Raw genomic sequence first — 922746 nt, forward strand, 5'->3', positions numbered from 1 at the left:
CTGCTGTCAACAGCGACCCGTGTTTTTCAGGTGGGTGCCAAGCCTTTGGCGACCACAGCCCCAACAAAGCCGCCAAGATGAATTTTGGCGGCAGTGGGTTGGGGAGCAGTTATGGGGAGTATGGGGCGGGGTTGTTGCATGACGATTGATGGGGTGGTGGGTCAGTCAGTTGTGTATTGACTGGCCCATCGCTATCGGGGGCAAGCCCCCTCCCACAGTTTGATCTCCAGCGGAGCGGGTGGCGTTAGTGGCCGCCTTGCATGCGGCGGGCGATCAGGTAGATGCCCAGGCCGACCAGTGCGGTGGCGGCGCCGATGTAGCCGGTGCTGGTCCAGCCGTACCCGGCGGTGATCGCCATGCCGCCGAACCATGGCCCCAGGGCGTTCGCCAGGTTGAATGCCGCATGATTGGAGGCCGCTGCCAGGCTGGGGGCTTCGTGGGCGATGTCCATCAGGCGGATTTGCAGCGGTGCGGCCAGTGACACCATGGTGCCGACCAGGCCCATGCTCAGCAGTACGCCCCATAACGAGGATGCGGCGACGGGGAAGAACAGCAACACCGCCATCGACCACACCAATATCAGGCCCACCGCGCGAAATTGCAGGCGGTCGAAAAGCTTACCGCCGGCGATATTGCCGATGATCCCGCCCACACCGAAGGCCGCCAGGCCGAAGGGGATCCACTGGGGCGACACCTTGGTCACTTCCAGCATGGTCGGCGCCAGGTAGCTGAATACGCAGAACATCCCGGCAAAGCCAATGGCGCCGATGGCCAGGGCCATCCAGACCTGGGGTTTGGTGAAGGCGCGCAGTTCTTTGCGCGGGTCGCTGCGTTGTTCGTCATGGCGGTGGGGCACGAACTGCCAGACCAGAGCGATGGTGCACAGAGCAATTGCACTCACCAGTGCGAACGCCGAGCGCCAGCCCAGGTACTGGCCGAGGAAGGTGGCGATGGGGTTGCCCAACAACATGGCCAGGGTCAGGCCCATCATCACGCGGGCCACGGCGCCGGCGCGTTTGTCGGTGGGCACCATGCTGGAGGCCACCACGGCGGCAATGCCGAAGTAGGCGCCATGGGGCAGGCCGCTGATAAAGCGAAACGCTACCAGCGAGCCGAAGGTCGGGGTAAACGCGGTGGCCAGATTACCCAAGGCGTACAGCCCCATCAGCAACAGCAACATGTGTTTGCGCAGCAATTTGGCGCCGAGGATCGCCAGCAGCGGCGCGCCGACCATTACGCCCAACGCGTAAGCGCTGATGGCGTGGCCGACCTGGGGTTCACTCAAGTTCAGGTTATGGGCGATGTCGGGCATCAGGCCCATGATGGCGAATTCGCCGGTGCCGATTGCGAACGCGCCCACGGCCATGGCCGCTTCCATTTTGGCGGCACTGCGCGCGGGCAGCACATGCCCGGGTGTTTGCTGGATAGACATGAATCGCTCTGTTTTGATGAAGGGCACGAAAGACAGCCGCCGATGCTACGCAAGCAACGACGAAGGTGTCTAGAACAGCCATTTGCACCAGAGTTCCCGCGCGATTGCCAGGCTGTGACCCCACGTCGCGCCCGTCAGGCTTGACACTGTGGCCGATCCAGCGCGCTAAAGCGGTTGTTTTGGCGTTGTCAATTAGCCAAACAGCGCATAACGGCCTTTTGCCGTGATATTCTGCGCGCCGTCCTGGTCTGGTCTGTTCCCGCAACGTATTCCTGTATACGTTGCGACGGGCGGCTGTCGCCGGGTAGCTGAAGCCAATAATGATAAGAAGTCAGCGCAGAAGGGACATAAAAGTGAAGTCGATACGTCGGCTTTGTGTGCCCACCCTGCGACCCTGAAATGACTGTGCACACCTTGCGGTGCGTTGCCTGGCGCAGCGCGATGGAAGCGTGCCCAGGCGCAGGGGCTGCGGGGCGGATGGCGTTTTATCATAGGTGCTACGGATGTTTAAGAAAGTTAACACTGCCCTGCTGGGGCTGGCGTTGTCGATGGGGATCACGACTGCGCAAGCGCAAGAGCCCAAGAAAGTCGATGTGCTGCTGATCGGCGGCGGCATCATGAGCGCGACCCTCGGCGTATGGCTCAACGAGCTGGAGCCGGATTGGTCGATGGAGATGGTCGAGCGTCTCGACGGCGTCGCCGAAGAAAGCTCCAACGGCTGGAACAACGCCGGTACTGGCCACTCGGCCCTGGCTGAGCTGAACTACACCCCCGAAGACAAGAACGGCAACGTTGAGATCCCGAAAGCGGTCGAGATCAACGAAGCGTTCCAGATCTCCCGTCAGTTCTGGTCCTGGCAGGTCCAGCAGGGCGTGCTGAAGAACCCACGTTCGTTCATCAACTCCACACCGCACATGAGCTTCGTGTGGGGCGATGACAACATCAAGTTCCTGAAAAAACGCTACGAAGCCCTGCAGGCCAGCCCGCTGTTCGCCGGTATGCAGTACTCTGAAGACCCGGCGCAGATCGCCAAATGGGTGCCGCTGATGATGGAAGGGCGTGACCCGAACCAGAAAATCGCGGCCACTTGGACCCCGATCGGCACCGACGTGAACTTCGGCGAAATCACGCGCCAGTTCGTCGCGCACCTGCAAACCACTCCGAAGTTCGATCTGAAGCTGTCCAGCGAAGTGCAGGACATCACCAAGAACGATGACGGTTCGTGGCGCGTCAGCTACAAAAACCTGAAAGACGGCACCAAGACTGAAACCGACGCCAAGTTCGTGTTCATTGGCGCTGGCGGCGGTGCACTGCACCTGCTGCAAAAGTCCGGCATTCCTGAAGCCAAGGAATACGCAGGTTTCCCGGTGGGTGGCTCGTTCCTGGTGACCGAGAACCCGACCATCGCCGAGCAGCACCTGGCCAAAGCCTATGGTAAAGCTTCGGTCGGCGCGCCGCCGATGTCGGTGCCGCACCTGGACACCCGTGTGCTGGATGGCAAACGCGTGATCCTGTTTGGCCCATTTGCGACCTTCTCCACCAAGTTCCTGAAGGAAGGTTCGTACCTGGACCTGCTGACCAGCACCACCACCCACAACATCTGGCCAATGACCAAAGTCGGTATTCGTGAATACCCACTGGTCGAGTACCTCGCCGGCCAACTGATGCTGTCCGATGACGACCGCTTCAAGGCGCTGCAAGAGTACTTCCCGAACGCCAAGCAATCCGACTGGCGTCTGTGGCAGGCCGGTCAGCGCGTGCAGATCATCAAGCGTGACGAAGAGCAGGGCGGCGTCCTGAAACTCGGCACCGAAGTGGTCAGCTCCGCCGACAACACCATCGCTGGCCTGTTGGGTGCATCGCCAGGCGCGTCCACCGCGGCTCCGATCATGCTGACCGTGCTGCAGAAAGTGTTCAAGGACAAGGTCGCCACCCCGGCCTGGCAGGAAAAACTGCACCAGATCGTGCCGAGCTATGGCACCAAGCTGAACGACAGCCCGGAAGCGGTTGCCAAGGAATGGGCCTACACCGCCGGAGTCCTGCAACTGACACCACCGCCTGCAATCCCACAGCGGACGGCACCAACGGCTACCGAGGCTGCCAAGCCTGCGGGCGAGCCAAGCAAACCGGCATCTGACCTGGCGCTGTAAAAAATGCTGTAAGACACAAAAAAGCCCGCTGAACCGGTAACGGTCAGCGGGCTTTTTTGTGGGCATCTGTCAAAGGGTGAAGCCCTGCTTTAACTGCTCATGCAGATCGAGCGCCAGGTAGTTCGCGCTATCGGACAGCAAGTAGAGATGGTGGCGTGGCAGTTCGGGCAGTTGCACCCCTGGAATGTTTTTAGTCAGCCCGGCGCTGATGCGACTTTCTTCGATCATGCCCACGGCCAGGCCGCAGCTGATGGCCGCCTCCACTGCCGTGGAGCTCGCGCTTTCCAGTAGCACCCGGTAGTAGGTGCCGTTGTCCTTGAGCACCCGCATGGCCGAGGCGCGGTAGGGGCAACCGTTCAATTGCACGGCGATTGGCAGCGGCGCCTGTTCGGGTGTTCTGAAATCTTCGGAAACCACCCACACCGGTTGTATCGACCCCAACAGCTCCCCTTGTTCCAACGGCTGAGCGCTGACAATCAACGCCAGATCGATCTGCTCACGGCTGAACATGGTGAACAATTCACCACTGGATCGGGCTTCGACTTCCAGTTCGAGCAGCGGATTGTCGGCGATCAGTTGCGGCAGGAAGTCCCGCATAAAGGCCGGTGCGTAGGAGTCCGGCAAGCCCAGGCGAATTTTCCCCTGCATGCGTTGTGGGGTCAGGGAAGCGAGGAGTCGGTCATGGCTCTTGAGGAAGTCAGTGGTTTCGCTGAGCAGCTTCTTGCCATACATCGTCAGCTCCACGCCCTGATTGCTGCGAATGAACAAACGCTGACCGATCAACGCTTCGAGCTTCTGGATCTGCGTGGTGACCGTCGAGGCGCTGCGGTGCACATGTTGGGCGGCTTCGTTGAAGCGCCGAAAACGGGCCACCGCATGAAAGGTGCGCAGCAGGTCGACATTCAATTGTTTGCTCATGATTCTTCTTTTAAGGATCAGTTGTGCAGATTATTCAAATATACAAAATCATGCTCGCTCCCTAGGCTTTGGGTCAAGCAGGTACGCCGGTGGGTGCCTGATAACAATAAGAAAGGGAGCGCTTATGGATATCAATGAGCTGGTGGTGTCGTCGTTGAAGAACAACCACGGCTTTGAAAGCCCGATATGGACGGTTGAAAATGCCGCTAAATACGCGGCCACAGGCGCTGATTTATCGGAATGGGACCGGTTGGTCAGCGAAGAAATCCTGCACCTGATGACCTCGCTGAATCAGGAGGGCGTCGACCGCGTGGATCTGTGCGCCGCACCCTGTGGCCAAGGCGCATTGGGTCAACTGTTGCGCGCGGTGGCGGATGACCTTGTGGAGCTGGTCGGTCAAGATCGCTTGCATTATGTGGAGTTGGGCCCTGAGCCGATCAAAACCTGCGCGCTGATGCGGCACCTGCTGGAGAACGGCGCTGAGCCGTTGCATTACACCGCCGTTGATATCAACCAGGCATCACACGGGGTCATGCGCCGATCGGTTGAGCCATTGCTCGCAGCGCCGCAAGGGTTTCGCTACTTGTCGACGGATTTTCGCTCGCTGTACAGGCGCCACATCGACTGCGGGCAGGATGTGACGCTGATCACCATGCTGGGGTTTCAGGAAGGCAATGAACTGCCCGACACCATCGGACAGATACTACGGCGTATTGGTGGTGCGCGAACCTACGTGCTTTCGGAGATGCAACTGTCCACTGCCCAGGGTGACGAACACATCCAGCGCTTTTACCGGCACGACTGTATGTATCGATTCTCCGACCTGATCGGCATGAAGCTCGGCTTCCAGAAAACCGGCGAGCACGAAGTGGTTGTTTCAGAAATCGAGCACGGGGTGGATCGCTACCGCGTTGCCGCCACCTTGTTGCCCGTCAGCAAAGGCTCGGCACAGGGCTACCTGTTGACCAATGTCTGTTTGAAGTACACCCGCGAACAATTTACCCGCGTACGCCAAGACTACGGCGGTTGCCGAGTCATCGGCGAGTACTGCAGCGGTGACGGCAGCGTGCTGTTTCAGCTGTCGGAATATTGCGCGGATCACGCGGCCGTCAATTGAGTGAGGCATCACCATGAAAAGACAAAGTGAGCTACCGGTATTCGCCCAAGGCTTCGCGCGCGTCAGATCAGCCTTGCAGGCGTCATTGGCCCCCACATCCCGTTGTAAACATCCGGGCGCATTGCTCGATACGTTGCAACCTTGGCGCGACAGTTATTTGCGAACCGATGGGCCCAGTCTCATCGGGAACCGCACTCTTGCGGACTTGGGCTATGTGGACTCGCCCTTGGCGGTTTCCACGCCTCAACAATTGACGGCCTTGGCCCAGGTATCGGGGCTGTTCAGCGAGCAGGGCATCCTCCAACTGCGGCGTGCCTGTTATCAGTTGGAGGCGGGTTCCAGCACCAGTGACTGGATCATTTCGAACCGCACCCGCGGCGTCACCGAGTCGTCCACACTGATACGCGAGATGATGAACAGTCGGGCCTTTCTGCTGGCGGTATCGCGCATTGCCGGGGTTCCGTTGGTGCCCCATCCGTTCCCGCGGGCGCGTTCCCAGGTCAACTATTTCTATCCGCCCCAGGCACACGACGACAAGGCGCAGATCGGCATGTGGCACACCGACGGCACCAGTTTCGTGTTGAATATTCTGCTGTCTGAGTCCGACGAGTATGACGGCGGCGAGTTCGTCTACTTCGATGGCACCGCTGAACAGTTCGATGTCGAGGAGCTGGACCAGCGTGTGCGCAGTTGCTCGGTCAAATCCAGTGGTGATGCGGTGTATATCTACGGCAGCCGTGTATTCCATGGAGTGCGTCCGCTTATGCGCGGTCGTCGTATGTCGTTGGTGCTGTCGTTTCATTGCCCTTATAGCCAGGAGGATGTGAACAAGTTCTGGCACCTGGCTTCGGACGACGGGGTCTTGCGGACGATCCGGCCGTGGTTCCGTTTACAGCACGACCTGGTGCGGCCGGCCCACGAGCAGTACCAGCGGCTGGGCATCGAGCCGATCACCTTCGCCGATCTCGATCCGTTGAGCGTGGCGCCGTGAGCGCCACTCGCGGCACGCCTCGCATGGGTTATGTGAAGCTGCTGCTCCTGCAGGCGGTGTTTGTCCTGTCCTGGAGTTCGGGCTTTATCGGCGCCAAATTGGGCGCGCAGAGTGCCGGTGCATTCAACCTGCTGTTCTGGCGATTTCTGTTGGTCTCGCTGTGCCTGGGCGTGTTCTTGAATGTGCGGTTGCTCAAGGTTTCCTGGGCGCAGATACGTCATCACGCGGTGATCGGGTTTCTCTCGCAGTTTCTCTACTTGAGTTGCGTTTACGTGGCGATCCAGAACGGGTTGCCGCCGGGGATCGCGGCCATTATCGCGGCCTTGCAGCCATTGATGACGGCGGCGCTGTCAACGGGGAACGCCGGGGAGCGCAGTGGTGGATGGCAGTGGTTGGGGTTGCTGATCGGGTTTGTCGGCGTGTCGATCGTCATCTCGGGGCAATACGGCAGCAGCGGGCAAAGTGTCGGCCTGGTCATGTATCTGTTGCCGCTGGTGTCGGCGTTGGGGCTGACCCTGGCAACCCTGTATGAGCGCCGTTCGGCGCAACAACTCAGCACGGGCCTGGTCTTGCCACTGTTTATCCAATCGCTGCTGACGCTGATCGGGTTTACCGCTGCGGTGTTGTATACCGACACCCTGAGCATTCCCCGTGAGCCTGAGGTACTGATCTCGATTGTCTGGCTGACGGTGTTCTCGACCTTCATTGCCTACTTGAGTCTTTGGATGCTGCTGCGGTTCATGACCGCGACCCATGTGGCAGTGCTGGTTTACCTGGAGCCGCCAGTGACCTTGGTGTGGGCGGCGTTGATGTTTGGCGATGCGATTCTCGCCTCCACCTATGCCGGCATTGCGGTGGTTGTCGCCGGTCTGATTCTGGTTCGACTCAAGCGACCGACCGTCGCCTGCACATCGTGATGCCCTCAGCTTCAGCAAGCCGACAGATATCGCCTGTTACAAATTGTCCATGGCCACGCAGGAGCATGGCTGCGGCAACGGGGGGATTTTTGACAGCGGCAGGTGTTGGGCGCTAATGCCCGAGGGGTTTGTATGTTGCTACGTTATGCGGCATTGGCGGCGGTGGTCGTGGCTGCGTCCGGGTGTGTGCAAGAGCGTGTGGTGCATGAGCGCCGACCGGTGCAACGGGAATATGTCGAGGTGGTGGCGCCGCAGCCGCCGCCGGTGCAAGTGGTCGAAGTCGAACCGCCGGCACGTTATGGCTATATCTGGTCTCGCGGCTATTGGCGTTGGGAGGGCGGTCGCTACGTGGCGGTCCATGGTCACTGGGAGCCAGTGCGCGAAGGCTATCGCTATGTGCATCCGCATTGGGTGCAGCGCAGTGATGGCTTTCACTGGCAGATTGGTGGCTGGGTGCGTTGAGCCCGGCTCAGCCCAGGCGCTTCATGCCGGCTGCCTTGGCGGCATTAGCGTCAAAGGTCGCGGTGTATTCACAGCCGGCCCCATGGGCGCACCGCTCAATCAGGCAGTCGGCGAAATCGGCCTTGGCGGCGCTGAACTTGCGTAGCGCCTGCCAGATGACTTCGGCATGTTCCAGGGTCAACTCGCGGGTGCGCAGCAGGGTTTCCAGCACGCTGACCACGTCACGCTTGGCGCACGCGTAGCAGCTCTGCAGGACCCACACCAGTTCCACTACCGACACCAGGCTGACAAACCCTGGAGACATAGTAGTGAGGGATTCGATCAATTCGGATGCCTGAGCGGACTGAACCGGGTCGTCCTGGGAGATGTAGCGCACCAAGACATTGGTATCCAACCCGATCATCGAGCTTTAGCTCCCTGCGCGGCGATGGCCTGGTTCATGTCATCGAGCGAGACCGCTTTGGCTGGCATTGGGATCAGTCCCTTCAGATCGCGAACGGTTTTACTCGCTGCAACGATTGAAAACCGGCCGTCTTCCATCTCGACGAATTCCACGCGGTCGCCGGTTTCCAGGCCAAGGGCGGTACGGACTTGCACGGGGATCGTGATTTGTCCTTTAGAGGTGAGGGTGGCGGTGGCCATAGCAAAGAGCTCCATCGGGGTATTCCTTACCCTAAGGTAAGGAATGATGGAGGACAAGGTCCGTTGGTCCATAGCGTGTTCTGCTCAAGTTAAAAGTGGGGTAGGTCAAAACCTAGTCCGAACTTTTAACGCTCGCACGCCCGATCCGGCGCCAAAGCAATACAAACTATGAACGCGCTTACTGCACCACGCGATAACACGGCACATACGCGGCGCCGCCGGGCAGTTTCATGCGGTGCTGGGCCACGAATGCCTTCAACAGTTCATCCAGCGGTTTCATGATCGCCGGATCGCCATGGATCTCGTACGGCCCATTTTCTTCGATCAGACGGATGCCCTTGTCCTTCACATTGCCCGCCACGATCCCGGAGAACGCGCGACGCAGGTTCGCCGCCAGTTCGTGAGGCGGCAGGGCGTGACTCAGTTGCAGGCTGGCCATGTTCTCGTGGGTCGGATCGAACGGGCGCTGGAAGCCTTCGTCAATCTTCAGCAGCCAGTTGAAGTGGAAGGCGTCGTTGCGCTCGCGGCGGAACTGCTTCACCTCCTTGAGGCCGGCGTTCATCTGACGGGCCACTTCGGCCGGGTCGTCGATGATTATTTGGTAGTGCGCCTGCGCCGCTTCGCCAAGGGTGGCGCCGACGAACGCGTGCAGTTGTTGCAGATACGGCGCGGCCTGTTGTGGCCCGGTGAGGATCACCGGGAACGGCACATCGCGGTTATCCGGGTGCATCAGGATGCCCAGCAGGTACAGAAATTCTTCAGCGGTGCCGGCGCCGCCTGGGAAGATGATGATGCCGTGGCCCACGCGCACGAAGGCTTCCAGGCGTTTTTCGATGTCCGGCAGGATCACCAGTTCATTGACGATCGGGTTCGGCGCTTCGGCGGCGATGATGCCCGGCTCGGTCAGGCCCAGGTAACGCCCGCCGGTGATGCGCTGCTTGGCGTGGGAAATGGTCGCGCCCTTCATCGGGCCTTTCATCACGCCTGGGCCACAGCCGGTGCACACGTCCAGGCTGCGCAGGCCGAGTTCGTGCCCGACTTTCTTGGTGTATTTGTATTCTTCGGTATTGATCGAGTGCCCGCCCCAGCACACCACGATCTTCGGTTCCACGCCCGGACGCAGCGTGCGTGCGTTGCGCAGCAGATGGAACACATAGTCGGTGATGCCCTGGGAGTTGCTCAGGTCGATGCGCTGGCTGTCCAGCTCGTTCTCGGTGTAGACGATGTCGCGCAGGGCGCTGAACAGCATCTCGCGGGTGCTGGCGATCATTTCGCCATCGACGAAGGCGTCGGCCGGGGCATTGAGCAATTCCAAGCGCACGCCACGGTCCTGCTGGTGGATGCGCACTTCAAAGTCTTTGTAGGCGTCGAGGATGGTCTTGGCGTTATCGATATGCGCGCCGGTATTGAGGATCGCCAGGGCGCATTGGCGGAACAGGGTGTAGATGCTGCCGGTACCGGCTTCGCTCAGTTGCTGGACTTCGCGTTGGGAGAGGGTTTCGAGGCTGCCCTTGGGGCTGACGGAGGCATTGATGACTTGACGTTGGGGCATTCTGATTCCTTGAAAGCGCAGCCACCGCATCCCCTGGGGGGCGATGGCTTGAGAAAGGTGGGCGCCGATCACGGTCGCACGAGACGGTTTTTACCTCAGCCACACGGCCGAGCGCAAACACCGTCCAGCACCATCATGCCGCAGAACTTACTCGATCAGCTTCCAGTTTTTGTAGAAAACCCGACGCAGGGTAAAGACCATGGCGGCAAACCCGGCGATCACGGCGTTAAGCACCGCCGGCAGCGGGGTCGGCCGCACAATGTCGATAAACAGGCAGTAGCGCTTGGCGTCGTTTTTGTTGAAGGACGCGTGCATCAGGGTGTCATCGAAGATAAACAGCGGATCGTCATGCCAGTAGTGCTTGTGCTCGCCCACCTGGATATACACCCCATCGTGATGGGGCGCCGGTGCCATGTTGTAGAGCGCGCGGAACATCATGCGCAGCGGGCCGAAGTGAAAAGACGTGGAGCGGTTCTCGTTGAATACCGACACGCCAATGGTTTTTACGAACGGCAGCTTTTGCCGCAGTTGCGGGATGTTCAGCGTGGTTTCGATCGGCCGACCGTACCATTGGAAAAACAACATGCCTCGTTTCTTCTCGGCCATGCGCTCATCCAGATAACCGATGATTTCATCCTTGTGGGCCATGGCATCGTCGATCACCTGTTGCAGCTCCTCGCGCCAGGCAGGCGGCAAGTCACGCATCGTATAGACATGGCGATTGCGCGAACTCAGCAGGTCGAACAGAGTGTTGAACGGCGCCAGCAACCACGTGTTGCGGCCGCTGCCGATAAAATACTTTTTGACGGTGGACGCGTCATACAAGCCGTTGCGCAGGAAATCGTAGATCCCGCAGACCAGCACCAGGCTTAGAAAGACCACGGTGGTCATGGGAAACACTCCCATAAACAGCAACACGCCGATGACCCAGGCAACAGACACCGCTTTTTTACGCAACGCAGCCTTATTCATGACACTCAAGCTCCAGCAGGACGCCATTCGACAGGTCCGTATCCGTGGCCGCGAGTGGTGGTTTTTGAAACATGTTGAAACATTTGCGTCATCATAAGGCGTTTGCCGCCCCATCGGCATTTTAAATAGTGCGAAATTGTGAAGGCTTTACACAGTTTTTAACCCCGCAGGATCCCGTGCATTGGATTTTGTAAACGCAAGATTTGCGACTATCGTGACGCTTCGGTTTTTGGGACGTCATAGACCGGTACGATTGAAGTTGAATGGCTACCACTGGCCTTCGGCACCTTGGAAGAGGCAGAAATTTTATGATCATCAAACCGCGGGTTCGTGGCTTCATCTGTGTAACCGCCCACCCAGTTGGCTGTGAGGCGAACGTCAAAGAGCAGATCGACTACGTGACTCAACACGGCACCATCGAAGGCGGCCCGAAGAAGGTGCTGGTTCTCGGTGCCTCCACCGGCTACGGCCTGGCCGCGCGCATCAGTGCCGCGTTTGGCTGCGGCGCCGATACCCTGGGCGTGTTTTTTGAGAAAGAAGGCGAAGAAGGCAAGCTGAGTTCGGCCGGCTGGTACAACAGCGCTGCGTTCGAGAAGTTTGCCGTCGAAAAAGGCCTGTACGCCAAGAGCATCAACGGCGACGCGTTCTCCGACGAGATCAAGCGCCTGACCATCGACACCATCAAGAAAGACCTGGGCAAGATCGACCTGGTGGTCTACAGCCTGGCCGCGCCACGCCGTACCGACCCGAAGACCGGTGAAGTCTACAACTCCACGCTCAAGCCGATCGGCAAGGCCGTGACCCTGCGTGGTATCAACACCGACAAGGGCGTAGTGGTCGACACCACCCTGGAGCCGGCGACCCAGGAAGAAATCGACGGCACCGTGAAGGTCATGGGTGGCGAAGACTGGCAACTGTGGATCGACGCCCTGCGTGACGCGGATGTACTGGCCGAAGGCGCCAAGACCACCGCGTTCACCTACCTCGGCGAAAAGCTGACCCAGGACATCTACTGGAACGGCTCCATCGGCGAAGCCAAGAAAGACCTGGACAAGAAAGTCCTGACCCTGCGTGAAAACCTCGCGGCATTGAAGGGCGACGCCCGCGTGTCGGTACTCAAGGCGGTGGTCACCCAGGCCAGCTCCGCGATTCCGATCATGCCGCTGTACCTGTCGTTGCTGTTTAAAGTGATGAAAGAGCAGGGCACCCACGAAGGTTGCATCGAGCAGGTCTACGGCCTGTTCAAGGACAGCCTGTACGGCAAGGCGCCGAAGCTCGACACCGACGGCCGCCTGCGTGCCGACCTGGCTGAGCTGGAGCCGAAAGTCCAGGACGCCGTGGCGGCGCTGTGGAACCAGGTGACCGATGAAAACGTCGACGAGATCAGCGATTTTGCCGGCTACAAGGCGGAATTCCTGCGCTTGTTCGGCTTTGAAGTCGACGGTGTGGACTACGAAGCTGACGTGAACCCGACTGTAAAGATCAACGGTCTGATCCAAGCCTAAAGCGCGGTTAAAAATGTTGGAGGGGGTTTGCCCCGATGGCGTCGCGTCAGACAGCTCAGCTGTAGCTGAGCTACCGCCGTCGGGGGCAAGCCCCCTCCCACTTTGATTTGTGTGCGTTTCAGAGGTTTCTTACGCTTCAGCGCGCCTTTCCCTCCCTTCAAATCTGCCAGACTCCTCCCGCTATCAAGCCAAGCCAACGGAGGATCTGATGACGATTCGTGCAGTAGTTTTTGATTTCGGCGGTGTTCTCTTCGATTGGAGCCCGCATCACCTCTACCGCAAACTGATTGCCGACGATCACGAACGGCAGTGGTTCCTGGATAACATCTGCACCCAGGCCTGGAATACCGAACAAGATGCGGGGCGGCCGCTGGCTGAAGCCACGCAAATCCTGATCGATCAACACCCCCAGCATAGATACTTGATCACGGCCTATTACGACCGCTGGCACGAGATGCTGCGCGGCCCTTTGCCTGAAGGCGTGGGGATTCTCCAGGCCTTGCACACCGCAAACATGCCCTTGTTCGGGCTCACCAACTGGTCGGCCGAAACCTTCCCCTATGCTCGTAAACACTACCCGTTCCTGCAGTGCTTGCGTGACATCGTCGTGTCTGGCGAAGTGAAGCTGATCAAACCCGACCCGGCGATCTACCACGCCAGCCTCGCGCAGGTGCGTGCCCATCTGGCCGATATCCAGCCGAGCGAAGTGGTGTTCATCGATGACGTGGCCGACAACGCCGAGGCCGCCAGCGCTCTAGGTTGGCAGGGCATTCATCATGTATCGGCCGAGCAGACATCGGCACGGTTGCGTGAATTGGGCGTGGGCTTCTAGCGCGCCCATTTCTCCATCACAAAATCGACAAACGCTCGCAACTTGGGCAGGCGATAACGATCCTGGCCGTACAGCACATGCATGGGGCGGCTGGGCAATTGATAGTCGGTCAGCAACGCCACAAGGTTGCCGCTGTGCAGATCGGGCTGGACCAGCGCATCGGGCAGCATCACGATGCCCATGCCTTGCACCGCCGCTTGGAGCAGGGCTTGTGAGCTATTGATGGTCAACGATCCCGACACCGGGATTTCCACTTCGCCGTCCGCTCCCGTCATGCGCCAGAGCTTGTCGGCGTTGCGCCAGTCGTCGGTGGACGGATAGGCGAATGCCAGGCAGTCGTGTTGTTGCAGGTCTTCGGGCTTGGTCGGCGTGCCGCGTCGCGCCAGGTAGCTCGGCGAAGCGCAGAGGGTGATGGTGTAGTCCTGCATGGGCCGGGCGATCAGGCTCGACGGTTCCAACTCGCCCAAGCGGATCGCCACGTCGAAGCCACTGTCGACCAGGTCCATGCGCTGGTTGCTGAGCACCACATAGAGCTTGATCTGCGGATAACGTTGGGAGAATTCGCTCAACGCCGGCGCCAGGCGCTCGGTGCCGAAGGCGGGTGGGGCGGTGATGCGCAAGGTGCCTCTGGGCACGTCGCTGTGGGCTTGTTCGGCCAGTTGTTCGGAGTCGGCCACCAGCCCCAGCACCTCCAGACAGCGTTGGTAATACTGGCCGCCGAACTCCGTAAGGCTCTGCTTGCGCGTGGTGCGCTTGAGCAGGCTGACTCCCAGGCGCTGTTCCAGGGCTCGCAGGTGGTTGCCGACCATCGTGGTCGACATGCCGCAGGCGTGGGCCGCCGCTGTCATGCTGCCGGTCTCCACCACTTTTACGTACACCGACATTGCCTGGAACAGATCCATTATCAAGCCCTGATTTAAAGTCATTGCACAAATACGCAGTTTATCCAGCTCAGGTGGCTAACGATACTGAGACCATCGACCTGATGACTTGGAGCCCGCACCATGACCGCCGCCTGCCTGATGACCACCTACCAACCCTTGGCCCTGAGCTTCGCCCGTGGCCTGGGCACGCGTTTGTGGGACCAGCAGGGTCGCGAGTACCTCGATGCGGTGGCGGGTGTGGCGGTGACCAATGTCGGGCATTCCCATCCGCGCCTGGTGGCGGCCATCAGCGAGCAGGCCGGTCTGTTGTTGCACACCTCCAACCTCTACAGCATCGACTGGCAACAACGCCTGGCCCAGCGTCTTGCGCAGCTGTCCGGCCTGGATTGCGCGTTCTTCAACAATTCCGGTGCCGAAGCCAACGAAACTGCGCTCAAACTGGCGCGCTTGCACGGCTGGAAAAAGGATATCGAAGAGCCGTTGATCGTGGTGATGGAGAACGCTTTCCACGGGCGCACCCTGGGCACCATGGCGGCCAGTGACGGGCCGTCGGTGCGCCTTGGGTTTCAGCGCTTGCCGGGGAATTTTCTCAAGGTCCGGTTCGGTGACTTGGCCGCCATTGAGGCGATCACCCGCACCCACGGCGCACGTATCGCGGCTGTGCTGCTGGAGCCGATCCAGGGCGAAAGTGGCGTACTGCCCGCGCCGCCCGGCTATTTGCGTGGCCTGCGCGATCATTGCACCGCCCACGGTTGGCTGATGATGCTCGATGAGATCCAGACCGGCATCGGTCGCACCGGTGCGTGGTTCGCGTTCCAGCATGAAGGCATCGTGCCGGACGTGATGACCTTGGCCAAGGGCCTTGGCAATGGCGTGCCGATCGGAGCTTGCCTGGCGCGGGCGGGTGTAGCGCGCTTGTTCACGCCGGGCAGTCATGGCAGCACGTTTGGCGGTAACCCGCTGGCTTGCCGGGTGGGCTGCACGGTGCTGGACATCATCGAAGAGCAGGGCTTGCTGCACAACGCCGCGCAACAGGGCGAACGCTTGCTGGCGCGGCTGCGCGTGGAGCTGGCGGAACACCCCCAGGTGCTGGCGATTCGCGGGCAGGGCTTGATGATCGGCATCGAACTGGCCAACCCGTATCGCGACCTGGCCCAGCGCGCCGCCCAGGAACATGGGCTGCTGATCAATGTGACGCGGGGCAAGATCATCCGCCTGCTGCCGCCGCTGACCCTGGACGGCAAGGAAGTCGAGATGATCGTGCGGGCCATTAGCCGGTTATTGGATCAGGGCCATTGAGCCATTCTTGGTTGAGGGTTTCGGTGTCACCCAGGTATTCCAGCAACCACGCCATGGCCGGGGACAGCTTGTTCTGCGCCCAGGCCACGCAGGACGGGCTGGCGGGGAAGGGGCGGGTGAGTCGCAGCGCTACCAGCTCGCCGCGTTCGATCCACGGCGTCACTTGATGTGCCGGCGCCATGCCGACACACAGGCCGTCGCGCAGGCAATCGATGGCGGACGCCCAGTTGGGCACGACCAGGCGCCGTTGGTTATCCAGGGTCCAGGTATCGCGCTTGGGCAGGTTGCGCGACGTATCGGTCATGCACAGCGAAGCGAAGGGGCGCAGCTGGTCGTCGTTGAGCAAGCCTTCGGCCCTTGCCAGCGGGTGTTCTGCGCTGACCACGCACAGCCAGTTCAACAGGCCCATGTCGCGGAAGGTAAAGTGGCTGGCCACCGGCACCGCGCTGGTGGCGCCGATCACAATGTCGGTGCGCTCGTCGGCCAGGGCATCCCATACGCCGTTGTACACCTCGTATTCCAACAGCAACTCCACCTCGGGGAACTGTCGATAGAAATCCAGCACCAGTTGCCGGCAGCGCTGGGGCTTGACGATGGAGTCCACCGCCACCTTCAACTGGCCGCTCCAGCCATTGGCCACCTGCTGGCACAAGCGCCGCGTGCCGAGCATTTTCTTCATCACCCCCCGGGCTTCGTCGATAAACAGACGGCCGGCAGGGGTCAGTTCGACGTCACGGTGACGTCGCACGAACAATGGCACCGCCAGCCATTCTTCCAACTGACGCACCGTATAGCTGATGGCTGACGGTACGCGGTGCAATTCCTGAGCGGCGGCGCTGAAACTGCCATGGCGGGCCACTGCGTCTACTACGTCCAGAGAATATTCGGACCACATGGCTATTGCCTTCAAAAATATTGATAAGAGTGCCCAATTATTATCGCTTCACACAGAATTTATCAGCTTCATAATGGGCGCTAGTCAGCAAATAGTTTGATGGCAATGTCAGCAAGGCTTCAATGAAAAATTCGTTTGGTTTCACCGGGTATCTAGCGGGGCTGAGCATGCTCGGTTATCTCGCCATGGACATGTACTTGCCGGCGTTCGGCGCCATGGGCGAGCACTTGCAGATCAGCGCGAGCGCGGTTGGCGCGAGCTTGAGCGTATTCCTCGCAGGTTTTGCATTGGGGCAGTTGATTTGGGGGCCGCTGTCCGACCGGCTAGGACGCAAGCCAATCCTGCTCGCGGGCCTGAGCCTGTTTGTGCTGGGCTGCGTCGGGATGTTCTGGGTCGACAGCGCTGCGCAACTGCTGGCCCTGCGCTTTATCCAGGCGGTTGGGGTGTGTTCCGCCGCCGTGAGTTGGCAGGCACTGGTGATCGATCGCTACCCGGCCGATAAGGCCCACCGGGTATTTGCCAGCATCATGCCGTTGATGTCGCTGTCGCCGGCTTTGGCGCCGTTGTTGGGAGCGATGGTGTTGAATCATCTGGGCTGGCAGGCAATCTTCGGCGTGCTGTTGGGTGTGTCGCTGGTGCTGCTGGTGCCCACCTTGTTCCTGCGCAGCGTGCCGAAACGGCTGACACAGGCGTCGGCACGTTTGGGTTATGGGCAGTTGCTCAGATCGCGGGTGTTCAGCGGCAATGTGATGATCTTTGCCGCGTGCTCGGCCAGTTTCTTCGCCTGGCTGACGGCCTCTCCCTTTATCCTCGGCGGCATGGGCTACAGCCCTAACGATATCGGTTTGAGTTATGTACTGCCGACCTTGGCGTTCCTGATCGGCGGCTACAGCTGTCGCAGCGCCTTGCAGCATCTGCCGGGCAAAACGTTGCTGCCGTGGTTGTTGCTGGCCTACTGCGTGAGCATGGGCGCGCTGTACCTGGTTGCCACGTTGACCGTGCCGACCCTGACCACCTTGCTGATTCCGTTCTGCCTGATGGCGCTGTGCAACGGTGCCAGTTACCCCATCGTGGTGGCGAATGCGCTGATGCCCTTTGCGGAAAATTCCGGCAAGGCCGCAGCGCTGCAAAACACCCTGCAACTGGGGTTGTGCTTTGTGAGCAGCCTGCTGGTGTCATCGATGCTCGAGCATCCGCTAATGATCACCGTGATCGTGATGCTGGCGACCGCGCCGTTGGCGGTGTTGGGATATTGGCTGGCCCGGCCGAAGGCCAATCGCGCCGAGCTGATGACAGACCTGAACTGAAAGAGGACCCTGCGCAGCGGCTGCCCCAAAGCCTGTAAACCGTTTATGCCTGGCACACCGCAGTGTCTGGAGACAGGGCCGCTTCGCGCCCAGCGCGGGGCAAGCCCGCTCACCACAATTTGCGGGGGTGCTGCTTCCCTGTGGTGATGACAGACCTGAACTGAAAGAGGACCCTGCGCAGCGGCTGCCCCAAAGCCTGTAAACCGTTTATGCCTGGCACACCGCAGTGTCTGGAGACAGGGCCGCTTCGCGCCCAGCGCGGGGCAAGCCCGCTCACCACAATTTGCGGGGGTGCTGCTTCCCTGTGGTGATGACAGACCTGAACTGAAAGAGGACCCTGCGCAGCGGCTGCCCCAAAGCCTGTAAACCGTTTATGCCTGGCACACCGCAGTGTCTGGAGACAGGGCCGCTTCGCGCCCAGCGCGGGGCAAGCCCGCTCACCACAATTTGCGGGGGTGCTGCTTCCCTGTGGTGATGATAGAGCTGAACTGAAAGAGGACCCTGCGCAGCGGCTGCCCCAAAGCCTGTAAACCGTTTATGCCTGGCACACCGCAGTGTCTGGAGACAGGGCCGCTTCGCGCCCCAGCGCGGGGCAAGCCCGCTCACCACAATTTGCGGGGGTGCTGCTTCCCTGTGGTGATGATAGAGCTGAACTGAAAGAACACCCTGCGCAGCGGCTGCCCCAAAGCCTGCAAACCGTTTATGCCTGGCACACCGCAGTGTCTGGAGACAGGGCCGCTTCGCGCCCCAGCGCGGGGCAAGCCCGCTCACCACAATTTGCGGGGGGGGCTGCTTCCTTGTGGTGATGATAGAGCTGAACTGAAAGAGGACCCTGCGCGGCGGCTGCCCCAAAGCCTGCAAACTGTTTATGCCTGGCACACCGCAGTGTCTGGAGACAGGGCCGCTTCGCGCCCCAGCGCGGGGCAAGCCCGCTCACCACAACTTGCGGGGGGGCTGCTTCCTTGTGGGGAGCAGGCTTGCCCTGCGTTGGGCTGCGCAGCGGCCCTAATGGCTGCGAATGCGGTGTGTCTGACTCACAGCAGCACCCGTGATTAAAAGGTGATTTCCATATTCACGGTCGGCGTGGAGGTGCGGCTGCCGCGCCCGCCGTCCACGCCAAATTTGTTATGCCAGTACTCGTAACCCACGCCCAGGTACAGGTTCGGTTTGACGCTCTTGCCCGGTCGCACGGCCACCATCAGCGCGGTGCGCATCAGCGCTTCGGCAGCGGTGTCGCGGCCGTGGTAGTCCTCGCCTTTAGCCCCGACGTAATTGATGAACCCTTGGAATTTCGCCCCGTGGTTGGCGATCTCGAACGGGCGCATCCACGTCAGGTTAAGCATGTAGGTGTCGTCGAAGGTGTGATCGGATTCCTGGGCGCCGGGAATGCCAGTGTGGTTGCGCTCCTTGTAATACAGCAGGCTCAGGTCCAACACGCCGACGGTATTGAATTTCACGGTCGGGCCGATCACCAGCGCGCGTTTCTTCGCGGAGGCGAAGTTGTTATTGCGGTTAGCGTCGAAGCCCAGGGTCAGGGCGTAATCCTTGATCGCACCCGTGCCCAGCGGCCTATCGAATACCCGCGACGCATAGAGCTGGTGCCGGTACACCGCGTACACCTCGCTGCCGCCGTGATCGGTGCCCTTGCGCGGGTCGCGGCTGTCGGACAGGAACACATCCAGGTTGAGGAAGTTGCTGCCGTACCGGTAGCCGCTGGCGTGGGTGAAGCTGTAGATACGCTTGCTGAATTCATCGGGGTTGTTCGGGTTGGTGAACTGCTGGCCGTAGCGAAATCCTACGCTGTTGTTCATCCACTCCACCGCGACAGCCTCCCCGCCGCCCAGCAGAGTAAGTGCGACGGTAGCGCCCTGTAATGCCTTTTTCATTGTTTTTGTGTCCTTTGGCGTTGCGGCTCATCACGGCCGAATGGTTTTTGTAACGCCGGTGGAGGGTATCTTGTCTGAATGATTGTATACAACTCTATGGACATCCAGTCCTAGGATTGCATACAGTGGCCCCACAACAAAAACAGAGAACCCCTCACCATGACTACCCCGAAGGCGTCACCGCAGCGGCCAGAAGATGAGAATCTCGGCGTCGCAGCCAATATGGCTTACGGCCTGCAGCATGTACTCACCATGTACGGCGGCATCGTTGCCGTCCCGTTGATCGTCGGCCAGGCGGCCGGCTTATCGCCGGCGGATATCGGCCTGCTGATCGCTGCGTCGTTGTTTGCCGGTGGCTTGGCGACTCTGCTGCAAACCCTTGGCCTGCCATTTTTCGGTTGTCAGTTGCCACTGGTGCAAGGCGTGTCGTTCGCCGGTGTGGCCACCATGGTGGCGATCGTTGGCAGTGACGGAGCGGGCGGTATACCGGCGATCCTGGGGGCGGTGATGGCCGCGTCCTTGATCGGGCTGCTGATCACGCCGGTGTTCTCGCGGATTACCAAGTTTTTTCCGCCATTGGTCACCGGTATTGTCATCACCACCATTGGCCTGACCCTGATGCCCGTCGCGGCGCGCTGGGCCATGGGTGGCAACAGCCGCTCGGCGGATTTCGGCAGCATGTCCAATATCGGTCTGGCAGCGTTGACCCTGGTGCTGGTGTTGCTGCTGAGCAAAATCGGCAGCGCCACTATTTCGCGTTTATCGATCCTGCTGGCGATGGTGATCGGCACGCTGATCGCGGTGTTGCTGGGCATGGCCGACTTCTCGGGCGTCGCCCAAGGGCCGATGTTCGGCTTCCCCACGCCGTTCCATTTCGGCATGCCGACCTTTCACATCGCTGCGATTATTTCCATGTGCATCGTGGTGATGGTGACCTTGGTGGAAACCTCGGCGGACATCCTGGCCGTGGGTGAAATCATCGATACCAAGGTCGATTCCAAACGCCTGGGCAACGGCCTGCGCGCCGATATGCTGTCGAGCATGTTCGCGCCGATTTTCGGTTCGTTTACCCAAAGCGCTTTTGCCCAGAACGTCGGCCTGGTGGCGGTCACCGGGGTGAAAAGCCGCTTCGTAGTGGCCACCGGCGGGCTATTCCTGGTGATTCTCGGATTGCTGCCGTTTATGGGGCGGGTGATTGCTGCGGTGCCGACGTCGGTGCTGGGGGGAGCCGGGATCGTGCTGTTTGGCACGGTGGCGGCCAGTGGGATTCGCACCTTGTCCAAGGTGGACTACCGCAACAACATGAACCTGATCATCGTCGCCACTTCCATTGGCTTCGGCATGATCCCCATCGCCGCACCGAGCTTTTACGATCACTTCCCCAGCTGGTTCGCGACCATTTTCCATTCCGGCATCAGTTCGTCGGCGATCATGGCGATCCTGCTGAACCTGGCGTTCAACCATTTCACCGCCGGCAACTCGGATCAGCAGTCGGTGTTTGTCGCGGGGACCGAACGCAGCCTGTGCTTCCACGATGTGGCGGCGCTGCGGGATGGGGATTACTTCAGGGGCGGCAAGCTGTTTGATGCCGAGGGCAAAGAGATTCCGCTGATGGCTGAACCGGCAAGGCAGCCGTCAACGCCTGAGACTTCCGAGGTGTGAAGGGGGGGGAGCAAGCCCGCTTGCTCCCACACTCAACTCAACCTGCCTTGCGTGTTGCGTGCGGTACTGCGCACGCCTCATCCAAAAACTTCACCACTGTCCCCATGCACGCCTGGCGTTCTTCCACATGGGGCATGTGGCTGGAGTCCTCAAACAGCGCCCAGCGCACATCGGCGATCTCATCCAGGAACGGCTTGACCACCAGCGGTGTGGCCTCGTCGTGGCGGCCGGAGATCACCAGGGTTGGTACGTTGATCTTCGACAAACGGCCAATCGATTTCCAATCCTTCAGGCTGCCGATGACGTGGAACTCGGTGGGTCCGCTCATGGCGTGGTACACCGTCGGGTCCGAATCGACCTGGGCAAAGGTGCGCGCCACTTCTTCCGGCCATGGGTTGACCCGGCACACATGCTGGTCATAGAAGATCCGCGACGCGGCGAGGTATTCCGGGTCTTGGTAGGTGCCGGCGGCTTCGTGTTTAAGCAGGGTTTCGTGCACGCCTTCAGGCAGCAGTTTGCGCAAGCGATTGGCTTCGCTGACCCAGGTACGCATGCAGGTCGGCGAGTTGGCCGGGATAAACGCGCGCAGGCCCTTCGGCTGCAGGATCGCGTGTTCGCTGCCAAGCATGCCGCCCCAGGACTGACCCAGGATCGCGTAGTTATCGCTGATCTGCAGGTGGTCCAGCAGGTTGTTCAGCTCGGCGAGGAACAGTTCGACCGTCCAAAACGACGGATCTTTGTCGGGCAAATGGGTGGAGCGGCCGTTGCCGAGTTGATCGTAATGGATTACGGCATGGCCACTGGCCGCGACGTCCTTGAAGGCGTCCACGTAGTCATGGGTGCAGCCGGGGCCACCGTGGATGATCACCAGCGGCGTGCGGCCGCTGTTCAGGTCACCGGTGACGCGGTACCAGGTCTGGTAGGCGCCGAACGCCGCATACCCTTCGCGGATTTTTTCGATGAATTCCATTTCGTACCCTGCTCTTTGAAAAAAGGATCAGGGTCACGATAAGCCGCCGTGCACATTTAGGTAACTAGCAAAACAGCTAGGTTTTATCGGCGGATCAGTCTTCCAGCAGGCGGTAATGGGTAGCGCGCACCACGGCCTGTACGCGATTCTTGGCCCCCAGTTTGTGCATCGCTGAGGCCAGGTGCAGGGTCACCACGGCCAGTGAACGGCTCAACTGGGTGGCGATTTCCGCCGCGGTCAGGCCTTCGGCGGCCCATTTAAGGCACTCGCGTTCGCGTTTGGTCAGGCGGATATGCGGGTAGCTGCGCAGTTCTTTGCCGAACAGCGGGTAGGCCGCTTCCTGCAAGGCATGGGTGATCAAGCTGAAATCCGCCAGGGTGTGTTGCGCATCCCGCAGCACCGCGCGGGTCTTGCCGACGCGCAGGCCGGTCAGTGAGGCAAAACCGCCTCGGGGCAAATGGATCGGCACACTGACCCCGCAGGTCAGTTGCTGGTCGTGCAGGTAGGAAGACACTGGCGCATGGCAGGGGTCCATGACCTTCTTAAGCGGGGTATCGGCTTTGACGTCGTAGGACCACACAAACGGCGACACTGTGCTCAGCGCCAGGTGCTGCACCGGATCGATCTGATAGAAGCCTTCGCTGCACCATAAGGCGTGCCAGTCCGGCGGGGTGTTGCGCAGTTCCAAGACCGAGGGGGTGATCAACGCGCCCTTCTGGTCCATCGGCACCGGTGTGTAGTCATACACCAAGGCATCGAAGCCCAGTTGTCGGGCGAGGATGAAAGTGTTGTCCATCTGTTCATCCAGGCTCCTGCCCGGCATCAGACGGTCGTTGAATGCAGTTAGCTTGGTCAGCATCCGTTCTGCTCCCGTTTTCATTTGAATCTCGACTTGCGCCAAGTAGAATGCCACGCCCCGGCGAAGGACTGCCAGGCCAAACCTATAAGAAATACTAGGTTATGGACGCACGGCATCCTCGGTAGTGTTGGCCTGATAAACGGCCGCGACCTGCCAGGCCGATACCACACAAGGAATGTATGCATGTGGCGTGAAATTGCCCCCGACCAGCGGTACAACGTGCAAGTCGATGGCCATAACCTCGTGGTCTACAGCTTTGGCCAGGGCGATGAGGTGCTCTTGTGCCTCAACGGTGGCCCCGGCCTGCCGTGTGACTACTTGCGCGACGCCCATGGCTGGCTCAAGGAGCATAACCTGCGAGTGGTCGCATTCGACCAGCTCGGCACGGGGGCATCAGCCAGACCGACCGATGTTTCCCTGTGGGAAATCCGCCGTTATGTCGAAGAAGTCGAAACCGTGCGCCAGGCCCTGGGCCTGGGCCGCGTGCATCTGCTTGGCCATTCCTGGGGCGGCTGGCTGGGCATCGAATACGCCATTCATTATCCCGATGCGCTCAAAAGCCTGATCCTGGAAAACACCGTCGGCGATATCCCGCACCTGTCCCAGGAACTGGAGCGCCTGCGCGGTGCCCTGGGCAGCGAAACCGTGGCCATGATGCAACGCCACGAAGCCATGGGCACCCTCGATCACCCGCAGTATCAGGCCGCGATCACGTTGCTCAACTATCGCCATGTGTGCCGTCTGGACGAATGGCCCGAGCCGGTCAAGCGCTCCCTCGGCGACTGGAACATGGGGCCTTATGAAACCATGCAGGGCCCCAACGAGTTTCTCTACGTCGGCAACCTCAAGGATTGGAACCGCATCCCTGAAATGGCCGACTTCACGATGCCCATGCTGATCACCACCGGCCAGTACGATGAACTCACGCCGGCCTGCGCCATGCGCATGAAAATGGCGGCCCGGCACGCCGAATTGCATGTCTTCCCCAACAGTAGCCATATGCCGTTCTACGAAGAACCCCAGGCATACTTCCCGGTGCTGTTGGACTTTCTCGCTCGCCATCGAGGCTGACGGATGAACCTGGCGCGTTACCGTTTCGTGCTGTACCGGCCGCTGCAACTGCTGCCGGTGCTGTTTGGCATCAGCGTGATCACGTTCGTGCTGGTGCGCTCGATTCCCGGCGATCCGGCGCGGGCGCTGCTGGGTTCGCGCAGCACACCCGATGCGCTGTTGAAAATCCGCGCCCAGTACGGCCTCGACCAGCCGCTGTGGCTGCAATATTTCTACTTCCTGAAGAACCTGCTCAAGGGCGATCTCGGCCAGTCGCTGTTATACAAGGTCGATGCGCTGAAACTGATCGTGACCCGGATCGAACCGACCCTGATGCTGGTGCTCGGCAGCGTATTGCTGGCGCTGCTGATCGCGCTGCCGCTGGCCAGCGTGGCCGCGCGGCATAAGGGCGGCTGGGCGGATAACCTGATTCGTGTCTTCACCACAGTCGGCCTGGGCATGCCGGCGTTCTGGCTGGGCTTGATGCTGATCCTACTGCTCAGCGTGCAATGGGGGCTGTTCCCGGTTTCCGGCTACGGCCGTACCTGGCTGGACAAGGCGCACCACATGGTGTTGCCGTGCCTGACCATCGCCCTGGCGTTGTCGGCAGTGCTGGTGCGCAACCTGCGTGCGAGCATGTTGATGGAGCTGCAGGCCGACCACGTCACTGCCGCCCGGGCGCGTGGGCTGTCGGAGGCGGCAGTGTTTCGTCGGCATGTGTTGCCCAACTCCCTAGTACCGGCGGTCAACTTGCTGGCGGTCAATATTGGCTGGCTGATCAGCGGCACGGTGGTCATCGAAAGCCTGTTCGCCATTCCCGGCATCGGCCAGTTGCTGGTGCGCGGCATCTTTACCCGCGATTACATGGTGGTGCAGGGCGTGGCAATGGTGCTGGCGTGCGCTACCGTGCTGGTCAATTTCGTCGCCGACCTGGTGACCGTCGCCCTCGACCCACGGGTAAAAATGCAATGAGTAGCCGCCCCCTGATTGCCCCGTGGCGCCTGCGGTTGCGCTTTGGTTTGCGCAATGGCCGGTTGACGGCCGCGTGGGGCCTGCTGATTTTAGGCGTGTGGCTTGGCTTGGCGCTGTTTGCGCCGTGGATCGCGCCGTACGATCCGATTGCGCAGAACACCGATCTGAGCCTGTTGGCGCCCAGTCTGACCCATCCATTTGGCACGGATAACTACGGTCGAGACATCCTTTCGCGTGTTATCTGGGGCGCGCGCATCGATCTGCAATTGGCGGTGGTCGGGGTGATCTTCCCGTTTCTCATCGGCACGTTTATCGGTGCGGTCTCGGGCTATATCGGCGGGCGTTTCGACAGCGTGTGCATGCGCGTGATCGATGTGATTCTGGCGTTCCCGTTCCTAGTGTTGATGCTGGCGATCATGGCCATCCTCGGTCCGGGCCTGAAGAGCTTCTATATCGCCATGGCGCTGGTGGGCTGGGTGTCTTACGCGCGGTTGATCCGCTCGCAGATCCTGGTGCTCAAGGAAAGCGACTTCGCCCTGGCCGCCAAGAGCCTGGGCTTTGGCCATGGGCGCATCCTGTTTCGGCACCTGCTGCCCAATGCGATGTTCGGCTCGATTGTGTTTTCCATGTCCGATGCGGTGCTGGTGCTGCTCAATGGCGCAGCCGTGAGCTACCTGGGCCTGGGGGTGCAACCGCCGACCGCCGAGTGGGGCACCATGGTTGCCGAAGGCCAGGCGTTTATCACCACAGCGTGGTGGATCTGCACTTTTCCCGGCCTGGCCATCGTGACCCTGGCCATGGGCTTCAGCCTGCTGGCCGACGGTGTGGCGCAGATCCTGGGGGACCGCTCATGAGCCTGTTGCAGGTACGCGACCTGAGCGTGATCGCCAACAACGCCGGGCATGACGTGACCCTGGTGGACCGTGTCTCGTTCGACCTGGCCGAAGGCGAGATTCTCGGCCTGGTGGGCGAAAGCGGTTCGGGCAAGACCATGGCCTGTCGTGGCCTGATCCGCCTGCTGCCATCGCCTAACCTGCGCGTGCAGGGCGGCGCGGTGCGCCTGGCCGGTCAGGACCTGCTGGCCATGGGCGAGGCCGACATGCGCGCGGTGCGCGGCGGGCAGTTGGGCATGATTTTCCAGAACCCCAGCAGCCACCTGGACCCGTTGATGCGCATCGGTGAGCAGATCGCCGAGGGCATTCGGTTGCATCAGGGCGCGTCGAAAAAGGACGCGCGTCGTCAGGCCGTCGAGGTGCTGCGCCAAGTCGGCATTCCCGACCCGCAGGCCCGCGTCGACAACTACCCCCACGAATTCTCCGGCGGCATGCGCCAGCGCGCGATGATCGCCGTGGCACTGGGCTGCAACCCCAAGGTGCTGATCGCCGACGAACCGACCACCGCCCTGGATGTAACCGTGCAGGCGCAGATTCTGCGTCTGCTGCTGGACCTGCGCGACCGGCGCGGCCTGTCGATCATCATGATCACCCACGACCTCGGCGTGGTGGCGCAAACCTGCGACTCCATCGCAGTGATGTATGCCGGGCGTTTGTGCGAGCACGCCAGCAAGTACGAGGTGCTGGCGCATCCACAGCATCCGTACACCGCCGGCCTGATCGACTGCCAGCCGGCCCACAGCAGTGGCCACGCCTTGCTGCGTACCATCCCCGGCCAGCCGCCGTTGCTCGATGCATTGCCCGCCGGGTGCCGCTTCAGCCCGCGGTGCCCGCAAGTGGGCGCGTTATGCACCGAGCAGTTGCCCCATGGCGCGCGGGTGGCGTGCCACTACCCCTTGGGAGACCGCCCATGAGCCTGTTGCAGATCAAGGACCTGGAAGTCCGCTTCGCGGCGTCCGGCAGCGGCGTGTTCGGGCTGAACAAGCAGTGGGTGAGGGCGGTGAACGGTGTGTCGCTGAACCTGGCGGCCGGCGAAACCCTGGGCCTGGTGGGCGAGTCGGGCAGCGGCAAGAGCACCCTGGGCCGGGCGATTCTGCACCTCAACCCCATCAGCGCCGGGCAGGTGGTGTTCGATGGTGTCGACATGGCCCACGCCAGCGCCGTCGACATCACGCGCCTGCGCCATGAAACCGCAATGATCTTCCAAGACCCGTACGCCGCGCTCAATCCACGGCACAGCATTGGCGAGACCCTGGCCGAAGTGTTGCGGGTGCAGCGCAAGGTCGCCGCGTCGCAGATTCCGGCGCGGGTCAATGAACTGCTCGACCTGGTGGGCCTGCGACCTGAACTGGCTACGCGCAAACCCGGTGCTCTCAGCGGTGGTCAATGCCAACGGGTCGGCATCGCCCGCGCGCTGGCGGTGGAGCCGCGTTTGATCGTCGCCGATGAATGCGTGGCGGCGCTGGATGTGTCGATCCAAGGCCAGATCATCAACCTGCTGCTGGAGCTGCAACAGCGAATGAACCTGGCGATCCTGTTTATCGCCCATGACCTGGCCATCGTGCGGCGCCTGTGCGACCGCGTGGCGGTGATGTATCTGGGCAAGATCGTCGAAGAAGGGCCGGTGGAAGCGGTGTTCAGTGCACCGCGTCATCCGTATACGGCGGCGTTGATCCAGGCGATTCCCGAGATCGACCCGCAGCGGCCATTGCCGACCGAACCCCTGCCGGGCGAGCCGCCAAGCCCATTGAATTTGCCGACCGGCTGTGCCTTCCACCCGCGTTGCCGGCATGCGCGGGCAATGTGTTCCGTGGCGTTGCCGCCTACCCACCACCTGCACGAGCATCGGTACAGTTGCGTGCTTGAAACGCCTTTGCTTTAACCCTCTGCCATTCATGAACAAGGAGTTATGACATGCAATCCCGCCACTTGAAGTTACTCGCCGCCGCCACGCTGACCGCCTGGTCGCTGACCGCCGGTTTCGCCCAGGCCGCCGGTGTGCTCACCATTGGTTGCCGTGAAGACAGCACCACCTTTGACCCGATCAAAAGTGCGCAGAACCGCGATACCTGGGTGTTCGCCAATGTCTACGACACCCTGGTGCGCGTGGATAACCTGGGCACCAAGATGGAACCGGGCCTGGCTGAACGCTGGGACATTTCCAAGGACGGCCTGACTTACACCTTCACCCTGCGCGACGCGAAATTCTCCGATGGTTCGCCGATCACCGCCGCCGACGCCGCCTTCAGCCTGTTGCGCATCCGCGACAACAAAGCCTCGTTGTGGAGTGACCCGTTCAGCCTGATCAACACTGCGAAAGCCGCCGACCCGAAAACCCTGGTCGTCACCCTCAAGACCCCGGCGGTGGCCTTCCTGTCCCAGCTCGCTTCGCCGACGGTGTCGATCCTGTCGGAAAAAGCCATGACTTCCATGGGCGAAGACGCCTACTCGGAAAATCCGGTGACGTCCGGCGCGTTCACTGTGGAAGAGTGGCGCAAGGGCGATCGGGTGATCCTCAAGAAGAACCCGAACTTCTGGCAAGCTAAAAACGTCAGCCTGGACGGCGTGGAGTGGGTCTCGGTGACCGACGACAACACCCGTATGCGCATGTTGCAGAACAACGAACTCGATACTGCGATTTTCGTGCCGTTCTCCCGGGTTGAAGAACTGGAGAAAGACAAAAACGTGGTGGTTCACGCCGACCCATCCACCCGCGAAGATCACCTGCTGATCAACCATGCCCACGGCCTGCTGGCCAAGCCGGAAGTGCGCCAGGCGCTGGACATGGCCATCGATAAGCAATCGCTGGTCAAAACCGTCACGTACGGACAAGGCACCGTGGCCTATTCCTACATCCCAAAAGGCTCGCTGTACCACTACGCCAACAACCTGCAACGCCCCTACGACCCTACCGCCGCCAAAAAGCTGCTGGAGCAGGCCGGCGCCAAGGACTTGAAGCTTAACTATGTGGTCAATGCCGGCAACGAAGCCGACGAGCAGATTGCGGTGATCATCAAGGATCAGTTGGCCAAGGTCGGCGTGACCGCCAACCTGCAGAAGGTCGACCCGACCCAGAGCTGGCAGATGCTGGTGGACGGTGAGTACGATATTTCTGTGATGTACTGGACCAACGACATCCTCGACCCGGACCAGAAAACCACCTTCGTGCTGGGGCACGACACCAACCAGAACTACATGACCCGTTACAAGAACGACAAGGTCAAGGACCTGGTAGCCGCAGCCCGCATCGAAGCTGACCCGGCCAAGCGCGAGCAGATGTATGTGGAACTGCAGAAACTGGCGAAACAGGACGTGAACTGGATCGACTTGTACTACAGCCCTTACATCAACATCTCACGTAAGAACATAAGCAACTTCCTGCAAAACCCGCTGGGCCGCTTCACCCTTGAGGAAGTGGTGAAAAACTAATAATCAGGGAACCGCGCAATGCAAATGTGGCAGGGGGCAAACCCCCTCCCACATTTTGTTCCAGTTGTGTCAGTGGTTACTGGGCATCGAATGCCTGCCCATTCACGCCCGCGCTGTCCGGCCCCATCAAATACAGGTACACCGGCATGATTTCCTCCGGTGCCGGCCTTTCCATCGGGTTTTCCCCCGGATAAGCCTGGGCACGCATGCTGGTGCGGGTGCCGCCTGGGTTGATGCTGTTGGCCCGCACCGCCGCCACATCCTCCAGTTCGTCGGCCAGGGTCTGCATCAAGCCTTCGGTGGCGAACTTCGATACGCCATACGCGCCCCAGTACGCCCGGCCTTTGCGCCCGACGCTGCTGGAGGTGAACACCACCGATGCATCCTGGGACAGCTTGAGCAGCGGCAGCAAAGTGCTGGTCAGCATAAACATCGCATTGACGTTCACATGCATCACCCGCATGAAGTTCTCGCCGGACAACTGTTCGATCGGCGTGCGTGGGCCGATGATCGAGGCGTTGTGCAGCAGGCCGTCGAGGTGGCCGAATTCCTTCTCGATCATCGCCGCCAATTCATCGTATTGATGGGGCAGGGCGGTCTCCAGGTTAAACGGAATCACCACCGGTTGCGGGTGGCCGGCGGCTTCGATTTCGTCATACACCTGGGCCAGGTTAGCTTCGGTCTTGCCCAGCAAGAGCACGGTGGCGCCATGGGCGGCATAGGTTTTCGCCGCTGCCGCGCCAATCCCGCGACCGGCGCCGGTCACCAGGATGACGCGGCCTTTGAGCAGTTCTGGACGTGCGGAGTAATCAAACATAAATAGCCTCGACAGAATTCAACATGTTTCAGCACAAAACTTGAGACCGGTGGAGATCCCTTGTGGGAGGGGGCTTGCCCCCGATAACGGTGGATCAGTCAACAAATGCAGTGACTGACACACTGCAATCGGGGGCAAGCCCCCTCCCACAGGGGATCTTCATCGGTCAGCTGGATCGGTGAGCCATCAGCAACTGCATAGCGCGTTATCCAGCACCTTGCGCAGTTCCAGCGGGTGATCCACCACCACATCCGCGCCCCAGTGGCGCGGGTTGTCATCCGGGTGGATATAGCCATAGGTGACCGCGGCTGTGCGCGTGCCGGCGTCGCGGCCGGACTCGATGTCACGCAGGTCGTCACCCACGAACAGCACGCTGGCTGGGTCGAGGTCGAGCATCTTGCACGCCAGGATCAGCGGCTCGGGGTCCGGTTTGCTGTTCTTCACATGGTCCGGGCAGATCAGCAATGCCGAACGCTCGGCCAAGCCCAGCTGCTGCATGATCGGCTCGGCAAAGCGCACCGGCTTGTTGGTGACCACGCCCCAGATCAGGTTGGCCTTTTCGATGTCCGCCAGCAGCTCGCCCATGCCGTCGAACAGCTTGCTATGGATCGCGCAGCCCTTGAGGTAGCGTTCGAGAAACTCTTGGCGCAGTTCCTCGAAGCCTGGGGACTCGGGGTCCATCGAGAACGTCACCGCGACCATCGCCCGCGCGCCGCCGGAGATTTCATCGCGGATGTGTTGGTCGTTGATCGGCGCCAGGCCTCGGTCGGCGCGCATGGCCTGGCAGATGGCGATAAAGTCCGGCGCCGTATCCAGCAGGGTGCCGTCCATATCGAAGAGAACCGCTCGCAACTTCACAGGCTTACTCCTCGCGCAGGGTCTGGATCATGTAGTTGACGTCGACGTCGTTGGCCAGCTTGTAGTGCTTGGTCAGCGGGTTGTAGGTCAGGCCGATAATGTCCTTGACGGTCAAACCGGCCTGGCGGCTCCAGGCTCCCAGCTCGGACGGGCGGATGAATTTCTTGAAGTCATGGGTGCCGCGCGGCAGCAGCTTCATGATGTATTCAGCGCCGATGATCGCGAACAGGTAGGCCTTAGGGTTGCGGTTGATGGTGGAGAAAAACACCTGGCCGCCCGGCTTGACCATGCGGAAGCACGCGCGGATCACCGATGACGGGTCCGGCACGTGTTCGAGCATTTCCAGGCAGGTGACCACGTCGAACTGCTCGGGCATCTCTTCGGCCAGGGCTTCGGCGGTGATCTGGCGGTACTCCACGTTCACGCCGGACTCCAACTGGTGCAGCTGGGCCACGGCCAGTGGCGCTTCGCCCATGTCGATGCCCATCACCGTGGCACCGCGCTGGGCCATGGCTTCGCTGAGGATGCCGCCGCCGCAGCCGACGTCCAGCACCTTCTTGCCGGCCAGATTGACGCGTTCGTCAATCCAGTTGACTCGCAGCGGGTTGATGTCGTGCAGCGGTTTGAACTCGCTTTCGCGGTCCCACCAGCGGTGGGCCAGGGCTTCGAATTTGGCGATTTCGGCGTGGTCGACGTTGCTCATGGTGCATCCTCTGAATCTGATAAATCGGTGGGCCGGTGTTGAACGCGCAGGTTCACCACCGTCGTTATTCGTGCTGCCCGCTGATGCGCCGGCCCCAGGCGACGGCCGTGGCGGTCAACTGTTGCTCATCCATGCGGGTCAATCGCCGGTCGTCGAGCAACTGCTTGCCGGCGACCCAAAGGTGTTTCACGCAATCGCGTCCGGTGGCATATATAAGCTGTGAGACCGGATCGTAGATCGGTTGTTGCGCCAGCCCCGACAGATCGAAGGCGACGATATCCGCCGCCTTACCCAGCTCCAGCGAGCCGATCTCAGTGTCCAGCCCCATGGCGCGCGCTCCGTTGAGCGTAGCCATGCGCAGTGCGCGGTGCGCGTCCAGGGCGGTGGCCGAACCGGCGACGGCCTTGGCCAACATCGCAGCGGTGCGGGTTTCGCCGAGTAAATCCAAGTCGTTGTTGCTGGCGGCGCCGTCGGTGCCGAGGGCCACATTGACGCCAGCCTGCCACAGACGTTCCACCGGGCAGAAGCCACTGGCCAGTTTCAGGTTCGACTCAGGGCAATGGATCACGCTGGTATTGCTTTCTACCAGCAAAACCAGGTCGTCCTCGCTGATTTGAGTCATGTGAACGGCCTGGAAGCGCGGCCCCAACAGCCCGAGGCGGCTCAGGCGCGCCAACGGCCGCTCGCCGGTCTGCTCCACGGCTTGCTGCACCTCGCCGGCGGTTTCGTGTACATGCATATGGATGGCGGCGTCGAGTTCTTCGGCGATTACTCGGATTTTCTCCAGGTTGGCATCGCATACGGTGTAGGGCGCGTGGGGGCCGAAGGTGATATTGACGCGCGGGTGGTGCTTGAGGTCGCCGAACAGCTCGATGCCCTGGCGAATCGCTTCATCGGCGGTGCTGGCGCCAGGGATCGGGAAATCGAGGATCGGAATCGCGATCTGCGCGCGCATGCCGCTGTTGTGTACGCAGTCGCTGGCGACCTTGGGGTAGAAGTACATATCGGAGAAACAGGTGATGCCCCCTTTGAGCTGTTCGGCGATAGCCAGGTCGGTGCCGTCGCGTACAAAGGCTTCATCGACCCACTTGGCCTCGGCGGGCCAGATGTGCTTTTCCAGCCAGGTCATCAGCGGCAGATCATCGGCCAGGCCGCGAAACAGACTCATGGCCGCGTGCCCGTGGGCGTTGATCAAGCCGGGGCTGAGCAGCATGCCCGGCAGCTCGCGCACCTCGGCGGCTTGCAGTTTCAGCGCTGCCGCCCGAGGCCCGATAAAGGCGATGCGCCCGTCGCGGATGCCCAGGCCGTGCTCCCTGAGCACCACGCCGGCGGGCTCCACAGGTACCAGCCAGGTCGGCAACAGCAAGATGTCGAGCGGGGCGGCGGTGGGGGTCATCGCGGGCTTCTTCCTGGGCAGCTATAAAAGAAGCGCGAAGTATACCCGAGCGTCCTGGCTGGCGGATCGCTATAATCGGCGGCTTTTGTTCATGAGTGCGGAGTAAGGGATGCGCGATCGACTGTTGGCTGCGGATAAAGTGAAGGCCATCGATTGGCGCGACGGCACGCTGCACCTGCTCGACCAACGCGCTTTGCCGTCCCGCGAGCGTTGGGTCGCCTGCGCCACGGTGGACGAAGTGGCCGCGGCCATCCGTGGGATGGTGGTGCGCGGCGCGGCAGCCATCGGTATCAGCGCGGCCTATGGCCTGGTTCTGGCCGCTCGGGCGCGCATCGCCGAGGGCAGTGACTGGCAAGCCGGGTGGGAAGAAGACTACGCACTGCTCGCCGAGAGTCGTCCGACCGCGTCGAACCTGTTCTGGGCCCTCAAATGCATGCGAGACCGCCTCGACCGTCTCAAGAAACACGCCGATCCGCTGGCTGCGCTGGAAGCCGAGGCCATTGCGATTCATGAAAGCGACCGCGAAGCCAACCTGACCATGGCGCAATTGGGCGTCGACCTGATCCGCAAGCATCAGGGCAATGCCCAGGCCATTTTGACCCACGGCAACGCGGGCGCGCTTGCCACCGGCGGGGTCGGCACGGCGCTGGGGGTGATCCGTGGCGCATTCCTTGAGGGCATGGTCGAGCAGGTCTACGTCAATGAAACCCGTCCGTGGCTGCAAGGTTCACGGCTGACCGCCTGGGAGCTGGCAGGCGAGGGCATCCCGGTCACGGTGAATGCCGACTCGGCCGGTGCCCATATCCTCAAGACCAAAGGTGTGACCTGGGTGGTCGTGGGCGCGGACTGCATCGCCGCCAACGGTGATGTGGTCGGCAAGATCGGCACCTACCAACTTGCGGTCTGCGCCATGCATCACGGCGTGCGCTTTATGGTAGTGGCGCCGAGTTCCACCCTGGACCTGATGATGGAGACCGGCGAAGACGTCGCCCTGGAAGAACGCAATGCCGGTGAATTGCTGGAGGTGATGGGGCAGCAGCTGGAGGTCGGCGCCTACAACCCGGTGTTCGATGTGACGCCAGCCGACCTGATCGATGTGATCGTGACCGAAAAAGGCATCGTCGAACGGCCGGATACCGCGAAATTGGCCAAGTTGATGTGCCGTAAGCGGCTGCACTGAAGTTTGTGTGGAGGCTGAAATGGTCATCGGGGGCAAGCCCCCTCCCACATTTGACTGTGTTTACATTTTCAGTGTGCGAGGGGGCTTGCCCCCGATTGGCCCTAAAAGTCAACAAAACCCTCGGATTCTCCCTCGAAAAATACCATCACCCCACCTCTGAGCCCCTCTCGTCGCCCTCAAGCCTGTCATCCGTCAACTTACTATGCTCCATGCCCATCAAGGGGATAGGTGCGTGGCGGCGATTGTGATAACATCCGGCGGTTTCCAAGGTCACCCCGAGGGGCGGCCTATAACGTGCAGATCCGTGTCATAACTCGTTGATTTGTCGTAAGTCGTTGCCAGGCACTCTGCCGGCAGCGGCGAGCTTCGTTCGTCCCATATGGATGTGACGAAGTTTCACCCGAAAAAGGAATCAGGCTTCTCATGGGCGAACTGGCCAAAGAAATCCTCCCGGTCAATATCGAAGACGAGCTGAAACAGTCCTACCTCGACTACGCGATGAGCGTGATTGTCGGTCGAGCACTGCCTGATGCGCGCGATGGCTTGAAGCCCGTGCACCGGCGTGTGCTGTTCGCGATGAGCGAGCTGGGTAACGACTGGAACAAGCCGTACAAGAAATCTGCCCGTGTTGTCGGTGACGTGATCGGTAAGTATCACCCTCACGGCGACACTGCGGTGTACGACACCATCGTACGTATGGCCCAGCCGTTTTCCCTGCGCTACCTGCTGGTAGACGGTCAAGGCAACTTCGGTTCGGTCGACGGCGACAACGCCGCGGCCATGCGATACACCGAAGTGCGCATGACCAAGCTGGCGCACGAGCTGCTGGCCGACCTGCATAAAGAAACCGTGGACTGGGTGCCGAACTACGACGGCACCGAAATGATCCCGGCCGTCATGCCGACCAAGATCCCCAACCTGCTGGTCAACGGTTCCAGCGGTATCGCCGTGGGCATGGCCACCAACATCCCGCCGCACAACCTCGGTGAAGTCATCGACGGTTGCCTGGCCCTCATCGACAATCCTGAGCTGACCGTCGATGAGCTGATGCAATACATCCCTGGTCCGGACTTCCCGACCGCCGCGATCATCAATGGTCGCGCCGGTATCATCGAAGCCTACCGCACCGGTCGCGGGCGCATTTACATGCGTGCCCGCTCGATCATCGAAGACATCGACAAGGTCGGTGGCCGCCAGCAGATCGTGATCACCGAACTCCCGTACCAGCTGAACAAGGCGCGTCTGATCGAGAAGATCGCCGAGCTGGTCAAGGAGAAGAAGCTCGAAGGTATTACCGAGCTGCGCGACGAGTCCGACAAGGACGGTATGCGCGTCGTGATCGAGCTGCGTCGTGGCGAAGTGCCGGAGGTGATCCTCAACAACCTCTACGCCCAGACCCAGCTGCAAAGCGTGTTTGGTATCAACGTGGTAGCCCTCATCGACGGTCGCCCGCGCATCCTGAACCTCAAGGATCTGCTGGAAGCCTTCGTCCGTCACCGTCGCGAAGTCGTCACCCGCCGTACCGTGTTCGAACTGCGCAAGGCCCGCGAACGTGGCCACATCCTGGAAGGCCAGGCGGTTGCGTTGTCGAACATCGATCCGGTGATCGCGCTGATCAAAGCCTCGCCAACCCCGTCGGAAGCCAAGGAAGCGCTGATCAGTACGCCTTGGGAATCCAGCGCCGTGGTAGCCATGGTCGAGCGCGCTGGCGCCGACTCCTGCCGTCCGGAGAACCTGGACCCGCAATACGGTCTGCGCGAAGGCAAGTACTTCCTGTCCCCGGAACAGGCCCAGGCCATCCTGGAACTGCGTCTGCACCGCCTTACCGGTCTGGAGCACGAGAAGCTGCTGGCCGAGTACCAGGAGATCCTCAACCAGATCGGCGAGTTGATCCGCATCCTCAGCAGCGCGGTGCGCCTGATGGAAGTGATCCGCGAAGAACTGGAAGTGATCCGCGCCGAATACGGCGATGTGCGCCGCACCGAGATCCTCGATGCGCGCCTCGACCTGACCCTGGGCGACATGATCCCGGAAGAAGAGCGCGTGGTGACCATCTCCCACGGCGGCTATGCCAAGACCCAACCGTTGGCGGCCTACCAGGCCCAGCGTCGTGGCGGTAAAGGTAAGTCGGCTACCGGCGTGAAGGATGAGGACTACATCGCTCACCTGCTGGTAGCCAACAGCCACACCACGCTGTTGCTGTTCTCCAGCAAGGGCAAGGTGTACTGGCTCAAGACCTACGAGATCCCGGAAGCCTCCCGTGCCGCCCGTGGTCGTCCGTTGGTCAACCTGCTGCCGCTGGACAGTGATGAGTACATCACCACCATGCTGCCGGTCGAGGAATACACCGAAGGTCACTTCATCTTCATGGCTACCGCCAAAGGCACCGTGAAGAAGACCCCACTGGAATCCTTCAGCCGTCAGCGCAGCGTGGGCCTGATCGCCCTGGAGCTGGACGAAGGCGACGTGCTGATCTCGGCCGCCATCACCGATGGCGAACGTGAAGTCATGCTGTTCTCCGACGGTGGCAAGGTTACGCGCTTCAAGGAGTCCGACGTACGCGCCATGGGCCGTACCGCCCGTGGTGTGCGCGGCATGCGTCTGCCGGAAGGGCAGAAGCTGATCTCGATGCTGATCCCGGAAGAAGGTAGCCAGATCCTCACCGCTTCCGAGCGTGGTTACGGCAAGCGCACCGCCATCAGCGAGTTCCCGGAGTACAAGCGTGGCGGCCAGGGCGTGATCGCCATGGTCAGCAACGAGCGCAACGGCCGTCTGGTCGGCGCGGTGCAAGTGCTCGACGGCGAGGAAATCATGCTGATTTCCGACCAGGGTACCTTGGTGCGTACTCGCGTGGCCGAAGTGTCGAGCCTGGGGCGTAACACTCAGGGCGTCACCTTGATCAAGCTGGCCAAGGACGAAAAACTGGTGGGCCTGGAACGCGTCCAGGAACCCTCGGAAGTCGAAGGCGAAGAGCTGGAAGGTGAGGCGTTTGAAGGCGAGGTGATCCCGACAGGCGATGACACCGTCGACGAGCCTACCCTCGACGCTGCCGCAGACGAAGAAGAACCGCAGGAATAAGCGGACACACAGGGGGCGGATGAAGATTCGCCCCCTTGTTGTTTGTCCCCTATGAAATAACACGTCCTTTGGCTGGACGCGGTCAATGTGGGAGCTGGCTTGCCTGCGATGGCAGCGCCGCGGTATCACTGCGCTACCGAGGTGCCCTTATCGCCGGCAAGCCAGCTCCCACAAGGGTTCGCTCCAGAGAAAGGTTGTTACCGAACATGATTGCAGCCCCACCAGATCAGAGTGAGATTGGATGTGAGCAAGAGAGCCTATAACTTCTGTGCCGGTCCCGCGGCGCTTCCTGAAGCAGTCCTGCAGCGCGCGCAGGGTGAACTCCTCGACTGGCATGGAAAAGGCCTCTCCGTGATGGAAATGAGCCATCGCAGCGATGAGTTCGTGTCCATTGCCACCAAGGCCGAGCAGGACCTGCGCGACTTGCTGGACATCCCCTCCAATTACAAAGTGTTGTTCCTGCAAGGCGGCGCCAGTCAGCAGTTCGCCCAGATCCCGCTGAATCTGCTGCCGGAAGACGGCACTGCGGACTACATCGACACCGGTATCTGGGGGCAGAAAGCCATTGAAGAGGCTTCGCGCTACGGCCACGTCAATGTGGCGGGCACCGCCAAGCCTTACGACTATTTCGCGATTCCCGGTCAGAACGAGTGGAAGCTGTCGAAGGACGCGGCCTACGTGCACTACGTACAGAACGAAACCATCGGAGGCCTGGAGTTCGACTGGGTGCCGGAAGTCGGTGACGTCCCGTTGGTGTGCGACATGTCCTCGGACATCCTCTCGCGCCCGATCGATGTGTCCAAATACGGCATGATCTACGCCGGCGCACAGAAGAACATCGGCCCGAGCGGCATCCTGGTCAACATCATCCGCGAAGACCTGCTGGGCCGCGCCCGCTCGCTGTGCCCGACCATGCTCAACTACAAGGTCGCGGCCGATAACGGCTCGATGTACAACACGCCGCCGGCGTTCGCCTGGTACCTGTCGGGCCTGGTGTTTGAGTGGCTCAAGGAGCAGGGCGGTGTGGCTGCCATGGGCAAGCTTAACGAAGTGAAGAAGCGCACCCTGTACGACTTTATCGATGCCAGCGGCCTCTACAGCAACCCGATCAACAAAACGGATCGCTCGTGGATGAACGTACCGTTCCGCCTGGCCGATGATCGCCTGGACAAGCCGTTCCTGGCCGGTGCCGACGAACGCGGTCTGCTCAACCTCAAAGGCCACCGTTCTGTAGGTGGCATGCGCGCCTCCATCTACAACGCTGTCGACATCAACGCGATCAACGCGCTGGTGGCCTACATGGCAGAGTTCGAAAAGGAACACGGCTAATGTCTGAACAAGAACTCAAGGCCCTGCGCGTTCGCATTGACAGCCTGGACGAGAAAGTCCTGGAGCTGATCAGCGAGCGCGCGCGATGCGCCCAGGAAGTGGCGCGAGTGAAGATGGCGTCCCTGGCCGAAGGCGAAGTGCCGGTGTTCTACCGCCCTGAACGCGAAGCCCAAGTGCTCAAGCGTGTAATGGAACGCAACAAGGGCCCGTTGGGTAACGAAGAGATGGCGCGGTTGTTCCGTGAAATCATGTCGTCGTGCCTGGCCCTGGAGCAGCCGCTGAAAGTGGCGTACCTCGGTCCTGAGGGCACCTTCACCCAAGCGGCGGCCATGAAGCACTTCGGCCACGCGGTGATCAGCAAACCAATGGCGGCGATCGACGAAGTGTTCCGCGAAGTGGCGGCCGGGGCGGTGAATTTTGGCGTGGTGCCGGTGGAGAATTCCACCGAAGGTGCGGTCAACCACACCCTCGACAGTTTCCTTGAACACGACATGGTGATCTGTGGCGAAGTGGAGCTGCGTATCCACCACCACTTGTTGGTGGGCGAGAACACCAAGACCGACAGCATCAGCCGCATCTATTCCCACGCTCAGTCCCTGGCTCAGTGCCGCAAGTGGCTGGATGCCCACTACCCGAATGTCGAGCGCGTGGCGGTGTCCAGCAACGCCGAAGCGGCCAAGCGGGTCAAGGGCGAGTGGAACTCAGCGGCGATCGCTGGGGATATGGCCGCGGGCCTGTACGGCCTGACGCGCCTGGCGGAAAAAATCGAAGACCGCCCGGACAACTCCACGCGCTTTTTGATGATCGGCAATCAGGAAGTGCCGCCGACCGGCGACGACAAGACCTCGATCATCGTGTCCATGAGCAACAAGCCCGGCGCCCTGCATGAGCTGCTGGTGCCGTTCCATGACAACGGGATCGATCTGACGCGCATCGAGACTCGGCCTTCGCGCAGCGGTAAATGGACCTACGTGTTCTTTATCGATTTCGTCGGCCATCACCGCGACCCGCTGGTCAAAGGCGTGCTCGAGAAAATCAGTCAGGAAGCCGTGGCACTCAAGGTGCTGGGCTCCTACCCGAAAGCGGTTTTGTGAGGCGTTAACATGAGTGGCAACTTCCTCGCCCTGGCTCAGCCGGGCGTGCAACAACTGTCGCCTTACGTTCCGGGCAAGCCGGTGGACGAGCTGGCGCGCGAGTTGAACCTGGATCCGGCCAACATCGTCAAGCTGGCCAGTAATGAGAACCCGTTGGGCCCAAGCCCCAAGGTGTTGGCGGCGATTCGTGAAGAGCTGGCGGAGCTGACCCGTTATCCGGACGGCAATGGCTTCGCACTTAAGTCCTTGTTGGCGGAGCAATGTCGTGTGGAACTGAACCAGGTGACCCTGGGCAACGGCTCCAACGACATTCTTGAGTTGGTAGGCCGTGCTTATCTGGCCCCGGGCCTGAATGCGGTGTTCAGCGAGCACGCGTTCGCGGTCTACCCGATCGTGACTCAGGCCGTTGGTGCCGAGGCGCGGGTGATTCCAGCCAAGGAGTGGGGGCATGACCTGCCGGCCATGCTGGCGGCCATCGACGCCCAGACCCGCGTGGTATTCATCGCCAATCCGAACAACCCCACCGGCACCTGGTTCGGTGCCGAAGCCTTGAACGACTTCCTGCAGGACGTGCCGGAGCATGTGCTGGTGGTGCTGGACGAAGCCTACATCGAGTACGCCGAAGGCAGCGATCTGCCGGACGGCCTGGATTTCCTCGCGGCGTATCCGAACCTGCTGGTGTCGCGCACGTTTTCCAAGGCGTATGGCCTGGCGTCGCTGCGGGTGGGCTATGGCCTGTCGAGCGCGGTGGTCGCCGATGTGCTGAACCGCGTGCGCCAACCGTTCAACGTCAACAGCCTCGCCCTGGCGGCGGCCTGTGCGGCGGTGAAGGATGTCGACTACCTGGAAGAAAGCCGTCGCCTCAATGAAAGCGGTATGCAGCAGTTGCAGGATGGCTTCCGCGCATTGGGCCTGGGCTGGATTCCGTCCAAGGGCAACTTTATCTGTGTCGATCTGGGCCAAGTGGCTGCGCCGATATTCCAAGGGTTGCTGCGCGAAGGTGTGATCGTGCGCCCGGTGGCCAACTACGGGATGCCGAACCACCTGCGTATCACCATCGGCTTGCCGGCTGAAAACAGTCGCTTCCTGGAGGCGTTGGCCAAGGTTCTGCCTCGTGGTTGATGTCACTGCATTGCAACCTGCTGTGCCTATGATCGGTCGCCTGGTGGTAGTCGGTCTGGGCTTGATCGGCGGTTCCTTCGCCAAGGGCCTGCGTGAAAGCGGGCTGTGCGGTGAAGTAGTGGGCGTCGACCTGGACCCGCAATCGCGCCAACTGGCCGTTGAGTTGGGCGTGGTGGATCGCTGTGAAGCCGACCTGGCGCTCGCGTGTAAAGGTGCTGACGTGATCCTGCTCGCCGTGCCCATCCTGGCCATGGAAAAGCTGCTTGCAGTGCTGGCTCAGATGGACCTGGGGCAAGCGATCCTGACCGATGTCGGCAGTGCCAAGGGCAATGTGGTGCGCGCGGCGCAACGGGCCTTTGGCGGCATGCCCGCGCGCTTCGTGCCTGGGCATCCGATTGCCGGCTCCGAGCAGAGCGGGGTGGAGGCGTCGAATGCGCAGTTGTTCCGCCGGCATAAGGTCATCCTGACGCCGCTTGAGCAAACGGATCCGGCGGCCTTAGCGGTGGTGGATCGTCTGTGGCGCGAGCTAGGGGCGGATGTGGAGCATATGCAGGTCGAGCGGCACGATGAAGTGCTGGCGGCGACCAGTCATTTGCCGCATCTACTTGCCTTTGGCCTGGTGGATTCGTTGGCCAAGCGCAACGAGAACCTTGAGATTTTCCGTTACGCCGCCGGTGGTTTCCGCGATTTCACGCGGATTGCCGGCAGTGACCCGGTGATGTGGCACGACATCTTCCTGGCCAATCGCGAGGCGGTGTTGCGCACCCTGGACACCTTCCGTAGCGATCTCGACGCTTTGCGCGATGCGGTCGACGCCGGGGATGGCCATCAATTATTGGGCGTGTTCACCCGTGCGCGGGTGGCGCGTGAACATTTCAGCAAGATCCTGGCTCGCCGGGCCTATATGGAAACCGCTGTGAGCGCCGATGCGTTGACCTTTCTCGCCAATCCAGGTGGCCGCCTCAGCGGGCGTATCCGGGTGCCCGGGGATAAGTCGATCTCCCATCGCTCCATCATGCTGGGCTCATTGGCCGACGGCGTGACCGAAATCGAAGGCTTTCTTGAAGGCGAAGATGCCCTGGCGACCTTGCAGGCGTTTCGCGACATGGGTGTGGTGATCGAGGGTCCGCACCATGGTCGCGTGGTCATCCATGGGGTGGGGCTGCACGGTCTGAAACCTGCGCCGGGGCCGATTTATCTGGGTAATTCCGGCACATCCATGCGCTTGCTCTGTGGGTTGCTGGCTGCGCAAAGCTTCGACAGCGTATTGACTGGCGACGCGTCCCTGTCCAATCGCCCGATGAACCGCGTGGCCGAGCCGCTGCGTGAAATGGGCGCGCAGATCGAAACCGGCCCGCAAGGGCGACCACCGTTGACCATTCGCGGTGGCCAGTCCCTGAAGGGTTTGACCTACACACTGCCGATGGCCAGCGCCCAGGTCAAATCCTGCCTGCTGCTGGCCGGTCTGTATGCCAATGGCAAGACCGCGGTGACTGAACCGGTGTCAACCCGTGATCATACCGAGCGTATGTTGCGCGGCTTTGGTTATCCCGTGGCGGTGCACGGGGCGACGGCATCGGTTGAATCCGGCCATGCGCTCAAGGCGACCCATATTGAAGTGCCGGGGGATATCTCGTCGGCGGCGTTCTTTATGGTGGCTGCTTCGATTGCCGAGGGTTCCGAGTTGGTGCTGGAGCATGTTGGCATCAATCCGACACGCACCGGCGTGATCGATATCCTGCGGCTGATGGGCGCGGATATCACGCTGGAAAATCCCCGTGAAGTGGGTGGCGAGCCAGTAGCCGACCTGCGGGTGCGTGCGGCTGCGCTGACGGGTATTGAAATCCCCGAGGCCCTGGTGCCGTTGGCGATCGATGAGTTTCCCGTGTTGTTTATCGCGGCGGCGTGCGCTGAAGGGCGAACCGTTTTACGCGGCGCGCAAGAGTTGCGGGTCAAGGAGTCTGATCGTATCCAGGTCATGGCCGACGGTCTGTTGGCGCTGGGCGTGAAGTGTGAAGCCACCCCTGATGGGCTTATCATTGACGGCGGCCCGATGGCGGGGGGTGAGGTTCATGCCCATGGGGACCATCGCATTGCCATGGCCTTTAGTGTGGCTGGGTTGCGGGCAGCTGCGCCGATTCATATCCATGACTGCGCCAATGTTGTTACGTCTTTTCCGAATTTTCTTACACTGTGTGCCCAAGTCGGCATCCGTGTTGCCCAAGAGGCTCAATTGTGAATATCAAAGCACCGGTGATAACCATCGACGGGCCAAGCGGTTCGGGTAAAGGCACGATCGCCGGCATCCTGGCTAAGCGCCTTGGCTGGGGCCTGCTGGATTCCGGCGCGCTTTATCGCTTGCTGGCGTTTGCCGCGCGTAACCACGGGGTCGACCTGACCAATGAGGCGTTGCTGACCCAGCTTGCAGCTCATCTGGATGTGCAATTCATCGCGGCGACAGACGGTCAACTGCAGCGCATCATTCTTGAGGGCGACGAAGTCAGTGATGCCATTCGCACTGAAGATGTCGGCTCCGGAGCGTCACAGGTGGCTGCGTTGCCGGCCGTACGGGATGCCCTGCTGCAGCGTCAGCGGGCGTTTCAGGAGCCGCCGGGCCTGGTCGCCGATGGGCGCGATATGGGGACTGTGGTGTTTCCCGACGCGCCGTTGAAGATTTTCCTGACAGCCAGCGCCGAGGAACGGGCGCGCCGCCGCTACTTGCAGTTGAAGGGCAAAGTCGATGGTGTTAGTCTGTCGAGTCTGCTAGATGAGATCCGTGCACGCGATGAGCGTGATACCCAGCGCGCAGTAGCCCCGCTCAAACCGGCGGCCGATGCCATACAGCTGGATTCCACGGAGTTGTCCATCGAGCAGGTGCTGGAACGCATCAGGAGCGAGATCGCCATTCGCGATATCGCCGGGTGACCAAGAAGGCTGCAGGGGACCAGTCATAGTCCTGTGGTGCTTCTTTTAATTGAAACTGACCCACACCGTCTGGGGTGTGGAGATGGGCGTATTCTTCGCCCTTATCAACAGGAATTAAAATGAGCGAAAGCTTTGCGGAACTCTTTGAAGAAAGCCTAAAAACCCTGAACCTTCAGGCAGGCTCCATCATCACCGGTGTTATCGTTGATATCGATTACCAAGCTCGCTGGGTAACCGTTCACGCTGGTCTGAAGTCTGAAGCTCTGATCCCGCTGGAACAGTTCTACAACGATGCTGGTGATCTGACAATCAATGTCGGTGACGAAGTTCACGTTGCTCTGGACTCGGTTGAAGACGGTTTCGGTGAAACCAAGCTGTCCCGTGAAAAAGCCAAGCGCGCTGAATGCTGGATTGTTCTCGAAGCAGCCTTCGCAGCTGAAGAAGTGGTCAAGGGCGTTATCAACGGTAAGGTTAAAGGCGGCTTCACAGTCGACGTTAACGGCATCCGTGCGTTCCTGCCAGGTTCTTTGGTCGACGTTCGTCCAGTGCGCGACACCACGCACCTGGAAGGCAAAGAACTCGAATTCAAGGTCATCAAGCTCGACCAGAAGCGCAACAACGTTGTCGTTTCCCGTCGCAGCGTCCTGGAAGCAGAGAACTCCGCCGAGCGTGAAGCTCTGCTGGAATCCCTGCAGGAAGGCCAACAAGTCAAAGGTATCGTCAAAAACCTCACCGATTACGGCGCATTCGTCGATCTGGGTGGCGTCGATGGCCTGCTGCACATTACCGACATGGCTTGGAAGCGTATCAAGCATCCTTCCGAAATCGTCAACGTTGGCGACGAGATCGATGTCAAGGTTCTGAAGTACGATCGTGAGCGCAACCGCGTTTCCCTGGGCTTGAAGCAGCTGGGCGAAGATCCATGGGTTGCTATCAAAGCACGTTACCCAGAAGGCACTCGCGTGACCGCGCGTGTTACCAACCTGACCGACTACGGCTGCTTCGCTGAGCTGGAAGAAGGCGTGGAAGGCCTGGTACACGTTTCCGAAATGGACTGGACCAACAAAAACATCCACCCTTCGAAAGTCGTACAAGTCGGCGACGAAGTGGAAGTTATGGTTCTGGACATCGACGAAGAGCGTCGTCGTATCTCCCTGGGCATCAAGCAGTGCAAATCTAACCCATGGGAAGATTTCTCTGGCCAGTTCAACAAGGGCGATAAAATCTCCGGCACCATCAAGTCGATCACCGATTTCGGTATCTTCATTGGTCTGGACGGCGGCATCGACGGCCTGGTTCACCTGTCCGACATCTCCTGGAACGAAGTGGGCGAAGAAGCTGTTCGTCGTTTCAAGAAGGGCGACGAGCTGGACACCGTTATCCTGTCGGTTGACCCAGAGCGCGAGCGCATCTCCCTGGGTATCAAGCAACTGGAAAGCGATCCGTTCTCCGAGTACGTTCAAGAGAACGACAAAGGCGCAATCGTTAAGGGCACTGTGAAAGAAGTTGACGCTAAAGGCGCCATCATCACTCTGGCCGACGATATCGAAGCGACTCTGAAAGCCTCCGAAATCAGCCGTGACCGCGTTGAAGACGCGCGCAACGTTCTGAAAGAAGGCCAGGAAGTAGAAGCCAAGATCATCAGCGTTGACCGCAAGAGCCGCGTAATCCAACTCTCCATCAAGTCGAAAGACGAAGTGGAAGAGAAAGAAGCTATCCAGAGCCTGAAATCGGCTCCAGAAGCTGCACAAGGCGAGACCACCATGGCCTCCCTGCTGCGCGAAGCAATGGCTAAGCAGAACTAAGTTCTGTAAAAGCTGTAGGAAAAGGGCGACTTCGGTCGCCCTTTTTTGTGCCTGAAATTTGTTGAATCAACAACTTAGAACCAACGCGTTCAGCTCAGTGTCGGAAGTGACTATAGTCTTTAAAGAGACGCCACCAACGCTGTTGTTTCATAAGGATTCGGATGAACAGGCTTATCGTAGTGCTCGCCCTGGTAATGCTTGCGGGGTGCGCCGCCACCAATGCAAAAACTTATGCAAAGCGCGGCGTCAGCGGTGTCGAGATCGACTGCTCGGGCCTAGGCAACAAGTGGGAGAAGTGCGAGAAGCGCGCTGCACGCGAGTGCAAGATGCAGGGCTACAAGGTTATCACGCGCTCCAGCGACGCCAAGGATGAAGAAGGCGACTACTTGTTTGGATGGAACCCGGCAGGAGCGGTCACACGCAAGATGCTCGTAATCTGCAAATAGCCTAAGGAGCTTTGTTCGCCAGTGTTTATTCAGTCGTATATTAGTTTATGCACGGGCTGTTCAAATTCATCAAGTCATGCTAAAACCTTTGAAGCGCTTTTCCTAGCTGCTTGAAAAAGAAGGGAAAAATATGACGAAGTCGGAGTTGATCGAACGAATTGTCACCCATCAAGGGCTGCTGTCATCCAAGGATGTGGAGCTGGCTATCAAGACCATGCTTGAGCAAATGTCCCAATGCCTTGCCACCGGAGATCGCATCGAAATCCGCGGTTTCGGCAGTTTCTCCCTGCACTACCGCGCACCACGCGTAGGCCGCAACCCAAAGACCGGCCAATCCGTCAGCCTCGACGGAAAGTTCGTTCCCCACTTCAAACCGGGCAAAGAATTGCGGGACCGGGTGAACGAAGAAGAGGAAGAGGGCGTCTGAGTGTTTTTGGGGTAGGAGAAGGTTATGCGTGGGGTTAAGCGCGTTGCACTGGTGGTCGTGGTGTTGCTTGTAGCTTTTATGGTTTTGGCCTTTGTGCTTGAAAACCAGCAGAGTGTGTCGCTGTCTTTACTGGGTCAGGCAAGCGGACAGTTTCCCGTATCAATATTCGTGGTGCTGGCGCTGATCGTCGGCATGCTCATAGGGCCGCTGTTGGGCATGATGATGCGTAGTTGGCGACGTAAGCCGATTCAGAGCGCTCAATCCTAGCTGGCGCGCTCTGCGCCGCTGGAAGCGAATGGAAACGTTCTTACCGTCTGTCGGTTTTTTTTCATCTGTTCATTCTGGAATTTCAGACAGCATGAAGATGATGTCTCGCCTATACGCCGGTTTTCTCGCCATATCATTGAGCACCGCCGTTTCATCTTTATTACGCTAACGTCGCAGATGACTCGTAAGGGTTCTCCCTAGCCGCATAGGAAGCGCCTTACAGATATGTCAAGCCTTGTAATATGTCAGCGAGATGGCAAAATGAAATCTGTTCTCGATAACGGGCATTTTGTGCGCTCAAAATTTGGCAGAGACGCTGGGTTTTGGCGGTCATCTAATTAGAGTAAAAAACACAAATTTGTCTGCATAACGAGCCCGCAGTTTCTCTTTGAAGGCAGGTTTTTGTTGTGAGTAGTAGTTTCCGCGCACCCCCGGTACGGTCCTCCGACGAAATAGATGTCGTCGCGCTTTCTAAATCTGTCTGGCGTCAAAAAAAGCTTTTGCTTCTGGTTACGTTAGGGTGCGGGTTAATTGCAGTCTGCTATGCGTTTCTGGCAACTCCTGAATATAAAATCAGTTCAGTATTGCGTCCTGCCGCTATTAATGATCTTGATGCGTTGAATCGGTCTGAGATTTACCAGCTTCCTCCCGCTGAGGCGCTTCTTAAAGTAGGTGCTGCGCTTGAGTCATACGATACTCGCCTGGCCTTCTTCAGAGCCAATCAAAAGCTATTTGAACGGTTTGTGCAACCCGGCCAAACCCTGGAGCAAAGCTTTGAGGCGTTCAACCGTAACTCGATTCATTTGATACTTCCCGACGCGGATAAGAAAAACTCGCTGAGCGCCTACGTCAAGCTTGAGATGACTTATCCCGAAGGTATCGATGGTGTCGCTATTCTTAACGGCTTTGTCGACTATGCCATCGTTATTGAGCGTCAGCGGATCTCTGCCGACTTGGATGTAATCGTCAAAAATCGAATCAATGAATTGAAAGGTAAGTTTGACTCGGCTCGATCAAATTATGAGGTAGAGAAAGAGGCCAAAATCGCTTCGTTGGGGGAACGCGACACGCTGAAGCGCGCACAGTTGCAGGATGAGTTAAAAGCGCTTCGTTCACAGTTGAAAGCGTTACGCGATGATCGTATCGCTCAGTTGAATGAAGCCATCGAGATTGCCAAGTCCTTAGGTATACAAAAGCCGACCACCCCCTCTGCGCTTGGCGAGTCCCGCAATGCCGGCGCCAGCAGTGTAATGCGTACCGAGGTTAATAATCAGCAAATACCGCTATTTTTCATGGGGGTAGAGGCACTTAACGCTGAGCTCGTAGCGCTGAAACAACGTAAATCGGATGACTTCACTGACGCTCGTATCGCTCAAATAGCCAAAGAGCTTCAGCTGCTGGCGTCTAATCGCGAGGTGGAAGTACTGAGCACACGAAAAAATGAAGATATTTTTCTCGCGGGTGTCGAACCATTGCGCGCAGAGATGACCCGTTTGAGTAGTCTGAACATTGATATGACGGGCTTGAAGTTAGTGACTGTCGATCAGCAGGCCTTGGAGCCGTTGGCGGCAGCTAGCCCAAATCGCCTGCTTATCGTGCTGCTTGGCTTGGTTGGTGGAGCTGTGCTTGCAATCTGCATAGCGCTGGTAAGATCTGCCGTTGCCGCAAGGCGCGACAAGGTATAGGACGGTGTCTGTCGGGCTTACCGGTCTTAACTTGAACCCTCATGAATGTTTCGATCGCGCTGCCAAATCAGCGACAGTGCTCGAGACAACTTGCGCAGGAAAAATTCATCTTTACAGTTCGCCGGGGGCCACCTATATCAATGTGGTAGGGGCTCGGCGAACAATTGGGCAAGCGCAATTCGTTTAATCCGATCGTGCATAAAGTGATAAGTCACGCTTGTATCTTCGGTTTGCGGACAGGCTACAACCTGCGTAAATCCCGCTGTCTCAATCAGGGCTTGCCTCAGTACATAGGAGCGGACCCATGGGTCGAGAAACGCATAGGTGGCTCTGTAAAGCGTCCTCACGTCCATGCTGGCTACTTCCAGGTTCGGAGTCAGTGAAGGCAAGTAGCTCGCCAGGATGACATCACCATCATCGATTCCCGGCGCCATGTAAAAGCATGTCGCAGAGGTGCGTCCTTTCATCAGGTATGACCACAGGACGCAATCAGCACCGCGCACTTCCGGCAAATGGCCCGGGTGTAGATGAATGAACTTGAGTGTGGTGATTTCCAGCAACCGTTTCGGCACGATTCCGCCGCCGGTGAATAACAGCTGTGTTTGCGCAAGCTCCAGTAGTCGTTCGTAAAGCGCACTGTCTGCTAGGTTTTCTATCATCAGCGTTTCTACGTCAAGCGAATAATCACTCAAATCGCACAGTGCTAATGCTTCGTCTATGTCCTTGTCCGCAAAACCCAGTTTGTCGGAAACGGTATTTCTGATCGATTGATAAAGAGAGCTTTCTGTCTTACGTATTGTTGTTGACCAGTAATGGATGCTGTTTTTTTGTCTCGAATGGGCATAAGCCAACTTCAAACTACCTGGTAGAAAGCGCCCGATCGGTTTTCGGGAGACTAGATCATTCTTTGATATCAGGTGAATGATTTTTTCAGGTTTCAAGCCCATGCTCTTCAGGGTTGCCAAGTACGCACGAGCGATGGGCCCCTCCCAAAATAAAACAGTGATCGGGAGCGTTCCAGCATTAACCGGCGCCTGGGTATTTGCGAGAGTTTTCGAGGGCGGTGTATCGGCGTGCGGAAGCCTTGTCAGAAACCGTTCGGCCTCGACATCGATCAGATTTACCAGGGTTGGCTCCACTGGAATGTTCCCCGACGCCAGACTGTCAAGAAGCTTCAGTACGGCGTTAAGCCTCTTGACCGCACAGGCCGTTTTTCCATCGTCGGCTAAGCGGCAGAAGTCCTTGAAAAGTAGTGTCAGCGCTAACGGCTGCAATTCACCCGCCAAAAGGGTTGTGGACGCCTTGGTTCCGTTCTCGTGGTAGCTCTCGTAGAGGTGCTTGGAAATCTCAACACGTTTTGATAGGAACTGCATAGCTTGGTGCACCTCATCCGTCCATTCGGCGGACGCTGCTGCGGTACGCAATGCGGATGCAGTGTCAAAGTAGACGTCGTATTTGCAAGGTGCCGGTGTTGCTGGCAAGTAGCTGCTGATAAAGCGCTCGATCATCATGGGCTCAGGTTACCTTCGCTATTTTTTGATGGAGGACCTGCAGAATATTGGCAACCGTCCAGTACAGCACCATTCCAGAAGGAAAGGAGTAGAACAGTAAAAAGAACCCCAGTCCCATCAGCCCGGTAGGGAGGCTTTGGCGCAGCGATGACGTTCCCTCGGGAGAGGTTGTTGGGTTTAGTTTTATGCTAAGTATAGTTGTTAGAGTCATCAGCACGGGTAGTAAATTGAAATATGAGCCAAATAGGGGCAGGTCTACGCCCAGTGAAAATAATTGATCGGGCTCAGCCAGTGTTTTCATCCATAGAAAAGACGCGTCCCTTAGTTCAAATGTTTGTCCCAGTAAATGGTAAAGTGAAATGAATACAGGCACTTGAATAAAAACGATTAAAAGTGGTTTTAACCCTGCCAGAGGGCTGATTTTATGTTGTTCGTAAAGTTGGAGGATTCTTTCACTTTGCTCCCCTCCTTTGTAATTTTTGCGAATCTCTTGCAGTTCAGGCTGGATGCGCGCCTGAATAGCCGTGAACTTCTTCTGTGCCAGAATCGCATTCTTGGCAATTGGGAATACTGCCAAGCGTACGAGTGCCGCCAGTAGAATAATCGCGACGCCCCAGCTGCCAACTATTTGCTGAATGAAGTGCAATAGATGCATGATGGTCAAGCTCAACCATCGCATCCAATCCCACAATCCGGAAAACAGTAATCCGTCTAGATCCGGCGCTTGAGCGGCAAGTGCCGAGTACGCTTTACCGCCTCCAAACACGGCCCATTGATAGGATTGCATGGGTTGGCTACCCGGTTCTCCAATAGGTAGAAGAATACTGATGGATGTTTGGAATGAGGCATGCTCGGTATCGACATCCGAGGTTTGCGGAATGCTGGCATGCCAGGTTGCGCGCTTCGAGAGATCGTTGGAGGGCGCCATAATCAGGGCCAGGTAACGGCTTTGAAGACCTACCCAGCTCCAGTGGCCTGCCTCGTCAGATGCGTATCCGTTCGGCAAGTCGGTATCGTTTAACCGAACTGTCTTGGTGCCCTCTGCGTTGCGATAGACCAATTCAGTAAACGAATAAATACTTTGCCCCATGCCTAGGCCGGTGGCGGGAGTTTCTCCAATACCGGGTCCGACTTGTAGGAAAAGGTTATTGGCCGGGTTTATCTTAAGGTTCTTGAGGTCAAGGTCGAGAGCGAAATCGACACGCCATTGGTTTACCAGTAAGCGCCACGTCTTCCTGATGCTGAAGGGTATATCGGGACTTTCCAGGCCAAGTACTATGGCATCTGGTTGTTGGTCCATTACCTTCCAGCCGCCTGCGAGCTGCTGCCATTCACTTAAAGGCCTACCGTCAATCTCCCCGCTCAACAAGAACAACTCTCCCTTGGGGGCAGCCATGTCTTGTGCGTGGCTGGATGCACCGTGCAGTTGCGGGAGTGTCCAATGCTGGACGGAGCCTGTTGATAAGTTGAAGGCCAGTTGCACATTTGTATTTGAAAGCGAGGGGGGCTGCTTATCTGCCCCTTGCGCCACCTGAGTAAGCAATACCAGAAAGCAACAGAGCCAATAGTTTTGAATATTATTTATAAGTGATGGCATGAGAGTGCTGTTTGACTTCATTTGGCGGGATCATATTTCAGTTCACAGGTAAGTACGTGCCCGCAAGCACCCGGCGCACTGAATATTGCGACGGGCGACTCGTAGATATCAATAGCTTATTTTTTCTCAGTGTCAGTTTCTTTCTTCATGACGTCTTTGCGCAGGCCTAGCATACGCAGTAATCGGTGCCAGTATAGTTTCATGACCATCGCGATCGCCGCCAATGCGCCTAGAATGCCTTGGAGCATGGCGCTGCCGGTACCTGGGTCCAGGTAGGCGAATGCATTGATTGGCAAGATCACCAAACACAGCAAGGTGACGATTGAGAAAATCGATTTTTCCATGAACTACGCCCCATCATTATTTAATTAAGGAAACCAAATAAGCAGCAGCTGTATCGCCGCTTTGCCCTACGTTATAAATCCAGCACTTACGTATATCGCTCAGCGCCGTTTGCCATTTTTTTGAATCAGCAGCCATGGTACATGCAATTTTCCCCAGCTCTGCCAACTCATCCGTTGGGACCACAACGCCTAATTGCTTGCGTGCTTGTACTTCAATGGGTTCGATGCCGATCGCTGTGTATTCTGGATTCAGCACTTTGCGTGGAACGTCTGCAAATATGACCGGACGCTCGAGCCCCAACGAAAACTCCAAAGCCGCACCCGACCAGTCGCTGAGCATGATATCCGAATCGAGTAGGGAGATGGTGGCATCGCTGTCCTCATCCAGGCGAAATCGCGGCTCATGCCGATAGTGTGCAACGATTTCATCGAGTTTTGCCGGTGCCAATTTGCGGGTGCGTGGATGGGGGCGCAGTACCACCTTCAAGCCTGCATCAATCAGTGGCTTGATCACATCAAGTCCGTGTCGCTCGATCAATCCATTTTCACCCCATGTGGGTGCTACCAGTACCTGGACGGGGTCGCCGTGATGTATCCGAGGGCCTTGGCGGCCGCTTGCGAGGATCGTATCGAGCCGCCCGTACCCGTGCTGTACCAGGGTTTTTTGGGGTAGATCGTGTAGTTTCTCCCTGGTCCTGGTTTCTGCAACGTGATGAGGCCCCACGCAGAGGATTGAATCAAAATGATCAAAGGCGGCTGCGCGGTAAATCATATGTGTACTGACAATCGAATGATGCAGGTAAGCATAATGGACTTGAAACGGCGAGCGTTTGATATGAAAGCTCTGCAGGTCCGGCATAGTCATCAACAAGACATCGGCGTCCAGCGTCGCAAAGAAGACTGTTCGCATGCTGCCTTCGCCTACATAGAAGGCTCGCATTCCTGGTAGTGGAGTGGCCAGTAAGTGATCGTTTTCAGCAGACGTTACGTACAAGATCGGCGCGCCGTAACTTGCCTGAAGTGCCTTGTAGATAGGTTCGAAGTAAGACCAGTATCCGCGTCCTTCGGAATAGAACACCAGTGTGCGTTCCTCGCGTGGAATGCGCTTGAATGCTTGCAGACCTCTCCATTCTCGAAGAACTTTGCGTAGTGCATTAAACATGCTTAGTCCTTAAGACGGATGAATGTGTCCAAGCGCCCGCCACGAAACAGATCGTGGTATTGATTCAGGTCTTCGACGGTGTCGACTTCCAGCCAACCATTATCAGTGAACGCCGCCCGAGCTTTCCATCCGGTGTCGATAAGATGTTGTATAAACGTTGTCATGTACATATTGTCGAAATCCTTGCCATCTCGCAAAACACTACGATCCATATCGTGCCAAGTGGCGCGAAACGCCTTTACATAATCCCCCCTAACTTTGATCAGGCCCATGTATTGCCCTTGAACCTCACTATAGTCCGCTGGCTTTTTGCCGAGCTCGGTAATGCAGTCATCATTGTTGAGTTTCAAGGTCTCGGCATCTGATAGAGGATCTTCCATGCGGATCTCCCAAAACCTGCGCCACTCTCGATCTACTGAAATGGCTAGCGGGGCATCACTATCCAGCAAGCTCTCAAGCACTGATAGTTCATAGATGATGTCACCATAAGCAATCAATAGATCCTCTCCGTCGACCATCCACTCTTGTGCGCAAAAAAGTGTAGAGACCATATTGGTGGTGGCAAAGCGAGGGTTGTGCAGCACTTTGACGCCTTGACCTTCAAGGCAATCCACACGATATCCGCCTACCAGGGCAATCTCGGTCAATCCCGCAGCCCTCAATATATCCAGTTGGCGATGTAGAAGCGGACGTCCATTCAGTTCAACCAGGCACTTGGGCCTATCATCTGTGAAAGGGCGCAATCGTGTGCCTTGGCCTGCTGCGAGGATAATTACGCGCATGGTGTGTCCTTGCAAAAGAAGAGCTGGCGAATGAGCTTCGCATCAATAGCCGAGTTAACGGAGGGTCTTTCGGGATGCCACATAATGGCTGCCCAGGGAAATTGGCTGTGGACAAATGCCTCAATGGACCCATCGTCTGCCCAAGCTTGAGCAAGCAGGTTCTCTGCCAGGTCCCCAGGTTGAATGCCCCAGCTATGGAAGCTGTTGACCTGTCGATATTCCGCCATCAACGGTGCCTGAGCCGATGCATATATTGCATGCGTGCAGTTAACGTGACCGGGCAGCGACGTGAGGCTGCCACCCAGAAAATGATTAAGCATCTGCATTCCGCGACAAACCGCCAGTACCGGTAGGTTCATGCTCCGGGCTTTGATCAAGAGAGTTGCTTCGGTGATGTCGCGTTCCGGTGAAGCGTTGGCGGCACCGGGAAGATGAGCAAGATCATTACCACCGCTCAATATAAGTCCGGCGACATTTTGGCGTTCTAGCCAGCCACCCGGTGCTGTCATCCCATTGGGCACCGGTATCAAGTCGATCCCCAGCGGTTCCATGAGCGTGGTCCAGCGTTGATCAAGGCAATCACGCTGCTCGTCGTACCCGGGGATCCATTCAACACGTTGTGTGATTGCAATACGCATTACCGAACCACCCGTATCGCCCGATTGCCAGCATCCAGTTCCAGGCTATGCGCTGCTGCCAGTGAGCGATATTGCGCTTCCCCTATCCCTAATGCGGCCGGCAGGCCAAACTCCGCCGCGCGGATAGCCATGTGCGAGTTGGCGCCGCCATACATGGTGATCAGCCCGCCAATCTGTCGACCGAACAGCCAGTCGTAACCGGGATCTGCCTGGGGAATCATTGCGATTTTGCCGACAAGGTCTTGTTCGTCTGCGCTTTGGCTAAGGTCCACACAGGTGCTCCGCACTACGCCCGTGCCAACAAAGTTGGGCTGTGTCGCTGGATAGAGGAATACGTTGAAATCCTCTGCTGAGCAGAGTAGCGGGGGCAGTTCGATTACTTGAATTTGTTCATGTTCGATTTTGCCTTGGGCGGCATGCGCGAGCATGCTTTGGGTGAGTTCTTGAGGGCTTAAGGTTGAATTTCTTAATGCCATGAGCTTGTGGATTTCAATATAAGCCAAGTCTTCGCGTGTAATACCCAAAGGCTCAGCCCAGTCAACCAGCGCATCTAGCGCCAGGGAAAGATTGCGGGTGAAAGCAAATTTGGCGTATTCGCGTCCCTCGATAGCCTCTCTTAAAAAGAGTTCCAGCTCATCGCTATTGCATGCAATACCTTGCTCGTTCAGGGCACTGGTAAATCGTTGACGTGCCTGCTGCCATAATTGGCCGTTGACCTGTGGGGACGAAGGTTGCGAAGTTGCACTCTTGACGATAGGTATAAGGTATCGTTCGGGCGCTGCCCGATAACTGAGCGAGTTGATGTCATAGGTGCCTGGGCGCAGATGACCGTACTTCTGCATAAAGTCTTCACTGCTTATCTCGCCCTTGGAGCAACTCAGCGCATCATGGGTGAATGTGTGGCTGACAGTGCTGATAGTGCCCAAGAAGTCGTCCATTTCCCTATCGGTCAAGGTCCCCGTACTGACCGCAGAGCGCAGGAACGTTACGGCGACGAAAGCACTGCGCGCCAAATGCGCGAAAGGTAGAGCGCCGTAACGACGACAATCATGTAGTAGCGTCCAGACCTGTTCGAGAGGTGCCGCGGAGGATGAGGCAAGGTGTGCAAAGCGTCGTTCAAGTGACTCTATGACGGCGAGGTCCTGCTTGTTGCGTGCGAGGGCGCTCTGGCTAATGTCCCTCAGGGCATCGCGCAGTTGTTCAATCTCGTGATACGTAAATCCGCCATCCGAAATCAGTCGCTGGCGCCAGCGATCAAAGTCCAAGGCAAAACAAGTGGGAACAACGTCGAACTCTACTTTGTCGTGAAGGTGGGGGTTGTGCTCAAGCCAAGACAAGTAAAAGTCAATCAGGCGGCCGGCCAGTGCATCGTCCAGGCACTTTGGAATAAACGAGTTAAAACTTGCGCGGATATCAACGTAGGGATGGCCGGCGAAACTGACCAGTAGAGGTTGGGGGCGAACATCGCGGTAGCCATATTCGGCACGTTGGGTGGCCCATGTTTCATCCATGATCAGGTATTGATAGAGGCTGACCGAAAGGGGGGTTGGCTTGGTTCCAATGATTTCCGCAGGGTTCCAATCGGGCATGATTCCGAACAGCGCTCGTTGCCCCACAACGAACGGCGCCGGTCGCTGCAGCTGATTGAACGACTCACGAGCATCATCCAGGCGCTTGAGAATGTCTTGGTCACTGCCGTCCCATTTAGAGTGGTCGACTGCTATCGGGCGGACTTGCAGGATATGCAGTCCTGCGTTGGCGGTGATCGCGAATTCGATGTCCAGGGAATCATAGCCCAGCAAAGATTCAATCTCCCTGAGCGCAGGCAGCAGGCTTTGCAGGCTCTTGGGTATGTTTGAGCTGTGCGCGTCAGCATCGCGCCTCATCACCAAGGTCTTGTGATCGTGACTACTGCCACTGGTAATCGATTCAGTGCTGCCGCTGGTGTCGTCATAATTGATAACGTAATACGGTGATCCACTGCTCAGGCTTCGAGTAAATGCGACACCGCTGGCGAGCACCTTTTCCAGCATGGGTTGAACCAGTACCTGGTTGTCAGGGTTGGTATCGCTGTAAGAGGAAATAACGCGCTCGATAGCCTCTTTCAGGCGTGTCGAGTCTCGGCCATCGATATTCAGCAGGCTGGTATAAGCGCCGGCATTGGAATTGACAAACCCATCCTCTGAAAGCGCACTGCTGCGAATAGCCAGATGTTGATCAGGAAAGCTCTGCTGGATAGTGCCAATCAGTGAGTCGGCAGTTTTACGCCACTGAGTCACCGTGAAACTGACTTGATCTTCGATTCGGCTCAACTTGACCATTCTGCGCAGGCGGCGAAGTGTCTGCGCTTTGGTACCCAATACAAAATGCGCAAGGTCCTGAGGTTCGTTGAGCTCGGCCCAGTCACCTTGTACGTCCACCGCCTGTACATTCATACCCTGGCAGCGCAATGCTTCAACAAGATCAGAGAGGTGGCCCTTCTGGAAGCGCTGTTGCAGGTCAGCTTTGGATATTTGCAGATACTGAACTGCCCGCGGGCCAAAATGTACACACCCAACGAATTCCGCCGAAGCGATGCTGCACGGAATGTCAGGCCCAAGTCGGGTGATTGTCTGCCCGAAAAGGCAAACTTTTTCGCTGCGCTCCAAGTCTGAACGAGTACGACCCGCATAGCGGGTTCGCCAGTGACTGTCGACGGCAACGCTGATATCGGCTTGCGACTCGATCATGGCATCGATCAGGCTGCGCCGAAACAGGATGTCAGAATAAGAGACCAGGCATCTGATTTTATCTGTCAGATCGACTTGTAGGAGTGAATAAGCGGATTGAGTCACCTGCCAGTCCGTGTTGATCCAGTAGTTGAAATCTGGATACTGCTCCTTGATCGAGTCGGCCTTATAGCCGCCCACGAAATGAACATCCGGCCCGCGCGAGGAAGTGGCGTGGAGCAGCCAGTCGATGACTCGCGTATGGCCTGAAGCGCTGCGCAAGGCAGCGTGCTCGTCGCCTTGGAAGGGCTTGCCTGCCCCGAGAAAAATTACGGCTGACTGCATGACTACCTTCCCATTATCCGTAAGCGGGTGTGATCGTTGGTTCGCTAGTGCCGCGGACCGTTACCAGCCTTCTGCGCCTTCGCTCCAGTAGCCGAAAGCGAAGCACTTGCGCAGCGGATCAATCAATTCTGGGTTGAGTCTTGAGGCAATCTGGCAGGACGCGCCGGCGCCATGTGCAAGAAGCTTGTAACCCACGCCATTGGATCGATATATGTATTGAGGTGTTTTCTCCTCGCTCAACTCGGGGTCTCGAGGTAGGTTCTTAATAAAGGTCGGCGCCAAGCCTGGTATCCAATCGCTAGCCGACCTGCCCCAGATACTATACAAACCGTCAAATCCCTGGCTGAGCGGATAGCGCCCTTTTACTTGGCGGTATTTTTCCAACGCATCCCGAATTTCAGTAATGTCCTGTATACGTTGATGGTATCGGGTGATTTCAGAGGCTCTGAATGTAATCGCCTTACTGGATTTCAGTGCTGATAAGAAATCATTATTTCTGGGGATGATAACCGTTTTCTGAGTGTCAAAATCAAAAGAGGAGGTTTGATCTTTTACGATATCCAAGTAAATTAAATTTTCATTGTTTTGAGGTGTTGAGTTTAGTAGATCCACGCCTGCGTATTCGGCGCATTGCGAAGTGGTTGGTGCATGAAGGCACAGTGTTCTGGCGAGATCTGCCAAGCTTCTAAGTTCGCTGTCATATATGACTGCCTCATGTATGGCGGATTGCGTCTTCATCATCAAGAGTGGGCGGTATCGGTTATAACCCCACAGAGAGTGTCCGTTAAATGTGATTCCGTCGGGATCAGACTCGAAGTAATTGGCGGGCGCGCCATGATCACTCTTTACAATGAAGGTTGTCTGGTCATAAACCCCAAGGGTTTTGAGTCTTTCTATATAAGCCGCGGTCTGCTGGAGTGCGCAGTAGGTTTCATTCAGAAGTCCTTGAGTATTCTGGTTCGAAGTGAACCACTCTTTGCTGTCACTTTTGTACGTGCAGTTTTCATCGAAGTCAGCGGGAAAGTGAGTATGCAGAAAGTGCATGAAGCGTACTGTGCGGCGGGAGTTGGTAACATGTAGATGTTGAATCAGTGCAATCAGGTCGTCGCGCTGTAAGGTATTCTGCGCGTCCCAAAGCGGGCCTTGGTGGACCAATGTCCGCTCCGCTCTTGAGTCATGTAGGTAGGCCTGTCTGACGGCTCGAAGCGGGTCGACCAGGAGTTTCGCCAGAATGGGCGAACCTATGCGAGCCATGATATGCGGGTAAAAGTTCAAGGCAATAGAAGCTTGCTCGCTGAAACCGTTATCGATCAGTGTTCCAGGGATAATCACATCCGACAGCACGTCATTGAACGCGCTGTACGCCCCGTAGGTCATAACGTCGGAGGAGGCGAGTTGCTCGCGTTTTATTGAATTCGGTTTTTCAGTCAGCTTCTTGTCTACGTCTTTTGATAAGGAGCTCAAGGCTCTAAAATCTATATTTCCATATACCTCGGCGCGTAGCGAGGCGACGGTTGCTGGGGCTACGGAAATGGTGTTGTCATAAAAAACAAAATCCTTGAATGCATGCTTCAGGTCTGGATGTTCTTCAATAACCTGTTTTGCCAAGTTGCCGGCCAGGCCGTCGAAACTTAAAACGATGACGTTATCGTCTTTGGAAAGGCCCGAGAAGCGACTCATGGATGATCCTGTTTCGATAAGTTTATATGCGGCGGAACCTAAAGAAGTTGAAAGTAATATCAGTACGAATACTTGAGTTGCAGGTTTGATTTTTGTATAGGTCAGCAACGTGAGGATCAGCGCCAGGCTACCCACTATCACAAGGTTTTGATAGTCGATAGGAAGGTCCTCGGGGGAGAGCATGCCCGCTTGACCGGCTAAGGGGAGCAGTAATCCTGACAGGCACGTCCAGAATATAATGAGGTAAAGCGCACCGGATGCCAGCCAAGTCAGGCGTAGCCAAGCAAGAATTGTAGAGGCGACAAAAAGAAGGCTGCCGGCTGCAGCCGTCAATACCAGCGAGAAAAGAAAAAACTCTTTTATGCTGAAGTTTACGTCGCTGAGTGCAAGGTAAACGACATAGAGGGGAACCCATAAAAATAGTGTCGAAGCGGCCAGAAACGAAAGCACCAAGCGTTTTGAAGTGTTAGACATGCAGTTTGCGAGTCCCTTGCAAATGAAATGAGCTGGTTTTTATTGGGCAAGTAATTTTATAGAAAAAAACCAAAGCGTTCAGCTATTTTGTGAACCTTTTCTGTTTTTTGCTGTCCTCAAGCGTGGCCGACATCATTTAGTTGCAGCGCGCCGCTCTCCTGATTGAGATGGTTTCAGAGGGGGGAGGGGCGACAAAGGTTACTGAAAGCTTCTAATATCCGTATAATCCGTCAGTTAATCGTTGCTTGCACCAAATGCAACCAGTCTGACGCGAGTACAAAGCACAATCGGTTGTGTGCCTGGTGCGTTCATGCCTTCAGTCATGCCTCGAATGACGACTGGAGCGACGGGCCTAAGGTGGTGCTATGCCATTTTTCAACGTCAGCGACCGCCAAATCGTGCTGCGCCATCGAATGCGTGAGGGGTGATATTAGATACATGCATTCATGCTCTGTGTTGGCCCTGAGCGCAGAGATAACACCCTCTGCGTGATGTATCTTGTAAAGCTTGAGCCGAGAAGCTGGCTGCCGATGTATATTTTCAGTGTTTTCCAACTTGAATTTTCAGAAACGAATTGTGGGCGCGATGTCAACTGTAACCTTGTCCAACGAAAAAACATTCTCCTGCGAACCGGGCGTAACACTTCTGGATAGCGCAAAAAAGCAAGGCGTGATCCTCGAATACAGCTGTCGTTCCGGTCGGTGCGGGGTGTGCAAGGCCCAGGTGGTTGGTGAGACCGAGGTCATTCATCATCATGAATCCGTCTTGTCCTCTGAAGAGCTGGCTTCGGGATATATTTTGACGTGTTGTCGTTCCGCGCTGAGTGATGTGCGGCTGGATATCGAAGACTTGAATCAGTTTGCGGACATCAGGAGCAAAACACTTCCCTGTCGTGTGGATTCATTCAGACATCTGGCCGACGATGTGGTCGAGGTGGTCTTGCGGTTGCCGCCCAAAGATCCGCTGAACTATATGCCTGGCCAGTATGTCGACATCATCGGGAAAAATGGTGTTAGGAGAAGCTACTCCATCGCGAATGCGCCCAGGCAGGATGGAAGGTTGGAACTGCAGATTCGTAAGGTTGAGGGCGGAGTGATGAGCCAATATTGGTTCGATGAGCTTGCGGCCAATGACCTGCTCCGGCTGGAGGGGCCACAGGGTACATTTGCCCTGCGTAACACCTCTCCGGAAAACCTGGTGTTTTTGGCAACGGGTACTGGAATTGCGCCAGTGAAAGCTATTCTTGAACAGCTCAAAGCCGATCCCGAGCTCGCGGTGAATAAAAAGGTATGGGTTTACTGGGGTGGGCGTCACGCCAAGGATATTTATTGGCAGCCTGAGCTTGGTTTGCCGGCAGCCTCTTTCATTCCTGTGCTATCACGACCTGACAGCAGCTGGGTAGGTCGCACGGGTTACGTACAGGATGTGCTTGAGCATGATGGTATCGATTTGGCTGACTCGGTCGTGTATGCATGTGGTTCCGAACATATGATTCAATCGGCTAAAGAAAAACTTGTGACGCTTGGCCTTCCACACAGAAATTTCTACTCCGACGCTTTTGTGAGCTCGAATTAATTAAGGATAAAAGATGAAAGCTGTAATTTTGGCTGGCGGATTAGGCACTCGGCTGAGCGAAGAGACCAGTACCCGGCCCAAGCCTATGGTCGAAATTGGTGGGAAGCCGATTTTGTGGCACATCATGAAGATGTATTCTGCTCACGGCATCAATGATTTTATTATTTGCTGTGGCTACAAGGGTTATGTAATCAAAGAGTATTTCGCCAACTATTTTCTGCATATGTCTGACGTCACTTTCAATATGCGTGACAACACCATGGAGGTGCATGACAAGCGCGCTGAGGCCTGGAACGTGACATTGGTCGATACCGGCGATGATTCCATGACAGGGGGGCGACTGGCCCGAGTTGCCGACTATGTAAAAGATGAAGAGTCCTTCTGCTTTACCTATGGCGACGGCGTTGGCGATATCGATATCAGTGCCACCATTGAGTTTCACAAGGCTCATGGGAAAGCTGCAACGCTGACTGCAACATACCCGCCGGGGCGTTTTGGCGCGCTTGATATTCGCCAGGGACAAGTCCTTAACTTCAAGGAAAAGCCCAAGGGGGATGGTGCCATGATCAATGGAGGCTTCTTCGTCCTGAAACCGGAGGTGCTGAAATACATCACCGGCGACTCCAGCGTATGGGAGCAGGAGCCTCTGATGAACCTGGCTTCGGACAACCAGCTGATGGCCTACGAGCATCAGGGGTTTTGGCAGCCGATGGACACGCTACGTGACAAGCATTTGCTGGAAGAACTGTGGATCTCTGGTAAGGCACCCTGGAAAACGTGGGAGTGAAAATGAAAGCTGCTGTCACTCCCGCCTTCTGGAAAGGTAAAAAGGTCTATCTGACTGGGCATACCGGCTTCAAGGGAAGTTGGCTGTCCCTGTGGTTGCAGAGCATGGGCGCTGACGTAATGGGGTACGCCCTTGCGCCGCCGACGACACCGGCTCTTTTTGAAGAGGCTGGTGTCGAGAAGGGTATGCAGTCCAAGATCGGCGATATCAGAGACCTTCAAGCGATCACGCAAAGCATGATCAGCTTTAATCCGGATATTCTGATTCATATGGCTGCTCAGCCATTGGTCCGCCTCTCTTATAAACAGCCTGTCGAAACCTATGCCACGAACGTAATGGGTACCGTGCACGTACTGGAGGCCGCGCGTCAATGCCCAGATCTGCGCGCAATCGTTAATGTCACCACTGACAAGTGTTACGAGAATCGTGAATGGGAGTGGGGCTATCGAGAAGATGAGCCCATGGGCGGGCACGATCCTTATAGCAATAGTAAAGGCTGCATGGAGCTTGTGACTTCGGCGTACCGCAATTCCTTTTTTGGTAAAGGACAGCCCGTCGCTCTCGCGTCTGCACGTGCAGGTAATGTAATTGGTGGTGGCGATTGGGCTGAAGACCGATTGATTCCGGATATACTCGCCGCGTTCGAAAAGCAGCAGCCGGTAGTTATTCGCAATCCACAGGCGACCCGCCCTTGGCAGCATGTGCTTGAGCCCTTGAGTGGTTATCTGGTACTGGCCGAGAACCTGTGGACGCGCGGCCAGGATGTGGCCCAAGGTTGGAACTTCGGTCCGAAGGATGAGGACGCCCGACCTGTCGACTGGATTCTGGACCACATGGTGAACACTTGGGGGCAGGGTGCAAGTTGGGCCCTGGACCAGAATCCCCAGCCCCATGAGGCTCGCTATTTGAAACTTGATATATCAAAAGCCCGTGCACATTTGCATTGGTCGCCTACTTGGTCACTGGAGACGACGTTGGCGTACATCGTGAATTGGCATAGAGCTTGGCTCAAAGGACATGATGTCCACGACCTTTGTCTCGCAGAAATCAATGCCTACATGGCCGCTATGTCTTCATGCGGCAAGTAACTCAATTATTCAAGCAGGAAATGCCATGACACCCGATATGCTCCGCCAGGAAATCAGTAAACTCGTCGAGCAGTATGCTCAAGTCGCCCTGGCGCCCAAACCTTTCGTCGCCGGCGAAAGCGTTATTCCGCCTTCAGGCAAGGTCATTGGGGCTCGTGAGTTGCAACTGATGGTCGAGGCTTCCCTGGATGGTTGGCTGACCACCGGGCGTTTTAATGCAGAGTTTGAGCGAAAGTTGGCTGAGTTTCTGGGCGTTAAATTTGCGCTGTCGGTCAATTCGGGCTCTTCTGCCAACCTTGTCGCATTCAGTACATTGACTTCCCCTAAGTTGGGTGAGCGCGCGATCAAAAAGGGCGATGAAGTTATCGGTGTTGCCGCAGGTTTCCCGACAACTGTTAACCCGATCGTCCAGTTCGGCGCTATCCCTGTGTTTGTTGATGTTGATATGGCTACGCACAATATTGACGTCAACTTGATCGAAGCGGCTATTACACCAAAAACCAAAGCAATCATGCTCGCCCATACATTGGGCAACCCATTCAACCTAGGCGCGGTCAAGGCAATCTGTGAGAAGTACAACCTTTGGTTGATCGAAGACTGCTGTGACGCATTGGGTGCAACTTACGACGGCAAGCTGGTAGGGACGTTTGGCGATATCTGCACCTTGAGCTTCTATCCTGCCCACCACATCACAATGGGCGAGGGCGGTGCTGTATTTACCAACAGTCCCCAGTTGAAGGTGATTGCTGAGTCGTTCCGAGATTGGGGCCGTGATTGCTACTGCGCGCCAGGTTGTGACAACACTTGCGGCGACCGATTTGGTCAACAATTTGGCAGCCTGCCACAGGGCTACGATCATAAATATGTCTACGCGCACTTGGGCTACAACCTCAAGATTACCGATATGCAAGCCGCCTGCGGCCTTGCGCAGTTGGACCGCGCTCAGGAGTTCATTGATACCCGCAAGCGCAACTATGTGCTGTTGAAAGAGCGTCTGAGCAGCCTGACAGACTTCCTTGAGATCGCCGAGCCGACCCCAAACAGCGATCCTTCCTGGTTCGGTTTCCCAGTAACATTGAAAGAAAGCGCAGGTGTTCAGCGTGTTGATCTTCTAAAGTTCCTGGATCAGAACAATATCGGCTCACGCCTTTTGTTCGCAGGCAACTTGACACGCCAACCGTACTTTCAGGGTATCGAGTATCGGGTAGTGGGTGAACTTACCAATACTGACCGTACTATGAATCAGACTTTCTGGCTGGGTATTTATCCTGGTCTCTGCGAGGAGCAGTTCGAGTACATCGGTGAGAAGCTGGAAGAGTTCTTTGGTATCAATTTTTAAGTTGAGGTGGCATGGTTTATCTTAAGGTTACGTTTGTTGTTTGTGCCGCTTCAGCTGGTGCTCCACCAAACGTATACCTGCCATCGACTTGAATTCAGTTGATACCGTCTACATGAGTGCCGCTAGTGGGCGGGGGCATGATTATTTAAATAACTCCTTATAGCTTATAGTTTAAGGCCGGATATAAAAAACCTTGGCGCGGCGATGAAATGAAAAACAAAGCACTTATAACAGGGGCAACTGGCTTCATCGGCGGAGCACTAGCCCGCAGCCTTCTTAAAAATGGCTGGTCCGTTGCCATAATCATTCGTGATGGATCGGACGCTACGCATATTCAGGATGTGATAAATGAAAGCACCACGCACATATACGATGGTCGAGTAGAGACGCTGATCGATATAATGGCTGATGTTAAGCCAAATGTTGTATTTCATTTGGCTTCCTTGGTGCTCGTCAAGCATGAACCTGCAGATATCGAAAATTTAATTTTTTCGAATATTACATTTGGTACCCAGTTGCTTGAGTCTATGGTTAAGACTGGTGTGGGTAATATTGTTTTTGCAAGTACACTTTGGCAATTTTCAGGAGAGGATGAGTGTCAATCTGTCAATTTGTATGCAGCAACTAAAAAGGCTTTTCAAGTTGTAGTTGATTACTATCATGATGCGTTCGGGATTTCAGCAGTCTCATTGATATTGGCTGACACTTATGGTATAGGGGACAAGCGTCCGAAGCTGATTAATTTTTTAGTCGAGGCTTTGGGGGAGGCGACTGAGTTGAGCATGAGTCCAGGAGAACAGATCATCGACATTTCGCATGTCCGTGATGTAGCTAGATCTTTTGAATTTGCAGCGCTTAAATTATTTAGAAGTACAGAATCGTTGCGTCTTAACCTCGCTGTATGCGGGACTAGAGTTACGGTTAAACAACTAGTCTCCATCGTTGAAACCGTCGGAAAAGGAAAAATAAATGCGGTGTTTGGGGGGCGGCCATATCGCACAAGAGAAATTTTATGCCCTGCCCAGCTCCCTCAGCTCGAGCCGAACTGGGAGAAGGTAGCCCTTGATGATGGAATTCGAGAGTTAATAGAAGCATCTTTAAAAGCACATCTATGAAAAAATATCTAGTTAGTGGTTTGGGTATATCTGACGGTGGCGTTGGACGGCTTATGCGCAAACTTATTGTGCAAAGCGAGGCGGCGGGTTTTATTACTGTGTTGCGTAGAAATCCCAAGCCGATTGGTAAAATGTTGCAAGGAAGACAATACCTAGGTGTTGCTTTCGAAATGGTTTTGCGAATAATTGATAATATTAAATTTGCTTGGAGAGTTTGGGGGATTAGAAAATCTGTAATTTTGTTCGTGCATCCGCAGACTGCTGGCTTTGCTAGGTTATTAAACTTGACTGTAAAAAATAAGATTTATTTTTATGTAATGGATAATAGTTTTTTTTGCATCAGATCGTACAATTTAAATCCTGAGCTGGAAACTGAATGTTTGAGGTGTGTATCGAACTCTGAACTTGCTCTGTCAATGTGTCAACCTTTTCCAGTGAAAATGGATAAGGAAAAAAATCTAAAGTATCTTGAGCAATTGAAAAAGGTAGCTCATCAGATAACTTTTCTTGCTCAAAATTTAAGTCAGGCGGAGCTTGTCCGTGCCCGATTTGGACCTCGTACAAAAGTTAGTATAGTGGGCATGGATACCGGTGAGTTGGAGCAAAGCATTCAAGTAACAAAGTTTGACAAAAACCGGGTAGTGCCCTGCTACGACTTGGTTTTTCATGGGGCTCCTCAATTGGCGAAAGGGATAAAATATTTTATAGAGCTCGCGGAGACACTAGAGCAAGTTACTGCTTTTATTCCAGCGTCAAGAAAAAAATGTGAGCAAGTAATAGGTCGTCCTATTGATGCGAAAAATATTACATTTAGCGAGTGTACATGGGAAACTGGTTTGAAGGATGTTGTTCGAAACGCTGAATTAGTTTTGAATCCGAGTCTTTGGTCTGCTCCTATTGAAGGGGCTCTGCAGAAATCAGTATATTTTGCTAAAAAAGTTGCGGTTGTTGAGAGTGAATTTGGGTATGAAAGAGAGTTTGTGTCGAGTGAAAAGTTTATCCGTCTACCCAGAAATGTTAGTGCTGCAGCGATTGTTGTTCAAGGAGTACTAGAAGGATCGGCTATAAAGTGCGCAGACGAAAGCCAGCTTGGGATTATCTTTCCGAAGCAATCACTTAATATATTTGAAATGATCGTTAAAGGTGAGGTTTGAAAATTGAAGCTGTTGCGAAGGCGAAAGATTAATTTGTACTTGCTTGATATATGGGGTTCTTTGTTTTTTAAAGTGCTTGCAATTGCATGCTCGTTTATTTTATTGCCAATGATGTTGCATTACTTGGGTGGTGCAACATTTGGCGTGTGGGTAGCTATTTTTAGCGTTGTTTCTTGGGTGGTTTTTTTTGATCTCGGATTTGGTAGTGGATTAAGAAATAAGTTAAGTGAGTCACTATCTAAGGGTGACTTGCAGGAATCATCCATATTGATTAGTACTGCCTATGGTTCAATGGGGTTGCTGAGCCTTTTTTTGTATGCGCTTTTCATATGTGCAAATTTTTTTATTGATTGGCAAGCGGTTTTTAGTACAAATGTTGTTTCGCAATACGAGCTGCAATGGTCAATGGCTGTTTTGGCTTTCCTTTTTTTGCTGAACTTCACGTTGTTAATTGTTTTGCAGGTGCTTCATGCATCGAAGAAAACGTTTCTCACTGTAGCTCACCAGTTTCTAGCAAACTTTTTTGCGCTTGTTGCGGTTTTCCTAGCTAAAACTTTGATTGCGCCATCACTGTTTGTGATTTGTTTGCTTTATGGGATATCTCAAGTTGTCACAACGGTTTATATATCATTTATTTTTTATAGAAAGAATTTTAGCCTTGTGCCAAACTTAAGATCTTTTTCCGTGAATAGGATCAAGTTGATAGCTTTTCTTGGAGGGCAGTTTTTTATTATACAGTTGGCCGTGTTAGTTATCTTTAGCACGGATAAGATAATAATTATTAAGCTTTTTGGCCCTGCAGCATTGACGGAATATGAGTTAGTTTTTAAGGCGTATAGTGCTATTTTAATAATTAGCACTTTGTTTCTGACGCCTTTGTGGTCGCGCTACACGCATGCGGCGGCAGAAGAGGATTACTCGTGGATGAGGGGTGCCCTTCGTAGGTCTCATTGGGTATGTGCGATATTGTTTATCCCTTCTATGATTTTATATTTCTTTGGTGCCGACATTGTTTTTTTATGGGCAGGTTATCGCATAGAATCCGGTTCAAGCTTATTTTTGGCTATGTCTATTTTTGTCCTTGTGAGAGTATGGAGTGATATATATGCTTACTTTCTAAACGGTGTAGGCGTTTTGAAAGTGCAGATGTGGTTGGCCGTTGTTCAGGCAGTCATTAATATACCCCTTTCAGTTGCGGTTGCGAAAATATATGGAGTTTCTGGAGTGATATACGGGTCAACATTGACATTGTCTTTGTCAGCGATATTACTGCCCCTGTGTGTATACTGGTATCTGAAAAATAAAAAAAATCTATCGTCGTGATTTTTATCGATTTTTACGAGGCTCTTTGGAGGTGGCTAGATGTTAGGTTTAATGATTGGAGGCGGCCTTGAATAGTAATAAAAAAACTGATACCTCGCAGAGATTAGAAGGGGGTAAAAGACTGGCTGGTGATGATAGTGCCTCTAAGGCGCGGGCTGGGCTACCACTTATCTCGATTGTAACTGTAGTTTTCAATGATGTTAAGAATTTACAGCGAACTATTGACAGTATTTCCTCCCAAAGCTATGAAAATCTTGAGCATATTGTAATTGATGGGTTTAGTTGGGATGGTACGTTGGATGTAATTAAGAATAACTCATCGATTGATTATTGGTTGAGTGAAAAAGATGGTGGTATCTATGATGCGATGAATAAAGGTATAAGTGCGGCGACGGGGCAATGGATAAATTTTATGAATTCTGGTGACGTGTTCTTTAATTCATCAGTTTTAAGTGATGTGTTTAACGGTAATAATTTTTCCGGTAAGGAGATGATATACGGTGATGTAGAAGTTGACTATGGCGAATTTAAGAAAATAAAAAAATCAGGTTCTATTAGTTCTCTCAAGCAAGGTATGCAATTTAGTCATCAGTCGTTGTTTGCCGCCCGATCCCTTCTGGCACCCATGATGTTTGACGTCTCTTATCGTACTGCAGCGGACTATGATTTTATTATCCGTGCGTGGAGACAGGGTGCTACTTTTCATTATGTAAATACTGTTATTAGTAGTGTAAGCAGTGGTGGTGTTTCAGATGTACGGAGGGTTAGCAGCCATCAGCAGCGGGTTAAGATTTTGAACTCCTCTCTGGATTTATCTACCTTTGATAAATTTAAGCTGTGGCTACAGAGTGTTGCTATATTTGCTTCTGAAAAAATTAGATCGATTTTTCCTGCCTGGTTATTGAATTGGATTAGGAAGGTAAAATGATTACTCAAAGTGTCGGTGTTTATATCAGTGTTTTTTTATTTTTTCTGTTGATAATTTTCAATGCTGTTTACATGTTTAAAAAATTTGACTTGGTTTTTGTTTTTGTTAATGTGCATCTTGCCTCAATTGCAATGTTTTTTACGTATCAGTCCGGACTGCTCAACTACATGCAGTGGTGGGAATTGGGTCTGCTGCTTTCTTATATTGGTGGATTTATATTGGGTTTTTTCATTCATTGGATATTATCGCCTGGTTCAGTTAAGGAGTTGAAAGCTCCTAAGAGTGGTCGGAAAATTTTTATTTTAAATTTGGGTGGGTTTTGTTTTTTTATTGCTGCATTTCTGTATGAATTAGCGATGTCTAATTGGATTCCGCCTCTGTTGGCGGTGGATAAGTTGACAGCTTACTATAATTTCCCTAAAACATTTATTCATTATTTAGTTGTTTGTGGGATTGCGGTAAGCGCGGTATTTGTTTTTATTGCTGAGCGATATTCATATCGTAAATTTACATGTTACTTTTTTGTAATTGTTATAGCTGTGTGTCAAATGGCTACGCTTGCGCGCGCTGTTCTTATGACGCAACTTTTTATGGCTGCGTTTATATTTATACGTGAGAGGCAGATTGTATTTCGCTGGCGAAAACTCATATTGGGCGGGGGGCTCGGTCTGGTTATAATTACCGTATTTGGTACCATGCGTACCTCAGCGGATGCTAATGCATTGCTAGAGATTGGTTTGCTCCATGACTGGCCTACTTGGTCTATTCCATTTGCCTGGATTTACCTATATTTTACCACCCCGTTGGAGAATTTCCGTGGATTTCTCGGTTACTATGACCAAGGCTATGGCTTAGGTTTGCATACTTTTATAAAGCCTTTTTTTAATCTTTTACAATCTAAAGATTACTATTATTCCTTGTTTGAGCTGCAGCCCCCCTCGGCGGGCGGGTTTAATACTTATGGCTACTACTTAGAGACATTCATGGATTATGGCTATTTTGGATTTGTGTATACTATGTTTCTTGGATATATTTCTCGACTTCTTGTGATGAGTCGTTCACTTGTCTTTTATCTGTTTTCGTCTTATTGGGTGTATGCAGTTTTTACGTCATCGGTGAATATGTATTTCAATGAGTTTTTCACCTTGGTTTATTTGGTTTATTTTGCCTTGATCGCTCTTTTTTCAAATCTGACGCTGTCCCGTTCCACCGGTTTGCGTTAAAGTTTGCTGTGCTCCTCTATTGTTTTGGAGTCAGCTTAGGGAGTTTAAAATGAAAGTGGGTTTTGACTATCAGATTTTTGCCCTTCAGGCTTACGGGGGTATATCTCGCTATTATGTTAGCTTGGCAGAGGAGCTTAAGTTGATAGGGCATAGCCCAAAAATATTTGCACCCTTTTATTGTAATGAGTATTTGTCCAGCGCCTCGCCGCAGATAGTGGAAGGCCGCCGGTTTGCTAAAAGTAACTCAAAAATCTTGCGATTTACTTTGCCGCTCAATCATTTTATGTCAAACAGAAAAAATAAATTATGGATGCCTGATATAGTTCACGAAACTTACTTCTCAATGTTTAGAACGCCAAATCGCTCCTGTCCTACAGTATTAACTGTATACGATATGGTGCACGAAAAATTTCCTAAAGAATTTTCGAGGTGGGGTAATATTAGTGTCCGTAAACGCTCGGCTGTCGAACGAGCCGATCATGTCATATGTATTTCCGAAAGTACTCGTAACGACTTGATCCAGGAATTTGGTGTGGACGAGTCTAAAGTGTCCGTTGTTTACTTAGGGTTTGACACATTTACCGATGTCAGTGTTAGAACTGACAGTATTGAGGCTTTTCATCGCCCTTATGTGCTATTCGTGGGTAACCGCGCTGGATACAAGAATTTCCATGGTTTTATACGGGCGTTTGCGCTATCGCCTGCATTGAAGGCAGATTTCGACATCGCATGTTTTGGCGGTGGTGCTTTCACGGCGGCGGAGAAGGATCTGATTCGTAGCGTGGGGTTGTCTGAGGAGCGCGTCAGGCATCAGGGGGGTAGCGACAAAGTCCTTGGCGATCTCTACAGTCAGGCAGCAGCATTTGTTTATCCCTCTATGTATGAAGGGTTCGGCCTGCCACCTTTGGAAGCGATGGCCAAAGGTTGCCCTGTTATCGTCAGCCACTCCAGTTCAATGCCTGAAGTGGTGGGAGATGCCGGGTGTTATTTTGATCCGCACTCCATTGAGGATATGTCTTCAGCGATGGAAAAAGTAGTTTTCTCGTCGTCCCTCAGACAATCCTTGGTCAGCGCTGGTTATAATCGTCTGCAAAAATTTTCTTGGGCTTCCTGCGCCGAGAAGACTATGGATGTTTACACTCAAGTGATGAGGTGAGTATTGGACCGTGACCAAAAAGTCGCATTGATTTGCGGCGCAAGTGGGCAAGATGGGTCCTATCTGGCCAAATTTTTGTTGGGCAAAGGCTATGTTGTCTGGGCCAGTTCGAGGGATGCGCAAGGTGCCTCTTTCAGCAATTGGGCTCGCTTGGGAATTCAGCCAGGGCAAATAAAAACACTTTCGATGGTGCCCGAGGATTTCCGCAGTGTTTTTATGGCATTGCGCAAAAGTGATCCGGACGAAGTCTACTATCTCGCTGGCCAATCTTCCGTCGGTTTGTCTTTTGAGCAGCCGGCTGAGACGATTCAAAGCATCACACTTGGCACGCTGAATATGTTGGAGGCCTGCCGGATGGCTGAGCGTCCTGTCAGGCTTTACCAGGCAGGGTCGAGCGAGTGTTTCGGCGATACGCTTGGCGAGGCGGCCAACGAGGCTACGGCACTCAAGCCCTCCAGTCCGTATGCAGTCGCGAAGGCATCTGCCTACTGGTTAGTGGAAAATTATCGGGCGGCCTACAACTTGTACGCGTGCACGGGGATTCTGTTCAACCACGAATCACCATTGAGGCCTACTCGTTTTGTAACTCAGAAGATCATCAGTACGGCCCGTCGTATTGCTAGCGGGTCGACGGAAAAGTTGAAGCTGGGCCGGCTTGATATCTCCCGTGATTGGGGCTGGGCGCCAGAGTATGTCGAGGCCATGTGGCTCATGCTCCAGCAGGACGTTCCCGAGGACTACGTTATCGCAACGGGCATCACAGTAACCTTGCAGGACTTCGTCGCAGAGGTGTTTCGTTGTTTGGACCTCGACTGGAAGGATCACGTTGTGGTGGATGCTGAATTCTTGCGTCCTACCGATTTGTTGGTCAGTCGCGCAGATCCGTCCAAGGCTGAAAGGCAGTTAGGCTGGAAAGCGCGTTATAAAGTTGCAGATGTTGTCAAGGGCATGCTGGGCTAGAAGCTGGTTTATTTAAAAGGAAAATATTATGTCGGTTAAAAAAGCGCTTATCACGGGTATTACAGGCCAGGACGGTTCGTATCTCGCCGAATTCCTGCTTGAAAAAGGTTATGAAGTCCACGGCATCAAACGTCGCGCTTCCTCCTTCAACACCCAGCGTGTGGACCACATCTATCAAGATCCACATGTCGATAATCAGAAATTCGTCCTGCATTATGGCGATCTGACCGATTCGTCCAACCTCACTCGTATCATCCAGGAAGTTCAGCCGGATGAAGTTTACAACCTGGGCGCACAATCCCACGTTGCCGTGAGTTTCGAGTCTCCCGAGTACACCGCCGACGTTGATGCAATGGGCACCCTGCGTATCCTCGAGGCCATCCGTCTGCTCGGTCTTGAGAAAAAAACCAAGTTCTACCAGGCATCGACGTCTGAGCTTTACGGTCTGGTGCAAGAAATCCCTCAGAAAGAAACCACACCTTTTTACCCTCGCTCTCCTTACGCTGTAGCAAAAATGTACGCCTATTGGATCACGGTCAATTACCGTGAGGCTTATGGCATGTATGCCTGTAACGGTATCCTGTTCAACCACGAGTCCCCACGTCGAGGCGAAACGTTCGTAACGCGCAAGATTACCCGCGCGCTGGCAAACATTTCTCAAGGCCTGGAGAAATGCGTGTTCCTCGGCAATATGGATGCGCTGCGTGATTGGGGCCATGCCAAAGACTACGTCCGCATGCAGTGGATGATGTTGCAACAGGACGAGCCTGAAGATTTCGTGATTGCCACAGGTGTCCAGTATTCCGTCCGTGAATTCGTACGTTGGTCTGCTGCGGAGTTGGGCATCAAGTTGCGTTTCGAAGGGACCGGCGTTGACGAAGTCGCGGTAGTCGAAGCGATTGACGGCGATAAAGCCCCGGCACTGAGCGTAGGCGATGTGGTGGTCCGTGTCGATCCGCGTTACTTCCGTCCTGCTGAAGTTGAAACTTTGCTTGGCGATCCGACAAAAGCCAAAACCAAGTTGGGCTGGACGCCGGAAATCACTGTTCAGGAAATGTGTGCCGAGATGGTGCGTGAGGACTTGAAAGTGGCGCAGCGTCATGCCCTGCTCAAGCAGCATGGCCATGAGGTCCCTGTTGCAACGGAGAACTGATCTGTGGCTCGTAATTTGAACGAAGCGGTACTGGTTGTGGGTTATCGAGGAATGGTCGGTTCGGCCATCGTGCGGCGCCTGTCAGCCTTGGGTTATACGAACATTCTGACTCTCGGGCGCGAACACCTTGATCTGCTCGATCAGGGTGCGGTGAGAGCCTATTTTGATGAGCACAAGGTCGACCAGGTATATCTGGCTGCTGCGCGCGTGGGGGGCATTCATGCCAACAACACCTACCCTGCGGACTTCATTTACGACAATCTGATGATTCAGGCAAACCTGATTGAAGCGGCGCATCGCGCGGGGGTACAAAAGCTCCTGTTCCTGGGGTCTTCGTGCATTTATCCCAAGCTCGCCGAACAGCCGATGACTGAGCAGGCTCTGCTGACCGGAACGCTGGAATCGACCAACGAACCTTATGCCATCGCCAAGATAGCCGGGATTAAGCTGTGTGAGAGTTACAACCGTCAGCATGGTCGTGATTATCGCAGCGTCATGCCGACGAACTTGTACGGTCCGCACGATAACTATCATCCGGATAACAGCCATGTAATCCCAGCACTACTGCGTCGCTTCCACGATGCGGTACAGACCGGCGTGGAAGAAGTTGCGATTTGGGGGAGTGGCAAGCCGATGCGTGAATTTTTGCATGTTGACGACATGGCTGCGGCCAGCGTGCATGTCATGGAGCTCGATGGTGAGGTTTATCGCGCGAATACCCAACCAATGCTCTCGCATATCAACGTTGGTACAGGAATCGATTGTACGATCCGTGAACTGGCGGAGACCATCGCCAAGGTTACAGGCTTCAAGGGGACCCTGACGTTTGATGCGAGCAAACCGGATGGAACGCCACGCAAGTTGATGGATGTTTCTCGACTCAAATCCATGGGGTGGCAGGCGAGCATCCAGCTTGAGGATGGTTTGAGAGACGCCTATCAATGGTTTGTCGAAAACCGCTTGGGCGCGCGAAACTGATTGCTTGCGGACAACGCTTGCCTAAGGAGGGGGGCGTTGTCTGAATCAGTCCTGAGTTTGCGATTTGCAATTCCTTGATTTGGTGTCGATCAACAGAGCGTGGCTGTTAGTCATTGTTTTCGATTTTTTACGCCCTACGTAATTTTTTACCAACGCAAAGCCAGTGTTTTGGATTAATGCCAGTGGCTCGTCACCAAGCGTATGATGAGTGTCGGGCAACCTTTATCAACGTCACGGCATCGAGCCAACTCCATCTGCGAGTATTTCGCTGCATTGATCAAGTAAGAATCAAAGGATGATTGAATGTTTCTTCCTGTAATCATGGCGGGCGGCTCAGGCACTCGCCTTTGGCCTTTATCCCGTCAGTTGAACCCAAAGCAGTTTTTGCCGTTGGTTGATGCGGAGCTGACAATGCTGCAGGCTACCATCAAGCGTCTTGACGGACTGGAGCATGCGGTTCCTCGCTTGATTTGTAATGAAAGCCACCGTTTTCTGGCGGCGGAACAGCTTCGGCAACTGGGTCTGGAAGAAGCCAGCATCATCCTCGAACCGGTGGGGCGTAACACGGCTCCGGCCATCGCCTTGGCTGCGTTGCAGGCTCTAACCGAGCATGACGACCCCATTTTGCTGGTGCTGGCCGCCGACCACTTGATCCAAGATGTTGCTGCGTTTCACCAAAGCATCGCCAAGGCGCACGTACTCGCTGAGGCAGGCAAGTTGGTGACGTTCGCCATTACGCCGACGCATCCTGAAACCGGCTACGGTTATCTTCAAATGGGGTCCCCAGTAGGGGACGGCGGTTTCGAAGTCAGTCGCTTCGTTGAGAAGCCAGACCTTGAAACGGCGCAGCAGTATTTGTCTGAAGGCAGTTACTTCTGGAACAGTGGCATGTTCATGTTCCGTGCCAGCCGCTACCTTGAGGAGCTTGAGCAGTTTCAGCCGAAAATTGTTTCGGTGTGCCGTGAAGCTCTAGCTGGCGGTCAGCAGGATATGCACTTCACTCGCGTCGACAGCGCAGTATTTGCGACCAGCCCTGATGATTCCATTGACTACGCCGTCATGGAGAAAACGTCGGACGCTGTAATGGTTCCTCTGAACGCTGGATGGAGCGATATTGGCTCGTGGTCGGCACTCTGGGAGGCGGGTGCAAAAAACGCTGAAGGGAATTTGTTCAAAGGCGATGTGCTTTCCGAAAGTACTTCTGGCAGTTACGTCCATGCGACGCATCGCTTGGTCGCGACCGTAGGTGTGACTGACCTGATCATTGTCGAGACCAAAGACGCCGTACTGGTCTCGCACAAGGATCAAGTACAGGATGTGAAAAAAATCGTTGATCAGCTCAAGAGTTGTAAGCGTCAAGAACACGCTAACCACCGTGAAGTCTATCGACCGTGGGGCGTGTACGATTCAATCGACAATGGTGAGCGTTACCAGGTCAAACGAATCACCGTAAAACCCGGCGAGAAACTCTCGGTGCAGATGCATCATCACCGCGCCGAACACTGGATTGTGGTTAGCGGAACTGCTCGCGTTACCAATGGTGAAAAAAACTATCTGGTGACCGAAAACCAATCGACCTACATTCCGATTGGTCAGGTTCATGCATTGGAAAACCCGGGAATGATCCCGCTCGAACTGATCGAAGTGCAGTCGGGTTCTTATCTGGGAGAGGACGATATCGTTCGTTTCGAAGATATCTACGGCCGGGTGAAGGGTTGATAGTGTGAAAATTTCAATTATCACCGTTTGCTATAACAGTGCCTCGACTATTCGTGATACGTTGGAGTCTGTTCTGGCGCAAACCTACGAAGACATTGAGTACATCGTTATTGATGGCGCTTCAAAGGACTCTACGCTGGCCATTATCTCTGACTACGACGGGCGTATATCAACTGTTCTGAGTGAGCCGGATAAAGGTATTTATGATGCGATGAACAAGGGTATTAAACTTGCGACAGGAGACTATGTCGGTATTCTTAATTCGGATGATGTGTTCTCAAGCACTTCAACCATTGAGGAGCTGGTAAAGTTCTTGCGAGCCAACCCCGATTGTGACGCTTCATATGCAAATCTGGTGTTTGTCGAGCGCGACAATACTGAAGTTGTAACGCGTAAGTACTCGTCGTCTGGGTTTTCGGCTTGGAAAATTCGTTTTGGCTTTATGATTCCCCACCCGACTTTTTACGCGCGTCGTAGTCTTTTCGAGCAATTTGGCTACTACAAGCTGGGCTATCGGGTTTCGGCGGACTTTGAGCTTATGGCCCGCTTTATCACCAAAGGTATCAAGCTTGCCAGGCATGACGCGAATATGGTCAAGATGCGTCAGGGCGGCATCAGTACGACTGGGTTTTGGTGGAAAGTACACCAAAACATGGAGATTGTCCGAGCCTGCAAAGAGAACGGCATCTATACCAACATTTTCATGATCGCCATGAAGATCCCTTTCAAAGTTGCCAGTTACTTTTTTAAATGACGTCCTTAAATAAGGTAATGATTACAGGAGCAACCGGCTTTGTTGGTTCGCGGCTCTTGGGCCATTTGCTAGAGGAAGGGCGTCGATCGGTTGTCGCGGCGTCCCGATCTGATCATGCGGACGTTGATCCACGTTGCCAGGTGTTCAACTTGGGGGAATTCGGTGCCCGTACGATGTGGCACGGCGCACTGGTTGGTGTCGACTGTGTAGTTCACCTGGCAGGGCGCGCTCACGTCCTGTCGCGGGAAAGCAATGCGCTGGCGCTGTTCCGAGAATCCAATACCGAGGCTACCCTTAACTTGGCAAGGCAGGCGGCCGCTCAGGGTGTCCGGCGCTTCGTTTTTATCAGTTCAATCGGTGTGAATGGTGCACTTACCACCGGACATCCTTTCTCAGAGACCTCTGTTCCGGCGCCGCATGCGGATTACGCAATTTCAAAGTTGGAAGCAGAAACGGGTTTGATGCAACTCTCCAAAACCACGGAGATGGAAATTGTCATCATCCGGCCGCCCTTGGTTTATGCGGCCCACGCCCCAGGAAACTTTCACCGCTTACTAAAGCTTGTTCATTCGGGGCTTCCTTTGCCTTTTGGACGGGTGAAAAACAGTAGAAGCATGATCGCTCTAGAAAATCTGGTTGACCTCATCAGTGTTTGCGTGGAGCACCCCGCAGCAGCGAATCAGGTGTTCTTAGCTTCTGATGGCGTTAACTTCTCCACGGCACAGATAATTGATCTTTTGGCCCGGGGCATGGGTCAAAGAACGCGTTTGATCCCTTTACCTATAAGCATTCTGAGAGTGTCTGCGAGGTTATTGGGTAAGCCGGCGCTTTATACCCAGCTGTGCGGCTCGTTGCAGATAGACTCGTCCAAAACCGTGCAACTGCTTGGCTGGGTGCCACCTGTTTCGGCTGAAATGGCAATGATCAAAGCAGGACAAGAGTTCAGTAACAAAGTCGTCGGTTCGTGAAGCGTTGGAGTGGTAGTGATGGTTTGGATTTTTTTTGTTATTGCCGGTAGCATTTCTCTGTTGCTAACGAGTGCTCTCCGACGCTATGCGCTTTCTAAAAGCTTGATAGACGTACCCAATGCCCGTAGTTCTCATACGGTCCCAACTCCCCGTGGAGGAGGGGTGTCGATCGTACTGAGCTTTCTACTATTGCTGCCTTTGCTCTCGATATTTTCGCTTTTGCCTTGGGCGTCGACATTTGGGTTGCTAGGCGCCGGTGCAGGCATCGCGGTATTGGGGTTCCTGGATGATCATGGTCATATCGCAGCTCGATGGCGGCTGCTTGGCCATTTCAGTGCTGCGGTATGGGCACTTTTTTGGCTGGGTGGAATTCCTCCACTGACTATATTGGGCGTCGTGTTTGATATGGGCTGGATTGGGGTTGTGCTGTCCCTCTTCTACTTGGTGTGGATGCTCAATCTCTATAATTTCATGGATGGAATCGATGGTTTAGCCAGTATCCAGGCTATCTCCGTTTGCCTTGGTGCAGCACTGATTAGTACGTTGATGGGTTTCAGTTCGTTGGCATGGGCGCCATTGTTGTTGTCATTTACGGTAGCGGGCTTTCTGTATTGGAACTTTCCTCCAGCGAAAATTTTCATGGGAGACGCCGGTAGTGGTTTCCTAGGTGTCACTCTGGGGATTTTATCCTTGCAAGCAGCCTGCACATCTCCTTCTCTTGTATGGGTCTGGCTAATCCTGATGGGGGTATTCGTCGTAGATGCTACATTTACCCTTATCAGGCGCCTAGTTCGTGGGGATAAAGTTTATGAGGCGCACCGTAGCCACGCCTACCAGTATGCGTCACGACAGTTTGGCCGGCATTTGCCCGTGACGTTGACTGCGGGGCTTCTGAACGTAGTCTGGCTGTTTCCAGTAGCGCTGTGCGTTGGGGTGTTGGGGTTGGATGGTTTTTTGGGTGTGATAATTGCATATACTCCGTTAGCCCTATTGGCTTGGAAGTTCCATGCGGGTGCAGTTGAGAAGAGTCAGGCCGGGTAATAAGCCTTTGGAATATGCGCTGTATTAATGCTGTTTTTGTGATGCTTGACCCGCTTGGAGGTAATTATGGATATGTTACGGACCTATTTGTTAGGTCTACCTCGCCGATCTAAACGCTTCCTTCAGGTTCTCACCGACGTCGTGCTGGTGTGGCTCGCGCTCTGGATGGCATTCGTTGTGCGTTTGGGGATCGATGAAATGATCAATCCAATCCGCATGCATCCATGGCTTTTTATCTCTGCCCCCCTGATTGCGATCCCTCTGTTTATCCGTTTTGGTATGTACAGGGCGGTCATGCGCTATTTTGGTAACGATGCATTGATCGCAATTATCAAGGCAGTGAGCCTCTCGTCTTTGATATTGGCAGTTGTTGTTTATTGGTATAGCAACCACCAGAACGTGGTGCCGCGTTCAATCATTTTTAACTATTGGTGGCTCAGCCTGATCACTATCGGCGGGTTGCGCCTGGCGATGCGTCAGTACTTTTTGGGCGACTGGTTCACTGCGGCACAACACGTGCCCTTCACTAATCGTGACAATGGGTTGCCTAAAGTGGCTATCTATGGCGCAGGAGCTGCGGGTAATCAGTTGGTAGCGGCTCTGCGGATGGGACGAGTGATGCGACCGGTCGCGTTCATTGATGATGATGTAAGTATTAGTGATCGCGTTATTTCGGGCCTCCAAGTCTACAAGCCGAAGCATATTCAACGCATGATCGACGCGACAGGGGCAGAGGAAATCCTGCTTGCGATCCCCTCCTCAAATCGTGGTCGACGTCGTGAAATCCTGGGGTTTCTCGAAGGGTTCCCGCTTCATGTGCGAAGCGTTCCAGGTTTCATGGACCTAGCAAGCGGTCGAGTCAAAGTAGACGATATCCAAGAAGTGGATATCGCCGATCTGCTTGGCCGTGATGCGGTTCCCGCCCAAGAGGATTTGCTGGAACACTGCATCAAAGGGAATAGCGTCCTGGTGACCGGCGCTGGGGGGTCAATCGGGTCTGAACTATGTAGGCAAATATTAGCCCTCAAACCGACGACATTGCTGCTATTTGAACACAGTGAATTTAACCTCTACAGCATCCTTTCGGAGCTTGAGCAACGGATTGTGCGTGAGTCGTTGTCGGTCAAAATCTTGCCTATTTTAGGTTCTGTACGTAATCAGCCAAAGCTGCTGGACGTCATGAAAACTTGGCACGTAGACACTGTTTACCATGCGGCGGCCTATAAACATGTACCGATGGTTGAGCATAATATTGCCGAAGGTGTATTGAACAACGTAATAGGCACTCTTAACACGGCTCAGGCTGCACTGCAGGCTGGCGTTGCGAACTTTGTTTTGATTTCAACCGATAAAGCTGTCCGCCCAACTAATGTGATGGGTAGCACCAAGCGCTTGGCAGAACTGACGCTGCAGGCACTCAGTCGTGAATTGGCCCCTGTCCTATTTGGCGACAGATCCAACATTTCACACGTTAATAAAACGCGCTTTACAATGGTTCGATTCGGGAATGTGTTGGGGTCGTCGGGTTCTGTTATTCCGTTGTTTCATAAACAGATTAAATCCGGCGGTCCGTTGACTGTCACTCATCCCAAGATCACCCGATACTTCATGACTATCCCTGAAGCAGCGCAACTCGTCATCCAGGCCGGTTCCATGGGGCTGGGGGGGGATGTGTTTGTGTTAGACATGGGCGAGCCGGTGAGAATCGGGGAGCTGGCAGAGAAGATGATCCACTTGTCAGGGCTGAGTGTGCGTTCCGACAAAAATCCTCATGGTGATATTGCAATTGAGTTCACGGGTCTGCGTCCTGGCGAAAAACTTTACGAAGAGTTACTGATTGGCGACAACGTAGTCGCTACTCAACACCCGATGATCATGAGCGCAAATGAAGATCATCTGTCATGGGATGTGCTCAAAAGCAAGCTCACCGAGTTGCTGGCTGCCGTTGATCAAGACGATTACACACGTGTACGCCAACTCCTGCGCGACACCGTCAGCGGCTACTCCCCCGATGGCGAAATCGTCGACTGGATCTACCAGCAGCGCCGTCTGGAACCGTAACTTAACACCCTGTTACTCAACCGCTTTTGACTCTCTCCAAACATCGCCTAAGTTAAAAAAGCAGCTTCGGAAAGCTGCTTTTTTCTTATCGATCTCACGGAGCGTCACTCATGCAAAACAACTACTTTGCCTCTCTTGTTTTTGCCTTCCTTACCAGTCTATCCCTGACCACCACCGCAGCGCCCTCCATTAAGTCCGAAGCTCCAGCCCCTGTTGCCGCGCTTACCGCCAAGGGCGAGCAATCCGCCAAGGTCAACCTTAACGCCGCCGACGCCGAAACCCTGCGTCGGGACCTGTTCGGCATCGGAGCCGCCAAAGCCAAAGCGATCATCGCCTATCGTGAAAGCAATGGTCCTTTCACGGCGGTCGAAGAGTTGCTGGAGGTAAAAGGCGTTGGCAGGGCTCTCTTGGAGAAGAACCGCGACAGACTCTCGATCAATTGATGGGGTAAATAAGGAGGCCGGTCATTGACTGGCCTTTTTGTTATCTGCATCGGGTCCTGTAAGTACCTGTCCCGATTTTTTATTGAGCAGAGAGCCGAGGCTTGGCACAAAAAGTGTTTACCTCTACACAAAAGATTGTTCAACAATCGTGAGGTGCACATGCCAGCAACCTTGTCTCTAGCCGACCAAATCGCGCTGGAACTACGGGCCGATATTATTGGTGGACGACTCTTGCCTGGAATGAGCTTGGTCGAGGCCGAGTTGGTCAAGTCTTATAACGCCTCGCGCAATACAATCCGCGAAGCCCTGCATCGCTTGGGCCAGGAAGGGCTGACACGCTATGTGCGCAATAAGGGCGTTATGGTCCGGCGGCTGGCACGAGAGGAGGTGCGTGATTTGTTTGTGGTCCGTCGTACTTTGGAGTTGCAAGCTATCGCCCAAAGTGCTGCGCTCACTCGTGAGCAATCCGAGCACATGCAAAACGCTATCGACGCCACCACTCTTGCCCGAGAGCGCGAAGATTGGCGGGCGGTTGCCACTCACAGTTTGATGTTTCACCAGCAGATCGTCGGGTTGCTGCACAGCCCATTGTTCAATGAGTTTTTCGCCCAGGTAATCGCCCAATTACGCCTGGTATTTTGCGCCGCGCCTGATGAGCAGCGTTTCCAGTTGCCCTGGCTGGAACGGGACCGTGAGATCTACGCGTTATTAGCCAATAACAACAAGCCGTCGGCCAGCGAGGCAATGAGCCTCTACCTGGATGATTCCGAACACCTTTCCCTCGCCCTCTTTGATCACCCTTGATGGAGGATTGCCCATGTACAAAGACTACCCCGCCGCCTATCAGGTCAGTAAAGGTTCAGCGTTGCAGGTGGATACCGCATTTTATGAACGCATCCGGGATCGCAAGGATCAACGCCAGTTGATCGAACAGTTCGAAGTGCCGATTCGTACGGGGAGGGCGTGGAAGGTGCCGGCCGGGCATGTGTTTCGTGTGACAACGCCGGTCGGCCCGCAGGTCGGCGATTTCAACGTATGGAACGCCAATGACCCGCGGGAGCGTTTGTGGGCGGCGCGTACCCGGCAATTACAGGGCGCCCATGTCAGCACTCATGACCGGCTATGGTCCAACCTGCCATTTTTACGCCCCTTGGTCACCATCACCGACGACAGCCTGGCCAACTACGGCATCGACGAGCACGGCGGGCGGTTGCACGATCTGCTCGGTACGCGTTGCGACCCCTATGTGAACCGTATGCTCACCGGCGAAGACTTCCATCATCACTGCCATTCGAACCTGACCCGGGCGGTGTTACCCCACGGCCTGACGGAGTTCGATGTGCATGACGTGTTGAATATTTTCCAATGCACGGGCCTCAATCATGACGACATGTACTTCATGAAAGCCTGCCCCGCGCAGAAGGGTGATTACCTGGAGTTCTTTGCCGAGATCGATCTGCTGTGTGCGCTGTCGACCTGCCCGGGTGGGGATTTGTCGCTGCCGATGTGGGGGCCGGAGGCGCAAGACCCGCTGACGGTGTGCCGACCACTGGGTGTGGAGATCTATAAATTGGAGGATGAATTGCTGAGTGGCTGGAGCCAGCCGGAGCGTGCTGCCTATAAAGGGCAGCACGGTTTGCAGATTGCCAAAGCGGATTGGGAGTAACTCAAGATTCAGCGATCCTGCGCATCCTTAGCATCCGCCTGCGCATTTCGCTCGGCCACGCGTTTGCGTTGTTCGTCGGTCAGTTCAACCTTGTTGGCGCTGTCTCGCAGCATCATCAGGCCACCGACGATCGACCCGATCGCGACCACTAAAATCAACCATGCATACCACGGCATAACGCTCTCCTTGAGGCAGATTGCCGTGGGAGAGTGTTCCCACGGGAATAACTGCTTTGAGTTACAGGCTTTCTGAGTAGTTCAGTGTAGGCCTGTTCTGCCTCAAAACTTTAGAGCCCGGTCAACATTGCATCCGCGGGTGCATCGGCGCGGTGTTGGGCGGTCATCTGGAAGTAGATGAACCCCACCACCATAAAGCCCAGAAAGATCAGCCCGATCAGCGCGTTGAACCAGGCCATGGCCACCAGGCACACCACCGCCAACACCAACGCAATGCCCGGCACGATCGGGTAACCCGGCGCGCGGAAGGTGCGTTCCAGCAGCGGTTCGGTCTTACGCAGTTTGAACAGGCTAAGCATGCTCATGATGTACATCACGATGGCGCCGAACACAGCCATGGTGATCATCGCCGCGGTCAGGGTCATGCCGCCCAGGTTGATCAGGCCGTCGCTGTAGATGGCCGCGATGCCGACCACGCCACCGGCGACGATGGCGCGGTGCGGTGTCTGAAAGCGCGACAACTTGGCGAGGGAAGAGGGCAGATAGCCGGCGCGTGCGAGGGCGAAGAACTGGCGCGAGTAGCCCAGGATGATGCCGTGGAAACTCGCCACAAGACCGAAGAGACCGATCCACACCAGCATGTGCAACCAACCGGAGCTGTCGCCCACCACGGTTTTCATGGCTTGTGGCAATGGGTCGTTGATGTTCGACAGGGTGCGCCAGTCGCCCACGCCGCCGGCGAAGAACATCACGCCCATGGCCAGGATCACCAGGGTCAGGATGCCGCTGATGTAGGCTTTTGGAATGGTGCGCTTGGGATCTTTCGCCTCTTCGGCGGCCATGGCCGCGCCCTCGATGGCGAGGAAGAACCAGATGGCGAAGGGGATTGCCGCGAACATGCCGGCAATCGCCGGGGCGCCGAAGGTGTCTGAGCCGGCCCAGCCGTTTAGGGCGAAGTTGCTGAAGCTGAAGGCGGGCGCCACCACACCCATGAACACCAGCAACTCAGCAACGGCAAGCACGCACACCACCAGCTCGAAGGTAGCGGCGAGCTTCACGCCGAGGATGTTCAAGCCCATAAATACGATGTAGGCGCCGACGGCGGCGTGTTTGGGGTCCAGCGCCGGAAACTGCACGTTCAGGTAGGCACCGATGGCCAGGGCAATGGCCGGTGGCGCGAAGACGAATTCGATCAGCGTGGCCAACCCGGCGATCAGGCCGCCTTTCTCACCAAAGGCGCGGCGACTGTAGGCAAACGGCCCGCCGGCGTGGGGAATCGCGGTAGTCAGCTCGGTGAAACTGAAGATAAAGCAGGTGTACATGGCCGCCACCATTAATGAGGTCACCAAGAACCCCAGGGTTCCGGCCACACCCCAGCCGTAGCTCCAGCCGAAGTACTCCCCGGAGATCACCAGCCCGACGGCGATGCCCCAGAGATGCAGGGTGCCCAAGCTGGGTTTGAGTTGTGTGTTCATCGTGTGGCGCTCCTTGAACGGGTTGGAATGATTCAAGGTGTTGCAGCGGCCATGCCATGCCGCGCAACCGTGTCGTAAAGCGGCGCAACTGTCGTGTGGGGGATGGTTTGGCGTTTGGAGTTTTGTGGTGTTGCACCAGTTAGGTGCGGTGCTGGCTGAGCCGGCGCTATCGGGGGCAAGCCCCCTCCCACATTTGCCCGGGTACATCCTAGGTCAACCTGTGGGAGGGGGCTTGCCCCCGATAGCTTCCACCCCGGCACCCGCACCCGCATAAACCCACTCTTTTACGCTGTCTTTACGCCCCGCCCACACCCTCGCTCTCGTTCCTTTACACCACTCCTGCGGACAATTGCCCCACACGCGGCACTCGCCGCTAAACGGAGAGACTTCCATGAGCGTTCTGGACGGGGTGTCACTGCTATTGGCCGTGGCGCTGTTCATTTATCTGCTGGTTGCGCTGTTACGCGCGGATCGGAACTAGGAGCAGGCTATGCACAGTTATGACTATTGGCTGATCATCGCCTTCTTCGCCGTGGTGCTGGTGCCCGCGCCGTTTCTGGGGCGGTTCTATTACAAGGTGATGGAAGGCCAGCGCACATGGCTGAGCCCGGTACTGGGGCCCGTCGAAAAAGTCTGCTATCGCTTGGCGGGCGTGGACGCGCAGCAGGAACAGAGCTGGCAGAAATACATGCTGGCCCTGTTGGCGTTCAACCTTGCGGGCTTTGTGTTGTTGTTCTCGATCCTGGTGTTCCAAGGTTCTTTGCCACTGAATCCGCAGCAATTGCCAGGCCAGGAATGGACGCTGGCCTTCAACACAGCGGTCAGTTTCATGACCAACACCAACTGGCAGTCCTACAGCGGTGAGGCGTCCCTGAGCTACCTCAGCCAGATGGCCGGCCTGACCGTGCAGAACTTCGTCAGCGCAGCCACCGGCCTTGCCGTCCTGGTCGCACTCTGCCGTGGGATCGGTCGTAAATCCGCACGCACCTTGGGTAACTTTTGGGTGGATATGACCCGCGCCACCCTCTATGGCCTGCTGCCATTGTGCCTGGTACTGGCGCTGTTCCTGGTGTGGCAGGGTGTACCGCAGACCTTCGCTCACTACGTTGATGCCGTGACGCTGCAGGGCGTGGATCAGGTGATTCCCCTCGGCCCGGCCGCCAGCCAGATTGCGATCAAGCAACTGGGCACCAATGGTGGCGGTTTCTTCGGCGTCAACTCGGCGCATCCGTTTGAAGACCCGACTGCCTGGGCCAACTTATTCGAAGTGGCGTCGATCATCCTGATCCCGGTAGCGTTGGTATTTACCTTTGGTCACTACGTTAAGGATCTGCGTCAGAGCCGCGCGATCCTCGGCTGCATGCTGGCACTGTTCCTGATCGGCGGCGCGACCTCGCTGTGGTCCGAGTATCAGCCCAACCCAACCCTAAACAACCCGGCGGTGGAGCAAACCGCACCCCTGGAAGGCAAGGAAGCGCGCTTCGGCACCACCGGCACCGTGCTGTGGTCGGTGACCACCACCGCCGCGTCTAACGGTTCGGTCAACGGCATGCAGGACAGCCTCAGCCCCCTCAGCGGGATGGTGGCGCTGGTCAATATGATGGTCGGCGAAGTGATCTTCGGCGGCGTCGGCGCCGGCATGTACGGCATGTTGCTCAACGTGTTGATCGCGGTATTCCTCGCCGGCCTGATGATTGGCCGCACCCCGGAATACCTTGGCAAGAAACTCCAGGCCAAGGAAGTGCAACTGCTGGTGGTGACCCTGCTGGTGATGCCGGTTGGCGTGCTGGTACTCGGTGCTATCGCCGCCAGCCTGCCGGGCCCGGCTTCCGCCATCAGCAACCCTGGACCCCACGGATTCAGCCAGTTGCTCTATGCCTACACCTCAGCCAGCGCCAACAACGGCTCAGCGTTCGGCGGCCTGAGTGCCAACACGCCGTTCCACAACCTGATGTTGGGCCTGGGCATGTTGATCGGCCGCTTCGGTTACATCCTCCCGGTACTGGCCCTGGCCGGCAGCCTGGCGATGAAAAGGGCCGCGCCCATTGGCCAGAACAGCTTCCCGACCCACGGCCCGCTGTTTGTGACGCTGTTGACCGTGACCATCTTGCTGGTGGGCGGCCTGACCTTCCTACCGACGCTGGCACTGGGCCCGATCGCTGAACACCTGAGCATGGGCTTCTGAGGGATATGAAAATGAATATGCCTGTAAAAAACGCTGCTCCGGTCAAACCCCAGGAGCCGGCCAAAACCGCGATTTCCGCCCTGTGGCGCCCGGCGCTGATCCAAGCGTTCGTCAAGCTCGACCCACGTCAGTTGCAACGCTCGCCAGTAATGCTGGTGGTGGAACTCACCGCTATCCTCACCACCGTGTTGTGCTTTGTGCCGGACACCGCGGTGCCCACCTTCGTCGCTGTGCAGATCGCGGTGTGGCTATGGTTCACCGTGCTGTTCGCCAACTTCGCCGAAGCCTTGGCCGAGGGGCGTGGCAAGGCCCGCGCCGACAGCCTCAAGGCCGGTAGCGAAGGGCTCAGCGCACGCCGTCAGGAAGCCGATGGCAGCTTCAAGGTGGTGCCGGCCACCAGCCTGCGTAAAGGTGATGTGGTGCGCGTCGCCGCTGGGGAGATGATCCCCGGTGACGGCGAGGTGATCGAAGGCATCGCCGCGGTCAACGAGGCGGCGATCACCGGGGAATCCGCGCCCGTGATCCGGGAGTCCGGCGGCGACCGTTCGGCCGTCACCGGCAACACGCGGCTGGTCTCCGACTGGCTGCTGATCCGCATAACCGCCAACCCCGGCGAATCCACGCTGGACCGCATGATCGCGTTGGTGGAAGGCGCCAAACGCCAGAAAACCCCCAATGAAGTCGCGCTGGATATCCTGCTGATCGGTCTGACCCTGATCTTCCTGCTGGTGGTGGTGACCCTGCAGCCATTCGCCCATTTCGCCAATGGCAGCTTGCCGTTGGTGTTCCTCGTCGCACTGCTGGTGACGCTGATTCCTACCACCATCGGCGGCTTGTTGTCGGCTATCGGCATCGCCGGCATGGACCGCCTGGTGCGCCTGAATGTGATCGCCAAGTCCGGTCGCGCCGTGGAAGCGGCGGGGGACGTGCATGTGCTGATGCTCGACAAGACCGGCACCATCACCTTTGGTAACCGCCGTTGCGCGGCGGTGTTTGCCGCGCCAGGCGTGAGCGGGCGGGAATTGGCCGAAGGCGCGCTGCTGGCATCCCTGGCCGATGACACCGCTGAAGGCAAATCCATCGTCGAATACCTGCGCGCCTTGCATCCTCAGGCCGAGCCGACTGCGGATGAGTTGACCGGTGTTCCGTTCAGCGCCGAAACCCGCTTGTCCGGTGTCGACTACCAGGGCCGTGTGTTCCGCAAAGGCGCAGTGGATTCGTTGCTGGCGTTTATCGGCCTGCCACGGGACGGCCTGCCGGCGGCGCTGTCGCGGGAAGTCGACAAAATCGCCCAAAGCGGCGGCACGCCTTTGCTGGTGTGCGCCGACGGCAAGTTACTCGGTGCGATTCACCTCAAGGACGTGGTCAAGCCTGGCATTCGCGAACGGTTCGCCGAGCTGCGCAAACTGGGGATTCGCACCGTGATGGTGACCGGCGACAACCCGCTGACCGCCGCCGCGATTGCCGCCGAAGCGGGCGTGGACGACGTGCTCGCCGAAGCCACCCCGGAGAAAAAGCTCGCGCGCATTCGCCATGAGCAGAACGACGGTCGCCTGGTCGCGATGTGCGGCGACGGCGCCAACGACGCCCCGGCGCTGGCTCAGGCCGACGTCGGCATGGCCATGAACGACGGCACCCAGGCCGCCCGCGAGGCCGCCAACATGGTCGACCTCGACAGCGACCCCACTAAGTTGCTGGACGTGGTGCAGATCGGCAAGGAACTGCTGGTGACTCGCGGTGCGCTGACCACGTTTTCCATCGCCAACGACGTGGCCAAGTATTTCGCGATCCTGCCGGCGCTGTTCGCCTCGATCTATCCGCAATTGGGCGTGCTCAACGTGATGCACTTGCAGAGCCCGCAGAGCGCAATCCTGTCGGCCATTGTGTTCAACGCGTTGATCATTGTGGTGTTGATCCCACTGGCCCTGCGCGGTGTGCGGGTGCAGGCGGCGAGCGCTGCGGCGTTGCTGCGCCGCAATCTGCTGATCTATGGGCTGGGCGGGATTCTGGTGCCGTTCGTGGGCATCAAGGCCATCGACATGCTGCTCACCGCCTTGCACTTGGTGTAATTCCAAACCGTGGCGAGGGAGTTTGCTCGGGGAGTGCCCCGGCGCCCTCGCCAGCGGGTTTCTCAACTGATTGAGGATATGAACATGACCCCTATCATTCGCCCAGCCATCAGCCTGTTGGTCCTGATGACGCTGATTACCGGCATCGCCTACCCGTTGGTGGTCACCGGTGTCGCCCAGGTCGCATTTCCCGACCAGGCCAACGGCAGCCTGGTGCGCGATGCCAGCGGCAAAGTACGTGGCTCCAGCCTGATCGCCCAGGACTTTACCGGTGACAGCTGGTTCCACCCGCGTCCATCGGCCGGCGCTTTTGCGACGGTCTCAAGCAGTGCCAGCAACCTTGGCCCAAGCAACCCGGCGCTGGCGACGCGCATCTTCGATGACGCGACCAAGCAATTCGTACCGAGTCAGGGGCCGGTGCCTCTGGCCTCGCTGACTACCTCTGGCAGCGGTCTTGATCCACACTTGCCACCGCAGGCGATTGCCTATCAACTGGCGCGCGTGGCGGCGGCGCGAAATGTGCCGTTGTCGACCTTGCAGCGCTTGCTCGATGAACATGTCGAAAGCCCGCTGGTGGGCCCGCCAGTGGTGAATGTGTTGGCATTGAACATGGCCTTGGAAAAATTGTAAGCAGTGAACTGCCTTCGCGAGCAAGCCCGCTTCCACAGGAGTACGCATGTGGGAGCGGGCTTGCCCGCGAAGGCGGCCTGAAGCGCAACCAATCAACACCTGAAGGAACCCCCGAGCATGAGCGACTCCGGCCGCGCCGATGCCCTGTTAGCCGATCTGCCCCGGCACGGCCGTGGCCGGCTCAAAGTCTTTCTGGGCGCCGCGCCGGGGGTGGGCAAGACCTACGCCATGCTCCAGGCCGCCCATACCCAGCTGCGCCAAGGCGTCAAATTGATCGCCGGTGTAGTCGAAACCCACGGTCGCGCCGAGACCGAAGCCTTGCTCAGCGGCTTGCCGCAGCAACCGCTGGTGCGCAGCGAGTATCGCGGCGTGATGCTGGAAGAGATGGACCTCGACGGCCTGCTCGCCGCTAAGCCTAAGCTGGTGCTGGTGGACGAGCTGGCCCACAGCAACGCCCCCGGCAGCCGTCACGAAAAGCGCTGGCAGGACATCCAGGAATTGCTGGCCGCCGGTATCGACGTGTTCACCACGGTCAACGTCCAGCACTTGGAAAGCCTCAACGATCAAGTGCGCGGCATCACCGGCGTGCAGGTCCGCGAAACCCTGCCGGATTGGGTGCTGCAGGAGGCCGACGAGCTGTTGCTGATCGACCTGCCGTCCCGCGAACTGCTGGAGCGCCTGCGCGATGGCAAGGTCTACGTGCCGGAACAGGCGCGCGCAGCCATCGATGCGTTCTTCACTCAGACCAACCTGACGGCCCTGCGCGAGCTGGCGATGCAGGCCGCTGCGGCCCATGTCGACGCTGATCTGGCCCAGGGTTACCGCCAACTCGGTCAAGACGCCCCGGCTGTGCGCGGGCGCTTGCTGGTGGGCGTGGATGGCGATGCGCAGGCCGAACGTCTGGTGCGCCACGCCAGCCGCGTGGCGCAGCGTCGGCATCTGCCCTGGAGCCTGGTGCATATTGATAACGGTCGCGCACGGGACGAGCAATCACGCCTGCGCCTGCAAAACGCCCAGCAACTGGCCGAGCGCCTTGGCGGGGAGGTGGTGTTGTTGCGTGCCGGCGAGGTGGCCAAGACCCTGATCCAACACGCCGCCGAACGCCGCGCCAGCCTGCTGCTGGTGGGGCAGTCGCGCATGCGCTGGCACCGCCGCGTGTTCGGTGGCGGCCTGGCGGCACGCCTGCTGCGCAATGCCCGGGGCCTGGAAATCAACGTGCTCGACAGCGACGATGTGCCGGCCCCGCCGCGTCTGCCGGAAGTGCGCGGCCTGGAGTGGTTCGATTACGCCCTGGCAGTGGTCGCCACTCTGGTGGCAACTGGCGTGGCGTGGGCGGTGTCGAGCGCGCTGCCGTTACCGAATATCTCGCTGGTGTTCCTGGCGGCGGTGTTGCTGGTGGCGGTGCGCAGCAGCCTGGGGCCTTCTTTGGTGTGCGCCGCGCTGTCATTCCTGACCTATGACTTTCTGTTTATTCCGCCCAACTTCTCGTTTGCCATCCAGCGCGAAGAAGACGTACTGACGCTGTTGTTCTTCTTGCTGATGGCGGCGCTTACCGGCAACCTCGCCGCGCGTCAGCGTCGCCAGCTGCAAGCCTTGCGCGATACCCAGGAAGAGACCAGCGAACTGCTGGACCTGTCACGCAAACTCACCGCCGCCACCGACCGCCAGGCGGTGATCAGTGCGGCAGCCCATCACTTGGAGGGGTGGAGCGATCTGGACCTGTGCCTGGTCAACCGCGACGGTCAGGGCGGCTGGAAGGTCGAGACCGGCGGCCCGCTGACGTTCACCGAAGCTGAGCGCGCCGCCGCCGATTGGGCCTGGCAACACGACCAGCCGGCCGGCATGGGCACCGGCACCTTACCGTTCGGACGCTGGTGGTGGTGGCCGTTGTCGGGGGAAGAGGGGCCGCTGGGCTTACTCGGCGTCAGCGCCAAACCCGGCCTGGAATTGAGCGGCCAGCGCCGTCGCCTGCTCACGGCGTTGAGTCAGCCCCTGGCCCAAGCGTTGGCCCGCGCACAGCTGGCGCAAGAGTTGGAGTCCGCGCGTTTGCACGGTGAAACCGAGCAACTGCGCAGCGCTTTGCTCGCCTCGGTGTCTCACGATTTGCGCACGCCGTTGACGTCCATGCGCGGCAGCATCGACAGCCTGTTGGCCCTCGGCGAGGCGATTCCCTTGGAGGATCGGCGCGAACTGCTCGAAGGCACCCGCGATGAGGCCGAGCGTCTCGACCGCTATATCCAGAATTTGTTGGACATGACGCGCCTGGGCCACGGCGCGCTTAAGCTGGCGCGCGATTGGGTCTCTCCCGGGGATATCGTCGGCAGCGCCCTTGGCCGTTTGCGCGCGGTGCTGGCGCCGTTGCAGGTGAGTACCGATGTGCCGCCCGAATTGCCCCTGCTGTATGTGCATGCGGCATTGATCGAACAGGCGCTGGTCAATGTGCTGGAAAACGCCGCGCGCTTTTCGCCGCCCCACGGGCGCCTGCAACTGAGTGCCGGGGTGGCGGACAATCAGCTGTTTTTTGCCGTGGCTGACGAGGGGCCGGGTATTCCCGAGGAGGAGCGCGCGAAGATTTTCGATATGTTCTACACCGCTGCGCGTGGCGACCGTGGCGGGCAGGGCACCGGCCTGGGGCTGGCGATCTGCCAAGGGATGGTCGGCGCCCACGGCGGGCATATTCGCGTCGCCGAGGGCATCGATGGGCGCGGCACCTGCATCAGTCTGTTCCTGCCGTTGCCCACCCAGCCTGGCCTGGAACGTGAGCCGTGAGCTACCCTGTTTTTTCTACGGATTTTGATGGAACACCATGAGCCAGACCGCGACGATTTTGGTCATTGATGACGAACCGCAGATCCGCAAATTCTTGCGCATCAGCCTGGCCTCCCAGGGCTACAAAGTGATCGAAGCCGGCACTGGCAGCGAAGGGCTGGCCCAGGCCGCACTGAGCAAACCGGACTTGCTGGTGCTGGATCTCGGCCTGCCGGATATGGACGGCCAGCAAGTGCTGCGCGAGTTTCGAGAGTGGTCGACGGTGCCGGTGCTGGTGCTGTCGGTGCGCGCCAGCGAAGGACAGAAAGTCCAAGCCCTCGATGGCGGCGCCAACGACTATGTGACCAAACCCTTTGGCATCCAAGAGTTCCTGGCGCGGATTCGTGCGCTGTTGCGCCAGGCCCCCGCGGGGGAGACGCAGGAAGCCGCGCTGTGCTTCGGCCCGCTGACCGTCGACCTGGCCTATCGCCGCGTGCTGTTGGACGGTGCCGAAGTGGCACTGACCCGCAAGGAATACGCAGTGCTGGCGCAACTGGCACGCCATCCGGGGCGGGTGATCACCCAGCAACAATTGCTCAAGGACATCTGGGGCCCGACCCATACCGAAGACAGCCACTACCTGCGCATCGTGGTAGGCCATTTGCGCCAGAAACTGGCGGACGATCCGACCCAGCCAAGATTTATCGTGACCGAGGCCGGGGTGGGGTATCGATTAGTGGGGGCGTAGAGCAGTTTCCTGTGTTCGAGTCGCGGGCATTTCCCCTTGCAATCCCCTGTGGGAGCCAGGCTTGCCCGTGATCGCGTCATCCGTCATACCGACGCCTTCAAGGCTGCTCACTCTCGTACCGATCCAGCGTATCGCTCGCAATCTCCCGCCCGAGCGCGATCAACTCTGGCGCCTTGTAGAACTCAAAAAAACGGCACACCCGCTTGGGCACGTTGATCAGCACATCCGGCGGATAGCCGGCGATTTTGTACTGCGCCAACGACGTCTGCATCACCTCAAAACTCTGGTTGATCAAATCCAGCAGCGATGCGGGGCCGACGTTATCGATGATGAACGAACCGGTCGCCGACTTCGGCGCCCCGGGTTTTTCCGGCGCGGCCGCCGGTTGCTGCGATTCGGGCTCCGCTGACTCCAGCCACGGGTTGATATCCGCCGCCTGAGCCTGCAAGGCTTCCTGCTCAAGCTTCATTAACTGCTCGGCCTGTTTGCGGCGAAACGGCAAGTGCGAGCCCAGCGACTTGGCCAGACTGTTGAAACGACTCTTGAACGCCGGTGGACGCTGAATCACCGGTAACTGATAGTGCTTCTGGTTGGTGGCGTTGAGGTTGACAGCAATGATCAAGTCGCAGTGGCTCGACACCACCGGCACGATCGGCAACGGGTTGAGCAGACCGCCGTCCACCAGCATGCGATTGCCTTGCATCACCGGTGTGAACAGGCTGGGAATCGCCGCCGACGCGCGCATGGCCTGGTGCAGGCAACCTTCCTGGAACCAGATTTCCTGCTGATTGGTCAGGTCGGTGGCCACGGCGGTGTAGGGGATGCGCAGTTCTTCGATATTCAGCTCGCCGACGATCTTGCGGATCTGTCCGAAGACCTTCTCGCCGCGGATCGCCCCCAGGCGAAAACTCACGTCCACCAGGCGCAGCACATCCAGGTAATCGAGGCTTTCGATCCAACGGCGATACTCGTCCAGCTTACCGGCGGCGTAGATGCCACCGACCACGGCCCCCATGGAACACCCGGCGATACAGGCAATGTCATAGCCGCGTCGTTCGATCTCTTCGATCACCCCGATATGGGCGTAGCCACGGGCCCCACCGGACCCCAGCACCAAGGCAACACGTTTCTTCATGGTTCATGTCCTTCCCCAGACTGCCGCCCACAATGCACCCATTGAGGGGGCGGCTTCAATCTTCGCGGCCTGCCTGAACTATATTTTCCAGAATAGCCACGCGGCTCGAGTATGCTCTGGCAATAGGCGAGTATGATTTCCCCTTGGCGGACAAGGCACTTTTCCTTGTAGGCAACGTCTATTCCGTACGACTGTTTCTTCCTTTTGAGGTGTCATCAATGAAAGCCTGGATGTGTGTGCCTGTGATCGTGTTGGCCTTGGCCGGTTGTGCCGGCAAAACCGCCTACCGTGACAGCTGCGGATCGCAATTGGACGCCGCCTGGAAAGAACTGGACCTGGCCAAGGCCGAAGGCTTTGCCGGTACCGTGAGCTACTCTAAAGCCTTGTCGCTGTTGACCGGCGCCAAGACCCAACAGCAATTCGAAGCCTTCGAAGGTTGTGCCAACAAGGCCGAGAAAGCGCGCTTCTACATTCGTGAGTCCCGCGCCGGTCGCTGATCCGAGTCGGGCATCTTGAGTCGTCGGGGAATGTTCATCGTCAGGGGAGCAAGTGATGTCAGCGTTGGTCGATCAGCTAGTCGCCCAGGTCATTGGCCTGGAAGTGGGGTTACTGAGCTGTCAGGCTCGCCTTGCCGCCGTCACTGATGATGAAGCACTGCACGACCTGCGCACCACCGTGCGCCGCTTGCGCAGCCTATTACGACCTTTGCGCGGGCTGCCGGGTGTAGAGCAACTGGAAGTCGCCGCCAGCGCTGTCGGTCAGTTGACTACCCCCCTGCGTGATCGGGAAGTGCTGGCCGCTTACTTGCACCAGCACGGTCATCACGAGGCGGCGGATCGACGCTTGCGGCCGCAGCCCGATGCCTATCGTCACGTAGCTCAATCCCCTGAGCTTGCACAGTTGTTACAGATTCTGGACGCTTTTCCGCGCTTTATTCGGGCCTCCGAACACCAGAAACTGCTCAAAGGACTGCGCACGCGCATCGAAAAACGCTTGGCCAAGCAGTGGCATAACCTTGGCGCAGCGCTCAAAGAGCCGGGCCATGATCGGCATCGTCTGCGCTTATTGATCAAGCGTGTGCGCTACGCCGCCGAGGCTTACCCGCAGTTGGATAAGCTCCCCGCCAATGCCGTCCCCCGTCTCAAGAAAGCTCAGGCCGTGCTCGGCGACTGGCACGATTGCTTACAGTGGCTGGCCCAAGCTGAACAGCAAGCGGACCTGCAGCCCTGCGTGACGGTGTGGCAGCGCACCCTGGTCAAGGCCGAGGGCGAGTCCGACCGTGTACTGGACAAACTCAGCGCTCACTGCTTTTGAGACGGTCCGGTTTTTGGCCGGAATAGGCGCTGTTCACTGTAGGTAGGATGGTTAAGATCCTGTCTTCTGTTTCTCGCTTTGAGGTCGCCATGCACTTTAGTGATTTGCTCGACGCTGCCCGTCATAACCCCTTGGACATGACCATCCCTGCCGACTGGGCCCAGGGTCGTGCGACCTTCGGAGGCCTGGTGGCAGCGTTGCAATACGAGGCCCTGCGTGCCCAAGTCCCCGGCGATCGCCCACTGCGCTCGCTGGCAGTGACCTTTGTGGGGCCGGTGGCGCCTGAGGTGCCGGCCAGTTATCAAGTTGAAGTGTTGCGCGAAGGCAAGGCCGTCAGCCAGTTGCTCGGACGCGTGGTGCAGAACGGCGAAGTCGCGACACTGGTGCAGGCCAGCTTTGGTGCGTCTCGAACGTCGGAAATCGACGTCCCCAGCGAGCCGCCACCCACGTTCAAACACTGGGACGAATGCCAGGAGCTGCCCTATATCAAAGGGGTGACGCCTGAATTCATGCGCCACTTGGCCATGCGCTGGAGTGTCGGCGGCCTGCCGTTTACCGGTAACAAATCCCGCGATATGGGTGGTTGGGTCCGACTGCGTGGCGATGTGAAACAAGAGCCGCTGACCGAGGCGCACATCCTCGCGCTGGTCGACGCCTGGCCCCCGGCGCTGCTGCCGCACCTGAAGAAACCGGCCCCCGGTAGCACCTTGACCTGGACCATCGAATTCATCCAGCCGCTGGCAAACCTCACCACCCTCGACTGGTGCCAGTACTACGTCAACATCGAACACGCCCGCGACGGCTACGGTCACGCCGCTGCCGAACTGTGGAGCCCGAGCGGTGAACTGATCGCCATCAGCCGCCAGACCGTGGTGGTATTCGCCTGACCCTCAATGCCGTTGGCGCTGCCGCCAGGCGCGCCACCAACCGCCACTCAACACAAAGCGCGGAAAAGTCACGAACTGCTCGACCACCAGGCGTTGCACCGCATCTTTGCGATCACTGAACGGCTCACTGGCCTGAGCTTCCAGGCTATGCCCATGACGCTGCAACGCCAGCCCTGCCAGGATACCGACCACACCCACCGCAAAACTGGCCACACTCAGGCTGAACACCCCGGACACGATCAACAAAAAACCGATGATAAACAGCGGCACCGCGATCAGATGCAACGCCAGATTGGTCGGATGCTGATGGTTCTGCGGGTAATGGCGCCACTGCCAGGCGGGGAGATTGGGATGACGTTTGCCCATGATGATAAATCCTCTGTCCGTTGAAACCACTTGAACAGAGTCTAGGCGGGGTAGGGCGGGGCGGCGAATTGGGGTTGGCTATGGGGGGGATAGTGAGTATGTACTTACAATTCCAGATTATTTATTTAATAGGTATTGTTTTTGGATTTCGTAGGCGGAAGCTGCATTGCTTTCAGGGAGGTGCGCACGGTCTAAGTATATTTTTTAAGGGCAGTTTTTTTGAGTGTTTATAGATATGCGGCGTCAGTTGGTTAGTCTCGTTTGGTTTGGATTTTTCTTGCTTTGTGCTTGTGAAAATTTACGTCGGGTTTGTGTTAGCTATGGTGTTGGATAATTAGCGGTTATTTTGTTTTTTTAATTCTTCATTGATTTTATTTTGCGCAAGATCAAGTAGTGAGCATATGCTCTCAATTGATTTTGAAGTCAGGCTCAGGGTGGGGAAGTCCCAGTCAAAGTCCTTAATAATTTTTACTTGAAAGCACCCTTCTATATCGAAAGACGGATACCAGCCTACGTCAAGCAGGAAACCGCTAGGATATTCGACCTGAAGCATATCTTCTTTTAAGTTTTGGAGTTGATGCTCTGCGCAAAGGTTTTGCAGGGATGAAAACTCATCATAAGTAATTTTGCCGTGTAAAAAATCTAATGAGATCACTAAGTTAATCTCCTGAACTCACGTTCTGAAATAGGATGGCCGTGAATTGTGTTTGCACTTAGCTCTATGAGAATCCAGCGACTCGGGCTTCCCTCGCTTGCTCCGATATTATCAGGATACTCCATCACCTTCCAAGGTTTGCCGTTAGTAGTAATGATCAGTAATTGTCCACAGATGGCAACGGGCGTTACCCCATCATTAAGAAAAAGCAGTATCCGTGAACGCTGAGCAAGGCTCTGTTTCAGGGGACTCATGTGCAGCCAACCTTGAAGCGTAAGAACGTCGGCGGGTTGCAGTGCAAAGGGAGCAATTGGACGAGGCATGCCTGGAACCATATCGGGCAAGGGATGCACAGTATCTCGTTGCAGGTTAGAAAACGAACTACCCGCTCGCGGCACTAGGCGGGGGGTATGGCGGGGCGGCGAATTTGGGTTGGCTATGGGGGGCATAGGGGGCACGTATTAAAAAGTTATTACTATCTAAAAAAATAATCATCGGGCCCGTTTATGTAAACATTTGGGTCCACGAGTGTGATGAATTTAGCTTTGAATTCAATTAAAGCGTTCTTGTTAGTCGCTTGAAAATAGAACTGGTTATTTTCCTTGGTGATTTTGACAAAAAATACTTCCCGAACAGGAATGTTTTTTATGCTCAAGTCTTGAATACCATGACAGTCGATGCCCATTCTGCATGTGTTGTAGCCTTTACCCTCCCATTTTTTGGGTAATGTGTCAGGAAATTCCGGTATGTCGAATCCCAGTCCCACAGAAGGTCGATCATTTTCTATTTGCATAGAAAAGAGGGCAATCTGGCCAATTTCTACAGGTTTACTAAAGATTTTTTCCAAAAATATATTTCGATCTAAATCGTTCCAGTACTTCACCGATTACTCCTAAAAAATGTAATGTTCTTTGGCTTCAGTTACGTTTTCGTTCCTAGGCTTAATAATACTCTTCGGTGAAAGGCGAAAGGTTGCGTGAAGTGCTTGTTGTAGCTTTGTTTAGGCAGGTGAATTGCATTCTATGAGTTTTGAATTGGGTGCTTAATTGCATAATTATTCCTGGTAGTGGGTTTTATTTTTATATTGTTGTGAGTTAAATTATTTTTGGTCGCGCTCTATGATTTCTTCGTTATATTTGATTAGCCGGTCTAGAAGCACTTTCATGAAATTTCGTTTATTAGTGATTTCGTCTTTGAAGTAGGTATCAAAAAGATAAAATACCGATTCGAATGTTTCGTCTGTGCTCAAAAAATATTTTAGGGTGTTGATGTGCCATTCTCTCTCTTCCTGTTTGTATTCGGCGAACTCAGGTTTGGTTAACGTATCGAATAATTTTCCGAGCTCTGCGCTGTCGTTTACGTTTGTCGATTTAATTCGCAGTTCTCGTTCTTCTTCTCTAATGTTTTCGAAGCTATAAGTGAAGAGCAATCCCTGGATTATCGGTAAGCTTGGTTTCAATTTCATTTTAGGTCCGAAATAGTAGTCGTCCGGACCATTGATGTAAACGCTAGGGCCGTTAAGTGAAACGAATTTGGCACTGAATGTTATTATTGCGCTTTTGCTTTTTGCTTCTAGTTTGAAATGAGTGTTCTCGTTTTTGATTTCAAGGGCGAAAATTTCATGGGTGGGTAGATTGTGTATTTTTAAATTGCTAATTTCGTTGCAGGTAATCCCTATTCTGCATGTGTTGTAACCTTTGTTTTTCCATTTTTCTGGCAGGATATCCGGAAATTCAGGTATGTCGAAGCCCAAGTTAACACTTGGCTGGTCATTTTCAATTCTTAATGAAAAAAGTGCTATCTTTCCAATTTTAATAGGCTTGCTAAAAATTTTGTTGAGGAGAGTGCTTCCATCTAGTTCGTTCCAATATTTCATTGTTGTTTCCTGAAGAGATAGTGTTTTTTTGTTCCGGCAATATGGCCTTTTCGCGGTTTTTTGAATGGGCGTAAGTTGAAGTGAGATGGGGTGTCTCCAGCTCTATCGCACCGTCCATGCTTATGGCCAGTAGGGTGGTTTTGAATAAGATATTTAGTGCCGCTTAATCAACGGGCCCGTTTATGTAAACGTTTGGATCCGCGAGTGTGATGAATTTAGCTTTGAATTCAATTAAGGCGTTCTTGTTAGTCGCCTGAAAATAGAACTGGTTATTTTCCTTGGTGATTTTGAAAAAAATACTTCCCGAACAGGAATATTTTTTATGCTCAAGTCTTGAATACCATGACAGTCGATGCCCATTCTGCAAGTGTTGTAGCCTTTGCCCTCCCTTTTTTAATTGATTCAAAAGATTCGTCGGTCCTCAGAAAGTAGTCAATGGTGTCTATATGCCACTTACGCTCTAAGTATCCATAGGATGCGAATTCGGGTTTGGTTAGTTCATCAAATAGCTCTGAAAGTTCTTTTTCATCATTTACATTTTTTGATGTAATAAAATTCTCTCTTTCATGATCGTCTAGATTTTCAATGTTGTATGTGAAAAGAAGACTGCGCAAAATTGAGAGTCTGGGCTTATGTTTCATATCAAAATTCCGTATAAGCGGTAACGGGACGTTGGCGCAATGCCTCACATACTTAAGTCAGAAGTTATATAGGGTGCTTTTTGCGTGTCAGTTGAACTCGTAATGGAGAGCGTATAAATCGAAGTGGTGGTCCTATTTGGTGTTTATGTGAAAGTGGACATCTTCAATGCCTATCTTTTTAAATCGCATTTTAGAAGCTTCTATAATTTTTTGATTTTCGATGTTTGTATGGTAAATGAATTGAGCTGCGGCATGTGTTTCAGCTTCGTAAAACCTACATATCAGTATGTCGGTTTGAGATTCCAAGAATAAGCTGATTTTTTCCGCAGTAATATGCTTTTCAAATATGGTCATTTCTGACCATAGATTCTCAATGGCAATTTCTATTTTTTGAATAATTAAAATGACGTTGTGCGAGCCTTCAAAGAACTGATTGTCTATTTTTTTGGGGGCGTTAGGGAGGTTTTTGATTGTTGAGTAGATATTGCTATTTTCATTTTTTTTAAAAAAAGTCTTGGTCTTGAAGTGTTTTGATCGTATTTTTTTAAATAGATACTCTTCGGTTTTTGAATTGAATTCAGCCGGCTGCGCTGAATGCCATTCTCTTTTAATTGACCAGTCCTCTGGCAGTTGCTCTACCACCGAGCACCATGATCTCCAAGCGCTTTCGAAATTATGGCTTAACAATGTCGTAGTGGTGAATCTGGCGTCATTTGTTGGGCGTGCACTTTCCCATGGTCTTACTCCATATTCATTTATATATACAGTCGTCATTTTTGGCTCTTGAAGTAAGGGTGTGAATTGTCACCGTTTTTTTAAGGTAGCTTTGTTTAGGTAGATGAAGTTGATTTTATGAGCTATGAGTTGGGTGCTTTAATTGTATAACTATTCCTGGTGGGTTTTATCTTTTCGATTGTTATGGATTAAATTTTTTTGCTTGTATTGTTTAACTATGAAGGTAAGCATAAACGTCGTTCTGAGAAATCTCTTCAATTTTCATCTCTGTAATAATTTTGTTTAAAAGAGGTAAGTGCTCTGAGTGGCATATTGCTTGAGCTGCGCCATATGTTTCTGTATCGTAAAATCTAAAGGAGATAGAGCTTTTTTCGCTAAGTATTAGTTTGAAGTCGTCAGTGTTTGAGATGTCTGTAAGATTACATAGCTGCTGCCACAAGTTTTCAAGATTTACGCTGTTTTTTTGCATTATTGTGATGGAGTTTCGATAATCGGTCATGCACATAGGGTCTATGCAAAAGGGATCAGTATTTAATTGTACTATCTTGGAGTAAATTCCTGTTAGCTCATTTTTTCTAAAGATATCGCCTGCTTTCGCTTTTTTGGAAAACTCTTTTTTTGATGCGTACTCTTGAGTCTTATTGAGGTAAGGGGTTAGCCTTGTGTGCCAGTGAACGAGGGTGTTGAATTTTTTTGTAAGCGGCGAACTGAACTCGCACCAGGTTTTCCAGGCGCTTTCGTAATTTTGATTAAGTAGAGTTATTGTTGTGTAGTTTTCATCGTTGCTCCCATGCGGCTGGTCCCATGGATGGATACCTATTTCTCTAATGAATACTGATTTCATATCTATCTCTTGAAGTAAGAATGGTTGTCCGTGTTGTTTTTCAACGGTATCTTTTTTTCTTCGATGCTGATTTCTGTATTGAAATGTGGCCCGAGATTACCTTTTTTATGGCCGAGAGAGTGTTCGTGTATCTCAATTTTGCGCTCGTTTAGCTCAAATATATAAATTCGACCCTCTGTGTATTGATCTTGATCTTTGATTTTTACTTTATATGTTTTGGTGGGATGTTGCTGTCTTGGTACGTTACCTATTAATTTTGCTCTTTTAAATGCACCGTTTCTGGATAGCTTACTATCCGCACCTTTTGGTAGCTTTGGCTCGACTTCAATTATCTTGACACGCTGTTCCGGCTTATCAGCATTGCGCGTCGGTTGACAATCGGTGCCAGGACAAGAGTTCAACCCCAGCGGATCCACCCACCCCGTAGGGTTAGGCACATACCGATACCCATTGATCCCACCCGCCAACTTCACCGGGTCCGGCGTCAGGTAGCGACCAATATCCGGATTGTAGTAGCGATGGCGGTTGTAGTGCAGGCCGCTTTCTTCGTCGAAGTATTGACCCTGGAAACGCAGCGGATTATCGAGTTTGCCTACGTCGAGGCGTGCGATTTCGCCGTAGGCGCGGTAGTGGGCGGACCAGACGATATCGCCCTCGGGGGGGGGGTGAGTTCCTGGGGTGTGCCGAGGTGGTCGAGTTGGTAGTGGTAGGGTTTTGTCTCTTTTGGACCGAAGCCTTCTAAAAGCGCCAGCGGCCGGAAGCTGTCGGGTTCGTAGAGGTAGCTGCGGTGGCGGCCCGCTTGGTGTTCGGCGATAAGTGTGTCGCCTTGCCAGAAAAATTCGGTGGTGATGCCGTCGACGGTTTTGCTGATACGCCGGCCAAACGGGTCGTAGCGGTAACGGGCGGTTTGGCCGTTAGGCTGGGCGATTTCGATCAGCCGGTGTTGGCTGTCATAACGGTATTCCGTGACGAGTTGCTGGCCTTTGCCGCGCCGTTCCTGGGTCAGGTTGCCGAAGGCGTCGTAGGTGTAGTGGCGGTCGCCCTGGATCAGCAGGCGGTTGCCGGCGACGATGTCGGGGCCGGGGCGGTTTTGCATCAGCAGGTTGCCGGCCGGGTTGTGGGCGAAACGTTCCTGCACGTCGTGGGAATGGTCGGCGCGGGTCAGGCGTTGCAGCGGGTCGTAGCGGTAGTGGTGTTCGCCTTTGCGGGTGTCGAGCAGGCGGGTGAGGTTGCCGGCTCGGTCGTAGTCGTATTGGCGCTGCAGCAGCGGGTGGCTCTGGTGGGTGACGGCGTGGGCGTGCAGGCGCTGTTGGTCGTCGTAGTGATAGTGGCTGAGCAGTTGGCCTTGTTGGCGCTGGTGTTCCAGGCCGGCGTTGAATAGGTGCGAGGTCAGGGTTTTGCCATTCAATTCAACAGTCGCAAGGTGCCCGCCCTTGTCGCGGTTGAACACTACGCGGTTGTTATCCGGCAGGCGCAGGTGCTTGAGCTGGCCGCAGGCGTCGTAGCCATAGCGCAGGGTGCCCCAGCCCTGGTGTTCGGCGGTGAGGCGGTTTTGGCGGTCGTACTCGTAGGCCAACGTCCAGTGGCCGTCGTCGACGCTGAGGAGATTGCCCTGGCGGTCGTAGGTGTAATCGACGGTTTGGCCATCGGGTAGGGTTTTTCGTAAGAGGCGTCCGGCGTGGTCGCGTTCGTAACGCGTCACCCACTGACTACCATCGTCGCCGTATTCGGTCTTTTCCTGCAGGTGGCCGTTAAGGTCGTAGGCGTAGGCGGTGCGTTGGCCGTCGAAGCCGATTTCCTGCTGGATCAGTCCGTTGGGGTGGTAGTCGAGTCGGTAGGTTTCGCCGACTTCGTTTTCGATTTCGGTGAGCAGTAATCGGGCGTTGTCATAGCGGTACTGGACCTGAGTGCCATCGGCATTCAGGCGACGGCTGATCAGGTGCAGGCCGTCGGCGTAGTCGTAGCGGGTGACGTGGCCGAGTTCGTCGCGTTCGGCGGTGATTTTTCCGTAGGGGTTGTAGCTGTATTCGCGGGTGGCACCGCCTGGCAGGGTCAGACGAGTCAGCCGACCCACAGCGTCCCACTGGTACTGGGTCAGCGCGCCGTGTTCATCTTCGCGCGCCACCTCGCGGCCCAGGTCGTCGTAGCGATAGCGCCTGATGCCACCATTGGGCAACTGCTCCTCAACCAGTTGCCCGCGCTCATTCCACACCAAGCGATGGCAGCTGTGATCCGGGTACCAGACCCCGGTCAGTTGCCCATGTTTGTTATAGCTGTAGTCGGTAACGTGACCGTCGGGATCGAGGCTACGGGTGATATCGCCCTGGTCATTGCGCTCGTATTTCCAGACCGCCTCACCCCGGCGCACCACGCGTACGAAACCGTGGTCATGCTCGTAGGTAGTGGGCTCATCTTCCCCAGGAAACAGCGCCACCAGCCGTCCGGCTTCGTCGTACTGATACGCCGTCACCGCCCCCAGCGGGTCTTGCTCGACTGTCAGCCGGCCTTTTTCGTCGTAGGATTTGAAGTGCTGCGCGCCATCGGGATCGATGCGTTGCACCAATCGCGCACGGTCGTCGTGGACATAGATTTCCTGGCTGCCATCGGCGTTGTGCACCGTGACTTGGCCGTCATCGCCCCACGCATAGCGCGTGTCCATCTGCGAGAAGCTGGCCCAGTGCCGCGCACAGCGCGCCGCCTTGCCGGAGCGTTCCCACGCCCAGAAGAAACTCGCCCCACCGGCCAGGCCGCGTTCCACAATGACGTGCTGCTCGTCGTAGCGGTACACCTCGCTCTCGCCGACGGCATTGGTCGCCGAGACCAGTCGGCCCAGGTCGTCATAGGCGTAGGAAACGACGTTTTGCTCAGTCGTCCAGACATACGGACCACGGCCTTCGGCGCGCTGAATCTGGTAGTCCACCGCGACAATGCGCCCGCTCCCATAGCGCAGAAACAACGAGCGACCCACCCCGTTATCCACCCGCTCGATACGTCCGAGCACATCGCGGAAAATTCGCAGGCGGTTGTCATACGCATCGCTGATCGCCGTCAGCACACCGTCGCGAAAGTGGTAGAACCGCGATGCCTGGGCCAGCACCAGCTCATCCGGCGAAGCCCCCAGATAGATCGCCGCTTCGGCCAGGCTATTGGTGATTGCCGGCCTCGCAACGGTGGGCATTGGAAAGGAAATTGAGCGATTTTCATGGTCGGTCCAGACCACCGAATCGCCTGAAACCAGCAGCCGCTGCGCCAGCCCATGGCTCCAGCCAACCCCCAGTCCTACATCGACTTCCACCGCACTGGTGCGATACAGGCGCGTCCACTCGAACGGCAACACCCCATCCAGAACACCGTCAGTCAGGGTCAGCAATTCCTCGCCGGTGACCATCGACACGGGGCAGCCGTTAGTGACGGTTTTATCCGCAGAAGCCGCCGCATCGCCGTTCGGGTTTTTTCCCGAAACTGGCACGTCATCCACAGGCTCCTGCCGCACCAACACCGTTCGTTGAGCCTTGCGACGAACCGCCGGCACCGCGTTCGTAACCACCTGCTCCCCAGCCTTCAACGGCGCAACCGGCACTGTTTTGATCGGCGTCGGCGCGCTGCCCAGCAGCAATGGCCTGGCCTCTGCGACATGGGGTTCCAGCCTGGGCCCCTTGAGGTGCTTGGCGAGCAACGCCAACAACGCTCGCGCCCGCGCGGATTTGATGCTGCTGAGCGTCTGAGCACCCAGGCGCAGTGCCACGCCCATGCCTGCTGTGGCCCAGATCAGCAGCAGATTGATCAGCACTTCCCCGGTCAGTTCGCCGACCAGTTCGTACATCTCGGGCGGCGGTAGCAGGCGCATCCAACTGACCATGGCCGCCAGATAAATGAACAGCAGCGGCTCATCGCTGAGCACCAGCAAACCCTGGGCAATCGCGTCGCTGCCGAGTGCCAGCAGCGCATCGAGTTCGGCCTGGGAGATGTAGGCCAACAGCTTTTCGCTGTGGGCCTTGAGGTCCGATAGCAGCTCATACAACTGCGTGACGTTGTCCCACAGGTTGTACAGCGCCTTGGCCAAGCCACTTGAAAACGCCATGCCCTGCATGGCGCTGCGCTCAAGCGCGGTGGCGTGGGAAAAATCGTCCCAGCGGGGTTTGAAGGTCTTTGCCCATTCATCGCGCAGGTCCGTTTCCAGCCCCGCGATCACCGCCTGATAAGACGCATACAGCGCCTTGACGTGATCCTGGGAAACGTTGGGATAAAAGGTGATCTGGTAGGCCTGGTCGCGGGTGCATTCCTTGAGTTCAAGAATGCCGCTGGGGCCGATGGTGTGATGCTGGGGCGCGCCCATCGCGCTGCCATCGGCGGCCAAGGCTTGAAGCATCACCGGCGTGTTGCCGATGGGGACGAAGCGGGTGCTTTCGAACAGGTGCACCAGGGTCAACGAGCCCTGGGCATCACACTGAGCAACAACCGCGTTGGGCTTTTTTGAAGAAACCGGTTCGACCAGCCCGACGTCATCGCCGACTTTAAATACCTGCTCCACCTGCAGGGCCGAGCCACTCCAGAAGCTCTCGGCCCAGTCGTCGAAGGTGTTGAGGCAGTCGCGAAAATCACGCAGGACGCCTTCGATGTCTGGCGCCTTGGGGTCCATGGGAGCCAGGACGAAGCTGGCGATGACCGGAATCAAGAGACAGCCCTGTCGAGCAGGGCCATAAAAGCGGAGTGCATCAGCGATCCCTCGCACTGAATGATCAGGCGAGAGACTTTGGAGGGATTATCAGAGCAAAGAAGTCGGCGTTATTCGCCGGCAGGGTGAGGACGTTTCGCCAAAAGCGCGGGCAAATCGTGGGGTTGCTGTAGGGATAGGATTACAGCTTGAACAGCCTTACAGCTTCAGTTGCCCAATCGCCTTGCTCAACTCCCCAGCCAAGGTGGCCAGGTCATTGCTGGTGGTGGCGGAGCCCACTGTCTGTTGCACGGTGTTTTCGGTCACGTCGCGGATGCTGACCACTGCGCGGTTCATCTCTTCAGCAACGTGGCTCTGCTGCTCGGCCGCGACGGCGATCTGAGTGTTGCTCTCGCGCATCTGCGCCACGGCGTCGGTGATTTCGGCAAGGGCGCCGGCGGCGTCCTGGGCCTGTTGCACACAATCGTCGGCCTTGAATGAGCTTTCCTGCATAAAGTCCACCGCATCGCGGGTGCCGGCCTGCAAGGCCGAAACCATGCGGGTGATTTCGTCGGTGGAGCTTTGCACGCGTTTGGCCAGGTTGCGCACTTCGTCGGCGACCACGGCGAAACCGCGGCCCATTTCACCGGCGCGGGCGGCCTCAATGGCAGCGTTGAGGGCCAGCAGGTTGGTCTGTTCGGCGATGCTGTGGATCACGCTGACCACGCCGTTGATTTTCTGGCTGTCTTCGGCGAGTTTCTGGATCATTTCCGCGGTTTGCTGCACGCCAGTGGACAGCCCGGCGATCGAGCGTTGCACGCGGGTGACCACTTCGCGGCCGCTGCCGGCCAGGGTATCGGCGGTTTTGGACAGGTCGCGGGTAGCGCCGGCGTGCTGGGCAATGTGGTGCACGGTAGCGGTCATTTCATTGATCGCGGTGGCGGCCTGGTCGGTTTCGCTTTGCTGGCCGAGCATGCCGTGCTGCACATCGTTCATGCTGCTGGCCAGGCGCGCGGCACCTTCGTCGAGCAACCGGGCGGTGCTCGCGACAGTGTTGACTACCCGCTGGTAGCCGGCCTGCATGGCGTTGAACGCGCTGGCCATCTGGCCGACTTCATCTTTGCATGCCAATGGCACACGGGCCGACAGGTCGCCGGTTTTCTCCACATGCAGCATCACGTCCTTGAGGGTGTTGAGCTGGCTGAGCAGGAAGCGGATCAACAGCTGCGAGGCGCACAGCATCGCCAGCATCAGGATCAACACCGCTGCGGCGTACTGGGTAAAGCGTTCGCTGAACACCTGGCTGAAGCTGGGGGCGTAGGCGAGTGCGGCGATTTGTTGGCCGTCCGCGCGGGCGACAACTTGCGCCCCCGCCACAACATTCTCACCGAACAATGGCATAGGGTTGAGTTCGACCCAGCCGCTGGCGCCGTTCAGGGCTGACAGATCCTGGTCGGCCAGTTGTGGGGCTTGGCCGCGCGGGAACGTCAGCCACATCTCGCCCTTGGGCAAAGCCTTATCGGCCGGCCAGGCGCTGAGCAGTTGCGCCTGGGCCTGCGCCGACGCGTAGGATTGCGCGGTGCGGGCCTGCTGTTCGAGGTGCACGGCATAGAGCACCAGCAGCAGGGTGGTGACAAAGGCGACCGCGTTAACGGCCCAGAATTTGTATTTCAGCGAGATATTGCTAAGCCAGGCACCCATGGAAGGTTTTCTCTGATAGCGAAAGCAGCATTGGCAAGGTGCCAGTATTGTGCCTTTATCATAAAAAACCCTTTTGACATGGGTCAATGCGCCGCATCAATCCAGAGTGGGCAACCCAAAAAACCGACGGGCGCAGGCGGTGGTGTGTAGGGCCAGGTCCTCTACGCGTTCCTGGCGGTGCAGGGCGACTTCACGCAGCACTTCCACGAGATAGGCTGGTTCGTTGCGGCCATTTTTCGGTTTGGGGCGCAGCGTGCGTGGTAACAGATAAGGCGCGTCGCTCTCCAGCATCAGACGTCCTCGGGGGATTTCTCCGACGAGCGGGTGCAAATGGGTCCCACGGCGTTCGTCGCAGATCCAACCGGTAACGCCAATGTGCAAATCGAGGTCGAGATAGCTGAACAGTGCCTGCCGTTCGCCGGTGAAGCAATGCACCACAGCAGCGGTGAGGTGGTCGCGGTAGTCCTTGAGGATTTCCAACAGGCGCTGGTTGGCATCACGTTCATGTAGGAACACTGGCAGTTTCAGCTCTGCGGCCAGGGCCAGGTGAGCTTCCAGGACCTTTTCTTGTTGCGGGCGCGGGGAGAAATCCCGATTGAAATCCAACCCGCATTCGCCGACGGCACGCACCCGGGGCTCACTGAGCAAAGCACGCAGACGCTGAGCGCTGTCACCGTTCCAGTCACTGGCGGAGTGGGGGTGAATGCCCGCCGTACTGAACAGGCGCTGGCTGCTTTGATCGAGTTTTACGCACAGCTCCAAGGCCTGTTCGCTGCCTTCGACACTGGTGCCGGTGAGTACCAATTGCTGCACGCCGGCGGCATAGGCGCGGTCGAGAACGGCCTGGTGTTTATCGTCGAAACTGGCATTGGTCAGGTTGACGCCGATATCAATGAGCTGCATGGTGCTATCTCCGCCTGCGGCCGGAAAGCATATCAGAGCTGTAGATTTATAAGAAAAACCAAGAACTACAACGGTTTATAGCTGTCTTTGAACGTTGCGACCGAGATGGCTGATGGCTAAATGCCTTGCCCATGCTTGCGTTGCTCGCGAAGCCTGCGCTCAAAGCGCTCTGTTTCTGACTCCCAGCCCCTCGTTTTTCCGAGGGTGTTGACCAGTATTCTTTCCGGAGAGCGGATGATCCGACCCTCGGCGTTATTAATGTTATGCCTCACGCTGCTGCTGCCCGTGGCGGCGGTCGCGCGACTGGAAGGGCCGCTGGAGGTGACCAAGCCCAGCAAAGTCCGCGATCTGGCGGAGATTCGCTCAAGCCGTACCTTGCGCGTACTGGTCAACCAGAGCCGTAACAGTTCCGGCGAAGTGCAGGGGCAGGCCATTGGTGTCGAATACCATCGCCTGCGTGCGTTCGAGCAATACCTCAATGGCCATGCTCGCGATGGTCAGCAGATCAATCTCAAGATCATTCCCAAAGCCAAGGATCAGTTGCTCGCCGCGCTGGCCCGTGGCGAAGGCGATCTGGTGGCCCCGGGTGAATTGCTGGATATAAACGCAGCTCACAAGATCGCCACCAGTGACCCGATTGTCAGCGATGTGCCGTTGTGGTTGGTGGGGGTCAAGGGCGAGCGGCGGTTTACCAAGCTGGAGCAGTTGTCCGGTCGTACCGTGGCGCTGACCACCGGCAGCGCGGCGGCGGATGCTGTCAGCCAGGCCAATCAGAAACTGGCCCTGCACAAACGGCCGCCGATCACGGTGGAGTGGGTGGACCCGAGCTTGGCGGTGGAGGATGTGCTGGAGATGGTCCATGCTGGGATTTTCCACCTGACCATCGTCGAGAAGCCCATTGCCGAGCGCTGGTCGAAGATCCTGCCCAAGTTGCGCTTCGACAAGCAGGTCGCGATTACCGCGCCCGGCGACGAGTTTTGGTTTGTGCGCCAGGATGCGTCGATGCTGCGCGCCAGTATCGACCGATTCCTCAAGACCTATCGAACCCCGGCGGATCAGGATGTGGCGTTTCAGCGCATCTACCGTCGTCTCTACCAGGTGCGTAATCCGCTAGCCCGCATCGACCGCCAGCGTCTGGAGAAACTGCGTCCGGTCCTGCAGAAGTACGCTGAGGCGCAGGGCATGGACTGGTTGAACCTGGCGGCGTTGGCGTTCAAGGAGTCGGCTCTGGATCCGAGCGCGCGTAACAGCGGCGGCCCCACCGGGTTGATGCAGATCACCCCGTCGGCTGCACAACGGGTGGGTGTCAACAATATCGAAACGCTCGACAGCAATGTGCAGGCCGGCGCGCGGTATCTGGCGATGATCCGTCGCAAATTCTTCGCCAGCCCCATGCTCAACGAGCGTGAGCGCATGGCGTTTGTCCTGGCGGCCTACAACATGGGCCCCGAGCGCGTTCAGGGCATGCGCACCGAAGCCAGGCGCCGCGGACTCAACCCCAATCAGTGGTTTTTCCAGGTGGAACGCATCGCCATGGAGCAAGTCGGGATGAGCGCCGTCAGCTATGTGAATAGCGTCAATAAGTACTATTTGGCGTTCGACAGGGAGCGAGAGTCGCTGGAGCCGACGGCCACCAAAATTGCCTCAAGGAAGTGATCGATTTTATTGATATTAATCAGGCATTTTTTGCGCTTTTATCATCCTTTAAGCTGATTAATATAGCGGCCAACCAACCTCTACTTCAAAAAGGATGTACGCCATGAGCCCACTGATCAAAAGCCTTCTGTCCACCCGCGCCGGTTATGGCCTGACGATTCTGCGTATTGTCGTCGGCATCATCTTCGCCGCCCACGGTTCGCAAAAACTCTTTGGCTGGTTTGGCGGCTACGGTCTGGCGGGCACTGCCCAGTGGATGGAAAGCATTGGCCTGGCGCCGGGTACGCTGATGGCACTGCTGTCGGGCGGTACTGAGTTCTTCGCCGGCCTGGCGCTGATCATTGGTTTGCTGGTGCGCCCTGCGGCGCTGGGCTTGACCATCCTGACGCTGGTAGCGATCTTCTCGGTGCATATCCATAACGGTCTGTTCATGGCCAACAACGGTTATGAATTCGCCCTGGCGTTGCTCGGCGGCGCACTGGCAGTGTTGCTGGAAGGTGCTGGCAAGCTCTCTGCCGACCGCGCCATCGCCAACTGACTGACTGGCAACGCTCTGAAAAGGCCCACGCTTGCGTGGGCCTTTTCGTTGCTGGCGATTCTTGACACCGCCCCACCGGCTTCTCTAGGATGCCGTCCATGCGCCGATTTAAACAGCTAATTGCGGGGCGCCACTGGGTCTCGATGCAGCCCGACAGAAGCGTGTTCTCCCGTGCGAGATACCTTCGAAATACCGCTAAAGCGCTGGTTCGGTGTTGCCTCTCACCTGCCCGCAGACTTTTGAGGCAGAGACACGACACGATGAATGCACTACGTCCTCTGATACGCCTGGCCCCGATCACCGCGGACCTCACTCAACGCAATCCGAAAATCCTCCTGGGCGGCAAGCACCAACCGACGCTGTTGCGTTATCTGGACGGCTGGCCGCGTCGCACTGGGCGGCCCTCCGCGTTCCTGATTCAGTTCGTCGAAGACGGCGATTCTCTCGCTCGATTTGCCAATGACAGCTTCGATCTCGCGGTCATCCAGGCCCCCAGTGCCGATGACGCTGAAGAAGTGATTCGGCACTTGACCCGAATTGCCCGGCAGGGGTTGATTGCGCGGCGGTAAGTATTCAGTAGAGCAGCGAGTATGGCTGCGAGCGACGATGCTGCTGACGCAGCCACACGGCCCAGGCTATCAGGCATAGCGTCAGAGGCACCGCAGCGATCAACCCCAGCTTGATCATTAACTCCAGACGGTGCACTGGCTTGTACGTCTGGGCTTTCAGCGCATGCAATTCCATAGGCAGGCGCAGTCGCTCCTTGTTGAGGGCTTGCAGCTGGATATTAGGGTCTACCGCTTGGGTTCCGACGCTGTTTGCCGGCGGGGTCAACAGTTGCCATTCCTGCTCGGTTCGCTGAAGACGTCGCTCCAGCTCGGTGGCTTTCTCGCGGTAGGCTTGTGCGGCCTTATCGCGCATCGTGTGCAATGTTCGTGGCGGGTTGTTCGTCACTATCCGAGGGCGAAGGCTGGCGAGGGGGGCAGGCACGGACAAGTTATCCAGCGTATTCAAAATAAACTGCGCGTTGCCGCCAGGTGCCGTGTTGGCGACCTCATCCATCAGTAAATCGGTGTCGGCCACTACGACCACATGGATGCGTTCGGCTTTTTGCAAACCGGGTGGTTGTCCCTTGATACCATTGGGGAATGCCGAATAGGCCGGGCCTTCGATACGCGCGGCAAGGGTATGGCGTTGGACGTGTGGGGATATTTCATCGCTCAGCGCATCGAATTTGAGCGCCGAAGCGAATCGGTCGGTTTCCAGCAATGCAGACTGCCAGGAGCTTTGCAGGAGAGGGGTGAAGGTGGTGCGACTTTTCGTTCGCGGCGAAAGGGCACCGCTGCTCGATACCGTCACCGTTTTGAGTTTCCAGCTACTGATGTCACTGGAGCTCATTGCTTCACGCGGCAGATTCAATCTGGCCGGATGCCGTACGGCTGGTTTCCCGGCACCGGTGATCACCGAGGACGCATAGAGGTGATCGATCAGCAGTTTGTCGGGAAATACCTGAATACCCCAGGCCGTGAGCATCTCGTCCAGGCGAGAGTTGGCGGGCAGGGCACCAGCACCGTGCTCACTGATGGGGTCGATAAACATCAGTAATCTGCCGCCCCTCAACGTAAATTGTTCAATCGCATACAGCGTGCGGTAAGGCAGTGCGCGGGGTTGGACCACCATCAACGTCTTGATGCTTGCAGGCACTTGTTCAAGGGCCGGTTCCAGATTGATCAGGTCGAAGTGGCGCTGCAGTTCCCCCATCAGGCGCCCTGCGGATTCGCCCATGTTCAACCCGCTGAGCAGCCCGATTGTGCGGGGCTCTGGATGCTGCAACTGGTAGATCAGGTGGTTGATTTCATATTCAAGCAATGGCTCACGGTCGAGGCTGAATGCTCCGATTCGTTGTGCTCCATGGCCCGCCCGGTTGCCGATCAACCCCAGAAAGCCCGTTTGGTCATCGAGACCATATAAAGCGGCTTTGTAGGCGTCTTCTGAAAAAGGCGCAGGCTCAATCAGGTGCAGATTGATCATGCCTTTCGCGGTTTTTTCATATTCGCGAAGCAAGTCTTCGATGCGCTTGCCGTAGCGGTTTAACGCATGGGTTCGTTTTGGGTTGTTGTGTGCATTGAAATAATACAAGTCCAACGGCGCCTTCAGTGACATAAGCAAATTCTGCGTCGGTGGCGATAGCGTATGGATTTGGTGTTGCGTAAAGTCCCAGCGAAGCTCAGGAAGTTTGGCGGTCCAAACCAGGTTTAATGCAAGAAATAACAAAAAAATGACGGCAAGTGTCAGTCCGGTGCGCAGAGTGGAACGCATGCAGGGCTTTCCTTCTCAGCGGAGTTTGTAATTGAGTGTGACAATCGACGCAGTGAGGAAGGCGACGATCATGCTGACGAAATAAAGACTGTCATGAAGGGTAAACTTTCCATTGTCGATTGTGCTGAATCTCGACTGTGGGTTAAGGGCGCTTAAACTGTCGATAATCCAAATAGGGGCTTGGCGCTCCAGAGCGTCTACCCATGAAGAAAGTGCAGTGGCTGCCAGTAATAAACTTATCGTCAATATAAAAATAACCACACGTTGACGTGCCAACGTACACACAAAGCAACCGACGGACAGGTAGCTTCCCGCCAATAACCAGCTCGCCGCGAATTGCGAGGCGATGAGGCCATTATCGGCGCTACCCAGGTAATTGGCGGCCACGACCAGAGGGAAGCTGAGGATCAATGCCATGCCCGCCACGACCCAGGCGGCGACGAACTTGCCGATCACCCGTTCGGCGGCCGTGATGGGTAATGCGCTCATAAGGTCGGCAAAACCGGGATCGGCCTCATCTGACCAGAGTTGTATGGTCAACGCCGGTATCAGCAATAGATAGAGCCAGGGGTGCCATTGGAAAAACACCAGCAGGTCACCACTGTCCTGTTCCACCCAGCGGTGAAGATACAACCCCGCCATGGTGGACAGGGCTAGAAACAGCGCAACGCTGAGATAGGTCGCGGGCGAAGAGGCATAGTTGGCGAGTTGGCGCTTGAAAATAACCGGCAGCAGCTTCAATGGGACCTCTCCTGGCTCAGTTGCTGAACCACATCGTTCACGCGACCGGGCTCCAGGTTCAATGTGTTGATTTTCCAACGGCGGTTGGCAATGAGCGTGTGTATATGTGGATAGATGGCATGCCCGGGCATGGCCAGAACGGTGACCGTGCCAGGCGCGTGGCGATGCTCCTCAATGCCGGCGACGCCGGGTAGTACCGCCAGGGCCAGTAAGTCCAGAGGGGTGTCGGCTGAGAGGGTGACGGCCTGGAAGTGACGGGAACTACGCTGCAAATCGGGCAGAGGGGTGTCGGCTACCAGGCGACCACCGGCGATGAGCAGGGCTCGCGTGCAGAGTTCGGCCAACTCCTCACTGTTACGAGAGGCGATGATGACCGTCATCTCCTGCGCGAGCGAACGGATCAGCGCCTTGAGCGACAGTGCCTGATCCGCCGCCAGTCCCGCAGTCGGCTCGTCCAATAGCAGCAGTGCAGGCGTATGCAGGATGGCCTGGGCGACGGACACCCTACGTTTGGTACATGCGCAGAGCGCGTCGAGGGGAGCATTGAGCGCTGGGTACAAATCCAGTCGTGTCACCGCTTGTTCCACTCGAGCGCGTTTTTCGGCTCCGCAGTAACCACGGAGCGCGGCGATATAGTTGAGAAATGTTTTAACGGACATTGTCGGGTGACTGAGGTCCTTAAAACGTTGGTAGCCGATAACTTGCTTGGCTTTATGTGGATAGATTTGCGCGTTGATCCCGTCGATGTTTATGTGACCGCGGGTTGGGTGTGTCGAACCCGATAGCAAGTTCAAAAGCGTGGTCTTAACATCAGGCCCCTCCCCAAATAATCCTAGGCACTCTTGCTGACGGGCACTGAATGAAAAATCGCTGATGATATTTTTCTTGTTCAGGGTTTTAGTCAGATTGCTTATTTCGATCATTTTTTTACCGAATAAGTTAGGCATGACGTAGGGCTAGGATTTAAAAAGGGTACGGTTAATGCTCGCCCTTGGGAACGACGGTCAGTGTTAATAAGACAAGTCCTACGTGCGCGCCAGGTGAGTCACTGAAACAATTGTTTTGTGTTTTTAGATGTTTGTGTTGGTAAGTGTTTATTCGGCGTTTATATGAACATTCGATTCATTTTTAATGAGGCCCGATTACTATGATGCTTCTACGTACCCTTGTTCTTGAGCGTAACGGTCAGGATGCTCCGGTCAACGGCGCGCTGCTCTGTGGGTTCGCGGTAGGGCAGATCGCCTCTAACTTCCTTGTGTATAGTCTGGATGAGGAAGTTGAACCTGGGAGCTCCAGGGTTTATATCGCGGCGCTGCGCAAGAAACTCGAACGCTACTTCCTCAGCGGTGTTGAATCCAAGGAAGACCTGCAAATAGCCATGCATGTGTTCAAACAGATTCTTATGTTGGCCGCAGCGTCAGGTACCAAGGCGGCCGGGGTCACCGAAACCCAGGTGCCTTATCATTTTGTCGATCTGAGGGGGTGTAAATTGCCGCCCGCGCGGCCTGAAGATCATCATTCGGTGACCATCAAGAAGGCGCTGGTGATGAAGGTGATCACTTTAGGCATGAATGCCTCCACACTGCCGGCGATCGAAAGTACCTCGTTGATCGTGCCCTCCATTCGCTTTTCCTCCCAAATGATCTCCCCGCCCAAAGCGACAAACTCATCCGAAGCGGATGCTCAATCGGTGCTTGAACATCCTGTTGAAGAACCTCGACCGCTGCCTGTCGAGCCACCCGAAACGGTCGTTCAGGTTGAGACGCCCATCGCCACCGCGCAAGAACCTGAGCCGTCGCCGCCGCCGCCTTCGAAACTGCCCGCACCGATGGAGCAAAGCGCACTGTTTGAAGTGGACAGCACATTGTCCAGTCTGGCCCGGGTCGCCCATGAGTTGACTCAACAGAAGCTCGCCGCGGCTGAGCGAGAGACCGCGTTGGAGCAGTGGCAGAATCGGCTGTTGCAGGAGCAGAACCAGATCGGCGAGCAGGTCAAGGATCTGGAGCAGCGCACATTTCAACTGCGTGATCAGTCGCAGGACATCCAACGCAAGACCGAGACGCTAGCCGCGTTGAAGTCGCAGTTGTCGGGCCTGCGTCATACGCTGCGGGGCATGTTGCATGAATTGGATCAGGCGTTGGATAGCTAGGAGTGAACGGCCCTGGCTACTTTCTTCGGTTCATTTATCATCAAGCGCAGCCCGTCGACGCCAGGGCCATCCCTGGTGCATCGGTGTTTATGGATATTGCCTGGGGATGCGAGCGTTTGAGTACCAAGCTGATCACCAAAGAAGGTCATGAGGCGCTGAAAAAAGAGCTGGATTACCTGTGGCGCGAGAAGCGCCCGGATACCACGCGCAAAGTGACATGGGCGGCGTCGCTGGGGGACCGCAGCGAAAACGCCGATTATCAGTACAACAAGAAACTGCTGCGTGAGATCGATCGCCGTGTGCGCTACCTGCGCAAGCGTCTCGAAGACATGCGCGTGGTGGAATACGCACCGGAGCAGGAAGGCAAGGTGTTCTTCGGTGCTTGGGTCGAGATTGAAAACGAGCAGGGCGAAACCAAGCGTTTGCGCATTGTCGGCTATGACGAAATTTATGAGCGGATGGATTACATCTCCATCGATTCGCCGATGGCTCGTGCTCTGTTGCGCAAGCAAGTCGACGATGAGGCCATCGTGCAGACGCCAACGGGCGAGGTGTGCTGGTGGATCACCGCGATCGAATATGAGAAGTGAAAGTAACAGGCCCGCCGAGCGGGCCTGAGGTGTCTCAGCCTTCGCGCAGCACCGTCAGCGGGCTGGCATTGAGTGCGCGGCGGGTGCCGAACACGCCTGCGCCGCCAATCAACACGGCACCGATGACGGGCAGCAGCAACAGCCACGGATGAGGCTGCCAGACCAGGTCGAATGCATAGCGGTACAGCGCCCAGGTCACCAGTTCAGTGCCCAGCGCCGCCAACAGTCCGCTCGCGGCGCCCAGTAACCCGAATTCGATGCGCCTGGCTTTGACCAGTAACTTGCGTTCGGCTCCCAACGCGCGCAGCAGCGCACCCTGGCGGATGCGCTCATCCAGCGTCGCTTGCAGGCCGGAGAACAGCACGGCCATCCCGGCGGCCAATACAAACAACAGCACGTACTCCACGGCCAGCGTCACTTGCGCAAGGATGCTGCGCAATTGCTCCAGCAACGCCTCCACCTGCAGGATGGTCACGGCCGGGAAGGCGCGGGCCAGGTCGACGATCTGCTGATCATGACCGGGAGCCAGGTAGAAGCTGGTCAGGTATGTGGTCGGCAGATTCTTCAACGTACCAGGCTGGAAGATCATGAAGAAGTTGGGCTGGAAGTTATCCCAGTTGATGGTGCGCAGACTCGTGACCCGCGCTTCGCGATTTTCCCCACCTATCGTAAAGACCAAATGGTCGTCGAGTTTGAGCTTGAGGCTTTCGGCCACCTTGGCCTCAACCGAGACGCCGGGAATACCATCGGAGGGTTGCTGGGACCACCAAGTGCCCGCCGTCAGGGCATTGCCCGGTGGCAGGTCGGCGGCCCAGGTCAGGCTGAGGTCGCGTTGCACGGCGCGGTCGCCACTGGAGTCCTTGCTGACGATCTCCTGCACCGGTTCGCCGTTGATGCTGATCAGCCGCCCCGGCACCACCGGGTACAGCGGTGCCGATTGCGCCTGGACGTCCAGCAGGCGTGCGCCGAAAGCATCTTTGTCGGCCGGCAGGATGTTCAAGGCAAAATAATTGGGTGCATCTTTGGGCAACTGGTTTTGCCAGGTGTCGAGCAACTCGCCGCGCAACAGGGCGATCAAGCCCATGGACAGCAGTATCAGCCCAAATGCCAGGGCCTGACCGGCGGCGGCCAGCGGGTGGCGCAGCAATTGGCCCAGGCCCAGGCGCCAGGGCAGGGTCGCACCGGCTAACAGCCGACGCAGACTTTGCAACAGCAGCAAGAGCAAGCCGCCGAGCACCAATGCGGCCACCACGCCACCTCCCAGCAAGGCGAAGGTGAGCACCAGGTCGAGGCTCAGACGCCACATGATCAGGCCCAAGGCGAACAGCGCAGCTCCGTAGACCATCCAGGTACTGGACGGGATGGGTAGCAGATCGCGGCGCAATACCCGCAGCGGCGGGACGCGCCCTAGCGCAGCCAACGGCGGCAAGGCGAAGCCCGCCAGCGCGACCAGCCCGGTGCCGATTCCTGCCACGGCCGGCAGCAGCCCGCCAGGTGGCACGTCCGCCGGCAGCAGATCCCGCAGGAAATAAAACAGACCGAACTGCGCCAGCCAGCCGAGGAGAGCGCCAGCGAGACTGGCCAGCAGGCCCAGTACGCTCAATTGCAGACTGAACAACAGCATGGCTTCGCGGCGCGACAATCCCAGGCAACGCAACAGCGCGCTGGCGTCAAAGCGTCGCGTGGCAAAGCGGTTGGCCGACAAGGCCACCGCCACCCCCGCCAATAGAACGGCCACCAGGCTGGCCATGTTCAGATAGCGTTCGGCCTTGCCCAGGGCGCCGCCGATCTGTTGGTTGCCGTCTCGGGAATCCTGCAAGCGCTGGTTGGCGGCGAGGCCGGGCTTGATCAGGTCGCGATAGGTTTGCAGCGCGGTACTGCCCTGGGGCGCGCGCCACAGTTCGCGGTAGCTGACGCGGCTGCCGGGCTGTACCACGCCGGTGGCTTGCAGGTCGGCGAGGTTGATCATCACCCTGGGGGTGAGGCTGTAGAAATTGCCGGCGCGGTCCGGTTCATAAGTAAGTACCCGCGCCAGGCGCAGGGTTTTCATGCCCACGTCGATGCTGTCGCCGACTTTTAGGTCGAGGGCCGTCAGCAGCCGCGCTTCTACCCAGGCTTCGCCGGGTTTCGGGCCGCCGCCTGGGGTTTCCTCGGCAAAGGGCGCGGCGGCACTCTTGAGCGCGCCACGCAGCGGGTATTGCTCGTTGACCGCCTTGATGCTGGAGAGCTGAATACCATTGTCGGTGGCAATCACGCTGGAGAATTCCACCACCCGGGCATGATCCAGGCCCAGCTCGGTACCGGACTTGATTTGCTCAGGGCGGGCGGGCGAGCTGCCTTCCAGCACCAGGTCGGCGCCGAGGAACTCGGTAGCGCGCAGTAGCATCGCGCCGTTGAGGCGGGCGCCGAAGTAGCCGATGGCGGTGCTGGCGGCCACGGCGACCAGCAGGGCGAAGAACAACACGCGCAATTCGCCGGCACGGGCATCGCGCAGTAATTGGCGCAGGGCAAGGCTGAACAGACGCAACAGCGGCAAACGTGCCATCAAGGCTCCAGGGGCGCGACCATCAGGCCGGCTTCAAGGCGGATCAGGCGTCGGCAACGGTGGGCCAGGCGCTCGTCGTGGGTGACCAGCACCAGGGTCGTGCCGCTCTCTTTATTGAGTTCGAACAGCAGATCGCTGATGCGCTCGCCGGTGTGGCTGTCGAGGTTGCCGGTAGGTTCATCGGCGAACAGCACGTCGGGCTCGGCGGCGAACGCCCGAGCAATCGCCACCCGTTGCTGTTCGCCACCGGACAACTGACGGGGCGAGTGGGTCAGGCGTTGCCCCAGGCCCACGCGCTCAAGCAAGTGCCTGGCGCGTTCGCGGGCGTCTTTGCGACCGTCCAGTTCCAGCGGCAGCATGACGTTTTCCAGCGCATTGAGGCTGTCGAGCAATTGAAAGGATTGGAAGACGAAGCCCACATGCTCGGCGCGGATGCGCGCCCGTTGGTCTTCGTCCAGGCGGCTCAGGGCTTGCCCGGCGAGGGTGACTTCGCCGCCGCTGGGCAGGTCGAGGCCGGCCAGCAGGCCCAGGAGCGTGGATTTGCCGGAACCGGAACTGCCGACGATAGCCAGGCTGTCGCCCTTGTTCAGTTCCAGGCTCAGTTCGTGCAGGATAGTCAGTTCACCTTCCGCGCTGGGAACCACTTTGCTAAGGTTCCGCGCGGTGAGAATGCTTGCGCCCATGGAGAATCCGATGCGAATGTGGTTTTTGAGTGCTGGCCTGGCCTTGATGTGCATGGCCCAGAACGCAGCGGCGGGTACAGTCCTGATCGTTGGCGATAGTATCAGTGCCGGTTTCGGCCTGGATACCCGCAAAGGGTGGGTGGCGCTGCTGGAGCAACGGCTCAAGAACGAAGGGTTTGACGATACCGTGGTCAACGCTTCCATCAGTGGCGATACCAGTGCGGGAGGGCTTGCGCGGCTGCCGGCGGCGCTTGCAGCGCATAAGCCGGAGGTGGTGATCATTGAGCTGGGGGGCAACGACGGGCTGCGCGGTCAGCCGCCGGCGCAATTGCAACAAAATCTTGCTTCGATGATTCAGCAGTCTCGGGACAGTGGAGCGAAGGTGTTGCTGCTCGGCATGCAGATCCCACCCAATTATGGAAAACGCTATGTCGAAGCCTTTAATAAGGTGTTCGGCGATGTGGCGCAGGAAAAAAAGGTGCCGCTGGTGCCGTTTTTCCTGGAGGGCGTGGGAGGGCATCCCGAGCTGATGCAGGCCGACGGTCTGCACCCGGCGGTCGGTGCTCAGGACAAGTTGCTGGAAAATGTCTGGCCATCGCTCAAACCGCTGTTATGACGCTTTTCTACCGGCAGGCTTTCGGCTAAGGTGGCGCCCCCTTGATTTGGAGCCCTCGATGTCGCGTCCTGCCTGGTCCCTGTTTAACTACCAACTGATCGAGCCGGACGAGCAGCTGGATCTGTTCGCCTGCCAGGAAGTGCGGGTGCATCTGGTGACGCGTCAATTGGAACTGGGCGGCTCCATCGATCGCACGCTGTGCGGCACGTTATTGCCGGCGCAGCCGCGTTGGTCGCTGGTGGATCGGTCGATTTTCCAGGACCAGCGTTTGTGCCCTCTGTGCCGGGCTATCCTTGAGTCTCAGAAGCGCGGCACACCGCCGATCTGGCCGGAGCTGCGCTTTGAACTCTAGAAGCAGCTGCAAGCGTCAAGCTATAAGCTGTAAGCTAGCAATTGGCTTTTAACTTACCCGTCGTTCTGCGAAGGATTTTTCGGATGTTGTCGCGCCTTTCCGTCGTTACCTGCTGCCTGTCGCTTGCTGCCCTGTGTGCGGCCGGTTCGGCAGCGGCCCTGCAGTTGCCCTTGCCACCCCCGGGGGAAGACATCGTCGGCCAAGTCCAAGTGATCAAGGCCAAGTACGAAGACACCTTTGCCGATCTTGGCACTGCGTATGACCTGGGCTACTCGGAGATGGTCGCGGCCAACCCGGGCGTGGATGCCTGGTTGCCGGGCGCGGGCACCGAGATCGTGCTGCCGACGCGCTTCATCCTGCCGCCGGGGCCGCGCGAAGGTATCGTGATCAACCTCGCGGAATACCGGCTCTACTACTACCCCAAAGGCCAGAACGTGGTTTACACGTTCCCGTTAGGGATCGGTCGTGAAGGCTGGGGCTCACCGATTGCCCACACCAGCATTATCGCCAAGACGCCCAACCCGACCTGGACACCGCCGGCCTCGATCAAGGCCGAGCACGCCGCCAATGGCGACCCGCTGCCCAACGTGGTGCCGGCAGGGCCGAACAACCCCTTGGGGCCGTTCAAGTTCACGCTGGGAACGCCGGGGTACCTGATCCACGGTTCCAACATGAAGTTCGGCATCGGCACGCGTACCAGTCATGGCTGCTTCCGCATGTTCAACAATAACGTGTTGGAGATGGCCGATATGGTGCCGGTCGGCACATCGGTGCGCATCATCAACGATGCCTATAAGTTCGGCAGCAGTGGCGGCAAGGTGTATCTGGAGGCGCATACGCCCCTGAACGATGACGGCACGCCATCGGTAGTGGACAAACATACGGCGGTGATCAACGCCTTGCTCAAGCGCGAAGACTTGGCCAATAACCTGCGGGTCAATTGGGATCAGGTGCGTGACGTAGTGGCGGCGGAAGACGGTCTGCCCACTGAAATCGGTGTGCCAGGCGCGGCGCCCATGGTATCCAGTACGCCGATCGATCTGCAGCAGTAAACCTGCAACCTGCCAAGCCCGCCCCGGCCCGGTGCCGCGGCGGGTTTTTATTGGCCGGGGTTACGGGTGAATCCCAGGCAATAAAAAGCCGATCCAAAAATGGATCGGCTTGATAACAACCCCGAGGGGTTATTACTTGCGGCTAGCTTTTTCAAGCATGCGCAGAGCGCGCTCGTTAGCTTCGTCAGCAGTCTGTTGTGCTTTTTGAGCAGCAGCCAGAGCTTCATCAGCTTTACGGTAGGCTTCGTCTGCACGAGCCTGGGAGCGAGCTGCTGCGTCTTCAGTTGCAGTCAGACGAGCTTCGGTTTCTTTGGAGACGCTGCTGCAACCGGTAGCCAGAACTGCGGCCAGAGCCAGAGCAGAGAATTTCAGAACGTTGTTCATCGTGTTCCCCTTCAAGGACTTTCTATTAAATGGCTACTTCTCAGATTGAGCTTATAGCCGGCGTACATACTACCCATTACTTGTAGTAAGTAAACTGACGTAGCGCAAGAAGCAAAAAAAATTCTTGCGGCGAATCTGTTTTGGCTAACCTTGCGTGGGTTTGTATAAAAACTGTCCAATTTTTTTTCACTGGGCACGCATCGAGCCTCGCTGAAAGCGCCAGCCTGTCTGTGTTGGGTCTTGTACATAGATGAAAATTTATATAACTATCCGAGCACTTCCGTTGCGCTTGGCGGTGCATGGCCTGGCATCTTTTTAAGCATGTAGAGGTGACTTTAAGAGCGCCTGTTCGTCTCAAGGTTCAACTGCCGGCAATGTTCAGGCTTTCGATCATCGATGGGTCGAAGCCCTTTCTGTATCCACCAGCGGCGGGGGATGGTGCATGCGCCTTGAGCAATTGCAGGATTGGTGCCTACTATTCCCTACGGGCTGGTTGCGAGCGCTAGAGGTATTCTCGTTGTCGAAACCGGCACGGGTTGGCGTAGATGTTCCTTCGCCGGAAAAACATCGGTAAGGTAGGGGTCAGAAACCAAGACCCGCGAGGAGTAGTGATGAGCGAGGCGTTGTCCATCCACCATGACCAGACGGGTCATCAGTTCGAGACCACTGTGGACGGTCATCGTGCCTACTTGACCTATATGGACCTTGGCAAACAGACCCTGGATATCTATCGCACCTTCGTGCCTAACGCGTTGAGAGGGCGTGGTATTGCGGCAGCGCTGACCGAGGAGGCCTTGAAGTTCGCCGAGGCGGCGGGCTACACGGTGATCCCGTCCTGCTCTTATGTAGAGCGTTATATGGAGCGCCACCAGCGCCATGCCGCCAAGTTGTAAGGCACCCAGATCAGCATAAAAAACGCCGGGCTCAGCCCGGCGTTTTTGTGTGCGTAAACCCGAGCCGGGTTCAGCCGCGTTGGCGCTTGGGCAATACATCCTTGAGCTTGGCGTGCATGCTGCGCAGGGTGTTCTCGGTGGCCGCCCAATCGATGCAGGCATCGGTGATCGATACGCCGTACTGCAAGTCGGCCAGATCCTTGGGAATCGCCTGGCAACCCCAGTTCAAATGGCTCTCGACCATCAAGCCGATGATCGACTGGTTGCCTTCCAGGATCTGGTTGGCAACGTTTTCCATCACCAGCGGTTGCAGGGCCGGGTCCTTGTTGGAGTTGGCGTGGCTGCAGTCGACCATGATGTTCGGCTTGATCTTGGCCTTGTTCAGCGCCTGTTCGCACAATGCGACACTGACCGAATCATAGTTGGGCTTACCGTTGCCGCCACGCAGCACCACATGGCCGTAGGCATTGCCTTTGGTGGTGACGATGGAGACGCCGCCTTCCGGGTTGATACCCAGGAAACGGTGAGGGCTGGAGACCGATTGCAGTGCGTTGATCGCTACGGTCAGGCCGCCGTCGGTGCCATTCTTGAAGCCCACGGCCGACGACAGGCCGGACGCCATTTCGCGGTGGGTCTGGGATTCGGTGGTGCGTGCGCCGATGGCCGACCAACTGATCAGATCCTGCAGGTATTGCGGGGAGATCGGGTCCAGTGCTTCGGTGGCGGTGGGCAGGCCCATTTCGGCCAGATCCAGCAGCAATTGACGACCGATGTGCAAACCGTCCTGAATCTTGAACGAGTCGTCCAGGTACGGGTCGTTGATCAGACCTTTCCAGCCGACGGTGGTGCGCGGTTTCTCGAAGTAGACACGCATGACCAGATACAGGGTATCGGAGACTTCTGCCGCCAATACCTTGAGGCGCTCGGCGTATTCGTGAGCCGCCTTGAGGTCGTGGATCGAGCAAGGGCCGATCACCACGAAGAGGCGATGGTCGGTGCCGTCGAGGATATTACGAATGACTTCGCGGCCTTTGGTAACGGTCTGCAGGGCAGTCTCGCTCAAAGGGATTTCGCGCTTGAGCTGATCGGGGGTGATCAGAGTCTCGTTGGATTCGACGTTAAGGTCATTGATCGGTAAATCAGCCATCGTGTTACTCGTCAGGGTCACGGGTGCCGGCCGCCAGCCGTTCCCGTGCGGCGGTGCACAGCATGATTTGGATGCAGGGGGGAGGAACCTTAGCGCGTATTACGGGCCCGCGACAATGGGCGGCGCGGGTTTAATCCCGCGCGGGCTGCACAAACGCGTCGTGGGAGAACTCTAACGCGTGCCGCGCAACCCACTCCCTGGCCAGGGCCTCGAACTGCTGAGGGGAGGGCTCGGCATCTTCGTGCTGGCGGCAGTAGCGTTCTATCCGGCATGCTTGCTCGCCCATGCGCGCGCCGAACAGGGCATGTTCATCGGTGAACGAGATGCCCACACGATAGCCACCTTCAACCTTGCGGCACCAGGCCACGTACCCCGGATAGCGGGCGCTGGCGCCCAAGGATGGGATGTGCAGTTCCACCGCCGTGCCTTGTCGCCAGGCGCGCGGCCAATGACAAGCAATGCCGCCCAAGCCGGCAGTGAGGAGGCGTTGACGGGGAATGGCGGGAGAGGGGCGTTGGATTAACTCGACAGCGACATCATCAGGGTGAGGTAAAAAACGACCCATGTACACGGACTCCGAGCACCGTCCAGTTGACGGCGGTGGCAGCAGTATAGTGAAGGAACTGGAATTGACCGACCTGGATATTGACCAGCAATTGCTGGGATTGCCAGGGATTTCGCTGGTGGTATTTGTCAGCGCCGGCTGTTCCAGTTGCCGCTGGGCGCGTCAGCAAATGCCGGGCTGGCGCTTGCCGGTGGACCGCGTGTGCTGGGTGGATGCCGGGCATAACGGCGGTGCGGTCGAACGTTACCAGATCTTTCATTTGCCGGCGTTGTTCGTGGTGTGCGAGGGTCAATTCCTTGGGCAATTGCAGACACGTCTTACACCTGCGGCCGTTGTCGAGGCAGTAAATGAAGCGCTTACCCGCACACCGGAGGAGTTGCCATGACCACAGTTACACCCCAGTCGCCTCGCATTGGCATCATCGGCACCGGCGCCATTGGCGGTTTTTATGGCTTGATGCTGGCGCGCGCCGGGTTTGATGTGCACTTTCTGCTGCGCAGCGAATATGCCGCGGTCAGCGAGCAGGGGTTGCGCGTGAACAGCAGTGTGCATGGTGCTTTGCATCTGCACCCCGTGCAGGCTTACGCCCAGGCAGCCGATATGCCGCCCTGCGATTGGTTGTTGGTAGGCACCAAGTCCACCGGTAATGTGGAGCTGGCGCCGACCCTGGCCCAGGTTGCGGCGCCGGATGCCAAAGTGGTGTTGTTGCAAAACGGCCTCGATGTTGAGGACAGCCTGCGTGAACACTTGCCGGTATCGCTGCACCTGCTGGGCGGCTTGTGCTACATCGGCGTACACCGTTCCGGCCCCGGTGTGGTCGAGCACCAGGCCCTGGGGCGGGTCAACCTCGGTTATCACAGCGGCTCGGCCGCCAACGATGAAAACCGTCAGAAGGCGATTGTCGAGGCCGGCGCCGCGTTGTTTCATCAGGCCGGTATCGAGTCACAGGCCATGGCCAATGTGCATCAGGCGCGCTGGCATAAACTGGTGTGGAACGTGCCTTTCAACGGTCTCTCGGTTTTATTGAAGGCCGGCACCACGAACCTGATGGCCGACGCCTCCAGCCGCGAGCTGATCCAGGCGCTGATGGCCGAAGTGATACAGGGCGCCCATGCGTGTGGCCACGAAATCCCGGCCAGCTATGCCGAGCAGATGTTCGCCATGACCGAGACCATGGACGACTACCTGCCGAGCATGTATCACGACTATATGCACAAGCGCCCGCTGGAACTGGCGGCGATCTATGCACGGCCGTTATCCGCCGCCAAGGCCGCCGGGTGCGAGCTGCCGCGCATGCAGGCACTGCACCAGGCTTTGAGTTTTATTGATCGGCACAATCGCTGATCGGGAGGAGCACAGATGGCAAAGGGATTGGGTGACAAACTGGTGCTGGCGATTTCGTCGCGGGCGCTGTTCGACCTCAGCGAAAGTCACAAAATCTACCTGGCCGAAGGCGTGGAGACTTATCGTAAATACCAGATCGAACATGAAGAAGAGATCCTGGAACCCGGCGATGCCTTCCCGCTGGTCAAGAAACTGCTGAGCCTTAACGCCAGCCTGGGCCGTGCCCGTGTCGAGGTGGTCCTGGTGTCGCGCAACAGCGCCGACACCGGCCTACGCGTGTTCAATTCCATCCAGCATTACGGCCTGGATATTTCTCGCGCCGCGTTCGTCGGAGGACGTAGTCCTTATCCTTATTTGGCGGCATTTGGTTGCCATCTGTTTTTGTCCACCCATGCCGAAGATGTGCGCAGCGCCCTGGATGCCGGTTTCGCGGCGGCGACGATTTTGTCCGGCGGTGCGCGCCGGGCCGGCAGCGAGGAATTGCGCATCGCCTTCGACGGCGACGCGGTGCTGTTCTCCGATGAATCCGAGCGTGTGTACCAGGCCGGAGGGCTTGAAGCATTCCAGGCCAGCGAGCGCGAATCGGCACGCCAGCCTTTGCATGGTGGGCCTTTCAAAGGGTTTCTGGCGGCGCTCAACTTGCTGCAACGTGAGTTTCCGGACGAGGCATGTCCAATCCGTACCGCACTGGTGACCGCGCGTTCGGCGCCGTCCCATGAGCGGGTGATCCGCACTTTGCGAGAGTGGGACATCCGGCTGGACGAGTCGCTGTTTCTCGGCGGGTTGGAGAAATCCGCGTTTCTTGAGGCATTCGCCGCCGATGTGTTTTTCGATGATCAGGCCGGTCATTGCGAGAAAGCCAGGGAGGTAGTCGCCACCGGGCATGTGCCTCATGGCATTAGCAATGAACTGAAGAGCCCGGTCTGAGCCAATCCAACTCCGCACGGCGCTGCTAAGCTGTTTTGATCTCCGCCATCCTGGCTGTCCAGGAGGTTTTTATGATTCGTTCGATGCTGTACGCCACGGACCTCGGCCTGTATGCGCCGTATGTGATGCAACATGCCTTGGCGCTGGCGCGGACGTTCAAGGCTGACCTGTACGTGATTCATGTGGTTGAACCTATCGGTCTGTTCGCCGAATCGGTGTTGCAGAGCTACCTTGATGAAAAGGCCTTGATTGAATGGCAGAGCCAGGGCCTGAGTACCATGATCGCAACGATCGAGCAGCGTGTACTGGAGAGTTTTCGTGAGGAGTTGGGGGAGGGCGAGCAGGACTTGAAGTGGATCCGCTCGGTGCGCGTGATTCAGGGCGACCCGTGCGAGGTGATTCTCGACCAACTGCGTAAACTTTCCGTCGACTTGTTGATCGTAGGAAGTCATAGCTCTACCAGTGCGCAGGCCACGCCATTGGGGCGTACTGCCACGCGGGTAGTGCAGCTGTCTACGGTGCCGGTTTACCTGGTGCCGTCGCTACAACGTCGACGCAGTGATGACGTGTAAATGGGAGATGGGATAAAAAGTTCTAGATTTATCCTTCTGACCTTTAATATAGTTATATATCGCTGCTGATACCCGTGGCGTCTATCTGCTTTGAGGGACACATATGAAGCTTCAACAACTGCGCTACATCTGGGAAGTGGCGCACCACGACCTCAACGTTTCCGCTACCGCTCAAAGCCTTTACACCTCGCAACCCGGTATCAGCAAGCAGATCCGCCTGCTCGAAGACGAGTTGGGCGTCGAAGTGTTCGCGCGCAGCGGCAAGCACCTCACCCGCGTGACACCGGCCGGTGAGCGCATCATCACCACCGCCGGCGAGATCCTGCGTAAAGTTGAAAGCATCAAACAGATCGCCCAGGAATTTTCCAACGAGAAAAAAGGCACCTTGTCGATCGCCACCACCCACACCCAGGCCCGTTATGCACTGCCACCGGTGATTCGCGATTTCATCAAACAGTACCCGGACGTGGCGTTGCACATGCACCAAGGGTCGCCGATGCAGATCGCCGAGATGGCCGCCGACGGCACCGTCGATTTCGCCATCGCCACCGAGGCGCTGGAGCTGTTCGGCGATCTGGTGATGATGCCGTGCTATCGCTGGAACCGTTGCGTGGTGGTGCCTCAGGGCCACCCGTTGGCCAAGCTGCCGAAACTGACCCTCGAAGCCTTGGCGGAATACCCGATCGTCACCTACGTGTTCGGGTTCACCGGCCGTTCCAAGCTTGATGAAGCCTTCAGTCATCGTGGCCTCACGCCGAAAGTGGTGTTTACCGCCGCCGACGCCGACGTAATCAAGACTTACGTGCGCCTGGGACTGGGGGTGGGTATCGTCGCCAAGATGGCGGTGGACACCAACCTCGATAAAGACTTGGTTGTGCTGGATGCCAGCGAATTGTTCGAGTCCAGCGTGACCAAGATCGGCTTCCGTCGCGGTACGTTCCTGCGCGGGTTCATGTGCGATTTCATCGAGAAGTTCGCCCCACACCTGACCCGCGAAGTGATGGCCAAGGCCATCCAGTGCCATAACAAGCAGGAGCTGGAAGAACTGTTCGACGGCGTGGAACTGCCGGTTCACTGACCTTAGGCGTTCGTACTCAGGGATCACGCAGGGCGCCAGGGTGAACAGGGCGTCCTATACGAACAAGCGCGCCTACCGATTATTTGGCGTCGGTAACCGTGAAGTACTGCCGGGCGCCAGCCACCAGCACTTCCACCTCATCGCCTTCGAACTTGCCCAGCAGGCTTTTGCCCAGGGGCGAGCGCGGGGTGATGACGGTCACCGGCTGGCCTACCACATCCACTTTCAATCCGGCCGCATCGGGCGCCAGGAACAGCCACTGCTGGCGACCGTTCTGATCTTCCAGGCCCAGTAACGCACCGACTTCTATACCGCGCTGCTCATCGTAGGGCCGCACTGGCAGGTTCTGGCACAGTGTCAGGGCCTGCTTGATTTCCTCTACGCGCCTGGCTTGCCCGGTCGCCAGGTAAGAGGCTTCCAGCCCGAGGGTGTCGTATTTGTTCTCGGCGATGTTTTCTTCATGGGTCGCGGTTTCGTAGGCGGTCTGCGCGGCACGTTGAGCGATGTCGAGATCGACGCCGAGTTTTTCCAGGATGAGCGTGTGGACAGCGTATTTATTCATGTTCATCAATCGCAGAATTGCAGGACGTTGGCGCGGGACTTCTCGGTCGGGGCGTTCTGGTCCTGTTGCAGCCAGAACTGGCATTTGGGGTTGGACAGGTTGCGCGCATTGTTGCGCGCCTGATCCAGGGCTTGTTGCTGCTCCTGTTTTTGCAAGTTCTGCTGGTACTGCTCGAACATTCGGTTGGGCGGTTCCGGCGCTACAGCGGCGGCGGGCGTGCCCCATTGCTGGACGGCCTGGGCCACTGGAGCCAAGGCTTGAGGGAAGAGGTAGCGCGAGGCCAGCCAAGTGGTCAGCACAATGGCGACGAACCCCAGCCATAGGCCCAGGGCGATGGCGAGCATAAGTTTGGGCAGCGATAACGGACGGTCAGACATGGCGGCCTCCTGGCGGGCATTGACGGCATGGCGGCGATTGTCGCACAGCCCCTGTGCAGAATAATCACGATCAAGCCTTCTGCATCCGTGCATTTATGCGGACAATCGCCCCTTTGATCGATGGAGCCCGGAATGAAAGCCCGCTGGGATATGTTTTGCAGCGTCGTCGATAACTACGGCGACATCGGCGTGACCTGGCGCCTGGCCCGGCAATTGGTGGTGGAGCACGCTTGCGCCGTGCGCTTGTGGGTCGATGACCTGCGCGCCTTCGAACGTATGTGCCCGGACATTGACACTCAGCTCGACCAGCAATGGCAAGAGGGCGTCGACGTGCGCCACTGGCCGGCCGAGTGGGCACAGGCTTCGGCGGCGGATGTGGTGATTGCAGCGTTCGCCTGTCAGTTGCCGCCGGACTATATGGAAGCCATGGCCGCGTGCGAACGGACTCCGCTGTGGATGAACCTGGATTACCTCAGCGCCGAAGATTGGGTGGTGGGTTGCCATCGTTTGCCGTCGGTGAAGTTCAAGGGAGTGCAGAAGTACTTCTTCTTTCCGGGGTTCCGCGAAGGCACTGGAGGGTTATTGCGAGAGGCTGGGTTGCTGGAGCAACGTCAGGCTTTTCAGCAAGACGCCGAGGCGCAGCGACAATTCCTGCATGCGATGGGCGTATTTCCGACCATTGGCACGCGATTGATCTCACTGTTTGCTTACGAAAACCCTGGGCTGGCCCCATGGCTGGACGTGTTATCGACGGACGGGACCGCCACTCATCTGTTGGTGCCCGAGGGGCGCATACTCGGCGATGTGCAGCGCTGGCTCGGCGTGGATGGGCTGGCAGCCGGGGATATTCATCGGCGCCAAGCCCTGACCGTACAGGTGCTGCCGTTCGTGCGCCAAGAGCAATACGACCGTCTGCTCTGGTGCTGCGACTTCAATGCCGTGCGCGGCGAAGACTCGTTCGTGCGCGCCCAGTGGGCTGGCCGACCGCTGTTGTGGCACATCTATCGCCAGGACGAAGACATTCATCTGGACAAACTCGACGCGTTTCTAAACCTCTACACCGCCGCGCTTTCTCCGGCGGCGAAAACTGCGCTCGTGGCTCTCTGGCAAGCCTGGAACACCGAGGGTGATATGGCCAGCGCTTGGAAAATGCTGCTGGAACACTGGCCCGAGGTAGCCCGGCATGCCGAGTCGTGGTGTCTGGAACAGGCATTGCAGGACGATCTTGCGACGGCGCTGGTACAGTTTTATGAAAGTTGGATATGATACGCGACCTTGATTTTTGTAAATCCCATCCAAATTTCGGATATACGTAATGAAAACTGGTAAAGAACTGAAACCCGGTACAGTGATCCGTCTCGAAAACGACCCTTGGCTGGTTCAGAAAGCTGAGTTCACCAAGTCTGGTCGTAACAGCGCAATCATGAAGACCAAGCTGAAGAACCTGCTGACCGGTTACAAGACCGAGATCGTCTACAGCGCCGACGACAAACTGGACGACGTGATCCTCGACCGCAAAGAAGCGACCCTGTCCTTCATCAGCGGCGACACCTACACGTTCATGGACACTACCGACTACACCATGTACGAGCTGAACGCTGAAGATATCGAAGCCGTTCTGCCGTTCATCGAAGAAGGCATGGAAGACGTCTGCGAAGCGATTTTCTTCGAAGAGCGCCTGGTTTCCGTAGAGCTGCCGACCACTATCGTGCGTAAGGTTGCCTACACCGAAGGTTCCGCCCGTGGCGACACTTCCGGCAAGGTGATGAAGCCTGCCAAGCTGAGCAACGGCACCGAACTGCAAGTAGCCGATTTCATCGAAATCGACGACCTGATCGAAATCGACACCCGTGAAGGTGGTTCGTACAAAGGTCGCGCTAAGAAGTAATTCTGGCTTCGCCGATACGAAAAAAAGCCCGACCTAGCGTCGGGCTTTTTCGTGGGCGGTGGGTTACTTCAGGTGTTGCTTGAGTTCATCGGACGCCTGCAACAGTGCCGAACGCACCGCCGGCACCTGGCTGACCACGTTAAGCAACCCGTAGTCGTGAATCATGCCGTTGTAACGCACAGCGGTCACCGGCACGCCGGCCTCGTCCAGCTTGCGCGCGTACGCCTCGCCTTCGTCGCGCAGTACGTCGGCGCCGGCGGTCTGCACCATTGCTGGTGGTAGACCCTTGAGTTGCGCGGTGGTGGCGCGCAGCGGTGAGGCGTAGATCTCGGCGCGTTGCTTGGCGTCGGTGGTGTAGTTGTCCCAGAACCACTTCATCATGTTTTTGGTAAGGAAGTGCCCTTCGGCGTACTGGTTGTAGGAAGCCGTCTCGAAGTTGGCGTCCGTTACCGGCCATAACAGCAACTGGAACTTGATTGCCGGCGTACCCTTGTCTTTGGCCATCAGGCTGACCACTGCGGCCATGTTGCCGCCGACGCTGTTACCGGCCACCGCCAGGCGCTTGCCGTCGACGTTGATCTCTTTGCCATGCTCGGCCACCCACTTCGTGGCGGCATAGGCCTGATTGATCGCCACCGGGTAATGGGCCTCGGGTGAAGGCGTGTAGTTGACGAACACTGCCGCCGCTCCCGAACCCGCCACCAGATCCCGTACCAAGCGTTCATGGGTAGGGTAATCCCCCAGCACCCAGCCGCCACCGTGGAAGAACATAAACACCGGCAATGTGCCTTTGACCCCGGCTGGACGCACGATGGTCAGCTCCAGCGGCTGGCCATCGACCTGGATGGTCTTGTGGCTCACGTCCGCCTGGGGCAGCGTCAGCTTCACCCCGGCCTGAGCGCCGGCCAGCACCGCGCGGGCGTCTTTCGGCGTCAGTTGTTCGATGGGTTTGCCGGTACCGGCATTCAACGCATCCAGAAAAGCCTGGGTGTTGTGCTCCACCTCGCCGGTCGCCGCGAAGGCGCTGCCGATGGACAGGGCGAGCAGGGTGCCGGTGAGTGCTTTACCAATGGTGTTCATGTGCTTCTCCTTAGGCGACAGCGTTGATCAGACGGTTACATGCAGACGTACGTCGACGTTGCCACGGGTGGCGTTGGAGTACGGGCAGACCTGGTGAGCGGCGTCGACCAGGCTTTGCGCATCCTCCTGGGTCAGGCCTGGCAGGCTGATGTGCAGGTCGATATCCAAGCCGAAACCGCCGGGGATCTGGCCGATACCGACGTGAGCGGTGATCGCGGCGTTATCCGGGATTTTGCGTTTGGTCTGGCTGGCGACGAACTTCAGTGCGCCGATAAAGCAGGCCGAGTAACCGGCGGCGAACAGTTGTTCCGGGTTGGTGGCCTGGCCGCCGGCACCGCCGAGTTCTTTCGGGGTGGAGAGCTTGACGTCGAGGATGTTATCGCTGGAAACAGCGCGACCATCACGGCCGCCGGTGGCGGTGGCTACTGCGGTATAGAGCGTTTGCATGGTGGAACCCTCGTTTTGTTTAGCGCTAAAGTTTTGTTCGCTAAGTAGTTGGTGGGGGCAAATGTATAGCGCTAATGTTTAGCGCGCAAGATAAAAGTTAAAAATATTTTCGTCCCGCTCTAAATCGCTGTGGGAGGGGGCTTGCCCCCGATGGCGGTTTATCAGTCGACAAATTTTTGACCGAGCTGCCGCAATCGGGGGCAAACCCCTCCCTCATGTCTTTGCTGTGTTCAGATCGCGCTTTGCAAGTTGCCGCGCAACGCGAGCAGATCCGCTTGCAGCTTGCGCAGTTGGTCCAGCTCCAGACCGCTGGCGCCGAGAATGCATTGAGGGATCCCCATGGCCTTGGCTTGCAAGGCGCGGCCAGCATCGGTCAACTCCACCACCACCACGCGCTCGTCTTCGCGGCTGCGGGTGCGGCTGAGCAGACCTTCGGCTTCCAGACGCTTGAGCAGGGGAGTAAGGGAGCCGGGATCGGTCAACAGTCGGCTACTGATTTCACCGACGGTTAAACCGTCCTCTTCCCACAACACCATCATGGCCAGGTACTGCGGGTAGGTCAGGCCCAGCGCTTGCAGCAGCGGCTTGTAGACCTTGGTCATCAGCAGTGAGGTGGAATGCAGGGCGAAACACAGCTGATTGTCCAGCATCAGGGATTCGCAGGGGGTAGGGTTCTTGCTCATGGTGGCGCCTTAAAAACGTGTCTGCTCTGGAATCTAGCGGGCAAATCTTTAATGCGCCAGGTAATTCTGCCCTAACGGTCAGATCAAGCCGCTCTGCAGTGCCAGATCCCACGGTGGCACTGGGCTGAAACGCGTTTTCAAGTATTCGAGCAGCAGACGACTGCGGGCGTTGGGTTGTTGCTCCAGGCGCAAGGCGTAGATCCCGGTGGTTTCCGGACTGGGCAAACCGTTTTCGCAAAACAGCGGTAACAGTTCGCCGCGCACTAGGTACTCACTGGCCAACCATGTCGGCAGATGGGCGATACCCAGCCCGGCGAGCGCTCCGCAAAGCAAGGCTTCGGCGTTATTGGCGCTCATGCGGATGCGCTGCGGGCGGTAGGTGGCGCGACGCCCATCCAGCTCGAAGCGCCAGGCAAACATAGGCGCCAGTCCGTCCCAGTCCAAGCCATCGTGGTCGCTCAGTTCCCGAGGATGGGTCGGCGTGCCGCGGCTTTTCAGATAGGCCGGGCTGGCGCAGGCGATGCGCACGATGCTGGCCAATGGGGTGGCGATCAGCCGCGTATCGACGATATGCCCGGCGCGCAACACCAGATCGACTTTGCCCAGGTGCGCGCCCTGCATGTCCACGAAGCTATCGATCAGATGCAGGTGCACATCCAGCCCGGGGTATACGTTGAGGAAGTCGGCAATCACCGGTGCGAGGTGGCGTCGCCCAAAAGCGGCCGGCGCATCCACCCGGATCAAGCCTTCCGGCGCATGGCTTAGGGACACCGCTTCGGCTCTTGCCAGTTGCAGCTCGCTGACAATCCGCCGCGCCCGTTCGGCAAAGGCCAGGCCCGCCGGTGTCGGCACCACCGCGTGGGTGCTGCGCTGGAACAGACGACTGCCCACCGAATTTTCCAGGCTGTCGATACGCCGGGCCACGGCCGACGGCGTCAGCGGATGGCGACGCGCCGCGGCGGAGAAGCTGCCGGTCTCCAATACGTCGAGAAACAGGCTCAGTTGGTCGGTCAAGATGTTCGGGTTCATGGCGGCTGCTTGTGCGAGATTGGCACAGCCATTGTGCGTTGCTGTGCGTTTCCGCGCCAGGCGCGACTGCGTAGCATGCGAGGTCTTGGGTTGGTGGAGTAATGCGCGGTGTTGGATTTAGCGATTTATCTGGTATTGGGCGCAGCCCTCGGCACGGTCGGCGGGTTGTTCGGCATTGGCGGTGGGCTGATTGCTATCCCGGTGCTCGGCGTGCTGTTCGGCCTGGATCAACAGATTGCCCAGGGCACCGCGCTGGTCATGGTGGTGCCCAATGTGATGCTGGCGCTGTGGCGCTATCATCAGCGCAATCGCATCGAATTGCGCCACGCCTTACCCTTGGGCGTAATGGGTTTTATCTTCGCCTGGCTGGGATCGATCTGGGCGGTCGGCCTGGACGCCGGAGCGATGCGCATCGGCTTTATCGTGTTTTTGCTGGTGCTATCGGCCTACAACCTGGTGCGAATGTTCACGCGCAACGCACCAGCCACGGCGCAGATGCGCTACGGCTGGCCTTGGCTTGGCGTGCTGGGCGCGGCTTCCGGGTCCATGGGGGGCTTGTTCGGAGTGGGCGGCGCCGTGGTCGCCACGCCGGTGCTGACCAGCGTGTTCGGCACCACGCAGGTGGTCGCCCAAGGATTGTCCCTGGCGCTGGCGCTGCCCAGCACTGGCGTGACCCTGGTGACCTACGCCTGGCACCACGAAGTGGACTGGATGATCGGCTTGCCGCTGGCCATCGGCGGCCTGCTCAGCATCAGTTGGGGCGTGAAGGTCGCCCATGCCATGCCGGAACGCCTGCTACGCGGCCTGTTCTGCGCCTTCCTGGTGGTGTGCGCGGTGATGTTGACGTTTAAAGTCTGAAGCCCTCTCGGATGTAATCGGCCAGGCACTCGGTGATCGGCGAGGTCATGCTGACGTTGCGTAACAGGTGCAGGTTCATCGACGGCAGCGGCGGGAAGCCTTCGTCGCTGCCCAGTACGCGCAGTTCCTCGGTCACCAGGCTTTCCATGCAGATCATCACCGCCAGCCCGGCATTCACTACCGCCTGGATCGCCGCGACGTTGGAGCTGTGATACGCCAGGCGGTAGTCCCGTCCGGCCGCCTCCAGCGCGGCGCAGGTCCATTGGGTATAGACGCAATCGGTGCCGGAGACCGCCAGCGGCAGCGCATCATGTTCGTCCACGCAAAAGCACGGCGATGCCGCCCACACCATGCGTTCGGTACGCAGCAGCTCGCCGATTTCATGGCCCGGCTCGCGGCTGACCACGGTCAATGCCAGGTCCCGGCGCTGCATCAACACCGTGGACGACTCGCAGTGCATCTCGATCTGGATCAACGGGTATGCCTTGGAAAACGGCTTGAGAATGCCCGGCAGGAACCGCATTACGTAGTCGTCGGGCGTGCCGATGCGCACCAGCCCCACCATATGCGGCTCGCGCAAGGTGTTGAACACTTCGCTGTGCAGCTTGAGGATGCGTCGCGCATACCCCAGCAACACCTGGCCCTCGGGCGTCAACCGCACTTGGCGGCCATCGCGCTCGAACAGTTTGCGCTGCAGCACGTCTTCCTCCAGGCGCTTCATCTGCATGCTCACCGCCGACTGCGTGCGGTTGACCAGCTCTCCAGCGCGGGTGAACCCGCCGTGATCGGCGATGGCGACGAAGGTGCGCAGCACATCCGTATCAATGCTTGGGTAACCGGACAATTGATCAATCTCCGAGATGGATTGCATAAGAAACATTCGTTGGATTGATCATAGTGCCAAGCACACACTGGCGTCATCCCCAAGGGAGGGTGACGAGATGAAAGGTCAGAAAGGTTTTGTGCTGTTGGCGAAACGCCCGTTTGCCGGGCTATTTCAGGTGCTGAGCCGTTGGCAGGTACTGCATCAGGAGCGTCGGTTGCTGGCGAGCTTGAGCGATGACGCATTGAAGGACATCGGCCTCAACCGCGCCGATGTGGAGCGCGAGCGTCATCAGCATTTCTGGCAGGACCCGCTGCGAAAATAACCATGGATGCAGTAGGGTAGGCGGCGAGCCCCCACGGAGACTGCCATGCCTGCCGACCTGTGTTTTTCCCTCAAACAAGCGCGACGCCTGGCGCTGGCAGCCCAAGGGTTTTCCGGGCGTCAGCCGCCGGCGTTGGTCAAGGCCACCCATGTCAATCGCTTGATCGAGCGACTCGGGGTGTTGCAGATCGACTCTGTCAATGCGCTGGTGCGTTCCCATTACCTGCCATTGTTTTCCAGGCTAGGCCAGTACTCACCGGCGTTGCTGGAGCACGCCGCCTGGAGCCAGGGGCGGCGACGTTCGCTGTTCGAATATTGGGGGCACGAAGCCTCATTACTGCCCATGGCGTTGTATCCATTGCTGCGCTGGCGCATGGCACGGGCTCAGCAGGGGCAGGGCATTTATACGCAGATGGCGCGCTTTGGCCGCGAACAGCAAGCCGTTATCCAGCGCGTGCTGAAGACGGTGGAACAACAGGGCGCGCTGGGTGCCGGCAGTCTGTCGACCCGCGAGGAACGTGCCGGCCCGTGGTGGGACTGGAGTGACGAAAAGCACGCGCTGGAATGGCTGTTTGCTGCGGGCCTGGTCACCGTTGCCGGTCGGCGTGGGTTCGAGCGCCTCTACGATTTGCCTGAACGGGTGATCCCCGACGCCATCCTGAACACCCAGGTGAGTGAAGCTGAAGCGCAACGTGGCCTGTTGTTGCACAGCGCCGCCGCGTTGGGGGTAGGTACTGAAAAAGACCTGCGCGATTACTTTCGTCTGGACCCCGCCGACAGCCGCATTCGCGTTGCCGAACTGGTGGAAGCGGGCCAGTTGCTCAATTGTCGGGTGCAGGATTGGAAGCAACCGGCGTATTGCCTGCCAGCCCCAACCGTGCCGCGCAAAGTGCCGGCCAGTGCCTTGCTGTCGCCGTTCGATTCGCTGATCTGGGAGCGCAGCCGCACCGAGCGGCTGTTCGATTTCCGCTACCGCCTGGAGATCTACACGCCGCAACACAAGCGCGTGTACGGCTACTACGTGCTGCCGTTTCTGCACAATGAACGCATCGCCGCCCGGGTTGACCTGCGCGCCGAACGCGCCCACTCACGCCTGGCGGTGCATGCAGTGCACGAAGAAGCGCCAGGTCTGGACGAGGAGGGGATGCAAGCGTTGGCCGTGAATTTGCGCCAGATGGCCGGCTGGCTGGGGTTGCAGCAGGTACAACTCAATTGCCAGAGGCCCAGTGCCGACCGATTGCGCAGCGCGATGATCGGCTTGGATGTTGGCCGTTAGGGCCTCATCGTGGGCAAGCCCACTCCCACATTGGAATGCAGGGTTCGATTGCAATGCATTCCCTGTGGGAGTGGGCTTGCCCACGAGGGCGTCGGCCCAGCCTCAGCGTTTGACCTGCTTCAACGTCTCGGCAATCAGGAACGCCAGCTCCAGCGACTGATCGGCATTCATCCGTGGGTCGCAGTGGGTGTGGTAGCGGTCTGACAAACCATCCTCGGTGATCGGCCGGGCGCCGCCGATGCATTCGGTGACGTTCTGCCCGGTCATCTCGATATGAATCCCGCCGGCATAGGTGCCCTCGGCCTGATGCACCTGGAAGAATGCCTTCACCTCCGCCAGGATCTGCGCAAAATCCCGGGTCTTGTAGCCGCTGCTGGCCTTGATGGTGTTGCCGTGCATCGGGTCGGAACTCCACAGCACTTGCTTGCCCTCGCGCTGCACGGCGCGGATCAGATTGGGCAGGTGGTCGCCGACCTTGCCGGCGCCCATGCGCGCAATCAGGTTGAGGCGGCCGGGGTCGTTGTCCGGGTTGAGAATGTCGATCAGGCGGATCAGATCGTCCGGGTCCATGCTTGGGCCGACCTTGACGCCGATCGGGTTATTCACCCCGCGTAGGAACTCGACGTGGGCGCCATCCAACTGACGGGTGCGGTCACCGATCCACAGCATATGGGCCGAGCAGTCGTAGTAATCGTTGGTCAGGCTGTCACGGCGCACGAAGGCTTGTTCGTAATTGAGCAGCAGCGCTTCGTGGGCGGTGAAGAAGCTGGTCTCGCGCAGTTGCGGCGAACTGTCCATGCCGCAGGCGCGCATGAACGCCAAGGTTTCGTCGATGCGGTCGGCCAGTTGGCTGTATTTGTCGGCCAGCGCGGAGTTGGCGATGAAGTCCAGGTTCCACTTGTGCACTTGGTGCAGGTCGGCAAACCCGCCCTGGGCGAAGGCGCGCAGCAGGTTGAGGGTGGCGGTGGACTGGTGGTAGGACTGCAGCAGCCGCTCCGGGTCCGGCACGCGGCTTTTTTCGTCGAAGCCAATGCCGTTGACGATATCGCCTCGGTAGGCGGGCAGGGTGATGCCATCGATGGTTTCATCGTTGGCCGAGCGCGGCTTGGCGAATTGACCGGCCATACGCCCGACTTTCACCACCGGGCAACCGGCAGCGAAGGTCATGACGATGGCCATCTGCAGCAGCACCTTGAAGGTGTCGCGGATTTTCGCGGCGGAGAACTCGGCAAAACTTTCGGCGCAGTCACCGCCCTGCAACAGGAAGGCGCGGCCTTGGGTCACTTCGGCAAACTGACGGCGCAACTCGCGGGCTTCCCCGGCGAACACCAGCGGCGGGTAGCTGGACAGGCTTTGCTCCACTTGCAACAGGTGCGCTGCATCCGGGTACTGGGGTTGTTGCTGGATCGGCAGGGCGCGCCAGCTCTCGGGGCTCCACGGTTGGCTCATCTTGAACTCGATTGGCTGATTGACGGTCGGGCGCCAATGTTATCAGCAATTAGTGCGTGACCTGTTGCCGCCGGTTGGCCGACAATCGCGCCTTTGCCCAGCGGTAAACCCTTTAGGAGCAGTGATGACAGAGGAGCGTGTCGAGCGCGTGCTGGCCGAGGTCCATGATGACTTCGGCATGATCCGAGTGCTCGAAGTGGCCGACTACCGGTTTCTCGAATTCGGCGATGCCATCGAGCAAAGCTGTGTGTTCACCGCCGACCCGAGCTGGCTGGAGTACGACTACACCCGCGCCATGCTGATCGGCGCGTTGTGCCACGAGCAGCCCGAGAGCGCGCTGTTCCTTGGCCTGGGCGCCGGTACGCTGACCCAGGCATGCCTCAAGTTCCTGCCGTTGGAGGATGTCGAAGCCATCGAACTGCGCCCCGATGTGCCGCGCCTGGCCATCGAATACATGGGTTTGGACGACGATCCGCGCCTGTATATCCGCATCGGCGATGCCCTGGAGTTGCTGGAAAGCGCCGAACCGGCCGATCTGGTGTTCGTCGACCTGTATACCGATGTGGGCCCCGGCGTTGGGCACCTGGCGTGGGCCTTTCTGGAGAACTGCCAGAAGAAACTCAACGCCGGCGGCTGGCTGGTGATCAACCAGTGGGCCACCGACGACGGCAAACCGCTGGGCGCGGCGTTGCTGCGCGGTTTGTATCACCGGCATTACTGGGAATTGCCGGTGAAGGAGGGCAACGTCATCCTGTTGGTGCCGTCGGAATTGGATCAAGAGCTGGACATGCAAGCACTCTCGGCTCGCGCCGAAGCGCTGGCAGTGCGATTGGGGTACTCGTTGCAGCCGCTGATCAAGGCGATTCGGCCGGCTACTTAGTCGTCTACATACCTTTGAACACGCCGGGGCGCTTTTCGAGCATGGCGCGTACGCCTTCCCTGGCATCCTCGCTGTTGAGCAACTGGTCGACCAGCGGTGGTAACGCGGCGGCGGCAGCGGTTTCGCCCTCGATGCGCGCCTGGCGTGCCGACATCAAGGTGGCCTGCACACCCAGCGGTGCCTGGCGTGCGATGCGGTTGGCCAGCTCGATGGCGCGGGGCAATAGGTCTTCGCTGGCCATGACCTCCTGCACCAGACCCAGGCGCAGGGCCTCGTGGGCGTCGAATTCATCGCCAGTGAGCAACCAGCGCATCGCGTTGCCCCAGCCGGCGATCTGATGGAAGCGTAATGTCGCACCGCCGAACGGAAAGATCCCACGTTGCACTTCCATTTGCGCAAAGCGCGTGTTGCTTGCGCACAGGTTGATATCCGCCGCCAGCATCAGCTCGATGCCTATGGTCAGGCAGTAGCCTTGTGCTGCGACGATGACCGGTTTACTCACCCTGGGGCCGGCGAACACGCCCCAGGGATCGCAGCCGCCCAACGGAGGTTGCCAGCCGCCGGCCATCACCGCCCTGACATTGGCCAGGTCCAGGCCGGCGGTGAAGTGCTCGCCGTGGGCAAACACTACCGCCACTCGTGCCTGGTCGTTTCGATCAAATTCGCCATAGGCCAGGCTCAACTCATTGAGCAGATCCAGATCAAAGGCGTTGCGCTTGGCCACCCGGTCAAGCCCCAGCAGCAGGACATGTCCCAGAAGTTCACGACTGACGCGGCTACTGCTGGCTTGATTCATGGGACGAACCCTCGGGTGTGGAGGAAGGTTTCAGACCGAAGGGGCCTGAAGGTCAGGTGAACCGTTTAAGCGTTCTGACCAGCAGGACCGGGCCTCTGAAAAATAGACCCTGCCGGTGTGATCTGCAAAAGTGGTGAGGCACTGCGGTTTATCGGTGTTCTCCGATAAAAAAAGCTCCCTTTTTCAGCTATTTCCGGTATAGTGCGCGCCGGCCTTTAACCGGGCCGCGTTTAGGTAGCGCAATTCCCCGAAGTCAGCTTCGGCTGCACGTCCGCACAGCGGACTCTCCCTTGACGAATCTTTTTCATTCATTCGTTTTCGCAAATCCCCGCCGACAAAGCAGCCAGGGCGACTCTTGAGTCTCAACACGGCATGCGCAGCTTTGGAGCATGGGTCTTTGCGGATGCACTCAGAGGCAGACCCATGACCCAGGAAACCGGCGGCTTCGCCGCTTTTAATCTTAATCCGAACATTCTTGCAGCCGTCGCAGCGACCGGCTACGAAGAACCTTCGGCTATTCAGCAGCAATCGATCCCAATCATCATGGCCGGTAAGGACATGATTGGCCAGGCGCAAACCGGTACCGGTAAAACCGCCGCGTTTGCCCTGCCTATCCTGCATTGCATCGATCCTGCCAAGCGCGAACCGCAAGCCCTGATCCTGGCGCCAACCCGTGAGTTGGCGCTGCAAGTAGCAACCGCTTTTGAAACCTACGCCAAGCAAATGCCTGGTGTAACCGTTGTGGCCGTTTACGGCGGCGCGCCGATGGGCCCACAACTGAAAGCCATCCGTAATGGCGCACAGATCGTTGTCGCCACCCCGGGCCGTCTGTGCGACCACCTGCGTCGTGACGAGAAAGTCCTGTCGACCGTGAACCACTTGGTTCTCGACGAAGCTGACGAAATGTTGAAGCTGGGCTTCATGGACGATCTGGAAGTCATCTTCAAGGCTCTGCCAGCCACCCGTCAGACCGTACTGTTCTCGGCCACGCTGCCTCAGTCGATCCGTGCCATTGCCGAACGCCACCTGCGCGATCCGGAGCACGTGAAGATCCAGACCAAGACTCAGACCGTTACCGCGATCGAACAGGCTCACCTGTTGGTTCACGCTGACCAGAAGACCTCGGCTGTATTGAGCCTGCTGGAAGTCGAAGACTTCGACGCCCTGATCATGTTCGTGCGCACCAAGCAAGCGACCCTGGATCTGGCCAGTGCCCTGGAAGCCAAAGGCTACAAGGCCGCTGCGCTGAACGGTGACATCGCCCAGAACCAACGTGAGCGCGTGATCGACTCCCTCAAGGATGGCCGTCTGGACATCGTTGTGGCGACCGACGTTGCTGCTCGCGGCCTCGACGTTCCACGTATCACCCACGTGTTCAACGTTGACATGCCGTACGATCCGGAATCCTACGTTCACCGTATCGGCCGTACCGGCCGTGCCGGTCGCGAAGGTCGTGCCTTGCTGCTGGTGACGCCGCGTGAGCGCCGCATGCTGCAAGTGATCGAGCGTGTGACCGGTCAGAAGGTGGCCGAAGTCCGCCTGCCGGATGCCCAGGCCGTTCTCGATGCCCGCATCAAGAAACTGACCAACAGCCTGGCACCCCTGGTGGCTGACGCTGAATCGACCCACGGCGACTTGCTGGACCGCCTGACCGCCGATATCGGTTGCACCCCGCGTGCTCTGGCCGCCGCACTGCTGCGCAAGGCCACCAACGGTCAGGCCCTGACCCTGGCCGCCATAGAGAAAGAACGCCCACTGGTTCCGAACAGCGCCCCGCGCGGTGATCGTCCAGAGCGTTCCGGCGACCGTCCGGACCGTGGTGATCGTGAGCGTCGCGCTCCGGTGCCATTGGCCGAAGGCCGTGCCCGTTGCCGTACCGCGCTGGGTGCGCGTGACGGTATCGCTGCCAAGAACCTGCTGGGCGCTATCCTCAACGAGGGTGGCCTGGCGCGTGAGGCTATCGGTCGCATTCAGGTCCGTGACAGCTTCTCCCTGGTGGAGCTGCCGGAAGACGGTCTGGAAAAACTGCTGGCCAAGCTGAAAGACACTCGCGTTGCCGGTAAGCAGCTGAAGCTGCGTCGCTACCGCGAAGATTGATCGGCCCTTGGGCTGATTGATCGAAAATAAAAAATCCCCGACTGGTTCGGGGATTTTTTTTGCCTGACTTTACGGTTAGTCGAATCGGTAGATGTCCATGCCGAGCGCGCCCATCGTGAAGCCTTGGTGCGCCACACCGAACGTGCCGCCGGCGCCACGCGCGAAGAACAACGGCAACAGGTGTTCGTCGCTCGGATGGCTGCGCACGGCATAGGGCGCCTGGCGACGGTAGTCATGCAGGGCCGCTTCATCATTGGCCGCCAGTTTATCCACCACCCAATCGCGGAACTCCCGCGCCCAGGGCTCGATGCTCTCCGGTCCCGCGTGCCAGTCCAGTTCACCCAGGTTATGGGTGATGCTGCCGGAACCGATCAGCAACACGCCTTGGCTGCGCAGGCCCGCAAGGGCGTGGCCAATGCGAGTTTGCAGGGCAGGGCCCATACGACTGGGAAGGGAAACTTGCACCACGGGAATGTCGGCTGCCGGGTACATCAGCGAGAGCGGCACCCAAGTGCCATGATCAAAAGGGCGGCGCTCATCGACTCTCGCATTCAAGCCGTCGGCGTGGAGCAATGCGACAACTTCGCTGGCCAACTGCGGGTCCCCTGGCGCCGGGTACTGCACGGCGAACAGCTCGCGGGGAAAACCGCCGAAGTCGTGCCAGGTTTGCGGGGCGGCACTGCCGCTGACCAGTAATTCCTCGCTTTCCCAGTGGGCCGACACAACTACAATGGCCTTCGGTCTGGGCAATTGCGCGGCGAGGCGCTGCAGGGCAGGACCGCTGGCGCCAGGTTGCAGGGCCAGCATGGGCGAGCCATGGGAGATAAACAGGCTAGGGAGCATTTGAAGGGTCCTGAGCGTTAACATGGGCCCATCTTCAATCAGATCATTGATCTAAATCTAATATAAGTTTTAGCAGTATTTGATCGAATTTTTGGAGTGATCCATGGAACCTGAGTTTTGGCATGACCGTTGGGCGACCAACCAGATCGGCTTTCATCAGTCCGACATCAATCCTTATTTGCTGCGGCATTGGCCCTCACTGGCCCTGGCTCACGGTGCTCAGGTGTTGGTGCCGCTGTGCGGCAAGAGCCTGGACCTGATATGGCTGGCCAGTCTGGGGCATCGGGTGCTTGGGGTGGAGCTATCGGAACAGGCTGTGCAGACGTTCTTCAGTGAGCAGGGGCTGCACCCGCGAATTCATCAGCATGGTGCGTTCACGGTGTATCAGGCTGGGTTGATCGAGGTGTGGTGCGGTGACTTCTTTGCATTGGACGCCGAGGTGTTGGCCGACTGCGCTGCGTTGTATGACCGTGCCGCGTTGATCGCTTTGCCGCCGTTGATGCGGGCACGTTATGCAGCGCACTTGAATCGTTGCCTGCGTGCGGGCTGTGAGGGCCTGTTAATCACCTTGGATTACGACCAGGCGCTGAAAGCCGGTCCGCCCTTTGCGGTCACGCAGGATGAGGTGAGGGTGTTGCTCGCGTCGCACTGGACGCTGCAAGTGCTGGAGGAGCAAGACATTCTGGGCGAGAGCTGGAAATTCGTGCAGGACGGCGTGCCGCGCCTGGACGAACGCGCATACCGACTGACCAGGGTGTAAATCGCGCCCACTAAAAAGGGGCGATCAGATCGCCCCTTTTCGGTATTGCCGGTTGCCGTCAGCCGCGACGACGCAAGGCGTCGATGCGCTCTTCCAGCGGTGGGTGGCTCATAAACATGCGAGCCAGGCCCTGTTTGATGCCGCCGTTGATGCCGAAGGCGGTCAGGCTGTCCGGCATATGCACCGGCAGGCCCTGTTCGGAGCGCAGGTGTTGCAGCGCTGCGATCATCGCCCCGGTGCCGGCCAGGCGTGCACCGGCTTCGTCCGCGCGGAATTCGCGTTTGCGCGAGAACCACATCACGATGGCGCTGGCCAGGAAGCCGAGTACCACTTCCGCGAAGATGGTCGCCACGAAGTAGGCAATGCCACGGCCTTCTTCGTTCTTGAAGATCACCTTGTCGACGAAGTTACCGATGATCCGTGCGAAGAACATCACGAAGGTGTTCACCACGCCCTGGACCAGTGCGAGGGTGACCATGTCACCGTTGGCCACGTGGCCGATCTCGTGGGCCAGCACGGCCTTCACTTCATCGTACGAGAAGCGTTCGAGCATGCCCTGACTCACGGCAACGAGCGCGTCGTTCTTGTTCCAGCCGGTCGCGAAGGCGTTGGCTTCATAGGCCGGGAAAATTCCGACTTCAGGCATCTTGATGCCCGCCTCGCGGGACAGCTGTTCAACGGTTTGCAGTAACCATTGTTCGTGGCGGGTACGGGGCTGAGTGATGACCTGGGTGCTGGTACTCATCTTCGCCATCCACTTGGAGATGAACAGCGAGAAGAGCGAGCCGGCAAAACCAAAGACCGCACAGAAAATCAGCAGCTGATTGAGGTTCAGGTCAACCCCATTGGCCGCCATGAACCCGTTGAAGCCAAAAAGGCTCAGGGTGACGCTGGCAATCAGCACGACCGCCAGGTTAGTGGCCAAAAACAGCAGGATGCGCATCATGGTTGTAGAGTTCTCCTCATGCTTAATATGTTGCGTACTGCGGGGTATATAAGGTGCGTCATGGGGCTATTCAACCGAGCGACTATTTCAAACTGTGTCCTACAGCATGAATGTAGAGCCTTGAAGGGATTTTCCCACATGAAACACCGCTCGATATCTGTCCTTAGTTGCCATATTTCCCCATGATTATAGGGAGATGGGGGCAAATAACAGGTTAACGCAGTAAGTGGGGAGGGTGGCGGAATAGAAGTGTTGCCAGATGCTCGCTGTACGACCGGATCTCGGCCGTACAGCGACGTTTCACTACTGGCGATAAGACTTCAGGAAGTTGCCGATACGACCGATGGCCATCTCCAAGTCATCCACGCGCGGCAAGGTGACGACGCGGAAGTGATCCGGCCATGGCCAGTTGAATGCCGTGCCCTGTACGACCAGCAGTTTTTCCGATAGCAGCAGGTCGAGCACGAATTTCTCGTCGTTGAGAATCGGGCAGACTTTCGGATCGATCCGTGGGAAGGCGTACAGCGCGCCCATGGGTTTGACGCAACTGACGCCAGGGATGGCGTTGAGCAGCTCCCAGGTGCGGTTGCGCTGTTCCAGCAGCCGGCCTTGTGGCAGCACCAGGTCGTTGATGCTTTGATAGCCGCCCAGGGCGGTCTGGATCGCATGCTGGCTCGGAACGTTGGCACACAGGCGCATATTGGCCAGTATGTCGATGCCTTCAATGTAGCTCTGGGTGTTGTGCTTGGGGCCGGAGATGGCGATCCAACCGGAGCGGAAACCCGCCACGCGGTAGGACTTGGACAGGCCGTTGAAGGTCAGGCACAACAGGTCCGGCGCCAGGGAGGCGGTGCACACATGTACGGCATCGTCGTACAGGATCTTGTCGTAGATTTCGTCGGAGAACACCACCAGGTTGTGCTGGCGCGCCAGTTCGAGCATACCCAGCAGCACTTCCTTGGAATACACCGCGCCGGTAGGGTTGTTCGGGTTGATGATCACCAGCGCCTTGGTGTTCGGGGTGATCTTGGCCTTGATGTCGGCCAGGTCCGGAAACCAGTTGGCGCCTTCGTCACACAGGTAGTGAACGGGGTGGCCGCCGGCCAGGGTCACGGCGGCGGTCCACAATGGGTAATCAGGCGCAGGTACCAGCACTTCGTCGCCGTTGTTGAGCAAGGCCTGCATGGACATCACGATCAGCTCGGACACGCCGTTGCCCAGGTAGATGTCCTCGATGCCGACGCCTTCCACCTGCTTCTGCTGGTAGTACTGCATCACCGCCTTGCGCGCGCTGAACAGGCCTTTGGAGTCGCTGTAGCCTTGGGCGGTGGGCAGGTTGCGGATCACGTCTTGGAGGATTTCGTCCGGCGCTTCGAAACCAAACGGCGCCGGGTTGCCAATGTTCAGCTTGAGGATGCGATGGCCTTCCTCTTCCAGGCGTTTGGCGTGCTTGAGCACTGGGCCGCGAATGTCGTAGCAGACGTTGGCGAGCTTGTTCGATTTGCTGACCTGCATGGCGATGTGATCCTGAAAATGAACGATCCAGACGGTGTGGGCACTACCGTACTGTGAAGGCTGCGAGGCCCGCACCCAGAAATACGTTTGAATGCCGGTAGCGCGGGTGCCAGACTGGCGTTTTGAAGAGGCGCAATCATACGTGCCGCCTGATCCATGGAAAAGACACAGATCAGGGTTTTTCAGTTGCCGAGGTGTACCGATGGATAAGTTGCAGAAAACCGTTGAAGAATGGAAAGCGATGCTCGATCCGGAGCAGTACAACGTATGTCGCCTCAAAGGTACCGAGCGACCTTTCAGCGGCAAGTACAACGACACCAAAACGGACGGCGTGTACCACTGCATTTGCTGCAATGAGCCGCTGTTCGATTCCAAGGCCAAGTTTGACTCGGGCTGCGGCTGGCCCAGCTTCTACGAGCCGATCGCCGACAGCGCCATGATCGAGATCCGGGACGTCAGCCACGGCATGATCCGTACCGAAGTCACCTGCGCCAAGTGCGATGCGCATCTGGGGCATGTGTTCCCCGATGGTCCGCCACCGACCGGTTTGCGCTACTGCATCAATTCGGTGTGCCTGGATCTGGTGCCTCGTTGAAGTGAGTAGGTAGCGCGTCGGGAGTGAGTGGCGAGATGGCTCGCTCCCAGTCATAAACCTGATCGAGCATGATCAATGCGCTCAATTAAGTTGTGTGCAATTGAATCGCTCGCTATGTTGTGGGCTCTTCCCCCGACACGAGGCACAGCCATGAGCGACAACCTGCTGAGTATTCCCTGCACCACCATCAAGGGTGAGCAAAAGACCTTGGCCGATTTCGCCGGCAAGGCCGTGCTGGTGGTCAACACCGCCAGCAAATGCGGCTTCACCCCGCAGTACAAGGGCCTTGAGCAACTCTGGCAACAGTACAAGGATCAGGGGCTGGTGGTATTGGGGTTCCCTTGCAACCAGTTCGGCAAGCAGGAGCCGGGTGACGAAGGGGCGATTTCTGAATTCTGTGAGCTGAACTACGGTGTCAGCTTCCCGCTGTTCAAGAAAATCGACGTCAATGGCAGCGATGCCCATCCTTTATTTGTGCAATTGAAACTGCAGGCCCCCGGTTTGCTGGGTTCCAAGGGGATCAAATGGAACTTCACCAAGTTCCTGATCGGTCGCAATGGTCAGGTGGTCAAGCGCTTCGGCCCGACCACCAAACCTCAGGACTTGACCCAAGAGATCGAAGCCCTGCTCAAATGACTAACCCACCCCTTGTGTCCCTGGCCCTGGACAACCAGTTGTGTTTCAAGCTCTACGCGGCGTCGCGGGCGGTAACCCGTGCCTACAAGTCGATGCTGGATCCATTGGGCCTGACCTATCCGCAATACCTGGTGATGCTGGTGTTGTGGGAGTGGCATGACGCCCCTCCGGCGCAGCCTACGGTCAAGGCGCTGGGGGACCGTCTGATGCTCGACTCGGGCACCCTCACGCCGTTGCTCAAACGTCTTGAACAACTGGCTTGGGTGCAGCGGCAGCGCAGTACCAGGGATGAGCGGGAAGTGCATTTGAGCTTGAGTGAGGCCGGCGTGCATCTGCGCGAGCGGACTTACCAGATGAAGACGCGACTGTTGTGCGACAGCGGCATCGACCTGAACCAGGCGGACGACCTGCGCGATGGCCTGGACCAATTGCTTGGGCAGATCAGAGCGCTGTCGTCTTCGGCACCCACAGATCCAGCAGGGCATTGAGTTCTTCGCGACGGAAAGGCTTGGCCAGGTAGTCGTTCATCCCGGCGGCGCGGCAGCGTTCGCGTTCTTCGGACATAGCATTGGCGGTCAACGCCACGATCGGCAGGTCCGGCCAGCGTCCACTGCTGCGGATCTGCCGACTGGCCTCGTAGCCATCCATCACCGGCATATTGCAATCCATCAGCACCATGTCGAAGTGTTGCTCTTCCAGGCACTTAAGCGCTTCGCCACCATGGCCGGCCACGACCACCTCACAGCCCAACTTGCTGAGCATGCCCTTGGCCACCAGTTGGTTGACCGGATTGTCCTCCACCAACAGGATGCGCGCGCGGTGCGCTACAGGTGCGGACTCCACTTGGATCGGATCGAGGATCAGGTGCCCATCGCTGCGCAAGGTGCGTTTTAGAATCTGATACAGCGCGTTGCGGCTCAAGGGGCGGGCCTGTTGCTGCAACGGCGCGAGTGCGGCCACTTCTTCGCTGGGCATAAAGTTGCCGTACGCCGTTACCACCAGAATCGGTGCGGTAATGCCCGGCCGCAGTCGGAACAGGCACTCCGGGCAGTCAGTGATCAGCAGGTCCGGGGTTTCTCCGCTCAAATCATGGTCCTGGGCGTAACAGCGTGGCGTCAGCCCCCAGTAGGGCAGGAGCGTGGTCAGTAGTTCCGTGAGGCCGCTGCTGGCATTGGTGATGGCGATCACATCACCGCTGAGCGGCGGCGGCTGCACCGCCGGCAAATGTGCCGGCAGCGGCAGCTCGGCGCAGAATTGGCTGCCAAAGCCGACCTCCGAGCTGATGCTCAAGCGCCCCTGCATGGCTTCACACAGGTTTCGCGTCAGTGCCAGACCCAGGCCCGTACCGCCAAACTGGCGAGTGATGCCAGCGCCGGCCTGGGTAAACGGTTGGAAAATTTTTACCTGAGCTTCCTGCGCGATGCCGATGCCGGTGTCGCAGACTTCAATGTGGACCTTGCCCTCCTGAACGCTGAGACGCACATCCACGCGCCCGAAGCGGGTGAACTTGAGGGCGTTGGACAGCAAGTTGCTGACGATCTGCCGCACGCGCGTCGGGTCGCCCAGCACTTGGGCCGGAAACCTCGGGTCGATCAGGCAGGTCAGCTCTACGCTAGGCGCGGCGTTCTGCGACAGCAGGTTGGCGGTGTCTTCCACCAGCGCGCCCAAATCGAATGGAATGCGCTCCAGTTCCAACTGGCCGGCATCGAATTTGGACAGGTCGAGGATATCGTTGAGCAACTCCACCAGCACTTTGCCCGAATCGTGGGCGATGGACAGTTGCTGACGCTGCTCGGCGTTCAAGCTGCTGTCCAGCGACAGCGCGATCATGCCCAGCAAGCCGTTGAGCGGGGTGCGGATTTCGTGGCTCATGTTCGCCAGGAACGCCGCGCGGGCCTGAGCCATGCCCAGGGCATGCATTTTGGCCGCCTCCAACTCGTCGTTGGACTGGCTCAGCCGCTGGTTACTGGCCTTGAGTTCCAGGGTACGAGCGGAGACGATATCTTCCAGTTGGCCCAGGTATTCGGTCAGCCGGTCTTCGGCGTGGCGGCGCTGCTGGATTTCAGTCTGCATGTTTTCGAATTGCTGGTTGGCCACGGTGACCAGTACGCCGATTTCGTCATTTTCGTGCCCGGGCGGGCAGTCCAGACGCGTGTGTTTGCGCGTGCTCAATTCGCCAATGATGCGTACCAGTGGTTTGGTCAGCATCACATAGAACAGCCCCAACAGGATGCCGGTCAGCAGCAGGCTGCGCACAAAGCCATTGAGCAGTGTGATCTCGGCGCGCCGCAGGAAGCGGCTGCCGAAAGCGTAGGTATCGACGTCCAGACGCAGCACACCCAGTGAGTCGTTGGGCATATGGCTCAGGTAGAGCCGGTCCTCAAATTGGCGATTGGCGCCAAACATCAGGTCGCTGAGGGCGCGGTAGGTGCTTTCCTTGCGCGGCCGTTTTACATCGGCCAGCACCAGGCCGTTGTTGTCGATCAACTGCGCGCGAATGATGGCGGGGGAGTGCAGCAGGCCCAAGGTGAGTTCCTGCGCCAGCTCGGCGTCGATGTTGTAGGCAATACGCGATGCCGGGTTATGGCTGATTTCGATCAGCGAGCGAATTTCACGGTTGATGGATGCGTCTTCGCTGGCATAATCAATGCCGATTTGGATCAGACTGAGCAAGGTTCCCAAGACGAAACCGACCAGCACAGTCAATCGGGCTTGTTTATAAGACAAGCGGTGGGCGAACTTGATATCCATCGAGTGTTGAACCACTTCACGTTTCCCTTCGCCCGGCAAGCATAGCTGAACATCCACAGGCTCTGGCCTGCCCGGCATGAATCGTTTTATACGCAGCCCCTTGCGGTCTGTCGCAGGGTTGCCAATACGCCATCTTTTGCAAGAACTTGCCAGAGGAATAATCGTGGATTCTCGATTGAATGCCTTTCTTGAGCGGGCCGATGCAGTACTTGCCCGCCTGGAACCCCTGCTGCCAGCGCCCCGACAGGCTATCGACTGGAACCAGTGCCTGGCCGCGCGCTGGCAACGCGAGGGGCGCACCGGGTTTCTGTTGCCGCTGGAGGTCAGTCTGGACATGCGCCTGTCCGACTTGATCGGCGTCGACAAGCAGCGCGAGCAACTGGCGCGCAATACTCAGCAGTTTCTCGACGGCCTGCCCGCCAACCATGCGCTGCTGTGGGGTTCGCGCGGCACCGGCAAGTCGTCCATGGTGCGTGCCCTGCTGGCCCAGCATGCCAACGCCGGTTTGCGCCTGATCGAAATCGAGCGTGATCACTTGGCCGATCTGCCACGTGTGGTCGAGCAACTGCTCAAACTGCCGCAGCGCTTTATCCTGTTCTGTGATGATCTGTCGTTCGAAGCCGGAGAGGGCGACTACCGCGTGCTTAAAAGCGTGCTGGACGGTTCCCTGGAACAGGCGCCGGAAAATGTGCTGCTCTATGCCACCTCCAACCGTCGCCATTTGGTGCCGGAAAACCAGAGCGACAACGATAACTGGAAGCGCGTGGACGGCGAACTGCACCCCAGCGAAGCCGTGGAGGACAAGATTGCCTTGTCCGACCGCTTTGGCTTGTGGCTGTCGTTCTACCCGTTCACCCAGGAACATTTCCTGGATGTGGTGGAGCATTGGATCGGCGAACTGGCCAGCAAAGCCGGTTTGCAATGGCAGCGTGACGAAGCGCTCGATATTCTCGCCGTGCGCTGGGCCACCGGGCGCGGCAACCGCAACGGACGTTGCGCGTATCAATTCGCCCGTTACTGGGTGGGCCTCAAATTGTTGGAGCGTCAACCATGATCGATTTGCAACACGCCGGTACAGGCCTGGATGGCTATGCCATGCTTTGCGCGCAGCTGGAGTCGCTGTTAGCCGATGAGCGCGACTTTATCGCCAACAGTGCCCAGTTTTCTGCGTTCCTGTTCAACCAACTGGATGACTTGAACTGGGCTGGTTTTTACCTCAATCGCAATGAAGAACTGGTGCTCGGCCCGTTCCAGGGGCAGATCGCCTGTGTGCGTATTCCGTTCGGGAAGGGCGTCTGCGGTGCAGCAGCAGCCTCGCGCCAAACCCAGCGCGTCGAGGATGTGCATGCCTTCCCTGGGCATATTGCCTGTGACAGCGCCTCCAACAGTGAGCTGGTGGTCCCGCTGGTCAAGAACGGCCAATTGATTGGTGTTCTTGACCTCGACAGTCCTTTGATGGCCCGTTTTACCCAACAGGACCAGCAGGGCATCGAGCAATTGGCGGCGATTTTTCTGCGCTTGACCGACTGCTGATGCCAGAGGGGGCGGACCCGCCCCCTTATGGGTTATCCAGCGCGTGAAGCTGCACTTGCAGCATCCTCTCCAACTCCAGCATCAGCTTTTCCAGGGCCTTCACACCGGCGTCAATCGAAGACCGATCATCATCGCGGCCGCAGGCCTGTTCGAGGGTTTCACACTGTGACGCCAGCGCATTGGCCTGAACGATGCGGGCGGCGCCCTTGATCTTGTGGGCCTGTTCGGTGATCTGCTCATAGGAGGCCTGCGCGTTCATCAGGGCGATCAGCTCCTGACGGTCCTGGCGGCTGCTGTTGAGCAGTTCTTCCAGCAGGCGTCGGCTCATCTGTGGATCGCCGCCGGTCAGGGCTTCGAAATTACCGAGGTCTAGGATCTGGTCGGCAGGGTGCGTGCCGATCTGCGCCAAATGCCGTTCCAGGGCCGTGAGGCTGATGGGCTTGAACAGACAATCGTTCATGCCTGCCTGTGCGCAGCGTTGCTTCTCCTCGGGTTGGGCGTTGGCGGTAAAGCCCAGTACCACACAGGGCGTCAGGCCTTCACGCTGTTCGTATTCGCGGATCGAACGACTCAGTTCATAGCCATTCATGATAGGCATATTGCAGTCGGCGATCACCAGGTCGAAACGCTCCTTACGCCAGGCCTGGAAACCCGCCGCGCCGTTTTGCGCTGCGGTGAACTGATGGCCTAGATAGCCGAGTTGCTGGCACATCAACAGGCGGTTCGCCGGATGATCGTCCACCACCAGCACATTGAGCACTGGCGCGGTGGTCGGCCTTTCGGGTTGGTGTTCGTCCTCGGCCAGCTCAGGCTGCAGGCGTGTCATCTTGAGGTTGACATGCACCTGGGTGCCGACCATGGGCACGCTGCTCAGGCTCAATTGCCCGCCCATCATGGCGCACAGGCTGCGGCAGATCACCAACCCCAGGCCGGCGCCGCTCCTGGCCAGTTGCCCAGAGTTGTCGGCTTGGGCAAAGGGTTCGAACAAGCGCATCTGATCGTCGCGGCTGATGCCGATGCCGGTGTCTTCCACTACCAGTTTCATCTCGACTTGCTGGGCGAGATCGGTGGGCAGCACGTCGACCTTGATTTTGACCTGACCGCGCTCGGTGAACTTGATCGCGTTACTGATCAGGTTCGACAGCACCTGCTTGAAGCGCAGCGGGTCGATCAACACTTCGGTGTCGTCCAGGTCAGTCTTGAACTCCAGTATCAGGCTGAGGGTTTTCTGGCGGGCCAGGCCGTCGAACACACGTACCACCGATTCGATCACTTCCCGCAGGTTCACACGTTCCGGCGCCAGGCTCAGGCGGCCGGATTCGATCCGCGCGATATCGAGGATGTCGCCGATCAACTCCAGCAAGTCCTTGGCCGAGTTATAGGCCACTTCGATGGCGGGGCGGTCGAGGTGGCCCTGGTCCGCGCGCTTGAGCGTCAATTCGAGCATGCCGATCACTGCGTTCATGGGCGTACGGATTTCATGGCTCATGGTCGCCAGGAACGTACTTTTGGCGCGATTGGCCTCGTCCGCGCGTTCCTTGGCGGCACGCAGCTCATCGAACAATTGGCGGCGCTCGCTGATATCGATCCAGCCGCCGATGATGCCCTGGACTTCGCCCACCGAATCGCGATACGGCAAGATCCAGTGATAGATAGTGAGTTTTTTGCCGCGTATGTGCAGGGTGCGATCCAGGATCAGCGGGTTGCCCTCAGCCACCACACGCTGATAATCGGCGTGGTATTGCGCTGCCTCTTCTGCCATGGCGGTGCTGATTTGCATCGCACTCCTGCCGATCACCTCTTCGCGCTTGACGTCGAACGCCTGCAGGTAGCTGTCGTTGCAGGTCTGCAGCAGGCCCTTGCGGTCGCGCACGTAAATCGGGTGCGGCGTTTCGTTGACCAGGGCGCGCATGAATTCGAACTGGTCATTGAGAGCGCGCTCAGCCATTTTGCGGTGCTTGATCTGGCGCTGCATGTAGGCGTTCCAGGTCAGGGAAATCAGCAGCAACAGGCCGGTGCCGATGATGATGCGCGCAATCAATTGATGATAATTGCGCCAGTAGCTGTCGGAGGCGGCGGTATAGCCGCGCCAGCGACTGTTGATCACCCCCAGCTCGTCCGGAGCGATGCTTAGCAGGGCCTTGTCGAGAATTGAGCTGAGTTCGGTGGCCCCCCGGGACGTTGCCAAGGCAAAGGTGGCCGGCGTGGTGCCAATGCTGAAACTGGTCTGGACCTTATCTTGGAATATCGGTGAAGACAGGAAATAGTTGGCGACCACCAGGGTATTGACCGCACCCTCCACATGGCCTTGTGCAAGGAGTTCGGTTGCCTTGAACGTGTCCCCCGTTTCTACCAGTTGAATCTGCGGAAAGTGCTCGCGCAGGAATTTGATCGGCGGGCTGCCTTGAGTTACCGCCACGCGTTTGCCAGCCATTTGTTCCAGACTGGTGGGCGCCTGGTCTTCCTTGCGCGTCAACATTACGTAGGAGTTTTCCAGGTAGGGGCGGGTAAAGTTCAACTGTCCTTCGCGTTGCAGGCTGGGGGCGATCGCGCCGATGACATCTGCTTCACCGGCCTCCACCTGCTCGATCATCTCGTTCACATTGCGTCCGCGCTGGATCTCGAAGCGTAAGCCGGTGCGCAGGCGAATCAGTTCCAGCAGGTCGGCGGTGATGCCGCGGAAGTTGCCGTCTGCATCGAAAAATGTCAGCGGTGCGAAGGTTTCGTTCGCGATGACTTTGACCACTGGGTTGTCTTTCAGCCAACGCTCCTCGCGCGGGGTCAGTTGCAGCTTCTGATCGGTCAACAGAATGTCACTGCCGGCACTCCAGCGCTTGGCAATGGTTTCTCGCTCGGAGATGGGCACCGCCATCAGGACGGAGTCGACGATGCTCAGCAGGATGTGCTGGTGCTGCGGCAGGGCAAAGCTGAAGCCGTAGGCTTCGTGCTTACCGAAGTTGGCCATGCGCACGTTTTTCAGGTAGCCCTTGTTGATCAGGTAATGGGTGGAAATGGTATCGCCGAGAAACACGTCCGCCTGTTCGAACGCCACTGCATTCAACGCATTCTGGTAAGAGGGATAGGCGCGGATGATCGCGTTGGGGTAAAGCTTTTCCACTTCGCCCAGAGGCAGGTAGTGATAGACCAGGGCCAGGCGCATCCCCGCCAAGCCCTCGCTGAGGCTGCGTGTTTCGCCCTCGCGGGTGACCAGCACCGGTTGATCCACCGCGTAGGGTTCTGACAGGGTGAGGTTGGGGTTGGCGGCTTCGAACCCGTTGGAAGAGCCCAGCAAGTCGATCTCCCCGGACTCAAGGGCGCGAATGGCCGCCTCTCGGGAGGGGTAGCGCACCACTTTGATCGGCAATGCCAGCGCCTTGGCCAGCAGCCCGGCGTAGTCGGCCGTGAGGCCCTCGTAGTCGCGGCCGCTGGAGGTGAGATCAAAAGGGGGGTAGTCAGGGGCCGCAGTGCCCAGTACCAGTTCGCGTTTGTTCTGCAGCCATTGGCGTTGAGCCTTGTTCAGGTGGGTTTCCAGTTGTACCGAGCCTGCACGACTCAATAAATTGAAATATTCCGGGCCCGTTGGAGGGGCGGCAGGCACGGCAATGCTGAAGCACAAACCGGCACTCAATAAAATCAGATAGTCCTTTATACGCCTGGGCATCCGCTTTCTCACACTAGCGCGTTTCGTTTTGCCATCTCGATAAGTTCTACCAAGGACTTGGCTTGAAGTTTTTGCATGAGCCGCTTTTTATAGGTGCTTACTGTTTTGTTACTTAAGAACATACCTTTGGCGATTTCCTTGTTAGTCCGCCCTTGTGCAAAAAGTTGCAATACCATCAGTTCGCGATCGTTTACCGCTTTGAATAGTTCAAGTTCCTTTGAAACCGTGGTGTCCACTCCATTGGCATTCAGAGCCTGGCTGGGAAAGTAGTTGTAACCTGATAACACGGCACGGATGGCGCTGAGCAACTCGCTCAGATCCCCTTCTTTGCATACATAGCCATCGGCGCCCGAGCGCATGCAGCGGGTAGCAAACAGGGTTGGGGATTGAGCCGTCAGCACCAAGGTCTTCATTGAAGTGCTCATGGCATTGAAGCGGCAGAGCACTTCAAGCCCGTCGAGTTTTGGAATGCTGATATCCAGAATGATCAGGTCCGGTTGGCACTCACGGACCATCTGTATGGCATCGCATCCATTATCGGTTTCGCCGACTACTTTGTAGCCCTCGTGTTCCAACAACATTCGGATGGCGAGCCTTATAACCGGATGATCATCAATTATAAAAACTGTGTTCATGTTTACATTTCCGTGCAAGTGCAAATAAAGCGGGCACATTAGCTCAGAAGCGGATGCAGGAGCATGAAGCCGAGGGGGAACAAATATAAAACAGGAAAGTTCCTACATCAAAAAAGGTAAAAGCCTACTGGATGCTAAGGAATTGTGAAGCGAGATGACAACGTTTCGCCGTTCTGTAGGTTTAATCCATGCATCAGGTGCTGAGAAGGAGCAGGCAGCATGATCTTGGTCGATATATAGGGTTCCAAGTCTTGTTTTTATAAGTCAGGTAATGGGAAGAGCAACTGTGAAAGCTCTTCTTTGTTCAACGGCTTTGACAAGTAACCGAGCATGGGTAATCCACGCTCCAGCGCCTGAACATGCAACGCCGACAGCTCTGCGATGGGCAGCCCGCTGAGCAGGATGGCGGCGTTGATAAAGCGTTGACGGCTGGCGATTTCAATCAGCTCCAGACCGGGTAGATCGGGTAGGCATTGATCACACAGAAGGATGTCGAAAGGCATGTCCGCCTGGGTCATCAGATGGACGGCCTGCGCGGCGTTTTCGCACGGTGTCAGTCGCTCGAAGCCGAAGCTGCGAAGCAGGCACTGAGTGGCGAGCAGTTGAAAGGGATGGTCCTCCACCAACAGGATGCAAAGAGGGTTACTGGGCATAAAAAGTACACGATGATTCAAGCGTCGAAGGGGGGCATGTAGGAGCTGTTCGATGACTGTGCCCGGAGCGTGCGCGATTATTCCCCGTGTATCTGTGCGAATTCGATCAGGCCGCTCTGTTCCGTGTGTAGGCAGATTCTGCTCAATCGGCAGGCGGCTTGATCGGGGCGGTTATTGAGGGCTGGAGCGACCGGTCATCTCTCGTGCCATTTCAGTGGCATAGCTGTCGGTCATGCCGGCGATGAAGTCGATCATGCGCAGGAACGACGTGTGCAGCGGCCATGCCGGGTCCGGTGCGTTGTTGCCGAGCAAATCGAGAATGCGCCGGTTCTTGAAGGACGGCGTGCGCCCGCCATGTTGCTCCAGTGCGGCGCCGCAGAACGCATTCAGGAGAATTTCCAGGGTGGTGTAAGCGCCGATTTCGTGCAGCGTCTTGCGCTTGTCCTGGAAGATCTTCTTGCGCGCCATGTCTTTGGCGTCCAACACGCAGCGTTTGGCCGGACCGTGCATATGTTCGACCAGGTCGCCGGGCAGGGTGCCGGCCAGCAAAGCATCCTGCTGATCGACGAACGCGCGCGCTGCGGCGTTGGTCAGGTGCTCGATGGCCTTGCCGCGCAGGATCGCCAGTTTGCGCCGGCGTGAGTCCTGCGGCCCCAATTGACGGTAGGTTTGCGGCAGGTCGTCGCCCACCAAATCGAGCAGCAACGACTCGACTTCGGCGTACCCCAGCAAGTCCATTTCCAGGCCGTCTTCCAGGTCGATCAAGGCGTAGCAGATGTCATCCGCGGCCTCCATCAGATAAACCAGCGGGTGACGCGCCCACCGTTGGTCCTCCAGTTGCGGCAGCCCGAGTTTGTGGGCGATCTGTTCCAGGATCGGCAACTCGCTCTGGTAGCAGCCGAACTTGTGCTTCTTGTAGCCCAGGGAGTCGGCGTGGCGGGCGGTCCAGGGGTATTTGAGGTAGGTGCCTAGGGTGGCGTACGTCAGCCGCGTGCCGCCATCGAACTGGTGGTATTCCAATTGAGTGAGCACGCGAAAGCCTTGGGCATTGCCTTCGAAGTTGAGGAAGTCATTGCGCTCGGCGCTGCTCATGTCGTCCAGCCAGCCGCGGCCGGCCGCTTGTTGAAACCAGTGGCGGATAGCGTCTTCGCCTGAGTGCCCGAACGGCGGGTTGCCGATGTCATGGGCCAGGCAGGCCGACTGCACCACCATGCCCAGGTCGCTGGGATCGCACCAGTCGGGCAGGGCGCTGCGCAGGGTTTCGCCCACGCGCATGCCCAGGGAGCGGCCGACGCAGCTGACTTCCAGCGAGTGGGTCAAACGGGTGTGGATATGGTCGTTGCTCGACACGGGATGCACTTGTGTCTTGCGACCCAGGCGACGAAACGCGCCGGAGAAAATAATGCGGTCGTGGTCTTTGTGGAACGGGCTGCGGCCCAATTCTTCCGGGCTGTGCAGTGGTTTTCCTAGACGTTCGCGGGTCAGCAGGGTGGGCCAATCCAAGGCGGGTAATCTCCGTGCGGTGAATGACCCGCCCAGCTTCCCGGTTCCGCCGCGGCGGGGCAAGCGAAAATCTACAGGCCGGCGGCGTCTATATCGATTAACAGTAAGCGCTGACCGTTATCGAAGAATTGTCCGGCGGTGAGGCAGTACTGGTTGGTGGTGGCATCGCGGTAGGTCGAAGACAGCGTCAAGCGGCGCTCCTCCCACCCTTCGGCGAGCAGATGATAAAAGTACGGCCTCCACGACCAGTTGTGGCCGAGGTAGCGGCTGTCACTCTGCCAGGCGTCCTGGCGCCACTCGAAATTGGGCGTCAGTTGGGTGCCGTGGCGGTCGCACTGATAAAAGCGCAGCAGCCAGGGGAACGCAGGCAATTGCGGTAACTGGCTCAACGGTGCCTCGGCCTGGGCCCAGCTTTGCAAGATGCTCATCAGCTCGGCCATTTGCTGGCGCAACTGCATGATGCGCCCGCGTTCCGCCAACTTCTGCTGGACGTAAGCGGTGCGCAGTTGAGCAAAGCGTGGCACGAAGGCGTCGGTGGCGAACCAGTCCAACTGGGCCTGGGCAAACAAGTAACCTTGTACGTAGCGGGCGCCGCACTCCAGGGCGAAGCTCAGTTGCGCTTCGGTTTCCACGCCTTCGGCGATGATCCAGCAACCGGTCTTCTCCGCCATTTGTGCCAACGCGCGCACCACCTCGCTGCTCGGCCCGCCGCGCGCGGCCTCCTGAAACAGACGCATGTCTAGTTTGAGAATGTCCGGTTGCAACGCGAGCACTCGGTCCAACTGGGAATAGCCGGCGCCGAAGTCATCGATGGCAATCCGCGCGCCCGCCTCACGGTAGCGCGCCACCACCTCTGCCAGGCGCCTGATGTCGCCCCCCAGTTCGGTGATCTCGAACACGATGCGCTGCGGATCCACGCCGTGGCTGTGGATCTGTTTCAGGCTCGGCAACGGCTGGCCCGGACGCAGGCGGTTGATCCAGCGCGGTGAGATGTTCAGGCTCAGGAACCAGTCTTCAGGCGCCTCATGCAGCCGGCTCAGGGCGTTATCGCGCAGCTGCCGGTCCAGTCGTCGCAGAGCTACGCCGGAGGTACGCGGGTCGGCGAACAGCGGGCCTACGGACTGCAGGCGACCGTCAGCCAGGCGCAGGCGACCCAAGGCTTCCACGCCGGCAATGCGGCCGGTGGCGGTATCGATGAAAGGCTGGAAGCAGGCGAGCGGTTGCCCGTCGATCACAAGGCCTCCTTAAGAGAGGTGGCGAAAAAAAAGGCCCGACCCTCGAGAACAAGGGCCGGGCCGATTCTGTTAGCAAGAATGCAGCCAGCGAGGGCCGGCGCAGCTCAGTCTTTGCGCGAACGGCCTTGCATGGCCAGTTTGATCAACGGGATCAAACCCGCACCCAGGCGCACCAGGCGCGTCACGCTGCTGATACTGCCGCCCTTGGCGCCCTTGCCAGTGAGAAAGCCCATCAGCGTCACCGCCGCCACGCCCCACAGCGGCGCGTGCTTGATGCCCAGGTTCTCCTGCCAGTTATGCCGCATGTCACGCATCTTATGCAGGGGCGTGAGCAACTGCTGGGATTCGTGGCGGATTTCCTGGCGGTGCATTTCCATGCGCAGGCGGATCAAGGCCTTGCGCATTTCTCGCCGGGTGGTGGATTGCGGAACTTCAGTCAGGCTCATGGCAGCAGGCGCTCCCGGTCATTGGCCAACTCTTCAAGGGTGGCGTGGAACGGTGTGGATTCATCGAACACCGCGGCTTTCAAGCGTACCCCGCAGAACGCGGCGGCCAGGCTATAAAACACGCAGAGGCAGATGATCCCTGTCAGGCGGTAGCCGGTGTCCCACACCAGGATCATCACCAGGGTCGACAACCCCACCAGCAACAGCAAAGCGAACACCAGGGCCAGGCCTGCGAACAGCAGCAGGCTGACGGTGCGGGCTTTCTGTTCCTGCAACTCGATGCCGAACAGTTCGACGTGGCTGTGCAGCAAGCCTAGAACGGCCGCGCCCAGGCGTCGTGAGGTAGAACTTGCGCCCGTAGACGAGCCGCTTTCGCCGATAGACATAATTTAGCGCCTTGTAGCCAGCAGACCGATCAGAAAGCCTACGCCGGCGGCAATACCGATGGACTGCCAAGGGTTGGCCTGCACGTAATCTTCCGTTGCGGTGACCGCCGCCTGGCCGCGTTCGCGCAGGGAGTCTTCGGTCAACTGCAGGGTTTCACGGGCCTTGAGCAGGCTCTCGTGAATCTTGCTGCGCAGTTCATCGGCCTGGTCGCCGGCGAGGATAGCGGTGTCGTCCAGCAACTTTTCGGTGTCGCTGACCAGGGTTTGAAAATCCGCCATCAGTATTTCTTGAGCAGTCTTTGCAGTGGTTCTGGCCATGGGTATCTCCGTGATTGGCTGATCGGTGCGTGTGGTTTCGAGTCACCGGCGTCGGTGAAGGTTCATTGCGATTGACTGGTACAGCTTTTGCTTTGGCTTGGTGCGCGGGCCCGAGGGCCTGCGCTGAATCCGGGCGGTCAAGGCCAATGCCTTGAAAAACCTTACCCTAAAACACTCAAACCCGCGGAAAAACCCTGTCGGCAACGGCCTATCGTGATGTTCGCTGCGCTAAAGCGGTTCATGCCCCCAACAGAGGGGTGGTTCCGCCGGTTCCAATTTAGTGCGCGGATTTCTGGCTTGAACCGCTTTGGTGCTTTTTGCCCTGACTACAGGCCTGCCAGCTTCCATGGACACTCTACAAAGTGCGGTGGACACCCTCGTCCATAGCTCCAACACCCTGTTTATTCTGATCGGCGCGGTCATGGTCCTAGCCATGCACGCCGGCTTCGCGTTTCTGGAAGTCGGTACGGTGCGTCAGAAAAACCAGGTCAACGCGCTGTCGAAGATCCTCAGCGATTTCGCGATCTCGACCCTGGCTTACTTCTTTATAGGCTATTGGATCTCCTACGGCGTGAGCTTTATGCAGCCGGCGGCGGTGATCAGTGCCGATCATGGCTACGGTCTGGTGAAGTTCTTCTTCCTGCTGACGTTCGCCGCGGCAATTCCGGCGATCATCTCCGGGGGCATTGCCGAGCGTGCGAAATTCGCGCCGCAGTTGTGTGCCACCGCGTTGATCGTGGCGTTTATTTACCCATTTTTCGAGGGGGTGGTGTGGAACGGTAATTTCGGCCTGCAGGCCTGGTTGGTGAGCACTTTCGGTGCCGGTTTCCATGACTTTGCCGGCTCGGTGGTGGTGCATGCCATGGGCGGTTGGCTGGCGCTGGCGGCGGTGTTGTTGCTGGGCCCGCGCAACGGTCGCTATCGCGAGGGGCGGCTGGTGGCGTTCGCGCCGTCGAGCATTCCGTTCCTGGCACTGGGTTCGTGGATCCTCATCGTCGGCTGGTTTGGCTTTAACGTGATGAGCGCGCAGACCCTTAACGGCGTCAGCGGCCTGGTAGCGGTCAACTCGCTGATGGCGATGGTCGGCGGCACCGTGGCTGCCCTGGTGATCGGTCGCAACGACCCTGGTTTTCTGCATAACGGGCCGTTGGCCGGATTGGTGGCGATCTGTGCTGGTTCCGACCTGATGCACCCGGTGGGCGCATTGGTCACCGGTGTGGTGGCCGGCGGTTTGTTCGTGTGGTGTTTTATCGCGGCCCAGGATCGCTGGAAGATCGACGACGTGCTGGGTGTGTGGCCGTTGCATGGCCTGTGCGGCGTGTGGGGTGGGATTGCCTGCGGCGTCTTTGGCCAGACGGCCCTTGGCGGGCTGGGCGGCGTGAGCCTGGCCAGCCAGTTGATCGGCACCGCCCTCGGTGTGGCGGTGGCGTTCGGCGGCGGCCTGTTGGTGTACGGCGTGATCAAGCGCGTGCACGGGCTGCGTCTGAGCCAGGAGCAGGAGTACTACGGCGCGGACCTGTCGATCCACAAGATCGGTGCGGTCAGTCAGGATTGATCGGCGCCTCATCGTTGTCGCTGGGCGGTGCGTGAAAGCCGTGCAGCAGGCGATAGCGGTTTTGCCGCACTTCATCAACGCGCGCCTGCACCTGTTGATCCGGCAGGCCCAGCAGGAGCAAGGCGTGGGAGGCCAGCATCAGGCTCGACTCCAATAACTCGGGCACCACTTCAGTGGCGCCCGCCGCTTTCAATTCGGCCCACTGGCTATCATCGCGGGTGCGCACCAGGATCGGCACCTGGGCGTTGATACGGCGCGCCTCTTTAAGCACCACCAGCGCGACATCGCTGTTATCTACGGCAATCACCACCAATCGCGCGCGCTCTATGCCCACTGCGCTGAGCAGGGCGCCGCGCCGGCAGTCGCCGTAATGCACGCTGCTGTCTTCGGTCGCCGCTTCCTGAACCCGTTCCGGGTCATCATCCAGAGCGATGAATGCTTGTTGCTCGCGACGCAGAAAGCGCCCGATGGACTGGCCGACACGCCCGTAACCGCAGATCACCGCATGGTTGCGCAGCTGCGCATTGAGCGCGGTGATGGTCTCCAGTTGAACCTGCTGATTGGGTTTGCGATGCAGGCGCAGGGCGATGGCCGGCGCGGCGCGCAATAGCAGGGGGGTGAGCAGCATCGAGCAAAACGTTGCGGCGAGCAGCAGACCGTTGAATTGGTCGGGGATCAGCCGGCTCTGCTGCATCTGTGCCATCAAGGCGAAGCAGAACTCGCCGCCCTGAGCCAGGGCCAGGCCGCTGCGCCAGGCGGTTTCCATGTCGCTGCCGCGCAGTTTGACCAGCAGCGCGACCACGCAGCCCTTGATCAGCATCAGCGTGAGGGTCATGCCGAGAATCAGCAGGCTGTGGCTTAGGAACAGTTGCAGGTCGATCAGCATGCCGATGCTGACGAAAAACAAGCCCAGCAGGATGTCGCGAAACGGTCGGATATCTGCTTCGATCTGATGGCGGTAATGGCTTTCACCCAGCAACATCCCGGCCAGGAACGCGCCCAGGGCGGGGGAGAGGCCGAGCAAATGGGTGAGCCAAGCGGTCAGCAGCACAATCACCAAGGCCAGCAACACAAACAGCTCCGCCGAGTGGGACGCGGCGACCTCACGGAACAGGCGCGGCAACAGCCAGCGGCTGGCAAGCAGCAGGCCGATAAACAGCACCACGGTCTTGCCCAAGGTCAACGGCAGCGCCAGGTACCAGGCCTGATCGCTGCTGCCGGCGAACACCGGCACCAGCGTCAGCAGTAACACTGCGACCACGTCCTGAAACAGCAACACGCCAATCGCATTCTGGCCATGGCTGCTGAAAATCTCGCCAAGGCTGCCCAACTCCTTGCTGACGATGGCCGTGGACGACAGCGCCAACCCCGCGCCGAGCAACAGCGCAATTCCGGGCGCCACCCCCAGTAGCATCAATGTGGCCCCCAGCAGCGCGCCGCACCCCAATACCTGCAAGCTGCCCAGGCCAAACACCACATGGCGCAGGGCGAGCATCTTGTTCAGGGAAAATTCCAGGCCCAGGGAAAACAGCAGAAACACTACCCCCAGCTCGGCGAGATCGGGCAGCTCTTCGCTATCGTTCACCCAATCCAGCGCGGTGGGCCCCACGGCCAGGCCTACGCACAGATAGCCCAACACGGGCGGCAATTGCAGCCGGCGAAACAGGGCGATCACCACCAGGGATGACGCCAGAATGATCAGCAGGTTGGCGAACACAAACCTCTCCGTTACAGGGTCAGCGGACAAAAAGCCGCGAGAATGGCTGAATCAGTTATAGGCCATGGTGACTTGGGTCAGGTCTTTTTGGGGGGCATGCACAACTCGCCACCCTCGGTAAGCAGGCTTAGAATGACCCACCTTATTCTGATCAGGCCCATTCGTCATGCTTCCTGAATGCCAGCTGTTCGGCACCCTGGGTTGCCACCTGTGTGAGATTGCCGAAGCCGAAATCATGCCGCTCGTCGAACATGGGTTGCAGGTTGAGTTGGTGGATATCACCGATCCCGAGGACTTGACCGAGGTCTACGGTCTACGGATTCCGGTGCTTCGACGGGCAGACACGGGCGCGGAACTGGACTGGCCCTTCGACACCGACCAGGTGGTCGCCTTCGTTCTCTGACGTCATGGCGATGGCGGGTTTCCAAATATTACGCTACTGTATGTTTGTACAGCGATGGAATAGAGGGAACGCCCGTGGTGAATGTTGAACAACTGAAAAGCAGCGTCAATCGCATGTCCGCCGACATCGTGCGCGATGCGGTGAACGAGCTGCGCCTGGACGGTCTGGTCACGGAAGGTAAGACGCCGTTCAACAAAGTGCATTTCAATACCTGCTTTGCCGAGATCGAAGCGCTGTTTCAGCGTGCCGGCTATCACAAGCAGTTGGACGTGGTGGGTTACCAAGGCTTGCTGTACGCCCTCTACGATCCGGGGCGTTGGGAGGCGGTGGACGTGTTGCGTTGGCTCAAGGAATTCACCGAAGCGGCCAGTGCCTCGCCGACCCTGCGCGCTGAATTAGCCAAGGCCTGAGATCCGCCCTAGGCTCGATCCCGCTCCATGCGGGATAATGCCCGCCGGTTTTCCCAGGCTTCGAGCGTCTTCATGTCCACTTCCGGTTTTTCCGCGTCCCAGCACCAGGCCAGCACCTTGTATCTGCCACCGGGCCCTTGGGCTACGGTGCTGGACTGTCTGTGCACGCACTTCCCCGCGATCAGCCGCGAACACTGGTTGGACCGCATCGCTCGCGGTCGCGTGCTGGACATCAATGGCGACCCCATCCAGCAAGACCTGGCCTACAGGGAAGGCCTGTGCATCTACTATTTTCGCGAGGTGCCCAACGAAAAGGTCATCCCGGTGCAGGAAACTATTCTGTATGCCGACGAACACTTGGTGGTGGCCGATAAACCGCACTTCCTACCCGTGACCCCGGCCGGCGAATACGTCGAACAGACGCTGTTGCGCCGCCTGATTCGTCGCCTGGACAACCCGTCGCTGGTGCCCCTGCATCGTATCGACCGGCACACCGCGGGGCTGGTGCTGTTCTCGGCCAACCCCCACAGCCGCGCGGCGTATCAGCAGCTGTTTCCTACGCGCAAGATCGATAAATTTTACGAAGCCATTGCCCCCGCGCTGCCGGATCTCACCTTTCCCTTGGTGCACAAAAGTCGTCTGGTGGACGGTGAACCCTTCTTTCGCATGCAGGAAGGTCCCGGCGTCAGCAACACCGAAACCGCGGTGGAGGTTCGCGAAAAACATGGCGAGCTATGGCGCTACGGCCTGTTCCCGGTCACCGGCAAGAAGCACCAGTTGCGCGTGCACATGACCGCGCTGGGGGCGAGTATCTGCAATGACCCGTTCTACCCCGACGTGCTCAAGGACGCCGTGGACGACTACGCCAACCCACTTAAACTGCTGGCCCAGGGTGTGCGTTTTGTCGACCCGGTTACCGGCCAGACGCGCGACTTTCGCAGCCGCATCACCCTCGATTGGTGAGCGCCGGAAACGACAAGGCCCGCGCGAGGCGGGCCTTGTGGGCAAACGTTTAAGACTTACAGGTCTTTAACGGTGCGAACCTGGTCTTTATTGATACGGGTGTGCTTGCCGTCCAGCTGTTCGAATTCGTAGAAGCCCGAATCTTCATCGTATTTCGGGGTGTCGACGGCCTGGATTTCACGACCGTCATTCAGGGTGATCACGGTAGGCGAGGCGCAACCGGCGAGGGTAGCGAGGCCCAGGGCGAGCATGAAAGCGGCGATGGTCCGTTGAGTCATGGGTGTGTCTCCAAGAGAATTCTTTGAAATTGCTGACCTTGTGACGCGTAAGGCGTCGCCAAAGTTCCTTGTACGAAAGTTCATTCTGACACGTCAGACTTCTGGTGCAACAGTTCGGGTGTGTTCAAGTTGGCCAGGCGTGGATCATTCGCCGGGCATTCCAGGCCCACGCCACCCAGTTGCAGGAGGATCTTGCGCGGGCTGCGCTCGCCAGCGTGCCAGGCTTGTTCTACCGCGTTCCTGAGGTGCGTTGGGATGATGCAGATCAAGGGTTCCCAGAATTCCCCATGGCGCACCATCACCGGCGACTGCGGGGTGCGTCGGGCCGTGTCACGCAGGTCGGCGAGCAGGCGCGCGTCGATATGCGGCACATCGCAGGGCAACACCAGCAAATGCTCATGGCGCGCGGCGGCGAGGCCGGCGCGGATACCGGCGAGCGGCCCGGGGAAGTCCGCGCTATCGTCGTTTACCAGGTGATCGGCGTATGCCGCGTAACGGTCTTGGTTGCGGTTGCAGGAGATGATCAAGTCGTCGGTCAGCCCGCGCACCAAGCCCTGCAAGTGCGCGATCAGCGGCTGGCCGCGCCAGGTTAGCAAGCCTTTGTCCTGGCCGCCCATGCGTTGGCCGCGGCCACCGGACAGCAATAGAATCGAACAGGGCAAAGGGCACGAATCAAAGGACATGGTGGTTCCGCAGCGGCAAGCAAAGGAGGGCCTGTGATATAACACCGGGCTGTTCCTTCGACAACCGGACCGTGCCATGAAAGCCAAGGTTGATGCGCCTTTTGTACCCCTGAATATCGCTGTATTGACCGTCAGTGACACCCGCACCCTGGATACCGACACCTCGGGCCAAGTCTTCGTCGACCGTCTGACCGCCGCCGGCCATCGCCTGGCCGAGCGCGTGCTGCTCAAGGACGATCTCTACAAGATCCGCGCCCAGGTTGCCCACTGGATCGCCGAAGACGTGGTGCAAGTGGTGTTGATCACCGGCGGCACTGGCTTTACCGGCCGCGACAGCACCCCCGAAGCGGTGAGCTGTCTGCTGGACAAGCAGGTCGACGGCTTCGGTGAGCTGTTCCGCCAGATCTCCGTGGCCGATATCGGCACCTCCACCGTGCAATCCCGCGCGCTGGCCGGTCTGGCCAACGGCACCCTGGTGTGCTGCCTGCCGGGCTCCACCAATGCGGTGCGCACCGGTTGGGACGGCATCCTCGCCGAGCAGTTGGACAACCGCCATCGCCCGTGCAACTTCGTCCCGCACCTCAAACTGGCTGAACCTTGTGAATCCCGTGGGTAAGCCCGGCAAGGCCGGCGCCCTCATGCCGGTAGAGCAGGCGCTGCAACAGCTGCTGGACCTGGCCGACGCCACGCCGATTCGCGAGCAGGAGACGTTGCCCCTGGCCGGCTGCGACGGTCGCGTACTCGCGCATGCGCTGATCTCCACCCTCGACCTGCCGCCCTGGCCCAACAGTGCCATGGATGGCTACGCCGTGCGCCTCTCTGACTGGACCGGCGAGCCGCTGGTGGTTAGCCAACGTATCTTCGCCGGTCAGGCGCCGCAGCCCATGGCGGCAGGAACCTGCGCGCGGATTTTCACCGGTGCGCCGGTCCCCGCCGGCGCCGATTGCGTGGAGATGCAAGAAAACGCCGTGGTCCACGCCGATGAACGGGTGAGTTTCAGCGAACCCCTGCGCACGGGCCAGAACATCCGCCCCCAGGGCCAGGAAACCACCGTCGGCGAAACCGTGCTCGACGCGGGCACGCGCCTGGGGCCCATCGAGCTGGGCTTGGCCGCGTCCTTGGGCTGCGATGGCCTGGCCGTGGTGCGTCGCCCGCGGGTGGCGGTGCTGTCCACCGGCGACGAGCTGATCGAACCGGGCTTGCCCCTCGGCCCGGGGCAGATCTACAACAGCAACCGCCGTGTGCTGTGCAGCTGGCTGGCGCGGATGGGCTGTGACGTGATCGATGCCGGGATTCTGCCTGACGACCTGGAACAGACCCGTGGGCGTCTGGCCGGGTTGGGCAGCGTAGACCTGATCCTGTCCACCGGTGGCGTGTCGGTGGGGGAGGCGGACTTCCTCGGCATCGCTCTGCGTGAAGAGGGCGAGCTGGCGTTATGGAAACTGGCGATCAAGCCAGGCAAGCCGCTGACGGTCGGCCATTTTCGCGGTGTGCCGGTGATCGGTCTGCCTGGTAACCCGGCGTCTACCCTGGTGACGTTTGCGCTCTTGGCGCGCCCGTACATCCTGCGGCGTCTAGGCGTACTCGACGTGACACCGTTGCGCTTCGAGGTTCCGGTGGGTTTCGAATGGCCCAAGCCGGGCAACCGCCGCGAGTACCTGCGCGGGCGTATCGAGCAGGGTCGAGCGGTCATCTATCGCAACCAGAGTTCCGGCGTGCTGCGCAGCGCGGCGTGGGCCGAAGGATTTGTGGAGGTGCTGGAAGAGACCACCTTGGCAAGGGGGGATCGAGTCAATTTCATTCCCCTGAGTGAGGTACTAGGCTGACCCGCCGCCCACCGGCGCAGATTGTACAAAGAGGAAAAGTCCTATCAGCTAACCCGAGCATGCACGTTACTTTTCCAGGCTCTTGTTAACTGGAGGACTGAAAATGCTGGTTCAACCTGGGACACCCCCTAATTCTTCATCGACGGCTGTGCCGCTAGGGCTTGGTTCATCCTCTGCCTTGCCGATTGACGCAAGCAATGCGCGTGGGCTCTTGAATGAGCTGATTCGTAGGCCGCTGTCCGAGAACACTTTCTCTGAGCGGCTTGCGTGTATGCGCGCTGACCCGACTATTACCTCCTGGCAGGCACTGACCCGTGACCCCGATGGGCTGCAAAAACTTCAGGACAATGAGCGCAAAGCCTGGTCAAGTCCGGCGGCAGTCGACAAAAGCCTGCCGACGCTGGCGCAAGCGTTGACCAAAAAAGGCGTCTGGCTGCCCGAGGTGGAAAACTTCAATGTCAACATTCTGAAAAACCTGACGACCCAGGTTGCAGAAAAATACCTGGCGCAGTTCCAGTCCATCCTTCAGGACCCGGCGCCTGCGAAGGCGCAAGATGTATCAATCGTGCGCGGCGCGCCCTCAGCGGGCAAAACCACCTTTCTCAAAGACCAGTTCTCGCTCAACACCGATGCGGTTAAAAACATGATTCAGGACCGCATGCCGGGCACAGGAATGATGCAAGTGCACGATCAAGCCGTGGCGTTGGTTCAGCAGTTTTCCGCGTCCATGGAGAAGCGCCTTGCACAGCCTCTGACGCGGGATGCGTTGTATTTGTGGCCAAATGACGTCAAGCAAAAAATCACCGGCGTGACGAAAGTATCGACTGGGCCCAACCTGAATTTTCACGACATACAGGTCGACCTCACCACATTGTGCTGCCGGATTCTCAAGCGGGGTACCGATGAGGCGGTGATGAACTTCGATGTGTTGAGTCGGTTTTTCAGTGCGGGGCTGGAGCACCGGAACCAGACTATGGCATTGGTCAAAGACAATCAGTCGCTGCTCAAGGAGTATTCACTGTCAGCATGGGACGGTACGAAAAATGTGCTCGTCGCGCAGTTGGAACCCAATAGCAAAGCGATAGTGGTCAAGGATCAGGCGATATTCGACAGCCTCACCGCTCGGGATAAAGACGCGATTAAGGCGGAGATAGACCGCGTCCGCGATACCGTCATCGACACGCACTTCATTGATACCTTTACAGCACCGCTCGCCGACGAGCCTGCAAACGCGTTTCGCTCGGTGCTCAGTGCCTATATGGGGATGACATTCAAACAAGCCTTGGAGCAGCATAGCCAACGCAAGCCGGTTGTCACATCAATCGCATCGAGAGTGCTGACGGGTGTCGTCCCCGGCTGAGTCAATAGTCATCGCCACGCTCGGTCACATCCCGCTCCACCGGGCCCGCATGCGGGTCAAATCCCACCGGGAACTTGCCTTTCAATGTCCAAGCAAACGCAATGATCTCGGCAATGGTGCGATACAACTCCTCGGGAATGCTGTCGCCCAATTCCATGCGGGCCAGCAGTTTTACCAGCTCGGCGTTTTCATAGATCGGTACTTCATTTTCCCGCGCGAGCTTGAGGATGGCTTCGGCCAGGGCATCATCGCCTTTGGCGGTGAGCGTCGGCGCCTGCTGGCCGTCGTACTTGAGGGCAATCGCCTGGCGAGATGATTCGGTGGTCTTCATGCGGTTTCGTCCACCCAGCGTTGTTCCAGGCCTGTCTTGGGGCCTCGTGGCGGCGTGCCAAGGTGGCAGTCGAGGTCGCCGACGTTGATGCCCGAGGTCACCAGGCGCTCGCGCAAGCTGCCCAAATGGCTTTCAATCAGGCTCGCGGTAAACGGTCGGGTCGCCCACAGTTGGCTCGACAACTTGCCCTGGCTCAACTGCGCCTGCACCTGCAATGGGCCCAGGGGTTCCATGTCGAAGGCCAGCTCGACGCGCCAGAGCATCTGCTTGGCGTCCTTATTGGCTTTGCGTTCGGGCTGATCCTTGTCCGGCGCCGGTTCTTCACGCTGGAACTTGACCTGCAACGGCACGATGTCCTGCAGGGTGCGCATGGGGATTTCCAACTGCCAAGTGGTTTGCAGGCGGCCATCGGCCGTAGTGCCGGTTTGTTCCAGGCTCGACAACTGATGGCTCTGCAAGCGCGAGATCGCCCCGGCGGCCAGGCGCAGCAGGTTTTCCAGATCGCCTTCGCCCTCCAGCTTGCCCATCAGGCGCTCGGGCAGAGGGAAGCTCACCGGTGCCTGGCGTGCGCTGACTTGCCCCAAGGTATTCAGCGGGCTGCGCACAAAGTTCGGCAGCATCTGGGCCAGGGTGTTGGCGGCCAGGATGGCATTGAGGTTGGTATTGGCGGGCAGGGCGGGGACCAGGTCGGCGACCAACCGCAGCAGCGCACCTTTCATATCCAGGGGCGGTACCTGCGGGTTCTGCCCGGCCAGCAGTTTGGCCTCCAAAAACGCGCCGCTGTTCTGAATCACCTGGGCCAGCACTTTCGGGTTGCTCACCTGGGCCAGGTCCGGCAGGGCGGCCAGCAGACGGTCGGCGGCGGCGCGTAGGTCCGCCGAGGTACTGCCCTCACGCGGTAAGTTCTGCAACGCGTTGAACACTGCATCCAGCGAACCTTGGCGGCTTTGCTGGGTCGCCAGCTGTTGCGTGACGGCCAACTGATCCTTGAGCCCGCTCAACGGCACGAAATTCAAGGTTTGCGCGTTCTGCACCACCGCGCTGAGCAGGCTGCCGACGCGCAACGGCTGCGGGCTCTCCACGGTCAGCGTCGCGCCGGCCATGGCACTGTTGAGCACTGTGACCAGCGAGCGGTAGATCGCCGGCTGTGTGGTGCCCTGGGGCAACACCTGGGTGGTCAGCACCTTGGCCTGCAGCAGCGTGCCTTCGGGGATTTTGCTGGTATCGATGCGCGTCAGGGCGGCGACGTTGGCGCTCAACGCTTGCTGCAGACTCAAGGTCAGGTTGCCTGCAGCCGTCTGACTGACCGCCACATTGCTGCCCAGGGGCAACGGCTGTGGGCTGCTGGCTTGCACCAGGGTCTGGCGACCGCCATCGAGGGTCAGCTTGAGCAGCAACTGGAAAGCCTCGCCGCCTTGTTTGAGGGCAATGACTTCCGCATTGGCGGTTTTCCCCGGGTCGATCAGCCCCGTCTGCGGCTCCAGCAGTTTAAGCAGTGCGCCGGCCGCCGGCAGCGATGGAACGCCGCTCGCCGGGCTGGCAGGTAACGTAGGAAGGTTGATCTCACCGGTCATTGCGTGCGCCGTCTCTGGGGAAATTGCCCTCTTTAGAGTAGGGCATCACATGTATAATGCCGCCCGTCTGCAAAGAGAGCGGTAAAAACCTCACAACTATTTGATCCAGCTCTCTAAAATCGGTCGCCAAAGCCGTTATTGTGCATCTCTCTTTAACGGCCGCTGCACCGCCGACTTGAACCGTAAAGGCCCGCGATCTTTTGACTAGCCCTCTTCTTGAAGCCGTAGCGCTTGCCTGTGAACGCGACCTGCGCCTGCTGTTCGAGCACCTCGAACTGCGGCTGGCGGCCGGCGACATGGTGCAGGTCAGTGGCCCCAACGGCAGTGGCAAGACCAGCCTGCTGCGCCTGCTGGCCGGCTTGATGCAACCTACGGCCGGTGAAGTGCGGCTCAACGGCAAGCCTCTTAATGAGCAGCGCGGCGAATTGGCGCGCAATCTGATCTGGATTGGCCATGCCGCCGGTATCAAAGATGTGCTGACCCCCGAAGAAAACCTCAGCTGGCTCACCGCCCTGCATCACCCCGCGTCCCGCGAGGCGATCTGGCAGGCGCTGACCGCTGTCGGCCTTAAAGGCTTTGAAGACGTGCCTTGCCACACGTTGTCCGCCGGCCAGCAGCGCCGTGTCGCTTTGGCGCGCCTGTATTTGCCGGGCGCGCCGCTGTGGGTTCTCGATGAGCCCTTCACTGCCCTGGATAAGCAAGGCGTGGCCCAATTGGAAGAACACCTGGCCCGGCATTGCGAGCAGGGCGGTCTGGTGCTGCTCACCACTCACCACAGTTTGACGCGGGTGCCCGCCGGTTACCGTGAGTTGGACCTGGGGCGGTGGTCGCTATGAGTGTGTTCGCCTTGCTGGTCGCCCGTGAAGCGCGCTTGCTGTGCCGCCGCCCGGCTGAATTGGCCAACCCGCTGGTGTTCTTTGCCATCGTGATTGCGCTGTTCCCGCTGGCGGTCGGTCCCGAGACTAAACTGTTGCAAACCTTGTCGCCGGGACTGGTGTGGGTAGCGGCGCTTTTGTCCGTCCTGCTCTCGCTGGACGGGCTGTTTCGCAGTGATTTCGAAGACGGTTCTCTGGAACAGTGGGTCCTTTCGTCGCACCCCCTGCCACTTCTGGTGTTGGCCAAGGTACTGGCACACTGGGCTTTTTCCGGCTTGGCGCTAGTCTTGCTCTCGCCGCTGCTGGCGATGATGCTGGGTTTGCCCGTCGAATGCCTGCCGATTCTGCTGCTGAGCCTGTTGCTCGGTACGCCGGTCCTCAGCCTGCTGGGGGCGGTGGGCGCGGCGCTGACAGTAGGTTTGAAGCGCGGCGGGCTGTTGCTGGCGCTATTGATTCTACCGTTGTACATCCCGGTATTGATCCTCGGCAGCGGTGCCTTGCAAGCCGCGCTCATGGGCATGCCGGCAACCGGTTACCTGCTGTGGCTTGGCAGCCTGACCGCCCTGGCGGTAACCCTGACACCTTTTGCGATAGCCGCCGGCCTGAAGATCAGCGTCGGCGAATAATGAGGTCTGGCCGGGCGTTATGCCTTCGCCAGTAAAGACCCTAAGCTGCTTGCCACGACAAGCGGTAACCGTGACGGAAACAGCAATGAACTGGACCTGGTTTCACAAGCTCGGCTCGCCCAAATGGTTTTATGGCATCAGCGGTAAATTGCTGCCGTGGTTGAGCCTCTTCGCCGCAGTGCTGATCGGCATCGGCCTGGTCTGGGGCCTGGCCTTCGCGCCGCCGGACTACCAGCAAGGCAATAGCTTTCGCATCATCTATATCCACGTGCCCACCGCGCTGCTGGCCCAGTCCTGCTACGTGATGCTGGCGGTGTGCGGCATTGTCGGGCTGGTATGGAAGATGAAACTGGCCGACGTGGCCCTGCAATGCGCCGCGCCCATCGGCGCGTGGATGACCGCCGTGGCGCTGGTTACCGGCGCCATCTGGGGCAAACCCACCTGGGGCTCGTGGTGGGTGTGGGATGCACGACTGACGTCTATGTTGATCCTGCTGTTTCTGTACTTCGGTCTGATTGCGCTGGGCAATGCGATCAGCAATCGTGACAGCGCCGCCAAGGCTTGCGCGGTACTGGCCATCGTCGGTGTGATCAATATTCCGATCATCAAGTACTCGGTGGAGTGGTGGAACACCCTGCACCAGGGCGCCACCTTCACCCTCACGGAAAAACCGGCGATGCCCGTGGAAATGTGGGCGCCGCTGCTGTTGATGGTGCTGGGGTTCTATTGTTTCTTCGGCGCGGTGTTGCTGATGCGCATGCGCCTTGAAGTGCTCAAGCGTGAGGCCCGCGCCAGTTGGGTCAAGGCCGAAGTGCAAAGCTGCCTGGGGGCGCGGGGATGAGTTTCAGTTCTTTCGGCGATTTTCTCGCCATGGGCCATCACGGCCTGTATGTCTGGACGGCCTATGGCATCTGCCTGGCGGTGCTGGCCCTCAACGTCGTCGCGCCGATCCTGGCGCGCAAGCGTTACCTGCAACAAGAGGCGCGTCGTCTGCGCCGGGAGACCGATAAGTGAATCCGCTGCGTAGAAAGCGTCTGTTGATCATCCTTGCCATCCTGGTGGGCGTCGGCATTGCCGTGGGCCTGGCCTTGAGCGCCTTGCAGCAGAACATCAACCTGTTTTACACGCCGACCCAGATCGCCAATGGCGAAGCGCCGCTGGACACACGCATCCGTGCCGGCGGGATGGTGGAGAAAGGCTCGCTGAAGCGTTCCGGCGATTCCCTGGACGTCACCTTCGTGGTCACCGACTTCAACAAGGCCGTGACCATCACCTACCGCGGCATCCTCCCGGACCTGTTCCGCGAAGGCCAGGGCATCGTCGCCCTGGGCAAACTCAACGCCGACGGCGTGGTGGTGGCCGATGAAGTGCTGGCCAAGCACGACGAAAAATACATGCCGCCGGAAGTCACCAAAGCCTTGAAAGACAGCGGCCAGTCCGCCCCTGCACCCGCGAAGGAGGGCTAAGCCATGACGTCCGCACTGTTTATTCCCGAGCTGGGCCAGTTGGCGATGATCCTCGCGCTGTGCCTGGCGATTGTTCAGGCCGTGGTGCCGTTGCTCGGTGCCTGGCGCGGTGATCGACTGTGGATGAGCCTGGCGCAGCCGGCTGCCTGGGGGCAGTTTGCGTTCCTGCTGTTCGCCTTCGGTTGCCTGACGTACGCCTTTATGACCGACGATTTTTCCGTCGCCTATGTCGCCAATAACTCCAACAGCGCACTTCCTTGGTACTACAAGTTCAGCGCCGTGTGGGGCGCCCACGAAGGTTCATTGCTGCTGTGGGCGCTGATCCTCGGCGGCTGGACCTTCGCGGTGTCGGTGTTTTCGCGCCAGTTACCGCAAATCATGCTGGCCCGCGTGCTGGCCGTGATGGGCATGATCAGCATCGGCTTCCTGCTGTTCCTGATCATCACCTCCAACCCGTTCAGCCGTATCCTGCCGCAGGTTCCGGCGGACGGTCATGACCTCAACCCGTTGTTGCAGGACATCGGCCTGATTGTGCACCCACCGATGCTCTACATGGGCTACGTGGGGTTCTCCGTGGCCTTCGCCTTTGCCATCGCCGCCTTGCTTGGCGGGCGGCTGGATGCGGCGTGGGCACGCTGGTCGCGGCCGTGGACCATCGTCGCTTGGGCTTTCCTCGGCATTGGCATCACCCTTGGTTCGTGGTGGGCCTACTACGAACTTGGCTGGGGCGGCTGGTGGTTCTGGGACCCGGTGGAAAACGCCTCGTTCATGCCATGGCTGGTGGGCACCGCGCTGATTCACTCCCTGGCGGTCACCGAAAAACGCGGCGTGTTCAAGAGCTGGACCGTGCTGCTGGCCATCGCGGCCTTTTCCCTCAGCCTGCTGGGCACCTTCCTTGTGCGTTCAGGCGTACTGACTTCGGTGCACGCGTTTGCGTCCGACCCGGCGCGCGGCATCTTCATCCTGATATTCCTGCTGTTCGTGGTCGGTGGTTCGCTGACCCTGTTCGCCCTGCGCGCGCCGGTGGTCAAGAGCCAGGTGGGCTTCAACCTGTGGTCGCGGGAAACCCTGCTGCTGGGCAATAACCTGGTGCTGGTGGTGGCCGCGTCGATGATCCTGCTCGGCACGTTGTACCCGCTGGTGCTGGATGCGTTGAGCGGCGCCAAGCTGTCCGTGGGCCCACCGTATTTCAACGCCTTGTTTATTCCGTTGATGGGCTTGTTGATGGTGGTGATGGCGGTCGGCGTACTGGTGCGCTGGAAGGACACCCCGGTGAAATGGCTGCTCGGCATGTTGATGCCGGTGCTGCTGGGCAGCGTGGCCCTCGCCGTGATCGCGGGTATCGCCTACGGCGACTTCAACTGGGCGGTGCTGGCCACGTTCCTGCTGGCAGCCTGGGTGCTGCTGGCCGGCGTGCGCGACATCGTCGACAAAACCCGCCACAAAGGCCTGATCAAAGGGTTGCCGACGTTGACCCGCAGCTACTGGGGCATGCAGATCGCGCACCTGGGCATTGCCGTGTGCGCCCTCGGCGTAGTGCTTTCCAGCCAGAACAGCGCCGAGCGCGACTTGCGCCTGGCACCGGGCGAATCCATGGACCTGGCCGGATACCACTTTATTTTCGAAGGCGCCAAGCACTTCGAAGGGCCGAACTTCACGTCAGACAAAGGCACCGTGCGCGTCGTCCGAAACGGCAAGGAAATCGCCGTGCTGCACCCGGAAAAACGCCTCTACACCGTGCAGAGTTCGATGATGACCGAGGCCGGTATCGACGCCGGTTTCACCCGCGACCTCTATGTGGCCCTGGGTGAACCGCTGGGCGAGGGGGCGTGGGCGGTGCGCGTGCACGTCAAGCCGTTCGTGCGCTGGATCTGGTTCGGCGGCCTGCTCACCGGTTTCGGTGGTTTGCTGGCAGCACTGGACCGGCGTTATCGAGTCAAGGTCAAAAGCCGCGTGCGTGAAGCGCTCGGCCTGCAAGGAGCGGCGGTATGAAGCGTTGGTTAATGGTGTTGCCGCTGGCGGCGTTTCTGGTGGTGGCGGTCTTCCTGTATCGCGGCTTGTACCTGGACCCGGCCGAACTGCCCTCGGCGATGATCGGCAAGCCGTTCCCGGAATTTTCCCTGCCTACCGTGCAGGGCGATAAAACCCTGACCCGTGCCGACCTGCTGGGTAAGCCAGCGCTGGTCAACGTGTGGGGCACCTGGTGCATCTCATGCCGCGTGGAACATCCGGTGCTGAACAAACTGGCCGAGCGCGGCGTGGTGATCTACGGCATCAACTATAAGGATGACAACGCGGCGGCGCTTAAATGGCTGGCCGAGTTCCACAACCCCTACCAATTGGACATCCGCGACGAAGACGGCAATCTCGGCCTGAACCTGGGCGTCTACGGCGCCCCGGAAACCTTCTTCATCGATGCCAAGGGCGTGATCCGCGACAAGTACGTCGGGGTGATCGACGAAGTGGTATGGCGCGAGCAATTGGCCGCCAAGTACCAGGCGCTGGTTGATGAGGCCAAGCCATGAAGCGCCTGTTAGCCGCTGCCGTACTGGCACTGGGCTTGGCCGGCGTGGCCCACGCCGCCATCGACACCTATGAGTTCGCCAATGACGCCGAGCGTGAGCGTTTTCGCGACCTGACCAAAGAACTGCGCTGCCCTAAATGCCAGAACCAGGACATTGCCGACTCGAACGCGCCCATCGCTGCTGACCTGCGCAAAGAGATCTTCCGCATGTTGGGGGAGGGCAAGGACAACCAGCAGATCATCGACTTCATGGTCGACCGCTACGGTGACTTCGTGCGTTACAAACCGGCGCTGACCGGCAAGACCGCGCTGCTCTGGTTTGGCCCCGCCGCGCTGTTGCTGACCGGTGTGGTGGTAATGGCTGTGATCGTCCGCCGTCGCCGCGCCGCGCCCACCGATGGCTCCGACGCGCTATCCCCTCAAGAGCGCCAACGTCTCGACCACTTGCTGGACAAAACCTCTGATGATTGATTTCTGGCTCGCAGCAGGCTTGCTGCTTCTGGTTGCCCTGAGTTTTCTGTTGATCCCTGTGTTACGTGGCCGCCGTGCCCAGCGCGAGGAGGATCGCACCGCACTGAATGTGGCGCTCTACCAAGAGCGCGTGGCCGAACTGCAAACCCAGCAGGCCGAAGGCGTGCTTGACGCCGCGCAACTCGACACCGGCCGCGCCGAAGCCGCCCGCGAATTGCTGGCCGACACCGAAGGTGTGGAAGCCCCCCGCGAATCGCGTCTGGGTAAACCGCTGCCGTTGCTGGCCGCGTTTCTGGTGCCGATTCTGGGCCTGGGCTTGTACCTGCACTTTGGTGCCAGCGACAAGGTGGAACTGACCCGCGAATTCTCCCAGCCGCCGGTGTCGCTGCAAGACATGACCCAGCGTTTAGAGCGCGCCGCCGCCGCCCAGCCGGATTCGGCCGAAGGCCTGTACTTCCTCGGTCGCGCCTACATGGCCCAGGATCGCTCCGCCGATGCGGCCAAGGTCTTCGAGCGCGCCGTGGCCCTGGCCGGTCGCCAGCCGGAACTGCTCGGCCAGTGGGCCCAGGCCCAGTATTTTGCCGACAACAAACAATGGTCGCCGAAGATCCAGGCATTGACGGACGAGGCGTTGAAGCTCGACCCGAAAGAAGTCACCAGCCTCGGCTTGCTCGGCATCGCCGCGTTTGAAGGCGAGCGCTATCAGGACGCTATCGACTACTGGGGGCGTCTACTCGCGCAACTGCCCGCGGAAGACAACTCCCGCGTCGCGCTGCAAGGCGGCATCGACCGCGCCACGCAAAAACTCAAGGAAAGTGGCGGCACCGTCGCCCAGGCGCCTAAGGCGGCAACCTTGAAAGTGCGCGTGGATGTGTCCGCTGACGTAAAGGCCAAGGCCCTGCCAGGCGACAGCGTGTTTATCTTCGCCCGTGCCGTGAGTGGCCCGCCGGCGCCGTTGGCGGCCAAGCGCGTCACCGTGGCCGAGTTGCCGATCACCGTCGAACTGGGCGATGCCGACGCGATGATGCCGCAGTTGAAACTGTCCAACTTCCCCGAAGTCCAACTGGTTGCGCGCATATCCCGGGCTGGTCAACCGACCGCCGGCGAGTGGATCGGCCGCAGCCAACCCCTGGCCAGCTCCACCACTGCGTTGCAGCAGCTGACCATCGACAGTCCGGACAAGTAATTCGAGGAAACACCATGACCGCATTCGCACGTATCACCTTGCTCAGCCTGGTATTGGGCCTGAGCGCTTGTGCGGTCCACCGGCCACCGCCTGCGCCGACCGGCCCGACCATCCCGCCGTCGGGCCCATCGACCCAGCCCAGCACCAAACCGTCCGGCCCGGTAACCCCGCCGCCAAAGCCGCTGCCAACCAAGTCCCCGACCTTCGCCCCACCACCGGGCGCCGCCAGCCACTGGGACGGCAAGATGCAGGTGTATGTGCTGGACGAACAACCCGACACCTTCTACCGCCAGCGCACCTACTACCGCTGGAGCAACGGCTGGAGCCGCTCCATCAGCCCCAACGGGCCATGGGAGGAGACGGACGTGCACGGCGTGCCGCCGGGGTTGAGTAAGCAATACGCGCAGTGACAAAAGGCGACCTTTGGGGTCGCCTTTTTTCATCTTGATATTCATTCCTCCAAACACCTGAAATCCCTGTGGGAGGGGGCTTGCCCCCGATCACGGTGTGTCAGTGGTAGATGGGCTGACTGACCCACCGATCTCGGGGGCAAGCCCCCTCCCACAGTGGATCTCTTTAGATATCCAGGCAAGGTGCGCTCTCGTACCGCCGGTTTACCCAAGGTATCTACCTCACCTCACACTGATACGTTGCTTTGAGTCTCTACGCACCCTCTATACTGTCTCGCGACAATTTCCCAGGTGCTGCCAGCCGCCCAATACGGCTGGTGATATACGCAGAGGCTGTTTCAATGGCAGGCAGGTTGATCTATCTCATCGGCCCATCGGGTTCGGGCAAGGACAGCCTGTTGGAGGCCGCGCGTGCGCGTCTGGCCGAGCGCGGTTGCCGCATTGTGCGTCGCGTGATTACCCGCTCGGCGGAAGCGGTAGGCGAGGCGGCGCAGGGTGTGAGCCCCGAACAGTTCGCCGTAATGGAGGCGCAAGGGGCGTTTGCGCTTAGCTGGCAGGCCAATGGTTTGTGTTATGGCATTCCAAAGGTGATCGACGACTGGCTGGCGGCGGGGGAGGACGTACTGGTCAATGGTTCGCGCGCGCACCTGGCGCTGACCCGCGAGCGCTATCCAACGTTGCTGGTGTTATTGCTGACCGTGGATCAGGCGGTGTTACGCGAGCGTCTGGTGGCACGGGGACGGGAAACACTGGCGGATATTGAAAAGCGCCTGGCGCGTAATGCCCGGTTTACGGCGCAGATGCGGGCCGGTGACGGCGCGGGGCTTTTGCTGCTGGATAACTCCGGCCCGCTGGAACATACCGTGGAGCGTTTGCTGTGTTGCCTGGAGCAAGGGCATTCAGCCTGTGCATGAACGCCGGCAGGGCATCGGTAGTTTGAGCGGATGTGTCCCGGCTAATGGGCAACGGGCGTAGTTCAAGGGCTGTTGGTGTGTAGCCGTTTGTTTTATTTCTGTGGATTCAAGCGCTTTTCAGCACGGTCGGTCTGTGTCCGATTGTGAGAAGTGTAATGGGGCTCTTCCTTTAGTTAGCGCGCGTTACCCCGACAGCCCGCTGTTGCAGTGCGAAGCAAATCGGCACTTTCCGAAGGTTTGTCGGCATGAGACGTTAATAAATCGATGCCGATGGGTTCGGCTTGTTTATTAACCTGAGTGAGTGCACTGCCCCATGATTCATGCTGATCGAGTGGTCGCTAAACCCTCCCTTGAAACTTTGCCTATTTCCGACCCAGGCCCGTTCGGTGTGGGCGCCAACAACAAACCGACCTACACCACGGACCAGGCCGGTAAGCAAATCACCCGCGATAATCTGCGCTTTCACGACCGCAACAACGACAAGAGGCTTGAACTTTCCTACGCCGTGGACCCGCAATTCAGCGCCGCGCAGCAACGCCGGGTGCGCCAGGCCGTACAGTCCTGGGAGGACGTGGCCAATATCACGTTCAAGGAGCGAGCAACGGCGGCCGACGGCACGGTCCACATCAAAAGAGACCCGCGTAGCGACCGTGGCGTCGCCACTTCACCCACGCGTTTCACCGCCAGTACCACGGCACGCATCGGCACGCTAAGGGAAAGCACTTCCCCGGCATTGGGCAGTCATTTTTCGCTGACTGCCGTGCATGAGATCGGTCATGCCATCGGTCTGCAGCACCCAGGCAACTACAACGGCGGTGGTGATTACCAGCGGGGCGCGGTGTATGCCGGAGACACCAAGGCGCGCAGTGTGATGAGTTACTGGTCGGAGAGGAACCAGGCGGGTCATGACTTCCACATGCTCAACCCCAGCGCGCCGATGATGGATGACATCGCTGCGGCCCAACGGCTGTACGGCGCTAATCACCAAACCCGCAATACCGACACCACCTATGGCTTCAATGCCAACTGCGAGCGCGAAGCCATGACCCTCAACAGCGCCTCCGACAAGCCCATCTTCTGCGTGTGGGATGGCGGGGGCGAAGACACCTTGGACTTTTCCGGATTTTCCCAGAACCAGAAGATCAATCTGAACGCCGAATCGTTTTCCGACGTGGGTGGCTTGAAGGGCAATGTGTCCATCGCCAAGGGCTGCACGGTCGAGAACGCCATCGGCGGTGCCGGGCGCGATGTGTTGATTGGCAACGAAGCCAGTAATCGGCTCAAGGGCGGGGCCGGTGCGGACACCCTGCGCGGTGGTGGCGGCGCGGATATTTTTTCCTACGACAAGGCCAGCGATTCCACGCCTCAACAACCGGATCTGATCGAGGATTTCACCAGTGGCACCGACAAGCTCGACGTATCCGGCGTGCTCAAGGAGGCCGGGTTGAGCGCCCTGGTATTCACTGAACGTTTCACCGGGCGTGCAGGCGAGGCTGTGCTCAAGCACGATGCGGCCACCGGCCGGTCAAGCCTGCAGATCGACCTGAAGGGCACCGGCAGTGGCGGTTTCCAGGTCAACAGCATCGGCAGGATCACCCCAGGGGATGTGCTGTGGAATGGGCAACAGCCGGAAGTCAAACCCCTCCCCAGGGTGGTGCCGCAACCGACACCCACGCCACCACCAAACGTGAACCCAGACAGCAACGCAACGTTCAGAGACGTGCTGGTCAAGGCGTTGACCCTGTTGATGCAATGGATGCAAAGCTTTCTTCAGTCATCGGGCGCCCGTGGCCAGCGCACCTGAATCTGGGTCAGCCGCTGCGCGTCAGGCCGCAGCCCGCGCCGGGGCCTGACGTGACGCACTGAGGAACCGAAGCAGCGCCACCAGTGGAAACGCGCTGCCCACCAGCATCACCGCCAGCCAGCCGCCGTGTTCGTACACGCTGCTGGCAATCGCCGAGCCGAAGGCGCCGCCGATAAAGATGCTGGTCATATACAGCGCGTTCAGGCGGCTGCGGCTGTTGGCGTCCAGCGCGTAAATGGCCCGCTGGCCGAGGACCATGTTCATCTGCACGCAGAAGTCCAAAACCACACCGGTGACCGCCAGGCCGATCACGCTGTACAGCGGATGCACCAAGGCCGGCAGGAAGCTCAGCGCTGCGAACAGCATTGCCAGCAACGATGCGCGATGGGTGTGACCGGCATCGGCCAGGCGCCCGGCGATGGGCGCGGCGATGGCGCCGATGGCGCCGACCAGCGCGAAAATCGCGATCTGGGTCTGGCTCAAGCCGTGGTTGCGCACCAACTCCAGCGGGGCCGCGGTCCAGAACAAACTGAAGGTGGCGAACAGGCAACCCTGGTAAAAGGCGCGTTGGCGCAACAGCGGTTGTTCACGCAACAAGGTGCCCAGCGAGCGCAGCAGTTGGCCATAGCTGGCGCTGTGATCGGGTTGGCGTTTGGGGATGGTCAGCATCAGCACCACGCTGATAAACACCATCAACGCCGCCGCAGCCATAAACATCGCGCGCCAGCCGAAGTGATCGGCGACCACGCTGGACACCGGCCGCGCCAACAAAATGCCCAACAGCAGCCCGCCCATGATGCTGCCGACCACCCGACCACGGGATTCAGCGGGCGCCAGGTGCGCGGCCAGGGGAATCAGGATCTGCACCGACACCGAGCTGAAGCCGATCAACAGCGACACCAGCAAGAACAGGTTCGGTTGCTCGGTAACCGCCGCGCCCAGCAGGCTGGCAATGGCCACCACAGTGGTGGCGATCATCAATTTGCGGTTTTCCAGCAAGTCTCCCAGGGGCACCAAAAAGAACAGGCCCAAGGCGTAGCCGATTTGCGTAAGGGACACAATCAGGCTGGCCATGGCGGGGGTGAGGCCAATATCCGGCGCGATCAGTTCGATGATCGGCTGCGCATAGTAGATATTGGCGACGATGGCGCCGCAGCAAAACGCAAACAGCATCACCATGCCTCGGGTCATGGTGCTTGTTGAGTGTGGGGTAGCGTTCATGGTGTTCTCATAAAAGCGAAGGAAGATGGCCTGCGAGGGTAAAGGCAAGGCTTTGCGACGAGTAGGCCGCTTGGAATGATAGTACTTATGTCGGCTGATGATACATTCTGAAACATCTACCCAGCCCCCCGCGCAAAACCAATGTGGAAGGGGGCTACACAAGTCTCAAAGGCTGAAATAACTCTGCGGGAGGGGGCTTGCTGTGGTGAGCGGGCTTGTCGAATCGTCGCACCGCCCGCGTTGGGCTGCGAAGCGGCCCCATTCCCGGCGATGTGGTTTTAGCTGACACACCGAGGTGCCTGGGTTTGGGGCTGCTTCGCAGCCCAGCGCGGGGCAAGCCCGCTCACCACAGCAAGCCCCCTTCCACAGTTTTACTGCGTTTGTTCAGTTATTGACCGGAGTAGATCTGGTCAAACACACCACCATCATTGAAGTGGGTTTTCTGTACCGTGCGCCAGTCACCGAAGGTTTTTTCCACCGACAGGAAATCGACTTTGGGGAAGCGGTCGGTGTACTTGGCCAGCACCGCCGGGTCACGTGGGCGCAGGTAGTTGTTCGCGGCGATTTCCTGGCCTTGCGGCGACCACAGGTACTTCAGATAGTCCTCGGCGGCGGCGCGGGTGTCTTTTTTCTCGACCACTTTGTCCACCACCGACACCGGCGGCTCGGCTTCGGCGGATACGCTTGGGTAGATCACCTCGAACTGATCGCGGCCGAATTCACGGGCGATCATTTCCGCTTCGTTTTCAAAGGTCACCAGCACATCGCCGATCTGGTTGGTCATGAACGTGGTGGTGGCGGCGCGGCCGCCGGTGTCCAGCACGGGAGCTTGTTTGAACAGCTTGCCCACAAAGCTCTTGGCTTTCTCTTCGTCCCCGCCGTTCTTGAGTACATAGCCCCAGGCCGACAGGTACGTGTAGCGGCCGTTGCCCGAGGTTTTCGGGTTGGGCACGATCACCTGCACGCCGTCCTTGAGCAGGTCGGGCCAATCTTTCAGGGCTTTGGGGTTGCCTTTGCGCACGATAAACACCGTGGCCGAGGTGAACGGCGCGCTGTTATTCGGCAAGCGCGTGACCCAGTTGTCCGGCACCAGTTTGCCGTTGTCCGCCAGGGCATTGATGTCGGTGGCCATGTTCATGGTGATCACGTCAGCCGGTAGGCCGTCGATCACCGAGCGTGCCTGTTTGCTTGAACCTCCAAAGGACATCTGCAAGGTCAGCTTGTCGTCTGGGTGCTCGGCGTCCCAGTGTTTCTGGAAAGCCGCGTTGTAGTCCTTGTAGAAATCGCGCATCACATCGTAGGACACGTTCAGCAGCGTGACGGGGGCGGCTTGCACGGCACTCGCCAGGGCAATTCCGGCGGCCAGGAGGGAGGCGCTAAGGCGTTTTTTCACTGCTCATTCCTTGTTGTTCGAGAAGAGGGGACAGGCACAATGCCAGCGACTATAGCCGGGGCCGCATAGTCGCTTAAAGATTAAAAAGAACTTTGCTTATTCCACTTTCTTAAACAGATTGCTGCCACAGCGCGAACAGAATGCCGCATTGGGTTCGTGGGTGTTTTTCTGGCACACCGGGCAGTCGGTCTGCAGCTGTTCGCCGCGCATGGCACTGGCCAGTTCGGCGGTGAAAATCCCGGTGGGTACGGCGATGATTGAGTAACCGGTGATCATCACCAGCGACGAAATCACCTGACCCAGCGGGGTCTTGGGCACGATATCGCCAAAGCCGACAGTGGTCAGGGTCACGATGGCCCAGTAGATGCCCTTGGGAATGCTGGTAAACCCGTGTTCCGGGCCTTCGATCACATACATCAAGGTGCCGAACACGGTCACCAGGGTGCACACGCTGACCAGGAACACCACGATCTTCTGCTTGCTGCCGCGCAGCGCCGACATCAGGTAATTGGCTTGCTTGAGGTAGGGGCTGAGCTTGAGCACGCGGAAGATCCGCAACATACGGATGATGCGGATAATCAGCAGGTACTGCGCGTCGCTGTAATACAGGGCAAGGATGCCAGGCACGATGGCCAGCAAATCCACCAACCCATAAAAGCTGAACGCATAGCGCAACGGCTTGGGCGAGCAGTACAGGCGCAAGCCGTACTCGATGGCGAAGATCAGGGTGAAGCCCCATTCGATATAGGCCAGCACGTCGGCGTAGTTCTGGTGCACCTGGTCGATGCTGTCGAGCATCACGATCACCAGGCTGGCCAGAATGATCAGCAGCAAGATCCCGTCAAACCGCCGCCCGGCCACGGTGTCGCTTTGGAAAACCATGACGTAGAGACGCTGACGCCAATCGTTGTTGCTGTCCATAAATCCTGCCCGAGTCGATTTTCGAGCAAGCCTAGGGGGATTCGAAGGGGCTGTCCATGCGCGGTTTCCGAAGCATCCTGCGGCTGGCGAGCACCAGCCAGCACGCGAGGATAAACGGCGCGGTCAGTACCGGCAGGTGCAGGGCGGCGAAGCCTGGCGTCAGCAGGATCGCCAGCAGGATACCGGCCAGGGGCAGCCAGGCCCGACGACTGATCTGGCTCAACGCCAGGGCCGCCAGCGCTGGGTTGTAGCTGTGCAGGCCGAGCAGGGCGTGTGTGGTTTCACCCAACCCCAGGGCGAACAATGCACCGCTGCCAGCACCGATGAAGGCCCACAACACGGCGCGCCGATTGGCCAGCCACAGGCCCAATGCAATCAGGCCGCCGGCCAGTGGCTGATCCAGCAACATGACCTGGGCCAGGCCGGTGAAAGGCGCGCTGAACAGGCCGAAGGCGTCGGCGCTGAGCGTGGCCGCCTCGCCGGGCGTCGCGCGGCCCAGCAGCAGCCAACCTAGACCGACAAAAGGCGCGGTGTAGGCCGGCAAGTCATCGGTCTGGCTGGCGTGTTTCAACCATTGCCGCGTGAGCATAGCGCTGACGCCGCCGCCCGCCAGGATCAATGGCGGCAGCAACGCCGACCACGGCAAGTGCTGGCTGATCAGCAACCCCAGCAGCACGCCGTTGTAGCTATACAAACCGGCCTGGCGCTCGGCTTTGGGATAGCCGCGGCGCTGGGCCGTGAGCAAACCGGCGACGCCACCGAGTAACGCACCGCCGAACAACGCCGGGGCACTGATCAGGATCGCCAGCAGGCACAGCAGGCCGCACAGAGGATGGCGTTGCAGGAAAATCTGGCTGAAGCCGTTGAGCAACGCTTCGGCCCAGTCGGGGCAGGTTGGGTTGTGCATGGTGGGTATTCAGTTGGACTGGGGTGAAACCCATCGGGGGCAAGCCCCCTCCCACACTTGATTGGGTTCACAAAGTCATAGCTGTGAATGCAGTCCAATGTGGGAGGGGGCTTGCCCCCGATGGGGCCGCTACAGACGCTAGATCAACACTTCTATGCGCAGCGAGTTGGTCGACCCCGGCTGCCCGAACGGCACCCCGGCAGTAATCACCAACGTATCCCCACGCTCTGCCATACCCTGGGCCTGGGCAATCTCCAGCGCCGTCGAACACACCTCATCGACCTGACGCAGCCGATCGTTGACCACCGAATGCACGCCCCACGCCACGCTCAAGCGCCGCGCGGTGGACAGGTTCGGCGTCAGGTTGAGGATCGGCGCCACCGGCCGTTCCCGCGCCGCGCGCAAGGTGGAGCTGCCGGACTCGCTGTAGTTCACCAGCACCGCTACCGGCAGGATGCTGCTGATGCGGCGGATCGCGCAGCTGATGGCGTCCGATACTGTGGCTTCCGCTTTGGGCCGGTTGACCTCCAGTTGCGTCTGGTAGTCCGGGCCGTTTTCCACTTGGCGGATGATCTTGCTCATCATCTGCACGGCTTCTAACGGGTAGTCGCCCGACGCGGTTTCCGCCGACAGCATCACCGCATCCGCGCCTTCGGCCACGGCGTTGGCCACATCGGTGACTTCGGCGCGGGTCGGCGCCGGGGAGAAACGCATGGATTCGAGCATCTGCGTGGCCACCACCACCGGTTTGCCCAACTCGCGGCAGGTGCGAATGATGGTTTTCTGGATCTGCGGCACGCTCTCGGCCGGCACCTCCACCCCCAAGTCACCCCGGGCCACCATGATCGCATCGCTCAGGTGGGCGATTTCCCGCAGGTGCTGCACGGCCGAGGGCTTCTCGATCTTGGCCATCAAGAACGCCCGATCACCGATCAGCTCGCGGGCCTCGCGGATATCTTCCGGGCGCTGCACGAACGACAGCGCCACCCAGTCCACACCCAGCTCCAGGCCGAAGCTCAGGTCGCGGCGATCCTTGGCGGTGAGGGGGCTCAGTTCCAACAGCGCTTGTGGGACGTTCACACCTTTGCGATCGGACAATTCGCCGCCGTTCAGCACCGTGGTGTCGATGGCATCCTTGTGTTTGCTGACCACCCGCAGGCGCAGTTTGCCGTCGTCGAGCAACAGATCCATGCCCGGTTCCAGGGCCGCGATGATTTCCGGGTGGGGCAGGTTGACCCGGCGCTCATTCCCCGGGGTTTCGTCCAAGTCCAGGCGCAGCGCCTGGCCGCGCACCAGTTGCACGCAGCCGTCGGCAAAACGCCCGACCCGCAGCTTCGGCCCTTGCAGGTCCATGAGGATGCCCAACGGATAGTTGAGCTGGCGCTCCACCTGACGGATCCACTGGTAGCGCTGGGCGTGATCGGCATGCTCGCCGTGGCTGAAGTTGAGGCGGAAGATATTCACTCCGGCCTCCACCAGCTCGCGGATGTCATCGATACCGTCGATGGCCGGCCCCAGGGTGGCAAGGATTTTGACCTTTTTGTCAGGCGTCATGGTGGGCAGTCTCAAGGATCAGGATGGCGCGGAAGTCGTTGACGTTGGTGCGCGTGGGCTCGGTGACGATCAACCCGTCGAGGGCGGCGAAATAGCCGTAGCCGTTGTTGTTATCCAACTCGTCGCTGGCCGACAGGCCGAGGGCTTCGGCGCGCGCGTAACTGCACGGGGTCATGATCGCGCCGGCGTTGTCTTCGGAGCCGTCGATGCCGTCGGTGTCACCGGCCAGTGCGTACACGCCGGGCAGGCCCTTGAGGCTATCGGTGAGGCTCAGCAGGAACTCCGCGTTGCGCCCGCCACGGCCGTCGCCGCGTACGGTCACGGTGGTTTCGCCGCCGGACAGGATCACGCACGGCGCCGCCAAAGGCTGGCCATGCTGCACGATCTGCCGGGCGATACCGGCATGCACCTTGGCCACGTCCCGCGCTTCGCCTTCCAGATCGCCGAGGATCAGCGGGCTGAAACCGGCCTGGCGCACTTTCACCGCCACCGCTTCAAGGGATTGCTGCGGGCGGGCGATCAATTGGAAATGGCTGCGGGCAAGCACCGGGTCGCCGGGCTTGACGGTTTCCGACGCCGGGTTCTGCAACCAGCTGCGCACCGAGGCGGGCGCGTCGATGCGGTAGCGCTTGAGGATCGCCAGCGCCTGTTGCGACGTGCTCGGGTCGCCGACGGTGGGGCCGGAGGCGATCACCGTGGCCTGGTCGCCCGGCACATCGGAAATCGCGTAGGTGTACACCGTGGCCGGCCACGCGGCCCTGGCCAGACGCCCGCCCTTGATCGCCGAGAGGTGCTTGCGCACGCAGTTCATCTCGCCGATGGTCGCGCCGGACTTGAGCAGGGCTTTGTTGATGGCCTGTTTGTCGGCCAGGCTGATGCTTTCGGCGGGCAGAGCCAGCAAGGCTGAGCCGCCGCCGGAGAGCAGGAAGATCACGCGATCGTTTTCGCTGAGGTTGCTGATCAACGCCAGCACGCGCTGGGCTACCGCCAGGCCGGCGGCATCGGGCACCGGGTGCGCGGCTTCGACCACTTCGATTTTCTTGCAAGGAGCCCCGTGGCCGTAGCGGGTAACCACCAGGCCGGTGACTTCGCCTTGCCAGCAATTTTCGACCACGAGCGCCATGGCGGCGGCCGCCTTGCCGGCACCGATCACGATCACACGGCCGCTACGGTCGGCGGGCAGATAGGGTTCAAGGACTTGCCGGGGGTGGGCGGCGTCGATGGCTGTGGCAAACAGCTCGCGAAGCAGGTGTTGCGGATCGACCGACATAAGCGGGCTCCCGGATATTTTTGTTATTAGACGTGCAGCTATTTCAGCCTTGGCCTAGGAATAGGCCCTACTTTGAAATGGAGCCACCTGTGGGAGGGGGCTTGCCCCCGATAGCGGTCTATCAGCTACAGAAGACATGCTCTCGGGAGCAAGCCCCTCTCACATTTGATCAAGGCATTACTGATCGCGAATCGAGAAATTCGCCATATGCTCCAAGCCCTTGATCAGCGCCGAATGGTCCCAATTCCCGCCCCCCAGCGCATTACAGGTGCTGAACACCTGCTGAGTACCGGCAGTGTTCGGCAGGTTGATCCCCAGTTCTTTGGCACCGGCCAGGGCCAGGTTCAAATCCTTCTGGTGCAGGTTGATGCGGAAGCCCGGATCGAAGGTGCCCTTGATCATGCGTTCGCCGTGTACTTCGAGGATTTTCGACGAGGCAAAACCGCCCATCAGCGCTTCGCGCACCTTGGCTGGGTCGGCCCCGTTTTTGGCGGCGAACAGCAACGCTTCGGCCACCGCCTGGATGTTCAGCGCCACGATGATCTGATTGGCGACCTTGGCGGTCTGGCCATCGCCATTACCGCCCACCAACGTGATGTTCTTGCCCATGGCTTGGAACAGCGGCAGGGCGCGCTCAAAGGTCTGTGGCTCGCCACCGATCATGATGCTCAAAGTACCGGCCTTGGCGCCGACTTCACCGCCGGACACCGGCGCATCGAGGTACTGCGCGCCGTGCTCGTTGATCTTGGCGGCAAAGGACTTGGTGGCGGTGGGCGAGATCGAACTCATGTCGATCACCACCTTGTTCGGCGAGAGCCCGGCGGCCACGCCGTCGGTACGGAACAACACGTCCTCGACCTGTGGGGTGTCCGGCACCATGACGATGATGAACTCGGCTTCCTGAGCCACTTGTTGCGGGCTGGCCAGCGCCACGGCGCCGGCGTCGATCAGTGCTTGCGGGGCCTTGCCGTGGTGCTCGGAGAGGAACAGTTGATGACCTGCTTTTTGCAGGTTGGCGGCCATGGGTTGGCCCATGATGCCGGTGCCGATAAAGCCGATTTTAGCCATGATGAAATCCTCTTGTTATGTGGAAGGGGGGCTTGCCCCCGATGACGGTGTGCCAGGCAAAACAGTGTTGACTGAGCTGCCGCTATCGGGTGCAAGCCTCCTCCCATAGGGTTTTGAGCCAGCCAAGACCCGCTTCGGTGGTGGTCAACGGCTTGTATTCACAGCCGACCCAACCCGTGTAACCGATCCGGTCCAGGTGCTCGAACAGGAAGCGATAGTTGATCTCCCCGGTCCCCGGTTCGTTGCGCCCCGGGTTGTCCGCCAGTTGGATGTGATTGATCTCACCCAGGTGCGCGGCCATGGTGCGGGCCAGGTCACCTTCCATGATTTGCATGTGGTAGATGTCGTATTGCAGGAAAAGATTGTCACTGCCCACCCGCTCGCGGATCGCCAGGGCCTGAGTGGTGTTGTTCAGGTAAAAGCCCGGGATGTCGCGGGTGTTGATCGCTTCCATCACCAGTTTGATGCCCGCCGCTTTCAGTTTGTCGGCAGCGTACTTGAGGTTGGCGACGAAGGTGTCTTCCAGCTGTTGGTCGTCGACACCGGCGGGGCGAATCCCCGCCAGGCAGTTGATTTGCGTATTGCCCAGCACCTGGGCGTAGGCGATGGCCAACGTGACCCCGGCGCGGAATTCCTCGACCCGGTCCGGATGGCACGCCAGGCCGCGCTCGCCGTTGGCCCAGTCACCGGCCGGCAGGTTGAACAACACTTGGGTCAGGCCATGGGCGTCGAGTTGCGCCTTGATCTCGGCAGAGCTGAACTCGTAAGGGAACAGGTACTCCACCCCCTGGAAACCGGCATCGGCGGCCGCTTTGAAGCGAGCGAGAAAGTCCTGTTCGGTGAACAGCATGGACAGGTTGGCGGCAAAGCGCGGCATAGGGTTCTCCTTAATCGAGCAGGGAAATGGCAGTCGGCGCATCGTTGCCGACCAGGGCCAGGTCTTCGAATTCGTTGACGGCGTTGATCTCGGTGCCCATGGAAATATTGGTCACCCGCTCCAGAATAATCTCAACGATCACCGGCACCTTGAATTCTTCGATCATGGCCTCGGCCTGGCGTAAGGCCGGCGCGATCTGGCTGGGTTCGAACACGCGCAGCGCCTTGCAACCCAGGCCTTCGGCGACGGCTACATGGTCCACGCCATAGCCGTTGAGTTCCGGGGCGTTGAGGTTGTCGAAAGACAGCTGCACGCAGTAGTCCATTTCAAAGCCACGCTGGGCTTGGCGGATCAGACCCAGGTAGGAATTGTTCACCACCACATGGATGTACGGCAGTTTGAACTGCGCGCCCACCGCCAGCTCTTCGATCATGAACTGGAAGTCGTAGTCGCCGGACAACGCCACTACTTTGCGGCTCGGGTCGGCCTTGACCACCCCCAGCGCCGCCGGAATCGTCCAGCCCAGCGGGCCGGCCTGGCCGCAATTGATCCAATGGCGCGGCTTGTAGACGTGCAGGAACTGCGCGCCGGCAATCTGCGACAGGCCGATGGTGCTGACGTAGCAGGTGTCTTTGCCGAACACCTGGTTCATCTCTTCGTACACCCGTTGCGGCTTGACCGGCACCGCATCGAAGTGAGTCTTGCGCTGCAGGGTGGCCTTGCGTTGCTGGCAATCATGCAGCCAGGCGCTACGGTCCTTGAGCTTGCCGGCGGCTTTCCATTCGCGGGCCACTTCAATGAACATCGTCAGGGCAGAACCGGCGTCGGACACGATGCCCAAGTCCGGTGTGAAAACGCGGCCGATCTGTGTCGGCTCGATGTCCACGTGGATGAATTTACGGCCTTCGGTGTACACCTCGACTGAACCGGTGTGGCGGTTAGCCCAGCGGTTACCGATGCCCAGCACCACGTCGGACTTGAGCATGGTCGCGTTGCCGTAACGGTGCGAGGTCTGCAGACCGACCATGCCCACCATCAGCGGGTGATCGTCGGGGATCGTGCCCCAACCCATCAGGGTCGGGATCACCGGAATGCCGGTCAGTTCGGCGAACTCCACCAGCAGCTCGCTGGCGTCGGCGTTGATCACGCCGCCGCCGCTGACCAACAGCGGGCGTTCCGCCTGGTCGAGCAGGGCCAGGGCTTTCTCCACCTGTACGCGAGTGGCCAGAGGCTTGGCCAGGGGCAGTGGCTGATAAGCGTCAATGTCGAACTCGATCTCAGCCATTTGCACGTCGAACGGCAGGTCGATTAACACCGGGCCGGGGCGGCCGGAGCGCATTTCATAAAAGGCTTTCTGGAACGCGTAGGGCACCTGGCCGGGTTCGAGCACAGTGGTTGCCCATTTAGTCACCGGCTTGACGATGCTGGTGATGTCCACGGCCTGGAAATCTTCCTTGTGCATGCGGGCACGGGGCGCCTGGCCGGTGATGCACAGGATCGGGATCGAGTCGGCCGAGGCGCTGTAGAGGCCGGTGACCATGTCGGTGCCCGCCGGGCCCGACGTGCCGATGCACACACCGATATTGCCAGCTTTGGTGCGGGTGTAACCCTCGGCCATGTGCGAGGCGCCTTCAACGTGGCGAGCAAGGACGTGATCGATGCCACCCACTTTCTGCAAAGCCGAATACAGCGGGTTGATTGCGGCGCCGGGGATACCGAAGGCAGTGTCCACACCTTCACGGCGCATCACCAGGACGGCGGCTTCGATTGCTCTCATTTTGCTCATGATTTTGGTGCCTCTTGCGTTTTGTAATTGTATACAAGTGGTGTCTGTCCAAAGTGTATTCACGGCGAGCAGTGCAGGTCAACGCATTTTATTCGTGACCGATTGTGCTCGCTAGAACGCATTTTTTCGACGTGTGGTGGGTTTGTTGGAAAATATTGTATACAAAATAGTAAATCATTGTGTTCTATTTGTGCGATCGAGCATCTGATCAATCAGACCTCCATCGCTTTCCCAATAACAAAAGAAGGACGGCACCATGAGCGCTTTAACCTTGAAAACCGCCACTCAACTCGCCAGTCAGGCCCTTACAGCGGGCCGTATGATTGGCGCCGCGCCCCTGACCATCGCAGTGCTCGACAGCGGCGGCCATTTGATCACCCTGCAACGCGAAGACGGCGCCAGCCTGCTGCGCCCGCAGATCGCCATCGGCAAGGCTTGGGGCGCGATTGCGCTGGGCAAGGGTTCGCGCCTGCTGGCGCTGGACGCGCAACAACGCCCAGCGTTTATCGCGGCGCTGAACAGCCTGGGGCAGGGCAGCGTGGTGCCGGCGCCGGGTGGCGTGTTGATTCGCGGTCAGGACGGTGGGGTGCTGGGAGCGATCGGGATTAGTGGGGATACGTCGGATATTGACGAGCAGTGTGCGATCACGGCGATCGAGGGGGTGGGGTTAATGGCGGATGCGGGGGTGTCGGCTTGAACAGTGTGTGACTTTCAGGGCCTCATCGGGGGCTTGCCCCCGATGGGCACCGGCTCTGCGGTGTATCAGTCCGGCTCACAGCCCTTGAGCACCAACCGGATAATGGTCTGCGCCGCCGCTTCATAATCGGCTTCATCCAGCTTGGCCTTGCCGGTCACCGCGGAAATCTGCCAGTCGAAATCGGCATAGGTCTGCGTTGCGGCCCAGATGCTGAACATCAGGTGGTTGGGGTCGATTGCCGCGATCAGGCCGCGATCCACCCAGCTCTGGATGCAGTCGATATTGTGCTTGGCCTGGGCGTTGAGCTGCTCGACCTGTTCGGCGCTCAAGTGCGGGGCGCCGTGCATGATTTCACTGGCAAACACCTTGGAGGCGAAGGGCAGGTCGCGGGAGATGCGGATTTTCGAGCGGATGTAATTGCTCAGCACCACCGCCGGCTCACCCTCGGGGTTGAACGGCGTGGACGCAGCCAGGATCGGCTCGATAATGCTTTCGAGCACCTCGCGGTAGAGGTTGTCCTTGGATTTGAAGTAGTAGTAGACGTTGGGCTTGGGCAGCCCGGCCTTGGCGGCGATGTCGCTGGTTTTGGTCGCGGCGAAGCCCTTGTCGGCAAACTCCTCGCTGGCCGCCCGCAGGATTTTTTCTTTGTTGCGCTCGCGAATGGTGCTCATAAACCAGGGTTTTCCTTGCCAGTGCAGGCGGTCGGGCATGGTAGCACCGGGTATCCGCGAGCCTCAACAATACGCGGCTGGCCCGCTTTCCCTACGTGGCGTTTACCATTACCGTATCGGCTCTTTCGCAATGGGCACTGCTTGATGGACAGCTCTGAAAAAAACGTGATTACGTCACTGGATGTGGCCCGGCATGCTGGGGTTTCGCGTTCGGCGGTGTCGCGCACGTTTACTGCAGGCGCCAGTGTGGCTCCGGCCACGCGGGAAAAAGTGCTGGCCTCAGCCAAGGCCCTGGGCTATCAGGTCAATATGATCGCCCGCACCATGAACAAGGGCAGCAGCAACTTCGTCGGCGTGGTCACCGCCGGCTTTGATAGTGCGTTTCGCGCCAGTCTGCTGAGCCCTATCGCTCACAGCCTGAGCCGTCGTGGCCTGATGCCCTTATTGATGAACGCCGATGACCCGACCCAGCTCGAGCAATCATTGCATGCGTTGCTCAGCTATCAGATCGCGGGGGTGATCCTCACCTCAGCTTCTCCGCCCTTATCGGTGGTCCAGCATTATCTCGACCGAAAGATTCCGGTGGCCATGATCAACCGTGGCCATGAATTGGCCGGGGCCGAAGTCGTGGGCAGTGATAACCGCGCCGGTGGGTACATGGCCGCCGAAGCCCTGCTCAAGGGGGGTGCGCGGCGCCTGGCGTTTGTCGGCCAGGGCGAGCATAACTTCAGCAGTCGCGAGCGTTGGCTGGGGTTCTCCGAGCGAATGGCCGAGGCGGGGCTTGAGGCGCAGACGGTGTTCAATGAGACCCCGGGTTATCAGGGGGGTATGCAGGCGTTGCTGGCGCTATTCAGTCAGGGCGAAGAACCGGACGGGATTTTTTGTGCAACCGATATGCTGGCGCTCGGGGTGATGGATGGACTGCGCTATACGCTGCACCGCCAAGTACCGCAACAGGTTCAGGTGATTGGCTTCGACGATATCGCCCAGGCCGCGCAACTGGCCTATAACCTGACTACCGTGCGCCAAGACAGCGTGCAACTGGCACACCGTGCCGTCAGTGCCATTGTGGCACGTGGTGAAAACTTCATGCGCATCGCCGAATTCCAGCCGGTGCCCGTTACGTTGATTGAGCGTGGCACCACGAAAATTCAGAAATAAAATTTCAATATTTACTTGAAGTGAAAATTTATTTCGTGTTGTATGAGCAGGAACGGGTGAATGGGTGACCTCGGCGCAGGGCATGCTTTCACTTTTTTTTCCTGACCAATTGCACACGTGTGCAATGGTCTTTGAAGGGTGAGGTTTATGACTCAAGCAATGCTGTTACCAACCCTGGATAGTCTGGCAGAGCGTTATGCCCTGGCCTGTCAGGTTGCGATGGACGCCGCGCGCCGTGGCATGACGTATTACCAGCAGCGCGAGCAATTGAGTGTCGAGCACAAAGCATCAGTGCCTCAGGATGTGGTCAGCATCGCCGACCGCGAGTTGGAGTTGTTTATCAAGGCGCGCTTGGCCGAGCAGTTCCCCGACGACGGGTTTGTGGGTGAAGAGGGCGGTGCCGCTGGGTTGCAAGCGCGCTGCGTGTGGGTTGTGGACCCCATCGACGGCACCAGCTGCTTCGTTAATGGCCTGCATACCTGGTGTGTGTCCATCGGCCTGCTGGTGGACGGCCAACCATGGGCCGGCGCGGTGGCCGATGCCAATCACAACGAGTTGTTCCATGCGTGCCGCGGCCAGGGCGCCTATGTGAATGACACACCGATACGGGTCAGCCCTGCCGCAGATATCCGCTACGGCGTGACCGGTGTCGGTACTTCCCATCGGCGCGGTAAAGAGCATTTCATCCCGTTTCTAAGCGCGTTGTTGGAGGGTGGCGGCATGTTTATCCGCAACGGTTCTGGCGCGCTGATGATCGCCTATGTCGCGGCCGGACGGCTGGTGGGTTACTACGAAACCCACATCAACAGCTGGGACTGTGCGGCCGGGTTGGTGTTGATCAGTGAAGCCGGTGGCCGGTGCAGCGAATTCCTGCGCGGCGATGGCTTGCTCAGCGGCAATCCGTTGCTGGTGGCCAGCCCTCAGGTGTACCCGCAACTGGCTGGATTGATCGGTCCATCACTGGAGGCCTGAACCCGTTCCGCGATCTGCGTTGCAACATACAGCGAATAATAACAATAGGAGACTGTCCGCCATGAAATCCCTGCTGTCCTTGTTCCACGCCGCGCCCTCGCGGCCCTTGGTGGCCGACCCCGATGGACATCGTTTTCGTCGGGTGCGCTGGCTGACCTTTTTATCCATGTCGTTGAGCTATGCGCTGTTCTACGTATGTCGGCTGTCCTTCAATGTGGCCAAACCGGCGTTGGTGAGCCAGAACCTGCTCAGCCCCACCCAACTGGGCATGATCGGTTCCGCTTTGTTCTTCACGTATGCAGTGGGCAAGTTGGTCAATGGCTTCCTGGCCGACCATGCCAATGTGCGGCGCTTCATGATGCTCGGGCTGTTGATCAGTGCGCTGGTCAACGCATGCATGGGCCTGACCACTAACGCGATCATCCTCACCCTGGCCTGGGGCCTGAATGGCTGGGCTCAGTCCATGGGTGTGGGGCCGTGCGTGGTGTCCTTATCGCGCTGGTACGCCGACAAGGAACGTGGGACGTTCTATGGCTTCTGGTCGATTGCCCACAGTTTGGGCGAGGCGCTGACCTACATCGCCGTCGCGGCGGTGATCGTGACCTGGGGTTGGCAATATGGCTATTTTTTGGCGACCACCATGGGGGTACTGGGCATATTGCTGATCTACCTATTCATGTCTGATTCGCCACAGAGCGCAGGCTTTGCCGAAGTGGATGGCGGTCGCGAAGAAGGCTTGCTGCGCTCCGTCGGCAAGTGGGGCGCGCAACTGGCGCTGCTGAAGAATCCGGCGCTGTGGTTGCTGGCCCTGGCCTCCTGCTTGATGTACATCGGCCGCTATGCGGTGATTTCGTGGGGTGTGTTTTTCCTGGAAAACGCCAAGGGCTACAACACGTTGTCGGCCTCGGCGCTGATCTCCATCACCGGTGTGTTCGGTATTGTCGGCACAGGGCTCAGTGGGCTGGTTTCCGACCGCTTCTTCGGTGGCCGACGCCATGGCCTGGCGATTTTGTTTGGCTTGATGAACAGCTTGGCGTTGGGGATGTTCCTGTTCCTGCCCGGTGGGCACTACTGGTTGGATGCGGCAGCGATGATGCTGTTCGGCTTATCCATGGGCGCGCTGCTGTGTTTCCTCGGCGGTTTGATGGCCGTGGATATTGCCGCTAAAAGCGCGGCCGGTGCAGCACTGGGCATGATCGGGATTGCCAGCTACGCCGGGGCGGCGGCCGGTGAAATCCTCACCGGGGTATTGATCGAGCACGGCACCACTCTGGCCCAGGATGGCAGCAAGCTCTATGACTTCAATGCCTTGTCGCTGTTCTGGCTGGGCGCCTCGCTGATCTCGGTACTGATGACGGCCCTGTTTTCCGGCCAAGTTCATCACCGCAAGCGCAAACAACGACCTTTGGTTGAAACACCCATAACGAACTAACTACGTCTAGATTTCAAACTTTTCGAGTGATCGGAAGTCGTACCGCTGCGCGCGTAAAACAGCAAAGTTGTCGTCTCATCCACAATAAAAATAACAGGTGAACTATGAAAAAATTAAGCATTGCGCATCATAAAAAAGTAATAAGGCGATATTCGTTTCTCGGTCTGGTGATTGCGTCGACTACTACCCAGGCGCTGGAGTTGGAGTACCAGCATCAGTACTCGGAAGTCGAGCGTGAACATAAGGACAAGGTGATGCTGACCCAAGCCCTGGACAATGGCCTGGCGTTCTCCTTCGAAGCCGTGATGGCCACCGCGCCTGATAGCGACGGGCAGCCAGGCAAGGCGTTTTCCCGCCTCACCAAGGACGAACTCAAGGCCAAGGTCAAGTACAGCCATAAGTTGGGGGATAAGTGGAAGGTCAAGCCCAAGTTCACCTATGCCGTTGGCGAGGATAAGAAATCTTATAAACCGGCGTTCAAAGTGTCTTACGCCCTCACCGATAAATTCTCCATTACGCCGGGGTATTACCACAAACTCACGCGGTATGACGAAGAAGGCAAGGCTGACAAACATGATGACGCGCTGGAGTTGGGCGCTAAGTACAAGTTCGGGCTATTGTCGGTCGGTATCGGGCGCAAGCAAATTTACAGTAATCAAATTGTGTTCGACGGTACGCGCCGGAATTACAGCAATAAGCTGTTATTCGAATACAAACTGACCAAACATTTCACGCCCTACCTGGAAATGGCCGACGTGTATGTCGACAAGAACACTGACCAACGTCAAGCCCGCTATCGCGTGGGCTGCTCCTATGAATTCTAATGAGAGGAACTCAACCATGACCCTATTCACTCGCACGAGTCTGGCCTTGGCTGCGCTGACGTTGTGTACCGGTCTCCAGGCGGCCGAAGCCAGCCGTTACGTGCTGGAAAAAGCTGTCCAGGTCAGTCGCCACGGTGTGCGCTCGCCCACTGATACCGACAAGTTGGTCAAGGCCACCGGTCGCGCCTGGGCCCCTTGGCTGGTGCGGGACGGCGAGCTGACCGGCCATGGTTACCTGGCCGCCAGTTACATGGGTGCCTGGCAGGCCGCGTATTATCGGGATGCTGGCCTGTTGGCCAATAGCTGCCCGCAACCCGGCAGTCTGGTGGTTGTGGCGAGTCCCAAGCAGCGTACCCGTGCCACCGCCGCTGCATTACTCGATGGTATGTTTCCAGGCTGTGGCGAAAAGGCTCTGGCACGCACCGAGCCGGATCCATTATTCCAGACCGATGAAATGCCTTTCGCCAAGCTCGACCCGGCCATTGCCAAAAAGCAGATCCTGCAAGCGCTGGGCGGCAACCTGCAAACTGCCCAGGAACGTCTGCGTCCGGACCTGGAGCGCCTGAGAGACGCCGTATGCGAAGCCAATAAGGCATGCCCGTTCTTCGACACCCCCTGGGTCTTGAAAGAAGGCGAGGGTGGGCGATTCAAGATCAAAGGCTTGGACAAAGCCTCGTCGATGGCCGAAACCATTCGCCTGCAATACAGCGAGGGCATGCCGCTGGCCGATGTCGGCTTTGGGCATGCCCGCGATGCTGCACAAGTGTCGTCGCTGGGGCGCCTGCACCGTGCCAAATATGACTTCATCAACGACACGCCTTACATTGCCAGCCGTGGCGGTTCACAGTTGATGAACCAGATTGTGCTGGCGCTGGAGCAAGGGACCCCCCTGGAGAAACGTGATCCGTTGGGCAACCCACCGCCGGCGCGGCTGTTGATGCTGGTGGCCCATGACACCAATATCTCGCACTTGCGCACGATGCTCGGGTTTACTTGGCAGTTGGGTGAGTACCAACCGGGCAATATCCCGCCCACCGGCACCCTGGCCTTCGAGCGCTACCGCGACATCCAGACCGGCGAGCGCTTTATCCGCACGCGGTTTATCACTCAAGGCATGGATCAGATACGCGCCTTGCAACGTTTGGACGTCACTCATCCACCGCTGCAAGCCGACTTCGATCAGCCGGGCTGCCAGCACACCCCAGTGGGCACGTTGTGCCCTATGGCGCAATTCGTCGAGCGCACCGGCCTAGCCATCGACCGCACGGCGTTAACGGCTTATCGCTACCCTTGACCCGGCGCGATCCTTCCCGCTCGCTCAGAGCGGGGATGGATCTGTGTGAACTCCCCACTGGAGGAAGTTATGTTCCCTTGCTTCGTACGATTGGCCCCGTTCTTTTTGGTTGGCTTGGTTTCGCTGCAGGCCCACGCCGCATCAGCCGACGGTTATGTGTTGGACAAGGTGGTGCAAGTCAGCCGCCACGGCGTGCGGCCACCCACGGATACCCCCAAACTGGCCAAGGTCACCGGTCGTGAATTGCCCAAATGGTCGGTGCCCGATGGGCAGTTGACCGGCCACGGATACGCGGCGGCCGTGGAGATGGGCCGTTACCGCGGTCAGGTTCTACGCACAGCCGGCCTGTTACCCAATGGCTGCCCGGCGCCTGGCGAAGTATTTGTACGCGCCAGCCCTTTGCAACGCACCCGAGCCACCGCGTCGGCCTTGCTCGATGGTCTGTTTCCAGGCTGCGGGTTGCAACCAAGCGTAGTGCAAGGCGACCAGGATGCGCTGTTCCAGGCCGATAAGATGCCCTTCGCCCGTCTGGATCCACAGCGCGCTGAGGACAGCGTACTCGCACGCATGGGGGGCAGCGTAGCCGGCGCCCAAGCCCGGTATCAAGACGCGCAGCAGCAGTTACGCAAGGTCATCTGCAATGGGATCAGCGCGTGCGCCTATACAGATGAGCCCTGGCAATTGGCCCAGGACGACGACGGGCGCCTGGCGGTCAAGGGCTTGAACACGCAGGCCAATCTGGGTGAGACGTTCCGTCTGGAGTACAGCGAAGGCTTGCCGCTGGACCAGGTTGCCTTTGGCCAGGGCCGCAGTGCGCAGCAGGTGTCCCAGCTGACCGCGTTGACCAAAGCCAAGTACGATTTCATCAACGACAGCCCGTATATTGCCAGCCGTGGTGGTTCTCAATTGATGAACCAGATTTCCCTGGCGCTCAAACAAGGCACACCGCTGACCACGAACGATCCCCTGGGCATGCCGCCTGATGCGCCGTTCACTCTACTGGTCGCCCATGACACCAACATTTCCTACCTGCGGACACTGCTCGGTTTTCGCTGGACCCTGGGTGATTATTTGGAGGGCAATATTCCACCCGTCGGTAGCCTGCAATTCGAGCGCTACAAGCAGGTCGCCACCGGTCGCTATTTCCTGCGGGTGGCGTTCGAGGCGCAATCCCTGGAGCAGATCCGTCAATTGACGCCACTGACCGTCGAACAGCCGCCTCTGCATGCCGATATGCGTGGCGCGGAGGGGTGCGTCGATACCTCCGTAGGGCGGCTTTGCCCCCTGGCCTTGGCGTTGCAACGACTGGATCAAAATATTGATCGCACCGCGCTGACCTCGTACCACTATCCATAAGATCGTTGGCCTTCTATCCTCGGGAGAATTTTCTGAGGAATGGACCATGGCAGGAAGCAGTTTGCTGGCGTTGATCGACGATATCGCCACGGTACTCGACGATGTCGCTCTGATGACAAAGATGGCCGCGAAGAAAACCGCCGGCGTGCTCGGCGACGATCTGGCGCTCAATGCCCAGCAGGTGTCCGGTGTGCGCGCCGAGCGGGAAATTCCGGTGGTGTGGGCGGTGGCCAAGGGCTCGTTTATCAACAAATTGATCCTGGTGCCCACCGCGCTGTTGATCAGCGCCTTCGTCCCCTGGGCGGTCACCCCTTTGTTGATGCTGGGCGGTGCTTTTCTGTGTTTCGAGGGCTTCGAGAAACTGGCCCATAAATTTCTGCACAGCAAGGCCGAAGACCAGGCCGAGCATGAACAGTTGACCAAGGCCGTAGCAGATCCGGCCACCGACCTGGTGGCCTTTGAAAAGGACAAGATCAAAGGCGCGGTGCGTACCGACTTCATTCTTTCGGCCGAGATCATCGCGATCACCCTAGGCACCGTGGCCGCTGCGCCATTGATGCAGCAGGTGGTCGTGCTGTCGGGCATTGCGATTGTCATGACCATCGGCGTCTATGGGCTGGTGGCGGGCATCGTCAAGCTGGACGACCTGGGCCTTTGGCTAAGCCAGAAACCCGGCCAGATGGCCCGCAGCGTCGGTGGCGCCATCCTGCGCGCGGCGCCGTACATGATGAAGAGCCTGTCGGTGATCGGCACGGCGGCGATGTTCATGGTGGGCGGCGGTATCCTGACCCATGGCGTGCCGGTGGTGCATCACTGGATCGAGACGGTCAGCCAGAGCACGGGCGCCGTGGCGTGGTTGATGCCGACGCTGCTGAACGCGGTGGCGGGAATTATTGCCGGGGCCGTAGTCTTGGTGCTGGTCAGCGGAATAAGCAAGGTTTGGAAAGCCCTCAAGGCTTGAATTGCAGGCACAAAAAAGGCCATTCATAAATGGCCTTTTTTGTGGGGGTTGCTTACTCGGCAATCTGCAACTTGCGCGATTCGGTGTAGATGTAGCGCACCTTTTCATACTCAAACGGCGAATTCATCTGACCGTAGCGGAAGCTGGTCTGGTAGCGCTTGTCCACCGCGCGCAGGGCCCAGATTTCCGGGTGGTTGGAGCTGACTTCGGAGACGTTGAGGAAGTTGATCTGCGACTCGGCGGTGTAATCCACCAGCAAACCAGCGGTGTCGCGCAGGTTCGACGGGCCGAAGATCGGCAGTACCACGTATGCACCGCCAGGCACGCCATAGAAACCCAGGGTCTGGCCGAAGTCTTCGCTCTGGCGCGGCAGGCCCATGGCGGTGGCCGGGTCCCACAGGCCAGCGATGCCGACGGTGGTGTTGAGCAGCAGACGCCCGGTGGTTTCCAAGGAACGGTGGCCCTTGAGTTGCAACAGACTGTTCAACAGGTTGGGCACATCGCCCAAGTTGTTGAAGAAGTTACTCACGCCGGTGCGCAGGAAACTGGGGGTCACGTAGGTGTAACCGTTGACCACGGGCAGGAACACCCATTGGTCGAAACGGTAGTTGAAGTGGTAGACGCGACGGTTCCAGGACTCCAGCGGGTCATACACATTGAGGGCGGTGAGCGAGGAGCGCTCGAACTCGCGCTGGTCCAGGCCGGGGTTGAATTTAAGCTTGGTCAGCGGTTGCTTGAAACCGTCATCACCCAGCTGCGTCGGCTCGTGAGCCTTGCTGTTATCGGCATTGGCCACGCCCGCGCACATCAGGGCAGCGAGCAGCAGAAGATATTTAGCCACGGAAGAACTCCAGCATGGCGTCGGCGTTGACGCGGTAATTGAGGTTGCCGCAGTGGCCGCCCAGGGGGTAGACGGTCAAGCGATCGCCGAAGGTTTTACGCAGGAAGCCCAGGTCGCCCGGGCCCAGGATCACGTCGTCGGCGTTGTGCATGACGGCGATTTTCGGGCTGGCGTGCAGGTAGTCCTTGAGCGCGTACAGGCTGACCTGGTCGACCAGTTGCAACAGGCTGCCGCCGTCGGAGCGGGCGCGCCACATTGGAATCACTTGTTCGGTGAGGTAGCAATCGAAGTCGCATTGCAGCGCGCGCTTGAGGAACGGCGTCAGGCTGGTGCCTTCGGTGATCGGGTATTTCGGCGGGATGATCAGGCCGCGACGGTTGATCAGGTCCGAAGTGAAGGCGATATCGGCCGCCGAGAAGCGGAACGAGGTGCCGATCAGCATGGCCATCTGTTCGTTGGTCAGGTGCTGCTTGGACTGCTGGAAGTCGTAGAGCAGGGCGTCATTGAGGTCGATGTAGCCCTTTTGCTGGAAGTAGCGGGTCAACTTGTTCAACACCAGTTCATAGAAGGTGGTGGTGTTGTTGATGCCCTTGACCTCGGTCTGGACCAATTTGTCGAGGTTGGTGATCGAGGTGTAGAGGTTCACCGGCGGGTTGAGCAGCAGCACTTTCTTGAAATTGAAGCTGCGACGGGTCTCGTCCAGTTTGCTCACGAACGCCGCATCCAGAGCGCCGAGGCTGTAGCCGGTGAGGTAAAAGTCGGTGACCGGCAACGAAGCGTTCTGGGCGCGCACGGCTTGCATTACGCGGTACATGTCCTCGGCGTCTTCCTGACTGATGCCGGGGGTGGCGAAGCGCGATGCCGAGGCGATGAAGTCGAAGCTGGTGGGCGACGACAGTTGCACCACATGGTAGCCGGCCTGGTAGTACAGCTTTTTCAGGTACTCGTTGAGGCTGCTGTCATAGCGCGCGCCGGTGCCGGCGATCAGGAAGATCAACGGCGCGGCGCGGTCTTGCTTGGCGATACGGTACGTGAGTTTCTTCACCGCCCAGAAATTGTCCGGCAGGCTGAACTCGCGCTCCGGGCGCATATTCAGGGTGTAGTCGGACTGGTTGATTTCGTCGTCGGTCGGCAGCTTAGGCCGAAGGTCTGGCGGGGTCGTGGCGATGGTCGCTTCGAACGGGTTGGTCAAAGGGTAGCCATAGCTGGCTTGGTCGATATCGACGGCCAGTGCTGACGCACTCAAAAAAAGGCTGCCCAGTAAGGCAGCACAGCGCAAGGAACGGAGCATGACTTAATCCCTAAGAGGAAACGTGCTGAATGAAGTTCGCAGGCTATGACCACCGCCGTACCACCGAAGTGCCAGCACTCGGTGCGAAAAGTCGGAAAAAACCGTCGGAGTCGGGGTAATAGTAGCCAGACGATACACTTTGCCAGCCCCTGCTGAACACTAATTGTGTGTATGCACCTTGCTAAAGGCCGTTGGCGCATTAAGCTGAGCGCCGTTTTTGCCTTTCGGAGTGCTCCATGTCCCGTCGTTTGCCATTGATTCTGCTGCTTATTGCCTTGCCACTTTGGCTGGCTGCCAGCTATGCCGCGCGTTATGGCTTTATGGAGGACGGCCGGTGGGTCGGCATTTGCGTCGACGAGGCCAGTCGCTGGGAATGCCAGTTGCGCTCGAACCTGGGCTTGATGATCCATTTCAAAGTGCTGGGCTGGGCGGCGCTGGTGACCTCGGTGCTCGCATTTTTCGTAGCGGGCCGCACTGGGTGGGGCCTGGCGGTAGCGGGGCTGGTGTTCGGGCTGCCGGCGCTGGCGTTGTACAACACAACCTTTGCGGTGTTTGCGGTGGTGATTGCGGGGTTGCGGTTGGTCAGGCAGCCTCGGGGCGTTTGATCGGGTCAATCGGGGGCAAGCCCCCCTCCCACATTCGCCGCTATTCACAATTGGAAATGTGTATACCCAATCAAGTGTGGGAGGGGGCTTGCCCCCGATCGCAGTCTTAAGCCCTGCGCACCCGCAAGCAGCGCCACAACGCGACCACCATCAATCCGCTGACCACCGCCCAACCCCACGCCTGCTGGTTCAGCAAGCCTTCACGGAATAGCTGCGGCGCAATGCCGGCGCCGATAATGAAGGTCAGCAGCGCAATCTCCCGCCGTGGGCCGGTTACCGGGCGTGCCAGGTACACCAGCGCCGGCAATACCAGTGCGGCGCTGGGGAAACTGCGATAGCGCGGATCGAACACCAGCGCCAGCATCATGACCGCGCCCGCGAAGCCGGCGAATGCCACCAGCCAGCCCGCTCGTTGTTCCAGCCAATTGAACATGCGCCCACGCCACCCTTCGCGAGCGCTCAGGGCCAGCGCGGCATGGGCCAACACCAGCAGGTTCAGCGCCAGCAGCAGGCCAGCCCACACCCACTCATCGTTGAAGCGCGCAGTCAGGCGGGTCAGCTCGGCCCAGGTGCCGATCGAGCATGCCGCGATAGCGCCCAGTAAAGGCAGAGCCAGCGCGGCACGGGGGCTGCGAACGCGACCGCCAAGCACCAACGTGCTCAGCAGGATCACGCCGCCGACGCCCAGCCACAACGGCCAGTACGGCACATTGCTCACTGGGCCGGCGAGGATGCCTTTGTCCTGGCGATCGGCATCAAACAGGCCCCAGTAACCACCCACGGCGCCTTCGCTGGCGCGCTTCCACGGCTGGTCAAAGGCTTCAATCAGGTTGTAGTGCCAGCCGTTGGCCTCGGCCATGGCGACGAAGCCGCGCATGAACTTGGCTTCGTTGACCCGGCTCGGCACCGCCGTCTCGCGCTGGCGGCCTTCGCTGGGCCAGCCGGTTTCGCCGATCAGCACGTCTTTGGGCGCGAACTTGTTGCCGAAGGTCTGTCGTACATCGCCCACATGTTTGAGCGCCTGGTCGATACCGGACGGATCGTCTTCCCAGTAGGGCAGCAGGTGAATGGTCAGAAAATCCACCGCTGGGGCGATTTCCGGGTGTTGCAGCCAGAATTCCCAGACGTCGGCGTAGGTGACCGGTTGCTGGATCTGGCTTTTGACTTTCTGGATCAGCTTCACCAGTTGCCCGGCGGTGACTTCCTTGCGCAGCAGCGCCTCGTTGCCGACGATCACAGCGCTGACCACATCCGGGCTGGCGTTGGCCGCGGCGATCAACAGGTCGACTTCCTTTTCGGTGGCTACCGGGTCGGCGCTGACCCACGCGCCGATCATCAGCTTCAAACCGTGCTTGCGCGCCAGGGCCGGCAAGCCTTCCAGGCCAGTCATGGAGTAGGTGCGAATGCATTCGAAGCGGGTAGCCAGCAAGGCCAGGTCGGCGTCCATGCGCGCCGGGCGCAGTGTGAACGGCTGGTCAAAGGGGGACTGGTCTTTGTCGAACGGTGTGTAGGACGCACATTGCAGCTTGTGGCTGGCGCTGGCGACGTCCGGCAGCACCACCGGTCGGCCGAGGCCGTACCAGTAGCCGACAAGGGCCAGCAGGCCAAGGATCAGGGCGAATACATAGGGCAGGGCAGGGAAGCGGGCAGTCGCGGTCATGGTCGGCTTATCTGGAAAGCAAAGGCGCGCATCTTACCTGCAATTGTGCGTCTCAAGGAGGACCGCACGATTTTGACATGCAAAGTTCGGGCGGGTTTTTGAACGCTCGTTCAGCAAAGCGCCCTACTGGCTATGTGATGTCGTTTCCTGCTTGTAAGAGGTCGCTGACAGAGCAGGTCGAAGGCCGGCGCAGGCCGATGATCCAAGGGTCAGCACTCCACTGATGTCGCAGCCGCTGGATCGATGCGCGTGAAAGGGGCGCGGTGCACTACACAACAACAGGTTGACGTCGCTCGGCATCCGCCGAGCGCAGCACTTTCGGGGAAGTACGATGAAGATGCGACGACTCTTGGGCGCAGCTGCCACTTTGGTAGTTGCGATGAGCTCTACACTGGCCAGCGCCGACAGCAAAACCCTGAGCATCGGTTACGTGGACGGTTGGTCCGACAGCGTAGCCACCACCCATGTGGCGGCCGAGGTGATCAAGGAAAAGCTCGGGTATGACGTGAAACTGCAGGCGGTTGCCACCGGGATCATGTGGCAGGGCGTAGCCACCGGCAAGCTCGATGCCATGCTCTCGGCGTGGTTGCCCGTGACTCACGGTGAATACTGGGCCAAGAACAAAGACAAGGTTGTCGACTACGGTCCTAACTTCAAGGATGCCAAGATTGGCTTGATCGTGCCGGAGTACGTCAAGGCCAAGTCCATCGAAGACCTCAAGACCGACACCACCTTCAAGAACAAAATCGTCGGTATCGACGCCGGATCGGGCGTAATGCTCAAGACCGACGAAGCCATCAAGCAGTACGGCCTCGATTACAAGCTGCAAGCCAGCTCGGGTGCGGCGATGATTGCCGAACTGACCCGTGCCGAAGACAAACAGGAATCCATCGCCGTCACCGGTTGGGTGCCGCACTGGATGTTCGCCAAGTGGAAACTGCGCTTCCTCGAAGATCCAAAAGGCGTTTATGGCGCTGCTGAGACCGTCAACAGCATCGGTAGCAAAGGCCTGGAAGCCAAGGCGCCGGAAGTTGCGGCCTTCCTGAAAAAATTCCAGTGGGCCTCCAAGGACGAAATCGGCGAAGTCATGCTCGCTATCCAAGAGGGCGCCAAGCCTGACGCCGCAGCCAAGGATTGGGTTGCCAAACACCCTGAGCGCGTAGCCGAGTGGACCGGTAAATAACCCCCGAGATCCTGTTACAACCCCTGTGGGAGGAGGCTTGCCCCCGATAGCGGAGTGTCAGTTTTCAATGATCTGACTGACTCATCGCCATCGGGAGCAAGCCCCCTCCCACATTAATTTCTGTTTCCTGCAAATCTTCATTCGCGTCGTCAATCCCTCGCTACACTCGATCTACTACTAAGGTCGTCTGGAACCTGTGCCACAGCCGCATACAGTGGCTACGTTCCAATAATAAAAAAGCTGTGCTGCGAGGATAAAAACAATGAACGACAGCATTTACCTATCGATTCAAAACAGCCCGCGCTTCAAGGAGCTGGTGAGAAAAAGGGAGCGGTTTGCCTGGATTCTCTCGGCCATCATGCTAGGGCTCTACTCCGGTTTCATCCTTTTGATCGCCTACGGGCCACAAGTGCTGGGGGCCAAGCTCAGCCCTGGTTCGTCGATTACCTGGGGCATCCCCCTGGGCGTCGGGTTGATCGTCTCCGCGTTCGTCTTGACCGGCATTTATGTGCGTCGGGCCAATGGCGAGTTTGACGATCTCAACAATGCGATTCTCAAGGAGGCTGCGCAATGATCCGTCGTCTACTGGCAGTATTCGGCGCTTCGCTTTTTGCTCCCGCCCTGTGGGCGGCCGACGCATTGACCGGTGAAGTGCACAAGCAACCGCTGAACGTCTCGGCCATCGTGATGTTTGTCGTCTTCGTCGGTGCAACCCTTTGCATTACTTACTGGGCCTCCAAACGCAATAAATCGGCGGCCGACTACTACGCGGCCGGCGGCAAGATCACTGGTTTCCAGAACGGTCTGGCAATTGCTGGCGACTATATGTCGGCGGCCTCGTTCCTGGGGATCTCCGCGCTGGTGTTCACGTCCGGCTACGATGGGCTGATCTACTCGATCGGCTTTCTGGTGGGCTGGCCGATCATTCTGTTTCTGATCGCCGAGCGCCTGCGTAACCTGGGCAAATATACCTTTGCCGACGTGGCGTCCTACCGTCTGGGCCAGACCCAGATCCGCAGCCTGTCGGCCTGCGGTTCGCTGGTGGTGGTGGCGTTCTACCTGATTGCGCAGATGGTGGGGGCGGGCAAGCTGATCCAGTTGCTGTTCGGCCTGGATTACCATGTGGCGGTGATTCTGGTGGGCATCCTGATGTGCCTGTACGTGCTGTTCGGCGGCATGCTGGCGACCACATGGGTGCAGATCATCAAGGCGGTGCTGTTGCTGTCGGGTGCGTCGTTCATGGCGCTGATGGTGATGAAGCACGTCAACTTCGATTTCAACACGCTGTTCTCCGAGGCGATCAAGGTTCACCCTAAAGGTGAGGCGATCATGAGCCCAGGCGGCCTGGTGAAAGACCCTATCTCTGCATTCTCCCTGGGCTTGGCGCTGATGTTCGGCACCGCCGGTTTGCCGCACATCCTGATGCGTTTCTTCACGGTGAGCGATGCCAAGGAAGCGCGTAAGAGCGTGCTGTATGCCACGGGCTTTATTGGTTACTTCTACATTCTGACCTTTATTATCGGTTTCGGCGCGATCCTGCTGGTCAGCACCAATCCGGCGTTCAAGGATGCGGCAGGCGCCTTGCTGGGCGGTAACAACATGGCGGCGGTACACCTGGCCAATGCGGTGGGTGGCAGCATCTTCCTGGGCTTTATCTCGGCCGTGGCGTTTGCCACCATCCTGGCCGTGGTGGCCGGTTTGACCCTGGCGGGTGCATCGGCGGTGTCTCACGACCTGTATGCCAGCGTGATCAAGAAAGGCAAGGCCAACGAGAAGGATGAGATTCGCGTGTCGAAGATCACCACCGTGGCCCTGGGTGTATTGGCAATCGGCCTGGGTATCCTGTTCGAAAGCCAGAACATCGCGTTCATGGTCGGCCTGGCATTCTCCATCGCCGCCAGCTGCAACTTCCCGGTGCTGCTGCTTTCCATGTACTGGAAAAACCTCACCACCCGTGGCGCCATGATCGGCGGTTGGCTGGGTCTGGTCAGTGCCGTGGGCCTGATGATCCTGGGGCCGACCATCTGGGTCTCGATCCTGCACCATGAAAAAGCCATCTTCCCGTACGAGTACCCAGCACTGTTCTCGATGATCATCGCGTTCATCGGTATCTGGTTCTTCTCCATCACCGACAAGTCGGCGGCGGCAGAGAAAGAGCGTGCGCTGTACTTCCCGCAGTTTGTGCGTTCGCAGACTGGCCTGGGGGCGAGTGGGGCAGTGAATCATTGATGTAGCCGCAAGTGGCAAGCCTCAAGCTGTAAGTTAGAAGCGGTGCTGTGTAGAGAGATACCCCTGTGGAGATACAGGGGTATTTTTTTGCTTGCGGCTTATAGCTGGAAGCTTGCAGCTCACTAAATTCCAGCCAAAAAAAACGGCCTCATCAGGAGGCCGTTTTTTCTGGCTGGGATTTAGTGCCGATCTTCCAGCTTGGTGATATCACGCGACTCGTAGCCGGTGTACAACTGGCGCGGGCGGCCAATCTTGTAAGGGCTGGAGAGCATTTCTTTCCAGTGGGAGATCCAGCCCACGGTCCGCGCCAGGGCGAAGATCACGGTGAACATGCTGGTTGGGATGCCGATTGCCTTGAGGATGATCCCCGAGTAGAAGTCGACGTTCGGGTACAGGGAGCGTTCGATGAAGTACGGGTCGGTCAGGGCGATCTCTTCCAGGCGCATGGCCAGTTCGAGTTGCGGATCGTTCTTGATGCCCAGTTCCTTCAACACTTCGTCGCAGGTCTGCTTCATAACGGTGGCGCGTGGGTCGCGGTTCTTGTAAACGCGGTGACCGAAGCCCATCAGCTTGAATGGATCGTTCTTGTCCTTGGCCTTGGCGATGAAGGTGTCGATGTTCGAGACATCGCCGATTTCATCGAGCATGGTCAACACGGCTTCGTTCGCACCGCCGTGGGCAGGGCCCCACAGTGCGGCGATGCCGGCGGCGATACAGGCGAACGGGTTGGCACCCGAGGAGCCCGCCAGGCGCACGGTGGAGGTGGAGGCGTTCTGCTCGTGGTCGGCGTGGAGGATGAAGATCCGGTCCATGGCCTTGGCGAGCACCGGGCTGATCGGTTTGATCTCGCACGGGGTGTTGAACATCATGTGCAGGAAGTTTTCCGCGTACGTCAGGTCGTTGCGCGGGTACATCATGGGTTGACCCATGGAGTACTTGTAAACCATTGCGGCCAGGGTCGGCATCTTGGCAACCAGGCGGATCGCGGAGATTTCGCGATGCTGCGGGTTATTGATGTCGAGGGAGTCGTGATAGAAGGCCGACAGGGCGCCGACCACGCCGCACATGACAGCCATCGGGTGGGCGTCGCGACGGAAGCCGTTGAAGAAGGTCTTCAACTGCTCGTGAACCATGGTGTGGTTCTTGACTGTGCTGACAAACTGGGCTTTCTGCTCGGCTGTTGGCAATTCGCCATTGAGCAGCAGGTAGCAGGTTTCCAGGTAGTCCGACTTTTCTGCCAATTGCTCGATCGGGTAGCCCCGGTGCAGCAAGATGCCATTGTCGCCGTCGATATAGGTGATCTTCGACTCGCAAGAGGCGGTCGACATGAAGCCTGGGTCGAAAGTGAAACGGCCCGTGGCCGTCAGGCCCCGTACGTCGATAACATCGGGACCAACGGTGCCGGTTAAAATGGGCAGCTCGACGGGGGCTGCGCCCTCGATGATCAACTGCGCTTTTTTGTCAGCCATGTGGCCTCCTATTTATGCTTCAAATCATCAGACAGACCCCCCACGCAGGGCCCGCACCACTATAGTGAGATAAATTCAGATGTCAATTTGCCTAAAGTCTTGCTCCAGAAGGCTTTAACCGGACTTTTTCGTCGAAATTGCCTGCCATTTACGCCTTTTATCCCGCCAGCGCAATCCGCTATTAGGGTGAGGAGCGCGCGTTGTCATTAGTAACCTAACTGTCTATACTCGGCCACCGACCGCCAAGGGCTTTTGGGCTTGCTTTCATTGGGGGTCGCACTCCCTGGGTGGTGCTTACCTGACCAGTGCACTCCCCTACAACTTTGCCCTGATTGTTAGGGGCTCTTCAGTGTGAAAAAAAGCCGTGAAGAATAGCCAACGACCTGTAAACCTAGACCTAAGGACCATCAAACTCCCCATCACCGGCGTTACGTCGTTCCTGCACCGTGTTTCCGGCATCATCCTGTTCCTGGGCTTGGGCATCATGCTTTATGCATTGAGCAAATCCCTGGGTTCCGAGGAAGGTTACGCCGAGGTGAAGGCATGCTTGACCAGCCCGCTGGCCAAGTTCGTAGCATGGGGCCTCCTGTCCGCTCTGCTGTATCACCTGGTAGCCGGTGTGCGCCACTTGATCATGGACATGGGCATCGGTGAGACGCTGGAAGGCGGCCGCCTGGGCTCGAAAATCATCATCGCCATTTCCGTGGTGCTGATCGTTCTCGCAGGAGTTTGGATATGGTAACCAGCGTTACGAACCTATCGCGTTCGGGCCTCTATGATTGGATGGCGCAGCGTGTGTCTGCGGTTGTTCTCGCGGCTTATTTCATTTTCCTGATCGGATACCTCGTCGCAAACCCGGGCATCGGCTATGAACAATGGCATGGCCTGTTTTCCCACAATGCGATGCGAATCTTCAGTCTGCTGGCCCTTGTAGCCCTGGGCGCTCACGCCTGGGTCGGCATGTGGACCATCGCTACCGACTACCTCACGCCGATGGCGCTGGGCAAGTCCGCGACTTCAGTACGTTTCCTCTTCCAGGCAGTATGCGGCGTCGCGATGTTCGCTTACTTCGTCTGGGGTGTGCAGATTCTTTGGGGTATCTGAGTCATGGCTAACATTCCAACTATTTCCTTCGACGCCATCATTATTGGTGGCGGCGGTGCCGGCATGCGCGCTGCGCTGCAGCTGGCCCAGGGCGGTCACAAGACTGCCGTGATCACCAAGGTATTCCCGACACGTTCCCACACCGTGTCCGCCCAGGGTGGCATCACCTGCGCCATCGCTTCGGCCGACCCGAACGATGACTGGCGCTGGCACATGTACGATACCGTCAAGGGTTCCGACTACATCGGTGACCAGGACGCTATCGAATACATGTGTCAGGAAGGCCCGGCAGCGGTGTTCGAACTGGACCACATGGGTCTGCCGTTCTCCCGTACCGAGCAAGGCCGTATCTACCAGCGTCCGTTCGGCGGCCAGTCGAAGGATTACGGTAAAGGCGGGCAGGCCGCCCGTACTTGCGCCGCTTCCGACCGTACCGGCCACGCGCTGCTGCACACGCTTTATCAGGGCAACCTGAAAGCCGGTACCACGTTCCTGAACGAGTACTACGCTGTCGACCTGGTCAAGAACGCCCAAGGCGAGTTCGTCGGTGTGATCGCTATCTGCATCGAAACCGGTGAAACCACCTACATCCGCGCCAAGGCTACCGTGCTGGCAACCGGCGGTGCAGGCCGGATCTACGCCTCGACCACCAACGCCCTGATCAACACCGGCGACGGCGTGGGCATGGCCCTGCGTGCTGGCGTGCCGGTGCAAGATATTGAAATGTGGCAGTTCCACCCGACCGGTATTGCCGGCGCCGGCGTTCTGGTGACCGAAGGTTGCCGTGGTGAAGGTGGTTACCTGATCAACAAGCACGGCGAGCGTTTCATGGAGCGCTATGCTCCGAACGCCAAGGACCTTGCCGGTCGTGACGTTGTTGCCCGTTCGATGGTTAAAGAGATCATCGCTGGCAACGGTTGCGGTCCGAATGGCGACCACGTAATGCTCAAGCTCGATCACCTGGGCGAAGAAGTGTTGCACAGCCGTCTGCCAGGCATCTGCGAACTGTCCAAGACCTTTGCGCACGTTGACCCGGTTGTTGCTCCGGTCCCGGTTGTTCCGACTTGCCACTATATGATGGGCGGCGTGCCGACCAACATTCATGGTCAAGCGATCACTCAGGACGCCGATGGCGTCGACGCGATCATCCCTGGTCTGTTTGCAGTGGGTGAAGTGGCGTGCGTATCGGTTCACGGTGCCAACCGCCTGGGCGGTAACTCGTTGCTCGACCTGGTGGTATTCGGTCGCGCCGCTGGCCTGCACTTGGAAAAGGCCCTGAGCGACGGCATCGAATACGATGACGCCACCGACGCCAACATCGAGGCCGCCCTGGCGCGCCTGTCCGCTCTGAACGAGCGTACCGATGGCGAAGACGTGGCAACCCTGCGTCGCGAGCTGCAAAGCTGCATGCAGAACTACTTCGGTGTATTCCGTACTGGCGAATACATGCAGAAGGGTATTGCCCAGCTGGCCGACCTGCGCAAGCGCATCGCCAACGTCAAGATCAACGATAAGAGCCAGGCGTTCAACACCGCTCGTATCGAAGCCCTTGAGCTGCAAAACTTGCTGGAAGTGGCCGAAGCGACCGCGATTGCCGCCGAGGTTCGTAAAGAATCCCGTGGTGCTCACGCTCGTGAAGACTATGAAGACCGCGACGACGAGAACTGGCTGTGCCACACCCTGTACTTCCCGGGGGAAAAGCGCGTTGCCAAGCGTGCCGTGAACTTCTCGCCGAAAACGGTTCCGACGTTTGAACCGAAGATTCGGACTTACTAAGGGTGGCTGCCATGTTGAAAGTCAGTGTTTATCGCTACAACCCTGATCAGGACGCTGCGCCGTTCATGCAGGAATTCCAGGTCGATACCGGTGGTAAAGACCTGATGGTGCTGGACGTGCTGGCCCTGATCAAAGAGCAGGACGAAGGTTTCTCCTATCGTCGCTCTTGCCGTGAAGGTGTCTGCGGCTCCGACGGCATGAACATCAACGGCAAAAACGGCCTGGCGTGCATCACGCCGCTGTCCGCCGTGGTGAAAGGCAACAAGCTGATCGTTCGTCCACTGCCAGGTTTGCCGGTTATCCGTGACCTGGTCGTCGATATGAGCATCTTCTACAAGCAATACGAGAAAGTTAAGCCGTTCCTGCAGAACGACACGCCGGCCCCGGCCATCGAGCGTCTGCAGTCCCCGGAAGAGCGCGACAAGCTCGACGGTCTGTACGAGTGCATCCTGTGCGCCTGCTGCTCGACCTCCTGCCCGTCCTTCTGGTGGAACCCGGACAAGTTCCTGGGTCCAGCTGCCCTGCTGCAAGCGTACCGCTTCCTGGCAGACAGCCGTGACACCAAGACGTCCGAGCGTCTGGCTTCGCTGGATGACCCGTTCAGCGTATTCCGCTGCCGCGGGATCATGAACTGCGTCAACGTATGTCCCAAAGGCCTGAACCCGACTAAGGCCATTGGTCACATCCGTAACATGCTGCTGCAAAGCGGCGTGTAACTGACGTTGTAACAAAGCAGGACCGTTGTGCCCGTAAATGCTGCGGCGCAGGCTTCAACCGGCGCCGTAGTTTTAACTTGAGCAGCGACTTACAAAGCCGCGGCTCTTATTTTGAAGAAATGAGACAAGCAGGGGCATTCGGGTTGGTACCCGAACTATCAGCGTGATCCTAAGTGGCTTGTTTTGGTCGCTGCACTTGGCCTTTTGCAAGCAAACTCGGTGTTTTCGCCGGTGGTGTCCCCAAATCGAGGGTGACCAAGCATGCAAGAAAGCGTGATGCAGCGCATGTGGAACAGCGGCTATCTTTCAGGTGGTAACGCTGCCTATGTGGAAGAGCTTTATGAGCTCTACCTGCACGACCCTAACGCTGTGCCAGAAGAATGGCGCACCAAATTTCAGACGTTGTCTTCAGACGGCAACGCTGCCACCGATGTATCGCATGCAACAATTCGCGATCAGTTTGTGCTGCTGGCAAAGAACCAGCGCCGCGCCCAACCGGTTTCCGCCGGCAGCGTGAGCAGTGAGCATGAGAAGAAGCAAGTTGAAGTACTGCGACTGATCCAGGCCTACCGGATGCGTGGCCACCAGGCTGCCCAGCTTGACCCGCTGGGGCTCTGGCAGCGTCCTGCACCGGCTGACCTGTCGATCAATCATTACGGCTTGACCAATGCCGATCTTGATACGACCTTCCGTGCCGGCGACCTGTTCATCGGCAAAGAGGAAGCGAGCCTACGCGAAATTCACGAAGCGTTGCAGCAGACATATTGCCGCACCATCGGCGCCGAGTTCACGCACATCACCGATTCCGAACAGCGCCAGTGGTTCCAGCATCGCCTGGAAGGTGTGCGCGGCCGTCCGGCGCTGTCCGCCGACGTTCGCAGCCACCTGCTTGAGCGCGTGACCGCTGCCGAAGGCCTGGAAAAATACCTGGGCACCAAATACCCGGGCACCAAGCGTTTCGGTCTGGAAGGCGGTGAAAGCCTGATCCCGATGCTCGACGAGCTGATCCAGCGTTCCGGTTCCTACGGCACCAAGGAAGTCGTGATCGGCATGGCCCACCGTGGTCGCTTGAACGTGTTGGTCAACACTTTCGGCAAGAACCCGCGTGAGCTGTTCGACGAGTTCGAAGGCAAGAAGAAGGTCGAGCTGGGTTCCGGTGACGTTAAATACCACCAGGGCTTCTCGTCCAACGTGATGACCACCGGCGGTGAAGTTCACCTGGCCATGGCATTCAACCCATCCCACCTGGAAATCGTTTCGCCAGTGGTCGAGGGGTCGGTGCGTGCTCGCCAGGACCGTCGTAACGACACCACCGGTGAAAAGGTTCTGCCGATTTCCATCCACGGTGACGCGGCATTCGCCGGTCAGGGCGTGGTTCTGGAAACCTTCCAGATGTCGCAGACTCGCGGCTTCAAGACTGGCGGTACCGTTCACATCGTCATCAACAACCAAGTGGGCTTCACCATCAGCAACCCGTTGGACTCGCGTTCCACCGAGTACGCCACCGACGTTGCCAAGATGATCCAGGCGCCGATCCTCCATGTGAATGGTGATGATCCGGAAGCCGTATTGTTCGTGACCCAACTGGCCGTCGACTACCGCATGCAGTTCAAGCGTGACGTGGTGATCGACCTGGTTTGCTATCGTCGTCGCGGTCACAACGAAGCGGACGAGCCAAGCGGCACCCAACCGTTGATGTACCAGCAGATCACCAAGCAGCGCACCACCCGTGAGCTGTACGCTGAAAGCCTGACCAAGGCCGGCGTGGTGGACGAAGCGCGTGTTCAGGCGAAAGTCGACGAATACCGCAACGCTCTGGACAACGGTCTGCATGTAGTGAAAAGCCTGGTCAAAGAGCCGAACAAAGAGCTGTTCGTAGACTGGCGTCCGTACCTGGGCCACACCTGGACTGCGCGTCACGATACCTCGTTCGACCTCAAGACCCTGCAGGAACTGTCCGCCAAGCTGCTGGAAATTCCGGAAGGCTTCGTGGTTCAGCGTCAGGTCTCGAAGATCTACGAAGACCGTCAGAAGATGCAAGCCGGCGGCCTGCCGATCAACTGGGGTTACGCCGAAACCATGGCGTACGCGACCCTGGCGTTCGAAGGTCACCCGATCCGCATGACCGGCCAGGACATCGGCCGCGGTACGTTCTCGCACCGTCACGCGGTACTGCACAACCAAAAAGACGCCAGCACCTACGTGCCGTTGCAGAACCTGTACGAAGGCCAGCCACGTTTCGACCTGTACGATTCGTTCCTGTCCGAAGAGGCTGTACTGGCCTTTGAATACGGTTACTCGACCACCACGCCGAATGCGCTGGTGATCTGGGAAGCCCAGTTCGGCGACTTCGCCAACGGCGCCCAGGTGGTGATCGACCAGTTCATCACCAGCGGCGAGCATAAGTGGGGCCGTCTGTGCGGTCTGACCATGCTGCTGCCGCACGGTTATGAAGGTCAGGGTCCGGAGCACTCCTCGGCCCGTCTGGAGCGTTACCTGCAGCTGTGCGCCGAGCACAACATCCAGGTCTGCGTACCGACCACCCCGGCTCAGATCTACCACTTGCTGCGTCGCCAGGTGATTCGTCCTCTGCGCAAGCCGCTGGTTGTGCTGACTCCGAAGTCGCTGCTGCGTCACAAATTGGCCGTCTCGACCCTGGAAGATCTGGCGGACGGTTCGTTCCAGACCGTGATTCCAGAAATCGACACGCTGGACGCGGCCAAGGTCACTCGCCTGATCCTGTGCAGCGGCAAGGTCTACTATGACCTGCTGGAAAAACGCCGTGCCGAAGGCCGCGAAGATATCGCCATCGTGCGTATCGAGCAGCTTTACCCGTTCCCGGAAGACGACCTGATGGAGGTCATCGCGCCTTACACCAACCTCACGAATGTGGTCTGGTGCCAGGAAGAACCGATGAACCAGGGCGCGTGGTACAGCAGCCAGCATCACCTGCGTCGCAGCATTGGCAACCATAACAAGGCCCTGGGCCTGGAATACGCCGGCCGTGATGCTTCCGCCGCACCTGCGTGTGGTTATGCGTCGATGCACGCCGAACAGCAGGAAAAACTGCTGCAAGATGCTTTCACTGTTTAACGCCTTCGCGCTGACTGAAACCGAATTTTAAGGACCCACAGATAATGGCTATCGAAATCAAAGCCCCGTCATTCCCGGAATCGGTTGCCGATGGCACCGTTGCCACCTGGCACAAAAAACCAGGTGAAGCTGTCAAGCGCGACGACCTGATCGTCGACATCGAGACCGACAAAGTCGTGCTGGAAGTGCTGGCCGAAGCTGACGGTGTACTGGGCGCAATTGTTGCCGAAGAGGGCGCTACCGTGCTGTCCAACCAGGTGTTGGGCTCGATCGAAGAGGGCGGCGCTGCTGCACCTGCATCTGCTCCGGCTGCTGCACCTGCTGCTTCGGCGCCAGCTGCCGCTCCGGCCGCTGGTGCTGAAGACCCGATCGCTGCACCGGCGGCGCGCCAGTTGGCTGAAGAAAACGGTATCAACCTGGCTTCCATCAAAGGCACCGGCAAAGACGGCCGCGTGACCAAGGAAGACGTGGTTGCTGCGGTTGAAGCCAAGAAAAACGCTCCAGCTGCCGCACCTGCCAAGCCTGCTGCCCCGGCTGCCGCTGCTCCTGTGTTCGCTGCCGGCGACCGCACCGAGAAGCGCGTACCGATGACCCGCGTGCGTGCCACCGTGGCCAAGCGTCTGGTTGAAGCCCAGTCGAACATGGCAATGCTGACCACCTTCAACGAAGTCGACATGACCGAAGTCATGGCCCTGCGTTCGAAGTACAAGGACCTGTTCGAGAAGTCCCACAACGGCGTGCGCCTGGGCTTCATGTCGTTCTTCGTGAAAGCGGCCACCGAAGCGCTGAAACGCTTCCCGGCAGTCAATGCTTCCATCGATGGCAACGACATCGTCTACCATGGCTATGCAGACATCGGCGTTGCCGTGTCCAGCGACCGTGGCCTGGTGGTTCCGGTCCTGCGTAACGCCGAACTGATGAGCCTGGCTGAAATCGAAGGCGGCATCGCCACCTTCGGCAAGAAAGCCCGTGACGGTAAGCTGACCATCGACGAGATGACCGGTGGTACCTTCACCATCACCAACGGTGGTACCTTCGGTTCGATGATGTCGACGCCGATCGTCAACCCGCCACAAGCCGCGATCCTGGGCATGCACAACATCATCCAGCGTCCGATGGCCATCAACGGCCAAGTCGTGATCCGCCCGATGATGTACCTGGCACTGTCCTACGATCACCGCCTGATCGATGGTAAAGAAGCCGTGACTTTCCTGGTGACCATCAAGAACCTGCTGGAAGATCCGGCTCGTCTTCTTCTGGATATCTAAAAAGCAGCGGCAAGCTGCAAGCGACAAGCCCCAGGCTCGAAGAGCAGGTGGGTTTCAAACTTGTAGCTTGCGGCTTGTAGCTTGTTGCTAAAAGGGAACCTTTTATGACACAGAAATTTGACGTTGTAGTGATTGGCGCGGGCCCTGGCGGCTATGTTGCCGCCATCAAGGCCGCTCAACTGGGCCTCTCGACTGCTTGCATCGAAAAATACACTGACAAGGAAGGCAAACTGGCGCTGGGCGGTACTTGCCTGAACGTTGGCTGCATTCCTTCCAAGGCGCTGCTGGACAGCTCCTGGAAATTCCACGAAGCCCAAGACGGCTTCGCGATCCACGGCATCAACCATGCTGGCGTGACCATGGACGTACCAGCAATGGTCGGCCGTAAAGCCAACATCGTTAAAGGCCTGACTTCCGGCGTTGCCACCTTGTTCAAGGCCAACGGCGTGACTTCCCTGCAGGGCCACGGCAAATTGCTGGCCGGCAAGAAAGTCGAAATCACCAAGCCTGACGGTTCGGTTGAAGTGATCGAAGCTGAAAACGTGATCCTGGCCCCAGGTTCGCGCCCAATCGACATTCCACCTGCTCCAGTCGACAACAACGTGATCGTTGATTCGACCGGCGCCCTGGAATTCCAAGCTGTGCCTAAGCGCCTGGGTGTGATCGGTGCTGGTGTGATCGGCCTGGAGCTGGGTTCGGTATGGTCCCGTCTGGGTGCAGAAGTGACTGTTCTGGAAGCCCTGGACACGTTCCTGCTGGCTGCCGATACCGCAGTCTCCAAGGAAGCGTTCAAGACCCTGACCAAACAGGGCCTGGACATCAAGCTGGGCGCTCGCGTAACCGGCTCGAAGGTCAATGGCGAAGAAGTGGTCGTGACCTACACCGACAAAGATGGCGAACAAACCATCACCTTCGACAAGCTGATCGTGGCCGTGGGCCGTCGTCCAGTGACGACCGACCTGCTGGCAGCCGATAGCGGCGTGAACATCGACGAGCGTGGCTTTATCCACGTTGACGATCACTGCGCTACCACCGTTCCAGGCGTGTACGCCATCGGTGACGTGGTGCGCGGCATGATGCTGGCGCACAAGGCTTCCGAAGAAGGCATCATGGTTGTCGAGCGCATCAAGGGCCACAAAACCCAGATGAACTACGACCTGATTCCATCGGTTATCTACACCCACCCGGAAATTGCATGGGTCGGCAAGAACGAACAGCAGTTGAAAGCTGAAGGCGTTGAAGTTAACGTCGGCACCTTCCCGTTTGCCGCTTCTGGCCGTGCCATGGCAGCCAACGACACCGGTGGTTTTGTCAAAGTCATCGCTGATGCCAAGACTGACCGTGTATTGGGCGTCCACGTGATTGGCCCAAGCGCAGCAGAACTGGTTCAGCAGGGCGCGATCGGTATGGAATTCGGCACCAGTGCCGAGGACCTGGGCATGATGGTCTTCTCCCATCCGACCCTGTCCGAAGCGTTGCACGAAGCCGCGTTGGCAGTGAATGGCGGCGCCATCCACGTCGCCAACCGCAAGAAGCGCTAAGCGAGATAATAAGAAACCACGGCGGAGTTGCCCGTCGTGAGCCTTGCGCGCAAGACTCACCGCGGAATATCCGCTGGACGCAGCCTTGCGCAGCTTCACGGGCCATAAGCCCCGCAAGTTGCGCAAGCAGCAGTCACAGGTGGTGCGGCACTCATAATGAGCGCAGCGCCGAATGCGCAGTACCTAACGAAGACGGTAAAAAGCATGAATCTTCACGAGTATCAGGGTAAGCAGCTGTTCGCTGAATACGGCCTGCCAGTATCCAAGGGCTACGCAGTAGACACCCCGGAAGCAGCAGCAGAAGCTTGCGACAAAATCGGTGGTACCGAGTGGGTTGTCAAAGCCCAGGTCCACGCTGGTGGTCGCGGTAAAGCGGGCGGCGTTAAGCTGGTTCGCAACAAAGAAGACGCCAAGGCCTTCGCACAGCAGTGGCTGGGCAAGCGTCTGGTGACTTACCAGACTGATGCCAATGGCCAGCCAGTCACCAAGATCCTGGTTGAATCGTGCACTGATATCGCTAAAGAGCTGTACCTGGGCGCTGTCGTTGACCGTTCGAGCCGTCGCATCGTGTTCATGGCTTCCACCGAAGGTGGCGTGGACATCGAAAAGATCGCTCACGAAACCCCAGAAAAAATTCTGAAAGCCACCATCGATCCACTGGTTGGCGCTCAGCCGTTCCAGGGTCGCGAGCTGGCTTTCCAGCTGGGCCTGGAAGGCAAGCAAGTTGCTCAGTTCGCCAAGATCTTCGTAGGTCTGGCCAAACTGTTCCAGGATCACGATCTGGCTCTGCTGGAAGTGAACCCGCTGGTGATCAAGGCTGACGGCGATCTTCACTGCCTCGATGCCAAGATCAACATCGACGCCAACGCCATGTACCGTCAGCCTAAGCTGAAGACTTTCCACGATCCGTCGCAAGACGATCCGCGCGAAGCGCACGCTGCCAAGTTCGAACTGAACTACGTGGCCCTGGAAGGCAACATCGGTTGCATGGTCAACGGTGCCGGCCTGGCCATGGGTACCATGGACATCGTCAACCTGCATGGCGGCAAACCAGCCAACTTCCTCGACGTGGGCGGTGGTGCTACCAAAGAACGCGTGACCGAAGCCTTCAAGATCATCCTGTCCGACGCCAACGTCGCTGCAGTACTGGTCAACATCTTCGGCGGCATCGTTCGTTGCGACATGATTGCCGAAGGCATCATCGGTGCAGTGAAAGAAGTCGGCGTTAAAATCCCGGTTGTTGTTCGCCTTGAAGGTAACAACGCTGAACTGGGCGCTAAAGTACTGGCAGAAAGCGGTTTGAACATCATCGCGGCTACCAGCCTGACCGACGCTGCTCAACAAGTTGTCAAAGCTGCGGAGGGCAAATAATGAGCGTCCTGATCAATAAAGACACCAAAGTTATCTGCCAGGGTATTACCGGTTCGCAAGGTAGCTTCCACACCCAGCAAGCCATCGAATACGGCACCCATATGGTTGGCGGCGTAACGCCAGGCAAAGGCGGCACCGAGCACCTGGGTCTGCCGGTGTTCAACACCGTGAAAGACGCTGTAGCTGCCACTGGCGCAACCGCCAGCGTGATCTACGTTCCGGCTCCTTTCTGCAAGGACTCGATCCTGGAAGCGGCATTCGGCGGCATCAAGCTGATCGTTTGCATCACCGAAGGCATTCCTACCCTGGACATGCTGGACGCTAAAGTTAAGTGTGACGAACTGGGCGTAGTCCTGATCGGCCCTAACTGCCCAGGCGTGATCACCCCAGGCGAATGCAAGATCGGCATCATGCCAGGTCACATTCACTTGCCAGGTAAAGTCGGTATCGTTTCCCGTTCCGGCACCCTGACCTACGAAGCTGTTAAGCAGACCACTGACGCCGGTTTCGGTCAGTCGACTTGCGTCGGCATCGGCGGTGACCCGATCCCAGGCTCCAACTTCATCGACATCCTGAAGCTGTTCCAGGAAGACCCGAAGACCGAAGCGATCGTGATGATCGGTGAGATCGGCGGTTCGGCTGAAGAAGAAGCGGCTGCCTACATCAAGGCACACGTGACCAAGCCGGTTGTTTCCTACATCGCTGGTGTGACTGCCCCTGCTGGCAAGCGCATGGGCCATGCGGGCGCAATCATCTCCGGCGGCAAAGGCACTGCAGACGAGAAATTCGCTGCGCTGCAAGACGCAGGCGTGAAAACCGTGCGTTCGCTGGCAGACATCGGCAAGGCCCTGGCCGAGCTGACCGGTTGGGCTGTCAAGTAAGCCTCGCGCTTAACTGACGCTTTACCCCACAAAGGCCACCTTCGGGTGGCCTTTGTGCTTCTTGGATGTCTTCGATCAATGTGGGAGGGGGCTTGCCCCCGATGGCAGTGGTTCAGCCACGCAATGATTGGCTGACACACCGGCATCGGGGGCAAGCCCCCTCCCACCTGTGTTCGTATTGCCAAGTTAAGTACGAAAACGCGACATCAAACTGTCGCTTATCGGACAGTACGCCCCGCAACAGTGCGTTTGTCGCCCTAATTCTGTACTCTGGCCGCCTCTTTATGCGCCCGCATCCCAAAAGGACGCTTCGCGCTGGAACGGTCGGTCCCCAAAAGGGCCGCCGGTATTTCCCTCATCCACAGGGAATCCCTCTCTAAATTCCGATTCAGCAGTGTGGTATTTCCTTAAATGAAAGTGTTGAAAGGCCAGGATATCCTGGCGTTGGGCTTTATGACCTTTGCCCTGTTCGTGGGCGCCGGCAACATCATCTTCCCGCCGATCGTTGGCTTGCAGTCCGGACCTAACGTCTGGATGGCGGCACTGGGTTTTCTGATCACTGCGGTCGGCCTGCCGGTGGTCACTGTAATCGCGCTGGCCAAAGTCGGTGGCGGCATGGACGCGTTGAGCAGCCCAATCGGCAAAATCGCCGGTGGCCTGCTGGCGGCAGCGGCGTATCTGGCGGTAGGCCCGCTGTTCGCCACGCCGCGTACGGCGACCGTGTCCTTTGAAGTGGGCCTTGCGCCCTTGACTGGCGAAAGCCCTCTGGCGCTGTTTCTCTACAGCTCCGTGTACTTTCTGGTGGTGTTCTTTGTGTCCCTGTACCCAGGGCGCCTGCTGGATACGGTGGGGCGTTTCCTCGCGCCGCTGAAGATCATAGCGCTGGCCGTGCTGGGGATCGCCGCATTTGCGCTGCCGGCCGGTGAGGTCGGTGTCGCCACCCCGGAATATGTCGCTGCGCCGTTTTCCCAGGGTTTTATCAATGGTTACCTGACCATGGATACCCTGGGAGCGCTGGTGTTCGGCATCGTCATCGTCAATGCGATTCGCTCCCGTGGTGTTGAATCGCCGAAGCTGATCACCCGTTACGCCATCATTGCCGGCCTGATCGCGGGTGTGGGCTTGGCGCTGGTGTATGTGAGCCTGTTCCGCCTCGGTTCGGGCAGCCATGCGGTAGCCGCTGGGGCCAGCAACGGCGCTGCGGTACTGCATGCTTACGTGCAGCATACCTTCGGCTCTTTGGGCAGCGGTTTCCTGGCCGTGCTGATCTCCCTGGCGTGCCTGGTGACGGCGGTGGGCCTGACCTGCGCCTGCGCCGAGTACTTCAGCCGCATCCTGCCGCTGTCCTACAAGACTCTGGTGGTGATCCTGGCGCTGTTCTCCTTGTTTGTGTCGAACCTGGGCCTGACCAAGCTGATCGCTTTCTCGATCCCGGTACTCACCGCGATCTATCCGCCCTGCATCGTGTTGGTGGCCCTGAGCTTCTGCAAAGGCTTCTGGCAGGAGCAAGGACGTATCGTTGGGCCGGTGATGCTGGTGTCGTTTATCTTCGGCTGCATCGATGCCCTCAAGGGCGCGGGCTTGGCGGATTGGCTGCCGGCGCAGTTGGCTAACCTGCCGCTGAGCGAGCAGGGCCTGGCCTGGTTGGTGCCGTCGGTGATGATCCTGGTCGTGGCGGTGGTGATTGACCGTCTGCTCGGCAAGCGCAGCGAAGCCATCGCATAAAGCGCCCGCTTCGAGGATTATTGAAATGCCCCGTATCAATCGATACGGGGCATTTTTTATGCTTTATGAGAGTGCAGCTTCTAAAGTTGCAACTGGATCAATGTGGGAGGGGCCGGCTCCCTCCCAACGTTGGAGCGCATCGCGCCACCATTCACCTTCTAACAGGACCCTCATGTCATTCGTCGAAGCCAATCAGATCCACTTGCTTGCCGCCCTGTGGTTCGTGCTGTGTTGGGGCGGCTATACCCGTTATGCCACTTGGAAGGCGCGAGACACCGCGTGCCTGGCCAGTGTGTTGCACTTGTATCGCGAAGACTGGATGCGGCGCATGCTGCTGCGGGACAACCGTATCGCCGACGCCAGCGTGATCGGCAATCTGGAGCGCAATGCTTCCTTCTTCGCCTCCAGCACCTTGATCATCCTCGCCGGTATTCTCACGGTGCTCGGCGCCTCCGAACGCGCCGTGTCGTTGCTGGCGGATATCCCCTGGGTACAACAGGCGTCCCAGGGCATGTCGGAAATCAAATTGCTGTGCCTGGCGCTGGTGTTTGTCTACGCGTTTTTCACGTTTAGTTGGTGCATGCGCCAATACAATTTTGCGGCGGTGCTGGTGGGGTCGGCGCCGATGATCGGCGAGCGACATGTGTCCGAACAGGAGCGTAAGGCCTTCGCACTGAGGGCGGCGCGGGTGATCTCCATGGCGGCCAACCAGTTCAACTTCGGCCTGCGTTCTTATTACTTCGGCATGACCATGCTGGCGTGGTTTGTCAGCCCATGGTTGTTCATGTTGATGAGCGCCGGCGTAGTGTTCGTGCTGTATCGCCGAGAGTTTCATTCCGACGTATTGGAAGTGATGGTGTATACGCCAACCGACACGCCATTGCCGGAGCCGGCGAAGGAAGCGGTGTCTTAGCCATCTAGTTAAATGCCGGACAAAGTAAAGCCCGCTATATAAGCGGGCTTTCTTTTTGCAGCACTGCTAATTCAAGCCGGGTCTCAAGAACCGGTGGCAGGTGCTGCTTCTTTCGCGGCGGCTTCGTTGGATTCAGCCTGAGCTTTGGCAGCATCGGCGTTTTCTTTCGCAGCGTCGTTCACTTTATCCTGAGCCTTCGCCATATCTTTCTGAGCTTGCTCAGAATGTGCAGCGGCGTCTTGGGCTTTGTCTTCGGATTTCTTGTCGCAGGCAGCCAGACCGAGGGCAGCGGCCAGCATCATGGAAATAGCTAAAGTCTTGCGCATGGGGTGTTTCTCCTTATTGAAGATATCTACTGGCCTTTCGAGCCTGAGGGTTCAGCATTAGTTCCTTTAATTACGCAGATATATAAACCGCACCCTGCAAGGAACTTTGGCCCGCACCACATACTCCGCGGATTAACACGAATAAGAGTCTAGACCGAATGACCGAAAACCCACTATTAGAACGTGCCCGGCGCTTCGTTTCGGCATTGCGCCATTGCCACGTGCTGGGCATTACCGTGCATGAGGCTAATCGGGACGGCATGACCCTCGTCTTGCCTTACAGCCCGGCGATTGTTGGTGACCCCCAGTCCGGCGTGATCCACGGCGGCGCGCTGACCTCCTTGATGGACACGGCCTGCGGCATGGCGACTCTATGTGCGCTGGAGGAATTCGAGGTGTGCCCGACCCTCGATCTACGCATCGATTACATGCATCCGGCCGCACCTCACAAGCCGGTGTATGGCTTCGCCCAGTGCTATCGAGTCACGACCGACGTGATCTTCACCCGTGGCTTCGCCTATCAGGATGACCCGCAGCAGCCCATCGCCCATGTGGTGGGCACGTTTATGCGCATGGGCAAGCGTCTCAAGGGCACGCAGGGGCTGGGCGATACGATCAAGGGAGCGCAGGCATGACCCATCGATTCAAAACACGCCTCGAACAAGCCCATGCCCGCGGTGACTATACGGCGCTGCTGGATGGGATTCCGTATGCCCAATTGATCGGCATTGAATGCACGCGGTTGGGCGATGAATTGCTGTTTCGCCTGCCGGCCAACAAAGACAACATTGGTAACCCCATTTTGCCGGCCTTGCACGGCGGTGTGATCGCCGGGTTCATGGAGTTGGCGGCAGCGTTGCACTTGCTGGTGTTTACCGGTGCGCCAGGGCTGCCGAAAATCATCGACTTTTCCCTGGATTACCTGCGTGCCGGTCAGTTCCGCGACACCTACGCCACCTGTCAGGTGTGGCGCCAGGGGCGGCGTGTGGCGAATGTGGCGATCACCGCGTGGCAAAGCACGGCGGCAGAGCCGATTGCCACGGCCCGTGCGCATTTCAAGATTGAGGAGGCGAGTCGCCCTTGAAATCCTGGTCTTAGCCCCCAACTTTGATGACAACCCGCCGCCGACCCTAAAGGTCGGGGCCACTGCCATCCAATTGGAGTTTGATGACCATGAGTGTGGAAACTCAAAAGGAAACCCTGGGCTTCCAGACCGAGGTGAAGCAACTGCTGCACCTCATGATCCATTCGCTGTATTCCAACAAGGAAATCTTCCTTCGCGAATTGATCTCGAACGCCTCTGACGCTGTCGACAAATTACGTTTCGAAGCCCTGTCCAAGCCCGAGTTGCTGGAAGGTGGCGCCGAACTGAAAATCCGCGTGAGCTTCGACAAGGACGCCAAAACCGTCACCCTCGAAGACAATGGTATCGGCATGAGCCGTGACGATGCGGTCACCCACCTGGGGACCATCGCCAAATCCGGCACTGCCGATTTTATGAAGAACCTGTCGGGCGACCAAAAGAAGGATTCGCATCTGATCGGCCAGTTCGGCGTGGGCTTCTACTCGGCCTTTATTGTCGCCGATAAGGTTGAAGTGTTTAGCCGTCGCGCCGGCCTCGACGCCAGCGAAGGCGTGCACTGGGCGTCGAAAGGCGAGGGCGAATTTGAAATCGCCACCATCGATAAGCCAGACCGCGGTACTCGCATCGTGTTGCACCTCAAGTCCGGTGAAGAAGAATTCGCCGACGGCTGGCGCCTGCGCAATATCATCAAAAAGTACTCCGACCACATCGCACTGCCGATCGAGCTGCCTAAAGAACAGGCTGCCGCCGAAGGCGAAGAAGCCCCGGCCCAGGAATGGGAAGTGGTCAACCGCGCCAGCGCCCTGTGGACCCGTCCTCGCACCGAGATCAAGGACGAGGAGTACCAAGAGTTCTACAAGCACATCGCTCACGATTACGAAAACCCGCTGAGCTGGAGCCACAACAAGGTTGAAGGCAAGCTGGAATACAGCTCGCTGCTCTACGTACCGGCCCGCGCGCCGTTTGACCTGTACCAGCGTGAAGCGCCGAAAGGCCTGAAACTCTACGTGCAGCGCGTATTCGTGATGGATCAGGCGGAATCCTTCCTGCCGTTGTACCTGCGCTTTATCAAAGGCGTGGTCGACTCCAACGACTTGTCGCTGAACGTGTCGCGGGAAATCCTGCAGAAAGATCCGATCATCGACTCCATGAAGTCGGCGCTGACCAAGCGCGTACTCGACATGCTGGAAAAACTGGCGAAGAACGAGCCTGAGCAATACAAAGGCTTCTGGAAAAACTTCGGCCAGGTCATGAAAGAAGGCCCGGCGGAAGATTTTGCCAACAAGGAAAAAATCGCTGGCCTGCTGCGTTTCGCTTCGACTCAGGGCGAAGACGGCGAGCAAGTGGTGTCCCTGGCCGAGTACCTGGCACGCGCCAAGGAAGGTCAGGACAAGATCTATTACCTGACCGGCGAAACCTACGCTCAGGTCAAAAACAGCCCGCACCTGGAAGTCTTCCGTAAAAAAGGCATCGAAGTGCTGCTGCTGACCGATCGTATCGACGAGTGGCTGATGAGCTACCTCAGCGAGTTCGACGGTAAGTCGTTCGTCGACGTGGCCCGTGGCGACCTGGACCTGGGTAACCTGGATTCGGAAGAGGACAAAAAAGCCGCTGAAGAAGTGGCCAAGTCCAAAGAAGGCCTGGTTGAACGCATCAAGACCGCCCTGGGCGAAGCTGTCAGCGAAGTACGGGTTTCCCACCGTCTGACCGATTCCCCGGCGATCCTGGCCATCGGCGAGCAGGACCTGGGCATGCAAATGCGTCAGATCCTTGAGGCGAGCGGGCAGAAAGTGCCGGACTCCAAGCCGATCTTCGAATTCAACCCTGCGCATCCGTTGATCGAGAAGCTCGACGGCGAGCAGAACGAAGAGCGTTTTGGCGACCTGTCGCACATCCTGTTCGACCAGGCAGCCCTGGCCGCCGGCGACAGCTTGAAAGACCCGGCCGCCTATGTGCGCCGACTGAACAAGCTGTTGGTTGAACTGTCGGTTTAACAACGTTGTAGGAAAAACCCGCTTCGGCGGGTTTTTTCGTTCCAGTGCACCTTAATCGGAGTCAATGATGAGCCAAGTCACCGTGCGTTCCGTGGTCTATCAGATCGATGGCCAGCCGTATGAAAGCCGCCTGGCGTTCGACGCCAGCCAAAAAGGCCCGCTGCCGGGTCTGTTGATGGCGCCCAACTGGATGGGCGTCAGTGCCGGCGCCGAAGAAATTGCCAAGGCCGTTGCCGGCAAGGGCTATGTGGTGCTGATCGCCGACCTGTATGGGCAAACCGTGCGCCCGTCCAATGCCGATGAGGCCGGTGCGGCGATGATGCCGTTGAAGAATGATCGCCCGTTGCTCAACAAGCGCATGCAGGCTGCTCTCGACCAACTGCAGGCCCAGACCGAGGCGGCAGTGGATACCTCCCAGCTCGCTTCGTTCGGCTTCTGTTTCGGCGGTTGCTGCACCCTTGAGCTGGCCCGTACCGGCGCGCCGTTGAAGGCTGCGGTATCGTTCCACGGCACCCTCGACACACCGAACCCGGCGGATGCCAAGAACATCCAAGGTTCAGTCCTGGTGCTGCATGGCGCCTCGGACCCCTTGGTGCCCAAGGAGCAGTTGCCGGCGTTCGAGGATGAAATGAACGCCGCCGGTGTGGATTGGCAGTTGCTCAGCTATGGCGGTGCGGTGCATTCCTTTACCGACCCGCACGCCAATGTGCCGGGCAAGATGATGTACGACGCGAGAACTGCCGCGCGGGCCTTCCAGTCGATGCATAATTTGCTGGATGAGGTGTTCAAAGGCTGAGTTTTCAGCGCCTGTACCGGCGTTATCGGGGGCAAGCCCCCTCCCACACATGATTGGATTCATATCGTCAAAATGTGGGAGGGGGGTTGCCCTCGATGGCTATCTCCCAGGCAACTCAATCCTTTCCGATTCCCCCGGAACCGTTGGCCAATCCCCAGCCGCCCAACGCTGCCTGGCCTGCTCGATCACCGCAGGATCACTCGCGACAAAATTCCAATTGATCCGCCTCGGTCCATCCAGCGGTGCTCCGCCCAACACCACCAGATGACAGTCGGATTCGGCAAACAACGTCATCGTCTCTCCCTTCGGCAATACCACTAGGCTATGCACCTGCAACGGTTCGCCGTCGAGCTGCGCGTCACCTGCCAGCATATACACGGCGCGTTCCTCATACTCATCGGGGATCAGCAGCGTGGTGGCCGTTTGCATGTGCACATCGGCATACAACGTGGGCGACAGTACGGGCACCGGTGACTTAAGGCAGAAGCCAGTGCCGGCAATCAAGCGGATCTGCACGCCCAGTGCGTCGCTGACTGGCAAACTCGCTGCCGGGTGATGGCTGTAATGGCCTGGCCCGGTTTCGTGGTCCCTGGGGGACGCCAGCCACACTTGCAGGCCATGCAGCGCAAAACCGCTGGCCTTGAGCGCCTCGGGTGTGCGCTCGACGTGGGCAATTGCGCTGCCGGCGGTCATCCAACTGACATCGCCCGGCTGCACCACTTGATCGGAGCCCAGGCTGTCTTTGTGCTGCAATTCGCCCTCGAACAGGTAGGTAAGGGTCGAAAGCCCGATGTGCGGATGCTGGCGGATATCCATGCCGGTGCCGGGGGTATAGCGGGTCGGCAGCATATGATCGAAGAAGACGAATGGCCCGACGCTTCGGCAGTCTCGCGACGGTAGCGGGCGCAGAATCGGCTGGCCCTCGACATCTTCCTGGCGCGGGCGAATCACGGTGAGGGTGGTCATGGTGCATCCCTGTCTGAGCGGGTTGGAATGCGCTGAGCATAACCCGCTCGACAGGAGCTTGCCGCTATTGGCTGAAGGCGCCTTCGGAGAGGGTGGTCTCGATGTTGATGTCGGCGGTGGTCATCAGTTTGTGGACCGGGCAGCGATCGGCCACGTGGTGCAGCTCATCACGCTGAGCATCGCTGAGCACGCCCTTGAGGGTCAGCTTGACGTTGAGCGCGTAGCGGCCTTTTTGCTCTTGGGCGGCGTCGTGGGTCACTTCAACGGTGACACCGGTCAGCGGAATATCCTTTTTTTGCGCGTAGAGCCTGACCGTCAAGGCCTTGCACGAGGCCAGCGCGGCGTCGAAGTAATCGTGGGGGGAGGGCGCAGAGTCGTCGCCACCCAGGTCTTTGGGAAGGTCGGTAAACAGCTCGTGGTGATTGATATTGACGCTGTGGCGATAGTTTTCGGTGTTCAGCGTGTTGACGATAACAGACATGGCAAACCTCACAGGGATGGCAGGATGAAGGTCATGCAGTTATAGAGCATGCTGGCACTTAGGTGTTCCTGCTTTTTTTGGGATGAACCCGCCAAGGGAGGGCAGGGTCTACCTGTATCCCACGCCTATCGAGAGCTTACCGTGCCCTGGACCCGCTTGAGTCTTGCCCTGTTGGTCGCCTGCAGCAGCACCGCCTTGGAGGCGCGCGACTATGCCTACAGCGATGCGCACCTGCATTACGTGGATTTCTTTCAAGAAAGCGCGGGCATGGACAAACTGCTCAAGGCCATGACGGAAAATCGCATCGAGCATGTAATGATTTCTGGCATACCTGTGGCCAAGAAATGGCATGAAGACGAACCCAAGCGCCCACGCTACTACGCTGGCGATGATGCTGATGCCTACTGGTACAGCGCCACCGATGTGATCGTGGCGGCCGCGGTGAACAAGCTGACCCCGGCCCAGCGCCGGCACTTTCACCCGTTTCTGTCTGGCTTCAACCCCAATGACAAAAACTCCGACGCGCATATCCAGCGCATGCTCGACCTCAATCCGGGGCTGTGGCAGGGCATCGGCGAGGTGTTCACCCGTCACGATGATCTGACGGCCCTGACGTCCGGCGACACCCCGCGCGCGAACAACGAGGCCATGACCCGCATTTATCACCTGGCCGCCGAAAACGACCTGCCGGTGATGCTGCATTCCAACATCACCTCCAAGCGCGAGCGCAACCCGCTGTACCTGGCCGAAGTGGAAGAACCGCTGCGCAACCACCCGCACACCCGGTTTATCTGGGCGCATGCCGGTACCAGCAAAGAGATTCACCGGCATCAGGTGCAGATGGACTTTCTATTGCCCACCTTGAGCCGTTTGCTGGAGTCGTACCCCAACCTGTATGTGGATTTGTCCTGGAGCATGCTCACGCCTTATCTGCTGGACGAGGCGGGCAAACCACGGCCTGAGTGGGTGGCCCTGGTGGAGCGCTTCCCGGAGCGCTTTATGCTGGGCTCTGACGTCGTCGGACGCTTCAACAAGCTGGGTAAGGAAATGCACCGCTTCGATCCCTTTCTTGACGCGCTGCCTGAAGCGGTGGCCCGTAAAGTGGCGCGCGATAACTTCCTGGCCGTGCTGCCTAAGAGCCATCAAGATGACGGTGCTCCTTGAGCCCGTACCTGCACCAGGATTTTCCGTAGCCCATAAAAAAGCCCCGAACCAGTCGGGGCTTTTTTATGGGAACAACCTACAGGGCTTACTTGCCCTGCCAGCGCTTCAGCACCAGGGTGGCGTTGGTGCCACCGAAGCCGAAGCTGTTGCTCATCACGGTGTCGATCTTGGCGTTCTCGACAGTCTTGGTCAGGATCGGCATATCGGCGACGACCGGGTCGATCTCTTCGATGTTGGCCGAGCCGGCCATGAAGTTGCCTTCCATCATCAGCAGGCAGTAGATCGCCTCGTGAACGCCAGCGGCGCCCAGGGAGTGACCGGATAGGCTCTTGGTGGAGCTGATTTTCGGAGCCTTGTCGCCGAATACCGCACGCACGCCTTCCATTTCCTTGGCATCGCCGACCGGGGTCGAAGTGCCGTGGGTGTTCAGGTAGTCGATAGGGGTATCCACGGTGGACATGGCCATCTGCATGCAGCGGATGGCGCCTTCGCCGCTTGGCGCAACCATGTCGTAGCCGTCGGAAGTGGCGCCGTAGCCGACGATTTCCGCGTAGATCTTGGCGCCACGGGCCAGAGCGTGTTCCAGCTCCTCGACCACCACCATGCCGCCACCGCCGGCGATGACGAAACCGTCACGCTTGGCGTCGTAGGCACGGGAGGCTTTTTCCGGGGTTTCGTTGTACTGGGTGGACAGCGCGCCCATGGCGTCGAACAGGAACGACTGGCTCCAATGTTCTTCTTCACCGCCGCCGGCGAAAACGATGTCCTGCTTGCCCAGTTGGATCTGCTCGACCGCGGTACCGATGCAGTGAGCACTGGTGGCGCAGGCGGAGGAGATCGAGTAGTTCACGCCCTTGATCTGGAACGGCGTGGCCAGGCAGGCCGAAACGGTGCTGCCCATGGTGCGGGTGACACGGTACGGGCCGACGCGCTTGACGCCTTTTTCGCGCAGGATATCCAGCGCTTCCATCTGGTTCAGGGTGGATGCACCGCCCGAGCCGGCGATCAGGCCGGTGCGCACGTTCGAAACCTGGTCGTCGCTCAGGCCGGAGTCGGCGATGGCGTCTTTCATGGCCAGGTAGGCGTAGGCGGCGGCGTGGCCGACGAAGCGGTAGATCTTGCGATCGATCAGTTCTTCGAGGGGTAGGTCGATGGAGCCGGAAACCTGGCTACGCAGACCCATTTCGGCATATTCCGGGTTGAAGCGGATGCCAGGGCGACTTGCACGCAGGTTAGCGGTGACGGTCTCTTTGTCATTGCCCAGGCAAGAAACGATGCCCAGACCAGTGATAACGACGCGGCGCATGCGGATAACCCTTAAAAGTTGTCAGTGGAAGTGAATACGCCGACCCGAAGGCCTTCGGCAGTATAGATCTCGCGACCGTCGACGCTCACCGAACCATCGGCGATGGCCAGGTTCAGCTTGCCCTTGAGGACGCGCTTGATTTGAATGTTATAGGTGACTTTCTTGGCGGTCGGCAGGACCTGGCCGAAGAACTTCACTTCGCCCGAACCCAGGGCGCGGCCGCGGCCCGGCAGGCCTTGCCAGCCGAGGAAGAAACCGACTAACTGCCACATGGCGTCAAGGCCCAGGCAGCCCGGCATGACAGGGTCGCCTTCGAAATGGCACGCGAAGAACCACAGGTCAGGGGTGATATCCAGCTCGGCGACCAATTCACCTTTGCCGTACTTGCCACCCTCTTCGCTGATATGGGTGATGCGATCCACCATCAGCATGTTAGGGGCGGGCAGTTGCGCGTTACCTGGGCCGAACAGCTCACCGCGACTGCAGCGCAGCAGGTCTTCCCGGGTAAAGGCGTTTTGTTTGGTCATGCGAGCTCCTCAATAATCCCATGCGGCAGGGTAGGGCAAATCTTCCCGAACCGACTGAAGCGTTCATGCCTCAGACCGGCAGCCTACACATAGACTATTGCGTTGTAGTGAAAGTCACAGCGTCAAGGTACTGAATGTACACTTGTTCACTGAAATTTTAAACCGGGCCCGTTCAAGGGCCCGTTTGGGTGCCTAAGACTGCCGCACTTTCGTCTTTCACGCCAGTCGCAGTTGGCTGATAAGGCCGTATTACTGCACCCAACGCTGCAGGACATGCTGCAAATCCGTACGTTTGAACGGCTTGGCCAGGTAATCGTTCATTCCGGCCGCCAGACAGGCTTCACGGTCGCCCTGCAAGGCATTGGCAGTGAGCGCAATGATCGGCAAATCGGCGCAGCCGGGTAACTGGCGAATCTGTCGGGTGGCTTCGTAGCCGTCGATCAGCGGCAGTCGGCAGTCCATCAGGATCGCGGTGAAAATCAGGCTCTCGGCGCTGCGTATCGCCTCGGCGCCGTCGGTGGCCAGGCTCACCTCAAACCCCAGACTGCGCAGCATGGCCTCGACCACCGTGCGGTTGACCGGGTTGTCCTCCACCAACAGCACATGGCGCCCTTCGCCAGCGCTATTTTTACGTTCGGCATCCGGGGCGATGGACGGCAGGCTCTGCTGATCAATCGCCAGAGGGATTTCCAGGGTAAACACCGAGCCGCGACCTTCTTCGCTCTGGGCGCGCAGGGTGCCGCCCATGCGTTCGGCCAGTGTGCGGGCGATGGGCAGGCCGAGGCCGGTGCCGCCGTAACGTCTTGAAATGGAACTGTCGGCTTGCTGGAACGCGTCGAACATCAAGTCCAGGCGTTCGGCGGAAATCCCGATGCCGCTGTCGCGCACCGTGCAGGTGAACCACACCAGTTCATGGTCGAGGGTCTGCCAGTGCGGCTCGACACTGACGCTGCCGTGTTCGGTGAACTTCAGCGCATTGCCGATCAGGTTCACTAGAATCTGGCGGATACGCGTAGGGTCGCCCCGCACCCGCAGTGCGTCCATACCCGGCGGGATCGGCAAGCGCAGCGCTAGCCCTCGTTGCTGGGCGCTATGTTGGAAGGCCTGGGCGCAACTGTTGATCAGGTCGGCGAGGTTGAACGGAATATGTTCAAGTTCCAGAGCTGCGCGCTCGATGCGCGAAAAATCGAGAATATCGTTGATCACCTTGAGCAGATGCTCGGTGGATTCGGAGGCCAGCGCCGCGTATTCGGTCTGCTCCTCAGTCATCTCGGTGGTTTCCAGCAATTGCAGCATGCCCAGTACACCGTTCATCGGCGTGCGCAATTCGTGGCTCATCATCGCCAGGAAATCCGACTTGGCATTGTTGGCGCGCTCGGCCTCTTCGCGGGTCTGGATCAACTGGGCCATGGCCTGCTGCTGTTCGCGGCTGGCCTGGTTGAGACCTTCGGCCAGGTTGTTGATATGCCGCGACAGGTCACCCAGTTCCGAGTCGTCCACAATCGGCAGCGCCGTCTTGTACTGGCCTTGCTGGATGGCCTTTACAGCGTTGCCCATCGCGCTGATCGGCTGGGACAGGCTGGCGGCCAGGCGTCGGGCGAGCAAGAAGGTAAACAGCAGCGTGAACAGCGCGAGAATCCCGGCCTTGAACAGGATTTCCTGCTGGCGTTGGCTGAACGCATCGTTGGACATGCCGACAATGACCCGGCCCAGATAATCCGCGCGCGGGGCCTTCGGCTCGGTGAGGTTGTCCTGGAAAAAGTCATTGCCCAGTTGAATGTGCTGCAGACGGATCGGCGCCTGGAACACTTTTACCGACAGCGAGCGGTCATGTTTTTCCGAGGGCTGTTCGACATATACCAAGATGTTTTCGGCGCTGTCCTGGATTTCCAGAAAACGCACATGGGGCGTTGCCAGGGTGGCGCGCAGCAGGCTTTCGAGCACATCGTTGTTGCCGGAAATCACCCCGTATTCAGTGGCCGGGGCCAGTTGGTTGGCGATCAATTGGCCGGTGTGATCCAGCTCCTGGCGCAAGTCCTGGATACGCACGAAGGTAAAGAAGCTGATCAACAGCAACGTCAGTAGCAACGCCGGCCCCAGGGTAATGAGCTGGGTGCGGGTGTTGATGCCCCAACGACGGCGCAGGCTCATGGGCGTTTTTCTCCTTCGGCCAGGCGGGCGGCGACGTTGGCTTCGTCGAACTGTTCGATGCCCAGTGAGCGCGCCACTTGCGGGTTGCCCACGACTTTGAAGTGGTCCGGATACAGCGAGCGCGGCCAGTTCGCCGGGGCGTGGTCGAGCAGGCGGTCCAGCACCGCCAGCCAATCGGCCTGGTCGCTGTAGGTACTGGCCAAGCTGCCGGCCCGCACGAATCCTGCATTTGGGCCCACCAATGGCAATTGTTGGGCATAACTGCTCAGTAACAGGTTTTTCGCGGTTTTCGGGTTGTACAGCTGCGGGTCATCCAGGCCGAGCAGTACGTCGCTATTCCTGAACAGGTTTTGCAGCGGGCGACTGTCACTGATGGTGTCCCAGCGCTGGGGCACGATGGTCATGTCCAGGGGCTCCGCATGCTGGCGCAGTTCCGGCAGCAGGAACTCACTCTCGGTACCGTAAAGCACACCGATGCGGCGGGCTCGCGGCAGGATACTGGCGATCAGGCGCAATTGCCGTTCCAGAGGCGGATCGCTCCACAGCAGGCTCACGCGCGGATGCTGGGCGGCGCCAGGACGCTGGTGAGCCTGCAACCGGCTGATACGCAGCACCAGTGTCGGTGGGCCCATGTTGTCTTGCAGGCGCCAATCGAGGCTGGCCAAGTCCAGCAGGATCAGGCGCGTGCTGGCAGGCACGCGACCGGGGGCGGGTAAGTCTTTGAGCGGGGTGAACGTTACGTGGTCTTCGGGACGTTGCTGGGCCAGGGCCTGGGTGAAAGCATGCACACCGTCACTGTCTTCGGCGGCGGTCAGCAGGATCTCGGCCGCCCACGTCGGCGACGCCAGCAGCAGGCACGCCAGCAGCGCACAATGGCGCCAGAGCTTATGGATAGAAAGGGAAGTCATCCGTGACGGGCCGGTCATGCTAGAACTCTAACTCTGCGCTGAAATACAGCACATGGCGCTGGTCGTAGGTGTTATCAGCCCAGGTGGTCGGCTGGTCGTCGAGGCGTTGTTGCAACATGCCGGCCAGCTCCACATTGGCTTTGCCCAACGCGATGCGCTTGGCCACCCGCAGGTCGACCCGTTCGAAGCGGTATTGGTTGAGCGCATCGTCGCCGTAGTAGAACAGCGCGCTGGACCAGCCATGTCCCCATTCACGCAGCCAGCCGGCCGAGCCACTGTTACGCGCGGTTTGTGCTTTGTCCAACCGGTTGCTGGCGCTGGCATCGACATACGCATACGTCAGCCGCAGGCGGTCGGCGTTACTCACGCGCCAGTCGAACTGAGATTCGGCGCCGGTAAAGCGCGAGCTGTTGGCGTTGCTGGCGATGTATTGGTTATTGCGCAATGGCGAACTGATCATGTCGGTGATTTCGTCATAGAACAGTTTTACGTCCATGTTCAACCCGATGTCGGCGAAGAAGCCGTTATAGCCCAGTTCCCGCGAGCGCATCCGCTCTTTGTCGAGGTTACCCGGCCCCCGGGTCTTGACGAAGTATTGCGCGGAGGTCTGGCCAAACGCCGGGGAACTCAGGTTGGTGACGCGGTAGCTCCAGTTGACGTTGTTCTCGAACATGTCCGGCGAGCGGATCGCCTCGGAGTACACGGCGCGCAGGCCATGGCGCGGGTTGATCAGATAGTTGACCGCCACCCGCGGTGTCAGTGAATTGCCGCTCAGGTGCGTGTCTTCATACATGGCGCCGCCCTGCAGCAGCCAATGTTCGCTGGCGCGCCATTCCAATTGGCCGAACAGGCGCCAGGTGGTGTCGTCCAGGGTGCCGTTGAAGTAGGTGTCGGAGTCGGCGCGATCGTAGCGGTAGTTCATGCCGCTGACCAGGCGCAGGCTGTCGGACAGACTCAGGGTGTCCTGCAGCTCCAGGTCGTAGCGGCTTTCGCGGGTGCTTTGGTCGATATCGCCGCAGACGCTCTGGTTGGCGCCGTTGCGCCATTGATCCAACACCTGATTGGCCAGCGCTTGTTCGGCGGCGCTGCCCGGTGGTGCGCTGCCCTGGCTATAGACGTCCATATGCCGGGCCAGTTTTTCCGCGTAGTTGGGGTTCAATTGCCACAGCTGGGTCAGCTCCGGGCTGAACGAGACCTTGGCGTCGCAGGCTTTCCAGATTTGCCGACGATCCCATTGCTGGGCCGATCCCTGGATGTACAGGCTGTGTTCGGGGTTGAAGTCGACGTTCCAGCGCAGGGAAGCGGCGTAGTCCTTGGCGGTAACGTCAGAATTATTACCGCCTTCGGTGATGCCGGCGAACACCGGGCTGTAGGTATATGGACGCTGATTGGTGCCTTCCTTGGCATCCAATTGCCAGTCGATGCTCTGCTGCGCATTCAGCGTCTGGCTGACCGCCAGGCTGAAGCGGTTGAGGCGTCGGCCGTCACGGCGGTCGGCGCCGGCGGCGTCGCTGTCGAAGCCGTCGTCCTGTTGCCCGGACAAAGACAGGCGCAGATCGCCGGTCTCCCAACCCACGCCCTGGCTGGCATAGAAGTCGTTGATGCCGCGCTCGCCGCGAATCACCTTAACCCGCGAACCGTGGCTGTTGGCCGGGGAGCGCGTGAGGATATTGACCACCGCCATCAGTGCATTGGCGCCATAGCTGACGGTGTTGGGGCCGCGGAACACCTCGATGCGCTCGATATCCTCCATGGCCACCGGGATGTCGCTCCAATCCACGGTGGCCAGACCCGCGCGATACACCGAACGGCCGTCGATCAATACCTGCATGCGCCGCGCGTCGCTGGCGCTGGTGCCGTGGTAGTTGACCGCCGCCTGATTGCCGGTGGTGTAGCCGACCATCATGCCCGGCACCAGACGCAGCAGTTCGCTGATGTCCCGCGCGCCGCTGGCCTTGATCAACTCGCTGTCGATCACCGTCATGCTGCCGGGTACGGCGGCGGCCGATTGCTTGAGGCGCGTGGCGGTCAATACCTGCGGCAGCGGCTGGCTGTCGAGGAACAGATCGTCGGCCAGCACGGCGTTGCTGCACAACAGCATCAGTAAGAGAGAGGAGCGCGGAGGAGGGCCCAAATACACGGTGCGGCCTTGATAATGACGGATAGCCGCCCATGTTAACTGAGGCGCGGCCATTTGCCATTCGCCGCGCCCGTAATTACGTCACGCCAGCATGGCATTTTCCGACAAACGCGCGAATTGACACGGGGGCTGGCCGCAAGCGGGTCGCTCCGTATAATGCCGCCATCGCCACTGGTATGGATTAACGGATTGCATATGACTGAACAGCGCCCTATTGCGGTCCTGGGAGGCGGAAGTTTCGGTACCGCCGTGGCTAACCTGCTGGCGGAGAACGGCCACCCGGTGCGCCAGTGGATGCGTGATCCCGAGCAGGCCGAGGCCATCCGTGTACACCGGGAAAACCCGCGCTACCTTAAAGGCATCAAGATCCACCCGGCAGTCGAGCCGGTCACCGATCTGCTGGCCACTCTTACAGACTGCGAGCTGTGTTTCGTCGCGCTGCCCTCCAGCGCCTTGCGCGCGGTGCTATCGCCCCATGCCGAACGCCTGGCGGGCAAGATGCTGGTCAGCCTGACCAAGGGCATCGAGGCGCAGACTTTCAAGCTGATGAGCGAAATCCTCGAAGAAATCGCGCCCCAGGCCCGCATCGGCGTGCTATCTGGGCCGAACCTGGCGCGGGAAGTGGCCGAGCACGCCTTGACCGCCACCGTGGTGGCCAGTGACGACGAGGCGCTGTGCGAGCGCGTCCAGGCGGTGTTGCATGGCCGCACGTTCCGGGTCTACGCCAGCAGCGACCGTTTTGGCGTGGAGCTGGGCGGCGCGTTGAAAAACGTCTACGCGATCATCGCCGGCATGGCGGTGGCGCTGGGCATGGGCGAAAACACCAAGAGCATGCTGATCACCCGCGCCCTGGCGGAGATGACCCGCTTCGCGGTGAATCAGGGGGCCAATCCGATGACCTTCCTCGGGCTGGCCGGCGTGGGCGATTTGATCGTCACCTGTTCGTCGCCCAAAAGCCGCAACTACCAAGTGGGGTTCGCCCTCGGCCAGGGTTTGAGCCTGGATGAGGCCGTCACGCGCCTGGGCGAAGTGGCCGAAGGGGTCAACACGCTCAAAGTGCTCAAGGCCAAGGCCCAGGAGGCGGGTGTGTATATGCCGCTGGTCGCCGGGTTGCACGCGATCCTGTTCGAAGGGCGCACCTTGAATCAGGTCATCGAACTACTGATGCGGGCCGAGCCCAAAACCGACGTCGACTTTATTTCCACCAGTGGTTTCAACTGAGGAACGCACCATGAACGATCCGAAAGCAGCCCCCAAGTATGAAGCCATCGGCCTGCGCATCCTGTGGATGCTGGTGTTTGCCCTGGTCTGGCAAGTGGCGCAGTTCCTTCTCGGTGTGCTGGTGGTGGTGCAACTGATTTATCGCCTGATCTACGGCGCGCCGAACCTCGGCTTGATGAATGTCGGCGATAGCCTCAGCCAGTTCCTGGCGCAGATCGGTCGTTTCGGCAGTTTCCATACCGAGCAAAAGCCTTGGCCGTTCGCTGATTGGCCGGCACCGCGCGTACCCGAAGGCGAAGCGGCTCACAGCGTGCCACCGGCACCGCACCCGGTCCGCGACGAAGAGCCGAAACTGTGAAGCTGTGGATTCTGCGCCACGGCGAGGCCGAGGCCCATGCGCGCACCGACGCCGAACGCAACCTTACCGAGCGTGGCCGCGCTGAAGTATTGCGCAGCGCCGCGCACCTTATCGGTCAGCCCCTTGGCGCGATCATCGCCAGTCCTTACGTGCGGGCACAGCAGACCGCGCGACTGGTGCGCGAGGCGTTGGGTTTTGTGCCGGACATTCGCACGGTGCCGTGGCTGACGCCCGAGGGCAGCCCAGAGCAAGTGCTGGCGCATCTGGTGGCTGAGGACAACGTACTGCTGGTCAGCCATCAACCGTTGGTGGGCAATCTGATCAGCTTTCTGCAACACGGCCATTCGCGCCAGCCGCAGCCGATGTACACCGCCAGCCTGGCGCAGCTGGAGGGCGAATTTGCGTTGGCGGGGCTGATGAGCCTGGTGAGCGTAAAAAATCCTTAGGGGATGGATCTTCTTTGTGGGTGCTCTATAGTCAGCCGAGCAAGTGCTTGGTTGGTTATAGTCGAACCACAAAGGAGCGCGTTCCATGCCTGTCGCTGTTCGTTTGCCGCTACCGGTGTTCTTCGAGCGAGAAACCCGTCACCCCCACAAGACGTTTCTGGTGCAGCCCTTGGGCGGCGGCGAGGTGCAGCGCCTTACCTGGGCGGACGCGGGCCAGCAGGCCCGCCGCGCCGCCCAATGGCTGCGTGAGCGGGCGTTGCCCCCCGGCTCGCACATTGCCCTGATTTCGAAAAACTGCGCCCACTGGATCATCGCCGATCTGGCGATCTGGATGGCCGGGCACGTTTCGGTGCCGCTGTACCCCAATCTCACCGCTGATTCCGTCGCCCATGTGCTGACCCATTCCGAGGCGGCGCTGGTGCTGGTCGGCAAGCTCGACGACTGGCCCGCCATGGCGCCTGGCGTGCCCCACGGCGTGCCGACCATCAGCCTGCCGTTGTGCCCGCCTGGCGTGTTCGATTTCAGTTGGGCCGATCTACAAGCCTGCACACCGATTGAGGACGATCCGACGCCCGATGCCACGGCGCTTGCAACCATCATCTACACCTCCGGCACCACCGGCCTGCCTAAAGGCGTGATGCACAGCTTCGGCGCCTTGGGGTTCGCCGCCACCCGTGGCACGCAACTGTTCGGCCTGGGGGAGGGCGATCGGTTACTGTCGTACCTGCCGCTGTGCCATGTGGCAGAGCGGATGTTCGTGGAATTGGCGGCGATCTACACCGGGCAAACGGTATTTTTCGCCGAGAGCCTCGACACATTTCTAACCGACCTGCGCCGGGCGCGGCCCACCGCTTTGTTCGGCGTACCGCGGATCTGGAGCAAATTCCAACTGGGTGTCTACGCCAAGGTGCCGCCGCGCCGCCTGGATAGGCTATTGCGCCTGCCGTTTATCGGGCCGCGCATAGGCCGCAAAGTACTTGCCGGCCTGGGGCTGGACGCGCTGCGCATTGCGCTGTCCGGGGCGGCGCCAGTGCCCGAAGCTCTGCTGCACTGGTATCGGCGCCTCGGACTGGATGTGCTGGAGGTGTACGGGATGACCGAAAGTTGCGGCTATTCCCACGTATGCCGCCCCGGCCAGCAGACCATCGGCTGGATCGGCACCCCATGCCCCGACGTCGAGGTGCGCATCGACCCCGACGGTGAAGTGCAAGTGCGCAGCGAGGCCACCATGCTCGGTTACTTCAAAGACCCGGATAAAACCCGCGAAACCCTCACCGCCGACGGCTTCCTGCGTACCGGTGACAAGGGCGAGCAGGATGCCGACGGGCGCCTGCGCCTGACCGGACGGCTCAAGGAAATCTTCAAGACCAGTAAGGGCAAATACGTCGCGCCGGCGCCCATCGAAAACCGCCTGGCCGAGCATGCACGGATCGAACAGGTGTGCGTGGTCGGCGATGGCCTGGCGGCGCCGATGGGCCTGTGCGTGTTGTCGCAAGCGGCCCCGAGCGAAGCGCGCGCGGCCTTGCAAGGCAGCCTTGAGCGTTGGTTGCAACAGACCAACGCCACGCTGGATAAACATGAGCGCTTGAGCCGATTGGTGGTGGTCAACGGCGTATGGGGCGTGGAAAACGGCTTTCTCACGCCCACCCTCAAAATCAAGCGCAACGTGATCGAAGCGACTTACGGCGCACATTTGCACGCTTGGAGCGAGCGCACCGAAGCGATTGTGTGGCAGGATTAGGGTCATCATAAAAACACCAAAGGACACCTGCATGAGCCTGTGGCGCACCCAACCGAATATCGAACACCTCAATGCCAGCCAGAAAAACACCATCGGTGAATTGCTGGATATCCGCTTCGAAAGCTTCGACGACGAGTCCCTGACCGCGAGCATGGTGGTCGATGCGCGCACGCACCAGCCATTTGGCCTGCTGCATGGCGGCGCGTCGGTGGTGCTGGCCGAGAGCATCGGCTCGATGGCCGCGTACCTGTGCGTGGACACCAGCAAGTACTACTGCGTGGGCCTTGAAGTAAACGCCAACCACCTGCGCGGTGTGCGTAGCGGGCGGGTAACGGCGGTGGCCAGGGCCGTGCATATCGGCCGCAGCACGCAGGTATGGGATATCCGCCTGAGCAACGAAGAAGGCAAGCCCACCTGCATCTCGCGCCTGACCATGGCCGTGGTGCCGTTGGGCGAGAACCCGCCGGCCCGATAGGCATGGCGTGAGTGTCATCATTCCTGGCAGTTACAGTCATTGCCGTGCCTGCCGGGCATGCTGACAATCGAGTTCGGTTATTGCAGATGGATCCGGTATGTCGCAGCACGTGTTTTTCGCCCACGCCAATGGGTTCCCATCGGCCACCTACGGCAAGCTCTTTGCGGCCCTGGCCCCGGAATATACGGTGGCCCACCTGCCGCAGCACGGTCACGACCCACGGTTTCCGGTGGATGATAACTGGCAGAACCTGGTGGATGAACTGATCCATCATCTGGAGCAGCAGCCGCAACCGGTGTGGGGCGTGGGCCATTCCCTGGGCGGCGTTTTGCACTTGCACGCCGCCCTGCGATGCCCGCAGCTGTATCGCGGCGTGGTGATGCTCGATTCCCCGGTACTGACCCGCGCCGACCGCTGGGTGATCCGTGCCGCCAAGCGTTTTGGGTTTATCGACCGGCTGACCCCGGCCGGGCGCACCCTCGGCCGGCGCGAGGAGTTCGCCGACCTGGATGCCGCGCGCAGCTACTTCGCCGGCAAGACCCTGTTTCGTGGCTTCGATCCGGATTGCTTCGACGCCTACCTGCAACATGGCCTGCAAACGGTGGGCGATCGTCTGCGGCTGCGCTTCGACCCGGCTACCGAAATCAGTATCTACCGCGGCGTGCCCCACACCAGCCCCGGCCAAGTGCGCCAGATGAAGGTGCCGCTGGCGGTGGTGCGCGGTCGGCAGAGCCGCGTGGTAATGCGTCACCACGCCAGCGGCGTCGGGCGTTTGCCCATGGGCGAAATGCTCACCATGCCTGGCGGCCATATGTTCCCCCTCGAACGCCCGCAGGACACCGCGACCTTGATCAAGAACCTGTTCGCCCGTTGGGACGCCCGTGAGCGCAGCTGCGCATGAGCCCATCAGTCGAAGAAGTGCGCCTGAGCTTGCCCCATATCGAGTTGGCCGCCCATTTGTTTGGGCCCGAGGACGGTTTGCCAGTGATCGCCTTGCATGGCTGGCTGGACAATGCCAACAGCTTCGCGCGCCTGGCGCCGAAGTTGACCGGGCTGCGCATTGTGGCCCTGGACATGGCCGGTCACGGGCACTCGGCGCACCGCCCGGTGGGCGCCGGCTATGCCTTGTGGGATTACGTGTTCGACGTGCTGCAAGTGGCCGAGCAACTGGGGTGGAAACGTTTTGCATTACTGGGGCATTCCCTCGGCGCCATTGTGTCCATGGTGCTGGCCGGGGCCTTACCCGAGCGTGTGACCCATCTGGGGTTGATTGACGGTGTGATCCCACCCACTGCGCCGGGCGAAAATGCGGCCGAGCGGCTGGGCATGGCATTGCAGGCGCAATTGAACCTGCAGGGCAAACGTAAACCGGTGTACGGCACGCTGGAACGCGCGGTCGAGGCGCGCATGAAAGGCTTGGTGGCCGTCAGCCGCGAGGCCGCTGAACTGCTGGCCCAGCGCGGTTTGATGCCGGTGCCTGGCGGTTACACCTGGCGCACGGACAGTCGCTTGACCCTGGCTTCGCCAATGCGCCTGACCGATGAGCAGGCGATGGCCTTCATACGGCGAGTTGACTGCCCTACGCAATTGGTGGTCGCTGCCGACGGCATGCTATCGAAACATCCCGAATTGCTTTCCCAGCTACCCTTTACGGTAACCACGCTGCCTGGTGGCCATCATTTACACCTGAATGATGAGCCTGGCGCGGTCCTTGTTGCAGACTGTTTCAATCGGTTCTTCTCCGCGCCTTGACTTGGCGCGGTCAACTGCCGAGGCTGGGCGGATTGAACGGGAGTCAACCATGCACATATTCAACACCGATCTTAATACCGCGACGCTTACCCTCGGTCAGGGCTCACCAATCCGATGAGCGTGCGCAACCGATCTATTCGTGCTCTGGGGTTATGCGTATTCAGCCCGTTGGTGTTCGCCGCCGACGTGCCGGGCAGCCAGGACCTGCCCGCCGTGGCCCGTCAGGTCGACGCGCAGATTGTCGATTATCGCCCCGCCGAAGAAAAAGAACGCATCTACCCCCTGGGCGCGATCCGCAAGATCAGCGGCCAACTGCGTTACGAAGGCCAGGCCCTCGCGCGGGGCCAGACCACCGCCATTACCTATGAACTGCCCGCCGACCACAGCTCCAGTGCGGCGTTCACCGCCACGCGCGAGGCGTTGCAGGCCCAGGGCGCGCAACTGCTGTTCTGGTGCAAGGCTCGGGACTGCGGTGAAAGCAGCCTGTGGGCCAACGAGATTTTCGGCAACGCCAAGCTGGTGGGCGCCGATAGTCAGCAGGAATACCTGCTAGTGCGCCTGGCCGAGCCCCAGGCCAATTCGCTGGTCGCCCTGTACGGCATCACCCGCGGTAATCGTCGCGCCTACTTGCACGTCGAGCAATTGGACGCCGCGACGCCGCTGGGCGACCTGTTGCCCACCTCGGCCACACTGTTGCGTGAGCTCAAAAGCACCGGCGAGCTGGACTTCCCCGCATTGAGCGGTGAGCCGGACGCCACGTGGCTGACCCTCATTTCCCGTGGCCTGAACCTGGATACCACCCTGCGCGTCAGCCTCAGCGGCCCGAGCGCCGAAGCCTGGCGTCAGGCGCTGATCGAGCAGGGCGTGCGCGCGGCGCGTATGGAGAGCGGCAGCGGTGAAACCCAAGGTCTGCACCTGCATCTGATACGCTGATCGCCACCTGGCGAACGGGCCCGCGCCGTTCGCCTAATCTTTCTTCCTAAAGCCTCCTTCTTTCAGAGATTCCCCATGCTCAATAACGATCGCCTGCTGGTGCAAATCCTGCTGCTGGTGCTGTTCGGTGCCAGTTTCTGGGTGTTGGCGCCGTTCTGGTCGGCGCTGTTCTGGGGCGCGGTGCTGGCATTTGCCAGTTGGCCGCTGATGGTGTTGCTCACGCGCTGGCTGGGTGGGCGCGAGTCCCTGGCCGCCGCGATCCTGACCTTGAGTTGGATGCTGTTGGTGGCGGTGCCGCTGGTATGGCTGGGGTTTAACCTGGCCGACCATGTGCGTGATGCCGTGGCCTTGATCAAGGATATTCAGGTCGATGGCCTGCCCGAGGCGCCGACGTGGCTGGGCGCGATCCCGTTGGTCGGCGAGCGATTGGCGGCGATGTGGGACAGCATCGATCAGCAGGGCGCTGCGTTGATGGTCAGCCTCAAACCGTACCTGGGGCAGGTGGGCAACTGGCTGCTGGCGCGTAGCGCGCAGATCGGCGGGGGCATTCTGGAACTCACCCTGAGCCTGGTCTTCGTGTTCTTTTTCTACCGCGACGGGCCGCGTTTGGCGATGTTCGTCCATCGTTTGCTGGAACGCTTGATCGGCGACCGCGCCGGTTACTACATCGAACTGGTGGCCGGAACCGTGCAACGGGTGGTCAACGGCGTGATCGGCACGGCTGCGGCCCAGGCCGTGTTGGCGTTGGTGGGGTTCATTATTGCCGGTGTGCCAGGGGCGCTGGTGCTGGGCATCGTCACCTTTATGCTCAGCCTGATTCCCATGGGCCCGCCGCTGGTGTGGATCCCGGCCACGGCGTGGCTGGCCTGGAAGGGCGATTACACCTACGCGATATTCCTTGGCGTGTGGGGCACCTTCATCATCAGTGGCGTGGACAACGTGCTCAAACCCTACCTGATCAGCCGTGGCGGCAACCTGCCGCTGGTGATCGTGCTGCTAGGGGTGTTCGGCGGCTTGATTGCCTTTGGCTTTATCGGCTTGTTTATCGGCCCGACCTTGCTCGCAGTGGCCTACAGCCTGTTGATGGATTGGAGCGCAACTCACGCCCAGGGCCGTCGGGACGACCAGGCTCTTTAAGCCCTGGGCAAGCGCATCACCGCGGTCAAGCCGCCGCCTGGGGTTTCTTCCAAACACAGGCGGCCGCCGAGGCGTTCCACGGCTTCCTTGGCAATCGTCATGCCCAGGCCGACGCCGCCGGAGTTGCGGTTGCGCGAGCCCTCCAGTCGAAAAAACGGCTCGAACACCGCCTCGCGCTTGTCCGCCGCAATCCCGGGGCCGTGATCAATTACCCGGATCACCAGCGCGTCACGGCTGTCGGCCAGTTCGATACGCGCCGTGCCGGCGTACCGCAGGGCGTTGTCGATCAGATTGTTCAGGCACGAACGCAAGGCCATGGGTTGCACCTGCAGCGGTGCGCAGGTGCCGGCAAACTGCACGTCGCAGCCTTGGTCCTGGGCGTTTTCGCTCAGGGATTCCACCAGCGCCTGCACGTCCAGCCAGTGTCGGGTTTCGCTGGTGCGTTGTTCGTGCAGGTAACTCAACGTCGCGTCCAGCATGCCGATCATGTCGTCCAGGTCCTGGCGCATCTGGCCCTGGAGGCGGGTGTCTTCGATCTGCTCCAGGCGCAACTTGAGGCGCGACAACGGCGTGCGCAGGTCATGGGACACCGCGCCGAGCATGCGTGCGCGTTGGCTGACCTGCTCGCGAATGCGCCGTTGCATCAGGTTGAAGGTCGATGCGGCCTGTTGCGCTTCCAGCGGGCCGGACTCGTTGAGCGGCGGGCTGTCGAGGTCCAGGCTCAAGCGTTCGGCGGCTTCGCTCAGGCGCTGTATCGGCCGGCTGAGCAGTTTGGCGCCATACCAGGCGGCAATGATCAGCGAGATAAATTGAAACGTCAGGGGCACCACCGGGCCGCCGAACCAGGGTCGTTGATGCTTGGGCAAGGGTTTCATCGTGCCGTCCGACTGCTCGATAAAGGTCTCCTCGGGCGGCGGCGGGGGCGGGCCGTAGTGGTGAAACCAGAAAAACGCCAGCCCATGGGCCAGCACAATGGCCACCAGCAACACGCCGAACAGCCGCCCAAACAGCGTGTTGAAGGTGCCGCGCATCAGCCGATGTCCCGTGCGTCGAACAGGTAGCCTTCGCCGCGCACGGTCTTGATCAACTGCGGTGCCTTGGGGTCATCCCCGAGTTTTTGCCGCAGGCGCGAGACCAGCAGGTCGATGCTGCGATCGAACGCTTCGATGGAACGCCCGCGCGCGGCATCCAGCAATTGCTCGCGGCTCAGTACCCGGCGTGGGCGTTCGATAAATACCCAGAGCAGGCGAAACTCGGCATTGGACAGCGGCACTACCAGGCCGTTGTCGGCCACCAGCTGGCGCAGCACGCTGTTCAGGCGCCAGGTGTCGAAGCGGATATTGGCGCGCTGCTCGCTGCGATCGTCGCGCGCGCGGCGCAGGATGGTCTGGATGCGCGCCACCAGCTCGCGGGGCTCGAAGGGTTTGGACATGTAGTCATCGGCCCCCAGTTCCAGGCCGATGATGCGGTCGGTGGGTTCGCAGCGCGCGGTGAGCATCAGGATCGGAATATCCGACTCGGCCCGCAGCCAGCGGCACAGCGACAGGCCATCCTCGCCCGGCAACATCAGATCGAGCACCACCACGTCGAAAGTCTCGGCGTGCATGGCCTGGCGCATCTCGGCGCCATCGTTGACGCCGGTGGCCAGAATACTGAAGCGGGCCAGGTAGTCGATCAGCAGTTCGCGGATCGGCACATCGTCGTCGACCACCAGTGCGCGGGTCGTCCAGCGCTTGTCGTCGGCGCTGGCCGGGCCTTTTTGCTCGTCGTTCACAGGGGCGCAAGGAGTTTGCATAGTGCGGTCATCTGCCAGGTGATTGCGGTCAGCATAGGCGCCCAGCCCCATGGCTGGTAGTGCTGGTCGGTGGGTCGTGCGAGCGAGGCTAGCGGCGGGGCGTGTTGGGGGCGTGTCGTGAATGTATCGGCTTTGAAATATATGCGCGAAATGCCCGCCTGCGCGCGCTTGGTCAGTATTTACCGATCATCGCATCCCGCAACGGCGTCGCTTGCGCTACAATCCGCGCCGATTTCGACTTGCCTGAGAGCCCATTCCAATGTCCGCCTGCCAGACTCCTATCATCGTCGCCCTGGATTACCCCACCCGTGACGCCGCACTGAAGCTGGCTGACCAGTTGGACCCAAGGCTCTGCCGGGTCAAGGTCGGCAAGGAACTGTTCACCAGCTGCGCCGCGGACATCGTCGGCACCCTGCGTGACAAAGGCTTCGAGGTGTTCCTCGACCTGAAATTCCACGATATCCCCAACACCACCGCCATGGCCGTCAAGGCGGCTGCGGAAATGGGCGTGTGGATGGTCAACGTGCATTGCTCCGGCGGCCTGCGCATGATGAGCGCTTGCCGCGAAGTACTGGAACAGCGCAGCGGCCCCAAGCCGCTGTTGATCGGTGTGACCGTGCTGACCAGCATGGAGCGCGAAGACCTGGCCGCGATCGGCCTGGATATCGAGCCTCAGGAGCAGGTACTGCGCCTGGCGGCCCTGGCGCAGAAAGCCGGCCTCGACGGTCTGGTGTGCTCGGCGCTGGAAGCCCAGGCGCTGAAGGCCGCGCACCCGTCGCTGCAACTGGTTACCCCCGGCATTCGCCCGGCGGGCAGTGCTCAGGACGACCAGCGCCGCATCCTGACCCCGCGCCAGGCACTGGACGCCGGCTCCGACTACCTGGTGATCGGCCGTCCGATCAGCCAAGCGGCGGATCCGGCCAAGGCGCTGGCGGCAGTGGTTGCCGAGATCGCCTGATCACGTCGAGCGCGAGCCACTGACGAGAACGCCTGCACCCTGAACCGACGGGATGCAGGCGTTTTTTTTGGCCAGTGAGCTTAGACCTTCAACACCAACTTGCCAAAGTTCTCGCCGTTGAACAGTTTCATCAGGGTTTCCGGGAACGTCTCCAGCCCCTCGACAATATCTTCCTTGCTCTTGAGCTTGCCTTGCGCCATCCAACCGGCCATTTCCTGCCCGGCGGCGGCGAAGTTCGCGGCATGATCCATGACCACGAAGCCTTCCATCCGTGCGCGATTGACCAACAGTGACAGGTAATTGGCCGGGCCTTTGACCGCTTCCTTGTTGTTGTACTGGCTGATTGCGCCGCAAATCACGACCCGAGCCTTGAGGGCCAGGCGGCTGAGCACCGCATCGAGAATATCGCCGCCAACGTTATCGAAATACACATCCACACCTTTGGGGCATTCGCGCTTGAGGGCGGCGGGTACGTCTTCGTTCTTGTAATCGATGGCCGCATCGAAGCCCAGCTCATCCACTAGGAATGCACATTTGTCGGCACCGCCGGCAATGCCCACCACGCGACAGCCTTTGAGTTTGGCGATCTGACCGGCAATGCTGCCCACGGCGCCGGCGGCACCGGAGATTACCACCGTCTCACCGGCCTTTGGCGCGCCAGTCTCCAGCAAGGCGAAGTAGGCGGTCATGCCGGTCATGCCCAGGGCGGACAGATAGCGCGGCAATGGCGCCAACGTTGGGTCGACCTTATAGAAACCCCGCGGCTCGCCGAGGAAATAATCCTGCACCCCCAGGGCGCCGTTCACGTAATCGCCGACGGCAAACTTGGGGTTGTTCGACGCAATCACTTTGCCCACGCCCAGCGCGCGCATTACTTCGCCGATGCCGACCGGTGGGATGTAGGACTTGCCCTCATTCATCCAGCCGCGCATGGCCGGGTCGAGGGACAGGTATTCGTTACGCACCAGTACTTCACCGTCCTTGGGGGTGCCCACTGGGACTTCCTGGTACGTGAAAGTATCCCGCGTAGCGGCGCCGACCGGGCGTTTGGCGAGCAGGAATTGGCGATTGGTCTGGGCGGTCATGGCAGGGACTCGTTAGAAATGAATGCTCAGTGATAGACCCTGGCGGGCCTGGGAGCAAGGTCGGCGAGAGGTGCGAATGCTCGTCGATAGGCCGCGCTGATGGTAGGCCCAGTCGCCTTATCACTGCCGCTCATGCAGCGCCAACCGGCCTTTTGATAGTGCTGACGTGCGCATCATGACCTTGGCTAGACTCCCGCCACGTATATTTCCTCCATAGGACATCCCTCCATGAGCATGACGTTTTCCGGCCAGGTCGCCCTGGTCACCGGCGCCGCTGCGGGTATCGGCCGCGCTACTGCCCTGGCGTTCGCCGCTGAAGGTTTGAAAGTGGTGGTGGCCGACCTGGATGTGGCCGGCGGCGAAGGGACGGTGACGCTGATCCGTCAGGCCGGTGGCGAGGCGTTGTTCGTGCGCTGCGACGTGACTCAGGAAGCCGAGGTGCAGCAATTGATGGCGCAGACCCTGGCGGCGTATGGGCGTCTGGACTACGCCTTCAATAACGCCGGTATCGAGATCGAAAAGGGCAAACTTGCCGACGGCAGCCTGGACGAGTTCGATGCCATCATGGGCGTCAATGTCAAAGGCGTGTGGCTGTGCATGAAGCACCAGTTGCCGCTGCTGCTGGCCCAGGGCGGCGGTGCCATCGTCAACACCGCTTCGGTGGCGGGCCTGGGGGCGGCGCCGAAGATGAGCATATATGCCGCGTCCAAGCATGCGGTGATCGGTCTCACCAAGTCGGCGGCCATCGAATATGCGAAAAAGAAAATCCGCGTCAATGCCGTATGCCCGGCGGTGATCGACACCGATATGTTCCGGCGCGCCTATGAAGCCGACCCGCGCAAGGCCGATTTCGCCGCCGCCATGCACCCGGTGGGGCGTATCGGTAAGGTCGAGGAAATCGCCAGCGCGGTGCTGTATCTGTGCAGCGATGGCGCAGCGTTCACCACCGGCCAGGCATTGGCGGTGGACGGGGGGGCAACGGCGATTTAGGACGCGGTGTGACGCCCCATTCGAAAAGGTCTGGGACGGATGTGGGGCGTTTCCGGAGCTGGCCAAACGCCGCGATCGAATATGTATCACAAGGTAAATAACTCAATAAAATCAATACTTTAATAAATCTTGGCGACCTGTCATCACGCGCTTCTGTGCTTAACTCGTTGGGTTGAAAACAAACAGTTGAAGTGAGTGGCGCATGGATTTAGGGATCGATCGACAAGCCCTTGTACCGGTAGTGCAGCAAATCGTCAGTGCAGTGACGCAATGGATTCGCAAGAACGAGGTGAGCCCCGGCACTCGCTTGCCGTCCGTGCGGCGGTTGGCCCTCGATAACCTGCTTAGTCAGTCCAGCGTGATCGAAGCTTTAGAGCGCATGGTCGCCCAAGGATTGCTGGCCCACAGGCACGGCGCCGGCTTTATGGTGGCCGAGCCGCCTGTGGCCCATGAGTGTCAATGGTATGAAGGCGCCGAGCGCGACTGGGGCGATTTTGCCGATAGCCCCTTGGGCGAGTTGAAGCTAGGCTGCGGCTGGCTGCCGGAGGCCTGGCATGAAAGCGATGACATCAGTTACGCGATTCGCGAAGTCAGCCGTACCGACACCGCCGGGCTGTTCAATTACAGCACGCCACTGGGCTTGCCCGTGTTGCGTGAACAACTGCTCAAGCGCCTGACGCACCTCCATATCGACACTCGTCTTGATTGCATTCTCACCACTGGTGGCGCCAGTCATGCCGTGGATTTGCTGATCCGTGTGCTACTGCGCGCCGGTGACTGCGTGGTGGTGGAAACCCCGGGATACGGCAATCTTTACCGGCAGCTGGCGTTCCATGGCGTGCGCCTGCTGGAAGTGCCGCGCACACCGGGCGGGCCGGACATCCCGGCGCTCGAAGCATTGTTGCAGCGCCATCGTCCAAAATGCTTGTTCACTCACAGCCTGTATCACAACCCGACTGGCTCCAGCCTGTGCCGTGTCGTGGCCGAGCGGCTACTGGAGCTGGCCCGTCGCGATGACTTCCTGATCATTGAGGAGGATGTCTACGGCGACCTGCAGCACGCCACCTGCACCCGGCTCGCGGCGTTGCCCCATGAAGGTCGGGTGATTTACGTCGCCAGTTTTTCCAAGACCTTGAGCAGTGCTTTGCGCGTTGGCTACCTCAGCGCGGAGGCAAGTCTTATCGCTCGGCTGGCCACCCTCAAGACCTCCACCGGTTTCGGCACCTCGCGGTTTGCCGAGGCGGTGGTCAGCACGCTGCTGGCCAACGGCACCTATCGCAAATGGGTGCAGCGCTTGCGCAAGCGGCTGAGCACCGAGATGGCCGCTACGTTACAGGTGCTGGAAGACGAAGAGTGGGAGGTGTTCACCGTGCCCGCCGGCGGCATGTTCCTATGGGCGCGACCGGGGGCGAATGCCTTCTCGCGTGTACAGGCGTTCGCCCGCCGGCTCGGTGTTTTGCTCTCGCCGGGCTCACTTTTCAACCCAACCGGCGAATACAGTGAGTGGCTGCGCATCAATGTAGCCTATGCTTCAGACCAACGGGCTCTGGCGCTGATGCGTGCCGTGGGGCCCGCTAGATCGACCTCGACCATTCTGAAAACGACGGGCGTGTAGCTTTTTGCCATTATTCCGGCGTCAGTGTCTTGTGTTGAGGCCCCTGTCGTTGCCAATCTGCTGCTTGTCTACCGGGCTTGATGGCATCTGCCATTGCAAGAGGATCAAGTGCAATGATTTCGGCCGTGCAACGACGTTTCGCCAACCTGGGTATGGCGAAAAAACTGGGCTTGGGTTTCACCTTGGTGCTGCTGTTGACGGCGGTAGTGGCGGCCATCGGCGTATGGTCCCTGCAAACCGTCGGGCAACGGTTCGAAGGGCTCAAGGCCATGTCCTCGCTCAACAGCGGTTTGCTCAAGGTGCGCTTGATCGAACAGGACTACGCTTTGCACGCCGACCCCAAGGCGGTCGACGCGCTGCATGAGGCCGTCGATGCCCTGGCCGCTGAGGCAGCCAGCCTCAAGACCCAATCCGCTGCCAATGTGCCAGCCATGACCGATGTCGAGCAGGCCCTTGCCGCCTATCGCAAGGCTTTCGATGAGTTTGTCGAACTGACCCAGACCAAGGACCTGGCCCTGGAAATGGCCAGTTGGTCCGTGTCCAGTGTGGCCAACAACCTTGATGTGTTGCAGGCCGGTCTGGCGGACGACGGTGCCTATGGGCTCAAGGAAAGCCAGGGCAAGGAGGGCGCCGAATTTATCGAGCAGGCCGGTCAGGTTAGCCAGGTGTCGCGCTTGATGCTGCAAGCCATGAACGAAGCCCATGTGCGTCTGAATCAGAGCCGTAAGGTAGACGAAGACAATACCGAGCAAGGCAAGATCGAGCAGGCCGAACAGGCCCTGGCGCAGGTAGAGCAGTTGAAAACCTCAGTCAAGGATGCGGGCTACCAGACCGTACTTGGCGAGGTGTCGGGACATATTGCCGCCTTCGGCGAAAAACTCGGCGAATACACGGACCTGCTGGCTCAGGAAAAACTGGTTTACACACAATTGCATGATCGAGCGCAGCAGGTGGTCAGTCGGGTCAACCAGGCCTATAACGCCGAAGATCAGTCGATGCAGGCGCAATTGAAGAAAAGCGCGTTGCTGATAATCGGCTCGTCGGCACTGGCCCTGCTGGTGGGCTTGATTGCATCTTGGGTGATTACCCGCTTGATCGTTGCGCCCCTGCGCAGTGTGATCTCCGTGGCTCAACGGATTGCCGATGGTGATTTAAGCGGTCGGATGGAGGTCAATCGGCGCGATGAAATCGGCCAGTTGATGCAGGCCATGCAGCAGATGGGTAACGGTTTAAGCCATATGGTCAGCGGGTTGCAGGCCGGTATCGAGCAATTGGCCAGCTCCGCGCATTCGCTGTCCAGCGTTACCGAGCAGACCAATGTCGAGGTGAGCAGCCAGAAGGAAGAGACCGAGCAGGTGGCCACCGCCATGAACCAGATGACTGCCACTGTGCACGATGTGGCGCGTAACGCCGAAGAAGCGGCGCAGGCCGCACAGACAGCAGACGAGAAAGTCGACAGCGGCCAGCAGGTGGTGCGTCAGAGTTTGCAGCGCATCGAGCTGTTGGCCACGTCCAGCACGGGCGCCAGTGCCAGCATCGAAAGCCTGAGTGCGGAAATCCAGCATATCGGTACGGTGTTGAGCGTGATCAAAAGTGTTGCCGAGCAGACCAACCTGCTGGCGCTGAACGCCGCCATTGAAGCCGCACGGGCGGGCGAACAGGGCCGCGGCTTTGCCGTCGTGGCCGATGAAGTGCGAGCGCTGGCCAAGCGTACGCAACAATCGACCGAAGAGATCGAACGGCTGGTCGGCACCTTGCGCAGCGCCGCACAAACGTCGGTGCAGCAGATTCAACAGAGTGGTGAACTGGTGAAGCTGGCGGTCAGCGATGCGCTGGAAACCGAAAGTGCTCTGGGCAGCATTGCGTCAGCGGTGTCGCTGATCCAGCAGATGAATCAGCAGATTGCCGCCGCCGCCGAGGAGCAAAGCTCGGTGGCCGAAGAGATCAACCGCAGTGTCACCAGTATTCGAGCCAGCGCCGATCAGTCGGCGTTGAGCATGCAGGAGAACGCCGCATCGAGTATCGAGCTGGCGCAGTTGGGCGCCGAACTCAAGGGTATGGTGGGGCACTTCCGCCTCTGATCGCCGCGCTGACGGCGACCAAAGGCGCGGGCAATTAAGCGTGGTTGGCCAGAAACGTCAGCAGGGCTTCATTGACGAAGTCCGGGTTTTCCCGCGAAGAGATATGCCCCGCGTCCGGAATCGGGATCAGGCTGCAACCGATCAGCTCGGCCATTTCTGCCGATTCTGCCGGTGGCCGCGGCTTGTCCTGCTGGCCGCACATTACCAAGGTGGTGTCGCGGTCCAGGCGCGGCAGCTGCGCCATCACATCCGTGCGACTGAAGATCAGCCGGCCCAGGGGCACAATGCTGTCCAGCAGGCGTTCCCGGGGGAAGTCTCGCAGGGATTGGCGAAAGTTCTGGTACAACCCCGACTCGCGGTCAATATCGGCGCGGAAGAAAATCGGTGCGATCACATCCAGCAGCGGCTCAGGGATGGCGCCGGCTTCTTCAATCATCTTGAACAGTGAGAAATAGTACTGACGCGTGGCCTCGGGCTCGGCGCCCAGGTACGTGTCCATCAGCACCAGGCTGTTAACGCGCTCAGGCGCGAGCAACGCCAGGCGCGCGCCCCACATGCCGCCAACCGACAGCCCCACCAGGTTTACGCTGGGGATATCCAACTGGTCCAGCAAGGCCAGGGACTGGCGCGCCAGGTCCTCAAGAGATTGGGTGCGCGGGGGCAGTTGGCCCGATTCGCCATGGCCCCACAGCTCGGGCACGATCACGCGGTACTTTTGCGACAGCGCCTCGACCTGCGGCGCCCACATAGTGCGGTCCCACAGGTAACTCGAGCCCAGCAGGACAGCCGGGCCGCAGCCCTGGTCGATGTAATGCAGCGGTTGTCCATCAATCACGGCGACAGGCATAGCAGGCCCCTTTCTTCACGGAGTGAGGGGCACTTTTTTACGCTAGTCGTAGGCGGGGGGATAGATGCAAAGTGATGGCATCTGGCGAACCGGGGTTCGCCAGAGACGGAGGAGGGGGTCAGTCGTAAATGACTTTCTTTTTCCACTCGGCGTCGGCGTCCACCACTTTCAAGCCTTCGGTCAATTCATTGACCTCGTCTTCGGCCGGCTTGCTGTTGGTCAGCACGGTGGAGTTGGCGCGGGCCAGCTGGGATTCGAGCATTTGCAGCTGGGCGCTGTAGAGTACCGGCTCCGGCTGCTTACGCAGGTACTGCACGCCACGCTCGAAAGCCAGGCGTGCCTGGCCCGGCTGGCCTTGTTGCAGCGCATGCTGGCCGAGATTGTTGAAAAACTCGATGTGCAGCAACACCAGGATGTGGCGAATTTCCCTGATCCAGTGCTTGGCTTCGTTGGCCGGCAGGAAACCATCCTGGGCGGCGCGGGTAACCTGGCCGTGCAGGGCTTCGAGGAGGAAGCGTACATCCTTGGCCTTGGCTTCGGTCTGGATCGGTGCGGGCGGGTTGTTAACCGGTATCGATTCGCCCTGGCCAACCAGCGCATTCAGCTCAGTAATACGGGCCTTGAGCGCGGCGTTGGTCTTATTGAGGTTCAACAGGCGCTGATTGACGTTCAGTTCAAGGCGGGTCATCAGCAACTTGAGTGCCGGGGTCATGAGCTGGCCAGGAAACGTCTCGGTGATTTCACCGCAACGGCGCAGGCGATCGTTGAGTTCGATCTCGGTGCGCTGTTTTTCCAGCTTGTTGTTTTCCACCACATGGTTCATGTAGCCAATGGCGATCAGTATTGCGATCCCGGCTATTACCAGCAGGGTGATCATGAGTGGTGTCACCGGTGTGACCTCTTTATAGGGTTTACAGGAGAGTGTAGTGACTGGACCATCAGGCGGATAGGTCTGATCGACCAGATGCCGCGTAGTTCATTCTTCTCAGGCTCCCTTGCTATCTATATAGGTGAGCGCTGGAATGGATGGCTTCATATTGCCATCACTCGTCGGGGTGGACTATAGCGTCTTGTCATGCGCCAGAATATAGGCGTCAAGGTGTGAGCGGGCAAAGTGCCCTCGCAGGCCGCAAAACGGGGGCGAAGTCATTGATTTAAATAAATTTATCCTTGGGGGTTGACGACCTTTCAATCCATCCATAGAATGCGCGCCACTTACAGCGTAAAGCACACAGCGAAACGCGGTAGGGAGTGAATGTTGTACGTGTGTCCCCTTCGTCTAGTGGCCTAGGACACCGCCCTTTCACGGCGGTAACAGGGGTTCGAGTCCCCTAGGGGACGCCAATGCGGGAATAGCTCAGTTGGTAGAGCACGACCTTGCCAAGGTCGGGGTCGCGAGTTCGAGTCTCGTTTCCCGCTCCAATTTTTAAGCAGTGTTGCTCTCGGGCGGCACTGAGTGAAACCAGGACCAAGTCTTCGGATGAGGCCTCTGGGCACTGAAATACACACCATGTGTTTCAGTAGCGTGTCCCCTTCGTCTAGTGGCCTAGGACACCGCCCTTTCACGGCGGTAACAGGGGTTCGAGTCCCCTAGGGGACGCCATTTGCGGGAATAGCTCAGTTGGTAGAGCACGACCTTGCCAAGGTCGGGGTCGCGAGTTCGAGTCTCGTTTCCCGCTCCATATTCAATGAAAACGCCGATCAGCGATGATCGGCGTTTTTGTGTGCGCTTGATTTTTATCAAGCTGGAGAAGCCCGCCAACACGGCGGGCTTTTTACTATTACAGCTTCGGCAACTGCCCGACGCGCCCCATCATTTCAGTGACGATCTGCAAGTCCAGCAAGAACTGATCGACCGTCTTAAACTCATTGTCGGTATGCCCGGTGTACTTCACTTCCGGGCGAGCCAGGCCGAATTGCACGCCGTTGGGCAGTTCATGCACCGAGGTGGCGCCGGCCGAGGTGCCGAATTTATGTTCCATGCCCAGGTTTTCAGTGGCGACCGCCAGCAACGCTTTGACCCATTCGCCTTCCGGGTTGCGGTACATCGGCTCGGCAATCGAATAGGTGAAGTCCACCGCCACTTTGCTGTGTTTGTCCCAGGCGCTGAGTTTGTCGGCGATTTGTTTTTTGAGCGTTTCCGGCGACTTGCCCTTCGGCACGCGCAGGTTCACCGCCAGCTTAAAGGCTTTGTCGTCCTGGCCGACGAACGTCAGCGAGGTGGTCAGCGGGCCCATAAAGTCGTCGGCAAAACCCACGCCCAACTTGCCGCCCAGGTAATCCAGGCCCCAATTGTCCGACGCATAACGCGCGGCATCGGTGATGTGGTTGTGCTTGAGGGCAATCTTGCCGTCGACGCTGTGGATCAACTCCAGCATGCGCGCCACCGGGTTGATACCCGACTCCGGCTCGGACGAGTGCGCCGACACGCCAGTGACGGTTAGTTTCACATCCTTGCCCTCAACCTTGGCGACCACTTCGAAATCACCACCGTTGCGCTTGGCATATTCCGCGCCGGCCTTTTGCAGGCTAGCCGCCAGTTCGGCCGGCTGATCGGTGACAAACGTGGCAACCGATGCCGATGGAATCTGGTTGGTGGCCATGCCGCCGGTCATCGCCACGATTTCCGCGCCGCTGCCGTCACCTTTGCGACGCGGGAACGTGGCCATGACCGTGCCGTAGCCTTTCTCGGCAATCACCACCGGGTAACCGCCATCCAGTGCCAGGTTGTACTGCGGGGTCGGGTTGTGTTCGAAGTAATACGGGATGGCGTCGCCGGAAGTTTCCTCGGTGGTGTCCACCAGCAGCTTGAACTGGCGCGCCAGCGGCAGCTTCTCTTCCTTGATCACCTTCATGGCATACATCGCCACCACGATGCCGTTTTTGTCATCTTCGGTGCCGCGGCCGTACATGCGATCGCCGATCAGTGTGACTTTGAACGGGTCGAGCTTGGTGCCGTCCTTCAGCACCCAATTTTCCGGGGTCACCGGCACCACATCGGCGTGGGCATGGATGCCGACCACTTCATCGCCGCTGCCTTCCAGGGAAATTTCGTACACGCGGTTGTCGATGTTACGGAAGTTCAGGTTGAAAGCTTTGGCCAGGGCCTGGATCTTGTCGGCGATCTTGAGGAATTCCGGGTTCTGGTACTGTGGTACGCCGTCTACGTTGAAGGTCGGAATTTCCACCAGTTCCCGCAGCGTCTCCAGAGCGGCCTTGCCGTATTTGATCCGCGTGTAAATGCCCAGCAAACGGTTGATTTCGTTCTGCTGCTCGGCGCTCAGGGTTTTGTTGTCGAGAAAGGCGTTGATCGCCGGGCCCACATCGGCGGTCTTGCCCAGATCGCCCTTGCTCAGGGTGGCCAGGAAACCGCGGAAATCGCTGACCGGCGTTTCGCCGAAGTGCTTGAGAATCGCCGTGCTTTGCTCGGCGGTGATATTGGCGAATGCCGGGGTGCTGACTGCCGTTAGCGTGGCCGCGAACAGGCTCGCAGCCACCAATTGCTTGAGTGGAAAGTGCATGGAAAGTCGCATTCCTTTGCCAGTTGTGAGTAGGACGTTTCTGATCAAACTGTCAGAAACATTTCTACACACTACCACCACTCAGGTGTATCGGGTCAATGCTGGCCAGGGTGGGGCGCTGGATACTCATCGGTCACGTTCAGGGCTCTAGCGTAGGGGCCGTCCCACAACTGTCGGTGCAAATCCCCGACACGCTTGGCCATGGTTTCGCTGCGCATCACCACCTCCAGGTTGCGCGAATTATCCAGATAGCCGCCCAGCCAATTACTGGTGCCCACCCACGCGAGCTGACCATCGATCTCCATGGTCTTGCTGTGAATCACCCGCGCGTAGGGGATAAACCCCTGTTTGGCCTCGGGCAGGGTGACGATCTTGATCTGCACATTGGGCAGCACGGCCAGACTCTTGAGGTAAGGCAGTTCCAGTTTGTCGGTGTTCCAGTTGGACACCATCAGCTTGATCGACACACCGCGCGCGGCCGCGGCCCGCACGGCATTGTCGATCACTGCATAGTAAGGGCGCGTATTGTCCGGCCCATAGGACAGCGGTGCGTAGTCGAGCAATTGCACGCGGACTTCTTTCTTCGCTTCCGCCAACAAGCGTGGCAATTCCAGCTGTGAGTCGCCCACCCCCGGCGGGTTGTAACGCTGCGGGCTGGCCACCAAGTAATTGCCGGTGCGTGCAGGCGCCTGGCCGGTCGCCGGCAATGGCACCGGCCGGTGCTCGGCCAGCGCCTGCTGGGCTTGCCAGTCCTGATCGAAAATCGCCTGCACCTGGCCCACCACCTTGGCATCGCTGATGCGCAACCCTGTTTCATGGATATGTTCCAGGGAACGCCAGTCGAAATTCTGGCTGCCGACAAATGCCTGCCGAGCGTCCACAATCATGTATTTGGCGTGGATGATGCCGCCGCTGACTTGCCCGTAGGGCAACACGCGAAAGGTCAGGTTGGGGATCGCACGCAAGCGTTCCAGGGTTGAACCCTCCGATAACTTGATGCCTTTTTCTTCCATCAAAAAGCGAATCTTCACACCGCGCTTGCCAGCGGCTTCCAGGTGGTCGATGACCTTGTCCATGACCGACCCAGGATGATCGGCCGCGTAGAACTGGCCGATATCAATGGTGTTTTTCGCCCCGTCGAACAGTTCGATCCAGACCGGGCCCGGCTGACGTAGATCGGCGGTGCCGAGGGCAGTGTCCACTGGTACGGTGTGTACCAATTCAAATCCTGGAATTGAAAAATCCGCCTGGGCAAGCGGACTGAGGAGCAAGCCGGCAAGGCCTGCGATACGCATTTTCAAGGAGGCGGACATAAGGCTCTCTTTTAAATAGAAGCGGGCGCATTGCGCGCCCGCGCAAACGGTTATGCGGTGCGGCTGTGCAACGGTGTCGGCACCAGGTGTGGCGTTTCGCTCTGCACGCGGGCGCCGCTGGCGGCGCGGATCAGCAGGATTTTCAACTGATCGTTGATGCGCTCCAGGCTGTCTTGGAAGAAGTTATGAAACACCACGCAGAACAGCGCGATGGCAATCCCCAAGCCCGTGGCGAACAACGCCGTACCGATGCCGCCGGAAATCTGCCCAGGGTCCGACACCCCCGCCGTGGCCAACGCCTTGAAGGTGTCGATAATGCCGAGGATGGTGCCCAGCAAGCCCAACAAAGGCGCGGCGGTGGTGATGGTTTCGATGATCCACAGGCTGCGGGCCAACGGTGCGCGAGTGCTCAGGTACTGGGTTTCGATTACGTCATCCAGGTCTTTGCGCGAGCCGTGGGAGGCTTTTTGTGTCAGTACTGGCAAGACCATATCCAACGGCAGGCTATGGCGACGGGCCAACTCCTGAGGCAAGTCGCGTTCGCTGTGCACATTGGCGCCCAGCACTTCCTTAAGGGCGCGGGCCTGGCGGCGCACATAGGCGAAGTAGATGCCGCGCTCGATGGTGATAAAGATGGCAATCGCCATCGCGGCGTACATCACATAGAAGGTGATGTCGTGGAGCAAATTCATGTCCATGTTCACTGACCTCGCAAGTTAGAAATTGGCTTCCAGGGAAACCGTCACGGTACGTTCCAGGCCTACGATGTACGCCGGGTCGCCGTCGCGGAAACCGCTGTAGCTGGCGGAGTTGGTCTTGGTGGTGTAGACGCCGTCCAGGTACTTCTTGTCGAACAGGTTGTCGACGTTCAGGCGCAGGGTCGCGTCCTTCACCACTTTCTTGTCCACCGGCAGGTAGATACCGGCACCGGCGTTGAATACGGTGCGGCCGGAGATGGCTTCGTCGTTGGTCAGGTCGCCATAGAGCTTGCTGGTGTATTTGCCGCCGAAGGTGCCGTAGTAGCGGCCATCGTCATAACCGATGTTGGCTGCCAGCATGTTCTTCGGCACGTTGGCGAACTGCTTGCCGCTGGTGGGCAACAGGATGGCTTTGCCGGCGTTATAGACGGTGAGGTCGTCTTGCTGCTCGGCCTTGGTGTAGGTGTAGGAGGTGTAGTAGTTGAAGTGGTGAGGCAGCAGGCCGCTCCATTCCAGTTCCAGGCCACTGTTGTTGACGGAGCCGGCGTTGATATCGGCGAAGTCGCCGTTGATGTCCTTGGAGGAGACCTGGCGATCCTTGAACTGCATGTAGAACAGCGTGGCGGCCACGGTCATGTCTTCATCGGTGTAGCGCCAGCCCAGCTCGTGGTTCCAACTGGTTTCCGGCTTGGCGTCGATGGAGCCGGCGCCCTTGTCGTACAGCACGTAGTTCTGCGGGATGCGCATGTTGCGCGAGAGGCTATAGAACAACTGGTCCCGCTCATCCAACTGGTATTTGAGGCCGGCGTTGGGCAGCAGTTTGTTGTAGGTCTGGTTACGTTTTTCGGCTTGCTCGGTGAGGCTGCCGTGGTTGGTACCGTCACGCTTGACGTTCATGTAGGCAAGGCCGGCCACCAGGGTCCAGTCCGGGTTGATGTACCAGGTGTCCTGGGCCCAGACCTTCTGCGCCGGGGTCACGGTAAAGCGGTCGCGACCCTGTACGGTGTTGCCGTTGGCATCGACCACGGCATCGCCATCCGGCCAGGTGTCGCTGGGCTTGCCGCTGTTTTTCAGGGCAATGAACGGCTGGGTCTGGCTTTGGCGCGCGCGCTCATACCAATAACCGAATTGCAGGCTGTGCTCTTCCAGGTCCCAGTTCAGCTTGGTAGTGATGCCGGGGCGCCAGGTCTGCGTGCGCGAAGGGCGGTAGTAAACGCCGGTGGTGGACGAGCCATCGGCGTTGTACTGCGCGGCGGTCGGCAAATTGCTCAGGTCGAACACCCCACCGACGTTGGAGCCGCGGTTGAGTGCATAGCTGGACGAACCGACCCCGCTGCCGTTGCCCCAGTAGTAATACGGGATCACCGACAGGGCCAGGTTGTCGGCCAGTTTGAATTGGGTGTTGAGCACGCCGGTAAAAGTCTGGAACGGGTTCTGTGCCAGGGCGTAGTAGCTGTTGACCTTGCCGTTGCTGCCCACCGACGGGGTGGCGGGGTAGGGGTCGAACTTGCGGCCGTTCTGTTGGAACTGGCTCTTGGTCAACTGGCTGTAACTGTTGTTGTCCTGCTCGTGGTACTTGAGGATCAGGTTGGCGGTGTTGCCATCGCCGGCGTCGAAAAAGCTGTTCCACTCGACTTTATCCGCGCGCACGGCGCCGGAACCACGCCACATGTCCCCTTCGGTATGCGAAGCCGACAGCCAGTTGCTCAGGCCGTTGATCTCTCCGGTATTTAGCCGCGCGAAGGTCTTGCGCGTGGCGTTGCTGCCCACGATCTGTTTGACGAATGCGCCGGTTTCCTTGGTCGGGCGAACGGTCACGATACCGATGTTGCCGCCGCTGGAGCCGATGTGCGGGCCGTCGGCCTCTGCCGAGCCCTGGGTGACGAAGATCTGCTCGATGTTTTCCGGGTCGCCCAGCAGGTTGGAATACAGCGCATAGTTGCCCGAGTCGTTGATCGGCATGCCATCCACCGACATCCCCACCTGGTCGGAGTTGAGGCCGCGCATGGTGAAGCGAAAGCCCGACAGCCCGGTGTTGTCTTCGCTGGAGATGTTCAGGCCCGGGGTGTATTTGAGCTTGTCCACGGCGTTGCCGGTGGCGGTCTGTTTATCCAGCGCTTCCTTGGTCACCGTGGAGCGGCCCTTGATGCTTTCTTCCTGCACCATGTAGCCGCCACCCGCCGTGGCCTTGCCTTGCACGCCAATGGTGCCGACATCGCTGTCGTTGGTGTCGGCCATGACCATGCCATGCCCCATGCTCGCGGCAACGAGTGCCAGATGAATCCGTGTGAACCTCATCAATGTCGTCCTGGTGTCGGGTGCTTATTGCACGCTGTAGTGGAAAGTGGCGGTGAAGCGCTGCTCATTGCGCCCCCCGAAGGCTTGCTCGGGGAACGGCTTGACTTGCTTGATACGACGCAAGCTGTTGGTGGCGGCCCGGTTGAGCAACATGCTCGACGCCTGGGTCTGTAGGCCGGAATCCAGCACGCGGCCCTGGCGATCCACCAACAACCACACCACCACCTCGCCGCTCGGGCGTTCGAGGGATGCCTGGCGGCCGGTGGGATACTGCTTGTACGTGTCCAACTCGTTGCGCAGGCCCTTGAGATAGCCACCCTCCAAGGCTTGGCCGTCGATTTTCGGCGGCGCGGGCGGTGCCGGCACAGGTGCCGCTGGGGCGGTTACGGCTGGTACCGGTTTGGCGGCGGCAACCGGGGGCGGAGTAGGCGCGGCTTTCGCCACTACCGGTTTGGGCAGCGGTTTGGGCTTGGGCTTGGGTTCGGGTTTTGGCAACGGTTTAGGCGGTGGAGGCGGCGGCGCCGGCTCGGCGTCGGCTTCCTCGATCACTGGTGGTGGCGGCTCAACCACCGGTTCCGGGATGACTGGCGGCTCTGGCTCCGGATCGACCAAGGCGAGCTCGACCGCCGACTCGTCATACACCGGCTCGACCTTCAATGTCTGGGACTGGATCCCCATGGCAATCAGCACCAGGGCGATCACGGCCGGGACACTGCCCAGCAGTTGGCGCACACGAAACAGAACGTACATGGTCAGGACTTACGCGTGGCAATGGACACGGAGGTGAAGCCACCCAGGCGCAGGGTGTCCATCACTTCCACCAGGCGCGAAACCTCCACGCCCTTGTCGCTGTTGACGATGATCGTCGACTTGGTATCGGGCTTCTCTGCGGCTTTGAGCGCAGGTACCAGGGCGTCGACGGTGAGGTCCTTGCCGTCGAGTTGCAACTGGCCTTCCACGCCCAGGGTCAGGATGAATTTGTTCTGCGGCTTGAGCTGCTGCGAGCTGCTGGCGCTGGGCAGTTGCGTCTTCATGCCGAGGGCCGGAATCACGTTCAGGCTCACGAGTACGAAAAACACCAGAAGGAACATCATCACGTCGATCATCGGGATCAATTCGATGTGCGCCTTGCGTTTTTTCGGTTCGTCCCAGGTTCTCATTCCCTTACCCCGTTATTGAATTAGGGGCGACACGCTAACAAGCAAAAATGACCGATTGGTTAACTTTAATTGACGTTTTGAGGGCTCTAGGACGGGTCTTACAGAAGACTCTAGGGTCATTTCTCCGGCGTAACAGAATTGAAATCCAAGGCGCGCATTCTCAAAAAATTTACATTGAGGGCCCTTAGGAATGAGTTGCCAATTGCCGTATCTGTCGACCCCGCGCCTGCTGCTGCACGCACTGGAACCCCACCAGGCCGAGCGGTTATGCGCCTTGGCCAACGGGCCGAAGATCGCCGATAACACTGCCAGCATTCCGTCGCCCTACACGCTGCAAACCGCGCAGGATTTTATCGAGGGGATGCAGGAAAAGTTTCGCGCCACGGGGTTGCTGAGCCTGGGTATGCACCGACGCGACGATGATGAATTGATCGGCGTCGTCAGTCTGCGCATCAACGCGGCACACGGGTATGGGCACTTGGGCGGCTGGGTGGCGGCGTCTGAGCGCAACCAAGGGTTTGCGGCTGAGGCCGCCACTGCCTTGATGGTCCATGGGTTCGAGGCGTTGGGGCTGCACCGCGTGGGCAGTCAGTGCTTCAGCCGTAATAAAGAATCGGCGCGGGTCATGGAAAAAATCGGTCTGCACTACGAGGGGTGCCTGCGCGGGGCGTTTCTTAAGAACGGTGTGCATGAAGACATGCTGGTGTTCGCCGCCCTGCGTTCTGAGTGGGAGCACCGCATATGAACGGCCCGGTCGATCAGGGGCGACGTCGGGTGCTGGCCGGGCTGGCGGTGGCCACCACGTTTTCGATCCTCAGTCCGTTCGCCCGCAGTGCCGGGGTGGACTATCCGTTCACCCTCGGTGTGGCCTCTGGGGATCCGCTGCCGGATGGCTTTGTGATCTGGACGCGGCTGGCGCCGCTGTTCAATGCCGTAGACGGGCGCGGTGGCTTGAGCCGCGGGGTGCCGGTGCGTTGGCGGGTGGCCAGCGATGCGGCGATGACCCGCATCGTGCGCCAGGGGGAGGTCATGGCCAGCGAGCGCTGGGCGCATTCGGTGCATGTGGAGGTGGCTGGGCTGCAGGCGGGGCGGCCGTATTGGTATCAGTTTGAAGGGCTGGGCGCGCAGAGCCCGGTGGGGCAATCACGTACCGCGCCACCGTTGCAGGCAATGACCTCTGCGCGCGTGGGATTTGTCTCGTGCTCCCATTGGGAACGTGGCTATTTCAGTGCGTATCGCCACTTGGCCGCCGAGCAGCCGGACCTGGTGTTTTTCCTGGGCGACTATATCTACGACAGTTCCTACGCGCCGGAGTCAGGCAAGGTATTTCGCGCCCATGGCAGTGGCAACGCGGTGAGCCTCAGCGATTACCGCAACCGCTATGCGCTGTATAAAACTGATCCGGATTTGCAGGCCCTGCACGCTGCCGCCCCCAGCGTGGCGACCTGGGACGACCACGAAGTGCAGAACGACTACGCCAACCGTTGGTCCCAGGACCCGAGAACCCCGATGGCGCCATTTCTCCAGCAGCGGGCGGCGGCTTATCAGGCGTATTACGAACATATGCCGCTGCGCGCCAGCAGCCTGCCCAAAGGCGCCGATATGCGCATTTACCGGCGCCTGGACTACGGGCGACTCGCCCGTTTTCATGTACTCGATGGACGACAATACCGTTCCGAGCAACCCTGCGTGTTGGCCAATGGCAGTCATCAGGGGCATGTGGTGACTAACCCGTGCAGCGAGTTGCGCGATCCTGGCCGCACGATGCTGGGTTGGCAGCAAGAGGCTTGGCTGGATCAGGGCTTTGCCCACTCCAGGGCGCAGTGGAATGTGATCGCTCAAGACTTATTGGTGGCGCCGCTGGTGCAACGGGACCTGACCAACCACAAGCCGGGGCGCTGGACCGACGGTTGGGATGGCTACATGGCCAATCGTTCAAGGATGCTGGCGTCTATTCAGCGCAACCGGGTGAACAACCCGGTGTTCTGGGGTGGTGATATCCACTCGTTCTGGGCCAACGATCTGCACGTCGATGGCAATGACCCGGATTCGCCGGTGATCGCCACCGAATTCGTCGGCACCTCGGTGACGTCCGATGGGCCGCCGTTCGATGCCTTCAGCAAAATCCTGCCCATGAACCCCCATGTGAAGTTTTTCGACAGCCGCCAGCGCGGCTACGTTTCGGTGGAGATGCAGGAGCGGCAGATGCTTACGCACCTGCGTGTCATCAGTGACCCGCAGGACCCTGCGGCGACGGTGTCGACCCTCAAATCTTTCGCGGTGGAGCCGGGGAGGGCAGGGGCGGTCGCGATTTGAGGGCGTCAGGGGTGAACGCTCAACACGCGCCTCAATCCAGGGTATAGCGCACCGACAGCGCGCCCTTTTTCTCGGACAGGGCCAGGATGGTGACTTGGCCCAATTCGCTCAATGTCTGCACATGCGTACCGCCGCAGGCATAGGCGGGCAGTTCGCCGAAGCCGACTTCGCGAGTGCCATTGTCCACGGCCATATGACGGGAATAGTCGGCGGCGATCCATTCGTTGAGCTGCTGTTGAATCGCCTCGGCCTGCATGGCTTGCGCCGCTTCGCCTCGGATAAACGTCACTTTGGCTTCGCCCGGCCAGTGGTGGGCTTTGATCGGCATCCAGCCGAGGGTTTCGCCGACGTTGCCGATCAAGTGACCGGCCGAATGCAGGCGCGAGTGCAGGGCGCGGCGCTGTTCATCGACCCTTGCGGTGATCGGACCGGGTTCTACAGGGTGGTCGACGTAATGCACCACGCGGTCGGCCTCGTGGGTGACACGCAGCACTTGGCTGTCGCCCAGCCAGCCGGTGTCGAAAGGCTGCCCGCCGCCTTGGGGGTGGAAGAGGGTCGATTGCAGGATCACCGCGAAGTGATCGTCGTGGGGCGTGCAACTCAGCACTTCAAGCTCGGCGGTCAGGTGGTCGTGGGTAAAAAACAGGCGTTCGGTCATCATCTGCATCCGCATCAGGGTTCTACGGGCAGTATAAATACTGCTCGAATGGGTGATAATCCGTTCAATTATCAATGGACCTGTGCGTCATGAGCATTAATCTTCCGTTGCCCCTGCTGGGGGAAATGGCGATGTTCGTCAAAGTGGTAGAGGCCGGCAGCTTTTCCGAAGCGGCGCGCCAACTGAGCGTTTCGCCTTCGGCGGTGAGTCGCGGTATTTCGCGTCTTGAGCGGGCGCTGGCGACCCGCTTGCTGCAACGCACCACGCGCAAACTGCGCCTTAGCGAGGGCGGCGAAGAGGTGTTCAAGCGCTGCCAGGAGATGGTCAACGCGGCGCGCTCGGTGATGGAGATCAGTGGCCAGTTCACCCATGAAGCCGAGGGGCTGGTGCGGGTCAGCGTGCCCAAGGCGGTAGGGCGGTTTGTCGTGCATCCGCACATGCCGGAATTCCTGCGACGCTATCCCCAGGTGGATGTGCAGCTGATCCTTGAGGATCGCCATGTGGACCTGATCGACGACAACGTCGACCTGAGTATCCGCATCACCGACAGCCCGCCGCCGGGGCTGGTGGGCCGGCAGTTGTTGCCGATCGAACATTTGCTCTGTGCGACACCGCAGTACCTGGCCGAGCACGGTACGCCGGGCCATCCCCATGATCTGGCGGCGCACAGCTGCATTTATCTTGGCGAGACACCGGCGGATTCACGCTGGAAGTTTCGCCAGGGCACCAAGGCCGTGACCGTTGCGGTACGCGGGCGCTATGCGGCGAACCATACCGGCGTGCGTCTGGATGCGGTGTTGCAGCATGTGGGTATTGGCAGCCTGCCGTATTTCACGGCGCGCCATGCCTTGGAGGAGGGGCGCTTGGTGCAGGTGTTGCCGGCGTGGGATTTTATTGCGTCGTACCACGGCGAGGCGTGGCTGCTGCATTCGCCGACACGCTATTTGCCGCCGAAGCTACGGGTATTTATCGATTACCTGGTGGCGTGCATGGCCAAGGAGCCGACGCTGAGAAAACGTTAGGAGCGAGCAGGCTCGCTCCTGGCAGATCAGTGTTTGCTCTGGTCGTCCGGCATGGCTAGCAGCTGCTTTTCTTGGTTCCAGTCGAACGGTTCGTCGTTCTGTTCGGCTTCGTAGCGACGTTCTTCCAGGGCCTGGTACAGGTCCAGTTCTTCATCGGGCATGAAGTGCAGGCAGTCGCCGCCAAAGAACCACAGCAGGTCACGCGGAACGAGATGGGCAATTTGCGGGTACCGCAGGATGACCTGACTCATCAGGTCCTGGCCCAGGTACTGGCTTTCGATAGGGTCGATGGGCAACAGGGCGCGCAGTTCGTCGAAGCGCTCCAGGAACAGGGCGTGACTTTCCTCGGGCACCTGTTCGGCTTCGCCGACGGCTACCAGGATGCTGCGCAGGTGGTCGAGCAAGACGAGATGATCGGCAACGACGTTGGACACGAGATAAGTCCTCAAAGCAAAAACGGGCGCGAGAGTATATAGCTCACGCGCCCGTAATTATATGACCGCTCGTATCAGCGGACTTTGCCCTCAGCCTGGGCCAGTTCTTCCTTGCTGAAATCATCCACGTCGATCACCTTGCGGCGTGCCGCTTCGGCGTCGCGCAGTGTCTGCGCTTCAGCCGCCTGCAACACGCCGGCGTTGAGTGCCGCGTCGATGGCGTGCTCGCCGGCAGCCGGTTTGAGCTGGCCGCTTTTGAGCGCGGTATGCAGTTTCTTTTGCAGCGGGTGGCTGGCGTTCAGCAGATCGTAGGCATGTTGCAGCGCGCCCACCGGATCTTCCGCCGATTGCGGGCGATAGCAGCCGGCCAGCAATTCTTCCAGGGTCGGGTCGCCTTTCGCACGACCGATCACTGCGGCCACTTCGGCATCCAGCGCATCCGACGGGCCAGTATGGCGACGCCCGAAGGGGAATACGATTACCCGCATCAGGCAGCCAAGCACCTTGTTCGGGAAGTTGCTCAGCAGTTCATCCAATGCACGCTCCGACTCACCGAGGCTTTCCTCCATGGCCCAGACGAACAAGGGTTCCAAGTGGTCTGGCGAATCCAGGTCGTGGTAGCGCTTGAGTGCCGCCGATGCCAGGTACATGTGGCTCAGTACATCCCCCAGACGGGCCGAGAGGCGTTCGCGACGTTTCAATTCGCCGCCCAGCAACATCATGCTCAGGTCGGCGAGCAGCGCAAACGCCGCTGCCTGGCGGTTCAATGCACGGAAGTAGCCCTGGCTCAGGCGGTTGCCCGGCGCTTTCTCGAAGTGGCCGATGCCCAGGTTCAGCACCAGCGCGCTGGCAGCATTACTGACAGCGAAGCCGATGTGCTGCATCAGCAGGCTGTCGAATTCCTTGAGTGCCTGGTCCTTATCTTCACGCCCGGCCAGCGCCATTTCCTTGAGCACGAAGGGATGGCAACGGATGGCACCCTGGCCAAAGATCATCAGGTTGCGCGACAGGATGTTCGCGCCTTCCACGGTGATGAAGATCGGCGCGCCTTGCCAACTGCGGCCCAGGTAGTTGTTCGGGCCCATGATGATGCCCTTGCCGCCATGCACGTCCATGGCGTGGCCGATACATTCGCGGCCCCGCTCGGTGAGGTGGTACTTGAGAATCGCCGACAGCACCGAAGGTTTTTCGCCCTGGTCGACGGCATTGGCGGTGAGCATCCGCGCGCTGTCCATCAGCCAGGCGTTACCGCCGATACGGGCCAGGGCTTCCTGAATGCCTTCGAAGGCCGACAGCGGCACGTTGAACTGTTCACGTACCTGGGCGTACTGGCCGGTCACCAGGCTGGTGAACTTCGCGGCGCCGGTGCCCACCGCCGGCAGGGAAATCGAACGGCCTACCGACAGGCAGTTCATCAGCATCATCCAGCCCTTGCCGAGCATTTCCTGGCCGCCGATCAGGTAGCTCAGGGGGATAAAGACGTCCTTGCCGGAGTTGGGGCCATTCATAAAGGCCGCGCCCAACGGCAGATGGCGACGGCCGATTTCAACACCGGGGGTGTCGGTGGGAATCAAGGCCAGGCTGATGCCCAGGTCATCTTCCTCGCCCAACAGGTGGTCGGGGTCGTAGGCCTTGAACGCCAGCCCCAGCAGGGTCGCGACCGGGCCAAGGGTGATGTAGCGTTTTTCCCAGTTCAAACGCAGGCCGATGGTCTCCTGGCCTTGCCATTCACCTTTGCAGATCACGCCGGTATCGGGCATGGCGCCGGCGTCGGAACCGGCCAGCGGACCGGTCAGGGCGAAGCAGGGGATATCGTCGCCACGCGCCAGGCGCGGCAGGTAGTGGTTGCGTTGTTCGTCGGTGCCGTAATGCAGCAGCAATTCGGCCGGGCCGAGGGAGTTGGGCACCATTACGGTGGAAGCCAGGTCACCGCTGCGGGTGGCGAGCTTCATCGCAACCTGTGAGTGGGCGTAGGCCGAAAAGCCCTTGCCGCCGTATTCCTTGGGAATGATCAGGGCGAAGAAACCGTGGGTCTTGATGTGCTCCCAGGCGGCGGGAGGCAGGTCCATGGCCTGGCCGATTTCCCAGTCGCTGACCATCGCACAGAGTTCTTCGGTGGGGCCGTCGATGAAGGCTTGTTCTTCTTCGGTCAACTGCACCTTGGGGTAGGCGAGCAATTTGTCCCAGTCGGGACGCCCGCTGAACAGTTCGCCGTCCCACCACACCGTACCGGCGTCAATGGCGTCGCGCTCGGTTTCGGACATCGGCGGCAGGACTTTCTGGAACCAGCTGAACAGCGGCTTGGTGAAATATTGGCGACGCAGGTCCGGCAGCAGCAGCGGCGCCGCGACGACGACCAGCAGCACCCAAAGGATCACCAACAACCAGCCCGGTGCGTGGCTCCAGGCGCCCATCGCCAGCAGGTAAACGGCGACCACACCCAGGGCGGGTAGGGGCGCGGTGCGGCGGTGTGCCAGGTAGGCAATGCCGACCACCAGAACCAGTATCCACAACAACAGCATATTCAATCCTCCGTGAAACCAAGGGCGAAACCACCAAGGAGCTTAGTCGGCATCCGAGAAAACGCGGTGGTCAGGGTGTAACCAGTTGTGCTGACAGCCCCCTGCAGCGGGCGCCGACATTTGGCCGAATCGTCGTTATCCGTGGGGTGAGCCTGTGGTTAAACTCCAGGCTTGCCTCGGAGATGAAACATCATGAATGCGTACTTGAGTCCCAGCCGCTTCATCGATAGTGACCACCCTGCGGTGGTGGAGTTCGCGGTAAAACATCGCGGAACCAGCGCGGATTTAAGTGACCAGGCGGTCAGTCTTTACTATGCCGTGCGTGAGGCTATTCGCTATAACCCCTACACCTTCAGTCGCGATCCGCGCACCCTCAGTGCCAGTTTCGCCCTGGCCAGCCGTGAGAGTTACTGCGTGCCCAAGGCCACTTTGCTCGCCGCCTGCGCCCGGTATTGCGGCATCCCCGCGCGCATCGGCCTGGCGGACGTGCGCAACCACCTGTCGACCCCACGCCTGATCGCATTGCTCAAGAGTGATGTGTTCGCCATGCATGGGTACACCGAACTGTATCTGCACGGTCGCTGGGTCAAGGCCACGCCGGCGTTCAATGCCCAGCTGTGCGAACTTTTCGATGTGCCGCCCTTGGCGTTCGACGGTATCAACGATAGCGTTTTCCACCCCTTCAATCGCCAAGGCCAGCGCTCGATGGAATACGTGGTGGACCATGGGCAATTTACCGATGTGCCGGAGGCTTTTTTCTTTTCCCACCTGCAGAAATGTTACCCGCACCTGTTTGACGATGGGCTGCCTCCCTTGCTCGGCGACTTGCAGACGGATTTAAGCCGCTCGTGAACCGGCGTATGCTGCTGCGTCCACCCATCCACTAAGGCGCGGTCATGCTGAAAATCTGGGGTCGTAAAAATTCATCGAATGTCAGGAAGGCACTGTGGTGCGCCGAGGAACTCGGCCTGGACTATGAAGCCATCGATGCGGGCGGTGCTTTTGGGGTGGTCGACACGCCGCAGTACCGTGCGTTGAACCCCCATGGGCGAGTGCCGATGATCGAAGACGGCGACTTCGTGTTGTGGGAATCCAATACTATCGTGCGCTACCTGTGCGCCAAGCACGGGGCGAGCTGGTATCCGACCGACCTCAAGGCCCGCGCCAACGCGGAAAAGTGGATGGACTGGACCACCTCGACCCTCGCCGAGCCATTCAAAGCAGTGTTTTGGGGCATCGTGCGCACCCCCGCGGAGCAACGCAACTGGGATGCCATCAATGCCGGGCGCAACGCCTGCATCGACGCGCTCGGTATGGTGGACAAGGCTCTGGCCGAACAGCCCTACCTGTCCGGCGACGCCATCGGCATGGGCGATATTCCCCTGGGCAGCTTTATCTATGCGTGGTTTGAAATGCCCATCGAACGGCCGGCCATGCCGCATCTGGAAGCGTGGTACCAGCGTTTGCAGCAACGCCCGGCCTACCGAAAAGCCGTCATGACCGCGTTGACTTAATACCTACTATTAATAAGGGTGACTGTACTTGTGCGGCGCGGCCAAGCACCATGCCTGTCCTGCGCCGCCGTTGAACTAAGGGCGGTGCGCCCTCATCTACTCTTTCTATTCCCTTCTCTGGTGCGTAATCCGATATGAGTTCCGCTCTGTCCATCCGGCAGCTAACCAAAACCTACGGCAACGGTTTCCAGGCCCTGAGTGGTATCGATCTGGACGTTGCCGAAGGTGACTTCTTCGCCTTGCTCGGCCCCAACGGTGCCGGCAAATCCACCACCATCGGCATCTTGTCGACCCTGGTCAACAAAACCAGCGGCACGGTGAATATTTTCGGTAATGACCTGGACCAGTCCCCGGCGGCGCTCAAGCGTTGCATCGGTGTGGTGCCCCAGGAATTCAACTTCAACCAGTTCGAAAAGACTTTCGACATCGTCGTGACCCAGGCGGGCTACTACGGCATCCCGGCGAAAATCGCCAAGGAACGCGCCGAGCAGTACCTCACGCAATTGGGCCTGTGGGACAAGCGCGACGTTCCTTCGCGTTCGCTGTCCGGCGGCATGAAGCGGCGTTTGATGATCGCCCGCGCCTTGGTGCATGAGCCGCGCCTGCTGATCCTCGATGAACCCACCGCCGGCGTGGACATTGAGCTGCGGCGTTCGATGTGGACTTTTCTCACCGAGTTGAACGAGAAGGGCATCACCATCATTCTCACCACCCACTACCTGGAAGAGGCTGAGCAGCTTTGCCGCAATATCGGCATCATCGACCACGGCACCATCGTCGAGAACACCAGCATGCGTAACCTGCTGAGCCAGTTGCATGTGGAAACGTTCCTGCTGGACTTGAAGAACAATCTGACCGTCGCACCGCAACTGCTCGGCTACCCCTGCCGCCTGGTGGATAGCCATACCCTGGAAGTCCAGGTGGACAAAGCCATGGGCATCACCGCGCTGTTCACCCAATTGGCGACCCAGAACATCGAAGTGCTGAGCCTGCGTAATAAAACCAATCGCCTTGAGGAGTTGTTCGTGTCCCTGGTGGAGAAAAATCTGGCGAAGGTGGCGGTATGAGTTCCGAACTGCAACCCAACCTCGTCGCCCTGCAGACCATCGTCTATCGCGAAGTGAAGCGCTTTACCCGGATCTGGCCGCAGACGTTGCTGCCGCCGGCAATCACCATGGTCTTGTACTTTGTGATCTTCGGGAACCTGATCGGTCGGCAGATCGGCGACATGGGTGGCTTCACCTACATGGAGTACATCGTGCCGGGCCTGATCATGATGTCGGTGATCACCAACTCCTACGGCAACGTGGTCTCCAGCTTCTTTGGCAGCAAGTTTCAGCGCTCCATCGAGGAACTGATGGTGTCGCCGGTGTCGCCCCACACCATCCTTATCGGTTACACCCTGGGCGGTGTGCTGCGCGGTTTGATGGTGGGCGTGATCGTGACGCTGTTGTCGCTGTTCTTCACCCATCTGCAGGTGCATCACCTGGGGGTGACGATTCTGGTGGTGGTGCTGACGGCGACGATTTTCTCGCTGCTGGGCTTTATCAACGCGGTGTTTGCGCGCAATTTCGATGACATCTCGATCATCCCGACTTTCGTGCTGACACCGCTGACGTACCTGGGCGGGGTGTTCTACTCCATCAGCCTGCTGCCGCCGTTCTGGCAGACCGTATCGTTGGCCAACCCTGTCCTGCACATGGTCAATGCCTTCCGTTACGGCATCCTCGGCGTATCGGATATCAAGATCAGCGTGGCGATCACTTTTATGATCGTGGCTACTGTGGTGCTTTACATCGGGTGTGCACGGTTGCTGGTCAGTGGACGCGGGATGCGCACCTAAGCTGCTCCGAACGCAGTGAAAATGTGGGAGGGCCAAGCGCTCTCCCACCTATGGTTTTGCATCAGGTCTTCAGGACTTCAGTGCCAGCTCGATCAGCTCGTGCAGTTCTTCAACTGGCAACGGCGCGCTCGAGAACAGAATACGAAACACTGTCGGCGCCGCCAGCAGGTTGATCAAGCGGTCCACGCTTGGCGCTGTTTCGCCGGGGTAGCGATCGACAATTGTCTGCAACTGCCCGCTCAGAATGCTGACGCAGTAGCCTGGCGTTGGGCTGCATTGCACGTCGCGCATCATCATGCGCCCCGGCTCCGAACTCATCTCATCCAGGTACTGCTCGGCCCAGGCTCGCAGGTCGCCGCGCAGGCTGCCGGTATCGGCCGGCTCGCTGTCCGGGCGCATGCGTGCCACGGCCACATCGGCGAGCAGGGCGGAGAGGTCCCCCCAGCGTCGGTAGATGGTCGACGGCGTAACCCCGGCGCGCGCGGCAATCATCGGCACAGTCACGCTGGATCGCTCGTGGGCTTCCAATAGTTCACGCACGGCACAATGTACCGATGCTTGTACCCGGGCACTGCGGCCTCCCGGGCGAAGGCCTTCTTTAATCACCATGGACGCGACCTTAACACAAAGAATTTGCTTTAAGCGTCGGCGGGTCGCACACTGCACAAAAGCAAAATATTAGCTTTAGCGGAGCGTGCCCATGTCCAGTCTCACTTCCCATCGCCCCAGCCTGGTGTTCCTGGCGATCACCTTGCTGACGTTTCTCGCCGCCTCCAGCGCGCCGACGCCGTTGTATCACCTGTATCAGCAGCACTTGGACTTTTCCGCAGGCATGCTCACGCTGATCTTTGGTGTGTACGCCCTGAGCTTGTTAGCGGCGCTGCTGACCGTGGGCTCGCTGTCGGATTACCTGGGGCGCAAGCCGGTGATCTTCACCGCGCTGGTCCTTGAGATGCTGGCGATGCTGCTGTTTATCAATGAAAGCAGTGTGGCCTGGCTGATCGTCGCGCGCACATTACAGGGCTTCGCCACCGGTATGGCCACCGCAGTGCTGGGCGCAGCGCTGCTGGATACCGATCGCGAACAGGGCCCACTGATCAACAGCCTTGCGCCGTTGCTGGGCATGGCCTGCGGAGCGATGGGCTGCAGCCTGCTGGTGGAGTTCGCGCCATTTCCGACCCAGTTGATTTACTGGGTGCTGTTCGGCGCGATGCTGCTACAAGCCTTGCTTGTGTGGCGCCTGCCGGAAACCGTCAGTCCCATCCCCGGGGCGTTAGCGTCGTTGTGGCCTACGTTGCATGTGCCTGCCCAGGCGCGCCGCGCATTGTGGATTGCATTGCCGGTGGATATCGCGGTGTGGGCCATGGGCGGTTTCTATTTATCGCTGGCGCCCTCTCTGGTGCGGGCGGCGACCGGGTCGACATCGAACCTGATCGGCGGTGCATTGGTGGCGGTGCTGACCGTCAGCGGGGCGCTGATGATTTACGGCCTGCGCCACCGTGCGGCTGACAAAGTCCTGCGTCTGGGCGCCATGCTGTTGGCGCTGGGCGTGGCGCTGATCCTCGGCGCCGTACACACAGCCAGCCTGCCGCTGTTCTTCGTCGCCACGCTGATCGCCGGCAGCGGGTTCGGCGCCGGGTTTCTGGGCGCTGTGCGCAGCGTCGTGCCATTGGCTCAGCCCCACGAGCGCGCAGGCTTGATGTCGGCGTTTTACGTCCTGAGCTATTTGGCGTTCTGCATACCCTCGTTGTTGGCGGGCACCCTGACGCGCACGTTCGGCCTGATCGCCACCACCGACGGCTATGGCGCCTCGTTGATCGTGTTGGCCCTCAGTGCCTTGATGGCGTTGCTGCTCCAGGACTGCACCAGGAGCCGCGCGACATCCAGTCGGTGATCCGGTCATAATCGGCGACTTCAACAGCCGAAGGGTTCGACGATGAAGATTATCCGCAGCAAAGACTTCACCGGCAGCCGTGCCTGGGAGGCGCTGGATATCGCCACTATGAACGGCATCACCACCCGTTTGCACTGGACCGATCAACCGTACCGCTGGCACGTCAACGACGGCGAAGAAGTATTTGTCGTGCTCGACGGTCGGGTGCTGATGCACTACCGCGATAACGGCTTTGAACAGGTAGCTGAGTTGGCGGTGGGGGACATCTTTTATGCCAGCGTCGGTACCGAGCATGTCGCCCATCCCCAAGGCCCGGCACGCGTCCTGGTAATCGAAAGTGCAGGTAGTGTCTGATTCTTATCGGTTAAATAGATAACAGTTAGAGAAATTACCCGTTATATAGATATGTGATCAGGTTCTATCATGAAATCAACCTCATAAGAGGAAGAGGACTGACACGATGACCTGCTCTACAACACTTAGATATAAACCTTTCAGTCACCTGACCCGACCTCGGGAAGTGATTCGCCAGTTCACACCCAATTGGTTCGCCGCGACCATGGGCACCGGCGTGCTCGCGCTGGCCTTGGCCCAATTGCCGGTGGCGCTGCCGGGCCTGCATGTTTTGGCCGAAGCGCTGTGGCTGTTCACCATCGTCTTGTTCATGCTGTTCAGTGGGCTGTATGCCGCGCGTTGGGTGATGTTCTTCCATGAAGCGCGACGGATCTTCGGGCACTCCACGGTTTCGATGTTCTTCGGCACCATCCCCATGGGCCTGGCCACGATCCTCAACGGCTTGCTGCTGTTCGGTCTGCCGCGCTGGGGCAGTGCCGTGGTGCCGTTGGCCGAGGTGCTGTGGTGGCTGGATGTGGCTATGGCCTTGGCCTGCGGCGTGCTGATCCCGTTCATGATGTTCACGCGCCAGGAGCACAGCATCGACCAGATGACCGCCGTGTGGCTGTTGCCCGTGGTCGCCGCCGAGGTGGTTGCCGCCAGTGGTGGGCTGTTGGCGCCGCACCTGGCCGATGCCCATTCGCAACTGGTGATGTTGGTGACCAGCTACGTGCTGTGGGCGTTTTCTCTGCCGGTGGCATTCAGCATCCTGACCATCCTGATGCTGCGCATGGCCTTGCACAAACTGCCCCACGCCAACATGGCCGCATCCAGCTGGCTGGCCTTAGGCCCCATCGGCACCGGTGCCCTCGGCATGTTGCTGCTGGGGGGCGATGCACCGGCCATCTTCGCCGCCAACGGCTTGCCAGGCATCGGCGACATCGCCAACGGCCTCGGCGTGGTGGCCGGTATTACGCTGTGGGGCTTCGGCTTGTGGTGGATGCTGATCGCCGTGTTGATCACGCTGCGTTACCTGCGCGCCGAAATCCCCTTCAACCTGGGCTGGTGGGGCTTTACCTTCCCTCTGGGGGTGTACGCCTTGACCACCCTGAAACTGGCGAACGTGTTGCACTTGGCGTTCTTCAATGTAGTGGGCAGCGTGCTGGTGGCGGCGTTGGCATGGATGTGGTTGATCGTGACCAAGCGCACCGTGGTGGGGGCCTATAAAGGTGAGCTTTTTGTTTCACCGTGTATTGCAGGATTAGGGAATAAGTAACCAGGATTAGGTAAAGTCGTGGCCTGATAATCGATAAGCCTTCAGGCCACGCAGGAACACGGACGACGATGAGCCATCCTTCCCAATTCACCTTGCTGCGCACTCGGCGATTTTTGCCGTTTTTCATCACCCAGTTGTTGGGTGCGTTCAACGACAACATCTTCAAGCAATCGCTGATCCTGGCGATCCTCTACAAACTCGCCATCGACGGCGATCGCGCCATTTGGGTCAACCTGTGCGCGCTGCTGTTTATTCTGCCGTTCTTCCTGTTCTCGGCGCTGGCCGGGCAGTTCGGCGAAAAATTCAATAAGGACGCGCTGATTCGGGTGATCAAGATCGCCGAGATCGTGATCATGGCCGTGGGCGCCACCGGTTTTCTGTTCAACCACCTGGAATTGATGCTGCTGGCGTTGTTCGCCATGGGCACGCACTCGGCGCTGTTCGGCCCGGTGAAGTATTCGATCATGCCCCAGGCATTGCGCGACGACGAATTGGTCGGCGGTAACGGCCTGGTGGAAATGGGCACCTTCCTGGCGATCCTGGCGGGCACTATCGGCGCTGGGATCATGATGTCGTCCACCCATTACGCCAAGGTGGTGTCGGTGGCGATTGTCGGCGTGGCGGTGCTGGGTTACCTGGCCAGCCGCAGCATCCCGCGCGCGGCGGCCTCCACGCCGCAATTGTGCCTGAACTGGAATATCTTCAGCCAATCGTGGGCCACCTTGCGCATGGGCCTGGGGCAGACGCCGGCGGTGTCGCGCTCGATTGTCGGCAACTCGTGGTTCTGGTTTGTCGGCGCGATCTATCTGACGCAAATCCCGGCCTATGCCAAGGAGTGGCTGTACGGCGACGAAACCGTGGTGACGCTGATTCTTACCGTGTTTTCGGTGGGCATCGCCCTGGGTTCGATGCTGTGCGAAAAGCTCTCCGGCCGTAAGGTGGAAATCGGTCTGGTGCCGTTCGGATCATTCGGCCTGACGGTATTCGGCCTGTTGCTGTGGTGGCATTCCGGCGGCTTCCCGCAGAACGTCCAGGCCAACGATTGGCTGGCGGTGCTCAGCTACGGGCAGGCCTGGTGGGTACTGGCGGATATTCTCGGCCTGGGTGTGTTCGGCGGTTTCTATATCGTGCCGCTGTATGCGTTGATCCAGTCGCGCACGGTTGAACATGAGCGCGCTCGGGTGATCGCCGCCAACAACATCCTCAATGCGCTGTTCATGGTGGTGTCGGCGCTGGTGTCGATCCTGCTGTTGAGCGTGGCCAAGCTGTCGATTCCGCAGCTGTTCCTGGTGGTGTCGCTGCTCAATATCGCGGTCAATACCTACATCTTCCGAATCGTCCCCGAGTTCACCATGCGCTTCATGATCTGGCTGCTCAGCCATTCCATGTACCGCGTGGAGCACCGCAACCTGCAGGCCATCCCGGACGAAGGCGCGGCGTTGCTGGTGTGCAATCATGTGTCGTTTGTCGATGCGCTGCTGATCGGTGGCGCGGTGCGTCGGCCGATTCGTTTTGTCATGTACTACAAGATCTACCGTTTGCCGGTGCTCAACTTCATCTTCCGCACTGCCGGGGCGATTCCGATTGCCGGGCGCAACGAAGATATCCAGATCTATGAGCAAGCCTTCAAGCGGATTGCCGAGTACCTGAAAGAAGGGGAGTTGGTGTGTATCTTTCCGGAGGGCAAGCTGACCGCCGATGGTGAGATGAATGAGTTTCGCGGTGGCGTGACGCGCATTCTGGAAGAGACGGCGGTGCCGGTGATTCCCATGGCGTTGCAGGGGTTATGGGGCAGTTTCTTCAGTCGCGATCCGAATAAAGGCTTCTTCCATCGCATCTGGTCGCGGGTGGTGCTGGTGGCCGGCGAGCCGGTTGCGGTGGAGGCGGCTACTCCTGCGCAGTTGCAGGAAGTGGTAGCGGGACTGCGCGGCACGGTCCGTTAGATTTGTACGGCTAATCAGCGCTTACCGCGGGCGGGTTGCCGACGGTAAGCGCTGGCGACCTAGGTGCTGAGCTTGAGACCAATCAACCCGAAGATGATCAATGCCACGCTGGCCAGCCGGAACAACGCCATGGATTCGCCAAACAGGATAATCCCGGCGATCACCGTCCCTACGGCACCCACGCCCGTCCATACGGCATAGGCAGTACCCAGCGGCAGCTCTTTCACGGCCAGCCCCAGCAGGCCAAGGCTCACGGCCATGGCGGCAAGCGTCAGGACGGTGGGCAGTGGCTTACTGAAACCATCGGTGTACTTCAAGCCGACGGCCCAGCCCACTTCGAACAACCCGGCAAAAAACAAAATGATCCAAGACATGGGTAACCCCTTCTGTGGATGGGGTCGTCCCCGGAATCGGCGCTTGGAAGCGTCGCGGGGTCGTCCCCGCGAAGGGCGTTAGAGTGCCGAACATCGATCACGCGATCAAGTTGGCGGGGTGCTCTCCAGTGGGAGACGGTCTTGCGCTTCGCTCATCCGGCGGAAGTAAGTCGACAGCAATGCCCCGGAAATATTGTGCCAGACGCTGAACAGCGCGCTCGGCACCGCCGCCAGTGGCGAGAAGTGCGCGCTGGCCAGCGCGGCGCCTAGCCCGGAGTTTTGCATGCCCACCTCCAGTGCCAGGGATTTGCGTTGTGCCAAGGGCAGTTTGAACAGGCGACCGGTGAAGTAACCCAGCAAGTAGCCGAAGCTGTTATGCAGCATCACCACCGCCATGATCAACAGGCCCGACTCGGCAATCTTGGCCTGGCTCGCCGCAACCACCGCCGCGACGATCGTCACGATGCTGATCACCGACACCAGCGGCAATACCTCCACCGCATGGCGCACGCGCTCACCAAGCACGCGTTGCGCCACCACGCCGAGCACGATCGGCAGCAGCACCACTTGCAGGATCGACCAGAACAGCTCCATGAATGACACCGGCAACCAGGCTGACGCCAGTAACCAGATCAGCGCCGGCGTCAGCAGCGGAGCGAGGAGGGTGGTGACGGCGGCGATGGCCACCGACAACGCCAGATCGCCACGGGCCAGCCAAGTCATGACGTTGGACGAGGTACCGCTTGGGCAGCAGCCCACCAGGATCACGCCGACGGCAATTTCCGGCGGCAGATGAAACACCTGGCACAACAACCAGGCCACGCCGGGCATGATCACAAAGTGCGCCACCACGCCCAGCGCCACGCGCCATGGGTGCCGGGCGACTTCAGCGAAGTCATCCAGCTTCAGGGTCAGCCCCATACCGAACATCACCAGCCCCAGTAACGGCACGATGGCGCTTTTCAGGCCAATGAACCAGGACGGTTCGAAGAACGCCACAACGGCGAAAATCAACACCCAATAGGCGAAGGTATTGCCGACGAAGCGGCTCAGGCTGGCGAGGGCGCGCATGGGAATGTCCTTTTTCGTTGGTCTTTTTTTGAAGGGTTGATGCGGTCAAATGTGTGAGGGGGCTTGCCCGTGATCGCACTGTGTCAGCCAATGAATAAGTTGACCGACACAGCGCAATCCAGAACACGGGCCCCTAACGCCTCCCGATCCTCACACGGCTTAGATGCCCTGCGGGGTCTCTTCTCCGCCCAGTGCTTCGATCAGCGCCGGCAGGAAGTCGCCGAATGTCAGCATCATCAGGGTAAAGCTGGCATCCAACTGGCCCAGGGCTTCGTCGCCGCCGTCCTGTTCCGCCTGATCCTGCAGCAGGTCTTCGAACTTCAGGCGCTTGACGGTCATTTTGTCGTCGAGCATGAAGGACAATTTGTCTTGCCAGGCCAGGGCCAACTGAGTCACGACTTTGCCGGTGGTCAGATGAAGCTGGATTTCTTCGCTGGTCAGGTCCTGACGCTTGCAACGCACGATGCCGCCGTCTTCGTGAGTGTCGCGCAGCTCGCACTCGTCGAGGACGAAGAAGTCATCGGCCGGTTTCTGGGTGGTGACCCAGTCGGTCATGATGGCGGTCGGTGCGGTTTTCACCGTCAGCGGACGTACCGGCAGGGTGCCGATCACTTCACGCAGGGTGGAGAGCAGATCTTCGGCGCGCTTGGGGCTGGCCGAGTTCACCAGGATCAGACCTTGTTTCGGCGCGATGGCGGCAAAGGTCGACGAGCGACGAATAAATGCGCGGGGCAGGAAGGCCTGGATGATCTCATCCTTGATCTGGTCGCGTTCTTTCTTATAGACCTTGCGCATCTGCTCGGCCTCGATCTCTTCGACTTTCTCCTTGAGTGCGTCACGCACCACGCTGCCCGGCAGAATGCGTTCTTCCTTGCGCGCGGCGATCAGCAGGAAGTCACCGCTGACGTGCACCAGGGGCGCATCTTCACCTTTGCCGAACGGGGCGACAAAACCGTAAGTGGTCAACTCCTGGCTTGCACATGGGCGCGCCAGCTTGGTGGCCATGGCCGCTTCCAACGCCTCGGCATCAACAGGCAGATCTTGGGTCAGGCGATAGATAAGCAGGTTCTTGAACCACATGGGGTGAGTCTCTCCTTTATACAAAGGGGGGCATTATTCTCTTCATATCGCGCCAGGCCAACCCTGCCTAAGCCATTGGAAGCTATCAAAAAAAAGATTTAAGAAAGTGCTTGCCAGACTTGGGGGCGCTCCGTAGAATGCGCGCCACACCGAAACGAAGGGTGATTAGCTCAGCTGGGAGAGCATCTGCCTTACAAGCAGAGGGTCGGCGGTTCGATCCCGTCATCACCCACCATTCGCTTCAAGTGTTACGCGCAGCGGTAGTTCAGTCGGTTAGAATACCGGCCTGTCACGCCGGGGGTCGCGGGTTCGAGTCCCGTCCGCTGCGCCATATTCGGTAACCTGGAACACTGAACGCCAGGTCACCACAGAAAGCCCGCTCATTGAGCGGGCTTTTTACTGTCTGGACTTTGCATAAACTGAAAAACGCCGCCGATCAGGTTTGATCAGCGGCGTTTTTTATTGGGGCTCTAGAAATCCCAGCGCGTGGTCACCATAAAATTGCGCGGCTCGCCGTAAGCGGCGGAGTTATAGAAGCCGATATTGGTGTAGTAGTGCTTGTCGAACAGGTTGTTGACGTTCAGTGTGGCCGACAGATTCTTAGTGACCTGATACTTGGTCATCACATCCACCAGCCAATAAGCGTCCTGGGAGAACTCTTCGTATTGCTTATGCGGGTTGTTGTAGATGTCCTGCCAGCCAACGCTCTGCCAGCGTACGCCACCGCCGACGGTCAACTTGTCCAATTGGCCCTTGAGTTGGTAGGTGGTGTACAGCTTGACCTGATCTTCAGGCTCGAAGGTGGAGATTTTTTCGTCCTTGTCGTCGCGCACTATCTTGTGGGTGTAGCCGGCCTGAAGTTGCCAGCCGGGAGCAATCTCGCCGGACATCTCCAACTCATAACCTTTGGTAACGGCCTTGCTGCTTTTGTAGGCGTAGTTGTTTGGGATTGGCGTTTGGTTGTTGTACTCGTCATCCGAAAGCGCGCGATTGGATTCATGGATTTCAAAGTAGGCTGCACTGGCGTTCACGCGACCGTCGAGGAAGTCGGCTTTCAGGCCCAGCTCCCAGTTCTGGCCTTCGTCGGGCTCAAGCAGCTTGTTGTCGCGGTCGCGGTTGTAATTCTCCTGCGGCATGAAGATATCGGTGTAGCTGGCGTACACCGAGTACGTGTCGTTAAGGTCGTACACGGCACCGACGTAAGGTACGAAACGTCCAGACTCACGGTAATTGGGGTTGTAGCCTGTGACCTGGTAGTTGACCACGCGTCCGCCCAGCAGCAGCTTGAGGTCGTCGGCAAGGTTCAGGCGCGTGGTGACATAAGCGCCTGTCTGGCGCACGGTGTCATCGGTCAGCGATTGTGCCTGACCCCAATCCGGTATGGCGGCGTGCCCGTGCCAGTTATTGAAATCGACGATATTCGGCGAGAGATTCCAGTAGCCTTTACCTTTCCATTCGGAGGCGCTGATGGAGCCGCCCAGCACCAGTTCATGTTCTCGACCTCCCAGGCTGAACGGGCCGCTCACGTATAGATCGGCGGAATCGCTGACAGTTTCCCCGGTGTACTTGCCCGACGTGAGTTGCGCGGTGCCATCCGGTTGAGGCTGGTCGCCTTGGATCGAACCCATCAACGCGTGGTAGCCGTTGATCTTGTGATCCAATTGCAGCTTGGTCACCCATCCATCACCCAGATCGTGCTCAAGCACGGCAAATACGGTGCGCGTGTATTGCTCCCAACTGCTCCAGTCGGCGGCGTTGTTGAACGAGCGCTTGACGCTATTGTGATCGCCTTTGGCGTTGATCAGCGGAAAACTGCCCGACCATGAAGAACCCTTTGGCAGCGTGTCCTGATAGTCGCCGCCTACGGTCAGCAGGGTGTCGGGTGACAGATCGAACTCCATGATGCCGTAGTACGTGGGACTCTGGCGCGAGTAGTGGTCCATGAACGAATGCTTGTCCTGGTACGCCGCCACGGCTCTGCCGCGCACGTTGCCACTTTCGGTCAGCGGACCGCTGACATCCAGCTCGCTGCGGTAGTTGTCCCAGGAGCCGGCGCCGAGGGTGGCGTGTCCTTGAAAGTCTGCGGTAGGTTTCTTACGCACCAGGTTAATTGTCGCCCCCAGCGAGCCTGCGCCAGTGAGTAGGCCGGTGGCACCCTTGAGCACTTCGACGCGATCGTAGATCGCCATGTCGCTCAGGGTGTTGCCCGCTGAGTAAGCGACATTGCGCGCCGTGGACGGAATGCCGTCGTACTGGAAGTTGTTGATGGAAAAACCCCGGGCATAGTAGTTGGTACGCTCGGTGTCGAAGGCTGACACAGTGATGCCGGGTGTATGGCGCATCACATCGTCGACGTTGGTCAGGCCGAAATCATCCATGTGCTGGCGGGTGACTACCGAGACCGATTGCGGCGTTTCCTTGGGCGTCAGCACCAGCCGTGTCGAGGTCGCGATTGTGCCGGGCGTGTAGGATCCGGTGCCCTCGGTGACGTTACCGAGCTGGTTACCGCTGACTTGGGTCGGGCTCAGCTCCATGGTGCCGCCGCCGCTGACGGGCGCGGGTTCCAGCGCATAGACTTGATCGCCTTTTACCGCACGGTAGCCGCTGCCTTGCAGCAAACTGTCGAAACCGTCCTGGATGCCGTAGGGGCCTTTCAGACCTTGCCCTTGAAGGCCTTCCAGTTCGTGGGACTGGAACACGATGGCGACGCCCGCCTGCTGGGCAAACCGATTGAGCGAGCTGCCTAGCGGCCCGGCTGGAATGTCGTAAGTCCGAGTGGTGATGCTGGCGACGTCTGCATGGGCCAGACTCATATTTAATGTGATGGTGGTGATCAGCGCCAGCGACAGTGGCGCGCTTTTCAGGAGTCGAAAACGTCTGCCCGCGGGGGAGGGGGTAGGCATGGTGAAGGTAGTCCTTTATGTGCTGAATTACCTTCCTTGACGGGCAGCTTCACAAAAACCGGAAGCAAATGCGAATAATTATTCATTGGGCGGCATTGCGGGTGTGACGACGATCAGCCAAGGGGTGAAAGCCTGGGCCCGTATCGGCAGTGTTTGCGCCAACAGTTGCAAGGCATGGTCGCTGTCATCCAGCGGTATGACGGCAGATACTCGTATGCCTTGGAGCGCATGGCGATCGAATTGCACACGGCCGGCGCGATGCCGGGCGATTTCGTCCAGCACCTCGGGCAATGGCCGATTCTCGACCACCAATTGATGACGGCGCCACGCCTCGTTGATGCTGGCCGGGTCGACCGTGCCGCTCAGGCGGACGTCATTCGAGCGCATCAGGGCCTGCGAGCCTGCGTCGACCTCCAGCGTCTGCTCGCCATCGGCACTGTGTGCGGCTACGCGGGATTCGAGCATGCTCAGCACGGTGACATCACCGTCTCGCTTGACCACGAACCGTGTGCCCCGCGCGCGCAATGTGCCTTGAGGTGTCTGCACGACAAACGGCCGCGTGCTGTCGTGGGCCACTTCCACCAGGATTTCGCCTTGCAGCAAATCGATACGGCGCTGCTTGCCATCGAAATGCAGGTTCGCCGCGCTGACGCCGTTGAAGGCCAGCGTCGAACCATCTGCCAATTGCAGGGTTTTCCATTGGCCCGGACCGTTGCGTACATCGGCCATCCATTGCTGGGGGTAAGGGCTGACAAGCAATGCGGTTGTTGGAATCGCCAGGCTGCACGCCAATACCAATGCGCGCACGGCGTTCTTGCTACGGCGGTTTCTAGGCTGCGCGAAAGCCGCGTTCAGCGCCGCCTTGGCTAGTTTTTTTTTGCCGCGCAGGGCCTGCATGCGGGCAATGACTGCTTCCATTCGAGCGGCGGCCGCAGCGTGATGCGGGCTTTGCTGTTTCCAGCGTTCGAACGCCTGGCGCTGGGGCTCATTCAGTTCGCCTTCATGCAGGTGCAGGAGCCATTCGGCGGCTTGCTCTTCGATCTCTGGGTGGCTATCCGACATGCTTTATCAAGTATCCATGCTATGGCCGCAGTGCATGAGCGCCTGGATCAGATATTTGCGTACAGTGCGTTCCGACAATTTGAGCTGGCGAGCGATTTGCTGCTGGGTCATTTCTTCCAGGTAATACAGCACGAATGCCTGGCGTGCGTATTCGTGCATGCCTTCCAGGATAAACGCGATCTGTTCAAGGGCTTCAAGGGTGGTGTGGATCTGCTCCGGGGATTGAAACCCCTCCAATGCGTCCACCGTGAGGGCCAATTCCTGCAGGTAGGCTTGTTCAATCTGTCGGCGCCGCGTCTGGTCAATGATCAGGCGCCGGGCAGTGGTGCTCAGATAAGCCCGGGGTTCGCGAATGCCGGCCACGGATTCGCGCGCGTTTAGGATGCGTGCAAACGTATCCTGGGCCAGGTCGGCCGCATGATGCCGGCAGCGCAGTTTGCGTCGCAGCCAAGTGAGCAGCCAGCCATGATGCTCGCTGTAGAGCTGGGAAATTTCCCGTTGGAATGGCGGTTCACCCACAGACATAGGCGTGACTCAGGCGTTATTGAGAATGGTTTTTAATTGTGCGGCCAAGCAGCAGGTAAACGCAATAGACTCGCGTTTGAAGGGGAGTGGAGCCTGTTTTTACGGGCCTTTTCCGGTCATAAGAAAAATTTTTAAATAAAGTGCATTTAAATCAAGACATTGCGAAATTTTGCTGTATGATGCCGCCCACACCGAAAGTGAAGGGTGATTAGCTCAGCTGGGAGAGCATCTGCCTTACAAGCAGAGGGTCGGCGGTTCGATCCCGTCATCACCCACCATTCGCTTCAAGTGTTACGCGCAGCGGTAGTTCAGTCGGTTAGAATACCGGCCTGTCACGCCGGGGGTCGCGGGTTCGAGTCCCGTCCGCTGCGCCATATTCGGTAACCTGGACCACTGAACGCCAGGTCACCACAAGAAGCCCGCTCATTGAGCGGGCTTTTTTGTGCCTGGGATTTGGTTAGCCCGCTTTTCCTTGCGCGGCTGACGGATAGCCAGGTGCTCGAAGCAAAACGAGGCCGTGCCGAAAACCGCGATAAGGGTCAGTACGATCATGCCGAGGGTTGAGCTTTCCACAGTGATTTCCTAAATGATGGGATAGGAAATCACGCTAAGTGCATGGCGAAAACTCCTCAATAGACCCGACGCAATCCTTACAGCGTCGGGCCCTTTATTACGTACTCTTTACGGTGCGTTGCGGCTATGGCGGTAGTCGCTGACTGCTTCATACACCGCCTTGCGCAGGCGGTTGATACCGCCGATGGGGCGGTGCTCCGCGACGCCAAACCAGGGGTTGAACGATTGGTTGTCGCACGCCAGGTTTTGCGCCGGGGTGTCGAAGTCCTGAGCGGGAATCCGGACGGTGGCTACGGTTTCATAGGGCGCGTCGCTCTCTTTCCACTCGATGCTGGTGTCTTCGATGGGCATGAACTTCTGCGGATTCTGCCGCTGGATCTGCAAGACGAAGCACGCCGGTACACGATCTGTCGACAGCTGCTGGCTCAAGGCACTGCGCAAGAAGTTCGGCAGGTCCTGGTTCTGTTTGGGCAGCACGTACTCCGGGCAGTTCTGTGGGGCGGGCGCTACGCGGAATTTGGCATTGGCCGCGCCGAACTTGTAGGGCGATACCGAAAAGTAGGTAGTCTGCGTCGGGCTGGCCGGTGCCGGCGCCAGAGTTGCCAGGGCGATAAACAGATGGCGCACTTGCCATGTGCGTGGGTCGATCTTGGGAAAGAACGCCAGCACTTTCTTGCCGTCCGCCTGGGCGCCGATGTTCTGGGCGTACTCCGCGACGTCGCTGACGAAAAAGTTGGGATGGCTGAACATCACAAAGTCTTGTTCGGTACGGCTTTGTTGGTCCGCCAGCAGTTGTTTGCCCGGTACGTCGAGTAACTTGAGCGCCATGCCCCGCGCGTCGCGGATGCTGTCGAACTGTGGGTAGGCATTGCCGTTTGACAGCCGCATGCTGGCCTGCCAGGTCTTACCGGGTTCGGCGAACACGCCCTGGCGCAGCGCAGGGTCCAGATCGCTCAATACACTGACTTCGGCCTTCACGCAGCCATGTGCTTTGGCGTGGGCGTCGCGCAGGTAGCGCGTGCCTTCGCGATGCTGATCGACGATGCGCACCGCCGTCTGGATGATGCCTTGGGTCATCGCTGCTTCACCCGGCGGCACTTGCTCATCCGCCGACACCGGGCCGCTATGTTGCCACGCATACCAGGCCGTGGTCGCCAGCCAGCCAATCAGGCCCAGCGTTACCAGCCAGAGCAACGTCTTGCCAAGAAAGCGGCCAACCCACAACCAGAGGCGTGCAAACAGGGAAGGGCGGTCATATTGAGATCGAATCATCATGGCAGTTGTTGCTCCAAAGGGCCGCCCAGTACTTTGAGGTATTCCAGCAGCGCCCAGCGTTCCTGGGGCAGCAGGCCACGGCCAATCACGCCGTTGCCTCGTTGGCCGGCACGGAATTCGTGGCCGCTGTTATGGTTACCCGTCACCCGGGTGTCGAACAGGAAGGCATTCTTGAACGCCGCGGTCTCAAAGCCCAAATGGCGCGGATCGTACTCGAAGGTGCCCTTATAAAAAGTGGTGCTGCGCTCATCCTGGGGCGAGAGCAGTTGGTAAATAGTCGGCACCGAACCATTGTGCAGGAACGGTGGCGTGGCCCACACGCCGGCCAGTGGGCGCGCCTTGTAGGCACGCAACTCGCGCACGCCGATCGGCAGGCCATAGCCATCCAGGCGTGGGCGCTCGGCCGGAGTCACGCCGGCGGCGCGGTAGGCGTGGTCTTCAACGAAGGCGGTGACGTAGGCCAGGCCCTTGGCCACCGACATTTTCTTCAGGTCCAGCGGTTCGGTCGGGGTGGGGTGCAGTTCGACATTCAGTCGGGCCAGTTCGGCCGGGTCCCATTGCAGGGCGCTGAGGTCGTAACGTTGATCGGCAATGTTGCTGGCGGTACCGGGGTCGGTGCCGATGTACTCAACCGGCAGCATTTTCAAGTGCTGCACTGGCCGACCATTTTCCTCGGTCACATTCGGTACGTGGCAGCCTGCGCAGTTTTCGGCGAACAGCGCGCGACCTTGGGCGGCCAGAGGCTTGTCAACGGCGCCGAACAGGTCTTCCGGCCAGGTGGGCGGTTTGAGGCGTTGCAGGGTTTCTTCAATCAGGTTGAGGTCGCGCACCCGTACGCTGGAAGGGTAGCGCGCCTCGCCTTGCAGGGGTTGACCGGCGCTGTCGAAGAAGGTCAGGGTCGCGCCGACGCCCAGGGCTTCGCCGATGTTGCGTGCCATGGGTTGTTGCGCCGAGCCGTTCCATTGCACCCAGTCGAAGGTCCAGATATCCCACAGCTGCGGGTAGTCCACGGGGGCATTGGCGACGCGGTAGTTGTCCGGCGAAATCCCATCGCCAAAGCTGGCGTTGGCGATGCGCCCAAAGGCGTCGGTGCGACCGGGGCCCTCTTCGGTGGGATAGAGGCCGCGGTGGGTATCGTTCCAGGCTACTTTGAGAAATTGATTCAGCGACTGTTTGAAGTCCTGACGCAGTTGGCTGCGGTCGGTTTCATATCGATCCCCCAGCACCTGACGGGCGAAGCGCTCGAATTTCCAGGGGTTGTAATAGGTTGCCGCCAGGCTGGCGACGAGGGCCTGGCCGAAGCTGCCGCCGCGCAGGGTGGGTACGCTAGATGGCAAAACGTGTTGGGCTGAGCCGCCGTCGATACGCAGCGCCTGGCCTTGGAAATGCAACTCGCCGGTATGGCACGCGGCGCAGGTGATATCCAGGTATTCAACCTTGCTGTCGGCATCTTTATGACGGGCGAACCCCACCGGCAGGTTGCCGGGGTTTTGTGCGGAGGGTACTTGCTTGGGGTCGACCAGAAAGCCGAAGCGCGCCAGGTATTCTGGTGTGGCGAAACGTCGCTCGGAGAACGGCAATTCCAGGGCGGTGAACCAATCGTAATGCAGGCCTTTTACCTGGGTGCCCTGAGGCGTGAAGTAGTAGGTCTGGCGGTCGGCGGCGCTCCATTGGTCTTGGTAATGCACCTGCTTCACCGGCACAGGGTCCGGCAGCTTGGGATTGGCGGTGTAATAGATCACTACAGCCAGAATTAGACCCAGCACGAGCCCGATCAGCAGCAAAATACGGGAAAAAATGCGCAAGATAACTATCCTTGTCGAGGGGTTGCGTTGTTATGCCACTACGCCAGAGGTGCGGCAAGTGGCCATGAGCCTGGATAAAGGCGGTCCCGCAGTCCGTCGCGGGCCCTCATAATGAATGAAAATGCTTTTAAACACGTGAACTTATCGGAAGTTTCCTGCTCACATGCCGGTAGCCATTGGTCGTGGCCGCCTGATAAGCTCGCGACTTTATTCAAATGCCCTATTGGCGCATGAACAAGGAAATAGCATGAAACAGCATCGGTTGGCGGCGGCGGTGGCCCTGGTTAGCCTGGTACTTGCGGGTTGTGATTCGCAGACCAGCGTAGAGCTGAAAACCCCGGCGCAAAAAGCTTCCTACGGCATCGGCCTGAACATGGGCAAAAGCCTTGCCCAGGAAGGCATGGATGATCTGGATTCAAAAGCAGTAGCCCAAGGCATCGAAGATGCCGTCGGCAAGAAAGAGCAGAAGCTCAAAGACGACGAACTGGTTGAAGCGTTCGCCGCACTGCAAAAACGTGCTGAAGAACGCATGGCTAAGATGAGCGAAGAGTCGGCAGCCGCCGGCAAGAAATTCCTCGAAGACAATGCCAAGAAAGACGGCGTCGTGACCACTGCGTCCGGCCTGCAGTACAAAATCGTGAAGAAGGCCGACGGCCCGCAGCCTAAGCCAACCGACGTGGTGACCGTGCATTACACCGGTAAACTCACCAACGGCACCACTTTTGACAGCTCCGTGGATCGCGGCAGCCCGATTGACCTGCCGGTTAGCGGCGTGATTCCGGGTTGGGTCGAAGGCCTGCAACTGATGCACGTTGGCGAAAAGGTCGAGCTGTATATCCCGTCCGACCTGGCCTACGGCGCTCAGAGCCCGAGCCCGGCGATTCCAGCCAACTCCGTGCTGGTATTTGACCTGGAGCTGCTGGGCATCAAGGACCCAGCCAAGGCTGAAGCCCCTGCCGCACCGGCCGCCAAGAAGTAATCGGCGCCTGAACACACAACGCCCCGTCTCGACGGGGCGTTGTTGTTTCTGCGGTTCGCGTACATCCAAACGAACGTCCGCAACCTGTAACAGTCTGATATAACACTCGAGCACGGGTAACCGCACAGCAACGCCAAGTCAATGAAATCTTGGGTTTTTTTGAGGTGCGCAAAAAACGCCCGATCTGACTGCAAGCCTTGTAACCCGTGGCTTTCAGGCCGCAAAACAGGCTCTGTTCACAAGGTTATCCACAATTTGTGTGGATAACCTTGTGCGTAGGCTGGAACTGGAGTGACCGATGAAACCACCCTTCAATTTCACCCGCTTTCTGCCCATGGCGGCACGCTTGCTGGGGCGTGGGCGCTTGCCGACCCTGTTGTTTGCCGTCGCTGCCAAGGGTTCCAGCCAAGGCGGCCGCCTGGGCAAACTCAAAGATGACCTCAAGCTGCTTCAGGCCCTTTGCCTGGCTTACTGGCGCGGCGAATACCGCGCCATCAGCCCCAAGGCACTGATCTCGATCGTGGCGGGGCTGATGTACTTTCTGAGCCCGGTCGACGCGATCCCGGACTTTATCCCCATGTTTGGTATGTTCGATGATATCGCCGTACTAGCATGGATCCTGAAGACGCTGGACGGCGAACTTAACGCCTTCCGCGCTTGGCGTGAGGCGCAGCGCCCGGAGAAGCTCGCCGTAGTCGAGCGCCTGCCTGCCACACCGGCGCTGCTCGCCCAGGAAAACCCGCAAAAAAACTGATGGCATCGCTATCCCCCTGCGACCTCTATGGCTGTTAGGATTACACTCCTAAGGAAAGTGCTTACGTTGTAAGTGTTGTTATCCTACGGGGCAGTCATGGATATTCAGATAATTTCACGCGACGGCGCACCCGAATACGCGGTGTTGCCATGGGAGCAGTACCAGGCGCTGCTTAAAGCGGCCGGTCAGCAACAGCCTCCGTCAGTTGTTTCCTCTCCTGCCCAGAGCACGGTCGATCAGGATCTGCGTCCGCTCGCCGACCTGCGCGGCCTGCGTGAAGCCAAGGGCCTTGCTATTGAAGTGCTGGCCCGCACCGTGGGTATCAGCCCCTCGTATCTTGGATTGATCGAGAGTGGCGAGCGTCAGCCGGATGCTGCGATCCGCCGCAGCCTGGCCTGGGAATTGGGTGTGGCAGGTTGGAGGGATGAATCTTGAGCCTACGTATCAGCCGTCAACACTGGGATGGGTTGCTCAACGAGCTGGACCAGGCGCGCCGCCAGCGCCATCTACTGACGTATCGGGCGCTGCTGGAGCGTTTGCAGTTTCCCTCACCGGCCATGCAGACCTTGGCCGCCGCCCTGGAGCACCTGGCGGCCTTAGATGCCAAGGCCGATCAGCCGCTGCGTAGCTCCTTGGTGATCAGCCAGGGCGCCAGTCGCCTGCCGCGTACTGGTTTTTTTGAATGCGTGGAGCGTCTGGGACGTTTCAGCGGACCGTCCGACGGTGTGGCCGCTGCCTCCTGGCATGCTTCCGAAGTGGTACGGGTGTTCGAATACGAGTATCCGGAATCCGCCGAGGCTTAAAGCGCTGGCGAGAGCATGTCCATGCTGTTGATCACATGGACGCTATAGCCCTCCATGTCCTTGGCATGATGCTTGGCCTGCGACGCCAGCTCTGCCAACTGGCTGGCGTCGAGCTGTTCACAGGCCTGTGGATGTAGATGGACAACGCCGATCGACAGCGAAAGCAGGGCAAACTCCTGGCGCACACCCTGGCGGTTCAATGCGACGAAGCAGCCGGCATCCAGGTGTTCGGCGCGGTAGAAGCGCCGGCATTGGGTGTGAAAATCATCCAGCAACTGGTTGAGCCGCTTGCGCCAATCCTGCGGCCCCAGCACCAGCAAAAAATCATCGCCGCCGATATGCCCGACGAAGTCGCGGCTTGGGTCGACCCGGTCGTTCAGGCACTGTGCCAGGCACAGCAACACCTCATCCCCCCGTCCGTAGCCATAGATATCGTTGAAGGGCTTGAAGCTGTCGATGTCCACGTAACAGATCACCGACTCCCGTTGCTGTTGTAACAGTCGCGTGAGGCATTGCTGAATCGGCACGTTGCCCGGCAGCAATGTCAGTGGATTAGCGTAGCGCGCCTGTTGGATTTTCAGCTCGGTGATCAACTTCAGCACGTCGATCACTCGGCCCAGGCCCAGGTAGTCGCCATTGAGCGTGATGATGAAATCTTCCTCGATCCGCTGCCGTGCACGGCTGGTCAGCAGACGGCTGACCTGTTGCAGTGATTGGCTCAGTTCCACCGCCAGGAAGTCGCTACTCATCAGGCGGCTGATGGGCTTGCGCGCAAACAGATCGGTAGCGAACGGCTTGAGCAGCGCGTCGGACAACGAATGCCGGTGCACGATGCCCACCGGATGGCCGCGGCCATCGAGCACCGCCAGTGAATTGAGATTGGCCTGGCGGCGAAAGGCCTCCAGGACCTGGGCGGTGGCGGTGTCTTGATCCACCGCTGGTTGTTCGCTCAGCAGGGCACTGAGGTCGCTGCCTTCTTCGTTGAGGGACACGTTGGCGCTCTCAGGTTTGGGCAGCATCAACCGCGCTTCCTGCGGTGGCTGTTCCTGTGGCCGACAGAGCAGATAGCCCTGGACCAGGTCGACGCCCATTTCCGTCAATACCGCCAGCTCTTCCGGCAACTCGATACCTTCGGCGATCACTTGCGCGCGTGATGCCCTGGCGATTTGCAGGATCGAGCCGACAAACTCACGCTTGAGCGCATCCTGGTGGATGCCGTCGATAAAGTGTCGATCGATTTTCACGTAGTCGGGACGCAGTTCCGACCACAGGCGCAGGCTGGAATACCCGGCGCCCAGATCATCCAGGGCAATGGAAAAACCCATGTTGCGATAGTGGTGCAGGGCGGTCTGCAGTAGATCGAAATCGTCAGTGGGGGTTTGCTCGGTGAGTTCGATCACCACCTGGCTCGGCGGAATACCGAAGTCGTGCAGCAATTGCAGGGTGCGGCCCGGCTGGTGCGCCGTTTCCATCAAGGATTCCGGCGAGATGTTGAGGAACAGCTTGCCCGGCAGTTGCTGTTCGCTGAAGCGTCGGCAGGCACTTTCGCGACATGCCATTTCCAGGTCGCTCAGGCGTCCAGCTTGGCTGGCCACGGCGAACAGTGCGATGGGGGAGTGCAGGGGGCTGTTGGAGGGGCCGCGGCTGAGCGCTTCGTAGCCCAGAATACGGCGTTCGGATAAGCAGAGGATCGGCTGGAACAGGCTGTGCAAACTGCCTTGAGCCAGGATTGAGCCCAATGCGTTCAGCTGTTCGGTCATGGTCATGGCGATCTCGATCGAAAAAAAAGGACCCCAGGCATGATGCCTGGGGTCCTTTATTTCACGACAGAATGATGTCTATTTGATGACACTCCGGAGAGCGTTCACATTAAATCGCCATCATTTACTGCTTGGCTACCTGCTTGCTGATCTTGAGGTAGTCCAACAGGATCCGGCCCGTTTCGGCCAGGTAAGCGTCATCTTCAGGCTTGGTTTTATCCGCCTCGGTTGGCAAGGCGTCCTCGTCTTCTTTCTTCAGCTCTTTGAGCGGATCTTCACCCTTGGCTTTACGGCGGATGTTTTCCAGTACAAGTTGCTTGTTTTCGATATCGGTATGCTGAGCGCGGCGGTCCGCTTCGTTGAGGCTGACGGTTTTTTCTTCCATCAACTTCTTGGCCAGGGCCAGCTTGTCGCGGATAAACACGAACTCGGCGTCCTTGGCGGAGCGGGTGTCGTGATCAGCCTTGAGCTGCGCCAGGAACGGCTTGAACGGATCGGACGCCGGTTTGATCGCCGGGCGGATGGTGTCCCACGGCATGGCTTCCGGTAGAGCGCTTTCGCCGATTTCCTTGGTATCGATGACCGATGGGAAATCGATATCCGGCAGCACGCCCTGATGCTGGGTGCTCTGCCCGGACACCCGGTAGAACTTGGCCAATGTCAGCTTCAGCTCGCCATGGTTGAGCGGCTGGATGGTCTGCACGGTGCCTTTGCCGAAGGTCTGGCCACCGATGATCAACGCGCGGTGATAGTCCTGCATGGCACCGGCGAAAATCTCCGAAGCCGACGCCGAGAGGCGGTTGACCAACAACGCCATCGGCCCTTTGTAGAACGCGCCGGGGTTTTCGTCTTCCAGCACGTCGACACGGCCGTCGGCGTTGCGTACCAACACGGTCGGGCCTTTGTCGATAAACAGGCTGGTCAGCTCGGTGGCTTCTTGCAAGGAACCGCCGCCGTTGTTGCGCAGGTCGATGACCACGCCGTCGACTTTTTCCTTCTGCAATTCTGTCAGGATTTTCTTAACGTCGCGGGTGGTGCTCTTGTAGTTCGGGTCGCCAGCACGGAAGGCTTTGAAGTCCAGGTAGAAAGCCGGGATCTCAATGACGCCCAGTTTGTAATCCTTGCCATCTTGCTTGAGGTTAAGGACTTTCTTCTGCACGGCCTGGTCTTCGAGCTTCACCGCTTCACGGGTGATCGACACAATCTTGCTGGTCTGGTCGTTGGGGGCATTGGTGTGTGGAATCACTTCCAGGCGCACCACGCTGCCTTTCGGACCACGGATCAGCTTGACCACTTCGTCCAGGCGCCAGCCGACGACATCGACCATCTCTTTGTCTGCCTGGGCCACGCCGATGATCTTGTCGGCCGGTGCGACCTGCTTGGTCTTGTCGGCCGGACCTGCTGGCACCAGACGCACGATCTTGACTTGGTCGTTGTCGCTTTGCAGGACGGCACCGATGCCTTCCAACGACAGACTCATATTGATATCGAAATTTTCCGCGTTATCTGGCGACAGATAATTGGTGTGCGGGTCGTAGGACATCGCGAAGGTGTTGATGTACGCCTGGAAGATATCTTCGGCGCGGGTCTGATCCAGACGCGCCAGCTGATTCTTGTAACGCTTGGTCAACAGCTCTTGGATGGCCTTGGGCTCTTTGCCGGCAATCTTCAGGCGCAGCACTTCGTCTTTGACGCGTTTGCGCCACAGATCGTCGAGGGCAGCGGTGCTGGTCAGCCAAGGGGCGTCCTTGCGGTCTACCAGAAGAGTTTCTTTCTGGGTGAAGTCAAGTTTGTCGACGCCTTTGTCCAGTTCAGCCAGCGCGAAGTCCAGACGCGCTTTGACGCGGTCCAGGTAGCGCTTGTAGATGGTGAAACCGGGTTGCAGGTCGCCGCTCTTGAGGAAGTCGTCGAACTGGGTCTTCCACTTGTCGAACTCAGCGATATCGCTGGCCAGGAAGTAGCTGCGCGACGGATCCAGCAGCTTGAGGTAGCTGTCGTAGATGATCACCGAGCGCGCGTCGTCCAGCGGCGGCTTGCTGTAGTGATGGCGCTTGAGCAACTCGACGACGTTAAGGCTGGCGATCACCTCATCGCGATCCGGCTGAAGGTTGTCCCAGCTGTTGGCTGCGAACGTATGGGTCGACATCGACGCAAAGCCGAGACCAATGAAAAGAGCGAGGGCGGTGCTGGGGAACAGATGCTTCATGCTGGTTCGACGCGGGGGCAATTGATAACGCATATTAGGCCGTCTTTGAAGTCGCCGGTTCCGTGTGGGCCGGTCGCATAATGCAAAAAGCCCGACGCTACTGCTACGGGCTCAGTCCAGACTCACTATGGAGGCACTGTGAAAGCATTGCAAGGCGTTGAAGATCATGTGATGTGCTTGGCGTCTCGAGTCCTACATACGATGTAGGCTCTTTTCGCATTTCAATGATGACTTAGAACCTTTATCGCGCCGATTCATGACAGCATGGCCGGCTCTTTTTGCCATTGACTGACAGTGACGCTTGCACTTCGATCGGCGCGCGTTCCACACGCATCAATCCCAATGATGAATCGGCCAACCCGCCTGTTCGGCATGGGCCCTTAACACTGGGTCGGGGTTCACCACCTGGGGATGATCGACCTTCAACAGCAAGGGCAAGTCATTGCGCGAATCCGAATAGAAGTACGCGCCGTCCAAGGTTTGCTCTTCCTGCGCCAACCAGTCCAGCAAGCGCGTGATCTTACCCTCACGGTAGGTGAGGACCCCTACGGTTTTGCCGCTGTAAACGCCATGGCTGACATCCAGCTCGATGCCAAGCACCTCATCGATACCGATGCGCGCGGCAATCGGCTTGACCAAATGCGTGCCCGACGCGGAGATCACCAGAATCCGGTCGCCCTGAGCTCGGTGGCGGGCAATGGTTTTGGTGGCGTCGCTGTAGATCAGCGGTTCGATCACGTCTTCGACCCACGGCTCCACCAAGTGCTCGATTTCCTCCGGCGTGCGGCCGATCATCGGCTCCAGGCTGAAGTCCATAAAGTCTTCCATCGCCAGTTTGCCCTGGCTGTAGGCGTCCATCAGTTCGTTGTTCCTGCGCATGAACGACTCGGGGTCGACCCAGCCCAGACGGCCCATCTGCTCGCTCCATAAGGTGGCGCAGTCGCCGTGGATCAGGGTGTCGTCCAAATCAAAAATTACCAATGCCATCCGTTACGCTCTCTCAATGAATCACTGCTCAGGCTACTTCACATAGCGCGCTGGGGTCGATGGAAAGTGCCAGGCGCTGGCCGTCAGGGTGCAGATCCTGCGCCGAACGGTTGAGCACATCCACCACCAGCTCTACGCCGCGGGCTTCGATACGATAGCGGATCACGTTGCCCAGCAGACTGTGGCTGCGCACCAGTGCGTCGAGTTCGCCGCTGCGGCTCAGTTCGATGGATTCCGGGCGAATCGCAATGCGGCCGCTGATCGGGCGTTGCAGCAAGCGGCTAGCCTTGTCGGCGTCCAGCAGGTTGTAGTTGCCGATAAAACCGGCGGCGAATACGTCCACTGGCGCCGTATAGAGCGTCTCCGCATCGCCGCTCTGCACGATCTTGCCCTGGTTCATCAGGAAGATGCGGTCGGACATGGTCAGCGCTTCCTCCTGGTCATGGGTCACGAAAATCGTGGTCAGCCCCAGCTCGCGCTGAATCTCGCGGATCTGTTCGCGCAGGTGCTTGCGAATCCGGGCATCAAGCGCCGACAGCGGTTCATCCAGCAGCAACAGGCGTGGGCGGGTCACCAGAGAGCGGGCCAGGGCGACACGCTGGCACTGGCCGCCGGACATTTGGTGCGGATACCGGCCGGCCAGGTCTTTGAGTTCCACCAGTTGCAGTACTTCCTGCACGCGCTTGTGGCTGTCAGCGGCGTTGACCTTTTGCATGCGCAGGCCAAACGCGACGTTTTGCTCGACGGTCATGTTGGGGAACAGCGCATAGCTCTGGAACACCATGCCGATGTGGCGCTTCTGTGGGCTCAGCGGAACGATGTCCTGGCCATCCAGCAGGATTTGCCCGCTGTCCACGGCGGTCAGGCCGGCGATGCAGCGCAGCAGGGTCGATTTGCCGCAACCGGACGGGCCGAGCAGGGTGACGAATTCGCCCTTGGCGATTTCGCAATTGATGTCGCTGAACACCGGCGTGCCGGCGTAGCTTTTCTGCAGGTGTTGCACGCTGACGAAGCTCATTGGCTTTTGTCCTTGTTCAAGAAGGTGGCGGCCCAGGTCAGTACCAGCACAAAGAAGAAGTAGGAAATGACCACGGCACTGGTGAAGTGGCCGCTGCTGTTGCGCATATTGTTGAGGTACACCTGCAGGGTTTCGTAGCGGGTGCCCACCAGGATGTTGGCGAACACGAATTCACCGAACAGGAACGAGAACGACAGCAACAGCGCCACCATCAGTCCTTTGCGCAGGTTGGGCAGCACCACCAGGATCGCGGCTTGCCAGGTGCTGGCGCCGAGCAGTTGCGAGGCGTCCATCAGGTCGCGCAGGTTGATGGCCTGCAGGTTGTTGGTGATCGCCCGATACATAAACGGCAGCGCGACCGTGAAGTAGCAGCCGATCAGGATCCACGGCGTGCCCACCATCGCCATCGGCCCGGAGCCGTAAAGCTGCAGCAAGCCTACCGACGACACCACCGGCGGCACCGCAAACGGCAGCAGGATCAGGATATTCATCAGCGCGTCGAGTTTGGGAAAGTGGTAATGCACCACGAACAGCAGCGGCAGGATCAACACCACCGACAGGATCAGCGCGCCCACGCACACTACCAATGATTGGCCGAAGGCCATCAGAAAGCGCGGGTCGCTCCACAGCTGCACATACCATTTAACGGTAAATCCGGCCGGCAGAATGGTCGCCGACCAACTGCTGGCAATCGAATAGACAAACGTGCCCACCAACGGCAGTACCAGAATGGCAAACAGCAGGTACACCATCACGCGATGGTAGAGGGAGGCCGGGCCGGCTTCAGCGCGAGACATGGTAGCTCCTCTTGAGCAGCAATTGATGGACCACGGTGATCACGGTCATCAACGCCACCAGTACCACGGCGAGGGCGCTGGCCATGTTCGGGTCCAGGGAGATATCCCCGGACACCATCGCGGCGATGCGGATTGGCAAGACGTTGAAATTGCCGGTGGTCAATGCGTACACCGTGGCATAGGCGCCCAGGGCATTGGCCAGCAGGATCACGAAGGTGCCGAGCAGCGCGGGCGTGAGCACCGGCAGGCCAATGTGTCGCCAGAACTGCCAGCCACTGGCGCCCAGCAGCGCTGCCGACTCACGCCAGTCCTCGCGCAAGGCATCGAAGGCCGGGTAGAGCAGCAACACGCCGAGGGGAATCTGGAAATAGGTATAGAGGATGATCAACCCGGTTTTCGAGTACAGGTTGAAGTCTTCGATGATGCCCGCCTGCTTGAGCATGATCGTGATACTGCCGTTGAACCCCAACAGGATGATGAAGGCGAAGGCCAGGGGGACGCCGGCGAAGTTGCTGGTCATGTTGGCGAAGGCGGTGACGAAATTGCGCAGGGGCGAGTCCACCCGGCGCAACGAGTAGCTGCCCAGCACGGAAATGATGATCCCGAACACGCTGGAGTAGAAACTGATCTCCAGGCTGTACTGGATGGCCTGCAGGTAGAACTTCGAACTGAAGATCCGCGTGAAGTTGTCCACGCCCCAGCCGGACTCTTCGGTTTGCAGGCTGTTGATCAGCACCCATACCAACGGCGCGATTTCGAACACGATAAAGAACAGTGCAAAAGGCATCAGGCACAGCAGGGCCAGCCATTTGCCGCGGGTCATGGCATTCACTTGAGCAACTCCCGGCAGACAGGTTTGTCGTGGGGCACGCCCAATAGTTCGCAGACAGTGCCGCACAGCTCGGTTTGTTTCGGCGCTGCGCCGGCATCCAGGCTGAAGGCATCGCCCAGCACAAACAGTGGTACTTCGCGCTCTTCCGGCAGCAGGCCGTTGTGGGAGCGGTCGTTGTTCATGCCGTGGTCGGCGGTCACCAGCACCTGGTAGCCGGCATCGAGCCAGCCTTGCAGGTAGTCGGCCAGGATGATGTCGGCCGAGCGCGCGCTGTTGCGATATTGCGCGGTGTCGAGGCCATGTTTGTGGCCGGCGTCGTCGATGTTCATCGGGTGCACCAGCAGAAAGTTCGGCGTGTGCTTGAGCCGCAAGCTTTCGGCATCGGCGAACAGGTGGGAGTCCGGGTAGTGGTCATTCCAGTAGAAATGCCCGTGTTGGATCGCCAGCGCCGGGTCGTGGGTATGACGGTCCCGCGCGGGCATGAACGGCGTGCGGTTGTACAGCTCGCTGACCCAGTGATAAGCCGCCGCTGCGGTACTAAGGCCGGCGGCGGTGGCGTAATGGAACAGGCTGCGCTGGTTGGACAGGCGCGAGACGTTGTTGTGGACGATACCGCTCTGGATCGGCGGTACGCCGGTGAGGATGCATTCGTACAACGGGCGGGACAGCGCGGGCAGTTCACAATCCAGTTTGTAGAGGGCTGCGCGTCCTGCGCTGACATACGCTTGCAAATGTCCCATGGCGTGCCTTGCAACCTCGAAGTTCAGGCCGTCGAGCACGACAAGGATGACGTTGTGCTTCATGGGGGAGAGCGCTCCGCAGCAATAGACTTGACTCAATTCCTCAGGAGGAACGAGGTCAAAAGTATGGGAGGGGGCTAACCCCCTCTCATATTGGATCTGCAGTGGATTTCCAATGTGGGCGACAGGCTTATTTCATCTCTACGATGACCTGCTCGTTCCACAGCTGAGGCAACTTTTTGGACGTTTTTTCCCAGGCATCGGCATCCTTGATCGGCTGCGGGTTGGCCTTGGTGTACTGCTCGCCCGGGATCAGGTTCTTGGCGATATCGGCCGGCAGTTTCAGGTCGGTTTCGGCACGGATCGGGCGCGCATTGCCACGGGCCAGGTTGAGCTGGCCGGCATCGCTGAAGATGTACTCGCGGGTCAGCTTGGCCGCGTTCGGGTGCTTGGCGTATTTGTTGATGATGGTGGTGTAGCCGGATTTCACCGAGCCGTCCGATGGGATCAGCACCACGTAGTCATCCGGGTTGGCCATTTTGGCTTTGTAGCTCAGGCCGTTGAAGTCCCAGACGATGCCCACTTCGACTTCGCCTTTTTCCATGGTGGCGATGGTCGGGTTGGACAGTGAGAGGCGCCCTTGCTGGGCGATCTTGGTGAAAAACTGCAGGCCGGGGGCAATGTTCTTCTCGTCGCCTTTGTTGGCGATGGCTGCTGCCAATACGCCGTTGGCCGCCTGTGCCGCTGTGCTGACGTCACCCACGGAAACCTTGTACTTGCCGGTTAGCAGGTCGGCCCAGCTGTGGGGGACTTCAGAGCCGTGCAGCAGCTTTTTGTTGACGATAAACGCGATAGTGCCGGTGTACGCCAGCGCCCAGTGGCCGTCCTTGTCTTTTGCCCAATCCGGCACCTGTGCCCAGGTGGACGGTTTGTAAGGCTGGGTCACTTCCTGCTTCACCGCAATCGGGCCGAAGGCAGCGCCGACGTCGCCGATATCGGCGCTGGCGTTGTCCTTCTCGGCTTTGAACTTGGCGATTTCCTGGGCGGAACTCATGTCGGTGTCGATGTGCTTGAGGCCGTAGGTCTTGGCCAGATCGTCCCAGGTGCCTTTCCAGTTGGCCCAGTCATCGGGCATGCCGACGCTGTTGACGGCGCCTTCCGCTTTCGCGGCGGCTTCCAGGGTTTTTAGATCGGTATCGGCAGCCATGGCGGCGGTGCACATGGCAATGGTCGAGCCTAACAGTGATGCCAGGAAAAGCTGTTTCATCCGAAGCTCCTATGGGCGTTAACAACGCTGCGTTTTTACGAACGATTGCGGTGGTTTGGTCTAGGTCAGCAATACCTGAGCCAATCTAGGCTCGATGGATGACAGTTTCATGTCGATGTCGTTTTTAAAGCGCTGATGTCGGTCAGCGCAAACTTAGCGTAGACCATGCCCATGGGCCCGCATTGCCTGGACTTGGCCGATGTATTGCAGAGTGTGGTGTGCCACTCCGGCAGGTGCTGTCATCTCTCGGTCATTTGTAATGCCTAGGCTGACACGCAGTAACAAGGGCCCATTTATCGAGCGCTTTATGCACCTGAACGGTGCTGGTCTAGTCCAGATAGGTAACGTTGATGCGTGATGAAGCAATCAAGGCGGTGACTTCCATCGGCCTGGCGCTGCAGGAGCAGATCGATCACGGTCTATTGCCCCCCGGCCACAAATTGCCTGCCGAACGCAAGCTCAGCGAGTTGTTTGGTACCACTCGCATAACCGTGCGGGAAGCCTTGTTACAACTGGAGGCTCAAGGGCAGATCTATCGCGAGGAACGCCGTGGCTGGTTTGTATCGCCGCCGCGACTGGCCTACAACCTGATGCAGCGCAGCCACTTTCACGCGATGGTCAGTGACCAGGGCCGGGTGGCGTCCACCGAAGTACTCAGCGCACGCTTGCAACCGGCCTCGGCGGCGGTGTGCGCCTGGCTGCAGTTGCCGGCGTTGTCCAGCGTGATCCAGATTTGCCGGGGCCGGCGGATCGATGGGCGCTTGGTGTTGTATGTAGAGCACTACCTGAACCCGCAGTATTTTCCCGGAATCCTGGCGTGTGATTTGACCCAGTCGATGACTGAGCTGTACGCACGCAAGTACGACGTGCATTACGGGCGGGTGCGTTTCGAGATCGTTCCGACCTCACTGCCCGTGGAGGCGGCCGCTGCGTTGCGCGTCTCGGTGGGCAGCCCCGGCCTGCGCATTGCTCGGGTCAACTATGACCAGCACCAGCGCCTGATCGACTGCGATCTGGAGTTTTGGCGGCATGACGCGATTCACGTGGGGGTGGATGTCGTCTGAGTGAACAGCGGCCAATCCAAGTCCCCCTTAAGACCGCTGTCATTTAGCCGCGCGGCGTAAGGCTTTTGATCACCTGATCCACATTGTTTTCCAACTCCGTCACCGGATCCGTACCGTCGACGTTAAGTACCAGAAGCTGCGCGCCACCTGCTGTCACTGCGGCTTTTACCGCCTCACTCGGCTGACGATGATGCAGCACCACGGCGACGTCATTGTCCTTCAGGTCAGCGGTGAGTTTGCGCAACGCGTCGGGCGTCCACTCGGCGTCGGGGCGGGCGTCCGTGCTGAGCGCTTCCAGGTTCAGGCTGCTGATCAGGTAGGCGAAATGATCGCTCAGGCTGACCACGCTCAGGTTGTCCGCTTTGGCCAGACGTGCCTCGCTGTCGGCGCTGAATTTAAGCAGGCGTTGCTTGAGGGCGGCGAGGTTGGCGTCGATCTTCGTTTTGGCCCCCGGCGCCAGACGGCTCAGGTCGGAGGCCATTACATCGGCCATGCGGCCCAGGTTGTTACTCGATTGCCAGGGCTGGCTATTCAAACCGTCGGAGGCGCCGGGTTGCACGGCGATCCCCGGCAACCCCCCGTCCACTGGACGCGCGGCATCCACTTCGACGATACGGATATTGCTCCGTCGCGCCACCGGGTACAGCGGGTCATCCGGCCATAGCGAGCGCAAGCCGATGGCGGCGTCGGCGTCTTGGGCCAACGTGCTGAGCGCCGATGCGCCACGCCCCGTGAAATACGATACCTGTCGCGTGCCAGGTAGGTTGGCCGGCGCGGCGCGTTCCAGTTGCACGTCGGTGCCTTTGAGCAACACGTCCGCCAGGCCATAGGTGATGGGTAGCGAGGCCAGCACTTTCACAGGTTTGGCGGCATGCACCGCCGGTTTTACCGATTCGGTCGCCATCAGCGGTGTGGCGATCAGGCAGGCGAAGGCCAGAGTCAGAGGGTGTAGAACGAAGCGCATTATCCAAGGTTCCCTTTCAGGCTGGGGACGACGCCCCGCGCGATGGCCGCGCAGGCGAAGGCGATACCGGCGACGAGGATGATCGCGGCGCCGGAGGGGATGGGCAGGTCAAATATGATTGGTAGCAGAATGCCGCAGAGGGTGCTGACGGTGGCGATCACCACCGAGACCCAAAAAAAACCTTTGAGCGACTGGCTCAACAGCCGCGCCGCTGCCGCCGGAATCACCAGCAGCGCGCCCACCAGGATCGCGCCGATGACCTTGACCGCCGCCACGGTGATCAGTGTCACCAGGATCACGAACAGATAATCCAAAGTCTTCACTGCCACGCCACGCACGGCCGCCAGTTGGGGATTGAAGCTGGCGAGCATGATGCGGTTGTACAGCGGCAATGCCAGGGCCATCACCAGGGAACCGACAATCGCCAGCACCAGCAGATCGTTGCCGTTAACCGTCAGCACCGAACCGAACAACACGTTCTCCAGGATGTGCACATTGATCTTGCCCGCCAGGATCAACAGCAGGCTCGCGCCCAATGCCAGGGAAACCGACAGGAACACGCCGATCAAGGTGTCCGGCGCCAGCCCGGTGCGGTTGCGCAAGTAGTTGAGCAGGATGCCGAACAACAGGCAGTAGCCGAACAGGCTGCCGTACGGCCCGGTGTAGGGCTCGCCGAGCAAAATGCCCACGGCTACGCCGGTCAGCGCGGCGTGGCCGACCGCTTCGGAGAAGAACGCAAAGCGTTTGACTACCACCAGGGTGCCCAGTCCACCCAGTACCGGGCCGATCAGCAGGCCCGCGAGCAATGCGTTGACTACAAAGCCGTAGGCCAAGGCTTCCGGCAGGTAACCCGAAGAAGCCCAGCCCTGGACCATCAGGCGAAATGCTTCATAACTCATGGCGCCGTGCTCCGAGGGTGAGTAGAGAACAGGGTCAGCAGGCGGTCGGGCGTCAGCGCTTCTTTGGGCGTGGCATCGAACAGCACGCGGCGGTTCAGACCAGTTACCCGATCGGCCAGGCGGCCAACCGCTTCCAGGTCGTGTTCGATCCACAGGACGGTGATGCCAGCCAGGCGCCAGTCGTTGAGCAGGCGTTCGAACACCTGGATACCGGCCTCATCGAGGGCCGACATCGGTTCATCCAACACCAGCAATTGGGGGGCCGGGATCAGGCCCTGGGCCAGCAGCACGCGCTGGCGTTCGCCGCCGGATAACGCCCCCATGCGGCGCTTGCGCTTATCCTGCATGCCCACTCGCTCCAGCGCCTCGCCGATGGCGGCCGCGTAATGCCGGGACAGGCCAAGAAACGCCGGGCGCCGCTGGCACATTGCAGCCATGAAATCGTCGACGGTCATCGGCAAACCTCGGTCGAACTCCAAGGCCTGGGGGACATAGCCGATGGTGCCGGGCGAGGACGGCCACGCCAGGCTCAGGCGGCCCTGGTGCGGTGTCTGCCCCAGCAAGGTCTTGATCAGCGAGCTTTTCCCGCCGCCGTTTGGTCCCACCAGCGCGTGGATGCTGCCCGGCTGGACCTGAAAACTCACCTCGGCCAGGATCGCGGTACGGCCCAGGGTCAGCGACACCTTGTCGAAGTCGAGGGTCGGCCCGATGCTGGCGACATTCAGCTGTTCGGCGGCGGTCATGCGCCTGACTCCTGAATGGCACGGACCACGGTGTTGAGGTTGCCGGTCATTTCCACTTCATACTTTTCAGCGCTGTATTCGCCGTAGGAAATATGCGAGAGCGGGTACAGCTTGACCCCGGATTCGCGCTGGATGGTATCGACGTAGGTGGACGGGAAATCCATCTCCGAGAAAATCACCTTCACATCCAAGGCGCGCAGTTCATCGATGGTTTTCTTCAACTGGCTTGGGCTGGGTTCGATACCGTGGGCTGGCTCGACCACTGCGGTGACTTCCAGGCCAAACTCACGCAGCAGGTAGTCGTAGGCCGCGTGCACCGTGGCGACACGCAGGTCAGGGTTGGGTGCGCTGGTGAGCTTGGCCAGGGCGTCGGCGCGCATCTGGCGCAGGCGCTTGCCGTAGGCGCGGGCGTTCTGGGTGTAGGTCTTGGCGTTGTCGGGGTCGAGCTTGCCCAGTACGCGGGCGATGTTGTTGACCTGGGCAATCGACGCGCTGATCGACAGGAAGGTATGTGGGTTGACCACTTTGCCCGCGCCGCGCGCGGCGTTGCCGGTGGCGGCCAGCAACGGCACGTTGGCGTTGGCCTCGATCACGGGGATGTCCGGGCGTTCGCTGGTGGCGATCATGCGGTCGGCGAAATCGTCATGGCCGACACCATTGAGCACGATCACGTCCAGCGTGCCGATGCGCTTGATGTCCTCGGCGCGCGGCTCGTAGGCGTGGGGGTTGAACCCGGCCGGAATCAGCGGCACCACCTCGGCCTTGTCGCCGACGATATTGGCCACGTAACTGTAATAAGGGTGCAGCGTGATGCCGATGCGCAGGCGCTTGGCCGCTTCGGCGTTGGCGAAAGGGGTGAGCATCAGGCTGAGCAGGCCAACCAGCAGTAGGCGCAACAGGGGAGATGAAATAGACATGGGCAATCGGTCTTCTCGTTCAGTGACGGTGCTGGCGGGTCACGCCGGCATCGAATTGCGCGACCACCTGTTGCCAGCCGGCTGCGATCAGCGCCTGGTCAGTGAGGTCGGAAGGGGAGGCGATATCGTTGGAGCGGTTGAGCCAGATATCCGGTTCGCTGCCTTGCACGCGCATCAGCAATGAGCCGCTCACGCCAGGTGCCTGGCTCACTCCCAGATAAGCCGCCGGTGCCAGCAACTGCCAGCGGTGATCGCCACGGCTGACCGAGCTGGCATCCTGAGCAAATGGAGCGAAGCCTTCCTCGGCCAGTTGCTCGGGCGTCGGCAGGGCGCTCTGCTCTTGTTGCAACAGATGGATTTCATCCAGGGTCACGCGCAGGTCGGCGTAGATGCCTTGCTCGGCGGCGCTCAGGTCGCGCCGCGCGTCCAATTGATGGCTGGGCAGAGTCGCGACCTGCTGGGACTCGCCGTGCAGGGCCACCACCGTGCCGGCGACCGCCAGGATGATCAGGCATAACAGCAGCACGTAGAGGGTTTCGTGGCCGGCACCAGCGGGGCGTACAACCTGGGTAGTACTCATTGGGGCTGGATATCCGCTTGATCGATTTCCACCACATGGCCAGGGCCGGCATCGAACAACACGTAGAACTCGGCCGAAGGTTTCTTGAACGTGAGGGTCGAATCCTCGCCGAGTTTGCCGGGCATCAGGATGGTTTCGTCGTAGCCGATCACGTCCAGGGTCACGCCAGGCGCGCCGCTGCCATCGGAGAATCCACCTTTGCACTGGATTTGCTCGCCGGGTATTTCCTTGCATTCGCACATGGGATTGTGGGCCACGGCGGTGGCGCTGAAGCCTACACACAGCAGCGCGATATAGGTGCGCAGGATTGAGGTCATGGTTTGACTCCTTGCTTGTTCAGCCAGGCAATGGTGGCAGGGGAGGCCTGGCTCAGCGGGATGGAACCCTGGTGCATCGTGCCGTCCCAGCCTTCCATGGTGACCCACAGTTCGGCGTCTACCGGCGTGCGCTCCGGCACCGGCAGACCGGCCCCCATGCGATACGGCGTGCCAAAGAAGATCACGCCGGCGGCGCGTAGGCTGCGGGGTTTGCCGATACGCAGATAAGTGGCCTTGACCTGATCGGCGCAGACGTCACACAGGGCGGCATTGAAAAATTTCATCGGGCCCGCCGGGTCGGGGCGCGGGCCCTCGTTACGGAACTCGGCGAGGGTCAGGCTCCAGGGGCCGACCTGCACTTCACCGGCTACCCGTTCGCCGATACCGGTGTCCCCGCGAAACAGTGCGGCGTCGGCGAAGTACTTGGGCATAAAGCCCAACGGCACCAGCACGAGGAGGATGTTGATATGGAAACGCCATTTCAGCCAGAACGCCCGCAGCGGCGACGGCGGTGCAGCGGCAGCGACTTTGCTCATCGGTTGGTCTCCGGGGTTTCAGCCTGCATGGCCGGGATGGACGCGGCCTGGCGCGGCGCTTTGTGGCTGCGTTTGAGGGCATTGGCGGTGGCCAGGGCGGTGCGTTTGGTCCAGATCAGCAGGCCACTCAATACCATCATGCTCAGCACCAGACCGAAGAACGCCCAGATCAGCTTGATCCACAGGCCACCGAAGTCTCCGGTGTGCAGCGGGCGCATGGATTCGGTGACGAACTCCAGGGCAGTGCGGTCGGACAACAGGTGCGAAACGGCGATATCGCCGTCATAAGGGTTCAGTTGCGCGGTCTGGAACATCAGCGGGTACCAGCCGCGGCCACCGATCTGCAGATGGCTGTAAGCGTTGAGCGGCAGGAATACGAAGCTGGCTTCCAGCCCTGGAATGCGCTGGGTGGCGATCTTGATGGCATCGTCCAAGGGAATCATCGGTGCCGGTACGCCAGGGGCGGATGTCGGTACTTTCTCCCGGGCGATTACCGGCACGATGGGTTCGCTGGAAATGGAGATCTGGTTGTCCCCCAGGAACGCTTGGATCAAGAACCAGGTGCCGGTGATGGAAATAACCGCAATGAACCAGATCGACCAGATTCCGCTCAGGCGGTGGAAGTCGCCCCAGAAGATCCGCGCACCGTGGCGGATACGCAAGGTCGGGCGCAGGAAACCTTTCCAGAAGCGCTTGTACACCACCAGGCCGGTGATCAGTGACGCCAGCAACGGCAAGCCGAGCAATGAAACCAGGTACCAGCCCCAACTGTAGCCGTTGGTAAAAGGCACCAGCCACCAGCCGTGCAGCGCGCGGGTGAATTGCTGGAAATCGAAAGCAGGGCTGATGCCCTGGATCGCGCCGGTATAAGGGTTGGCATACGCCTCCACCGAACGTCCGTCGGGATAGCTCAGGCCCACACTCAAGGCGAAGTGCGATTCATCGGGGCGAATGATGGAGCGCACGATGACGTGCGGATCGTCGCGCTTGATGGCGGCGATCACCTGGTCAAAGCTCAGCGGTTCGGCATCGTCGGACGGTTTGCTCGCGCGGATGTCAGGGTTGGCCAGCCAGACGATTTCCTGGCTGACCACCGCCAGGGTGCCGGTGACGCAGACGATCAGTACAAAAAACCAGATGGGCAACGCCAGCCAGCTGTGTACGAGAAACCAGAGTTTGGAGCGTGACTTCTTCGACATGTGAATGAGGGTCTTGATCGGAGGGGCAATGCGGGCCCGGAAAAGGCCAGTCGTAGCTTTTGCTGACGCGACAGGCTGTATCTAAGTTAAGACGGATGAGAATGAGAAATCCCTAAGGCACAAATGAAAGAAAATGTTTCAAGCTTTCAGTCGTGCCTTTTCGCTTGCTTGATATCGCCCAACAAATGGGGGGAGGGGCTTGCTCTAGTCAGGTTGGCGACGTCTATGGCCGAACGGGCTTCCATGGCGAGCAAGCCTGGTGCTACACAGCTCGAGGGTCTCAGCTTTGCTGGAACAACGCCTTCGCGCGCTCTTGAATTTGATCTTCGGACAAAGACTCTTTTTGCGTCGCCACGAACCACACATGGCCGAAAGGATCGCGCAGTGTGCCGGAACGATCGCCGTAGAATTGGTCGCTTGGTCTGGAAATGATTTCAGCGCCGGCGTCGATGGCTTTTTGATACTGCGCATCGACGTCCTCTACATATAAATGCAGGCCAACACTGGTATGACCGTTGTTTGGGCTGTGTAGAGCGCTTTCTTCGCAGGGCGAGCCCAGCATGAATGCCGAATCGCCGATGCGCAGCTCGGCGTGACCGACCCTGCCGTCGGGCATGTCCAAGCGCATGATTTGCTGGGCGCCGAAGGCTGTCTTGTAAAACTCGATGGCCTCAGCGGCTTCTTTGATTCCCAGATACGGCGTGATGCGGTGATAGCCTTCCGGGATAGGTTTGACGCTCATATCGCTCTCCTTGATCAGGTGGATTGGAAGACGCCGGTGTTTACCGACCACTTCACTATAGGTCACGCCAATCAGGGAGGCGGCGATGTGGACCAGGACAGTCAATCCGGTTCGAGCAAGTGCGCGCCTGGCCCGCGCTCGCCGAGCTGATCGCCCTGATTGCGTAACGGGCACGCCTCCAATGACAGGCATCCGCACCCAATGCAGCCGTTGAGCTTGTCGCGCAGCAATTGCAGTTTATGGATGCGCTCATCCAAGTCTTCGCGCCATTGCGCCGACAAGCGCTCCCAATCCTGCGCCGTAGGAGTACGGCCATCCGGTAAGGCCTGCAACGCTTCGCCGATCGTCGCCAACGGAATCCCCAGGCGTTGCGCGATTTTGATCACCACCACGCGACGCAATACGTCCCGCGGGTAGCGCCGTTGATTGCCGGCGTTGCGATGACTTTTGATAAGCCCTTTGGTTTCGTAAAAGTGCAGGGCTGTGACGGCCACACCGCTGCGCGCGGCCAATTGGCCGACGGTCAGTTCTTTATTGAGCATGAAAACTCCGAATCAGTGCTTGACCTTGACTTAACTCGAGGTTTTACCCTGCGTGGCATCTAATCGCAAGATTCCGCCTACATAGAAAGGAGGCAGTTCATGCAAGTAATAGAGAAAAGTCGCAGCTTCACTCAACTGATCGAATTCCACGTCGAGCCCCCGCAACAATTGGCACTGGTGGCGGCCTTGTCTACCCAGAGTGAGCGCCTGGCCCAGAGCCAGGAGGGTTTCCTGAGCGCCAGCGTCCAGATCAGTGCTGACGGGCGACGCGTGCTTAATTACCTGCAATGGCAATCGCGTGAGGAGGGCGAGGCGGCGTTCCAGCGTTTCGAGCAGGGCGATGAGGGCTTCTGGATGCTGATTCGCACCCATCGCGCCACTGCGGTGACCTTTGGTTCTTTCCAAGTGTTGCAGAGTTTCGAACGTGGCCCCGATAACGCTTTGCACTGTCGTCTAAACGGATAGGTGCAGCATCCGCCCACCTTGAAGGGTTTCCCCTGGCCGACGTTTATTCACCGCCAATTCACCTATTTTGATCAGGCGGCTGCGGGCCACATTCCGGCTCAGGCCCAGCAGGTTGGCGGTGTGTACCTGGTTGTAATGGCTGAATCGGTAGGCGGCGCGCAGCAGGGCGTCTTCAACCTTTTCATGCAGGGCACCGGCCTGTTCTTCGAACAGCTTCTGGAATGCGCGCTCTAGCAGGGCTTCGGCGCTGTTGTCGAGCGCGTGCGCGGAGTCGTCCTGGCGTTCGATGCGCAGATTCGACAGGCGCAAATCCTCGCGCTCGATCACGCCATTTCGGCAGATCAGCAGGGTGTGATGGATAACGTTTTCCAGCTCGCGGATATTGCCCGGCCAGCTGTAACTTTTCAGCTTGAGCTGCGCCTCGTGATTGATAGTGACCGACCCGTAGCCCAGGCGCTGGCTGTAGGTTTGGATAAAGTGGCGCACCAACGGCAGGATATCGCCGGGCCGCTCGCGCAGCGGGCTGAGTTCAAGGCTGACTACATCCAGGCGGTAATAGAGGTCCTCGCGGAAATGTCCGGCGTTGATGGCTTTCTCTAACTGAACATTAGTAGCAGCCACTACGCGCACATCAATCGGAATGCTCTTACGCGAACCGAGGCGCACCACTTCTCGCTCCTGCAGCACCCGCAACAATTTGACCTGGATCGCCATGGGCAAATCGCCGATTTCATCCAGAAACAGCGTGCCACCATCGGCCTCCTCAAACCAGCCGGCCTTGGCAGTGAGGGCTCCGGTGAAGGCGCCTTTTTCATGCCCGAACAATTCGGCTTCCACCAGTGATTCAGAGAAAGCCCCGCAGTTCACTGCCACGAACGGTCGGTGACGCCGTGCGCTGAGGTTATGGATGTGGCGCGCCACCAGCTCTTTGCCAGTACCGGTTTCACCGATAATCAGCACGCTGGCTTCGCTGGGCGCTACTTGCTGGATATGGGCGAGCAGGGCCTGAGACTTCGGGTCCTCGAAAACCTGGGCCGTGGCGCGGATAGAGGTCGCCAGGGCTGGGGAGGAGGGCAAGGTCAGAAGCTGCATGGATACCTCTCTTGTCAGTGCGCGTCAGGACTGGTTTATTTCGTCGATGGGGGGAGCGCGGGCACATGTTGTGGCTTGTTATAGAGGGTTGTTGTTATTCCGTAAATTAATCAATTTCCATATTGGTAGATCAAAATAGAATATTAGACGATATAGCTATCGAAGGTGCCTGAGCGGTTGATAGCAACTATCGAAGACGGTGATTTTTCACTGTGAATAGGCGGGAGTAGCCTGTGTTCATTGACTTGAGCCCCACCCACAGGACCGTCGCCATGAACCGATTTCTCGCTGTCTCTTTATTACTTGTAGCCTCTGTGCTGGGCGGTTGTGCGAGCCACCATTCGCCCGAATTGCGTCCCTACACGGCGGAAGAAACCAAGCAGTTGGCGCTGGAAACCCTCAGTCGTCGCGGGCTGTCCTTTGATGAGTACCAACGCCAGCGCGCCGCTTTGATGGGGCAGCCACAGCAACCGTTCGGCTTTGATCGCCAGGGTGAAATGAACGCCGAGCGTAGCGTCACGCTGCACGGTCGTCCCAGTTGAGCCTGCGTCCAGTAGCAAAAAGCCCGAGGTTTCCTTTAAGGACCTCGGGCTTTTTGTTTGCCTTGGCGCCGCCCGAGCCTGTTAAGCTCAATTTCAGGAGCGTTCCTACGCACATTTAAATAACGTGGTCCTTTTTCAATGGCATCCGATTGGGTAAACCTGACGACCTCTTGTTCTGGTCGATGCCCCTGAGACGCTGTTCTCGGGAACCTGCTCTGCGAGTGTTTGAACGTTATGACGAAACGTCCGTTGTATTTCGACTACGCCGCCACCACGCCGGTGGATGAGCGGGTCATCCAGGTGATGGTCGAATGCCTGGGCTTTAATGCCAATTTCGGTAACCCTGCGTCCAGCTCCCATGCCTTCGGCCAAGCCGCCAAGCAGACAGTCGAGCAGGCGCGCGAGCAGGTCGCCGCGTTGGTGGGCGCACGGCCCGAACAGATCGTCTGGACCTCCGGCGCTACGGAATCCAACAACCTGGCGATCAAGGGCGTGACCCAGGCGCGGGGAGTGGCTGGTGGGCATATCATCACCAGCCAGATTGAGCACAAGGCCACTCTGGATACCGCGCGGCAATTGCAGGAGTCCGGCGTGGCCGTGACTTACTTGGTGCCGGACGCCGACGGGTTGATCAGCGCCGATGCGGTGAGTGAGGCGCTGCGTGAAGACACCTTCCTGGTGTCGCTGATGCTGGTGAATAACGAACTGGGCACCCTCAATGACATCCCCACCATCGGCGCGCGCGTGCGCAAGCATGGCGCATTGCTGCACGTTGACGCGGCGCAGGGGGCAGGCAAGGTGGCGATTGACCTGGCACAGTGGCCAGTGGATCTGATGTCGTTTTCCGCGCACAAGTTGTATGGGCCCAAGGGCATCGGCGCGTTGTACGTCGGCCCACGTGCGCAGCAGAAGGTATTGGCGCAGATCCACGGCGGTGGGCATGAAGGCGGCTTGCGTTCCGGCACCCTGGCAACCCATCAGATTGCCGGCATGGGGATGGCGTTTGCCCTGGCCGCCGAATCGTTCGCCGAAGAACAGGTTAAGATCGCGGCCTTGCGTCAACGCTTGTTGGATCAGTTGGACAGTGTTCCTGGGATGCGCCTCAATGGCAGCCCAACCCAACGTATTCCCCATACTCTGAGCCTTACGTTTGGCGAAGGTGAATTCAATTCGGCTGCGCTGAGTGCGGACATTGCGTTTTCCGCGACTTCGGCGTGTAACTCGGCCAGTAATACGCCTTCTCATGTGCTTCTTGCATTGGGACATGATGCCCGTGGCGCCGGTCGCACGATTCGCTTGAGCCTGGGACGGTTTACCTCTGAGCAGGACATCGATCGGGCAGCACAGTTGATCAAGGCCGCACTCGCCAGTGCGCCGGCCTTCTGGGCCATCTGAATATTCATTCGCAACGCATAACAATTATTTGTGGTTAGCAGGAGACACAATGAGCATGCAGCCTTTGACCCATGGAACGGTTCCCCAGCGCCTGGCGCATACCCGTGAACTGATGAGCCGCGAGGGGATCGATGCCTTGCTGGTGCCGTCGGCCGACCCGCATCTATCCGAATACCTGCCGGGTTACTGGCAGGGGCGCCAGTGGCTGTCTGGTTTTCATGGGTCAGTGGGAACGTTGATCGTTACAGCGGATTTCGCCGGTGTATGGGCTGACAGCCGTTACTGGGAGCAAGCCACCAAGGAACTTAAAGGCAGTGGTATCGAGCTGGTCAAGCTGCAGCCAGGTCAGCCTGGGCCATTGGAGTGGCTGGCCGAGCAAACACCCGAAGGGGGTGTAGTGGCAGTGGACGGTGCGGTGATGGCGGTTGCTTCAGCGCGAACCTTGAGCGCCAAGCTCGCAGAGCGCGGCGCACGGTTGCGCACGGATATCGATTTGCTCAATGAGGTTTGGAGAGACCGGCCGAATTTACCCGATCAACCGATCTATCAGCACCTGCCGCCCCAAGCGACCCTTGGCCGTGGCGAGAAACTCGCCGCATTGCGCGCCAGTCTGAAAGAGAAGGGTGCTGATTGGCATTTTATTGCCACCCTGGATGACATCGCCTGGTTGTTTAACCTGCGCGGTGGTGATGTGTCGTTCAATCCGGTATTTGTGTCCTTTGCGCTGATCAGTCAGCAGCAGGCCACATTGTTCGTAGCGTTGACTAAAGTCGATGCCGAGTTGCGTGCAGTGCTGCAGCAGGACGGTGTGACATTACGCGACTACAGCGAGGTAGCGCAGGCGCTGCGTGCGGTGCCGTCGGGTGCCAGCGTGCAGGTTGATCCCGCGCGCGTGACGGCCGGTTTGCTGGAAAACTTGGATGCCGGCGTCAAACTGATTGAGGGGCTAAACCCGACGACGCTGGCCAAATCCCGCAAAAGTCTGGCGGACGCGGAACATATTCGTCGCGCGATGGAACAGGATGGCGCCGCGTTGTGCGAATTTTTCGCTTGGCTGGACGGCGCGTTTGGGCGCGAGCGCATCACTGAACTGACGATCGACGAACACCTGACGGCAGCTCGTGCCCGCCGTCCCGATTATGTTTCGCTGAGTTTCAACACTATCGCGGCATTCAACGCCAATGGCGCGATGCCCCACTACCACGCCACTGAAGAAGAGCATGCGGTTATCGAGGGCGACGGCTTGCTGTTGATTGACTCTGGCGGTCAGTACTTGGGCGGCACTACGGACATTACGCGCATGGTGCCTATCGGCACGCCAAGCGACGAGCAGAAACGTGACTGCACTCGTGTGCTTAAGGGTGTGATCGCACTGTCGCGCGCGCACTTCCCCAAAGGGATTCTGTCACCGCTGTTGGATGCCATTGCCCGCGCTCCTATCTGGGCCGAAGGCGTGGATTACGGTCATGGCACGGGGCACGGCGTAGGTTATTTCCTCAATGTGCATGAGGGCCCGCAAGTGATTGCCTATCAGGCGGCTACCGCGCCGCAGACAGCGATGCAGCCGGGGATGATCACTTCTATCGAGCCGGGTACCTACCGGCCTGGTCGTTGGGGGGTGCGCATCGAAAACCTGGTGTTGAACCGTGAGGCCGGCAAGACCGAGTTTGGCGAGTTTCTCAAATTCGAAACGTTGACCCTCTGTCCCATCGATACCCGTTGTCTGGAGCCTTCGCTGCTGACAACGGATGAGCGCGAGTGGCTCAATGCCTATCACGAACAGGTGCGTGAACGTTTGAGTCCATTGCTCAGTGGCGCTGGTCTTGAGTGGTTGCTGGTCCGCACGTCGGCCATTTAAAGGTTGTGGTTCTCAAAGCGTGGGCGGCTATAAAATCGACCCACGTTTTGAAAGTCGGCTACTTACAAATGACAATCATGCTCCGGCTGGTGTAACCCGCCGGGTTGAGGCCGAAGGGGTAATCGCCAGGTTCTTCAGAATTGTCACCAGACTTCGCGATCACCCGATAGCCCTTAGTGCCGCATGAATTTGTTGCGCTGGTGTAGCACTGCTCCCAAGAGGAGGACAGGCCGGAACAGTTGATATGCAGCCCTTTCTTGCCCCGTTTTACTTCTGTTTTTGTGGTCGCGGCACAGCCTGCAATCGCCACGACCATCAACAGTATCAATATTCTTCTCATTCCTATCCTTAAAAAGCCGCCTCGTAAGAGTTGAGGCAGGCTGTGCTCGCTGCCGAGCTTGGCGTTCGCGCTGTCCTTGTCGAAAAACTCCATGAGTAACATTCGTTGAGGGCTAAACATGGCTCAAATGAGCGGCAAATACCAGAGCTACGTTCAACGATGCATCAATCCGCCGGAACCAACGGCTTGGACTCATTGCGCATCGTCAGTGTGGCACCTACCGAAGCCAGGATAATGCAGGTTATGGCCAGCCATTGGGGGATGGAGAGGTGTTCTTGTAGGAACAACAAACCAGAGAGTGCACCGAATGCAGGTTCGATGCTCATGAGCGTGCCGAAAGTACGGGCCGGCAGACGTGTGAGTGCAACCATCTCAAGAGTGTAGGGCAGCGCGGTAGAGAGGATAGCCACACCGATGGCGACCGGAATCAAGGCGGGTGTCAGCAATGCCGTTCCCGCATGAACGATGCCGATAGGTGCCACGAACAATGCAGCGATCATCACGCCCAGGGCCGCGGTTTGCACGCCGTTATCGTTCCCCGCCTTCTGCCCGAACACTATGTAAAGCGCCCAACAGATACCGGCACCCAGCGCATAGGCACCTCCCAACAAGTCGATGCCATTGCTGGCTTCTCCCATCGGAATCAAGAGGAGTAGGCCGACGATCGCCAAGGCAATCCACAGGAAATCAACCGCTCGCCGGGAGGCATAGATAGCTACGGCCAGCGGCCCTGTGAATTCGAGTGCTACGGCAATACCCAAAGGGACACTGCGTAATGACATATAGAAGAGAAAATTCATGCCGCCCAGTGCCATGCCATAGACAACCACTGTACGCAGAGACTTTGCAGTCAGCCTGGCGCGCCACGGACGTAACAGAACCAGCATGATCACGCTGGCGAAAATCAAGCGCAAAGCAGTAGTACCTTGTGCGCCCACGACCGGGAACATGCTCTTAGCGAGCGATGCGCCGGATTGGATGGATGCCATGGCAATCAAGAGCAGGCCGACCGGAAACAGTGTTGATGCCAGGCTGCGGGGAGAGGAGGTCATTTGTTGTCGTCCGAGATCATATTGGATAGGCGAGGACGGTATGATGCTCAAGTAGATACGGATGAGCAATATATTGCTCAACAATAGTGAGGCGCTTATCTACATAGAGTGTTTTTGGCTTCTTTCATGGGGGTTAATAGAAAACGCAAATTAACGCTTGACGGCAGATTCCAGAAGTCTATAATTCGCCCCACTTCCGGCGCAGTCGAAACGGAAAACTCCTTGGTAAACAAAGAGTTACGCGAGATTCGACAGTGGATCGCTTCAGCTTATCGAAGCCCAGAAGGAGTTGGTAGAGCAGTGTTGTTTGGCTCTATTAGCGTTTCGATCTTCTCGGTCGAAAGCGGAGAAAAAGAGGTGTTGACAGCAGCGTGTAACGCTGTAGAATTCGCATCCCGCTAACGAGAGATCGGAAGCGCAAGTGGTTGAAGTTGTTGAAGAAATCTTCGAAAACTTCTGAAAATAATCACTTGACAGCAAATGAGGCTGCTGTAGAATGCGCGCCTCGGTTGAGGCGAAAGATCTTAACCAACCGCTCTTTAACAACTGAATCAAGCAATTCGTGTGGGTGCTTGTGGAGTCAGACTGATAGTCAACAAGATTATCAGCATCACAAGTTACTCCGCGAGAAATCAAAGATGTAACCAACGATTGCTGAGCCAAGTTTAGGGTTTCTTAAAAACCCAAAGATGTTTGAACTGAAGAGTTTGATCATGGCTCAGATTGAACGCTGGCGGCAGGCCTAACACATGCAAGTCGAGCGGTAGAGAGAAGCTTGCTTCTCTTGAGAGCGGCGGACGGGTGAGTAATGCCTAGGAATCTGCCTGGTAGTGGGGGATAACGTTCGGAAACGAACGCTAATACCGCATACGTCCTACGGGAGAAAGCAGGGGACCTTCGGGCCTTGCGCTATCAGATGAGCCTAGGTCGGATTAGCTAGTTGGTGGGGTAATGGCTCACCAAGGCGACGATCCGTAACTGGTCTGAGAGGATGATCAGTCACACTGGAACTGAGACACGGTCCAGACTCCTACGGGAGGCAGCAGTGGGGAATATTGGACAATGGGCGAAAGCCTGATCCAGCCATGCCGCGTGTGTGAAGAAGGTCTTCGGATTGTAAAGCACTTTAAGTTGGGAGGAAGGGCCATTACCTAATACGTGATGGTTTTGACGTTACCGACAGAATAAGCACCGGCTAACTCTGTGCCAGCAGCCGCGGTAATACAGAGGGTGCAAGCGTTAATCGGAATTACTGGGCGTAAAGCGCGCGTAGGTGGTTTGTTAAGTTGGATGTGAAATCCCCGGGCTCAACCTGGGAACTGCATTCAAAACTGACTGACTAGAGTATGGTAGAGGGTGGTGGAATTTCCTGTGTAGCGGTGAAATGCGTAGATATAGGAAGGAACACCAGTGGCGAAGGCGACCACCTGGACTGATACTGACACTGAGGTGCGAAAGCGTGGGGAGCAAACAGGATTAGATACCCTGGTAGTCCACGCCGTAAACGATGTCAACTAGCCGTTGGGAGCCTTGAGCTCTTAGTGGCGCAGCTAACGCATTAAGTTGACCGCCTGGGGAGTACGGCCGCAAGGTTAAAACTCAAATGAATTGACGGGGGCCCGCACAAGCGGTGGAGCATGTGGTTTAATTCGAAGCAACGCGAAGAACCTTACCAGGCCTTGACATCCAATGAACTTTCTAGAGATAGATTGGTGCCTTCGGGAACATTGAGACAGGTGCTGCATGGCTGTCGTCAGCTCGTGTCGTGAGATGTTGGGTTAAGTCCCGTAACGAGCGCAACCCTTGTCCTTAGTTACCAGCACGTAATGGTGGGCACTCTAAGGAGACTGCCGGTGACAAACCGGAGGAAGGTGGGGATGACGTCAAGTCATCATGGCCCTTACGGCCTGGGCTACACACGTGCTACAATGGTCGGTACAGAGGGTTGCCAAGCCGCGAGGTGGAGCTAATCCCATAAAACCGATCGTAGTCCGGATCGCAGTCTGCAACTCGACTGCGTGAAGTCGGAATCGCTAGTAATCGCGAATCAGAATGTCGCGGTGAATACGTTCCCGGGCCTTGTACACACCGCCCGTCACACCATGGGAGTGGGTTGCACCAGAAGTAGCTAGTCTAACCTTCGGGGGGACGGTTACCACGGTGTGATTCATGACTGGGGTGAAGTCGTAACAAGGTAGCCGTAGGGGAACCTGCGGCTGGATCACCTCCTTAATCGACGACATCAGCTGCTCCATAAGTTCCCACACGAATTGCTTGATTCATTGAAGAAGACGAAAGAAGCAGCCCGAAATTGGGTCTGTAGCTCAGTTGGTTAGAGCGCACCCCTGATAAGGGTGAGGTCGGCAGTTCGAATCTGCCCAGACCCACCAATTTTGTGTGGGAAACGCCTGTAGAAATACGGGGCCATAGCTCAGCTGGGAGAGCGCCTGCCTTGCACGCAGGAGGTCAGCGGTTCGATCCCGCTTGGCTCCACCACTACTGCTTCTGTTTGTATAAAGCTTAGAAATGAGCATTCCATCGTGTGGATGGTGAATGTTGATTTCTAGTCTTTGACTAGTTCGTTCTTTAAAAATTTGGGTATGTGATAGAAAGATAGACTGAACGTTACTTTCACTGGTAACGGATCAGGCTAAGGTAAAATTTGTGAGTTCTCTTAGTTGAGAAATTCGAATTTTCGGCGAATGTCGTCTTCACAGTATAACCAGATTGCTTGGGGTTATATGGTCAAGTGAAGAAGCGCATACGGTGGATGCCTTGGCAGTCAGAGGCGATGAAAGACGTGGTAGCCTGCGAAAAGCTTCGGGGAGTCGGCAAACAGACTTTGATCCGGAGATGTCTGAATGGGGGAACCCAGCCATCATAAGATGGTTATCTTGTACTGAATACATAGGTGCAAGAAGCGAACCAGGGGAACTGAAACATCTAAGTACCCTGAGGAAAAGAAATCAACCGAGATTCCCTTAGTAGTGGCGAGCGAACGGGGACTAGCCCTTAAGTGGCTTTGAGATTAGCGGAACGCTCTGGAAAGTGCGGCCATAGTGGGTGATAGCCCTGTACGCGAAAATCTCTTAGTCATGAAATCGAGTAGGACGGAGCACGAGAAACTTTGTCTGAATATGGGGGGACCATCCTCCAAGGCTAAATACTACTGACTGACCGATAGTGAACTAGTACCGTGAGGGAAAGGCGAAAAGAACCCCGGAGAGGGGAGTGAAATAGATCCTGAAACCGTATGCGTACAAGCAGTGGGAGCAGACTTTGTTCTGTGACTGCGTACCTTTTGTATAATGGGTCAGCGACTTATTTTCAGTGGCGAGCTTAACCGAATAGGGGAGGCGTAGCGAAAGCGAGTCTTAATAGGGCGTCTAGTCGCTGGGAATAGACCCGAAACCGGGCGATCTATCCATGGGCAGGTTGAAGGTTGGGTAACACTAACTGGAGGACCGAACCGACTACCGTTGAAAAGTTAGCGGATGACCTGTGGATCGGAGTGAAAGGCTAATCAAGCTCGGAGATAGCTGGTTCTCCTCGAAAGCTATTTAGGTAGCGCCTCATGTATCACTGTAGGGGGTAGAGCACTGTTTCGGCTAGGGGGTCATCCCGACTTACCAAACCGATGCAAACTCCGAATACCTACAAGTGCCGAGCATGGGAGACACACGGCGGGTGCTAACGTCCGTCGTGAAAAGGGAAACAACCCAGACCGTCAGCTAAGGTCCCAAAGTTATGGTTAAGTGGGAAACGATGTGGGAAGGCTTAGACAGCTAGGAGGTTGGCTTAGAAGCAGCCACCCTTTAAAGAAAGCGTAATAGCTCACTAGTCGAGTCGGCCTGCGCGGAAGATGTAACGGGGCTCAAACCATACACCGAAGCTACGGGTATCACGTAAGTGATGCGGTAGAGGAGCGTTCTGTAAGCCTGTGAAGGTGAGTTGAGAAGCTTGCTGGAGGTATCAGAAGTGCGAATGCTGACATGAGTAACGACAATGGGTGTGAAAAACACCCACGCCGAAAGACCAAGGTTTCCTGCGCAACGTTAATCGACGCAGGGTTAGTCGGTCCCTAAGGCGAGGCTGAAAAGCGTAGTCGATGGAAAACAGGTTAATATTCCTGTACTTCTGGTTATTGCGATGGAGGGACGGAGAAGGCTAGGCCAGCTTGGCGTTGGTTGTCCAAGTTTAAGGTGGTAGGCTGAGATCTTAGGTAAATCCGGGATCTTAAGGCCGAGAGCTGATGACGAGTGTTCTTTTAGAACACGAAGTGGTTGATGCCATGCTTCCAAGAAAAGCTTCTAAGCTTCAGGTAACCAGGAACCGTACCCCAAACCGACACAGGTGGTTGGGTAGAGAATACCAAGGCGCTTGAGAGAACTCGGGTGAAGGAACTAGGCAAAATGGCACCGTAACTTCGGGAGAAGGTGCGCCGGTGAGGGTGAAGGACTTGCTCCGTAAGCCCATGCCGGTCGAAGATACCAGGCCGCTGCGACTGTTTATTAAAAACACAGCACTCTGCAAACACGAAAGTGGACGTATAGGGTGTGACGCCTGCCCGGTGCCGGAAGGTTAATTGATGGGGTTAGCTAACGCGAAGCTCTTGATCGAAGCCCCGGTAAACGGCGGCCGTAACTATAACGGTCCTAAGGTAGCGAAATTCCTTGTCGGGTAAGTTCCGACCTGCACGAATGGCGTAACGATGGCGGCGCTGTCTCCACCCGAGACTCAGTGAAATTGAAATCGCTGTGAAGATGCAGTGTATCCGCGGCTAGACGGAAAGACCCCGTGAACCTTTACTATAGCTTTGCACTGGACTTTGAATTTGCTTGTGTAGGATAGGTGGGAGGCTTTGAAGCGTGGACGCCAGTCTGCGTGGAGCCATCCTTGAAATACCACCCTGGCAACTTTGAGGTTCTAACTCAGGTCCGTTATCCGGATCGAGGACAGTGTATGGTGGGTAGTTTGACTGGGGCGGTCTCCTCCTAAAGAGTAACGGAGGAGTACGAAGGTGCGCTCAGACCGGTCGGAAATCGGTCGTAGAGTATAAAGGCAAAAGCGCGCTTGACTGCGAGACAGACACGTCGAGCAGGTACGAAAGTAGGTCTTAGTGATCCGGTGGTTCTGTATGGAAGGGCCATCGCTCAACGGATAAAAGGTACTCCGGGGATAACAGGCTGATACCGCCCAAGAGTTCATATCGACGGCGGTGTTTGGCACCTCGATGTCGGCTCATCACATCCTGGGGCTGAAGCCGGTCCCAAGGGTATGGCTGTTCGCCATTTAAAGTGGTACGCGAGCTGGGTTTAGAACGTCGTGAGACAGTTCGGTCCCTATCTGCCGTGGACGTTTGAGATTTGAGAGGGGCTGCTCCTAGTACGAGAGGACCGGAGTGGACGAACCTCTGGTGTTCCGGTTGTCACGCCAGTGGCATTGCCGGGTAGCTATGTTCGGAATAGATAACCGCTGAAAGCATCTAAGCGGGAAACTAGCCTCAAGATGAGATCTCACTGGAACCTTGAGTTCCCTGAAGGGCCGTCGAAGACTACGACGTTGATAGGTTGGGTGTGTAAGCGCTGTGAGGCGTTGAGCTAACCAATACTAATTGCCCGTGAGGCTTGACCATATAACACCCAAGCAATTTGAGTCGAAAGGCCAGATTGCGGTGTGTGAAGACGCAATGAACCGAAAGTTCGATGCTCACAAAACACCGACAGCTGTCACATACCCAATTTGCTGAAGCGAGGCCAAAAGGTCACGAGTCAGTACCCGAATTTCTTGACGACCATAGAGCATTGGAACCACCTGATCCCATCCCGAACTCAGAAGTGAAACGATGCATCGCCGATGGTAGTGTGGGGTTTCCCCATGTGAGAGTAGGTCATCGTCAAGATTAAATTCCGAAACCCCAATTGCGAAAGCAGTTGGGGTTTTGTTTTGCGCGCTAGAAAAGCGTTGTAGAGCTTTTTTCCTTTCCTTCGTCGTCGATATATAGCTCCGCTACAACGTCATGAGGAACTGATTGTCTCGTGACAAACACCATTGCGTACCGTTGAAGAAATCGATGCAAAGCGTCTCTGCATTTTTGGTAAGGTGCAGCTCATTTTCAAAGGGACTTATCTTCATTCGCAGGACGCGGCAACGATCTTTTTCAAAGAGATGCTGTAGAAATGCCTGAAGTGATACCGATCAAGGACCACGAGAAAGAGAATCGCCTGGTCAACAAACGCCTGCTTGCCTGTGCGCTGTTGGTCATTGGCATTACCTGTGCCCTGGTGGGCCGTATGTATTTTTTGCAGGTGGTGCAGTTTGACTATCACTCTACGATCTCCGAAAACAATCGCGTCCACGTCCTGCCTATCACTCCCACCCGTGGGCTGATCTATGACCGCAACGGTGTAGTGCTTGCCGACAACCGCCCCAGCTATAACCTGACGATCACCCGCGAGCGCACCACAGACCTTAAAGGTGAGCTGGACACGATCATCGATTTGCTGCATTTGCCTACCGAAGATCGTGGATTGTTCGACAAGGCTCTCAAGCAGGCACGCCACCCATTTGTTCCTGTGACCTTATTTTACGAACTCACCGAGGAACAGATCGCAGTGCTGGCTGTGAATGAGTTCCGCCTGCCCGGAGTTGATGTAGAACCCCAATTCGTTCGGCATTACCCTCTGGGTCCGCATTTTGCTCATTCGATTGGTTACGTAGGACGGATCAACGAGAAGGAGTCGAAAGTCATCGACTCGGTGGAATACCGTGGCACCCAGTCGATCGGTAAAACTGGGATCGAGCGCTTCTACGAGTCCGAGCTGCATGGTCATGTGGGTTACGAAGAGGTTGAGACGAATGCTCAGGGCCGGGTGCTTCGCGTACTCAAGCACACCGACCCGGTCCCTGGAAAAAATATTGTCCTGAGCCTCGACGTCAAACTTCAGGAAGCAGCAGAGCAAGCCTTGGGGGATCGCCGTGGTTCGGTGGTTGCTCTCGATCCGCAAACCGGTGAAGTGCTGGCCATGGTCAGCAAACCAAGTTTCGATCCGAACCTCTTCGTCACCGGCATCAGTTTCAAGGAATATGCCGCACTGCACGACTCTATCGACCGGCCTCTGTTCAACCGTGTCCTTCGGGGCCTGTATGCGCCTGGCTCGACCATTAAGCCCGAGGTGGCCATTGCCGGCCTCGACAGCGGTGTCGTCACTGCCCAAACCCGCGTGTTCGACCCTGGTTACTACCAGTTACCGGATTTTGACCACAAATACCGCAACTGGAACCATAGTGGCGACGGTTGGGTGGATATGGACACGGCCATCATGCGTTCCAATGACACCTACTTTTACGACTTGGCCCATAAGCTGGGGATCGATCGCCTGCATGACTACCTGGCTGAATTCGGCCTGGGCCAGAAAGTGTCCCTGGATATGTTCGAAGAATCAGCCGGGCTGATGCCATCCCAGGCTTGGAAGCGTGCTACACGACGCCAGCCGTGGTTCCCCGGTGAGACGGTGATCCTCGGCATCGGCCAGGGCTATATGCAAGTCACCCCGTTGCAACTGGCTCAGGCTACCGCTTTGATCGCCAATAAGGGCGTATGGAACCGACCACACTTGGCCAAGACCATCAATGGTGTGCCGCCAGTAGACGAAAACCCCATGCCCAATGTGGTCCTTAAGGACCCGCGCGACTGGGAGCAGGTTAACCATGGTATGCAACTGGTTATGCACGACCCACGCGGCATCGCGCGGGCGGCCGCGCAAGGTGCGCAGTATCGAATCGCTGGCAAGAGTGGTACCGCGCAGGTTGTGGCGATCAAACAGGGTGAGCGCTACAACCGCGAGAAAACGCGGGAGCGTCATCGTGATAACGCTTTGTTTGTCGGCTTTGCCCCGGCCGAGCATCCAAAAATTGTTATTTCGGTCATGATCGAAAACGGCGAGGCCGGAGGCCGTGTGGCAGGGCCTGTGGTGCGGCAGATCATGGATGCTTGGTTACTCGACCAAGAAGGACACCTTAAACCGCAATATGCGACACCTGCTAAAGCGCCTGGAGATCCTCACGTCTGAGTCATGGTTTCCATTCATTCCAGCTCTCTACGCCCTCGTAGACCAGCCATGGTTTAGCCTGGGCGGTCCAGATGTGCGAGGTTGGCCGGACGCCGGGATCATCGTCCAGCGTCGCCACTCGCACAATGACATGGGGCTGGTGTTCTCGCTCTGCGATCAAATGAGAGCCGCAGCGTGAGCAGAAATGCCTGAGCTTGCCCGGCGAAGACTCGAAGGAGACCAGCAGTTCTTCCCCTTGCATCCAGCGAAAGTGCTCACGCATCACCCCGGCGGTGGTGACAAACGGTGCCGCATGCACCTTGCGGCAGCTGTCGCAGTGGCAGTGGCTGACAGGCATGTCCAGGCGGCAAACTTGATAGCGCACCGCTTTACAAAAGCAACTTCCGTTGAGTGGGTCAGTCATAAGGTAGGGTCAGGTCATGGACGGGTCATCATCATTGCTTACAACTCCAGGTTGCGCATTGTTTGATGTCACCTACGGTCAATGGAGGAGGTGACTTATGCACGTATTAGATCGCATCGAGCGAAAAATCCTGCTCAACGCTTCACGTAAAAAAGTCTGGGACGCGCTGACAGATGCCGAGCAATTCGGCCAATGGTTTGGCATTGCTCTCAAGGGCAAGGCCTTTGTCGAGGGGGAGACCGTTGAGGCGCCGATCACTTACCCCGGTTATGAGCATGTGATCTGGAAGGCCAGGATCGAACGCATACTGCCCCAGACCCTGTTCTCGTTCCGTTGGCATCCATTCGCGGTCGACGACACGATCGACTATGACAAGGAAAACCCGACCCTGGTGGAGTTCACTATCGAGGACCATGCGCCCGGTATTCTGCTGCGGGTGGTTGAGTCAGGTTTCAACGAAATTCCCGATGCCCGTCGCCAGAAGGCGTTCAAGATGAATTCCCGAGGCTGGGACGAGCAAATGGGCAACATCGAGAATTTCCTCAAATGATGCCCACTGTGTATTTACTATCGGAAACTGTCTGACAAGGAGAGTGCCATGTCTGGCCAACGTCATTACCTCGGATTCATGCCGCCCTACATTCTCAATCGCCTGATTGATCATGGCTCGGAATGGCAGCGTTCGCGCGCATTGAAAACCCTGACGCACGTCCGTCAGTTTTTGCCCGCGACCGCTCGCCAGTCCCAAGCGTCCGTGGCCGAGGCCCATCAGCCCGGTCAACTGCAGCGCAATATTTACGATGCTCAACACTTGACCGTGCTGCCGGGCGCGCTGGTTCGGGTCGAAGGTCAGCGTGCCAGCGGCGATGTCGCCGTAGATGAGGCGTACGATGCCTTGGGTGCCACCCATGACTTTTTCTGGCAGGTCTATGGTCGAGACTCTATCGACAACCGGGGCTTTGCGTTGGCCGGCACCGTGCACTACGGAGAGGGCTATGAGAATGCGTTCTGGAATGGTGCGCAAATGGTGTTTGGCGACGGCGATGGCGAGGTGTTCCAGCGGTTTACGCGCTCGCTCGACGTGGTGGCGCACGAACTCACCCACGGTGTCATCGAAAGCGAAGCGGGCCTGGTCTATCGCAATCAATCCGGTGCACTCAACGAGTCGATTTCCGATGTGTTCGGTGTGCTTACGCGTCAGTACGTCCTGAAGCAAACTGCAGAGCAGGCCGACTGGCTGATCGGCGCCGACCTGCTGACCGACAAGGTCAAAGGTAAAGGCCTGCGCTCGATGTCCCACCCTGGCACCGCCTATGATGATCCTGTGCTCGGCAAAGACCCGCAGCCTGCGCACATGGACGATTTCATCAATACCCAAGACGACAATGGCGGTGTGCACCTCAACTCCGGTATTCCCAATCGCGCGTTCTACCTGGTCGCCATAGCACTTGGCGGTTCGGCCTGGGAGCGGGCTGGCCAAATCTGGTATGACACCCTCTGCGACAAAAACTTGGACAACGACGCTAACTTTCAGGCCTTTGCTACTCTGACCGTACAACATGCCCACCAACGTTTCGGCACTGAAGCGGCTGATGCTGTGCGTAAAGCCTGGGAGGAGGTTGGCGTCGGTCTAGCAGGAGAATCACCCAATGAAAGAACTTCCGGCCTTGGGTAACGACGCCACCGTGCGCCTGTCCCGTCAGGGCGGCCAGGTGACCACCATGACCCGGCCGCGTGAAATCGAATTTGCTCAGTGCAATGTCGACGAGCGTGAGCAAATCTGCAATGTGCTGAACCGTTGCCTGCCGCAAACGTCGACGGACGTAGGCCGGGGCGATCAGCGCTTCTATCAGATTGAAGTTCGCTATCGCTCGGACAATCGTGATGATCAACTGCGTTTTACGGTACCGGAAGACCAGGCCTCGGAAGAGCTGAAGCGTTTATGGGACAAAGGCCAGGTGTAATACCCGTTCTGCGTGAGTATTACTTTTCGCCCTGAAGCTCGCGCCGCGTAGAATCACCGGCTCAAAGCGATTTCTGAGGTGCGGTACGGTGGATTTACAGCAGGGTTTTGTCCTGACCCGGCATTGGCGCGATACCCCGGCGGGCACGGAGGTCAGCTTCTGGCTGGCCACCGACCAGGGGCCACGGTATATCCGTCTACCTGTGCAGACCTCCGTGGTGTTTATCCCTGAAGCCCATCGCAAGCCGTTGGATTGGCTGCTCAAGGGGGAACGCGATGTCGAGTTGCGCCCGCTGCAGCTGTGTGACTTCCATCACCGCCCCGTCCTCGGTCTGTATACCCGCCAGCATCGCCAGTTGATGGACCTGGAAAAACGCTTGCGTGCCGCGGGCGTTGATGTGTACGAGGGCGACGTACGGCCTCCTGAGCGCTACATGATGGAGCGTTTTATCACTGCGCCCGTGTGGTTCGGTGGTACGCCGCAGGCCACGGGCGTGCTGTCGGACGCCCAGATGAAACCCGCGCCGGACTACCGCCCGCCGCTCAGGCTGGTGTCCCTGGATATCGAGACCACCGCCCAGGGCGACCTGTATTCCATTGCCCTGGAAGGCTGCGGCGAGCGCCAGGTGTATATGCTCGGGCCGCCCAACAGCAGCGGCGCCGTGGACTTCAAGCTCGACTATTGCGACAGCCGCGCTCAGTTGCTCGAACGTCTCAATGCGTGGCTGGCCACTCATGACCCCGACGCCATCATCGGCTGGAACGTGGTGCAGTTCGACCTGCGGGTGCTCCATGAGCACGCCCAGCGCCTCAATGTGCCCTTGCTGCTCGGGCGCGGTGAAGAGGCCATGAGCTGGCGTGAGCATGGCAGTCGCAATCATTACTTCGCGGCAGCGCCGGGGCGTTTGATCATCGACGGCATCGAAGCGCTGCGCTCGGCGACTTGGAGTTTCGAATCCTTCAGTCTGGAACACGTTGCGCAGACCTTGCTGGGCGAAGGCAAGGATATTTCTACGCCGTACCAGCGCATGGACGAAATCAACCGCATGTTCGCCGAGGACAAGCCCGCTCTGGCGCGCTACAACCTCAAGGACTGCGAGCTGGTCACGCGGATTTTCGAGAAGACCGAACTGCTCAAGTTCCTGCTGGAGCGCGCCAGTGTCACCGGGCTACCGGCTGACCGCAGCGGCGGCTCCGTCGCCGCGTTTACCCACCTCTACATGCCGCTGATGCACCGCGCAGGCTTCGTCGCGCCGAACCTGGGCGATAAGCCGCCCCAGGCCAGCCCTGGCGGTTTCGTCATGGACTCACGCCCCGGTCTCTACGAGTCGGTGCTGGTGCTGGATTACAAAAGCCTGTACCCGTCGATCATTCGCAGTTTCCTGATCGACCCCGTGGGCCTGATCGAAGGCCTCAAACACCCCGATGACCGCGAATCGGTGGAAGGTTTTCGCGGTGCTCGGTTTTCCCGCACGCGCCATTGTCTGCCGTCGATTGTCGCGCGCGTGGCCGAAGGGCGTGAAGCGGCCAAGCGCGAACACAACGCACCGCTGTCCCAGGCCCTGAAAATCATCATGAACGCCTTCTACGGCGTGCTCGGCTCCAGCGGCTGTCGGTTCTTCGACACGCGTCTGGCCTCCTCGATCACCCTGCGCGGTCACCAGATCATGCGCCAGACCCGCCAATTGGTTGAGGCCCAGGGCTATGAGGTGATCTACGGCGACACCGACTCCACCTTCGTGTGGCTCGGCCGTGCGCATTCCCAGGAGGATGCCAGCCGCATCGGCCAGGCGCTGGTCACGCATGTCAACGATTGGTGGCGCGAGCACCTGAGCACCGAGTTCGGTTTGCAGAGCGCCCTGGAGTTGCAATACGAAACCCACTTCACGCGCTTTCTGATGCCTACCATTCGCGGCGCGGAGGAGGGCAGCAAGAAGCGCTACGCCGGCCTGGTCGTGCGCAGCGATGGTCAAGAAGAGATGATCTACAAGGGCCTTGAAACCGTGCGCAGTGACTGGTCGCCCCTGGCGCGACAGTTCCAGCAAGAGCTTTACCGCCTCATCTTTGACCGCAAGCCGCACCAAGCGTACATCCGCGATTATGTGCGTCGAACCTTGAGCGGCGAACTCGACGAGTTGCTGGTCTACCGTAAACGCCTGCGCCGTCGCCTGGACGATTACGAACGCAACGTCCCGCCCCATGTGCGAGCGGCGCGTTTGGCAGACGATTACAACGACCGCCTGGGTAGGCCGCGCCAGTACCAGCGTGGCGGCTGGATCAGCTATGTGATCAGCGTCAACGGGCCTGAACCGCTGGAAGTGCGCCAGGCGCCGATTGACTACGATCACTATGTCACCCGCCAATTGCAGCCGGTGGCCGACGCGATTCTGCCATTCGTAAATGATGATTTCAGCACGTTGGTCGGCGGGCAGATGGGGCTGTTCTAAAACACTTGCGATGCACGGTCGGGCGTGTGCACGCTTGGGGCTCATCGCCATTAAGGAGAGGCCATGATGTATACGCTCTACGGCACCGACGAATCCGGCTCATGCATGATCGAAATCGCCTTGCAGCGTTGTGCAGTACCGTGGCGTCGGGTGGACGCCAGCTCCTGGCACGACGGCGAAGGCAGCGAGGCCCTGGCGCGTATCAACCCGCTTAAACAGATCCCGACGCTGGTGATGCCCGATGGTCAGGTACTGACGGAGAGCGCCGCCATCCTGATTCACCTCGGCCTGGCATTCCCCGACGCGCACCTGCTGAGCGGCGACCGCGTGCAGATCATCCGGGGCCTGGTTTATATCGCGGCCAATTGCTACTCGGCGATCGGCATCATCGATTACCCGCAGCGCTGGTTGGGCGAGGCGCCGGAGGCGGTGCAAGCGCAACTGGTCTGTGGCACACGCCGTTATCTGCATCAAGCCTGGGTGGTATTCGCCGAACAGTTTGCCGAGCAGTTGTTTGCCGACAACGGTGAGCCCAATGCTCTGGGCATCATGGCGGCGGCGGTGTCGCGCTGGGACGCGGCGCGGGAGGCGTTGAGCGCCGTGGCGCCAGGCTTTGCGCACACCCTGGCGCGTGTGGATGCCGACCCTGGCGTGGCGCCCGTGTTCGCCCGGCATTGGCCGCAATGGACGGTGTCGTGATGATTCTGCAATCAGGCGAAACAATCCCTGCGGCCCCACTCAACCCCTTGCGTCACGGGAGTCCTGACCTACTCTTTCTCAAAGTGCCGTAGGAATCATCCTTGAATTTGACTGTCGCAGACATGAAACTCAAGAACCCTGCATGAAATTCAAAGGAGGTGCGCATGCTCATCCGGTCGCTGACCCTGGCTACCTTGATGGCGTTTACGGGGCCGCTGTTGGCGGCTGAGGATATCAACCCGCTCAAGCAGGATTTGGGCAAGGCCCGGCCGCTGGTGGTGGTGGAGCTTGATTCCGGCAACGATACGTTGGCCAAACTCAAGAAAGAGCTGGACGAGCCGGCCATCAAGCAGTCCTTTGAAGAACGCAGCATGGTGTTCTACACCGTCAAGTTCGGCAGTATCGGAGCTGAAGGTGAGAAGTTCGCCAAAGACCCGAAAGACAACAAGAAACTCACCCCGCCGGAAACCAACGCATTGATCCGCGCCCTCAAGCTCGGTGCCGGCAGCGGCACCAAAGTGATTCTGGTGGGCAAGGACGGTGAGAAGAAGCTCGAAAAGACCGTGCCGCCGGACACCCTCGACCTCAAGGAATTCTTCAGCACCATCGATCAGATGCCCATGGCGGAAAAAGAAGCCGCGGCGGCTCCTGAGCCCCAACCTGCGGCGCCTGCCCCGGCTCCGGCCAAGGGCGCCAAGCCTGCTAAACCCGGTAGCAAACCCGCGGTGCAACCATTGGATGATTGATGTCGGCAGGAGCGAGCGTGCTCGCTCCAACCGCTATGGCCGCTGTTTGCGCAGCGGAAACGGAAAATAGAAGAACCGCAGGAACGCCACGCGCTTGATCACCTCCCCGATCAACAACGGCGCGATCACCGCCACCCCAAACCCGATACACGCCGCGACGAATTCATGCAGCCCCATGCGCACCAGCAGGTCGACCGTCTTGTGCTGGATCTCGCCATGGAAGATCAGCAGGATCAATGTGGACTGACCGATGTAGGTCATCGCCCGCGTGAGCAGGGGCGACACCATGATCACCTTCGCCAATGCCCAGCACAGGTACACGCCGATCAGCGCCAGCAGGCTGGTCCACAGCCAGTGGTCGTAGCGACGTTGCGCCAGGTCCATGGTGGCGTGGCTGTAGAGGAACACCGCGGCGAACAGCACCACCGACACCAGCAGCGTCAGCCATGAGCCGGCGTGGGTACGCAGCCAGTCGCGCAACAGGTAGCCATACACGAAACAGGCGCTGCTGATCAGCGTGATGTCGAGGCTGAAGGGCAAGCCGGGCAGCACCCACGTGTGCTCGCCGAGCGTCACCGGCAGTTGCCAGAACCACGGCAGCATCCAGATGCCCAGCAGCAGCGGTAAGATCATCGCCGCGCAACTCACCGCCAGCGGTAAACGTTGAATCAGCCGCAGCAGCACCCAACTGAACAGAATCGCCACCCAGAAGTGCGGCAAAAACCACAGCGCCTGCCACGGGATTGTGTCCACCGTGGCATACAGCACGCCGCCGATATCCGGCAGTAACGGTTGGCCGCGCAGCACATCGCGCACGATCACATACACCAGCATGGTAAAGAAAAACGGTTTGAGCAGACCATCGGCCTTGCGCAGCGCCATCTCCACAAACGGCTGTTCCGGCTTGAAAAGCACCCCGGACAGAAAGAAAAACAATGGCAGCACAAACGACGCCAGGATCGGATACAGCAGATCGGGCGAGGTGGCGACGAACCAACTGTGGGCATACACGATCACCAGGATGCCGATGCCTTTGGCGATGTCCATTTGAATCCAGCGATGTTTCACCTCAATGCTCCCATTCGATCAAGCCCAATCTCACGCTTTACGCCACGGCTTGAGCCACAGTCCCATGCCCATCAACACCACGGCGCCGGCCAGTGTGCTTAGCCCCAACTGCAGCCACACGCCCTGCACCGGGAACAGCACCAGGGCCCCCAGGCCCAGTGCCAATGCGCTGAGCAGCCAGTGGCGCATCCACGGTACGGCGCCGAGCAAGCCCTGGCGCTGCATCAGCAGCAGCGCGGTGCAGATCACCCCGGCCAGTGCGGCCAAGGGGATGCCCGCCAGGCCAAACACGAAGGGCAGGGCGCCCAGCAACAGCACATTGACCAGGCTGCCCAGCAGCTCGCAGCGCAGCGGCTGGCGTGTGTCGCCAGCGGCGTAGGCGTAGCGCGCGAGCAAGGCGTTCCAGGCGCCGAACACTAGCGGCACGGCAAACCAAGCCAGCAGCAGCGGCAGTGGCGAATCCATCGTGTGCTTGGGCAGCAGCAGCGTCACCAGGCTCGGCGCAGCGGCCACCAGGCCGACGCCGGCGGGCAGGGTCAGCACGCTGGCGGTCTCAAGGCCGCGCTTGAGCAAGGCCAGGCGCTCATCGCCCTGACGCCGGCTCATCATGCCCAGCAGCACCTGGTTGAGGCTCATCAGTGCAATCAGCGGCAGGTTCATCAGCTTGCGCGCCAGGTTCACCCAGGTCACCGCGCCTTCCCCCAGCAGCGATGCCACCAGGCGTTCGATCAAGGCCAGGCCCTGGCTGGCACCGTTGCTCAGCAACAGCGGGCCGATGCGCTGGCCCAGTTCGCGTAAAGGCGCAAGCCTCAGTTGCCAGCGCCATGGGCGCCAGCCCTGACGCCAAATCGATGGCAACAACGCCAGCGGCATCAACAGGCTGCCGACCAGGCACGCCAAGGCCAACGACTGCGGCTGCGTGGCGCTGCCCGCGAGAGCGAGGTACGCCACCGGCGGCAGGTTGAACAGCAACGACCCCAGGCCCGCCAGCACAAAGCGTTCGTGGGCTTGCAACGGGATACTGAACAAGGCGTGCAGCAGCAACCCCGGCACGCACCAGGCAACGATCTGCAAATTATTGCCGGCCAGGACGGCGGCACTGGCGGCCAGCCCCGGCCCCAGTATTTGCACCAGCCCCGGCGCCAACAGCGTCAGCAGCAGACTGGTCAGTAGTGCAATCAGCAGCAAGGCCGGAAACAACACCGCCAGCCAATCCGCCCGCTCAGCATCCTTGCGCGCCAGGAACAGTGGCAGGGCGGCGGCACTCAGCACGCCCCCGGCCAGGGACATGCGCAGCGCTTCGGGCAGGAACAACGCGATCAGGAACGCATCGCTACGTTCGCCGGCGCCCCACGCCGCCACCAGCAGCCATTCGCGCGCAAACCCCAGGCACAAGCCCAAGAGGGTCGCCACGGTCAGCCATGCGGCGGAGCCGAGCATCAGGAGTGGGCGCCATCAAGCAGCGGCTTGCCGTAAGCCACACGCTTGACCTGCGGCACGCGCGCCGGAAACAGCCGCCGCGCCTCCAGCACATTGATCCCCACCATCAGCCAGAACAGCGCCACCATCACCACCGCAAAACTGAAGTAGTGATCGAACAAGCCGCTGACCAGCGCCGCCAGGATCCCGGCCGTGCTGCCCAGCCACAGGGCATTGTCCTTGGTCAGGCGGATCGGGCCTTTATCCGGGCGCGCTTCACGCCACCAGCGCACGGTCACCGCGACGAACAGCAGCATGCCCACCAGACCGATCTTGTAGATGTAATTGAGCCACAGGTTGGAGATCCCCAGCAGGTGCGAACCGGGCACCGGTGGGTCGGCCTTGAACCCGATACCCAGGGGATACGCCGCCACCGCCTGCGGGAACATGCGGTACTCGTCGAAGCGCACCTCCGTACTGGCATTGCTCGACGAAAAGATGGTTGCCAGGCGATCCTGCAACGGCGGATAGGCCAGCACCAGCGCTACTGTCAGCGCGGCGCCGATCATCAGCAGGCGCCCGGTGTACGGCACTCGCCGCGTGGCCATCCAGATCAAAACCAACGCCAGGCTGACCATCGCCCCACGGCTGCTGGCCAGCAGCAGCGCCGCCGCGCCGAGGCACGCCACGCCCAGGCCGAGGGCGCGTTTCCAGCCTTGTTCGGTCATGCCGAAGCAGAATGCCAGCGGCAACAGCAAGGCCATGATCCCGCCGATGGCATTCGGGTGGGTCCAGGGCGAACCCATACGCGACGACATGGCTTCCAGCCCGAACTTGAGCATGTCGAAGTTGGCGTAGTTGAACATCGCCAGGATCGGCGCAATGCCGGCACCGGAGCGGGTGCGCACGAACACGGCGATGGACAGTAGCAACATCGCCAGGGTGCCCAGCAGCAGTGCGATCACCAGGGCTTCGCGGTGTTTGCGCTGCACCAGCAGTTTGGCGGCGAGAAATACCGCCGACAGGTTTAGCAACCAGCGCAGCCAATTGGCTACGCCACTGGTGTCGGCCTGGATGGTGACCTGGCCGACGATAAACGGAAACACGCTGAACAGCATCAGCCACAGCAGCATCTGGTCGGTCGGCCGCGACGCCAGGCTCGGCGTGGCGGGCAGGCGCGCCAGCAAGCTGTGCCACAGGATCGCGCCCCAGGTCAGGGCCAGGATCGCTTCGCTGACCGTACTGCGGATGCCCAGATTGACGGTGGAGTACGGCATGAACGTCGCCAGCCCCGCAAACAGCAGCAAGCCCCATAACGGGAAGCGCAAAATGGTCACCATGCCCGCGAGGCCAATCACCGCCAGGAATGCCTTGGCCGGTGACAGCAACAAGGCCAGGGCACCAAACAGCAGGCCGAAAAGGATCGCGACGAGGCTTGCCAGATTCACTCTCACTTCAGTTCCTCAATCAGGTCGGCCAAGCGCTGGCGATAGGCCTGGTGATTGAAGCGCTCGGCCCACAGGCGGCGTTGCTCCGCTGAATCCTCAGCGGGCCGTTGGCTCAGGCTGAGCATCAACTGCACCAGCGCCGGGCCGTCGGAGGGGGAGAAACGCGGTGCGGTCGGCGGCGTTATTTCATCCAGCGAGGTACCGTTGGCCACCGCCACCGGCGTGCCGACGCTCAGCGCTTCGATCACCGGCAGGCCGAAGCCCTCGGCGTATGAGGGTTGCCATAGGCGTAAGGCGTGGCGGTACAGCGCATGCAGCTCGCCATCCGACACGCCGCTCAAGGCCCTAATGCCGGGCAGGCTACGCTGGGCCTCGGGCAAATGATCGAGGCTGCCCACCAGCACCAGTTCCGGCACTGCGGGTGATTGGCGTCGCGCCTGCTGCCATGCGTCCACCAAAAATGGCACGTTTTTGCGCAGCTCGCGGGTGCCCACCAGCAACCAATAGCGCGCGGGCAACTGGCGCGCCGTGAGGTCGGCGGCCAGCGCGGAAAACCCGTCGACCTGATTGGGCAGCACGCGGATCTTGCCCGTAGCCTTGGGAAACAGCCGCGCGGTTTCGTCGGCGCTGTACTGCGAGGGGGTCCACACCCGATCGGCGCTATGCACCGCATAGGTGATCGACAGGCGATCGCTGGTCTTGTAGATCAGCGCCTTGAGGCGGTTGGCGTGGTAGTTCTGCAGGGTGATCTGGAACAGGTCATGCAGCAGCACCACGGTACGCAAACCCGGTGGTTTGGGCGGCAGCGGCAGGCCCATATTGAACGTGCTGATATACAGGTCGATGTGCTGCTCGCGTAGCGCCCTCGGCAGAAAACCGGCTTCGAAGCGCAGGCGATTGTGTGGCTGGTGCATGGCGGTTTTTGCGCAGCCCCAGGCCGGGCAGTGGGCCTGCAAGCGCGCTTCGTCGCCCAGGGGCGCCACGGTGAACCGTTCGAGTTCGAGGCCCGGCAGGCTGTACAGTGCGCTTTCCAGCGCATACACCTGGCGGCTGATGCCCGATTGCGGCGATGTGCCAACGGTGCGGTAATCCAGGCCTATACGCATGCGGGTGCCTCGTGCGGGTGCGGCAACAGCGTGGCATAGACACGCTCCAGCTGGCTGGCGGCAACGCTCCAATCATGGGCGCGGCGCACATAGGCGCGGCCGGCGTCGCCCATCGCGGTGGCGGCCTCCGGGTGCTGCAGCAGGCGCACCACCGCATCCGCCAGGCCGGTCGCGCTTTGCCCGCCGAGGTAGTCCAGACCTTCCACCAAATCCAGCCCCGACACACCTTGCTCGGTGCTCGCCAAGGGCAGGCCGGCGGCCAGGGCTTCGAGTACCTTGAGCTTAGAACCGCCACCGTGGCGCAGCGGCGCGAGGAACACCGAACAGCTTGATTGCAGGTGCAGCAGGTCCGGCACAAAGCCTTGCCATTCGATGCGCGAGTCCGGCCAGCGCGCGCGCCAACTGCCAGGCATGCCGAAGCCGCACACGCTCATGCGCGCCTCGGGGCAACGCTCCCAGACCTTGGGCAGAATCTCGTCCAGCGCCCACTCGATGGCATCCACATTCGGCGCGTATTCGTAGTTGCCCAGGAACAACACGCGCTGGGTCGAAGGGTCGGGATGGGCGCCAGCAAAGTGACCGCAGTCCACACCATTGACCACTACCGCCACCGGTTTGCCGGCGATGCCTTCCAGCACCTGGGCATCGCTGGGGGTAACGGCCACCACTTGGGCGGCCTGGCGCATCACCCGCTGCTCCCAACGCTGATAGCGCCATTGGTCGTAGCGGATGAAGGGCAGCGACCAGCGCGGCAGACGGTCGTAGGTCGCGGCGCCGAGGGCCGATTCCACATTGTGTTCGGTCAGCACAAAAGGCTGGGACAGTCGAGCCAACGTCTGCTCGTAGGGCTCAAAGGTATAGGAATGCTCGATCTGCACCACGTCCCACGGCTCTTTCAGCAATTGCTCGAAGCGCTTTTGCAGCGGCCCCGACAAGCCGTTGACGCTGGCCAGCAACGGGTAGGGCGCGAACAATCCGGCCACCAAGGTCTTGAGGCTGCGCAGCGGGCGGCGCGGCAGAATGATCACCTGTTCGAGAAACGTCTCCAGCATTTGGCGGTCGGCGGGCGCCACCGGGTGTTTGTCGTGCAGCAGCAAGGTGATCCGATGCCCGCGCGCGGCCAGGCTGCGCAGCAGGTGGAACTGGCGCGTCTTGCCGCCGCTGGTGGCGGGCCAGGGCGAGTAGGGCAGGATCCATAAAATGCGCATGGCCGTTTCTAGTCCCATAACAGAATTTGCAGGTTCGGTTTGACCGCTACGGTCAGCCCTTGTGTGCCGCTGACCGGGGTTTGCGTGCCGCGCAATGGGTCATACAGGGTGGCGCGGGCCAAACCGGGCAAGTGCGCGTTACCGCCCTTGGCCGACCAGAAGAACCATAGCTTGCGCCCGTCCGCGCGGGTCCAGCTGATGCTGAACAGGCCGTCGGGCAGGCGGTCGGCGTTGGGCGGGTCGGCGGGAGTGAGCGTGGGCCCGCTGACGTCGAGGAAGTTTTTCAGCGCGGTGTAGACCGGCTTGGGGTTGGCGTCGATGTCCAGCAAGCCGTAGGACTGATCGCGCACGCTGGCGCGTTGGTCGAGGTCGCTGAGGGTGAACAGGAAAATCCTGTCGTAGTCCAGCGCGCTCATCAGGGCCAGGCGCCGCACCACGTAATCGGCCTGAGTTTGCGCAGAGATAAGGTCCTGCGCGTCCTTGGGCCCTTTGTACGTCGACCAGCCCCACTCGGTACTCCACAAGGTCTGGACACCGCTGTTGCGCAGGGCCTGGTTGAGCTGGGTGGTCTTGGCGACAAAGTCCAGGTTGGCCGGGTCGTTGCCTTCGGGCAACTGGGTGTACGGGTGGTACGAAATGACCGTGTTCAGGCTGGCCACGCCCAGCGCGCCGAGGGCGTCGAGCATGGACTGGCCGTTGGGCATCTCGCCGAAGAACGCCATGCCGGCGGCCACCACCGGTTTGCTCGGGTTGACCGTGCGCAGCGCCGTGGCGGTGATCGTCAGCAGCCTGGCATACCCGGCCGGGTCGGCCACCGGGCGCCAGAAGCCCAGCAGGTTCGGCTCGTTCCACACTTGCCAGGCGTTAACGCTGGGGTAGCGCTGGGACAGCAACAGCATGCGGTTGGCGAATACGTTCGGGTCTTTGGGCGGGTACTGGTCCTGATAGGACGCGCCGACCGGTGCGGTGGTTGCGAAGGGCGCGGACCCGACCAGATAGAACACCGACTTGAGTTGGTTGTCTTGCAGCTTCTGCACCAACTGATCCAGGGTCGCCACCCGGTATTGACCCTCGACGGGCTCCAGTTGGTCCCAGTGCAAGTCCAGGCGCACCCACTCCAGCCCAAGCGCCTTGAGACGGTCGATCTGTTTCTGATAACGCTCGGGGCTGAACCATAGGAACTGCGCGTTCACCCCGAGAAAATCCTTCCACACCACCGGCTTGCCGGCCTTGAGCACATGGCTTTCGGCATCCGCCGGACGGCCCCAGAAAAACGCCGTCAGGCTCAAGGCTGCAACGACGGCCAGGCTGGCGAGGTACGTGCGTTTACGCGCCATGGCGGGCTCCTGCGATGGCTTGACCGAACAGTTCGACGAATTTTTCCGCAGTCAGAGGCCACAAACGCTGGCGTCCGATTTCTCCGGCGCTTTCGGCCCAGTCCCGGGCCAGCAGCGGTTGACGCGCCAGCCTCAGAAGCTGCTCGCTCAGCGCGGCCACATCGCCCTCGGGATAGATCGCCCCGTTGCCGCTGGCCACTTCCTCGGCAAAGGCGCGGGCATCGGAAGTGATCGCGCCGCGCCCGCAAGCTGCGGCCCAGGACAGCGCACCGCTGGTGCCACGCTGGCGCCCCAACAGGCCGAGTTTTTTCGACTCGCGATAAGGCAACACCATTACATGGTGATCTTGGATGGTCTGAGCGATCTGCTCAGCCGGCAGGTTCAGTTGCCAGTCGACGGCATCGGCCAGGCCCAGTGCGACGATCTGAGCGTTGAGCTGTTCCAGGTAGTTGCCGCCCGCGCCGAAAGCCATCTCCGGCGCGGTGCCGCCGGCCAGTGTCAGGCGCACCCGTTCGCGCAACTGCGGGTCTTGTTTGAATACGTCCGCCAGCGCCTGAACCAGGTCTTCGATGCCCTTGCCGCGGTAGATAAACCCAAAGTACAGCAGGCGCAGGGGCTCCAGCGGCGGCAGCGCAACCGGGTCGATGGCCAGGTTGGCATGGTTGATCACCGCCACTTTGCCGGCGGGCAATTGCATGCGCTGGCTCAGGCACCCCGCGCCCAGGCGCGTAAGGGTAACCAGACGCGTCAGGCTTTGGGCCACCTGACGTTCTTCGCGCAGGGTCAAGGGATCGGCCAGCACCACGGCCGCCTGAGGCATCGGGCTGGGCAGGCGCTCCACCAGATTCAACGGAAATGGCAGACGCTCGCGTCGCCAGACCATGCGCTCCGGGTCGTGTACGGTGGCGGTCAGGGGCAATCGCGGGTAGGCCTTGCGCAGTTCACGCAAGGCCAGGAATTCCCCCAGGCGCCCGCCGCCCAGCTCGGCGTGGACCAGGTCCACGGTGTGCCAATCAAAGGCGCTGATGGCCGACCTGATTGCATCGCTGTTGCCCGCCACGCCCGCCAGCGGGGTCAGCACCGTCACGCCACGCGCTTGGAGTGCCGTGCGGAAATGGTTCGCGTAGTCGGCGATGCCATTTTTCTCCGGCGGCAGCGGCGCGAGCAGAGCGATACGCATCAGAACGCTCCCCGGTATTTGGCGATGGTCTTGAGTACTTTGGACGGCACTTCGAACTTGCGCCGGTTGATGATGATGCCGTCGACTTTGCCGAACGCAGTGTTGAGGATCGATAGCGCATGCTCGACCACCGGCACCGTGCTCTTCTGGGCTTCCACCACCAGTGCGATCAGGTCGGCGCGGCGCAGTGTGATGAACGCATCGCGGTTGTCCAGCAGGGCCGAGGCGTCCAGCAGCACCACTTCGCCCGGCGCCGCCGGCTCAGCGCCGCCGACCCGTACGTTGATGCCGTTTTCATCGAGTAGCTGGCGCAATTGTTCGACCACAAAGGTCACACCTTCGCCATGTCGCGCCGAGGTCAGGCCCAACGTCAGACCCCGTTCGGCGATGCGGTCCGGGCGCAACAGGCTGTAGAGCCGGTAGATGCTCGCATTGAACGCGTTGGTGCCTTGCGCGGTGCTGGTGTCCAGTTCCGGCAGGGTGGTCCACAGCGGCAGGCCGAACTTGCGTTCCACCAATCCACCGTCGTGGATGCGCTGATCCAGCAGGTAGCACAGGTACACCACCAACAGGCCGACAACGATGGCGAACGGAATCGCCAGCACCAGCATCACCAGGGTTTTGGGGAAGATCCGCCCGGGGTTGAGGGTGGCTTCTTCGATCACCGCGATATTGCTGATCTGGCTGTTGTCCAGCTCACGGTCGATGCGCGATTTCTCCAGGTTGTCGACGTACAGCGCGTAGTTACGCTCGGTGGCGCTTAGCTCCCGGGCCAGGCGGGTCAGCTCCGGCTCAATCTCCAGGGCTTGCTTGCGTTGGCTTTCAAGGTTGGCCAGTTGCTTCTGTTGCTGGGTCAGTTGGGTGCGCAGGGCGCGATTGTTGCTCGACTCGTCCAGCAGCACCCGCTGCAAGTGGATTTCCAGGGTGTTGGGCGCGCGGTTCTCGGAGCTTTGCACCGTGTCGCTCTCGCTGGCGACCTGGGCCTGCATGGCTTTGATCGACGCATCCAGGGCTTTGACCGGCGGCGCGTTGTCAGTGTAGGTGCGCATCATGTCAGCCTTTTCCAGCAGCTTCTGGTTGAGCAGGCGACGCAGGTCCTGCTGCTGCGGGTTGAGTGCGATCTGGCGCACCGTGGTGACTTCCTTGGGCTGGCTCTTGAGCTGGTTACGGGTGCTCTCGATGGCGCTGTCGGACGAGGCGATCAGACGTGTGGTGTTGAACACCTCGCCACGCAGCACATTGATGCGCTCGGACAAATCCTCCAGACGATCGGTGATGCTCGCCGCGCCGATTTGATTCAGGTGCGTAAGGATCTGCTGCTTGTAGCTCTTGATCTCGGTGGCGCTGTTGGACACCTGCCCCTCGTAGAAGGCATAGAGGCTTTTGCGCCCCAGGGCCTGGGTGCGTTCGCTGATATAGGTTTCGACCCAGTGCTTGACCACCTCCTGGGCAATCTGCGGATCGCCCCAGGTGAAGGTGATGTCCATCACCGTGGAGCCGGCGGCATGGCTGACGTCAAAGTTCTTTTCCAGGCTGGCGGCGAGGCGTTCCACCGGGGTGGTTTTTTCCACGATGCCAACGGTTTCCAGCACCACGCGCAGGCCGTCGAACACCGCGCCGATGGCGCTCTTGACGTAGTACTTGATGCGCTTCCAGGCGCCTTCCGGCGGCGGTGCGTTATTGATTACTTCCAGGTAGTGCTCGGCCACCGCGCGCACGATCGGCCGCCCGGTCAGCAGGCGCTCCTCGTCGACGATCGGGTCGCGCTGGGTGCTGGGCATGACCAGTGCCTGACGGTTGCTGATCTCGATCGGCAGTGTCGAGTCACGCCCCGGCTTGACCAGCAGGCGCGCGGTGGATTCGTACTTGGCCGGCAGCAGGAATGCCCCCAGCAAAATGATCAGCATCGCGGCAAGGGCCGCCAGTTTGAACTCGTGGCGGAAGATGAAGAACAGGCGCAGAAGATCGCGGAAAGAACGGATCTCGATCATGGGATGTCGCTCCTTTTAATTGCTGCCGCCGCTGGTGCGCGTGTAGTTGTAGCCGACGCCAATGGACTTGGTGAACGGAATCAATTGGTTCAGGTAGGTATCCACCCCCTGGATGCGCTCACCCACATTGGACTTGGGCACAAACACCACATCGCCACGTTGCAGCCGCACCGGTTTGCGCCCGTTGGGACCGGTTTTGAGCAACTGGCTGAAGTCCAGAAAGTACGCGCGGTAGGCACCCTGGGCGTCTTCGCGCAGCAACGCGACCATGCTGGCGTCGCCTGCCGGGTTGATCCCACCGGCGCCGACGATGGCTTGCTCCAGGGTATTGGCCGTGGCGATCTGCACCGCCGTCGGGTTGTTTACCGCGCCGCCGACAATCACCGAGTTGGCCGGCGCCTGGTTGATATTTACTGTCACGCGCGGCTCGCGGTAGGTGGGCGCGAGTTTGCGGGTCAGCTCGGTGGCCAGCTCCGAGGGCTGGCGTCCGGCGACCTGGATCGGGCCCAGAAACGGATAGTTGATCTTGCCGTCGGTTTGCACCGTGTACAGGGTCAGCTCGTAGATGGTGCTGACGTTGAACGCCGATAGGGTGGGCATCTCGCCGGCGTCGCGCACGATGCGCAGTTGGTCGCCGATGCGGATGCGTTCCACCGCCGGCGGCAATTGCGCCAGTTGGTCGAGGGCGCGCTTGCCGTCCTCGACGGTTTTGTCATCCGGCGCCTCGATACGCGCCGGTGTATTGCAGGCGGCCAGGGCCAGCATGGCCAGGGCGAGCAGGGTTCGTTTCATCAAGGGGGACTTCCTGTGGGTCATGATGCTCACCTCCAATACCCGGGAAACATGCTGATGCGCCGCTTGAGGGACACCGGCAGGCGCCGCTCCAGGTGGCCAAGCCGGTAACCCAGCCATTTGAATGCACTGCGTACCAGCACTTCGGGCGCACGGTGCAGCGCGCCCGCCTTGCGCAAGGCAGCCAGTTCCGCCAGCACGTAGCGCTTGCCTTCGCCGCCCGCGTCGCCGAAGGCTTGGCGGATCCACGGCTCGCGGCCGTAGAACACGCCGATATCGAAGTAGCGGTGAAACTCGTCCATGAGTGAGTAATCGTGGGAGTGATGCACCTGCGCCGTCGCGGCGTAGCGCACTTTGTAGCCATCGAGCAGCAGGCGCGCCGCGACGTAGGCGTCTTCGCTGCCGATCACATCGACGGGGAACCCACCCACGGCGTGCAGCGCGCTGCGTCGGTACACGGCAAACGAGTCGGAGCTGAAGCAGGTCTTGATCCCCAGCTCCGGCGCGTCGACCAGGCTTTTGCTGCGGCTGTGGGGCGGGTAGTTGAAGTGCCGCGACTGCGCCCCCAGCAGCCCGGCGTCGGGGTGTGGTAACTGGCGCCCATAGGCGACGCCGTTGAGCGGGTCCTGCTGCAGCTCATCAAGCAGGTTGGCGAAGGTGTCGGGGGCAGCGGGAATGGCATCCTGGGTCATCACGATCAGTGCGTCGCCGCCCACTCGTTCGCTGGCCCAGCGCCGGGTGCCGCCGTGATTGAAGGTGCGCGCGTCGATCACTTCGACCCGTGCGCCGAAGGCGCGAAAGCGCGCCACGGTGTCGTCGCTGGAGGCGCTGTCCACCACCAGCATCTCGTCCGGTTGCAAGGTTTGCATCGCCAGGGCCGGCAGTAACCGCGCCAAGTGGCTGGATGCGTTGCGGGTCGGGATGATCAGCGCGGTACGCATGTCATTTTTTCGCGTCGGCCGGGGCGCGGCCGTAAATGTCATCGAAACGCACGATGTCGTCCTCGCCCAGATACTCGCCGCTCTGTACCTCGATCATTACCAGGTCGATGATGCCGGGGTTGGTCAGCCGGTGTTTGTGCCCGGCGGGGATGTACGTGGATTCGTTGGCGTTGATCAGAAATTCCCGTTCGCCGTTGGTGATCTGCGCCGCGCCGCTGACCACCACCCAGTGCTCGCTGCGATGGTGATGCATCTGCAGCGACAGCGACGCTAAGGGTTTGACCACGATGCGCTTGATCTTGAAGCGGCTGCTTTCCTCCAGCACCGTGTAGGTGCCCCATGGCCGCGTGACGGTGCGGTGCAGGCTGTATGCCGGGTGATTCTGGCGCTTGAGTTCGGCGACGATGTAACGCACATCCTGGCTGCGGTGGGCGTCGGCGATGAGCAGCGCGTCGGGGGTGTCGACAATGATCAAGTCGCGCACGCCGACCGCGCCGAGTACGCGTTTTGGCGAGTCGATGTAGCAGTTGTGTACGTCATGCAAAATCGCTTCGCCGTTAACTTGGTTGCCGTGGGCATCGTTGGGCGTGAGTTGGCGCAGCGCTTCCCATGAGCCGATATCGCTCCAGCCGATGTCGCAGGGGATCACGGCAACCTGGGCGGACCTCTCCATCAGCGCCACGTCGATGGAGATATCCGGCGCCTTGCCGAACGCCTCCGCATCCAGTTCACGCTGGCGCGAGGCGCTGTTCTGCAGGCTCTGGCTGTGTTCCAGCGCGGCGCGTGCGGCTTGCAGCACGTCGGGCGCATGGGTGGCCAGTTCATCCACCAGGGTGCTGGCCTTGAAGCAGAACATGCCGGCGTTCCACAGGTGTTTGCCACCGTCGAGGTAGGCCTGGGCGGTGGCCTGATCGGGCTTCTCGACGAAGCGTTTGACCCGGTTGCCGTGGGTGAGCGCTTCGCCTTGCTCGATATAGCCAAAGCCGGTTTCCGCGTGGTCGGGCTGGATGCCGAAGGTCACCAGGAAACCGGCGTCGGCCAGTTCGCGGGCCTGAGTCACGGCTTCGGCGAACGCGACTTCATTCAGTATCAGGTGGTCCGCTGGCATCACCAGCAACTGCGCCGTATCGCCGAAATGCTCTTGCACATGCAATGCCGCGACCGCGATGGCCGCCGCCGTGTTGCGCCCGAACGGCTCCAGCAACAGGTCCAGGGGCAAGCGGGCTTTGTTCACGCTGCGGTAGTCATCGAGGGTGCGAAACAGCAGGTCGCGGTTGGTCACTGTCAGCACATTTTCCACGCCGGGCAGTTTGGCGGCGCGCTGGAAAGTTTTCTGCAACAGGCTCTGGCCGTCACGCATGCGCATGAAAGGCTTGGGCATATTTTGTCGCGACACCGGCCACAGCCGCGTACCCGAACCACCGGAAATGATGCAGGGGATTAATCCGTTGAGGGTATTCATCAATACACTTCCTTGGTGGACAGGACGGCCGGGACCGTCATGAAAACGATGTACAGGTCAAACCACACCGACCACTTGGAGATGTATTCCAAGTCGTACTCGACACGTTTCTGGATTTTGAACAGGGTATCGGTTTCCCCCCGGTAACCGTTGATCTGCGCCCAGCCGGTGATGCCCGGTTTTACCCGATGACGGGAGCTGTATTCGCTCACCGCCACTTCGAAGGGAATGCCCGCCGCCTTGGTCGCCGTGGCATGGGGGCGCGGGCCGACCATGGACATGTTGCCCAGCAGCACATTGAACAGCTGTGGCAGCTCGTCGATGCTGGTCTTGCGGATAATGCGCCCCACACGGGTGATGCGCGGGTCTTCGCGGGTGGTCTGACGCTCGGCGGTGAAGTCGCTCTGGTCGGTGTACATCGAGCGGAACTTGAATACCCGGATCTCGTTGTCGTTGTAGCCGAAGCGGTTCTGGCGGAACAGCACAGGGCCTTTGGAGTCGAGCTTGATTGCAATCGCCGTCACCAGCATCACCGGCGACAGCGCCACCAGCGCCAGGCTGGCCAACAACACATCCTCGCAACGCTTGATCACCGGCGACCAACCGCGCAGGGGCAATTGCGAGGTGTTGAACATCAGGATGCCGCCCACGTCGGTGATGCGGCTGTGACCGTAGCGCAACGCGGCCATGTCGGGCACCAGCATCACGTTCACCGACATCTGCCGCAGGCGGTTGACCAGGCCGTGGATACGTTGCTCGGCGGCCCAGGGCAGGCAGATCATCACCTGGTTGACCTGCTCGGCGCGGATCAGCTTTTCCAGGTCGCGAGTGTTGCCCAGCAGCGGCAGGTTGCTCAGTTCCTTGGGGATACGCTCGGTGCGGTCATCGATAAAGCCCACCAAGCCGGAGCGAATATCGCCGTTGCGCTGCAGGTGCTCGGCCACATGCACGGCGGTGTCGGTAAAGCCCAGAATCACTGTACGTTGCAGGTATTTGCCCTGGCGCATCAGGCTGCGGTACAGGCGCAGCATCAGCAGGCGTTCCAGGCAGAACAGACCGAGGCTGGCGATGTACCACGCCACCAGGTTGCGCGGGGTCAACTGCGGGAACATCTGCAGAATCTGGTACATGAACAACAGGATGCAAAACGCCGCCGACCACGCCTTGATCTTGGTTTTCAGACGCATGCGGTTGCTGAACAATTCTTCGGAGTAGATGCCCAGCGCCTGGAATAAAATGATGGTCAACGCCGCAAAGAACACCAGCAGGCCAAGGAAGTGCGTGCGCATCTCCGGGGCCATCGGGTCCAGGAAAAACACCAGCACCAACGGTGGCAAAATAGCCGACAGACCGTGGATCAATTTGACGAAAACAACAAAGAATTCAACAAAACCGGCGCGCGTTAAAAACAGGCTGTCGACGGACGACTTCTGTCGCATAAAACATCCCTCATTGCACTCCAGGCGTGTCGTTTCGGCGTTTAAGCAGCAAGCTGCATTGGCGCTGAGTTGAACAACGGCACGCTGGGTAATACGCAACTATCCAATTCAAAAGGATCAATCCAATTGAATTGAATACGCGGGGCTAAAACTAAGGAGCGTTTCCTTTAAGGATTAGTCAACGAGTTGACGATGCTGCGGAATGGCTTGTTAGAAGGGTTAAGCGCTGGAGCTTTCGGCATTTTATTGACCTTCCTTGTTCGAGACTATCGCCTTTGAATATGCTTTTGAGTGTAGGAATAAATATGAGATTTTTCCTGCTCAATGCAAAAAAACCTTTTTCGAAGGGAGGTAGGAAAGGGGGACAAAAGGTCAGGCAGGACCCACTGGAGGCCCTGCCACCGGGCGGGGGAGGGTTCAGAAGTTACCTTTCAGACTGACCGTAAAATTACGCGGCTCTCCCCACCCGACGGCAGGGGCGTCCCGTTGATCGTTCTTGGCGCCGACCCGCCTTTCAAAGCGTATCCAGCTCAATTTTTTGTGTGGGTCGGGCGTGCTGATTAATCTACGGGCTTTCACCCAGGACGACTCGGGCATGATCGATTTTGCAACCTTGGCGGTTTTTTCCGGCGCAGTGCTGTTGTTGCTCCTGTCACCGGGGCCGAACATGGCGTTCGTAATCAGTCATGGCATCTCCCATGGCTGGCGCGGTGGCCTGGCCGCGAGCCTGGGGATCGGTGTGGCCGACATGGTGTTGACGGTGCTGACCGCCACCGGTGTCACCGCAGTGGTTGCCGGTTGGCCGCCGTCGTTCGACCTGATTCGCTATGCCGGCGTGGGCTACCTGCTGTGGCTGGCGTTCAAAACCGTGCAAAACCGCCCCGGTAATGCGGTCGCTGCCGTCGAGCCCGTGGCGCTCAAGCGTGTATTCCTGCACGCCATGCTCAACAGTCTGCTCAATCCCAAGGCGTTGCTGTTTTTTGTCGTGTTCCTGCCGCAGTTCGTACAACCCGAGGCGGGGGCGATTGCCGGGCAACTGTTGCTGCTTGGAGGAATTCTGACGCTGATCGCTGCGATATTTCATGGTGTGCTGGGGTTCAGCGGCGGCGCCATCCGCCGATGTTTCAGTGGCCGCCCGGGCAGCGCCGTGCTGCAAAGATGGGGGCTGGCCACTGTGTTGACGGCGTTGGCAGTGCGCCTGGCGCTGATGTCCCGGCCCGCTTGATGCCGCCTTTAGCCCAGGCGTGCGGCCGCGCGCGCGGTGATCTCGCCACGGGTCTTGCGCGATTCGACGGTGCGCTTGTTGGCTTCATCCAGCACCGCCTGCGGAGCTGTGTCCGGGCGGCCGGCGTTGAAGGGCGGGGCCGGCGCGTATTCAAGCTGCAACTGCACCAATTGCGCGGCCTCCGGGCTGTACAGCTCGGCGGCCAGGGTCAGGGCGAAATCGATCCCGGCCGTAATGCCCCCACCGGTCAATAGGTTAGCGTCGCGCACCACGCGGTCTTGCACCGGGATGGCGCCGAGCGGGGCGAGCATATCGTGGTAGGCCCAATGCGTGGTGGCTTTGCGACCGCGCAGCAGGCCGGCCGCGCCGAGCACCAGCGAACCGGTGCACACCGAGGTCACGTAACGCGCGGTATCGGCCTGGGCCTTAAGGAAGTCCAGGGTGACCGGGTCTTCCATCAGCGCGCCAACGCCCGAACCGCCGGGCACGCAGATCACGTCCAGGGCGGGGCAATCGGCGTAGGTCATGGTCGGGGTGAACACCAGGCCGGTACTGGAGGTGACCGGCGCCAGGTCCTTCCACACCAAGTGCAGCTTGACGTCCGGCAGCGAGCCCAGCACGTCGTAGGGGCCGGTAAGGTCCAGTTGCTGGATGCCGGGAAACAAAACAAAACCGATATGCAGGGTCATCAAGAACGCTCCGAGATAGGGGTGGACGGCCTCACTGTAGAGGCCTAGGCTTTGGCGAATACGCCATTGAGCCCACAAATCACGCCAATCATGACCCGAACCGTCCACGTCCTCGCGTTCCCTAATGCCCAAGTGCTCGACGTCACCGGGCCGTTGCAAGTGTTCGCCTCCAGCAATGACCTGGCGCGCCAGCGCGGTCTGCCGCTGCCTTATACCGTGTCAGTGATTGCCGCCCAGACGGAACCGGTGATGACCTCTGCCGGCCTGGCGCTGGTGGCCGAGCCGCTGCCCGCCGTCGATGCGCCGTGCGACACCTTGGTGATCGCCGGCGGCTGGGGGGTGTACAGCGCCGCCGATGACCCGTCGCTGGTGGCGTGGGTGCGCGATAAGGCCCGGCATACCCGGCGCATGACCTCGGTGTGCACCGGCGCGTTCCTGCTGGCTGCCAGCGGTCTGCTCGACGGTTGCCGCGTGGCGACCCACTGGACGCGTTGCGAGGAGCTGGCCAAACGCTTCCCGTCGCTGACGGTGGAGGCCAATCCGATTTTCATCCAGCAGGGTTCGGTGTGGACTTCCGCCGGCGTCACCGCTGGCATCGACTTGTGCCTGGCCTTGGTGGAGGAGGACCTGGGGCGCGCCGTGGCGTTGGAAGTCGCGCGCCATCTGGTGGTATTTCTCAAGCGCCCGGGTGGGCAATCGCAATTCAGCGCGACCCTGGCCCTGCAAGAGGGCGGCAGCCGCTTCGCCGAACTGCATGCGTGGATCGCAGAACACCTCACCCTCGATTTGAACATCGCCACCCTGGCCAGCCAGGCTGGCATGAGCGAGCGTAGCTTTGTGCGCCACTACCGCGCCGAAACCGGCCAGACTCCCGCACGCGCTGTGGAGCTGATCCGTGTCGAAACCGCGCGCCGGCAATTGGCCGACAGCAGCGCCTCGATCAAGCGCATCGCCGTGCAGTGCGGTTTTGGCAGCGAGGAAACCCTGCGCCGCAGCTTCCTGCGCGCCCTCGACGTGACGCCCCAGGCCTATCGCGAACGCTTCAGCGCGCCGGTCTAGGCGAGCAACTCCAGCAGCGCATCCAGGGTCGCCTGCGGTGCCTCCTGAGGGATGTTATGGCCCACGCCGGGCAGCACGCGGCGCTGATAAACGCCGCTGAAGTGCACCGCGTCTTCATCTTCCTCAGAGGGCGGCCCCACGCCGTCGTCGGCGCCGCATAGGGAAATGCAAGGCACCGTGATCGACGGCTGTTGCGCGAGGGCCTGTTCAATCGATTCCAGTGCGGGATCGCCGGGCGCATACATGAAACGGTGACGATACGAGTGAATCACCACCTCGACAAAATCCGGGTTGTCGAACGAAGGCGCCGTCTGCTCGTACAGGCTCGGGCCTGCGGACCAGGTCGGCGACCACAGTGACCACAACAGTTCACACAATTCACGGCGGTTGGCGGTCAAGCCGTCGACGCCGCGCTGCGTGTGAAAGTAGTACTGGTACCACAAGCGATGCTCGGTTTCGGGCTGGCGTGGCGCGGTGGACTGGGCAATGTCCTGAATGTTGTAGCCATCCCCGCTGACCAGCGCGCGCACCCGTTGCGGCCACAGTGCGGCGACGATGCACGCGGCGCGCCCACCCCAGTCGTAGCCTGCCAGGGTGGCGCGGGGGATCGCCAGCGCATCCATGAAATCCAGCAAGTCCTTGGCCAGCGCTGCCTGTTGCCCGGAGCGCAGCACCTGATCGTGGATAAACCGCGTCGGGCCGTAACCGCGCAGGTATGGGACCAGCACACGGTAGCCGCGCTCGGCCAGCGGCGGCGCGATAGCGTCATAGGCGCGCGGGTCGTAGGGAAAGCCATGCAGCAAAATCACCGGCTCGCCGTCCAGGGGGCCATGAGTTTCATAGGCGATGTCGAGCATGGACGTGCGCGCGTACAGCAGTGGAGCGAGGAGGGCCATGGGAAGGTTCCTATGGGTGGTTCGGGTTCTGCCCACTGTAGTTCAAAGGCCAGCGGCGGGCAGCGTGGCGCTGCTCGCCCTGTGCAGGTTTTACGGTTGCCACACAGTCTTGGCGCCACTGAGCTTACGGTCCAGAAACGTGGCCGCGCTGATCAAGGCCAAGTGGCTCAACGCCTGGGGCGTGTTGCCCAGGTGGCGCGCCTGGTTGTCGAACTCTTCGGCGTACAGGCCCAGTGGGTTGGCGTAGCGCAACAGTTGCTCGAACTCCAGGTGGGCTTTTTCCACCTGGCCGGCGCGGGCCAGGCATTCGACGTACCAGAACGAGCACGCGGCGAACGCACCTTCGGTGCCTTGCAGGCCGTCGATCTGGCTGTCGTCGTTGCGATAGCGGTAGACCATGCCGTCGCGCACCAGGCTTTTCTGAATCGCCTCCAGGGTGCTCAGCCAGCGCGGGTCCGTGGCCGCGACGAAGCGCACCAGCGGCATCAACAGCATCGAACCGTCCAGCGCGGTGCTGCCGATGTACTGCACAAAATGCCCGCGTTCTTCGTTCCAGAAGTTGCTCCAGATATCGGCGTAGATCGCTTGGCGAGTCTGGTCCCAGCGCGCGAACGGTGCCGGCAGCGAGCGCTTGGAGGCCAGACGGATCGCACGATCCAACGCCACCCAGCACATCAGGCGCGAGTGCAGAAAGTGGTGTTGCTCACCGCGCATTTCCCAGATGCCGACATCCTTGTGGTTCCAGATTTCGCAGACCTGATCGGCAACCTCCACGGTATGTTTCCAGCCTTCGTGGGAGATGGCTTCGCCGTACTTGTTGACCAGGTAAACCGCGTCCATCAGTTCGCCGTAGATATCCAACTGAATCTGATCGAACGCTTCGTTGCCGATGCGCACCGGCGTGGCGCCGCCGTGGCCGCCGAGGTGGTCCAGCTCGGTCTCCGGCAGTTCCTGGCGACCGTCGATGCCATAGAGGATGTTGATTTTGGTCGGCTGGCCGCAGCAATCGCTGACCCGCCCCCTGAGCCAGCGCATGTAAGCGTTGGCTTCCTCGACAAAGCCCAGGCGCATAAAGGCGTAGACGGTGAACGAGGCGTCGCGGATCCAGGTGTAGCGATAGTCCCAGTTGCGCTCGCCGCCCGGGGTTTCCGGCAGGCCGAAAGTGGCGGCGGCGATGATCGCGCCGTGCCGGCGCGAGGTCAGCAGTTTGAGCGCCAGGGCCGAGCGGTTGACCATCTCGCGCCAGCGCCCGCGGTAGGTGGATTGGGCGATCCAGCCGCGCCAGAACTTCAGGGTGTGGGCCAAGGCCAGGTCGGTGCAGCCGCCGTCTACCCGTGGGTCGTCCTGGCCACCGAGTACGAACTCGGCCGTTTCTTCCTGATTCAGGGTGAAGGTGGCCACGGCTGCGTTGTCGTCGAGCTGCAACGTCTGGCTGCCGGACAACCGCAGGCCGGGTTGGCCCTGGGCGGTGAAGCATACGGTGCCGTTGTCGAGGCCGGCGTGGGTCGGCGTTCGCCCATAGTCGTGACGCACTGCGCAACGCAGGTGCAAAGTGGCACTGCCGCTGACCACTCGCACGCGGCGGATCAGCAGCGGCAGGTCGTCGATTTCTTCGCTGATAGTCAGCAGGTCGGTGATTTCCACCACGGCAGTGTCGCTGAGCCAGCGGGTTTGCAGAACGTTGGTGTCGGGCAGGTAGATCTGCTCGCGGCGCGCGTTGGGCAGGTCTGGGGTGAGTTGGAAGGTGCCGGCCTCGGGCGAGTCCAGCAGTGCGCAAAAGATCGACGGGCTGTCAAATTCCGGCCAGCAGAAAAAGTCGATGCTGCCTTTGTCGTTGACCAGGGCGGCGCTGCGCATATCGCCGATGATGCCATGGGCATCGATGGCGCTTTGGGGTTCGTTTTTAAGATCAACCATTGTCGCGAAACTCCGGATACAGGCTCATGCCGCCATCGATAAACAGGGTGCTGCCGACCACATAGTCGGAGGCGTCGCTGGCCAGCCACACCACGGCGTTGGCCACGTCCTCCACGTCACCCACGCGCCCGTAGGGAATCAGTTTGAGCAACTCTTTTTGCGCCGCGCCTTCGGTGGCGGCGCGGTTGATGGCGGTGCGAATCGCCCCCGGCGCGATGCCGTTGATACGGATGCGCTGCTCGCTGACTTCCTGGGCGAGGGTGCGCATCAGCATCTCCACGCCGCCTTTGGATGCCGCGTAGTTCGCATGCCCGGCCCAGGGGATCACTTGGTGCACCGAGCTCATATGGATAATTTTGCCCGCCGCTCGCGACACGCCTTCGCGTACGCCTTGGCGCTTGAAGATGCGCACCGCCGCACGGGCGCAGAGGAATTGCCCGGTCAGGTTCACGCCGATGACCGCGTTCCAGTCGTCGAGGCTCATGTCGACGAAGGCGGCGTCCTTCTGCATGCCGGAATTGGCCACCAGGATGTCCAGGTGCCCGAAGGCGTCGAGGGTCTGGGCGAACAGCCGTTCCACATCGTCTTCCTTGGAGACATCCGCGCCGATGGCAATCGCCCGGCCACCTTCGGCATTGATCTGCGCCGCCAATGCTTCGGCGGGGGCGGCCTGGGCGTTGTAATTGAGCACCACCGCGGCGCCGGCTTGCGCCAGGGCTTTGGCCGCACCGGCGCCGATTCCGGAACTGGCGCCGGTTACCAGCGCCACTTGTTGCTCCAACGAGATATGCATGCACACCCAGCCTTTGATTCGTGAGTTCAGTTAGCTGACTGATGGCACACAAGGGAAGTTCAGATGCCTGGATTCCGGCGCTTACGGATTAAAGCTTATCTGATATAAAAATTAAAATATAAATAACTAGATGGTATTAACAAGCCGGCTAAAAGCGTTTGACAGGATTTTGCGCCCCGTGTTTTATAGGGACACCTCAATCCGCTCCGCTGGTAGTTCAGAAGTCATCGCGGAGTTACCTATAAGAGATGCCCATGTTTTCATTGGCCGTTATAGGGGAACTACCAGATCAGGGGCCGGCGCCTGTCCGTATTGGCTTGCCTATGTCAGTGATCTTCAATGGCAATGATGTCGTCGTGCACATTGGAGTTGTCACCCTGTCTGCAGTACGCTCCCTGATTATTAATTACGTGCTCATGCGTAAGTTGTTTGCTTGTTTTGCAGCCTTGAACACCCAACGGTTATACGTGGGGGCATGCTTAGTTCATCGCTGTTGATAAGTACCCGCTGTCGTCCCTGTCATTAAATAACCCTTATCCGAGGAGGATGTGTCGTGGGCACTCCGGGTTACTTAGAACAACTAAAAAGTCATGACCCTCGTTCAGAGTTGTGGTGGGATTCATCCCCCGTGTTGTATGCCCCCCATAAACACTGCTTGCTGGATAAGTACCCAACGGTAGCTGCATATATCGAGCGGTTGATGCCGGATGATTGGTGCCAGTCGCGAAGTTTCAGCAGCGTGACCACTAACCCGCGTCTGGTGACTGCGGTGATTCTGGACAGACGGGAATACGGGGCTTCACGCGTTGATCAGAGCAATCTGTCGCCTGAGGCGTTGCACAAAAAGTTGTACGACGAAGTAATTATCGACGGTGCGTCGGCGCTCAAAACCCTGTGGGAGCAATCGTTACACGCTGAGGGCTGGATGTGCGCTCAGGTGGAGCCGAGCGACGTGCGCTGCGCCCAGCGCATGACCGCCCGCGGCATGGAGCTGCATCACCTGGCACCGAACGTGATGGTCAAGGTGCCGGGCAGCCAGGAAGGTTTGGCGAGCGTCGAGCACCTGGTGGCGCGAGGGGTGTCGATCAACATCACCTTTTGTTTTACGGTCTCGCAGTTCCAGGCGGGTTTGCAGGCCATTGAGCGTGGCCGACTCAGTGCGCGCAGCCATGGCATCGATACGCGCCATTGCAAGTACGTGATTACCTACATGATCGGGCGCTTTGGCTGTCAGCCCGAGTTCGCCCAGCAAGCCGCCGCCCGCAGTATGGCGCTGGCACCGCAGGAATTGCGCTGGGCCGAACTGCTGATTTACGAGCAGATCCAGGCCCTGGTGGCCGCGTCGCGCGTGCCGGTCCACACCTTGCTGTCGAGCCTCAAAATCGACGTCGATGCGCGTGGCGACCAGCATTGCTGGCACCTGGAACGCACCGGCCTGAGCGCCACCTACTACACACTCACGCCGGAGATGGTGGCGTTTCTAGTGGAGCGCGAAAGCCGTGGCCAACCCGTGCTGCCCGCCCATGCGCCGCTGCAGGTACCGCCTGCGACGTTCGCCAAGTTGATGCGGATTCCGTACTTCTACCAAGCCTATTTGCTCGACAGCATCGCGCCGCAGGACTTCGCCCGCCATGCAGCCTTTGTCACCGCCTGCAACGAGGCCAACGCCGCGCACCGGCGCCTGACCGATCACTGTGTTCGCCTGTGCGCCGCGGCCCAGCCCTCCAGACGCTCGATCAACGAAATTCTGGCGACCGAATATGGGAGCGTGGCATGAACCAAATGGTTGCCTTATGGGCACACCCGCGCTCGCGTTCCACGGTGCTGGAACGCGTATTTATCGAGCGCGGGGACTTCGAAGTCTTCCATGAGCCTTTTGCTCATGGGGCATTTTCCGCCGATTCCAGCATTCCTTCGGACGACTGGGATCATGCTTTTCCCACGACTTATACGGCGATCAAGCAACGGCTGATCGAAGCGGCAAGCCGTTCCCCGGTGTTTCATAAAGATATGTGTTACCACTGCCTGGAGGAGTTGAAGGTCGACGTCGACTTTCTCGCCTGCCAAGACAATGTATTTATTATCCGCGAGCCGGTCAGCAGTATTGTTTCCCACCACCGTATATACCCGGATATGCCGTTACAGGCGATTGGGTATAAAGCGCAGTACGAGATCTTTTGTGTGCTGAAAAAGCTCACCGGTAAAGTACCGTATGTGATTAATGCCGATGATCTGGCCGCCGATCCGCAACACGTTATACGTAAACTCTGTGATTATTTGAATATTGAGTTTCTGCCTCGCGCTTTGTCTTGGAAGCGCGAATGCCCGCCGCAATGGAAGATGTGGAGACGTTGGCATGTGACCGCCGAAAACAGTGAACGGATTATCGCACCTGATAAACAAGGTATGGATATAACGCTATTCGAACAGTGCGCAAAATTAAAAAGCTTATATGACTATCACCGGCCGTTTTACGAGCGCATGAACGCGTTTTGTCAATAAGGAGCCTGACATGCAAAAGTTAATAGTGACCGGCGCCGCCAATGGGATTGGTCGAGCGACGGTGGAGAAAGCCATTGAAGGCGGCTATTTCGTGATCGGCACCGATAAAGATGCCGCAGGCTTGAAGGCACTGACCCATCGCTATGGCGACGATGTACTGGACACCCAGGTCGCGGATTTCACCGACGACGCTGTGATCAAGCGCTTTATTCCCGAGATATATGCACGCCATCAGTCTATTTACGCCTTGATCAACAATGCGGGGATCTATCACGGCAAAAGCATCTACGCCTATTCCGACGACGAAGTGGACGACATCCTCAACGTCAACCTCAAAGCCTTGGTCTATCTGTCCAAGGATTTCGCCGAGCGGGAAATGCGCCATGAAGCCTCGCGCTGCATCGTCAATATAGCTTCGGTGGCCGGCGAGGTGGGCAGTTGCGATGCGCTGTATGGCGCCACCAAAGCGGCAGTGATCGGCCTTACCAAGGCTAACGCTTGGAATTTTGCACCCTTTGTGCGGGTGAACGCCGTGTCGCCGGCTCTGATCCACGACACTGCTATCTACGACCGGATTCCGACCTACCGGCGCGACGAATACGCGCGTCAGGAGATTCTCAAGCAACCCATCCTGCCCGGCGGCGTAGCGGACATCATTCTGTTGGTGATCAGCGATGCCATGCGGCATATCACCGGCCGGGTCATCCCCGTCGACAATGGAGCCTACCCACGGTGAGCCCATCCACGCGCAAAAAAAAGCTGTTGCTGGTAGGCGCCGGCAACCTCTGCCTGCAGATCCTCAAACTGCTCGCGCCGAAGAATGCCTTCGAATTTGTGGTGCTGGGGCGCAATGAGGACGCCACCGTGCGTCTGTGCAACCTGGTGGCGCTGTCGTGTGCGCAGTTGGAGCAGTTCGTCGCGATCAGGCCGGTGATCGCGGATTTGACCGATATCGACCGCGTCGCCCAGGTGCTGCGGGACGAGGCACCGGACATACTCGTCAACTGCGCGTCGCTGCAGTCGTGGCGCGTCATCACGGCGTTGCCCAAGCGCTCGTTCGAACAACTCGACCAGGCGCAGTTCGGTCCCTGGTTGCCCATGCACCTGACGCTGATGCACAACCTGATGCGTGCGGTAAAAGCCTCAGGCATCGTCACTCGCACCGTAAATGCGGCTTTTCCCGATGCGGTCAACCCGATTCTGGCCAGGGTCGGCCTGGCGCCGGATATCGGCGTGGGCAACGTGGCCAACCTGATTCCGGCGGTGCGTTTTTCCATCGCGCGGTTGCTGGAGTGTTGCCCCGCCGATGTGCAGGTTCGCTTGTATGCCCAGCACTATTTCAGCCATTACGTCCCGCGCGCAGGGTTGCCGCCACGGGCTAATTACCGTCTGTTGTACGAGGTCCGCGACCAGCCGAATGTGGCGCGGTTGCCTGCCGAAGCGATTTTCTCGGCGGTCCGCTCCGAGTTCCGGCGTCGCGGTGGCGTGGACGGGCAGTTCCTCACCGCGTGTTCAGCGGTCACGGTAATCGAGGGGCTGTTTTCCAGTACGCCTGTGCTGGTGCATGCCCCTGGCCCGCTGGGGTTGCCGGGCGGTTACCCGGTGTGGTTGCACGAGGGTCGCATCGAGGTGCAGTTCTCCAACGCCTGCCCCCATGACGACGCGGTGCGCATCAACACGATCTGTCAGAGCCAGGACGGCATCGACGAGATCCATTGCGACGGTTCGGTCACCTTCAACCCGCAGTGCATGGTCGTGATGCAGGCGATGCTGGGCTACTCGAAGAAAAACATGTCCATCGAACAATCCGCCGAGTTCGCCCGCGAGTTGGCGAGCAAGTACGCGGCGTTCAAAGCACTCAACCTGGCAGGTGCGTGATGAACCAGATGCCCAAGCAGCCGAATGGCCCCATCGCCCGTTATTCCACGCAGTACTCTGCGGATTTTGTCGAGCGCTGGGACGAGTTGATCGATTGGGAAAAACGCAAGGCGGGGGAGAGCGGGTTCTTTGAAAACCTGTTGCGCAACCACGGCGTGCAGACGGTCATCGACGTCTCGACCGGCAGCGGCTTCCACGCGGTACAGCTTAAGCAGGCCGGGTTCGACGTGGTCGCCACCGATGGCAGCCCCACCATGCTGACCAAGGCGCGCGCGAACTTCCGCCGATATGGCTTGGCGATCCCCTCCCATCATCGCGACTGGCGTGCCCTCGACCCACAGGAACTGGGGCAGTTCGACGCCGTGGTGTGCTTAGGCAGTTCGTTGTGTCATGTGTTCGAAGCCAGCGAACGCCTGGACGTCCTGCAAACCTTTCGGGCGTTGCTCAAGCCGGGCGGCCTGCTGGTAGTGGATCAACGCAATTTCTTCGCCATTCGCGCCGGCCATTTCAAATCCAGCGGCCACTACTATTACTGCGGCACCCACGTGTCAGTGAGCCTGGGCGAGGTCAACGCGCAGCTGTGCGAGTTCATCTACCGCTTTGACAACGCCGAGCAATACCGGCTGCAGGTCTACCCGTTGCTGCCCGGCGAGTTGACCCAGGAGGTGCTGGCCTGCGGGTTTTCGGAGCATGCCAGCTATGGCGATTTCCTGGCCGATTACGACATGATGCAGTGTGACTTTGTCATCCACACCGCGCTCGCCGCGCGAGGGGCGCTATGAATACGCTTGTGCAAGGCAACGCCCGGGCCCTCGATAGCGGGGTGCTGGCGGTGGTGCTCACGGGGTTCGTGGCCAGCACTTATGGGTTCGGCGTTTACCTGTTCGCCAACCTGGTGGTGGACATGCGTCGCGACCTCGGCTTCGACTACACCACGGTGGGCTTGATCACCGGTGGCGCGCAGATCGGCTTTCTGCTGTTTTCATCGGTCACCAGCGTAATCAGCCGCTATGTCGCAGGCTGGAAGATCAGCCTGGCGTCCACCGTGATGACGTCCTTGGCGCTGCTGGGGCTGAGTATCAGCAACACGATCTGGCTCTCCGGCGCGCTATTGATTCTGCTCGGCGGCTGTTCGGCGTCGGTGTACATCCCGCTGGCGGAGATCGTCACCAAAGGCTTCAGCGCCGGCCTGCGCTCACGGGTCATGGGCTTGATTTCCAGCGGCACCAGCTACGGCGTATTTATCAACGGGTTATTGGTGTCGTTTCTGACGATGCACGGCGGCTGGCGCGGGATTTGGCTGACTGCCGGGCTGATCTCGCTGACGCTTTGCGTGGTGGCCTGGTACCTGTTGCGCAACCTGGCGACGAGCGAGGAGGGCGACGCAGCCGGGGAGCCCGGGCAGACGTCTGACCGCCACGCGCCCTGGCTGAGCCGTTCTTTGTACCTGACGTGGGGCATCGCCTTTCTCAATGGCATGGCGTTGCTGCCGTTCCAGACCTACCTGGCGCCCTACCTGCGCGACGAGTTGGGGGTGTCGGTGCAAGACACCGGTTTTATCTGGACCACCCTCGGCGCCGTGGGCATGGCTTCGGGCTTTCTGCTGGGGTGGCTGGCCGACAAAGCGGGCGTGCGCACCTCCCTGGCTCTGTGTTTCATTAGTGCCGGGGTGGCTGCAACGCTGGTGTTTACGTTTAACAACCTGCCGTCGTTTTACCTGGCGGCGTTTTTATTTGCGCTGGCGTTTTATCCGATCTTCGGGCTGGTGCCCAGTTACATCGGGCAAATCGTGCCGGTCAGCCGGCTGACCCAGGCGTTCGGCATCGCCAATGTGCTGATCGGCTTGGGTGGGGTGTGCGGCAATTTCCTGGGGGGCTGGTCGAGGGACCTCAGCGGCTCGTTTTCCCACGTCTACTGGGTGGTGGCGCTGCTGCTGTTCGGGCAATGCGCAATGGTGTTGCTCTTGGGTAAGCGGGAGTAGCGCTGCCTGCGACCTGGAAAAACGCGGTACTCTGCGTGCTTGCAGCGAGGCCGTATTTTCCCAGGAGCAGGCATGTCGCATTTTACTGGCTCTGCGAACTCGATCCGCCTGATTGGTGGCGCCCTGGTATTGGACTTTATCAATACCACCAACGGACGACGCCCTGGCACGACGCTCAAGGTGATGGAGGAACGGCTCACCAGCTTTCCATTCTTCTTTGAATGGGCGCTGCATGCGTCGCTGGTCTCGCCCCATGAGTTTGAACATTACAAGCCCATGGTATTTGAGTGGCCTATTGCCTATCAGCCGAACCTGGAGGCGGTGATTGCCTTCAGAGAATGCCTATACGCGGTGTTTTACCCGCTGGCGCTGCATCAGCCCATCCCCGATGAGGCGTTGGCGCAGATCAATCTGACCTTCCAGCAAGGTGTGGCCTGGCGCGAGCTTCGGGCGGTCGACGGTCAACCTGCCTGGCTCTGGAAGCCCTGTACGTCGGCCCAGGAACTGACCACGATGCTGCTCGGGCGCCTGGCGATCGACGCCACGCAATGGTTGGTACCCGGTGCGCTGCAGGGTTTGAAGTGCTGCGGCGCCCATGACTGCGATTGGATATTTCTGGATATTTCCAAGAACAAGCAGCGCAGATGGTGCCAGATGAGCGTGTGCGGCAGCCGGGAAAAATCCAGTCGACTCAAGCACGGCAGGCCGCCTTAGTCGTCGCGCGGTCAATCACGACGGATAGCAATTGCTCCACTTAATAGGAAGCATTACTATTCACGCCCCGCCTACCCAGTGCCTTCGCGATGATCCCTCAGCCGCCCCGCAGAACAGGCTTTTTCGAGCACTATGAAGAGTTGATCGGAACCTGGACGCGTCGCTTGAGAAACCGTCAGCAAGCCGAAGATCTGGCCCATGACACCTTCGTACGGGTGCTGGAGTCCAGGTCCGCCGATGTGCAGCAACCGCGCGCTTATCTGCATCAAACTGCGCGCAACATTGCGGTGGACGCTTATCGTCGTGACGACCGCCGCGACGCCGTATCAGTCGATGCCTTCGTTCAATGCTCACCCCACGCCGGCGATCCGGAGCATGTCATGCACGCGATCCAGTTGGCGGACTCCATCGAACGGGCACTGGCCGAATTGCCGCTCAACTGTCGGCGGATCTTCATTTGGCAGAAAATCGAGGGGCTCACCCAGCAGGAAATCGCCGAACGCCTGGGGTTGTCTAAAAACATGGTGGAAAAGTATATGATCCGCACGCTGCGGCATCTGCGCGACCGCCTGGACGCGCCGACGCCATGACTCGTATCGAAACAGGATCTTCCGCGATGGACAACCGTGCCCGTGAAGAGGCCGCGCAGTGGTTCGCGCGCGTGCAGGACGGCGAACTGAGCCCCGAGCAAGCCCGGCGGTTCGAGGCGTGGTGCGCAGAACATCCAACCCATCAATACGAATTCGACGTGCTGCAAGGCCTGTGGCGGGCCGCCGACCTGCTGCCCGAGGCGCGCTGGCAGGCGTTGTGCGAAGCGCCGGCCGAACGGCCTCGCAAGCCTGCGCTGTGGCGTTATGCGGTGGCGGCCAGTGTCGTCGCGGTCGCCGTGGGCCTGGGCTTGTTCAGCGGGCTCGATCATTCCAAGGTCTACCGCGCCGAATTCAGCACCCGTCTTGGGGAGCATCGCCAAGTGGCCTTGCCGGACGGTTCGCTGATCGACCTCAACAGCCGCAGCGTGGTTGCGGTGACATACGAAAAAGCCCGGCGCGGCATTGAACTCAAACAGGGCGAGGCGATGTTCAGCGTCGAACACGACAGCAGCCGCCCCTTTGTGGTGGCCGCCGGGGCGGGGCGGGTCACGGTCACCGGCACCCGCTTCGATGTGCGCCGCGATGACGACCAGATTCGCGTTGCGGTCGAGGCGGGTACGGTGCAGGTCCAGGGGCGTCTGGCGCAGCAGCGGGTCACCCTGACCGCCGGCCGTGGCACCCATGTGGACCGTCAGGGCGAGGTGGCGACGGCCTACGCGGTGAACGCCGAGGAACTGACGGCCTGGCGTACCGGCAAATTGGTGTTCAACAACGCCACACTGAGCGACGTGGCCCGGGAAGTGTCGCGCTACCGCGAGCAACCGTTGCGGGTCAGCGCGCCCGCCGTGGCCAACCTGCGCCTGACCAGCGTATTCAAGGCCAACGACACCGACGCCTTGCTCAAGGCCTTGCCGCGCATCCTGCCGGTGGCCCTGCGTACGTTGCCGGACGGTAGCCAGGAAATTATTTCGCGCTGACATTCAGGTTTTTTTCCCGTTCATCGTCTTCTCCTGCAACTGCAACTGGTTTGCATTAACGGCCGCATACTTTTGCGATCACAGGACAAGGTTCGACGTGAAAAAAATCGCCCTCCACAACAATAAAATCCGCCGCTGGGTGCCCTTGGCCCTGGCGCTCGCTGTCAGCGCCTCGGCCAATGCCGACGACGCAATTCACATCCAGGCCCAACCCTTGGGCGCGGCCCTGAGCCAACTCGGCCAGCAGACGTCCCTGCAAGTATTCTTCAGCCCCGAGCTGGTTGCCGGTAAACGCGCGCCTGCGGTGGACGGCAACCTCAGTGCCGAGCAAGCCCTGCGCCAGTTGCTGCAAGGCAGCGGTCTGGACTACCAGATCGACGCCGGTTCGGTGACCCTGCGCCCGCAAACCAGCGGCAGCGGTGAAGCCGGCTCACCGATCGAGTTGGGCGCCACCGATATCCGGGTCGTCGGCGACTGGCTCGGCGACGCCAATGCCGAAGTGGTGCAGAACCATCCTGGCGCGCGTACGGTGGTCCGCCGCGAAGCCATGGTGGAGCAGGGCGCGATGAATGTCGGCGATGTGCTGCGACGCGTGCCCGGCGTGCAGGTGCAGGAGGCCAACGGCACCGGTGGCAGCGATATTTCCCTCAACGTCGGCGTGCGTGGGCTGACGTCCCGTTTGTCACCACGCTCCACCGTTCTGATCGACGGTGTGCCAGCCGCGTTCGCGCCTTATGGCCAGCCGCAGTTGTCGATGGCGCCGATTTCCGCCGGCAACCTGGACAGCATCGACGTGGTGCGTGGTGCCGGTTCCGTGCGCTACGGTCCGCAGAACGTCGGTGGCGTGATCAACTTCGTAACCCGGGCGATCCCCGAGACGTTCTCCGGCGAAGTCGGCACCACCCTGCAAACCTCCGCCCATGGCGGCTGGAAGCATATCGAGAACGCCTTTATCGGCGGCACGGCCGACAACGGTATCGGCGCGGCCCTGTTGTATTCCGGGGTCAACGGCAACGGTTATCGCAACAGCAACAATGGCAATGATATCGATGACGTGATCCTCAAAACCCATTGGGCGCCGACCGATCAAGACGACTTCTCGTTGAACTTCCATTATTACGATGCCAGCGCCGACATGCCCGGCGGCCTGACCCAACAGCAGTTCGACGCCAACCCGTACCAGTCGGTGCGCGATTGGGACAACTTCAGTGGCCGCCGCAAGGATGTGTCCTTCAAGTACATCCGTCAGATCGACGACCGCACTCAGGCCGAAGTGCTGACCTATTACGCCGATAGTTTCCGAGGCAGCAACATCGCCAACCGCGACCTGAAAACCATCAGTTCCTACCCGCGTACCTACTACACCTTCGGTATCGAGCCGCGTGTGTCCCATGTTTTCGACCTAGGGCCCAGCACCCAGGAAGTCAGCGTGGGTTATCGCTACCTCAAAGAAGGCATGCACGAGCAAGCCACCAGCCTCAACCTGGTCAACAACGTGCCGACACCTGGCGGGCAGAGCGACGGTCATGTGTACCAGGACCGCACCGGTGGCACCGAGGCCAATGCGTTCTATATCGATAACAAAGTCGATATCGGCAAGTGGACGATTACCCCGGGTATTCGCTTCGAAAATATTCGCACCGAATGGCATGACCGCCCGGTGATCGCCCTGAACGGAACGCGCACTCCGGAAAAGCGTCGCGAAGTGCATAACAACGAACCCCTACCGGCCCTGAGCGTGATGTACCACGTCTCTGATGCCTGGAAACTGTTCGCCAACTACGAAACGTCGTTCGGCAGCCTGCAGTACTTCCAACTGGGGCAGGGTGGCACCGGCAACCAGACGGCCAACGGCCTGAACCCGGAAAAAGCCAAGACCTACGAAATCGGCACGCGCTACAACGACAGCGTGTGGGGTGGCGAAGTGACGCTGTTCTACATCGACTTCGCCGATGAGCTGCAATACGTCAGCAACGATGTGGGCTGGACCAATCTCGGTGCCACCAAGCACACCGGTGTCGAAGCGTCGGCGCATTACGACCTGGCCAACCTGGTCCCGCGCCTGGAAGGCCTGACCGCCAATGCCGGGTTCACCTACACCAAGGCCACCTCCGAGGGCGATGTGCCCTTCAAGGGGCGCGATCTGCCGTTGTACTCCCGCGAAATGGCGACCCTGGGGCTGCGTTACGACATCAATCGCTGGACCCATAACCTGGACGTCTATGCCCAGTCTGGCCAACGTGCCCCCGGCACCACCAGCACTTACGTGACTCAAGGCACGGCCGATGGCCAGTTCGGCGATATACCGGGCTACGTTTCGGTCAACCTGCGCAGCGGCTATGACTTCGGCCCATCCTTGTCGAACCTGAAGTTGGGCGCGGGGGTGAAAAACGTGTTTGACCAGCAGCACTACACGCGCTCCAGCGACAACAACGCGGGACTGTACCTGGGTGAACCGCGTACGTTCTTTGTACAGGCCAGCGTCGGGTTCTGACCGTCGAACGCTTGGGGAATATCGCAGCTCTGCATGGGGCTGCGATTTTTTTGCCCGTTTCCTACAGGTGCTGCGTGCATCTGATTGTCCGATCAGGAACCGATTCCGACATCCCCGCCACAGATGGGCTAGCTGCCGCGCTTCGACGCGCCGTCGCACTGGCAGGCTGAATATCACGCCCCCTTGTGTTGGAGAACAATATGTCGGTATCGACACTTGATAAATCCTTGTCTGCTTCGCCTTCCCGTGACCGTTTACAGGACAGTCCCAAAACCGACGTCAAGGCCCGTCGCCCGGCGCCTGAGGCCCTGTCCTTTTCGGACCGCAACATGACCAACGTCAGTTTCTCTTCGCGGGAAAACAAGGCCGGTCCCGTTTTCGGCGACCCGCAGCCGCCGACGGAGCGCCATTATCCTGCGTCTCCCGGTATGCACCACAGCATGACGGCCATGCGTCCAGGCTTCATGGACCCGTTCCGACACTGGATGCACACTTGCTTCGGTTGGCCTCGGCCGCCACACCGTCCGTGCTGGGGCAATCCTCCGCCACGGCCGCAGCCTGGTTACGGTAACCCGCCGCCACGCCCAGACCCCACCATCGGTAAACCCTACCCCACGTGGCCGGGCCGGCCTGATCCGCAGTACTCGCTCAAGAGCAATGAACAATTGGCAACGCAGTTGCGCGGTAACTTCAAAGCTTTCATGGACTCTAAAAATCCCGGTTTCGTCAGCATCGACAGCATTCAGGCGATGGCCGAAAGAGGTTGGTCCCCGTTTCCCCGCGTCAACGATAACATTCGCCTGGCCAAGGAAATGCTGCGCCGTCCGGAACTGCTGAGCGCCCTCGACCGGCACAGCTCCACCGGCGCACTGGACGGTCTAATCGATCGGCAAAACGTGGACCTGGTCGTCGGCGGCAAAAATTACTTCAAATATAAGTCCGACAAAGAGTTGGTCGGCGAGCTTCTCAAGCACTTCGACGAATTGAAAGACGGGCCGTCGTCTTGGGACATCGATATCCAGGATTTGAGAAACCTGGCGCGAGAGCCTTTGACCGGCGATTCTCCTAGAGACCATCTGGTGCAGTTGGCGCAGGAACTGCTCAGGCGTAACGATTTGGTCACAAGGTTGGATGACCTGGCGAGCCAAGAGTCTGACGAGCGAATCCACCTGTTTGCGCTTTTCCTGCTGCGCTCCTGACTGAGCGGCACCGCAACCCGGTTGCGGTGCCCGCCACCGTTTTGTAAGGAACTGATTACGTTGATATGCCACACAGGAAGTACCTGCCGGCGTTGATCAAACCGGCTGCTTTTCGGGCTCCGAGCCAGGGCAAACACAATGACTTCGACCTCGTCCTCGTTTCAATCACCTCATCACGGTTGTCACGAACCGTTTCGCAGCCTCCACGATGGCGATCCTGCTCGGTCAGCAGGCGCCTTGGCTTCGCCGGACTTGCAGATGTCACCGGCCCTGTATGCCGCCGAAGCACGACGCATGAAAGCCTTCGCCGGCCAGCGAAAGTTCCAGGCGCCGGTTGCCGATGATTTCTCCCGCGGCATGCTCGCGGCCGGGCAGGCTTCGAATGATGGCACCAAGTCAATCAAACTCCCGGGGCTGTTCGAGGGCCTGGCCGCTTGGTGGCGCCGCAGGCTCGGCTGAGCTAACAGGATGGCGATATTCTTCTGGTTCGGCGGTTACAAACGCTCAAATTTTACTGCATTCGACTGGTCTGCCTCGCTGGAACCAGGAGTTTCCGAGTACCACTCACTCTTCGCCTGTTGAGTCAGGTGCGTAGCGATCGACCCAATAAGTCTCGGTCCACGGAATCTTATTATGCTGGAGATAAAAAATGGCTGATTGGCTGAATAATTTGAGGCAGGTATCGCCCCATCTGAACCTGAACACAGGCAATGGTCACGCACGTTTCGGAATCGCTGAGCGAGCGACGGGCAAGTCACTCCCCCCTCAAGGGAATCAGCTTTTCGATACGCGATTCCCGAACAATGGACAGGTGCATTTTGACGCCCAAGGCTTCTATTCAGGCGGTTCGCAGGTAGGCAACCCGTATACCAGCTCGGACGACCATCTGCTGGCAACCCAACTGAATAACGTTTTTCCAATGCTCGGTGATTTCAAGAAGGATGGTCGCCTGACCCTGGGCTCCTTGGAGGCAATTGCGAAAGAGGATCCGAAAGAAAGCAAGGTGCTTGAGCGCACGATCATGCTGGCGCGGGAGATACTCAACCGTCCGCGGCTGGCCGACGCGATTGTTGCCAAGGGTGGCGAGATAACCTCGGCCAGTCTTGAAAAGGTCGCCAGTTATTCCATTGGCAATACCAATCCCAATACTCAGAGTGCCGACCCATTCCATTCGAAGACCGACGCACAGGTCGTCCAGGTGTTTAGGGGGATGTTTGATGACTTGCGGGATCAGTCGGAAGACTACAGTTTCTTTTTTGAAAAGCACCGCTACGTCAAGAAAGAAACGCTTATCGAGATGAGCAAGGACCCCGACGAAACAGACAAACAGGGCCAGGTAGTGCGCGACGCAGCCACCGGTTTTCCCAAGAAGAAATACAGCGAGCTGCAGGTCTACATGGCCAAGAACCTGGTGGAGCGGCCAGGGCTTCTGGCATCGCTGGACGGCCCCAAGGCCAATGGCACCAACATCTTCGGTAGCCACAACGACGATGGCTGGTTGAAGAACTACAGCATTGACCGTTGGTTGGAAAACGACAAGGAAGAAAAGGGACGATAAGGCTTCCTGGCGACCTATGAGCTTCTCGGTCCAATGCGGAAGCTCATGTCGTTCACACCCGCAGTATTTTTCCACTGACTGCCACTGCCACCAGCAATATTCCTATCACCAGAAAGGCCGTGGCCAGGCTGCTGCCATGGGCGATGAAGCCGATTGCAGCAGGCCCGGTCAGAATGCCGGCATACCCCAACGTGGTAATGGCCGGCACGGCAATGTGTTCGGGCATGACCTTCTGTTGCCCAACGGCGGTGTAGAGCACCGGCACAATATTCGAGCATCCCGCCCCCACCAATGCGTAGCCGAGCAATGCGACCTCCCAGGCAGACGACAACGTGGCCAGGAAGATACCACTGGCGGCCAGCACGCCACCCACAATAATCACCTTCTTCGCGCCCAAGCGCCGCACGATGGCGTCGCCGGTCAGGCGCCCGGCCGTCATGGTCAGGGCGAAGGCTGCGTAGCCCAGGCCGGCGTAGGCCTCGTCCAGGCCACGTTCGGCGCTCAGGAACACCGCGCTCCAGTCCAACACCGCACCTTCGGCCAAAAACACGATAAAGCACAGACAGCCGATAAACAGCACTACACCATGGGGCACCGCAAACGCCGGTCCTGAACTTTCGCTGCCATAAGGCAATAAATGCGGCCCAGCCTTGAGCAGCGCCGCGAGCGTGATCACGATCACCACCAGCGTCGCCTGCAGCGGTGTCAGCCCCATCCCCAGCAAACCGGCAACGCCTGCCGCGCCGACAATCCCGCCCAGGCTGAACAAACCGTGAAACCCCGACATCATGGTTTTGCCGCTGGCCCGTTCGACGATCACCGCCTGCAGGTTCACCGTGGAATCCACGGTGCCAAGCCCGGCGCCAAACAAAAACAACCCGACGATCAATAACGGGATCGAGCTGACCGTGGCCAGCAGCGGCAAGGCCAGGCAGATCATGATTGTGCCGGCGGTGAGTACACGTCGACAGCCAAACCGCGATGCCAGCGCACCCGCCGCCGGCATCGCGATGATCGAACCCACCCCCAGGCACAACAGCAGCAGACCCAGCGTGCCCTCACTCAGTCCCGCGCGAGCCTTGGCGTACGGCACCAGCGGTGCCCAGGCGGCAATGCCGAAACCGGCGATAAAAAAGGCGATGCGGGTCGACATTTGCTCCAGTCGCCCGGGAACCACGGGCGCTGAGGTAGGGATGGCTGTCATGAAAAGTCCTTGGTTTTGCGTTCAACGAACGATGTCCGACGCGACATCCTTGCACATCAGGCCCTCGCGAGCGAGCTGGGTTCCCCAAGCAGCATTGAGCGTGAATTTTCTTTTTACAAACCTGGAACGCAATTGGCGATGAACGCCACATAGGTGTTATCGCTTCCGTAGGAGGCGTTCTGGAAGGTGTGTAATCCCCGCACTAAGTGATGATCCCCGGGCTTTGTGCGGTGGATTACCACCTTCCAGGCCGCTTCGCACAAATGCGTCGTTCTGTAATACGCTGCTGCTCCCTATGTAGGAAACCGGATGGACTAACCGATGACAATGCGCAGGCGGGCGACAGCATGACTCAGTTCTACGATGCCCGAGGCAATGTGTATGGCGTGGTCAGCCCGGCAGCGCTCCGGCGTCAGGGCGTTCAGCTACCCGACGACCCCGTCCAGGCCGCGCTTACGCGCAAAACCTGGGCCGCTTTGGCCATCGCGTCCGAATGCGGTTGGGGCTCACTGCCGCGTCCAGCGAATGCCAAGGCCCATCGATGCGATGGCTTGCTGGTCGGCCCGTTTCAGAACGAGCCGCCATTTGACCTGTTGATCGTTAACACCGACGGTTCCCTGGCCGAGCGCAGTGGCAATGGTTTGACGATTTTTGCCCAGGCACTCACGGATCAGGGCTTGATGACCGACACATGTGAGTTGCGCGTGCACCATGACCAGCCCGACGGGCACTCGCCTGTGGCCACGCACATCGCCCCCGCCGTGCATGACCACACTGCAGGGTTCTGGCTGACCCTGGGCGTACCCGAGTTCGGGCCATCGGCGGTTGGCGCGCAAGGGGTAGAACCGGTGCTGCTCGGTGACGCTGAACTGAGCCAGGTGGACGCGCTCGCGGCCATCAATCCGAATTGGACCCACAGTCAGTTCGTGCGCGTGGGCAACCCCCATTGCGTGACCTTGGTCGATCGCGTTGCCGACCTGCCGGACAACGGGCCAATGCAGCAACCTTCCTTGTTCGCTCCCCTACAGGCCATTGCCTTCGCCCCGCCGATGGGCGGCGGTCAGCCGTGCATGGCTGGAGTTAACTTGCAGTGGGCCGCCAGGCTCCCCGGCAATCGTATGGCGGCGCGAGTGTTTGAACGTGGTGAAGGCCCCACGGCGTCCTCTGGAACCAGCGCCAGTGCGGTGGCCTGTGCGGCATGGCGAGCGGGCTGGGTAGAGGCCGGCGACGTCGCAGTGGTCATGCCGGGTGGTACTGCGCCAGTACGCTTGCAAACCCACGACCATCGGCTGCTGAGCGTCAGTCTGTTCGGGGCTGCACGGCGCCAGGTCTGAGGGTTTCATTGAGCTGACGTCTATAAGTGGACGTCAGTTTCTTCTTAATTAATTAACTTGTTTTCGCAAGTTGGTGTAGGCCCTTTCGTGCACTTCGGAAGTAGTACTTTGTCGCGATTTATTATTTTGTAAAAGACACTTCCATTACCTCCGTACGAAACTTCTTTTTTATTTTCCAATAGTCGATTTTTGCCTGAAATCGCTAAGCTTCAGGGCTCTGGCTCAAACTCTTTCGCCAGGTTCTCGACGTTCAGTGGCGGGGTTTCAGTCCACTGATCAATTCAGTTGGGTCATAACCAAAGCGGGTAACAACGGATGGTTAACGCGTTTGTTTCTTCAAGTTTTAAATTGATTCTCCCAGGCGTAAATACCGACTTTCAGGTGCTGGCGTTCAACGGTCAGGAGGTACTGGATCAACCGTTTTTCATTCAAGTACAAGTGACCAGCGAAAACCCGTCGCTGGAGCTTGAGGCATTGCTGCACCAGCCCGCCTACCTGGATTTCGGCGACGCTGATCAAGGCCTGCACGGTCAGGTATACGCCGTCGGTCGCGATGACCCTGGCCGCCGATTGACCCGCTATCACCTCACCTTGGCGCCGCGTCTGGCCTGTCTGGCCCATCGCTGCGATCAACGGATTTTCCAGCAACGCAGCGTGCCCCAGATCATCGCCGCGGTGCTTGAGTATCACGGCATCCTGGCCGATGCCTACCGGTTCGAATTGGGCCCGGTGATCTATCCGCCGCGTACGTTCTGTGTGCAGTACGCGGAGACCGACCTGCATTTCATCCAGCGGCTGTGCGAGGAGGAGGGGATTCATTACCACTTCCGCCACAGCGAGCATGCCCATGTGCTGGTATTCGGTGATGACCAGACGGTGTTTCGACGTCTGCCCACGCAACATTATTCGGCCAGCGGCGGGCCCGAGGCGTCGACGCGGGTTATCCAGCGGTTCGATGTGCGCCTGTCCACCCGCAGTCGGCAAACAGTGCGGCGCGACTACGACTTTGAACATCCTTCTCTGCGCCTGCAGGACAGCGCAAGTATCGAGCCCGCGCACCGGCTTGAGGACTACCGTTATCCGGCAGGATTTACCGGCCATGTTCGCGGTGCACAACTGGCCCGTCGCGGCCTGGAGCGCCATCGCAGCGACCGGCATCGTGTCTTGGGCAGGAGTGATCAGCCGCTCCTGCGCAGTGGGCACTTTCTAGAGTTGCAGGATCATCCGGACCCGTCCTGCAACGATCTGTGGCTGATCACCTCGGTCCGTCATGAAGGCTATCAACCCCAGGTGCTGGAAGAAGCCGGCGTTGATGCCGAGCGGTTTCAGGGTTACCGCAATCGTTTCACCGCGATCCCCTGGCGTTCGACGTATCGACCTCCGCTCAAGCATCCCAAACCCACCATCAACGGCAGCCAGACCGCTACCGTGACCGGGCCGGCAGGGGAGGACGTGCATTGCGACGCCTATGGCCGGATCAAAGTGCGTTTTCACTGGGACCGTCTGGATAAGAGCGATGATAAAAGCAGCGGTTGGGTGCGGGTGGCATCGGGTTGGGCGGGCGATGGGTTCGGCGCCACGATGGTCCCACGGGTGGGCATGGAGGTGGTGGTGACCTTTCTGGAGGGCGACCCGGACCAGCCATTGATCACCGGCTGTGTGCCCAATGCGCTGCACATGCCGACCTACCCCTTGCCGCAGCACAAGACCCGCAGCGTCCTGCGCAGCCGCAGTTCCCCGGGCGGCGGCGGCTTCAATGAAGTGTTCGTGGAGGACCGGCGCGGCGATGAACTCATTTACCTGCGGGCCCAGCGGGATCTGGAGCAACGGGTCGGCCATGACAGCCGCCTGGAGGTAGCGGGCGAGCGGCATGAAACCATTCACGGCTTGAGTTCGACTCGCCTGGAACATGAAGCGCACCAGCACATCGCCGGCGACCGCAAGGTGGTGTTGCAGGCCAATGACCACCTGCGTGTGCACGGCAGCCGCCACGTCCACGTTGACCGAAACCTGGTCATTGAAGCGGGGCAAGAACTCCATCTCAAGGCGGGGGCCAGCCTGGTCATCGATGCGGGCGCTCAGTTGAGTCTCAAGGCTGGAGGGGAACACTTGGTGATCCAGGCCGGCGGCATTTTCAGCAGTCGTCCCATTGTGCTGGGCGGCAGCCCTGCTATCACGCGATCGGCCACGCCATTGGCACCGGGCGAGGATATTGCAGCAGCGCCCGCCCAGGTTGACGGTCCGAAGATGTCCCCCATTCAGGGCATGATCATGAGCCTGGCCAAACAGTTGGGCGCGGACTTTTGCCCGGTGTGCACAGGCTGTGGCGAAGGTGTATGCGGTCTCAACGGGAGGGCGGCGTGATGGATAACCTGGCTCACCATTGGATGGCTCGCCAACAGCAGGCAGGGCGGCGATTGTGCCTGATGCTGGAGGGGGCAAGCCAAGCGTGCCAGTCGCTGTTGGCGGTGCGCAGCGTGTCGCAGTACCGCAGCCTTTACGCCCAGACCTCCCTGGCGGAATTGGCCGCGACAGGGCCTGTGGTCTTGCTGCTGGATCGCGTCGGCGAGCCCGCGCTGCTCAGCCTTCTGCTAACGCCACAGATGAACTGGGGCTGGCTCGGCAGTATGGCAAGCGCGGACCTGACTGACCTGACACAGCACTGGCGCGATCGGTTGCTCATCGGGCCGCAGGGGGATCAGGCGCTGTACCGCTTTTATGACAACCGCACCCTTGCACGGGCCCTCGACCATTTGGCGCCGGAGCAGTGGCCGCCATACCTCGGTCCGCTGATCAGCGTGTGCTATTGGCATGAGCAGCGCTGGCATAGCGCCGACAACCCAGCGCCCGGCGAGTACCCAGTACCCGATCCTGCGCCGTGGCTGAGCACGCCCAACCCGCAAGCCGACGCCATCCTGCACGCCAATATCCTGCGTTATCTGCTCGCCGAACACAGCGAGGACCTGGCGGCACTGTTCCAATTCCAAGACCCGCGAGTCTGGCTTTCACAGGTGCTGGAACAAGCGCGCGCTTGGCAATGGAACCGGCCGCAACAGCTGGAGTTCCTGGTGGTACGGCGCTTGGAAGAAGCCACTCGCGCCAGCAAGGTGCACTGGCCGCCCATGGCCGGAGAATTACCTGAAGACCACTTTCAACGGGTGGTGAAGCAATGGCGTTCAATGGGGAAAGCCGATGAGTAAACGAAGGTGGTGCGCACTGTTGGCGCTGAGTATGAGCGGGCTCGTGGGCTGCACGATGAAACCGCTGGACAGCTTCACGCTGGAAGTGGATTTGCCGGCGGACTTTGAACTTAAAACCGCCGCCAACTACGGGCCCGCGACAGGCGAAACCTGCACTCTACCCAGGCGTCGAGGTAAACGGCCCGAGCGGAAGGTTTTTTTTACCGACTACAAGCCGGTGGCCAGCCGGGTGAGCTATGAGCTGCCGTTGGGTGAAAGGGTGGAAGGGTGTCCGTTGGTGTTGCGTAGTGTGGAGTTGGGTTTTACCGCAAAGTGGGGAACGAGGAGTACGGATATCGGAATGGACAGTGGCGTCATTGGTGTACGAGATTGGATGGAGGGAAACGTCCCGGGTATGCCTGGCTCGGGTATTCAGGAACTGCGAGGGGAATGTCACTGGTTATTTCGGACGGCAGGTTCACAGCACGCAATTATAAAAATTCTTAAATGCAACGAGTTGGATGCGAATCATCAACTGCTGCAGACGCGACCTGGAGGCATGGTTCAACGAGATCATTTAGCGGGAAGAACACTGAGGCTGAGAATGACGCTTACTGATAAGGAGCTGCCAGCGATTGGCGACAACTGGGTCGCTGTGCCTGGCGGTTGGAAGCGGTGCAGAGGGGTTAACTTCGAAGATCGTTATGCTTTCTGCAATGGTGATTCCGCTCACTTCAAACCTATCAAGATGCCGGATGGCCGCACGTGTGATGTGTATCCATCTTGCAATTAACCAAGGAGCTGGTCATGAGTCTGGATGCACGGAAGCAACCATTTTTTAATAACAGCAGACCTGCCTGCCCGTTGCGAGGTGACTGGGTGAGCTTTCGTTTGGTCGATGAGCTCGGAGTAGGAAGCGGCTATGGCGGATTGCCCTACACATTGCACGACAGCGCAGGGCAAAGATACGAAGGCAGACTCGATGTCGACGGATTCGCCAAACTGGAAAATATGTATTGCGGCCCCGTGGTACTTATTTTCGACACTCTCTATACCGGCGTTGATCAGCTGTATCGGCGGTTAACAGCGCGAAGCAGTTATCCGTTGCCTATTACCGAACTTCAGTTTCGGGCGGAACATACTCGATTCGCCACGCCTGATGGCAGCTGTACTGAAAATAACCCTGCTCGACAGCCGGCGACTAAGTTTTATCAAGTTGAGGTGCGCGATTTAGTCCGCCACGTTGCTCATTTACCCCCGATAGCCCCTCGTACTCATCAACCGCAACGCCATGCTCTGAAAATGCTGGCTGAGCTGGGATTCGGCGCACCTGAGCCGACATTGGCGGGAGTCGTGCTGTTTCCCAACAATCACACGGTGCTGGAAGTGCGACCGCTGCGCGCTTTACGCCCAGCTCTCTCAAGTGAAGACAGCTTTAGTGCATTGAATCTGTATCAGCTGTCGTTGATCGCGGCTTTGAGTTATTGCGATTTTGGTCAGGAACCTCCTGTAAAACCCACGGATCAAGTCCATTTTCCACTGAGTCCAAGTGTCGGCAATCTATTTGCCGAACAGCTTTCCTGCTGCGTGGAAGCCTGGAAAATTGATCCAGAACAGGTACAGCGTTTTTACCCGCTTTATGAAGAGGTGCCTTATTCGCGACGGTTTGAAATCCTTCCTTTCGATCCGCAGCTGTATCCACAAAATCGTCCCGAACTCGGTAAAGAACAGGAGCACCCCGCCAGTTTGCACTTTTTTGATGACGAAAAATTCGGTACCGATACTCAAGCGTTCATTACTCATCACGACGAGGTGATCTTGATTTCCGTGCGAGGGACGTTCAGCAGCGCCGATGCAGTGCGGGACGCAAACGCCCACCAAGTGCCTTTCGCGGATGGTATCGGCAAGGCACATGAAGGTTTTTATCAGGCTTACCGTGCGATGCGCGATTTTGTGCTGAGCTATCTCAGTCAGTTTCATATAGGGCAGCGAGTGGTCATTTGCGGCCACAGCCTGGGCGGTGCTATTGCATTGCTGTTGGCAGAGGGTTTACGCCGTATTCCTGATCGCGACTACAACATCCTCCTCTACACCTACGGCGCTCCCCGCGCCGCCGATTCCGAATTCGTCGCCGGTGCATCCGCTCTGGTCCATCACCGTATCGTCAACCATAACGATCCGGTCCCCAGCGTTCCTGCGCCGTGGATGAACACTACCGCCAAACTGTGGGTTCCCGGTGCGGTCACCTTGTTCAGCGCGCCCACGCCGGGCGGGCTGTTGTTCGCGGCCGGTCTGGTACGCGTCGGTGGCAATCCTTACCAGCACCATGGCGAACAACAGCATTTCATGCCGATCACACTGCCCGACGGCACCCCGTCCTCGGTGCTGTGGAAGCCCGGTTGTGAGTCCATTCAGGAGGCCGGGGTCAACCGTGCATTGAAACTGCATGGCGACACGCCCCTGCGTGAGAATTTCTTGAGGCAACTGTTCCAGGCGAGTCAGCACTTCATGACCGCCAGTTACATCCCGGCCGCTTGGGCCACATTACGGCGTTGGCAGCAGGCCTTGGACAGTCAGGATTCGCTGGTGACCCAGCGCGAGTACGAGCTGGTGGATCGGGCGCTGGAAACCATGCGTGAGCAATTGCGCGACAAGCGGCGTGAGCTGGACCGCAGGCCTGTGCCGAATGGGCGCAGCCATGTCCCCGAACACTATCATCAGGCCCTGAACGCCGAGATCGACCGCTTGCACACTAGCCGTGGACGCCTGGAGAGCCTGCGCTGGCGTCGCCTGGAGGCACGCGATGTGTACGGCAGCCATGCGCAGTCCGTGCACCTGCAAGGCTGCCTAAACCGTTGGTTCAGCCATCGTGAAAACCGCGAGTCGCCGCCAGTGGCCAGCATCCCTGCGGCGGCGCCCAGCGAGCGGGGCAGGGCACAGCCATTGGATATCGACTCGATTGTCTGAAGCGCCGGCTTACATGAATGCGACCTGGGCCGGCTGGCGTTTCATCAGTACTTTGCCGTTGCGGATCGAGTAGAGCGGCAGGCCCTGGCTGCGGATTACCTCGTAGTCGCTGTCTGCCGAGAGGATCAACAAGTTGGCGGGGCGCCCGGGTTCCAGGCCGTAGCGCTCGCCCAGGGCCATCGCCTTGGCGCTGTTGTCGGTAACCAGGTCCAGAGCACTTTGCAGGTTGCGGTAGCCGAGCATGTGGCAGATATGCAGACCGGCTTCCAGCACGCGCAGGATGTTGCCGTTGCCCAGGGGGTACCAGGGATCGACGATGGAGTCCTGGCCAAAGCACACGTTCATGCCGGCCTCCAGTAACTCGTTCACTCGGGTCACACCCCGGCGTTTCGGAAAGCTATCGAAGCGCCCTTGTAGATGGATGCTCTCGGTGGGGCAGGAAACGAAGCTGATGCCCGAATGCCCCAGCAGGCGAAAGAGTTTGGCGCAGTAGGCATTGTCGTAGGAACCCATGGCGGTGGTGTGGCTGGCGGTGACGCGGGCGCCCATGTCGCGGCTGCGGGCTTCTTCGGCAAGCACTTCGAGAAAACGTGAGTGCGGGTCATCGGTTTCGTCGCAGTGCACGTCCACCAGGCAGCCGGTGCGTTCGGCCAGATCCATCAGGAACTTCACCGAACTCACGCCCTGGTCGCGGGTGTATTCAAAGTGCGGAATGCCGCCGACCACATCGGCACCCAGACGGATGGCTTCCTCCATCAATTCGCGGCCGTTGGCGTAGGACTCGATGCCCTCCTGGGGAAACGCCACGATCTGCAGATCGATCAGGTGTGCGCTTTCCTCGCGCACCTGCAACATGGCCTTGAGCGCCGTGAGCTGCGGGTCGGTGACGTCGACGTGGGTGCGTACATGCTGGATGCCGTGGGCGGCCAGGGCTTGGATGGTTTGTTTGGCGCGGGTGCGGGTGTCTTCCTGGGTGATCGTGGCTTTGCGTTCGCCCCAGCATTCGATGCCTTCGAACAGGGTGCCGCTCATGTTCCAGCGTGGCTCGCCGGCGGTGAGGGTGGCATCGAGGTGGATGTGCGGCTCGACAAAGGGCGGGATCACCAGGTTGCCGGCAGCGTCCAGATCATCGGCCCCCAGGGATGGCACGTTGGTTTGTGCGGTGATGCTGGCGATCCGGCCGTTTTCCAGGTGCAGATCATGCAGGCCTTCACGGTGGCGCAGGCGGGCGTTGATGATGTGCATGGGCAAGTTCCTCTTGGCTAAAAACAATCAGGCAGACAGCCGCCAGATCATCAGGGCGATACCGATGTCCAGGCGGTCATAGGCGTTGTCCAGCGTCAACCCGCACAGGGCTTCGATGCGCTGGATTCGGTGTGTCAGGGTGTTGCGATGTACGGCCAGGCGCTGGGCGGCGGCCATCAGATTACCATTCTCGTGAAACCAAGCTTCCAAGGTCGGCATCAAGCTGGGGCCGTGCTGCAAGTCGTGACGCAGCAAAGGGCCCAGGCGCTCCTTGAGGAATTGGTCGAGCAGAGCGCGATCACGCACCCCGCTGAGCAACTTGAGCACTCCCAGTTCGTCGTACACGCACAGCCCGGCGCGCTCGCGGAAGCGTCGCGCGGCGGCCAGGGCCTGGCGCGCTTCATCCTGGGCCTGGGCCAGGCGGGCCGCCGGGTGCGCGGCGGCGCTCAGGCCGATAAACAATTTGAGCGGGGCCAGGCGCAGGTTCAATGGGCTCAACCACTGCGCCAGTTGATTGCGGTTGGCCAAGGCGGCCACAGCGTCCGGCGCCGGCAGCAGCAGGGTCCATTGCCCGGCGCGGCCCAGGATCGGTACGGTCGGCGACCACTGGCGCAAACGCCGACCGATCGCGTCGTGTCGCCCCGTTAGGTGCGCCTCCACCTGCGCTGCATCACCCTGGGCAAACAGCGCTTCACTGCCCTCCAACTGCAACTGCACGACCTGCCAGTGCCCCGTCAGCGGCATGCCCAATTGCGCGGCGCGGTGCAGCAAGATGTCCAGGGACTGATAATCACCGGCCAGCAAGCGCTCCAGCACATCGTGCCGCGAGCGTCCCAATTGCTCGGACTGGATCAGCGCCGAGCCAATGGCTTGGGTCACCAGCACCATTTTCAGCGAATAGGGCTGCTCGATCAGCGGCATACCGGCAGCCGCGGCGGCTTCCAGCACGCGCGGGGGGATGGCCTGGATATACGTCGGCCCGGTGAGCACCACCAGCCCGGCGACCTGGCGTTGACAGGCCTCCTCCAGCAGTTGCAGCAGGTTGGCCTCATCGCGGGGATGGTTGATACCAGTGACAAACACCAGCTCACCGCCCAGCACCCATTCGGCGATCCCGCTGTTTTCCGCCACATAGGGCCAGCGCACGGGGTTATCCAGGCCCGTCTGGCCGGCACGCAGGGTCAGGGATTCCAAGCCCGGCAGTGCCAGCACATCGGCGACGGTCAGGCTCATGCCTGGACGTCAGCCAATGGCGCACGTACCCGCAGGAGGGCGCTCAATATGATGTAGGTCAGCGACGCCGCGACAATCCCTACCAGCGGCGCTACCCACGGCGAGTTGAAGGCCAGCACAGTGCCCACCGCGTAGGCCAGGAGCCCCGGCCAGTTGAACGCGGGCAAGCGTGTTTGCGCCAGGCGTGGGTATTGACCACGGTAGCGGTAGAAGAAGTCCGCCATGATCACCCCTCCGATCGGCGGGATCACCGTGCCTAGCAGGATCAGGTACGGCACCAGCATGTCGTACATGCCCAGCAGCGCCAGCAGCGTGCCGATCACCGCGCCGGCGAGGGTCACGGTCTTGCGGCGTTTGGTGCGCAGCAAATTGCAGCCGGCCACCGCGAAGTTATAGATGGTGTTGTCCTGGGTGCTCCAGATATTGAGCAGCAGCATCGCCATCGCGGCCATGGCAAAACCCTGCAACAGCAACACTTCCACCACATCCGGCTGCTGATAGACGATGGCGCCATAAGCCCCGATCAGCACCATCAGCCCATTGCCGACAAAGAAACCAATCAGGCTGGCCAGCACCGCCACCTTGGCCGAGCGGGAAAACCGCGTCCAATTGGTAGCCTGGGTCGCGCCGCTGACAAAGGTGCCGAACACCAGAGTAATGGCCGTGGACAGATCGAGTTGACCGGTTGGCACCACCGCCAGCAACCCTTGCAGTCCGCCGACTTTCACCGTAGCCACCCACATCGACAACACCAGCAGGATGCCCATGGCCGGCACCGCGATGTACGACAGAATCTCCAGCCCGCGATAGCCCACGTAGGCGGTGGCGCAGAACACCAGGCCGAACAGCACCATCAGCACCAGCACGCTGCCCTGGCTCAGTTCGAAATACTTGCCGAGCACCACGGCGGCGGTGGCGGTGCCCCAGGCGTACCAGCCGATCTGGGTAAAACCGAGGATCAGGTCGCTGAGCTTGCTACCCACCTCGCCAAAGCAGAAACGCCCCATCAACACCGAGTTCAAACCGCTCTTGAAGGCGATATAGCCCAGGCCTGCGGCGTAAATACCCAATAGCAGGTTACCGAGGGCCACGACACCGAGCATCTCGGTGAAACTGAACGCCACCCCCAATTTGCCGCCGGCAAACATGGTCGCGGTAAAAAAAGTGAAGCCCAGCAGCACCATGGCGGTGGACGCCAGGCCTTTACGTGCATGCATCGGGACTTCGCTCAAGGGGTAGTCATTGCCGGATTCTTGCTGCGTCATGTGCCTTGCTCCCTGAATGAGTGACGCAGGCCCATTGCACCACGCGTGCCAAACCGACAGCAGTGGTGGACGCACGGCGCCGGTTGTGCAGCGTGCACAATTTTGCGCGCCAAACAGGAGGGCTAAGCTCAAAGCACTGTTCGCAATGCCCAGTAGGGCACGAAAGCGGTGCAGGGGTGATACAAAATGGATCAGTCGAACAAGGTCTGTGTGGTCTCGCCGCGATGAAACGCAAACGCCGCCTGCAGATCGCTTTCGATGGTGCGCCCACGGGACAACGGCGGCAGGTCGTCCAGGCTGAAAAAGCCCACCTCAGTGGTTTCGACACCGGCCACTGGCGCTGACTGATCGATGGGCTCACACAGGAAATACAACTTGTAGAAGTCCCGCACATCCGGCCGATACAAGCCTTTGGCTTTGTGCGTCACGCTGTACAGCGCCCGCGCCGTGACCGTCAGCCCGGCCTCTTCATAAATCTCCTTGATGATGTTTTCCGACGCCGACAGGCCAATATCGGCATAACCCCCCGGCAGCGCCCAGCAACCGTCGGTGGCTTCGCGCACCAGTAAAATCCGCTCCCCCTCGATGACGGCGCCGCGCACATCAATCATCGGTGTCGAATAGCGCTGGGCGAAATCCGGCACCAGCCCGGTGATGCGCTCCAAGGGCACATCGCCCAGCTGCGCGAGCATGCTGTGGGCGATCCGGGCGATTTCCTCCAGGCGTTCGCGCTCGAAATCATCGGTGCAAAAATGCAGCCCCGTGGACGCCAACGCTTGCAGGCGCTTGGCCTGGGCCAGCCACGTGTTCTCCATTGCATTCTCCTAGATTGCAGGCAAAAGGGCTGGCTGAAAGGGTGCAACGCCAGGCACAAAAAAACCACCGCAAGGGTGGTTTTTTTACCGCGCCGGTTTATTCGCCGCGGTAGATGCAGCCGCTGGTGCAGGTTTCGTGGATACGAATCGCGCTCAGCTCAGGCAGCAACGGTTTGAGTTCATTCCAGATCCACTTGGCCAGCACTTCGCTGGTGGGGTTTTCCAGGCCGGGAATGTCGTTGAGGTAGTTGTGGTCCAGACGTTCGTAGAGCGGCTTGAAAATCGCCTTGATCTCCGAAAAGTCGCGAATCCAACCGGTATGGGGATCCAGGTCGCCACTCAGGTGGATCGCCACCTTGAACGAATGCCCATGCAGGCGCCCGCATTTATGGCCGTCCGGCACGTGCGGCAGGCGGTGGGCGGATTCGAATGTAAATTCCTTGAAGATTTCCACAGTATTTTCAGCTCGGTCAGTATCTGGCAGGCGGCGAGTTTAACAGCTTGCTCCCTCGCCGCGCATACCGCTGGGTCACAGCGCCTGCAAGCGTTCGCCCAGGCCGCCGTTGTCGGCCAGTTGCAGAAACTCATCCCCCAGCCGCCGGCTCTCGCTCATCGCGGTTTGCCAGTACTTGTGGCGGCTCGGGTCGTCGCCCATAAAGCGTTTGAAGTCGCTGCGGTCCGGCAGTTTGCCGTGGGGCAGGCGCGCCAGGTAATCCCTTGAGGGCGCGAGCAGTAACACATCCTGTAAGCCCTGAGGGTTGCTGCGCCGCCACGGCAGGCCCTTGTCGAACCAGCCGGGGATGACCCGGTCGGTGAAGTGTGGGTACAGCACGATGTCGTCGCCGTGGTAGGGCAGGTCGAGGTGGTAGTCCAGCAGGCCGCCGTCGCGGTAGGTGCCTTGGCCCGCGCCGGGCAGGTCGCGTACGCCTTGCATCACCATGGGGATCGAGCCCGACGCCAGCAGCGCCTGGCGCAGGTTGCCGACTTCCAGTTCGAGGAAGCGCGATGGGAAGTCCTTGAGCGGATGCACCGGCGGCGGCTGGCGCGGGTCGTGGACGATCAGGCGTTCGAAGTGCCGCGACAGACGTGCGCGACCGCGCAGGTTGTCGGCAATCACCGACGACAGGCCCAGGCCCAGGCGTCCGCGATGGTCATCGGCGAGCAGGCCGTGACTTTTGACCACCATGATGTTGAGTCGATAGTCGGGGTTGTCCAGCACCCGCGCATCCCGGCCGGCCAGCAGGTCGTCGAGCATGCGCACGCAGCTTTGGCTGACTTGGGCCATGGTCACGCCTTTGGCGAAATGTTGCGCGTTGTACAGGCGACCGAGGTCCAGCAGGCCCTGCACCGGGTCGGGCAGGCATGCGCTGGCAAAGCGCCAGGAGCCGATGGACGCGCCGATCAGCGCGCGCTGCCGTGGTGCACGCGGCAGCCAGTCGCCGAACAGCGCCAAGTCCAAGCCTTGGATACCCAGGGCCTTGGGCCCGCCGGCCGCGCCGGGAAGAATGCCGACATCCGCTGGTTTTAGGCCCTGCTCACGAATGCGTGCCAACGCGCGCGTGCCGGCCTTGAGAGTCAGCGCGGGGAATTTGATGTGGATGGCTGTCATACCGATCTCTGTTGAAGCGGGTGTAGGAGCACACATGCTCGCGAAAAACGTTAACCATACCGCGCGAGTCCGGAATAAACACCGTCGTTTGTCGCGTCGGCTTGGAATTGCCATGGTGGCAATTCAGTTTCAGTTAAGTTGCAGTCGTTACCGTGTCCGGCGTAGGAAAACATTGTGTAACGGAGACTTATCATGAAGCGCCTCACAGCTCTGGTCGCCGCCGGTATCATCGCTTCCACGGCGACCCAGGCCGGAGCCGTGGACCCCGACAAACCACTGACCGTGCCTGCCACTGTTACAATTGTCGCCTTCGATCAATTGGAAGCCACCGCCCTGGCCCTGCACCCCGGTTCGACCTTACTCGACACCGACCTGGACGAGGCCTATGGCAAGTACATCTATGAAGTCGAACTGCGAGACCTCGACGGCATTGAATGGGATGTTGAATTGGACGCGCTCACCGGGCAGGTTCTCAAGAATCATCAGGATACGTAATGAAGGTAAATTTACGCGCCAGCAGCCGATGGCCGCTGGTGCTCATGGTGTTCTGCTCAAGCCTGGCGGCGCGCGACCTCAATCAAGATGAAGCCCTGGCGCTGCGGCAGCAGGGCGTGATCCTGCCGCTGGAACAGCTGTTGCAACAGGCCATGGCGCGCCATCCCGGCTCGCGCCTGCTGGAAGCCGAGCTTGAAAAGAAACACGGGCAATATGCTTATGAAGTGGAATTGGTGACCACCGACGGCGTGGTGCGCGAAATCAAGCTGGACGCCACCAGCGGCGTGCTGATCAAAGACGAGGAAGACTGATGCGCCTGCTTCTGGTGGAAGACAACGTACCCCTGGCCGATGAACTGCTGGCCGGCCTGCAGCGCCAAGGCTATGCCGTCGACTGGCTGGCCGATGGGCGCGACGCCGCATACCAGGGCCGCACCGAGCCCTACGACCTGATCATCCTCGACCTCGGCCTGCCCGGTCTGCCGGGGCTTGAGGTGCTGGCGCAATGGCGCGCGGCGGCGCTGGCCACCCCGGTGCTGGTCCTTACTGCCCGCGATTCCTGGGCCGAGCGTATCGAAGGGCTCAAGGCCGGTGCCGATGACTACCTGAGTAAACCCTTTCATCCCGAAGAACTGCACCTGCGCATCCAGGCGTTGCTGCGTCGCTCCCACGGTCAAGCCAACCAACCCACCCTGCAAGCCGCCGGCCTGCACCTCGACGAGGGGCGCCAGTGCGTGCTGCGCGATGGCGAAGAGGTCCAACTGACCGCCGCCGAGTTTCGTCTTCTGCGCTATTTCATGCTGCACCCTGAGCAAATCCTGTCCAAAAGCCATCTGGCCGAGCATCTGTATGACGGCGAAACCGAGCGCGATTCCAACGTGCTGGAGGTGCACGTCAACCACCTGCGCCGCAAGTTGGGCCGCAGCGTGATCGAAACCCGGCGTGGCCAGGGTTATCGGTTTGGCGCCAACCCCGCATGAAGTCGATTCAACGGCGCCTGAGCCTGGGGCTGATCAGTGTGATGGTGATCGTCGGCGTGGTGCTGGCGCAGACCAGTCTGTGGTTGTTCGAAGCCGGTCTGCAGCGATATCTGGAGGCAGGGCTGCGCAACGACACGGAAAACCTGCTGGTGGCACTGGTGCGCGGGCCAAACGGCGTACAGCTGGACGAGCATCGTCTGTCACCGGCTTACCAGCGGCCGTTTTCGGGACATTACTTTCGTATCGATTTTGCCGACACCCACTGGCGCTCTCGCTCGCTATGGGATCAGGAACTGCCGCGCCTGCCCGAGGCCGGTCTGAAGGGCAACCTGCAGCTGGGGCCTGAAGGCCAGCAACTGCTGGTGCTACGTTCGGACTACAAGCGCTTTGGTCAGTCGATTTCCATCAGCGTGGCCCAGGATTACACGCCAGTGCGCGAAAGCTTTCGCCTGATGCGTCAGATCGGTCTGGTGCTGGGCTTGGCGGCGTTGCTGCTGGTGCTGGTGCTACAACGGGTGACCGTGCGCCGCGCCTTGCGCCCGCTGGAAACCGCGCGCAATCAGATCGCTCAGCTGCAGCAGGGCCAGCGCTCGCAGCTCGACACTCAGGTGCCGTTGGAGCTGGAACCGCTGGTGGCGCAGATCAACCACCTGCTGGCCCACACCGAAGACAGCCTCAAGCGTTCCCGCAATGCCCTGGGCAACCTTGGCCATGCGCTGAAAACCCCATTGGCGGTATTGCTGAGCGCGGCATCCAGCGAGGCGCTCAAAGACCATCCCAAGCTGAGCGCCTTGTTGCGCGAGCAATTGGAGCAAGTGCAGCAACGCCTCCATCGTGAACTGAACCGCGCCCGCCTGGCTGGCGAAACCCTGCCCGGCGCCTTGTTCGACTGTGAACAGGAATTGCCTGGCCTGCTCGCCACCTTGAACATGATCCATGGCGAACACCTGGACCTCAGCTACCATGCCGCCCCCGGCCTGCAGTTGCCTTGGGATCGCGAAGACCTGCTGGAGTTGCTGGGCAATCTGCTGGACAACGCCTGTAAATGGGCGGACGCCGAGGTGCGCCTGAGCATTGATGAAACCCCCCACAGCTATTGGCTTGCGGTGGAAGACGACGGCCCCGGCATCCCCGAAGCCCAGCGCGATCAGGTGCTCAGCCGTGGCGCGCGCCTGGATGAGCAGATCGACGGTCACGGCTTGGGCCTGGGGATCGTGCGCGATATCGCCGAGGTGTGGGGCGGGGTGTTGCGGTTGCAGGATAGCCCCTTGGGCGGTTTAAAAGTGCTGGTCGAATTACCCAAGCGCCATGCCTGACAGGCGGCAAACGGGAGCAAGCTCCCGCCCACCCTGGGTGGCCTTCAAGCGTCAGACCCGGAACTGATCCATCAACCCCTGTTGTTGATTGGCCAGGCTGTTCAGCGCCTGGCTCACCCGCGCCGATTCATTGGCCTGTTCCGACAGCGATTCGGTCACATCGCGGATGGTCGCCACGTTGTGGTTGATCTCTTCGGCGACGGCGCTTTGCTCCTCCGCGGCACTGGCGATTTGCAGGTTCATATCGCTGATCACGGTGACCGCGTCGCCGATCTGGCGCAGTGCGGTGACGGCCTGGCCGACCTGTTCGACGCTGCCCTGAGCCTGGCGATAACTGCTGCCCATGGCACCGACCACGTCGGTGGTGCCGCTCTGCAAGTGCTCGATCACCAGGCGGGTTTCCTCCACCGATGCCTGGGTGCGTTGCGCCAGGTTGCGCACTTCGTCGGCCACTACTGCGAAGCCACGTCCGGCCTCACCGGCACGGGCGGCTTCAATCGCGGCATTGAGCGCCAGCAGATTGGTCTGCTCGGCGATGCCCCGGATCACTTCCAGCACCGAACCGATCTTCTCGCTGTTCTCCGAAAGGCCTTCGACCTGGGTCATGGCGGTGCTCATGTCCGCCGCCAGTTGACCAATATTGGCGGTGGTGCGGTCGATCACGTTGAGGCCATCGCGCGTCGCCTGGTCGGCCTCGCGCGCCGCCTGAGCCGCCTGTGCTGCGCTGCGGGCCACGTCCTGGGCGGTGGCGCTCATTTCATGGGAAGCGGTGGCCACCTGGTCGACCTGGCGGTACTGCTGCTCCATGCCGGCGCTGGTCTGGGTGGCGATCGCGGCCGACTGGTCGGCGGTGCCACGGGCGTCTTGTACCGAGCGTTTGACCTCGGCAATGATCGGCTGCAGTTTGTCGAGGAAACGGTTGAACCAGCCGGCCAGTTGCCCCAGTTCATCGCGCTTGTCATAGGCCAGGCGCCGCGTCAGGTCGCCTTCGCCGCTGGCGATGTCTTCAAGCATGTGCGCCACCCCCAGGATCGGCCGGGTCACACTGCGCGCCATCAGCCATACCAGAATCAGGCCGATCACCGCTGCCAGCAGGCCCAGGCTCAGTTCGAGCAGGGTGCCGCGCGTGTTGTCCGCATCCATTTGTGCCTTGAGGGCTTCGGCGGGACCTACCAGGACTTTTTCCGGCACGTCCAGCAACACGCCCCATGGCTTGCCGTCGGGAATCGGTGCGAACGGCGCCAGCACTTTGAGTTGATGCTCGGTGCGCAGGCTGCTGATGCCGGTGCTGCCGGCCAGGGCGCCGATCAGTTGAGCGCCGCTGCGGCGGTCGACCTGGTCCAAACGCTGGCTGAGTTTGCTGGCGTCCGCGCTGTAGCCGGCGAGCAGGCCGGTGGGGCTGAGGATGCTGACCTGTGTCTGGCCGTCGTACAGCTTGGCGCTGGCCTGTTGGCTCACGGCCTGCAAACTGTTGAGGTTGATGTCCACCGACAGCGACGCGATGACTTTGCCGTTGGCCATCAACGGAAACACGATGCTGGTCATCAGCACGTTCTGGCCGTTGATCACATAAAAGTAGGGTTCGATCACGCAAGGCTTGAGGGTGCTGCGCGGGCAGGTGAACCAGGCGTTGGCCTTTTCGCCACTGGGGCCGACGGTGGTGTCGGTCATGTCGCTTTCCGGCAATGCCATGGAGGTCAACTGGCCGGGTGTCGGCTGCGACCAATACAGGGCGAAGCGGCCCTTGTCGTTGCTGCCCAGCTCGGTTTGGCCGGCGAACAACTCATCCTTGCCGTCCAGCGCATTGGCTTCGAACACCAGGGACAGGCCCAACAGGTCCGGGTTGGCCTGCAATGCGGCTCTGACCTGGCGGGTCAGGTCTTCGCGGGTGTCGAAGGCGTCCAGAAAGCGTTTCTCCGCCTGCTCGCGCAAGAACAGCACCTGGCGGGCAAAGCCATGGCCATATTGATAAGCGTCCATGAATTGCCGACGGATACCCAGCGCCTGCACCTCGCCCTGGGCCTCGATACGTGCCTGGGCGGCTTCATTGAGCATCTGCATGCTGGAGGCTTTGACCTGCTCGGAACTCTGCGCCATGCGGTACAGCGACAAACCCACCAGCAGGCTCACGATTCCCAGCAGGCAGAGGCCGGCGAGCAGGGTGATTTTCCATTGAATGGAGAGTTGTCTGAGCGACATCGGACATCCTTACCTGAAAACACAAAGAGCCCGTTTATCGGCCGCAGAAAGATTTTCTTTATTCAAACGATCAATTTAAACCTGCCGGAGCGGCGCGTCCCTCGGCAGCGGCTTTTGACATAGGGCCGCGCCTGCTGCAAAGTGCCCGCCCTCTAATAAGACCTCCTTGAAGCCTGCACACTGGCCGCCCTCCGATGGGCCGCTGGGGCGCGGGCATGCCTGTTTTTCTGTTTCTGCTTGAGGTAATCATGATTAACGCAGTCATCGCCGCGGTCGGCACCATGCTGGTGCTTAGCCTGTCCCGCGTGCATGTGGTCATCGCCATCATTGTCGGCGCCCTGGTGGGCGGTCTCACCGGCGGCCTGGGGATCGAAGCCACCCTCAGCGCCTTCAACGGCGGCCTCGGTGGGGGCGCGACGGTGGCGTTGTCCTACGCCTTGCTCGGTGCATTCGCGGTGGCCATCGCCAAGTCCGGCCTGGCCCATGCCCTGGCCGACAAGGCCCTGCTGCTGGTGGACCGTCAGGACGCCACTGGCGGCAGTCATGTCAAATGGCTGCTGATCGGTCTGTTGTGGGTAGTGGCGATTGCATCGCAAAACATCCTGCCGATTCACATTGCGTTTATCCCGCTGCTGGTGCCGCCGCTGCTGTATGTGCTGACCAAGCTGCAATTGGATCGGCGCTTGATCGCCTGTGTGATGACCTTCGGCCTGATCACGCCGTACATGTTCCTGCCGGTGGGCTTCGGCAATATCTTCCTCAACCAGATCCTGTTGGCCAACGTGGCCAAGAGCGGCGTGGACGTCAGCCAGGTCAACGTGACTCACGCCATGGGCCTGCCGGCGCTGGGCATGGTGGTTGGCCTGCTGGTGGCGGTGTTTATCAGCTACCGCAAAAAGCGCGTGTACGACCTGGCGAAAATCGAGCGGGTCGAGCAGGTGGCGGTGCAGTACAACCCGCTGACCCTGCTGGTGGCCGGCGTGGCGATTGCCTCGGCGTTCATCATTCAGCTGTGGCTGGATTCGATGATCATCGGTGCGCTGGCCGGGTTCCTGATCTTCTCGGCCTCGGGCATTGTGCGCTGGCGCGAGACCGACGACCTGTTTACCGAAGGCATGAAGATGATGGCAATGATCGGCTTCATCATGATCGCCGCCTCGGGGTTCGCCGAAGTGCTCAAGGCCACTGGGGACGTGCGTTCGCTGGTGGAAACTTCGGCTGCGTTCATCGGCCATAGCCGTGGGGTCGGCGCGCTGCTGATGTTGCTAGTGGGCCTACTGGTGACCATGGGCATTGGTTCGTCGTTTTCCACGGTGCCGATCCTGGCCGCGATCTTCGTGCCGTTGTGCGTGCAGTTGGGCTTCAGTCCGCTGGCCATTGTGTGCATCGTTGGCACGGCGGGGGCCCTGGGCGATGCTGGCTCGCCTGCGTCGGACTCCACCCTCGGTCCGACTTCCGGCCTGAATATCGACGGTCAGCACCACCACATCTGGGACACCGTGGTGCCGACATTCTTGCATTACAACCTGCCGTTGCTGGCCTTTGGCTGGTTGGCGGCCATGACCCTTTGACCCCTGTTTCTGTAGGAAAGATTGGGTTCGCTCCTACAGAACACCTACCATCGGCCGATACCCTCTCAAGTCGCTTAATAAGAGAGAAAAGCCATGCGTCTGAGTCTGAAGGCCAAAGTCCTGTCCCTCGCCGTCGTGCCGGTGTTGCTGTTCGCGCTGGTCATCAGCCTCACCACGGTGTGGATTCTTCAGGGCCAGGCGCGCAGCGAGGTGGATGAAACCCGCCAGCGCCTGCTCAATAACGCCAAGGCCACGCTGCAAGGTTATGTGGAAGTGGCCATGAGCACCATTAAGCCGCTCTACGACGCCGCCGCGCCTGGCGATACGGCGGCGCGGGCCGAGGTGGTCAAGCTGCTGTCCAACATCAGCTACGGCAAGGACGGTTACTTCTTCGGCTACGACTCCGAGACCATCCGCCTGTTCAAGGGCAATAGCCCCGACGGCGTGGGCAAGAGTTTCAAAGACAACCGCGACCCCAATGGCGTCTACGTCAACCGCGACCTGGTCAAGGTCGGCAAGGACGGCAGCCATTACCTGCAATACAGCTCGACCCAGCCGGGGCAGACCGAACTGGTGCCCAAGCTTGGCTACACCGATTACCTGCCCAAGTGGGATATGGTCATCGGTACCTCGGTCAACCTCGACGGCATCGAAGCCCAGGTGGCGGTGGTCGAGGCCAAGGTCAAAGCGCGCATGGAAGGTGTGTTGCTGAGTATCCTCGGCGTGGCCGTGGTGGTGTTGCTGGTGATCGCCGCTGCGGGCATGGTGCTGGCCAATACCATTTTGCGTCCGTTGCATTTGATGAAAGCCAACCTCGACGATATTGCCGCCGGCGAGGGTGACCTGACTCGGCGCCTGGCCATCACCAGCCAGGACGAGTTGGGCGAGCTGGCCGGCGCGTTCAACCGGTTTGTCGACAAGATCCACGGCCTGGTGCGCCAGATCACCGAAATGACCGCGCAGCTCACCGGCCTGGTGGGCCAGGTGTCCGACCAGGCCCACCGCTCGGAGCAGGCCATGGAGCGCCAGCGCCACGAGACGGACCAGGTCGCCACCGCCATCAATGAGATGTCGTCCGCCGCCCAGGAAGTGGCGCGCAGTGCCCAGGGCGCCTCGGTGGCCGCGCAGCAGACCGACGCCGAAGGCCAGGCCGCCAAGCGCGTGGTGGACGGCAGCATCGCGCAGATCCACGCGTTGGTGAACGACATCCGCAGCAGCGGCGTGTCCCTCGACAGCCTGCAACAGGACGTGACGTCGATTGTCAGCGTGTTGAGTGTGATCCGCTCGATTGCCGAGCAGACCAACCTGTTGGCCCTCAACGCCGCCATCGAGGCCGCGCGGGCCGGGGAGGCCGGTCGTGGCTTTGCGGTGGTGGCCGACGAAGTGCGCGCCCTGGCCAGCCGCACCCAGACCAGCACCCAAGAAATCCAGGGCATGATCGACCGCCTGCAAACCGGCACCGAAGCCGCCGTGGAAGCCATGCGCCGCTCCAGCGAGGCCGGCGATGGCACCTCGGCCCAGGCCAACCAGGCCGGAGCGTCGCTGGACACCATGGCCCAGCTGATTGCCACCATCAATTCAATGAACGCCCAGATCGCCAGCGCCGCCGAAGAACAAACCGCCGTGGCCGAAGAGATCAACCGCAGCGTGCATCAGATTGCCTCGGCGGTGGACAGCGTGGCCGATGAAACCCAGCTGGGGGCCCAGACGTCGCGCAGCCTGGCAGACCTGGGCCAGCGCCTGGGGCAACTGGTCGGTCAGTTCAGGATCTGATCAAACGTCGCGCATCAACAAGCCAAAGCGCAAATCCATCTCAACGGGCAGCGGTATATACACCGTGTGCCCGTCCCCCGGCGCCACGTCGATGGCTTCGTCCTTGGCGTTGCGCAGGCCGGCCAAGTCGAAGTGAAAATTGCCGGTGGGCGTCATCAATTCCAGGTGATTGCCCACGGCGAAGCGGTTCTTGACCTTGACCTCGGCCAGCTCGCCCCGGCGTTCGCCGGTCAGTTCGCCGACAAACTGCTGGCGCTCGGAGACGGAACTGCCGTTCTGGTAGTTCTGGTACTCATCGTGGACGTGCCGGCGCAGGAAACCTTCGGTGTAGCCGCGCTGGGCCAAAGAGTCGAGGTCGGTCATCAGGTTGCGGTCGAACGCGCGACCGGCCACCGCATCGTCGATGGCGCGGCGATACACCTGGGTGGTGCGCGCGCAATAGAAGTGCGACTTGGTGCGGCCTTCGATCTTCAGCGAGTGCACGCCCATATGGGTCAGGCGCTCCACATGCTGTACGGCGCGTAGGTCCTTGGCGTTCATGATGTAGGTGCCGTGCTCGTCCTCGAAGGCGGGCATCTGCTCGTCGGGGCGGTTGGCTTCCTGTAACAGAAACACCTGATCGGTGGGCGCACCGATACCCAGGGTCGGTTCCGGCGCGTATTGCTGCACGATCTCGCCGGTGGCGTTTTCCACCGCCGGAGTGGCCTGGTACTTCCAGCGGCAGGCATTGGTGCAGGTGCCCTGGTTGGCGTCGCGCTTATTCATATAGCCCGAGAGCAGGCAGCGCCCGGAATAAGCCATGCACAGGGCGCCGTGTACAAACACTTCCAGCTCCATGGCCGGCACCTGCTCACGGATTTCGCCGATCTCCTCCAGCGACAATTCCCGCGACAGAATCACCCGGCAGATCCCTTGCTGCTGCCAGAACTCCACGCTCGCCCAGTTCACCGTATTGGCCTGCACCGACAAGTGAATCGGCATCTGCGGGAAGTGTCGGCGCACCAGCATGATCAGCCCTGGATCGGACATGATCAGCGCATCCGGGCCCATGGCGATCACCGGTGCCAGGTCCTTGAGGAAGGTCTTGAGCTTGGCGTTGTGCGGCGCGATGTTCACCACCACATAGAAGCGCTTGCCCTGGGCATGCGCTTCCTGGATACCCAGGGCCAGGTTGGCGTGATCGAACTCGTTATTGCGCACCCGCAGGCTGTAACGCGGTTGGCCGGCGTACACCGCATCGGCGCCGTAGGCGAAGGCGTAGCGCATGTTTTTCAGGGTGCCGGCGGGAGCGAGCAGTTCGGGGGCGATAACAGTGGGCATGGCGTAGGGTCGCAAAAAGGCGCGAGGGTAGTGCAGGGCGGGCGCGGGGTTATTGATCCAGGTCATTTTTGTATCGCTGTGTATCCCCAGTTGCTGTGGATAAACACCGATTGATACGCGGCGATTTGCGACACAGGCGCGATACCTGCGGCCTTTCTAATCGGTTCCAACGAGGCACACCGCCTCGCCTCAACCGGGAGCCTATCGCCATGAACACCAAAGCCCTCTATGCCGCCTGCCTGTTCGCCGCGCTCAATATCTGCACCTTGTCAGCGCGCGCTGAAGCCAGTGCCAATCAGCAGACCTACACCTACGGCACGCACTTGGATATCCGCAAAGTACTGTCGATCACTGAAGACGCCGGGCCGACATGCGGCGTGGTGGGTGCGCGGATGACCTACCTCGATTCCAACGGCATCACACAGGTCCTGAACTACCAGAAAGTGTCCGACGCCTGCATCGGCGACAACTGAGTCCGCCATGCGCGGCCAAAGGTGAACATCATGCTATTGATCGCATTCCTGGGCGGCATTCTGACCGTCCTCAGTCCTTGTATCCTGCCGGTGGTACCGTTTTTGTTCGCCGGTGTCGATCGCACGCGTCGCTCAATCCTGCTGACCCTCGGCGGCATGGCACTGACCTTCGCGCTGATCGCCAGCCTGGCGGTGGTCAGCAGCGAATGGGTGGTGCGCACCAACGCCACCGGCCGGCATGTGGCGTTGATTGTGATGGTGCTGTTTGCGCTGTCGTTGATATCCGCGCGGATCGGTGGCTGGTTGGCGCGCCCCTTCGTACTGCTGGGCAATCGCATTGATCCCGACAGTCGGGCGCTGTCGGGACCGCTCAAGTCGCTGCTGATCGGGGTCGCCACAGGCTTGTTGTGGGCGCCGTGCGCCGGGCCGATCCTTGGGGTGATCCTGACCGGTGCAATGCTGCAGGGCGCCAATGCGCAGACCAGCTTGTTGCTGCTGGCTTATGGCTTGGGCAGCGCGCTGTCCCTGGGCACACTGATCTTCGCCGGACGTAGCCTGGTAAACCGGCTCAAAGCATGGATTCCGCTTACCGGTTGGCTGCGGCGGTGCGCCGGGGTGGCGGTATTGGCGGCTGCGGTGCTGATAACTACCGGGGCCGACCGAACCCTGCTGGCCCGCACGTCTTCCGAGGGCGTCAGTCGCCTGGAGAGCGGCGTGCTGGAAAACGTGCCCAAGGTGGTCGATTACCTGGTCAGCAAGGTCAAGGCCGAGCCGCTGGCCGATAGCGATCAAGGTGCGATGCCGTCGTTGTCCGGCGCCGTTGAATGGCTCAACTCGCCGGAACTGACCCCGCAGGCGCTCAAAGGCAAAGTGGTGCTGGTGGATTTTTGGACCTATGACTGCATCAACTGCCAGCACGCCCTGCCGTATGTCAAAGCGTGGGCTGAGAAATACGCCAAAGACGGCTTGGTAGTGATCGGTGTCCATACACCGGAATACGGGTACGAGCGCATCATCGACAACGTGAAGGCCCAAGTGCGCAAACTGGGAATCACCTACCCGGTGGCCATCGACAATAACTACGCGATCTGGCGCAACTTCGACAATCAGTACTGGCCCGCCCATTACCTGATCGATGCCAAGGGCCGCATACGCTACAGCCACTTCGGCGAAGGTCGCTACGAAGCTCAGGAACGGATGATTCGGGAATTGTTGGACGAGGCCAAGGCAGGCGTTTCGCCCCCATGAAGAGGGCGGTTTGCGGGGGTGCGATAAATAAGGGCACTCCCAGGTTTCGTCGCGGACTAAGCATCAGGGCCTACACAGGCCCATTGCTTTTCTGACATGGACCGGACATGAACCAAACCACCCTGCAATTCAAAACCCTGTTGTTACTGCTGGTCCTGGTGACCGTTGCCTTTATCTGGATATTGCTGCCGTTCTACGGCGCGGTGTTCTGGGCGGTGATCCTCGGCATTATCTTTGCGCCCATGCAGCGCCGCCTGCAGCTCAAGTTCGGCTGGAACCGTAACCTTACCTCCCTGACCACCCTGACTGCGTGTTTGATCGTCGCGATTTTGCCGGTGATCATCACCAGTGCCTTGTTGGTACAAGAGGGGGCCACGCTGTACAAGAACATCGAAAGCGGCAAGTTGGATGTGGCGGGCTATATCGAGCAGTTCAAGAATTTCCTGCCGCCGTATTTCCAGCATCTGCTGGATCGCTTCGGCATGGGCAACCTGGAAGGGCTGCGCGAGAAGATCGTCAAGAGTGCGATGCAGGGCAGCCAATTCTTTGCCACCCAGGCGTTCAGCTTTGGCCAAGGCACGTTCGATTTTCTGGTGAGTTTTTTCATCATGCTGTATCTGCTGTTTTTCTTTCTGCGCGACGGCCCGGAGCTGGTACGCAAGGTGCGCACCGCAGTGCCGTTGGCTGAACCGCAAAAGCGTCGCCTGCAGCTTAAGTTCAACCGCGTGGTGCGGGCCACGGTCAAGGGCAACGTGCTGGTGGCCGTGACTCAGGGCGCGTTAGGCGGGTTGATTTTCTGGTTCCTGGACATTCCCAGCGCGCTGCTATGGGCGGTGCTGATGGCATTTCTTTCACTGCTGCCGGCGGTGGGCGCGGGCATTGTATGGGGGCCGGTGGCGGCATATTTCCTGATGAGCGGGGCGATCTGGCAGGGCGTGGTGCTGGCGTTGTTCGGCGTGTTTGTGATCGGCCTGGTGGACAACGTGCTGCGCCCGATCCTGGTGGGCAAGGACACCAAGATGCCGGATTACCTGATCCTGATCTCGACCCTGGGCGGCTTGTCAGTGTTTGGCCTTAACGGGTTTGTGATCGGCCCGCTGGTGGCGGCGCTGTTCATGTCTAGTTGGGCGCTGTTTGTCGAGAGCAAGCCGCGGGTCAAGTTGCCATTGCCGTAAACCGGTAGCGTCAGGCTTCCAACTGGTAGGCGGTGGCTTTCAATTGGTGTTCGGCGGCTTTGAGCGATGTCAGCGGGCCGGTGATCGGCTCGCCTTCGCGTACCAAGTACCAGCAAGCCAACACCCCCGAGGCGCGCAGAGCGGCGGGGACGGCACTGCCGATGACGGACATGATATGTACAGTGGGCATAAGGACCTCCAATCGTGGTAGGGGTCACCTTAAGGGCCATGGCGGCTGAGGAAAAATCAACTGTCTCGATAGTCGACATTGATGCCACGCGTCAGTCCACCACTTGATCCAGCATGCTCACCACTTCCTGCTCACTGAGCAGCCCCTTGCGCACCAGGTTCTCCGCGAGCAAGGCGAGGAACTTCGCGCTGCGGTGACCTTCCAGGTGCTTGAGTTCGGTCAGGGCACTGTACACCTTGCTGGAGGTGCAAAGGCCGGCGGTACGGTGTGGGTTTTGTGTGGGCATGGTTAATCGTCCTTAATTGTTATTGGGTGGACAGGCTCGATAGTGAAAGGGTTATGTGACGCAAACATGACAGCGCGAGCCCTGTTCGAGCAAGTAGACATTGGTGTCTATCATGTGCGATTGCGCACCAGACAATGTCTCCATTGCGACCTTGACGCGATAAAACCGGACTCGGCGCAAAAAAAAAGGCCTCGCACGATTGCGAGGCCAGTTTCAGATCGAACAGTTACCAGCCACGACGGTAGTAACCATGGGGCGGGCCATAGTAACCGCGCGGTGGGCCGTAATAGACCGGCGCCGGGCGGTAATACACTTGCTGTTGCACATACACAGGCGGCGGTGGCGCGTAGTAGACCGGCGGCGGAGCGGCGTAGACAGGCTGCGGCTGCACATACACCGGTTGCTGCACGTAGACTTCGCGGGGTTGGCTGGCCACCACCGAGCCCACCACGGCGGCGCCGACCAACGCACCCAAGGCAGCCGGCCCCGCCCATCCACCACCGTGGGCGGAGGCTTGGCCAGCCATAGCGAGTGCACCTACCAGCAAGGCGATCTTGGGGATTGTACGAATCATGGTCATTCCTCGGTTAGCCCCTGCGCTCGTGTCCTGCCATCAATGGACTCAAGTCATGTCGCGGGGATACTTTTAAGACAACGTATTTCTGAAAAACAGCACGGCCGCTAGGTAAAGGTTGTGTAAGGTCTGTACCGATTTGCTTACTCACAGGAGTTTTCCATGCAGATGCACCCCAACAAGGACACCCAGCTGTGCATGTCACTGTCGGCGCGCCCCGGTAATTTCGGCTTGCGGTTTCATAACCATCTGTACGAGCAGTTGGGTCTGAATTTTTACTATAAGGCCTTCAGCAGCCAGGATTTGCCCGGCGCGATCGGCGGTATCCGGGCCTTGGGGATCCGGGGTTGCGGGGTGTCCATGCCATTCAAGGAGGCGGCCATTGCCTTGGTGGACGAACTCGACGATTCGGTTCAAGCCATCGATTCGTTGAACACCATCGTCAACACCCACGGCCATCTCAAGGCCTATAACACAGACTACATCGCCGTCGAGCAACTGCTGAAAAAGCATGCGGTCCCCCAGGATTCCACCTTCGCCCTGCGTGGCAGTGGCGGCATGGCCAAGGCCGTGGCCAGTGCCCTGCGCGACGGTGGCTACGCCAACGGTGTGATCGTGGCGCGTAACGAGAGAGCGGGGCGGGCGCTGGCCCAGCACCTGGGGTACGCCTGGCAGGGGGATATGACCGGCCTGCGTCCGCAAATGCTGATAAACGTCACGCCCATCGGCATGACCGGCGGCGCGGAGGCGGAGGCATTGGCGTTTGACGCAGACATCATCGAGACTGCGCGGACTGTCTTCGATGTGGTGGCGATTCCCGCCGAAACACCGTTGATTGTGCATGCCCGAGCCAACGGCAAACAGGTGATTACCGGGTTGGAAGTGATCGCCATCCAGGCGTTGGAACAGTTCGTGCTCTATACCGGTGTGCGGCCGACCCAGGAACAATTCGAAAAAGCCGTGGCCTTCGCCCGTCTCTAAAAAAGCACCGGGAAGCTGGATATAGGTCGATCAGACATGAAGGTATTGATCGTCTCACCACCCTCGGGGGCAAGCCCCCTCCCACAGGTTTGACCGCGTTCGCTCGAGCTCGGTGGCCCAACGGTCGGCGCGCCAAGCTCAAGGCAAGCGCAGATCCAAGGTGGGAGGGGGCTTGCCCCCGATATAGGTCTATCAGGCAATGAAGGTATTGATCGTCTCACCGCCCTCGGGGGCAAGCCCCCTCGCACAGGTTTGACCGCGTTCACTCGAGCTCGGTGGCCCAACGGTCGGTGCGCCAAGCTCAAGGCAAGGGCAGATCCAAGGTGGGAGGGGGCTTGCCCCCGATATAGGTCTATCAGGCAATGAAGGTATTGATCGTCTCACCGCCCTCGGGGGCAAGCCCCCTCGCACAGGTTTGACCGCGTTCACTCGAGCTCGGTGGCCCAACGGTCGGCGCGCCAAACTCAAGGCAAGCGCAGATCCAAGGTGGGAGGGGGCTTGCCCCCGATATAGGTCTATCAGGCAATGAAGGTATTGATCGGCTCACTGCCCTCGGGGGCAAGCCCCTTCCCACAGGTTTGACCGCGTTCACTCTAGCTCGTGGCCCAACGGTCGGTGCGCCAAGCTCAAGGCAAGGGCAGATCCAAAGTGGGAGGGGGCTTGCCCCCGATATAGGTCTATCAGGCAATGAAGGTATTGATCGTCTCACCGCCCTCGGGGGCAAGCCCCTTCCCACAGGTTTGACCGCGTTCACTCGAGCTCGGTGGCCCAACGGTCGGCGCGCCAAGCTCAAGGCAAGCGCAGATCCAAGGTGGGAGGGGGCTTGCCCCCGATATAGATCTATCAGGCGATGAGGGTGTTGGCTGGCTCACTGCCATCGGGCCCCCGGCCACACCTATTCAGGCCTGTTCCAACTGTGCCAAGCGTTCCTCCAGCGCGGCGATTCGCGCTTCCAGCTCTTCGATACGTTCGGCGGACACCCCGCTGGCGCCACGCTCCACCGGGCTTGCCCGCGCCGCGATAATCGCCTCGATATCCGCCGGATCGCCCAGCGCATGGGTGTAACGGTCTTCCCGCTGCCCAGCCTGACGCGGCACCAGCACCGCCAGCCCGCGGGCGATCAGGCGTTCGAGCTGGTGCACGACCTGTTCGGTGTCCTCGAAATCATGCATGCGAGCGCTGCGAGTGAGCAGTTCGTTGACCGTCTGCGGGCCGCGCAGGAACAACAGCCCGATCAGGATCACCTGGGCCGGCACCAGTTCCAGCGCCTTGTCCACCCGATGTTCCCAGCGGTCGGCACGGCTGCCCATCACCAGGCGAGTGAAGCCTTGGCCTTCCAGCGCACGCAAGCTCTGGCCCACCTGGCCCTGGCTGAGGTTCATCACCGGCTCGCGGCTGGTTTTCTGGTTGCAGGCCAGTACCAGAGCGTTGAGGGTCAGGGGGTAGGTTTCCGGGTTGGTCGCCTGTTTTTCGATCAGGCAGCCCAGCAGGCGGATTTCCGTGCTGTTCAGGCGCGGCTCAGGGGTATCGGTGTCGTGCTCGGCGGTCATCGCGCGTTCCCTATGCAGTGAAGGTCCTTAGCCTATCCCTGAAAAAATAAAAGACAAGCAGCGGGCATGGCTATAATCGCCGCTGGTTGCAACCCCGCCATTACCGATGAGAGTGCCATGACTATTTCCCTGTACGCCGCCTCCGTTCCAGTGTTCAAACAAATGCTCAACGCCCTGAGCGATGTGCTGAACAAGGCCGAAGCCCACGCTACGGCCAAGAACATCGAGCCCAATGCCTTGCTGCAAGCGCGTCTGTTTCCTGACATGTTCCCGCTGGTGCGCCAGGTGCAGATCGCCGTCGACTTCGCCAAGGGCGTTTCTGCGCGCCTGGCCGAGATCGAAGTGCCTAAATATGACGACAACGAAGTGACCTTTGCCGACCTGCAAGCCCTGATCGCCAAGGTGCTGGCCTTTATCGACAGCCTCAAGCCCGAGCAAATCGACGGCAAGGAAGGCATCGAGATCGTCACCCGTCCAGGCACCCCGAAAGAAAAGCGCTTCAGCGGCCAAACCTACCTGCTGACCTACGGCCTGCCGCAGTTCTTCTTCCACGTCACCACCGCGTACGCGCTGCTGCGTCACAACGGTGTGGAAGTGGGCAAGCGCGACTACATGGGCGCTTTCTAAGCTCAAGCGTCAAAAAAGCCCGGCGTCGTTCCACGTTGAACGGCACCGGGTTTTTTTATGGGTGGCGGTTATGAATTCCCTGACCTTGTCGGAAAAGGTTACAGAAGGGCGGTGAACCAAGTCTTTCTGCTGCGGCACTCACCAGGCGATGAGGCATGTGCCTCCACCCAATCCCCGTGAGTGTATGAGAGGCTTTAGATGATCACGACGCCCCACCTGTCAGCTGCTGTATCGCGTTTTTCTTCGTCGGACATGTCCTCGCCTGTGCTGGATAGTCAGGGCGCCTCTTCGGTTTTGCCCGGCCCGAACACCCGAGTCCGCCGAGAGGCGTCGGGCGAGGCAACGGCGGTGGGCCAAACCCTGCCCTCGGAAGCAAATGAAGGAAGCACTGAACAGGCGCAGAGCGCCGATAAACGCGATGCGGGCAATCGACGCGACCTTGAGAAGTTCGTGCATGCGTTGCTGAACGTGTACGTAAAGGGCGACAACTATCTGGATGAACAGGCGGCTTTGCATGCTTATCGATATCCGGGGGGCCGGCCTTACGACCGCGCCCAAGGGTTCACCAATTATTTGCGCAGCCAATGGATCCAACTCGACCCTGATTCCGGCTTTCAACTCAATAACGAGTCAAAGGCCGGGCAGCGCGTGAATCTTTTAGATTTCATTGATGGCCTTGGCTGGGAGCGACCGACCACGATGGCCGAGGTCCGGAATATGAGCGGGGCCGTGTTCCGCCTTTATCGGTCCTCGCCGTTGCCATCCGGCGATCTGGGCGGTGGGTTGTCCTGGCCGATTCCCCTTGATCAATCCACCCAAAAAGCGATTCACGAGGCTTCCAGCTCCGACGTGTATCGTTCGCTCCAGCACGGTGACCTGCCGGCGACGAATAACGGAGCGGTGCTGATGCTCCAACGCCATCAATGGTCAGATGCCGAGCTGAAGGATCCGCGCACCGCCCTGCTGAACATGATCAATGCTCCGGCCGCACGAACGGTAGGTGAGCAGCTGCGGGCGCGGTTCAACGGGGCCGGCACTCCTCAGGATTGGCTGCTTTCAATGCTTCAGGTGGGGGCCAATGGCCATTCGGTGATGCATCCAAACGAAAAAAACAAGTTGGCCGGCTATGATCTGTCCCAGCGCGATAATTGGGGTAAACCCCTGTCGTCGGTGGTGAAAGGGCTGACTGACCATCTGGCGCAGACCTACGGTCGAAACGCGCCAGTCGTAGCGTATTTGTTGCTGTCACACCACGCGCCAGAGCTGTTGGTCAAAGATGTTCCTGCTTCTGTCACCTATGGTTCGCCGGGATGGGTTGGCCTCAAAGCCATCGTCGCCAAGGCCAACTTCCACACGCCTGGCTCGGCAGCAGGGCAGACCTATGAGGCGTTGGTCAAGAACGACCTTGAGCCCGTTACCAGCGCCGAAAGAGACGTGGAAGCCTTGGCGGGGCGTGAGGCGTTGATCCACTGGGCCGTGGCGGACGGTGCAATTGCAAAGCGCGATGACAACAATTACACGGACGACGAAATTGAGAGGGCGCGCACCCTCTCCAGCGAACGCTTGGAGACCCTGAAAAAAGCTTCCGACGCGCAACGTGAGCCATTAGTGCCCCGTAAGGAAAAAGCGCTGCAGATCCTCAAGGAGCATTTCTCTGCGACATTCCCCAATGTCGATTTTGAAGCCAAGGTGCTGATGCCCACCGAGGCTCATCAGTATTTGCGCGGGCCTTATTCGATTCTGGATATTTTTCTCGAACCGCAATTGCATACCCGCTGGTACTCCACTGACCCGGCGGTGCCCTTTGCGGACATGTTCGAAACGTTCCGGCGCATTCCGCCCATCGACAACTATGAAAAGGAAGTCTCCGACTACTACGACGCGCTTCAGGGGGCCATGGGTGTCACGGTCAAACACTTGATGTCCCAACTTCCTGCGCAGGACAGAGAAGCCCTGGAGTATGGCGAGCTGAGCGTTTATGCCGAAGAAAAAACCATCTCTAGTCGTGAGAGTTGGGGAAAGTATCTGGGGCCTGAAAAAAGGGTGAGTGAGCAGCCCGCTGATAGCCGTTCGTTATTGTTCGTCACGAAGTATGGGGCAACCAAAACGGTCTATGAGGTCAACCCCCAGCAGGGTTATATCCGCAAGCGTACTGATTTGACGGGCGACCTGAAACCGGGTCTGAAGGGTGAATGGTCCGGTCCCTTGACTGAGCGAGCCAATCCCGGCGTCAAGCGAACCTACAGTCGTCCGTCGATTCGCGAAGTGGTGGCAGATGGAGAAGAGGCACAGCAGAAACGACGGGCGCGGGAAAAGGCCCCGGGGCCTGTGCAAACCTTCACGTCTGACCGGACTCAGTACATCACCGATACCGTGCTGAGCAATATCTTCAAACCCGGAGAGCGAGAAGTGCTAGCCCAGAAAGCCAGGGGCATCACCACATTCGATACCGAAGTAACGGTGTTTGAAGAGATACAGGCGGTGACCCGGACTTTGGTGCCTTTTGCGTCCGCTATCGACAGGTTTCAAAAGGGAAAGGTAGGCGAGGGGCTTGGTTTCCTGGCATTTGACGTGTTGGGGTTTGCGGTGGGAGGCATCTTCGCAGGGGCTAAAATCGCGAGGCTGGGCCCCGGGCTCTCAGGCCGGGCTGGCGGCATCCTGACACGGGGTGCGATCAGCGCGGCCAACCCGTTTGCCGGAGGAAAAGCCATCGTCTCCAGAGGCCTGCCTTGGTGGCAGTCGGCATGGGGCAAAGGGACCTCCACCTGGCGGATCATTGCGGCTAATCGCGGTGTGGACCGGGCTCATCAGGATAAAAAAGATGGCGTCACCGTCGGCACTTATACAAATACTCTCGGCGACTCAATACGTATCACGGCTCAGTTGGATGAAATAACCGGGAAATGGTACGGCTATGATCGGACAACCCGTTCGCGGTTTGGCGTACCGCTTGAAGGCTTCAGTCCTGATAGCACCAGTGCGTGATGCTTTCTCCCCGGGACAGACCTTGAACAGGCCGTCCCGGGGGATCGGTTATTTTTGTTTGCCCAGGCACGCCGCCGCAGTGAACAGCACATCAGTGGACGAATTGAGCGCGGTCTCCGCCGAATCCTGCAGTACACCGATGATGAAACCTACGGCGACCACCTGCATGGCGATCTCACTCGGGATGCCGAACAGGCTGCACGCCAGGGGAATCAGCAACAACGAACCGCCGGCCACGCCCGAGGCACCGCAAGCACAAATGGCCGCGACCACGCTGAGTAACACGGCGGTCGGCAGGTCGACACTGATGCCCAGTGTGTGCACGGCGGCCAGGCTCAGCACGGTGATGGTGATCGCGGCGCCGGCCATGTTGATGGTGGCGCCCAGCGGGATCGACACCGAATAGGTGTCCTCATGCAGGCCGAGGCGCTCGCTCAATGCAAGGTTGACTGGAATGTTCGCCGCCGAGCTGCGGGTGAAGAACGCCGTGATGCCGCTTTCGCGCAGGCACAGCAGTACCAGCGGGTACGGGTTGCGGCGCAGTTTCCAGAACACAATGGCCGGGTTGATCACCAGCGCGACGAACAGCATGCAGCCGATCAGCACCACCAGCAGATGGGCGTAGCCGAGCAGGGCGCTGAACCCGGAGGTGGCCAAGGTGGAGGCCACCAGGCCGAAAATGCCCAGCGGCGCAAAGCGAATCACCACGCGCACAATCAAGGTCACGCCGTTGGACAGGTCATCGAGCACAGTGCGGGTAGTTTCGCCGGCATGCCGGATGGCGATGCCCATGCCAATGGCCCAAGCCAGGATGCCGATGAAATTGGCATTCATCAGCGCGCTTACCGGATTGTCCACCACGCTCAACAACAGGCTTTGCAAAACTTCGCCGATGCCGCCGGGCGCGCTCACAGTGGCGTCATGGGTGGCCAACACCAGCGTTGACGGGAACCACATGCTGGCGACCACCGCAACCACGGCGGCGGCGAACGTGCCGAGCAAATACAGGAACAGGATTGGGCGAATATGGGTTTCCTGGCCGTGCTTATGGTTGGCGATCGACGCCATTACCAGCACAAACACCAGAATCGGCGCCACGGCCTTGAGCGCGGTGACGAACACCTTGCCGATAAATCCGGTGGCTTTGGCTGCTTCGGGCAGTAGCAATGCCAGGAGAATCCCGGCGATCAAACCGATGACGATTTGCGTGACCAGGCTGACGCGGGTCAGGCGTTTAAGGAGCGAAGGGGCAGCAGTCATAAAGAGGTTGTCTCTAGTTTTTTTAATGTGCGCAGCCCCATGAGCAGAAGGGGCTGTAGGAAGCAGGGCGCGAAGTCTAGCATGCTGTGGTGCGTGCTCTGGCGGCTGCGGCATCGCGTCACCCGCTTTGGCCAAAGCCGGACATACTCTGTTAAGCTTCTGGCCTCTCACCTTTCCTATCCGTCAGCGGGCCCTTCGGGCTGTCGTTGATGTCGTTGTTTCTGGAGTTTTCATGCTGTTTCCCATCCTGCTGCTGTCGGCCGCCGGTTTTACCGTGCTGACCACGGAATTCATCATTGTCGGGCTGCTGCCATCGATTGCCCGCGACCTGAATGTCAGCGTGTCCCAAGCCGGGCTGTTGGTGACCTTGTTTGCGTTTACCGTGGCGGCGTTCGGGCCGTTTCTGACGGCCTATTGCGCGCGTTTCCCACGCAAGCGTCTGTTTATCAGCATTCTGATTCTGTTCGGCGCGGCCAACGCCGTGGCCGCGCTGGCGCCGAATATCTGGGTGATGGCATTGGCACGACTGATCCCGGCTCTTGGCTTGCCGGTGTTCTGGGCTTTGGCCAGCGAGACGGCGGTGGACATCGTCGGCCCGGACTACGCCGGGCGCGCCATTGAGAAGATCGGTTTCGGCATCGTCTGCGCCACGGTGTTTGGCATCCCAGTGGGCACGTTGATTTCCGATGCATTCGGCTGGCGCACGGCGTTCGCCATTCTGGCAGTGGTGGCCCTGGCCAAGGCCTTGCTGTTGTTCATCTACCTGCCGGTAACCCGGCCGAAGAACGATCAAGTGAGTCTGCGCTCGCAGTTCAAGATCCTGCGCAACCCCTTGATGCAGGGCCATATCCTGCTGTCGATCCTGGTATTCAGCGGTATGTTCACTGCCTATACCTACCTGGCGGACATCCTTGAACGCCTGGCCGGCTTCGATGGCACGTTGGTGGGCTGGTGTCTGATGGGCTTTGGCGCGGTGGGCTTGCTTGGCAATGCCTTGGGCGGCCGTGCGGTGGATCGCCATCCGTTGATCGCATCCATGGTGTTCTGCGGGTTTATGATCGCGGGCATGGTCGCGCTGGTGCCGGCCATTCATTCCACCATCGGTCTGGCGGCGGCGATGGCGGTGTGGGGTGTGACCCAGGCGGCGCTGTTTCTGGTCAGCCATGTGCGGCTGATGAAGGCTGCGCCCCATGCGCCGGCGTTCGCCGCGTCGCTGAACATTGCCGGGGCCAACCTGGGCATCGGCTTGGGGGCGATGGTCGGTGGTCATGTGATCGATACCTTCGGCCTCGGCAGCCTCGGGTTCGCGGCGTCCGGGTTTATCCTGGTGTCGATCCTGCTGGCGCTGTGGCTGATGACCGCCAGGCAGCCGGTGGCGTCCAACGCCTGAGCGGTCAGGGCAGGGCAGTGAACAATTCGCGCCGCGCGCCTTCGGTAATCGCCACGATGCCCGGGTGCTTGACCTTGCGCTCCACCGAGATCGCATAGAACGACTCGGTGACCGCGTCGGTCTGGCCGATCAGCGCCACACCGTATTGGCGCACCACCTCGTCGGCAATCACGCTGGGGGCGATGAAAATCCCGCTGCCGGATTGGCCAAACGCCTGCATCAAGGCGCTGTCGTCGAACTCGCCGATGATCTTCGGCTGGATCTGCTGCTCGGCGAACCAGCGCTGCAAGCGGCTACGCACTACGGTTTCCGCGCCGGGAATCAGCAGCGGCGCACCGTGCAGGCGCTGCGGGAATGGGCCGGTATGGCGGTCGGCCAATGCCTGGGTGGCGAAAAAACTGATGCCGCACTCTCCCAGTTTCTGGCTGTAGCCTTTGATATCCAGGTGCGTGGGCATGGGGCTGTCGGAAATCACCAGGTCCAAGCGCTGGATCGCCAGATCCGCCAGCAACCGTTCGAGTTTGTCCTCGCGGCAGGTAATACGCAGCGGCTCGCTCAATTCCATGGTCGGCGCGATCAGCCGGTAAACGATGGATTTGGGCACCACATCCGCCACCCCGACCCGAAACACAATCTGCTGCTCCTTGGGCTGCGCGCGCAGCATGGCTTCCAACTCATTGCCGGTCTGGAACATCTGTTCGGCGTAGGGCAGCGCTTGCCGCCCGGCTTCGGTCAGCTCCAGTTGGCGCCCGACCCGCTGAAACAACGCGATGCCGAACGTCTGTTCAAGCAGGCTGAGTTGCCCGCTGATGGTCTGGGGCGTGAGGTTTAATTGCTCGCACGCACGCACGATGCTGCCGGTTTTGGCCACGACCCAGAAGTAATGCAGTTGTCGATAATTAAGCATGAGGGTGGTCACTTCGTAAAAAGCGAAGTATACGCGGGAAAAATACGAATTTTGCTGAAGTGTTGCTCTGCATAGAATGCGTCGCTATCGCGGGGCCACTATTGGGACCCAAGTGTTCTAACGAGGGATACAGCATGAAACTCAATTCTTTCGGCGCGGCCTCGTTGCTTGCGCTTTCATTGGTGATGATCAGCGGTTGCGATCAGGTCGAAAAAAGTGCACAGCAGGTGATCGGCAAGGCCTCGGAATCGGCCAAGCAGGTAATCGACGATACCCAGAAAGCCGCCGAGCAAGCCCTGAGTGAAGCCACCCAAGGCCTGATCAACCCGCAGAAGAAAGACGATCAGGCTGATAAAACCGACGAATCGAATAGCCAAGAAACCTAATTTTCCAGCACACCACCAGGACTGACCTATGGATTACCTTGTACAACTGGCCGCCAGCCCCACCGCGTGGATCGCCCTGGCGACCTTGATCGTGATGGAAATCGTGCTGGGCATCGATAACCTGATCTTTATCTCGATCCTCACCAACAAATTGCCGCAGAAGCACCGGGCCAAGGCGCGGCGCATCGGTATCAGCATGGCCCTGGTCCTGCGCCTGGGCTTGTTGAGCACCATCGCCTTTATCGTGCAGCTCACTGCGCCGGTGTTCGAGGTGTTCGGCCAGGCGTTTTCGTGGAAGGACATGATCCTGATCGCCGGTGGCCTGTTCCTGGTGTGGAAGGCCACCACCGAGATCCATCACAGCATGGACCCGGAGCCCGAAGAGAAACAAAGCACCAGCAACGCCGTGACCATCGGTTTTGCGGCGGCCATCGGGCAGATCCTGTTGCTGGACCTGGTGTTTTCCATCGACAGCATCATCACGGCGGTGGGCATGACCGAACACTTGCCGATCATGATCATTGCCGTGGTGACCTCGGTGATCGTGATGCTGGTCGCGGCCGAACCGCTGGCCAAGTTCATCAACGACAACCCGACGGTGGTGATGCTGGCCCTGGGTTTCCTGATCATGATCGGCATGACCCTGATCGCCGAAGGCTTTGGCGCCCACGTACCTAAAGGCTATGTCTACGCAGCCATGGCGTTCTCGGCGGCCATTGAGTGCCTGAATATCGCCCGGCGCAACCGCCATAAGCGTTTGCTCGCTGCGCGTCAGTAAACCCTGAAACAAACAGGCCGGCGGTGCTCATAAGAGCCCAGCCGGCCTTTTGCTGTCTGGTAGAATCCGCGCACTTGATAGTTTGAGGTCCAGCATGAACGAGCCGATTCGCCTTACCCAATACAGCCACGGCGCGGGTTGTGGCTGCAAGATTTCACCCCAGGTCCTGGAAGTGATCCTCGCCGGCAGCGGTGCGCAGAACCTCGACCCCAACCTGTGGGTGGGCAATGCTTCGCGGGACGACGCGGCGGTGTACGCCATCGACGACGAGCGCGGTGTGGTCTCCACCACCGACTTTTTCATGCCGATCGTCGACAATCCCTTCGATTTCGGTCGAATTGCCGCCACAAACGCCATCAGTGATATCTACGCCATGGGTGGCGATCCATTGATGGCCATTGCGATCCTGGGCTGGCCGGTGAATGTGCTGGCCCCGGAAGTTGCCCGCGAGGTCATCCGTGGTGGTCGCTCGGTCTGCGATGCGGCCGGTATCCCCCTGGCGGGCGGGCACTCCATCGACGCGCCGGAGCCGATTTTTGGCCTGGCGGTCACCGGCATCGTGCAAAAGCGCCATATGAAGCGCAACGACACCGCTACCGCCGGCTGCAGGCTCTACCTGACCAAGCCCCTGGGCATCGGCATCCTCACCACGGCCGAGAAGAAGGGCAAGTTGCGCGAGGCCGATATCGGCCTGGCTCGCGACTGGATGTGCACCCTCAACAAGCCCGGGAGCCGCTTCGGTAAACTGGCCGGCGTCACCGCCATGACCGATGTCACCGGTTTCGGCCTGCTGGGGCATCTGGTGGAAATGGCGGATGGCAGCGGCCTGACCGCCCGCATCGAGTACGCCAATGTCCCACGCCTGCCGGGGATCGAGGACTATCTGGATCAGGGCTGTATGCCCGGCGGCACCTTGCGCAACTTCGACAGCTACGCCAGCAAGCTCGGGCGTTTGCAGGAACTGCACAAGCGCGTGCTGTGCGACCCGCAGACCAGCGGCGGCCTGCTGATCGCGGTCACCCCCGAAGGCGACGCCGATTTCCACGCCGTGGCCGCCGAACTGGGCCTGAACCTGGCGCCTATCGGTGAACTGGTCGAGCGACAGACCCACGCGGTAGAGGTGGTTTGATGGCAACTGACATCACCGACTATCGCAGCATTTTCCTTAACGACCGGCCGATGATGGATACCCGCGCGCCGGTCGAGTTCGTCAAAGGCGCCTTTCCGGGCGTGGTCAACCTGCCGCTGATGACCGATGACGAACGCCAGCGCGTCGGCACCTGCTACAAGCAGCAAGGCCAGCAAGCCGCCATTGTCCTGGGGCATGAACTGGTATCCGGCGCGATCAAGGCCGAGCGCATTGAACGCTGGGCGCGGTTCGCTCAGGCTCATCCTGATGGCTACCTGTACTGCTTTCGTGGCGGGCTGCGCTCGCAGATTGTGCAGCAGTGGCTTAAGACAGAGGCCGGTATCGACTACCCGCGCGTCGGCGGGGGTTACAAGGCCATGCGTACGTTTTTGCTCGAAACCATGGAGCAAGCCACCCAGCAGTGTGATTTTGTGTTGCTCGGCGGCATGACCGGCACCGGCAAGACCGAAGTCCTCGGCCACTTGCGCAACGCCCTGGACCTGGAAGGCCACGCCAACCACCGCGGTTCCAGCTTCGGCAAGCGCGCCACGGCGCAACCGTCCAACATCGACTTCGAGAATCGCCTGGCCGTGGACCTGCTGAAAAAACGCGCGGCCGGCATCGAGCAGTTCGTGGTGGAGGACGAAAGCCGCATGATCGGCAGTTGCGCGCTGCCGTTGCCGTTGCACAAAGGCATGCAAACGTATCCGATGGTGTGGCTGGAAGACAGCCTGCAAGGGCGCGTCGAACGTATCCTGCGCGACTACGTGGTTGACCTGTGTGCCGAGTTCATTGCCACGTTTGGCGAACAGGGCCAAACGCTGTTCGGCGAGCGGCTGACCCAGAGCCTGGCCAATATTCATAAACGCCTGGGGGGCGAACGGTTCCAGCGCTTGCAGGCGATTCTGCAGGACGCCCTGGCCGAACAGGCGCGCAGCGGCGCCGTGGACCTGCACCGTGGCTGGATCGAAGGCCTGCTGCGTGAGTACTACGACCCGATGTACGCCTTCCAGCGCGAAAGCAAAGGCGCCCGCATCGAATTCGCGGGCGAGCAGGGGGCGGTGGTGGAATATTTGCGCGAGCGGAGTGCGCGGCGCGAGTGAGGGTGATACCGGGGCCTATCGCGCCGCGTTGCCTGTGGCAGGGGGCTTGCCCTAATGCCAGTCTGTTAAGGCTCAGTTGACCCAGCCCAGGCGATAGCTATCAAAGGTGGGAGGGGGCTTGCCCCCGATAGCGCCCTCAGCCCCCCCACCGCGTGTTTAAAGCACCACCACCGCAATCAACCCGAACACCACGCCCATCAGCATGGTCAGCCCGGCCACCGTTACCAGCACCCGCGCGTCGAAATCCTTGCGTAGCATCAGCAGGGACGGCAGGCTCACGCTCGGCAATGTCATCAGCAAGGCCACGGCCGGGCCGGTGCCCATGCCCAGGGTCATCATGGTTTGTACGATAGGGATCTCGGCCGCCGTAGGAATTACGAACAATGTGCCGACGATCGCCAGCGGCACGAGCCACACCAGGCTGTTGGCCATGGCTCCGTCTACGTGAGGGAACAGCCACACCCGCGCGGCACCGAGGATCAGCACGGCCAGGATGTACACCGGAATGGTGCTCCAGAACAGCTGCCACAACGTCCGCATCCAGCGGCTGAAAAAGGGTTGGGCTTCGACCTGGCTCACATCGGCCACCGCTTCCAGCGCGGCTTCCGGCACCTGATCGGGGCGTGCGATGCGCTGCGCCACCAACGACACCCCCACCACCAGCACAATGCCCGCCACCAGACGTAGCGCGGTAAACCCCCAGCCCAGCACAAAGCCCATGAATACCAGCGTCGCCGGGTTCAGTACCGGGTTGGCGATCCAAAACGCCAGCGCCGCGCCCACCGATACCTGTTGCCGACGCATGCTCGCCGCCACCGGCGCCGCGCAGCAGCTGCACATCATCCCCGGCAAGGCAAACAGCCCGCCGCGTACGGTCGAGCCCAGCCCGGCCCGGCCGAACAGGCGCAGCAGCCAGTCGCGCGGGATCAGCACTTGCAGCAGCGAACCGAGGATTACCGCCAGGACTGCGGCTTTCCAGATCGCCAGGAAATACACCTGGGCATAGGCCAACGCCGCCGCCAGGGGCGAGCTTTGCTGATCATTGAGAATCGAGGCGCCGATGCTGTGGTTGTCGGCGGCCACAAACGCCTTGAAGTAGTAGGGCGACCACTTGACGTAGTAGAGGCCGACACAGGCCACCAGCAGGAACAGCGCCGGTTTCCACCAGAACGACCAGCCCCGGACGGGCTGGGTGGAGAGAAGGTTGGACATGGGGATGATCCGCAGATGAGTCGATAGCCGCGCATCATACGCTGTCAGCTGTCGGCGCTCACCTGTGTCGGCTCTGGGCAGTTCTGTTCGCCGTCGTTCAGGCCCTGTTTGTAGTTGCGGCTCAGCAACGAGGCCTTGCCGTTGTGCCAGGTCAGCGTCAATACGTAGAGGGTGTCGTAGTCGCTGCCGGACCAGTCGTCGGTGATGGTGTGCTTCTCGCCCGACGCCTCACTCGCCACCTTGTTGATCAACTCCGGCAGATAGCCATGGGACCAGGCGGTGTAGATGGTGGCGTTGTGGTATTTGTCTTCGACCAACTCATCGGCCAGGTCGCTGGTGTCATTGGCCGAGAAGTTGATGTTGACCGGCAGGCCCAGCTTGATGGCGCTGGGGCTGATGGTCATCAGTGGGCGAATGTAGCTGTAGGAATTATCCAGCTCGCCTTCTTCGACATTGCGCGTCGGGTTGGCGGCGAACACAAAATCCGCCGGGCCGAATTTTTCCGGCAATACCGTGGCCAGGTTCATCGCGCGGTTCAGGCCCTGGCAATTGAGTTGGCCCAGGCCGCCGGCGGGTTTTTCGCCGTGGCGCAGGAATACCAGGGTCTGCACGCCGTCCACCGGCTGAGCGCGGCTTTCCGGCGCGTCGAGGAGGGCCGCTGTGGCACCGCCGACAAGTAGCAGCGGTAACGTGATGTAGGAATAGCGTTTGAGTCGTTGCACAAGGCGCAGAGGCTTGATCGTCATTTTAGGTTCGAGTCTTCATGCGTCGCGTTAAGGCGGACAAGCCTGGCCCCAGTGACGCACGTGCGTCCCGAGGTGTTCCTTGTCGATCTAGCCAGGTGCCTCCCTTCACCCTATCAGCGCTTTTAAGAGTGCGGCGGGGCGTATTGGTTCGCCCGGACGGGATAATAGCCAGGCGATGTTGCGCATTGATGACCCATGCACGACAGCGCGGGGATGACTATCATGAGGGCTTTCTGCCTCAGGGACTGTCCCGATGAACGCACTTGCCGCATTCCCGATCAACAGCAAATGGCCCGCACAGCACCCCGAACGCTTGCAACTGTATTCGCTGCCTACGCCCAATGGCGTCAAAGTCTCGATCATGCTCGAAGAGTTGGGCCTGCCGTATGAGGCGCACAAGGTCAATTTCGAGACCCAGGACCAATTGTCCCCCGAGTTCCTGTCCCTGAACCCCAACAACAAGATCCCCGCGATCATCGATCCCAACGGCCCGGGCGGTCAGCCGCTGGCGTTGTTCGAGTCGGGGGCGATCCTGATTTACCTGGCGGAAAAAACCAGCCAGTTGCTCTCCGAAGACCCGGCCACCCGTTACGAAACGATCCAATGGCTGATGTTCCAGATGGGCGGCATCGGCCCGATGTTCGGCCAGCTGGGTTTCTTCAACAAATTTGCCGGCAAGAACTACGAAGACAAACGCCCCCGCGATCGCTATGCCGCCGAGTCGCGGCGGTTGCTGCAGGTGCTGGAAAAACGCCTGCTGGGCCGCACCTGGCTTATGGGCGATGACTACAGCATCGCCGACATCGCCACCTTCCCTTGGATCCGTAACTTGATCGGCTTTTATGAGTCCGGCGATCTGGTAGGCATTGCCGATTTCCCTAACGTCCTGCGCGCGCTCGACGGTTTTGTCGCCCGCCCGGCCGTGATCCGTGGCCTGAATATCCCGAGTTGATCCATGCCGACTTTCGATTTCAAACAACTGGATGTATTCAGCAGCGTATCGCTAAAGGGCAACCCGCTGGCCGTCGTCCTCGGTGCCGACAGCCTCAGCGACCAACAGATGGCCGACTTTGCCAAGTGGACGAACCTCAGCGAAACCACGTTTTTGCTGACACCGCGGGACCCTCGTGCCGACTACCGAGTAAGGATCTTTACCACGTTGCAGGAGTTGCCGTTCGCCGGCCACCCGACGCTGGGCACTTGCCACGCATGGCTCCAGGCTGGCGGCGTGCCCAAAGGCGAGGAGATTATCCAGGAGTGTGAAATCGGCCTGGTGCGTATCCGTCGCCAAGGCGCCGAGTTGGCGTTTATTGCGCCGCCGTTGTTACGCTCCGGTGCCGTCGACGCGCCGTTGCTTGAGCGTGTACGCCTGGGGTTGGGGCTGCCGCCGGACAGCATCGTGCGCAGTCAGTGGGTCGACAATGGTGCAGGGTGGCTTGCGCTCATGTTGGCTGATCGTGACCAGCTCCTGGCGTTGCAGCCGGACTATTCACAGCTATTGGGGTTAGCCGTCGGCGTGATCGCCCCGTGCAACCCGGTACGCGACGACGTGGACGCGCAGTTTGAGGTGCGTGCTTTTGTCGCAGGCGATGGCGCCCAGGAAGACCCGGCCACCGGCAGCCTGAATGCCGGCGTCGCGCAATGGCTGCTCAGCGAAGGGCTTGCGCCGCCGTGCTACGTGGTCAGTCAGGGCACGGCCATAGGGCGTGCGGGGCGTATTCGCGTTGAACGTCAAGGCGATGAAATCTGGGTCGGTGGCGCTGTCACCGTGTGCATCGAAGGGCGTCTACAGCTCTAGATCAATACATTATTGCGCCCCTGGCAATACACTGTTGGCCCCTCGGCGTTTGTGCTGCCGGGGCCAATGGGCATAAGCTTTCGCCCCAAAGATTTCTGCCATTTTTTCAGGAAAGCCATGACCAGCCAGTTCCCCCAAGCCCGTCCACGCCGCCTGCGCCGCTCCCCGGAGCTGCGTGGTCTGTTCCAGGAAACCGAGTTCACCCTCAACGACCTGGTGCTGCCGATTTTCGTCGAGGAAGAAATCGACGACTTCGTGCCGATTACCAGCATGCCGGGCGTGCGACGCATCCCTGAGAAAAAACTGGCCGGCGAGATCGAGCGGTTTGCCCGTGCCGGCATCAAGTCGGTGATGACCTTCGGTGTGTCCCACCATCTGGACGCCAATGGCAGCGACACCTGGAAAGAACGCGGCCTGGTCTCGCGCATGTCCTCGATCATCAAGGACGCCGTGCCGGAGATGGTGGTGATGTCCGACACCTGCTTCTGCGAATACACCGACCACGGCCACTGCGGCGTGATGCACGGCGCCCACGTCGACAATGACGCGACCCTGGTCAACCTCGGCAAACAAGCCGTGGCCGCCGCCCGCGCCGGTGCTGATGTGATTGCACCGTCGGCGGCCATGGACGGCCAGGTCCAGGCCATCCGCCGCGCCCTCGACGACGCCGGCTTCACCCATATCCCGATCATGGCGTACTCGACCAAATTCGCCTCGGCCCTCTACGGCCCATTCCGCGAAGCCGGCGGCAGCGCGCTCAAGGGCGACCGCAAAAGCTACCAAATGAACCCCATGAACCGCCGCGAAGCCGTGCGCGAATCCCTGCTCGACGAACAGGAAGGCGCCGACGCGCTGATGGTCAAACCGGCCGGCGCCTACCTCGACATCATCCGCGACATCCGCGAAGCCTCGCGCCTGCCAGTGGCGGCGTATCAGGTGAGCGGTGAATACGCGATGATCAAGTTTGGGGCTCAGGCGGGGGCGATTGATGAGGATCGAGTAGTGCGCGAGACGCTGGGGTCAATCAAGCGTGCGGGGGCGGATTTGATCTTCACGTACTTTGCGATGGATTTGGCGTTGGCGGGGATCTGAAGACAACGCGAGACCGTTGTGGTGAGCAGGCTTGTCCTGCGATGGGCTGCGTAGCAGCCCATGACTTGCAAATAGAAGACTAATTTATTTGACGGTAAATAATATTCCCATAATTAATAAATCTTTCCATTGAATGCGCTATTTTTTAGGGTTGCCGTTCCTTAATGCTGATGCAACATGTTTTAACCATGTTCTGCCATCGTTCCATTCGTTGAGATAATAGTAGTAGCAACCCATCTCGGAAAATAAAAAGTCTTCAAGTTCTTTCTCGGTTTTCTCAGTGGAAATTAATCTTTCCAGTTCTCGTTGCACTATCGTCTTTGTCTCTTCAGAGGAGTCAGAGATAAAGTAATTAATCACGTCATCCGCGCTTTTGTGATCATCCACCCAATCTTGATTGAAATATCCAGCGAGAAATTGCTGTAGCTCAGGGTAGTCTTGGTTCATGGGTTTGGAAAGCCTGTGTGGATGCGGTAGCCATTGGGCATGTTTTTGTCTCTTCGAATGATTAAGTAAATTTCTTTTCCTGGAACTGGTGTTGTAGTTTTCTTTTTAATACTGGTGCCTATTGTTTCTTTGGACTTTTGGATGATTGCCAACTGGTTGTTGCTTCCTTTGAGAAAGTTTTTAATTTTAGTTTTGTTTTCGTTGATTACACTTGATATGGCGAGCTCTGCTGAGGCCCGGTCGTGAAAGGTAGAGGCCGCAGGGATGTTTGGTTCCTGCTTCAAACGGTCAAGCAACTGTTTGTTAGTTCTCCCAACGTGCTTTTCCATCAGATGTCCTCCTGCAGCTTCGTGTGCGGCTAAACCTCCTCCTGGCACTATTACGCTATACGGCCCCTCAGGGCAGTTCGTTTTTTTACAGCTCAGCCCCAGCGGATACACCCAGGCCGTAGGCTTGCTCGGGCCTTGAGCCTGTTTTGTGGTGAGCAGGCTTGCCCTGCGTTGGGCTGCGTAGCATCCCTAAACCAGGCACCGTCCCCCGAGATATCACGTCGCCCTGACTGGGGCGGTTTCACGGCCCGCTGTGAATAAGCTTGCTTGTGATGATCTGCCTTTTAAGTACTTCGCTATTTTCTCTGTTTAAATATTTTTATTGGTTTTACTTTTCGGACAGGTAGCTGTCGAATTTGTGAATTATGTGGTTCAGCCAAAGCGGTCCGGACGCCCACTCATGGGGGTAGTAATAGTAGCAATATTGCTCGTGCAATAGCTTTTCCAGAAAGTCTGATTCGTTTTGGTAAGAGTTAATTAGATCTATGATCTCATTTTTTACTGACATGATAACCTCCTTGGATGAGTCTAGTAGGAAGCTGTCAATGACGTCGTCAGCTGTGGCATGATCCTCTGGCCAGTCTTGGTTAAAATAAGCACCAAAAAATTGTTGAAGTTCGGTTAATTGTTCATTCATTTTTCTATTGGATATCCAGTCAGTAGTAGGTAACCATCGGGCATCTTGGGTTTTTTTATTAGAATTAGCATGAATTTATAGACAGGGACTGACTCTCTTGTGCCTCTTATAACGCTCAGTCCTACCGCTTGATTTGAGTGTTCTCTAATAATGTATTTGTCTTTTGTTCCCTTGAGAAATTTTGATATATCCTGATGGCGAGATAATAAGGCTTTAGATACAAGTCTTTCCGCCTCTTCTAGTGATCTAAATGTCGATGCTGCTGGTATGCTGGGTTCTAAGTCAAGTCTTTCAATTAATTGAGCATCTGTCTGCTCTACGTGTTTCTTAATTAAGTGCCCGCCTGCATCTTCATGTTTGACTAAAGTTCCGCCCGAAACTTTTTTCGTTTGGGTGGTATCTGTTTTCTTGCTAGGACACGCACCTATCTTACAACTTAGGCCCAGCGGATCCACCCACCCCGTAGGGTTAGGTACATACCGATACCCATTAATCCCACCCGCCAACTTCACCGGGTCCGGCGTCAGGTAGCGACCAATATCCGGATTGTAGTAGCGATGACGGTTGTAGTGCAGGCCGCTTTCTTCGTCGAAGTATTGGCCCTGGAAACGCAGTGGGTTGTCGAGTTTGCCTACGTCGAGGCGGGCGATTTCGCCGTAGGCGCGGTAGTGCGCGGACCAGACGATTTCGCCATCCGAGGCTGTGAGTTCTTGCGGCGTGCCGAGGTGGTCGAGTTGGTAGTGGTAGGGCTGGGTGTGGTCTGGACCGAAGCCTTCCAGTAGGACTAGCGGCCGGAAGCTGTCGGGTTCGTAGAGGTAGCTGCGGTGGCGGCCCGCTTGGTGTTCGGCGATAAGTGTGTCGCCTTGCCAGAAAAATTCGGTGGTGAGGTCATCGACGGTTTTGCTGATACGTCGGCCAAACGGGTCGTATCGGTAGCTGGCGGTTTGGCCGTTAGGCTGGGCGATTTCGATCAGCCGGTGCTGGCTGTCATAACGGTATTCCGTGACGAGTTGCTGGCCTTTGCCACGGCGTTCCTGGGTCAGGTTGCCGAAGGCGTCGTAGGTGTAGTGGCGCTCTCCCTGGATCAGCAGGCGGTTGCCGGCGACGATGTCGGGGCCGGGGCGGTTTTGCATCAGCAGGTTGCCGGCCGGGTTGTGGGCGAAACGTTCCTGCACGTCGTGGGAATGGTCGGCGCGGGTCAGGCGTTGCAGCGGGTCGTAGCGGTAGTGGTGTTCGCCTTTGCGGGTGTCGAGCAGGCGGGTGAGGTTGCCGGCTCGGTCGTAGTCGTATTGGCGCTGCAGCAGCGGGTGGCTCTGGTGGGTGACGGCGTGGGCGTGCAGGCGTTGCTGGTCGTCGTAGTGGTAGTGGCTAAGCAGTTGGCCCTGTTGGCGCTGGTGTTCGAGACCGGCGTTGAATAGGTGCGACGTCAGGGTTTTGCCATTCAATTCAACAGTCGCAAGGTGCCCGCCCTTGTCGCGGTTGAAGGCCACGCGGTTGTTATCCGGCAGGCGCAGGTGCTTGAGCTGGCCGCAGGCGTCGTAGCCATAGCGCAGTGTGCCCCAGCCCTGGTGTTCGGCGGTGAGGCGGTTTTGGCGGTCATACTCGTAGGCCAACGCCCAGTGGCCGTCGTCGACACTGAGGAGATTGCCCTGGCGGTCGTAGGTATATTCAACGACGCTGTCATCGGGCAGGGTTTTTCGTACCAGGCGTCCGGCATGGTCGCGCTCATAACGCGTCACCCACTGACTACCATCGTCGCCGTATTCGGTCTTTTCCTGCAGGTGGCCGTTAAGGTCGTAGGCGTAGGCGGTGCGTTGGCCGTCGAAGCCGACTTCCTGCTGGATCAGGCCGTTGGGGTGGTAGTCGAGCCGGTAGGTTTCGCCGACTTCGTTTTCGATTTCGGTGAGCAACAACCGGGCATTGTCGTAGCGGTAGTTGACCTGAGTGCCATCGGCATTCAGGCGACGGCTGATCAGGTGCAGGCCGTCAGCGTAGTCGTAGCGGGTGACGTGGCCGAGTTCGTCGCGTTCGGCGGTGATTTTGCCGTAGGGGTTGTAGCTGTATTCGCGGGTGGCACCGCCCGGCAGGGTCAGACGAGTCAGCCGACCCACAGCGTCCCACTGGTACTGGGTCAGCGCGCCGTGTTCATCTTCGCGCGCCACCTCGTGGCCCAGGTCGTCGTAGCGATAGCGCCTGATGCCACCATTGGGCAACTGCTCCTCAACCAGTTGCCCGCGCTCATTCCACACCAAGCGATGGCAGCTGTGATCCGGGTACCAAACCCCGGTCAGTTGCCCATGTTTGTTGTAGCTGTAGTCGGTAACGTGACCGTCGGGATCGATGCTACGGGTGATATCGCCCTGGTCATTGCGCTCGTATTTCCAGACCGCTTCACCCCGGCGCACCACGCGTACGAAACCGTGGTCATGCTCGTAGGTAGTGGGCTCATCTTCGCCGGGAAACAGCGCCACCAGCCGTCCGGCCTCGTCGTACTGGTAGGCCGTCACCGCGCCCAGCGGATCCTGCTCGACCGTCAGCCGGCCTTTAGCGTCGTAGGATTTGAAGTGCTGCGCGCCATCGGGATCGATGCGTTGCACCAATCGCGCACGGTCGTCGTGGACATAGATTTCCTGGCTGCCATCGGCGTTGTGCACCGTGACTTGGCCGTCATCGCCCCACACATAGCGCGTGTCCATCTGCGAGAAGCTGGCCCAGTGCCGCACACAGCGCGCCGCCTTGCCGGAGCGTTCCCACGCCCAGAAGAAACTCGCCCCACCGGCCAGGCCGCGCTCAACAATGACGTGCTGCTCGTCGTAGCGGTACACCTCGCTCTCGCCGACGGCATTGGTCGCCGAGACCAGTCGGCCCAGGTCGTCATAGGCGTAGGAAACGACGTTTTGCTCAGTCGTCCAGACATACGGACCACGGCCTTCGGCGCGCTGAATCTGGTAGTCCACCGCGACAATGCGCCCGCTCCCATAGCGCAGAAACAACGAGCGACCCACCCCGTTATCCACCCGCTCGATACGTCCGAGCACATCGCGGAAAATTCGCAGGCGGTTGTCATACGCATCGCTGATCGCCGTCAGCACACCGTCGCGAAAGTGGTAGAACCGCGATGCCTGGGCCAGCACCAGCTCATCCGGCGAAGCCCCCAGATAGATCGCCGCTTCGGCCAGGCTATTGGTGATTGCCGGCCTCGCAACGGTGGGCATTGGAAAGGAAATTGAGCGATTTTCATGGTCGGTCCAGACCACCGAATCGCCTGAAACCACCAGCCGCTGCGCCAGCCCATGGCTCCAGCCAACCCCCAGTCCTACATCGACTTCCACCGCACTGGTGCGATACAGGCGCGTCCACTCGAACGGCAACACCCCATCCAGAACACCGTCAGTCAGGGTCAGCAATTCCTCGCCGGTGACCATCGACACCGGGCAGCCGTTAGTGACGGTTTTATCCGCAGAAGCCGCCGCATCGCCGTTCGGGTTTTTTCCCGAAACTGGCACGTCATCCATAGGCTCCTGCCGCACCAACACCGTCTGCTGCGTCTTGTTGCGCGCCGCTGTGACCGGGTTGGAAACCCATTGATCCCCAGCCTTCAACGGCCCCACCGGGATCGTATCGACCGCCGTGGTCTGGCGACTGAGCAACACCGGCTTGGCCGCCTCGGCATGCTCCTCGACGCGCACCTTGCCAAACTGCTCGGCCAAATGTTCCAACCACTGGCGCGCGCGCCGCGACTTGATCCTACCCAGCACCTGCGCGCCCAAGCGAACCGCCACGCCCATGCCCGCTGTGGCCCAGATCAGCAACAGGTTGATCAGCACCTCGCCAGTGACTTCTCCGAGCAGCTCATTCATATACGGCGGTGGCAGCAGGCGCATCCAACTGACCATCGTCGCCAGGTAAATGAACAACAACGGCTCATCGCTGAGCATCAGCAAGCCCGTCGCAATAGCGTCGGCACCGAGCGCCAGCAACTGGTCAAACTCGGCCTGGGACAGATACCGCAGCCATTGCTCGGCATGGGCCACCGGGTCCGACAGCCACTGGAACAGTTGCTTGAGGTTGTCCCACAGCGAGTACAGCGCTTCGCCGAATCCGCGTGCGTAGGCGGCGTGGAGCGAGAGGTAGCGCTTAAGGAAGTTCGCCTCGGAGTAGTCCTGCCAAAGCGGTTCGAAGGTGTCGGACCATTCGCTGCGCAGCCACGCCTCCAGCGGCGCGATGACCGCCTGATAAGAGGCGTACAGCGCCTTGAAATGCGCGGCGGACACATTGGGGTAGAAGTGGATGCGGTAGCGCTGGTTGCGTTCGCATTCCTTGAGTTCAAGAATGCCGCTGGGCCCGATGGTTTTATGGATAGGCTCGCCCAGCAGCGTGCCGTCTGCATCGATGCGCTGGAGTATCACCGGTGTATCGCCGATGGGTACGAACCGTGAACTCTGGAACCGATGCACCAAGGTCAAGGTGCCATCGGCCCGGCAGGTCGCGACCGCGCTGCTGGGGAACAGCGAGCGGTTGATCGGCGCGACCCGCTCCGCTTCATCTCCGGCCTTGAACACCTGCTCGATATTCAGCGCCGAAAAACTGAGGACACTCTCGGCCCAGGCGTCGTAACTATTGAGGCATCCACGAAAATCCCTGAGTACCGACTCAACGTCGCGGGTCTTTGCATCCAAGGCGGCGAGTACCAGAAAGCCAATGGTCTGGCTGGTCGCGCCAATCATGAGGCTGCCCTATCAATCAGGGCCATAACGAAAAAAAACATCTGCAATCCTTCGCACTGTGTGATCAGGCGAGGGACTTTGCAGAGGTTTATGGGGCAGGGGAGTAGAGCTTATCCGGCGCTTGCGTGGGATGTTTCGGCAGCGGTCACATCCGGTCGTAACGGGCGAGCCTACCGAACCCACGAACCCTGGTTAGACTTACCTGTCGAAACGTGCAACTCACGGCCCGCCGTCACTCAAGGAATCTTCATGTATTCAAGCCGCCTGATCCTCTGCCTTTTGCCCTTGCTGGTACTGGCGGGGTGCTCCACCGCCCGTGGCCCGCAGCAACCGGAACGCAGCGAAGCCGAGGTCAAGGCGCAGATCGTGCGGTTGCTGCCACCCAAGGTTACGGACCGCAATGGCTGGGCCCAGGATATCTACACGGCCTTTGATACCCAGAAGATTTACCCGAGCACCGAAAATATCTGCGCGGTGCTGGCGGTGACCGAGCAGGAGTCCACCTTCCAGGTCGACCCGCCGGTGCCCAATATGGGCAAAATCGCCCAGGATGAAATCCTGCGCCGTGCCGGCAAGGTGCATGTGCCGGCCTTTGTGGTGCGCAGCGCATTGCAACTGAATTCGCCCACCGGCAAGACCTACGCCGAACGTCTGAGCGCCGCGCGTACGGAAAAAGACTTGAGCGGTATTTTCGATGACTTCATCAGCATGGTGCCGTTGGGCAAAACGCTGTTCGGCGGGTTCAACCCGGTGCACACCGCCGGGCCGATGCAGGTGAGCATCGACTTTGCACAGAAACAAGCGCGGGGTTATCCCTACACCGTGGACGGATCAATCCGACGCGAAGTGTTCACCCGCCGTGGCGGCATGTACTTCGGCATCGCCCATTTGCTCGGCTATCCGGTGAACTACGATCAACCGCTGTATCGCTTCGCTGACTTCAACGCCGGTTGGTATGCCAGCCGCAATGCGGCGTTTCAGGCGGCGGTCAGTCGGGCTTCGGGGGTCGAGCTGGCGCTGGATGGGGACTTGATTCGCTACGGCTCGCTACTGCCCGGTACCACGGAGCTGGCGGTGCGTTCGTTGGGCGCGAAGCTGGACATGCGCAACCCCAGCATCCGCAGCCAGCTGGAGCAGGGCGAGCGCTTGGATTTCGAAGAAACCACCCTTTACCAACGTGTGTTCGCCCTCGCCGACAAGGCTGCCGGCAAACCCCTGCCACGGGCGATTCTGCCGGGGATTGTGCTCAAGAGCCCGAAGATCACCCGTAACCTGACCACGGCATGGTTTGCCAAGCGCGTGGATGAGCGTTATCAGCGTTGTATGAAGCGCTGAAAGCCCCGTGCGAGATTTGTATGGCTGATGGCGATGGCTTCCAATGAGGTATTTGCAATGCCTCAAGCTGCCAGACAATGAAGATCAAAGGTGGGAGGGGGGGCAAGCCCCCTCCGATAGTTGAGCGATGTTGCTGTTTTTATCAGTTGCGTTCCAGGGCCAGGGCTACGCCCTGGCCACCGCCGATGCACAAGGTCGCCAGGCCTTTTTTGGCATCGCGCTTGATCATTTCGTGCAGCAGGGTCACCAGCACGCGGCAACCCGAGGCGCCAATCGGGTGGCCGATGGCGATAGCGCCGCCATTGACGTTGACCTTGTCAGCATCCCACTCCAGCTCTTTGCCTACCGCCAGGGATTGCGCGGCGAAGGCTTCGTTGGCTTCGATCAGGTCCAGATCGCCCAGGCTCCAACCGGCTTTGTCCAGGCAGCGACGGGTGGCCGATACCGGGCCGATGCCCATGATGGCCGGGTCCACGCCTGCGTTGGCGTAACTGGCAATGCGGGCTAGCACGGGCAGACCGAGGGCTTTCGCCTTATCGGAACTCATCAGCATTACTGCAGCGGCGCCGTCATTGAGGCTGGAGGCGTTGCCGGCGGTGACGCTGCCGTCTTTCTTGAAGGCCGGCTTGAGCTTGGCCAGGGACTCGGCAGTGGTGCCGGCGCGCGGTTGCTCATCCACGGCGAAGGCGATTGGGTCGCCCTTGCGCTGGGGGATCAGGATCGGGGTGATCTCATCTACAAATCGCCCAGCCTCGATGGCTGCCGCAGCCTTCTGCTGAGAAGCGGCGGCAAAGGCGTCCTGGGCTTCGCGGCTGATGCCATATTTGTCCACCAGGTTCTCAGCAGTGATGCCCATGTGGTAGTCGTTGAACGCATCCCACAGGCCGTCGGTGATCATGCTGTCGATCATCTTGGCGTGGCCCATGCGCAAACCAGTGCGCGCGGCAGGCAGTACGTAGGGGGCCAGGCTCATGTTCTCCATGCCGCCGGCGATGATGACGTCGGCGTCGCCGCAGCGGATGGCCTGGGCACCGAGGTGCAGGGCTTTGAGGCCCGAGCCGCAGACCTTGTTCAGGGTCAGGCTCGGCACCGCGTGGGGCAGGCCGGCGAGGATCGAGGCCTGGCGCGCGGGGTTCTGGCCGGAGCCTGCGGTGAGTACTTGGCCGAGGATCACTTCATCGACTTGGGCCGGGTCCAGGCCGGTCTGCTCCAACAGGCGACGGATTACGGCGGCGCCCAGTTCCGGAGCCGGGACGCTGGCCAGCGAACCTTGAAAGCTGCCCACGGCGGTGCGGGTGGCAGCAACAATCACGACGTCTTGCATGGAATCTGTCCTCACTGGAAATGCATTTCTGGAACGTGGTCCGGGACGATCAGTTTACCGGCGGTCTTGCTCACAATCTCTTCAACGCTGACGCCAGGTGCGCGTTCCTTGAGGACAAAAGCGCCATTTTCGATTTCCAGGTACGCCAGGTCCGTAAGCACGCGTTTGATGCAGTGCGCGCCGGTCAGCGGCAGGCTGCAGCGATCAAGCAACTTGGACTCTCCGTCTTTGGAGGCGTGGGTCATGATCACGATGATGTTTTCCGCACCGGCCACCAGGTCCATGGCGCCGCCCATGCCCTTGACCAGTTTGCCGGGGATCATCCACGAAGCGATGTTGCCCTGCACATCGACTTCAAATGCGCCGAGCACGGTGAGGTCGACGTGACCGCCACGAATCATCGCGAAGGACTCGGCAGAGGAGAAAATCGACGCACCGATGCGTGCGGTCACCGTCTGTTTACCGGCGTTGATCATGTCGGCATCGATGGTGTCTTCGGTAGGAAACGGGCCCATACCGAGCAGGCCGTTTTCCGATTGCAGCATCACTTCCATGCCGTCGGGGATGTAGTTGGCCACCAGGGTCGGAATGCCGATGCCGAGGTTGACGTAAAAGCCGTCCTGCATTTCGCGGGCGACGCGTTGAGCCATTTGTTCGCGGGTAAGAGCCATTTTGTGTGTCCTTATTGTTCGGGCTGGAGGCGGATTATTTGCGGACGGTGCGCTGTTCGATGCGCTTCTCGAAAGTGCCGCAGATGATCCGATCGACGTAGATGCCAGGGGTGTGGATCTGCGCCGGGTCCAGCTCGCCCGGTTCGACGATTTCTTCGACTTCGACCACGGTGATCTTGCCGGCGGTGGCGGCCAGCGGGTTGAAGTTCTGAGCGGTGTGGCGGTAGATCACGTTACCGAAGTGGTCGGCTTTCCAGCCTTTGACGATGGCGAAGTCGCCGGTGATGGACTCCTCCATCAGGTAAGGACGACCGTTGAACTCGCGGGTTTCTTTGCCTTCGGCCACTGGGGTACCGACACCGGTTGCGGTAAAGAAAGCCGGGATACCGGCACCGCCTGCGCGCATTTTTTCGGCGAGGGTGCCTTGGGGCGTCAGCACCACTTCGATTTCGCCGCTGAGCAATTGCTTCTCGAACAGCGCGTTCTCACCCACGTACGACGCGATCACTTTGCGGATCTGTTTTTCTTCCAGCAGCACGCCCAGGCCAAAACCGTCGACGCCGCAGTTGTTGGAGACCACGGTCAGCTCACGGGTGCCTTTGCGCTTGATTTCGGCGATGAGGTTTTCCGGGATGCCGCACAGGCCGAAGCCGCCGGCGAGTACGGTCATTCCGTCCTCCAGGCCTGCCAATGCCTCTTCGTAGGACGCCACGCGTTTATCGAAACCTGCCATATGCACCTCTTTTATTGTTTGTGGGCCAGCCAATGGACCGAGTGTTGCGCCGATGGATTGATTTGTTAAGTTGTTTTTTAAGGTTGATTGATTTAGAAAACAGCATAGTTGATCCGTCTCTCGGAGTACCTTCATGACCGTGAAACAGCTGCGTGCCTTCCTCGCCGTGGCCCAGAGCCTGAGTTTCGCCGCCGCCTGCGAGCGTCTGCACTTGTCCCAGTCGGCGCTGAGCCTGACCATCAAGGGCCTGGAAGAGGGCCTGGGCGGGCGGTTGTTCAGCCGCAATACGCGTAATGTGGCGCTGACCCCGGAAGGCGAATCGTTGCTGCCCCTGGCCCGCCGCCTGATGGCCGATTGGGATAACGCCGAGGATGAGCTGCGCCAGCGCTTCACCTTGCAGCGCGGGCGCGTCACGGTGGCGGCGATGCCGTCGTTCGCCGGCAACCTGCTGCCGCCGATCTTGAAGATATTCCGCGCGCGTTACCCCCAGGTGAACGTAACGGTGCACGACTTGATCAACGAACAGGTCTTGGAGATGGTGCGCGATCGCCAGGTGGAGCTGGGTGTGGCCTTCGAACCGTCTGAAGGCTCGTCGCTGGCCTTTACCCCGTTGTATCTGGATCGCTTCATCGCGGTCGTGTCGGGTGATTCACCCTTGGCGCAGTGCGACGAGATCGGCTGGGAGACTTTATTGGAACACCCCTTTATCACCTTGCAACGACCTTCCACGGTTAGGGTGATGCTGGAGGAGCATTTGGGTGCGCTACGGATGAAACTGCCGGTCGCCCTGGAAAGCCATCAATTGGCGACTGTAGGCAAAATGGTAGCCAGTGGCTTGGGCGTCAGCGCCGTGCCGGCATTGTGTGCCAGACAAATGGAGGAGGCGGGCGCGCATTGTATTACCTTGCGTGATCCGGTGATCGAGCGGCCGATTGGTGTGCTGACCAAGCCGGGGCATGAGTTGTCGGCGGCGGCGCAAGCCTTGTTCGATATTTTTCGCGATGAGGCGGGCAAGGGCCGGTTTCCAACATTTTGACCCGCAGCACAAACAAGTGTGGGAGATGGTTTGCCTGTTATCACGGTTTAACAGTCAACACTGTCGTTGAGCGTTAAATAGCTATCGCAGGCAAGCCAGCTCCCACATTGAACACGTTGTTTCTAGTAGTAGCGATCAATCACTTTTACTTGCGAGCTGTCTTTGAAAGACTCCCAAGCGTTGTTAAGTGTGTCGAATACTTGTTCGATAAAGTTGCGATCGGCAGCGGCCTTCTTGCCGACATAACCCTGGCCGCGGCGGTACATCTTCAGGCGCGCCGCTAACTCACGGTTATTACGGTCGAACTCGGCTTCTTCAGTGTGGGGCGCCAGGCAGTCGATCTTGACTTCGCCCGATTTGCCAATCCACAGGATATGGTCGTCGAGTGTGTCTTTCTGCGCTGCGAACATCTCAGCCAATTCATCGATAGTTGGTTGGTTGTTCAGATTCATGTGTAAGCCCCTTGACCAGTTGGCGATCTATCAGTTGGTTCCGTTAAAACTGCTTAGTTGTCTCCGGCTTCAATAACCGGGCGTTAGTAACTGGCTGCCGAATACGGGCAGGGTCTTGAACCTGATGCTTGTAGTCTTACTGATGAACTGCTACGCAATGCTTTCATAACGAAGACAAGGAGCATTCGAGCTTCTTGTACCGTGCTCTTACGAATCGGTCAGCTTCATCAATCTGCCTTGTGGGCAGTGCACATCCGGAAAAAACAGCTCGGCGGTCAGACGAGCTCTTTCAAAACGCGTGTTACCAACGCTCCCGATCCGGGAGACGCCTTGATCATGCAAGGACAAAAAGGTTACGTCAACGGTTATGTAGTGATTATTTTTGATCACTACATAATTCGTCGTGGGCACGGGGAGATACGGCAGAGGCGTGACTTAAGCGTCATTTTTTGCGCTGGACGGTCGCTACGGTGGAGGAGGGGGCTATTGCAGGCGGTCTGCCAGCAAGGGCAGCAGCTGTTCGCACGAGGTTTCGATCTTTACCTGCAACAGCTCGTCGCCCCGGGTCTTACCCAGGTTGATGGCGATCACCGGTTTGCCTTGCTCTACCATCGCCTTGCACAAGCGAAATGCCGAATACGCCATCAGCGAAGAGCCCACCACCAGCAACCCCTCGGACTGTTCCACTGCCGCCATTGCCTTGGCGGCAGTGGACGGGGCGACGTTCTCACCAAAAAACACTACGTCGGGTTTCAATCGTTCACCCTGGCAATATGGACACCGGGGCACCTCAAAGCGCGCTTCAAAGGCCGGGTCGAGCAGCGTGTCTCCGTCAGGCGCCTGCACGGCATCAACGCCCGTCAGGTAGGGGTTCTGGGTTTCCATCAGCTGTTGGATCGCATCGCGCTGGCTGCGCTGCTGGCAGTCCAGGCACAGCACGCGGTGCAGGCTACCGTGCAGTTCGATCACACCTTGGCTGCCGGCCTGATCATGTAGGGTGTCGACGTTTTGTGTGATCAGCCCGGTGATGTGCTGGCGTTGTTGCAAGATGGCCAACGCTCGGTGCGCTGCATTCGGTTGTGCGACGCGTACGCGCGGCCAGCCCAGCATGGCGCGCGCCCAGTAACGTCGCCGCGCCTGCGGGGTGGCCAGGAATTCCTGGTACATCATTGGCGCCTTGCCTCGGCGCACGCCTTCGCTGTCCCGGTAGTCCGGAATGCCCGAGGACGTGCTGATGCCTGCACCGGTCAGTACCAGAAAACGCCGATCAGTCATGGCCCGGTACAGGGTGTCGAGGTGGTCTTGCTGATGCGCCTGGGAATCGAGCATGGTTTCTCCTATTCGCCGCGGATGTACTGCTCTAGCTGCTTGATCAGGTCAGCCTGCTCGGCAATCGCCTCCTTGACCAAGTCACCGATGGACAGTAGGCCCAGCAGTTTGCCGTCTTCGACCACGGGCAGGTGGCGCAAGTGACTGTCGGTCATAATGTTCATGCATTCTTCGACGCGCTTATGGGTATCCACCGTGATCACCGGCGCGCTCATCACCTCATGCACCTTAGTGGTCACCGATGACAGGCCCTTGAGCATGATTTTGCGCGCGTAGTCACGCTCGCTGATGATGCCCACCACTTGGTTGTCTTGGACGACCGGCAATGCCCCCACGTTTTTTTCCGACATCCGCACCAGTGCTTCAAACACGGTGTGATCCCATTGGATGGTGTGGACGTCCTGGTTTTTCTGGTCTTTGGCTTTGAGCAACTGTGCAACGGTCTTCATGGCGGCCACTCCGGTGTTGTTGTAGGAAATCAGTGGAACCCCTACAGAATCCTAGACAGCCCGCGCCGTAGCAAGAACCAATGCGGCGTCAAACCTGTCGAAAAACGTCATTTACCGGTTTTTTTTGGTGTTTATCCGGTATTTACCGGTTTTTTTGCCCGTTTAGGGCTCGCTGTCGTCTTGCGAGGGGCTGCCTTGCGCTTCTTTTTCCACGGTGCGGCCCCTCGTCCTGCCGGGCTCGCGGGGCCGGTGATGGTCATGCGCATGCCATTGCAACGCGCCACCTGTTTGCTCATCCAGGCTGCCTGTTTGGCGACGAATTCCTCCAGACTCATTTCACCGCTTTGCACCATGTCCAGCGCCTGCTCCCAGATGGCAGTGGTGCCGGGATCGGCGATGGCGCGGGGCACCACGTCGATCAGGCTGAATGCCGCCGGTGTGGCGGCCAGCGCCTTGCCATTCTTGCTCAGATAACCGCGGTCGAGCAGCCCCTGGATAATGCCCGCGCGGGTGGCTTCGGTGCCGATGCCGGTGGTGTCCCTGAGCTTTTGCTTGAGCAACGGGTCTTCCACCAGTTTGGCCACGTTTTTCATCGCCTTGATCAGGTCGCCTTCGGTAAAGGGTTTGGGTGGCTGGGTCCACAGGTCCTTGAGCGTGACCTTGGCTACTGCGTAATCCTGGCCCTGCACCAGCGCCGGTAGCGCCTGGGGCGCTGGCGCTTCGCGGCCCTTGGTGGGTGCGAGTGCTTCGGGCAGGGCGCGCTTCCAGCCCGGCTCGATCACCACTTTGCCCACCGCGCGCAGGGCAAAACCGGCGCAATCGAAATCTGCCTGGGTGCGATCGTATTCGTGGTGGGGCAGGAACTGCGCCAGGTAGCGCGCGCGAATCAAGGTGTACACCGCGCGGTGCTTGCCGCTGAGCTGGCCCACGTCCTTGCCGGCCCCGGTAGGAATGATGCCGTGGTGGGCGCTGACTTTGGCATCGTTCCACGCCCGCGAGCGCCGCTGGGGATCGATATGCGGCATCAGCTCACTGACCGCCGGGTCGGCACGGCCCAGCGCGGCGAGAATCTTCGCTGCCTCGCTGTGCTGGCTCAGCGGCAAGTAGCCGCAATCGCTGCGCGGGTAGGTGATGACCTTGTGGCTTTCGTAGAGGGATTGGGCGATATCCAGGGTTTCCTGAGCGCCCAGGCCGAGTTTCTTCGAGCAGATTTCCTGCAGGGTGCCGAGGTCGAAGGGCAGGGGCGCCAAGTCGCGCATGCGTTCGGTGCGCAGCTTCACCAGGCGCGCGCTGGTGGCGTTGCCCATGGCAGCGGCAGCGGTCTGCGCCAGCTGCGGGTTGAGGCAGCGACCCTGGTCATCACAGGCGTCTTCCGTGGCGCGCCATTGAGCGGTGAAGGTCATGTGCGCGTGGCGCAGGTCGACATCGATGGCCCAGTACGCCACCGGGACGAAATCGGCGATGCTGCGGTCGCGGTCCACCACCAGGCGCAAAGTGGGGGTTTGCACCCGGCCCACCGGTAATACACCCTGATAACCGGATTGACGCCCCAGCAAGGTAAATAGGCGGCTCATGTTCATGCCGATCAGCCAGTCGGCGCGGGAGCGGCCCAGGGCCGAGTGGTACAGGCTGAAGGTGTCGGCGCCGGGCTTGAGCGCGGCCAGGGCCTTGCGAATCGAGGCGTCGTCCAGCGCCGACAGCCACAATCGCTGGATCGGCCCCCGGTAGCGGCAATGTTCCACCAACTCGCGGGCGATCATCTCACCCTCGCGGTCGGCGTCGGTGGCGATCACCAGTTCCTGGGCTTCCCCCAGCAGGCGCTTGACCGCTTTGAACTGGCTGGCGGTCTTGGGTTTGACCAGCATCTTCCATTTGTCCGGCACGATCGGCAGATCGGCCAGCACCCAGCGTTTGTACTTGGCGTCGTAGGCATCGGGCGGGGCGGTTTCCAGCAGGTGCCCAATGCACCAGGTAACGGTGACCCCATTGCCCAGCCAACACCCATCGCCACGACGACCGGCACCGAGCACCGCCGCAATGTCCTTGGCCTGGGAGGGTTTTTCACAAAGGTACAGCCGCATGGTCATCACATCAGATCGGGTTGATGCTTTGCAGGATGCTCAGTCGGATGGATTTGAGCAACCATTATCTGTATGGATGTACAGCTAGGGGTTTCAAGCGGCAAGCTGCAAGCGGCAAGAAAGAGCCGATTGGCTTTTACTTGCAGCTTGCAGCTTGAAGCTTGCAGCTTGAAGCTTGCAGCTTGAAGCTTGCAGCTTGCAGCTTATTCAGTTGCTATCGATATCCACATGCCGCGTTTCCTTGAGGCAGAACAACCCGACAATCAGGCTCACCCCCGTCACCATCACCGGGTACCACAGGCCGTAGAATATATCGCCCGTATACACCACCAGCGCAAACGATACGGTCGGCAGGAACCCGCCGAACCAGCCGTTACCGATGTGGTAGGGCAGGGACATCGAGGTGTAGCGGATACGCGTCGGGAACAGTTCCACCATCAGCGCCGCCAGCGGGCCGTAGCACATGGCGGCGATCAGGATCAGCACCACGATTAACACCACCACCATGACCTTGTTGACCTGCGCCACATCCGCCGAAGACGGGTAACCGGCCAGGGTCACGGCACCACGCAACGCCGCTTCGTCAAAACCGTCGATCTTGACTTCGCCGACGCTCACCTGCACCGGGCTGCCGGCCGGCGCAGCAGCGCTGGTGTAGGGCAGGCCTTGCTTGACCAGGAAGGTTTTGACCTTGTCGCATGGGCTGTCAAACCGCGCCTTGCCCACCGGGTCGAATTGGAAGGTGCAGGTGGCCGGGTCGGCCAGCACGGTGATCGGCGCCTGGTGGCTGGCCTGATCCATCGCCGGGTTGGTGTAGTGCGCCAGGCCCTTGAAGATCGGGAAGTACAGGGCGGTTGCCAGCAGCAGGCCGAGCATCAGCACCGGTTTGCGTCCGATCTTGTCCGACAGCCAGCCGAACAGGATAAAGAACGGCGCGCCAATCACCACGCTGATAATCAGCAGCATATTGGCCAGGGCCGGGTCCATCCGCAGGAATTGGGTGAGGAAGAACAGCACGTAGAATTGCGCCGCATAGAAGGTCACCGCTTGCCCGCCGTTGATGCTGAACAGCGCGATCAGCACCACCTTGAGGTTTTCCCACTTACCGAACGACTCACGGATCGGCGCCTTGCTGGCCTTGCCTTCTTCTTTCATTTTCAAGAAGGCCGGCGACTCGTGCAGGCTCATGCGGATCCAGGTGGAAATGCCCAGCAGCACGATGGAAAACAGGAACGGGATGCGCCAGCCCCACACTTCGAACTGGTCGCCGGTGAAGTAGCGGCACGCCAGCACCACCAACAGCGAGAGCAGCAGGCCGATGGTGGCGGTGGACTGGATCCAACTGGTGTGGAACCCGCGTTTGCCGACCGGCGCATGCTCGGCGACGTAAGTGGCGGCGCCGCCGTATTCACCGCCCAGGGCCAGGCCCTGCAACATGCGCAGCACGATCAGGATGATCGGCGCGGCGATGCCGATGCTGGCGTAGGTCGGCAACAGACCGACGCAGAAGGTCGCTACGCCCATCAGGATGATGGTCACCAGGAAGGTGTACTTGCGCCCGATCATGTCGCCCAGACGGCCGAACACCAGCGCGCCGAACGGCCGCACCACAAAGCCGGCCGCGAAGGCCATCAAGGCAAAGATAAAGGCCGTGGTGTCGTTGACCCCGGCAAAGAACTGCTTGCTGATCACCGCCGCGAGGGCGCCATAGAGGAAAAAGTCATACCACTCGAACACCGTCCCCAAGGACGAAGCGAAGATGACTTTCTTGGAGTCGTTGCTGGTGCTCGTGTCTACTGCCGAGCCCAGGGTTTGAGCATGTTCTGACATCGGGTAACCCTCACAGTGATTATTTATTGTTGTTCCACTGTCGGCGCCGGGTGCGGCGCCGCTATTCAGATTGCGTGAACCAGTTCTTTCTCCGGCGCGAGGCTCCTTGTGTGCGGCGAAAGGATCAGCTGCGCGGCTTTTTCCGCGATCATCAGCGTGGGTGAACAGGTATTGCCGGACGTAATGCGCGGCATGATCGAGGCGTCGGCGATGCGCAGGCCGGGCACGCCGTGCACGCGTAGCTGGGCGTCGACCACTGCGTCCTTGTCGTGGCCCATGCGGCAGGTGCCCACCGGATGGAAAATCGTCGTGCCGATGCGTGCGGCGGCTTCGTGCAGTTGTGCTTCGGTTTGCAGCGAATCGCCCGGCAAATACTCCACCGGCTTGAACTGGCTCAAGGCCGGCGCTGCTACGATGCGCCGGGTCAGGCGGATGGCATCGGCGGCTACGCGCAGGTCTTCGGGGTGGCTGAGGTAGTTGGGCTGGATCAGCGGCGCATCCGCCGGGTTGGCCGAACGGATATCGACCCGGCCACGGCTCTGCGGGCGCAGATCGCAGACCGAGGCGGTGAACGCCGGGAAGCCATGCAACGGCTCGCCGAAACGCTCCAGGGACAGCGGCTGCACATGGTATTCGAGGTTGGCCGAGGCCTGCTCCGGCCCCGAGCGGGCAAATGCGCCGAGCTGGCTGGGTGCCATCGACAATGGGCCGCTGCGGTCGTACAGGTAGCGCAGGCCCATGCCCATCTTGCCCCATAGGGTGCCGGCGATCTGGTTGAGGGTGCGTGCGTTTTCCAGCTTGTAGATCAGACGCAGTTGCAAGTGATCCTGCAGGTTGCCGCCCACGCCGGGCAGTTCGTGCAGCACGTTGATACCGAGGGGTTTGAGCACGTTGGACGGGCCGATCCCCGAGCGTTGCAGGATGCCTGGGGAACCCACGGAACCGGCACACAGGATGATTTCCTTGCGCGCTTTCCAACTCAGGGACTGACCGAGCCTGCGCCCGACCACTTCGCACGCTCGCCCGTTTTCCAGCAGCACACGGTCGACTTCCACTTCGGTGAGCACGGTGAGGTTGGTGCGCTGGCGGACCGGTTTGAGAAACGCCTTGGCCGCGTTCCAGCGCACGCCGGCCTTCTGATTGACCTGAAAGTAGCCGCAGCCTTCGTTATCGCCCTGATTGAAATCGCTGACCTTGGCGATGCCGCTTTGCGCCGCCGCCTCGCGGAAGGCATCCAGGATCGGCCACGACAGCCGTTGCTGCTCGACGCGCCACTCGCCGCTGTCATTGTGGAATTCCGAGCCGCCGGCAAAGTGGTTCTCGCTGTGCTTGAACAGCGGCAACACGTCGTTCCACGCCCAGCCGGCGTTGCCTTCGGCGGCCCAGCCATCGTAGTCACGGGCCTGGCCGCGCATGTAGATCATGCCGTTGATGGAGGAGCAACCGCCCAGCACTTTACCCCGTGGGTAACTCAACGCGCGGCCTTGCAGGCCAGGCTGGGCTTCGGTTTTGAAGCACCAGTCGGTGCGCGGGTTGCCGATGCAGAACAGGTAACCGACGGGGATGTGGATCCAGGGGTAGTTGTCGCGGCCGCCGGCTTCTAGCAGCAGCACGCGGTGGGCGGGGTTGGCGGACAGTCGATTGGCCAGCAGGCAACCTGCGGGGCCGGCGCCTACTACTACGTAATCGTATTCAGCAGCTGCATTGGGCATCTGAGGTCTCGCTTGTTTTTCTTATTGGCCCCATCCTAGTTGTTAGTTTTCGTCTTAAAAATGTTAGTTTTTACCCAGCTGCTGTGCGTTTTTGAACAGTGCTTCAGCGGCCCACGCATTGGAGGCGGCATGTTCGATTGGAATGACTTGCGGTTTTTTCTTGAGTTGCAACGCAGCGGTCGCTTGCTCACCGCCGCGCAGCGCCTGAAAACCACCCACGCTACGGTGGCGCGGCATATCGAGGCCATCGAAAAGAGCCTGGGCACCGCGCTATTCGTGCAGCATGCCCACGGTTACGAGCTGACCCCCTCTGGCGAGGCCCTGCTCAAACATGCCGAAGCCATGGAAAACGTGGCGCTGCTGGCCGAAGACGAACTCACCCACACCGCCGCGCCGCTGGGCAAGATCCGCCTCGGTGTGGCCGAAGGTCTGGGGGTGATGTTTCTGGCCGGACGCATGGGCGGCCTGTTCGAACGTTATCCGGGGCTGGAAGTGGAACTGGTAGCCGTGCCGCGCTTCGTCAGCATCCTTAACCGCGAAGCGGAAATCAGCATCCACCTCGAACGCCCCAGCGTCGACCAACTCGTCACCCGCAAACTCACGGACTACCGCCTCTCCCTTTACGCCAGCCGCGCCTACCTGGATCGCAACCCGCCGATTGAAAAACGTGAAGATCTCGCGGCCCATGCCTGGATTGATTATGTCGACGACCTGCTGTTCAGCCAGGAGCTGAAATTCCTCAGCAGTTTCTGTCGCAACCCTAAAGTGGTGTTCCACAGCACCAGCGTCATTGCTCAACACCAGGCGGCGCGCTCGGGGTTGGGGATTGCGGTATTACCCTGCTTCATGGCCGCCAGCGACCCGGACCTAGTGGCATTGCTGCCGGGGGAGGGCATCCAGCGCAGCTACTGGATCAGCTCACGCCGGGAGTTGCACAAGTCCGTGCGGCTGCGGGTGTTGTGGGATTACGTGGTGGAGTTGTGCGCGCGGGAGCAGCCGCTGTTGCTTGGCGAGTCCGGCTGATTCCTTCACCCAGCAGTGTCTAGAGAGAGGGCCGCTCCGCGCCCCAGCGCGGGCGGTGCGACGATTCGACAAGCCCGCTCACCACAAAAGCTCACTGACCACAGCAGGGTTAAAGAAACCAGCGGTACTCACGCACACTTATCTCTTGTTGAAAGGCCAGATGATCCTGGCGTTTGTTTTCGCAATACACGTCGACAAATTCCGCACCCAGCTTCTCGCGCACGCTGGGGTGCTGCTGCATGGTGCGTACGGCGTCGAGCATGTCCAGGGGGAAGTCGGTGCCGCTGGTGCGGTCCTCGTTCAAGGGCGCGATGGGCTCGCGCTGGGTGTCGAGGCCATGTTCCAGGCCGGCGAGGATCGCCGCGAGCACCAGGTATGGGTTGGCATCGGCGCTGGCCAGGCGGTGTTCAATGCGCAGGTTGCGCGGGTCTGATTCGGGGATGCGCACGCACGCATCGCGGTCTTCGAAGCCCCAGCAGGCGCGGGTGGCGGCGTTGACAGTGCCGCCCAGGCGGCGGAAGGCATTGTGGTTGGGCGAGAAGATCGGCATGCAATGGGGTAGCAACTCCAGGCACCCAGCCACGGCATGGCGTAACGGTTGCTGCTGATGCGCCGCCAGCAAATTGTTGCCCGCGCCGTCATACAGGCTGACATGCACATGCATGCCGCTGCCAGGATGTTCCAGGTACGGCTTGGCCATGAAGCTGGCGCGATAGCCATGCTTGAGCGCCACGCCACGGGTGCTGCGGCAGAACAGCGCGGCCCAGTCGGCGGCGCGCAGGCCGTCGTCGAGGTGGCCGAAATTGATCTCGAACTGGCCGGGGCCGAGTTCAGCGGTAATCACCGTGATGTCGATGCCCTGGTCCTTGGCGGTCTGGGCCATATCGTCCAGGACTTCCGAGAAGCGCGACAGCCGCTCGATATGCAGGGTGGGCTGGTCGTCGGCGTCGTCGCTCAGCGGGTCGCGGGCAAATTGCGGCAGGCCGTGGTCGAGGGTTTTGTCGAACAGATAGAACTCCAATTCGAACGCCACCACCGGGTGGATGCCTTTGTGGTGCAGACGCTGCAGCACCTTGGCCAGCACTTCGCGGGGTTCGAATTCAATGGGGGCTTCGGTGCCATCGGAGGTGATCAACATCTGGCCCAGAGGCTGCGATTCCCAACTCACCGGCTTGAGCGTGCCGGGTACCAGGCGTCGGTTAGCGTCCGGGTCGCCGTCGTGGAAGCAGTAGTCGCCGATCTTGAACAACCCGCCCTGGGTCCCCAGCAACACGGCATTCTGCGGCAGTTTCAAGGGGCTGCCGGCGGCGACTTTTTCGAGCATCTCGATCGGGTAGCGCTTGCCGTAGAAATGCCCGGGAATGTCCAGGGCGATCAGGTCGACATAACGCACGTCCGGGTGGTGCTGGCGAAAGGTCCGTACTTCGGCCAGCAGCGTGGAAGATTGGCTTTTCACGGGTGATGCTCCTAGTTGTAAACCCAGAGTACGCGGGCGGGCAGGTCGGTCAGGTTGGCGTAGCGGCAACGGGCAAAGCTGGGCAGGTGAAAGCTGTCGCCGGGGCCGAGGGTCACCACGTCGTTTTCACCGTCCACCCACAGCGTCAATTCGCCTTCCAGCACAAAACCGGCCTGTTCGGCGCGGTCGCTCATGCTCTGCTCACCGCTGTTGGCACCCGGGGCAAGCAGGCTATCGAGCATCGAGAACGCGCCGTTCATGCTGGGGGAGACCAGGATGTCGGTGATGCCATTGGCGTAGTACACCGTGCGCCGCTCGTTGGGCCGGGTTACCCAATCAATCGCCTTGGGCTTGGGCTGGCTGTAGAAGTAGGTGGTAGGCACATCGAGGGCGTGGCTGATGGCGGTCAAGTCCGCCACCGTCGGGCGCGACAAACCACGCTCGACCTGGGAGAGGAAGCCTACCGAGCGCTCGATCTTCTGTGCCAACTGGGCCAGGGTGAGCTTCTTGTGCTTGCGCAGGTCATGGATCAGGGCGGCGAGGGTGGCGAGTTCGTCTTGTGGCGTCATGAAATTTATTTCTTAAAATTTCATGAAAAATTACACGATTAATTTCATGTGGGCAATGGGCAGGTCGGGCAGGTGTGCTTTCCCTTTGCTAAGGCCCGCTGAATGATTCCGCCCCGCTGCGGTCGGAACCTGGGTACGCATCATTCATTGAAGGAGCACCTATGCAGTCCAAAACCTTAGCCGCTTGCGTGTTGGTAGCCGCCAGCCTGTCCACCGTCAGCTTCGTGGCCCAGGCTGGTGATACGCCCCAGGAAACCGTGCAGCCTTCTACGATCAACACCCGTGATTTGAAAGAGGGCGATCGTGCCCCGGATATCCTGATGCGCAAAGAATCCGCCGTCACCGACTGGAAAAAGCGCGGCCTCAAGCAGCCTGAGGAAGACAGCCAATGGGCACGCGTCGGTGATCGTTTTGTGCTGCTCAAGACCACTAACGGCACGATTCTGGAGATCACGCCGGTCAAAAAATAACTCGCCGGCAGCGCCTGCTTTTTTGCAGAAACCTGGGTTATGGTAGCCGACCGCAATGGTCGCGTTACCTTCCAGGAAAGAGAGCAGGATGCTTGCCACAATCAAACATTACCCCCGCACCGTAAACCTGTTGCTGTGTGCAACCTTGCTGCTGACCTTGGCCAAGGCAATCACTTTTCCCTACCTGGTCATCTACCTCACCAGCCATTTCTCCCTGGATATCAGCCAGGTCGGCCTGGTGATCGGCAGTTCGCTGATTGTGGGCTCGTTGCTCAGTGTGTACGGCGGCTTCCTGGTCGATCGCGTCAACAGTTATCGCTTGCTGCTGGGCCTGAGTGTGGTGTTCGTGTTGGGGTTTATCGGCACGGTGCTGGCGCAGGATATCTGGACGTTCTATACCTGCCTGATTTTGATCAACCTGGCCTACGCGGTGATCGACATTGCGGTGAAAGCCGGGTTTGCCAGCCTGCTGCCCGAAGAGGCACGCAGCGAAGTGTTTTCCATCAAATACACCCTGACCAATATCGGCTATGCCGTGGGGCCGTTTTTTGGCGCGATGGTGGCCAAGCTGGATATCAGCTTGCCGTTTATCCTGTCGGCCTTGTTGGGAGTGGGGTTCTTTCTGCTGTACGCACGTTGGGGTGACCGTGCCCTTACCACCGCCGAGGTTGCGCAGAAACCGGTGTCGTTCCTCGCGGTGGGCCGCGTGCTACTGCGCGACCGTCGACTGGTGTGCTTTACCCTCGGCGGTTTGCTCAGTGCCGTGGTATTCGGCCAGTTCACGGCCTACCTGTCGCAGTACCTGGTGACGACCACCACCGCGGAATACACCTACACCGTCATCAGCGCGGTGCTCACCACTAACGCCGTGCTGGTGATCGCCTTGCAATACCTGATTGGCCGGCGCATTTCCCACCGTTACCTCAGCCAGTGGCTGATCGCGGGCTTGAGCATGTTTATGCTGGGGTTGATCGGGTTCGGGTTGTCCACCAGCGTGTTGGGGTGGGTGCTGGCGATGGCGGTGTTCACGGTGGGGGAGATTATCGTGTTTCCGGCCGAGTACATGTTTATCGACCGAATCGCCCCGGACCACCTGCGGGGCATGTATTACGGGGCGCAGAATCTGTCCAACCTCGGCGCCGCGCTGGGGCCGGTGCTATGCGGGTTGGTACTGGCCAGCCTGCCGGCCCATTACATGTTCTACATGCTGGGCGCGTTTATCGTCGGGGGCGGGGTGTTTTACTTTATCGGTGCGTCGATAAAGGCAAGTCATCCAGCGTGAGCTTGCCCACGTTATTGCTTTGCAGCTCGTAGCGCAGTTCTTCGACCATTTTTGCCACTTCTTGCGGGGTATGCAGCCGGTTGGTGCTGATCCCTGTGACCACCAGATCCACCCGGCCGGTTTCAGCGTCGTAGACCTTCAGGGTCAAGGACGCATCCCGGCACAGGGTGAATTCGCAGGTCAGTGGCGATAGGCCTTCTTCGATGCAGTTTCGCAGTTGAGCGAGGGTGAACATGCGGTTTCCTTCAAAGCATGAAAAAGCGACGGCACAAGGTCAAAGCTCCCTGTACCCACGGGCTGAAGGTTAGGGATTGCAGATCCAGGCCATAAGGCGAATTCGCACTAGTGGCACTGGTGCATTTGCACTGTCAGCGTCTATTTTTCACCCTCAAGTCCCCTGCAAACAGCCCGCGTTCCCGCGCCCACACGATCGCCGCACTACGGCTGTGTACCCCCAGCTTGGAGTAAACCGTGGCCACATGGTTACGCACAGTGTTGGGAGCCAGTTTCAGTCGTGAGGCGATCTCCTTGTCCGCCAGACCTTCGCAGATCAACCCCAGCACATCGCGCTCGCGGGCGGTGAGGTCGGTGAAGCTCACATTCGGCAAGTTGGGGCTGTTAACGCTTTTAGCGTTGGCCAGTTTTTCGATCAGCGTCTGGCTGAACCATGAAGCGTCTTGCATGACCTCTTCGATGGCCGCTACCAGCTCCAGCTCTGAGCGCTTGCGCTCGGTGATATTCATCATGACCAACAGATAGCAGGGCATGTCCTGGATCACTACCGTGTCGGCCGAGACCACACAGTCGATCACTTCGTTACCTTTCTTGCGCACCTTGAGGTCTTGGCCGTCGAGATTGCCGGCCTTCTCGAGAGTGGCGAACAACTGCTCGCTCGCCGCGTTGCCGTCGATAAACCCGATTTCTTCGATGGATTTGCCGATCAGCTCTTCGCTGATGTAACCGGTAATGCTTATGAACGCTTCGTTGACGTCCACCACATGGCGATTGTCGGCGTTGCACACCAGGGTGGGCACGGGTGTCAGGCGGAACGACTTGGCGAAGCGTTCCTCACTCTGGCGCAGGGCGATTTCCGCTTTGCGCCGCGGTTCCAGATCCATGAAAGAAAACAGCATGCAATCTTCTTCGTTCATGTCCAGCGGTTGACCGGCAACGATCACCAGTTTGCTGCCACCTTTGGGTAGTTTCAGTTCCGCTTCCATCTGCGGGATAGTGTTGCCTTCGCTCAGGCGCTGGATGGCCAGGTCCTTGCGTTCGGCCTGTTCCAGCACGTCCAGCTCGTACACCGAGCGGCCGATCACCTGATCGCGGCTGTAGCCGGTCATCTCCAGGAAACCCTGGTTGACCTTGATGTAGCGCAGGTCGCTCAAGCGGCAGATCACCGCCGGCGCGGGGTTGGCGTTGAAGGTTTTTTCGAAGCGCTGCTCGGCGCTGGCCCATTGGGTGGCGTTGCTGAGGATCAGCACCAGCAATTCAGGCTCACCTCGTGAATCGGTGATCACCAGGCTGCGCAGGCGGTGCACCCAGGTTTTGTCCGGAGTGGCCGTGGGCGTGACCTCCACGATCACATCACTGAATTCGTCACCGGCCGCCGCGCGAGCCAGCGGGTAGCTGTCGTCCTGCAACGGATGGTTATTGCGATAGCGCAGCGAAAAACGCTCGGCGTACTGCTGCCCATTGGCGCCCAACCCCATCACGTCGCCGACGCCATGCATGGTCAGCGCCGCTTCGTTGGCCCACAGGATGGTCTGGTCGACTTCGGCCAGAATCACACCGTCGGACAAGCCGGAGATGATTTGCTGCAATTGGCGGCGGTTGGTTTCTTTGGCAAGGACGTCCTGGCTCATGCTGTCTCCCGAAAAAAGCACATGAAAATTCCGACAGCCTTGGCTCGTGATAGTGCAAACAAAATGCAGGAGTGGTAGGTAAGAATGCACTCAAACGGGTGGTGCATTTGGCCTATGAGGGTTCAAGAGATGGGGTTAGGGGCGGGCCCTAACCACACACCTCAGTTTGCCAGCCAGCCGACAATCGGCACGATCATCAACGTGCTCAACGCCATTGAGATCACGTTGCCGATATAGGGGTGGAAATGCGCGGGTAGCCTCGACGCAATCGCAAAGGCCAACGGTGGTGCGACCAGAGCACCGAGCAATGCGCTGGCGCCCATCACGGTCAAACTCCCGCCATGGGTCAACACCGCCGCCGGAACGACCGACACCAACGGAACATAGGTGGGGTACCAGCCGCGCCGTATCCATTGCCGACGCCATATCACCACGCCCGCTGCCGATGTCATTGCCTGTGCGCCGATCATGGACAGGAGCAGGCCAGAGCCATATGCCGGGCTCATGGGGTTGAGCGCATAAGCGAGCAGAACCCCCGCCAGCAGACCGAGACTGGCCAGCTCATTGCCGAAAAACGGCGCTTCGGAAAAGTCAGCCAGCACTCGGCGCAGGCTCCAGACAACACCATAGTCAGCCGGTGCAACCGGAGCGGGCTTCTCGGGAGCGATGTAGTCCGAACGCACCAGCGAGGGCACTTTATGACACAACGTAAAGGCGATCACGCTTCCAGCGGCCATGCCCAATACGTTGCCGACCACGGCGGGCAAGCCCAGCGGTACGCACACCAGATTGACGATCAGCAAGCACATGGGCGTGACCAGCAATGCACCCAGTACCGCGCCATTGAGGGTGACCTTCCAGCCGCCGCCAAACATCAGCACCATCGCCGCCGGCAATGAAACGAACGCCGCGAAGGTAGGCTGCCAGGTTTCGGCCGTGACACTCCAGCCCCACAGCAGATTGCTCAGCAGCAAGCCGATCAACGAACTGGTCACCAACCAGGGCCATAAGCCGGTGCCATAACAGATGGAAAAGCCTTGCCAGGCTTTGCCCTGCCGACTCGCCCACCAGGCCAGATAAGCACCACTCAACAGACCCAGGGATGCCAGCTCATGCTTGTAGAAGGCGACCTCGCTGATGTCGCCTGTTACCCAACGCAACCAGGCCGCCGGATGCGGCAAGGCCGTGACCATGTCGCGATAACCCGGCCATGAGCCTTGGTGAGTGGAGACCACATAGAGCATCACTAAGATCGCGATGGCTCCCAGGGCCAGGACGGTTAAATCCAAGCGTGAGCGCGTGGGTATTTTCTTGGTCAGTAAAGGCTCCATAAATCGCCCTCCGCTCAACGAGGCAGGGCGGGGTGGTGGGAGTAGCCGAGCATCTGATCGTACAAATCATGGCGGCGGTCTCTGTGCAGGTCATTGAGGCTGTTCCAGATCGGCGCACTGCGAGCACTGGTCACGTCGATGTCGGCAAACAGGATTTCCTGGCGATTGGCCGAGGCCACTTCACCGATCGGCCAGCCATTGGTGCCGGCGATCAACGAGCATCCGAGGTAGCGCGCATCGCGCTCTTGGCCGATGCGGCTGGCGGCGGCGATAAACACGTTATTCACATGGGCGGCGGTCATCGTCAGATACGACGCCATGCACTTCCCGGCTTCATCGAACAGCGGCGGTGGCGTCCACACCCAGTTGTTCACGCTGCAGATAATATCGGCGCCTTGTTGGCTGAGGATGCGCGGCACCTCCGGGAACCAGATGTCCCAGCAGATCAACAGGCCGATGCGGCCTATTGGTGTTTCAAACACCGGAAATCCAGTATTGCCCGGTGTGAACCAGAGCTTTTCCAGGTTCCATAGATGGGCTTTGCGGTACTTACCGATAAAGCCATCGGGGCCCAGCAACACCGCAGTGTTGAACAGCTGCCCATGCTCAATCTCGTTTAGACCGGCCACCAGGTACACCTGATGCTTGCAGGCAAAATCCGTCCATTCCCTTACGCTCTGGCCATTCGGCACGGCCTCTGCGTGATCGAAGGCATCCTGGCGACTGCTGAAGAAATATCCGCAATTGGCCAGTTCCGGCAGCACGATCAGATTCGCGCCACCGTTGGCCGCTTCGGCAGCGAGGGAAAGGCTTTGACGCAGGTTATCGCTTCGATTGGCGACTCCAACCTGTGGATCGAACTGAATGACGGCAACGCGGGCGGGGCTTGTGGGTGTGCTCATGAGGTTGGCCTCTTATTGTTATGCAACCGGATTTGGTTGGGTGTTTATAAGAGGCGGGTTAATGTTTAAATGAAAGTCAGATGATTCCTTTTGTGTTGTAGTCGGTTTCCTTTAGAGGATTGCATGCTCTGTTTTGTACTCGGGGTAGTCTCGCATGCTAAATCCACCGTTGAAGCTCGCCTTGGTTGTGTTGCAGATGTTAATTACTGTGTCGACGGCGCCCCTGAAACAAGGCTCCGTCCAACCTGAATCAACAGAAAAGGATTCGCCGCATAGATAAAGTCCAGAGATGGGTGAGAAGTCTCTGTTGTATTTCATTAAGCCTACGGCCTCGTGATAAGTTCCCGGTCGATAAAGCTTTGCACAGCCTAAAGAATTTTTATCTTGCATCCATCGCTGAACAATTGCCTGGTCGCGCCCTATATAAGGGGATATACGCTGTTTAATATTATTTGAGTTTAGAAGGATCCTATCTAGTTCTGCTATGCATTTGTCGACAAGTTCTTTGTCGGTGAACGATGAAAGCTTCATTGCGTCATCCTCCCATGTATAGCTCAAGAGGATGCAGTCATAAGTGTCATTGTTGTTGTAGCGGTAAGTGTAAACGTCATGAATGAAACTGTCGGTGACAATGGCTTGGGGTATTTTTTTGTTGAGGCTTAGGAATGTTTTTTTCAATGGTGCATATACTTTGCAGCTGCTTTCCCAATGAGCTGTCTTGTAGGCGGTTATAGTTTCGAAAGGCAGCATTTTTTGATCAAATCCCTCGAGCTGAATTTGCGTTTCTATCAGCCATGACGGAAGCGTCATGACGACTGAGTCAGCATCAATAAACTCTTGCTTGGTCATGAGAGGGGATGTGACGTTCCAATCGTAATAAACCCTGATTTTTGCGTTGCCTAGTTTTTTAAGTTTTGTGACGGCGCAGTTTGTCAATAATCCAGCAGGGCTTTTAATTAGATGTTCGTAAGGTGAGTCTGCGGTTTCGCGCGATTTTATAAAGAGTAGGGATTCTGTCAGCGAGGCGAGGCCAATATAGTTTGGTTTACTAAATTTTAGCCCTCTTGAATCACTGATTGTCCTTGCTTCAAGATAGGGAGATGGTATCGGTTTACCATCGCTATCCACGCGTCCGTGGATTAGCTGTAGATGACTGCTGAAGCCAAACATCGCTGTGCGTATCGGGTAAAGTGAACATACATCGTAGAATGCCCCCCAACTGCCGTCACCAATACCGATGGAATAAAAAATAGCAGATTCCTGCGCGGTCATACCCATCCCGCCGAAATTCCCAGGATCAATCTGCGACCATTGATCTATGGCAGGCATCTTCACGAGATCACGAAATGAAGTTGCTTCGTATTTTTTCACGATCGCAGCCCACATTGTCTCCCAGTACTCGGAGCCGTAATGCTCGCAAATATGCATTGTCATCCGCTCGGCAAAGGTTTTCCACTTGGTAAATACGAGGCGTAAGAGTTCTCCAGGCGGAGCCGTTTTTCCATCTGTATTTTTCCAAATAAGCATGTTCGGTTCACTATCCCCATCCAAGCATCCCTCACGCAGATAGATTCCGGTTGAATGGACTGTAGGGCTTCCGGGGTTTGGGAAATCGGAGTGGACCAGTTCAAACTCGCTGGCGTAATAAGCCATGAGGGACCGGCCATCTTTGGGAGGCTCATTTGTTTTGTTGAAAAAAGGCATTCTCATTGCACCTAACTCAAAAGGAGGGCGACCGACAGTGGCCGTGTTGTTGCTGCCTAGGGCTGTAAAGTGTCGCCCGCCCACGCGGCTCGACTTTTCAATCAATGTAATGTTTTCGAAACCGCATCTATGCAATTCGCGAACAGTCGTTAAGCCTGTAATACCTGCACCTATTACGCAGATTTTGTGGCCTACGTCGGTCGCTTTAGCGATGCCATCGTCTTGCTCCACCAACCTTCGATAGTCGAAACACAAGTCGGGTGGATTGGGGAATGAGGCTCTCCACTTTTCGTTAGCGTTTCGCTTTTTGTGACGACGCTCCCGGGCGATATCTGCGGGGTAATTGAAACTGGAGCCGATGGTCATTTCTAATCTTCCTGTTCAGAGGTATTGGTTACTCTTCAGGTTGAACATCAACACCGAATGTGAAAATCAGCAGCGTGTGATTTGAGGTAAAGGTAAGTCACCGTCGCGTGTAGGTGGAGGGCGTCTGACGGTTGTCTCCAAGCTTGCCAAGCCCGCCCGATTCTGGGAAAACGCTGAGTTTTCAACTTTCAACGAGTCGCCATGAACCCCAACGAACTCCAGATCACCGACATCCGCCCAGGCACCGGCAAAGCCGTGGTCAAAGGCGCGCTGATCACCACTCAATACACCGGTACGCTGGCGGACGGCACCGTGTTCGATTCCTCTTGGGAGCGCGGCAAGCCCTTCCAGTGCGTGATCGGCACAGGGCGCGTGATCAAGGGCTGGGACCAGGGCCTGATGGGCATGCAGGTGGGCGGGGTGCGTCGCTTGTTCGTGCCGGCGCATCTGGCGTATGGCGAGCGTTCGGTGGGCGCGCATATCAAGCCCAACAGCGATTTGCATTTTGAGATCGAGTTGCTGGAAGTGCTGACGCGGGATGATTAATCCCTGGGCAAATGATCAGGAGGAGGGAGCGCGACATGGAGGTTTTGCCTGAATGCGGGGTTGAAGGCATTCGCGTGAGTGAATTGCACGCTGCCGACGAGGCGCAGTTGCAGTGTTTTTTTGCGCAAGCACCGGATTATTTCATCGCGGTCAATGGCGAGCCGGCCCGCCCGACCGAGGCGCGCGAAGAGCTACAGAGCCCATTGCCGCCAGGCTGGCAGTGTCGACGGATGTATTGGCTGGGTTACCGCAATGCAGAGGGGCAGTTGGTCGCGGTCGTGAACATGGCTGCCGATGTGCTTGCTGCCGGCGTATGGCATATCGGTTTGCTTCTGGTGCACACACGCTTGCACGGCACCGGGTTTGCCCAGCGCCTGCATTCAGGCTTGCAGGCGTGGGCGGTAAAAAACGGTGCCCGATGGTTACGGCTGACCGTGGTGATCGGCAATCGCAAGGCCGAGCGTTTCTGGTCCCGGCTCGGCTATTTGCCGGTGCGCACGCGCGCAGGGATCGTCATGGGACGCCAGGAAAATAGCGTGTCGATTCAGGTCATGGCGTTGTGTGGCGCAGGGATGGATGAGTATTTGAGCCAGGTGCCGCGAGACCGAGCGGATGCCCCTTGACCCAGACTATCCGTCGCCCAAGACGCCCTTCCTGAACCCATCCTGAAGAACTTTCTTATTCATCATGCAGAAACTTTCCTACGGTTTACTCTCCGGAAATCGGGGCGTAAGCTTCGCGCGTTTTCATCAATTGCGGAGACCCTCAGTGGGTACTTGTTCGAGTGACAGTAGTCGGCCGGTTCTGGTAACCGGCACATACTTGGCAAGATAACGCGCATGCTTTCGATGCCGTTGTCTCGCCACTAACGCGAGAAGCGGCATCCCGGCCGCAGCCTGTCCTGGCTGTGCCTCGATCCTCTCTCATCGACGCTGACCAGCTCCCGGGTTCTCTCGGGCTGCTACGGACGCGCCTGCCTTTTATCCGGCGGGCGAGCCCGGTGCGACTGTGCCTGTTCGGCGCGGTGCGCACGGGCCGTACCTGCACGACGGTTTCCTCGCGCAGGAGTAATACTCATGAACCTCGCTCTGCTTAAAGAGTTCTTCGCCGGCTTCCTGCGGACCCGGCACATTGCCCGGCACTTCCGTCGCCTGGCCATGCTTGAGACCGTCAACGACGCCAGCGTCAGCCGCGAAGTGCCGCCGACCCTGGCACAAACCCTGGTCGGCGCGGCTAACAGCAGCGCCGTGCAATTGCTCGGTACGCTGGGCAGCCACATCGACGGCCTGACCGCCGCCGAGGCCGACGCTCTGCGCGTGCAGTACGGCCTCAACGAGGTCGAGCACGAGCAGCCGCTGCCGTGGTGGGTGCACCTGTGGCACTGCTATAAAAATCCGTTCAACCTGCTGCTGACCCTGTTGGCGGTGATCTCCTGGCTGACCGAGGACATGAAGGCCGCCACGGTGATCTTCTCCATGGTGGTGCTCTCGACCTTGCTGCGCTTTTGGCAGGAGGCCAAGTCCAACAAGGCCGCCGATGCGTTGAAGGCTATGGTCAGCAACACTGCCACGGTGCTGCGCCGGGATGACGGCAAGCGCATCGAACTGCCGATCAAGCAGCTGGTGCCGGGCGATCTGATCGTGCTGTCGGCCGGGGATATGATCCCCGCTGATTGCCGCGTGCTCAGTGCCAAAGACCTGTTTGTCAGCCAGGCGGCGATGACCGGCGAATCGATGCCGGTGGAAAAATTCGCCCAGCAGCAGGACGCCCAGACTCGTAACCCGCTGGACCTGGAAAACATACTGTTCATGGGCACCAACGTGGTTTCCGGTGCGGCCACGGCGGTGATCCTCACCACCGGCAACAGCACCTATTTCGGCGCGCTGGCCCAGCGGGTCACCGCTACTGACCGTGCCACCACCTCGTTTCAGCATGGGGTGAACAAGGTCAGTTGGTTGCTGATCCGCTTTATGTTCGTGATGGCGCCGCTGGTGCTGTTCATTAACGGCTTCACCAAAGGCGACTGGACCGAAGCGCTGCTGTTCGCACTGTCGATTGCCGTGGGCCTGACCCCGGAAATGCTACCGATGATCGTCACCTCGACCCTGGCCAAGGGTGCGGTATTTCTGTCGCGCAAAAAAGTCATCGTCAAGCGCCTGGACGCGATCCAGAACTTTGGCGCGATGGACGTGCTGTGCACCGACAAGACCGGCACCCTGACCCAGGACAAGATTTTTCTGGCACGCCATGTCGACGTGTGGGGCGAAGAGTCCGACGACGTATTGGAAATGGCCTACCTCAACAGTTACTACCAGACCGGCCTGAAAAACTTGTTGGACGTGGCGGTGCTTGACCATGTGGAAGTGCACCGTGAGCTGAAAGTGGGTACGGCGTTTCAGAAAGTCGATGAGATTCCGTTCGACTTCAACCGCCGGCGCATGTCGGTGGTGGTGGCTGAACAAGGCCTGCCGCACCTGCTGATCTGCAAGGGCGCCGTGGAAGAGATTCTGTCGGTGTGCAACAGCGTGCGCCATGGCGACACCAATGAAGCGCTTACCGAAGAACTGCTGGCGCGCATCCGGCAGGTGACTGCTGCATTTAATGAAGAAGGGCTGCGCGTGGTAGCGGTGGCCGCGAGGCCAATGACAGCGGGGCGTGACACCTACAGCCTGGCCGATGAAAACGACCTCACGCTGATCGGTTATGTGGCGTTTCTCGATCCGCCCAAGGAAAGCACTGCACCGGCACTCAAAGCGCTCAAGGCCCACGGAGTGGCAGTCAAGGTGCTGACTGGCGATAACGAACTGGTCACCGCCAAGATCTGCCGTGAAGTCGGCCTGGAGCAACAGGGCCTACTGATGGGGAACGACATCGAAGCGATGACCGACGCTGAGCTGGCCACGGCGGTGGAAACCACCAACGTGTTCGCCAAGCTCACGCCGGCTCACAAGGAACGCATCGTGCGCCTGCTCAAGGCCAACGGGCATGTGGTGGGCTTTATGGGCGATGGCATCAACGATGCGCCGGCGCTGCGTACGGCGGATATCGGTATTTCGGTGGACAGTGCGGTGGACATCGCCAAGGAAGCCGCGGACATCATCCTGCTGGAAAAGAGCCTGATGATCCTGGAGGAGGGCGTGCTGGAAGGCCGGCGCACCTTCGCCAACATGCTCAAGTACATCAAGATGACCGCCAGCTCCAACTTCGGCAACGTGTTCTCCGTGCTGGTCGCCAGTGCGTTCATTCCGTTCCTGCCGATGCTGCCGATGCACCTGCTGGTGCAGAACCTGCTGTATGACATCTCGCAGATCGCAATTCCGTTCGACAACGTCGATGCGGACATGCTGGCCAAACCGCAGCGCTGGCAGCCGGGGGACGTGGGGCGCTTTATGTTGTTCTTCGGGCCGATCAGTTCGATCTTCGACATCACCACCTTCGCCCTCATGTGGTACGTGTTCGATGCCAATACGCCGGATCACCAAACCCTGTTCCAGTCCGGCTGGTTCGTGGTGGGCCTGCTGACCCAGACGCTGATCGTGCACATGATCCGCACCCCGAAAATCCCGTTCTTGCAAAGCCGTGCGGCGCTGCCGTTGATGGTGATGACCGGCGTGATCATGGCGGTGGGCATCTTTCTGCCAATGGGCCCGCTGGCGCATTACTTCAAATTACAGGCGCTGCCATCGCTGTACTTTGTGTTTTTGCCGGTGATTCTGCTGGCGTACATGGGGCTGACCCAGGCGGTGAAGGGCTACTACATCCGTAAGTTTGGCTGGCAGTGAAACGGGGTGATTTACCATGCAGGCAATCAACAACATCAACCTCGATTCCCTGATCGATACCCTGGTCAGCCTCACCGCGGCGTTTATTCTCGGTGGGCTGATCGGCTTCGAACGTCAGTACCGCCAGCGCACGGCGGGGCTGCGCACCAATGTACTGGTGGCGGTGGGCGCGGCCATTTTTGTCGACATGGCCAACCGCCTCGGCGGCGCGGACGGCGCGGTGCGCGTAGTGGCGTATGTGGTGTCGGGCATCGGCTTTCTGGGGGCCGGGGTGATCATGCGCGAAGAAGGTAATGTGCGCGGGCTTAACACCGCCGCCACGCTGTGGGCGTCGGCGGCGGTGGGGGCCTGCGCCGGCGCGGACCTGATTCTCGAAGCGCTGCTGGGCACCTTGTTTGTGCTGGCGGCCAACACCTTGCTGCGGCCGATCGTGAATAACATCAACCGTCAGCCGCTGGATGTGGTGTCGGCGGAGGTCACCAACATCCTGTACGTCATCGCGCGGCGCACCCAACAAAAGGCCGTGTTGGCATTGCTCGAAGCGGAACTGGCGCGATGCAACTACCCGGCCAGCGACGTGGACGTGCGCCCGTTCGGTCCTGAGGAGGTGGAGATTGAGGCCACACTGGCCGTGACCTCGGTGGACGGTGACGAGTTGGATGCTCTGGTGGCGCGCATCTCTATGTCGACCCTAGTGGTGCAGGCGTTCTGGAGCCCAAGTACCACTGAATAAGCCCCTGAGGGAAACGCCTACGCTGACGAGCTTGGCTATGCTGTGGTGAGGAAAATTCCTACAAGTATTCGGGACTAGCCCTTCATTTGAACACGCGCACCGTTGCTATGGTTGCGCGCTTGCGCCCGCTTCAGATCAAGGCGCAACGCTACGTTTTTACTGTGTGTTCAAAAAGGAAGGGCCCGTACTGCCTGTAGGCGTTGCGCTGAGTTTCAGAACCGTTTGTCGGAACTGTTACTTTTCACAGGTAGATGAGGCTCGCTTGATATGTAAGCGTATTGATCCTCCCAGGGGAGTCTTATGAGCAACAAAGCTTTAATTGTGGATGATCATCCTTTTATACGTGCCACCGTCAAATACCTGTTGAAGCAAGAAGGCTTCGATAAGATTTTTGAAGCAGGCAATGGTGCCGATGCGATGCAGATTGCTCGAGAGGAACGCCCGGACCTGGTCATTCTCGACTTGGCGATGCCCAAGCTCGGCGGGCTGGAGGTTATCAGTCGTATCAAAGCCCTGGAACTTCCCTGCAAGATCCTGGTGCTCACGTCGTATCTGGCGGAGTTCTTTTCCACGCGCTGCATGCGCGCCGGTGCGATGGGGTTTGTCGCCAAAACCGGTGAGCTCGATGAACTGCAAAAGGCTATCAGGGCGATCCGCTCGGGCTACAGTTGCTTTCCCAGCCTGGCTACCAGTTCGGTGCGCCGTGACGATCTACAGTCCTCGGAGAAGGAATTGGTGGATTCGTTGTCGGACCGCGAACTGACTGTGTTGCAGAAACTGGCCCTGGGCCTGGGCAACAAGCAGATCGCCGCGGATATGCTGTTAAGTCACAAGACCATCAGCACCTACAAAACCCGGCTCAAGGAAAAACTACGCATGTCCTCGGTGGTGCACTTGTCCAAGTTCGCCCAACGCAATCACCTGATTTGAAATGATCACCTCTCGGCTGGCGAAACTCACGGCCATCCTGCTGATAGGGCTGTTGCCGCAGGCGGCGATAGCCCTGGACGATCCGCATCAACTGCGGTTGCTGGGGCACTCCACGCTGGAAAACGCCTCCGTGACGCTGGACGAGGCCGATTGGCGCTGGCTGCGGGAGCGGCGCACGCTGGTGATGGGGGTGTCCGGGCCGGATTACGCCCCGTTTGATTTAACCAACAACAAGAACGAACTCGAAGGCATCACCGCCGATTATGCGGCGTTGATCGCCGGGGTACTCCACGTGACGGTGGAGGTGCAGCGCTTCGATACTCGCGATGAGGTGATCGAAGCCCTCAAGACCGGTGTCGTGGATTTTGTGGGCTCGGCCAATGGCTATGAGGCGGCTGACCCGCAATTAGTCCTGTCCCGCTCTTATGCCAATGACCAACCGGCATTGGTCACACGCACCGGCGACAGTCACGCCCTCAGCGCGGACCTGGCGGGCAAGCGCGTGGCGATGCTTTACCACTATATGCAGCCCGATGCCGTCCAGGCCTTTTATCCCGATGCGCAGTTGCTGCTGTTTGGCTCGACGTTCGAAGCCATCGGCGCCGTGGCGTTCGGCCAGGCAGATGTGTACCTGGGCGACGCGATCAGTGCGCGTTACCTGATCAACAAGAACCACCTCAATAATGTGCGTTTGGCGGACTTCTCTGCGTTGGAGGTCAACCCGTTCGGCTTTGCCTTCGTCAAGGACAATACCCGTCTGCTGACGATTATCAACGCCGCGCTGGCCGCGGTGCCGGCTAACCAGCAGATGGAAATCCTGCGCCGCTGGAGCGCTGGCGGCAGCGGCTTCCTGGAAGCCGACCGGCTACGTTTGAGTGCGAGCGAACAGCGCTGGCTGGAGAAAAATCCCCGGGTGAAAGTAGCGGTGCTCGACAAGTTTGTGCCGCTGTCGTACTTCAATGAGAAGGCGCAGTTCGAAGGGTTGAGCGCCGAGGTGTTATCGCGCATCAGCCTGCGTACCGGTTTGAAATTCGACGTGGAGCGTGGCAGCTCGCTGCCTCGGCAAATTGATGAGGTGGGTAGCGGCCAAGCGGACATGCTGGCGGTCGTCACGCCAAGCGTGGAGCGCTCAGAGAAAATTCGTTTTACCCGACCCTACCTGTCCAACCCCTATGTATTAGTGGTGGCCTCAGGCAATGAAAACCTGATCACCCTGGAAGACATGGTCGACAAGCGTCTGGCGTTGATCGGCGGCGGTGGTCTGGCGTCCTACATCGCCGTGCATTATCCGCGGATTGATTTTGTCGATGTGGAGAACCCTGAGCAGGCCATGGCGTTGGTGGCCAGTGGCGGTGTGGAGGCCGCCGCCGTTTCGCTGATCAGCGCGCGCTACATGATCGCGCGCCATTACCGTGACGGACTGCGCATCACCAGTACTATCGGCACCGAGCCGGCGCGCATCACTTTCGGGGTCAATCGTGGCCAATTGGAGCTGTACTCGATTCTCGACAAAGCCTTGCTGAGTATCACGCCCGAAGAAATGGACGAGCTGACCAACCACTGGCGCAACGAGATCATCCTGGAAGACAGCTATTGGATACGCCACCGCAATGTGATCATTCAAGGCTTTGGCCTGGCTGCACTGCTGCTGGTGGTGACGTTGGGCTGGGTCCTCTATTTGCGCAACCTGATCCACAAGCGCTCCCAGGCTGAACGGGCGTTGAGCGATCAGATGCGGTTCATGAGCGTATTGATCGATGGCACGCCCCATCCGATTTATGTGCGTGACCGCCAGGGTCGGCTGATGGCCTGTAACAATGCTTACCTGGACGTGTTCGGCTTCAAGCTCGAAGACGTGATCGGCAAGACCGTGGTGGAAACCGACACCGGCAACCCGCCCCAGGCCCAGTCGTTCCATGCCGATTACCTGCAATTGATGGAGCGTGGCGAGCCACAGATTCATGACCGCGTGCTCAAGCTTCCCAGTGGCGAAGTGCTGACCATCTATCAATGGATGCTGCCGTACCGTGACGGTGACGAAAAGGTCGTGGGCATGATTGCCGGCTGGGTCGACGTCAGTGAGCGCCAGCGCTTGCTGGGCCAGTTGCAAGAAGCCAAGGAGGAGGCCGACGCCGCCAACCGGGCCAAGACCACGTTCCTGGCCACCATGAGCCATGAGATTCGCACCCCCATGAACGCCGTGATCGGCATGATCGAACTGGCGCTGAAGAACGCCGAGCAGGGCCGTGCCGATCGCGATGCTCTGGAAGTGGCGTCGGTGGCCTCGCGCGGCATGCTGGAGCTGATCGGCGATATTCTCGATATCGCGCGCATCGAGTCCGGCCATCTATCCCTGACCCTGGCTCCGGCCAACCCGCACGAACTGCTGACGTCAGTCGCGCGGGTGTTCGAGGGCCTGGCGCGAGACAAGGGGCTGGCGCTGCAGGTGGAGCTCGATCCGTTGATCGACTGTGCGGTGATGCTTGACCCGTTGCGCTTCAAGCAGGTGGTGTCCAACCTATTGGGCAATGCGATCAAGTTCACCGCCACCGGCCAGGTGCGCCTCGGCGCAATGGGCACAACCAGTCTGGACGGTCACTTGAACCTGCGGTTATGGGTCGAAGATACAGGCATCGGCATCAGCGCCGAAGACCAGCAGCGCTTGTTCAACCCGTTTATACAAGGCGGCAATCACGAACAGTCCGCGCGCAGCGGTTCAGGCCTGGGCCTGGTGATCAGTCGCAACTTGTGCGAGATGATGGGCGGCCAATTGCACCTCACCAGTGTGCTGGGCAAAGGCACACGGATAGACGTGGCGTTGGCGCTGGCGCTGACGACCGAGGCGCCGGTCTCTTTGCCTGTGCCGCACATTCCGCCGGCCCGGGCGCTCAACATCCTAGTGGTGGACGACTACCCGGCCAATCGCGTGTTGTTGGCGCGGCAACTGAGTTTCCTTGGGCATCATATCGTGACGGCCGACGACGGCGAGCAAGGGCTGGCGTTGTGGCAGAGCGGGCATTTCGATGGGGTGATCACCGATTGCAACATGCCCCTCAAGGATGGTTACGCGCTGACCCGCGACATCCGCGCCCAAGAGCGTCAACGTGGCCTGGTGCCGTGCCTGGTGTTGGGATTTACCGCCAATGCCCAGCCCGAAGAAACCGCGCGTTGCCGCCAGGCCGGTATGGACGGATGCCTGTTCAAACCGACCGGTCTGGAGGATTTGCGCTCGGCGCTGGCGCCCCTCACAGCGCATGCCGCCACCAATGCAGCTGAACCAGTGTTCGACTTGAGTGCGTTGATCTCGCTGACGGGCGGTGACAAGGCTGCCCTTGATGATCTATTAGCGCCTTTGCTTGCCAGCCTTAAAGAGGATCGCGCCGTGCTGCCGGCGTTGTACGAGCAGCGCAATTTATCCAAACTGCATGACCTGGCCCATCGCGTCAAAGGTGGCGCGCGCATGGTCAAGGCCCAAGTGTTGATCGCGTGCGCCGAAACCCTGGAAACCGTTTGTGAGCGCCAGCAACTCGACGCCTTGGGCGCGGCGGTCGAGGCGATAGGGTTGGCTATCGACAGCTTGCACCATAGCCTGGCGCTTTACTGCAATCAGACATGACGGCAATAAAAGGTCATTCGGTTGATTTGGGAGAACTCCTACGCGAACGGGGAACATGCCTGATTTTGTCGTCGGAATATGTCTGGACAATGGGCAGGGCTCACCAACGAGCACTGCCTGCCCAGGGGGGTTGCCATGCCGAACAAAGCACTGACTATCCTGATTGCCGATGAACAGCACCTGCAACGGCTGTACATCGAAAAAATGCTCAATCAATTGGGGTACCACCGGATTGTCCCGGTGCAAACCTTCGAAGAGGTCCAGATACTCACGGCCATCCCGGCCGAGCCGTTTGATGTGCTGATCATCAATGCGGGGCTGCTGGTCGATACTTGCGAGCCGCAACCTCAGGCGCGTCATGTGCTGGTCTACGACCACCTCGACCTCTGCAAGCCGACCGGCGCTACGCCGGCGGTACTGGTGCGCTTGCCGGGTGTACCGGACAACGTCAATCTCGAACACTTTATGGATATCATCGACCCACCCGAGGCCGCTACCGGCCTGCGGGTGTTGCCTTGGCTACGCGAGCTATCCCGCCAGCCAGTGGCCGGAGTCTAGCCCCGCTGCGGGACGATGCCTGGGCCGCTCAGCAGCGGACATGACTGCACTACGCGGCGAGCACGTTCGGCTGAATCAGCAGCGCTCGCGCAAGCGTTGTGCCGCGCCGCGTAGCAACTGCTCGGTGCTATCCCAGCCCAGGCATCCATCGGTCACCGACACACCGTATTGCATCGACGCGCTCAAGGGCTGGCAGCCCTCGAACAAATGGCTTTCAAGCATCATGCCGATCAGCGAGGTGTCGCCCTGCAGGCGTTGCTCCAGCACGTCGTTGAACACCGCCGGTTGCCGCAATGGGTCCTTGCCACTGTTGGCATGACTGCAATCGACCATGATCCGCGCCGCCACCTTGGACTTGGCCAGGTCGCCCTTGACCTGCGCCACGCTCTGCCCATCGTAGTTCGGGCCTCGGTGACCGCCGCGCAGCACCAGGTGTGTATCAGGGTTGCCTGAGGTCTGGATGATCGCCGGATGCCCCTGGCTGTCGACGCCGAAGTGGCGATGTGGGTGGGCCGCCGAGCGCATGGCGTCACAGGCGATGGCGACGCCACCGTCGGTGCCATTCTTGAAGCCTACGGGCATGTCCAGGCCGCTGGCCATTTCGCGGTGGATCTGCGATTCGGTGGTGCGCGCGCCAATCGCCACCCAACTGAGCAGGTCGTCGAAGTACCCGGCGGCCATGGGCTGCAGCAGCTCGGTCGCGACCGGCAGGCCCAGACGCAGCATTTCGCGCATCAATTGGCGTGACAGGGTCAGGCCGGCGGCCATGTCATCGCTGCCGTCCAGGTGAGGATCATAGGCCAGACCTTTCCAGCCGATGGTGGTGCGCGGTTTTTCGACGTAGGCACGGATCACCAGCAGCATCTGGTCGCTGACTTCGAGGGCGAGTTTCTTTAACTTGCGCGCGTATTCCATGGCCGATTCGGGGTCGTGGATCGAGCACGGGCCGACAATCACCAGCAAACGCGAATCTTCGCCATTGAGGATGGCACGCACGGCTTGGCGATGGGCGTGGATCTGTTCGACAAGGAACGGACTGAGCGGCAACTGGTGCTTGAGCTCAAGGGCGCTGGGCAGACGCTGGGTCAGGGCCTGATTGGCACTGATCAGGGTGGAGACGGGCAGAGCGGCGACGGAGGAGTTCATATTCAAGGCTTCCTGGGCGAGCAGCGGGCGATTCCCGCGCTCAGCCCTACAGGGGTGTTCGACAATTGGCCATATCGGCGATGTGTGTTGGTTTGCCACCCATAGGTGACCGATCGGAGGCGGCAGGCTGTCCCGAGCGGAGCTGGCTAAATCGCCATGCGGTGCAAGTGTCGTAGCGGTAATAGGTGGCGTAGTTCATGTTGTGCTTCCTGTTATGTGTTCGTGATCAAGCAAAAAGAATAAGGGCCAGAAAAAACAAAACCCCCGGTCGGGGAGCCGACCGGGGGTTAGATTTCTCTGGCAGGCGACCCCTTGAGTAGTGGCCGCCGATTTCAGGTATCAGGCGCGCCAGTGGCTAAACCAATACCCAAAATAAAAGCTGACAGGTGCGCTCGAACCGTTCACGCAGGCGACCGACACCGAACGCATGGCGCTGGCGGCTAGGCATACCTGAGGGTGGGCGAGTTGCAACATGTTATGTCTCCAAACGATGGCGGGAGCTTACTAGAGACGCGCGATGGGATTCAATCGGTAATTTCTATTGCATGAAGGGACTTACCGCTATGGGGGAGTGCCGATATGCTGGTAACACGTTACGACTGATTATTCGGACACCCCCATGACGGCCTTGACTCTTGCTGCGGCTCAATCGATTTCCGTCCCCGGCGATGTGCCTGCCAACATCCGCAGGCACATGGCATTTATGCAGGTGGCGGCAGAACAGGGCGTACAACTGCTGATATTCCCTGAGCTGTCGCTGACCGGTTATGAGCCTTCGCTCGCGGCCGACTTGGCCATCGCACCAGACGCTGCGCAACTGACGCCTTTGCGCGTAATGGCCAGGGAGCTTGGACTGACCGTCGTGGTGGGGATGCCGATCCGGCTGGTGCCCGATGCCGGTGTCATGATTGGCGCACTGGTACTGGGAGCGGATGGTTCCCGGGCGGTCTACACCAAGCAGCACCTGCATCCAGGCGAAGAAGTGGCGTTTGTCCCGGGGCAGGGCGGTGTGGCCTTAGCGTTCGGGGATGACCGCATCGCTTTGTCGGTATGTGCGGACTTCACTCATGCCAGGCATGCGCGTGCCGCCGCTGAAGCGGGCGCGAATGTCTATGCCGCCAGCGTGCTGATCAGCGAAGGCGGTTATGCAAAGGATTGTGCACAGTTGCAAACTTACGCCGCCGAATATCGTTTGCTGGTGTTGATGGCCAATCATGGTGGCCCATCGGGGGGCTGGGATTGTGCTGGCCGTAGCGCAATCTGGTCCGCCGATGGCCGATTGCTTGCCGCTGTGCCTGGCGTGGGCGAAGCACTCTTGGTGGCGCGCCGCAATAACGACGTGTGGGCTGGCCACGTAGTGGCGCTCTGAATGATGTTTAACCTGCGCGCCGCCACGGACAATGACCGAACTTTCGCCCGAACCCTGACCTATGAGGCGATGAGCCGCTACTACCAGCAGTATGGTTTGCTGTGGTCCAACGATGGCTTTGATGTGGCGTGGGACGGTCGCGAAAACTGGCTGATCTGCCGCGAGGCTTCAGTTTTGGGCTTTATCAGCTTGAGCCGCGACAGCAAGGCGCTCTACATCCGTGAGCTGCATATGCTCGAAGGCTGTCGTGGGCTGGGCGCCGGCAGTTGGGTGTTGCAGCAAATGGCCCTGAAGGCGCAATCCTTGGGGCTATTGCGATTGACCGTATTCAAAACCAACCCGGCGCGCAGGCTGTATCAGCGCATGGGGTTGAGCATTGTTGGCGAAGAGGATTGCTTCTGGCGCATGGAGCGCGTCTGTCGTCCAAGCTAAACAGTGCGTGTAAACCTAATAAGCGCATACTGGCCTCAGGAGTCGACTTCCTGATCGTTGTTTTGGCCATCAGCCTCAGAAAGGATGATCCCTTCTTTCATACCCAAAAGGACCGCTACCTTATGGGCCTCTCCACGTCGCCCCTTTTTGCGCCCAGCGAGCACTTGATAGGTGGTTGCCGGATCTACGCCATGTTCACGGGCGAACGCTTGAACTGACTTTCCTTGATGTTCCAGCCAGGCCTTGGCTTGTGCAGCAGTACGGATTCCGGGCATAGTTCAAAACCGTTCAAGTTCGTTTAACGAAGAGATGAGGGTGTCACCTCTTGGGGTGTGCCAACTAGGATCATACATCCAAATGAGTGGAATCGGTTCGCGTTTGAGGCAAGAAAGAGAGCGACTTGGCCTGTCGCAGAAAGTTTTTGGTGAAATTGGAGGTGTCGAAGCCAATGCACAAGGTAAATACGAAAGCGGTGGGCGCGCGCCTAAAGCCGATTATTTGTCACGCGTCGCTGCAAGAGGCGTGGATGTGCTCTATGTATTGACTGGCACCGCCACGCCCCTTCAACTCGATAATTTGAGCCAGATCGAAGAGAAAGTATTGGGTGACTACCGCGCGATGTTCAAGGAGGACCAAGATGCAATTCGTCGCCTCACCTCCACCTTGGCCGAACACAGCGCTTCAGTGAACGGGAAATCCAAGGTCCAGCCCTCGGATTCCTGACCTTTCGTCCAGCAATTGCGGCTATCCGCCCCTCGGCGGATGGCCTTTGCTTATCCAACGTCCATATATATGACGCGTGCAGCTAGGTCTGCGCCTTGGTTTTTTGCTAAGGTGTTCAGCAACCTATAAGACCATATCGCGAGGTGTCTGCTTGATTAGGGTGCTAGTAGTCGATGACCATGATCTCGTTCGTACAGGCATTACACGAATGCTGGCTGACATCGACGGCCTGCAAGTAGTCGGTCAGGCCGAGTCGGGGGAGGAGTCCCTGATCAAGGCTCGGGAGTTGAAACCCGATGTGGTATTGATGGACGTCAAGATGCCAGGCATCGGCGGTCTGGGTGCCACCACCAAATTGCTGCGCAGCCATCCGGATATCAAGGTCGTGGTGGTGACTGTGTGCGAGGAAGACCCGTTCCCCACGCGCTTGCTGCAGGCCGGCGCGGCCGGTTACCTGACCAAGGGCGCCGGCTTGGCGGAAATGGTGCAAGCCATTCGTTTGGTGTTTGCCGGTCAGCGCTATATCAGCCCGCAGATTGCCCAGCAGTTAGCTATCAAATCGTTCCAACCCACCAGCGATTCGCCGTTCGACGCCTTGTCTGAGCGGGAGATCCAGATCGCTTTGATGATCGTCGGCTGCCAGAAAGTGCAGACGATCTCCGACAAGCTGTGCCTGTCGCCCAAGACCGTCAACACCTACCGTTATCGTATCTTTGAGAAGCTCGCCATCAGCAGTGATGTTGAATTGACCCTGCTCGCGGTGCGCCACGGCATGGTGGACGCCAGCGCCTGACATGACCACGCCGTTTGATCCCAGCGCCTTTCTCTCGACGTGCAGCGGCCGCCCCGGCGTGTACCGCATGTTCGACACCGAGGCGCGCCTGCTTTATGTGGGCAAAGCCAAGAACCTGAAGAACCGCCTGTCGAGCTACTTTCGCAAGACCGGACTCGCGCCGAAAACTGCGGCCCTGGTGGCGCGTATCGCTCAGGTCGAAACCACCATCACCGCCAACGAAACCGAAGCGCTGTTGCTTGAGCAGACGCTGATCAAGGAGTGGCGGCCCCCCTATAACATCCTGCTGCGGGACGATAAGTCTTACCCGTACGTATTCCTGTCCGACGGCAACTTCCCACGCCTGAGTATTCATCGCGGGGCCAAGAAGCAGAAGGGCAAGTACTTCGGGCCGTATCCCAGCGCGGGGGCGATTCGTGAAAGCCTGAGCCTGCTGCAAAAAACCTTTTTTGTGCGCCAGTGCGAAGACAGCTTCTACAAAAACCGCACGCGGCCTTGCTTGCAATACCAGATCAAGCGCTGCAAGGCGCCCTGTGTGGGGCTGGTGGAGCCGGCGGAGTATGCCGAGGATGTGCGCCATTCGGTGATGTTCCTCGAAGGTCGCAGCAACGCGCTCACCGATGAGTTGTCAGCGGCCATGGAGCAGGCGGCCAGTGCCCTGGATTTCGAGCGGGCTGCCGAACTGCGCGACCAGATCTCGTTGCTACGGCGGGTGCAGGACCAGCAGAGCATGGAAGGTGGCAGTGGCGATGTCGATGTGATCGCCGCGTTCGTCAACCCGGGCGGCGCGTGTGTGCACCTGATCAGCGTGCGGGGCGGGCGGGTTCTGGGCAGTAAGAATTTCTTTCCGCAGACCGGTATCGACGAGGACGTGGCCGAAGTCATGGCGGCGTTTCTGGGTCAGTACTATGTCAGCAGTCCGGAGCGCGACTTGCCTTCGGAACTGATTGTCAACGTGGTCCATGAAGACTTCCCCGCACTGATCGAAGCCATTCACGAACTGCGCGGCCGCGAGCTGGATATCAGCCATCGCGTGCGTGGCACGCGTGCGCGTTGGCAGCAACTGGCGGTGACCAATGCCGAGCAGGCCCTGAGTGCGCGCCTGGCCAATCGACAGCATGTTGCCGCACGCTTCGATGCTTTGGCCGAGGTGCTCAACCTGGACGAACCACCGCAGCGCCTTGAGTGCTATGACATCAGCCACTCCAGTGGCGAAGCCACTGTGGCCTCCTGCGTGGTGTTTGGGCCGGAAGGGCCGATCAAGTCCGATTACCGACGCTACAACATTGAAGGGGTCACCGCCGGCGACGACTACGCGGCCATGCATCAGGCCCTCACACGGCGCTTCAGTAAATTGAAGGATGGCGAGGGCAAACTCCCTGACATCCTGTTGGTGGATGGTGGCAAGGGCCAACTCTCCATGGCCCGTGACGTACTCAACGAACTGGCGGTGCCCGACCTGATCCTGCTGGGTGTCGCCAAGGGCACCACGCGCAAGGCCGGTTTTGAAACGTTGTACTTGAATGATGCTGCCCATGAGTTCACTTTGAAAGGTGACTCGCCGGCCCTGCATTTGATCCAGCAGATCCGCGACGAAGCTCACCGTTTCGCCATTACCGGCCATCGCGCCCGCCGTGGCAAAACTCGACGAACCTCAACCCTGGAAGGGGTTGCGGGGGTGGGCCCGACGCGCCGCCGCGACTTGCTCAAACATTTTGGTGGCTTGCAGGAGCTGTCCCGTGCCAGCATTGACGAGATAGCCAAAGCACCCGGTATCAGTAAAAAGCTCGCTGAGTTGATTTATGCGAATCTGCACAGCGAATAGAATGCCTTTCCACCTCGTAGCCAGTTGTGCCGATGAATATCCCTAATCTGATTACCGTTCTACGCGTCCTGCTCATCCCGATTTTTATTTTGCTGTTTTATTTGCCCTACCAATGGAGCTACGTGGCCTCAAGTTCGGTATTCGCCTTCGCGGCAGCGACCGACTGGCTCGATGGCTACCTGGCGCGGCGCTTGGAGCAGAGTACGCCGTTCGGCGCATTCCTCGATCCCGTGGCCGACAAGCTGATGGTGGCTGTGGCCCTGGTGCTGCTGGTACAGGAGCACGGCAACCTGTGGCTTACGTTGCCGGCCGCCGTGATCATCGGCCGCGAGATCGTGGTGTCGGCCCTGCGTGAATGGATGGCGGAAATCGGCGCCCGCGCCCACGTTGCGGTCTCCAACATGGGCAAGTGGAAAACCGCCGCGCAGATGCTTGCCCTGGTGATCCTGCTGGCCAATCCGTCGCATTTCACCTTTTGGGTCCTGTTGGGCTACGCCTTACTGCTCATCGCCGCTGGCCTCACCTTGTGGTCCATGCTCCAATATTTACGCGCCGCCTGGCCTCATCTGCGCACCACCGTTGAAAAGAAATAAAACATTTTTGAATCAAGGGGTTGACGGGTGATGAGGATTCTATAGAATGCGCACCACCAAGACGCGGGAATAGCTCAGTTGGTAGAGCACGACCTTGCCAAGGTCGGGGTCGCGAGTTCGAGTCTCGTTTCCCGCTCCAAATATAGATCCACAGATGTCCGCTGGACGCTGGGATCCACGAAATAGACGCTTAGGCGTCTTTTTTCGTTTCTGCGGAAAAATACTGAAAACCAGGGTGATCCAGTACGTTTAAGTACCTTTTTGAGTACCTTTTTCCGGGAAGACTCAAATTCGTATTGTTGATGGATCCTTTCAGGTCGCCAGACGAGCATCGGGTGCTGACTCTCTAACAGGAGCTCACCATGCCTCTCTCAGATATGGCAATTCGGCACGCCCGACCTACAGATAAAAACTACACCATTGGCGATTTTGACGGCTTGTCACACATGGTGACTGCCGCTGGCAAAAAGCGATGGTTGTTCCGTTTTTATTGGGAAAGCCAGCAAGCCAAAATGTCCTTCGGCAGCTACCCAGCAGTCAGTCTGAAACAAGCACGTGAATGGCGTGATGACGCGCGCAAACTGCTTGCTCAGAATATAAACCCCCGGTGAACACCGTAAGCAGCAGCGCCTTGAGGCGGAGGATGAAGGAAAACATACCTTCCAAGCGGTCTACGACGAGTGGATCAACTTCCGCCGCCTGAGCTTGAACGAAGGTCGTCAAAGCACGCTGTCACAGATCCTCAGGGTCTTCAAAAAAGGACGTCCTGCCCACCCTGGCCGAGCGCCCCATCAAAAACATCACCCGCCACGATCTGCTGGCCATCCTCAGCACCATCGAGCAACGCAAAGCTTTCACCATGGCTGAAAAGTGCCGAACCTGGTTCAACCAGTTGTTTCGTTACGTCCTGGTAAAAGTCGAAGGTATGGAACTCAATCCTGCCTCAGACCTTGAAGTTGTCGCGCTGCCCAAACCACCCGTCACCAACAATCCTTATCTGCTGATGGAACGGTTGCCCGACCTACTGACGGCCATTCGAAAATACAGCGGTCACCTTCAAACCAAACTGGGATTGCGCCTGCTCTTATTGACCGGCGTTCGCACCGGCGAGTTGCGCTACGCCACACCCGATCAGTTTGATCTGGAAAAACAGCTCTGGGCGAAACCAGAACCGAGTTGGTCGTCCGCTTTTGAGGTAGACATCCAGACAAAGCCCAAGCGTTTTCTGGCGCTGTCACGAGATGGAGATAGATGGCATCACCGACCACAATTTTTCTGACATGTCCGCTTATGGCCGATTGTGTTGAAAAAGTCAGTTTTCCCAAAACACTCGAATATTAATGTATGAAAACACCTCTGTTGCCCGCTGCTACGTGAGATCCGAGTACTGAACCTTCTGCCAAAAATTCAGATTTCAATCTCAGGCGCGTACTTTTCTGGCGTGGAATTCGAGGCCGACTGTTTTCAACAGAATCGGCCTAAAGCGGTCACTCCGCATGCCTACGAAGCCAGGGGCGATTCAGGTGTCGCCGAAAACATAAAAACTGTACGCCCGAAAGTCACATCCCCTCATGGAACTTCCCGAAAAAATGATGTCAATTTGATTGCTCGTTACAGCAACAAGATTATCTTGGATCAGTCAGCGTCAGGCTATTTCCTGAGACCCCATGGAAAGAGTGATGAGAGCCATCATTGCGATGTTATTGATGTTGAGTACCTACGCTCATGCTAGTTGCAGCAGCATCAGTGACAGCGATCAACGCGCTTATTGCGAGGCCAAAACCAATGGCCAAAGCTGCGGCAATATCCGGGACAACGACCTTCGGGCCAGTTGCTCGGCGGAAATGAACGGTCAAAGCTGCGGCAACATCAGTGACAACGATCAACGCGCTTACTGCAATGCCAAAGTCAACGGTCAAAGCTGCGGCAATATCCGGGACAACGACCTTCGGGCCAGTTGCTCGGCGGAAATGAACGGTCAAAGCTGCGGCAACATTCAAGACAACAACTTGCGTAACGAGTGTGATGCTATAAAGCATTGATCTCCGAATCACGCATGACCAGCCGCTCTTCATCGATCCGCTGGCGCTCTAACTGATCTGGGCGGCGATCATCCCCTCGACCCGGGGAGCGGCATTGAAGTCGAGCATGGAAATGAAGCTTTCCATCAACGGTGATTCGTTGTGGGTGTTCCAGCTCATGTACAGGCCGATGGCCGGGTTGGGGGAGGCTGTCACGGCGTAGATCCGGCGAAACAGCACCTTGTCGCGCATGATTGAGTTGGCAATCGACTCAGGCACCAGGGCAACGCCAAAACCACAGGCTACCAAGCCTATCAAGGTATGGATCTGCGCTGCCTCCTGCACCACCTTGGGGTAAAAACCGGCGGCCTCACACAAGGCGATCAGCTGACTGTGATAGCCGGTGCCCAGGGCTTCGGGGGTGAATACGAAGTCTTCCCCAGCAAAATCCCTCAAGTCGATCGGACCTTCCTTCGCCTTCGGGTGATGGGCGGGCAGCGCCATCACGATCTCTTCGTCGAGCAACAGGCGTGACTCAACGTTTTCCGCCGAGATCGGCAACTTGCGCATAAAGGCAATATCCGCTTCCCCGGACAAAATAGCTTTGGCCTGGCTGGAAGAGGGCATCTCCTTGATGATCAACTGGACCTTGGGGTAGGTCTCGCGGAACTGGCGCAGGGTGCTGAGCAGCGACTCGTAGTAGGCGATCGACACCGCAGTCACTGTGAGTTTGCCGGCAATACCCTCGGATACTTGGCGTGCGTGTTCGATGCCCAGCCTCAACTCCTTCAATGTGCTGTAGGCAGCGTTCAGAAACGCACCGCCGGCGGGGGGCAGCTTGACCCGCGTTTATTGCGCATGAACAGACGGAATCCCAGTTTGTCTTCCAGCCGATTGATGGCTTGGCTCAACGGAGGCTGGGCCATGTGCAGGCGAATGGCGGCCTTGTGGAAATGCAGCTCTTCAGCCACGGCGATGAATTGACGTAGCAGACGGGTTTCGATCATTTCTTCTGTTCCTTCATTTGAACTGATCTGTGGACTGGGCGAGGCAATGTTACCTGTAAACAGACGCTCGGCAGGGTAAGTTGAACTTCGGACCTAAAGCTTGCAAGTGCTGTCGAGCAGGCCTGAATGCCGTGGGGAAGTGTCGGGGTGGGCCTTTAGGGGGGGTAAACGCCAACGATTTATTCGCGTTGAGCGTCAACTTGATACGAGCCAAGTATCAACTTGCGCCGCCGTTAGTATTAAACAGCGTGAATACCCCTTGTTAAGGTGAGGTGGCACTCAAGAGGAAACAGCCAATGAACTTTATAGGAAAGACGGCAGTTGTAACGGGCGCTGGCCGAGGGCTCGGTTTTAGTTATGCGCAGGCGCTAGCCACGCTGGGCGCCAATGTCCTGATCAGTGATATCGGCGCAGACAAGCTGGGCGCCGGGGGCGATGGCTCCATCGCCATGGAGGCTGCGCAAACCCTCAGGGACAAAGGTTTGAACGTGGTGGGGCATCATGGCGACTTGTCCAGTGAACAGGGCTGCGAGCAATTGGTGGCAACGGCTATCCAGACGTTTGGCCAACTCGACATCTTGATTCACAACGCCGGTTGGGTCGGTTATCAGGCGATTGAAGAGGCCGATACAACATTCATCGGCCGCGCGGTGGATATCAATATCTATACCCCCGTGTGGTTATGCAAACATGCCTGGAAACACCTCAAACAGTCTGCTGCTGCACGAATCGTACTGACCTCATCCGACCGCGCGATGTACCAGCAATATGCCCAACCGGGCCTGGTGGCGTATGCCGCCGGCAAGATGGCGCAACTGGGCATCATGAATGCGCTGAGCATGGAAGGCACGGATGCTGGCATCCTCGTCAATGCGGTATCCCCAGTGGCCAAGACCCGCATGTGGGGCGTGACGGGCGAACCAGAGGACCTCAAGCCTGAGTGGGTGACGCCTGGCGTGGTGTTTCTGGCGTCGCAGCATTGCCAGGACTCCGGTTATGTCCTGCGTGCCAGCAATGGGCAGTTTACGGCGACGCGGTTTGTCGAAAACCCAGGTGTCGACTACCCCGTCGACTTGGCCCGAATTAAGGCCACCAGTGCCGAACAAGTTGCCCAGCTTTGGGACCAAATCAAAGAGCATTGAATATGCCTGCTCAGGAACAGCTCAAACTGTTTTCAGCGTGCCAGGCCGATCTGGGTGAAAGCCCGGTCTGGGATGAAGCCCATCAGTGCCTGCTGTTCGTGGACATCAGTGGCGGTCAGATCAATGCCCTGGACCAACATGGCCGCCTGACGCGGCTGTATGAGTCGCCTGCGCGCATCGGCGCCCTGGCATTGACTGAAAAGAGCAACCTGATTTTCAGCCAGAATGCTGGCGTTGCCATCCTCGACCGCACCAGCCTACGGGTCACCCAGAACTCAAAACTGGCCATTACGCTGTCGTCCTATCGCTTCAATGATGGTGCGTGCGACCCCCAAGGCCGCTTCATCACCGGGTTGATGGATGAAGGTCACAGCGGCAATACGGGCAAGCTCTATCGCTACGATGCCGGCCTTAACGCCTCGGTCATATTGGACGGCATCAGCCTGCCCAACGGACTGGCATGGACAAGTAAGGGCGACGAGTTGTTGTTCGTAGACTAGGTAGCGCGCACTCTCTACCGCGCTCCTTATTCAGCGAACGGCAACGCTCTACAAAAGTTATCGGTGTTCGCCAGGACGCCGGAAGAACTGGGCCGACCGGACGGCCTGGCGCTGGATATCGAGGATAACCTGTGGGTTTGTCAACGGAGGCTGCCTGCTGCAGTACGACCGCAATGGGGTCCTGTTGCAGACGTTGTCGGTGCCGGTGCCACGCCCCACCAGTTGCTGCTTTGGCGGGCCGGATATGCGCACCTTGTTCATTACCACCGCCAAATTCGGCATGTCGGCGACCGAACACGCGGACTATCCGGCGGCGGGTAATATCTACAGTATCCGGTTGCCGGTGCCCGGGCGGCCGCGCCACCGTTTCAAGGAGCTCTAATCGCACAGGCATCAGGGACGTGGAACGCCGGCAGGTATCCGTGAATAGTCGGTCAACGCCATCACCTTTTCCTGAATCTGACCCACCATTGCGCCGTGCTCCGCAGCGCTTTTTTCTTTGATGGCAGACCATTCCTGGTCAGCCATCAGGTTTACCCAACCCATGCGCTTCCATCCGCCCATCTGATCAGATAGGCAAGCTCAGTACCGTGGTCCTGGAAAGCTTGGGAGTGGGGCGGGTTTGTGCAATATCGATGGAGCAAGTCTGGGTGACAAAAGGATAATTTGGTCACTCGTTGTCAAGCGCATTTCGGGTGCGTAAGCTAGCCGCATGAACAAGACAACCATCGCTTCCACGAGCATCCGTGGTCCTGCCGATCATGAAATCCGGAACCAGATCGTCGCAGCGGCCAATCAGCACTTCAGTCAATACGGCTATAGCAAAACCACGGTTTCCGATCTGGCGAAGGCGATCGGGTTTTCCAAGGCGTACATCTACAAGTTTTTTGATTCCAAGCAGGCGATTGGTGAGGCTATCTGTGCCAATTGCCTGGCGCAAATGATTGCGGCAGTGGAGCAGGAAATTAATGTTGGTGGCCTCACGCCGACCGAGCGTTTACGACGCTTGTTGAAAACGCTGGTGGCTACCGGTGTGAACTTGTTCTTCAGTGAGCGAAAACTCTATGACATCGCTGCTTTTGCAGCGTCTGAAAACTGGCCTTGCGCTCAGCAATACGATGCCTTGATCAGGGACTTCGTCGTGCAGATTGTGCGTGAAGGGCGAGAGCTCGGCGAGTTTGAACGCAAAACGCCGTTGGACGAAACAGTCGATGCGATCCACCTGGCGCTACGGCCTTTCGTCAATCCGTTGCTATTGCAGTACAACCTTGATGTCGTCGAGGTGGCTCCGGTCCTCACCTCCAATCTCATTCTGCGTAGCTTGATGCCGTGAGCCTACGCCAAACCCTGTATAGCTTTTTGCGCTGATATCAACGTTTAGTCTGTGGGTGAACACTGCCCAACTGGGCCTGTCCGCTTGCCAATAATGTGACTGTTTGTGGGAGTGGTCACACTAATAAGCAGGACATACCTGTCCTTGAGGGATCACCCTCAAGCAGCGCTGTTGCAATCAACGACTCATGGGCGCGGATCTTCCGGTCGCTCGTCACCTGAGCGGATATCGACTCGTCAGTTGGGTAGCCGAAGGCTGCCAGCCGCCGCCCAGTGCCCTGAACGTGGCGACGGCCGCGCGTGCCGATTCGGTCTGTGCCTGTGCCCGAGCGTCGGAAGCCTGAAGCAAGGTCTCGTCAGCGTGCAGGACGTCAATCAAGCTCGCCGTGCCTTTCTCATAAGCAATGAACGACGATTGGCGAGCTTGAGTCAGCGCCGTCTCGCCTCCCATGAGGGTGGTGGCTTGGGCGTCCCGATTGACCAGCGAGGAGAGCGCGTTCTCGACGTCCTCGGTGGCGCGCAGCACGGATTGACGGTAAGCGGCCAGGGCTTCGGCTTCCTGTCCCTTGGCTTGGTCGATTTGGGCGTTGATGCGGCCGAAATCGAACAGTCTCCAGCGCAGCCCCAGTACGCCAGCCGATTGACTGGCGCCGCCGGAAAAAAGATTGCCTGCGGACACCGCTGTCGCACTCCCCAGTAACGCACTTAGCGAGAACTTCGGGTAGTACTCGGCAATCGCTTCCCCGATGCGTGCGTTGGAGGCGGCAAGGCGGCGCTCGGCCACGATGAGGTCAGGCCTGCGCCGCAGCAAATCGGCGGGGGTTCCCAAGGTCGTTAACTGCGGTGCTACCGGAATGCTCCCGACCATGGCAAGTTGCGTACGGTGAGTACCGGGTGGCGTGCCGAGCATGACATCGAGTGAGTTCATGGCAGCATCCAGACCGGCCTGCAGGACCGGCACCGTGGCTTGGACCTGGGCTAACGCCCCCTCGGTTTGACGCACCTCATAGCTGGCGGCAAGCCCTTTGCTATAGAGCAATTGGACTTTCTCCAGCAGTCCCTGCTGGGTTTTGACTTGCCGATTCGCAATGTCCAATCGAGCCTGCAGCCCACGGATAGTGATGTAGGTATCCGCGGTCTGCGCGGCGATGGCCAATCGTGTGGCAGCGGCGCCTGCTTCGCTGGCCTGGTACTCGGCCAGCGCCGCCTCGCGTCCGCGTCGCAGGCCGCCAAAGATATCCACTTCCCAACTGGCATTGAGGTCGGCCTCGTAGGAACTCCCATACCGATCGTAGTCAGGCGTTGAGTTCAACACCTGGCCGAGCGGGGTCTCGATGGATTGATAGGCACGTGCGGCCTGAGCGCTGATGTTTGCTGAGGGCGCCAAAGCGGCATTGGCGGCGCTGAGTCCGGCTCGCGCCTGTGTAACCCGCGCCTGGGCCTGTGCCAGATCGAGGTTCTGCTCAAGCGCCTTGGAGACGAAGCCGGCGAGCAGTGGATCACCGAAACTCTCCCACCAGATGACCAGACTGGCAGGTGTTGCCGCTGGTCTCTGCCCGACAGAAAACGGGCCCCAGTATCGGTCCGGGAGCGGGGCGTCTGGACGGCGATAGTCCGGGCCGACCGCACAGCCTGTCATCAAGGTGGCGCTTATCAGAAAAGCAGCGGGGCGCAGGGAGAGCATTGAGATTCCTTGAATCGCGGGATGTTTGTGACCATATTACTTTGTGGTCACAACCTGTCAATTGAGGCCACTGAGCTAAATTCAGGCATGGCAAGAAAATAACCCTCGACTGCCTCACATGCAGCCCTTGCAAAACGCCGCCTTGTACCGATCCAGTCTGAATGAAGGAGGCACCTAGAGCTTTCGCGTAAGGGGAATTGCACGGCTAAGGTCCAGTTGGATTCTTGATTTGTGACTGTTGACAATAATAGTCACCAGTCTGAATATAGCGCTCCTGCTCTCTCTATTTAATAAGGGAATCTATGCTCCGGCTCCGACCTTTCCCCATTGCCGCCTGCTTGTTGCCTCTCGTCCTGACGGCGTGTGGTGACTCCTCCAATCTTGACGATCCGCGCACGCAGGCTCCGCTGGTAAGGCCCGGAACGGTTGAGGGTGCCTCAGAGGCGTCACGCTCATTCACAGGGGTAGTGGCGGCCCGCGTGCAGAGCGATCTGGGCTTTCGGGTTTCCGGCAAGATCCTTGAGCGGTTGGTCGAAACCGGCCAGAGCGTTAAACGCGGTCAGCCGCTTATGCGCCTTGACCCTATCGACCTCGGGTTGCAGGCGCGAGCCCAGCAAGAGTCAGTCATCGCCGCCAAAGCCCGAGCCAAGCAGACAGCCGATGACGAGGCGCGATACCGCAGCCTGGTAGCCGCAGGCGCTATTTCTGCATCGGCCTATGACCAGATCAAAGCCTCAGCGGATACCGCAAAGGCGCAGCTTAGCGCCGCTGAAGCGCAGGCTGACGTAGCCCGCAATGCTTCTGGCTACGCAGTGTTATTTGCCGACTCCGACGGTGTCGTGGTGGAGACGCTCGCCGAGCCCGGGCAAGTCGTCAGCCCGGGGCAGCCTGTGGTTCGACTGGCGCGCGCAGGTCAGCGCGAAGCCATCGTGCATCTGCCCGAGACGTTGCGTCCTGCCCCAGGTTCCACTGCGCAAGCGACGCTTTATGGAGATACCGCCAACGCAGTGACTGCGAAGCTGAGGCTGCTTTCCGACTCTGCCGACCAAGCCACGCGCACGTTTGAGGCGCGGTACGTGCTGGCGGGCGCGCTGACCAATGCGCCGATAGGTTCGACGGTTACCCTGCGCATCGCAGAAGGCGCCGCGCAAGCGCAGGCTTTGCGAGTCCCCATCGCGGCCCTTTATGACCCAGGCAAAGGCACAGGCGTGTGGGTGATCGCCGGCTCACCGGCAAAAGTTTCTTGGCGCCCTGTTCAGGTGCTGGGGTTGAGCGACGATGCCGCGCGCGTGGCAGGCGATCTTAAGGTCGGTGAGCAGATCGTAGCGTTAGGCGCCCATCTGTTGCGCGATGGCGAAGAAGTGCGAGTGCCCGGGCAGGATCAAGCCAACGTTGCCGGGAGCCATCCATGAGCGAAGGCCGCTTCAATATTTCAGCGATCGCCGTTCGTGAGCGATCTATCACGGTGTTTCTGATCTTTCTGATCGCGGTGGCAGGCATCCTGGCGTTCTTCAAGCTGGGGCGTGCGGAGGATCCGCCGTTTACGGTCAAGCAACTGACAGTCATTACCGCGTGGCCCGGCGCAACCGCGCAGGAGATGCAGGACCAGGTAGCCGAGCCCCTTGAAAAGCGTTTGCAGGAATTGAAATGGTACGACCGCACGGAAACCTACACGCGGCCGGGTCTTGCTTTCACCATGGTGTCGCTGCTCGACAGCACGCCGCCGTCGCAAGTGCAGGAGGAGTTTTACCAGGCGCGCAAAAAACTCGACGACGAGGCCACCAAGCTACCGGCGGGTGTGATCGGGCCATTGGTCAACGACGAGTATTCGGACGTGACGTTCGCGCTGTTCGCTCTCAAAGCCAAAGGCGAGCCGCAGCGCCTGTTGGTGCGTGATGCGGAGTCGTTGCGTCAGCAACTCTTGCATGTGCCGGGGGTGAAGAAGGTCAATATTATCGGCGAGCAGGCCGAGCGCATTTTTGTGTCTTTCTCCCACGATCGGTTGGCCACTTTGGGCATTGCGCCTCAGGACATCTTTGCCGCGTTGAATGATCAGAACATACTGACGCCGGCCGGTTCGATCGACACCAACGGGCCGCGAGTCTTCCTCCGCCTGGACGGTGCCTTCGATAAGCTGGAGAAGATTCGCGATACACCGATTGTGGCTCAGGGGCGCACGCTCAAGCTTTCCGATGTGGCGACTGTCGAGCGTGGTTATGAAGACCCGGCCACCTTTGTGGTGCGCAATAACGCAGAAGAGGCCCTGCTGCTGGGGGTCATCATGCGTGAAGGTTGGAACGGCCTGGATCTGGGCAAGGCGCTGGACGCCGAGACCCGCAAAATCAATGAGCACATGCCACTGGGCATGACCCTGACCAAGGTCACCGATCAAGCCGTCAACATCGACTCGGCCGTAGGCGAGTTCATGGTCAAGTTTTTTGTCGCGCTGCTGGTGGTGATGCTCGTTTGCTTCCTCAGCATGGGCTGGCGTGTGGGCGTGGTGGTCGCCGCTGCCGTGCCATTGACACTGGCGATCGTGTTTGTGGTGATGGCGGCCACCGGAAAGAACTTCGATCGTATTACCCTCGGGTCATTGATCCTGGCGCTCGGGTTGCTGGTAGATGACGCGATCATTGCTATCGAAATGATGGTGGTGAAAATGGAGGAGGGCTACGACCGCCTCAAGGCCTCGGCGTATGCCTGGAGTCATACGGCCGCGCCGATGCTCTCCGGCACACTGGTAACGGCGGTTGGCTTCATGCCCAACGGTTTTGCCCAGTCCACTGCCGGCGAATACACCAGCAATATGTTCTGGATCGTGGGCATTGCGTTGATTGCGTCCTGGATTGTCGCAGTGGCTTTCACCCCTTACCTGGGCGTGAAGTTGTTGCCAGAGATCAAGCCGGTCGAGGGTGGGCATGCTGCTATCTACAATACTCCCCGCTACAACCGCTTCCGCCGGGTCCTGACACGGGTCATCGCCCTCAAGTGGCTGGTGGCTGGCACGGTTATTACGTTGTTTGTTGTAGCCGTTCTGGGCATGGGGCTGGTGAAGAAGCAGTTCTTCCCGACGTCGGACCGTCCCGAGGTGATGGTCGAGGTGCAAATGCCCTACGGAACCTCCATCGAACAGACCAGTGCCACCGCGGCAAAAGTCGAGGCTTGGCTGCAACAGCAGGAAGAGGCAAAAGTCATCACCGCCTACATTGGCCAGGGCGCGCCGCGCTTCTTCCTGGCGATGGCACCCGAACTGCCGGACCCATCGTTCGCCAAGATTGTGGTGCTCACGGCCAGTCAGGAGGCGCGCGAAACCCTCAAGGTCCGTTTGCGCGAAGCTGTGGCTGCAGGGCTCGCCCCAGAGGCCCGTGTCAGGGCGACGCAAATTGTGTTCGGTCCGTATTCACCTTTCCCTGTCGCCTACCGAGTGATGGGGCCTGACCCGACCAAGCTGCGCGAGATTGCCGGGCGCGTACAAGCGGTCATGCAAGCGAGCCCGTTGATGAGGACGGTCAATAGCGATTGGGGCCCACTGACACCGACCTTGCATTTGCGCTTGGATCAGGATCGCTTGCAGGCGGTAGGGCTGACCTCCAGCGCAGTCGCCCAGCAGTTGCAGTTCTTGCTGACCGGCGTGCCGATCACAGCGGTTCGTGAAGACATTCGTTCAGTGCAGGTGATGGGGCGCGCCGCGGGTGACATCCGCCTGGATCCGGCTCGGATCGAGGGGTTTACATTGGTGGGCGCGGCGGGCCAGCGTATCCCTCTGTCCCAGGTCGCAGAGGTGGATGTGCGTATGGAAGACCCCATTCTCCGGCGCCGTGACCGTACCCCGACGATCACCGTGCGCGGCGATATTGACGAAGGTCTTCAGCCACCTGATGTGTCGGGTGTGATCGTCAAGCAATTACAGCCGATTATCGACACGCTTCCCAACGGCTATCGGATCGAGCAAGCGGGTGCAATCGAGGAGTCGGGCAAGGCCGGCCAGGCGATAGTGCCGTTGCTACCCATCATGATTGCCCTGACGCTGCTGATCATCATCGTTCAGGTACGTTCGATCTCGGCAATGATCATGGTGTTTTTCACCGCACCGTTGGGTCTGATTGGCGTAGTGCCGACCCTGCTGATGTTTCATCAACCGTTTGGTATCAACGCCCTGGTTGGGCTCATCGCGCTGTCGGGCATCCTGATGCGTAACACGCTGATTTTGATTGGGCAGATCCATCACAACGACCAGGAAGGCTTGGATCCATTTCACGCCGTTATCGAAGCCACCGTGCAGCGGGCTCGTCCGGTGCTGCTTACGGCGATGGCGGCGATCCTGGCTTTCATCCCGCTGACCCATTCGGTGTTTTGGGGCACCCTGGCCTACACGCTGATCGGAGGCACGTTAGTCGGCACCGTTATGACGCTGGTATTCCTGCCGGCGATGTACGCCATTTGGTTCAAGATCCGTCCTGACAATGCAGGTCAAACCGAGCCAGCGAATTAAGTAAGCAAACCCAGTGGATGGGGCGCCATCCCGTCCTCTCGTCGTGCACCTCATCGCTGTAGCGTGGGCGGCGACTGAAAAAATGAAGAGGGTTCAATGAGTAATCTCGAAGCTCAAAAGCGAATCGTGGTCACCGGCGTCGGCATTGTCGGGCCTTTGGGGTGCGCAGTAGAGGAAGTCTGGAAGAGATTGCTGGCCGGGCGTTCTGGTATCCGCAACCTGCCTGACGACATTACTGAGGGTACGGGCATCGTAGTAGGCGGCCAGGTGCCGTCTCTCGAAGAGGATGCCACCGCCGGTTACGACCCGGAGCGCATCATCTCGGCCAAGGATCGCAAAAAGATGGATCGCTTCATCGAGTTTGCATTGGTGGCAGCGCACGAAGCGCTGGAACAGGCCGGCTGGCATCCAACAGAGGTCACGGACCAAGAGCGGACGGCCACGGTCATTGCATCGGGCGTGGGTGGCTTCGGCGCGATTGCCGACGCTGTCCGCACCAACGATGCGCGTGGTCCTCGCCGACTGTCGCCATTCACTGCACCGTCCTTTCTCGCCAATATGGCGGCCGGGCACGTCTCCATCCGTCACGGCTTTAAAGGCCCGCTCGGCGCTCCCGTCACGGCCTGCGCCGCAGGGGTACAGGCTATCGGCGACGCGGCCAGAATCATCAGGGCCGGTGAGGCGGATATCGCGATATGCGGCGGTACCGAGGCCGCGATAGACCGTGTGACCCTAGGCTGTTTCGCAGCGGCCCGCGCGCTATCCACGGGGTTTGCCGAGCACCCGCAGGCAGCCTCGCGACCGTTCGATCGTGATCGCGATGGCTTCGTCATGTCCGAAGGTGCCGGTTTATTGGTGATCGAGTCACTGGAGCACGCCCTCAGGCGTGGGGCCAAACCCCTGGCGGAGTTGGTCGGCTATGGCACCAGCGCTGACGCGTATCACCTGACGGCCGGTCCGGAGGACGGCAGCGGCGCACGTCGCGCCATGGAGCAGGCGCTGCGCCAGGCGGCGGTGAGTCCCGCCGACGTTCAGCACATCAACGCGCATGCAACCTCCACCCAGGTCGGCGACAAAGGCGAGTTGGCCGCGATTCGCTCGGTTTTCGGGAGCGGCGCCAGTGTCGCGATCAGTTCGACGAAGTCCGCCACCGGGCATCTGCTTGGCGCAGCCGGAGGCATTGAAGCGGTGTTCACGGTGCTAGCGCTTCGCGACCAAGTGGTGCCACCCACGCTCAACCTCAATCATCCCGATGAGGCAGCCGACGGCCTTGATCTGGTCGCCCTGAACTCGCGACAGTTGCCAATTACCCATGCGCTCTCGAATGGATTCGGATTCGGTGGTGTGAACGCCAGCGTGCTGTTTCGCCGCTGGGCGCCGGAGGCTGAATAATGAACGCGGCGTGACGTGGCGAGGGCTTTGTCCAGTGGGCCGAAGCGATCTGGTCGCCGGGTTTGAGCACCCCGCGGCTTTTTCACGCCGTCATAGCCGCTCAGCACCTGTTCAACGCCAATATCCGGGGGCTTTGCCGTAGCGTTTGAAGGCCAGTGCTTTCAAAACTGCCTTGGGCCCGATGCCATTGAAGGAAATGAGCGGCTAATGACGTTTGCTCAGGACTGCGCCTGATACCGCTCGGCGGCGCGCGCCTGGCGGATATCCGAGAGCAGCCCCTGGCGCGCCTGATCCAGTTGGTCCCAACGGCCTTCGACGTGCAGCGGCGGGATGGTCACTGGCTCGCGGCGGTCGAACCCCAGCAGCGCCGCGTCCACCAGCTCATCCACGTCCATCACTTCCGGCAGTGCGTTGATGTCGATGCCGGCGCGTTCCCAGATTTCGGTGCGGGTGGCGGCGGGCAGAACGGCTTGGATGTACACGCCCTTGGCGGCCAATTCCACGGTCAACCCTTGGGACAGGAACAGGACGAATGCCTTTGTCGCGCCATACACCGACATGCCGAACTCAGGCGCAAAACCCACCACCGAGCCCAGGTTGATGATCGAACCGTTACCGGCCTGCGCAAAGCGCGGTGCCACGGCGGCGGCCAGACGCGTCAGCGCCACCACGTTCAGCGCGATCAATTGGTCGAGCGCCTGGGCACTCTGGTTAACGATGCCACCGGACTGCGCCATGCCTGCGTTATTGATCAGGATGCCGATACGGGCGTCCTCTCGCAGGCGGGTTTCCAGCGCAGCGAGGTCGGCGGCCTGGGTCAAGTCGGCCTGAAACACCTCCACGGCCACGCCGTTTTCCTCGCGCAGTTGTGCAGCCAGTGTTTCCAGGCGCGCGTTGTCGCGCGCCACCAGCACCAGGTCATGGCCACGGCGGGCGAAGCGCTTGGCATAGGTAGCACCGATGCCGGAGGAGGCGCCAGTGATCAGAACAGCGGGGAGCGAAGTCATGGTGAGTATCCTAAGAAATGCCGCGGTGATGGAAAGTGCGCTAATGATTACGACCGAAATCTAAAAAGTCAACGTTTTGATGTTGGTTGACATCAATGTATGCTTGCGGCCTGTACGGATAAGTTTCAGGTGGACGATGAAAGTCTCTAAACAACAGGCCCAGGCCAATCGCGCGCACATCGTGCAAACCGCGTCCGCGCTGTTTCGCGAGCGTGGTTATGACGGTGTGGGCATCGCTGACTTGATGGCAGCGGCAGGGTTTACCCAAGGTGGGTTCTACAAACACTTCGAATCCAAGGCCGACCTGATGGCGCAAGCGTCGGCGTGCGGCCTGGCAGAGTCCGCCGCCCGCACGGCGGGGGCGTCGACCGAAGCATTCGTGAACCTCTACTTGTCGCGTGAACACCGCGATCAGCGCGCTACGGGGTGCACACTGGCGGCGTTATGCAGTGACGCGGCACGCAAGGAAGACGAGGTTCGCGCTGCATTTGCCGCCGGCATCGAGGCCCAACTGAGCGCGATGCACGAGGCAAAAGCCGACGGTGAAGAACAAGACCCGGCGGCGCGTGCCGCCAATCTTGCCTTGATGGCGCAGGTGCTGGGTGGGTTGATCATGTCACGGGCCTGCCCGGATGACTCGGCGCTGGCCGATGAAATCCTGGCGGCGTGTCGTGCAGACATCCAAGGGCGCCAGGACGAGGAGCAATCCTGAGGACCCCGGGCGCGCTGTTACGGCGTGCTGAGCCGTTAGAGACCGGCGTCAGCACACAGGCTTAGAGAAAAACAGGGGAGCGGCGTGGCTCCCCTGTATTGGCGCCTCAACTGCTGCGCCCGCCACCGTGGCTGTGTTCCCCTCCTTTGCGTCCGGCCTGGGAGGCTTTTTCACGGTCGTTGGCAAAGTTGCCACCGCTGTGCTGGCCGCCTTTACTGCCGGCTTCGGCGGCCCGTTGTGGATCGTTCTTGAAGTTCCCTCCACTGTGTTGGCCGCCTTTGCTGCCCGCTTCGTTAACGCTTGTTTGGCCTTTTTTATCCTGAGTGCTCATTGTCATTTACCTCATGGTTATAAAGGTTATGCAGCTTTCATTAGTAAAGTTGCCTTTGGCGCACGCTAATCAGTAAAGCGTGCTGTTCAGTCTTGATGTATAGGCAAGCTTTAGAACGTCACGAAAGTTGCATCTGTATCGCGCCCGTGTGCTGGCGAACTTACGACGTGCGGCCGCCGCCATGGCTGTGCTGTCCGCCTTTGCGGCCAGCTTGGGCGGCTTTTTCGCGGTCGTTGGCAAAGTTGCCGCCCGACGCCTGGCCGCCTTTACGCCCGGCCTCGGATGCGCGTTCATGATCATTGGCGAAGTTGCCAGGGTTTTTATTACTGGTAGGCATGATGCATCTCCACTATTTAATCAAGTTTGGTTATATGAGTGCCCATTGCAACAACGGGCATTAACTCCGATAACGGCACTGACGGGAATGTTTGAAGAATTTTTGAAAATGGCGATGAGCGGTAGTTGCTCGGAATAACTTGTACAAAATGATCTTTTTAACGCCGCTTCGTATAAGTTTTAATGTGTCGGTGTGGTCTTTGATATTGAACTGATAGCTGTTATGCCGCTTCGCTTAGTTGCCGCTTCGCTTGCATATAGAGTGAACCTCTACACTCGGTGCAGGGCCTAAACGTGCATCACTGAATAGGAGGTGCCGTATGCAAACCACTTACTTCTGGGCAGGCGTGGCCGTCATTCTGGTATTGCTCGACCTCTGGATCATCAACAGCGTCTGGCGCAGCAGCAAAATCTCGCGCACTAAGCTGGGATGGACCGCATTGGTGATCCTGCTGCCGTTTGTCGGCGCGGTTATCTGGAGCATTGCCGGTCCGCGGGGTGTGACCAAGGGGCCGTCGTCACCCGAACACAGCAAAGGTTGATAACGACATGGAGAGCGGAGAGCCTCAGGGCGAACTGTGCAGTCGCCGTGACCCGGTGCGCGAAGACATGACTCTTCAGCGCAAGGTCTGGCGCTTCGAACGTTGGGGCTGGTACGGGTTGCTGCTGTTGGTGGCGTTGACCTTGGGCGGCCTGTTTTCAAAAGGGCCGCTCAGTGAGGCCCAGGTGCACAGTGCCGATGGTCAGGTGCGCGTGGAGTATCAACGCTTCCTGCGTAACGGTGCATCCGACACGCTGGTGATCCACTTACGCGGCCAACCCAACACTGCGCTTGAGGCGCGCATCGAAGGCGAGTTGCTCCAAGGGTTCAACATCGAGATGCTGCAACCTCAACCGCTCAAGGCCAGCACGGCGGGTCAGGGGGTCAAGCTGTGGGTACTCAGCGACGCAGATGGCCAGGCAGTTTTGCGTCTGAATCTGCGCAGTGACGGCGTAGGCCGTTTCGACACTCAAGTGGCGCTGGGTGCAGGGGCGGCGCTGCAATTTTCTCAGTTCATTTATCCCTAGGGGGTACACATGGATTCAGTGTTGCGCGCCGCCGCCATTTACCTGGTGCTGATGGTGCTGTTCAAAATTGCCGGTCGGCGCTCCCTGGCCGAACTCACCACCTTCGATCTGGTGCTGCTGATGGTCATCGGCGAGGCTACCCAGCAAGCCTTGTTGGGCGATGACTTTTCCCTGACCAATGCGGTGCTGGTGATTGCGACACTGATCGCCATCGACATCGGGTTGTCCCTGATCAAACAACGGTTCACCTGGTTGGCCCGGGTACTCGATGGCGGGCCAACGGTGCTGGTGGAGCATGGCCGTTTGCTGCCCGAACGCCTCAAGCGTGCTCGGCTGGATGCCGAGGATGTATTGGAGGCCGCGCGCTCTGCCCAGGGCATCGTCGAACTGAGGCAGATCCGCTTCGCCATTCTTGAACGCAACGGCAAGATCTCCGTGATTCCTTATGAGTGACGCCGTCTAGCTCTATCAGCGCACGCAGTGTGCGGGCCGAAGACTTTTGCAAGGAGGAAAGACCATGTCCATCGCCGCAGCCACCATTGACTGCCTGAAACAACACCGCTTGCTGCTCACCACCGCCGAGTCGTGCACGGCCGGCAAGATCATTACGTTGCTGTCCCAAGTCGAGGGCAGTGGTGCATGTATCGAGTGCGGGTACGTGGTGTATTCCGAGGAGGCCAAGCAACGCTTATTGGGCGTCAGTGCCTACACCATCAAGACGTTCAACCTCACCAGCTGCGAAGTGGCCCGCGAAATGGCCCAGGGCGCCTTACGCGACAGCCCTGCCCAGGTGGCTGTTGCCACTACCGGCCTGCTGGGGCCTGACAGCATCGACGGCATTCCACCGGGCACCGTGTGCTTTGCCTGGGCTTATCACCTCAACGGCGCGGTCAAGGTATTCAGCCGCAAGGAACGCTTCATCGGTTCGCGCGAACAGGTGCAGGTGCTCGCCGCTGAATACGCGTTGAAAGGCGTGGTGCGTTTTCTGGATGAGGCAGTTGGCCCTTAGGCGCGGCAGTGCTGCGGCCTTGGCGGGCAAGCTTTGCATCTGCAGAGCTTGCCCGCTCGTTGGTGTGACGCCGCAGTTCAGCGCATCTGCAAGATGATCGGCGTGCTGCTCGCCGGATCGGTGTGCTCGCGCAGTTTGCCCACGTCCTTGGCCTCGACCGCGCTGCCGTGGTTGCCCCAGGTGCTGCGCACGTAGGTCAGCACTTCGGCGATGTCCTGGTCGGACAGTTGCTCGCGGAAGGCCGGCATGCGATAGGCGTCCGGAACGCCGGCGGCTACTACGCGCTGGGCGCCGTTGAGGGTGATGTTGATGGCCGAGGCGGTTTCTGTGGCCAGGGCCGAAGTGGCGCCCGCCAGTGGCGGCATCCAGTCGGGCTGGCCTTTGCCGTCCAGGCCATGGCAGGAAGCGCAGCGGGTGGCGTAGGTGTGGGCGCCGGGGGCGTCCGCGCGAGCGTTGGCGGCCACGGCCTGATAGGCCCAGGGTGCGCCGTCGCGCTGTGGGTCGCCAGGCAGTGACTTGAGGTAGCGGGCGATGGCCGCCAAGTCGTCGTCGCTCATGAACTGAGTCGAGTTGTTGAACGCTTCAGTCATCGAACCGTACACCACCGCGTGCTGGTTGCGACCCGTCTTGAGGAACTGCACGATCTGCGCCTCGCTCCAGCGGCCCAGACCGGTGTTAGGGTCCTGGCGCAGGCTGGGGGCGTACCAGCCGTCGAGCAGGGCGCCGGCGAGGAACGGCTTACCGGCTTCGTCCAGCGCTTTCTCATTGAAAGCCAGGCCACGCGGAGTGTGGCAACTGCCGCAATGGCCGGGGCCCTGGACGATGTAGGCGCCACGGTTCCACAAAGCATCCTGGGCTGGTTTGGCCGCATAGGGGGTGTTTGGCGCGAACAGCCCGTTCCACAGCGCAATCGGCCAGCGCATGTTCAGCGGCCAGGGGATGTCGCTGGGGAGGTTGGCCTGGTTGGCCGGTTGTACGCCCTTCATAAAGAAGGCGTACAGCGACCGCACATCATCGTCACTGAGCTTGGCATAGGAGGGGTAGGGCATGGCCGGGTACAGCCGCCGCCCGCCCGGCGCTACGCCGTGGCGCACGGCGCGGTCGAAGTCGGCGAGGCTGTAACGGCCGATGCCGTGGGTAGGGTCCGGGGTCACGTTGGTGGCGTGGATATTACCCAGCGGCGTGGCCATTTCCAGGCCGCCGGCGAACGGTGCCTTGCCGGGCAGGCTGTGGCAGGCCACGCAGTCGCTCAGGCGCGCGACGTACTCGCCACGGCTGACCAGGGCAGGGTCAAATGCGGCGGCTGGCGCCTGCTCGAACGCGGTAACAGGTTGGCGGGTGACATACCACCCCAGCGCGCCGGCGGCGACCAGGCAGGGCACGGCCAACCAGCCGAGGGTTCTTGCGAATCGGTTATTCATGGGCGGTCTCGGTCGGTCAGCTGAAAGTGTGTCGGCTCAATGGCAGGCTGCGCACGCGCTGGCCAGTCAGTTGCGCCACGGCATTGACCACCGCTGGCGCCACGGCCGGCAGGGGTGGTTCGCCGATGCCGCCCATTTTTTCGCCGCTTTCCACGATCTTCACATGCACCTGGGCCATCCGCGAAGGTGGCAGGATCGGGTAAAGGTCGTAATTGCGCGCCCGTGGCTTGCCGTCCACATACACCGCTTCTTCCAGTAAGGTTTGCGACAGGCCCAGGGCCACGGCGCCGTTGACCTGCGCCTCGACGATGGCCGGGTTGACGATGCTGCCCGGATCGATGGCTTCCCAGATGTGATGCACCTTGACCTGGCCTTTGTCGATCGACACCTCGGCGATCACCGCCGCATGGGAGCCGAACGGCGAAGCCATGGCCACACCCCGCGCGCGGCGGGTGCCGTCTTCGGCGGTGTAGGGGCCGCGCTTCCAGCCGCCGGACAACTCGGCCACCGCCTTGAGCAGCGTGGTCAGGCGCGGATTGTCACGCAGCAGGTGCAGGCGCAGGTCGTACGGATCGCGGCCACCTTTGTCGGCTAGCTCGTCGAGGAACGCTTCGTAGAAGAAGTCGTTGAGGGAGTTGCCCACCGAACGCCAGTAGCCGAGCATGGCCGGGCCTTTGACGTAGATCTGCGCGATGCGCTTGTTGGGGATCGCATAACTCTTGCCCGACAGCCCTTCGAGCGCCGTGGGGTCGAGTTTGTCCCCCTGTTTGCCGGCAATGGCTTCAGTAGGGCCTTCAGTGGCACTTACCGCTTCGATGGCCACGGGCAGGCCGTCGGCGTCCAGCGCGGCACGGAACTTGACCACCGCCACCGGGCGCAAGACATCGCGCAGGAATTCTTCCTCACGGCTCCAGATCAACTTGACCGGGCGACCCACCGCCTTGGCCAGCGCGATGGCCTGGGGGTAGGGGCTGGCCGAGTCATACAGGAAGTGCCGACCGAAGAAACCGCCCAACAGCGGCGAATGCAGATGAATGCGCTCGGGCGCCAGGCCGGTGCGCTTGGCAATGTCAGCGCGGAACATGTCCGGCGCCTGGTTGGGCAGCCAGATATCCAGCGAACCGTCCGGGTTGAAGCGCGCCAGTGCCGACGGCGGCTCCAGTTGTGCGTGGTTGACATATTGGTTGTGGTAGGTCGCTTCGACCTTGGTTTTGGCGCTGGACAGCGCGCCGGCCACATCGCCTTCGTTTTCATCGTCACGGGCCGGGCCTTGCTGGGCCGCGAGGAAGTCACGGTAAGCGTCGCTGGAAAAATCCGCCGGCATCGCTCGCACCGTTGAGTCGGCAGTCGGTTCCTGCCAGTCCACTTGGATCGCTTCCACCGCGCGCTTGGCATGCCACCAACGCTCGGCCACCACCGCCACCGCGCCGGGTAATTGATGCACGGAATGCACGCCCTTCATGGCCTCGACCTGCGCCTGGTTGCGCAGGCCGCCGACCGTCATGCCCAGGCGCGGCGCGTGCTGCACGGCGGCATGGAGCATACCGTCGACTTTCAGGTCGATGCTGTACTGGGCCTTGCCGGTGGACTTGTCATAGGCGTCCACGCGTTTGACCGGTTTGCCGATCCAGCGGAATTGGCTGGGGTCGCGCAGGGTGACGCTGGCCGGGTCGGGCACCGGCATGTCCAGGGCGCGGCCGGCCAACTCGCCGTAGCCCAGCGAGCGGCCGGACGCGGCATGCACCACGCGGCCTGGCTGGGTGGTCAACTGTGCCACCGGCACGCCGAGCTGTTCGGCGCCGGCCTGCAGCAACATGGCGCGGGCGAGGGCGCCGAGGCGGCGCATAGTCGGGTAGCTCATGCGCACCGACATGCTGCCGCCGGTGATGCGCATGCCGTTTTCCATCACCACATAGGCGTCGCCGGGTGGCGCGGCTTCGACGATGAACGTGGCGGGGTCGGCGTCCAGCTCTTCGCCGACGATTTGCGCCATGGCGGTATGGGTGCCTTGGCCGCCTTCCATGAACGGGCTGAGCAGGCGCACGCTGCCGTCGGGGCGAATCTCCAGAAACGCCGGCACCTGGGTGCCGCGCTCGGCGCTTGCGCCGGCAGCGGCCTGGGCTCTGGACGCGCCCAGCGGCAGGCCGAAACCAATGACCAGCGCGCCGACGGCGGTACTGGCCAGAAAACGCCGGCGGGACAGGTTGATCGGTTCGCCGAGGGGCAGGCCGGGGATCAGTTCAGGCGTGTTCATCAGGCGTGCTCCTTCCCGGTGGCCAGGTCCTGCACGGCGGCGTGAATGGCGTTATAGGTGCCGCAGCGGCACAGGTTGACCATCGCCGCATCGATCTGCTCCACCGTGGGCGCCGGGGTGTGCTTGAGCAGCGCCGTGGCGGCCATCACCTGCCCGGACTGGCAGTAACCGCACTGCGCCACTTGATGCTCGACCCAGGCGCTGACCACGCGTTTACCGACCTCATCGGCTTCGATCGCTTCGATGGTAGTGACCTCACGGCCCACTACCCCGGCCACCGGCGTCACGCACGCACGCACCACGTTGCCGTCCACCAGCACCGAGCAGGCGCCACATTGAGCCAGACCGCAGCCGTACTTGGTGCCGGTCAGCCCCAAGTCATCGCGGATCACCCACAGCAACGGCGTGTCGGCGTCGGCATCGACCTGGTAGGTCTTCTGGTTGATTCGTAGCTCCATGGCTGGCTCACCTGCTGATCTTCGGTTAGGGGTACGGTTTTTCTTATAGGGAGGGCGATAGAGCGCCCATCGTCGAACTCTAGTCGACTGCGCAAGGGCTATCTATCCGAGCACCTGAAAGTTCGGAGGATCAGGCAAGTATTCGAGAGGATTGGATGACTGTCGGCAGTCGGTGTGTTCGTGCAGGTAGCCTCGCGTTCAGGCCCAACCCTCGCGCACGGCGTTGCGGATGCCCTCCAGCAGCATTGCGAATGCCGGGTTGTCGTTGTCTTCGCGCCAGATCAGGTGCAGCTCGCTTTGCGCCCCTTCGCCTAGATCAATGTCGCGGAACACTACGTTTTTGAACACCACGCTGCTGGCGCAACGCGGTACCAGGGCCAGGCCCATGCCGGCATTGACCAAGGCCAGGATGGTCAGTGAGGAGCCCAGCCATTGCACGTAGTCCGGCGCGACGCGCGCCGAGCGCAGCAGGCCGGTAAGCAGTTCGTTGAACGGCGGGTAAGCGGCGTGGGCGTACATCAGGAAAGGTTGCGCATCCAGGTCGTGGACGCTGACCGACTCGGCATGGGCCAGGCGATGCGCGCTCGGCACCGCCAGCACAAAGGGCTCGCGCACCAGGCATTCGGTGGCGTAGCCCGGTTCCAGCAACGGCGCGCGCACGATGCCCAGGTCGATGCGCCTCGCGCGCAGGGCTTCGTATTGCTGATAGGTGTTCATCTCCGACAGGTCGATTTTGACCTGGGGCTGCTTGAGCCGCGCTTCGGCAATCACCTTGGGCAGAAACTCATACACCGCGCTGCCGACGAAGCTGATATTGACCGTACCAATGTCGCCTTCGGCAAAGCGTCGCGCGGTGATTGCCGCTTGTTGGGCGCGTTCGAGCAGGTTCTGCGCTTCGATGAAAAACGCCCGGCCGGCGGCGGTGAGGGTGACGCTGCGAGTAGTCCGCGCAAACAACGCCACGCCCAAATGATGCTCAAGCAATTGGATCTGCCGGCTCAGCGGCGGTTGGGTCATGTTCAGGCGTTCGGCGGCGCGTCGGAAATTCAGCTCGGTGGCCACCGTGGTAAAGCAGCGCAGTTGCGTCAATTCGAACATTGATCTAATCCCGGTATCAATCCCATCCCAAGTTAGATTAGACGGGAACAATGGCCGGCGTCCATGATCGATGCGTCCCTACAAAAACAATCATCGGGAGTCGCTCTTGGATACCTTCCACAATCCGCCGGACCCCGCCGTGCTTGCCCGCGCGGCCGCCAAGGTCAAGCGCCATGTGCTGCCGCTGTTCGTGGTGATGTTTATCGTCAACTACATCGACCGGGTCAACATCGGCTTTGTGCGCAGCCACATGGAGACCGACCTGGGAATTGGCGCAGCGGCCTACGGTCTGGGTGCCGGGTTGTTTTTCATTGGGTACGCGATTTTCGAAGTGCCCTCCAATCTGTTGTTGCAACGCTACGGCGCGCGGGCCTGGCTGACGCGCATCATGTTCACCTGGGGCGCGGCCGCGATGGCCATGGCCTTTGTGCAGGGCGAGACGAGTTTCTACGTGCTGCGCTTTATTCTCGGCGCCGCCGAAGCGGGGTTTTTCCCCGGCATCATTTATTACTTCACCCAGTGGCTGCCGGCCGCCGAGCGTGGCAAGGCCATGGCGGTATTTTTGAGCGGCTCGGCCATCGCCTCGGTGATTTCCGGGCCGGTGTCGGGTGCGCTGTTGAACGTGAGCGGCCTGAGCCTGCACGGCTGGCAGTGGATGTTCCTGATCGAGGGGTTTGCCTCCATCGTGCTCTGCGGGTTTGTGTGGTGTTGGCTGCAGTCCCATCCCCGCGAGGCGACCTGGCTCAGCGCGCAAGAAAAATACGCATTGGTCAGCGCCATCGACCATGAGCAGCAGGCCCGTGAAGCCGCCCAGGTCAGCCGCCCGTCGATGTTCAAGCTGTTGGCCGACAAACAGATCGCGCTGTTTTGTTTTATCTACTTCTCGATTGCCCTGACCATCTACGGCGCCACATTTTGGCTACCGAGCATGATCAAGAAAATGGGCAACCTGGGGGACTTCCAGGTGGGCCTGTTCAATTCAATTCCGTGGGTGATTTCCATCGTCGCGATGTACGGCTTTGCCTCCCTGGCCAGCAAGTGGAAGCACCAGCAGGCTTGGGTCGCACTGATGCTGGTGATCGCGGCGCTGGGCATGTTTATGTCGACCGTTGGCGGGCCGGTGTTCGCCTTTGTTGCGATCTGTTTTGCGGCGATTGGATTCAAAGCCGCCTCGGCGCTGTTTTGGCCCATCCCCCAGGGTTATCTGGATGCGCGGATCGCGGCAGCAGTGATCGCCTTGATCAATTCGGTGGGCAACCTCGGAGGTTTTGTTGCGCCCACCACCTTCGGCCTGCTTGAGCAGACCACTGGTTCCATCGAGGGCGGGCTGTATGGCCTGGCAGCGACCTCGCTGGTGGCGGCGGTGCTGGTGTTTTTTGCCCGTACCGCGCCGCACGGCGGTATGCCGCCCACGTCCGCCCATCATCACGCCTTGCGTCCAGGCCCACAGGGAGCCGCCTCTTGAAAATCGTCCGCGTCACCGTCACCCCGATTGCTTTTCGCGATCCGCCGTTGCTTAACGCCAGCGGTATCCATGAACCCTTTGCCCTGCGCTCGATCATCGAAGTGGAGAGTGACACCGGCTATATCGGCCTTGGCGAAAGCTACGGCGATGCCCCGGCGCTGGCGATCCAGCAACGGGTGCAACCGCAGTTGATCGGGCTCGATCCGTTCAACCTCAACGGCCTGCGCGCCATCGTCCAGGCCACCGTGGCCGCCCATGCACCCACAAGCCTGCCAGGAGCCGAACTGGCACCGGGTTCCCACGCCAGCAAAGCCGTGAGCAATGCTTATTCGGCGTTCGAAGTGGCCTTACTCGACTTGCAAGCCCATGCCTTGAATGTGCCACTGGTGGACCTGCTGGGTGGGGCGATCCGCGAACGCATCCCTTTCAGTGCCTATCTGTTTTTCAAATACGCCGAGCATGTCGATTCGCCCTACGCACCCGACCACTGGGGCGAGGCGCTTAATGAGCAGCAGATCGTCGCCCAGGCCCGGCACATGATCGACAGCTACGGTTTCAAAAGCATCAAACTCAAGGCCGGTGCACTGGCCCCCGAGCATGAAGTGGCGTGTATCAAGGCGCTGAAAAAAGCCTTCCCAGGCGTGCCGCTGCGCATCGACCCGAATGGCAACTGGTCCCTCGACACGGCAATCCGCATGGCCGAGTTGCTGGGCGACGACCTGCAGTATTACGAAGATCCGACCCCCGGCCTCGATGGCATGGCCGACCTGCACAAACGCACCGGGTTGGCGTTGGCGACCAACATGGTGGTCACCGACTTTGATGAGTTTCGCCGCAGCGTGGCGCAAAACAGTGTGCAGATCGTGCTTGCGGACCACCATTACTGGGGCGGCCTGCGTGACACCCAGGTGCTCGCCAGGATGTGCCAGACCTTCGGCCTGGGCGTGTCGATGCACTCCAACTCGCACCTGGGCATCAGCCTGATGGCGATGGCCCATGTGGCGGCTTCGGTGCCCAATCTTGACTACGCCTGCGACACCCACTACCCCTGGCAAGAGCCGGACGAGGAGGTGATCAAGGGCGGCAAAGTGCCGATCGTCGACGGTTGTGTGCAGCTCACCCGCGCCCCCGGCCTGGGTCTTGAGCTGGACCATGACCAGTTGGGCAAGCTGCATGATCAGTACCTGAGCTGCGGTATCCGCCAGCGCGATGACGTGAAACAGATGCAGCGGTATCAGCCGGATTGGAAAGCCGTCAAACCCCGTTATTGAAGCTGGTCGCTTCGTTTGCCCGACCGCGCAGTCATGTGCCGTCGGGTTTTTTTTGCTCCGCGGTTTTGGGCGGACGCGGGTCGGCACGTTCCTGCTCCATGGTGCGGCGAATGCGCATCAGGTCCTGATATGCCTCGGTGCGCTTAGCGTCGGCCGCTTGCTTGGCCTCGGTAAAGCGCAACCACGCGGCGGCATCCGCCAGGCTGGTGCCGATAATGTCGTAGGCCGCCTGCTCCAGGCGGTCGGCTTCGAAAAACAGTTCGGTGTTTCTCGCCAGTTGTGCATCCCAATCGGATGGTTGCGACGCTTGACGCTTGTTTGCTGCCATGGCGCTTACCTCCAGGTCGTCCTTCAGTATTGAGGGAGTGGGGTGCGTGAACGTTCAAATTAGTATCTTCCGAAAGGGAGCGACGAGGTGGATTTGACGGGTTGTACATAAAAGTCCAGTATGGATTTATAAGTACAAAAGCAACGCTGCATTTTTTCTTCACTCTTGCCAAAACCCACAACAACTTGCGAGATACCTCCATGAAGAAACGCGCCCTGATCCCCGCCCTGGCCCTCAGCCTGTTTGCGTCCAGCCATGTGCTGGCCGCCGAGAAGACCCTGCGTATTGGCATCGAAGCGGCATATCCGCCGTTTGCCTCCAAGACCGAGGAGGGCAAGATCGTCGGCTTCGACTACGACATCGGCAATGCCCTGTGTGCGCAGATGAAGGTCAAGTGTGTGTGGGTCGAAGGCGAGTTCGATGGCCTGATTCCTTCCCTCAAAGTGAAGAAAATCGACATGGCCTTGTCGTCCATGACCATTAACGAAGACCGTAAGAAGTCGGTGGATTTCACCCACAAGTACTACTTCACTTCATCGCGCCTGGTGATGAAGGACGGCGCGGTGGTGGATGACCAGTACGCCAGCCTCAAGGGCAAGACCGTCGGCGTGCAGCGCGCCACCACCACCGACCGTTACGCCACCGAGGTGTTCGAGCCCAAGGGCATCAACGTCAAGCGTTACAGCAATAACGAAGAAATCTACATGGACCTGGCGGCGGGGCGCCTGGATGCGATCTTTGCCGACACCATCCCATTGAACGACTTCCTGCAGATGCCGCGGGGCAAGGGCTACGCCTTTGTCGGCCCGGAACTCAAAGACCCGAAATACGTGGGTGAAGGCGCGGGAATCGCGGTGCGTAAGGGCAATACCGCGTTGGTCAGCGAACTCAACAGTGCCATCGACGGGATTCGCGCCAGTGGCGAGTATCAGAAAATCTCGCAGCAGTACTTCAAGTCGGATATCTACGGCGACTGAAAGACCGCCATCGGGGGCAAGCCCCCTCCCACAGGGAATGGCTGATGCCCCAAGTGTGGGAGAGGGCCTCCTCCCAAAGGCAATTCCCCTTCCACAGCGTATGGCTGATGCCCGGTGCTCCAAGTGTGGGAGAGGGCAAGCCTCCTCTCACAGGCAATTCCTCCTTCCACAGGGTATGGCTGATGCCCGGTGCTCCAAGTGTGGGAGAGGGCAGGCCTCCTCCTACAGGCAATTCCCTGTTCCACGGGGTATGGCTGGTGCCTGGTGCTCCAAGTGTGGGAGAGGGCCTCCTCCCAAAGGCAATTCCCCTTCCACAGCGTATGGCTGATGCCCAGTGCTCCAAGTGTGGGAGAGGGCAAGCCTCCTCTCACAGGCAATTCCCCTTTCACAGGGTATGACTGATGCCCGGTGCTCCAAGTGTGGGATAGGGCAGGCCTCCTCCTACAGGCAATTCCCTGTTCCACAGGGTATGGCTGGTGCCCAGTGCTCCAAGTGTGGGAGAGGGCAGGCCTCCTCCTACAGGCAATTCCCTGTTCCACGGGGTATGGCTGGTGCCCGGTGCTCCAAGTGTGGGAGAGGGCAGGCCTCCTCCTACAGGCAATTCTCTGTTCCACGGGGTATGGCTGGTGCCTGGTGCTCCAAGTGTGGGAGGGGGCTTGCCCCCGATAAATGTCAGGCACCACTGCAATCAGGCCCGTTACCTCGTTCGATCAGCCCTTGAGCTCCTTCAAGTGCTTGTAGACCGTCGCCCGCCCCATGCCCAGCACATTGGCCACGTAGTTCGAGGCGCTCTTGCCCTTGAACGCGCCTTCGGCGTGCAGCGCCAGTACCAGTTCGCGCTTGTGGTCGCGGGTCAGCAGGTTCAGGCTCAGTTGACGTTCGCGCAGCCAAGCGTGGAGGAAGGTGTTGATGCGCTCCTGCCAGTCATCGCGAAACAGGGCGTCCGGCTGCGGGATCAGTTTGCTCGGCGACAGGAACAGGTCCAGCGCAGCCTTGGCGTTTTCGAACAGGGAGATATTCAAGTTGATGCACAGCACCGCCAACGGACGATCCTGGGCGTCGCGCAGGACAGTGCTCAGGCTGCGAATTTTCTGACCGTCCCAGTTGAGCTTTTCATACGGGCCGATATTCACTTCGCTGATTTCCTCGCTGAGCATGTCCTCCAGCGCCGAGTCATCGCCGATGGCGCGTTTGGACAGGTTGTTGGCGATGTAATCGACGGTTTGTGTGCGCAGGTCATGCAGCACTACTTCGGCATGGGGGAAAAACAGCGTGGCGATCGCATCGGCAATCGCGCGGAAATTCTGCAGGGCTTTGTCGTGTTCGGCGGTGTTCATCAATGGGGCTCCAGGCGGGCGGGAGAGAGCATATCAGCGTCCAGACCGAAGCGGGTCAGTGCCTGGGGCAGCGGTACTCCGCGCACCAGTGCCGCGCTGGCCTGGCCCATGGCCGGTGAAGTCTGAATCCCATAACCGCCTTGCGCCGCGACCCAGTACAGCCCCGGCACCTGGGGATCGAAGCCGCTGAGCAGATCGCCATCGTGCACAAAACTGCGCAGCCCGGCCCAGGTGCGAGTGGGGCGGCGGATGCTCAGGGTGGTGGCTTCTTCGATCTGGTAGATGCCCATGGCGATATCCAACTCTTCGGGCTGCACATCCTGTGCCTGCACCGGGTCGGCATTGGCCGGCGAGCCGAGGAACATGCCAGCGTCGGGCTTCATGTAGAAGGCTTCGTCCAGCGCTACGAGCATCGGCCAGGCATGGCTGTCCACGCCTTCGGGGCCGGCGAAGATAAACGCCGAGCGGCGCTTGGGTTGCAGGCCGATGGACGCGGCGCCGGCCAGTCCGCCGATATGGTCGGCCCAGGCGCCGGCGGCGTTGATGATGATCGGCGCGGTGAAGGTGGCGTCCTGGGTGCTGACCTGCCAGAGCCCGGCACTGTCGCGACTCAAGCCCAGCACCTCGCTGTCGGTGCGCACGTCGCCGCCGTTGCGTCGGATACCGCGCAGATAGCCTTGGTGTAGGGCGTCGGTGTCGATGTCGCTGGCGGTGGGGTCGTAGATCGCGCCGTGGACTTTTTCCCGCCGCAGGATCGGTAACATCTCACAGGCTTCATCGGCGCTCAGTTGCACGACCTGCTCCACAGTAGCCTTGGCGCTCAGATATTGCGCGTTCAATTCGGCCGGGTCGCCGCTGAAGTCCACGGTCATTTCGCCCCGTGGCGTGAGCAGCGGGTGTTCACAGAAACCGGCAGGCGGATGGTCGAAAAAGTCGCGGCTGGCCAGGGTCAGCGCGCGCACTTGCGGGGTGCCATAGGCGGCGGTATAGAGCGCCGCCGAACGCCCGGTGGAGTGATAGGCCGGGTGGCTTTCACGTTCCAGCACGATCACCTTGCCGTGGGGCGATAACCAGAACCCCGTGGAGGCGCCGGCAATGCCACCGCCGATGATGAGGTAGTCCGCGTGGTTCATAGCTGTCTCCAGAGGGCATTGGCCAGGGCGATGTCTTCCAGGCCCAGGCCGATGGAACGGAAGAAGACGTGGCGATCATAGGTCGGGCGCGGCACCAGGTCACTGAGCAGCTCGGGTAGGTCGCCGAGCACCATGCGGGGGTGCCAGCCGTGCTGTTCGGCGGCGATCAGCATTTCGCCGGCTGCGGTGGGGGTGGTCTGGCGATAGTCGCAGAACACCTGCATGCCCGTGAGGCTGTGGGGCGGCACCTCATGGGCGCGCGGGGCATTGGTGCTGATGGAGGTGATCAGCGCCGGTTTGCTCAGGCGTGTCGGGTCGAGCACGGGGCCTGCAGAGGAGGTACACAGCAGGATCACATCGGCGTCGTCCACGGCGGCCTCGCAGCTGGCGGCGATGCTCAGGCGCGGGTCCAGGCAGTGGAGGGCGTCGTGATTGGCCGTGACCGCGCTGGGCGAAAACAGACGGATGCTCTGCCAGTCCCGCAGGTTCTTCACATACTGCACATGGGCCTGGGCGACTTTGCCGCTGCCGATAATCGCCAAGCGTTGGGCCTGCGGTGCGGCCAGTGCGTCCACCGCCAACGCCGTAGTGGCGGCGGTGCGCGCAGTGGTCAGTTCGGCGGCGTCGCACAACAACAATGGCTGGCCGGTGTGCATCGACATCAGCAGAGTCCACGCCGTTACCAGCGGCCCTTGTTCGCGCACGATGTAGGGCGAAGTCTTGACCCCATACACACCCTCATTGGCCAACACACCGAGGTAGTTGATGAAGTCACCGGCGCCGTGGGGGAATTGCACAAGCTGCTGCGCTGGCTGCACCGCGTGCCCGGCAGCCAGATCGCGGAACAGCGCGCGCAGGATCTGCGGTATGTCGAGGCGGTCCAGGTGTTCGCGGGCCTGAGTCTGGTCGATCACAAAAGGAGGAGTGAGCATGGGGGTCTCCGACGTAAACTAATTTGTCCATTATGGACTTTTAGTTCTTTCTGGCAACGGCTAAGTTTTACCCTTTGAATGCAAACCCACCGGATAGCCTGTCTTTCAGATACCCCACCAGCGCACTTACCGACTTGGGCACATGGGGTGAGTACGGGCGGATCAAATAGATCTCATCGGCAAACGCGCCCTTGAGCGTCCAGCCCTTGAGTACATGTACCAGTTTGCCGCTGGCCAGGGCGGCGTGGGCGCTGAAGTCAGGGAGCAGGGCGATGCCCAGGTGGTGCAGGGCCGCATCGCGCAAGGCTTCGCTGTTGTTGGTGGCGAAGCTGCCGGCGATGGGCACCGTGATGCGTTCGACGTTTTTGTGGTTGCGTTCGAAGGTCCAGGCCGGTTGGTCGGCACCGCGCGGGTAGAACAGGCAGTTGTGCGCCGACAGCTCGTCGGGCTCGCGCGGTTCGCCGTGGTATTGCAGGTAATCCCGGGTGGCCACCAGCACCGAGCCGGTGTCGCACAGCTTCCAGGCCACATGGGTTTCCGGCACCTGAAAACCATGACGTACCGCCAGGTCATAGCCTTCGGCGGCGAGTGAACTGAGGGCATCGGACACGTCCAGTTGGATACGCACCTGTGGGTATTGCTGCAGGAACCCCGACAGGTGCGGCACCAATTGCTGGCGAGCAAATGCCACTGGCGCGGTGAGGCGCACCAGGCCGCGGATCTCTCCTGCGGCGTCGCGCACCGACGAAAAGCTGCGGGCAATCTGTTCGTAGGCACTGCGCACGTCACGGGTCAATGAACGCCCTGCATCGGTCAGCCGCACACTGCGGGTGGTGCGCGTCACCAGGCGGGTACCGGTGGCTTTTTCCAGGTCGGAAATCCGCTGGCTTACGGCCGACTTACTCACCCCCAGACGCGCGGCGGCGGCGGTGTAGGTGCCGTGTTCTTCCAGCACGGAAAGCCAGTGTATGTGGGTCCACAAGCCTTCGATCTCGGATTTTTCCATGGCTGTATTGTTCGCCTATAAGGACAATAAGTTCTGGATTCTGCTCTGGTTAGGAACAAAGCGAAAGCCTAAGGTGTGTACCAACGCTAACCACCTGGATCGACTGCCATGACCCACACCATCGAGCACTACATCAACGACCAGCGCGTTTCCCGCGATGATCGCTACCAGGATGTCTACAACCCGGCCACCGGCGAGAAAACCGCCCGCGTTGCGCTGGCCAGCCACCAGACTGTGTCCGAGGCCGTCGCTGCCGCCCAGGCCGCTTTCGCCGGCTGGGCCGACACCCCGCCGATCCGCCGCGCCCGCGTACTGTTCCAGTACCTGCACCTGCTGCGTGAACGCAAAGACGACCTGGCGCGGATCATCGTCGCCGAACACGGCAAGGTGTTCACCGACGCCCAGGGCGAAGTCGACCGTGGCATCGATATCCTCGAATTCGCCTGCGGCATTCCCAACCTGCTCAAGGGCGAGCATTCCGACCAGGTTTCCCGGGGCATGGACAACTGGACTATGCGCCAACCCCTGGGCGTGGTGGCGGGCGTCACGCCGTTCAACTTCCCGGTGATGGTACCGATGTGGATGTACCCCATCGCCATTGCAGCGGGTAACACCTTCATCCTCAAACCCAGCCCCACCGACCCGAGTGCGTCGTTGTTCATGGCCGAGCTGCTGCGTGAAGCCGGCCTGCCCAAGGGCGTATTCAACGTGGTGCAAGGCGACAAGGAAGCGGTGGATGCACTGATCGAACACCCGGACGTCAAGGCCGTGAGCTTCGTCGGCTCCACACCGATTGCGCAGTACATCTACGAAACCGGCGCGCGCCACGGTAAGCGCGTGCAGGGCCTGGGCGGCGCGAAAAACCACATGGTGGTAATGCCCGACGCCGACATCGAAAAAACCGTCGACGCCTTGATGGGCGCCGCTTACGGCAGTGCCGGCGAACGCTGCATGGCGATTTCCGTGGCGGTGCTGGTGGGCGATGTGGGTGACAAAGTCATCGCCGCCCTGACCGAACGCGCCAAGCACCTGCGCATCACCGACGGCCGCGACCTTAAAGCCGAAATGGGCCCCATCGTCTCCCGCGCAGCCCTGGAACGCATCAGCGGCTACATCGAACAAGGCGTGCAAGCCGGCGCACAACTGCTGCTGGACGGCCGCGACTACGTGCCCAACGAACCGGGTCTGGAAAACGGCTTCTGGCTCGGCGCGACACTGTTCGATCACGTGACCAAAGAGATGAGCATCTACCGCGAAGAAATCTTCGGCCCGGTACTGGCCTGCGTGCGCGTGAATGACTTCGCCGAAGCGGTAAAACTGGTTAACGACCACGAGTTCGGCAACGGCGTCAGCTGCTTCACCCGCGACGGCCACATCGCCCGCGAATTTGCACGACGCATCGAAGTGGGCATGGTCGGCATCAACGTCCCGATCCCGGTGCCGATGGCCTGGCACGGCTTTGGTGGTTGGAAGAAGAGCCTGTTCGGCGACATGCATGCTTACGGCACTGAAGGCGTGCGCTTCTACACCAAGCAGAAGTCGATCATGCAGCGCTGGTCGGAGAGCATCGAACAGGGCGCTGAGTTTGCGATGCCGGTTTCCAAATAACATAGTTGGGAGGGTAAATGTGGGAGGGGGTAAACCCCTCCCACCTCTGGATATTTTCACTCAAGAGTTGACGCCCAGGCGAATGCCGAATACTGTATATAAACACAGTGTTTAGGCGCTGATTGTCCAGGAAGGACACTTCAGCCCCGCTGGGCACTGTGTGTAGGTCAATGGATCAACTCAATACGCTGGCTCGCTATGACGGGCCGTATCCAAGCGTCAATGAAAAGGACTTCATCATGAAACACGCCACTATTATCCCCACTCGCTGGACACGCGCAGATGCGCTCAAAGTGAATGAAAATGACCCCACCACGACTCAACCGCTGGTGCCTGCCGACTTCCCGGTGATGAGTGACACGGTGTTTATCTGGGACACCATGCCCTTGCGCACCCTGGACGGCACGGTGGTTTCGGTTAACGGCTGGTCCGTGATCTTCACCCTGACGGCCGACCGTCGCCCCCATGATCCGCAATTCATCAATGCCGATGGCCGCTACGATATCAAGCGCGATTGGGAAGATCGCCATGGTCATGCGCGCATCTGCTACTGGTACTCGCGCACCGGCAAAGACTGGATCTTCGGCGGCCGCGTGATGGCCGAAGGGGTATCGCCGACCACGCGTGAATGGGCAGGTACACCGATCTTGCTCAATAACAACGGCGACATCGACCTGTATTACACCTGCGTCACTCCGGGCGCGACGATTGCCAAGGTCCGAGGCCAGGTGGTCACTTCCCAAAGCGGTGTCGAGCTGCGCGGTTTCACTCAGGTAAAGGCCCTGTTTGAAGCCGATGGCACCTACTACCAGACCGAAGCGCAGAACGCGACATGGAACTTCCGCGACCCCAGCCCGTTTATCGATCCCAAGGACGGCAAGCTGTACATGGTGTTCGAAGGCAACGTAGCAGGTGAGCGCGGCACTCACGAAGTGGGCGCGAACGAACTGGGCCTGGTGCCGCCAGGGCATGAACATGTGGGCGGTGCCCGTTACCAGGTGGGTTGCATCGGCCTTGCGGTGGCCAAGGACCTCAATGGCGATGAATGGGAACTCCTGCCGCCCCTGGTCACCGCCGTCGGGGTGAATGATCAGACCGAGCGGCCGCACTACGTGTTTCAGGACAACAAGTACTACCTGTTTACCATCAGTCACAAGTTCACCTATGCCGATGGCATAACGGGCCCGGATGGGGTCTACGGGTTTGTCGGCGATCATCTGTTCGGCCCCTACACACCGATGAACGCTTCGGGCCTGGTTCTGGGCAACCCGCCGTCGCAGCCGTTCCAGACCTATTCGCACTGCGTGATGCCCAATGGCCTGGTCACATCGTTTATCGACAGCGTGCCCACCGCCGGCGACGACTACCGCATCGGCGGCACCGAAGCGCCGACGGTCAGGATTGTGCTCAAGGGTGATCGTTCGTTCGTGCAGGAGGCTTATGACTACGGTTACATCCCGCCGATGCGCGATGTGGTGTTGGACCAATGACAGCAGCGCAACGGTCAGCCTGATTCATCAGGTGTAAACCAACCCGACTGTAAGAGGGGGCTTGCCCCCGATGGCGGTGGATCAGTCAGCTTCTGTGTAGCTGACCCACTGCTATCGGGGGCAAGCCCCCTCCCACATTTTCTAACCGTGTTTCAGGCAGTTGATTGAGCGATCTACCGTGGTTTTGGCAATTTCAAGCAAGTGCCACACTGCCAGGATTTTCGCTCGCTCTGGGCTCGTCAGTTGCTCGCCACAATCCAACGCCGTCGCCGATGCGCTATCGAGCAAACTGGCGGTGTAGAGCAGGGCGTCTTCGAAGCTCAGGTCTTCGTTGATGGCGTGAAAGCCTTGGGTCGGCAGGTAATGGTCGATGGCGCGGTTGAAGGCGGCGCGGTCTTTAGCGGGATCGAAGGGTGGATCGGGGACGACTTTGTTCATGGTGTAGTTCCTGTCTGATCAAGGAGCCGACACGCTTTGCGACTAAACGAAGGTGGCGGCTGTACGCAGGTTAGTCGACCGGTCAGAACAGGAACCCGGCGCACCCGAAGGCGCCCTGCGCACAGCCACCATAAAGCTTCATGGGAAACATGCGCCTGTTCTGAATCCGGGCGACTAAACCCGATCACTGATGAGCAGTGACGGACCGCAGACTAGCCATCGATTCCAACAGGCACAAGGCGGCGAGGATTGTCTAGGAAACGTCCTGCAATTAAAAGGGATGCGGCTTGCTGGCCCTTTACAAACCATGACTCGATGTCATCGAAGAGCGTGTGATGGTTTATATCTGTAGGAAAAGTCTTCGATGATGGAATTTGATGGCAGTGCTGATGACGTTTCGCTTTTGCAGGTGCGGTGGGCTTAGTTAAATATCAGCGTCCACTCAATTACGTAAAGGATTGCGATGAACATAAATGTCAGCAATTATCGACAAGCAGTATCTAAAGTCCAACTCTCAAATGCAGCATTTGATGAGTTACTGAGCATAAGCTTGAAATCTGAATCAAAAATCCAAGCCGATCGACTCGATATAAACTTTGCTTGCAATGGTTCGTTTTCTTCGCGGTCGCTTAGCGAAGAGTTACGCACCATACGAAACATTATTGAGCATGGAAGCCATGTTTTAATTCTTGATGGATTTAAGACGGATAACCTTGAAGCTTTCAAGTCGCTGGTGTGGGCCTTTGGCTCTTCGCTCGGTAGGCCAATGGTGCAAAATCATCTTGGTCATAAGATCATTGAGGTTTATGACCGGGGCGGCAAAAGTATCGAGGAGGGTGGGAGGTACCATCAGACCCGACAGTGGGCCTACATACATAACGATGGAGTCAGCGACCCGCTTCCGATCGACTATCTGGTTCTGGCTTGCGGACAGAAAGCGCTTCTGGGCGGTGAGAGCATTCTTATTGACGCAAGCGCGGTATATGCAGAGCTGATGGCATTTGCGGATGTTCTCGAAGAACTAAAGCGCGATTTCTATTTTGAAAATAGGGGCATGTCAGAAGAAGAGTGTTTATTTAAAGCGCCCATCCTGAGCTTTTCCCAAGAAGGTATTCCTTTGATAAGGTACTTTCGCGTGTATATCGAATCGGCTCACCTTAAAGCACAAGTGCCGTTAACGTTATCGCAGGTTCGGGCGCTGGATTTTCTGGATGCAGTACTCGACCAATCATCCGTTCAGCATCGTGTATTGCTCGAGCCCGGTCAGGTGCTTGTTTCAGCGGGCAATAAGTTTCTCCATACCCGAACACATTTCATTGATAAGCATACTCCACACTCAGAAATTAATGATAAAGCGCCCTTAAGCAGCCTGAATCGTTACATGTTGAGAATGTGGTTACGCAAACAATGATGCCGGTGAAGTATGCCGCGCCCCCTCGATACCACCCAAAAGCCGAGCCCCCATGGATAACGCCAGCATTGCCATCACCCTGGTCTTAATCTCCGCCTTCATGCACGCCACCTGGAACGCCGTTGTCCGTGCCGGCAGCAGCCGTTTCATGACCTTGGCCATGGTCGATGGCACGGCATTGCTGATTTGCCTGGCGGCGCTGCCGTTGGTCAACGTGCCCAACCTGGAGGTGTGGGTGTATGTGCTGATTTCGGTGATGCTCAATACGGTGTATCGATTATTTTTGATCAAGGCGTATGAAACCGGCGACTTCGGTCAGGTGTACCCGGTGATGCGTGGCGTGCCGCCAGTGCTGGTCGCGCTGTTTTCCTACGTCCTTTTGCATGAACAGTTGTCGTTCCCGTCGATGACGGGTGTGCTGCTGATTTGTGCAGGGATCATCAGCCTGGCGTTTGTACGCGGGATGACTGCGCAGATGTTCAAGCCGATACTGATGGCCGTGTGTGCGGGGGTGTTCATCGCGTCCTACACGGTGGTGGATGCCAAAGGTGTAAGAGCCAGTGAGACGGCGCTGCAGTACATCATCTATCTCACGGTATTCCAGAGCATTCCGATCCCGCTGCTCGCGTTTTTCAAGGCGCGATCGGCGCTCATCCAGGCAGTGCGCGGCCACTGGCGAGTGGGTGCGATGGGCGGGGTTTTCTACGTGTCGTCTTACGGTTTGGTCCTGTTTGCACTGTCGCTGGATGCGGTGGCCAGGGTCTCAGCGCTGCGGGAGACGAGTGTTATCATCGGCGCCATCATTGCCGCGCTGTTCTTCCGAGAGCGGTTCGGCTGGCGACGGATGCTGTCGGCGTTCGTCATTGTTTGCGGGATCGTCCTGATCAAAGTGAGCACCTGATGGCCCAGCGTCCGCCACCCACTCCTATGCTTCAAGCCTTTGTCAGCGCGGCGCAAACCGGCAGTTTCGCGCGTGCTGCGTCTGAGTTGAATCTCACCGCCAGCGCCATCAGCCATCAAATCGCAGGTCTGGAAGAATGGTGGGGGGTGCAGTTGTTCGAGCGGCATTCGCGGGGAGTCAAGCTCACGCCTGCGGGAGAGTCCTTATTGCCGGTGGCGGATGGCTTTTTCAAAGCGCTGGATGCGGTGCTGCATTCGCTTAGTCCGAGTAAATCACAGCCGCTTCACCTCTCGTGTACCTCCTCCCTGTGTGCAACCTGGCTGATTCCACGAATGCATGGTGCTCACGCCGAAGCTGCATTGAACCTTGATCTGGTGTTGACCAGCGTGGACATCAGTCGCGCCACCTTAAGCGTTCATCCGTTCGATGTCGCTGTGGTGATGGGTGATGGTGACTACCCGGATCATCATGTCGAACTGCTGATGCGCGATGCGGTGTTCCCGGTATGTTCGCCGCAATTCAAACGCGTGAATGGTGAGATTGCGCTGGAGGACATCGCGCGGTACCCGCTGATTCACCGAGTCGACGATCAGGTGTGCCCAGGATGGGAGAGCTGGTTCGCCTTTCACGGGCTGGAGGCACCGCCGTATCACCACGGGCCGCGTTTTCCAGATTCCAGCCTGGCCATCAGTCTGGCAGTGAAAGGCGGCGGGATTGCGCTGGGCAGGACGGCGCTGGTGCATGACCAATTGAAAGACGGTGAACTGGTTGCGTTGAATGCCCCCACCATGATGTCCCCTGCGGCGTACTACATCATTTGTCGAAATGGACGACAATCAGAACGCGATATCGCCCGCTTGTTTGATTGGCTCAAGGCCCAGGCACATCAGTTCATTGACCAAGTGCGGGGCTCTGGCGCTTGATTCAGCGCCGACCCGCCCGCGTACTCACATCCACCCACACCCAAATGCTGCCTTTCACAATCATCTGCCAGTAACTGTCCACATCCAGCATCGGCATGCCGTTATCCAGGCTAGTGGGAAAAAGAGCCTGTTCGGCGACATGCATGCTTACGGCACTGAAGGCGTGCGCTTCTACACCAGGCAGAAGTCGATTATGCAGCGCTGGTCGGAGAGCATCGAACAGGGGGCTGAGTTTGCGATGCCGGTTTCCAAATAACATAGTTGGGAGGGTAAATGTGGGAGGGGGCTTGCCCCCGATTGCTGCGGATCAGCTAACCATAATTTGGCTGACCCACTGCTATCGGGGGCAAGCCCCCTCCCACAGGCGTTATGTGGTGCCGGTGAGAATGGCTTTAACGCCGACCCGCCCGCGTACTCACATCCACCCACACCGCCAACACCAAAATGCTGCCTTTCACAATCATCTGCCAGTAGCTGTCCACGTCCAGCATCGACATGCCGTTATCCAGGCTGGTAATCACCAGCGCCCCCAGCAATGCGCCATATACCGTGCCGGAGCCGCCGCGCATTGATGTGCCGCCGATAAAGCAGGCGGCGATGGCGTCCAGTTCGCCCATATTGCCCGCCGACGGTGAGCCCGCCGCCAAACGTGCGGTGTTGACCAGGCCGGCGAGGGCGCACATGACGCCCATGATGCCGAAGATCCACAATTTGACCGCCTGCACGTTGATGCCCGACAGCCGCGTGGCTTCCATGTTGCTGCCCACCGCATACACGCGGCGGCCGAATACGGTCTGGCTGGTGACGTAGCTGAACACGCCGAGCAGCACCAGTAACAGCAACACCGGCACGGGGATGCCGTCGTAGCTGTTGAGGGTGGTAACGAACCCGGCCAGCACTGCGCCGATCACCACCACCCGCAGCACGTCGCGCATCAATGAGTGCGCGGCCAGCCCATGCAGTGCGCGGTTGCGTCGTTGTTTCCAGGTCAAGAAGAGTGTGAGGGCAAACAGCAAAAGCCCCAGCCCAACCCCCACGGTATGCGGCAGATAGCCCTGGCCCACATACACCAGCGATGGCGACACTGGCGCGATGGTGGTGCCGCCGGTGATCCCCAGCAGAACCCCGCGAAACGCCAGCATGCCGCCCAAGCCGACGATAAACGACGGGATGCGCAGGTAGGCCGTCATATAGCCGTTGGCCAGGCCGATCATCAGGCCGCATAGCGCCACCAGGCTCACATTGGCCAGCAGCGGAATGTGGTAGACCACGTCCAGGATCGCCGCCAGCCCACCCAGCAGGCCCAACAATGAACCCACCGACAAGTCGATCTCGCCGCTGATAATCACCAGCACCATGCCGCAGGCCAGGATGCCGGTGATGGACATCTGCCGCAGCAGGTTGGACAGGTTACGCGGCGTGAGGAAGCCGCCCTCGGTCTGCCAGCTGAAAAACAGCCAGATCACCGCCACGGCAATCACCAGGGCGAGCATTTTGTAGCGGGTGAACAGCTGTTTGACCTGATTCATCTACGCGGTTTTCCGATTGTTATTGTTTTGGCTGAGCGCGGCGGCGAGGACCTGTTCCTGGGTGAGCCCCTGGTTGATGAAGTCGCCGCGCAACTGACCGTCGCCGATTACCAGCACGCGGTCGGACACCCCCAGCACTTCGGCCAGTTCCGAGGACACCATGATGATCGCCACGCCTTCGGCGGCCAGCGTCCCCATCAGCTTGTAGATTTCATACTTGGCGCCCACGTCCACCCCGCGCGTGGGCTCGTCGAGGATCAGCACTTTGGGCTGGGTCATCAGCATTTTCGCCAGCACGGCTTTTTGCTGATTGCCGCCGGACAGGCTGGTGATCGGCAAAAACGGGCTGGCGGTCTTGAGGTGCATGCGCGTGATCTGCCGGTCGATACTGCCCAGCTCGGCCTCGGCGTCGATGCGGGTCAGGTGCGCATAGGTGTCGAGCACCGCCAGGGTGATGTTCTGGCCCACGCCGAGGTCGGGGATGATGCCTTGGCGCTTGCGATCTTCGGGCACCATGCACAACCCGGCGCGGATCGATTTGAGCGGCGTGCGCGTATCGATCACTTCGCCGTCCAGCCATACTTCGGCGCTGTAGCGGCCGGGGTAGGCACCGAACAGGGCTGACACCAGTTCGGTACGCCCGGCGCCCACCAGCCCGGCAATACCGAGGATTTCCCCACGCTTGAGCACGAAGGAAATGTCGTCGACGCGTTTGCGCTTGGGGTTGTCGACGTCGTAGCAGGTCACGTGGCGCGCCTCGAACATTACCTCGCCGACGTCATGGGGCTCGGTGGGGTAGAGGTTGCTCATCTCGCGGCCGACCATCTGAGTGATGATGCGCGGGATGTCCATATCGGCCATGGCCGTGGTTGCGATGTGCTTGCCGTCGCGGATCACCGTGATGGTGTCGCACACCGCCGCCACTTCATCGAGTTTGTGGGAGATGTAGACGCAGGCCACCCCCTTGGCCTTGAGGTCGCGGATGATATCCAGCAGCACCTCGATTTCCGAGCGGGTCAGGGCCGAAGAGGGTTCGTCGAGAATCAACAGGCGCGCCTGTTTGTTCAGGGCCTTGGCGATTTCCACCAGTTGCTGGTAACCGCCGCCGTACTGCGACACCGGTAGCGCCACGTTGATGTCCGGCACCTTGAGTTCACGCATCAAGGCTTCGGCGCGGTGCAGCATCGCCGGGTAGTTCATGCGTCCACCCGGCAAGGTCAGCTCGTGCCCCATAAAGATGTTTTCGGCCACTGACAGATCAGGCACCAGGGTCAACTCCTGGTGGATGATCACAATGCCGGCGGCCTCGGTTTCACTGATGGACTGCGCCTTGAGCGGCTGCCCATTCCAGAGGATTTCCCCCTCCCAGGTGCCGTGGGGATAGACCGCCGACAGCACCTTCATCAAGGTAGATTTACCGGCACCGTTCTCGCCGCACAGGCCGACACATTCCCCCGGCCGCACCTTGATGTCGATACCGTTCAGCGCGTGGACACCGCCAAAGGTTTTGACGATGCCGTTCATTTGCAGCAGGTAGTCGGCCATGGCGGTCATTGCCCGCCGATCTGCTCTTTGGTGTAGAAACCGTCCTTCTCCAGCAGGTCGATATTGGCCTTGGTCAGTGGAGTGGGCGTAAGCAGGATGGTGTCGACCTTCTTGCTGCCGTTGTCGTATTGCGAGCTGTAGGTGGGCTTCTCGTTACGCGCCAGTTGCACCGAGAGCTTGGCCGCTTCGGTGGCGATCAGCTTGAGGGGCTTGTACACGGTCATGGTCTGGGTGCCGTCGATCACGCGTTTGACGGCGGCGAGGTCGGCGTCCTGGCCGGAGATCGGCACCTTGCCCGCCAGCTTCTGCGCGGCCAGGGCCTGGATCGCACCGCCGGCGGTAGCGTCGTTGGAGGCGACAATCGCGTCGATTTTGTTGTTGTTCCGGGTCAGGGCGTTTTCGACGATGCTCAGGGCTTCGGTGGGGTTCCATTCCTTGACCCATTGCTGGCCGACTACCTTGATATCGCCCTTGTCGATGGCCGGTTGCAACACCTTCATCTGGCCTTCGCGCAGCACCTTGGCGTTGTTATCGGTAGGCGCGCCGCCGAGCAGGAAGTAATTACCCTTGGGCGCCGCCTGCAGCACGCCGCTGGCCTGCATCTCGCCGACTTTTTCGTTATCGAAGGAAATGTAGGCGTCGATGTCGGCGTTGAGGATCAGGCGGTCATAGGACACCACCTTGATCCCGGCCTTCTTGGCTTCGGCGACCGCGTTGGTCAGAACCGTGGCGTTGAACGGCACGATCACGATCACATCGACGCCACGGGAAATCAGGTTCTCGATCTGGGAAATCTGCTTTTGCTCGTTGGCATCGGCGGACTGCACAAAGACTTTGGCATCGAGTTTTTCCGCTGCTGCCACGAAATAATCGCGGTCGCGGGACCAGCGCTCCAGGCGCAGGTCGTCGATGGAAAAGCCGATTTTCGGATGGGCCGGGTCGGCCATCACCGGCAGGGCGAGCAGGGCCAGGGCGGTGGCGAGCAGGGTACGTTTGAATGACTTCATGGTGGTGCGTCCTTTTATTGTTGTTGGAAAGACACTGGGTGAAGACTTTAGGCGAACACTATAGGTGTGGCTAACCGGCGTGTTGTGGTAAGCCGGGATTCTGTGGTGAACAGGACTTTTGTGGTGAATGCGCTTGTCGTGGTGAATGGGCTTGGTGTGGTGAGCAGGCTTGTTGTGGTGAGCGGGCTTGCCCCGCGCTGGGCTGCGAAGCAGCCCCAAACCCAGGCACCTCGGTGTGTCAGCTAAAAACACATCGCCTGCAATGGGGCCGCTTCGCGCCCCAGCGCGGGGCAAGCCCGCTCACCACACAACAAGCCCGCTCACCACAATAAGCCCGCTCACCACTCTGTCACCGATAAATAAACCGGTTGACCACCCCCTCCAGCATCTCTTGCCGACCACTCACGGCCTGCGGGTTCAGCCCGTGGGTAAACGCATGTTCGGCCAGGGATTCCAGGCTGAACTCACCGGCCAGCACGGCTTGGCCCAACGGCTGTTGCCAGCCTGCGTAGCGTTGGTCCTTGAACTGCTGCAACCGATCGTTCTGCACCATGGCAGCCGCGCGTTCCAGCGCCAGGGCCAGTACATCCATGGCGCCGACATGGCCGTGGAACAGGTCGATTTCGTCGAGGCTTTGGCGGCGCACCTTGGAGTCAAAGTTGTAGCCGCCGTTCTTGAAGCCGCCAGCCTTGAGGATTTCATAGGTGGCCAGGGTCATTTCTTCGACGCTATTGGGGAACTGGTCGGTGTCCCAGCCGTTCTGCGGGTCGCCACGGTTGGCGTCGATGCTGCCGAAGATGCCGAGGGACACGGCGGTGGCGATTTCATGGTGGAAACTGTGCCCGGCCAGGGTCGCGTGGTTGGCTTCGATATTGACCTTGATCTCATGCTCCAGGCCGTATTCGTGCAGGAAGCCGAACACCGTGGCGCTGTCGTAATCGTATTGATGCTTGGTCGGCTCCTGGGGCTTGGGCTCGATCAGCAGGTCGCCCTTGAAGCCGATCTTGTGCTTGTGCTCCACCACCATGCGCATAAAGCGCCCGAGTTGTTCGCGCTCGCGCTTGAGGTCGGTGTTGAGCAGGCTTTCATAGCCTTCACGACCGCCCCACAGCACATAGTTGGCGCCCTTGAGCCGCAGGGTGGCGTTCATCGCGCTGAACACCTGGGCGGCGGCGCAGGCGAACACTTCCGGGTCAGGGTTGGTGGCCGCGCCGGCGGCGAAGCGCGGGTGGCTGAAGCAATTGGCGGTGCCCCACAACAGCTTGATGCCGGACTGTTCCTGATGGCGCTCCAACTGATCGACCATCTGCGCAAAGTGTTCGCGGTACTCCTTGAGCGAACTGCCCTCGGGGGCTACGTCGGTGTCGTGGAAACTGTAGTAATCGATGCCCAGCTTGGAGAAGAACTCAAACGCGGCGTCGGCCTTGCCCTTGGCCACTTCCATCGGGTCGCCGCTGCGCTGCCACGGGCGCTTGAAGGTGCCGACGCCGAACATGTCCGCACCGGGCCAGACAAACGTATGCCAATAACAAGCCGCCATGCGCAGGTGCTCGCGCATCGGTTTGCCGAGGATCAGTTTGTTGGCGTCGTAGTGGCGAAAGGCGAGGGGGGTATCGCTGTCGGGGCCTTCGAAGCGAACCTTCTCGACACCGGGGAAGTACGTCATGGCGTGTTCCTTATTGTTCTGGGCGGTGTCTGGATACTAGCAACGGCACCTGGCTCGCTAATTATGAAAATCACCAAGCGATGGTGCGATTTTGAGTGGCGGGGGCTACCCTGTGGCGACTGGCCTGAGGACAACAACAATGAAAACCCTACCGCCCGTGCACCGCATTGCCTTGCTGTTCAACGGCAGCAAAATCTACGACCGTGGCATCATCGCCGGCATCGGCAATTACCTGAGCAGCACCCGCGCATCCTGGGATTTGTTCCTGGAGGAAGACTTTCTGTGCCGGCTCAAAGGCATCGAGCGCTGGCAAGGCGACGGCATCATCGCTGACTTCGATGACCCGCTGATCGGCGAGGCCCTGGCCCACAGCAAGTTGCCGGTGGTGGCGGTGGGCGGGTCTTATGAGGATGCAAGCGCCTATCCCAAGGGCATTCCCTACGTGGCCACCGACAACCATGGGTTGATGAAGCTGGCTTATGAACACCTGATCGAGGCCGGCTTGACCCGCTTTGCCTGTTTCAGCCTGCCGCCGGCCCAGGCCAATCGCTGGGCCCAGGAGCGGGAAAAAGCCTTTCGTCGCTTGATGCAACGCGATGGCCTGAACGTCGAGGTGTATCGCGGCCTGGGCACCAGCGCGCCGTTGTGGGACAGCGCGGTGGAACAGCAGATTGCTTGGTTACAGAGCCTGCCCAAGCCCATCGGCATCATCGCCGTCACCGACGCCCGCGCTCGGCAACTGCTGCAAGCCTGCCTCACCGCCGGTATTGCGGTGCCGGAAGAAGTGGCGCTGATCGGCATCGACAACGACCCGCTGACCCGCACCCTCACGCGGGTGCCGCTGAGTTCGGTGATCCAGGGCACGGAAACCATGGGCCGCACGGCCGCCGCGCTTCTTCATCAGATGCTGCACGGCAAACCTTGCGCCGGCACGCAGATTCTGGTGCCACCGGAGGCAATCAACGTGCAGGCCTCCAGCTTGCATCAGCCTCTGGGCAATCCGTACGTGATGCAGGCGCTGCTGTTTATCCGCCAATACGCCTGCCAGGGCATCAAGACCGCACAAGTGGCGGCCTATGTCGGCGTGTCGCGTTCATCCCTGGAGTCGCACTTTCGCAAGGAGCGCGGGTGCAGCGTGCATGATGAGATCTTGCGCTTCAAACTCGCCGCCGCCGCCAAAGGCCTGGCAAGCCACGAACGGGCGATTGCCGACGTGGCGGCGCAATGCGGCTTCACATCGGCGCAGTACCTGCACACCGTGTTTCGCCGTGAATTTGGCTGTACCCCCCGGGAGTACCAGCGAGGCGAGGAGTGTGCGTTGCCCGTGCCTGATTAGGGCCTGACATACGCTGCTGAACCTGTGTGGGAGGGGGGGCTTGCCCTAATGCCAGTCGCCCTACTCAGTATTAACTGAAAAAACCGGCTCAAAATGTGGGAGGGGGCAAGCCCCCTCCCACATGTTCAAGCAGAGCCGGAGCGCACGCAGGCGTTATGGCAAGGCGTAGGCGATCACATAGTCGCCCCGGTCGGTGGACTGGCGCGCGCCGCCGGCAGTCACCACGACGTATTGCTTGCCGGTTTTCGGCGACACGTAGGTCATCGGGCCGCCCTGGCTGCCGACGGGCAGGCGGGCTTTCCAGATTTCTTCGCCGTTGCCACTGTTGAAGGCGCGCAGGTAGAAGTCCTGGGTGCCGGCGATAAAGATCAAGCCGCCCTGGGTCGACAGCGTGCCGCCGAGGGTCGGCAGGCCGATCTTGATCGGCAGGTGCATACGGATGCCCAGCGGACCGGTGTCTTCCACGGTGCCCACCGGCACTTGCCAGGCGATTTTCTGCGTTTTCATATCAATGGCGGTCAGGGTGCCGAACGGCGGCGCCTGGCAGGGGATACCGGCCACCGACAGGAAGCGGTTTTTGTTCACCGCATACGGCGTGCCCTTGAGCGGTACTGCGCCCATGCCGGTGTTCAGCGCTTCGCCACCGGACGCGGCCTGGGCCTTGTTCTGCGACGGGATCATCTGGATCCACAGGCCCAGGCGCATGTCGTTGACGAAGATAAAACCATGCACCGGGTCGGTGGAAAGACTGCCCCAGTTCATGCCGCCCAGGGAACCGGGAAAGCTCAGGGATTTATCCGTGCCCGGCGCGGTGTACAGGCCGTCGTAGCGCATGCCCTTGAAGTCGATGCGGCACAGCAACTGGTCATATGGGGTGGCGCCCCACATGTCTGATTCCCTCAGGGTTTGCGCGCCGATCTGCGGCATGCCCACGGATTTGGGTTGGGTTGGCGAATAGGGTTCGTTGGGGATATTGGCGGCCTTGACCGGCACGTCCTTGACCTCAGTCAGCGGCTTACCGGTGGCGCGGTCGAGCACGTAGATCTGCCCGGCCTTGGTGCCGATGACCACCGCGGGTACGGCCTTGTCACTGCCCGGCGGGGTGAAGTCGATCAGGCTCGGCTGCATCGGCAGGTCGAAGTCCCACAGGTCGTTGTGGACGGTTTGGTACACCCACTTTTCGGCCCCGGTGGAAGCGTCCAGCGCCAGGACGGACGCGCCGTATTTATGGTTGAGCGCGGTGCGTTCCACGCCATAGATGTCGGTGGACGAACTGCCCATCGGCAGGAAAACCGTGTTCATCTGCGGGTCGTAGGACATCGGCGCCCAACTGTTGGGCGTGCTGCGCACATAAGTGCTGCCAGCGGCCGGCGCTTGTTTGTCGTCGGGGTTGCCCGGGTCGAAGGCCCAGCGCATGTGCCCACTGATTACGTCGAAACCACGGATCACGCCGCCGGGCATATCGGTCTGCACGTTATCGGCGACGCGGCCACCGACCACTACGGTGGTCCCGGCGATCAGCGGGGCGGAGGACAGTTGGTAGTAACTGTCCGGCACATTGCCGAGGCCAGTTTTGAGATCCACCTGGCCATGGCTGCCGAAGTCTTCGCAGAATTGGCCGGTGTCGGCGTCCACCGCAATCAGACGCGCATCGATGGTGTTGGTCAGCAAACGGCGCTGGCACTGCGCACCGGCTGGAACGCTAGCGGCGATGATCGGCGAGCTGTTGGGTTGGGTCGGTTGGGCGATGGGCGCGCTGGCGTCGAAATAGGCCAGGCCCCGGCATCGTTGCCAGACCGCCGACTGTGCGTTGATCTGGTTTTTCCACAGCTCTTTGCCAGTGTCGGCGTCCAGGGCGATCAGGTTGTTGTGGGGCGTGCAGATAAACACCTTGTTGCCGATCTGCAGGGGTGTCAGTTGGTCTTCGGCACCGTTGCCGTCGCTGATGGCCACGTCGCCAGTGCGGTAGGTCCAGGCCACTTTGAGCTTGTCGATGTTGTCGCGGTTGATCTGATCCAGGGCGGCAAAGCGGCTGCCGCCCTCAGTGTTGCCGTAGTGCGCCCAGTCTTTCTGCGCCTCGGCCGCCACCACCGGTGTGACAACCGGGCCCGCACCCGTTGGCGCCACGCTCGGGTGCGCGACAAACATATTGCCCGCCGCCACCGCCACGCCCACCGCCAATACCGCCGCGACACCATACGCGCCGCGCGCCGGCTTGCCGGCCAGCAGCGGGTACACCAGTGCCACCACCAGGCCGATCACCGCGAACATAAACAATCGCGAAAACAGCGGCCAGAACACCAGCCCCACCTCTGCCACCGCCCACACGGCAGTGCCGATCAGAAACGCGGCGAACAGCCACGCGCCGGCCGGTTTGCGTTGGGCAATCAACAGGCCGGCAACCGCCATGGCCACACCGCCCAGCAGGAAATACCAAGAGCCACCGAGGCTGACCAGTTTGGCGCCGCCGACGGCCAGCGCGAGGCCGAGCAGGGCGATGATCACGCCCAGGCCCAGCAGGAAGAATCTAGAGACGCCAGCGGCGCGCGATGCTCGTTTCATGTCGAAAGGACTCGAGTGAGAGAGGGCAGAGGCATAATGTTAGCAAGACAAGTAACTAGTTAGTACATTTTTGCCGACAGACTGTCTTGGGCGTCAGCCACCGCGAGCAAATGGAGGTTAAAGAAACATTTCTTAATACATATCCAGTCACTGTGGTTGTACGACGTCATATCAACTGTGGTCGACTAGCGGCGTTCTCACAAAAAAAATAAATGGAGACTCCCTCGATGACCGGTATTCCAAGGATCGAAGGCCAGGCGGCGGCGCCCGCGTCCGGCCATGTCGTACGACTTCTAAAGCTGCTGGGCCCAGGTGTCATTGCGGTGCTGTCCTGGCTCGGTGCAGGGGATTTGATTACATCCTCGGTGGCCGGCGCCAACTACGGCTACGCGATGATGTGGGTACTGGCGGTGTCGCTGCTGCTCAGGTACTTGATCGTCAATATCATCGCGCGCTTCCAGCTGTGTAATAACCAAGGCATGACTATCCTGCAGGGCTATGCCCAGTTGAACCCGTTTTTCGCCTGGTTCCTGCTGGTGTATGCGCTGCTGATGGGCCACTTGATGAATGCCTACATGATCAAGGGTGCGGGCGAGGCCCTGGCCATGCTGTTCAAGACCGATTACGCGTTGCTGTGTTCGGTGGCAGTGGTACTGGCGGTGTGGCTGCTGGTGGGGCGCAATATCTATTCGATGATCGAAGGGGTGATGAAGGGCCTGCTGGCGATTATGACGCTGGCCTTTATTGCTCTGGCGGTAATGTCCGGGCCGGACATGGCTGGCATCGTCAAAGGCACCATCGGTTTCAGTATTCCGCCGGACGAGGGCGTGCATGGCGCTCTGTTGGTGGCGGTGTCGGTGATCGGCGCTGTCGCCGGCTCTATAGCCAACTTCGTGCATCCCTATGTGATGCGCCAAAAGGGCTGGATCGGCCCGCAGCACAAGCGCATCCAGCGCAACGACCTGCTGTTTGCGGTATTCGTGGGGATTGTGATCAACCTGGCAATCTGGATCGTCGGCGCGCAAATCCTGCGTCCCAACGGCATCGAAGTGAAAACCCTCGGCGATCTGGGCAAGGCGCTGGAGCTGTTCTTCGGCCCCATCGGCTGGTACATCTTCTTTATCGGCGTGTTCGCCACGCTGTTTGCGAGCATTTCCGGCAAAACCACGGCATTCCCGATGTTGATCACCGATGCCTTCCAGCACGTGCGGCCTGAACGGCGCCAGCGCTTCGGCAAAGAGTTTCATCGTGACCCGATGCACAAGTGGTTCATGTTGTTCATTCTGGTCACGCCGCTGATCTGGTCGCTGCCGGGCATGCCGGATTTCGTCACGCTGACCATCGGCGTGAGTGCGCTGAACATCGTCGGGTTGCCGGTGATTTCCCTGGGGCTGTTGATCATGTCCAACCAGAAGTCGCTGCTCGGCAAGGAATACCGTAACAACCTGTTCGAGAACATTGCCCTGGTGTTCGCCACCGGGTTGGCATTGTGGGTGGCGTTCCAGCTTGGGGTTGAGCTGTTCGCCTGAGCAGGCACGGCGGTGAAGGGTTCACCGCCGTGTGCGTCGGGAGGGATCAGAACTTGAAGCGACCCACCAACCCTTTGAGCTGAGCGGAAATATCGGTCAAACGGCCCGAGCCGGACTGTGCCGAGTGGGCGAAGCCTTCGACCAGTTGCGCATCGGCATGGATCTGCGCGATGTGGCGGTTGATCTCTTCGGCGACTTGGTGCTGCTCTTCGGCGGCGGTGGCGATCTGGGTGTTCTGGTCGCGGATCGAGTCCACCGAGCCGCGGATCTTGTCGAAGCTGTCGCGGGCCTGCTGGATGCGTTCCACGCTGGTATGGGACACCAACAGGCTGCCTTGCATCTGCTGCGTGACTTCCTGGGTGCGGCGGGCGAGGTTGCCCAGCAGGCTGTCGATCTCGCCGGTGGAGTCGGCGGTGCGGCGGGCGAGAGCGCGGACTTCGTCGGCGACCACGGCAAAACCGCGGCCCTGGTCACCGGCCCGTGCGGCTTCGATGGCGGCGTTGAGCGCCAGCAGGTTGGTCTGTTCGGCAATCGAGCGGATGGTATCCAGGATGGTGTTGATGTTTTTACTGTCCTGCTCCAACTGCTGCATGGTCTGGGTCGACTTCTGCAAGTCTTCACTGAGCCGCAGCACGCTGCCGGTGGCTTCGCCGATATGTTGCTGGCCGTCATGCACGTCGCGGTAGCCTTCGTCGGCGCTGGAAGCGGCGGCGCTGCAAGAGCGTGCGACTTCGTTGGCGGTGGCCACCATCTCGTTGAACGCGGTGCTCACTAGTTCCACTGCTTCGCGCTGGCGCCCGGCGGCCTGGTTCATATTGTTGGCCACTTCGCTGGTGTCGGCGGCGGCGCTCTGCAGATCGGAGGATGCGTTACCGATGCGCTGCACCAGTTGCGCGATCATGCCCAGAAACTGGTTGAACCAGCCGGCCAGGGTGGCGGTTTCGTCTTTGCCCTGCACCTTGAGTTGACGGGTAAGGTCGCCTTCACCTTCGGCGATTTCCTGCAGGCCGTCGGCCACGCCGCGAATCGGCCGCACGATGACGCTGGCAAAACTGGCACCGACAATCGCGAACACCACAGCCAGGGCTGCGGCGATGGCGGCGATCAACCAGGTCAGGCTGGTGGCGCCGGCCATCACTTCGTCGCGCTTGATCAGGCCGATAAAGCGCCAGCCCAGGTCTTTGGAACTGACCACGTTGGCCATATAGGCCACGCCGTCGATGTCGATCTGGGTCACGCCGTCGCCGCGCTTGGCCAATTCGGCGTAGTTGGGGCCCAAGTCGGCCAGAGGCTTGAAGTTATGCTTGGCATCGCTGGGGTCCACCAGCACGTTGCCGTTGCCTTCCACCAGCATCAGGTAACCGCTGTCACCGAGCTTGATGTTCTTGACCAGTTCGGTCAGTTGCTTGAGCGACACGTCCAGGCCCACCACGCCCAGCACATTGCCGCTGGCATCGGCCACGGTATGCACGGTGCCGATCAGCACCACGTCGTCCGGCGCCCAGTAGTACGCGCCGGTGCGCACCGTGGTGCCAGGCGCGGCAACCGCTGCCTTGTACCAGGGGCGTACGCGCGGGTCGTAGTTGGTCAGCTTGGCGTCGTCGGGCCAGCTGGCGTAGCCACCGTCGGCGAGGCCGAGGGACAGGTAGGCCGTGGTGGGATGGCTCTTGGCGAATTGATCGAAGATCGCCAGCAGCTCTTTATTGGTTGGGGTCAGCGGGATTTGCGCAGCGTCGGCACTGGCATAGCTCTTGAGATCTTTGGCCGCGACCACGCGCGGGTCCTTGGCCACGTACTCGACGTTCTGGCTGATGCCGTCGAAGAACTGCTTCATGCCATTGTCGATCTGGCGGATTTCCCGTCCGCTGCTGTCGAGGAAATTGGCCTGAGCCCCCTCGCGCAGATTCAACACTACCAGTACCGCTACCAGGATGACCGGCACGCACGCGATAGCCGCGAACGCCCAGGTCAGCTTCTGCTTGATATTCATGACTTTCACCCGCGGGTATTTATAGTTTTGGCAAGGCAAACAGTAGTGCTGAGCGTCGCAGGGGTTGTTATGAAGGGTGGGTCCTTGCGTACGTACCCTCTTTATCGACCGAGAGGGCACGCACTTTAGGGCAAGCAGGTGGGTTCAGCCGATCAAATTGTCGGCCAGGGTGTCGCGGCGCATCGATTGCAGGTTTTTCTCGATGGTTTCGCAGATGGCTTCCATCTGGATTTGGTGTTCGCTGGAGCGGAACGGGCTTTGCAGGTCGGTGCCGATGCGTTCGATAGCCAGCAGCATAAAGCCCACCACCGTGGACGCCAGCGGGGTAAACCAGCCCAGGGATTCCACCAGGCCCACCGGTACGATCAGGCAGAACAGGGTGATAAACAGACGCGGGAAATACACGTAGGGGTAGGGCAGCGGCGTGTTGGCGATACGCTCCATACCGCCCTGGGCGTTGGACAGGTCCACCAGGGTCGACTCCAGCCGCGCCAGGCGAATGCTGTCCAGATGCCCGGCCTTGTATTCGCGGGCCAGCAACGCCGCCGAACCGGTAAGGATGTCATTGGCGAAATTATTGGTCGCACCGTTGCGCGCAAACTCATCGGCAGGGATGAACGCGCGCACTTCATCGGGGCACGGCTGGCCCCGCAGGTGCGCGGCCAGGCAGTTCACGTAGGCCACATGTCGGCGCAACAGCGTGGACTTGATCGGGTTGACCTCACTGCCGGGGTCGTCCAGCAGGGTCAGCACCTGGCGCGCAAAGCTGCGCGAATTGTTGACCATCGCCCCCCACAACGTGCGGGCCTCCCACCAGCGGTTATAGGCGCTGCTGTTGCGAAAACTGATCAACACCACGAGTGCCGAGCCCAGCAGGGTCAGGGGCATCAGCGGCAGGTTGATCTTGGCTGTGAGAAACAGCATGAAGTCCACTGTCACGGCGACGTCCCACAGCAACAGCCAGAACAACGACCAGCCGACGTAGCCCATGGTCTTGATGACCAGGCGGTACTTTTTGATGATGGCGGCTTTCAAATGACAACCTCGCGGCGAACGGTAAGCAACAGTGCCTTAGCTCGGACGCCGACGAGCCCGTTAGGTTCGCCGCAACCTGAAACGTTTAAGCCGCCGGGCGCAACAATTTTGGTAGCGATGGCGGCAGGTTTTAGAAGCGCGGCCTGAGTGAATGTGTGGCAAGCCTGCTCATATGTCAGCCTTTAAGATTTGTGTAGATACCTATGTATCCTGAGTCAAACCCACGAGAGTGAGCCCCTATGAAGATCGGTGTGATTTCCGATACCCACGGCCTTCTGCGGCCCGAGGCCGTGGCGGCCCTGCAAGGTTGCGAGCAGATCCTCCATGCCGGCGATATCGGCGGCGCCGACATTGTCGAGCAATTGGCGCGCATCGCACCGTTGCACGTAGTGCGCGGCAACAACGATCAAGATGCTCCATGGGCGCGCCAGGTGCCGGATCACCTGCACATCAGCCTCAACGGTTGGAAGACCTTGCTGGTGCATGACATCGCCGATGTCCCGGCGTTGCTCGACGCCAAAACGCGCTTGGTGATCACCGGGCATTCCCACAAACCGCTGATCGAGTGGCGGGGTGAAACGCTGTATGTGAACCCCGGCAGCGCGGGTCGGCGGCGGTTCAAGTTGCCGGTGACATTGGCGCTGTTGGCGGTGGACGAGGGCGCTATCGACGCGCGTCTGGTGGCGCTGCTGGATTGAATGGGCTTACTGCGTGCACAGGATGAACGCAAGCAAACCTGGAAAGCGGCGCCGGGGCAGGGCCAGTGCGCGTGGGAAGGCGATGACCCTGACCCTGCCGACGCCGTATGCTCGTTGGGTTGATACACAGCAGATACACAAAAAATAACGAATGAGAACAGATATCAAACACGAATGACTTGATATACCATTCGCGGCGAATTCTTGGCAGGTTTGCCGTCCCATCTGGCTCATTCACTAGGCTGAACACCCATGCGTCGTACGCTGATTTCCCTGTGTGTCCTTCAGGCGTTTTCCCCTTTTACCTGGGCGCAGGAGGTCACCACGCCATCTGCCAGCCTTGAGTTACAAGCGACCACGGTCACCGGCGAAGGGGATTACGAGACGGCGCAAGGTCCCGTCAAGGGCTATCACGCCACGCGTTCGGCAAGTGCGACGCGCACCGACACTTCCATCCACGAAACCCCGCAGTCCATCAGCGTGGTGTCCAAGGACGTGGTCGAGGACCTCGGCGCAACGCGCCTGCAAGATGCTCTCGACTACGCCGGCGGTGTAGGCCGCGCCAACAACTTCGGCGGGCAGGGCCTCACCACGTTTACCGTGCGCGGCTTCACCACCGGCGAGTTCTACCGCAACGGCTTCCCGATCAACCGTGGCTACCCGAACATGCCGGACGCCAACACCATCGAGCGCCTGGAAGTGCTGCGCGGCCCGGCCACCATGCTGTACGGCCGTGGCGATCCGGGCGGTACCTTCAATGTGGTGTCCAAACAACCGCTGGCCGAACGCACGGTGACCCTCGGCAGCCAGTTGAACGACCAGGGCATGCAGCGCGGCACGCTGGACGCCTCCGGCCCGCTGGACGAAGAAGGCCGCCTGGCCTATCGCCTGAACGTGGTGGGCGAGGGCGGCGACACCTTCCGCGATCATGTGTCGACCGAGCGCTACGGCGTCACCCCGGTCCTTACCTGGCAGGCCAGCGATGACACCAAGGTGATCTTCGAAGGCGATTTCATGCGCAATAACCATCCGCTGGACCGTGGCCTGACGCGTTTCGCCAACCAGGCCGGCACGCCGTCCCGCGACACGTTCTGGGGTGACAAGGACGTGGGCAAGCTGCACAACGATAACAACATGGCCCAGCTGCGTTTCGAGCATATGCTCAACGACAGCTGGACGTTGGGGGGTGGGTTTCAGTGGTTGGATGGGACGTTGCAGGGCAATGCCATCGAGGCTAACGGCCCCGGTAGCCTGAGCGCCGACGGCCGCACGCTGCAACGCAACTTCAACTACCGCAAGCTGGAATGGACCGATAAGGACTACCAGCTCAACCTGACCGGGCACTTCTCCACCGGCGGCTTCGATCACACCTTGCTGACCGGCATCGAGTACGAGGACTACGACTACCAGTCGATCATCCAGCGCTCCAGCGCCGCCGCCGGCACCTACCCCATCGATATCTTCAATCCGGTCTACGGCCAGACACGCCCGCCGCTGACGCGCACGCCGACCCACGACAAAGAAAACCTCAAGACCTACGCGGCTTTCGTGCAGGACCAGGTGGCGCTGACCGAACGCTTGAAAGTCCTGGCCGGTGCGCGTTTCGAGCGGTTCGAACATGACTACGAAAGTTATGTGACGGGTGTCAAACCGTGGCAGGCCGCGGACAACGCCGTGACTCCACGGCTAGGCGTGAGCTACGACCTGACCGACACCGTCGCCGTCTACGCCGACGCCGCGCGCTCGTTCAAACCCAACACCGGTGCCAGCCGTGAAGGCGGAGGTTTCGCGCCGGAGAAAGGCAAGTCCTACGAAGTGGGCATCAAGTGGGAGGCCCTGGACCGTCAGTTGAGCGTTGACGCGGCGATCTACCAGATCGAGAAGAAGAACGTGCTCACCACCGATCCCGTGGATTCCACCTTCAGCGTCGCCGCTGGCCAGGTCCGCAGTCGCGGTTTCGACCTTAACGTTGCCGGCAATCTCACCCCCGAATGGCGCGTGATCGGCGGCTACGCCTATGTGGACGCCGAAGTCACCCGGGACAATACCCTGCGCAGTGGCACGCGCTTGCTGAATATCCCGCGTAACAGCTTCAGCCTGCTCAACGTCTACGAATTCCAAGACGGTGCACTCAAGGGCCTGGGCCTTGGCGCCGGCGGTAAATACGTCGATGAACGCGCGGGCCAGACCGCCAACAGCGCGTTTTCCATGGGCGCCTACACCGTCGTCGACCTGCTCAGTTACTACAAGGTCAACGACAAGATCCGTCTTAACCTGGACGTGAAGAACCTGTTCAACCGCGAATACGAAGAGGGTGCGTTCGGCAATATCTACGCGTATCCCGGCGCGCCGCGTACGGTGCAGGTTGGTATTGCCTACACCTTGTAACGCCGTCTTGTCGGCTTGCAATGGCATAGGGGCGTAACCAGATAGTTGGAGCTAAGTGTGGGAGGGGGCTTGCTGGGTTGAGGCTTGCTGTGGTGAGCGGGCTTGCCCCGCGCTGGGCTGCGAAGCGGCCCCATTCCAGGCGATGTGGTTTAGCTGACACACCGAGGTGCCTGGGTTTGGGGCCGCTTCGCAGCCCAGCGCGGGGCAAGCCCGCTCACCACAGAGTTATTTCAGCCTTAAAACTTGTGTAGAGATCTATGGCTATCGGGGCCAAATGCACCGAGTTGCCGGGTGATGGCCCAGAGGAATTTAACTGTGGGAGGGGGCAAGCCCCCTCCCACCTGTCCTTTCACTTGGCTTTAGAGCGGGGTGAGTACATTCATCACCGTATCCAACGCTACCCGCGTGTCATCCAGCTGCACGAGCGACGCATGCCGCGCGCCCAGGGCATCGCGGTTCTGGATGGCGGTGAGGATGGCTTTATGCCGAGGCAGACTCAGGCCCTGGATGTCGGGGCGGCGGTTGGTGATGTTGATCGATTCGCGCAATGGCAGCGACAGCATGTTGCACATATATGCCAGCAGGTCGTTGCGGGTGGCGTCGGCGATGGCGCGGTGGAAGTCCAGGTCGGCCTGTAGCAGCTGTTCGTGGGTCTGCGCGGTCTCCATGCCGTGGTAGGCCTTTTCGATGATGGCGATGTCATCGTCGGTGGCGGTGGTCGCGGCCATGGCGGCGATTTCCGGTTCGAGGATGCGCCGCACACCGGCCAGGGTGTTGAAAAACTCGCTATGGGGCGTGGACTGCATCAACCAGGACAGCACGTCCGGGTCGAGCAGGTGCCATTTGAGCCGTGGCCGCACCACCGCACCCACCCGTGGCTTGGAGTACACCAGGCCCTTGGCACTGAGCACGCGGGTCGCCTCGCGCAACACCGAACGGCTGACCTTGTACTCCTCGCAAAGCGTGGCCTCCATGGGCAGGCGTTCTTCTGGCTTGAAGCGACCGGAAACGATGTGCATGCCCAAGTCCTGGACGATCTGGGCATGCATGCTCTTGCGCGGCTTGGACGGCTGGTGATCCATAACGGGCGGGATGCTCTGGCTTAAATTCGCGGCATCATAGCATCCCAATTAGTGGGAATGCCGTGGGACTTCCGCTCCACGGCAACCCACCAGAAAGTCAAAGTCGCAGCCTTGGTCCGCCTGCAGCACATGGTTGATGTACAGCTGGCGATAGCCGCCGACGATCAGGTCCTGTGGTGGCTTGAGGTCGGCCATGCGCGCCGCCAGCTCGGCGTCGGAAATGTCCAGGTGCAAGCGGCCGTTGGCGCAGTCCAGCTCGATCCAGTCACCTTCCTGCACCGTGGCCAAGGGCCCGCCGGCGGCGGCTTCCGGTGCCACATGCAGCACCACGGTGCCGTAGGCCGTGCCGCTCATGCGCGCATCGGAAATGCGCACCATATCGGTCACGCCCTGGGCCAGCAGCTTGGCCGGCAGGCCCATATTGCCGACTTCGGCCATGCCCGGATAACCCTTGGGCCCGCAGTTTTTCATGACCAGGATCGAGTTGGCGTCCACCTCCAGCTCCGGGTCGTTGATGCGCGCCTTGTACATGTCGAAGTTCTCGAACACCACTGCACGGCCGCGATGCTGCATCAATTCCGGGCTGGCCGCCGACGGCTTGAGGACTGCACCGAGCGGCGCCAGGTTGCCGCGCAGCACGCAGATGCCGCCGTCGGCGCGGATCGGGTTGTCCAGGGTGCGGATCACTTCGTCCTGGCCGTATATCGGCGAATCCTGGGTGTTTTCGCCCAGGGTCTTGCCGTTGACGGTCAGCGCGTTCGGGTGTGGGATCAGGTTGGCTTCGCCCAGGCGACGCAGCACCGCAGGCAGGCCGCCGGCGTAGTAGAACTCTTCCATCAGGAAACGCCCGGAGGGCTGCAAGTCCACGATAGTTGGCATACCGCGACCGATGCGGGTCCAGTCGTCCAGTTCAAGGTCCACGCCGATACGCCCGGCAATGGCTTTAAGGTGGATCACCGCGTTGGTCGAGCCGCCGATGGCCGCGTTGACCCGAATCGCGTTTTCAAAAGCTTCTTTGGTGAGGATCTTCGACAGGCGCAGGTCTTCACGCACCATCTCCACCGCACGCATGCCCGACATATGCGCCAGTACATAACGGCGCGCATCCACTGCGGGAATCGCGGCGTTGTGCGGCAGGGACGTGCCGAGGGCTTCCGCCATGCAGGCCATGGTCGAGGCGGTGCCCATGGTGTTGCAGGTGCCCGCCGAACGGGACATACCGCCCTCGGCCGCGAGGAAATCGTCCAGGGTGATGGTGCCGGCCTTGACCTGCTCACTCAGCTGCCACACCACCGTGCCCGAACCAATGTCCTGGCCCTTGTGCTTACCGTTGAGCATCGGCCCGCCCGTCACCACTATCGCCGGTACGTCGCAACTGGCGGCGCCCATCAGCAGGGCCGGGGTGGTCTTGTCGCAGCCGGTCAGCAGCACCACGCCGTCGATGGGGTTGCCGCGAATGGCTTCTTCTACATCCATGCTCGCCAGGTTGCGGGTGAGCATGGCGGTAGGGCGCAGGTTCGACTCGCCGTTGGAAAACACCGGGAATTCCACCGGGAAGCCACCGGCCTCGATCACCCCACGTTTGACGTGCTCGGCGATCTGACGGAAGTGCGCGTTGCACGGAGTCAGCTCCGACCAGGTGTTGCAGATACCGATGATCGGCTTGCCATGGAACTGGTGGTCGGCGATGCCCTGGTTCTTCATCCAGCTGCGGTACATGAAGCCGTTCTTATCGGCAGTACCGAACCACTGGGCGGAGCGTAGGCCGGGCTTTTTATCAGACATGATCGATTTCTCTTATTGTATGACTATATGTTCTCTCTACGGCTAAACATAAGCGCAAAATCTTCCATTTGGAAGTGTTGTTTCGCAAATAGTACTACTATATAGTCGATCTCAACTGAGGTGTGGCCCTGGCGAGTTATCGCGAGAGGCGTCGCCCGAGCTTCTATAAAAACAACAATCGGAGATCGACCCCCATGAGCCAGGAACTGCGGCTTATTCGGCGCATCACGCTGAAACTGATTCCCTTCCTGATCCTGCTGTACCTGATCGCCTACGTGGACCGTTCCGCCGTGGGTTTCGCCAAGCTGCACATGGGCGCCGATGTCGGCATCGGTGACGCCGCCTATGGCCTGGGCGCGGGCCTGTTCTTTATCGGCTACTTCCTGTTCGAGATTCCCAGCAACCTGATGCTCGACCGCTTCGGCGCCCGGCGCTGGTTCGCGCGGATCATGATCACCTGGGGCACCATCACCATCGGCATGGCCTTTGTGCAGGGGCCGCACAGCTTCTATGTGATGCGTTTTCTGCTCGGCGCGGCGGAAGCCGGGTTCTTTCCCGGCGTGCTGTACTACATCACCCAATGGTTCCCGGTGCGCCATCGCGGCAAGATCCTCGGCCTGTTCATCCTCTCCCAACCCATCGCCATGATGATCACCGGCCCCGTATCCGGCGGCCTGCTGGGCATGGACGGCATCCTTGGTCTGCATGGCTGGCAGTGGCTGTTCATCGTGATCGGCACCCCGGCGATCCTGCTGACCTGGCCGGTGCTGCGCTGGCTGCCGGACGGCCCCAAACAGGTCAAATGGATGAGCGAGGACGAAAAAGCCTGGCTCACCGGCGAGCTGGCCAAAGATCTGCAAGCCTACGGCCAGACCCGTCACGGCAACCCGCTGCATGCCCTCAAGGATAAGCGCGTGCTGTTGCTGGCGCTGTTCTACCTGCCGGTAACCCTGAGCATCTATGGCCTGGGCCTGTGGCTACCGACCCTGATCAAACAGTTCGGCGGCACGGACCTGGTTACCGGCTTTATCTCGGCCGTGCCGTATATCTTCGGCATCATCGGCCTGCTGATCATCCCGCGCAGTTCCGACCGTTTGAATGATCGCTACGGCCACCTCGCCGTGCTGTATGTACTGGGTGCCACCGGCCTGTTTTTCAGCGCCTGGCTCGGCGCGCCGGTGCTGCAAATGGCGGCGTTGTGCCTGGCGGCGTTCGCGATGTTTTCCTGCACCGCAGTGTTCTGGACCTTGCCGGGGCGTTTCTTCGCCGGCGCCAGTGCGGCGGCGGGCATTGCCCTGATCAACTCGGTGGGCAACCTGGGCGGTTATATCGGTCCGTTCGTGATCGGCGCGCTCAAGGAGTACACCGGCAACCTGGCCTCGGGCCTGTATTTCCTGTCCGGCGTGATGCTGTTCGGCCTGGTGTTGACCGGCGTGGTCTACCGCGTGCTGGAGCGCAAACATGTGCTGCCAGTCGACCAGTTCGCCGCCAGCGCCCGTGGTGCCACCCGTACTTAATTCAAGGAGAAAGCTGATGCGTTTAGTGCAGTTCGAACTCAATAACGGCGAGCGCCGGGTCGGCGTTGTCGATGGCACCCGGTTACGCGAAGTGCAGGGCGCCGGCAGCGTGCGCGAACTGGCGCTGGCCGCCATCGAAGCCGGGGCTTCATTGCAGCAGCAGGTCGACAGCCTGGGCTTGGGCGACAGCCATGACTACGCCGCGTTGCTCGCCGAACAGAAGATCCTGCCGCCGCTGGACCATCCAGACCCGGCCCATATGCTGATCAGCGGCACCGGCCTGACCCACCTGGGCAGCGCCGCCGCTCGCGACAAAATGCACCAACAGGCCGGCGACGAAGCCACGTTGACCGACACCATGCGCATCTTCAAATGGGGTGTGGAGGGCGGCAAGCCCGCCGCCGGTCAGGCGGGCGTGCAACCGGAATGGTTCTACAAAGGCGACGGCAGCATCGTGGTGCGCCCTGGCCAGGCGTTCCCGGTGCCACCCTTTGCCGAAGACGCCGGCGAAGAGCCGGAGATCGGCGGCCTGTACGTCATCGGCCACGACCGCAAGCCGTATCGTCTGGGTTTTGCGGTGGGCAACGAGTTCTCCGACCATGTCATGGAGCGCAAGAATTACCTGTACCTGGCCCACTCCAAACTGCGCAGTTGCAGCTATGGCCCGGAACTGCGCGTGGGCGAATTGCCCCAGCACCTGGCCGGTACCAGCCGCCTGCTGCGCGACGGCCAGGTGATCTGGGAAAACGAATTCCTCAGCGGCGAGGCCAACATGTGCCACAGCCTGGAAAACCTTGAGTACCACCACTTCAAGTACAGTCAGTTCCTCACGCCGGGCGATGTGCATATTCATTTCTTCGGCACCGCCACGCTGTCATTCGCCGACGGTATACGTACCCAACCGGGGGATGTGTTCGAGATCAGCCAGGCCGAGTTCGGCGCGCCGCTGATCAACAGTGTCGGCCAGGCCGATGCGATATTCGAACCCGGCAACGTCGTCACCCTTTAAGGAGAACACCATGACCCAGTTTATCGGCCACAACTACATCGGCGGCCAGCGCAGCGCCCAGGGCAGCACCAAGCTGCACAGCGTCGACGCGGCCACCGGCGAAACCTTGCCTCAGGTTTTCTTCCAGGCCACCCCGCAAGAGGTCGACGCCGCCGCCCAGGCCGCCGCCGCCGCGTACCCGGCGTACCGCGCCTTGAGCGCCGCGCGCCGTGCGCAGTTCCTCGATGCGATTGCCGACGAACTGGATGCCCTGAGTGATCATTTCGTCGAGTTGGTGTGCCGCGAAACCGCGCTGCCGGCCGCCCGCATCAAAGGCGAACGCGGTCGCACCAGCGGCCAGATGCGCCTGTTCGCCACCGTGCTGCGGCGCGGTGATTTCTATGGTGCGCGCATCGACAAAGCCCTGCCGGACCGCCAACCACTGCCGCGTCCGGACCTGCGTCAATACCGCATCGGCCTCGGCCCGGTGGCGGTGTTCGGTGCGAGCAACTTCCCGCTGGCGTTCTCCACCGCTGGCGGCGACACTGCAGCCGCGCTGGCGGCCGGGTGCCCGGTGGTGTTCAAGGCCCATAGCGGGCATATGGCGACGGCCGAATGCGTGGCCGATGCGATCATCCGCGCGGCCGAGGCCACCGAGATGCCCGCCGGCGTGTTCAATATGATCTTCGGCGGCGGCGTCGGTGAGGCGCTGGTCAAGCACCCGGCGATCCAGGCGGTGGGCTTTACCGGCTCGCTCAAAGGCGGCCGTGCCCTGTGCGACATGGCGGCGGCACGCCCGCAACCGATCCCGGTGTTTGCCGAGATGTCGAGCATCAACCCGGTGATCGTGCTGCCCCAGGCCCTACAGGCACGGGCAGACACCGTGGCCCGCGACCTGACCGCCTCGGTGGTGCAAGGCTGCGGCCAGTTCTGCACCAACCCAGGCCTGGTAATCGGGATCGCCTCGCCCGAATTCAGCGCATTCACCCAGCAAGTAGCACAGTTGATCGGCGAGCAACCGGCGCAAACCATGCTCAACGCCGGCACCTTGAGCAGCTATGGCAAGGGCCTGGAAAAACTCCTGGCGCACCCTGGTATCCAGCACCTGGCGGGCAATGCCCAATCCGGCAATCAGGCCCAGCCCCAGCTGTTCAAGGCTGACGCCAGTTTGTTGATCAACGGCGATGAGGCACTGCAGGAAGAAGTGTTCGGCCCCACCACGGTGTTTGTCGAAGTCGCCGATCAGGCCCAGCTCAGCGCCGCATTGCACGGCCTGCATGGGCAACTGACGGCGACGCTTATCGGCGAGCCGGGCGACTTGCAGCAGTTCGCCGAACTCACGCCACTGCTGGAGCAGAAGGTCGGGCGCATCCTGCTCAATGGCTACCCGACCGGGGTGGAGGTCTGCGACTCGATGGTGCATGGCGGTCCGTACCCGGCGACCTCCGATGCCCGTGGCACTTCGGTCGGCACCCTGGCCATCGACCGCTTCCTGCGTCCGGTGTGTTTCCAGAACTACCCTGACAGCCTGCTGCCCGATGCGCTGAAAAATGCCAACCCGCTGCGTATCCAGCGCTTGGTGGACGGCACGCCGTCGCGCGATCCGCTGTAAACACCCAACCCGCGTCCAGGAGGCTATATGTCGTTGAGCGCAGTTACCGCACACCGTGCGCAGTTGGGGGAGGGCCCGTTCTGGGACGGTCCGACCCAGGCGTTGTATTGGGTGGATATCGCCGGCAAACAGGCGCTGCGCCTGATGGATGGGCAACTGCGCATGTGGCGGATGCCCGAGCATGTCTCGGCGTTCATCCCCTGCGAACGCGGCGATGCGCTGGTGACCTTGAGCAGTGGCGTCTACCGCCTGGACCTGGCCACCGAGGCCCTGACCCTGCTGTGCCAGGCCGATCCGCACCCCGGCAACCGTGGCAATGAAGCGCGTTGCGATGCCCAGGGGCGGCTGTGGTTGGGCACCATGCAGAACAACATCGGCGAGCAGGGTGAGGACCTGCCGATCACGCGGCGCTCCGGCGGCCTGTTCCGCGTGGACGCCGACGCCACGGTCACGCCATTGCTGCAAGGGTTGGGTATCCCCAATACCTTGCTGTGGAGCGACGACGGCAGCCAGGTGCACTTCGGTGACAGCCTGGACGGCGCGCTTTACCGGCACGGCATTTCGGCCAACGGCCATCTGGAATCGCCCACGCTGTGGTTTGGTCCGCATCCGCGTGGCGGGCCGGACGGCTCGGCGATGGACGCCGACGGATATATCTGGAACGCCCGCTGGGACGGCGGTTGCTTGCTGCGGCTGACGCCCACGGGCGAGGTGGATCGAGTCATCGAGCTGCCGGTCAGCCGCCCCACCAGTTGCGTGTTTGGTGGGCCCGAACTCACCACCCTGTTTATTACCAGTGCGGCCAGTCCTCTGGATCACCCCTTGGACGGTGCCGTGCTGGCTATCGATGTCGATGTACCTGGCAAACCTTGCCATCGCTTTGCCGGTTAACCCCAAGCGCTAACAACAATAACAAGGAGTCACCCGTATGAATCGTCGTCGTGGTATCCGTTCCCTGTGCTGCGCCGCTGTGGCGGTATCGGCCATGAGCTTGAGTGGGCTGGTGCTGGCCGCTGATACAGTCAAAATCGGCTTCCTGGTCAAACAAGCCGAAGAACCCTGGTTCCAGACCGAGTGGGCCTTCGCTGAAAAAGCCGCCAAGGACAAGGGGTTTGAGTTGATCAAGATCGCCGTGCCCGACGGCGAGAAAACCCTCTCGGCCATCGACAGCCTGGCCGCCAACGGCGCCAAGGGTTTTGTGATCTGCCCGCCGGATGTGTCCCTCGGCCCGGCGATTGTGGCCAAGGCCAAGCTCAACGATATGAAAGTCATGGCGGTGGACGACCGTTTCGTCGACGCCAAGGGCAAGTTTATGGAAGACGTGCCGTACCTGGGCATGGCCGCGTTCGAGGTGGGCCAGAAGCAGGGCGCGGCCATGGCCGATGAAGCGAAAAAACGCGGTTGGGACTGGAAAGAAACCTACGCGGTGATCACCACTTTCAACGAGCTCGATACCGGTAAGAAGCGCACCGACGGTTCGATCGATTCGCTGAAAAAAGCCGGCATCCCCGCGGACCATATCCTCACCGCGCCGCTGAAAACCCTGGATGTACCGGGCAGCATGGACGCCGCCAACTCGGCGCTGGTCAAACTCCCAAGCGGCGTGAAAAACCTGATCATCGGCGGTATGAACGACAACACCGTGCTCGGCGGCGTGCGCGCCACTGAAGCGGCCGGTTTCAAGGCGGCCAACGTGATCGGGATCGGCATCAATGGCACCGATGCCATCGGCGAACTGAAAAAACCCGACAGCGGCTTCTACGGCTCCATGCTGCCAAGCCCGCATATCGAAGGCTACAAAACCGCAGAGATGATGTACGAGTGGGTAACCAAAGGCACCGAACCGCCTAAATACACGGCCATGGACGAAGTGACGCTGATCACCCGTGAGAACTTCAAGCAGGAACTGGAAAAGATCGGCCTGTGGAAATAAGGCAGCTCGCTTTCCTCGGCGGTGCCGGTAACGGTGCCGCCTGATCGGTGTGATGAGGTGGTTATGCACGCGCAAGTCAATCAACAACATACGGCCGGGGCCAGTCTGCGCTTTGACGGCATCGGCAAAACCTTCCCCGGCGTCAAGGCGCTGGACGGTATCTGCTTCACCGCCCACCCGGGGCAGGTACACGCCTTGATGGGCGAAAACGGCGCGGGCAAGTCGACCCTGCTGAAGATCCTCGGCGGGGCCTATATCCCCAGCAGCGGCGCGCTGCATATCGGCGCGCAGACCCTGGCCTTCAAATGCGCGGCCGACAGCATCGCCAGCGGCGTGGCGGTGATTCACCAAGAGCTGCACCTGGTGCCGGAAATGAGCGTGGCCGAGAACCTGTTTCTCGGCCATTTGCCCACGCGCTGGGGCGTGGTCAACCGTGGCCTGCTGCGCAAGCAGGCCACGGCGTGCCTCAAGGGCCTGGCCGATGAGATCGACCCGGACCAGAAGCTCGGGCGCCTGTCCCTGGGCCAGCGCCAATTGGTGGAAATCGCCAAGGCGCTGTCCCGGGGCGCCCATGTGATCGCCTTCGATGAGCCCACCAGCAGCCTGTCGGCGCGGGAGATCGACCGTTTGATGGCGATCATCACGCGCCTGCGCGACGAGGGCAAAGTGGTGCTCTACGTGTCGCACCGCATGGAAGAAGTGTTCCGCATCTGCGACGCGGTCACGGTGTTCAAGGACGGCCGCTACGTGCGTACGTTCGATGACATGAGCGCGCTGACCCACGACCAGTTGGTGACCTGCATGGTCGGTCGCGATATTCAGGACATCTACGACTACCGCCCGCGCGAGCACGGCGAGGTGGCGCTCAAGGTCGACGGTCTGCTTGGGCCAGGCTTGCGCGAGCCGGTGAGTTTCCAGGTGCGCAAAGGCGAAATCCTCGGCCTGTTCGGGCTGGTGGGGGCCGGGCGCACGGAGTTGTTCCGTCTGCTCAGCGGCCTGGAGCGTGCCAGCGCCGGCAGCCTGGCGCTGGAGGGTGAGCCATTGCAGTTGCGCTCGCCGCGCGACGCCATCGCCGCCGGGGTGCTGCTGTGCCCCGAAGACCGCAAAAAGGAAGGCATCATCCCGCTGTCCAGCGTGGCCGAGAACATCAACATCAGTGCCCGTGGCGCCCACTCGCGGTTCGGCTGGCTGCTGCGCGAGGGCTGGGAAAAGGGCAACGCCGCGCACCAGATCCAGGCGATGAAAGTCAAAACCCCGAACGCCGCGCAGAAGATCCTGTACCTCTCCGGCGGCAACCAGCAGAAAGCCATTTTGGGCCGCTGGCTGTCGATGCCGATGAAAGTGCTGTTGCTCGACGAACCGACCCGCGGCATCGACATCGGCGCCAAGGCCGAGATCTACCAGATCATCCACAACCTGGCGGCGCAGGGCATCGCGGTGATCGTGGTGTCCAGCGACCTGATGGAGGTGATGGGCATCGCCGACCGCATCCTAGTGCTGTGCGAAGGCGCGCTGCGCGGCGAACACCCGCGCGAACACGCCACTGAATCCAACCTGCTGCAGCTGGCCTTGCCGCGCCGCGTGACGAACTGAGAGAAAACCATGACCACTCAAAACAACGCGCTGCCCACGGCACGCAAACCTCTGGACATGCGCGCCTTGCTCGACAACTGGGCGATGCTGCTGGCGGCCATCGCCATCTTCGTGTTGTGCGCCTTGCTGATCGACAACTTCCTCTCGCCGCTGAACATGCGCGGCCTGGGCCTGGCGATTTCCACCGTGGGCATTGCCGCCTGCACCATGCTGTTCTGCCTGGCCTCGGGGCATTTTGACTTGTCGGTGGGCTCGGTAATCGCCTGTGCCGGGGTGGTTGCGGCCATCGTCATGCGCGACACCGACAGCGTCATGCTGGGCATTGGCGCGGCGTTGCTGATGGGCCTGGTGGTGGGGCTGATCAACGGCATCGTGATCGCCAAGCTGCGGGTCAACGCGCTGATCACCACGCTGGCGACCATGCAAATCGTGCGCGGCCTGGCCTATATCTTTGCCGATGGCAAAGCGGTGGGGGTGTCCCAGGAGCAGTTCTTTATCTTCGGTAACGGCCAACTGTTCGGCGTGCCGGTGCCGATCCTGATCACCCTGGCGTGCTTCGTGTTTTTCGGCTGGCTGCTCAACTACACCACCTACGGGCGCAACACCATGGCCATCGGCGGCAACCCGGAAGCGGCGCTGCTGGCGGGCGTGAACGTGGACCGCACCAAGATCCTGATCTTCGCCGTACACGGCCTGATCGGTGCCCTGGCCGGCGTGATTTTGGCCTCACGCATGACCTCGGGCCAACCGATGATCGGCCAGGGTTTCGAACTGACCGTCATCTCGGCCTGCGTACTGGGCGGCGTGTCGCTGAGCGGCGGCATCGGCATGATCCGCCACGTGATCGCGGGCGTGCTGATCCTGGCGATCATCGAAAACGCGATGAACCTGAAGAACATCGACACCTTCTACCAGTATGTAATCCGCGGCTCCATCCTGCTGCTGGCCGTGGTCATCGACCGCATGAAACAACGCTGACTCCATGCCCCGTAAGGACTCAATGTGGGAGGGGGCTTGCCCCCGATAGCGGTAGATCAGAAACAAAAATGCAGACTGACACTCAGCAATCGGGGGCAAGCCCCCTCCCACAGTAAAGCGGATCGATGCTGGTGCTGACAGCGGTGATCGAGCCCATGAAAAAACGCTGAGCCTTGGTCATGTGAAATCAAAAGGTGGGAGGGGGCTTGCCCCCGATAGCGGTGTATCAGAAGCAAAAATGCAGACTGACACTCCGCAATCGGGGGCAAGCCCCCTCCCACAGTAGAGCGGTTCGATGTTGTTGCTGGCAGCGGTGACTGAGCCCATGAAACACCGCTGACTCCATGCCCTGTAAGGACTCAATGTGGGAGGGGGCTTGCCCCCGATAGCGGTAGTGAAGTGCGCCCCAAAAGTTGGACAGTAATTGTCTAGGCTACAGCGGAACGGGCTCTGTACTCTACAGGGCTCAGTCCGCCAAGCTTCGTTTTGATTCGCTTATGGTTGTAGTAATGGATGTATTGATCCAGTCCAGCCTGCAACTGAGCCGCGCTGTCGAAGCTTTCGCGGTAGTAAAACTCTGACTTTAACGTGCCGAAGAAGCTCTCCATCGTGGCGTTGTCATAGCAGTTTCCTTTGCGTGACATGCTTTGTTCCAGCCCCGCCTGTTCTAGTCGCTCGCGATACTTCGAGTATCGATAGTGCCAGCCTTGATCCGAGTGCAGCATGGGTTTAGCGCCCTCAGGCAGGCGCTCGAGCGCTCGCTCCAGCATGTCGCCAACCAGGGCATATTGGGGGCGTATGGCGGTCTGATAAGCCACGATTTCTCCGTTGTATAAGTCCAAGATCGGCGACAGATACAGCTTTTTACCTGCCACTTTGAACTCGGTGACATCCGTCACCCATTTCTGATTCGGCTTTTCGGCTTCGAACCGACGAGCCAAGGTATTGGGTGAGATTTCTCCCATCGGCCCTTTATATGCTCTGTATTTCTTGGGTCGCACCGTGCATTTGAGCCCCAACGCTCCCATCAATCGTCGTACCGTTTTACCGTTGATCTGTAGTCTTTCTTTGCGCAGTTCCAGCGTCATACGGCGGTAGCCCAGGCGCCCTTTATGCTCTTCCTGAAGGCTCTGGATCGAGGCTTTGACTGAGACGAAGCGGTCCGCAACGCCCATGACCTTGAGTTGGTAGTAGTACGTGCTTCGCGCCAGCCCTAGCAGTTTGAGCAGGTCCGCCAGCGGAAAGTTTTGTCTCAGCTCAGTGACTATTCGAGCTTTTTCTTCGCTTCGTTCTCCCGCCTGATCACCGCCTCGCCTAACTCTCCAAGCTTTTTTAGGTAGGCGTTCTCCATGCGCAAATACTGAAGTTCATCCAGCAGGGCTTTGTGCGCAAGCTCCTCTTTTGTAAGGGGGGCGGCAGATTTACGCAGTTTGGCAGGTGGCTTTGGCATAGCGGTATTCAGTCCTTTTTTCCCTGAGGCCAGGGCTTCAATACCGCCACTGTAATACTGCTGCTGCCATCTGCCCACTTGGGTGGAGTCACCCAGGTTGAAAAGCGCCGCTGCGCGGCGCAAGGAGAGGGAGTCGCGCCACATGCGTTGCAGAACGGAAAACTTGAACAGCGCGCTGTAACGCCCACCGGCACTGCTCAGACTGGCCTCACCGTGCAGCCGGTAAGCCTCCACCCAACGGCGAAGCAAGGTGGGGTCCATTTGAAATTGAGCGGCGATACGGCGAAAACCCCGGCCTCGTTCAAGAAAAGCCGTAATGGCGGAAAGCTTGAACTGCGTCGTGTACTTGCTCATGAAAAAGCCCCAAGAGTTGGATAGGTGTCCAACTTTTGGGGCGCACTTCAGTAGATCAGAAACAAAAATGCAAACTGACACTCCGCAATCGGGGGCAAGCCCCCTCCCACAGTAAGGCGCTTCGATGTTGTTGCTGACAGCGGTGATCGAGCCCATGAAACACCGCTGACTCCATGCCCTGTAAGGACTCAATGTGGGAGGGGGCTTGCCCCCGATAGCGGTGTATCAGAAGCAAAAAGCAGACTGACACTCCGCAATCGGGGGCAAGCCCTGCCACAGTAAAGCGGTGTTAATCAGCGCTGAACTTGAACACGGTGTGTTGGGTGTAGGTCTGCCCGGGGTTCAAGCGGGTCGAGGCAAACTTGGGCTGGTTCGGTGCATCGGGAAAGTGTTGGGTCTCCAGGGTAAACCCGCTCCAGTGCAGGTACGTCTTGCCGGCTTTGCCCTTCACCGAACCGTCGAGGAAGTTGCTGGTGTAGAACTGCACGCCCGGTTCGCTGGTGTATAGCTGCAAGCGCCGACCGGATTCGGGGTCGTGGACTTCGGCAGCCAGTTGCTTGACGTCGCCTTGGGTGTCCAGGGCCCAGTTGAAGTCAAAGCCGCCTTGTTTCGGCTCGGCAAACTTGAGCTGCGGATGGTCTTCTTTGATGTGCTGACCGATAGGCGTCGGCTTGAGGAAATCCATCGGCGTGCCCTTGACCGGCGCCAGTTCACCGGTCGGAATCAACGTAGCATTCACCGGGGTGTAGTGGCTGGCATGCAAGGTCGCGACCTGCTTGAGGATATCGCCGTTGCCCGCACCCGCGAGGTTGAAGTAGCTGTGGTTGGTAAGGTTGAGCACCGTCGGTTTGTCGGTGCTGGCTTTGTAGTCGATGTGCAGTTCGTTCTTGTCGTTGAGGCGGTAGGTGACCTCGGTGGTCAGGTTGCCGGGGAAGCCCATCTCACCGTCCTTGGACAGGTAACTCAGCTTCACGCCGACCGAATCTTTGTCCTTGACCGGCTCGGCTTTCCACACCTGCTTGTCAAAGCCCTGGGCGCCGCCATGCAGCGAGTTGGGGCCGTCGTTGAGGGGCACTTGGTAGCGCTTGCCGTCCAGTTCGAAAGCACCGCCGGCCAGGCGATTGCCGAAGCGTCCGATGGTGGCGCCGAAAAACGCGGTACCGCTCTGATAGCCTTGCACGTCGTCGAAGCCCAGCACCACGTCGTCGACCTTGCCGTGCTTGTCCGGCACTTTGAGCGACTGCAGCACGCCGCCGTAGGTGATCACCGTGGCTTGCATGCCGTGGCTGTTGCGCAGGATGTACTGTTCGACCGGCGTGCCGTCGTTGGTTTTACCGAAGGGTTTGTGCTCGCTGGACAAGCCGGCCGCCTGAACGCCGCCGCTGGCGATCAGCATCGACAGCGCCAGGCCGGAGAGCAGGTATCGAGGGTGCTTCATGATCGAACTTCCTTTTGTTGTTTTGAGTGGAATAGTTCTACTAATGGCGATATTTTGTCGTTATGACAGCGAATTTATAGCCTTTAACCGTCGTTTCGTAAAATAAAATAAGACTAATTAAGCGAGGCATCACTGTATGAGTACTGAGCACGCCGTTTACCCCGACCTCAAGGGCAAGACTGTATTGGTGTCTGGGGGCGCCTCCGGGATCGGCGAATTCATGGTTCGCGCGTTTGCCGCCCAAGGTGCCAAGGTCGGTTTTGTGGATCGCGCGCAAAGCCAGGGCGAACGCCTGGCGGCGCTGTTGAGTTCACGCGGGGACGCGGTGGAGTTTGTCTGCTGCGACATCACCGACGAGATCGCCTACAAGGCCGCCATCGGACGCTTCGAACAGTCCCTCGGCCCGATCACCGTGTTGGTCAACAACGCTGCCAACGATGTGCGTCACACCCTGGAAGAAGTTGACTCGGACACCTTCGACCGGCTTATCGCGGTCAACCTCAAGCACGCGTTTTTTGCGGCCAAGGCCGTGGTGCCGATGATGAAAAGCGCCGGCAGCGGCTCGATTATCAACCTGGGTTCGGTGGGTTGGATGATGGCCTCCGCCGGCTACCCGGTGTACGCCGCCAGCAAAGCTGCCGCCCACGGCATGACCCGTGCCCTGGCCCGCGAGCTGGGCCCGGACCGCATCCGCGTCAACACCCTGGTGCCGGGCTGGGTGATGACCGAAAAACAGCTGGCCATGTGGGTCGATGACGCCGCCAAGGACCTGATCGCGCGCAGCCAGTGCCTGCCCGGCAGCGTACTGCCGGAACATATCGCCAATATGGCGCTGTTCCTGGCCTCCGACGCGTCGGCGATGTGTTCGGCGCAGAACTTTATTGTCGATGGCGGCTGGGTCTGAGCCGAACACTGCAGTTCAGACAACCCAGATCAATGTGGGAGGGGGCTTGCCCCCGATGAAGGTGGGTCAGCTAATGCATCAGTGACTGACCCACTGCCATCGGGGGCCAGCCCCTTCTCACATTTGAACTGCGGCGCTTAGGCGATCGGGTAACGCTTGAACGCCGGATGCTGCTCCAGCCGCTCGGCATGCCGTTGCAGGTTGGGAAACGCATCGGCCTTGACCACCGAGGCCACCGTGAACTGACTGAACGACCAGGCAACGGCGGCTGTAATCGACGCCTGGGTCAGCGCTTCGCTGTCCTCCAACTGCTTGTTTAGCAACCCATAGGCTGCGAGCAACTGCCCACTGACGCGTTCGAGCCACGGCGCGTGCAGCTTCTCGGCCGGGCGCAAGTTGTGCTCATAAACGATCTGCACGCTTTTCTCACAAGCTGCCAGGGCCAAGCCAAGGATGTGCAGGTCGCGGGCAAGTGCGCCAGGCGGCTGGGGCAACAACTTCCTGTCAGCCGGGGCCAGGGTTTCGAGGTACTCCAGGATCAGGCTGGAGTCCATCAACACCGTGCCATCGTCCAGCACCAGGGTCGGGGCCTTGACCACCGGATTGATCTGCGCAAATTCGTCGAACGTGCGGAACACGGACAAGGGCTCATGCACAAAATCTACCCCGTACAGATCCAGAGAAATGGCGACGCGGCGTACGTAGGGCGAGTCGAGCATACCGATCAGTTTCATGAAGCCTCCATTGCTGTCAGGGTGATGGGTTTGGAGATTAAGGTTCCTCGGTCGCACCGCGCAATGCTTGCATGGCTCAGTCGGTCGACGAGGCATGCCTTATGCCGGGCTTCTGAAACCTTGGCGGCTGGCGCCCGGCGGTTGCCCGGTGATGCGTTTGTAGGCGCGACTGAAAGCGGCCTGTGAGGTATACCCCAGGCGGTACGCCACCTCTTCGATGGGCAGGCGCTCCAATGTCAACCATTGACTGGCCAGGCGCATGCGCAGTTCGGTTACGTAACGCAGCGGTGGCACCCCCAGGGTGGCTTGGAAACGGTCCGCGAACACCGAGCGCGAGGTATGACACTGCGCCGCCAGCTCGGCCACGCTCCAGTCTCGGCCCGGTTGCTGGTGCAGGGCGAGCAGGGCGCCCGCCAGGCGGTTGTCGCGCAAGGCGGCTGCCAGGCCCGACGCATTGGCGCACGCACATTCGACCCAACCGCGCACGATCATCGCTGCCACCACATCGGCCAGACGCGCCAGGATGCCGGCATAGCCGATGCGGGCGCTGGATACTTCGCGCTCCATCACTGCCAGGATCGGCATCAGGCCGGGGTAACGCTGGCCGCCGGCGTCGATCAGCATCAAGGCCGGCATCAGGTTGCCCAGGCCCTGGATGCTGTCGAGTTCGAACTCCATGCAGGCGCTGAACAGCAGGGTATTGGCAGGCTCATCGGGCGAGGCGTTGACGGCACACACGGTATCGCCCAGCGATGCTGCGTCGAAGCTGGCGATGTCCTGCACGGGGGCATCCGGTTGGGATAACAGCGCATGCGCGCCACCGTGGGCGATAAACACCGCATTTCCCGCCGACAGTTCAAAGAGGCTGCCGTCCTCCATTCGCAAGGTCGCGCAGCCGGCGGCCAGGAAATGGAAATACGCGTGACCCGGTTTAGCCGCAAAGCCGATACCGAACACCGGCCCGGCCTGGATGCGCCGGTATTGCACGCCGCGCAGGCGCATGCTGCGCAGCAGTTCGTTGATCAGTTCGGAAGACAGCGTGAACGCGGTGTCGGTTGGCATCGGGGTTTCGGTCAAAAAGTTAAGGGTTTGAATCATAGATCATCCAGATGGCGATACCTAGACTGATCGTCTCGCTAAAGCCTGAGGATGTCTTGTGATGAATGATTGTGTGTCCCACGCCCCTGTCAATTGCGGGGTTGAACCGAGCACTCCGGCCTGGATGGCGGTGTTTTCCCTGGCGATGGGGGTGTTCGGCCTGCTCACGGCCGAATACCTGCCGGCCAGCCTGCTAACGCCGATGGCCCTGGATTTGGGCGTGTCGGAAGCGTTGGCTGGCCAAGCAGTCACGGTCACCGCGGTGGTGGCTTTGTTCGCCGGGTTGCTGGTGCCCGGCCTGACGCGCGGCATCGACCGGCGCCTGGTGCTGTTGGGGTTCTCCACGCTGATGATTGCGTCCAACCTGCTGGTGGCGTTCTCGTCCAGCCTGGTGGTGCTGTTGTTGATGCGCATCCTGCTGGGTATTGCCCTCGGCGGGTTCTGGAGCATGGCGGCGGCCGTGGCGATGCGCCTGGTGCCGGCCGCGTCGCTGCCGCGCGCCCTGTCGATCATCTTCAGCGGCATTGCGGTGGGTACTGTCGTCGCCGTTCCGCTGGGCAGCTATCTTGGCGGTCTGTATGGCTGGCGCAGCGCATTTATCGCGGCTGCGGCTGTGGGGGTGGTCACCCTGGCGTTCCAGTTCATCACGCTGCCACGCCTGGCCCCCAATGGCACGGCGCGCCTGCGCACCGTGTTGGAGGTGCTGTTGCGCCCGGGCATTGCCATCGGCATGTTCGGCTGTGTTCTTGTGCATACCGCACATTTTGCGCTGTTCACCTATATCCGACCGTTTCTGGAAAGCACCACGGGCGTCGGGACCCAGGGCCTGGCGCTGATGTTGCTGGGGTTCGGCGCGGCGAATTTCGTCGGTACGCTGCTGGCCGGCGGGTTGCTGGTACGTAACCCGCGCGGCACGTTGGTGCTGATGCCGGTATTGGTGGGGGTTGCGGCGTTGGCCCTGGTGTTGCTGCCCGCGTCATTGCCTGGTCAAGCGATGCTGCTGGCGCTGTGGGGGATGGCCTTCGGTGGTGTACCAGTGGCGTGGTCGAACTGGGTGGCCCGTGCGGTTCCCGATCAGGCGGAAAGTGCCGGTGGCATGGTGGTGGCGTCGGTGCAATCGGCAATCGCGGCGGGCGCCGCTGGCGGGGGCGCAATGTTCAGTGTCACGGGTATCGGCGGCGTATTTCTGGGCGCGGGTATTTTGATGTTACTGGCCGCATTGTTGATCGCACTGCGTGTGCGGGTGCCCGTGCATAACGCGCAGGGGAGTGTGACGCACCCCCGGTCTTTGGTTTAGTCTGACGCGCTCAGTTGATAGCCAATGCCTCTGGAGCCGTAAGCATGACCGACTACGTACCCCCTAAAGTCTGGACCTGGGACACCGAAAGCGGCGGCACCTTCGCCAGTATCAATCGGCCGATTGCCGGCGCGACCCATGACAAGGCACTGCCGGTGGGCAAGCACCCGCTGCAGTTGTATTCCCTGGCCACGCCCAATGGGCAGAAGGTCACCATCCTGCTGGAAGAGTTGCTGGCCCTGGGGCACAGCGGCGCGGAATACGACGCCTGGCTGATCAAGATCGGTGACGGCGATCAGTTCGGCAGTGGCTTTGTCGAGGTCAACCCCAATTCCAAGATCCCGGCGCTGATGGACCACAGCGGCCCCGAGCCGATTCGCGTGTTCGAGTCCGGCGCGATCCTGCAGTACCTGGCCGAGAAATTCGGCGCGTTCTTTCCCTCTGAGCCTGCGGCGCGGGCTGAATGCCTGTCGTGGTTGTTCTGGCAGATGGGCAGCGCGCCGTACCTGGGCGGTGGCTTCGGGCATTTCTATGCCTATGCGCCGAGCAAGATGGAGTACCCGATCAACCGTTTCGCCATGGAAACCAAGCGTCAACTGGACGTGCTCGACAAGCGCCTGGCGGTGAGCGAGTACATCGCCGGCGATCAATACACCATCGCCGATATCGCCATTTGGCCTTGGTATGGCGGATTGGTGAAAGGTCGTCTGTATGAGGCAGCAGAGTTTCTGTCGGTGCATGAATACAAACATGTGCTGCGTTGGGCGGACGCCATTGATGCGCGCCCGGCGGTGCAACGTGGGCGGCGGGTGAATCGGGTCTCGGGCGATGCACAATTGCCCGAACGCCATGACGCGAGTGATCTGGACTGAAGGCCAACACGGTAGGAGGGCAAGCCGCTCCTACCGTTACAGGGTCTTCGCTGTGACTTACCGGATCACGGTGGTGGATTCACTGCGGCTGGCGATCCTCAGCCCGCCCAAGACCTGAGCAGCCACGAAAGGCACGCCATCGTCGCCGCTCTCAAAAGCCCCGGCGGCAACATCCGCCTGGCCGCCCGGCAACTGAACGTGTCCCGGGGCGGGCTGTACAACAAGATGAGTCGGTTCGGGCTGAATGCTGCAGATTTTCGCGGTGCATAAATGTGGGAGGGGGCTTGCCCCCGATAGCCGTAGGTATCTGCACAACGTTGGCTCAACGCTAAAAGCGCGGCGGATAGGGCTGTCGTGATGAGCGGGCTTATCCCGCGCTGGGCTGCGCAGCAGCCCCAAAATCAGCCTCTACAGAGTGTCTGATACACCGCGATCTTCTTGACTGGGGCTGCTGCGCAGCCCAACGCGGGACAAGCCCGCTCGCCACAGGGAGATTTGTCAGGGTCTGAAAGGTTGCGTAGATACCCTTGCCCCGATAGCGGAGTGTCAGTTGACATCTACTTACCTGATCCACCGCCATCGGGGGCAAGCCCCCTCCCACATTTTCTAACCGCATTTCAGGCAGTTGATGGAGCGATCCACAGTGGTTTTGGCAATTTCCAGCAAATGCCACACCGCCAAGATCTTCGCCCGCTCCGGGCTTTCCAGTTGCTCTCCACAATCCAACGCAGTCGCCGACGCACTGTCGAGCAAACTGGCGGTGTAGAGCAGGGCATCTTCAAAACTCAGGTCTTCGTTGACGGAGTGAATGCCTTGGGTGGGGAGATAGTGATCGATGGCGCGGTTGAAGGCGGCGCGGTCTTTGGCGGGATCGAAGGGTGGGTCGGGTACGACTTTATTCATTGTGCAACTCCTATTGAGCTAAGGAGCTACCGCCAACGCTGCTAAACGAGGGTGGCAGCTGTACGCGGGTTAGCAGACCGGTCAATAGGAAAACCAGCGCACCCGAAGGTGCCCCGCGCACAGCCACCATAAACGCAGATGTGAACCGTGTGCCTATTGACGTCAGGCTGCTAAACCCGATCACTGATGAGCAGTGACGGACCGCAGACTAGCCACCGATTCCAGCAGGCACAAGGCGGCCAGGATTGTCTAGGAAACGTCCTGCAATTAAAAGGGACCGGCCTTGCTGGCCCTTTACAAACCATGACAAAACGCCAGCTGCCAACAATGAAACGCAGTCGATGTGGGAGGGGGGGCAAGCCCCCTCCCACATAAGATTTATGCCGGGTTGAGACGGGTGTTATATCAACTCAGCAGCCCGGTGCTGACGGCCACAATCAGGAACGCCCCCAGCAGCGCGCGGTAGATCACGAAGGGCCAGGTGGAGAACCGCTCCAGGAATTTCATCAGGCCCCAGATCGCGAAGAAGGCCGAGACACTGGCCACCACCAGCCCGAACAGCAAATGCGGCCAGGCATGGGCAGGCAGCTCGGCGTGCAGCAGCACCCACAGCTCCTTCAACCCCGCCAGGGCAATGGCCGGCAGGCCCAGCAGGAAGGAAAAGCGCGCGGCTTCTTCGCGTTTGAAGTTGAGGAACAGCGCCGCAGTGAGGGTCGAGCCGGAACGCGATACGCCCGGAATCAACGCGCCAATCTGCGCGACACCGACGATCAGCGCATCCCGCAGGCGCATCTGGCTGACCTCACGGGTATGCCGGGCTCGCAGCTCGGCCGCCGCCAGTAGCACCGCCATCACCACACAGGAAATCCCGATCACCATCAGTCCGCGCAGCGGCGAGTTGCAGGCGTTCAGGGTCGAGGACAACGCCAGTCCGGCGATGCAGATCGGCACCGTCGCCAGCACAATCGCCACCGCCAGCTTGAACCACGGGCTGTCGTAGTCGCCCTGGCGTACTGCACCGATGCTGCCGCTGACCACCTGGCGCACATCGCGCCAGAAGTAGCTGACCACCGCCGCCAGCGCCGCCAACTGCATGGCGGCGGAGAACGCCGAGCCGGGGTCTTGCCAGCCGAGCAGGGCGGGTACCACGCGCATATGAGCCGTGGAGGACACCGGCAGCAGCTCGGTAATGCCCTGGATCACGCCCAGGATGAAAATCTGCAGGTAATCCAGGGAGGCGAAGCCCACATCCAGGCCGGCGGTACAAACGTTGGTCAAAGTGCGTGTCCTTGAAAAAGTGGCGAACCGGCGAAGTCTATTCGAAATGTTTCGAGAATTTGGCCGAGGCCATGGCTAACTGCGATCCGTTCAGCCAGCAGAAAGGTTCGCCGCGCGCTTGGCCCCTGCCGGGGTTTTGTGAACAATGGCGCCCTGTTTTTTTCTGACTGAGCGCCCTATGCCTGAAACCACCGTGGAATTGATCCAGACCGGCCCCGAAGAGGCCGAGTTGATCCGCAATCTCTACCAGTACTACGCCTACGAGTCGTCGGACTGGGAGCAGGAAGATGTCGAGGCCGATGGCCGTTTTTACATTCACGACGAACACTTGGCCCGCTATTGGCAAGACCCGCGCTGGAGCGCCAACCTGCTGTTGGTGGACGGCTATATCGCCGGCTTCCTGCTGATCGAAGACAGCGAGCTGCCCGGCATCGACGCGCTGGAGCTGGCTGACCTGTTTATTCTCAAGCGCTACCGCCGCAAAGGCATCGGCCGCGCCATTGCCAACCAGGTGCTCTGCAGCGGCCAGACAAATTGGCTGGTGCGCTTTTATGATCAGGATGAAGTGTCACAGGCGTTCTGGCGCACGGTGCTGGATAACCTGCCACGCCCAGTGCAGATGCTTGAGCTGGATGACGACCCGCAACTGCTGAGCTTTTTGATTACCCGAGCGGCGCTGCATTAAACGCCTGTTGCATCGCCTGGGGAGGCTGGCCGAACGCCCGTAGAAACGCCTGGCGCATGCGCTCGCGATCACCGAAACCGGTCTCGCGGGCCACCACTTCCACCGGGTGCCGGCTGGTTTCCATCAGCGCCCGCGCGGCTTCCACCCGCAGGGCTTCGATCGCCTTGGCCGGGGTTTGCCCGGTTTCCTCGCGGAACACTCGGCTGAACTGGCGCGGGCTCAAGCGCGCCACATCGGCCAACGCCTCCACGGAGAGGTCATGGGTCAAGTTCTCGCGGGCGTAGGCCAGGGCCAACTGCACGCGGTCGGATTTGGGGTCCAGTTCCAGCAGCGCCGACAGTTGCGACTGCTCGCTGCCACGGCGCTGGGCGATCACCAGTTTGCGTGCGATGCGCCGGGCGAGGTCGCTGCCCAGGTCGTTTTCCACCATGGCCAAGGCCATGTCGACGCCAGCGCTCATGCCGGCGCCGGTCCAGACCTGGCCGTCCACCACAAACAGTTTGTCGTCTTCCAGGCGGATGTCCGGGTAGCGCTTGCGAAAGGCCGGCGCGTGAATCCAGTGGGTGGTGGTGCGCTTGCCCGCCAGCAGGCCGGCCTCGGCCAGCACGAAGATGCCCATGCACAGCGAGGCCACGCGTCGTGATTGCGCGGACGCGGCCTTGACCATGTCCAGCAGGTTGGCTTCCGGCAGGCGGAATTCCAGGTAACCGCTGACGATCAGCGTGTCGTAGCCCTGGGGACGAATCGGCGAGGTGTTTACCGAAAAGCCCTGGGACGTCATCACCGCGCCGCCGCTTTCCGATACCAAGTGAAACTCATAGGCCGGCTCGCCGCGCAGCAGGTTCGCGCACTCGAACACCGAACCCAGGCTGAGGCTCAGGGACTGGAAGTTCGGGTAAACCATCAGCGCAACGCTGTGCATCGTCATTCTCCAAGGGGCGCGGGAGGGGGGATTGTCGGCGTGTACCGGGTAAACGGCAACTGGCGTGGATGGCATGTCCGGAATCCTTGCGGATCTGACATTGTGGGCATCCGGCCTGCCTCCTACCATGGCTCCACGCACTAGACGACTGGTCTAATCGGCAGGAGTGAAGCATGAGCAACCCTAGTAAAGACGCACGCCAGATGATTCTGCAAACCGCGCAAGCGATTGTCGGGCGCAAGGGTTTTTCCGCGGTTGGGCTGACCGAAATCCTGCAGGCCGCCGATGTGCCCAAAGGCTCGTTCTATCACTACTTCGATTCCAAGGACGCGTTCGGCGTGGTGTTGCTCGACACCTACTTCGACCATTACGTACTGGGCATGCAGCAACTGTTCGACCAGCCGGGGCTGAGCCAGCACGCCAAATTGATGCGTTATTGGCAAGCCTGGATCGACAACCAGACCGGCTGCACCGATGCGGGCAAATGCCTTGCCGTCAAACTCGGTGCCGAGGTGTCAGACCTTTCAGAGCCGATGCGTCTGGCGTTGCAACGCGGTACGTCGCGCACCATCGATTTACTCGGGGTAGCGCTGCAACGTGGCATCGACGACGGCTCCCTCAGCTTTACGCAGCACCCGCAGCACCTGGCCCAGCGTCTTTATGCGTTGTGGTTGGGCAGCAGCGTCATGAGCAAAATCACCCGTACATCGGCGCCGTTCGATGCGGCGCTTGGGTTGACCCAGCACCTGTTGGGCGGCCCCGAACACACTGACATTCACACCGATCGAGGCACTGGAAAATGAAAGTATTAATGGTACTGACCTCTCACGACCAGCTCGGCGATACCGGGCGCAAGACTGGCTTCTGGCTCGAAGAGTTTGCCGCGCCGTATTACGTGTTCAAGGACGCCGGCGCCGAGCTGGTGCTGGCATCCCCAGCCGGTGGCCAGCCGCCGCTGGACCCGGTCAGCGATGCACCGGATGCGCAAACCGAACAGACCCGCCGCTTCGCCGCCGACCCGGCCGCGCAACAGGCGCTGGCCAATACGGTCAAGCTGGATTCGGTGAACGCCGCCGATTTCGACACGGTGTTCTACCCAGGCGGCCACGGCCCGCTGTGGGACCTGGCGGAGTCGCCGACCTCCATCGCACTGATCGAGGCCTTCGAGCGCGCCGGCAAGCCCATCGGTTTTGTCTGCCACGCACCGGGGGCGTTGCGCCACGTCAAGGCGGTCAATGGCGAGCCGCTGGTCAAGGGCCGTCGCGTCACCGGTTTCTCCAACTCCGAAGAAGCTGCCGTGGGCCTGACCGAAGTCGTGCCGTTCTTGATTGAAGATGAGTTCAAGACGCTCGGCGGCCACTACCAGAAGGGCGCCGACTGGTCGTCCTTCGTGCTTGAGGACGGGCTGTTGATCACCGGCCAGAACCCGGCCAGCTCTGCCGATGTGGCCAAGTCCCTGCTGAAACTCACCGCTTAAGTTAACCCCCCTGCGCTGTATTCATTGGCGACTCCAACGAGTCGCCAATGCTTCTGCTCGCCTCGAATTTGGAATATCGCAATGACTGACAGTCTCTTGAACACCCCGGTAAAACTCGGGCATCACACCTTGAACAACCGCGTCGTGCTGCCACCCCTGACCCGCCAGCGCAGCGCGCAACCGGGCGACATCCCCACCGCGCTGATGGCCGAGTATTACCGCCAGCGTGCCAGCGCCGGCTTTATGGTCAGCGAAGGCACCCAGATCGAACCGCGCGGCCAGGGCTATGCCTGGACGCCGGGTATCTACTCACCGGCCCAGATCGATGGCTGGCGCAAAGTCACCGATGCGGTGCACGCCGACGGCGGGGTGATCTTTGCCCAGCTCTGGCATGTGGGCCGCGTATCCCATAACGCCTTGCAACCGGACGGTGCGGCACCGGTGGCACCCTCCGCGCTCCCGGCCTTGCAGGCCAAAGCCTTTATCCAGACCGGCCCGGGCGTCGGCGAGCTGAAGCAACCGCCGGTGCCGCGCGCCTTGAGCGCGCTGGAAATCGAAGAATTAGTCGCACAGTACGCCCAAGCGGCCCGCAATGCGCTGGACGCCGGCTTCGACGGCGTGGAGATCCACTCGGCCAACGGTTACCTGGTCAACCAGTTCATCTCGGCCCATTCCAACACCCGCGACGACAAATACGGCGGCTCGCTGCACAACCGCCTGCGCTTCCTGCGCGAGATTGTCGAAGCGGTGTGCAAAGTGGTCGGCCCGGAACGCCTGGGCGTGCGTTTTTCGCCGCTGTTCAGCGGCACCGATCAGGACCGCGTGTACATCGGCCTGGTAGAAGAAGACCCCCATCACACCTACATCGAAGCGATCAAGGTGCTGGAAGAATCGGGGATTGCCTATGTGTCCATCGCCGAAGCTGACTGGGACAACGCGCCGGACCTGCCCGACACCTTCCGCGAAGCGGTACGCAGCACCTTCAGCGGCCGCATCATCTACGCCGGGCGCTACACCGCCGAACGCGGCGAGCGTCTGGTGCAGGCGGGGTTGGCGGATTTGATCGCGTTCGGACGGCCTTTTATCGCCAACCCGGACCTGCCCCAGCGCCTGTTCAATGGCTGGCCGTTGAACCCGCTGCGGGAAGAGGGAATGTACGGTGGCGGTGAGGCGGGCTATATCGACTATCCCACCTACCTCAGATAATCACTCGGACAATGTGGGAGGGGGCTTGCCCCCGATAGCGGTAGGACAGTCACAGCATCATTGACTGACCCACCTCTATCGGGAGCAAGCCCCCTCCCACATTGATTTGTAGTGTTTTTGAATCAGGCGACCTGCAACACAATCTTGCCGATATGATCGCCGCCTTCCATCCGCGCATGGGCCTGGGCGGCGTCGGTGTAGGGGTAGACCTTGTCGATGATCGGCAGGCAGCGCCCGGCGGTGAGGACCGGCCAGATGTACTCGCGCAGTTGCTCGGCGATGGCGGCTTTTTCCGCGCCGGTGCGTGCGCGCAGCAGGGAACCGGTAATCACCGCGCGCTTGGCGAGGATGCTCAGCAGGTCCACGTCATGGGCCTTGCCGCCGCCGAGGAAGCCGAGCATCACCAGGTGCCCGTCCATGGCCAGGGACTTGAGGTTATTGTTCAGGTACGAGGCGCCCATGATGTCGAGGATCACATCTACGCCATGGCCGTCGGTCTGTTGGGCGATGACATCGGCGAAGTCCTGCTCGCGGTAATTGATCGGTTCGGCGCCGAGTTTGGCGATGGCCGCGCATTTGTCGGCGCTGCCGGCGGTAGCGAACGCCTGGATGCCAAACTCGCGGCACAGCATCAGCGCGGTGGTGCCGATACCGCTGGTGCCGCCGTGGATCAGCACGCGCTGGCCGGTATGGGCATCGCCCAGGCCGAACAGGTTGGCCCAGACGGTGAAGAAGGTTTCCGGTACGGCGGCGGCCTGGATCCAGTCCATGCCTTCGGGGATCGGCAACGCCTGGCCGGCCGGAACCGCGCAGAACTGCGCATAACCGCCGCCGTTGGTCAGCGCGCAGACCTTGTCGCCGATGGCGTATTCGCTAACGCCGTCGCCTAGCGCCACCACTTCCCCAGCCACTTCCAGCCCGGGGATCGGGCTCATGCCCGGTTTCATCGGGTACTTGCCGGCGCGTTGCAGAGCGTCGGGGCGATTGACCCCGGCGGCGTGCACACGAATCAGAATCTCACCGGGGCCAGCCTTTGGCACCGCCGCCTGACGTGGTTGCAACACCTCGGGGCCACCGGGGGTGGTGATTTCGATCAAGGTCATTTCTTTTGGGAGTGTCATTCGAACGTTCCTGCAGCGATGAGCGTATGGGGTGGGACCGCGCCAAGCGGCCGGCGGTTCAGCGCGCGACGGTGAGCAGGTCAGCACAAGGCTGCAAGCGTGGGTGTGCATCTGCCCGCACCATCGGTGGCACCAAAAGACCAACGAACAGGAAGCATATATGAATGACGGCAAAAACCAGGACTTCGGGCTGCTCTTTTTGCGCGTGAGCGGGGCGCTGTTTCTGCTGTGGGTGCATGGTTTGCCCAAGGTGCTGCACTACAAGGAACAACTGACGCTTATCGAAGACCCGTTCCACCTCGGTGCCCACGTGACCCTCGGGCTGGCGATTTGCGCCGAGGTGCTGTGCCCGCTGCTGATCGTGGCCGGGGTGCTGGTGCGTCTGGCGTGCCTGCCGATCATTGCCGTTTTGGTGATCGCCATGCTGGTGGTGCATCCGGAGTGGACGCTATTGGAGGGCCAATTCGGCTGGCTGCTGCTGATCATCTTCACCAGTCTTCTGATCGCCGGGCCTGGGCGGTTGGTGGTGGGCCAGCGTTTCTCTTGAGCAAAAAAAGGCCGGGCAAGCCCGGCCAAAACGAGAGGGTGTTTCAGCGGCTCAGGAACGCCAGCAGGTCTTCATTGAGTGCCTGGGCGTGGGTCACGGCAAAACCGTGGGGGGCGTCTTTGTACACCTTCAGCTCGGCGCCCTTGATCATCTCGGCGGCCACCTTGCCGGTGGTTTCGAACGGCACGATCTGGTCACCGTCGCCGTGGATCACCAGGGTCGGTACATCGACCTTGGCCATGTCGGCGCGGAAGTCGGTTTGCGAGAACGCGCTGACGCAGTCCACGGTCGACTTGAGGGACGCCAGCATGGCGATCTGCAGGGTCTGCGACAGCACGCCGTCGGAGACGGTCTGGCCTTTGTTCAGGCCGAAGAACGGCGTGTTGAAGTCCGCGATAAATTGCGCGCGATCCTTGAGCAGGCCGGCCTTGATTCCGTCGAACACTTCAGCCGGCACGCCCTGCGGGTAATCCGCAGCCTGGCCGAAAATCGGCGTGACCGCGCCCAGCAACACCAGGCCGGCAACCCGCGCGCTGCCGTGGCGCCCGATGTAGCGCGCTACGTCGCCGCCGCCCATGGAGAAACCGACCAGCGTCACGTCGCGCAGGTCCAGGTGTTCGATCAGTTGCGCGATGTCATCGGCGAAGGTGTTGTAGTCGTTGCCGGTCCACGGCTGGTCGGAGCGGCCGAAACCACGGCGGTCGAAGGCGATGGTGCGGTAGCCGCGACTGCTGAGGTATTCCATCTGGTATTCCCACATATCGGCATCCAGTGGCCAGCCATGGCTGAACAACACGGGCTTACCGCTGCCCCAATCCTTGTAGTAGATCTGGGTACCGTCTTTGGCAACGAATGTGCTCATGGAAAACTCCTGGGTGGGTGAAAACCGTCACTATTGGGGTAAAGCGAATGGGCGGCTTGTACGCCTGTGCTTGCTTGAGGGTCACCAACTGAACTTGAGTTCGACCCCCAGGTAGTTGCTGTCATCGCCACCGGCGTCGCGCAGGGTTTGCCCGACCTGATAATGCACCGCCTCCACGGCGCCGCTGAGGTTGCCGGTAAAGGCATAGTCGGTGCGCAGTTGTGCATAGGCCCCGGTCCAACGCTCGCCCTGGCCCGCAGTGCCGGCGACCGGCAGGTTGGGCTGAGTGTAGACCGCGTCCTCGGTGGTCTGGCGCCAGAGCAAGCCGATGGCGGTTTGCACGCTGAGCTTGTCGATCGGCTTGACGGTGATGGACGGCTTGACGTGGATCAGGTTGCTGTACCCGGTGTAGCCGGCCAGGGAAAAATAATAGCCATTGGGGAACAGCGGGTTGAACGTACCGAGCGTGCCGTCACCGCTCTTGCGGTCGCCCGAGGCGATGTCCAGTTGCAGACCGATGCGCGGCTTCCAGGCCAGGCTGTCGAACGTGTAGCCAGTGCGGCTACCACCGGCCCAGGCGCGAATATCCTTGCTGCCCACCGCGCCGCTTTGCAGCATCCCTTCGATGTCCCAGTCAAACCCCATGGCCGCGCCGCCCAGGCGTGCGTCGAACAGGTGGCGGGTTTCGTCGCCGTCCGCGTCCAGGTAGTGCGCGGCGCTGCGTTCGTACACGCCGTAATAGGCCGACAGCTCATTCTTGCCGCCCACCAGGCGCTCCACCCGGAGTAAGTGAAAGCGCGCGTCGCTGTTCGACTTGTCGTCGAAGTGCCGGCCGTCCTGGTACTGCACCGGTTGGCTGGCGAGGCCGATAAAACGCCAGTCGGCGGTCTCCCAGTCGGCCCACAGCGCATCGAACGACTGGCGCACATTCGGCCCGTCCCGCGATGAGATAAAACGCTGCAGGTCGAAGGCAAAGTCCTGGCGCCCTACGCGAGCTTTCAGGGTGCCGCTGTCGAAGCGCTTCACGTATTCGGCGAACGCCAGGCGCAGGTCAACGCGGTTCTGGTCGGCCCCGCCCACTGTGGTTTTGTCGTAGGCCCGCACATCTTCAAGCTGGGTGAACAGCCGCCAGTGTTCGTTCAGGTGCAGGTCGGCGTGTACCTGAAAGCGCTGGATCAAATAGCGATCGCGGGCCACGTTCTTCACACCGAAACCGCTGGCGTCGTTCATCTCGAAGCGTTCGCGCAGCGTCGCGCCCAACGACAGGTAGGTGAACGGGTTGGCGCTGGACAAGGGTATGTACTTCAGGTTGTCCAACGGCTGCGTGCGCAGCGCCGGATCCTTGAGTACCGACCAGTCTTCCTGCCAGCGATTGGTCTTGATCGTCGGGCGCGCCGGCTGCGGGTCGGCGTGGACGCTGCCGACCAGCAGCGGCCACAGCACGGCCAGGCTCCAGCCCGTACGACGAATCATTGGGCCGCGTTGAGTTGGTGAATCTCGGCGACGTAGCCACCCGGGAATTCAACCAGTGCGCTGCGCCGGCCTTTGCCGTCGAACGTCGGCACCAGCACCTTGGCGCCGGAACCAGTGGCCTTGCCCAGGGTGGCGCTCAGGTCGGCGACTTGATAGCCGGTGGTTTCATGCCCGAACGGGTAGGGCAGTTGACCGTTGGTGACCAGCACCGCCATGCGCCCGAACGGCGACTCGATGTCCACGCGACGGTAGGTGCCGTTGGCCTGGCCCACCTCTACGCCGGGTGCGTGTTTGTCATCACCCAGAACTTTGCCGTGGGAAAACCCCAGAAAGGCTTTGATGAACTCATCGGCGCGGTCGGCGGACAGGTACACGCGGTTTTCCGGCACGGTCTGGAACGCGGCGTAGTCCGGGGTCTTGGTGTGCCAGTAAAGCTGCATGTTCACACCGCCTGGCCACTGCACCACGGCGTCGCGGCCGATGGGGTCGGGGAAGTCGCTGACGATCACCGCCGCGCCGTTTGCCCGCGCGGCCTTGAGCGCCACGTCCATGTCCTTGACCAGATAACCGTTGCGTTCCTGGCCGAAGGGGTGCGGGATCGGCGTGGTAAAGCCGAACAACGACACGGTGCCGGCCGGCGTCTGCAGCAATTGCGAAGTGGTGCTGCTCGGCACCGGCAACACGTTTACCACCACCTGGGGCGTGCTTTTCCCGCCGAAGGTGGCAAGAAAGCTCTGGGCAAACCGATCCACATCCGCCGGGGCGACGTACACATGGCTGGTGTCATATTGCGGCGCTACGGCCACGCTTGGTGTCGCCGCGAATGCGTTGCCCATCATTGCGCCGGCCAGCAGCGTGACTGCCAGGCTTGCCCTGATTGCTTTGTTAACCATGCCCATTCTCCAGCGTTCTAGATGATCGAAAGCCGTGAGGTTAGGCGCCGGTGCGCAGGGGGAATTGTACGGGCGTGCTCGGTTGAACGTTTCAGCGTCTATGCTAGTCCACTGACCTCCAACGTCAGATCACATAGGTGAACGAAATGGCCAAGACTTACAGCTACGCCGCTCGGGACTCCAAGGATTCGCTCAAGCCCTTTACCTTCGAGCGCCGCGCGCCAGGGGCGGACGATGTTCAGATCGACATCCTCTACTGCGGCGTGTGCCACTCCGATTTGCACACCGCGCGCAACGAGTGGAACAACACCCTTTACCCTTCGGTACCCGGCCACGAAATCGTTGGCCGCGTGACGGCGGTGGGCGCCAATGTGAAGAATTTCAAAGTCGGCGACCTGGCGGGCGTCGGTTGCATGGTCGACAGCTGCCAGCACTGTGCGTCGTGCGCCGAGGGCGAGGAGCAGTACTGCGAGAACGGCTTTACCGGCACCTACAATGGCCCGGTGTTCGGTGGTGAAAACACCTATGGCGGGTACTCGGACAACATCGTGGTCAAGGAGAAATTCGTGCTGCGCATCTCCCACGATGCCAGCAACCTGGCCGCCGTGGCGCCGCTACTGTGCGCCGGCATCACCACCTATTCGCCGCTGCATCACTGGAAGGTTGGGCCGGGCAAAAAAGTCGGCGTGGTCGGCCTTGGTGGCCTCGGCCATATGGCGGTGAAAATTGCCCACGCCATGGGCGCCCATGTGACTTTGTTCACCACCTCGCCGAACAAGCGCGAAGACGGCCTGCGCCTGGGTGCCGACCAAGTGGTGGTGTCGAAGAACCAGGACGAAATGGCCGCCGTGGCCAACAGCCTGGACTTCATCCTCAACACCGTGGCCGCGCCGCATAACCTCGATGCGTTCCTCAACCTGCTCAAGCGCGACGGCACCATGACCCTGGTCGGTGCCCCCGACAGCCCGCATCCGTCGCCGACGGTCTTCAACCTGATCTTCAAACGCCGCAGCCTGGCCGGTTCGCTGATCGGCGGTATCCAGGAAACCCAGGACATGCTGGACTTCTGTGCCAAGCATGGGATTGTCTCGGACGTGGAAATGATCGACATCCAGGGCATCAATCAAGCCTATGAGCGCATGCTCAAGGGCGACGTGAAGTACCGCTTCGTGATCGATATGGACAGCTTGAAAAAGGAAAGCCACGCGGCTTGAAATTCAATCTGCCAACCCCTCTAGACCCCCTGCCACAGGGGGTCTGATTGGCTCAAACAGTTATCGAATAACTCAAGGCCGCTGTGGTTTGACCGATGTGCCGAAGGTATTGCCCATGCGCACGCTGGTCGCTGCCGGGGTGGCCAGGCCCACTTTGTTCGGTGGGCGTTTTTCCACCCCGATGTTTTGCGCTTCACGGTTCTTGCTGGCCGCCTTCGCCGCCCGTGTGTCGTTGCCCATCTGCTGGCTCAAGCAGGCATAGTCGGGCGCTTTATACCCATCCACCGTCACCTCGGCGCAGCCATTGGCTGGGGGGGCGGCGGCGTGGGCAAGTGAGGCAAGTGTGGCGCACAGCAACAGGCTGGCAATGCACATCAAGCGTTTCATCGAGGGCCTCCTGGCGGGTCGTGGGCAATGGCCGGTCACGCTCGCCAGTCTAGTGCAGCGCGCCTTACGTCACCGTGATGTTTTTTTTGCTATCACCGTAACATCAGATTCATAAACTGGCCTCAGGATGACGGTTTTCTAGGGCGCGTCGACCGTGCAGCGAGGCAAAGCGTGGGGTGAACAAAGGGCCTGGCGGCGCGCTGTATGCGCCCTGGCCTTGCTTTGCCTGCTGGCCGGCGGCGTGGCCCAGGCCGATGCGCCACTGCTGACACTTAACCTGCCGGCGCAGGACCTGGAACACGCCCTGCAAGCCTACAGCCGCGCCACCGGCATGGCGGTGCTGGTGGACCGCGAGTTGACGCGGGGCCGGCGTTCCATCGCGGTGCGCGGGCGTTTCACCGCGCAGGACGCACTGGCGATGTTGCTGACAGGGAGTGGCCTGATGGCCCGTTATGCACGCAGCGATGCGTTTACCTTGCAGATCCCCGAGGTCAGCCCGCCGACGCCCACCCAAGGCGCGGCGGCGCGTCAGGCGGCGCGGATCAACAACAGTTATGCCACGGCCTTGCAACAGGCCATCGAGGCCAGCCTGTGTCGTTCGCCCCTGACCCGCCCCGGCAGTTTTCGTGCGCTGGTGCAGGTGTGGGTCAACCGCGATGGCCTGATCGAACACAGCCGGCTGGTCAGCTCCACCGGCGATGAACAACGCGATGACGCTCTGGTTCGCAGCCTGGCCGCTACCCGGGTCGAGCGCTCGGCGCCCAGTTCGCTGCGCCAACCGGTAACGTTGCTTTTAATGCCAGACACAACAGGAACACGCATGGAATGCACAGCAGCAAAAGGAGCCTGGAGCGGATGAAAGATACCGGGCACAGCACGATGGTCAGCTTGTTCCTGGCCTCCTATGAGGACTTCAAAGTCCGCCTGCGCAAGCGCCTGGGCTCGGAGGACCTGGCCAACGACGTGCTGCACGAAACCTACCTGCGGGTGGACCGCATGCAAGTACCGCCCAACCTGGCGCAACCCAACGCTTACCTGTACCGCATGGCCTTGAATATCGCCGCTGACCGCCGCCAGGCCGATGCACGCCTGCTTACCGGCAGCGAGGTGGAAGAACTGCTGCAAAGCGCCGATGAAGCCCAGGACCCGTCGCGGGTGGTGGGCGGCCAGAAAGAAATCCAGTCCCTGGTCAAGGCCCTCTACGAGCTGCCGGCGCGGCGCCGCAAGATCCTTATCGCCGCGCGCCTGGAAGAGGCGCCGCACCTGGAAATCTCCCAGCGTTTCGGCATTTCCACGCGCATGGTCGAGAAAGAAATCAAGGCTGCCCTCGGCCACTGTGCCAAGCGCCTGGAAAGAAAAGCGATTCAGCGGTTCGGTCCCGGCGCCGGAAAACCGTCTTAGTGTTGAGTCCCTGATAAAACCGTGAGTATGTGCGCGCTTGAATATTTTCCGCTTCCCCACCGCCCGGCAAACGCCTGCCGACCCTTTGCACGATGAAGCCCGCGACTGGCTGGCCCTGCTGACCTCGGGCCGCGCCACCGTGGCCGATGCCAAAGCGCTCAAAGCGTGGTGCGCCCAGAGCCCTGCGCATGCCCAGGCATTCGAACAGGCCAAAGGGTTGTGGCAGCACTTACGCGTGGCCGCCGAGCAGGCCGAGCGCCCACGGTCCATGGGGCGCCGTGCGTTTCTCGGCGGCGCGCTGGCGGCGTCGGCGGCGGCGTTTATGGTGCATGTCGGCGTGCCCGGTGGGTTGGCCGGGCTGACAGCGGATTACCGCACCGACGTCGGCGAGCAACGGCACGTGGCCTTGAGTGACGGGGTGAGCCTGGAACTCAACACCCAGACCCGCATCAGCCGGGTCGGGCAGGGCATCGAATTGCTTGAAGGCGAAGTGGAAGTCATCGCCCACGCCGCGCAGCCGCTCAAGGTCCAGGCCGGTGCCGGCTGGATCAGCGCGGCGCAGGCGCGTTTCAATGTGCGCCACACCGACCACAATGTCTGCGTGACCTGCCTGGACGGCGCGTTGTCGGTGGACGTTGGCGGACGCAACGTGCGCCTGGACAGCGGCCGGCAGCTCACCTATGGCGCCGCCGGCCTGGGCGAACCCCAGGCGGTGGACACCCAGGCCGTGGTGGCCTGGCGCGAGCAGGTGCTGGTGTTCAACAACGCCACCCTGGCCACTGTGGTCGATGAGATCAACCGCTACCGCCCGGGCATGCTGGTGCTGCTCAACAAACAACTCGGCCAGCGCCGCGTGCAGGCGCGTTTCAGCTTGCAGCAACTGGCCGGTGTGGCCCTGCTGATCCGCGATGCCTACGGGGCCAAATGCACGGAGTTGCCGGGTGGGGTGGTGTTGCTGAGTTGAGTGTTGGGTGATCCCTCTCTGACCCAGAGGAATTTAACTGTGGGAGGGCAAGTCTCCTCCCACCTTTTGAACTGTTGACACGTCCAGCTGTGGCAGCGGGCTTGCCCCCGATGGCGGCCTGACAGCCGACCCGGAGGTTGGTGGTGAGCAGGCTTGCTGTGGTGAGAGGGCTTGCTGTGGTGAGCGGGCTTGCCCCGCGCTGGGCTGCGAAGCAGCCCCATCCCAGGCGATGTGGTTTAGCTGACACACCGAGGTGCCTGGGTTTGGGGCCGCTTCGCAGCCCAGCGCGGGGCAAGCCCGCTCACCACAGAGTTATTTCCAGCCTTAAAACCTGTGTAGGGATCTATGGCTATCGGAGCCAAATGCACCTAGCCACCGGTTGGTGGCCCAGAGGAATTTAACTGTGGGAGGGGGCTTGCCCCCGATGGCGGCCTGACAGCCGACCAGGATGTTGGGGCAGATTGAGTACATATCCGTTGCCGCGGTCACGGCGGCTATGGGTTCCGCCTTTACGGCGGGTCACTTTTGGAAGAGCGCCAAAAGTAACCAAAAACGCTTTGCCCCACCACTCGGCACCTCGCCTAGGCTCGGTGTGCCCGTAATCCGACATTGATTTGGAGGGCCGCCGCCACGCGCCATCCATGGCGCGGGGCGGCTAAGCCGGCATCCCTGCCGGCTTACCCCCCAAATCAATGCCGAATTCCGGCCAGCGTGGTTAACGGGGCGCCTGAGATCAAAAGCAAAAGCAAGAGCAAGAGCAAGAGCAAGAGCGGCTCGCTTCGCATCGTGGTTAGGGTTGGTGGCTGCATATCTTCGGTGGCATAGCCTGAGAACATGAGGTTCTCGTGGTGAGCAGGCTTGCTGTGGTGAGAGGGCTTGCTGTGGTAATGGAATGGACGCCCCCTTCCTAACGGCATCTATGTGCCAAAGTTAAAGTGTTACCCACACTTAGCGGAAGGGAGCGTCCTCATGCAGCTTACGACTGTTTCGGTTGACTTGGCAAAAAACGTGTTTCAACTTCACGCGATCGATCAACAAGGAAAAACAGCGCTAAGGAAGCAGCTTAAACGTGAGCAGGTTGTCCCTTTTTTTGCCAACCTGGAGCCCTGCCTAGTGGGCATGGAGGCATGTGGCGGAGCCCACTATTGGGCAAGAAAACTGCAGGCACTTGGTCATACGGTCAAGTTAATGGCTCCGCAATTTGTGAAGCCCTACGTGAAGTCGAACAAAAACGATGTAGCTGACGCAGAAGCGATCTGTGAAGCCGTTACTCGGCCTAACATGCGCTTTGTGCCGATCAAGACGGTAGAGCAGCAAGCTATTTTGGCGGTGCATTGCGCACGGCAAGGGTTTGTAAAGGCCAGAACGGCACAAGCTAATTCGATTCGTGGGCTCCTTGGAGAATTTGGCGTGGTCTTGCCTCAGGGCATTCGACATATCGTCGAGCGTTTGCCGGATATTTTGGAAGATCATGAAAACGCTCTTCCTGGATCGTTACGCCAACTGATGCAGCGCTTGATGGAGCATTTCAAAGAGCTGGATCGACAGGTCGTCGAGTTGGAACGAGAGATTCAACAATGGCATCGCAGCAATGAAGGCAGCTGCCGCCTGGCAGAAATCCCAGGCGTTGGCCCGCTCACTGCAACCGCGCTAGTGGCGTCAGTGGGTGACGCGAAAAACTTCAGTAACGGTCGGCAAATGGCGGCATGGTTGGGGTTAGTGCCGCGACAACACTCCAGCGGAGGCAAGCCCACGTTGTTGGGGATCAGTAAACGGGGCGATGGTTATTTACGCACCTTGCTGATTCATGGCGCACGCTCGATGGTTCGAGTGGTGGAGAGCAAGACAGATCCTTCGGCGGATTGGCTGAAGGGGTTATTGGCTCGTCGTCACACCAACGTTGCTGTCGTTGCACAGGCTAATAAAACGGCCCGGATAGCCTGGGCATTATTGGCCCATGGCACCAAGTTCCGACCCGACTACACCCCCGACGTAACGGTGGCGTAGCCGGCCCGGTGAAATGAAAAAGTGATGCGTTAGAAGGAGTACTTCCAAGGTTGCTCAGGCGATCATGACGTGATGGCAAGACAGGTAGGACCGGGATCGGGTAACTCTGCCCTGCTCACAGCGCTTCGAGCGCGTTGTGGTGATAAGAGCCCGATCAGCGAATTCCATCAGGGACAGAGGCACCGCCTCACTTAAAGTCCGGATGTATGGCTGCAACCTTATCCCGTCTGTGTTTTCACGAATTGAGTGCTTGGCATACTGGGGGCGTCCATGTATGAGCGGGCTTGCCCCGCGCTGGGGTGCGAGCAGCCCCAAACCCAGGCACCTCGGTGTGTCAGTTAAACCACATCGCCTGGAATGGGGCCGCTTCGCAGCCCAGCGCGGGGCAAGCCCGCTCACCACAGAGTTATTTCAGCCTTTGAAACCTGTGTAGAGATCTATGGCTATCGGGGCCAAATGCACCGAGCTACAGGTTGGTGGCCCAGAGGAATTTAACTGTGGGAGGGTGCTTGACCCCGATGGCGGTGGGTCAGCCATACCTGTATCAGCTGACACGCCCTCATCGGGGCAAGCCGCCTCCCACAGTTTGCTCTTGCTGGGCAGAAACGCTACCGCAACGGCCCCACCACCTGGCGATAGCGTTCCACGCCTTGAGGTGTCTGCCTGACCAGTCGGATCTCCAGCCCCAACGGGTCATCGCGGCGGTTGCCGCTCAGTTGGCGCCAGCCTTTGTCGGCTTCCCATACCCGCACTTGCAAGTCGCTGACGCCACTCAATACCAGCCCCCCATCCTTGGCCGCCGGCAATGGAAAGCGCGCGCGTGCCGGCGCGGCCGCGCGGTACAGGTCGTCGCCTTTGAGCCACCAGCGCACCCGTTGCAAGCCAGTGCCGGGGATGGCGGCGCTGCGGATCACCTCTAGCCTGAAGCCCTTGGTGTCGGAGCTGCGCACCGTCAGCGCGGCCAGTCCGTCCGGGGTCTTGGTTTCGTCCGTCGGAACGCTCAATTCCACGCTGGCCCGTAGGCTGATGTCGCGCTCCAACTGGTTCAAGGCCCGTAGCAATGCTTCGGTCTGTTCGGTGCTTGCCTGTAGGTGTTGATCGGCGCGGGTGACGCTGTCCAGGCCGCGCCAGGCGATCAGGCTGACCACCGCCATCAGCAAAATCGCCACCATCACTTCGATCAGGGTGAAGCCTTGCTGCGCGCGGTTCATGGTGCGCTCACCACGCGCAGCACACCGGCGGCGTCCCGTTGCAGGCTGAGGCGGTGTTGCCCGTCGGACAGCAGCACTCGCAACGGCGGCTTGATCCATTCGGCGTCAAGCACCAGGGTTTGGCGGGGCTCGATATCGATGTGCATGGGCGTGCTTTGCCACGGTCGCGGGCGCAATTGAGGATCGCCTTGGAAGGTGTCCAGGCTTAAACCATCGTCGCTGCGGCGGCTGAAGCGAAAGCCCTTGGCGTCCGCGCGCCAGGTAATCGGGCGACCGTCCGCGCGGGCTTCGGCCTGGGCCACTTGTAGCAATTGGCTCAGGCGTTCGGCGTCCTGGCGCAGCAGGTGCAGCGGGTCGGGCTTGATGCTCAGGCTGATGGCGGCACTGGCGATGCCGATGATCACCAGCACCACCATCAGCTCGATCAGGGTGAAGCCGCGTTGGTTCATCGGTCGGTGCCCGGTAAGTCAGGGTGTTTGTGAAATAAAAACGTGCGAATTGCGCGGTAGGCTGATGGCACGGACAAACAGGAGGTCCCGCTCATGGCAATTTCCCTGCGTTTTTGCGCAGCCCACGGCGTGCAGCTCGGCGCGCTGCTGGCCGCGTTGGCTGCTGTGGTGGTGTGGACGCCGCTGTTGCTCACGTCCGCCGAATCCCATACGCCCGCTGCCACGCCCCAGGCCCTGGCGGCGCGCAGCGATAACCCGGCATTGCAATGGTTCTCCACCACGCCGGCGGCAGTGCAGGTCAAGGTTACCGGGGTGCTGGCCGGGGCCCGTGGCGCGGTGGCGATCCTCAGCCTCAACGACGGCCCGCCGCGCAGTTTCCAGGTGGGCGAACGCCTCGCCCCAGGGGTGCGCTTGACGCTCATTGAAGGCGACGCGGTGCAGATCGAGCGCGGCGGCGAAACCCTGCAGGTCAAGATGAACAAATTGCCGGATGCGCCGGCGCTGGCGCCGCTCACTCGGCCCTGACCTGGGTGGTCAGGCGCGCCAGCGGTGGCGCCTCGCGGCTGGCGTCGAGTACTTGCACCTGCACCTGATACAGCGGGCCCGCACGTTCGATGGTCTGCTCGCAGCGTAATTTCAAGCGGCCCTGATCACAGTCGAAGGTCTTCCTGCCACTGCGCAGTTGCCCCTCCAGACGCAGCTCCGCCAGGCGACTCTGAGCCGCAAGCAAGGCCATGGACTTGTCCCGCAGCAGGCCGTTGCTCTGGGTCATCACCCCGGCCACGCGCACGGCGGCGGCCATGGCCACGGCGATAATCGCCAGCGCCACCAGCACTTCAATCAACGTAAAACCTTGCGCGTGGCGATAGCCGTGCATGGCGCTCTCCAAGCCCGGAAACAGGCCCGCAGACTAGCGCGGCGAGTTGACCGATTGGCGACCGAAACTCCCGAGGATTTTCAATACGACTGACATGTCTTCTTGCAACACTGCGCCCCGAACTGCACTCACCCCAAGGAATGTCGAGATGGATATCGCGCGCCTGACCTGCCCACTGCCCAGTCCTCGCGGCCAGCGTGGTTTTACCCTGATCGAGATCATGGTGGTGGTGGTGATCCTCGGGATTCTCGCCGCAATGGTGGTGCCCAAAGTGCTCGACCGTCCGGACCAGGCCCGCGCCACCGCCGCCCGGCAGGACATCGGCGGGTTGATGCAGGCGCTGAAGCTCTATCGCCTCGATCACGGCACTTACCCGAGCATGAACCAGGGCCTGAAAGTGCTGGTGGAGCGCCCGGCGGATGCCAAGAACAGCAACTGGCGTGCCTACCTCGACCGCTTGCCCAACGACCCTTGGGGCCACCCGTATCACTACCTCAACCCGGGTGCCAATGGTGAAATCGACGTGTTCTCCCTGGGCGCCGACGGCCAACCCGATGGCGACGGTGTGAATGCCGATATCGGCTCCTGGCAGTTGTAAGGCCCGCCATGAAACGGCATTCGCCCATGACGGCGAAGCAGCGCGGCATCGCGATTATCAGCGCCTTGCTGATCGCGGCGGTGGTGGCGGTGATTGCCGCCGGCCTGCTGACGCGCCAGCGCGTGTTCACCCGCAGCCTGGAGGCCGAACAATTGCGTATCCAGGGCCAGTGGCTATTGCTCGGTGCATTGGAGGACAGTCGGCAGCGGCTATGGGAGGCGCGTCAGAAGGACGTGCTGACCCGTCTCGACCAACCGTGGGCGCGTGCTCAAAAAGGCCTATTTGAAGGGCGCCTGGAAGACGAGCAGGGCAAGTTCAACCTGCGCAATCTGGTCAACCGGGGGCGGCCGGATGCCGAGCAGGTGCAGAACTTCGAACGGTTGTGCGGCTTGATCGGCGTCGACGGGGCGTTGAGTCGCCGCATCAGTCAGCGGGTGATCGCCTCGTATGACCAAACCGAGCAACCGGCCAAGTACCCGATGCTGCGCAACCTTGACGACCTGAGCAGTGTGGAAGGGCTCGACCCGCTGCTGTTGCAGCGCATGCAGGGGTTTGTCAGCGTGTTGCCCGGGGTCACCTGGGTCAACGGCAACACCGCCCGCGCCGAAGTGCTCAGTGCGGTGGTACCGGGGTTGAGCCTGAGCCAGGCCCAGGCGCTGGTGGCCGAACGGGACGGCGGGCGCTGGTTTATCAACCGTGGCGATTTCGTCAACCGCCTGCACTTGCCCCAGGTGGCGGTGGAGTCGGTGCTGGTGGGCATCACCAGTGAGTGGTTTCGCCTGCAAGGCCAGACCCGCCGCGAACAGCGCCGGGTAACCCTCGACGCCTTGCTGCACCGCCCGGAAAACCGCCAGCCCCAAGTGATCTGGTCGCGGGTGGGGGCATGAAGCGCCTGCGTATCGGCTTGCCGCCCCTCGACCAACTGAGTGTCGACAGCCCGGTGACCTTCGTCTGGCTTGAACGTGGCGCGGTGGTGGCCCACGGGCAGGCCAGCCTGGCCGAACTGGGCAAGACTCGCCAGCCCTTGGACTGTTTTCTGCACCCGCGCGACAGCCTGCTGACCTGTCTGGATCTGCCGCCGCTGCCGCCGAGCAAAACCCATGCAGCGGTGACCTGCGCGGCGCAGGCGCTGGTGCTGGGGCCGCTGGAGCAGATGCACGTCGCTCACGGCCCACGGGGCAGCGATGGGCGCGTGCAGGTGGGCTGGGTGCCCAAGGCCGGGCTGGCGCGGTTGGATCAAGTGTTGAGCCAGGCACAATTGAAGCTGCGCGGTCTGTATCCGGCGCCCTATGCCTTGCCGGTGGGCGGCGCAGCGTTAGAGGACGGCTACGGCCTGAGTCGCGACAGCCTGCACCTGGCGACGGTGCATCCGCTGGGCTTGCCGCCACTGGCGACGCCCCCGCTGGAGCCCGCGCAGCGCTGGAGCGGTGCGCTACCCGGCTGGGGCTTGCAGGCGCGCCCAAGCCAACCGTCGGGCGCCGGCTGGGGTAGGGCGCTGGCGTGCGTCGCGCTGGCCGTCGCCCTCTGGACCCTCGGCCTCAACTTGTACGCTGCCCGCCAGGCGGACGCGGGCCAACGGCTCAAGACGCAGATGAGCCAGCAAGTGCGCCAGGCGTTTCCCGAATTGCCGGTGGTGCTCAACCCTTTGCAGCAGGCGCGACAACAATTGGCCGCGCGCCAGGGCGGTACGGACACCGGCCCACGTTTCAGCGCCTTGCTGCAACTGGTCGGCAACCACCTGCCGTTTATGGTCGGCAGTGTTGAGCAATTGACCTTCGAGCAAGGCCGCCTGCACCTGGCGCTGCTGGCCGGCAGTCGTCAGCCGGCGCAGCCGGGGGAATGGCAAGCGGCGTTGGCCCAGGCCGGGTATGCCGCCACGCGCGATGAGCAGGGCTGGAGCATCGGCCCCACACAACCTGTCGAGAACGCCGAGGCCAGCGATGAATAAGTGGCTACGCGTGCGCGGCCAGGCCCAGGTGTTCTGGGCCGCTCTGGCCCAGCGTGAAAAACGCCTGCTGATCGGTGCCGGGCTGCTGCTGGCCAGCCTGTTGACCTGGCTGGTACTGGTGCAGCCGGCCTTGAAAAAAATCGCTTACTGGCAGGCCGAAACCCCCAAGCTGCGCGCCCAGGCCGAGGCCTTGCAGGTGCTGCTGCAGGATGTGGCCGCACCCCAGGTCGCCGACGACAACGCGCTGCGCCAGGCCCTTGATGGCGCCGGTCTGCGCGGCCATTACCAATTGCAGACTCTGGACCCCGGCGCATGGCGCCTGACCTTCGACAATGCCCCGGCCGACGCGGCGCTGGGCTGGCTGCTGGGCAATGTACGCACGTTTTCTCTGGAGGTGTCCGAGGCGCGTCTACAACGTGCCGGGGATGCCGTCGACAACTCGGCCGGCACTGTGTCCGGGACCGTTCGCATGGATCAGGCGCTTGGCGCTAAGGACGCTTCATGAAGTGGTCAGTCCCCCCGTTTCGCACCGTTGCGCCGCTGCTGTTGCTGGCCCTCAGTGCGTGCAGTTCCCAGGAGGCGCACAAACCCTTGCTGGTGGACAGCGAACTCGGCCAGCCCTTGGCCGACACCCGCCGTAGCGGTGCAACCGCGCTGGATCGCCAACGCGAGCCGGCCGCCAGGCCCCCGGTCAAACACGCGGTGACCAGCAGCGCCCGTGGCCAGGCCCCGGCCACCGTGAAGGTGCGCAACCCGCTGGGGGACCAGCCGGTGCAGCTCAACTTTGTCGATGCCGATATCCAGGCGGTGGTGCGCGCGTTGTCCCGTGCCACCGGCCAGCAATTCCTGGTGGACCCTCGGGTCAAAGGCAACCTGACCCTGGTCAGCGAAGGCCAGGTACCGGCCCATCAGGCTTACGACATGCTGCTGGCGGCATTGCGCATGCAAGGTTTCAGCGTGGTGGATGTGGGCGGCGTGGCCCAAGTGGTGCCGGAGGCGGATGCCAAGCTGCTCGGCGGGCCGATCTACAGCGCCGGCAGCAGCGGCATGCAGACCCGCACCTTTCGCCTGCAATATGAGAACGCGGTGAACCTGATCCCGGTGCTGCGCCCGATCGTGTCGCCAAACAACCCGATCAACGCATACCCCGGCAATAACAGCATCGTGATCACCGATTACGCCGACAACCTCGCGCGCGTCGCGCAGATCATCAGCGGTATCGACACCCCCAGTGCCATCGACACCGATGTGGTGCAGGTGCAGAACGGCATCGCGGTGGACATCGCAGCCATGGTCGCCGAACTGTTGGAGACCCAGGGCGCGGACCCGACCCAGAAGATCAATGTGGTGGGCGACCCGCGCTCCAACGCCATCATCATCCGCGCCGGCAGCCCCGAGCGCACCGAGCTGGCGCGCAACCTGATCTACAAACTCGACAATGCCCAGAGCAACCCCAGCAATATGCATGTGGTGTATTTGCGCAACGCCCAGGCCGGCAAACTGGCGCAGTCGTTGCGTGGGTTGCTCACCGGCGAAAGTGAGTCGGGGGTCAGTGATGAAGCGCGCAACAAGCTCAGCGCCATGGGCGGCAACAGCCTGAACACGACAGCTGGCGGCGCAGCCCCGGCCGGCAGCGGCGCGCCCACCGGCAGCGGCGTGCAGCCGGTTTATGGGCAAACCGGCGCCGCCACCACCGCAACCAGCGGCACCAGCGCCGCCAGCGATCAGAACACCGCGTTCAGTGCCGGCGGCGTGACCATCCAGGCCGACGCCACCACCAATACCTTGCTGATCTCCGCGCCGGACCCGTTGTACCGCAACCTGCGTGAGGTGATCGATATGCTCGATCAGCGTCGCGCTCAGGTAGTGATCGAAAGCCTGATCGTCGAGGTAGGGGAAGATGACGCCACCGAGTTTGGCGTGCAATGGCAGGCCGGCAACCTGGGGGGTAAAGGTGGGTTCGGCGGCGTCAACCTGGGCGGCACTGGTATCAATGGCAGCCCCGCCAGCAAAACCAGTATCGACGTGCTGCCCAAGGGCCTGAATATCGGCCTGGTGGACGGCACCGTGGATATCCCGGGGATCGGCAAAGTGCTGGACCTCAAGGTGCTGGCCCGTGCGTTGAAAAGCAAAGGCGGCACCAATGTGTTGTCCACGCCGAACCTGCTGACCCTGGACAACGAAGCTGCGAGTATTTTCGTCGGCCAGACCATTCCCTTCGTCACCGGCAGCTATGTGACCGGCGGCGGAGGCACCAGCAACAACCCGTTCCAGACCGTCACGCGCGAAGAGGTCGGGCTCAAGCTCAACGTACGCCCGCAGATTTCCGAAGGCGGCACGGTGAAGCTGGATATCTATCAAGAGGTCAGCAGCCTGGATGCGCGGGCAACCGTAAGTGCCGGCGCGGTGACCAACAAGCGCGCGATCGACACCAGCATCCTCTTGGATGACGGGCAGATCATGGTGCTCGGCGGCCTGTTGCAGGATGGCTACAGCCAGAGCAACGACGCGGTGCCGTGGCTGTCGGATATCCCCGGGCTGGGGGCGCTGTTCCGCAATCAAAAGCGCAGCGTCAACAAGACCAACCTGATGGTGTTCCTGCGGCCCTACATCATCCGCGACAGCGGCGCCGGGCGCAGCATTACCGTGAACCGCTACAACTTCATGCGCCGCGCCCAGGGCGCATTGCAACCGGAACACAGTTGGGCCATGCCGGATGTGCAGGCGCCGCAGTTGCCGGCGGTGGAGAAGGCGATTCCGGGCGCGCAACCGGGGCCGAGGGCTGCTATCCGCGCAGTGCCGGTGGACGCACGACCATGAAGTTAAATGAAGATCCAAATGTGGGAGGGGGCTTGCCCCCGATGAGGGTGTCTCAGCCACAGATGGACAAACTGATCCACCGCTATCGCGGGCAAGCCCGCTCCCATATTTGCACCGCGCTCGGTCAGGAAGATGCCTTGTGAGCCTTCTCCCTTACGCCTGGGCCAAGGCCCAACGCATCCTGCTGCGCCCCGGTGACAGCGGCCTGTTGCTCACCGTGTGCCCCTCGACGCCCGGTTGGGCCATCGGTGAAGCGCGCCGCCAGTTCGGCGAGTCGCCCGTGGAGCAGGTGCGCGACGACGAACTGGACGGCCTGCTCGCCACGGCCTACGCCGACACCGGCAGCGCCGCCGCTGTGGTGGGCGCGGCGGAAAACGAAGTCGACCTCGACCGCCTGATGCAGGCCATCCCCGAGATCACCGACCTGCTCGACACCCAGGACGGCGCGCCGGTGATCCGCATGATCAACGCCTTGCTCACCCAGGCCGCGCGGGACGAGGCCAGCGATATTCATATCGAACCTTATGAAAGCCACTCGGTGGTGCGCTACCGCGTCGACGGCACCCTGCGCGACGTGGTGTCGCCGCGCAAGGCGCTGCACGGCGCGTTGGTGTCGCGGATCAAGATCATGGCGCAGCTGGACATCGCCGAAAAACGCCTGCCCCAGGACGGCCGTATCGCCCTGCGTGTGGCCGGGCGGCCGATTGATATCCGCGTGTCGACGGTGCCGACCGGCCACGGCGAGCGCGTGGTGATGCGCCTGCTCGACAAACAGGCTGGGCGCTTGCAGCTGGAAACCCTGGGCATGGACCCGCAGTTGCTGGTGCGCCTCGATACGCTGATCCGCCAGCCCCACGGCATCGTGTTGGTGACCGGCCCCACCGGCAGCGGCAAAACCACCAGCCTCTACGCCGCCCTGGCGCGGTTGGACGCCAGCACGCGCAATATCCTCACCGTGGAAGACCCGGTGGAGTACGACCTGCCGGGCATCAGCCAGATCCAGGTCAACGCCAAGATCGACATGACCTTCGCCCTGGCCCTGCGCGCAATCCTGCGCCAGGACCCGGACATCATCATGATCGGTGAGATCCGTGACCTGGAAACTGCGCAGATCGCCGTGCAAGCCTCGCTGACCGGGCACCTGGTGCTCGCCACCCTGCACACCAACGACGCGGTGTCGGCGGTCAACCGCCTGGTGGACATGGGCGTGGAACCGTTTCTGTTAGCGTCGTCGTTGCTGGGGGTGTTGGCCCAGCGTTTGGTGCGGCGGCTGTGCCCGCACTGTAAGCAGCCGGACCCGACCGCGCCGGGCACCTGGCGCCCGGTGGGTTGTGCGCAGTGCAATCAGGTGGGCTACAGCGGACGCACGGGGATCCATGAGTTGTTTTATGTCGACGATGCGGTGCGCGGGCTGATTCATCAAGGTGCCGGGGAACAGGACGTGCGAGTGGCGGCACGCCGCGCCGGCATGTTCAGCCTGCGCGAAGACGGCGAGCGCTGGGTGCGCAGCGGCACCACCGCGCCGGAAGAAATCCTGCGCGTGACCCGGGACGCCGGATGAATCGCTATCGCTATGAAGCCGCCGATGCCAGCGGCCGCATCGAGACCGGGCAAACCGAAGCCGACAGCCAGAGCGCGGCCTTCAGCCTGTTGCGCGGTCGCGGCCTGACCGTGCTGGCGTTACAGGAGCAAACCCCGGCAACGGCAGGCGGCGGCCTGTTCACTGCCAAGCTCTCCGACAACGACCTGGCCTGGGCCACCCGGCAACTGGCGAGTCTGCTCGGTGCCAGCCTGCCCCTGGAAGCGGCCTTGAGCGCCACGGTGGAGCAGGCCGAGAAAAAACACATCGCCCAGACCCTCAGTGCGGTACGCACCGATGTGCGCGGCGGCATGCGCCTGGCCGATGCCCTGGCTGCGCGGCCACGGGATTTTCCGTCGATTTACCGCGCGCTGATCGCAGCGGGGGAGGAGTCTGGCGACCTGGCCCAGGTCATGGAGCGTCTGGCCGACTACATCGAAGAGCGCAACAACCTGCGGGGCAAGATCCTTACCGCGTTTATCTACCCCGGCGTGGTGGGGCTGGTGTCCATCGGCATCGTGATCTTCCTGCTCAGCTACGTGGTGCCCCAGGTTGTCAGCGCGTTCTCCCAGGCACGCCAGGACCTGCCGGGGCTGACCCTGGCCATGCTCAACGCCAGCGACTTTATTCGCGCCTGGGGCTGGCTGTGCTTTAGCGGCCTGGTCGGTGCGTTCTGGGGCTGGCGCCTGTACCTACGCAATCCGCTGGCGCGCCTCAATTGGCACAGCCGCGTGCTGCGCTTGCCACTGATCGGGCGCTTTGTGCTGGGCTTGAACACTGCACGCTTTGCCTCGACCCTGGCCATTCTCGGCGGTGCCGGCGTGCCGTTGCTGCGCGCCCTGGAAGCGGCGCGGCAAACCCTGTCCAACGAGCGCCTGAGCCAATGCGTGAGCGACGCCACGGCCAAGGTGCGCGAAGGGGTCAACCTGGCGCCGGCGCTGGCGGTGGAGAAAGTCTTTCCGCCGGTGCTGATCCACCTGATCGCCAGTGGCGAAAAAACCGGGTCGCTGCCGCCGATGCTCGAACGCGCCGCACAGACCCTGTCCAAGGACATCGAACGTCGCGCCATGGGTATGACCGCGCTGCTGGAGCCCCTGATGATCGTGGTGATGGGCGCGGTGGTGCTGGTGATCGTGATGGCGGTGCTGTTGCCGATCATCGAAATCAACCAATTGGTCACCTGATACGCGCCGGGTTTTGCCTGGCTCCCGATGGCGCGGGGCCAAGCTCGGGTTCCTCATTCCGTCATCTTTCAACTCCATGCATGGCCCTGCGGCCAGTGGCGAAAACCATTGCGCTCGGCGGCGCCCAAACCGCTCAAAACGATGACCGAAACACCCGAGAATCTTTTTCAAAATCAAGCGCTTTCTCCCGAGGTTTTTTCCTTTAGCTGTCATCGGATGCTGCGAAATTTCCTACCCATGGCCTCCGCCTTCGCCACCCCCGGAACACGGCCTGGGTCCGAAGCCATGGCGTCATGCAAGAGCCATCTACCCCAAACGTACAAACACGATGAAAGGAGATTCTTCATGTTTAAGCGCAACGTTCTCGCGGTATCCATGACCCTCGCTGCACTGTGCTCGGCCCAGGCGGCCATGGCGGACATCAACGGCGGCGGCGCCACGCTGCCACAACCGCTGTACCAGACCGCTGGCGTACTCACCACCGGCTTCGCACCCTACATCGGTGTGGGCAGCGGCAACGGCAAGTCGGCGTTCCTGAACAACGACTACACCAAGTTCGTGGCCGGCGTGACTAACAAGAACGTGCATTGGGCCGGCAGCGATTCCAAGCTGAGCGCCGCTGAGTTGCTGGCTTACAAAACCAACAAGCAACCGACCTGGGGCAAATTGATCCAGGTGCCGTCGGTGGCCACGTCGGTGGCGATTCCGTTCAATAAGGCGGGCGCCAACGCCGTCGATTTGAGCGTCAGCCAGCTGTGCGGTGTGTTCTCCGGCCGCCTGACCGACTGGAGCCAGATCACCGGCGCTGGCCGTACCGGCCCGATCACCCTGGTGTATCGCAGCGAGTCCAGCGGCACCACTGAACTGTTCACGCGCTTCCTGAACGCCAAGTGCGCCGAAGCTCAACCGTTCGCCGTGACCACCACGTTCTCGTCCAGCTACGGTGGTGGCCTGCCGTCGACCGCTGTCGCCGCCGCCGGTAGCCAAGGCGTGATGGACGCGCTGAACGCTGTGGAAGGTCGCATCACCTACATGAGCCCGGATTACGCCGCGACCACCCTGGCCGGCCTGGATGACGCCACCAAAGTCGCCAAAGTCGCCGGTGTTTCCCCTGCGCCTGCCAACGTGTCGACCGCCATCGGCCAGATTCCTGCGCCCACCGAAGCGCGGGCTGACGGCTCGTTCATCGACGCGACCAACCAGGACAACTGGGTACCGGTCTTCGCGGCCACGGCCAGCGGCTCAGCCACCTTCGCTTACCCTTCGAGCGGCTATCCGATCCTGGGTTTCACCAACCTGATCTTCAGCCAGTGCTATGCCGATGCGACCCAGACCACCCAAGTGCGCGGCTTCTTCAACCGCCACTACGGCAGCCTGGTGAACAACGACACCGCCATCAACAACAACCGCTTCGTGCCGCTGCCAGCGAACTGGAAAAAAGCCGTGCGTGACACCTTCGCCACCGCCACCAGCGCTCAAGGCATCGGCAACACCAGCGTGTGCAACGCCATCGGTCGTCCGCTGTAACCCCCGCTGTTCAGCATCGCTTTACCAATCAGCAACGGCCCGTGCCGTTGCTGATTTTTTTTTGCGCTAACAGCCGTATATGAACTTTGCGTGACAGAAGTTCAGTCCGGCCTCTCGCCAACCGCCTAACCCTCATACGTGAGCCTGTGTTGCTCCTGGCGATAACAAAGAAGGAAGTGTCCCGATGGTCCGCTGCAAACCCACGCTTAAGCTGAATGTCCAGGGCTCACGGGCCCAGACTGTGTTGCGTCTCAAGCCGCTGGCGCAGGTCATCGCCTTATGGGTGGTGGCGGGCAACGCCTCGGCGGCGACTGCGTTCAGTCCGGCGTGGTTCGCGGCCAAGGGGGCGACCCAGGCGACCACGGCGGCGCGCATCAGTGCCGGGCAGATGCCGTCGGTGCCGACCCTGAACCAGCAGGCGCGGGTCAATCAGCAGTTGGCGCGTTCCATCAGCACCCTGAACACCAGCGTCGCGGCGATTGCGGCGCAGCAGGCCGCTCAGGCCGCCGGCCGGCAAGCGGCGTTCGGCCAGGTGTCGACGGTTCCCGATGGCCTGGGCAAAGGCGGCCTGCAAGTGGACAACAGCCTGACCCAGGGCTGGACCAACGCCAAGGCGCCGACCCAGACCCAGGCCGGCGGCAAGACCACGGTGAGCATCGAGCAGACCGCCGACAAGGCGATCCTCAATTGGGAAACCTTCAACGTCGGGCGCAACACCACGGTGGACTTCCAGCAGCAGTCCACCTGGGCAGTACTCAACCGCGTCAACGACGCCCAGGCTCGCCCCAGCGAAATCCAGGGCCAGATCAAGGGCGCAGGGACGGTGATGATCATGAACCGTAACGGGGTGGTGTTCAGCGGCACCAGCCAGGTCAACGTGCGCAACCTGGTAGCGGCGGCGGCGAACATCACCGATGAACAGTTCACCCAGCGCGGCCTGTATGTCGACACCAATGGCACCCAACCGACATTCACCGACGCGGCGGGCAAGGTCCAGGTGCAGCGCGGCGCATTGATCCAGACCCACAACGCCGCCACCTCCACCGACGCCGGCGGCTATGCCTTGCTGCTGGGCAGCGACGTGGAAAACGCCGGCATCATCATCACCGCCAAGGGCCAGACTACCTTGGCGGCCGGTGACAGTTTCTACATCCGCAAAGGCGTGGGCACGGCGGGTAACGAGCGTTCCACCACCCGTGGCAATGAAGTCGCCACCAGCCTCAAGGCGGGCAGCACCGCGGGAGCGGTGACCAACAGCGGCCTGATCATGGCGTCCACCGGCGACGTCACCCTGACCGGCCATCAGGTGCAGCAGAACGGCGTGGCCCTGGCCAGCACCTCGGTGGACACTCGCGGCACCGTGCACTTGCTCAACGCGGCCAGCGACAGCAGCGGCAGCGTCAGCCTGGGGGAGGGCAGCACCACCGCGATCCTGCTGGACGCCAGTGGCAGCACCGCACTCAACAGTCAGAAAGACAATGGCCTGATCAAACTCGACGGCAGCCCCGCCAATTTGATCGGCGGCGCGTTCAACCACCTCAGCGCGGTAGCCGACCGCACGGACCAGTCACGGATCGAGATCGTCAGCGGCGGCACTGTGGATTTCCGCAAGGGCTCGATCACCCTCGCCACCGGCGGCCAGGTGGCCGTCAGTGCCGGCCAGCGCAGCCTGGTGCGCGACGGGGCGATGATCGATGTATCGGGGGCCGTCGGCGTCAAGGTGGCGATGGAAGCCAACAACATCAAGATCAACGTGCAGGGTAACGAGCAGCGCGATGCGTCGGTCAACCGCGACAACGGCCAACTGATCAACAGCGATGTGTGGGTCGACCTACGCGACCTGGTGTTTGTGCCGGCCGGCACCAATGGCTACGCCACCGACCGCTGGTACACCGCCGGTGGCCTGCTGGAAGTCGGCGGTTACCTTGGCACCCAGGGCCATTCGGTGGGTGAATGGATGGCCCAGGGCGGCACCGTGACCTTTACCGGCAAGGAAGCGGTGACCCAACAGGGCGCGCAGATCAATCTGTCGGGCGGCACTGTGGACGTGCAAGGCGGCTATATCCGCCAGACCTGGCTCAAGGGGCCGAATCGGCGTTTGTACGAGCTGTCCAAAGCGCCCGGCGACATTCTCTATTCCGGTATCTACAAGGGTTACGAAGACACTAGCGTGCGCTGGGGCCAGACCGAGTATTACTACAACCCGCTGATCGCCCCCCAAGGCCGCAATGAGGCCGGGTACACCGTGGGCCGGGACGCCGGCAAACTGGTGGTCGGCACCTCCAGCGCGGTGCTGGAAGGCCGCCTGATCAGCGATGTATTCCAGGGTGACCGCCAGACCCAGGCGCCCATGCCCAACCTGGACGGTTACCAGCAATCCCAGAAGGCCATGGCCCAGCTCGCGCAGTTGATCGTGGGCCAGTACACGCCGTTCTACAACAAAGCCAACGGCACCTTGCGCTACGCCTTGGGGGCGAACGCCGATCAGGTGACGCTCGAAAACGACACGCAAGCGATTGCCGATGGCCTGGACCTCGCCAATGCATTGCCGGCCGACCGCCAGGGCAAGATCGTGCTCGACAGCGACCTGCTCAATGCCGCGCCGTTGGGCGCCATCAAGGTCGCGGCTCGCCAGCAGGTCAGCGTCAATGGCGCGCTGCGCGTGGCCGACGGCGGCGATATCACCCTGTTCGGGCCGCGCGTCGACATCAATGCCAACCTCACGGCCCACGGCGGCAGCCTTAACGCCGGCAACATTCTCAGCCAGGTCAACCCGTTCAAGGCCGGCGTGGTCGAGGACACCACCCTGGCCGGTGGCGCGCAGGTCACGCTGGGCGCAGGCGTCAAACTCGACACCAGCGGGCGCTGGAATAACCTGCTGCTGGAACCCGGCAATGGCAGCGGCCTGGCGTATATCAACGGCGGCAAGGTTTCGCTGCGCAGTTCGAGCCAGTTGAACTTGGCGGCCGGCAGCGGGGTGGACGTGTCCTCCGGGGCCACCCTGGGGGTAGACGGCAAGCTGATCGGCGGCAAAGGCGGCAACGTGACCCTGGGCGCCCTCGGCGCTCTGGCCCTGGATGGCGACGTGCGCGGTTATGGCGTCAATGGCGGCGGCACCTTGGCCTTGCAGGCGCGCACGGTGCAGATCGGCAACCGTGTCGGCGCGATGGACCCGGACACCTTGCACCTGGCCGGCGACTTCTTCGACAAGGGCTTCTCGGCCTACGACATCACCGGCAACGAAGGGCTGATCGTCACCGACGGCACTCAAGTGAATGTCAGCCTGCCGACCTATCGATTGGGCGCGCAGGCATCCACGGTGGCGACCGGCGACGCACCGACCACGGCCCTGGAGCAGTGGACCTCGCCGCTGTATCAGGAAGATGCCGCCAAAGGCGTGCTGACCCAGCGTCGCGGCGCCGGTTTGAGCCTTACCGCCGGCAATGTATTCGCCACGGCGGCGCAACTGGCGAGCACGGCCTTGACCGTGGGCCAGGGGGCGGTGATCAACGTCGATCCTGGGCAGGCCATCAACTTGCGCAGCGTCGGTCAGTTGACAATGGATGGCACGCTCAATGCCTGGGGCGGCAGCGTCAGCCTTGAGGGGCTGACTGCAGCCACTTCGGAAGCGGTGAATGCGGCCGGTCATGGCCGCTCGATCTGGGTTGGCGAGCACGCACTGATCGATGTGGCAGCGCGGGCAGCCACGGCGGTGGACAGCCAAGGGCGCCGTTATGGCGTGGTGCGTGACGGCGGCAGCATCAGCCTGGGCGGCACGCTGGACCTGAACACCGGCCTGGCCAAGGCCAGCGACCTGTTTGTGGTAGTCCGCGACGGCGCACGACTGGACGCCTCCGGCACCCAAGCCGAGCTGACGGTGCCGGGGCAGGGCACGGTGTCGGTAGCCAGCAACGGCGGCAGCATCAGCCTGGCCTCCAACAACGGCCTGTACCTGGAGGGCAGCGTGATGGCCAGGGCCGGTGGCGCTGGCGCGGCGGGCGGCAGTCTTAACCTGGCGCTGGAGAGCCCGTATTACACCAAGACCGGGGTCGCTGACCGGGTGCTCAAGGTGCGTGAACTGGTGCTCGGCCAAGGGCATCCACCGAGCGCTCTGGCCGGCACGCCCGCAGCGGCGGCCGACAGCCTGGACTATGGGCACGCACGTCTGGGCGTGGATCAAGTCCAGGCCGGCGGCTTCGATAACCTCGCGCTGCTGAGCAATGGTTTGCTGAGCTTTGACGGCGACATCCGCCTGAATATGGGCCAGAGCCTGCGTCTGTACAGCCGTGGCTATGGCCTGAGCGACAACGCCGCCGCCACGGCACGCATTGACCTGTCGGCGCCGCACCTGCTGCTGGCGGGCTATCTGCCGCCCCCCGAGAGCGGCAAGGATTTCTACGTACGTCCGGTGCCGGTGCTGCCGGTGCCGTCCCAGCGTGCCACTCAGGCGCAGTTCAACGCCGAGGGGCAGTTGGTCGAAGTGCGTGGCAATGTGATCTTCGGTAACCGCAGCAGTCTGTACCGCGCCGACGCCAGCCAGGCCAGCCTTGAGCGCCGTGGCTTCGACCAGGTCAACCTGACCAGCCAGGGCGACTTGCGCTTTCTGGCGGGGACTTCCGTGAACGACATCATCACCGGCGTCAGCACCCAGTTGCTGACCCAGGGCGACATGACCTTGCGCGCGGCGCAGGTGTACCCCGCCACGGACGTCAGTGCCCGGGTGATTGCCGGCTACCTCGGTGAGTCCAGCACCATTACCCAGGGCCTGGACTTTAATCCGCTGCGCAGCTTGACCCTTGGCCGCGTCGGCAGCACGGATGCGGCGTTGCCGTATTCGGCGTTCGGGCGCCTGCAACTGGGCGCCGCCACCGTCAAGCAAGGCGGCGTGGTGCGCGCGCCGCTGGGCCTGATCAATATCGGCAGCATGGGCAGCAGCCAGGTGCAATTGCTGCCGGGCAGCGTCACTTCGGTGAGCGGCAAGGGGTTGGTGCTGCCCTATGGCGGCACCCTGGACGGGCAGGTCTACACCTATAACGGCAAGACCGTGACCTTTCTCGGTCAGGGTGGGTTGGTCAATACCAACAGCGACCTGAGCGTCGGCGTGATTCTGGGCGGCCAGTCGGTGGCCGTGCAGTCGGGGGCGGTCGTCGATCTGTCGGGCGGTGGCGAGCTGCTGGGCGCCGGGTTTATCTCCGGACGCGGCGGCTCCACGGATGCGCGCTACAACCCCCTGGTGCAGTTCGGTGCCAGTGCCGGGTTCGTGCTGCCGGGGCTGTCCACCAACCCGATCTACGCCATTGTGCCGGGGGCGCAGCCGGGTGCGGCGCCGGTAGCGGCCGAGGGCGGTGCCGTGGCGCCGTTGGTGGGCCAACAGGTCACCATCGGCGCCGGGGTGCCGGGCTTGCCGGCCGGCACCTACACCTTGATGCCGTCCACCTACGCGCTGATGCCGGGGGCTTATCGCGTGGAGATCAATGGCCTGGCGGGGCTGGGCAGCGACAGCGCGACCACCTTGATGCGCAACGGCTCATGGGCCACCTCCGGGCAGTTGTCGATTGCCCATACCGGCATCCGCAACAGCGTCGCCACCCCGTTGATCCTGACTTCGGCGGACACCCTGCGACGCTATTCCCAATACAACGAAACCAGTTACGCCCAGTTCGCCAAGGCCGATGCCGCCCGGTTGGGCGTACCGCGCCCTCTGCTGGAAGCCGACGCCAAAACCCTGAAGTTGGCCCTGCGCCCCGGCGCGGGGGCCGACGGGTTTTCATTCAACGGTATCGGGCGCTTTGACGCCGCCACCGGCGGCTACGGCGGTACGGTCGCGGTGCTCGACCAGAGCCGGCTGGGTATCGAGGTGGTGGCGCCGCAGGCGTCTGCCACCGCCGGTTTCGGCGGCATCAGCCTCAGAGCCGACACCCTCAATGCTATCGGTGCCGCACGGTTGATGATCGGCGGCATGACGGTGGTGGATTACGGTCAGTCGGGTAACTTCATCAGCCTGGCCAGCGGGGTGAATGCCGCCAACAGCAACATCACTGTGCGGGCCGGTGCCACCCTGGCGGCGCCGGAAGTGTTCCTGGTCAGCGACACCGGCGCCATCGTGGTGGAGCAGGGCGCCTCCCTCAACACCTTGGGCCGGGGTAAGGCCAGCTACGATGCCCGCGACGGGTTTATTTATCAGGTCGCCAATATGCTCGGGGTGTCCAACGGCTTGCTCAACGTGGTCAGTGCCTCGCGGCCCGGCGGTGTGATCAGCGAGGGGATCAACGTCGGCGCCTGCGCTGCCCAATCTTGCGTCGGCCAGACCGGGCTGTACTCCGAGGGCAGTATCGTGGCCCTGACCGACGGCACGTTCCAACTGGGCGACCCAGTGCGCTATGGCACCCGTCACCTCAACCTGGGCGTGAGCACCATCAACCTGGGCAGCGTCGAAGCCCTGGCCGCGGCGGCCGCCGGCAACCGCTTGCCGGCCGGTTTGACCTTGAACCAGGCACTGCTCGACCGCCTACTGCGCGGCGACACGCAACTCGGCGCCCCGGCCTTGGAAACCCTGCAACTGTCGGCGCGCGACGGGTTCAACCTGTATGGCAACGCCAGCCTCGACACCTATGACCCGCTGACCGGCAAATCGCTGCTGAGCAACCTGATGCTGTCCACTCCGGCGCTGTACGGCGCCGGCGACGCCAACGACGTGGCGACCCTGCACACCACCAATCTGATCTGGCTGGGCGCCACCCAGGCCCCGGGCGCAGTGGTAACGGGCGGTGCGGGCACCGGCAGCGGGCGCCTGGATATCAACGCCGAGCGCATTGAGTTCGGGTATGGCGCCTTCGGTCAGCCGAGCAACGTGAAAAGCTTCGACCGGTTGGCCCTGGGCTTTGCCACGGTGAATCTCAACGCCAGCGAACGCATTACCGCCAACCACAAAGGCAGCCTGTCGGTGTACCAGCGCCAGGGTGCCTATGACCCGGTCAGCGGTTACCAGTACAGCGGCGGCAACTTGACCATTCGCACGCCGTTGATGACCGGTGAGGCCGGTTCGGTGAACAACATCAAGGCGGGCGGTGCGATTGACATCGGTGCGTCATCAGGCCCCCGTGGCAACGCCAACGGCCAGGGCGCACAACTGTCCCTGCAAGGCGACAGCCTGCGCGTGGCCAGTGCGGTGGTATTGCCCAGCGGTAAAGTCAGCCTCAGTACACGGGGTGATCTGGTGCTGACCGACGACGCCCTGATCGATGTGGCCGGCCGTGCGATGCGCTTCAACGATGTGACCCAATACGGCTGGGGCGGCGACGTGCTGCTGGACAGCCGCAGCGGCAATATCCTGCAGGCGGCGGGCTCGACCATCGACCTGTCGGCCCAGCACAACCAGGCCGGCAAATTGCGCGCGGTGGCCACGGATGCGGCGGGCGGTATCGTCGACCTGCGAGGCAAGATCCTCGGCAGCAGCAGTGGCTACTTCAACGCCGGCGGCACCTCGATGCCGCAACCGGCGGGCAGCGTGGAGATCCAGGCGCAGCGCCTGGGCAGCAGCGGTGCCTTGGACCAACAGTTCGCCGACCTCAACCAACGCCTGAACCAGGGCCAGGTGTTCGGCGCGCGCAGTTTCCAACTCAAACAAGGCGACCTGACCATCGGCGATGGGCTCAAGGCCGGCAGCATCAGTGTGTCGGTGGACAACGGCAGCCTGCGGGTCACTGGCCTGGTGGATGCCAGCGGCGAGCGCGTCGGCAGTATCAACCTGGCCGGCAAGCACGGCCTGACCCTGGACGGCAGCGCCGTGCTCGATGCCCACGGCAGCAAGTTGCGGGTGGACAGCTACGGCAAGATCATCGACGCGCCGAACCGTGCCATGGTGGTGCTGGGGTCCGGCGATGGCCAACTGACCCTGGCCGACGGCGTGCGCATCGACCTGCGCCACGGCACTGCCGCCAGCGGCAACGACGGGCGCCCGCGCGGCACCCTGGAGCTGAATGCGCCGCGCCTGATCAACCCGGATGGCAGCAGCAATGACGTGGCCATCGACGCTCACGGGCGGTTGACCATCCAGGGCGCGCGCTCCATCACCCTCAACGGCATGGCGCGCTATGACGATGCGCCGGAAAAAACCGACCCGACCGCCAGCGGCAGGCCGTACCAGGAAATCACCCAGGGCTACCTGGACCAGAAACACGCCCTGAGCGACGCCTTTATCAATGCGGCGCTGCTCAACCAGAACCTGCTGGATAACAAACTCGCCGGCCTGAACAACGCCACCTACGCCGATGCCTTCCACCTGCGCCCCGGGGTGGAAATCGTCAGTAAAACCCTGGATGGCGACCTGGTGGTGCAGGGTGACCTGGACCTGTCCGGCTACCGCTATGCCAGCCTCAACCCCCATAGCGTCAAGGACAACGCGGTCTACGGCTCCGGTGAATCCGGCAGCCTGACCCTGCGCGCCGGCGGCGACCTGAATATCTACGGCAGCCTCAACGATGGCTTCGCCAAACCGCCGGTGTCCGAGGATGACAAAGGCTGGGTGCTGCTACCGGGCGTCGACTTCAGCGGCGGCACCATCGTGGTGCCGGGCAACGGCGTGACCCTGGCCGATGGCACGGCGTTCCCGGCCGGTAGCACGTTAAATTACGACCTGCCTATCAAAGCGCTGACCATGGCCGCCGGCACCCGCTTGCCGGTGGCCGCGACGCTGGGCCAGGAGCTGGTATTGCCAGCGGGCAGCGTGGTCTCGGCCGATGTGCGCGATGCCGGCGGCAACCTGTTGCTCGCTGCGGGCACCCTGTTGCGTGAGGCGCAGACCCTGGCGATCGGCACCCAATTGGGCGCCGGCACACTGTTGGCCCAAGGCACCCGACTGGACGGTATGACCTGGCCCAAGGGTGTGCCGCTGCCGGCGATACACCAGGCGAACCCGGCCAACAACACGGTGCAGCTCAGTGGCAGCAAAGCCTTGCCCAAGGGCGCACTGATCCCGGCTGGGACCGATGTGAAACTGCCCAACAATGCGACCTCGGTCGCCCTGCGCGTCGGGGTTTCCGGCCCGGCCGGGCAGGTCTGGGCGATTTCGCCGATGCTGGCCGAAGGTACCCAGTCGTGGTCTTTGCGCCTGGTGGCGGGCGCCGATACCGAGGCGGCGGACAGCCGCCTGCTGCAAGCTCATCCGCGCAGTGGCGATATGCACTTGGCGGACAACCACTACGGGATGTTCGCCAAGCAATTGCCGAGCAAGGGCGTTCAGACCTGGACCGCCCTGGCGGTGGCTGAACTGAGTGGCGCCGGTGTGGATGTCAAGGTAGGTGACCCCATCGAGCAATCGTTGCTTGACGTGTTGGGCGCGGGCTCTATCGAGGATTTCTGTGCCAGTTCGCCGGACTACTGCGCAATGAAAGTCACCTACGTGTGGACTCAGAAAGCGGCCGATGACTTGTTGGAACAGGCCGGTATCGTGATTCCGGTGGGGGCGGTGATCACCAATGAATTCCTGGCCGACCTGCAATTGCCGGGGGTGGACGAGGTGTGCGGCCAACTGCCGGAATACTGCGCGGCCCAGAACAAGACCGAATACGGCGCCACGCCGTCGAGCACGCGCTGGAGTGTGATCCGCACCGGCAGCGGCGACCTTGAACTGTTGAGCGCGGGCAACCTGCAGATGGACTCGTTGTTCGGCGTGTACACCGCGGGCACCTCATCGACCGGCACCTTCGCCGGTGACCCCTACAACCTGCCGAAGGCAAAGCGGGCGGGCGCCGATCCGTTGACCAGCACGGTGCTGAACGACGCCGGCAGCTTCTTCGAACAGTTCGTCAACGGCTCGTCCACCAGTCTGTACCGCGCTTGGTACCCGGAGGCCGGCGGCAATCTGACCCTGAATGTGGGCGGTGACCTGACCGGGCATATCACCAGCAGCGTAGCCAGCAGCGTGCGCCCCAACCCCAAGGATGTCGGGGTCGACTCGGCGGCCGTCGGCAATTGGCTATGGCGCCAGGGCAGCGGTGCCGTGGCGACGGGCGGGCCGGCGCAACCGACGGCCTGGTGGATCAACTTCGGCAGTTACACCGCCACCGCGGCGGCGGACAAACTGCTCGGTTTCACCGGCTTTGGCACCCTGGGCGGCGGCAACCTGGACGTCAATGTGAGCGGCAACGCCGGGGTGCTGGATACCTTGGGGTACAGCGTTTATCGCCCCGAAGTGAACCCCCACAGCCAGGGCTTGGTTCTGGCCGTCGGCAGTACCGGACGGATCGCCGCCGATGGCAGCCAGCAGCTGACCGGTGGCGGCGATTTGCGTGTCCGCATCGGCGGCGCGCTGAACCCCGCCAGCGTGGCCGCCACCACGGACCACCGTGACGGCGTGCTGGTCAACCTGCGCGGCGACGTGCAGTTGCGCAGCGCGACCGTGGGCAGTGTCGACCTGCTGTACGGCAGCACGGCGCGAAGCCAAAGCCCGGGTGAAACCCGCGCGTTCGACCCGCAGGTCGCGACCCGTGGCGTTGCCCGTGGCGGCATGACCCTGGTCCCCGGTGATGCCACGTTCAACCTGCAGACACTGGGTGATTTGGTGGTGCAGAACGTCGAAGACCCAGGCCGGGTGGTGCTCTCCCATGTGTCGCCGTTTGCCCAAGGCGCCTCACTTGGCGGCGGTTCCAGCTGGTTTACGCTGTGGACCCGAGACACGGCCATCGACCTGTTTTCCCTGGGCGGCAACCTCACGCCCTTCAGCCGCATCGACGCGCTCCCCGACTTGGCGGTGGTGTATCCCTCGATCCTCAGGGCCACCGCCGCCGGCGGCAGCCTGTATTACGGTAAAGCGGCCGAGGCCCAGGCCAACGGCGATAACACCTACATGTTCCCCTTGCTGTTGGCGCCCGCCGACAATGGCCAGTTGCAGTTCCTCGCCCAGGATTCAATCTACGCTGGCGGCATGACCGTCAGCCGCTCCGGCACCGCTGGCAGCGCCATGGCGACACCTTGGAATCCGGCCTTCCAAGGCATGCTCGGCACCCAGGTGGTGGCGAGCAACCTGTCGGCCAGCGGTAACCTGGATGCCCGCGCGCTGTTCGCGTTCGGGCCCGGCACCACGTCCGCATCCACCGGCGGGCGTGGCGAGCCCGCGCGGTTTTATGCCATGGACGGCGACTTGGTGGGGGTCAGCAGTGGCCGGATCATTCGGTTCGACACCTCCCCTGGCAGCTTGCATGAAGGTCAGACCTGGTACGAAGGCAGCGGCCCGGTCCGCATGCTGGCCGGGCGGGATATCGTCAGCAGCGGGCGCGCGTTCGGCGATGACATGATGTTTGGCCGTTCGAGCAATAACCTGTTTATGCACGACGCGACCCAGGACATCTCCATCGTGTCCGCCGGGCGCGACATTCTCTACAGCAGCTTCCAGGTGGCCGGCCCTGGCCTGCTGGAAGTCTCGGCCGGGCGCAATATCCTGCTTACCGGTGTCGGCGGTGAGCACAGCGTAACCAGCCTCGGCGCGGTGTTGCCGGGCGACAACCGCCCCGGCGCGAGCATCGTTATGCAGGCCGGTGTGGGCGCCAGTGGGCCGGATTACAGTCGGTTCGTCGAGGCTTACCTGAACCCGCTCAATCAGGCGCAGGCCGGTGAATCCTTGCAGAGCGGCAAAGTCGCCAAGACCTACGACGATGAATTGGTCAGTTGGCTCGCCGAGCGCTTCGGCTTTGTCGGCGACACCGTCCAGGCTCGCGCCTACTACGCTGCGTTGCCCGCCGAGCAGCAACGGGTGTTTGCCCGCGACGTGTATTTCGCTGAGCTCAAGGCCGCCGGTCGCGAATACACCCAGGCCGGCGGCGTGCGCCAGGGCAGTTACGTGCGAGGTCGCGCAGCGATTGCAGCGCTGTTTCCGACCAAGGACGTGGCCGGCAACCCGATCACGTATCAGGGCGATATCACTCTGTTCAACGGCTCGGGTGTACACACCAACGCTGGCGGAGCGATTCAGATGCTCACTCCGGGCGGCAGCCAGACCTTCGGTATCGAAGGCGCGGCGCCACCGTCGACGGCGGGTGTGATCACCCAAGGCGCGGGGGATATCCAGCTGTACTCGATGGGCAGCATTCTCCTGGGGCAAAGCCGCATCATGACCACCTTCGGCGGCTCGATCCTGGGCTGGACCGCCCAGGGCGATATCAACGCCGGCCGTGGCTCCAAGACCACCGTGGTGTACACGCCGCCCAAGCGTGTCTATGACAACTGGGGCAACGTCGGCCTGTCGCCGTCGGTACCGAGCACCGGGGCGGGGATCGCCACCCTGAACCCGATCCCGGAAGTGCCGGCGGGAGATATCGACCTGATCGCGCCGCTGGGCACCATCGATGCGGGCGAGGCGGGCATTCGCGTGTCCGGCAACGTCAACATCGCCGCCTTGCGCGTGGTGAACGCGACGAATATTCAGACCCAGGGCAAATCCAGCGGCGTGCCGGTGACGGCCACGGTCAATACCGGCGCCCTGAGTTCCGCCAGCGCCGCCGGGGCGGCCGCCTCCCAGGCTGCGGAAGACGCCGCGCGCAGCCAGCAGGCGGCGGCCAGGCAGAGCCGGGCGTCGATCGTCACCGTGGAGGTGTTGAGCTTCGGCTCCGAGCCGGTGCCGCGTGAGCCGCAAGAGCAGCAGAAAACCTCGGCCTACAACCCCGACAGCCCTGTGCAGGTGCTGGGCGCCGGGCCGCTGAGCGAACAGGCGCGGGCGCGGTTGACCGACGAGGAGCGCAGACAAATCAGCCTTTAACGGGCGCCAGAACCTCTCGATGGACCTTGGGGGCGATCTATGATCGCCCCGTTTTTTTTCGGCGCGCAGCCCTGCGTGATCAGCGCGTAAATGCCCCCGACCCAATCCCAAATGAAGCTTTCATGACAAAAGTTCGGTAGCCCATGGCCACTCCCGTCTCTCCTGTGTAACGCGCTCGACAGCATCCACAAGGTGCTCATCACGCGCATGCGGCAGGCCAGGAGTGGGGCAATGGGAACTATGGAACGTTATTCGAAAGTGGGCATGCAGGAGCTTGATCAGCGCCTGTCGAAGATCGTCGAAGCGGCGCGCAAGAAGCCGGTGTCGGTCTATCGCTACGGGGCGCCCTGGGTGTGGATCGTGTCCCAGGAAGATTGGCAGGGCGCGTTAAAAGAGGTCTCCAGTTACATCCCCGCCGGTCATTCCCTGGTGCTGCTGCGCCCGCAGATCGACGAGGCGCTCGACCAGCACCGCGACTGGCTGGCGGCCGAGCCGTCGATGACGATCGCGCCGCAGACCGTGCTGCAGATCCTGCTGCTGCAATTGCTGTATTCGGTGCCCAGCGAGCAGCAACTGCATGAACAGCTCAATTACAACCTGCTGTTCCGCTGGTTCGTCGGCCTGGGGTTGAACCAGAAGGTCTGGAGCATCCAGGTGCTGACCCGCGACATCGCCACGCTGCTGAGCAACCCGCGCGCGGTGCAACTGATTCAGAAAATCATCGGTGAAGTGTTCTGTGGCGCCTTGCTGCACATGCCGGAGTTCTCCTTGAACTTCGCCCTGTTGCACACCTGGCTGGCACGGCATGGCAACCCTGCGATCGCTAGCCATTGAGCCGGCCAGACGCAGCGCATAGCGCGGCGACGCACAACATAACTAGTTCAGGGGGCGGTGTGGAGCATCTGTTCAAATCAACGCTGGCGCTGTGCGGCCTGGTGCTGTGGAGTGCGGTTCAACCGGCGCTGGCCGAGGGCGACGCCCCGGTACGCCGGGTGGACGTCAACGAGTACTTCGTGCGCGGCAATACCGTGCTCGACGCGGCGACCATCGAGGAAGCGGTGTACCCGTTCCTGGGCCCGCAAAAGACCCTGGACGATATCGAAGGCGCCCGCGATGCGTTGCAGAAGATCTACCAGGCGCGCGGTTACCAGTCGGTGTTTGTCGAGTTGCCGGAGCAGAAGGTCGACGACGGTATCGTCTATTTGCAGGTCAGCGAAACCAAGGTCGGCCGGGTGCGCGTGGTGGGCGCCAAGCATTACTCGCCGGTGGAGATCCGCGAGCAGGTGCCGGCGCTGGAGGAGGGCGCCGTGCCGGACTTCGCCAGCGTGCAAACCCAACTGGCCGGCCTCAATCGCGGCACGGGGCGCCAGGTTACGCCGCTGGTGCGCGAAGGTCAGCGGCCCGGCACCATGGACGTGGACCTGCAAGTGGAAGACCAGAACCCCTGGCACGCCAGCCTGGGCCTGAACAACGACTACAGCGCCGACACCGAGAAGCTGCGTTCGGTCGCCACCCTGGGCTATGACAACCTGTGGCAATTGGGCCACAGCATTTCCCTGACCTACTTCACAGCGCCCCAGGAGACCGAGAACGCCAAGGTCTGGTCGGCCACTTACAGCGCGCCGCTGAATGAGCGCTGGACCTTGCAGTTCTCCGGTTATCAGTCCGACAGCAACATCGCCACCATCGGCGGCAGCAACGTGCTGGGCAAGGGCCATTCGTACGGAGTGTCGGCGATCTACAACCTGCCGGCCGCCGACAACTGGGCCAACTCGTTCTCCCTCGGCGTGGATTTCAAGGACTTCGACGAGCAGCTCAACTTCGGCGCCAGCGGCGATCAGGTGCCGCTCAAGTACGCGCCGTTGACCCTGGGCTACAACGGCTACCGCTACACCGAACAGTCCCAACTGGGCCTGGGCCTGAACCTGGTGGTCGGCACCCGTGCGTTCTTTGGCTACGGCAGCGACGACGACGCGTTTGCGTACAAGCGCTACAAGGCCAGCGCCAGTTTTGCCGTGCTCAAGGGCGACCTGAATTACACCTACACCTTCGCCAACGACTGGCAATCGGCGTCCAAGGCCGGCTTCCAGCTGGCCTCGGGGCCGCTGGTGTCCAACGAGCAGTACTCGGCCGGGGGCGCCACGTCAGTGCGCGGCTATCTGGCGGCCGAGCGCACCGGGGACGAGGGCTATTTGCTCTCCCAGGAACTGCGCACGCCGTCCCTGGCCAAGTTCCTCGGCAGTTATGTGCAGGAGTGGCGCTTTTACGCGTTCGCCGAGGGCGCGCGCCTGCGTCTGCTCGACCCGCTGCCCGAGCAAGAAGACGAATACAGCCTGGCCAGCGTCGGCCTGGGCACCCGCGCCAGTTTGAGCAAATGGTTGTCCGGCAGCCTGGATTGGGGCTACCCGCTGCTCGATGGACCGAACACCCAGAAACAGGACTCGCGGCTGCACTTCAGTGTGCAGGCGACTTTCTGACTTTTTCTTCCGGAGACTTCACCCATGCAACGCCTATTTCTGAGCCTGTTGATCTGCCTGGGCTTCGCGCTCCCGGCCACCGCCCACGCCTGGTGGCAGGATGACTGGCATTACCGCAAACAGATTTCCGTGGACACCACCGCCCAAGGCGCCGCGATCAACCAGGCCCTGGGCCGCACCGCGCTGCTGGTGCGCCTGCATACCGGCAATTTCAGCTTTGACGGGGTCAAGGAAGACGGGGCCGACCTGCGCTTCGTGAGTGCCGATGACAAGACCGTGTTCAACCACCAGATCGAAAGCTTCGACCCGTTGATGGGCATGGCGCTGATCTGGGTCGATGTACCCAAGGTCGAAGGCGGCCAACGCCAGGATTTGTGGATGTACTACGGCAACCAGAAGGCCCCGGCCACTGCCAATGGCCAACTGACCTTCGACCCCGATTACACCGCGCTGTACCACTTCGACGGAGCCCCGGCCACGCCGCCGCGCGACACCACGGCCTATGCCAACACCGCATCGAACGCCACCGGCAGCAGCATCGACGGCGTGATCGGCCGCGCGCTGCAATTTGGCGGCCAGGCGCTGTTGCTGCCGGCCAGCCCCTCGCTGCAACACGCCGCCGGCGCGGCGTTTACCTTCAGTGCCTGGCTGCGTCTGGACCAGGCCAGTGGCGAGCAGATCGTCCTGGCCCGCCGCGACGGTGCTCACAGCCTGCTGCTGGGGTTGAACCAGGGTGTGCCGTTTGTGGAAGTCGATGGGCAACGTGCGGTGTCGACCCAGCAGTTGAACCCCGGACAATGGCAGCACCTGGCGTTCACCGCCGAGGGCGCCAATGGGCTGCTGTTTGTGAACGGCCGCGAAACCGCACGCCTGGGCGTGGCGCTGCCGGCGTTCAATACGCCACTGGCTATCGGCGCCGACCTGCCGGACGCCGCGAGCACGTATCTGCCGTTCGCCGGGGCTATCGACGAGCTGCGCCTGTCCAAGGTGGCGCGGCCGGCGGCCCTGTTGCTGGCCGATGCCAGTGCCCAGGGCGCCGAGTCGAAGCTGGTGGCGTATGGCGTGGATGAAGAACAGTCCGGCTTTGGCTTCGGCAGCCTGGGCTTTTTGCTCAACGCGGTGCCGGTGGATGCCTGGGTAATCATTCTGGTGCTGGTGGCGATGATGGTGCAGTCGTGGTTCATCATGCTGCGCAAGAACCGCCAGGTCAGCCGGGTCAGCCGCGCCAACGGAGCGTTCCGTGAGCAGTTCGCGCAAATCGGCACCCGCCTGGAAATGTATTACGACGATGCGCTGCTCGCCGAGCGCCTGAGCCACTCCTCGCTGTGGCGCCTGTATTGCGTGGCGGTCAAGGAAATCCGCACCCGCCGCGCCCAGGGGGCCGACACCTCGTCGGTCTCGGCGGCCACCATCGAAGCCATCCGTTGCTCCATGGACGGTGTGCGTACCCGCGAAAACCAGGCCCTCAGCGCCAAGCTCTCGACCCTGTCCAATGCCATCGCCGGCGGCCCGTATATCGGCCTGCTGGGTACGGTGCTGGGGATCATGGTGGTGTTCCTCGGCACGGCCATGGCCGGTGACGTCAACATCAATGCCATCGCCCCCGGCATGGCGGCGGCCTTGCTGGCCACGGCCATGGGTCTGTTCGTCGCGATCCCGGCACTGTTCGGCTACAACCGCCTGATCACGCGCAACAAGGAAGTCAGCGCCGACATGCGGGTGTTCGTCGACGAGTTCATCACCCGCCTGGCCGAGATGCACGGCGAAAGCCAGCACAGTGAAGCGGCGCATCGGCGCGCGCCGCACGCATCGGTTCCGGCCTGAGGAGAATCGCCATGGCTTCCGTAAATGCCTCCCACGACGATGACGATGATGCCGCCGTCGACAGCATCAATATCACGCCCCTGGTGGACGTGCTGATGGTGGTGCTGGTGATGTTTATCCTCACCGCCACCGCCCAGGTGTCGGGGATCCAGATTCACCTGCCCAAGGCCAGCGCCTCGGTGTCGTTATCGGAGGCCAAGACCAAGGCCATCTCCGTCAACGACGGCGGCCAGGTGTTTCTCGATGCCTACCCGGTGACCCTCGGCGAGCTGGAAGAGCGCCTGCGTATCGAAAAAGCGCTGAACCCGGACTTCCCGGTGATCGTGCGTGGCGATGCCATGGTGCAGTACCAGAAAGTCATCGAAGTGCTCGACCTGCTGCGCCGGTTGGAGCTGTCCCAGGTCGGGCTGGTCACCGGCAAACCGAGCCAGGGTTGAGCCATGACCGCACAGATGCCGATCACACCGCCGACCAAGACCCCACGGCCATTGCGCCCACTGAAGTGGGGCGCCGGCCTGCTGCTGGGCGCCGTGGCCGCCTGGTTGTTGTGGCAGTGGGCCAACGACATGAGCGGCGTGCGCCGCGAGGCGCCCAAGGTGCCGACCATCATTCCGTTGCCGCCTCCGCCACCACCGCCGCCGGAAAAACCCAAGGAACCAGAGCCCAAGGTGGAAGAAAAAATCCCTGAGCCGCAGCCCACTCCGGCGCCGGAAGAGGTCAAGCCGGCCGAGGAGGCACCGCCGTCACCAGCCGATGACTTGGCCAACCCGATGCAGATCGACGGCGACGCCCAGTCCGGCACCGACGGTTTCAACATCGGCGCGGGCAAGGGCGGCGGCATGGCCGGGTCCGGCGGCGGTGGCCTGGGTACCGGCACTTACAAGCAATACCTGGCGGGCGTGTTTCAACGCTTGCTGCGCGACGACCCCGAGCTGCGCAAGAAGGCGTATGCGGTGCAGGCGGATTTATGGCTGAACGCCGAGGGCCAGGTGGTGCGCGCCGAGCTGGTCAAGTCCAGCGGCGATGCCCAGACCGACGCCCAAGTGCTGGCGGCCCTGCGTGCGCCCCATGCCACACAACGAGTGCCGGCGGCCGTGACCATGCCGGTGCGCCTGGCGCTCAAGGGCCGTCGCCCGGATTGATCGAACCCTTTTTCTACGGTTTTTTACAGGAGTTGCGTACACATGATTTCCCCCGTGAATCGACTGACCCTGGCGGTCGGCATGGTCATCGCGACCCTCGTCGGCACCGCGGCGGCAGCGCCGGTGGCGCCTTCGGAAAACGTCACCGTCAACCTGATCCGCCTGTTGGTGCAGCAAGGTGTGCTCACCCAGGACACCGCCAACGGCTTGATCGCCCAGGCCGAAAAAGAGGCCCAGCAGGCGCGCCAGGCCAATGCCGCGCCGGTGGTCGCCAGCGGCCCGCCCACTGCGCCTGGGGATGTGCGCGTGCAGTATGTGCCGCAGGCGGTGCGCGACCAGATCCGCGACCAGGTCAAGGCTGAGGTCATGGCCACTGCCAAACAGGAAAACTGGGCGCAACCCAACACGTTCCCGGACTGGGTGTCCCGCGTGAGTTTCGATGGCGATATCCGCTTGCGTGACGAGTCGCGTTACTTCTCAGGGCGCAACGACGACACCATCACCGACTACGCCAAGCTCAACGACAACGGCCCGTATGACGTCAACCCCAGCTCCAATACGCGCTTCCCGCCGTTGCTCAATACCCGCGAGGACCGCTCCAACCTGTTCCGCCTGCGCGCACGCCTGGGCATGAAAGCGGTGATTTCGCCGGAGTGGACCGCGGGCATTCGCTTGGGCACGGGCTCGGACAACAACCCAGTGTCCACCACCCAGACCCTGGGCGGTGGCTTCGGCAAAAAAGACATCTGGCTCGATCAGGGTTACCTGAGCTGGAAAGCCGCCGACGGGGTGACGCTGACCGGCGGGCGGATCGGCAACCCGTTCTATTCCACCGACATGATGTATTCCAACGACCTCAACTTCGACGGTGTGGCGGCGATCTTCAATCATCGGCTGAACAACGAATGGGGCCTGTTCGGCACCCTCGGCGCGTTCCCGGTGGAGTACACCTCCGACACCGCCAGCAGCAACGGCATCGACAAGGAAAGCAGCGACACCAAGTGGCTGTTTGGCGGGCAGATCGGCGCGGACTGGAAGATCAACCGCGCCAACACGCTCAAGCTCGCGGCGGCCTATTACCAGTTCCAGGACATCGAAGGCGAGCGCTCCAGCCCGTGCAGCCCATGGGCCGGTCAACCCGGCTGCGACACCGACGGCACGCGGGTGGCCTTTATGCAAAAGGGCAACAGCGTGTTCAACCTGCGCAATATCACGCCCAACCCGGCCACGCCCGGCACGACGCCGGAACCGCAATACGTCGGCTTGGCCTCCAAGTTCAACGTGCTGGACCTCAACGCGGTATGGGACAGCGAGTTGCCCAGCGACTTCAAGCTGCGCACCCAGGCCAACTTCATCCACAACCTGGCCTACGACAAAGGCGAGATGCTCAAGCGCAGCGAGGGCCAGATCGTCAACAACATCAACAGCAACGGCCAGTTTGAAAGTGGCGGCAATGCCTTGATGGTCTCGTTCACCCTCGGCAGCGCGCTGGAGATGCGCAAGCGCGGCGACTGGAACCTGTTGGCCGGCTACAAGTACATCCAGCCCGACGCCTTGCCAGACGGGTTCAACGATTCCTCGTTCCACTTGGGCGGCACCAACGCCAAGGGCTATTTCATCGGCGCCAACTACGGCATCGAAAAGAACATCTACGCCAGCGCCCGTTGGTTGAGCGCCTCGGAAGTCTATGGCCAGCCGTTCGAAGTCGATGTGATGCAACTGGAACTCAACACGCGCTTCTGATGCGCAGGGAGATGCACCATGAACACGCGAATCTGCGGGTTGTTATTGCTGCTGGTCGCCGGCGCGGCCTCGGCCGAAGGCATGGAGGAGCGCCTGCGCACGCAACTGCGCAGCACCACCCAGCAATTGCAGGCCCTGCAAAGCGAGCAAGCCCAGGCCAGTGCCGCGCGGCTGGCCGCCGAAAACCAGGCCAAGCAGGCCCAGGTGCAAATCCAGCAACTGACCGCCGAGCTGAACAAGGCGCGCGGCGTGGCCGAGCAGCTGGCCGGCCAGCAACAGAGCCTGCACAACCAGGCCCAGGCCCAAGTGGCGGCGAGTAACGAGCAGATCGGCAAGTTCAAGAAGGCTTATGACGAACTGCTGGTGCTGGCCAAGGGCAAGGAGGCCGAGCGTGCGCGCTTGCAGGCGCAATTGGCCGAACGTGACACACAAGTGCAGCAATGTTCAGTCAAGAATCAACAGATGTACGGCGTGGCCCGGCAGCTGCTGGCGGCCTACGAAAAAATCGACGTGGCCGAGGTGATGAGCATCCGCCAGCCCTTCGCCAGCAGCGCGCGGGTCAAGTTCGAAGAACTGGCCCAGGGCTTTGGCGACGATTTGTACAAGAGCCGTTTCGATGCGCCCCAGGCGGGCGCCCACCCCTGATCGACAAGGAAGCACCGAACATGAACGCATTGATCAATCACGTCACCGCCCAGAGCCTGACCGAACTGCTGCAAGAGGCCGGCTACCGGGTCAATCAGACCGACCAGAACGGCATCGTGCAATTGCTCAGCGCCAGCCAGGGCATCGGGTTTGCCGTGCGCTTCGGCAACCCGGCGACGGAGCAGGGCGCCTATGTGGATTTCACCTACAGCTGCGCGCTGCGGGTGCAGGGCCAGTTGCCTGAGGGCCTGGCCCAGGTGTGGAACGCTTCGCGCCGTTTCGCCCGGCTGTCGCTGCAAGGCGAGTTTTTGCTGATGGAAATGGACGTGGTGGTGGCGGGTGTCGCGGCCACTCATCTGCGCAGTCAGTTGGAGTTGTGGGACCGCCTGTTGCAGGAGTTTATCGTCTACCTGCGCGAATACAGCCAGAACGCCGCGCAGCTGCAGGCGCAAAGCGCCGCTCCGGCGGTGGCTGAAGAGGAGGTGGCAACGCTGTGAAAAAGCCAACCCTGATGGTCGGCGCGGGTGCGCTGGCCCTGTTGGTGGTGGCCGTGGGGTTGAGCCTGCGCCCGGGCAGCGACCCGGTCGCCGCACAAGCCCCGGCGCCGGTGGCCAGCCCCAGCGTTGCGGGCCCGGCGGTGGCGCGTCTGGGCAACCAGCAGATCGACCCGCAAGAGCTGAAAAGTGTGCTGGCCAGCTTGCCCGCCGAAACCCGCGAGCAACTGCGCGGCAACCGCGGCGCGCTGGAAACCTGGATTCGCTCGCGCCTGGCGCAGAAGGCCGTGCTCGAACAGGCCGACGCCCAGGGCTGGCGGCAACGCCCGGAGGTCGAGCAACAGACCCGCGCCGCCACTGAGCAGATCGTGTTCCGCGATTACATGCTGTCGGTCAGTCAGGTGCCGGCCGATTACCCCAGCGCCGCCGAATTGCAGCAAGCCTATGACAGCGGCAAGGCGCAATGGGTGACGCCGCCGTTGTACCGCGTCAGTCAGATCTTCCTCAGCGTGAATGACCCTCAGAGCCTGGAGACGGTACGCCGCCAGGCCCAAGAGCTGAGCCGCAAGGCCCAGGCCGCGCCGGCGGATTTCGCCGCCCTGGCCACGCAGTTTTCCCAGGACCCGGACACCGCCGCACGCGGTGGCGATTCGGGCTTGCAACCCTTGCAGCAAGTGGTGCCTCAGGTGCGCGAGACGGTGGCGCGCCTCAAGGTCGGCGCGGTCTCGGACGCGGTGCAAAGCGCCGCCGGGTTCCATGTGCTGAAACTCACCGCCCAGCAACCGGCGCGCACCGCCACCCTCGACGAGGTGCGTGAACGCTTGACCCAGGCCCTGCGTGCCCAACGCCAGGAACAGATCGCCAAGGCTTATCTGGAGGGCATGCTCAACACGGCGACCCTGAGCATCGACGGCGCCGAACTCAACAAAGTGCTGGAGTGACACGCGGCAAGCGGCATTGGATGCACCGACCCACAAGACAAGGAGTCTGCCATGGCATTACTGGAACCGTCCGGCCCACAGGGCACCGCCGCCTATCGCGTGCCCGCCGAGTCGCGGCGCAATTGGCTGGCATTGGCCGATGAGATCGACCCGGAGGTGGCGCGCTATTTCCTCGTGAGCGCCCGTTGCGGCTGTTTTATGCAGGCGGCGCGCAGTTTGAACGTCAAGGCAACCCTGCTGCGCAAACGCCTGGCGCAACTGGAAGAACAGCTGCGCCGTGGGCTGTTCAGCTACCACGGCAACGGCCTGGTGCTCAGCCGCGACGGTCAGCACTTGCAGGCGCAACTGCTCGCTTTGGCCAATGAGCGGCGCTTGCCGGTGGTGGAGCAGCCGCTGATTCGCCTGGCGGTGGCCGCGCCGATTCTGCATGACATCCTCGGGCGCGACCTGATCGCCTTGCTGCGACGCAACGCCAGCGTGCGCCTGGAGATCATCGCCCTCGACAGCCATCTATCCCTGCACGCCGTTGAGGCAGACGTGGTGCTGTGGCTGGCTGATATGGACGAGCGTGCATCCGGCCCGAGTTTTGCCACCCACGCGCCACAGGCCCTGGCGCGCCTGCGCTACCTGCCGCATATCGCCAAACGTTATTCACGCCTGACCACCCGCCCGGACAGTGTGGAAGACCTGGATGACTACATGCTGGTGCAATGGCAACCCGATGCCCAGGTCGATGCGCTGCAACCGTGGAACCAACTGGTGCAGCAACGGCTGGCCGCCATGGTGCAGGTGCACGCTTATGCGCTGATGCTGGAGATGATCCGCTGCGGCGCCTGCATCGGTCTGTTGCCGCAGTATATGAGCAGTGTCGACCGCGGCCTGGTGGCCCTGCCGGGGTTACTGGCCGACAGCATGCAGCGCCAGGTCTGGTTGGCGGTGAATGCGCAGGTGCGCCACCCCGAAGCGGTGCAGATGATCGTCGAGCTGATCGTCGGAACATTCGAGGGGCGGCGCGACTGGTTTGACTAGTGCCATCGGGCAGCCGTCGTTGCGTCCTGGCGGCAACTGCGCCAGGCTTGCCGGTCTTGACTGCTGCGTTGGAGCCGCCTGCGATGCGCGCCACCCGTTTGACCCTGATCTGCCATGCCGTCACCCCCCACCAAAAGCAGGGGCGCTTTGCCGATGACGAGTCGGTGCTTATGGATTGGCAAAGCGCGGCGTTGTCCCTGGCCGACCAATACGGCCCCAATTCGCAACTGTTGAGTGGGCCGGAGGCGCGTACCCGGCAGACGGCGGGGTTGTTCGGCGCGGCGGTGCAGATCCACCAGGCCCTGGGCGATCTCGACCTGGGGCATTGGAAGGGCCGGGATATTGGCCGGATCGAGCCGGCCCAGTTGAGTACCTGGCACACCGACAGCGCCAGTGCGCCCCACGCTGGCGAGTCGGTCGACCAGCTGTGCGCGCGGGTGGCGCTGTGGCTGAAGTCCCTTGAAGGGCAACCGGGCCATGTGGTGGCCGTCACCCATCCGTTTGTGATTCGTGCGGCGCTGCTATCGGTTATGGCGTTGCCGATGTCGATGTTCTACCGCATCGATGTCGAGCCACTGTCGGCCACCGAGCTGCGCTTCAATGAGGTGTGGCGCCTGCGTCTGGAAACTCACGCCCAAGCCGTGAACATGGCAAAATCCACGCCCCGCACTGAGAGCACCCCATGAAACGCATCCTGATCATCGGCATTGGCGCCGGCAACCCTGACTACATCACGATGCAGGCCGTGAAGGCGCTGAATCGCACCGACGTGTTTTTCCTGATGGACAAAGGCCAGAGCAAAGACAAGTTGATCGACCTGCGCCGCGAGATCTGCGAGACCTACATCACCGAACCCGGCTACCGCTTCGTCGAGGCCGACTGCCCCGAGCGCGTGCGCGGCGATATCGACTACACCACCGCCGTGCAAGACCTCAACCGCGACAAGCAAGCCACCTTCGAGCGCATGATCAACGAGGAAATGGCTGATGACGAAGTCGGTGCGTTCCTGGCCTGGGGCGACCCGGCGCTGTACGACAGCACCATTCGTATCCTGCAGGCGATCCTGGCCAGTGGCCGGTGTGTGTTCGAGTTCGAAGTAATCCCCGGCATCACCAGCGTGCAGGCCCTGGCGGCCCAGCATAAGGTGGCGTTGAACCGCATCGGCAAGTCCGTGGAGATCACCACCGGGCGACGCCTGGCGGCGGGGCAGGCCAGCGATGCCGATACCCTGGTGGTGATGCTCGACGCCGAAGACTCCTACCGCACCGTCGCCGATCAAGACCTGGACATCTACTGGGGCGCCTACCTGGGCACGCCGGATGAAATCCTCATCAGCGGCAAAGTGGCTGACGTGGCCGAAGATATCCAACGGGTGCGCAAGGCCGCGCGCCAAGCCAATGGCTGGATCATGGACACCTATTTGCTGCGCAAACCCTGAGGTAACGCCCGATGTTCAAACTCTTCGCCCTGGCGCTGGCCATGATGGCCGGCGGCGCCCATGCCGACACCGAGCTGCACACTGACTTGCCCTTGGCCTACCTGGAACAGACCCAGAGCGAGGCGCGCAACCAGCCGCTGGTGATTTTCCTGCACGGTTTCGGTAGCGACGAGCGAGATCTGTTCGGCATCAAGGACGCGCTGCCGTCGACCTGGACTTACCTGTCGGCACGCGCCCCAATGCCGGTGGCGCCCAGCGGTTATCGCTGGTTCACCAAGACCTCGGGTGAGGGCGAATACGACGGCGAGACCGCCGACCTGCAGCGCAGTGCCGCGCTGATCCAGGACTTCGTGGGCCAGGCCACCGCCAAATACCACACCCGCAGCGATCGGGTGTTCCTGATTGGGTTCAGCCAGGGCGCGATCATGGCGTATGAAGTGGCGTTGCGTGATCCGCAGCGGGTGCGTGGCATCGCGGCGTTGAGCGGCAGCGTTCTGCCCGTGCTCAAGGCTGAGCTCAAGCCCGATCCGCGCTTGAATGAACTGGCGATCTTTATTGGCCACGGCACCTTGGATCAGGCGCTGCCCTACGCATCGGCGACGCGGGCGAACGAGGTGTTGAGGGGGCTGGGCCTTAAACCGTCGTTTCATGGGTATCCGGGGATGCCGCATACCATCAGCGAAGCGGAAGTGCAGGACGTGAAGCTGTGGTTGGAAAACAGCCTGAAGTAACGCCTGAGCTAACTTTTGGGGCGCACTTCACACCGCCATCGGGGGTAAGCCCCCTCCTACAGTAGATCGCGAATGTGGGAGGGGGCTTGCCCCCGATGGGTCGATACTCATCTTCTGCACAACTAGCAAGTCGGGTTATTTGCCGCCGGTAATTTGCTTGACCAGTGCCGCATGACCCTTCGCGTCGTCGGCCCGAGAAATGGCTTGAATCACCAGCAGATGGTTGCCCGAACCGCCAAGGAATGTGGAGTTGAGCGTCTTGCCGCCGCCCTGGGTGGCAGTGCTGTCCACCTGGCGCAGGCCGAGGCCCTTGAAGGTGAGTTTTTTCTCGCTCAGTTTCTTGAAGTCGGGCAGGGCGGCGCTCTGGTCTTTGACGAAGCCGGCCACGGCACCATCGAGGAACTGCGGGTCGTTGTCCTGGATGTCGATAGCGTCGTTGCGTACGGTTTCGGCGACGATCACCACACTTTTCGTGGTCTGGTTGGCGTACATCGTGCCTTGGGTGACACCGCTGCCGTCCTGGGCCTTGTCCGGCGGCAGGGTGTCGGCGGCATAGGCCTTGGGCAGCGTGAAGCTGAACTTACCGCCCAGGGTGGTGATGGTTTGCGTGGTCGGTTTGGCGGCGGCGAATACGCTGCCGGCGGTAAGCGCAAGGGCCAGCAGGACGGCGGTCTTGGTGAAAGTGGCCATGAAGCGCTCCAGGGATAAACGAAATTGCGGCGTATTCTGTCAGAATTTTCGCAAGATCGTTTATCCCTCACCTCACACCTTGTCGGACTCTTCCTCAAGTCGGTCCATTTCAAACAGCCGCGCCAGCTCTGCCCGGGCTTCCTGGGCGGTCTGCATGACTTTGGCGGCGTCGTCGTACACCGCGTGTTGGGCGGCGAGCACTTGCTGGTCGTGGTTCTTGAAGCGCGCAATGCGCGCATCGGCCTGGGCCTGGCTGAGCCCCAGGCCGACCAGGGCGCGGCGGCTCATTTCCAGGCTGGAGTAGAAGGTCTCGCGCACCGGTGAGGCATCCAGGTCCACCAAGCGATGGACGTGCTGGCGGTTACGGGCACGGGCGATGATTTTCATGTGCGGGTAGAGGTTGCGTACCAGCTCGGCGGTCTTGATGTTGATCTCCGGGTCGTCCATGGCGATCACGAAGAACTCCGCCTGGTCGACCTTGGCCGCGTGCAGGATCTCGGGGCGCTGCGGATCGCCGTAGAACACCGGCATGCCGCCAAAGCTGCGGGTCAATTCGATGGTTTCCACCGAGGTGTCGAGGGCTATAAAGGAGATGTTCTGCGCGCGCAGGATCCGCGCCACGATCTGGCCCATACGGCCCATGCCGGCGATAACCACGCGCGGCGCGTCGCTTTCGATGGCGCGGTATTCCTCGGGCACTTCCACCGGTTTGACCTTGGGCCTGAACAGCTTTGGGCACACCAGCAACAGCAGCGGCGTGACGGCCATGGACAGGGTGATGGTCAGCACCAGCACGTCGTAGAGGTGCGGCTCGAACAGGCCCTGGTCGCGGCCGATCTTGAACACCACAAAGGCGAACTCACCGCCGGCCGCCAGCACCACGCCCAGGCGCAGGGCGCTTTCGCGATTGAGGTCGCCCACCAGACGGCCGACTGCGTACAGCAACGGCAACTTCAGGCCGATCAGCAGCAGGGTCAGCCCGATCACAATCAGCGGTGAGCTGAGCAGCAGACTGAGGTTGGCGCCCATGCCCACGCTGATAAAGAACAGCCCCAGCAGCAGGCCCTTGAACGGTTCGATCTGCGCTTCCAATTCGTGGCGGTACTCCGAGTCCGCCAGCAGCAGGCCGGCGAGAAAGGCGCCGAGGGCCATGGACACGCCCGCCAGTTCCATCAGCCACGCCGTGCCGATCACCACCAGCAGTGCGGTGGCGGTGGACACTTCGCGCAAGCCGGTCTTGGCGACGATACGAAACACAGGGCGCAACAGGTAGCGTCCGCCGACGATCACCACGGTGATGCTGCCGAGGATCTGCAACACATGCTGCAGGCCCTGGGCTTCAGTGGTGGGGTGATCGCTGCCGGCCAGCAGCGGCACCATGGCAATCAGCGGGATCGCGGCGATGTCCTGGAACAGCAGGATCGCGAAGGCCAGACGACCGTGGGGCTGGTTCAGCTCCTTGCGCTCGGCCAGGCTTTGCAGGCCAAACGCCGTGGACGACAGCGCCAGGCCAAGGCCCAGCACGATGGCACTGTTCCATGTCTGGCCAAATAGCCACAGTGCCACCACGCCCATCACCAGACCGGTCAACAGCACCTGGGCCAGGCCGACGCCGAACACCGCCTTGCGCATCACCCATAAGCGCTTGGGCGACAGTTCCAGGCCAATGATAAACAGCAGCAGCACCACCCCCAGTTCCGAAAACTGCGCCACGCTTTGCGGGTTGCCGATCAGACCCAGCACCGACGGGCCGATGATCACCCCGGCGAACAGATAGCCCAGCACCGCGCCCAATTGCAGGCGTTTGGCCAGGGGCACAGTGAGCACAGCCGCGAGCAGAAACACCACGGCTGCTTGTAACAGGTTGCCTTCATGGGGCATTGCGAACTCCAAAATCTTCAAAACCAATCAACAGGCGGGTATTAGAGCGCTTTTTACAGGATGAGAATTGTGTTTTTGCTGCGTAGCAGGTCGCTACCTTCCCCGATGGGCAGGGGAAAATCTATAACTTCATCGGTTGAGTGTTTTGCAGTCGCCCGAGCCTGTCTCGGGCTTATGCATGGAGGCCGAGCATTAGAAACGGCCACGCCGGTCAGGATTCACCTTGCCGCCGCTCACAGTTTGTTACTATCGCCGTCCCTCGTTACCCGGAGTCTTTACCCCATGCAGCACCAGTGGGATGACATGCACCGCACCCGCAAGCCCACGTTTCTGCTGTGCGGCGAACCCCAGGGCGAGGTGCTCAATCTCTACGTGCACGGGTATTCGGCATTCTTCAACCGGCAGCAGTTGGGCAATTTCACGCAACAACTGGCCGGCATCGAAGGCTCGACCAATCTGATGCTGTTCTGGCCAGCGGGACATTTTCTGGAGAACCTGTTCGCGCCGTTCAAGGACGTGATCGCGGCCATGCTCGGCGGCGGCAGCCTGGGCGCAGCGACAGTGGGGGTAGGCAAGGCCATTGCCTATTTCCTCGATCACTACAAAAGCGTTGAGGCGCGGGTCGATGAAGTGGCCAACAGTTTGCTGCCCGAATTGGCCAGCTACCTGCAGCAAGCGTCGTTGCCGGTGCAGCGTATCAACCTGATCGGGCATTCCCTGGGCGCGCGGATTCTGGTCAAGAGCCTGCTGGCCAACCCGGACACCGCTCGCGAGTTGCCGCTGGACAACCTGCTGCTGATGGGCGGGGCGATCTGCACGTCAAGCCCGTGGGATGAGGTGTCGGCGCTGCTGAAAGGGCGGGTGATCAACTGCCATTCCAGCAAGGACTGGGCCCTGGCCATCAAGCCGGACACCGAGCGTTGCATCGGCCGCTATCCGATCCCGGTCACCCCTGCGCTTAAAGCCAAGGTCTGCAATGTGCACCTGGCCACCTTCGATCACGCGGCCTATTGGCCGCAATTACGAACAGTGGTGCAGTACACCGATCTGCTGCACGAGCGGCGCGGCATGATCCGTTCAGACCAGCGCAGCAGCGAAGTGCGCTTTGCCGAGGAGGACGCGGATCTGTATACGGCCCTGGTGCAAGGGCGGCCGGAGGAGTTGAAGTTTCTGGCCGAGCTGCTGGCGCCAAAACGCAGTGCCTCGATCGACGCCACGGTGCGTGACCCGCTCAAGTTGACCATCGCCTTGCAACGCATGGGCGGTGACAGCTTTATGAACCTTGCCCGTGGCCATGGCGTGAGCTACCGGCAAATTGCCGACGATGTGGCGCGGCGCCTGGGCATCACATTCGACGTGCCACTCGACACCCTGGCGTTGGCTGACCTTGAGGCCCGGATCGCGGAAAAACTGATTGCGCAGTACAAAGACAAACTCAGCAACGCCGACCGGCTGGTGTTCGATGCGGAACTCAAGGTGGCCGCGCAGAAAGAGCAGGGTGTCTTCAGTCGTTTCGACAAGGGGCGTTCGGCCACCGCAGCATTGAGCGGCACCGCCCTGGCCGGGCTGACCGGTTTTATCCTGCGGCGTGGGGCGGCCACGGCTATTCCGGTGGTGGGCCAGGCGTTGGCCGCCGCGATGCTGCTGGTGACCGGTGTGCGGGCGTTTTCCGGCCCGGCGTATTCGGTCACCACCCTGGCGGTGCTGGTGATCGGCGCGATTCGCCAACGCATGGAGCGCGAAGCGCTGAATCAGGAGCTGGACCTGGTGGTGCAAGTGGTGGAAGCGTATGACCTGCCTCGGGAGACGGTGATGCGCACGGTCGCGTCCGACTGATAAGCTGCACGCTTGTCGAGTGTGTTTGCCTGGGATACCGCGTGAAATTCAGCCTGCCAAAAATCGCTACCGCCCCTTTCTGCCCGCCGGAAGTGGCCGGCTCCGTCATCGTTGATCCCAAGGCGTCGTTTTTCAAGCGCGCCCTGATGTTCGCCGGTCCTGGGCTATTGATCTCCATCGGGTATATGGACCCAGGCAACTGGGCCACGGCCATCGAGGCGGGTTCGCGTTACGGCTACAGCCTGTTGTTCGTGGTGTTGCTGGCCAGCCTGGCGGGCATGGCGGTGCAGTGCCTGTGCTCGCGGTTGGGCATCGCCACCGGCAAAGACCTTGCGCAACTGTGCCGCGAACGCTACAGCCGACGCTCGGCGCGCACCCAGTGGGTGCTGGCGGAAATCTCCATCATCGCCACAGACCTGGCCGAAGTGCTTGGCTGCGCCCTGGCGTTTCATTTGCTGCTGGGGGTGTCGCTGACCACCGGCATTGTCATTACCGCATTCGACACCTTGTTGGTCCTGGCCCTGCAAAACCGTGGTTTCCGTCGCCTGGAAGCGATCATGCTGGCGTTGGTGGCGACCATTGGCGTGTGTTTCTTCGTCGAGCTGGTGTTGATCAAACCCCATTGGCCCGAGGTGTTCAGCGGCTTCGTGCCGTCATTGTCAGCGATCAGCGATGCGGCGCCGCTGTACTTGGCCATCGGCATCCTGGGCGCCACGGTGATGCCCCATAACCTTTATCTGCACAGTTCCGTGGTGCAAACCCGCCTGATCGGCAAGGACCTCGCCAGCAAACAGGACGCGGTGAAGCTGGCGCGCATCGACACCATCGGCTCCCTGGCCCTGGCCCTGCTGGTGAACGGCGCGATCCTGGTGTTGGCCGCCGCCGCGTTTCACCAGACTGGCCACACCGATGTGGTGGAAATCCAGGACGCCTATCACCTGCTCGACCCTCTGGTCGGCGGCGCCTTCGCCAGTATTCTGTTCGGCATCGCCTTGCTGGCGTCCGGACAAAGTTCGACCTTTACCGGCACCATCGCCGGGCAGGTGATCATGGAGGGCTACCTCAACCTGCGTATTCCCTGCTGGCAACGCCGCCTGATCACCCGTGGGCTGGCGCTGATCCCGGCGTTTGTCGGGGTGTGGCTGATGGGCGATGAGGCGATCGGCAAACTGCTGGTGCTCAGCCAGGTGGTGCTTAGCTTGCAATTGCCGTTTGCGCTGTACCCGTTGATTCGCATGACCGGTGACAAACAACTGATGGGGCCCTTTGTGAATCGGCTACCGACGCGTTTGCTGGCGTGGCTGCTGTTCGCACTTATCAGTGGCGCTAATGCGTGGTTGATTGGGCAGTGGTTGTTCTGAATCCAGGCATCGTCACACCAGGATCACCCATGCTGTGTATTGAGTCAGGCGCAGGTCGGCAGTCAACAGTTTGATCGGCTCATTCATAGCGATTGCGACGATCAGGCGATCGAACGGGTCCTTGTGGTGATGGTCGAGATTTTTTACCGCGATGGCGTGCTCTGAGGTGATGGGCAGTTCCAGGAAGCCACTTTCCAGGCAGTATTCACGCATTTCTTCCAGGTCCACATCGAGTTTTCCCAGGCCGACCTTGATCGCCATTTCCCAGAATGTCGCGGCGCTGATGTAAATCTCTGTGGCACTTTCGATCAGTTTTCGGGCCTTGTGGGATAACTTCGGGTGGTCGCACAAGGCCCAGAGCAGGATATGAGTGTCCAACAACACTCTCATGGAAGGCTGCCCTCAAGCGCAGTTAGCAACTCATCTGGCAATGGATCATCGAAGTCATCGGGGATCTCCAGCTTTCCCTTCATGGCGCCAATCCGCCGACGTTGCGCGTCCTTTGGCCAGCTATAGCCAAAACCCTGTGAACTATCGGAAACGGACCCAGCATTTACCGCAGCGGCCCGCTCAGTGCGTGAATGTTTTTTATAGGTCAAGCCCATGGCGCCTCTCCTGAAAAGATGTCGTCAAAGTCTGCCGTAACCCGTACTTGCCCTTAAATAGTGGCCCGTGAAATCAGAACGAGCCTACTTTTTTCCATCAGAAAAATCCTCAACAGTCGCACGCCTCGTCATAGGTACCGGTCACCTGTCCCAATAGGGTACGGTGCCAAAACACTCCACGAAGTAATCGATCACCGTACGCACCTTCAGTGACAGGCGCCGGCTGCCCGGCCACAACGCGGCGATCTGTTGCGGTTCGAGGGTGGTCGCCACGTCGTAGTCGGTCAGTACCGCCTGCAAGGTCCCGGCACGCAGGCTGTCGCCAATCAACCAGGAGGGGAACACCACCAGCCCCAGGCCTTGTTCGGCGGCGTGGGTGAGGGTGTCGGCGTGGTTGCCGGTGATGGGGCCTTTGACGCTGTACGGCGTCCAGTCGCCCTGGGCACGGCGGAAAAACCAGCGTTGCTGGCCGGTGACGCCTTTGTAGGCCAGGCACTGATGCCGTGTCAGTTCGTCGGGATGACTGGGCGTGCCGTGCCGGGCCAGATACGCGGGGCTGGCGGCGATGCGAAAGCGCTGCGGCGCGAAAATGCGCGCCTGCATGCTGGAGTCGTTGAGCACACCGATGCGAAACAACAGGTCGGTGCCGTCCTGCAAGGGGTCGACATAGGTGTCGGTTTGCTGGATATCCAGTTGCAGCTTCGGATAGCGCCGGCATAACTCGCCCAGCCATGGCGAGAGGTGGCGCTGGCCGAACACCATCGGCGCGTTGATGCGCACCAGGCCGCTGGGTTCGCTGTCTTGCTCCTGCAGGGCTTGCCCGGCGGCTTCCAATTGCTCCAGCACCAGGCGCGCGTGCCGCCCGAGCAGGCGCCCGGCCTCGGTGGGGCTGACCGCGCGGGTGTGGCGATACAGCAACTGTTGCCCGAGGGCCTGCTCCATCAATTGGATCTGACGCGATATCGAAGAGGGCGCCAGGCCCTCACGACGCGCCACTTCGGAAAAACTGCCGTGGTCCAGTACCGCGACAAACAGGCGCAACGCCTTGAAACTCAGCTCATTCAAACCCTGCATGGTGGCTCCGTGCTGTGCGTTTTTCGCAAAGGTGTTGTCCGCATACTCCCATTTATCGCACAGCGCGGCCACCGGATAATCCCCGCCATCTTTTCAATCTTGAAACGCGGGTGATGTATGCAGGCAAGTTCCATCGAAGGCGCGGCCCAGGCCAGGCCGAAAAGAAATCTATTGCGCTTGCTGCTGTTGCCGCTGGTGATCCTGGCCGGCATGGGCTTATCGGTGGAAGCCGGTTTGCTGGGGCCGTTGGGCGAGCAGGTGGGGCATTTGTGGGCGACCTTAAGCATTTTCGGCGTGGGTGCGGCGATTCTGTTTCTGCTGCTGTTGTTCAGTGGCCCGCAAAAAGGCCCGGCGCTCACCGAACTGCCGCGCTGGCAGTTGATCGGCGGCTTCCTCGGGCCGATGTACGTGGTGGTGTTGACCCTGGCCACGCCGCACATCGGCATTGCAATGACGATGATCGCGATCCTCTCGGGGCAGGTGGGCAAGAGCGTGCTGATTGACCATTTCGGCTGGTTCGGCACGGCGCGCAAAAAGGTCAACGGTGAGCGCTGGATTGCGCTGGCGTTGATCGTGGCGGCACTTGTTTTGATTGCACGAGGGTAAGGCGATGAATCTGATTTTTTTACTGATATTGGTGATTGCCGCCGGCGCTGTCCTCAGCGTGCAGGCGGCGATTAATGGCCGCCTGGGGCAGACAGTCGGCGTGCTGCGCAGCAGCCTGTTGACCTTCGCGGTCGGTGCATTGACCACCGCGCTGTTGATTTTCTTCTTTGAGCCGGCCCAGGCCGTCAGCCTGCTGGACGTGCCGAAGTGGCAATTGACCGGGGCGTTGTTCGGCGTGGTGTACATGATGGTGATGGTGGGCGCGGTGCCGGTGGTCGGCACGGCGGTGGCCACCGTGGCGGTGATCGTCGGGCAATTGGGCATGGGCATGCTGATCGACAATTTCGGCTGGCTGGGCAACCCGGCCATCGAACTGTCCGGCAGCCGTCTCGTCGCCATGGCCTGTCTGGCCTTGGCGCTGGTGTTCATGTACCGCAGCAATACGCGCACCGACTGATGGTTGGAACGATCCGCGCAGGCTGGCAGTCAGTGCTTATGGTGCCGGCGCTCGCCGCACCGTGACGACCATGAACGAGGAGTCTGACCATGCCAGATCAAACCTGTGCCTGCCCACACTGCAAATGTGTACTGGGCGTCGATGCGGTAATGAAGGACGGTAAGGGTTATTGCTGCCAGGGCTGTGCCGAGCACCATGCCCACGGTGAACCTTGTGCTTCGGCCACGGGGTGTGAGTGCGCCAAATCGGCGAAAACCTGAAGGCGCCGTAAGTTCGGTGATGGTGGCGAGCAGCCTTGCTCGCCACGCAGGCCTTCAGGCGTTACTGGGTCTCCAGCTCCAACCGCAGGCTATGGTCGGCCAGGCGCTGACGGTCTTTGACCACGGCGCTGGTGCGTCGACCCTCCAGTGCGAACACCACGGTTTGCGCGTCTTGAAGATCTTCAGGTAAAGGCTGGAACACATCGAGCACCAGCCAATCGGGTGTGTGCTGAAGGCTGACCTGACATTCGGCATGTTTGGCCAGCGGACCGAACAGGGTGTTTTGGGTGTAATCGATCCGCGCCTTGCCGTTGACTCTTTGCGGTAAAACCATGGGGTTATCTCCTTGTTCACGCCTGGGCGCGCGCGTCCGAGCGGCGCCATTGCACATTCTGGATGCCGTATTTCTCAGCCTGGGCCGGGCTGGTTTTTTTCACCTGTTCCCGCGCGAAGCGGCCAATACGGCCGACGCCCGCGTCACAACTGGCCCAATGCCAGGCTTCCAGAGTGTCGAGTTTTTCCAGGCGGATAATGAATGACTTGGCTTCGCCATGAAGGGTGTAGTCGATCACAAACAGTTTTGCGTTATTCATGGGGCCATCGTCCCTGGTGGTGTAAGCAAGTGATCCTGGGGCGCGCTAAAAATTCACTCGGACTGTCGAGCGGTGCTGTTTACCATGGCGGCTCATTCACCACCGACTGACCGACCATGGCCCTGGCCTCGCCCCCCGACCTCACCGATCACGCCGTTCCCGTGCAGCCGTTGGCGCGCACTTACCCGCGCGGCCTGTACATCGAACCGCACCGTCATGATTGGGGCCAGTTGCTCTACGCCATGAGCGGCGTGATGTGGGTGGAAACCCCACACGAAGCCCTGGTGGTGCCGCCCCAGCGTGCGGTCTGGCTGCCACCGGGGGTGGAACACGGGATTCGCGTGGTGTCGGATTTGCAGATGCGCAACATCTACCTGCGCCCGGCGTTGGCGGCGACGCTGGATGCCGAGGTACAGGTGATTGAGGTCGCAGGGCTGCTGCGCGAGCTGATCGTCACGCTGGTGGAGCAGGGGGACAGCAGCGATGGCGCCTACTACGACGCGGTGGTGGGCCTGGCCCTGCTGGAACTGCACCGCGCGCGGCGTTCGTCGATCCGCATCGCCATGCCGGTAGACGCCGACCGCCGCCTGATCAACGCGTGCCAGGCGGTTATGGCGGCGCCGTCCCTGGCGATCGCGTTCGAGCAGCATGCCGAAGCGGCGGGTGCCAGTGTGCGTACCCTGGCGCGGTTGTTCCAGACTCACTTGGGTATGGGCTTCGCCGAGTGGCGACGTCAGGTGCAATTGGCCACGGCGGTGGCTGCGCTGATCCAGGGGCAGTCGGTGAGTGGCATCGCCCGCGCGCTGGGCTATTCGCCGAGCAGTTTCAGCGACATGTTCCGCCGCGAGCTGGGAGTGGCGCCGTCGCAGTACTGCAGTTGAAGAGTTGGCCGAAATCCTGAAGCAGTTGGCCGATGCCGGCGCGGCGCGCTGCCTAGACTGGCGCCTTCAACTGACACGGCGTAATCCCCATGGACTATCTGATTTCCCTTGCCATCGGCCTGCTGGTGGGCGTGCTCTACGGCGCCCTGGATTTCCGTTCGCCCGCACCGCCGGCCATCGCCCTGGTGGGCCTGCTGGGCATGCTGCTGGGCGAAAAGCTCTGGCCCATGGGCCGGCATCTGGTCAGCGGCTGGTTGTCCTGAAGCCTTTTCTTCTGCTGGAGAGTGAACATGAACGCATTGCAATTTTCCGCCACCGGCGACCTCGCCGCGATGCGCCTGGTTGACATCCCCACGCCGGTTCCGGCCGCGGGTGACGTGCTGGTGCAGATCAAAGCCGCCGGCCTCAACCCCAGCGACGTCAAAAACGTGCTCGGGCGTTTCCCCTACACCACACTGCCACGCATCCCTGGCCGCGACTTTGCCGGCGTGGTGGTGCAGGGCCCCCAGGCGCTGCTCGGCCAGGAAGTGTGGGGCACGGGTCGGGACCTGGGGTTCTTTGCCGACGGCTCCCACGCCCAGTATCTGACCGTGTCGGCCCAAGGTGTGGCGCGTAAACCGGCGCAGTTGAGCTTTGCTCAGGCCGCCAGCCTCGGCGTGCCGTACACCACCGCGTGGGATGCGTTGGAGCGCAGCGGTGTCGGCAGCGGCACACGGTTGCTGGTGATCGGTGCCAATGGCGCCGTGGGCCGCGCGGCCCTGGCCTTGGGGAAGATTCGTGGGGCCCAGGTACTGGCGGCGGTGCGCCGTGCGGATCAAGTCGAGACGTTGCAGGCCGAGGGGTACACCGCGATTGCCCTGGGCGAGCCTGATGCGCTGGGCGCCCAGGTACATGGGGTGTTCGAGGGCGGCGCAGAGGTGATCTTCGACACCACCGGTTTCTGGCTGCCGGCGGCGGTAGCGGGTCTGGCTCCGTTCGGGCGCATCGCGATCATCGCCGCGCCGGCGGACGGTCATGTGCAACTGCCGGCCCTGGCCCTGTATCGCAAGGGCGGCTCGGTGGTGGGCATCAATTCATTGCTCTACAACTGCGAACAATGCGCGGTGATGCTCGCGCAATTCGGGCGCTTCTTCGATGAAGGTACGTTGCCGCTGCCGACGGGCCTGCGCGAGGTGGCGCTGGCCGATGGGGTAGCCTGTTATGACGCGGTGAACCGGGGCAGCGCGGATAAATTCATTCTGCTGCCGTGAGAGGGCGAGGGCGCTTGCCTGATACAGCAAGCCCCTCGCGCAGGGCCATCGGCTCAGGCGTCTGGTACCCCTTTTTCCCACGCCGACCAGTTGTTCAAAATCGCCTGCACCAGCGGGTTACCGGCGCGGTACAGGTTCTCCAGCGCCGGCACGAAGCCGCCCTGGTCGGCGTACTTGAGCAGGTTATCCACCTCGCTGTAGCCGGGGTAGGGGCGGTCGAAGTCCGAGCCGGCACGCACTACCGCCAGGCGCTGGATGTCTACCCGGCCCTCGCGGCTGGCGCGCAGCAGGGCTTCGTAGGTGGAGTTGTCTTCCTGCTGGGTGGTGCAGTACTCGCCTTTGTTGTCGGTCAGCAGCTTGGTCCAGACCTCGGCGCGTTCGCTCAGCCGCGTGCCGGAGAACCAGGTATTGCCGGCAAGGGTGTCACAGCGAGTGACCTGCGGCGGCTGGTTGGCGGGGGCGGCGGGGTAGTGTTTGCGCCAGGCGGCCGACTCTTTGCTTTCGCTGAGTTCGACCTTATGGGACAAGGCAAACGCCTTGGCCTGCAACGCCGGGTTTAGCTCGAATACTTCGGTCTTGTAGTCCAGCGGCGGCTTTTCGTTGGGGCCTTTGGTGTTGATACCCAGGTAACCGGTCGGCCAAGCCTTGGGTGCATCCCGTGAATCCAACTCCCACTGGGTGCCGAATTCCACTAGGTAATGGGCCCACGCGGCGGTGCCGAGAGTGCCGTGCTTGGGGCTGATACCGGCGATACCGGCGACCAGGAAGTAGCTCTGGCGCAGGTCGAACTGCGACGACAACGCCAGCGCCAGGGTGGACGCGGCGGCGTTGGTCTGGCCCATGCCGGTGACCAGCAGGCACACGTCCTGGGTATTGCAGCGGATCACTGGATATTCGGCCGACAGACCCGGCACGCGCACTTCCTGCTTGAGCGCCAGACGGTCGATCCAGGTTTGCGCCTCGGGCGCGAACATGGTGATCAGCATCACTTTGGGCTTGATCGGCGCCTGTGCCAGCGCCACAGGGGCCAGCAAGGCGAGGCCGATGGCGATTGAGAGGCGGTTGAATACATTCATCGAGTGCTCCTTAGATCAGAATTGGTAGCCTACGCCGGCGTAATAACCCCAGCCGTCGGAACGCGCGCGGAAGTTGCCTTCGCCGAAATTCAACTCGCTGCCGTCCTCCCAGTTGCCGCCGTTGTGAAAGTAGCGGCCGACCAGGGTGAAGCGCAGGTGCGTGAACGAATACAGCAGCACGTTGGTCGCCACCAAGGCGTTGGCGGTGCGCGCCGGGTTGTCCTTGTGCAGGTCCGAGCCGAAATCGTAGTTGGTGAAGCCGATGTAGGTCAGCGAGGCGCCGTTGTCGAACTTGCCGATGGGCACGATGTACTTCATCTGCGCGCGGTAGCCGTCCCACGAATACTCGTTGCTGGCCCCGTAGTTTTCCCACTGGTAGCGCCCGTAGAAGTTGGCCGACAGGTTGACCCGCGAGTGGGTCTCTATGTCGGTGCCCAGCCCGCTGTACAGCGTATTGGCGCGGTTTTCCTTGTTGCTGCCGTGGTCGTAGATCCAGTCGAACGCCACGTACCATTCCTTGAACGGGCCGACGGCCAGGCTGCGGCCGGCCAGGTAGTCGATGGAGATTCGCGGTTCGTGCTCCATGAACACCGGCGAGCCATGGTCCCACACGCCTTTGTCATTGCTGTTACCGATGGTGAGGATCTTGGGCACATCGATATAGCCATACAGCTCAAACGGGCCTTTGCGGCCGAAATACTCGTATTCCAGGTAGATGTCATCGGTGGGCTTGGGGCCGAAGCTGATGTCTTTACTGCCGATCAGCGTGAGGTCTTGGTTGAACCAGTCCGACAGGTACACGCCTTTTTTCGCCGGGCTGGCTTCGGGGGCCAGGGTTTCGCCCTGTGCTGAGTCATCGGTGGGCTTGGAGTGCGCCAAAATGGGTGCGCTGAGTAGTCCCGTAACGGCGGCCAGTAGCACAGAAACAGCCAATGGAGCGGGGAGCCGAGAGGTGCGATGCATTGAAAATCCCTGTTCTTGCGCGGTTTGAACCCGATTCTTCGGGTAGCTCGGAACTTGTCTGGCAAGTTCTTAGCGCAAACGTTTGCACAGGCTGTACCAACTTTGTTTAGCACACTGAAATAACGGGGAAATTCGGTTAATACTCGACCTGTTGATCAACATTGGCTGGGTGTCATTTTTTGCTGCTGTCGAACAGGTGTACCGCAGTGTCGCGCCGATAATCGCTCGGGGTTTGCTGCATCTCGATGCGAAAGTGCCGGTTGAAATTGGACAGGTTGGCGTAGCCCACTTCAAAGCAGATATCCGCCACCGACATCTCGCTTTGCAGCAGCAAGCGGCAGGCGCGCTGCACGCGAAATTTGCGCATCAGGTCGATAAAACCATGGCCGGTGTTGCGCTTGAAAAAACGCGAGAACCCCGGCTCGCTCATGTCCAGCTGACGGGCGATCTCCGACAGGCGCACGTCGCCGGTCAGTTCGCGCATGAGGTAGTCGAACGCCTTGTGGATGCGTTCGGCGCTGCGTGCGTCCAGGGTGGGGGCGTAGCAGGGGCTGGCCAGGGTTTGCATCTGATGCGTCGGGGCGTTTTTCAGGGTGTCGAGCAATTGCAGGAACAAGATCAAGCGTTGCAGGCCCTGGGCGCGACCGATGTCTTCCATCAGGCACGCGGCCCGCACGGCGGTGTCGCCACTGAAGGCCAGGCCGCGCCTCGCCTGTTCGAACAAGCGTTGTAAGTCGCCGAGTTCCGGCAGGGTGTTGCGCAAGGCGAGCAGGGCAGCCCCGTCGAATTGCAACACCACGTCGCGGCCGGCCAGGTATTCGCCGGGGGCGAGGTCGCCGATCCAGTCGTGGGGCAGGTCGGGGCCGATCAGCGCGACGTGCCCGGCGTTGAACGCACCAATGTAATCGCCCGCCACCAACTTGCCGCTGCCGTGGCGGATCAGGTGGATTTCAAACTCGGGATGATGGTTCCAGCGCGCCAGTTCATAGGGATAGTCGTGTTCGAACCAGCGAAAGCAATGGTCCGGCTCGGGCAGGATCACTTCGCGCTCTGCCGGGCGATGTTCGAACAGGGTGGCGCGGCTGACGGGCATGGGGATGCCTCTTGTTGGAGGGGGATTGCCTAAAAATACGCCGCTGGTCACCCGTGCGCTACCCGCGCCTCGGCCCGCCACTGATACTTTTTTGCCTCGGCGCCAAGGGTTAAAAAAGTACCAGAAGGGCATCCGCCACGGGTTTGTGAGGGCGTGACCAAGCTGCTGTAATCGGCGCTCAACAACAAAAACAACAGGTGGAAACCGCCATGCTCCCAACCTGCAAAACCACACTTGCCCATGCGCTGTTCGCGCTCAGCGGCCTGGCCCTGGCACTGCCCAGCCAGGCTGCCGACACCGTGACCATCGCCACCGTCAACAACAGCGACATGATCCGTATGCAGCGCTTGTCCAAGGTGTTCGAGCAGCAGCACCCGGACATCAAACTCAATTGGGTGGTGCTCGAAGAGAACGTCTTGCGCCAGCGCCTTACCACCGACATCGCCACCCAGGGTGGGCAGTTCGACGTGCTGACCATCGGCACTTATGAGACGCCGTTATGGGGCGCCAAGCACTGGTTGGAGCCGCTCACTCAACTGCCGCCCGACTACGATGTCGACGATATCTTCCCCTCGGTGCGCCAGGGCCTGTCGGTCAATAACACCCTGTACGCCTTACCGTTCTACGGTGAAAGCACCGTGACCTACTACCGCACCGATCTGTTCCAGCAAGCCGGTCTGAGCATGCCCGCGCACCCGACCTGGAGCCAGGTCGGCGAATTCGCCGCCAAACTCACCGACAAAGCCCAGGGCCAATACGGGATGTGCCTGCGCGGCAAAGCCGGTTGGGGCGAGAACATCGCGCTGCTGAGTACCATGGCCAACGCCTTCGGTGCGCGCTGGTTCGACGAGCAATGGACACCGCAACTGACCAGCCCCGAGTGGACGGCGGCGGCTAATTTCTACGTTGACACCCTCAAGCAGTATGGGCCGCCAGGCGTGTCCAGCAATGGTTTCAATGAAACCCTGGCGCTGTTCAACAGCGGTAAATGCGCGATCTGGGTCGATGCCAGCGTGGCTGGTTCTTTCACCACCGACAAAAGTCAGAGCAAGGTCGCCGACCGCGTAGGTTTCGCGGCGGCGCCCACCGAAGTCACCGACAAAGGCTCTTCCTGGTTATACGCCTGGTCATTGGCGATTCCGGCCACGTCCAAGCACAAGGATGCGGCCAAGGCCTTTATCACCTGGGCGACGTCCAAGGACTACATCCAATGGGTCGCCGATCAAGACGGCATCACCAACGTACCGCCGGGCACCCGCCAGTCCACCTATAGCGCGGCCTATCTGAAAGCTGCACCGTTTGCCCAAGTGACCCTGGCGATGATGCAACACGCCGACCCCGCCCATCCGTCGCTTAAACCGGTGCCGTACGTGGGCATTCAGTACGTGACCATCCCCGAGTTTCAGGCCATCGGTACGTCGGTCGGCAAGCTGTTCTCGGCCGCGTTGACCGGCGGCATGTCGGTCGACCAAGCCTTGCAGCAGGCGCAAACCAGCACCGAACGCGAGATGAAACGCGCCGGCTATCCCAAATAATGATCAGGACATCACCATGAAACGACTCGACGGTAAGAGCGCGTTGATCACCGGCTCGGCGCGGGGCATTGGCCGCGCGTTTGCCCAGGCCTATATCGCAGAAGGCGCCACGGTCGCCATCGCCGACATCAACCTGCAACAGGCGCGGCAAACCGCGGCCGAACTGGGCCCCCAGGCGTATGCGGTGGGCATGGATGTGACCGAGCAAGCCTCCATCGATGCGGCCATTGGCGCCGTGGTGGCCCACGCCGGCAAGCTGGATATTCTGATCAACAACGCAGCGTTGTTCGACCTGGCGCCCATCGTCGACATCACCCGCGAAAGCTTCGAACGGCTGTACTCGATCAACGTCGCCGGCACCCTGTTCACCCTGCAGGCGGCTGCGCGGCAGATGATCCGCCAGGGCCACGGCGGCAAAATCATCAACATGGCCAGCCAGGCTGGACGGCGTGGCGAACCGCTGGTGGCGGTGTACTGCGCGACCAAGGCGGCGGTGATCAGCCTGACGCAATCGGCGGGGCTGAACCTGATCCAACACGGCATCAACGTCAACGCCATCGCCCCCGGCGTGGTGGACGGCGAGCACTGGGAGGGTGTCGACGCGCTGTTCGCCCGGCATGAGGGCCTGGCACCGGGCGAGAAGAAAAAACGCGTGGGGGCCGAAGTACCGTTCGGGCGCATGGGCACTGCCGAGGATCTGACCGGCATGGCGATCTTCCTGGCGACCAAGGACGCTGATTACGTGGTGGCCCAGACCTACAACGTCGACGGGGGTAACTGGATGAGTTGAGCCAGCCGGGCAGCCAGGCTACTCGGCAAAACTGCGATCAAAAAAGTACACCGCCCCAGGCTTCAGTTGTTGCAGCGTCGCCTGGGGCCTGCCGCCTTCGCCCGGCTTTTTACGGCCAGTCTCGCGCAGGTAGCCCGCCTCGGTCAGCTTCAACAAACGCTGACGAATACTGGTCTTGAGCACCGGTCTGCCCAGTACCACGGAAAAGATCGCCGTCGCTTGCGGCGCGCTGAATTCTTGGCCGAGAAACATCAACGGCAAGCTGCTGTATAGCGACTTGGACAACAACCGCTCCAGCACGGCTGCGACGATCAGGTTGTGATCGAATGGCAGCCGGATCCTGCCGTCCGCCACGGCATTGAGTGAAAACCAGCCCTGACGCTCACCCAGGCTGACCTCACCCGCCACGATTGCCAGGTAGTACGTCGACGACGACCAGCAGCGCGGGTCGCGAAACGCATCGCCCACCGTGCCGACCTGTTCGCACCAGGCCAGTTCCAGGCCGACCTTGTCACTGGCGCGCAATCGCTCCACGGCATCCTTGAGGCTCAGATCTTGCACGTCGCCATTGACCACCACCCCCGGAAGCGCCCAGTGCTCGGCGAACGGTTCGGCTTCGCGCTGATTCAGCAGCAGTTTGATCTCTCCCGATTCGCGGCAATAAAACAGCACGCATAGGTCGACGGTGTGGAGGTAGGGGCTGAGTGACATGGGGCATCCTTCTAAACAGCGGTGGGGACAGTCTAACGGATCGAAAAAATATGTCATGTACTTGCGCTGATACATATTGATAAATGTTTCTTGCAATGAAAGTACATGACGTGTACTTTTGTTTCCAGGCCACAGGAGAACCGCCATGACCCTTTCCAAAACTGCCATTGCTTCATTCGACGTCGATGCCCAGAAGAGCTTTACGCCCCTGTGCCCCAACGAGTTGCCCGTGGTCGGCGGTGATCAGATTGGTGCCGAGCTGAACTACATGGCCAGCCTGGTCGGCCACCGTATCGGCAGCAAAGATGCGCACACCCCTAACGCTCCGTGGGTGGTCCAGCAGCAGAGCGACATGATGCAAGCCACCGGCCTGGAACACGCCGACCTCACCTGGGTCAGCCACTGCGTGCCGGGCACCGAAGGCTTCACCTTGCTCGACGAACTGCCCACCCCGTATGACTACGATTACTTCGTCTGGAAAGGCGTCGAACCCGACCTGCATCCCTACGGCGCTTGTTACCACGACCTGCACGACAAGCTGTCCACTGGCGTCATCGAATATTTGAAAGCCCACGGCGTGGCCCGGGTGATCGTCGGCGGCCTGGCCCTGGATTTCTGCGTCAAGACCACCGCCTTGCAACTGCTCAAGGCCGGCCTGGAAGTGGTCCTGCACCTGCCGGCGTGCCGTGGGATCAGCGAGGAGGGCGGTGTGCAGGCCGTCAATGAGTTGCTCAAGGCGGGGGCCGTTATCAGCCGCACCCGCGAAGAACTGGCCGCGATGGCCACGCGTTAAGGAGAGACACCATGGAAAGTGCATACGACTACGAATCCCCGGTGATTCAGGGCTTGCTCGACACCGATTACTACACCTTCACCATGATGCAAGCGGTGTTGCACCAGCACCCCAACGTGGATGTCGAATACAACTTCATCGTGCGTTCCAAGGAAAAGCTCGGCCACTTGATCCCCGAATTGCGCGCCGAGCTGGAAAAACTCGCTGGCCTGCAAATGCGCGAAGGCGAGCTGCGCTTTTTGTTCAACCCGCGTTTTCGCGAATACCTTACACCCGACTACGAGCGCTTCCTCGGTCTGTTCCGCTTCAACCTGCGCTATATCCATGTGAGTGAAGTGGACGGCCAGCTCAACATCCGCGTGATCGGCCCGATGCTGCACTGCATCATGTTCGAGCAACCGGTGCTGGCCCTGGTCAGCGAACTGCGCAACCGCGATAAATACCCCGACGTGACCCTGGAAGACGTCACCCGCAAGCTCTATCAGAAATTCGACTGGCTGGAAAAAAACCTCAGCCGCGACGAACTCGCCGACCTGCGGGTGTCCGATTTTTCCACCCGTCGGCGCCTGTCGTTCAAGGCCCAGCGCGAAGTGGTAGACATCATGCGCCGCGATTTCCCCGGCCAGTTTGTCGGTACCAGCAACGCCCACCTGGCCTACGAGTTTGACCTGCCGCTGATCGGCACCATGGCCCACCAATGGCTGATGGTGCACCAGCAACTGGGGCGCCTGCGCGAAAGCCAGAACGCCGCGCTGGAAAACTGGGTACGTGAATACCGCGGCCGCCTCGGCATTGCCTTGACCGACTGCATCAGCACCGATTTTTTCCTCAAGGATTTCGACCTGTACTTCGCGAAACTCTACGACGGCCTGCGCCAGGACTCCGGTGATCCCATCGTGTGGGCCGATAAAGTGCTGGCCAGATACAAGGAACTCGGCATCGACCCCATGACCAAAGACCTTATGTTTTCCGATGGGCTGAACTTCGAAAAATGCCTGCCGATCCTGCGCCATATTCGCGGCAAGGCTCGCTTCGGTTTCGGCATGGGCACCAGCCTGGCCTGCGATGTGGACGGCGTGGAGCCGCTGAGCATTGTGATGAAGCTGGTGCGGGTCCACGGCGAACCGGTGGTGAAGTTCTCCGACGACCCGGTGAAAAACGTCTGCGAAGACGCCTCGTTTTTGCAGTACGCCGCGCAAGTCTTCAACGTTGGCAAAGTGGAGGTGTGACATGCAAACCCAGGACCGCATCGCTCAGGAGCTGAACATCAACCGCGGGCTGGTCAAGGGCGGTGAGCCCCAGGAAATCCAGCGCCGCATCGATTTCATCAAACACACATTGCGCCAGTCCGCCTGCACAGCGCTGGTGCTGGGCATCAGCGGCGGCGTCGACTCGCTGGTGGCCGGCCGTTTGTGCCAGTTGGCTGCCGAGCAACTGCGTGACGATGGCTATCCCGCGCGGTTTATCGCCATGCGCCTGCCTTACAAGAGCCAGGCCGATGAGCACGATGCTCAGGCCTCCCTGGACTTCATCAAGCCGGACCAGATCGACACCCTGAATATCGCCTCCAGTGTCGACGGCTTGATGGCCAGCCTGGCGGCCAGCGAAGCCAGCGCCGCGCAGGTGGATTTCATCAAAGGCAACGTCAAGGCCCGTGCCCGTATGATCGCGCAGTACGCCGTGGCCAACCTGCACAACGGCCTGGTGGTGGGCACCGACCATGCCGCCGAAGCGCTGATGGGCTTCTTCACCAAGTTCGGCGACGGCGCCTGTGACCTGGCGCCGCTGTCCGGCCTGACCAAGACCCAGGTACGCCTGCTCGGCACCGCACTGGGCGCGCCGGCCAACCTGGTCAAAAAAGCCCCCACCGCCGACCTCGAAGAACTGGCGCCGGGCAAACTGGACGAAGTCGCTTACGGCTGCACCTATGACGATATCGATGCCTACCTGATGGGCGAACCCGTCAGTGAGCAGGTACGCACGATAGTGGAAAGCGCCTACCGCAAGACCGCACACAAACGCGCGCTGCCTGTCGTTCCCCTCTAACCTCGTACCCTGTCCGGGACGAGTGGGCTTGCTTATGGTGAACAGGCTCGCAGGTGGTGAGCGAGCCTGCTCCCACAGTTAAACTCCTCTGGGCCACCACCCGGCACTCGGTGCATTTGGCCCCATAGCCATAGATCTCTACACAAGTTTTAAGGCTGAAATAACTCTGTGGTGAGCGGGCTTGCCCCGCGCTGGGCTGCGAAGCAGCCCCAAACCCAGGCACCTCGGTGTGTCAGCTACACCACATCGCCTGGAATGGGGCCGCTTCGCAGCCCAGCGCGGGGCAAGCCCGCTCACCACAGCGAGCCCGCTCACCACGAGAACCTCATTTTCTCAGGCTATGTCACCGAAAATATGCAGCCACCTACCCTGACCACGATGCGAAGCGAGCCGCTCTTGCTCTTGCTTTTGATCTCAGGCGCCCCGTTAACCACGCTGGCCGGAATTCGGCATTGATTTGGGGGGTGAACCGGCAGGGATGCCGGTTTAGCCGCCCCGCGCCATGGATGGCGCGTGGCGGCGGCCCCCCAAATCAATGTCGGATTACGGGCACACCGAGCCTAGGCGAGGTGCCGAGTGGTGGGGCAAAGCGTTTTTGGTTACTTTTGGCGCTCTTCCAAAAGTGACCCGCCGTAAGGGCGGAACCCATAGCCGCCGTGACCGCGGCAACGGATATGTACTCGGTTTGATCCAACCTCCGGGTCGCCTGTCAGGCCGCCATCGGGGGCAAGCCCCCTCCCACAGCAAGCCCCCTCCCACAGTTAGATTCCTCTGAGCGAGCACCCGGCAACTCGGTGCATTTGGCCCCAATAGCCATAGATCTCTACACACGTTTCAAAGGCTGAAATAACTCTGTGGTGAGCGGGCTGGCCCCGCGCTCTACCGCTCAATCGACCGACTCCACCGCGCGTTCCACTCCGGTCGCGCCTGGTTCACCTGGTCCCAATCAATCGAAATCGCTGTTTGCAAATAACCCTGCATCGCCTCCACCCGCGCGCGGGTTTTGTCGGTGGTCGGCGTGGTCGGGTTCGAGGGGATCTGGTCACCTTCCTCCAGCGCCGGCGCCTGGGCTTCGGCGCTCAGCAGGTAGGCCGCGAGTTTCTGCGCCAGCTCCGGCTGGTCGTTGCGGGCGATTACGCATTCGGCGACGTTGAGCACCACCGCGCCTTCCTTGGGTTGCGCATATTCCATCGGTACGCCGAGCAGTTTCTGGGTGGCGACCTGGGTTGGGGTGAGAGGGAAGATCGCGGCTTCGTCGGTCTGCACCATCTCGGAGATTTTCGCCGAGCTGGCGATGTATTCCAGTACGTTAGGGCCGACGGTTTTCGGCCAGGCCTTGAAGCCGGGGTCTACGTTGGTCTCATCGCCGCCCTGCAAACGGTTGAACATCAAGAAGCCGTGCAGGCCGAAGGTGGAGGAGGCCAGGGACTGGAACACCACTTTGTCCTTGAAGCGTGGGTCGGCCAGGTCCATCCACGACGTCGGGGCGGCCCAGCCTTTTTCCTTGAACAGCCTGGCGTTGTAGCCCAGGCCGGTGACGCCCAGGGTCACGGCCACCGCTTGGTCCTTGATTTTCGCCTTGGCCGGGATTTGCTCCAGGGTCGGGCTGGGCGTGAGTTTGTCGCACAGGCCCATGGAAATGGCGCGGTACATGATGCCGTCGTCGAGGAACATCACATGCATCTGCGGGTTGTTTTTATTGGCCTGGACCTTGGCGAGAATGTCCGACGAGGTGCCGGGTACGATCACCACTTTGACGTTGTTGGCCTTCTCGAACGCGGGCAGTACTTTATCGGTATACACCCGTTCCATGGTGCCGCCGTTCATGCCCAGATACAGCGTCGGCGCGGCATGGGCACCGGCGGCGAACAGGGCGAGGGTCAAGCAGGACAGCGCATTACGTGGGTTCATGGTTTTTCCTCTCAGGCTTGGAATCGACGGATGGAAAACGCTTCGATGGGCTGACGGCTGGCGCCCGAGCAGACGATCTCTGCCAAGGCTTCACCGACAGCAGGGCCGAGCTGGAACCCGGCGCCGGCAAAGCCGAAACCGTGGAGCAGACCCGGTGTGGTGCTGCTGGGACCGATCACCGGTTCATGATCGGGCAGGTAACCTTCGGTGCCACTCCAGGTGCGGATCGCCTGGGCGCCCTGAAGAAACGGGTACAGCTCGGCGGCATTGCGCAGAATCTCCAGCACTGCCGCTTGCCCGGGGCGTGCCTGACGCGGCCCGAGGGCAAAACCACGCCCGCCACCCAGGATGCAATTGCCTCGCGCCACCTGGCGCGCATAGATCCCGCCGCCTTCGACGCCGGTGCTCACGTCCATCACTACCGGCAGCGGCTCGGTCACCAGCATCGCCGGGTGCGCCGAGGTGATCGGCACCGGTTCACCGAACTGTGCGGCCACGCTGCCGGCCCAGGCACCGGCACAGTTCAACAGCCATGGCGCGTGCAAGTGCAGGCCATTGGCACAGTGCACTTGGAACACGCGGCCATCGTGCTCGATGCGTACCACTTCGGCCTGTTCGTGCACGACCGCACCGTGACGCTGCGCCGCGCGGGCAAAGGCCGGTGACACCAAGCGCGGGTTGGCATGCCCGTCTTCCGGGCACAGCGAGGCGCCGACCGCCACGTCGCCCACCCACGGAAAACGCGCGCGCATTTCGGCGCGATCCAGCAGTTGCAGGCCCAGATCAAACTCCCGGGTGCGCTCGGCGTAGGCGTGCAGCGCGGCGAAATCGGCGGCGCTGCGGGCCAATTTCAGATGCCCGCAGCGCACGTATTCGCCGTCGATGCCGATCAAACCCGGTAACTCGCCCCATAACTGATGGGCGCGCTGCGACAGTGGCAATTGATGCAGGGGCCGACCCTGGCGGCGCACGCCGCCGTAATTGACGCCGCTGGAATGGGAGCCGCAAAAGTCACGCTCCACCAGCGTCACGCGCTGGCCTTTTTGGGCGAGCATCAACGCCGCCGAAGCACCAACAATACCTCCTCCCAGTACGATCACGTCGCTCATGGCTGCACCTGCACGCCAAACGGCAGCGGCTTGATCGGGGCTTGACCACGTAGGCGACCGACGTCCTCCACGCTGCGGCCGCTGCGCTCAGCGACAATCTCCGCTGCCGCCAACCCACACAACCGGCCCTGGCAGCGCCCCATGCCGACGCGGCAGTGGGCCTTGACCCGGTTGATCTCCCAGTGACCGTCGTCCACCACCGCGCGGATATCGCCGGCGCTGACTTCTTCGCAGCGACACACGGTCAGATTGTCCGGCGCTTGTGCCGCCCACTTTTCTGGAAAGGGAAACGCGGTCTCCAGGCCCAGGCGAAAGCGCTGGATGCGCGCCAATTGCTGTTCCAGCATGGCGGGCCTGTGCCGATCGATGGCGACGCCGGCGTCTTCCAGTAGCGCCAGCGCCGCGCGTTCGCCGGCCATTTGCGCAGCGTCCGCACCCATGATTGCGGCGCCGTCACCTGCCAGGTACACGCCGTTTACGCTGCTGCGTCCGGCGCTGTCGCGGGTGGGCAGCCAGGCGCGGTTCAAAGGGTTCCAGGCGAATGCACAATCGAGCAGATCGGCCAGTTGGGTTTCGCTGCGCAGGGCATGGGCGAAGGCGACGGCGTCGCAGGCGAGGGTGTGGGCGCCCCAACGAATGCCGCTGACCCGTTGCACACCGTCGATCTGCGCCAGCGTCGCGCCCTGATGCACGGGTACCCCGTGGGCCGTCAGCCAGGCGCGGTAGTACATGCCCTTGGCCAGCGTCGCCGGTTGCCCGAGCAGGGCCGGCAGCGCGCGGCACTGGGCGCTGAACGGTGCGCTGTCGAGCACCGCTACCACCGTCGCGCCGGCCTTGGCGTATTGGTATGCCACCAAATACAACAAAGGCCCGCTGCCACACAGCGCCACCCGCTCACCGATGGCGCAGCCTTGGTACTTCAAGGCGATCTGCGCCGCGCCCAGGCTGTAGACACCGGGCAAGGTCCAACCCGGCACCGGCAGGATACGGTCGGTGGCACCGGTGGCGACGATCAGCCGCGAATACTCGACGCTGTCGGCGCGGTTATCCGTGAGTAGGTCCAGGCGCTGGTCCTCGGCATTCCACACCAGGGTGCGTGGCCGATAGTCGATCAAGGGGGCCAGCTCATCCAGGGTGCGATGCACGGCCTGGGCCTTGCCCGCTTCGAAGCCATAGAGCTGCTGGGCGGTGCGCTGGAAGCCTTCGGGTTGGCGCCGATAAATCTGCCCGCCGCCGCGCAGCCCTTCGTCCACCAGGCAGGCGCGGATGCCGTAATCGAGCAGGGTGCGCGCCGCGCTGATGCCCGCCGGGCCTGCGCCTACAATCACCACCGGCTTCATGCTGTACGCCCCGGATCGCGGCGGATCGCCTGGCCTTCTTCCAGCAGGGTCGAACAGGCCCGCACGCGCCGGCCGTCCTCCAGCCGCACCCAGCAATCCTGGCAGGCGCCCATCAGGCAAAACCCGGCGCGGCGCTCGGCGCTAAAGTCGCTGCCGCGCAGGTGTTCGCTGCAGGTCAGCACGGCGGTCAGCAGGGTGTCGCCGAGCAAGGCGCTGGCCGGCTGACCGTCGAGGGTAAACGCGACCACAGGGCGCGCGGTTTCGGCCAAGCGTTTGAACAGGCCCATCAATGTTTCCCCACCAGTACGCGGTCCAGGCCGTAGACCCGGTCCAACAGAATCATGGTCGCTGCCGTCAGCGCGATCACCAGCGCCGACACCGCCGCCATCATCGGATCGATGGATTCGGTGGCGTACACGTACATGCGCACCGGCAGGGTTTGGGTCGCCGGCGAGCTGACGAAAATCGACAAAGTCACTTCATCGAAACTGTTGATAAACGCCAGCAGCCAGCCGCCGGCCACGCCGGGCAGGATCATCGGCAGGGTGATCTGGCGAAACAGCGTAAAGCGGCCGGCCCCCAAGGATTCGGCGGCCTGCTCGGCGCTGCGGTCGATGCCGATGGCCGCCGCCAGCACCAGGCGCAGCACGTACGGGGTGATGATCACGACGTGGGCGAGCATCAGCCAAGTGAAGCTGCCGTTCACTCCCATCAAGGCGAACAGGCGCAGCATCGCCACTCCCAGCACCAGGTGCGGAATGATGATCGGCGACAGGAACAAGGCGCTGAAAAAGTCGCGTCCCGGAAACGAGTAGCGACTGATCGCCAACGCCGCCGGCACTGCGATCAGCGTGGCCAGGGTCGCGGCGCTGAACGCCAGGATCAGGCTGTTGTAGAACGCCTGGATAAAGTCGGCACGCTCGAACACCGCGCGGAACCAGCGCAGGGAGAAACCCTGGGTCGGCAGACTCAAGGTGTTCTCCGGGGTAAACGCCACCAGGCATACCACCACCAGCGGCGCCATCATGAACAGCACCACCAAGCCATGGAAGCCGAGGGCCAAAGGACCGTTTCTGGACATGTGTCTAAACCCCCAGGGACTTTTTGTAACGGCTTTCGAGCAGGCGGTTCCAGTTCAGCATGATCAGCAGGTTGAGCAGCAACAGCACCACCGCGATGGTCGCGCCCATGGGCCAGTTGAGTTCCGAGAGGTACTGGTCGTACACCACGGTGGCGACCATTTTCAGGCGGCGTCCGCCGAGCAGGCCGGGAATAGCGAACGAGCTGGCGGCCAGGCCGAACACAATCAGGGTGCCGGACAGCACCCCCGGCATCACCTGGGGTAACACGATCTTGCGCATCACCGTGGCCTGGCTGGCGCCGAGGGACAGCGCCGCCTGCTCGGCCGACGGGTCGAGCTTTTGCAGCGAGGTCCACACCGGAATGATCATGAACGGCAGCATCACATGCACCAGCGCGATGATCACCGCGAACGGCGTGTACAACAGCTTCACCGGGCGCCCGCCGAGTAGTTGAATCAATTGGTTGACCAGGCCATCGGCCCCTAACAGCAGGCTCCAGCCGAACGCGCGCACCACTACCGATATCAGCAGCGGGGTGAGGATCAGGATCAGAAAGATCGAGCGCCACGGTGTACCCATGCGGCTGAGGATGTAGGCCTCCGGCACGCCGATCACCACGCACAGCAAGGTGACCAACGCGCTGATCCAGAACGTGCGCCAGAAGATCTCGTAGAAATACGCATCGCTGAACAGCGCCAGGTAATGGGCGAGGGTCCACTCATGGGCCTTCACCCCCACTTGGTAGTCGAACACGTTGAACGACAGCACCAGGGTCAGCCCCAACGGCAGGATCAGCAGCCCGGTAAACAGCAGCAGCGCCGGCAGTGACAGCAGATAGCCCCGACTCATGGGCGTACCTCGTCGGCAGCCAGCACCCGCAGCAACTCGGCCGGCCACTCAAGACCCACCGCTGCGCCGTTACCCAGCGGTGCGCTGCCATCGTTGGCGCGCACCACGGTGATTTCACCCAGCGAAGTGTGGATGCGGTACAGCCATTGGCTGCCGAAGAAGAAGCGGTCGAGCACCTGGCCTTGCAGGCGGCCGCTGCCGGCATTCACCAGTTGGATTTTCTCCGGGCGCAGGCTGAGGGTCAGTTCGCCGTCGCCGCTTGCCTGCCGCACTTGCGGCGTGCCGAGGGCGTCGTAATCGCCGGGCAACAGGTTGGCCTTGCCTACGAAGTCAGAAATAAAGCGTGTGCGCGGGTGTTCGTAGAGGGTGTAGGGCGCGTCGATCTGGGTCACGCGGCCGGCCTCCATCACCACCACGCGGTCGCTGATGGACAGCGCTTCGGCCTGGTCATGGGTGACCATCAGCGTGGTGATGCCTACCGCGCACTGGATGCGGCGGATCTCGAACTGCATCTCTTCGCGCAGGTTGGCGTCGAGGTTGGACAGCGGCTCATCCAGCAGCAGCACTGGCGGTTCGATCACCAAGGCGCGCGCCAGGGCCACGCGTTGGCGCTGGCCGCCGGACAGCTCACGCGGGTAACGCTCGGCGTGGGGAGCCAGGCGCACCAAATCGAGCACGGTCTTGACCTTGCTGGCGATCTCGGCGGCGGGCACTTTGCGCATCTTCAGGCCGAAGGCGACGTTGTCGCGCACGCTCATGTGCGGGAACAGCGCATAGCTCTGGAACACCACGCCCAGGCCACGGCTGGCGGGCTTGGCGTGGGTGATGTCGCGCCCATCCAGCAGGATCTGGCCGCTGGTCACCTCGACGAAGCCGGCGATCATTTGCAGGGTGGTGGTCTTGCCGCAGCCCGAAGGGCCGAGCAGGGAAACGAACTCGCCTTTTTCCACGGCCAGGTCGGTGGCGACCACGGCGTCGACGGCGCCGTAGCGTTTGCTCAAGGCGTTGAGTTGGAGAAATGCCATGTCTGCGTTCCACCTTTTTCAGTCGCGTCGAAACGCGCTTTTTTTGTTTTGGGCAGATGCGAAAAGCGTACTGCGGGTGCGTTGGCGCTCGATCTTGAGTCGGCTGCCGCGTGTTGTTCGTTTTCGCCCCTGTGGACGCAGATTAGGACGAAGACTAGGATGCGCGAAAGATGGAATTTCACTGAACGAACTACTTTTTTCAGTTTTATTCATTCAACAGAATTAATAGCGAGAATATGCGGTATGGATTCCACTGAGCGGAATGAGAATCTCAAGGAAGTTGGCGCCGGTGCTGTGTCGCGCGTGTTTGCGTTGTTGCGCGCATTGGGCGAAGTCTGCGAGGGCGGCGAACGGGTGACACAGCTCGCGCAACAGGTCGGCCTTTCGCAACCCACCACCCACCGCCTGCTACGCAGCCTGATGGAAGAGGGCATGGTGGAGCAGGATGCGCGCAGCAAGCGCTATCGCCTGAGCCTGGAGTTCTTCGCCCTGGCGGCCAATGCGGGCAAGACCGGCAACCTGCGCGACCTGGTGCGACCGAGCCTGTTGCGCCTGAGCGCCTCCTTGGGTGATTCGCTGTTTTTGCTGGCGCGCAGCGGCTTCGATGCGATTTGCCTGGACCGCAGCGAAGGTCCGTACCCGATCCGCACCTTCACCGGCGACATCGGTGGGCGCGTCGCCCTGGGTGTGGGGCAGGGCAGCCTGGCCATCCTGGCCTACTTGCCGGAGGAAGAACGCGAAACCGTGATCCGCTACAACCTGCCCCGGCTCAAGGACTTTCACCTCTACGACGAAGTGCTGCTGCGGTCGGAAGTGGAGAACGTGCGCACCCTGGGCTATGCGGCGCGCAATACCGGGGTGCTGGAAGGCATGGCGGGCCTGGCGGTACCGATCCTCAATCGCGAGGGGCACGCGGTGGCTGCGTTGAGTGTGGCGACCATCAGTGATCGCTTGGGGCCGAGCCGCTTGCCGATGGTGGTGGAGTTGCTCAAGCGCGAAGCCGCCGCCATCGGGCCGAGGCTCAATCCCTTTGATCCGACGTTGCGTAGGCCGTCGAAGACGTTTGGCGATTGAGCCTGGCGATGCTTGGACGGAAGGCTATCCCTACTCTGTCGTAGAGGTATTTCTCACTGCGGTCTTGGCTTTGGTCTGAGTAGGAAAACCTACTGTTCGTGCAGTCGATAGTCCTTTCACGACGGATCGCTGGAACTGTTGAGTTATAGGCCGCCACACATGCGGCGTTGACCCAGTGTAGGGTTTGCCTGGGTTAATAGTGAAAGACTCTATTAACGAGGAACGACTATGAACGTGTTTTGTCCGCCTGCGCGAAATTTCTTTAACAATGAATTTACCTACAACCCAATGCCCGTTAGCAATGGCCAATTGCTTGGTGCAGGTCAGTCTGCCTATAACAATGGAGGCATGACTCCGTCGCGTATTTTGGGAGAGTTTGCAAACAACTTCGGCTATTTCGCAGAGCCAGAATCTCGTTTCGCAGAGCCAGGATCGCGTTTCGTTTCGCGTGACGCACTTGCGCGCACTGGCGAGCGTCCAATGAGCGGCGATTTCTTTCACGATCGGATGACAATGCTCGCCCGGGAGATCACCCAAAATGTCCGGTTGGACAGCAAGCACGATGGCGCCATCAATCGCGGCTGGCAGAGTGATCGTATCTTTCCGACAGACGTGTTCGAGGCTATGGCTCTGTATGACGCGGAAGATGTTTTCTCCAGCATGCGCGGAATGCCCGAGGGATTGGAGATGCCTAACGACTGCATGCAGCGTCAGCGTATCGAGAGTGGGTATGGCGACAGCTGGGCCCGTAATTATTCTCCAATGGAGAACGGCATGAGCCCACAGAATGCTGAGGTCGCTTCTAATTTTAAGAATGCCAAAGACTCAGATCTGGCCTTGGAGTTGGGTAATAATTTTGATTATTTCAAGCCTAACGAAAACAACAAAATAACTCAGGAATCGATTCGCGACGTTGCAAGAAAGCCTCTGACGGGGGATCCGGTCACTGATCGGCTGACTTTGTTGGCCCTAGAAATCATCAGTCGTCCTTCGTTCAATCGACAAATGGACTCTATGGACGAAAGTGATAAACCCGACACAATCATAGGGCGCGACACCGTTGAGCGTCTGTCCAAGTAACGAGATGCGCCTGAAGATGCAGAATGTCGACCAAGTGATTTAAAGCAGACAGGTCATCAATCGTTACTGGATCGAATATGACAATCAAGGTGCTGCCTACGATGTAGGCCGCACCATTAATCGTATTTGGCCAATTGCAGGACGCTCAGCGATGACCCCACTCGACCCATCAGGACCTTCATGGGCCGTGACCGGATAAAGCACGGGAAGATAGGATCCAATTACGGTATAACCCTCGGACGCTCTAGCTCTCCGAGGCCCGGTTTTTTCATGCAAAGCCCTTTGCAACGTCCGCTGTGGCAGGTCTACCTGATCTTTCTCGCACCGATGGTGCTGTCCAACTTCCTGCAAAGTTTGTCCGGCACCCTCAATGGCATCTATGTCGGGCAAATGCTCGGCACCCAGGCCCTGGCAGCGGTGTCGGGGATGTTCCCGGTGGTGTTTTTTTTCATCGCCCTGGTGATCGGCCTGGGGGCGGGCGCGTCGGTGTTGATCGGCCAGGCGTGGGGTGCTCAGGAAACCGCGATGGTCAAGTCCATCACCGGCGCTACGCTGGCCCTGGGCGCGCTGGTGGGCGTGAGTGCGGCGGTGCTGGGCAGTCTGTTTGCGCGCTCGGCGTTACAGGCCCTTGGCACGCCGCTGGATGTGCTCGACGATGCGGTCGGCTATGCGCGGATGATGATGCTGATCATGCCGTTGCTGCTGGTGTTCATCCTCTACACCCAACTGTTGCGCGGCGTCAGTGACACCATTTCACCCTTGCTGGCGCTGATGGTCTCGACCCTGGTGGGCCTGCTGCTGACTCCCGCGTTGATTGGCGGCTGGGTCGGCCTGCCGCCCTTGGGCATCCAGAGCGCGGTGTACGCCGGTCTGGTGGGCAACGGGGCGGCGATGCTGTTTTTGATCCTGCGCCTGCGCCGCAAACAGCATGTGATGGCGCCGGATCGCGAGTTACTTGCGGCTTTACGCCTGGACCGCGCGATTCTCGGCAAAGTGCTGCGTATCGGCTTGCCCACCGGCCTGCAAATGGTGGTGTTGTCGCTGTCGGAATTGGTCATCCTGGCGCTGGTCAACGGCCACGGCTCCCAAGCCACTGCGGCTTATGGCGCGGTGACGCAGATCGTCAACTACGTGCAGTTCCCGGCCTTGTCGATAGCCATCACGGCCTCGATACTCGGCGCCCAGGCAATCGGCGCCGGGCGCCTGGAGCGCATCGGCCCGATCCTGCGCACCGGCCTGCTGATCAACACCTGCCTGACCGGCGGTCTGATTGTGCTCGGCTATGCACTGTCGAACTGGTTGCTGGGGCTGTTCATCACTGAGGCGCAGGCGCGGGTCAACGCTGAACACCTGTTGCATATCATGTTGTGGAGCATCCTGGTGTTCGGCTTTCAGGCTGTGGTGGGGGGCATCATGCGCGCCAGTGGCGTGGTGCTGATGCCGGTAGCGATTTCGATTTTCTGCGTGCTGTGCGTCGAGTTGCCGATGGCCTACCTGTTCAATGCGCATTTCGGTCTGGAAGGGGTGTGGATGGCCTTCCCGGTCACCTACCTGGCGATGCTCGGGCTGCAGACCGCGTATTACCGGTTGGTATGGCGGCATAAGCAGATCAAACGGTTGGTGTGATGGAAAAAATGCGCACATTCAGCACAGAAGGCGTCTGAGTCATGGCAAACCCTTACGCGGATTTATTCCAGGTTCCCGGCGCCCGCGCCTTTGTGCTGGCGGGCATGCTTGCGCGCATGCCGGTGTCGATGACCGGTATCGGCCTGATCACCATGCTCTCGCAAGTGCAGGGTGGCTATGGCCTGGCGGGCTCGGTGGCGGCGGTGTTTGCCCTGGCCACGGCGTTCTGTGCGCCCCAGGTCTCGCGCCTGGTGGATCGCTACGGGCAGGGCCGAGTGCTACCGATCGCCGCGTTGATTGGCGGCGGCGCGTTATTACTGTTGTTGTTATGCACGCGCCTGCAGGCGCCGACCTGGACGCTGTTTGTATTTGCCGCGCTGTGCGGCTGCATGCCGAACATGTCAGCCATGGTGCGAGCACGCTGGACCGAGGTGTATCGCGGCCAACCCCGATTGCGCACGGCGTTTGCCCTGGAGTCGGTGCTCGATGAGGTGTGCTTTATCATCGGCCCGCCGATTTCGGTCGGGCTGAGCGTCGTAGTGTTTCCCGAGGCCGGGCCGTTAGCGGCGGCGCTGCTGCTGGCCGTAGGTGTCACCACCTTCGTGTTGCAGCGCGAGACCGAACCGCCGGTGCATGCGCATCAGGATCATCATGGCCGCTGGCTGATCGCGTCGCCCTCGGTGCTGATCCTGATGATCCTGCTGCTGGCCATGGGCGTGATCGTCGGCGTGGTGGATGTGGTCAGCGTGGCGTTCGCCCAGCAGCAGGGCCAACCGGCGGCGGCGAGCATTGTGCTGTCGGTGTACGCCATCGGCTCGTGCCTGGCCGGGCTGGCCTTCGGCGCGCTCAAGTTCAAGGCGTCCTTGCCTCGGCAGTTCCTCGCTTGCGGGGCGGCGACGGCGCTGACCACCGTGCCGTTGCTGTGGGTAAGCAATATCCCCGGCCTGGCCGTGGCGATTTTTATCTCCGGGCTGTTTTTCGCGCCAACGCTGATCGTCTCCATGGCCCTGGTGGAACGCCTCGTCCCGCCCAGCCGCCTGACCGAAGGCATGACCTGGCTGATCACCGGCCTGAGCATCGGGGTAGCCATTGGCGCCGCGAGTTCCGGCTGGATGATCGACCACTTCGGTGCCGCCAGCGGGTTCTGGGTGGCGCTGGCCGCGGGAGGCGTGGTGCTGGGGGCGGCATTACTGGGGTATCGGCGGTTGGGGTAGTTTGCTATGCGCTGGGGTGAAGTTCTGCGAAGTGATGTTGCAGGAACTCATTCAGCGCCTGACGCGTCAGGTCATTGAGCGTGACTTTCTTGCGGGTCGCCGCCAGCGCCGCAGCCAAATGCAGGTCATGCCCAACCCGCACATTGAAAGAGCCCTTGCAGGGCTTTTCCGGGGTTTGACCAAGGTTCTGGCACGTCACGAGATAGTCGTCCACGGCCGCCTGAAAAGCGGCATCCAAATCAGCGACGGTTTTTCCTTCGTAGCTGATCAGTGCCTTGATGAACAGGATCTTGCCGAACAGGCAGTTGTCTTCAAGGCTGGCCTCGATAGAGCCGATGTAGCCTTTGTATTTGAGTTGGTTGTTCACTGAATCAGTTCTCCTGATTTCAATTGTTCGATGATCTGGCGTCGAATGTAGTGCTTCAGTTCGTTGCCAGGGTGAGGCTTGTGCAGCGTGATCATGGCAGTGGGGTCGCCACTGTCGAACTTGACGCGGCTTCCAGCCCCTTCGATCTGTGTGTAGCCCAGGCGACGCAGCAGCGTGACGAGTTCGGGCCATGTAAATGCCATTTGCTCATTGAGCAGTTTGGCCAGCAGCTTTTCATTTTTGGACACGGCGTTCCTTGCGTGTAACTAAATGTAGTTGCAGAGAGTGGTTTGCGTCAATGCTAGCTCGGTTACGTGCAGCTTTCCCGTCACAGGTGTAACCCTTGATGACGCTCGGTTTCGCGCCTGCATCCCCTCGCTAATTTTTCCTTTCGCGATTCGTTTTATAGGGACGACGTGCCTTTGTGCTTCCTGCCTATTGCTCCGGATCCCAAGAAATGAATGCTGAAGACTCCTTGAAACTTGCTCGCCGGTTTATCGGGTTGCCCCTGGAAAAACGCCAGCGGTTCTTGCAGGCCTTACAGACAGAAGGCGTGGAGTTTTCGCGGTTTCCGATTCCGGCTGGGGTGCAGGCGGAGGATCGCCAGGCGTTGTCCTATGCGCAGCAGCGCATGTGGTTTCTTTGGCAATTGGACCCGGCCAGTGGCGCCTATAACTTGCCGGGCGCGGTGCGGCTCAAAGGCACGCTGAGCTTGCGGGCTATGGAGCAGGCGTTCGCCAGTCTGGTCGAGCGCCACGAAACCCTGCGCACGGTGTTTCAGCGCCAGGCTGATGAACGCTTGTCCCAGGTGGCCATTGAGCCATCGGTGGCGGTGGAGCCGCTCGACCTGAGCGACCTGCCGCTGGCCGAACGGGAGCAAGCGGTGAGCGACGCGGCGGTGCGCCAGTCGCTGTTGCCGTTCGATCTGGAACACGGTCCGCTGCTGCGCGTGCAACTGCTCAAACTCGCCGAACAGGAGCATGTGCTGCTGCTGACCCTGCACCATATCGTCTCCGACGGTTGGTCGATGAACGTGCTGATCGACGAATTCATCCGCAGCTACGACGCCTACGAACGCAACGAAACACCCCGACTGCCGCCGCTGCCGATCCAATACAGCGACTACGCCCTGTGGCAGCGCCGCTGGCTGGAAGCGGGGGAGCAGGCGCGGCAACTGGATTACTGGCAGGCGCGCCTGGGGGATGAGCACCCAGTGCTGGAGCTGCCCACCGACCGTCCGCGCCCGGCCATGCCCAGCTATCAGGGCACTCGCCATCACTTCGCGATTGATGCAGACCTTGCCGCGCAATTGCGCAGTTGTGCGCAGCGCCACAATGTCACTCTGTTCATGCTGTTGTTGGGTGCATTCAACGTGCTGCTGCATCGCTATACCGGCCAGGGTGATATCCGCGTCGGCGTGCCGATCGCCAACCGCAACCGCACGGAAGTCGAGGGGCTGATTGGCTTCTTCGTCAACACTCAGGTGCTGCGCACCGAATTGACCGGGCAAACCCGCGTCGCCGAACTGCTGCAAGCCATCAAGGAGCATGCCCTCGGCGCCCAGGCCCATCAGGAATTGCCCTTCGAGCGCCTGGTGGAAGCGCTGCACGTCGAACGTAGCCTGAGCCATACGCCGCTGTTCCAGGTGATGTACAACCACCAGCCGGTGGTGGCCGATATCGCCTCGGTCAGCACCGCCTCGGGCCTGGAGCTGGCCCTGGTGGAGTGGCAAGGCCGTACTACCCAGTTCGACCTGACCCTGGATACCTATGAAAAATCCGGCACCCTGCACGCCGCGCTGACCTACGCCAACGACCTGTTCGACGCGCCGTCCATCGAGCGTATGGCCCGCCACTGGATCAGCCTGCTGCACGCCATGGTGGGCGACGGCGAGCAGCGTATCGGCGAGTTGCCGATGCTGGATGCCGACGAACTTCAACGCGTAACCCACACCTGGAACCAGACCGCGCAAACCTATCCCACTGAGCGCGGCATCCACCACCTGATCGAAGACCAGGTACGCGCCACCCCGGATGCCCCGGCCTTGCAGTTCGGCGATACCACCTTGAGCTATGCCCAGCTCGATACCCGCGCCAACCGTTTGGCCCATGCGTTGATCGAGCAGGGCGTTGGCCCGGATAGGTTGGTCGGGATCTGCGCCGAGCGTTCGGTGGAAATGGTCATCGGCCTGCTGGCGATTCTCAAGGCGGGCGGCGCCTATGTGCCGCTTGACCCTGAATACCCCCGGGAGCGCCTGGCCTACATGCTTGAAGACAGCGGCGTCCAACTGCTGCTTACCCAGCAGAGCCTGCTGCCGTCGTTGCCCACTGCGGGTATCCGGGCGATTGCCCTCGATCAGCCTGACGATTGGCTGGAGGGCTACAGCAGCGCATCGCCCGAAGTGACCGTGCACGCGCTGAACCTGGCCTACGTGATCTACACCTCCGGCTCCACCGGCAAACCCAAGGGGGCCGGTAACAGCCATCGCGCGTTGGTCAACCGGCTGTGCTGGATGCAGCAAGCCTATGGCTTGGGCGTGCGCGACGCGGTGTTGCAGAAGACGCCATTCAGCTTTGACGTGTCGGTCTGGGAGTTCTTCTGGCCGCTGATGACCGGCGCGCGCCTGGTGGTTGCGGCCCCCGGCGAACACCGTGAACCGGCGCGCCTGATCGAGAGCATCGGACGCCATGCCATCACCACCGTGCACTTCGTGCCGTCGATGCTGCAAGCGTTTATCCACGAGCCGGGCGTGCAGGGTTGCGCGAGCCTCAAACGCATCGTGTGCAGCGGCGAAGCCTTGCCGCTGGAGGCGCAGCAGCAGGTGTTCGCCAAGCTGCCGAATGCCGGCCTGTACAACCTTTACGGCCCGACCGAAGCCGCCATCGACGTGACCCACTGGACCTGCGTCGACGAAGGCGCCGACTGTGTACCCATCGGCCGTCCTATTGCCAACCTCGGCACCTACGTGCTCGACGCCCAGCTCAACCCGCTGCCCGCCGGGGTATCCGGCGAGCTGTACCTGGGCGGCGGTGGCCTGGCACGCAGTTACCATCGGCGTGGCGCGCTGACCGCCGAGCGCTTCGTGCCCAGCCCGTTCGCCGCGGGGGCGCGTCTGTACCGGACCGGCGACCGTGTGCGCCAGCGTGCCGATGGGGTGATCGAATACCTCGGACGCCTCGATCATCAGGTCAAGCTACGGGGTCTGCGTATCGAGCTGGGGGAAATCGAAACACGTCTGTTGCAGCACCCGTCAGTGCGCGAAGCCGTGGTGCTGGTGCAGGGCGGCAAGCAATTGGTGGCCTATCTGGTGCCGCAGGGTGACGCGCCGGACGACCTCAAGGGCTGGCTGCTCAACAGCCTGCCGGAATACATGGTGCCGACCCATTGGGTGCACCTGGCCAAACTGCCGGTGACCGCCAACGGCAAGCTCGACCGTAAAGCCTTGCCGCTGCCGGACGCCGCGCCACAGCAGGCTTACAGCGCCCCGCAGAATCCCATGCAACAGGCGCTGGCGGCGATCTGGAGTGATGTGCTTGGCGTATCCCAGGTCGGCCTGGACGACAACTTTTTCGAACTGGGCGGCGATTCGATCATCTCCATTCAGGTGGTCAGCCGCGCGCGTCAGGCCGGTATCCGCCTCAGCCCGCGGGACCTGTTCCAGTACCAGAGCGTGCGCGGCCTGGCGCAGATCGCGAGCTTTGAGCAACTGGCGGTGATCGACCAAGGCCCTGTCAGCGGCGACGTGATCCTGACCCCGGTGCAGGCCAGCTTCTTCGAGCAGGCGATCCCGGCGCGTCAGCACTGGAACCAATCGCTGCTGCTGACCCCGCGCGAAGCCTTGGTACCGGCACGCCTGGAAGCGGCCCTGACCCGGTTGATCAACCACCACGATGCCCTGCGCCTGCGCTTCGTCGAGCGGGACGGCCAATGGCAGCAACAGCACGCCGCGCCGATCACTGAGGCGGCATTGTGGCAAACCCAGGTCGCCGACGATAACGAGCTGGCCGCACTGTGCGATGAGGCCCAGCGCAGCCTGGACCTGGCACGCGGCCCGTTGCTGCGCGCCGTGCTGTTGACAATGACCGATGGCACGCAGCAGTTGCTGCTGGTAATCCATCACCTGGTGGTCGACGGCGTGTCCTGGCGCGTGCTGCTGGACGATCTGCAACAGGCTTATCGCCACGCCGCATTGCCAGCCAAAACCAGCGCCTACCAACAATGGGCGCAGCAGTTGCAGGCCCATGCACTGACCCTTGATGCGCAACTGCCGTACTGGCGGGCGCAGTCCATGGCGACGGAGCTGCCCTGCGACAACCCTCACGGCGGCCTGCAAAACCGCCTGGGCCGCACCCTTGAAATCCGCCTCGACGCCGAGCACACCCGCCAGCTCTTGCAGGATGCTCCAGCGGCTTATCGCACCCAGGTCAACGACCTGCTGCTGACCGCCCTGGCGCGCGTCATCAGCCGTTGGAGCCAGCAACCTGCGGCGTTGATCCAACTGGAAGGCCATGGCCGGGAAGACCTGTTCGACAGCCTCGACCTGAGCCGCACCGTCGGTTGGTTCACCAGCCTGTTCCCGCTGCGCTTGCAGGCCGGCGGCGAGTTGTCGAGCGCGATCAAGGCGGTCAAGGAACAGCTGCGCGCCGTGCCGCACAAAGGCATCGGCTATGGCCTGCTGCGCTACCTCGGCACCCCGGACGCGCGTGCAAGCCTGGCGAGCCAGGCCGCGCCGCGCATTACCTTCAACTACCTGGGCCAATTCGACCGCCAGTTCGACGAGGCGGCGCTATTCGTCCCTTCGCCACGGGGCAGCGGCCAGGCCCAGGACTCCGAGGCGCCGTTGGCCAATTGGCTGACAGTGGAAGGGCAGGTGTACGGTGGCGAGCTGGCGTTGCGTTGGGGCTTCAGCAGCGAGATGTTCGACGTGGCGACCGTCCAGGGTCTGGCGGACGACTATGCCGCCGAGCTCAAGGCCGTGATCGAGCTGTGCTGTGCCACACCGGCGGGGCAGGTCACGCCGTCGGATTTCCCCCTGGCGCGCCTGAGCCAGGCGCAATTGGACGGGTTGCCTGTGGCAGGGCCGCAGATTGCCGATCTCTACCCGCTGTCGCCGATGCAGCAGGGCATGCTGTTCCACAGCTTGTACGAACCCGAGGCCCAGGCCTATATCAACCAACTGCGCCTGGATATCGAAGGCCTGGACCTGCTGGCGTTCGGACGTGCCTGGCAGGCCGCCCTGGACCGCCATGACATCCTGCGCAGCAGCTTTCATTGGTTGGGCCTGCACAGCGCCCATCAACTGATCCGGCGCCATGTCGATTTGCAGTTGCAGGTGATCGAAGACACGGGCGCCGATCTGGATGCACTGGCCGAAGCCGAGCGCGACAAGGGCTTTGCCCTCGACGCGGCGCCGCTGTTTCGCCTGATGCTGGTACGCGGCGCCGGCCACGGGTGGCACCTGATATTCACCAGTCACCACATCCTGATGGATGGCTGGAGTAACGCCCAATTGCTTGCCGAAGTGATCGCTCACTACGCCGGCCATGCCGTCCCTGCGCCGGCGGGGCAGTTCCGCGATTACCTCGGCTGGTTGCAGCAACAACCCAGCGGCGAAGCGTTCTGGAAAGCGGCCTTGGCACCTCTTGAGGCGCCGACTCTGCTGGCCGATGCGCTGCGTGTGCCCGCCAACGGCACCGGCATGGCCGATTACCCCATGGTGCTGGACGCCGACTTCACCCGCGCCCTCGGTGAATTCGCCCGCGCACGTAAAGTCACCCTTAACACCGTGCTGCAAGGCGCCTGGGCCTTGCTGCTGCAGCGTTACACCGGCCAAGCCTGCGTGGCCTTCGGTGCCACGGTGGCCGGGCGTTCGGCACCGTTGCCGGGGATCGAGCAGCAGTTGGGCCTGTTTATCAATACCTTGCCCATCGTCACCGCGGCGTCGCCTTCGCAGTCGGCCGCCGATTGGCTCAGCGCGTTGCAAACCCTCAACCTGAGCCTGCGCGATCACGAACACGTGCCGCTCTATGACATTCAAGGCTGGGCCGGCCAACAGGGCGCGCTGTTCGATACCTTGCTGGTATTCGAAAACTTCCCGGTGGCCGAAGCCCTCAAACAGGGCGCGCCCGCCGGGCTGACGTTCGGACCGTTGCACAACCACGAACGCACCCATTACCCGCTGACCCTGGGCATAGAGCTGGGCGCGAGCCTGCGCCTGGAATTCAGCTACGACCGAGCACGTTTGAGTGCCGAGCAGGTCGGCCGACTGGGCGCCAACCTGCGGCATCTGCTGGTGCAACTGCTCGTCGATGCCCAGGCGCCGTTGGGCAGCCTGCAGCTGCTGGCGCCCGACACCCGGCGCGAACTGCTCGCCCGCAGTCAATCAGCTGCCGCCGCCCAGAGCCGCGCGCGCGTGCATGAACGCATCGCCGCCCAGGCTGCCAGCACCCCCGACGCATTGGCCGTGCAGGCGGCTAACGAACAGTTGAGCTACGCACAGCTCAACGCGCGAGCCAACCGTCTGGCTCATCGTCTGCTGGAGCTTGGCGTTGCTCCCGGCCAGCGCGTGGGCCTGGCGTGTCGCCGTGGTCCGCAGTTGATCGTCAGCCTGTTGGCCGTGCTCAAGAGTGGCGCGGCCTATGTGCCGCTGGACCCCAAATACCCCGCCGAGCGCTTGGCCTACATGCTGGCCGACAGTCGCTTGAACCTGCTGCTCAGCGAAACCGGGCTGCTTGCCGACCTGCCGTTGCCCGAGGGCCTGACCCGCTTGGACGTCAGTGCCGAGGGGGCGGAGCTGGCGGGCTACTCGGCGCTCAATCCGCCCAACCATGCCGCCGCTGCCGACCTGGCCTACGTGATCTACACCTCAGGTTCCACCGGCCAGCCCAAGGGCGTGGCCATCGACCATGCCGCTCTCGGCCAGTTCTGCGACAGCGCCGCCCGCTATAGCCAGTTGCGTAGCGATGACCGTGTGCTGCAGTTCGCCACGTTCAGCTTCGACGGCTTTGTCGAGCAGTGTTACCCACCGCTGTGCATGGGCGCGGCGCTGATCATGCGCGGTGACGAGTTGTGGGACGCCGGGCAACTGGCGCGGGAAATTGTCGAGCAGGGCGTGACCCTGGCCGACCTGCCAGCGGCCTACTGGTACCTGCTGGCCAAGGAGTGCGCCGTCGATGGCCGTACGCTGGGCAACCTGCGCCAGGTGCATGTGGGGGGCGAGGCAATGTCGGTGGAAGGGCTGCGCGCCTGGCACGCCGCTGGGCTGGGCGCTGTGCGCCTGGTCAACACCTACGGACCGACCGAGGCCACCGTGGTGTCCAGCGTGCACACCTGCCAACTGGCGGATGCCAGCGAAGCGTTTGGCGTACCGATTGGCCGCGCCATCGAAGGCCGTGGGCTGTATGTGCTCGACAGTGCCTTCGACCTGCTGGACAGCGAAGGCGTCGGCGAACTGTGCATCGGCGCCGAAGTCGGCCTGGCCCAGGGGTACTTCGACCGCGCGGCGTTGACCGCTGAACGCTTCCTGCCCGACCCGTTTTCCAGCACGCCGGGTGCGCGGCTCTACCGCAGTGGCGACCTGGCCCGCTACAACGCGGCGGGCGCCCTGGAGTATGTGGGGCGTATCGACCATCAAGTCAAAGTGCGTGGTTTCCGTATCGAAATGGGCGAGATCGAAGCCCATCTGCAAGGCTTGCCCCAGGTACGTGAGGCGGCCGTGATCGCCCAGCCGAGCGCGACCGGTGCGCAACTGGTGGCCTACGTCGTACCGGCCCTGGAGCAGCCGCTGAATACCCGGGCCCTGGCGGCGACCTTGCAGCGCTCCCTGCCGGACTACATGGTGCCCGCGCACTGGGTGGTGCTCGATGCGCTGCCCTTGAACCCCAGCGGCAAACTCGACCGCCGCGCACTGCCGGCCCCGGACCTGAGCCAATCGCCCCAGGCCTACCGTGCCGCGCAAACCCCGCTGCAACAGCAACTGGCGGCCATCTGGCAGGCGGTGTTGCAGGTCGAGTCGGTGGGGCTGGATGACCACTTTTTCGAACGCGGCGGCCACTCCTTGCTGGCCACCCAGGTGATCTCTCGGGTGCGCCACGACCTCAAGCGGGAAGTCCCGTTGCGCGCCTTGTTCGAACAGCCGACGCTGCAAGCGTTTGCCGCGGCGTGCGCGGACGTGCACGCCGACACCGCGCCGCCGATGGTCAGCGTGTCGCGCGAGCAGCCGCTGGCACTGTCCTATGCCCAGGAGCGCCAATGGTTTCTGTGGCAACTGGACCCGGCCAGTGCGGCGTATCACATGCCCAGTGCATTGCGTCTGCGGGGGTCGTTGAATGTCGATGCGCTGCAACAGGCCCTGGATGCCCTGGTCACTCGCCACGAAAGCCTGCGCACCCATCTGCTTCAGGAAGCCGAGCGCACTGTGCAGGTGATCAGCCCGCAGGTACACCTTGCCATGGCCGTGCTCGACACCGATGAAGCGCACCTTGAAGCCACACTGCAAGCCTGTATCGCGCAACCTTTCGACCTGCGTGCGGGGCCGCTGATGCGGGTCAACCTGCTACGCCTGGCCGAAGATGAGCATGTGCTGGTGCTGGTACAGCACCACATCATTTCCGATGGCTGGTCGATGCAGGTGATGGTCGACGAGCTGGTGCAGCTCTATGGCGCTTGCAGTCAGGGCCAGCGCCTGCAATTGCCGGCGCTGCCGATTCAATATGCCGATTACGCGGTGTGGCAACGCCAGTGGATGGAGGCGGGCGAGAAGGCGCGTCAGCTGAGCTACTGGCGCGAGCTGCTGGGCGGTGAGCAACCGGTGCTGGAGCTGCCGTTCGATTATCAGCGCCCGGCGGTACCAAGCCATCGTGGCGCGCGTTTGTCCATTGACCTGTCGAGCTCGTTGCTCGACGACCTTAGGGCCCTGGCTCAGCGTGAAGGGGTGACCCTGTTTATGCTGTTGCTGGCGTCTTATCAGGCGCTGCTGCACCGCTACAGCGGCCAACAGGACATTCGCGTTGGCGTGCCGATTGCCAACCGCAACCGTGTGGAAACCGAGCGTCTGGTTGGCTTCTTCGTCAATACCCAGGTACTCAAGGCCGAGATCGATGGTCACGTCAGCGTGCGCCAATTGTTGGCCCAGGTGAAAGAGCGGGCCCTGGAAGCCCAGGCCCATCAGGACCTGCCCTTCGAGCAATTGGTCGAGGCCCTCCAGCCCGAGCGCAGCCTGAGCTTGAGCCCATTGTTCCAGGTGGCGTTCAACCACCATATCAGCCAGTCCGGCCAGCACCTGCAGCGTCTGGCGCATTTGGACATGACCCCGGTGACGTGGGACGACACCAATGCGCATTTCGATCTGGTGTTGGATATCGAGGAGTCCCAGGAGCGGCTCAACGCTTCGTTGAGCTACGCCACCGACCTGTTTACCGCCGCCACCATCGAGCGCATGGGCCGCCACTGGCACAACCTGTTGCAGGCAATGGTGGCCGACCCGCAGCAGAGCATCGGCCAGTTGAAATTGCTGGATGACGCGGAACAACAACACATTCTGCACCTGTGGGACCGCAGCGATGCCGGCTTCTCGGCCCAGCGCCTGGTGCACGAATTGTTCGCCGACCGCGCCAGGGAAACCCCCGATGCCGTGGCGGTGAAATTCGACACCCAAACCCTGACCTACGGCGAGCTGGACCGCCAGGCCAACCGCCTGGCCCATGCGTTGATTGCCCGTGGGGTTGGCGCGGAAGTGCGGGTGGCTATCGCCATGCCGCGCAGTGCCGAGATCATGGTGGCGTTCCTGGCAGTCATGAAGGCTGGCGGCGTGTATGTGCCGCTGGATATCGAATATCCGCGTGATCGCTTGTTGTACATGTTGGAGGACAGTCGAGCGCAACTGTTGCTCACCCACAGCAGCGCGTTGCCGCAACTGCCGATGAGCGAGGGCCTGCAAACACTGGCCATCGACCATACCGACACCTGGGCCGACCACCGCGACACCGCCCCCAATGTCGCACTGGACGGCGCCAACCTGGCCTACGTGATCTACACCTCCGGCTCCACCGGCATGCCCAAAGGCGTGGCGGTGGCCCACGGCCCGTTGGTGGCGCATATCATCGCCACTGGCGAACGTTACGAAACCGGCCCGACCGACTGCGAACTGCACTTTATGTCGTTCGCCTTCGACGGTTCCCACGAAGGCTGGATGCACCCGCTGATCAACGGCGCCAGCGTGCTCATCCGCGACGACAGCCTGTGGCTGCCCGAGTACACCTACGAACAGATGCACCGTCACCACGTGACCATGGCGGTGTTCCCGCCGGTGTACCTGCAACAACTGGCCGAGCATGCCGAGCGCGACGGCAACCCGCCGAATGTGCGCGTGTACTGCTTTGGCGGCGATGCGGTGGCCCAGGCCAGTTACGACCTGGCCTGGCGCGCGCTGAAGCCGACCTACCTGTTCAATGGCTATGGCCCGACCGAAACCGTGGTCACGCCCTTGCTGTGGAAAGCGCGGCGCGGCGACCCTTGCGGCGCGGTGTACGCGCCCATCGGCACCTTGCTGGGCAACCGCAGCGGCTACGTACTGGACGCGCAGCTCAACTTGCAACCCATCGGCGTGGCTGGCGAGTTGTACCTGGGCGGCGAGGGCGTGGCGCGGGGTTATCTGGAGCGCCCGGCACTGACCGCCGAACGCTTTGTGCCGGACCCGTTCGGCAAACCCGGCAGCCGCGTGTACCGCAGCGGCGACCTGACCCGCGGGCGTGGGGATGGAGTGGTGGATTATCTCGGGCGTGTGGACCATCAGGTGAAAATCCGTGGTTTCCGTATCGAACTGGGCGAGATCGAAGCGCGTCTGCGCGAACAGGACAACGTCGGCGAAACCGTGGTGGTGGCCCACGACGGCCCGTCCGGTAAGCAACTGGTGGCCTACGTGGTGCCGGCCCGCGCCACCGACCACGGCGCGCTGCGCGACGACCTGCGCCGTGCCCTGAAAACCCGCCTGCCGGACTACATGGTGCCTACGCACTTTATGTTCCTGGCGCAGATGCCGCTGACCCCCAACGGCAAGCTCGACCGCAAGGGCCTGCCGGCGCCGGACGCGAGCCTGCTGCAGCAGACCTACGTGGCGCCCGAAACCGAACTGGAGCAGCAAATCGCCGCGATCTGGGCCGAGGTGTTGCACCTGCCCCAGGTGGGCCTGAACGACAACTTCTTTGAGGTCGGTGGGCATTCGCTGCTGGCGATCCAGATCACCTCGCGGGTCCAGGCCGAACTGGGTCTGGACGTGCCGCTGGTGGAAGTGTTCCAGACCGAAACCCTGCGCGCCTATGTGCAGGCCGCAGCCACCTTCCGTGCCGGCAGCGCGGAAGACTTTGATGATCTTCGTGACTTTTTGAGCGAACTAGAGGCGATTTGAAGCATGCTTTCCAACCCTAATATCGATCTGGTTTCGCGCTTTCTTCGCCTGCCTCTGGAACAGCGCCAGCAGTTTTACCAGCGCCTGCAAAGCCGAGGCATGAGTTTCGCGCAATTGCCCATTGCCTCGGTTCGCGAGGCCGACCAACACCTGCCGCTGTCCTACGCCCAGGAGCGTCAGTGGTTTCTGTGGCAGTTGGACCCGGACAGTGCGGCCTATCACGTGCCCGGTGCCCTGCGTCTGTGCGGGATGCTGGACAAGGCCGCCCTGCGGCGCAGCTTTGCCAGCCTGGCAGCACGACATGAAAGCCTGCGCACCCGCCTGCACCTGGACGACGAGTCGCGCACCCAACAAGTGTTACCCCATGCCGACATCCAGATCCTCGAAGACCGTACCGACGAGGCGCAGCTCAAGGCTCGCGTCGAGGCCGAGATCGCCCGTCCGTTCGATTTGCGCCAAGGCCCGCTGTTGCGGGTAACCCTGCTGGAACTCGATGCACAGGAGCATGTGCTGGTGCTGGTGCAGCACCATATTGTGTCCGATGGTTGGTCTATGGGCGTGATGGTGCAGGAACTGATGCAGCTGTACGCCGCGTACAGCCAGGGTCAGGACTGCACCTTGACGCCGCTGCCGATCCAGTACGGTGACTATGCGTTGTGGCAACGCCGCTGGATGGAGGCGGGCGAGAAAACGCGCCAATTGGACTATTGGCGTCAACTGCTGGGCGGTACGCAGCCGGTGCTGGCGCTGCCCCTCGATCGTCCGCGTCCGGCGCAACAGCGCTTTCTCGGTGCCCGTCAGGACATCCAGCTGGACCCTGGGCTGGTGACCGGTTTGAAGGCCCTGGCCCAACGCGAAGGCGTGACCCTGTTCATGCTGTTGCTGGCATCGTTCCAGCTGTTTTTGTACCGCTACAGCGGGCAGCGCGATATCCGTGTCGGCGTGCCGATTGCCAACCGCAACCGTGTCGAAACCGAGGCGCTGATCGGTTTCTTCGTCAACACCCAAGTGCTCAAGGCCGACCTTGATGGTGCCATGACCTTCTCCGAACTGCTCCAGCACACCAAGCGTCGTGCGCTGGAAGCCCAGGCCCATCAGGATTTACCCTTCGAGCAACTGGTGGAGGCTTTGCAGCCTGAGCGCAGCCTTAGCCATAACCCGTTGTTCCAGGTGATGTTCAACCATCAGGCGCAGGCGCGGACGGCCATACAACAACTGCCGGGCCTGCGGGTGGTCAGCCTGGAGCATGAGACCCGCACCGCGCAATTCGACTTGAGCCTGGACACCCAGGAGACCGAGGACGGCCTCTGGGCGTCGCTGACTTACGCCACGGACTTGTTCGATGCCAGCACCGCCGCGCGCATGCTCCGGCACTGGCTGGGCCTGCTGCGTGGGGCGGTGGCCGACACGACGCGGCCCTTGCAGGACCTGGCCATGCTGGACATGGCCGAGCGCCAACAAATACTTGAACAGTGGAACGCCACCGCCCGCGACTACCCGCAAAATCAGTGGGTACATCACCTGATCGAAGCCCAAGCCGAGCGCCAGCCGCAGGCCACGGCCCTGGTGTTTGCCGAGCAACGTATCGACTACGCCGAGCTCAACCGCCGCGCCAACCGCCTGGCCCATCGCTTGATCGAGGCCGGTGTCGGCCCGGATGTGCGTGTGGGGCTGGCCGTGGAGCGCTCCTTCGACATGGTTATCGGCCTGCTTGCGGTGCTCAAGGCCGGCGGCGCCTATGTGCCGCTGGACCCCGACTACCCACGCGAACGCATGGCCTACATGCTCGACGACAGCGGCGTGCAACTGCTGCTGACCCAAGCGCCGTTGCTCGGCCAGTTGCCGATTCCGCAAGGCTTGGAAACCCTGATACTGGGCGAGTCGAGTTACGAGCAATACAGCGAGCAAAACCCAGCTGTCGCGCTGGACGGCGAAAACCTCGCGTACGTGATCTACACCTCGGGTTCCACTGGCCAACCCAAGGGCGCGGGCAACCGCCATTCGGCCTTGCTCAACCGCCTGCAATGGATGCAGGAAGCCTACGGGTTAAGCGCGGCCGACAGCGTATTGCAAAAGACTCCGTTCAGTTTCGATGTGTCGGTGTGGGAGTTTTTCTGGCCGCTGATGACCGGCTCGCGCCTGGTGATTGCCGCCCCTGGCGATCACCGCGATCCAGCCAGATTGATCCACTTGATCAACGCCGAACAGGTCACCACGCTGCACTTTGTGCCGTCGATGTTGCAGGCGTTCTTGCAGGATGCGGCGGTGTCCAGCTGCCGGAGCCTGCAACGCATCGTGTGCAGCGGCGAGGCGTTGCCGGTGGACGCGCAGCAGCAGGTGTTCGCCAAGCTGCCGCACGCCGGGCTGTATAACCTGTATGGCCCGACCGAAGCCGCCATCGACGTGACCCACTGGACCTGCGTCGACGAAGGCCGCGACACCGTGCCGATTGGCCGTCCGATTGCCAATCTGGGCTGCTACCTGCTTGACGATAATTTCGAACCGGTGCCGGTCGGCGTGCTGGGCGAGCTGTACCTGGGCGGCGCGGGCCTGGCCCGTGGTTATCACCGCCGTCCTGCATTGACCGCCGAACGCTTTATCGCTCACCCGTTCGTCCACGGCGAGCGCCTGTACCGCACCGGCGACCTGGCGCGCTACCGCGAAGACGGGGTGATCGAATACGCCGGGCGTATCGACCATCAGGTCAAGCTGCGCGGCCTGCGTATCGAGTTGGGCGAGATCGAAGCGCGGTTGCTGGAACACGAGCAGGTCCGCGAAGCGGCGGTGCTGGCGGTGGACGGCAAGTACCTGGTGGGTTACCTGGTGCTGCACCATGCCGGAGACGATTGGCGCGAGGTGCTCGGTGCGCACCTGGCCGAACACCTGCCGGATTACATGGTGCCGGCACAGTGGGTACTGCTGGAGCAGATGCCGCTGAGTCCCAACGGCAAGTTGGATCGCAAGGCGCTGCCCAAACCTGAGGTGACGCATCACTACATCGCCCCGCAGAGCGCATTGGAGCAGCAGATCGCCGCGATCTGGGCCGATGTGCTGGGAGTCGAGCAAGTGGGGGTCAACGACAACTTCTTCGAACGCGGCGGGGATTCGATCATCTCGATCCAGGTCGTCAGCCGCGCGCGTGCTGCCGGCATCCATTTCACCGCCAAGGCGCTGTTCCAGCACCAGACCGTGCGCAGCCTGGCGCGGGTGGCACAGCTGCACGCTGTGGCAGTGATAGACCAGGGGCCGGTGCAGGGTCAGACGCCGCTGCTGCCATTCCAACAGTTGTTCTTCGAAAGAGACCTGCCGCAGCCGCACCACTGGAACCAGTCACTGCTCTTGACGCCGCGCCAGCCCCTGCAGGCCGCACGCCTGGAAGCGGCCTTGCAGGCGCTGATGCTGCACCACGATGTACTGCGCCTGCGCTTCAGTCAGCACGGCGCAGAGTGGAAGGCCGAGCATGCCGAGCCTGCCAGCGGACTGCTCTGGCACGCCACGGTGCCGGATACCCAGGCCCTGACGGCGCGCTGTGAAGAGGCCCAGCGCAGCCTTGCACTGAACGGGCCGCTGCTGCGTGTATTGCTTGCCGATCTGCCGGACGGCAGCCAACGGTTGCTGCTGGTCATGCACCACTTGGTGGTGGATGGCGTGTCCTGGCGGGTGGTGCTTGAAGACCTGCAAAGTCTGTATCGCCAGCATGCGCTACCAGCCAAGACGACGTCGTTCAAAGCGTGGGCCGAGCGCGTGCAGGGCTATGCCCACAGCGAAGCGATCCAGTCGCAAAAGCACTTCTGGTTGCAGCAACTCGATGGCATGCACACGGACCTGCCGTGCCGTGACCCCCACGGCGCTCGGCCTGGTCGACTGGCGCGCACGCTGGTCAGCCGACTGGACGCCGAACGCACCCGGCAATTGCTGCAACAGGCACCGGCGGCCTATCGCACACGGATCAATGACCTGCTGCTGACCGCCCTGGCGCGGGTGATCTGCCAATGGACCGGGCATGCCAGCAGCCTGATCCAGCTGGAAGGCCATGGACGTGAGGACCTGTTCGATGACATCGACCTGAGTCGCACTCTGGGGTGGTTCACCAGTCTGTTCCCAGTGCGCCTGACGCCGGCTGACTCCCTGGCCGATTCCATCAAACAGATCAAGGAGCAACTGCGTGCCATTCCAGACAACGGTCTGGGGTTCGGTGCCCTGCGTTATCTGGGAGATGATGCGACGCGCCAAGCGTTCAGCCGCTTGCCGGTGCCGCGCATCACTTTCAACTACCTGGGCCAGGTTGACGCCAGCTTCGATCAGCCGGACGGCCTGTTTGCCACGGCGTCGGAAAGTGCCGGTGCCGAGCAGAGCCCGGACGCGCCACTGAGCAACTGGTTGACCGTCAACGGCCAAGTGTATGGCGGCGAGTTGCACATGGGCTGGACCTTCAGTCCGCTGATGTTCGACCCTGAGGTGATCGAAGCTCTGAGCGTGGCATTCAGCCGCGAACTGACGGCGTTGATCGCGCATTGCTGCACGCCCGGCAACAGCGGCGTCACCGTGTCGGACTTCCCCTTGGCGCGGTTGAACCAACAGCAACTTGAGTCGCTGCCGCTGGCCGCCGATGCCATCGAAGACCTCTACACCTTGTCGCCCATGCAGCAGGGCATGCTGTTCCACTCCCTCTATGAGCAAGCAGCGGGCGACTACATCAACCAGATCCGGGTCAGCGTCGATGGCCTGGACGTGTCACGATTCCAGCAAGCCTGGGACGCGACGGTGCAGGCGCATGACGTGCTGCGCAGCGGGTTTTTCTGGGAAGGGCAATTGGACTGGCCCTGCCAGGTGGTGTACCGCGCGGCCCGTTTGCCCGTTGAGGTGCTTGACTGGCGCGCCATGCCGGAGTGCGAACAGGCTCTACAGGATTTGCAGCAGGCCCAGCGTCGGCAGGGCTTCGAGCTGTCCCACGCGCCTTTGATGCGCCTGCTGCTGGTGCGCACCGACGAGCAGCGCCATGAACTGATTTACACCCATCACCATATCCTGATGGATGGCTGGAGCAATTCCCGCTTGTTCGGTGAAGTACTGCAACGCTATGCCGGGATCGCGGTGCCCGAAACCGCCGGGCGCTATCGCGATTACATCGGCTGGTTGCAACAGCGCGACAGCGCGGCGACCGAAGCCTTCTGGCGCGAACAGGTGGACGCGTTACAAGCGCCGACCCGCCTGGGCACCTATCCGCCAACGTCGCAGACGGGGCAGGGGCAGCATCAGTTGACGCTTGACCCCGGCTTGACTGAGCGCCTGGAATCCTTCGCGCGTAGCCACAAGGTTACCCTCAATACCTTGATCCAGGCGGCGTGGCTGATCCTGCTGCACCGCCACAGCGGGCAACCGGTGGTGGCATTCGGCGCCACGGTATCCGGGCGTCCCGCTGAACTGGTGGGGGTGGAGCAACAGGTTGGATTGTTTATCAACACCTTGCCGGTCATCTGCGCGGTGGATGAGCAGGCGTCGGTGGCCGATTGGCTGCAAGCAGTGCAGTCGCAGAACTTGTCCCTGCGCGAGCATGAGCACTGTGGGCTGTACGATATCCAGCGCTGGGCCGGGCAAGGCGGGGAAGGGCTGTTCGACAGCATCTTGGTATTCGAAAACTACCCGGTGTCCAAAGCCCTTGAGCAGGGCGGCGGCAGTGGTCTGCGATTTGGTGCGCCACAGGCCCATGAACAAACCAGTTTTCCGTTGACGGTATTGGCGGACGTCGGTGAAACGCTGTCGGTGCAATTCAACTTTGCCCGTGCGCATTTCACCATGCCCATGGTGCAGGGCTACGCCCGGCATCTGGCCAACCTGCTGGGTGGCATGCTCCAAGGCGGTGAGCAAAGCCTTGGCGAACTGGCCATGCTGGACATGACCGAGCGCCAACAAATACTTGAACAGTGGAACGCCACCGCACGCGACTACCCGCAAAACCAGTGGGTGCATCACCTGATCGAAGCCCAGGCCGAGCGCCAGCCGCAGGCCACGGCCCTGGTGTTTGCCGAGCAACGTATCGACTACGCCGAACTCAACCGCCGCGCCAACCGCCTGGCCCATCGCTTGATCGAGGCCGGTGTCGGCCCGGATGTGCGTGTGGGCCTGGCAGTCGAGCGCTCCTTCGACATGGTTATCGGCCTGCTTGCGGTGCTCAAGGCCGGCGGTGCCTATGTGCCGTTGGACCCCGACTACCCACGCGAACGCCTGGCCTACATGCTCGACGACAGCGGCGTGCAATTGTTGCTGACCCAAGCGCCGTTGCTCGGCCAGTTGCCGATTCCGCATGGCTTGGAAACCCTGGTGCTGGGCGAATCGAGTTTTGAGACCTACAGCGAGCAAAACCCGGCTGTCGCGCTGGACGGCGAAAACCTTGCGTACGTGATCTACACCTCGGGCTCCACTGGCCAACCCAAGGGCGCGGGCAACCGCCATTCGGCCTTGCTCAACCGCCTGCAATGGATGCAGGAAGCCTATGGGTTAAGCGCGGCCGACAGCGTATTGCAAAAGACTCCGTTCAGTTTCGACGTGTCGGTGTGGGAGTTTTTCTGGCCGCTGATGACCGGCTCGCGCCTGGTGATTGCCGCCCCTGGCGATCACCGCGATCCAGCCAGATTGATCCACTTGATCAACGCCGAACAGGTCACCACGCTGCATTTTGTGCCGTCGATGTTGCAGGCGTTCTTGCAGGATACGGCGGTGTCCAGCTGCCGGAGCCTGCAACGCATCGTGTGCAGCGGCGAGGCGTTGCCGGTGGATGCGCAGCAGCAGGTGTTCGCCAAGCTGCCGCACGCCGGGCTGTACAACCTGTATGGCCCGACCGAAGCCGCCATCGACGTGACCCACTGGACCTGCGTCGACGAAGGCCGCGACACTGTGCCGATTGGCCGTCCGATTGCCAATCTGGGCTGCTACCTGCTTGACGACAATTTCGAACCGGTGCCGGTCGGCGTGCTGGGCGAGCTGTACCTGGGCGGCGCGGGCCTGGCCCGTGGTTATCACCGCCGCCCTGCGCTGACCGCCGAACGCTTTATCGCCCACCCGTTCGTGCACGGCGAGCGCCTGTACCGCACCGGCGACCTGGCGCGCTACCGCGAAGACGGAGTGATCGAATACGCCGGGCGTATCGACCATCAGGTCAAGCTGCGCGGCCTGCGTATCGAGCTGGGCGAGATCGAAGCGCGGTTGCTGGAGCACGAGCAGGTCCGCGAAGCAGCGGTGCTGGCGGTGGACGGCAAGTACCTGGTGGGTTACCTGGTGCTGCACCAGGCCCACGACGACTGGCGCGAGGTGCTCGGTGCGCACCTGGCCGAACACCTGCCGGATTACATGGTGCCGGCGCAGTGGGTACTGCTGGAGCAGATGCCGCTGAGTCCCAACGGCAAGTTGGATCGCAAGGCGCTGCCCAAGGCCGATGCCAGCCTGATGGCCCGCGAGTACGTTGCGCCCCAGAGCGAACTCGAACAACAGGTCGCCGCGATCTGGGCCGAGGTCTTGCACGTTCAGCGTGTCGGCCTGCACGACAACTTCTTCGAGCTGGGCGGGCATTCGTTACTGGCTACGCAAGTGGTGGTGCGCCTGCGCGAGCGCTTGCACGCCGAGTTCGACGTCAAGTCGATCTTCACCGCACCCACCCTGGCTGATTTCAGTGCTTACGTGGCGGCCCAGCAAACAAATAATTCGCCGGTGCAGGACGCATTGGCTAAATCCTTGGAGGCCCTCAAACGTCTATCAGCAGAAGATTTGGATAAATTGATTTCCTGAGGGGCGTGGCGTGCAAGCATTAATCGAGTCGGTGGGTTCACTTTCTGCGCAGCAAAAGAAAGCGTTGGCGGTCATGCTCAAGCAACAAGGCATCAACCTGTTTGAGATCGCCCCGGTTTTCAAGCGTCAGGAAGGCGAGCCGCTTCGACTCTCTTATGCGCAGGAGCGGCAGTGGTTTTTGTGGCAGTTGGAGCCGCAGAGCACCGCATACCACGTGCCTCGGGCGCTGCGTCTGGTGGGAGAGCTGGACGTAGCAGCCTTGCAGCGCAGCTTCGACACTCTGGTTAGCCGGCACGAAAGCCTGCGCACGCACATTGAGCCCGATGGTGACAGCGCCTTGCAGGTCATTGTCGAAAACGCGCGGGTGGAAATCACCTTGGTCGAGGCCCAGGCATTCCAGGTCAAAGACTGGGTGCAGGCCGAAATTGACCGGCCGTTCGATTTGCAGCAAGGCCCGTTGCTGCGAGTGAAACTGCTGCGCCTGGCGCCGCAGGAGCATGTGCTGGTACTGGTGCAACATCACATCGTCTCCGATGGCTGGTCGATGCAGGTCATGGTCGACGAGCTTGTGCAATTGTATGCCGCCCATGTCCAGGGGCTCGAACCGCAGCTACCGGCCTTGCCAATCCAGTACGCCGACTATGCGCTCTGGCAGCGCAGCTGGATGGAAGCCGGCGAGCGCGAGCGCCAACTCGCGTACTGGGAAAACCTGCTGGGCGGTGAGCAGCCCGTGCTGGAATTGCCGATGGATCGCCCACGGCCTGCGATACAAAGCTACCGCGGTGCACGTCTGGACCTGGCGCTGGATGCCGCGTTGGTCACCCGTCTCAAAACCATGGCGCAGCGCGAAGGTGTGACGCTGTTCATGCTGCTGCTGGCTTCATTCCAGGCGGTGTTGTATCGCTACAGCGGTCAGGGGGACATTCGCATCGGCGTGCCGGTGGCCAACCGCAATCGCGCGGAGACCGAGGGCCTCATCGGCTTTTTCGTCAACACACAGATTCTCAAGGCTGACATCGACGGGCAGATGAGTTTTCGCGAGCTGTTGCACCACACTCGTGAGCGCGTGGTGCAAGCCCAGGCCCATCAAGACTTGCCTTTCGAGCAACTGGTCGAAGCGCTGCAGCCGGAACGCAGCCTGAGTTATAACCCGCTGTTCCAGGTGATGTTCAACCACCAGACCGATACCCAGCGCGGCGGCGCCAGCGCAACGGGTCTGCAGGTCCAGGGGTTGGAGTGGGACAGCAAGACCGCGCAATTGGATCTCAACCTGGATACCCAGGAATCGGCCGAAGGCATTCAGGCGTCCCTGACCTATGCCACGGACCTTTTTGACGCCCCCGGCATGCAGCGCCTGCTTGCACACTGGCAGCGTTTGCTGCACAGCGTCAGCCAGGATTGCACCCGTCGTGTCGGTGAATTGCCGCTGCTGGAGGATGCCCAGTTGCAGCACATGGTGCATGACTGGAACGCTACCCAGCGGGCGTTTGCCCAGGATATGGGCGTGCATCGCCTGTTCGAAGACCAGGCTCGGCTGCGCCCGGATGCGACGGCACTGGCGTGCAACGGCCAAGTGCTGAGCTATGGCGAATTGAACCGACGTGCCAATCGACTGGCCCATCGTTTGCGCGGCGCTGGCGTCGGTCCCGACGTGCTGGTGGCGGTGGCTTTGGAGCGCTCGGTCGAGATGGCGGTGGCGCTGTTGGCAACCTTGAAGGCCGGCGGTGCCTACGTGCCGCTCGACCCTGGTTTCCCGCCTGATCGATTGGCCTTTATGCTCGAAGACAGCCGTGCGCACGTTGTGCTGACGGCCGGCAGCCTGCGTCAACAGTTGCCGTTGGCGGTCGGTCAGCAGGTGCTACTGATGGACGAAGACGCGGATGGGCGCTACAGCAGCGTCAACCCAGACGTCGAACTCAGTGGTGAGCACCTGGCATATGTGATCTACACGTCCGGCTCCACCGGCAAACCCAAGGGCGTGATGGTGCGCCATGCCGCGCTGAGCAGCTTCACCCAGGGCATGGCCGACACCTTGGGCATTGATGCACAAGCACGCCTGTTGTCGTTGACCACCTTCTCTTTCGATATTTTTGCCCTGGAGCTTTACGTTCCCCTGGCGGTGGGCGCGACGGTGGTCCTGGCCGACAAGGACACGTCCCTGGACCCGGAGGCCATCCTCGACCTGGTGCAGCACGCAACCATCGACGTGCTGCAAGCCACGCCATCGACCTGGCGCATGCTGCTGGACAGCGAACGTTGCACCGTACTGCGCGGAATCAAATGCCTGTGTGGTGGTGAGGCGCTGCCCGCCGACCTGGCTGAGCGCATGCTCGCCTGTCAAGGCACGGTGTGGAACCTGTACGGGCCGACCGAGACGACCATCTGGTCGGCCGCCTATCCATTGCTTGAGCCTGTGCCGTTTGTAGGGCGACCGATTGCCAATACGTCGCTGTTTATCCTCAACGACACGCTTACGCCTTGCCCGCTGACGGTGCCCGGTGAACTGCTGATTGGTGGCGTCGGTTTGGCTCGCGGTTATTTCGGCCGGGCGGCCATGACGGCCGAGCGCTTTGTGCCCAACCCGTATGGCGGTCCCGGCGAACGCTTGTACCGCACCGGCGACCTGGCGCGCTATCGCGAGCAGGGGGTGGTGGAGTACATCGGCCGCGTCGACCATCAGGTTAAGGTGCGGGGTTTCCGTATCGAATTGGGCGAGATCGAGGCGTGCCTGCGCGAGCAGCCAATGGTGCGCGAAGCGGTGGTGATAGCTGACCATGAGCAGTTGCTTGCCTATCTGGTCACCCGCCACCCGCTGGCTGAGCAGGAACAGGCCGCGCTGCGGGAACAGCTCAAGACAGCCTTGCGTGCACGATTGCCGGAATACATGGTGCCGTCCTATCTGGTGCTGCTGGAGCGGATGCCGCTGACCCCCAATGGCAAGCTGGACCGCAAGGCCCTGCCAAGGCCCGACGCTGGTGCGTTGCAAAAACATTACGTGCCACCCGTGACCGCACGCGAGTGCCAGGTGGCGGCGATCTGGGCCGAAGTGCTGGGCGTGGCCCAGGTCGGTCTGTCGGATCACTTCTTTGAAATCGGCGGGCACTCGTTGCTGGCGACACGCGTTGTGTCTCGCGTGCGCCAGGCATTGGCAATCGATGTGCCACTCAAAGCGTTGTTCGAGCAGCCTGAGCTTGGGCGCTTTGTGCAGGCACTCTCCGACAGCGTGCTGGACGTGCAGCCGATTGCCCGCTGCGCGCGCGATCAACCGCTGGCATTGTCCTATGCCCAGGAGCGCCAGTGGTTCCTCTGGCAGTTGGAGCCTCACAGCGCGGTGTATCACATCCCCGCAGCCCTGCGCCTGCAAGGCACACTGGACCGCCAGGCGCTGCAACGCAGTTTCGATGGCTTGCTTGCACGCCATGAAAGCCTGCGCACGGTGTTTGTCACGGAGGGTGAACGCACCGTGCAGCGGATGGCCGCACCAGCGGCGTTCCTGATCGAAGAGCAGACCCTCGCTACCGATGATCCGGCCGTGGTGAGGGCCCAGGTCGAGGCGGCAATCGCCGAACCGTTCGATTTGCGCACTGGGCCGTTGTTGCGCGTCCGGTTGTTGCAACTGGCAGCGGATCAGCATGTGCTCGTCCTGGTGCTGCATCACATCGTCAGCGATGCCTGGTCGATGCAGGTGATGGTCGAGGAGCTGGTGCAGTCCTATGCCGCGCTTAAGCAGGGCCTGGAACCGCAGTTGCCAGCGCTGCCGATTCAGTATGCCGACTATGCGGTGTGGCAGCGCGACTGGTTGCAGGCCGGTGAGCAGGCGCGCCAGTTGGCCTATTGGCGTGAGCGTTTGGCCGGCGAGCAACGGGTGCTGGACTTGCCGCTCGATCATCCCCGCCCCCCGGCGCAAAGCCACCGCGGTGCGCGTGTGGAATGGCTATTGGACCCCGCGTTGCTGGAGGCTTTGCAGGGCCTGGCCCAACGGCAAGGCGCGACGCTGTTTATGGTGTTGCTGGCTGCGTTCCAGGCATTGTTGTATCGCTATACCGGCCAGTCGGATATTCGCGTGGGCGTGCCGATTGCCAACCGTAACCGGGTGGAAACCGAGCGTTTGATCGGTTTTTTTGTCAACACTCAAGTCCTCAAGGCCGACATCAGCGGCGAGCTGTCGTTTGTCGAGCTGCTCCAGCAGGTCAAGCAGGCGGCCTTGGAAGCCCAGGCACATCAGGACCTGCCGTTCGAACAACTGGTCGAAGCGCTGCAGCCGGAACGCAGCCTGAGCCATAGCCCACTGTTTCAAGTGATGTTCAACCATCAGATCGATGCGCGCGGCACTGCGGCGCCGCAGGCGACGGGGCTACAGGTTGATGCTCTGGAATGGGACAGCCACACCGCGCATTTCGATGTGAGCCTGGATACTCAGGAAACCGTCGATGGGCTTTGGGCGACATTGACCTACGCCACCGATCTGTTCGAGGCCGGCACGATTGAGCGTATGGCGCAACACTGGCTAAGCGTATTGCGGGCCGTGGTTGCACGCCCGAACGAACACCTTGCAGACCTGCCGATGCTGGGTGCCAGTGAGCGTCAGTGTCTTACGCAGACCTGGAACGCCGGTGCACCGGCCGCGCCTTGGACGGGCGGGGTGCAGCGTCTGTTCGAGGCGCAGGCACGGCAGCGCCCACACGCGGTAGCGTTGGTGCTCGATGGCGTATCGCTGAGCTATGCCGAGCTGAACCTGCAGGCCAATCGCCTGGCCCATTGCCTGGTGGCCCACGGCGTCGGGCCGCAAGTGCTGGTCGGGATTGCCGTTGAGCGCTCCTTCGCCATGGTGATCAGCCTGCTGGCAGTGCTCAAGGCGGGCGGGGCCTACGTGCCCCTCGACCCGAGTTACCCGCGCGAGCGCCTGGCCCACATGCTTGAAGACAGCGGTGTGCGTCTGGTGCTGACACACGCCCACGTGCCTATCGTGCTTCCCGAAGGGGTCGCAGCCTTGGCCATTGACCAGGCAGGACTGGCCGAGTACTCCGGTGAAGACTTGGCCTTGGCGATCGGCGCGGATCATCTGGCCTATGTGATTTACACCTCCGGCTCTACCGGCAAACCCAAGGGCGTTGCCATCGACCACGGCGCCCTGAACGAATTCGCGAGCATTGCCGCCGGCTATTCGCAGCTGACGCCCCAGGACCGTGTGCTGCAATTCGCCACGCTTAACTTCGATGGTTTTGTCGAGCAACTGTATCCGGCCTTGACCCACGGCGCGGCGGTGGTCCTGCGTGGCGCGTCGCTATGGGACAGCGGCCGGCTGTATACCGAGATCCTGAGCCAGGGGATTACCCTGGCCGATTTGCCGACCGCCTATTGGCACCTGTTTGTGCTTGATTGCCTGGCCGCCGGGCCCCGTTCGTATGGTGCCTTGCGCCAAGTGCACATCGGCGGCGAAGCCATGCCGCTGGACGGGCCCGCACAATGGGTACGCGCTGGCCTGGGCCATGTGCGTCTGCTCAATACCTATGGGCCGACCGAGGCGACGGTGGTGTCCAGTGTGCTGGATTGCAGCGCAGCGGATGAAGCCCTGAGCGCTACCGCCAGCCCTATTGGCCGCTCGTTGCCAGGGCGCGCCCTGTATGTCCTGGACCGCGATCTCAACCTCGCACCCCTGGGGGCGGTGGGCGAGTTGTATATCGGCAGCGCCTGCGGCCTGGCTCGTGGGTATTTGAATCGTGCGGGGTTGACGGCCGAGCGTTTTGTCGCCAATCCATTCGCTGACGCTGGCGAACGCCTGTACCGCACCGGCGACCTGGCCCGTTATCGCGCCGACGGCGTGATCGAATACGTCGGGCGTGTCGATCATCAAGTCAAGATTCGTGGCTTCCGTATCGAATTGGGTGAGATCGAGACGTTGCTGCTGGCTCAGGCCAATGTCCGCGAAGCGGTGGTGCTGGCCGTCGATAACCAACTGCTCGCGTACCTGGTGGCAGATCAGCAGGAGACTGCGGCGCTGGGTGAAACCCTCAAGGCGGTATTGCGTGAACAACTGCCGGATTACATGGTGCCGGCGCACCTGGTCTTTCTTGACCGCTTGCCGTTGAACCTCAATGGCAAGCTGGATCGCCAAGCCCTGCCCAAGCCTGACGCGCATCTTTCGCAGCCGGCCTGGGTGGCACCGGTCAGCGCCGTCGAGCAACAAGTGGCAGCGATCTGGGCCGATATTCTGGGGGTGGCACGGGTCGGGCTGACGGATCACTTCTTCGAGCTGGGCGGTCACTCGTTGCTGGCCATGCAGGTGACCTCGCGTCTTCGCCACGCGCTGGCCCTTGAGGTGCCGCTCAAATTGCTGTTCGAGCAGCCGCGCCTGCAAGGTTTCGTCGCAGCGTTACCCGCCTGCGAGGGGGCCGACCAAGGGCGCGCGCCGGCGCTGGTTGCGTTGGCGCGTGACGGTGGGGTACCGCTGTCATATGCCCAGGAGCGCCAGTGGTTCCTCTGGCAGTTGGACCCGGACAGCCGCGCCTACCACGTGCCGAGTGTGCTGCGCCTGAAGGGGCCGTTGGACATTGGCGCGCTGCAACGCAGCTTTGATCATCTGGTGGCCCGTCATGAGAGTCTGCGCACCGTGCTGCGCCACGGCAGCGATGGCACCGTGCAAGTCGTGCGCGAGCCTGCGCCGGTGGTCATCAGTCACAGTAATGTCCAGGAAGCTGATCTGCAGACGTGTGTGGAAGCGAAAATCGCCCTGACCTTCGATCTGGAGCAAGGGCCGCTGCTGCGCGTGGATCTGCTGCGCCTGGCCGAGGATGATCACGTACTGGTGCTGGTGCAGCACCATATCGTCTCCGACGGTTGGTCGATGCAGGTGATGGTCGAGGAATTGGTGCAGGTCTACGCCGCCTTTAGCCAAGGCCAAGAGGTGCGACTGCCGCCACTGCCGATTCAATATGCCGATTACGCAGTGTGGCAACGCCAGTGGATGGAGGCGGGCGAGAAGGCGCGTCAGCTGAGCTACTGGCGCGAGCTGCTGGGCGGTGAGCAACCGGTGCTGGAGCTGCCGTTCGATTATCAGCGCCCGGCGGAGCAGAGCCATCGCGGCGCGCGTTCGCACATAGAAATACCCGCGTCGCTGGTGGTTGACCTCAAAGCCCTGGCCCAGCGCGAAGGCGTAACGCTGTTCATGCTGTTACTGGCCTCGTTCCAGGTTCTGTTGCACCGCTACAGTGGCCAACAGGACATTCGCGTTGGCGTGCCGATTGCCAACCGCAACCGTGTGGAAACCGAGCGTCTGATTGGTTTCTTCGTCAACACCCAGGTGCTCAAGGCCGATATCGATGGGCAAACCACTGTTGGCGGCTTGCTGCAGCAGGTCAAGCAGCGGGCCTTGGAGGCCCAGGCCCATCAGGACCTGCCCTTCGAGCAACTGGTCGAAGCGCTGCAGCCGGAGCGCAGCCTCAGTCTGAACCCGTTATTCCAAGTCATGTTCAATCACCAGGCCGAACGACGGCAGGCGATGTCGACTGCGGCCTTGCATGAGCTGCGCGTCGAAGGGCTGGCCTGGGAAAGTCATACCGCACATTTTGATCTGGACCTGGATGTGCATGAGTCGAGCGAGGGGCTGGCAGCCTCTCTGGGCTACGCCACCGACCTGTTTACCGCCGCCACCATCGAACGTATGGGCCGCCACTGGCACAATCTGTTGCAGGCAATGGTGGCCGACCCGCAGCAGAGCATCGGCCAGTTGAAATTGCTGGATGACGCGGAACAACAGCACATTCTGCACCTGTGGGACCGCAGCGATGCCGGCTTCTCGGCCCAGCGCCTGGTGCACGAATTGTTCGCCGACCGCGCCCAGGAAACCCCCGATGCCGTAGCGGTGAAATTCGACACCCAAACCCTGACCTACGGCGAGCTGGACCGCCAGGCCAACCGCCTGGCCCATGCGTTGATTGCCCGTGGGGTTGGCGCGGAAGTGCGGGTGGCTATCGCCATGCCGCGCAGTGCCGAGATCATGGTGGCGTTCCTGGCGGTTATGAAGGCTGGCGGCGTGTATGTGCCGCTGGATATCGAATATCCGCGTGATCGCTTGTTGTACATGTTGGAGGACAGTCGAGCGCAACTGTTGCTCACCCACAGCAGCGCGTTGCCGCAACTGCCGATGAGCGAGGGCCTGCAAACACTGGCTATCGACCATACCTACACCTGGGCCGAGCACCGCGATACCGCCCCCAACGTCGCACTCGATGGCGACAACCTCGCCTACGTGATCTACACCTCCGGCTCCACCGGCATGCCCAAAGGCGTGGCGGTGGCCCACGGCCCGTTGGTGGCGCATATCATCGCCACTGGCGAACGCTACGAAACCGGCCCGACCGACTGCGAACTGCACTTTATGTCGTTCGCCTTCGACGGTTCCCACGAAGGCTGGATGCACCCGCTGATCAACGGCGCCAGCGTGCTCATCCGCGACGACAGCCTGTGGCTGCCCGAGTACACCTACGAACAGATGCACCGTCACCACGTGACCATGGCGGTGTTCCCGCCGGTGTACCTGCAACAACTGGCCGAGCATGCCGAGCGCGACGGCAACCCGCCGAATGTGCGCGTGTACTGCTTTGGCGGCGATGCGGTGGCCCAGGCCAGTTACGACCTGGCCTGGCGCGCGCTGAAACCGACGTACCTGTTCAACGGCTATGGCCCGACCGAAACCGTGGTCACGCCCTTGCTGTGGAAAGCGCGGCGCGGCGACCCATGCGGCGCGGTGTACGCGCCGATCGGCACCTTGTTGGGCAACCGCAGCGGCTACGTACTGGACGCGCAACTCAACCTGCAACCCATCGGCGTGGCCGGCGAGTTGTACCTGGGCGGCGAGGGCGTGGCGCGGGGTTATCTGGAGCGTCCGGCACTGACCGCCGAACGCTTTGTGCCGGACCCGTTCGGCAAACCCGGCAGCCGTGTGTACCGCAGCGGCGACCTGACCCGCGGGCGTGCGGATGGGGTGGTGGATTACCTCGGACGTGTGGACCATCAGGTGAAAATCCGTGGTTTCCGTATCGAACTGGGCGAGATCGAAGCGCGCCTGCGCGAGCAGGACAACGTCGGCGAAACCGTGGTGGTGGCCCACGACGGCCCGTCCGGCAAGCAACTGGTGGCCTACGTAGTGCCGGCCCGCGCCACCGACGACGGCGCGCTGCGCGACAACCTGCGCCGCGCCCTGAAAACCCGCCTGCCGGACTACATGGTGCCTACGCACTTTATGTTCCTGGCGCAGATGCCGCTGACCCCCAACGGCAAGCTCGACCGCAAGGGCCTGCCGGCGCCGGACGCGAGCCTGATGCAGCAGACCTACGTGGCGCCCGAAACCGAACTGGAGCAGCAAATCGCCGCGATCTGGGCCGAGGTGCTGCGCTTGCCCCAGGTGGGGGTGAACGACAACTTCTTTGAGCTGGGGGGCGACTCGATCATTTCGATCCAGGTGGTCAGCCGCGCGCGGCAGGCTGGTATTCGCTTCACGCCCAAGGATTTGTTCCAGCACCAGACCGTGCAAAGCCTCGCCGCGGTAGCTCGTCAAGGCGAGGGCGCAGTGGTGCTCGATCAATCCGCCTTGACCGGCGAGCTGGCGCTGCTGCCGATCCAACAGGCCTTTTTTGCCGATCAGATCCCTCAGCGTCACCACTGGAACCAGTCTGTGGTCCTGCGCCCGCACCAGCCGTTGCAGCCAGCTGTACTGGGCGCCGCGTTGCAGGCGTTGATCGTGCACCATGACGCCTTGCGCAGTGCGTTCGTCCACGGGGCGAGCGGTTGGAGCGCCGCCTACCGCGATGCGGCGCAGCATCAGGCCGAGCAAGTACTGTGGCACGTTCAGGTGAACGATACCGAGGCGTTGGCAGCGCTGGGCGAACAGGCCCAGAGCAGTCTCGACCTGGGTACAGGCCCGCTGTTGCGTGTGGTGCTGGCGGACCTGGCCGACGGCTCGCAACGCTTGCTGCTGGTGATTCATCACTTGGTGGTGGACGGTGTTTCGTGGCGCATCCTGCTGGAAGATTTGCAAACGGCTTACCGCCAGATTGCTCAGGACGGCCGCGCGGTACTGCCGACCAAAACCAGTTCGATTCGCGCCTGGGCTGAGCGGCTGCGCCGGTATGCCGGCAGTGCTGCGTTGCAACAGGAACTGGCCTGGTGGCAACAGCAGTTGCACGCCAGCCCGGACGGCCTGCCTGGAGCGAACCCACAGGCCAGCCTCAGTAACCGCCATGCCTTGAATGTAACGACCCACCTCGACCAACGCTGGACACGACAGTTACTGCAGGAAGCCCCAAGCGCCTACCGCACCCAGATCAACGATCTGTTGCTGACGGCCCTGGCCCGGGTGATGGTGAGCTGGACGGGAACCCCGTCGATGCTGATCCGGCTGGAAGGTCATGGCCGCGAAGACGTGTTCGATGACATTGACCTGACGCGCACGGTCGGCTGGTTCACCAACCTCTACCCGCTGCAACTGGTGCCGGCGCCGAGCCTGGCGGATTCGCTCAAGGGCATCAAGGAGCAACTGCGCGCCATTCCTGACAAGGGCCTGGGCTTCGGCGCGCTGCGCTACCTGGGCGATCATGCTGCGCAGCAAGCATTGAGCCAACTGCCACGCCCGCGCATCACCTTCAACTACCTGGGCCAGTTCGACGGCAGTTTCGACGACGGCGGCCAAGGCAGTCTGTTTGCACCGTCGGGCGATGCTGCCGGTGCCGATCAAAGCCTCGACGCGCCACTGGGCAACTGGTTGGAAATCAACGGCCAGGTGTACGGCGGCGAGCTGAGCTTGAGCTGGAGTTTCAGCCGCGAGATGTTCGACGAGGCCACCGTGCAACGCTTGGCGGACGATTATGCCGAGGAGCTCAAGGCGCTGATTGAGCACTGTTGCCTGCCGATCAATCGCGGCGTGACGCCGTCGGACTTTCCATTGGCCGGGCTGACTCAGGCGCAATTGGACACGTTGCCGCTGGTGTTGGCAGAGGTTGAGGACCTGTATCCGTTGTCTCCGATGCAGCAGGGCCTGTTGTTCCAGTCCTTGTACAGCGAGGGTTCGGGGGACTACATCAATCAGATGCGCGTGGATGTGCGCGGTCTGGATGTGCCGCGTTTTGAGCGCGCCTGGCAAGCGGCGGTGGACCGCCACGAGGTGCTGCGCAGTGGCTTCCTCTGGCAGGCTGAGTTGAACCAGCCATTGCAGGTGGTCTACAAGCATTTGCACGTTACAGTGGTGGAGCACGATTGGCAGGGGCGTGAGGATCGCGCCGCCGCGCTTGATGGTCTGGCCGCTACGCAACGCGCCCAGGGCTTTGCTCTGGAACAGGCGCCATTGCTGAATCTGGTGCTGGTGCGTACCGGGCCGTCCAATCATCATTTGATCTACACCCATCATCACATCCTGATGGATGGCTGGAGCGGTTCGCAGCTGTTTGGCGAGGTGCTGCAACACTATGCCGGGGAGCCTTTGCGTCCGGCGCTCGGACGTTACCGTGATTACATCGGTTGGTTGCAGGGCCAGGACAAAGCCGCCAGCGAACGATTCTGGAAAACCCAGCTGGCCGCGTTGCAAGAACCCACACGCCTGGCCCGTGGCGCGTCGACTGGCCTTGATGGGCTGCCGATGGCCAACGGTGAACACACACTTAACTTCGAACCGTCGCAGACCCAGCGCTTGAAAGCTTTTGCCCAGGGCCACAAAGTCACGCTCAACACGCTGGTGCAAAGCGCGTGGCTGCTGCTGTTGGCGCGCCAGACTGGCCAGGCGACTGTGGCCTTTGGCGCCACGGTGGCGGGGCGTCCGGCGCAATTGCAGGGAATCGAGCAGTTGGTCGGGTTGTTCATCAACACCCTGCCGGTGGTGGCTACCCCGGACCCGCAAATGTCGATCGGCCAATGGCTGCAGCAGATCCAGGCGCAAAATCTCAGGTTGCGCGAGCAGGAACATACCCCTTTGTTCGACGTACAACGCTGGGCTGGCTTAGGCGGCGAGGCGCTGTTCGACAGCATCCTGGTGTTCGAGAACTACCCGGTGTCCGAAGCCTTGGAGCAGGGCTCGCCTACGGAGCTGCAGTTTGGCCCAGTGCAGAATCTGGAACAGACCCACTATCCGCTGACGGTGCTGCTGGGCGTTGGGCAGACTCTGGGGCTGGAGTTCAATTACAGCCGGCAAGCCTTCAGCGACGCGGATATCCAGCGCCTGGCTACGCACTTCAGCCATTTGCTGCTGGCCTTGGCAAACCCGGTACATACACGTTTGGCCGACTTGCCGTCGGTGACTGCCGCTGAGCGTCACACCACGGTGTATGCCTGGAACGCCACCGCCCGCGACTACCCGCAAAACCAATGGGTGCATCACCTGATCGAAGCCCAAGCCGAGCGCCAGCCGCAGGCCACGGCCCTGGTGTTTGCCGAGCAACGTATCGACTACGCCGAACTCAACCGCCGCGCCAACCGCCTGGCCCATCGCTTGATCGAGGCCGGTGTCGGCCCGGATGTGCGTGTGGGGCTGGCCGTGGAGCGCTCCTTCGACATGGTTATCGGCCTGCTTGCGGTGCTCAAGGCCGGCGGCGCCTATGTGCCGTTGGACCCCGACTACCCACGCGAACGCCTGGCCTACATGCTCGACGACAGCGGCGTGCAATTGTTGCTGACCCAAGCGCCTTTGCTCGGCCAGTTGCCGATTCCGCAAGGCTTGGAAACCCTGATACTGGGCGAGTCGAGTTACGAGCAATACAGCGAGCAAAACCCGGCTGTCGCGCTGGACGGTGAAAACCTTGCGTACGTGATCTACACCTCGGGTTCCACTGGCCAACCCAAGGGCGCGGGCAACCGCCATTCGGCCTTGCTCAACCGCCTGCAATGGATGCAGGAAGCCTATGGGTTAAGCGCGGCCGACAGCGTATTGCAAAAGACCCCGTTCAGTTTCGACGTGTCGGTGTGGGAGTTTTTCTGGCCGCTGATGACCGGCTCGCGGCTGGTGATTGCCGCCCCTGGCGATCACCGCGATCCGGCCAAATTGATCCACTTGATCAACGCCGAACAGGTCACCACGCTGCACTTTGTGCCGTCGATGTTGCAGGCGTTCTTGCAGGATACGGCGGTGTCCAGCTGCCGGAGCCTGCAACGCATCGTGTGCAGCGGCGAGGCGTTGCCGGTGGATGCGCAGCAGCAGGTATTCGCCAAGCTGCCGCACGCCGGGCTGTACAACCTGTATGGCCCGACCGAAGCCGCCATCGACGTGACCCACTGGACCTGCGTCGACGAAGGCCGCGACACGGTGCCGATTGGCCGTCCGATTGCCAATTTGGGCTGCTACCTGCTTGACGACAATTTCGAACCGGTGCCGGTCGGCGTGCTGGGCGAGCTGTACCTGGGCGGCGCGGGCCTGGCCCGTGGTTATCACCGCCGTCCTGCATTGACCGCCGAACGCTTTATCGCCCACCCGTTCGTCCACGGCGAGCGCCTGTACCGCACCGGCGACCTGGCGCGCTACCGCGAAGACGGAGTGATCGAATACGCCGGACGTATCGACCATCAGGTCAAGCTGCGCGGCCTGCGCATCGAGCTGGGCGAGATCGAAGCGCGGTTGCTGGAACACGAGCAGGTCCGTGAAGCGGCGGTGCTGGCGGTGGACGGCAAGTACTTGGTGGGTTACCTGGTGCTGCACCATGCCCACGGCGACTGGCGCGAGGTGCTCGGTGCGCACCTGGCCGAACACCTACCGGATTACATGGTGCCGGCACAGTGGGTGTTGCTGGAGCAAATGCCGCTGAGTCCCAACGGCAAGTTGGATCGCAAGGCGCTGCCCAAGGCCGATGCGGGCCAGCCGTCCAGTGTTTATGAAGCGCCGCAAAGCGAGCTGGAGCAGCAGATTGCGGCGATCTGGGCGCAGGTGCTGGAAGTCGAGCGCGTGGGCCTTAATGACAACTTCTTTGAACTGGGCGGGCATTCCTTGCTGGTGATCAACGTTATTTCGCGTATGCAGCTTGAACTGGGCCTGCGACCTTCACCGCAGGATATTTTCCAGCACCCGGATGTACGGCGCCTGGCGGCGCACCTTGAAGGGCAGGGCGGTGCGGTGACGCAAGACAAACTCAGCCGTCTCGATGCGCTGTTTGATGATATGGGGCCGTTTTGATGGACACTCAGGTTGCACAACGCATCGTCAAACGGTTTATCGGCTTGCCGCTTGAACAGCGCCGGGTCTACCTGCAAAAGATGCTCGCCGAGGATGTCTCGCCCGCCAACTTACCGATTCCAGTGACGCGCGATGAGGCGCCGCAGTTGCTGCTGTCCTACGCTCAAGAGCGGCAGTGGTTTATCTGGCAGTTGGAGCCCGACAGCGCCGCTTATCACCTGCCCACGGCGTTGCGTTTGCGCGGGCCATTGGACGTCGCGGCATTGCAGCGCAGCTTCGATAGCCTGGTTGCCCGCCACGAAACCCTGCGTACCTGCCTGCGCCAGGACGGCGAGCGTCGGGTGCAGGTGGTCGACCCACAGGCCATTGTGCGGATTCAATCGATGGAGATTGACCAGGCCCAGGTGACCGACCGGTTGGACGCGCTGATCGCCCAGCCCTTCGATTTGCAGAACGGCCCGTTGCTGCGCGTCGCCTTGATGCGTCTTGACGCGCAAGAGCATGTGCTGGTGTTGGTTCAGCACCATGTCGTGTCGGATGGGCACTCGATGCAGATCATGGTCGAGGAACTGGTGCAGTTATATGCCGCGTACGCCCAGGGGTATGAGGCGCAATTACCCGCCTTACCGATCCAGTATGCCGATTACGCCTTGTGGCAGCGGGCGTGGATGGAGGCCGGCGAACAGGATCGCCAACTGGATTACTGGCGCGGTCGCCTGGGGGGCGAGCAGCCGGTATTGGCGCTGCCGTTCGATCGTGCCCGCCCGCTGCTGCAAAGTCACCGTGGCGCGAGCCTGGACATTGCGTTACCGGCGGGCCTGGTGGCTGCGCTGCGCGACCTGGCGCAGCGCGAAGGCGTGACGATGTTCATGCTGTTGCTGGCCTCGTTCCAAGTGCTGATGTATCGCTACAGCGGCCAGCCGGATATCCGCATCGGGGTGCCGACAGCCAACCGCAATCGTGTCGAAACTGAACGCTTGATCGGCTTTTTTGTGAACACCCAAGTGATCAGGGCGGATATCGACGGGCAGATGTCAGTGTCCACGTTATTGCTGCAAGTGCGGGCCCGTGCGCTGGAGGCTCAGGCGCATCAGGACCTGCCTTTCGAACAATTGGTGCTGGCCTTGCAGCCGGAGCGCAACCTCAGCCATAACCCCTTGTTCCAAGTAATGTTCAATCACCAGGCCGATACTCGCAAAGCCGGCAGCGCCCAGTCGCCGGGGCTGCTGCAGGTCGAAAGCCTGGAGTGGCAGAGCCGCACCGCGCAGTTCGACCTGAGCCTGGACACCCGCGAGTCCGCCGACGGTATCTGGGCCGCGCTGACCTACGCCACGGACCTGTTCGACGGACCAACCGTGCAGCGCATGGCCATGCACTGGCAGCATCTATTGCAGGGCATGGCCCAGGATGCACGGCAACCGATTGGGCAACTGGAGATGCTCGACCGCGATGAGCGACACCGCATCGTCCACGGGTGGAACGCCACTGCCCAGGCTTACCCTCTGCACCGCTGCGTGCATCACTTGATCGAGACGCAGGTCGAGCGCACCCCCGAAGCGCCGGCGCTGTATTTTGCCGAGCAATCCTTGAGCTACGCCGAGCTTAATCGGCGTGCCAACCGCCTGGCACATCGCTTGATAGCGTTGGGAGTTGGCCCGGATGTGCTGGTCGGGCTGGCGGTAGAGCGCTGCGTCGAAATGGTGGTGGGGCTGCTGGCCGTGCTCAAGGCCGGGGGCGCCTATGTGCCGCTGGACCCGGAGTACCCGCGCGAACGCCTGGCCTACATGCTGCAAGACAGTGCGGTGAAGTTGCTGTTGACCCAGACGCAGGTGCTGCAAGCACTGCCGATACCCGCAGGTCTTGAGGTGCTGCTGCTGGATGAGGAAAGGCTCGATGGGTTCAGTGATGCGAATCCTAATGTCGCTTTGGACGGCGAGCACCTGGCCTATGTGATCTATACGTCCGGCTCTACCGGCAAACCCAAGGGGGCCGGCAACCGTCATGGCGCGCTGACCAATCGCTTGTGCTGGATGCAGGATACCTACTGCCTGGATGCCCGCGATGCGGTGTTGCAGAAGACGCCGTTCAGCTTCGACGTATCGGTGTGGGAGTTCTTCTGGCCATTGATGACCGGCGCACAGCTGGTGGTTGCCGCGCCAGGCGATCACCGCGATCCCGAGCGCTTGATCGGCCTGATCGATCGCCATCAGGTCACCACATTGCATTTTGTGCCGTCGATGCTGCAGGCGTTTGTACAAGACCCAGGCGTCATCCGCTGCCAAAGTCTGCGCCGCATCGTGTGCAGTGGCGAGGCGTTACCGGTGGACGTGCAGCAGCAGGTGTTCGCCAAACTGCCCTGGGCCGGGCTGTATAACCTGTATGGCCCGACCGAAGCGGCCATCGACGTGACCCACTGGACCTGTGTCGCCGAAGACTGCGACAGCGTGCCCATAGGCCGGCCGATAGCCAACCTGGCCACGTATGTGCTCGATGCGCAATTGATGCCGGTGCCGGCGGGCGTGTCGGGCGAGTTGTACCTGGGCGGCGTCGGACTGGCGCGCAGCTACCATCAACGACCGGCACTGACTGCCGAACGGTTTGTGCCGTGCCCGTTTCATGCCGGTGCGCGGCTGTACCGCAGTGGTGATCGGGTACGCCAGCGCTCTGACGGGGTGATTGAGTACCTGGGGCGCCTGGATCACCAGGTCAAGCTGCGTGGCTTGCGCATCGAACTGGGCGAAATCGAGGCGCGTGTGCTGGAGCACCAATGGGTGCGTGCAGCGAGTGTGCAAGTCTTGGAAGGTAAGCACCTGGTGGCCTACGTGGTACTGCACGACGCAGTCGAGGGCTGGCGCGATGCGCTCAGTGCGCATCTGGCGCGGCATCTTCCGGACTTCATGGTGCCTGGGCAATGGGTGGTGCTCGACCGCATGCCGTTAAGCCCCAATGGCAAGTTGGACCGCAAGGCCTTGCCCACGCCCGATGCCCCACAACAGGCCGCCTACTTGGCGCCGCAGAGCGTGCACGAGCAACAACTGGCGGCTATCTGGTCCGATCTCTTGGGCGTGCCACGGGTGGGCCTGCGCGATAATTTCTTCGAACTGGGCGGTCACTCCCTGCTGGTGTTGTTGCTCAAGGAGCGCATCCGTGCCGCAACCGGGGTCAGCGTATCGGTGGCCCAGTTGATGCTCAACCCCACGGTGCAGGGGCAAGTCGACAGCCTGCACGGCAGCACCCGCAGCGATTTGCTCGTGCCACTTAACAGCGGCGCGCCGGGCACGCCATTGTTTGTGTTCCACCCCAGTTACGGTTCGGTGCATTGCTACAAAGCGATTGCCCTGGCACTGCGTGACCAGCGACCGGTGATCGGGGTGATCTGCCGCGCGCTGGCGCAAGAGGGCGGCGAAGTCCCGTCCTGGACAAGCATGGTTGAGGATTACACCGCTCAACTGTTGGGGGCACAACCTCAGGGCGCTTTCCGTCTGGCAGGTTGGTCGCTGGGGGGCAATCTGGCGATGGAGGTGGCTTATCGTCTGGAACAGGCCGGTCGTGAAGTGGCTTGCGTGGGCTGGATCGATGCGCCGCCGCCGTACCGCGTCGCCGGGTTCTGGGATGCACAAACCGCCGCCGAAGAGCGCGTGGTGTCCGTCAGCGAGCAACGCGCCGAGATGCTCGGTGTGCTATTTCCGCACCATGCCGAACAGATCCACGCCGTGTGGCTGGGCAGCAGAGACGAGGGTGATGATACGCAGCGGTGGGCGAGGGTGGATAGCTGGGCGCAACGCACCTTGGGCACTGCCTACGAAGGCTTGCGGCATGAGTTGCTGGAGGGCAGTGAAGCGCAGGTGTCCTGGGAGGTGAAACGCTTGCTGGACCTCAGGTTGCAGGACGCCGACTATGCGCCGATCAAAGCCCCCGTCGCTTGCTGGTGGGCATCGCGCAGCAAGGGCGGGCAGCATCGTGAGCTGATTGAGTCCAGTATGCGGGCCGTCATCGGCGCGGCCGGGATCACCCAGTCGACGCTGATCGACACGACTCACGACCGGATTGTCGATAACCCTCAGTTTGTCGGCAGTTTTGCATCAGTCATGGGCTAATGCCCCAGGCAAACAAAAGCCCCTGGCCACATAAATGGCCAGGGGCTTTTTTATTACGAGCGAGTTAGAAGCTCCAGCGCGTGGTCAGCATGACGTTGCGTGGGTCACCGTAGTACGAGGAGTTATAGAAGCCGATGTTGGTGTAGTACTTCTTATCGAACAGGTTGTTGACGTTGAGGGTGGCGGACACATTGTCGGTCACTTGGTAGCGTGCCATTACGTCCACCAGCCAGTACGGGTCCTGCGAGAATTTTTCGGTGGTCCTTTTCGGGCTGTTGTTCAGGTACTGCCAACCCTCACCCTGCCAGCGCGCGCCACCGCCCAGGGTGAGTTTGTCCCAGGGGCCGGTAAGCTTGTAGGTGGTGTAGAAGTTGACCTGATCTTCCGGTTCCCATGTGGACACCTTCGTACCGCTCTGGTCGCGAATGATCTTATGGGTGTATCCGGCCTGCAATTGCCAGCCAGGTGCAAGTTCGCCGGAGATTTCCGCTTCATAGCCTTTGGTCTTGGCGGTGATGCCCTTGTAGGGGTTGTCGACCAGGGACTTATCGGCGGTGCTGTCGAATTCCGCGCGGTTTTCCTCATGCACTTCGAAGTAAGCCAGGCTGGCGTTCAGGCGGCCCTCGTAGAACTCTCCCTTGAGACCGATCTCGTAGTTGGTGCCTTCATCCGGCTCCAGCATTTTGTTGCTCGCGTCCCGATACGCCGTTTGCGGCAGATAGATCTCGGTGTAGCTGGCGTAGAGGGAGTAGTTGTCGTCCAGATCATAGGTCAGGCCGGCATAGGGAATGACTTTGCCGGTGTCCTTGGTATCGCTGGTACCCGTGACCTGATAGTTGGCGATACGCGTGCCGAGCAACAGGTGCAAGTCATCGGTCAGGCTGAAACGGCCGGTCATGTACACGCCGGATTGGCGAGTGGTTTCGTCGTTTTTGAAACCGACATCGCCCCAGTTCGGCTCAATGCTGTCGCCATTCCAGTTGTAGAAGTCAATGACGTTATTGGTGAATGTCGGACTGTAGTAGTCCTTGCCTACCCAATGGGACGACGAGATGGACGAGCCGATCACCAACTCGTGTTCGCGCCCGAGCATGCTGAATGGGCCGGTCAGGTACATATCACCGCTGTCGCTGATGGTTTCACCGGTGTACTTTTGGCCATAGACCGAAGACAGCCCGGTGGTCGGATTCGGTGAGGCCAGGGAGCCCAGTGGAGCGTTGTAGCCGTTGATCTGGTGGTTGTACTGCCCTTTGGCGACCCAGCCGTTGCTGAAGGTGTGCTCCAGCGTCGCGAACGCGGTGCGCGAGTATTGCTCCCACTTGCTCCATTTCGCGCCATTGTTGAAGGAGCGCGGCAAGGTGATCGGGTTGCCTGCCGAGTCATACACAGGACTGCTGCCGGACCAACTGGAGCCTTTGGGGTCGTTGTCCTGGTAATCGGCGCCTACCGTGAGCAGGGTGTCTTCATCCAGGTCGACTTCAAGAATGCCGTAGAACACGCTGGTTTTACGCTGATAGTGATCCATGAACGAGTGCTCGTCCTGGTACGCAGCCACGGCGCGACCTCGCACGTTACCGGTCTCGGTCAAGGGGCCGCTGACGTCGATTTCCGAGCGGTATTTGTCCCACGATCCCGCGCCCAGCTCCACATGCCCCTGGAACTGCGCGGTAGGTTTTTTGCGCACCAGGTTGATGGTGCCGCCGGGGCCGCCAGCGCCGGTGAGCAGGCCGGTTGCGCCTTTGAGCACTTCGACCCGGTCGTAGATGGCCATGTCGGTCAGGGTCTGCCCGGCCGAGTAGGGCGCGTTGCGGGTCATTGGAATGCCATCGTACTGGAAGTTCTGGATGGCAAAACCGCGCGAATAATAGTTGGTGCGTTCACTGTCGTAAGTCGAGACGGTGATGCCCGGTGTATGGCGCATCACGTTGTCGATGCCGGTCAGCCCGAAGTCATCCATGGCCTGGCGGGTAACCACCGAGATCGATTGCGGCGTTTGTCGGGGGGTGAGGACCATGCGCGTGGCGGTCGCAATGGTGCCTGGGGTGTAGGAACCGGTGCCTTCGGTGACCGTACCCAACTGGTTCGCGTTGACCTGGGTCGCACCCAGCTCCAGGGTACTGGAGCTGCTGTTGGCGCTGATGGTTATGGCGTTGCCCTGCAAGCTGTAGTTGATCCCCGAACCTTTGAGCAGCGCGGCGATGGCCTGTTCCGGTGCGAGCTTACCCTTGACCGTGGCGCTGCTTTTGTTCTGGACGTCCGTCGGGCTGTACAACACTTGCATATTGGTCTGGCGACCAAATTCCTGCAGCGCCGTCCCCAACGGTTGTGCAGGAATATTGATCTCAAGCGCCTGGGCTTGAACATAACCGGCAAGAGGCAGCGACACCGCAAGCGCGAGCGCGCTGGGCTTGAGGTTGACATGCAGGGCCCTTCGCATGGATAGCGCTTTACTCAAGGGGCTCAGACCGAGTCGTGCAGACATGGGGCGTTCTCTTCTATGTTTTAGGTGGGCAGTTTGATTTTATTGAGGTTAGTTCTCATTAACAGTAGTGAGACGTTCCTACCTGCAGAAACCGGAAAAAAAATTCACGCCAGCTCCCGTTCATGCACCACCTGGCCCGCGCGCAGTCGCACCAACTGGTCGGCGATGTCGAAATAGCGGTCGTCATGGCTGATCACGACGATGGTTTTACCCAGGCGTTTGAGGTCCGGCAGCAGCTCGGTATAGAAGATACGACGGAAGGCCGGGTCCTGGTCGGCGGCCCATTCGTCGAACACCAGCACTGGGCGTTCTTCCAGCCAGGCGTTGACCAGTGCCAGGCGCTTGCGTTGGCCGGTGGAGAGGTCGGTGGTACTGAACGCACCGTCTTTGATCGTGACCTTATGCGCGATTTCCAGGCGCTCCAGGTATTGGGCTGCGCCATCCAGCGAGGTTTTCCCACCGCCCTGAACGAGATCATCGAACAGGTAATAGTCCGCGAACACCGTTGTGAACAGTTGACGGTAATCGTCACGGCTCGTGGCGCTCACGGGTTGGCCATTGAGGTGGATTTCGCCGGATTGTGGGGTGTAAAGCCCCAGCAGCAATTTGATCAGCGTGGTCTTGCCGCAGCCGTTTTCGCCGACAATAAATACGATATCGCCTTGCTTGATGCTCAGGTCGATCGGGCCCAGATGGAACGGTTCGCTACCGTCCACCGGCGGCGGGCTGTAGCTCACCCCACGCAGTTCCAGGCTGTGCACCACCGGTTTTGGCGCCTCGCTGTCTTCGAGCAGCAGATGGGGCTCAGGGGATGAGAACCGCTCGGACAGTTCAGCGATACGCGAGAACGCGATCTGCGCACGGCTGACGATCGGCAGTGCGGTCACTACGTGTTCCAGCGGGCCTTTCATGTACAGCAAAACCAGGACGAAACCGGTGATCACGGCCGGGTCAGGGCTGGGGTAATAGGCTTGGAACGCCAGCGCCAGACCGATGACCACAAAGAACAGCATCGAGCCGAACGTTTTGGCGATGATGAAGATGTTCACTGAGCGGATCTGGATATCACCGATGCGATCGGCGGTCGCCTGGATGCGATGGGTATTCATCCGGTAGCGACGGGGGCGGTGGATGCGCAACTCCTTGGCGCCCGAAGCGATGGCGGTGTAATAACGCTGCAACTCGTCTTCCTGGTCACGGGCCGCTTCAAAACCCTGGATGCCCGCAGAACGCGCCGCGTACTGCACGGCGGTGCCGATCACAATCGCCACGATCATGATCAGGAACATGGGCACCGACAGGTACGCCAGGTAGCCCAGGCATCCGAGGGTCACCGTAGTAGCGATGGCCAGGGGCGTGAAAGAAAAGGAAAAATCGCTGATGGTATCGACGTCGTGAGTCAGCACCGGGATCAGCTTATGGGTGCGGTAGCGCTCGATTTGTTCGATAGGCGCCGACAGCACTTTCTCGCCCAACTCCTTGCGCAGCGCCGCAATAATGCGTTGGCCGACAAAGTTGGTGCCGATATCCGACACGATCGAACTGACCAACGCCAACACGCATAACGCAGCAAAAGTCAGGATCACCCCCTGGGTCATGCCTTGGGGCGAGTGCAGAGCGTTGTTGATCGTCGCCAGCAGCAACGTGATGGCCAGGCCGCCGGCCATGCCCAGGGCCACGGAGACCGTGACGATGGTGCGAAATGGCCTGAGCAATGCGAGCAGACCGTTGAAGGCGCCGCGCTTGGGGTCGGTCATAAGTACTTCCCGGAAAGTGAAAAGAGGGGGCTGGGCACACAGACCCTTACCCATGACAAACGAAGCATCGCCGTGACGATTTAGCCTGGTGCGCCTGGCGGTGAAGGCGGCGGATAAATTGCCTGGGAGCTGGTTCGTTCTTGTTGTGTAGGCGCACGCGTAGCCGCGCGGTGCGTGATCCCTTCAGCGAGAGCGAAACAATGACGAAGAAGAATCTGGTGTACGTGTGGTCCCTGAGAAACGCCGCCGCCGATAAGGCCGGGCAGCCGGTGGCCTACAAGGATCACCAGCGCTATATGAAGTCGGTGCTGGAGTTTCTGGTGGGGTCGCTCAACGACACGCCATTGGGCGAGGCTTATCACTTGGTAGGCGTGGTGTATGACGACGATGAGCAGAACCCTAGGGATCAGCAACTGGTGGCCGATTATGGCTTTGCCTACCAGCCGGGTCGCCAGTGGCTGTACCCGGCTGACCTGCGGGTGCAGGGCACGCTGGTCAACGATTTGCTGCTGAGCGTGCCGTCCACCTACCGCCGCCTGCCACGGGGCAGTGCCGAACACGTCGCCGGCAAGCAGGACTTCGAGCGCCGTTTGCATGACACGCTGGTGGAATTGAAGGCGGATATCGTGGTGCTCGACGGCCTGCTGGTGATCCTCGATGAACTGGTACGGCCGGGTGCGCCGTTTGCCCGTCGAATCATGAATATTCACCCCGGGATCACTCGCATCGACTCGCCCTACGAGCGCCGTGGCGCCTACGCCACCTGGAACGCGCTGTACGGCGCCCGTGGCCAAGCGGTGGTGGATTGGACGACCAAGGCAACCCAGCCATGCGAGCCGCTGTACCGCACCGGCGCCTCGTTCCACTACGTGGACAATGGCATCGACTCCGGCGAAGTGTTCCATGACGTGCTCAACACCGACATCGCAGCGGACGACACCATCCTCGAACTGCGCTGGAACAACTTCAACAACAGCCTGTTCCCGGCCTTGCATGAAGGGCTGGAGCGCCTGGCCAAACAAAGCCAACCCTGAAATTTGAGGCTTCTGTAGTGAGCGGGCTTGCCCCGCGCCGGGGCGCGAAGCGTCCCCCTTGCCGACACTGCGGTGGGCCAGGCAAAAACAGTCGACAGGTTTAGGGCCGCTTCGCAGCCCAGCGCAGGACAAGCCTGCTCATACATGGACGCCCCCAGTATGCCAAGCACTCAATTCGTGAAAACACAGACGGGATAAGGTTGCAGCCATACATCCGGACTTTAAGTGAGGCGGTGCCTCTGTCCCTGATGGAATTCGCTGATCGGGCTCTTATCACCACAACGCGCTCGAAGCGCTGTGAGCAGGGCAGAGTTACCCGATCCCGGTCCTACCTGTCTTGCCATCACGTCATGATCGCCTGAGCAACCTTGGAAGTACTCCTTCTAACGCATCACTTTTTCATTTCACCGGGCCGGCTACGCCACCGTTACGTCGGGGGTGTAGTCGGGTCGGAACTTGGTGCCATGGGCCAATAATGCCCAGGCTATCCGGGCCGTTTTATTAGCCTGTGCAACGACAGCAACGTTGGTGTGACGACGAGCCAATAACCCCTTCAGCCAATCCGCCGAAGGATCTGTCTTGCTCTCCACCACTCGAACCATCGAGCGTGCGCCATGAATCAGCAAGGTGCGTAAATAACCATCGCCCCGTTTACTGATCCCCAACAACGTGGGCTTGCCTCCGCTGGAGTGTTGTCGCGGCACTAACCCCAACCATGCCGCCATTTGCCGACCGTTACTGAAGTTTTTCGCGTCACCCACTGACGCCACTAGCGCGGTTGCAGTGAGCGGGCCAACGCCTGGGATTTCTGCCAGGCGGCAGCTGCCTTCATTGCTGCGATGCCATTGTTGAATCTCTCGTTCCAACTCGACGACCTGTCGATCCAGCTCTTTGAAATGCTCCATCAAGCGCTGCATCAGTTGGCGTAACGATCCAGGAAGAGCGTTTTCATGATCTTCCAAAATATCCGGCAAACGCTCGACGATATGTCGAATGCCCTGAGGCAAGACCACGCCAAATTCTCCAAGGAGCCCACGAATCGAATTAGCTTGTGCCGTTCTGGCCTTTACAAACCCTTGCCGTGCGCAATGCACCGCCAAAATAGCTTGCTGCTCTACCGTCTTGATCGGCACAAAGCGCATGTTGGGCCGAGTAACGGCTTCACAGATCGCTTCTGCGTCAGCTACATCGTTTTTGTTCGACTTCACGTAGGGCTTCACAAATTGCGGAGCCATTAACTTGACCGTATGACCAAGTGCCTGCAGTTTTCTTGCCCAATAGTGGGCTCCGCCACATGCCTCCATGCCCACTAGGCAGGGCTCCAGGTTGGCAAAAAAAGGGACAACCTGCTCACGTTTAAGCTGCTTCCTTAGCGCTGTTTTTCCTTGTTGATCGATCGCGTGAAGTTGAAACACGTTTTTTGCCAAGTCAACCGAAACAGTCGTAAGCTGCATGAGGACGCTCCCTTCCGCTAAGTGTGGGTAACACTTTAACTTTGGCACATAGATGCCGTTAGGAAGGGGGCGTCCATTCCATTACCACAACGGCTGGGGGGGCATGCGCCGTCGTGGCTAAGCTTGCGAGTGTGTGGTTGTGGTGAGCGGGCTTGCCCCGCGCTGGGGCGCCAAGCGTCCCCCCTCCAGACACTGCGGTGGGTCAGGAAAAAACAGTCGCCCGGTTTTAGGGCCGCTTCGCAGCCCAGCGCAAGTCAAGCCTGCCCACCACAACGGGTCGGGGGCATGCACCGTTGTGGCTATGCTTGCGAGTGTAGTTGTGGTGAGCGGGCTTGCCCCGCGCCGGGGCGCGAAGCGGCCCCAAACCCAGGCACCTCGGTTTACCAGATAAATCACATTACCTGGAGCGGGGCCGCTTCGCGCCCCAGCGCGGGACAAGCCCGCTCACCACCGCAAGCCCGCTCACCACTACATAATCAGAGGTCGCGCACGACCCTGAACCCAATCCAATCCCCGCGTGTCTGCGGGTAGATATTGTTGCGGTTGCCCGAGCGTGAGAACACCGGTGCTTCGCCCCAGTCATTGCCACGGATCTGGTAAGACTCGCAGTTCGGTTCAACCCAGGCGCTGCCGTCGGTAGGTGCGCCGATGTAGTTGGGGTGTTCGCAATCGGCCACGCGTTCGTAGACATTGCCGTGCATGTCGTACAGGCCAAACGCATTCGGTGGGTAGCTGCCCACTGGCGAGGAATAGCTGTAGCCGTCCGCCGGGCCGTAGGTATTGGCGTGTTCGGCGATGCTGTAGTCCTTGCCCGCATCGAACGGGAAGGGGAATGGCCCGGTGGAGCCGGCGCGGGCGGCGTACTCGCGCTGGGCCTCGCTGACCATGTGGTACTGCTGACCGGTCTTCTTCGACAGCCAGGCCACGTAGTTTTTTATATCGTCCATGTCCATGCACACCGCCGGCTGGCGTGGGCCCTGGGGATAGCGCGGCTTGCTGGCGATACATTCGCGGCCGGGGCGAGTGTCGCCGTCGGCGATCTTTACGCCGGTCTGGCGCACGTAGCTGTCCCATTCGCCGGCAGTGATCTGGAAGCGGCTCATGGCGAACGGCTTGGCAAAGGTCACTTCGTGCATCGGCCCTTCGTCCGGCTCGCGGCCGACTTCATCTTCCGGCGTGCCCATGGTGAAGGTGCCGGCGGGCAGCACCACCATTTCCGGGCAGTCCTTACAGTCCTTGAACACTTTGCCGGCGGCTGGCGCGGCGGCGTGGGCCAGGCTCGGCAGGCTGGCACCGCACACGGCGGTCAGGGCCAGGGCGGTCAAGGGTTTGAATCGGGATGCGCGCATAGGGGGCCTCGGGTTCAAAAGGTGAAAATAGGCATCACGCCCGTGCGCTGAGCAGGGTCATGAAGCGTTGGATCTCTTCGCTGGAGTTGAGCAGGCCAGGGGCCGTGCGGATCACTGGGCCGACGTCGCGGTCCACCGCATCGATCACCACGCGCTGGCGCACCATGTGCGCCGCCACGGCCTCGCAGTTCTGGCCCTTGACCCGGAAAAACGTGAAGCCGGCCGACAGCTCGCTACTCTGAGGCGTAACCAGTTCGATGCGCGGATGGGCCTGCAACTGTTCCTTGAGTTCACGGTTGAGCGCGTGGATGCGCGCCTGCACCGGCGCCTTGCCCAGTTGCAAGTGCAGCTTGAATGCCTCGTCCGCCGCCCAGCGATGTTCGAACGCATGGAAGCCACCCGGGGTCATGATGGTGGCGAAATCCTTGTCTTCGGAAAACGTCGGCACCATGGGCGTGACGTATTTGTTCTCGGGGTCCCGGGCGCAGACCAGACCGGTGCCGCGCGGGCCGAACATCCACTTATGGGTGCCGGCGATGAAAAAGTCGCAGTGCATGTCCGGGAAATCGAGGTTCTCTACGCCCAGGCCGTGCACGCCATCCACCACATACAGAATACGATCACGTTCGTCGCGCTGGCGGTTGTGGTCGGCCACCAGCGTGCCGATTTCGCCAATGGGCAGCTTCACACCGCTGCCGGACTGCACCCAGGTCATGCCCAGCACCCGGGTGTTGGGGCGGATGGCGCGCTGGATATTGCCCAGCACTTCATCGACCGATACCCGGCTGGGGTTTTCGAACAGGCTGATCCGCCGCACTTGGGTGCCTTGTTGTCGCGCCCGAAAATCCAGCACGTTCTGGGTCGCGTAATGCTCGTGAACGGTGGTGAGAATCTCCTGGTCGGCGCGCACCTGGAGGCCGCCGTAAATCATGGCCAAGCCTTCGGAGGTGCTACCGGTGAGGGCGATCTGCGGCGGCGTGGCCTTGAGGTAACGCCCGGCCCATTCGCGCACCTGGCCTTCGCGCTTCCAGGTTTCCTGCAAGTCCCAGTCCATGGCCAGGCCGGGGTTGCGATCGATCTGCACGCGGTAGCGTTCGATGGCCTCGCGCACGGGCCTGGGGTGCGACGCCACCAGGAAGTTGGAAAAGTGCAGGTAGTCCGGGTCTTGGTTGAACAATTGCTTGAAACCCGTCCATGGGTTGTCCGTTGGGGCGGCGGCTGCGACCTGGGGTAGAAGGGCGGCGCCCAGAGGCAGGCTGGCGGCCAACACCCCAGCGTGCTTAAGAAATGTACGACGGTCGGTCATGGACTTACTTCATGGTTGATTAGCGTTGCGCCACAGGCTTGGCGGCGTGTTGAACCTGCTCCCACACGCGCAGGAAATTGCCGCCCCACAGCTTGGCGATATCCGCCTCGGAGTAGCCGCGCTGGATCAGTTCGGCGGTGACGTTGCGGATCTCGCCAACGTTGTTCCAGCCGTCGATACCGCCGCCGTCGTTGAAGTCCGACGACAGGCCCACATGGTCGATGCCGATCTTACGCACGGTGTAATCGATGGCATCCCCCAGGTCCTTGAGACTGGCCTTGGGTTCTTCGTCGAGGATGGCGTACAGCGCGCTGGCGTACTCGCCGAACTTCTGCTCCGGCCAGGCGGCGATGATCGCGTCGCCCGGCATCAGCGCCATGGCCAGGTTGGGCAGCGGCGGCAGGTCGAAGCGCGCGCGGAGTTGGTTGAGCTTGTCCTGGGTCGGTTGGCTGAGCGGGCGCAGGTAGGCCGAGAAGCCGACGATTTGCACCACGCCGCCACTCTGCTTGATCAGTTGCAGCTCCTTGTCGCTGAGGTTGCGCGGAATATCCACCGCCGCCCGCGGTGCCGAGTGCGACGCCACCATCGGCGTACGGCTCAGCTGCGCCACTTGCTCCAAGGCCTTGGTCGACATCTGCGACACATCGATGATCACCCCCAGGTCATTGAGGCGCTGCACGGCTTGCTTGCCGATGTCCGAAAGCCCATCCAGCGCATCCACCGAATCATTGAAAAACGGCAGCGGGCGCGACGAGTCGGACCAGGCGTTATTGCCCACGTAGCTGAAACCGAACATGCGCATGCCGCGCGCGGCCCACAGGTCAAGCTGGTTCAGGTCGTTGCCCAAGGGGTAGGCGTTGAGCATGCTGATGAAAATCGCAAACTTGCCTTCCCCGTGCAGGCGCCGAAAGTCATCCGGGGTGTAGGCGATGGCGACCTGGTTGGGGAAGTCGCGCACCATGCCGCTGATGATCTTGTAGCGCACCTCCTGCTCGTGGCGAGCCGCTTCGATGAAGCCTTCGGTCGGCTTGTGCGGCGCATTGGGGCCGTTCCAGATTTCCGGCCAGCCGAAGATCGTCAGCGCCGCGCCGGACAAGCGTCCGCGCGCGGCCTTGACCAGGTCGAACTGGCCTTCACCGTCCTTGTCCGCCTCGTTGCCGGCGGTGCCGAAATCGATGGGCACGGTGATATGGCTGTCGAACGACAGCACGCGGTCCTGCAGCTCATTGGCCTGCTTGATCACCGCCAGCGGGTAACCGGCATTGCCTTTGAACCAGTGATCCCAGACCAGCCAGCCAGCCCCGGCACCGATGGCCAGCGCCAGCGGCAAGCCGATAAACAGCGCCTTGTTCGAACGTGGTTTTGTCATTGCCATCTCAGTCAGTTGAGGCCATCGCTATCAGGGAAGAACGAGCCATGGGCGGCGAAATTTAGGCAGCGCTGGCGCGCGGTAAATTTCCTCGGGCTGCGTACGTTCTAGCTCTGATAAAGGCGTTTCCTAAGGTAGACAATGACCCTCTCTCGACGTGGCTTCATCGCCGGCCTGGCGCTCACAGGTGCCGCGGTGCCGGCGGCTTTCTATGCCCATCGCGAGTTGACGCGCGAAGAAGCGTTGCCCATCACTCCCGGCGAAGCCACGGTGGACCTGGCCGACAGCGCCGGGCAGCACCTGGCCAACACCTTGCGTGGGGTGTGGAGCCTGCGCCTGGAAGGTCGCGATGCCGGCCTCAAGGGCCTGCCGCTGGAGGGCTTGCAATTGCTGCTGGACATCGCCCCCCGTGGCCGCGGCCTGCGCGGCTACCTGGACACCGCCGCCAATCTGCGTGCCGAGGGCGAGCCGCGCTACCGCGTGCTCGGCGATCTGGTAACGGGCGAGGGCGCTTTGCTCTACTGGCGCCTGATCGACCGCAACGCCACCGACGGCGTGCCGGCCTACGAATTCAAAATGACCCTCGACGAAGTCTGGGCCGATTTCGCCAACGCCGGCAGCAGCACCCTCAGCGGGCAGATCCTCGACCTCGATCGCCCCCTGGCCATGACCGAGCGCGATAACCGTTTTATCGCCCACAAGCACAGTTTCCCCGAAGCCCGCCAACGCATTGGCCTGGACCCGGCCCTGCTGGCCTGGCTGATCGCCCCCGAACATCGCCTGTTCCATCAGCTGTGGCACGCCACCCGCGATCAGTGGCACAAGCTCCCCGACGACAAGCGCGATGCCTTGCGCGGTATCGGTTGGCAGCCTGGTCCGCGTGGCCAGGAGCGCGACGCGCGCGGTGACCGCAAGGACCGCAACGGCTCGGGTATCGACTTCTTTTTTATGCACCGACATATGCTCGGCAAGGCCCGCTCTATGCAGGACTTGCCTTCCTGGCCGCAATTCCCCGCGCCGCAACCGCCCCTGGAACGCGATCGGCTGGGCTTTCTGCGGTATTTCGATAACCATGACGGCTTCGCGCTTCCGCCCACCTGGTCGGCCCCGGACGACAGCGATTACACCCAATGGGTCAGCGATATCAAGGCCGCCGAGACCTACCACAGCAACTTCCAAGTGTGGGAATCCCAGTACCGCGACCCGCGCTACCTGGCCAAACTGACCCTGGGGCAACTGGGTTCCGAAATGGAATTGGGCCTGCACGACTGGCTGCACATGCGCTGGGCCTCGGTGCCGCGCGACCCTTCCAACGGCGCCCCGGTGCCATTTGCCCGCGACCCGGCGGACTTCGCGCCACGCTGGTATACGGCCGAGAACGACTTCCTCGGCGACCCGTTTTCCTCCCACGTCAACCCGGTGTTCTGGCACTTCCACGGCTGGATCGACGACCGCGTCGAAGACTGGTTCCGCGCCCACGAACGCTTTCACCCCGGCGAGGTCAGCCGCCTGGAGGTCAACGGCGTGCCTTGGTTCGCCCAGGGGCGCTGGGTCGAAGTGGGCGACCCGTGGCTCGGTCCGGACACCCATGGGTGCAGCACCACCCCAGGGCTGCAGATGGGCAAGTCGATGGAAATGGACCCGGAGACCATGAAACTCGCGCTGCGGATCACCTTTGGTGCCGATGAGCAGGCATTGCAGGGCTTGTTCAAACGCGTGCCGCAACGGCCCTGGTATGCGCGGCATTTGAAGGTCAGGACGCGGGAGCAGTAAGGGGATAACAGGGCAACATTGGTCACCCATTCTTCGCCGTAATTGGCTATTTCTCCCGCACGGGCCGGTGGCTAACCTAGCCACCACTTCCCACCGTTCTGGAGTTCCCCATGCAAAGCCGTATCGATTTCTACAACGCTTCCCCGGACGCCATGAAAGCCATGCTCGCCCTGGAAGCCGCCGTGGGTAAATTGTCCATCGAACTGCCGCTGCTCGAACTGATCCGCCTGCGCGTGTCGCAGATCAACGGCTGCGCATTCTGCCTCGATATGCACACCGCCGACGCCCGCAAGGGCGGTGAGACCGAACGGCGGCTGTACACGCTGTCGGCGTGGCGCGAGACGCCGTTTTTCACCCCGCGCGAACGTGCCGCGCTGGCCTGGGCCGAAAGCCTGACCCTGATCAGCCAGACCCACGCGCCGGACGCTGACTACACGGCATTGGCTGCCGAATTCAGCGCCCAGGAACAGGTCGATCTGAGCCTGGCCATCGCCACCATCAACAGCTGGAACCGCCTCGCCGTGGGCTTTCGCAAGATGCCCAAGTAACGCTTTAGAAGTTCACGGTGGCACTCAGGCGCGCCGTCAGCGGTGCGCCCTGGAACAGGTAGTCGTCGCCCAGATATTCGCCGGCGTCGCGCCAATAGCGCTTGTCGAACAGGTTGTCGACGCTCAGGCGCAACACGGTTTCGTAACCGTCGACGTGGGTGGTGTAGCGGCTGCCGACGTTGACCACCGCGTAATTGCCCACCTCCACATTACCGCTGCGGTTGGCGTACTTCTTGGCGCTGTATTGCACGCCACCCAGCAGCGCCAGGCCATTGACCCACGGCAGCGCATAGTCGGCGTAGAGGCTGGCGCGCAGCTTGGGCACGTTGATCGCCTGGTGCCCTTCATAGGCTGCTGTACCGCTGCCGCTCACCCGTGCACGAATCGCCGCCACGCTGGTGGCGATCTGCAAACGCTCGGTGGCCCAGCCATTGGCCGACACTTCCAACCCGGTGTTTTTCTGCTCGCCCTGTTGCACATAGGTAAAGCTGCCGGCGCCGTCGGGCCTGGCGTACTGGTAGGTCTGGCGGGTCTGGAACAGCGCCGCCGCGAAGCTGATACGGCGCCAATCGTATTTGATCCCGGCTTCGATCTGCCGCGAGGTGGTCGGTGCCAGGGTCTCACTGGCATTGGTCGCGAACCACGGCGCGGTGCCTCCCAGAGACAAGCCTTTGCTGTAGCTGGTGTAGAGCGACACGCTGTCCACCGGCTTATAGATCAACGCCGCCTGGGGCAGGAACACATACTGCTGCGTGTGGCGGGACGGGCTGCCGTTGCTGTCGAATGCCTGTTCATCGAGACGCACTTCACGCCCACCGAGCACCGTTTGCCACTGCTCGTTAAAACGGATGCGGTCGGTGACGAACAGGCCGTACTGGCGGCTGTCGAGGCTGCGGTGGCTGTCGTTGAGGGGCACGTCGGTGGGCGCGAAGGTCGTGGCGTCCTGGTGGATATTGCCGCTGCCGATCCGTTCGTTGACCGCTGTGCGCTGGTCGATCACACGGCGGAACGCGCTGGTGCCGAAGGTCAATTCGTGGCCCAGGCCTGCGGTGTCGAACAGGCCGGTCATGGCGGCCTGCACTTCGTCGTCGCGGCGGGTGTCGTCGGGGCTGCGGTAGTCGTAGATGTCGTAGTCCCCTTCGGGGCTGAAGGTGTTGGCATTGCAGCTGCCGATGTAATAACAACCCCAGGCGAACGAGCTGTAGTCATCGATCACCACTTTGCTGCGCGCGGCGCTGAGCTGGCCGGTCCATTGATCGTTGAAGCGGTATTCGAACTTGCCGTTAAGGTTCAGCGAGTCGATGTCCACCGGTTTGGCGCCGCTCTGGTGCCCCAGCAGTTTTTTCGGTGAGGCGCCGTGGGGCACTTCGCTGCCGCCCAGCAGTTGGTAGCCCGGCACCGAGCGCTGTTGTTTGTTCTGGTATTCGGCGTCCAGTTGCAGCACGGCGTCGGGGCTGATGTTCCAGTCAAAAGCCAGGGACACAAAATCGCGCTGGCCATTGGCGTGTTCCACGTAGGAATGCAGGTCTTCGTGGGCGACGTTGGCGCGCAGGCCGAATTGCTGCTCGCTGCCGAACCAGCCGCCGACGTCGGTGGCCAGGTAACCGCTGCCGCGATCATCGGTGGAGACTGTCACCGAGCGCACGTCTTCCGGGCGCTTGGTCACATAGTTGATCACGCCGCTGGGCTCGGCAATGCCGCTCTGCACGCCCGACAGGCCTTTGAGCACTTCCACTTGCTGCTTGTTTTCCAGGGCGACGTTCTGCTCGCCGGTGATGGTGCGCCCGTTGATCTTGTAGCTGCTGGCCGCGTTCAGCGAAAAACCGCGCACTACGAAGTTTTCGTAGTAGCCGATGGGCGCATAGCTCTCGCCCACCGACGCATCGTTGCGCAGCACTTCGCTGAGCAGGCGCGCCTGCTGGTCCTTGAGCAGCGTGGCGTTGAACACGCTGACCGACGCCGGAGTGTCCAGCAGCGGCGTTTCATTGAAGCCGCCGACCGAGGCCGTCTCGGCGCGATAGCCGGACGTGTCCTGGCCCTGGACCTGCACCGCCGGCAGTTCGAGCTCGGCCGCCAGGCTATGGCCGATGCCGCCGCTGAGCAACAGGCCGAGGGCGACACGTGAAGAGACGACAGGGCGGAAACGCAAAACCATGGGCAGAGCCTTAGAGCGCGGGGCAGGGGGCGCATAAGCTAGGCATTACGGCTCGGTTTTACAAGTGAGACGTCCCGTCTCAGCTCACTCGCCGCAGCCTTATGGCCTCGACAGCCGCCTGGTGTAGCTGCGATAGAAGGCTTCTCTCATTCGTGCAGGAGATCGTCATGGGTATCGCTGGAAAAGTTGCGCTGGTCACCGGCGCCGGGCAGGGCATCGGCCGGGCCATTGCCTTGCGCTTGGCTCAGGAGGGCGCCGATATCGCCCTGGTGGACATCAATGGCGCCAAACTCGCCGCCGTGGCCAGCGAAATCACGGCCATCGGGCGCAAGGCATCGGTGTTTATCGCCGATGTGTCCAAGCGCGAACAGGTGGTGGCGGCGGTGGAGCATGCGCACCAGACCCTGGGCGGCTTCGACATCATCGTCAACAACGCCGGGGTGGCGCAGATCGATGCACTGCTGGAGGTGACCCCGGAACAGGTCGAACGCACCTTGGGTATCAACGTGCAGGGCGTGTTGTGGGGCATCCAGGCCGCCGGCAAGAAATTCAAGGCGCTGGGGTGCAAGGGCAAGATCATCAACGCCTGCTCCATCGCCGGCCATGAAGGGTTTGCGCTGCTGGGCGTGTACTCGGCCACCAAGTTCGCCGTGCGTGCGCTGACCCAGGCGGCGGCCAAGGAACTGGCCAGCGCGGGGATCACCGTCAATGCCTACTGCCCGGGCGTCGTGGGCACCGATATGTGGGTCGAGATCGACAAGCGCATGGCCGAGATCACCGGGGCCGAGGTGGGCGCGACCTACAAGCAATACGTGGACGGCATCGCCCTGGGCCGTGCCGAAACCCCGGAGGATGTGGCGGGGCTGGTGGCGTTCCTGGCGGGGCCGGATGCGGACTACATGACGGGGCAGTCGCCCTTGATCGACGGTGGGCTGGTCTACCGCTGATCTCGCAGAGCGTGCGTTGGTGGTGGTTCAATTAGTATTTTTTTCGCTGACCCACCGCCATCGGGGGCAAGCCCCCTCCCACATTGACCTGCGACAGCGAGATCCCACTGTGGGAGGGGGCTTGCCCCCGATAGCTTTCGCTCAGGCAACATGTGTGTCACTGACACGCCGCTATGAGCGTCCTCACTGTGTCAGGGAAGCCTTGCCGGGCATATCGATTCCCAGTTGGTTGACTCGGCGGTACAGGGTCGCTCGGGAAATGCCCAGCGCCTGGGCGGTCGGCGATGGTTTCCAGCGATGCCGGATCAGTGCATCCAGTACCACTTGCCGCTCCGGGCTGGCGCTTTGTTCTGCCGGCGCCGCGACCTGTTCGCCGCGCACTTCCACTGGCAGGTCCGCCAATTGCAGAGTATCGCCGTCGCACACCGCGCAGGCGTAGGCCAATACATGACGCAGCTGGCGCACATTGCCCGGCCAGCCATAGCTCAACAGCACCTCAAGCGCCGCCTGGCTGATGCCCAGCGAGACCGCGCCGCCATGGGATTCCTGGGCCAGCAGACGGTGGATCAGGGCCAGTTTATCGGTGCGATCGCGCAACGGCGGCAGGCTCACACGGGCACAGCCGAGACGAAAGTACAGGTCTTCGCGAAAACGCCCCTCGCTCACCAGTGCCGCCAGGTCGCGGTGACTGGCGCAGATCACCTGGATATCCACCGTACGGGTTTTGGCCGCCCCCAGTGGCGCCACTTCCCCCTCGGCCATCACCCGCAGCAAGCGGGTCTGCAAGGCCAGCGGCATATCGCCGATCTCATCGAGAAACAACGTGCCGCCGTCGGCCTGCACCAAAAGGCCTGGCATGCCCTTGCTGGAGGCGCCGGTAAACGCCCCGGCCACATAGCCGAACAGCTCGCTTTCAATCAGATTTTCCGGAATCGCCGCGCAGTTCACCGCCACGAACGGGCCTTGGCGTCGCGCGCTGCGCTCATGCAGCTGGCGGGCGAAGACTTCCTTGCCGGCGCCGGTCTCGCCTTGCACCAGCACCGGCAGGTTGCGGTCCTTGACCCGCACGGCCAGGCGCAGATGCTCCTCCACCCGTGGGTCGAGCTGGGTGCTGGGGGCCGTGCGTGGGCGAGGGCGCTGGGGGGTGTTGACCCGCACATGCAGCGCGCCGGGTTCGCCTAGCCAGTTCAACTGCTGGGTGCGTTGGTCGGTCACTGCCCGCAAGGCATCCAGGTCGAACACCTCGCCGATATGCGCCGGCACCTGGCCGAAGCGCCGCCGCAACGCTTGGCGTGCCTTGCTGTTGAGCGCCAGCAGGCGCCCGTCCTGGTCCCAGGCCAGCAACAGGTCGGGCTGGCTGTCCACATAGCCGGGGGTGCTGTGGGCTTGCAGCACCCAGTGCTGACGGGCGCTGTGCATGAAGAATGCATTCTCGATGGCCTGGGCGCTCTGGGCCACCATCTGGCGCACCAGGTGCTGGCTGCGGCGGTCGTCCGGCGACTGGAGCGCCGAAGCATCCATCACCCCCAGCAGGTTGCCCTGGGGGTCGAAGATCGGCGCGGCGGAGCAGGTCAGGTCGATAAAGGCCGCGCGGAAGTGGTCGCGTTTGTGCACGGTCACCGCTGCCTTGCTGGTCAATACCGTGGCTACGCCGCACGTGCCTTCTTCGGCTTCCGACCAGCAGGTGCCCAGGTACAGGCCGGCTTTGCGGCAATCGTTGCGAATGCGGCTGTCGACGCGGTGGTCGAGGGTCTGGCCTTGGGCGTCGGTGAGCATCACGCAGTAGTCGGCATGGCGCACTCGGTGGTGCAGTTGCCCGACCTCTTCACTGGCGATGCGCATAAACAGCTCGGCGCGCTCGCGACATTCCTTGAGCAAGGGTTCGCTGAGGATGCGTGGCCCTTGCAGTGAGCCGGGGTCGAGGTGGTGTTGTTCCATGGAGCGGCGCCAGGAATCGAAAATCAGCGACGGCACCGGAGCCTGGGGCAGGCGATCGGCATTGCGGACCACGCGACTGACGCAGTCGACGTGTTCTCTGGAGTTCGCGGCGAGCATAAGGCCTCCGGTTCTCACGCGTTGTTGTTATGCCTGCCATTAAGCGCCTGCGCGCGCGGGCGGACAAGGCCGACCTGACCGACTGCCGGCGCTGAGACGCAGCGTCTCATTTGCCCTGAGACAGCGGCGGCGGGCTGCGCGGCAGCGTCTCATTCTGGGTGGACAGGCTACGCACGTTCAAGGTCACGGCACTGCTCTGGATCAAGGCTTTGCCAGGTTTTTGCCGGTTCTGGCACAGGCTGTGCTGAGTGGCCTGTAGCTGGCCGACGCCAGCCTTTCGTGTGTCGAGACAACCTGGAGAACAACAAGATGTCCACCCACCTGTCCACCGATCAATTGCTGCATGCCTACACCGTGATGCGCACCATCCGTGATTTCGAAGAGCGCCTGCATGTGGAATTCGCCACCGGCGAGATCCCCGGCTTCGTGCATTTGTATGCCGGCCAGGAAGCCAGTGCGGCCGGGGTCATGGCCCACCTCAACGATGACGACTGCATTGCTTCCAACCACCGTGGCCACGGCCATTGCATCGCCAAGGGCGTGGATGTGTTCGGCATGATGGCCGAGATCTACGGCAAAAAAACCGGCGTGTGCGGCGGCAAGGGCGGCTCCATGCACATCGCCGATCAGGAGAAAGGCATGCTCGGCGCCAATGGCATCGTCGGCGCCGGCGCACCGTTGGCCGCGGGTGCGGCGCTGGCCTCCAAGCTCAAGGGCAGCCAGGGCGTGGCCGTGGCGTTTTTTGGTGATGGCGGTTCCAACGAGGGCGCGGTGTTCGAAGCGATGAACCTGGCCTCGATCATGAAACTACCCTGCCTGTTCGTCGCTGAAAACAACGGCTACGCCGAAGCCACCGGTTCCGGCTGGTCGGTAGCGTGCAAAGACATCGCCGAGCGCGCCGTGGGGTTCGGCATGCCAGGGGTGATCGTCGATGGCAATGATTTCTTCGCCGTTCATGCCGCACTGGGCGTTGCCGTCGAGCGCGCGCGCCGGGGCGAGGGGCCGACCCTGGTGGAGGTCAAGTTGAGCCGTTTCTACGGCCACTTCGAAGGCGATGCCCAGACCTATCGCGGCCCGGATGAAGTGAAAAACCTGCGCGAGACCCAGGATTGCCTGGCGCTGTTCCGCCAGCGTTGCCAGGCCGAAGGCTGGCTGGACGCGGCGCAGTTCGAGCGCATCGATGGCGAAGTCGCGCAGTTGATCGAAGACGCCGTGCGCCTGGCCAAGTCCGATCCCAAGCCCCAGGCGGCCGATCTGCTCAGCGATGTCTACGTCGCCTACCGCTAATAACAACAAGACCCGGAGAGAATTTCATGGCTCGCAAAATCAGCTATCAGCAGGCAATCAACGAAGCCCTGGCCCAGGAAATGCGCCGCGACCAGAGCGTGTTTATCATCGGCCAGGACGTGTCCGGCGGCACCGGTTCGCCCGGCGAGCAGGACGCCTGGGGCGGCGTGCTCGGCGTCACGAAGGGCCTGTACCCAGAGTTTCCCGAGCGCGTGCTGGATGCGCCACTGTCCGAGGTCGGCTACGTGGGCATGGCCGTAGGCGCCGCCACCCGGGGCATGCGCCCGGTGTGCGAATTGATGTTCGTCGACTTTATCGGCTGCTGCCTCGATCAATTGCTCAACCAGGCGGCCAAGTTCCGCTACATGTTCGGCGGCAAGACCACCACGCCCCTGGTGATCCGCGCCATGTACGGCGCCGGCCTGCGCGCCGCCGCCCAGCATTCGCAGATGCTCACCTCGATGTGGACCCACATTCCCGGCCTGAAAGTGGTGTGCCCGGCCACCCCCTATGACGCCAAGGGCATGCTGATCCAGGCGATCCGCGATAACGACCCGGTGATCTTCCTCGAACACAAAATGCTCTACAGCCTGCAAGGCGAAGTGCCCGAAGAGCTGTACACCGTGCCATTCGGCGAGGCCAACTTTGTACGCGAAGGCCGCGACGTCACCCTGGTGACCTACGGGCGCATGGTGCATATCGCCCTGGAAGCCGCCGCCAACCTGGCGCGCCAAGGTATCGATTGCGAAGTGCTGGACCTGCGCACCACCAGCCCCCTGGACGAAGACAGCATCCTGGAAAGCGTGGAGAAAACCGGGCGCCTGGTGGTGATCGACGAGTCCAACCCGCGTTGCTCGATTGCCACCGACATCAGTGCCCTGGTGGCGCAGCGAGCCTTCGCTGCGCTGCGCGCGCCCATCGAAATGGTCACCGCGCCGCACACGCCGGTGCCGTTTTCCGATGCGCTGGAAGACCTGTACATCCCCGACGCCGCCAAGATCGAAGCCGCCGTGCTGAAAATCGCCGACAAGAGGAACGCCGCATGATCCATACCTTGACCATGCCCAAGTGGGGGCTGTCGATGACCGAAGGGCGTATCGATATCTGGCTCAAGCAACCCGGAGACCGGGTGGAGAAGGGCGAGGCCGTGTTGGATGTGGAGACCGACAAGATTTCCAGCAGTGTGGAAGCGCCGTTCAGCGGTGTGTTGCGTCGGGTCTTGGCGCTGAGCGATGAGACCTTGCCGGTGGGCGCCTTGCTCGGTGTGGTGGTGGAAGGCGAGGCCAGCGACGCCGAGATCGACGCGGTGATCGAAGGCTTCCAGGCCGGGTTCGTGTCCAATGCCGCCGAGGCCGAAACGGCGGGGCCGAGCGCGCAGAAAGTCGAGGTGGGCGGGCGCTTGCTGCGTTACCTGGACCTCGGCGAAGGCGGCACGCCGCTGGTGCTGGTGCATGGCTTTGGCGGCGACTTGAACAACTGGCTGTTCAACCAACCGGCCCTGGCCGCCGAGCGCCGGGTGATCGCCCTGGACCTGCCGGGGCATGGCGAGTCGGGCAAGACCCTGCGCAGCGGCGAGGCAGCTGAATTAAGCGAGGCGGTGCTGGGCTTGCTCGATCATCTACAGCTGGGCCGCGTGCATCTGGCCGGCCATTCCATGGGCGGGCTGGTGGCCCTGACCGTTGCCGAGCAGGCGCCCGCGCGCGTGGTCTCGTTGACCCTGATCGCCAGCGCCGGCCTGGGTGCCGATATCAATGGCGATTATCTGCAAGGGTTTGCCGACGCTAACAATCGCAACGCCCTCAAGCCGCAGCTGGTGCAGTTGTTTAGCGACCCGGCGCTGGTGACGCGGCAGATGCTGGAGGACATGCTCAAGTTCAAACGGTTGGAGGGCGTGGATCAGGCGCTGCGCCAGCTCAATGGGGCGCTGTTCGACGGCGGGCGGCAGAAGGTGGATGTGCGCCATGTTGTCGGTCGACAGCCGAGCCTGGTGATCTGGGGCAGCGACGACGCCATTATCCCGGCCAACCATGCCCAAGGCTTGGAGGCCCAGGTGGAAATCCTGCCGGGGCAAGGGCATATGCTGCAGTTGGAGGCGGCGGAGCAGGTTAACCAGTTGATGCTGGCGTTCCTCAAGCGCCATTGAGCTGAGACCTGTGGGCCCTTACCCACTGCAATCGGGGGTAAGCCCCCCCACACAGTCAGTGCTGTGGGAGGGGCTTGCCCCCGATTGCGATGCGTCAGCCACCCCCTTATCCGAGCATTCAGAATGGATGCAATGACGCGCCAGGCGTGGCAGTCTGGGTGACGTTTTCCATGACTTCTGGAGATTGACCGTGCCAACCGCATCCGCAGTAATTGAAATCCCTGTATCGGCCGATCAGGTCTGGCAATTGGTGGGCGGCTTCAACAGCCTGCCGGATTGGTTGCCGCTGATCGCCAAGAGCGAGCCCGGCGAAGGCGGCCGGCTGCGCCATCTGGCAACCGCCGACGGTGGCGTCATCGTCGAGCGTTTGCAGACTTTCGACAATGTGGCGCGCACTTACAGCTACACCATCGAGCAGTCGCCGTTTCCGGTGAGTGCGTACCTGGCGACTTTGCAGATTGAAGCCTTGACTGACACGTCGTCGAAGGTGACCTGGTCAGGGGTGTTCACCCCGTCGACGGGCACCACGGACGAGGCGGTGGAGGAGCTGTTCGCCGGTGTCTACAAGGGGGGCGTTGAAGCGCTGCGCGCCAACTTCAAGGCCTGATTCGACTGCCAGGGTGAGAGAGGCCGGCTCGCTCCCACCTCGGACCTTACTGACTTATTCGGGCATCAGTTGCTGGCGACATTCCAGGATCAGCCGCGCGCCGCCACGGGCGCTGCTGCCCACCTCCAGCTTGAACCCATGCAGGTTGATGATCGCCGCGACAATCGACAACCCCAGCCCGAACCCACCGGGCTGGTCGCTTTCCTCCACGCGATAAAAGCGCTGGAACACCGCCGCGCGTTCCGCCGCCGGGATGCCCGGCCCCGAATCGTGCACTTCGATGCGGGTGCTGCCCGCGTCGTTGAGCCCGCGCAAAATCACTTCGCCGCCCGGCGGGGTGAACTTGATCGAATTGCTCAACAAGTTAGCCACGGCTTCGAACAGCAGGGCGCGGTCGCCGGTGATCCACGGCAGGGATGCTGGGGCGTCCAGCACCAGTTGCAATTCGCCTTCTTCGGCCAGCGGCAGATAGAAATCGTGCAATTCCCGCAGCAGCGGCAACGGGTCCAGCACCAGAAAGCCTGAGCGGCGCTGGTGGTCTTCCAGTTCCGAAATACGCAACAGCCCGCGAAAACGCGCCATCAGGGTGTCGGTTTCGGCAATCGCGTCATCCAGCTTGACCGCGTAGCCCGAGTCTTGCTCGGCCTCCTGCCGGATGCGATACAGCTGCGCGCGCAGGCGCGTCAGCGGCGTACGCAGGTCGTGGGCAATGTTGTCGCACACGCCCTTGACCTCGTTCATCAACTTCTCGATACGGTCGAGCATGGCGTTGACGATGGCCGCGAGCATGTCCAATTCGTCACGTCGATTGGACAGCGGCAGGCGGTGGGTGAGGTCACCGGCGACGATGGCTTCGGCGCTGGCCTGGATCCCGCGAATGCGTCGCAGCGGGCGGCGGCGCAGCAAGTGCCAGCCGGCGGCACCGGGGATGATGGTCAGCGACAGCGCCCACAGCAGTGCGTGCCAGATGATCCGCGTCACGCCGAACAGCGAACCGTTGGCGCGCACCAGCACCAGCCAGCGGCCGTCTGCGGTGTGGGTGGCCACGGCATCGCAGCTGTCCTTGGGCAATTTCGGGTCGTCGGAATCGACGCAATTGGCCAGGGCGTGGATCTTGCCGTCCAGGGGCAGGTCGGACGGGATCGCGCGGATCGGTCCGTTCAGGGGGCGGAACTGCTCGTCGAACAGGCCATAGGCATCCACGCCTTTCATGTCGAAGGTCATGCTGGTGGTCAGCGCCTCCACCAATTCCTCGCCGTCGAAGCGCTGGAACAGGTGCTGGCGCTGCAGCAGGGAATGGCGCGACAGGTCGCTCAGGTAACCCGATACTTCGTAATACAGCACCCCCATCAGGATGCAGCTCCAGGCCACGAACAGCGAGCTGTACAGCGCCAGCAGGCGGCTGCTGGAGGAGCGCCAGCCTTTAGAGGGGTTCAGCAATGACATAACCGGAACCTCGTACCGTGCGGATCAGCGGCGTGAGGCCCGGTGGGTCGATTTTCTTGCGCAGGCGTCCGATGTGCACATCGATCAGGTTGGTGCCGGGGTCGAAGTGATAGCCCCAGACTTCCTCGAAGATCATCATCCGCGACAGGATCTGCCCGGTGTTGCGCATCAGGAATTCCAGCAGTTTGTATTCGGTGGGCAGCAGAGTCAGCGGCTGATCGGCGCGACTGGCTTCGCGGCTGATCAGGTTCAACTCCAGGTCGGCCACGCGCAAGGCGGTTTCGAACTCCTTGACCGTGCTTTTGCGGCGCAGCAGTACTTCGACGCGGGCGGCCATTTCATCGGAAGCGAACGGCTTGGTCAGGTAGTCATCGCCCCCGGCGCGCAGGCCGCGCACGCGTTCATCGACGTCGGAGAGGGCGCTGATCATCAGGATCGGCGTCGATACTCCAATGGTGCGCAGGGTGGTGACGATGGCCAGGCCATCCAGTTCCGGGAGCATACGGTCCAGGGTGATCAGGTCGTAATCACCACTCACGGCGCGGACCAGGCCTTCGCGGCCGTTGTCCACCCAATCAACCTCCAGTCCATGGCTACTCAGCTCGGCGACAATCTCGCGGGCCGTTACGGCGTCATCCTCGATGGTCAAAATGCGGGTCATAGGCATACCTGGCGAGCGATTCACACTAGAAGTGAGGCATTTTGCCAAGAATTGGCTGAATGCTTCCTAAATAAAACTTCATGTAGGCAAACCGAGCTCCCTCCCATGACGGAATGCAATACGCCCGCCCTGATTGAGCATTTCTTGCAAGTTGCATGGTCTTAGGAAGTTCAACTTATCTAACCTGTTGAAAATAATAGGGTTTTATTTTTCATGCGACTGGCACGGGGCCTGCACTGTCCCTTTTGAGACTTGTAACACTATTTTTCCTGCCGGGAGCAAAACAACAATGATCACACCTTCAACCACGCTGCAAGAATCGAGCGCGCGCTCCGGGGTTTCCTGGGGGGCGATTTTTGCCGGCGCCGCTGCGGCGGCCGCACTCTCATTGATTCTGGTGTTGCTGGGCTTTGGCCTGGGCTTCTCGGCCGTTTCGCCGTGGGCCAATAGCGGCGTCAGCGCCAAGGGACTGGGCATTTCCACAATTGTCTGGCTGGCGTTTACCCAGATCGTCGCGGCAGGGTTGGGCGGTTATATCGCCGGCCGTCTGCGGGTGAAGTGGGCCAATATGCATGGCGATGAGGTGTACTTTCGCGACACCGCCCATGGCTTCCTGGCGTGGGCTGTGGCCACGTTGATCACCGCCACTCTGGTGGTCAGTTCTGTCAGCAGTGTGGTCGGTGGCGGCGTGCAAGCCAGCGCCAGTGTGGCCTCGGGTGCGGTGCAAGCCGCCGGCAGCGCAGCGCAGGGCGTCAAGGGGGATGACTTCGGTTATTACGTCGACAGCCTGTTCCGCGATGACCGCCCAGCCGCCGTCAGCGATGACGCCGCCCATGCCGTTGTAGCGCGCATTTTTGCCCGCACCCTGAGCAATGACGGCCAACTCGCCGCCGAAGACCGTGCCTATCTGGCCCAGTTGATCAGCCAGCGCACCAACCTCAGCCAGGCCGACGCCGAAGCGCGCATCGACAAGGTTTACGGCGACGCCCGTAAAGCCGTTGAAGACGCCAAGCTCAAAGCCAAGCAAGCCGCTGACACCGCCGCCAAGGTCGCTGCCTGGACTGCACTGTGGATGTTCGTCGCGCTGCTGATCGGGGCCTTCTTCGCCAGCTTCGCCGCGACCTTCGGCGGCCGCCGTCGCGATGCCGTGGTGTATGTCGAAACCGAACATTACGTCCGTTAATTCAAGGAGAAAACAATGCGCTCATTACTGCTGTGGTTCCTCGGCGTGCCTATCCCGGTCATCATCCTGATCGCGATCTTCATGCACTAAACCCGGGCCTGGCTCGGCTGGATGTAAAAGGGGGGCTTGCTCCCGATAGCGGTGTAACCGTCGAGATGACCGGCGACTGACGCTGATATCGGGGCAAGCCCCCTTTCACATTCGAGGGGCGCTGTCGGCGCTTCAGTCTTCGAACCCGACCTGCTCGTGAATCTCGTCCACTTTCAATTCCAGGCGGTACGCCACCGCAATGAACAGCGCCTGGCACAGGCACAGCGTGGCGCTCAGTGAGCGGAATGCGAACGAAGAACCCTCGTTTACCAGCAGCACCGCGTTGGCCCGCTTGGCCAGGGGCGAGAGGTTGCTGTCGGTGATGATCAGGGTCTTGGCCTGGTGGTGCTGGGCGATACGCAGGCAGTGCTGGGTTTCTTTGCCGTAGGGCGTGAAGCTGATGGCGATCACCAGGTCATTGGCACGCACGCTGCGCATCTGCTCGCGGTAGCTGCCTCCCAGGCCGGAGATCAGGTGGATGCGCTTGTTGGTGTGCTGCAGGTTGTAGACCAGGTAGTCGGCCACCGCGAAGGAGCGGCGCACGCCGACCACGTAGATGTTGTCGGCATTGACCACCAGGTCCACGGCTTTTTCGAACATTGCGTCGTCCAGCTCCAGCCCTAGACGCTCGATGCCGGACAGGGTGGCATTCACGCACTCGCGCGCCAGGTCGCCGCCGCTGGCCTTCTGCGACTTGTTGGCGATCATGCTGCGGATGCGCTGCTGGTAATTTTGCACCGGGGTGGTCTTGTGGGTGTAAGCCTCGCGGAACAGCGCCTGCATCTCACTGAACCCGCTGAACCCGAAACGCTGGGAAAAACGCACGATGGCCGAGGGGTGCACTTCGCATTCGCGGGCGATGTCGCTGATACGGTCGACCATGATGCGGTCGCTTTGCTGGCTCATATAGCTGGCGATGCGTTTGAGCTGGCGCGGCAGGCTTTCGTATTCGTCGGTAATCAGCTGCAACAGGCGTTCGGCATTGATCGGAGGGCTGGCGATGGTGTCTTCCAGGGTGGTCTCGGGATCGGTGCGGGACATGGGCAATCCTTCTGGCGTGTTCGTCTGTTGCGCTGATGGGTGGCGTCAGTCTACAGGGTAGGCGCAAAAAAATACCCCGACATCACGGCCGGTGTGGCGTGCTGAAACGATGCACGCCGGCTAGGGGGACCATTATGCCGGGTTATTGGAAAAAATATTCCACTAAAAATAAATATGGAATAAATATTGATTGGTGCCGCTGAACGTTCTAGTCTGCTCCACCAAGAGCGTTTGCCGTCGCCACGGCGGCACAACGCAGGCTGATAAAAATAACAGGAGCCAGCATGGGCCAGACTCGTTTTGCCAGTGGGCGTCAATTGGATCTGATTTGCCTCGGGCGCCTGGGCGTCGACCTCTATGCACAGCAAGTCGGTGCACGGCTTGAGGACGTGTCCAGTTTCGCCAAGTACCTCGGCGGTTCCTCCGCCAATATCGCTTTCGGCACCGCGCGGCTGGGGCTCAAGTCGGCGATGCTCAGCCGCGTGGGCGACGACCATATGGGGCGCTTCCTGGTGGAATCCCTGGCGCGCGAAGGGTGCGATGTCAGCGGCATCAAGGTCGACCCGGAACGCCTCACCGCTTTGGTGTTGCTGGGCCTCAAGGACCGCGAAACCTTCCCCCTGGTGTTCTACCGCGAAAACTGCGCCGACATGGCCCTGCGCGCTGAAGACATCAATGAAGCCTTTATCGCTTCCAGCAAGGCGCTGTTGATCACCGGCACGCATTTCTCCACCGACGGCGTGTACAAGGCCAGCATCCAGGCCCTGGATTACGCGGCCAAACATAACGTCAAACGTGTGCTCGATATCGACTACCGCCCGGTGTTGTGGGGGCTGGCGGGCAAGGCCGACGGCGAAACCCGCTTCGTCGCCGACCGCAATGTCAGCCAGCATGTGCAGAACATCCTGCCGCGCTTCGATCTGATCGTCGGCACCGAAGAAGAGTTTTTGATTGCGGGCGGTAGCGAGGATTTGCTTGCGGCCTTGCACAAGGTGCGCGAGCTGACCCCGGCGACGCTGGTGGTCAAGCTCGGCCCGCAAGGGTGCACGGTGATCCACGGCGCGATCCCGGCGCGCTTGGAAGACGGTGCGATCTACCCCGGCGTGCGGGTGGAAGTGCTCAACGTACTGGGGGCCGGCGATGCCTTTATGTCGGGCTTTCTCAGCGGGTGGCTGAATGACGCCAGCGACGAGCGTTGCAGCCAGTTGGCCAATGCCTGCGGCGGTCTGGTTGTATCGCGCCATGCCTGCGCGCCGGCCATGCCCACGCCGGCGGAGTTGGATTATCTGTTCAGCAGCCCCGTGCCGATCACCCGGCCCGATCAGGACGAGACCCTGCAACGCCTGCACCGGGTGACGGTGCCGCGCAAACAGTGGAAGCAGCTGTTTATCTTCGCGTTCGACCATCGCTGGCAATTGGTGGACCTGGCCCAACGCGGTGGCCAGGACCCCGCGCGCATCAGCGACATCAAGCAGTTGTTTATCCAGGCCGTCGAACGGGTGGAGCGCAAGCTCGCCGAGCAGGGCGTGGAGGCCGATGTGGGCCTGCTCGCCGACCAGCGCTTTGGCCAGGACGCACTCAATGCGGCCAGCGGGCGCGGCTGGTGGATCGCGCGGCCGGTGGAAGTGCAGAACTCGCGGCCGCTGGCCTTCGAGCATGGCAGGTCCATCGGCAGCAACCTGATCGCCTGGCCCCAGGAGCAGATCATCAAGTGCCTGGTGCAGTTTCATCCCGACGATGAGCCCTTGCTGCGCCTGGAGCAGGAAGCACAACTCAAGGCGGTGTACGACGCCTCCCTGGTCAGCGGCCATGAGCTGTTGCTGGAAGTCATTCCGCCCAAGGATCACCCATCCACCTACCCGGATGTGCTCTACCGTAGCCTCAAGCGCCTGTACAACCTGGGTATCTACCCGGCGTGGTGGAAGATCGAGGCGCAGTCGGCCGAAGACTGGAAAAAACTCGATGAGCTGATCCAGGAACGCGACCCGTACTGCCGTGGTGTGGTGCTGCTGGGGCTGAATGCCTCGGCCGAATGCCTGGCGAGCGGGTTCCAGCAGGCCAGTCAGAGCACCACGTGCCGAGGGTTTGCGGTGGGCCGCACGATCTTCCAGGAACCCAGCCGCGCGTGGATGGCGGGGGAGATCGATGATGAGACCCTGATTCAGCAAGTGCAGGCGACCTTCGAACAACTGATCAACGCCTGGCGCAGCGCGCGAACCTGACCACAACGTTGAATGTGCGCTGCAATTCCAATGTGGGAGGGGGCCAGCTCCCTCCCACAAAAAGCAGAACTCAGTGATACCTGAAAAATAATAAAGGTGCAGCCATGCCCGCAATCCGAATTGGCATCAACCCGATCTCCTGGAGCAACGACGACCTCCCGGCCCTGGGCGGTGAAACGCCGCTCAGCACCGCGCTGAGCGAAGGCAAGGACATCGGCTACGAAGGTTTCGAACTCAACGGCAAGTTCCCCAAGGACGCCAAAGGCGTCGGCGATGTGCTGCGGCCCTATGACCTGGCGCTGGTGTCGGGGTGGTATTCCAGTCGCCTGGCCCGGCGTTCGGTGGCCGAGGAGATCGAAGCCATCGCCGGCCATGTCGAGTTGCTCAAGCAGAACGGCGCCCATGTGCTGGTGTACGGCGAGGTGGCGGATTCTATCCAGGGCTCGCGCATTCGCCTGATCGAACGCCCGCGTTTCCACAGCGAACAGGCTTGGCAGGACTACGCCGACAAACTCACCGAACTGGCGCGCTTCACCCTGTCCCAAGGCGTGCGCTTGGCGTACCACCACCATATGGGCGCCTACGTTGAGTCTCCTGAAGACATCGATCAACTGATGCAGCGCACCGGCCCGGAGGTCGGCCTGCTGTTCGATTCCGGCCATTGCTATATGGGCGGCGGCGAACCCATCGAAGTGCTGCGCAAACACATCGGGCGCATTTGCCATGTGCATTTCAAGGACGTGCGCAAGCCGGTGGTGCAGTTGGCGCGCAACCAGATGTGGAGCTTCCCCGACTGCATCGTCAACGGCACGTTCACCGTGCCCGGCGATGGCGATATCGACTTTGCCGAACTGCTGGATGCATTGATGGCCGCGAAATATGAGGGCTGGCTGGTGGTGGAGGCCGAGCAGGACCCGGCCGTGGCGCCCAGCTATATCTATGCGAAAAAGGGCTACGACACCTTGCGTGCGCTTCTCAACGAGAGGACTTGAGTGATGAGCTTGTTGGTCAAAAGCAGCAAACGCGGACAAACCATGGTTGCCTTGGAAGCAGGGCGGCTGGAGTACGTCGGCTTCTCGGCCTACCGCCTGAGCCTGGGCGAAACCCTGCCGGTCAGCGCCGGTGATAAAGAACTGTGCCTGGTGCTGCTCAGTGGCCGGGTGAATATCGAAGGCGAGGGCTTCAACTGGCAGAACCTCGGTGATCGCCAGTCGGTGTTCGAGGACAAGTCGCCTTTCGCCGCGTACCTTCCGCCGGGCACCGCCGCCCAGGTCACGGCCTTGAGCGATGTGCAGATTGCCGTGTGCGCCGCCCCCGGCGCGCCGGGTTACGAACCACGCTTGATCCGTCCCGAGGACTGCAAGCGCAGCGTGCGCGGCAAAGGCGCCAACACTCGCTATGTGTGCGACATCCTGCCCGACAGCGCGCCGGCCCAATCGCTGCTGGTGGTGGAAGTGCGCACGCCGTCGGGGCATTCGTCGAGCTACCCGCCGCACAAACACGACACCGACGACCTGCCGCACCAGAGCTTTCTGGAAGAGACCTACTACCACCAGATCAACCCGCCCCAAGGCTTTGTGTTCCAGCGGGTGTACACCGACGATCGCAGCATCGACCAGGCCATGGCCGTGGAAAACAGCGACCTGGTGGTGGTGCCCAAGGGCTATCACCCGGTCAGCGTGCCGTACGGCTACGAGTCCTATTACCTGAACGTGATGGCCGGCCCCAAGCGTGCCTGGCATTTCCATAACGACCCGCAGCACAGTTGGCTGCTGGACCTTTAGACGCTGTTGGCGCGAGCGAGCCCGCTCGCGCATTGGATGACTGTCGATCGACGGATTTGCATTCCTACAAGGTGCGAACATGACCACAACAAGATTGACCATGGCCCAGGCCCTGGTGAAGTTTTTGGACAACCAGTACATCGAAGTCGATGGCGTGCAGAGCAAGTTCGTCGCCGGCGTGTTCACGATTTTCGGCCACGGCAATGTGCTCGGCCTGGGCCAGGCCCTGGAGCAGGACAGCGGTGACCTGGTGGTGCATCAGGGCCGTAACGAGCAGGGCATGGCCCACGCGGCCATCGGTTTCGCCAAGCAGCACCTGCGGCGCAAAGTGTATGCATGCACTGCTTCGGTCGGGCCGGGTGCGGCGAACATGCTCACTGCGGCGGCCACCGCCACGGCCAACCGCATTCCGTTGCTGCTGTTGCCGGGCGATGTGTACGCCAGTCGCCAGCCCGACCCGGTGCTGCAACAGATCGAGCAGTTCCACGACCTGAGCATCAGCACCAACGATGCGTTCCGTTCGGTAAGCAAATACTGGGATCGCATCAACCGTCCCGAACAACTGATGAGCGCCGCGATCCACGCCATGCGCGTGCTCACCGACCCGGCGGAAACCGGCGCGGTGACCCTGGCCTTGCCCCAGGATGTGCAGGCCGAAGCCTGGGACTATCCGGATTACTTCTTGCAAAAACGCGTGCACCGTATCGAGCGTCGCCCAGCCACCGCCGCGATGCTTAGCGATGCGCTGGCGGCCATCCGAGGCAAGCGCAAACCGCTGATCATCTGCGGTGGCGGGGTCAAGTACTCCGGTGCGAATGCGGCGTTGCAAGCGTTCGCAGAGCGCTTCGATATTCCCTTCGCCGAGACGCAAGCGGGCAAGAGCGCGGTAGTGTCCAGCCATCCGCTTAATGTCGGCGGCATCGGCGAAACCGGGTGCCTGGCGGCCAACCTGCTGGCGCCCGAGGCCGATCTGATCATTGGCGTCGGTACGCGCTACACCGACTTCACCACCTCGTCCAAATCGCTGTTCAAGCACCCGGATGTGACGTTTCTCAACCTAAACATCAGCCCCGCCGATGCGTTGAAACTCGATGGCGTGCAGGTGCTGGCCGATGCGCAGATAGCCCTTCAAGCATTGACCGATGCCCTCGGTGACTACCGCGCAGGTTGGGGCGAGCAGATTGCCGACGCCAAGGCGCAACTGGACGCCGAAGTCGACCGCGTGCATCAAGTGGAGTACCACGGCGATGACTTCGTGCCGGAAGTGGATGACCACCTGGACCGCGCAGTACTGCGGGAATTTATCGAGCTGACCGGCTCGTGCCTGACCCAGAGCCGGGTCCTGGGTGTACTCAATGAGACGGTGGCCGACGATGCAATTATCGTCGCCGCCGCCGGCAGCCTGCCTGGTGATTTGCAGCGCGCCTGGCGCAGCAAGGGCGTCAACACCTACCACGTCGAATACGGCTACTCGTGCATGGGCTACGAGATCAACGCCGCCCTCGGCGTGAAGCTCGCCGAGCCGAGCAAGGAGGTCTACGCGCTGGTCGGCGATGGCTCCTACATGATGCTGCATTCCGAGCTGGCTACCTCGATTCAGGAGCGGCGCAAGATCAACGTGGTGCTGCTGGACAATATGGCCTTCGGTTGCATCAACAACCTGCAGATCGGCAACGGCATGGACAGCTTCGGCACCGAATTCCGCTACCGCAACCCCGAAACCGGCCAGCTCGACGGCGGCCTGGTGCCGGTGGATTTCGCCATGAGTGCGGCGGCCTATGGCTGCAAGACCTACAAGGTCAGCAGCGTAGAGCAATTACAGGCCGCGCTGGCCGATGCGCGCACGCAAACCGTCTCAACCCTGATCGACATTAAAGTGCTGCCCAAGACCATGGTTCACGGCTACCTGTCCTGGTGGCGGGTGGGGGTGGCGCAGGTCTCCACCAGCGAACGCACGAACGCGGCGGCGAAGAAACTCAACGAGCACCTGGCCAAGGCCCGGCAGTACTAATAACAAGAGGAGTGTGTGTATGTCTTTGAAGCTAGGTGTTATCGGGACCGGTGCCATCGGCCGCGACCATATCCGTCGTTGCAGCCAGACCTTGCTCAATAGCCAGGTGGTGGCGGTGACCGACATCAATCTGGACCAGGCCGCCAAGGTAGTTGCCGACTTGCAGTTGGCCGCCGAGGTGTACCCCGACGGCCATGCGCTGATTAACTCGCCCGAGGTTGAAGCGGTCCTGGTGACCTCCTGGGGGCCGAGTCACGAAGAGTTCGTGCTCGCCGCGATTGCCGCCGGCAAGCCGGTGTTCTGCGAAAAGCCGCTGGCGGTGACCGCGCAAGGCTGCCGCAAGATCGTCGACGCCGAAGTGGCCCATGGTAAGCGCCTGGTGCAGGTGGGCTTTATGCGTCCGTACGACGAGGGTTATCGCGCCCTTAAAGCCGTGATCGACAGCGGCCAGATCGGTGAGCCCTTGATGCTGCACTGCGCACACCGAAACCCCAGGGTCGGTGAAAACTACAAGACCGACATGGCAATCACCGACACCCTGATTCACGAACTGGATGTGCTGCGCTGGTTGCTCGACGACGACTACGTGTCGGTGCAAGTGGTGTTCCCACGCAAGACCAGCAAGGCCCTGGCCCATTTGCGCGATCCGCAGATCGTGCTGCTGGAAACCGCCAAGGGCACGCGCATCGACGTGGAAGTATTTGTGAACTGCCAATACGGCTACGACATCCAGTGCGAAGTGGTGGGCGAGAGCGGCATCGCCAAATTGCCGGAACCGTCCCAGGTGCAACTGCGTAGCGAGGCGAAGCTGTCCAACGCGATCTTGATGGATTGGAAGGACCGCTTTATCGGTGCCTATGACGTGGAGCTGCAAGCCTTTATTGATAGCGTGCGCGCCGGCAAGGTGGGCGGGCCGTCGGCGTGGGACGGCTATGCGGCGGCGGTGGCGGCGGATGCGTGTATCGAGGCGCAGGGCAGTGGGCAGATCGTCAAGGTCAGCTTGCCGGAGCGCCCTCGCTTCTACGGCTGACACTCGGTCAAGGTGGGGAGGGCTTGTTCCTTCCCCCTTTGGATTGGGTTTGTACTTCAATCAAGGAGTCAATCATGCGAATTGGACTAGTTGGCTATGGCCATGGAGGGCGCTTCTTTCATGCGCCGCTGATTGCAACCTTGCCCGGTGCCACGTTTGTCGGCGTGGTCACCCGTTCCCCTGAGCGGCGCCAGCAATTGAACGCCGACCACCCGGGTGTCCAGGCTTTCAACAGCATCGGCCAGATCGTCGAAGCCGGTGTGGATGCCCTGGTGATTTCCACCACGCTTAAAGGCCGCCCGGCACTGGTGCTCGAAGCCATCGAGCACGGTGTGACGGTGGTCAGCGACAAACCCTTTGCCGCCAACGCCGAGCAAGCCCAGGCGCTGATTACCGCGGCTGAGCGCCAGGGTACGCTGCTCAGTGTTTATCAGAACCGCCGCTGGGACTCGGATTACCTGACCCTGCGCAAGCTCATCGATGCCGGCGCCCTGGGCACCATCAGCCGCTTTGAATCGCGGGTGGAACGCTACAGCCCGCAGGCGGTGGGCAACGCCAGCGGTGGCGGTTGGCTGCGGGATTTAGGCAGCCACCTGGTGGACCAGGCGCTGCAACTGTTCGGCCCGGTGGACAGGGTATTCGCGCAATTGCACTACAGCGCCGAACATCCCCATGTCGACCACGGTTTTTTTGTGTCTCTGACCCATGCCAATGGGGTGATTTCCCACCTGTGGGGCAATGCCTTGCAAAACAGCCAGGCGCCGCGCTTTCGCGTCAGTGGCAGCGCCGGCTGTTACACCGTCGAGGGGCTGGACGGCCAGGAAGAAGCACTGATGGCCGGCAAATCGCCGAAAACCGAGGGCGAGCACTGGGGCGCCGAAGAACACCGACGCTGGGGCTGGTTCGAGCAGGGCCCGGAACGTGAACGCGTGCCGTCGGAGAAGGGCTGCTGGACCCAGTTCTATCGTCAGTTGCAAGCCGCCGTGCAAGGCCAGGGACCGCTGCCGGTCAACGCCTATGACGCGTTGGAAACCACCCGTATATTGGACGCCGCACGCCTGAGCGCCGAGCGCCAGCAGGTGGTTTCAACAAAAATAGAATAAAATTCTAAAACAGGTTGATATGGAAATTATTTTCCAATAAAGTCTTTTCCAGGTTGCAAAAAGTACGTCGCGGGCTCGATCCGCACGGCTCAACAAAAACAAGATCAAAAACAACCAGGTACCGTCAGATGAAAATCTTCAACGCTGTACTGCGAGTTTTACGCCCCCTCTCTGCGCCGCGCGGTCTGCCCCGCACCCGCCCGTTCTACTTCTCCTTCCTTAATGTGCTGTGTGTCGAAAATAACGACGCGCTGGTGTGCTGCATTCCCGGTGCGCCAGTCGTGCGACTGCCCACCTCGCTCTGAACAACGCAACGTCCAACAAAACCAACAAGAAAGTGGAGACAGACCGTTCATGAAGACCCCGATCCGTTTTACCGCGCTAGCCTTGTCCATGCTGCTGGCCAGTGGGTTTGCCAGTGCCGCCGATATCAAAGTGGGCGTGAGCATGTCCGCTTTCGATGACACCTTTCTGACCTACCTGCGTGAAGACATGGACAAGCAAGCCAAGTCGTACCCCAAGGGTGATGGCGTGCAGCTGCAGTTCGAAGACGCCCGCGCCGATGTGGTCAAGCAACTGAGCCAGGTCGAGAACTTTATCGGCCAGAAAGTCGACGCCATTATCGTTAACCCAGTGGACACCGCATCGACCGCCAACATCATCAAGGCCGCCACCGCCGCGAAAATCCCACTGGTGTTCGTCAACCGCCGGCCAGATCAGAAGGACCTGCCCAAGGATGTCGTGGCCGTGACCTCCGACGACGTCGAAGCCGGCAAGCTGCAAATGCAGTACATCGCCGAAAAACTCGGCGGTAAGGGCAAGATCGTGATCCTGCTGGGTGACCTGGCGAACAACTCCACCACCAACCGTACCAAGGGCGTAAAAGAGGTGCTGGCCAAGTATCCGGACATCAAGATCGAGCAGGAACAAACCGGGACCTGGCTGCGCGACAAGGGCATGACGCTGGTCAACGACTGGTTGACCCAAGGCCGCGAATTCGACGCGGTGCTGGCCAACAACGATGAGATGGCTATCGGTGCGTCCATGGCCTTGAAATCAGCCGGCAAGGAAAAGGGCAATGTGTTGATCGCCGGTGTCGACGGCACGCCGGACGGTTTGAACGCGATCGCCAAGGGGGACATGGCTGCGTCGGCATTCCAGGACGCCAAGGGCCAGGCCGTCGGCTCGGTGGAAGCGGCGCGCAAGATGGCAAAAAACGAGGCGACGGAGCAGAACGTGGTGATCCCGTTCAAGCTGATCACTCCGGACAACGTCAAAGACTTCAAGTAGCCCCGACCTCACAATAATAAGCCGGCAGGGCGGTCGTGCCCGCCCTGTCGATGGAGTACCTGTCTATGCTCGCTCAAGCCACAGCCTCGCAGCCTGCGGGTATCCAGCCCCGTGCGCTGGACGAACCCTACCTGCTGGAAATCCTCAACATCAGCAAAGGCTTCCCCGGTGTCGTGGCCCTGGACGATGTGCAGCTGCGCGTGCGCCCCGGTTCCGTGCTGGCGCTGATGGGCGAGAACGGTGCGGGCAAATCGACGTTGATGAAGATCATCGCCGGCATCTACCAACCAGACAGCGGCGAAATCCGCCTGCGAGGCGAACCGATCGTATTTGAGACCCCGCTGGCCGCGCAGAAGGCCGGGATTGCGATGATCCATCAGGAACTCAACCTGATGCCGCACATGAGCATCGCCGAGAACATCTGGATCGGCCGCGAGCAGCTCAATGGCCTGCGCATGGTCAACCACCGCGAAATGCACCGCTGCACCGCCGACTTGCTGGCGCGCTTGCGCATCAACCTGGACCCCGAGGAACAGGTGGGCAACCTGAGCATCGCCGAGCGGCAGATGGTCGAGATTGCCAAAGCGGTGTCCTACGACTCCGACATCCTGATCATGGACGAACCAACATCGGCCATCACCGAGAAGGAAGTGGCCCATCTGTTTTCGATCATTGCCGACCTCAAGTCCCAGGGCAAAGGCATCGTCTATATCACACACAAGATGGACGAAGTGTTCGCCATCGCCGATGAAGTGGCGGTGTTCCGCGACGGTCAGTACATCGGCCTGCAACGGGCCGACAGCATGGACAGCGACAGCCTGATTTCGATGATGGTGGGCCGCGAGCTGAGCCAGTTGTTCCCGGTGCGCGAAACGCCCGTCGGCGAGCGCTTGCTGTCGGTGCGCGACCTGCGCCTGGACGGGGTGTTCAAGGATGTGTCGTTCGACCTGCACGCCGGGGAGATTCTCGGAATTGCCGGGCTGATGGGCTCGGGCCGCACCAACGTGGCCGAAACCTTGTTCGGTATCACCCCCGCCGACGGCGGCCAGATCACCCTCGACGGCGAGCCGGTGCGCATCACCGACCCACATATGGCCATCGACAAAGGCTTTGCACTGCTGACCGAGGACCGCAAGCTCAGTGGCCTGTTCCCCTGTCTGTCGGTGCTGGAAAACATGGAAATGGCCGTGTTGCACCACTATTCGGGCAACGGCTTTATCCAACAGAAAGCCCTGCGCGCACTGTGCGAAGACATGTGCAAGAAGCTGCGGGTGAAAACGCCGTCGCTGGAGCAGTGCATCGACACCTTGTCCGGCGGCAACCAGCAGAAGGCGCTACTGGCTCGCTGGCTGATGACCAACCCACGCCTGCTGATCCTCGACGAGCCGACCCGCGGCATCGACGTCGGCGCCAAGGCTGAGATCTATCGACTGATCTCGTTCCTCGCCAGCGAGGGCATGGCGGTGATCATGATTTCTTCGGAGTTGCCCGAGGTGCTGGGCATGAGCGATCGGGTGATGGTGATGCACGAAGGCGAACTGATGGGCACCCTGGACCGCAGCGAAGCGACCCAGGAAAAAGTCATGCATCTGGCCTCGGGTATGACCGCAGTCCACTGACGAACCGCCGCGCGGGCCGGCGGTTGGCCTGCGCTTCAGAATAAAAAAGGTGAATGGTTATGAACGCAATAACGGATAACAAGCCTGCCTCGGCGCCGGTCAAACATCGGCGTCGAATGCCCACCGAGCTGAGCATCTTTTTGGTGCTGATCGGCATCGGCCTGGTATTTGAGGTGTTTGGCTGGATCGTGCGCGATCAGAGTTTCCTGATGAACTCCCAGCGCCTGGTACTGATGATCCTGCAAGTGTCGATCATTGGCCTGCTTGCCATCGGCGTGACCCAGGTGATCATTACCACGGGGATCGACCTGTCTTCGGGTTCGGTGCTGGCGCTGTCGGCGATGATCGCTGCCAGCCTGGCGCAGACATCGGATTTTTCGCGGGCGGTGTTTCCCAGCCTGACCGACTTGCCGGTGTGGATTCCGGTCGCCATGGGCCTGGGGGTCGGGCTGCTGGCGGGAGCGATCAACGGCAGCATCATCGCCGTTACCGGGATCCCGCCGTTTATCGCCACCCTGGGCATGATGGTCTCGGCCCGTGGCCTGGCCCGCTATTACACCGAAGGCCAGCCGGTGAGCATGCTGTCTGATTCCTACACCGCGATCGGCCACGGTGCGATGCCGGTGATCATCTTCCTGGTGGTGGCGGTGATCTTTCATATCGCCCTGCGTTACACCAAGTACGGCAAGTACACCTATGCCATCGGCGGCAATATGCAGGCGGCGCGGACGTCGGGTATCAACGTCAAGCGTCACCTGATCATCGTCTACAGCATCGCCGGTCTGTTGGCAGGGCTGGCCGGGGTGGTTGCCTCGGCGCGGGCCGCCACGGGTCAGGCCGGCATGGGCATGTCGTATGAGCTGGATGCGATTGCCGCTGCGGTGATCGGCGGGACCAGCCTGGCGGGCGGGGTAGGGCGCATCACCGGCACCGTGATCGGCGCGCTGATCCTGGGCGTGATGGCTAGCGGGTTTACCTTTGTCGGGGTGGATGCGTATATCCAAGACATCATCAAGGGCTTGATTATTGTGGTGGCGGTGGTGATCGACCAATATCGCAATAAGCGCAAGCTTAAACGCTGAGCCACAAGCCACAAGCCACAAGCTGCAAGTCCGATTAGCTCTACAGCTTGTCGCTTGCAGCTTGCAGCTTATAGCTGCTCTACGAACTTTCCTGCTATAAACGCACTCCGATGACCATTCGCCAAGCCCGTCCTGGTGTCTTTGGGGGTTATATCGGAAAAAATGCCTGTCTTTTCAGTTGCTGCGCCCTCAAGTCGGCCTTAGACTGCCGCCCCTCGTAAATTGAGTGCCGGGTGGCGCTTGGAATGGATGGCGCCCTTCCGAGACCTGCACAGGTCGGCCGGAACGCTCCCTTATTCGCCTTAATGCACGTATTTTTTATAGAGAAATCAATGACAAAGGAAAAGTTGCTGGCCATGCCGGCGGATGACTACATGAATGCCGAACAGCACGCTTTTTTCGAGAAGTTGCTGCAAGACATGAAAGTGGAACACCACGAGCGCATTGAACAGAACCGTATCGCCATTGAAAGCCTGGACACCCCGGCTGACCCGGCCGACGCTGCTTCCGTGGAAGAAGAGCGCACCTGGCTGGTCAACGCCATCGACCGCGACCAGCGCATGCTGCCGCAGCTTGAGCGTGCACTGGAACGCATCAAGGAAGATTCCTTTGGCTGGTGCGATGACAGCGGCGAGCCTATCGGCCTCAAGCGCCTGCTGATCAGCCCGACCACCAAGTACTGCATCGAAGCGCAAGAGCGTCACGAGCAGATCGACAAGCATCAGCGCCAAGCCTGATGCGGTGAAGCCGGGGAGCCGTCCGCATGGTTCCCCGCAGGAATACCCGCCACACCCCGTCTACTATTGATCTACTGCACGGCACCCCACTAAAGGCCCATGGATAATGGCCGGATAGTGGCGTTTAATGCCGTGACAATAAAGACAAACAGTGGGGTGACGAAATGGCTGGGGACGGATCTCTGATGGGTGCAGCAGTGCCGCCACATGCGGTGGCGCGCCGGTTGCCCGGCTGGCTGACGCCGCTGTTGCAGAGCACTGCTCTGGTGCTGATATTGTCAGGCCTGGCATTCGCCCAGCTGCCGATCTACCTGTGTCTGCCCATCGCCCTGTTGGTGATCTGGCTGCCTCGCTTGCGCAGCCGCCCGGTCGGCCCTGCGCCGGTAGCCGCCGCCGATGCGATTGGCGAACTGACCCGGGATCTGTCCTACACCACCAGCCATAACGCACTGTCCGCAGCCGGCGTGGCCTATTCGGTCAAGCAATTGGCCGCGCGCCTGCAGTCGCAATTGACGGCGGCCAAACAGATTGTCAGCAATGCCGAAGTCATGATCAGCACCGAACAGGTCACTTCCCAGCTCAGCCGCCAGGCCTTGGGGGCCGCCAGCCAGGCCCATCAGCGCAGTACCGAAGGCCGGGAAGTGCTGGTGCACTCCATCACCCGCATGCGTCAGCTCAGCCAGCGCGCCAATGCCAGCCGCGAGTTGATCGAAGCCTTGAGCCAGCGCAGCGAGGAAATCCAGCGGGTAACCCTGGTGATCCAGTCCATCGCCAGCCAGACCAACCTGTTGGCGCTCAATGCCGCCATCGAGGCGGCACGGGCCGGCGAGCATGGGCGCGGGTTTGCGGTGGTGGCCGACGAAGTGCGCGGGCTGGCCGGGCGTACTGCCACGGCCACCGATGAAGTCGGGGTGATGGTGGCGGATATCCAGCAGCGCACGGCTCAGGTCGTGGAGCAGATTCGCCAGTTATCGGCGGATTTGCACACCGGCGTCGAGCAGGTGGAGCACGCCGGCGAACAGTTGGAAAGCATTGCCAGCCTCGCCGCCGATGTGGAAGGCCAAGTCAATGAAATCGCCCAGGGCACCGACACCAACCAGGCGCAGCTCGACAGCCTGTTCCATGCGGTGGAACAGATGCGCAGCGATTTGAGCATCAGCGACGAGCAAACCCGCCAGTTGGCCGACGCCGCGATCCAGATGGAAGGGCAGGCCGAAACCATCAGCGAGCGTCTGGCGGCGGTGGGGCTGGACGACTATCACCAACGGATCTACGACCTGGCCCGCGAGGGCGCCAGCCGCATCGCTGCGCAATTCGAAGCGGATGTACAGCAAAACCGCATCAGCCTGGATGACCTGTTCGACCGTACTTATACCCCGATTCCCAACACCAGCCCGAGCAAGTACCACACCCGCTTCGACAGTTACACCGACAAGGTGCTACCGGCGATCCAAGAGGCGCTGTTGCCGCGTCACGAAGGCTTGGTATTTGCCATCGCCTGCACGCCGCAGGGCTACGTGCCGACCCACAATAATGCGTTTTCCCAGCCGTTGACCGGCGATGCCAAAGTGGATGCGGTGCAGAACCGCACAAAACGTAAGTTCGACGACCGCACAGGCATTCGCTGCGGCAGTCATCAGCAGGCGGTGTTACTGCAGACCTACACCCGCGATACCGGCGAGCTGATGCATGATTTGTCGGTGCCAATCATGGTCAACGGCCGGCATTGGGGCGGGTTGCGCCTGGGTTATAAACCGGAAAGCGCCAAGCGCTGAGGTCGTACGCGACGGGCGGTCGCGTTACGCCTTGGCGGGCTCATGCAGCAGCGCGTTCAGGTCGTCCACCGCCGGCGCCCATTCGGCGTCGACGTGCAGTTGCTCTTTGAGAAAACTAGCCTGTTGCGCGCTCCAGAACGGGGCGTCGACCAATTTGACGTCGTCCGGCAGACGGTGCTCGGCGGTGAACCGCTCAATACCTTCTTGGGATGAATCCAGGCCAAGTTGATCGAACAGGGTTTCCAGAGTAGGGGTGGTGGTGTCCATTGGTATCTCCATGCAAAGTGAGCAGCGTTATGCATGGGAGGGCCCTGACACGGCAGAGTTCGAATTTGTTCGTCAGCAGGTCAGTGCGCCGGCATCCACGGCGCTCTTGAGGGCCTGGGCCGACTCTTTGGCGGCGCTGGCAGCGGCCTCCACGGTCTTGAACCAACGGTCTTTTTCAACTTGGTGGGTGGTAGTAGTGGTCAGGGGCGGCTTGGCACGCATTACGATGACCGCTTGAAATTCACCGTCAACTTCCCTGGCTTCGCCACGGATAAAAAATTCGCCAATATCAAATTCCGTCACGTATTGCCTTCCCTTCGAGGTATTCAACTGCACTGATGAAACCTGACCCGCCGGCGGGGCAAACTTCAATGGACGGGTCAGTATGGCAGTTGTTGGAGGGCTGTGGCGCGGTAAAGTCAACCAGGTGACGAAACGATCCCATCGTGCAGACTGGCTTCCAGTTGTTTGGCCAGTTCACACGCCTTGATATGGTTGCTGCGGAAACCCCTGATTCGGCCACTGGTCACTTCCAGGATATGAAAGAAGTTCCTCCCGGCAGGTACCACTTGGTAAAGAACAGAATTGGAGTACCCTTCCAGGCCTGGCAAGCAGTAATATTGGCGCTCGTCTGGACATGATGAACGAGTGCCGGAAGACGTAGCCTGATAGTGACGTCGTTGCATGGTCAGCTCCTATCGATCTTGTGACTTACCGCAAACGGTTCGGGTGGTTTGAACCCTTTCGCTGTTCTACCATTGTCGTCGCGGGTCGACACTCGGTTCCATGCCAAGTAATTTTTGTGTGAGCTGTCGGAAACTGCGTTTTTGATTGGGGTTATTCTCTGAAGCGGTGCGACCCGTATTCTCGGGTCGTTGAACCTGTGATTTCCTGTCAGTCCCGGTGACCTTGCATAAGGTCCATCGTGTGCGCCCGTACGAGGCGTGCAATACGACAGGAAGTTTCTTCAGTTTTTTCATTAAGTGCATCAGGTGATCGTGCCGTATTGGCCGTTTTAGTGTGCTGCCTGTTTCTGCAGGCCGCACTTTTTTCGATGTGGGGGCTTTTCCTTGGCAGTCAGTAATCTGGATATGCACGCATTGTTCGTGCTGGGTGATTTGCGCGCAAAGTTGGTCAAACAGTTCCAATCCCGTTTTGTTTACATCACTGAGCAGACGCCGGAAGGCATCTACATCGCCGAGATCGATACCGAAACGGCGCTGGTGGTGGATGACAAACAGCGTCTTGAACTCAAAGTAGGCGACCATTTTCGTGCGGCGGTATTGCCCAGCCGCGAAGGCGGTAAGTTCGAGTTGAAGTTTCGCGACATCAAGTTGACGGTGTATGGCCTGGGCGATTACGCCTTTGTTTCGTCGGCCGAAGGCGAAGGTATCGTGTTCAAGGAAGGCCACAGTGTGATGCTGGTGTTCGCCGCCCATGAACAACTGCAGGAAGGCCTGACCAAAACCCTGAAAGCCGTGACCGGCAAGGCCGCCAAGTGGCGCAAGGGCGAACTGGTGACTTTCAAGGCCAGCGAGTAACGCGTCCCTGACGTGCGCGTGTATCGTCTTGCGGAACCTCTACTACAGTTGAGTGGACTTAACTATTCAGAGGCTTCGCGCGTTCGCAGCAAAGCCATCCGCTATGGCTGCAGTACGCGAGGTAAGGCATGAAAGGTTTGAGAACCCTGTTGGTGGCGTCCCTGACGAGCCTGAGTCTATCGATGGCTTCGTTGCCGGCGGTGGCGGGGCAGACGCCGGTGCATTTTGCCGACCTGAATTGGGAAAGCGGCAGCCTGATCACCGAAGTGCTGCGGTTTATCGTCGAGAAGGGCTATGACTTGCCCACCGACACCTTGCCCGGCACCACCATCACCCTGGAAACCGCCCTGGCCAAGAATGACATCCAGGTGATCGGCGAAGAGTGGGCCGGCCGCAGCCCCGTGTGGGTCAAGGCTGAGGCCGAAGGCAAGGTGGCCGGCCTGGGCGATACGGTCAAAGGCGCGACCGAGGGCTGGTGGGTGCCGGAATATGTGGTCAAGGGCGACCCTGCCAAAGGCATCAAGCCCCTGGCTCCGGACCTCAAGAGTGTAAAAGACCTGGCGCGCTACAAGGATGTGTTCAAAGATCCGGAATCCCCCGGCAAGGGGCGCTTTCTCAACAGCCCCATCGGCTGGACCTCGGAAGTGGTCAACCAGCAGAAGCTCAAAGCCTATGGCCTGGACCACAGCTACGTGAACTTCCGCAGCGGCTCGGGTGCGGCGCTGGATGCCGAAATCGCCTCCTCGATCCGGCGTGGCAAACCGGTGCTGTTCTACTACTGGTCGCCGACTCCTTTGATGGGGCGCTACAAACTGATCCAGCTCGAAGAGCCGCCATTCGATGCCGAGGCCTGGAAAACCCTGACCGACGCGGACAACCCCAATCCAAAGCCGACTCGTTCGCTGGCGTCCAAGTTGAGCATCGGGGTGTCTACGCCGTTTCAGAAGGCGCACCCACAGATCGCCGGGTTTTTCGAAAAAGTCGAGTTTCCCATTGAGCCGCTGAACAAAGCCTTGGCCACCATGAGTGAAAACCATACTCCGCCAAGGGAGGTGGCTCAGGCGTTTCTCAAGGCCCATCCCGAGGTCTGGAAGGCCTGGCTGACCGACGAGGTGGCGCAGAAGGTTGAGGCGAGCCTGAAATAGCAGGCCGTTCGCTCCCCGACGAAATACCTGCAAAAATCCCTCGGACGACTATCCTTTCCCGGACCTTTCAGGGAGAGCCCGTCATGAGTTTCGTGATCGCACGCTGGATCGTCGGCATATTCACCGGAATCAGTGTGATCCACCTGTACTGGGCCGCCGGCGGCAAGCTCGGCAGCCTGGCGGCCATCCCGCAGTTGCCCGGCGAATTTGCCAGCGGCCCGCGCCCAGCGTTCAAACCGTCGGCCCTGGGCACCTTTTTGGTGGCGATGGGGCTGGTGGGGATTGCGCTATTGGTCTGCCTGCGCGCCGGCCTGTATTTCCCTGCGGTATCCCACCGTGCGTTGCAATGGGGTATCAGCGCCATCGCCGTGCTGATGTTCGCCAGGGCGATCGGCGACTCAGAGTTGGTGGGTTTTTTCAAAAAAGTCGGAGGGTCGCGGTTCGCGCGTTGGGATACGTACTGCTATTCACCGTTGTGCCTGGCCTTGGGGGTAGGGTTGTTGGTGGTGGCCTGGGCCTGAGCCGCACCCGGAAAGCCCCGTGTGCTTGTTGGCAAGCAGCTGTCAGCCAGCGCTGATTGATTCTCAAATAAAAACCCCTCGCATCCTTACCCGATTTTCCAAGCTGGCCGTCATGGTAGATAGAACCTCAATTACGCAGGATTTATCATGTCGCGCCTTGCTCGTCCCTTGCATCCGCTGGCTTTGTCGGTGGCGATGGCTTTTGCCGCCGTGCCGTTGTTGACCGTCCAGTCCTCCTTCGCCGAAGAAAGCAGCGCCCAGCGCGGCTTCCAGGTGCCGGCCGGTGATTTGAGCCAGGCGCTCAATAACCTGGCCGAGCAGGCGGGGCTGGTGCTGGCGTTCGATGCAGAGCTGACCCGAGGCAAGCGCAGCCCGGGCGTGAGCGGGCAGTACGATATCGATGGGGCGTTGAACCAATTGCTGGCCGGCACCGGTTTGCAGGCGCTGAAACTTTCCGGCGACCGTTATCGCTTGGAGGCGATCCCGGACAGCGACGGGGCCATGCAACTGCAGGCCACCACCATCAATGCGGCTTACCAGGCAGAAAGCCCCACCGGTCCGGTGCCCGGTTATGTGGCCACGCGCAGCCTGTCGGCGACCAAGACCGATACCGCGCTGATCGAAACCCCGCAGTCGATCTCGGTGGTCACCAAAGACCAGATGCGTGCTCAGAACGCCGAAAGCCTCAATCAGATCCTGCGCTACAGCGCCGCCGTGGTGCCGGAAACCCGTGGCGCCACCGCGTCGCGCCTCGACCAGTTGACCATTCGCGGCTTCTTGCCCACCACTTACCTCGACGGCCTGCGCATGCCGTCCAGCCGCGATGCCTTGCCGCAGAAAGATGCGTTCGATTTGGAACGGGTCGAAGTGCTGCGTGGCCCCGCCTCGGTGCTATACGGCCAGGGTTCGCCCAGCGGTGTGATCAATATGGTTACCAAGCGGCCGCTGGATGTGCCGTTCCATGAAGTGGGCGTCGAATACGGCACCTTTGATAAAAAGCGCACCACCTTCGACTTCAGCGGCCCGCTTGATGATCAAGGGGTGTATTCCTACCGTGTCGCCGGTCTTTTTGACGATGCCGATGGCCAGGTCGAACACACCGAGACCCGTCGTCAGTCGTTGTCCAGCGCCTTTACCTGGCGCCCGGACGAGGATACGTCGCTGACCTTGCTGGGGCACTTTCAGAAAGACCCCAAGGGTGCGTCCTACGGTTCGGTGCCGGCTTGGGGTTCGGTGCTGCACAGCCCCACCGGGCGCAAGATCGACGTGGACTACTACGACGGTGAAAAGAACTTCGAGAAAAGCGATCGTGAGTATTACTCCATCGGCTACGCGTTCGAACACCATTTCAACGACGTGTGGACGCTGCGCCAGAATGCACGCTACCTGCGTGCCGAGGGCATCTATCGCAGCATCTACAACAGCTATCTGCAGGCCGATTACCGCACGTCTACTCGCTCGACCATTGCCACCGATGTGGACATGGATGCCTACAACCTCGACAACCAGGTACAGGCCAAATTCGACACCGGGCCGTTGCAGCATACGCTGTTGATGGGCGCCGATTACCAGAACACCAGCACCGATACCAAGGCGGGTTACGGCTCGGGGCCTCCACTGGATATCTTCGATCCCGTTTACGGCGCGCCTGTGACCACGCCGGCCTTCGCCACGGACGCCACTTCACGCAGCGAGCAAACCGGGGTTTACCTGCAAGAGCAGATGAAGTGGGACAACTGGGTGCTGCTGCTGGGAGGCCGGTATGACTGGGCCAGCACCGATGGCACTACCAAGACGCTGCGCACCGGTGCCAAGAGCAAGTCCTCCTTGGACAGCGAGGCGTTCACCGGGCGTGTAGGGCTGGTGTATCTGTTCGATAACGGCCTGGCGCCGTATGTGAGTTACGCGGAGTCGTTCAACCCGCAATCGGGGACCGGCTACGGCGGTTCGGTGTTCAAGCCGACCGAGGGCAAGCAATATGAACTGGGCATCAAGTATCAGCCGCCGGGCAGCAACAGTTTTATCACCGCGGCGATTTTCGACCTGCGCCAGAGCAACGTGCCGACCATGGACCCGGATCCGACCCATCTGTGTGGTAACGGTCGCTGCCAGATTCAGGATGGCGAACAGCAATCCCGCGGCTTTGAACTGGAGGGCAAGGCCAGCCTGAGCGATAACCTCGATATCACCGCCGCTTACGCTTACCTGGACAACCGCGCCTCCAAGTCCAACAGCACCGTGCGCTATGCGCCAATCAGCGATATTGGCGTCGGCCCTGCGGTCCCGGTGGAAGGCACCACGACCTACGGCGTGCCACGGCATACCGCTTCGGCATGGGCCGACTACACCTTCCGCGACGGCCACCTCAAAGGCTTCGGCGCGGGGGCGGGTGCCCGCTATGTCGGCTCTTCCTGGGGCGATACCGCCAACACGTTGAAAGTGCCCGGCTACACCTTGTTTGACGCTGCGGTGCATTACGACATCCCAAATATCGTCAACCTCAACGACAAGCTGCGCCTGGCATTGAACGCCACCAACCTGGCCAATAAAGAGTACGTCGCGTCGTGCTACTCGTATTCATGGTGCTGGTATGGCTCGCAGCGCACGGTACAGGCGAGTGCCACCTACCAGTGGTAAAGACGTGACGTGTGCCAAGCTCGCGCCCCACAGGGAAGTGGGCGGGCCGATGAGCCTGCGATAAGGCATTTTAATGGCCCCTTTGTAACAAAATCCTCGCCAAAATCGCTTTTATTTTCAGGTGGTTAGGTGGGGATGCAAATGCGCAATGTTGGAATCATGCTGATCGCCTGCTCCCTGGCAGGCGGCGCGACGGCCGTGCAGGCAAGGGAGTTGCGTGAGGGTGACAAGTACATGTGCAGTTGGGGCGCCGGCACCGCCGCCAGGGCCCAAGAGCTGAAACTGGCGGGTGTGTCGCTGTATGCCGCCCGTCAGAAAATCCAAACCCTTAAATTCAGCAAATCGTGGATGCGCATGATGGCCATGGGCATTACCGAGCAAACCTACGACAGCCGTTCGCGGCTCAAGCCTGACGCCATTCGCCAGAGCTTTTATCAGGACTGCGTGCGTTACAAAGTGGCGCGTAAGTAAATACGCGCGGCCAAATTACAAATCCACCACAAATCCAGTGTGTCCGTTTGCATACAATTGCGCAGTGATTGCCACGAGAGCAGGGCGCGAATGGTCATGCAGCCGCCAAAACACTCCTCATCCAACTGCGTGCGCTACATGATCGCCGGCGTGGTCGGCGTGGCGCTGATGCTCGGCGCCTATTTCATGCAGATCAACGCCGAAGCGGACCGTCAGCGACAGAGCGCCGCCGAGCGCCTGACCCTGTGTCGGCAGGTGGCGCGGGTGGCCAGTGCGACGGCATTCGGCGGGGCGGATGTGCGCGATACGTGCGAACAACTGAACGAAGAATCGAGGAAAGGCAACCCACCGTTATAAGTAATAACCCTTGTTTATAAGTGGAATAGTCGTCGTTAGTTGCACCAAAAGAAGGCATTTAATATCCCTGATCACATAAAAAACATGTGGATATTGAATGACTTACGACGTTTTTAATCCGACGAAAGGGCGTAAATAATGTTGTTACAGGTTTTTTCAGTGGTTACTATAGCCGGGCGTTCACCTCCCACGGTTTATGCATTTTTAAATCCCAAGTTTCCATCAGCTACTTGGGATTTTTTTTGCCTGGGATTTGGCCGCAGGCCGGGTTCAATCGTCGGCAAACGCCGCACGCATGCGGCCATTATGCTTGGCCTGATACAGCAACTTGTCGACCGCCTCGATGAACTCCAGCGCTTCGCTACCCGCTGTGACCAGTCGCGTGCCGACACCCAGGCTCAACGTTAACAGGTGGGACACGGCGGAATGCGGATGTTCGATCTCCTGTTGGCAGATCAGGTGCAGGCAGCGTCGTGCCACTTGCCGGGCGGATGCAGCGTCGGTTTCCGGCAGCAACCACACAAACTCTTCGCCGCCGATCCGCGCGATAAAGTCCCTTGGCCGATTCGCGGCCAGTGCCAATGTGCGCGCTACTTGGCGTAGGCAGTCGTCGCCTTTGATGTGGCCGAAGTGGTCGTTGTACTGCTTGAAAAAATCGATATCCAAAATGATCAACGACAGCGGCAATTGGCTGCGCTGGGCGCTGGCCCATTCGCGTTCCAGCACGGTGTCGAACATGCGCCGGTTGGCGATGCCCGTCAGGCCATCCTGATAGGAGTATTCCTCAAGTTGCTTTTGCAGGCGGATCAAGTGCTCTTCGGTCTGCTTGCGCTCGCTGATATCGAACATAAAACCAATCAGTGCTTCGACTTCGCCGTCCTTGCGTATCACATGCACCACATCGCGAATCCACACGTAATCGCCATTCACCGTCAGGGCGCGGTAATCGGCCTCATGGTCGACGCCGGCACGGGACTGCGAGACGCAGAAGTTCACCACATACTCCCGGTCGTCCGGGTGCATGCGCTCGACCCAGTCGTCCACGCTGACCCAACTGTGCTGGCTCCAGCCCAGCAATGTTTCGATCTGCGGCCCGATGTAGCTGAAGGTCATGCTCTGCCAGTCGATACGCCAAGGAATGGCTTTAGTGGACTCCAGCAGCGTTTTGTAGACATCACTGTCGGTTTGGCTCGAAGGGACATGGCTCATAACGGACTGCTCGAAATGATGGCTAATTGCCAAGAGCCTCTTGTGATCCACGCCGGGAGTCAAGCGTTGCGCGAGGCAACGGACGGGAGGTCGCTCAGGAGTTCAACGGTGTGGACAACGAAGGCTCTTCGAAGGCGACCAACGCCTTGAGTCACAGGCGCCGCAGAAAGGATTTGACGATATGACGCGTGGCATCCGTAGTATCCAGCTGATCCATGGCGGTATAGGCATGCCACTGGCAATCGACGATCTCGTTGCATGGCCGCGCGTCTTCAATGTTCACCACCGAGGCTTCGAACACATGGTGCACGGTGTCGCGGGCCTTGAGTTCCTGCAGGTACAGCAAGCCATCCACATTCAACCCGGTTTCTTCTTCCAGTTCGCGTTCGGCGGCGCCCACCGGGCGTTCGTCGCGTTCGACCTTGCCGCCGGGCAAGGCCCATTTTGATCGGGCTTTGCGCACGAAGAGGATATGCCCCTCGTGTTCGCAAATGACCGTTGCCCGGATTTTCATGGTCTGTGCCTCGTAAGAATCAACTGTCACAAAAGTGTAATGCAATTGTCATGCTAAGTGGTTATGGCGCGTGGCCGTGGGTATGTGGATACTGCCCGATTGATCAGAACGCACGAGGTAAACCATGACGACCGTACGCTGGGGCATGATCGGCTGTGGCAGTGTCACTGAAGTAAAGAGTGGACCCGCCTTTTACAAAGCGCCAGGTTCGGCCCTGGTCGCGGTGATGGGGCGCCGTGAGGAGGCCGTGCGCGATTATGCGGCACGTCATCAGGTTGGCCGCTTCTACACCGATGCCCAGGCACTGATCAACGACCCCGACGTGGACGCCGTGTACATTGCCACACCCCCCGACAGCCACTTGGAATACAGCCTGATGGTAGCCGCCGCCGGCAAGCACTGCTGCGTCGAAAAACCCATGGCCCTGAATGCCGAGCAAAGCGCGCTGATGCAGCGCACCTTCGAGCGCGCCGGGCTGCACCTGTTTGTGTCCTACTACCGGCGTTCCCTGCCGCGTTTCCAGCAGGTGCGGCAGTGGCTACAGGAGGGGCGCATTGGTGAGCTGCGTCACCTCACCTGGACCCTATGCAAGCCACCGGGTGCCGAGGATGCCAGCGCCGCCAACTGGCGCACCGACCCGCTGATCGCCGGCGGTGGCTACTTTGCCGACCTGGCCAGCCATGGGTTTGATCTGTTTCAGTACCTGGCCGGGGATATCGTCGAAGTGTCCGGTTTTACCGCGCGTCAGGCCGGGCGCTATGCAGCGGAAGATGCTGTGACGGCCTGCTGGACTTTCGACTCGGGCGCGCTGGGCATGGGCTGCTGGAACTTTGTCGTGGATCGCAAGGAAGACCGGGTCGAACTGATCGGCAGTCGTGGGCGCATTGTGTTCTCGGTGTTCGAGGAGCAACCGCTGCGCCTGGAAGGCGAATTCAACGAAGTGCTGGATGTGCCGTGCCACGCGCATATCCAGTGGCACCATGTGCTGGCCATGAATGCCCATATTCGCGGCGAGGCCGAGCACCCTTCGTTGGCCATCGAGGCGCTGAAGACCGATCGAATCCTGGATAAGGTGTTGCAACGTAACCCCAATCACCCTGGCTGAACGCGGTACACCTGGTTTTTTTCAAGGAATCGGTAGATGAAATACTGGATGTTGATTTGGCTGGTGCTCTCCACGGGCGCATTGGCGGCACCGCGTGATCAAGGTACGCCGGGGCAGTTTGATTTTTATGTGCTGTCGTTGTCGTGGTCGCCGACGTTTTGCCTGACCCACCCGGACAACGAACAGTGCTCGGGCAAGGGCTATGGTTTTGTGCTGCATGGTCTGTGGCCGCAATACGCACGGGGCGGGTGGCCGGCGTCGTGTGCGCCGCAGACGCAACTGAGCCGTGAGGCGCTGGACAAGGGCGCCACGTTGTTTCCGACCCGTGCGCTGCTCAAGCACGAATGGGCCAAGCATGGCACCTGCAGCGGCCTGGAACCCTTGGCGTATCTGGACAAAACCGACGCGGCATTAGGGACAGTGGTGATCCCCGAGCAATTGCAGCCATTCAACACGCCGCCGACGCTGCAGGCCCGCGATATCGAGACGCTGTTTCGCGAAAGCAATCCACGCATGGGTAACCACGGGCTGGCAGTGATTTGCAAAGGTAAGGTGCTGTCGGAAGTGCGCGTGTGCCTGACCAAGGACCTGGCCTTCGCCGGCTGCCCACGCAGTGTGAAAAGCCAATGTCGCGGGGGCGATATCCGCATTCCGGCGCAACGCTAGAATGTCCAGGGCTCACTGGCTGGAAGTGATACAGGCGCTAAACTTTCAAAGACTGCCTTCAGGCAAAAGGAACATCGCTTGGACACTGACTTTGAAAGTAAGACAACCTTTCAGGGACTGACCTTCAAGTTGTATCGCGCAGAGGGTAGCGCATTACTGGCATTCGACTTGGCGCCAGACCTCGCTACCCGTGATTTTGTCGGCTTCAGCATCGAAGTGCGCTACCCCGGTGCCGACCACTGGGGTGCACTGCACAATCGCCTGCATTTCGACTACCCACCCACGCCGGAGCGGCCGCGCAGCTTTGCTTCTACCGAGGCGCCGTTCCAGAAATTCCGCTGGATTCACGTGCCCAGCCAGATCCTGCCGGGTGTCTATCGATACCGGGTCACCGCCTGCTACATGGGCGCCGACGGCGCGTTGCGCAAGGGCGTGGCGGTGGAAAACCAGATTTGCCTTGAGGCCCAGACAATCAGTGGTTTCCTGAATGTCGGATTTACCCGCGGTTTCGCTTCGTCCCAGGCTTATGGTGATCGGTTCGACAATGAGACCCGCATCCTGCCGCCGGCAGGGGCTGCCCCCAGGGCGTCTCTGGATCTGGATATGGCGCCCTTCGAAGCCCATTACCAATGGCTGGGTTTCGAGGCGCGACGATTGATTTTGCACGTTCTGGATCAGGTCGCCAACGACCCGCAGTTAACCCTCGATGCGCTGATTTACGAAAGCAAGGAACCCGACATCCTGCGCCGCCTGGAGCAACTCGGCCCGCGCCTGCGCGCGATCATTGACGACCACGGCGAGCAGGGCGCCGCCGACAGCTGCGAAAGCCTCAGCGCCGCGCGCCTCGCCAGTGCGGGGGCCCAGGTCAAGCGCCTGCATTTTTCCAGCCAGCAACACCATAAGGTGTTGATCGTAAGGCGTGACGGGCGGGCGATACGGGTGCTCGGCGGCTCCACCAACTTTGCGCTGCGCGGCCTGTATATCCAGGCCAACAACGTGCTGCTGTTCGACGATGAGCGCGTGGCCGGCAAGTTCGCCGAGGTGTTCGAGGCTTACTGGGCCGCGCCCATGGCCTTTCGCAAAAACCCGCTGTCGCAACGCTGGTGGGTGGTGCGCGACCAGCCGGGCTCCAAGGTCTCACTGTGTTTTGCGCCCCATGCCGACAGTGGGTTGTCCCTGGACCCGATTGCCGCCAGCATTGAGCAGGCCAGCAGTTCGGTACTGTACTCGGTGGTGTTTCTCAACCTGATCAACGGCAAGGTTCGTACTGCGCTGGATGAGTTGATGCAGCGCGCGTTGTTCTCCTACGGTGTTGCCCAACGCCAGGGCCGGTTGGCCGTGCGCAAGCCGGATGGTTCGGTGGGCCTGCTGCCGTTCGCTTATCTGGCCAGCAATGCCACGGCGCCGTTCAAGGCCGAGTGGTCAGGCAATGCCGGGAACATGGTGCACAGCAAGTTCGTGGTCACGGATTTCAATGGTGCCAATCCCACGGTGTACACCGGTTCTTCCAACCTCGCCGGGGGAGGGGAGAAAAACAACGGCGACCACCTGATCCGCATCGAAGACCGCAGGATCGCCGTGGTGTACGCGGTTGAAGCGTTGCGCCTGTTCGACCATTTCCACTTCCGAGTCAATGCCAGTCAACCTGGCGCTCTGGATACCTTGCGCCTGGCCAAACCACCGGCACCCGGGGACAAACCCTGGTTCGATGCCTATTACCGTACCGGTCATGTGAAGATGCGGGACCGTGAGTTATTCGTGAAATAGCGCTTTACGGGGGGCATTTTCTTCAATACCAGAGGCGTTCGTCCCTTTACCGTGACGTTATCTTTACTGTCACAGGGATTCGTCATGAGCTTGATTCTTTCCATGGCCGCTTTCGCGCTGGCCACCTCCATCACCCCCGGCCCGGTCAATGTGGTGGCGCTCAGTTCGGGCGCGCGCTTCGGTTTTGCCGCCAGCCAGAAACATGTATTCGGCGCCGCCGTGGGCTTTACCGTGCTGTTGGTGCTGATTGGCCTGGGCCTGCATGAGGTGCTGCTGCGCTGGCCGATCCTGACTCAGTTGATTAAGTGGGGCGGGGTCGCCTTCCTGCTGTACATGGCTTGGAAACTGGCGGTGGACGATGGGCGCCTGGACGCCCAAGGCCGCGCAACCGCGCCATCGATGCTCTACGGCGCAATCATGCAATGGCTCAACCCCAAAGCCTGGCTGGCTTGTGTTGCGGGGATGGGGCTGTTTGTGGCGGACGGCGCCAGGGCGCAGGTCTGGGTGTTTGCCGGCCTCTATCTGGTGATCTGCTACCTGTCGGTGGCGTGCTGGGCCTACGCCGGCACCTTTTTGCGCCGCTACCTGAGCAACCCCCAGGGCGTGCGGGTGTTCAACCGTTCAATGGCCGCGTTGCTGGTGGCCAGTGTGGGTTATTTGCTGATGGCTTGAGACGGTCGCGATATTGCCCCGGTGTGGCGGCGAAGTGCTGCTTGAACGCGCGCTGGAAATGCGCCTGGTCGGCAAACCCGGCGGCCAGGGCCACATCGGCGATCAGCTCGCCCTGGCGCAATTGGGCGCGGGCAAACTGAATGCGTTGGTTCACCAAAAAGGCATGGGGCGTCAGCCCGTAATACTGCTTGAACGCACGGATCAAGTAAGAAGGCGACAGCTCGGCCGCCTGGCAGATATCTTCGAGCTTCAACGCTTGAGTGCAGTGCTCCCGGATGTATTTGGCTGCCCGTTCCAGCTTGTGGTTCACCTCACGCACCGGCGTCGGCGACGGGTTCAGGCGTTGCTGCACGTCGCTGAAGTAACTCACCAGCGCGCTCTGCTTTTGCAGGTGTTCGGCCTGCTCATCCACCACGATGCGGTACAGCTCCAGCAAGCCACGGTACAGCAGTGGGTCACGGGTATACGGTGTGTCGAATGGCCGGTAGCCCTGATCGGTGCTGAAACCCAACTGATATTGCAGCTCGGTGAGCCAGGGCGTGTCGATATACAGCATCTGGTACGACCACGGCTCGTTGGCGATGGGGTTGCAGGCATGGACATCGCCGGGGTTCATCAACACCACGGTGCCAGCGCTGATTTCAAACGTGTCGGCACCGTAGTGGTAATAGCTGCGTCCGGTGGTGATCGCACCGATGGAAAAGTGCTCGTGGGCGTGCCGTGCATAAGTGACTTTGCGCCCGTCGGCGATGGTGCGCGCTTCGATAAACGCCAGCGCTGGGTCGCGCCAGAAAACAGGGGCGGTCGCGGTGGTCATGGGCAGGGCTCCTGGCGCAGATCGAGTGAGCAACTGTATATCAAAGCGCCGACTGTTCAAGCGTCAGTCCGCCTTGAGCGCCATTTCCAGCAAAAAGTCGGCCCATGGGTCGGTGCCGCTTGCGGCTTCAAGCAGCGTCAGTGGACGCTTGGCTTTTTCGCGCAAAGCCAGGCCGTCGTGCAATGGGTGCTCCAGGATAATGTCGGCCACTGCATGGCTGCGTGGTGAATCCAGCGTGCGTGGCACGCGTCTGCCCAGGCTATCCAGTGGCGGCACTTCGGGCGCCTGGGGCAGGTTATTGCCGAGCGGGGTGAGGAGCAAATCAGTGGTCGCTGTCGACGAACCTGGGTCTTGTGGCCACGCACCCTGTGCATAGGCTGCCCAGTCGAAGTGGCTGGCGGTGTCGACGCCGTGCGGCAATTGCCGGGCATCGAGGTCGAGGCGAGGGCGTATAAGCAGTTGCCTGGGGAAGCATTCGTAGACATACGTGGTGCTGACATAGGTGACGGCCATCAGCACACCGAATCGTCCCACTTGGGCGGCGGCACGGCTTGAGGCGCTGGGGCGGCTGAGCTGGAAAAATCGCACCTGACCGTATTCCAGCGCCTCTCGGCGCGGCAGGGTCAGTTGCGACAACCCAAAACAGATGGACTCGCGATAAGCCGCCTTGAGCTGTTGCAACTTGTGATCGAAGGCTTGGAAAAATACCTGGCTGACCGACCCCAGCAAATGAAAGCGCTTGGCCATCTGTCGATATTTGACGGCTGGCTGGGACGAGTGCCAATGCTGGGAGGTGGCGTCCAGGTCGCCGGCCATATGCAGATCGGTGAACGAATATTTAGGGCCGGTATGGATACCTTCGAAGCGCTTGTCTTCAGAAAATGGCGAGTCAAGCGGCAGCCACATCAGGATGCGCGCCTCCAGCCAGCCGTTGTCGGGATAAACGCGGCGCAGGTCGTTCAGGGCGGTCTGGCGCAGCCATACCACGGGCTCGGCGAACGCCTCCAGGGTGCTGCTCAGGCGTGTCCGCTGGGCATTGATCGCATCGACCGCGTTTTTCACGGACTGTGTGCCATAGCGCCGCTGAGGTGCCAGCACGCCGTTGACCACGGCCCACTCCAGCACCGCCGTGGTGGCCTGTGGGCTGTCAAGAAAGGTCTGCCAGCGATCTTCGGGTGGTAGGTACGCGAGGGTCATGATCTGCGCGTGGGTCAATTGACGGGACGAGCCCGGCAGGCTTTTTTCCAGGTACATAACGTACTGACAGAACAGCGTCCAGGTATGTGAGCCCAGGTAGGGCTCGTCTTCGGGGATGTCGCGCACCAGCAACTGCGGGCCTTTTTCACTGAGGATCAAGTGCGCCGCCAGGGCCGCCGTGGGTCTGTCCAACACACCCATAGCGGTTTCGATGTCCCGGCGCACGAACGGTATGGACTCGCCCCAATAGAAGTCGCCGTGCCAGTCCAGCACCTGGATACCCGTGGGATGTGCCTCGAACCTTGGGTCCAGGCTCAGGATCAGCGCGGCCAGTATCAGCGCGTTGCGGCTGCCGCTTTCGCCCCGTTCGCTGGCGTGGCTACCATGCCAGTGCAGGGTGTTGGACAGCACTTCGCCCAGTTGTTGGGCCAGGGGCGATGCGAGCAGGCACGGGATCAGGTAATCGGCTTCGGCTCTGACGTCAGCCACAGTCTTGCCGGTCAGCAGGGGCTGGCTCAGGTATTCGAACAGCGTGCCGGGCTGGCCCTGCATAAAGTCGAGGCTGAGCGCGACGAGCTGTTCACGCTCCTGCGGGGACAGGGTCCACGCCGAAGGGCGCGCGTCGCGCGGCTTGAGTGCACGCCAATACGATCCCTGGCTTGACCGTTGTGGCAGGCTGACCTCCAGGCGTTGCAGCACCCGCCGAGCATCCGCCAGGCTTTGCGGCACACGAAAACCGTACAACCGCAACGCCTGCTGCACGCTCACCGTGTCGTTGGTGCGCAACTGGCCACCCGTTCGGGCGGCCAGCGGCCGCAATTGCGATACCCGCTCCAGCAGGTGGTCATGCTCGGCTACGGCATCGTTCAGGGACTTCCAGACGCCGTCCAAGTCGCGTGCCTCGATGTTGCCGGATTCGCTCAGCAGCACGTGGCTGGCGGGATCGATGCGCAGGCGGGTGCGCAGGGCCAAAAAGGCCGGATCGTCGGTCACCAGGCGTAAGTGGCGGTAGGCACTCTTCACTGTGGCCCGGAGCGCGTCCGGGTCGCCACTGATCACCTGATCCAGGCCGTCGGGCCCCGGTAACTGGCCGCTGCCGATCATTTGCGCCAGCACGGTACGCAGGCGGTGGCGGTCATTCATCATGCCCACATAATGGCGAAAGCGTCTGAGGGTTGCCGCGGTGCGCACAGCCTTGAGCACCACCGGTTGCGCGGGCGTCGGCCATTGGCGCAAGCGCTGGATCAACGCACCGATATGTGCGGGCCCTTGCACAGGTTCGAAGCCGTAGGCCGTCAGGGCGTCGGTGAGGTCGACGGAGTGATCGGGGTAGATGCGCACCCCCAGTTGCGAACCCAGCAGCACCAACCGTTCCCAATGTGGCGTCGGTGAGGGCAGCAGCGTGCGTTGTTCCTGGGCCGTATCGCGCTCGGTCACACAGATCAACTGGCGCGCGAAATCGTAGTGGGCCTGGGCATCGACGAGGTGGTGCTCATCCAGGATCAAGTACAACAGCAGCGCGGCTTCCTTGACGCTTTTGGCCAGCGTCGAGTGGGAGGTAAGGTCGACGCGGGTGTGGCTGAGCTCGGAAGGTGTTCCGTCACATTGCTCCAGGGCAGTGGCCAATCGCTGAAAATCGAGCCGCTGTTGCGTCAGTTCCGCGTGGATGATCGATTTGCTGCGGCCGTTATCGTCAAACGCCGGAAAGGCTTGCAGCGCACGCAATTCCTCAATGATCGCCAGTGCCGCGAGGCGATTGGTTGGCATAGGGTAACCATGGAACGCCAGTACGAGGTTCAGCGTCAGTGTGGTGATGCCGTCATTAGATTTGGTGCCGATGTATGGCATGCCCAGCGCGAGCGGGTCGAGCAGTTGGCTGATGAAAATGATGGGTTTGGCCAACGTCCACCATTTGGACGTGCCTGCCAGGGTAAACACCTTGGGCACGCCGTGTGCGGTGACGTGAAGGTTGCTGTCATGTACCCGCAGCGTGCTCAGCACCATGCCTTCTGTAGCGGCCCAGGCGATAAAGTCCTTGCTGTTGACGGCCTTGCTGAACGCCGCGCACCACTGACCCAGCAGGGATAGTTCGGGGATGGGTACCGGCGTGGTTGCGGCGGGCAAGGCTGCGTCTGTCGTGCCGGAGAGCAGGCTGATCAACCGCGCGATCAAGGCGGCGTCGCCGCTGGGGTGTGTGTGGGGCTCAAGCGGCGTGGCGCTGGAGGGACCGACGGTGACTGACATCGCAATGCCATCGTGCGGGTCGGCCCCGCTCAGGGCCAGGCTGGGGAAATCGTCCATGAAGAGTGCTCCGGGTAGCTAAACCCGGATCATCCCCCCGTTGGCGGTCGCTTCAGTAGCAGGGCTTTCCGCACCGGTTGTGGTGTGGTTCCGCCAGGGCAGTCAGGGAGCGCTATGCGTCGGGCAGTCGTCGGGCGCCGCCAGAAACGCGGCTTTGAGCAATTGCTGGGTATAGGCATGTTGTGGATCGGCAAAGATCGCCTGCGCATCACCTTGCTCCACCACTTGGCCCTGCTTGATCACCATCAATTGGTGACTCAGCGCCTTGACCACCGCCAGGTCGTGGCTGATGAACAGGTAGGTGAGGTTGTACTTGGCTTGGAGGTTGCGCAGCAGCTCCACCACTTGGCGCTGCACCGTGCGGTCGAGGGCGGAGGTGGGCTCGTCGAGCAGGATCAAGCGCGGCTTGAGCACCAACGCGCGGGCAATGGCGATGCGCTGGCGCTGGCCACCGGAAAATTCGTGGGGGTAGCGATGGCGCGAGTCGGGGTCCAGGCCGACTTCCTTGAGCGCCGCGATAATCGCCGCTTCCTGCTCGGCAGGGGTGCCCATCTTATGGATGCGCAATCCTTCGCCAACGATCTCGCTGACGCACATGCGTGGGCTCAGGCTGCCGAACGGGTCCTGGAACACCACCTGCATTTCCCGGCGCAGCGGGCGCACCTGCTGCTGGTTGAGGGCGTCCATTTGCTGACCTTCGAAACGAATGCCGCCGCGGCTGCCGATCAAGCGCAGAATCGCCAGGCCCAGGGTGGATTTGCCCGAGCCGCTTTCGCCGACGATGCCCAGGGTTTGGCCCTGGGGCAGGCTGAAGTGGATGCCGTCCACCGCTTTTACGTAATCGACGGTGCTGCGCAAAAAGCCCTTCTTGATCGGGAACCACACTTTGAGGTCATCCACCACCAGCAACGGCGGCCCGACGGCATTGGTCGCCGGCCCGCCGCTGGGCTCGGCGGCCAGCAGTTCCTGGGTATAGGGGTGCTGCGGGGCCTGGAACAGCGTCTGGCAATCGGCCTGCTCGACGATGCAACCTTGCTGCATCACGCACACGCGATGAGCGATGCGTCGCACCAGGTTCAGGTCGTGGCTGATCAGCAGCAAGGCCATGCCCAGGCGCGCCTGGAGTTCCTTGAGCAGTTCGAGGATTTTCAACTGCACGGTGACGTCCAGAGCGGTGGTGGGCTCGTCGGCAATCAGCAGTTCCGGCTCGTTGGCCAGGGCCATGGCGATCATCACGCGCTGCCGCTGGCCGCCGGACAATTCATGGGGCAGGGCCTTGAGGCGCTTGTGCGGTTCAGGGATGCCCACCAGCTCCAGCAGCTCCAGGGTGCGCTGGGTGGCGACCTTGCCGGTGAGGCCCTTGTGCAGGCCAAGCACCTCGTTGATCTGCTTTTCGATGCTGTGCAGTGGGTTCAGCGAGGTCATCGGCTCTTGGAAAATCATCGCGATGCGGTTACCGCGAATGTGCCGCAGGGGCTTTTCCTTGAGGGTCAACAGGTCCTGCCCCGCGTACTGGATGGTGCCGGACGGATGCCGCGCCAGCGGGTAGGGCAGCAGGCGCAGGATCGAGTGGGCGGTCACCGATTTGCCGGAACCGCTTTCGCCCACCAGCGCGAGGGTTTCGCCGCGCTTGATATCGAAGCTGACGTTGCTCACCACCCGGTGATGATGCTCGCCGGTCACAAACTCGACGCTGAGGTCGCGGATTTCGATCAGATTGTCCTGATTCATCTCATTTCCTCGGGTCGAAGGCATCGCGAGCGGACTCGCCGATAAACACCAGCAAACTCAACATGATCGCCAGCACGGCAAAGGCACTCATGCCCAGCCACGGCGCTTGCAGGTTGGATTTGCCCTGGGCCACCAGTTCGCCCAGTGACGGCGAGCCGGCCGGCAGGCCAAAGCCGAGGAAGTCCAAGGCGGTGAGGGTGCCGATGGCGCCGGTGAGAATGAACGGCATAAAGGTCATGGTCGAAACCATGGCATTGGGCAGGATGTGGCGGAACATGATTGCGCCGTTCTGCATACCCAAGGCCCGCGCCGCACGCACGTATTCCAGGTTGCGGCCGCGCAGGAACTCGGCGCGCACCACATCCACCAGGCTCATCCACGAAAACAGCAGCATGATCCCCAGCAGCCACCAGAAGTTAGGCTGCACGAAACTGGCGAGAATGATCAGCAGGTACAGAACCGGCAACCCCGACCAGATCTCCAGAAAGCGTTGCCCGGCCAGATCGACCCAGCCGCCGTAGAAGCCCTGCAACGCGCCAGCGATCACGCCGATGATCGAACTGAGCACGGTCAGCGTCAGCGCGAACAGCACCGACACGCGAAAGCCGTAGATCACCCGCGCCAGCACATCGCGCCCCTGGTCGTCGGTGCCCAGCAGGTTGACGCTTGAGGGCGGTGCCGGCGCCGGCACCTTGAGGTCGTAGTTGATGCTCTGGTAGCTGAAAGGGATCGGCGCCCACAGCGTCCAGGCGTCCTTGGCCTTGAGCAGTTCCTGGATATACGGGCTCTTGTAGTTGGCCTCCAGCGGAAACTCGCCGCCGAAAGTGGTCTCCGGGTAGCGCTTGAGCGCGGGGAAATACCAGCCGCCGTCGTAGTGCACGGCCAAGGGCTTGTCGTTGGCGATCAGCTCGGCGCCCAGGCTGAGCACAAATAGAATCAAGAACAGCCACAGCGACCACCAGCCACGCTTGTTGGCCTTGAAGCGTTCGAACCGACGGCGATTGAGGGGGGACAGGTTCATCTCAATGCTCCCGGCTGGCAAAGTCGATACGCGGATCGACCAGGGTATAGGTGAGGTCGCCGATCAGCTTCACGATCAACCCCAGCAGGGTGAAGATAAACAGCGTGCCGAACACCACCGGATAATCGCGGTTGATGGCGGCTTCGAAGCTCATCAGGCCCAGGCCATCGAGGGAAAAAATCACTTCCACCAGCAACGAGCCGGTGAAGAAAATCCCGATAAACGCCGAGGGGAACCCAGCGATCACCAGCAGCATCGCGTTGCGGAATACGTGGCCGTAGAGCACGCGGTGATTGGTCAGCCCCTTGGCTTTGGCGGTGATCACGTACTGCTTGTTGATCTCGTCGAGGAAGCTGTTTTTGGTGAGCAGGGTCATGGTGGCGAAGTTGCCGATCACCAGCGCCGTGATCGGCAACGCCAGGTGCCAGAAATAATCGAGGATCTTGCCGCCCCAGCTCAGCTCGTCGAAGTTGTTGGACGTCAGCCCGCGCAACGGGAACCAGTCGAAGTAGCTGCCGCCGGCGAACACCACGATCAGCAGGATTGCAAACAGAAACGCCGGGATCGCGTAGCCGACGATGATCGCTGAGCTGGTCCACACATCGAAATGGCTGCCGTGCCGCGTGGCTTTGGCGATCCCCAGCGGGATCGACACCAGGTACATGATCAGCGTGCTCCATAAACCGAGGGAGATGGACACCGGCAGTTTTTCCTTGATCAGGTCGATGACCTTGGCGTCGCGGAAAAAGCTGTCGCCGAAATCCAGGCGCGCGTAGTTCTTGACCATGATCCACAAGCGTTCCGGCGCCGATTTGTCGAAGCCGTACATCTTCTCGATTTCCTTGACCAGCGCCGGGTCCAGGCCCTGGGCGCCGCGGTAGCTGGAGCCGGCCACGGAGACTTCGGCACCGCCGCCGGCAATCCGGCTGGTGGCGCCTTCGAAGCCTTCGAGCTTGGCGATCATCTGCTCCACCGGGCCACCGGGAGCCGCCTGGATGATGACGAAGTTGATCAGCAGAATTCCGAACAGCGTCGGGATAATCAGCAACAGGCGGCGAACAATATAGGCCAGCATTCAATCGCCTCCGCTTGCCGAGTCGGCGCTGGGGGTGGTGTCGTCGGGGGTTACCGGTTTGACCTCGGGTTTGGCCCACCAGGTGGCGGTGCCGACGTCGTAGCGCGGCGGTGTTTTTGGATGGCCGAGGTGGTCCCAGTACGCCACGCGGAAGGTTTTGATGTGCCAGTTGGGGATCACGTAATAACCGAACTGCAGCACCCGATCCAGCGCCTTGGCATGGGCCACCAGGCTTTTGCGCGAATCGGCGTCGATCAACGCTTCCACCAGTTGGTCGATGGCCGGGTCCTTGAGGCCCATGTAGTTACGGCTGCCAGGCTTGTCGGCACTGGAAGACTTCCAGTACTCGCGTTGTTCGTTACCCGGCGATGTCGATTGCGGGAAGCTGCCCACCAGCATGTCAAAGTCCCGCGAGCGCAGGCGGTTGATGTATTGCGACACATCGACGCGACGAATCACCAAGTCGATACCGAGGTCCGCCAGATTGCGCTTGAATGGCAACAGCACGCGCTCGAACTCGGTCTGGGCCAGCAGGAACTCAATGGTCACCGGTTTGCCTTGGGCGTCGACCATCTTGTCGTCGACGATGCGCCAACCGGCCTCTTGCAATAGCTGATAGGCCTCGCGTTGCTGTGCGCGGATCATGCCGCTGCCGTCGGTCTTGGCCGGTTCGAAGGCCTGGGTAAAGACTTCGGGAGGGATTTTGTCCCGCAACGGCTCAAGGATGGCCAGTTCATCCGGGCCCGGCAGGCCGGTGGCGGCCATTTCCGAGTTTTCAAAATAACTGCGGGTGCGGGTGTAGGCGCCGTTGAACAGCTGTTTGTTGCTCCATTCAAAATCCAGCAGCAGGCTGATGGCCTTGCGCACCCGCACATCTTGGAACATCGGTCTGCGGGTATTGAACACAAAGCCCTGCATGCCGGTGGGGTTGCCGTTGGGGATCTCTTCCTTGATCAGCCGGCCCTGGGTGACCGCCGGAATGTTGTAAGCGTTGGCCCAGTTCTTGGCGCTCATCTCTTGCCAATAATCGAACTGCCCGGCCTTCAGGGCTTCGAGTGCCACCGTGTTGTCGCGGTAATAGTCGGTGACGCGGTAATCGAAGTTGTAAAAGCCCTTGGCCACCGGCAGGTCCTTGGCCCAATAGTCCTTGACCCGCTCGTAGCGAATCATGCGTCCGGCCTTGACCTCGGCGACCTTGTACGGTCCGCTGCCCAGGGGTATCTCCAGGTTGCCCCGGGAAAAGTCGCGAGTGGCCCACCAGTGCTTGGGCAATACCGGCAGTTGGCCGAGGATCAGCGGTAGTTCGCGATTATTGGTCCGCTTGAACTTGAACAGCACCCGCAGCGGGTCTTCGGCCACCACGTCGTCGACATCGGCGTAGTAGGTGCGGAAGATCGGTGCGCCGTCTTTGATCAGGGTCTGGAAGGTGAACACCACGTCTTCGGCACGGATAGGGTGGCCATCATGGAAGCGCGCTTCGGGGCGCAGGTAGAAGCGTACCCAGCTGTTGTCCGGGGCTTTCTCGATCTTACCGGCCACCAGGCCGTACTCGGTGATCGGTTCGTCCAGGCTTTGCATGGCCAGGGTGTCGTAGATCAGGCTGATATTGTCGGCCGGCACGCCCTTGCTGATGTACGGGTTGAGGCTGTCGAAGCCGCCCATGCTCGATTCGCGGAAAGTGCCGCCCTTGGGCGCATCCGGGTTCACGTAATCGAAGTGTTTGAAATCGGCGGGGTATTTCGGCGGTTCGTTATACAGCGTCAACGCATGTTGTGGCGCGGCGTGGGCCGCGGTGCACAGCAACAGGCTGACGAGTGCAGTACGCAAATACATCATTGGGCTTTCTCCGAAGCTTTCAGCCACCACGCGCTCAGGCCCAGGCTATAGGGCGGCGTGGTGACAAAGGCGAACCGGTTGCGGTAGGCCAGGCGATGATAGTTGAGGTACCAGTTGGGAATGCTGTAGTGCTGCCACAGCAGCACCCGGTCAAGGGCGCGTCCCGCGGCCAGTTGTTCTTCGCGGGTCTGGGCCGCCAGCAGCTGTTCCAGCAGATGGTCGACCACCGGGTTGGCGATGCCCGCGTAGTTCTTGCTGCCTTTGATAGCGGCCTGGCTGGAGTGGAAGTACTGCCATTGCTCCAGGCCCGGGCTGAGGGTCTGGTTGAGGGTGATCAGGATCATGTCGAAGTCAAACTGATCCAGGCGTTGCTTGTATTGCGCACGGTCGACGGTACGCAGGCGCGCATCGACACCGATGCTGATCAGGTTCTCGACGTAGGGCTGCAGAATCCGCTCCAGGTTCGGGTTGACCAGCAGGATCTCGAAGCGCAGCGGCTGCCCGTCCTTGTTCAGCAGGCGCTGCCCCGACAATGTCCACCCAGCCTCACCGAGCAGGGCCAGGGCATGGCGCAAGGTCTCGCGCGGGATTCCGCGACCGTCGGTGTGGGGCAGGCTGAAGGCTTGGGTGAACAGGTTAGGCGGCAGTTGATCGCGATAGGGCGACAGCATCAGCCATTCATGCCCGACCGGCAGGCCGGTCGCGGCGAACTCGCTGTTAGGGTAGTAACTCAAGGTGCGTTTATAGGCGTTGCTGAACAGCGTGCGGTTGGTCCACTCGAAGTCGAACATCAGGCCCAAGGCCTCGCGAACCTTGATCTGGCTGAAGGTCGGGCGCCGCGTGTTCATGAACAGGCCTTGGCTCTGGGTCGGTATCTGGTGGGCAATCTGTGCCTTGATCACCTCGCCACGGTTGACCGCCGGGAAGTTGTAGCCATTGGCCCAGTTTTTGGCCTGGTGTTCGATATAAATGTCGAACTCGCCGGCCTTGAACGCTTCGAAGGCCACGTCGCTGTCGCGGTAGAACTCTACGTCGACCTTGTCGTAGTTGTAGAACCCCCGGTTGACCGGCAAATCCTTGCCCCAGTAGTCCTTGACCCGTTCGAACACCAGTTGCCGGCCCGGCGTGACCTTGCTGATACGGTACGGACCACTGCCCAGCGGCGGCTCGAAGGTGGTGGCCTTGAAATCGCGATTTTTCCAATAGTGCTGGGGCAGCACCGGTAACTCCCCCAGGCGCAGGATCAGCAGCGGGTTGCCGCTACGCTTGAACACAAAGCGGATTCGATGGGGGTTGAGCACATCCACCCGTGCCACTTCCTGCAGATTGGTGCGGTATTGCGGGTGGCCATCGGTCAGCAGGGTGCGATAGGAAAACGCCACATCGTCGGCGGTGATCGGCTTGCCGTCATGGAAGCGTGCTTGCGGGCGCAGATTGAACACCACCCAACTGCGGTCTTCGCTGTATTCCACCGACTGCGCAATCAGGCCGTAGCTGGAAGTGGGTTCATCGCCGGACGGCGCATATTCGCCGGTGCCGACCATCAACGGCTCGTTCAGCTCATTGATGCCGTATTGCGAGAAGTTGGGCGTGGAAACCGGGCTTGAGCCCTTGAAAGTATAGGGGTTGAGCGTATCGAAGGTGCCAAACCCCATCACCCGCAAAGTGCCGCCTTTAGGCGCCGCAGGGTTTACCCAGTCGAAGTGGGTGAATTTGGCCGGGTACTTGAGCGTGCCGAACTGCGCATAACCGTGGCTTTCGGTAATCGTCGCGTTCGCAGCGAAGCTCAAGGCCAGACTTATTAGTAGAAGGAGGGGACGCTTCAAGTCAGAGATCCGATCCAGGCGGCTTGGGCTTTATGGTCGGTACAGTAACAGCTTGTTCCGGTTGGAAAAAGACAGTCGCAAACACTGGAGAGCAATGTGGGAGGGGGCTTGCCCCCGATGACAGTGTGCCAGTCACCAGATTCACTGGCTGACACACCAATATCGGGGGCAAGCCCCCTCCCACATGGTTTCTGCGGCGTTCTTCAGGCGTTAGCGCGGCCCAGACACCACCAGCATTTGCCCTGGCTTCAGTGCCTGGCCGGTGCGCGGGTTCCAGCGCTTGAGATGCTGCATCTCGACGTTGAAGCGCTTGGCGACGATGTACAGCGAATCACCTTTCTTGACCTTGTACTGCACCGGTTTCTTGCTGTCGGCCCTGGCCACCACCTTGCGGTTGTCCTGCATCACGAGGGTCTGGCCGACCTTGAGGGCCTGGCCGTTGAGCTGGTTCCAGCGCTGCAGGTCGTGCACATCGACTTTATTGGCTTTGGCGATCAGCGTCAGGTTATCGCCACTGCGCACTTTGTAGGTGCGGGTGCGGCCGGCCACCCGCGCGGTCTCGACTTCGTCGAATACCTGTTTTTTCGGACGCATCGCCAGCAATTCTTCAGGCTTCATCGTCGACAGGGTGCTGGTGAGCAGTTGCGCCTTGGAACTGGGCACCAGCAAATGCTGCGGCCCATCCAGGGTGGTGCGTTGTTTCAAGGCCGGGTTGAGCTGGAACAGCTCGTCTTCGTCGATTTCAGCCAGCGCGGCGACCCGGGACAGGTCCATGCTTTGTTTGACTTCCACCACTTCGAAGTACGGTGTGTTGGCAATCGGGTTCAGGTTGACGCCGTAGGCTTCGGGCGCCAGCACCACTTGGGAAAGCGCCAGGAACTTGGGCACGTAGTCCTTGGTTTCCTGGGGCAGCGGCAGGTTCCAGTAATCGGTCGGCAGGCCGAGCTTTTCGTTGCGTTCGATGGCGCGGCTGACGGTGCCTTCGCCGGCGTTATACGCGGCCAGGGCCAGCAGCCAATCGCCGTTGAACATGTCGTGCAGACGGGTCAGGTAGTCCAAGGCGGCGGTGGTGGAGGCGGTGATGTCGCGACGGCCGTCGTAGGCACGGGTTTGGCGCAGGTTGAAGTAGCGCCCGGTGGAGGGGATGAACTGCCACAGGCCGACCGCGTCACTGCGTGAATAGGCCATTGGGTTGTAGGCGCTTTCGATCACTGGCAGCAGTGCCAGCTCCAGGGGCATGTTGCGTTCTTCAAGACGTTCGACAATGTAATGAATGTAGAGGCTACCGCGTTCGCCGGCGTTTTCGAGAAAGGACGGATTGCTGGCGAACCACAAGCGCTGTTGCTCGATGCGCGGGTTGACGCCTACACCCTCCTGCAATTGGAAGCCTCGGCGCATGCGTTCCCAGACATCCTGGGGCGCTTCGGGGCTGGGTTTCTCGGAGAGCCAGATAGGTTTCTGTTTGATTTTGGCGGCGAGATTGGGTTTGGGTTGCACGGTGGATTGTGCGGCGAAATTCGTCGATTGGCAGCCCGCCAGTGTGGCGGACACGGCCACCGCCACAGCTTGAGCCAGGCGGGTCAATGCGTCTGAATGGTTGGATTTACGAATAGATGACGACATTGGCTGGAAGTAAGTTCCGGGCAAAAATGTCGGGCGATTCTAGAAAGCACTTAGGTTCCGGTCAACCATTCAGAAATTGCGTATCAGATTGCATCGACTTAGAACTTATCTTTCCATGCCCTCAAGCTGGCAAACACCTCGGCCCCAGAGCGGTTGTCGCGTCCGCTCCGTTCGTCCGCTTTTTGTTTAACGGATGTTTCAGCGGTGCGCAAAAAGGGGTTGGTGCGCTTTTCCAGGGCCAGATTGGAAGGCAGCGTCATTTCATCGCGAGACCGTAGCTGGCGCACATGCTCCACGCGTTCGGCAATGTCGGTGTTATCCGGCTCCACCGCCGCGGCAAACTTGAGGTTGCTCTGGGTGTACTCATGAGTGCAATACACCTGCGTGTCGTCGGGCAAGGCGGCCAGGCGTTGCAGCGAGGCGTGCATCTGCTCGGGGGTGCCTTCGAACAGACGCCCGCAACCGGCGGCAAACAGGGTATCGCCACAGAACAGCACGCCCTCATGGTAGTAGGCGATATGGCCGAGGGTATGGCCGGGTACGGTATATACGTCGAAATCCCAGCCCAGCACGCTGACGCGGTCGTTGTCGCGCAGCGCGACGTCCCGTGCGGGGATATTCTCGTCGGCTGGGCCGTAAACGGTGGCATCGGTTGCACTCTTCAAACGCTCGACACCGCCGACATGGTCATGGTGATGGTGAGTGATGAGGATATCGGTGAGGGACCAGCCTGGATGCTGCTGCAACCAGTCCAGTACCGGCGCGGCATCGCCGGGGTCGACCACCGCGCAGCGCTGGGTGCCGGGGTCTTGTAACAACCAGATGTAGTTATCGGTGAAGGCGGGCAGGGCACTGATCTGTATCATTCTTCGATTCGCCAAGCTGAACACATTGGTGCATCTTAGAACGTCTAGGCAAGTTGGAGAATGCAATGACTGATAAAGCGTTCGCCCAGGCCGATCCTGAGTGGCTGGCTCTGATCAGCGCGGCCCGTGAATGGTTGTCCGGACCGGTCGGGCAATTTTTGCTGGATGAAGAACGGCGCATGCTCGAAGACGAGTTGGGCCGGTTTTTCGGTGGTTATCTGGTGCATTACGGCCCCTCGGCCCAAACACCGCCCGCCGCGCCGCAGGTGCAGCGCAATGTGCGTCTTGGCGCGCCATTGCCGGGCGTGGAAATTGTTTGCGAGGAACAAGCCTGGCCGTTGAGCGAGCACGCCGCCGATGTGGTGGTGTTGCAGCATGGCCTGGATTTCTGCCTGTCACCCCATGGCTTGCTGCGCGAAGCGGCGAGCAGCGTCCGCCCTGGCGGGCATCTGCTGATTGTCGGCATCAACCCCTGGAGCAGTTGGGGCCTGCGCCATGTGTTCGCTCACGATGCCCTGCGCCAGGCGCGCTGCATCTCACCCTCGCGGGTGGGGGACTGGCTCAACCTGCTGGGCTTCGCGCTGGAGAAACGCCGCTTCGGGTGCTATCGTCCGCCGCTTGCCTCGGCCAAGTGGCAGGCTCGCCTGGCGGGCTGGGAGCGCAGGGCGGGTGCCTGGCAGTTGTCGGGCGGCGGCTTCTATTTATTGGTGGCGCGCAAGATCGCGGTCGGGTTGCGACCGGTACGCCAGGCGCGACGCGAACCCCTAGGTAAGCTGGTGCCAATGCCGATGGCCAAGGTCAACCGCAAGCAAAGCCAACCGTAAATACTTCTTTTGATTTCAGACCGAGCAACCGATGACCGATAGCGTAGAACTCTTCACCGATGGCGCCTGCAAAGGCAATCCCGGCCCAGGCGGCTGGGGCGCCTTACTGGTTTGCAAGGGTGTCGAGAAGGAATTGTGGGGCGGCGAAGCCAACACCACCAACAACCGCATGGAACTGATGGGCGCCATTCGCGGCCTCGAAGAACTCAAGCGTCGCTGCAACGTGTTGCTGGTGACCGACTCGCAGTACGTGATGAAGGGCATCAACGAGTGGATGGTCAACTGGAAGAAGCGCGGTTGGAAAACCGCCGCCAAGGAACCAGTAAAAAATGCCGACTTGTGGCAATTGCTCGATGAGCAATGCAATCGCCATGACATCACCTGGAAATGGGTGCGCGGGCACATCGGCCATCCCGGTAACGAACGCGCCGACCAACTGGCCAACCGGGGGGTCGATGAAGTGCGTGGCTACAAGCAGGGCTGATGCCGGTCGACATGTTAATATCGCGCGCTTTGAACAACCCACACCGTTGAGAGCTGAACCCTGATGGCCATTCGATCTGTTGTACTCGATACCGAAACCACCGGCATGCCGGTGACCGACGGCCACCGGATCATTGAAATCGGCTGCGTCGAACTGATGGGGCGCCGCCTTACCGGTCGTCATTTTCACGTCTACCTGCAACCGGATCGCGACAGCGACGAAGGCGCGATTGCCGTTCACGGCATCACCGACGAATTCCTCAAAGGCAAACCGCGTTTTGCCGAGGTGGCCGATGAGTTCTTCGAATTCATCAACGGCGCCCAGTTGATCATCCATAACGCGGCGTTCGACGTAGGCTTCATCAATAACGAGTTCGCCCTGATGGGGCAGACCGACCGCGCTGACATCTCCCAGCACTGTTCGATCCTCGACACCCTGATGATGGCCCGTGAACGGCATCCGGGGCAGCGCAACAGCCTGGATGCCCTGTGCAAACGCTATGGCGTCGACAACTCCGGCCGTGAACTCCACGGCGCCTTGCTCGACTCGGAAATCCTCGCCGACGTTTACCTGACCATGACCGGCGGGCAGACTAGCCTGTCCCTGGCCGGTAACGCGTCCGATGGCGCCGGCTCGGCCGAAGGTTCAGGCAACCGCCCTTCGGAGATTCGCCGCCTGCCAGCCGACCGCAAGCCCACCACTATCATTCGCGCCAGCGAGCAGGACCTGGCAGAGCACGCGGCACGCCTGGAAGCCATTGCCAAGTCGGCCGGTGCGCCGGCGTTGTGGACCCAACTGACCCAACAGTAATGCGCAAGGGGGCCTCGCTCCCTTCCATCGCTGGCCGTCAAAATCTTCATTCGCCACATCCGCTCCCAGCTTCTACCCTTGAGTGCATAGCCCTCAGGACTACAAGCTCTCATGTACAAAGACCTGAAATTCCCCATCCTTATCGTGCACCGCGACATCAAGGCCGACACCGTTGCCGGTGATCGGGTCAGGGGGATTGCCCAGGAGTTGGAACAAGAGGGTTTCAGTATTTTCTCCGCCGTGGACTACGCCGAAGGTCGGTTGGTGGCGTCTACCCATCATGGCCTGGCGTGCATGCTGATCGCCGCCGAAGGTGCCGGTGAAAACACCCATCTGCTGCAAAACATGGTGGAACTGATCCGTCTGGCCAGGCTGCGTGCGCCGAACTTGCCGATCTTCGCCTTGGGTGAGCAGGTCACTCTGGAGAACGCTCCGGCCGATGCCATGAGCGAACTCAACCAATTGCGCGGCATTCTCTATCTGTTCGAAGACACCGTGCCGTTCCTGGCCCGGCAAGTGGCCCGTGCGGCGCGCACCTACCTGGATGGGTTGTTGCCGCCGTTCTTCAAGGCGCTGGTGCAGCACACCGCCGACTCCAATTATTCCTGGCACACCCCCGGCCATGGCGGCGGCGTGGCCTATCGCAAAAGCCCGGTGGGGCAGGCGTTCCATCAATTTTTCGGGGAAAACACCCTGCGCTCGGACTTGTCGGTCTCGGTGCCCGAACTCGGGTCGTTACTGGACCACACCGGCCCTCTGGCCGAAGCCGAAGCCCGTGCCGCGCGCAATTTCGGCGCCGACCATACCTTTTTCGTGATCAACGGCACCTCCACCGCCAACAAGATCGTCTGGCATTCCATGGTCGGTCGCGATGATCTGGTGCTGGTGGATCGCAATTGCCATAAGTCGGTACTGCATTCGATCATCATGACCGGCGCCATTCCCCTGTACCTGTGCCCGGAGCGCAATGAGCTGGGGATCATCGGCCCCATCCCGCTCAGCGAGTTCAGCCCCGAGTCGATCCGCGCCAAGATCGATGCCAGCCCCTTGACCCGAGGTCGGCCACCCAAGGTGAAGTTGGCGGTGGTGACCAATTCCACTTACGACGGCCTGTGTTACAACGCCGAACTGATCAAGCAGCAACTGGGCAGCAGCGTCGAGGTGCTGCATTTCGATGAAGCCTGGTACGCCTATGCGGCGTTTCACGAGTTCTTCGCCGGACGTTACGGCATGGGTACCTCGCGCACCGTAGACAGCCCGCTGGTGTTCACCACCCATTCCACCCACAAGTTGCTGGCGGCCTTCAGCCAGGCGTCGATGATCCATGTACAGGACGGCGGTGCGCGCCAGTTGGACCGCGATCGATTCAACGAAGCGTTCATGATGCATATCTCCACCTCGCCGCAATACAGCATCATCGCCTCGCTGGATGTCGCCTCGGCCATGATGGAAGGCCCGGCCGGCCGCTCGCTGTTGCAGGAAATGTTCGATGAGGCCCTGAGTTTCCGCCGGGCCCTGGCCAATCTGCGTCAGCATCTGCCGGCCGAGGATTGGTGGTTTTCCATCTGGCAACCGCCCTCGGTGGCCGGCATCGACCGTGTTGCCACGGCGGATTGGCTGTTGCATCCCGAAGATGACTGGCATGGCTTCGGCGACGTGGCCGAAGACTACGTATTGCTCGATCCGATCAAAGTCACCCTGGTTATGCCCGGTCTCACGGCCGGCGGTGCGTTGAGCGATTGCGGGATTCCCGCCGCAGTGGTCAGCAAGTTCCTCTGGGAGCGTGGGCTGGTAGTGGAAAAGACTGGGCTGTATTCCTTCCTCGTGCTGTTTTCCATGGGCATCACCAAAGGCAAATGGAGTACCTTGCTCACCGAGTTGCTGGAGTTCAAACGCAACTACGACGCCAATGTCAGCCTGGCCAGTTGCCTGCCTTCGGTATTTGCCCAGGGGCCGGTGCGTTATCAGGGGCTGGGGTTGCGCGACCTCTGCAACCAATTGCACAGTTGCTACCGCAGCAACGCCACGGCCAAGCATCTCAAGCGCATGTACACGGTGTTGCCAGAGATCGCCATGAAACCAGCCGACGCCTACGACCAGTTGGTCCGGGGCGAAGTCGAGGCCGTTTCCATCGATGCCTTGCCAGGGCGCGTCGCAGCGGTGATGCTGGTGCCGTACCCGCCGGGCATCCCATTGATCATGCCGGGCGAACGCTTTACCGAGTCCACCCGGTCGATCATCGACTACCTGGCATTTGCCCGCACGTTCGATAGCAGTTTCCCTGGGTTTGTCGCGGATGTTCACGGGTTACAACACGAAGACGGCGGCAGTGGTCGTTGTTACACCGTCGATTGCATCAAAGGTTAAGGATGTCTATGCAAGCTGTAACGAACCCGAAGTATCCAGGGCTCAGTGTGCGGGTCGCCGATGCAGGCTTTGACGCTTATGTCTGGGGCAATGATTTCAGCTTCGAAGTCAGTGGCTATGGCGTGCCGCAGATGGGTAAGCGGGTCGATCAATGGCCGGTGGAGCGCATCCTGCCGTACCGCAAGTGCTATGGCATCGACCCGGAGGAGTTCGCCAGTTTCCGCGACGCCCCCGACAGCGCCATCTTTATGGCCTACCTGGATGACGAGCCGGTGGGGCACATCGTCGTCAGCACCAATTGGAACGGCTTTGCCCATGTCGACGAGCTGGCGGTGGCGCTGCAAGCACGCCGGCACGGGGTGGCCAAGGCGCTACTGGATGTGGCGCAGTTCTGGAGCCGCAAGAAAAGCCTGCCGGGCATGGTGCTGGAAACCCAGAACAACAACCTCGGCGCGTGCCGCCTGTATGAGCGCTGCGGCTATGTGATGGGCGGGATCGACCACCTGCGCTATCGCGGCATCGACCCGCAGACCCGCGAAGTGGCGATTTTCTGGTATCGGCTGTTCAAAAGCGAAGTCGATAAGGCTTAGTCAGCCCAGCAGGGCTTGCGCCTTGTGCGTGACGATCTCCAACAAAGCATTCAAGGCCGGGGAGGGCGTGGCGTCCTTGAGCGTCAACGCATACAGACTGACCATGATCGGCGGCGACACCGGGCACGCGTCCAACCCGGCCTCCCGGGCGCCGTATGCGGTGAAGGGGTCGACGATCGCCAAGCCTTCACCCGCCTCTACCATGCTGCGCATCATCTGATAGGTCTGGACCCGCGTCTGCACCACCGGCAACGGGCGCAGGGCTTGCAGCTTGGCGTCCAGCAGCCGACTGAGCGGGTCTTGTCCTTCAAGGCCAATCATTGACTGGCCGGCCAGTTCCTGCAGTGCGATGTACTTCTGCTTGGGCTTGAGCCAGCCATGGGGCGCGAGCAGTTGCAGCTTGCCTTGGGCCAGCACACTGCATTGGATCTGCGGGTGCTCGGGGTCGTGCAGGCTCAGGCCGACTTCGGCCTCGCGCAGCAACAGGCTTTTGACGATCTCCCGCGTCGGCTGGCTGGACAGATTGCACGGCGTGTCCTGAAAGCGCCGGCGCAATGCGGCAATGCTTTGCGGCAGTAGTTGATTGGCCAGGGGCGGAGTGCACAGGGCGCGCAGGGTGGGTGCGTGATGGAGTTTGAGGCGGCTGGCCAGGCGTTGCACCGGCTCCAGGGCTTCGTAGAGCAAGGCGATGTCGGCTTGCAACTCCAGGGTTTCGCGGGTGGCCTGCAAGCGCCCGCGCACGCTGGCAAACAACATGAAGCCCAGTTGATGCTCGGCATCCTTGAGCGTTGCGTCCACATCGCCCACGGGGAGTTGCAACCACTCGGCGGCCGTGCCGAGGTGTCCGGTCTGCAAAATGGCCTGAATCACTTCGATATGACGTAAACGCATCGCCGGAGTCTATGTGCAGCGCCGTGGGGTTTCAATGGCGCGGGCCTCGATGCGCAAAAAAGACTGCGCGGGTCGCTCACACCTATGGCGTTCGGCCATGGCCCCACTAGAATGGCGCGTCCGAACATCGATGACCAAAGCCGCCAACGGCACTTACAACAAAAACAGGTCGGGTCTCACATGCCAATCCCCTCGCGCTTTTTCGGGGTAACGGCCAAGCAACTCCTGGTGCTTCTGACCGTGGGGTGCGCGGCTGCTTATCTCTTGAGTAATCACGACGAACCCTTGCCGGAGAGTCTGGCGCTGGAAACCTTTATCCGTTCCCAGGAGCAGGTGAGCGAGCAGGTGGGGGCGGTGCTGGGCATTGCCCTGGTGCGTCAGGTACAGGCATATCCGGCCTATGGCGCGCCGGGTTATACGCGTTCACTGTATGCGGTCGAAGGGGAGCGAGGGCAATTGATGGTCACGCTCAAACAGGTCGAGGGTGAAGCTGATGCCGAAGTGACGGAGATCCGCCGACCGTGATCGCCCAGCCCAGTCAATGCCATCATTGGCCAGGACTGAGCAGGCAGAAACGGCGAGATCTTATGAAGCGAGGGTGGTTTGCGATTCGCGGACCAGAATCGTCCCCGATTGAATCAGTTTGAATTCGTCGCCTTCCAGTTTTTCTACACGATCGCCAATGGCCAGCTTGTAGGTGGTGGTAGGCGCCGAGCCAGCCAGGTCGCCTTGGGCCGGGTTGGATTCCTGGAACTCATGCACCGAATACACGCGTCCTTCTGCGTCTCTGGCATGGAACTGTCCGACAAGTACTGCTGCCATCTGTTTAGAACCTCTGGAGATAAACACTCGATTTACGGTTGTGTAGACCGTCAGGGAGCGGGGTAGTTTACCTATAAGAAAAAAATACTATTCGTAGGCTTTCTCAGAAGCTTCCTACGCTGTGTGGCGTCATACAAACCTATAAAAACACTGCAAAACCTGCTGGTGAACGCGCGGCGAAGACTCTATAACTACAAGCTCCTTTAGTCAGACGTCGGGAAATCTCAATGAGCAAGGTCTACACGATTGCCGTCCTGGTTGGCAGCTTGAGAAAAGACTCCATCAACCGCAAAGTCGCGTTGGCGTTGGCCGAACTGGCTCCTGCCAATCTGAAGTTGAACATCGTGGAAATCGGCGATCTGCCGCTCTACAACGAGGACATCGATGGTGCTTCACCGCCGGCAGCCTACAGCACTTTCCGCCAGCAGGTGAGTTCATCCGACGCGGTGCTGTTCGTGACCCCCGAATACAACCGCTCGGTGCCGGCACCGTTGAAGAACGCGATTGACGTAGGTTCGCGCCCTTACGGTAAAAGCGCCTGGAGCGGCAAGCCAGGGGCGATTATCAGTGTGTCGCCAGGGGCGATTGGCGGGTTTGGCGCCAACCACCATTTGCGCCAGTCGTTGGTGTTCCTGGATGTGTGGTGCATGCAGCAGCCGGAAGCCTACCTGGGCGGCGCGGGCAGCGTGTTTGACGACAGCGGCAAGGTGTCGGAAAAGACCAAGCCATTCTTGCAGGCGTTTATCGATGCCTACGGCCAGTGGGTAGAAAAACAGCGGGGCTGAATTACGCGCCTGAGGGGTGTGCGGGATTGCTCCCACACGCCCCTACAGATACGGCTTATCGCAACCAGTTGGTGCGCGCCAACTCGATCACCTCATCGCCACGCCCGCTCATCACCGCCTTGAGCATGTACAGGCTGAACCCTTTGGCCTGTTCCAGCTTGATGCTGGGCGGCATCACCAGTTCCTGGGTCGCGGTGACCACATCCACCAGCACCGGGCCATCATGGGCCAGGGCACGGCGCAACGCCGGCTCCAGGTCTTCGGATTGCTCCACGCGAATACCGAGAATGCCCATGGCGTTGGACATGGCGGCAAAATCCGGGTTTTTGAGATCGGTGCCGGCCTCCAGGTAACCGGCGGCCTTCATCTCCATGGCGACAAACCCCAGCGACGCGTTATCGAACACGATGACTTTGACCGGCAGCTTCAATTGCGCCAGTGAAATGAAATCCCCCATCAACATGGCAAAGCCACCGTCGCCGGACATCGAGATCACTTGGCGTCCAGGGAACGCCGCCTGTGCGCCGATGGCCTGGGGCATGGCATTGGCCATTGAGCCGTGGTTGAACGAGCCGATCAGGCGGCGCTTGCCGTTCATCTTCAGGTAACGCGCGGCCCACACGGTGGGCGAACCGACGTCAGCGGTGAAGATGGCATCGTCGTCCGCCAGTTCGCTGAGCAGGCGTGCGACGTATTGCGGGTGAATCGGCCGATTGGCTTTGGACGGCTGCGCCAGATCGTCCAGACCCTGGCGGGCTTTTGCATAGTGCTTCAACGACGTGTCGAGAAAGCTGCGGTCGGTTTTGCGGGTCAGGTGCGGCAGCAGGGCGTCCAGGGTCTCGCTGACGTCGGCGGCGATACCCAAATCCAGGGTGGCGCGTCGGCCGAGGGCCTGGGGGGCGCGGTCGATCTGGATGATCGTAGCGTCAGTGGGGTAGAACTGGCGATAGGGGAAGTCGGTGCCGAGCATGATCAGCGTGTCGCAGTCGAGCATGGCGTGGTAGCCGGAGCTGAAGCCGATCAGGCCGGTCATGCCCACGTCGAACGGGTTGTCCCACTCCACATGCTCCTTGCCGCGCAACGCATGCACCACCGGCGCACCGAGGGTGTCGGCCAGGGCGACGACTTGGTCGTGGGCGCCGGCGCAGCCGCTGCCGCACAGCAGGGTGACTTTCTGGCTGCTTTGCAGGATCTCGACCAGACGTTGCAGGTCCTGCTCCGCCGGTAAGGTGCGCGGCGCGTGCAGGGCCGGCCAGGGTTTGAGCTTGTCCTCGACTTCCAGCAGCGATACATCCCCCGGAATCACCACCACCGCCACGCCGCGATTGAGAATCGCCGAACGCATGGCGCGGTGCAGCACCTGGGGCATCTGCTCAGGGTTGCTGACCAGCTCGATAAAGTGGCTGCATTCCTTGAACAGCTCTTGGGGATGGGTTTCCTGGAAGTAATTCAGGCCGATCTCGGACGATGGGATCTGCGCGGCAATCGCCAGCACCGGTACGTGGTTGCGATGGCAGTCGAACAGACCGTTGATCAAATGCAGGTTGCCCGGCCCGCAACTGCCGGCGCATACGGTCAGCTCCCCGGTGGCGGCCGCTTCGGCGCCCGCAGCGAACGCGGCCACTTCTTCGTGACGCACGTGCATCCACTCAATGCTGTCCATGCTACGCAAGGCGTCGGTCAGCCCATTGAGGCTGTCACCGGTCAAACCCCAGATGCGCTTGATGCCCGCCTGTTCCAGGGTGGTCGCCAATTGCTGGGCCAGGTTGATTTTCACCATGAAGAACTCCAATCGTCAGTGAGGTTAAAAGCTGCTGATCAATAGGGGACAGTTCGATCACGGCGAATGCTCCGCCTTTAATGTGAAGATTGCGTCATGCTTGCGCGGTACTGCCGAGTGCGCCGAGCGATAAACCACTGATCGCGCACCAGCGCCATGCACGGCGCAACCTTGGGCCTGGGCAGGCGACCGCGGCTCAGGCGGCGCATCTGGTCGCGTACCACGGCCAGGGTGGCGAGGGCGGCAAGCGGCTTGCGCTGCCACTGGATCGGTTTGAGTTGCGGGTTGGGGTCGCGGCCCTCGCGCCAGTGCTTGAGCAACTGCGGCTCCAGGGTCAGCGCGGTGGCGATGCCCGCCATGGCGATGCCGCTGTCGAGCACTTGCCGCACGATGGGCAGGCGACGAATGCCGCCGGTCACCATCAACGGCATGGTGGCGATGCTGGCCAGTTCCTTGGCAAATTCCAGGAAGTACGCTTCGCGCGCCAGGGTACGCCCATCCCGCGCTTCGCCCTGCATGGCCGGCGCTTCATAGCTGCCGCCGGATAATTCGAGCAAGTCGATGGGCAAGGGGTTGAGCATCTCCACCACGCCCCGCGCATCCGCCGCATCGAAGCCGCCGCGCTGGAAGTCCGCCGAGTTGAGCTTGACTGCCACGCAGAACGACGGGCTGACACTGGCGCGCACGGCGTGGATCACTTCCAGCAGCAGGCGTGCGCGGTTTTCCAGGGAGCCACCCCAGCGGTCGGTGCGGTGGTTGCTCAGTGGCGAGAGAAATTGGCTGATCAGGTAACCGTGTGCGCCGTGGATCTGCACGCCGCTGAACCCGGCTTTCTCAGCCAGGCGCGCGCTGGTGGCGAAGCGCTGGATCACATTCTGGATATCCTCCTCGGTCATGGCCCGAGGGGTGGCGAACATCTTCGAGAAACTACCCAAGTCCATCGCGATGGCCGACGGCGCCAGGGCCTGCTGGCCGAGGTTGGCCATGGTCTGGCGCCCCGGGTGGCTGAGTTGAACCCAGAAATGCACGCCCTTGGCCCGTGCCACATCGGCCCACTCGCGGAAGCTGTCCAGGTGTTCTTCGTTTTCCAGCGCGACGCCGCCAGGGCCGGTCATGGCGCGGCGATCAATCATCACGTTGCCGGTCAGCAACAGGCCCGGCTCGCCGTCCGCCCAGGCTTTGTACAGTTGCTTGAGTGCACGGGAGGGGGCTTGGTTGAGATCGGCCATGTTTTCTTCCATCGCGGCTTTGGCGATGCGGTTGGCGATGATTTGGCCGTTGGGCAGGTGTAAGGGTTCAAACGGTGACATGGGTTGACTCCTGAGCGGGGGAGGCCTCAGGCTAAGCTTAAAGTTAACTTTAATGTCAAGCAGGCATCGCAATGAATATCGGAGAACTGGCAAAACAGAGTGGATTAGCCGCGTCGCGCATTCGTTTTTACGAAGCCGAAGGGCTGATCAGCCAGGTCGGGCGTCAGGCCAACGGCTATCGGCGCTATGCACCGGAAGCCTTACAGACCTTGCAGTTGATTCAGAGCGCGCAACAGGCCGGGTTTACCTTGCAGGAGCTCAAGGCGCTGATGCCGGCGCCGGGGGAACACAAGCGCGAAGAGTTGATCGAGGCGCTGGAACGCAAGGTGCAACAGATCGAAGAGATGCAGGCCCATTTGGCCCACAGCAAGACGCAGTTGTTGGGGGTGATCGAAGCGGTACGGGCGCAGCCGGAAGGCGTGCCGTGTTCGATGGGGCAGAAGCAGGTGCTGGCGTCGATCAACCTCAACCGATAAAAAAGCCCTGGCATGCCAGGGCTTTTTCATATGCGCCAACTCAGCGCCGACGGAACAGCGGCAGCGGCTCGTCAGTGGCGGCCTGGTAGGTCACCGAGAAGTCCTTGAGGCTTTCCAGCGCTTCGTACGGGTCTTTGTCGGCGCGCAAGGCGAAGGCATCGAAGCCGCAACGGTGCAGGTAGAACAGCTGATCGCGCAGTACATCGCCAATCGCTCGCAGTTCGCCCTTGTAACCGTAGCGGTCACGCAGCAGGCGGGCGTTGGAGTAGTTGCGGCCATCGGTGAAGGCCGGGAAATTCAGGGCGATGACCTGGAAGTGTTGCACGTCGGCGCCGATCTCTTCGGCTTCTTCATCGGCGTCCAGCCACACGCCCAGGCCGCCGTCGCGAGCCTTGAGGGCGTGGCCGTGTTCGCGCCACAGCGCCAACGGCACGATCAGGTCGTCGCAGTTGGGAATGCCGTCGAAGCTCGCGTCCTTGGGCAGCAGGTGCCAGGTTTCGTCGACGACTTCGTTGTTCTTAATGATTCGCTGCATAGACGCGCTCCTTGAACAGGTCGATGCCGATGCGCTGATAGGTGTCGATGAAACGCTCATCTTCGGTGCGCTGTTCGATGTATACGTCGATCAGTTTGCCGATCACCTCAGGCATGGCTTCCTGGGCGAAGGACGGGCCAAGGATCTTGCCCAGGCTCGCATCGCGGCTGGCGCTGCCACCCAGGGACACTTGGTAGAATTCTTCGCCTTTCTTGTCCACGCCCAGGATGCCGATATGGCCGACATGGTGGTGACCACAGGCGTTCATGCACCCGGAGATGTTCAGGTCCAGCTCACCGATGTCGAACAGGTAGTCCAGGTCGTCGAAACGGCGCTGGATCGATTCGGCGATCGGAATTGACTTGGCGTTGGCCAGGGAGCAGAAATCCCCGCCCGGGCAGCAGATGATGTCGGTCAGCAGGCCGATGTTCGGCGTGGCGAAACCGCTCTCGCGCAGCTCGCCCCACAGGGTGAACAATTGGCTCTGCTCAACGTCCGCCAGGATGATGTTCTGCTCGTGGGAGGTGCGCAGCTGGCCGAAGCTGTAGCGCTCGGCCAGGTCGGCAACGGCGTCCAGCTGTTTGTCGGTGATGTCGCCTGGGGCCACGCCGGTCGGCTTGAGCGACAGGGTCACGGCCACATAGCCTGGCTTCTTGTGCGCCAGGGTGTTGCGGGTACGCCAGCGGGCGAAGCCAGGATGCTGCTGGTCGAGGGCGGCGAGTTCGGCGTCCTGATTGCTCAGGGCCTTGTACTCGGGGTCGACGAAATGTTTGGCGACGCGGTGCACTTCGGCGTCGGTCAGGGTGGTCTGGCCGCCGCGCAAGTGTTCCATCTCGGCGTCGACCTTCTGGGCGAACACCTCAGGGGTCAGCGCCTTGACCAGGATCTTGATCCGGGCCTTGTACTTGTTGTCGCGACGGCCGTAGCGGTTGTAGACGCGCAGGATGGCGTCCAGGTAGCTCAACAGGTCCCGCCAAGGCAGGAACTCGTTGATAAACGCGCCGACGACCGGGGTACGGCCCAGGCCGCCACCCACCAGAACGCGGAAACCCAGTTCGCCAGCGGCGTTGTACACCGGCTCCAGGCCGATATCGTGAACTTCGATGGCGGCACGGTCCGAGGTCGAGCCATTGACGGCGATCTTGAACTTGCGCGGCAGGTAGGCGAATTCGGGGTGGAAGGTGGTCCACTGGCGAATGATTTCACACCAGGGGCGCGGGTCGATCAGCTCATCGGCGGCTACCCCGGCGAACTGGTCAGTGGTGACGTTGCGCAGGCAGTTACCGCTGGTCTGAATCGCGTGCATCTGCACGGTGGCCAGTTCCGCCAGGATGTCCGGCACATCTTCCAGGGCCGGCCAGTTGAACTGAACGTTCTGGCGGGTACTGATGTGGGCATAGCCTTTGTCGTAGTCGCGGGCAATCTTGGCCATCATGCGGGTCTGGCGCGAGGTCAGTTGGCCGTAAGGCACGGCCACGCGGAGCATCGGCGCAAAGCGCTGAACATAAAGGCCATTTTGCAGGCGCAGAGGGCGGAACTCTTCTTCGCTCAGTTCACCTGCCAGATAGCGTCGGGTCTGATCACGGAACTGCTTGACGCGGTCCTCGATGATGCGCTGATCGTATTCGTCGTATACGTACATATAGGTCCTGTTCTCGGCAAATCTGCGCGCACGGCCGCGCACTCCCAACGGAGCCGGCGCACGATACCAGTTTGCGTTTATGCGCAAAAGTGATGTTTGAGTATATGCACATAACCAAAATGACTAATGAGACGGGTTATCACGATATCCACATTTGTCATACGGGCAATCATCGACTTTACTGTCGTCGAGTCTTAGTGCAATCACCTATAAAACCGACAAGAGGCGATGCGATGAGCAATCCTACAAAAGCCCGTAAACCCGACAGCACCGTGGATGCCTGGGCCATTCTATTCCTGATCATCCTGGTGGTGGGCACTGCGGTGTTCTGGGTCAGCCACCAATAAACCCTGTTGATTGAGCCTCGATTGTCGGTCGCATCGCCTTTATCCTAAGCGGCTTATTTTCAAGGCTCAAATCACCATGTTGAAGGTTTTGCTGGCGTGTGCGTGCTTGCTGGGTTCGACGTATGCGGCGATGGCTCAAGCCACGTCCGTGGTGTTCCTCAACCCTGGCAAGTCTACGGAAACCTTCTGGGTCGATTACGCGCAATTCATGCAGGCCGCCGCCAAGGATCTGGGCCTGGAGTTGCGCGTGCGTTATGCCGAGCGCGAAACTCATAACACCCTTGTGCAGGCCCGCGAGGCACTGCAAGGCGACAAGCGCCCGGATTATCTAGTGCTGGTCAACGAGCAGTATGTCGCCCCGCAGATCCTGCGTATGGCCCAGGGCAGTGGGGTCAAGCTGCTGCTGGTGAATAACGCGCTGACTGCCAGTCAAGCACAATGGCTGGAGGCTCAGACCGATGTCGATGAGATCGGCACCCTGGTGGCCGAAGACGATACGGCCGGCTACTTGATGCTCAACGACTTGCTGCGCCAGCACGGTCCCGTGGCGCCGGGTCATACCCTCGATCTGCTGGCCTTCTCCGGCGCCCAGCACACCCCGGCCGCACAGTTGCGCGAGCAAGGCTTGCACCGTGCGCTGGCCGAGCATCCCGAAGTACGTCTGCGTCAGTTGGTCTACGGCGAGTGGAGCCGCGAACGCGCCTTTGAGCAAGCTACGCAGTTGTTCAAGCGTTATCCGCGCACGGCCTTGGTGTGGTCGGCTAACGACGAGATGGCTTTGGGCGCCATGCGCGCCCTTCAGAACAGCGGACGAACACCAGGCAAGGATGTGCTGTTCAGCGCTGTCAATAGCTCACCGCAAATCCTTCGGGCGCGCCTGGACGGGCGACTGAGCACGCTGGTGGCCGGGCATTTCACCCTGGGTGGATGGGCGATGGTGCTGATCCATGACGATGCCAACGGCATCGACATACGCGCCCACGGCGGGCTTGAGCGCCAGAAAGCGCTGTTCCAGTTGATCGACGCGCAGCAGGCGCAACGCTTGCTGCGGCCTGTGCCTGCGGTGGATTTTCGTGCGCTGTCCGCCCAGGGCAAACCGGCGTCCTACCGTTACCCGTTCAGCCTGCAATGGCTGCTGCGTTAAACACCGGCCAGGTGCAGCACCAGCTTGACGATACCGAACAGGGTCAACGCAAATACCACCGTGAACAGGATGCCCAGGACCACAAAGTGGCTGGGCTTGCCGTGGGTGAAGTCACGGGCGCGGTTCTTGCCGCTTTGTACGCCAAAAGCGGCGGCCACCACGCTGTGCAGCATTTGCCAGAAGGTCGGCGGTTTGTGCTCGTCCATAGGTCCCTCGACACTCAGTGTGTGAGGGACAGCATAGACAATCGGCCAAATTTGAAAGCACGCCAGGTTAGCTGTCGTAGCCCAGGTTCGGCGCCAGCCAGCGTTCGGTCACGGTCAGATCCTGGCCCTTGCGTGCGGTGTAGCTGGCGACTTGGTCTTTATCGATCTTGCCCACGGCAAAGTACTGGGCCTGGGGGTGGGCGAAATACCAGCCGCTGACGGCCGCTGCCGGGAACATCGCATAGTGCTCGGTAAGGAACACACCGCTGCGCCCGGCGTGCATTTCGCGGGCTTCGGGGTCCAACAGTTGGAACAGTTGGGCTTTCTCGGTGTGGTCCGGGCACGCAGGGTAGCCGGGGGCAGGGCGGATGCCACTGTACTGCTCTTTGATCAGCGCCTCGTTGTCCAGTTGTTCATCCTTGGCGTAACCCCAATGCTCCTTGCGCACCTGCTGGTGCAGCCACTCCGCACAGGCTTCGGCCAAGCGGTCGGCGAGGGCTTTGACCATGATCGAGTTGTAGTCGTCGCCTGCGTCCTGGTACGCCTTGGCCACTTCTTCGGCGCCGATGCCAGCGGTAGTAATAAAGCCACCGATGTAGTCGGTCACGCCGCTGCTCTTGGGGGCGACGAAATCGGCCAGGGAGAAGTTCGGCTTGCCGTCGGTCTTGATGATCTGTTGGCGCAAGTGATGCAGCTTAGCGAGGGGCTGGCCATCGCCGCCGTAGACCTCCAGGTCATCCTCGTCGACCTGGTTGGCCGGCCAGAAACCGAACACCGCACGGGCGCTGATGAGTTTTTCGTTGATCAACTTATCGAGCATGGCCTGGGCATCGGCGTACAGCGCGGTCGCCGCTTCGCCCACCACTTCATCGGTGAGGATGCGCGGGAATTTGCCCGCCAGGTCCCAGGAAATAAAGAACGGCGTCCAGTCGATGTATTCGGCCAGCACCCTCAGGTCGATATTGTCCAGGACCTTGGCGCCGGTGAAGGTCGGCGTCACCGGGGTGTAGTTGGTCCAGTCGAACTGCGGCTTCTTGGCGATGGCCGCCGCGTAGCTCAGGCGCTCGGTGCGCGCACTGCGGTTGGAGGTGCGTTCGCGCACTTCGATGTAGTCCTGGCGGGTCTTCTCGACAAAACCGGCCTTCAATTCTTTGGACAGCAGTTGCGTGGCTACGCCCACGGCGCGCGAGGCGTCAGTCACATAGATCACTGCATCGTTGCTGTACTTGGGTTCGATCTTCACCGCCGTGTGTGCCTTGGAGGTGGTGGCGCCGCCGATCATCAGCGGCAGGTGGAAGTCCTGGCGCTGCATCTCGCGCGCCACATGCACCATCTCGTCCAGGGAGGGCGTGATCAGTCCCGACAGCCCGATGATGTCGCACTTCTGCTCTTTGGCCACCTGCAGGATTTTCTCCGCCGGCACCATCACACCCAGGTCGACGATGTCATAGCCGTTGCAACCCAATACCACACCGACAATGTTCTTGCCGATGTCGTGCACGTCGCCTTTGACGGTGGCCATCAGGATTTTGCCCTTGGCTTCCGGCTTATCGCCTTTTTCCAGCTCGATAAAGGGGATCAAGTGGGCCACGGCCTGTTTCATCACCCGGGCGGATTTCACCACCTGGGGCAGGAACATTTTGCCGGCGCCGAACAGGTCGCCGACGATGTTCATGCCGGACATCAGCGGGCCCTCGATCACTTCGATCGGGCGCGCGAACGACAGCCGCGATTCCTCGGTGTCTTCGACGATATGGGTGGTGATGCCCTTGACCAGCGCATGCTCCAGACGCTTGTTGACGTCCCAGCCGCGCCATTCTTCGGTCTCGGCTTCCTTGACGCTGCCGTCGCCCTTGTATTTGTCGGCAATGGCGAGGAGGGCGTCGGTGCCGTCCGGGGTGCGGTTAAGGACCACGTCTTCCACCGCATCGCGCAGCTCGGCGGGGATCTGGTCGTAGATCTCCAACTGGCCGGCGTTGACGATGCCCATGGTCAAGCCATTGCGGATCGCATGCAGCAGGAACACCGAGTGGATCGCCTCGCGCACCGGGTTGTTGCCGCGGAACGAAAACGACACGTTGGACACACCGCCGGAACTCAGCGCATACGGCAGCTCATCGCGGATGTAGGCGCAGGCGTTGATAAAGTCGACCGCGTAGTTGTTGTGTTCCTCGATACCGGTGGCGACCGCGAAGATGTTCGGGTCGAAGATGATGTCTTCCGGCGGGAAACCCACTTCATTGACCAGAATGTCGTAGGAGCGTTTGCAGATTTCTTTCTTGCGCGCTTCGGTGTCGGCCTGGCCGGCTTCGTCGAACGCCATCACCACCACCGCCGCGCCGTAGCGCTTGCACAGTTTGGCGTGGTGAATGAACTGCTCGACGCCTTCCTTCATGCTGATGGAGTTGACGATGCCCTTGCCCTGGATGCACTTGAGGCCGGCCTCGATCACTTCCCACTTGGAGGAGTCGATCATGATCGGGACGCGGGAAATGTCCGGCTCGCCGGCAATCAGATTGAGGAAGGTCACCATGGCCTTCTTCGAATCGAGCATGCCCTCGTCCATGTTGATGTCGATCACCTGGGCGCCGGCTTCCACCTGCTGCAGGGCGACTTCCAGGGCTTCGGTGTAGTTGTCCTCACGGATCAGTCGGGCGAACTTGGCGGAACCGGTGATGTTGGTGCGTTCGCCGACGTTGACGAACAGCGAGTTGCGATCGATGGTGAACGGCTCCAGCCCCGACAGGCGGCAGGCCTTGGGAATGTCCGGGATCACGCGCGGCGCATAACCGGCCACGGCCTTGGCGATGGCTTCGATATGGCCCGGCGTGGTGCCGCAGCAACCGCCGACGATATTGAGAAAGCCGCTCTGGGCGAATTCTTCGATGACCTTGGCGGTTTGCGCTGGCAACTCGTCGTACTCGCCGAATTCGTTGGGCAGGCCGGCGTTGGGGTGCGCGGACACATGGGTGTTGGCCTTGTTGGACAACTCTTCCAGGTACGGGCGCAGTTCGCTGGCCCCGAGAGCGCAGTTCAGGCCAACGGAAATCGGCTTGGCATGGGCTACCGAGTTCCAGAACGCTTCGGTGGTCTGGCCCGACAGGGTCCGGCCGGAAGCGTCGGTGATGGTGCCGGAGATCATGATCGGCAGCTCAAGGCCCAGTTCCTCGAACACCCCTTGCACGGCGAAGATCGCGGCTTTGGCGTTGAGGGTGTCGAAGATGGTTTCGATCAGGATCAGGTCGGCGCCGCCTTCGATCAAGCCCTTGGTGGCCTCGGTGTAGTTCTCCACCAGTTCATCGAAGGTTACGTTGCGGTAGCCGGGGTTGTTCACGTCGGGCGACAGCGAGCACGTGCGGCTGGTCGGGCCCAGTACACCGGCGACGAAACGCGGCTTGTCCGGGTTCTCGGCGGTCTTGGCATCGGCAATCTTGCGCGCCAGGCGTGCGCCTTCGACGTTCAGCTCATAGGCCAGTTCTTCCATGCCGTAGTCGGCCATGGAAATCCGCGTGGCATTGAAGGTATTGGTTTCGAGGATGTCGGCGCCGGCATCCAGATAAGCCTTTTCGATCCCGCCGATCACGTCGGGGCGGGTGATCACCAGCAAGTCGTTGTTGCCCTTGACGTCGCTGGGCCAGTCGGCGAAACGTTTGCCACGGTAGTCGTGTTCTTCCAGTTTATAGCTCTGGATCATCGTGCCCATGCCGCCGTCGAGGATCAGGATGCGTTCCTTGAGGGCGTGGTGAAGAGCTTGCAGACGAGCGCTACGATCGGACATGGGACTACTCTGGTCAGGCATTACGGAGGGCGTGGATCATAGCAAACCTGTGCGGATTTGGAGCATGCCTGGGTTTTGCATGAATATCGTTCATGTTGCCGGCAGGCATGGCCCGGTAGAATCACCGGCAATTTTTCAGCGTACCCCTTGAATCGGGACCGATCCATGTTACTTCGTTCACTCGTCGGCGCCGCATTGGCCTTGCTCGCCAGCACCGTCCACGCCCAGAGTCCCGTTCCTGCAATCTCCTACACCCGCGATATCCAGCCGATTTTCACCGAGAAGTGCGTGGCCTGCCATGCGTGCTACGACTCCGCCTGCCAGTTGAACCTGGGCAGTGGCGAAGGTGCGGCGCGGGGCGCGAGCAAAGTACCGGTCTACGATGGCGAACGCAGCCAGGCAACCAAGCCGACCCGTCTGTTCTATGACGCCTTCGGCAAGGCCGCCTGGCAGCGCGAAGGGTTCAGTTCGGTGCTGGATGCCCAGGGCAGTCAGGCTGCCTTGATGGCGCGCATGCTGGAGCTGGGACATCGTCGCACGCCCTTGCAGCCCAATGGCAAGCTGCCCGACGACATTGTGCTGGGCCTCAATCGTGAAAACATGTGCCCCTTGCCGGGGGAGTTCGACGCCTATGCCGGCGCCCATCCCAATGAAGGCATGCCGCTGGCGGTCACCGGGCTGACCGACCAGCAATACCAGACACTGCAACGCTGGCTGGCCTCCGGGGCGCCCATCGACGAGCAAGGCGTGGCACCCAGTACCCGCGAAGCGGCGCAGGTGCTGCAATGGGAAAACCTGCTCAACGCCCCCGGCGCCCGCGAAAGCCTGGTGGCGCGCTGGCTGTTCGAGCACCTGTTTATCGCCCATCTGTACTTCGAGGGCGGTGAGCCGGGGCATTTCTTTCAGTGGGTGCGCTCGCGCACGCCCAGCGGCCAACCGATTGACCTGATCAACACCCGTCGCCCCAACGACGACCCGGGCACGCGGATTTACTACCGTTTGTGGCCGATCCAGGGCGTGATCGTGCATAAAACCCACATCACCTATCCGCTCAGTGCGCAGAAAATGGCGCGGATCAAAGCCTTGTTCTATGGCAGCGACTGGCAGGTCAGCGCGTTACCGGGCTACGGCCCAGGGCGGCGTGCCAACCCGTTCGAGACCTTTGAGGCGATCCCGGCCCAGGCGCGCTATCAGTTCATGCTGGATAACGCCGAATACTTCGTGCGTACCTTTATTCGCGGGCCGGTGTGCCGTGGGCAGATCGCCACGGACGTGATCCGCGATAACTTCTGGGCTTTGTTCCAGGCCCCGGACCATGACCTGTACATCACCGATGCGCGCTATCGCGGCCAAGCCACACCGTTGCTGGCGATGCCGGGGCAGAACGATGACGTGGGCAGCGTGCTTAGCCTGTGGCTCAAATACCGCGACAAACGCAACCAGTACGAAGCCCTGCGCCGCGACAGCTACGCAGACCTGCCGGCGCCCAGTTGGTCGACCCTGTGGGCCGGCAATGACAATGCGCTGTTGAGCATCTTCCGGCACTTCGACAGTGCGTCGGTCAATAAGGGCCTGATCGGCGAGGTGCCGCAGACGATGTGGCTGTTCGATTACCCGTTGCTGGAGCGCACCTATTACCAGTTGGTGGTCAATTTCGATGTGTTCGGCAATGTCTCGCACCAGGCCCAGACTCGCCTGTATTTCGACCTGATCCGCAATGGCGCCGAGCAGAACTTCCTGCGCTTGATGCCGGCGGACTCTCGCGAGGACTACCTCGACGACTGGTACCAGAACAGCGGCAAGCTCAAGCTGTGGCTGGACTACGAAGCCATCGACGACGATAAGCCCACTGGCCTGCACTTGGATAAGAAGGACCCGAAACGCGATTTCGCCCAGCAGTTGCTTGCCCGCTACGGCGACTTGAACGTCAGCCCCGACCCGATCAACCGTTGTACCGGTGCGTACTGCTCGCGTGAGGGCATCGATCCGGCGCTGCAGGACGTCGACCAGGCCCTCAGCCGCCTTGCGTCGCGCCCGGCGGCTGGGCTCAAAGTGATCAATCAATTGCCCGAAGCCACGATGCTGCGCGTGGAAACCCCGAGCGGCAAACGTGAGGTCTATAGCCTGTTGCGCAACCGTGCCCACAGTAACGTGGCGTTCCTGCTAGGGGAGGCGTACCGCTACCAGCCGGGGTTGGACACGCTGACGGTCTACCCTGGGGTGCTGAGCAGCTACCCGAACTTTATGTTCAATATTCCCGCCGGGGACGTGCCGGAGTTCGTCTCCCGCATGGAGCAGGCCCAGGACGCCGAGAGCTTTGAGAAGATCGTCGATCGCTGGGGCGTGCGTCGCAGCCATCCGCAGTTCTGGGCGTATTTTCACGACCTGTCGCGCTACCTCCACGAGACCACTCCACTGGAAGAGGGCGTGCTGGACATGAATCGTTATCAAAACCTCTGATCTGCGTGACGGGCTTTTCCGACAAAAATACTAGGACTTTGTAACTCTGTAATGATTTGGCGTAAACTGCCGGCAAGCCTGTGAGGAGTTTCCATGACTGCCATAACCATTACCGACGCCGCCCACGATTACCTGGCCGACCTGCTGTCCAAGCAGAACACCCCGGGCATCGGCATCCGCGTCTTTATCACCCAGCCCGGCACCCAATACGCCGAGACGTGCATTGCCTACTGCAAGCCCGGTGAAGAGAAACCTGAAGACACTGCCCTGGGGCTCAAAAGCTTCACCGCGTACATCGATAGCTTCAGCGAAGCGTTTCTCGACGACGCGGTGGTGGACTACGCCACCGACCGTATGGGCGGCCAGTTGACCATCAAGGCGCCGAACGCCAAGGTGCCGAACGTCAACGCCGACAGCCCGGTGAACGAGCGCATCAACTACTACTTGCAAACCGAGATCAACCCAGGACTTGCCAGCCACGGCGGTCAGGTCAGCCTGATCGACGTGGTCGAAGATGGCATCGCTGTGTTGAAGTTCGGCGGCGGCTGCCAAGGCTGCGGCCAGGCCGACGTAACCTTGAAGGAAGGCATCGAGCGCACCTTGCTGGAGCGTATTCCGGAGCTCAAGGGTGTGCGTGACGTGACCGACCATACGCAGAAAGAAAACGCCTACTACTGAGTAAGGCGTTCGCTGCGAACAAAAAACGGCGCCCGTGAGCGCCGTTTTTTTTGGTTTAAATTCAGTTGGTTGAGATATTTATCTCATAAATCAGATTAAGTGATGAAAAGGCTTGCCTAAGATTGTAGTGAGTCAGCGTGGCCTTCAACTACTGGAAGTCCCTATCGGAGGCAAGCCCCCTCCCACATGAAGCAACCTCACAGCGTCCAGTGAACGCGGTCTACTGTGGGAGGGGGCTTGCCCCCGATAGCGCCGGATCAGCAACTAAGCCGCCAACTGATACGCCTCTATAAAAATAAACTAAATCAAAAGCTTATATCTAATTGATAAAGTTATTTATCAAGTTCGATAAAGGTGCACATGCCCCGCCCGATACAACGAGGATTCACTGAAACCGTCACTGGCCAACACCCGACCCACTAAAATCAACGCCGTGCGTCGAAACCCTTTGGCGACGACTTTCCCGGCAATATCCCCCAGCGTCCCTGTCACCCAATCCTGATCCGGCCAGGTTGCGCGATGCACCACGGCGATCGGGCAATCCGCACCGTAGTGTGGGAGCAGTTCGGCGACGATCTTTTCCAGATGGTTGACCCCCAGGTGAATCGCCATGGTGGTGCCATGTCGAGCCAGGCTGGCGAAGTCTTCGCCGGCGGGCATGGGGGTCTTGTCGGCGTAGCGCGTCAGGATCACGCTCTGGGCGATGTCCGGCAGGGTCAGTTCGGTTTCCAGCAAGGCCGCGCAAGCGGCAACGGCAGTCACGCCGGGGATGATCTGGAATGGGATGCCCAGTTCACGCAAGCAGCGAATCTGCTCGCCGATGGCTCCATACAGGCTCGGGTCGCCGGAGTGGACTCGCGCCACATCGAAGCCATTGGCGTGGGCGGTCTGGATCAACTCAATGATCTGTTCCAAGTGCAGCTCAGCGCTGTTGACCACCTGTAAGGCCTGATGGCCCTCCAGCACCGCCGCTGGCACCAGTGACCCCGCGTAGATAATCACCGGGCAACTGCGGATCAACCGCTGGCCTTTGACAGTGATCAATTCCGGGTCGCCGGGGCCGGCGCCGATAAAGTAGACGGTCATGGAGCGTTCCTGTGAAAAAACGGACGAGCATGAAGATTGTTCATGATCGGGGAGGGCGATTATCGGGTTTTTAACCCGTGCAGGCCAATGCCACGGTGGCACGGGCGTTTTTGCGGCGGGTGATCAGCAGTCTGGCAGGGGCTGCGTCGAGCTGTTCGGCCGCTGCCAGCGCGGCGCTTTCGGCAATGCCGTAACAGCCGGTGTGGGCAAAAGCCACGGCAGATTTGTGGCTCAGCCGACCTTCATGTGCCGCCAGGTGCTGGGCGTTAAAGCAGCACAAGGGCAGGGCCAAGGCTGTGGCCAACGCCAGCAGCCCTGGTTCAGCGTGTTTCAGATCGATACTCGCCAGTGCAGTGAGCTGCCGGCGCTCGACGCCTGCTTCGGCCAATGCCTCATCCAGCAACGCCAACAGGCTGTGAACCTCACAACCTCGCTGGCAGCCCAGACCGGCGACGAGGCTCATGCCGCGTAATGACTGTCGCGGTTACGCCGGAACAACCACGCGCTGATCAGGCCCAACGCCAGCCAGAACGCCATGTTGGTCAGCTGCGAAGCGATTTTGAACTGCGCTTCCAGCGCTTCCGGCGCCAGCATCGAATGCACTGCCGGCTGTGGCGCGCCAATCACATGGGGCACTACAAGGATGGCCACGCCCAGGACTTTGAGCAGCGCGTTGCGACCGAACACCAGCAGGGCGATACCGGCCGCGGTGGACGCGGCGGTGCCGATCCACCAGGCCTGACGCAGCGCCAGGTCAGCCGCTGCGGTGCCCGGCAGTTCCGGCGGCAGGCCCAGGGTGGGTGCCAGCACGAAAGTCGCATAACCGGCCAAGCCCCACAGCAGGCCCTGAGCCGTGCGGGTCGGGGCGCGCAGGGTGTAGAGACCGGCCAGCATCAAGGCAAAACCGACGGCCACTACCAGGTTGCCGGCGGTGGTCGACAGCACGCGCTGCCAGCCATCTTCCGGCTCCCAGGCCTCTGCGTCGTGGGTATGCGCGGCGGTGCCGGTGGCGTGTTCATGGGCTGCCGGTGCCTGCTCGAAGGTCTCGGCCTGCAAAATCAGCGGTGCCACCCAGAAGCTTTGCAGCAGGGTCAGCAGCAGGGCGGCCAGCAGGCCGGTGAATCCTGCGGTTTGCGCAATACGCTTAATCATCTCGGCAGGTCTCAGTGGCACGGGAACGCGGCGCTGTGGCGGGTATCGTGGGCGGCGTTATGCACCGCCTCGATGTGCGAAAAGCCGGCGAAATACACCAGGCACGCGCCGAGGATCGACGCACCGATGGCGGCGGTCAGGCGTTGGCTCAGGGTAGTGGTGCCGCTGGTGGCGGGCGAAGTGCTGCTGATGATCGACATGGCGCGTCCCTTTCAGGTGTCTGGGGTGGGGACGTGCGCATAAAAAACCCGCGAGCCGGACCCGCAGGGTTTGAACAGCGCCCGCCCACCGCGGGTTGTTATCTGGTTTTTTCGGGCCGGTCTCCGGGCTTGCGAGGGGGCTCTGCCAAGAACCCTTAAAGCGTCGCCTTCCCATGCTCAAGCACAGTGGCCGTGACGCTTCGCTCGCTTACCGTTGCGGGGGCAGCACCGGACTGACCATCGCAAGATGGCGCACCGGTTTCCCGTTTCACCCTGTGAAGGGCACCCGAAACAAGGTCTGTAGGAAAGCATGCAGAGCAGCGGTAGTCAAATTCACCATCCCCCTGTAGCCTTGCACCTTCGAGGTTCTTCGGCCCAGGTCGAAGCTAAGAAGGGAACGCGGTCCAAGCCGCGGCTGCCCCCGCAACTGTGAAGGGTTCAGTTGACTGCCATGCCACTGCCATCAGGCGGGAAGGCGCAGTCAGCGCCGGTCTTGCGACCCGAACGCCCCAAGCCAGGAGACCTGCCTCGTCACCGATTTTTTAATTCAACCGGGCGGGGTGATCCGGTGACGAATCCGCTGCTGCGCGCCTGCGCAGGGCCTATCGTCCCGTATGCCCGCCCCCAAGGGCATCCGATGAAAACACTGGCCAAACTTCCCGTCACCATCGTTACCGGCTTCCTCGGCTCGGGCAAAACCACCTTGCTGCGCCATATGCTCGACAACGCTCAGGGCCGTCGCATTGCGGTGATCGTCAACGAGTTCGGCGAGTTGGGCATCGACGGCGAGATCCTCAAACAGTGCTCCATCGGCTGCACCGAGGAAGAAGCCAACGGCCGCGTGTATGAACTGGCCAACGGCTGCCTGTGCTGCACAGTGCAGGAAGAGTTCTTTCCGGTGATGCGCGAATTGGTGGCGCGCCGTGGCGACCTCGACCATATCCTGATCGAAACCTCGGGCCTGGCCCTGCCAAAACCTTTGGTTCAAGCCTTCCAGTGGCCGGAAATCCGCAGCGCCTGCACGGTTGACGCGGTAATCACCGTGGTCGACAGCCCAGCCGTGGCCGCCGGCACTTTTGCTGCGTTCCCGGATCAGGTCGATGCCCAGCGCAAGCTCGACCCGAACCTGGACCACGAATCGCCGCTGCACGAACTGTTCGCCGACCAACTGGCCAGCGCCGACCTGGTGATCCTCAACAAGTGCGACCTGATCAGCCCCGATGACCTGGCCCGTGTGCGCCTGGAAGTCGCCGAAGAACTGCCGCCGGCGGTGAAGATCGTTGAAGCCAGCAGCGGTCGCTTGCCCCTGGAGGTGCTGATCGGCCTGGGCGCAGGCTCTGAGGAACACATCGACGCGCGTCACAGCCATCACGACCACCACCACGAAGGTGAAGACGATCACGACCACGACGCGTTCGACTCCATCTCCATTGATCTGCCACAGGCCGACGAAGCGCTGCTGCTCGACGCCCTGACGCAATTGGTGGTGCAGCACGGCATCCTGCGCGTCAAAGGTTTCGCCGCTATCCCCAACAAACCGATGCGCCTGCTGATCCAAGGCGTGGGTACCCGTTTCGACAAACACTTCGACCGCGCCTGGACGGCCGACGAGCCGCGCACCACGCGCCTGGTGCTGATCGGTCAGGACCTGGACGCCGCCGGACTCGAAGCGCAACTGCGCGCCGCGCTCAGCGTTTAACCCATGCACCTGCTCAGGACTCAGCCCGGCGGTTTTGTCGCGGACGACAATATCGCCGACCTTGGCCAGACGCCCGCCGAACTGGTGGTCCTGTGCAGTGGCGACTCCAGCTTGGCGCTACTGGCCGAAGCAGCCCGGCAACTGCCCGACGACTACCCCAGCCTGCGCCTGGCCAACCCCATGCAGGTGCAGAACCATGCCTCGGTGGACCTGTACGTCGACGAGGTACTGCGCCACGCAAAAGTCATTCTGATTTCGCTGCACGGCGGTATCGGTTACTGGCGCTATGGCGTCGAGCGCCTGGCGGAGCTGGCCGAACGTGGGGTGACGTTGATTCTGGTGCCGGGGGATGATCGCCCGGACCCGGAACTCAGCGGCCTGAGCACGGTTGACGCCGAACAGCGCGACCGCTTGTGGCAGTTCCTGCGCCAGGGCGGGTTGGGCAATGCGCTGGATTTCTATCGCTGCCTGGCCAGCGCTCACCTGGGCCGTGACTATGCCTGGGCCGAGCCCCACACCTTGCCGCGCACGGCGATTTATCACCCGTGCCACGCCACCCCACGCTTGAGCGATTGGCAGGCGGATTGGCGCGCCGAGTGGCCGGTGGCGGCGGTGCTGTTCTATCGCTCCCACCTGCAGGCGGCCAATACCGGCTTTATCGATGTGTTCTGCCAGCGTCTGCAAACGGCGGGGCTTAACCCGTTGCCAATGGCGGTGGCGAGTTTGAAGGAGCCTGGCTGCCTGACGGTGGTCGAGGATCTGCTGGACGAGGTCGGCGCGGCGGTCATTCTCAACACCACCGGCTTTGCTCAATCCAGCCCGGAGGCGCCGCATTTACGCCCGTTTCGGCGCAATATCCCGGTGATCCAGGCGATCTGCGCCCAGGACAATCAGCCCGGCTGGGAGGCCAGCGAACAGGGCCTGGGGCCCCGTGACCTGGCCATGCACATTGCCTTGCCGGAGCTGGATGGACGCATCATCAGCCGGCCGATCAGCTTCAAGGATTTGGCCTGGCGCAGCGAGCGCAGCCAGTCCGACGTGGTGTGCTATCGCGCCGCGCCCGAGCGCATGGATTTCGTCGCCGAACTGGCGCGGCGCTGGGTCGAGCTGGCGCGGGTGCCGAATGCGGAAAAACGTATCGCCCTGGTGCTGGCCAACTACCCGACCCGTGACGGTCGCATCGGCAACGGCGTCGGCCTGGACACTCCGGCGGCGGCGCTGAATATCCTGCGCGCGCTGCAAACCGAGGGCTATCCGCTGCCGGATCGACTGCCCGACAGCGGCACGGCGTTGATCCATGAACTGCTCGGTGGCGTGACCAACGACCTCGACAGCCTGGACCTGCGCCCTTGCCACCAGAGCCTGGGCCTGGACGAGTACGAGGCGTTGTTCTTGCGCTTGCCCGAAGCCAACCGCCAGGCCGTGTTGCAGCGTTGGGGCGCGCCGCAGCAAGACCCGATGTGCCGCGATGGCCGCCTGATGATTGCCGGCTTGCGCCTGGGCCTGACCTTTGTCGGTATCCAGCCGGCGCGCGGCTATCAGGTGGACGCCAGCGCGGTGTACCACGACCCGGACCTGGTGCCGCCCCATGGCTACCTGGCGTTCTACTTCTGGTTGCGCCATACCTATGGCGCCCATGGCGTGATCCACGTCGGCAAGCACGGCAACCTGGAATGGCTGCCGGGCAAGGGCGTGGGCCTCTCGGAGCACTGCTGGCCGGATGCATTGCTGGGGCCGCTGCCGAACATCTATCCGTTTATCGTCAACGACCCGGGCGAGGGCGCCCAGGCCAAACGTCGTACCCAGGCGGTGATCATCGATCACCTGATGCCACCGCTGACCCGCGCCGAAACCTACGGTCCGCTGCGCGACCTGGAGCTGCTGGCGGACGAGTATTACGAAGCGCAATTGCTCGACCCACGCCGCGCTCGCGAGTTGCAGAAAGACATTCTCAAACTGGTGCGCGAAACCCGCATCGACCAGGAACTGCAGCTGGACGGCGATGCCGATGCCGCGATTTGGCTACCGCGCCTGGACACCTACCTGTGCGACCTCAAGGAATCTCAGATTCGCGACGGCCTGCACATCTTCGGCGAATCGCCCCAGGGCCGTTTGCGCATCGACACATTGCTGGCCTTGCTGCGCATTCCGCGCGGCGACGGGCGTGGCGCGCAATCGAGCCTGCTGCGCGTGTTGGCCAAGGCTTTCGCGCTGGGCTTCGACCCGCTGGACTGCGCCCTGGCCGAACCCTGGACCGGCCGGCGCCCCGAGGTGCTGCAAGGCATTGATAGTCAGCCTTGGCGCACCGCTGGCGATACCCGCGAGCGCCTGGAGCTGTATGCGGCGCAGTTGATCGAGCAAGCCTTGGACGGCCCGCTGGCGGTATTGCAGGCACCGGGCTGGGAAGAGGTGAGTGCGGTGATCGACAACCTGCGCAGCGTCGTCGCGCCGCGCCTGGACGCCTGCGGCCCAGCGGAAATGCGCGGCTTGCTGGATGCGCTGAGCGGTCGCTTCGTGCCGGCGGGGCCCAGCGGTGCGCCGAGTCGCGGGCGCCTGGATGTGCTGCCCACCGGGCGCAATTTCTTCAGCGTGGATGTGCGCAACCTGCCCACCACCACGGCCTGGCGTATCGGCTTCCAGTCGGCCAACCTGATTCTGGAGCGGCACCTGCAAGATCATGGCGATCACCTGCGTCAGCTCGGCCTGTCGGTATGGGGCACCGCTACGATGCGTACCGGCGGCGACGATATCGCCCAGGCCATGGCGCTCATGGGCGTGCGCCCGGTCTGGGCCACCGGCAGCCAGCGGGTGGACGACTTCGAGATCCTGCCGATCAGCCTGCTGGACCGCCCGCGCGTCGATGTGACCTTGCGCGTGTCGGGGTTCTTCCGTGATGCCTTCGCCAACCTGATCCGCCTGTTCGACGCGGCGGTGCAGGCGGTGGCAGCGCTGGACGAACCGGACGATATGAACCCGCTGGCCGCCAAGGTGCGCAGCGAGCGTGAGGCATTGCGTCAATCCGGGCTGGACGACGACGCGGCAGCCAAGCAGGCCGGTTGGCGCATCTTCGGTGCCAAGCCGGGGGCCTATGGCGCGGGGGTGCAGGGCGCGATTGATGGGCGTTTGTGGCAAAGCCGTGCGGACCTGGCCGAGGTCTACCTGAACTGGGGTGGCTACGCCTATGGCGGGTCCGACGAGGGCACCGCTGCCCGCGAGCAATTCGCCCAGCGCCTGAGCCAGGTGCAGGCGGTGGTGCAGAACCAGGACAATCGCGAACACGACCTGCTTGATTCCAATGACTATTACCAGTTCCAGGGCGGCATGCTCGCCGCTGTGGAAACCCTGAGCGGCGACAAGGCCGCCAGCTACCACGGTGACCACAGCCAGCCGGACCTGCCGAAGATTCGCACCTTGAAGGAAGAGCTGAACCGGGTGATCCGCGCCCGCGCCGCCAACCCCAAGTGGATCGAAGGGGTGAAGCGTCATGGCTATAAAGGCGCGTTCGAGATGGCGGCCACCGTGGACAATCTGTTCGCCTTCGACGCCACCACGGCGCTGATTGACGATCATCAATATGCCTTGCTTGCCGATGCCTACCTGCTCGACCCCGACACCCGGGCGTTCGTGCAGCAACACAACCCCGACGCATTGCGCGACATGACCGAGCGCATGCTCGAAGCCCAGCAGCGCGGCCTCTGGCAGGCGCCAGGTGCTTACCGTGACGCCTTGGAAAACCTGTTGCTGGATATAGAAGAAGACAGTCAATGACCGATATTCCCCATTTCCCGCTGTCCGCCGTGGTCGGCGCCGATGACCTGAAACTGGCGCTGTGCCTGGCGGCTATCGATCCCAAGATCGGCGGCGTGCTGATCGAAGGTCCGCGCGGCATGGCCAAGTCCACCCTGGCCCGTGGCCTGGCCGATCTGTTGGCCAGCGGTCAATTCGTGACGTTGCCGCTGGGGGCCACCGAAGAACGCTTGGTGGGCACCCTGGATCTGGACGCCGCGCTGGGCGAGGGGCGTGCGCAGTTTTCCCCGGGCGTGTTGGCCAAGGCCGATGGCGGTGTGCTGTATGTGGATGAAGTGAATTTGCTGCCCGATCATCTGGTGGATTTGCTGCTGGACGTGGCCGCCAGTGGCACCAACCTGATCGAGCGCGACGGCATTTCCCACCGCCATTCGGCGCGCTTTGTACTGGTCGGCACCATGAACCCGGAGGAGGGCGAGTTGCGCCCTCAACTGCTGGACCGCTTCGGCTTCAATGTGGCGTTAAGCGGGCACACCTTGCCGGCCGAGCGCGGGCAGATCCTCCGGCGCCGCCTGGATTTCGACAGCAATCCCGCCGCCTTTTGCACCGAGTGGGCCGAACAGCAGGCAGCGTTGCGCGAGCGCTGCACTCAGGCGCGGGCGCGGTTGGACAGTATCGAGCTGGATGATCAGGCCCTGGCGCAGATTACCGAGCGCTGCTTTGCCGCCGGTGTCGATGGTTTGCGTGCTGACCTGGTCTGGCTGCGCGGCGCTCGGGCCCATGCGGCGTGGCGGGGCGCTGATGAGATTGCCGAGGAAGACATCGAAGCCGTCGCGGAACTTGCCTTGCGCCATCGTCGCCAGGAGCCATCTCCACCGGCCAGCCCACCCAGCCAGGCACAGTCGCCGAAACCTTCGGACAGCTCGCCCGCTCAAGGCCAATGGGGCGATATGCCCGCGCCGGCCCTGCCTACCGGCACTCGCCGAGACGTGCCCACCTGGCCAAAAAAGCCCTAGGCATCCGCCCCCGACCTGACGCGGGGACGGATGCCCGCCCCAAGGTCGGGCGACTGGACAATGGCAGGCAAGGCAAGGCGCGCAGTGCCCGGCAGGGCTCGATCAACTGGCCCGGTACTTTGCTCGGCGGCCGGCCGCATTCCCGTGAAGACCTGTGCTACCACCTGCGCAGCCGCGCGGCCCACGAGTTGTGGCTGGTGATCGTCGATGCGTCGGCGTCCACCCGGCGGCATCGTGCATTAACCGACGCTAAGGGGTTGCTCGCTCAGCTGTTTGACGACGCCTACCGGCAACGCGCACGCATGGCCTTGTTGACCGCCAGCGGCCAGGCGCCGAAGTGGCAGGTTCAGGGGTTGAAAGCAGCCAAAAACCTGGCCGGCTGGCTGGACCAGTTAGGCGCGGGCGGTGGTACACCATTGCTGGCGGCGCTGGCGGAGGCCGGGCATTGGCTGGCGGTGAGACGCAAGCGTCATCCCGCTGAGCAACAGCGTTTATTAGTGATCACGGATGGGCGGCTCAAGGACATTGCGGGGTTGCCGCCGTTGGACTGTGCGGGGTTGCTGGTGGATATCGAGCGCGGGCCGATCAGACTGGGGCGGGCCCAGGAGTTGGCGGCTGGGTTGCAGTTGGATTATCGGCATATCGATGAGTTGTAGTGTCGGTGTCGCCGCTATCGGGGGCGAGATCCCACCCACACTCGACAGCATTCCAAAGGGTGTACTCGGTCAAATGTGGGAGGGGGCTTGCCCCCGATGACGCACTCACATACACCACACCCTCCATCAGCCAGCCCCCGGCACATTCGGCCAAAGGTCGGCCACCAGAAACAAGCGCTCGGCTTCCTCCCAATCCCCGCCGTTCCGCACCATGCGCACGAGCAACTGCGCGGGCGCCATCGGATCAAGGTCGGCCAGCCAGGCCTGCATCTGTTCCTCGCTCCACACCTCGTCCGCCGGGTAGTGCGCCGGCGCCAGCCACGCATGGCGGGGCAGGGGTTGCCAGCGTCCGGGCGCGCTGACCGCGACAAAATCCCGCCAATCGCGCTGATGCAACCAACGTCCGCGCAGGTGCTGAGGGTGAGCGCCCGTCGGTGGTTCGGCCAGGCCGGGCCAGGGATAGAGCAAATACCCGCCCAGCCACAAGTGCGCGTCGAACTGCTGAATATCCAGCGCCGCCAAAGCTTCGCGGCTCTCGGCCCGTGCTGAAATCGGCAGTTGATGCTGGGCCAGGTGCGCCAGTTTGCGGTCGAGGCGGTCGTGACAGCCGGGGCCCAGCCATTGTGCGGTGTCCTGGCCGTTGCCGTGCTGCGGGCCGAGATAGAGCTTGATCGCCAATTCCAGGTGATGCACGCCGTCGCGGTCGCGCAGCAGCATGTCCAGCTCACCGAGGGTATGCCCGGCGCGGCGGATCGGCAGGTTGGCGGCCAGCAATTCCACGCCCGGCGCATGCTGCACGGCAAATTGCCACAAGCGTTCGTAGTACAGCCCCAAGCGCCGCGTGCGCGACAGGCTCAACCAGTGCTGCAAGGCCCGGCTGTCCTGGTCTAGGCTGCGCAACCAGTGGGCGAGCCGATCCGGTGCTTGCACCCAGTCACTGCCGGCCAGCGGGTGACGCTGCGGCCAGGGCGCGCGGGCTAGCATCGGCGGGGCGAGGATCACCCACGCCAAGTCGCGCACCTCCGGGTGGCGCAGTTGGCGGGGCAGGTTGAGTAGATCGGGGAACACAGTCATGGTCCGAGCATAGCCGTTTAACCGCGCAGAAGGGGGCTGAGAACCGTTGTCATCAAGGCTTCGCGGCGACAAAGGATTTTGCCTGGCGCGGCCTTTCGCCCATAATCGGGGTTTTTCGCCACACCCCAATCCCGCAGGAGCCCCATGGAGCAATTTCGCAATATCGGCATTATCGGTCGCCTGGGCAGTACCCAGGTGCTGGACACCGTCCGCCGGCTTAAGAAGTTTCTGCTCGAGCGCCACCTGCATGTGATCCTCGAAGACACCATCGCCGAAATCCTGCCGGGCCACGGCCTACAGACCTCGTCGCGCAAGATGCTCGGCGAAGTATGTGACATGGTGATTGTGGTCGGCGGCGACGGTAGCCTGCTGGGCGCAGCCCGGGCGCTGGCGCGGCATAACGTGCCGGTGCTGGGGATCAACCGGGGCAGTCTGGGGTTTCTCACCGATATCCGCCCCGATGAGCTGGAAGTCGAAGTGGCCAAGGTGCTCGACGGCCAATACCTGGTGGAAAACCGTTTCCTGCTGCAAGCCGAAGTGCGTCGCCATGGTGAAGCCATCGGTCAGGGCGATGCGCTCAACGATGTGGTACTGCACCCTGGCAAGTCCACACGCATGATCGAATTCGAGTTGTATATCGACGGCCAGTTCGTGTGCAGCCAGAAAGCCGACGGCCTGATCGTCGCCACGCCCACCGGCTCCACCGCGTATGCGCTGTCCGCCGGCGGCCCGATCATGCACCCCAAGCTCGATGCCATTGTGATCGTGCCGATGTATCCCCATATGTTGTCCAGCCGACCGATTGTGGTCGATGGCAACAGTGAGCTGAAAATCGTGGTGTCCAAAGACATGCAGATCTACCCGCAAGTCTCCTGTGACGGGCAGAACCATTTCACCTGCGCCCCCGGTGACACCATCACCGTGAGCAAAAAGGCACAGAAGTTGCGCTTGATCCACCCGCTGGATCACAACTACTACGAAGTGTGCCGTACCAAGTTGGGCTGGGGCAGCCGCTTGGGGGGTGGAGGCGACTGATGCTCGATCCCGCGCGTAGCTACGACCTGATTGGAGACGTGCACGGATGCGCGCATACCCTTGAGCACTTGCTCGACCAGATGGGTTATCACAAGCAGGCCGGCACCTGGCGCCATCCGTCGCGCATGGCGGTGTTCCTCGGCGATATCATCGACCGTGGCCCACGCATCCGCGAAGCGCTGCATATCGTCCACGACATGGCCGAAGCCGGCCAGGCGCTGTGCATCATGGGCAATCACGAGTTCAATGCCCTGGGCTGGGCCACACCGGCGCCGCCTGGCAGTGGCAAGCAGTACGTGCGCGAGCACACCCCACGGCATGAGCGCTTGATCCACGAGACCTTGACCCAGTTCGAGCAGCATCCGGCCGACTGGCACGACTTCCTCGGCTGGTTCTACGACATGCCGCTGTTTGTCGATGCCGGGCGTTTCCGCGTGGTGCATGCGTGCTGGGACGACAGCTTTATCCAGCCGCTGCGCGCCACATTTCCGGACGGCTGTATCGACCCGCACTTCCTGCAGGCCGCCGCCGTGCCTGGCAGTTTTGCCTGCAATGCCTTTGACCGCCTGTTGCGCGGCACCGATATGCGCCTGCCTGACGGCCTGACGCTGACCGGCGGCGACGGCCTGACGCGCTCGTTCTTCCGCACCAAGTTCTGGGAAGACGACCCCAAGACCTACGGCGACATCGTGTTCCAACCCGATGCGCTGCCCGAGCCGGTGGCGCGCACGCCGTTATCGCCCCATGAAAAGAACTCCCTGCTGCGCTATGGCGCCGACGAGCCGTTGCTGTTCGTCGGCCACTACTGGCGCAGTGGCAAACCGGCGCCGATTCGCCCCAACTTGGCCTGTCTGGATTACAGCGCGGTGCTGTATGGCAAGTTGGTGGCCTATCGATTGGACCAGGAAACTCGCTTGGACCCGCATAAGTTCGTGTGGGTCGATGTCGAGCGGCCGGAGGTGATCCTATGAGTACCGTGGCCGTATTACGCTTGCCCCTGAGCGTCGACCTGGGTGGTTTCGTCAAATTGCTGCAACGCATGCAAGTGCCCCATCGCGTGAGTGAAGAGGCCGGTGAGCAAGTGTTGTGGGTGCCGGAAAGCATCAGCGATGACGTGCGCGTGTTGTATCAACGCTTCCCGGCCGGCGATCCAGACCAGCAGTTGGACATTCCCGAACAGGCTCCCGTGACCCGTCCCGGTTTCCTCCAGCAAGTGCGACATAGCCCGGTGACCGCGTTGGTGCTGCTGGCGAGCCTGGTGGTGGGCGCGCTGACCCTGCTGGGCGACAACCTGCAGGCCATGAGCTGGCTGAGCTTTCTGCCGTTCCGAGTGCTGGGCGACTACATTCAGTTCACCCCTTTGGCCGACAGCCTGGCGTCGGGGCAGTGGTGGCGGTTGGTCACACCGATGCTGTTGCACTTCGGCATTCTGCACCTGGCCATGAATGGCATGTGGTACTGGGAACTGGGCCGGCGCATCGAAGCGCGCCAGGGCAGTATCAACCTGCTTGGCCTGACCCTGCTGTTCAGCCTGGTTTCCAACTACGCGCAATACGCCTACGGCGGCCCGGGCCTGTTCGGCGGGTTGTCCGGCGTGTTGTATGGCCTGCTCGGGCATTGCTGGATCTATCAACTGTTGTCGCCCAACCCGGCCTATCGCCTGCCCCGTGGGGTGCTGGCGATGATGCTGGTGTGGCTGGTGCTGTGCCTGTCGGGGTTGGTCTCGATGATCGGCTTCGGCGAAATCGCCAACGCGGCCCATGTGGGTGGGCTTGTGATCGGTTGCTTCACCGGCCTGCTGGGCGGGCTCTACAGCCGCCGTAAAACGCCAATTAATTAAAGGAAGAGCCTCCATGTCCTCTTTTGCTGAAATGATCGAAAACATCACCCCGGACATCTACCAGAGCCTCAAGCTCGCCGTGGAAATCGGTAAATGGTCCGACGGCCGCAAACTCACCGCCGAGCAGCGCGAACTGTCGTTGCAGGCGATGATCGCCTGGGAAATCCAGAACCTGCCGGAAGACCAGCGCACCGGCTACATGGGCCCGCAGGAATGCCAGTCGAAGTCGACCACCGTGCCGAATATCCTGTTCAAGTCGGACGCGATCCATTGATTGAAATCGGTCGCGGTGCAGTCAGCAAAATGTCGGCGAAACTCGGTGAGCCGACCGTTCTATATGCGTTTCGTCTGGGCGATACCGAAGTGCCGGTCAACCCGTTGATTGGCACCCACGTGCGCCTGGAATACCTCGGTGCCATTCATTGCAGCCATTGCGGGCGCAAGACCAAGACCAGTTTCAGCCAAGGTTATTGCTACCCGTGCATGACCAAACTGGCCCAGTGCGACCTGTGCATCATGAGCCCCGAGCGCTGCCATTACGACGCCGGCACTTGCCGTGATCCGAGCTGGGGCGAGCAGTTCTGCATGACCGACCACGTGGTGTACCTGGCCAATTCCTCCGGGATCAAGGTCGGCATCACCCGCGCCACCCAGCTGCCGACGCGTTGGCTGGATCAGGGCGCCAGTCAAGCGTTACCGATCATGCGCGTGGCTACGCGCCAGCAGTCCGGTTTTGTCGAAGACTTGTTTCGCAGCCAGGTGGCCGATAAGACCAATTGGCGGGCATTGCTCAAGGGCGACGCGGCCAGCGTGAACCTCAAGCAAGTTCGTGACGAGCTGTTCGCCGCCTGTGCCGAGGGCTTGCAGGGGTTGCAGGAACGCTTTGGCCTACAGGCCATCCAAACCATTGCCGACATCGAACCGATCGAAATCCGCTACCCGGTCGAGCAGTATCCGGCCAAGATTGTCAGCTTCAACCTGGACAAGAACCCGATTGCCGAAGGCACGCTGCTGGGGATCAAAGGCCAATACCTGATCTTCGACACCGGCGTTATCAATATTCGCAAGTACACGGCCTACCAGCTCGCCGTGCATCAGTAGAAGGATGCCCACCATGCGCACCGAACAACCCAAGATGATCTACCTCAAGGACTATCAGGCGCCGGACTACCTGATCGACGAGACGCACCTGACCTTCGAGTTGTTCGAGGACCACAGCCTGGTCCACGCGCAGTTGGTGATGCGCCGCAATCCCGAGCGCGGCGCCGGCCTGCCGCCGCTGGTTTTAGATGGCCAGCACCTGGAGCTGTTGAGCGTCAATTTGGGTGACAAGGAACTGACCGAGGCTGACTACCAGCTGACCGACAGCCACCTGACCCTGCACCCGACCCACGACAGCTTCACGCTCGACACCAGCGTGCGCATCCACCCGGAAACCAATACCGCGTTGGAAGGCCTGTACAAATCCGGCGGCATGTTCTGCACCCAATGCGAAGCCGAAGGCTTTCGCAAGATCACCTACTACCTCGACCGCCCGGACGTGATGAGCCGGTTCACCACCACGGTGATCGCCGAACAGCACAGCTACCCGGTGCTGCTCTCCAACGGCAACCCGATCGCCAGCGGCCCCGGTGAAGACGGCCGTCACTGGGCGACCTGGGAAGATCCGTTCAAGAAACCCGCGTACCTGTTCGCCCTGGTGGCCGGCGACCTGTGGTGCGTCGAAGACAGCTTCACCACCATGACCCAGCGGGAAGTGGCGCTGCGCATCTACGTCGAGCCGGAAAATATCGACAAGTGCCAGCACGCCATGACCAGCCTGAAAAAATCCATGCGCTGGGACGAAGAAACCTACGGCCGCGAGTACGACCTCGACATCTTTATGATCGTGGCGGTCAATGACTTCAACATGGGCGCCATGGAGAACAAGGGCCTCAATATCTTCAACTCCAGCGCCGTGCTGGCCCGCGCCGAGACCGCCACCGACGCCGCGCACCAGCGGGTCGAAGCGATTGTCGCCCACGAGTACTTCCACAACTGGTCGGGCAACCGCGTGACCTGCCGCGACTGGTTCCAGTTGTCGCTCAAGGAAGGTTTCACGGTGTTCCGTGACTCGGGCTTCTCCGCCGACATGAACTCGGCCACGGTCAAGCGCATCCAGGATGTGGCCTACCTGCGCACTCACCAGTTCGCCGAAGACGCCGGCCCCATGGCCCACGCCGTGCGCCCGGACAGCTTTATCGAGATTTCCAACTTCTACACCCTGACCGTGTATGAAAAGGGTTCGGAAGTAGTCGGCATGATCCACACCTTGCTCGGGGCCGAAGGCTTCCGCAAAGGCAGTGACCTGTACTTCGAACGCCACGACGGCCAAGCCGTGACCTGCGATGACTTCATCAAGGCCATGGAAGACGCCAACAACGTGGACCTCAGCCAGTTCAAACGCTGGTACAGCCAGGCCGGCACGCCGCGCCTGGCGGTGAGCGAGTCCTACGATGCTGCCGCCAACACCTACAGCCTGACGTTCCGCCAGAGCTGCCCGCCGACTCCGGACAAGATGGAAAAACTGCCCTTCGTGATCCCGGTGGCACTGGGCTTGCTGGACGGCAAGGGCGCCGACCTGCCGCTGCGCCTGGCGGGCGAGGCCGCAGCCGCTGGCACCTCCCGCGTGCTGTCGGTGACGCAAGCCGAGCAGACCTTCACCTTCGTCGATATCCCAGAGCAGCCATTGCCATCGCTGCTGCGCGGCTTCTCGGCGCCGGTGAAGCTGAGCTTCCCCTACAGCCGTGATCAACTGATGTTCCTGATGCAGCACGACAGCGACGGCTTCAACCGTTGGGATGCCGGGCAGCAACTGTCGGTGCAGGTGTTGCAGGAGCTGATCGGCCAGCATCAGGCCGGGCAGCCGCTGCAGTTGGATCAGCGTCTGATTGACGCGCTGCGCACGGTGCTGACGGACGAAACCCTCGACCAGGCCATGGTCGCGGAAATGCTCTCGTTGCCGAGCGAAGCCTATCTCACCGAGATCAGCGATGTGGCGGACGTGGACGCCATCCATGCCGCCCGCGAATTTGCGCGCAAGCAACTGGCCGACCACTTGTTCGACACCCTGTGGCTGCGTTATCAGGCCAATCGCGAATTGTCGCGCCAGACCCCTTATGTGGCCTCGGCCGAACACTTTGCGCGACGCGCCTTGCAGAACATTGCGCTGTCCTACCTGATGCTCAGCGCCAAGTCCGAAGTGCTGGCGGCAACCCTGGAACAGTTCGACGCCTGCGACAACATGACTGAGCGGCTGACGGCGTTGGCGGTGCTGGTCAACTCGCCGTTCGAGGCGGAAAAAGCCCAGGCGCTGGCGGTGTTCGCCGAGAATTTCAAGGACAACCCGCTGGTCATGGACCAGTGGTTCAGCGTGCAGGCGGGCAGCACACTGCCGGGCGGGCTGGCGCGGGTCAAGGCGTTGATGGAGCACCCGGCTTTCACGATCAAAAACCCGAACAAGGTGCGTGCGCTGATCGGCGCCTTTGCCGGGCAGAACCTGATCAACTTCCACGCCGCGGACGGTTCCGGTTACCGCTTCCTGGCGGACCTGGTGATCCAGTTGAACGTCCTCAACCCTCAAATCGCGGCGCGCCAATTGGCACCGCTGACCCGCTGGCGCAAGTACGACAGCGCGCGCCAGGCGCTGATGAAGGCCGAGCTGGAGCGCATCCTCGCGTCCGGCGAGTTGTCCAGCGATGTGTACGAAGTGGTCAGCAAGAGCCTGGCGTAAGGGGCCGGCGCGTTGTCATCCCCGTTCGCTCACCCCTTAATGAGATGAGCAGGCTTTTTTTGTGGTGAGCGGGCTTGCCCCGCGCCGGGCTGCGAAGCAGCCCTATCAAAACACCGCAACACCTCAGCAAACCGCAGGCATTTGCTACTGACAAGTTCTGTCAGTAGCAGGTGCTAAACTGCGGCATCTTTTCCCGCCTGAGTCATCAACTTGTCCCGCACCACTCGTTTACTGACCTTGCTGCAGGCTCTGCGTGGGCGCAAGCGCCCAGTGACGGCGGCCGCGCTGGCGGCGCAGTTGGAGGTATCCGAGCGCACGCTGTACCGCGACATCGCTGAGTTGACCGCACTGGGCGCGCCGATTTTCGGCGAGGCCGGGGTAGGGTACGTGTTGCGCAGCGGCCTGTTCTTGCCGCCCTTGATGCTCAACGCCGAGGAAACCGAGGCGATCGTGCTGGGTTTGCGCTATGTGGATCAGCGTGGCGATGACGTGCTCAGTCGCGCCGCCGCCAACGCCTTGGCGAAAATCGCCGATGTGCTGGACCCTGCCGCTCAAGAAGCCTTGCGCAACCCGACCCTGTTGCCGGGCCCGCCGGGGTTCGGCTATCCGGAAAACCGCGTGCCGCTCAATGTGTTTCGCGGGGCGATCAGCCAGCAGAGCAAGCTGCACATCGATTACGCGGACGCCAGTCAAACCCAGAGCCAGCGCCTGATCTGGCCGCTGGCCCTGGGTTTTCTGAATGAGGTGCGGGTGGTCGTCGCCTGGTGCGAGTTACGCGGCGCCTATCGCACCTTTCGCACCGACCGCGTGGCCAGCGCCGAGGCCCGTGGCGAACGCTATCCGGGCCGCCGCAGTGACTGGTTGCGGGCCTGGCGCAAGCTGATGGAGCAGGATGAAAGCGGCCGTTTCACTCCTGACAAAAACTGACACAACGCTGGCTTAGCATGGCCTTACAAAATCAACCGACAGGAGTTGTGCCATGCCCCTTACCGAACTGGCCCCGGCTATCGCCACCTATATCGAAGCGACCAATAGCCGCGACACCTCAGCGGTGGCCCAATGTTTTGCCGAAGACGCCAACGTGTTCGATGAAGGCCAGCATCAGGTCGGCACCGCCGCCATTGCGCGCTGGATGGAGGACACGGCCCAGCGCTACCAGCCGCGGGTCGAGGTACTTAAGGTGCAGCATCGCACGGGGAAGGTGCTGGTCAGCAACGTGGTAACCGGTAATTTTCCGGGCAGCCCGCTGGAGTTGCGCTACACCTTTCGCTTGAATGAGCAGGGCAAGATTTCACGCCTGGATATTTCCGTGTAGGTCATACTGGCGGGCATGACTTTCGACTCGCCTCTAGCGGCCTACCAACACGCCATCACCCAGCAGGGCTTTGTGACCGACGCCGCCCAGCGCCGCGCGGTCGATGCCCTGCAAGCCTGCCATCAGGCCCTGCATCAGGGCCGCGCGCCGATCAACGGGGTTTACTTATGGGGCCCTGTGGGGCGCGGTAAAACCTGGCTGATGGACCAGTTCTATCAAAGCCTGCGTGTCCCCGCGCGGCGCCAGCATTTTCATCACTTTATGGGCTGGGTGCATCAGCGTCTGTTCCAATTGAGTGGCACACCCGACCCGTTGCAGGCTCTGGCGCATGAACTGAGTCGTGAGGTGCGAGTACTGTGCTTCGATGAATTGTTCGTCAACGATATCGGCGATGCGATCATCCTGGGCCGCTTGTTCCAGGTCATGTTCGAGGCGGGTGTGGTGATGGTCTGCACCTCCAACCAGCCGCCCGATCAGTTGTATGCCGAGGGTTTCAACCGCGAGCGCTTCCTGCCGGGCATCGCCGCACTCAAGCGGCATATGCAGGTGGTGGCGGTGGACGGTGACGAGGATCACCGTCTGCACCCCGGCGTCGGCCTGCAGCGTTACTGGGTCAACCAGCCGGAGGCGCTGGCCGAGGTATTTGGACGTCTGGCCGCAGGGCAGGCGGTGGTCAGTGGGCTGATTAACGTCGGGCATCGCCGCATCGTCGCGGTGCGCGCCAGCGACCGTGTGCTGTGGTGCCGTTACGCCGATCTGTGCGAACAACCCTTGGCGGCGATGGATTTTATGCTGCTGTGCGATCGCTACAGCGCGATCCTGCTCGGCGAAGTCCCTGAGTTGAGTGCCCGCAAGCGGCCTGGCCGGATTGCCCGTGGCACCGAAGATGCGGCCCAGCGCGTGCTGGCCGGTGATCGCGAACTGCCGGCGTTGTCGGTGCACGATGACAGCGTGCGGCGTTTTATCGCCCTGGTGGATGAATGCTACGACCGCAAGGTGCCGCTGTTCATCGAGGCCCGCGTCCCGTTGGAGCGCCTTTACACCGAGGGCTACCTGGAATTTCCGTTCCGTCGAACCTTGAGCCGCTTGCGGGAAATGCAGCTACAGCGTTTCGGCGCGACCTCGTAGGAAAAGCCCCCGAAACCGCCCGGCAGACGCTTTTGATGGGTAAAACCTTCGCGCTTTCATGCGCGGATTTGTAGTTAATCTCCTTCATCTGCGGCTGACGCCGTGCGTACAATCGTGCCTCTCAAAGGGAGCTGATTCCCTTGTTGTTGCTATCGAGGACGGAAATGGACACCCCTGACATCCTGGTGCTGCAAGCCAGCTACACCAATCCCGTGCATGCCGAGGCGATCGCCACGTTACTCAACCATTACGCCGAAGACCCCATGGGTGGCGGCCATGGCCTGCCAGCTGACTTGCTGGAGCAACTGCCGGCGGAACTGGCCAAGCGGCCCCATGCATTCAGCGTGCTGGCATTTGTCGGCGGCGAGCCCGCAGGGTTGATCAACTGTTTTGAAGGGTTCTCCACGTTTGCCTGCCGACCGTTGGTCAATGTGCATGATGTGGCGGTGATGGAGCGTTTTCGCGGGTTGGGGTTGAGTCAGAAAATGCTGCAGAAGGTCGAGGAAATCGCCCGCCAGCGTGGCTGCTGCAAGATCACCCTGGAAGTACTTGAAGGCAATGCAGTGGCGCAGGCGGCTTATCGCAAGTTCGGCTTTGATGATGCGGTGTTTGATCCGGCCCATGGCCGCATGCTGTTCTGGAATAAACCGCTGTAATAAAAAAGGCGCCATTGAATGGCGCCAAGTTAACCATTGCCAAAGGAGCGAAATGACAAAGGGAGCTGCGGATTAACGCCCGATTAAATTAACCCTTGGGTTGCTGTTCAATACCGGATTGTTCGACAGGCGTGTTCTTCAAGTCTCTACCGTCAGCAGCTGCGGTTTGTTGTTGCAGAGGGCCGTGAGTCTGTTCCTGAATAAAGGCGAAGTTGTTGTAGAACTCCTTCGAGCGCTCTGAACCGCCCTCGGCAAAGGCGGCGGCGGAGGTCAACGTCATCAGGCTGGCGAGCATCAGGGTGGAAAGTTTCATGGTGGTGTTCCCATTAAGTGTGATCGGTATTCGCTCGCTCCCTGATCGAATGGATGGGGCAACTATGGGGGCGTGTCATTAAGTGGGAATTAACCTGAGGCGCACCCGAAGTTAACTTTTTTATTAACTTCGGGCGTCGAGCTTAAAGCTTCCAGTCCAGGGCCAAGGTAACCGCGCGAGGGTCGCCCCAGTACACGCCGTTATAGAAACCGACGCGCTCGTAGTACTTTTGATCGAATAGATTGTTGATGTTCAACGATGCCGATAGATGCTCGTCGACTTGGTAGCGCGACATCAGGTTGACCACGGTGTAAGCCTGCTGCGTGATCTTGTCGCGGGTAGTGATCAGCTCGCCATCGGCATTCCGTTCCCCCGTGGGCCGATTACCGAAATCGTAAATCTCGCTCTGCCAATTCACCGCGCCGCCCACGGTAAGCTTGCGCCATGCGCCTGGCAGGCGATAAGCGCTGGACACCTTCAGCAGGTTCAGGGGCTGGCCGGTGTTGTTGCGTGTGCCCGCGCCGTTCACCGAGTGGGTGTAGGTGTAACCCGCCGTAAGGTTCCAGTCCGGCATGATCTCGCCGGCAACCTCCAGCTCGAAGCCGTTGACCTTGTTGCCTTTGCCGCCGGACTTATAGTACTCCTCGCCGGTGGCCGGGTTCGGCGCCACCGAGTAGTCGCGTTCCGCGACGTTATCCTGGGTGCTCCAGAAATACGCGGCGGCCAGGTTCACGCGCTCATTGAGCACGCTGCCCTTGAGGCCGACTTCATAGTTACTGCCCACCACTGGCTCCAGGTATTTCTTGTTGGCATCCCGCAGGCTTTGCGGTTTGAAGATATCGGTGTAGCTCGCGTAGACGGTGTACTCCGGCGTCAAGTCATAGAGCAGCCCGGCGTAGGGCGTCCACATATCGTTGTGGGTCTGGCGGGTCTTGTCGTTGGCGGTCAGTTGGTTGTTGGCATCGTAGCTCGGGGCCGCGCTTTCCAACTCCCAACTGCCGTAGCGACTGCCCAGTACGGCGTGCAGGCGCTCGGTCAGGCTCAGGCGCGTGGCCAGGTAACCGGCCTTTTGCTGTTTGCTGCTGTGTTCGCCCTTGAGGTCGGTGACCGTGTCGGTGAACTTGGGGATGCCGCCCATGTATTTCCAATCTTCAATGGTGTAGTAGCTGTCATCCAGGCGGCTGCGCATAAACGGCGACACGTCGCGCTGGGCCGCTTCGCCGTAGCCCATCATCAGTGCATGTTCGCGCCCCAGCAGCGCATAACTGCCGGCCAGGTTCAGGTCAACGGCTTCCATTCTCGAAGTGCCGCGCATGTGGCTGGCCCAGGCGCTCATGCCGCTGCGGTCGTCGTTGGGGAACCCCGCGCCGCCGTAGTACACCTTGCCGTCCGTGTCGCTCTGCCGATGGGTATAGGCGGCTTTCAGGTGCCAGTCGCCTGCCAGGCGATGATCCAGGGTCGCGAAGGTGGTTTTGTCGGTCAGCGGCCAGGAGCTCCAGTGCGCCGCCATATTGGTCGAGCGCGGCAGCCTGGCCTTTTCGCCCCGGCTGTTCCAGTAGGGCACGGTGCCCCAGGAGGTGCCCTGAACCTGCTTGTCCTGGTAATCGAACCCCACGGCCAACACGGTATCGTCTGACAGGTCACCTTCAAGAATGCCGTAGCCGACCGAGCGCTGCAGCGCATAGTTATCTCGGAACGACTGGCTGTCGCGGTAAGCCAGCACCGTGCGCCCGCGTAGGCGACCGTCGAACGCCAGCGGACCGCCGACGTCCAGGTAGCTGTAGTAATTGTCATGGCTGGCACCGCTGACGCCGGTTTTCGCCTGCCATTGGGCGGTAGGGCGCTTGCGCACCATGTTCACGGTGGCCGAAGGATCGCCCGCACCGGTGGTCAAGCCCGTTGCACCGCGCACCACTTCGATACGGTCGTAGATGATGGTGTCGGCGTCGGATTTCATATAGCCGAACGTATTGAGCATCCCGTCGATCTGGAAATTGCTGATGCCATAGCCACGGGAAGAGTAGGCCACTCGGTCGGAGTCGTTGTGCTGCACGTTGATGCCGGTGGTCTGGCGCAGCACGTCGGTCAAGGTATTGAGGTTGAAGTCGTCCATCTGCTGGCGAGTGATTACCGAGATCGACTGCGGAGTGTCCTTGACGGACAGGTTCAGGCGCGTGGCGGTGTTCATCGAGCCGGTGGTGTAGGACCCGGTGTGCTCGGTGGTGGCGCCGAGGCCATCCGCGGTGATGCTGGTGGCTTGCAACTCCAGCGGTGTTGGGTCGCTATCGGTTTCAGCCAGCAAGTCAGGACTCAGCAACACACCAAACACGCTGAGCGAAAAGGACATGGAACGGGTGAAAGGCGCGATCATCGCGGAAGACTCCTTGTCGTCTTTGCGGCCTTTTCGGTATGAAAAGGCCATGGCTCAAAGACGAAAGGAGCAGGGCAACTTTAGGCTTAAACGAGAATGATTGTTATCTTTCTGTTACAAGGCCGGTGTTTCCTGTAGCACCACTTCAGTGGCGGCGGCTTTCTTCGGTTTGATCAGGCTGAAGTCGATCAGCGGCTTTTGCTGGCGCTGATAGGGGTCGCCAATCAGCAGCGGGCGCGGTTTGAAGCTGTCACTCACCAGGCTTTTGCTGCGGTCCAACTCAGTGGAGCTCAACCCGGCCAGGTCGGCCCAGGTGTGAATCAACTGTGAGCTGCTGTAGGGCCGCTGCAGGTCGCCGGCAAAATTCCAGCTGTGGCTTTCGCGCCATTTCGGCGAGGCGTAGGCCATGAACGGAATGGTGTACATCGGCGCCGTCGGCTTGCCTTCATTACGGCCCAAAGTGCTGTGGCCGGCGGAGTCGAATACGTCTTCGCCATGGTCCGACAGGTACAGCAGGAAGCCGTTGGGATCGGTCTTGGCGTAGTCCTTGATCAGGCTCGACACCACGAAGTCGTTGTACAGCACCGCATTGTCGTAGCTGTTGTAGGTCGGCAACTGATCGTCGCTGATGCCCGCAGGCACACCTTCACGGTCGGTGAACTTGTCGAAGCTCGGCGGGTAACGGTACTGGTAGCTCATGTGCGTGCCCAGCAGGTGCACCACGATGAACTTACGCTCGGCCGGATCGGCCAGGGCCTTGGAAAACGGTGCTAATACATCGCCGTCGTACTGACGGGCGTTCTGGTTGCGGTTGTTGTTCAAGTACACCTGCTCGTCGGCCTGTTCGGAAAAGGTCGTGAGCATGGTGTTGCGCTTGGTCATGGTCTGCTGGTTGGTGATCCAGTAAGTCTTGTAGCCGGCCTGTTTCATCATGCTGACGATGGATGGCGTCTTGAGGTACAGGTCAGGGTTTTCTTCGTCGGCGAAGGTCAGCACCTGCTGCAACGCCTCGATGGTGTAGGGGCGTGGGGTGATGACATTGTCGAACACGGCCAATTGGTCGCGCAGCTTGTCCAGCTCTGGTGTGGTTGCGCGTGGATAGCCGTACAGGCTCATGCGCTGGCGGTTGGTCGATTCGCCGATGACCAGCACCAGTGTCGACGGCTGGCCGGCGGCGGCGTCCTTGAGGTTGGTCAGCGGCGGGATCTGGCTGGCGCTGTGCAGCATGCCCTGCATGTTGTCCAGTTGTTCGGTGTAACGGCGGTAGGCCACGATCATCTGCCAAGGCACGGCCGGCTCGATGCGGGTTTCGAAGCGGTCGATGCCGTCGGCCAGGGTCTCGCTACGGGCAATCTGCTTGACCAGCGGGTAGCCGACAATGGCCACCAGGATCGCGGTTGCCGCCAGCAACGCCTGGCCGCGCGGCAGGTAGACCGGGCGCACGCGGGTCCATAGGAAGATGGCTAAGGCAGTGTGAGCAATGAACGCCAGTACGATCCACCAGGCGAAGTACTGGGTGAGGTATTCACCGGCTTCGGAGATGTTCGACTCGAACATGATAAAGATGACGCTCTGGGAAAATTCCTGCTGATAAACGAAGAAATATCCCAGACTGGCCATGGAACAGGCCCACAGCACCACGCCGATCACGGCGGCGAGTACACGGGTCTGGCGTGGAAAGACCAGCATCGGCGCGAGCCACAGGGCGCTCATGAAAAAGGCTTGGCGAAACCCGCTGAAACCCGAGGTGCCGCTGAGTTGGATCAGCAGTTGGGTAATACCCGAGAAGTACCAGAAAAACAGGAACAGCCAGCCAAGGCCAGCCCAATCAAAGCCTTTCGCAGACTTAGTGCTGCGTTTGAACGTTGCCATCCGGCGCTCCAACCCAAGAGTTTTCCAGTTGACGCGCAGAGCTGCACGCAACACCGGCCACCCTGGTTTTAAGGGGCGGCCTTTGGGGGCGGGAGTATCGGGATGGGCGTGTGAAAACTTTGTGAGATTTTTGTAGGGGTTATCTTACAAAGCGGTGACAGGGCTTAGCAGAGTGCAGGTTGCGCGCCGGCCGGCTGATCCAGTTGAGCCTGGATGATGTACGAGCGCAGGCGCATGACTTCCTGCTGCAATTGTTCGCGCTCGTCTTTCAACTGACGCAACTCATCGCGACGGATATTGACGTAGAGAGTCTGGGGAGGGCGGGTCATCTGTGCTGTGCTCATTGCTTGCCTCGCAAATAGCCGGTGTGTCGCGGTGTGCCAGAACGCTTGAGTCGAGGTTCTCGGCATCAGTCGGAAGCAATTCTGAATTCTTTTTCACAGCAATGGAACTTTTTTATTTTTGGTGGTCGTGTGACTTTTACCGCGGTGATGGTGAAACGATGGCATCTTTTTTGGCATGAAACTACACGGATCCGCTCTGGACTAACCCTCATTAGCCTCATTGCGCTATAAACTATGTCACACATTTTTTAGTAGTTAGGAGCATCAGCACATGCAACTGGGGATTATCGGACTAGGCCGCATGGGCGGGAATATTGCACGGCGCCTGATGCTCAATGGGCATACCACCGTTGTTTACGACCGTAACGAAGCATTTGTCAAAGGCTTGAGCGAAGAGGGCGCCACTGGCGTTGCCGATCTCAAAGCCCTGGTCGCCGGGCTGCAGCAGCCTCGCGCCGTGTGGGTCATGTTGCCGGCGGGCGACCCCACCGAGAACACCATTCAAGAACTCAGTGAACTGCTGGACAGCGGCGACGTGATCATCGATGGCGGCAACACCAACTACAAGGATGACGTACGCCGCGCCAAGGCCCTGGCGGAAAAAGGTCTGCACTATGTCGACGTCGGCACGTCCGGCGGTGTCTGGGGCCTGGAACGCGGCTATTGCATGATGATTGGCGGCGATACCGAAACCGTGCAGCGTCTGGACCCGATTTTCGCCAGCCTGGCGCCAGGCCTGGGCACCATCCCGCGCACCAAGGACCGTTCCGCCGCCGCCGACCCGCGCGCCGAACACGGTTATATCCACGCTGGGCCGGCCGGTTCCGGGCACTTCGTCAAGATGATCCATAACGGCATCGAATACGGCATGATGCAGGCGTTCGCCGAGGGTTTCGACATTCTCAAAACCAAGAACTCGGAGAACTTGCCCGAAGATCAGCGTTTCGACCTGAATGTGGCCGATATCGCCGAAGTGTGGCGCCGTGGCAGCGTGGTGTCGTCGTGGTTGCTGGACTTGACCGCCGATGCCCTGGCCACCGACCCGAAACTCGACGGCTATTCCGGCTCCGTGGCCGACAGTGGCGAAGGCCGCTGGACCATCGAAGCGGCCATGGAACAAGCCGTGCCGGTGCCGGTGCTGTCCACCTCGTTGTTCGCCCGTTTCCGCTCGCGCCAGCAGAGCACTTACGGTGACAAGATGCTGTCGGCGATGCGCTTCGGCTTCGGTGGTCACGTGGAGACTTCCAAAAAATGACGGCTAACGGCAAAAAACTGAAGGCCGAACCCGCTCCACCTACCACTTTGTTCCTGTTTGGCGCCCATGGCGACTTGGTCAAGCGCCTGCTGATGCCGGCGCTGTACAACCTCAGTCGCGACGGGTTGATGGGCGACGGCTTGCGCATCGTCGGGGTGGACCACAACGCCATCAGCGATGCCGACTTCGCCAAGAAACTCGAAGATTTCATTCGCACCGAAGCCGCGAGCAAGGTCAAAGGCAATGCCGAGAACGCGCTGGACCCGCAGTTGTGGGCTCAGTTGGCCAAAGGCATCAGCTACGTCGAGGGCGACTTCCTCGACGACAGCACCTACACCGACATCGGCAAGAAAATCGCCGAGAGCGGCACCGGCAATGCGGTGTTCTACTTGGCCACCGCGCCGCGTTTTTTCAGCGAGGTGGTGCAGCGGTTGGGCAGCGCGGGCTTGTTGACGGAAACTGACCACGGTTTCCGTCGCGTGGTCATCGAAAAACCGTTCGGTTCCGATCTGGCCACCGCCGAAGCGTTGAACGCGTGCCTGCTCAAGGTGATGAGCGAGAAGCAGATCTACCGCATCGACCATTACCTGGGCAAAGAAACGGTACAGAACATCCTGATCAGCCGTTTCTCCAACGTGCTGTTCGAAGCGTTCTGGAACAATCACTACATCGATCATGTGCAAATCACCGCCGCCGAAACCGTCGGCGTGGAGACGCGGGGTAATTTCTTCGAAAAGACCGGCACGTTGCGGGATATGGTGCCCAACCACCTGTTCCAGCTGTTGGCCATGGTCGCCATGGAGCCGCCAGCGGCATTCGGCGCCGACGCGGTGCGCGGGGAAAAGGCCAAGGTGATTGGCGCGGTGCGCCCCTGGTCCCTGGAAGATGCACGGGCCAACTCGGTACGAGGCCAGTACACCGCTGGCGAGATCGGCGGCAAGGCATTGCCGGGTTACCGCGAAGAGGCCAACGTCGCGCCGGACAGCAGCACCGAGACCTTTGTGGCGCTCAAGGTGATGATCGACAACTGGCGCTGGGTCGGCGTGCCGTTCTACCTGCGCACCGGCAAGCGCATGAGTGTGCGCGATACCGAAATCGTGATCTGCTTCAAGCCGGCCCCCTATGCGCAGTTCCGCGACACCGACGTAGATGAACTCAAGCCTACCTACCTGAAAATCCAGATCCAGCCGAATGAAGGCATGTGGTTCGACCTGTTGGCGAAAAAGCCTGGGCCGACCCTGGATATGGCCAATATCCAACTGGGTTTCGCCTACAAGGACTTTTTCGAGATGCAACCGTCGACGGGGTACGAAACCCTGATCTACGACTGCATGACCGGCGACCAGACCTTGTTTCAGCGCGCCGACAACATCGAGAACGGCTGGCGCGCGGTGCAGCCATTCCTCGATGCGTGGAAGGAAGATGATGGCATCCAGACTTACAAGGCAGGTGAAGATGGTCCGGCGGCGGCTGACACGCTGCTGGCCCGGGATGGTCGTACCTGGCACACACTCGGATGAGTGATGCCGCGATCCAACCCATCCGTTTTATCCTCAGCGACGTGGATGGCACGTTGCTGCATCCTGACCACAGCCTCAGCCAACGCACGGCCGATGCGGTTCGTGCCTTGCGTGACGCCGGTGTGCTGTTCAGCCTGGCCAGCGGGCGACCGCCCAAGGCCATGTTGCACCTGATTGAAACGTTCGGTATCGATGTTCCGGTGGCGGGCTTCAATGGCGGTACGTTGATCCATCCGGACGGCAGGGTTTTGATAGCTCATCACCTGCCTGCTGAAGCCGCGCTGATCGCCTTGGCGCTGTTTTCGGCCGAGCCGGAGGTGGAAGTCTGGATGTTTGCCGATGGCGATTGGCTGCGCCGTGGTTCGCCCGGCCCGATGGAACCGCGGGAAACCGCTGGGCTGGGCTATGGGCCGCAGGTGGTGGAGAGTTTTGAGCCCTATCTGGATCGGGTCGACAAGATTGTCGCTGCCAGCCTTAACACGCAACTGCTGGTTGAACTGGAGGCACGTTTGCACCCCAAGGTCGAGGGGCTGGCGCAGGTCTCGCGGTCGCAGCCGGTTTATCTGGATGTGACGGCCATGTTGGCCAATAAAGGCGAGGCGTTAAAAACGTTGGCCGAGCATCTGGGCGTGGCGCTTGAGCACACTGCGGCCATCGGTGATGGCGGCAATGACCCGGCGATGTTTGAGGTGGCCGGGCTGGCGATTGCCATGGGCCAGGCGGAAGAAACCGTCAAACGTCGCGCCAATGTGGTTACGGGCACTAATATTGAAGACGGTGCCGCAGAAGCTTTCGAGCGGTTTATTCTGCCGTCACACGCAATACGCTAAGTTCGACGGCACAACTTACGATCACGGTTTGTACGGATCGAAAGTTGTGCCGTCGATTTATTTACTTAGGCATTGCCCAGGATTGCAACTGATAGCCGCTTTTATCCAGTTCGGCACGCGCCTGCAACAGCAGGTTTTCCAATTGCGCGGGATCGGTGTAGGCACTCGACGAGAGTTGCTTGCGGCCGATGCGGTTGTTGGTGCGGTCGACGACGCTGAGGCTGAGGGCGCCATTGCCATCGTGCCAGGCCACGCACTGAAAGGGCTGGAAGGCACGGTCTGCGATCAAAAGAGCTTCGTTGATGCGGAGCGGGGCGTTCATTGGGGTCTCTCTCTAAATGCCCAATCAAATGAGTGCCGTCGGTTGGGCGAGCCAGGCGGCGAGTTACTTGTACTGATGCGCGATGGCGGGGTGCGGGTCACATGTTAGAGCAACAAATTTCAACTTTCCGTGATTGAGGTCATGTAAGCGCCTGTTTTGAAAGCTGATTGAAAGTTTCAACAGTCGGCAACTTTTTAATCGCTGAAGCAAGAAGATGGCTTTTTGCCCCGACTTATAGCGAAACGGTACAAGGCGCGCGTCAATATCTTGCTAGGGTTAGCACCAGTCGTTACAACTGGTTGTTTCTAAATAACTTTAACGATTTTTGACGCCAAGGATCAGTCATGGGTGTGCCTCTCGTCCAACGCCGTTTGCTTGTGGTCGATCCGTGCGATGACTGCCATGGGCTGTTGCCCGGGCTGCGTACGGCGGGGTGGGAAGTGGACAGCTGTGCGCTGGAGGACGTGGGGGATCGCTCCTGCGATGTCGGCCTGCTGCGCTTGCAGCCCGAACACCTGAAGAGGCCCGAAGCGGTCAAGGAGCTGATCGGCCGCAGCGGCACTGAATGGATTGCCGTGCTCAGCCAGGATGTACTGCGCTTGCAGAATGTCGGCGACTTCGTTTGCGAGTGGTTTTTCGACTTCCATACGTTGCCGTTTGACGTCTCGCGGGTGCAGGTCACTCTGGGACGCGCATTCGGCATGGCGCGCTTGCGCGGTAAAGGCCACACACCGGTGGATGAGGGGCACGAACTGCTGGGCGATAGCCGGCCCATTCGTGAACTGCGCAAACTATTATCCAAGCTGGCGCCGACGGAGTCCCCCGTCTTGATTCGCGGTGACAGCGGCACTGGCAAGGAGCTGGTGGCCAAGACCCTGCATCGTCAGTCCCAGCGCCATGCCAAGCCTTTCGTGGCGATCAACTGCGGTGCCATCCCTGAACACCTGATCCAGTCCGAACTGTTCGGCCATGAGAAAGGTGCGTTTACCGGCGCGCACCAGCGCAAGATCGGGCGTATCGAAGCGGCAAACGGCGGCACGCTGTTTCTCGATGAGATCGGCGACCTGCCGATGGAGCTGCAGGCCAACCTGCTGCGGTTTTTGCAGGAGAAGCACATCGAGCGCGTCGGCGGCAGCCAGCCGATCCCGGTGGATGTACGTGTGCTGGCGGCGACCCACGTCAATCTTGAAGCGGCGGTGGCCAAGGGCGCCTTCCGCGAGGATTTGTACTACCGCCTCAATGTGCTGCAGGTGGTCACCGCGCCGTTGCGCGAGCGCCATGGTGACGTGGCGATGTTGGCCAACCACTTTGCGCGTTTCTACAGCCAGGAAACCGGACGCCGCCCGCGCAGTTTCAGCGAAGATGCCCTGGCGGCCATGGCGCAGCATCCGTGGCCCGGCAATGTGCGCGAGTTGGCCAACCGCGTGCGCCGTGGCCTAGTGCTCGCCGAAGGGCGCCAGATCGAAGCCGTTGATCTGGGATTGCAGAGCGAGCAGGCAATCGCGCCACCCTTGGCTACACTCGAAGACTACAAGCACCGTGCCGAACGTCAGGCGCTGTGCGATGTGCTCAACCGTCATAGCGACAACTTGAGTGTCGCTGCCCGTGTGCTCGGCGTGTCCCGGCCTACGTTCTATCGGTTGCTGCACAAACACCAGATCCGCTAGGGCGGGTAAACCGAAAAGCCCCGCAACGACCCTTATCGTTGCGGGGCTTTTCCTTGTGCATCTGGTTAGAAGTAGTAAGGGAATTTCAGGCTGAAGGTGAAGTCCGGCGCGTCGTCGGTCATACCGATCGCCAGGTTCGGCACGATCGTCAGGTTATCCGAGGCGGCAATGGTCATGCCCACGTTGAAGTAGCCGGCGTTGGCATCGCTGGAGACCACCGATTGCCAGTCCCCGCCATTGGGTTTGAGGCGACTTTTACGCTGGACCAGGTCAGACACCGAAAACGACATACTCATTTTCTCATTCAGCGCGAACGCTACGCCCATGCCGACCTGGAAGCTGTCACCCAGGCTGACCTTGCCGCCGACCTTCTGGTTGACGTCGCTGCTGATGTCGTCGAACGAATCTTCGAAGTTGTGGGTGTAGGACAACGAGCCAAACAGCACGGCCGGATCGAAGGTCTTGACCAGGGAGATGCCCGGCGTGATCGACCAGACCCCGTTGCCGGTGGGCAGGCTTTCAGGTACGAACAAGTTGTCGTTGCCGGGTTGGTTGATGAGCTTGATGCCGAACGGTTCCTTGCCCGTCGGCGCCTTGACCCGCACCGACACCACCGCATCCGGCAAGGTGGGGGTCTCGTCGAGGAACTTGTAAGCCACACCGAAGTTGACGTCGCCGATGGTCGGGTCGCGGGTCACCGATGCTTCCGATGTTGCCGTGCCGTTGTTGCCTGCACCGGCTGACTGGTATGTCGATTCGCGGTACACCACCGGCACGTTGACGTCGAACTGCCAGCGGTTGTCGAGGTTGTAGCGGCCGGTCAGGTCCAGGGTCCAGTTGTCCGACTTGATGCGGTCGAGGTTGATATTGCCGAGGAAAATCGAGTCCAGCGCCAGGAACCCATTGAGGGTCAGTTGGCGCGCGTCGTAGCGGGCGTAGGTCACGCCGGTTTCGAAGCTGAACTTGCCATTGCCGAAGAAGCCACTGGCTTCGTTATAAAGGTTGCTGACACTTTGCGCAGGCGCCGAGTCGTCCTTGAGGGACTGCCCATAGGAACTGCCGCCGCCCGCGCCACCGGAGGCCGCAGCGGCGCCAGTGCCGGCCACGGTGGTGCCGCCTTTCTGGAAGTCGGCGGGGGATTTGGCCAGGCGTTTGGGCGCCGGCGTCGCCGGTTGATCCTCGACCTGACGCACTCGCTGTTCCAGCACCGCCAAGGCCTTTTGCTGCACTTCGTAACGTTGCTTGAGTTCCAGGAGTTCTTGCTTGAGTGTTTCGATATCGGCATCTGGCGCGGCATACAACACGGATGCGGGCAAGAGCGTACTTAAACAGACCACCGCACGAAGCGATAACGATCGATGCATGAAATAAGCCGTCCTTTTTTAATGCGTAAGTGTCGAGGGTCAGCGTAGTTCAATAACCGAGCGTACGTAGGCCTTTGAGTTGGTCCAGGTTGCAATTCAACGCCGGGTTGTTCAGCCCGTTATTGCCCATCACGACGTTAAGTTGAGTGATGTTGTTGACGAAGTTGGTATTGCCGGTCAAGACAGTGCCTTGCAGCACAGTGCCACCGCCAATCTGCTGCAGGCTGTTGCCTTGGTTATGGTTGGCCTGGATCGCCATTTGCAGGCCGCCGTTATTGGCCGACACGCTCACTTTGCCGGCCGCGCTGTCACCGGTCACGGTGCCGCCGGCCACCAGTACTTGCCCCGATTGCGCGAGATTGGCCGGCGCCAGGCCGTCCTGACTCACGGTGATCCCGACATTGTTGTACGCGGTGTTGCCGTCGCCGGCCGCGCGCACGCTTTGCGTCACACCCTGGCCGCTGCCCAGACCGGCGCCGCCGACGACATTGCCGGTACCGGTGCTCTGGCCGGTGCCGCTGCCCGCCGAGCCGGTGGTCTGCACATAAAATTGCGGGGTGATCGTGGTTTTATCGACCTGCATGCTGGCTTTGCCGGTGATGCTGTCGCCCATGGCATTGGTCCAGGTGCTGCTCATCACGATACCGAAGCTGATGATGCGCCCCGGCATTACATAACGACCGCGCAGGTCGGCCATTTCCGAGTCTTTCAATTCGATCGGTTTGAAACCCGATGAAGCATAAGCGGGCATTGCGGCTGCCAGACACAAAACCGTCAGCCAACGGGAAGTGTTCATCTTCTGCTCCTGGAGCATCCTGGCCCCTTATGGCGCTTCTTATTAAAAGAAGTCGCTCTGGATAAAACCGAAATCCATCAATTCGGCGTCGCCCACGGGCCTGAACTCATTCAACTGGTTCTTGGCGGTCAGGGGCGTAGGAGGGGCGAGCAAGGCGTTGGTCTTGTCGTAACCCTCACCCAATACGGCGAATACGATGCCATTCCAGCCTTTGACGAAGTCGTCGCGGGTGTAGCGCTTATGGCCCAGCACCGGGTCGCCGATGTAGACCCAGTCTTTGTCGGCACGCTGCATCACCACGAAGTGCTTGTAACCACGGATTTCCAGCAGCACCACGACCGGGATCTTTACGGTCAGCAGGGTTTCCGGCGAGATCTTGTAGCCCCGCGCCCGCATGCCGATGCTTTCCAGGTAGCGCTTCATGTCCAGCATGGAAAAGCCCTGGGTGCGCACCAGGTCCTGATCGGCGTTGATCAGCATGCCTTTGATCACATGGTCTTCGTCGACGTCCAGCCAATAGCCCTGACGCAGGATGGTGGCGAGGGCGGCGGCGCCGCAGCTGAAATCGGTTTTCTGTTCCACCAGGTTGGCGAACCGGCGTTCGCGGATACTCTCGACCTTCTTGTAGATCACTGCACCGCCAGGCATGGCGGAGATCGCCATGGTGCCTGCCCAGGTCGGGCCGGTGAGGAGCATCAGCAGGGTGAGGGTCGCGAGGCGCATGATCGAAGGCCGGGTGGACACTGGAATAGGAAAGGGCCTTGTTGCCAAGGCCCCGTTGGATCAGAAGCGCACGCCGCTGGCGCAGGTGGTGCAACCTTGGCTGATTGACAGGGCGTTGCCGGCCATGTTGCCCTGACCTGCTTGCAGGGTATTGCCTACGTTGCCGGAGTTGCCGTTGACCGAGCTGTCCAGGCTGGCGTTGTTGGACACGTACTGAGGCTTGCCGCCATAGCCATGACCATAGCCGTGGCTGGTTGCGGCGGTGCTGAGGTAGCTGTTGCCAAGGGAGTTTTGCACGGTGCTGGCGGTGGCTACGATGCTTTTGCCATCGGCAGTGACGATCGCCACGCTGTTTGCAGCTTGGTTGGCCTGGCCGGCCTGACCGATGTTACCCACGTTGCCGGAGTTACCGTTAACCGAGCCGTCCAGAGACGCGTTGTTCTGGGTGCCTTTGGTGACGAATGTGTTCAGCACGCTGTTCTGAGTCACGTCGGTCCCACCGAATACGGTGGCAGCATCGCCGCTGGCGCTGGCGATGGCGACACTGTTCTGAGCCTCCTGACCATCGCCGGCTTGCGTGATGTTGCCTACGTTACCGGTGTTGCGGTTGACCGAACCATCGGCGGAGGCGTTGTTTTCTGTCTTAGTGTTGTCGAACCGGTTGCCAACGCTGTTTTGTTCGCCGCTTACTGCAGCGGCAATAGTGCCGGTAGGCTGAGGCGCAGGGTGCCAGCTACCTGCTTGAGCAGCAGCAGCCATGAGTGCGGCGAGAGCGAAAACCAGAGGTTTCAGAGCCATTTGAGGTTTCATGGTGTTTCTCCTTGCTTCTATTAGTTGGTTAAGTGTTGGTACGGTCTTGCGAGTACTACCAAGTCGTTACTTGATAGTGATGCCCAGGGTGTTAGCCATTCGGTTCCCCACCCCGGCACTCTGGTTCACCTGAATCACTCCTCGGCTGCCTGTGAAGGCCTGGTCGCTGGTAACGACCAGGCGGCTGCCAGTGGTGGGGGTGAGCCCTGAGTCGGTTAATTGCGTCGTGTTCTGTTGCAACAAGACGCTGTCGTCGATGCTTTGCGGGCCAGGGTTGAGGCTGATCCGCACGGCGTTAACAGTTTGGTTATTGGCCCCAGCGGCTTGGTTGACGCCCAACATGCCGTTGCCATTGGTAAAAGAAGCGCCCTGAATCGCGGCCTTGGCATTCAGAGACGGATCGACCTGACCGTCGAGCCGTTGGATATTCACCGTGGTGGCCTGGCCGCCGAGCGCGATGGCACGGTTGTTGGCTTGTTGCTGCTGATTGCCTGCCGCTTGGTTGATCGAAAGGTTGCCGCGGTAGTCTTTGCCGCTGTTGTTGATCACAGCGTTGTTGTCGGCCATGGCCGAGGCACTCCCCAGCAGGGCGAGCAAGAGCAAGCTACGGTTCATTATTTGCCCCCCATCATGTTGCCGAGGTTATTCAGAGGGGCCATGCCGCGTTGGATCGAGTTACTGATCTGTCCACCCATGCTGCTGCCGCTGCCATGCCCGGCGGTGGCGCCGGTGCCGAGGGTCGACATGCTGTTCTGCGTGGCATGCACGCCGGTCAACGTGCTATCGATCTGGCTGGCGCGGGCGAAACTTGAACCGCTGCTGACACCGCCGATAGCCAGGTCACTGAGCTCGCCGGTGGCGCCAAGAACTTCTTGGGTGGGATTGGCATTGGCAGTGGTGGGGTAGGGGTCTTTACCGAATGCGGCGCGACCGTACATGTGTGCCTGTACGTTGCGGCCCGTCACGATCACACCATCACCGGCAAAGGTTGGCGCACTGATGCCGAGGCTGAGTACACAGCTGGTCAGCAGTACCTTCATCGAGTGTTGTGTGAGTGTGTTCACGGCGGCATATCCTTATTCTCAGCACTGACCCTAAACAGTGCTGTGAGGGATAGAGCAGATGCCGTGCCGCTTTTTGAATTGTCTTAATATTCAATGGCTTGTGAATAACTGGCGGCGCGTCGACGCTGCCGGTGTCTCAGCGCTGAAACACCTGCCCTTCAAGCGCGTGTAGCCCGCTGTGCCACAAACGATTCACCCCTGTGTATCACCGGCGTAACACCGCGCATGACAAAATCATGAACCCACGGTGTACACGGGCTTCAGGGCAGGCAGGTGTTTCAAAAATGGACACTGCGGGCGCGAACAGGCCCGCATGAATGGGCCGGGCTCAGCCTTTAGGATTTTTACGCGGGATGGAATTGAGAACGGGGTTGCCGTCCTGGTTCTGCGTCAGATAGACCGGCAGTACCTTGGGCAGCGAGGGGATGAGGTTATTGACCTCGGTGAGGTTGTAGATGCCGCCGATTCGAATCGCCCCGGTGCTGGCGTCGGCCAGCATCACCGGTTTGCTCAAGTAGCGGTTGATCAGCGGTAACGCGTCGACCAAGGCCAGGTTGTCGAGGATCAGCTTGCCCTGGCGCCAGGCCAGTGCGCTGTCATTCGGGCTGAACGGCCTCACGCGCGGAGTGGCATCGCCCGCCTGGTAGCTGGCCTGCATGCCCGGAGTCAGGGGCACGCTGCCATGCGTGGCATCGCTGGCGATCTGCACCGAGCCTTCGAGCAGCATCACGCGGACCTGATCGCCGTATTTCCACACATTGAATTGGGTGCCCGTCACGCGCACCTGGCCTTCACCGGCGCGCACCACAAACGGGTGAGCGCTGTCGTGGCTGACACTGAAAAACGCCTCGCCTTTCTTCAGCGTGACGCGGCGCTGATCCTTGTAGTTGCTATAGACCAGTTCGGTGCCCAGGTTCAGCTCTACCTGGCTGCCATCGCTCAAGGTCACCTGACGCAAGCCCTGGGTCGCCTCGAAACGTTCATAGGAATTGGGCAGCCACCCGGCCTGCCACCCGGTGAACGCGGCCAGCGGCAGGGCCGCCAGGCATAGCGCCGCCGCCACGGCATAACGACGTACGCGGGGGCGCGGTTTGAACGCCAATACCGGCGCGGCGGGCGCGGTGCGTGGCAAGTGATCGGCGACGTCCCAGATTTCCAGCATCGCGGCGTATTCAAAGGCATGCAGGGGATGGGCGTCATGCCATTGTTGAAAAGCCTGACGTTCAGCCGGTGTGCAATCACTTGCATGCATGCGCATGCACCAGTGCGCTGCGGCATCGGTGATGGTGTCGTATTCGGCTTCTGAAACAGACTTTTCGGTCATTTACGCATCCTGATTTCCCACATTCTAACCTCCGCGGGCCAATGGGGAGAACAGCCATCATGGCGATTGCACATCAATTGGAACTTATTCTTATTTGCCAGTACCTAAAAATTTCAGGACACGCGTCCGTTATCCCCACTATGGAGTTCCGTTATGTTGAAGAAAACCTTAGTCGCCCTGTGTGCAACCTCCGCGCTGCTCAGTGCCGGTGCCGCCCTGGCCGATAAGCCGGGCGCAGGCTGGATCACTATCGAAAAGGCCATCGAAGTGGCCAAGACCAAGGCCGGCTACGTTGAAGTCTATGCCGCCGAAGCCGACGATAACGGCTACTGGGAAGTCAAAGGGCGCAAGTCCGACGGCACTGTGTATGAAGCACGCATCGACGGCGCCTCGGGCAATATCCTGCGTGACCAGAAAGACTGACGTCTCGCGCCGGGAGCCGGTTCAGGCTCCCGCATCCAATTCCCTGCCGAGCTGGCTGATCAGGTAAGTCACCGAATCGGCGTTGGCCAAAATCGTATCGATTCGCTTGTTGGCGTCACTCATAAACACCGCCCGGGCATCGTCCAGGGTTCGCGTCCCGGTAGTACTCAACACCTTGTCCTTTTGCGGCGAAGTCCCACGACTGGCTCCAAAGTCTTCCCATTGCTGGGTGAACTCGTCCCACGTTCTGAACAGCATGGTGGCCGGGGTGAGTGTGGAGAGCGCGGTATCGCGCAAGTCGGCCAGATCCGTGTGCATTCGCCTGGCGCCACTGATGTTGAGGTTAATCAGGTCGTGGAACGGCCGCATGCTGTCCAGGTACGCCAGGTCTTCAGTCAAGGACTTGAGGTGGGTGATCTCGTGAATCAACGTGGTGGCGCGGGCATGGGCAGAGATGTTGAAGGGTGTCGTGAGGCGATTCTGATAGATGTCCAGCGGCGGATCGAAAAAGCGGTCGACCAGGTAGATTTTCTGTTCCCGGTCCTCGGGTAGCACGAAGGCGAAAGTGTTTTGCGGGCTGTAGCGATGGGTGCCGCAGACGAAGCGCTGGGAGTCCGGGCCGACCAGGGTATGGTTGATCAGCTCATCGAGCACTTCGTCGACGCGTCGCTCAATTCGTTGCACCTGCTCGCCGGTCAGCGTAACCACGCCGAACAACTCACTGAAGAACCGTCCCAGCCGGCTGTCGGGTTCGCGCAGCGGCGCAAAGTGCAGCAGGTTGCGTTTGCAGGTCACCGCGTAATAGGTCGCGACGTTGAGCGCTTCGTCGATGCACTGGGCCTTCCAGCTCGACAGGGCGGCAATTTCGCGCATGCCTACCGCCTCGATATTGATAGCGTCGCGCTCCGCCGCCCAGGTTTGCATTTTGCCCGCGTAGCGGCTCAGGGTTTTGCCGTAGCGCGGATGATGGCGGTCCAGGTCCAGGGTCCATTCGCCCTGGGCGTTGGCTCGCACATAAGGGCCGTGCTGCTCGTCGCGGCTCAGGCGCCAGCGTTCCCCAGCTTTTCTCACCGAATAGACCTTTCCCGCCAATGGCACGAAATGCGTGCGCGTGTCGTTGTCGGTGTACACGAAGGGTGGCGCGCTGCGCTCCAGGTCGCTCAGGGCAACCTGGTGATTTTCGAAGGTTTGCAAGGCGGTTCGCCCAGGTGCGGTCAGGTCCAGCTCGTCCAGGCTGGCGGCCACGGGGGCAGGGGCATCTAGCCAGTCGTCAAAGGGCAGCGGTTGTTCGCTGGGTGGGGTTGGCGGCAGCCACTGGTCCAGCGCTTTGCGCAACGAGGCCAGTTCGGCCACGCCCGCGACAAAGGTTTTGAGCGAGTGCTGCCAGCGGTGTTCCTGTAAGTCTTCGGCCGATGTTTTGAACAGTTGGTAGCTGCGCCACACCGTCAGCGGGTAGGTCAGTTTGCCGGCCATAAATTGCAGGCCCTTGGGTATGCCCTTGCTCAACAGGCTGGTCACCGCGTCCCAATGGGTCTTGCCTGACGCGCAAAACTGGCCGGCCAGCATCTGCAGCAGCATCTGGGTATTGTCGTCGAACAGTCGGTTGAGCAGGTTGCCGGCGATGGGCGAGTCACCCAAGCGGATGTCCGAGAGATCCGGGCGCCAGCGCTCGTTCAGCAGATTGCGGTACGTGGCTTGATGGGGCGCTTGCAACTGCCCGAGCACCCATTCCTGTAGCGCGCCAGGGCTGGTGAATTCGTGCAGGAGCGCCGCCTCGCTGGGGAACTCTTTCAACAAATGTTTAGGGCTGTACGGTGCATACAGCACCAACGGCCCGGACGCGCCGGGCTTGGGGCCGATCAGGTAACAGCCCAATGCCTTGGCCTGACTGGCGCCGGCGGTGGCGATCAGCTCCAGCGGGCGGATCATCGCCGTAACCCCATGCACCGCCGCACGGGCCACGGCGTCGGGCATGTCGAAGACTTGCCGAATAAAACCCCAGGCCGTGGCGGACAGCCGTTCAGTGAGGGTTTGTTCATGGGCGTACTGCAACAATTGCCACGGCAGCTGCCGGCAGAATAGGCGGCGCCGCTCACGCGCGTCGTCGCTCTGCCCCTGGAGCAGGCCGCTCAACACTTGGCGGTACAGCGTTTTCAAATCCAGTTGTCGCACCAATTGCACGATGGCCGCGCCGTCGAGTGTCTCCGGCAGTGGGACGCTGGTGCGCGAGCGCGGGCGGATCGTCTCGGCGCGCAGATCGGGCAGGTGCCGCAACGCGAAATCCGTCAGGGTCTGGGTGTGGCCTTCGAGGTCGATACGCCCGGGAATCAGCACGTTATCCGGGTTGTACACCTGGCCTGGGAACCGCGCACCGAGCAGGGTTGAGAGGGTACTGAAGAGGTGTTCGCGCATCGGCACGATGCTGTGCAGATAGTCCCGTTCGTCAGGCGCACTGACGCGATATTGCTCAAGCAGCTCGGCCTGCAGGATCTGTTCGTGGGGCCGCGCCATGCCCAGCCAGACTGGCAGCGCTTGTTGGTGGATCAGGGCGCGCGCCAGGGTGATCGACCTGGGCAGATTGGACGGGGTTTGACGCCTGATCAGCCGGTCCATGCAGTCCTGGAAGCGCGTGGCGCTGAGCTCCATCGCCAGCACCTGGTCGATTTCGTCGCGGGTGAAGTCGCTGTAGCTCTGCTGACGGTTGTGCAGCAGGTGTTCGTCGATTCGCTGCAAGGGCCCCAGGCGACAGGCCTGGTGAGGGATGCGCCGCGACACCGGCAGGTTCTCCAGCAGGGGCAGACGCTGCACGGGGTTTTGCAAGCGCTGCTCGAGCCTGTCGCGCAGGGCCTGGATCGACGCGAACGCCTCATAGCCACGCCGTGGGGTCCACAGCAGGGCGGTGCCCGAGTGGATGGGGTCGATACCACCGCGCTCGGTCAGCACAAAGGCATTGGCCAGGGGCTGAGGCTCGGTAGCGGTGCCCAGGAACAGGCTCAGGCTGAACGCATCCGGGATAAACCCATTCAGGCCATGGCGGGTCAGCCGGCTCATGCCGTCGGCATTGAGGGCGCTGTCGAGTAACGCCAGGGCAGGGGGCGGCAGGCTATGGTCCAGGCGCCTCAATTCGGTTTCGCCGCGCAGCCCCTGCAACATGCCCTGGCTCAGGTGCGCCCGGTTATTCTCCAGCAGCAGGTGGGGCAGGGTACGCAGGTCCCGTTGCGCGAACGTGCTGAGCACCTCTTCGATGACGGCGTTGAAACTGTCGATGGTCAGGTTGTGCAACTGGTAGGCCACGCCGGCGCTCTGTTCCGTGTAGAACCAGGTCAGGGTCGACTCGGTGAGCCGATCGGCTTGCCCGGCCAAACGCGCGATAAAGTGCTCGACCATGCTCAATGACGTATGGGGCGCCCGCTCTTCGCGCTCTGCGGCGGGGGTGACATAGGTATTGATATAGACGTGCTCGGCCTTGAGATCGAGCAGACGCTTGGCCAACTCGGTGTCCAGCGCATGGGCGACCAGGCTGCGCAAGGTCGGCTGCCGATTACGTTCCAGCGCCATGGCTGAGGCCACCGCCTGCAAACGTTCCAGGCGCACCTTGGCCTTTTCCGATTGGACGGTGGTAGGGCGGCCATTGCCGCTGGTGATGGGGTGAAGGGTCCAGCGCCCATCGGCCTCCTGCTCCAGCAGCCGCGTGTCGAGCATGCTGCGCACGTCCAGTGCAGTGTCGAGCAGCGCGGCCAGGTCGATTACGCCGTTGCTGCGCCGATAGAGCCCCAAGGCATAGTCCAGATTGTCGGACTGCTTGGTGACAATATCCTCGATCATTGCCTGGAACACATCGCCCGCGATGGGTTTGCCGGTCACTTGGATATGTTCCATGCCCACGAACGCACTGCGTTCATCCACCGACAGAAAGTGCAGCAGTTCGTCCTCGTGTCCCGCCGTCCTGAGCATCTGCAACAAGGCATCTTTGAGGTCGCTCAGGTTTTTGAGTACCTGCAACCCCCGCGATTGCGTGTAGAGGTAGGCCTGGCTATCGCTGATCATCAGCGTGCTGGCCAGTTCCACATAATGTTGGAACGGGGCATGCACACGGACCTTTTCTATCCTCAGATGGCTGGCATAGGCGCTACGCGCCGCCTGGTCGGGAAGGAACAGCGCACGCAGGTCCTGGCTTTCCTGGCTGGACAGGACCAGGCCTTGCTGCTTGAACAGCAGGTCGGCGCGAAACTTGTCGCTCATGACCCGGGCAAAAAAACGCAGGCGCGACTGACCGCGGTTGAAATCTTCATTCCAGTAGGTTTGCAGCAGGCTGTTCAACAGCTTCGAGAGGATGCCGCTGGTCTGTTCGACCACACTGTCCCAGCGCTGGTGGTCCTGAGCCCTCTGTTGTGCGGTGTGTGCGCTGTCGTCATGGCCCACATTGAAATACGTGTGAGTCTGGTTCGCCGGCCAGGCTTGCTTGACGTAAAACTGCAGCAGCGCATCGCGCAATGACTCGGAGGCCACCCAGCGACTCTCCTCCATAGGCGTGGGCTGGGTGAAAAAATTCACCCGCGTGTCGCGCTGGTCCAGCCCCGGAAAGTAAGAGCGGGCCATGATGCCCAGCAGAGTGTCGAGCATGCCGCGCAGGTCGGTGAGCTTGCGCAGTTCCTCCAGCATCGTCGTGACGTTGTGTTGTTGGCCGGCCAGGATGGTTTGTTCCTGGTCTTGCATCACCGCGCCTGGAATCACCGTGCCCGTTGTCTTCAGGGGTTCTGTGCTGGGCAAGCCGTCGCGTTCGACAATCGCCAGAAATTGCAGGAGTTCGGCGCGCCGGCTTGGCTGCGTCAGGCGTTCATCCACCTCATGGAGCAGCGCGGCGCGGCTGTCGAACAGTTCCAGGCCGCCGTAGGGGGTAAACAGCACGGCTTTGTGGTCATCGGGTGTCGGGCTCATCATGAACACACCTGCCAGGGGCACGGGGGCGTGGTCGGGCCGGTTGACCGACAAGCGTTCGACGTGCATCGGGTAACGCTGCACGCTGGGGTCGATACGCGCGGTATGGGTGGCGTAGTACAGCGTGTGCAGCCAATCGAGGTCCCTGACCGAGAACCCGAGCGCGCGCTCGCGGGGCGTGGGGGTCTTGCGTTTGACGTTTTGCAGGAACTCATCGAAGAAATACGGGGGCGTGAGGTTCGCCATGGTGCGCTCTCCAGCAAGGCGGCGGGATGAGGCTTCACGGTAGGCGGCGCGGCGGCGCGGATGGCGGTAGATAACTGGGGGCGCCCGTTGACAGCAGGCACATGGGGCGTTGTTTAATCGAGCGTCTGGATTCTTGTTGTCTCTTCCAATTCTAAAATCGGAGCTACAGATGTCTGCCCAGTCCCCGATCGTCGACAGTCCCCATACCCTTATCGGCTTCACCGAACTGGTGGCGTTGCTGCACAGGGTGTTCGTCCAGCACGGCACGTCGCCGGAAGTGGCCGCGATCCTTGCGCACAATTGCGCCAGTGCCGAACGCGACGGAGCCCGTAGCCACGGCATCTTCCGTATCCCCGGTTACATCAGCACCCTGGCCAGCGGCTGGGTCGACGGCAAGGCCATTCCGGTGGTCACGGACGTGGCGTCCGGTTTTGTGCGGGTGGATGCCGGCAATGGGTTCGCGCAGCCGGCACTGGCGGCGGCCCGGCCACTGCTGGTGAGCAAGGCGCGCAGTGCCGGCATCGCCTTGCTGGCGATTCACAATTCTCATCACTTCGCGGCGCTGTGGCCGGATGTCGAGCCGTTCGCCGAAGAGGGGTTGGTGGCGCTGAGCGTGGTCAACAGCATGACCTGCGTGGTGCCCCACGGCGCCGATCGCCCGTTGTTCGGCACCAACCCTATTGCGTTCGCGGCGCCGCGCGCTGACGGCCCGCCGATTGTCTTCGACCTGGCCACCAGCGCCATCGCCCATGGCGACGTGCAGATCGCCGCGCGCAAGGGCGAACGTTTGCCGCCGGGCATGGGGGTGGACAGCCTCGGTCAGCCCACCACCGATCCCAAGGCCGTGCTGGAAGGCGGTGCGCTGTTGCCGTTCGGCGGGCACAAGGGCTCGGCGCTGTCGATGATGGTCGAGCTGCTGGCGGCGGCCCTGACCGGCGGGCACTTTTCCTTCGAATTCAACTGGGCCGATCACCCTGGCGCGCGTACGCCATGGACCGGGCAACTGTTGATTGTTATCGACCCGAGCAAAACCGCCGGGCAAAGCTTTGCCGAGCGCAGCCAGGAACTGGTGCGGCAGATGCATGCCGTAGGGTTGCGGCGGTTACCGGGGGATCGGCGCCATCGCACTCGGGCGAAGTCGCTGGGGCAGGGGGTTGAAGTGGAACTTCAGGCGTTGAATCAGTTGCGTGACTGGGCCAACTGACATTGAAACGCCGCTGCGTGGCAGCGGCGCGACGGGCGACGTTTAGTTGCGACGACCCAGCAACAGGCCAACCACCAGGCCAAAGCCCGCCGAGATGGCGACGGTCTGCCACGGGTGGCCACCGATATAGGTTTCGGTCGCGTCGACCATCGGTTGGGTGCGCTCACGTACGTTGGTCACGGAGTCCATGGCTTGTTTGAGCTTCAGGGCGACCTGCTCACGCAGGGTTTCTCCTTCTTCGCCCACCAGGTTGGCGCTGCTCTTGAGCAACTTGTCGGACTCTTCGATCAGCGCGGCGAGCTCACTGAAAGCTTGGTCCTTGATTTGGTCGGCGGCGGTTTGCGCGGCGGTTTTGCGGGCCATGGGGTGACTCCTTGCAAGTGAATGTAACAGTGAACAATGGAGTACCCGGCGCCCTTAAAAGTTGCTTTTTTTTTGCTGGGGCGCAGTGCCGGGCAAAATCCGAATCAGGAAATTTCGACCTACAGTGTAAGATGCCACCTATTTGTGCAGCAGGTAATTCAACATGAGCTTCAATCTCGCCAACAAGACCCTCGCCGAACGCGCCGAGCTGGAAGATGAAAAGTCGCGCCTCTACGACCTGTGGCAAACCAATCTGGGCAAGGCCAAGGGCGAAGCCGCGCGGTTGTTCGGCGAGCGCGCTAAGCGCAAGGGCAAATGGGCCGAGTGGGTCCGTGCGGAACTGGACGGCATGTCGCCGCCGGAGTTTTCCAACATGGTGCGCAGCGAAGTCAACAAACTGATGGCAGCAGCTAAGTAAAGCTCGCCACAATCGCTTCGCGGACTTTCAGCAACATCGGATCGAGCTGAGCCTGGGTGCGCCATCCCAGTTCCACCGGGTAGCGCGGCAGCGCCAACGGGCAGCTCAGCACGCGCAGGCCGGTCATCTCGGCAATGGCCTGCGCCGCATGCCCGGGGATGGTGGCAACGGCCTGGCTGCCTTTGAGTAGAAACGGCAGCGCGGCGAAGTGGCTGGTGGAGGCGCACACATGGCGGCTCAGCCCCTGTGCTGCCAGCCCCTCGTCGGTGATCCCGATAAACCCGCCGGACGACACCAGCACATGGGCGCGGCGCACAAACTCGTCCAGGTCGATGCCTTGCTGACCGGGCGCCAGGCTGTCCGGGTCCACCAGGCAGCGGTAATCCCCTTCGCCCAACACCTGTCGGCTTAACCGGCCCTGGGCAAACCCGCCGGCGGTGATCGCCAGGTCCAGTGTGCGGTCGAGCAGCGCGCCGGCGACAATCTGGCTATGGGTTTGGCGAAAGATCACGCGCAATTGCGGCAGGCGTTGTGCGATCTGCGTCATCAACCGACGGCCGTAGGCGATTTCAAAGTCATCGGACAAACCCACCACCACCGAACGCCCCTGGTACTGCTGATTGACCGGGTCGACCATGGCCAGGCTCTGGCGGCAACGGTCCAGTGCTTCACTGATCACCGGTTTGAGTTGGTTGGCCCGCAACGTCGGCGCCAGGCCGCGACCGGTGCGCACAAACAACGGGTCGCCGTACACCTGGCGCAAGCGCCGCAGCCCAGCGCTGATGGCCGATTGGGTCACGCCCAGGCGCAAGGCGGCGCGGCTGGCGCTGGACTCGTCATGGAGTGCTTCGAAGGTTTTGAGCAGGTTCAGATCGACCTGGGCGATATTCATTTGGCTCATATCATTCAGTACTGAAGTGGGCTTTATTCATGATCCGGGGTGGCGGGAGAATGGGCAACCCCCAGCCAATCATCGGAGTGAACGTTATGCCTATTTCTACCGTCGCGGCCTTGCAAATCGGCTCCCTACCGGGCGGCAAGGCCGACACCCTGGAACAGATCCTCGGTTATGAAGACCAGATCCGCCGCAGCGGCGCGCAATTGGTGGTGATGCCCGAGGCGCTCCTCGGTGGCTACCCCAAAGGCGAAGGGTTCGGTACGCAACTGGGTTATCGCCTGCCCGAAGGGCGCGAAGCCTTCGCCCGTTACTTTGCCAATGCCATCGATGTACCTGGCGCGGAAACCGACGCCCTGGCCGGGTTATCGGCGCGCACGGGCGCCAGCCTGGTGCTGGGCGTGATCGAGCGCAGCGGCAATACCTTGTACTGCACGGTGCTGTATTTCGAACCCGCCGGCGGCCTGGTGGCCAAGCACCGCAAACTGATGCCTACCGGCACCGAGCGGCTGATCTGGGGCAAGGGTGACGGTTCCACCTTGCCGGTGATCGACGCCGCGGTGGGCCGTATCGGCGGCGCGGTGTGCTGGGAAAACATGATGCCGCTGCTGCGCACCGCGATGTACGCCAAGGGCGTGGAAGTCTGGTGTGCACCCACCGTGGACGAGCGCGAGATGTGGCAGGTGAGCATGCGCCATGTAGCCCATGAAGGCCGCTGTTTCGTGGTCAGCGCTTGCCAGGTGCAGGCGTCGCCCGAAGCCCTCGGCGTGAAGATTGCCAACTGGCCTTCGGACCGCCCGTTGATTGCAGGCGGCAGCGTGATTGTCGGCCCGATGGGCGACATCCTGGCCGGGCCGCTGGTGGGCGAAGCGGGGCTGCTGACGGCGCAGATTGATACCGACGACCTGGTGCGCGCGCGGTATGACTACGACGTGGTGGGGCATTACGCACGGCCGGATGTGTTCGAGCTGGTGGTGGATGAACGCGCCAAACCCGGCGTGCGCTATATCACGGACTGAAGCATTGGCAGGAAGGCTGGGGAGGGCTCGTCCCGATGGCGCAGAGCCAGCCAGTCGATATGTTGACTTTGCCACTGCCATCGGGAGCAAGCTCCCTCCCACAGGGGGTCTGTGTTGCCTCCAAATTTGCCCATGGGCCAACCTGTGGGAGGGGGCTTGCCCCCGATGGCGGGGTATCGGTCGGTTGCGCAGGCTTTACCACGTCGCGCCGTTAGGCATATCCAACGTACCTCGGTCAACGAAACGCATGGTGCCGAACAGCCCCCCGGCCAGTTTGCCCCGCAGCACATAGGGCAGGTTGTTCAAACTCTGGGTCTGGCTCAGGCCCAGGGTTTGACGCAACACCGAAAATGCCGAAACGCTGACCGGCACCGTCAGAACGGTCTCCGAGAAGCGTGGGATGCTGCCGGCCTGGTCGCTCACGCCTGAGGCCAACGGCCGGCCGTTGACTTCCAGGTCGAGAGCCACACCGTTGTAGTCAATCGCCGTTTCGTTGGGGTTCTGCACCCGCAGTTTGACGGCGAAGCGCACTTCCAAGTCTTGGCTTTGTAGCGGTTCGATGCCCACCACGTTGATGTTCACCGGGTCGCGGTTCGGAAACAGCGCGCAGGCGCTCAGGGTCAGTAGCAGCAGCGATAGCACCATGAGCTTGCGCATGTGAGGGCTCCTAGTTCGTGACGTCCGGGTCTTGCATCACCTTGAGGGTAGAGGACTCCGGATCGAATTCATCTTCTTCCAACTCTATGAACTCTTCGGGCAGGAAAATGTTCAGCAGGATTGCACAGAACGCTCCTACGGTGATCGGCGATTCGAAGATGTTATGCAGCGCCTTGGGCAACTCGCGCAGCACTTCCGGCACGGCGGCGACGCCCAGGCCCATGCCCAGGGAAATCGCCACGATCAGTACGTTGCGCCGGTGCAGGCCGGCCTCGGCGAGGATCTTGATACCGGCCACCGCCACGGTGCCGAACATGATCAGCGTGGCGCCGCCCAGCACCGGTTTGGGCATCAGTTGCAGCACCGCGCCGATCATGGGGAATAGCCCCAGCAGCACCAGCAGGCCGGCAATGAAGTACGCCACATAGCGGCTGGCCACGCCGGTCAGTTGGATCACCCCATTGTTCTGGGCAAAGGTCACCATCGGCAGGCTGTTGAACGTGGCGGCCATCGCCGAGTTGAGGCCGTCGGCCAGCAGGCCGGACTTGATGCGTTTGATATACAGCGGGCCCTTTACCGGCTGCTGGGAAATCATCGAGTTGGCGGTCAGGTCGCCGGCGGCTTCCAACGGCGAAATCAGGAAGATCACCGCCACTGGAATAAACGCCACCCAGTCGAACGAAAACCCGTACTTGAACGGCACCGGCACGCTGATCAATGGCACCTGGGGCAGCGCCGCCATATCGACGCGGCCCAGGCACCAGGCCACCACAAAGCCCAGGGTCAGGCCGATCACGATCGAACCCAGGCGCAGGAATGGGTTATTGAAGCGGTTGAGCACCACGATGGTCAGCAACACCAGGGCCGCCAGGCCCATGTTGCCGGCCGCACCGAGGTCGCTGGCGCCGAAGCCGCCGGCCATGTCGGTGACGGCCACCTTGATCAAGGACAGGCCCATCAAAGTGATGATGGTGCCGGTTACCACCGGGGTGATGAGTTTGCGCAGCTTGCCGATGAACTGGCTGAGCACCACTTCGATAAACGCCGCAAAAAAGCAGATGCCGAAGATCGTCGAGAGAATTTCATCGGTGCCGCCGCCGCGGGCCTTGACCATAAAGCCGGCGCTGAGAATCACGCTGATAAACGAAAAACTGGTGCCTTGCAGGCACAGCAAGCCCGAGCCGATGGGGCCGAACGTACGCGCTTGGACAAAGGTGCCCAGGCCCGAGACGAACAGCGCCATGCTCACCAGATACGGCACTTCGCTTTCCAGGCCGAGTACGCCGCCGACGATCAGGGTCGGGGTGATGATGCCGACAAAACTGGCCAGCACATGCTGCAGCGCAGCGAAGATCGCCGCGCTGAAGTGCGGACGGTCTTCCAGGCCGTAGATCAGGTCGGATTTATAGCGGGGGCGGGGGGCTTGAGCGTCAGACAAAATATGGGCTCGGGTCGGAAAAGGGAGGCGCAGGATGCCAGAAAGCGCCGATGCTCAGAAGTGTAAAAAAATATTTATAAGCGCCCTGCATAAATTCCCAATCCTTGCCGATACTGCTTACAGGCCCACCTATTAAAAACAACAGTGGCGTCCAAGGTCAGGCAGCGCGTTGCCGCTGATTGATCGTTTCGCGGCAGGGATTGCGCGCAGGCACTCACTTCGAGAACACGTCTATGTCGCTTCGTCATTTGAATATCGCCCCTCGCGCTTCGCTGGGTTTCGCCTTTATCGCGTTGTTAGTGGTGCTGCTGGGTGGGTTCGCGGCCAACCGTATGACCTTGATTCGTCAAGCATCGGTGGACATGAATACCAATCAACTGCCCAGTGTGACCTTCCTGGGGCAGGTGACCGAGAACGTGTTGCGCATGCGCATTCTGTCGTTTCGCGTATTGGTCAACCGCGAACCTGCGGCGCTCAAGGAAGCCGAAACCCGCATTGGGGTGTTGGTCGACAAGGCCAAGACAGCCCAGGCCGCCTACGCGGCTTTGCCTGCAGGACCGGATGAAGCGGCGCTGTTCAAGACGTTCTCCAGCACGCTGGACAACTATCTGAAAGCCCAGGCCGATATGCTCAGCCTGTCCCGGGACGGCAAGGTCGAAGAAATGCGCACCCTGATCAACACCCGGATCAAGGACGGCACCGACCAGATGGGCGAGCAACTGAACAAACTGATTGCGATGAACGGCGCGGCGGCCAAGCAAGCCAATGATGTAGCGGGCCAGAGCTATAACAGCGCCATCACCGGCATTGTGGTGGTCTCGGTCGCCGCCGCACTGTTGACGGTGCTGCTGGCCTGGCTGCTGACCCGCAGCATCGTCACGCCGCTGCGCAAAGCCGTGCAGGTGGCCGAGACCATCGCCGGCGGCAACCTTAGTGGCATGATTGAGGACGACGGCAAGGACGAGCCGGCACGCCTGCTCGGGGCGTTGTCCACCATGCAGACCAACCTGCGCCAGACCATCCGGCATATCGCCGGCTCGGCCACTCAACTGGCCTCGGCGGCTGAAGAGTTGAGCGCGGTCACCGAAGAAGCCTCCCGCGGCCTGCAGCAACAGAACGACGAAATCGACCAGGCCGCCACGGCGGTCAATGAGATGACCGCCGCGGTGGAAGAAGTGGCGCGCAACGCGGTGTCTACCTCCGAAGCCTCGCGCCAGTCCAACCAGGCGGCGCGCGAAGGCCGCGACCGCGTGGTGCAAACCGTCGACGCGATCCAGACCATGACCCACGACGTGCAAAGCACCGCTGTGATGATCGAGGGTCTGGCCACCCAGGGGCGTGACATCGGTAAGGTGCTCGACGTGATCCGCGCGATTGCCGAGCAGACCAACCTGCTGGCCCTCAACGCCGCGATCGAAGCGGCCCGCGCCGGTGAGGCCGGGCGCGGTTTTGCGGTGGTGGCCGACGAAGTTCGGGCCTTGGCCCATCGCACCGCGCAGTCGACCCAGGAGATCGAGAAAATGGTCGCTGGCATCCAGAATGGTACCGGCGAGGCCGTGCAATCGATGCAGCAGAGCAATCAGCGCACCCAGGACACCCTGGAAATGGCGCGCGCCGCCGGTGTGGCGCTGGAGCAGATCACCCAGTCCATCAGCCTGATCAACGAGCGCAACCTGGTAATCGCCAGCGCCTCGGAAGAACAGGCCCAGGTGTCCCGCGAAGTGGACCGCAACCTGGTCAATATCCGCGACCTGGCGTCCCAGTCCACCTCCGGCGCCAACCAGACCAGCGCCGCCAGCCATGAACTGTCGCGCCTGGCGGTGGACTTGAACGCGATGGTGGCCAAGTTCGTGATCTGACGCCGCTCTGTGGGAGGTGGCAAGCCCCCTCTCACAGGTGATCTGTGTTTGCCTTCGGTGTGGCTATTGCTTCCAGGCGGTCGGGTTGACCAGGTTTTTCGGCTTCTCGCCCGCCAGAGCGGCCAACAGATTATCCACCGCACAGGTGGCCATGGCCTCGCGCGTTTCGTGGGTCGCCGAGCCGATGTGGGGCGTGGCCACCACGTTGTTCAACCGCAGCAACGGCGAGCTGTGAGCCAGCGGTTCCCTCTCGAACACATCCAGCCCCGCCGCGCGGATCGTGCGTTGCTGCAACGCCTCGATCAGCGCCGCTTCGTCCACCACCTTGCCGCGGGAAATATTGATAAAGATCGTGTCCGGGCCCATCAGCGCGAACTGCTCGGCGCCGATCAGCTTTTCGGTCTCGGCGGTCAGCGGCAGAGTCAGGCAGACAAAATCGGCCTGTTGCAGCAAGTCTTCAAGGCTGCGGTACTGCGCGCCGAAGCGCTCTTCGACCCGTGGCTTGGGCGAGTGGCTGTGGTAGAGCACCGGCATGCCGAAGCCGAAATGCCCGCGCTGGGCCAGGGCTTCGCCGATGCGGCCCATGCCGATGATGCCCAGGGTCTTGCCGTGCACATCGCTGCCGAAATGCGCCGGGCCAATGTTCTTATGCCATTGCCCGGCGCGAACCATATCGGCCAGCTCCACCACGCGGCGGGCGCTGGCCAGGATCAGCGCGAAGCCGGTGTCGGCGGTGGTTTCGGTGAGTACGTCCGGGGTGTTGCTGAGCAGGATGCCGCGTCGGGTGAGGTAGTCGATATCGTAGTTGTCGACCCCCACCGAAACGCTGGCCACCGCTTCCAGTTGCGGCGCCAGGTCCAGCAAGTGCGCGTCCAGGCGCAGGCTGGCGCCCAGCAGGCCATGGGCGTTCGGCAGGGCGTCGCGCAGCTTGGCCAGGCCGGTGTCATCCAGAGCTTCGATCAGGGTGACGTCCACCTGCTCGTGCAGGCGCGCCATCAGCGGCGCGGAGAGTTTTTTGTACAGCACCACAGACTTTTTCATTGGGCTTTTACCTTCAATTCAAGGGGTGGCAATGGCGCGCGTTGACGGTCGCTGGCGCCGGGCTTGAGGAAAATCGTCAGCACCACCGACAGCATCAGCGCGCCGCTCATCAACAGGTACGAGGCGCCGGGCGAGCCGGTGCTGCTGTTGAGGTAACCCACCAGGTACGAGCCGCCGAACGAGCCGAGGGCGCCCATGCTGTTGATCAGCGCCATGGCGCCGCCGGCGACGTTGGCCGGCAGGATTTCCGGCACGATGGCGAAGAACGGGCCGTAAGGCGCATACATGCACGCCCCGGCAATCACCAGCAGGGTGTAGGACCACCAGAAATGTTCGGCGCCGAGCACGTAGGAGGCATAGAACGCAATGGAGGCGATCAGCAGCGGTGGCCACACAAAGCGTTTACGTTTTTGCAGCTTGTCCGAGCCCCAGCTCACCAGCAGCATGCCGATCACCGCCGCCAGGTAAGGCAATGCCGACAGCCAGCCGGCCTCGACCATGTCCATCTGCAAGCCTTGTTTGAGGATCGACGGCAGCCACAGCACAAACCCGTACACCCCGATGCTCCAGCAAAAGAACTGCAAGGCCAGGATGATCACTTTGGGCGAGCGGAAGGCTTCGGCGTAGTTCTTCACTGCCTTGATGCCGACCTGTTCGGCGGCCAGGGCAGTTTCCAGTTCCTGCTTTTGCCCGTCGCTCAACCAAGTGGCGTCCTTGGGACGTTCATCGGCCAGCTTCCACCAGATAAACGCCCACAGCACCGCCGGCAGGCCTTCGATGATAAACATCCAGCGCCAGCTGAAATGCTGCACCAGGTAGCCCGACACCACCGACATCCACAACATGGTCACCGGGTTGCCGAGGATCAGAAAGGTATTGGCCCGCGAGCGTTCGGCGCGGGTGAACCAGTGGCACAGGTACACCAGCATCGCCGGCATCACCGCCGCTTCCACCACGCCGAGCAGAAAGCGGATGGCGACCAGCATATAGGCGTTGGACACCACGCCGGTGAGGGTGGCCAGGCCGCCCCACAGGATCAGGCTGACAAAAATCAGTTTCTTGACGCTGCGCTTTTGCGCATAGATCGCTCCCGGCACCTGGAAGAAAAAGTAGCCGAGGAAGAACAGCGCTCCCAGCAATGACGACATGCCCGGGGTGATCATCAGGTCTTCGGCCATCCCGGAGGCGGCGGCGAAGCCGTAGTTGGCGCGGTCCAGGTACGCCAGGCTGTAGGTGATAAACACGATAGGCATGATGTACCACCAGCGGCGGGTGGCGAGTTTCACGGTTTCCATGGGCTTGCTCCTGAGCTTGTTGTAGTTGTGGCAACAGGGTGTTGGATGTCAGGCGACGGATCGACCGAGCAGTTCGGCGCGGGTGGGCAGGCCCTCCATGTCACCACGACTTTGCACGGCGCGGCTGCCGACCCAATTGCCGCGACGCACGGCCTCGGGGAAGCTGAGTTTTTCCAGCAGGGCACTGATCATGCCCACGGCAAAACCGTCGCCGGCACCCACGGTGTCGACGACTTTTTCCACCGGCACGGCGGCGATAAATCCTTGGTCCAGCTGGGTGCGGTAGTAGGCGCCATCCGCACCGAGCTTGATCGCCACGGCTTCGGCGCCTTGGTCGAGGTAGAACGCGGCAATGTCGGCCGGGTCATCGAAACCGGTGAGCAAGCGACCTTCGCCCAGGCCCGGCAAAACCCAGTCGGCCAGGCCGGCGAGGGCGTTGATCTCGGCAATCATCTGCGCCTGGCTGGCCCACAGCGACGGGCGCAGGTTGGGATCGAACGACACGCTGTGCCCGGCTTGGCGCATTTGCGTCATCAGCGCGCGGGACAGCTCGCCGGTGGCTGGCGATAACGCCGGGGGAATGCCGGTGGCATGCAGATGGCGGGCCTGCAGCAGCGCGGGGCTGATATCGGCGACGGACAGATGGCTGGCGGCGGAGCCCTTGCGGAAATATTCCACCTGGGGATCGGCACCGGCTTCTTCGCGGGATTTGAATTGAAACCCGGTGGGGTGCAGCGGGTCGACGGCCACGTGCCGGCAGTCCAAGCCTTCGCGGCTGAGAGTGTCCACCACAAAGCGGCCCAGGGAATCGTCGCCCACCCGGCTCAGCCAGGCCACGTTGAAGCCCAGCCGCGACAGGCCGATGGCGACGTTGCTGTCGGCCCCGGCGATGCGTTTGTGAAACTGGCTGACCTGGGCCAGGTCGCCGGTCTGTTCGGCGACGAGCATCGCCATGGTTTCCCCAAACGACAACACATCGATCTCAGACATGGGCGTTCTCCGCGAGAGGTTGGCCAAGCACGGCGAGGCTGGCGACCTGGCGTGCGGTGACATCGAGCAGGTCGTCGCCTTGCAGCGGAAATTCCACTGCCCGTGTAATGCCTTGAGTCATGTGGGAGAGCAGTTGTTCCCACTGATGCAAATCGGTGGCGCCAGGCGGCAGCGCCACCAGCTTGCCGTCCGCGCGACGGCTCACGGCCTTGCAGTGCAGGTAGTCCACATGCCGGCCCAGCAGGCGCGCGGCGGTAAGGGCGGACTGGTCCTGCCATTGCCAGTTGCCGATATCGAAGGTCATTTTGATCGGCAGGCCCAGGCGTTCGACTTCGCTGAAAAAGCGTTGCAGGGGTTCGATACGGCCGCCGTGCAGGGTCTGGTCGTTTTCCACCAGCAGGTGCACCGGGTGACGCCGCAGCAGTGCGTGCAGGCTTTCCAGGTCGTTGGTGTCGGTGAAGTAGCCCAAGGAGACTTTCAGCCAGCGCGCGCCGAAGGCCTGGGCGCGATCCAGCGTTGCGCTCAGTTCAGCATTCGGCTGGGCGCGACCGGCGACCCACAGTTCCAGCGGCGATGAAAACACCGCTTCCAGGCCCAATGCCGCGACGGCCTGGGCCAGCTCGGCGGGTTGCTCGACGGTCAGCAGTTCTTCACGCCACTCGATGCGCCGCGCGCCGGCCTGGGCCAGCAATTGGACGAAACTCAACTGGCCTTGCTGGCGCACCAGCTCGGCGCCGTAGCTGGAGAGGCTGATGGAAACGGGGTATGTGTGCATTGTTTTTGTCCCTCTGAAACCGGTTTCATTTTTGTTCAAAAAAAACACTCATCCCTGTCGGCGCGTGGTGGAGCCGCGGATGATGAGTTGGGGCAGGAAATCCAGGGTGCGGGTCGGCTCGGTGTCGCCGCGCAAGCGCTTGAGCAGGCAGTCGAACGCGCTGGCGCCGATGGCTTCGGTGGGTTGGGCGAGGGCGGTGATGCCGTTGCCTACCAGCGGGTACCAGTCCAGGTCATCCAGGGCGATCAGGCCGATGTCGTCAAATAGGTGGCAGCTAAGATTCTTGAGCGCGCGGGTGCAGGCCAGCGCGGCAACGCCGTTGGCGCAGAACAACGCCTTGGGGCCCGGCGTGGCGAGAAAATTGCGCAGGTGGGTTTCAAGGGCGTCGTCCAGCTCCAGCACGGCGCCGCTCAACGCCGGGCGGCGGGCGATCTCGGCTTTGAAACTGGCCAGGCGCTCCAGGCGCGAGCTGGTGCCATCGGTGGCTTCGCTGACCAGCAGCAAGTCGCGGTAGCCCTGTTGTTCCAGGTGCTCCACCGCCATCTGCACCGCCGCCGGGTTGTCCAGCCCCACCAGGTCGCTGTGCAGCGGCTCGACCTTGCGGTCCACCAGCACCAGGGGCATTTCCCGTTGCAATTCCAGCAGTTGGTCGAGGTGATGGCCGAGGGTGTTCACGATCAGGCCTTCGATGTTGTACGAGCGCAGGGCCGCCAGGTGCTGGCGCTCCTGCTCATCGTCGCGGTCGGTGTTGCACACCACCAGGCTGTAGCCATGCTGGCGGCAGGCGGTTTCTACGCCGTGCATCACCGCAATGGAATAGGGGTTGCGAATATCCGCCACCAGCATACCGATCAGGCGCGTGCGGCCACGTTTAAGGCCTCGGGCCATCTGGTTGGGGCGGTAACCGAGTTGTTCGATGGCTTGCTCGATGCGCAGGGCGATCGCATCGGAGAGCAGGGCGCGGTCTTCACCGATGAAACGCGAGACGCTGGCCTTGGACACGCCGGCGTGGCGGGCAACGTCGAGCATGGTCACGCGGCTGCGCTGGGCGGTGGAAAAAGTGGTCACGTGGGACGGCCTTTATTATTGGAAAACGTCATACAAGTGGCGGCTGAAACCGGTTTCATGGAACACGTTATAACCCAGGTCGTCAAGAAAAATGATGGTGGCGCCAGGCATTCCATTCCGACCAGTGGCGCCATTACCTGTTAGTTCTGACAGTTTCCGATAGGCATCGTTAAGGGTTTAATTTCCTCAAGTTTCAGTCGGTGACCCGGTCTGGTTTATTCGCACCACATCATTGAGGGAGTCGTCATGTCACGCAGATTCAATCCTGGCAACGAGACCTTAGGAGCGGTACCTCCGGGGGCGCTGGCACTCCTTCCGATAAACATCCCGGGTGTCGACCCTGCGGATCCAACTGGCTTGATACCGGCGGCGCTGATGCTGGCGCCGCTTCGAGTGTTGATCCCAATGTGGGCGCCGCCGCCGGAGCCGTTGGACACGCCACATACTCTCAAGCTCTTTTGGGCAAGGGGCGGTGTGGTGGTTCATGACGACCAGCTAATGATCCATACGCCGCCGCCGTTTCCTGCCGAGCACGAGATGTTTATACCGTTAGTGGTGCTGCGTGAGCAGTCTGGCCCGGTTGAACTGTACTACTCAGTCACTGATTCATTTGGTGGAGAGAGTGTCCTCGACCCCAAACGAACACTGACAGTCGATATGAGCTCTCCGCAGTTGCTGAACCCGGCGGATCACCTGGAATTTGTGGTGCCACCTTCGCCTCTCATGGATGAGGCGTACTTGATCAATAATCCGCAGGTGGCGTTTGACGTTCCTCTTTATACGGGGCGCAATGACGGCGACATCATTCACTTCTACCTGTCGAATTCACCCAACCCTCCGGTTGCCGGGGAGGACGGCACGTTTGAACTGGTCTCCAGCACTGATCCCTTGGTCGTTACGTTGCCTGCCGATGCGTTTCGCACGCTGAGTAACGGTGCCGCGTACGTTTTTTTCCGAATTTTTGATAGGGCCGGCAACTTCAGTGACCGCAGTGCAGGACTGCCGTTTCAACTGGCTTTGGTCCCGTTGCCGGGCGACTTGCCGTTGCCACAAATTGTTCCGCCCCGCTACGACGACTTACTGATCAATCGCGAAGACGCCAGGGCTGGCGTGTTTGTCAGGATAACTGCTTACACCGACTGGGCACCCATGGATCAGGTCATTGTGTATTGGAAAGGTCGCCCCACCGCTGTGCAGCCGGTCAACAGTTTCCCCTGTGATGTCGAGGTGCCGTGGAGTGTTTTACGCGGGCCTTTGACTGACCCATTGATCGCCGAAACGGTCCCGGTCCGCTACGAGATCATTCGCGGCGCTTTGCCACCATTTCCGTCTTTCAATATTCCGGTGAATGTAAACCTCACCATCGCCGGGCAGGACCATGTCAATGCGCCGGCGCTGCTCAATCCGGATTTGCCGGTCGCGCAAGTGTGGGGGTTGACCTCTAACACTCAAGACGTCGTTAACCATGATGACAATCCTGCAGGCGCGCGAGCTCGTGTGCTGCTTTATGACAACCCCGAACCGGGGCAGATTCTTCGGTTCTACTGGAACGGGACGGGACCGGTCGCGACCTACACCGTACAACTTGGGGATGTAGAAGGGCAGTTGGTGTTTTCCAGTGTGATTCCCTGGGCAGCGATGACGGGGGTCATTAACCCGGCCTTGCCGGTGTATTACACCACCAGTAATGGCGTGAATGATCAACGCTCTCCCAATACGTTGGTAAACGTGAATACGGGAGCGCTGATTCAATTTAACGAACCCGTGCTTAAACATTCGCTGGTGGGCCCCGCCGCTAAATTGGCGTGCTGTTCCAAACCGGAGATTTTCGAAGGTGTTGGTTGGTATGTCGCGCCCGATGCGCGATTCCAACTCAACGATGTAGTGAGGCTGATGTGGGAAGGCTTCCCTAATAATAATTGGTCACCGCCGGCTATTGATCAGTCGAGGTATGCCGAAAATCAAACGTTCTTCAGTCAGGAACAATTGGAGGGTGGCTTGAACTTCCTTGTTTGGCCGTATGAAGAAAAAGTGGTCCCGATGCGCGACAGTCGCACCGCGCAAGCGTGGTTCCAAGTAAGACGTGGCGGTGCGCTCATTGGTGAGTCAAAGCCCAGATATATTCGTATCGACCTCAACTACCCTGCGGGCGGGTATTGCCAGGCGGGCGATGAGATTTTATGCGCAAGCGACGGAGTACCGACCCGCGTCGAGACTTAGAACAGCTAGAGGCTTATATAGATTTGGTAATACCGTTGTAATCAGTCGTTAGCTTTAAAGTAAGTCTTTCATCTTGCGTACTACGAGCAAGGCCAATTGCGATGTTGCATCGCGTGCTTTCGCACGCCTTGAGAACGCAGTGTTAGTTAATTCACGTTGGAGAATAGAGATGGAAAAGAAAACGTTGGAATTTATTCGTTGCTTTGAAGCTCGTCGTCGAGAATCCGATCGACTGAATGCTTTGCCCCCTGGTACCTATGAAGGCGAGGTACCGGGTTTCCCCGGTCTAATTGATCGCTATACCGCGCTCAAAGAAACCATGGATTTTATAATTCCTCGTTGGGAGGATTTCAGTACGGACCCAAGTGCCCCGGACACTGTGAGTGTGTGGATGTGGCCATTGGGTGACACTCGTCCGGACGACCCATTCACGACATGTACGGTGTCCTCCCCCCCGGCAACCGGTGTGCCGGTCAATATTGCACTGGCGCGGCGGCCACCTGGCGTTCACCACTTGCTATACAGCGTGTACGTTGAGAGCGTCAAGAATGAAAGTGAATCGTTGCGTCAGCCGCTGATCGTTGACCTTGCGGGTCCTTATTACAGCCACGTGGGACCGATCCCCGCGCCGCTGCCTCCGGGAGATTTGCCGACGCCTGCCACCTTGGCGTATTTCCAAGGGTTGCCTAATGCAACCGCGCTGTTTACCGTGCCTGGTTATGGGGACAACGGGCAGGCAGACGGTGACTATGCCTTGTTGTACTACAACAATTCGGATACGCCCTATCTGCCTACTGCTGGCAGTAGCGATCCGAAATGGGTGCTTCCTGCCAATTTGACAATCCCCTTGCCATTGTCGGTTGTCCAGGGCAGTGAAGATGGGTTGCGCAGTTTGCGCTACGAGTTGTACGACGCGGCGGGAAACCCCGCGAGACTGTCGTCCCAGTTTGTTTTTGATGTGGCGCTGTTTCCTGAGCCAACTAACTTCAAGGCGCCCACTATCGATTTGGCGGTGCCCGGCGATCAACTGATCGATCGTGATGACGCCGCGCAACTCAATGGCGCAATCATTCGTATACCGGCTTACGACAACTACATGCGCGGCAATGACGGTGACGTTCTCAGTGTGACCTTGACAACCTCATTGGGCTCACAAACGTTGCCCGATGTGCCGCTAGGCAACAACCTTTTTCCGGTAACGGTGCATGCGGAATTTCCGACGCTGCTTCAGATTTATGGCGCGACGCAAGGGGAATTGGAGATGACCGTTTCCTACGTCGTCAAACGTCGTTCAGTCAGCCACAATGCGCTGTTGACCGCGATGACGAATCTGGACCTCTTCGTGGTGGGGCCGACCAATCCGGACGAGCCGAGCCTGATCAACCCTAATTTGAACCCGGCAGTGGTCAGAGGCGAAGATGCAACAGGCATCGAGGGTGCGGATAATGAGCTGACGCCTGAGCACGCCAACCGGCCAGCCAATGTCCATATAAGGTTGTGGCACTTTCCCCCCACGCCGGACGCGGGTCCCTTCACTATCTATTTCTACTATGAGGGCGTACTGGCTGACACCCTATTCGTACCAAATGGTACGGCGCTCCAAGATGTAGTGATGCACATTCCTTGGAGCATCATTGCAAGTCACGGTAATGGAACGATGAGGGTGTATTACACCATTGGCTCGACAGGCTCTTCTAACAGGCAATATTCGTCCACTACGCTAGTAGAAGTCACGGCCAACATCATCTCACTTCGCCCACCCATTATTCAAAAGCTGTTAGGCGATGGCGCTGGGTTTCTCAATTGCACGAGCTTCGAGCCCGCACTAGGGAATATTCTAGTCCATGCCCCGGCCTCAGAACATTTCGCTTTAAACATGATTGTCAGGTTGCATTGGCGGGGTTACCGGGATGACTTGGGTACGGACGAAGTCACTGAGGTCTATGGGTTCAAGGACTCGCCGCCGCTGACACAAACCGAATTGAACAGTGGAATCGACTTCAAACTGGAAGACTACTTCACACGCTTCAAACCGATTCAACCCACTAGAGCTAACCGGACCGCCGGATCAGCCAGGGTTTACTACACCATTATGTTGCATGGCCAACTGGTCACTTCCGCTGAAGCCACACCGCTGGTGCGTGGCCATCTAATTGGTGGGCCTACCGGGATTTTCTGCGACGGAACTCCCGTGCCAGCGTAGTAGAGGCGCGCAGTTGTCGCCAAAGGGAGGCACGGCTTCCCTTTGGCGTTTTTTATAACTCTCTCTGGGAGCTGGGCATCCCTTCAGGGCTACTTGCCGTGTGGCCCATTAATGCAGGCACTTGGGATTAGTCCTACATAAAGTGGTAACCGCTCGGGATAACTTGGCGACGCTCGATTGGCATGGTCCCTCGCACTTTGGAACCGGCCAGTTTCTTCCATATTGGAATGCCAACCCAGAGGTTAGTTACATGTCATCCGTATTCAGTTTCAAGCTTTCGCCATTGAGTGTCGCCCTGAAAGTCAAGGCCGTTACCTTGCTCATGGTTATGGCACATACAGCCGAAGCCCGAGTTGTCACCGGGCCTGATGAGTATGTCCGCCCAGGACCCGCACCGGATCGTTTTGAGTTACTCCCAGGTTCCGGCCTGACGGTCGAGGGTGTCGTCACCAAGGATATTCGTGCCCGATCCGCCACATTAGTGGTCACGCCGGGCAGTTCTACCCAAGATATTTCTGCCACTAATTCGCAGGTCCGTATCGACGGCTCCGATGTCATCGCTCGCAGCACGGCCAACGTCGCTCTCCATGCTGTCGGCGGCAGCAACGTATTGATCAGCAACAGTAATGTCATTCATGGCAACGGTACTGCGCTGGCTGCGGGGCGTTCCTTGGGCGGGACCGATGGCTCCAGTGTCAAAGTAGTCAATAGTACTGTCACTGGTACTAATCAGGGAGCCTCTGCCAGCGCCTACAGCGTGCTGGATTTTTCCGGTTCGCGCGTCCAGGCGACGAACGCCAATGGCATCGGTGTTGCACTGTTGAGCGGACAGGCTTTCGCCACTGATAGTCACTTTGTCGGGGGAGCAAACGGCGTGCAAATGGGCATTGACGGATCCTCCGGCGTTCTGGACACCACGCTGGTGCTGGAGGGTTCCAGCGTCCAAGGCACAAATGGCGCTGCTATCCTGACAAAAGCCGGGACTAACGCCGATATTCAGGTGCGCAACGGCTCAACCCTCACCGGCGGCAACGGCAATATCCTGGAAGTCACCGGCGGTTCCAGTGCCAATATGAACGTCGACAATAGCCGTTTGTTTGGTGATGTGGTGGTAGAAGAAGGCTCCACTGCCAAAGTGCAGCTCAACAACGGCTCCTCACTCACCGGCCAGCTGAAAAACGTTGCCGAGTTGAGTGTGAACAACGCCTCCCAGTGGAATCTGGTAGGTGACAGCAATGTCGACGCTTTGAAGATGGGCGGCGGTGCCGTGCACTTCGGTGGGCCGGATGAGTTCTACCAGTTGGACGTGAAGAGTCTGGAAGGCAATGGCACCTTTGTCATGCACACCGACTTCTCCACGCACCAGACCGACTTCCTCAATGTGGAAGGCAAGGCCGAAGGCAACCACAGCCTGTTGCTGAACGCCACCGGCTCGGAACTGGCCAGCGGCCAGCCGATCAAGGTGGTGCATACCGAGGGGGGCGACGCGCACTTCTCTCTGGTGGGCGATACCGTGGATATCGGTGCATACGCCTATGGCTTGCAGAAGGACGGCGGCGACTGGTTGCTGGACCCGACGCGCAAAGGCACCAGCACCAGTGCTCACTCGGTACTGGCGTTGTTCAACAGTGCGCCGACGATCCTGTACGGTGAGTCGTCCATCCTGCGTACCCGCATGGGTGAACTGCGCTTCAGCGATCGCCGCGACAATGGCCTGTGGATGCGCAGCTACGGCAACAAGCACGAAGTGGCGGCCAACAAGAATGGCGCCGGTTATTCGCAGACGCAAAAAGGTTTCACCATCGGTGCTGACACGCCGTTGTCCAGCGGCGACGGCCAATGGCTGGCGGGCGTCATGGCCGGTCACAGCACGTCGGACCTGAGCCTCAACCGGGGTAGCAAAGGCGAGGTCAAGAGCTACTACCTGGGTGCCTACGCCACCTGGCTGGATGACGAGAGCGGTCTGTACTTCGATGGTGTCGCTAAGCTCAACCGCTTGCACAACGATGTCGATGTGACCATGAGCGACGGCAAGAAAGCCAAGGGCAGTTACACGCAGAACGCTGTGGGTGCGTCGGCTGAGGTCGGTCGCCACATCAAGTTGGATAACGACTTCTTCGTCGAGCCTTATGGCCAGTTGGCGGCGACGATTACCCAGGCGCAGAGCTACGAGCTGTCCAATGGCCTGAAGGCCAAGGGTGATCGTTCCAGCTCGGTGGTCGGTAAGGTGGGCGTCACCGCTGGTAAGGACATCCAGCTGGAAAGCGGCGGTGTGTTGCAGCCGTACCTGCGCACGGCAGTTGCCCACGAGTTCGACCAGAGCAACAAGGTGTTCATCAACGATCAGAGCTTCAACAACGATCTGTCGGGTTCGCGTATCGAGCTGGCGGCCGGTGTGGCTATGTCGGTCTCCAAGAACCTCAAGCTGCATGCGGACTTCGAAACCAGCAAAGGCAAGAAGATCGACCAGCCATGGGGTGTCAACTTCGGCGTGCGCTACGATTTCTAAGGCGCTCGTTCACTTCAACAGGGGAAGCTTCGGCTTCCCCTTTTTTTCATCTTCAGATCAGTACGCTCAGCCAAGTCGACCCCAGCAAGAGGAGGGCCATGCACCGGTTGAAACGCTGTACTGCCGTCGATGAGCGCAAGACCCGGTTGGATCCGGCACCCAGCAGTGCCCAGGCACCCAGGCAAGGCAGGGCAATCAGGAAGAACACCAGCGACAGGGACAGCACCTGGTGCTGGCGATCGGCACCATTGCCGGCAAATACGCTGACTACCGCCAGTGCCATCATCCAGGTTTTCGGGTTGATCACTTGCAGGCTGGCGGCACCGATCAAACCGAGGCGTTTTTGCGTCGACTGTGGGTCGATCGCCTCGGCCGGCGCACGGTAAATCTGCCAGGCCAGATAGCTCAACCATGCTACCCCGGCCCATTGCATGACGGCTTGCAGCTTGGGGGCCTGTGTCAGCGACTGGCCGACCCCTGAACCCACCACCAGCACAAGCCCCGCCGCGCCGGCGCATGCGCCGAGAATGATCGGCACGGCAGCCTTGAAGCCATAACGCGCGCTGTTGCTCAGCACCAGGATATTGGTGGGCCCCGGGGTGATTGACGCGACAAAGGCAAACAGCATGAACGGCAACAAGGTGGACAACATGGCGAGTGACTCCGATAAACCCGATTAAGGCGTCGATCTTCACCAGGCGGGGCGTTATCTGTCTGGAAGATTTGTGCAGCGCTTGCGGTACGCCGCCGGTGTCAGGCCATAGGCGCGCACGAACCAGCGGCCCAGGTGGCTTTGATCGGCAAAGCCCAGGGTAATCGCCACATCGGCCGGCAGTTCACCCTTGGCCAACAAGTGCCGCGCACGCGCCAGGCGCAGTTGTATCAGGTAGGCATGGGGCGGCAGGCCGAACGCGCTCTTGAAGGCGCGGCTCAAGCGAAAGCGGTCAACGCCACAGGCCAGTGCCAGCTCGTCCATGCCCACGTCGTGGTGCAGATGAGCATGCAGGTATTCCCGGGCCTTGTGTGCCACCCATGGCAGGCGCGGGTCCTCGCCATAGCGTCGACGCCAGTGCAATTGGCCGGTGAGGCATTCGAGCAATTGATCCATAGCGCGCTGACGCACGATGCGCAGTTCGCCGCTATGTAGGGTGCGGAAGGCTTGGCTGGTGGCGAGGGCCAGGCGCGGATCGTTGGCCAAGGTGCTGGCAAACCCCAGTTGACTGTTAACCGGTGCTTCTTCGAACACCGCGCTGACTTCCCGTGTCAACCATTGCGGGTCGAGGTAGAGCATGTGGTAGGTGAACCCGTCCGCCGTGGGCGCGTCGCCGTCATGCAGCTCGCCGGGCTCCACCAGGAACACCTGGCCCGGCACGCTGTTGTGACGGGCGCGGCGGCAATTGAATTGCTGCACGCCTTGCTCGGTGACGCCGATCAAGTAGCTGTCATGCCAGTGGGGGTCATAGGCGTGGCCCTCGAAATGCGCGCGCAGCGTTTCGATGCCGGTGTCGGCGTCCTGGGCCAGGTCGATCCAATTGTGCGCGGCCATATCCCCCTCGGCGACGGTAAAACCCCATTAACGCGCCTCGCGGTGTGAGCGTCTAGAAGGTTTGTGCAGCCTAGCCGAACAGGCCGGCGGCGATGTTGATCGAAAACCCCAGGATCGCCGTGTTGAACAAGAAACCGATCAGCGATTGCCCCAACACCACTTTGCGCATGCCTCGGGTCGCCACGCCCACGTCGGAGGTTTGTACGGCCACGCCGATGGTGAAGGAGAAGTACAGAAAGTCCCAGTAGTTGGGCGTGAGCAAGCCCTCGGCAAAGCGCAACGCTGGCTCCTTGCCGGTCCAGGTGTAATACAGTCGGGCGTAATGCACGCTGAAAATCACCCCGATCAGCAACCACGAGCCGATCACCGTCAACCCGGTAAACCCGTAGTGCAGCAAGCGCTCGGAGGTGGCCAGGTCTTTGCTGCCCACCAGCTCGAACGTGATGGTGGCCAGACTGGCGATGGCGGCGATGCACACCGTGAACAGCACCAGCCCGGCGTTCTCGTCCTCTACCTCGGCGATGCGCTTGACGTCCTCGGCCTTGGCTCGGCTGGTCAACCACAGCATCAGCAGCAGGTAGGTCCAGACGCCGGCATTCCAGCCGATCAGAATTTTGCCGGTGACGGTTCCGGACGGCGCCAGGATACCCACCGCAAGGCCAAGGACGGCGGCGGCGGAGAGACGCGGATGGGTGCGGGCAAGGAAGGGCATGGCGCTCACGATTCGGGGGAATAGTGAGCAACATAGGTTGAGCAGCTGCAGGCTGCAAGCTTCAAGCGGCAAGTTGAAGCAAGGGTGCTCTGGCTGGCCGCTTGAAGCTGATAGTCAGCGACTGCGCTTGCGCACCAGCTTCATGACCACCACAAAGAACACCGGTACAAACACCACCGCCAAGGTCGCAGTGATCATGCCGCCGATCACCCCTGTACCAATTGCCTGCTGGCTCGCCGAGCTGGCCCCGGTGGCAATCGCCAGCGGTACCACGCCGAGGATGAAGGCCAGCGAGGTCATGATGATCGGCCGCAACCGCAGGCGCGCGGCCTTGAGGGTGGCGTCGATCAGGTCTTCGCCCTGGTCATACAGGTCCTTGGCGAACTCGATGATCAGGATCGCGTTCTTCGCCGACAGGCCGATGATGGTGATCAGGCCCACCTTGAAAAACACATCGTTGGGCATGCCGCGCAAGCTCACCGCCAGTACCGCGCCGAGCACGCCCAGCGGCACGACCAGCAATACCGAGGTCGGGATCGACCAGCTTTCATACAGTGCCGCCAGGCACAGGAACACGATCAGCAGCGACAGCCCCAGCAGTATCGGCGCCTGTGAGCCGGACAAGCGTTCCTGCAGCGACAGGCCGGTCCATTCCTGGCCCAGGCCCGCCGGGAGTTGGCCGACCAGGCGCTGGATCTCGGTCATCGCTTCACCGGTGCTGTAGCCTGGCGCCGCCTCGCCGGAAATCGCAATGGCCGGGTAGCCGTTGTAGCGCGTCAACTGCGCCGGGCCTTGGGTCCATTTGGCTTGCACGAAGGCGGACAGTGGCACCATCTTGCCGGCGTCGTTGCGTACGTGGATCTTCAGCAGGTCCTCGACCTGGCTGCGCCGGTCGCCTTCGGCTTGCACCACTACGCGCTGCATGCGGCCTTGGTTGGGGAAGTCGTTGACATAGGCCGAGCCAATCGCCGACGACAGCACATTGCCCACCTCGGCGAAGGACACCCCCAGCGCGTTGGCTTGTTTGCGGTCGACTTCCAACTGCACTTGGGGCGCCTCGGCCAGGGCGCTTTCGCGCACATTGGCCAGGATCGGGCTTTTCTCCGCCAGGGCCAGCAGTTCGGTGCGCGCCGCCATCAATGCCGCATGGCCGACGCCGCCGCGATCCTGCAGGCGGAACTCGAAACCGCTGGAGGTGCCCAGGCCATCCACGGGCGGCGGCAGGACCGAGTAGGCAATCGCATCTTTAAGCTCGCTGAACGCGCCATTGGCACGCTCGGCAATCGCGGCGGCGGCATCCTCGCTGCTGCGCTCCGACCAGTCCTTGAGCGTGGTAAACGCCAGCGCTGCGTTCTGCCCGGAGCCAGAGAAACTGAAGCCCATGATCATGGTGGTATCGCCCACCCCCGGCTCGCCGGCGTTGTGCGCTTCGATCTGCTCGGCCACCTGCACCGTGCGGTTCTTGCTGGCGCCCGGCGGCAGTTGGATATCGGTGATGGTGTAACCCTGGTCTTCCACCGGCAGGAACGAGGAGGGCAGCCGCGTGAACAACAGCCCCAGGCCCACCAGCAGCACCAGATAGATCAGCAGGTAGCGGCCGCTGCGCTTGAGGGCGTAGGCCACCCAGCCGGTATAGCGCTCGGTGAGCCGCTCGAAACGCTGGTTGAACCAACCGAAGAAGCCGCCTTTGGCATGGTGCTCGCCCTTGGCGATTGGCTTGAGCAAAGTGGCGCACAGGGCCGGGGTCAACGTCAGGGCGAGGAACGCCGAGAACAGAATCGAGGTGGCCATCGACAGTGAAAACTGCTGGTAGATCACCCCCACGGACCCGGCCATGAACGCCATCGGCAGGAACACCGCCACCAGCACCAGGGTGATGCCGATGATCGCGCCGGTGATCTGCCCCATGGCCTTGCGCGTCGCTTCCTTGGGCGGTAGCCCCTCGGTGACCATGATCCGCTCGACGTTCTCCACCACCACGATGGCATCGTCCACCAGGATACCGATGGCCAGCACCATGCCGAACATAGTCAGCACGTTGATGGAGAAACCCAGCAGCAACATGGTGGCGAAGGTGCCCATCAGCGCAATCGGCACCACCAGGGTCGGGATCAGCGTGTAGCGCACGTTCTGCAGGAACAGGAACATCACCGCGAACACCAGCGCCATGGCCTCCAGCAGGGTGTAGACCACCTTGGTGATCGAGACTTTGACGAAAGGCGAGGTGTCGTACGGGATCTTGTATTCCACATTGGCCGGGAAATAGCGCGACAACTCGTCCATCTTCGCCCGCACCAGGGTCGCGGTGTTCAGCGCATTGGCGCCCGGTGACAGTTGCACACTCACGGCGGTGGAGGGTTTGCCGTTCAGGCGCGTGGAGAACTGGTATTCCTGGCTGCCGATTTCCACCCGCGCCACATCGCCGATGCGCACGGTGGAACCGTCCGGGTTGGCCTTGAGCACGATGTCGGCGAATTCCGCCGGGGTCGACAATTGGCCCTTGACCAGGATCGCGGCGGTGATTTCCTGGGTATGGGTGCCCGGCAAATCACCGATGCTGCCGGCCGAGACCTGGGCGTTCTGCGCAGCGATGGCGGCATTCACGTCGGCCGGGGTGAGGTTGAAACCGATCAGCTTCTGCGGGTCGATCCAGATGCGCATGGCGCGCTCGGCCCCGTACAGCTGAGCCTTGCCCACCCCGTCCAGGCGCTTGAGTTCGTTCATCACGTTGCGCGCCAGGTAATCGCTGAGCGCAACGTCATCGAGCTTGCCGTCGTTGGAGGTGAGGGTCACCAGCAGCAGGAAGCCCGCGGAGACTTTTTCCACCTGCAGGCCCTGCTGAGTCACGGCCTGGGGCAAGCGCGGCTCCACGGCTTTGAGGCGGTTCTGCACATCCACCTGGGCCATCTCCGGGTTGGTGCCGGGTTGGAAGGTGGCCGTGATCGTTGCCGACCCCAGGCTGCTCTGGGACTCGAAATACAACAGATGATCGGCGCCGTTGAGTTCCTGCTCAATCAGGCTTACGACGCTCTCATCCAGGGTCTGCGCCGAGGCACCGGGGTACACCGCGTAAATCTCGACTTTCGGCGGCGCGACGTTCGGGTATTGCGCCACTGGCAACTGGGGGATGGCCAACAGGCCGGCCAGCAGAATGAACAGCGCTACCACCCAGGCGAAGATCGGGCGGTCGATAAAGAACTGCGGCATGCTCAGGAATCCTTGTTGGCCAGCTTGGCTGGGCTGTCGTCCACCTGGACTTTCTCACCGGGCCGCGCGTGTTGCAGGCCTTCCACGATGATGCGGTCACCGGGTTTGAGGCCATGGCTGACCACCCAGCGATCACCGATCACCGCGCCCAGCTCCACCGGTTGCTGGCTGACGGTCTGTTCGGCGTCCAGCAGTAGCACCATGGGGACGCCGGCGCTGTCGCGGGTGATGGCGCGTTGCGGCACGCTCAGGCCCTGGGTATCGACTGCCTGCTCCAGGCGTACGCGCACGAAGCTGCCGGGCAGCAGGTCGAGGTCCGGGTTGGGGAACTCGCTGCGCAGAACGATTTGCCCGGTGCCGGGGTCGACGCTGATTTCAGCGAACAGCAATTTGCCCGGCAGCGGGTAGAGGCTGCCGTCGTCCTGGATCAACGTGGCCTTGGCCTGGTCCTGGCCGACCTGCTTCAGGCTGCCGGCGCGGAAGGCGCGGCGCAGGTCGTTCAGCTCGCGGGTGGATTGGGTAAGGTCGGCGTGGATCGGGTCCAGTTGCTGGATGATCGCCAGCGGTGTGGCCTCGTTCTGGCCGACCAGGGCGCCTTCGGTGACCAACGCCCGGCCGATGCGCCCGGAAATCGGCGCGGTGACGGTGGCGTAGCCGAGGTTGAGCTTGGCGCGTTCAACGGCGGCTTTATTGGCGGCGACTTCGGCGTTGGTCTGGCGCACGGCGGCGCGGGCGTTGTCGTAGTCCTGGCCGCTGATGGCGTTGCCTTCCACCAACTGGCTGTAGCGTTGCGCTTGCAGGCGCGCCTGGAACGCGTTGGCTTCCGCCTTGCTCAGGTTGGCCTTGGCGCTGTCCAGGTCGGCCTTGAAGGGGGCCGGGTCGATGCGAAACAACACATCGCCCTGTTTGACGTCATGGCCTTCCTTGAACACCCGCTGCAGCACCACGCCGGCTACCCGCGCGCGCACTTCGGCAATGCGTGGCGCGGCGATGCGCCCGCTCAATTCGCTGCTGATGGACAGGGGCTTGGCTTGCAAGGTCTCGATGCGAACCTTGGCCAGAGGCATTTCCGGCGCTTCGACGGCCGACTGGTCACAGGCACTCAGTGCCAGCGTCAGGGCCAGCAGGCAAAACGGCGCAAACAGATTCTTCGACATGCTCTTATCCCAATAATGACTGGCGCATCCTAAAGTCACCGGCGCCTCGGTGCTGTGAAGCTGTGTAGCAGGTGTGTGAAGAAATGTAAGGTGCGGCGCGCGAGGCACCGAGGGCGTATATCCTTGCACAATCTTGCAACACTCAGTATCCAATGCCGGAGGGCGTTTGCACCCTCCGGCATTGGGTGTGTGTACGACACATCACTGTATTTTCTGGAAACACCTTCATGCCCAACATCCTCCTGGTCGAAGACGACGCCGCGCTCTCCGAGCTGATTGCCAGCTACCTGGAGCGCAACGGCTACCACGTCAACGTGCTCAGTCGTGGCGATCTGGTGCAGGAACGCGCGCGCCGTGATCCCCCGGACCTGGTAATCCTCGACCTGATGCTGCCCGGGCTTGATGGCCTGCAGGTGTGCCGCCTGCTGCGCGCCGACTCGGCCTGTCTGCCGATCCTGATGCTCACCGCCCGCGACGACAGCCACGATCAGGTACTTGGCCTGGAAATGGGCGCCGATGACTACGTCACCAAACCCTGCGAACCCCGCGTGCTGCTGGCACGGGTGCGCACCTTGCTGCGCCGCAGCAGTTTGTCCGAACCCCAGGTGGCCAACGATCAGATCCTGATGGGCAACCTGTGCATCGACCTGTCGGAGCGCACCGTGACCTGGCGCGACCAGGCCGTGGAGCTGTCCAGCGGCGAATACAACCTGCTGGTGGTGCTGGCGCGGCACGCCGGCGAAGTGCTCAGTCGCGACCAGATCCTGCAACGCCTGCGCGGTATCGAGTTCAACGGCACCGATCGCTCGGTGGACGTGGCCATCTCCAAGCTGCGGCGCAAGTTCGACGACCATGCCGGCGAAGCGCGCAAGATCAAAACGGTATGGGGCAAGGGTTACTTGTTCAGCCGTTCCGAGTGGGAATGCTGACCCATGCTGCGCGTGCTGATTCGCCTCTTTCTGATCACTATCGTCACCTATAGCGCCGCGATCTACCTGATTCCCAAGCTGGTGATCCAGCTGTTTGAACACCGCTACCTGAATTACAACATCGAGCAGACCCGCGGCCAGCAACACCTGATCGTCAAGCAGTATCAACGTGCGCCGGTGGAGCGCTGGTCTCAGGTAACCGAGCAACTGGGGCGGGAATTCGCGCCGCTGCATGTGCAACTGCTGCTGCGGCAGGACGCCAGTTATACCCTCGAAGAAGCGCGCTTGCTGGAGCAGGGCAAACCGGTGGTGCGCCTGGGGGAGTGGGGCTGGATGGAAGAGATCAGCTCGCCGATCAACGATCAGTTTGTGGTCAAGCTGACCATCCCGCCGGACCCGCTGGACATGAACTTGCTGTACTGGGCCATCAACGTGCTGATTGTCGCCGCGCTGCTGGTGTGCCTGCTGACCTGGCTGCGCCCGCACTGGCGCGACCTTGAGCGCTTGAAAAGCACTGCCGCGCAGTTGGGCCGGGGTAATTTGACGGAGCGCACGGGAATCTCGGCCCGTTCCACTATCGGCAGCCTGGCCGCGGTGTTCGACACTATGGCCGACGACATCGAGCACTTGCTCAACCAGCAGCGCGACCTGCTCAACGCGGTCTCCCATGAACTGCGCACCCCCCTCACGCGTCTGGACTTCGGCCTGGCCCTGGCACTGTCCGAAGACCTGCCCCAGGCCAGCCGCGAACGCCTGCAGGGCCTGGTGGCGCATATCCGTGAGCTGGACGAGTTGGTGCTGGAGTTGTTGTCCTACAGCCGTTTGCAGAACCCGTCGCAACTGCCGGAGCGGGTGGACGTGGTGCTCGATGAATTTATCGACAGCGTGCTAGGCAGCGTCGATGACGAACTGGAAAACCCCGAAATCGTCATCGATGTGGCGCTCGATTGTGCCGTCGAGCGCTTCAGTCTCGACCCACGCCTCACCGCCCGCGCGTTGCAGAACCTGCTGCGCAACGCCACGCGCTACTGCGAAAAACGCATCCAGGTGGGCGTCAAGGTATGTCCCAAGGGCTGTGAGATCTGGGTAGACGATGACGGCATCGGCATTCCGCTGGAGCAGCGAGAGCGCATCTTCGAACCCTTCTACCGTCTCGACCGCAGCCGCGACCGTGCCACTGGCGGCTTCGGTCTGGGCCTGGCGATCAGCCGGCGTGCGCTGGAGGCTCAGGGCGGGACGTTGACCGCCCAGGCTTCACCGCTGGGCGGCGCGCGGTTTCGGGTGTGGTTGCCCAGCAGCGCGAGCTGATCGGCCTGCAAGCAGGCGGGCAAAAGAGCATACTGTGGCCCCGTTTTACCCGAGGAGAGATTGACCATGACCGCCGTTCACGCGTCTGCTCAACTAGGTTTCTCAACCCAGGCCGCCACTTACGCCCAGGGGCGGCCAGATTACCCCCGCCAACTCACGGGCTGGCTCAGCGAGACGCTGGGGGTTACCGGCCAGTCAACGGTGGTCGACCTAGGCGCCGGCACCGGCAAGTTCACCCGCTTGCTCAGTAGCCTGGCGCCGACGCTTATCGCCGTGGAACCCGTGGCGCAGATGGGCGAGCAACTGCTCAAGGCATTGCCCGGTGTACGTCTGGTTTCCGGTACCGCCGACGCCATGCCCCTGGACACGGCGAGTGCCGACGTCGTCGTGTGCGCGCAGGCCTTCCACTGGTTCGCCACACAGCCGGCATTGGCGCAAATTCACCGTGTACTCAAGCCCGATGGGCGCCTGGGCCTGGTGTGGAATGTGCGCGACGAGTCGGTGGACTGGGTGGCGGCGATCACCGAGATCATCACGCCTTATGAAGGCGATACCCCACGGTTCCATACGGGCCATTGGCGTGATGCCTTTCGCGGCGAGTATTTTTCCATGCCCGAACTGACCTGTTTTGCCTACCAGCACGTAGGCAGCCCCCAGGAAGTGATCATTGATCGCTTCCTCTCGGTGAGTTTCATTGCGGCGCTGCCGGACCCGCAAAAGGCCCGCGTCACCGCGCAACTGCGCACCCTGATCGACACCCATCCCGACCTTCGCGGGCGTGAGACCGTAGCGTTTCCTTACCAGACGCAGGCTTACGTGTGTCACCGGCTGGCGTAAAAGGCATAAAGTCAGATCATATTGGTATAAGTGGTTATAAGAAAAATCGCTATCCTGCGGCCAGTAATTTATATGGCCGCAGGTAGCTGTTAATGGAAGTGGGTAACTTTGGTTTTGTCATTGCCGGCCTGATCGTGGGTTTTATCGTCGGCATGACCGGCGTCGGCGGCGGTTCTTTGATGACGCCGATCCTGTTGTGGTTCGGTATCAACCCGGCCACGGCCGTAGGCACCGACCTGCTGTACGCCGCTATTACCAAGTCCGGCGGCGTGCTGGTGCACAGCAAGAACAAGAACATCGACTGGACCATCACCGGTTGGCTCACCCTCGGCAGTGTGCCCGCCGTGCTCCTGACCCTGTGGTTCCTGGCCACTTTGCACACCGACCCCAGCGCAATGAACGCGGTGATCAAGCAGGCCCTCGGCGTGGTGCTGCTGTTGACCGCTTTGGCGATTCTTTTCAAGAAAACCCTGTTGGCTTTCGCCCAGCGTCATGCCGGCGACAGCTACCACATGAACCCGCGCAACCTGAATGCCTTGACCGTGCTTACCGGAGCGATCCTCGGCACCATGGTCGCCCTGACCTCCATTGGCGCCGGCGCCCTGGGCACCGTGGCGCTGTTTATCCTCTATCCGTTCCTGGCCACGCGCCGACTGGTGGGCACCGAAATCGCCCACGCCGTGCCGCTGACCCTGGTGGCGGGCCTGGGCCATGCCGGCATGGGCAATATGGACTGGCACCTGCTGGGCTTTCTGCTGATGGGCTCGCTGCCGGGGATCTACATCGGCAGCCATATGACCGGCAAGATCCCGGACGGTGTATTGCGCCCGTGCCTGGCGGTTATGTTGATGGCCGTCGGTTACAAATTGGCGTTCTGAGGTGGGAGGGGCAAGCGCCTCCCACAGGGTTCGGCTCATTCTGTTTTAGTCTTTCGCCGGGCCATTGCCGATCTGCCAAACGAACGGCGGTTCGGTGCCATTGATCACCCAATCCCCCACAATCCGCGCCTTGTAGATCACCGGGTTGTGCGAGGACACGGTCCGCGCGTTGCGCCAATGCCGGTCCAAACCCTTGCCTTGGCGCACATCCGAAGCTCCCAGCGCATTGAACAGTTCGCTGGTGGCCCGCTGAATCAATTCCGACACCACCACCTGCGCCGTGGCCGATTCGATTTCGGCCGCCACATTGGCCTCGCGCTCGGCCACTTCATCCCCGCCGAACCGCGCCAGGTACGCTCGTTGCGCCGGCTCCGCAGCCTTCAACGCGCTGGCTTCGGCGGCATACACCAGGGCGGCGACTTCGCCCACCACCTGCTGAATCTGCGCGTCCTGGCTGACATGGGCCGCATTGCCGTGGCTGTAGATGCGCTTGCGGCTGCGTACGTGCTGCGCCACGTCCTTGAGCGCGGCGCGGCCGATCCCGGCGAGGCTGGCCAGCAACACCAGTTGATAAAATGCCGTCTGGTATTTGAAGCGGGTGGCAAAGTCGATGAGGTTTTCCGCCTCCACCACGGCATTGGTAAAGCGCGACGTGCCGCTGCCGGTGGTGCGTTGGCCAAAGCCGTCCCAGTCATCGCTGTGCACCACCCCAGGCTGGCGCGCGCGGGTGGCGGCAATCACGTCGCCGCCGGTGTCGCTGCGTTGGGCGTACACGTCAATCCAGTCGGCAAAAATGCTGCCGGTGCTGTAGAACTTCTCGCCATTGAGCGCCCACTGATCACCGTTCGGTGTCACTTGGGTGACCACCTCGCCGATGGCCACTGCGCCGATTTCGGTCCAAGCGCAGCCGACGATGTCGCCGTCGACGAAGCGCTTGAACCACAGGTCACGGCCGGCGCCGGGCGCGGCATTCAGGCGGTCTTCGACAAAGGCGAAGTGCCCGCGCAGGGCCTGGGGCACGTTGGAGTCGGCTTCGGCCAGTTCGATCAGCAGCGCGAACAACTGCGGCAGCGAGGCGCCGCCACCCCCGTATTCCACCGGCACGCGTACGGCGCCAAAACCGGCCTCTTTGAGCCATTGGATCGGCGCGTGGGGCAGGGTGCGGGTGTTTTCCCGTTCCAGCGCGCCCTCGGCGATGCGTTGGAAAATCGGGCGAAAGCGCGCCGCCAGGGCGGCATAGTCGGCGCCGGTAGCCAGCGGATTGATGATGTGGTGTTCGGTCATGGGACGGTTCCTGGGCGGTGATCGGTGCAAGGGCAGTTGCACACTCCGTGCCGGGCGCCGAGCCCAGTGTTTATGGGGATTGGAGGGTTAGAACTGTTGCCCTGGCAACAGCGATCCGACAAAAGGCGCGAAGCCCGACACTCGCCGCCAAGGGATCCCCGCCGGCAATATCCCGCGCAACCGCCCTGGCTCGGGGGCTTTGCCCAGGCTGGCACGCTTGCTGCTCAACCCTTCGGTACATCCCTTTTGTGCGAGGTACCGTTCGATGAGTCAGCAAGCCGTGAAATTTGCCTATTGGGTGCCCAACGTCAGCGGTGGGCTGGTGGTCAGCAAGATCGAGCAACGCACCCACTGGGGCATCGACTACAACCGCAAATTGGCGCAACTGGCCGAAGCGGCGGGCTTCGAGTACGGCCTGACCCAGATCCGCTTCACCGCCGGTTACGGTGCCGAGAACCAACATGAGTCCGTGGCGTTCAGCCATGCCCTGCTGGCCGCCACCACCCGACTCAAGGTTATCGCCGCGATCCTGCCAGGGCCCTGGCAGCCGGCGCTGGCGGCCAAGCAATTGGCGACCATCGACCAGCTCACCAACGGCCGCATCGCGGTGAATATCGTCAGCGGCTGGTTCAAGGGCGAGTTTCAGGCCATCGGCGAGCCTTGGTTGGAGCACGACGAACGCTATCGTCGCTCCGAAGAATTTATCCGCGCGCTTAAAGGCATCTGGACCCAGGATGATTTCACCTTCAAGGGCGACTTCTACCGCTTCAACAACTACACCCTCAAGCCCAAGCCGCTGGGCCGGCCGGAAGTGTTCCAGGGCGGCAGCTCGCGGGCCGCGCGGGATATGGCCGCGCGGGTGTCGGATTGGTATTTCACCAATGGCAATACCCCGGAAGGTATCAAGGCCCAGGTCGATGACATCCGCACCAAGGCTGCGGCGAACAACCATTCGGTCAAGATCGGCGTGAATGCCTTTGTGATTGCCCGCGACACAGAGGAGGAAGCCCGCGCCGTGCTGGCCGAAATCATCGACAAAGCCGACCCGCAAGCGGTGAACGCCTTCGGTGACGCCGCCAAACAAGCCGGCAAGGCCTCGCCCGAAGGCGAGGGCAACTGGGCCAAGTCCAGTTTTGAAGACCTGGTGCAGTACAACGACGGCTTCAAGACCAACCTGATCGGCACGCCGCAACAAATCGCCGAACGCATCGTCGCGCTCAAGGCCGTGGGCGTGGACCTGGTGCTGGCGGGCTTTCTGCACTTCCAGGAAGAAGTGGAGTACTTCGGCAAGCGGGTATTGCCGCTGGTGCGCGAATTGGAGGCCAAGGCAGGGATCAGGCAGGTGGCGTGAGGACCAGCGGGGCCGCTTCGCAGCCCAGCGCGGGGCAAGCCCGCTCACCACATGGCTGGGTGTCAGCCTCTGAGAGTTGTGTAGGCATCGCCGATGAGCATCGGTATTTACATATCTCCGGTAGAAACATCACCTGAGCACATGAGCTTTTTGTGGTGAGCGGGCTTGCCCCGCGCCGGGCCGCGCAGCGGCCCTTTCTCCGATCACTGCGGTGTGCCTGGCATGAACGGTCGTCAGGTCTTGGGGCCGCTTCGCAGCCCAGCGCGGGGCAAGCCTGCTCACCACGTGGCTGGGTGTCAGCCTCTGAGAGTTGTGTAGGCATCCCCGATGAGCATCGGTATCTACATATCTCCGGTAGAAACATCACCTGAGCACATGAGCTTTTTGTGGTGAGCGGGCTTGCCCCGCGCCGGGGCGCGCAGCGGCCCTTTCTCCAGTCACTGCGGTGTGCCTGGCATGAACGGTCGTCAGGTTTGGGGCCGCTTCGCAGCCCAGCGCAGGGCAAGCCTACTCACCACGTGGCTGGGTGTCAGCCTCTGAGAGTTGTGTAGGCATCCCCGATGAGCATCGGTATCTACATAATATCTCCGGTAGAAACATCACCTGAGCACATGAGCGTTTTGTGGTGAGCGGGCTTGCCCCGCGCCGGGACGCGCAGCGGCCCTTTCTCCAATCACTGCGGTGTGCCTGGCATAAACGGTCGTCAGGTTTTGGGGCCGCTTCGCAGCCCAGCGCGGGGCAAGCCTGCTCAACACTGGTTGGGTTTCAGCCTCTGAGAGTGGGCGGTCGCTGGAGGGTCAGGACTTCGTAGCCGTCGGCCGTCACCGCCACGGTGTGTTCCCATTGCGCCGACAGGCTGTTGTCTTTGGTGACGACCGTCCAGCCGTCCTTGAGGCTGCGCACTTTGGCGCTGCCCTGGTTGAGCATCGGTTCGACGGTAAACACCATACCTTCGCGCAGCTCAAGCCCGGTGCCGGGGCGGCCGAAGTGCAGAATCTGTGGTTCTTCGTGCATCTGCCGGCCGATGCCATGGCCGCAGTATTCGCGCACCACACTGTAGCCATTGGCTTGGGCGTGGCTTTGGATGGCATGGCCGATATCGCCCAGGCGCGCCCCAGGCTTGACCTGGCGGATACCGGCCCACATTGCCTCGAAGGTCATCTCCACCAGGCGCCGGGCTTTGGGCGCGACGGTGCCGATCATATACATCTTGCTGGCGTCGGCGATAAAGCCGCCTTTTTCCAGGGTGATGTCAATGTTGATGATGTCGCCGTCCTTGAGCACGTCCTTGGCGCTGGGCATGCCATGGCACACCACTTCGTTGATTGAGGTGTTGATGCTGAACGGGTAGTCGTACTGGCCGAGGCTGGCGGGGCGGGCCTGCAAGTCGTTGCGGATAAACGCTTCGACGGCGGCGTCCAGCTCCAGGGTCGAGCGACCGGCGGCGACGAAGCCGTCGAGCATGTCGAACACTTGGGCCAGTAGGCGACCGGATTCGCGCATCACAGCCAGTTGGGCGGCAGTCTTGATCATCATTCACGCCCTCGGATCAGTTCGGGTTTGTCCAGCAACAGTTTGTTGATCAAGTCGTTGTAGGTCAGGGTGGGGTTCAGTTCGGCGAGCAGGCCGACTTTGATCCAGAACTCGGCCTGAGCGTTGATGGAGCGGTCCATCGTCGCGCTGGCTAGGCGTAATTGTTCGTGCAGTTGGTCGGTGATCTTAACGATGCCCATGGTGTTCACTGTGTCAGAACGGATATACAAAGCGTATATGTTTCGTATATTTGACGTAAACCCCCAATAGCAAAATCCCATAAGCCGATTGACGGGTCACACGGTAGGCGGTTAGTTTCGTTTCATGACATTTCATACCTTCTTTCGCCAGCCAAGCATTATTACCGCCATTCCTCAGTTGGCGGGATAGCGCACGGCTGCACCCAAACCCGCCCTAGAGGCGGGTTTTGTTTTTCCGTCTCCTGGGCCCTACACACACCGCCAGGAGACACCGATGAGTACCCCCACAGCCCCAGCGACGTCCGATACACGTTTGCTTGAGCACTATGTAAAAAAGATCCTCGCCGCGCCGGTCTATGACTTGGCCGTGCGCACGCCGTTACAAGCGGCCCCGGCACTGTCGGCGTTGCTCGGCAACCAAGTGCTGCTCAAGCGCGAAGACCTGCAGCCGACCTTTTCCTTCAAGGTGCGCGGTGCCTACAACAAATTGGTGCAACTTCGCGACGCGCAGCGCACTCAAGGGGTCATCACCGCTTCAGCAGGCAACCACGCCCAGGGCGTAGCACTGGCGGCGCGGGAACTGGGGATCAAGGCGCGGATCGTGATGCCTTGCAGCACGCCGGATTTAAAGGTGCAGGGCGTGCGCTCCCGAGGCGCCGAGGCGGTGCTGCATGGGCCGAGTTTTCCGTTTGCCCTGGCCCATGCGCTGGCCTTGGCCGAGGCCAGCGGTGGCACCTTTGTCTCGCCCTTCGACGACCCGGATGTGATCGCCGGTCAAGGCACGGTAGGGATGGAGATCCTGCGCCAGCAACAGGGCCCGCTGCACGCGATCTTCGTACCGGTGGGCGGCGGCGGGCTGATCGCGGGGATCGCGGCGTATGTCAAATACCTGCGGCCCGAGGTGCGCATCATCGGGGTCGAAGCCGAAGGCTCCAGTTGTTTGCTGGCGGCGTTACGTGCCGGCGAACGGGTGGTGTTGCCCAGCGTCGATGGGTTTGCCGACGGCACCGCGGTGGCGCAGATCGGCGCCTACGGTTTTGAAATATGCCGCGACTGGGTGGACGACGTCATCACCGTGAGCAACGACGAACTGTGCAGCGCCATCAAGCTGATCTACGACGATACCCGCTCCATCACCGAGCCATCCGGTGCGTTGGCGGTGGCGGGAATGCGCAGGTTTGTCGCCCAACGCGGCGTGCAGAGGCAGACCCTGGTAGCGGTAAATTCCGGGGCAAATATCAACTTTGATAGTTTGCGATATGTTGCTGACAGAGTGGGTGCCCAGTTAGCCGTTTAAGCGTAAACCGCCGGTTAAACGTTTAATCGATGCTATTCGCCGATATTTTAAACAGCGGCGAAAAGTTCAAGTTTTAGTTATATAAAACCCAGGGTCGCTTATGAGGAAAGGTTACAACGCAACTCGATTTTGCCGGGTACGCTTGCTCAGTGAAGGCGTCTTCCAAGGCTGGTAAGACGTCGCAGGCGTATGCCTGGCATAAACACAACAATCTGTTGGCACTCTATAAAAAGGAGAGGTTGACCATGCTTTCGGAACTTGAATTACGCAGCATTATTGAAGGAAGTTTCCTGCCTAAACGGTGCGAATGCACCAAAGCCGAAGATGCTTCGCTGACGATCAAGGTGTACGACGACCGCGACCGTGACCGGGTGGACTTGGAAGTCAAAGGCATCAACGCAGACAAACTCGACAGCAGTCGCGCCATCTGCAATCTGATCACCGGGTTGCGTGAAGACCTCAAGCATACCCATGCACCTGTACTGCAACGCGCCGGGGCGCGCGGCTACTACTAAGCCGTCGTCTGCGGTTGAACCACCGAAGAACTGTGGGCCTGGATTAACGCCAGGCCCAAAACGGTGGTATGTCCTTGCGCAATTCCCCCTATGCTTTCAACCCAATTGCTGGCGATACGGTAGGTCCGGACCGGTCTTGGTGCAGGTCAATGCCGCTGCGCGAATGGCAAAGCCGAGCATGGCGTCGATCTGCTCGCGGCTGAGCTGTTGCAGACCCTCCACCGAATCCAATTGATGCTCCGTCAGCCAAGCAATCAATGCTGCCTGGAAGGTATCGCCGGCGCCCACTGTGTCGGCCATCACAACGTCCACCGCCGGTTGCGACCAGTTGCCGTGCTGGCGACTGAATACACTGGCGCCATCGCCGCCGCGGGTAAGGAACACCAACTGGCAACGGTGCTGCAACCAGCCCTGCAGAACGCTTTCCGGTGATTGGCCGGGGTAGAGCAGGTGCAGGTCTTCGTCGCTGACCTTGATCAAGTCGGCGTGCTTGACCAGTTCCGCTACGCGGTCGCGCCACAGTTGGATATCCGGCTGCGGGTTGAGGCGCACGTTGGGGTCGAGGCTGATCAGGCGCTTGCCGCTTTCACGCTTGACCAGGTTCAGCAGGGTGTCGCCGATCGGTTGCACCACCAGCGAGAACGAACCCACATGCAGTCCGCGCACGCTATCGTCCAGTTGCGGCAGGTGACTCACCTGCAATTGGCGGTCGGCGCAGCCTTCGCCGCGAAAGCTGTACTGCGGTGAGCCGTTGGCGCCCACGGCGACCATTGCTAGGGTGGTCGGCGCGGCGAATTCCACCAGGTAATCCTCGCTGACGCCTTCATCCCGCAGCACTTGCAGCAGGCGCCGACCAAGAAAATCGCTGGAAAGCCCCCCGAACAGGCCGGCCTTGATGCCCAGGCGACGCAGGCCAACGGCCACGTTGAACGGCGAACCGCCGGCAATCGCCGTGTAACTGACCTTCGACGCCTTGCCGCCGGCGCCTTCCTCGCTGAAGAAATCGAACAGCGCTTCACCACATACCAGATACATAATCGCTCGCTCTTAAAGGGTTGCCACGAGCTGCTGATAGCGCTCGTAAGCCTGTTGATACGCGCTGACATGGGCTGCCACCGGCACGGTACGGCTGGCCGGGTCGACGCTCACGCATCTGTCGCAGAGGCTGGCCAGGGATTCGCCGGTCTGGCTCCACGCCGCCTGGATCGCCGCGCCCAGGGCGGCGGCTTCGCTTTGTTCGGTGCAGACTACTTCGGTGTGCATGATATCCGCGACCATCTGCCGCCACACCGGGCTTTTCGAACCGCCGCCGATCAAGCGGATGCTCTGGCTTTGCAGGCCGGTCTGGCGCAGCAGGTCGAGGCCGTAGCGCAGGCCGAAGGTCGTGCCCTCGACCACTGCGCGGCACAGGTTGGCGCGGGTCAGGTTGGTCATGGTCAGCCCATGCAGGCTGCCGGTGGCGTGGGGCAGGGCGGGTACGCGTTCGCCGTTGAGAAACGGCAGCATGCTCACGCCGTCGGCGCCGATGGGCGCGCGTTCGACCAAGGCATTGAAGGCAGGCAGGTCCAGCTCGAACAGCTCGCGGATCACCCCGGTGGCGTTGGTCAGGTTCATGGTGCAGATCAACGGCAACCAGCCGCCGCTGGACGAGCAGAACGTCGCCACCGAGGCCTGGGGGCTGACGTTGGGCTGGTCGGCAAAGGCATACACGGTGCCGGACGAGCCCAGGCTCATGGTTATCACCCCCGGCGCGATATTGCCGGTGCCGATGGCGCCCATCATATTGTCGCCGCCGCCGCTGGAGACCACGGCGTTGGGGTTGATGCCCAGGCGTTCGGCGATGGCTGGCAGGATAGTGCCCACGCTTTGATCGGCCTCGATCAACGGCGGCAGGGCCCGCTCCAGGCGGCCGCTCGGGTCGATGTGCCGCAGCAGGGCCGTATCCCATTCACGATTGCGCACATTGAAGTAACCGGTGCCCGACGCATCGCCATACTCGGCGACGGCGCGGCCGGTGAGCCAGTAGTTGAGGTAATCGTGGGGCAGCAGGATATGGGCGATGCGGGCGAAGAGGTCCGGGTGTTGTTCGCGGGTCCATAGCAGTTTGGAGACGGTGTAGCCGGGTGCAATGGCCACGCCCAGGCGTTCCAGAGAGCCACGCTCGCCGCCGAGGTAGGCCAACAAGCGGTCGTTCTCGGCGGCGGTTTCGGTGTCGCACCACAGCTTGGCCGGGCGCAGTACCTGGCCGTGCTCATCCAGCAGCACCAGCCCATGCTGCTGGCCGGATACGCCAATGCCAAGGATGTCCTGGCCGTCGACGCCGGCCTGTTGCAGGGCGCGATGGGTGGCTTCGGTGAAAGCGTCCAGCCATTCCTGGGTGTGCTGTTCGCGGCGGCCATTGGCAGCGCTGATCAGGGTGTGGGCCGCAGCACCGAGGCCCAGTACCTTGCCGCTGCTCGCGTCGAGGACGATAGCCTTGGTGCCCTGGGTGCCGCAGTCGATGCCGAGGAACAGGTTTTGCTGGGTCATGAGGGGGTGCTCAGCATTATTGTTGGAAGTTAAATGCTATCCCAATGTAGGAGGGGGCTTGCCCCCGATAAGGGGAGGTCAGTTGATGAATAAGTTGACTGACCCAGCGCCATCGGGGGCAAGCTCCCTTCCACATTTCTAAGCCGGTTTTTTCAGTAACTGCTGCAGGGTTTTGGTCACGCCGTTATCCCGCAAGCTGACAAAACACCGCTCGAACGCTGCCACAAACGCAGGCGAATTGGGAATAGCCGTGCCGAAAATCTCTTCCACCCCCAGCAGGCGTACGCTGATCAGCGCATCGTCAGTGACCAGGCTCTGACAGAACGCTGCGCGCGGGTCGGGAATGTTGTAGCGCGCGCCGTTCTCATCCACACCTTTGAGATACAGGGCCCAGGCGGCCACTACCAGCGCCGCGCGCTCGGTCTCGCGGCCATCGGCAATCAGGCGGTTGACGGTCGGCACAGTGAACTTGGGAAACTTCGACGAGCCATCCGAACAGACCCGCTCCAGTTGGTCGGCGATGGCCTGGTTGGAGAAGCGATCCACCAAGGTCTGCTTGTACTCGGTCAGGTCGATGCCCGGCACCGGCGCCAGGTTCGGTGTGACGTCCAGGTCCATATAGGCGCGCATATAGGCCACGAACAGCGGGTCGTTCATGGTTTCGTGGACAAACCGGTAGCCCTTGAGAAAGCCCAGGTAGGTCAGGGCCAGGTGGCTGCCGTTGAGCAGGCCGATTTTCATTTCTTCGTAAGGGGTAACGTCATCGGTGAACTGCACGCCGACATTTTCCCAGGCCGGTCGGCCGTTGACGAACTTGTCCTCCAGCACCCACTGCACAAACGGCTCGCACACCACCGGCCAGGCATCGTCGATGCCGTGTTCGTCATGCAGTTGCAGACGGTGCGCGGTGCTGGTCATGGGGGTGATGCGGTCGACCATGGCATTGGGGAAGCTCACATTGGCGGCGATCCAGTCATGCAGCTCGGCATCGCGCAGGGCGGCGAAGGCCAGCAGCGCCTTGCGTGTGACCGCGCCGTTGTGCGGCAGGTTATCGCAGGACATCACCGTGAAGGCCGGCGTGCCGGCGGCGCGGCGCTGGGTCAGCGCGGCGCAGATAAAGCCGAACACGGTTGTCGGTGCTTGCGGGTGTGCCAGGTCATGCTGGATCTGCGGCAGGTGCGCCATGAATTCGCCGGTGCTGTCGTCGATGCAATAGCCGCCTTCGGTGATGGTCAGCGAAACGATGCGAATCGCGGGCTCGGCTAATTTGTCGATCAGCGCCTGGGCGCCGTCTTCGGCCAGCAGCATGTCGCTGATCGAACCGATCACGCGTACTTCGGTGTCGTCGGTGTCGCCCAGTTCGTACAGGGTGAACAGAAAGTCCTGGCCGGCCAGGTCGTCGCGGGCCTTGCGGTCTTCGGCGCGCAGGCCGACGCCGCAGATGCTCCAGTCCAGGCCCTCGCCGGTGTTCATCAGCGCATCGGTGTAATACGCCTGGTGTGCGCGATGAAAGCCGCCGACGCCGATATGGGCGATACCCTGGGAGGTGCTGGCGATGGCGTAGGCCGGCACTTGGATCTCACGCGGCAGTTGGGTGAGGTTCTGTTTATTCAGCTTCATAGCGTAATACTCGCGAAATCAGGCGGCGGCGCGCAGTGGGCGGGCCACGGCGTTGCCATCGGTGTCGAACAGGTGGCAGTGCGTCGGGTCCAGGTGCAGTTGCAGCGTCTCGCCATACTGGCTGGCCATATCGCCACGGATACGCATGGTCAACGGCTCGCCGTTGGCGGTGATGACGTGGCAGAACGTGTCGCTGCCCAGGCGCTCGCCAACATCGGCGGTCACCGTCAGGCTGGTTTGCCCCGGCGTGGCGATTTCCAGGTGTTCCGGGCGAATGCCCAGGGTCACCGCGCTGCCGACGCTCAGGCTGGCGCCGCTCAACGGCAATGTGACCAATGTCCCGGCGTCCAGCTGCACGTCGCAGTCCTGGCCGCTGACCCGGCTGACCTGGCCTTTGAGGAAGCCCATCTTCGGCGTACCCAAAAAGCCCGCCACGAACAGGTTGGCCGGCTGGTGATACAGCTCCAGGGGCGAGCCGACCTGTTCGATGCGGCCACTGTTAAGCACCACGACTTTGTCGGCCAGGGTCATTGCTTCGACCTGGTCGTGGGTCACGTAGATCATGGTCGCTTGCAGCTCTTTATGCAGGCGCGCCAGCTCCAGGCGCATCTGCACGCGCAGGGCGGCGTCGAGGTTGGACAGCGGTTCGTCGAACAGGAAAATCTTGGGGTTGCGCACAATGGCCCGGCCGATGGCCACACGCTGGCGCTGGCCGCCGGAGAGTTGCTTGGGCTTGCGCTCCAGCAGCGGGCCCAGTTCGAGGATGCGCGCCGCTTCGCTGACTTTGCTCTCCACCAGTTTCTTATCGACACCGGCCAGGTCCAGGGCGAACGACATGTTCTTGCGCACGCTCATGTGCGGGTACAAAGCATAGGTCTGGAACACCATCGCCAGGTCGCGCTTAGCCGGGGTCACTTCGGTGATGTCGCGCCCGTCCAGTTCGATGGTGCCGTCGCTCACCTCTTCCAGGCCGGCGATCAGGCGCAGCAAGGTGGATTTTCCGCAGCCTGATGGGCCGACGAAGACTACGAACTCTTTGTCATTCACTTCCAGGTCGATGCCTTTGATGATCGAGAAACCTTCGAAGCCTTTTTGCAGATTCTTGATTTTCAGGTTGGCCATGACGGGCCTCCGCTAGGAATTATTATTTAACTGCACCGAAGGACAGGCCGCGCACCAGCTGTTTCTGGCTGATCCAACCAAAGATCAGGATCGGCGCGCAGGCCAGGGTCGAAACGGCGGACAATTTGGCCCAGAACAAGCCTTCGGGGCTGGAGTAAGAGGCGATCAGCGCGGTCAATGGCGCGGCGCTGGACGAGGTCAGGTTCAGCGACCAGAACGCTTCGTTCCAGCACAGGATCAGCGACAGCAGCACGGTGGACGCCAGGCCGCCCTTGGCAATCGGCAGCAGCACGCGGACCATTTCCTGCCACAGGCTGGCACCGTCCAGGCGCGCGGCTTCGAGGATGTCCTTAGGGATGTCTTTGAAGTAGGTGTAGACCATCCACACCACGATCGGCAGGTTGATCAGGGTGTAGATAATGATCAGCGCGATGCGCGTATCCAGCAGGCCGAAGCTTTTGGCCAACAGGTAGATCGGCATCAGCACGCCCACCGGCGGCAGCATCTTGGTCGACAGCATCCACAGCAGCGTGCGTTTGGTGCGCTGGGTTTCGTAGAACGCCATGGAGTAGGCCGCGGGCACCGAGATCAGCAGGCACAGCGCGGTAGCGCTGAAGGAAATCAGTACCGAGTTCCATGCATAGCTGAAGTAGTTGCTGCGTTCGTTGATGTGCAGGTAGTTCTCCAGGGTCGGCGTGAAGATGAACTGCGGTGGCGTGGCGAAGGCGTCGATTTCGGTCTTGAAGCTGGTGAGCACCATCCAGAAGATCGGGAAGAAAATCAGGATCGCGATGGCCCAGGCCAGGGTGCCGAGCAGCAGGCTTTGCAGGCGACGGGATTGTTGAAGCGTCATGGCGCGGCCCTCAAGGCTTGTCAGTCAGGTTTTTGCCGATCATCCGCACCAGGATGATCGCCGCGATATTGGCGATGACCACGGCGATCAAGCCGCCGGCCGAGGCCATGCCCACGTCGAACTGCACCAGTGCCTGGTTGTAGATCAGGTACGCGAGGTTGGTCGAGGCGTAGCCCGGGCCACCGTTGGTGGTGGTGAAGATCTCGGCGAACACCGAGAGCAAAAAGATGGTTTCGATCATCACCACCACGGCAATCGGCCGCGCCAGGTGCGGCAGGGTCAGGTGCCAGAAGATCGCGATGGCGCCGGCACCGTCCAGGCGCGCGGCTTCCTTTTGTTCCTGGTCGAGGGACTGCATGGCGGTCATCAGCAACAGGATCGCGAAGGGCAGCCATTGCCACGACACAATGATGATGATCGACAGCAACGGGTAATGCGCCAGCCAGTCCACCGGCTCGGCGCCGAACAGTTTCCACACGGCGGCGAGCACCCCGGATACCGGGTGGAAAATCAGGTTTTTCCAGATCAGCGCACCGACGGTGGGCATGATGAAAAACGGTGAAATCAGCAACACCCGCACCAGGCCGCGACCGAAGAACTCACTGGCCTCCAGCAGCGCACTGATCAACACGCCGAACACCACGCTGATCAACAGCACACTGCCGACCAGCAGCAGGGTATTGGTGGCGCCGGGCAAAAAGCCGGAGTCGGTGATGAAGTAGGTGAAATTCTCCAGTCCCACGAATTCATTCTCGCCGGGGTAGAGCAGGTTGTAGCGAATCAGCGAAAAGTACAGGGTCATGCCCAGCGGCACGATCATCCATAGCAACAGCAGGGCGACCGAGGGGCTGACGAGAAACCAGCCGGGGTTGGCCAGGCGGTTTTTGGCAGGTGTATTCATGGTAATTAACGCCAGTGCGGAGCAAGGATCGGAGTGCGGTCAGTGTGGGAGGGGGCTTGCGCCCGATAGCGGAGTGTCAGTCGATGAATCAGTTGGCTGATCCACTGCTATCGGGGGCAAGCCCTCTCCCACCTTGACGGTGGTGAGGCTCAGGTTATTTGGGGTAACCGGCCCGCTTCATTTCCCGCTCGGTGGTGGTCTGCGCCGCAGTCAATGCTGCATCAACCGTCTGCTGACCGGTCAGCGCACCGGAGAAGAACTTACCGACCTGGGTACCAATCGCCTGGAACTCAGGAATGGTCACCAGCTGGATCCCGATGTACGGCACCGGTTTCTCCGTCGGCTTGGTCGGATCCGCGACTTTCAACGATTCCAAGGTCACTTTGGCGAACGGCGCGGCTTTCATGTACTCATCGCTGTAGGTCGACTTGCGCGTGCCTGGCGGTACGTTGGCGATGCCATCGGTCTTGGCCACCAACTGGCTGTATTCCTTGGACGTGGCCCAACTGGTGAATACTTTGGCGGCGTCCTTGGCCTTGGAACTGGTCGGGATCGCCAGGGACCAGGAGTACAGCCACGACGTGCCTTTGTCCGTGGTTTCATGGGGCGCGAAGGTGAAACCGACGTGGTCGGCCACTTTGCTTTGGGTTTTGTCGGTGACGAACGAGCCGGCGACGCTGGCGTCGACCCAGATCGCGCACTTGCCGCTGTTGAACAGCGCCAGGTTTTCGTTGAAGCCGTTGCTGGAAGCCCCCGGCGGGCCGGATTTCTTCATGTTGTCGACGTAGAAGTTCAGCGCGTTCTTCCATTCCGGGCCGTTGAATTCAGGCTGCCACTTTTCGTCGAACCAGCGCGCACCGTAGCCGTTGGCCAGGGTGGTGATCAGCGCCATATTCTCGCCCCAACCGGCTTTGCCGCGCAGGCACAGGCCGTATTGCTCTTTGCTCTTGTCGGTGAGTTTGCTGGCGAATTCGCCGATCTGGCTCCAGGTCGGGTGCTCAGGCATGGTCAGCCCGGCGTCCTTGAACAGGTCGGTGCGGTAGTAGGTGATCGAGCTTTCGGCGTAGAACGGCAGGGCGTACAGCGAACCCTTGACGGACAAACCGTCACGCACCGAAGGGAACACATCGTCCAGGTCGTAGGACGCCGGCAAGTCCTTCATCGGCTCCAGCCAACCCTTGGCGCCCCAGAGTGCGGCTTCGTACATGCCGATGGTCAAGACATCGAACTGCCCACCCTGGGTGGCGATGTCGGTGGTCAGGCGTTGGCGCAGCACGTTTTCTTCGAGTACCACCCAGTTCAGCTTGATCTCCGGATGCTCGGCCTCGAAGGTCTTGGAGAGCTTCTGCATACGGATCATGTCGCTGTTGTTGACGGTGGCAATGGTCAGGGTCTGCGCGCCAAGGCTGACGGCGCTAAGGGTCATACATGCAGTCATACACGTAGAGGCAAGCAGAGCTTTTGCTGGGAACTTCATCGCGCACTCCATTTCCGCGCCCAGGGGCTACGGAAGGACAGTTATTGTTGTTGTGTCTTCCTACAGGGAGTCAGGAAGAGTGTGCGTTGATTACAGCCTTCAATTGGCGGTGTGACAAATCCTTGGGAACACTGGGACTGATACTTTTTTGCACTACGTGTCACCGGCTCAGCTCAATGCCAGTCGGCGTTAGGGTTTGCGCTTAAAGGTATTGGGAAAATGCAGCAGCCATTCCGATTGGCTGCTGCTAGAGGGTTAGCCGACGTAAGCGAAGAGGTCCTTGATGTCCTTCTCAGCGAAGACCCCTTTGCCGGTGTCTTCGATCAACTGGAACGAGCCATCGGGATTGATAGTGACTCCAACTGAACCCGCAATCGTGACATCTACGCCCGGCTTTTTCAGAAGGTCAAACAGGGGTTTTTTGCCGTCGTACTCTTGTGCCAATACCGCCCCCATACCCACCGTCGATTGAGAATTCACGCCGCCGACGAAGATGACCTTGCCGCCCTTATCCAATGACTTATTCAGCTCCTCCACCTCTTCATAAGCAACTTTATCGATCAAGCCATATCTTAGATCGCTACCGGTCAGGTGCATTAATGTGCGTTTTTGATAGACGCCATCTTTCAGGTCGGTGAGCACCGCCAGTGCGGAGCATTCGGTCAGGCTGCGGGTCGACAGGGGCGTACGAAGATCCTGCACGGTGTGGGAATACCCCATGTGCACTTCAACCGGTGAAGAGGTCGATGAGATTTTGGCGCTGTCGAAAGAGCGAGGTTTATAGTCGACTCTGGTTTTATAGAACACTGGTTTTTCATCGCTGCCTATATTGAGTTCAACCTCTGTCCCGTTGTCTTTTTTGACGTTGAACGCGATGTTGCGCTCGGCAAGCGTGTCGTTCATCGCCTTTTCCGCTAGCAGTTGAATGTACTTGTCAGGAAGGGACTTGTACTGGTTGCGGTAACGTCCCAGTGCCTCCTCATAAAGGGCGTAAGGGTCTTTATTGTCAACGCTCGGGAAGTCGCCGACGATTTCCTGCTCAAACCCTTTCACGCGCGCGCCGGTGAGCGCGTTGAGTTGCGACGCGAGGGACGCCTGGCCACCGCTGGCGGAGTAACAGGCCAAAAGACGAACGTCTTCGTAGTCTCGAATGTTGATACCGCGCGCCAACAATTCACGGTCCACATCAGCGGCTGCGTAACGCTTGCCATTTTCTCCCAGGATGGATGACGCCCCGCCGTTTGCGGGCTGTTCACTGTGGCCCATGATGTTAAGGCGTTGGTGACCCTTGTAGGTGTCGAAAAACACTTGAATATCGCCCGCGAGCGGCTTGATTTCCACTGGGCCGCCCAGGACGATCCGGTTCTTCGGCGGTGTAGCGGGAACGGGAATCTCCTCGACCAACATAGCGCCCGCACCTGCCGCTCTTGCCGCGCTGCTGGAAGGTTCATTCAATGCGCGTGCCTTGAAGTGAATGAGTGATGTCGCCAGGTTGAGCAACATATCGGCCAGCGCGGTTTCTTTGAGCCTCATATCGTCGCCGTGCAGGACCTCCAGGTCGCTGGCGATACCTGCGCCTTGCAAGGCGAGCCCCAGCAACGCGCCGGGGCCGCGCAAGGCCGGCAACAGCGCATTGAGCAACAGGAAGCCACCCTCCTTGAGCGTCGCCCAACGGCTTTCGTCATCAGAAACCGCCTGCTGTTCGGCAAGCGTGGTCAGGGCTTGTGCGTTGGCATTGTAGAGGTGGTCCATCAAATGCCCGGTTTGCAGTTGCGCCTTCAGGGTATCGGCGGCGGCATAACCGCCGGCGGCCAGTTTGGGTTCGGCCGGTACGGTCTCGCCGTCTCCCACGCCAAACACGCCGAGTGTCAGGGCGTCGGGCTCCTTGAAACTCCACCTCTTGTAATACTCTCGGGTCGATTCATCCGGCAACCAGGCCAGAATGTCCGACTGCAAACGCCCCGGCTGCTGGATGGCCTCCAGTAATTGCTTGCGGGTTTGAAATTGCAGCAGCGGGGCATCGGCGATCAGAGGGCGATAGAGAATATGTGGGCCGGCTTCGCTGTCCTCGGGCTCGATCAAGTACATATTGTCGACCACATCGGGGGCCTTGCCGGGGCCCGGTATAAAGGCCAGCGGGCGTACGGCGATCTCCTTGCCGTCGACGGTCTTGGCCCCGGGCGTTGGGTCGAGTGCGGCCTGGATATATCTGAAACCGGTATTATCGAGGCCGGACTTTTTCTGAATGACCATCTCCAGAGCTTTCAATTGCAGCTCAGTGGGGACCTGCTGCGCAAACAGGGACTGGCGTTCGGTTTTTTTATCGGGATTGTCCAGCAGTTCACGCTTGAGCAACGCGGGGTAGTTTTTACCCACGTCGACGGCCTCAATCAGCTTTTGCAGTGCACCGTCCTCTTCAAGTTCGGGCACGCGTGTATTATCGGGCTTGAGGTAAACCTCAACGCTTCTGCTCGGTAGCCCCGACAGGTTTTTCAGCAGGGCGTCGGTCAGGCTCATGCGTTCACGGTTGATTATTCCGCTGACCATTGCGTTGGCCCCTGCGCCGCCCACGGGCACCTTGAAGACGATCTCCAGGTTCTTCGCCGGATGACTGACGGCCTTCAGATTATCGAAAGAACGCTCGGCAAAAGTGCGAATGTCCGGGATGTCGCTGCTGTACGTGCGGCCTTTGTTCAGTTGTATGAAGCCCGCCAGCCTGAGATGCAGTTCCTGCAATACAAAGCGTTGCGACTGGTCGGCGTTGTTCATCCAGTCGGGCAACGTGGTTGTGGGCTGGGTAGGGGGCAGCATGTCTGTGAGGGCAGGCGCGTTGGAGAGTTGGTCGCCTTTATGCTGTTGGATCAGTCGATCAGCCTGGAGGTCGAACACATTGGCGTCCACTCGCTGTGCAGGGCGCCTCGACTCAGGAAGGTCATCCCAGGAGTCGTAGGGGGTGACCTTGCCACTGGTCTCCACCAGCAGGAGTAGCTGGCGACTGGGTGATGACAGGGATCGTGTGATTAACAGTTCCGGCTCGGGGCCTGTGGTGGTATAGACGTCGGCGCCCGACGAATTCGCACCCAGCGGCATAGGGCGCGTCGCCCCATTAGGCTGTGATGCGACCATGGTCAGGGTTTTACGCTGTTCATCATCCAGTCCGGTTTGTTTCAGCGCCGCCTGTTGCAGGTTGCTGCGCAGGATACTGCTGACCAGCGCCCGATGACTGCCGGAGAAGGCGTTGTCGGCGCCGCTGAATGCGGGCTTGCTCCAGTAGGCCCTGAACTCAGAGTTATAGACCTCGTCAAGCCGGCTTGGCAGCGCACCGATGGCGGAGCTCAAGCCTGCCAGATCAAGGTGCAAGGGTACATCGACCGGGCTGCCCAAGGTTGTCCGCGGCACGCGCGGGCGGGTATCAAACGCTTTGGCGTCCCGGGTGAAATTCGGCGCAGGGCCGCCTGCCAGATGATCCAGGGCCAGTGTGATCAGTTGTGTTCGCTTGAACTGCCCCGGTTGATCCGGATCAGGTAATTCGATGGCGAGCTGGTTAACGTCGACATCCAATCCAGGGGCGATGGTCTGGATCCTGTCGTTGAGCACTCGCGCGACCGCTGTGAACAACGTCGGCTCACCGGCAAACTGGCTGCGCGCCAGGGTGACCAACGGATTGGCCGCCGGTGATGCCGTCGCGCGCGGTTGCGTGGTGTGTGGCTGCTCAAGCCGTTGCGCGACTGCGCGTTGTCGCTCCTGGACGCCAACGGAGCGTCTATCGGTACGCGGATTGTGTTTGCGCAATGCGGCAAAGCCGTCGCGAGTCAGCGATGAGGCGTTTTTAAGTTGCCATGTGGTGCTGCCATCACCGGTCGGTTCACCATAAAACCTGCCTATCCAGTCGAGGCTAAGGGGTTTGTTCATGGCGGGCGGCACCGCAGAGTTGCGCAATGTCTGCCCGAGTGTCGAGCGTTCAGGGATTTCGGACACTAACAAGTGGCTGCGTTTGTTCAAAACAACACCCAATCCCGAAATTTCGCTGAATCGACCGGTGCTGTACATTCTCGCCATCTCCAGGTCGGCTTCTTCAACCGATGGTTTCTGGTCGCGTCGAGAGGCGGGGATCAATGAGGGGGTCAAGGTGATTTGCGTCGATAAGACCTCGATGGCGTCTTGTTGCTGTTGCCGAATCACAGAGTCGTGGGCGTCGTTTGACCCTGACGCGTCAGCATTGGCTGAGGGTAACGATACGAACGTTCCGTGTCGTTTTTGCTCAGCAATATTAATCACTAATCCTTCGGGTATATACATACCTCCCACTTCGTAAAAGTTACCTATCACTTGAGCAGGTGCGCGGGTTGGGCCGAGGTACTCGATAACCTGTCGCGTTGGGGCCAGCGCTTGAGCGGCAGCGGTCACCGCTGCGGTGGCCTGCCACCAACCTTCATCATATTTGGAGAAGCTAGCGGGCTTCCCATCAGCGATACATTCAAGTTCCCATCCATCAACCGTATTCAACTTCAGTGTTGAAGTGTCGATCTTGTGTTTCCTGGCGAAACTTGCAAATGGCTCGCTTTCAATAGCGTGGGTAAGTTGGGCCCAGGCCATGCCGAATGTCGAAAAGCGAGGGATGTCGTCGATGACCTTGGCCGCCGGACTTACGGGGGTGCCAGTTCGAAGGGCAACGAGCAGTTCCAGCAATGCGGCGCTGTACTTTTCTGAGAGAATCGCGTCATCTGCCTTGACCACACGGGTGGCGAGGCTTTGGGTTTCTAGATCGACAACCGCCACGTTGCGCTTACTCCGCGCGTTAGATACAGAAGGCACGGACTGGGCGTTCAAAGCAGATGCCGAAGAAAACGCACTGGTGCGCAAGGGATCGATGTTCATGCAGATAAAGTCCGTTAATAATGAATGGTTTATATATCTTCGCTGGAAAATAGATATTGGACTTGTGCGCGCTCCATAGTTAAAGGAGTGCGCCCATCGCATTGTTTTTTTGGATTTCTATTTTAAAGCGTCTGTCGGTGAGGGTTATGAGGTGCGCAGGTATTTAATGCGTGTATTAAGTGGTGATGCTGGCGGATTGGTTTCCTCTGTACATGTTGCAATTCATGTAAGGGGCTAACGATTTTTTCAAGAAAGCACTGTGCGACACTGCACTTGGGTTTAATAAGCGCAGTGCAAATAGACTCGATGTTTTTTATGCCAAGTTCTGCTCGGTCAATCGCTGCACTACCAGGCGCCGATAGTGCGAAGGGGTCATGCCCTTGAGCTGCTGAAAGCGCCGGTTGAAGTTGGAAATATTGTTGAATCCCGACTCGAAGCACACATCCGTCACCGCTTTGTCGCCATCGGCCAGCAGCTCGCAGGACTTGCTGATGCGCAACCGATTGACGAATTCGATAAACGTGCGCCCGGTGGCCTGTTTGAACACGCGGGAAAAATAAGTGGGTTTCATGCCCAGGTGTTCGGCCACTTCTTCCAGCGGCAACTCCCGTGCGTAGTGGGCGAAGATATAGTCCACCGCGCGGTTGGTGCGGTCGATGCTGTGCTCGTCGGCCGTTTGCGGTGCGGTCACGCCGGACAGCAGTTGGTAGTCGTCACACGCGCTCAACACGTCCAGCAGGATAAAGAAATGCCCCAGGCGCGCCATGCCTTGGGCGTCCTCGATGCGCTGCATCAAGGTCACGGCCTGGGCGATGGTGTGCTTGCAGCGAAACTCGATACCCGACTGCGCGCGCTCCAGCAGCGGCGCGAGGTTTTTGAGTTCGGCGAAAATGTGGCTGCCCTGTTCAAGCAGTTCATCGGTGAAGTTCACCAGCATGTCGCGCTTGGGCACCACTTCGTCTTCCTCCACCTGGCTGATCCAGTTGTGAGGCAGATTGGGGCCGGTGAGGAACAGGCTTTCCGGATAGAAGTTGCCGATGTAGTCGCCGATAAACACCTTGCCGGAGCTGGCGACGATCAGGTGCAGTTCGTATTCCTTGTGGAAATGCCAGCGCACCAGCGGGCAGGGGAAGCCATGCTGGCGATAGATGATGGACAGACCGTTGTGATCGTCCATCAGCTCGTAGGAAGGGTCGGTGATGCGCGTTGCTCGGGTCATGCTGCCGTCGCTTTATTGTGGTTGCTGCGTAGGATAATGCCCCCTCGTGCACCCACTCGCCAACGTCTGTGTTTACCCGTTGCGGTTTTTCGCCTCGATCCACTGCGCCATGTACTGGGTACTCTTGTGGGCGTGATGGCGCAACATGCTGCCGGTGAAGTTGTCCCGGCGATGGGTCGTGAGGCGGCTGCGGCACTGTTGCAGGCACTCGATCAGCGCCGGGCCGTGGATCTGTTGGGCGTAACGCCGAGCCAGCAGATGGCGCCCGTGTTCCTGCGCCTTCGTCCAACGGTCGCGGTCCTGATACAACGCCACGGCGGCAGCAGCCAGAGCGTCGGCGTCTGCCGCGATGGCTCCCGGCCAGGGCTGCTCATCGCCCATGGCTTCGGCGCCGATCGGTGTGGTGACATTCGGCGTGCCGCACAGCATGGCATCGGCCAGCTTGCCCTTGATTCCGGCGCCAAAGCGCAACGGCGCCAAGCAGATACGCGCGGCGCTCATCACGCGCAGGGCATCCTCGGCCCAGTTCATGACATGAAAGCCCTGGGCCGGGTTGTGCAGGGCAGTGGCCTTGGGCGGCGTATAAGCCCCGTAGATATGCAGCTGGGCCCCTGGCAGTTGCTGGCGGATGCGTGGCCACAGGCTGTTCTTCATCCACAGCACCGCATCCCAGTTGGGGGCATGGCGGAAGTTGCCGATGCTGAGGAAGTGCGCACGCTCCTCAAATGACGCGAACGCCTCGCTCGGCGGCGTCAGCATCAGCGGGCACCAGTGGAGCAAGGCGGCCGGCACCTTGAATTGTTCGGTGAGCAGGCGGATTTCCACATCGGAAATCATCAGGCTGATGTCACAACGGTAAATTGCTGCTATCTCGCGCTTGGCCAGGTCGGTGTCGGCCATATGCTGGAATTCTTCGGTCAAGGCCGGGGCGAACAGCGCGGTGAAGTCATCGCTATCGGGCTCGACTTTGAGGTGTTCCTTGAGGCGCTGATGGCGGGCGTCGCGCAGGCTTTGCAGGTCGGAGGTTTCCAGCACGCGCAGGGCATTCGGGCAGTGCTTTTCAACGCGCCAGCCGAACTGTTCCTCCATCATGAAACGGTCGAACAGCACGATATCCGGGGCCAGTTCGCGGACAAAGTCATCGAAACTGCTGTTATTCAGCTCGATGGCGCACTCGGCGATACCCAGCGCCGCCAGGTCGGCCTTGTGTTCGCCGAGCGCGGCGGGGCTGCTGAAGGTGATGTCCCAACCTTGTGTCAGAAAAGTTTCGAGAATCTGCATCATGTGTCCGCCCGCGGCCGAGGAGCGCGGCTCCGGCCAGACGTAACCAATGACCAGGACTCGGGTAGCAGGCGGCTTCATCGACAACGGTTTCCTTGCAGGGCAGGGCGAAAGGCGCGCAATTAAACCACAACCGGCGACATGACAATTTGTGTCTGGCGGTAGGTGGTCAACGTACTTTGTGGTTAACTTCCGCCTCTCGCATTCGTTTAAACCAAACCCAGCATAAGGATTCCGTTCATGGCTCAAGTCACCCTCAAAGGCAACCCTGTCCAGGTTGAAGGCGAACTGCCGAAAGTTGGCGCCAAGGCCCACGACTTCACCCTGACCGCCGGCGATCTGTCGGACGCAACCCTGGCGACCTTCGCCGGCAAGCGCAAAGTGCTGAATATCTTCCCAAGCGTCGACACCCCAACCTGCGCCACTTCGGTGCGCAAGTTCAACGATCAGGCCAGTTCGCTGAACAATGCCGTGGTGCTGTGCATCTCCACCGACCTGCCATTCGCCCAGGCGCGCTTCTGCGGTGCCGAAGGCCTGGAAAACGTGAAAAGCCTGTCGGACTTCCGTGATTCGGATTTCGCGGTTGATTACGGTGTTTCCATCGCTGAAGGCCCGCTCAAAGGCTTGACCGCCCGTGCGGTGGTCGTGCTGGACGAGAACGACACCGTGCTGCACAGCGAGCTGGTATCGGAAATCGGCCAGGAGCCGAACTACGAAGCTGCCCTGGCAGTCTTGAAGTAACTGTTTCGGCGCATTGCTGTCGTTTTGCAGTAACACGCTTGATACATGATTGCGGCCTGGCCTAGTCCAGGCCGTTTTCATTTGCGCTTCAAATGCTTAGCTGGAATAGGCCGATGGACTAAGATCCTCAAGTCACACGTTGTAAGCCCAAGGTAAATAGCCGGTAAAGGCGCTTTTCTAAATGCGCCCCAGTGCTTATCTTTCAGCCTCCCAAAGAAGAAGCTCTCGCGCCCAATGGTTGATCACTCCATGCAATCCTCCCCCCGTCACTCCCGTCGCTGGCTGTTTGGCCTGCTTGTGCTGCTGGTTATCGCCGGCCTGTGCTGGAAATTCTGGCCAAGCAGCGCGGCCCATAAAGACGCGCCTGCCGGGCACACCGGCAAAACCGGTATGGCGCGCCCGGGCTTCGGCGGCTCCACCGGCCCGGTGCCGGTCCGTGTGGCGCCGGTGGTGCAGGGGGAATTCCCGGTCTACTACAAGGCGCTGGGCACGGTTACCGCGCTCAATACCATCAATGTGCGCAGCCGAGTCGGCGGGGAGTTGGTGAAAATAGCCTTTGAAGAAGGGCAAATGGTCAAGGCCGGCGATCTGCTCGCCGAGATCGACCCGCGCAGCTACCAGAACGCCTTGCTCCAAGCCCAGGGCACCTTGCTGCAGAACCAGGCCCAGTTGAAGAACGCCCAGGTCGACGTGCAGCGTTACCGTGACCTGTATGCCCAGGACAGCATCGCCAAACAGACCCTGGACACCGCCGAAGCGCTGGTCCTGCAATACCAGGGCACGGTCAAGACCAACCAGGGCGCGGTGGATGACGCCAAGCTCAACCTCGAATTCACCAAGATCCGCGCGCCCATCAGTGGCCGTGTGGGCTTGCGCCAGCTTGATGTGGGTAACCTGGTGGCGGCCAACGACACCACCGCCCTGGCTGTGATCACCCAGACCCAGCCGATCAGCGTGGCCTTCACCTTGCCGGAAAACACCTTGGACACGGTTCTGACCCGTTACCACGCCGGCAATAAATTGCCCGTGGAAGCCTGGGACCGTGGCGACGCGAAGATTCAGGCCACCGGCGTACTGCAAAGCCTGGATAACCAGATCGACGTCACCACCGGCACCCTGAAATTCAAGGCGCGCTTCGATAACAAGGACCAGGCGCTGTTCCCCAACCAGTTCGTCAATGTGCACCTGCTGGCCGACACCTTGCACAATGTGGTGCTCGCGCCCTCGGCGGCCATTCAGTTCGGCAACAACGGCACCTTCGTCTACAAGCTCGATGGCGACAAGAAGGTCAAGGTCCAGCCGTTGGTGGTGGGCGACTCCGACGGCGACAACACTGTGATCAAGCAGGGCCTGGTCGCCGGCGACCGGGTGGTGCTGGAAGGCACCGACCGCCTCAAGGACGGCAGTGAAGTGGACGTGGTCAACGACAGCAGCGAAGTGCCGACCACGCCGACCGAACACCTGCAAGGCAAGCCTGCGGCCAAAGGGGAGACCGGCAGCACCGCCGGCAAGGCGCAAAAGGTCGGTTCATGAACCTGTCGCGGCTGTTTATTCTTCGCCCGGTCGCTACCACCCTGAGCATGCTGGCCATTGTCCTGGCCGGCATCATTGCGTACCGCTTGCTGCCGGTGTCGGCCTTGCCCCAGGTGGACTACCCGACCATCCGCGTAATGACCCTGTACCCCGGCGCCAGCCCGGATGTGATGACCAGCGCGGTCACCGCGCCCCTGGAGCGCCAGTTCGGGCAAATGCCCGGCCTGACCCAGATGGCCTCCACCAGCTCCGGCGGCGCCTCGGTGCTGACCCTGCGCTTCAACCTCGACATCAATATGGACGTGGCCGAGCAACAGGTGCAGGCCGCGATCAACGCCGCCACCAACCTGCTGCCCAAGGACCTGCCGGCGCCGCCGGTGTACAACAAGGTCAACCCGGCGGACACCCCGGTACTGACCCTGGCCATCACCTCCAAGACCATGCTGCTGCCCAAGCTCAATGACCTGGTCGATACGCGCATGGCGCAGAAAATCGCGCAGATCAGCGGCGTCGGTATGGTCAGCATCGCCGGCGGACAGCGCCAGGCGGTGCGCATCAAGGTTAACCCCGAGGCCCTGGCGGCCAATGGCTTGAACCTGTCAGACGTGCGAACCTTGATCGCCGCGTCCAACGTCAACCAGCCCAAGGGCAACTTCGACGGCCCCACGCGGGTTTCGATGCTCGATGCCAACGACCAGTTGGTCTCGCCCCAGCAATACGCCGAACTGATCCTGGCCTACAACAATGGCGCGCCGCTGCGTCTCAAGGACGTCGCGCAGATCGTCGACGGCGCCGAGAACGAACGCCTGGCCGCCTGGGCCAACCAGAACCAGGCCGTGCTGCTCAATATCCAGCGCCAGCCGGGTGCCAACGTGATCGAGGTGGTCGACCGCATCAAGGCGCTGCTGCCGAGTATCACTGATAACCTACCGGCCGGCCTCGACGTCACTGTGCTCACCGACCGCACCCAGACCATCCGCGCGTCGGTCAAGGACGTGCAGCACGAACTGCTGATCGCCATTGCTCTGGTGGTGATGGTGACATTCCTGTTCCTGCGGCGTGTCAGTGCCACGATCATCCCGTCCATCGCCGTGCCGCTGTCCCTGGTGGGCACCTTCGGCGTGATGTACCTGGCGGGCTTCTCCATCAACAACCTGACGCTGATGGCCCTGACCATTGCCACCGGCTTTGTGGTGGACGATGCCATCGTGATGCTGGAGAACATTTCCCGCTATATCGAAGAGGGCGAAACGCCGCTGGCTGCCGCGCTCAAGGGCGCCAAGCAGATCGGTTTCACTCTGATTTCCCTGACGCTGTCGCTGATCGCGGTGCTGATCCCGCTGCTGTTCATGGCCGATGTAGTCGGGCGCTTGTTCCGCGAGTTCGCCATCACCCTGGCGGTGGCGATCCTGATTTCCCTGGTGGTGTCCCTGACTCTCACGCCGATGATGTGCGCGCGCCTGCTCAAGCGTGAGCCCAAGGAAGAAGAACAGGGCCGTTTCTATAAGGCCAGCGGTGCCTGGATCGACTGGTTGATCGAAGGCTACGGGCGCAAGTTGCAATGGGTGCTCAAGCACCAACCGCTGACCCTGCTGGTGGCCATCGCCACCCTCGGCCTGACCGTGGTGCTGTACCTGGTGGTGCCCAAGGGGTTTTTCCCGGTGCAGGACACCGGCGTGATCCAGGGCATTTCCGAAGCGCCGCAGTCGATTTCCTTTGCGGCGATGAGCCAGCGTCAGCAGGAGTTGGCCAAGATCATCCTCGCCGACCCGGCGGTGGAAAGCCTGTCGTCCTATATCGGCGTGGATGGCGACAACGCCACACTCAACAGCGGCCGCTTGCTGATCAACCTCAAGCCCCACGGCCTGCGCGACCTGAGCGCGGCCCAGGTGATCACGCGTCTGCAACCGCAAATCGACAAGCTGGTGGGCATTCGCTTGTTTATGCAGCCGGTGCAGGACCTGACCATCGAAGACCGCGTCAGTCGCACCCAGTATCAGTTCAGCATGTCATCGCCGGATGCCGAGTTGCTGGCGTTGTGGAGCGACAAACTGGTACACGCCCTCAGCCAGTTACCGGAACTCACCGACGTGGCCAGCGACCTGCAGGACAAGGGTTTGCAGGTGTACCTGGTGATCGACCGCGATGCCGCCTCGCGCCTGGGCGTCAGCGTCTCGAACATCACCGATGCGCTGTATGACGCCTTCGGCCAGCGGCAGATTTCGACCATCTACACCCAGGCCAGCCAGTACCGCGTGGTGTTGCAGGCCCAATCCGGCGAAACCCTTGGGCCGGACGCGCTGAACCAGATCTACGTCAAAACCACCGACGGCGGCCAAGTGCGCTTGTCGAGCCTGGCCAAGGTGGAACAGCGCCAGGCCCAGCTGGCCGTGGCGCATATCGGTCAGTTCCCAGCGGTGATGATGTCGTTCAACCTCGCACCCGGCGTGGCGCTGGGCAAGGGCGTGGAACTGATCAACCAGACGCAGAAAGACATCGGCATGCCGGTGGGCGTGCAGACCCAGTTCCAGGGCGCGGCCCAGGCGTTTGAAGCCTCGTTGTCGAGTACCTTGCTGCTGATCCTGGCGGCGGTGGTCACCATGTACATCGTGCTGGGCGTGCTCTACGAGAGCTACATCCACCCGATCACCATTCTGTCCACCTTGCCCTCGGCGGCGGTGGGGGCTTTGCTGGCGTTGCTGCTCAGCGGCAATGACCTGGGCATGATCGCGATCATCGGCATCATTTTGTTGATCGGTATCGTCAAAAAGAACGCGATCATGATGATCGACTTCGCCCTCGACGCCGAACGCAACCAGGGCCTGGACCCGCAGACCGCGATTTATCAGGCGGCGCTGCTGCGTTTCCGGCCGATCCTGATGACCACCCTGGCCGCGCTGTTCGGCGCCGTGCCGTTGATGCTGGCCAGCGGTTCCGGCGCTGAACTGCGCCAACCCTTGGGCTTGGTGATGGTCGGCGGGTTGCTGGTCAGCCAGGTGCTGACGCTGTTCACCACGCCGGTGATCTACCTGTATTTCGATCGGTTGGGACGCCGCTGGCGCAAGACCGACATTGAGGACGTGGTGTGATGGGCGTGGCGAAAGCAGTGGCAAGCGGCAAGCAGCACGCTGCAAGGGAACGGCAGGGGCAGCCTACGTCTTTTGCAGGTAGCTTGAAACTTGCCGCTTGGAGCTCCCCCCCATGAACCTGTCCGGACCTTTCATTCGCCGGCCGGTAGCCACCATGCTGCTGAGCCTGGCGATCATGTTGCTCGGCGGAGTGAGCTTCAACCTGCTGCCGGTATCGCCGTTGCCGCAGATCGACTTCCCGGTAATCGTGGTGTCGGCCAGCCTGCCTGGCGCGAGCCCCGAGGTGATGGCGTCCACCGTGGCCACGCCCTTGGAGCGTTCGTTCGGCTCGATTGCCGGCATCACCACCATGAGCAGCAGTTCCAGTCAGGGCTCGACCCGGGTGATTCTGGCCTTCGACTCCGACCGCGATATCAACGGCGCGGCGCGTGAAGTGCAGGCGGCCATCAACGCCTCGCGTAATCTGCTGCCCAGCGGCATGCGCAGCATGCCCACCTACAAGAAGATCAACCCGTCCCAAGCGCCGATCATGGTGCTGTCGCTGACCTCGGACGTGTTGCAGAAGGGCCAGCTCTACGATCTGGCCTCCACCATCCTGTCCCAGAGCCTGTCCCAGGTGCCGGGCGTGGGTGAAGTGCAGATCGGCGGCAGCTCCTTGCCGGCGGTGCGCATTGAACTCGAACCCAAGGCTCTCGATCAGTACGGCGTGGCCCTGGACGATGTGCGCAACACCATCGCCAATGCCAACCAGCGCCGGCCCAAGGGCTCGCTGGAAGACAGCGAGCGCAACTGGCAGATCCAAGCCAACGACCAACTGGAAAAGGCCAAGGACTACGAGCCGCTGCTGATTCGCTACCAGAACGGCGCGGCCTTGCGTCTTGGCGATGTGGCCAGGATCAGCGACGGCGTGGAAGACCGCTACAACAGCGGTTTCTTCAACAACGATGCGGCGGTGTTGCTGGTGATCAACCGCCAGTCCGGGGCCAACATTATCGAGACCGTGCGCCAGATCAAGGCACAGTTGCCGGCGCTGCAGGCGGTGCTGCCGTCCAGCGTCAAGCTCAGCCTGGCCATGGACCGCTCGCCGGTGATCACCGCCACCCTGCACGAAGCGGAGATGACCCTACTGATCGCGGTGGGGCTGGTGATCCTGGTGGTGTACCTGTTCCTCGGCAATTTCCGCGCCTCGCTGATCCCGACCCTGGCGGTGCCGGTGTCGCTGGTGGGCACCTTTGCGGTGATGTACTTGTACGGGTTCTCGTTGAACAACTTCTCGTTGATGGCGTTGATCCTGGCCACTGGCCTGGTGGTGGACGATGCCATCGTGGTGCTGGAGAACATCTCCCGGCACATCGATGACGGCGTGCCGCCGATGAAGGCGGCGTACCTGGGGGCCCAGGAAGTCGGGTTTACGCTCTTGTCGATGAACGTGTCGCTGGTGGCGGTGTTCCTGTCGATCCTGTTTATGGGCGGGATCGTCACCAACCTGTTCCGCGAGTTTTCCATCACCCTGTCGGCGGCGATCATCGTCTCGCTGGTGGTGTCGTTGACCCTGACGCCGATGCTCTGCGCGCGTTGGCTCAAGCCCCATGTCAAAGGCCATATGACCGGTTTGCAACGCTGGAGCCACAGGATCAACGAGCGCATGGTCGCCGGCTACGCCCGCAGCCTGGACTGGGTGCTGCGCCACCGGCGCCTGACCTTGCTCAGCCTGTTGCTGACCATCGGCGTCAATGTGGCGTTGTATATCGTGGTGCCGAAAACCTTTATGCCGCAGCAGGACACCGGGCAGTTGATCGGCTTTGTGCGCGGCGATGACGGCCTGTCGTTCAGCGTGATGCAGCCGAAGATGGAAATTTTCCGTCAGGCGGTGCTCAAGGACCCGGCGGTGCTCAGCGTCGCCGGCTTTATCGGTGGCAACAACGGCACCAACAACGCGGTGATGCTGGTGCGGCTCAAGCCCATCGGCGAGCGCAAAGTCTCGGCCCAGGCGGTGATCGAGCGTCTGCGCAAGAACGTGCCACCGGTGCCGGGCGGGCGCCTGTTCCTGATGGCCGACCAGGACCTGCAATTCGGCGGCAGCCGCGACCAGACCAGCGCACAGTATTCCTACATCCTGCAAAGCGGCGACCTGGCCGCGTTGCGTCTGTGGTACCCGAAAGTGGTTGCCGCATTGCGTGAATTGCCGGAGCTGACCGCCATCGACGCGCGCGAAGGCCGTGGTGCGGCGCAAGTGACACTGATCGTCGACCGTGATCAGGCCAAGCGCCTGGGCATCGACATGAACATGGTCACAGGGGTGCTGAACAACGCCTACAGTCAGCGGCAGATTTCCACGATCTACGATAGCCTCAACCAGTACCAGGTGGTGATGGAGGTCAACCCCAAATATGCCCAGGACCCGATCACCCTGAACCAGATGCAGGTGATTACGGCCGACGGCGCGCGGGTGCCGTTGTCCACCATCGCCCATTACGAAAACAGCCTGGCGGACGACCGCGTCAGTCATGAGGGCCAGTTTGCCTCGGAAAACATAGCGTTCGACATCGCCCCTGGTTTCACGGTAGAGCAGGGCACGGCCGCCATTGAACGGGCGATCGCCAAGGTGGGGCTGCCGGAAGATGTGATTGCCAAAATGGCCGGCACCGCCGATGCCTTTGCGGCGACGCAGAAGGGCCAACCCTTCATGATTCTTGGCGCGCTGGTGGCGGTGTACCTGGTGCTGGGGATTCTGTACGAAAGCTATATTCACCCGTTGACCATCCTGTCGACCTTGCCCTCGGCTGGCGTCGGCGCGCTGCTGTCGATCTACCTGCTGGGCGGCGAATTCAGCCTCATCTCGTTATTGGGGCTGTTTCTGCTGATCGGGGTGGTGAAGAAAAACGCGATCCTGATGATCGACCTGGCGCTGCAACTGGAACGCCATGACGGCATGAGCCCGCTGGAATCGATCCGCAGCGCCTGCCTGCTGCGCCTGCGGCCGATCCTGATGACCACTCTGGCGGCGATTCTCGGTGCTTTACCGCTGCTGCTCGGCACCGGCGACGGCGCGGAAATGCGCCAACCTTTGGGCCTTACCATCATTGGCGGCCTGGTGTTCAGCCAGATCCTGACTCTTTACACCACCCCGGTGGTTTACCTTTACCTCGACCGCGCGCGCCATCGCTTCAATGCCTGGCGCGGCGTGCGGACCGATGCCGCCCTGGACACTGCGCTATGACCGATTCAACCCACGCCCCCCAAAAACTGTTGGCAGCGGCACTCTGCGGTCTGATGCTCAGCGCTTGCGCCATAGGCCCGGATTACCAGCGCCCGGAGGTCATCGAGCCCGCGCAGTTCAAGCAAGCCCAAGGCTGGCGCCAGGCCGCGCCGAGCGACGCGCTGGCCCGCGGCGCCTGGTGGGAATTGTATGGCGACCGTCAGCTCAACGACTTGGTCGCTCGGCTCAATAATGCCAACCAGACCGTGGCTCAGGCCGAGGCACGTTTTCGCCAGGCCCAGGCGTTGGTGCGCAGCTCCCGCGGTGCGTTCTACCCCAGCGTCGACCTCAGCGTGGGCAAGACCCGCGCCAGCCAGGGCACCGGCAGCAGCAGTGCCAGCCTCAGCAGTTCCAGCAGCGGTATCCGCGACACCCTCAACGCGCAGTTAGGCGTGAGCTGGGAGGCGGATGTCTGGGGCAAGTTGCGCCGTGGCCTGGAGGCCAACGAGGCCAGCGCCGAAGCCAGCTCGGCGGATTTGGCGGCGATGCGCCTGAGCCAGCAATCGGAACTGGTACAAAGCTACCTGCAACTGCGGGTGATGGATGAACAGACGCGGCTGTTGCAAGCCACCCTGGACACCTATCAACGCTCCCTGCAAATGACCGAAAACCAGTATCGCGCCGGCGTGTCCGGCAAGGACGCGGTGGCCCAGGCGCAAACCCAGCTCAAGACCACCCAGGCCAGCCTGATCGACCTCATCTGGCAGCGCGCCCAACTGGAAAACGCCATTGCGGTACTGATCGGCGAGGCGCCGGCCAACTTCAGCCTGGCGGTGAGCAAGGACATTCCGCAACTGCCGCAGATCCCGGTGGGCCTACCGTCGCAGCTGTTGGAGCGCCGCCCGGACATTGCTTCGGCCGAGCGCGCGGTGATCGCCGCCAATGCCAATATCGGGGTGGCCAAGGCCGCGTACTACCCGGACCTGACCCTGAGCCTGGCCGGTGGCTATTCCAGCAGCACCTATGCCGACTGGATCAGCCTGCCCAACCGCTTCTGGTCGGTGGGGCCGAAACTGGCCATGACCCTGTTCGACGGTGGCCAGCGCTCGGCGGAGGTCGACCGCACCGTGGCGTCCTACGACGAAACCGTGGCCAAGTACCGCCAGACCGTACTGGACGGTTTCCGCGAAGTGGAAAACTACATGGTGCAACTCAAGGTGCTGGAGGACGAAGCGGCGGTCAGCAACGAAGCATTGGCGGCGGCGCGCGAGTCGCTGCGCCTGACCGAGAACCAGTACAAAGCGGGGCTGATAGCCTACCTGGACGTGGTCACCGTACAGGCCACCGCCCTGAGCAACGAACGCAGCGTGTTGACCTTGCTGCAATCGCGCCTGGTCGCCAGTGTGCAACTGATCGCCGCCTTGGGCGGGGGCTGGGATGGGCAAACCCAAATCAGCGCCAACGACTAGAAGAGTGCGGGCGTGCAGCGCCCGATGGCGATGTTGAGCCGGTGGATTGACGTCAAAAAGCCCATGATGGCCTTGTGATAATTATTCAACTGCCGCCGAATATTTATCGCTACAATCCGCCGCTTTGCCACTCGGTACGGGCGTTCCAGCTCGTAGCTCGCGAGACTCTGCATGCTTATCGGTAGCTATTCCCCTTCGTTGGTCGTGATCTCGCTGTTCGTTGCGATTCTGGCTTCCTACACCGCACTCGACCTGGCCGGCCGCATCGCGACCGCCCAGGGACGGGCCGTCTACCTGTGGATAGTCGGCGGCGCGTTGGCGATGGGGGTGGGGGTGTGGTCGATGCATTTTATCGGCATGCTCGCGTTGCGCTTGCCGTTTGCCCTGGGGTTCGACGTGGGCATCACTGCGTTGTCGCTGTTGATCGCTGTATTGTCCAGTGGCTTTGCCTTGTGGCTGGTCAGCCAGGCCCGGTTGCCCGCCTGGCAACTGCTGTTCGGCGCGCTGGTGATGGGGGCCGGTATCAGCTGCATGCACTACACCGGCATGGCCGCCATGCGCATGACCCCCGGCATCGACTACGACCCGACGTTGTTTGGCGCGTCGTTGTTGATCGCCGTGGCGGCGTCGGGCGCGGCCTTGCTGATTGCGTTCAACCTGCGGCGCAACACCCCGCATGTGCGCCTGCTCCGGGGCGGTGCCGCGGTGGTGATGGGCGTTGCCATTGTCGGCATGCACTACACCGGGATGGCGGCCGCCAGCTTTGCCGATGCCAGCTACTGCGGCGCCGCCCTGGACGGGTTGAGCGGCAATGGCCTGGATAACCTGGTGCTGGTCACTACCCTGGCAGTGCTAGCCATCGCTTTGCTGACTTCGTTGCTCGACGCGCGCCTGGAAGCCCGCACCGCGGTGCTCGCCGATTCGCTCACCCAGGCCAACCAGGAACTATCCCACCTGGCTCTGCACGACATGCTCACCGGCCTGCCCAATCGCAGCCTGCTCGCCGACCGCATTCAACAGGCCATGCAGGCGGTGCAGGAGCAGGGCGGTTGCTTTGCGCTGATGTTTATCGACCTGGATGGCTTCAAGCCGGTCAACGATGCCTTTGGTCATCACCTGGGCGACCAATTGCTGCGCGAAGTGGGCTTGCGCCTGCGCGAGGATCTGCGCAGCCACGACACCCTGGCGCGTATCGGTGGTGACGAATTTGTACTGTTGGTGCAGCTGAACCAGCCGGACGATGCCCTCGGCCTGGCCGAGCGCCAGGTACAACTGATCAACAGGGCGTTCCTGGTGGCCGAGCATGAGCTGAACATCTCCGCCAGCGTCGGTATCGCGTTGTTCCCCGGCAACGGCGCCACACCCCAGGAATTGTTGATGAACGCCGACGCCGCCATGTACCACGCCAAGGGCTTGGGCAAGAACGGCTACAGCTTTTTCGATGTGTCGATGAACACCAACGCGCGCAAGCAACTGCAACTGTTGCAGGACTTGCGCAACGCCGTGGAGCAGCAGCAATTTCGCTTGTACTACCAGCCTAAGTTCGACGCGGCCAGCGGCATTGCGGTGGGCGCCGAGGCGTTATTGCGCTGGGAGCATCCGCAGCAGGGCCTGTTGATGCCGGCGACGTTTATTGAACTGGCGGAGAAAACCGGGCTGATCATCCCCATCGGCGAATGGGTGCTCAATGAAGCTTGCCGCCAGATGCGCCTGTGGTACGTGCAGGGGTATGAAGAATGGCGCATCGCCGTGAATCTTTCTGCGTTGCAGTTCTGCCATGCCGGGCTGGTCAACAGCGTCGCTGCCGCGCTTGAACGCCACCAGTTGCCGGCTAACAGCCTGACCCTGGAAATCACCGAAACCACGGCCATGCGCGATGCCGACGCGAGCATGAACGTGTTGCAGCAGCTGTCGGACATGGGCGTCGACCTGTCCATCGATGATTTCGGCACCGGTTACTCCAGCTTGATGTACCTCAAGCGCTTGCCGGCCAACGAACTTAAAATCGACCGTGGCTTCGTGCGCGATCTGGAGCACGATGGCGACGATGCCGCCATCGTGTCGGCCATCGTTGCCCTCGGCCAGGCCCTGGGGCTGCGCATTGTGGCCGAAGGCGTGGAAACCGATAAACAGCAGGATTTTCTTACGCGCCTGGGTTGTAACTCGCTGCAAGGTTACCTGCTGGGGCATCCACTGCCGGCCGAGGGTTTTATGGCTAATATCCGCCGCGCCGAAGAGGCGGCCGCCCCTGACAAGGTCAGCGAGTGACGGTTATTCTTGACACGACCCATTAAACCTACAGGTTGAAACAGGAGAGAGCAGGCATGGACAAAGTCGTCATCATCACCGGGGGCAGTCGCGGGATTGGCGCCGAGACGGCCTTGCTGGCTGCGCGTCAGGGGTATCGCATCTGCATCAACTACCAGGCCGACGACGAGGCCGCCCACCGCGTGCTGGAACAGGTGCGTGCCCTCGGCGCCCAGGCGATTGCGGTGCGCGCGGACGTAAGTATCGAAGACGAAGTGATCGCGCTGTTCCACCGTGTCGATACCGAATTGGGCCGGGTCACTGCGCTGGTGAACAATGCCGGCACCGTGGGGCATAAATCCCGGGTCGATGAGATGTCGGAGTTTCGCATCCTGAAAATGCTCAAGACCAACGTGCTCGGCCCGATTCTGTGTGCCAAGCATGCGCTATTGCGCATGTCGCCCCGGCATGGCGGGCAGGGCGGCAGTATCGTCAATGTGTCATCGGTGGCGGCACGCCTGGGTTCGCCAGGTGAATATGTCGACTATGCCGCCTCCAAGGGCGCGCTCGACACCTTCACCATTGGCCTGTCGAAAGAAGTCGCCGGTGAAGGTATCCGCGTCAATGCGGTGCGCCCGGGTTATATCTACACCGACTTTCATGCCCTGAGCGGCGATCCGGACCGAGTCAGCAAACTGGAGTCTGGCATCCCGATGGCCCGTGGCGGCCGTCCGGATGAAGTGGCCGAAGCGATTATCTGGTTGCTGTCGGACAAGGCGTCCTATGCCACGGGGACATTTCTGGATTTGGGGGGTGGGCGCTAGGGATGCAGTGCCCGCACCGACGCCATCGGGGGCAAGCCGCCTCCCACACTTGAGAGCACTGACAGCTCAAAATGTGGGAGGGGGCTTGCCCCCGATGGCGTCAGAAAGCGCAACACCATCACTTAGAACGACCGCACAATCCGCCCCAACGTTTCCATAGCTTTTTCCGACGCCTCGGTCCACGGGCTACCGTAGTTCAGGCGAATACAATTTCTGAAACGTTGAGTTGCCGAGAAAATCGGCCCCGGCGCGATGCTGATGCCTTGGGCCAGGGCCATCTGGAATAGCTTCAGCGAATCGGTCTGCTCGGGCAGTTCCAGCCACAGGAAATACCCGCCGGCCGGTTGGCTGACGCGTGTTTGCGCGGGGAAGTAGCGGCCAATGGCGGCCAGCATGGCGCTTTGCTGTTCTTCCAAGGCATAGCGCAATTTGCGCAGGTGCCGGTCGTAGCCGCCGTGTTGCAGGTAGTCGGCAATTGCCGCCTGGGCCGGCATCGACGGGCACAACGAGGTCATCAGCTTCAAGCGTTCGACTTTCTGCGCATAGCGCCCGGCTGCGACCCAGCCCACGCGATAACCCGGTGCAAGGCTCTTGGCGAACGAGCCGCAGTGCATCACCAGGCCCTCGGTGTCGAACGCCTTGGCCGGTTTGGGCGCGTGCTGCCCGTAGTACAACTCGGCGTACACATCGTCTTCGATCAAGGGCACCTGATGGCCGCGCAACAGTTCCACCAGCGCTTGTTTCTTGGCTTCAGGCAGGGTGGCGCCCATGGGGTTCTGGAAGCTGGTCATGGTCCAACAGGCCTTGATCGGGTAGCGCTCCAGGCTTTGCGCCAGGGCATTGAGATCGATGCCGTCGCGTGGGTGCACCGGGATCTCCACCGCCTTGAGTTTTAAACGCTCCAAGACCTGCAAGCAGGCATAAAACGCCGGAGCCTCGATGGCCACCAAATCGCCTGGCTCGGTCACGGCCTGCAGGCACAGGTTCAGCGCTTCCAGGGCGCCGTTGGTGATCAGCAACTCTTCCATAGGCAGCATCAGGCCGCCGACCATATAGCGCAGGGCAATTTGCCGGCGCAGTTGCGGGTTGCCCGGCGACATGTCGGTGACCACCATGCGCGGGTCCATCTCACGGCTGGCGCTGGCCAGGGAACGGGCCAGACGCGGCAACGGGAACAGCATCGGGCTGGGGAACGCCGAACCGAAGGGCACGGTGGTGGGGTCCTTGATCGAGTCGAGCACCGAAAACACCAGCTCGCTCACATCCACCTCGGTGGATTCGTGTACCTGTTCGGTCACCACCGGCTCGGAAAACGGGCTCGGCGCATGGGTGTTGACGAAGTAACCGGAGCGCGGCCGCGCGCGGATCAGCCCGCGGCGCTCCAGTAGGTAATACGCCTGGAACACCGTGGATGGGCTGACGCCGTAGGTCTGGCTCGCGTAGCGCACCGACGGCACGCGTTGGCCGGGGCCGAGGACGCCGGAGCGGATCAGTTCAGCGATGTCGTCGGCGAATTTTTCGTAGCGTTTCATGGCGGCCTTAAACAAGGTTTTTGTAGGAGAGATACCCTCGGGGGCAAGCCCCCTCCCGCATTGGGCTTTCATCGTTTTCGATAGCCAAGTTTCAGCGGTTGAGCGGTGCGACGAAGCGGCTCTCGGCCTCGCTGTACACCCACGGCTCGTCCACATCCGTCACTTTGAAGCGCAGTGTCTGCGAACTGCTCGCCGGTTTATCCGCCAGCAATGCCACCGACACCGGTACATCCACGATTTCCCCTGGCGCCAGGCTGATCCCGGTCTTGCCTTGCAATTGGAAACCCTCGGCCTCTACCAGCTCCAGCCGATAATCCTGGCGCTGCTGGGTCTTGTTGATGACCTTGAGACTGTAGATGTTTTCAATCAAGCCCTGGCTGTTTTCGCGAAACATGCCCCGGTCCTTGGTCACGTCCAGCGACACCATCGGCCGTTGCACCAAGGCCAACACCAGCGCGGCGATCATCACCAACAGCACGGCACTGTAGCCGATCAGTCGCGGCCTTAGCAGGTGAGTCTTGCCGCCTTGCAGTTGATGTTCGCTGGTGTAGCGCACCAAACCGCGCGCGTAGCCCATCTTGTCCATGATCGAATCGCAGGCATCGACGCACGCCGCGCAGCCGATGCACTCCATTTGCAGGCCGTCGCGAATGTCGATGCCGGTCGGGCACACCTGTACGCACAGCTGGCAATCGATGCAATCGCCCAGGCCGACGTCGGCCGGTTTAACCTCGCGTTTGCGCGGCCCACGGTGTTCGCCCCGGGCGGCGTCGTAAGAGATGGTGAGGGTGTCTTTATCGAACATCACACTCTGGAACCGTGCGTAAGGGCACATGTGCATGCACACCGCTTCGCGCAACCAACCGGCATTGAGGTAGGTGGCGGCGGTGAAAAACAGCACCCAGAACAGGCTGACGCCGCCCATTTGCCAGGTCAGCAGTTCCGCCGCGAGGGGGCGAATGGGGGTGAAGTAACCGACAAACGTCAGCCCGGTCAGCACGCTGATGCCCAGCCACAGCGTGTGCTTGGCCGAGCGCCGCGCCAGCTTGTTGAGACTCCATGGCGCCGATTGCAGCTTGATGCGTTGGTTGCGTTCGCCCTCGGTGACCTTTTCACACCACATAAACAGCCAGGTGAACGAGCTTTGCGGGCAGGTGTAGCCGCACCAGACCCGCCCAGCGAAGACCGTGATGGCAAACAGGCCGAAGGCACAGATGATCAACAGCGCCGATAGCAGGATGAAGTCCTGGGGCCAGAACGTCGCGCCAAAGATGTGGAACTTGCTTTCAGCCAAGTCCCACAGCACGGCTTGCCGACCGCCCCAGTTCAGCCACACGGTGCCGAAAAAGGCCAGGAACAGAAAGCCTGCGCCCAGCACACGCAAGGTGCGGAACAAGCCGGTGAAACTGCGGGTATGGATCAGGGTGTCGCTGGATTTGGCCTTCACCTTCTTTGGGTGCACGGGCTCAAAGATTTCCACGGTGGGGATTCGTTCGCTCATGGTCGTTCGCTCATCAGCCTCCATCAGGCCAATGGACTATGCGCGGCGAGCTGTTTGCATAACAGACTCAGCTATGACGATAAAAACCGGATCAGATCGCTTGCAGGCGCGGCCCTGCGACATTGTGCTGCACCCCGTTGCGCTCGGGGTGCAGCCTTCTGCGGCGTCAATAGATACAGATCAGTCAAATCGCCGAATCCGGCGTGGTGACCTTCTTGTGCTGACGCCCATCGGTGGCGCCGGCCACGGTGAGGGCGTCGGCTTCCTGCTCGGTGATGTAGACACGCTCGGCGCCCACGTCCACATAAGACATGGCTCTGGGGACGTCAGTGCTGACGGTGACCTCAGCGGCGGGCAGGCTGTATTCCCGGCCCTCATCGTTGACCTTGAAGAAACAGGTGCGGTTTTCGATACGGATTGGCATGGCGCTCTCCTTTTTATCAGGCTGATAAACGTTAGGGCGCATGCCCACGCGCGGCGTTCCAGGCAACTGACTGACGGTCGCCGTTGTCAACCCATTATCCATCTCAATAAAGGACAGGGTTTATGGACGCTTGGTGGCACGAAGTATGGGTGACCCTGCAGGCCGAATTTGCCGATCTCGGCGATGCCAGACAGCTCACGCAGATCACCGTGCGTCTGCTGATCGCTGCGCTGCTGGGCGGGATCCTCGGTTTTGAACGGGAGCACAAGGGCAAGGCCGCCGGGGTGCGCACCCATATGCTGGTGGCGATGGGCGCGGCGCTGTTTGTGTTGGTGCCGCAGATGTCCGGCAACCAGGCCGATGCCATGAGCCGGGTGGTGCAGGGGGTGATTGCCGGGATTGGTTTCCTCGGCGCCGGGACCATTCTTAAAGGTAAGGAAGACGAAGAGGGTCAGCACGTCAAAGGCCTGACCACCGCCGCCGGGCTATGGATGACCGCCGCCATCGGCGTGGCGGCGGGCATGGGGCGTGAGTCCACGGCGGTGTTGAGTACGTTGCTGGCGTTGGTGGTGTTCAGCGTAATGCCAAGAATCGTGCGGATGCTCGAAAAATAACCTTCACCAAGGACGCGGCGTCGAATCATTTCCACCAAGGCCGCTGTTGACGGCTGGGGCTACAGCACCACGTCACTCTGCTCCAGTTTGCCGTTTACGCTGACCTTCAGAACCTGGCCGTCTGTTTGCCGGGCGTACAGTGTGCTTTGGTGAGTGTCGGGGTTGTAGTCGATAAACGCTTCGCCAGACTCGATAACAGGGGAATTTTTGAACGTAAACGGCTTGCCGCCGTTCTGAACCTGCATGCCCGACACGTCGATCTTGTCGTTGCCACTCTCGAAATCCATGATCTCGTCGTGCGAACGCTGATCCTGGCGCCCAGCGTCGAAGGATTCTGACGCGCTGCCGTACACAAAGGTGTCTGCACCTTTGCCGCCCCACAATCTGTCGCCACCTTTGCCGCCATAGATGACGTCGTTACCGTCACCGCCGTTGAGTTCGTTGTTGACGTCGTTGCCTATTATCAAATCATTGCCCTTGCCGCCTATCGCGTTTTCAATGACAGCACCTTTGGCAATCGCGACATTCCCCTTAAGGCCGCCGACGTCAGAAAAGGTTTCTTCCCTCAAGCTTATTTGCTGATCTTGCGTGTACCCGGAAAAATCCAATGTGTCGTTGCCCCCGCCGTCCCAAATGGCCGCCACCATTTTATCGTGAGGGGTTTTGACCGTCAGAAAGTCTCGATCCGTGTTCGAGTTGAAACCGTAGGTGGTGTCATCCTTGCGGGTTTCATAATTGGCGCCGTATTTCGCTTGGTAGGCAGCAATGTCGTCAAGTTGCGGGGCTGACGAACGGAATTTCTGGTGGTTATGATGCCCGGTGCGCTCTCCCCGGTAACTCATGCCGGAATGGCTCTGAGAGTCTTCGTGATGAGATACATTTGATTCGCCGAGCTTGTCACCGCCACTTCCATTGTAATTGCCAGGGTGGCTCAGCCCCATGGCATGACCGAGTTCATGAGTAATGGTGTGTCGACCCGCATTACCTAGCGCTGCTCGGGGTACTGATTTCTCTTTGTCAGTGTCAACAAACCATACGTTAACGTCAGCCTGATTCCTGGTGGGCAGGGTAGAGTGGTGCTCGCCTTTATAAGGGTAGCCTTTAGAGTCAATCTTTTGGCCATAATTGCCGATCTTGATATGGCCTTCACTGTCAGCTGTTTTGGGCCCGCGGGTAAACTTGATGTTTGCCACATCTTCAATGGATTGCAGGCTGAGTCGGGTTTGTTTTCGCTGGTTGTCGAGGATAGGCGTAAACCCGGTTTTGCCGAATTTCCGAGTGTTCTTGTCGTCTGGCGCGGACCGAAACTCGTAAGTCACATTAACGGTGCCGTCACCATTCTTGTCTGACCAACCTGGGCTATGACGCCAGAGTCGTTTGACAGCGTCTTCGGTTGATTTGGACTGCAAGCCGTTGTGCTGGATGTCCCCGCCACGATCATCTCGATGTTTGAACTGCTCAACCCTCTGGTAGATCGGGCTGCCGTGTAAACCAACGCTGCTAATGGACATGAATTCTCCTGCTGTGAATGTTGCTTGAAGATAGGCGTTGGCGCCGTCTCAACTACGGTGCACATGCGTCGCAGTTTAGGCATGGGCAAAATCACAGGCGTTGCGAGTTATCTAGGTGGGGCGCAGGAAGAATCACCAAAAGCACCGGGAAAGGAGTAGCCCATCCGTCAGACAGGCTTAACTCCACTATCGGCCTTACCACCATCGTCAAACGGTTGAAAAAGGTCTGGCAATGACCGGTGGCATTGTTGTTGGCGGTTCCTGGACAGGCGGTGGCTGGTTTTCCGGCGGTTCCTTTTCTGGAATCGGTTCCGGTTCGGTGGGCGGCAGGGTGGGTTTGTCGATATTCGGGTCCGGGGTTTCAGCCGGGATCGGGATATTCATCGGTGTGGCCTCCTTTGTGCTTTGCTCTAGCGGTGGACATTCCCAAGGGGCATTTGATTCCCGCTCAATGGCGGCATATCCACCTGAACTTTTAACCCAGGCACAGGCTCGGACCTTATGCGTCACCGCTCAGGGAGAGTGCTGGCGTATTGGATTCGGATCTAGCAAAGGGCGTCCACTGGGCGTAAGGGGAAGATGCTCGATGACTGCTGAAACACAGGTTCCAGACACTGCCGTACTGCCGCTGTCCCAGGCACTGCTATTGCCCCGGATCGCGATCGAAAGCACCAGCCCCGTGATTGACGGCGGCGAATTCGCGGTCAAGGCGGTGATAGGCCAGCGCATTAATGTCACCAGCAAAGTGTTTGCCGATGGCCATGACAAATTGGCCGTATTGATCCGCTGGCGCCCGCTACGCGACGAAAGCTGGCACAGCGTGGTCATGACCGATGTCGGCAACAACGGTTGGGAAGGCGCGTTCACGGTGGCCCATCAGGGGCCCCATGAATACTGCATCGAAGCCTGGATCGATACCTTCGCCAGCTTCTGCTACGAATTGCGCAAAAAACACGAAGCCGGCGTACCGGTCAGCCTGGAGTTGCAGGAAGGTCGCAGCCTGGTGCTGCAAGCCGCCGAGCGTAGCGACAACGAGCTGCGCGACCGCCTGATGCTGTTGCACCACGAACTGTCCGGCCTGCTGGAAACCGAGCAGGTGGCGTTGTTTCTGCACGAAGACAGTGCGCATCTGATGACCCAGGCCGACCACCGCGCCTACCTGAGCATCAGCACGGTGTACCCGATTGACGTCGAGCGCGAACGTGCGCAGTTCGCCAGCTGGTACGAGTTGTTTCCCCGTTCGATCACCGATGATCCGGCACGCCACGGCACCTTTAACGATGTACACGCGCGGCTTTCGATGATCCACGACATGGGCTTCGATGTGCTGTACTTCCCGCCGATCCACCCCATCGGCCGTAGCCATCGCAAAGGCCGGAACAACTCGCTCACCGCCGGCCCGGACGACCCCGGCAGCCCGTACGCCATCGGCAGCGAGGAGGGCGGCCACGAAGCCATCCACCCGCAGTTGGGCAGCCGCGATGACTTCCGCCGCCTGGTCAAGGCCGCCGCCGACCATGGCTTGGAAATCGCGCTGGACTTTGCCATTCAATGCTCCCAGGACCATCCGTGGCTCAAGGAGCATCCGGGCTGGTTCAACTGGCGCCCGGACGGCACGATCAAGTACGCGGAAAACCCGCCGAAGAAATACCAGGACATCGTCAACGTCGACTTTTATGCCGCCGATGCGATCCCTGGCCTGTGGACCGAGCTGCGCGATATCGTGGTGGGCTGGGTGGAAGAGGGCGTGAAGACCTTTCGCGTCGACAACCCCCACACCAAACCGCTGCCGTTCTGGCAATGGCTGATCAGCGATGTGCGTTCCAAGTACCCCGAGGTGATTTTCCTCGCCGAAGCCTTTACCACGCCGGCGATGATGGCCCGCCTGGGCAAGGTCGGCTATTCCCAGAGCTACACGTACTTCACCTGGCGCAACACCAAGGCTGAGTTGAGCGAGTATTTCACCCAGCTCAACCAGTCGCCATGGCGCGAGTGCTACCGCCCGAACTTTTTCGTCAACACGCCGGACATCAACCCCGCGTTCCTGCATCAATCCGGACGCCCGGGCTTTTTGATCCGCGCCGCGCTGGCGACCATGGGCTCGGGCCTGTGGGGTATGTATTCCGGGTTTGAACTGTGCGAAGCCGCGCCGGTGCCGGGCAAAGAGGAATACCTGGACTCGGAGAAATACGAGATCCGCCCCCGCGACTTCACTGCGCCCGGCAACATCATTGCCGAGATCGCCCAGCTCAACCGCATCCGCCGCCAGAACCCGGCGCTGCACACGCACTTGGGTTTGAAGATCTACAACGCGTGGAACGACAACATCCTCTACTTCGGCAAACGCAGCGAGGACGGCAGCAACTTCATTCTGGTGGCGGTCAACCTGGACCCTTTTAACGCCCAGGAAGCTCATTTCGAGCTGCCCTTGTGGGAGATGGGCCTGCCGGACGATGCCCAAACCCAGGGCGAAGACCTGATGAACGGCCATCGTTGGACCTGGTACGGCAAGACCCAGTGGACGCGCCTGGAACCGCAGATGCCGTTCGGGATCTGGCGCATTACCACCTGATGGGGAAGAGGGGGCTAACCCCCCTCCGACGTTGAGTCTGCACGATTTATCGAGTGTTTCAGGAGTGTCCAATGGCGAAGAAACCCAAGGCTGCCACCTTTATCAAAGACCCGCTCTGGTACAAGGACGCGGTGATCTATCAGGTTCACGTCAAATCCTTTTTCGACTCCAATAATGACGGTATCGGCGATTTTCCTGGGTTGATCGCCAAGCTCGACTACATCGCCGACCTGGGCGTGAACACCATCTGGCTGCTGCCGTTCTACCCTTCACCACGCCGCGACGACGGCTATGACATTGCCGACTACCGCGGTGTCCACAGCGACTACGGCACCATGGCCGACGCCAAGCGCTTTATCGCCGAAGCACACAAACGTGGCCTTCGAGTGATCACCGAACTGGTGATCAACCATACATCCGACCAGCACCCCTGGTTCCAGCGCGCACGCAAGGCCAAGCCCGGTTCGGCGGCGCGGGATTTCTATGTGTGGTCCGATGACGACCAGAAGTACGACGGCACCCGCATCATTTTCCTCGACACCGAAAAATCCAACTGGACCTGGGACCCGGTCGCCGGCCAGTACTTTTGGCATCGCTTTTATTCCCATCAGCCCGACCTCAACTTCGACAACCCGCAAGTCATGAAAGCGGTGCTGGAAGTCATGCGCTACTGGCTGGACATGGGCATCGACGGCCTGCGCCTGGACGCCATCCCCTACCTGATCGAGCGCGACGGCACCAACAACGAGAACCTTGAAGAAACCCACGGGGTGCTCAAGCAAATCCGTGCCGAGATTGACGCCAATTACCCCGACCGCATGCTGCTGGCCGAAGCCAACCAATGGCCGGAAGACACCCAACTGTATTTCGGTGACAAAAAGGGCGATGACGGCGACGAATGCCATATGGCCTTTCACTTCCCGTTGATGCCGCGCATGTACATGGCCCTGGCCCAGGAAGATCGCTTTCCCATCACCGATATCTTGCGCCAGACCCCGGAAATCCCCGCCAATTGCCAATGGGCGATCTTCCTGCGCAACCACGATGAATTGACCTTGGAAATGGTCACCGACAAAGAGCGCGACTACCTGTGGAATTACTACGCCGCCGACCGTCGCGCGCGGATCAACCTGGGTATCCGCCGCCGTCTGGCGCCGCTGTTGGAGCGTGACCGTCGCCGCGTAGAGTTGCTCAACAGCCTGCTGCTGTCGATGCCGGGCACGCCCACCTTGTACTACGGCGATGAAATCGGCATGGGCGACAACATCTACCTGGGCGACCGCGATGGCGTGCGCACACCGATGCAGTGGTCCATCGACCGCAACGGCGGTTTCTCCCGCGCCGATCCGGCCAGCCTGGTGCTGCCGCCGATCATGGACCCACTCTACGGCTACCAGTCGGTGAATGTGGAAACCCAGACCCAGGACCCGCACTCACTGCTTAACTGGACCCGGCGCATGCTCGCAGTACGCAAGCAGTCCAAAGCGTTCGGTCGCGGCAGCCTGAAAATGCTCTCGCCGGCCAATCGCCGCATTCTGGCGTATACCCGCGAATACACCGGTGCCGATGGCCGCACGGAGATCATTTTGTGCGTGGCTAACGTGTCGCGTAGCGCCCAGGCGGCCGAGCTGGACCTGTCGGGCTTTGCTGGCATGGTCCCCGTGGAGATGCTCGGCGGTAACGCCTTCCCGCCTATTGGTCAGCTAAATTTCCTGCTGACCTTGGCGCCTTACGGCTTCTATTGGTTTGTGCTGGCGGCGGAAAACCAGATGCCCAGCTGGCATGTGGAACCGGCGCAAAGCATGCCCGACTTCACCACATTGGTATTGAAAAAACGCATGGAAGAACTGCTCGAAGCACCTTGTCGCACCACCCTGGAACAGACCTCACTACCGGCCTGGCTGCCCAAGCGGCGTTGGTTCGCCGGCAAGGACACGGCCATCGATAGCGTGCGGATTGCCTATGGCGTGCGGTTCGGCGACGCCGAGCATCCGGTGTTGCTCAGCGAACTGGAGGTGAGTGCCGGTGGGCAGGTCAGTCGTTACCAGTTGCCGTTCGGCTTCCTCGGCGAAGACCAGTTCACCAGCGCCTTGCCCCAGCAATTGGCCATGGCCCGCGTACGCCGAGCGCGCCAGGTGGGCTTGGTGACTGACGCGTTCAGCCTTGAGCCTTTTATTCGCGCGGTGATCCAGGGCCTGCAGGCCGGCACGCGTTTGGCCAGCAGCGACGGCGAGTTGCGTTTCGACGCCACCGAACACTTGGCTGCGTTGCAACTGAACGACGAGTCCCCGGTGCGTTATCTGTCCGCCGAGCAGTCCAACAGCTCGGTGGTGGTGGGTGAGAGCCTGGTGCTCAAGTTGATCCGTAAAGTCAGCGCCGGTGTGCATCCGGAACTGGAGATGAGCGCGTACCTCACCGCAGCCGGTTACGCCAATATCTCGCCGTTGATGGGCGCGGTGGTGCGTCATGACAGCGAGGGCCAGGACAATCTGCTGATGATTGCCCAGGGCTACCTGAGCAATCAGGGCGATGCCTGGACGTGGACCCAGAACAATCTGGAACGGGCAATCCGCGACGAACTGGCCGAAGCCCTGTCCGAACAGGAACAGCACTACAACGCCTTGGGTGAGCTGGCCGATTTCGCCGCGCTGCTCGGCCAGCGCCTGGGGGAAATGCACCAAGTGCTGGGCGCCACCACCGCCAATAAAGACTTCAAGCCCGAAGTCACCGGTGTCAAAGACACCCAGGCCTGGGCCAAGGATGTGGGCGCGCAGATCACCCGCGCGCTGCAACTGCTGGAACTGCATCAAACCCAATTGAACCCTGCCGATCAGGCGCTGGTCAGTGAATTGCTGGCGCAAAAAAAAGCCATTGCCACCCATGTGAACAGCCTGGCAAAGGCCACCTTGGGCGGCTTGCGCATTCGCGTCCATGGCGATCTGCACCTTGGGCAGGTTCTGGTGGTCAAGGGCGATGCCTATTTGATCGACTTCGAAGGCGAGCCGGCGCGACCGCTGCATGAGCGACGGGGCAAGCACAGCCCGTACAAAGATGTCAGCGGGGTGCTGCGTTCTTTCGACTATGCAGCGGCCATGGCCTTGAATCTGCAAGGCGTGGATCAGTCGCCGCAAGCCGAGCAGGCACGCCGACGGGTTACCGAGCGCTATGTGAAGGAAGCGCGCCAGGTATTTATCCAGGCTTATCAGCAAGCTACGTCTACACTGGCGCATGACTGGCAGGATGCCAACGGCCAGGACGCCGCGCTGACGTTGTTCAGCCTGGAGAAGGCTGCGTACGAAGTGGCCTACGAAGCGGAAAACCGCCCGACCTGGTTGCCGGTGCCCCTGCAAGGGCTGCACGGCCTGCTAAGCGGGCTTACACCTATATCCAAAACTGCACGCGGTGGGGAGACGTCATGAGCTATACACATAAAGAACCGCTGCAGCCTAAGTTGACTGCAATGCCGGCGTCCAAGGACGTCGAAGCGCTGGTGCGCGCCGAGCACCACGACCCGTTTTCGATTCTCGGGCCCCATGACGACGAGCAGGGCGGCCAATTTATTCGCGCGTTCCTGCCCGAAGCGTTGAGCGTGCAGGTGTTGAGCCGCGATGGCGGCGAAACCCTCGGTAGCCTCGACGCGACCCAAGTGCCGGGTTTGTTTGTCGGGCACTTTGCGACGCGCCAGCCTTACTTATTGAAGATCCAGTGGGCCGGCGGTGAGCAGATCACCGAAGACCCCTACAGCTTCAGCCAACTGCTGCTGGGCGAGATGGACTTGTACCTGTTTGCAGAGGGCAATCACCGCGACCTGGGCAGTTGCCTGGGCGCTCAGGTCACCAGCGTCGACGGCGTGCAAGGCGTGCGCTTTGCCGTATGGGCGCCAAACGCACGGCGTGTGTCGGTGGTGGGCGACTTCAATATTTGGGACGGCCGTCGGCATCCGATGCGCCTGCGCCATCCTTCCGGTGTGTGGGAGATCTTTATCCCACGCCTGCAACCGGGTGCCGCTTACAAATACGAGATTCTCGGCGCCCACGGCATTTTGCCGCTCAAGGCCGACCCGATGGCGCTGGCCACCCAACTGCCGCCGGACACCGCCTCGAAAGTCGCCGCGCCGTTGCAAGTGGACTGGCAGGACCACGATTGGATGCAGGCCCGCGCCGACAAGCAGAAATCCACCGCGCCGCTGTCGATCTATGAACTGCACGTCGGCTCCTGGCAATGCGAGTTGGACGAAGCCGGTGAAGTGGCCCGCCAGTACAGCTGGCGCGAATTGGCCGAGCGCTTGATTCCTTATGTGCAGCAACTGGGCTTCACTCATATCGAGCTGATGCCGATCATGGAACACCCATTTGGAGGGTCCTGGGGGTATCAGGCCCTGTCGCAGTTCGCCCCAAGTGCGCGCTTCGGCTCGCCCGAAGACTTTGCCTACTTTGTCAATGCCTGCCATCAAGCCGATATCGGTGTGATCCTCGACTGGGTGCCGGCGCACTTTCCCACCGATACTCACGGCCTGGCCCAGTTCGACGGCACCGCGCTGTACGAATACGCCAACCCGCTGGAAGGCTTCCACCAGGACTGGGATACGCTGATCTACAACCTGGGCCGCACCGAGGTGCACGGCTTTATGCTGGCCTCAGCACTGCACTGGCTCAAGCACTTCCATGTCGATGGCCTGCGGGTGGATGCGGTGGCATCGATGCTCTACCGCGACTATTCGCGCAAAGCCGGCGAATGGGTGCCCAACCGCCATGGCGGTCGCGAGAACCTGGAAGCCATCGATTTTCTGCGCCATTTGAACGATGTGGTGGCACTGGAGGCGCCGGGCGCCCTGGTGATCGCTGAAGAATCCACCGCCTGGCCCGGTGTCAGCCAGCCAACCCAGCAAGGCGGCCTGGGCTTCAACTACAAATGGAACATGGGCTGGATGCACGATTCGCTGCATTACATCCAGCAGGACCCGGTGTACCGCGCCCATCACCACAACGAGCTGAGTTTCGGCCTGGTGTATGCCTGGTCCGAGCGGTTTATCCTGCCGATCTCCCACGATGAAGTGGTGCACGGCAAGCATTCGTTGATCGACAAAATGCCCGGCGACCGTTGGCAGAAGTTCGCCAACCTGCGCGCCTACCTGGCGTTTATGTGGATGCACCCGGGTAAGAAATTGCTGTTTATGGGCTGCGAATTCGGCCAGTGGCGCGAGTGGAACCACGACCAGCAACTGGACTGGTACTTGCTGCAATACCAGGAACACCAAGGTGTGCAAAAACTGGTGGGCGACTTGAACCGCCTGTACCGCGAAGAACCGGCCCTGCACGAACAGGACGACGCGCCCCAGGGCTTCCAATGGCTGATCGGTGACGATGCGATCAACAGCGTCTACGCCTGGCTGCGCTGGAGCAAGGACGGCAAACCGGTGCTGGTGGTGGCCAACTTCACCCCGGTGCCTCGCGAACAATACGCCGTAGGTGTGCCGTTTGCCGGGCGCTGGAGCGAGGTGATCAACACTGACGCCGACACCTACGCCGGCTCCAATTTCGGCAACGGTGGTGAAGTGTTCACCCAGGAGGAACCGCGTCACGGGCAGCCGGTGTCGCTGTCGTTGAATCTGCCGCCGCTGGGCGTGCTGATTCTGCGCCCGGACTGAGCATAAGCGGCTGGCGAATGGGGGGCGATCTGCAATGATCGCCCTTTGTCGTTATGTCTGGCGTGGTTTGGCATCGCCCCTCAAACAACCGCTCTAACTAGGCCGATTCAGTTGTTCAGATTGCTGGCAGGATGCCACAATGGCGCCTTTGTCGCGGCAGTCGGATCAGGCGAATTTCATGAATGGCCTTGGGCGTGGGCAGGACCAGGATGACGTTATCGAACAGCACGTGCGCACCGATCGGCTGCACCAGCTGTTCCGGCAGTCGTTTGCCGCGATTTTCGGCAGCTACCTGGCCGCCGCCATGCTCTGCTGGCTGTGCTGGGACCGTCTGGATCAGCGCATCATGCTGGTATGGCTGGTGACGCTGGGCGTTTCGTCACTGCTGCGCATAAAGATGTTCATGGAATGGTTCCGCTGCCCCAACAGCGAGCGCACGCCGGAGCGCTGGGAACGGCGTTACTGGATCACGCTGGTGCTGTCGGCCGGTATCTGGGGGGCGGGCGCATTTGCGCTGATCCCCACCGATGATCGACTGTCCCAGGTGCTGGTCATGTTGTTTACCGTGGGCATGTCGGTCAGCGCGGTGTCGTGTTATTCGGCTTATCGCGCCATGACCGTGACGTCCATCAGCCTGGTGCTGATGCCTTGCACCCTGTGGCTGTTGTGGCAACCCTCGTCGATGCAAGTGGGGGTCGCCATCGCGGTTCTGGTGTTTTCTACCTTTGTATTTAGCGCTACGCGCAAATTGTCCGAGGCGCTGGAGAAAGCCTTTCGCCTGACCCGGCAAATGGAGCGTGCCCACACCATTTCCACCCGCGCCGCACAAACCGATGAATTGACCGGGCTGATGAACCGCCGTGCATTTTTCGAGCGTGCCCAGGTGCTGTACGCGCAATGCAGGCATAACCAGCAACCGCTATGTGCGCTGATGCTGGACATGGATCACTTTAAACAGATCAACGACACCTACGGTCACCAGGCCGGCGATCAGGTGTTACGCCAGATCGGCGGGGTGATCAGTGCCTCGTTCCGTCAGGCCGACGTGTATGGCCGCCTGGGCGGCGAAGAATTCGCGGTGTTGCTGCCCAATACCTCTCTGGACACTGCACGCGCGATTGCCGAACAACTGATCAAGGCGATCTCCGGGTTGGCTGCCGAGCCGGTCAAGGGCTTGTCGGCCAGTCTCGGTCTAGCCTCCACCCATGATCACGACCAAGACCTGCACGGCCTGATGAACATGGCGGATAAAGCGCTGTATCGGGCCAAGGCCCAGGGTCGTAACCAAGTGGCGCTGGCGGAGTAAGGCGCGGCTCAGTCCCGGAGTATTGCCTTGATCAGTACCCGCGAGACCTGGTCGGCCGAGTAGGGCTTGGGCAGGAACTCAAAGCCTTCGTAGCCGCTGTCAGCCAGCTCCTCGCTATAGCCGGAGGTCAATACCACCGGCAGGTCGGCACGACGTTGGCGCAGCTCCTTGGCCATGGCCACGCCGGTCATGCCAGGCATCACCACGTCCGAAAAAACCGCATCGAAGGCCAACGCCTGCGGACCCGCCAGGCGCAGGGCGTGTTCGGCATCGGTAGCCCACGTGGTCTGGTAGCCCAGATCCTGCAGGATCTGGCTGGCAAAGCGCCCCACCTCCAGATTGTCTTCCACGATCAACACATGGCATTGCGTGGTGTCATGCACAGTTGCCGGTTCGTCCTGTGGGCTGCGCTGTGCCGAGTCCTGGGCCGCGACCTGCGGCAGGTACAGGGTAAACACCGAGCCCTGGCCCAGGGTGCTGGCCACATCGATATTGCCTCCCGACTGCTTGGCGAAGCCGAACACTTGGGACAGCCCCAATCCCGTGCCTTTGCCCACGGCCTTGGTGGTGAAAAACGGTTCGAAGATGCGCTCGACGGTGTCGCTGGGAATGCCGGGGCCGGTATCGGCCAGGGCAATGGCGATATGCGGCTGGCGCGAACCGGTCTCGCCGCGTATGCGCGGCAGGGGCTGTTGACCGGTCACCCGCAAGGTCAGGGTGCCATGACCGTCCATGGCGTCCCGGGCATTGAGGGCGATGTTGATCAGCGCGGTTTCGAACTGGCTTGAATCAATCCGCGCAAAACACGGCTGCGTCGGTAACTCCACCCGCACCTGGATGCGCGCACCGGTGACGCTTTCGAGCATTTCGCCAATATTTTGCACGCGCTGGCCTACATCGAAGACTTCCGGGTTCAGCGGTTGGCGCCGAGCGAAAGCGAGCAACTGGCTGGTCAACTTGCTGGCGCGCTCGACGGTGTCCGAGACCGCGCCCATGTAACGCTGGCGGCGTTCATCAGAGAGTCCTGGCTGGCGCAGAAAATCCACCGAGGAGCGGATGATGGTCAGCAGGTTATTGAAGTCGTGGGCCACACCCCCGGTTAACTGGCCGATGGCCTCCAGCTTCTGCGATTGGCGCAGGGCGGCTTCGGTCTGGGCCAGCGCCAGGGTGCGTTCTTCGACGCGCTGCTCCAGGGTGGTGTTGAGTTCGGCGTAGGCGGCCAGGCCGGCGCGCACATCGGCATCGGCACGCACGCGCTCGATATAGGCCCAGGAGCGCTCGGTGACTTCCCGCAGCACCGCCAGGTCGTAGTGCGACCACGGCCGCGCAACTTTGTCATGCACCGCCATCAGGGCGGTAAGGCGGCCGTTACGGATCAGCGGCATGCAGATGGTGGCGGTCACCCCCAGCGTCTGGAATTGCTCAGCCTCGTGGGGCGGCAATTCGCGCAAGTTGTTGTGGATCACCAGCGGCTCACCGGCGCGTAGGCACTTGACCGCGCGCTCACCGAACGCCGCAAGGCTATAACGACCGACGATGCTCGGCGAGCCGGGGGCGGTCCAGTTGTCGCGGATGGTGAAGCCATCTTCATCGGCATCCATATCGGCGTAGGCGCAATTGCTCACCTGCAAGTGCTCGGCCAGCAGGCGGGTGGTGTCAGTCATGATCGCCTGGGCGTCGTTGGCGTTGGCCACCGCGTTGCCGATGGCGTCCAGCAACGCCAGGCGGCGCGCGTGAAACACCGTGGCGGTGGTTTCGGTGACGGTATCGAGCATGCCGACCACTTTGCCTCGCGGATCGCGGATCGGGCTGTAGCAGAACGTGAAATACGCCTGTTCCGGTGCGGGCCCGCGTTCGATCACCAGCGGGAAATTCTCGATATAGGTGGCATGTCCCTCGAAGGCCGCGTTGGCGATGGGACGCACTTCGTCCCACACCTCGCTCCAGATTTCGCTGAACGGACGGCCCAGAGCGTAGGGCTTGTTGCCCAGGATCGGAATAAACCCATCGTTGTAGAGCGTGATCAGTTGCGGCCCCCAGACGATTGCCTGAGGGAAACTCGACGCGAAACACAGCGCAACGGTGGTCTTCAAGACATCCGGCCACTGCTCCAATGGCCCCAGGGGCGTACTTGCCCAATCATGCTGACGAACCTGTTCGGCCATGTCGCTGCTGCTTTGCAGCCAATTCATCATCGGGGTCACACCTTGTTTGCCACAGTCTGTCGTCGCCTGGAGAGCCCAGGCTGCCAAGCTACAGACCGGAATGCCCGCCGCCAGTTCAGCGGATTATCCACGAGATGGCACTTTGATGCTCTATTCGTTTGAAGGGCGACTAGGGCGGTCAACCACCCTCTATTGCTGCGGTGTGCCGAACATGGCGGTCCAATAGATGCCCGCATCGCTCTTGGGGTCCATGGCATAGGCAGCGCCCAGTTCGCGAAACTGCGGGTTCATCAGGTTGGCGCAATGGCCGGGGCTGGCGAGCCAGCCGTCCACCACCTTGCGCGGAGTATCCAGGCCGGCAGCGATGTTTTCGCCAATCGCCTTGGCGGTATAGCCGGCCAATTCGGCACGGTCACCGGGGGTTCTGCCGTCGTGGTCCAGGTGATCGAAGAAGTTGCCGTTGGCCATGTTGCGCGTGTGGCTGTTGGCGGCGCTGGCCAGGGTGTCGTTCCAGGCCAGCGGGGTAGTGGCGGTAAACGCTTGGGTGCCGCACTGGTGCGCTTGGGCGCGGGCGGCATTGACCAGACTGAGCAATTGCTTGCCTTCGGTCTGCCAGTCGCCCCGGCCGCTGGACAGCAGCGGGCGCGCCAGCACGATGCGCCAGTCCTGGCCCGTGTTGCTCACGCCGATATCGACATACTGCGGGTCCAGCACCACTCGGCAAAAACTCTCGCTCACCGCCTTCATGGCCGCGGCGGCATCCTTGGGCCCGGACAGGCTGATGGCCTGCACATTCACCATCGGGTACGCCGCCCGCGCTAGCGCCTGCTGCAGGTCGCCGGCGTTATTGGCTGGCAGCACCAGGCGCGCGTCGCTGGTCAGCGGCGGCAACTCCTGGGAACCCTGATCGCCGCAGCGTTGCACCTGGCTGCGATAGGCATTGATCTGTTGTACCAACTGACTTTCTTCATTCGCCATCGCGCTGGCGCAGAACACCGTACTGGCGGCCAGCGTCGTAAGACCCATCATCAATGACAGAACGCGCATGGACGTTACCCTTGAGCTTGAAAGTGCCCATGATGCGCGAAGTAACCCGGTCCGGCGCAACGCCTTTTTTGTTTTTTTGCCTCAACGGGTGTTCAGCGGCGGCGTAAGGCTGGCAATGCGGCACACTGCCATTGCAGCGGCCAGAACGATCAGCCCCACCGCGACGCTGAACGTGACGTGCAGGCCATGGGTGACAGATTCAGGCGTGGCATGGATGACATCCGGACTGGCCCAGGCGAATACCGCGCCCAAGGCTGAGGTGCCGAGGATCAGGCCCAGGTTGCGTGACAGGTTGAGCAGGCCCGAGACCGTGCCGCGGCGGGAGGCGTCCACGTCGCTCATCACTGCGGTGTTGTTGGCGGCTTGGAACAGGCTGTAGCCGCAGGTCAGAATTACCAGCGCGCCCAGATAAGCCATCAGCCCCGACGCCAGGGCCAGCAGCAGCGCGCCGCCCAGCAGTGTGCTTAGCCCGAGCAGTGTGACGCGGCGGCTGCCCAGGCGGTCGGTCAGGCGTCCGGCCGGCACGCCAGTGAGCGCGGCGACACCCGGCCCGACAGCCATTGCCAGACCCATCCATTCAGGCGCGAGGCCCAGACCGCGTGACAGGTAAAACGGCCCGACCACAAAGGTGGCCATGATCACCGCCGATACCAGCGCGCTCATGGCCAGGCCGGCGCGTAACGGCGCGGCTTTCAAGGGCGACCACAGGCTGCCGGGTACGCGTGCGTGCGGCAGATCCACCGGCAGATAGCGCCAGGCCAGGGCGGCGGCCAATACCCCCAGGGGCGTGCCCACCATAAATAATGCGTGCCAACCCCATAGGCTGAGCAACACGCCGCCGACACTGGGGCCCATCGCCGTACCGAGTGCCGACATGGTGCCCAGCAGGCCCATGACTCGGCCGATACGCTCCTTGGATACGGTATCGCCTACCAGACCCATGGCCATGGCCATCATGCTTGCCGCGCCGAGGCCTTGCAGCACACGCGCGGCGATCAAGCCATTCAATGAGGGGGCAACGCCGCACACGGTGCTCGCCACCGCGAACAGCAACAGCCCAGCGATCAACACCCGACGGCGCCCCAGGCGATCACCCAAACGACCCGCACTGACGATCACCGCCGTGATGCCCAGCAGGTACGCCAGCACCACCCACTGCACCGCCGGGAACGCTGCATTGAAGGTCTGTGCCAGCGTCGGCAGGCCGACGTTGGCGATGCTGGTGCCCAGCGAGGCCAGCAGCATGGACAAGCACAGGCTGACTAGAGCGCCGCGCGAAGAGATGGGCATGGGGAACTCCTTGACTGAAGGTGACTGACAGAACTCTACGGCCTGGCCTAACATGGCGGAAGACGCATGGATTGCATTAAATACCTGCATAAAACGCCTGCTTGGGAGCGCTGATGCCTGATCTGAACCTGTTGATCACCCTGGACGTGCTGCTCGCCGAGGGTAGCGTGGAACGTGCGGCCAAGCGCCTGCACTTGAGCCCTTCGGCCATGAGCCGGGCCTTGGCGCGTCTGCGGCACACCACGGGCGATCCGTTGTTGGTGCGTGCCGGTCGTGGCTTGGTGCCGACGCCTCATGCGTTGGCGTTGCGCGAGCAGGTCAGCCGCTTGGTGCAGGAGGCCCAGGCGGCCCTGCGCCCGGCGCAGGCGGTGGACATGGCCCAGGTCGAGCGCACCTTTACATTGCGCACCAGCGAAGAGTTCATCGAGTGTTTTGGCGCCGCGTTGCTCAGGCGTATCGCTCAAGAAGCGCCGGGCGTGCGTCTGCGTCTGCTGAGTAAAACCGACAAGGACACCGCACCGCTGCGCGACGCCCGTGTGGATCTGGACATCGGCGTGGTCGACCCCAGCGCCGGCCCCGAGGTGCTGACCCAGACGCTGTTCCGCGATCGCTTGATCGGCGTAGTGCGCAACGGCCATCCCCTCAGCTGCGGCGCGGTCAGCCTGCAACGCTACGCCGAAGGCCAACACCTCTATGTGTCGCGTCGAGGCCAGGACCGTGGCCAGATCGACGATGCCCTGCAAGCCCTGGGCGTTACGCGGCAGATCCACACCATCGTCGCCGGGTTCGCCACGGCCATCGCCCTGGCACGGGACACCGACCTGATTGCCAGCGTCCCCGAACGCTATATTGCCCAGCGCAACGAGCTGTTCTGCTTTGAACTGCCGCTGAGCCTGCCCACCTTCAGCGTGGCCATGCTTTGGCACCCGCGACTGGACGCAGACCCGGCCCACCGCTGGCTGCGCAGTTGCCTGCGTGAGGTGTGCGGGCCATGAACCGGGTGTAACAGGTACAATCGCCGCTGCCCTGAAGCCCAACCCCCAGGAATGTGCATGTTCAGCCTTACCCGTTACACCACGCCGTGCCCCGAGCCTATCAACGGTCAGATCCTGCAGATGGTGGTGGACAACCTCACCGATATCAGCAGCGTCGCGCTGCCCCCCAGCAACCTGCTGTACAACATCTATCAATACGCCATCGGCTTCGAGGTGCATTTGTATCTGGAGGCGTTGAACGGTGAGAAGGGCATCGCGGTGGAGCTGGTGGTGGCGACGGATGCCGAGGATCCGGAACAGGTGATCGGGTTTCTGTTGTGTTTACCGGTCAAGGATGACCCCGAGGCCTGTGGCATTCCCTTTATGGCCGTGCAGGCCGGTTCGCGGCGCCACGGGGTAGGGCGCGCCATGATGCAGGACGTGCTGGCTCGCTACCCCCATGCGGAGCTGGCCTGCTCGGTGGAAAAGGTGCCGGCCTTCGAGGCCATGGGGTTCCAGGTGCGCGGCGCACGCGACACCCAGGTGCTGATGAACACGCGTAGCTACGGCACCGACGGGCTGATGGGCGTGCTGGACGTGGCCGCGATCTACCGCTCCCTTGAGGTGCAGCAGATCCATACCTACCTGCTGCAACGACACGGCAAACGCGCAATGGTCGACGCCGAGCGCCAGCGCGACCGCCACCTGGATCAGCTGGCGCGCAAGGTGCAGGCGTTCGTCACGGGCGAGCGCGGTTGATCATCGCTGAAATGATCGCCTGCAATTCCTGCTGAGCTTCTTCACGGCTGACTTCGCCATTGGCCGCTGCGTGGGACAACGCTTCGGCCGCCCCGAGCATGGCCCTCAAGCCGGCTTGAGGCACTGTGCCGGAGGGGGCGAAGGGCGCCAGAGCATTGCGGCATTTGTCGAGGAAGATCGCTTCGTACTTGCGCTTGAGGGTTTCCAGTTCCGGGGAACTGTTCAAGGCCGCGATCACGCCTGGGATTTCCCGGCCCTGCAATAGCACACAATCGATGTAGCACGCGGCAATCACTCCGGCGCGGCCTTCCAGGGTGGCGTCGCTGGTGTCGAGTGCGTCGACAAACGCCTGGTTCTGGCGCGCGTCGAAATCTTCGTACAGCGCCGCCAGTAACCCCGCGCGGGTAACGAAATGGTCGTAGACCACCGGCTTGGTGACGCCCGCCAGTTCTGCCACCCGGCCCAGGGTCAGGGCATCGGTGCCTTCATCGCGCACCAGCTGCCAGGCCACCTCCAATAATTGTTGCAGGCGATCTTCACGGGACAGACGACGGCGGGGTGCACGGGATTCGTGGCTTGACATGCTTATATACCAAAAGTAACTTACTGTTCGTAACTTAAGCCCAGAGCCTAAACCGAACCGGAGTGAATGTCATGCACGCACTGATCGTTGTTGCCCATCACGACCCACAATCCCTGACCCACAGCATTGCCGCCCAAGTTGCCCATGGCCTGCGCCTATCGGATCACACCTCTGAAATCGCCGACCTCGCCGCCGAGGGCTTCGACCCGCGTTACAGCGCTGCCGACCATCGGGTGCATCGCGAACGCGCCGCACCACCGGCCGATGTGCTGGCCGAACAGGCCCGCATCGACCGCGCCGATGCGTTGGTTCTGGTGTTTCCCATTTATTGGTGGTCGATGCCCGGCCTGCTCAAGGGTTGGATTGACCGTGTATTCGTCAACGGTTGGGCCATCGACTACGGCCCGGACACCCCGGTGGTGAAAAAACTCGGGCATTTACACGTGCACCTGCTGGCGCTTGGCGCGGCGGACTTCAGCGCGTACGAACGGCATGGTTATGCCCAATCGATGCACACGCAGATTGACTACGGCATCTTTGATTACTGTGGCGCGAAGGTGCTCACATCCGACCTGCTACTGGACTCGGAAAGCGGCAGCGCAGAGGCCCATTTGAGCACCGCGAGAACCGTGGGCCAGGGGCTGTTCAAGGCCGAAACGGTGACGGGCTGACTTACCCGTCGCGAAACAGGTCGTGGGCGTCCAGCAGGCGGTAGGCAATCTCCGGGCGTTTTTCCATGCCCCGGCGAATCGCCGCCGGAATCGCTTGGCGGGTTTTGCGACATAGCCCGGGCAGGTCGTCGATGACGATCTGAATGCCGCGCATGCTTTTGACTTCGGTGTGGCCCGGCGCGATGTGTACGCGGATGCCCAGCAGTTCATACATGCGTTGTTGCATGCGTTCCAGGTCTTGCAGGTTTTGCAGGTTTTCCAGGCGTTCGAGCAGGCGCTTCTCTTCCTGGCGGGTGAGGCCGAGGATGCGCAGGTCCGCGTCGGGCGCTTGCAGCAATTGCTCGCGCTCGCATACGCAGGCGCCGGGTGGGCAGGGTTGGCGAATGTTCATGTTCAGTCCTCCCCATTCCGGCGCGCCGGGCTCAATAGGTCAGCGCGACACCCAGGCTGCTCAAGGCCTTCCAGTAGTCGGGATAGGTCTTGGCCACGCAGTCCGGGTCCTGGATGCGAATGCCAGCCACCTTCAAGCCGGCCAGGGCAAAGCACATGGCGATGCGATGGTCGGCGTGGGTGTCGATCAGCGCGGTGCAGGCGGTGCCGGCCAACGTCGGGTCGCTGGCCACCAGCAGGTCGTCGCCTTCGATGGTCGCCAGGCCGGGGCGGATTTCATTCAGGCCGTCATGCAGCGCCTGCACCCGGTCACATTCCTTGACGCGCAGGTTGGCCAGTTCGGTAAAGCGTACCGGGGTGTTGTTGAACGCCGCCAGCACCGCCAGGGTGGGGATCGCGTCCTGCATCTGCGAGCCCACCACCTTGGCCTGCATATCCGGGAACTGGGCGATCACCGCCTGCGCCTTGGCGTCCGGCTGGGTGAAATCCTGGGCCGCTACACCGATGTCGATACGCCCGCCAGTCAACACTTCGGCGGCCCACAGGTAGGTGGCGGCGGAGGCGTCGGGTTCGATCAGGTAGTCATGGGCGGTGTAGCCAGTGGGGGCGACGCGCCAGGTGGTGTCGTCGACGGCATCGACCTGCGCTCCGAAGGCGCGCATGCAGTCCAGGGTCAGGTCCACATAGCCACGGGCGCCAATGTCCTTGCCGGTCAGCGCCACTTCAATCGGCGCTTCACCGCAGGCGGCGAGCATCAGCAGGGCCGATACGTATTGGCTGGACAGCCCGCCGTCGATCTCGAAGCGCTTGGCCTGCACCTTGCCCGTGCCGTGCACGGTGACTGGCGGGCAGCCGCTCGGGCTGTCGACCTGGATGCCGTTCTGCCCGAGGGTGGCCAGCAGCGGGCCAATGGGGCGCTTGCGCATGTAGTCGTCGCCATCGAGCACCACGGTGCCTTGCACGGTGGCCACGGCGGCGGTGAGAAAGCGCATGGCGGTGCCGGCGTTGCCGAGGAACAGCGGTTGCGCCGGCAACTGCAACTTGCCCTGACCGGTGACCACGAACGTGGTGTCATCCGGTTCATCGATGATCACGCCCATCTGGCGCAGGGCCACCGACATGTGACGGGTGTCGTCGCTTTTCAGTGCACCACTCAAACGGCTGGTGCCCTTGGCCAGGGCCGCCAGCAGCAATGCACGGTTGGTAATGGATTTGGAGCCGGGGGGCGCGACCTTGCCGATGAGCGGGGCGTTGGGCGGGGTAACGGTCACGGTTTTCTGCGAACTCAAGGTACAAGGCTCCTGATTCAAGGCAAGGTGGCACGGAGTGGCCGACGGGGCGGACCCGAATAATCGGGCATTGATGCCGTGCTGTCGAGGCTTAGCGCTGGCTCGACCAGTAATCATGCAACGCCCGCGCTGCCGGTTCGATCTGGCCGGCGCGCTGCTGGTGGGCCTGGATATCCAGGTCGGCGGGCAATTCGAAGTTGTCCTGTTCGGCGCACCAGGAGATTTTCTCCAGATTCGCTGCCTGTTCGGTCGGCAGCGGCGGCCAGTTACCGATGGCAGCGCCACGGATGTAGCCAAAGCACCATTCTTCAGCCAGGGTCACCGTCTGTGCCCGATGCTCGGTTTCGTCAAAGCGCGGCGTGAAGCCCGGGGCGTCGCCGGCCAGTTGCGCCGCCAGGGTGTTGAGGTGGCGCACGCACAGGTCCAGAAACTGCTGCGCCTCGTCGGCGCTTTCCCACTCGGGGTTCTGGCCGCCCCAGATCGCCGGAAACCACTCGGCGATGTCTACCGGCGCCGGGCCGGAGACCAGCGCGGTGAAGTAGCCGTCGAGTTCGGCCACGTTCAACACGGAGTGGTCATCGCCGTACTTGAGCAGGGTGTCTTCCAGGGCGGCGAAATCGGCGGGGGCGAGGGGCTGGGCGTGCATGGGCATATCCTTTAAACGTCGAACGCCGCGCACTGCGCGGCTCAAAGCACGAAGGATGGCGTGTGCGCCGGGTTTTATCCAGCCTCTTTTCCATCCCGCTGGCCAGTCCCGCTTTTGGCCGATGCGCCGTCGCGCACCCTTGTTATAGTCTGGGCCTTCACCTTCGCCAGTCAGGGATCATGGCCATGTCCGAATACCAAGCCTTTGTCGTCGAACTCAACGGCAACGTTGCCCATGTGCAGATCAACCGCCCGGAAAAAATCAACGCGATGAACGCCGCGTTCTGGACCGAGATCATCGACATTTTCCAATGGATCGACGACACCGACGCCGTGCGCGCCGTGGTGCTCAGCGGTGCCGGCAAGCATTTTTCCTCCGGTATCGACCTGATGATGCTGGCCTCGGTGGCCAATGACCTGGGCAAAGACGTGGGCCGCAACGCGCGCTTGCTGCGGCGCAAGATTCTCGAACTGCAAGCTTCGTTCAATGCCCTGGACAATTGCCGCAAGCCAGTGCTGGCGGCGATCCAGGGCTATTGCATCGGTGGCGCGATCGACCTGATCAGTGCCTGTGACATGCGCTATGCCGCCGAAGATGCGCAGTTCTCCATCAAGGAAATCGATATCGGCATGGCCGCCGACGTCGGCACGCTGCAACGCCTGCCGCGCATCATCGGCGACGGTATGCTGCGCGAACTGGCTTACACCGGGCGCATGTTCGGTGCAGAAGAGGCGCGCAGCATCGGCCTGGTCAACCGTGTGTATGCCGATCACGACAGCCTGTTGGCCGGCGTGCTGGAGATCGCCCGGGACATCGCGGCCAAATCGCCGATTGCCGTCACCGGCACCAAGGCAATGATCAGCTATATGCGTGACCATACAGTCAATGACGGGCTGGAATACGTTGCCACCTGGAACTCGGCTATGTTGCAATCCAACGACCTGCGTGTGGCCATCGCGGCCCATATGAGCAAGCAGACACCCGAATTCGTGGATTGATAGACATGACCCCAGGCTGGATTACCACAACGCTTCTGGACAACGACACCCCTGGCGGCTGGGCTGTCGCCCGCAGCCGCGAAGGCTTTTTACATGACGCCAATGGCCCGCTGTTTCCGCGGGAGTGGCTCAAGCGTCAGGACCTTTCGGTGTTCGCCGAACACGGTATCGGCCACCTCGACGGCGAGCCGGTGTACCTGCTGGAGCTCAACGCCCCCAGCGATGTGCTCGGCTGCAGTTGGCAGGGCTTGCGCGGTTTTATGCTGCAAGGCGATCACACCCTGTACAAAGTGCTGGGTTACGCCGCGCAGATCGGCACCTGGGCCCGCGAGCACCGCTTTTGCGGCAGCTGCGGCCTGGCCATGGTGCAAGTGCCACGGGAACGCGCAATGTATTGCCAGGCGTGCGACCTGCGCAGTTACCCGCGCATCTCGCCGAGCATGATCGTGCTGGTGACCCGTGGCGACGAAATCCTGCTGGCCCGTTCGCCGCGTTTTGTGACCGGGGTCTATAGCACGTTGGCCGGGTTTGCCGAGCCGGGGGAGTCGGCCGAAGACTGCCTGATTCGCGAGGTGCGCGAGGAAGTGCAGGTGGAGGTGCAGAATATCCAGTACATGGGCAGCCAGTGCTGGCCGTTCCCCCATTCGATGATGCTCGGCTTCCATGCCGAGTACGCCGGTGGCGACATCGTGCCCCAGGCCGACGAGATCGAGGACGCGCAGTGGTTCAACATCCATGACCTGCCGCCGTTGCCGGCGTCGCGTTCGATTGCGCGCTACCTGATCGACCTCTATGTGGCGCGCCGCTTAGGCCACGCTGAACCAGTGCTGCCAGGCTAAGCGCACGGTCAGGCCGAGTACCACGGTGATAAACACCGGACGAATGAATTTGGCGCCGCCGCTGATCGCGCTGCGAGCGCCAAAGAAGGCCCCGCCCATTACCGAAATCCCCATCGCCAGGCCGACTATCCAGTCCACCGAACCGTTGAAGATAAACACCGACAGCGCTGCCGCGTTGCTGACGAAGTTCATGCTGCGTGCCACACCGCTGGCCTTGACCAGGTCGATGGGGTGCAGCAGCAGGGTGCTGACGGTCCAGAACGCCCCGGTGCCCGGGCCTGCTACGCCATCGTAGAAGCCCAGGCCGAAGCCTTGGGTGGCCTGCCACTTTTTCTTGATCGGCGCGTCGACATCCAGCGGCGCCTTGGGCGTGCCGCCGAACAACAGGTACAGGCCGCAGGCGAATACGATCACCGGCAGCATTTTGTTCAGGGCCTCGGCTGGCAGGTAGTGGGCGACCACCGCACCGGCCAGCGCGCCCACCAGCGTGCCGACGATGGCGTGCATCCATTGACGCGGGTGAAACAGCTTGCGGCGGTAAAAAGTAAAACTGGCGGTGGCCGAGCCGAACGTGGAACTGAGCTTGTTGGTGCCCAGCACCAAGTGCGGCGGCATGCCGGCGGTGAGCAGCGCCGGGGTGGTCAACAGCCCGCCACCGCCGGCGATGGCATCGATAAAACCGGCGATAAAGGCCACGACGGCGAGGATGGCGAGGGTGGTGAGATCAACGCTGAGTTCGAAGGGCATGGGCAGGGCTTATGGTTGGCAGGGCGCTATGCGGAAGGTCGCCATCTTACCTGCCGAATGTATGCAGAACCAACTATGGGAGGGTGCTTACCCCCGATTGCGGTGTATCAGTGACAGATAAGCTGATTGACACATCGCAATCGGGGACAGCCCCCTCCCACCTATTTGGCTATTTGTGGTTGCCCAGCCACTCCAGCGCGGTGCGCCAGATGCAAATCCCCAGAAAGTATGCCGACATCAGCGACCACAAGCCGAATGTCCACGGATTGGTGTTGGGATAATCCACGACCATCAAAAAGCTGCACAGCAACCAGATGGTGGTCACCGCGATATTGATCGGCATAAAGCGCTTGACCCGAAACGGGTGCAGAAACTTCATCGGCGTGACGGTCAGCAGGGCCAAACCGATGACCGTCAGCAAGGTGACCCACGCGTCCGGCTGGATGATGTACACGCACAGGGCTACCACGTTCCAGGCGGCGGGGAAGCCGACGAAATAGTTGTCCTTGCTTTTCATGTTGACGTTGCAGAAGCAGAACAACGACGACACCAGGATCACCGACACGGTAAACAGATGGGTGAAGTCCGGCAGGTCGATGTAGCGGTAGATAAACAGCGCGGGGATAAACACGTAGGTGAGGTAATCGATCACCAAATCCAGCACCGAACCGTCGAAGCTCGGCAGCACCGTGCTGACATTGACCCGCCGCGCCAGGGAGCCGTCGAGGCCATCCACCACCAGCGCCAGGCCCAGCCACAGCAGGCAAGCCTTGGGCGAGTTTTCCAGCAGGGCCAGGGTGGCCAGGAAGGCCAGGACCACACCGGTGGCGGTAAAGCCGTGGGCGCCCCAGGCTTTGATTCTGGCTACATGCAGGGTCGATATCACGGGCGGTTCTCCAAAGGTGGAACGGGGCAGCCGACAACGTGACGCGGTCGAGTCTGGCCGGGGAATGCAGGTATCGACCGGGAAGGGGGGGATAAGGTTCACCGCCCGGCGTCTTGCTTAGGGTAGCAAGCGTAGGACGTTTCGGCATCAGCCCTGGCGAAACACCAGGGCTTTGAGGCCACTTTGTGGGTCGATGTCGGGAAATTCCGGCGGGTTCGCCAGGCGCTGCACGAAATGCAGCCCCGGCGCTTCGCGAGTCACGCCATCGATCAGGAAGTCTTCGCCGAAGGCCGGATCGTTCATGCACGCCAGCACCGTGCCCTGAGCGGTCAGCAGTTCCGGCAGGCGTCGCAGCACGCGCTGATAGTCCTTGGTCAGCAGAAAACTGCCTTTCTGGAACGATGGCGGGTCGATGATCACCAGATCATAGGGGCCGTTGTTGATCACTTTTGCCCAGGATTTGAACAGGTCATGGCCCAGAAACGTGACGCGGCTCAGGTCATGGCCGTTGAGCCGATGATTGTCGCGGCCACGGCTCAGGGCGCCGCGTGCCATGTCCAGATTCACCACGTGCTCGGCACCGCCTTCGATGGCCGCCACGGAAAAGCCGCAGGTGTAGGCAAACAGATTGAGCACGCGCTGGCCCTTGGCCTGTTCGCGCACCCATTGGCGCCCGTAGCGCATATCGAGGAACAACCCGGTGTTCTGCTTTTTACCCAGGTCGATCAGGTAACGCAGGCCACCCTCGGTGATGATCCGCTCGTCGATCGCTTGCCCCACCAGCCATTCGGTGGTGCTTTGTGGCAAGTAACGGTGTTGCAGGGCGATTGTGTAAGCGCTGAACTCGCTTTGCAGCAGCTGTTTCAGGGCTTCCAGCTGTGCCGCCTGCGGTTCCTTGAATAGCGAGACCAGCAGCACGCCTTGCAGCCAATCCACCGTCAGTTGCTCCAGGCCCGGCCAGCAACGGCCGCGGCCGTGGAACAGGCGTCGGGTTTCACTGGGCGGGTTGGCCAGGGCCGTCAGCAGGTGAGCGTGGAGGGTAGCGAGTGCGTCTGGGGTCATCGTTGAGCGTCGGTGATTGAGCGGGCGGCATTTTAACCACACGCGAGGAATGGAGCGGTATTAAGTGACACACAACGGCCTGAATTCGAGCGCTACATGGCGGCAATCAGAGCAGGCCCAAAGGCGTCCTTGAGGAAATTCGGCGCGATATATCGCTGGTAATGCGCCTCGGACAACAGGAAAAACTCCCGATCGATGGCATCGCGCAAATCCGCCAGATGGCGTTCGCGAAACTCCGGCAACAGCGCCAGACCGTAAGCGTCCAGGCGGGAGATCACCCGCGCACCGCGCGCGATCAACTGATACGCCCAGCAATATGGCGACTGCTGGGGCATAAAACGGATCTGGCGGTCCTGCAGCTGCTGACGCAAGCGCTGGGGGTCGAACACTTCCAACTTGCTGGCCATCACCTGCACCAGCAACTGCTCCAGACGCTGCCACACCGCGCGCTTTTCCTCGGCGTTGTAGCCATTCCACTGGATCACTTCATGGTGATAACGCTTGCAACCCCGGCAGACCAGGTCACCGTACACGGTGGAGCACAGGCCGACGCAGGGGGTCTTGATGGTTTGGTTAGGCATAGAAGGCTATTAGCAAAGTCTGTAGCGCACCGCGGCGCCCATGTTGGGGCGGGCAAGCCCGCTCCCACATTGATGCGTGTTTGTGGATCAATCCCAGCTCAGCGCACCGCCGGTCTGGTACTCGATCACGCGGGTTTCGAAGAAGTTTTTCTCTTTCTTCAAGTCCATGATCTCGCTCATCCAAGGGAACGGGTTGGTGGTCCCCGGATACTCTTCCTTCAAGCCAATCTGCGACAGGCGACGATTGGCGATGAACTTGAGGTAATCCTCCATCATCGCCGCATTCATGCCCAATACACCGCGCGGCATGGTGTCGCGCGCGTATTCGATCTCCAGTTGGGTACCTTGCAGGATCATCTGGTTCGCTTCTTCCTTCATCTCGGCATCCCACAGGTGTGGGTTTTCGATTTTGATCTGGTTGATCACGTCGATACCGAAGTTCAGGTGCATCGACTCATCGCGCAGGATGTATTGGAACTGCTCGGCCACGCCGGTCATTTTGTTGCGGCGGCCCATGGAGAGGATCTGGGTGAAGCCGCAATAGAAGAAGATGCCTTCGAGTACGCAGTAATAAGCGACCAGGTTGCGCAGCAGTTCTTTGTCGGTGTCGACGGTGCCGGTTTCGAACTTCGGATCGGAGATCGAACGGGTGTACTTCAGGCCCCAGGCGGCTTTCTTCGCCACCGATGGGATCTCGTGGTACATGTTGAAGATCTCGCCTTCATCCATGGCCAACGATTCGATGCAGTACTGGTAGGCGTGGGTGTGGATCGCCTCTTCGAAGGCCTGGCGCAGGATGTACTGGCGGCACTCCGGGTTGGTGATCAGGCGGTACACGGCCAGCACTAGGTTGTTGGCGACCAACGAATCCGCAGTGGAGAAGAAGCCCAGGTTACGCATGACGATACGGCGTTCGTCGTCGGTAAGGCCTTCGGGGTTTTTCCACAGGGCGATGTCGGCGGTCATGTTGACCTCTTGCGGCATCCAGTGGTTGGCGCAGCCGTCGAGGTACTTTTGCCAGGCCCAGTCGTACTTGAAGGGCACGAGTTGGTTGAGGTCGGCGCGGCAGTTGATCATGCGCTTTTCGTCGACGGCGACGCGGGCGGAGGCGCCTTCGAGTTCGGCGAGGCCTTCGGCGATGTCGAGTTTGTCCAGGGCGGCCTTGGCGCGCACGATGGCGGCGGAGTCACTGGCGGTGACGGCGCGGGCTTCAATGGCGGCGGCGGCGCCGGCACCGTCGAGGCGGTCCATGTTGGCTTCGGTGGCGTGGCCGGCGTTGGCGCCTTTGATCACCGCTGGGCCGGTGTCTTCGTTGTCGACTTCATCCCAACTCAGCATCGAAATATTCCTTCCTGGTCTGGTCTGACGGGGGTGGGCCCGTGCAAAAAATAGATGATTTGCAGGCTTCAAGGCATTGAAATACTGCGCAGAGTGTGGTCGGTAAGCACCGATGGCGCACACTATGTAGTGGTCTGTTTTGTTTGTGGGCACACTATATGGTGTGTAACAGGGTTGGTCAACGGACCGAGCTGGTTACGTCGTCGCACCCTTACAGGGGCAACCTGACTTGCGCGCAGAGCCCGCCCTCGGGGCGGTTGCTCAAGGTCAGCGCACCGCCGATGGCCACGGCCAACTGTTGCGCGATGGCCAGGCCCAGGCCGGTGCCGCCGGTGCCGCGATTGCGTGAGCTTTCAACGCGGTAGAAGGGTTGCAGCACCTGGGGCAATTCAGCCTCGGCAATGCCTGGCCCGTTATCCAGTACCTTGATCGACAGTTCACCGTTGGGGGGGGCCGCCACTTCCAGATGGGCGGAGCCGGCGAACTTGAGGGCATTGTCCACCAGGTTCACCAGAATCCGGCGCAGGGCGTGGGGGCGCGTGTCGAGTATCGCCGCGCTCTTGCCACTGAGGCTGACCTGTTTGTGCATGTCTTGATAGTCGAACACCAGGCTGTCGAGAAAGGCGTCCAGGTCGATGCGCTGGCTGGTTTCGCTGGCGCCGTGGACGCTGCGCGCATAGGCCACGCCTTCGCGTACCAAGTGCTCCATTTCCCCCAGGTCGTTCCAGAGTTTTTCGCGGTCGGTGGAGTCCTCCATGAACTCGGCGCGCAGCTTCATACGGGTGATCGGTGTTTGCAGATCGTGGGAAATCGCCGCGAGGATCTGCATGCGTTCCTTGAGGTAGTCGGCGATCCGTTGCTGCATGCGATTGAACGCCGCTGCGGCATGGGCCACTTCGGTGGGCCCACGTTCATCGAGTGTCGTGGGATGTGCGTTGGGATCCAGGGTTTCCACGGCATGGGCCAGGCGCGTCAGTGGGCGAATGGCCAGGCGTACGGCTAACCCGGTGCAGATCAGCAGCAGCGCCAGTTGCAGCACCAGCACCACCGGTAGCCAATAGGCCACCGGGACGGCAGCGGGGCGCACATCCACGGTGATCGGACTCCCGTCGGCCAGTGTCAGGTGCGCCTGGAAATGCTTCTGCGCGCCCGGAATATCGCGAAAGGTCAGCGCATAACGCTCGCCCAGGGCCTCGGCAATCGAGGTGGCGGCCATGGGCATGTCATCGCTGGGCAAGGGGCGGCCCGGCTCGCCTGCGTTGAGCAGGTAACGGTAGTTCTGGCGGTTCAGGCGTGGCAGCCAACTGGCGCGCTCATCGGCAGGCAGGCGGTCCAGGATCGCCACCGAGGTGGCCACGTCGTTTTCCAGGTTGCCCAGCATCGTCGTGCGCGCGCTGATATAGCGCTCGTAAAACTGTGCACTGAACGACAGCCCATGGGCGCACACCAGGCTGATCAGGAAAATCAGCGACAATTGCGACGCCAGGGTGCGGGGCCAGCCGAGCCGCAGGCTCATTGATCGGCCTCAAGGATTTCCACCGGCAGTGAGAACACGTAGCCCTCGCTGCGCACGGTCTTGATATAGGCCGGCTCACGGGCATCATCCAACAGTCGTTGGCGCAGGCGACTGACCAGCAAGTCGATGGAACGGTCGAACAGATCGGCGTCGCGGCCCTGGGTCAGGTTGAGTAATTGGTCACGAGTGAGCACCCGTTGGGGGTGGTCGAGAAACACCCGCAACAGACGGTATTCCGCACCGCTCAGGGCCACCAGGGTGCCGTCGTCGTCAAGTAGGTGGCGCGCGGTGGTGTCCAGGCGCCAGCGACCGAAGCGGATCAGGCGCCCGGTTTCGGTGACCACCAGGTTGGGCGGTAGCATGCGCGTGCGGCGGAGCACCGCATTGATACGTGCCAGCAGCTCACGGGCCGCGAAGGGCTTGACCAGGTAATCGTCGGCGCCCATTTCCAGGCCGATGATGCGGTCGGTTTCGTCATTGCGGGCGGTCAGCATCAGCACCGGCGTGGCCTTGTGCTTGCCTACCCGCAGCTCGCGGCACAGCTGCAAACCGTCATCGCCGGGCATCATGATGTCCAGCACGATCAAATCCACGGGGGTGGTTTCCAGGAAGCTGCGCATTTGCCGGCCATCGGCGACCACGGTGGTGCGCATGCCATTTTTTTTCAGGTAATTGCCCACCAGTTCGCGGATCTCCCGGTCGTCATCGACGATCAGGATATGATCGACATGATCCATGCTGCCTTCCTCGTTAAATGCTCGTTGCGGCGCAGTCTAGCCACTGTTGCCGGCGATGCCTTGTACGTTTTGTATTGCAGTGTATCTGGGCGCAGGCAGATACACGGCGACGCAAAAAACTGGCATATCGCCTTAGCGCGATCAGTTGCCAGACTTGCCGGCCCCCCCGCGCAGCAGGGCTTCGAAGACACGTTGCACGCGTGGGTCGTCGCTGTGGGCCACATTAAAGCGCATCGAATCACGATGGATCGGGTCGTAGCCGAATAACGCCCCCGGCGCCAGCACCATGCTGCGCTTCAACGCCTCCTGGGCCAGCAGTTCGCCGTTCACTTCCGGCGGCAGGCGTGCCCAGATAAACATGCCGCCTTCATAGGCCATTGGCAGTTCACAACCACAACGCCTGAGCCATTGCTCCACGCGACCGCCGGCCTCCATCAGCCGTTGCACCATGCGTTTGCGGTGCTTGGCGTAGCTGCCTTCGCTGAGCATGCGGTAGACGATTTGCTCGAACAGTTCCGAGGTCACGCCGCCGCTCATCAACTTCATATTGGTCAGGTTGGCCGCCAATTGCGGCGCGGCCACCACGTAGCTGACGCGGGTGTTGGCGCTGAGGATCTTGGAAAACCCCGACAGGTAAGTCACCTGCTCAAGACCGGCGAGGCTGGCCAGGCGTGGCGGCGGGTTGGGGTGCAAGTCACCGTAGAGGTCGTCTTCGACGATATGGCAGTGGTAATGCTGGGTCAGCTGCAGCAGGCGGAACGCTTGGCTCGGGCTGAACGAATGGCCGGTAGGGTTATGCAGCACGCTGGTGGTCAGGTACAGGCTGGGACGGTGTTCGGCCAGCAGCTGTTCCAGAGCGGTAAAGTCGAAGCCGTCCGGGCGACGCTCAATGGTCACCACCTTGACCCCATGCAGCGCCAGATTGGCGTGGAAGTTGAAATAACACGGCGCATCCAGCAACACCGTATCGCCGGGGCGCGCCAGCAGGCGCATAAGCATGTCCAAGCCTTGCACGGTGTTGGGGGTGGTGATGATTTGCTCCACCGGCACCGACAATCCGTCACCGTGCAACTTGTGTTGCAGGGCCTGGCGCAGCGGCAGTAGACCGGCCGGCGTACCCAGCCCAGCGATGCGCAGCGACGGCGCGCGCACCACGCTGCGCATGGCCTGGCGGATCGCCTCGCCGTTCAACCACGTTTCGGGCAGATGGCCGCCGCCGGGGCGCAGGTCGCTGTCGGCCGTCACCAGCGGGCGACGCAAGACGCTGAGCAGGTCTTGGGGCAGCAGGTCGACCCAGGTAGAGGAGGCCGGCCGCGTGCTGTCCATCGCCACAAAGTAGCCGCGGCCCTGGCTGGAGGTCAGCAGGTTGCGGCCGCGCAGACGGTCGAGGGCTTCGTTGAGGGTGAATTTGCTGACGCTCAGGGTCTGGGTCAACTCGCGCACCGACGGCAATTTGCTACCCGGTGCCCATTCGCCGTTTTCAATAGCCTGGCTGAACGCTTCGACGATCTGCTGCACCTTCGGCGTGCCGTCCACAAAGGCGATGGCGGATACAAACATTAACCTTCCTTGTCTTTGCTGGTGCTTTTACCGGTGAAGTGAGGCCGGATTAGGCATCACTTTACCTGCCTGGTGCAACGTCGCTCCTCTAGACTGCCGGCCACCTCGCTTGGATACGGCGATTTCCCTGCAAGTGAGCAATGGGTTCCGCATTTTTTATGACGACTTATCTGTGCGCATCCAGAAAACCGCTGAGAGCCAAAGAGGGTGCTCAAGGCCAAGAAAGTCGACTCTCCTACCCAAGGTCCAGGACCATGACAACCGCGTTAACACTCTCTTCGTTCCTCTACTTTCTGTTGTTTTGCGCCACCATGACCTTCAGCCCTGGCCCCATGACCCTGCTCTTGCTGAGCCTGGGCTTGAAGGACGGCCTGCGCAGTTCGATCCCGGCGCAGATCGGCGCCAGTGTGTCGTACCTGATTTCGATCCTGATCTTTGCCGTGGGCTTCTCGGAACTGATCAAGGGCAACCTCGCCATTACCCAGACCATCCAGTTTGTCGGCGTGGCCTACATCCTGTACTTGGCCTACAAACAGTGGACCAGCAACGGCGTGTCGATCCACAGGGCCGGCGGCGTGGAAGGCCCGCGCAGCCTGTTCGGCAAAGGCTTGCTGACCGGGTTTTCCAACCCCAAGACCATCATTATGTTCAGCGCGGTGTTCCCGCAGTTCGCCGGGGCCGGGGAGCACAGCTCGGCGGCGGACATCGCCATCCTCGGGCTGACCTTTCTGTTACTGCAATTCGCCAGTGGCTGCTTGTATTGCTACTTCGGCCAGCGCATCAAGCATGTGCTGGAAAACCCGCAGCGCCGCGTGTTGTTGCAGCGCGCCACGGCGGTTTTGTTGTTGGGTGTGGCGTTGATGCTGGCGCGGGGCTTTTCCCACTGAGCAACGTCCCTGTCGGCTGTGGTGGCAATTTGCCGTCGCCCTGATAGACTCCAGGCATTCCTCCAGGATTGACCCCCGCCATGCCCAGCGTCGGAGGAAAAGGACTTCCGCTCGCCATTCGCCTCTACAAAACCCGTGCCCTGGGATTGGCCCTGGGCGTAGTGTGCGTGGTTTTTGCCATATACCCCCTGGAGCCTCCGCCGTGGGTGTGGGCCTGGATGCTGATCAATGCGTTTGTCTGGCCTCACGTGTCATTCCAACTGACCCTACGCACCAGCCAAACCCTACGCAGCGAACGCCGCCATCTGCTGTTCGATTCGTTTTGCGGCGGCTTCTGGGTCGCCGCCATGCAGTTCAATCCGCTGCCCAGTGTCACCGTGCTGTCGATGATGTCCATGAACAACGTATCCATTGGCGGGCCGCGCTTTGTGTTGGCCGGCTGGCTGGCGCAGGCGCTGGGTGTCGCCATCGGGTGGTGGTGGATAGCACCGGGTTTTATCGCCATGACCAGCCAGGCCCAGCTATACGCCTGCCTGCCGATCCTGATGCTGTATCCATTGGTGCTCGGTTGGATCTGCTATCGACAGGCTCAGAACTTGTCCCGGCACAAGCGCGAACTGCTGGCCCTGAGCCGTACTGACAGCTTGTCCGGCCTGCTCAACCACGGTGCGTGGAAAGATCAGTTGGAAATCGAGTTCCAGCGTTGTCGCGATGAACAGCGGGGCGCGGTGATTGCCCTGATCGACATCGACCACTTCAAACTTATCAATGACACCTACGGCCACGTGACAGGCGATATCGTGTTGCGCCAGCTCAGCAAGGTACTGCGCCAGAACCTGCGCAGCACCGACCAGGCGGGGCGATATGGCGGTGATGAATTCTGCGTGATCCTGTCGGACATGCCGCTCAACCGTGCCACGCAAGCTATGGATGTGCTGCGCGATCGCTTCAATGCGCTGACCTACGACCAAAACCCGACCCTGCGCGCCAGCCTGAGCATTGGCCTGGCGCCCTATCAATCGGGGCACGCCGACTCCATCAGTTGGCTCAACGACGCCGACCTGGCGTTGTACCAGGCCAAAAGCGGCGGGCGTAACCGCGTCAGCGCAGCGCAGGGGACTTGGTTGCGGTCGGTTTAGTGGGGGGGGAGAGTGGGGTGAAAAAGCAGCGCTACGCTGGCGCATTCCCTACGGATGAGCGCCGTAGGTTTACTCGGAACTTGAGCCTGTCGTTGTGGCGAGCAGGCTTGCCCTGCGTTGGGCTGCGTAGCAGCCCTAAACACAGACAGCACCGACACACCTGAAATACCCAACGTCCGGACCGGCCGCTGCGCGGCCCAGCGCGGGCAAGCTCGCTCACCACAGGAGCTGGGTAGTCGGTGAGGTGGCGGGTGTTCTTACCCTGTTGATGGGGCTTCTCGGCTGGCTTTTGGGAGGTCGCCTTTCCAAACGGCCCTGAGCGAGAACGTAAACGTCACGTAGAGAATCTCTGGAACTCTCTAAGTTGTACCATTCCGCTCTCGGCCAAGAAGCTTCACGAAACAAACCATCTGCAATCCCTCGCACTGTGTGATCAGGCGAGGGACTTTGCAGAGGTTTGCAGGGCAGGGGAGTAGAGCTTATCCGGCGGTTATGTGGGATGTTTCGACAATCTGGCACTGGCCATAATCGGCATGCTCCATGCGATCGTGGTGGCGCCGATGGGCGGTGGGCCGTTGATCAAGTGTCTGGGCTGGTCGTCAGTTCCACCTAGACCCGACGCACCATCATGCGCCTGGGCCCGCAGCGCATTGTGTCCAGGGGCGTGACGCTGATGGCGCTGGGCGGGGTGTGGGCGCTGGTGATATATCAAGCGTTTGGCTGGTCGGTGTTGGCGGTGCGCGCGCGCCTGCCTGTTGAACTGTCCTATACATAGGACAATCCAGGCCAGGTTTGCCGTCTAGTGCTTACGCCTCGCCGGCCTTATGGTGTACCCACTTTGGAGGTACATCATGAAAAAGTTAATCGGTATCTACACCAGTCCTCGCGGTCATTGGGTGGGGGATGGTTTTCCAGTGCGCACGCTGTTTTCCTACGACTCGCTAGGCAAACACATCAGCCCGTTCCTGCTGCTGGATCACGCCGGCCCGGCCGAATTCACGCCGACCGAACAGCGTCGCGGTGTCGGCCAGCATCCCCATCGCGGTTTTGAAACCGTAACCATCGTTTACGACGGCGAAGTCGAGCACCGTGATTCCACCGGCGCCGGCGGCACCATCGGCCCCGGCGACGTGCAATGGATGACGGCCGCCAAGGGCATCCTGCATGAGGAATTCCATTCCCCAGCCTTTGCCCGTCGTGGCGGCGCGCTGGAGATGGTGCAACTGTGGGTCAACCTGCCGGCCAAGGACAAAATGGCCGAGGCGGGTTATCAGACAATTGTCGACGCCGATATCCCGGTACTGCCCCTGGCCAACGACGCCGGACAGCTGCGCCTGATTGCCGGTGAATTCGCCGGTGCCAGCGGCCCGGCGCGCACTTTTACGCCTATTGATGTGTGGGATCTGCGCCTTAATCCGGGCAAGCCGGTCACCCTGGACTTGCATGCAGGGCGTAATACCGCCCTGGTGATCCTGCGCGGCACGCTGCTGATCAATGGGCAGGAAATCGCACGCCAAGGGCAATTGGCGCTGTTCGAACGCGATGGCCGCCAGGTGACATTGGAGTCCAACGACGACGCCAAGGTGTTGCTGCTCAGCGGCGAGCCGATTGATGAGCCCATCGTTGGGCATGGGCCGTTTGTGATGAATACCGAGCAGGAGATCCACCAAGCGTTTGCTGATTTCCAATCCGGCAAATTCGGGCGGATGTAAGCGCCCCAAATTTTGTGGTGAATAAACCGGCCTAGCGCGAGGCAAGCTCGCTCAGCACAGATGCGGTTTTTTGCGCGCTTTTTGTGGTGGGCAGGCTTGCCCTGCGCTGGGCTGCATAGCAGCCCCATCCCATCCCGATACAATTTGTTTCCGACAATCTCATTTCATGCGATCTTCCCGTCATTCGCCCTGGAGTCGCCTGGATGCCCTCGTTTATCGCTGATCACCCGATGCTGTGCGCCTTGGCGCTGATCCTGATCGACATCGCCGTTTGGCGACTTATCTCCCCCAACCTGGACAACTGGAAGTTGGCGGCGCGGCTGCTGATTTTCGCGGTGTTCAGCGCCGTATTGTTTAACGACGGCATGAACCCCATGCAGTTGGCGCCTTATGCCGACAACACCGCGCTGCACCTAGCCGCCACGGCGTTGCAGATCGGCTGGTGGTTGTTCGCGGCGCGTACGCTCACGGTATTGCTCGGCACCTTGATGATGCAGCGGGTCGGCCATACCGGGCGGCTGTTGCAGGATTTGATGGGCGCGGTGATTTTCCTGATCGCGATCATCGCCGCCATGGCCTATGTGCTCGACCTGCCAGTCAAAGGCGTGCTCGCCACGTCCGGCGCGGTGGCGATCATTGTCGGCCTGGCGCTGCAAAGCACCTTGAGCGATGTATTTTCCGGAATCGTGCTCAACACCACCAAGCCTTACCAACTGGATGACTGGATCTCCATCGACGGCACCGAAGGCCGCGTCACCGATATCGACTGGCGCGCCACACGCCTGCAAACCTCCCAGGGCAGCATGGCGGTGATCCCCAATTCCCTGGCGGCCAAGGCTAAGATCATCAATTTTTCGCGTCCGGCGGATATGTTCGGTTTGGCCGTCAGCTTGCAAGTCAGCCCCCATGCGCGTCCGCAAACGGTGATCGAAGCGTTGGAGCGCGCCATGCAAGGCTGCCGGCCGTTGCTGGCCAAACCGGCACCCAGCGTGGCGTTCAAAACGTCCGCCAGTGGCGGGGTGGAATACGAGATCAGCGGGTTCGTGCCGGCGATGCCACTCAAACGCGAAGTACGCAACCAACTGTATGACTTGGCATTCCGTCATCTGCAAGCGGCCGGGGTGAGTCTGTTGTCGGCCACCGAGAGCGCCACGCCGGTGGTGACCTCACGGGCCCGGGCGCTGTTGGACAGCTCGACGATTTTCTCCACCCTGCGCCAGGAAGAGAAGGAAACCTTCAGCCAAAACATGACCCTGAGCACCTATCGCGCCGGCGAGATGATCCTGCCGGCGGGCGAGGTTAGCGATCATTTGTTTATCGTCGAATCCGGAGTGGTCTCGGTGATGCTCACCAAAGGCGGGCATAAGTTCGAAGCCGGGCGCATGGGCCCTGGCGAGGTAATCGGCGAGGCGGGCATCCTGTCCGACGAGGCGACCCTGGCGGATTTCACCGCCAAGACCTTCTGCACCCTGTACCGCATCGAGAAGGAATACCTGACGCCGTGCCTGGATGCGCGCCACGACATTGGCGACGCCATGAAAACCCTGCTGGATTTCCGCGTACACGCCGCCCAGGCGCTGACCCAGGAAGCTCCGGTGGTGCCAGTGAAGAAAGGCTTTTTGCAGTGGTTGCGCACACGCGGCTTTTGAAATAGCGGTGAATGACGGCTGTGTTTCTCCGCGCAGTGTTACGGCTCGCCTTTCAGAAAGATTTGTAGGAAAGATCGTGGTATCCCGGCGCGATATTAAATAGAATTAATCTCATTTGAGACTCACTCGCGCTGCGCAGGTTGTTTGCCATGAATGATGCTGTTGTCCCTACGCAAGCCGCTGAACTGACGCTGTCGAGCTTGTATCGCGATCATCGCAGTTGGTTGGAAAACTGGCTGCGGCGGCGCTTGGGCAATGCCTGGGATGCGGCGGACTTAAGCCAGGATACGTTCCTGCGGGTATTGGCCAGTGCCCAGCCCATTGCGCAGATGCAGGAACCGCGTGCTTATCTGGTGACGGTGGGCAAGCGCTTGCTGGTGAATTTCCATCAGCGTCGCAGCCTGGAACAGGCCTATCTGAATGCCTTGGCCACGTTGCCCGAAGCCTGCGTGCCGTCGCCAGAGCAGCGTTGGCTGCTGTTGGAAACCCTGCAAGCCCTGGATGAGTTGCTCGACGGTTTGCCGGTGCTGGTGCGCCGCGCGTTTCTTTGGAGCCAACTGGAAGGCCTGGGGTATCGCGAGATTGCCGAGCGGCTTGAGGTGTCTGAACGCACGGTCAAGCGTTACATGGCCCAGGCGTATGAGCATTGCCTGCTGGTGGACCTGTGAGTCGCGATGTCGCGCGCGCGGCGGCGCAGTGGTTGGCGTTGCTGGAATCCGGCGCGGCCACCGAGCGCGATCACGCCGCGTTGCAGCGCTGGCGCGACAGCCATCCTCAGCATGAGCAGACCTGGCAAAAAGCCCAGACCTTGCGACAGCGCTTCAACGGTTTGCCCCAGGCGCTGGCGATGGCCAGTCTGGATCGCCCGCAACCGGGGCGGCGCGCGGTGCTCAAGCGTGCGCTGGGGGTGGCGGCGCTGGTACCGACTGCCTGGCTGATCAGCCGTCAGCTGCCGCTCGAAACCTGGCGCGCCGACCTGCATACCGCCACCGGCGAACGCAAACGCCTGCCGTTAGCCGATGGCGCCAACCTGCAGCTCAACACCGCCACGGCGGTGGACATGGACCTGGCGCAGCGGCAAATCACTCTGGTCGACGGTGAACTGGCCCTTGATGTGCCAGGCGACTCGGCGTTCACCGTAAACACGCGTTATGGCCAACTGCGGGTCAGTCAGGCCCAGGTGTGCGTTCGGCAACTGGCGGCCGGTTGCCGCGTCTCGGTGCTCAAGGGGGCGGTGCAGGTACGCGACCTGAACGGGCAATTGGCGACGTTGCAAGGCGGCCAGCAAGCGCCCTTGCAAGCCACTGGGCTCGGTGCCTGGGTGCCGTTCGACGTGCTGCAATTGGGCTGGCGCGACGGAGTACTGACCGCGCAGAACCAGGCGCTGGGGGATTTTTTGCGGGAACTGGAACGCTACCGTCCTGGCGTGCTGCGCTGGGACCCGAGCCTGGAAGCGCTGCGGGTCACCGGCAGCTTTCGGTTGGAGGACACCGATCGCATCCTCGACCTGCTGGCCTCGACGTTAGGGTTGGAGGTACATGCCCGCACCCGTTATTGGGTGACGCTGACCCCAGGTCGGCGCCTGAGCTGAGGGTCGCACCCGGCTCGCTCGGTTAACGCTCGCGCAACGCCCGCTCCATGCGCTGCAAGCCTTCCTCCAACATCGCCCGCGGGCAGCCGAAGTTCAGGCGCACGAATTGCTGGCTGTCGTCGCCGAACTCGATCCCCGCGCTCAAGCCGACCTTGGCCTGTTCCAGAAAGAACTGCTGCGGATCGTCCAGTCCCAAGGCCGTGCAATCGAGCCAGGCCAGGAACGTGCCTTGGGGCGCATGCATCACCACGCCGGGCAATCGGGTTTGCACGGCATTGAGCAGGTAATCACGGTTGGCTTGCAGGTATTTGACCAGCGCGTCGAGCCACTCGCCGCATTGGCTGTAGGCGGCACGCGTGGCCTCCAGGCCCAGTGGGCTGACGCTGTCGACCATACCGCAGCGCGCGTTGTTGAAACGCTCGCGGATCTCGGCGTTCTGGATCACCGCAAAGCAGGTCTTCAGGCCCGCCACGTTGTAGGCCTTGCTCGCCGACATCAGGGTGATGGTGCGCTGGGCGATCTGCGAGCTGAGGCTGGCGGTGGGGATATGGCGGCGGCCATCGAAGCACAGTTCGGCATGGATTTCGTCGCTGATGATCACCGCGCCGTTGTCCAGGCAGGCGTTGGCCACGGCCAGCAGTTCTTCGCGGGGGAATACTTTGCCGATGGGATTGTGCGGGTTGCTCAGCAGCAGCGCGCCGGCGCCGTTCAGTGCCTGATGCATGGCGGGCAGAGGTGTCAGGTATTCACCGTTGATGAACTCAAACGGCACTTCGATGCGCGGCAGGTTCCAGTGCCCCGGCGCCAGGCGAATCGGCCGGTAGTTGGGGGTTTGCAGCACCACCGCTTGGCCGGGTTGCACAAAGGCATGCAGCGCCATATTGAAGCCAGGTTCGACGCCGGGCAGGAACAGCAGTTCTTCGGGCAGCACACGCCAGGCGTACTTGGCCCACAAATCGTCGACGATGGCTTGGCGCACCTGCGGGCCGGCCACGCTGTAGCCGAGGATCTGCTGGTCGAGACGCTCGCGCAGGGCTTGCAGCACCGCCGGCGGCGCGGCGATGTCCATGTCGGCGATCCACATCGGCAGCACGTCTGCCGGGTAACGGCTCCACTTGGTACTACCGGTGCCGAGGCGGGAGTGGATCGTGTCGAAATCAAAGCTCATGGGCGGCTCGTCTCAAAGGGCAGGGGGGCTGATTCTAACGGGATAAATGCCAGATGCCAGTAGCGGTGCTGACAGGTCCTGAATACAGGCATATTGATGGCTTCGTCCCGTGACCGACAAGTTCTGTAATAAAAACGCCACCGCGCTGGGGCTTGGATCTGAGTCGGGCTATTTTGGTGCATCTCAACAACCCGAGTAGCCATGGATGAAATACCAACCTTTGAGCCGCACATTGATTGCCACTGCCCTGGTGTTGACGGTCAGCGGCGTGCACGCAGCGTCCCAGGCCCCGGTGGCCGGGGAAAACGGCATGGTGGTCACGGCCCAGCATTTGGCCACCCACGTGGGCGTGGATGTGCTTAAAGCCGGAGGCAACGCAGTGGACGCGGCGGTAGCCGTGGGCTACGCGCTGGCGGTGGTGTACCCGGCGGCAGGCAACTTGGGCGGCGGCGGTTTCATGACCGTGCAGTTGGCGGACGGCCGCAAGACCTTCCTCGATTTCCGCGAAAAAGCCCCGCTGGCCGCCACTGCGGATATGTACCTGGACAAGGACGGCAACGTCGTCGAAGGCCTCAGCGCCAAAGGCCATTTGGCGGTCGGCGTGCCCGGTACTGTGTCCGGCATGGAGTTGGCACTGAGCAAATACGGAACCCTCAAGCGTTCCCAGGTGATTGCTCCGGCAATCAAGCTGGCGGAAAACGGCTTCGCCCTGGAGCAGGGCGATATCGACCTGTTGCACACCGCCACCGGCGAGTTCGAAAAAGACAAGGACATGCGCGGCATCTTCCTGCATAACGGCCAGCCGCTGCAGGTCGGCCAGAAATTGGTGCAGAAAGACCTGGCCAAAACCCTCAAGGAAATTTCCGCCAAGGGCAGCGACGGCTTCTATAAAGGCTGGGTTGCCAAGGCATTGGTGGATTCCAGCCAGGCCGGCAAGGGCATCATCACCCAGGCCGACCTGGACAAGTACAAGACCCGCGAACTGGCGCCCATCGAATGCGACTATCGCGGCTACCATGTGGTCTCGGCGCCGCCGCCCAGCTCCGGTGGCGTGGTGATCTGCCAGATCATGAACATCCTCGAAGGCTACCCGATGGCCGATCTGGGCTATCACTCGGCCCAAGGCCTGCACTACCAGATTGAAGCGATGCGTCACGCTTACGTGGACCGCAACAGCTACCTGGGCGATCCGGATTTCGTACAAAACCCTATCGACCACCTGCTGGACAAGGACTACGCCGCCAAGCTGCGCGCGGCCATCGAGCCGCAAAAGGCCGGCGACTCCCAGGCGATCAAACCTGGCGTGGCGCCCCATGAGGGCAACAACACCACGCACTATTCCATCGTCGACAAGTGGGGCAATGCGGTATCCGTGACCTACACCCTCAACGACTGGTTCGGTGCCGGCGTGATGGCGAGCAAGACCGGGGTCATCCTCAATGACGAAATGGACGACTTCACCGTCAAGGTCGGTGTTCCGAACATGTACGGCCTGGTGCAAGGCGAAGCCAATGCCATCGCACCTGGCAAGGCGCCGCTGTCATCCATGAGCCCCACCATCGTGACCAAGGACGGCAAGGCCGTGATGGTGGTGGGCACGCCAGGCGGCAGCCGCATCATCACCGCGACGTTGCTGACGATCCTTAATGTGATCGACTACAAGATGAACATTCAGGAAGCGGTGGACGCGCCGCGTTTCCATCAGCAGTGGATGCCAGAGACCACCAACCTGGAAACCTTTGCGGTGAGTCCGGATACCCAGAAGATTCTGGAGAGCTGGGGCCATAAGTTCGCCGGGCCGCAGGACGCCAACCATCTGGCCGCGATCCTGGTGGGGGCGCCGTCGCTGGGCGGCAAACCGGTGGGTAACAACCGCTTCTACGGGGCCAATGACCCACGTCGTAATACCGGGTTGTCCTTGGGCTACTGATCCACGCCCAGCCTCTGTCGGCGCGTTCGCTGTTACAGAGGCTGGGTGAGCAGTTTTCCCACCGCCGCGAATGCCGCTTGCCGGCGTTCCTCCCAATCGCCTCCGATCACCACTGTTGGCTGTCGGTGCTGTTGCAGCCAGTCCAGGCCCGCCCGGAAAAACGCCTGGCGGTCGGCCAAGTGCGGCTGGCAGCGCTGGCCGTCGGCGGTCCATTCCACATCGTCGGGCGACAGCAGCAGATGCAGGTCGTAGTGACGGGCCAGCAATTCATCTTCAAGCCAGGCGGGACAGTCGCCGAACAGGGTCTGGCTCCATAGCCGGTTGGTCAGCAAGTGGGTGTCGAGGATCAGCAGGTCGGGCTGCTCGGCGCGGGCGGCATCTTCCCATGCCAGTTGGCCGCGGGCGATGGCCGGGATGTCCGCCAGGCAGGTGTCGCGTTGGTGATGATCAATGAAATACCGCACGTATTCGCCGACCATCAAGCCGCCAAACTGCGCCTGCAACTGCGCCGCCAGCCAGCTTTTACCGCTGGATTCCGGGCCGGCCAAAACCACCACTTTCATGTGCGCAACGCCGGGTCGGCGCGCCACTCGCGCCAGCCTTGCACGGCAATCACAGTGAACAGCGCATAGAGTGCGGCGGTGAGGTACAAACCTTTGTAGAGGAACAGCCCGACGAAAATCACATCCACGGCGATCCACAACGGCCAGCACTGCACGCGTTTCTGCGCCATCCATACCTGTGCCACCAGGCTGAAGCCGGTGAGTGCGGCGTCGAGCCAGGGTTGCGCGGCGTCGGTCCAGTGCGCCATCGCCGCGCCCAACAGCAGGCTGCCGAGCGCACCCAGCGCCAGGCTGGCACTGATGGCCGGCACCCCCAGGCGGGTGACCTGACGCCCTTGCTTGACCTCGCCGGCGCGGGTCCATTGCCACCAGCCATACACTTGCAGGGCGGCGTAGACCACTTGCAGCAGCATGTCGGAATACAATTTCACGTCGTAGAACACCCAGGTGTAGAGCAGCACCATCACCAGACCGATGGGCCAGCACCAGGGGTTCTGCTTGACCGTCAGCCAGACAGCGATCACCCCCAACGCGGCGGCGAACAGTTCAAGCCCGGACATGGTGGTTCCTTGGGAGAGTGGAAGAGGGCGGGGATTGTACCCAGAGGTGTGCAATCTACAAAACACACAGAGGCCGCCGGGGAGGGAACCAGCCCCTCCCACAGCGGGGTAGCGCTAGACCTTGAACTGACGCAGCAAGCCTTCCAATTGTTCGCTCAAGCTGCGCAGCTGGGTGCTGGCCAGGCTCGATTGTTCCGCCGCCAACGCGGTGCTGTGGGACAGGCCGGCCGCCTGGGTGACGTTCTGGTTGATGTCTTCCACCACATGGGACTGTTGCAGGGTGGCGCTGGCAATCGAGGCGTTGAGGCCATTGAGATTGCGCAAGGCCTGGCCGATCGCGTTCAGGCTTTCGCCGGCCAGACCGGCTTGCTCGATGGTCGCTTGGGATGCAGTGTGGCTGTCGCTGATAACCTTGACCGCCGCTTCGGAGTGACCTTGCAGGCGCTCGATCATCACTTGGATTTCGGCGGTGGATTTCTGTGTGCGCTGAGCCAGCAGGCGCACCTCGTCGGCCACCACGGCGAAGCCCCGACCTTGTTCGCCGGCCCGCGCGGCTTCAATCGCAGCGTTGAGCGCCAGCAGGTTGGTCTGGTCGGCGATGGAGCGGATCACCTCCAGCACGCCGCCGATCTGGGTGCTTTCGCTGGACAAGGTACGAATCACATCCACCGCCTGGCTGATGGTGGTGGAAAGCTGATCGATCCGTTGCAGGCTGCCGTCAATATTGACCTGGCCTTGCTGGGCCTGGGCCTGGGCGTCGCGCATTTCGCTGGCGGCGTGTTCGGCGTTCTTGGCCACGTCCTGCACGCCGTAGGTGACTTCATTGATAGCGGTGGCCACCAGTTCCATCTGCTGCGACTGCTGCTGGCTGCGGTCGTGGGCCTGGCTGGCATTGTTGCCCAGTTCCTGGGAGGACTGGCCCAGTGCGTTGGCACACACCTGCAACTGGCTGACCACCTGGCGCAACTTGGCAGTAAAGGTATTGAAGTGCTGGGACAGCAGGGTGACTTCATCGCGCCCGTGGGTGTCGAGGCTGCGGGTCAGGTCGCTTTCGCCGCTGGCGATATTACCCATGGCGTTCACCGCGGCCTGCAACGGCTGCACGATGCTGCGGGCAATCAACGTCACCAGCAGGGCCATGACCAACGCGATCACCAGGCCGATCACCGAGGCTTTCCATACCTGGCCGTTGAACTCGGCCTGGACGTCGTCCACATACACGCCAGAGCCGATAATCCAGCCCCAGGGTTCGAACAATTGGATATACGAGGTCTTGGCCACCGGGGCTTCGGCGCCAGGCTTGGGCCAACGGTAGTTGACGATGCCGGCACCTTTGGCCTTAGCCAGGACCACGAATTCGTTGAAAATGGCGAAACCATCGGGGTCGCGGATGGCCGAGAGGTTCTGGCCGTCGAGCTTGGGGTTGGCGGGGTGCATGACCATCACGGGCGTAAGGTCGTTGATCCAGAAGTAGTCGTCATGATCGTAGCGCAGCCCACGCACAGCGCTTAGGGCCTGTTTCTGCGCGGCTTCGCGAGTCATGACACCGGTGGTTTCGAGGCCGTGATAAAACGTCAGAATGCCGCTGGCGGTCTGTACTACATGCTGGGTTTGTAGACGTTTGGCTTGGTAAAGGTCGTCATGAATCTGCTTGAGCATCAGCAAACCCAGAGCCAACAGCATCAGCACGGCGACTATCAGGATCAGCCAGAGCCGCCGGCTGATCGACATATTGCGCAAACTGTTCATCGTCCTGTCACTCCGGGCTTTTTATAATTGTGGGCGCTTGATCGACTTTTACGCCTTGTCTGATAGGCTTTCGGCCTGAATTCGAAAAACCTGAGTACTGTCTGATTTTTCACAGAATTTTTTCAGATCGGCATTGACCATAGTCAACGCCGGGCCTTCAGCGCGCTCGTCGTCAGTGAACCATTAAAAGACTAACCAGGCATGCGCCAAGCATGACCTTTGGGGGAAGCATGGATTTTTGGACCGCCATACAGGCACTCATCTTGGGCGTCGTCGAGGGGCTCACCGAGTTCCTGCCGATATCCAGCACCGGGCACCAAATCATCGTGGCCGATTTGCTGGATTTCAGCGGCGACCGTTTCAACGCGTTCAATATCATTATTCAACTGGGCGCCATTCTTGCGGTGGTGTGGGAGTTTCGTGGCAAGATCTTCCAGGTGGTCACCGGTTTGCCCACCCAGCCCAAGGCGCGGCGGTTTACGGCTAACCTGTTGATTGCCTTCTTGCCGGCGGTGGTGCTGGGGGTGATTTTTGCCGACGCGATTCATCACTATTTGTTCAACCCGATCACCGTGGCCGCGGCGCTGGTGGTGGGCGGTGTGATCATGCTGTGGGCCGAACGCCGCCAGCATGAAGTGCATGCCGAAACGGTCGATGACATCACCTGGAAGGACGCACTGAAGGTGGGCTTCGCCCAGTGCCTGGCGATGATTCCCGGCACCTCGCGCTCTGGCGCGACCATCATCGGCGGCCTGTTGTTCGGTCTGTCGCGCAAGACCGCTACCGAGTTTTCGTTCTTCCTGGCCATGCCGACCATGGTGGGCGCGGCGGTGTACTCGGGCTACAAGTACCGCGACCTGTTCCAGCCGGCGGACCTGCCGGTGTTCGCCATCGGCTTCGTCACCTCGTTCATTTTCGCCATGATTGCGGTCAAGGGCCTGCTCAAGTTCATTGCCAGCCACAGCTACGCAGTGTTTGCCTGGTATCGGATCGCCTTCGGCCTGTTGATCCTGGCGACCTGGCAGTTCGGCTGGATCGACTGGGTGGCCGCCAAGGCATGACGATCCAACATCCACGCCTCAAGGCCCTGATTTTCGCGCTGTTGTGCGCGGCACCGCTGCTGGGGTCGGGCTTGCTGTGGTATCGCGGCGACACCGTGCTGCCGCTGGCGGCCTATGCCGTGGTCAGCGTGGTGGCGTTTTTCTTGTACTGGAGCGACAAACGTAAGGCCCGCACCGATAGCTGGCGCACTCCGGAAAACGTCCTGCATGCGGTCGAGCTGGCGGGCGGTTGGCCGGGGGCGCTGATTGCCCAGCAGGTGTTCCGGCACAAGACGCGCAAGGTGTCGTACCAGGTGCTGTTCTGGGTGATCGTGCTGTTGCACCAGGTGTTCTGGCTTGACCAGATGTTCCTGGGCGGCACGCTGGGTTCAATCCTCTAGCTTCAACCCGATCTGCGTGCGCTTGGGCAACTTGCTCACCACCAATTGGTGGGAACGTTGCAACAGGCCGCGCAGCTCATCGGCGCCCAGGGGGTAGGGCGTGTTCATGATGATCCAGTGGGCGCGCGCCAGGTACGGCGCGGGGCGAATGCCCGGGCGGTCGACATGCCCGAGAAACAGGTCCGGGTCCACCTTGAAGGCGAGCGAGTCGCCGCGCAGGTTCTGCAGGGCGAACATCTTGTTGCCGGCAATCGAAAACACCCGCACGCCACCCCATTTGTAATCTTCCCGCGCGCCGGGCAGGTCCAGGCAGAAGCGTGCGACTTGCGCTTCGGTCATGCTCATAGCAGGCGATCTCCACAGCTTTTGAAGCCTTCTTCCAGGTAGTCGATCCATGCGCGGATCGCCGGCAACACGCCCCGTCGATGCGGGTACACCGCCTGCAGCCAGCCGCCCGGCAATGACCACTGCGGCAGCAACTGCACCAGCCGGCCACTGGCCAATTCCTCTTCGCAGTACATCATCGGCAATACAGTAAAGCCCAAGCCCATGATCGCGCTGGCCTTGCGCACGATGAAGTCATCGATGCCCAGGCGCGCCTCCATCACCAGATCGTGTGCATGGCCCTGGGGATCGAGCAGGCGCTGATGCACCATGCGGTCGGCCTCCAGTGCTCCGAGGATCGGCAATTGCTTGAGGTCGTCGAGGCTGGCGATCGAGCGCCCTTGCAGGAAATTCGGGCTCGCCACCAGCACCGTCTGCGCCGCGCGCAGTCGCTTGGTTACCAGCAACGGGTCTTCATCGCCCAGCTCGCGCACACGCAGGGCCACGTCGATGCCTTCGGCCACCAGATCGACGCGGCGGTTGACCAGGGTCATTTCCAGCTGCACCTGGGGATGGGCGGCGAGAAAGCCCGCGACCAGGTCGGGCAGGATGTTCTGCGCCAACCCCACCGGGCAACTGACCCGCAGACGCCCACGGGGTTCGCTGGACATGCTGGCCACGGCCTCATCGGCCATCTCCGCTTCCAACAGCATGGCCTGGCAGTGGCGCAAGTAGCGTTCGCCCACGGCAGTGAGGGTCAGTTGCCGCGTGGTGCGTTGCAGCAGGCGCGCGCCGAGGCGCTCTTCCAGCTCGGCAATGCGCCGTGACAGGCGCGACTTGGGAATGCCCAGCTGCCGCCCGGCTGCGGCAAAGCCGCCGGCTTCGACGACTTTGGCGAAGTAATAGAGGTCGTTGAGATCTTGCATGCTGGGCCTATTGTCCTGTCAGTGGGACAAACTATCGCATTTCAGCTGTCTTATCGACTATTGGTTTCATGGGTAGCCTTAGCACCATCTGATCGACATTCCCTGATCTTCTTTGGAGCTTTGCCATGAAACTGTTGCATATCGATTCCAGCATCCTCGGTGACAACTCGGCTTCCCGCGCCCTTAGCGCCGCAGTGGTCAAAGCATGGCAAGCCGCTGAGCCAGGCGTGCAAGTGACTTACCGCGACCTGGCCAGCGAAGGTATCAACCATTTCTCCGGCGCCACCCTGGGAGCCTTGGGCACCGCCGCCGAACTGCGCGATGCCACGCAAAAGCATGAGGCCGAACTGAGCGCTTCGTCCCTGGCGGAATTCCTTGCCGCCGACGCGCTGGTGATCGGCGCGCCGATGTATAACTTCACCATCCCGACTCAATTGAAAGCCTGGATCGACCGCATCGCGGTAGCCGGTCAGACCTTCCGCTACACCGAAGCGGGCCCTGAAGGCCTGTGCGGCAACAAGAAAGTCATCATCGTGTCCACCGCCGGCGGCCTGCATGCCGGGCAAGCATCGGGCGCCGCTCACGAGGGCTACTTGACCTTGCTGTTTGGTTTCCTGGGTATCACTGACATCGAATTTGTGCGCGCCGAAGGCTTGGCCTACGGTGACGAAATGCGCAGCAAGGCCCTGAGCGACGCCAACGTACTGATCAACGAACAATTGTTCGCCGCCGCGTAAGGCTTGTGTAAATTTCGCCTCGCCCCGGTTTCAATCCGAAACCGGGCGCCTAAACTCTGTATTCTGCTGGCCTGAACGCGAGCGGAGTACGGAGTTTTTTCGTGTGTGCGCTGTCCTTTGAATGTGGCCCAGGTTGTGCAAGCGTGGGGTCAGTACTCCGGACTTTTAATCGAGATGTCGGTTCTCACGCAGCAAAGGTGGACAGCCCCATGATGCGTCTTTGTGCTGTGATGGTTCTTTCCCTGCTCGGCAGCCTGATTTCAGTGCACGCCGCTCCCGCACCGCACCCCCATTGGAGCGTGGGCTTTCATCGCATGAGTTTTCTCGACCCGCTGGATCTGCAGCCGATGAAGGCTATCGCGTTCTACCCCTCCACCGGTCTTGAGCACAGTACCCAAGTGGGCCCGTACCACATCGCTGCCACCGAAGACGCCAAAATCGCCATCGGTCGTTTCCCGATGCTGATGCTGTCCCACGGCAACACCGGCACGCCGCTGGCCCTGCATGACCTGGCCACGTCCCTGGCGCGCAAAGGGTTTGTGGTGGTGGCGGTGCTTCACCCCGGCGACAACTACAAAGATCACAGCCGCCTGGGCACCGTAAGCAACCTGTATGGTCGGCCGATCCAGATTTCCGAAGCGATCACCGCCACACTGGGCGATCCGATGCTGTCGCCGTTCGTGGATGTCGACCAGATCGGTGTGATCGGTTATTCGGCCGGCGGCGAGACCGCATTGATCCTGGCCGGGGCTAAGCCGGATTTCGACCGCTTGCGCCGCTATTGCCAGGAGCGCCCTGAAGACCGCGACGCCTGCACCACCAAAGGTGAGCTGGTGGTGGATCGCGACGATCTGCAGCCCCAGGCCGATCCACGTATTCACGCATTGATGCTAATGGCGCCCCTGAGCCTGATGTTCGGCCGCCACACCTTGGCGGATGTGCATGTGCCAGTGCTGCTCTACAGCGGCGACGGCGACAAACTGGTCGCGGTGGACAAGAACGCCGCGGCCCTGGCGCGCAAATTGCCGGAACCGCCGAACTTTAAATTGCTGGCCGGGGCAGGGCACTTCGTGTTTATGGCGCCGTGCGACAGCGACCAGTTGGCGGCAATGCCGGCGGTGTGCACCGACGCCGATGGGGTGGACCGTGAAGGCATTCACCGCGACTTGGTTTCCGAGGCCGGGCGCTTTTTCAGTCACACCCTCGGCGAGCCCAGCCGCGCAGGCTTACAGACCGCGGATCAATAAGCGCGGCGCTTGAGCAGCACGGTCAGGCCCAGTGCCGCGACCGACAGCAGTGCCGCGCACAGGAAGATCCAGCCGTAACCCAGGTTCAACGCGACGAAACCCATCAGCGGTCCGGCAATCGCCAGGGCCAGGTCGAAGAACACCGCATACGCACTCAAGCCCGCGCCGCGACTGCTGTTGGGCACTTGTTTGATCGCCTCCACACCCAGCGCCGGGTAGACCAGCGACAAGCCGAAACCGGTCAGCCCAGCACCGATCAGCGCCACTGCGGTGCTGGGCGCCAGCCACAGCAAGGTCAGCCCGAGGGTCTCAATGCTCATGCAGGCAATCGCCGCGCGAAAGCCGCCAAACCGGCTGATGGCGGAGATAAACACCAGCCGCGCCAGGATAAAGCACACCCCAAACACCGTCAGGCAATACGCCGCGCCGGCCCAGCCACGATTGAGGTAGTACAGGGTGATAAACGTGGTGAGGGTGCCATAGCCGATGGACGCCAGGCACAAGCTGGTGCCGAACGGCGCAATGCGCCCGAACACCGCCCAAAAGGGCAAGCGCTCGCCCCGCACTACCGGCACCGAAGGTTTGTTGCGGATCAGCACCAACCCCAACGCCGCCAACACCGCCAGTGCCAGGCCGAGAATGTTGTAGCCATAGTCGGCCACCATCACCACCCCCAAGGGGGCGCCGATGGCGATGGCGCCGTAGGAGGCGATGCCGTTCCAGGAGATCGAACGCGCGGTATGTTCGGCGCCGACTGCGCCCATGCACCAGCTGATGGTGCCCACGCCGATCAGCCCCTGGGCCACCCCCAGCAACAGTCGCGCGACGATCAGAACCCCGAGGCTCAGGTTGGGCATACTCGCCAACAGCGTCGCCAAGAGCGTCAGCACGCCACTGATGAGGATGCCGGCCAGCCCCAGCACGATGGCGCGCTTGGTGCCCACGGTATCCGACATGCGCCCGGCCATGGGCCGACTGAGCAGGGTCGCCAGGTACTGCGAACCGATGGTCACCCCGGCCACCACCGCGCTGAAACCCAGTTGCTCATGCACAAAGCCTGGAATCACCGCGATCGGCAGGCCGATGCAGATAAACGCGATAAAGGTGTAGAAGACGATGGAGACGATCTGCAGGGTGATCGACAAGGACGAGGGCGCGGCGGCAGGCATGGGGACTCGTTCGCGGGCGGGCGGTGCGCCCATCATGGCAAGGGCTTGGGGGAAAAGGAAGCAGGCTAACGATTAATGTGGGTATTCCATCGTATGCAAAAAGCCCCATCACATTGGACGGGGCTCTATCTTGCAGCTTGCAGCTTGCAGCTTGCAGCTTGCAGCTTGCAGCTGACAGCAGACCGCTCCCCTTAAAACACCACACCCTGGCTGCGCAGGTAGTCATCATAGGTGCCGCTGAAGTCGATCACGCCGTTGGCGCTCAACTCGATGATGCGAGTGGCCAGGGACGATACGAACTCACGGTCGTGGCTGACGAAAATCAGCGTGCCCGGGTAGTTCTCCAGCGCCAGGTTCAGCGCCTCGATGGATTCCATGTCCAAGTGGTTGGTCGGTTCGTCCATGATCAGCACGTTCGGCTTTTGCAGGATCAGCTTGCCGAACAGCATGCGGCCTTGCTCACCGCCGGAGATCACTTTGACCGACTTCTGGATTTCATCGTTGGAGAACAGCATGCGACCCAGGGTGCCACGGATCATCTGCTCGCCTTGGGTCCACTGACCCATCCAGTCGAACAGCGTGACGTCGTCTTCGAAGTCGTGGGCGTGGTCCTGGGCGTAGTAGCCCAGTTCTGCGGCGTCGGTCCACTTGATGCTGCCGGCATCCGGCGTCAGTTCGTTGACCAGGGTGCGCAGCAGGGTGGTCTTACCGATACCGTTCGGGCCGATGATCGCCACGCGCTCGCCGGCTTCGATCTGGAAGCTGAAGTCCTTGAACAATGGCTTGCCGTCGAAACCCTTGGCCATGTGCTCGACGATGACTGCCTGACGGTGCAGCTTTTTGGTCTGTTCGAAACGGATGAACGGGCTCACACGGCTCGAAGGCTTGACCTCGGCCAGTTGGATCTTGTCGATCGCCTTGGCGCGGGAAGTGGCCTGCTTGGCTTTCGAGGCGTTCGCCGAGAAACGGCTGACGAAGGATTGCAGTTCGGAGATCTGCGCTTTCTTCTTGGCGTTGTCCGAAAGCAGTTGCTCGCGGGACTGGGTCGCCACGGTCATGTACTCGTCGTAGTTGCCCGGGAACAGGCGCAGCTCGCCGTAGTCCAGGTCAGCCATGTGGGTGCACACGCTGTTCAGGAAGTGACGGTCGTGAGAGATGATGATCATCAGGCTGGAGCGCTGGGTCAGGATGTTTTCCAGCCAGCGGATAGTGTTGATGTCCAGGTGGTTGGTCGGTTCGTCGAGCAGTAGCACTTCAGGATCGGAGAACAATGCCTGGGCCAACAGCACGCGCAGTTTCCAGCCAGGGGACACTTCGCTCATCGGGCCGAAATGCTGCTCCAGGGGAATACCCAGGCCCAGCAGTAGCTCACCGGCGCGGGATTCGGCGGTGTAGCCGTCCATCTCGGCGAATTCGGTTTCCAGCTCGGCCACGGCCATGCCGTCTTCTTCGCTCATTTCAGGCAGCGAGTAGATGCGGTCGCGTTCGGCCTTGACCTTCCACAGCTCCTCGTGGCCCATGATCACGGTGTCGAGCACGGTGAATTCTTCGTAGGCGAACTGGTCCTGGCGCAATTTACCCAAACGTACGTTCGGCTCCAGCATGACCTGGCCACCGGACGGGTCGAGATCGCCACCGAGGATTTTCATGAAGGTCGACTTGCCGCACCCGTTGGCACCGATCAGACCATAACGGTTGCCGGCGCCGAACTTGACCGAGACGTTCTCAAAGAGCGGCTTGGCGCCGAACTGCATGGTGATGTTAGCTGTGGAGATCAATTACTTTACCTATCAATAGCTTAGGGTGCGCTTATTTGAACTGGGACCAATTTGGGACCAATCTGGAGCTTTTGCATTTCGCTCCAGTCCGAGCTTGAGTTGATCCAACGCGCATAAGTCGAGAGCAGCATCTGCACACTATGGCCGAGCTGCTGGGAGATGAAGGCGGGGTTCATGCCAGACATAATGCATATTGTCGCATAGGTGTGACGACAGTTGTATGGCGGCCGACGACGGATATTCAAAGCCTTCAGGGTCGGAATCCACTGCTTGTGCAGGTCGGATGTCTGTTTCACGTACTCCGAGTTCTTTGAAGGCGGGAATATGAAAGGCGTTTCCAGCACCTTGCCCTTGCCACTTTTCCGACGATTAGCGTACTCCCTGGCGAACTGCAGGGCGTGCATCGCTCGGTCATTCAACAGTACGAAACGGTCTGTACCAGTCTTCGTCCGCTCCACCACTTCCCCCAGAGCGATCCCTCGACAAACGTGGGCAGTCCTCTTCTCTTCGTCTACCGCATCCCAGCGCATCGCTAGAGCTTCGGATAGACGCATGCCGGTGAAAAACACAAACTCAAAAAATGCCGCATAGATCGTGCTGGGCCAATGATCATGCGCGTACATCTTCGCGATGATCTGATTTGCTTCTTCCAGGGTGAACGGGTCGATCTCTTTTTTGCTGCGCTTGGGCAACTCCAGAATAGCCGCCGGGTTCTTCGGAATCAGTTCCTCGGATACGGCTGAGTTCAGGATGGTGGAAAGCTTCGAGATGGCGTTGCGCTTCACTCCCGGCGACTTCCACTCGTTTGCCGCCATTATCCGGCGGAGCAGGGTGGTGGTGATCAGGTCAATCCGCACCAGGGCCAAGCCGGGCATCCAATAGCGGTTCAACGCGCCCTTGTAGTTTCCCTTCGTTCCAGCGACCACCTCACGACTGTCCAGCCAGAGCTGGGCATACTCGCCGAAGTTGATCTTCCCGCCAGCGACGTTGTTGGAACTAGGGAAAAGCTCGGCGTACTTGTCGTCGTCGAGCAACCCCAGCTTGATCAGCCCTTTTACTTGATCAACAACCTGTGAGGCAGACTTGATTCCTTTCGGTGTCGGGGGATAGGGGAGCGTTTCACTGCGCCGGCTGCCGTTCCACATAAAGCGGATGCGGATCGATCCGTGGTGGAGGTCCATTCCTGCGGGCAAACCCATTGGCTTTCGAGCCATTCGTAGTATCTCCTAATGCTGTACATAACGCGGCTGCCGTGCTTATTCCAGACGCCGAGGGGGATTTGGTTTCTGGCTCGCTTGGAGCGCAGGGCCGCTAGGGTGGTACCCAGGAGCTCGGCCATCTGCGCCTCGGGCACCTTGTCTCCGGTGATACCGTCGTTGAGCTGTTCTGCTGCTGTCATACCTACCTCCCGCCGGCCGCCGTGGGCCGCGCTTTCTTGATGATGTGAACGATCATGCCGAAGGTGAAAAGCATCCAGGCGCAAGTGCCGCCGAATGCGTAGAGAAGGTCGGACGTCTCTCCGTCCATGACCAGTTCGGGGGCGATCCAGAAGATCCAGCAGACGGTGCCGGACACGTACAGCGTTATGCCCACAATGAGCAGGGTGAGTTTTATTGCGAACATGCGAATACCTCGCCCGCCGCTCACCGGCAGGCATGTAGGGATATTTGGAATGCCGTGGGATTCCGCCAGCGCCGCAGAAAGTTCAACAAGATTGAGCTAAATCACTTATCTGCCTGGAAAGGGAGTACAAGTGGCGGATTCTCTAATGCGGATCGACATCATGTTTTTAAAGAAACGAGGGCGAGTGTTTTGGGATTGGTCTGATTGCGAGCTTCATTCTCGGTGTCACGATGGCCTACTTCCGGATGGGGGGCAGATTGACGTCCAAGTGCGCACCTCTCGAAGAGGTTTGGTTCAGCTGTTTGTGGGCGCATACAGCGCGAGCGGTGGCGTACTCTTTGAGGAGTACTACAAGGAACGCCAAGGGGAATCTATGACTTCAGCCCTGGCCTTCGGCGTGGCAAGGGCAGTGATGCTTACATCTGTGAAGCTTTCACCTATCCCTTCCACTAAACACTTTGGGATCTAT

General features: G+C 60.6%; 779 protein-coding genes, 11 tRNA genes, 3 rRNA genes, 12 pseudogenes and 2 riboswitches (1 of these 807 cut by a window edge). Of the genes and pseudogenes, 440 read left to right on the top strand and 365 right to left on the bottom strand.

What is annotated here, in order from left to right; all coding sequences use genetic code 11:
* Window positions 1–149 carry the 3' portion of a hypothetical protein gene (locus HRH33_RS26380; RefSeq protein ID WP_167416534.1) on the top strand. The gene continues 70 nt to the left of window position 1, outside the view, so 149 of the gene's 219 nt are visible here — the last part of the coding sequence; its start codon lies off the left edge, out of view; it ends in the stop codon at window positions 147–149.
* Between the two features lie 95 nt (window positions 150–244).
* On the opposite strand, the gene HRH33_RS08855 is transcribed toward HRH33_RS26380, so the two are convergent.
* Window positions 245–1432 (bottom strand): MFS transporter, encoded by a 1188-nt coding sequence (locus tag HRH33_RS08855; RefSeq protein WP_034096502.1) that lies wholly within the window; start codon window positions 1430–1432, stop codon window positions 245–247.
* Window positions 1433–1935: 503 nt separating this feature from the next.
* Here HRH33_RS08855 and mqo point away from each other — a divergent pair.
* Window positions 1936–3582, top strand: a complete 1647-nt coding sequence (gene mqo, locus HRH33_RS08860; RefSeq protein ID WP_034137420.1) for a malate dehydrogenase (quinone) — start codon at window positions 1936–1938, stop codon at window positions 3580–3582.
* Between the two features lie 69 nt (window positions 3583–3651).
* Here mqo and HRH33_RS08865 read toward each other — a convergent pair whose 3' ends face one another.
* A complete protein-coding gene (locus tag HRH33_RS08865; RefSeq protein WP_034137421.1) occupies window positions 3652–4500 on the bottom strand; it encodes a LysR family transcriptional regulator in 849 nt (282 codons plus the stop codon).
* Window positions 4501–4624: 124 nt separating this feature from the next.
* Between HRH33_RS08865 and HRH33_RS08870 the strand changes: the two genes are divergently transcribed.
* The 4 genes from HRH33_RS08870 (at window position 4625) to HRH33_RS08885 (ending at window position 7987) form a co-directional block, all read left to right on the top strand.
* Window positions 4625–5617 (top strand): hypothetical protein, encoded by a 993-nt coding sequence (locus tag HRH33_RS08870; RefSeq protein ID WP_034112478.1) that lies wholly within the window; start codon window positions 4625–4627, stop codon window positions 5615–5617.
* 214 nt (window positions 5618–5831) lie between these two features.
* A complete protein-coding gene (locus HRH33_RS08875) occupies window positions 5832–6608 on the top strand; it encodes a 2OG-Fe(II) oxygenase family protein (protein WP_244962434.1) in 777 nt (258 codons plus the stop codon).
* 23 nt (window positions 6609–6631) lie between these two features.
* Window positions 6632–7525 (top strand): DMT family transporter, encoded by an 894-nt coding sequence (locus HRH33_RS08880; RefSeq protein ID WP_167416580.1) that lies wholly within the window; start codon window positions 6632–6634, stop codon window positions 7523–7525.
* 132 nt (window positions 7526–7657) lie between these two features.
* The gene (locus HRH33_RS08885; RefSeq protein ID WP_034096507.1) at window positions 7658–7987 is read left to right on the top strand and encodes a YXWGXW repeat-containing protein; all 330 of its coding nucleotides are present in this window, start codon (window positions 7658–7660) and stop codon (window positions 7985–7987) included.
* A 7-nt stretch (window positions 7988–7994) separates the two neighbouring features.
* Here the strand turns inward: HRH33_RS08885 and HRH33_RS08890 are convergent, their stop codons facing one another.
* From HRH33_RS08890 to HRH33_RS08905, 4 genes are all read right to left on the bottom strand, one after another.
* Window positions 7995–8390 carry a type II toxin-antitoxin system VapC family toxin gene (locus HRH33_RS08890; RefSeq protein ID WP_167416536.1) on the bottom strand — a complete coding sequence of 132 codons (396 nt, stop codon included), beginning with the start codon at window positions 8388–8390 and terminating at the stop codon, window positions 7995–7997.
* Window positions 8387–8644: an AbrB/MazE/SpoVT family DNA-binding domain-containing protein gene (locus HRH33_RS08895; RefSeq protein ID WP_034096509.1), complete on the bottom strand. Its 258-nt coding sequence runs from the start codon at window positions 8642–8644 to the stop codon at window positions 8387–8389. The genes HRH33_RS08890 and HRH33_RS08895 overlap by 4 nt, the downstream gene beginning before the upstream one ends.
* Window positions 8645–8807: 163 nt before the next feature.
* Complete coding sequence (gene ppnN, locus HRH33_RS08900; protein WP_034096510.1) at window positions 8808–10181, bottom strand: nucleotide 5'-monophosphate nucleosidase PpnN; 1374 nt, start codon at window positions 10179–10181, stop codon at window positions 8808–8810.
* Window positions 10182–10328: 147 nt separating this feature from the next.
* A complete protein-coding gene (locus HRH33_RS08905; RefSeq protein WP_167416537.1) occupies window positions 10329–11153 on the bottom strand; it encodes an aspartyl/asparaginyl beta-hydroxylase domain-containing protein in 825 nt (274 codons plus the stop codon).
* 308 nt (window positions 11154–11461) lie between these two features.
* Here HRH33_RS08905 and fabV point away from each other — a divergent pair, with 308 nt between their 5' ends.
* Both fabV and HRH33_RS08915 read left to right on the top strand, forming a co-directional pair.
* Complete coding sequence (gene fabV, locus HRH33_RS08910) at window positions 11462–12658, top strand: enoyl-ACP reductase FabV (protein WP_094064567.1); 1197 nt, start codon at window positions 11462–11464, stop codon at window positions 12656–12658.
* A 208-nt stretch (window positions 12659–12866) separates the two neighbouring features.
* A complete protein-coding gene (locus HRH33_RS08915; protein WP_167416538.1) occupies window positions 12867–13490 on the top strand; it encodes an HAD family hydrolase in 624 nt (207 codons plus the stop codon).
* Here the strand turns inward: HRH33_RS08915 and HRH33_RS08920 are convergent.
* A complete protein-coding gene (locus HRH33_RS08920) occupies window positions 13487–14392 on the bottom strand; it encodes a LysR family transcriptional regulator (RefSeq protein ID WP_167416539.1) in 906 nt (301 codons plus the stop codon). The genes HRH33_RS08915 and HRH33_RS08920 overlap by 4 nt on opposite strands.
* A 102-nt stretch (window positions 14393–14494) precedes the next feature.
* On the opposite strand from HRH33_RS08920, the gene HRH33_RS08925 reads away from it, so the two are divergent.
* Window positions 14495–15673 carry an aspartate aminotransferase family protein gene (locus tag HRH33_RS08925; protein WP_167416540.1) on the top strand — a complete coding sequence of 393 codons (1179 nt, stop codon included), beginning with the start codon at window positions 14495–14497 and terminating at the stop codon, window positions 15671–15673.
* Here the strand turns inward: HRH33_RS08925 and punR are convergent.
* Window positions 15645–16568: a DNA-binding transcriptional activator PunR gene (punR, locus tag HRH33_RS08930; RefSeq protein WP_034096516.1), complete on the bottom strand. Its 924-nt coding sequence runs from the start codon at window positions 16566–16568 to the stop codon at window positions 15645–15647. The genes HRH33_RS08925 and punR overlap by 29 nt on opposite strands.
* A 122-nt stretch (window positions 16569–16690) precedes the next feature.
* On the opposite strand from punR, the gene punC reads away from it, so the two are divergent.
* Window positions 16691–17875 (top strand): purine nucleoside transporter PunC, encoded by a 1185-nt coding sequence (punC, locus tag HRH33_RS08935; RefSeq protein ID WP_167416541.1) that lies wholly within the window; start codon window positions 16691–16693, stop codon window positions 17873–17875.
* A gap of 1052 nt (window positions 17876–18927) precedes the next feature.
* Here the strand turns inward: punC and HRH33_RS08940 are convergent.
* On the bottom strand, window positions 18928–19761 hold the full coding sequence (locus HRH33_RS08940) for a nucleoside-binding outer membrane protein (RefSeq protein ID WP_034137430.1): 834 nt from the start codon (window positions 19759–19761) through the stop codon (window positions 18928–18930).
* A 159-nt stretch (window positions 19762–19920) separates the two neighbouring features.
* Here HRH33_RS08940 and HRH33_RS08945 point away from each other — a divergent pair, with 159 nt between their 5' ends.
* Window positions 19921–21423, top strand: coding sequence for a nucleobase:cation symporter-2 family protein (locus tag HRH33_RS08945; protein WP_167416542.1), 1503 nt, complete (start codon window positions 19921–19923; stop codon window positions 21421–21423).
* A gap of 37 nt (window positions 21424–21460) precedes the next feature.
* Here the strand turns inward: HRH33_RS08945 and HRH33_RS08950 are convergent, their stop codons facing one another.
* A complete protein-coding gene (locus tag HRH33_RS08950; RefSeq protein ID WP_123480439.1) occupies window positions 21461–22393 on the bottom strand; it encodes a proline iminopeptidase-family hydrolase in 933 nt (310 codons plus the stop codon).
* A 94-nt stretch (window positions 22394–22487) separates the two neighbouring features.
* Window positions 22488–23252, bottom strand: coding sequence for a LuxR family transcriptional regulator (locus HRH33_RS08955; protein ID WP_034137433.1), 765 nt, complete (start codon window positions 23250–23252; stop codon window positions 22488–22490).
* A 183-nt stretch (window positions 23253–23435) separates the two neighbouring features.
* On the opposite strand from HRH33_RS08955, the gene HRH33_RS08960 reads away from it, so the two are divergent.
* Genes HRH33_RS08960 through HRH33_RS08985 form a run of 6 tightly spaced genes read left to right on the top strand, consistent with a single transcriptional unit; the run spans window position 23436 to window position 29596 of the window.
* Window positions 23436–24323: a proline iminopeptidase-family hydrolase gene (locus tag HRH33_RS08960; protein WP_167416543.1), complete on the top strand. Its 888-nt coding sequence runs from the start codon at window positions 23436–23438 to the stop codon at window positions 24321–24323.
* A 3-nt stretch (window positions 24324–24326) separates the two neighbouring features.
* Window positions 24327–25274 (top strand): ABC transporter permease, encoded by a 948-nt coding sequence (locus HRH33_RS08965; RefSeq protein WP_034096523.1) that lies wholly within the window; start codon window positions 24327–24329, stop codon window positions 25272–25274.
* Complete coding sequence (locus HRH33_RS08970) at window positions 25271–26128, top strand: ABC transporter permease (RefSeq protein WP_034137434.1); 858 nt, start codon at window positions 25271–25273, stop codon at window positions 26126–26128. Before HRH33_RS08965 ends, HRH33_RS08970 begins: the two co-directional genes overlap by 4 nt.
* Window positions 26125–27081 (top strand): ABC transporter ATP-binding protein, encoded by a 957-nt coding sequence (locus tag HRH33_RS08975; protein ID WP_040266097.1) that lies wholly within the window; start codon window positions 26125–26127, stop codon window positions 27079–27081. Before HRH33_RS08970 ends, HRH33_RS08975 begins: the two co-directional genes overlap by 4 nt.
* Window positions 27078–28049 (top strand): ABC transporter ATP-binding protein, encoded by a 972-nt coding sequence (locus tag HRH33_RS08980; RefSeq protein ID WP_094064555.1) that lies wholly within the window; start codon window positions 27078–27080, stop codon window positions 28047–28049. Before HRH33_RS08975 ends, HRH33_RS08980 begins: the two co-directional genes overlap by 4 nt.
* A 32-nt stretch (window positions 28050–28081) precedes the next feature.
* Window positions 28082–29596, top strand: coding sequence for an ABC transporter substrate-binding protein (locus HRH33_RS08985; RefSeq protein ID WP_173603432.1), 1515 nt, complete (start codon window positions 28082–28084; stop codon window positions 29594–29596).
* A 76-nt stretch (window positions 29597–29672) separates the two neighbouring features.
* On the opposite strand, the gene HRH33_RS08990 is transcribed toward HRH33_RS08985, so the two are convergent.
* The 4 genes from HRH33_RS08990 to HRH33_RS09005 all read right to left on the bottom strand — a co-directional run bounded on the left by HRH33_RS08990 (window position 29673) and on the right by HRH33_RS09005 (window position 33370).
* Entirely contained in the window at window positions 29673–30413 is a 741-nt protein-coding gene (locus tag HRH33_RS08990; protein WP_034096528.1) for a YciK family oxidoreductase, read from the bottom strand.
* Window positions 30414–30599: 186 nt separating this feature from the next.
* Entirely contained in the window at window positions 30600–31271 is a 672-nt protein-coding gene (gene mupP, locus HRH33_RS08995) for an N-acetylmuramic acid 6-phosphate phosphatase MupP (protein ID WP_034137439.1), read from the bottom strand.
* A gap of 4 nt (window positions 31272–31275) precedes the next feature.
* On the bottom strand, window positions 31276–31974 hold the full coding sequence (ubiG, locus tag HRH33_RS09000; RefSeq protein ID WP_010211967.1) for a bifunctional 2-polyprenyl-6-hydroxyphenol methylase/3-demethylubiquinol 3-O-methyltransferase UbiG: 699 nt from the start codon (window positions 31972–31974) through the stop codon (window positions 31276–31278).
* A 64-nt stretch (window positions 31975–32038) separates the two neighbouring features.
* Window positions 32039–33370 (bottom strand): TRZ/ATZ family hydrolase, encoded by a 1332-nt coding sequence (locus HRH33_RS09005; RefSeq protein ID WP_034137440.1) that lies wholly within the window; start codon window positions 33368–33370, stop codon window positions 32039–32041.
* A gap of 109 nt (window positions 33371–33479) precedes the next feature.
* On the opposite strand from HRH33_RS09005, the gene mtnA reads away from it, so the two are divergent.
* The 12 genes from mtnA (at window position 33480) to HRH33_RS09065 (ending at window position 48728) form a co-directional block, all read left to right on the top strand.
* Window positions 33480–34550, top strand: a complete 1071-nt coding sequence (gene mtnA, locus HRH33_RS09010) for an S-methyl-5-thioribose-1-phosphate isomerase (RefSeq protein WP_167416545.1) — start codon at window positions 33480–33482, stop codon at window positions 34548–34550.
* A 423-nt stretch (window positions 34551–34973) separates the two neighbouring features.
* Entirely contained in the window at window positions 34974–37628 is a 2655-nt protein-coding gene (gyrA, locus tag HRH33_RS09015) for a DNA gyrase subunit A (protein WP_034137442.1), read from the top strand.
* A gap of 243 nt (window positions 37629–37871) precedes the next feature.
* Entirely contained in the window at window positions 37872–38957 is a 1086-nt protein-coding gene (gene serC / locus HRH33_RS09020; protein WP_034096533.1) for a 3-phosphoserine/phosphohydroxythreonine transaminase, read from the top strand.
* Window positions 38957–40051, top strand: coding sequence for a prephenate dehydratase (pheA, locus tag HRH33_RS09025; protein ID WP_034096534.1), 1095 nt, complete (start codon window positions 38957–38959; stop codon window positions 40049–40051). The genes serC and pheA overlap by 1 nt, the downstream gene beginning before the upstream one ends.
* 9 nt (window positions 40052–40060) lie before the next feature.
* A complete protein-coding gene (gene hisC, locus HRH33_RS09030; RefSeq protein WP_167416546.1) occupies window positions 40061–41173 on the top strand; it encodes a histidinol-phosphate transaminase in 1113 nt (370 codons plus the stop codon).
* A 28-nt stretch (window positions 41174–41201) separates the two neighbouring features.
* Window positions 41202–43412, top strand: a complete 2211-nt coding sequence (locus tag HRH33_RS09035) for a bifunctional prephenate dehydrogenase/3-phosphoshikimate 1-carboxyvinyltransferase (RefSeq protein ID WP_244962439.1) — start codon at window positions 41202–41204, stop codon at window positions 43410–43412.
* The gene (cmk, locus tag HRH33_RS09040; RefSeq protein WP_094064551.1) at window positions 43409–44098 is read left to right on the top strand and encodes a (d)CMP kinase; all 690 of its coding nucleotides are present in this window, start codon (window positions 43409–43411) and stop codon (window positions 44096–44098) included. The genes HRH33_RS09035 and cmk overlap by 4 nt, the downstream gene beginning before the upstream one ends.
* A 119-nt stretch (window positions 44099–44217) precedes the next feature.
* Window positions 44218–45903: a 30S ribosomal protein S1 gene (rpsA, locus tag HRH33_RS09045; RefSeq protein WP_034096538.1), complete on the top strand. Its 1686-nt coding sequence runs from the start codon at window positions 44218–44220 to the stop codon at window positions 45901–45903.
* 161 nt (window positions 45904–46064) lie between these two features.
* Window positions 46065–46349: a hypothetical protein gene (locus HRH33_RS09050; protein WP_123480433.1), complete on the top strand. Its 285-nt coding sequence runs from the start codon at window positions 46065–46067 to the stop codon at window positions 46347–46349.
* A gap of 130 nt (window positions 46350–46479) precedes the next feature.
* A complete protein-coding gene (ihfB, locus tag HRH33_RS09055) occupies window positions 46480–46776 on the top strand; it encodes an integration host factor subunit beta (RefSeq protein ID WP_003189779.1) in 297 nt (98 codons plus the stop codon).
* 24 nt (window positions 46777–46800) lie between these two features.
* Window positions 46801–47043 carry a lipopolysaccharide assembly protein LapA domain-containing protein gene (locus HRH33_RS09060; protein WP_167416548.1) on the top strand — a complete coding sequence of 81 codons (243 nt, stop codon included), beginning with the start codon at window positions 46801–46803 and terminating at the stop codon, window positions 47041–47043.
* A 407-nt stretch (window positions 47044–47450) separates the two neighbouring features.
* The gene (locus HRH33_RS09065) at window positions 47451–48728 is read left to right on the top strand and encodes a Wzz/FepE/Etk N-terminal domain-containing protein (protein WP_167416549.1); all 1278 of its coding nucleotides are present in this window, start codon (window positions 47451–47453) and stop codon (window positions 48726–48728) included.
* Window positions 48729–48865: 137 nt separating this feature from the next.
* Here the strand turns inward: HRH33_RS09065 and HRH33_RS09070 are convergent, their stop codons facing one another.
* The 8 genes from HRH33_RS09070 to HRH33_RS09105 all read right to left on the bottom strand — a co-directional run bounded on the left by HRH33_RS09070 (window position 48866) and on the right by HRH33_RS09105 (window position 59969).
* Complete coding sequence (locus tag HRH33_RS09070; protein ID WP_167416550.1) at window positions 48866–50239, bottom strand: formyl transferase; 1374 nt, start codon at window positions 50237–50239, stop codon at window positions 48866–48868.
* A 4-nt stretch (window positions 50240–50243) separates the two neighbouring features.
* On the bottom strand, window positions 50244–51857 hold the full coding sequence (gene yidC, locus HRH33_RS09075) for a membrane protein insertase YidC (protein ID WP_167416551.1): 1614 nt from the start codon (window positions 51855–51857) through the stop codon (window positions 50244–50246).
* 95 nt (window positions 51858–51952) lie between these two features.
* The gene (locus HRH33_RS09080; protein WP_094064545.1) at window positions 51953–52180 is read right to left on the bottom strand and encodes a hypothetical protein; all 228 of its coding nucleotides are present in this window, start codon (window positions 52178–52180) and stop codon (window positions 51953–51955) included.
* A 16-nt stretch (window positions 52181–52196) separates the two neighbouring features.
* A complete protein-coding gene (locus HRH33_RS09085; RefSeq protein WP_094064544.1) occupies window positions 52197–53342 on the bottom strand; it encodes a CDP-glycerol glycerophosphotransferase family protein in 1146 nt (381 codons plus the stop codon).
* Between the two features lie 2 nt (window positions 53343–53344).
* Window positions 53345–54124: a phosphocholine cytidylyltransferase family protein gene (locus HRH33_RS09090; protein ID WP_094064543.1), complete on the bottom strand. Its 780-nt coding sequence runs from the start codon at window positions 54122–54124 to the stop codon at window positions 53345–53347.
* Window positions 54115–54762, bottom strand: a complete 648-nt coding sequence (locus HRH33_RS09095) for a gamma-glutamyl-gamma-aminobutyrate hydrolase family protein (protein ID WP_167416553.1) — start codon at window positions 54760–54762, stop codon at window positions 54115–54117. The genes HRH33_RS09090 and HRH33_RS09095 overlap by 10 nt, the downstream gene beginning before the upstream one ends.
* Entirely contained in the window at window positions 54762–57815 is a 3054-nt protein-coding gene (locus tag HRH33_RS09100) for a PEP/pyruvate-binding domain-containing protein (protein WP_167416554.1), read from the bottom strand. The genes HRH33_RS09095 and HRH33_RS09100 overlap by 1 nt, the downstream gene beginning before the upstream one ends.
* 60 nt (window positions 57816–57875) lie before the next feature.
* Window positions 57876–59969: an alkaline phosphatase family protein gene (locus HRH33_RS09105; protein ID WP_167416555.1), complete on the bottom strand. Its 2094-nt coding sequence runs from the start codon at window positions 59967–59969 to the stop codon at window positions 57876–57878.
* A 585-nt stretch (window positions 59970–60554) separates the two neighbouring features.
* Here HRH33_RS09105 and HRH33_RS09110 point away from each other — a divergent pair.
* The 21 genes from HRH33_RS09110 to HRH33_RS09210 all read left to right on the top strand — a co-directional run bounded on the left by HRH33_RS09110 (window position 60555) and on the right by HRH33_RS09210 (window position 83400).
* Window positions 60555–61544, top strand: a complete 990-nt coding sequence (locus HRH33_RS09110) for an FAD-binding oxidoreductase (RefSeq protein ID WP_167416556.1) — start codon at window positions 60555–60557, stop codon at window positions 61542–61544.
* A 13-nt stretch (window positions 61545–61557) separates the two neighbouring features.
* On the top strand, window positions 61558–62331 hold the full coding sequence (rfbF, locus tag HRH33_RS09115) for a glucose-1-phosphate cytidylyltransferase (protein WP_167416557.1): 774 nt from the start codon (window positions 61558–61560) through the stop codon (window positions 62329–62331).
* A 2-nt stretch (window positions 62332–62333) separates the two neighbouring features.
* Window positions 62334–63419: a CDP-glucose 4,6-dehydratase gene (gene rfbG, locus HRH33_RS09120; RefSeq protein ID WP_167416558.1), complete on the top strand. Its 1086-nt coding sequence runs from the start codon at window positions 62334–62336 to the stop codon at window positions 63417–63419.
* 25 nt (window positions 63420–63444) lie between these two features.
* Window positions 63445–64758 (top strand): lipopolysaccharide biosynthesis protein RfbH, encoded by a 1314-nt coding sequence (rfbH, locus tag HRH33_RS09125; RefSeq protein WP_094064536.1) that lies wholly within the window; start codon window positions 63445–63447, stop codon window positions 64756–64758.
* Window positions 64759–64967: 209 nt separating this feature from the next.
* Window positions 64968–65873: an NAD-dependent epimerase/dehydratase family protein gene (locus HRH33_RS09130; RefSeq protein WP_094064535.1), complete on the top strand. Its 906-nt coding sequence runs from the start codon at window positions 64968–64970 to the stop codon at window positions 65871–65873.
* Entirely contained in the window at window positions 65870–67027 is a 1158-nt protein-coding gene (locus HRH33_RS09135) for a hypothetical protein (protein WP_167416559.1), read from the top strand. The genes HRH33_RS09130 and HRH33_RS09135 overlap by 4 nt, the downstream gene beginning before the upstream one ends.
* Before the next feature lie 39 nt (window positions 67028–67066).
* Entirely contained in the window at window positions 67067–68350 is a 1284-nt protein-coding gene (locus HRH33_RS09140) for a lipopolysaccharide biosynthesis protein (protein WP_167416560.1), read from the top strand.
* Window positions 68351–68417: 67 nt separating this feature from the next.
* Window positions 68418–69278, top strand: coding sequence for a glycosyltransferase family 2 protein (locus HRH33_RS09145; RefSeq protein WP_167416561.1), 861 nt, complete (start codon window positions 68418–68420; stop codon window positions 69276–69278).
* A complete protein-coding gene (locus HRH33_RS09150) occupies window positions 69275–70501 on the top strand; it encodes an O-antigen polymerase (RefSeq protein ID WP_167416562.1) in 1227 nt (408 codons plus the stop codon). Before HRH33_RS09145 ends, HRH33_RS09150 begins: the two co-directional genes overlap by 4 nt.
* Before the next feature lie 49 nt (window positions 70502–70550).
* Complete coding sequence (locus HRH33_RS09155) at window positions 70551–71657, top strand: glycosyltransferase family 4 protein (RefSeq protein ID WP_094064530.1); 1107 nt, start codon at window positions 70551–70553, stop codon at window positions 71655–71657.
* Between the two features lie 3 nt (window positions 71658–71660).
* Window positions 71661–72617, top strand: a complete 957-nt coding sequence (locus HRH33_RS09160) for a GDP-mannose 4,6-dehydratase (protein WP_094064529.1) — start codon at window positions 71661–71663, stop codon at window positions 72615–72617.
* A 28-nt stretch (window positions 72618–72645) separates the two neighbouring features.
* Complete coding sequence (gene gmd, locus HRH33_RS09165) at window positions 72646–73770, top strand: GDP-mannose 4,6-dehydratase (RefSeq protein WP_078047517.1); 1125 nt, start codon at window positions 72646–72648, stop codon at window positions 73768–73770.
* 3 nt (window positions 73771–73773) lie between these two features.
* Window positions 73774–74748 (top strand): GDP-L-fucose synthase, encoded by a 975-nt coding sequence (fcl, locus tag HRH33_RS09170; protein WP_167416563.1) that lies wholly within the window; start codon window positions 73774–73776, stop codon window positions 74746–74748.
* A 303-nt stretch (window positions 74749–75051) separates the two neighbouring features.
* The gene (locus HRH33_RS09175) at window positions 75052–76467 is read left to right on the top strand and encodes a mannose-1-phosphate guanylyltransferase/mannose-6-phosphate isomerase (protein WP_167416564.1); all 1416 of its coding nucleotides are present in this window, start codon (window positions 75052–75054) and stop codon (window positions 76465–76467) included.
* A 4-nt stretch (window positions 76468–76471) separates the two neighbouring features.
* A complete protein-coding gene (locus HRH33_RS09180; RefSeq protein WP_094064526.1) occupies window positions 76472–77221 on the top strand; it encodes a glycosyltransferase family 2 protein in 750 nt (249 codons plus the stop codon).
* A 17-nt stretch (window positions 77222–77238) separates the two neighbouring features.
* Window positions 77239–78189, top strand: coding sequence for an NAD-dependent epimerase/dehydratase family protein (locus HRH33_RS09185; protein WP_342356333.1), 951 nt, complete (start codon window positions 77239–77241; stop codon window positions 78187–78189).
* Window positions 78190–78204: 15 nt separating this feature from the next.
* A complete protein-coding gene (locus tag HRH33_RS09190) occupies window positions 78205–79230 on the top strand; it encodes an MraY family glycosyltransferase (RefSeq protein ID WP_094064525.1) in 1026 nt (341 codons plus the stop codon).
* 63 nt (window positions 79231–79293) lie between these two features.
* Window positions 79294–81291, top strand: a complete 1998-nt coding sequence (locus tag HRH33_RS09195) for a polysaccharide biosynthesis protein (protein WP_167416581.1) — start codon at window positions 79294–79296, stop codon at window positions 81289–81291.
* A 110-nt stretch (window positions 81292–81401) separates the two neighbouring features.
* Window positions 81402–81734, top strand: a complete 333-nt coding sequence (locus HRH33_RS09200) for a ComEA family DNA-binding protein (RefSeq protein ID WP_094064523.1) — start codon at window positions 81402–81404, stop codon at window positions 81732–81734.
* Window positions 81735–81893: 159 nt separating this feature from the next.
* Window positions 81894–82538 (top strand): GntR family transcriptional regulator, encoded by a 645-nt coding sequence (locus HRH33_RS09205; RefSeq protein ID WP_167416582.1) that lies wholly within the window; start codon window positions 81894–81896, stop codon window positions 82536–82538.
* A gap of 13 nt (window positions 82539–82551) precedes the next feature.
* Complete coding sequence (locus tag HRH33_RS09210; RefSeq protein ID WP_167416566.1) at window positions 82552–83400, top strand: urea carboxylase-associated family protein; 849 nt, start codon at window positions 82552–82554, stop codon at window positions 83398–83400.
* 8 nt (window positions 83401–83408) lie between these two features.
* Here the strand turns inward: HRH33_RS09210 and HRH33_RS09215 are convergent, their stop codons facing one another.
* Entirely contained in the window at window positions 83409–83576 is a 168-nt protein-coding gene (locus HRH33_RS09215) for a DUF2897 family protein (protein ID WP_012722955.1), read from the bottom strand.
* 110 nt (window positions 83577–83686) lie between these two features.
* Window positions 83687–85051: an ethanolamine permease gene (gene eat / locus HRH33_RS09220; RefSeq protein ID WP_123480415.1), complete on the bottom strand. Its 1365-nt coding sequence runs from the start codon at window positions 85049–85051 to the stop codon at window positions 83687–83689.
* Window positions 85052–85442: 391 nt separating this feature from the next.
* On the opposite strand from eat, the gene kdpF reads away from it, so the two are divergent.
* The 6 genes from kdpF to HRH33_RS09250 all read left to right on the top strand — a co-directional run bounded on the left by kdpF (window position 85443) and on the right by HRH33_RS09250 (window position 93431).
* Window positions 85443–85532, top strand: a complete 90-nt coding sequence (kdpF, locus tag HRH33_RS09225) for a K(+)-transporting ATPase subunit F (RefSeq protein ID WP_003218754.1) — start codon at window positions 85443–85445, stop codon at window positions 85530–85532.
* A gap of 9 nt (window positions 85533–85541) precedes the next feature.
* The gene (gene kdpA / locus HRH33_RS09230) at window positions 85542–87236 is read left to right on the top strand and encodes a potassium-transporting ATPase subunit KdpA (protein WP_167416567.1); all 1695 of its coding nucleotides are present in this window, start codon (window positions 85542–85544) and stop codon (window positions 87234–87236) included.
* A gap of 5 nt (window positions 87237–87241) precedes the next feature.
* Window positions 87242–89305, top strand: a complete 2064-nt coding sequence (kdpB, locus tag HRH33_RS09235) for a potassium-transporting ATPase subunit KdpB (protein ID WP_123480413.1) — start codon at window positions 87242–87244, stop codon at window positions 89303–89305.
* Between the two features lie 84 nt (window positions 89306–89389).
* Window positions 89390–89935 (top strand): potassium-transporting ATPase subunit KdpC, encoded by a 546-nt coding sequence (gene kdpC, locus HRH33_RS09240; RefSeq protein ID WP_047883000.1) that lies wholly within the window; start codon window positions 89390–89392, stop codon window positions 89933–89935.
* A gap of 117 nt (window positions 89936–90052) precedes the next feature.
* Window positions 90053–92704 carry a sensor histidine kinase gene (locus HRH33_RS09245; protein ID WP_099312454.1) on the top strand — a complete coding sequence of 884 codons (2652 nt, stop codon included), beginning with the start codon at window positions 90053–90055 and terminating at the stop codon, window positions 92702–92704.
* Between the two features lie 37 nt (window positions 92705–92741).
* A complete protein-coding gene (locus HRH33_RS09250) occupies window positions 92742–93431 on the top strand; it encodes a response regulator (RefSeq protein ID WP_034096559.1) in 690 nt (229 codons plus the stop codon).
* A gap of 97 nt (window positions 93432–93528) precedes the next feature.
* Here the strand turns inward: HRH33_RS09250 and HRH33_RS09255 are convergent, their stop codons facing one another.
* Window positions 93529–94566, bottom strand: coding sequence for a patatin-like phospholipase family protein (locus tag HRH33_RS09255; RefSeq protein WP_034096560.1), 1038 nt, complete (start codon window positions 94564–94566; stop codon window positions 93529–93531).
* Window positions 94567–94784: 218 nt separating this feature from the next.
* On the opposite strand from HRH33_RS09255, the gene HRH33_RS09260 reads away from it, so the two are divergent.
* From HRH33_RS09260 to HRH33_RS09270, 3 genes are all read left to right on the top strand, one after another.
* Window positions 94785–95063, top strand: coding sequence for a hypothetical protein (locus HRH33_RS09260; protein ID WP_034096561.1), 279 nt, complete (start codon window positions 94785–94787; stop codon window positions 95061–95063).
* A 55-nt stretch (window positions 95064–95118) separates the two neighbouring features.
* A complete protein-coding gene (locus HRH33_RS09265; protein ID WP_167416568.1) occupies window positions 95119–95880 on the top strand; it encodes a CHAD domain-containing protein in 762 nt (253 codons plus the stop codon).
* Window positions 95881–95969: 89 nt separating this feature from the next.
* The gene (locus tag HRH33_RS09270) at window positions 95970–96767 is read left to right on the top strand and encodes an acyl-CoA thioesterase (protein WP_167416569.1); all 798 of its coding nucleotides are present in this window, start codon (window positions 95970–95972) and stop codon (window positions 96765–96767) included.
* A gap of 3 nt (window positions 96768–96770) precedes the next feature.
* Here HRH33_RS09270 and HRH33_RS09275 read toward each other — a convergent pair whose 3' ends face one another.
* From HRH33_RS09275 to HRH33_RS09325, 11 genes and pseudogenes are all read right to left on the bottom strand, one after another.
* On the bottom strand, window positions 96771–97133 hold the full coding sequence (locus HRH33_RS09275; RefSeq protein ID WP_034112542.1) for a DUF962 domain-containing protein: 363 nt from the start codon (window positions 97131–97133) through the stop codon (window positions 96771–96773).
* Window positions 97134–97467: 334 nt separating this feature from the next.
* The gene (locus HRH33_RS09280; protein ID WP_167416570.1) at window positions 97468–97788 is read right to left on the bottom strand and encodes a hypothetical protein; all 321 of its coding nucleotides are present in this window, start codon (window positions 97786–97788) and stop codon (window positions 97468–97470) included.
* 475 nt (window positions 97789–98263) lie between these two features.
* Window positions 98264–98671, bottom strand: coding sequence for an Imm50 family immunity protein (locus HRH33_RS09285; RefSeq protein ID WP_167416571.1), 408 nt, complete (start codon window positions 98669–98671; stop codon window positions 98264–98266).
* A gap of 216 nt (window positions 98672–98887) precedes the next feature.
* The gene (locus tag HRH33_RS26560; protein ID WP_167416572.1) at window positions 98888–99664 is read right to left on the bottom strand and encodes an Imm50 family immunity protein; all 777 of its coding nucleotides are present in this window, start codon (window positions 99662–99664) and stop codon (window positions 98888–98890) included.
* Window positions 99661–99813, bottom strand: a pseudogene (locus tag HRH33_RS26685) (HNH/endonuclease VII fold putative polymorphic toxin); the annotation flags it as partial. The gene HRH33_RS26560 and the pseudogene HRH33_RS26685, both read right to left, overlap by 4 nt.
* Window positions 99814–99990: 177 nt before the next feature.
* Window positions 99991–100305: a hypothetical protein gene (locus tag HRH33_RS09300; RefSeq protein WP_173603435.1), complete on the bottom strand. Its 315-nt coding sequence runs from the start codon at window positions 100303–100305 to the stop codon at window positions 99991–99993.
* A gap of 132 nt (window positions 100306–100437) precedes the next feature.
* Complete coding sequence (locus HRH33_RS09305) at window positions 100438–101079, bottom strand: hypothetical protein (protein WP_167416573.1); 642 nt, start codon at window positions 101077–101079, stop codon at window positions 100438–100440.
* A gap of 172 nt (window positions 101080–101251) precedes the next feature.
* Window positions 101252–101884 (bottom strand): hypothetical protein, encoded by a 633-nt coding sequence (locus tag HRH33_RS09310; RefSeq protein ID WP_123480405.1) that lies wholly within the window; start codon window positions 101882–101884, stop codon window positions 101252–101254.
* A 2-nt stretch (window positions 101885–101886) separates the two neighbouring features.
* Window positions 101887–106559: pseudogene (locus HRH33_RS09315) on the bottom strand (RHS repeat-associated core domain-containing protein).
* 198 nt (window positions 106560–106757) lie between these two features.
* Window positions 106758–108239 carry a methyl-accepting chemotaxis protein gene (locus tag HRH33_RS09320; RefSeq protein WP_167417607.1) on the bottom strand — a complete coding sequence of 494 codons (1482 nt, stop codon included), beginning with the start codon at window positions 108237–108239 and terminating at the stop codon, window positions 106758–106760.
* A 96-nt stretch (window positions 108240–108335) separates the two neighbouring features.
* Window positions 108336–109142 carry a TatD family hydrolase gene (locus HRH33_RS09325; RefSeq protein WP_167417606.1) on the bottom strand — a complete coding sequence of 269 codons (807 nt, stop codon included), beginning with the start codon at window positions 109140–109142 and terminating at the stop codon, window positions 108336–108338.
* A 234-nt stretch (window positions 109143–109376) separates the two neighbouring features.
* Here HRH33_RS09325 and HRH33_RS09330 point away from each other — a divergent pair, with 234 nt between their 5' ends.
* The 3 genes from HRH33_RS09330 to HRH33_RS09340 all read left to right on the top strand — a co-directional run bounded on the left by HRH33_RS09330 (window position 109377) and on the right by HRH33_RS09340 (window position 111905).
* Window positions 109377–110798, top strand: coding sequence for an MltF family protein (locus HRH33_RS09330; RefSeq protein ID WP_167417605.1), 1422 nt, complete (start codon window positions 109377–109379; stop codon window positions 110796–110798).
* A 103-nt stretch (window positions 110799–110901) separates the two neighbouring features.
* Complete coding sequence (locus tag HRH33_RS09335) at window positions 110902–111336, top strand: DoxX family protein (RefSeq protein ID WP_123480400.1); 435 nt, start codon at window positions 110902–110904, stop codon at window positions 111334–111336.
* A 260-nt stretch (window positions 111337–111596) separates the two neighbouring features.
* Entirely contained in the window at window positions 111597–111905 is a 309-nt protein-coding gene (locus HRH33_RS09340; RefSeq protein WP_094066176.1) for a hypothetical protein, read from the top strand.
* Between the two features lie 4 nt (window positions 111906–111909).
* Here the strand turns inward: HRH33_RS09340 and HRH33_RS09345 are convergent, their stop codons facing one another.
* The 3 genes from HRH33_RS09345 to HRH33_RS09355 are packed head-to-tail and all read right to left on the bottom strand — an operon-like array spanning window position 111910 to window position 115319.
* Window positions 111910–113655, bottom strand: coding sequence for a Gldg family protein (locus HRH33_RS09345; protein WP_167417604.1), 1746 nt, complete (start codon window positions 113653–113655; stop codon window positions 111910–111912).
* Window positions 113656–113670: 15 nt separating this feature from the next.
* Window positions 113671–114396: an ABC-2 transporter permease gene (locus HRH33_RS09350; RefSeq protein WP_123480398.1), complete on the bottom strand. Its 726-nt coding sequence runs from the start codon at window positions 114394–114396 to the stop codon at window positions 113671–113673.
* Window positions 114393–115319 carry an ATP-binding cassette domain-containing protein gene (locus HRH33_RS09355; RefSeq protein ID WP_094066179.1) on the bottom strand — a complete coding sequence of 309 codons (927 nt, stop codon included), beginning with the start codon at window positions 115317–115319 and terminating at the stop codon, window positions 114393–114395. The genes HRH33_RS09350 and HRH33_RS09355 overlap by 4 nt, the downstream gene beginning before the upstream one ends.
* Window positions 115320–115543: 224 nt before the next feature.
* Between HRH33_RS09355 and HRH33_RS09360 the strand changes: the two genes are divergently transcribed.
* Together HRH33_RS09360 and greB are read left to right on the top strand one after the other, a co-directional pair.
* Complete coding sequence (locus HRH33_RS09360; RefSeq protein ID WP_167417603.1) at window positions 115544–116545, top strand: hypothetical protein; 1002 nt, start codon at window positions 115544–115546, stop codon at window positions 116543–116545.
* Window positions 116546–116661: 116 nt separating this feature from the next.
* Entirely contained in the window at window positions 116662–117135 is a 474-nt protein-coding gene (gene greB, locus HRH33_RS09365; protein ID WP_094066273.1) for a transcription elongation factor GreB, read from the top strand.
* A gap of 34 nt (window positions 117136–117169) precedes the next feature.
* Here the strand turns inward: greB and HRH33_RS09370 are convergent, their stop codons facing one another.
* Both HRH33_RS09370 and HRH33_RS09375 read right to left on the bottom strand, forming a co-directional pair.
* Window positions 117170–119680, bottom strand: coding sequence for an ABC transporter permease (locus HRH33_RS09370; protein ID WP_094066181.1), 2511 nt, complete (start codon window positions 119678–119680; stop codon window positions 117170–117172).
* Entirely contained in the window at window positions 119680–120363 is a 684-nt protein-coding gene (locus HRH33_RS09375; protein ID WP_034112578.1) for an ABC transporter ATP-binding protein, read from the bottom strand. The genes HRH33_RS09370 and HRH33_RS09375 overlap by 1 nt, the downstream gene beginning before the upstream one ends.
* Before the next feature lie 10 nt (window positions 120364–120373).
* Here HRH33_RS09375 and HRH33_RS09380 point away from each other — a divergent pair, with 10 nt between their 5' ends.
* The 3 genes from HRH33_RS09380 to HRH33_RS09390 all read left to right on the top strand — a co-directional run bounded on the left by HRH33_RS09380 (window position 120374) and on the right by HRH33_RS09390 (window position 122383).
* The gene (locus tag HRH33_RS09380) at window positions 120374–120979 is read left to right on the top strand and encodes an arylesterase (RefSeq protein WP_034096578.1); all 606 of its coding nucleotides are present in this window, start codon (window positions 120374–120376) and stop codon (window positions 120977–120979) included.
* Between the two features lie 58 nt (window positions 120980–121037).
* The gene (locus HRH33_RS09385; RefSeq protein WP_003172705.1) at window positions 121038–121331 is read left to right on the top strand and encodes a hypothetical protein; all 294 of its coding nucleotides are present in this window, start codon (window positions 121038–121040) and stop codon (window positions 121329–121331) included.
* Between the two features lie 83 nt (window positions 121332–121414).
* The gene (locus HRH33_RS09390; protein ID WP_034096579.1) at window positions 121415–122383 is read left to right on the top strand and encodes a L,D-transpeptidase family protein; all 969 of its coding nucleotides are present in this window, start codon (window positions 121415–121417) and stop codon (window positions 122381–122383) included.
* Window positions 122384–122515: 132 nt separating this feature from the next.
* Here the strand turns inward: HRH33_RS09390 and oprI are convergent, their stop codons facing one another.
* A complete protein-coding gene (gene oprI / locus HRH33_RS09395; protein WP_003172710.1) occupies window positions 122516–122767 on the bottom strand; it encodes an outer membrane lipoprotei OprI in 252 nt (83 codons plus the stop codon).
* Between the two features lie 611 nt (window positions 122768–123378).
* Here oprI and HRH33_RS09400 point away from each other — a divergent pair.
* Window positions 123379–123660: a GNAT family N-acetyltransferase gene (locus HRH33_RS09400; protein WP_034096580.1), complete on the top strand. Its 282-nt coding sequence runs from the start codon at window positions 123379–123381 to the stop codon at window positions 123658–123660.
* 70 nt (window positions 123661–123730) lie between these two features.
* Here the strand turns inward: HRH33_RS09400 and HRH33_RS09405 are convergent, their stop codons facing one another.
* Complete coding sequence (locus tag HRH33_RS09405; protein ID WP_034096581.1) at window positions 123731–124807, bottom strand: 3-deoxy-7-phosphoheptulonate synthase; 1077 nt, start codon at window positions 124805–124807, stop codon at window positions 123731–123733.
* Window positions 124808–124937: 130 nt separating this feature from the next.
* The gene (locus HRH33_RS09410; protein ID WP_167417602.1) at window positions 124938–125372 is read right to left on the bottom strand and encodes a PilZ domain-containing protein; all 435 of its coding nucleotides are present in this window, start codon (window positions 125370–125372) and stop codon (window positions 124938–124940) included.
* Between HRH33_RS09410 and HRH33_RS09415 the strand changes: the two genes are divergently transcribed.
* The 5 genes from HRH33_RS09415 to cysB all read left to right on the top strand — a co-directional run bounded on the left by HRH33_RS09415 (window position 125371) and on the right by cysB (window position 129293).
* Window positions 125371–125757: a YbbN family protein gene (locus tag HRH33_RS09415; protein ID WP_094066185.1), complete on the top strand. Its 387-nt coding sequence runs from the start codon at window positions 125371–125373 to the stop codon at window positions 125755–125757. The two genes, HRH33_RS09410 and HRH33_RS09415, sit on opposite strands and share 2 nt — an antisense overlap.
* Window positions 125754–126716, top strand: a complete 963-nt coding sequence (locus HRH33_RS09420; protein ID WP_167417601.1) for a putative 2-dehydropantoate 2-reductase — start codon at window positions 125754–125756, stop codon at window positions 126714–126716. Before HRH33_RS09415 ends, HRH33_RS09420 begins: the two co-directional genes overlap by 4 nt.
* 15 nt (window positions 126717–126731) lie before the next feature.
* Window positions 126732–127643 (top strand): 5'-nucleotidase, encoded by a 912-nt coding sequence (locus HRH33_RS09425; RefSeq protein ID WP_034137504.1) that lies wholly within the window; start codon window positions 126732–126734, stop codon window positions 127641–127643.
* A 71-nt stretch (window positions 127644–127714) separates the two neighbouring features.
* The gene (locus HRH33_RS09430) at window positions 127715–128215 is read left to right on the top strand and encodes a universal stress protein (protein ID WP_034096586.1); all 501 of its coding nucleotides are present in this window, start codon (window positions 127715–127717) and stop codon (window positions 128213–128215) included.
* Window positions 128216–128318: 103 nt separating this feature from the next.
* Complete coding sequence (cysB, locus tag HRH33_RS09435) at window positions 128319–129293, top strand: HTH-type transcriptional regulator CysB (protein WP_003189876.1); 975 nt, start codon at window positions 128319–128321, stop codon at window positions 129291–129293.
* A gap of 79 nt (window positions 129294–129372) precedes the next feature.
* Here cysB and HRH33_RS09440 read toward each other — a convergent pair whose 3' ends face one another.
* Window positions 129373–129855, bottom strand: a complete 483-nt coding sequence (locus tag HRH33_RS09440) for a GreA/GreB family elongation factor (RefSeq protein ID WP_034096791.1) — start codon at window positions 129853–129855, stop codon at window positions 129373–129375.
* Window positions 129856–129860: 5 nt separating this feature from the next.
* Window positions 129861–130232 (bottom strand): hypothetical protein, encoded by a 372-nt coding sequence (locus HRH33_RS09445; protein ID WP_034137505.1) that lies wholly within the window; start codon window positions 130230–130232, stop codon window positions 129861–129863.
* Window positions 130233–130364: 132 nt separating this feature from the next.
* Between HRH33_RS09445 and earP the strand changes: the two genes are divergently transcribed.
* Together earP and HRH33_RS09455 are read left to right on the top strand one after the other, a co-directional pair.
* The gene (gene earP / locus HRH33_RS09450; RefSeq protein WP_167417600.1) at window positions 130365–131498 is read left to right on the top strand and encodes an elongation factor P maturation arginine rhamnosyltransferase EarP; all 1134 of its coding nucleotides are present in this window, start codon (window positions 130365–130367) and stop codon (window positions 131496–131498) included.
* Window positions 131499–131547: 49 nt separating this feature from the next.
* Complete coding sequence (locus tag HRH33_RS09455; RefSeq protein WP_003172723.1) at window positions 131548–132120, top strand: elongation factor P; 573 nt, start codon at window positions 131548–131550, stop codon at window positions 132118–132120.
* 63 nt (window positions 132121–132183) lie between these two features.
* Here the strand turns inward: HRH33_RS09455 and HRH33_RS09460 are convergent, their stop codons facing one another.
* The 4 genes from HRH33_RS09460 to HRH33_RS09475 form a co-directional block, all read right to left on the bottom strand.
* Complete coding sequence (locus tag HRH33_RS09460; protein WP_167417599.1) at window positions 132184–133200, bottom strand: alpha/beta hydrolase; 1017 nt, start codon at window positions 133198–133200, stop codon at window positions 132184–132186.
* Window positions 133201–133227: 27 nt separating this feature from the next.
* On the bottom strand, window positions 133228–133647 hold the full coding sequence (locus HRH33_RS09465; protein ID WP_034137508.1) for an organic hydroperoxide resistance protein: 420 nt from the start codon (window positions 133645–133647) through the stop codon (window positions 133228–133230).
* Between the two features lie 230 nt (window positions 133648–133877).
* A complete protein-coding gene (locus HRH33_RS09470; protein ID WP_167417598.1) occupies window positions 133878–134330 on the bottom strand; it encodes a MarR family winged helix-turn-helix transcriptional regulator in 453 nt (150 codons plus the stop codon).
* A 78-nt stretch (window positions 134331–134408) separates the two neighbouring features.
* The gene (locus tag HRH33_RS09475; RefSeq protein WP_034096592.1) at window positions 134409–135359 is read right to left on the bottom strand and encodes a LysR family transcriptional regulator; all 951 of its coding nucleotides are present in this window, start codon (window positions 135357–135359) and stop codon (window positions 134409–134411) included.
* A 108-nt stretch (window positions 135360–135467) separates the two neighbouring features.
* On the opposite strand from HRH33_RS09475, the gene HRH33_RS09480 reads away from it, so the two are divergent.
* Window positions 135468–136217 carry a sulfite exporter TauE/SafE family protein gene (locus HRH33_RS09480; protein ID WP_034112589.1) on the top strand — a complete coding sequence of 250 codons (750 nt, stop codon included), beginning with the start codon at window positions 135468–135470 and terminating at the stop codon, window positions 136215–136217.
* Here the strand turns inward: HRH33_RS09480 and HRH33_RS09485 are convergent.
* Window positions 136207–137088: a LysR family transcriptional regulator gene (locus tag HRH33_RS09485; RefSeq protein ID WP_173603436.1), complete on the bottom strand. Its 882-nt coding sequence runs from the start codon at window positions 137086–137088 to the stop codon at window positions 136207–136209. The genes HRH33_RS09480 and HRH33_RS09485 overlap by 11 nt on opposite strands.
* A 70-nt stretch (window positions 137089–137158) precedes the next feature.
* On the opposite strand from HRH33_RS09485, the gene HRH33_RS09490 reads away from it, so the two are divergent.
* Window positions 137159–137365, top strand: a complete 207-nt coding sequence (locus tag HRH33_RS09490; RefSeq protein WP_034137513.1) for a DUF1127 domain-containing protein — start codon at window positions 137159–137161, stop codon at window positions 137363–137365.
* 45 nt (window positions 137366–137410) lie between these two features.
* Window positions 137411–138640: a winged helix-turn-helix domain-containing protein gene (locus tag HRH33_RS09495; RefSeq protein WP_167417596.1), complete on the top strand. Its 1230-nt coding sequence runs from the start codon at window positions 137411–137413 to the stop codon at window positions 138638–138640.
* A gap of 102 nt (window positions 138641–138742) precedes the next feature.
* Here the strand turns inward: HRH33_RS09495 and HRH33_RS09500 are convergent, their stop codons facing one another.
* On the bottom strand, window positions 138743–140089 hold the full coding sequence (locus HRH33_RS09500) for a class II 3-deoxy-7-phosphoheptulonate synthase (RefSeq protein ID WP_034137515.1): 1347 nt from the start codon (window positions 140087–140089) through the stop codon (window positions 138743–138745).
* 124 nt (window positions 140090–140213) lie between these two features.
* Between HRH33_RS09500 and HRH33_RS09505 the strand changes: the two genes are divergently transcribed.
* Window positions 140214–140969, top strand: coding sequence for a spermidine synthase (locus tag HRH33_RS09505; protein WP_167417595.1), 756 nt, complete (start codon window positions 140214–140216; stop codon window positions 140967–140969).
* A gap of 4 nt (window positions 140970–140973) precedes the next feature.
* Here HRH33_RS09505 and HRH33_RS09510 read toward each other — a convergent pair whose 3' ends face one another.
* Window positions 140974–141765, bottom strand: coding sequence for a crotonase/enoyl-CoA hydratase family protein (locus HRH33_RS09510; protein ID WP_034137517.1), 792 nt, complete (start codon window positions 141763–141765; stop codon window positions 140974–140976).
* Between the two features lie 423 nt (window positions 141766–142188).
* Here HRH33_RS09510 and HRH33_RS09515 point away from each other — a divergent pair, with 423 nt between their 5' ends.
* Window positions 142189–143862, top strand: a complete 1674-nt coding sequence (locus HRH33_RS09515) for a DEAD/DEAH box helicase (protein ID WP_014717677.1) — start codon at window positions 142189–142191, stop codon at window positions 143860–143862.
* 75 nt (window positions 143863–143937) lie between these two features.
* Here the strand turns inward: HRH33_RS09515 and HRH33_RS09520 are convergent, their stop codons facing one another.
* The gene (locus tag HRH33_RS09520) at window positions 143938–144705 is read right to left on the bottom strand and encodes a DODA-type extradiol aromatic ring-opening family dioxygenase (RefSeq protein WP_034112660.1); all 768 of its coding nucleotides are present in this window, start codon (window positions 144703–144705) and stop codon (window positions 143938–143940) included.
* 103 nt (window positions 144706–144808) lie between these two features.
* Here HRH33_RS09520 and HRH33_RS09525 point away from each other — a divergent pair, with 103 nt between their 5' ends.
* Window positions 144809–145465 carry a thiopurine S-methyltransferase gene (locus HRH33_RS09525; protein ID WP_034096600.1) on the top strand — a complete coding sequence of 219 codons (657 nt, stop codon included), beginning with the start codon at window positions 144809–144811 and terminating at the stop codon, window positions 145463–145465.
* Window positions 145466–145523: 58 nt separating this feature from the next.
* Here HRH33_RS09525 and htpX read toward each other — a convergent pair whose 3' ends face one another.
* Together htpX and HRH33_RS09535 are read right to left on the bottom strand one after the other, a co-directional pair.
* A complete protein-coding gene (gene htpX / locus HRH33_RS09530) occupies window positions 145524–146411 on the bottom strand; it encodes a protease HtpX (RefSeq protein WP_034096601.1) in 888 nt (295 codons plus the stop codon).
* Between the two features lie 303 nt (window positions 146412–146714).
* Complete coding sequence (locus HRH33_RS09535) at window positions 146715–147926, bottom strand: pyridoxal phosphate-dependent aminotransferase (RefSeq protein ID WP_167417594.1); 1212 nt, start codon at window positions 147924–147926, stop codon at window positions 146715–146717.
* A 202-nt stretch (window positions 147927–148128) separates the two neighbouring features.
* On the opposite strand from HRH33_RS09535, the gene msrB reads away from it, so the two are divergent.
* From msrB to HRH33_RS09550, 3 genes are all read left to right on the top strand, one after another.
* Window positions 148129–148521, top strand: coding sequence for a peptide-methionine (R)-S-oxide reductase MsrB (gene msrB, locus HRH33_RS09540; RefSeq protein WP_034096603.1), 393 nt, complete (start codon window positions 148129–148131; stop codon window positions 148519–148521).
* A 150-nt stretch (window positions 148522–148671) separates the two neighbouring features.
* Entirely contained in the window at window positions 148672–149157 is a 486-nt protein-coding gene (locus HRH33_RS09545; RefSeq protein ID WP_167417593.1) for a glutathione peroxidase, read from the top strand.
* A complete protein-coding gene (locus HRH33_RS09550) occupies window positions 149154–149645 on the top strand; it encodes a MarR family winged helix-turn-helix transcriptional regulator (RefSeq protein ID WP_167417592.1) in 492 nt (163 codons plus the stop codon). Before HRH33_RS09545 ends, HRH33_RS09550 begins: the two co-directional genes overlap by 4 nt.
* On the opposite strand, the gene HRH33_RS09555 is transcribed toward HRH33_RS09550, so the two are convergent.
* A complete protein-coding gene (locus tag HRH33_RS09555; protein ID WP_167417591.1) occupies window positions 149599–151908 on the bottom strand; it encodes a response regulator in 2310 nt (769 codons plus the stop codon). The two genes, HRH33_RS09550 and HRH33_RS09555, sit on opposite strands and share 47 nt — an antisense overlap.
* Window positions 151909–152071: 163 nt before the next feature.
* Between HRH33_RS09555 and HRH33_RS09560 the strand changes: the two genes are divergently transcribed.
* Both HRH33_RS09560 and HRH33_RS09565 read left to right on the top strand, forming a co-directional pair.
* Window positions 152072–152962, top strand: coding sequence for an ATP-binding protein (locus HRH33_RS09560; RefSeq protein ID WP_034096607.1), 891 nt, complete (start codon window positions 152072–152074; stop codon window positions 152960–152962).
* A complete protein-coding gene (locus HRH33_RS09565; protein WP_034096608.1) occupies window positions 152959–153441 on the top strand; it encodes a GAF domain-containing protein in 483 nt (160 codons plus the stop codon). The genes HRH33_RS09560 and HRH33_RS09565 overlap by 4 nt, the downstream gene beginning before the upstream one ends.
* 25 nt (window positions 153442–153466) lie before the next feature.
* On the opposite strand, the gene HRH33_RS09570 is transcribed toward HRH33_RS09565, so the two are convergent.
* The 8 genes from HRH33_RS09570 to HRH33_RS09605 all read right to left on the bottom strand — a co-directional run bounded on the left by HRH33_RS09570 (window position 153467) and on the right by HRH33_RS09605 (window position 162278).
* Window positions 153467–157102, bottom strand: coding sequence for a transporter substrate-binding domain-containing protein (locus HRH33_RS09570; protein ID WP_167417590.1), 3636 nt, complete (start codon window positions 157100–157102; stop codon window positions 153467–153469).
* Window positions 157103–157110: 8 nt separating this feature from the next.
* Window positions 157111–157737 carry a response regulator transcription factor gene (locus tag HRH33_RS09575; RefSeq protein ID WP_094066198.1) on the bottom strand — a complete coding sequence of 209 codons (627 nt, stop codon included), beginning with the start codon at window positions 157735–157737 and terminating at the stop codon, window positions 157111–157113.
* 257 nt (window positions 157738–157994) lie between these two features.
* A complete protein-coding gene (locus HRH33_RS09580) occupies window positions 157995–158390 on the bottom strand; it encodes a response regulator (protein WP_167417589.1) in 396 nt (131 codons plus the stop codon).
* Window positions 158391–158561: 171 nt separating this feature from the next.
* Window positions 158562–159893, bottom strand: coding sequence for a deoxyguanosinetriphosphate triphosphohydrolase (locus tag HRH33_RS09585; RefSeq protein WP_167417588.1), 1332 nt, complete (start codon window positions 159891–159893; stop codon window positions 158562–158564).
* 71 nt (window positions 159894–159964) lie between these two features.
* Window positions 159965–161128, bottom strand: coding sequence for an EAL domain-containing protein (locus HRH33_RS09590; protein ID WP_034137528.1), 1164 nt, complete (start codon window positions 161126–161128; stop codon window positions 159965–159967).
* A 104-nt stretch (window positions 161129–161232) separates the two neighbouring features.
* Window positions 161233–161574: a hypothetical protein gene (locus HRH33_RS09595; RefSeq protein ID WP_034096614.1), complete on the bottom strand. Its 342-nt coding sequence runs from the start codon at window positions 161572–161574 to the stop codon at window positions 161233–161235.
* Window positions 161571–161960, bottom strand: coding sequence for a phage holin family protein (locus tag HRH33_RS09600; protein WP_034096615.1), 390 nt, complete (start codon window positions 161958–161960; stop codon window positions 161571–161573). The genes HRH33_RS09595 and HRH33_RS09600 overlap by 4 nt, the downstream gene beginning before the upstream one ends.
* Window positions 161961–161963: 3 nt before the next feature.
* Complete coding sequence (locus HRH33_RS09605) at window positions 161964–162278, bottom strand: ElaB/YgaM/YqjD family protein (RefSeq protein ID WP_034096616.1); 315 nt, start codon at window positions 162276–162278, stop codon at window positions 161964–161966.
* A gap of 346 nt (window positions 162279–162624) precedes the next feature.
* Here HRH33_RS09605 and HRH33_RS09610 point away from each other — a divergent pair, with 346 nt between their 5' ends.
* On the top strand, window positions 162625–163833 hold the full coding sequence (locus HRH33_RS09610) for an ammonium transporter (protein WP_167417587.1): 1209 nt from the start codon (window positions 162625–162627) through the stop codon (window positions 163831–163833).
* Here the strand turns inward: HRH33_RS09610 and HRH33_RS09615 are convergent.
* Window positions 163820–165550: a cation:proton antiporter gene (locus HRH33_RS09615; RefSeq protein WP_123480384.1), complete on the bottom strand. Its 1731-nt coding sequence runs from the start codon at window positions 165548–165550 to the stop codon at window positions 163820–163822. The two genes, HRH33_RS09610 and HRH33_RS09615, sit on opposite strands and share 14 nt — an antisense overlap.
* 166 nt (window positions 165551–165716) lie before the next feature.
* Between HRH33_RS09615 and HRH33_RS09620 the strand changes: the two genes are divergently transcribed.
* The 3 genes from HRH33_RS09620 to HRH33_RS09630 all read left to right on the top strand — a co-directional run bounded on the left by HRH33_RS09620 (window position 165717) and on the right by HRH33_RS09630 (window position 167326).
* Window positions 165717–165953 carry a glutaredoxin family protein gene (locus HRH33_RS09620; protein WP_167417586.1) on the top strand — a complete coding sequence of 79 codons (237 nt, stop codon included), beginning with the start codon at window positions 165717–165719 and terminating at the stop codon, window positions 165951–165953.
* A 74-nt stretch (window positions 165954–166027) separates the two neighbouring features.
* Window positions 166028–166363, top strand: coding sequence for a transcriptional regulator (locus HRH33_RS09625; RefSeq protein WP_167417585.1), 336 nt, complete (start codon window positions 166028–166030; stop codon window positions 166361–166363).
* A 72-nt stretch (window positions 166364–166435) separates the two neighbouring features.
* Entirely contained in the window at window positions 166436–167326 is an 891-nt protein-coding gene (locus tag HRH33_RS09630; protein WP_034096621.1) for a pseudouridine synthase, read from the top strand.
* Window positions 167327–167382: 56 nt separating this feature from the next.
* Here the strand turns inward: HRH33_RS09630 and HRH33_RS09635 are convergent, their stop codons facing one another.
* Window positions 167383–167604, bottom strand: coding sequence for a YgdI/YgdR family lipoprotein (locus HRH33_RS09635; protein WP_034096622.1), 222 nt, complete (start codon window positions 167602–167604; stop codon window positions 167383–167385).
* Window positions 167605–167684: 80 nt separating this feature from the next.
* A complete protein-coding gene (gene mobA, locus HRH33_RS09640; RefSeq protein WP_034096623.1) occupies window positions 167685–168287 on the bottom strand; it encodes a molybdenum cofactor guanylyltransferase MobA in 603 nt (200 codons plus the stop codon).
* Between the two features lie 76 nt (window positions 168288–168363).
* Here mobA and moaB point away from each other — a divergent pair, with 76 nt between their 5' ends.
* The 3 genes from moaB (at window position 168364) to HRH33_RS09655 (ending at window position 171473) form a co-directional block, all read left to right on the top strand.
* A complete protein-coding gene (gene moaB, locus HRH33_RS09645; RefSeq protein ID WP_034096624.1) occupies window positions 168364–168903 on the top strand; it encodes a molybdenum cofactor biosynthesis protein B in 540 nt (179 codons plus the stop codon).
* Window positions 168887–170113, top strand: a complete 1227-nt coding sequence (locus HRH33_RS09650; RefSeq protein ID WP_167417584.1) for a molybdopterin molybdotransferase MoeA — start codon at window positions 168887–168889, stop codon at window positions 170111–170113. The genes moaB and HRH33_RS09650 overlap by 17 nt, the downstream gene beginning before the upstream one ends.
* Window positions 170114–170216: 103 nt before the next feature.
* Window positions 170217–171473: a hypothetical protein gene (locus HRH33_RS09655; protein WP_167417583.1), complete on the top strand. Its 1257-nt coding sequence runs from the start codon at window positions 170217–170219 to the stop codon at window positions 171471–171473.
* Window position 171474: 1 nt separating this feature from the next.
* Here HRH33_RS09655 and HRH33_RS09660 read toward each other — a convergent pair whose 3' ends face one another.
* Complete coding sequence (locus HRH33_RS09660) at window positions 171475–171804, bottom strand: EscU/YscU/HrcU family type III secretion system export apparatus switch protein (RefSeq protein ID WP_034112674.1); 330 nt, start codon at window positions 171802–171804, stop codon at window positions 171475–171477.
* Complete coding sequence (fliK, locus tag HRH33_RS09665; RefSeq protein ID WP_167417582.1) at window positions 171801–173378, bottom strand: flagellar hook-length control protein FliK; 1578 nt, start codon at window positions 173376–173378, stop codon at window positions 171801–171803. Before fliK ends, HRH33_RS09660 begins: the two co-directional genes overlap by 4 nt.
* A gap of 200 nt (window positions 173379–173578) precedes the next feature.
* Between fliK and ccmA the strand changes: the two genes are divergently transcribed.
* From ccmA to HRH33_RS09725, 12 genes are all read left to right on the top strand, one after another.
* Window positions 173579–174214 carry a cytochrome c biogenesis heme-transporting ATPase CcmA gene (ccmA, locus tag HRH33_RS09670; RefSeq protein WP_167417581.1) on the top strand — a complete coding sequence of 212 codons (636 nt, stop codon included), beginning with the start codon at window positions 173579–173581 and terminating at the stop codon, window positions 174212–174214.
* Window positions 174211–174879 (top strand): heme exporter protein CcmB, encoded by a 669-nt coding sequence (gene ccmB, locus HRH33_RS09675; RefSeq protein WP_034096629.1) that lies wholly within the window; start codon window positions 174211–174213, stop codon window positions 174877–174879. The genes ccmA and ccmB overlap by 4 nt, the downstream gene beginning before the upstream one ends.
* Before the next feature lie 85 nt (window positions 174880–174964).
* Complete coding sequence (locus tag HRH33_RS09680; protein ID WP_034137538.1) at window positions 174965–175720, top strand: heme ABC transporter permease; 756 nt, start codon at window positions 174965–174967, stop codon at window positions 175718–175720.
* Complete coding sequence (ccmD, locus tag HRH33_RS09685) at window positions 175717–175893, top strand: heme exporter protein CcmD (RefSeq protein ID WP_034096631.1); 177 nt, start codon at window positions 175717–175719, stop codon at window positions 175891–175893. The genes HRH33_RS09680 and ccmD overlap by 4 nt, the downstream gene beginning before the upstream one ends.
* A complete protein-coding gene (ccmE, locus tag HRH33_RS09690) occupies window positions 175890–176345 on the top strand; it encodes a cytochrome c maturation protein CcmE (RefSeq protein ID WP_034096632.1) in 456 nt (151 codons plus the stop codon). Before ccmD ends, ccmE begins: the two co-directional genes overlap by 4 nt.
* A gap of 3 nt (window positions 176346–176348) precedes the next feature.
* Window positions 176349–178337, top strand: a complete 1989-nt coding sequence (locus tag HRH33_RS09695) for a heme lyase CcmF/NrfE family subunit (RefSeq protein ID WP_034137540.1) — start codon at window positions 176349–176351, stop codon at window positions 178335–178337.
* Window positions 178334–178870, top strand: a complete 537-nt coding sequence (locus tag HRH33_RS09700; RefSeq protein ID WP_034096634.1) for a DsbE family thiol:disulfide interchange protein — start codon at window positions 178334–178336, stop codon at window positions 178868–178870. The genes HRH33_RS09695 and HRH33_RS09700 overlap by 4 nt, the downstream gene beginning before the upstream one ends.
* Window positions 178867–179340 (top strand): cytochrome c-type biogenesis protein, encoded by a 474-nt coding sequence (locus tag HRH33_RS09705; RefSeq protein WP_034096635.1) that lies wholly within the window; start codon window positions 178867–178869, stop codon window positions 179338–179340. The genes HRH33_RS09700 and HRH33_RS09705 overlap by 4 nt, the downstream gene beginning before the upstream one ends.
* On the top strand, window positions 179333–180526 hold the full coding sequence (gene ccmI, locus HRH33_RS09710; protein ID WP_167417580.1) for a c-type cytochrome biogenesis protein CcmI: 1194 nt from the start codon (window positions 179333–179335) through the stop codon (window positions 180524–180526). Before HRH33_RS09705 ends, ccmI begins: the two co-directional genes overlap by 8 nt.
* A 14-nt stretch (window positions 180527–180540) precedes the next feature.
* Window positions 180541–180936 (top strand): lipoprotein, encoded by a 396-nt coding sequence (locus HRH33_RS09715; protein ID WP_040266271.1) that lies wholly within the window; start codon window positions 180541–180543, stop codon window positions 180934–180936.
* A 341-nt stretch (window positions 180937–181277) separates the two neighbouring features.
* A complete protein-coding gene (gene phnN / locus HRH33_RS09720) occupies window positions 181278–181850 on the top strand; it encodes a phosphonate metabolism protein/1,5-bisphosphokinase (PRPP-forming) PhnN (RefSeq protein ID WP_167417579.1) in 573 nt (190 codons plus the stop codon).
* Between the two features lie 313 nt (window positions 181851–182163).
* A complete protein-coding gene (locus tag HRH33_RS09725; RefSeq protein ID WP_167417578.1) occupies window positions 182164–183654 on the top strand; it encodes a M10 family metallopeptidase C-terminal domain-containing protein in 1491 nt (496 codons plus the stop codon).
* Window positions 183655–183675: 21 nt separating this feature from the next.
* Here HRH33_RS09725 and HRH33_RS09730 read toward each other — a convergent pair whose 3' ends face one another.
* The 9 genes from HRH33_RS09730 to gcl form a co-directional block, all read right to left on the bottom strand.
* A complete protein-coding gene (locus tag HRH33_RS09730; protein WP_167417577.1) occupies window positions 183676–184875 on the bottom strand; it encodes an MFS transporter in 1200 nt (399 codons plus the stop codon).
* A gap of 388 nt (window positions 184876–185263) precedes the next feature.
* Window positions 185264–186268: a sulfate ABC transporter substrate-binding protein gene (locus HRH33_RS09735; RefSeq protein WP_094066212.1), complete on the bottom strand. Its 1005-nt coding sequence runs from the start codon at window positions 186266–186268 to the stop codon at window positions 185264–185266.
* 96 nt (window positions 186269–186364) lie between these two features.
* Window positions 186365–187189, bottom strand: a complete 825-nt coding sequence (locus HRH33_RS09740; RefSeq protein ID WP_034096645.1) for an ion transporter — start codon at window positions 187187–187189, stop codon at window positions 186365–186367.
* 31 nt (window positions 187190–187220) lie between these two features.
* A complete protein-coding gene (locus tag HRH33_RS09745; RefSeq protein ID WP_034096646.1) occupies window positions 187221–188096 on the bottom strand; it encodes an urea transporter in 876 nt (291 codons plus the stop codon).
* 138 nt (window positions 188097–188234) lie between these two features.
* Window positions 188235–189650 (bottom strand): pyruvate kinase, encoded by a 1416-nt coding sequence (gene pyk, locus HRH33_RS09750; RefSeq protein ID WP_167417576.1) that lies wholly within the window; start codon window positions 189648–189650, stop codon window positions 188235–188237.
* Window positions 189640–190920, bottom strand: a complete 1281-nt coding sequence (locus HRH33_RS09755) for a glycerate kinase type-2 family protein (RefSeq protein ID WP_167417575.1) — start codon at window positions 190918–190920, stop codon at window positions 189640–189642. Before HRH33_RS09755 ends, pyk begins: the two co-directional genes overlap by 11 nt.
* 177 nt (window positions 190921–191097) lie before the next feature.
* Window positions 191098–191988 (bottom strand): 2-hydroxy-3-oxopropionate reductase, encoded by an 891-nt coding sequence (locus HRH33_RS09760; RefSeq protein WP_034096649.1) that lies wholly within the window; start codon window positions 191986–191988, stop codon window positions 191098–191100.
* 82 nt (window positions 191989–192070) lie between these two features.
* The gene (gene hyi, locus HRH33_RS09765; RefSeq protein ID WP_167417574.1) at window positions 192071–192865 is read right to left on the bottom strand and encodes a hydroxypyruvate isomerase; all 795 of its coding nucleotides are present in this window, start codon (window positions 192863–192865) and stop codon (window positions 192071–192073) included.
* A 10-nt stretch (window positions 192866–192875) separates the two neighbouring features.
* Window positions 192876–194651 carry a glyoxylate carboligase gene (gcl, locus tag HRH33_RS09770; RefSeq protein WP_034096651.1) on the bottom strand — a complete coding sequence of 592 codons (1776 nt, stop codon included), beginning with the start codon at window positions 194649–194651 and terminating at the stop codon, window positions 192876–192878.
* A 256-nt stretch (window positions 194652–194907) separates the two neighbouring features.
* Between gcl and HRH33_RS09775 the strand changes: the two genes are divergently transcribed.
* Window positions 194908–195348 carry a GlcG/HbpS family heme-binding protein gene (locus HRH33_RS09775; protein WP_034096652.1) on the top strand — a complete coding sequence of 147 codons (441 nt, stop codon included), beginning with the start codon at window positions 194908–194910 and terminating at the stop codon, window positions 195346–195348.
* Between the two features lie 65 nt (window positions 195349–195413).
* On the opposite strand, the gene HRH33_RS09780 is transcribed toward HRH33_RS09775, so the two are convergent.
* Window positions 195414–196019 carry a TetR/AcrR family transcriptional regulator gene (locus HRH33_RS09780; protein WP_040266283.1) on the bottom strand — a complete coding sequence of 202 codons (606 nt, stop codon included), beginning with the start codon at window positions 196017–196019 and terminating at the stop codon, window positions 195414–195416.
* 144 nt (window positions 196020–196163) lie between these two features.
* Here HRH33_RS09780 and HRH33_RS09785 point away from each other — a divergent pair, with 144 nt between their 5' ends.
* The 7 genes from HRH33_RS09785 to HRH33_RS09815 all read left to right on the top strand — a co-directional run bounded on the left by HRH33_RS09785 (window position 196164) and on the right by HRH33_RS09815 (window position 204019).
* Window positions 196164–197180, top strand: a complete 1017-nt coding sequence (locus HRH33_RS09785; RefSeq protein WP_167417573.1) for a LacI family DNA-binding transcriptional regulator — start codon at window positions 196164–196166, stop codon at window positions 197178–197180.
* A gap of 147 nt (window positions 197181–197327) precedes the next feature.
* Window positions 197328–198152: an inositol monophosphatase family protein gene (locus HRH33_RS09790; protein WP_052448302.1), complete on the top strand. Its 825-nt coding sequence runs from the start codon at window positions 197328–197330 to the stop codon at window positions 198150–198152.
* Between the two features lie 61 nt (window positions 198153–198213).
* Window positions 198214–199584, top strand: coding sequence for an MFS transporter (locus HRH33_RS09795; protein ID WP_040266288.1), 1371 nt, complete (start codon window positions 198214–198216; stop codon window positions 199582–199584).
* Between the two features lie 104 nt (window positions 199585–199688).
* The gene (locus HRH33_RS09800) at window positions 199689–200408 is read left to right on the top strand and encodes an oligogalacturonate-specific porin KdgM family protein (RefSeq protein ID WP_080758700.1); all 720 of its coding nucleotides are present in this window, start codon (window positions 199689–199691) and stop codon (window positions 200406–200408) included.
* A 16-nt stretch (window positions 200409–200424) separates the two neighbouring features.
* Window positions 200425–201702, top strand: coding sequence for a histidine-type phosphatase (locus tag HRH33_RS09805; RefSeq protein ID WP_167417572.1), 1278 nt, complete (start codon window positions 200425–200427; stop codon window positions 201700–201702).
* Between the two features lie 69 nt (window positions 201703–201771).
* Window positions 201772–203058 (top strand): histidine-type phosphatase, encoded by a 1287-nt coding sequence (locus HRH33_RS09810; protein WP_167417571.1) that lies wholly within the window; start codon window positions 201772–201774, stop codon window positions 203056–203058.
* A gap of 46 nt (window positions 203059–203104) precedes the next feature.
* Window positions 203105–204019 carry a DUF808 domain-containing protein gene (locus tag HRH33_RS09815; protein ID WP_167417570.1) on the top strand — a complete coding sequence of 305 codons (915 nt, stop codon included), beginning with the start codon at window positions 203105–203107 and terminating at the stop codon, window positions 204017–204019.
* Between the two features lie 52 nt (window positions 204020–204071).
* Here HRH33_RS09815 and HRH33_RS09820 read toward each other — a convergent pair whose 3' ends face one another.
* Together HRH33_RS09820 and HRH33_RS09825 are read right to left on the bottom strand one after the other, a co-directional pair.
* Window positions 204072–204860 carry an MlaA family lipoprotein gene (locus HRH33_RS09820; protein WP_034096655.1) on the bottom strand — a complete coding sequence of 263 codons (789 nt, stop codon included), beginning with the start codon at window positions 204858–204860 and terminating at the stop codon, window positions 204072–204074.
* The gene (locus HRH33_RS09825) at window positions 204853–206151 is read right to left on the bottom strand and encodes a serine/threonine protein kinase (protein ID WP_034096656.1); all 1299 of its coding nucleotides are present in this window, start codon (window positions 206149–206151) and stop codon (window positions 204853–204855) included. The genes HRH33_RS09820 and HRH33_RS09825 overlap by 8 nt, the downstream gene beginning before the upstream one ends.
* Window positions 206152–206387: 236 nt before the next feature.
* Here HRH33_RS09825 and HRH33_RS09830 point away from each other — a divergent pair, with 236 nt between their 5' ends.
* The gene (locus tag HRH33_RS09830; RefSeq protein WP_034096657.1) at window positions 206388–206756 is read left to right on the top strand and encodes a hypothetical protein; all 369 of its coding nucleotides are present in this window, start codon (window positions 206388–206390) and stop codon (window positions 206754–206756) included.
* 106 nt (window positions 206757–206862) lie between these two features.
* Here the strand turns inward: HRH33_RS09830 and HRH33_RS09835 are convergent, their stop codons facing one another.
* On the bottom strand, window positions 206863–208416 hold the full coding sequence (locus HRH33_RS09835) for a glycoside hydrolase family 17 protein (protein WP_167417569.1): 1554 nt from the start codon (window positions 208414–208416) through the stop codon (window positions 206863–206865).
* Window positions 208417–208747: 331 nt separating this feature from the next.
* Here HRH33_RS09835 and HRH33_RS09840 point away from each other — a divergent pair, with 331 nt between their 5' ends.
* The 3 genes from HRH33_RS09840 (at window position 208748) to HRH33_RS09850 (ending at window position 211828) form a co-directional block, all read left to right on the top strand.
* A complete protein-coding gene (locus HRH33_RS09840) occupies window positions 208748–209599 on the top strand; it encodes a glycine betaine ABC transporter substrate-binding protein (RefSeq protein WP_034096659.1) in 852 nt (283 codons plus the stop codon).
* Between the two features lie 262 nt (window positions 209600–209861).
* Complete coding sequence (locus HRH33_RS09845) at window positions 209862–210173, top strand: DUF485 domain-containing protein (RefSeq protein ID WP_034096660.1); 312 nt, start codon at window positions 209862–209864, stop codon at window positions 210171–210173.
* On the top strand, window positions 210170–211828 hold the full coding sequence (locus tag HRH33_RS09850; protein WP_034137559.1) for a cation acetate symporter: 1659 nt from the start codon (window positions 210170–210172) through the stop codon (window positions 211826–211828). Before HRH33_RS09845 ends, HRH33_RS09850 begins: the two co-directional genes overlap by 4 nt.
* 179 nt (window positions 211829–212007) lie before the next feature.
* On the opposite strand, the gene gltA is transcribed toward HRH33_RS09850, so the two are convergent.
* Window positions 212008–213297, bottom strand: a complete 1290-nt coding sequence (gene gltA / locus HRH33_RS09855) for a citrate synthase (RefSeq protein WP_034137560.1) — start codon at window positions 213295–213297, stop codon at window positions 212008–212010.
* Window positions 213298–213661: 364 nt separating this feature from the next.
* Here gltA and sdhC point away from each other — a divergent pair, with 364 nt between their 5' ends.
* From sdhC to HRH33_RS09910, 11 genes are all read left to right on the top strand, one after another.
* Entirely contained in the window at window positions 213662–214039 is a 378-nt protein-coding gene (gene sdhC, locus HRH33_RS09860; protein WP_034096662.1) for a succinate dehydrogenase, cytochrome b556 subunit, read from the top strand.
* Window positions 214033–214401 carry a succinate dehydrogenase, hydrophobic membrane anchor protein gene (gene sdhD / locus HRH33_RS09865; protein ID WP_167417568.1) on the top strand — a complete coding sequence of 123 codons (369 nt, stop codon included), beginning with the start codon at window positions 214033–214035 and terminating at the stop codon, window positions 214399–214401. The genes sdhC and sdhD overlap by 7 nt, the downstream gene beginning before the upstream one ends.
* A gap of 3 nt (window positions 214402–214404) precedes the next feature.
* Window positions 214405–216177 (top strand): succinate dehydrogenase flavoprotein subunit, encoded by a 1773-nt coding sequence (gene sdhA / locus HRH33_RS09870; protein ID WP_034096663.1) that lies wholly within the window; start codon window positions 214405–214407, stop codon window positions 216175–216177.
* A gap of 11 nt (window positions 216178–216188) precedes the next feature.
* Window positions 216189–216893, top strand: a complete 705-nt coding sequence (locus HRH33_RS09875) for a succinate dehydrogenase iron-sulfur subunit (RefSeq protein WP_034096664.1) — start codon at window positions 216189–216191, stop codon at window positions 216891–216893.
* Window positions 216894–217154: 261 nt separating this feature from the next.
* A complete protein-coding gene (locus HRH33_RS09880; protein ID WP_034137562.1) occupies window positions 217155–219986 on the top strand; it encodes a 2-oxoglutarate dehydrogenase E1 component in 2832 nt (943 codons plus the stop codon).
* Between the two features lie 44 nt (window positions 219987–220030).
* Window positions 220031–221254 carry a 2-oxoglutarate dehydrogenase complex dihydrolipoyllysine-residue succinyltransferase gene (gene odhB, locus HRH33_RS09885; protein WP_123480358.1) on the top strand — a complete coding sequence of 408 codons (1224 nt, stop codon included), beginning with the start codon at window positions 220031–220033 and terminating at the stop codon, window positions 221252–221254.
* A 104-nt stretch (window positions 221255–221358) separates the two neighbouring features.
* On the top strand, window positions 221359–222795 hold the full coding sequence (lpdA, locus tag HRH33_RS09890) for a dihydrolipoyl dehydrogenase (RefSeq protein ID WP_034137563.1): 1437 nt from the start codon (window positions 221359–221361) through the stop codon (window positions 222793–222795).
* 204 nt (window positions 222796–222999) lie between these two features.
* A complete protein-coding gene (gene sucC / locus HRH33_RS09895) occupies window positions 223000–224166 on the top strand; it encodes an ADP-forming succinate--CoA ligase subunit beta (protein WP_034096668.1) in 1167 nt (388 codons plus the stop codon).
* On the top strand, window positions 224166–225047 hold the full coding sequence (gene sucD / locus HRH33_RS09900; protein WP_173603437.1) for a succinate--CoA ligase subunit alpha: 882 nt from the start codon (window positions 224166–224168) through the stop codon (window positions 225045–225047). Before sucC ends, sucD begins: the two co-directional genes overlap by 1 nt.
* Before the next feature lie 411 nt (window positions 225048–225458).
* A complete protein-coding gene (brnQ, locus tag HRH33_RS09905) occupies window positions 225459–226772 on the top strand; it encodes a branched-chain amino acid transport system II carrier protein (RefSeq protein WP_094066220.1) in 1314 nt (437 codons plus the stop codon).
* A gap of 172 nt (window positions 226773–226944) precedes the next feature.
* On the top strand, window positions 226945–227685 hold the full coding sequence (locus HRH33_RS09910; protein WP_034137565.1) for a DUF599 domain-containing protein: 741 nt from the start codon (window positions 226945–226947) through the stop codon (window positions 227683–227685).
* Window positions 227686–227768: 83 nt separating this feature from the next.
* Here HRH33_RS09910 and HRH33_RS09915 read toward each other — a convergent pair whose 3' ends face one another.
* Window positions 227769–228011, bottom strand: a complete 243-nt coding sequence (locus HRH33_RS09915; protein WP_017477534.1) for a hypothetical protein — start codon at window positions 228009–228011, stop codon at window positions 227769–227771.
* A gap of 158 nt (window positions 228012–228169) precedes the next feature.
* Here HRH33_RS09915 and HRH33_RS09920 point away from each other — a divergent pair, with 158 nt between their 5' ends.
* The 4 genes from HRH33_RS09920 (at window position 228170) to HRH33_RS09935 (ending at window position 231885) form a co-directional block, all read left to right on the top strand.
* Entirely contained in the window at window positions 228170–228646 is a 477-nt protein-coding gene (locus HRH33_RS09920) for a PaaI family thioesterase (protein WP_034137566.1), read from the top strand.
* Window positions 228643–229095: a PaaI family thioesterase gene (locus HRH33_RS09925; protein WP_034137567.1), complete on the top strand. Its 453-nt coding sequence runs from the start codon at window positions 228643–228645 to the stop codon at window positions 229093–229095. Before HRH33_RS09920 ends, HRH33_RS09925 begins: the two co-directional genes overlap by 4 nt.
* Before the next feature lie 89 nt (window positions 229096–229184).
* Entirely contained in the window at window positions 229185–231089 is a 1905-nt protein-coding gene (htpG, locus tag HRH33_RS09930) for a molecular chaperone HtpG (protein WP_034096793.1), read from the top strand.
* A gap of 67 nt (window positions 231090–231156) precedes the next feature.
* Window positions 231157–231885 carry a dienelactone hydrolase family protein gene (locus HRH33_RS09935; RefSeq protein ID WP_094066223.1) on the top strand — a complete coding sequence of 243 codons (729 nt, stop codon included), beginning with the start codon at window positions 231157–231159 and terminating at the stop codon, window positions 231883–231885.
* Between the two features lie 99 nt (window positions 231886–231984).
* Here the strand turns inward: HRH33_RS09935 and HRH33_RS09940 are convergent, their stop codons facing one another.
* Together HRH33_RS09940 and HRH33_RS09945 are read right to left on the bottom strand one after the other, a co-directional pair.
* Window positions 231985–232851, bottom strand: a complete 867-nt coding sequence (locus HRH33_RS09940; protein ID WP_167417567.1) for a pirin family protein — start codon at window positions 232849–232851, stop codon at window positions 231985–231987.
* Window positions 232852–232915: 64 nt separating this feature from the next.
* Window positions 232916–233332, bottom strand: coding sequence for an OsmC family protein (locus tag HRH33_RS09945; protein WP_034096676.1), 417 nt, complete (start codon window positions 233330–233332; stop codon window positions 232916–232918).
* Window positions 233333–233473: 141 nt separating this feature from the next.
* Here HRH33_RS09945 and HRH33_RS09950 point away from each other — a divergent pair, with 141 nt between their 5' ends.
* Window positions 233474–234496, top strand: coding sequence for an amidohydrolase family protein (locus tag HRH33_RS09950; RefSeq protein WP_040266353.1), 1023 nt, complete (start codon window positions 233474–233476; stop codon window positions 234494–234496).
* Window positions 234497–234581: 85 nt separating this feature from the next.
* On the opposite strand, the gene fabB is transcribed toward HRH33_RS09950, so the two are convergent.
* The 5 genes from fabB to HRH33_RS09975 form a co-directional block, all read right to left on the bottom strand.
* Window positions 234582–235802 (bottom strand): beta-ketoacyl-ACP synthase I, encoded by a 1221-nt coding sequence (fabB, locus tag HRH33_RS09955; protein ID WP_034096678.1) that lies wholly within the window; start codon window positions 235800–235802, stop codon window positions 234582–234584.
* 11 nt (window positions 235803–235813) lie between these two features.
* Entirely contained in the window at window positions 235814–236329 is a 516-nt protein-coding gene (gene fabA / locus HRH33_RS09960; RefSeq protein ID WP_010211704.1) for a 3-hydroxyacyl-[acyl-carrier-protein] dehydratase FabA, read from the bottom strand.
* Window positions 236330–236578: 249 nt separating this feature from the next.
* Window positions 236579–238480, bottom strand: coding sequence for an ATP-binding protein (locus HRH33_RS09965; protein ID WP_173603438.1), 1902 nt, complete (start codon window positions 238478–238480; stop codon window positions 236579–236581).
* A complete protein-coding gene (locus tag HRH33_RS09970) occupies window positions 238477–239406 on the bottom strand; it encodes an ABC transporter substrate-binding protein (RefSeq protein WP_167417566.1) in 930 nt (309 codons plus the stop codon). The genes HRH33_RS09965 and HRH33_RS09970 overlap by 4 nt, the downstream gene beginning before the upstream one ends.
* 1 nt (window position 239407) lies before the next feature.
* A complete protein-coding gene (locus tag HRH33_RS09975; protein ID WP_342356320.1) occupies window positions 239408–241528 on the bottom strand; it encodes a TonB-dependent receptor plug domain-containing protein in 2121 nt (706 codons plus the stop codon).
* 195 nt (window positions 241529–241723) lie between these two features.
* Here HRH33_RS09975 and HRH33_RS09980 point away from each other — a divergent pair, with 195 nt between their 5' ends.
* From HRH33_RS09980 to HRH33_RS10020, 9 genes are all read left to right on the top strand, one after another.
* Entirely contained in the window at window positions 241724–242749 is a 1026-nt protein-coding gene (locus HRH33_RS09980) for an NAD(P)H-dependent glycerol-3-phosphate dehydrogenase (protein WP_034112718.1), read from the top strand.
* 10 nt (window positions 242750–242759) lie between these two features.
* Window positions 242760–243107: a DUF4389 domain-containing protein gene (locus HRH33_RS09985; RefSeq protein WP_034096682.1), complete on the top strand. Its 348-nt coding sequence runs from the start codon at window positions 242760–242762 to the stop codon at window positions 243105–243107.
* Window positions 243104–243553: a phosphohistidine phosphatase SixA gene (sixA, locus tag HRH33_RS09990; protein WP_034137576.1), complete on the top strand. Its 450-nt coding sequence runs from the start codon at window positions 243104–243106 to the stop codon at window positions 243551–243553. Before HRH33_RS09985 ends, sixA begins: the two co-directional genes overlap by 4 nt.
* Window positions 243554–243638: 85 nt before the next feature.
* Window positions 243639–245294, top strand: a complete 1656-nt coding sequence (locus tag HRH33_RS09995) for an AMP-binding protein (protein WP_167417565.1) — start codon at window positions 243639–243641, stop codon at window positions 245292–245294.
* A 31-nt stretch (window positions 245295–245325) separates the two neighbouring features.
* Entirely contained in the window at window positions 245326–245769 is a 444-nt protein-coding gene (locus HRH33_RS10000; RefSeq protein ID WP_034112721.1) for a hotdog fold thioesterase, read from the top strand.
* A 97-nt stretch (window positions 245770–245866) separates the two neighbouring features.
* Window positions 245867–246670, top strand: coding sequence for an alpha/beta fold hydrolase (locus tag HRH33_RS10005; protein WP_034096686.1), 804 nt, complete (start codon window positions 245867–245869; stop codon window positions 246668–246670).
* On the top strand, window positions 246667–247521 hold the full coding sequence (locus HRH33_RS10010) for an alpha/beta hydrolase (RefSeq protein WP_167417564.1): 855 nt from the start codon (window positions 246667–246669) through the stop codon (window positions 247519–247521). The genes HRH33_RS10005 and HRH33_RS10010 overlap by 4 nt, the downstream gene beginning before the upstream one ends.
* 114 nt (window positions 247522–247635) lie before the next feature.
* Window positions 247636–248454: a DUF4892 domain-containing protein gene (locus tag HRH33_RS10015; RefSeq protein ID WP_167417563.1), complete on the top strand. Its 819-nt coding sequence runs from the start codon at window positions 247636–247638 to the stop codon at window positions 248452–248454.
* A gap of 75 nt (window positions 248455–248529) precedes the next feature.
* Window positions 248530–249591, top strand: a complete 1062-nt coding sequence (locus HRH33_RS10020; RefSeq protein ID WP_167417562.1) for an AI-2E family transporter — start codon at window positions 248530–248532, stop codon at window positions 249589–249591.
* Here HRH33_RS10020 and HRH33_RS10025 read toward each other — a convergent pair.
* Together HRH33_RS10025 and HRH33_RS10030 are read right to left on the bottom strand one after the other, a co-directional pair.
* Entirely contained in the window at window positions 249588–250622 is a 1035-nt protein-coding gene (locus tag HRH33_RS10025) for a sensor histidine kinase (protein WP_167417561.1), read from the bottom strand. The genes HRH33_RS10020 and HRH33_RS10025 overlap by 4 nt on opposite strands.
* The gene (locus tag HRH33_RS10030; RefSeq protein WP_167417560.1) at window positions 250622–251386 is read right to left on the bottom strand and encodes a response regulator; all 765 of its coding nucleotides are present in this window, start codon (window positions 251384–251386) and stop codon (window positions 250622–250624) included. The genes HRH33_RS10025 and HRH33_RS10030 overlap by 1 nt, the downstream gene beginning before the upstream one ends.
* A 259-nt stretch (window positions 251387–251645) precedes the next feature.
* Between HRH33_RS10030 and pyrF the strand changes: the two genes are divergently transcribed.
* The gene (gene pyrF / locus HRH33_RS10035) at window positions 251646–252344 is read left to right on the top strand and encodes an orotidine-5'-phosphate decarboxylase (protein WP_034137581.1); all 699 of its coding nucleotides are present in this window, start codon (window positions 251646–251648) and stop codon (window positions 252342–252344) included.
* Between the two features lie 80 nt (window positions 252345–252424).
* On the opposite strand, the gene HRH33_RS10040 is transcribed toward pyrF, so the two are convergent.
* On the bottom strand, window positions 252425–253429 hold the full coding sequence (locus HRH33_RS10040; protein WP_034096692.1) for an NADP-dependent oxidoreductase: 1005 nt from the start codon (window positions 253427–253429) through the stop codon (window positions 252425–252427).
* 228 nt (window positions 253430–253657) lie between these two features.
* On the opposite strand from HRH33_RS10040, the gene HRH33_RS10045 reads away from it, so the two are divergent.
* The 4 genes and pseudogenes from HRH33_RS10045 (at window position 253658) to HRH33_RS26695 (ending at window position 258115) form a co-directional block, all read left to right on the top strand.
* Entirely contained in the window at window positions 253658–254419 is a 762-nt protein-coding gene (locus HRH33_RS10045) for an SDR family oxidoreductase (protein WP_034096693.1), read from the top strand.
* A gap of 202 nt (window positions 254420–254621) precedes the next feature.
* Complete coding sequence (locus tag HRH33_RS10050) at window positions 254622–256034, top strand: aminotransferase-like domain-containing protein (RefSeq protein WP_167417559.1); 1413 nt, start codon at window positions 254622–254624, stop codon at window positions 256032–256034.
* A 995-nt stretch (window positions 256035–257029) separates the two neighbouring features.
* Window positions 257030–257206: pseudogene (locus HRH33_RS26690) on the top strand (HAMP domain-containing protein); the annotation flags it as partial.
* A gap of 204 nt (window positions 257207–257410) precedes the next feature.
* Window positions 257411–258115: a methyl-accepting chemotaxis protein gene (locus HRH33_RS26695; RefSeq protein ID WP_371918513.1), complete on the top strand. Its 705-nt coding sequence runs from the start codon at window positions 257411–257413 to the stop codon at window positions 258113–258115.
* Between the two features lie 34 nt (window positions 258116–258149).
* Here HRH33_RS26695 and HRH33_RS10060 read toward each other — a convergent pair whose 3' ends face one another.
* A complete protein-coding gene (locus tag HRH33_RS10060) occupies window positions 258150–258962 on the bottom strand; it encodes an alpha/beta fold hydrolase (protein ID WP_167417557.1) in 813 nt (270 codons plus the stop codon).
* Window positions 258963–259080: 118 nt separating this feature from the next.
* Window positions 259081–259851, bottom strand: a complete 771-nt coding sequence (locus tag HRH33_RS10065) for a hypothetical protein (protein ID WP_080761411.1) — start codon at window positions 259849–259851, stop codon at window positions 259081–259083.
* A gap of 379 nt (window positions 259852–260230) precedes the next feature.
* Here HRH33_RS10065 and HRH33_RS10070 point away from each other — a divergent pair.
* From HRH33_RS10070 to HRH33_RS10085, 4 genes are all read left to right on the top strand, one after another.
* Window positions 260231–260306, top strand: a tRNA-Glu gene (locus HRH33_RS10070).
* A gap of 2 nt (window positions 260307–260308) precedes the next feature.
* A tRNA-Gly gene (locus HRH33_RS10075) sits at window positions 260309–260384 on the top strand.
* A 105-nt stretch (window positions 260385–260489) separates the two neighbouring features.
* Window positions 260490–260565 (top strand) — tRNA-Glu (locus HRH33_RS10080).
* 3 nt (window positions 260566–260568) lie between these two features.
* Window positions 260569–260644, top strand: a tRNA-Gly gene (locus HRH33_RS10085).
* Between the two features lie 99 nt (window positions 260645–260743).
* On the opposite strand, the gene HRH33_RS10090 is transcribed toward HRH33_RS10085, so the two are convergent.
* The 6 genes from HRH33_RS10090 to HRH33_RS10115 form a co-directional block, all read right to left on the bottom strand.
* The gene (locus HRH33_RS10090) at window positions 260744–262483 is read right to left on the bottom strand and encodes a dipeptidase (RefSeq protein WP_167418331.1); all 1740 of its coding nucleotides are present in this window, start codon (window positions 262481–262483) and stop codon (window positions 260744–260746) included.
* A gap of 95 nt (window positions 262484–262578) precedes the next feature.
* A complete protein-coding gene (locus HRH33_RS10095; protein ID WP_167418332.1) occupies window positions 262579–263796 on the bottom strand; it encodes a phospholipase D-like domain-containing protein in 1218 nt (405 codons plus the stop codon).
* A 50-nt stretch (window positions 263797–263846) separates the two neighbouring features.
* On the bottom strand, window positions 263847–264494 hold the full coding sequence (locus HRH33_RS10100) for a MotA/TolQ/ExbB proton channel family protein (protein ID WP_167418333.1): 648 nt from the start codon (window positions 264492–264494) through the stop codon (window positions 263847–263849).
* An 18-nt stretch (window positions 264495–264512) separates the two neighbouring features.
* The gene (locus HRH33_RS10105; protein ID WP_167418334.1) at window positions 264513–266792 is read right to left on the bottom strand and encodes a TonB-dependent receptor; all 2280 of its coding nucleotides are present in this window, start codon (window positions 266790–266792) and stop codon (window positions 264513–264515) included.
* A gap of 24 nt (window positions 266793–266816) precedes the next feature.
* Window positions 266817–267542: an energy transducer TonB family protein gene (locus HRH33_RS10110; protein WP_167418335.1), complete on the bottom strand. Its 726-nt coding sequence runs from the start codon at window positions 267540–267542 to the stop codon at window positions 266817–266819.
* Window positions 267543–267544: 2 nt separating this feature from the next.
* Window positions 267545–267952 carry an ExbD/TolR family protein gene (locus tag HRH33_RS10115; RefSeq protein ID WP_034096703.1) on the bottom strand — a complete coding sequence of 136 codons (408 nt, stop codon included), beginning with the start codon at window positions 267950–267952 and terminating at the stop codon, window positions 267545–267547.
* A 190-nt stretch (window positions 267953–268142) separates the two neighbouring features.
* Here HRH33_RS10115 and HRH33_RS10120 point away from each other — a divergent pair, with 190 nt between their 5' ends.
* Entirely contained in the window at window positions 268143–268697 is a 555-nt protein-coding gene (locus HRH33_RS10120) for a GNAT family N-acetyltransferase (protein ID WP_167418336.1), read from the top strand.
* Window positions 268694–270268, top strand: a complete 1575-nt coding sequence (locus HRH33_RS10125) for an alkaline phosphatase D family protein (protein WP_167418337.1) — start codon at window positions 268694–268696, stop codon at window positions 270266–270268. Before HRH33_RS10120 ends, HRH33_RS10125 begins: the two co-directional genes overlap by 4 nt.
* A gap of 31 nt (window positions 270269–270299) precedes the next feature.
* Here HRH33_RS10125 and HRH33_RS10130 read toward each other — a convergent pair whose 3' ends face one another.
* Entirely contained in the window at window positions 270300–270926 is a 627-nt protein-coding gene (locus HRH33_RS10130) for an alanyl-tRNA editing protein (protein WP_167418338.1), read from the bottom strand.
* 89 nt (window positions 270927–271015) lie between these two features.
* Between HRH33_RS10130 and HRH33_RS10135 the strand changes: the two genes are divergently transcribed.
* A complete protein-coding gene (locus tag HRH33_RS10135; RefSeq protein WP_167418339.1) occupies window positions 271016–271948 on the top strand; it encodes a LysR family transcriptional regulator in 933 nt (310 codons plus the stop codon).
* Between the two features lie 26 nt (window positions 271949–271974).
* Here HRH33_RS10135 and HRH33_RS10140 read toward each other — a convergent pair whose 3' ends face one another.
* Both HRH33_RS10140 and HRH33_RS10145 read right to left on the bottom strand, forming a co-directional pair.
* Window positions 271975–272382 carry a PA2817 family protein gene (locus HRH33_RS10140; protein ID WP_034096707.1) on the bottom strand — a complete coding sequence of 136 codons (408 nt, stop codon included), beginning with the start codon at window positions 272380–272382 and terminating at the stop codon, window positions 271975–271977.
* 74 nt (window positions 272383–272456) lie between these two features.
* Window positions 272457–274904 (bottom strand): acyl-CoA dehydrogenase, encoded by a 2448-nt coding sequence (locus HRH33_RS10145; RefSeq protein ID WP_167418340.1) that lies wholly within the window; start codon window positions 274902–274904, stop codon window positions 272457–272459.
* 192 nt (window positions 274905–275096) lie between these two features.
* Between HRH33_RS10145 and HRH33_RS10150 the strand changes: the two genes are divergently transcribed.
* The 4 genes from HRH33_RS10150 (at window position 275097) to HRH33_RS10165 (ending at window position 278261) form a co-directional block, all read left to right on the top strand.
* The gene (locus HRH33_RS10150) at window positions 275097–275756 is read left to right on the top strand and encodes a transglutaminase-like domain-containing protein (RefSeq protein ID WP_167418341.1); all 660 of its coding nucleotides are present in this window, start codon (window positions 275097–275099) and stop codon (window positions 275754–275756) included.
* A 44-nt stretch (window positions 275757–275800) separates the two neighbouring features.
* Complete coding sequence (locus tag HRH33_RS10155) at window positions 275801–276418, top strand: glutathione S-transferase (RefSeq protein WP_167418342.1); 618 nt, start codon at window positions 275801–275803, stop codon at window positions 276416–276418.
* 134 nt (window positions 276419–276552) lie between these two features.
* A complete protein-coding gene (locus tag HRH33_RS10160; protein ID WP_034137625.1) occupies window positions 276553–277485 on the top strand; it encodes an ABC transporter ATP-binding protein in 933 nt (310 codons plus the stop codon).
* On the top strand, window positions 277482–278261 hold the full coding sequence (locus tag HRH33_RS10165; RefSeq protein WP_034096712.1) for an ABC transporter permease: 780 nt from the start codon (window positions 277482–277484) through the stop codon (window positions 278259–278261). Before HRH33_RS10160 ends, HRH33_RS10165 begins: the two co-directional genes overlap by 4 nt.
* A gap of 69 nt (window positions 278262–278330) precedes the next feature.
* Here the strand turns inward: HRH33_RS10165 and HRH33_RS10170 are convergent, their stop codons facing one another.
* The gene (locus tag HRH33_RS10170; RefSeq protein WP_094066250.1) at window positions 278331–278870 is read right to left on the bottom strand and encodes a TetR/AcrR family transcriptional regulator; all 540 of its coding nucleotides are present in this window, start codon (window positions 278868–278870) and stop codon (window positions 278331–278333) included.
* Between the two features lie 91 nt (window positions 278871–278961).
* Between HRH33_RS10170 and HRH33_RS10175 the strand changes: the two genes are divergently transcribed.
* The 4 genes from HRH33_RS10175 to HRH33_RS10190 all read left to right on the top strand — a co-directional run bounded on the left by HRH33_RS10175 (window position 278962) and on the right by HRH33_RS10190 (window position 283707).
* The gene (locus tag HRH33_RS10175; RefSeq protein WP_167418343.1) at window positions 278962–280155 is read left to right on the top strand and encodes an MFS transporter; all 1194 of its coding nucleotides are present in this window, start codon (window positions 278962–278964) and stop codon (window positions 280153–280155) included.
* 42 nt (window positions 280156–280197) lie between these two features.
* Window positions 280198–280509, top strand: coding sequence for a cupin domain-containing protein (locus tag HRH33_RS10180; RefSeq protein WP_094066252.1), 312 nt, complete (start codon window positions 280198–280200; stop codon window positions 280507–280509).
* Window positions 280510–280615: 106 nt separating this feature from the next.
* The gene (locus tag HRH33_RS10185) at window positions 280616–281764 is read left to right on the top strand and encodes a TDT family transporter (RefSeq protein WP_167418344.1); all 1149 of its coding nucleotides are present in this window, start codon (window positions 280616–280618) and stop codon (window positions 281762–281764) included.
* A gap of 68 nt (window positions 281765–281832) precedes the next feature.
* Entirely contained in the window at window positions 281833–283707 is a 1875-nt protein-coding gene (locus HRH33_RS10190; RefSeq protein ID WP_167418345.1) for an MFS transporter, read from the top strand.
* Between the two features lie 59 nt (window positions 283708–283766).
* Here HRH33_RS10190 and sugE read toward each other — a convergent pair whose 3' ends face one another.
* From sugE to rdgC, 3 genes are all read right to left on the bottom strand, one after another.
* Complete coding sequence (sugE, locus tag HRH33_RS10195) at window positions 283767–284081, bottom strand: quaternary ammonium compound efflux SMR transporter SugE (RefSeq protein ID WP_034096718.1); 315 nt, start codon at window positions 284079–284081, stop codon at window positions 283767–283769.
* A 105-nt stretch (window positions 284082–284186) separates the two neighbouring features.
* Entirely contained in the window at window positions 284187–285152 is a 966-nt protein-coding gene (locus tag HRH33_RS10200) for a bile acid:sodium symporter family protein (RefSeq protein WP_034112747.1), read from the bottom strand.
* 159 nt (window positions 285153–285311) lie between these two features.
* The gene (gene rdgC / locus HRH33_RS10205) at window positions 285312–286232 is read right to left on the bottom strand and encodes a recombination-associated protein RdgC (RefSeq protein ID WP_047882847.1); all 921 of its coding nucleotides are present in this window, start codon (window positions 286230–286232) and stop codon (window positions 285312–285314) included.
* 159 nt (window positions 286233–286391) lie between these two features.
* On the opposite strand from rdgC, the gene HRH33_RS10210 reads away from it, so the two are divergent.
* Together HRH33_RS10210 and HRH33_RS10215 are read left to right on the top strand one after the other, a co-directional pair.
* Window positions 286392–286467: transfer RNA gene (locus tag HRH33_RS10210), tRNA-Val, on the top strand.
* 19 nt (window positions 286468–286486) lie between these two features.
* Window positions 286487–286563: transfer RNA gene (locus tag HRH33_RS10215), tRNA-Asp, on the top strand.
* Window positions 286564–286702: 139 nt separating this feature from the next.
* On the opposite strand, the gene HRH33_RS10220 is transcribed toward HRH33_RS10215, so the two are convergent.
* The 3 genes from HRH33_RS10220 to HRH33_RS10230 all read right to left on the bottom strand — a co-directional run bounded on the left by HRH33_RS10220 (window position 286703) and on the right by HRH33_RS10230 (window position 290722).
* On the bottom strand, window positions 286703–289135 hold the full coding sequence (locus tag HRH33_RS10220) for a TonB-dependent siderophore receptor (protein ID WP_167418346.1): 2433 nt from the start codon (window positions 289133–289135) through the stop codon (window positions 286703–286705).
* A 78-nt stretch (window positions 289136–289213) separates the two neighbouring features.
* The gene (locus HRH33_RS10225) at window positions 289214–290197 is read right to left on the bottom strand and encodes a FecR family protein (protein ID WP_173603439.1); all 984 of its coding nucleotides are present in this window, start codon (window positions 290195–290197) and stop codon (window positions 289214–289216) included.
* Window positions 290198–290203: 6 nt separating this feature from the next.
* Window positions 290204–290722, bottom strand: a complete 519-nt coding sequence (locus HRH33_RS10230; RefSeq protein ID WP_034096723.1) for a sigma-70 family RNA polymerase sigma factor — start codon at window positions 290720–290722, stop codon at window positions 290204–290206.
* Between the two features lie 202 nt (window positions 290723–290924).
* Here HRH33_RS10230 and HRH33_RS10235 point away from each other — a divergent pair.
* Window positions 290925–291000 (top strand) — tRNA-Val (locus HRH33_RS10235).
* 19 nt (window positions 291001–291019) lie between these two features.
* A tRNA-Asp gene (locus tag HRH33_RS10240) sits at window positions 291020–291096 on the top strand.
* Window positions 291097–291403: 307 nt separating this feature from the next.
* On the opposite strand, the gene HRH33_RS10245 is transcribed toward HRH33_RS10240, so the two are convergent.
* Together HRH33_RS10245 and HRH33_RS10250 are read right to left on the bottom strand one after the other, a co-directional pair.
* Window positions 291404–292570 carry a catalase family protein gene (locus HRH33_RS10245; protein ID WP_034137634.1) on the bottom strand — a complete coding sequence of 389 codons (1167 nt, stop codon included), beginning with the start codon at window positions 292568–292570 and terminating at the stop codon, window positions 291404–291406.
* A complete protein-coding gene (locus tag HRH33_RS10250; RefSeq protein WP_167418348.1) occupies window positions 292567–294375 on the bottom strand; it encodes a di-heme-cytochrome C peroxidase in 1809 nt (602 codons plus the stop codon). The genes HRH33_RS10245 and HRH33_RS10250 overlap by 4 nt, the downstream gene beginning before the upstream one ends.
* Window positions 294376–294622: 247 nt before the next feature.
* Between HRH33_RS10250 and bamJ the strand changes: the two genes are divergently transcribed.
* The 4 genes from bamJ to HRH33_RS10270 all read left to right on the top strand — a co-directional run bounded on the left by bamJ (window position 294623) and on the right by HRH33_RS10270 (window position 296911).
* Entirely contained in the window at window positions 294623–295354 is a 732-nt protein-coding gene (gene bamJ, locus HRH33_RS10255) for a BamJ family beta-barrel-assembly machinery protein (protein ID WP_034137636.1), read from the top strand.
* Window positions 295355–295652: 298 nt separating this feature from the next.
* Window positions 295653–296108: a YkvA family protein gene (locus HRH33_RS10260; RefSeq protein ID WP_167418349.1), complete on the top strand. Its 456-nt coding sequence runs from the start codon at window positions 295653–295655 to the stop codon at window positions 296106–296108.
* A 96-nt stretch (window positions 296109–296204) separates the two neighbouring features.
* Window positions 296205–296543, top strand: coding sequence for a helix-turn-helix domain-containing protein (locus HRH33_RS10265; protein WP_094066258.1), 339 nt, complete (start codon window positions 296205–296207; stop codon window positions 296541–296543).
* Window positions 296540–296911, top strand: a complete 372-nt coding sequence (locus HRH33_RS10270) for a hypothetical protein (RefSeq protein ID WP_034096729.1) — start codon at window positions 296540–296542, stop codon at window positions 296909–296911. Before HRH33_RS10265 ends, HRH33_RS10270 begins: the two co-directional genes overlap by 4 nt.
* Here HRH33_RS10270 and HRH33_RS10275 read toward each other — a convergent pair.
* From HRH33_RS10275 to HRH33_RS10310, 8 genes are all read right to left on the bottom strand, one after another.
* On the bottom strand, window positions 296908–298677 hold the full coding sequence (locus tag HRH33_RS10275; RefSeq protein ID WP_167418350.1) for a bifunctional diguanylate cyclase/phosphodiesterase: 1770 nt from the start codon (window positions 298675–298677) through the stop codon (window positions 296908–296910). The genes HRH33_RS10270 and HRH33_RS10275 overlap by 4 nt on opposite strands.
* 118 nt (window positions 298678–298795) lie before the next feature.
* Window positions 298796–300877: a carboxy terminal-processing peptidase gene (locus tag HRH33_RS10280; protein ID WP_173603440.1), complete on the bottom strand. Its 2082-nt coding sequence runs from the start codon at window positions 300875–300877 to the stop codon at window positions 298796–298798.
* Window positions 300878–301210: 333 nt separating this feature from the next.
* The gene (locus tag HRH33_RS10285) at window positions 301211–301864 is read right to left on the bottom strand and encodes an HAD family hydrolase (protein ID WP_034137640.1); all 654 of its coding nucleotides are present in this window, start codon (window positions 301862–301864) and stop codon (window positions 301211–301213) included.
* Window positions 301865–301892: 28 nt separating this feature from the next.
* Complete coding sequence (locus tag HRH33_RS10290) at window positions 301893–302882, bottom strand: ABC transporter ATP-binding protein (protein WP_034137641.1); 990 nt, start codon at window positions 302880–302882, stop codon at window positions 301893–301895.
* The gene (locus HRH33_RS10295; RefSeq protein ID WP_034137642.1) at window positions 302879–303679 is read right to left on the bottom strand and encodes an ABC transporter permease; all 801 of its coding nucleotides are present in this window, start codon (window positions 303677–303679) and stop codon (window positions 302879–302881) included. The genes HRH33_RS10290 and HRH33_RS10295 overlap by 4 nt, the downstream gene beginning before the upstream one ends.
* Entirely contained in the window at window positions 303666–304502 is an 837-nt protein-coding gene (locus HRH33_RS10300) for an ABC transporter permease (RefSeq protein WP_162276720.1), read from the bottom strand. Before HRH33_RS10300 ends, HRH33_RS10295 begins: the two co-directional genes overlap by 14 nt.
* A 5-nt stretch (window positions 304503–304507) precedes the next feature.
* Entirely contained in the window at window positions 304508–305314 is an 807-nt protein-coding gene (locus tag HRH33_RS10305; RefSeq protein ID WP_034096736.1) for an alkaline phosphatase family protein, read from the bottom strand.
* Between the two features lie 127 nt (window positions 305315–305441).
* Entirely contained in the window at window positions 305442–306518 is a 1077-nt protein-coding gene (locus HRH33_RS10310; protein WP_123480213.1) for an ABC transporter substrate-binding protein, read from the bottom strand.
* A gap of 350 nt (window positions 306519–306868) precedes the next feature.
* Between HRH33_RS10310 and HRH33_RS10315 the strand changes: the two genes are divergently transcribed.
* Entirely contained in the window at window positions 306869–307582 is a 714-nt protein-coding gene (locus HRH33_RS10315; protein ID WP_034112756.1) for a UTRA domain-containing protein, read from the top strand.
* Window positions 307583–307625: 43 nt separating this feature from the next.
* On the opposite strand, the gene HRH33_RS10320 is transcribed toward HRH33_RS10315, so the two are convergent.
* From HRH33_RS10320 to soxR, 10 genes are all read right to left on the bottom strand, one after another.
* Window positions 307626–308546 (bottom strand): metal ABC transporter solute-binding protein, Zn/Mn family, encoded by a 921-nt coding sequence (locus HRH33_RS10320; protein ID WP_167418351.1) that lies wholly within the window; start codon window positions 308544–308546, stop codon window positions 307626–307628.
* Entirely contained in the window at window positions 308546–309445 is a 900-nt protein-coding gene (locus HRH33_RS10325) for a metal ABC transporter permease (protein ID WP_040266411.1), read from the bottom strand. The genes HRH33_RS10320 and HRH33_RS10325 overlap by 1 nt, the downstream gene beginning before the upstream one ends.
* Window positions 309442–310188 carry a metal ABC transporter ATP-binding protein gene (locus HRH33_RS10330; protein ID WP_034096741.1) on the bottom strand — a complete coding sequence of 249 codons (747 nt, stop codon included), beginning with the start codon at window positions 310186–310188 and terminating at the stop codon, window positions 309442–309444. Before HRH33_RS10330 ends, HRH33_RS10325 begins: the two co-directional genes overlap by 4 nt.
* Window positions 310185–311105: a metal ABC transporter substrate-binding protein gene (locus HRH33_RS10335; protein WP_167418352.1), complete on the bottom strand. Its 921-nt coding sequence runs from the start codon at window positions 311103–311105 to the stop codon at window positions 310185–310187. The genes HRH33_RS10330 and HRH33_RS10335 overlap by 4 nt, the downstream gene beginning before the upstream one ends.
* A gap of 19 nt (window positions 311106–311124) precedes the next feature.
* A complete protein-coding gene (locus HRH33_RS10340) occupies window positions 311125–311685 on the bottom strand; it encodes a DUF6162 family protein (protein ID WP_034137649.1) in 561 nt (186 codons plus the stop codon).
* Complete coding sequence (locus HRH33_RS10345) at window positions 311682–312002, bottom strand: hypothetical protein (RefSeq protein ID WP_034112764.1); 321 nt, start codon at window positions 312000–312002, stop codon at window positions 311682–311684. Before HRH33_RS10345 ends, HRH33_RS10340 begins: the two co-directional genes overlap by 4 nt.
* Entirely contained in the window at window positions 311999–312538 is a 540-nt protein-coding gene (locus HRH33_RS10350) for a hypothetical protein (protein ID WP_034096745.1), read from the bottom strand. The genes HRH33_RS10345 and HRH33_RS10350 overlap by 4 nt, the downstream gene beginning before the upstream one ends.
* Window positions 312535–313737 carry a PepSY-associated TM helix domain-containing protein gene (locus HRH33_RS10355; protein ID WP_034096746.1) on the bottom strand — a complete coding sequence of 401 codons (1203 nt, stop codon included), beginning with the start codon at window positions 313735–313737 and terminating at the stop codon, window positions 312535–312537. Before HRH33_RS10355 ends, HRH33_RS10350 begins: the two co-directional genes overlap by 4 nt.
* A gap of 280 nt (window positions 313738–314017) precedes the next feature.
* Window positions 314018–314479 carry a VOC family protein gene (locus HRH33_RS10360; RefSeq protein WP_167418357.1) on the bottom strand — a complete coding sequence of 154 codons (462 nt, stop codon included), beginning with the start codon at window positions 314477–314479 and terminating at the stop codon, window positions 314018–314020.
* A 101-nt stretch (window positions 314480–314580) separates the two neighbouring features.
* Window positions 314581–315021 carry a redox-sensitive transcriptional activator SoxR gene (soxR, locus tag HRH33_RS10365; RefSeq protein ID WP_034096748.1) on the bottom strand — a complete coding sequence of 147 codons (441 nt, stop codon included), beginning with the start codon at window positions 315019–315021 and terminating at the stop codon, window positions 314581–314583.
* A 99-nt stretch (window positions 315022–315120) separates the two neighbouring features.
* Between soxR and HRH33_RS10370 the strand changes: the two genes are divergently transcribed.
* The gene (locus HRH33_RS10370; RefSeq protein WP_167418353.1) at window positions 315121–315486 is read left to right on the top strand and encodes an antibiotic biosynthesis monooxygenase family protein; all 366 of its coding nucleotides are present in this window, start codon (window positions 315121–315123) and stop codon (window positions 315484–315486) included.
* Here HRH33_RS10370 and HRH33_RS10375 read toward each other — a convergent pair.
* The gene (locus HRH33_RS10375) at window positions 315475–316578 is read right to left on the bottom strand and encodes a sigma-54 interaction domain-containing protein (RefSeq protein ID WP_094066269.1); all 1104 of its coding nucleotides are present in this window, start codon (window positions 316576–316578) and stop codon (window positions 315475–315477) included. The genes HRH33_RS10370 and HRH33_RS10375 overlap by 12 nt on opposite strands.
* Window positions 316579–316850: 272 nt before the next feature.
* Between HRH33_RS10375 and HRH33_RS10380 the strand changes: the two genes are divergently transcribed.
* The 3 genes from HRH33_RS10380 to HRH33_RS10390 all read left to right on the top strand — a co-directional run bounded on the left by HRH33_RS10380 (window position 316851) and on the right by HRH33_RS10390 (window position 320373).
* The gene (locus HRH33_RS10380) at window positions 316851–317120 is read left to right on the top strand and encodes a hypothetical protein (protein ID WP_167418354.1); all 270 of its coding nucleotides are present in this window, start codon (window positions 316851–316853) and stop codon (window positions 317118–317120) included.
* A 234-nt stretch (window positions 317121–317354) separates the two neighbouring features.
* On the top strand, window positions 317355–318515 hold the full coding sequence (locus HRH33_RS10385) for a cysteine desulfurase family protein (protein ID WP_167418355.1): 1161 nt from the start codon (window positions 317355–317357) through the stop codon (window positions 318513–318515).
* Between the two features lie 49 nt (window positions 318516–318564).
* Entirely contained in the window at window positions 318565–320373 is a 1809-nt protein-coding gene (locus tag HRH33_RS10390) for an aminopeptidase P family protein (RefSeq protein ID WP_167418356.1), read from the top strand.
* Between the two features lie 58 nt (window positions 320374–320431).
* On the opposite strand, the gene HRH33_RS10395 is transcribed toward HRH33_RS10390, so the two are convergent.
* Both HRH33_RS10395 and rhtA read right to left on the bottom strand, forming a co-directional pair.
* A complete protein-coding gene (locus HRH33_RS10395) occupies window positions 320432–320713 on the bottom strand; it encodes a hypothetical protein (RefSeq protein WP_034096797.1) in 282 nt (93 codons plus the stop codon).
* 164 nt (window positions 320714–320877) lie between these two features.
* Window positions 320878–321765, bottom strand: a complete 888-nt coding sequence (gene rhtA / locus HRH33_RS10400; RefSeq protein ID WP_094066277.1) for a threonine/homoserine exporter RhtA — start codon at window positions 321763–321765, stop codon at window positions 320878–320880.
* 695 nt (window positions 321766–322460) lie between these two features.
* Here rhtA and HRH33_RS10405 point away from each other — a divergent pair.
* The 6 genes from HRH33_RS10405 (at window position 322461) to mrdA (ending at window position 329837) form a co-directional block, all read left to right on the top strand.
* Window positions 322461–323997 (top strand): 16S ribosomal RNA (locus tag HRH33_RS10405).
* 81 nt (window positions 323998–324078) lie between these two features.
* Window positions 324079–324155: transfer RNA gene (locus HRH33_RS10410), tRNA-Ile, on the top strand.
* A gap of 30 nt (window positions 324156–324185) precedes the next feature.
* A tRNA-Ala gene (locus HRH33_RS10415) sits at window positions 324186–324261 on the top strand.
* A gap of 247 nt (window positions 324262–324508) precedes the next feature.
* A 23S ribosomal RNA gene (locus tag HRH33_RS10420) occupies window positions 324509–327400 on the top strand.
* A 151-nt stretch (window positions 327401–327551) separates the two neighbouring features.
* A 5S ribosomal RNA gene (rrf, locus tag HRH33_RS10425) occupies window positions 327552–327667 on the top strand.
* The 16S, 23S and 5S rRNA genes sit together here with 2 tRNA genes alongside, the layout of an rRNA operon.
* 277 nt (window positions 327668–327944) lie before the next feature.
* Window positions 327945–329837 (top strand): penicillin-binding protein 2, encoded by a 1893-nt coding sequence (mrdA, locus tag HRH33_RS10430; RefSeq protein WP_167417992.1) that lies wholly within the window; start codon window positions 327945–327947, stop codon window positions 329835–329837.
* A 1-nt stretch (window position 329838) separates the two neighbouring features.
* Here the strand turns inward: mrdA and HRH33_RS10435 are convergent, their stop codons facing one another.
* A complete protein-coding gene (locus tag HRH33_RS10435) occupies window positions 329839–330240 on the bottom strand; it encodes a GFA family protein (RefSeq protein WP_167417991.1) in 402 nt (133 codons plus the stop codon).
* 97 nt (window positions 330241–330337) lie between these two features.
* On the opposite strand from HRH33_RS10435, the gene HRH33_RS10440 reads away from it, so the two are divergent.
* From HRH33_RS10440 to HRH33_RS10465, 6 genes are all read left to right on the top strand, one after another.
* On the top strand, window positions 330338–330790 hold the full coding sequence (locus HRH33_RS10440) for an SRPBCC family protein (RefSeq protein ID WP_094066381.1): 453 nt from the start codon (window positions 330338–330340) through the stop codon (window positions 330788–330790).
* Between the two features lie 48 nt (window positions 330791–330838).
* On the top strand, window positions 330839–331915 hold the full coding sequence (locus tag HRH33_RS10445; RefSeq protein ID WP_094066380.1) for a M4 family metallopeptidase: 1077 nt from the start codon (window positions 330839–330841) through the stop codon (window positions 331913–331915).
* Window positions 331890–332204 (top strand): protealysin inhibitor emfourin, encoded by a 315-nt coding sequence (locus tag HRH33_RS10450; protein ID WP_034096802.1) that lies wholly within the window; start codon window positions 331890–331892, stop codon window positions 332202–332204. The genes HRH33_RS10445 and HRH33_RS10450 overlap by 26 nt, the downstream gene beginning before the upstream one ends.
* An 88-nt stretch (window positions 332205–332292) precedes the next feature.
* The gene (locus tag HRH33_RS10455; RefSeq protein ID WP_167417990.1) at window positions 332293–334650 is read left to right on the top strand and encodes a DNA polymerase II; all 2358 of its coding nucleotides are present in this window, start codon (window positions 332293–332295) and stop codon (window positions 334648–334650) included.
* A 66-nt stretch (window positions 334651–334716) separates the two neighbouring features.
* Complete coding sequence (locus tag HRH33_RS10460) at window positions 334717–335349, top strand: glutathione S-transferase family protein (protein ID WP_167417998.1); 633 nt, start codon at window positions 334717–334719, stop codon at window positions 335347–335349.
* A 164-nt stretch (window positions 335350–335513) separates the two neighbouring features.
* On the top strand, window positions 335514–336095 hold the full coding sequence (locus tag HRH33_RS10465) for a DUF4174 domain-containing protein (RefSeq protein WP_034137672.1): 582 nt from the start codon (window positions 335514–335516) through the stop codon (window positions 336093–336095).
* A 33-nt stretch (window positions 336096–336128) separates the two neighbouring features.
* Here the strand turns inward: HRH33_RS10465 and HRH33_RS10470 are convergent, their stop codons facing one another.
* Genes HRH33_RS10470 through HRH33_RS10525 form a run of 12 tightly spaced genes read right to left on the bottom strand, consistent with a single transcriptional unit; the run spans window position 336129 to window position 351486 of the window.
* Window positions 336129–337163, bottom strand: a complete 1035-nt coding sequence (locus HRH33_RS10470; protein WP_167417989.1) for an acyltransferase family protein — start codon at window positions 337161–337163, stop codon at window positions 336129–336131.
* 30 nt (window positions 337164–337193) lie between these two features.
* Window positions 337194–338603: a lipid II flippase MurJ gene (locus HRH33_RS10475; protein WP_167417988.1), complete on the bottom strand. Its 1410-nt coding sequence runs from the start codon at window positions 338601–338603 to the stop codon at window positions 337194–337196.
* Window positions 338603–340030 carry an O-antigen ligase family protein gene (locus tag HRH33_RS10480; protein WP_167417997.1) on the bottom strand — a complete coding sequence of 476 codons (1428 nt, stop codon included), beginning with the start codon at window positions 340028–340030 and terminating at the stop codon, window positions 338603–338605. The genes HRH33_RS10475 and HRH33_RS10480 overlap by 1 nt, the downstream gene beginning before the upstream one ends.
* Before the next feature lie 2 nt (window positions 340031–340032).
* Window positions 340033–341136 (bottom strand): glycosyltransferase family 4 protein, encoded by a 1104-nt coding sequence (locus tag HRH33_RS10485; protein ID WP_167417987.1) that lies wholly within the window; start codon window positions 341134–341136, stop codon window positions 340033–340035.
* Entirely contained in the window at window positions 341127–342344 is a 1218-nt protein-coding gene (locus HRH33_RS10490; protein ID WP_167417986.1) for a glycosyltransferase family 4 protein, read from the bottom strand. Before HRH33_RS10490 ends, HRH33_RS10485 begins: the two co-directional genes overlap by 10 nt.
* An 8-nt stretch (window positions 342345–342352) precedes the next feature.
* The gene (locus HRH33_RS10495; protein ID WP_167417985.1) at window positions 342353–343681 is read right to left on the bottom strand and encodes a GH39 family glycosyl hydrolase; all 1329 of its coding nucleotides are present in this window, start codon (window positions 343679–343681) and stop codon (window positions 342353–342355) included.
* Window positions 343671–344861 (bottom strand): glycosyltransferase, encoded by a 1191-nt coding sequence (locus tag HRH33_RS10500; RefSeq protein ID WP_167417984.1) that lies wholly within the window; start codon window positions 344859–344861, stop codon window positions 343671–343673. The genes HRH33_RS10495 and HRH33_RS10500 overlap by 11 nt, the downstream gene beginning before the upstream one ends.
* On the bottom strand, window positions 344861–346852 hold the full coding sequence (locus tag HRH33_RS10505; protein WP_167417983.1) for a GumC family protein: 1992 nt from the start codon (window positions 346850–346852) through the stop codon (window positions 344861–344863). Before HRH33_RS10505 ends, HRH33_RS10500 begins: the two co-directional genes overlap by 1 nt.
* A 15-nt stretch (window positions 346853–346867) precedes the next feature.
* Entirely contained in the window at window positions 346868–347644 is a 777-nt protein-coding gene (locus HRH33_RS10510) for a polysaccharide biosynthesis/export family protein (protein WP_094066367.1), read from the bottom strand.
* 29 nt (window positions 347645–347673) lie between these two features.
* Window positions 347674–348585 (bottom strand): glycosyltransferase family 2 protein, encoded by a 912-nt coding sequence (locus HRH33_RS10515; RefSeq protein WP_040267735.1) that lies wholly within the window; start codon window positions 348583–348585, stop codon window positions 347674–347676.
* A 1-nt stretch (window position 348586) separates the two neighbouring features.
* Entirely contained in the window at window positions 348587–350047 is a 1461-nt protein-coding gene (locus tag HRH33_RS10520; protein WP_167417982.1) for a mannose-1-phosphate guanylyltransferase/mannose-6-phosphate isomerase, read from the bottom strand.
* Window positions 350047–351486 (bottom strand): undecaprenyl-phosphate glucose phosphotransferase, encoded by a 1440-nt coding sequence (locus HRH33_RS10525; RefSeq protein WP_034137684.1) that lies wholly within the window; start codon window positions 351484–351486, stop codon window positions 350047–350049. Before HRH33_RS10525 ends, HRH33_RS10520 begins: the two co-directional genes overlap by 1 nt.
* Window positions 351487–352081: 595 nt before the next feature.
* Between HRH33_RS10525 and HRH33_RS10530 the strand changes: the two genes are divergently transcribed.
* The gene (locus tag HRH33_RS10530) at window positions 352082–352711 is read left to right on the top strand and encodes a LysE family translocator (protein WP_167417981.1); all 630 of its coding nucleotides are present in this window, start codon (window positions 352082–352084) and stop codon (window positions 352709–352711) included.
* An 8-nt stretch (window positions 352712–352719) separates the two neighbouring features.
* On the opposite strand, the gene inhA is transcribed toward HRH33_RS10530, so the two are convergent.
* On the bottom strand, window positions 352720–353400 hold the full coding sequence (inhA, locus tag HRH33_RS10535) for an isonitrile hydratase (protein WP_034137689.1): 681 nt from the start codon (window positions 353398–353400) through the stop codon (window positions 352720–352722).
* A gap of 90 nt (window positions 353401–353490) precedes the next feature.
* Between inhA and HRH33_RS10540 the strand changes: the two genes are divergently transcribed.
* Window positions 353491–354459 carry a GlxA family transcriptional regulator gene (locus tag HRH33_RS10540; protein WP_167417980.1) on the top strand — a complete coding sequence of 323 codons (969 nt, stop codon included), beginning with the start codon at window positions 353491–353493 and terminating at the stop codon, window positions 354457–354459.
* Here HRH33_RS10540 and HRH33_RS10545 read toward each other — a convergent pair.
* From HRH33_RS10545 to HRH33_RS10555, 3 genes are all read right to left on the bottom strand, one after another.
* The gene (locus HRH33_RS10545) at window positions 354456–355355 is read right to left on the bottom strand and encodes an alpha/beta fold hydrolase (RefSeq protein ID WP_167417979.1); all 900 of its coding nucleotides are present in this window, start codon (window positions 355353–355355) and stop codon (window positions 354456–354458) included. The genes HRH33_RS10540 and HRH33_RS10545 overlap by 4 nt on opposite strands.
* 90 nt (window positions 355356–355445) lie before the next feature.
* Entirely contained in the window at window positions 355446–357272 is a 1827-nt protein-coding gene (locus tag HRH33_RS10550; protein WP_167417978.1) for a glycoside hydrolase family 15 protein, read from the bottom strand.
* On the bottom strand, window positions 357265–358065 hold the full coding sequence (locus HRH33_RS10555; RefSeq protein WP_034137692.1) for a glucose 1-dehydrogenase: 801 nt from the start codon (window positions 358063–358065) through the stop codon (window positions 357265–357267). Before HRH33_RS10555 ends, HRH33_RS10550 begins: the two co-directional genes overlap by 8 nt.
* Window positions 358066–358765: 700 nt before the next feature.
* Between HRH33_RS10555 and HRH33_RS10560 the strand changes: the two genes are divergently transcribed.
* From HRH33_RS10560 to HRH33_RS10620, 13 genes are all read left to right on the top strand, one after another.
* Window positions 358766–359842, top strand: a complete 1077-nt coding sequence (locus HRH33_RS10560; protein WP_243269828.1) for a transaldolase family protein — start codon at window positions 358766–358768, stop codon at window positions 359840–359842.
* Window positions 359839–360567, top strand: a complete 729-nt coding sequence (locus tag HRH33_RS10565) for a sulfotransferase-like domain-containing protein (RefSeq protein WP_167417976.1) — start codon at window positions 359839–359841, stop codon at window positions 360565–360567. The genes HRH33_RS10560 and HRH33_RS10565 overlap by 4 nt, the downstream gene beginning before the upstream one ends.
* Window positions 360568–360577: 10 nt before the next feature.
* Entirely contained in the window at window positions 360578–361303 is a 726-nt protein-coding gene (locus HRH33_RS10570; protein ID WP_167417975.1) for an SDR family NAD(P)-dependent oxidoreductase, read from the top strand.
* On the top strand, window positions 361300–362445 hold the full coding sequence (locus HRH33_RS10575; protein WP_167417974.1) for a hypothetical protein: 1146 nt from the start codon (window positions 361300–361302) through the stop codon (window positions 362443–362445). Before HRH33_RS10570 ends, HRH33_RS10575 begins: the two co-directional genes overlap by 4 nt.
* A complete protein-coding gene (locus tag HRH33_RS10580; RefSeq protein ID WP_167417973.1) occupies window positions 362445–363227 on the top strand; it encodes a class I SAM-dependent methyltransferase in 783 nt (260 codons plus the stop codon). Before HRH33_RS10575 ends, HRH33_RS10580 begins: the two co-directional genes overlap by 1 nt.
* A complete protein-coding gene (locus tag HRH33_RS10585) occupies window positions 363224–364426 on the top strand; it encodes an MFS transporter (protein ID WP_167417972.1) in 1203 nt (400 codons plus the stop codon). Before HRH33_RS10580 ends, HRH33_RS10585 begins: the two co-directional genes overlap by 4 nt.
* 72 nt (window positions 364427–364498) lie before the next feature.
* Window positions 364499–365140, top strand: coding sequence for a CGNR zinc finger domain-containing protein (locus HRH33_RS10590; RefSeq protein ID WP_123480880.1), 642 nt, complete (start codon window positions 364499–364501; stop codon window positions 365138–365140).
* An 89-nt stretch (window positions 365141–365229) separates the two neighbouring features.
* Window positions 365230–365730, top strand: coding sequence for a sigma-70 family RNA polymerase sigma factor (locus HRH33_RS10595; protein ID WP_167417971.1), 501 nt, complete (start codon window positions 365230–365232; stop codon window positions 365728–365730).
* 26 nt (window positions 365731–365756) lie between these two features.
* Complete coding sequence (locus HRH33_RS10600; RefSeq protein ID WP_167417970.1) at window positions 365757–366707, top strand: FecR family protein; 951 nt, start codon at window positions 365757–365759, stop codon at window positions 366705–366707.
* A gap of 97 nt (window positions 366708–366804) precedes the next feature.
* A complete protein-coding gene (locus HRH33_RS10605; protein ID WP_167417969.1) occupies window positions 366805–369201 on the top strand; it encodes a TonB-dependent siderophore receptor in 2397 nt (798 codons plus the stop codon).
* A gap of 200 nt (window positions 369202–369401) precedes the next feature.
* On the top strand, window positions 369402–370400 hold the full coding sequence (locus HRH33_RS10610) for a type III secretion effector protein (protein WP_167417968.1): 999 nt from the start codon (window positions 369402–369404) through the stop codon (window positions 370398–370400).
* Window positions 370401–370658: 258 nt separating this feature from the next.
* Window positions 370659–370859 carry a type III secretion effector protein gene (locus tag HRH33_RS10615; protein WP_231980922.1) on the top strand — a complete coding sequence of 67 codons (201 nt, stop codon included), beginning with the start codon at window positions 370659–370661 and terminating at the stop codon, window positions 370857–370859.
* Between the two features lie 190 nt (window positions 370860–371049).
* A complete protein-coding gene (locus tag HRH33_RS10620) occupies window positions 371050–371958 on the top strand; it encodes a hypothetical protein (RefSeq protein ID WP_243269826.1) in 909 nt (302 codons plus the stop codon).
* A 52-nt stretch (window positions 371959–372010) separates the two neighbouring features.
* On the opposite strand, the gene HRH33_RS10625 is transcribed toward HRH33_RS10620, so the two are convergent.
* A complete protein-coding gene (locus HRH33_RS10625; protein WP_034137704.1) occupies window positions 372011–373162 on the bottom strand; it encodes an MFS transporter in 1152 nt (383 codons plus the stop codon).
* A gap of 347 nt (window positions 373163–373509) precedes the next feature.
* Between HRH33_RS10625 and HRH33_RS10630 the strand changes: the two genes are divergently transcribed.
* From HRH33_RS10630 to HRH33_RS10650, 5 genes are all read left to right on the top strand, one after another.
* The gene (locus HRH33_RS10630; protein WP_167417967.1) at window positions 373510–374496 is read left to right on the top strand and encodes a diaminopimelate epimerase; all 987 of its coding nucleotides are present in this window, start codon (window positions 373510–373512) and stop codon (window positions 374494–374496) included.
* Between the two features lie 315 nt (window positions 374497–374811).
* Window positions 374812–376860: a type VI secretion system Vgr family protein gene (locus HRH33_RS10635; protein WP_167417966.1), complete on the top strand. Its 2049-nt coding sequence runs from the start codon at window positions 374812–374814 to the stop codon at window positions 376858–376860.
* Window positions 376860–377696: a DUF4123 domain-containing protein gene (locus HRH33_RS10640; RefSeq protein WP_167417995.1), complete on the top strand. Its 837-nt coding sequence runs from the start codon at window positions 376860–376862 to the stop codon at window positions 377694–377696. The genes HRH33_RS10635 and HRH33_RS10640 overlap by 1 nt, the downstream gene beginning before the upstream one ends.
* Window positions 377689–378468, top strand: coding sequence for a hypothetical protein (locus HRH33_RS10645; protein ID WP_167417965.1), 780 nt, complete (start codon window positions 377689–377691; stop codon window positions 378466–378468). The genes HRH33_RS10640 and HRH33_RS10645 overlap by 8 nt, the downstream gene beginning before the upstream one ends.
* Window positions 378469–378482: 14 nt before the next feature.
* Window positions 378483–380642: a lipase family protein gene (locus HRH33_RS10650; RefSeq protein ID WP_167417964.1), complete on the top strand. Its 2160-nt coding sequence runs from the start codon at window positions 378483–378485 to the stop codon at window positions 380640–380642.
* A 9-nt stretch (window positions 380643–380651) separates the two neighbouring features.
* Here the strand turns inward: HRH33_RS10650 and codA are convergent, their stop codons facing one another.
* The 6 genes from codA to HRH33_RS10680 all read right to left on the bottom strand — a co-directional run bounded on the left by codA (window position 380652) and on the right by HRH33_RS10680 (window position 386809).
* The gene (gene codA / locus HRH33_RS10655) at window positions 380652–381887 is read right to left on the bottom strand and encodes a cytosine deaminase (protein WP_094066346.1); all 1236 of its coding nucleotides are present in this window, start codon (window positions 381885–381887) and stop codon (window positions 380652–380654) included.
* A 27-nt stretch (window positions 381888–381914) separates the two neighbouring features.
* Complete coding sequence (locus tag HRH33_RS10660; RefSeq protein WP_034137711.1) at window positions 381915–383120, bottom strand: PucR family transcriptional regulator; 1206 nt, start codon at window positions 383118–383120, stop codon at window positions 381915–381917.
* The gene (gene codB / locus HRH33_RS10665) at window positions 383117–384385 is read right to left on the bottom strand and encodes a cytosine permease (protein ID WP_034096842.1); all 1269 of its coding nucleotides are present in this window, start codon (window positions 384383–384385) and stop codon (window positions 383117–383119) included. Before codB ends, HRH33_RS10660 begins: the two co-directional genes overlap by 4 nt.
* Before the next feature lie 191 nt (window positions 384386–384576).
* Window positions 384577–385200 carry an NUDIX hydrolase gene (locus tag HRH33_RS10670; protein WP_099313195.1) on the bottom strand — a complete coding sequence of 208 codons (624 nt, stop codon included), beginning with the start codon at window positions 385198–385200 and terminating at the stop codon, window positions 384577–384579.
* Between the two features lie 97 nt (window positions 385201–385297).
* Window positions 385298–385654, bottom strand: coding sequence for a 6-carboxytetrahydropterin synthase QueD (gene queD, locus HRH33_RS10675; RefSeq protein WP_003173033.1), 357 nt, complete (start codon window positions 385652–385654; stop codon window positions 385298–385300).
* A 75-nt stretch (window positions 385655–385729) separates the two neighbouring features.
* Window positions 385730–386809 (bottom strand): patatin-like phospholipase domain-containing protein, encoded by a 1080-nt coding sequence (locus tag HRH33_RS10680; protein WP_034112872.1) that lies wholly within the window; start codon window positions 386807–386809, stop codon window positions 385730–385732.
* A 192-nt stretch (window positions 386810–387001) separates the two neighbouring features.
* Here HRH33_RS10680 and HRH33_RS10685 point away from each other — a divergent pair, with 192 nt between their 5' ends.
* Genes HRH33_RS10685 through HRH33_RS10700 form a run of 4 tightly spaced genes read left to right on the top strand, consistent with a single transcriptional unit; the run spans window position 387002 to window position 389599 of the window.
* Window positions 387002–387304 carry a PepSY domain-containing protein gene (locus HRH33_RS10685; RefSeq protein ID WP_034137715.1) on the top strand — a complete coding sequence of 101 codons (303 nt, stop codon included), beginning with the start codon at window positions 387002–387004 and terminating at the stop codon, window positions 387302–387304.
* On the top strand, window positions 387304–387615 hold the full coding sequence (locus HRH33_RS10690) for a PepSY domain-containing protein (protein WP_034096846.1): 312 nt from the start codon (window positions 387304–387306) through the stop codon (window positions 387613–387615). Before HRH33_RS10685 ends, HRH33_RS10690 begins: the two co-directional genes overlap by 1 nt.
* Window positions 387615–388283, top strand: a complete 669-nt coding sequence (locus HRH33_RS10695; RefSeq protein ID WP_034096847.1) for a response regulator transcription factor — start codon at window positions 387615–387617, stop codon at window positions 388281–388283. The genes HRH33_RS10690 and HRH33_RS10695 overlap by 1 nt, the downstream gene beginning before the upstream one ends.
* Window positions 388280–389599 carry a sensor histidine kinase gene (locus tag HRH33_RS10700; protein WP_167417963.1) on the top strand — a complete coding sequence of 440 codons (1320 nt, stop codon included), beginning with the start codon at window positions 388280–388282 and terminating at the stop codon, window positions 389597–389599. The genes HRH33_RS10695 and HRH33_RS10700 overlap by 4 nt, the downstream gene beginning before the upstream one ends.
* A 51-nt stretch (window positions 389600–389650) precedes the next feature.
* On the opposite strand, the gene HRH33_RS26700 is transcribed toward HRH33_RS10700, so the two are convergent.
* Together HRH33_RS26700 and HRH33_RS26705 are read right to left on the bottom strand one after the other, a co-directional pair.
* The gene (locus HRH33_RS26700; RefSeq protein WP_375538221.1) at window positions 389651–390406 is read right to left on the bottom strand and encodes a methyl-accepting chemotaxis protein; all 756 of its coding nucleotides are present in this window, start codon (window positions 390404–390406) and stop codon (window positions 389651–389653) included.
* Between the two features lie 102 nt (window positions 390407–390508).
* Window positions 390509–391798, bottom strand: a pseudogene (locus tag HRH33_RS26705) (methyl-accepting chemotaxis protein); the annotation flags it as partial.
* A gap of 251 nt (window positions 391799–392049) precedes the next feature.
* Here HRH33_RS26705 and HRH33_RS10710 point away from each other — a divergent pair.
* Together HRH33_RS10710 and HRH33_RS26850 are read left to right on the top strand one after the other, a co-directional pair.
* The gene (locus HRH33_RS10710) at window positions 392050–393369 is read left to right on the top strand and encodes a Na+/H+ antiporter family protein (RefSeq protein WP_162276719.1); all 1320 of its coding nucleotides are present in this window, start codon (window positions 392050–392052) and stop codon (window positions 393367–393369) included.
* Between the two features lie 93 nt (window positions 393370–393462).
* Window positions 393463–395142: a methyl-accepting chemotaxis protein gene (locus HRH33_RS26850; RefSeq protein ID WP_167417961.1), complete on the top strand. Its 1680-nt coding sequence runs from the start codon at window positions 393463–393465 to the stop codon at window positions 395140–395142.
* On the opposite strand, the gene trhP is transcribed toward HRH33_RS26850, so the two are convergent.
* The gene (trhP, locus tag HRH33_RS10720; RefSeq protein ID WP_167417994.1) at window positions 395143–396462 is read right to left on the bottom strand and encodes a prephenate-dependent tRNA uridine(34) hydroxylase TrhP; all 1320 of its coding nucleotides are present in this window, start codon (window positions 396460–396462) and stop codon (window positions 395143–395145) included.
* 209 nt (window positions 396463–396671) lie between these two features.
* Here trhP and HRH33_RS10725 point away from each other — a divergent pair, with 209 nt between their 5' ends.
* From HRH33_RS10725 to HRH33_RS10735, 3 genes are all read left to right on the top strand, one after another.
* Window positions 396672–396935, top strand: coding sequence for a DUF2790 domain-containing protein (locus HRH33_RS10725; RefSeq protein ID WP_167417960.1), 264 nt, complete (start codon window positions 396672–396674; stop codon window positions 396933–396935).
* Between the two features lie 30 nt (window positions 396936–396965).
* Entirely contained in the window at window positions 396966–398183 is a 1218-nt protein-coding gene (locus HRH33_RS10730; protein ID WP_167417959.1) for a cytochrome c biogenesis protein DipZ, read from the top strand.
* Window positions 398184–398290: 107 nt separating this feature from the next.
* The gene (locus tag HRH33_RS10735) at window positions 398291–399358 is read left to right on the top strand and encodes an AI-2E family transporter (protein ID WP_167417958.1); all 1068 of its coding nucleotides are present in this window, start codon (window positions 398291–398293) and stop codon (window positions 399356–399358) included.
* 10 nt (window positions 399359–399368) lie between these two features.
* Here the strand turns inward: HRH33_RS10735 and HRH33_RS10740 are convergent, their stop codons facing one another.
* The 3 genes from HRH33_RS10740 to HRH33_RS10750 form a co-directional block, all read right to left on the bottom strand.
* Window positions 399369–399548, bottom strand: a complete 180-nt coding sequence (locus HRH33_RS10740; protein WP_167417957.1) for a hypothetical protein — start codon at window positions 399546–399548, stop codon at window positions 399369–399371.
* 91 nt (window positions 399549–399639) lie between these two features.
* Complete coding sequence (locus HRH33_RS10745) at window positions 399640–399834, bottom strand: hypothetical protein (RefSeq protein WP_034137721.1); 195 nt, start codon at window positions 399832–399834, stop codon at window positions 399640–399642.
* Between the two features lie 226 nt (window positions 399835–400060).
* Window positions 400061–400414 (bottom strand): hypothetical protein, encoded by a 354-nt coding sequence (locus tag HRH33_RS10750; protein WP_034096854.1) that lies wholly within the window; start codon window positions 400412–400414, stop codon window positions 400061–400063.
* Window positions 400415–400570: 156 nt separating this feature from the next.
* Here HRH33_RS10750 and HRH33_RS10755 point away from each other — a divergent pair, with 156 nt between their 5' ends.
* The gene (locus HRH33_RS10755; protein ID WP_034137722.1) at window positions 400571–401389 is read left to right on the top strand and encodes a shikimate 5-dehydrogenase; all 819 of its coding nucleotides are present in this window, start codon (window positions 400571–400573) and stop codon (window positions 401387–401389) included.
* A gap of 899 nt (window positions 401390–402288) precedes the next feature.
* On the opposite strand, the gene HRH33_RS10760 is transcribed toward HRH33_RS10755, so the two are convergent.
* Window positions 402289–402939 (bottom strand): YceH family protein, encoded by a 651-nt coding sequence (locus tag HRH33_RS10760; protein WP_034137723.1) that lies wholly within the window; start codon window positions 402937–402939, stop codon window positions 402289–402291.
* A gap of 117 nt (window positions 402940–403056) precedes the next feature.
* On the opposite strand from HRH33_RS10760, the gene HRH33_RS10765 reads away from it, so the two are divergent.
* Together HRH33_RS10765 and HRH33_RS10770 are read left to right on the top strand one after the other, a co-directional pair.
* Window positions 403057–403566, top strand: a complete 510-nt coding sequence (locus HRH33_RS10765; protein WP_034137724.1) for a DUF1993 domain-containing protein — start codon at window positions 403057–403059, stop codon at window positions 403564–403566.
* Window positions 403567–403764: 198 nt separating this feature from the next.
* A complete protein-coding gene (locus HRH33_RS10770; RefSeq protein WP_167417956.1) occupies window positions 403765–406551 on the top strand; it encodes a hypothetical protein in 2787 nt (928 codons plus the stop codon).
* Between the two features lie 48 nt (window positions 406552–406599).
* Here HRH33_RS10770 and sstT read toward each other — a convergent pair whose 3' ends face one another.
* Entirely contained in the window at window positions 406600–407811 is a 1212-nt protein-coding gene (sstT, locus tag HRH33_RS10775; RefSeq protein ID WP_123480897.1) for a serine/threonine transporter SstT, read from the bottom strand.
* A 232-nt stretch (window positions 407812–408043) separates the two neighbouring features.
* Between sstT and HRH33_RS10780 the strand changes: the two genes are divergently transcribed.
* Window positions 408044–409201 carry an MFS transporter gene (locus HRH33_RS10780; protein ID WP_034096859.1) on the top strand — a complete coding sequence of 386 codons (1158 nt, stop codon included), beginning with the start codon at window positions 408044–408046 and terminating at the stop codon, window positions 409199–409201.
* Between the two features lie 4 nt (window positions 409202–409205).
* Here HRH33_RS10780 and nhaR read toward each other — a convergent pair whose 3' ends face one another.
* Entirely contained in the window at window positions 409206–410108 is a 903-nt protein-coding gene (nhaR, locus tag HRH33_RS10785) for a transcriptional activator NhaR (RefSeq protein ID WP_167417955.1), read from the bottom strand.
* 134 nt (window positions 410109–410242) lie between these two features.
* On the opposite strand from nhaR, the gene HRH33_RS10790 reads away from it, so the two are divergent.
* From HRH33_RS10790 to mnmH, 4 genes are all read left to right on the top strand, one after another.
* Window positions 410243–410494, top strand: coding sequence for a hypothetical protein (locus HRH33_RS10790; RefSeq protein ID WP_034112887.1), 252 nt, complete (start codon window positions 410243–410245; stop codon window positions 410492–410494).
* Window positions 410495–410522: 28 nt separating this feature from the next.
* Window positions 410523–411272 (top strand): TerC family protein, encoded by a 750-nt coding sequence (locus HRH33_RS10795; protein WP_094066331.1) that lies wholly within the window; start codon window positions 410523–410525, stop codon window positions 411270–411272.
* 94 nt (window positions 411273–411366) lie between these two features.
* Window positions 411367–412401, top strand: coding sequence for a selenide, water dikinase SelD (gene selD, locus HRH33_RS10800; RefSeq protein WP_167417954.1), 1035 nt, complete (start codon window positions 411367–411369; stop codon window positions 412399–412401).
* Window positions 412401–413504, top strand: coding sequence for a tRNA 2-selenouridine(34) synthase MnmH (gene mnmH, locus HRH33_RS10805; RefSeq protein ID WP_167417953.1), 1104 nt, complete (start codon window positions 412401–412403; stop codon window positions 413502–413504). The genes selD and mnmH overlap by 1 nt, the downstream gene beginning before the upstream one ends.
* A gap of 156 nt (window positions 413505–413660) precedes the next feature.
* On the opposite strand, the gene HRH33_RS10810 is transcribed toward mnmH, so the two are convergent.
* Both HRH33_RS10810 and HRH33_RS10815 read right to left on the bottom strand, forming a co-directional pair.
* Window positions 413661–414716 carry a permease gene (locus HRH33_RS10810; RefSeq protein WP_167417952.1) on the bottom strand — a complete coding sequence of 352 codons (1056 nt, stop codon included), beginning with the start codon at window positions 414714–414716 and terminating at the stop codon, window positions 413661–413663.
* 44 nt (window positions 414717–414760) lie between these two features.
* Entirely contained in the window at window positions 414761–415462 is a 702-nt protein-coding gene (locus tag HRH33_RS10815; protein WP_040267882.1) for a hypothetical protein, read from the bottom strand.
* A gap of 253 nt (window positions 415463–415715) precedes the next feature.
* On the opposite strand from HRH33_RS10815, the gene HRH33_RS10820 reads away from it, so the two are divergent.
* The 3 genes from HRH33_RS10820 to hemB all read left to right on the top strand — a co-directional run bounded on the left by HRH33_RS10820 (window position 415716) and on the right by hemB (window position 418352).
* Complete coding sequence (locus HRH33_RS10820) at window positions 415716–416414, top strand: glutathione S-transferase N-terminal domain-containing protein (protein WP_099313203.1); 699 nt, start codon at window positions 415716–415718, stop codon at window positions 416412–416414.
* A 3-nt stretch (window positions 416415–416417) separates the two neighbouring features.
* Complete coding sequence (locus HRH33_RS10825) at window positions 416418–417260, top strand: PhzF family phenazine biosynthesis protein (protein WP_167417951.1); 843 nt, start codon at window positions 416418–416420, stop codon at window positions 417258–417260.
* A gap of 117 nt (window positions 417261–417377) precedes the next feature.
* Window positions 417378–418352, top strand: a complete 975-nt coding sequence (gene hemB / locus HRH33_RS10830; RefSeq protein WP_034112899.1) for a porphobilinogen synthase — start codon at window positions 417378–417380, stop codon at window positions 418350–418352.
* Window positions 418353–418490: 138 nt separating this feature from the next.
* Here the strand turns inward: hemB and HRH33_RS10835 are convergent, their stop codons facing one another.
* The 4 genes from HRH33_RS10835 to HRH33_RS10850 form a co-directional block, all read right to left on the bottom strand.
* Window positions 418491–418799: a contact-dependent growth inhibition system immunity protein gene (locus HRH33_RS10835; RefSeq protein WP_123480158.1), complete on the bottom strand. Its 309-nt coding sequence runs from the start codon at window positions 418797–418799 to the stop codon at window positions 418491–418493.
* A complete protein-coding gene (locus HRH33_RS10840; RefSeq protein WP_173603441.1) occupies window positions 418796–419128 on the bottom strand; it encodes an RNase A-like domain-containing protein in 333 nt (110 codons plus the stop codon). The genes HRH33_RS10835 and HRH33_RS10840 overlap by 4 nt, the downstream gene beginning before the upstream one ends.
* Before the next feature lie 328 nt (window positions 419129–419456).
* Window positions 419457–419765, bottom strand: a complete 309-nt coding sequence (locus HRH33_RS10845) for a contact-dependent growth inhibition system immunity protein (protein ID WP_167417950.1) — start codon at window positions 419763–419765, stop codon at window positions 419457–419459.
* On the bottom strand, window positions 419762–424492 hold the full coding sequence (locus tag HRH33_RS10850; RefSeq protein ID WP_173603442.1) for an RHS repeat-associated core domain-containing protein: 4731 nt from the start codon (window positions 424490–424492) through the stop codon (window positions 419762–419764). The genes HRH33_RS10845 and HRH33_RS10850 overlap by 4 nt, the downstream gene beginning before the upstream one ends.
* Window positions 424493–424741: 249 nt before the next feature.
* Between HRH33_RS10850 and HRH33_RS10855 the strand changes: the two genes are divergently transcribed.
* Window positions 424742–425827 (top strand): DUF1615 domain-containing protein, encoded by a 1086-nt coding sequence (locus HRH33_RS10855; RefSeq protein WP_034097203.1) that lies wholly within the window; start codon window positions 424742–424744, stop codon window positions 425825–425827.
* 142 nt (window positions 425828–425969) lie between these two features.
* Here HRH33_RS10855 and HRH33_RS10860 read toward each other — a convergent pair whose 3' ends face one another.
* Genes HRH33_RS10860 through HRH33_RS10870 form a run of 3 tightly spaced genes read right to left on the bottom strand, consistent with a single transcriptional unit; the run spans window position 425970 to window position 428555 of the window.
* Entirely contained in the window at window positions 425970–427151 is a 1182-nt protein-coding gene (locus tag HRH33_RS10860) for an acetyl-CoA C-acetyltransferase (RefSeq protein ID WP_167417402.1), read from the bottom strand.
* Between the two features lie 11 nt (window positions 427152–427162).
* Window positions 427163–427822 carry a CoA transferase subunit B gene (locus HRH33_RS10865; protein ID WP_034097206.1) on the bottom strand — a complete coding sequence of 220 codons (660 nt, stop codon included), beginning with the start codon at window positions 427820–427822 and terminating at the stop codon, window positions 427163–427165.
* Between the two features lie 34 nt (window positions 427823–427856).
* Entirely contained in the window at window positions 427857–428555 is a 699-nt protein-coding gene (locus HRH33_RS10870; RefSeq protein ID WP_034097208.1) for a CoA transferase subunit A, read from the bottom strand.
* A 133-nt stretch (window positions 428556–428688) separates the two neighbouring features.
* Between HRH33_RS10870 and HRH33_RS10875 the strand changes: the two genes are divergently transcribed.
* Window positions 428689–429591, top strand: coding sequence for a LysR family transcriptional regulator (locus tag HRH33_RS10875; protein WP_034137745.1), 903 nt, complete (start codon window positions 428689–428691; stop codon window positions 429589–429591).
* Between the two features lie 122 nt (window positions 429592–429713).
* Here HRH33_RS10875 and HRH33_RS10880 read toward each other — a convergent pair whose 3' ends face one another.
* The 6 genes from HRH33_RS10880 to HRH33_RS10905 all read right to left on the bottom strand — a co-directional run bounded on the left by HRH33_RS10880 (window position 429714) and on the right by HRH33_RS10905 (window position 437444).
* A complete protein-coding gene (locus tag HRH33_RS10880) occupies window positions 429714–430043 on the bottom strand; it encodes a hypothetical protein (RefSeq protein WP_034097212.1) in 330 nt (109 codons plus the stop codon).
* A 483-nt stretch (window positions 430044–430526) separates the two neighbouring features.
* Window positions 430527–431372 carry an NAD-dependent protein deacetylase gene (locus tag HRH33_RS10885; RefSeq protein ID WP_094066322.1) on the bottom strand — a complete coding sequence of 282 codons (846 nt, stop codon included), beginning with the start codon at window positions 431370–431372 and terminating at the stop codon, window positions 430527–430529.
* Between the two features lie 8 nt (window positions 431373–431380).
* Window positions 431381–431821: a CBS domain-containing protein gene (locus HRH33_RS10890; protein WP_094066321.1), complete on the bottom strand. Its 441-nt coding sequence runs from the start codon at window positions 431819–431821 to the stop codon at window positions 431381–431383.
* A gap of 131 nt (window positions 431822–431952) precedes the next feature.
* Entirely contained in the window at window positions 431953–433902 is a 1950-nt protein-coding gene (locus HRH33_RS10895) for a DNA topoisomerase III (protein ID WP_167417403.1), read from the bottom strand.
* A gap of 207 nt (window positions 433903–434109) precedes the next feature.
* On the bottom strand, window positions 434110–435732 hold the full coding sequence (locus HRH33_RS10900) for an MFS transporter (RefSeq protein WP_040267888.1): 1623 nt from the start codon (window positions 435730–435732) through the stop codon (window positions 434110–434112).
* Between the two features lie 65 nt (window positions 435733–435797).
* Window positions 435798–437444, bottom strand: coding sequence for a GMC family oxidoreductase (locus tag HRH33_RS10905; protein ID WP_034097218.1), 1647 nt, complete (start codon window positions 437442–437444; stop codon window positions 435798–435800).
* 129 nt (window positions 437445–437573) lie between these two features.
* Between HRH33_RS10905 and HRH33_RS10910 the strand changes: the two genes are divergently transcribed.
* Window positions 437574–438467, top strand: coding sequence for a LysR family transcriptional regulator (locus HRH33_RS10910; protein ID WP_034112917.1), 894 nt, complete (start codon window positions 437574–437576; stop codon window positions 438465–438467).
* Between the two features lie 109 nt (window positions 438468–438576).
* Here the strand turns inward: HRH33_RS10910 and HRH33_RS10915 are convergent, their stop codons facing one another.
* Together HRH33_RS10915 and HRH33_RS10920 are read right to left on the bottom strand one after the other, a co-directional pair.
* The gene (locus HRH33_RS10915; RefSeq protein WP_094066320.1) at window positions 438577–439923 is read right to left on the bottom strand and encodes a glutamine synthetase family protein; all 1347 of its coding nucleotides are present in this window, start codon (window positions 439921–439923) and stop codon (window positions 438577–438579) included.
* Window positions 439924–439934: 11 nt separating this feature from the next.
* Window positions 439935–440492, bottom strand: a complete 558-nt coding sequence (locus HRH33_RS10920) for a helix-turn-helix domain-containing protein (protein WP_034137752.1) — start codon at window positions 440490–440492, stop codon at window positions 439935–439937.
* Between the two features lie 161 nt (window positions 440493–440653).
* Between HRH33_RS10920 and HRH33_RS10925 the strand changes: the two genes are divergently transcribed.
* Together HRH33_RS10925 and HRH33_RS10930 are read left to right on the top strand one after the other, a co-directional pair.
* Window positions 440654–440962 (top strand): RcnB family protein, encoded by a 309-nt coding sequence (locus HRH33_RS10925; RefSeq protein ID WP_034097230.1) that lies wholly within the window; start codon window positions 440654–440656, stop codon window positions 440960–440962.
* Between the two features lie 88 nt (window positions 440963–441050).
* Entirely contained in the window at window positions 441051–442244 is a 1194-nt protein-coding gene (locus HRH33_RS10930; protein WP_034137753.1) for an MFS transporter, read from the top strand.
* On the opposite strand, the gene HRH33_RS10935 is transcribed toward HRH33_RS10930, so the two are convergent.
* The 5 genes from HRH33_RS10935 to HRH33_RS10955 all read right to left on the bottom strand — a co-directional run bounded on the left by HRH33_RS10935 (window position 442207) and on the right by HRH33_RS10955 (window position 448412).
* Window positions 442207–442479, bottom strand: coding sequence for a DUF1652 domain-containing protein (locus HRH33_RS10935; protein ID WP_034097233.1), 273 nt, complete (start codon window positions 442477–442479; stop codon window positions 442207–442209). The genes HRH33_RS10930 and HRH33_RS10935 overlap by 38 nt on opposite strands.
* Window positions 442480–442612: 133 nt before the next feature.
* Entirely contained in the window at window positions 442613–444109 is a 1497-nt protein-coding gene (locus HRH33_RS10940) for a helix-turn-helix transcriptional regulator (protein ID WP_167417404.1), read from the bottom strand.
* A gap of 161 nt (window positions 444110–444270) precedes the next feature.
* Window positions 444271–445440, bottom strand: a complete 1170-nt coding sequence (locus HRH33_RS10945) for a hypothetical protein (protein ID WP_173603443.1) — start codon at window positions 445438–445440, stop codon at window positions 444271–444273.
* A 14-nt stretch (window positions 445441–445454) separates the two neighbouring features.
* The gene (locus tag HRH33_RS10950; RefSeq protein WP_167417405.1) at window positions 445455–446342 is read right to left on the bottom strand and encodes a nitrilase family protein; all 888 of its coding nucleotides are present in this window, start codon (window positions 446340–446342) and stop codon (window positions 445455–445457) included.
* A gap of 111 nt (window positions 446343–446453) precedes the next feature.
* The gene (locus HRH33_RS10955) at window positions 446454–448412 is read right to left on the bottom strand and encodes a flavin monoamine oxidase family protein (protein ID WP_167417406.1); all 1959 of its coding nucleotides are present in this window, start codon (window positions 448410–448412) and stop codon (window positions 446454–446456) included.
* A gap of 201 nt (window positions 448413–448613) precedes the next feature.
* Between HRH33_RS10955 and HRH33_RS10960 the strand changes: the two genes are divergently transcribed.
* The 7 genes from HRH33_RS10960 to HRH33_RS10990 all read left to right on the top strand — a co-directional run bounded on the left by HRH33_RS10960 (window position 448614) and on the right by HRH33_RS10990 (window position 458577).
* Window positions 448614–448958, top strand: a complete 345-nt coding sequence (locus tag HRH33_RS10960; protein WP_094066315.1) for an FKBP-type peptidyl-prolyl cis-trans isomerase — start codon at window positions 448614–448616, stop codon at window positions 448956–448958.
* A gap of 35 nt (window positions 448959–448993) precedes the next feature.
* Entirely contained in the window at window positions 448994–449581 is a 588-nt protein-coding gene (locus HRH33_RS10965) for a GNAT family N-acetyltransferase (RefSeq protein ID WP_167417407.1), read from the top strand.
* Window positions 449582–450034: 453 nt separating this feature from the next.
* Window positions 450035–452740, top strand: a complete 2706-nt coding sequence (gene mgtA / locus HRH33_RS10970) for a magnesium-translocating P-type ATPase (protein WP_167417408.1) — start codon at window positions 450035–450037, stop codon at window positions 452738–452740.
* Window positions 452741–452756: 16 nt separating this feature from the next.
* The gene (locus HRH33_RS10975; RefSeq protein ID WP_034097241.1) at window positions 452757–453473 is read left to right on the top strand and encodes an MgtC/SapB family protein; all 717 of its coding nucleotides are present in this window, start codon (window positions 452757–452759) and stop codon (window positions 453471–453473) included.
* A gap of 300 nt (window positions 453474–453773) precedes the next feature.
* Entirely contained in the window at window positions 453774–454403 is a 630-nt protein-coding gene (locus tag HRH33_RS10980) for a response regulator transcription factor (protein ID WP_034097243.1), read from the top strand.
* Between the two features lies 1 nt (window position 454404).
* Window positions 454405–458019, top strand: coding sequence for a transporter substrate-binding domain-containing protein (locus HRH33_RS10985; protein WP_167417409.1), 3615 nt, complete (start codon window positions 454405–454407; stop codon window positions 458017–458019).
* Window positions 458020–458154: 135 nt separating this feature from the next.
* The gene (locus tag HRH33_RS10990) at window positions 458155–458577 is read left to right on the top strand and encodes an ANTAR domain-containing protein (RefSeq protein ID WP_034137761.1); all 423 of its coding nucleotides are present in this window, start codon (window positions 458155–458157) and stop codon (window positions 458575–458577) included.
* Window positions 458578–458652: 75 nt separating this feature from the next.
* On the opposite strand, the gene HRH33_RS10995 is transcribed toward HRH33_RS10990, so the two are convergent.
* The gene (locus tag HRH33_RS10995; protein WP_123480173.1) at window positions 458653–459723 is read right to left on the bottom strand and encodes a 3-deoxy-7-phosphoheptulonate synthase; all 1071 of its coding nucleotides are present in this window, start codon (window positions 459721–459723) and stop codon (window positions 458653–458655) included.
* A 619-nt stretch (window positions 459724–460342) separates the two neighbouring features.
* Here HRH33_RS10995 and HRH33_RS11000 point away from each other — a divergent pair.
* Together HRH33_RS11000 and HRH33_RS11005 are read left to right on the top strand one after the other, a co-directional pair.
* Entirely contained in the window at window positions 460343–461092 is a 750-nt protein-coding gene (locus HRH33_RS11000) for a carbon-nitrogen hydrolase family protein (RefSeq protein WP_167417410.1), read from the top strand.
* Window positions 461093–461524: a GNAT family N-acetyltransferase gene (locus tag HRH33_RS11005; RefSeq protein WP_167417411.1), complete on the top strand. Its 432-nt coding sequence runs from the start codon at window positions 461093–461095 to the stop codon at window positions 461522–461524.
* A 35-nt stretch (window positions 461525–461559) separates the two neighbouring features.
* Here the strand turns inward: HRH33_RS11005 and HRH33_RS11010 are convergent, their stop codons facing one another.
* Window positions 461560–461799 carry a DNA-binding protein gene (locus HRH33_RS11010; RefSeq protein ID WP_034097254.1) on the bottom strand — a complete coding sequence of 80 codons (240 nt, stop codon included), beginning with the start codon at window positions 461797–461799 and terminating at the stop codon, window positions 461560–461562.
* Window positions 461800–461881: 82 nt separating this feature from the next.
* Between HRH33_RS11010 and HRH33_RS11015 the strand changes: the two genes are divergently transcribed.
* From HRH33_RS11015 to HRH33_RS26725, 7 genes are all read left to right on the top strand, one after another.
* Window positions 461882–462247, top strand: a complete 366-nt coding sequence (locus HRH33_RS11015; protein WP_034097256.1) for a helix-turn-helix domain-containing protein — start codon at window positions 461882–461884, stop codon at window positions 462245–462247.
* 151 nt (window positions 462248–462398) lie between these two features.
* Entirely contained in the window at window positions 462399–463040 is a 642-nt protein-coding gene (gene gacA, locus HRH33_RS11020; RefSeq protein WP_003190387.1) for a response regulator transcription factor GacA, read from the top strand.
* Between the two features lies 1 nt (window position 463041).
* Window positions 463042–464865, top strand: coding sequence for an excinuclease ABC subunit UvrC (gene uvrC / locus HRH33_RS11025; protein WP_034137765.1), 1824 nt, complete (start codon window positions 463042–463044; stop codon window positions 464863–464865).
* Between the two features lie 32 nt (window positions 464866–464897).
* The gene (gene pgsA / locus HRH33_RS11030; protein WP_034137766.1) at window positions 464898–465458 is read left to right on the top strand and encodes a CDP-diacylglycerol--glycerol-3-phosphate 3-phosphatidyltransferase; all 561 of its coding nucleotides are present in this window, start codon (window positions 464898–464900) and stop codon (window positions 465456–465458) included.
* Window positions 465459–465521: 63 nt separating this feature from the next.
* Window positions 465522–465597 (top strand) — tRNA-Gly (locus HRH33_RS11035).
* A 223-nt stretch (window positions 465598–465820) separates the two neighbouring features.
* Window positions 465821–466069 (top strand): Arm DNA-binding domain-containing protein, encoded by a 249-nt coding sequence (locus HRH33_RS26720; protein WP_425326814.1) that lies wholly within the window; start codon window positions 465821–465823, stop codon window positions 466067–466069.
* 188 nt (window positions 466070–466257) lie between these two features.
* On the top strand, window positions 466258–466737 hold the full coding sequence (locus HRH33_RS26725; RefSeq protein WP_425326822.1) for a tyrosine-type recombinase/integrase: 480 nt from the start codon (window positions 466258–466260) through the stop codon (window positions 466735–466737).
* A gap of 421 nt (window positions 466738–467158) precedes the next feature.
* On the opposite strand, the gene HRH33_RS11045 is transcribed toward HRH33_RS26725, so the two are convergent.
* Both HRH33_RS11045 and HRH33_RS11050 read right to left on the bottom strand, forming a co-directional pair.
* Window positions 467159–467497 carry a hypothetical protein gene (locus tag HRH33_RS11045; RefSeq protein ID WP_167417412.1) on the bottom strand — a complete coding sequence of 113 codons (339 nt, stop codon included), beginning with the start codon at window positions 467495–467497 and terminating at the stop codon, window positions 467159–467161.
* Between the two features lie 51 nt (window positions 467498–467548).
* Window positions 467549–468486 (bottom strand): annotated as a pseudogene (locus HRH33_RS11050) (LysR family transcriptional regulator).
* A 296-nt stretch (window positions 468487–468782) separates the two neighbouring features.
* Here HRH33_RS11050 and HRH33_RS11055 point away from each other — a divergent pair.
* Together HRH33_RS11055 and HRH33_RS11060 are read left to right on the top strand one after the other, a co-directional pair.
* On the top strand, window positions 468783–469628 hold the full coding sequence (locus tag HRH33_RS11055) for an SDR family NAD(P)-dependent oxidoreductase (RefSeq protein WP_167417413.1): 846 nt from the start codon (window positions 468783–468785) through the stop codon (window positions 469626–469628).
* 2 nt (window positions 469629–469630) lie between these two features.
* Window positions 469631–470510: pseudogene (locus HRH33_RS11060) on the top strand (SMP-30/gluconolactonase/LRE family protein).
* 11 nt (window positions 470511–470521) lie between these two features.
* On the opposite strand, the gene HRH33_RS11065 reads toward HRH33_RS11060, so the two are convergent.
* On the bottom strand, window positions 470522–470674 hold the full coding sequence (locus HRH33_RS11065; protein ID WP_243269815.1) for a hypothetical protein: 153 nt from the start codon (window positions 470672–470674) through the stop codon (window positions 470522–470524).
* Between the two features lie 166 nt (window positions 470675–470840).
* On the opposite strand from HRH33_RS11065, the gene HRH33_RS11070 reads away from it, so the two are divergent.
* Window positions 470841–471461: a TetR/AcrR family transcriptional regulator gene (locus tag HRH33_RS11070; protein WP_034137771.1), complete on the top strand. Its 621-nt coding sequence runs from the start codon at window positions 470841–470843 to the stop codon at window positions 471459–471461.
* 213 nt (window positions 471462–471674) lie between these two features.
* On the opposite strand, the gene HRH33_RS11075 is transcribed toward HRH33_RS11070, so the two are convergent.
* On the bottom strand, window positions 471675–473144 hold the full coding sequence (locus HRH33_RS11075; RefSeq protein WP_167417414.1) for an efflux transporter outer membrane subunit: 1470 nt from the start codon (window positions 473142–473144) through the stop codon (window positions 471675–471677).
* Window positions 473145–473446: 302 nt separating this feature from the next.
* Between HRH33_RS11075 and HRH33_RS11080 the strand changes: the two genes are divergently transcribed.
* From HRH33_RS11080 to fabF, 3 genes are all read left to right on the top strand, one after another.
* Window positions 473447–474556: an efflux RND transporter periplasmic adaptor subunit gene (locus HRH33_RS11080; protein ID WP_034112946.1), complete on the top strand. Its 1110-nt coding sequence runs from the start codon at window positions 473447–473449 to the stop codon at window positions 474554–474556.
* Window positions 474553–477636, top strand: coding sequence for an efflux RND transporter permease subunit (locus HRH33_RS11085; protein WP_167417415.1), 3084 nt, complete (start codon window positions 474553–474555; stop codon window positions 477634–477636). The genes HRH33_RS11080 and HRH33_RS11085 overlap by 4 nt, the downstream gene beginning before the upstream one ends.
* A 96-nt stretch (window positions 477637–477732) precedes the next feature.
* Window positions 477733–479028 carry a beta-ketoacyl-ACP synthase II gene (fabF, locus tag HRH33_RS11090; RefSeq protein WP_167417416.1) on the top strand — a complete coding sequence of 432 codons (1296 nt, stop codon included), beginning with the start codon at window positions 477733–477735 and terminating at the stop codon, window positions 479026–479028.
* 218 nt (window positions 479029–479246) lie between these two features.
* Here fabF and HRH33_RS11095 read toward each other — a convergent pair whose 3' ends face one another.
* Window positions 479247–480035: an SDR family NAD(P)-dependent oxidoreductase gene (locus HRH33_RS11095; RefSeq protein WP_167417417.1), complete on the bottom strand. Its 789-nt coding sequence runs from the start codon at window positions 480033–480035 to the stop codon at window positions 479247–479249.
* Between the two features lie 136 nt (window positions 480036–480171).
* Here HRH33_RS11095 and HRH33_RS11100 point away from each other — a divergent pair, with 136 nt between their 5' ends.
* Entirely contained in the window at window positions 480172–480747 is a 576-nt protein-coding gene (locus tag HRH33_RS11100) for a TetR family transcriptional regulator (RefSeq protein ID WP_167417418.1), read from the top strand.
* Window positions 480748–480853: 106 nt separating this feature from the next.
* Here HRH33_RS11100 and HRH33_RS11105 read toward each other — a convergent pair.
* Together HRH33_RS11105 and HRH33_RS11110 are read right to left on the bottom strand one after the other, a co-directional pair.
* Window positions 480854–481039, bottom strand: a pseudogene (locus HRH33_RS11105) (con-10 family general stress protein); the annotation flags it as partial.
* 199 nt (window positions 481040–481238) lie between these two features.
* Window positions 481239–481391, bottom strand: a pseudogene (locus HRH33_RS11110) (con-10 family general stress protein); the annotation flags it as partial.
* A gap of 343 nt (window positions 481392–481734) precedes the next feature.
* On the opposite strand from HRH33_RS11110, the gene HRH33_RS11115 reads away from it, so the two are divergent.
* The 4 genes from HRH33_RS11115 to HRH33_RS11130 all read left to right on the top strand — a co-directional run bounded on the left by HRH33_RS11115 (window position 481735) and on the right by HRH33_RS11130 (window position 483491).
* Entirely contained in the window at window positions 481735–481956 is a 222-nt protein-coding gene (locus HRH33_RS11115; protein WP_034137779.1) for a PLDc N-terminal domain-containing protein, read from the top strand.
* Between the two features lie 7 nt (window positions 481957–481963).
* Window positions 481964–482482 carry a hypothetical protein gene (locus HRH33_RS11120; RefSeq protein WP_167417419.1) on the top strand — a complete coding sequence of 173 codons (519 nt, stop codon included), beginning with the start codon at window positions 481964–481966 and terminating at the stop codon, window positions 482480–482482.
* Between the two features lie 9 nt (window positions 482483–482491).
* Window positions 482492–482935, top strand: a complete 444-nt coding sequence (locus HRH33_RS11125) for a DUF421 domain-containing protein (protein ID WP_034097307.1) — start codon at window positions 482492–482494, stop codon at window positions 482933–482935.
* A 64-nt stretch (window positions 482936–482999) separates the two neighbouring features.
* Window positions 483000–483491 carry a CinA family protein gene (locus HRH33_RS11130; protein WP_167417420.1) on the top strand — a complete coding sequence of 164 codons (492 nt, stop codon included), beginning with the start codon at window positions 483000–483002 and terminating at the stop codon, window positions 483489–483491.
* Window positions 483492–483568: 77 nt separating this feature from the next.
* Here HRH33_RS11130 and HRH33_RS11135 read toward each other — a convergent pair whose 3' ends face one another.
* From HRH33_RS11135 to HRH33_RS11150, 4 genes are all read right to left on the bottom strand, one after another.
* Window positions 483569–484912 carry a c-type cytochrome gene (locus HRH33_RS11135; RefSeq protein ID WP_167417421.1) on the bottom strand — a complete coding sequence of 448 codons (1344 nt, stop codon included), beginning with the start codon at window positions 484910–484912 and terminating at the stop codon, window positions 483569–483571.
* 16 nt (window positions 484913–484928) lie between these two features.
* The gene (locus HRH33_RS11140; RefSeq protein WP_099312864.1) at window positions 484929–487166 is read right to left on the bottom strand and encodes a xanthine dehydrogenase family protein molybdopterin-binding subunit; all 2238 of its coding nucleotides are present in this window, start codon (window positions 487164–487166) and stop codon (window positions 484929–484931) included.
* A complete protein-coding gene (locus HRH33_RS11145; protein WP_034112956.1) occupies window positions 487166–487624 on the bottom strand; it encodes a (2Fe-2S)-binding protein in 459 nt (152 codons plus the stop codon). Before HRH33_RS11145 ends, HRH33_RS11140 begins: the two co-directional genes overlap by 1 nt.
* 198 nt (window positions 487625–487822) lie before the next feature.
* Window positions 487823–488722 carry a LysR family transcriptional regulator gene (locus tag HRH33_RS11150; protein WP_040267922.1) on the bottom strand — a complete coding sequence of 300 codons (900 nt, stop codon included), beginning with the start codon at window positions 488720–488722 and terminating at the stop codon, window positions 487823–487825.
* A gap of 70 nt (window positions 488723–488792) precedes the next feature.
* On the opposite strand from HRH33_RS11150, the gene HRH33_RS11155 reads away from it, so the two are divergent.
* Window positions 488793–490187 (top strand): MFS transporter, encoded by a 1395-nt coding sequence (locus HRH33_RS11155; protein ID WP_425326815.1) that lies wholly within the window; start codon window positions 488793–488795, stop codon window positions 490185–490187.
* A complete protein-coding gene (locus HRH33_RS11160) occupies window positions 490184–491458 on the top strand; it encodes a glucarate dehydratase family protein (RefSeq protein ID WP_040267923.1) in 1275 nt (424 codons plus the stop codon). The genes HRH33_RS11155 and HRH33_RS11160 overlap by 4 nt, the downstream gene beginning before the upstream one ends.
* A gap of 31 nt (window positions 491459–491489) precedes the next feature.
* On the opposite strand, the gene HRH33_RS11165 is transcribed toward HRH33_RS11160, so the two are convergent.
* Window positions 491490–491786 carry a hypothetical protein gene (locus tag HRH33_RS11165; RefSeq protein ID WP_167417423.1) on the bottom strand — a complete coding sequence of 99 codons (297 nt, stop codon included), beginning with the start codon at window positions 491784–491786 and terminating at the stop codon, window positions 491490–491492.
* Window positions 491787–491986: 200 nt separating this feature from the next.
* Here HRH33_RS11165 and HRH33_RS11170 point away from each other — a divergent pair, with 200 nt between their 5' ends.
* Window positions 491987–492763, top strand: coding sequence for an ABC transporter substrate-binding protein (locus HRH33_RS11170; RefSeq protein ID WP_167417424.1), 777 nt, complete (start codon window positions 491987–491989; stop codon window positions 492761–492763).
* A gap of 710 nt (window positions 492764–493473) precedes the next feature.
* Here HRH33_RS11170 and HRH33_RS11175 read toward each other — a convergent pair.
* The 4 genes from HRH33_RS11175 to HRH33_RS11190 form a co-directional block, all read right to left on the bottom strand.
* On the bottom strand, window positions 493474–494100 hold the full coding sequence (locus HRH33_RS11175) for a helix-turn-helix transcriptional regulator (RefSeq protein WP_034137788.1): 627 nt from the start codon (window positions 494098–494100) through the stop codon (window positions 493474–493476).
* Window positions 494100–495233, bottom strand: coding sequence for an NAD(P)/FAD-dependent oxidoreductase (locus HRH33_RS11180; RefSeq protein ID WP_034137789.1), 1134 nt, complete (start codon window positions 495231–495233; stop codon window positions 494100–494102). The genes HRH33_RS11175 and HRH33_RS11180 overlap by 1 nt, the downstream gene beginning before the upstream one ends.
* Window positions 495230–496165 (bottom strand): ornithine cyclodeaminase family protein, encoded by a 936-nt coding sequence (locus HRH33_RS11185; RefSeq protein ID WP_167417425.1) that lies wholly within the window; start codon window positions 496163–496165, stop codon window positions 495230–495232. The genes HRH33_RS11180 and HRH33_RS11185 overlap by 4 nt, the downstream gene beginning before the upstream one ends.
* A 67-nt stretch (window positions 496166–496232) precedes the next feature.
* Window positions 496233–497171 (bottom strand): LysR family transcriptional regulator, encoded by a 939-nt coding sequence (locus HRH33_RS11190; protein ID WP_167417426.1) that lies wholly within the window; start codon window positions 497169–497171, stop codon window positions 496233–496235.
* A 108-nt stretch (window positions 497172–497279) separates the two neighbouring features.
* Here HRH33_RS11190 and HRH33_RS11195 point away from each other — a divergent pair, with 108 nt between their 5' ends.
* Both HRH33_RS11195 and HRH33_RS11200 read left to right on the top strand, forming a co-directional pair.
* On the top strand, window positions 497280–498779 hold the full coding sequence (locus HRH33_RS11195; RefSeq protein WP_034097329.1) for a CoA-acylating methylmalonate-semialdehyde dehydrogenase: 1500 nt from the start codon (window positions 497280–497282) through the stop codon (window positions 498777–498779).
* 239 nt (window positions 498780–499018) lie between these two features.
* Window positions 499019–500269: a glycoside hydrolase family 68 protein gene (locus HRH33_RS11200; RefSeq protein ID WP_167417427.1), complete on the top strand. Its 1251-nt coding sequence runs from the start codon at window positions 499019–499021 to the stop codon at window positions 500267–500269.
* Between the two features lie 141 nt (window positions 500270–500410).
* On the opposite strand, the gene HRH33_RS11205 is transcribed toward HRH33_RS11200, so the two are convergent.
* Complete coding sequence (locus HRH33_RS11205; protein WP_094066292.1) at window positions 500411–500707, bottom strand: DUF6124 family protein; 297 nt, start codon at window positions 500705–500707, stop codon at window positions 500411–500413.
* A 463-nt stretch (window positions 500708–501170) separates the two neighbouring features.
* Between HRH33_RS11205 and HRH33_RS11210 the strand changes: the two genes are divergently transcribed.
* Genes HRH33_RS11210 through HRH33_RS11220 form a run of 3 tightly spaced genes read left to right on the top strand, consistent with a single transcriptional unit; the run spans window position 501171 to window position 503942 of the window.
* Complete coding sequence (locus HRH33_RS11210; RefSeq protein WP_167417428.1) at window positions 501171–502118, top strand: TauD/TfdA family dioxygenase; 948 nt, start codon at window positions 501171–501173, stop codon at window positions 502116–502118.
* A 52-nt stretch (window positions 502119–502170) separates the two neighbouring features.
* Window positions 502171–503019, top strand: coding sequence for an EamA family transporter (locus tag HRH33_RS11215; RefSeq protein ID WP_167417429.1), 849 nt, complete (start codon window positions 502171–502173; stop codon window positions 503017–503019).
* Window positions 503019–503942: a LysR substrate-binding domain-containing protein gene (locus HRH33_RS11220; protein WP_167417430.1), complete on the top strand. Its 924-nt coding sequence runs from the start codon at window positions 503019–503021 to the stop codon at window positions 503940–503942. The genes HRH33_RS11215 and HRH33_RS11220 overlap by 1 nt, the downstream gene beginning before the upstream one ends.
* 1 nt (window position 503943) lies before the next feature.
* Here the strand turns inward: HRH33_RS11220 and HRH33_RS11225 are convergent.
* The 5 genes and pseudogenes from HRH33_RS11225 to xylA all read right to left on the bottom strand — a co-directional run.
* Window positions 503944–504069: pseudogene (locus HRH33_RS11225) on the bottom strand (sugar ABC transporter permease); the annotation flags it as partial.
* A 265-nt stretch (window positions 504070–504334) separates the two neighbouring features.
* Complete coding sequence (locus HRH33_RS11230) at window positions 504335–505471, bottom strand: sugar ABC transporter permease (RefSeq protein ID WP_034097340.1); 1137 nt, start codon at window positions 505469–505471, stop codon at window positions 504335–504337.
* The gene (gene xylG / locus HRH33_RS11235; protein ID WP_167417431.1) at window positions 505472–507025 is read right to left on the bottom strand and encodes a D-xylose ABC transporter ATP-binding protein; all 1554 of its coding nucleotides are present in this window, start codon (window positions 507023–507025) and stop codon (window positions 505472–505474) included. It abuts the gene before it with no gap.
* Window positions 507022–508023: a D-xylose ABC transporter substrate-binding protein gene (gene xylF, locus HRH33_RS11240; RefSeq protein WP_034097344.1), complete on the bottom strand. Its 1002-nt coding sequence runs from the start codon at window positions 508021–508023 to the stop codon at window positions 507022–507024. The genes xylG and xylF overlap by 4 nt, the downstream gene beginning before the upstream one ends.
* Window positions 508024–508372: 349 nt before the next feature.
* Entirely contained in the window at window positions 508373–509689 is a 1317-nt protein-coding gene (gene xylA / locus HRH33_RS11245; RefSeq protein ID WP_167417432.1) for a xylose isomerase, read from the bottom strand.
* A 139-nt stretch (window positions 509690–509828) separates the two neighbouring features.
* On the opposite strand from xylA, the gene HRH33_RS11250 reads away from it, so the two are divergent.
* Window positions 509829–511025 (top strand): XylR family transcriptional regulator, encoded by a 1197-nt coding sequence (locus HRH33_RS11250; RefSeq protein ID WP_034112981.1) that lies wholly within the window; start codon window positions 509829–509831, stop codon window positions 511023–511025.
* Window positions 511026–511178: 153 nt separating this feature from the next.
* Here HRH33_RS11250 and HRH33_RS11255 read toward each other — a convergent pair whose 3' ends face one another.
* The gene (locus HRH33_RS11255) at window positions 511179–513587 is read right to left on the bottom strand and encodes a glucose/quinate/shikimate family membrane-bound PQQ-dependent dehydrogenase (RefSeq protein WP_167417433.1); all 2409 of its coding nucleotides are present in this window, start codon (window positions 513585–513587) and stop codon (window positions 511179–511181) included.
* A gap of 227 nt (window positions 513588–513814) precedes the next feature.
* Between HRH33_RS11255 and HRH33_RS11260 the strand changes: the two genes are divergently transcribed.
* Window positions 513815–515116, top strand: coding sequence for an Nramp family divalent metal transporter (locus HRH33_RS11260; RefSeq protein ID WP_167417434.1), 1302 nt, complete (start codon window positions 513815–513817; stop codon window positions 515114–515116).
* Window positions 515117–515162: 46 nt separating this feature from the next.
* Here the strand turns inward: HRH33_RS11260 and HRH33_RS26730 are convergent, their stop codons facing one another.
* The 3 genes and pseudogenes from HRH33_RS26730 to HRH33_RS11270 all read right to left on the bottom strand — a co-directional run bounded on the left by HRH33_RS26730 (window position 515163) and on the right by HRH33_RS11270 (window position 518141).
* Window positions 515163–516017, bottom strand: a complete 855-nt coding sequence (locus HRH33_RS26730; protein ID WP_425326823.1) for a methyl-accepting chemotaxis protein — start codon at window positions 516015–516017, stop codon at window positions 515163–515165.
* Window positions 516018–516023: 6 nt separating this feature from the next.
* Window positions 516024–517106: pseudogene (locus HRH33_RS26735) on the bottom strand (HAMP domain-containing protein); the annotation flags it as partial.
* Between the two features lie 144 nt (window positions 517107–517250).
* A complete protein-coding gene (locus tag HRH33_RS11270; protein ID WP_034097352.1) occupies window positions 517251–518141 on the bottom strand; it encodes a bestrophin family protein in 891 nt (296 codons plus the stop codon).
* A gap of 239 nt (window positions 518142–518380) precedes the next feature.
* On the opposite strand from HRH33_RS11270, the gene HRH33_RS11275 reads away from it, so the two are divergent.
* Both HRH33_RS11275 and HRH33_RS11280 read left to right on the top strand, forming a co-directional pair.
* Window positions 518381–518839, top strand: coding sequence for a metallophosphoesterase family protein (locus HRH33_RS11275; protein WP_167417436.1), 459 nt, complete (start codon window positions 518381–518383; stop codon window positions 518837–518839).
* Between the two features lie 252 nt (window positions 518840–519091).
* Window positions 519092–521227, top strand: a complete 2136-nt coding sequence (locus HRH33_RS11280) for a TonB-dependent siderophore receptor (protein ID WP_167417437.1) — start codon at window positions 519092–519094, stop codon at window positions 521225–521227.
* A 359-nt stretch (window positions 521228–521586) separates the two neighbouring features.
* On the opposite strand, the gene HRH33_RS11285 is transcribed toward HRH33_RS11280, so the two are convergent.
* Window positions 521587–522309, bottom strand: coding sequence for a FadR/GntR family transcriptional regulator (locus HRH33_RS11285; protein WP_034096881.1), 723 nt, complete (start codon window positions 522307–522309; stop codon window positions 521587–521589).
* Window positions 522310–522357: 48 nt separating this feature from the next.
* Window positions 522358–524094, bottom strand: coding sequence for an IlvD/Edd family dehydratase (locus tag HRH33_RS11290; RefSeq protein WP_034112990.1), 1737 nt, complete (start codon window positions 524092–524094; stop codon window positions 522358–522360).
* 194 nt (window positions 524095–524288) lie between these two features.
* On the opposite strand from HRH33_RS11290, the gene HRH33_RS11295 reads away from it, so the two are divergent.
* From HRH33_RS11295 to araH, 7 genes are all read left to right on the top strand, one after another.
* The gene (locus HRH33_RS11295; RefSeq protein WP_167418674.1) at window positions 524289–525611 is read left to right on the top strand and encodes an MFS transporter; all 1323 of its coding nucleotides are present in this window, start codon (window positions 524289–524291) and stop codon (window positions 525609–525611) included.
* Window positions 525612–525627: 16 nt separating this feature from the next.
* Window positions 525628–526620 (top strand): AraD1 family protein, encoded by a 993-nt coding sequence (araD1, locus tag HRH33_RS11300; RefSeq protein WP_167418675.1) that lies wholly within the window; start codon window positions 525628–525630, stop codon window positions 526618–526620.
* A 10-nt stretch (window positions 526621–526630) separates the two neighbouring features.
* Window positions 526631–528211, top strand: coding sequence for an aldehyde dehydrogenase (NADP(+)) (locus HRH33_RS11305; protein WP_040267947.1), 1581 nt, complete (start codon window positions 526631–526633; stop codon window positions 528209–528211).
* 27 nt (window positions 528212–528238) lie between these two features.
* Window positions 528239–529102, top strand: a complete 864-nt coding sequence (locus HRH33_RS11310) for an SMP-30/gluconolactonase/LRE family protein (RefSeq protein ID WP_094066280.1) — start codon at window positions 528239–528241, stop codon at window positions 529100–529102.
* A 37-nt stretch (window positions 529103–529139) separates the two neighbouring features.
* On the top strand, window positions 529140–530144 hold the full coding sequence (locus HRH33_RS11315; protein ID WP_173603444.1) for a substrate-binding domain-containing protein: 1005 nt from the start codon (window positions 529140–529142) through the stop codon (window positions 530142–530144).
* A gap of 63 nt (window positions 530145–530207) precedes the next feature.
* Window positions 530208–531737, top strand: coding sequence for an L-arabinose ABC transporter ATP-binding protein AraG (araG, locus tag HRH33_RS11320; RefSeq protein ID WP_173603445.1), 1530 nt, complete (start codon window positions 530208–530210; stop codon window positions 531735–531737).
* Between the two features lie 9 nt (window positions 531738–531746).
* Window positions 531747–532715, top strand: coding sequence for an L-arabinose ABC transporter permease AraH (gene araH / locus HRH33_RS11325; protein ID WP_034138983.1), 969 nt, complete (start codon window positions 531747–531749; stop codon window positions 532713–532715).
* A 428-nt stretch (window positions 532716–533143) separates the two neighbouring features.
* Here araH and HRH33_RS11330 read toward each other — a convergent pair.
* A protein-coding gene (locus HRH33_RS11330) for an IS3 family transposase (protein WP_425326811.1) occupies window positions 533144–534519 on the bottom strand; the annotation gives its coding sequence in 2 pieces (ribosomal slippage) (window positions 533144–534037 and window positions 534040–534519; 1374 coding nt in all).
* Between the two features lie 289 nt (window positions 534520–534808).
* The gene (locus HRH33_RS11335) at window positions 534809–535957 is read right to left on the bottom strand and encodes an aldose epimerase family protein (RefSeq protein ID WP_034113004.1); all 1149 of its coding nucleotides are present in this window, start codon (window positions 535955–535957) and stop codon (window positions 534809–534811) included.
* A gap of 136 nt (window positions 535958–536093) precedes the next feature.
* Between HRH33_RS11335 and HRH33_RS11340 the strand changes: the two genes are divergently transcribed.
* Entirely contained in the window at window positions 536094–536861 is a 768-nt protein-coding gene (locus HRH33_RS11340) for an SDR family NAD(P)-dependent oxidoreductase (RefSeq protein ID WP_047882878.1), read from the top strand.
* 137 nt (window positions 536862–536998) lie between these two features.
* Here the strand turns inward: HRH33_RS11340 and HRH33_RS11345 are convergent, their stop codons facing one another.
* Complete coding sequence (locus tag HRH33_RS11345; protein WP_167418638.1) at window positions 536999–537595, bottom strand: glutathione S-transferase family protein; 597 nt, start codon at window positions 537593–537595, stop codon at window positions 536999–537001.
* Between the two features lie 99 nt (window positions 537596–537694).
* Entirely contained in the window at window positions 537695–538657 is a 963-nt protein-coding gene (locus HRH33_RS11350) for an AraC family transcriptional regulator (RefSeq protein ID WP_167418639.1), read from the bottom strand.
* Window positions 538658–538754: 97 nt separating this feature from the next.
* Here HRH33_RS11350 and HRH33_RS11355 point away from each other — a divergent pair, with 97 nt between their 5' ends.
* The 3 genes and pseudogenes from HRH33_RS11355 to HRH33_RS11365 all read left to right on the top strand — a co-directional run.
* Window positions 538755–539990 carry an MFS transporter gene (locus tag HRH33_RS11355; protein WP_167418637.1) on the top strand — a complete coding sequence of 412 codons (1236 nt, stop codon included), beginning with the start codon at window positions 538755–538757 and terminating at the stop codon, window positions 539988–539990.
* 44 nt (window positions 539991–540034) lie between these two features.
* Window positions 540035–540862, top strand: a complete 828-nt coding sequence (gene yghU, locus HRH33_RS11360) for a glutathione-dependent disulfide-bond oxidoreductase (protein WP_167418636.1) — start codon at window positions 540035–540037, stop codon at window positions 540860–540862.
* A 105-nt stretch (window positions 540863–540967) separates the two neighbouring features.
* Window positions 540968–541132 (top strand): annotated as a pseudogene (locus HRH33_RS11365) (helix-turn-helix domain-containing protein); the annotation flags it as partial.
* A gap of 336 nt (window positions 541133–541468) precedes the next feature.
* Here the strand turns inward: HRH33_RS11365 and HRH33_RS11370 are convergent.
* Window positions 541469–541765: a DUF6124 family protein gene (locus HRH33_RS11370; protein WP_034138715.1), complete on the bottom strand. Its 297-nt coding sequence runs from the start codon at window positions 541763–541765 to the stop codon at window positions 541469–541471.
* 405 nt (window positions 541766–542170) lie between these two features.
* Window positions 542171–543043, bottom strand: coding sequence for an undecaprenyl-diphosphate phosphatase (locus HRH33_RS11375; RefSeq protein WP_123480808.1), 873 nt, complete (start codon window positions 543041–543043; stop codon window positions 542171–542173).
* 178 nt (window positions 543044–543221) lie between these two features.
* On the opposite strand from HRH33_RS11375, the gene HRH33_RS11380 reads away from it, so the two are divergent.
* Complete coding sequence (locus tag HRH33_RS11380) at window positions 543222–543728, top strand: GNAT family N-acetyltransferase (protein WP_034096896.1); 507 nt, start codon at window positions 543222–543224, stop codon at window positions 543726–543728.
* Here the strand turns inward: HRH33_RS11380 and HRH33_RS11385 are convergent.
* Window positions 543706–544650, bottom strand: a complete 945-nt coding sequence (locus HRH33_RS11385; RefSeq protein WP_034096897.1) for a GlxA family transcriptional regulator — start codon at window positions 544648–544650, stop codon at window positions 543706–543708. The two genes, HRH33_RS11380 and HRH33_RS11385, sit on opposite strands and share 23 nt — an antisense overlap.
* A 203-nt stretch (window positions 544651–544853) precedes the next feature.
* On the opposite strand from HRH33_RS11385, the gene HRH33_RS11390 reads away from it, so the two are divergent.
* The 3 genes from HRH33_RS11390 (at window position 544854) to HRH33_RS11400 (ending at window position 547333) form a co-directional block, all read left to right on the top strand.
* Window positions 544854–545453, top strand: a complete 600-nt coding sequence (locus HRH33_RS11390; protein ID WP_425326824.1) for a TetR/AcrR family transcriptional regulator — start codon at window positions 544854–544856, stop codon at window positions 545451–545453.
* Entirely contained in the window at window positions 545450–546127 is a 678-nt protein-coding gene (locus HRH33_RS11395; protein WP_167418634.1) for a type 1 glutamine amidotransferase domain-containing protein, read from the top strand. Before HRH33_RS11390 ends, HRH33_RS11395 begins: the two co-directional genes overlap by 4 nt.
* A gap of 81 nt (window positions 546128–546208) precedes the next feature.
* The gene (locus HRH33_RS11400; RefSeq protein WP_167418633.1) at window positions 546209–547333 is read left to right on the top strand and encodes an alkene reductase; all 1125 of its coding nucleotides are present in this window, start codon (window positions 546209–546211) and stop codon (window positions 547331–547333) included.
* 122 nt (window positions 547334–547455) lie between these two features.
* Here the strand turns inward: HRH33_RS11400 and HRH33_RS11405 are convergent, their stop codons facing one another.
* The gene (locus tag HRH33_RS11405) at window positions 547456–548454 is read right to left on the bottom strand and encodes an NAD(P)H-quinone oxidoreductase (protein WP_167418632.1); all 999 of its coding nucleotides are present in this window, start codon (window positions 548452–548454) and stop codon (window positions 547456–547458) included.
* A 160-nt stretch (window positions 548455–548614) separates the two neighbouring features.
* On the opposite strand from HRH33_RS11405, the gene HRH33_RS11410 reads away from it, so the two are divergent.
* Window positions 548615–549001 (top strand): DoxX family protein, encoded by a 387-nt coding sequence (locus HRH33_RS11410; RefSeq protein WP_167418631.1) that lies wholly within the window; start codon window positions 548615–548617, stop codon window positions 548999–549001.
* Between the two features lie 43 nt (window positions 549002–549044).
* On the opposite strand, the gene HRH33_RS11415 is transcribed toward HRH33_RS11410, so the two are convergent.
* From HRH33_RS11415 to HRH33_RS11425, 3 genes are all read right to left on the bottom strand, one after another.
* On the bottom strand, window positions 549045–549863 hold the full coding sequence (locus HRH33_RS11415; RefSeq protein ID WP_047882882.1) for an alpha/beta fold hydrolase: 819 nt from the start codon (window positions 549861–549863) through the stop codon (window positions 549045–549047).
* Window positions 549864–549944: 81 nt separating this feature from the next.
* Window positions 549945–551336: an alginate export family protein gene (locus HRH33_RS11420; protein ID WP_167418630.1), complete on the bottom strand. Its 1392-nt coding sequence runs from the start codon at window positions 551334–551336 to the stop codon at window positions 549945–549947.
* Window positions 551333–552229, bottom strand: coding sequence for a VOC family protein (locus tag HRH33_RS11425; RefSeq protein WP_034096905.1), 897 nt, complete (start codon window positions 552227–552229; stop codon window positions 551333–551335). The genes HRH33_RS11420 and HRH33_RS11425 overlap by 4 nt, the downstream gene beginning before the upstream one ends.
* A 146-nt stretch (window positions 552230–552375) precedes the next feature.
* Between HRH33_RS11425 and HRH33_RS11430 the strand changes: the two genes are divergently transcribed.
* The gene (locus tag HRH33_RS11430) at window positions 552376–553443 is read left to right on the top strand and encodes an NAD(P)-dependent alcohol dehydrogenase (RefSeq protein WP_094066864.1); all 1068 of its coding nucleotides are present in this window, start codon (window positions 552376–552378) and stop codon (window positions 553441–553443) included.
* 72 nt (window positions 553444–553515) lie between these two features.
* On the opposite strand, the gene HRH33_RS11435 is transcribed toward HRH33_RS11430, so the two are convergent.
* Window positions 553516–553830: a hypothetical protein gene (locus HRH33_RS11435; RefSeq protein ID WP_034096907.1), complete on the bottom strand. Its 315-nt coding sequence runs from the start codon at window positions 553828–553830 to the stop codon at window positions 553516–553518.
* A gap of 217 nt (window positions 553831–554047) precedes the next feature.
* Between HRH33_RS11435 and HRH33_RS11440 the strand changes: the two genes are divergently transcribed.
* The 4 genes from HRH33_RS11440 to HRH33_RS11455 all read left to right on the top strand — a co-directional run bounded on the left by HRH33_RS11440 (window position 554048) and on the right by HRH33_RS11455 (window position 558202).
* Window positions 554048–554689 carry a secretin and TonB N-terminal domain-containing protein gene (locus HRH33_RS11440; protein WP_173603446.1) on the top strand — a complete coding sequence of 214 codons (642 nt, stop codon included), beginning with the start codon at window positions 554048–554050 and terminating at the stop codon, window positions 554687–554689.
* Entirely contained in the window at window positions 554686–555231 is a 546-nt protein-coding gene (locus tag HRH33_RS11445) for an RNA polymerase sigma factor (RefSeq protein WP_034113023.1), read from the top strand. The genes HRH33_RS11440 and HRH33_RS11445 overlap by 4 nt, the downstream gene beginning before the upstream one ends.
* 37 nt (window positions 555232–555268) lie before the next feature.
* The gene (locus HRH33_RS11450; protein ID WP_167418628.1) at window positions 555269–556195 is read left to right on the top strand and encodes a FecR family protein; all 927 of its coding nucleotides are present in this window, start codon (window positions 555269–555271) and stop codon (window positions 556193–556195) included.
* A 969-nt stretch (window positions 556196–557164) separates the two neighbouring features.
* A complete protein-coding gene (locus HRH33_RS11455; protein WP_031891578.1) occupies window positions 557165–558202 on the top strand; it encodes an IS110 family RNA-guided transposase in 1038 nt (345 codons plus the stop codon).
* A 608-nt stretch (window positions 558203–558810) separates the two neighbouring features.
* On the opposite strand, the gene HRH33_RS11460 is transcribed toward HRH33_RS11455, so the two are convergent.
* Both HRH33_RS11460 and gspH read right to left on the bottom strand, forming a co-directional pair.
* On the bottom strand, window positions 558811–559413 hold the full coding sequence (locus HRH33_RS11460) for a PulJ/GspJ family protein (protein WP_167418384.1): 603 nt from the start codon (window positions 559411–559413) through the stop codon (window positions 558811–558813).
* Window positions 559410–559862: a type II secretion system minor pseudopilin GspH gene (gene gspH, locus HRH33_RS11465; RefSeq protein ID WP_167418383.1), complete on the bottom strand. Its 453-nt coding sequence runs from the start codon at window positions 559860–559862 to the stop codon at window positions 559410–559412. Before gspH ends, HRH33_RS11460 begins: the two co-directional genes overlap by 4 nt.
* Window positions 559863–559955: 93 nt before the next feature.
* Between gspH and HRH33_RS11470 the strand changes: the two genes are divergently transcribed.
* Window positions 559956–560387, top strand: a complete 432-nt coding sequence (locus HRH33_RS11470) for a type II secretion system protein N (RefSeq protein ID WP_167418382.1) — start codon at window positions 559956–559958, stop codon at window positions 560385–560387.
* Here HRH33_RS11470 and gspI read toward each other — a convergent pair.
* On the bottom strand, window positions 560374–560739 hold the full coding sequence (gspI, locus tag HRH33_RS11475) for a type II secretion system minor pseudopilin GspI (protein ID WP_034113028.1): 366 nt from the start codon (window positions 560737–560739) through the stop codon (window positions 560374–560376). The genes HRH33_RS11470 and gspI overlap by 14 nt on opposite strands.
* Window positions 560740–560887: 148 nt before the next feature.
* Between gspI and gspG the strand changes: the two genes are divergently transcribed.
* From gspG to HRH33_RS11585, 22 genes are all read left to right on the top strand, one after another.
* Window positions 560888–561337, top strand: coding sequence for a type II secretion system major pseudopilin GspG (gene gspG / locus HRH33_RS11480; RefSeq protein WP_034096914.1), 450 nt, complete (start codon window positions 560888–560890; stop codon window positions 561335–561337).
* An 8-nt stretch (window positions 561338–561345) separates the two neighbouring features.
* Window positions 561346–562224: a type II secretion system minor pseudopilin GspK gene (gspK, locus tag HRH33_RS11485; RefSeq protein WP_167418381.1), complete on the top strand. Its 879-nt coding sequence runs from the start codon at window positions 561346–561348 to the stop codon at window positions 562222–562224.
* The gene (gene gspL, locus HRH33_RS11490) at window positions 562221–563285 is read left to right on the top strand and encodes a type II secretion system protein GspL (RefSeq protein WP_167418380.1); all 1065 of its coding nucleotides are present in this window, start codon (window positions 562221–562223) and stop codon (window positions 563283–563285) included. Before gspK ends, gspL begins: the two co-directional genes overlap by 4 nt.
* Window positions 563278–563790: a type II secretion system protein GspM gene (gene gspM, locus HRH33_RS11495; protein WP_167418379.1), complete on the top strand. Its 513-nt coding sequence runs from the start codon at window positions 563278–563280 to the stop codon at window positions 563788–563790. The genes gspL and gspM overlap by 8 nt, the downstream gene beginning before the upstream one ends.
* Window positions 563787–566105 carry a type II secretion system secretin GspD gene (gene gspD / locus HRH33_RS11500; protein ID WP_167418378.1) on the top strand — a complete coding sequence of 773 codons (2319 nt, stop codon included), beginning with the start codon at window positions 563787–563789 and terminating at the stop codon, window positions 566103–566105. The genes gspM and gspD overlap by 4 nt, the downstream gene beginning before the upstream one ends.
* 139 nt (window positions 566106–566244) lie before the next feature.
* Complete coding sequence (gene gspE, locus HRH33_RS11505) at window positions 566245–567666, top strand: type II secretion system ATPase GspE (RefSeq protein WP_167418377.1); 1422 nt, start codon at window positions 566245–566247, stop codon at window positions 567664–567666.
* Entirely contained in the window at window positions 567663–568868 is a 1206-nt protein-coding gene (gspF, locus tag HRH33_RS11510) for a type II secretion system inner membrane protein GspF (protein ID WP_034138698.1), read from the top strand. The genes gspE and gspF overlap by 4 nt, the downstream gene beginning before the upstream one ends.
* Window positions 568869–569213: 345 nt before the next feature.
* Window positions 569214–570395: a substrate-binding domain-containing protein gene (locus HRH33_RS11515; RefSeq protein WP_034138697.1), complete on the top strand. Its 1182-nt coding sequence runs from the start codon at window positions 569214–569216 to the stop codon at window positions 570393–570395.
* Between the two features lie 184 nt (window positions 570396–570579).
* The gene (locus HRH33_RS11520) at window positions 570580–583146 is read left to right on the top strand and encodes a filamentous hemagglutinin family protein (RefSeq protein ID WP_167418376.1); all 12567 of its coding nucleotides are present in this window, start codon (window positions 570580–570582) and stop codon (window positions 583144–583146) included.
* A 240-nt stretch (window positions 583147–583386) separates the two neighbouring features.
* Window positions 583387–583980 (top strand): transposase, encoded by a 594-nt coding sequence (locus HRH33_RS11525; RefSeq protein WP_034096922.1) that lies wholly within the window; start codon window positions 583387–583389, stop codon window positions 583978–583980.
* 59 nt (window positions 583981–584039) lie between these two features.
* Window positions 584040–585623 (top strand): ShlB/FhaC/HecB family hemolysin secretion/activation protein, encoded by a 1584-nt coding sequence (locus tag HRH33_RS11530; RefSeq protein ID WP_167418375.1) that lies wholly within the window; start codon window positions 584040–584042, stop codon window positions 585621–585623.
* Window positions 585624–585647: 24 nt separating this feature from the next.
* The gene (locus HRH33_RS11535; RefSeq protein ID WP_167418374.1) at window positions 585648–587447 is read left to right on the top strand and encodes a DUF2341 domain-containing protein; all 1800 of its coding nucleotides are present in this window, start codon (window positions 585648–585650) and stop codon (window positions 587445–587447) included.
* A gap of 11 nt (window positions 587448–587458) precedes the next feature.
* Window positions 587459–587884 (top strand): ExbD/TolR family protein, encoded by a 426-nt coding sequence (locus HRH33_RS11540; protein ID WP_010211136.1) that lies wholly within the window; start codon window positions 587459–587461, stop codon window positions 587882–587884.
* 3 nt (window positions 587885–587887) lie between these two features.
* Entirely contained in the window at window positions 587888–588589 is a 702-nt protein-coding gene (locus HRH33_RS11545) for an energy transducer TonB family protein (protein ID WP_034138692.1), read from the top strand.
* Window positions 588590–588631: 42 nt separating this feature from the next.
* Window positions 588632–590332, top strand: a complete 1701-nt coding sequence (locus HRH33_RS11550; RefSeq protein ID WP_034138691.1) for a putative porin — start codon at window positions 588632–588634, stop codon at window positions 590330–590332.
* 18 nt (window positions 590333–590350) lie between these two features.
* Entirely contained in the window at window positions 590351–590977 is a 627-nt protein-coding gene (locus tag HRH33_RS11555) for a hypothetical protein (protein WP_047882895.1), read from the top strand.
* Between the two features lie 20 nt (window positions 590978–590997).
* A complete protein-coding gene (locus tag HRH33_RS11560; protein WP_034138689.1) occupies window positions 590998–591474 on the top strand; it encodes a YbjN domain-containing protein in 477 nt (158 codons plus the stop codon).
* Window positions 591471–592412 (top strand): peptidylprolyl isomerase, encoded by a 942-nt coding sequence (locus tag HRH33_RS11565; protein ID WP_167418373.1) that lies wholly within the window; start codon window positions 591471–591473, stop codon window positions 592410–592412. Before HRH33_RS11560 ends, HRH33_RS11565 begins: the two co-directional genes overlap by 4 nt.
* Window positions 592413–592463: 51 nt before the next feature.
* Entirely contained in the window at window positions 592464–593441 is a 978-nt protein-coding gene (locus tag HRH33_RS11570) for a LysR family transcriptional regulator (protein WP_047882897.1), read from the top strand.
* 83 nt (window positions 593442–593524) lie between these two features.
* Window positions 593525–594127, top strand: a complete 603-nt coding sequence (locus HRH33_RS11575; protein WP_167418372.1) for a histidine phosphatase family protein — start codon at window positions 593525–593527, stop codon at window positions 594125–594127.
* Complete coding sequence (gene cobF, locus HRH33_RS11580; protein ID WP_040267982.1) at window positions 594124–594879, top strand: precorrin-6A synthase (deacetylating); 756 nt, start codon at window positions 594124–594126, stop codon at window positions 594877–594879. Before HRH33_RS11575 ends, cobF begins: the two co-directional genes overlap by 4 nt.
* Window positions 594880–594890: 11 nt before the next feature.
* Entirely contained in the window at window positions 594891–595610 is a 720-nt protein-coding gene (locus HRH33_RS11585) for an alpha/beta hydrolase (RefSeq protein ID WP_167418371.1), read from the top strand.
* 135 nt (window positions 595611–595745) lie between these two features.
* Here the strand turns inward: HRH33_RS11585 and HRH33_RS11590 are convergent, their stop codons facing one another.
* Window positions 595746–596300 carry a DcrB/PsbP domain-containing protein gene (locus HRH33_RS11590; RefSeq protein WP_034096933.1) on the bottom strand — a complete coding sequence of 185 codons (555 nt, stop codon included), beginning with the start codon at window positions 596298–596300 and terminating at the stop codon, window positions 595746–595748.
* Window positions 596301–596372: 72 nt separating this feature from the next.
* Window positions 596373–598181: a monovalent cation:proton antiporter-2 (CPA2) family protein gene (locus HRH33_RS11595; RefSeq protein ID WP_167418370.1), complete on the bottom strand. Its 1809-nt coding sequence runs from the start codon at window positions 598179–598181 to the stop codon at window positions 596373–596375.
* Between the two features lie 282 nt (window positions 598182–598463).
* Here HRH33_RS11595 and HRH33_RS11600 point away from each other — a divergent pair, with 282 nt between their 5' ends.
* Both HRH33_RS11600 and HRH33_RS11605 read left to right on the top strand, forming a co-directional pair.
* Window positions 598464–600017 (top strand): DUF726 domain-containing protein, encoded by a 1554-nt coding sequence (locus HRH33_RS11600; protein ID WP_167418369.1) that lies wholly within the window; start codon window positions 598464–598466, stop codon window positions 600015–600017.
* 41 nt (window positions 600018–600058) lie between these two features.
* Entirely contained in the window at window positions 600059–601378 is a 1320-nt protein-coding gene (locus tag HRH33_RS11605; RefSeq protein WP_034096936.1) for an Nramp family divalent metal transporter, read from the top strand.
* 12 nt (window positions 601379–601390) lie between these two features.
* Here HRH33_RS11605 and HRH33_RS11610 read toward each other — a convergent pair whose 3' ends face one another.
* The 3 genes from HRH33_RS11610 to HRH33_RS11620 form a co-directional block, all read right to left on the bottom strand.
* Window positions 601391–601768 (bottom strand): type II toxin-antitoxin system VapC family toxin, encoded by a 378-nt coding sequence (locus HRH33_RS11610; RefSeq protein ID WP_167418368.1) that lies wholly within the window; start codon window positions 601766–601768, stop codon window positions 601391–601393.
* Window positions 601765–601983: a type II toxin-antitoxin system prevent-host-death family antitoxin gene (locus HRH33_RS11615; RefSeq protein WP_167418367.1), complete on the bottom strand. Its 219-nt coding sequence runs from the start codon at window positions 601981–601983 to the stop codon at window positions 601765–601767. The genes HRH33_RS11610 and HRH33_RS11615 overlap by 4 nt, the downstream gene beginning before the upstream one ends.
* A 141-nt stretch (window positions 601984–602124) precedes the next feature.
* Complete coding sequence (locus HRH33_RS11620) at window positions 602125–603057, bottom strand: LysR family transcriptional regulator (RefSeq protein ID WP_167418366.1); 933 nt, start codon at window positions 603055–603057, stop codon at window positions 602125–602127.
* Window positions 603058–603174: 117 nt separating this feature from the next.
* Between HRH33_RS11620 and HRH33_RS11625 the strand changes: the two genes are divergently transcribed.
* The 3 genes from HRH33_RS11625 to HRH33_RS11635 all read left to right on the top strand — a co-directional run bounded on the left by HRH33_RS11625 (window position 603175) and on the right by HRH33_RS11635 (window position 604380).
* The gene (locus tag HRH33_RS11625) at window positions 603175–603663 is read left to right on the top strand and encodes a DMT family transporter (RefSeq protein ID WP_094066886.1); all 489 of its coding nucleotides are present in this window, start codon (window positions 603175–603177) and stop codon (window positions 603661–603663) included.
* A 4-nt stretch (window positions 603664–603667) separates the two neighbouring features.
* Window positions 603668–604120, top strand: coding sequence for a DMT family transporter (locus HRH33_RS11630; RefSeq protein WP_034096940.1), 453 nt, complete (start codon window positions 603668–603670; stop codon window positions 604118–604120).
* 89 nt (window positions 604121–604209) lie between these two features.
* A complete protein-coding gene (locus HRH33_RS11635; protein WP_080758716.1) occupies window positions 604210–604380 on the top strand; it encodes a metallothionein in 171 nt (56 codons plus the stop codon).
* Window positions 604381–604441: 61 nt separating this feature from the next.
* On the opposite strand, the gene HRH33_RS11640 is transcribed toward HRH33_RS11635, so the two are convergent.
* Together HRH33_RS11640 and HRH33_RS11645 are read right to left on the bottom strand one after the other, a co-directional pair.
* A complete protein-coding gene (locus HRH33_RS11640; protein ID WP_034096941.1) occupies window positions 604442–604714 on the bottom strand; it encodes a hypothetical protein in 273 nt (90 codons plus the stop codon).
* A 16-nt stretch (window positions 604715–604730) separates the two neighbouring features.
* Entirely contained in the window at window positions 604731–604973 is a 243-nt protein-coding gene (locus HRH33_RS11645; protein WP_034096942.1) for a DUF6555 family protein, read from the bottom strand.
* A 116-nt stretch (window positions 604974–605089) separates the two neighbouring features.
* Here HRH33_RS11645 and HRH33_RS11650 point away from each other — a divergent pair, with 116 nt between their 5' ends.
* The 3 genes from HRH33_RS11650 (at window position 605090) to HRH33_RS11660 (ending at window position 607104) form a co-directional block, all read left to right on the top strand.
* Window positions 605090–605854: an AraC family transcriptional regulator gene (locus tag HRH33_RS11650; RefSeq protein ID WP_167418365.1), complete on the top strand. Its 765-nt coding sequence runs from the start codon at window positions 605090–605092 to the stop codon at window positions 605852–605854.
* Window positions 605855–605943: 89 nt separating this feature from the next.
* The gene (locus tag HRH33_RS11655; RefSeq protein ID WP_080758717.1) at window positions 605944–606117 is read left to right on the top strand and encodes a DUF1427 family protein; all 174 of its coding nucleotides are present in this window, start codon (window positions 605944–605946) and stop codon (window positions 606115–606117) included.
* Between the two features lie 27 nt (window positions 606118–606144).
* On the top strand, window positions 606145–607104 hold the full coding sequence (locus tag HRH33_RS11660) for a quinone oxidoreductase family protein (RefSeq protein WP_167418364.1): 960 nt from the start codon (window positions 606145–606147) through the stop codon (window positions 607102–607104).
* Between the two features lie 53 nt (window positions 607105–607157).
* Here HRH33_RS11660 and HRH33_RS11665 read toward each other — a convergent pair whose 3' ends face one another.
* The 3 genes from HRH33_RS11665 to HRH33_RS11675 all read right to left on the bottom strand — a co-directional run bounded on the left by HRH33_RS11665 (window position 607158) and on the right by HRH33_RS11675 (window position 610236).
* Window positions 607158–608180 carry a purine-nucleoside phosphorylase gene (locus tag HRH33_RS11665; RefSeq protein ID WP_167418363.1) on the bottom strand — a complete coding sequence of 341 codons (1023 nt, stop codon included), beginning with the start codon at window positions 608178–608180 and terminating at the stop codon, window positions 607158–607160.
* A 15-nt stretch (window positions 608181–608195) separates the two neighbouring features.
* Window positions 608196–609143: a nucleoside-specific channel-forming protein Tsx gene (locus tag HRH33_RS11670; RefSeq protein WP_167418362.1), complete on the bottom strand. Its 948-nt coding sequence runs from the start codon at window positions 609141–609143 to the stop codon at window positions 608196–608198.
* 172 nt (window positions 609144–609315) lie between these two features.
* A complete protein-coding gene (locus tag HRH33_RS11675) occupies window positions 609316–610236 on the bottom strand; it encodes a helix-turn-helix domain-containing protein (protein WP_167418361.1) in 921 nt (306 codons plus the stop codon).
* 209 nt (window positions 610237–610445) lie between these two features.
* Here HRH33_RS11675 and HRH33_RS11680 point away from each other — a divergent pair, with 209 nt between their 5' ends.
* Entirely contained in the window at window positions 610446–611771 is a 1326-nt protein-coding gene (locus HRH33_RS11680; protein WP_167418360.1) for an ABC transporter substrate-binding protein, read from the top strand.
* Between the two features lie 16 nt (window positions 611772–611787).
* Window positions 611788–612561, top strand: coding sequence for an L-iditol 2-dehydrogenase (locus tag HRH33_RS11685; RefSeq protein WP_167418359.1), 774 nt, complete (start codon window positions 611788–611790; stop codon window positions 612559–612561).
* A gap of 18 nt (window positions 612562–612579) precedes the next feature.
* Here the strand turns inward: HRH33_RS11685 and HRH33_RS11690 are convergent, their stop codons facing one another.
* Window positions 612580–613272, bottom strand: a complete 693-nt coding sequence (locus HRH33_RS11690) for an NUDIX hydrolase (protein WP_034138675.1) — start codon at window positions 613270–613272, stop codon at window positions 612580–612582.
* A gap of 145 nt (window positions 613273–613417) precedes the next feature.
* Between HRH33_RS11690 and HRH33_RS11695 the strand changes: the two genes are divergently transcribed.
* From HRH33_RS11695 to nadE, 3 genes are read left to right on the top strand one after another with little or no spacing between them, the layout of a single operon-like run.
* A complete protein-coding gene (locus tag HRH33_RS11695; RefSeq protein WP_094066893.1) occupies window positions 613418–614065 on the top strand; it encodes an isochorismatase family protein in 648 nt (215 codons plus the stop codon).
* 11 nt (window positions 614066–614076) lie between these two features.
* Window positions 614077–615294: a nicotinate phosphoribosyltransferase gene (gene pncB / locus HRH33_RS11700; RefSeq protein WP_034138673.1), complete on the top strand. Its 1218-nt coding sequence runs from the start codon at window positions 614077–614079 to the stop codon at window positions 615292–615294.
* A gap of 1 nt (window position 615295) precedes the next feature.
* Window positions 615296–616111 (top strand): ammonia-dependent NAD(+) synthetase, encoded by an 816-nt coding sequence (gene nadE / locus HRH33_RS11705; protein WP_167418358.1) that lies wholly within the window; start codon window positions 615296–615298, stop codon window positions 616109–616111.
* Window positions 616112–616990: 879 nt separating this feature from the next.
* Here nadE and HRH33_RS11710 read toward each other — a convergent pair.
* Genes HRH33_RS11710 through HRH33_RS11740 form a run of 7 tightly spaced genes read right to left on the bottom strand, consistent with a single transcriptional unit; the run spans window position 616991 to window position 623427 of the window.
* A complete protein-coding gene (locus HRH33_RS11710) occupies window positions 616991–618022 on the bottom strand; it encodes an ABC transporter substrate-binding protein (protein ID WP_167418640.1) in 1032 nt (343 codons plus the stop codon).
* 11 nt (window positions 618023–618033) lie between these two features.
* Complete coding sequence (locus HRH33_RS11715; protein WP_167418641.1) at window positions 618034–619131, bottom strand: NAD(P)/FAD-dependent oxidoreductase; 1098 nt, start codon at window positions 619129–619131, stop codon at window positions 618034–618036.
* Window positions 619128–620471, bottom strand: coding sequence for an FAD/NAD(P)-dependent oxidoreductase (locus HRH33_RS11720; protein ID WP_167418642.1), 1344 nt, complete (start codon window positions 620469–620471; stop codon window positions 619128–619130). Before HRH33_RS11720 ends, HRH33_RS11715 begins: the two co-directional genes overlap by 4 nt.
* A complete protein-coding gene (locus HRH33_RS11725) occupies window positions 620468–620758 on the bottom strand; it encodes a (2Fe-2S)-binding protein (RefSeq protein WP_034096957.1) in 291 nt (96 codons plus the stop codon). Before HRH33_RS11725 ends, HRH33_RS11720 begins: the two co-directional genes overlap by 4 nt.
* Window positions 620758–621552, bottom strand: a complete 795-nt coding sequence (locus HRH33_RS11730; protein ID WP_034137844.1) for an ABC transporter permease — start codon at window positions 621550–621552, stop codon at window positions 620758–620760. Before HRH33_RS11730 ends, HRH33_RS11725 begins: the two co-directional genes overlap by 1 nt.
* A gap of 4 nt (window positions 621553–621556) precedes the next feature.
* Window positions 621557–622402, bottom strand: coding sequence for an ABC transporter permease (locus HRH33_RS11735; RefSeq protein ID WP_167418643.1), 846 nt, complete (start codon window positions 622400–622402; stop codon window positions 621557–621559).
* Complete coding sequence (locus HRH33_RS11740; RefSeq protein ID WP_034096960.1) at window positions 622399–623427, bottom strand: ABC transporter ATP-binding protein; 1029 nt, start codon at window positions 623425–623427, stop codon at window positions 622399–622401. Before HRH33_RS11740 ends, HRH33_RS11735 begins: the two co-directional genes overlap by 4 nt.
* A 243-nt stretch (window positions 623428–623670) precedes the next feature.
* Between HRH33_RS11740 and HRH33_RS11745 the strand changes: the two genes are divergently transcribed.
* The 4 genes from HRH33_RS11745 (at window position 623671) to HRH33_RS11760 (ending at window position 628421) form a co-directional block, all read left to right on the top strand.
* Complete coding sequence (locus HRH33_RS11745) at window positions 623671–624501, top strand: IclR family transcriptional regulator (RefSeq protein ID WP_034137847.1); 831 nt, start codon at window positions 623671–623673, stop codon at window positions 624499–624501.
* A gap of 228 nt (window positions 624502–624729) precedes the next feature.
* On the top strand, window positions 624730–625581 hold the full coding sequence (locus HRH33_RS11750; protein WP_167418644.1) for a hypothetical protein: 852 nt from the start codon (window positions 624730–624732) through the stop codon (window positions 625579–625581).
* 270 nt (window positions 625582–625851) lie between these two features.
* Window positions 625852–627207, top strand: coding sequence for an MATE family efflux transporter (locus HRH33_RS11755; protein ID WP_167418645.1), 1356 nt, complete (start codon window positions 625852–625854; stop codon window positions 627205–627207).
* 41 nt (window positions 627208–627248) lie between these two features.
* Window positions 627249–628421, top strand: a complete 1173-nt coding sequence (locus tag HRH33_RS11760) for an MFS transporter (protein WP_167418646.1) — start codon at window positions 627249–627251, stop codon at window positions 628419–628421.
* Window positions 628422–628425: 4 nt separating this feature from the next.
* On the opposite strand, the gene HRH33_RS11765 is transcribed toward HRH33_RS11760, so the two are convergent.
* A complete protein-coding gene (locus HRH33_RS11765; RefSeq protein ID WP_167418647.1) occupies window positions 628426–628788 on the bottom strand; it encodes a type II toxin-antitoxin system HicB family antitoxin in 363 nt (120 codons plus the stop codon).
* Window positions 628785–629036 carry a type II toxin-antitoxin system HicA family toxin gene (locus HRH33_RS11770; RefSeq protein WP_034096965.1) on the bottom strand — a complete coding sequence of 84 codons (252 nt, stop codon included), beginning with the start codon at window positions 629034–629036 and terminating at the stop codon, window positions 628785–628787. Before HRH33_RS11770 ends, HRH33_RS11765 begins: the two co-directional genes overlap by 4 nt.
* 209 nt (window positions 629037–629245) lie before the next feature.
* Between HRH33_RS11770 and HRH33_RS11775 the strand changes: the two genes are divergently transcribed.
* From HRH33_RS11775 to HRH33_RS11790, 4 genes are read left to right on the top strand one after another with little or no spacing between them, the layout of a single operon-like run.
* Window positions 629246–640192 carry a non-ribosomal peptide synthetase gene (locus HRH33_RS11775; RefSeq protein WP_173603447.1) on the top strand — a complete coding sequence of 3649 codons (10947 nt, stop codon included), beginning with the start codon at window positions 629246–629248 and terminating at the stop codon, window positions 640190–640192.
* A gap of 3 nt (window positions 640193–640195) precedes the next feature.
* Window positions 640196–647974, top strand: coding sequence for a non-ribosomal peptide synthetase (locus HRH33_RS11780; RefSeq protein ID WP_173603448.1), 7779 nt, complete (start codon window positions 640196–640198; stop codon window positions 647972–647974).
* A gap of 10 nt (window positions 647975–647984) precedes the next feature.
* A complete protein-coding gene (locus tag HRH33_RS11785; protein WP_244962435.1) occupies window positions 647985–662120 on the top strand; it encodes a non-ribosomal peptide synthase/polyketide synthase in 14136 nt (4711 codons plus the stop codon).
* Window positions 662120–666217, top strand: a complete 4098-nt coding sequence (locus HRH33_RS11790; protein ID WP_167418669.1) for an amino acid adenylation domain-containing protein — start codon at window positions 662120–662122, stop codon at window positions 666215–666217. The genes HRH33_RS11785 and HRH33_RS11790 overlap by 1 nt, the downstream gene beginning before the upstream one ends.
* A gap of 64 nt (window positions 666218–666281) precedes the next feature.
* Here HRH33_RS11790 and HRH33_RS11795 read toward each other — a convergent pair whose 3' ends face one another.
* Window positions 666282–668654 (bottom strand): TonB-dependent siderophore receptor, encoded by a 2373-nt coding sequence (locus tag HRH33_RS11795; RefSeq protein WP_279287813.1) that lies wholly within the window; start codon window positions 668652–668654, stop codon window positions 666282–666284.
* Between the two features lie 149 nt (window positions 668655–668803).
* Window positions 668804–670456, bottom strand: coding sequence for a cyclic peptide export ABC transporter (locus HRH33_RS11800; protein WP_167418671.1), 1653 nt, complete (start codon window positions 670454–670456; stop codon window positions 668804–668806).
* A 200-nt stretch (window positions 670457–670656) separates the two neighbouring features.
* On the opposite strand from HRH33_RS11800, the gene HRH33_RS11805 reads away from it, so the two are divergent.
* Complete coding sequence (locus HRH33_RS11805; protein ID WP_123480854.1) at window positions 670657–671490, top strand: formyl transferase; 834 nt, start codon at window positions 670657–670659, stop codon at window positions 671488–671490.
* A 416-nt stretch (window positions 671491–671906) separates the two neighbouring features.
* Here the strand turns inward: HRH33_RS11805 and HRH33_RS11810 are convergent, their stop codons facing one another.
* The 4 genes from HRH33_RS11810 to pvdM all read right to left on the bottom strand — a co-directional run bounded on the left by HRH33_RS11810 (window position 671907) and on the right by pvdM (window position 676968).
* Window positions 671907–672944: an IS110 family RNA-guided transposase gene (locus HRH33_RS11810; protein ID WP_031891578.1), complete on the bottom strand. Its 1038-nt coding sequence runs from the start codon at window positions 672942–672944 to the stop codon at window positions 671907–671909.
* 476 nt (window positions 672945–673420) lie between these two features.
* Window positions 673421–674293, bottom strand: coding sequence for a dihydropyoverdine dehydrogenase (gene pvdO / locus HRH33_RS11815; RefSeq protein ID WP_034137864.1), 873 nt, complete (start codon window positions 674291–674293; stop codon window positions 673421–673423).
* A 34-nt stretch (window positions 674294–674327) separates the two neighbouring features.
* Entirely contained in the window at window positions 674328–675599 is a 1272-nt protein-coding gene (gene pvdN / locus HRH33_RS11820) for a pyoverdine-tailoring periplasmic protein PvdN (RefSeq protein WP_167417491.1), read from the bottom strand.
* Between the two features lie 19 nt (window positions 675600–675618).
* A complete protein-coding gene (gene pvdM, locus HRH33_RS11825; protein WP_034137866.1) occupies window positions 675619–676968 on the bottom strand; it encodes a pyoverdine-tailoring dipeptidase-like protein PvdM in 1350 nt (449 codons plus the stop codon).
* 141 nt (window positions 676969–677109) lie between these two features.
* Between pvdM and pvdP the strand changes: the two genes are divergently transcribed.
* Entirely contained in the window at window positions 677110–678741 is a 1632-nt protein-coding gene (gene pvdP, locus HRH33_RS11830; RefSeq protein WP_167417492.1) for a pyoverdine maturation tyrosinase PvdP, read from the top strand.
* Window positions 678742–678851: 110 nt separating this feature from the next.
* Complete coding sequence (locus tag HRH33_RS11835) at window positions 678852–679289, top strand: carboxymuconolactone decarboxylase family protein (RefSeq protein ID WP_034096981.1); 438 nt, start codon at window positions 678852–678854, stop codon at window positions 679287–679289.
* Window positions 679290–679293: 4 nt separating this feature from the next.
* Here HRH33_RS11835 and HRH33_RS11840 read toward each other — a convergent pair whose 3' ends face one another.
* Window positions 679294–681444, bottom strand: coding sequence for a TonB-dependent siderophore receptor (locus HRH33_RS11840; protein ID WP_167417493.1), 2151 nt, complete (start codon window positions 681442–681444; stop codon window positions 679294–679296).
* Window positions 681445–681611: 167 nt separating this feature from the next.
* Here HRH33_RS11840 and HRH33_RS11845 point away from each other — a divergent pair, with 167 nt between their 5' ends.
* Entirely contained in the window at window positions 681612–682391 is a 780-nt protein-coding gene (locus HRH33_RS11845) for an acetoin reductase (RefSeq protein ID WP_040268021.1), read from the top strand.
* A gap of 183 nt (window positions 682392–682574) precedes the next feature.
* On the opposite strand, the gene HRH33_RS11850 is transcribed toward HRH33_RS11845, so the two are convergent.
* Window positions 682575–684446 (bottom strand): sigma-54-dependent Fis family transcriptional regulator, encoded by a 1872-nt coding sequence (locus tag HRH33_RS11850; protein WP_123479488.1) that lies wholly within the window; start codon window positions 684444–684446, stop codon window positions 682575–682577.
* Window positions 684447–684755: 309 nt separating this feature from the next.
* Here HRH33_RS11850 and HRH33_RS11855 point away from each other — a divergent pair, with 309 nt between their 5' ends.
* The 4 genes from HRH33_RS11855 to HRH33_RS11870 all read left to right on the top strand — a co-directional run bounded on the left by HRH33_RS11855 (window position 684756) and on the right by HRH33_RS11870 (window position 688483).
* On the top strand, window positions 684756–685733 hold the full coding sequence (locus HRH33_RS11855) for a thiamine pyrophosphate-dependent dehydrogenase E1 component subunit alpha (protein WP_034113112.1): 978 nt from the start codon (window positions 684756–684758) through the stop codon (window positions 685731–685733).
* A 26-nt stretch (window positions 685734–685759) separates the two neighbouring features.
* Window positions 685760–686779 carry an alpha-ketoacid dehydrogenase subunit beta gene (locus HRH33_RS11860; RefSeq protein WP_034096986.1) on the top strand — a complete coding sequence of 340 codons (1020 nt, stop codon included), beginning with the start codon at window positions 685760–685762 and terminating at the stop codon, window positions 686777–686779.
* Window positions 686776–687876: an acetoin dehydrogenase dihydrolipoyllysine-residue acetyltransferase subunit gene (locus tag HRH33_RS11865; protein ID WP_167417494.1), complete on the top strand. Its 1101-nt coding sequence runs from the start codon at window positions 686776–686778 to the stop codon at window positions 687874–687876. Before HRH33_RS11860 ends, HRH33_RS11865 begins: the two co-directional genes overlap by 4 nt.
* Before the next feature lie 190 nt (window positions 687877–688066).
* Window positions 688067–688483, top strand: coding sequence for an SRPBCC family protein (locus tag HRH33_RS11870; protein ID WP_167417495.1), 417 nt, complete (start codon window positions 688067–688069; stop codon window positions 688481–688483).
* Between the two features lie 54 nt (window positions 688484–688537).
* Here HRH33_RS11870 and HRH33_RS11875 read toward each other — a convergent pair whose 3' ends face one another.
* Complete coding sequence (locus HRH33_RS11875) at window positions 688538–689929, bottom strand: sensor histidine kinase (RefSeq protein WP_034137875.1); 1392 nt, start codon at window positions 689927–689929, stop codon at window positions 688538–688540.
* Window positions 689907–690590 carry a response regulator transcription factor gene (locus HRH33_RS11880; RefSeq protein WP_034096990.1) on the bottom strand — a complete coding sequence of 228 codons (684 nt, stop codon included), beginning with the start codon at window positions 690588–690590 and terminating at the stop codon, window positions 689907–689909. The genes HRH33_RS11875 and HRH33_RS11880 overlap by 23 nt, the downstream gene beginning before the upstream one ends.
* A 289-nt stretch (window positions 690591–690879) precedes the next feature.
* Here HRH33_RS11880 and HRH33_RS11885 point away from each other — a divergent pair, with 289 nt between their 5' ends.
* Window positions 690880–691773: a hypothetical protein gene (locus tag HRH33_RS11885; RefSeq protein ID WP_034096991.1), complete on the top strand. Its 894-nt coding sequence runs from the start codon at window positions 690880–690882 to the stop codon at window positions 691771–691773.
* Between the two features lie 222 nt (window positions 691774–691995).
* Here HRH33_RS11885 and HRH33_RS11890 read toward each other — a convergent pair whose 3' ends face one another.
* Window positions 691996–692904, bottom strand: coding sequence for a MurR/RpiR family transcriptional regulator (locus tag HRH33_RS11890; protein ID WP_034096994.1), 909 nt, complete (start codon window positions 692902–692904; stop codon window positions 691996–691998).
* Window positions 692905–693188: 284 nt separating this feature from the next.
* Here HRH33_RS11890 and HRH33_RS11895 point away from each other — a divergent pair, with 284 nt between their 5' ends.
* The 12 genes from HRH33_RS11895 to HRH33_RS11950 all read left to right on the top strand — a co-directional run bounded on the left by HRH33_RS11895 (window position 693189) and on the right by HRH33_RS11950 (window position 707557).
* Window positions 693189–695126 (top strand): bifunctional 5-dehydro-2-deoxygluconokinase/5-dehydro-2-deoxyphosphogluconate aldolase, encoded by a 1938-nt coding sequence (locus HRH33_RS11895; protein WP_167417496.1) that lies wholly within the window; start codon window positions 693189–693191, stop codon window positions 695124–695126.
* Window positions 695127–695230: 104 nt separating this feature from the next.
* Window positions 695231–696118 (top strand): myo-inosose-2 dehydratase, encoded by an 888-nt coding sequence (gene iolE, locus HRH33_RS11900; RefSeq protein ID WP_034137880.1) that lies wholly within the window; start codon window positions 695231–695233, stop codon window positions 696116–696118.
* Between the two features lie 3 nt (window positions 696119–696121).
* Window positions 696122–696910, top strand: coding sequence for a 5-deoxy-glucuronate isomerase (iolB, locus tag HRH33_RS11905; RefSeq protein ID WP_167417497.1), 789 nt, complete (start codon window positions 696122–696124; stop codon window positions 696908–696910).
* Window positions 696911–696989: 79 nt separating this feature from the next.
* Entirely contained in the window at window positions 696990–698921 is a 1932-nt protein-coding gene (gene iolD, locus HRH33_RS11910; protein WP_167417498.1) for a 3D-(3,5/4)-trihydroxycyclohexane-1,2-dione acylhydrolase (decyclizing), read from the top strand.
* Between the two features lie 19 nt (window positions 698922–698940).
* Window positions 698941–699951: a bifunctional inositol 2-dehydrogenase/D-chiro-inositol 1-dehydrogenase gene (iolG, locus tag HRH33_RS11915; RefSeq protein ID WP_167417499.1), complete on the top strand. Its 1011-nt coding sequence runs from the start codon at window positions 698941–698943 to the stop codon at window positions 699949–699951.
* A gap of 74 nt (window positions 699952–700025) precedes the next feature.
* Window positions 700026–701054 carry a Gfo/Idh/MocA family protein gene (locus HRH33_RS11920; RefSeq protein WP_034137884.1) on the top strand — a complete coding sequence of 343 codons (1029 nt, stop codon included), beginning with the start codon at window positions 700026–700028 and terminating at the stop codon, window positions 701052–701054.
* Window positions 701055–701182: 128 nt separating this feature from the next.
* On the top strand, window positions 701183–701359 hold the full coding sequence (locus HRH33_RS11925) for a hypothetical protein (protein ID WP_167417500.1): 177 nt from the start codon (window positions 701183–701185) through the stop codon (window positions 701357–701359).
* A 49-nt stretch (window positions 701360–701408) separates the two neighbouring features.
* Complete coding sequence (locus HRH33_RS11930; RefSeq protein ID WP_173603449.1) at window positions 701409–702344, top strand: sugar ABC transporter substrate-binding protein; 936 nt, start codon at window positions 701409–701411, stop codon at window positions 702342–702344.
* A 65-nt stretch (window positions 702345–702409) separates the two neighbouring features.
* A complete protein-coding gene (locus tag HRH33_RS11935; RefSeq protein WP_167417502.1) occupies window positions 702410–703963 on the top strand; it encodes a sugar ABC transporter ATP-binding protein in 1554 nt (517 codons plus the stop codon).
* A 59-nt stretch (window positions 703964–704022) separates the two neighbouring features.
* On the top strand, window positions 704023–705045 hold the full coding sequence (locus HRH33_RS11940; RefSeq protein ID WP_034097004.1) for an ABC transporter permease: 1023 nt from the start codon (window positions 704023–704025) through the stop codon (window positions 705043–705045).
* Between the two features lie 332 nt (window positions 705046–705377).
* Window positions 705378–705782, top strand: a complete 405-nt coding sequence (locus tag HRH33_RS11945; protein WP_003191666.1) for a TraR/DksA family transcriptional regulator — start codon at window positions 705378–705380, stop codon at window positions 705780–705782.
* A 548-nt stretch (window positions 705783–706330) separates the two neighbouring features.
* Window positions 706331–707557 (top strand): methyl-accepting chemotaxis protein, encoded by a 1227-nt coding sequence (locus HRH33_RS11950; RefSeq protein ID WP_377731462.1) that lies wholly within the window; start codon window positions 706331–706333, stop codon window positions 707555–707557.
* A 24-nt stretch (window positions 707558–707581) separates the two neighbouring features.
* On the opposite strand, the gene HRH33_RS11955 is transcribed toward HRH33_RS11950, so the two are convergent.
* Together HRH33_RS11955 and HRH33_RS11960 are read right to left on the bottom strand one after the other, a co-directional pair.
* Window positions 707582–707824 carry a DUF2789 domain-containing protein gene (locus tag HRH33_RS11955; protein ID WP_034113134.1) on the bottom strand — a complete coding sequence of 81 codons (243 nt, stop codon included), beginning with the start codon at window positions 707822–707824 and terminating at the stop codon, window positions 707582–707584.
* A gap of 72 nt (window positions 707825–707896) precedes the next feature.
* Window positions 707897–708127: a hypothetical protein gene (locus HRH33_RS11960; RefSeq protein WP_034137888.1), complete on the bottom strand. Its 231-nt coding sequence runs from the start codon at window positions 708125–708127 to the stop codon at window positions 707897–707899.
* Between the two features lie 788 nt (window positions 708128–708915).
* Between HRH33_RS11960 and HRH33_RS11965 the strand changes: the two genes are divergently transcribed.
* The 6 genes from HRH33_RS11965 (at window position 708916) to HRH33_RS11990 (ending at window position 714496) form a co-directional block, all read left to right on the top strand.
* Window positions 708916–709365, top strand: a complete 450-nt coding sequence (locus tag HRH33_RS11965; protein WP_052198948.1) for a hypothetical protein — start codon at window positions 708916–708918, stop codon at window positions 709363–709365.
* Between the two features lie 128 nt (window positions 709366–709493).
* Window positions 709494–710510, top strand: a complete 1017-nt coding sequence (locus HRH33_RS11970; protein ID WP_167417504.1) for an ABC transporter substrate-binding protein — start codon at window positions 709494–709496, stop codon at window positions 710508–710510.
* 83 nt (window positions 710511–710593) lie between these two features.
* Window positions 710594–711031 (top strand): DUF3995 domain-containing protein, encoded by a 438-nt coding sequence (locus HRH33_RS11975; RefSeq protein WP_034137891.1) that lies wholly within the window; start codon window positions 710594–710596, stop codon window positions 711029–711031.
* A gap of 147 nt (window positions 711032–711178) precedes the next feature.
* On the top strand, window positions 711179–713668 hold the full coding sequence (locus HRH33_RS11980) for a TonB-dependent siderophore receptor (RefSeq protein ID WP_167417505.1): 2490 nt from the start codon (window positions 711179–711181) through the stop codon (window positions 713666–713668).
* 141 nt (window positions 713669–713809) lie between these two features.
* Window positions 713810–714139, top strand: coding sequence for a hypothetical protein (locus HRH33_RS11985; RefSeq protein ID WP_034138000.1), 330 nt, complete (start codon window positions 713810–713812; stop codon window positions 714137–714139).
* Window positions 714140–714235: 96 nt separating this feature from the next.
* The gene (locus HRH33_RS11990; RefSeq protein WP_167417506.1) at window positions 714236–714496 is read left to right on the top strand and encodes a hypothetical protein; all 261 of its coding nucleotides are present in this window, start codon (window positions 714236–714238) and stop codon (window positions 714494–714496) included.
* A gap of 270 nt (window positions 714497–714766) precedes the next feature.
* Here HRH33_RS11990 and HRH33_RS11995 read toward each other — a convergent pair whose 3' ends face one another.
* Together HRH33_RS11995 and HRH33_RS12000 are read right to left on the bottom strand one after the other, a co-directional pair.
* Window positions 714767–715705 carry a sensor domain-containing diguanylate cyclase gene (locus tag HRH33_RS11995; RefSeq protein ID WP_167417507.1) on the bottom strand — a complete coding sequence of 313 codons (939 nt, stop codon included), beginning with the start codon at window positions 715703–715705 and terminating at the stop codon, window positions 714767–714769.
* 151 nt (window positions 715706–715856) lie between these two features.
* Entirely contained in the window at window positions 715857–716219 is a 363-nt protein-coding gene (locus tag HRH33_RS12000) for an NUDIX hydrolase (protein WP_034097015.1), read from the bottom strand.
* A 124-nt stretch (window positions 716220–716343) separates the two neighbouring features.
* Here HRH33_RS12000 and HRH33_RS12005 point away from each other — a divergent pair, with 124 nt between their 5' ends.
* The 4 genes from HRH33_RS12005 to HRH33_RS12020 all read left to right on the top strand — a co-directional run bounded on the left by HRH33_RS12005 (window position 716344) and on the right by HRH33_RS12020 (window position 720429).
* Window positions 716344–717324 carry a Gfo/Idh/MocA family protein gene (locus tag HRH33_RS12005; RefSeq protein ID WP_173603451.1) on the top strand — a complete coding sequence of 327 codons (981 nt, stop codon included), beginning with the start codon at window positions 716344–716346 and terminating at the stop codon, window positions 717322–717324.
* 36 nt (window positions 717325–717360) lie between these two features.
* Window positions 717361–717990 (top strand): ribonuclease T2 family protein, encoded by a 630-nt coding sequence (locus tag HRH33_RS12010; RefSeq protein ID WP_167417509.1) that lies wholly within the window; start codon window positions 717361–717363, stop codon window positions 717988–717990.
* Window positions 717991–718068: 78 nt separating this feature from the next.
* Window positions 718069–719757, top strand: coding sequence for a phospholipase D-like domain-containing protein (locus tag HRH33_RS12015; protein ID WP_034137896.1), 1689 nt, complete (start codon window positions 718069–718071; stop codon window positions 719755–719757).
* 84 nt (window positions 719758–719841) lie between these two features.
* Window positions 719842–720429 (top strand): LysE family translocator, encoded by a 588-nt coding sequence (locus HRH33_RS12020; RefSeq protein ID WP_034137897.1) that lies wholly within the window; start codon window positions 719842–719844, stop codon window positions 720427–720429.
* On the opposite strand, the gene HRH33_RS12025 is transcribed toward HRH33_RS12020, so the two are convergent.
* The 9 genes from HRH33_RS12025 to gloB all read right to left on the bottom strand — a co-directional run bounded on the left by HRH33_RS12025 (window position 720371) and on the right by gloB (window position 734722).
* Window positions 720371–721246, bottom strand: a complete 876-nt coding sequence (locus HRH33_RS12025) for an AraC family transcriptional regulator (RefSeq protein WP_034137898.1) — start codon at window positions 721244–721246, stop codon at window positions 720371–720373. The genes HRH33_RS12020 and HRH33_RS12025 overlap by 59 nt on opposite strands.
* 63 nt (window positions 721247–721309) lie before the next feature.
* Window positions 721310–724744: a hypothetical protein gene (locus tag HRH33_RS12030; protein ID WP_167417510.1), complete on the bottom strand. Its 3435-nt coding sequence runs from the start codon at window positions 724742–724744 to the stop codon at window positions 721310–721312.
* Between the two features lie 102 nt (window positions 724745–724846).
* A complete protein-coding gene (locus tag HRH33_RS12035; protein WP_047881909.1) occupies window positions 724847–726475 on the bottom strand; it encodes an ABC transporter ATP-binding protein in 1629 nt (542 codons plus the stop codon).
* 1 nt (window position 726476) lies between these two features.
* On the bottom strand, window positions 726477–727496 hold the full coding sequence (locus tag HRH33_RS12040) for an ABC transporter permease (RefSeq protein WP_012723835.1): 1020 nt from the start codon (window positions 727494–727496) through the stop codon (window positions 726477–726479).
* A 1-nt stretch (window position 727497) separates the two neighbouring features.
* Entirely contained in the window at window positions 727498–728571 is a 1074-nt protein-coding gene (locus HRH33_RS12045) for a microcin C ABC transporter permease YejB (protein WP_034097024.1), read from the bottom strand.
* Window positions 728572–730407 carry an extracellular solute-binding protein gene (locus HRH33_RS12050; protein WP_034137902.1) on the bottom strand — a complete coding sequence of 612 codons (1836 nt, stop codon included), beginning with the start codon at window positions 730405–730407 and terminating at the stop codon, window positions 728572–728574.
* The gene (locus HRH33_RS12055; protein ID WP_167417511.1) at window positions 730404–732233 is read right to left on the bottom strand and encodes an extracellular solute-binding protein; all 1830 of its coding nucleotides are present in this window, start codon (window positions 732231–732233) and stop codon (window positions 730404–730406) included. Before HRH33_RS12055 ends, HRH33_RS12050 begins: the two co-directional genes overlap by 4 nt.
* A gap of 210 nt (window positions 732234–732443) precedes the next feature.
* Window positions 732444–733856: a lytic transglycosylase domain-containing protein gene (locus tag HRH33_RS12060; protein ID WP_167417512.1), complete on the bottom strand. Its 1413-nt coding sequence runs from the start codon at window positions 733854–733856 to the stop codon at window positions 732444–732446.
* A 98-nt stretch (window positions 733857–733954) separates the two neighbouring features.
* Window positions 733955–734722, bottom strand: a complete 768-nt coding sequence (gloB, locus tag HRH33_RS12065) for a hydroxyacylglutathione hydrolase (protein ID WP_167417513.1) — start codon at window positions 734720–734722, stop codon at window positions 733955–733957.
* A gap of 65 nt (window positions 734723–734787) precedes the next feature.
* On the opposite strand from gloB, the gene HRH33_RS12070 reads away from it, so the two are divergent.
* The 5 genes from HRH33_RS12070 to HRH33_RS12090 all read left to right on the top strand — a co-directional run bounded on the left by HRH33_RS12070 (window position 734788) and on the right by HRH33_RS12090 (window position 739797).
* Window positions 734788–735546: a methyltransferase domain-containing protein gene (locus tag HRH33_RS12070; protein ID WP_034137906.1), complete on the top strand. Its 759-nt coding sequence runs from the start codon at window positions 734788–734790 to the stop codon at window positions 735544–735546.
* Window positions 735547–735577: 31 nt separating this feature from the next.
* Window positions 735578–736030: a ribonuclease HI gene (gene rnhA / locus HRH33_RS12075; protein ID WP_034097030.1), complete on the top strand. Its 453-nt coding sequence runs from the start codon at window positions 735578–735580 to the stop codon at window positions 736028–736030.
* Between the two features lie 69 nt (window positions 736031–736099).
* Window positions 736100–736840, top strand: coding sequence for a DNA polymerase III subunit epsilon (gene dnaQ, locus HRH33_RS12080; RefSeq protein WP_167389906.1), 741 nt, complete (start codon window positions 736100–736102; stop codon window positions 736838–736840).
* 111 nt (window positions 736841–736951) lie between these two features.
* Window positions 736952–739207, top strand: coding sequence for an arginine/lysine/ornithine decarboxylase (locus HRH33_RS12085; RefSeq protein ID WP_123479473.1), 2256 nt, complete (start codon window positions 736952–736954; stop codon window positions 739205–739207).
* Between the two features lie 8 nt (window positions 739208–739215).
* Window positions 739216–739797: a GNAT family N-acetyltransferase gene (locus tag HRH33_RS12090; protein WP_034097033.1), complete on the top strand. Its 582-nt coding sequence runs from the start codon at window positions 739216–739218 to the stop codon at window positions 739795–739797.
* Here HRH33_RS12090 and HRH33_RS12095 read toward each other — a convergent pair whose 3' ends face one another.
* Window positions 739798–740688: a LysR substrate-binding domain-containing protein gene (locus tag HRH33_RS12095; protein WP_047881914.1), complete on the bottom strand. Its 891-nt coding sequence runs from the start codon at window positions 740686–740688 to the stop codon at window positions 739798–739800.
* 180 nt (window positions 740689–740868) lie between these two features.
* Between HRH33_RS12095 and HRH33_RS12100 the strand changes: the two genes are divergently transcribed.
* Entirely contained in the window at window positions 740869–741213 is a 345-nt protein-coding gene (locus HRH33_RS12100) for a hypothetical protein (RefSeq protein WP_167417514.1), read from the top strand.
* A 60-nt stretch (window positions 741214–741273) separates the two neighbouring features.
* Here the strand turns inward: HRH33_RS12100 and HRH33_RS12105 are convergent, their stop codons facing one another.
* Entirely contained in the window at window positions 741274–741510 is a 237-nt protein-coding gene (locus tag HRH33_RS12105; protein ID WP_016979714.1) for a hypothetical protein, read from the bottom strand.
* A 227-nt stretch (window positions 741511–741737) separates the two neighbouring features.
* On the opposite strand from HRH33_RS12105, the gene HRH33_RS12110 reads away from it, so the two are divergent.
* The gene (locus HRH33_RS12110; RefSeq protein ID WP_034097035.1) at window positions 741738–742295 is read left to right on the top strand and encodes an NADPH-dependent FMN reductase; all 558 of its coding nucleotides are present in this window, start codon (window positions 741738–741740) and stop codon (window positions 742293–742295) included.
* A gap of 55 nt (window positions 742296–742350) precedes the next feature.
* Here HRH33_RS12110 and poxB read toward each other — a convergent pair whose 3' ends face one another.
* Together poxB and HRH33_RS12120 are read right to left on the bottom strand one after the other, a co-directional pair.
* Window positions 742351–744075, bottom strand: coding sequence for a ubiquinone-dependent pyruvate dehydrogenase (gene poxB, locus HRH33_RS12115; RefSeq protein ID WP_167417515.1), 1725 nt, complete (start codon window positions 744073–744075; stop codon window positions 742351–742353).
* Between the two features lie 77 nt (window positions 744076–744152).
* Window positions 744153–745385 (bottom strand): NADH:flavin oxidoreductase/NADH oxidase family protein, encoded by a 1233-nt coding sequence (locus HRH33_RS12120; protein ID WP_167417516.1) that lies wholly within the window; start codon window positions 745383–745385, stop codon window positions 744153–744155.
* A gap of 71 nt (window positions 745386–745456) precedes the next feature.
* On the opposite strand from HRH33_RS12120, the gene HRH33_RS12125 reads away from it, so the two are divergent.
* The gene (locus HRH33_RS12125; RefSeq protein WP_034097038.1) at window positions 745457–745861 is read left to right on the top strand and encodes a MerR family transcriptional regulator; all 405 of its coding nucleotides are present in this window, start codon (window positions 745457–745459) and stop codon (window positions 745859–745861) included.
* A gap of 40 nt (window positions 745862–745901) precedes the next feature.
* Here the strand turns inward: HRH33_RS12125 and HRH33_RS12130 are convergent, their stop codons facing one another.
* Complete coding sequence (locus HRH33_RS12130; RefSeq protein WP_034137912.1) at window positions 745902–746396, bottom strand: DUF934 domain-containing protein; 495 nt, start codon at window positions 746394–746396, stop codon at window positions 745902–745904.
* Window positions 746380–748038 carry a nitrite/sulfite reductase gene (locus tag HRH33_RS12135; RefSeq protein ID WP_034137913.1) on the bottom strand — a complete coding sequence of 553 codons (1659 nt, stop codon included), beginning with the start codon at window positions 748036–748038 and terminating at the stop codon, window positions 746380–746382. The genes HRH33_RS12130 and HRH33_RS12135 overlap by 17 nt, the downstream gene beginning before the upstream one ends.
* Before the next feature lie 423 nt (window positions 748039–748461).
* On the opposite strand from HRH33_RS12135, the gene HRH33_RS12140 reads away from it, so the two are divergent.
* Window positions 748462–749529, top strand: a complete 1068-nt coding sequence (locus tag HRH33_RS12140; RefSeq protein ID WP_167417517.1) for an ABC transporter substrate-binding protein — start codon at window positions 748462–748464, stop codon at window positions 749527–749529.
* Here the strand turns inward: HRH33_RS12140 and HRH33_RS12145 are convergent.
* Together HRH33_RS12145 and metH are read right to left on the bottom strand one after the other, a co-directional pair.
* Window positions 749526–749735, bottom strand: coding sequence for a DUF2970 domain-containing protein (locus HRH33_RS12145; RefSeq protein WP_034097042.1), 210 nt, complete (start codon window positions 749733–749735; stop codon window positions 749526–749528). The two genes, HRH33_RS12140 and HRH33_RS12145, sit on opposite strands and share 4 nt — an antisense overlap.
* A gap of 67 nt (window positions 749736–749802) precedes the next feature.
* Window positions 749803–753513, bottom strand: a complete 3711-nt coding sequence (metH, locus tag HRH33_RS12150) for a methionine synthase (RefSeq protein WP_167417518.1) — start codon at window positions 753511–753513, stop codon at window positions 749803–749805.
* 165 nt (window positions 753514–753678) lie between these two features.
* On the opposite strand from metH, the gene HRH33_RS12155 reads away from it, so the two are divergent.
* Together HRH33_RS12155 and nfuA are read left to right on the top strand one after the other, a co-directional pair.
* Window positions 753679–755973 carry a fatty acid cis/trans isomerase gene (locus HRH33_RS12155; protein ID WP_167417519.1) on the top strand — a complete coding sequence of 765 codons (2295 nt, stop codon included), beginning with the start codon at window positions 753679–753681 and terminating at the stop codon, window positions 755971–755973.
* Window positions 755974–756066: 93 nt separating this feature from the next.
* Complete coding sequence (gene nfuA / locus HRH33_RS12160) at window positions 756067–756651, top strand: Fe-S biogenesis protein NfuA (protein ID WP_034097045.1); 585 nt, start codon at window positions 756067–756069, stop codon at window positions 756649–756651.
* A 339-nt stretch (window positions 756652–756990) separates the two neighbouring features.
* On the opposite strand, the gene cobM is transcribed toward nfuA, so the two are convergent.
* The 4 genes from cobM to HRH33_RS12180 form a co-directional block, all read right to left on the bottom strand.
* Window positions 756991–757737 carry a precorrin-4 C(11)-methyltransferase gene (gene cobM / locus HRH33_RS12165; protein WP_167417520.1) on the bottom strand — a complete coding sequence of 249 codons (747 nt, stop codon included), beginning with the start codon at window positions 757735–757737 and terminating at the stop codon, window positions 756991–756993.
* Between the two features lie 70 nt (window positions 757738–757807).
* On the bottom strand, window positions 757808–758200 hold the full coding sequence (locus tag HRH33_RS12170; RefSeq protein ID WP_167417521.1) for a cobalamin biosynthesis protein: 393 nt from the start codon (window positions 758198–758200) through the stop codon (window positions 757808–757810).
* Window positions 758197–758889, bottom strand: coding sequence for a CbtA family protein (locus HRH33_RS12175; RefSeq protein WP_167417522.1), 693 nt, complete (start codon window positions 758887–758889; stop codon window positions 758197–758199). The genes HRH33_RS12170 and HRH33_RS12175 overlap by 4 nt, the downstream gene beginning before the upstream one ends.
* Window positions 758890–758900: 11 nt before the next feature.
* Window positions 758901–759089 carry a CbtB domain-containing protein gene (locus HRH33_RS12180; RefSeq protein ID WP_034097049.1) on the bottom strand — a complete coding sequence of 63 codons (189 nt, stop codon included), beginning with the start codon at window positions 759087–759089 and terminating at the stop codon, window positions 758901–758903.
* A 97-nt stretch (window positions 759090–759186) separates the two neighbouring features.
* Window positions 759187–759394, bottom strand: a riboswitch (cobalamin riboswitch).
* A gap of 41 nt (window positions 759395–759435) precedes the next feature.
* A riboswitch (cobalamin riboswitch) is annotated at window positions 759436–759634 on the top strand.
* 92 nt (window positions 759635–759726) lie between these two features.
* On the opposite strand from HRH33_RS12180, the gene cobW reads away from it, so the two are divergent.
* Genes cobW through HRH33_RS12200 form a run of 4 tightly spaced genes read left to right on the top strand, consistent with a single transcriptional unit; the run spans window position 759727 to window position 766207 of the window.
* Window positions 759727–760788: a cobalamin biosynthesis protein CobW gene (gene cobW, locus HRH33_RS12185; protein ID WP_034097050.1), complete on the top strand. Its 1062-nt coding sequence runs from the start codon at window positions 759727–759729 to the stop codon at window positions 760786–760788.
* 3 nt (window positions 760789–760791) lie between these two features.
* The gene (gene cobN / locus HRH33_RS12190) at window positions 760792–764556 is read left to right on the top strand and encodes a cobaltochelatase subunit CobN (protein WP_167417523.1); all 3765 of its coding nucleotides are present in this window, start codon (window positions 760792–760794) and stop codon (window positions 764554–764556) included.
* The gene (locus tag HRH33_RS12195; RefSeq protein ID WP_167417524.1) at window positions 764553–765551 is read left to right on the top strand and encodes a magnesium chelatase ATPase subunit I; all 999 of its coding nucleotides are present in this window, start codon (window positions 764553–764555) and stop codon (window positions 765549–765551) included. Before cobN ends, HRH33_RS12195 begins: the two co-directional genes overlap by 4 nt.
* A 53-nt stretch (window positions 765552–765604) precedes the next feature.
* Window positions 765605–766207: a vWA domain-containing protein gene (locus HRH33_RS12200; RefSeq protein ID WP_167417555.1), complete on the top strand. Its 603-nt coding sequence runs from the start codon at window positions 765605–765607 to the stop codon at window positions 766205–766207.
* Between the two features lie 126 nt (window positions 766208–766333).
* Here HRH33_RS12200 and HRH33_RS12205 read toward each other — a convergent pair whose 3' ends face one another.
* The gene (locus tag HRH33_RS12205; protein WP_034137922.1) at window positions 766334–767281 is read right to left on the bottom strand and encodes a DUF1853 family protein; all 948 of its coding nucleotides are present in this window, start codon (window positions 767279–767281) and stop codon (window positions 766334–766336) included.
* Between the two features lie 144 nt (window positions 767282–767425).
* Here HRH33_RS12205 and HRH33_RS12210 point away from each other — a divergent pair, with 144 nt between their 5' ends.
* The 10 genes from HRH33_RS12210 (at window position 767426) to HRH33_RS12255 (ending at window position 777027) form a co-directional block, all read left to right on the top strand.
* A complete protein-coding gene (locus HRH33_RS12210) occupies window positions 767426–768316 on the top strand; it encodes an NAD(+) kinase (protein ID WP_034097054.1) in 891 nt (296 codons plus the stop codon).
* A complete protein-coding gene (locus tag HRH33_RS12215; RefSeq protein ID WP_162276718.1) occupies window positions 768313–769287 on the top strand; it encodes a metallophosphoesterase in 975 nt (324 codons plus the stop codon). The genes HRH33_RS12210 and HRH33_RS12215 overlap by 4 nt, the downstream gene beginning before the upstream one ends.
* On the top strand, window positions 769284–770156 hold the full coding sequence (locus HRH33_RS12220; RefSeq protein WP_034113188.1) for a rhomboid family intramembrane serine protease: 873 nt from the start codon (window positions 769284–769286) through the stop codon (window positions 770154–770156). Before HRH33_RS12215 ends, HRH33_RS12220 begins: the two co-directional genes overlap by 4 nt.
* A gap of 13 nt (window positions 770157–770169) precedes the next feature.
* Complete coding sequence (locus tag HRH33_RS12225; RefSeq protein WP_034097057.1) at window positions 770170–770430, top strand: YeaC family protein; 261 nt, start codon at window positions 770170–770172, stop codon at window positions 770428–770430.
* The gene (locus HRH33_RS12230) at window positions 770427–771257 is read left to right on the top strand and encodes a DUF2797 domain-containing protein (RefSeq protein WP_167417525.1); all 831 of its coding nucleotides are present in this window, start codon (window positions 770427–770429) and stop codon (window positions 771255–771257) included. The genes HRH33_RS12225 and HRH33_RS12230 overlap by 4 nt, the downstream gene beginning before the upstream one ends.
* Before the next feature lie 13 nt (window positions 771258–771270).
* Window positions 771271–773928 carry an aminopeptidase N gene (gene pepN / locus HRH33_RS12235; RefSeq protein WP_167417526.1) on the top strand — a complete coding sequence of 886 codons (2658 nt, stop codon included), beginning with the start codon at window positions 771271–771273 and terminating at the stop codon, window positions 773926–773928.
* 210 nt (window positions 773929–774138) lie between these two features.
* On the top strand, window positions 774139–774855 hold the full coding sequence (locus HRH33_RS12240) for a helix-turn-helix transcriptional regulator (RefSeq protein ID WP_167417527.1): 717 nt from the start codon (window positions 774139–774141) through the stop codon (window positions 774853–774855).
* Window positions 774856–774907: 52 nt separating this feature from the next.
* Window positions 774908–775243 (top strand): nuclear transport factor 2 family protein, encoded by a 336-nt coding sequence (locus HRH33_RS12245; RefSeq protein WP_034137926.1) that lies wholly within the window; start codon window positions 774908–774910, stop codon window positions 775241–775243.
* A 15-nt stretch (window positions 775244–775258) separates the two neighbouring features.
* The gene (zapE, locus tag HRH33_RS12250) at window positions 775259–776371 is read left to right on the top strand and encodes a cell division protein ZapE (RefSeq protein ID WP_167417528.1); all 1113 of its coding nucleotides are present in this window, start codon (window positions 775259–775261) and stop codon (window positions 776369–776371) included.
* A gap of 164 nt (window positions 776372–776535) precedes the next feature.
* On the top strand, window positions 776536–777027 hold the full coding sequence (locus tag HRH33_RS12255; RefSeq protein ID WP_034097063.1) for a GNAT family N-acetyltransferase: 492 nt from the start codon (window positions 776536–776538) through the stop codon (window positions 777025–777027).
* An 88-nt stretch (window positions 777028–777115) separates the two neighbouring features.
* Here HRH33_RS12255 and HRH33_RS12260 read toward each other — a convergent pair whose 3' ends face one another.
* From HRH33_RS12260 to HRH33_RS12275, 4 genes are all read right to left on the bottom strand, one after another.
* Window positions 777116–777340: a hypothetical protein gene (locus tag HRH33_RS12260; protein ID WP_034137928.1), complete on the bottom strand. Its 225-nt coding sequence runs from the start codon at window positions 777338–777340 to the stop codon at window positions 777116–777118.
* Window positions 777341–777482: 142 nt separating this feature from the next.
* A complete protein-coding gene (locus HRH33_RS12265) occupies window positions 777483–779711 on the bottom strand; it encodes a TonB-dependent siderophore receptor (protein ID WP_167417529.1) in 2229 nt (742 codons plus the stop codon).
* Between the two features lie 114 nt (window positions 779712–779825).
* A complete protein-coding gene (locus HRH33_RS12270) occupies window positions 779826–781583 on the bottom strand; it encodes a phosphoethanolamine transferase CptA (protein WP_167417530.1) in 1758 nt (585 codons plus the stop codon).
* A gap of 164 nt (window positions 781584–781747) precedes the next feature.
* Window positions 781748–781927 (bottom strand): DUF6026 family protein, encoded by a 180-nt coding sequence (locus tag HRH33_RS12275; RefSeq protein ID WP_256203854.1) that lies wholly within the window; start codon window positions 781925–781927, stop codon window positions 781748–781750.
* Window positions 781928–782198: 271 nt separating this feature from the next.
* Here HRH33_RS12275 and gnd point away from each other — a divergent pair, with 271 nt between their 5' ends.
* Genes gnd through HRH33_RS12290 form a run of 3 tightly spaced genes read left to right on the top strand, consistent with a single transcriptional unit; the run spans window position 782199 to window position 785532 of the window.
* The gene (gene gnd / locus HRH33_RS12280; protein WP_034097067.1) at window positions 782199–783182 is read left to right on the top strand and encodes a phosphogluconate dehydrogenase (NAD(+)-dependent, decarboxylating); all 984 of its coding nucleotides are present in this window, start codon (window positions 782199–782201) and stop codon (window positions 783180–783182) included.
* On the top strand, window positions 783179–784702 hold the full coding sequence (zwf, locus tag HRH33_RS12285; RefSeq protein ID WP_167417531.1) for a glucose-6-phosphate dehydrogenase: 1524 nt from the start codon (window positions 783179–783181) through the stop codon (window positions 784700–784702). Before gnd ends, zwf begins: the two co-directional genes overlap by 4 nt.
* On the top strand, window positions 784699–785532 hold the full coding sequence (locus tag HRH33_RS12290) for a Cof-type HAD-IIB family hydrolase (RefSeq protein WP_123479456.1): 834 nt from the start codon (window positions 784699–784701) through the stop codon (window positions 785530–785532). The genes zwf and HRH33_RS12290 overlap by 4 nt, the downstream gene beginning before the upstream one ends.
* Before the next feature lie 61 nt (window positions 785533–785593).
* Here HRH33_RS12290 and HRH33_RS12295 read toward each other — a convergent pair whose 3' ends face one another.
* Window positions 785594–785854, bottom strand: a complete 261-nt coding sequence (locus tag HRH33_RS12295) for a hypothetical protein (RefSeq protein WP_034097070.1) — start codon at window positions 785852–785854, stop codon at window positions 785594–785596.
* 344 nt (window positions 785855–786198) lie between these two features.
* Between HRH33_RS12295 and HRH33_RS12300 the strand changes: the two genes are divergently transcribed.
* Window positions 786199–787521, top strand: coding sequence for a sigma-54 dependent transcriptional regulator (locus HRH33_RS12300; RefSeq protein WP_034097071.1), 1323 nt, complete (start codon window positions 786199–786201; stop codon window positions 787519–787521).
* A gap of 65 nt (window positions 787522–787586) precedes the next feature.
* Here the strand turns inward: HRH33_RS12300 and HRH33_RS12305 are convergent, their stop codons facing one another.
* The 7 genes from HRH33_RS12305 to HRH33_RS12335 all read right to left on the bottom strand — a co-directional run bounded on the left by HRH33_RS12305 (window position 787587) and on the right by HRH33_RS12335 (window position 793602).
* The gene (locus HRH33_RS12305) at window positions 787587–788885 is read right to left on the bottom strand and encodes a hypothetical protein (protein WP_034097072.1); all 1299 of its coding nucleotides are present in this window, start codon (window positions 788883–788885) and stop codon (window positions 787587–787589) included.
* 49 nt (window positions 788886–788934) lie between these two features.
* Window positions 788935–789681: a hypothetical protein gene (locus HRH33_RS12310; protein WP_167417532.1), complete on the bottom strand. Its 747-nt coding sequence runs from the start codon at window positions 789679–789681 to the stop codon at window positions 788935–788937.
* A gap of 42 nt (window positions 789682–789723) precedes the next feature.
* The gene (locus HRH33_RS12315; protein ID WP_167417533.1) at window positions 789724–790404 is read right to left on the bottom strand and encodes a C39 family peptidase; all 681 of its coding nucleotides are present in this window, start codon (window positions 790402–790404) and stop codon (window positions 789724–789726) included.
* A gap of 60 nt (window positions 790405–790464) precedes the next feature.
* Window positions 790465–791214, bottom strand: a complete 750-nt coding sequence (locus HRH33_RS12320; RefSeq protein WP_167417534.1) for a hypothetical protein — start codon at window positions 791212–791214, stop codon at window positions 790465–790467.
* A gap of 66 nt (window positions 791215–791280) precedes the next feature.
* Window positions 791281–791829 (bottom strand): adhesin, encoded by a 549-nt coding sequence (locus tag HRH33_RS12325; RefSeq protein ID WP_094066412.1) that lies wholly within the window; start codon window positions 791827–791829, stop codon window positions 791281–791283.
* Window positions 791829–792278 (bottom strand): hypothetical protein, encoded by a 450-nt coding sequence (locus HRH33_RS12330; RefSeq protein WP_167417535.1) that lies wholly within the window; start codon window positions 792276–792278, stop codon window positions 791829–791831. Before HRH33_RS12330 ends, HRH33_RS12325 begins: the two co-directional genes overlap by 1 nt.
* A gap of 328 nt (window positions 792279–792606) precedes the next feature.
* Window positions 792607–793602 (bottom strand): FecR family protein, encoded by a 996-nt coding sequence (locus tag HRH33_RS12335; RefSeq protein ID WP_167417536.1) that lies wholly within the window; start codon window positions 793600–793602, stop codon window positions 792607–792609.
* Window positions 793603–793755: 153 nt separating this feature from the next.
* On the opposite strand from HRH33_RS12335, the gene HRH33_RS12340 reads away from it, so the two are divergent.
* Entirely contained in the window at window positions 793756–794025 is a 270-nt protein-coding gene (locus HRH33_RS12340) for a PepSY domain-containing protein (RefSeq protein ID WP_034097081.1), read from the top strand.
* 21 nt (window positions 794026–794046) lie between these two features.
* Here HRH33_RS12340 and HRH33_RS12345 read toward each other — a convergent pair whose 3' ends face one another.
* Window positions 794047–799209 (bottom strand): dermonecrotic toxin domain-containing protein, encoded by a 5163-nt coding sequence (locus HRH33_RS12345; RefSeq protein WP_173603453.1) that lies wholly within the window; start codon window positions 799207–799209, stop codon window positions 794047–794049.
* A gap of 169 nt (window positions 799210–799378) precedes the next feature.
* Here HRH33_RS12345 and HRH33_RS12350 point away from each other — a divergent pair, with 169 nt between their 5' ends.
* Complete coding sequence (locus tag HRH33_RS12350; protein WP_167417538.1) at window positions 799379–800413, top strand: Ldh family oxidoreductase; 1035 nt, start codon at window positions 799379–799381, stop codon at window positions 800411–800413.
* Window positions 800414–800455: 42 nt separating this feature from the next.
* Here HRH33_RS12350 and HRH33_RS12355 read toward each other — a convergent pair whose 3' ends face one another.
* The gene (locus HRH33_RS12355; protein WP_034097086.1) at window positions 800456–800776 is read right to left on the bottom strand and encodes an ElaB/YgaM/YqjD family protein; all 321 of its coding nucleotides are present in this window, start codon (window positions 800774–800776) and stop codon (window positions 800456–800458) included.
* Window positions 800777–800939: 163 nt separating this feature from the next.
* On the opposite strand from HRH33_RS12355, the gene HRH33_RS12360 reads away from it, so the two are divergent.
* On the top strand, window positions 800940–801194 hold the full coding sequence (locus HRH33_RS12360; RefSeq protein WP_003190904.1) for a hypothetical protein: 255 nt from the start codon (window positions 800940–800942) through the stop codon (window positions 801192–801194).
* On the opposite strand, the gene HRH33_RS12365 is transcribed toward HRH33_RS12360, so the two are convergent.
* The gene (locus tag HRH33_RS12365) at window positions 801187–802095 is read right to left on the bottom strand and encodes a LysR family transcriptional regulator (protein WP_167417539.1); all 909 of its coding nucleotides are present in this window, start codon (window positions 802093–802095) and stop codon (window positions 801187–801189) included. The genes HRH33_RS12360 and HRH33_RS12365 overlap by 8 nt on opposite strands.
* 86 nt (window positions 802096–802181) lie before the next feature.
* On the opposite strand from HRH33_RS12365, the gene HRH33_RS12370 reads away from it, so the two are divergent.
* A complete protein-coding gene (locus tag HRH33_RS12370) occupies window positions 802182–803108 on the top strand; it encodes a carbon-nitrogen hydrolase family protein (protein ID WP_034137944.1) in 927 nt (308 codons plus the stop codon).
* 195 nt (window positions 803109–803303) lie between these two features.
* On the opposite strand, the gene HRH33_RS12375 is transcribed toward HRH33_RS12370, so the two are convergent.
* Window positions 803304–803765 carry an LEA/WHy family protein gene (locus HRH33_RS12375; protein WP_034137945.1) on the bottom strand — a complete coding sequence of 154 codons (462 nt, stop codon included), beginning with the start codon at window positions 803763–803765 and terminating at the stop codon, window positions 803304–803306.
* A gap of 10 nt (window positions 803766–803775) precedes the next feature.
* Window positions 803776–805203: a nucleobase:cation symporter-2 family protein gene (locus tag HRH33_RS12380; protein ID WP_167417541.1), complete on the bottom strand. Its 1428-nt coding sequence runs from the start codon at window positions 805201–805203 to the stop codon at window positions 803776–803778.
* Window positions 805204–805436: 233 nt separating this feature from the next.
* Here HRH33_RS12380 and HRH33_RS12385 point away from each other — a divergent pair, with 233 nt between their 5' ends.
* Window positions 805437–807062 carry a methyl-accepting chemotaxis protein gene (locus tag HRH33_RS12385; RefSeq protein WP_034137946.1) on the top strand — a complete coding sequence of 542 codons (1626 nt, stop codon included), beginning with the start codon at window positions 805437–805439 and terminating at the stop codon, window positions 807060–807062.
* Between the two features lie 63 nt (window positions 807063–807125).
* Here the strand turns inward: HRH33_RS12385 and HRH33_RS12390 are convergent, their stop codons facing one another.
* The 5 genes from HRH33_RS12390 to HRH33_RS12410 are packed head-to-tail and all read right to left on the bottom strand — an operon-like array spanning window position 807126 to window position 812231.
* Complete coding sequence (locus HRH33_RS12390; RefSeq protein ID WP_167417542.1) at window positions 807126–808103, bottom strand: 2-hydroxyacid dehydrogenase; 978 nt, start codon at window positions 808101–808103, stop codon at window positions 807126–807128.
* Window positions 808100–809398 carry an MFS transporter gene (locus HRH33_RS12395; RefSeq protein ID WP_034137948.1) on the bottom strand — a complete coding sequence of 433 codons (1299 nt, stop codon included), beginning with the start codon at window positions 809396–809398 and terminating at the stop codon, window positions 808100–808102. Before HRH33_RS12395 ends, HRH33_RS12390 begins: the two co-directional genes overlap by 4 nt.
* Window positions 809399–809446: 48 nt before the next feature.
* Window positions 809447–810388: a sugar kinase gene (locus HRH33_RS12400; protein WP_167417543.1), complete on the bottom strand. Its 942-nt coding sequence runs from the start codon at window positions 810386–810388 to the stop codon at window positions 809447–809449.
* Entirely contained in the window at window positions 810381–811163 is a 783-nt protein-coding gene (locus tag HRH33_RS12405; RefSeq protein WP_167417544.1) for a sugar phosphate isomerase/epimerase family protein, read from the bottom strand. Before HRH33_RS12405 ends, HRH33_RS12400 begins: the two co-directional genes overlap by 8 nt.
* A 48-nt stretch (window positions 811164–811211) precedes the next feature.
* Entirely contained in the window at window positions 811212–812231 is a 1020-nt protein-coding gene (locus tag HRH33_RS12410) for a LacI family DNA-binding transcriptional regulator (RefSeq protein ID WP_167417545.1), read from the bottom strand.
* Between the two features lie 246 nt (window positions 812232–812477).
* On the opposite strand from HRH33_RS12410, the gene HRH33_RS12415 reads away from it, so the two are divergent.
* The 3 genes from HRH33_RS12415 to HRH33_RS12425 all read left to right on the top strand — a co-directional run bounded on the left by HRH33_RS12415 (window position 812478) and on the right by HRH33_RS12425 (window position 819163).
* Entirely contained in the window at window positions 812478–814451 is a 1974-nt protein-coding gene (locus tag HRH33_RS12415) for a hypothetical protein (protein WP_167417546.1), read from the top strand.
* A 169-nt stretch (window positions 814452–814620) separates the two neighbouring features.
* Window positions 814621–816654, top strand: a complete 2034-nt coding sequence (locus HRH33_RS12420; protein WP_243269817.1) for a hypothetical protein — start codon at window positions 814621–814623, stop codon at window positions 816652–816654.
* A gap of 250 nt (window positions 816655–816904) precedes the next feature.
* A complete protein-coding gene (locus tag HRH33_RS12425; protein WP_167417547.1) occupies window positions 816905–819163 on the top strand; it encodes an autotransporter outer membrane beta-barrel domain-containing protein in 2259 nt (752 codons plus the stop codon).
* Window positions 819164–819215: 52 nt separating this feature from the next.
* Here the strand turns inward: HRH33_RS12425 and HRH33_RS12430 are convergent, their stop codons facing one another.
* The 5 genes from HRH33_RS12430 to HRH33_RS12450 form a co-directional block, all read right to left on the bottom strand.
* The gene (locus HRH33_RS12430) at window positions 819216–819815 is read right to left on the bottom strand and encodes a LysE family translocator (protein WP_167417548.1); all 600 of its coding nucleotides are present in this window, start codon (window positions 819813–819815) and stop codon (window positions 819216–819218) included.
* Between the two features lie 54 nt (window positions 819816–819869).
* The gene (locus HRH33_RS12435; protein WP_167417549.1) at window positions 819870–820709 is read right to left on the bottom strand and encodes an AraC family transcriptional regulator; all 840 of its coding nucleotides are present in this window, start codon (window positions 820707–820709) and stop codon (window positions 819870–819872) included.
* Window positions 820710–820779: 70 nt separating this feature from the next.
* The gene (locus tag HRH33_RS12440; RefSeq protein ID WP_167417550.1) at window positions 820780–821421 is read right to left on the bottom strand and encodes a DUF1345 domain-containing protein; all 642 of its coding nucleotides are present in this window, start codon (window positions 821419–821421) and stop codon (window positions 820780–820782) included.
* A gap of 114 nt (window positions 821422–821535) precedes the next feature.
* Window positions 821536–824628 carry an efflux RND transporter permease subunit gene (locus HRH33_RS12445; protein WP_167417551.1) on the bottom strand — a complete coding sequence of 1031 codons (3093 nt, stop codon included), beginning with the start codon at window positions 824626–824628 and terminating at the stop codon, window positions 821536–821538.
* 2 nt (window positions 824629–824630) lie between these two features.
* Window positions 824631–825785: an efflux RND transporter periplasmic adaptor subunit gene (locus HRH33_RS12450; protein ID WP_167417552.1), complete on the bottom strand. Its 1155-nt coding sequence runs from the start codon at window positions 825783–825785 to the stop codon at window positions 824631–824633.
* A gap of 227 nt (window positions 825786–826012) precedes the next feature.
* On the opposite strand from HRH33_RS12450, the gene HRH33_RS12455 reads away from it, so the two are divergent.
* From HRH33_RS12455 to HRH33_RS12470, 4 genes are all read left to right on the top strand, one after another.
* Entirely contained in the window at window positions 826013–826714 is a 702-nt protein-coding gene (locus tag HRH33_RS12455) for a response regulator (RefSeq protein ID WP_034097114.1), read from the top strand.
* Window positions 826715–826717: 3 nt separating this feature from the next.
* Entirely contained in the window at window positions 826718–828022 is a 1305-nt protein-coding gene (locus tag HRH33_RS12460) for an ATP-binding protein (protein ID WP_167417553.1), read from the top strand.
* A 66-nt stretch (window positions 828023–828088) separates the two neighbouring features.
* Window positions 828089–828859 carry a class I SAM-dependent methyltransferase gene (locus HRH33_RS12465; RefSeq protein WP_167417554.1) on the top strand — a complete coding sequence of 257 codons (771 nt, stop codon included), beginning with the start codon at window positions 828089–828091 and terminating at the stop codon, window positions 828857–828859.
* A 92-nt stretch (window positions 828860–828951) separates the two neighbouring features.
* On the top strand, window positions 828952–829737 hold the full coding sequence (locus HRH33_RS12470) for a sulfite exporter TauE/SafE family protein (protein ID WP_034097119.1): 786 nt from the start codon (window positions 828952–828954) through the stop codon (window positions 829735–829737).
* Window positions 829738–829782: 45 nt separating this feature from the next.
* Here HRH33_RS12470 and HRH33_RS12475 read toward each other — a convergent pair whose 3' ends face one another.
* Window positions 829783–831021 carry an acyl-CoA dehydrogenase family protein gene (locus HRH33_RS12475; protein ID WP_034097121.1) on the bottom strand — a complete coding sequence of 413 codons (1239 nt, stop codon included), beginning with the start codon at window positions 831019–831021 and terminating at the stop codon, window positions 829783–829785.
* A gap of 265 nt (window positions 831022–831286) precedes the next feature.
* On the opposite strand from HRH33_RS12475, the gene sfnG reads away from it, so the two are divergent.
* Window positions 831287–832372, top strand: a complete 1086-nt coding sequence (gene sfnG / locus HRH33_RS12480; RefSeq protein WP_034137962.1) for a dimethylsulfone monooxygenase SfnG — start codon at window positions 831287–831289, stop codon at window positions 832370–832372.
* A 765-nt stretch (window positions 832373–833137) separates the two neighbouring features.
* Here sfnG and map read toward each other — a convergent pair.
* Both map and HRH33_RS12490 read right to left on the bottom strand, forming a co-directional pair.
* On the bottom strand, window positions 833138–833905 hold the full coding sequence (gene map / locus HRH33_RS12485; RefSeq protein WP_094066896.1) for a type I methionyl aminopeptidase: 768 nt from the start codon (window positions 833903–833905) through the stop codon (window positions 833138–833140).
* Complete coding sequence (locus HRH33_RS12490; protein WP_034137963.1) at window positions 833905–834105, bottom strand: ParD-like family protein; 201 nt, start codon at window positions 834103–834105, stop codon at window positions 833905–833907. Before HRH33_RS12490 ends, map begins: the two co-directional genes overlap by 1 nt.
* 274 nt (window positions 834106–834379) lie before the next feature.
* Between HRH33_RS12490 and ilvA the strand changes: the two genes are divergently transcribed.
* Entirely contained in the window at window positions 834380–835402 is a 1023-nt protein-coding gene (ilvA, locus tag HRH33_RS12495) for a threonine ammonia-lyase, biosynthetic (protein WP_167418330.1), read from the top strand.
* A gap of 245 nt (window positions 835403–835647) precedes the next feature.
* Window positions 835648–835917, top strand: a complete 270-nt coding sequence (locus HRH33_RS12500; RefSeq protein ID WP_047881940.1) for a DUF1652 domain-containing protein — start codon at window positions 835648–835650, stop codon at window positions 835915–835917.
* A 96-nt stretch (window positions 835918–836013) separates the two neighbouring features.
* Here the strand turns inward: HRH33_RS12500 and HRH33_RS12505 are convergent, their stop codons facing one another.
* The 10 genes from HRH33_RS12505 to HRH33_RS12550 all read right to left on the bottom strand — a co-directional run bounded on the left by HRH33_RS12505 (window position 836014) and on the right by HRH33_RS12550 (window position 851878).
* On the bottom strand, window positions 836014–836952 hold the full coding sequence (locus HRH33_RS12505) for a carbohydrate kinase family protein (protein ID WP_167418329.1): 939 nt from the start codon (window positions 836950–836952) through the stop codon (window positions 836014–836016).
* A 12-nt stretch (window positions 836953–836964) separates the two neighbouring features.
* Window positions 836965–838446 carry a xylulokinase gene (xylB, locus tag HRH33_RS12510; protein WP_040268110.1) on the bottom strand — a complete coding sequence of 494 codons (1482 nt, stop codon included), beginning with the start codon at window positions 838444–838446 and terminating at the stop codon, window positions 836965–836967.
* A gap of 138 nt (window positions 838447–838584) precedes the next feature.
* Entirely contained in the window at window positions 838585–840066 is a 1482-nt protein-coding gene (locus HRH33_RS12515; RefSeq protein WP_167418328.1) for a mannitol dehydrogenase family protein, read from the bottom strand.
* An 18-nt stretch (window positions 840067–840084) separates the two neighbouring features.
* A complete protein-coding gene (locus tag HRH33_RS12520; protein ID WP_034097132.1) occupies window positions 840085–841188 on the bottom strand; it encodes an ABC transporter ATP-binding protein in 1104 nt (367 codons plus the stop codon).
* A 22-nt stretch (window positions 841189–841210) separates the two neighbouring features.
* Complete coding sequence (locus HRH33_RS12525) at window positions 841211–842041, bottom strand: carbohydrate ABC transporter permease (protein WP_034137967.1); 831 nt, start codon at window positions 842039–842041, stop codon at window positions 841211–841213.
* Window positions 842042–842051: 10 nt separating this feature from the next.
* On the bottom strand, window positions 842052–842942 hold the full coding sequence (locus tag HRH33_RS12530) for a carbohydrate ABC transporter permease (protein WP_034097137.1): 891 nt from the start codon (window positions 842940–842942) through the stop codon (window positions 842052–842054).
* 154 nt (window positions 842943–843096) lie between these two features.
* Window positions 843097–844419 carry an ABC transporter substrate-binding protein gene (locus HRH33_RS12535; protein ID WP_167418327.1) on the bottom strand — a complete coding sequence of 441 codons (1323 nt, stop codon included), beginning with the start codon at window positions 844417–844419 and terminating at the stop codon, window positions 843097–843099.
* 255 nt (window positions 844420–844674) lie between these two features.
* Window positions 844675–849297: a hypothetical protein gene (locus HRH33_RS12540; protein ID WP_167418326.1), complete on the bottom strand. Its 4623-nt coding sequence runs from the start codon at window positions 849295–849297 to the stop codon at window positions 844675–844677.
* A 313-nt stretch (window positions 849298–849610) separates the two neighbouring features.
* Window positions 849611–850516: an AraC family transcriptional regulator gene (locus HRH33_RS12545; RefSeq protein WP_034137970.1), complete on the bottom strand. Its 906-nt coding sequence runs from the start codon at window positions 850514–850516 to the stop codon at window positions 849611–849613.
* Between the two features lie 72 nt (window positions 850517–850588).
* Window positions 850589–851878, bottom strand: a complete 1290-nt coding sequence (locus HRH33_RS12550) for a glycosyltransferase (protein ID WP_167418325.1) — start codon at window positions 851876–851878, stop codon at window positions 850589–850591.
* Between the two features lie 159 nt (window positions 851879–852037).
* On the opposite strand from HRH33_RS12550, the gene tpx reads away from it, so the two are divergent.
* From tpx to HRH33_RS12585, 7 genes are all read left to right on the top strand, one after another.
* Window positions 852038–852538, top strand: a complete 501-nt coding sequence (gene tpx, locus HRH33_RS12555) for a thiol peroxidase (RefSeq protein WP_167418324.1) — start codon at window positions 852038–852040, stop codon at window positions 852536–852538.
* A 234-nt stretch (window positions 852539–852772) separates the two neighbouring features.
* Window positions 852773–854071 carry an MdtA/MuxA family multidrug efflux RND transporter periplasmic adaptor subunit gene (locus tag HRH33_RS12560; RefSeq protein WP_167418323.1) on the top strand — a complete coding sequence of 433 codons (1299 nt, stop codon included), beginning with the start codon at window positions 852773–852775 and terminating at the stop codon, window positions 854069–854071.
* Window positions 854068–857160, top strand: coding sequence for an MdtB/MuxB family multidrug efflux RND transporter permease subunit (locus HRH33_RS12565; protein ID WP_034137974.1), 3093 nt, complete (start codon window positions 854068–854070; stop codon window positions 857158–857160). Before HRH33_RS12560 ends, HRH33_RS12565 begins: the two co-directional genes overlap by 4 nt.
* A gap of 112 nt (window positions 857161–857272) precedes the next feature.
* Window positions 857273–860380: an efflux RND transporter permease subunit gene (locus HRH33_RS12570; RefSeq protein WP_123479709.1), complete on the top strand. Its 3108-nt coding sequence runs from the start codon at window positions 857273–857275 to the stop codon at window positions 860378–860380.
* Window positions 860377–861828, top strand: a complete 1452-nt coding sequence (locus HRH33_RS12575) for an efflux transporter outer membrane subunit (protein WP_123479710.1) — start codon at window positions 860377–860379, stop codon at window positions 861826–861828. Before HRH33_RS12570 ends, HRH33_RS12575 begins: the two co-directional genes overlap by 4 nt.
* 171 nt (window positions 861829–861999) lie before the next feature.
* Window positions 862000–864096, top strand: coding sequence for a putative bifunctional diguanylate cyclase/phosphodiesterase (locus HRH33_RS12580; RefSeq protein WP_167418322.1), 2097 nt, complete (start codon window positions 862000–862002; stop codon window positions 864094–864096).
* A gap of 56 nt (window positions 864097–864152) precedes the next feature.
* Entirely contained in the window at window positions 864153–864899 is a 747-nt protein-coding gene (locus HRH33_RS12585) for an SDR family oxidoreductase (protein ID WP_034097153.1), read from the top strand.
* Window positions 864900–865021: 122 nt separating this feature from the next.
* On the opposite strand, the gene mapR is transcribed toward HRH33_RS12585, so the two are convergent.
* The 3 genes from mapR to HRH33_RS12600 all read right to left on the bottom strand — a co-directional run bounded on the left by mapR (window position 865022) and on the right by HRH33_RS12600 (window position 868356).
* Window positions 865022–866431 carry a GntR family transcriptional regulator MpaR gene (gene mapR / locus HRH33_RS12590; protein WP_167418321.1) on the bottom strand — a complete coding sequence of 470 codons (1410 nt, stop codon included), beginning with the start codon at window positions 866429–866431 and terminating at the stop codon, window positions 865022–865024.
* Between the two features lie 91 nt (window positions 866432–866522).
* Window positions 866523–867932: a cytochrome c oxidase accessory protein CcoG gene (ccoG, locus tag HRH33_RS12595; RefSeq protein ID WP_167418320.1), complete on the bottom strand. Its 1410-nt coding sequence runs from the start codon at window positions 867930–867932 to the stop codon at window positions 866523–866525.
* A 184-nt stretch (window positions 867933–868116) separates the two neighbouring features.
* Complete coding sequence (locus HRH33_RS12600) at window positions 868117–868356, bottom strand: DUF3203 family protein (RefSeq protein WP_034137980.1); 240 nt, start codon at window positions 868354–868356, stop codon at window positions 868117–868119.
* A 122-nt stretch (window positions 868357–868478) separates the two neighbouring features.
* On the opposite strand from HRH33_RS12600, the gene HRH33_RS12605 reads away from it, so the two are divergent.
* A complete protein-coding gene (locus tag HRH33_RS12605) occupies window positions 868479–868970 on the top strand; it encodes an MgtC/SapB family protein (protein ID WP_034137981.1) in 492 nt (163 codons plus the stop codon).
* A gap of 59 nt (window positions 868971–869029) precedes the next feature.
* Here HRH33_RS12605 and HRH33_RS12610 read toward each other — a convergent pair whose 3' ends face one another.
* Together HRH33_RS12610 and HRH33_RS12615 are read right to left on the bottom strand one after the other, a co-directional pair.
* The gene (locus HRH33_RS12610) at window positions 869030–870481 is read right to left on the bottom strand and encodes a M10 family metallopeptidase C-terminal domain-containing protein (RefSeq protein ID WP_167418319.1); all 1452 of its coding nucleotides are present in this window, start codon (window positions 870479–870481) and stop codon (window positions 869030–869032) included.
* Between the two features lie 207 nt (window positions 870482–870688).
* Window positions 870689–870865, bottom strand: coding sequence for a hypothetical protein (locus tag HRH33_RS12615; RefSeq protein WP_167418318.1), 177 nt, complete (start codon window positions 870863–870865; stop codon window positions 870689–870691).
* Window positions 870866–871067: 202 nt separating this feature from the next.
* On the opposite strand from HRH33_RS12615, the gene HRH33_RS12620 reads away from it, so the two are divergent.
* The 4 genes from HRH33_RS12620 to HRH33_RS12635 all read left to right on the top strand — a co-directional run bounded on the left by HRH33_RS12620 (window position 871068) and on the right by HRH33_RS12635 (window position 880006).
* Window positions 871068–873053: an alpha-1,4-glucan--maltose-1-phosphate maltosyltransferase gene (locus HRH33_RS12620; protein WP_034097159.1), complete on the top strand. Its 1986-nt coding sequence runs from the start codon at window positions 871068–871070 to the stop codon at window positions 873051–873053.
* Between the two features lie 71 nt (window positions 873054–873124).
* Window positions 873125–876472: a maltose alpha-D-glucosyltransferase gene (gene treS / locus HRH33_RS12625; RefSeq protein ID WP_167418317.1), complete on the top strand. Its 3348-nt coding sequence runs from the start codon at window positions 873125–873127 to the stop codon at window positions 876470–876472.
* The gene (glgB, locus tag HRH33_RS12630) at window positions 876469–878700 is read left to right on the top strand and encodes a 1,4-alpha-glucan branching protein GlgB (protein WP_034137983.1); all 2232 of its coding nucleotides are present in this window, start codon (window positions 876469–876471) and stop codon (window positions 878698–878700) included. The genes treS and glgB overlap by 4 nt, the downstream gene beginning before the upstream one ends.
* A gap of 139 nt (window positions 878701–878839) precedes the next feature.
* Window positions 878840–880006 carry a GGDEF domain-containing protein gene (locus tag HRH33_RS12635; RefSeq protein WP_034137984.1) on the top strand — a complete coding sequence of 389 codons (1167 nt, stop codon included), beginning with the start codon at window positions 878840–878842 and terminating at the stop codon, window positions 880004–880006.
* An 8-nt stretch (window positions 880007–880014) separates the two neighbouring features.
* Here HRH33_RS12635 and HRH33_RS12640 read toward each other — a convergent pair whose 3' ends face one another.
* The 3 genes from HRH33_RS12640 to HRH33_RS12650 form a co-directional block, all read right to left on the bottom strand.
* Window positions 880015–882201, bottom strand: a complete 2187-nt coding sequence (locus HRH33_RS12640) for a GAF domain-containing hybrid sensor histidine kinase/response regulator (protein WP_173603454.1) — start codon at window positions 882199–882201, stop codon at window positions 880015–880017.
* A 159-nt stretch (window positions 882202–882360) separates the two neighbouring features.
* A complete protein-coding gene (locus HRH33_RS12645; protein ID WP_034137986.1) occupies window positions 882361–883218 on the bottom strand; it encodes a CAP domain-containing protein in 858 nt (285 codons plus the stop codon).
* 81 nt (window positions 883219–883299) lie between these two features.
* The gene (locus tag HRH33_RS12650) at window positions 883300–884508 is read right to left on the bottom strand and encodes an MFS transporter (protein ID WP_167418315.1); all 1209 of its coding nucleotides are present in this window, start codon (window positions 884506–884508) and stop codon (window positions 883300–883302) included.
* A gap of 113 nt (window positions 884509–884621) precedes the next feature.
* Here HRH33_RS12650 and HRH33_RS12655 point away from each other — a divergent pair, with 113 nt between their 5' ends.
* Window positions 884622–885503: a LysR family transcriptional regulator gene (locus HRH33_RS12655; RefSeq protein ID WP_167418314.1), complete on the top strand. Its 882-nt coding sequence runs from the start codon at window positions 884622–884624 to the stop codon at window positions 885501–885503.
* A 57-nt stretch (window positions 885504–885560) separates the two neighbouring features.
* Window positions 885561–886241 carry a GNAT family N-acetyltransferase gene (locus tag HRH33_RS12660; protein ID WP_167418313.1) on the top strand — a complete coding sequence of 227 codons (681 nt, stop codon included), beginning with the start codon at window positions 885561–885563 and terminating at the stop codon, window positions 886239–886241.
* On the opposite strand, the gene HRH33_RS12665 is transcribed toward HRH33_RS12660, so the two are convergent.
* The gene (locus HRH33_RS12665) at window positions 886222–886824 is read right to left on the bottom strand and encodes a TetR/AcrR family transcriptional regulator (RefSeq protein WP_167418312.1); all 603 of its coding nucleotides are present in this window, start codon (window positions 886822–886824) and stop codon (window positions 886222–886224) included. The two genes, HRH33_RS12660 and HRH33_RS12665, sit on opposite strands and share 20 nt — an antisense overlap.
* Window positions 886825–886895: 71 nt before the next feature.
* Here HRH33_RS12665 and HRH33_RS12670 point away from each other — a divergent pair, with 71 nt between their 5' ends.
* Complete coding sequence (locus tag HRH33_RS12670) at window positions 886896–887495, top strand: NAD(P)H-dependent oxidoreductase (RefSeq protein WP_167418311.1); 600 nt, start codon at window positions 886896–886898, stop codon at window positions 887493–887495.
* Window position 887496: 1 nt separating this feature from the next.
* On the opposite strand, the gene HRH33_RS12675 is transcribed toward HRH33_RS12670, so the two are convergent.
* The 3 genes from HRH33_RS12675 to HRH33_RS12685 all read right to left on the bottom strand — a co-directional run bounded on the left by HRH33_RS12675 (window position 887497) and on the right by HRH33_RS12685 (window position 889820).
* The gene (locus tag HRH33_RS12675; RefSeq protein WP_034113272.1) at window positions 887497–887886 is read right to left on the bottom strand and encodes a hypothetical protein; all 390 of its coding nucleotides are present in this window, start codon (window positions 887884–887886) and stop codon (window positions 887497–887499) included.
* Between the two features lie 31 nt (window positions 887887–887917).
* On the bottom strand, window positions 887918–889174 hold the full coding sequence (aroA, locus tag HRH33_RS12680) for a 3-phosphoshikimate 1-carboxyvinyltransferase (RefSeq protein ID WP_167418310.1): 1257 nt from the start codon (window positions 889172–889174) through the stop codon (window positions 887918–887920).
* Between the two features lie 91 nt (window positions 889175–889265).
* The gene (locus HRH33_RS12685; protein WP_034137994.1) at window positions 889266–889820 is read right to left on the bottom strand and encodes a UPF0149 family protein; all 555 of its coding nucleotides are present in this window, start codon (window positions 889818–889820) and stop codon (window positions 889266–889268) included.
* Window positions 889821–890005: 185 nt separating this feature from the next.
* On the opposite strand from HRH33_RS12685, the gene HRH33_RS12690 reads away from it, so the two are divergent.
* Window positions 890006–890818 carry a crotonase/enoyl-CoA hydratase family protein gene (locus tag HRH33_RS12690; RefSeq protein WP_167418309.1) on the top strand — a complete coding sequence of 271 codons (813 nt, stop codon included), beginning with the start codon at window positions 890006–890008 and terminating at the stop codon, window positions 890816–890818.
* Between the two features lie 5 nt (window positions 890819–890823).
* Complete coding sequence (gene nudC / locus HRH33_RS12695; protein ID WP_034097183.1) at window positions 890824–891657, top strand: NAD(+) diphosphatase; 834 nt, start codon at window positions 890824–890826, stop codon at window positions 891655–891657.
* Here nudC and HRH33_RS12700 read toward each other — a convergent pair.
* The 8 genes from HRH33_RS12700 to HRH33_RS12735 all read right to left on the bottom strand — a co-directional run bounded on the left by HRH33_RS12700 (window position 891625) and on the right by HRH33_RS12735 (window position 900084).
* Complete coding sequence (locus HRH33_RS12700; protein ID WP_094066925.1) at window positions 891625–892404, bottom strand: TSUP family transporter; 780 nt, start codon at window positions 892402–892404, stop codon at window positions 891625–891627. The genes nudC and HRH33_RS12700 overlap by 33 nt on opposite strands.
* A 169-nt stretch (window positions 892405–892573) precedes the next feature.
* Window positions 892574–893290, bottom strand: a complete 717-nt coding sequence (pcsA, locus tag HRH33_RS12705; protein ID WP_034137996.1) for a phosphatidylcholine synthase — start codon at window positions 893288–893290, stop codon at window positions 892574–892576.
* A 147-nt stretch (window positions 893291–893437) separates the two neighbouring features.
* Window positions 893438–894352: a class I SAM-dependent methyltransferase gene (locus HRH33_RS12710; RefSeq protein WP_123479722.1), complete on the bottom strand. Its 915-nt coding sequence runs from the start codon at window positions 894350–894352 to the stop codon at window positions 893438–893440.
* Between the two features lie 92 nt (window positions 894353–894444).
* A complete protein-coding gene (locus HRH33_RS12715) occupies window positions 894445–894933 on the bottom strand; it encodes a DUF1289 domain-containing protein (protein WP_034137998.1) in 489 nt (162 codons plus the stop codon).
* A gap of 87 nt (window positions 894934–895020) precedes the next feature.
* Complete coding sequence (locus tag HRH33_RS12720; RefSeq protein ID WP_173603455.1) at window positions 895021–896271, bottom strand: ribonucleotide-diphosphate reductase subunit beta; 1251 nt, start codon at window positions 896269–896271, stop codon at window positions 895021–895023.
* A gap of 211 nt (window positions 896272–896482) precedes the next feature.
* Window positions 896483–897787 (bottom strand): ATP-binding protein, encoded by a 1305-nt coding sequence (locus tag HRH33_RS12725; protein WP_167418585.1) that lies wholly within the window; start codon window positions 897785–897787, stop codon window positions 896483–896485.
* Window positions 897784–898524, bottom strand: a complete 741-nt coding sequence (locus tag HRH33_RS12730) for a response regulator (protein WP_034138008.1) — start codon at window positions 898522–898524, stop codon at window positions 897784–897786. Before HRH33_RS12730 ends, HRH33_RS12725 begins: the two co-directional genes overlap by 4 nt.
* 141 nt (window positions 898525–898665) lie before the next feature.
* Complete coding sequence (locus tag HRH33_RS12735; RefSeq protein ID WP_167418586.1) at window positions 898666–900084, bottom strand: aminotransferase-like domain-containing protein; 1419 nt, start codon at window positions 900082–900084, stop codon at window positions 898666–898668.
* Between the two features lie 254 nt (window positions 900085–900338).
* Here HRH33_RS12735 and HRH33_RS12740 point away from each other — a divergent pair, with 254 nt between their 5' ends.
* From HRH33_RS12740 to HRH33_RS12770, 7 genes are all read left to right on the top strand, one after another.
* Entirely contained in the window at window positions 900339–900971 is a 633-nt protein-coding gene (locus HRH33_RS12740; RefSeq protein ID WP_167418587.1) for a LysE family translocator, read from the top strand.
* Between the two features lie 80 nt (window positions 900972–901051).
* Window positions 901052–902110 (top strand): diguanylate cyclase, encoded by a 1059-nt coding sequence (locus HRH33_RS12745; RefSeq protein WP_167418588.1) that lies wholly within the window; start codon window positions 901052–901054, stop codon window positions 902108–902110.
* Window positions 902111–902738: 628 nt separating this feature from the next.
* Complete coding sequence (locus tag HRH33_RS12750; RefSeq protein WP_167418589.1) at window positions 902739–902885, top strand: hypothetical protein; 147 nt, start codon at window positions 902739–902741, stop codon at window positions 902883–902885.
* A gap of 76 nt (window positions 902886–902961) precedes the next feature.
* On the top strand, window positions 902962–903822 hold the full coding sequence (locus tag HRH33_RS12755) for a pirin family protein (protein ID WP_034097405.1): 861 nt from the start codon (window positions 902962–902964) through the stop codon (window positions 903820–903822).
* 203 nt (window positions 903823–904025) lie between these two features.
* A complete protein-coding gene (locus HRH33_RS12760) occupies window positions 904026–905471 on the top strand; it encodes a mechanosensitive ion channel family protein (protein ID WP_167418590.1) in 1446 nt (481 codons plus the stop codon).
* Window positions 905472–905620: 149 nt separating this feature from the next.
* Window positions 905621–906139, top strand: a complete 519-nt coding sequence (locus HRH33_RS12765; RefSeq protein ID WP_034097412.1) for a sigma-70 family RNA polymerase sigma factor — start codon at window positions 905621–905623, stop codon at window positions 906137–906139.
* The gene (locus tag HRH33_RS12770; RefSeq protein WP_167418591.1) at window positions 906136–907062 is read left to right on the top strand and encodes a FecR domain-containing protein; all 927 of its coding nucleotides are present in this window, start codon (window positions 906136–906138) and stop codon (window positions 907060–907062) included. Before HRH33_RS12765 ends, HRH33_RS12770 begins: the two co-directional genes overlap by 4 nt.
* A gap of 22 nt (window positions 907063–907084) precedes the next feature.
* Here HRH33_RS12770 and HRH33_RS12775 read toward each other — a convergent pair whose 3' ends face one another.
* Window positions 907085–908230 (bottom strand): MalY/PatB family protein, encoded by a 1146-nt coding sequence (locus HRH33_RS12775; protein WP_167418592.1) that lies wholly within the window; start codon window positions 908228–908230, stop codon window positions 907085–907087.
* 205 nt (window positions 908231–908435) lie between these two features.
* Between HRH33_RS12775 and ggt the strand changes: the two genes are divergently transcribed.
* Window positions 908436–910160, top strand: a complete 1725-nt coding sequence (ggt, locus tag HRH33_RS12780; RefSeq protein WP_167418593.1) for a gamma-glutamyltransferase — start codon at window positions 908436–908438, stop codon at window positions 910158–910160.
* Between the two features lie 32 nt (window positions 910161–910192).
* Here ggt and HRH33_RS12785 read toward each other — a convergent pair whose 3' ends face one another.
* The 4 genes and pseudogenes from HRH33_RS12785 to HRH33_RS26745 form a co-directional block, all read right to left on the bottom strand.
* Window positions 910193–910723, bottom strand: a complete 531-nt coding sequence (locus HRH33_RS12785; protein WP_167418594.1) for an AAA family ATPase — start codon at window positions 910721–910723, stop codon at window positions 910193–910195.
* Window positions 910720–911283 (bottom strand): nicotinamide riboside transporter PnuC, encoded by a 564-nt coding sequence (pnuC, locus tag HRH33_RS12790; protein WP_034138206.1) that lies wholly within the window; start codon window positions 911281–911283, stop codon window positions 910720–910722. The genes HRH33_RS12785 and pnuC overlap by 4 nt, the downstream gene beginning before the upstream one ends.
* A gap of 114 nt (window positions 911284–911397) precedes the next feature.
* Window positions 911398–912132: a methyl-accepting chemotaxis protein gene (locus tag HRH33_RS26740; protein WP_371264001.1), complete on the bottom strand. Its 735-nt coding sequence runs from the start codon at window positions 912130–912132 to the stop codon at window positions 911398–911400.
* A gap of 120 nt (window positions 912133–912252) precedes the next feature.
* Window positions 912253–913032 (bottom strand): annotated as a pseudogene (locus HRH33_RS26745) (cache domain-containing protein); the annotation flags it as partial.
* A gap of 230 nt (window positions 913033–913262) precedes the next feature.
* Here HRH33_RS26745 and HRH33_RS12800 point away from each other — a divergent pair.
* Both HRH33_RS12800 and HRH33_RS12805 read left to right on the top strand, forming a co-directional pair.
* The gene (locus tag HRH33_RS12800) at window positions 913263–914093 is read left to right on the top strand and encodes an undecaprenyl-diphosphate phosphatase (protein WP_040268158.1); all 831 of its coding nucleotides are present in this window, start codon (window positions 913263–913265) and stop codon (window positions 914091–914093) included.
* The gene (locus HRH33_RS12805; RefSeq protein ID WP_094065585.1) at window positions 914090–914473 is read left to right on the top strand and encodes a DUF1294 domain-containing protein; all 384 of its coding nucleotides are present in this window, start codon (window positions 914090–914092) and stop codon (window positions 914471–914473) included. Before HRH33_RS12800 ends, HRH33_RS12805 begins: the two co-directional genes overlap by 4 nt.
* Here HRH33_RS12805 and HRH33_RS12810 read toward each other — a convergent pair.
* Together HRH33_RS12810 and HRH33_RS12815 are read right to left on the bottom strand one after the other, a co-directional pair.
* Complete coding sequence (locus HRH33_RS12810) at window positions 914462–914818, bottom strand: MmcQ/YjbR family DNA-binding protein (RefSeq protein WP_040268160.1); 357 nt, start codon at window positions 914816–914818, stop codon at window positions 914462–914464. The two genes, HRH33_RS12805 and HRH33_RS12810, sit on opposite strands and share 12 nt — an antisense overlap.
* A complete protein-coding gene (locus HRH33_RS12815; protein ID WP_040268161.1) occupies window positions 914815–915723 on the bottom strand; it encodes a LysR substrate-binding domain-containing protein in 909 nt (302 codons plus the stop codon). Before HRH33_RS12815 ends, HRH33_RS12810 begins: the two co-directional genes overlap by 4 nt.
* 125 nt (window positions 915724–915848) lie before the next feature.
* Between HRH33_RS12815 and HRH33_RS12820 the strand changes: the two genes are divergently transcribed.
* Both HRH33_RS12820 and HRH33_RS12825 read left to right on the top strand, forming a co-directional pair.
* Entirely contained in the window at window positions 915849–916460 is a 612-nt protein-coding gene (locus HRH33_RS12820; RefSeq protein WP_034097432.1) for an FMN-dependent NADH-azoreductase, read from the top strand.
* 209 nt (window positions 916461–916669) lie between these two features.
* Window positions 916670–917707 carry an alpha/beta hydrolase family protein gene (locus tag HRH33_RS12825; RefSeq protein ID WP_167418595.1) on the top strand — a complete coding sequence of 346 codons (1038 nt, stop codon included), beginning with the start codon at window positions 916670–916672 and terminating at the stop codon, window positions 917705–917707.
* Here HRH33_RS12825 and HRH33_RS12830 read toward each other — a convergent pair.
* From HRH33_RS12830 to HRH33_RS12845, 4 genes are all read right to left on the bottom strand, one after another.
* A complete protein-coding gene (locus HRH33_RS12830) occupies window positions 917701–918876 on the bottom strand; it encodes an MFS transporter (RefSeq protein ID WP_167418596.1) in 1176 nt (391 codons plus the stop codon). The two genes, HRH33_RS12825 and HRH33_RS12830, sit on opposite strands and share 7 nt — an antisense overlap.
* Window positions 918877–919067: 191 nt before the next feature.
* A complete protein-coding gene (locus tag HRH33_RS12835; protein ID WP_080758731.1) occupies window positions 919068–920654 on the bottom strand; it encodes an ABC-F family ATPase in 1587 nt (528 codons plus the stop codon).
* A gap of 20 nt (window positions 920655–920674) precedes the next feature.
* Window positions 920675–921868, bottom strand: a complete 1194-nt coding sequence (locus HRH33_RS12840; protein ID WP_173603456.1) for a tyrosine-type recombinase/integrase — start codon at window positions 921866–921868, stop codon at window positions 920675–920677.
* Window positions 921869–922055: 187 nt separating this feature from the next.
* Entirely contained in the window at window positions 922056–922277 is a 222-nt protein-coding gene (locus HRH33_RS12845) for a hypothetical protein (RefSeq protein WP_173603457.1), read from the bottom strand.
* Window positions 922278–922746 lie beyond the last annotated feature (469 nt).

Source organism: Pseudomonas rhodesiae (assembly GCF_013285305.1).
Classification (GTDB): Bacteria; Pseudomonadota; Gammaproteobacteria; order Pseudomonadales; family Pseudomonadaceae; genus Aquipseudomonas; species Aquipseudomonas rhodesiae.

Bases quoted from the DNA above. Each gene is read 5' to 3' on its own strand.
- HRH33_RS08870 (WP_034112478.1), top strand. From the start codon at position 4,625: ATGGATATCAATGAGCTGGTGGTGTCGTCGTTGAAGAACAACCACGGC.
- HRH33_RS10925 (WP_034097230.1), top strand. From the start codon at position 440,654: ATGCAGTCCAAAACCTTAGCCGCTTGCGTGTTGGTAGCCGCCAGCCTG.
- HRH33_RS09810 (WP_167417571.1), top strand. From the start codon at position 201,772: ATGTTCCCTTGCTTCGTACGATTGGCCCCGTTCTTTTTGGTTGGCTTG.
- HRH33_RS10180 (WP_094066252.1), top strand. From the start codon at position 280,198: ATGAAGATTATCCGCAGCAAAGACTTCACCGGCAGCCGTGCCTGGGAG.
- HRH33_RS11055 (WP_167417413.1), top strand. From the start codon at position 468,783: ATGAACTTTATAGGAAAGACGGCAGTTGTAACGGGCGCTGGCCGAGGG.
- soxR (WP_034096748.1), bottom strand. From the start codon at position 315,021: ATGCTCAATAAAGAACTGACCGTCGGCCAATTGGCCGCGCGCAGCGGT.
- HRH33_RS11430 (WP_094066864.1), top strand. From the start codon at position 552,376: ATGGCCAAGACTTACAGCTACGCCGCTCGGGACTCCAAGGATTCGCTC.
- HRH33_RS10740 (WP_167417957.1), bottom strand. From the start codon at position 399,548: ATGCCCACTGTACATATCATGTCCGTCATCGGCAGTGCCGTCCCCGCC.
- HRH33_RS09790 (WP_052448302.1), top strand. From the start codon at position 197,328: ATGACTCAAGCAATGCTGTTACCAACCCTGGATAGTCTGGCAGAGCGT.
- HRH33_RS08990 (WP_034096528.1), bottom strand. From the start codon at position 30,413: ATGTTTGATTACTCCGCACGTCCAGAACTGCTCAAAGGCCGCGTCATC.
- HRH33_RS10670 (WP_099313195.1), bottom strand. From the start codon at position 385,200: ATGGAGAACACGTGGCTGGCCCAGGCCAAGCGCCTGCAAGCGTTGGCG.
- HRH33_RS10375 (WP_094066269.1), bottom strand. From the start codon at position 316,578: ATGCAGCTTCTGACCTTGCCCTCCTCCCCAGCCCTGGCGACCTCTATC.
- kdpF (WP_003218754.1), top strand. From the start codon at position 85,443: ATGAGCGTTCTGGACGGGGTGTCACTGCTATTGGCCGTGGCGCTGTTC.
- HRH33_RS09595 (WP_034096614.1), bottom strand. From the start codon at position 161,574: ATGAGCCTGACTGAAGTTCCGCAATCCACCACCCGGCGAGAAATGCGC.
- HRH33_RS09300 (WP_173603435.1), bottom strand. From the start codon at position 100,305: ATGAAACATAAGCCCAGACTCTCAATTTTGCGCAGTCTTCTTTTCACA.
- HRH33_RS12360 (WP_003190904.1), top strand. From the start codon at position 800,940: ATGAGCTTCAATCTCGCCAACAAGACCCTCGCCGAACGCGCCGAGCTG.
- odhB (WP_123480358.1), top strand. From the start codon at position 220,031: ATGGCTATCGAAATCAAAGCCCCGTCATTCCCGGAATCGGTTGCCGAT.
- HRH33_RS11555 (WP_047882895.1), top strand. From the start codon at position 590,351: ATGAACACGCGAATCTGCGGGTTGTTATTGCTGCTGGTCGCCGGCGCG.
- HRH33_RS09700 (WP_034096634.1), top strand. From the start codon at position 178,334: ATGAAGCGTTGGTTAATGGTGTTGCCGCTGGCGGCGTTTCTGGTGGTG.
- mgtA (WP_167417408.1), top strand. From the start codon at position 450,035: ATGAACCTCGCTCTGCTTAAAGAGTTCTTCGCCGGCTTCCTGCGGACC.
- codA (WP_094066346.1), bottom strand. From the start codon at position 381,887: ATGCACATCATCAACGCCCGCCTGCGCCACCGTGAAGGCCTGCATGAT.
- HRH33_RS10130 (WP_167418338.1), bottom strand. From the start codon at position 270,926: ATGACCGAACGCCTGTTTTTTACCCACGACCACCTGACCGCCGAGCTT.
- HRH33_RS12125 (WP_034097038.1), top strand. From the start codon at position 745,457: ATGAATATCGGAGAACTGGCAAAACAGAGTGGATTAGCCGCGTCGCGC.
- HRH33_RS08970 (WP_034137434.1), top strand. From the start codon at position 25,271: ATGAGTAGCCGCCCCCTGATTGCCCCGTGGCGCCTGCGGTTGCGCTTT.
- HRH33_RS09110 (WP_167416556.1), top strand. From the start codon at position 60,555: ATGTCAACTGTAACCTTGTCCAACGAAAAAACATTCTCCTGCGAACCG.
- HRH33_RS10440 (WP_094066381.1), top strand. From the start codon at position 330,338: ATGCACGTATTAGATCGCATCGAGCGAAAAATCCTGCTCAACGCTTCA.
- HRH33_RS10835 (WP_123480158.1), bottom strand. From the start codon at position 418,799: ATGAACCAAGACTACCCTGAGCTACAGCAATTTCTCGCTGGATATTTC.
- HRH33_RS10600 (WP_167417970.1), top strand. From the start codon at position 365,757: ATGGACAACCGTGCCCGTGAAGAGGCCGCGCAGTGGTTCGCGCGCGTG.
- HRH33_RS08950 (WP_123480439.1), bottom strand. From the start codon at position 22,393: ATGGAATTCATCGAAAAAATCCGCGAAGGGTATGCGGCGTTCGGCGCC.
- HRH33_RS12175 (WP_167417522.1), bottom strand. From the start codon at position 758,889: ATGATTAAGCGTATTGCGCAAACCGCAGGATTCACCGGCCTGCTGGCC.
- HRH33_RS11145 (WP_034112956.1), bottom strand. From the start codon at position 487,624: ATGGAGCTACGAATCAACCAGAAGACCTACCAGGTCGATGCCGACGCC.
- HRH33_RS12805 (WP_094065585.1), top strand. From the start codon at position 914,090: ATGACGATCCAACATCCACGCCTCAAGGCCCTGATTTTCGCGCTGTTG.
- HRH33_RS10795 (WP_094066331.1), top strand. From the start codon at position 410,523: ATGGATTACCTTGTACAACTGGCCGCCAGCCCCACCGCGTGGATCGCC.
- HRH33_RS11710 (WP_167418640.1), bottom strand. From the start codon at position 618,022: ATGAACCCACGTAATGCGCTGTCCTGCTTGACCCTCGCCCTGTTCGCC.
- HRH33_RS12735 (WP_167418586.1), bottom strand. From the start codon at position 900,084: ATGTTTGTATCCGCCATCGCCTTTGTGGACGGCACGCCGAAGGTGCAG.
- HRH33_RS09255 (WP_034096560.1), bottom strand. From the start codon at position 94,566: ATGAAGAAACGTGTTGCCTTGGTGCTGGGGTCCGGTGGGGCCCGTGGC.
- HRH33_RS12800 (WP_040268158.1), top strand. From the start codon at position 913,263: ATGGATTTTTGGACCGCCATACAGGCACTCATCTTGGGCGTCGTCGAG.
- HRH33_RS12320 (WP_167417534.1), bottom strand. From the start codon at position 791,214: ATGAAACCTCAAATGGCTCTGAAACCTCTGGTTTTCGCTCTCGCCGCA.
- ccmB (WP_034096629.1), top strand. From the start codon at position 174,211: ATGAGTGTGTTCGCCTTGCTGGTCGCCCGTGAAGCGCGCTTGCTGTGC.
- HRH33_RS10745 (WP_034137721.1), bottom strand. From the start codon at position 399,834: ATGCCCACACAAAACCCACACCGTACCGCCGGCCTTTGCACCTCCAGC.
- HRH33_RS12490 (WP_034137963.1), bottom strand. From the start codon at position 834,105: ATGGGCATCGTTAAGATCACCGACCAACTGCACGAACAATTACGCCTA.
- HRH33_RS11690 (WP_034138675.1), bottom strand. From the start codon at position 613,272: ATGTCACTCAGCCCCTACCTCCACACCGTCGACCTATGCGTGCTGTTT.
- HRH33_RS08980 (WP_094064555.1), top strand. From the start codon at position 27,078: ATGAGCCTGTTGCAGATCAAGGACCTGGAAGTCCGCTTCGCGGCGTCC.
- yghU (WP_167418636.1), top strand. From the start codon at position 540,035: ATGACCGACTACGTACCCCCTAAAGTCTGGACCTGGGACACCGAAAGC.
- HRH33_RS10935 (WP_034097233.1), bottom strand. From the start codon at position 442,479: ATGTTCACCCTCGCTCAACTGCGAAACTGCATCGAAGAAGGCCTATCG.
- HRH33_RS12525 (WP_034137967.1), bottom strand. From the start codon at position 842,041: ATGACGCTTCAACAATCCCGTCGCCTGCAAAGCCTGCTGCTCGGCACC.
- HRH33_RS12090 (WP_034097033.1), top strand. From the start codon at position 739,216: ATGCAAGCTGTAACGAACCCGAAGTATCCAGGGCTCAGTGTGCGGGTC.
- HRH33_RS11650 (WP_167418365.1), top strand. From the start codon at position 605,090: ATGGCCCTGGCCTCGCCCCCCGACCTCACCGATCACGCCGTTCCCGTG.
- HRH33_RS11195 (WP_034097329.1), top strand. From the start codon at position 497,280: ATGACCCACACCATCGAGCACTACATCAACGACCAGCGCGTTTCCCGC.
- pyrF (WP_034137581.1), top strand. From the start codon at position 251,646: ATGTCCGCCTGCCAGACTCCTATCATCGTCGCCCTGGATTACCCCACC.
- HRH33_RS10855 (WP_034097203.1), top strand. From the start codon at position 424,742: ATGTATTCAAGCCGCCTGATCCTCTGCCTTTTGCCCTTGCTGGTACTG.
- HRH33_RS10170 (WP_094066250.1), bottom strand. From the start codon at position 278,870: ATGGTGATTAAAGAAGGCCTTCGCCCGGGAGGCCGCAGTGCCCGGGTA.
- fabA (WP_010211704.1), bottom strand. From the start codon at position 236,329: ATGACCAAACAAAACGCCTTTACCCGGGAAGACCTGCTGCGCTGCAGT.
- HRH33_RS09425 (WP_034137504.1), top strand. From the start codon at position 126,732: ATGGCAAAGGGATTGGGTGACAAACTGGTGCTGGCGATTTCGTCGCGG.
- HRH33_RS09035 (WP_244962439.1), top strand. From the start codon at position 41,202: ATGATCGGTCGCCTGGTGGTAGTCGGTCTGGGCTTGATCGGCGGTTCC.
- HRH33_RS11085 (WP_167417415.1), top strand. From the start codon at position 474,553: ATGAGCGAAGGCCGCTTCAATATTTCAGCGATCGCCGTTCGTGAGCGA.
- HRH33_RS10370 (WP_167418353.1), top strand. From the start codon at position 315,121: ATGCAAGTAATAGAGAAAAGTCGCAGCTTCACTCAACTGATCGAATTC.
- HRH33_RS10690 (WP_034096846.1), top strand. From the start codon at position 387,304: ATGAAGGTAAATTTACGCGCCAGCAGCCGATGGCCGCTGGTGCTCATG.
- HRH33_RS11065 (WP_243269815.1), bottom strand. From the start codon at position 470,674: ATGGGTTGGGTAAACCTGATGGCTGACCAGGAATGGTCTGCCATCAAA.
- HRH33_RS09155 (WP_094064530.1), top strand. From the start codon at position 70,551: ATGAAAGTGGGTTTTGACTATCAGATTTTTGCCCTTCAGGCTTACGGG.
- HRH33_RS11445 (WP_034113023.1), top strand. From the start codon at position 554,686: ATGAAAGATACCGGGCACAGCACGATGGTCAGCTTGTTCCTGGCCTCC.
- HRH33_RS11865 (WP_167417494.1), top strand. From the start codon at position 686,776: ATGATCCATACCTTGACCATGCCCAAGTGGGGGCTGTCGATGACCGAA.
- HRH33_RS12305 (WP_034097072.1), bottom strand. From the start codon at position 788,885: ATGCATCGATCGTTATCGCTTCGTGCGGTGGTCTGTTTAAGTACGCTC.
- HRH33_RS12355 (WP_034097086.1), bottom strand. From the start codon at position 800,776: ATGGCCCGCAAAACCGCCGCGCAAACCGCCGCCGACCAAATCAAGGAC.
- HRH33_RS11850 (WP_123479488.1), bottom strand. From the start codon at position 684,446: ATGCTCGCCGCGAACTCCAGAGAACACGTCGACTGCGTCAGTCGCGTG.
- nhaR (WP_167417955.1), bottom strand. From the start codon at position 410,108: ATGCTTAATTATCGACAACTGCATTACTTCTGGGTCGTGGCCAAAACC.
- xylB (WP_040268110.1), bottom strand. From the start codon at position 838,446: ATGACCCAGCAAAACCTGTTCCTCGGCATCGACTGCGGCACCCAGGGC.
- HRH33_RS09150 (WP_167416562.1), top strand. From the start codon at position 69,275: ATGATTACTCAAAGTGTCGGTGTTTATATCAGTGTTTTTTTATTTTTT.
- HRH33_RS10645 (WP_167417965.1), top strand. From the start codon at position 377,689: ATGAGTAAACGAAGGTGGTGCGCACTGTTGGCGCTGAGTATGAGCGGG.
- HRH33_RS10160 (WP_034137625.1), top strand. From the start codon at position 276,553: ATGAGTTCCGCTCTGTCCATCCGGCAGCTAACCAAAACCTACGGCAAC.
- HRH33_RS26850 (WP_167417961.1), top strand. From the start codon at position 393,463: ATGCGTCTGAGTCTGAAGGCCAAAGTCCTGTCCCTCGCCGTCGTGCCG.
- kdpB (WP_123480413.1), top strand. From the start codon at position 87,242: ATGAAAATGAATATGCCTGTAAAAAACGCTGCTCCGGTCAAACCCCAG.
- HRH33_RS12500 (WP_047881940.1), top strand. From the start codon at position 835,648: ATGCTTTCGGAACTTGAATTACGCAGCATTATTGAAGGAAGTTTCCTG.
- pvdO (WP_034137864.1), bottom strand. From the start codon at position 674,293: ATGCGCGCATCCCGATTCAAACCCTTGACCGCCCTGGCCCTGACCGCC.
- HRH33_RS09850 (WP_034137559.1), top strand. From the start codon at position 210,170: ATGATCCGTCGTCTACTGGCAGTATTCGGCGCTTCGCTTTTTGCTCCC.
- HRH33_RS12275 (WP_256203854.1), bottom strand. From the start codon at position 781,927: ATGAGCACAGCACAGATGACCCGCCCTCCCCAGACTCTCTACGTCAAT.
- HRH33_RS12225 (WP_034097057.1), top strand. From the start codon at position 770,170: ATGTCCTCTTTTGCTGAAATGATCGAAAACATCACCCCGGACATCTAC.
- HRH33_RS10000 (WP_034112721.1), top strand. From the start codon at position 245,326: ATGAGCCTGTGGCGCACCCAACCGAATATCGAACACCTCAATGCCAGC.
- HRH33_RS11515 (WP_034138697.1), top strand. From the start codon at position 569,214: ATGTTTAAGCGCAACGTTCTCGCGGTATCCATGACCCTCGCTGCACTG.
- ggt (WP_167418593.1), top strand. From the start codon at position 908,436: ATGAAATACCAACCTTTGAGCCGCACATTGATTGCCACTGCCCTGGTG.
- HRH33_RS09840 (WP_034096659.1), top strand. From the start codon at position 208,748: ATGAAGATGCGACGACTCTTGGGCGCAGCTGCCACTTTGGTAGTTGCG.
- HRH33_RS09415 (WP_094066185.1), top strand. From the start codon at position 125,371: ATGTACACGGACTCCGAGCACCGTCCAGTTGACGGCGGTGGCAGCAGT.
- HRH33_RS11610 (WP_167418368.1), bottom strand. From the start codon at position 601,768: ATGAGAGTGTTGTTGGACACTCATATCCTGCTCTGGGCCTTGTGCGAC.
- gspL (WP_167418380.1), top strand. From the start codon at position 562,221: ATGAAGCGCCTGCGTATCGGCTTGCCGCCCCTCGACCAACTGAGTGTC.
- punR (WP_034096516.1), bottom strand. From the start codon at position 16,568: ATGTGGTCCGAATATTCTCTGGACGTAGTAGACGCAGTGGCCCGCCAT.
- HRH33_RS11560 (WP_034138689.1), top strand. From the start codon at position 590,998: ATGAACGCATTGATCAATCACGTCACCGCCCAGAGCCTGACCGAACTG.
- cysB (WP_003189876.1), top strand. From the start codon at position 128,319: ATGAAGCTTCAACAACTGCGCTACATCTGGGAAGTGGCGCACCACGAC.
- HRH33_RS12205 (WP_034137922.1), bottom strand. From the start codon at position 767,281: ATGACTGTGTTCCCCGATCTACTCAACCTGCCCCGCCAACTGCGCCAC.
- HRH33_RS09265 (WP_167416568.1), top strand. From the start codon at position 95,119: ATGTCAGCGTTGGTCGATCAGCTAGTCGCCCAGGTCATTGGCCTGGAA.
- HRH33_RS10485 (WP_167417987.1), bottom strand. From the start codon at position 341,136: ATGCGTATAGGCCTGGATTACCGCACCGTTGGCACATCGCCGCAATCG.
- HRH33_RS10685 (WP_034137715.1), top strand. From the start codon at position 387,002: ATGAAGCGCCTCACAGCTCTGGTCGCCGCCGGTATCATCGCTTCCACG.
- HRH33_RS09260 (WP_034096561.1), top strand. From the start codon at position 94,785: ATGAAAGCCTGGATGTGTGTGCCTGTGATCGTGTTGGCCTTGGCCGGT.
- HRH33_RS11355 (WP_167418637.1), top strand. From the start codon at position 538,755: ATGAATGATTGTGTGTCCCACGCCCCTGTCAATTGCGGGGTTGAACCG.
- HRH33_RS11980 (WP_167417505.1), top strand. From the start codon at position 711,179: ATGTCGCGCCTTGCTCGTCCCTTGCATCCGCTGGCTTTGTCGGTGGCG.
- HRH33_RS09845 (WP_034096660.1), top strand. From the start codon at position 209,862: ATGAACGACAGCATTTACCTATCGATTCAAAACAGCCCGCGCTTCAAG.
- HRH33_RS09360 (WP_167417603.1), top strand. From the start codon at position 115,544: ATGATGCTTCTACGTACCCTTGTTCTTGAGCGTAACGGTCAGGATGCT.
- HRH33_RS10435 (WP_167417991.1), bottom strand. From the start codon at position 330,240: ATGACTGACCCACTCAACGGAAGTTGCTTTTGTAAAGCGGTGCGCTAT.
- HRH33_RS09005 (WP_034137440.1), bottom strand. From the start codon at position 33,370: ATGACCCCCACCGCCGCCCCGCTCGACATCTTGCTGTTGCCGACCTGG.
- HRH33_RS12400 (WP_167417543.1), bottom strand. From the start codon at position 810,388: ATGTCTGAGATCGATGTGTTGTCGTTTGGGGAAACCATGGCGATGCTC.
- HRH33_RS12210 (WP_034097054.1), top strand. From the start codon at position 767,426: ATGGAGCAATTTCGCAATATCGGCATTATCGGTCGCCTGGGCAGTACC.
- HRH33_RS11425 (WP_034096905.1), bottom strand. From the start codon at position 552,229: ATGGTTAACAAAGCAATCAGGGCAAGCCTGGCAGTCACGCTGCTGGCC.
- iolD (WP_167417498.1), top strand. From the start codon at position 696,990: ATGACCACAACAAGATTGACCATGGCCCAGGCCCTGGTGAAGTTTTTG.
- HRH33_RS11255 (WP_167417433.1), bottom strand. From the start codon at position 513,587: ATGAAACGAGCATCGCGCGCCGCTGGCGTCTCTAGATTCTTCCTGCTG.
- HRH33_RS09500 (WP_034137515.1), bottom strand. From the start codon at position 140,089: ATGAGCCAACCGTGGAGCCCCGAGAGCTGGCGCGCCCTGCCGATCCAG.
- HRH33_RS10755 (WP_034137722.1), top strand. From the start codon at position 400,571: ATGCAGATGCACCCCAACAAGGACACCCAGCTGTGCATGTCACTGTCG.
- HRH33_RS11695 (WP_094066893.1), top strand. From the start codon at position 613,418: ATGACCCTTTCCAAAACTGCCATTGCTTCATTCGACGTCGATGCCCAG.
- HRH33_RS11945 (WP_003191666.1), top strand. From the start codon at position 705,378: ATGACAAAGGAAAAGTTGCTGGCCATGCCGGCGGATGACTACATGAAT.
- HRH33_RS10550 (WP_167417978.1), bottom strand. From the start codon at position 357,272: ATGGTTGATCTTAAAAACGAACCCCAAAGCGCCATCGATGCCCATGGC.
- HRH33_RS12195 (WP_167417524.1), top strand. From the start codon at position 764,553: ATGACCGATATTCCCCATTTCCCGCTGTCCGCCGTGGTCGGCGCCGAT.
- HRH33_RS12020 (WP_034137897.1), top strand. From the start codon at position 719,842: ATGAGCTTGATTCTTTCCATGGCCGCTTTCGCGCTGGCCACCTCCATC.
- HRH33_RS12815 (WP_040268161.1), bottom strand. From the start codon at position 915,723: ATGCAAGATCTCAACGACCTCTATTACTTCGCCAAAGTCGTCGAAGCC.
- sfnG (WP_034137962.1), top strand. From the start codon at position 831,287: ATGAGTCAGCAAGCCGTGAAATTTGCCTATTGGGTGCCCAACGTCAGC.
- HRH33_RS12580 (WP_167418322.1), top strand. From the start codon at position 862,000: ATGCTTATCGGTAGCTATTCCCCTTCGTTGGTCGTGATCTCGCTGTTC.
- pheA (WP_034096534.1), top strand. From the start codon at position 38,957: ATGTCTGAACAAGAACTCAAGGCCCTGCGCGTTCGCATTGACAGCCTG.
- HRH33_RS12180 (WP_034097049.1), bottom strand. From the start codon at position 759,089: ATGTCGATCATCAGCAGCACTTCGCCCGCCACCAGCGGCACCACTACC.
- HRH33_RS12715 (WP_034137998.1), bottom strand. From the start codon at position 894,933: ATGCCTAACCAAACCATCAAGACCCCCTGCGTCGGCCTGTGCTCCACC.
- glgB (WP_034137983.1), top strand. From the start codon at position 876,469: ATGAGCTATACACATAAAGAACCGCTGCAGCCTAAGTTGACTGCAATG.
- HRH33_RS10310 (WP_123480213.1), bottom strand. From the start codon at position 306,518: ATGAAACAGCTTTTCCTGGCATCACTGTTAGGCTCGACCATTGCCATG.
- HRH33_RS09985 (WP_034096682.1), top strand. From the start codon at position 242,760: ATGAACGATCCGAAAGCAGCCCCCAAGTATGAAGCCATCGGCCTGCGC.
- HRH33_RS08915 (WP_167416538.1), top strand. From the start codon at position 12,867: ATGACGATTCGTGCAGTAGTTTTTGATTTCGGCGGTGTTCTCTTCGAT.
- gnd (WP_034097067.1), top strand. From the start codon at position 782,199: ATGCAACTGGGGATTATCGGACTAGGCCGCATGGGCGGGAATATTGCA.
- HRH33_RS11520 (WP_167418376.1), top strand. From the start codon at position 570,580: ATGGTCCGCTGCAAACCCACGCTTAAGCTGAATGTCCAGGGCTCACGG.
- HRH33_RS09655 (WP_167417583.1), top strand. From the start codon at position 170,217: ATGCTGGTTCAACCTGGGACACCCCCTAATTCTTCATCGACGGCTGTG.
- htpX (WP_034096601.1), bottom strand. From the start codon at position 146,411: ATGATGCGCATCCTGCTGTTTTTGGCCACTAACCTGGCGGTCGTGCTG.
- HRH33_RS11120 (WP_167417419.1), top strand. From the start codon at position 481,964: ATGGAGAGCGGAGAGCCTCAGGGCGAACTGTGCAGTCGCCGTGACCCG.
- HRH33_RS09780 (WP_040266283.1), bottom strand. From the start codon at position 196,019: ATGAGCACCATTCGCGAGCGCAACAAAGAAAAAATCCTGCGGGCGGCC.
- HRH33_RS12270 (WP_167417530.1), bottom strand. From the start codon at position 781,583: ATGGCAACGTTCAAACGCAGCACTAAGTCTGCGAAAGGCTTTGATTGG.
- HRH33_RS11415 (WP_047882882.1), bottom strand. From the start codon at position 549,863: ATGAGCACATTCGTTGCCAAAGACGGTACCCAGATCTACTACAAGGAT.
- HRH33_RS09335 (WP_123480400.1), top strand. From the start codon at position 110,902: ATGAGCCCACTGATCAAAAGCCTTCTGTCCACCCGCGCCGGTTATGGC.
- HRH33_RS11100 (WP_167417418.1), top strand. From the start codon at position 480,172: ATGAAAGTCTCTAAACAACAGGCCCAGGCCAATCGCGCGCACATCGTG.
- HRH33_RS08960 (WP_167416543.1), top strand. From the start codon at position 23,436: ATGTGGCGTGAAATTGCCCCCGACCAGCGGTACAACGTGCAAGTCGAT.
- HRH33_RS09060 (WP_167416548.1), top strand. From the start codon at position 46,801: ATGCGTGGGGTTAAGCGCGTTGCACTGGTGGTCGTGGTGTTGCTTGTA.
- HRH33_RS11740 (WP_034096960.1), bottom strand. From the start codon at position 623,427: ATGGCATTTCTCCAACTCAACGCCTTGAGCAAACGCTACGGCGCCGTC.
- HRH33_RS10990 (WP_034137761.1), top strand. From the start codon at position 458,155: ATGCCGAACAAAGCACTGACTATCCTGATTGCCGATGAACAGCACCTG.
- sdhD (WP_167417568.1), top strand. From the start codon at position 214,033: ATGGTAACCAGCGTTACGAACCTATCGCGTTCGGGCCTCTATGATTGG.
- HRH33_RS10200 (WP_034112747.1), bottom strand. From the start codon at position 285,152: ATGCGCGCCCTCGCCAGCCTGAGCCGCTTCGTCGGCAATACCTTCGCC.
- HRH33_RS11535 (WP_167418374.1), top strand. From the start codon at position 585,648: ATGCAACGCCTATTTCTGAGCCTGTTGATCTGCCTGGGCTTCGCGCTC.
- HRH33_RS10320 (WP_167418351.1), bottom strand. From the start codon at position 308,546: ATGCGCTTCGTTCTACACCCTCTGACTCTGGCCTTCGCCTGCCTGATC.
- HRH33_RS12435 (WP_167417549.1), bottom strand. From the start codon at position 820,709: ATGGCCGCGCACAATTGGATCGACCTGGCCCAGGACGCCGACACCGGC.
- HRH33_RS10360 (WP_167418357.1), bottom strand. From the start codon at position 314,479: ATGAGCGTCAAACCTATCCCGGAAGGCTATCACCGCATCACGCCGTAT.
- HRH33_RS10625 (WP_034137704.1), bottom strand. From the start codon at position 373,162: ATGACAGCCATCCCTACCTCAGCGCCCGTGGTTCCCGGGCGACTGGAG.
- HRH33_RS11340 (WP_047882878.1), top strand. From the start codon at position 536,094: ATGAGTACTGAGCACGCCGTTTACCCCGACCTCAAGGGCAAGACTGTA.
- HRH33_RS12100 (WP_167417514.1), top strand. From the start codon at position 740,869: ATGCCAATCCCCTCGCGCTTTTTCGGGGTAACGGCCAAGCAACTCCTG.
- HRH33_RS12690 (WP_167418309.1), top strand. From the start codon at position 890,006: ATGTCCGAATACCAAGCCTTTGTCGTCGAACTCAACGGCAACGTTGCC.
- HRH33_RS11750 (WP_167418644.1), top strand. From the start codon at position 624,730: ATGAACGTGTTTTGTCCGCCTGCGCGAAATTTCTTTAACAATGAATTT.
- phnN (WP_167417579.1), top strand. From the start codon at position 181,278: ATGGCAGGCAGGTTGATCTATCTCATCGGCCCATCGGGTTCGGGCAAG.
- HRH33_RS12140 (WP_167417517.1), top strand. From the start codon at position 748,462: ATGTTGAAGGTTTTGCTGGCGTGTGCGTGCTTGCTGGGTTCGACGTAT.
- HRH33_RS10015 (WP_167417563.1), top strand. From the start codon at position 247,636: ATGAGCGTGCGCAACCGATCTATTCGTGCTCTGGGGTTATGCGTATTC.
- sugE (WP_034096718.1), bottom strand. From the start codon at position 284,081: ATGTCTTGGATCATTTTGTTTTTTGCCGGGTTGTTCGAAGTGGGCTGG.
- HRH33_RS11805 (WP_123480854.1), top strand. From the start codon at position 670,657: ATGACGAAGAAGAATCTGGTGTACGTGTGGTCCCTGAGAAACGCCGCC.
- sstT (WP_123480897.1), bottom strand. From the start codon at position 407,811: ATGACTGCTGCCCCTTCGCTCCTTAAACGCCTGACCCGCGTCAGCCTG.
- HRH33_RS09460 (WP_167417599.1), bottom strand. From the start codon at position 133,200: ATGAACACCATTGGTAAAGCACTCACCGGCACCCTGCTCGCCCTGTCC.
- HRH33_RS09965 (WP_173603438.1), bottom strand. From the start codon at position 238,480: ATGAGCCTGCGCCGTCGTTGGGGCATCAACACCCGCACCCAGCTCATT.
- HRH33_RS10220 (WP_167418346.1), bottom strand. From the start codon at position 289,135: ATGCCTACCCCCTCCCCCGCGGGCAGACGTTTTCGACTCCTGAAAAGC.
- HRH33_RS09550 (WP_167417592.1), top strand. From the start codon at position 149,154: ATGACTAACCCACCCCTTGTGTCCCTGGCCCTGGACAACCAGTTGTGT.
- HRH33_RS12820 (WP_034097432.1), top strand. From the start codon at position 915,849: ATGAAACTGTTGCATATCGATTCCAGCATCCTCGGTGACAACTCGGCT.
- HRH33_RS12615 (WP_167418318.1), bottom strand. From the start codon at position 870,865: ATGAATATCCCGATCCCGGCTGAAACCCCGGACCCGAATATCGACAAA.
- HRH33_RS12385 (WP_034137946.1), top strand. From the start codon at position 805,437: ATGTCGCTTCGTCATTTGAATATCGCCCCTCGCGCTTCGCTGGGTTTC.
- HRH33_RS10595 (WP_167417971.1), top strand. From the start codon at position 365,230: ATGATCCCTCAGCCGCCCCGCAGAACAGGCTTTTTCGAGCACTATGAA.
- HRH33_RS11970 (WP_167417504.1), top strand. From the start codon at position 709,494: ATGAAAGGTTTGAGAACCCTGTTGGTGGCGTCCCTGACGAGCCTGAGT.
- HRH33_RS10875 (WP_034137745.1), top strand. From the start codon at position 428,689: ATGACCGTGAAACAGCTGCGTGCCTTCCTCGCCGTGGCCCAGAGCCTG.
- HRH33_RS12700 (WP_094066925.1), bottom strand. From the start codon at position 892,404: ATGCCCTTCGAACTCAGCGTTGATCTCACCACCCTCGCCATCCTCGCC.
- HRH33_RS09730 (WP_167417577.1), bottom strand. From the start codon at position 184,875: ATGAACGCTACCCCACACTCAACAAGCACCATGACCCGAGGCATGGTG.
- HRH33_RS10445 (WP_094066380.1), top strand. From the start codon at position 330,839: ATGTCTGGCCAACGTCATTACCTCGGATTCATGCCGCCCTACATTCTC.
- HRH33_RS11715 (WP_167418641.1), bottom strand. From the start codon at position 619,131: ATGAGCGACGTGATCGTACTGGGAGGAGGTATTGTTGGTGCTTCGGCG.
- HRH33_RS11800 (WP_167418671.1), bottom strand. From the start codon at position 670,456: ATGACCGACCCCAAGCGCGGCGCCTTCAACGGTCTGCTCGCATTGCTC.
- HRH33_RS09205 (WP_167416582.1), top strand. From the start codon at position 81,894: ATGCCAGCAACCTTGTCTCTAGCCGACCAAATCGCGCTGGAACTACGG.
- HRH33_RS12560 (WP_167418323.1), top strand. From the start codon at position 852,773: ATGGTTGATCACTCCATGCAATCCTCCCCCCGTCACTCCCGTCGCTGG.
- HRH33_RS11275 (WP_167417436.1), top strand. From the start codon at position 518,381: ATGAAGATCGGTGTGATTTCCGATACCCACGGCCTTCTGCGGCCCGAG.
- HRH33_RS11285 (WP_034096881.1), bottom strand. From the start codon at position 522,309: ATGGATCACCAGCCGTCCAAGCCGCGCAAGAGCATGCATGCCCAGATC.
- HRH33_RS11540 (WP_010211136.1), top strand. From the start codon at position 587,459: ATGGCTTCCGTAAATGCCTCCCACGACGATGACGATGATGCCGCCGTC.
- HRH33_RS11010 (WP_034097254.1), bottom strand. From the start codon at position 461,799: ATGCCCGGAATCCGTACTGCTGCACAAGCCAAGGCCTGGCTGGAACAT.
- HRH33_RS09910 (WP_034137565.1), top strand. From the start codon at position 226,945: ATGTCATTCGTCGAAGCCAATCAGATCCACTTGCTTGCCGCCCTGTGG.
- HRH33_RS12450 (WP_167417552.1), bottom strand. From the start codon at position 825,785: ATGTCGAAGAATCTGTTTGCGCCGTTTTGCCTGCTGGCCCTGACGCTG.
- HRH33_RS11880 (WP_034096990.1), bottom strand. From the start codon at position 690,590: ATGACCCGCATTTTGACCATCGAGGATGACGCCGTAACGGCCCGCGAG.
- HRH33_RS12710 (WP_123479722.1), bottom strand. From the start codon at position 894,352: ATGACCCCAGACGCACTCGCTACCCTCCACGCTCACCTGCTGACGGCC.
- HRH33_RS09970 (WP_167417566.1), bottom strand. From the start codon at position 239,406: ATGACCGGCCCGTCACGGATGACTTCCCTTTCTATCCATAAGCTCTGG.
- HRH33_RS12365 (WP_167417539.1), bottom strand. From the start codon at position 802,095: ATGAGCCAAATGAATATCGCCCAGGTCGATCTGAACCTGCTCAAAACC.
- HRH33_RS10225 (WP_173603439.1), bottom strand. From the start codon at position 290,197: ATGTCGGATAGCCACCCAGAGATCGAAGAGCAAGCCGCCGAATGGCTC.
- HRH33_RS09515 (WP_014717677.1), top strand. From the start codon at position 142,189: ATGACCCAGGAAACCGGCGGCTTCGCCGCTTTTAATCTTAATCCGAAC.
- HRH33_RS09090 (WP_094064543.1), bottom strand. From the start codon at position 54,124: ATGCGCGTAATTATCCTCGCAGCAGGCCAAGGCACACGATTGCGCCCT.
- tpx (WP_167418324.1), top strand. From the start codon at position 852,038: ATGGCTCAAGTCACCCTCAAAGGCAACCCTGTCCAGGTTGAAGGCGAA.
- HRH33_RS10515 (WP_040267735.1), bottom strand. From the start codon at position 348,585: ATGCGTACCGCGCTGATCATCCCGACCCGCAACGCATCCAGCCACTTG.
- HRH33_RS12520 (WP_034097132.1), bottom strand. From the start codon at position 841,188: ATGGCCAACCTGAAAATCAAGAATCTGCAAAAAGGCTTCGAAGGTTTC.
- rfbG (WP_167416558.1), top strand. From the start codon at position 62,334: ATGAAAGCTGCTGTCACTCCCGCCTTCTGGAAAGGTAAAAAGGTCTAT.
- HRH33_RS12760 (WP_167418590.1), top strand. From the start codon at position 904,026: ATGCCCTCGTTTATCGCTGATCACCCGATGCTGTGCGCCTTGGCGCTG.
- HRH33_RS11460 (WP_167418384.1), bottom strand. From the start codon at position 559,413: ATGAACCGCGCGCAGCAAGGCTTCACCCTGATCGAAGTGATGGTGGCG.
- nudC (WP_034097183.1), top strand. From the start codon at position 890,824: ATGACCCCAGGCTGGATTACCACAACGCTTCTGGACAACGACACCCCT.
- HRH33_RS09210 (WP_167416566.1), top strand. From the start codon at position 82,552: ATGTACAAAGACTACCCCGCCGCCTATCAGGTCAGTAAAGGTTCAGCG.
- HRH33_RS09310 (WP_123480405.1), bottom strand. From the start codon at position 101,884: ATGAAATCAGTATTCATTAGAGAAATAGGTATCCATCCATGGGACCAG.
- HRH33_RS11230 (WP_034097340.1), bottom strand. From the start codon at position 505,471: ATGAATCAGGTCAAACAGCTGTTCACCCGCTACAAAATGCTCGCCCTG.
- HRH33_RS08885 (WP_034096507.1), top strand. From the start codon at position 7,658: ATGTTGCTACGTTATGCGGCATTGGCGGCGGTGGTCGTGGCTGCGTCC.
- HRH33_RS11680 (WP_167418360.1), top strand. From the start codon at position 610,446: ATGCTCCCAACCTGCAAAACCACACTTGCCCATGCGCTGTTCGCGCTC.
- HRH33_RS12655 (WP_167418314.1), top strand. From the start codon at position 884,622: ATGCCTGATCTGAACCTGTTGATCACCCTGGACGTGCTGCTCGCCGAG.
- HRH33_RS11080 (WP_034112946.1), top strand. From the start codon at position 473,447: ATGCTCCGGCTCCGACCTTTCCCCATTGCCGCCTGCTTGTTGCCTCTC.
- HRH33_RS10650 (WP_167417964.1), top strand. From the start codon at position 378,483: ATGAGTCTGGATGCACGGAAGCAACCATTTTTTAATAACAGCAGACCT.
- HRH33_RS10620 (WP_243269826.1), top strand. From the start codon at position 371,050: ATGGCTGATTGGCTGAATAATTTGAGGCAGGTATCGCCCCATCTGAAC.
- HRH33_RS09105 (WP_167416555.1), bottom strand. From the start codon at position 59,969: ATGTCTAACACTTCAAAACGCTTGGTGCTTTCGTTTCTGGCCGCTTCG.
- HRH33_RS12120 (WP_167417516.1), bottom strand. From the start codon at position 745,385: ATGTCACCGTTTGAACCCTTACACCTGCCCAACGGCCAAATCATCGCC.
- HRH33_RS09520 (WP_034112660.1), bottom strand. From the start codon at position 144,705: ATGCTCCCTAGCCTGTTTATCTCCCATGGCTCGCCCATGCTGGCCCTG.
- nfuA (WP_034097045.1), top strand. From the start codon at position 756,067: ATGACTGCCATAACCATTACCGACGCCGCCCACGATTACCTGGCCGAC.
- gloB (WP_167417513.1), bottom strand. From the start codon at position 734,722: ATGATACAGATCAGTGCCCTGCCCGCCTTCACCGATAACTACATCTGG.
- HRH33_RS09430 (WP_034096586.1), top strand. From the start codon at position 127,715: ATGATTCGTTCGATGCTGTACGCCACGGACCTCGGCCTGTATGCGCCG.
- HRH33_RS08855 (WP_034096502.1), bottom strand. From the start codon at position 1,432: ATGTCTATCCAGCAAACACCCGGGCATGTGCTGCCCGCGCGCAGTGCC.
- HRH33_RS09575 (WP_094066198.1), bottom strand. From the start codon at position 157,737: ATGAACACAGTTTTTATAATTGATGATCATCCGGTTATAAGGCTCGCC.
- HRH33_RS12620 (WP_034097159.1), top strand. From the start codon at position 871,068: ATGACTGCTGAAACACAGGTTCCAGACACTGCCGTACTGCCGCTGTCC.
- HRH33_RS10985 (WP_167417409.1), top strand. From the start codon at position 454,405: ATGATCACCTCTCGGCTGGCGAAACTCACGGCCATCCTGCTGATAGGG.
- mqo (WP_034137420.1), top strand. From the start codon at position 1,936: ATGTTTAAGAAAGTTAACACTGCCCTGCTGGGGCTGGCGTTGTCGATG.
- cobN (WP_167417523.1), top strand. From the start codon at position 760,792: ATGCACCTGCTCAGGACTCAGCCCGGCGGTTTTGTCGCGGACGACAAT.
- HRH33_RS09695 (WP_034137540.1), top strand. From the start codon at position 176,349: ATGACGTCCGCACTGTTTATTCCCGAGCTGGGCCAGTTGGCGATGATC.
- HRH33_RS09390 (WP_034096579.1), top strand. From the start codon at position 121,415: ATGTTGTCGCGCCTTTCCGTCGTTACCTGCTGCCTGTCGCTTGCTGCC.
- HRH33_RS11435 (WP_034096907.1), bottom strand. From the start codon at position 553,830: ATGAAACGCTTGATGTGCATTGCCAGCCTGTTGCTGTGCGCCACACTT.
- HRH33_RS10330 (WP_034096741.1), bottom strand. From the start codon at position 310,188: ATGACCGCCGCCGAACAGCTGAATGTCGCCAGCATCGGGCCGACCCTC.
- HRH33_RS09405 (WP_034096581.1), bottom strand. From the start codon at position 124,807: ATGGCTGATTTACCGATCAATGACCTTAACGTCGAATCCAACGAGACT.
- HRH33_RS10355 (WP_034096746.1), bottom strand. From the start codon at position 313,737: ATGTCGAAGAAGTCACGCTCCAAACTCTGGTTTCTCGTACACAGCTGG.
- gspD (WP_167418378.1), top strand. From the start codon at position 563,787: ATGAAGTGGTCAGTCCCCCCGTTTCGCACCGTTGCGCCGCTGCTGTTG.
- HRH33_RS11140 (WP_099312864.1), bottom strand. From the start codon at position 487,166: ATGAACACGCCTGAACTGATCCCCGGCCTGCCCCTCGGCGAACCGATC.
- pyk (WP_167417576.1), bottom strand. From the start codon at position 189,650: ATGACGCCTGACAAAAAGGTCAAAATCCTTGCCACCCTGGGGCCGGCC.
- HRH33_RS09610 (WP_167417587.1), top strand. From the start codon at position 162,625: ATGGACACTCTACAAAGTGCGGTGGACACCCTCGTCCATAGCTCCAAC.
- HRH33_RS09875 (WP_034096664.1), top strand. From the start codon at position 216,189: ATGTTGAAAGTCAGTGTTTATCGCTACAACCCTGATCAGGACGCTGCG.
- mapR (WP_167418321.1), bottom strand. From the start codon at position 866,431: ATGAAACGCTACGAAAAATTCGCCGACGACATCGCTGAACTGATCCGC.
- HRH33_RS08905 (WP_167416537.1), bottom strand. From the start codon at position 11,153: ATGAATAAGGCTGCGTTGCGTAAAAAAGCGGTGTCTGTTGCCTGGGTC.
- HRH33_RS10735 (WP_167417958.1), top strand. From the start codon at position 398,291: ATGAACCAAACCACCCTGCAATTCAAAACCCTGTTGTTACTGCTGGTC.
- HRH33_RS10770 (WP_167417956.1), top strand. From the start codon at position 403,765: ATGATCACGACGCCCCACCTGTCAGCTGCTGTATCGCGTTTTTCTTCG.
- inhA (WP_034137689.1), bottom strand. From the start codon at position 353,400: ATGACCCTGCATATCGGTTTTGTTTTGTTTCCCGGCATCCAGCAACTG.
- HRH33_RS10960 (WP_094066315.1), top strand. From the start codon at position 448,614: ATGAACCCCAACGAACTCCAGATCACCGACATCCGCCCAGGCACCGGC.
- HRH33_RS10850 (WP_173603442.1), bottom strand. From the start codon at position 424,492: ATGATTGGCGCGACCAGCCAGACCATTGGCTTTCTGGTACTCGCCGCC.
- HRH33_RS11985 (WP_034138000.1), top strand. From the start codon at position 713,810: ATGCGCAATGTTGGAATCATGCTGATCGCCTGCTCCCTGGCAGGCGGC.
- iolE (WP_034137880.1), top strand. From the start codon at position 695,231: ATGCCCGCAATCCGAATTGGCATCAACCCGATCTCCTGGAGCAACGAC.
- HRH33_RS10050 (WP_167417559.1), top strand. From the start codon at position 254,622: ATGGATTTAGGGATCGATCGACAAGCCCTTGTACCGGTAGTGCAGCAA.
- HRH33_RS10145 (WP_167418340.1), bottom strand. From the start codon at position 274,904: ATGCTGTTGTTGTGGATACTGGTTCTGGTGGTCGGCATTGCCTACCTG.
- HRH33_RS12465 (WP_167417554.1), top strand. From the start codon at position 828,089: ATGACCGCCGTTCACGCGTCTGCTCAACTAGGTTTCTCAACCCAGGCC.
- cobW (WP_034097050.1), top strand. From the start codon at position 759,727: ATGAAAACACTGGCCAAACTTCCCGTCACCATCGTTACCGGCTTCCTC.
- HRH33_RS12345 (WP_173603453.1), bottom strand. From the start codon at position 799,209: ATGGCGAACCTCACGCCCCCGTATTTCTTCGATGAGTTCCTGCAAAAC.
- HRH33_RS11070 (WP_034137771.1), top strand. From the start codon at position 470,841: ATGAACAAGACAACCATCGCTTCCACGAGCATCCGTGGTCCTGCCGAT.
- HRH33_RS10555 (WP_034137692.1), bottom strand. From the start codon at position 358,065: ATGCATATCTCGTTGGAGCAACAAGTGGCGCTGGTAACCGGCGCCAGT.
- HRH33_RS09565 (WP_034096608.1), top strand. From the start codon at position 152,959: ATGATCGATTTGCAACACGCCGGTACAGGCCTGGATGGCTATGCCATG.
- HRH33_RS09605 (WP_034096616.1), bottom strand. From the start codon at position 162,278: ATGGCCAGAACCACTGCAAAGACTGCTCAAGAAATACTGATGGCGGAT.
- HRH33_RS11790 (WP_167418669.1), top strand. From the start codon at position 662,120: ATGGACACTCAGGTTGCACAACGCATCGTCAAACGGTTTATCGGCTTG.
- HRH33_RS09545 (WP_167417593.1), top strand. From the start codon at position 148,672: ATGAGCGACAACCTGCTGAGTATTCCCTGCACCACCATCAAGGGTGAG.
- HRH33_RS12060 (WP_167417512.1), bottom strand. From the start codon at position 733,856: ATGTCGTCATCTATTCGTAAATCCAACCATTCAGACGCATTGACCCGC.
- HRH33_RS08890 (WP_167416536.1), bottom strand. From the start codon at position 8,390: ATGATCGGGTTGGATACCAATGTCTTGGTGCGCTACATCTCCCAGGAC.
- HRH33_RS09250 (WP_034096559.1), top strand. From the start codon at position 92,742: ATGAGCCAGACCGCGACGATTTTGGTCATTGATGACGAACCGCAGATC.
- araD1 (WP_167418675.1), top strand. From the start codon at position 525,628: ATGCGTTTAGTGCAGTTCGAACTCAATAACGGCGAGCGCCGGGTCGGC.
- HRH33_RS12515 (WP_167418328.1), bottom strand. From the start codon at position 840,066: ATGAAGCTGAATAAACAGAACCTCACCCAACTGCCGCGTGAGATCCAA.
- HRH33_RS12720 (WP_173603455.1), bottom strand. From the start codon at position 896,271: ATGCTGAGTTGGGATGAAGTCGACAACGAAGACACCGGCCCAGCGGTG.
- HRH33_RS10910 (WP_034112917.1), top strand. From the start codon at position 437,574: ATGTTCGATTGGAATGACTTGCGGTTTTTTCTTGAGTTGCAACGCAGC.
- HRH33_RS12395 (WP_034137948.1), bottom strand. From the start codon at position 809,398: ATGGAAACCGTGAAACTCGCCACCCGCCGCTGGTGGTACATCATGCCT.
- HRH33_RS11645 (WP_034096942.1), bottom strand. From the start codon at position 604,973: ATGAATAACGCAAAACTGTTTGTGATCGACTACACCCTTCATGGCGAA.
- HRH33_RS12000 (WP_034097015.1), bottom strand. From the start codon at position 716,219: ATGAAAATCCGGGCAACGGTCATTTGCGAACACGAGGGGCATATCCTC.
- fabF (WP_167417416.1), top strand. From the start codon at position 477,733: ATGAGTAATCTCGAAGCTCAAAAGCGAATCGTGGTCACCGGCGTCGGC.
- HRH33_RS12540 (WP_167418326.1), bottom strand. From the start codon at position 849,297: ATGAACATCGATCCCTTGCGCACCAGTGCGTTTTCTTCGGCATCTGCT.
- HRH33_RS12740 (WP_167418587.1), top strand. From the start codon at position 900,339: ATGACAACCGCGTTAACACTCTCTTCGTTCCTCTACTTTCTGTTGTTT.
- HRH33_RS08880 (WP_167416580.1), top strand. From the start codon at position 6,632: ATGGGTTATGTGAAGCTGCTGCTCCTGCAGGCGGTGTTTGTCCTGTCC.
- fliK (WP_167417582.1), bottom strand. From the start codon at position 173,378: ATGACCGGTGAGATCAACCTTCCTACGTTACCTGCCAGCCCGGCGAGC.
- HRH33_RS08920 (WP_167416539.1), bottom strand. From the start codon at position 14,392: ATGGATCTGTTCCAGGCAATGTCGGTGTACGTAAAAGTGGTGGAGACC.
- HRH33_RS12810 (WP_040268160.1), bottom strand. From the start codon at position 914,818: ATGAGCATGACCGAAGCGCAAGTCGCACGCTTCTGCCTGGACCTGCCC.
- HRH33_RS10880 (WP_034097212.1), bottom strand. From the start codon at position 430,043: ATGAATCTGAACAACCAACCAACTATCGATGAATTGGCTGAGATGTTC.
- HRH33_RS09445 (WP_034137505.1), bottom strand. From the start codon at position 130,232: ATGTCTGACCGTCCGTTATCGCTGCCCAAACTTATGCTCGCCATCGCC.
- gspH (WP_167418383.1), bottom strand. From the start codon at position 559,862: ATGAACCAACGCGGCTTCACCCTGATCGAGCTGATGGTGGTGCTGGTG.
- HRH33_RS12390 (WP_167417542.1), bottom strand. From the start codon at position 808,103: ATGAAAAAGTCTGTGGTGCTGTACAAAAAACTCTCCGCGCCGCTGATG.
- HRH33_RS10045 (WP_034096693.1), top strand. From the start codon at position 253,658: ATGAGCATGACGTTTTCCGGCCAGGTCGCCCTGGTCACCGGCGCCGCT.
- HRH33_RS12290 (WP_123479456.1), top strand. From the start codon at position 784,699: ATGAGTGATGCCGCGATCCAACCCATCCGTTTTATCCTCAGCGACGTG.
- HRH33_RS12155 (WP_167417519.1), top strand. From the start codon at position 753,679: ATGTTACTTCGTTCACTCGTCGGCGCCGCATTGGCCTTGCTCGCCAGC.
- HRH33_RS10845 (WP_167417950.1), bottom strand. From the start codon at position 419,765: ATGAATGAACAATTAACCGAACTTCAACAATTTTTTGGTGCTTATTTT.
- HRH33_RS09815 (WP_167417570.1), top strand. From the start codon at position 203,105: ATGGCAGGAAGCAGTTTGCTGGCGTTGATCGACGATATCGCCACGGTA.
- HRH33_RS10185 (WP_167418344.1), top strand. From the start codon at position 280,616: ATGACCTGCTCTACAACACTTAGATATAAACCTTTCAGTCACCTGACC.
- ccmI (WP_167417580.1), top strand. From the start codon at position 179,333: ATGATTGATTTCTGGCTCGCAGCAGGCTTGCTGCTTCTGGTTGCCCTG.
- HRH33_RS12460 (WP_167417553.1), top strand. From the start codon at position 826,718: ATGCTGCGCGTGCTGATTCGCCTCTTTCTGATCACTATCGTCACCTAT.
- HRH33_RS12825 (WP_167418595.1), top strand. From the start codon at position 916,670: ATGATGCGTCTTTGTGCTGTGATGGTTCTTTCCCTGCTCGGCAGCCTG.
- HRH33_RS10285 (WP_034137640.1), bottom strand. From the start codon at position 301,864: ATGGCATTGGTAATTTTTGATTTGGACGACACCCTGATCCACGGCGAC.
- HRH33_RS09660 (WP_034112674.1), bottom strand. From the start codon at position 171,804: ATGAAGACCACCGAATCATCTCGCCAGGCGATTGCCCTCAAGTACGAC.
- HRH33_RS09215 (WP_012722955.1), bottom strand. From the start codon at position 83,576: ATGCCGTGGTATGCATGGTTGATTTTAGTGGTCGCGATCGGGTCGATC.
- HRH33_RS09725 (WP_167417578.1), top strand. From the start codon at position 182,164: ATGATTCATGCTGATCGAGTGGTCGCTAAACCCTCCCTTGAAACTTTG.
- HRH33_RS09320 (WP_167417607.1), bottom strand. From the start codon at position 108,239: ATGGGTGCCTGGCTTAGCAATATCTCGCTGAAATACAAATTCTGGGCC.
- rdgC (WP_047882847.1), bottom strand. From the start codon at position 286,232: ATGTGGTTCAAGAACCTGCTTATCTATCGCCTGACCCAAGATCTGCCT.
- yidC (WP_167416551.1), bottom strand. From the start codon at position 51,857: ATGAAGTCAAACAGCACTCTCATGCCATCACTTATAAATAATATTCAA.
- HRH33_RS11835 (WP_034096981.1), top strand. From the start codon at position 678,852: ATGCAAAGCCGTATCGATTTCTACAACGCTTCCCCGGACGCCATGAAA.
- HRH33_RS12025 (WP_034137898.1), bottom strand. From the start codon at position 721,246: ATGACCACCGCGACCGCCCCTGTTTTCTGGCGCGACCCAGCGCTGGCG.
- HRH33_RS10325 (WP_040266411.1), bottom strand. From the start codon at position 309,445: ATGAGTTATGAAGCATTTCGCCTGATGGTCCAGGGCTGGGCTTCTTCG.
- HRH33_RS10465 (WP_034137672.1), top strand. From the start codon at position 335,514: ATGCTCATCCGGTCGCTGACCCTGGCTACCTTGATGGCGTTTACGGGG.
- metH (WP_167417518.1), bottom strand. From the start codon at position 753,513: ATGTCCGATCGTAGCGCTCGTCTGCAAGCTCTTCACCACGCCCTCAAG.
- HRH33_RS12030 (WP_167417510.1), bottom strand. From the start codon at position 724,744: ATGGACGATTTCCCCAGCCTGGCCCTGAGCGGGGCCGACCCGCACGAT.
- mtnA (WP_167416545.1), top strand. From the start codon at position 33,480: ATGCGCGATCGACTGTTGGCTGCGGATAAAGTGAAGGCCATCGATTGG.
- HRH33_RS11395 (WP_167418634.1), top strand. From the start codon at position 545,450: ATGAAAGTATTAATGGTACTGACCTCTCACGACCAGCTCGGCGATACC.
- HRH33_RS10335 (WP_167418352.1), bottom strand. From the start codon at position 311,105: ATGTCTATTTCATCTCCCCTGTTGCGCCTACTGCTGGTTGGCCTGCTC.
- pvdM (WP_034137866.1), bottom strand. From the start codon at position 676,968: ATGACAAAACCACGTTCGAACAAGGCGCTGTTTATCGGCTTGCCGCTG.
- pvdN (WP_167417491.1), bottom strand. From the start codon at position 675,599: ATGACCGACCGTCGTACATTTCTTAAGCACGCTGGGGTGTTGGCCGCC.
- HRH33_RS09795 (WP_040266288.1), top strand. From the start codon at position 198,214: ATGAAATCCCTGCTGTCCTTGTTCCACGCCGCGCCCTCGCGGCCCTTG.
- HRH33_RS09245 (WP_099312454.1), top strand. From the start codon at position 90,053: ATGAGCGACTCCGGCCGCGCCGATGCCCTGTTAGCCGATCTGCCCCGG.
- HRH33_RS12095 (WP_047881914.1), bottom strand. From the start codon at position 740,688: ATGCGTTTACGTCATATCGAAGTGATTCAGGCCATTTTGCAGACCGGA.
- HRH33_RS11975 (WP_034137891.1), top strand. From the start codon at position 710,594: ATGAGTTTCGTGATCGCACGCTGGATCGTCGGCATATTCACCGGAATC.
- cobM (WP_167417520.1), bottom strand. From the start codon at position 757,737: ATGACCGTCTACTTTATCGGCGCCGGCCCCGGCGACCCGGAATTGATC.
- HRH33_RS11890 (WP_034096994.1), bottom strand. From the start codon at position 692,904: ATGTCCCGCACCGATCCCGAGACCACCCTGGAAGACACCATCGCCAGC.
- HRH33_RS10010 (WP_167417564.1), top strand. From the start codon at position 246,667: ATGAGCCCATCAGTCGAAGAAGTGCGCCTGAGCTTGCCCCATATCGAG.
- HRH33_RS11860 (WP_034096986.1), top strand. From the start codon at position 685,760: ATGGCTCGCAAAATCAGCTATCAGCAGGCAATCAACGAAGCCCTGGCC.
- HRH33_RS09410 (WP_167417602.1), bottom strand. From the start codon at position 125,372: ATGGGTCGTTTTTTACCTCACCCTGATGATGTCGCTGTCGAGTTAATC.
- HRH33_RS12830 (WP_167418596.1), bottom strand. From the start codon at position 918,876: ATGCCTGCCGCCGCGCCCTCGTCCTTGTCGATCACCCTGCAGATCGTC.
- HRH33_RS09340 (WP_094066176.1), top strand. From the start codon at position 111,597: ATGAATGCACTACGTCCTCTGATACGCCTGGCCCCGATCACCGCGGAC.
- HRH33_RS12660 (WP_167418313.1), top strand. From the start codon at position 885,561: ATGTTCAGCCTTACCCGTTACACCACGCCGTGCCCCGAGCCTATCAAC.
- HRH33_RS10540 (WP_167417980.1), top strand. From the start codon at position 353,491: ATGACCCGAACCGTCCACGTCCTCGCGTTCCCTAATGCCCAAGTGCTC.
- HRH33_RS10765 (WP_034137724.1), top strand. From the start codon at position 403,057: ATGACTATTTCCCTGTACGCCGCCTCCGTTCCAGTGTTCAAACAAATG.
- HRH33_RS11935 (WP_167417502.1), top strand. From the start codon at position 702,410: ATGCTCGCTCAAGCCACAGCCTCGCAGCCTGCGGGTATCCAGCCCCGT.
- gspI (WP_034113028.1), bottom strand. From the start codon at position 560,739: ATGCACGGCTATCGCCACGCGCAAGGTTTTACGTTGATTGAAGTGCTG.
- HRH33_RS10885 (WP_094066322.1), bottom strand. From the start codon at position 431,372: ATGCTCGATTCCCAGGCGCATCAGCAAGACCACCTCGACACCCTGTAC.
- HRH33_RS12635 (WP_034137984.1), top strand. From the start codon at position 878,840: ATGGCGCCTTTGTCGCGGCAGTCGGATCAGGCGAATTTCATGAATGGC.
- HRH33_RS10305 (WP_034096736.1), bottom strand. From the start codon at position 305,314: ATGAAGCACAACGTCATCCTTGTCGTGCTCGACGGCCTGAACTTCGAG.
- HRH33_RS09630 (WP_034096621.1), top strand. From the start codon at position 166,436: ATGTCCACTTCCGGTTTTTCCGCGTCCCAGCACCAGGCCAGCACCTTG.
- HRH33_RS10110 (WP_167418335.1), bottom strand. From the start codon at position 267,542: ATGTACGTTCTGTTTCGTGTGCGCCAACTGCTGGGCAGTGTCCCGGCC.
- HRH33_RS09400 (WP_034096580.1), top strand. From the start codon at position 123,379: ATGAGCGAGGCGTTGTCCATCCACCATGACCAGACGGGTCATCAGTTC.
- HRH33_RS10975 (WP_034097241.1), top strand. From the start codon at position 452,757: ATGCAGGCAATCAACAACATCAACCTCGATTCCCTGATCGATACCCTG.
- HRH33_RS12670 (WP_167418311.1), top strand. From the start codon at position 886,896: ATGCACGCACTGATCGTTGTTGCCCATCACGACCCACAATCCCTGACC.
- HRH33_RS26730 (WP_425326823.1), bottom strand. From the start codon at position 516,017: ATGATCGCGCAACTGGTGCAGCGCATCGGTAACGCATCCTCCGATCTG.
- HRH33_RS11810 (WP_031891578.1), bottom strand. From the start codon at position 672,944: ATGCAGCTTACGACTGTTTCGGTTGACTTGGCAAAAAACGTGTTTCAA.
- HRH33_RS12440 (WP_167417550.1), bottom strand. From the start codon at position 821,421: ATGCCCTTCCTTGCCCGCACCCATCCGCGTCTCTCCGCCGCCGCCGTC.
- HRH33_RS11675 (WP_167418361.1), bottom strand. From the start codon at position 610,236: ATGCCCGTCAGCCGCGCCACCCTGTTCGAACATCGCCCGGCAGAGCGC.
- HRH33_RS10940 (WP_167417404.1), bottom strand. From the start codon at position 444,109: ATGAGCCAGGACGTCCTTGCCAAAGAAACCAACCGCCGCCAATTGCAG.
- rhtA (WP_094066277.1), bottom strand. From the start codon at position 321,765: ATGACCTCCTCTCCCCGCAGCCTGGCATCAACACTGTTTCCGGTCGGC.
- HRH33_RS11380 (WP_034096896.1), top strand. From the start codon at position 543,222: ATGCCTGAAACCACCGTGGAATTGATCCAGACCGGCCCCGAAGAGGCC.
- rpsA (WP_034096538.1), top strand. From the start codon at position 44,218: ATGAGCGAAAGCTTTGCGGAACTCTTTGAAGAAAGCCTAAAAACCCTG.
- gspK (WP_167418381.1), top strand. From the start codon at position 561,346: ATGAAACGGCATTCGCCCATGACGGCGAAGCAGCGCGGCATCGCGATT.
- HRH33_RS26700 (WP_375538221.1), bottom strand. From the start codon at position 390,406: ATGGAGCAGCAGTACCGCCAGGTCGACCAGGTGGCCACCGCTTCCCAT.
- fabV (WP_094064567.1), top strand. From the start codon at position 11,462: ATGATCATCAAACCGCGGGTTCGTGGCTTCATCTGTGTAACCGCCCAC.
- HRH33_RS11000 (WP_167417410.1), top strand. From the start codon at position 460,343: ATGACGGCCTTGACTCTTGCTGCGGCTCAATCGATTTCCGTCCCCGGC.
- HRH33_RS12405 (WP_167417544.1), bottom strand. From the start codon at position 811,163: ATGCACACATACCCCGTTTCCATCAGCCTCTCCAGCTACGGCGCCGAG.
- HRH33_RS09935 (WP_094066223.1), top strand. From the start codon at position 231,157: ATGAGCCAAGTCACCGTGCGTTCCGTGGTCTATCAGATCGATGGCCAG.
- HRH33_RS11155 (WP_425326815.1), top strand. From the start codon at position 488,793: ATGCGTCCCTACAAAAACAATCATCGGGAGTCGCTCTTGGATACCTTC.
- HRH33_RS10530 (WP_167417981.1), top strand. From the start codon at position 352,082: ATGATCGATTTTGCAACCTTGGCGGTTTTTTCCGGCGCAGTGCTGTTG.
- HRH33_RS10135 (WP_167418339.1), top strand. From the start codon at position 271,016: ATGAGCATTAATCTTCCGTTGCCCCTGCTGGGGGAAATGGCGATGTTC.
- HRH33_RS10890 (WP_094066321.1), bottom strand. From the start codon at position 431,821: ATGAAGACCGTTGCACAGTTGCTCAAAGCCAAAGACCAGAAAAACCAG.
- HRH33_RS11595 (WP_167418370.1), bottom strand. From the start codon at position 598,181: ATGCCCCATGAAGGCAACCTGTTACAAGCAGCCGTGGTGTTTCTGCTC.
- rfbH (WP_094064536.1), top strand. From the start codon at position 63,445: ATGACACCCGATATGCTCCGCCAGGAAATCAGTAAACTCGTCGAGCAG.
- HRH33_RS09785 (WP_167417573.1), top strand. From the start codon at position 196,164: ATGGACAGCTCTGAAAAAAACGTGATTACGTCACTGGATGTGGCCCGG.
- HRH33_RS11335 (WP_034113004.1), bottom strand. From the start codon at position 535,957: ATGAAGCACCCTCGATACCTGCTCTCCGGCCTGGCGCTGTCGATGCTG.
- HRH33_RS09535 (WP_167417594.1), bottom strand. From the start codon at position 147,926: ATGCAGGTCAGCAAATCGAACAAGCTCGCCAACGTCTGCTACGACATT.
- HRH33_RS09620 (WP_167417586.1), top strand. From the start codon at position 165,717: ATGCTTCCTGAATGCCAGCTGTTCGGCACCCTGGGTTGCCACCTGTGT.
- HRH33_RS12050 (WP_034137902.1), bottom strand. From the start codon at position 730,407: ATGATGTATTTGCGTACTGCACTCGTCAGCCTGTTGCTGTGCACCGCG.
- HRH33_RS08925 (WP_167416540.1), top strand. From the start codon at position 14,495: ATGACCGCCGCCTGCCTGATGACCACCTACCAACCCTTGGCCCTGAGC.
- HRH33_RS11400 (WP_167418633.1), top strand. From the start codon at position 546,209: ATGACTGACAGTCTCTTGAACACCCCGGTAAAACTCGGGCATCACACC.
- HRH33_RS10865 (WP_034097206.1), bottom strand. From the start codon at position 427,822: ATGGCTCTTACCCGCGAACAAATGGCTCAACGCGTCGCCCGCGAAATG.
- HRH33_RS11045 (WP_167417412.1), bottom strand. From the start codon at position 467,497: ATGCTTTATAGCATCACACTCGTTACGCAAGTTGTTGTCTTGAATGTT.
- pvdP (WP_167417492.1), top strand. From the start codon at position 677,110: ATGACCCTCTCTCGACGTGGCTTCATCGCCGGCCTGGCGCTCACAGGT.
- HRH33_RS09185 (WP_342356333.1), top strand. From the start codon at position 77,239: ATGATTACAGGAGCAACCGGCTTTGTTGGTTCGCGGCTCTTGGGCCAT.
- HRH33_RS10560 (WP_243269828.1), top strand. From the start codon at position 358,766: ATGCCGGATGATTGGTGCCAGTCGCGAAGTTTCAGCAGCGTGACCACT.
- HRH33_RS11385 (WP_034096897.1), bottom strand. From the start codon at position 544,650: ATGCACAGCGTTGCGCTGATGGTTTACCCGAACTTCCAGTCCCTGAGC.
- HRH33_RS12585 (WP_034097153.1), top strand. From the start codon at position 864,153: ATGGACAAAGTCGTCATCATCACCGGGGGCAGTCGCGGGATTGGCGCC.
- HRH33_RS12415 (WP_167417546.1), top strand. From the start codon at position 812,478: ATGTCACGCAGATTCAATCCTGGCAACGAGACCTTAGGAGCGGTACCT.
- HRH33_RS12650 (WP_167418315.1), bottom strand. From the start codon at position 884,508: ATGCCCATCTCTTCGCGCGGCGCTCTAGTCAGCCTGTGCTTGTCCATG.
- HRH33_RS09805 (WP_167417572.1), top strand. From the start codon at position 200,425: ATGACCCTATTCACTCGCACGAGTCTGGCCTTGGCTGCGCTGACGTTG.
- HRH33_RS12675 (WP_034113272.1), bottom strand. From the start codon at position 887,886: ATGAACATTCGCCAACCCTGCCCACCCGGCGCCTGCGTATGCGAGCGC.
- HRH33_RS10700 (WP_167417963.1), top strand. From the start codon at position 388,280: ATGAAGTCGATTCAACGGCGCCTGAGCCTGGGGCTGATCAGTGTGATG.
- HRH33_RS11875 (WP_034137875.1), bottom strand. From the start codon at position 689,929: ATGTCATTGCTGAACCCCTCTAAAGGCTGGCGCTCCTCCAGCAGCCGC.
- HRH33_RS10635 (WP_167417966.1), top strand. From the start codon at position 374,812: ATGGTTAACGCGTTTGTTTCTTCAAGTTTTAAATTGATTCTCCCAGGC.
- HRH33_RS10115 (WP_034096703.1), bottom strand. From the start codon at position 267,952: ATGAGAACCTGGGACGAACCGAAAAAACGCAAGGCGCACATCGAATTG.
- gspM (WP_167418379.1), top strand. From the start codon at position 563,278: ATGAATAAGTGGCTACGCGTGCGCGGCCAGGCCCAGGTGTTCTGGGCC.
- codB (WP_034096842.1), bottom strand. From the start codon at position 384,385: ATGACGCAGCAAGAATCCGGCAATGACTACCCCTTGAGCGAAGTCCCG.
- HRH33_RS10500 (WP_167417984.1), bottom strand. From the start codon at position 344,861: ATGCGTATCGCTCTGCTCGCGCCGCTGCCGCCGGAGAAAAATGGCATC.
- HRH33_RS10860 (WP_167417402.1), bottom strand. From the start codon at position 427,151: ATGCAAGACGTCGTGATTGTTGCTGCCACCCGCACCGCCGTGGGCAGC.
- HRH33_RS09825 (WP_034096656.1), bottom strand. From the start codon at position 206,151: ATGCTCCGTTCCTTGCGCTGTGCTGCCTTACTGGGCAGCCTTTTTTTG.
- HRH33_RS10105 (WP_167418334.1), bottom strand. From the start codon at position 266,792: ATGAGGTTCACACGGATTCATCTGGCACTCGTTGCCGCGAGCATGGGG.
- iolG (WP_167417499.1), top strand. From the start codon at position 698,941: ATGTCTTTGAAGCTAGGTGTTATCGGGACCGGTGCCATCGGCCGCGAC.
- HRH33_RS10680 (WP_034112872.1), bottom strand. From the start codon at position 386,809: ATGACAGCCATCCACATCAAATTCCCCGCGCTGACTCTCAAGGCCGGC.
- HRH33_RS12370 (WP_034137944.1), top strand. From the start codon at position 802,182: ATGCCTATTTCTACCGTCGCGGCCTTGCAAATCGGCTCCCTACCGGGC.
- HRH33_RS09275 (WP_034112542.1), bottom strand. From the start codon at position 97,133: ATGGGCAAACGTCATCCCAATCTCCCCGCCTGGCAGTGGCGCCATTAC.
- HRH33_RS12085 (WP_123479473.1), top strand. From the start codon at position 736,952: ATGTACAAAGACCTGAAATTCCCCATCCTTATCGTGCACCGCGACATC.
- HRH33_RS10840 (WP_173603441.1), bottom strand. From the start codon at position 419,128: ATGGAAAAGCACGTTGGGAGAACTAACAAACAGTTGCTTGACCGTTTG.
- gspF (WP_034138698.1), top strand. From the start codon at position 567,663: ATGAATCGCTATCGCTATGAAGCCGCCGATGCCAGCGGCCGCATCGAG.
- HRH33_RS11005 (WP_167417411.1), top strand. From the start codon at position 461,093: ATGATGTTTAACCTGCGCGCCGCCACGGACAATGACCGAACTTTCGCC.
- HRH33_RS08955 (WP_034137433.1), bottom strand. From the start codon at position 23,252: ATGCTGACCAAGCTAACTGCATTCAACGACCGTCTGATGCCGGGCAGG.
- HRH33_RS12300 (WP_034097071.1), top strand. From the start codon at position 786,199: ATGGGTGTGCCTCTCGTCCAACGCCGTTTGCTTGTGGTCGATCCGTGC.
- HRH33_RS11170 (WP_167417424.1), top strand. From the start codon at position 491,987: ATGAAGAAACGCGCCCTGATCCCCGCCCTGGCCCTCAGCCTGTTTGCG.
- HRH33_RS10380 (WP_167418354.1), top strand. From the start codon at position 316,851: ATGAACCGATTTCTCGCTGTCTCTTTATTACTTGTAGCCTCTGTGCTG.
- HRH33_RS11720 (WP_167418642.1), bottom strand. From the start codon at position 620,471: ATGAAGCCGGTGGTGATTGTAGGCGCAGGCCCGGCGGGCATCAGCGCG.
- HRH33_RS10005 (WP_034096686.1), top strand. From the start codon at position 245,867: ATGTCGCAGCACGTGTTTTTCGCCCACGCCAATGGGTTCCCATCGGCC.
- HRH33_RS12295 (WP_034097070.1), bottom strand. From the start codon at position 785,854: ATGAACGCCCCGCTCCGCATCAACGAAGCTCTTTTGATCGCAGACCGT.
- HRH33_RS10260 (WP_167418349.1), top strand. From the start codon at position 295,653: ATGAAACCACCCTTCAATTTCACCCGCTTTCTGCCCATGGCGGCACGC.
- HRH33_RS09325 (WP_167417606.1), bottom strand. From the start codon at position 109,142: ATGCAGCTCATTGATATCGGCGTCAACCTGACCAATGCCAGTTTCGAC.
- HRH33_RS11725 (WP_034096957.1), bottom strand. From the start codon at position 620,758: ATGGGCCTGTTCAAACGCTTGGCCGAAACCGCGCGCCCTGTGGTCGCG.
- HRH33_RS10525 (WP_034137684.1), bottom strand. From the start codon at position 351,486: ATGCGACAGAAGTCGTCCGTCGACAGCCTGTTTTTAACGCGCGCCGGT.
- xylG (WP_167417431.1), bottom strand. From the start codon at position 507,025: ATGACCGCCATGGCCGACTACCTGCTGCAAATGAACGGCATCGTCAAA.
- HRH33_RS12610 (WP_167418319.1), bottom strand. From the start codon at position 870,481: ATGTCCATTAGCAGCGTTGGTTTACACGGCAGCCCGATCTACCAGAGG.
- HRH33_RS09470 (WP_167417598.1), bottom strand. From the start codon at position 134,330: ATGAGCAAGAACCCTACCCCCTGCGAATCCCTGATGCTGGACAATCAG.
- HRH33_RS08965 (WP_034096523.1), top strand. From the start codon at position 24,327: ATGAACCTGGCGCGTTACCGTTTCGTGCTGTACCGGCCGCTGCAACTG.
- HRH33_RS12430 (WP_167417548.1), bottom strand. From the start codon at position 819,815: ATGTTGTCCACCTTGTTGCCGTTCATGCTGTTTGCCTTTGTCGCGTCA.
- treS (WP_167418317.1), top strand. From the start codon at position 873,125: ATGGCGAAGAAACCCAAGGCTGCCACCTTTATCAAAGACCCGCTCTGG.
- HRH33_RS12005 (WP_173603451.1), top strand. From the start codon at position 716,344: ATGACGACCGTACGCTGGGGCATGATCGGCTGTGGCAGTGTCACTGAA.
- HRH33_RS10230 (WP_034096723.1), bottom strand. From the start codon at position 290,722: ATGTCTGTGGGTGAACCGCCATTCCAACGGGAAATTTCCCAGCTCTAC.
- HRH33_RS10175 (WP_167418343.1), top strand. From the start codon at position 278,962: ATGTCCAGTCTCACTTCCCATCGCCCCAGCCTGGTGTTCCTGGCGATC.
- HRH33_RS12570 (WP_123479709.1), top strand. From the start codon at position 857,273: ATGAACCTGTCCGGACCTTTCATTCGCCGGCCGGTAGCCACCATGCTG.
- HRH33_RS11290 (WP_034112990.1), bottom strand. From the start codon at position 524,094: ATGTCTGATAAAAAGCCCGGCCTACGCTCCGCCCAGTGGTTCGGTACT.
- HRH33_RS12470 (WP_034097119.1), top strand. From the start codon at position 828,952: ATGGAAGTGGGTAACTTTGGTTTTGTCATTGCCGGCCTGATCGTGGGT.
- HRH33_RS12325 (WP_094066412.1), bottom strand. From the start codon at position 791,829: ATGAACCGTAGCTTGCTCTTGCTCGCCCTGCTGGGGAGTGCCTCGGCC.
- HRH33_RS12220 (WP_034113188.1), top strand. From the start codon at position 769,284: ATGAGTACCGTGGCCGTATTACGCTTGCCCCTGAGCGTCGACCTGGGT.
- HRH33_RS10870 (WP_034097208.1), bottom strand. From the start codon at position 428,555: ATGGCAGGTTTCGATAAACGCGTGGCGTCCTACGAAGAGGCATTGGCA.
- HRH33_RS09355 (WP_094066179.1), bottom strand. From the start codon at position 115,319: ATGATCGAAATAAGCAATCTGACTAAAACCCTGAACAAGAAAAATATC.
- HRH33_RS10295 (WP_034137642.1), bottom strand. From the start codon at position 303,679: ATGTCTCGCGCTGAAGCCGGCCCGGCCTCCCTCTACCATCGCGTGATG.
- HRH33_RS09945 (WP_034096676.1), bottom strand. From the start codon at position 233,332: ATGTCTGTTATCGTCAACACGCTGAACACCGAAAACTATCGCCACAGC.
- HRH33_RS10945 (WP_173603443.1), bottom strand. From the start codon at position 445,440: ATGGAGCCTTTACTGACCAAGAAAATACCCACGCGCTCACGCTTGGAT.
- ppnN (WP_034096510.1), bottom strand. From the start codon at position 10,181: ATGCCCCAACGTCAAGTCATCAATGCCTCCGTCAGCCCCAAGGGCAGC.
- HRH33_RS09925 (WP_034137567.1), top strand. From the start codon at position 228,643: ATGACCCATCGATTCAAAACACGCCTCGAACAAGCCCATGCCCGCGGT.
- HRH33_RS11795 (WP_279287813.1), bottom strand. From the start codon at position 668,654: ATGCGAAGGGCCCTGCATGTCAACCTCAAGCCCAGCGCGCTCGCGCTT.
- HRH33_RS10570 (WP_167417975.1), top strand. From the start codon at position 360,578: ATGCAAAAGTTAATAGTGACCGGCGCCGCCAATGGGATTGGTCGAGCG.
- trhP (WP_167417994.1), bottom strand. From the start codon at position 396,462: ATGCCCACTGTTATCGCCCCCGAACTGCTCGCTCCCGCCGGCACCCTG.
- HRH33_RS12605 (WP_034137981.1), top strand. From the start codon at position 868,479: ATGGACGCTTGGTGGCACGAAGTATGGGTGACCCTGCAGGCCGAATTT.
- HRH33_RS12310 (WP_167417532.1), bottom strand. From the start codon at position 789,681: ATGAACACTTCCCGTTGGCTGACGGTTTTGTGTCTGGCAGCCGCAATG.
- gmd (WP_078047517.1), top strand. From the start codon at position 72,646: ATGTCGGTTAAAAAAGCGCTTATCACGGGTATTACAGGCCAGGACGGT.
- pncB (WP_034138673.1), top strand. From the start codon at position 614,077: ATGGAAAGTGCATACGACTACGAATCCCCGGTGATTCAGGGCTTGCTC.
- HRH33_RS11780 (WP_173603448.1), top strand. From the start codon at position 640,196: ATGCTTTCCAACCCTAATATCGATCTGGTTTCGCGCTTTCTTCGCCTG.
- HRH33_RS09465 (WP_034137508.1), bottom strand. From the start codon at position 133,647: ATGCAAACGCTCTATACCGCAGTAGCCACCGCCACCGGCGGCCGTGAT.
- hemB (WP_034112899.1), top strand. From the start codon at position 417,378: ATGACCAGCCAGTTCCCCCAAGCCCGTCCACGCCGCCTGCGCCGCTCC.
- HRH33_RS12040 (WP_012723835.1), bottom strand. From the start codon at position 727,496: ATGAACCTGTCCCCCCTCAATCGCCGTCGGTTCGAACGCTTCAAGGCC.
- lpdA (WP_034137563.1), top strand. From the start codon at position 221,359: ATGACACAGAAATTTGACGTTGTAGTGATTGGCGCGGGCCCTGGCGGC.
- HRH33_RS11455 (WP_031891578.1), top strand. From the start codon at position 557,165: ATGCAGCTTACGACTGTTTCGGTTGACTTGGCAAAAAACGTGTTTCAA.
- HRH33_RS11095 (WP_167417417.1), bottom strand. From the start codon at position 480,035: ATGACTTCGCTCCCCGCTGTTCTGATCACTGGCGCCTCCTCCGGCATC.
- HRH33_RS10290 (WP_034137641.1), bottom strand. From the start codon at position 302,882: ATGAGCTTCGTCAGCGTGCAACACCTGCAGAAAAGCTACGCCGGCACG.
- HRH33_RS12375 (WP_034137945.1), bottom strand. From the start codon at position 803,765: ATGCGCAAGCTCATGGTGCTATCGCTGCTGCTACTGACCCTGAGCGCC.
- oprI (WP_003172710.1), bottom strand. From the start codon at position 122,767: ATGAACAACGTTCTGAAATTCTCTGCTCTGGCTCTGGCCGCAGTTCTG.
- sdhA (WP_034096663.1), top strand. From the start codon at position 214,405: ATGGCTAACATTCCAACTATTTCCTTCGACGCCATCATTATTGGTGGC.
- HRH33_RS11165 (WP_167417423.1), bottom strand. From the start codon at position 491,786: ATGGCAGCAAACAAGCGTCAAGCGTCGCAACCATCCGATTGGGATGCA.
- HRH33_RS09510 (WP_034137517.1), bottom strand. From the start codon at position 141,765: ATGAATCAAGCCAGCAGTAGCCGCGTCAGTCGTGAACTTCTGGGACAT.
- HRH33_RS08985 (WP_173603432.1), top strand. From the start codon at position 28,082: ATGCAATCCCGCCACTTGAAGTTACTCGCCGCCGCCACGCTGACCGCC.
- HRH33_RS12315 (WP_167417533.1), bottom strand. From the start codon at position 790,404: ATGCGCCTCGCGACCCTCACCCTGCTGATGCTCCTCACCGGCCCGACC.
- HRH33_RS09375 (WP_034112578.1), bottom strand. From the start codon at position 120,363: ATGGGCGCAAGCATTCTCACCGCGCGGAACCTTAGCAAAGTGGTTCCC.
- HRH33_RS10780 (WP_034096859.1), top strand. From the start codon at position 408,044: ATGCTGTTTCCCATCCTGCTGCTGTCGGCCGCCGGTTTTACCGTGCTG.
- HRH33_RS12505 (WP_167418329.1), bottom strand. From the start codon at position 836,952: ATGTATCTGGTATGTGGTGAAGCGCTGTTCGATTTCTTCAGCGAGGAA.
- htpG (WP_034096793.1), top strand. From the start codon at position 229,185: ATGAGTGTGGAAACTCAAAAGGAAACCCTGGGCTTCCAGACCGAGGTG.
- HRH33_RS09580 (WP_167417589.1), bottom strand. From the start codon at position 158,390: ATGCCCAGTAACCCTCTTTGCATCCTGTTGGTGGAGGACCATCCCTTT.
- HRH33_RS10730 (WP_167417959.1), top strand. From the start codon at position 396,966: ATGCTATTGATCGCATTCCTGGGCGGCATTCTGACCGTCCTCAGTCCT.
- HRH33_RS11950 (WP_377731462.1), top strand. From the start codon at position 706,331: ATGATCAGCACCGAACAGGTCACTTCCCAGCTCAGCCGCCAGGCCTTG.
- HRH33_RS09440 (WP_034096791.1), bottom strand. From the start codon at position 129,855: ATGAATAAATACGCTGTCCACACGCTCATCCTGGAAAAACTCGGCGTC.
- HRH33_RS11665 (WP_167418363.1), bottom strand. From the start codon at position 608,180: ATGAATGTATTCAACCGCCTCTCAATCGCCATCGGCCTCGCCTTGCTG.
- HRH33_RS09085 (WP_094064544.1), bottom strand. From the start codon at position 53,342: ATGTTTAATGCACTACGCAAAGTTCTTCGAGAATGGAGAGGTCTGCAA.
- HRH33_RS11205 (WP_094066292.1), bottom strand. From the start codon at position 500,707: ATGAACAAAGTCGTCCCCGATCCACCCTTCGATCCCGCTAAAGACCGC.
- HRH33_RS11600 (WP_167418369.1), top strand. From the start codon at position 598,464: ATGCAGCACCAGTGGGATGACATGCACCGCACCCGCAAGCCCACGTTT.
- HRH33_RS11995 (WP_167417507.1), bottom strand. From the start codon at position 715,705: ATGAGCCATGTCCCTTCGAGCCAAACCGACAGTGATGTCTACAAAACG.
- earP (WP_167417600.1), top strand. From the start codon at position 130,365: ATGAAAGCCCGCTGGGATATGTTTTGCAGCGTCGTCGATAACTACGGC.
- HRH33_RS10660 (WP_034137711.1), bottom strand. From the start codon at position 383,120: ATGAGCCTGACCGTCGCCGATGTGCTGGCACTGCCGGGCTTGGAATCC.
- HRH33_RS09775 (WP_034096652.1), top strand. From the start codon at position 194,908: ATGAGCGCTTTAACCTTGAAAACCGCCACTCAACTCGCCAGTCAGGCC.
- pepN (WP_167417526.1), top strand. From the start codon at position 771,271: ATGCGCACCGAACAACCCAAGATGATCTACCTCAAGGACTATCAGGCG.
- HRH33_RS12745 (WP_167418588.1), top strand. From the start codon at position 901,052: ATGCCCAGCGTCGGAGGAAAAGGACTTCCGCTCGCCATTCGCCTCTAC.
- HRH33_RS09345 (WP_167417604.1), bottom strand. From the start codon at position 113,655: ATGCGTTCCACTCTGCGCACCGGACTGACACTTGCCGTCATTTTTTTG.
- HRH33_RS11630 (WP_034096940.1), top strand. From the start codon at position 603,668: ATGAATCTGATTTTTTTACTGATATTGGTGATTGCCGCCGGCGCTGTC.
- HRH33_RS11590 (WP_034096933.1), bottom strand. From the start codon at position 596,300: ATGGCCACTTTCACCAAGACCGCCGTCCTGCTGGCCCTTGCGCTTACC.
- HRH33_RS11990 (WP_167417506.1), top strand. From the start codon at position 714,236: ATGCAGCCGCCAAAACACTCCTCATCCAACTGCGTGCGCTACATGATC.
- uvrC (WP_034137765.1), top strand. From the start codon at position 463,042: ATGACCACGCCGTTTGATCCCAGCGCCTTTCTCTCGACGTGCAGCGGC.
- HRH33_RS09135 (WP_167416559.1), top strand. From the start codon at position 65,870: ATGAAAAAATATCTAGTTAGTGGTTTGGGTATATCTGACGGTGGCGTT.
- HRH33_RS12535 (WP_167418327.1), bottom strand. From the start codon at position 844,419: ATGAAGTTCCCAGCAAAAGCTCTGCTTGCCTCTACGTGTATGACTGCA.
- HRH33_RS09800 (WP_080758700.1), top strand. From the start codon at position 199,689: ATGAAAAAATTAAGCATTGCGCATCATAAAAAAGTAATAAGGCGATAT.
- HRH33_RS26560 (WP_167416572.1), bottom strand. From the start codon at position 99,664: ATGAAATATTGGAACGAACTAGATGGAAGCACTCTCCTCAACAAAATT.
- HRH33_RS09475 (WP_034096592.1), bottom strand. From the start codon at position 135,359: ATGAACCCGAACATCTTGACCGACCAACTGAGCCTGTTTCTCGACGTA.
- HRH33_RS09100 (WP_167416554.1), bottom strand. From the start codon at position 57,815: ATGCAGTCAGCCGTAATTTTTCTCGGGGCAGGCAAGCCCTTCCAAGGC.
- ilvA (WP_167418330.1), top strand. From the start codon at position 834,380: ATGAGTACCCCCACAGCCCCAGCGACGTCCGATACACGTTTGCTTGAG.
- HRH33_RS12845 (WP_173603457.1), bottom strand. From the start codon at position 922,277: ATGTTCGCAATAAAACTCACCCTGCTCATTGTGGGCATAACGCTGTAC.
- HRH33_RS09485 (WP_173603436.1), bottom strand. From the start codon at position 137,088: ATGCAATCCATCTCGGAGATTGATCAATTGTCCGGTTACCCAAGCATT.
- HRH33_RS11260 (WP_167417434.1), top strand. From the start codon at position 513,815: ATGACCGGTATTCCAAGGATCGAAGGCCAGGCGGCGGCGCCCGCGTCC.
- HRH33_RS09570 (WP_167417590.1), bottom strand. From the start codon at position 157,102: ATGCCCAGGCGTATAAAGGACTATCTGATTTTATTGAGTGCCGGTTTG.
- HRH33_RS09130 (WP_094064535.1), top strand. From the start codon at position 64,968: ATGAAAAACAAAGCACTTATAACAGGGGCAACTGGCTTCATCGGCGGA.
- HRH33_RS12685 (WP_034137994.1), bottom strand. From the start codon at position 889,820: ATGCACGCCCAGCCCCTCGCCCCCGCCGATTTCGCCGCCCTGGAAGAC.
- HRH33_RS09175 (WP_167416564.1), top strand. From the start codon at position 75,052: ATGTTTCTTCCTGTAATCATGGCGGGCGGCTCAGGCACTCGCCTTTGG.
- HRH33_RS12725 (WP_167418585.1), bottom strand. From the start codon at position 897,787: ATGAGCCTGCGGCTCGGCTGGCCCCGCACCCTGGCGTCGCAATTGTCG.
- HRH33_RS11855 (WP_034113112.1), top strand. From the start codon at position 684,756: ATGTCCACCCACCTGTCCACCGATCAATTGCTGCATGCCTACACCGTG.
- HRH33_RS11940 (WP_034097004.1), top strand. From the start codon at position 704,023: ATGAACGCAATAACGGATAACAAGCCTGCCTCGGCGCCGGTCAAACAT.
- HRH33_RS12530 (WP_034097137.1), bottom strand. From the start codon at position 842,942: ATGAATACACCTGCCAAAAACCGCCTGGCCAACCCCGGCTGGTTTCTC.
- HRH33_RS10630 (WP_167417967.1), top strand. From the start codon at position 373,510: ATGACTCAGTTCTACGATGCCCGAGGCAATGTGTATGGCGTGGTCAGC.
- HRH33_RS12755 (WP_034097405.1), top strand. From the start codon at position 902,962: ATGAAAAAGTTAATCGGTATCTACACCAGTCCTCGCGGTCATTGGGTG.
- HRH33_RS09525 (WP_034096600.1), top strand. From the start codon at position 144,809: ATGGAACCTGAGTTTTGGCATGACCGTTGGGCGACCAACCAGATCGGC.
- ccoG (WP_167418320.1), bottom strand. From the start codon at position 867,932: ATGAGCGAACGAATCCCCACCGTGGAAATCTTTGAGCCCGTGCACCCA.
- HRH33_RS10165 (WP_034096712.1), top strand. From the start codon at position 277,482: ATGAGTTCCGAACTGCAACCCAACCTCGTCGCCCTGCAGACCATCGTC.
- HRH33_RS11745 (WP_034137847.1), top strand. From the start codon at position 623,671: ATGGATTCCACTGAGCGGAATGAGAATCTCAAGGAAGTTGGCGCCGGT.
- HRH33_RS11310 (WP_094066280.1), top strand. From the start codon at position 528,239: ATGTCGTTGAGCGCAGTTACCGCACACCGTGCGCAGTTGGGGGAGGGC.
- map (WP_094066896.1), bottom strand. From the start codon at position 833,905: ATGATCAAGACTGCCGCCCAACTGGCTGTGATGCGCGAATCCGGTCGC.
- HRH33_RS12665 (WP_167418312.1), bottom strand. From the start codon at position 886,824: ATGTCAAGCCACGAATCCCGTGCACCCCGCCGTCGTCTGTCCCGTGAA.
- sucD (WP_173603437.1), top strand. From the start codon at position 224,166: ATGAGCGTCCTGATCAATAAAGACACCAAAGTTATCTGCCAGGGTATT.
- HRH33_RS11670 (WP_167418362.1), bottom strand. From the start codon at position 609,143: ATGCATCGCACCTCTCGGCTCCCCGCTCCATTGGCTGTTTCTGTGCTA.
- gltA (WP_034137560.1), bottom strand. From the start codon at position 213,297: ATGGCTGACAAAAAAGCGCAGTTGATCATCGAGGGCGCAGCCCCCGTC.
- araG (WP_173603445.1), top strand. From the start codon at position 530,208: ATGCACGCGCAAGTCAATCAACAACATACGGCCGGGGCCAGTCTGCGC.
- gyrA (WP_034137442.1), top strand. From the start codon at position 34,974: ATGGGCGAACTGGCCAAAGAAATCCTCCCGGTCAATATCGAAGACGAG.
- HRH33_RS12110 (WP_034097035.1), top strand. From the start codon at position 741,738: ATGAGCAAGGTCTACACGATTGCCGTCCTGGTTGGCAGCTTGAGAAAA.
- HRH33_RS11920 (WP_034137884.1), top strand. From the start codon at position 700,026: ATGCGAATTGGACTAGTTGGCTATGGCCATGGAGGGCGCTTCTTTCAT.
- HRH33_RS08940 (WP_034137430.1), bottom strand. From the start codon at position 19,761: ATGAAAAAGGCATTACAGGGCGCTACCGTCGCACTTACTCTGCTGGGC.
- HRH33_RS11885 (WP_034096991.1), top strand. From the start codon at position 690,880: ATGATCACACCTTCAACCACGCTGCAAGAATCGAGCGCGCGCTCCGGG.
- HRH33_RS11655 (WP_080758717.1), top strand. From the start codon at position 605,944: ATGGACTATCTGATTTCCCTTGCCATCGGCCTGCTGGTGGGCGTGCTC.
- HRH33_RS12645 (WP_034137986.1), bottom strand. From the start codon at position 883,218: ATGCGCGTTCTGTCATTGATGATGGGTCTTACGACGCTGGCCGCCAGT.
- HRH33_RS11150 (WP_040267922.1), bottom strand. From the start codon at position 488,722: ATGTTCGAATTGACGCAACTGCGCTGCTTTACCACGGTGGCCACCGAG.
- HRH33_RS10155 (WP_167418342.1), top strand. From the start codon at position 275,801: ATGCTGAAAATCTGGGGTCGTAAAAATTCATCGAATGTCAGGAAGGCA.
- HRH33_RS10565 (WP_167417976.1), top strand. From the start codon at position 359,839: ATGAACCAAATGGTTGCCTTATGGGCACACCCGCGCTCGCGTTCCACG.
- HRH33_RS12455 (WP_034097114.1), top strand. From the start codon at position 826,013: ATGCCCAACATCCTCCTGGTCGAAGACGACGCCGCGCTCTCCGAGCTG.
- HRH33_RS11550 (WP_034138691.1), top strand. From the start codon at position 588,632: ATGATTTCCCCCGTGAATCGACTGACCCTGGCGGTCGGCATGGTCATC.
- gspG (WP_034096914.1), top strand. From the start codon at position 560,888: ATGGATATCGCGCGCCTGACCTGCCCACTGCCCAGTCCTCGCGGCCAG.
- HRH33_RS10505 (WP_167417983.1), bottom strand. From the start codon at position 346,852: ATGATCGAGATCCGTTCTTTCCGCGATCTTCTGCGCCTGTTCTTCATC.
- gcl (WP_034096651.1), bottom strand. From the start codon at position 194,651: ATGAGCAAAATGAGAGCAATCGAAGCCGCCGTCCTGGTGATGCGCCGT.
- HRH33_RS09555 (WP_167417591.1), bottom strand. From the start codon at position 151,908: ATGGATATCAAGTTCGCCCACCGCTTGTCTTATAAACAAGCCCGATTG.
- HRH33_RS10150 (WP_167418341.1), top strand. From the start codon at position 275,097: ATGAATGCGTACTTGAGTCCCAGCCGCTTCATCGATAGTGACCACCCT.
- HRH33_RS10395 (WP_034096797.1), bottom strand. From the start codon at position 320,713: ATGAGAAGAATATTGATACTGTTGATGGTCGTGGCGATTGCAGGCTGT.
- HRH33_RS11585 (WP_167418371.1), top strand. From the start codon at position 594,891: ATGTTCAAACTCTTCGCCCTGGCGCTGGCCATGATGGCCGGCGGCGCC.
- poxB (WP_167417515.1), bottom strand. From the start codon at position 744,075: ATGGTGAAAATCAACCTGGCCCAGCAATTGGCGACCACCCTGGAACAG.
- zwf (WP_167417531.1), top strand. From the start codon at position 783,179: ATGACGGCTAACGGCAAAAAACTGAAGGCCGAACCCGCTCCACCTACC.
- HRH33_RS12785 (WP_167418594.1), bottom strand. From the start codon at position 910,723: ATGAAAGTGGTGGTTTTGGCCGGCCCGGAATCCAGCGGTAAAAGCTGG.
- HRH33_RS09505 (WP_167417595.1), top strand. From the start codon at position 140,214: ATGACAGAGGAGCGTGTCGAGCGCGTGCTGGCCGAGGTCCATGATGAC.
- HRH33_RS11955 (WP_034113134.1), bottom strand. From the start codon at position 707,824: ATGGACACCACCACCCCTACTCTGGAAACCCTGTTCGATCAACTTGGC.
- HRH33_RS26695 (WP_371918513.1), top strand. From the start codon at position 257,411: ATGACTGCCACTGTGCACGATGTGGCGCGTAACGCCGAAGAAGCGGCG.
- HRH33_RS10610 (WP_167417968.1), top strand. From the start codon at position 369,402: ATGTCGGTATCGACACTTGATAAATCCTTGTCTGCTTCGCCTTCCCGT.
- HRH33_RS10190 (WP_167418345.1), top strand. From the start codon at position 281,833: ATGAGCCATCCTTCCCAATTCACCTTGCTGCGCACTCGGCGATTTTTG.
- selD (WP_167417954.1), top strand. From the start codon at position 411,367: ATGAACGAGCCGATTCGCCTTACCCAATACAGCCACGGCGCGGGTTGT.
- HRH33_RS12750 (WP_167418589.1), top strand. From the start codon at position 902,739: ATGCGCCTGGGCCCGCAGCGCATTGTGTCCAGGGGCGTGACGCTGATG.
- kdpC (WP_047883000.1), top strand. From the start codon at position 89,390: ATGACCCCTATCATTCGCCCAGCCATCAGCCTGTTGGTCCTGATGACG.
- HRH33_RS09050 (WP_123480433.1), top strand. From the start codon at position 46,065: ATGAACAGGCTTATCGTAGTGCTCGCCCTGGTAATGCTTGCGGGGTGC.
- rnhA (WP_034097030.1), top strand. From the start codon at position 735,578: ATGACCGATAGCGTAGAACTCTTCACCGATGGCGCCTGCAAAGGCAAT.
- HRH33_RS10020 (WP_167417562.1), top strand. From the start codon at position 248,530: ATGCTCAATAACGATCGCCTGCTGGTGCAAATCCTGCTGCTGGTGCTG.
- HRH33_RS11730 (WP_034137844.1), bottom strand. From the start codon at position 621,552: ATGTCCAGAAACGGTCCTTTGGCCCTCGGCTTCCATGGCTTGGTGGTG.
- HRH33_RS11660 (WP_167418364.1), top strand. From the start codon at position 606,145: ATGAACGCATTGCAATTTTCCGCCACCGGCGACCTCGCCGCGATGCGC.
- HRH33_RS11370 (WP_034138715.1), bottom strand. From the start codon at position 541,765: ATGAATAAAGTCGTACCCGACCCACCCTTCGATCCCGCCAAAGACCGC.
- HRH33_RS10475 (WP_167417988.1), bottom strand. From the start codon at position 338,603: ATGCTCGGCTCCGCCGCATGGCTGACCGTGGCGACCCTCTTGGGCTTG.
- HRH33_RS11775 (WP_173603447.1), top strand. From the start codon at position 629,246: ATGAATGCTGAAGACTCCTTGAAACTTGCTCGCCGGTTTATCGGGTTG.
- mobA (WP_034096623.1), bottom strand. From the start codon at position 168,287: ATGTCCTTTGATTCGTGCCCTTTGCCCTGTTCGATTCTATTGCTGTCC.
- ccmD (WP_034096631.1), top strand. From the start codon at position 175,717: ATGAGTTTCAGTTCTTTCGGCGATTTTCTCGCCATGGGCCATCACGGC.
- HRH33_RS12265 (WP_167417529.1), bottom strand. From the start codon at position 779,711: ATGATCGCGCCTTTCACCCGTTCCATGTCCTTTTCGCTCAGCGTGTTT.
- HRH33_RS10900 (WP_040267888.1), bottom strand. From the start codon at position 435,732: ATGTCAGAACATGCTCAAACCCTGGGCTCGGCAGTAGACACGAGCACC.
- HRH33_RS12475 (WP_034097121.1), bottom strand. From the start codon at position 831,021: ATGACCGAACACCACATCATCAATCCGCTGGCTACCGGCGCCGACTAT.
- HRH33_RS11545 (WP_034138692.1), top strand. From the start codon at position 587,888: ATGACCGCACAGATGCCGATCACACCGCCGACCAAGACCCCACGGCCA.
- HRH33_RS12070 (WP_034137906.1), top strand. From the start codon at position 734,788: ATGACTGATAAAGCGTTCGCCCAGGCCGATCCTGAGTGGCTGGCTCTG.
- HRH33_RS10825 (WP_167417951.1), top strand. From the start codon at position 416,418: ATGCCGACTTTCGATTTCAAACAACTGGATGTATTCAGCAGCGTATCG.
- HRH33_RS09880 (WP_034137562.1), top strand. From the start codon at position 217,155: ATGCAAGAAAGCGTGATGCAGCGCATGTGGAACAGCGGCTATCTTTCA.
- HRH33_RS09490 (WP_034137513.1), top strand. From the start codon at position 137,159: ATGAAAGGTCAGAAAGGTTTTGTGCTGTTGGCGAAACGCCCGTTTGCC.
- HRH33_RS11250 (WP_034112981.1), top strand. From the start codon at position 509,829: ATGAAAACCCTACCGCCCGTGCACCGCATTGCCTTGCTGTTCAACGGC.
- HRH33_RS10760 (WP_034137723.1), bottom strand. From the start codon at position 402,939: ATGACCGCCGAGCACGACACCGATACCCCTGAGCCGCGCCTGAACAGC.
- HRH33_RS10300 (WP_162276720.1), bottom strand. From the start codon at position 304,502: ATGACCCGCGGCAAATGGCTGGCCCTGCTGTGCCTGATGCCTTTTGCA.
- HRH33_RS11760 (WP_167418646.1), top strand. From the start codon at position 627,249: ATGGCAAACCCTTACGCGGATTTATTCCAGGTTCCCGGCGCCCGCGCC.
- HRH33_RS09095 (WP_167416553.1), bottom strand. From the start codon at position 54,762: ATGCGTATTGCAATCACACAACGTGTTGAATGGATCCCCGGGTACGAC.
- HRH33_RS09455 (WP_003172723.1), top strand. From the start codon at position 131,548: ATGAAAACTGGTAAAGAACTGAAACCCGGTACAGTGATCCGTCTCGAA.
- mrdA (WP_167417992.1), top strand. From the start codon at position 327,945: ATGCCTGAAGTGATACCGATCAAGGACCACGAGAAAGAGAATCGCCTG.
- eat (WP_123480415.1), bottom strand. From the start codon at position 85,051: ATGAACACACAACTCAAACCCAGCTTGGGCACCCTGCATCTCTGGGGC.
- HRH33_RS12420 (WP_243269817.1), top strand. From the start codon at position 814,621: ATGGAAAAGAAAACGTTGGAATTTATTCGTTGCTTTGAAGCTCGTCGT.
- HRH33_RS11845 (WP_040268021.1), top strand. From the start codon at position 681,612: ATGGGTATCGCTGGAAAAGTTGCGCTGGTCACCGGCGCCGGGCAGGGC.
- HRH33_RS10460 (WP_167417998.1), top strand. From the start codon at position 334,717: ATGTATACGCTCTACGGCACCGACGAATCCGGCTCATGCATGATCGAA.
- HRH33_RS10350 (WP_034096745.1), bottom strand. From the start codon at position 312,538: ATGAGCAAAGTCGCTGCCGCTGCACCGCCGTCGCCGCTGCGGGCGTTC.
- HRH33_RS11470 (WP_167418382.1), top strand. From the start codon at position 559,956: ATGGCAATTTCCCTGCGTTTTTGCGCAGCCCACGGCGTGCAGCTCGGC.
- HRH33_RS11185 (WP_167417425.1), bottom strand. From the start codon at position 496,165: ATGCTCACTCCTCCTTTTGTGATCGACCAGACTCAGGCCCGCGAACAC.
- HRH33_RS10490 (WP_167417986.1), bottom strand. From the start codon at position 342,344: ATGCGCATTTTATGGATCCTGCCCTACTCGCCCTGGCCCGCCACCAGC.
- pgsA (WP_034137766.1), top strand. From the start codon at position 464,898: ATGAATATCCCTAATCTGATTACCGTTCTACGCGTCCTGCTCATCCCG.
- HRH33_RS09420 (WP_167417601.1), top strand. From the start codon at position 125,754: ATGACCACAGTTACACCCCAGTCGCCTCGCATTGGCATCATCGGCACC.
- HRH33_RS09330 (WP_167417605.1), top strand. From the start codon at position 109,377: ATGATCCGACCCTCGGCGTTATTAATGTTATGCCTCACGCTGCTGCTG.
- HRH33_RS12445 (WP_167417551.1), bottom strand. From the start codon at position 824,628: ATGCCGCAGTTCTTTATCGACCGCCCGATCTTCGCCTGGGTGGTAGCG.
- iolB (WP_167417497.1), top strand. From the start codon at position 696,122: ATGAGCTTGTTGGTCAAAAGCAGCAAACGCGGACAAACCATGGTTGCC.
- msrB (WP_034096603.1), top strand. From the start codon at position 148,129: ATGGATAAGTTGCAGAAAACCGTTGAAGAATGGAAAGCGATGCTCGAT.
- HRH33_RS12045 (WP_034097024.1), bottom strand. From the start codon at position 728,571: ATGCTGGCCTATATTGTTCGCCGCCTGTTGCTGATTATCCCGACGCTG.
- HRH33_RS12255 (WP_034097063.1), top strand. From the start codon at position 776,536: ATGGACACCCCTGACATCCTGGTGCTGCAAGCCAGCTACACCAATCCC.
- hyi (WP_167417574.1), bottom strand. From the start codon at position 192,865: ATGCCGCGCTTTGCCGCCAACCTGTCCATGCTGTTCACCGAACAGGAC.
- HRH33_RS10895 (WP_167417403.1), bottom strand. From the start codon at position 433,902: ATGCGGCTGTACCTTTGTGAAAAACCCTCCCAGGCCAAGGACATTGCG.
- HRH33_RS11345 (WP_167418638.1), bottom strand. From the start codon at position 537,595: ATGAAACTGATCGGTATGCTCGACTCGCCCTACGTACGCCGCGTCGCC.
- HRH33_RS12640 (WP_173603454.1), bottom strand. From the start codon at position 882,201: ATGATGAATTGGCTGCAAAGCAGCAGCGACATGGCCGAACAGGTTCGT.
- HRH33_RS09070 (WP_167416550.1), bottom strand. From the start codon at position 50,239: ATGATGATCGAGCGCTTTATCAGCAGCTACTTGCCAGCAACACCGGCA.
- HRH33_RS10955 (WP_167417406.1), bottom strand. From the start codon at position 448,412: ATGACCATCGGCTCCAGTTTCAATTACCCCGCAGATATCGCCCGGGAG.
- HRH33_RS11125 (WP_034097307.1), top strand. From the start codon at position 482,492: ATGGATTCAGTGTTGCGCGCCGCCGCCATTTACCTGGTGCTGATGGTG.
- HRH33_RS11410 (WP_167418631.1), top strand. From the start codon at position 548,615: ATGAATGACGGCAAAAACCAGGACTTCGGGCTGCTCTTTTTGCGCGTG.
- HRH33_RS11135 (WP_167417421.1), bottom strand. From the start codon at position 484,912: ATGAATAACCGATTCGCAAGAACCCTCGGCTGGTTGGCCGTGCCCTGC.
- HRH33_RS09370 (WP_094066181.1), bottom strand. From the start codon at position 119,680: ATGGCACGTTTGCCGCTGTTGCGTCTGTTCAGCCTTGCCCTGCGCCAA.
- HRH33_RS09760 (WP_034096649.1), bottom strand. From the start codon at position 191,988: ATGGCTAAAATCGGCTTTATCGGCACCGGCATCATGGGCCAACCCATG.
- HRH33_RS10025 (WP_167417561.1), bottom strand. From the start codon at position 250,622: ATGCGCGGCACCTTCAACACGCTGTTTGGGCGGCTGTTCGGCGTGTTG.
- HRH33_RS11525 (WP_034096922.1), top strand. From the start codon at position 583,387: ATGGAACGTTATTCGAAAGTGGGCATGCAGGAGCTTGATCAGCGCCTG.
- HRH33_RS11015 (WP_034097256.1), top strand. From the start codon at position 461,882: ATGAGTGGAATCGGTTCGCGTTTGAGGCAAGAAAGAGAGCGACTTGGC.
- bamJ (WP_034137636.1), top strand. From the start codon at position 294,623: ATGAAACAGCATCGGTTGGCGGCGGCGGTGGCCCTGGTTAGCCTGGTA.
- HRH33_RS10280 (WP_173603440.1), bottom strand. From the start codon at position 300,877: ATGAAGCATCTGTTCCCCAGCACCGCCCTCGCTCTTTTCATTGGTCTC.
- HRH33_RS09940 (WP_167417567.1), bottom strand. From the start codon at position 232,851: ATGACCACCCTCACCGTGATTCGCCCGCGCCAGGAAGATGTCGAGGGC.
- HRH33_RS10965 (WP_167417407.1), top strand. From the start codon at position 448,994: ATGGAGGTTTTGCCTGAATGCGGGGTTGAAGGCATTCGCGTGAGTGAA.
- HRH33_RS10125 (WP_167418337.1), top strand. From the start codon at position 268,694: ATGAACGGCCCGGTCGATCAGGGGCGACGTCGGGTGCTGGCCGGGCTG.
- HRH33_RS10820 (WP_099313203.1), top strand. From the start codon at position 415,716: ATGAACGCACTTGCCGCATTCCCGATCAACAGCAAATGGCCCGCACAG.
- HRH33_RS09600 (WP_034096615.1), bottom strand. From the start codon at position 161,960: ATGTCTATCGGCGAAAGCGGCTCGTCTACGGGCGCAAGTTCTACCTCA.
- HRH33_RS08945 (WP_167416542.1), top strand. From the start codon at position 19,921: ATGACTACCCCGAAGGCGTCACCGCAGCGGCCAGAAGATGAGAATCTC.
- HRH33_RS10315 (WP_034112756.1), top strand. From the start codon at position 306,869: ATGCGTGATGAAGCAATCAAGGCGGTGACTTCCATCGGCCTGGCGCTG.
- HRH33_RS09680 (WP_034137538.1), top strand. From the start codon at position 174,965: ATGAACTGGACCTGGTTTCACAAGCTCGGCTCGCCCAAATGGTTTTAT.
- HRH33_RS09830 (WP_034096657.1), top strand. From the start codon at position 206,388: ATGTCCCGTCGTTTGCCATTGATTCTGCTGCTTATTGCCTTGCCACTT.
- HRH33_RS10590 (WP_123480880.1), top strand. From the start codon at position 364,499: ATGTCGCATTTTACTGGCTCTGCGAACTCGATCCGCCTGATTGGTGGC.
- rfbF (WP_167416557.1), top strand. From the start codon at position 61,558: ATGAAAGCTGTAATTTTGGCTGGCGGATTAGGCACTCGGCTGAGCGAA.
- punC (WP_167416541.1), top strand. From the start codon at position 16,691: ATGAAAAATTCGTTTGGTTTCACCGGGTATCTAGCGGGGCTGAGCATG.
- HRH33_RS11640 (WP_034096941.1), bottom strand. From the start codon at position 604,714: ATGGTTTTACCGCAAAGAGTCAACGGCAAGGCGCGGATCGATTACACC.
- ihfB (WP_003189779.1), top strand. From the start codon at position 46,480: ATGACGAAGTCGGAGTTGATCGAACGAATTGTCACCCATCAAGGGCTG.
- HRH33_RS12035 (WP_047881909.1), bottom strand. From the start codon at position 726,475: ATGAATCAGGACAATCTGATCGAAATCCGCGACCTCAGCGTCGAGTTT.
- hisC (WP_167416546.1), top strand. From the start codon at position 40,061: ATGAGTGGCAACTTCCTCGCCCTGGCTCAGCCGGGCGTGCAACAACTG.
- xylA (WP_167417432.1), bottom strand. From the start codon at position 509,689: ATGACGTACTTCCCCGGTGTCGAGAAGGTTCGCTTCGAAGGCCCCGAC.
- HRH33_RS09995 (WP_167417565.1), top strand. From the start codon at position 243,639: ATGCCTGTCGCTGTTCGTTTGCCGCTACCGGTGTTCTTCGAGCGAGAA.
- HRH33_RS10265 (WP_094066258.1), top strand. From the start codon at position 296,205: ATGGATATTCAGATAATTTCACGCGACGGCGCACCCGAATACGCGGTG.
- HRH33_RS11175 (WP_034137788.1), bottom strand. From the start codon at position 494,100: ATGAACACCGCCGAACACGACAAAGCCCTGCAGAATTTCCGCGCGATT.
- HRH33_RS12010 (WP_167417509.1), top strand. From the start codon at position 717,361: ATGAAATACTGGATGTTGATTTGGCTGGTGCTCTCCACGGGCGCATTG.
- HRH33_RS11390 (WP_425326824.1), top strand. From the start codon at position 544,854: ATGATTCTGCAAACCGCGCAAGCGATTGTCGGGCGCAAGGGTTTTTCC.
- HRH33_RS09705 (WP_034096635.1), top strand. From the start codon at position 178,867: ATGAAGCGCCTGTTAGCCGCTGCCGTACTGGCACTGGGCTTGGCCGGC.
- HRH33_RS09385 (WP_003172705.1), top strand. From the start codon at position 121,038: ATGTCGCGTCCTGCCTGGTCCCTGTTTAACTACCAACTGATCGAGCCG.
- HRH33_RS11295 (WP_167418674.1), top strand. From the start codon at position 524,289: ATGAGCCAGGAACTGCGGCTTATTCGGCGCATCACGCTGAAACTGATT.
- nadE (WP_167418358.1), top strand. From the start codon at position 615,296: ATGCAAACCCAGGACCGCATCGCTCAGGAGCTGAACATCAACCGCGGG.
- HRH33_RS11180 (WP_034137789.1), bottom strand. From the start codon at position 495,233: ATGAACCACGCGGACTACCTCATCATCGGCGGTGGCATTGCCGGCGCC.
- HRH33_RS10640 (WP_167417995.1), top strand. From the start codon at position 376,860: ATGGATAACCTGGCTCACCATTGGATGGCTCGCCAACAGCAGGCAGGG.
- HRH33_RS11895 (WP_167417496.1), top strand. From the start codon at position 693,189: ATGGGCCAGACTCGTTTTGCCAGTGGGCGTCAATTGGATCTGATTTGC.
- HRH33_RS11925 (WP_167417500.1), top strand. From the start codon at position 701,183: ATGAAAATCTTCAACGCTGTACTGCGAGTTTTACGCCCCCTCTCTGCG.
- HRH33_RS12575 (WP_123479710.1), top strand. From the start codon at position 860,377: ATGACCGATTCAACCCACGCCCCCCAAAAACTGTTGGCAGCGGCACTC.
- HRH33_RS10245 (WP_034137634.1), bottom strand. From the start codon at position 292,570: ATGATGATTCGATCTCAATATGACCGCCCTTCCCTGTTTGCACGCCTC.
- HRH33_RS12260 (WP_034137928.1), bottom strand. From the start codon at position 777,340: ATGAAACTTTCCACCCTGATGCTCGCCAGCCTGATGACGTTGACCTCC.
- HRH33_RS11930 (WP_173603449.1), top strand. From the start codon at position 701,409: ATGAAGACCCCGATCCGTTTTACCGCGCTAGCCTTGTCCATGCTGCTG.
- xylF (WP_034097344.1), bottom strand. From the start codon at position 508,023: ATGAAGTCATTCAAACGTACCCTGCTCGCCACCGCCCTGGCCCTGCTC.
- ubiG (WP_010211967.1), bottom strand. From the start codon at position 31,974: ATGAGCAACGTCGACCACGCCGAAATCGCCAAATTCGAAGCCCTGGCC.
- HRH33_RS09745 (WP_034096646.1), bottom strand. From the start codon at position 188,096: ATGCACAACCCAACCTGCCCCGACTGGGCCGAAGCGTTGCTCAACGGC.
- HRH33_RS12730 (WP_034138008.1), bottom strand. From the start codon at position 898,524: ATGGATCATGTCGATCATATCCTGATCGTCGATGACGACCGGGAGATC.
- HRH33_RS11625 (WP_094066886.1), top strand. From the start codon at position 603,175: ATGCAGGCAAGTTCCATCGAAGGCGCGGCCCAGGCCAGGCCGAAAAGA.
- HRH33_RS10345 (WP_034112764.1), bottom strand. From the start codon at position 312,002: ATGACCTCAATCCTGCGCACCTATATCGCGCTGCTGTGTGTAGGCTTC.
- HRH33_RS10390 (WP_167418356.1), top strand. From the start codon at position 318,565: ATGAGCATGCAGCCTTTGACCCATGGAACGGTTCCCCAGCGCCTGGCG.
- HRH33_RS11210 (WP_167417428.1), top strand. From the start codon at position 501,171: ATGAACATAAATGTCAGCAATTATCGACAAGCAGTATCTAAAGTCCAA.
- HRH33_RS09715 (WP_040266271.1), top strand. From the start codon at position 180,541: ATGACCGCATTCGCACGTATCACCTTGCTCAGCCTGGTATTGGGCCTG.
- HRH33_RS10980 (WP_034097243.1), top strand. From the start codon at position 453,774: ATGAGCAACAAAGCTTTAATTGTGGATGATCATCCTTTTATACGTGCC.
- HRH33_RS10450 (WP_034096802.1), top strand. From the start codon at position 331,890: ATGAAAGAACTTCCGGCCTTGGGTAACGACGCCACCGTGCGCCTGTCC.
- HRH33_RS11685 (WP_167418359.1), top strand. From the start codon at position 611,788: ATGAAACGACTCGACGGTAAGAGCGCGTTGATCACCGGCTCGGCGCGG.
- HRH33_RS11305 (WP_040267947.1), top strand. From the start codon at position 526,631: ATGACCCAGTTTATCGGCCACAACTACATCGGCGGCCAGCGCAGCGCC.
- HRH33_RS09080 (WP_094064545.1), bottom strand. From the start codon at position 52,180: ATGGAAAAATCGATTTTCTCAATCGTCACCTTGCTGTGTTTGGTGATC.
- HRH33_RS10615 (WP_231980922.1), top strand. From the start codon at position 370,659: ATGTCACCGGCCCTGTATGCCGCCGAAGCACGACGCATGAAAGCCTTC.
- HRH33_RS10385 (WP_167418355.1), top strand. From the start codon at position 317,355: ATGACGAAACGTCCGTTGTATTTCGACTACGCCGCCACCACGCCGGTG.
- HRH33_RS09835 (WP_167417569.1), bottom strand. From the start codon at position 208,416: ATGACCGCGACTGCCCGCTTCCCTGCCCTGCCCTATGTATTCGCCCTG.
- HRH33_RS10060 (WP_167417557.1), bottom strand. From the start codon at position 258,962: ATGCCTGTCGCCGTGATTGATGGACAACCGCTGCATTACATCGACCAG.
- sucC (WP_034096668.1), top strand. From the start codon at position 223,000: ATGAATCTTCACGAGTATCAGGGTAAGCAGCTGTTCGCTGAATACGGC.
- HRH33_RS10100 (WP_167418333.1), bottom strand. From the start codon at position 264,494: ATGGACATGAATTTGCTCCACGACATCACCTTCTATGTGATGTACGCC.
- HRH33_RS12350 (WP_167417538.1), top strand. From the start codon at position 799,379: ATGTCTGCCCAGTCCCCGATCGTCGACAGTCCCCATACCCTTATCGGC.
- zapE (WP_167417528.1), top strand. From the start codon at position 775,259: ATGACTTTCGACTCGCCTCTAGCGGCCTACCAACACGCCATCACCCAG.
- HRH33_RS11215 (WP_167417429.1), top strand. From the start codon at position 502,171: ATGGATAACGCCAGCATTGCCATCACCCTGGTCTTAATCTCCGCCTTC.
- HRH33_RS12245 (WP_034137926.1), top strand. From the start codon at position 774,908: ATGCCCCTTACCGAACTGGCCCCGGCTATCGCCACCTATATCGAAGCG.
- HRH33_RS08975 (WP_040266097.1), top strand. From the start codon at position 26,125: ATGAGCCTGTTGCAGGTACGCGACCTGAGCGTGATCGCCAACAACGCC.
- HRH33_RS09305 (WP_167416573.1), bottom strand. From the start codon at position 101,079: ATGACGACTGTATATATAAATGAATATGGAGTAAGACCATGGGAAAGT.
- HRH33_RS10920 (WP_034137752.1), bottom strand. From the start codon at position 440,492: ATGACGCCACAAGACGAACTCGCCACCCTCGCCGCCCTGATCCATGAC.
- HRH33_RS10815 (WP_040267882.1), bottom strand. From the start codon at position 415,462: ATGACGATCAAGCCTCTGCGCCTTGTGCAACGACTCAAACGCTATTCC.
- brnQ (WP_094066220.1), top strand. From the start codon at position 225,459: ATGAAAGTGTTGAAAGGCCAGGATATCCTGGCGTTGGGCTTTATGACC.
- HRH33_RS10995 (WP_123480173.1), bottom strand. From the start codon at position 459,723: ATGAACTCCTCCGTCGCCGCTCTGCCCGTCTCCACCCTGATCAGTGCC.
- HRH33_RS11350 (WP_167418639.1), bottom strand. From the start codon at position 538,657: ATGCCAACCGACACCGCGTTCACGCTGTCTTCCGAACTGATCAACGAA.
- HRH33_RS12340 (WP_034097081.1), top strand. From the start codon at position 793,756: ATGTTGAAGAAAACCTTAGTCGCCCTGTGTGCAACCTCCGCGCTGCTC.
- HRH33_RS12170 (WP_167417521.1), bottom strand. From the start codon at position 758,200: ATGAGCCTCGTCGCCGGTCTGGGCTGCCAGCGAGGTTGTGAGGTTCAC.
- HRH33_RS10275 (WP_167418350.1), bottom strand. From the start codon at position 298,677: ATGACCATGACCGAACAGCTGAACGCATTGGGCTCAATCCTGGCTCAA.
- HRH33_RS26720 (WP_425326814.1), top strand. From the start codon at position 465,821: ATGCCTCTCTCAGATATGGCAATTCGGCACGCCCGACCTACAGATAAA.
- cobF (WP_040267982.1), top strand. From the start codon at position 594,124: ATGAAACGCATCCTGATCATCGGCATTGGCGCCGGCAACCCTGACTAC.
- HRH33_RS11965 (WP_052198948.1), top strand. From the start codon at position 708,916: ATGCACGCATTGTTCGTGCTGGGTGATTTGCGCGCAAAGTTGGTCAAA.
- HRH33_RS12130 (WP_034137912.1), bottom strand. From the start codon at position 746,396: ATGCAGCGAATCATTAAGAACAACGAAGTCGTCGACGAAACCTGGCAC.
- HRH33_RS09380 (WP_034096578.1), top strand. From the start codon at position 120,374: ATGCGAATGTGGTTTTTGAGTGCTGGCCTGGCCTTGATGTGCATGGCC.
- HRH33_RS11315 (WP_173603444.1), top strand. From the start codon at position 529,140: ATGAATCGTCGTCGTGGTATCCGTTCCCTGTGCTGCGCCGCTGTGGCG.
- HRH33_RS10750 (WP_034096854.1), bottom strand. From the start codon at position 400,414: ATGACCATGATTCGTACAATCCCCAAGATCGCCTTGCTGGTAGGTGCA.
- HRH33_RS09915 (WP_017477534.1), bottom strand. From the start codon at position 228,011: ATGCGCAAGACTTTAGCTATTTCCATGATGCTGGCCGCTGCCCTCGGT.
- HRH33_RS12135 (WP_034137913.1), bottom strand. From the start codon at position 748,038: ATGTACGTATACGACGAATACGATCAGCGCATCATCGAGGACCGCGTC.
- HRH33_RS09740 (WP_034096645.1), bottom strand. From the start codon at position 187,189: ATGGACAGCAACAACGATTGGCGTCAGCGTCTCTACGTCATGGTTTTC.
- mnmH (WP_167417953.1), top strand. From the start codon at position 412,401: ATGGCAACTGACATCACCGACTATCGCAGCATTTTCCTTAACGACCGG.
- HRH33_RS11115 (WP_034137779.1), top strand. From the start codon at position 481,735: ATGCAAACCACTTACTTCTGGGCAGGCGTGGCCGTCATTCTGGTATTG.
- HRH33_RS12840 (WP_173603456.1), bottom strand. From the start codon at position 921,868: ATGGCTCGAAAGCCAATGGGTTTGCCCGCAGGAATGGACCTCCACCAC.
- HRH33_RS10695 (WP_034096847.1), top strand. From the start codon at position 387,615: ATGCGCCTGCTTCTGGTGGAAGACAACGTACCCCTGGCCGATGAACTG.
- HRH33_RS11075 (WP_167417414.1), bottom strand. From the start codon at position 473,144: ATGCTCTCCCTGCGCCCCGCTGCTTTTCTGATAAGCGCCACCTTGATG.
- HRH33_RS10905 (WP_034097218.1), bottom strand. From the start codon at position 437,444: ATGCCCAATGCAGCTGCTGAATACGATTACGTAGTAGTAGGCGCCGGC.
- HRH33_RS09755 (WP_167417575.1), bottom strand. From the start codon at position 190,920: ATGTCGGTCGATCCGCAACACCTGCTTCGCGAGCTGTTTGCCACAGCC.
- HRH33_RS10520 (WP_167417982.1), bottom strand. From the start codon at position 350,047: ATGAATACCCTCAACGGATTAATCCCCTGCATCATTTCCGGTGGTTCG.
- HRH33_RS11220 (WP_167417430.1), top strand. From the start codon at position 503,019: ATGGCCCAGCGTCCGCCACCCACTCCTATGCTTCAAGCCTTTGTCAGC.
- moaB (WP_034096624.1), top strand. From the start codon at position 168,364: ATGAAAGCCAAGGTTGATGCGCCTTTTGTACCCCTGAATATCGCTGTA.
- HRH33_RS10725 (WP_167417960.1), top strand. From the start codon at position 396,672: ATGAACACCAAAGCCCTCTATGCCGCCTGCCTGTTCGCCGCGCTCAAT.
- pnuC (WP_034138206.1), bottom strand. From the start codon at position 911,283: ATGTCCGGGCTTGAACTGTTCGCCGCCGCGTTGGGGGTGATCGCTGTC.
- HRH33_RS11405 (WP_167418632.1), bottom strand. From the start codon at position 548,454: ATGACACTCCCAAAAGAAATGACCTTGATCGAAATCACCACCCCCGGT.
- HRH33_RS09200 (WP_094064523.1), top strand. From the start codon at position 81,402: ATGCAAAACAACTACTTTGCCTCTCTTGTTTTTGCCTTCCTTACCAGT.
- HRH33_RS08865 (WP_034137421.1), bottom strand. From the start codon at position 4,500: ATGAGCAAACAATTGAATGTCGACCTGCTGCGCACCTTTCATGCGGTG.
- HRH33_RS11575 (WP_167418372.1), top strand. From the start codon at position 593,525: ATGCGCGCCACCCGTTTGACCCTGATCTGCCATGCCGTCACCCCCCAC.
- HRH33_RS09635 (WP_034096622.1), bottom strand. From the start codon at position 167,604: ATGACTCAACGGACCATCGCCGCTTTCATGCTCGCCCTGGGCCTCGCT.
- fabB (WP_034096678.1), bottom strand. From the start codon at position 235,802: ATGCGCCGCGTCGTTATCACTGGTCTGGGCATCGTTTCTTGCCTGGGC.
- HRH33_RS12765 (WP_034097412.1), top strand. From the start codon at position 905,621: ATGAATGATGCTGTTGTCCCTACGCAAGCCGCTGAACTGACGCTGTCG.
- HRH33_RS10580 (WP_167417973.1), top strand. From the start codon at position 362,445: ATGAACCAGATGCCCAAGCAGCCGAATGGCCCCATCGCCCGTTATTCC.
- HRH33_RS11200 (WP_167417427.1), top strand. From the start codon at position 499,019: ATGAAACACGCCACTATTATCCCCACTCGCTGGACACGCGCAGATGCG.
- HRH33_RS10930 (WP_034137753.1), top strand. From the start codon at position 441,051: ATGCTTGCCACAATCAAACATTACCCCCGCACCGTAAACCTGTTGCTG.
- araH (WP_034138983.1), top strand. From the start codon at position 531,747: ATGACCACTCAAAACAACGCGCTGCCCACGGCACGCAAACCTCTGGAC.
- HRH33_RS10495 (WP_167417985.1), bottom strand. From the start codon at position 343,681: ATGGCGCGTAAACGCACGTACCTCGCCAGCCTGGCCGTCGTTGCAGCC.
- HRH33_RS10040 (WP_034096692.1), bottom strand. From the start codon at position 253,429: ATGACCGCCCAGACCAATCGCCAATTCCTGCTCGCCAAACGCCCGGTC.
- HRH33_RS11635 (WP_080758716.1), top strand. From the start codon at position 604,210: ATGCCAGATCAAACCTGTGCCTGCCCACACTGCAAATGTGTACTGGGC.
- HRH33_RS10090 (WP_167418331.1), bottom strand. From the start codon at position 262,483: ATGCACTTTCCACTCAAGCAATTGGTGGCTGCGAGCCTGTTCGCGGCC.
- HRH33_RS09495 (WP_167417596.1), top strand. From the start codon at position 137,411: ATGCCTGCCGACCTGTGTTTTTCCCTCAAACAAGCGCGACGCCTGGCG.
- HRH33_RS11755 (WP_167418645.1), top strand. From the start codon at position 625,852: ATGCAAAGCCCTTTGCAACGTCCGCTGTGGCAGGTCTACCTGATCTTT.
- HRH33_RS11420 (WP_167418630.1), bottom strand. From the start codon at position 551,336: ATGATTCGTCGTACGGGCTGGAGCCTGGCCGTGCTGTGGCCGCTGCTG.
- HRH33_RS10810 (WP_167417952.1), bottom strand. From the start codon at position 414,716: ATGTCCAACCTTCTCTCCACCCAGCCCGTCCGGGGCTGGTCGTTCTGG.
- HRH33_RS12145 (WP_034097042.1), bottom strand. From the start codon at position 749,735: ATGGACGAGCACAAACCGCCGACCTTCTGGCAAATGCTGCACAGCGTG.
- HRH33_RS12105 (WP_016979714.1), bottom strand. From the start codon at position 741,510: ATGGCAGCAGTACTTGTCGGACAGTTCCATGCCAGAGACGCAGAAGGA.
- HRH33_RS10545 (WP_167417979.1), bottom strand. From the start codon at position 355,355: ATGGCCCTCCTCGCTCCACTGCTGTACGCGCGCACGTCCATGCTCGAC.
- HRH33_RS12775 (WP_167418592.1), bottom strand. From the start codon at position 908,230: ATGAGCTTTGATTTCGACACGATCCACTCCCGCCTCGGCACCGGTAGT.
- HRH33_RS12335 (WP_167417536.1), bottom strand. From the start codon at position 793,602: ATGACCGAAAAGTCTGTTTCAGAAGCCGAATACGACACCATCACCGAT.
- HRH33_RS10340 (WP_034137649.1), bottom strand. From the start codon at position 311,685: ATGAGTACTACCCAGGTTGTACGCCCCGCTGGTGCCGGCCACGAAACC.
- HRH33_RS11130 (WP_167417420.1), top strand. From the start codon at position 483,000: ATGTCCATCGCCGCAGCCACCATTGACTGCCTGAAACAACACCGCTTG.
- HRH33_RS11615 (WP_167418367.1), bottom strand. From the start codon at position 601,983: ATGGGCTTGACCTATAAAAAACATTCACGCACTGAGCGGGCCGCTGCG.
- HRH33_RS09920 (WP_034137566.1), top strand. From the start codon at position 228,170: ATGACCGAAAACCCACTATTAGAACGTGCCCGGCGCTTCGTTTCGGCA.
- HRH33_RS10095 (WP_167418332.1), bottom strand. From the start codon at position 263,796: ATGTCCGCCTCCTTGAAAATGCGTATCGCAGGCCTTGCCGGCTTGCTC.
- HRH33_RS10510 (WP_094066367.1), bottom strand. From the start codon at position 347,644: ATGAAACGAACCCTGCTCGCCCTGGCCATGCTGGCCCTGGCCGCCTGC.
- HRH33_RS11570 (WP_047882897.1), top strand. From the start codon at position 592,464: ATGGCATTACTGGAACCGTCCGGCCCACAGGGCACCGCCGCCTATCGC.
- HRH33_RS10120 (WP_167418336.1), top strand. From the start codon at position 268,143: ATGAGTTGCCAATTGCCGTATCTGTCGACCCCGCGCCTGCTGCTGCAC.
- HRH33_RS12545 (WP_034137970.1), bottom strand. From the start codon at position 850,516: ATGACCCGAGCAACGCGCATCACCGACCCTTCCTACGAGCTGATGGAC.
- HRH33_RS11620 (WP_167418366.1), bottom strand. From the start codon at position 603,057: ATGCAGGGTTTGAATGAGCTGAGTTTCAAGGCGTTGCGCCTGTTTGTC.
- HRH33_RS12600 (WP_034137980.1), bottom strand. From the start codon at position 868,356: ATGCCAATCCGTATCGAAAACCGCACCTGTTTCTTCAAGGTCAACGAT.
- HRH33_RS26740 (WP_371264001.1), bottom strand. From the start codon at position 912,132: ATGGAACTGGTGGCCACCGCTATCAATGAAGTCACCTACGGCGTGCAG.
- HRH33_RS09270 (WP_167416569.1), top strand. From the start codon at position 95,970: ATGCACTTTAGTGATTTGCTCGACGCTGCCCGTCATAACCCCTTGGAC.
- HRH33_RS11190 (WP_167417426.1), bottom strand. From the start codon at position 497,171: ATGGAAAAATCCGAGATCGAAGGCTTGTGGACCCACATACACTGGCTT.
- HRH33_RS09980 (WP_034112718.1), top strand. From the start codon at position 241,724: ATGACTGAACAGCGCCCTATTGCGGTCCTGGGAGGCGGAAGTTTCGGT.
- HRH33_RS12550 (WP_167418325.1), bottom strand. From the start codon at position 851,878: ATGAAGCCGCCTGCTACCCGAGTCCTGGTCATTGGTTACGTCTGGCCG.
- HRH33_RS11280 (WP_167417437.1), top strand. From the start codon at position 519,092: ATGCGTCGTACGCTGATTTCCCTGTGTGTCCTTCAGGCGTTTTCCCCT.
- HRH33_RS10950 (WP_167417405.1), bottom strand. From the start codon at position 446,342: ATGAGCACACCCACAAGCCCCGCCCGCGTTGCCGTCATTCAGTTCGAT.
- HRH33_RS10585 (WP_167417972.1), top strand. From the start codon at position 363,224: ATGAATACGCTTGTGCAAGGCAACGCCCGGGCCCTCGATAGCGGGGTG.
- HRH33_RS11735 (WP_167418643.1), bottom strand. From the start codon at position 622,402: ATGAGTCGGGGCTATCTGCTGTCACTGCCGGCGCTGCTGCTGTTTACC.
- HRH33_RS12425 (WP_167417547.1), top strand. From the start codon at position 816,905: ATGTCATCCGTATTCAGTTTCAAGCTTTCGCCATTGAGTGTCGCCCTG.
- kdpA (WP_167416567.1), top strand. From the start codon at position 85,542: ATGCACAGTTATGACTATTGGCTGATCATCGCCTTCTTCGCCGTGGTG.
- HRH33_RS11840 (WP_167417493.1), bottom strand. From the start codon at position 681,444: ATGGTTTTGCGTTTCCGCCCTGTCGTCTCTTCACGTGTCGCCCTCGGC.
- HRH33_RS10030 (WP_167417560.1), bottom strand. From the start codon at position 251,386: ATGCAAACTCCTTGCGCCCCTGTGAACGACGAGCAAAAAGGCCCGGCC.
- HRH33_RS10790 (WP_034112887.1), top strand. From the start codon at position 410,243: ATGAAACTCAATTCTTTCGGCGCGGCCTCGTTGCTTGCGCTTTCATTG.
- HRH33_RS12565 (WP_034137974.1), top strand. From the start codon at position 854,068: ATGAACCTGTCGCGGCTGTTTATTCTTCGCCCGGTCGCTACCACCCTG.
- HRH33_RS08895 (WP_034096509.1), bottom strand. From the start codon at position 8,644: ATGGAGCTCTTTGCTATGGCCACCGCCACCCTCACCTCTAAAGGACAA.